Consider the following 912,220-nt stretch of genomic DNA (forward strand, 5'->3'; position numbering starts at 1 on the left):
TCACCTGGGGTGCCTGGCCGTTCCACAAGGCTGCCTGGACCAACCTGCGGCACGGCACCACCACGATGGACACGCTCGTCTCGGTGGGCACGCTGGCGGCGTTCGGCTGGTCGCTCTACGCGCTGTTCCTCGGCACGGCGGGCGAGACCGGCATGACGCACCCGTTCCGGTTCACCATCGAGCGCTCCGACGGCGCGAGCAACATCTACCTCGAAGTCGCCGCGGGTGTCACGACGTTCCTGCTCGCCGGTCGCTACTTCGAGGCGCGTTCCAAGCGGGCCTCTGGCGCGGCGTTGAAGTCGCTCATGGAGCTCGGCGCCAAGGAAGTCTCCGTTCTCCGCGATGGACGCGAGGTCCGTACGCCGGTCGCTGACCTGGTCGTCGGCGACGAGTTCGTGGTCCGCCCCGGAGAGAAGATCGCGACGGATGGCGTTGTGGTTGAAGGCCGTTCGGCAGTCGATGCCTCCATGCTGACCGGCGAGTCCGTGCCGGTCGAGGTCAGTGTCGACGATGCCGTTGTCGGTGCCACGGTCAACGCCGGAGGCCGTCTCGTCGTACGCGCCTCTCGGGTCGGCTCCGACACGCAGCTCGCGCAGATGGCGCGGCTCGTCGTGGACGCACAGAACGGCAAGGCTCAGGTGCAGCGCCTGGCCGACCGCATCTCCGGGATCTTCGTGCCCATCGTGATCGCCCTCGCCATCGGCACCCTCGGCTTCTGGCTGGGGACGGGTGCTGGGGCGTCGGCCGCCTTCACCGCAGCGGTGGCCGTGCTGATCGTCGCCTGCCCGTGTGCGCTCGGACTGGCGACGCCGACGGCGCTCATGGTCGGCACCGGTCGAGGCGCCCAGCTGGGCATCCTCATCAAAGGACCCGAGGTGCTGGAGTCGACTCGTCGCGTCGACACGGTTGTCCTGGACAAGACCGGCACGGTGACGACCGGCGAGATGACGCTCGCGGACGTCGTACTGGCTGATGGTGAGTCGCGCGCTGAAGTGCTCCGCCTCGCTGGGGCTGTCGAGTACGCCTCTGAGCACCCGATCGCCCGCGCCATCGCGACCGCGGCCGGTGAGGTGCCGGCCGTCGAATCCTTCGAGAATGTCGAGGGATTCGGTGCTCAGGGCGTAGTGGACGGACACGCTGTAGTCGCCGGCCGGCCGGAGCTGTTGACGCAGTGGTCGATCACCCTGCCTCCCTCGCTGAAGTCTGCGCTCGACAAGGCACGTGCCGCCGGCGCGACCGCGGTGGCCGTCGGCTGGGACGGCCAGGCGCGCGGCGTGCTCTCCGTCTCCGACCGCATCAAGCCCACCTCGGCGGCTGCGGTGCGTGGCTTGATCGACCTCGGACTGCGCCCGGTGCTGCTGACCGGCGACCACGAGACGGTGGCGCGATCAGTCGCCGACGAGGTGGGCATCGACGAGGTAATTGCGGGCGTACTGCCCGAGGACAAGGTTGATGTCGTCAAACGCCTTCAGGCAGAGGGACGTTCGGTCGCGATGATCGGCGACGGCGTCAACGATGCAGCAGCCCTTGCGCAGGCCGATCTCGGACTCGCCATGGGCACCGGCACGGACGTCGCGATCGAGGCCAGCGACCTGACCCTGGTTCGCGGCGACCTGCGCGTGGCGGTGGATGCCATCCGGCTCGCCCGCCGAACGCTGAGCACGATCAAGAGCAACTTGTTCTGGGCGTTCGCCTACAACGTGGCCGCGATCCCGCTGGCCGCGTCCGGGCTGCTCAACCCGATGCTCGCCGGAGGAGCGATGGCACTCTCATCCGTCTTCGTCGTCTCAAACAGCCTGCGGCTGAGGGGTTTTCGCGCCAAGGCGACCAGCGAGGAGACGCAATGAGCAGTATCCGCCGGTTCGACCCGATGGCCGCGAGCGCGACCCTGCACTGCCTGACCGGCTGCTCGATCGGCGAGATCGCCGGTCTGCTGATCGGCACGCACCAGGGGTGGGACAACCTGCAGACGACGGTGCTGTCGATCGCGCTGGCGTTCGTGTTCGGCTACGCGCTCTCGTCGCTGCCGGTCGTGCTCGCGGGTGTCAGCGTCGGTGCCGCGCTCCAGCTCGTGCTGGCCGCTGACACGCTGTCGATCTTCACGATGGAGGTCGTCGACAACGCGGTCATGAACGTCGTGCCGGGCGCGATGGACGCCGGCCTCGACCGGCCGCTGTTCTGGGTGTCGATGATGATCGCGCTGACGGTGGCATTCGCTGCGGCGTACCCGGTCAACGTCTACCTCATGGGTCGCGGCAAGGGCCACGCGCTCACGCACCAGTACATGGGCCACGGCAGCGGCGGCGACGAGCACGCTGGGCACGACATGGCTGAGCACGACATGGCTGCACACGAGGTGCCCCGTCGGCGCAGCCGCTGGACGGGGCCGAGCGCATCGACGCTGGCCGTCGGGATCGCCGGATTCCTGCTCGGCGGGCTCGTAGTCTCCATCGGCGTCGAGCTCGATGACGACGCTCCCGCGCCGCCGTCCCACTCGATGACCCCCTGACACCGGCGCGACCGCGGGCCGGCGCCCCGACCGACTACCCCGCCGTCACGGTCACTTCCCCGGGTGAGATGACTCGTCATGTCACCCGGAGGAGTGGCCACACGGGCGGGGTAGTGACAATGCCGCGCAGTTGGTGGGTGTTGGGGCTAGCCTCGCGAGCGTGATCGACATCGACCGGGCGGCCGTAGAACGCTTCTGGGCTGCGTTCTGCGCGCATCGAGGCAAGGATCTCCCCGTTCCGACCGCCGAGACGTTCGGTGACAGCCCCGAGATGGCGGACGAGCTGCTCGGGCTGGTCCTCGACGGCACCAAGCGGGCGACCGCCAGCGCCCATGACAGCTACGCCCCCGCCGGCGAGGATCTCCCACAGGTTGCGGATCGCTGGATCCCGTGCGATGGCAAGGGGATTCCGCGTTGCGTCCTCGAGACCACCGACGTACGCGTCGGTCCGCTGGACAGCGTCGACGACCAGTTCGCGTGGGACGAGGGCGAGGGAGACCGGTCGCGCGCGTACTGGCTGTCGGAGCACCAGGGGTTCTTCGAGCGCACAGCCGCCGGCGACGGGTTCACCTACAGCGAATCGATGCCCACGGTGTTCGAACGGTTCGCGGTGGTCTGGCCGCCCGAGCTCGCCGACTCACCCCGCTGAGCTAGAGCTGGGCGTCACGAAGGTGCGCCACGCCAGCGACCGCGAGGTCGATCGCGCCCCGCACCTGCGCCTCGATGCCCAGCTCACCGGACACGATGTCGACCGCCTGCGCGATGTCGGGCTGCGCGTACCGATCCAGCGCGGCCTGCAACCCGCGGTGAATCGCCGCTGATCGACCGAACGGTCCCCCGATGATCACCAGCGACGGGTTGAGGGTGTTGCACAGGTCAGCCAGCACTCGGCCGACCGCACCGCCCGCCTCCTCCAGGACGCGGCGCACACCTGGGTCGCCATCGCGCTCGAGCTGCTCGACGGTGGCCGGCTTCAAGGCGATGTCGTACGCCGGTTGGAGCAGCTCGATCAGTCGCGGCACCGAGACCTCGGTCTCGAGACACCCACGGTTGCCGCACCGGCAGACGGCCCCGTGCTCGCGGACGCGTACGTGCCCGATCTCACCGGCGTGCCCGGTCGAGCCCTTGTAGACCTGCCGCCCGATGACCAGACCGGCACCGAGTCCGCTGGCGAGCTTGAGATAGATGAAGTCGTGCGCGCCGCGACCCGCGCCACGATGCAGCTCGGCCAGCGCTCCGAGGTTGGCGTCGTTGTCGGCCATCACCGGCACGTTGATGCGCGAGGCGAGGTCCTCCACCGGCACGACGCCGCGCCAGCCCGGCATGATGTCGGTGCTGATGCGGGCGGAGCGTCGGTCGATCGGGGCCGGGACGCACAGCCCCACACCCACGAGGGTGAAGCCGTCGACGGACGCGACGGACTGATCCAGCAGATCGACCGCGACATCGAGCGTGCGCGGACCACGCTCGTCGGCGTCGATCTTCCGCTCTTCCTCGTGCAGGACGGTGCCGGTGCGGTCCGCGATGGCGACCCGGACGTGCCGATGACCGATGTCGATCCCAGCCACCCCGCCGGCCGGCATCGACAGCGCCACCATGCGCGGCGGCCGACCGCTCCCACCTTTATGCGGCGTGCCGCAGTCGGGCCGCTGCGTCAGAAGCCCGTCCGAAAGAAGGTCGCGCACCAGGCTGGAGATCGTCGTGGGCGACAAGCCCGTACGACGCGCCAGGTCCGCGCGGCTGCACGCACCATCCTGGGCGAGGGCCCGCAGGACACTGCGTCGGTTGGCGGCACGCAGTCGTACGAGGGCTCCGGGCTCGGTCTGAGTCACTGGTCAGCACCTTTGCTGGATATGTACGGACTCTGGAGAAAAGCCAGGTATAGAGCCCGTCGTTAACCATTTCTACGCAGATATCCCACCGTAGGTTAACCGCGTCAGCACCATCGTCCGGCAGAGAGGCCGCACCGATGTTCCAGAACCCGTCACCTCCCCCACGCGGACTCATCCGGCGCCCCGCCGGCAAGCTCGCCATCTCCGTGGCCCTCGCCGCCCTCGCCATCACCCCGGTGGTGCCGTCGGCCATGGCCAAGGCGCCCGACCGCACACCCACGGCAGCAGCGAAGCTCCCGTACCAGAACGCCTCCCTCCCGGTTTCGAAGCGCGTGGCCGACCTCCTTGGCCGGATGACGCTCGACGAGAAGATCGGCCAGATGACGCAGGCGGAGCGCGGTGCCGTCGACGCCGACCCGAGCAAGATCGGCACGCTGGGCAGTCTTCTGTCGGGCGGTGGCTCGGTGCCGACCCCCAACACCCCCACCGCGTGGGCCGACATGGTCGACCGCTACCAGAAGGCCGCGATGACGTCGCGGCTCAAGATCCCGCTGCTGTACGGCGTGGACTCGGTGCACGGGCACAGCAACGTGTTGGGGGCCACCGTCTTCCCGCACAACATTGCGATCGGCGCCACCCGCGACCCGTCCCTCGCCCGCCGGACCGCCGAGGTCACCGCGCAGGAGACGCGCGCCACCGGACCGCAGTGGGCCTTCGCGCCGTGCGTCTGCGTCGCCCGCGACGACCGCTGGGGCCGGACGTACGAGTCGTACGGCGAGAGCCCTGACCTGGTGACCAAGATGGAGACGTCGATCGACGGACTCCAAGGCGCACCAGGCGAATTGGACGATCCGAACCACGTGCTGGCCACGGTGAAGCACTTCGCCGGTGACGGTCTGACGACGTACGGGACGGGGTCGAACGACAAGACGACCGGCACGTACCCGATCGACCAGGGCATCGCCCAGGTCGACCAGAAGACCTTCGACAAGCTAGCGCTCCAGCCGTACGTCGCCGCCGTCAAGAAGCACCACGCCGGCTCGGTGATGCCGTCCTACTCGGACGTCGACTGGACCGAGGACGGTCTGGGCAACCGGATCAACGCCCACGCCAACAAGGCGCTGATCACGGGCTGGCTCAAGGGCAAGATGAAGTACGACGGTCTGCTGATCTCGGACTACAACGGCATCGACCACATCAAGCCCGAGTCCTACACGTTCGACCAGCAGGTCGTGGCCGGCGTCAACGCGGGCATCGACATGTTCATGCAGCCGTGGAACTACGACCAGTTCGAGGCTTCGCTGAAGACGGCGGTGACGACCGGCAAGGTCAAGCCGGGTCGCATCGATGACGCGGTCACCCGCATCCTCACCAAGAAGTTCGAGCTCGGCCTCTTCGAGCACCCGTACACCAACCGCACCCACCTGGGCGAGGTTGGCTCCAAGCAGCACCGTGCCCTCGCCCGCGAGGTGGTCGGCAAGACGCAGGTCCTGCTCAAGAACAAGCCGGGCGCGCTGCCGCTCAAGGCGAACCAGAAGACGTACGTCGCCGGCAGCAACGCCGACAGCATGACCAACCAGGCGGGCGGTTGGACGCTCAGCTGGCAGGGCGGCGACGGGCCGATCCCCGGCACCACGATCCTGGACGGCATCAAGTCCAACACGAAGTCGGTGACCTACTCGGCGGACGCCTCGGCGCCCATCCCCAAGGGATCCGTCGGTGTCGTCGTGGTCGGTGAGACGCCGTACGCCGAAGGCTTCGGTGACGTCGGTGGTCCGCAGTGGACCGGCGCGGACGGCAAGCTCCGCCCGTCGCAGACGATGCAGCTGAACGCCAAGGACAAGGCCGCCATCGACAAGGTGTGCGCCGCGACGTCGACCTGTGTGGTGCTGGTCGTGTCCGGTCGGCCGGTCATCATCCCGCAGACCCAGCTGAAGAAGATCGACTCCGTGGTCGCCGCGTGGCAGCCCGGCACCGAGGGTGCTGGCGTCGCCGATCCGTTGTTCGGCCACACGGGCTACTCGGGACGGCTGCCGGTGTCCTGGCCGAAGACGCTCAACCAGGAGCCGATCAACGTCGGCGACCGCTTCTACGACCCGGCCTTCGCCTACGGCTGGGGCCTGACCACCCGGGCGCACTGACCAACCCGCCCCTGAGCCCCCGCTGGTCGAATAGGGCGAGCCCCAAGGGCGAGCCCGTATCGAGACCAGGTGTAGATCTGCACCTGGTCTCGATACGGCTCCGCCTACTCGACCGGCGGTGGCTCCGTCAGAGGACGTCGTGGCCGGGGTGGGGCTCGCTCGGGATCGTCCCCAGTTTGCCCGCCTGGAAGTCCTCGAACGCCTGCATCAGCTCAGCGCGGGTGTTCATCACGAACGGTCCGTACGCCGCCACGGGCTCGCGGATCGGCGCACCTCCCAGCACGATCACGTCGAGACTGGGGCTGCGGCTCTCCTGGCTCTCCCCGGCCGCCAGCTCGATCACGTCGCCCGGACCGTACGCCGCCAGCTGGCCCATCGTGATCGGACGCCGTTGCGCCCCAACGGTTCCCGAGCCTGACAGCACATAGACCAAGGCGTTGAAGTCGGGCCGCCACGGCAGTCGCAGCTGCGCACCAGGCGCGATGGTCGCGTGCACGACAGAGATCGGGGTGTGCGTGACACCGGGTCCGTCATGTCCGTCGACCGAACCCGCGATGACGCGCAGCAGCGCCCCACCATCTGGGCTGCTCAGCAGCGCGACCTCGCCGCCACGGATGTCCTGGTAGCGGGGAGCGGACATCTTGAGGTGGCTCGGCAGGTTGACCCACAGCTGCATGCCGTGGAACAGGCCGCCCTTCATGACGACTTCCTCCGGCGGCGCCTCGATGTGCAGCAGACCTGAGCCGGCCGTCATCCACTGGGTGTCACCGTCACTGATCACACCGCCGCCACCGTGGGAGTCCTGGTGCTCCATGATCCCGTCGATCATGTAGGTCACCGTCTCGAAGCCGCGGTGCGGGTGCCACGGCGTGCCCTTGGGCTCCCCAGCGGCGTACTCGACCTCGCCCATCTGGTCCATGTGGATGAACGGGTCCAGGGTTGCGACGTCGACGCCGGCGAAGGCGCGGCGGACGGGGAAGCCCTCACCCTCGTACCCCTGCGGAGCGGTCGTCACCGAGAGAACCGGGCGGGAGGCAGCGGTCACGTCCGGCTCGGCCACCCGCGGCAAGGTCAGGATGTTGTCGACGGTCACGGCAGGCATGGCATCTCCCAGCGGTCTTCGGTCAAGCAGTCACACACCACAACAATAATTGAATTTTGAACATTCCGTGCCTTGTCGCGCTGGCCACTTCTTGGTCGCACGTCCAAGGCTCTGACAAGGTGGTGGCCGATCCCATCCTGCCGACAACCAGTCGGCCGGCCCCCTCTGAGGTCAGGAACCCATGAAGCTCCCGTACTGGGCTCGTGCGGCCCAAGCCGCCCTGGCAGGCATCGGCCGGCTCCCCCTCGGCGTACAGCAGCGACTCGGTGGGCGCCCGGTCCGCATCGACGGCCAGCAGCTGCACGCCGAGCTGCAGTTCCCGTTGCGCCTGGTCAACGCCACGTCGAAGCGGGCACACGATGACACCGCCGTCCAGGAGGGCCGGGAGCTGCTGGCCTTCTCAGCGGCCCTCTTCGGCGGCAAGCCGGCCCCGGTCGACCTCGAGTCCGTGACGATCCCGTCACCTCGAGGGTCGATCAACGCACGGCTCTACCGTCCCGCAGGTCGGCGACCCGCGCGGTTGCTGGTCTACTTCCACGGCGGTGGCTGGGTGCTCGGCGGTCTCGACGACGATGCCGAGCCCCTCTGCGCCTTCCTTGCCGAGCAGGCCGACGTGACCGTGCTGTCGGTCGACTACCGGCTCGCGCCCGAGCACCGGTTCCCAGCGGCTGCGGAGGACGCCGTGTCCGCCTACCGGTGGGCCGTCGCCCAGACCGCGAGCCTTGGCATCGATCCGAGTGCCATCGCCGTCGGCGGCATCAGCGCGGGCGGCAACCTTGCCGCGGTCGTCAGCCAGGCCGTCGCCGGCGAGGACCTCCAGCAGCCCGTCCTGCAGGTGCTCGTCGTCCCCGTCACCGACGTGTCGACCAAGCACCGCTCGTACGAGCTGTTCGGCGAGGGTTTCGCGCTGACCGAGGCGGACATGGACTGGTTCAAGGACACCTACCTCAACGATCCCGAGGAAGCGCTCGACCCACGAGTCTCACCGCTGCTGACGGACGACTTGTCCGGCCTGCCACCGGCGTACGTCGCGGTCGCTGGGTTCGACCCGCTCCGCGACGAGGGCATCGCGTACGCCGAACGCCTGCGCGAGGCAGGCGTGCCGACCGAGCTGCGCGTGCACACCGGGCTCATCCACTCCTTCGCCGGAATCCTCGGCGTCGGCCGTGCCGGACGAGCCGCTGCCCAAGAGATCGCCGACGCCATTCGTCAGGGTTTCGACAAGTAGTTAACCGATTTAGTCGCTGATCCCTCTCCACCTGGGATGCTCGATCCACCGTTCCGGACGAGCCACAGGTGGTAGCCCATGCGACGTCGACCGACAAGCCACGCCTCCCGAATCCTTCTGCCCGCAGCCGTCGCGCTGGCAACCGCTTCAGCGCTGGCTGTGCCGAGTGCCGGCGCCGATGAGCCCGCGGCGCCCACGGCGCCCACGGCGACGACAGCTCCGACGGTCAGCCCCACACCCCAGTCGATCTCGTCACTCGGCTCCGGGATGCCCGTCACCAGCCGGGTGCGAGTCGTCGTCGCCGCGGACACCGACAAGGCGGCGCTCAGCTCGCTCCTCGCCGCGCTCAAGGCGCACGGCGTCACCCGCATCGACCAGGTCGCGCCCGGTGCGGCAGGGCCTCCCGGCCTCCTCACCATTCACCTCGGCGCCTCGAACCGGCCGGACGTCGTCACGGCCGTAGCCGGCACCGCGGTCCCCGACCACACCGAGGGTTACGCCCTCCGCGCGGCGAAACGCGGCCCGAGCAAGGTCATCGGCATTGCCGGCGTCGACGGCACCGGCCAGTTCTACGGCGTCCAGACGCTGCGCCAGCTGCTGGCCGGCAGCACGGTCGCCCAGACGTCGGTGTCCGACTTCCCGTCGATGCCGTTGCGCGGCACGATCGAAGGTTTCTACGGCGAGCCGTGGACGTCGGCGGAGCGCCTCGACCAGATGGACTTCTACGGCCAGGTCAAGGCCAACACCTACATCTACGCGCCCAAGGACGACCCGTACCACCGCGACCAGTGGCGCACGCCGTACCCCGCGGACAAGCTGACCGAGCTCGGCGGCCTGGTCAGCCGCGCCAACGCCAACCACGTGCAGTTCACCTTCGCGGTCTCACCCGGCGGATCGATCTGCTACTCCGACCAGGCGGACCGCACCAAGCTCAAGGCGAAGCTGCAGAGCATGTACGACCTGGGCGTCCGCAGCTTCTCGATCCCGCTCGACGACATCAGCTACACGAAGTGGAACTGCGCTGCCGACCAGACGACGTACGGCGCACCCGGCCGGCAGTCCGCCGCCAAGGCGCAGGTCAGCCTGCTCAACGACGTCCAGGGCTGGATCACGACGCACGATGGAGCGCGGCCCCTGCAGATGGTGCCGACCGAGTACGGCGACCTCACCGACACGGCCTACAAGCAGGAGGTGCGCGGCACCCTCGACCCCGCCGTCGTCGTGATGTGGACCGGGACCGACGTGGTCCCGCCGACCGTGACCAACGAGCAGGCGGATCAGGCCAGCAAGCTGTTCGGACGCAAGGTCTTCCTCTGGGACAACTACCCGGTCAACGACTTCGGCAACACCAAGGGGAGGCTGCTGCTCGCGCCGTACGACAAGCGCGAGGCAGGCCTGTCAGGTCACCTCACCGGCATCGTGGCCAACCCGATGAACCAGCCGTACGCCAGCAAGGTGGCCGTCTTCGGGACGGCCGACTTCACCTGGAACGACAAGGCGTACGACGCGACCACGAGCTGGCCGCGCGCGCTGTCCTACCTTGCGGGCGGCGACCCGGCTGCCACTGCGGCGCTGCTGGTCTTCGCGGATCTGGAGCACCTGGCGCCGACGTTCGGTGCGACACCGTGGCAGCCGCAGGCTCCTGAGCTCGGCCGCCGCGTGAACGCCTTCTGGACGTCGGCGGATGCGGGCCAGGTGGCGGAGGCCGTCGCAGCGCTCCGTCCGTACGCGTCTCGAATCGCTAGCGCCCCCAGCACTATTCGTGCTGGTCACGTTCAGAAAGGCTTCGTGACGGACGCCAGTCCCTGGCTGACTGCGACCGACCTCTGGGGTCAGGCGCTCGTGCAACAGCTCGATGCCATCACTGCCCACCTCGCCGGTGACGACGCGACGGCGAAGCAGCTCACTCAGTCGTCAAAGGCGTTGCAGGCCAAGGCTGCTGGCGTCAAGGTCGACCCGGTGCGCAACACGTGGGGCAGCGGGCCGGTCAAGGTCGGCGACGGCGTACTCGACACGTTCCTCGCCAAGGCCGCCGATCTCGCGACGGGCTGAGAGCCCACTCCGGACGACAAAGCGGGCGGGACGCGTGTGCGTCCCGCCCGCTTCATATGAGTCGATCGTCAGGCGACGTTCACGGCCTTCCAGCCTGCCGTGATCGCCTTGCTCTCGGTGCTGTTCTTGCCGTACTCAGCGTTGGCGGACTTGATCATGCCGGCCTTCAGCTGGGCGTACGTCATGTTCTCGGTGCCGTAGTCGCGGATCGTGTTGTACCAGATCTTCGAGACCTTGATACCGCCAATCCCCTTGAACGTGGTGCCGTTACAGCTCTTCGTCGTGCCGTACGCGGACTTCCCGGTGCCGTTGGACATCAGGTAGAACGCGTGGTTGCCGACACCCGAGGTGTAGTGCGGGTCGTCGTCGGCTGTGGCCTTGCTCCAGCACGAGTGCGACATGCCGTCCTTGGACGGGTCGTCCATGTAGCGCAGCGGCTTGCCGTCGCCGTTGTAGTTGAGCTTCTCGCCGATCAGGAAGTCGAACTTGTCCTTGGGGTTCTTGGCGGTGTACTCGACCATCGTGCCGAAGACGTCGCTGGTGGACTCGTTGATGCCGCCCACGTCACCCTCGTAGCCGAGCTTCGCGAGCGCCTCGGAGACTCCGTGGGTCATCTCGTGACCGGACACGTCCAGGGCTGCCATCGAGCCGTACTTGCCGCCGTCGCCGTAGACCATGTTCGTGCCGTTCCAGGCGGCGTTCTTCCAGCCCTTGAAGCCGAACCGGATGTGCGAGCCGACGCCCTTGCCGTTGGCGAAGATGCCCTTACGCCCGAACGTCTTGGCGTAGTAGTCCCAGGTGACCGCGCCACCGTAGTGCGCGTCCGCCGCCGTGGTGTTGGGGTCCGTCGCCTTCCCGTTGCCGAAGACCGCCTTCTTGGCGACGATCAGCTTGCAGGTGTCGCCCGTCCCGAAGTCGGTGTTGCCGGTGTAGTTGGAGTTGCACGTGCTGCCCTTGCCGCGGGCCGCGTCGACCAGGCTGAAACCGGTGCTGGTCTTGGTCACCGTGAGGGTGACGTCGCCGTAGAACGTCGTGTGACCGACGGCCTTGACGCCGGCGGCTGCACGCGGCGCGACGGCCGCGGACTTCGCGGGAGCGTCTGCGGTCCAGCTGATGACGGGCAGCTGGGCACGCGATCGACCCGCTGCGGTCAGCTTCGGCGCCTTCGCACCGCTCCGCGCCATGGCCGCCTTGGAGGTCGAGGCGGGCAGCAGCGTGGCGACGGTCTCGGCCGAGCGAATGACCTTGCCGGTGCTCGCGTCGACCAGCACGGCGCGGCGGCTGGGTGTCAGACCATCAAGCTGGACACCCGCAACCAGGGTCATCCAGGCCAGACGCGGCGTGCTCGAGGTGGCATCCACGACGAGCTTGGCCTGGGTGGCGCCGGTCTGGTTGAAGTTGCGCGCCCCGGTGATCGATGCCGAGCGCGCAGTCCCTGCCGGGACGTGAGCGGCGGTCCCGACGCGGATCGGAGCCGTCTGCGAGGTCGACTGATCCACGACCTTGCCGTCCTTGGCGTGCACCACGAGCTCGCCGCCCACGACGGGCAGCCCGTCGTGGGTGCGGGCGTAACGCGCGTGGGTCGTGCCGTCCTTGCTCGTGGTCCGGCGGATGAGCTGGTAGGCGTCTCCGGCCGATGCACTGAGCCCGGCGGGCGTGCTCTTCAGGTAGGTAGCGACCGCTGAGTCGTTGGTCGCAGGGAGCGGTGCGGCGCTCGCAGCGTTCGCCGGCATGGCCAGCGCGACTGATGCGGTTCCTGCCAGGGCGACGGCGAATGTCGTCATCCTCATGTGGTGGTCCTCTCCAGGAGTGACGCCACAGCACCGCCCGGAGCCGACCGTCGGACCGGGCGTTGGGACCATGTCCCCCGAGAGCTGTGGCCGTCCTACCCTCCGGTAGGGGCCGGCGATGCGCCAGTACGTCTCGCCCAGTAGGCGCGGACATCACGAACTGTCATCGTTAACACCCCTAGGGGTTGACGGGGCCAGCCGCCATGCCTCAGGGTGCCCGCCGTTGTGAACACGCCTGTGATCGTCACCGGACTCGTCGCTCAGTCAGCCGGCGTCCTGCTGGATGTTGAGGTGGCCATCGCGCCACACGTCGACCACGGTCATGACCTCGGCCGGATCGTCGGCACACGACTCCGACTCGGACTTGATGCCCATCCGGACGGTGACCTTGCCGGGACTCACCCGCACGCTCTTGGGCCAGTTGCCACACCGGGAGCCCTCGGCGACGGCCTGCTCGATCTGGACCGCCGTGCGTCGCTGCGGGTCCCACAACCAGACGTACGTCGAGATGTGGAAGGCCGAGCCCTCCAGGACACTGACCGTCCTGACCGCGTCGAGGTAGCCGTCCTTGTTGACGTCCCCGAACTGGTCGAGTTCCGTGGACTTGAACAGCTCCCAGACCGGCGGAGTGATCGAGCCCGGTTGGCTCACGACATGCTTGCCGCTCTTCAACGGAATCCGCTTCTGCCCATTGGCGATTCCCGCAGTCCAGGTGGCGTTGGCGAAGTCGAAGGTCTTGATCGCATCCTTCGGGCCACTAGTGGTCGAGGCGGTCGATCCGACCGGTGCCGCTTTGACCGCACCCGTATCGATCTGGGTCACGCTGAACTCTTTGACAGGCGCCGCGGCCGGCTTCACGCGTACGACCTTGCCGGAGTAGCTCGGCCACGGTGCACCCGTGATCGCGGTCGGCATCTCATCACCAGCGAACTCGGCCAACGGGTTGCCGCAGTTGCACTTCACCCGTGGCACGCCGCGGTCATCCACGAGCACCGCCGTACCGGCCTGGAGAACTGCCGCGTACGTGTCAGCCTTGCCGTTGCGGTAGTCCGTGTTGGTCGCCAACGTGTCATCGCGCAAGATCACGGGCGTCAGTCGTGCGACGGTCTGCGGGATCTTGGCCACGGTCGTGTCGAGCAGCCCGGCCCAGATCGCGGCGCGGGTCCGATCCTTGGTGATGAGCTTGACCAGCTGCGCCGTGTCACAGGCGGGCTGCTGACCCACGCCGTATCCACCTGCAGCGTCACCGGCCCTCGAGGTGGGCGCGCCCAGCGCGGAGGCCGCCGGCGTTGCGCCGCCCGGCGTACTGGTTGAGGGGGTTCCGTCGCGGCGTAGGTAGGGCTGGGCGAGGGTGTCGGAGGGTTTCTGGTTCACGGTGGTGTCGGTGAACGGGTTGCCCGTGGTGCGATCGGCCGGTAGCAGCACCACCGACTCAGGTGCGTCATCGGACAGGACTCTCACACCGATGGTCGTGCCGACCCCGATGACCGCGAGCACGGCAAGGACAGCGGCGGTCCACTGCAGCGCTCCCCAACGCCGCCGTGGCGTGGTTCCGTCCGTGGGTGCGGCCGCGCGTAGCTGCCGGGCCAGCTCACCGGTCTGCGCGGGCCGCTTCGCCGGGTCCTTGTCGAACCCCCCACGTAGGACCGCGTTCACCTGCGGGGTGACCGGGCTCGGCAACGGCGCCGGGTAGGCGTGCAGCTGAGCCGCGACGATCGCATCCCGACCCTGGTGCGGCACCGCGGGTGTGCCGGCAAGCATCTCGTACGCCACACACGCCAACGCGTACGTGTCTGCTGCTGCGGTGGCCGGCTGATCACTGAAACGCTCCGGTGCCATGTACCGCCAGGACCCGATCACCGCCGCCGACTCGGTCAGCCGCGTGTCATCGGCCCTGCTCGCGATGCCGAAGTCGGCCAGGTAGCAGAAGTCGTCATCGGTGACCAGGATGTTCTCCGGCTTCACATCCCGATGCGTCAGGCCCGCCCGGTGCGCAGCATCCAGCGCGCCGGCGATCTGCTCCACGATGTGCACAGTCCGCTTCAGGGAGAACCGGCCGGCCTTGGCCAGCACCTTGGACAGGTCGGTGCCGGTGACCAGCGGCATCTCGATGAACAGCACACCCTCGATCTGCCCGAACGTGTGGATCGGCACGATGTGCGGGTGCGCAACGGACGCGGCCGTACGCGCTTCACGTTCGAATCGTGTTCGGTACGAAGGGTCTTCACCCAACCGCGTCGGCAACAGCTTGATCGCTACGGTGCGGTCCTTCTCGGTGTCCCAGGCCCGGTAGACCTCACCCATCCCACCGCGGCCCAGCAAGGCCTGCAGCTCATAGATCCCGAACCGAGACCCCACCCGATCCGACATCCCGCGCCTCCCCGATGGCCCTGACCACGCGGGACGCTACCGCACGCAAGACTCGCTGTGCGGCTCGCCGACTAGTGCAGGACGATGCGAGGACCCCGGTGAATGGTGGGCATGGACGCCGTCGGCAGTACGCGGGGCCGGACCGTCGTCGCGGTGGGGGACGCCTTGGGCCGCACCGTCTTGCGCGGCGACGGAGCGACCTGTCGTGGCGGCGCGACGGACGGTGCGGGCGGCTTCGGTTGGACCGGAACCGTGGCGCGCGGCGTCGCTTGAGGCGGCTGCGGCTCCGGGTCGGTCGAAGGCACCGCCGCGATCCGTTGCGCGGCCGGAGCGCCCGTGGCGGCGACCACGTCGGGAACCGTACTGACGGCCGACGCCGTGGAACTGGGCGTGGCATCTGCCGTGTCGGAGCTCGTCCACTCAGGTTCTGACGATGTCGATGTCGACGACGGCACGGCGAGGTACGCGCTCGCGTCCGGGCCGCTCGCGGTCGCGCCGATCACGGCAACCGTCACGCCCCCGATCACGACGGTCGCGACAGCGACGACCGCCACGAGGCGACGCAGCGGGAGACTCGGGTGTGGGCGTACGGCATGGCTGAGATCCCAGAGCGTGCCGTCAGCCCGGACGACGACATGCCTCGTGCCGGACGCGCTCTCAACGGTGGCGCGGATGGCACCGACCGGCAGCCGCTGCGCCTGACGCGCGAGCGCCGCGATGGCTGCCCCCTCGGCGGACTCACCCGGACGTGGCGGGATCTCGACGCCCACCACTCGCGGCGGTCCGCTCGGAGGGAGCTCGACGTGCGCGTTCGGTCGATCAGGGATCGCCTGCGGATCGAACGATCCCCAGAGGTATCCGTCATCGCGACTCGTCATCGGCCCAACCCCCTGCTTCGCTCCACGCTCACCCGCCAGCGAGAGGCGTGGTTCACAGCGCCCGAATAGAGCGAGCGTGCCACGATCGGCGCGGGCACGGCGTTCAGGGCTGTGGACAACCGTTCACAGCGGCCCCGCCATCGACACCGCCATCCGGTGCGCCTAGCGGTGGCCGCGCGGTGACCGGATGATCGTCGGCATCGGACGCGACGGCCGCGGGGGCGGATTCACTGTCGTGACCTTGTTGGACGGTTTGGGCTGGATCGACTTGCGGGGGCGCGGCGTGGTGGCCGGCGGCGCTCCGGTCGGCCGCAGCCGAGCGGACCAGGTCGGCTGTGGAATCGGAGTCCCCCGCTTGGCTGACGGTGCGGCCGGCACGGGCCCGCGCACTGACCCGATCGTCGACGGTTGGAAGGTCGGGGCCAACGCGCCCGGTCCCGAAGAACCCGTGCGACTGGTCGATGACGGCGGCGCCACTTCCTTGCGCTGGTCGGACCCGCCACGCGTCGCCGCCAGCACGCCGACAACCCCGCCGCTCGTCACGACGGCAGCGATGGCGCACGCGGCGATCGTGCGCCGCCCCGGCAGCGTGAAGCTCCGCCCTACGGCGTCCAGATCCCAGCGCGTGCCGTCGGCCTGAACGACCAGTCGCTTCGTCCCGGACGGACTCACGACCCTCGCGCGAATTGCCTGCGCGGGCTGCCTACGCGCCCGTCGCGCCACCGCCGTGATCGCGACGTCCTCCGCGGTGCTGTCTGCGCTGCAAGGAATCTCGACGCCGGCTACCCGTGGTCGTCCGCTCTTCGACAGCTCGACACGCACCACTGGTTCGTCGGGTGTTGTGTGGGGGTTGAACTGCGCACGGTGAGTACCGTCGCGACGCATCATTGCCCGCCCTCTGCTCGTGGCCTGTCCTCGACCCGCGAGGGCCGCTCACCTGGTCGCATCCGCCTCCCGCGGACGCACCAGGTCGAGGGTGCCAGCCAGATCGTCAAGAAACGTTGATCGTTGGGCATAACTCCGGTCAGGGAAGAGCGCTCTCGCGCACGGCGAAACCCTTGGCGTTGACCACGGTCCGGCCGGCGAGCGGCTCGACCAGCGTCGTCGTCACCTGCCCTGCGCTGCCCGCGTCCGGGCAATCCATCCGCTCAGTCTTCACGGTGAGGGTCGTCGTCAGGACGACCTGGGTCGGCGACTCCTTCGCCTCGAGACGAGCGACGCGCACGGACTCGCCGCATTGGCCCATGGGCAAGAAGACCCCGATCGCTCGAGACCGCTCGTCGTAGGTGTAGTTGGTGACGAGCGGATGGGTGGTCTCCCACCGCGGTCGAGTCTCCAGCCAGTAGCCGACGACCGCTCCGATGATCAGCGCCGCGAGGACCGCGCGGCCGATCCAGCGATCCCGACGGCTCAGCGGTGAGAGCTCAAGCCCAGCGTGTACGCCCATCGCACGCCTCCCTCAGCACCATGATGCGTCCGCGGAGTGCGGCCCGTCATCAAGCTGTGGGTCACGATCTGGCTAGTGCCGGACGATCCTCGGCCCGCGGGGGATGGTCGGCATCGACGGCGTCGGCGACGGAGGGGGATGGATCGTCGAGGTGGGGCTGGAGGTCTTGGGCGGAACCGTCTTGCGTGGTCGCGGCGTAGCGGGCGGCGGCGCCGGCGGTCGAGGTGCCGAGCTCGTCGGCTGCGGCGCGCCCGGCGAGGTGGGCACCACCGGACCGGACGAGGGCACCGCGCCCACCCCGGCAGGTGGAGGCGCACCGGTCGCGGCGACGACGTCCGGGACCGGGCCGGTCGCAGCCGGGGCCGAGGTCGACGTGATCTGACTCGTCTCGGTCGGTCGGCTCACAGGTGCGGGAGTCGCCGTCGTCGAGACAGGAGACAGCTCGCCCTGCCGGTCCGGGCCATCGCCGGATGCGCTGACGACCGCCACCGCCACACCGCCGACCATGACCGCCGCCACAGCACACGCCGCGAGAACGCGACGGAGCGGGACAGCCGGCGTCGGGCGTACGGCATGGTCGAGGTCCCAGCGCGTGCCGTCGGCCTGGATGACCAGGCGCCGCGTGCCGGACGGGCCCTCGAAGGTCGCCCGAACGGCTTCGCCCGGCAGCCGCTGAGCCTGCCGAGCCAGAGCGGCGACCGCAGCATCCTCCGCCGACTCGCCCGCCTGCCGCGGGATCTCGATCCCGGCGACCCTGGGCAGTCCGTCCTCGGGGAGCTCGACGTGAGCCTCGGGCTGTGCGGGCGTGGCGTGCGGGTCGAAGGGTCCCCAGAGGTGCTCGCTCTCGCGACCCGTCATCGCCCCAACCCCTGATCTGATCCGCACCCCTCGCGCACACGTGAACCCGCGGCGCTCGCCTCAGAGGAAGAGTGCCACGTCCGGCGCGAGCGTGGAGTTCGTGCTGTGGACAAACCTCGCGTCAGGTACGCGCCCGCTCGCGGTGTGCTGCGGCCTTGACCCGACTCTGGCAGCGCGTGGAGCAGAACCGGCGGCCGCCGTTCTTGGATCCGTCGACGTAGACCCGGTCGCAGCCGGGCGCCTCGCACACGCCGAGCCGGCCACCCATCGCGCTGCCCAGGGCCATGGCCAGGCCCGCGGCCACGCCGGGCGACCAGCCCGGATAGAGGCCCGGGTCCCGCCCGTGGAAGTGCAGGTGCAGCTCTCCGTCGTGGTCGTCGAGCTGAGGACGGGGACCCGTCTCGTCGAGCAACCGGTTGACGAGCCGAGCGGCCACCGACAGTTCCTGCGCATCTGCAGCGACGAAGACCTCGCGCAGTCGTCCGGCGAGCACCCTGAACTGCTCGGCCTCGGCGGCCGTCACCCGCGGCTCGTAGCCATCGGCCCGCAACGCCTCGGCCGCGGCGTCGCGCAGCGCACGACCTTCGGGCACGTCGTAGGGGCGGCCACGGTCGCCGCCGGGCGTGAGGGTGTTGACCATCTTCTCGGCTGCATCGAGCAGACGCCACACATGACTGTCGAAATGCACTTGACCAGTCATCTCCTCACTGCGTAACGTGACTGTCGTAATCATTTTAACCAGTCACGGGGGTCTCATGTCCGTCACCACAGCCTCGCAGACCCTGACCTGGCGCACCGTGCCACGGGAGCTGCGCATCCTCATCCTGGCGCGCACCATCAACCGGCTCGGCGCCTTCTCGATGGCCTTCCTCGGCCTGCTGCTCACGGAGCATCTCGGCGCAGGACTGACGGCGGCCGGCCTGATCCTGGCAGCGTTCGGGCTGGCCACCATCCCGTCCCGGCTGCTCGGCGGCTGGCTCGCGGACCGCCTGGGTCGGTCGCGCACGATCGCGCTCGGACTCTTCGGCTGTGCGGCCAGCCAGCTGTGGATCGCGGCGTCCCCGTCGGTCGCGAGCGCGGCCGCGGCGGCCGTCGTGTTCGGACTCGCCTTCGAGATCTACGAGCCGGCCAGTCAGGCGCTCGTCGCGGACGTGAGTAGACCCGAGGACCGGCCGGCGGCGTACGCCCTGCTCTGGGCTTCGACCGCGGTCGCCGGTGTGCTCGCCGGGCTCATCGGCGCGGTCGCCAGCAGCATCGATCTGCGCCTGCTCTTCGTGATCGATGCCGTGAGCTGCGTGGGGTGCGCCGCGATCGTGCTCGGGCTGCTGCCGCGTACGGCCGTGGGTGCTCCGTCCAAGGATGAGGTGCCGGCGCGGCCGTGGAGGGACAGCCGCCTGCTCGTACTCCTAGGCGTAGCAACGGTTTTCGCGACCATCTACATGTTGATCGTGATGGCACTGCCGCTCACGTTGCGGGCGCGCGGGCTGCCGGGTTGGCACCTGGGTGTGCTGCTCACGGCGGGCGCGTTGACGAGCGTGGCGGCCACGCTCGTCCTGAAACGGATCACCGCCGGACGGGACGAATTCGCAATGATGCGAGGCGCGTACGTCGTCCTGGCACTTGGTCTCGTGGTGACGGCGTACGCCGACCGGCTGAGTCTGTTCGTCGTCGCGACGGTGCTGTGCGGGCTGGCCGAGGTCGCCCTCCTCGGGCACAGCATGTCGCTGGCGGCGGGCCTCGCACCCGAGCACGGAAGGGCGGCGTACCTCGCGGTCTTCGGCCTCTGCTGGGGCGTCGCGACGACGGTCGCTCCCCTGCTCGGCACCCAGCTGCTGGAGCACACCGGCCCGACGGTGACCTGGCTCGTGCCGGCGATCGGTGCGCTCGCCTGCGCCGCCGCCCAGCCGCGCCTGCGTCGTCACCTCACGTGATCGGGGCCGAAGCGTGCAAGGGGTGAGATGGCCCTTCACAAGCACCGCAGCGGTGCGAGAGTGGAGATCATGACAGAGCAGAGCACCCTTGCCCTTGCCACGGAGCGCCTCGAGGCGCAGCGCACGATCCCTGCCGATCCCAGCGATATCTTCGCCGTGCTGACCGACCCACAGGGTCACGTCGCCATCGACAGCTCGGGGATGCTGCAGAGCGCCGACGGCAACCGTGTCGAGCAGGCTGGTGACGAGTTCGTCGTCCACATGGATCGCGAAGCGCTCGGTGACCTGCCGATGGGCAAGTACGACGTCACCGTCACCATCACCACGTTCGAGCACGACCGCGAGATCGCCTGGAAGATCCTCGGCACCGTGCGACCACCGATCGGGCACGTCTTCGGCTACCTCCTGGAGGAGGTCCCCGAAGGCACCCTCGTGACCTCCTACTACGACTGGTCCGACGCGCACGAGGACTGGCGTCGCAGCGGCATCTTCCCGGTGATCCCGCAGACCGCACTGCGCGGCACGCTGGGCATCCTCGAGCGTGCCGTTGTCCGCGGCTACCCCCAGGAGTCCGCCCGCGAGCACTGACCCACGCCCCCGGCAAAAGTTGATCGGCCGCACACGCATACCTGTGCCTGCGACCAACTTTCGCCGGGGGGTTGGGTCAGCGGCCGAGGGCCTGGAGGTAGGCGCGACGATCTGCCGGGTCGGCGTGGATCCGTGAACGCTCCGGCGTCGCACCCTGCACCGGTTCGTACCGGTCGAACGCCGTCACCAGCACGCCCTCACCACGGGTGAGCCCAGGAACCCGCTGCTGCAGCTGGTGCACCGTGGCCGCTGGGATGTCACCGGCGAGCACGTACGCCGCTCCCCGGCTCTGCGTGTCGAGCGGCACCCCACGTACGTGCGAGAGCGCGGACAGCGTTGCGCCCAAAGCATCTTCGGGCACCTCCAGCTCGAAGTGGTGGATCGGCTCGTGCACACAGGTGCCGGCCCGACGCAGCGCATCGGTCAGCACCATCGGCGTCAGGTTGCGGAAGTCGCCGGCGGTGCTCGACATGCTCGCGTCGAAGGTGCCGTGAGAGTGGCTCTGCCTCGCCCAGTAGCCCGAATGCGTCATGGTGACAAGGCAATCCGCGACCGCCCAACCTCGCAGACCCTCGCGCAACGTGGCGTGCACCGCTTCCTCGACGGCCGTGAAGAACGCGGGCGGCATCGAGCCGAGCTCCACGCCGAGCGCGAACGTGATGCCCGATCCGACCGGCGCTGGGTCGACCCGAAGGCCGACCGTTGCCAGGAACGGGTTGGGCCCGACGTTGATGATCTCGAACGCCTCGCCCGAGCCCGACGGCCGCTCGATGCAGATCGTCGTCGTCTCCCGGAAGGTGACGTCGACGTCGTACTCCTGCGCGAGCATCGCCTGGATGACCTCCTTCTGCACCTCCCCGTAGAGCGACACCGAGATCTCGTGCCGTACGTCGTCCTGCCGCAGATCGATCAGCGGATCCTGCTCAGCCAGCTGGCTCAGACCGACGTGCATCGTGCCGCGGTCCGCGTCACGCACCGGGTCGACAACGGTCTCCAAGGAGGGCGGTGAGAAGAAGTGCCGATCCGCGGATCGCGTTGGCACATCACCGATCTCGTCGCCGATCCGTACGCCCGCCAGACCCCACACCTGCGCGATCCGTCCCGCACGCGCGCACTGGGCCGGCCTCGCGACGCCGCTGTCGAACTCGCGGATCGCGGTGACCTTCGCCTCCATCACCCGGCGCTCGGCCGGGCTCACGAGACGAAGCCGATCCCGAACGCGAACGGTCCCGGACTCCAGTCGCAGGTAGGCGATCTGCTCGCCACCACCGCCGCGCTCCACCTTGAACACGGTGCCTCGAGGCGGACCGGACACGTCGGGGTCAGCGACGGGGAGCAGCCGAGGAATGGAGCACATCAGCGCCTCCACACCAGCACCGGTCACGGCCGACCCGAACGCCACCGGATGCACCGTGCCAGCACGCGACTGCTCGGCCAGGCGTTCCTGGAGAAGCGACTCCGTCACGGACGCCGGGTCTTCCACGTACGCCGCCAGCAGCTCGCCGTCGTGAGCCGAGAGAAGATCGACCCAGGCGTCCATCGGACGCGAACCACACTCGTACGGAACGAAGCTCGCGTCTCGACCGCCCGCGTCACGCACCGAGCCGAGCGCGATGGCGCGCGGTGTGAGCCGCTCGGTGATCTCGCGCACGACCTCGTCCGGGCGAGCGCCGGTCCGGTCGATCTTGTTGACGAAGATCAGCGTCGGGATGCCCAGCCGCTGGAGCGCGCGCATCAGCACCCGCGTCTGCGCCTGGACGCCCTCGACGGCTGAGATCACCAGGATCGCTCCGTCGAGCACGCTCAAGGCACGCTCGACCTCGGCGATGAAGTCCGAGTGTCCAGGCGTATCAACGAGATTGATGACTGTTTCGCCGATCGTGAACGACACGACCGCCGAGCGGATGGTGATGCCGCGCTGCTGCTCCAGCGCGAGAGAGTCGGTCTGGGTGCTGCCGTCGTCGACGCTGCCGACCTCGTCGATGACCCCAGCCTCGAAGAGAAGCCGTTCGGTCAGACTGGTCTTACCGGCATCGACGTGCGCCAGGATGCCCAAGTTCAGGGATGTCAAAGTGGTTCATGTCCTCTGCGTAGGTGTGATTGACCTGCTGGCAGGGCATGAAACGAGAACGCATGACATCTCCTGATCGGGGTGGGCTGACCAGCCCAGGACAGCAGCCGACGGGCACGTGCGGCAACCGAATTACGCAGCCGAACGCGGCCGCTGCAGAGCGCGCAGCACGGTGATGACACCCAGCGCGCCGACCACTGCGAGTCCGAGCTGGAGGTTGCGAGCGGCGTTAGGGACGTCCGGCATCCCGACGTTGACCAGGACGCCGCCGAGTGCGGACATCGTCGACATCGCGATCATCTGAGTGGTGTTGATGCCAGCAGCCGCCTTGCCCGCCTCGACCGGGTCGTCGCTGACGCTCATGGCCCGCACGGCAAGGTGGGGGAACGACGCACCGATACCCGAGCCCGCGACGATCAGCAGCAGCGCCCAGATGAGCATCGCCCACCCGCCGGACGCCACCTGCGGCACGAACGCTGCTCCGAGCAGCCCGAGGGCCACGACAGCCGGGCCTCCGACGACGAGCATGGTCTTGGTCCGCTCGCTGTGCACCTCGGCCGCGAAGACGTTGGTCGTCGACCAGCCCACCGATATCGCCGCACCCAGGAAGCCGGCGACGAAGGGCTCGAGCCCGCCGATCTCCTGCCCGAAGAGCGGCGTGAACGCTTCGGTGACTGCGGCGGCCGAGACCGCGCCGAGTGTGAGGTAGATCCACCGCAGCGGCACACCACGCTCGTACGTCGCCCTCGGCATCACCGTGCTCGTCGCCTTGCGCTCCCAACCGATGAACGCGAGCACCAGGACGACCGCCAGCACGATCGTGGCTGCGACAGCGACCCCGTGCACGATGCTCGCGATGCTGAGCGCTGCCACTGCCGCCGTCAACAGAGCCAAGGACCCGACGGGCACCGGCTCCGCATCGCCACCTCGAGGCTGACCTGCCAGGGCCCGGCCCGCGACCACGCCCAACCCCGCCGCCGCGAGAGCCGTCACCACGAACGCAGCCCGCCACGCGTCGTACTGCGCGAACGCACCACCGACCGCCGGTCCCGCGAGGGTCCCGACCGCGTACATCCCGGAGAGCAGGGCGAGGGCGCGGGTCCACAGCCGCTCCGGGAGGACCGAGCGCAGCACCGCGAAGGCGAGGCCCGCGAGGAGTCCACCGCCGAACCCCTGAACGCCGCGACCGAGCAGCAGCACCGCCATGCTCGGCGCCGCGGCACCGATCAGGGTTCCGACGACGAAGGCGCCGAACCCGACGACGTACGCGCCGGCCGTGCCGAGCCGCGCGAGCAGCTGGCTGACCAGCATCGCGGCGACGACCGACATCACCAGGAAGGTGGTGGTCGTCCAGGCGTAGAAGGTCTGGCCACCGATGTCACCGACGATCGAGGGCAGCAGGCTGCTGGTGAGATACATGTTCACGGCCTGCAGCAGCACGCCGCCGGCCATCACGACGACAGGCCCGCCGTACGACGCGAGGTCCCGCCAGCTGGCGCCCGTGTCGGACGTCTTCTCGATCTGCTCGGTTGTTGTCATGCCGACACGCTAAAATCCCAAGTGAACTTGAGGTCAAGGGGTAGACATGTCTCTCGGTCCGGACGACTCGCTGACGATCGGTGAGATCTCGCGCCGTACCGGCGTCCCACACTCGGCGCTGCACTACTACGAGTCGCTCGGGCTGATCTCCTCGCACCGGACGGCGGGCAACCAACGACGCTACGCGCGACACATGGTGCGGCGAATCTCGTTGCTAGTAGTGGCAAAACGGCTGTCGATCCCGCTGGCCGACGTGCAAGTCGCGTTCCAGCCGCTGCCGCACGAAGAGCGCCCGTCGACGGCCGACTGGCGCCGGGTGTCGACTCGTTGGAAGCAGATCCTGCAGGAGCGTCGCCGCCAGATCGAACGACTGGAGCACGAGCTGAACGGCTGCATCGGATGCGGCTGCCTGTCGATGAAGTCGTGCTTCTTGCTCAACCCGCAGGACGCGCTCGGCGAGCAGGGGCCTGGACCGCAGCGCGTCTGACCTCAGTCATGCGACAGCGAGGACCGCCTCCAGAGGACGCGGCACGCGGTGCATGTCGAGCGCCTCGACCAGCAGCCGCCCATAACGGATCTTGCGCATCGAGCGAGTGCCCATGAATCGGTGCAGCTGCTGAGTCGCGGTGCGTTCGCGTTGGGCCGGCTGCTGCTGGAACAGCCGGTACGACGCGAGCTCGCCTTCGGCGTCCATCACCGCCTCGACGGCCGGTGGTCCGAGCGCCCGGATCAGCTCGTCCTCCATGTCGTCGATGCACGCGAAGAAGCCGAGCGTCTCTCGCTGCTCGCGACTGGTGGCCGCTCCGACGCCGGTCCGCTCGAGTCCGAAACGGAAGAACCGCTCCTCGGCGACGTCGCACAGTCCGGCCAGGCGGACGTCGTACGGCACGAGCACCTCAATGAAGTGCGCGATGTTGGTCGCGCCACCGATCGGGACGACCGAGATGCCTTCTGCCGCAAGGTCTTTGCCTTGTCGCTCAGCGAGAGCCTCGAGCGCTGCCCGATCGCTCGGGCCTTCCACCAGCACGATCGAGCGGGCGGACTTCGCGGCGCGCTCGGCGGCCGACAGGGCCGTTTCGAGGGGCTCTGCGGCGGTCGTACGGGCCATCGGATCGACGTCCACCTGATCGAGTGTCGCAGGTGAATCCGTACGGAGCGCCATCATTTGGGACCGCGACTGCCGCTCAGACCTGTCAGGCGCCGAGCGCCCAGAAGGGCACACAGGTCGGCTTGCCGGCGTGCTCCGGGTCGAGGTGGTACTTCACCAGACTCGCCACGTTGGGGTCGATCGCGAGGCCGAGGTGACCGCTGAAGTCGAGCCCGCAGGAGTTCTGCAGGACGACATTGGTCACGTTGGGAGCCTTCAGGATTCCGCTGGTGTACGGCGTCACGATGGTGTCGTACTTGGTGACGATGTTGGTGTACTGCGGACCGGGGACTGCCACCCCACCGTCGTTGAGCTTCTTCAGGAAGTCGGAACCCGTGAGGAACTGGGAGCACGCCGGGCAGCCGACGCCGTTCAGGATCGGCTGGAGACCGAGCGCCTTGGCGAGGGTGCCCAGGCCCGACAACGAGGTCCCGGCATAGTTGGCGCCGAACCCGACGTAACGGTTGACCTTCTTGTCGCCGCCGAGGAACTTCATGTAATAGGCGGGCACCGTGGTGCCCTCCGAGTGCCCGACCACGTTGACCTTGGTCGCACCAGTGCTCGCCAGGACCTTGTCGACGAAGGTCGAGAACGTCGCCGCGCTCTTGTCCATCGCACCGAGGCCGCCGACCAGGTCACCGAAGATCGTGCCGCCGTAGGTCGTGGAGTAGACGCAGTAGCCGGCCGCGGCGAGCGTCGGCGCGAGCGTGAGGAAGTTGTCGGTGCCGTTGCCGCCCAGGCCATGAGCGAGGACGACCGGGTTCGGATGCGCGGCCGATGGCTTGCACGACCAGTTGTTCCAGCCCGTGGTGGGCGGCGTCGCTGCGCCTGCAGTCGGTGTCATCACACCGAACGCCGCGGCAGCCGCGACGGAAGCGATCAAGGACCGGCGGGCGAACGTCTGCATGGCTTCTCCTCAGAGGTGACGTGCATCACAGTGCACGGAGTGAAGCACGCTATGACCCTTTAGGACAAGAAATCTTTTCCGTAACTGAGACGCCGCCCCGCCACCACTGCGCCGTAGAAGGCCCGCAACGACCCGTGCAGCTCGTCGACATCCAGCGCCGGCGGCCCGTCCACGTCGGTGACCCAGTCGGCCACGATGTCGAACAGTCCGCCGGACGTACCGGTCGCCAACCCCGGCGGCACGGGGACGTCTGGCGAGTACTGCCGCCAGATCCCCGCGACGAACTCCGCGGCCCACCGGCGGTTGGTCCGTCGCTCTCGCTCGACGTCGACGGTCGTCGCTGTCCCGTGCCCGAACAGGACGATCGCGTGCCTCGGGTCGTCGCCGAAGGCATGCGCCATGGCGTTCAGTACGACTGCGGCTGCTGCCGATTCGTCATCCGCTGGCGCGCCCTCCAACGCCTGGCCGACCACGGTCTGCAGGTGCACGGTGCTGCGCCGCATGAGCCCGAGATAGCAGTCTTCGCGCGAGGTGAACACGTCGTAGAAGCTCTTCGTGCTGACGTGCGCCTCCTGGCACAGCTGCTCGATGGAGGTCCCGAGATAGCCCTGCCGGGCGAACAGGTCGAGCGCGGCATCCAGTAGCGCCTCCCGCCGCGCGGCCCGCCGTTGCTCGCCGTCCAGTCCACCGATTCGTCTCGCCACGCGCCCTAACCTAGATCCGCACGACCGTGCGACCCTGTGACCCATCCGCACCCGGCCGGCGCTCCGAACCCTGGCCGAACGGCGTACCCCCTTCGGAAGGACACCGATGACCGCCCTGCACGACTTCACCGCCACCACCCTGTCCGGCACCGAGCAGTCCCTGAAGGAGTACGACGGCCAGGTCACCCTGGTCGTGAACACCGCCTCCAAGTGCGCGTTCACGCCGCAGTACGAAGGTCTGGAGAAGCTGTTCGAGGACTACGGCGACCAGGGTTTCGTGGTGCTGGGGTTCCCGTGCGACCAGTTCGCCCATCAGGAGCCGGGTGGCGCCGACGAGATCGGTGCCTTCTGCCAGAAGAACTACGGCGTGAGCTTTCCGATGTTCGACAAGGTCGACGTCAACGGCCAGAACACCCACCCGCTGTACGCCTGGCTCAAGGACCAGAAGGGCGGCGCCGTGGGCAGCCGGATCAAGTGGAACTTCACCAAGTTCCTGGTCGGCAAGGACGGTCAGGTGATCAAGCGGTACGGCTCGACCACCAAGCCCGAGAAGATCGCCGACGACATCAAGGCCGCCCTCGCCGTCACCGCACCGGCCGAGTAGCCACCCGCACGCTGGTCGAGTAGGTGAGGAACAAGCCGTATCGAGACCCGGCGACCGCGCGCACCAGGTCTCGATACGCCTCCGCTAGCTGTTGCTGCGCATGAGGTTGGTGACACGGGCTGGGAGGCGTGAGGCTGGTGGCTGGTCTCCGGCGGCGGTGTGGGGCCGATGGTAGTTGTAGTGGACCTGCCACACCCGAAGCCGATCGCGGCGGTGCTGCTCGGACTCGAACACGGCGGCGTACAGGAGCTCGCGGGCCAGGGTCTGTTGGTAGCGCTCGACCTTGCCGTTGTGCTTAGGCGTGAAGGGTTTGGTCCGTTGGTGCTTGGCGGCGAAGGAGTGCACGGCGCGGGTGAAGTCATGCGCGCGGTAGCAGGCGCCGTTGTCGGTCACGATGCGGGTGAAGCGGGTGATGCCGTGCGCGGTGAAGAACACCCGGGCGCGGAACATGAACCCGATGGCGGTGGCAGCCTTCTCATCGTCGTGGGCCTCGGTGTAGGCCAGCCGGGAGAAGCCGTCCACGGCCGAGTGCAGGTAGGTGTACCCGATCCGTTGGCCCTTCTTACGGGCCCGGTCAGAGGCCTTGGCCTGGGGTGAGTGCTTGCCGTGAGCTCGCCAGCCGCCGCCGTCGGGGATGCGTCCGACCTTCTTCACATCCAGGTGGGTCATGTGACCGGGGTAGCGAGCGATGATCTTTCCCGGTGCTCGTAGTGGTTCGCCATCGACGTCGAGGTGGCGTAGACGATTCAGGCCGTGTCGGACCAGGATCCGGCTGATCGTGCAGACCGCGACGTCGGTGCCTTCCTGGGCCAGCTCGAGATGGATCCGGCGCGCGGACCACTTGCGTTTGCGTAGCTCGATGATCTGCTCGATGACCGCCTTGGGTGTAGCGGTCGGTGAGTGCTCGGGGCGGCTGGTCCGGTCGTGCAGGCCAGCGTCGCCGTGGCGCCGCCAGCGGGCGTACCACTTGGACAGGCACTGACGAGAGACCGCGGCCTCGGCCGCGACGTGCGCGATCGGCCGGTGCTGACAGCGGCGGACAAGACGACGGCGGCCCTCGAACGACAGGGCGGCACTACCGTGAGGCATAGGGCAGGTTCCTTCGGCTGACTCGACGTGATGAACGGCTAGACACCTTCATCCTGTCGCCGCAGGGACCTGCCCGTCCTTAACCCGCCGGCCGTGTCACCAACCTCATGACCCGCAACAGCTAGCGCTCCGGCTACTCGACCAGCGGCGGACGGGAATGGGTCTCGTGGAGAAGTACAACCTTGTTGTACAGATCCGCAACAACGTTGCCCATCTCTACGACCCCCATATCCGGTCGGCCGCGACACGCCGAGCGGAGCGTTAGACCCCAGCGCTGGTCGAGTAGGCGAGCGCCCTAGCGCGAGCCGTATCGAGACCCGGTGACCAGCGTGCACCTGGTCTCGACCCGCAACAGCTAGCGCTCCGGCTACTCGACCAGCGGCGGACGGGAATGGGTCTCGTGGAGAAGTACAACCTTGTTGTACAGATCCGCAACAACGTTGCCCATCTCTACGACCCCCATATCCGGTCGGCCGCGACACGCCGAGCGGAGCGTTAGACCCCAGCGCTGGTCGAGTAGGCGAGCGCCCTAGCGCGAGCCGTATCGAGACCCGGTGCGCGCGTGCACCTGGTCTCGATACGCCTCCGCTAGCGCTCCGGCTACTCGACCAGCGATGTCGGGATGAAGTAGAAGCCTTTGTCGTTCTCCTTCGCCCGGGCGCGTAGGACGTCGTTGACCTGCACGTGGTCGTTGACGTCGATCCGGCCCTTGATGCCGAGCAGGCGACGGACGGCGTACGCCGGTATGAGGCCTTGGCGGCCACGGTCGTCCACGGCGAGAGCGAAGCGCGGCCCGGTCGTACGGACCCTGACCTCGACGTCGCTGTCGGCCAGCTCGGCGTCGGGCGCCTCGTCCCCGGCCGCGGACTGCCCCGACGCGTCGGGCGCGAGCGATCCTTCGAGGTCACTCGCCAGGTCGTCGGCCATGTTGTCGACCGCAGCCAGCATCGCGGCCATCGCTCGGGCGACCGAGGTGTGGAAGGGCCCCGGCTTCATGGCCGCGCCGGGCTTGTAGAGGTCCTCGTGGGTGAGCTCGCCCCAGGCGTCCTGCAGCCGCGTCTTGACCTGCACCTCGACGAGCACCGGCTGCCCCTTGCTGACCGGGACCCGCAGGATGATGTGGTGCGCGCGGTAGCCACTCGCCTTGGGCGGGTCGACGTGGTCCTTGTGCTCCACGAGCTCGAGCTCGCCCCGCTGGTCGGCGTCCAGCAGCGCCGCGCACATCATCGACTGGTCACGCGGTGACTTGCAGAGCACCTTGATGCCGACGATGTCGCGAACACACCGCTCGACGTCCCCAGCGTTGCGGGGCGGCTTGGCCCGCCCTTCGGCGACTCGACGCCGCAGCTTGTCCAGCGCGCGGTCCTCGGCCTTGATCCGGTGGTGCGAGACGTCGAGACGGGACTCGTCGCTCTCGTCCAGCAGGTCGGCCGCGTGCCCCTTGAGCCAGCCCAGCAGCTGGTCCCGAGCCTCCTCCCAGGCGACGCGACGATCCCGATAGGCCTGCAGGACAAGGGCATCCAGTCGATCGACCTCGATCAGCTGCTCCGACATGCTTCTCCCACGCGTTCATTGGTCGGAGTCCACGGCTGCGCTCCGCACCCTTGGCTACCACAACCGGGCGACACGCAGGCGAATTCGAGGCTCTTGACCCTTCGGGAAGGTCGGGCCAGGGTCGCGAGTACGGCTGCATCTGCACCTGCCCAAAGGGGTCTTGCGATGTCCACGTACTTGTACCGCCTCGCCAACTGGTCCGTCGTCCATCGACGGATCGTGCTGGCCGTGTGGCTGCTGCTCGCTGTGGGTGCCGTAGTGCTGGCCCAGGCGAGCGGCGGCAAGACCAACGACAACTTCACGATCCCGGGAACCGAGTCACAGCAAGCGGTTTCGGTGCTCGAGAAGAAGCTCCCCGCCGCCAACGCCGGGCAGACCCAGTTGGTCTTCGCGACTCACGGCGACGCGAAGATCACCGACCCGGCCAACCAGAAGGCGATCGCAGCGACGACGACTCGCCTCAAGGCGATCCCCGGCGTCGCGGCGGTGGTCGATCCGTTCCAGAGCAAGACCATCTCGCCCAAGCAGCAGGTCGCGATCGGGACGGTCCAGTACAAGAACGAAGCGCTCGACGTCACCGACGGGACGCTCGACGCTGTCAAGAAAGCGGTAGAGCCGGCCCAGAACTCCGGCGTCCAGGTCGACTACTCGGGCACGGCGTACCCCGGCTGGAAGCAGGAGATCTCCGAGACGCCCGAGATGATCGGCATCGCGGTGGCGTTCGTCATCCTGCTGATCACGTTCGGCGCGTTCGTGGCCGCGGGCCTGCCGATCCTCAACGCGATCATCGGCGTCGTCATCACCCTGATGGGCATCACCGCGCTGGCGGCCGTGCTCGACATCGCGTCCGCGTCGACCACCGTGGCCATGATGCTCGGCCTGTCGTGCGGGATCGACTACGCGTTGTTCATCCTGTCCCGGCATCGCAACAACCTGCTGACCGGTATGGACGTCAGGGAGTCCGTCGCTCTCGCCGTCGGGACGGCAGGCAGCTCAGTGGTGTTCGCCGGGCTGACCGTCATCATCGCGCTGTGCGGCCTGTCGGTCGCCGGCATCCCGTTCCTGACAGTCATGGGTCTGGCAGCGGCGGGCGCGGTCCTGATCGCGCTCCTCGTCGCGCTGACGCTGCTCCCGGCGCTGCTCGGCTTCGCCGGCATGAAGGTCGCCAAGTTCATCAACTCACCGCTGCGCCCCGGTCACCACGAGGCGGTCGCGCGGACCGCCGTCGACACCCCTGAGCAGACGGCCGGCGCGATCTGGGCTCGGTTCGTCGTCCGCTGGCGCATACCGGTTCTGATCGCCGGCGTCGCGCTGCTCGCCGTCATCGCGATCCCGGTCGCGAGCATGCAGCTCGGCCTGCCCAGCGGCAACGCGAAGCCGACCTCGGACACCCAACGACGGGCGTACGACAACGTCACCGCGGGCTTCGGCCCTGGCTTCAACGGTGCTCTCCTCGTGCTCGCCGACGGCGTGGACAGCGAGCAGGACGTCGCTCAGATCGGCGCCGCGCTCAAGTCGCTGCCCAACGTCGCGACCGTCGCGCCCAGTGCACGCAACGGCACGCTGCAGCTGCTGCAGGTGGTGCCGAAGACAGGACCTAACGACACCGAGACCGCCGACCTCGTGAACCGGATCCGGGACGACCGCTCGAAGATCGAGGGTGGCACCGGGGCGCACATCCTGGTCGGCGGTCAGACGGCGTCCAACATCGATGTGTCGTCCAAGCTCTCGAGTGCGTTGCCGCTGTTCCTCGTCGCGGTCGTCGGGCTCGCCTTCGTGCTGCTGACCTTCGCGTTCCGGACGATCCTGGTCCCGATCAAGTCGATCATCGGGTTCCTGCTGTCGGTCGGTGCGGCGTTCGGTGCCGAGGTCGCGATGTTCCAGTGGGGCTGGGGCGAAAAGCTGTTCGGGATCACGCCGACCGAGATCATCAGCTTCCTGCCGATCATCATGCTGGCCATCATCTTCGGGCTCTCCAGCGACTACGAGGTGTTCGTCGTCTCGCGGATCAAGGAGGAGTACACCAAGTCGGGCGATGCCCGAGATGCCGTCGAACGCGGAACCGGTTATGCCGCAAGGGTGGTCACGGCTGCCGCGCTCATCATGTTCGCGATCTTCGTGGCGTTCATGTTCACGGATGACCCGACTATCAAGGCCATCGGCTTCGGGTTCGCCGTCGGTGTCTTCCTGGATGCGTTCGTCGTACGCCTGACTCTCGTCCCAGCAGTCATGGCCATCGTGAAGTCCAAGCTCTGGTACCACCCGCAGTGGTTCGCCAAGTACGTTCCCGACCCGGACATCGAGGGCGAAAAGCTCCAGCAGCGTTTGGCCGCAACGCAATCCGCTTCCCCGCCGGTCGAGTAGGCGAGCCCCCTAGGGCGAGCCGTATCGAGACCAGGTGCACGCGCGCACCCGGTCTCGATACGCCTCCGGTACTTGGGTCGAGTAGAGGCGGAGCTTGCGGAGCCTCGTATCGAGACCCGCTCCGGCTACTCGACCAGCGGAGGTGGACTGACGCTCCGGCTACTCGACCAACGAACTCGCATGTACGCAATCCGAGGTTCCGTGCCTCCTCTCAACCGCATCGCTTGGCCACGGGACCTCGGAAGGCAATCGACATGGCGTTCAGCACGGCCGACATCATCAAGCTCCAGATGACCCTGAAGGGCCCGGTGTTCAAGCCGGGCTCTGCCGAGTTCGACCAGGAGCGGGCCGGCTTCAATCTCTGCGTCCAGCAGCGTCCCGCACTGATCGTGAGCGCCACCTGCGCCGATGACGTAGCGGCGGCAGTCCGCTTCGCCGCCAGGCACGAAATGCCCGTGAGCGTGCTGGCGACGGGCCACGGTCCCACCGGCTGGGCGGAGGGTTCGCTGATGATCAGCACCCGTCGCATGGACGGCTTGTCGGTCGACCCGGAGGCGCGCACTGCGCGAGTCGAGGCGGGCGTCCGGTGGCAGGAAGTCATCGAGGCCACCGCGAAGCACGGCCTCGCCGGGCTCGTCGGTTCCTCGCCGACGCTCGGCGTGACGTCGTACACCCTCGGCGGCGGGCTCGGCCCGCTCGGGCGGGCGTACGGCTGGGCTGCCGACAAGGTGCGCTCGCTCGATCTGGTCACTGCAACGGGACGACAGCTGACGGTCACCCCAGACGAGCACCCCGAGCTGTTCTGGGCACTGCGCGGCGGCAAGGGCAACTTCGGCGTGGTCACCGCGATGGAGTTCGGCCTCGTCCCCGTCGCGACGCTCTACGGCGGCACGATCTTCTTCGACGGCGCCCACGCAGACGAGGTGCTCCACGCCTACCGCGCCTGGACCGAGACGGTCCCCGACCAGATGACGTCCTCGATCGCGCTGCTGCGTCTGCCGCCGATGCCCGACGTACCCCCGCCTCTGCAGGGTCGGCTCACCGTGGCCGTGCGGATCGCGTACGTCGGCACGCCGGCTGACGGTGAGCACCTGGTGGCGCCGCTGCGTGCCGTGGCGAACTCGTTGATCGACACGGTCGACGAGATCGCGTACGCCGACATCGCGACGGTCCACATGGATCCCACGCAGCCGATGCCCGCGTTCGAGCGGACGACAGCGTTGGGTGTGCTCGACGCTGACGCGGTCGACGCCATCCTCGACCTGGCCGGCCCCGACTCGGACTGCTCGCTCGTCATGGTCGAGATCCGTCACCTGGGCGGCGCACTCGCTCGCCAGCCTCGCCACCCGAACGCGGTCGGCAACCGTGACGCGGCCTTCACCTGCTTCGCCGTCACGATGGGCGGGCCCGAGCAGGCTGTCCGTATCGAGGCAGCGCTCGACGAGGTCGTGCAGGCTCTCGAGCCCTGGAGTACGGGCGGTCGGTTGGTGAACTTCGTTGGTGCACATGCGCCCGTCGAGGACTACGCGGCCGCCTGGGACGGCCCGACGTACGAACGGTTGCGGCTGGTCAAGACCATGCACGACCCGAACAACGTCTTCCGTATCAACGCCAACGTCCAACCCCTCTGACGTCCGGTCAGACGCACTCTCGCAAGTCCGTGATCGAGACCCCTCGGTGGTAGACGACGACGTCGGGGCCGCCCGTCGGCTCGGTGTTGCCCGGCCGCCAGGTGGATCGGTAGACGCCCATCTGGAAGTACGGCGAGTCCTGCTGGTGGTAGTTGTTCTCACCTTTCGCTCGCAAGACCTCGCTCCCGTTATGAGTCGCCACCACGAGACCGTCGCTCGAAGACGTAGACCAGGTGATGTCGAACACCCAGTCGTTCCACGCCCCGTAGCGGATCGGAGCAGGGGGAAGGTAGCGAGTCTCCACCGGGACCGGGGTGCCGTCGGAGTCGTAAGTCATGCGGAAGATCCGGACCATCCACTTGGGCTCCGGCGCTCCATGGACTGACAGCGCGATGGGCGGGTTGAAGTTCACGCCGTCGATGTTGTAGCCGTGCCACTGCGAGACGATGGTCTCGTACTTGTAGGGCACCCAGTCTTCCGGGATGAAGTGCGACACGGTGTATCGATACCGGCCGTAGGTGAACTGCTTGCGCGCCACCTCGGAGCGGAAAGAGACGCCGTCATTGGGGATCGAGAACCGCGCGACCTTCGCGGCCGAGTCCGTCGGGCTCGGCACGATGGTCATCGACCCGTTCCCGTCGATCGTTCTCTCGCTCCACTGGTCGAAGGTCCCCGCCTTGAACCCATCGGTGAAGACCACTGAGCCGCAGGCGCGTTGGGCCGCTCCGGGAGCTCTCGGACTCACTGATGCTGCGGCCGTGCCACCGGACGCCAGAGGGATCGTCAAGGCGGTCAGGCCGGTCATCTGCAGCATCGTTCGCCGGTCACACGTGCGTTCCATGTCCATCGAACCTTCTCCCGAGTCAGGTTGTCGATTCTTCAAACTAGAGCAACGAGAAGGGAATTCAGGCTTGGCCGCGGTACCTTCGAGAAATGACGATCCGAGCGCTGACCTTCGGCTCGGCGGCGGAAGCGTATGAGCGTTATCGGCCGGGCTATCCGGCTGAGCTCGTCGACCGCGTCCTGGACTACGCGTCCGATCCGGTGCACACCGCGCTCGAGATCGGGGCCGGCACCGGCAAGGCAACCCGCGTCTTTGCTGCCCGCGGCATCGCTGTCACCGCCTCCGAGCCTGACGCGAACATGCTCGCCGAGCTGCAGCGCCACGTCCCGGAGGCCGTGACCGTGCAGTCGAGTCTTGAGGATTTACAAGCCGATTCGCAGTACGACCTCGTCTTCGCGGGCATGGCCCTGCACTGGACGGAGGTGCCCGGCCGATGGGATCGACTGGCCGCGCTGCTCCGAGACGGAGGCACGCTCGCGTCGTTCGGTGGCCCGGTCACGCTGAACGACCCTGCAGTGGCGACGCTGGCGGAGCAGGCACGCAGCGAGCTGGTGCCGAGCGAAGGCATGCGGCCGCCGGACGACACCGTGCCCGACGACGAGGAGATGCGCTGGCCCGGCCGTGTGCTCCAGGAGTCGGGTTTGTTCACCGACGTCCAGCAGTCGACGATCGAGCGACGGGAGATGGTGCCGGCGGAGGAGTATGTCGGCATCCTGTCGACGGCCTCGGCCTACCTGATGCTCTCGCCGGCCGACCGGGAGACCGTGCTGACTCGCATCCTCGACGCGCTGCCGGCCGCGGTCGAGGTGAACAGCGACATCGTCCTGCACCTGGCTCGTCGCCACCCACGGTGACTGTCGCCGCCCACGGTGACTAGGGACTCAGGTCCGGCTCCCGCTGCTCCAGCCCGGCGATGACCGTCGCCACGAGCTCGCGCACCGCGACCGGGAAGTCCAGCTGGAACGCCTTCAGCTCCGGGTGCTGCTCGTACGCCAGGAGCATCCCGGGCGAGGGCCGGCACGCCGGCCAGATGGAGCAGATCGCGGCGTAGACACCTGCGGCAAAAGGCAGTCCGCGCGGACCGTCGATCTCAGGGGCGTAAGCAGCCGCCAACGTCACCAGCCGCTGCATCCCATCCAGCAGGCCGAGCTTGTAGGCCGCTGCCACTTCGCCCGACACGTTGTGCTCGAGCACCGAGGCGGACGACGCGAGCAGGTCGCACAGCACCTGCCGCTCAGCAATGGTCTCGGCGACGGCACGGGCGACGCGCTCCCGGCCGACACGAACGGTCGAGCCAGCCAGCGCTGCCTCAAGGTCGGTCAGCCATCCGTCGTACTCCTGGTCGAGCAGGTCGAGCAGGATCGCCTCGCGCGACTCGAAGTAGCGCAGCACGTTGGACTTGGCCAGCCCGACCTGGCGCGCGATCTCGTTCAGGCTGAGGTCGCGAGCACTCGTCCGGGTGAGCAGGTCGTGGGTGGTCGTCAAGATCTCGGTACGCCGCTGGGCGCGCTGCTCGTCGGTCCGCGCCCGTCGGAAGTCGGCCTGCCCTGCCGGAGTCATCGTCGAGTCCTTCCCCATGGGTGCACAAGAGACCGGTGGTCTGCTACGGTCGTACGAGAAACAGACCGCCGGTCTATTATTGCCTCTCGAAGGAGCCGCCGTGTACGAGGTCCCTGATCAAACTGGACGCTACGTCGTCGTGACCGGCGCCAACAGCGGCACGGGCAAGGAGGCGACCCGACGCCTGGCCGCGGCGGGCGCGGAGGTGGTGCTCGCCGTACGAACGCCGGACAAGGGCGAGGCGGCCAAGGCGGAGATCCTGCGCGAGTCTCCCGACGCCACCTTGCGCGTACGACGGCTCGATCTCGCCGACCTGGCCGTCGTCCGTGAGTTCGCGGAGGGCCTGATCGCGGACGGTCGTCCGGTCGACACGCTCATCAACAACGCGGGCGTGATGGCCATACCGACACGCATGGAAACGGCCGACGGCTTCGAGATGCAGCTGGGCAGCAACTTTCTCGGACCGTTCGCCTTGACCAACCTATTGCTGCCAATCGTGTTGCAGGGCAACGCTCCTCGCGTCGTGACGATGTCGAGTGGGATGGCCAACTGGGGCAAGATTCAGTTCGACGACCTGCAGTCCGAACATGGCTACAAGCGGTGGCGCGCGTACAGCCAGTCCAAGCTCGCCGACATGCTGATGGCTCTGCACCTGGCGTCCCACGCGACCACCCAGGGCTGGGAGCTGCGCAGCACGCTCGCGCACCCGGGCTACACCAAGACCAACCTGCAGACGTCCGGGCCTTTGATGGGGCGAGACCGGCCGAGCTGGTTGTCGCCGGGTGGTCTGCTGGACGTCATGCCCAAGCAGGAGGTCGAGCAGGGCGCCGAGCCGCTGCTGTACGCCGCCGCGGACCCGGGTGCGCAGAACGGCATCTACTACGGGCCCGGTGGCCGCTTCGGTCTGGTCGGGCCGACCACGAAGGCCGCGATCCCGCGTCCAGGACGCAATGCGGAGGTGGGCGCTCGCCTGTGGGCCGTGGCCGAGGAGCTCACCGGGACCCGCGTCCCGACCTGACGCCGTTCCCCGTGACACGGGGCCGTGGCACCGGGCCGTGACACGGGGCCTGACACCGGGCGGCCCTAGCATGGCCCGAGTGCGATACCGAGCAGCAGGAGCCGTGGCCGCCGGCCTGATCCTCACCCTCACGGGTTGTTCCGACGACTCGGCGGCGCCCACGTCAACGACAAGTACTGCGCGAGCCCTCGACCTGGTGGCGTTTCGCGCCAACGCCCCGGGTGAGAGCGACCACTGCGCGGTCGCATACGACATCGGCGCGGCAGCGCGGGCCGCGCACCTGACGGGAGTGGCTGCGGCCGCGGGGCCGACGACAGCGACCGGCGACCAGGCGACCGCACCAGACGACAAGGCCAGCGCCGCGCTCGCCGACCCCGCCCACTCGACGCTCTCCCCGCTCGAGATGTCCGACGGCGTGTACGCCGACTGCAGCTATCGAGTCGGCCAGACGACCGTCGTCGTCCGCACCTACGCCGTCCGACGCGGCTCGGCCATCAACCTCGCCGCGCCGCAGATCCAGCGCGAAGACGAGATGACGGTCACCGCCTTGAGCCGCTACCTCGAGCGCGTGGGCAAATCGAGTCTCGGCACCGCCCTCGTCGCGGTCGAGCACGTGGCCGCGGCGCGGGTTCCAGTACGGCCCGAGGGCAATGGCGCGATCACCGTCACGGCGTCCGGAGCCCCGGTGACCGCCGAACAGCTCACCCGGCTCACCGAGTCGCTCGCAGCACAGGTGTCCTAGGACGTCGAGCTGTCGGACGACGACTTCGTCCGGGTCGGCTTGTGCGTCGGTTTCGTGGTCCGGTGATGTGTGGGCGTACTGCGCGGCGGGTCAGTTCGATCCGTACGACGATGGTGGGCTGCCGAGCGACGAATGAGCGGGGATGCCTCGAGGACGCTGGCGTCCGCCGCCGCGAGAGTCTTGGGCGCGGAGGTCGTGGTGGGGGCGACCTCGCTCGTCGGGCTCGCAGACGCCAGCGTCGTCGGCCGAACCGTCCCGAACGGGTTGAACTCGGCCGCCGCTGACGTGGCAGGCGGCGAGGGCAGCCGGTCGGTGTCGCCGAATCCGAGCGCGACCGCCCCGACGACGGTGCCGGCCACGAGAATCGCACCGAGTGCTGCCCCCAATGCAGACCTGCGACGAGCCCGACGCCGACGCACCTCGCGCTCAGCGCGGCGTGTGCTCATGCGGCGGCTCCCTGTGAACGATCCGGTGGACTCGACGTCGAGTCTTGTGGATCGGCGCCACCTTTGCCGGGCCTTCGGGAGATCAGGGCGTGTCGACGGATCGAACAGCGGGCCGCAGACAGGTGAAGGGGCTTGCGCTCACCAGCCGTGCGGTCGAGTCGGTTTGCCGGTCGGCCACGGTCCATGCGTCTTGGTCCATGTCGGCCAGCCCGGACCGGGCATCGTCCAGGTCGGCCAGCCTGTCCAGGTCGGGCTCGGCTTGGGCGGCTTCGTCCGGGGTGAGGTCGCGGTCGGCGTACTGCGTGGCGGTGTCGTCTTGCGGTGGGGCGGGCTCGACGTCAGCTGACGTCGCGGCGCTGACCTGGTGGTCCAGTCGCTCGCATCGGCGGGGACGCCCAGTGGGTCGGCCGTCACCGTGGCGGAGGACGACGTCGAAGCCGAGGCCGATGGCGCCGTCGGTTCGGCCGTCCCGAGCAGGCCCGCGAGCGGCGTCGGCCGAACACCGCCTCCGAGCCCGACCGCGACCACCACGACGAGGACGCCTGCGAGGAGAGCCGCCCCGAGCGTGGACAGGAGAGCTGTCGTCCTGCGGGCCTGGCGCCGGCGCACCTCGCGCGCTGCGCGACGAGTCCTCATGGCCACAGCTCCCTGCGAACGATCCGGTCGAGTCGACGCCGAGTCTGGTGGATCGGCGCCACCATTTCCGAACCTTGGCGATATTGATATCTGCCAAAGTCCACATGGCGCGGCCCGATCGACTATGTCCGCTCGACGGGCTCAGCCCACGTGCTGCACCTCCGCCTCGACGGCCGGCTCATCATCGGCCGCCTTGTGGACCGTACGACGCAGCGGCACCTCTTTGATGGCCAGGACACTCAGCAGCGTCACGATGGCCGCGATCCCCGCGACCAGGAAGATCACGCTCGTCGAGTCGCCGTACGCGCCGCGCACCACATGCGCCACCGGAGCCGGGAGCGCGTGCACGTCGAGGGTGCTGGTCGAGCCGCTGGACGCCTTGCTCGGGTCGATACCCAGACCGGTCAGGCCGGTCGCGATCCGGTCCTTCACATCGTTCGCCAGGACGGCGCCGAGGACGGACACACCGATCGCACCACCGAGCGAGCGGAAGAACGACACCGTGCCGCTGGCCGCGCCGACCTCGGTGACGTCGACGGTGTTCTGCACCGCGAGGACGAGGTTCTGCAGCAGGCCGCCCATGCCGATACCGACCAGCACCATGAAGCAGGAGACGTGCCACAGCGGAGTCGCGTGGTCGATCGTGCCGAGCAGGAGCAGTCCGACGATCAGCAATGCTGCGGCGCCGACCATGATGTTCTTCCAGCGCCCGGTGCGGGTGATGAACTGACCGGAGCCCGCAGTGCCGACGAGCGAGCCCAGCATCAGCGGGATCATCAGCAGTCCGGCCTCGGTCGGCGTGTGGTCACGGGCGATCTGGAAGTACTGACCGAGGAAGACCGGGGCGCCGAACATCGCGATCCCGACGGCGAGACTGCCCGCGATGGCGAGGGCAGTCGTACGCGTCCGCATCACTGTGATCGGCACCAGCGCCTCGCGGTGGTGGGTCTCCTGGACGTACGCGCCGATGCCGGCGACCAGAGACGCACCCAGGAAGGCCGCGGTCTGCCAGGACAGCCAGTCGTAGGAGCTGCCGGCGAACGAGACCCAGATGAGGGGAAGGCCCGCGGTGATGGCGATGAGGACTGCGCCGAGGTAGTCGATGGTGACTTCACGGCGCACGGTTGAGACGTGCAGGTAGCGCTGCAGCATGTAGAGGCTGAAGACGGCGAGCGGGACGCAGACGTAGAAGCACCAGCGCCAGCCGAGCCAGCTGGTGTCGACGATGATGCCGCCGATCAGCGGGCCGCTCACGGTGGCGAGCGCCATGACGCCGCCCATGTAGCCGCTGTAGCGACCACGCTCGCGCGGCGGGATGACGGAGCCGATGATCGACTGAGCGAGCGCGGTGAGCCCGCCCATGGCGACACCCTGGACGCCGCGGAAGACCAGCAGCATCGGGACGTTGGTCGACATGCCGGCGAAGATCGAGCCGATCACGAAGAGGACGATCGCCAGCTGCACGAGCAGCTTCTTGTTGAACAGGTCGGACAGCTTGGCCCAGATGGGCGTCGTGATCGTCATCGTCAGCAGGGAGATCGTGACGACCCAGGTGTACTGCGTCTGGCTGCCCTTGAGCTCGCCGATGATGGTCGGGAGCGCGTTGGACACGATCGTCGAGCTGACGATTGCGGTGAACAGTGCAGCCAGCAGGCCGGCGAGCATCTCGAGGATCTCGCGGTGGGTCATCTGGCCGTCTTGTCGAGGTTCGGCGACGGCGGTGGTCATACGGTGGTGAGCTCCTCAGTGGTTGTTGCTGGCTCGGAGGCGCCGAGGCTCTCCGAGATCTCGTAGATCAGATCGGCCGCGAGCGCGACCTTGTCGGGGTCCCAACCGGCCATCCGGTCACTCAGGAAAGCCGCGAAAGCCCTTGTGCTGTCATGCATTTGGACTCGGCCCTCCTCGGTGACACGGATCAGACCGACGCGACCGTCGTCCGGGTCAGCACGTCGTACGACCAGCCCGAGCTTTTCGAGCGCGCAGACCTGGCGGCTGATCACCGAGGGGTGGACCTGGAGGGCGGTGGCGAGATCGCCCATCCGGACCTCACCGTGGCCCCCGATGCACTTCAGGACGCCGAGGTCGGACCGGCCGACGGTGCCGTTGGTGCTCTCCCAGTGCGCGGCCGTCGCCCGGGTCGCTCGGCCCAGGGCCGAGAGTGCGTCGACAAGGCGCTCGTGAGGACTGGTGACGGACATGCGGGACCTCGAGTGACGGAGATGGGATCGGCACGACTCTGTGCTTAAGGCAACTATATATCTGATCTATATAGATGGCCAATCCACCGAGAGGCATACCGATCGCTCGAGGGGCACACCTCCGGGGTACGCCCGTGGGTGCGTTGGTTTGCCTCTCGGCGATGGGTCAGTCCGGGTAGCCCTGTCCGTCGGTGCCGATCCAGGTGGCGACGCAGGCTTCGTTGCCGTCGGGGTCGGCGAGGATCCACCACGACGGCGCCATCGTGTCGCTGACCAGTCGACCTCCGGCAGCGAGCGCGGCGGCAATGCGCGGCTCGGCCTGGTCGTGCGGGACCCATACGTCGATGTGGATCCGGCCGTGTCCTGGACGTGGCTCCTCGAGGTGCTGGAAGCAGACGACAGGCTGTCGGGCGAGCCGGTCGTTCAGCTCACCGTCGACCTCGTCCAGCCCCAGCACGGCGCTCCAGAACGGCACGATCGCCGCCGGGGAGGTCGACCCGATGTTGAGCACCATGTTGCCGATCCGAGACGGGTCGGCGACGCGGGCGTGCTCGCGGGCCACGTCGGAGATGGCTCGGGCTGCGGCGACGTCGAGATCGCTGAGGCCGGCCGGCCCCGGCATGAACGTGTTCAGCCGCACCATGAGACCTGTGCTGCGCACATCGAGATCCGGCGGATGGTCCACGCACTGGGGCAGGGCAGCCACCGCGACGGCGAACCCCAGCGCGGTCGCGAGGTCAGGGGCGTCGTACCAAGCACTGACGCCGCCGTCACAGGCGCGCCAGTCCGACAGACCCTCGTGATGGAACGCGCGTGCGGTGATGTGATCGGCCATCACCGCAGCGTAAGAGGCTTTCCGGACGAGGCGCGTCCGGAAAGTGCGAGCCTCTGCTCAGCCGCCGTTGCAGCGCGTGCAGACACCCGTGACGGAGGTCTCGGTAAAGCACGTCGGGCAGATCGCACCACGACGAGCCGGCAGGGCCGCGCGGGTGGCGTCACGCTTGGCGACCACCTTGGGCGACAGCGTCGGCTTGGCGTTGGACGGCACGTTGTCGCACCAGCGGCGGTAGCACTCGAGCCGGGCGCCGGCGGCGTGGTTCTCGCGCTCGGCCTCGTCCTCGATGGGGTCCAGACCGCCGATCTCGAGGACGGCGTCGTAGCCGTCGCCGACATGACCGTCGTCCTTGCGGACGACCAGCGAGGTGAGGGGCGGCTCGGAGGCCTCGTGGCAGCGGGTCACAACCAGGCCGAGTACGCCACCGATCCAGCTGCGCATCGGGCTGCGGGTGCGCAGGCCGGAGCGCGCCTGAACCTCGGCGGCCAGTTCGGTGTAGGTGATGAGGCCGTTGTAGCGTCCCGCGGTCTCGATGAGGACCTCGTGGGAGTACTCGGCCCAGACGTCCCGCCCCTCGGCGGACGTGATGGTCTGTACGGGTTCGGTCGCGTGCTGGGTCACCAGGTGTCCTGTCATTGCCGACGGCGCGGGATCCCACGCACTCTCTAGTGTGGACCCTTTATGCGCCCCATGACGCCTGCAGACCACCCACGCGCTCCGCGCTGACTCGGTCGAGGTAGCCAGAAGCCCGGAAAGCCGCGACAGGATCGCGTTCCAGGCCCTTGTCCTCGCGCCGGTCAGCGAGCGATCGACGCACATCTGTGTTGTACGCGTCCATCACCACAGCGTGCGCGCCGAGCACGTCACCCTCCTGCTGGGCGGCGGTCAGCGCGGCTCGATCGACCAGCAGCGCCTTGGCGAGGGCCTCCTCGACATTGAGCACCGAACGGATCTGACCCTGGATCTTCGGCTCGATGTTGTGGCACTGGTCGAGCATGAAGTTCACGCCGGACGCTGGCAGGTGGGCGTCCTGCTCGACGATCTCGTTGAGGATGCGGAACAGTTGGAACGGGTCCGCCGCTCCCACCATCAGGTCGTCGTCGGCGTAGAAGCGCGAGTTGAAGTCGAACGCTCCGAGCCGGCCGGCGCGCAGCAGCATCGCCACGATGAACTCGATGTTGGTGCTGGGTGCGTGGTGACCGGTGTCGAGCACCACGTTCGCCTGGTCGCCGAGGGCGAGGCAGTGAGTCAGCGCCGTGCCCCAGTCGGGGATGTCCATCGTGTAGAACGACGGCTCGAACAGCTTGTACTCGATCAGCAGCCGGTGGCCTGGGTCCAGCAGCGCGTAGACCTGCTGGAGCGAGTCGGCCAGCCGGTCCTGTCGCGCACGGATCGAGTCCTGACCGGGGTAGTTGGTGCCGTCCGGGAGCCACAGCTTGAGGTCGGTCGACCCGGTCGCGCGCATCACGTCGACGCACGCGGCGTGGTGCGCGATCGCCTTGTCGCGTACGGCCTTGGACGGGTTGGCGAGTGAACCCAGCCGGTAGTCGTCGTCCTGGAAAAGGTTGGAGTTGATCGCCCCGATCGAGACACCCTCGTCGGCCGCGTGCCTCGCCAGTGCGTCGTAGTCGTCGACGAGGTCCCAGGGGATGTGCAGTGAGACCCGCGGCGCCAGGCCCGTGTAACGGTGCACCTGGGCAGCGTCCGAGATCTTCTCGTACGGGTCTCGCGGCACCCCAGGCGTCGCGAACACCTTGAACCGTGTGCCGGCGTTGCCGAACGCCCACGAGGGCAGCTCGATGGTGAAGGTGTCGAGGTCGGCCGGTGAGGACATGGTGGGCTCCGATCAGGCGCCGTAGTGGGTGCGGATGAACGCGCGCGCGTTCAGAGCGAGCTGCATGCTGTCGGTCCAGGTGTTGCGCCAGATGGCCAGGTTGGACGACAGCGTCGGATGGACGACCTCTGAGGAGAACGACTCGAACGTCAGCACGCCGTCGTAGTCGACATCGTGCAGCGCGGTGAAGAACTCCTCGAACGGGATCGACCCCGTGCCGAGCGCACCACGGTGCGACTCGCCGAGGTGGACGTAGCCGAGGCGACCGGCATCAGCGGCCCGGTGCACGGCCTCGCTGAACGAGACCTCCTCGATGTTCATGTGGTAAACGTCCAGGTGCGCAACGACATTCGGTCGATCGACGTCGTCGATGAACGCCAGCGTCTGCTCGGTCGTGTTGAGGACGTTGGTCTCGTAGCGGTTGCAGAACTCCAGGCCGAGCGTCACTCCGGCATCAGCCGCGCGGTCGGCGAGCCAGGCGATCGACTCGACCGAGCTCGCCCGACCACGCTCGGTGACGGGCGCGGCGTACCGCCCGAGCTTGGAGTAGATCACTCCGCCGAGATACGAGCCGCCGACGTCACGGACCAGGTGGACAGCGTCCAGCAGAAGTGCACGACCACGTGCCACGACGTCGGGGTCCTCACTCGAGACGTCCGTGTCGTCGGTCAGACCGAGTGAGACGGCTGCGCCGATCTCGTTGTCCTGCAACAACTTTGCGGTCAGATCCGTGTCGAAGGTCGACGGATCGATGGCTGCCAGCTCGATGAGGTCGTACCCGGCAGCCTTGGTCGACTCAATGGCCTTGCGTGCCTCGTCCGGACTCCAGCCGCCCACCCATACAAGAGCGTGTACGCCGATCTGATTGGTCATCCCGGTCCTCTCGTCAGCGCATGAAGGCCTGCGGCACCCCGGAATCGACCGGGATGATCAGGCCGGTCGTCACAGGCAGCGTGCCGTTGGTGAGTGCGACGACCGCGAGCGCGACGTGCTCGGGCAGCACCTCCTCCTTAAGGACGGTGCGCTGCGCGTAGTACTTGCCGAGGTCCTCCTCCGCGACGCCGTACGTCTTCGCTCGCGACGCGCCCCATCCCCCGGCAAAGATGCCCGAACCCTTAACGATGCCATCGGGATTGATGCCGTTGACCCGCACGCCGATGCCGCCGAGCTCGGCCGCCAGCAGGCGCACCATGTGAGCCTGCGCTGCCTTGGCGGAGGAGTAGGCGACGTTGTCGGGGCCGGCGAAGACAGCGTTCTTGGAGCAGATGTTGACCAGGTCGCCACCCAGCCCCTGAGCACGCAGCACCGGCTCGATCGCCTTGGCCACCACGAACGAGCCGCGCGGCATGATCTTGTACTGCAGGTCCCAGTCCTCGAACGCGGTGTCCCTGAGAGAGCCGGCACGGGTGATGCCCGCGTTGTTGACGATCAGATCGATGCCGCCGAAGGCCAGGACCGCCTCCAGAACCCCTGCAGCGACAGCGTTTTCGTCGCTGACGTCCATCTTGATGCCGACCGCCCGGTCAGAGCCACCCAGCTCGGCCGCCACATCCTCGACCTTGCTCTGGTCGAGGTCAGCGACAACGACGTTGGCGCCGGCAGCGGCGAGTGCCCGGGCGGTCGCGAGCCCGATCCCTGAGGCACCACCCGTCACCAGGGCGATCCGACCGGCATGCTCCTTGGGCTTGGGCCGCCGCTGCAGCTTGCGCTCCTCGAGGATCCAGTACTCGACGGCGAACTTCTCCGCCTCGTCGACCGGGGCGTAGGTCGACACACCCTCGGCACCGCGCATCACGTTGATGGCGTTGACGTAGAACTCACCGGCCACCCGCGCGGTCTGCTTGTCGGCACCGAAGGAGAACATCCCGACGCCGGGCACCAGCACGATCGCCGGAGCGGCACCCCGCATCGCGGGTGAGTCGTCGGTGCGGTGCCGGTCGTAGTACGCCTGGTACTCGGCGCGGTACTCCTCTTCGAGCTCGTGCAGCCGCGCGACCACAGTCTCCACGGGTGCATCCGGAGCAGTGTCGAGCAGGAGTGGACGCACCTTGGTGCGCAGGAAGTGGTCCGGGCAGCTGGTGCCGAGATGCACCAGGTCATAAGCCTTTTCGCGTGCGAGGAAGTCCAGCACCACGTCGCTGTCGGTGAAGTGACCGACCTGCCGACTGTCCCGGGACGCGACACCGCGCAAGTGAGGAAACAGCTCGGCGGCGCGAGCACGGCGGGCGGCGAGCGCGAGGGGAGAGCGAGCGTCGTCGTACGCACCGAAGGGCTCCGCGGTCGACTCACGTTCGAGGTACTCGCCGGCCTCGCGGATGATCCGCAGGCTGCGCTCCTCGACCTCCTCGCTCGTCGATCCCCAAGCGGTCAGGCCGTGCCCACCGAGTACGGCACCGATGACACCGTCCTTGGCGGACAGCTCGCGCATGGCCTTGCCGAGCTCCCAGCCCGGACGCTTCCAGGGCACCCACGCGACCGCGCCGCCCCAGATCTCCTTGACGAGCTTTTCGCCGTCGGCCGCACAGGCGAGCGCGATGACCGCGTCGGGGTGGAGGTGGTCGACGTGGGCGTGGTCCACGAGGCCGTGCATCGGGGTGTCGATGCTGGGCGCCGCGCCGCCGGGGCCGTGCGAGCAGAACGCGAACAGGTCGACCATCTCGTCCTCGTGCTCGACACCGCGATAGACGCGGTCCAGCTCGACGAGCCGGCCCCGCTCGAGCACCGCGAGTCCAGCCGCCTTCAGCGTGCCGAGGTCTCCCCCGGAGCCCTTGACGTAGAGCAGCTCGACCGGCTCACCGCTCGCCGGACTGGTCACGGTGACCTTCGCGGACGTGTTGCCGCCGCCGTAGTTGGTGACGGTCGGGTCGGAGCCGAGGCGGTTGCTACGAGCGAGCAGGTCGCGTACGCCTTGCGGCACGTCGGTGTCAGTCATGGTGGATGCCCCCTTCAGAGAACGTGGTCATTGGAGTCGCCCATCCCGTTGGTTGAGCCGGCGGGAGCGCTAGCGCAGGTCGCGGCGACTCCGCCCCACCACATGGGGCCGTCGCCGGCGAACGGGTGTCGTTGCATGCTGTGCACTGCCCTATGAGATGGGGCAGTGCACAGTCTGCGCAGCACCCCATCCACGGACTCGCGCCCCACCTGACGGGACACCCTCCCCTCGGTTGAGCCGCCACCCCGTTGGTTGAGCCGGGCGAGCCGCTAGGCGAGCCCGAGTCGAAACCTGGTGCCATCTGGGGAGACTCGATCTCCGCGGTCGCCTGGTTTCGACTCGGGCTCGCGCCAGGGCGCTCGCCCGGCTCAACCAACGAGGGTCGCCCGTAGGCGAGGTCGGTGCGGCGCGCGGCGATGTCGTCGCGCGCGAAGAACGTCGTGACCTGCTCGTCGGTCAGCGGGGCGAGACCACCCACGGCGTATGCCGTCGCTCGCACCAGGGCGCCCTTGACCGCCATAGTCGAGACCGCCTCGACGCCGACCGCAGTGGGCGCGATCGCGACGATGCCGTGGTTGGCCAGGAGGACGAGCTGCGGGAGAGCATCGTGCTCGGCGACGTACGAGCGCAGGGCACCGAGGTAGGTGCGGCCGAGGGCCAAGCCGGGCGAGGCGTACGGGACGAACAGCGGGCGGCCGACCACGACGGCCTCATCGGAGTAGACGAGCTGCTGCCAGGCCTCCTTCGCGCGCACGCTCGCGAGCAGCCCGACGACGTCCGTCGGGTGGGTGTGACCGATGAAGCGCGCGCCGCCGGCGGCCGCGTGGACCGCGGCGTGGACGACCGTCTCGATGGACGCGCGCCGCACGCCGTCGGATGCGACGAGCACCGCGCTGAGCTCGGACTGCGTGGAGTCCGGCGACTCAACCACCGCCATCACCTCGGCCACGTCAACGACCACGAAGTCCTCCGCGGTCGCCGAAGCGAGGTTGGCGCCGGACGCCTTCACGACGAGTCGGCCGTCGTCGAGCAGCTCGGAGGTGTTGCCCTCGGCGAGCACGGCCAGGTCCCGCGCGGGCTCACCGAGCGTGTGGGTGAGATCGAGCAGGTCGGGGCTGACGAGCTCCGGCGACCAGGTGGTCGGCATCAGCGACTCCCGCCGTAGCGACGTTGGGTCACACCGTTGAGCAGCGCCGCGAAGATCAGCACGACGCCGAGCGCCAGCAGCTGGTACTGCGTGCCGTCGTTGCCCGTGAAGGCCAGCAGGATGCCCGCGTTGAGCCAGGTGATGAGGAACGTCGCGAGCACCACACCGGACACCCGCCCGATGCCGCCCGTGATCGCGACACCGCCGAGCACCGCGATCGTGATGGCGGGCAGCGCGAGCCCGTTGCCGCTCGTACCGGCGTCCGGTCGGGCCGAGGCGAACTGTGCCGAGATGTACACCGCCACCAGCCCCGCGATCGCGCCGGCGAGGAGGTACGACGTGAAGCGGGTCTTGCGTACGTCCAGCCCTGACCACTCGGCCGCGACGTCGTTGGTGCCGATGGCGAAGAGCCGGCGGCCGAACGTCGTACGCGCCGTCAGCAGCCAGATCACGATCACCGTCGGGATGAGGAACGTGAAGACGCCGAGCGGCACGTCGGGCAGGTCGTGGCCGATGACGGGGATCTCGACGGACCGGGTGATCGAGTAGAGCTCGGCCACCTCGGTGTCGGAGATCGGCTTGGAGTCGGTGATGACCAGCGCGAGCGACTTGTACGCGTAGTAGGTCGCCAGCGTCGCGATCAGGGCGGGGAACCGGACGTACGCCACGAGCAGTCCGTTGACCGCTCCGAGCGCCGCACCGGCGAGCACCGTGAGCACGATCGCGGCCAGCAGGCTCCATCCCCACCGGCCGTAGGCGAACCCGAACACCATGCCGGCCAGCGACACGATGGCCCCGATCGACAGATCGATGCCGCCGCGGCCCGACACGATCACGACCAGCTCCGCGAGCGCGAGCATGCACATCGGCACCGCGTCGACGAGGGCAGCCGACAGGTAGTCCGAGTCGTACGCGCCCGTCAGGTAGCCGCCCGAGTCCAGCAGCGTCATCCACACCAGGACGAGCACGAGCAGCGCTGCGAGCAGCACGATGCGCTGGGTGAGGAGCGCGCGTACGGCGCGGGCCGCCAGTCCGGGGCCGCGGTCGCCGTCATCGGTGGCCGGGTCGTGCGTCTCGGGTGAGGTCGTCGTCTGGGTCATGGCTGCTGCCCCGTTCGCTGCTGCCGCGTTCGCTGGCGGAGGAGGTCGGCGCCGACGGCGATCGCGATGGCGAGACCGACGAAGAAGTCGGACAGCTGGCTCGGCCAGCCGAGCTGGGTGACTCCGGAAGAGACCGTCTGGACCAGGAGCGCGCCGAGGACAGTGCCGAGCACCGATCCGCGTCCGCCGGTGATCGACGTGCCACCGATCACGACGGCCGCGATGACCGCCAGCTCCTGGCCGCTGCCGATCGACTGGTCGAGCGTCGACGTGCCCGAGGCGATCGTGAAGACCGCGGCGAGTCCGACGAGCAAGCCTGTGACGGCGTACGTCAGGACGACGTAGCGCTGGACGCGGATGCCGGCCAGCCGCGCGGCGAGCGGGTCGCCGCCGATGGCGTACAGATGGCGGCCACCGCGCATGTGCCGCAGGTAGATCCACGCGAGCACCGCGATGACGAGGGTCAGCACGAAGCTGTGGGGGATGCCGAGCGTGCGGCCGTTCTCGCCACGGCTGAAGAAGTCCAACGTGTCCGGGATGCCGTTGACGGTCTGGCTGTTGAAGATCTGCCGCCCGACGAACTGCAGCACGTTGGCAGTGCCGAAGGTGATGATGATCGCGTGCACGTGGCCGTACGCGATGAGCAGGCCGTTGACCAGACCGAGCACCGCACCGAGCGCCATCGCCAGCAGCACCGCAACAGGCAGGGAGACGTCCTGATCGACCAGCATCTTGGCGGTCGTCACGCCGGTGACCATCATTGCGCCACCGACGGAGACGTCGATGCCGCCGGTGATGATGACCGCGGTCATGCCGACTCCCATGACCGCGACCGGCGCGACGGAGGCGAGCAGCGGCTGCCACGAACCGGAGGTCGCGAAGGCGGGTGTCGTGAAAGAGAGGATCACCCACAGGGCCACCAGCACCGCGCCGAGCACCCACTCCTGACCGGTGACCGGGGAAGGCAGGATCCGACGAGCGACCTTGGCAGTGCTGGGTTCTCGGGTCTCGAGCTGGGCGGTCATGCGGAGACTCCGTCCTCGGTCGAGGCGTGCCGTGCGTCGGCGTCGGCACCGGCTGCCGCAGCGAGCACGTCCGCCTGACTCGCACCCGGCGCGAACTCGGCTGCGGTCGTGCCGGCGACCACCACATGGATGCGGTCAGAGATGCGCAGCGCCTCGGACAGGTCTGAGGTCACGACGAGGACTGCTGTGCCGTCGTCGGCGAGCTGGGCGATGATCCGGTGGATCTCCTCCTTGGCGCCGACGTCGACGCCTTGAGTCGGCTCAGCCAGCACCAGGACTGGCGGCCGCTCGACGAGCTGCCTTGCCAGCACTACCTTTTGGGCGTTGCCGCCGGACATCGCCGACACGGGCACCTGCTCGGTCGGAGTCTTGATCGCGAGTCGGTCGATCATGTTCTTGGCGACGGACGTCTCTTTGCCGCGATTCATCCAACCGCCTCTCGACAGCTGGCTCAGGTTGCCGACGCCGATGTTGAACGCGATCGACTGAAACGCAAACATGCCCTGCGCCTTGCGGTTGGCCGGCAGCAGTGCGATGCCGAGCTTTTGTGCCGCGCGCGGACTGCGGGGGTGGATCGGCTTACCTTCCAACAAGATCCGGCCACCTGTCTGGTCCCGCATGCCATAGACCACCTCGGCGATCTCGGCGACACCCGAGCCGACGAGGCCGTACAGACCGACGATCTCGCCCGGCCGCACCTCGACGTTGACGTCACTGAAATGGCCTGCAGCGGCAAGGTTCTCGAGCGCCAGCCGCGGCTCCGAGTCCTGCGGCGTGCGCGCCTCGGTGTGGTCCTCCAGCTCGCCACCGACCATGAGCTCGACGATCTGCCGGATGGTGAGCTCGGTGATCGGCCAGGTGCCTACGGTGCGGCCGTCGCGCATGACGGTCACCCGGTCGCAGATGCGCGGCAGCTCGTCCAGCCGGTGCGAGATGTAGATGACGGAGACACCTGAGTCGGTGAGCCGCCGTACGACACCGAAGAGCACCTCGATCTCGGAGTCGGTGAGGATCGCCGACGGCTCATCGAGAATCAGCACCTTGGCGTTGCCCGCGAGCGCCTTCGCGATCGAAACCTGTTGCTGCTCGGCGATGGACAGCTCGCGCACCGGCCTGGTCGCATAGCGCTCGGGCAGACCCAGCAGCTCGAGCAGATCCAGCACCTGACCGTGCTGCTCGGCCCAGTCGACACGGCCGCGTTGGGTGAGCTCACGGCCGATGAAGATGTTCTCCGAGACCGTCAGGTCGGCGAACAGCTGCGGCTCCTGATAGACGGTCTGGATGCCGTACGCCATCGCGTCCTGGGTGGACGCCAGGTGCATCGGGGCACCCTCGAAGGCCATCGACCCGGTGTCGGCGCCCTCGGCACCGGCGACGATCTTGATCAGCGTCGACTTGCCGGCGCCGTTCTCACCGACGATGGCGTGGACGGAGCCCGGCTCGACCACGAGGTCGGCGTGCCGGATCGCACGCACACCCCCGTAGCGTTTGGAGATGTCCCGCAGCTCGAGCCGGGCATCCACGATGAGTTCCCTTCTCCTGCTTGGCGACTCAGTAGTTGAACTGGTCGACGTTGGACTTCGTGATGACCAGCGGCGGGCCGAGCAAGAGGGTCTTGGTCGCGTCGTCGTACTTCACCGCCGGCATCTTGGAGCTGACGTTGTTGGTCGCAGCGAACGGCTTGTCGCTGGCGGCCTGGAGTCCTGCCCACGCGGTGAGGTAGCCGAGGTTCTGCACGTCCCAGAGGATCGATGCCGAGGACGAGCCGTCCTTGAGGTAGGGCGCCATCGACTTCGGCGTGCCGAGCCCGACCGTGTGGACCTTGCCGATCTTGCCGGCGGACTTGACGGCCTGCGCGACGCCCGGAGCCGACGAGGTGCACTCCCCGACCAGGCCGGTCAGGTCCGGGTGCGCGTTCATCAGGTCGGTCGCCATCTGGGTGGCCTTGTTCTGGTCCTCACCGGCGTAGACGACGGAGACCAGCTGCATGCCCGGGTACTTCTGAGCGGCGACCTTCTTCTGCACGGCGATCCAGCTGTTGAGGTTCTCGGCGGTCTCACCACAGGACACGATCGCGTACTTGCCCTTCTTGCCCATGGCCGTCGCCATCTGGTCGGTCAGGCCGGTGCCGATGCCGTCGGTGGATGCCTGCGACACGAAGGTGGAGCGCACCGATGTGGGTGCGTCCGTGTCCGACGTGAGTACCTTGATGCCGGCCGCCTTGGCCTGGGCGAGGACCGGCGCCATCGAGTTCGGGTCGTTCGGCGCCACGATGAGCGTGTCGACCTTCTGCTGGATGTACGACCGGACGATCTGGGTCTGCGCGGCGGCGTCGGCCGTGGTCGGGCCTTGGTAGAGCCACTGGATACCCAACGCGCCGGCCGCCGCCTTGCCGCCCGCGTTCATCGCCTCGAAGTAGGGGATGCCCTGCAGCTTGGGCACGAACGCGATCTTCTTCTGACCGCCGCCCGCTGCCGGAGCCGCGGTGGAACCGCCCGCAGCAGAAGCCGACCCGCCGCCGCCGTTGTCGTTCTTCTTGCTGCACCCGCTGAGGGTGATGGCGGCACAGGCGACGACCGCCGCGGCCTTGCCCGTGGTCGAGATCTTCATGGTGAGGCTCCTCGTGATCGTGTGCTGCCTGGCCGACCGGTTGGCGGGTCAGGGATGGGGGCGTGCCCCGGAAAGTCGTCAGCTCACGGCAAGTCCTTGCCGTTCGCGCTCGCGAGCCACGAGCTCGGTGAAGCGTGCGTACGCCGCGTCCCACCCCTCGTGAGTGCGCGGGGTGTACGTCGTGGTCGGGGTGGTGGCCTGGATGACGCGTCTGATGTCCGCCAGACCGGAGAGCTCGCCCAGCGACACCAGCTGGGTCGCCGCGTTGCCGAGGGCGGTGGCCTCGACGGGGCCGCAGTGCACGGGCAAGCCCGTGGCGTCGGCGGTGAGCTGGGACAGCAGGGCGTTGTTGGCCCCACCACCCACGATGCTGATGCTCGGCACGGCTCGCCCGGTGACCTCGATGAGGTCTTCGACGACCGCGCGATAGCCGAGCGCGAGTGAGTCCAGGACGCAGCGCAGGATCTCCGGGATCGACTGGGGCACAACGAAACCAGAGCGTTCGCAGCTCTGCTGGATGCGCGCTGGCGTGTCCTTGCCGTCGAGGAACTCGTGGGCGTCAGGGTTGATGACCGAACGCAGCCCCGGCACGTCGGCAGCGAGCCGCACCATGTCCGGATAGCTGAGGTCCACGCCGTCCTCGGCCCACTGTCGGCGGCACGCCTGCAGGACCCAGAGCCCGGCGACGTTGCGCAGCAGACGCACGGTTCCGGCGTAACCGCCCTCGTTGGTGATGTTGAGCGCACGCGTCCGGTCACTGATGACGGGCGCGTCGACCTCGACGCCGACGAGCGACCAGGTGCCCGAGGAGATGTAGAGGCCGGCCGGGTCCCGAAGGGGCGTCCCGACGACCGCGCTGGCCGTGTCGTGGCCGGGCGGCACGGTGACCCGCGCGTCTCCGAGTGCGCCGGTCGCGAGATCGCCGCGCAGCGGGCCGACATCGGTGCCGGGCGGCACGACCTCGGGCAGGAAATGCGTTGGTACGCCGAGCTCGTCGAGCAGGGACGTCGCCCAGGCGGCATGCGTGGTGTCGTAGAACCCGCTCGTCGTCGCCGCGGTGTACTCCGTGGTCCGCGAGCCGGACAGCAGGTGGTGGATGACGTCGGGGAGCATGACCAGCGTCCTGGCTCGCTCCAGCCGCTCGGGCATCGACTCGACATCAGCCATCAGCGCGAACAGCGTGTTGATGTCCATGATCTGTACGCCGGTGGCGGCGTAGAGGCGCTTCGGGCCGAGTAGGTCGAGCGCTCGGCGCAGGGCCGGAGTCTGTCGTGGGTCGCGGTAGCAGGTGGGCTCGTCGACGAGTTCGCCTGCAGCGTCTAGCAATCCGTAGTCGACGCCCCAGGCGTCGGCACCCACGGAAGCCACCGGGACCTCTCCTGCCGCGAGCCGACCGAGCCCCTGCTCGACACCGTCCTGCAGCGCCTTCATGTCCCAGCGGAGTACGCCGTCCACGGGGCGTGGGGTGTGCGTGAAGCGGTGGACGACGTCGAGGGAGAGGCGAGCTCCGTCGTACGACACCGCGGCGACTCGGCCGCTCTCGGCACCGAGGTCGACGGCTGCGACCGTGGTGGCCGCACTCATCGAAGCCGCCTCACCGGACGGACCGGGACCTCGGCGGCATCCGGGTCGACCAGGTCCCAGCGGACCCCGGCCTTGGTCCACTCGCGGTGCACGTCCTTGGGCACGCCCGTGTCGGAGATCAGTCCGGTGACGCGGTCGAGCGTCACGAAGGGGTGTGTCCCGAAGCGTTCGATCTTGGTGGAGTCGAAGAGGGCGTACACCTCGCGGCAGATCTCAGCCATCGCGTCCTTGGCGCGCGCCTCCTCCGGGGTGATGTCGAGCAGGCCGCGCTCGAGGCTGAGCCCGACGAGGCCGAAGAACCCCTTGTCGACCTGACCTCGTCCGGCGAGGACGTCACCGAAGAAGCCGACCATCGACTCCGACGCCCGCCGCAGTACGCCGCCGGGCATGATCACGGTCGCGCGCGAGTTGGCCAGCAGGAACGCCGATGCGCGAAGTCCGTTGGTAACAACGGTAAGTGGCTGGATGTCGACGAGCTCTTCGGCGAGATAGAAGCACGTCGTCGAGGAGTCCATGACGATCACGTCGCCGGGCTGCACGAGACTCGCGGCCCGCTGCGCGATGGCCCGCTTGGCCCGGGGTGCGACACGGTGGCGGAACTCGAAGGCGCCTTCGTCCGAGCGCGGCGCGACCAGGGCTCCCCCGCGGATCCGGCGGAGCATGGAACGGCGTTCGAGACTCTCGAGGTCCTTGCGCACGGTGACGGCCGAGACCCCGAACCGCTGAGCGAGCGCGCTGACCTCGACGCGACCGTTCTCATCCAGCTCAAGGAGGATCGCCTGCTCGCGATCGAACTCGCTCAGTGACGCCACGGGAGGACCTCCGTCCGCATCGACACCCGCCGTTGGGTGTTGTCGGAGCGTAAGACTGCGTAACTGGAGGTGCAATGAAAACAACAGAAGTGAAAGCGCGAGGCCTTCCCGCGCAGGCCGTACGCTTGTCGTTACCGCCGGGTACGCCGTCGCCTGATCATCGAATCACGAGCATTACCAGCCCCTTCCGCGCCGTCCGCCGAACCCGGTGACCGCGAGGGAGACCGGCACCGATCTGAGGACTGACCAGTCGAGCAACTCCTCAGGCCGCTAGGCAGGCTTGCGCCTGACGGGCGACCATTCGACGCGCTCCTCAGACGGACGCGTCCGACGGAGCCCTCTGCTCGAAGAAGTCGCGAGCCTCGCGGGGCACGAGCAGCAACGCCACGATGGCGAGCTGGACGGCGCCGACGACCGGGATGACCACGTGGAACATCGGCGACGACGACCACGAGAAGGCGCTGAACACCACGGACAACAGCTGGGACACGACCGTCAGGCGGCGAGTCCACGGTCGGCCGGTGGCCAGCTTCGCCACCAGCACCAGACACAGCACGAGCAGGATGCCGTGGAACACCGCGCCGGAGACGACCGCGATGTCGGCCGACTTTCGGACCTCGTCCGCGCCGAAGTCAGGATGCTGGGAGGCGATCTGGTCGCGTACCTCGTCCTTGTCGGCCCACATCACGATGGGCACCACGACGTGGCTTATGGCCCGGCGACCAGCAAGGCTCGGGCGAGCTGGACGGGCGACGGGATGCGCGAGGTCATGTCGGGTTCTCCTTGTCGGCAATCGACAGACGCGTGCGCCGCCACCTCGGCCCGGCGCCTGGCGCCGCTGCCGGAGCGGCCGACTCGCCGCGTTGCTCCCACGCCTCGTTGAGGCGAGTGATCAGGTCTCGTGCGGTGGCGACGTCCTCGTCCGACCAGTCGGCGATGACCTCCGCAAAGACCGCGGAACCAGCCTGGATCGTGGTGTCGACCTCGGCGGTGCCGCGCTCGGTCTGCCGGACCAGGAACGTACGAGAGTCGTGTGAGTCCGGCTCCACGGTCACCTGCCCGGCCCGCTCCAGCGCGGTCAGATGCCGACTGGTCGCGGATGCGGTGAGGCCGAGCCCGGCGGCGATCGCGCTCGGGCGGATCGGGCCCTGCGCAGCAACGGTCCCCAGCACCCGGACCCTCGTCAGGTCGAGGTGCCGCGAGATCCGGCGATGGCCCTGGTCGATGAGCGCCATGACCGCCTCGGCGAGCTCTTCTCGATCATTTCGTTGCGGCACGAAACGACTTTAGCCGACCATCATCCGCGCCGGCCACTTGGGCGCCCTCGCCATCTGAGGAGCGACCGCTCGACGCAGTCCTCAGGCGAAGGCGGCGACTTCCGCCTGAGGTGCGGCCACTCGAGGCGCTCCTCAGAAAGCCCCGGAATCCCCTTGCGCCGCAGTGCAAAGATGCGGAGATGCTCGAAACCCTGGGTGTGCAGGAGGCGGAAGAGAACGTTTACCGAGCCCTGCTGGGTCTGCCACGGTCGACCGTCGCCGAGCTGGCCGCCCGGGTCGGTCGCGAGGTCTCGTCCGTACGCCGGTCGCTCGCCTCCCTGGAGCAGATGGGCCTGGTGAGTCGGATCGCCGGGCGGCCCGTACGCCTGCTCGCCGCCCGCCCGGATGTCGCCGTCGACGTCCTCGTGGCCCGCAGGCAGGAAGAGCTCGGACGCGCCCAGCTCGCGGCGCGGGAGCTGCTCGCGGAGGTCGCCACCGAGGAACGCCATCGTCCTGAGCAGGTCGTCGAGGTCATCGTCGGGCGGCAGGCCATCGCGACAAGGTTCGAGCAGCTCCTGACCAGCACCCGGAACGAGCTGATGGTGTTCGACCGGCCGCCCTACGTCGCCGACGCCAACCGCTCCGACACCACGGTGCGTCAGCTGATGCGGTCGCAGGTGCAGGTACGCGGTCTCTACGCACCCGAATCCCTAGCAATGCCAGGTGCATTGGACGAAGCACAGGATGCAGCGCGCTTCGGCGAGCTCTCCCGAGTTCACCCCGATCTGCCGATGAAGCTGGCCATCGGCGACCGGTCACTGGCGATCCTGCCGCTCGCCGTCCAGGAAGTCGTCGACGTCGCACTGGCCATCCATCCGTCGGCCCTGCTGGACGCGTTGGTGCAGCTGTTCGATCTGCTGTGGCAGCAGGCCACTCCGCTGCTCCCGCCGGACACGTTGAGCAGCGACGTCGACGCCGAGCTCGTCGCACTTCTGGCTGCCGGCGTCAAGGACGATGCGATCGCCCGCCGTCTCGACATCAGCACCCGCACGCTGAGCCGTCGCGTGGCCGAGCTGATGGACGAGCTCAACGTTCGAACTCGCTTCCAAGCCGGCATCCAGGCCGCGCGGCTCGGCTGGTTCTCCGCTCAGGACTGACCGTCGACGTAGAGCGCTCGAGTGATCAGCTGCTGGAGGGTGCCGCCTGCCTGGTCAGCTGCGCTCATCCGCAGCGAGACGAACCCGCTCCATCGTGACCCGTGGGCCGGCAGGGTGACCTGGTAGCGGCCGCCCGTCACCCGGCGTACCTGCGCGGTCTGCCAGGTCTTGCCGTCGTCGTACGAGACGTCGACGCCGGCCTTCGTGATCGGCGTCGCGGTCGTGGCGCCCACCTGGTGAGTCAGGTTGAGCCCGAATGAGATTCGGCCGGCGCGGTCAGTCTTGACCCGGTTGCGGATGTCGGATGTGACGTCGTAGTCGGCCATCAGCAGCGGCTCGGTGAACGCCACACCGTCCGGCGTGTGCCCCGACCGGAAGGTCCAGTCGCTCTGCGCGTGCTTGGACAGCTGCGCCCAGGACGCGTTGTTGTCGACCCGATAGCTAACGCGGTAGGTCGCATCCGCCGCCGGCACGGTGAGCACGCCGTTCGGCAGCTTCGGCGTCTGCGTCAGCAGCTGGTCATCGGCGTACACCGTGAAGTCCGTGTCGAGGCCGCCGGCGAAGCTGTCCGAGGCCGCCTCGTCCTGATTGCCATCGGCGTCGACGAACGCGGCGAGCCGCAGACGCATCTTGTCGCCCGCTCGCTGGACCGGCTGGTACGGGCTGATCCCCGGCGCGATCGGCGCCACGCCCCACGCGTTCGACGCGCGCTCACCGGCCCGATACGTCTCGGAGCCAACGTGATTCAGGTCCATGCGCGCGGTGTCGGCGTCCGGGAAGATGTGGTTGTACTCCGACTCCGGCGTCATCACCGCGTACGCCCAGCGTGTGTTCGGATCCGCCAGGCGGTAGTCCGTACGGGTCCGCGCGCCACCGAGCAGCGGGAGGACGACCGTGTAGGACGCGTCGTCGTACGACTGCCACTCGTAGGCCGCCTCGCTGAACGTCGAGCCAGTCGTGGGCTGCCCATGGAAGTGACGGGTGACGGTCGCCAGACTCTTCGGGTCGGCCACCTGGTGCACGTTCTGCGGGATCGACCCGCGGTGCGTGTAGACGAGGTCGTAGAGGTACGGGCTCGCCGTCTCCCCGCGGACGGCCGCCACCAAGCCCGGCCGCTGTGACGCGCCGCCCAGACGGCGCAGCACCGCGAGCCCCTCCTCGTGCGAGAGCCGCAGCGTGGGCACCTTCAGCTGGATTCCAGTCTTGCCCGGGTCACTGTTGACGCCCGGATTGTCGTTGTAGATCAACACCATTCGGGCTCCCAGCGCGGCCGCGGCGTTGGACTGCTCCCCGACCGGCGTCGCGTCCGAGCGGCGTACGAGCGCGAGCGACCCGCGCAGACTCTTGCCGACCAGCTCAGCCGGCGTCGCCGTACCGACATCGACGATCGGCAGGACAGCCGAGCCGTCGAGCCGCGGGTACTGGCTCGCCACATCGCTGAACCACACGCTGTCGTAGTACTCCGGGTGGAGCGTGCCGACGCCGAGCGCGCCCATCTCAATGGCGGGCGCCTCGAGACGCCACCGCGTGCTGGCCTCGAGCGCGCCCTGGGTGACCTTGCGGGTCGGCTGCAGGAAGAAGCGCTGCTCCAGCTGGGTGCCGGGCGACTCGTGCAGCTGCTCGATCAGGTCCTCGCCGTTGGCCGCGGTGCGGTGATAGGCGATCTGCATCGCACCACCGTCGTTGGCCCGGGTCGAACGACCTGGCGTCGAGACCGTCACCTCACGTCCGAGCCGAGCGTCGAGCGTGAAGCTGCAACCTTCCGTGATCGTCAGCTCCGGGTCACCGACAAGGGCGGTGTTGAGGACTGTGCGGCCCGACTTCGTGCTCGGCTTGTCGGCGGGCATCGTGTAGACGAAACCCATCACCGAGTACGTCCCCGCCGGCACCTGCACGCACGGACTGTCCGAGGACGTCGAGCTGCACGGCAGGCTCGGGTTGCCAGGCAGGTAGCGGCGAGCGCGTACGGCCCCCGTCTTCACATCGAAGACCGTCACGACCCCGGTCGCCGGACGGCCGTCTCGCGCAATGGTGTTCAGGTGCAGGTCATGCAGGGGTACGCCGGCGGGCGCCTTCGCGACCGGCTGGCTCTTGGTCGGACCGACGGTGAACGCGTTGGGCTCAGGTGAGGCGTCGGACGGGACCACCTGAGTCGTGCCGCCGCTCTTGCTGACCAGAAAGCTTGGTCGTACGCCACTCGCACGTGGCGCAGGGTCGATGGCTGCCGTGCTCGTACCGTTAGCCAGCTGGGTGAGGTGCACCGTGTCACCGCTGGGGAGCGTCACTTCCTTGGCGCTGGAGGCCGGAGTGAAGGCGTCTCCCTCAGACGGGATCGCGGGCAGCGCCAGTGCTGCCGAGGACGTCACCATGGCCACCGGAGTGGTGAGCGCGAGCAGCGTGCCAACTCGTCGAGTTCTGCGTGTTACTAAAGGGTTTCGCATCATGGTGTGCTCCCAGGATCGTGACGCGTGCCAACGGCACACCTCTGTCTACCTGGAGCGCGGCAGGTTCCGGCCATGATTCGCCTGGCGGCCTGTCGCCATGGCCGCTAGTCGCCAGCGAGGCATGCTGGGCGTATGCACCCGACACGGCGAGCTGTCCTCGCCTCCTCCGCTGCTGCGCCGGTCGGCCTGCTCGCAGCGTGCGGCTCACCCTCGAAGGCTGCCGTGCCGAGCAAGGCGCCCTCGTCGACGCCAGCCCGGACCGCGGCACCAGCGGCCGCCAGCCTCCAGCCGCTCGAGTCGCGGCACGGCGTACGGCTCGGGGTCTATGCGATCGACACCGGCACGAAGCGCGAGGTGGCGTACAGGGCAGACGAGCGGTTCGCGTACGCCTCGACGTTCAAGGCGCTGGCCGCGGCGATGGTGGTGCGGAAGGTGGGGTTGCCGGGACTGGGGCGACGCGTACCGATCGCTCAGAGCGACATCGTCGACAACTCTCCGGTGACCGGGAAGCACGTCGGCGGCGACATGGCGCTGCGCGAAATCATCGACGCTGCACTGAGATTCAGCGACAACACCGCTGGGAACAAGCTGCTGGCCGAGCTCGGCGGACCGACCGGCTTCGGTCGTACGCTCCAGACAACCCTGGGCGATCAGGTCACGCGGCCGACCCGATGGGAGACCGACCTGAACTCGGGCGCGCCGGGAGACCTGCGCGACACCAGCACCCCGCGCCAGCTCGCCGTCGACCTCCGAGCGGTCCTGCTCGACAGCGCGTTGCCTCGGCCGGAGCAGGCGCTGCTGCGCGACGTGATGTGGCGAAACACTACAGGGGACAAGACAATTCGGGCAGGCGTGCCGCACGGATGGCCGGTCGCCGACAAGACCGGAAGCGCGAGCTATGGCAGGCGCAACGACATCGCCGTCATCTGGCCGCCCAACCGCTCACCCGTGGTGCTCTCGGTGCTGACGGCTCGCGACAAGGCGGATGCACCCACCGTGGATGCCGCCGTCGCGGACGCCACGAAAGCGGTGCTGCGCGCACTCGGCGTCGCGCCCTCGTAGGCGGGGGTCAGGCCCCCGGGTCGAACGGGACGCGGTGGTCGTGATCGTCGAGGTAGTAGAGCTGGGTGGCGCGGGCCCTGTGGAGACGGAAGTTGCCGTCGCCGGTGACGTCTCCCAGACCGAGCCGGCCGATCCCGACCGCTGCCTCGCGGGCGTTGAACGTCGCGAGCGCCTCGGGCACGTCGGACTCCTCGACCTCCTGGGCGAGCGCCTCGGCGTACACCGCCTTCCCGGTGAGCGGCGGCACGGTGGAGTCGAAGATGACGAACCCGACCTCGGACCGCTGCGCGATGTTGCGTGAGTGCTGCGCCTCCGGCCGGGAGAGCCAGACGAACTCGGTGTAGCCCTTGTGGGCGAACCACACGGGCGAGGCCCACGGCCGGCCGTCGGCGTCTGCGGTGGCGAGCGTGACGTACTGGTTGGCGTCGATGAGCTGCCGTGCGGCGGCGATCGGGTTGGCGTCCATGGTGCTCCTGCCTGTGTGGTGTCCGTCCTTCATACGACCGGCCCGGTCGTGGCGTCCAGGCATTGCGAGATGTCTCCAGGACGCGCACCTTTTCGGACGCCGATTGTCCGGAATGAGTCCTACGGTCGGCAAAGACCACTCACTACACGGGGAGCCCCGCCATGACCGAGCTCGTACTGTTCCACCACATCCAGGGTCTGACCAAGGGAGTCGAGGCGTTCGCCGACACCCTGCGGCAGGCCGGCCACACCGTGCACACACCCGACTCGTTCGAGGGCCGGACCTTCGACTCCATCGATGAGGGCGCGGCGTACTGCGGCGAGGTGGGCTTCGGCGAGATCCGGGCCCGCGGGATCAAGGCGGCGGAGGAGCTCCCCGAGCAGCTCGCGTACGCCGGGTTCTCCCTCGGCGGCATGCCGGCTCAGCAGCTGCTCCAGACCCGACCCGGCGCGCTCGGCGGGCTGTTCTTCCACACGTTCGTCGAGCCGTCCGAGTTCGGCACCTGGCCCGAAGGCGTGCCGGCGCAGATCCACTCGATGGACAACGACCCGATGTTCGTCGGCGAGGGCGATATCGAGCCCGCCCAGAAGTTCGTCGACTCGCACGACGAGGTCGAGATGTTCCTCTACCCGGGCGACCAGCACCTGTTCGCGGACAGCTCGCTGCCGTCGTACGACGAGGCCGCGACCAAGCTCGTGCTCGAGCGCTCGATCGCCTTCCTCGACCGCCTCTGAGCGGCCGGGCCTGACAGGCTTGGGAGGTCGAAGCAAGCCTGTCGGGTGTGGCGCCCGTGCGAGACTCCGGGCGTGCAGCTGCCTCTGGATGATGACCTGTTCGAGTCGTACAGCGCGCCGGACGGATCGTGGGCCGGGCCTGGCCAGGTCGTGCACCCCGACTACCACCAGTTCTACTTCGCGGGACCCCGCGAAGAGATGGCGTGGAACTTCGACCACGACCTCATCGAGGCCGACCCGCTGGGCAACGTCGTCGTCTCAACCGTGTGCCGCATGGGACCGGTCGCCGTGCTCGTCGACGTGCGCGATCAAGCGCCTGGGCAGCTTGACCGGAACGACGGCTGGGAAGCCGTGGAGCAGATCAGCATCCCGGTCATCGGCGATCGCCAACTCGAGTCCTGGGGTGGCGGTCCGATCCACCCCGTTGACATCACTCCCGGTGACTACGAGCTGCGCGCGCATCGCCGCACCTGGGGCGCCGAGTACGACACCGGCGCCGACCGAGTGCACGAGTTCTACCTGCTGCAGCTGTGGCCGGCCGCATCTGGCGTGTCCCTCACGACGACCGCGCGTGCTCGGGTCGAGGCAGCCGAACGCGAACGCCAGGACGAAGAGGCGCGGCGATGGCAGGCGTGGGACGACTCGGTGGCAGCGGAGCACAGGCGTACGACGTGGGGTGGCCGCGAGCCGTCCCCGAGCCTCGAGGCCGTTGGCCCCGAATCAGGTCCAGTGGCCCGGGCTGACTGGCAGCTCGCCAACGCGATCGCAGAGGCCAACGAGGAGCAGCAGCGTCGGATCGCAGTCTGGGCCGTCAGGGAAGCGATCCAAGGACTGCCGACGGATGTCGTCGACTTCGGGATCGCGCTCGAGGCTCTCGCGGACGGCCGTACGCTGCCGCCGCCCTTCGATGACGAGTCACGTGTCCATGAGCTCCTGTTTCCCGGACCCACCCGTGTCGAGATCCGCCGGGTGACCGCCGCCGAGATGTCCGAGAGGTCTGAGATGACGCGGCCCCCGATCGCGCGAGAGGCCGCCGCACTCGCCGCGATCAGGATGGCGACCGGCGCCGATCCTGCGGTGGCAGCCATGGGCGCCCTCAGCCAGGCTGCTGCCGGGCAGTCGGACCGTGCCGCGTTCTGGTCGAGGGCACACGAGTTCGTCCTCGGCTGACAGCCCTCTGACGGGTCGGACTTTCGCGTTCGACGTATCTGCTCGAAATGCTTGCGCTCCCGACCGTCCAGTGGCACGATCACCGACCATTAGGAAACTTTCCTATCTATTAGGTCGAGGTCATGACACGAGACACGGCGAACCCCGGAACGCCGAGCATGCTGCGCGGCATCAATGACCGCGCGGCGCTCCACCTGCTGATCGAGCACGGACCGCTCTCGCGCTCCCGGCTCGGCGAGCTGACCGGTCTGTCCAAGCCAACCACCTCCCAGCTCCTCACCCGTCTTTCCGAGGCGGGACTGGTCATCAACACCGGCAACACCCACGGTGGGCCGGGCCCACGCGCCCAGCTGTACGCCGTCAACCCGGACGCGGCGTACGCCGCCGGGCTCGACGTGACGCCGACGCGCGTCCTGGCTGCGGTCACGGACATCACCGGCCGCACCGTGGGCGAGTACGAGCTGCCCACCCCGCGCCGCGCCAAGCCTGACGCCGTCGAGCATGTGCAGTCCGCTCTGGACGGGGCGTGTCTGGCGGCGGGGATCCCCCGGTCCCGGCTCCACCGGATGGTCATCGGCACCCCGGGCGCGTTCGACCCGAGCACCCGCCGGCTGTTCTACGCCCGCCACCTCCCGGGCTGGCACGACGCGCGACTGCTGGACCGGTTGGCCGAGGCGGTCAAGGTGCCTTTCGACGTCGGCAACGACGTCAACCTCGCCGCCCGTGCAGAGCAGAGCGCCGGCCGTGCGCGCGGCGTCGACAACTTCGTACTCCTCTGGGCCGACGAAGGCATCGGTGCGGCGATCGTGATCGCCGGCCGCATCCACAGCGGCGCGACCGGTGGTGCCGGCGAGATCGGGTTCCTGCCGCTGCCAGGCACGCCCCTGGTTCGTGACGTCCGGCGCGGCAACACCGGCGGCTTCCAGGAGCTCGCCGGTGGCAAACAGGTGCTGACGCTCGCCCGATCGCTCGGCATCCGGGCGAGCACGCCCGAGGCCGCGGTTACTCGCGCGCACACGCTGCCCGGCAAGGGCGACGTCCTGCTCTCGACCCTCGCCGAACGGTTCGCGCTCGGCATCGCCGCGCTCGTCGCGGTCGTCGATCCCACGCTCGTCGTCCTGGCGGGCGGCATCCTGGCCGCCGGTGGCGAGCCGCTGCGCGACCGGATCAGCGACCAGGTCGGCTCGCTGGCTGCTGCACATCCCCGGCTGGAGCTCGCCGACGTCACGGATCACCCGGTGCTCGCGGGGGCACTCCAGACCGCGGTCAGCGCCACCCGCGAGGACGTCTTCGACACCATCGCGCGCCGCGCCGGCGCTCCACGAGCGGCGAACGCCACCTCGGCGCACACGTCCCAACCCTCCTGACATGACGGCGCGCCGACCCCCGGCGGCCACCCGGACCGGCACGACGAGGAGAGCATCATGAGGATCACCACGAAGGTTCGTTGCGCGTTCGGCGTGACGACCGCCTTGGCCTTCACGTTGAGCGTGGCCGGCTGCAGCGGCAGCGACGAGGGTGGCGCCAAGGACGACCCGAACGCGAAGGTCACCATCACCTTCTGGCACGGATGGAGCGCCCCGAACGAGGTCAAGGCGATCCAGGCCAACGTCGCGACGTTCGAGAAGGCCAACCCCAACGTCCACGTCAACGTCGTCGGCAACATCACCGACGACAAGATCAACCAGGCACTACGCGCCGGCGGACCGAAGGCACCCGACGTGGTCTCCTCCTTCACCACCGACAACGTCGGCCAGCTGTGCAGCTCGAAGGCGTTCATCGACCTCGCGCCGTTCCTGAAGAAGAGCAACGTCGACCCCAAGACCACGTTCACCGCGACGCAGCTCGAGTACACCCAGTTCAAGGGAGTGCAGTGCTCGCTCCCGCTCCTGGGAGACGCATACGGCCTCTACTACAACAAGACGATGTTCGCGAAGGCCGGCATCACCCGGCCACCCAGGACGCTCTCGGAGTTCGACGCCGCCGCGGTCAAGCTGACCAAGTCCAACGGCACCGGCTACTCCCAGCTGGGCTTCATGCCCAACTACCACGGCTACGAGTCGACCACCACGCACTTCAACGCCCAGTGGTCACCGAAGTACTTCGACAGCAACGGGAAGTCGAGCATCGCCACTGACCCCGGTATCAAGGCGTCCTTCCTGTGGCAGAAGGGCCTGGTCGACAAGCTGGGTGGCTACGCGAAGCTGGAGAAGTACCGGACGACCTTCGGCGACGAGTTCGGTTCGAAGAACCCGTTCATGACCGGCCAGGTCGCGATGGCGATCGACGGCGAGTGGCGTGCGGGGATGATCGATGACTCCCACAACGGCCTGCAGTACGGCGTCGCACCCTTCCCGGTGCCCGACGACCAGGCCGCGCAGTACGGCAAGGGTTACGTCAGCGGCACCATCATCGGCATCGCCCGCACCAGCAGCAAGCAGAACGCCGCCTGGCGGTTCGTGAAGTACCTGACCACCGACACCAAGGCCGTCGTCGACTTCGCCAACGCGATCCACAACGTCCCGTCGACGCAGGCGGCGCTCGCCTCGCCCGACGTCAACCAGAACCCCGCCTTCCAGACCTTCATCAAGATCGCCTCGAACCCGCACAGCGTCACCACGCCCGCCAGCCCGAACGGCGGGACGTACCAGCTGACCCTGCAGGACGTCGGCTACGCGTACGAGTCGGGCAAGCTCACCGATCTGCCGCAGGGTCTGGGCAAGGCGGCCAAGCAGATCGACACCGACATCGCTCAGGCCCGATAGGCGATGAGCCAGAACCTGGCCGTCAGGACCCCGCCGAGGCCAGCGCGCCCACCCGTCCGCAAGGGATCCCGACGCCGGCGCCGAGAGACCCTCCGCAACCTGGCGTTCCTGTCCCCCTGGCTGCTCGGCACCGGACTGTTCTTCTTCTATCCCCTGGTGTCCTCGGCGTACTACTCCTTCACGCACTACGACGGTTTCGGGTCACCGACGTTCGACGGCCTCTCGAACTGGCGGTTCGTCTTCTCCGACTACCCGTTCTTCTGGCCGGCGCTGCGCAACACCCTCTGGCTCGTCGTGGTCATGGTGACGCTCCGGGTCATCTTCGGGCTGGGCGTCGGCATGCTCGTCATCCGGCTGAAGCGCGGCGCCAACCTGTTCCGCACGCTGTACTACGCGCCGTACCTCGCGCCGCCGGTCGCCAGCACGCTCGCCTTCGTGTTCCTGCTGAACCCGGGCACGGGTCCGGTCAACACGATCCTCGGCAAGGTCGGTCTGCCCGAGCCGGCGTGGTTCAACGATCCCGCGTGGTCCAAGCCGGCTCTCACCTTGCTCGCGCTGTGGGGGATCGGCGACCTGATGGTCATCTTCATGGCCTCGCTGCTGGACGTGCCCAAGGAGCAGTACGAGGCCGCCCAGCTCGACGGTGCCGGGCCTTTCCAGCAGTTCCGTTTCGTGACGCTGCCGCACCTGCGTCCGATCCTCACCTTCGCCGCCGTGACCGGCGTCATCGCGACGATGCAGTACTACACCGAGCCACTCGTGGCCGGTCAGATCGCCAGCGGTCAGATCGGAGGATCCGGCCAGCAGACCGAGCCCGGCTACCCCGACAAGTCGACGCTGACGTTGCCGCAGCTGGTCTACCACCTGGGTTTCCAACGGTTCGACATCGGCGCCGCTTGCGTGATCGCCCTCGTCCTCTTCGCGCTCTCGATGGTGTTCGCAGCGCTGCTGATGCGACGCGGCGGCGGCTTCCTGGGGAATGACGCCTGATGCCCGCCCGCGCTCGACCGACGCTGGAGTGGATCGCACTCCACGCCCTGGCCATCGCCGCAGCCCTGTTCTTCGCGCTGCCGTTCCTGTTCGTCATCCTGACCGCGCTGATGAGCGACCAGCAGGCGTTGACCCGCGACCTGTGGCCACACCAGTTCGTGTGGCACAACCTCGTCGACGTCTGGAACACACCAGGCTTCTCGACCTGGTGGCGCAACACGATCATCTACGCCGTGGCCGGCACGGCGCTGACGCTGCTCTCGAGCATCCCCGTCGCGTACGCCCTCGCGCACTTCCGCTTCCGCGGCCGCAACCTGGCGATGATGGTGGTCATCGCAACGATGATGCTGCCGCCGCAGGTTGCCGTCATCCCGCTCTACATCGTCTGGGCCCGCGACCTGCACCTCTCCGGCACGCTCTGGCCGTTGATCCTCCCGCTGGCCTTCGGCGACGCGTACTCGATCTTCCTGCTCCGACAGTTCCTGCTCACCATTCCGCGCGAGTACATCGAGGCCGCGAAGGTGGACGGCTGCGGCGACTTCCGCGCGATGGTCCGCGTCGTCCTGCCGATGGCGCGGCCGGGCATCGCAGCGGCGGCTCTGTTCCAGTTCTTCTACTGCTGGAACGACTTCTTCGGGCCGCAGATCTACACCTCCGAGAATCCCGGCGCCTGGACACTCAGCTACGGGCTGCAGTCGTTCCGCAGCGCCCATCACACGAATTGGAACCTGACCATGGCTGCGACCCTGCTGGTGATGGCACCCGTCATCGTCGTGTTCTTCCTGGCCCAGAGGGCCTTCATCGAGGGCGTCACCCTGACGGGAGTGAAGGGATGAAGCTCGCCGTCGTCGGCGGTGGGTCGACCTACACCCCCGAGCTGGTCGATGGTCTCGGCCGACTTCAGGACGTGCTCCCCTTCGACGAGCTCGTGCTGGTCGACCCCGCGGAGGATCGGCTCGAGCTGGTCGGTGGCTTCGGCCAGCGGATCCTCGACCGTCTCGGGCATCCGGGCACGCTGACCACGAGCGCTGAGCTCGAGCCGGCTCTGGACGGTGTGGACGCCGTGCTGCTGCAGCTCCGGATCGGCGGCCAGGCTGCTCGACACCAGGACGAGACCTGGCCGCTGGAGTGTGGCTGCGTCGGTCAGGAGACAACCGGCGCCGGCGGGCTCGCCAAGGCCCTACGCACCGTGCCGGTCGTCCTCGACATCGCCGAACGCGTACGCAAGGCCGCGCCTGACGCGTGGATCATCGACTTCACCAACCCGGTCGGCATCGTCACCCGCGGCCTCCTGAACGAGGGACACCGAGCCGTCGGTCTGTGCAACGTCGCGATCGGTTTTCAGCGCAAGCTCGCCAGCATCCTCGGGGTCGAGCCCCAGCAGCTGGAGCTGGACCACGTCGGCCTCAACCACCTCACCTGGGAGCGCGCGGCACGCGTCGACGGCACCGACAGGCTTCCGCAGATCCTCGCGGGCCACGCGGCCGAGCTCGCCGAGGACATCAAGCTGCCCGCCGGTCTCATGACGAGCCTCGGCGTGATCCCGTCGTACTACCTGCGCTACTTCTACGCCCACGACGAGGTCGTGCGTGAGCTGGTCGAAGCCGGTGCCGCCGGTTCACGTGCCACCGCGGTCACTGCCGTGGAGACCGAGCTGCTCGCCCTGTACGCCGACCCGACGCTGGACACCAAGCCGGACCTCCTCGCCCAGCGCGGTGGGGCGTACTACTCCGAGGCGGCCGTCCAGCTCGCCGCCTCGCTGCTCGGCACGGGCGCGACGCCCGCACCTCAGGTGGTCAATCTGCGCAACAACGGCACGCTGCCGTTCCTGCCCGACGACGCGGTCATCGAGGTGCCCGCGCACGTGGACCACACCGGCGTACGCGCGGTCGACGTGGCACCGCTCGAGCCGCTGTACGCCGGACTGGTCTCCGCCGTCACCTCGTATGAGCACCTCGCGCTGGACGCTGCCCTGCGGGGCGGCCGCCAGCGCGTGTTCGAAGCGTTGCTCGCCCACCCGCTGGTGGGTCAGGCCGAGCTGGCCGACGGCCTCACCGACCGGCTGATCGCCCACAACCGCGAGCACCTTCCATGGGCGTGACGCGCGCGATCCTCGCGATCGACGCGGGCAACAGCAAGACCGACGTCGCACTCGTGTCCGTCGACGGGACGCTGCTCGGCACGGTCCGCGGCGGCGGGTTCCGTCCCCACCTGGTCGGCGCTCGCGCGGCCGTCCGCACCCTCGTTCCGCTCGTCGAGGACGTACGCCGTGCCGCGGGTGAGGTCGAGATCTGCCACGTGGCAGCGTGTCTGGCCAACGCAGACCTGCCCGTCGAGCACGAGGCGCTCGACGCTGCCATCCGGGACGAGGCGTGGGCGCCCTCCACCGAGGTCGTTAACGACACGTTCGCGTTGCTGCACGCAGGAACCGAGACCGGGGTCGGCGTGGCCGTCATCTGCGGCGCCGGCACCAACTGCAGCGGCGTCCTGGCCGACGGCACCGTCGCGCGGTTCTTCGCGGTCGGCACCATCTCCGGAGACTGGGGTGGCGGCGGATTCCTCTGGCAGGAAGCGATGTGGTGGGCGGCCCGCGCGGAGGACGGCCGGGGACCGGACACCGCACTGCGCACCGCTCTGCCTTCGCACCTCGGCCTGAGCACGATGGCGGAGCTGATCGAGGCCGTCCACCTGGACAAGATCGCCGAGCACGACCGCATGTCCCTGACCCCGGTGCTGTTCAAGGTGGCCGACGGCGGCGACCAGGTCGCCATCGACCTGGTCCGCCGACAAGGACAGGAGATCGTCGCGCTGGCCGCTGCCGCCATCCGCCGGCTCGACGCGGTCGACGAACCGCTCGACGTCGTTCTCGGCGGTGGCGTCCTCACGAGTCGTAATCCGTTGCTGCTGAAGGAGATTCGACTCCGGCTCGCGGAGCAGGCGCCGCACGCGGTCCCTCGAGTTGTCGCGACGCCGCCCGTCCTGGGCGCCGCCCGGCTCGGTCTGCGCCGGGTGGGTGCGCCCGACGACGCGCACGCTCGACTGCGTCGCGCCTTCGCCGGCTGACCTAGACGGCTCCGTGGTCGAGGAGGCTACGGCCGCAGTCGACGACGGTCTCGCGGGCAGGCCGAGCCTGCCAGCCAAGGACCTCGTACGCCTTCGCCGTGCTGTGCCGGTTCTTGCGGCCGAGGGCCGGCGCGATCTCGCGCAGCGCTGAGTCGCGACGAGCAGCGAGTCGCACGAGGAAGTCGGGTACGCCTCGGACGGAGACCTTCGTCGCGTCATCGCCGAGACCCACGCGCAGCGCCTCGGCCATGTCGCGCATCCAGATGAACTCACCCGTGCCGAGGAACCGCTGACCGGCCGCCTCAGGCGCGCCCATGGCGCGCAGGTGCAGATCGACGAGATCGCGAACATCCACTACTTCGAACCCAATTCGCGGCACCCGCGACACCTTGCCACCGAGCATGCGCGCCACGATGCTGACCGAACCCGTCGTCGACGCGGACAGGATCGGACCGAATTCTGCGCCGGGCAGGACCGTCGTCAGCTCGGGCGCTCCCGGCCGTTCCGCCATCTCCCACGCGGCCCGCTCCGCCATCGTCTTGGCGCGGCGGTAAGGGATCAATGACGAGTCGTTCAGGTCAGTCCAGAGGGTCTCGTCGGTCACGCCTTCCTCGGCATACGACGAGGGGCTGGCCGCGTTGGCGGCGGACGTCATGACCACGCGCCGCACGCCGGCTTCGGTGGCGGCTCGCATGATGCGTCGAGTCCCGTCGACCGCCGGCCGGATGAGCGAATCAGCGTCACCTTCGGTCGTGATGCCCATCGGGGAGGCCACGTGCAGAACCTTCTCGACACCGTCCATCGCGGCGTCCCAGCCGTCGTCGGACGAGAGGTCAGCCGTCGCGAACTCGAGTCGCCCGGTCGAGCCGGCGACCTGGCGTACGGCGTCGGACACCTCCGCGGCGCGAGCCGGGTTGCGCAGCGTGGCGCGGACCGTGTCGCCTCGACGCAGTAGCTCGGCGATCGCCCAGCCGCCGATGTAGCCGCTGCCGCCGGTGACCAGAGTGACTCCGGACATGATCAGATCCTTCGCGTTGTAGTCTTTAACCGGAGAGCACTCCGGTTAACATCAGACCGTAGCGGAGGGGTCTCCGTTTAGCCAATGCGAGGGAGACACATGGGAGAGGCGACAGGCCGGCGTACCCGGTCCGATGCAGTCCACAACCGTGAGCGGATCGCGACGGCGGCCCGCGAGGCGTTGGCCGAGGACGGCTCCGCATCCCTGTCCGCCATCGCCAAGCGCGCCGGCGTCGGGATCGGGTCGCTCTACCGGCACTTCCCGACGCGGGAGGCCCTCGTGATGGAGGTCTACCGCACCGACATCGGCACGCTCATCGACCTGGCGCCGACGCTCGCCGACGAGCACCCGCCCATGGAGGCGTTGCGGCGCTGGTTCGGCGAGGTCGCTCGCTATGCGCGCCTCAAGTACGGCGTCGCCGAGGTCATCCACGCGGCCACCAACGGAGCGCTCGAGGACCCCGCCTACGAGCCCTTCGTCAACGCGATCGCTGTCCTGCTCGACGCCGGCGAGCGCAGTGGCGACCTGAAGGCCGGCGTCGACCCAGAGGACGTCCTCCTGCAGCTCAGCATGCTCTGGCGGATCGACCCGGCCAAGGACGAGGGGCGCTCCGAACGCCTCGTCGGCCTCATCATCGACGGCCTGCGCGCGAGCCCTAGCGACTGAGACGCAACAGCTGCATGTCCGTAGTCCCGGGCTCCAGCCCCTCGTCGACGAACCCAGCCCTGGTCGCGACCCGTCGAGCGGCCGTGTTGGCCGGCCGAGTTCGTACGACGACGTCCTGCCCTGGCGCCACGGCGGCGGCCATCCGGACAGACTCGTTCAGGATGCGTCCGGCGACGCCGCGACCCTGCACCGCCGGAGCCAGTCGGAAGTAGACGTTGAGGACCGGCTGGCCCGACACCTGGTGATGCTGGATGCCACCGAGCCCGGCGTACGCCCGGTCGGCGTCGCCAGACCCGGTCCCGCGCGGGCCGTCCGGCGACCACTCGCGGGGTACGAGCACCGACCAGTAGCCGAACCCGTGCTCCGCCCAGTGGTCGAGCATAGGTACGACGAACCGTCGCGAATGAGCGAGATCGGGGTGTACTTCCTGCGGGTCGTACGCGTAGACCCGCGGATCACCGTGCACGGCAAGGACACCCGCGGCGTCCGCGGTGGTCACGCGCCGCAGCAGGAGGCCCCGATCGCTCTCGACGTGCACCCACCAGGGATTCGTCGTCTCGGCAGACCCATCTCGAGGCTCGGGCTGACTCATGCGACGACCATCTCACCTACGCGACCGACCCGAACGCACCTCGCGCGGACTACTGCTCGGTGAGACCCAGGCCGAACGGCGCCGGCAGGAGGAGCTCGACGTTGCGGTCCTCGACCGATCCACGACGGATGTCCAGACCTCCCGAAGGCGGCTGCCAGTCGTTCGCCGAGAGCTCCCGCGCCAACGACGCGAGGTTGATCGGGTCGGTCGCGCCGTGGCGGTACCGAAGCGGAGAAGCAAGGTCGACGATGGTCCCGAAGACGGACAGCGTGCCGTTGCGGTTGTCCGCGACCTCGATGACTCGCGACTGAACCGGCCAATCGATGTGCGCGGCGGTGCTGATCTCCCAGAACCCACCCGCCACAGTGGAGTTCGAGGGCCGACGGCGCGGAGTGACCGTGTTCTCATGCGTATGACCATTGACCCAGGCGATGACGTTGGGATGACGCAGCAGCAGGTCCCGCACCGCTGCGCCTCCGTAGCGCGTCACGCCTTCGGGCGCGGCGAGGTTGTCCATGGTGTCGAGCGTGTGATGGCTGAAGATCGCGAACAGCTTGTCGTGGCAACGGTTCTGGACCGTACGACCGTGCTGGTCGAGGTGCCGGCTGGACCCTGCGGCGAGCTGGGCGGCGAGCCAACGCGCCTGCTGCTCGTCGATCGACCCGTTGGGTCCGCCGTTGGGGTTGACCGTGTCGAGGATCAGGCAACGGACCGGACCGTGATCGACGGCGTAGTAGGCGTTGCCCGTGCGCCGATTCCAGTCGGTGTAGCCGTGCCCACGGGGGTACGACGCGGTCCGGAAGTGCTCGGCGATCGTCTCGGCGCGCGAGAGCGGGCGACGCTGCAGGTCCGGGGTCACGGACCTGGCGGGGCCGGCGAACAAGGTGGCCAGGGCGCCCGGGTCGAGGGTGTTGATCCCGTCGAGGAGCTGGAGGACGTCGGTGCCGGGCGGCAGGTCGATGACCTTGCGACCACCGGTGGTCATGGCCCGCAGGCCCCCTGCCGTGGGCGGCACTGACCCTGACATCAACCCGTCGTGGTTGCCGAACGTGGTCAGCCAGGGCATGTCCAGTCCGGTGGCATGGAACGGTCTGCGGCAGGAGTCCAACAGCCCTGGGACCGCTGGGAATCCGTTGCGCGTGCGCGGCAGGTCGGGGTGCTCGCGACCTGGCGCGCCCTCGGGATGCCAGTAGCGAGTGTCGTAGTGCGTGGGATCCGCGACGCCCTCGTATCGACGCGGGTCGCCCGAGTCGGGACGAACTCGTTGACCGTCGAGCACGTCAATCTGCCAACGCAATTCGTTGTACTGGGTGTTGTCGACGTTGTCACCGGTGCAGATCGTGAACGCCATCGGTACGCCGGTCGCCGGGCCTCGGCGTACCCGGTTGAGAGCCTGAACCATTGACTCGGCGACCTGGACGGTGAGCATGTCGTGCGGCCGGTACTGGCCGTCGAGAGGAGCAGCCGCGCCGAGCTGGTCCGGGTCGCTGTATCGATCGAGGAACTCGACCCGGCCCGGAGACTGCGCGTCCACCAGGTGGGTGTCGGTCAGCTGCCCGAACGCGAGCAGCGGGCGCGGTCGTGCCTTGCGTTGGGGCCGGTGTGCGAGCAGGTCGTCGCGCACGACGCGTGGCTCGCCAGGACCAGCGACGAGGAGGCGGTACCCGTTGCGTCCAGGGCTGCCCAGCCTCACGGTCGCATCGAGAGTGGTGCCCTTCGGAGACCCGTGTGGACGAAACCTCGGCGGTGCGGCAACTGCAGCTGACGGCAGCTGAGTCGCGACGAACGCGGCGCCGCCTGCGACCCCTAACCGCAGCGCGTCTCGACGGTTCAGCTCGTGGCTCATGGCATCTCGATCCTGTGCAGGAACGCGCGGCGAGTGTGAGCGCGCCCACATAGAGTGGCGCGTACTATCGAATTGGTCAAGCGTCTCAGTCGCCTGACCAGCCACCGACTGGAAGGCTGCTCGCCATGAGCACACGACAGACAGAAGCGCGCGTGTTCCAACCGATTCAGGACAGCCGTCCCGACGACCAGCCGTGGGGCGCGATGACCTGGCCGCCCGCCGCTGGCACCGAGCTGGAGGGCGAGTTCGTACGCCTCCGCCAGATCTCCCCGGAGGCCGACTCGAGCGCGCTGTTCGCCGCTCTCGACGCCGACGCCGTGTGGAGCGTCTTCGGAGCACCCCGGCCGCCGACGCCCGAAGCGCTCGCCGGAGGGCTGGGTTACCTCGGCGGACTGCCTGGTCGGTTCCAGTGGCTGGTGATCGCACGGGAGACGACCGAGGTGGCGACGGCCGGTGAAGTCCTCGGAATGTCCTCGTACTACGACGTTTCCGAGGGCGACGCGAGACTGGAGATCGGCGCGACGGCGTACAACCCCTCCGTGTGGTCGACCCACGTCAACCCTGAGACCAAGTTGCTGCTGCTGCGGTACGCCTTCGCCGAGCTGGGGTGCGGTCGTGTCCAGTTCCGTACCGACGTGCGGAACACCAGGTCACAGAGCGCGATCGCGCGACTCGGCGCGGCGTACGAGGGAACCCTCCGCCGCTACGACCGGCGGCCCGACGGCACTGTGCGTGACACTGTGCTGTTCTCGATCACCGCGCAGGACTGGCCGGCCGTCGAGCGCGGACTCATCGAGCGGGTGGGCCACGCGACTCGATCCCACGACATCTAGGAGAGCCATGGATGCCGCTCTGGTCACTGGCGGCAGCGGCTTCGTCGCGTGCCATCTGGTGCGTCAGCTGCTCGAACAGGGCACCGCTGTGCACACAACAGTGCGCAGTACGTCCAACGCGGCCAAGATCGCGCCGTTGACGGACCTGCAACGCGAGTTCCCTGGGCTACTAAGCCTTTTCGAGGCTGACTTGCTGTCGCCCGGTTCGTTTGCAGAGGCGATGACCGACTGCACCGTTGTCCATCACGTGGCCTCGCCGTTCCTGCTTCCCGAGCAGATCAAGGACGGCCAGCGCGACCTCGTCGAACCGGCGCTCAAGGGCACCCGTAGCGTGCTCAACACCGTCAACGAGACGCCCACAGTGCGGCGGGTGGTCCTCACCTCGACGGTCGGCGCGATCTTCGGCGACTACATCGACGTCCTTGATATGAAGGACCAGGTGCTCAGCGAGGACTACTTCAACACCACGAGCACGGTCGACAACAACCCGTACCACTACTCCAAAACGGTTGCAGAGCAAGCGGCTTGGGACATCTGCGACGCACAGCAGCGATGGAGCATGGTCGCGATCAACCCAGGACTGATCCTCGGGCCCTCGCTGACTCCCGCCTCACAGTCAGGCAGCCTGTTCCTCCTCGATGAGCTGATGAAGGGCTACTTCTTCTACGGCGCTCCGAACTTCGCGTTCACCACGGTCGACGTCCGCGATGTCGCCGCCGCGCACATCCGCGCAGCTGAGGTCCCCGAGGCACGCGGCCGCTACGTCCTGGCCGAGCAGGAGATGACCTCCATGCTCGACTTCGCGCGGTTCATTCGGCCGGCGCACCACCGCTCGTACGTCCTCCCGCGCTGGCAGGTCCCGGACGCCGCCGTGCGTGTGCTCGGCCCGCGGTTCGGACTGACGCAGGACTACATCCGCAAGCACCTGGGCATCCGGTTCACCGTCGACAACGCCCGCAGCCGGGACGAGCTGGGCATCACGTACCGCCCGATCGAGGACACGTTGGTCGACCACTACGAGAGCTGGGCGCAGCAGACCCGCACCTGAGGCAGCGCTCCGCGGAGCGCTGCCTCAGGTGGCTTACATCCCGCCGCGGCGCAGGTAGTCGGGCGTCACGTTGTCGAGCGCGGGGACCTGCTTCGGACGGCCCGCTGCGGCCATCTGCTTCGACGCCTGGTCGCCGCCACCGAGGCCGGCCCACTTGAGCACCAGTGCGGTGGCGCGGGTCTTCTCGGCGTCGGGCAGCTGACCAATGCGCGAGCCGTGGTTGCCGCCGGCGACGAAGTAGCGAGCGCACTCACGCTGCGCCGCCTTGGCGCCACAGGTGAACGCCTCGGCGCCCCACGGGTCGTTGCCGCCGTAGACGTACAGCATCTGACGCGACTCCGTTGAGACCCACTTGTCGATGTCCGGCATGGCCGTCTTGTCGAACTTCTTGGGCCGAATGTCCTTGGGCACGAAAGAGATTGCCACATCAAGACCGGGGTAACGCAGCAGGTCCTTGATGTGGTTCTCGAACGGCTCGGGCGAGCCGAGCTGGTAGGCCGCCTGGAAGTAGTACGGGGTGTACGCACTCACGAGCTGATCGGCGTACCCCGTGAGGGACGACGTGTTCTCGTAGAAGTCCCAGATCTGGTCGTTCGTCGCCGTCTTCGGGTCGGGCAGCGTGGCGCAGTCGGCCTGAGTGGAGTACTGCCAGAAGGCGAACGGAGCGTCCACGATCGACGACTCCATCGCCTTGTCCGTGGTCCCGACGATCTCGTACGTGTAGTTGTTCGCCTTCGAGACCGCGCGCGTCTTGGCGAGGAACCAGGACCGGTCCTTGAGGGTGCGGCGCTGCAGGTCGGTCAGCGTCTGCCGGCAGGCCGGGTCGTTGCCGACCTTGTTCAGGAACGTGTTGTAGACGTCCTTGCTATCGACCACATCGTTCGGGGCGACGTAGGGCACCGTGCCCGCGACGTCACGCGGGTAGAAACGGCGGTGGTACGTCGCCGTCATGCCTCCCTTGGATCCGCCTGTCGTGAGCCACCTCTGGCGGTAGAGGCGCTTGAACGACTCGATGATGACGTGCTGATCGGTCGCGGCCTGCCAGATGGTCAGCTGACGCTTCCAGTTCGGCTTCGCCGGGCGGGAGGGCTCGAAGAAGCGGTACTCCATGCTCACCTGGTTGCCGTCAACGATCTGCGTCGGCTCGCTGCGTGACGGGTTCTGCGACACGTTGTAGCCGCCGGTGTACATCACCATCGGCCGACCAACATCCTTGTGCAGCAACGTGATTCGCTGCGTAAAGGTGCCCTTGGCCGGGCTGGTGTGGTCGACCAGCTGGGTGAAGTCGATCAGGAAGAAGCGGTAGCCCGCGGGCGCCGTCGCCTCCGTCACCTTGGCGACGCCGGGCAGCGCCCTGACCTGGTCTGCGATGTCGGCCGGTGCGGCCTCACGGGCGCTCGCTCCGAGCGTACGAGGCACGGCGTCGGCGGTGGGCGCGCCGATCGCGCCGGCAGCGGCAGCGACCGCAGCCGTCGTGAGCAGGGCAGCGGCAGTACGAGTGACAGGGCGGCGCATCCGGACTCCAGGTGTGGTGGTGTCGTGCTGGTGATCAGGGTTCACACACCGTAGGCCGGAGTGCGTCGGTCTGCTGCGGAACCAGCGCATGATCACGCCCCCGCTCAACTGCCGCTCGGGGTGAGGGCGGCGGGCGTCCCGAAGACCCAGAACTCGTACAGCGAGTAGCCGTAGGTCGTCGCTCGCTTGACGCCCTTCATCCGGACGAACTTCACGGGCTGGGTGCCGGTCAGGGTGACCTCGTCGGTCTTGCAGGTGGACGCGTCGACCGTCGCGGCGTCCGTCCAGGTCGAGCCGTCGACGGAGGTCTGGATCGCGTACGCCTTCGCGCACGCCTCCTCCCACGTCAGTCGAGCGGACGTCACCTTGGCCGGGCGGGCGAGCTCCAGCTGCAGCCACTCGCCGTCCGTGTACGCCGACGCCCACCGTGTCTCCAGGCTGCCGTCCGCGGCGTTGGGAGCAGCGAGACGCTCGAGGTCGCCCTCGACGGAGGACGCCGTCACCTTGGCGTCGAACGAGAGGTACTCGGAACCGGCCGGCGGAGCGGGTACGACGGGGATGCCACCTCGCGCGGACGCCGACGTGGCGAGCGTGCCGCGGGAGCCCTTGACCGTCACCGTGAACGTCGAGACGTCAGTCCCTGCTGGAACCGTCCACGCTCGTACGATCCCGTCGCCCGGCTTCAGCACTGCGGAGCCCAGCGACTTCGTCAGCGGAGCGCCCTTCGCAGGCGTGAGGACGAGCTGACGTGCGGTGACCTTGCCCGCGCCGGTGTTGCGTACCTGGACGTCGAGCGTGACCGGCTTGCCTTGCACCACCACCTTCGGCGTGGTCAGGGTGACCGGCAGCCCCGGGTCACCAGCATTGAAGAGCGTGCTGGTGAGCTCCTCCGTCCGTGGCCCGACCCCGAGGCGCCCGACGCGAGTCATGAATTCGCTGTAGCTGAGCCCTGATTCGGGTCCGCGCCACATCTTGTGCGCGAGCAGCCCGAACGTTGGCTCGACGAGTCGATGGACGTCAGCGGGGCCGTACTTCTCGTGGACCAGGTCGTTCCAGACGGCCGACATCGCGCCGAGTAGCAGCGGGTTGCCCTTGTCGACGTCCTGGCCGCCGCCGAAGACATGCGGCTCCCACCCGGCGTACAACGAGGGGCCGTCGAGACCGTGCCCGTGGTAGTAGTTCGCGAACGGGACGATGTAGAGGTCACCGTCGTTGGCGTTGATCGTCGGGTAGCCGTCTGCGACGGAGCTCTTGCCGCCGTACCAGCCGTTGTTCCACGAGACCATCTCGAGGCCACGGTCGTATCCCGTTGCGCCGCCTGCCATTTCGGTGAGACTGCCCCAAGCGCGAGGTGTCTTGCCGAGTGAGCGGACGTACGCCGCCATGGTGTTGGTGTACGCCTTGTACTGCGGCTCGAGGCTGCGCGGGTACTCGTCGAGACCGACGTGCACGACGGGCGAGCGGAACCACGGGACGAACTCGGCGAGGACGCTCTTCATGAACGTCGTCGTCTCTGGCTTGGACAGGTCGAGGTGGTCGGAGTTGCCGCCGTTGAGCCCGATCTCCGGCTTGAAGTTGATGAACGCCCGAGCGTGGGCCGGGCTGTCGATCTCGGGGACCAGGCTGACGTGACGTTGAGCGGCGAGGTCCTCGAGGCCGTTCCACTCCGTCCTGGTCAGCGACCCGTCCTTGGCCGCCAGACCCGCGAACGCTGGGTTGTCCGACGCGAGCCGGAAGGCTGACTGCGCCTTCGACCAGTCCCCACTTGGAGCCTGAATCTCGTTGTCGTTCAAGTGGATCTGGAAGGTGTTGAGCTTGAACCACGAGAGGTACCTGATGTTGTCGCGCAGGTAGGCCTCACCGAACCAGCGGCGACCGACGTCGAGCATGAAGCCTCGGACGGCGACGTTGGGCCAGTCGACGGTGGAGCCCTTGGGCACGGCCGTCCGCTCCGGATAGCCGGAGACCAGCATCTGCAGCAGTGACCGCGTCGCCCAGTACGTCCCGGTCGTGGTGCGGGCGGTCATCGTGACCTTGTTGGTCACATCAAGGCGATAGCCCTCGCGCGCGGCGACCGCGTTGCCGGCCGGTCCGACGTTCGCGCCGGCGTCGAGGCTCAGTACGACGTCGCCGGGCTTCGGTCGGACGCCCGCCACGACCGGCAGCTTCAGACCCGCCACGTCGCGCAGATCGGCCTTGAGCTCGTTGGCCACACTCGTGAGCTCGGGGTCCTCGCGGACGATCCGGCTGGCCGACGTGAGGTGCAGCTGACCGCTCGCACCCGTCCAGGTCTGCAGGGCTGGGACCACTGCAGGCTTCGCGTTGACCGTCGGTGGCACGGCTGGGCTTGAGCCCGCAGCCGACGCCAGACCTCCTGGCGCCAGCAGCGTGAACGTCGACAGGAGCGTGGCAATCACTGCAGTCCGGTGACTGATCATGATCGAATGATAGAGAAATCGATCACAAATATGCAGAAACTGAGGAACTCTTTGCCAACGTGAGCGCCTGCGGTCGTCAGCCGACTCGCTGGCTGACCGCCAGGACGCCACCGGCCGGGTCGGCCAGCACCGCGTTGCGGAACCCGGGCGCGTCGGTCGGCGGCAGCAGAAGTCCGCCACCGAGCTCACTGACACGCGCGGCGACGGCGTCCGCGTCGGCGACACGTACGTTGACGGCCCAGTGGGGTGGCACAGGGGTTCCTGGCTCGATCGCGGTCGCCACCGCGATCACGTCGTCGGGCAGCGTCGGGTCATCGACGCGACGGGTGCTCCCCGCCAGCCGCCACAGCGCGATGCCGCCCGGTGCCTGCTCGAGCCGCCACCCGAAGACAGCGGAGTAGAACAACTCCGCAACGGCGGGGTCAGGGCTGTGCAGTGAGCTCATCTGCCACGCGCCCGGCACGTCGACCAGGTCGGCGACCAACGGCGTACGACCTTGGCGGACACCGAACGGCGCGCCGCTCGGGTCTGCGAGCAGCGCCGTCCGCTCGTCTCCGCCGGTAGGGCCGAACAGCACTCCCCCTCCGGCGGCAACGACGGCCGCGACGGTCGCCTCGACGTCAGCCACCAGGACGTAGGTCGCCCACGCGCCGCGGTCCAGCATCGCCGGCGCCTGACCGATACCGGCCACGCGCTGCCCGCCGAGTCGCGCGACGCGGTAGCCATCAGGGTTGGCCTCGTCGAAGTTCCAGCCGAGGAGAGCACCATAGAATTCCTCAGCAGCGGACGGGTCAGGCTGAAGCGACTCCACCCAACACGGCGCTCCAAAGCTGTACGAATTCTGTTCACTGCCAACGATGCTCATGGTTGGCCACTCTTTCACGGGCCGGGCACCTGGGTTCACTGAATCTCCTCACCAGTGGGTTCGACAGCGTCGTAGCCGTCCACCATCGAGGGCCCTTGATCGTGAGATGCGCTGAGCACCGAAGAGATCACGGCCAAGAGCCCCCGAGCCTCCAGGCGAACGTGCTGCGGCCTCTACCTGGAAGGTCTTGGTGGTGCCATGGCTCTACAGCGGGTCACGATCGACCTCGATGTGCTCGGAACGCACCTCTTCGCTCAGCTGCGCCTGCTCCGTGACCTGAGTCTTGGCCAGCCGAACCCGCTCAACGGGCACCGTCTCCTTCTCCACGACGGGTGCGTCCTCGTACAGCACGACCTCCCGCTCCTCCTCGGACAGCTCGTGCCCGGGGAGAGCCGCCTCGCGGTCGGAAGCCGTGATCGGCTCTCGCTCAACCGTGACTTCCTCTCGAGTGATCGGGACACTGACGTGTTGCTGCTCGGTGACCACGTGCTTACGCAGCCGCGCGCGGCCGCGTTCCTGTCGCCTCGTGCCGACGTTCAGTCGCTCTTCCGAACGCGTCGCATCATCGGTCGCCGAGCCGGACGCGGCAGGTGCGGAATCGTCAGCGCCGTACTCCAGGCGGTAGTGCCGGTAGAGCTGCTCCTCCTGCTGAGGCGAGAGATGCTCCTCGCCGTCAACCTGTGGCGCGTCCTTCACCCGGTCCTTGTCATAGCCGACGGTGAGGCCGCCTTCATCGACTCGAGCCTTCGCCAACGGGACAAAGCTCTGCTTACTGCCGAACAAGCCGGTGTTCACGGTGACCCAGGCCGGCTCGCCGGTCCGGTCATCCACATACACCTGACCGGCCTTGCCGATCTTCTCCCCGCTGCTGGTCTGCACCGGCTGGTCGAGGATCCGTGAGATGTCCTGCTGGGCAATAGTCATGCTGTCTCGCTTCCTTTCGTGTTGTCCGGTCGGCGGCTGCTGTCTAAGGGGGCATGGCCGATCACTCCTGACGTTGTGCGTACTCCTCGGCTACCCAGCGCTCAGAACCCGAAACCCCTCATCTCCGAAGTCACCGGTTTCGGCTACCCACATGCGGGTAGCCCTGGACAGATGCATGCCACCGGGAGGGAGGTCACGGTGATGTCCCAGAGCGTCTTTCATCTGTTGGGGCGAACGCTCCACGCGGCCCAGCGCGACAGGATCGGTGCGGTCCGTGACGTGCTGACGGACGCCGACAACGGCGTACCCGAGTGGTTGCTCGTTGACGTCACGTCCGTTCGAGGACTGCGGGCCGTGCCGCTCGCCGGAGTCCGAAACAAGGACGGATCTTTGTCGACCACGTTCACTGCCAACGAGATTCAGCGCTCGCCACCCATTGCCGACGTCGCGCCCCTGGGACTCGAAAGCGAGCGTCGTCTGCTGCGCTACTGGGACCTGATCCGCGGGCGATAGGTGCGACCCGGCCAGCGGACTCATTCCGCGGTTTCGGTTTGCGTTGTCGTTCGGTGGGTATGAGAAGACGGCAATCGACCAACCGGATGGGAGCAGATCATGGGAATCGCAGACAAGGCGAAGCACGCTGCGGAGGATGCGCTGGGCAAGGCCAAGGAGGCCACCGGCAAGGCGGGCGACGACGAGGACCTGCAGGCCGAGGGCCAGAAGGACCAGGTGGAGGCCAAGATCAAGAAGACCGGCGACGACATCAAGGATGTGTTCGACAAGTAGCGGAGGCCGACATGACCACGATCCCGCGCCCCACTCAGGGTGACGTCGTCGAGCTGATTCTCGATGACCACCGATTCTTCGAACGGCTGCTGCGCGACCTGCGTGATGCAACTGCTGATCGCAGCGAGGCACGAGCGACCCTGGCCGCGGTGCTGATCGCGCACGGCGAGGCTGAGGAGGAGATGGTCTATCCCCAGCTGCGCCGCAAGGACGCGATCGACCAGCACGAGCAGGAGCACGGCGAGGAAGAACACGCCGAGGGCAACCAGGCGCTGCTCGACTTGCTGGAGTGCAAGGGCACGGACACGCAGAAGTTCGACGACGCGGTCGAGAAGCTCGCCGAGGCGCTCAACCACCACATCGGCGAGGAGGAGCAAACGATCCTCAATCCTGCTCGTACAGAAGTCGGCGAGCAGGTGCGCCACGACCTCGGAGGTCGGTGGCTCGCGCGACGCAGCGAGCTGCTCGATGACGACTGTGGGTCGATCACGTCGGTGAAGAAGATCGTTGCCCGGGCCGAACGCGAGGGCCTCGTCTCTGATGAAGGCTCCTGAAACGAGGAGGTAGTGATGCCGCGCGAAGATCCAGGACCGTCTGTGAAGGACGACGAGATGTATGAGTCCCTTCGTGACGAGGGGAACAGCAAGGAGAAGGCCGCGCGTATCGCCAATGCCGCTGCGAACACGTCGCGTTCGTCAGTTGGCCGCAAAGGCGGCGAGCACGGCGACTACGAGGACTGGACCCGCGACGACCTGATGGAGCGCGCTCAGGAAGTAGGCATCGAGGGTCGCTCCGACATGAACAAGGACGAGCTGATCAAGGCGCTGCGCAACCACTGATGTGTGCCTGACGAGTGCTCAGCCGTCTGCGGTGGGCAGCTCGCGCCGGGTCACGAGATGCTCGGCGACATCGCGCAGCTTGAGGTTGTGGTCCTGCGAGAAGCGGCGCAGCACGTCGAACGCCTTGTCCTGATCGAGCTGGTATCGCTCCATCAGGATGCCCTGCGCCTGGCCGATCAGCTTGCGGGCGTCGAGCGCCGTCTGCAGTCCTTCTTCGGTTTGTGAGGCGTGCAGCGCGATGGCCGCGTGCCGGGCAAAGATGCCCGCGAAAGCGACGTCGTCGCGCGAGAAGGCATGGGCCTCGCGCCAGAACAGGTTGAGGGCGCCGAGGCGGCGGCCGTCGATGCCGGTCAGCTGCGTGCCGAGGGCAGAGGCGATGCCGAGGGCAGCCGCTTTGGGCGCCCACTGCGGCCACCGCTCATCGTGAACCAGGTCGGGCGACGCCATGGTTTCCTGCTCCCACGCGCTGTCGTGGCAGGGTCCCTCGCCGAGCTCGATCTGCAGGGCGTCGGCCCGCTCGACCAACGTGTCCGTCGGGGCCACGGTCTCCAGGCGTCCCCCTCGCCTGATGAGCGTGATGCCGCCGTAGTCCGCCCCGAGCTGCTCGCAGGCGTACGCGACGACCTGCTCTGCGGTCTCCGTCGAGGTCGGGGCCGCATGCAGGTCTTTGGCGATCGCCGCGAACTCTTCTGCAAAGTCCGGTCTCATCGTGCCTCCGCGCTCGTGCACCGTTGCGCGCCGCGGCAAGCACCGGGATGTGGACCTGGTAGAGCCATCGTCGCATGGGATCTGGAGGGCTATTCGTCGTCCGGACGAACGAGAATCAAGCAGCCGGCCGGGGGCTTGTGTGCAGCGCGTGACTGTGTTGTGCTGAGGCCAACACGCCAGCTCGAGCAGCGCGGTTGGCATGGCCTCTTCTTCGCGAAGCGAGTCGCCATGTCTGTCATGACCGAATCACCCGCCCCCGAGCACGTCGACGCCGAGTCGCTTCTGCGAGAAGCGAATTCCGAGTGCGATCCCATCCGGGCCGCGCGCCTGCGTGATCACGTGGTCGTCCAGCACCGCGGGCTTGCCATGAACCTGGCCCGCCGTTTCGATCGCCGCGGCGTCGAGCTCGATGACCTGCAGCAGGTCGCCCTGCTCGGCCTTGTCCTCGCCGCCCGTCGCTACCGTCCCGACAAGGGCCACGGTTTCACGGCGTTCGCCGTGCCGACGATCACAGGAGAGATCAAGCGCTACTTCCGCGATCACGGCTGGGCCGTACGCCCTCCGCGCGCCCTGCAGGAAACCCACCGTGAGATCCGAGAAGCACGCGAGTCGCTCCAGCAAGAGCTCGGACGGGACCCGAGCGCCGACGAGCTCGCCGAGGTCGTCGGATGCTCCCTCGAGGCCGTGCGCTCTGCGCAACAGGTCGAGACCCAGTACCGGTCGATCTCGCTGGATACGCCTGTTGCCGGCGAAGACTCCTCGCCGCTGCGCGACACGCTGGCCGACGACATCCGGGACTTCGACCGGGTCGACTCCGTGGTGTCGTTGCGACCCCTGCTGATGCAGCTGAGTCCACGCGAGCAGCTGATCGTCCGACTGCGGTTCGTGGACAACCTCACCCAGCGCCAGATCGGTCAACGTATCGGTGTCAGCCAGATGCAGGTCTCGCGGCTGCTGACCGACATCCTGCATCGCCTGGCCGAGCAGCTGTCCCCGTCGCACGCTCGCCCGAGGAGCCATCCAGCTCTGGCCGGCTGACGGGCGGGCCAGAGCCAAAGCGGTTGACGCCCAACGCTGATCTCGTTTCGCTGACCTCATGCTGCGCTTCGAACGGGCCGTGGACGACAAGACGCTGGAGGACTGGCGGTACGTCCACAACGTCGTGATCCCCACCGTCTCGTTGTCCTTGGACGAGGTCCGCGAGCGCACCCAGCGCAACCATCTCGAGGTCGCCTACCTGGGTGACGTCCTCGTGGGCAACTGCACGGTGTGGCCGCCGTCGGAAGAGACACCGGCAGCGAGAGTGATCGCCCGGGTGCTCGTGGAGCATCGTCGGCAGGGCTTCGGCGAGCAGCTCTATCGACGAGCGCTCGACCGGGCGCGAGCAATGGGTGCGACGACCTTCGGATCCGTTGTCCTGTCGTCCAACCCTGACGGACTCCACTTTGCGTTGCAGCACGGGTTCGTCGAGACCGAGCGCTACGTGCTGCCGGGAGAGACCATTCCGTGGATCGACCTGCAGTATCAGGACACTGCCGTTGCCAGTTCCTGAGGTGCCACGTGCGCGGGCTCGGGCTGGTCGTCGTACGACGCGCTGAGCTGCCGGTACGCCCGGCTGGAGAACGCTCGCAAAACGGCGATCAGCATCACCAGGCTGGCGACCACGAAGGTCAGGGCCATGCCGCGCGCCACACCATCGCCGAGGATCGGGCCGAAGGTGGACCGGCCCTGATCGGACGCCATGAACGGGATGATGAACAGCTGTGCCATCGGACCAATCACGAAGGCTGCCAACGGTGTTGAGGCGGTCTCGACGCTCTGGGCGAACCCGAAGACCCGGCCCTGCATCTCGAACGGGACCACGCGCTGCATGACCGTCTGCTCGGCGGCCTCCGCGACGGGGATCAAGATCATGAAGCCGAACATGCCGACCACCAGCAGCAGCTGCCACTCGCGCACGGCGGTGCCGATCCCGACCAGCGCGATGCCGACGTTGGCCAGCAGGAGCGTACGAATGGGGTTGCGTCCCAGGCCATATCGCGCGACGAGCGCTCCCCCTGCGATGAAGCCGGTGCTCGTGACACCCAGGACGAGACCCCACGACTGGACGGAGAACAGCGTCAGACCGTACGGGTCCATCAGCGTCATGAAGACGCCCATGACCAGGTTGTTGAACGTCGAGAACAGGATCAGCGGGACGAGTCCGGGCACGGCGCGGACGGTGGCCCATGTGCCACGGATGTTGATGCTGGAGGTGCCGTCTGCTGCGCGTGATGGCTGCGGTTCGTCGATGCGGATCGGCAGCAGGTGGACGAGCGAGACCACGGTGAGGCCGACCGCGATGACGACCGTGCCGCCCATCCCGAGCAGTCCGACCGCGAGTCCGCTGAAGACGCTCGTGGTCATGTGGGCCAGCCCGTTCACGGTGCCGACGAGGCCGTTGGCCTTGTCGCGCTGGTCCGCTGGGATCAGCAGCGTCACCGTGGTCGAGAGGGCGATGCCGCGCAGTCCGCCGGCGAGGCTGCCCACGACGACGAACCCGCAGAAGATCCAGAACCAGGCGCCCGACCAGTCGACCAGCTGCGCGGTCGGGATGACCGCGAAGACCAAGGCGGCTCCGGCGTACGCCACCGCTGTCGTGACGCTGGCCGCCACCATGGCGGACTTCTTGCGGTGTGAGTCGACGAGCGCTCCGAACCACGGTCCGGTGAGTGAGCCGGCGATCATCGAGAAGCCGGACAGCAGCGCGGCCGCCAGGACCGACTTGGTCTCCAGGTAGACCCAGAACGTCAACGCGAACGACAGGAAGGTGCCGGTCACGTTGGCGATGAGGACGTTGACGAGGATCCGGCGGAAGGTGGCAGCGCCGTTCGCAGGCGTGAACTCAGCTGCTGGCTGGTCCTCGTGGACTGTGGTGGTCATCGCTCGCTCCTTGCGGCTCGTGCGGCTCGTTGGCCGCTCCTCACCAACACCACGAACGGGCTGGGCCGAATACGACACGGTCCGCCGTGTCTGTCTGACGGTCCGGGCAAGATGGGCGCATGACGGCCTGGGTGCTGCATGTGGACATGGACCAGTTCCTGGCTGCCGTCGAGATCCTGCGTCACCCTGAGCTCGCCGGGAAGCCCGTCGTCGTGGGCGGTCGCGGCGACCCGACCGAGCGGGCCGTGGTCTCGACGGCGTCGTACGAAGCCCGCGAGTTCGGCATCCGCTCCGGCATGCCGCTCAAGACCGCCGTCCGCAAGTGCCCGGACGCGGTGTTCCTGCCCGTCGACTTCCCGGTGTACGAGGCGGCGTCCGCGCGGGTGATGGAGACGCTGCGTGCCCATCCCGGCGCGGTGGTCGAGCTGCTCGGCTGGGACGAGGCGTTCGTCGGCATCGACACCGACGACCCCGAGGTGACCGCCCGCGCGATCCAGGCCGCGGTGCTCGAGGCGACCCAGCTGCACTGCTCCGTCGGGATCGGCGACACCAAGGTGCGCGCAAAGGTCGCGACGGACTTCGGCAAGCCGCGCGGGACGTACCGCCTCACCGAGGACAACTGGATGGAGGTGATGGGCGACCGTCCGACGAAGGCACTGTGGGGAGTGGGTCCGCGTATCGCAGAGCGGTTGGCATCATTGGGGATTCGCACGGTTCGCGATCTGGCCGGCGCACCGGATGAGCCGCTGATCGAGGAGTTCGGACCCAACACGGGGCCGCACATCGGCCGACTCGGTCGCGGCGCCGGCAGTGCCACCGTCGACGACACCCCGTGGGTGGCGCGCGCGCACGGGCGGGAGACGACGTACCAGCACAATCTCCAGTCCCCGGAGGAGATCGCTGCGGCGATCCGCGTGCTCGCCGATCAGGTGGTCGAGGACATCCGCGCCGAGGGGCGCGCGTGCATGCGGGTCCACCTGAAGGTGCGGTTCGCGCCCTTCTTCACGGCGAGCCGGATCCGCAAGCTGGACGAGCCGACGTACGACCCGGCCGTCATCGCGGACACCGCACTCGCGCTGCTCGCCAAGCTGGACGACGACCGCCCGATCCGATTGCTCGGCGTACGCGCGGAGATGGTGCCGCCAGAGGGCGGGTACGACCCGCCCCGCTCCCACGGACGCCGCGGTTCGCCTTGACGCCACGCTGAGCGGTCAGTCGAGGATCGCGGCGGCGAGGTCGCGCGCCGCGTGACCGGGGTGGCGGCCGTCTTGCGTCGCCCCCATCACCAAGGTCCCCTCGATCAGTAGGTGGAGCTGCTCAGCCGCGCCCTCCGGCCGGTCGTGACCTGTGGCCTTCAGCTCGCGCACAAGAAGGGAACGGAGCCGCTGTCGGAATGACGCGGTCTCCGCGTGCGCCGGGTGATCAGGCTCCGCGAGCGCGAGGTCCGTCGCGAAGTACCGACAGCCGCGGAAGTCCGGGTTCGAGACGAGCTCATCAAGCCGATCGAAGAGGCCGAGCAGGCGGTCCCGTGGCTCCGCCTCGGCGGCCAACGCGCTCTCGTACCACGCCAGATCCTCCTCGGCAGCCCGCCGTAGCACTGCCTCGATCAGGCCGTCCTTGCCGCCGAAGTGCTCGTAGAGCGACCTGCGCGCGACATTGGCGTCCTTGAGGAGCGCGTCCACACCGACCGAGGCACCACGCGCGTAGAAGAGCTGTTGTCCTGCGACGAGCAGGCGCTCGCGTGGTCCTGCTGGTGACGTCCCGCTCATGCCTGACCCTTTGTTCGACTCATGGGGTCTTGACGGTAGACCGATTGGTCTATAACGTCCAATATAGACCAATCGGTCTACCTATCTAGGAGGACACCATGACCACTTCAGATGCGCCGACAGCCACGGACACCGCCGAGACCGTCGCCCTGTTCAACGAGGCTTTTCGGCTTCGCGACAAGGAGGCCCTCGCTGCGCTGGTCCATGACGACTGCCTGATGGTGTCGGTCCAGCCGGCCCCGGACGGCACTCCCTACGTCGGGAAGGACGCGTGCGTCGCGTTCTGGGGCGAGTTGATGGACGACGAGTCGACGACCTTCGAGGTCCAGCGCGTGCTTGCGGACGGCGACTGGGCAACCGTGCAGTGGCGATACCGCTTCGGGCCCACCGATGCCGAGTCCGTCCTGGGCGTGAACGTCACGCGCGTGAGCGGTGGTCAGGTCATCGAGCAGCTCGGCTACACCAAGACGCCGGGCAGCCTCCCTCTTCCGGAGTGAGGTCAGCTCGGCGGGTCCGACTCCGAACGGGCGTGGATCGTCGACCCGATCAACGACGAGAGCGAGAGCCGGCACCTGCAGGTGAGTACGACGTAGCCTGCGGTCTGGGCGTGGGCGACCGCGTTCAGCCTTCCGGTGACAGCCGCCGAGTCCGCAGGACGCCGGTCAGCAGCGGAAGCGTGAACTCGCCTGCAGCAGTGGCTGATTCGCTCGCGAGGAAGGCGCGGATCAGGCCGAGCGCGACCTCGCGCTCCTGGTCGGCCATGACCAGCATGCCGGCGCGCGTGCCGAGCGTCCCGACGAGGGAGTCGGCGGTGCGGCGCTGCCCGTGCGGGAACTCCGCCTGCTCCGGAGAACCGAACCGGGCCGTCACGCCAGCGCCCGGGAGGTGCATGCCGTCCGTCGCTCCGCGCCAGCTGGTCAACGTGTCGCGCGGCCCGATCGCCGCCGGCCCGCTGACTCGCTCAAGTCCGGCGACCCAGTCGACGCGGTCGTCCATGACATTCCACAGCCCGGCCAGGACACCTCCGGGCGCGAGGACTCTGGCGATCTCCGGGCCTGCCACGTCCATGTCGAACCAGTGCATCGCGTTGCCGGACACCACGGCGTCGACAGAACCGTCCGGCAAGGCGATGCACTCGGCACTGCCCGGCAGGGCGCGTACAGCCGGGAGCGCTCGACGCAGCTCAGCCAGCATCTTGACGTCCGGCTCCACAGCAACGACGTCCGCACCCAGCTCGACGAGCACGGCCGTGAGCTTGCCGGTGCCGGCGCCGAGATCGAGTACCCGCATGCCGGGCGCAGATTCGAGCGCCCACCGCACTGCCGCCTCCGCGTAGTCAGGGCGGTGCTCGGCGTACGCCGCCGCTGCCGTGCCGAACGATGAGCTGAGGCGTTCGTCCATGCGGCCAACCTACGTGTCGACAAACTTGTCAGGATGAGGTGTCGAATCTCCCGGACCCGTGACGACCAACAGGCACACGGCGCCACCCGGGCGTCACGAATCACCGGAGGCACACCATGAAGTACGTCATCCTGATGCAGGTCGACCCCGCCGTTCTCGAGGGCCTGACCGAGGAGCAGGGCAAGCAGATCGGCGCCGGCCACGAGGCGTTCATGAAGGCCACGCGAGAGTCGGGAGAGTTCATCGCGACCAACGCGCTCGGCGACCCCAGCCAGAGCAAGGTCGTACGTTCCACGAACGGTTCGCCGGTCGTCACCGACGGGCCGTTCCTCGAGTCGAAGGAATTCATGGGCGGCTACTACCTGCTCGACGTCGAGAACGAGGCGCGCGCCATCGAGCTCGCTCAGCAGATCCCGGACGCGCAGATCGACGGTCTGGCGCTAGAGATCCGACCGGTGATGTTCTCCGCCGACGCCGACAGCTGAGCAGCTGACCGTGGCAACGACGGGCGAGGACCAGTGGCGTGCACTCGCGCCGCAGGTCCTCGCTCGGCTGCTGCGGGCGTACGGCAGCGACCAGCTCGACGCGTGTGAGGACGCGGTCCAGGAGGCGATGGCCGAGGCGTACGTCGCGTGGCCGGCGAAGCCTCCCACCGACCCCCTCGCGTGGCTGGTGACCGTCGCTCGCCGGCGGTACGTCGATCACGTACGTTCCGATGTCCGTCGCCGTGCACGAGAAACTCGCGAATCCGCTTTGCTCTCACCGCTGCTCGACGCCGCGCCGGGCAAGGAGGACGACAGCCTTGAGATGCTCCAGCTCTGCTGCCACCCGACGCTGACACCGTCGGCACAGATCACCCTGACGCTGCGGGCGGTGGCCGGACTGACCACTCAGCAGATCGGCGCGGCGATGCTGCTGCCCGAGGCGACCGTCGCGCAGCGCATCACTCGCGCCAAGCGCCGAATCGTGAACGCTGGCAATGCTTTTCCCTCGCCCGACTCACCCGATGATCGACTCGATCCGGTCCTGAGTGTGCTCTACCTGATGCTCACCGAGGCGCACCACACGGCGACCGGCCAGCCGGCGTACGACGTGGACCTCGGCGATGAGGCCGTACGCCTGACTCGCCTTGTCCATCGCGCTCACCCCCGCGACTCCGAGGTGACAGGCCTGCTCGCGCTGATGCTGCTGACGATCGCACGCCGCGACGCCCGCATCAGCGAAGGCGAGCTCGTGCCGCTGGCCGACCAGGACCGCAGCCTCTGGCGACGCGACTTCGTCACGGAGGCGCTCGCCTTGCTCGAGGCGACGGTGCCGGGAGCGACGCCCGGTCCGTACCTGCTGCAAGCGTGCATCGCCGCGATCCACGCATCGGCGGCTGACACGGACACCACCGACTGGCGCGAGATCGCGGCGCTCTATCGCGCGCTGGAGCAGGTGAGCCCCGACAACCCCGCGGTCCGGCTCAACCGAATCGCGGCCGAGGCGATGGTGCTCGGCAACGCGCACGGGCTGCGTGAGCTGGACCGCCTGGAGGCCGACCACCCTGAGGTGCCGCGGTTGAGCAGTGTGCGGGCCCACCTGCTCCAGCGCGTCGGCGACCGTGAGGCCGCAGCTGCGGCCTACCGCCGAGCGATCGAGCAGGCAACGAACATCGCAGAGCAGCGGCAGCTCACCCATCGCTTGCGGGAAGTCACGGGCAACGATGCGGACACCGGCTGTCCGCTTTCCGGGCGACCATGAACGTATGACAACGCACACAAGCACCGCGCCGACGATCGTCCTGGTCCCCGGCCACTGGCTCGGCTCATGGGCCTGGGATGCCGTCGCCGACGAGCTGCGGAGTCGCGGGCGAGATGTCGTCGCCGTGACGCTTCCAGGGCTGGATCCTGATGATCCTCAACGGAGTTCGGCGACCCTGACCATGCAGGCTGATGCGCTGGCCGCCGCGGTGCAGGCTGCTTCCGAGGGGTCACCGCCCGTACTCGTAGCCCACAGCGGTGCGGGCGCCCCGACGTCGATCGTGCTCGACCGTGACCCGACCTCGGTCACGCGCGTCGTCTACGTCGACAGCGGCCCGTCAGGGGACGGCTCGGCGTTCGACGCGACCCTGCCGGCCGACGTGACCGAGCTGCCGCTGCCGGCGTACGACGACCTCGTGGCTAGCCTCGACGGCCTCGACGATGAGCAGCTCCGGACGTTCCGCGAGAGGGCGGTCCCGGAGCCGGGCGGCGTCGTACGCGAGCCAGTCGAGCTCTCCAACGACGCCCGGCGTGACGTGCCGACCACGATCATCGCGAGCTCGTACCCGTCGGACGTGCTGATGCGGATGGCGCGCGAAGGCAACCCGATGATGGCCGAGGTGGCCGAGCTGCGTGACCTGGAACTGGTCGACCTGCCCACCGGGCACTGGCCGATGTGGAGCCGGCCGCGCGAGCTCGCTGCCGCCATCGCCGATGCGGGCGCCACGCGCTGAGCCCGCCCGCTCAGCTCTTGACGGGGTCCTGCCCGCCCGCCTTGCTGACGGTGTCACCCTCGGCCACCGCGTCCCACAGCTTGCGGTCGACCTTGACCTTGGTGGTGCTGCCGTCAGCCAGCTGAATCTTCAGGCGGCGGTACATGTTCGAGCCATCCAACAGGCCGCGGGACTTCTTGACCACGGTGCCTTCCCAGCTGTCGTTCGCCATCGTTCACTCCTTCGTCGCCGGTTCTTGTCCGTGCCAGCCTGGCCCGCCCGACTGGTCCGCACACCAACCACGAGGCTCGTGTCGCGAATCGGAAGTCGTTGGACGACGCGACTTTGGTCTGACTCCGCGGCCGACGTTCCCGGAGCAGGATGGGCGCATGTCGCAGATACGAGCTTTTGATCACGTCGGGATCACCGTTGCGGACCTCGATGGGGTGACAGCGTTCTTCGTGGAGCTGGGCCTGGAGGTCGTCGGATCGCGGATGTTCGTGGAGGGCGAGTTCCTCGACACGGTCATCGGCATCCCCAACTCCCGCACCGAGATCGTCATGCTCCAAGCGCCTGGCGGAGGTACGACGCTGGAGCTGTCGAGCTTCGAGCGTCCCGACCACAAGCCCGGGTCTCCGACCGCGATGGCCAACGAGCTGGGGCTGCGCAACGTGGCCTTCGTGGTCGACGACGTCCCGGCGGCCGTCAACCGTCTAGCCGCAGACGGCTACGGGCTGGTTGGCGGCATCGGTGAGTACGAGGACGTCTGGCGGATGGCGTACGTCCGCGGCCCGGAAGGCATCATCGTCTCGTTGGCGCAGCAGATCGGCTGACGGCCGAGCCGCACCTGATCTGATCAGAGGCCGTTGCCGCTCACGGGCGGAATCGACCACTCGTTGGTGTCGCCGACGAGCCCCTGGATGTCCTTCTTGTCCGCGTCCGCGGCCGTGGGTCGACGCGTCGACAACGCCGCGACGACTCCAACACCGAGGGCTATCAAGACGACTAGAGCAATGGCAATCAGCATGTCGGTCCCTCCCTGACCAGCGTCCGCGCCGGTTCGGCGAGACGGTCTGCCCAGTAGAGCACGCGTACGACGCGCAGCTGTGACTACGGCTTCACGCGGAGCGCAGAGATCAGGAAGAAGATCCCGCCGAGCACGGCGTACCCCGCGAGACTGGTCAGGGCCGGGTCATCCTGCGAGGCCATCGCGATGAACGACGCCCCAGCGACCGTGGAGATGCCGCCGCTGAAGATCATCGCCCACTGCCCACCGAGCCGACGTCGCCGAAGACCGAGCACGAGCTGAACCACTCCGGCCAGCACCGCCCAGGCGCCCCACACCCTTAGGACGGCGGGCACGCCTGATGCCGCTGCGAGCGCGAGTCCGAGCGCGGCGACAGCACTGATCACGATGTTCAGCCGGAGCTCCCGAGCTCGCGACGCTCGGGCATCGATGACCGCGCTCGCGACGTCGACCAACGGGTAGAGGACGAGCAGTACGCCTGCCACGAGTCCCAGGTCGGACCCGGTCAGCGCCAGCAGCGCGGCCCAGACCACGGCGAATCCGAAGCGGGCGAGGTAGAGGCGGCGAAGCGTGGCGGCTGTCGCCGAAGTCGACTCCGTGGCCGGCTGTTCGAGCACCGGGTCGGACGTCGTGTGGTCAGTCGTGGGAGACATGGCGGCCCTTCCAGCAAGGTAGAGAGAACGGTCGTTCTCCCACCAAGGACCGTGCCACGCCCGGCGACCACTGTCAAGACCGATCGTTCTTTCCGCTAGCCTGCCCGCATGGCTGCCACGACGTCATCAGGACGCCCTTCCGAGGCCCGCGAGCGCCTGCTCGCCACCACGACGGGGCTCTTCTACGCCCAGGGCATCCACTCCGTCGGCGTCGAGCGGATCGTCGCCGAGGCCAAGGTGACGCGGGCGACCTTCTACCGGCACTTCGCGAGCAAGGAAGATCTCGTGGTCGCCTATCTCCAGGGCATCCACGAGCACGTCCGCGCCAACTATGAGCACTCCGTGGCCAGCGGCAAGCCCGCGCCCGACGTCATTCGGGACATCGGCCAGCAGATCGTCGAGGAGATCAGGACGCCCGGGTTTCGTGGCTGCGCGTTCCTCAACGCGGCGGCCGAATATCCCGATCCGGACCATTCAGTGCACCAGGTGATCCTCAGCCATCGGCGCTGGTTCCTGGACCTGATCACCGACCTGTTCGCCCAGAACCGCGACGTACGACCCGTCGGGCTCGCGCTGCACTTCGTCATGCTGCGCGACGGTGTGATGGCGGCCGGCTACCTCGGCGACCCGGTCGAGGCCGCCGACACGTTCTCACGTGGAGTCGACGGCATGCTCAGGTACAACCTGCTCGAGATCCCACCCGCCAAGAGCTAGCGGCGAGCCCCGTTTCTACTCGGCATCGGGGCGGACGGGCGTTGCCGCCGTGGGACCGACGACGGTCGTCCACGGCTCGACGCGCCAGCTCTGCACGACTCCCTTGAGGACGTACGGGTCGGCCTCGGCGAAGGCCTCCACGGCCGCGGCGTCCGGCACATCAAAGACGAGCAGCCCTTCGGCCGGCGGATCGCCCACGGCGCCGCCGAGCACGAGCTCGCCACGGTCGGCGGCCGCCCAGGCGTAGCGCAGGTGAATGGGCCGCACCGCCTCGCGCTTCTCGAGGTAGTCGCTCGCGTAGGTGTAGGTCAGCGTGAAGTGCATCCGTCCTCCAATGTCCGGCGCCCGAGACCTCGAGACTCTCGACCCGTCCAGTATCGCGACGCTCGCACGTAGCGTGTTCCGTGAGCATCCGGCTGGCTGGAGGATTGACGATGCATTCGTTCCGTACGCCTGACGGCGTCACGCTCGGGGTCGAGCACTTCGGTGACGAGGCGGCCCCTCTCGTACTGCTCGCGGGCAGCACCACCATGTTGTCCTGGCCCGACCCGCTCTGCGAGGCGCTCGCCCACGGCGGTCGGCACGTCGTGCGCTACGACCTGCGCGACTCCGGGACGTCGACGACCATCGACCCCGAGGCACCGGCGTACACACTGCGCGACCTTGCCGCGGACGCAGCGACACTCGCCCGCGGACTGGACGACCGGCCCGCGCACCTGGCAGGCATCGGCGTCAGCGGGATGGTGGCTCAGGTCGCCGCGCTCGACCACCCCGACGCGTTCTCGGCTCTCACCCTCGTCGGCACGCGACCGGTCGCGCCGGGCCCGGTCGATGACGACCTGCCCGACCACGACACGGCAGCGATGGGCACGCTGTTCGAGCGCGCGATTCCCGACTGGTCCGACCGGGCTGCGGTGGCCGAGTACGCCGCCGGTGGCGCTGAGATCCTCGGCAATGACCCGGCCGCGGCGCGCGCGACTGCCGAGCGCATCTTCGACCGTGCGCCAGGCACGGAGCCGTCGGTCCAGATGGCCAACCAGCTGGGGATGGTCTTCTCCAGGCTGGACTGCACTCCGCGCTGGCGCGAGCGTCTGCCCGAGCTCGCCATCCCGACCCTTGTCGTACACGGCCGTCGCGACCCGTTCTTCCCGGTCGGGAATGGCGAAGCACTCGCCCGCGAGATCCCCGACGCCCGGCTTCTCGTACTCGAACAGGCCGGGACCGCGATCCCGGCCTCCGCTGCCGATGACGTGGCCACCGCGATGCTGGCGCTGCAGACGTCTTGAGCCGTTTGCGAAGTCGTAAGCAGAAGTGCGGCCGAGCGCACTTCTGCTTACGACTCGCCTGACCGAGCGGAGTTGTCCGGTCCCACAAACGGACACACGGTCACCGGATCACGGGGAAGACGAGGTGGGTGACTCGGTCACCTTGGATGCAGGTGGTCGGGTTGCCCAGCAGGACGCCGTCCGCGTCGAGCACTCCGAAGAATGGACGATTGCCCTCTCCCATGATCACGGGCACGAGATCGACCGCCACTTCGTCGAGCAGCCCCAGGTTCAGTGCTTGCCGGGCGATGGTGCCTCCGGCGACGGCGACGACGCGGTCACCTGCGATGGCCTGTGCTTGTGCGACCGCGGACTCCACGCCATCGGTCACGAACGTGAACGGCGCGTCGGGATGCTCCTCCACCCAGGCCGTCGGCACGTGGTGGGTCACCACGAAGATGGGAGCGTCCAGGCTGTGGCGACCCTGCCAGCCGTTGGTCACGTCGAACAGCTCACGGCCGCAGACCAGCGCACCGAGGGAGGTAGTCCAGCGCTTCCAGTGCTCCGCACTCGCCGGGCTCACGTGGACGGTGAAGTCCCCGGCCGGAGCTGGCACGGCGACCTCTCCGTTCTGCAACCAGTCGAAGAGGTGACCGATGGAGTTGTCCTGCTTGGCGACGTACCCGTCCAGCGACATGATCGCCTGCGCTTGAACCTTGCCCATGTCAGTTCCCTCCGTCACGGCGCTGAGGACGGTAGATCTGCACGCTGATCCCGCTGGGATAGGGCGTGGATTCCACGAGGTCGAGGTGCCGCGACGCTGGCAGCTGGTCGAAGAGGGCCTGACCGCGGCCGAGCACCAGGGGCTGGACGAACAGGCGGTACTCATCGATGAGGTCCTCGGCCGCGAGCGCACCCGCAAACGTCGCACCGCCCCACACGATGGCGTCACCACCGGGTTCGGCTTTGATGGCGGCGATCTCGGTCGCGAGGTCGCCACGCGCAACCCTGGTCTCCGCCCACGTGGCGTCAGCATCGTCGAGGGTCTTCGAGAACACGACCTTCGGGATGTCGTTCATCGGAGCGGCGTACGCGTCGTCCGACGTCGGCCAGTAGGGCGACATCTCCTCGTACGACTTACGCCCCATCACATGGGCGCCCGCCTTGCGGATCTGCTCCAGCTTCCACTGCTTCACCTCGGCATCGGCGACCGCCATACCCGGGTGCTCGCGGTCGCTACTGACGAACCCATCCAGCGACATGGACATGTACAAGACGACCTCACGCATGACGGTCTTCCTTTCGTGGAGAGGACTTCCGAAGCCCTCACGTCCGGGGCGGCCAATCGGCCGCCTCTCACCCATTCCACGAAGAGGAGCCGCCGAATGCGACAGTCAGGCTCGAGCCCCTCAGCCCAAGCGAAGCTCGAAGAACCGCCAGAGGTGCTGCAGGTCTGCAGGGATCTCCGAACCGTCGTACGCCGACCGCTCCACGAAACCGCGCGACTCGTAGAGCCGGTGGGCGTCGTCCATGAAGCGGTTGCTGTCCAGCCGGACCGTCTGCGCCTGCAGCTCGTCGCGTGACAGCGCCAACATCCAGTCGAGCATCGCCGAACCGACATGCGCGCCACGGTGCTCGGGGCGTACGAACATCCGCTTGATCTCGACGGCACCGTCGTTCTGTACGCGCATCGCGGCGACGCCGGCGGGCGCGCCGTCGACCTCGGCGAGCGCGATGAGGCCGGACGGTCTGCGGTACGCGTCGAGCGCAGCAGCCGTGTGCTGCGCATCTCCCGTCATCGCGAAGCCGTAGGTGCGCTCGAACGTGGCGAGCGCCCACGTCATGTACTCGGTCATCAGCTCGAGCACGACGCCGTCGTCAAGGGCGGATGCTTCTCGGACTCGGGACCGGTTCAACACCGACTGATCGTTGCACCCGCTCGATCGCCCAGCCCGCGCGCCTTCGCACTGCCAGAGTGATCGCATGATGATTCGCGTGGCCGAGCTGGCCGCCATCAAGAGCGGCGACATCGATGTCGCCTTCCGTCGGTGGACGTCGCCTCGCGTCGTGGTTGGTACGCGGATGCGCACCGTTGTCGGACTGGTCGAGGTGACGTCGGTGGACGAGGTCGCGGAGTCGGAGCTGACCGAGGACGACGGCCGGCGCGCGGGCGCGGAGTCTTTGTCGTCGCTGCTCGCGGGCCTTGCTGCTCGCCCGGACGACCCGATCTGGCGGGTCGGTCTGACGTACGCCGGCCCGGACCCGCGCGAGGCGCTGCGCTCGACCGTGCCCGACGCGGCAGGCATCGCCGAGATCGAGGAGCGGTTGGCCCGCCTCGACCGCGCGTCGTCGTACGGCGCCTGGACGCGCGAGACCCTCGACCTGGTCGACGCGCACCCCGAACGCCGAGCGCCCGAACTCGCCGCGCTGGTCGGCCGAGAGACCGCCGACTTCAAGAAGGACGTCCGCAAGCTCAAGGAGCTCGGCCTGACCGAGTCGCTCGACATCGGCTACCGGCTCTCACCGCGTGGGGAAGCCGTGGTGGACGCCCGCCTGGACCGACCGCGCAAGCGCGCGCCGCGGCCGGACGGCACCCCGCTGCCGAAGATCGGCGCCCCGGCCACCCGTGCGCTGCGCGACATCGGGGTGCGCTCGCTCGAGGCCGTGACGGCGTACTCCGAGGACGAGCTGCGCGCGATGCACGGCGTCGGCCCGATCGCTGTGACGCGGCTCAAGGAAGCGCTGGCCGAAGCCGGCCTGAAACTCAAGGCAACGTAGACCCGGCGAGCACCGCCGCGAGGCCTTCTTGCAGGTCTTTGACGAAGTACTCGGGCACTTCCAGCGACGGGAAGTGTCCACCGCGTTCGGGCTCGTTCCATCGGACGATCTGGCGGTACCGCTCCTGCGCCCACGGGCGCGGGCACTTCTCGATGTCGCGCGGATACATCGTGATGGCCGCCGGGACGTCGACCCGCAGCTCGGGGTCGAGCGAGTTGTGGCTCTCGTAGTAGATGCGGGCGGCTGATGCGCCCGTCCGCGTCAGCCAATAGAGGGTGACGTCGTCCAGGATCCGGTCTCTGGAGATCGTCTCGAACGGGCTGTCCTCGGTGTCCGACCACTCGGCGAACTTGTCGAGGATCCAGGCGAGCAGCCCGACCGGTGAGTCGACAAGTGAGTAGCCGATGGTCTGTGGCCGAGTCGCCTGCTGCTTCGCGTACGCGCCGCTCGGGCCCTCGTAGAAGTCACGGGTCTCCTCGGTCCACCTGCGCTCCACTGCCGTCAGCCCGTCCGTGGTCAGGCCGGGCGGTCCCTCCGCGAAAGTGCTGTGGATGCCGAGGACGTGCGCCGGGTATCGACCGGCGAGCACCGTGGTGATGTTGCCTCCCCAGTCGCCGCCGTGGGCTGCGAACCGGTCGTAGCCGAGCCGCGCCATTAGCTCCACCCACGCGGCCGCGATCTTCTCGGCGCCCCACCCGGTGGTGGCCGGCTTGTCGCTGAAGCCGAAGCCGGGGAGCGACGGGACCACGACGTGGAACGCCGGCGCGTCTGCATCCTTCGGATCCGCCAGCTCGTCCACGACATCGACGAACTCAGCCACGCTGCCCGGCCAGCCGTGCGTCAGGATCAGCGGCGTGGCATCTGCACGCGCGGATCGGCGGTGCAGGAAGTGGATCCCCAGACCGTCAATGGTCGTACGGAACTGACCGATCCCGTTCAGGCGCTCCTCGAACGCTCGCCAGTCGTACGTCGTGCGCCAGTAGTCCACGACCTCGACGAGGTCGGCGAGAGGCACGCCCTGCGCCCATCGGCCAGGGCCGGGCGCGGCGCCGCTGACCGTCTCGGGCTCCGGTAGCCGCGCTGCGGCCAGTCGTGCGCGCAGCTCATCGAGTTCGGCGTCAGGTGCGTGGGCTTCAAAGGCGTGTACGTCGTCGGCTGGGCTGGACATGCGACCTCCTGGCCATCGTTGGGCCGGCTTCTGCGCGGAACCGGCTAAGACGGTTCTAACAGGTTTCCGAGCCGTCCCACAACCACCTAAGGTGGTTCCATGCCTGTTGAGCTCCCTGACTTCCGCCTCGGCAGCGTGCTGGCGACCAGCTTCACGGCGACGCTGACGGAGCGTCAGGGCGACTCGGTGGAGCGCATCCCGACGCCGCAGCGACTCATCGACTGGCTGGCCATCTACGGCTTGGCCGTGGACTCCTGCACCGCCGCTCAGCTCAAATGCGCACGCGGGCTCAGGGAGTCGATCCACGCCGCCGCGACAGCAGCCGCGACCGAGGACACGCTCCCGGCCGCTGCTGTCGAGATCATCAATGACCGCAGCGTGCAGGGTCAGGCCGCAGCGGTCCTGACACCCGAGGGCGAGTGGCAGTGGCGGCTCGGCTCGTCCAGTGTGGAAGATGCCCTCAGCGTGATCGCCGCCGACGCGATCAGCATCATTGCGGGCGAACGAGCCGGGAAGTTGGCCCTATGCGCGTCACCGACCTGCCAGGCCGCGTTCTTCGACACCAGCCAAAGTCGTACGCGCCGATGGTGTGACATGGGTACGTGCGGGAACCGCGAAAAGAAGGCGCGCTTCAACGCCAACCACGGCAAGAAGGCCCGATCGACGGGGTGATTGACCATGCTGCTGCACGACGCGAGCCAATCACGTTGTGTGAGAAGGATATTCGCCCAGGTGCGGCGCGCGTACAGATCAGCATCGGGAAGCGTATGACATGCCCATGAAGCCCTAGAGAGTTCATCTCTTGTGGACCGGGTCGACTGCGCGGTCTTCTCTACGGCGGCGGGCATCCACCAGTTCGCCACCTGAGGACGAGCAATCACTCACGTCGAGGGTGGCTTGGCCGCTCGGGTCGCGATGTAGGCGGGGAAGTGCTGGGCCGTGACATCGGCGTGGTGCGGCGCTTCGCTGAGGTGGGTGAGGATGAATCCGGCGGCCAGCTGCCCGCCGATCTGCTCGGTCAGCGAGTGGCTGTACTCGATGGGGCCGGTCCCGTACGCCCGCATCCGGTCGGCCTCCGAGAGATCGAGCGAGCTGAAGGGAAGCCGGTGGCGCACCACGAGCTCGTCACGGTCGAGCGCCGCTTCGTCGAAGAGGTAGACGTCCGGGTTCATGAATCCGGTCATCAGTGTCCCGCCGGGGCGCAGCACGCGGAACGCCTCGGCCCAGACCGGCGTGAGGTCGGGGCAGAACACGTTCGACACGGGGTTGACGATGACGTCGAACTCGGCGTCGTCGAAGGCACCGAGGTCGCGCATGTCGCCCAGGACGGTGCGCAGCGCCACACCCTCACGAGCGGCGACCTCGTCGTCGCGCGACAGCTGCTTGGGCGAGTTGTCGAGCACGGTCACCACGGCACCCGCAGCCGCGAGGACCGGGCCTTGCTGTCCCCCGCCCGACGCGAGGCAGAGCACGCGGGCACCGGCCAGCTCGGCGGGGAACCAGTCGCGCGGTGTGGCCTCATGACCGATGAGCACCACGGACCACTCGCCTTCACGGGCACGAGCGATGACCTCCGGGCTCACCGGCCGAGACCACTCGATGTCGTTGTCGGCCAGGCGATCCCAGGCAGCACGGTTGTGCGCGACCGGGTCAAAGTCTGCTGCAGCCACACGGCACCGTAACCCGGGTGCGGTCCGAAACGGATCGCCACAGAGCGATCCCGTTGTGCCACGGCGATGCAGGCTCGGCATCTCATGCGCGCTCCGGGAGTGGGCGTTCTGACATGGAGCGGGTGCAGTGAGCAACAATCAGGGACAGGTATGCGCTCTCGGCCCAGGCGTCCCTGAGCCGACGACAAGGGGAGACGAGACGTGGGTGACGATCGGCCGTACACCGCTGAAGAGCTGGCGCAGATGGAGCGCGATCAGCAGGACCCCGAGTTCGTGGCCTGGCTTGCGGCGATGGATGAGGACCTGCGGGTCTTCTTCGAGCAGGACGTGCCGGACATGCCTGAGAACCCGTGGTCAGAGGAAGGCTTGCGGCACGCGGAGCAGGCGGCGGTGTCGTTCTTCTGGGCGCACGATCTGGACTGGCCGGAGCGGGAGGTGCGGTTCGCGCGCTACCTGGGCGAAGTGTTCACGCGCAGCTTCGAGGGCTCCTGGAAATGGATCGATGTGCGTGGCGATGGAAAGGCGCCCGTCGTGCGTCGTCCGTCCATGCCCAACTACTTCGAGGTCGCCAACCAGGTCCGCGCCGCGGTGTCCGAACGCTCGGGCGAGACCTGGGCAGAGCTGTTCCGCAACACCCGCAGGTTCCACGACGCATGGGTGGCTGCGGGTCGCTTGGCCCCACAGGATTGGGAGGACTACCGGGTCAAGCAGGACATGAAGCGGCTCGGCGTCAGCGATGACGACGACTGAGCAGGATGAGCGGGAGCGCGAGTTCCTCGGGTACGTCGCACGCAAGGTAGCGCGAGGTGAGGAACCGCGGGACCGCGACGACTACTGGGCCGAACGCGAGGCGTGGACCAGCCGGCGCGCTATCGGCGAGGCATGGGTCGTTCGGATCCACGCCGGGCTCGACTGCCGCGATGATCGTGGGTACGGCCGTGAGGTCTTCGACCGGACTGACCTTGGTCCGCGCTTCCACGACATCCGGGTTCGGCTGGACAAGCCGCTGGCGGTCGAGGCCAAGGCCGGCGGCACGAACGCCACGCACGCGTTGCGGCAGCTGGACAAGGACGCGATCGTGCTCGCCGACCGCGGCACGATGCTGTGGCTGGTGCGGGACATATCCAAGTTCCCACCCCGGGTGCGCGACCGATTGGATGAGCTGCAGCAGGCGTACCCGAGCACGTTCATCGTTCGGGAGATTACCGATCTCAACGAGGGACGTGTCTTCGAGGAGCTGCGAGAGTTGTTGCGTACCAAGGAACTTGAGCACTGGACCATGCGTGAGGCGCAGCTGACTATCGCGGCTAGGCGTGCGAGACGCGACGAACTCGTAGAAGAAGCGAGTGCGGCCGAAGAAGAGCTGGCCGTGGTGGCCGCTCAACGCCAGGAGATACAGAACGACCTCGCGATCGTGCGCGCTCAGCGGGGCGAACGGGCAAGACTGGGCGACCAGACGTCATTGGGCGCCCGTGTCGCTGCGCAACGCGGGCAACAAGCAGGCCCAGCCTCGGGCGACGGATTGGGCCAGCCCTACCTGGCACGCATGGGCCGTGAGATGCAGACAGCGCCCGGTCGGAGTCAGGAGCGCGACCTTTGAGCCGACGGGACAGCTATCGCGTCCCTAGGTGCGTCGATTCAGCGAATTCGGTTGCTGGCGAATGACTTCCGACTCTGTGAGGCCGCCAATCGCAGACAATGCAGTCGCGGTGAGTGAGGTCGGCCAGAGCAAGATAGGTGGCTCGGAGTGGACCGCCTTCGATCCAGACCGGCCCGAGGATGGTGCCGTCCGGCGCCCGCTTGATGCGGGCGACGAGGAACCGCACTCGTAGCGCCCGTCCTGCGTCGGTGACCAGGTGCGGTGCGTGGACGGGTGCGCCGTTCATGAGGTGGTGCATCCGCGCCATCGCGTCGGCGCCGATCCGGCGACGTAGCCCACGGCTGGCGATCGTCGAGAACTCGACGGGTACGTCGACCAGGTGCAGCCCAGCGGCCGCGAGCCGCGAGTGCAGTCCTGTCACGCGGCGTTTCATGGTGTACGCCTCAGGTCGCGTCGGTCCTGCTCGCTGAGTCCGCCCCAGATGCCGTACTCCTGACCGGCTTCTTGTGCGTACGTCAGGCACGCCGCACGCACCGGACAACCTGCACACACGGCAGCGGCATGGGCGCGGTGCTTGCGACGACTTGCGCGCCGGGTCGGCCACCACCGGTCCGGGTCAGCGGCCCCGTTGCACAGCGCGCCGGCCACCAGCCACGGCGGTGGTGCGGGAGCCACGTCAATCGTGTGAAAAGTGTTGGTACTCACTGTGATCACACCCTTGAGACCGAGAGCTGCCGGGCGGCCGTGGGTGGCTCGTCGTCCTCATCAGCCAGGTGTCGCCCGCGGGGGCAGTGCCGGGCCTCGGTGGCTTCCCGGATGGTGTCGCGCAGCCACCGGATGGCGACCTGCTCGCACGACAACCGGCCGAGCCCCGCACGGACCCGGACCTCATTGACCGCCTCGGTCAGCCGGGCGCCCAGGACCGCGTAAGGACCGATCTGTAACCCGCGTGGGTGCGGCGAGTTGCGCTCCAGGTCCTGCCACGCCTGCACCAGGAATCCGTCCAACCGCAGGTGCGCACGCAGATGCTCCACCAGTGCTGGGTCATCCGCAGCGGCGAGCATGTCACCGCGGTGCTTGATCAGTAGCCGCAGCATCGGTGGCTCGTCGTACTCATGCGCCCACGGTTCGTACTCCGCGATGATCGAGGCGGCCCGTCGACGCCGCTCCGCATTCGCTGGTGCGTCCGACCTAGGCACGCCCAGCATCAATAGATCCGACGGCACCCAGTCCGCTACCTCTTCGAACGTTTTCCCCACGCCGTTCATGTTCGCTCCCCTGACAACTGGTGACCACTTGAGATGGGTCCGTGAAGAGCCATAGTGAGGACTTCCATGTCGGGAAGCGAGGGCCCTCAGAGGACGTACAGAGGACTTATTAGCCCGAAGTAGCCCTGAACGACAGAAATAGGACACGATGGCTCGAGTCAGAGACGTATTCGTGGAGGTGCGCTGTGCCCCGCTCCGTTGGAAACACACGGCTGAAGGCCGCCCGGGTTGCTGCCGGGTACAGCTCCCAGCAGGCACTCGCGGACGCCATCACTCGCGCAGCTCAGCAGCGAAGTGTCCGAGGCCTGACTGTTGGCGTTCGACAGATTCGGCGCTGGGAGTCTGCGACGCCGCCCTGGCCGCAGCCCGACGTGCAGGTCGTCCTGACCGACCTGCTGGGGCTGAGTCTGGAAGATCTCGGTTTTACGCCACCGTGGGGACGCGAGGGCAGATCCGATCGGGCCTCATACGTCGCGTCGCGACGAGATGCCGGACCGATGCCTCATATGCCGGTGGCTAGCTTGCAGCCCCCGACGGTCGGCAAGGACTTTCGGGCTATCACGCGGTCACATCGGAACCTGTATTGGTCCGTGACACCGTCCGTCCTTCATCCCGCGGTGCTGGAGCATGCTCGTCTCGGCATCGCGCTTCTGGAGGAGACGGCGAGTCCTGCCCGGCAGCTTCTTGCGGCTGCGCTCGCTGAGTCCTACTTGCTTGCCGGGCGCATCGAGTTCTTCGATCTGAGTCAGCCCGACCAGGCGTCCGAGACTCTGATGCGAGCGCTCCAGGCCGCGAGCCAAGCAGACGACTCATTACTCGGGTCTGCGGTTCTCGCCCACCTTGCGTTCATTCCCGGTTGGGCGGGAGATCCAGAGGCCGCACTCGAGCGCATGGTGGCCGCTCGTGCTTACGCGCGTCGTGAAGAGGCATCGGCCGAGTTCTGGGCATGGCTGGATGCGGTCGAGGCGGAATGCGAAACGCGTTGCGGCCACGCGCGCAATGCGTTGAAGTTGATCAGCGAGGCTGAAGACCGGATGGGGCGTGAGGCGGGTCAGCACACGACACCCGACTGGATGGACTGGTTCAGCCCGACACGTCTCGCGGCCTTCAAAGGCAACACCCTGCTCAACGTCGGCCACCTTCCGCAGGCTCGGCAGACCCTTCAACAGGTGCTGAACGACCTGCCTGCTGAGGACGGCAAGCAGCGTACGGTCATCCTCGGCGACCTCGCGATGATCGAAGCTACCGATGGCCAGCCGGAGCAAGCATGCCAGTACGCGTCTCAAGCGCTCGATCAACTCGCGATCACTTGGTACGCAACGGGACTGGACCGCGTGAGAGAGGTGCGACGAGCTCTCGCAGACTGGCAGAACGAGTCGTGCGTCCGCGACCTGGATGACCGGCTCTATGACTGGGGGACGACGGTCAACGCACTTCTGCGTTGAAGGCTGCAACCCGCTGTGGGAGCTCGACCAGCGAGTCGATCCGCATCGTCGGGATCGCATCAGCGGCTGGGTCGTCCTGCTGGATCGTGCCCCATGGGCCTCGCCGGATCAGGGCGGTCAGCAGGCCTGTCGCGGCAGCAGGGCGGATGTCGTTGTCGAGGCGATCACCGACGTACAAGATTTCGCCAGCTGCGGCGGGCGCGGCCTCAACGACGTGATCGAAGAACGCCGTGTCTGGCTTGGAGGCGCCCCAGTCATCACTGGTCGCGACCATGTCGGTCGGCAGCTCCAGGCCGCGAAGGAGGCCTCCGGCCCGCACTGTCTGATTGCCTGCGATGCCCACCCATAAGCCGTCCGCACGGAGCCGGCTCAGGCTTGCTCGGACGTCCGCGTACAGGTCGTCCTCACCGAACCACTCCGGCTGACCGGCCTCGGCGCGCTTGACTCGCTCCCTCGTCAGGTCGAACCCAGGCTGGAAGACCTGGAACGTCTCTCGGTAGTCACGTCCCTGCGCGATGACCGCCCCGAAGACAGCAGCGAACGTATGCCGCGGCACACCCAACCAGTCCGCCCAAGTCCCGTACTCCCGGGTCTCGTCCACCAGGCACTCACCAACGTCGAAGACCACCGCACGAATCACGCGACAGAGCCTAGATCGTGCTTGTCGATACACGCGCAGCCCGTGTCCGCTGAGGACGTAGCCGGGCGCAGGGCCGCAGGCTGGGCTGAGTGCGAGCGAGGCGACGATCTTCGAGCGATGCGGGTCGGTGAGATCACCGCTCGGCGAGGGAAGTGGGCCGGGCTCGCGACTGCCGGTCTGCCTGCTGACGGCGCCGGTCAGGTGCCCTTAGGATTCGGATGTATTCCTCTGCAGCACTGAAACGTAGGCAGGCACTCAGAGGGCCGGAGATTTCGGCGCCTGCTCGGTCCTACCCAATGGGTACGGATCCAAGCGTGATTCGCGTTCTTCGCCGTCCTGGACGACTCACGGCCCTGGACGGTAACGACGACGCTGCTGCTCGGCGCGGCCGGGATCAGGTGGTGGCGTCGCCGTCAGCGGCGTCCGAGCGCCGACCCGTGCCGTGACGCACATGGGCTGCGACCGAGACCTGGCCCGGTGGTCGGGCGGCTGACCGCGCTGTGGAAGGCGTGCGAGCACCTGCGGCTCGATCCGGCCACCGGACCATCAGTGATGTGGCGTGACCACATGGACCACCACATGAGCGTGATGATGTCCGGCGACGTCGCGTTCGCCGGATGCAGCCAGGACAAGGGCCGTGCCGCACGCAGCGAGCGAAAAGGTCTTGCCGTGCAGCGATCCGCCGGCCGAGCTGTACGCCGTCACCCCGCCCGACCTGTCCCCGCCGGCACCAGGGCCGGCGACCTCGACGGTCCAAGGGCAAGACCTACTCGCGTCCCAGACAGCTGTCAGCCTTCGCGCTCAGCTTCTGCGCCTTCGCGCGCTCTCGTCGTTGCTGGTCCGCTTGCGCCGACCGTGGGGGGATCACGTGATCGATGACCCTGGCGCGCCGACTCGAGTACGTCTGAATCTTGCGTCGACGCATGATGTTGCGAGCCGCCTTGAGTCGAAGTTTCGCCACGACCGCTGGCGTCAGTTCTGTAGCTCGAAGCTCCTGTGCGGCCCAGACCGTGGCTCCGCCGACACACATGGCGATCGACCCGAGGACTATCTCTACGGGGCCGTCGCCACTGATTCCCAGCCGCGCCAGCTCAAAGACTCCCGTGCCGAAGACCACGAGTCCGATCAGAGCGAACACGCTGTAGGCGACGAGCAGGACCGTGAAGAAGCCTCGGCGCCATCTGGGGCCCGGGCCGACCCGGGCCCGGGTGACGAGCTTGCTCGTGTGTCGCTTCCACGCCTCGATGTCCTCTGGCGCCGAGTCCGCCTCTTTCAGCAGCTTCTGCATCTCGACCGCGGCCTTGGCGCGGCGGTAGGGCTGTCGCTGTGTGTACACGGCGGCGATGGAGGTCAGTGCCGTCAGCACGGCGACAAGGGTGGCGATCGAAGGCACCCAGCTCACATGCCAGATCGCGGTTGATGACGCACTCATGACTGGCCCCGCCTCAGCTATCGAGCAGTTTGCTCATCCGTGCGGCCGAGCGTACGGCGCGCACGTGCGGCTGCTCGATCGATCGCCGCGTGAGTCCTTGAGGTACAAGGGCGAAGCCGCTACGACGGATGCACGTCGCTCAGCGGCTGTCGCGGCCCCGGGTTGCTCCAGGCCCGGTGTTCGGCACTCGGAGACGCTTGCTGGCACTTGAGTGCCGACCAACGTCTGCGTCATCGCGGACACCATCGGCGAGCTGCTCCAACTCCGGGTGCTCCCACTCACTCGACGGGGTCACTGGCTGGTCGTCCTGCGACGGCGGCGCATCGTTGGCCAAGACCCACTCCGCCGCCGCGGCCTCCTCCTGCTCGGGCCTGCCGTGCGCCTTACACAGCCGCGGCAGGGTCAGGTCCGCGCCGTACCTGCCGGCAGGTCTCGGCACACCCCGGCCATCCTCGGTGGGGCCGGTGACCGACCACCTCGGACGCCCGTCCTCGGGCTTGACGGACAACGAGCGGTGCCACACGTGGGCCATCGACCATCTGCGGCCCGGCCGGTACGCGCGTCGAGCACATCCGCGCCGGAGGCGTCGCGGTCCTTTATCAGCACCTTGGTGTCGAAGTTGCGGGCCGCCGCATCCAGGTAGTTACCGATCGACGTCGCCTCGTTCATCGACAGAGTGGCCGCCGTAACAGGCCATCACTGGGGTGTCGCCGGCGACCAAATGAGGGTCGGTGTGCACGTTCCGCTCCTCGTCATGGGCGTGCTCCCGGGTGTCGACGACGTAGGTGATCAGACCGCCCATTCGGCTACCGCGAGTCACGTTCGGCATCACCGCAAACGACTCCATCGGGTCGGGGCCTCGACCGACTCCCACACCTGCCGCAGATCGGCCAGGTACGTCACCAACTCGGCGCGCTCGGCGTCCGACAAACCCTTATTGGGGTGGCCGTGGCGCACGATCTGAATCACGTTGTTGCCCAGATTCCCCAGCGACCGGGACAGCTCAAGCAACCGCGTCGGGTTCTCCCGCTACTCGGTGATCGTCTCCGCCGGCACGGCATCGGCCAGGGCCGTCTCTACGAGAAGCTTTGGCACCGTTACTGATTGCTCACGGCTCAGCCGTCTGCCGGACACCCTGGGCACGTCATGGCGTTGCGCAAGGCGCACGCGGACGGGCTACCACCGCTGCCGGCGGTCTACCCGGAGTCGTGGGACGACCACAACGCCCGCCACCACCTTGAGGCCGACGACTCAGGCGAACCGAGGAGGACCAGCCTTGAAAAGGAGCTACGGCGTCGGGATGTGGGCTTCGAATGCCTCACCGGGCCGACTGGCCCGGTACTCGTCTGCCGCGGCCTCCAGCCGGAACTCCAACACCGCCACGTCGTGCGTCTGCAGCGCCTGCAGGACCCGATCGGGCGAGACTCGGAAGAACTCCCGCCGCAGGTTGACCTTGTTGAGCCGCTCGGCGGCGAAGGTGCGGTGCAGCATCGTCTCGACGCCCACAGCGTCATCGCTGAAGAACAACGCGTGCACGTCGAACCTGAACGGCACTGACGCATCCCCCAGCTCCCGGATCCGATCCATCGGCTCCAGCCGCCGTGTCATCCCGATCTTGACGACCTGCTCACCGAACGCGCCGACGTTGGAGATGACGTAGACGTACCCAGCGCGGATGTTCGCCGCCCGGTAGTCCGCCTGCGCGATCTCCTCATCGATGGCCGCGAGCTTAGCCTCCAGCTCCACTGCCGCAGCCTCGTCGCCGCTGTCGCGCAGCCGCTGGATCGAGTTCACGTAGTGGGCTCGCTCCTTGGCCAACCGTTCCTTCTCCTTGGCGATCTCGGCCTCGACAACGCGCTGCTCGCGCAGCTGCGCACGGTATTCCCGCTCGCGCTCCTTCTCCGCCGCGACGGCCTGGAGGTGGCGGGCTGCCAGCTCCAGCTCGCGCAGGCGCAGCTGGTGGTAATCGGCGGTGATGGTCAGGTCGATCATCCGGCCCTGCTTGGCGACCTGCTCCTGCACCTTGGTCAGGCGCTTCAGCGCGGACTCGAGGTTGCCGGCCTTGACTGACTTCACCGCACTCTCCGCCTCGGCGTTGTACCAGCGCAGCATGATGCGGCTCATCTGCCCGACGAACGTGCGGCCCTTGGCCGAGGAGTTGTTGTAGGTGAAGTTGGTGGTGGCAACGGTGGCGATGCCGGTCTTGTTGGTGGCCTTGATTTGAGCGCGCACCGCCTCCAAGTCGGTCGCGAGCGTGGCAGAGGCCTCCGCGGGGTGCTCGTAGTCGTAGATGCCGAACTCGCTCTCCAGCTCGACGCGGTCGCGGTTGACGACAACCTCATCACGGATCTGGTCGAGCTCGGTGCGGGTCGCCGTCACCTGCTGGGTCAGGTCGGTCTCTGTCGTGCGTAGCTGTTCGGTGCGCCGGGCGACCTCGGCCGCCTCGAGGCCACCGAACTGATCGACCACCGACCGCAAGGTGGCCACCTCTTGGCGTAGGCCGCGGTTCTCCTGCAGGAGCTGACCGGCGACCTTCTTGGCGTTGAAGGCGGTGACCTTGACATCCGACTGCACCTGCAGCGCCGGTGAGCTCGTGGCGCCGCCACCAGGGCTGCTGCTGTGTACTGCAGCGGATGGCTGGTCGGTGGACGTCGTTCGATCGGGCGCGGGAGCCGAGTCGATCTCGTCCTGCGTCACCTGCCCAGAACGGGAGACCTGGTTCGTCCAGGACGAGCCGTCCCACCACCGGTACTCATACCGGCCCCAAGGATCGGGGTGCCAACCCGGCGCAGCAGTTGATGTCGACATGCCGTCCCCCTCCACCTACCCCTAGAACCGCAGCGTAAGTCAGTGCGTGGACCCGGACGGAGTGATCGGCGAACACGAGCACCGCCTCGGCCGCACGTTGCGTCGGCACGCACTCGACCGGAGGTCCGGTTCTGACCTCGCGCAGCTCGCCCACCGTGTCGTCGCCTGACGCGACAGCATCTCGCGGCGCGTCTCCCATCTCCGCCTGCCACGCAGTCCAATGGCGCCGAATCCCACTGTCCCGCCGTCGAATCGGGCCTCGATGTCATCCACGGTCTTCCCTGCGCCGCCAAGCCAGCACGTTCACACCCATGTTCGATAGGGCACCACGCGCTCCTGGACCAGACCCGAAGACCGAGACACTGAACCACGCCGTCAACAGAGGAAAACGGAGACAAACTCGTGGTCCCCATCGTCATCTCAGTCCTGGCACTCCTTGTCTCGGTCGGCACCGCCGTCCACACCTTCCGGCGCAACGTTCAGGCCGACATCCGAGGTCTGCTCACCGAGCTCACCTCCACCGACGCCGCAGCAGCGCGCACCCGCATCGCGACCGCCGCCCACGACGAGGAACTGACCGGCAAGGACATCTCGGACGCACAGATACGCCAGGACGTCTTCCTGCTGCTCTGGCGCATCCAACGGCTCGCGCTCCACCGCAAGGTCATCCAGGGCACCGCGCTCGTCGTCGACGAGACGGCACTGCTGTACCAACACCTCGAGCACATCAACACCGACATCAACATCGTCTTCAAAAGACGAGCCCACCTGACCGGCTTCGATGAGTCCGTCCAGCTGGCCAACGCAGCGATCCAGGGCCTGCCGGACGTGCGGGACTCCTGGGAGGTGAAGGTGCGGGCGGCCCCCCGAATCCTGCTGGCGTTCAACGGGATCGAGCCACAACCGTCAACTCCGCTGCCGACTCTGCTGGAGCTGCTGTGCACCCCGAGTACCTTCCTGGCCAGGGCGATCGTCGTACGCCTCCGCCGTTGGAACCTGTGGCTTCGTACCCGACTGAGCCGCCGGCTACCGCGCTGACCGAGTCGGATGAGCCCGTCAGACCTCCTCGCTGAGCTTCTCAGGTCGTCCGGGCTTTGAAGCTGTCAGGCACCGCTGACATGCCGTGTCACTGGTCGCTTGATGTGTGCGGCTCTCAGCGCCGCAGCGTCTCACGAACCCGTGCGTGTCTGAAGCGATAGGTCATGCCGAACCGCCGAAGCAATCCAGAGTCGTTGGCTCGAGATAGCAGCTCCAGCAAATTCCACGGCAGCTGCCGGGTTACCGAGAACCACAGTAGGCCGAGGTAGTAGCGTCCACCTGCCGACACAAGGACCCCGCCGATCACTGGAAACATGATCAACTGCGAAACGGTAATGGCAAGCAGGATGATGCCCTGCGGTGAGCTCGTCCAAGGTGCGATCCACCAGTCGTCCCATGGCATGGACGGCCTCGTTCCGCCGAAGCTGTTGATTGCCCACACGAATCCGAGCAAGGTGGTAGTCCACAAAGCCGCCGCGAGTGCCCCGGCCGCGATGTTGCTATGAATATCGCGGCTGCTTGATATTCCAGAACTTATCGCTGGTCGCTTGTTGGCGCTAAGAAGAAGAGCGGTCGAATAGGGTGGCCAGAATGAATGATCCGGCCTGCGCTGTTGGCCGATAATACAGCGAACCATCCGAACGATGCCCCGACAGAATGACCGGCAATATCGGAATGAGAGTTACGAGGATCGCGACAGGTATCGTTGCCCATGACCAGCGAAACCCCACTTTCCTTGGCACCGTTCGACCCTCACTCGAACGCCGGAAACCGATCCGGCCAAGAAGCTCTCGGTGAGAATCGAGCGCATCAGCCATAAACATCACGATACCCATGGCAATTGCCACATTCAGGGCAATGGCGACGGCCGCAACGCCCGCCATTATCGTGGCCGTGCCGAATGACTCCGAAAGCCCTTCCAAGAACACGATCACCCCCATCGTGGCGCCCAATCGAATCGGAACGGATGTCAAAACGTAACCAACCGCCGATTCAGTGATCCGCTTCCTCGGAACGCACGCCAAAACAATTGCGGCCAACTCTATTCCGAACGGCGTGGCAAGATCTGAGTATTGGGAATCGATCTGATACCAGTAGCTGAGTAGGCCGACTCGGACAGCGTCAAGGACGCCGAACACCACTCCAGCAATAGTGGCGCCCAAAAGAATCGTCGCCCAGTACGGCGCGACATCTCCTACATCCCACCATGCAAAGTCGTCGAGTCCGGTTCGGTCCTGAACCTTCGCAATGGTGCGCAAACTCCTGCGGTCTCGTTCCTTGCGAGACCTAGTGCTCGTTGCGGAACTGAGCATCGACTCCACCCCAGCCGCCATGAGTGACGCCTCAACCTCGACCTGCGTAGCCGACTGAGTAACGAGTTCCGCCGGCGCGCCATGGCCCGCTCGGGCGAGATTCCGCGCAAACGTGAGGTAGAGCGGACGGCTGAGGACCATGTAGGCGGCCGAATCTCTGCCGCCCTCAATTCGATCTGCGACCCTAAGCCAGTCAGAGTTCTGCGCGCCAGAGATCCTGAGCTCTCGGGCGACGAGAACCTCGTCGAGTGGCTCTATGGTGATGATCTCAACCAAGTTGTCATGGGGGGATTCGATTAGACGCAGTCGGCTCTCTCGCGTGAATATGATCCAGTTGCGGAGTCCTGACTCGCGCAGCTTTTCGACGAAGTCTTCCGATTGCTCGAGTGCCATCTCGTCGAGGCCGTCAAGGAGTAAATAAATCTTTCCCTGTGCGAGCATCCTCGCGATCTGCTCATGGTCACTCCGAGATCCCGTGTGGCGCCGCAAGGTTTCGTTGATCCTCCGCGCAAGCCAGTCGCCGACGTCCTCGGCCGAGTTCCACGTGCTAAGCGCCACCCTGATGGCCGCATCACCCTCGCGTGCTCTGCCCAAGGCTATCTCCTGCGCCAGGGTGGTCTTTCCTGACCCTTCCGGGCCGACCACGACCGCTGGTCCGGCTGCCGACGCGAGGCGCGACCGCAGGACAGGTGAATCGACTGGTCGGCCCGATCTGGAGGAGGTCCATGAGAGGCTCAGGTGGTCCTCAGGGCCAGCGATGCGAGAGTCCATTGTTCGCCACGACTCTAGTCCAACGGCATGCGCGGCAGCGACGATTGCTGATTCGCTGGGACGCTCGCCGCCGTTTGTTATCCGCGCGTGGATTGCCCCGATGATGCCTCCTGTTTCCAAGGTCAGAGACAGGAAAGTGTCAAGCTTTCCCGCCGCCTCGCCGCGAGCTGCTTGGAAGACCATCACCATGAGGGCGACCCCGAGGTAGAGCCAGACGGGAACACGATTTCGCATGAGCAACATCTTGCCGAAGCCATCAATCGGGCCCACGGCGACCCTCGGTGACTCCGACTGTCATGACGCGCTCGATATGTCAGTGGTCGGGCCTGCTGCTCGACCGAGAAAGTCCACCAACGGTGCGCCAGTCCCGGACGCTTCCGGCCGCCAACTGCAAAGTTATGCTCAGCCGACGTGGCCGGGCAGACCTTCGGCGCTGACCGGATCGTCGTCACCAGCAGGTTCTCACCGTGACTTGCTTGTAGACGAGCTTGCTGACTGACATCATCCCTGCCGCGTTCGGGTGGTGCAGGCACACCTTGAACAGATCGGATGAACGGCTCTGGACCCAGGCCGTGCGAGCGGCGCAAATCGGCAACGCGCGACTCCTTCAACTGGTCGTCGATCGATCAAGTGTCTTCTGTCTCACGTGTCTCGAACTCGTCAGTAAGTTCCAAATTTGTCCCGCTGACCGCCACTCAGGTGTGGGCGCGGAGGTAGCGTCCGAAGTGGGGGACGGTGAACGCGATCCGGCCGCGCTCTCCGGAGTAGATCAGACCCTTCTTCAGCAGCGCATCCCTTGCAGGAGAAAGGGATTGGGGCTTCCGACCCAGGATCACCGCAACGTCGGACGTCGGCACCGACTCGATCTCGTCGAGCTGCTCGTCAGCGTCCTCCGCGATCGCGACGGCCGCATCGGCCATGGCTCGGAGGTACTCGCGCTCGCCGGGAGTCGCTCTCTCGTAACGGGATCCGAAGAATCCGACCGCCAGCTCCGACTCAGCCTCAGGAGCAGCAACGGCAATATCGGAGCCCGTGATCGGCGACCGCGGCGCCACGTCCCAGGCGACTTTGCCGTACGCCTGGATGAAGTACGGGTAGCCGCCGGTCGCGACGTACATCGCCTCCAACGCCTCGGGCGTGAAGTCCGCATCCTCTTCCTTGGCCGGCATCTGCAGCGCCCGGTCGGCGGCGTCGCGCGGGAGACGATCGATGCGGGCGTACCGAAAGAGCCTCTCGCTGTAGGACTTTGACGCCGAGAGCACTGCGGGGAGGTGCGGCAGTCCGGCGCCGACAACGATCACTGGAAGCGACGACTGGCTGATCTCGTGGCACGCCGCGCACAGTGCGGACACGTCGTCCGGGTGCAGGTCCTGCATCTCGTCGATGAAGATGCCGATGCCCTTGCCGACGTCGGCCGCGAGCCCGCCCACGTCGGAGAGCAGCTCGACGAGGTCGATCTCGATGTCGCCCGAGTCAGCGCGCCCCGACACGGCCGGCGCGTCGATGCCCGGGTTCCAACGGTCGCGCAGCTTGGCGCCCGGCTCGACCGCGCGGTGGGCGAACGACTTGATGACGCCAAGTACGTGGTCGACGTCGTCAGCCTGCGGGTGGCCGAGCTCGCGTACGGCAACGTGGAGTGCCGCGGAGAGCGGTCGGCGCAGGCGCTGCTCGGGTCGCGCCTCGAGCTTGCCGGTGCCCCAGTCCGCGCGGACCGCGGCCGAGCGCAGCGCGTTGAGCAGCACCGTCTTACCGACGCCGCGCAGACCGGTGAGGACGACCGACCGCTCGGGGCGGCCGCGCGCGATGCGCTCGATGACGACCGCGAACGTCTCCAGCTCGCTGTCGCGACCGGCCAGCTCGGGTGGGCGCTGGCCCGCGCCCGGGGCGTACGGGTTCCTGATCGGGTCCACGATTGCAGCGTATGGGCGGCTCTAGCGTGAACCCGAGATTTCCCTAGCGAACCCGATCGCGTGTCGCGCAGCTCGTGGCGACGTAGTTTGCTGTGGTGCCCGTCAACCAGCTCGACGTCACCGACGAAGCCGCCCTTCGGCAGGCCCATGCAGCGACCGAGCGGTCCGCGGCCGTCGACCGTCCGTGGTTCGAGCCACAGCCGTACGACGAGTGGGTCGCGGAGGTGCGGCACCTGGACGCGGGCGAGCGCCAGGAGTGGTGGGCGGCGTACGACGGTGGTCAGGTCGTCGGGACCGCCCACGCCTCCGTCCCGCTGTGGAGCAACACGTGGGTGGTCTGGGTGACGCTGCACGTCGACCCCGACTTCCGCGGGCAGGGCCACGGCACGGCCTTGGTCGAAGCCCTCGTCGAGCGCACCCGCGAGCTCGGGCGCACCAGCCTGATGGTCGAGTTCCACGTGCCGGGCGACGACCTGGAGGGCCACCCGTACCGCCGCTTCGCGACAGCTCGCGGATTCGAGCCGATCTGGGTCGAGAACGTCCGCCACCTGCCGCTGCCCGTGCCCGACGACCTGCTCGACCGGACGGGCGAGAGGTCCGCGAAGGCCGCGACGGCGTACGACATCCAGGTGTTTGCGGGGCGCGTGCCGGTGGAGCACCTGCCCGGGAGGTGCGAGCTGCACAGCCTGCTCGGTGTCGATGCACCGACCGGGAGCGTGCAGTTCGAGGCCGGGGCCATGACGCCCGAGCGGATGCGGTCACGGGACGCCCTCGAGGAACAGCAGGGGCGCGTACGCCTGACTGCGCTGGCCATCGCGCGTGACACTCGGGCCGTCGCAGCGCACTCAGACCTCGTCGTCCCGCCGGCGCCATCGACCCAGGTCTGGCAGTGGGGGACGTACGTGCACCGCGATCACCGGGGGCACCAGCTCGGCATGGCGACGAAGGTCGCCAACCTGCGCTACCTGCAGGAGCACTTCCCCGGACGAACCCTCGTGCGGACGAGCAATGCGGACAACAACGCCCACATGGTCTCGATCAACGAGGACCTCGGCTTCGAACTGGTCGAACGCGCCCCGCGCATGGGGCGGACCGTCTCAGAGTGAGCGGGTGCCGACGTTTACGAGGGCGCGCGCCAGATCTGCCGTGGTTTGTATCCGTCGCGGCGTAGCCAGTGCTCGGTGTAGACGATCCGAGTCGGCGTGATGATCGTGAGCGGGTCGCGGGGTGGTTCGTCGACGGGACGGCCACGCTCGACGTGGTCGGACTGCCATCGGAATGCTTCCCAGTAGTCGTCGGCACCGGGGTCATCGCGTTCGAGCGTGCGTGCGGTGCCGAAGACCTGCGCGCCACGGCTACTGGCCTGGCCGACCAGCGGCGCAAAGATGCCGACCGAAACCCTCGGGTCGCGGCGCAGGTTGCGTGACTTCGATGAGGCGTTCCAGCTGGTGTACATGATCTCGAGCGCGAGGTTGTAGAACCGCACCGGCGTTGCCGCCGGCGACCCGTCGGAGGCGACCGTGGCGATCACGGCCATGTTCTGTGTCGACAGCAGGTTGAGGATCCGCTCCTCAAGCCGCTCTCGAGGCAGGTCTTGGTCAGGAGACGGTCCGGCAAGCCAGGGGTTGGTCAACGGCATACCCGCATCGTGCCGGACCGCTACCGGTCATGCAGGGCGGGGCGGTTGATTCGCCGCCGGTGGCGCCAGCCACTGTGCGGGGCAGCGGTGGACGAGGTCTTCGACGGGCATCCCGCAGTCACGGCAGATGTGCCAGCTGCTGGTGCAAGCGCGATTCTGGCGGATCCACTCCGTCATGAGGCGCTGACTCCTTCTCGCATCGTTGACATCAACAGGGGGAAAAACGCAGCCGCCCCGCGTCAGCTCGCGGCCACAGCGCGCTGACACGGGACGACCGGGGCGCCAACCCGTTCCCACGGAAGACACCCATCCCCACTAATGGAGACGACCGAACCCCTCAGCTCTGTCGCGAGGACACCTCCCCGCCCCTTCACGCAGGTCCGTTCACAGCGGGATCGCCCGACACGAGTTTCGGAACCGACGGAACCGACCGGCGTACGGCGTCGTCTTTGCTTCTGTAAATTTGCTGATGCAAACCTCAGGAGCTGATCCTCATGTCTCGTCGCCTCTTCACCGCCCCACTGCTCGTGGTGTGCGGGCTGGGAGCCCTGGCTGGTACGACGCCTGGCGCCGCCGCGTCGACCGGTTCGGCTCCCGCCTCGCTCGCCTCCACCGCCCCGACAATCACCCCCGTCGAGAACCCCAACGGCAAGCTGATGATGCTGCTGGACTCCTCGGGCTCGATGTCCGCCAAGGACTCCACCGGCAAACCCAAGATCGACGCCGCCCGCTCCGCGCTGCACCAGGTCGTGAACGGCCTGCCGTCCGGCGCCCGGGCCGGGATGCGCGTCTTCGGCGCGACAGTCAAGGACAAGCAGAGCCCGAGCGCATGCACCGACTCCCAGCTCGCCGTCCCCCTGGGGACTGGCAACACCGCCGCTCTCAACAAGGCCGTCGACGCGTACAAGCCGTTCGGCGAGACACCCATGGCGTACGCCATGCAGCAGGCCGCGAACGACCTCGGCCCGAGTGGTCAGCGGAGCATGATCCTCGTCTCCGACGGTGAGGACACCTGCAGCCCCGACCCGTGCAAGGTCGCTCAGCAGATCGCCGACAAGGGCATCGACCTCAAGATCGATGTCGTCGGCTTCCGCGTCACTGGCAAGGCCCAGAAGGATCTCCAGTGCATCGCCGGTGTCGGCCGTGGCTCCTACTACGACGCGGACAACGCGCAGGACCTCACCACAAGCCTGAAAACGTTGAGTACCAGGGCATTTCGGCCGTTCACCGTGACGGGCAAGCCGGTCGCCGGCACGCCCATCATCGACGGCGCGCCCACCGTCACGCCCGGCCAGTGGGTCTCCAAAATCGGCGAGACCAAGGACGAGCGCTACTACCAGGTGAAGCACACGCCCGGCACCACGCTGCACGTGTCGGTCGCCGGTCGGCCCGGTCTCCAGGGAGACCGCAACCCGTCCATCGGAGTCTCGGTCCGGCGTACAGATGGCGACTCGTGCTACGCGAGCGACTCGACCTGGGGCTACGACTGGAGCACGACGGCGATGCCCATTGGCGCCGTCGCCCGAGTCGACGCCAATGACAAGGACTGCGGCCACGTCGAGAACCTCACCATCAAGGTGACGACCGACAGCGGCGGCCAGCCGCAGGAGACTCTCGGCCGGGACGCGATGCCGTTCGAGCTGCGGATCGTCGAGGAGAAGCCGGTCACCAATGTGGCCACCCTGCCGGCGCCCGCGAAGGACGACTACGCGACTCCGAGCGACTGGACGTACGCCCTGAACGGGCTCCCCAAGACCGGCGGCGCCGGCTTCAGCGACGCTCCGACGATCGCCGCGAACACGACCTTCAGCGGCACGCTGCTGCCGGGTGAGGTGCAGATCTACAAGGTGTCGGTGCAGTACGGCCAGACGCTGATCGGTCGTGCCAACGTGGCACCACCGTCGCTGGCCATGAAGTCGGCCATCACCGGTTCGAAGCAGTCACTCGGGGTACGGATCTCACTGTTCAACCCGGAGCGGGAGTCCTACAACAGCTATGACTCCGTGACCATCGGCGAGTACACCGACGACCGTCAGGACCTGGCCCGGAGCATCCGGCCGGTCACCTGGCGCAACCGCGAGGTGGGCTCGAGCCCGTCGTACCTCGCCGGTGACTACTACATCGCCATTGCGGCGCAGAACGTCCCGACCGGTGGTGCGCCGATCAACTTCCTGATCCGCGGTGACGTGTCGGGTACGCCGACCGGCCAGCCGCAGTACGCCGAGCCGGGCACGGCCCAGCCGACCGCACCGTCGACCGACGACCCGACGCCGAGCCCGACCTCCAGCGGTACGACGTCAGCCACCTCTCCCTCGACCGCGGCCACCGAGGCCGGCGCTCCCGTCGCGGGTGGCGGCGACGACGGCGGCCTGCCGATGCCGCTCATCCTTGGCGGTGGCGCAGGGGCACTGGCGCTCCTCGGAGGCGGCGGCGCGTGGATTGCCTTGCGCCGCAAGGAGACTCAGCCCGACGCGAACGGTGAGTACCCCACCCAGAGCTGGCAGCCGCCGTACGGGCAGGGCTGACCACCGACTCCGGCTCGCGGACCTTCCCGCTGCGAGCCGGGCCCGTTCCCACAGACCTTCCCGCTGTGTGGACGGAGGACAGGAAAGGCCGCCACACCGAGTCAGGCCGGTGTGGCGGCTTCCTGCCCGCCCCGGGTCTTTGGGTTATGAAGTCTTGGTTATGAAGCGGTCGGCGCGGCGAACTCGACGACCGAGTCGTGGTGGTGCTCGGCGTACGGCTTGGGTCCCGCCTGGTGCTCGCGCTCGGCGAGGATGTCGGCGTAGATCTCCCGGGGCGTCTGTGAGTGACCGAACGCCTTGCGGGCCTCGGCCGGCGTGTAGGTGCGCGGATTGATCGCCGGCACGTTCGCCAGCACAGGGTCGACGATCGCGGCCGTCTTCGGTGACAGGAACCCGATGAGCAGACGCTCGAGCGTGGCGCTGGAGCCGACGACTCGATGGGCAGGCTTGGCGACGGTGACCGCCGCGATGTCGACGACGCGACTCTGCGGTGTGCCACCCATCTCGCGCATCCACTTCGGGAGCGTCGCGATGACCGCCCGGCTGACGACGGCGTTGACCAGCCACGCGATCGGGTCGGGCGTCGACGGTGGCACGGCGTACAGCGCACCGTTGGCCAGGAACTGGAACATGTCCTGTGCGACCTCGGAGCCGATCAGCTGCGGGCGGTAGTCCTCGAAGTACTGACGGATGCCCTCGCGGGTGCGGGGCACGGAGTCGGGATCTATGGTCTGGAACTCCGCCGCGACCGCACAGTCCTCCCAGTAGCGCGCCTCCTCCTCGGCCGACAGCCGGCCCGGTCCGTAGACCTCGTAGGCGTAGAGGATCGAGTGCCAGGCGGTCAGGTGGATCCACAGCTGCGACTCGGGGTCGTTGGCGTCGTACTGCTGCCCGGTCTCCGGGTCGATGCCGATCGCACGAGAGTGGATCTTCATCAGGATCTCGGACGACTTCAGCACCGTCTCGGCGTCCGCGAACATCACCGTCGCGAAGTACTGCAGCGTGCGGTCGTAGCGCAGGTAGGGGCGCTGCTTCACCTGGCCGCTGTGATCCACCGAGGCGACCAGCAGCGGATCGAGCTCCTCCACCGTGACCGCTCTGGAGAAGCCGACCATGAGCGATGTGGGGTAGGCCCAGACCTTCCACGCGACTGAGTCGGGCCCGAAGAACCCGTAGTCCGCGGCTGGCTCGACCTCGTGCCCCCGAACGAGGTGGGCGACTGCGCCACCCGTCCGACGAGCGGCGTTGAGCGGCTTGCTGCCGAGATCAAGGAGTCCCATGGGGTGCCTGCCCGTCCAGTTGGCGTGTGTGATCCACACCACTGTACAAAAAGAGGCTAGATGTACAAGTGCGCCTGCCCGGACCGTGGGACGACCCCGTCTGAAAGCCCCGTGTCTAGACCTTGGTCGCGACCACCCTGTAGTTCTCGGCCTCAAGATCGAACGTGCTCACGTCCGTCCGGAGTCCGACCTGGTGGAGCTCGACTTCGAGCTCCTCGTGCCGGTAGGGCCAGCAGGACAGCAGCTCCGAGCGGACAAGAACCGACCCAGTCGCATCAAGCTGCGCGATCGCAATCTCGATGTGGTGCTCCTCCTCCCACTGCGGCGCAATGTCCCAGCGGTAGACCACGACGGCATCGCGACCGTTCCGGCGGACGAGTCGGTCACTGATGTCCAGCCGGGGACCTCTGGCTCTCACGAGTTCCCAGGTGCGGGATGTGAGTACCAAGCGCCCGCCAGGGCGCAGCAGTCGTGCCATCGACTCCAGAGCAGCACGCCTCCCTGTCGCGCCCGCGGCATGGTGAAGCGAGTTGCCAACGCAGAACACCATGTCGAACGTGTCGTCCTCGAAATGGTCGGGCAACTCTTCCCAGTTCGCCCGCACGGCCCGGACGGATGCCCCGAACTCCTCAGACAACTCTGCAGTCCGACGAACCATCGCTTCGCTGGCGTCAGTTGCGACAACCTGCATGCCACGACCGGCGAGGCCAACTGCCAACTGTCCGGTTCCGCACGAACAGTCGAGGACGTGAGCGTTCGGCGGCAGGAGACTGAGGACGTCATCGAACGTCGCAACGAACTCGGCTGGAGGCAGCTTTGCCTCCGAGATGAGCCATTCGTAGACGTCGGCAAGCACGTCATAGTCCGTCACAGCCACTACCTCCGTCACGCGGCAGACGCGACGGCCTGCTGGCGTGCCTGGCGGATCGCGACGATCGTGACTGCGGTCATCACGGCGAGTGCCAGGACCTGCACGGCGACCGAGGCCGCGACAGCCACGTCCACGGACGTGGCGTAGATGATGACGATGCGGATGACGGCCTCGGCGATGAGGCCGAGTCCCCACATCGCGGCCAGCTGGACGAACTTGCGCCGAAAGTCCCGTGACTCCGCCCACCCTTGCGCCAGCTCAGCCTTCGACTCCTGGTCGCCGGCGAGGCGGCGCGCGACGGCGTACGTCAGGGGTTTGCCCCACACGCACGAACCGAGGAAGACGACACCGGCGACGAAGGTGACGGCGGCGTTCTTGAGCAGCATGAAACGCGGGTCGCCGGTCAGGAACGATGCTGCTGTCCCGGCCGCGAAGATGAACAGCATGAAGGCGGCGAACGCGTCAATCTCCTTGGTACGCCACATCACCCACAGCAGACGGACTCCGGCGACACCCGTGGCCACGAGCAGCGAGTTGAATGTGCTCATCCCCGCCGAGCGCGCGACGTAGTAGCCCACGACGGGCAGGCCGATGTCCAACAGCAGCATGGTCACCAAGCCTCCGAGTCGGACATCCTTGCCGTACGCGCCCGCCCCCTGCGCGTTGCCCTCGGCCGTCTCGGCGGTCGCCTCGTTCGTCATGATCTGAGCCCCTTCGGTCATGGCGTTCCCGACATCGTCTCAGGCGCGCGTCGACAGAGGTACGGATTCAGCGTGGATGGGTGGCCGTCGCGACGTCGATCCCTGATCTCCGCCGAGAGGCATACCGCTCCACTGAGAGGTACACCTGCCAGGTACGCCTCTCGATCGTTCGATTTGCCTCTCGGCGGGCGCGGGCAACACGTTGGGTCGTTTTCTCCGCACCACCGGTGCGGAGAAGGCGCATAGGCGACCTAGTCTCAAGACCATGGCCACCTCGCGTCCGCCTGCCCACGCTACCGAGCCGCTCACCCCACACCTCCGCCTGCGCCGCATTCGCCAGGGGGACCTCGACCGGCCGGACGTGCTGCGGTGGCACGTCGACGCCGAGGGCTACGCACTGATGAACGAAGAGCCCTACAGCGAGGCGGACGCTCGCGAGATCTTCGGCCGATGGGTGGAGGCGTGGGATCGCGACGGGTACGGCTACTGGTTGGCCGAGCGTCGCGACTCAGGTCAGCTCGTTGGCATCGGCGGGATCCGCAAGGTGAGCGGACCGGGCGGCGAGCCGTACAACAACCTCTACTACCGGCTTGATCCGGCCGCTCGCGGAGAGCACCTGGCAACCGAGATCGCAGCAGCCGCAGCGATTTTCGCGTACGAGTGGCTTCCCGGGATGCACGTCGCCTGCCGGATCAACCCGCGCAACGAGCCTTCCCTGCACACCGCTCTGCGAGCGGGCATGCGCGACATCGGCGAGTGGCGCGAGCCCTCCGACCCCGAGGACCAACCGCCTTCGCGGCTGCTGCGCGGACCCGACGTCCTCACCGAGCCGGTCGAGCCGGGGAGCCCGGCGTACGACGACCTCGCCCGTCTCTGGAACCGCACCCGGCCGTCCGGTCAGGCAGGCCAGGCGGTCGGCCGCCACTCGGCCCCCGCGGCGCCGGTCGAGCTGGACAAGCACCTGTCAGCGTGCGCGGCGGGCTCGGCTCACCTGGTGCGACTCGCCGAGCCGACCCTCGACTCGTGGGACGACCGCACAGCGCATGGACCACTGCTCGGCGTGGGCCTGAGCAACCACGTGCCGGACGGGGCCGACCTGGTGGTCGACCCCGCCCACGAAGGCAGCAACCTCGACGAGCTGCTCGCTGCCAGCCTTCGTTCCGTGCAACGCGCCGGCGTCTGAGCCGGTCAGTCAGCCGCCTTCCAGCTGGTCGGGACGCCGTTGATCCCGGTGCTGTGCTGGTGCCGTCCACCGCGGTCCATGGTCCAGATCTTCGACGCGGCCGTAGGTCCGGTGTCCGAGCTGCTGCCTGGCTCAACGGCGTACGCCAGCTTGGTGCCATCCGGCGACCAGGTGGGATCCGACTCCTGGACGTCGGGAGTGGCGGTCACCTGTCGCACCGAGCCCGTGTTGGGGTTGATCAGGTAGAGGTCGCCCCGCGCCTCCGCTGCGATCTGTCGTCCGTCAGGGCTCCACGCGACCCGGACAGCGCCGGGGAGAGGAATGGTCCGGCGTACGACCTGGCCGTCACCCGAACGGATCCGGATCTTGCCGGTCGAGTCGTCGGGCCAGGGCGTCTCGATGTCTCTCGGCGACGCGGTCGCGAGCCTGGTGCCCGAGGGCGACCAGGAGGCCGCGAGGTCGTTGTCCTCCGACGGCGAGAGCGTGCTGCGGCTGCCGTCGAGGCCGATCCGGCCGATGCCGTCGAACTGGTAAGCGACCGACTGACCATCCGGTGCCCATCGTGGGTAGGACGGCACCGACGGCCCGTCAATCAGCCACTGGTCGCCCGTGCCGTCAGCGTTCATCACCATGACGGAGAACCCAATATCGCCGCCTACGAAGGCGATTCGAGTGCCATCGGGTGAGTACGACGGTGAGGAGTACCACGGCAGCTGCCGGCCGAAGTCCTGGACGCCCTGACCGCTCGGCGTCGAGCTCTTGAGCGCGCCGACCCCGTTGGTCGAGCCGGTCAGGTCGATGTAGAGCAGCCGCCCTCCCGCGCCGCCGCTGCCGTGCGGCGCCGCATCTGCGGCCCCTGTCGAGGTGATACCTGCGGCGAGCGTCAGTGCGAACGCCGCGATGAGTCCCCTGGTTTTGCGCATGTTCGTCTTTCCCCTTATCTGGGCGGCCCGAAGCCGCCTCCCCGTGTGCCCCCATCAGACGGTAACCCCGCATCGTCGTCCTTGGTAGGTGGTTACTCCTTACCGGTTCAACTGCTTACGCTCGGGACCATGTCTTCTCGCCCACCCGCGCACGTCACCGAGCCTCGAACCGCTCACCTGCAGCTTCGACGTCTGGTCGCGGAGGACGTCGAGCGGCCGGAGGTGCTGCGCTGGTTCACCGACCCTGAGGGCTACGCGCTGATGAACGAGTCGCCGCCCGGGCCGGATGCGGCGCGCGATCTTGTTGCGTCGTGGGTGACGGCTTGGAACGAGCGCGGCGTCTCCTATTGGGCCGCCTCAGACAACGGCACGCTGGTCGGTGTCGGCGGGGTGCGCCACGTCGTACGCCCTCAAGGTGGCGACTACCTCAACGTGTCCTACCGCCTGGACCCGAGCGCTCGAGGCAAGGGCTACGGTCGCGAGATCGCTTCCGCTGCAACGGCTTTCGCTGCCGAGTGGATCCCAGACATCCCTGTGGTCTGCCGGGTGGCGAGGCGCAACATCCCCTCCGTCCGTACGGGTGAGCGAGCGGGCTGCATCGACGTGAGCGACTGGCCGCCGGAGGCCTCCGAAGAGCGCGACCCGAGCGAACGCGTCATGCTCAGCCCCGTCGCCCTGTCCGGTCCGGTCGAGAAGGCGACTCCGGCGTACGACGAGGTCGTGAGTCTGTGGGACCGGGTCAACTCTGCTGGTGGAGCGGTTGGGTTCGAGGCGGGTGCGCCACTGGACGACGTGCGTGCCGTGCTGGATGTTCACCTGGCTGCGTGTGCTGCCGGCGAGGCGCAGGTCGTGCGGATCGCCGAACCGACCGCCGCCACCTGGAGCGACCCGTCCGCGCACGGACGGCTGCTGGGCTTCGGCTTCCTGACCTTGCCGGCGGACAGCAAGATCGCGCACCGCACCACGCTGCTCCGCGTCATGGTCGACCCGGACCGCCAGGGGCACAACTTCGGCCGAATCCTGTTGGCAGCGCTTCATGTTGAGGCGCGCGAGGCCGGCCGGGAGCTCGTCGAGATCGCCTATCGCGGCGGCACCGGGCTGGGTGCGTTCTACGAGTCGTGCGGCTACGTGGAGACCGGTCGCGTTCCCGGAGGGCTGCGCTTCAGCTTCGGAGACCGCGACGACGTACAGATGACCCGCCGCCTCGACGGCCACCCGCTGCACTCGCTGGTCGAGTAGTCAATAAACCCGCTGGTCGAGTAGCCGGAGCGCTAGCGGAGGCGTATCGAGACCAGGTGCACGCGGTCACCGGGTCTCGATACGGCTCGCCCTTGGGGGCTCGCCTACTCGACCAGCGGAAGGGGCTCGCCTACTCGACCAGCGGAAGGGGCTCGCCTACTCGACCAGCGGGGCGACGGCGCGCTTGCGATGGCGGCGTACGGCGTCTCGGTTCGCGCACCGCGGTGAGCAGTAGCGCTGCGTGCCAGGCCGCGTGAAGTCCGCGAAGACTCGAGTGCAATGCGGCTCCGCGCAACGGCCGAGTCGGTGCATGCCGCGGGTCACCAGATGCAGTGCGGTCGCAACGCTGATCATGCTGCGCAGGACGAGGTCGAGGCTCAGCCCGTTGGGCCGATAGTGCAGGTGCCAACCGCCGTCGTGGTCGGTGAGGCTGGGGTGGGTGGCGTAGGTGGCGAGGCTCTCGTTCAGCACGCGTGCCCGGTCCTGCTCGTCGACCACATCCGCGAGCGCCTGCCACTCGTCGAGGAACCGCAGGGTGTCGGCGAGCTCCTGATCAGTCACGGTCCAGTCGACGATCATGCCGGCGTCGTTGCAGATGCGGGCGAGCTCAGCCCCCGTCGTAGGGGGCCGGTCGACCAGTCGAACGGCGAGGCGTACCGGTTCTTCGCCGTAAGGGTTTACACGCATAGGACCATGACATCACGCTGAGGGGTATGGAGCAATGCCCAGTCTCGCGCGGCCCGCATCTGTGGCGGGTCGCCTCGTCGCACCGCACCAGTGAGGGCGTCGTGCGTTACCTGAGCTGCGACTGCGATGCGTTCGAGATCCAGCGCGGCGGCGCGGCGCTCGCCGGTCGAGCACCAGCCATCGCCGCTGGTCGAGTAGGCGAGCCCCCAAGGGCGAGCCGTATCGAGACCCGGTGACCGCGTGGGCTGAGTCTCCCTGCGACGCACGGGGTCGATACGCCTCCGCTGGCGCTCCGGCTACTCGACCAGCGGTGGTTGCCTGCTCGACCAGGGGTGATCGTTCGCGGAGAAGGACAACCTTGTTGTACAGATCTACAACAAGGTTGCGCTTCTCCACAGACCCCACACCAGCCGAGTCGCGACACGCCGAGGCCCTACCGCCGGTCGAGTAGGCGAGCCTCCAAGGGCGAGCCGTATCGAGACCTGGTGACCGCGCGCACCTGGACGCTCCTATGGGTCGTCAAGTGGTTGCGGGGTGTTGGAGAAGTCGGTAGATGTCTCGGGCGATGTAGCGCTTGAGGCAGCGGGTGATCTCGCGTCTGGTCTTGCCTTCGCTGGTGCGGCGGGCGACGTAGTCGCGGGTGTTCTGGTCGTAGCGGATCCGGGTGAGGGCGATGGTGTGCAAGGCCCGGTTGAGCTGGCGGTCGCCGTATCGGTTGAGTCGGTGCCGGGTGATCTGACCGCTGCTGGCGGGGATCGGCGCAGTGCCGGCGATCATCGCGAAGGCTGCCTCGGAGTGGATGCGTCCGTTGTGGGACCAGGCGCACAGGATGGTCGCGGCCACGATCGGTCCGATGCCGGACTGGGTCAGCAGGTCTGGTCGCCAGGAGGTGACGATCGCCAGGATTGCTTTTTGGTGCTGCTCGGCTTCAGCGGCCAGGGTGCGGGCGCGGCGTGCCAGGGCCCGTAGTGCGGTGATCGTGGTGGTGGTCTCGGTGTCCGCTGCGGTGCGCACGCGTAGGGCTGCCGCGGTGGCGATCATCGCGGGCAGCCGTTGCCCGCGGAACCGGGCTCGGATGGGTTCAGGGGCGGCGATGACCAGCGCGAACAGCTGACGTTGGGCGTCGGTGGAGGCGTTGACCGCGGAGCGTCGCGCGGCCAGCAGCACCGACAGTGCCTGCCGGTCGCCGCTGGCTCGTGGGGTGCCTAGCCGGGGTCGGGCCATCGCTTCTCGGGCCGCGCGGACCGCGTCCAGCGGGTCGGACTTGGCACCGCCTCGGCGCTGGGCGCGTTGAGGGCGGTCCAGCTCGACCACCATCTCCTGCCGGCCGCTCAGCAGCCGCGTCAGGCCGGCGCCATGGCTGCTGGTGCCCTCGATCGCCCAAGCCCGCAGCACTGCGTGCTCGTCGGCGAACGCCACCAGGCGGGCGTAACCGGCCGCGGTGGCCTCCACCGTGATCTCACCCCGCACACCACCGGTGCGAGCATCAACAGCAGCCGCGCTGTGGGTGGCCACGTGAGTATCGACGCCGATGACGACATCGACCACATCAGTCAGACTGGTCATGCGTTCTCTCCTTTGTCGGAACGGGACGTGCTCCGGTCCGGATCGGAGAGTCGGCAGGACTGTGATGGGACACATCGCGCGCCGCTAACGCTCGATGGTCAAGCTCCTGATCAGGCCAGCAACTCCGACCGGGCCGGGGTCGGCAACCACGAGCGGACAAGTCCAGGCAAAGGCACCAAGCCAGTCTCGATACGGGTCACACCCGCGGCCACCAACCACAGCCCAGCACCAACAAGGCCGCGACACGAGCCTCACAGTCTCGATACGCCTCCGCTAGCTGTTGCTGCGCATGAGGTTGGTGACACGGGCTGGGAGGCGTGAGGCTGGTGGCTGGTCTCCGGCGGCGGTGTGGGGCCGATGGTAGTTGTAGTGGACCTGCCACACCCGAAGCCGATCGCGGCGGTGCTGCTCGGACTCGAACACGGCGGCGTACAGGAGCTCGCGGGCCAGGGTCTGTTGGTAGCGCTCGACCTTGCCGTTGTGCTTAGGCGTGAAGGGTTTGGTCCGTTGGTGCTTGGCGGCGAAGGAGTGCACGGCGCGGGTGAAGTCATGCGCGCGGTAGCAGGCGCCGTTGTCGGTCACGATGCGGGTGAAGCGGGTGATGCCGTGCGCGGTGAAGAACACCCGGGCGCGGAACATGAACCCGATGGCGGTGGCAGCCTTCTCATCGTCGTGGGCCTCGGTGTAGGCCAGCCGGGAGAAGCCGTCCACGGCCGAGTGCAGGTAGGTGTACCCGATCCGTTGGCCCTTCTTACGGGCCCGGTCAGAGGCCTTGGCCTGGGGTGAGTGCTTGCCGTGAGCTCGCCAGCCGCCGCCGTCGGGGATGCGTCCGACCTTCTTCACATCCAGGTGGGTCATGTGACCGGGGTAGCGAGCGATGATCTTTCCCGGTGCTCGTAGTGGTTCGCCATCGACGTCGAGGTGGCGTAGACGATTCAGGCCGTATCGGACCAGGATCCGGCTGATCGTGCAGACCGCGACGTCGGTGCCTTCCTGGGCCAGCTCGAGATGGATCCGGCGCGCGGACCACTTGCGTTTGCGTAGCTCGATGATCTGCTCGATGACCGCCTTGGGTGTAGCGGTCGGTGAGTGCTCGGGGCGGCTGGTCCGGTCGTGCAGGCCAGCGTCGCCGTGGCGCCGCCAGCGGGCGTACCACTTGGACAGGCACTGACGAGAGACCGCGGCCTCGGCCGCGACGTGCGCGATCGGCCGGTGCTGACAGCGGCGGACAAGACGACGGCGGCCCTCGAACGACAGGGCGGCACTACCGTGAGGCATAGGGCAGGTTCCTTCGGCTGACTCGACGTGATGAACGGCTAGACACCTTCATCCTGTCGCCGCAGGGACCTGCCCGTCCTTAACCCGCCGGCCGTGTCACCAACCTCATGACCCGCAACAGCTAGCGCTCCGGCTACTCGACCAGCGGTGGTGGGCTAGCGCTCCGGCTACTCGACCAGCGGTGGTGGGCCAGCGAGGTGAGCTCGACCGGCGACGCTCGACTTGCGCTCGATTTGAGAATCGTTATCGTTCTCTTCTGTGAACGCCGTCGTCGCAGCCGAGCCGCGCCGCCCGCTGGAGTCCGGCGTCAGTCGCTGGTCCACGGTCGGCGCGTTGGTCGTACTCCTTGTGCTGTCAACGGGATTCGCGATCGCGGCCGGCGCGACATCCCTGCCGATCGGCGAGACAGTGCGGCACCTCCTGGCGGGTTTGACCGGCGGGAGCATCGACGCCACCGATGTCACGAACTACACGGTGGTGTGGGACATCCGCACTCCTCGCGTCCTGCTCGCCGCGATCGTCGGCGCCGGTCTGGGCGTGCTCGGGGTGGCCACGCAGGCGATGGTGCGCAACGCGTTGGCCGACCCGTTCATCCTCGGCGTCTCGAGCGGGGCGTCGGTTGGCGCCAGCGCCGTGGTCGCGCTCGGGGCGTTCGCCAGTCTCGGGATGTACGCCTTGTCGGTCGCGGCCTTCGTCGGCGCCTTGGTGGCGGCGGCCGCCGTGCACGTCTGCGCGCGTGGATCCGGTGGCATGTCACCGATGCGGCTGGTGCTCACGGGAGTCGTCCTGGCGTACGGCTTCCAGTCGCTCATGAGCCTGATCGTCTTCGTCGAGCCCCGAGGTGACGCCGCCCGGACGGTGATGTTCTGGATGATGGGCAGCCTCGGCGGCGCCACCTGGTCCGCGGTCCCGATCGCTGCCGGTGCGCTCGTCGTCGTCATCGCCTGGTTGATGCGGCACGCCGACGATCTCGACGTCATGGCACTCGGCGATGCGACGGCGCTGAGCAGTGGTGTCGACTGCGACCGCCTACGTCGCCAGCTGTTCGTGCTCACCGCGGTCGGGACCGGTGCGTTCGTCGCGGTCAGTGGCGCGGTCGGGTTCGTCGGACTCGTGGTGCCGCACGTCGTACGACTGCTCGTGGGTCCGCGGCACCGTGCCGTTCTCCTGCTCGCACCTCTCGTCGGCGCCGTCTTCCTCGTCTGGGTCGACCTCTTCTCCCGCGTGCTGGTGCCCCCGCGTGAGCTGCCGCTCGGCGTCGTGACGGCGGCGATCGGCGTACCCGTGTTCCTGCACCTCATCCGGCGCCGCGGCTACACGTTCGGCGGCAGCCAGTGAACGTACGCATCGAGGGCGTTTCGCTGGACGTCAGCGGCCGCCGACTCGTCGAGGACGTCACGATCGACGTGCCGTCAGGATCGACGCTCGGGGTCGTCGGCCCCAACGGCAGCGGCAAGTCGACCCTGCTGCGCGCCCTCTATCGGGAGCTGCAACCCAGCACCGGTGCGGTACTGGTCGACGACGTCGAGGTCGGCGCCCGGTCGCTGCTCGATCACGCTCGCGCGGTCGCCGCCCTCGCGCAGCAGGAGTCGCTCGAGCTCGACTTCACCGTGCGCGAGGTCGTCTCGCTCGGTCGCCATCCGCATCCTCGCCATGCCGACACGGACGACGCGGTCATCCGCGAGGCCATGGAGCTCACAGAGGTCAGCGACCTGGCCGGGCGCAGCGTGCTGACCCTCTCTGGAGGCGAGCGGCAGCGCGTCATGATCGCGCGGGCGCTGGCTCAAGCGACGCCCGTCCTCGTGCTCGACGAGCCGACCAACCACCTCGACCTGCGCCACCAGCTGCGTGTCGTGGCGCGTATCGCCGCCTCCGCACGCACCGTGCTCGTGGCACTCCACGACCTCAACCTGGCCGTCTCGATCTGCGACCAGATCGCCGTGATGCAGCACGGCCGAGTGGTCGCCTGCGGCGATCCCGGCACCGTCCTTCAGCCCGCGCTCATCGAACGCGTCTACGGCATCCGCCCCGACCTCGTCAGCCACCCCGAGTCCGGCCGGCCCCAGCTCCTCTTCACACCTGACCTGCAGGTGTCACCTGATGAAAGGCAAGCCCATGTCCCGTCCTAGCCGCCTCTTGGCGCTAGCTCTCGTTCCCGTCAGCGTCACCGCGTGCGGTGCAGAGGTCGATCGTTCCGAGTCGACCACCGCACCGTCCAAGGTCACGAACTGCGGTGTCTCCCAGTCGTACTCGCCGCCCAAGGCGCCGGTCGCGTACGACGTCTCCGCGATCGAGAAGATGTTCGCCCTCGGCCTGTCCGACCGGATGCGTGGCATCGTTCTGCCTGCCAGCGTGAAGAGCGTGGCGAAGTCCTCGACCTATGCGAAGGACTACGCGGCCGTCGACACCATCGGCACGGACGTGCTGAGCCAGGAACAGGTCGTCTCGGCGAAGTCGGACTGGGTCTTCGCCGGATGGCAGGCCGGCTTCAGCCCCGAGCGTGGGATCACGCCAGATTCGTTGTCCAAGCTGGGGATTCGGTCATATCTACAGGAGGAGACGTGCTTCTCCTACGACAAGGCCAAGACCAGGGGTACGACGTCTGGCCTGCTCGCACTCGATGCCACCTATCGAGACCTCACCAACCTCGGCGACGTCTTCGGCGTCGAGGGCAAGGCGAAGGAGGTCGTCGATGGGCTGCAGAAGCGGCAACGCGCGCTGCAGGCCCGGCCGGCACGTACGAAACCGCCCACGGTCTTCGTCTACGACTCCGGGACGAGCGAGCCCTACACGGCCGGCCGGCGTACGGCACCGAACGACATCATCACCCTCGCCGGCGGGCGAAACGCGGCTGCCTCGTTGGACGCTCGATGGGACGTCATGGGATGGGAGTCGGTCGTCAAGACCGAGCCGGACGTGATCGTCGTCGTGGACTACGACAAGGAGCCGCTCACCCGGAAGCTCGCTTACCTCAAGAACCAGTCGCCGTTGAAGACGTCAAAGGCCGTGCGCAACAACCGGATTCACGTCCTTGACTATGGCCAGGCCGTCAGCGGACCGCGTAACCTCGATGCGGCCGAGGCGCTGACGCACTACCTCGACAAGCAGGGGTTCTGACATGACGGTCGACGACCTGATCGCGTCCACCTTGGCCAACCCTGCGTACGCCGACCTGAGGGCTCGCAGTGTCTTCTGGGTGCAGCACGGCACCCGGCTCGCCGGTAGCCCTCAGCTCTTCCGCAACCGCTACGTCCTCGTCCGCGTCGAGGCAGCGTTCGGCGCCTGCGCGGTCGAGGAGGGCGAGCTGGACGGCGCCGTCGCTGACCTGTCCGGCAGCACCGTCGCCGAGCTGCTTGCCCACCCGGCGCTGCCGGTGCGCATCGCCGCGCTGGACGCCTGCCTCGGTGCGGTCCGACCCCACCGCGACGACCCGCGAGCCGAGCTCGTCACGCTGCCCACGGGCACACCCGACCAGCGTGCGGTGGCTCGCGATGCGGCAGTCACGTCGCTGCTGGACATCACGCCCGGTCAGAAGGTCGCGCTGATCGGAGTGGTCAACCCGCTCGTCGCCGCCATCCGCGAGCGTGGCGGTGAGTGCCTCCCGTGTGACCTCGCCCTCGAGCAGACCCACTGGGGCGATCCGGTGACGCGTGACATGAATGCCGTTCTCCAGCAAGCAGATTCCGTCCTCGCGACTGGGATGACCGTGGGCAACGGCTCCTTCGACGTGATCCGCGAGACCTGCCAGAGCCGCGGTATCCCCTTGACCATGTACGCCCAGAGCGCGGCAGCAGTCGTACGAGAGTTCCTCGGCTCGGGCGTCACCGCGCTCTCGGCCGAGCCAATGCCGTTCTCCCAGCTGAGCGCTGACGCCTCCCCGCTCTACCTCTACCCCCAGGGGAGCTCGTGACGACCGGGACGGCCGTCGGCGGGGCGGACGTCGTGCCTCCCGATCGACAGATGGTTCGCGCCCTCTGGCCGCTACTTGTCGCTGCTGCTCTGGGCCTCGTGCCGTTCACCGTCTTCAGTACGTTCCTCGTACCGATCGCATCCGATGCCGGCTCGGACATCGATGTGGTCGGAGCACTGCGGGGGCTCGGCGGGCTGGCCGCACTGGCCGTAGGCGCCCTCGCCGCACCGGTCGTCGACCGGCTCAGCCGTGCACACATCGCCGCGGGGGCACTCGCGCTGCTGGCAGCGGGTTGCCTTCTCTCGCTTGCGAGCTCGACCGCGACGTGGGTCGTGTTCAGCCTGCTCATCGGCGCCGGGACGTCGCTGCTGAACCCGGCGTTGTCGGTCATGGCCGCCGATCACTACGCCGGCGCCGCGGCCTCCGGGCGGGCCGCCACCCTGGTGTCCTCGACGACGACGCTCACAGCCGTGCTTGCCGCTCCGCTGCTCGCCGTGCCGGCGCTGTGGTGGGGCTGGCAGGGCGACTTCGTGGTCGCGGCAGTCGCCTGCGTGGTCGTGGCCGCTCTGGTCGTACGCCGACCGGCACCAATCGTCGAGCCGTCAGCTGCCGTGGGCTATCGAGAGGCATTCCGAACGGTCCTGTCCTTGCCCGGTGTGCCGGGGTTGCTGCTCATCTCCGCTGCCCGGACGACCTGCTTCATGGGCCAACTTGCATATGTAGCAGCCTATTTCGACGATCGGCACGGTCTGTCGGCAACGACGTTCAGTCTGGTCTGGACGTTGTCGGGGCTGTCGTTCTTCCTCGGCAGCTGGTGGACGGGACGTCACCTCAGTCGATCCGGGGACGCCGGCACCCTGTTGCGGCGCGGCTGTGCCCTCGGCGCCGTCGGGGCAGCGACGCTGTTCATGAGTCCGTCGCTGATCGTCGCTCTGGTCGCGGTCTCCGCAGTCGCTGCCGGTCACGCGATGATTGCCGCAACCGTGGTCACGCTTGTCGTGCGTCGGGCTGGACGGGTCCGCGGAACGGCCTTGAGCCTCAACGCGTCTGGGCAGAGCCTCGGGGTCTTCCTCGGCGCCGCACTCGTCGCGCTGGCCCTGCGTCTCGGCGGCTGGCACGCAGTGGGAGGCACGCTCGCTGTGATCATGGCCGGCGCACTGCTGATGGCGATGCGATTGCGCGACTCGTCCCATGAAGAGCCGACATGACAACGACAGCCGGCACACTCGTACGGACTGGCACCGGCGAAGCTCCGGCACATCACGGTGAGCTGCTGCAGGGCGTCTTCGACGACGGCGGCGACTGTCGACCCGGACTGCTGACGCTGCCGTGGCATCGCGTCGGGGCGACAGCAACGTTCCGGCCGACCGCCATCGGCCAGGGCGTCTCGGTCGTGGTGAACCCGCCGCACAAGACTCGTGCACGTCTGGCCACCGAACAGCTCCTCACCCACCTGCGCGCCGCTCATGGAGCGCCCGCGGTGAGTGGCGTGCTGCATCTGCGCGGGCGTCTCCCGGTCGGCGTCGGTATGGGCTCATCCTCGGCCGACGTCCTGGCCGCGATGCGCGCGGCGATGGACGCGGTCGGCGCGACCGTGGAGGACGCGGACCTGTGCCGGTTCGGAGCCGCCGCTGAGGGAGCCTGCGACCCGTTGGCTCATCTGCCACGAGCGGTGCTGTTCGCGCAGCGCCAGGGACGGGTGATCGAGGAGTTCGGTGCGGCCCTCCCGCCGATGGTCGTGCTGTCGTGCGAGACCGGGGCCGGTCGGCCGGTCGAGACCGAGGGCTGCGCGGCGCCGGACCACGCGTATCTGCCCGACTACGAACGGCTTCGGGCCCGCGTCCGGAGTGCGCTGGCGACGGCTGACCCCGCTGCGCTGGGCGCTGTGGCAACCGAGAGCGCCGAACTCAACCAGGAGCGGCTGCCCAAGGTGGAGCTCGGCCACCTCAAGGCCGCGTGCCTGCGGCATGGCGGCGTCGGCGTCCAGGTCGCCCACAGCGGCAACGTGGCCGGGGTCCTGTTCGCCGGCGGCTCGGCCGGGATCCTGCCGGGAGTCCGGCGATGTGCGGCGCAGCTGGAACGCGCCGGCGTACGCGTCCATGGCTGGTACGACGTCCCGACCGGCCGCTGACATGGAGGTCTTCTCCCATGCGGGCCAGGCCATCGGCCGTCCGGACCTGATCGCTCTCGATGCCACGACCTACGCCATCCGGTTCGAGTCGATGAAGGTGCTCTCGGCGCGCGGTGCTCTGCTGCGGCTCCTGTCCGAGGGCCGCGTCGCGGTCGGAGACACGGTGATCGACAGCTCCAGCGGCATCTACGCTCAGGCTCTGGCGCTGGCCTGCCATGAGCTCGGAATCCGTTGTCGCATCATCGGATCCACCACGATCGATCCCGTCCAGCGGGCACAGCTCGAGCTGCTCGGTGTCGAGCTCGAGCAGATGCCGCCGACCGACAGCCTTCGCCAGGACCAGGACCGTCGCGTGGCACGCATTCAGGAGATCCTGACCGCCGAACCGCGGGTGCACTGGATGCGGCAGTACCACGACCCGATCCATGACGACGGCTATGCGCCGGTCGGTGAGGCGGTCGGCGGCGCGCTCGCCGCTCGGGGACACGCCGCGGTAACCGTGGTGGCGGCCGTTGGCTCGGGTGTCTCGAGCTTCGCTCTCTCCCAAGGGATTTCGCGGTCCCTGCCAACGCGACTCGTCGGCGTACAGCCTTTCGGGAGCGTCACGTTCGGGTCCGAGCACGTCGACGACCCGGACATGCTGATCGCCGGAATCGGCAGCTCGATCCCGTTCGGCAACGTCCGGCACACGGCGTACGACGTCGTGCACTGGATCTCGCACGAGGTTGCCTGCTCGGGCACGGTCGACCTGCTGCGCCGGCATGCGCTGTTCGCGGGACTGTCCAGCGGAGCGGTCCACGCTGCTGCCGGGGCCGAGGCCGGCCGGGAGGGCGACGAGGAGCGCGCCCGACTGCTTGTCGTGCCGGACACCGGGCACCGGTACGCGTCCACGGTGCACGCCCGCCACGGCGACGTCCGGCCGCTGACTGACTACGCGCCGAGGCAGGTCGCTGAGCCGGACGAGCTCGTCCTGCCGTGGTGCCGAATGGAGTGGGGCGGCCGAACCGCTCCCCAGCCCGCGTCGTACGTCCCGGGCGACTAACCCTCCGGCGCCGTCCGCGACTCCGCGTACTCCGGAAGGTTTGCCGGGTGGTCGTGCGTTAGGTCCTCCAGCCCTGACGCGGTTCCCACGTACCCGTTGTACGCGTACCGGACAGCAGCGGGTCCATACACGCACCGACAGCGGTGAGCGCGCCATCGAGGGTGCGCAGGTGGTCGGGCAGCGAGGTGCCGTCGACGACCTTGGCGTAACCCTTCGCCCAGGCGAGACCCGGGCTGGTCACCGCAGCTGGCAGCTCGAGGGACCGGCGCTTCCTCTCATGCGTGAGGGCGGCGAGCACCCTTGCCGCATCGAGAGATTCAGTGTCGATGATGAGGGCGAGATCGTGCAGGTCGCGGTACCTGCTGGAGGCGTGTCCGCCGTGATGGGGCTCATACATCGCGCACACCTTGTCGGCGAGCTGGTCGGGGACGGGGTGGAGCAGTACGACGGGCATGGCCGGCAGGCCCGGCATGTCGATGACAGGTTCAGGGTGGACGCGGTCGGGCGCGCTGCGCAGCGGGCGGTTGAGGACGAGGTCAATGTCGAAGCGGGTGAACTCGGTCGTGCCGATCGAGGCGATGACCCTGATGGATGCCTGGTCGCGATCCTGTTGTGTCTCAACGCGATTGAAGACGTAGGTGAGGTGGTCTCCGGGCTGGGGCCGGACGAGGTCGCGCAGCTCGGCGACGGCCTCGTTGGCGGTGACAGGGTCGAGGTTCAACAGGTCGAGGTCTCGCGTGAAGCGGGCACCAGGTCGACGGAACATCAGGCTGCCGCCGCCCTTGAGCACCCAGTTCTCTGGCGCGGCGGCAAACACCAGTGCCAGGAAGCGCTGGTAGGCGAACTCGCGATTGAGGTGCTCGGAGAGACGGCCAGTGCGGTCGTGCTCGGCCTTGACATGAGCATGGAGGGCGCGGCGGAACGCCTCCGCGGTGCGGTACTGAGGGGAGCCGTTGATCACCGGTCTACCTCGAGCATCATCGCGGGCGCACGGCCGTGGCCGCTGCTTGCTCAGCCAGGGCCTTGAGCGCCGGACGGAGCGATTCCAGGTACGCCGGCGGCACCTGTTCATCGACCAGAACAGCCAGGGCCCGGCGCAGATTCTCGATGGCGCGCGGGCTAGTGGCCTGCTGCAGCGCTGGCGACGCGGACAGCTGTGCACTAGCTGCAAGCCAAGGCTCCAGTGCTGCCCTCGGAACATCTAGTTGCAGACTGTCTACAGCCCGCTGCAGCTCCTCGAGCCCGGCGGATGCCCCAGCGAGGCGGACGGTGCGGTCGAGAGCATCAGGGATGCCCGCCTCCTGCAGAAGCCGGGCGACCAGGGCGTTGCCGTCGCCGGCGGGGGCGGAGTAGTAGTGCGCGTACGGGCGCAGCGCCTCGGCGAGATCGTCCGGGTGGACGCCGTGACTGGTCGTGGCGTCGCGTACGACCGTTGCGAGGTGGCCACCATCGAGGCGGCCACGGGCCAGATCGACGACGGTATGCACCGGTGTGGTCACAGGCAGACCGTCCACGACGGTCCAGCGCTCGAGGTCCAGCTGAGCTCGGTGCAGCCGCACATCCGGCTGCCGTGTCTGTTTCCGGGTAGCGACGCTGAACTCATGGATATCGGCGTCGATATCGCCCATGTCCAGCAGCAGCGCAGCAGAGCGGTGAGAAACCACCGCCGGCGGCGATGAGCCAAGGACACGCTCGGATGCGAGCAGGGGGCGACGATCCAGACTGAGCCATGCCGCCCTGAGGGAGTCGAACCGGTGCGCCGGAGAGCCAGCGAGACGGTAGATGCCATGACGAGGACGCTCCAGAATCCCCTCATCGACCATGCGCGTCAGAGCCATCCGAGAGATCCCGGCGGCATGTGCCTGCGCAGCGGTGAGCAGGCCCCATTGACTCGCAGCAAGATCACTCACCTCAAGCACGGCCGACATCCTTGCTCCTCACGTCAAGTGCTGCAACTGTAACATCTAGGCGTTACAATTGCAGCATGAGCTGGTGCTATTTTCAGCTCTCCCCGATGATGTGCTAGTCGCAGGATCGGGCAGAGGTCGGATCCACGGACGGCGTCGGGTCCTAGACCCGCCCGCCCGCGCAACGCGCGTTGGCTAGCGCTCGGGGGCCGTACGCGCGCGCAAGCGTTGGGCGCCGAGCAGCAGCAGGAGAGCCGACAGCGACACGAGTGGCCCCACCGCATCGCCACCGAGCGCCGCGAGTCCGCCAGCGATCAGGCCCACGACGAGAACACCCAGGTGTGGCAGCAGCGCCCAGAACAGCACCAGCCCAGCACCGCCGCCCAGTCCCATCAGCTCGGAGGGCAGTCCGCCGAGGAACGCGACGAGCAGCTGCTGAGCGGCCAGCAGCAGCACCACGGCAACCAGCGACACCAACGACGGCGCCACGCCACCGCCCACGAAGATCGTGGCCACACCCCAGATCACGACGACCGGCACCAGCCCGACCACCAGGTGCAGGGTGGCCTCACGGGGCGCGGACATCCCGAGCAGCGTGACGTTGCCCGCGCCATCGGCGAGGGAGCGGAGGCCGCGCACGAGACGGCCGACGCCGGCGCCCATCACGAGCAGCGACAGACCGAGCAGCAGAGCCAGCCGGTCGTCCTGGCCGACCGCCCAGCAGGCCGCGGGCGCACCCACGCAGAGCAGCACCAACCCGACCGCGGTCGACCACGGTGCGCGGAGCAGGGCGAGCACGTCGGCCGCGAGCACGGATGGTCCAGATCCCCACGCAGGCAAGCGAATTCGTCGGAAACGAGGCTTGCCCAGCTGGACCTCGCGGCGCAGGTACGACGCGTCCCCGGCGTACAGCGCAGCCGTCATGGTCTGGCTGAGCACGACCTGCTCGCGCAACTCGGGCTGCCGGAGCTGTGCGAGTGCCGCACCCGACCGCGCGATGTCTCGAGGACTCGGCGGACCTTCCGCACCGAGCACCTGACCGCGCAACCACACCTGGACCGACAGCCAGCCGAGCAGGGCCCCACCGACAGCGCCGATGACCGCCGAGAGGCCGGAGGTCAGGTGCGCGACCGCCATGCCACCACCGATCGAGATGCCGACCACGCCGGCTCCCACCGTGGCGACCAGGTCGGTGGCTTGCCACCACGGCAGCAGCACGCGGCGGCGGTCGATGCTCGCGGGCAGCACCAGGTCGACCAGGCTCAGGTCCGGCAGCACCGGCCCGCGCAGCCGACCGAGCCGGAACAGTCCCGCGATCAGGACGACGACCAGGAGCAGACCGACGGGCAGCGCCCAGGTGTCCCAACGGTCGCGGGCCGTCGCGTTGTCCACGACGGCTTGAAAGATGGCCTGGGACAGCGTGGTCCCGTAGATCCCGGCGAAGAGTGCGGAGATGTAGATGCTGTACGCCGCCCGGCCCAGCTGAGAGTGCCCGTCGTACGCCAGCTCGGTCACGGCGAAGAGCCGCTCGGTGTCGTCCAGTCGACCGACGGAGTCGCTCACAACGGCACCGGTGTCAGCGTGACCGTGTCGTCCGCGATCACCTCGATGACGCTCTCGTCGTGGCAGGCGACGAGGAGTGCGGCGCCGGCTTGCTTGCGTGCCAACAGGATTCGCGCGAGCTGAGCGCGGCGGTCGCTGTCGAGCCGCTGCTCGGGCTCATCCAGGACGAGCACGCCGCTCGGTCGGATCAGCGTCATCGCGAGGTCGGCGAGCTGGCGCTGACCCGAGGAGAGCTCGTGCAGGAAGCGGTGCCGGAGCGGCTCGATATCGAGCAGGTCGAACATCGCGTTGACCCGGTCCGCGCAGGTCTCACGCTGCCCACCCCACGTCTGGTCCACCAGGACGAGGTGGTCCTGCACGGTGAGCTCGCGGTAACCGGTGATCGGCCAGAGCAGCGCAGCGATCACCTCGCGCACTCGCGGGACTCGCTCATCGACCTTCTTGCCGTCGAGCGTCACCGTGCCGGAGCTCGGCAACGCCGCCCCCGTCATCATCCGCAGCATCGTGGACTTGCCGGCTCCGTTGGGACCACGGAGGACCACACCCCGGCCCGGCCGGACGCGTACGTCGGTGGGCGCGACCAGCGCGACATCGTTGACCGAGCGCTGGGCCTGGTCAGCGTGGAGGAGCTCGAAGGTGACGACGTCGCTCACGTGAGCTCAGCGACCGTGAATCGTCCGCTCGGGTGGGCGATCGCTTCCTGAGCGCCGACCAGCTGCAGCTCGCGAGTGCCTGCCTCGTGCGTCCGCTCGACGATCCCGAACACCGAGTCGGCGGTCTTGGCGAGCGCCTCGGCCGGGCCATCGGTCAGCACGTGCGCCAGGAAGATCGCGGCCGTCGCGTCACCGCCACCGGTGACGTAGAGCGGCAGCAGCGGAGTCGTCACCAGCCAGGCGCCCTCGTCACTGACGACGGCCATCTGTACGGAGTCGGCCGGGGTCTCGTCGGTCTGCACCGAGGTGACCAAAATCGTACGAGGACCCTTGTCCCGCAACGTATTTGCCGCAGCGACGAGGTCCGCGACCGAGTGCACCTCGGACCCGGTGAGGAACTCGAGCTCGAACTGGTTGGGCGTGATGATGTCGGCCGCGGGGACGACCCGGTCGCGCATGAACTCAGGGATGCCCGGCTGCACGAAGAAGCCGCGCCCGACGTCGCCCATGACGGGGTCGGCACAGTAGATGGCCTTCGGGTTGGCCTCCTTGACCCTGGCCACGGCGTCGAGGATGACCTCGCCGATGGCCTCCGCGCCCTGGTAGCCCGACAGCACGGCATCGCACTCGGGCAGGACGCCGCGCTCCTCGATGCCACTGATGACATCGGCGACGGTCGACGGCTCGAACACGACACCCTTCCACTGGCCGTAGCCGGTGTGGTTGGAGAAGTGCACCGTGTAGACCGGCCACACCTCATGGCCGAGGCGCTGCAGGGGGAAGACGGCGGAGCTGTTGCCGGCGTGGCCGTACGCCACCGACGACTGGATGGAGAGGATCTTCACTCGCGCGAGGGTAGTCCTCGTACCTGCCAGGGAGACTGGGCTGGTGCGAGATGTCCCTGAACCCATGACCTTGGTCGTCAACGGCGAGACGTTCAGCGCCGAAGCCGACCCGGACCAGCCGGGGGCTTGGCACCTGACGTGGCTGAGCGGACCCAACCCGGGTTACGGCTTCACCACCGTGCGCAGCGACCACCGATGGTCAGAGCGCGCCGAACTGGAGAGCGGTATCCAGTCGTTCCTCGCGGAGATCGACCCCGCAACGGGCTACCTCGCCGACTAGCTGGTCGAGTAGGCGAGCCGCATCGAGACCCGGCGACGGACGTACCAGGGTCTCGATACGGCTGCGCTAGCGCTCCGCCTACTCCACCGGCGATGGCCGTCAGAAACCAGGCTTGGCTCGGTTGATGATCGTGGTGAGCTTGGGGCTGCCGTCCTCGGGCGTCCCCTCAGTGCCGGGGTCGATCCCGCCCGCGGCGATCTTGTCGAGGACCTTCATGCCGCGCTCGCTGATGTGCCCGAAGACTGTGTAGTCGGGGCGCAGGCGCGAGTCCTGGTAGACCAGGAAGAACTGGCTGCCGTTGGTGTCCGGACCGCCATTGGCCATCGCGAGCGTGCCGCGGGTGTAGTTCTTGCGGCTGCCGTCGGGGAAGCCCGGCCAGTTCGGGAGCTCCTTGGCGCTCGCGAGCTCGTCCTTGAACGAGTAGCCCGGGTCTCCCCAGCCGGTGCCGAGCGGGTCACCGCACTGCAGGACGGACAGCGCGGACGGCGGCGTCTGGTAGGCCGTGAGCCGGTGACACTTGGTGTCGTCGAAGTACTTCTTGCGGGTCAGGAACTCGAAGTTCTGCACGGTGCACGGAGCCTTCGACCGCTCCAGCAGCAGTGGGATGTCGCCGCGGTTGGTCTTGAGCGTGATCGGCTTCCAGCCGTGGCTCGGTGTGTGCTTCGGGTCCTTCGGCAGCCCGACCCAGGTCGAGTACGTCTGGTCCTCCAACGGCGTGTACGCGCAGGGCCCCTTGGTCGGGCCGGGCGTCGGCTTCTCGGCCGCAACGGATGCGGTGGGGGACAGGGCGAGGGTCGCGCCGATGGCGACGGCCGCCGCGATGGTGCTCAGGGTCCGCATGGCTCCTCCGGTTCTGCTCCTGCGACCGGGTCTCGGCCGCGTTTCGGAACCTAATGGACCGGCAGGGCACGATGGGCCGTATGAGCGAACAGGCAACAACACCGCAGGACCTCGCCGACGACGCCGTCGTGCTCGACGTGCGCGAGCAGGACGAGTGGGACGCCGGCCACGCGCCAGGTGCCGTCCACATCCCGCTGGCCGAGGTGCCGGCGCGGATCGATGAGCTGCCCGACGCCGAGCCGCTTCCCGTGATCTGCCGCAGCGGTGGCCGTTCGGGCCGGGCCGTGCAGTGGCTGAGCGCCCAGGGCTACGACGTCGTCAACGTCGAAGGCGGCATGAAGGCGTGGGAGCAGGGCGGTAAGTCCGTGGTCAGCACCGGCGACAAGGCCCCCGAAGTCCTCTGACCGCCCACTACCCCGCCGATCTGTCCACCACCCCTCGTGACGTGACCGGTCACCTCACGAGGGGTGGTGGACAGATCGGCGGGGTAGTCGAAAGGCGGGGCGGCGCGTACGACGTCAGCGGGGCAGGCGGGCGAGCTGGCGGGACTGCGCGACCAAGCGGTCCTCGCTGTCCCAGACCTCGCAGTCCTCGACGAAGTGCCCGGACGCGATGTGTTCGGTGTAGTGCTTGAGCCGCAGCCACCCCGGCGCCGGTTTGCCGAGCACGTGCACCGTGAAGTCGATCGTCGGCGCCCAGCCGGGCTTGCCGAGATCCATCGACGCGGGCGGCAGCGCGTCACACGCGAAGAGCAGCTCGAGCGGGTCCGGCTCACGCCCGTCGGCCATCCGCATCCACGCCTGGATCATGCCCTTGCCGCTCGGCTTGCCCAGCGCCCACATCGCGGTGGCCGGGTCGAGCCGCAGCTCGGTCCGATGGAGCAGCTCGGCGCCCTTGAGCGACTCCGGTGGTGCGTCGGTGCTGCGGACGCACTGCTCCGGCGCCGGGATCTGCGGCGGCTCGATGCGGTTGTCCACGTCGGTCGGCGCCCGGTCCAGGTCGGTGAACGTGCCGAGCACCTTGATGGACTCGACCCGGTTGCCTTCCTGGTCGGTCTGCACCAGCGTGGCGCTGCCGACCGAGACGCTGCCGCCCTTGCGGACCAGAGTCGTCTCGATGGTGACGGGCCCGGGGCGGCCGGGCGCGAGGTAGTAGGCCGTGATCGACAGCGGGTCGGCGTGGCCGCCGGCCCCGAGTGTCTCGGACAGCGCCTTGCCGATGACCGCCAGCAGCAGACCGCCGTTGATGCCGCCGCCGATGGTCCAGCTGCGGTCGAGCCTGGCCTCGTAGGTGCCGGGGGTCTCGGTCGGCGTCAGGCTGAGGGCATCGTCGAACTCGCTCACGAGCACCAACCTACCCGCGAGTCACTTCAGCAGTCGCGACATACGGCGATCGGCCAGCGGCTTGCCGCCGGTCTGGCAGGTGGCGCAGTACTGCAGCGACCGGTCCGCGAACGACACCTCACGTACGACGTCACCACAGACGGGACACTTCTCGCCGGTACGCCCGTGGACCCGCATCCCCGCGCGCTTGGAGTCCTTGAGCTCCTTGGCCGGCTTGCCCTCCGCGGCCGTGATCGCGCCCTGCAGCACCTCACGCAGCGCGGTGTAGAGCCGCTCCACCTCGTCGTCCTTGAGCGAGCCGGCCATCGCGAACGGTGACAGCTTGGCCGCGTGCAGCGCCTCGTCGGAGTAGGCGTTGCCGACGCCGGCGATCACCGACTGGTCGCGCAGGAGTCCCTTGATCTGGGTACGCCGACCGCTCACCAGCGCCGCGAACGCCGCCTCGTCGAACGCCTCGCTCAGCGGATCCGGCCCCAGGCTCGCGATGCCCGGCACCTCCTGCGGATCCTTCACGATGTAGGCCGCGAGCTTCTTCTTGGTGCCCGCCTCGGTGAGGTCGAACCCCGACCCGTCGGAGAAGCGGCAACGCAGCGCGATCGGGGACTTGCCGGGCCGCAGCATGTTGGTCGACAACGCATCGGACCACCGCAGCCAGCCCGCGCGCGCGAGGTGGAAGATCAGGTGCAACCCGTCGACGTCGATGTCGATCCACTTGCCGTGCCGCTGCACGTCCGTGACCATCAAGCCCGAAAGTGCTTGCGGCGCAGGGTTGTACGTCTTCAGCACGCTGATCGAGCCGAGCTCGACTCCCGTCACGGCCAGGTCCACGACCCGCCCGCGGAGGAAGTCGGTCAGGGCTTGGACTTCGGGGAGCTCAGGCATCGCTGCGGGCCTTTCGCATGGTCCAGGTGACGAGCCTGTGCAGGGCGTAGCCGTCCGGGCCCTCCAGGGTCGGCACCTGCTGCGGACGACCCGAGACGTCGTCGTGGGACAGCGGGTGACCGTGTGACAGCACCTGCTGGGTCGGGGTCAGCTGGCGGATGGCGACGCACTCGACGCTCTCGGGGTGCTCGAGCGCGAAGTCCTCGTAGATCTGCGGGTCGTGCTGGCCGTCATCGCCCACCAGGACCCACCGGATGTGCGGGAACTCCGTCGCCAGACGGCGCAGCTGAGCCCGTTTGTGAGCCTGGCCACTGCGGAACCACGACGACTCGGTCGGACCCCAGTCGGTCAGCAGCAGCGCGCCCGCTGGGTAGCCGTGCCGCCGCAAGAACCTCGTCAGCACGGCGTGGGTGTTCCAAGCACCTGTCGAGACGTAGACGATGGGCGCGCCTGGGTGGTGCGCCAGCAGAGAGCGGTACATGGCTGCCATTCCGGGCACCACACGTCGCGCAGTCTCCTGGCGCACGAAGGAGTTGTACGCCGCCAGCATCGGCCGCGGAAGCATCGTGATCAGGCAGGTGTCATCGATGTCGCTGACGATGCCGAACCGGATGTCGTCACCGATGATCTGCACGGGAGCACGGACCTCGACGTCGCCCGCTGTGATGGTTGCTTCGTGCCAACCCGCTTGCAGGCCATGGCTTTTCAGGTCGACGTCGAAGTAGCCGCCTCGGTCGGAGACCGTGTCGATCGTGGCGTCACCGAAGGTCACGCTCACGGCCACCTCGGACACCGGCGCCGCGAAGAACACCCGGATGCCCCGGCGTACGGGCGCCTCGTCGGCTGTGGGAGAGGTGCCGGGCTGACCGTCCCGACCGAGAGCGACCCGACCGAGCACGCGCGCGAGACGGGGGTTGCCGTAGCCGGTGTAGGGGAAGATCTGGTGAGTCCAGCCGCGTCCGCCCAGGCGTCGAGCGACCTGCGCATTGAACGCGTCCTCGGCGCGAGCTGCGGGGTGCGGCTTCACCATGCACACACCCTATGCCGCATCCACCCCACCGCTGGCCGAGTACGCGAGGCGCCATCCGCCCACCGCTGGTCGAGTAGGCGAGGCGCTGGTCGAGTAGGCGAGGCGCTAGCCGAGCCGTATCGAGACCTAGACTCCCCCTATGCGTGCGGTCGGGGAGGAACACGGCCCTCCGTCGCGCCGGACGGTGCTGCGCGCCAGTGCCGCCGGGCTCGTCGTAGCCGGGGCGGGCGCTGGTGGCGCGACCTGGTGGCTGCGCGGCCGGCACGACCAACCCGGCCTCTACTCCGAGACCGTCGCGCTGACCTCGCCGACCACACGTGACCTCGTGCCTGCCGGCGAGGGACGCCTGATCTTCCCCGGCAGCCGGGTGATGCGCGCTGCGTCCGGCGCTCAGGCGCTCAATACCAAGCAGCAGCAATGGGTTTCGTCCTCAGCGCCGTGGACGCGCAACCTGGGTGAGCATGCCGAACTGGCCCGCTCCGCACTGCTCGACCTCCACGTGCTGACGGCCGGCGTACCCGGGGGAGCCACGGTCGCCGGCTGGTCACCCCTGTGGCGCTACGTCTGGCCCCGCGACTCGTCGGCAACCGCCGTGGCCCTCGCTCGCTCCGGTCACACCGCAGAAGCCACCTCGACGCTCCGCTACCTCCAGCGTGTGCAGCGCGCTGACGGCTGGTTCGAGGCCCGCTACGTGCCCGGCACCGACCGGGCGCCGGACGACCGGCAGCGGCAGCTCGACGGGTCCGGCTGGGTGATCTGGGCGACCGAGCAGGTACGCCGGTCGCTCCCCTCCGCGGACGCGGCGCAGCTCGTGCGGTCCTTGCGCACCATGCTGATGCGGTCCGTTGGCCGAATCCTCATCAGTACCAACACTCCTGACCACCTGCCCGCTCCCTCACCCGACTACTGGGAGATCGAGCAGGACGACCTCACCCTCGGCACCGTGGCGCCGCTCCTCTCTGGGCTCGAGGCAGCGCCGACGCTGCTGACCGAGCTCGGGGAGACCGAGCTCGCGGCGGCAGCCCGCGACCGGCGTACCGAGCTGGCGGCGGCCGTGGAGACCCACTTCGGCAAGCACGAGTGGCCACGAGACAAGGACGGTGACGAGCAGGATGCGGCGGTGGCGTTCGCCCTACCGCCGTTCGTAGCAACCGCTCCACCCGGCGCGACCGACGCGCTCGACGCCGCGGCCGGCAAGATGATCCGCCCGGCCGGCGGTCTCGCCCCCGGCGCCGACTGGAAGAAGGACGGCATCAGCTGGACGCCCGAGACCGCGGCGTTCGCGCTGGCGTCCGCGGCGACCGGTGACCGCAAGGCAGCGGAGAGCCGGCTGCGCTGGCTGACCGATCACCGGACCAGCGTGGGCTCGTTCCCGGAGAAGGTGCTGGCCGACGGCTCACCGGCCGCCGTGGCACCCCTGTCCTGGACCGCGGCGTTCGTCCTGCTCACCCTCCACGAGCTCCACGCCTGACCGACTTGGCCGACAGTGCGATCCGCGTCGCTACCGGGTTTCGGGAAGCGACGCGGATCGCACTGTCGGCCAAGTTTCGGTCAGGAGTCGCTAGGACGTCGCACATGGTTTGCGCGCCGGGTGCATTGTGGGAGGGCTGCCCGCGTCTCACAGGAGAGAGCCATCCATGCCCACGATCGATCGCCGGCGGTTCCTGCAAATTGCAGGAGCCACCGCAGCCGCCACCGCGCTGTCCGAGACCCTGTCCGCCAGCGTGGCGCGGGCGGCCTCGATTCCTGCCAACCGCACGAACGGCTCCATCAAGGACGTCGAGCACATCGTCGTCCTGATGCAGGAGAACCGTTCGTTCGATCACCTCTTCGGGACGCTGCGCGGGGTCCGGGGCTTCGGTGACCCACACCCGGCCGTCCTTCCGAGCGGCAAGTCGGTGTGGCACCAAGCGCGGGACACCATGGAGACGCTGCCGTTCCGGCCGGACCACGATGATCTCGGGCTCGCCTTCGTCCAGGATCTGCCGCACAACTGGCCCGACGCGCACGCGGCCTTCAACGGCGGCAAGTACGACGGGTGGATCGCGGCCAAGGGCACGACCACGATGGCGCACCTGAAGCGGCCCGACATGCCGTTCCACTTCGCGCTGGCCGACGCCTTCACGGTGTGCGACGCCTATCACTGCTCGTTCATGGGCTCCACCGACCCCAACCGCTATTACATGTGGACCGGTTGGGTCGGCAACGACGGCAAGGGCGGCGGACCCGTCATCGGCAACGATGAGAAGGGCTACGACTGGACGACGTACCCCGAACGCCTTGAGGCTGCTGGGCTTTCGTGGAAGATCTACCAGGACGTCGGCGACGGCTTGGACAAGGACCACGGCTGGGGCTGGATCGGAGATGCCTACCGCGGCAACTACGGCGACAACTCGTTGCTCTACTTCAACAAGTACCGCAACGCCAAGGCCGGCGACCCGCTCTACGACAAGGCGCGTACTGGGACGGACGCCTCCAAGGGCGAGGGCTTCTTCGACCAGCTACGCGCTGACGTCAAGGGCGGCCGGCTGCCGCAGATCTCCTGGATCGCCGCACCGGAGGCCTTCACGGAGCACCCGAACTGGCCCGTCAACTACGGCGCCTGGTACACCTCGCAGGTCCTCGACGCCCTCACCTCCGACCCCGAGGTCTGGAGCAAGACGGCACTGCTGATCACGTACGACGAGAACGATGGCTTCTTCGACCACGTCGTGCCTGCTTACCCGAACTCTCCTCAGCTGCAAGGGAATTCGACGGTCTCGACCGAGAACGAGATCTACTCCGGACCAGCCGGAGCGACCGGTCCGTACGGCCTGGGCCAGCGGGTCCCCATGCTCGTCGTGTCTCCCTGGAGCACCGGCGGCTGGGTCTGCTCTGAGACCTTCGATCACACCTCGATCATCCGGTTCATGGAGGAGCGGTTCGGGGTCGAGGAGCCCCAGATCACTCCATGGCGGCGAGCCGTCTGCGGCGACCTGACCTCCGCTTTCGACTTCGGCCGCACCCACACGACGGTGCCGTCACTGCCGAGCACCACGACGTACAAGCCGCAGGACAACGCGCGGCACCCGGACTACGTCCCGACACCTCCCGCGAAGGGTCTGATTCCCAAGCAGGAGAAGGGAGTTCGCCCTTCAAGAGCTCTTGCGTACGCTGTCGAGGCTGCTGCTGTGGTTGACGGCAAGACCCTTCGCGCAACGCTCAAGAACACCGGGCGGCTCGGCGTCCACCTCCAAGCACGGTCTCGCGATGTCGCAGGCGCACCGTTCTCGTACACCATCGGCGCCGGGGACAGCCTGTCACCGACCTGGCCGCTCGGCCCGACGTACGACCTGCAGCTGCACGGACCCAACGGATTCTTCCGTCGCTACGCAGGCACCACCGCCAGCACGCCGGTGGAGGTCACATCAGGCGTCGACTCCCGTCACCGTCTCCGGCTCACCCTCACCAGCTCACGCACGGCCACCGTCACGGTCACTGATGCGTACTCCCGCTCAGGAGGACGGCCCGTCACCATCGTCGGCGGACGTCCGCAGGTGGTCGTCATGGACCTGACGGCACAGCATGGGTGGTACGACGTGCTCGTCACCACGGCGGGTGACACCTCTTTCGCGCGTCACCTCGCCGGACGAGTCGAGAACGGTCGTGCTTCCACCAGCGATCCACAGCTCGCCGGTCCGGTTGGCCACGGTCAGCCGACGCCGACTGCCACCCCGACTCAGACTGTCAGCGGGCCGCCCGTCCAGACCGACCAGATGGGCGACTCCGGCGACTCCGGCGGCAACGCCGTCACGGTGCTGACGGCCACGACACTCGCCGCGGCAGGCGGCGGCGCCGCGTACGCCGCGAAGCGCCGTACGCAGGAGGACCTGCCGACAGCGGAAGGCGATCGCGAGGTCTGAGTCTGTTCGGATGCCAACACGTCTCGGGACTCGGCACTAGCCGAGTCCCGAGCTCAACCGGCTAGTGCCTGGGCTCAACGAAGGTCAGGCAGGTTCAGCGGTGGGTGTTGGCCGGCTTCTGGTAGGACTCGCCGCCGTTGGTGTGCTTGTGGTGACGGTGCCTGGTTGAGCGCTTCTCGTCCTGCTTGACGGGCGCGTTCACCCGGCGTCGCTGCTCGGCCTTGGAGTGCGTCTTCGAATGCGCCTTCGCGGACGCGGAGTGCTTGCCTCGGGTGGCCGTCTGGTCGACCTGCCCTGCTGCTGGCGCTGTCGGCATCGCCACCACCGGTGCCGGCGCGGTCGTCGGGCTGACGCGCCAGGTCTCGAAGATGTGGTGCTTCTTGCGCGCGTCCGCGTAGCCGCGGTAGCTGACGCCCTTGGTCGGGTCGGATGCCGCGATCGCGATCTTCTTGACCGGGTCGACCACGATCAGCACGTTGCCGATGCGCTTGGGGCCGCGGTAGCTGTCGACGAAGATCAGGTCTCCGGCCCGCTCACGCCCGGGCACCACGCGTACGCCCTTGCCGCCCGCCAGCCAGTCGCGCTGCTGCTGGGCGGTGCGCGGCAGGCTGACGTGCGTCTGGTCGTAGGCGCTCTGCACGAACGAGGAGGCATCCCAGGCGTCCGGGCCGGTCGCGCCCATCCGGTGCGTGTCGCCGAGCTGGGACTTGGCCCAGTCGACGACGGCCGCGGTGTCCAGGGCCGGCGGTCCGCACACCGGAGCGGCTGTGCCAGCGCCGGGCGCCGCCGAGGGCATGTCCGTGATCGTGAACGTGCCGTGATCGACCGGCCCGCCGCCACCGGAGTAGACACGCGCGTAGTAGAGGACGTCGTTCACGTAGGTCTGTGCGTGGTGATAGGCGAACAGCGCCCGCCGGAGGGCCGTCGGGCCGCCCGCCGCACCCGCGCGGGACAGGTAGTTGGCCGCTGCCATGACCGAGTCGGACGCGTCTCCGATGGTCGCGCGACCGTCGCCGTTGCCGTCGACACCGACGGTCTTCCAGGTCGCCGGCGTGAGCCGCATCGGACCCTTGGCGCCGTCCGGCGAGGCCGTTGTGCCGCGGCCGTGGGCGCTTTCTTCCATCCCGATGCCGGCGAGCACCGAGAAGGGGACGTGGTACTTCTGCGAAGCCACGACGTAGCGCTCGAGCATGGCTCGCGGGATCGGCTGCGCCTTCTTGGCCAGCGACGCCTTGCGGGGCGAACCCGGCGCCGGCACGGCGAACGCGACTTGCTCGAAGGACCGTTTGCCAGAGCTCGGCTTCAGCGCCGCCTTGGCAACGGCGGCGTTCTTGGACGGCGTCGGGACCGGCGACTGGTCAGGCGAGGCCTCGACAGCGGCCGGAACGGCACCCGCGTTGCCCGCACCGGCGTACGCGGCCGAGTAGAAGAGCACGTCGTTGACGTACCAGTCGGCGTGGTTGTAGGCGAGCAGCGCTCGTCGTACGCCGTCCGCGCCGTTCGCGACGCCCGAGTGGGTCAGGTAGTTGGCCGCCGACATGACCGAGTCGGCGCGGTTGTTGATGTCCGCCTTGCCGTCGCCGTCACCGTCGACACCCATGGTTTTCCAGGTGCCCGGCATGAACTGCATGAGCCCGCGAGCGCCCGCCGACGAGACCGCGCTCGTGCGACCGTGCGCCGTCTCGGACATGCCGATGCCGGCGAGCAGGTTCCACGGGATCCGGTAGCGCTGGGCCGCGGCGTTGTAGAGGGCGAGGACATCCTGCGGGATCGAGACCGCCGGGTTGACCAGTGACGCCCTGCGCGGGGCGCCGTACGCCGGGACTGCGCCGGCGAAGGCCACCGTGACCGCGGAGCCCGGACGACCGTCCAACGACACCCGTTGCTGCTGCATGAAGGGGATCGGATCGACCGGCTTGCCGTCGACCCGGATCTCGAAGTGCAGGTGCACCCCGGTCGCGTCACCGGTGGCGCCCTCGACACCGATCTGCTGTCCGGCGCTGACCTGGGTGCCCGGGCGGAGGTCGGCGGCGATGGAGTCGAGGTGACCGTAGATGCTCGTGATGCCGCCCGCATGGCGGATCTCGACCGAGTTGCCCAGTCCGCCGTAGGGCCCGCTGCGCGCGACGACACCGTCCGCGGCGGCCAGGACCGGGTCGTTGCGGTGGCTCGAGAGGTCGACCCCGGAGTGCAGCCGCTCGACCTTGTGGATCGGGTGCATCCGCATCCCGAACGGGCTGGTCACGGTGTAGGCGGTGCTCAGCGGGGTACGCCACCCACCGAGACCGAGACCGACGTTGACCTGGCAAGAGCTGGCTGACTGGGCGGCGGCCGGCTTGGCCTTGCCCTTGGCGGGCTCAGCACCTGCAGGCCGGAGGGTAGATCGCTGGGCATTGCTTCCCGGCTGCGGAGGTTGCGGAGTGCTCGCGGCCGCTTGCGATGTGCTCATGGCGACGCCGAACCCGGCCAGCAGCGCCGGCGCCACCGCGTAGGTCGCGACGCCACTCAGCCGAGAGGACTGGGCCTCGATGAGGTGCTTGGGGACATATCCATCCGTCCACCATGCCGGTGCACGCTGCGCCAGCGGGTCGGACGGCACGTCGACAGAGAGTGCGGAAGGGGCTGCCGAAGGCCGTGCGTGGCGGGACGATGCAGACTGCTTGGCCACGCGCCCCTCCTCGCGGCCGCCGTCGTGGCGGGCCGAGCTCTGTACCCGTGAGTATGCATGGTTGAGGAGCGAGCCGGAAGGGGACGGCGAGAGTTCAGATGTTCTCTTGATGTTCCGAGGGGGAACGCGCGCATTGCCGCTGAGACGGTGCCGATCTGGTGCTATTCCGTGGGCGCCGGCGGCAGCGGCAGACCGTCGGGCGTGGGGATCGGGATGGACTTCGGCGTCGGCTTCGGGCTCGGCTTCGAGGTGGGCGAAGGCTTCGCATCAGTCGACTTGGAGGTCGGCGAAGGCTTGGCCGTGGCGGACGAACTGGGCGCCTCGGTCGGCACCGGGAGCGGCAGCGTCTCCGGGGTGGGTGACGGCTTCGGCGTCGCTGTCGCTGTCGAGCTGGGCGACGCGGTGGGCGCGACCTTCGGTGCCGGCTTCGCGGCGGGCTTCACCGCCGGCTTCGGGTCGGCCGGACGCCAGATCTCGAAGATGCGCTGCGTCTTGGCGAAGTCCTTGTACGAGCCGTAGATGACGCCCGTACGCGGGTTCTTGGCCTCCAGAGTCGTCTTCTTCTTCGGGTCGTGGACCAGCGCCACGTAGCCGATCGTGCTCGGGTCGCGGTAGCTGTTGATGAAGATCAGGTCGCCGGGGCGCTCCTGGCCGGGCTGGATCCGGGTGCCGTGACCCTGGGCCAGGTAGTTGCGCTGGTCCTTGGACGAGCGCGGCAGCGAGACGCCGATCTGGGCGTACGCCGTCCTGCTGTACGACGACGCGTCCCAGGTGTTCGGGCCGTTGGCGCCCAGGGCGAACGCGTCACCCACGTGCGAGCGGGCCCAGCCGACCACGGTCGCCATCCGCTTGTTGTCGATCTGCGGCATCTTCGGACCGGCGGCCTTCTTGGTCGCCTTGCAACCCATCGGGGGCTTGCCGACGTAGCCGCCGCCGTAGGACTGCGCGTAGTAGAGGACGTCGTTGATGTACCACTCAGCGTGGTTGTACGAGTAGATCGCGTCACGCACGCCCTGCGGGTTCTTCTTCGCACCCGAGCGGGTGAGGTAGTTGGCGGCCGACATCGCGCTGTCGGCGTCGTTGTTGATGTCAGCGCGGCCGTCACCGTCGCCGTCGACACCCATCCAGCGCCAGGTCGCGGGCATGAACTGCATCAGACCCTTCGCCCCGGCGGATGAGGTGCCCTTGTTCTTGCCGTGTGCGGTCTCCTCCATGCCGATGCCGGCGAGCAGCGTCCACGGGAGGCCGTAGCGGTTGGCCGCGTTGACGTACAGCCGCTTGATGCCGGCCGGGACGGGGAGAGGTTTGTTGGCCAGGGAAGCCTGGCGCGGCGTACCGGCGCTTGGGAGCACGAAGGCGGTGCCGGTGTAGGACTTGCCGACCGGACGGCCGTCGAGCGCCGCGTGACGCTGCTCCATGAACGTCAGCGGATCGACCGGGGAGCCGTTGCGGCGGACCTCGTAGTGCAGGTGGTCGCCGGTCGAGTCGCCGGTGCTGCCCTCAAAACCGACCCGCTGACCCATCGCGACCCGGGTGCCGACCCGCACGTCGATGCGCGCCATGTGGCCGTAGTACGTGGCGATGCCGCCGTTGTGCTGGATCTGCACGGTGTTGCCGAGGCCGCCGTAGTGGCCCGCCCGTACGACCTTGCCGGCGGAGGCGGCAACCACAGGCCCCGGGCCGGGCTCGGACACCAGGTCGATGCCGGCGTGCAGCTTGCGGGTGTGGGTGATCGGGTGGTTGCGGTAGCCGAAGGGGCTGCTCTGGCGGTAGGCCTGCTGGAACGGCGGGCGCCAGGTGCTCGTTGATCGGTTGACCTCGCAGGCGTCGGCGCTGTTGACGAAGACGCCGACACCAACGGAAACCACGGTCATGGCCACCACCAGGATCGCTCCGATGAGCCACTCCTGCGCAGTGACCTGCGTCCCCTTGCGCACCGTGGTTCTCCCTTGTGGTTGTCGGTCAGGCCCGTCAAAACCGACGCGAGGGCCCTGGAACTGGTTCCATGACGACAGGGGAGGAACGACTCACTCCTTTCGGCCGTCAGGACTTCGGACCACACACCGCCAGAGACCAGGAGCGAAACCATGAAGGCGGCTCTCCACCCCATCAGCCCGGAGCAGCACACGCTGATCTCGCAGGCACAGAGGAGCCGGCTCCGCGAGGACCTGGACCGGCTCGACACGCAGCGCGCCATGGTGGCGGCCATCAAGGCCGGCGTACGACAGCAGGCCCTGGCCGAAGCGCTCGGCGTCTCGCAGGGTGCGGTGAGCCAGCGCCTCAAGATCGCGCGCGACGCGTCCGCCGTGCCGGACGGCTTCGCAGGCGCGTCACCGCGCGAGATCGCCCAGCGGTACGCCCTCGGTCAGCTCGACCAGACAACGCTCGTACGCCAGCTCACGGCCTGGCCGTACCCGCCCCGTGACGACGAGTCCGGCGATCACCCGTGGGAGGAGGTCGCCGAAGCGGTCGACCGCGGATGGATCACGCACGACGAGTACGAACAGGTCCTGCTCGGCCGCGGCCTCCCGCTGACCTCCGCGGGTTAGCTCGCCGCCGGCATCGCGAAGACCCGGATGAACGTCGTCCCCGCTGGGCCTGCGCTGCGGTAGCGCCGTCGAACCTCACCCGGGAGACGCAACGACCCGTTCTCCTCGACCTGGAACTGCTCGCCACTGTCCAGCACGATCTCCAGCGCGCCCTCGAGGACGTGGTGCATGACCTCTGGGGCGCCTGGCATCCCGGGTACCTCGCTGCTGTCTCCCCGGACGAGGTGGCACTTCCACAGCTCCACCGAGTGGGTACCGACGTCGGTCGCACTGAGCAGATAGGCCCAGCTGCCCTGACTCGTGCTCCACACCTCGATCCCACCTGACGGCGCCGCGGCCGTCACGCCGATCAGCTCGGCGAAGGTCGTCCGCAGACCCGCGGCCACCCTGTCGAGCAGCGCGACGCTGGGGTTGGCCTGACCCAGCTCGACCTGGGTCAGCATGCGGCGACTGACCTCGCTCAGCTCGGCCAACGCGCCGACGCTGAGGTCCTGGGCCGTCCGAAGGTCCCGGATCCGCCGACCGATGGCTGCCGCAACATCCGGCTTCATCCCGTCACTCACAGGCGTTCCTCCACGTGGACATGATGGTCCACTCCGAGGTCGTGAGCACTATATTGCGCAGGGTGGCACACGATCAGCTGGCGTCTCCTCCGGTGCGGAGGTCTTCGCGCGACGCCTTTCGGCTGCAGGGGCGGTCGGCGCTGGTCCGTTGGCTGATCTCCTTCGGGACCTTCGGCATCCCCCAGGCGGCCACGCCCATCGCCTTCGCGCTTCTCACGCTCCCGCTGACCGGCCGCGCCGAGGACGGCGCGACGATGGTCCTGGCGATGACCCTCGCCCAGGTGGTGGGAGCGATTCCGGTCTCGCGGCCCGGGCGCCGCTTCAACGCCGTGACCTATCTGCGGTGGCTGATCGCGGTCCGTACGATCGCGCTCGGGCTGGTCGCCCTGCTCGCCGCCCTGGGCGCGCCGCTCGGATTCCTGATCGGCTCGGCGGCGATCGGTGGAGTCGTCAATGGTGCGGCGTACGGCTACCAGCGATCGATCCTCAACCATCTCGTGCGGCCGTCGTCGCTCCCCCGTGCGCTGGGGATCGCGGCCACGCTCAACGAGGTCGTCTTCGCCGTCGCTCCAGTGCTCGCGGCCGTCCTGGGCTCACTGTCACCGACGCTCGCGATGTTCGCGATCGTCGTCCTGGGTGCGCTGCCGTTGGTGCTGGTCCCGAGCGTTCCGGACGCGAAGTCGTCAGCTCCGGCCGGGTCAGGGATGTCCCTGCTCACCCCGCCCGTCCTGATGTGGCTGCTGTGCGCGGCAGCCAGCTCAGCGGCGGTGGCATCCGTCGAGATCAGCGCGGTGGCCCTGGCCCTCTCCTTCGACCTCGATCCGACCTGGGCGTTCGTCTTCACGGGGGCGGTCTGTGTCGCTTCAGTGAGTGGTGGCGTGTGCGTCAGCGTGCGCAACCGGAGATCTCGGCCCACGGAGGTCGTCTGCTTCCTGGCGGCGACCATGGTCGGCGCTGTCCTCGTGAGCAGCCGCTGGGACCTCGCGCCCACGCTGTTGGGCGCGGTCCTCATCGGGTTCTTCCTGCCCCTGCTCGGAACGCACTACTCACTCGTGCTCGACGACCTGGCGCCCGACGGTCGGCGCGCCGAGATCTTCGCTCTGCTGCGCACGTCGACCGCCGTCGGAATCATCGTGGTCAGTGGCCTGCTCGCGACGGCCGGACTCCGTGGCGCATCGCTCGGCAGCGCCGCGCTCATGGTGATGTCGACCTGCATCGTCGCCGCCGCCGTGCTCCGACGTGCCGGCGTGCTCGGTCGCGAGTCGCGCTGACCGAGCCACCGGTACTCAGTTCTGGCGCAAGGACTCAGTCGCGTGCGGCGACGACCATGCTGTGGATGATCTCGGCCGCGCGATCGAGCGTGGCGGCATCCTCGGGGCTCAGCCCATCGAGCAAGGGCTGTACGGCCTTGCCCCGGGCAGCGCGCGCGGTCCGCAGCACGGCCTTGCCTTCGGGCGTCAGGCGAACCAGCCAGGCGCGAGCGTCGCCCGGGTCGGCCTCGCGAGCGAGCCAGCCCTGAGCCTCGACCCGCTGCACCTGAGTGGTCATCGTCGGCTGGCTGCAGTGGTCCGCGGCGGCCAGGTCGCCGATGCGCGCCGGGCCCATCTCGGCAACCAGGGCGAGCAGTCGACCCTGCGCGGACGGGAGGTCGAGGTCAGCGTGGCGGGTCGCCCATCGGTGCAGGCGGGCAACGGCGGAGAGCAGCTCGTCACCGCGACGGGTCTTGGGAGTCATACCAACCCAATTTATATAGGTTGTCTAAGTTAGTCAACTTTGCGGCGATGCCGCGTCGCGCAGCTCGCGCTTGAGGATCTTGCCCGACGGGCCCTTGGGTAGGGCCTCGATCAACTCGATCGTGCGCGGGTACTTGTACGGGGCGACCCGCTCCTTGGTGAACGCCTGAAGGTCCTCAGGAGTTGCAGTCGCATCGGGACCGAGCACGACGTACGCCTTGATCTCCTCGCCGTAGTGGTCGTGGGGTACGCCGACGACGGCTGCCTCGACGACGTCCGGGTGCTCATAGAGCACCTCCTCGACCTCGCGCGGGTAGACGTTGTAGCCGCCGCGGATGATCAGATCCTTGGAGCGGTCGACGATGAAGTAGTAGCCGTCCTCGTCCAGCCGCGCCAGGTCGCCGGAGTAGAACCAGCCGTCCCTGATGGCCTCAGCCGTGGCGTCCGGACGCTTCCAGTAGCCCTTCATGAGCAGGTGGCCGCGGATCGCGATCTCGCCGATCTCACCGGCCGGCACCTCGGCACCACCCTCGCCTGCGAGGCGCATCTCGACACCTTCGATGGGCGTACCGATGGAGCCGGCCTTGCGCTCGACGTGCGGGTGGTTGAACGAGGCGACAGGCGAGGTCTCGGACAAGCCGTAACCCTCGAGAATCGTTGCGCCGAAACGGTCTTCGAACTTGCGCATCACCTCGACGGGCATCGAGGACCCACCCGAGATGCACGTACGCAGGGAGGACAGGTCGGCGTCGACCGTCGCCGACGCGGCCAGCATCGCGCCGTACATCGTGGGCACGCCGAGGAAGATCGTGACCTTGTCGCGCGCGATGACCTCCAGTGCCTTGGCCGGGTCGAAGCGGGGGATCAGGGTGAGCGTGGCGCCGTTGGCCACCGCGGTGTTGAGGCCACAGGTCATCCCGAAGACGTGGAACAGCGGCAGGCAGCCCATCAGGACGTCGTCGGGCTGCACCTCGATCAGGGTGCGCGCCGTGACCTCCTGGTTGGTGTTGAGCGCGCCGTGGGTGAGCTCAGCGCCCTTGGGCCGACCCGTCGTCCCGGAGGTGTAGAGGATCACCGCGGTGTCGTCGTCCGCTCGGTCGACGACCTCGGCGTACGGCTCGTGCTGGCTCACCAGGTCCTGCAGCTGGTCTGCACCCACCTCGACGAACGGAGTACCGACGGTCTCGGCGGCCGCCTGGGCGTCGCCGGCGAGGCCGAAGATGAGGGAGGCTTCGGCGTCTTTGAGGAAGTACTCGACCTCACGCGGCTTGAACAGCGGGTTCATCGGCAGCGCCACCGCGCCGGACCGCAGGATGCCGTAGTAGACGATCGCGAACGCCGGCACGTTGGGCAGCGACAGCGCCACCCGGTCGCCGGGCTGTACGCCCTGAGCGCGCAGGTACGACGCCAGCCGAGCCGACGCGTCGTCCAGCTGGGCATAGGTGAGGGTCGCGTCGTCGAGGCGGATGGCGACGTGGTCGGCGTACTGCTTGACCGTCCGAGCCAGGTTGGCCGCAAGGTTCGTCATGCCGCAGGAGCCTAGTCAGCGCAGATGGATTCGCGGCTCAGCCGCTCAAATCCTCCACGTCGTCGTCCGGCGCGGGCCCTGTGCGGGCAGGGCGCAACCGGAGCCACATCACGACGACGAAGACGACCGCGAGGATGACGGCCACGATCGGAGTACCGGCAGCGAACAGTGCGAGGACTCCCGCGCCGAACCACAGCAGTTCCAACATGATTCGCGGGAAGCCGTAGACCGGCCACCTCGCCTGCGGACTGCCGAACGCGGCCCAGATCGTACCCATCACCGCGATCGCGACGAGTGCGAGCACGACCCCGAGAAGGAAGGTGTCGGTGAGGTTGAACGCCCACCACGCCACGGCGACATAGACGGCGAGCTCCAGCAGGAACATCGCCACGTCACTCAGCGAAGGCATCTGACTCCCTCCCGATCAACGGCGCGGTCGCCACAATCTCATGACGCGGGCGGCCGTGCGGGCCAGACCCTAGATGCGATTCGACGAGGCAGATCTCCGATGCGGTCCAGGTCGGACCGGAGTAGGTGTCGAGCACCCGCACCCAGCGCGTCTGCTCCTGCACCCGCCGCAGGTGGCTGACCGACAGGTGCGGCCGGAACGCTCGCCCATCCGGGTCCGCGCCGGCATGCTGAGCGCTGTTGCGGACGTTGGTGGCCAGCCGCTCCAGCTCCTCGACATCGCCCCGCACGTCCATCCACAGCACCTTCGCCGACCAGGGGTCAGGGAACGCACCGGCTCCCGCGAGCTGCAGGTTCAGCGGCGTACGCCGCGCTGCCGCGCTCGCGAGGCCGTCGATCAGCTCATCGACGGCACGGTCTGGGACGTCCGCCATGAAGGCGAGCGTGATGTGCCACTGCTCCTCGGCGATCCAGGGATGCTCGGCCCTGGGCTCGAGGAATGCGGCGAGATCTTCGCGTACTGGCGCAGGTGGCATGAGTGCCACGAACATGCGTTGGCCCATCGCGCCACTCTCCCAGAACAGACGCGCCGTCACTGGTTTAGCCGACAGACCCGTACCGCTGGTCGAGTAGGCGAGCCCAACCGCTGGTCGAGTAGGCGAGGCGCTAGCCGAGCCGTATCGAGACCCGGTGACCGCGCGCACCAGGTCTCGATACGCCTCCGCTGGCGCTCCGGCTACTCGACCAGCGGAGGTGGATGGCTACTCGACCAGCGGGGGCCGGCGGACACGACGAGGCTTGCGAGCCAGCGCGGGGAGCCGATCGAACTCACCGGCGATGAGTGCTTCTCGCTTGGCACGACTCCAGTTCTGCACCTGCTTCTCCAGCGCAAATGCCTCATCGACGCGCGCGAACTCCTGCGACCAGACCAGCTCTACCGGTCGCCTCCAGCGCGTGTACGCCGCGCCTTCACCCATCTGATGTTGGGCCAGTCTCCGATCGAGATCCTGAGTGCTGCCGACGTAGTAACTCCCGTCGCTGCACTGAAGGATGTACGTCCACGCCATGGTGGGAGTCTGCCGAGAGGCAGCTGACTCGCGTCATGGCGGCCGCAACCCCTGTGGATAACCCACCACCGCCGGTCGAGTAGGCGAGCCCCTAGGGCGAGCCGTATCGAGACCGGGCGACCGCGAGGGCTGAGTCTCCCTGCGGCTCAGCGGGTCTCGATACGCCTTCGCTAGCGCTCCGGCTACTCGACCAGCGGGTTGGTGAGGGCGGCGGCGACGATGCCATTGCTGCTGTCCAGCAGCGCCTCTGCCTCGGCCACGTCGCTGCCGGTCAGGAGCATCACGATGGCGACCTTGGTACGACCGTCGGCCGCGTCCAGCGCCTCGCCGGCCGTGTCGACATCGACCTCGGCGGCCGCCGCCACGATGCGCTGAGCGCGGTCCAGCAGCTTGGCGTTGCTGGGGCGCATGTCGACCATCAGGTCGCGAAAGGTCTTGCCGTTGCGCACCATCGCGGCCGTGCTGAGCATGTTGCAGATCATCTTCTGAGCGGTGCCGGCCTTGAGCCGCGTGGACCCGGTCAGCACCTCAGGACCTGTCACGACCTCGATCGCGATGTCGGCGTGCGCGCTGACGGCGGAGTCGGGGTTGCAGGCGATCGAGACGGTGCGCGCGCCGAGCTCGTGCGCGCGGTCCAGTCCGGCGATGACGTACGGCGTCCGCCCGCTGGCCGTCAGGCCCACCACGGTGTCGCTCGGCCCCACGTGCGCGGTTTCGATGTCGACCGCGGCTGCGTGCGTGTCGTCCTCGGCGCCCTCGACCGCGTGGACGAACGCGCGCTCACCGCCGGCCAGCAGAGTGATGATCTGGTTCGGATCGGTGCTGAACGTCGGCGGGCACTCGGCGGCGTCGAGGAGCGCGAGCCGACCGCTGGTGCCGGCGCCGATGTAGACGAGTCGCCCGCCCTCACGAAGGGCTGCGGCGACCAGGTCGACCGCCGCGGCCACCTGCGGGAGCACGAGTCGTACGGCATCGGCGACGTGGCCGTCCTCGGTGTTCATGAGGGCGACGACCTCGGTGGTCGTCATCGCGTCCAGGCCCCGGGACGCCGGGTTGCGGGACTCGGTGGCCAGGTGCGCGAGGACCTCGTCGAGGGAGTGGGACGTCACACGCGGCCCCGGCTGTCGACACCCCGCGACGCTGCGAGCCGTCGACCGGTCACGGCGTCGTGCGTCTTGCTGAGCGCCTCGGTGGATGCGGCGAGGTTCTGGCGGGCGATGGCGACGAAGAGGATGTCGACGACGGCCAGCTGAGCGGTCCGGCTCGCGGTCGCGCCCGAGCGGAAGGTGGTCTCTCGGGCGGCCGTCGTCAGCACGATGTCGGCGGACTTCGTCAGCGGCGAACCGTCGAAGTTGGTGATCGCGATCGTGGTGGCACCGGCCTCGTGCGCCCGCGTCAACGGCTCGACCGTGTCGACCGTCGCGCCACTGTGCGAGATGCCGATCGCGACGTTGCCGCTGGCCAAGAGCGATGCGGCCGTCGAGGCGGCGTGAATCTCATTCCAGGAGAAGGCGATTCGGCCGATGCGGTGCAGCTTTTGGCGGAAGTCGTCGGCCACCGCACCACTGGCGCCGATGCCGAAGATGTCGACCCGTGATGCCGCGCTGATCGCGTCGACGGCGGCCTGCGCGGCGCCCAGCTGGAGGTGCTCGGCGGTCTCCTGGAGGGCGCGGGTCTCGTGATGCACGATCGAGGACACGATGTCGGCCAGCGACGCGGACTCGTCGAGCTCAGCCGGCGGTTGGCGCCCGTTGACACCGAGGACGTCCTCGCGAGCCGCTGCCCCGGCGAGTGCGATGCGCAGCTCGGGGTAGCCGTTGAAGCCGACCTTGCGGGCAAACCGGGCTACGGTCGCGACCGACGTGGCAGCCTGCTCGGCAAGCCCGGTGATCGACAGATGCGCGGAGGAGGCGGGGTCGCTGATGACGACGTGCGCGACCCGCTGCTCGGCCGGTTGGAGGTTGGGCAACGAGGACCGCAGCCTGACCAGCACGTCACCCGGATGGCCATCCACTGCGGGACCCGCTGCACTCATCGCATGTGGCATGCCATACCTCCGCCTTGTCCTTCGCGTTGCCGACGCTCGGTTATCAACCCGTCGTGAGGGTTCACATCGGGGTCGGCACCGCCACTGCCGGTGGAGTCACCCTAACCACCGGAAATGGCAACAACCAACCTTTCCCCAAGTACGCCGGAAATCGTTGACATCTCTTGATGTCTCCCCCAGGATCGCGCGATGAGCGCCGCCGTGGTTGACCTCGGCAAAACCCGATGCCGCGTCCGCGTGGCCGAGCGGTCCGCCGGGTCGGGCGGAGCGCCGGGTTTGAGCACCACGCACGGCGTTGAAGCGGCGCTGTCCAGCATCCACGAGGCAGTATCCGGGCTGGGTGGCGTTCCTGTCGACCAGATCTCGGTCGGCGCGGCCGGCGCGTTCGCCGCGCCATCGGCTGCTCAGGAACTGGCTGACCGGCTGCGTGCGGCGTACGGGGCGTCCGTCGCCGTGACCAGCGACGCCATCACCGCCCATCTCGGCGCTCTCGGCGGCGCACCTGGCGTCGTGGTCGTCGCCGGCACCGGGGCTGTCGCGGTCGCCGTGTCTCCGACCGGCGAGGTCGCGGTCGCCGACGGGCTCGGTCCCGAGCTCGGTGATCGCGGTAGCGGCGCCTGGCTCGGCACCTCGATGCTGGGAGAGGCGAGTCGTACGCCGGGGTGGGAGTCCGTCGTACTGCGCCGGCTCGGTCCGGACTGGCGCGCGCTCGTCGGTGACCGGTCGTACGACAACGCCCAGCGGCGGGCGTCGTTGGTGCCGGATCTCGCCGACCTCGCCCGGTCCGGTGATGCAGCCGCGAGTGAGCTGTTCGGGGCCGCCGCTCGGGAATTGGCCGCGACGGTGCGCGAGGCGGCGACGCAGGTGGCGATCCCGGTGAGCGAAGCGTCCGAGGTGGCTCTTGTCGGCGGTTTGAGCGGGCTCGGCGAGCTGTTGCTCGATCCGCTCGAGCGGGCTCTGGCTCCGATGCGGCTGCGCGAGGCGAGCGGATCAGCGCTGGATGGCGCGGCTCTGCTGCTGGAGCGGCGAGACCTGCCGCACGAGCACCTGGTCCACCGCGCCTGAGGCGGGCCAAAGGATCGCCGGTGCGCGGCCACGAGCTCGAGCGCTGACGGGCGTGTCGCCTGCGCGGGGAGACAGGTGTCGTGAAGACGTACAACGTCGTTGTACATCTCTACAACCAGGTTGTATTTCTCCACGCACCCCATAGCCCCGTGGCTGCGACACGCCCGCACGAGAGCGGCTCAACCAGCGTGACGCCAGTCGTCGAGCGCGACCTTCAGGGCGATGATCTCGTCATCCGTCATGGCGTAGCCGTGCTCGGGCGCGGGGTACGCCCGTGAGCGCACCTCCTCGGCGTACGCCCGCACGCCGGCATCCATCGCGTCCTGCAGGTCGGCGTAGCGCTTCACGAACTTCGCGCCCTTGCCCTCACGGATACCCAGCAGGTCGTGGAAGACCAGCACCTGGCCGTCGGTCGCGGGCCCGGCACCGATACCGATCACGACGGAGGAGTTGATCCGCGGCATCAGCGCCTCGGTGACGGGGCTCGGGATGCACTCGAGCACGATCGAGAAGCAGCCGGCGTCCTGCAGCGCCGCCGCCTGCTCGACGATGGTCGCGCCCTCGGCACCTGTGCGGCCCTGCGCTTTGTAACCGCCCAGCGCGGTCGCGGTCTGCGGCGTCAGGCCGACGTGACCCATCACCGGGATCCCGGCGTCCACGATCGCGCGAGCGCGAGCCACCGACGTACGGCCGCCCCGCTCCAGCTTGACCCCGTGGCAGCCGCCCTCCTTGACGAACCGCATCGAGGTCTCGATCGCCTGCTCGTCCGACACCTCGTACGACCCGAACGGCAGGTCACCGATGAGGATCGGCGTGCGCAACCCACGGCGTACGGCTCGAGTCAGCATGAGCATCTCGTCGAGCGTCGCGGGGACGGTCGAGTCGTAGCCCAGGACGGTCATCGCGCCCGAGTCGCCGACCAGCACGATGTCGGCCTCGGCGTGCTCCGCCGCGACGGCCGACGGGTAGTCGTATGCCGTCACCATCACGACCGGCTCGCCCGCGGCCTTCATCGCGCGCAGGCCAGGCAACGTGATCGGTGCGCGGTCGGACTCGGAAGCAGAAGCGTTGGGACGGCTGGACATTCAGGCGCTCCGTGTCAGTTGTGCGGTGTCTTTGATGACGGTGTTGTCGATGAGTCGGACCGGCCCGACGGGCGCGGCGATGACCACGAGCGCACCCGGCTCCACCGTCTCGACGGGCTGCAGCGTCACCCGGTCGACGATGGCGAGATATTCGGGTACGACCTCGAACGGCTTCATCGCGGCGACCGCCCGCTCAGTCAGCGCCGCGGCGTCACGCTCGCCCCCGTCGTACGCCGACTGCGCCTCGTCGAGCGCGGCCTTCAGGCCGAGTGCTCGCTCGCGGTCGCGTCCCTTGACATGGATGTTGCGGCTGGACATGGCCAGGCCGTCGTCCTCGCGGACGGTCTGCACCACGTCGATGCGGACGGGCATGTCGAGCTCGCGCACCAGGGCTCGGATCACGAGCGCCTGCTGGGCGTCCTTCTGGCCGAAGTAGGCGACCTCGGGCTGCACGATGTTGAAGAGCTTGGTGACGACGGTCGTGACGCCGTGGAAGTGGTCGGAGCCGCGGTGCGCGCCCTCGAGCGAGTCGACCAGGGGCCCGTCGAGACGGACCTCGATGGTCGAGCCCGGGCGGTACATCTCCTCGGCCGACGGCATGAACACGAAGTCCACACCGTTCTTCTCGGCGATCGCGACATCGGCCTCCTCGGTGCGCGGATAGCGCTCGAGATCGGTCGGGTCGTTGAACTGCGTCGGGTTGACGAAGATCGACAGGACCACCACGTCGCACTCGGTCCGAGCGCGCTCCATGAGCGCTTCGTGGCCGTGATGCAGCGCGCCCATCGTCGGGACGAAGCCGATGGAGGCCTCTTCGCGACGGGCAGGGCGCAGCGCTTCACGCAGGTCAGCGATGGTCCGGACGACAAGCACGAGGGAACGGTACCGTCCCACCTCATGATCGTCGTCGGCATGATCTCGGGCACCTCCATGGACGGGCTCGACGTCGGCGTCGCCGAGCTCGACGGCGCGTCGACCGGAGCGCTCACGCTGCGGCCGCTGGGCGCGCGCACCTGGCCCTGGCCCGAGGTGCTGCGCGAGCGGCTCCTCGCCCTGCTCCCGCCGGCCCCGACCACGATCGAGGAGGTCGCCCAGCTCGACGAGCTGGTCGGGCGGGAGTGCGCGCGCGCCGCCGCTGCCGTCATCGAGCAGTACGACGGTGCCGACCTCGTCGTCAGCCACGGCCAGACCGTCTTCCACTGGGTCACGGACGGACGCGCGCAGGGCACGCTCCAGCTCGGTCAGCCGGCGCCGATCGTCGAGGCCACCGGTCTGCCCGTGGTCTCCGACATCCGAGCGCGTGACATCGCGGCGGGCGGTCAAGGCGCACCTCTCGCGGGGACGCTCGACACCCTCTGGCTGCGGGGGTTGCCGGGCGACGGCCCGCGGGCGGCGCTCAACCTCGGCGGGATCGCCAACGTCACGGTCCTCGACGGTGACCGGTCCGTGGCGTTCGACACCGGACCGGCCAACTGCCTCATCGACGCAGCCGTCGCGCGCATCACGGATGGCCGGGAGTCGCGCGACACCGACGGGCGGCTGGCTCGCTCGGGGACCGTGCGGACCGACCTGCTCGAGGCCCTCCTCGACGAGCCGTACTACGCCCTCCCCGCACCCAAGTCCACGGGACGGGAGCTCTTCACGACGTCGTACGCCGATCGCTTCCTCGCGCAGCTCCCTCTCGTCAGCGACGCAGACCTCGTCGCGACCCTGACCGAGCTCACAGCGACGACGGTCGCGAACTCCCTTGCGGCGTACGGCATCTCGGACCTGGTGACCTCCGGAGGCGGGGTACACAATCCGGCGCTGATGGACGCGCTGAGGCGACATCTGCCGGGAGTCGACGTGCGGCGTACGGATGACCTCGGGCTGCCAGCCGACGACAAGGAGGCGTATCTCATGGCGCTCGTCGGCTACCTGACGTGGCATCAGGTGCCCGGTGTACTCCCGGGGATGACCGGGTCACACGAGCCGCGAGTCCTGGGCCGGATCAACCTCGGCGATCGGCCCGTTCGTCTCCCCGATCCCGGACCAGTGCCCACCCGGCTGACGATCGTCTGACTCGCGTGGCGGAGCAGAGAAGACCGGGACCTCGCCCCAGCTGGTGAACCACGTGACCTGGTCCTCGCCATATCGAATCTGCACAGGAAGGTGCTCAGCGTCCGCGGTGAACGCGACGGAGATGGCCGGGGGATCGGACTTGGTGATCACGACGACCTCGCGGTCGCCCTGGGTGGCCCACGCAGCCGTGGAGTTCTGGGACGTCAGAGCCAGTCCCGACATCATCGACTCGAAGAGCTCACCCATCGTGCCCGGGGCTTGCCGGACGTAGCTCTTGTAGGTCACCTGCTGCGGACCTCCCGGAGCGGACGACGCGAGATGCGTCGGAAGGCGGGTCTCGTACGACATGCCTTCGATGTCGTAGCGGTCCACGGCCATCGATGAAGTGAGCATGATGGACCGCAGGTTGCGCGTCAGAGCCTGACCCGCCATGTCGACCGACTGGCCGCTGCCGTGACTGACCATGCGGAAGCTAGTCGCGCAGTAGACGCTCGCGCACGCAACCTCGATCACCGACTCGACCGACGGCAGTGGATCTGGCGTGGTGGCCTCGACCGCATCCTTCTGCTTCAGATCCGCTTGCATGACGCTCCCCGATGAACATGTACGCGCACCCCCGTGCACGTCCCGGAGCAGACCCTAGAACGAGAGGGCTGTCAGAACACTGTCATCCGGGATAGGCGGCACAGCCGGAAACAAAGGAACCAGAGCTGAGGCGAGGTGGTCCCAGAAGCATGACCATGCTCGCGCACCTCACAAAGCGCCACCGCCGGCCCCTCGCCGCCGCGCTGGCGCTCGTCGGCGCGCTCAGTCTCGCGGCCTGCCAGGAGGACGAGCCCTCCGTGAACCCCACCCCCGAGGCGTCCCGCAGCATCCCGCTCAGCTCCGGCGAGCCGATCGCCCTCAAGCCAGGCGAGACGGTGGCGGTGAACGTGGGACGGCAGAACTCCAGCATCGGCGACAACTGGAACGACTCGATCACGCCGGCGGGAGTCGCGACCGTGAAGGGCCATGTCGACTCCGACTGCGACGAACCAGCGCCTGGATGCGGCGGCCGGCTCACCTACTTCGTCACCGGTGTGAAGCCGGGCAAGGCCGTACTCACCGTCCAGTACTGCTTCCGCTCCAGCGGCCCCACGTGCGCCGGCGGCCCGGACAACGCACCCCACAAGCCGCCCACCACGATCGCCATCACCGTCACGTAACTGCCGGTCGAGTAGGCGAGGCGCTCGACCAGCGGTCCGCTGGTCGAGTAGGCGAGCGCCCTGGCGCGAGCCGTATCGAGACCTGTTGAGCGCGAGGGAGACTCATCCAACGCAGTCACCCGGTCTCGATACGCCTCCGCTAGCGCTCCGGCTACTCGACCAGCGGTTTGGGCTAGCGGGCGACGGTGCCGGCGGACTCGTTGCTGACTCGGTCGATCGCGGTGACCACGTAGGTGCCGGCGCCGGACGCCGGATCCGTCCACTGCTGCACGGCGCCTCGCTCGTCACGCACGGTCGCCACCAGGTTGCGAGCGTCGGCCAGGTCGCATGGCCTGGGCTTCGCCGTCGGCACCCGATAGATCGCGTACGACGTCGCGCCCGGCGTCGCGACCCACGTCACCTTCGCGCCACTCGCCTTCACGACCACCGGAGGTCGCGGCGCGCCTCGGCGGTCATCGAGCCAGGGGGAAGCGGGTGTGAGGGCGGGACGGGAGTACCACTTCTCGTTGAGCAGGCTGGTTGCGCCGAGCCGGTCCGCCTTCACCTGAACGGCGGAGAAGTAGATGTTGCCCTGCACCTGCGGGTACTTCGTGTTGAAGTCCAGATGCGACGAAAGCTCTTGCGGCTCAGACCATTTCGGGTCTGCGTTCTGAGCAACCTTGTAAGTCGCCTGGCCGATGTAGAGGTGCACGTGCGTGCCCGTGACCTGCGTGGCCCACCAGTCAGTGACCTTCTCGTAGTCGGCCGCCGCGAAGCCGCGCGACCAGTAGACCTGCGGCGTGATGTAGTCCAGCAGCTCGTCCTTCACCCACTTGCGAGTGTCGGCATAGAGGTCGTCGTACGTCTGCGCGCCGGCCGTCGTGTCCGAGCCCTCGGGGTCGGTCGCCTTGTTACGCCAGATCGCGAACGGCGAGACGCCGAACTGCGCCTGCGGCCGGTACTTCTGGATGCCGGCCCGCACCTCGCGGATGAAGGTCGTCACGTTGTTGCGCCGCCAGTCGGCCAGCGACATGCCGTTGCCGTACTTCGCGTACTCCGCGGAGTCGTCAAACGTCTGTCCTGCAACGGGATACGGGTAGAAGTAGTCGTCGAAGTGCACGCCGTCGATGTCGTACTTCTTGACCGCGTCGAGGATCGCGTTGACCGACTGCCGCCGCGCGTCCGGGTTGCCCGGGTTGTAGTAGAGCTTGCCGCCGTACGCCTTCACCCAGTCCGGGTGCAGCCGGGCCGGGTGGGTCGGCACCAGCGCATTCACGTTGGTATCCATGGAGATTCGGTAGGGGTTGAACCACGCGTGCAGCTCGAGGTTGCGCGCGTGCGACTGCTCGACCGCGAACTTCAGCGGGTCCCAGCCGGGGTTTTGACCCTGCGTGCCGGTGAGGTACTTCGACCACGGCTCGTACGCCGACGGCCAGAACGCGTCCGCCGTCGGCCGGACCTGGAGGATCACGGCGTTGTGCCGCTGCTTGACCGCCAGGTCGAGCCAGCCGATCAGCTCGTCCTTCTGCTGCTGCGGTGTCAGGCCGGTCTTCGACGGCCAGTCGATGTTGACCACCGACGACACCCACATCGCGCGGAGGTCCCGCTTCGGCGTGGTCGCCTGTGTGGGACACGACCCAGGCTCAGGCTGGGGTACGACGGCTGCCGCACTCTTCGGCGTACTCGCCTCCGTGGTGCTCGCGTGAGCAGTGCTCACCCCGGTCGCGAAGAGCACGGCGACCAGAAGGGCCAGGACGGAACGCAGCGACTTCGGCATGAGATGCCCTCCACGGTGATGGCAATCGTTACCACGTGACGGGCAGATCCTGGCACAACTTCTCAGCGCGTGCCCGTGGATCAGCGCTTCATGCGCTCGGCGAGCATCGCCTTCTTGTCCTCGAACCGCGCGGCCTGCGTGTCGATGCCGCCCATCGTGGCGACGAGCTCCTCCTGCGCCTTCTGACCCTCCGGGCCGAGGCCGGTCATCTCGAACACCTTCCAGAACCGCAGCACCGGCATCACGACGTCGTCATGGTGCTGACGCAGGTCATAGACGCCGGCGATCGCCATCTCGATCGACTTGCGCTGGAAACCGGGCAGATCGGCACCGGGCATCGCAAACGCCTGCACCACGTCGACGATGGCTCGCAGCGTCTGGTCGGGCGCGATCTCGAGCGCCGACTTGATCAAGTTGCGGTAGAAGACCATGTGCAGGTTCTCGTCGTTCGCGATCTTGGCCATCAGCTGGTCGCAGATCGGCTCACCCGTGATCCGTCCGGTGTTGCGGTGGGACACCCGCGTCGCCAGCTCCTGGAACGTCACGTAGGCGAGGTTGTGCAGCACCTCATCCGGATGGCTGCTCGCATACCCGTTGCCCATGTGGGTCATTCGCGCGCGCTCGAGCTCCTCTGGATCGACGGCACGCGTGGTGAGCAGGTAGTCACGGATCGCCATCGCATGGCGGCCCTCTTCGGCCGTCCAGCGGTGGACCCACGTCCCCCACGAGCCGTCGCGGCTGAACAGCGAGGCGATCTCGTGGTGGTAGGACGGCAGGTTGTCCTCGGTGAGGAGGTTGACGATGAGCGCCGTCTTGGCGACGTCGGACACCTGGGAGTCGCCGGGCGACCACTGCTTGCCACCGAGCCGCTCGAAGTTGGTGCCGTCGGCCCACGGGACGAACTCGTGCGGCATCCACTCCTTCGCCACGGAGAGGTGCCGATCGAGGTTCTGCGCCACGACCGGTTCGAGCTCGGTGAGGAGTGCTGCGTTGGTCCAGGTCGAGGTCGCCATGATTCGACCGTAAGCGCTACTCGCGAGTTAGAGCCAGGAGACGTGATTGTGCAGGAGGGCGTAACCGACAAAGGCGACGGTGTCGAGGAGTGCGTGGGTGATCACCAGGGGGAGGACGCGGCGCGTACGCGCATAGACCAGCCCGAGCAGCAGCCCCATCGCGATGTTGCCGACGAAGCCGCCGAACCCTTGGTAGAGGTGATAGCTGCCCCGGATGAGCGCGGACACGATCAGGATCTGCGGCAGCCGCCAGCCCGCCTGGGTCCACCGGGTGAAGAGGTAGCCGATCATGATGACTTCCTCGAGCACGGCGTTCTGCACGGCTGACAGCACGAGGATCGGCAGACTCCACCAGTGGTCGCCGAGATCGGACGCGACCACCTGGGTGTTGAGGCCGGCGGCGCGAGCCACGAGATAGAGCCCCAGACCCGGGATGCCGACCAGCGCCGCGAGCCCCGCCCCGAGGGCGATGTCCGGCTTCAAGCGTGACCGGTCGAGGCCGAGATAGCTTGCGGGAGAAGGCATCTCGCGCCGCAGCAAGTGAAACACCAGCAGCACCGGCACGAGTGCGAGCGCAATGTCGGCGAGCTGATAGAGCAGGTCGAGCCACGCCTGCGCCGCCTGGCTGACGTTCAGCTGCGAAGCCTGCTGGTTGAGGGGCCGGTTGTCGGCCAGTCGCCGCATGATCGACAGCACGGCGTAGATCGCGGAGGCGCCGAGGCTGACGCCGAGCACCAGCCAGGTCTCGCGCTGCAGCGTGCGCCGGTCGAGCGGCGTACGAGGCACGTCGAGCGGTCCCCGCCAGGTCGCGGACAGCTGCGCGCGCGAGAGCCGAGGAACCGATGCCATGCCCCCATTCAACCCGCCCCACCGCTGGTTGAGCCGGCGAGCCCCTGGGCGAGCCGAGTCGAAACCACGGTGAGTCGCGGGGAGGCTTGACCTCCGCGGTCACCCGGTCTCGATACGCCTCCGCTGGCGCTCCGGCTACTCGACCAGCGGATTGGCGGGGGCGTACGACAGCGGGGCCGGTGACCACGAAGGTCACCGGCCCCGCTGCGCGTTCAGCGCACGATCAGCGCTTGCGGTGGTCCCAGTGACGGAAACCGGCCGTACGAGCGGCCGCCTCGTCCTTGAACCAGACCTCCGCCTTGGTCGCCCGGTAGCTCGGGCTCTCCTCGGTGTGGAACAGCATCGAGTCGGTGTTGCCCTTGACGGTGTAGTCGCCAGAGGGAGCAGAACCATCCTCGTTGGGTGATGCCGCACCGGCACCGAACTGCTCGGTCAGCGGGTCCGGAGTCGAGGACTTGGCCTCGCCACCGTCCGCAGCCGAACCGGTGAGACCGGAGACGCCGGAAGCGCCGCCTGCCGCGCCAGCCGCGCCTGCGGCATCAGTCGTACCCGATGAGCCGGCCGCAGCGGCACGACGCTTGTGGTCCCACGGCTTGAAGCCGGCAGCCTCAGCCGCGGCCTCGTCCTTGAACCAGACCTCAGCGATCGTCGCCCGGTAGTTGGGTGACTTGTCCGAGTGGTAAAGCTCGGAGTCAAGGTTGCCCTTGATCGTGTAGTCACTCGACGGAGCAGCGCCACCCTCCTGGGGAGTCGCCGCACCCGCGCCGTACTTCTCGGTCAGCGGGTCCGGTGTGCTCGCCTTGGTGTCAACGAGACCAGCCGTGCCCGTGGCCGCCGCGTCCCCAGCCTTCGAGGAGCCGGCAGCCGAGGAGCCGCCGCCGTTACGACGCTTGTGGTCCCACGGCTTGAAGCCGGCAGCCTCAGCTGCAGCCTCGTCCTTGAACCAGACCTCAGCGATCGTCGCCCGGTAGCTCGGCGACTTCTCCGAGTGGTAGAGCAGCGAGTCAGCGTTGCCCTTGATGGTGTAGTCGCTCGACGGAGCAGCGCCACCCTCCTTGGGCGATGCCGCACCGGCGCCGTACTTCTCGGTCAGCGGGTCCTTGCCCGACGACGCGGAGTCAGCACCCGACGCGAACAGCGTGGGGGTGTCGATCGTGTCGTCCTCATCGGAACCCTTCACTGCCGCCGCACCAGCGCCGGCCGCACCAGCAGCACCCACGGCACCGGCTGCGGCAGTGGTGCCGCCGCCCGTGCTGGAGGAGGCACTGGAGCTCGCCGTACCACCGGCACCACGACGCTTGTTGCGGTCCCAGTGCGCGAATCCTGCTGTCTCAGCAGCAGACTCGTCCTTGAACCACACCTCGGCCTTGGTGGCCTGGTAGCGCGGGCTGTCCTGCGTGTGGAACAGCATCGAGTCGGCGTTGCCCTTGATGACGTAGTCACCGGAGGGGGCGGAGCCGTCCTCCTTGGGCGATGCCGCACCGGCACCGAAGCGACCCACCATCGGGTCCTCGGCGTCCGCCTTCGGAGCGTCCGCCTTGACCGTGTCGGACTTCGGCGCTGCAGCGTCGACCTTGGAGGTCTCCGCCTTGTCGTCGCGGCCACCGGCCACGGCCGCGCCACCCACCGCACCGCCGGCCGCAGCTGCAGCCGTCGTACCGGCGAAGCCGTACGACGAACTCGCCTTGGTGTCGGTCGTGGACGATGCGTCGGCGTCCGGCTTGACGACCGGGATGGCCGCCGTCGGTGCCTCGTGGTCGACGTCCGCCTCCGGCTTGACCACCGGGATGGACGCGGTCGGGGCGTCGTTGTCGAACTTCTCGACCTCGGCGTCCTCGACCTCGATCGGGTGCAGCTTGTCGTCGACGTCGGAGTCGGACGCCTTGTGGCGACCAGCGGCGAAGCCGGCGCCCGCGCCGACCACACCTGCTCCGGCAGCAGCCGTACCGGCACCGAGACCGGAGGCGTGCGCCTCGTGGTCCTGGTCGAACAGCTCGCCGTCCGGCGTCTTCACCTCGGGCTTGCGGATGTCGACGTCGGGCTTCTTGATGTCGACGTCCGGCTTCGTGACCTCAGGCGCCTTGACCTCGGGGGCCTTGACGTCCGGCTTCTTGACATCGACGTCCGGCTTCTCGACGTCGACCTTGCCGCGCTTGCCCTTGACGGCCGCTGCCGCACCGGCACCAACCGCGCCGGCCGCCGCGGCGCCCGCGCCGACCTTGAGGTTGCGCTCAGTGCGCGTGGTCGCGCGAGGCACCCGCTTGGTGACCTTCCGCACCAGCCACAGCCAGGTGAGAATCGCACCCAGCAGGAAGCTGATGAGCAGCCACAGCCATTCCTTACCCAAGAGCCAACCCATCAGGATCGCCCTCCTTTGTCATCGACGGCGTTCTCGAGGCCCTCGAATGCCTTGCGCTCGCTGGGCAGCAGCAGCACGGCCAGCAGCCATGCCACGAGCGCGCCCACGATGAACGCGATCAGCAGCCAGAACCAGGTCTGTCCGAACAACCAAGCCATGTCAGCCTCCCACCGTGATCTCGACACGACGGTTGGCATCGCGGCCAGCCTGCGTGGTGTTCGGGGCAATCGGCTTGTCCTGACCGAAGCCCGTCGCGGTGATGTTGGCAGCGTTGACGCCCTTGCCGCTCAGGTAGGTGCGCACCGCGGAGGCGCGTCCCTGCGAGAGCCGCTTGTTGTTGGCGGCGCTACCGGTGTTGTCGGTGTAACCCGAGACGGTGACCTTCGCGTCCTTGCACGCCTTGACCGCGTCGGCAACCTTGTCGAGCGTCGGCTTCGACGTCGCGAGCAGCGTCGTCGAGTTGTCCGCGAAGACCGGGCTCTGACCCTTGACCAGCGTGGCGACCGTGGTGCTGACGGTCGCGCAGTCAGCGGCAGCAGCGCCGCCCTTGACGGTCAGCTGGTTGTCCACGGTGAGACCGGCGAACTGCTTGGTCGCAGCGTCGCCGGCAGCGGTCTTGGCTGCGTCGTCGGCAACCTCGCCGGTCAGCGTGACCTTGTCGTCGCCATAGGCGAGCTTGACGCCGTCAGCGGCCGGGAGAGTCCCGAGACCTGCCGTGATCTTGGCAACGTCGGGAGCCGGAGCGCCCGCCGTGACCGTGACCTTGTCGACGACCTTCTTGTCGCCGGCGGCCTTGGTGGCCTCGTCAATGATCGACTTCTTGGTCGCCTCGTCGGGCACGACACCCTCGACGACGATCGAGTCACCCTCGTTGGTCAGCGTGAACGGACCGGCCGCAGCAGCAGGGCTGGACGCGGACTCGGACGGGCTCGGCGACTCGGTCGTCGGAGCAGGAGACGCAGTCTCGGTCGGAGCCGGAGCAGCTGCGCCGGCGCCCTTGACGTCTGCGACGCGTACGCCGTCGACGTCTTCGGCGATCTTCTTCGCCTTCGCGCTGTCGGCACCGGCCGGCAGCGTGATGGTGCCGTCGCGACCGTCGAAGTCAACCTTGGTCGGCGAAATGCCTTGGCCCTTCAGGGCTTTGGTCGTATCGGCCTTCAGGTCGTCCTCGATGCCACCGCGACTGATGAGCGTCGCCAGCGCGGCCAGCAGCAGCGGGACAGCCAGCAGAGCCAGCCACCACCAACCGCCCAGCCCGCGTCGAACGCGTTTGGTGACAGTGTCGTACTCGACTTCGTGGGTGGTGCGTGACGTGGACGACGTCGAGCCATCCACCTTCCCGCGCCGATCAGCGTTGCTTCGCGACTGGGCGTCGCCTGTGGGATCCACAGCGATCTCCTCCGCTCTCAGGAATCAGGCATACGGGAACCTAGGAGGTCCCGCTCGGCCTGGCGACTCTCGAATGCAGCAATTCGCGGTATCGATCTGGCGATTTACCAAGACTTGATGCCTTCGTGACTCATTGACCGGAGACATCATGTCGGCTCCACAGGGTCGTGTCGACGTTCCAGACCGACCAATTCCCAACGAATTACGAGATTTTGGTAACGCTGTACACCGTTGACGCGATCGCGGGTCGCGTCCGGGCATCACGAACTGGACGAATCGTCGTACGACGTCCGTCTGCGTGCCGCGCCGCGGTCAGCCGGCGTTCACTCGTTGATCCGCCGGAACGGCACCGCCTCTTCGATCTGCAGGGCGGTCTCCAGCAGCAGAGCGTCTGCTCCGCGACGTGCCGAGAGCATGGCGCCGAGCGGTAGCCCGTCGCGAGTTTGCGCGGTAGGCAACGAGATTGACGGTGCGCCGGTCGCGTTGTGCAGGGGCGTGAACCCGCAGTAGTCGAGGACTCGACCGAAGGCTTCCTCCCACGGGAGCGTCGGGTCGAGGTAGCCGAGCCGTGGCGTCGTGTGACAGAGCACGGGCGACAGGACGAGGTCGACGTCGCCGAAGCTGCGCTCGTACTGACGCCCCGACGCGGCGAGCCGACTGATGTACGCCGGTGCGCGCCAAAGGCGTCGGCGCGCATGGGCGGCGAGCCCCAGAGTCATCGGCTCCAGCTGCGACGAGTCGAAGGAGGAGCCGAACACGAGGCGGCCGGTGTCCTTGACCGACATGGCGAGCATCGACCAGTAGTCGACGAAGTCGGTCTTGAAGCTGGTCGGCACGTCCGGCACGTAGGGCTCGATCCGGTGACCCAGGCCTTCGAGCGTGGATGCGAGCTCCTGCAACGCTGTTCGCGTCTCGTCGTCGGTCGCGGGTGCGAAGGGCGAGTCAAGGGTCAGACCGATCCGCAGGGGTCGGTCGAGGGGGCGGTCGACCAGTCCGACACCGGGCAATCGCGTGTTGCGGTAGGTCTTTTCGGCCTCGGCGTAGAACAGCGCCGTGTCCCGCACGCTGCGCGTCAGCACCCCGTCGCTGATGATCCGCACCGGCATCGATGCCGCCGCTTCACCCATGCGCAACCGACCGCGGGTCGGTTTGAGACCGACGAGCCCGCACACGGCGGCGGGGATGCGGATCGAGCCGCCACCGTCGTTGCCGTGCGCGATCGGCACGACGCCGGCGGCCACATAGGCCGCCGAACCACCGGACGAACCGCCCGCCGAGTGGTCGGTGTGCCAAGGGTTGTGCACGACGGTGCCATCGACCCGCTCGGTCGTCGGGATCCACCCGAACTCCGGCATCCGGGACGTGCCGATCGGGATGACTCCGGTCTGCAAGATCTGCGCGACGATCTTGCCGTCGGACTTCTGCGGGGTGCGCGAGAGGGCGTGTGACCCCTCCGTCATCGGCGCTCCCGCGACCGGCACGTTGTCCTTGAAAAGGCTTGGTACGCCTGCGAGTCCGCCGGCACGCGTCATCTGAGCGCGCGCCCGAGCACGGTCGAAGTCCTGGAACTCCAGAGCAGTGAGTCGTGACTCCACAGCACCGCTGCGCGCGATCGCGGCGTCGACAGCCTCCTGAGCGGAGATCTGCCCAGCACGAATCAGCTCTGCGACACCGGTGGCGTCGTGCTCGCCGAGCGCATCGTCGGTGAAGGCGTGGACGCGTGTGTCGACCCGAGTTTCAGTCATGGCGCCTCAAGTTACTCCCGAGTCAGTCCGTTGGGAACGTTCCGAGGCGACGATCTCGCCGGGCGGTCCGGCGGAGGTCGCCTAGCATCAGGAGGTGGGATCGGCCAGCACCCTCCTCAGGCACCGGCTCCAGCGGGAGCAGCGGCGCCTGGTGCGTGCTGAGCCCGGCGTCAGATCCGGTGCCGATCCTGAGGATCTCCACGACTTTCGCGTGTCCGTACGCCGGTCGCGAGCCTTGATCCGCTCCTCTCGCGGAGCCGTCCGGCCGAGCCTTCAACCACTCGCACGCGAGCTGCGTTGGCTGGCGCGGACGACGTCGCCCGTGCGAGACCTTGACGTCACGATCGCCCAGGTGCAGTCCCGGATCCCGGGCCTCGGACCGGACCGGTCCGCGGGGCCGGTCCTCCTCGCGATCCTCGACGCCGACCTCACGAGCCGCCGAGCCGACCTGACCAACGCCCTCTCCAGCGACCGCTACACCGAGCTCGCTGACCACTTCCGCGACAAGGTGGCGTCGATCAGGATCGTGGGTACCGCGTCCTGGGCCGAGGACGCGAGCCGCACGGAGCTCGCCCGCCTGCGGGGGACGTACGGGACGCTCGGTCGCGAGCCGACCGACCACAAGCTGCACGATCTGCGGATCGCGGTGAAGCACGCCCGCTACTCGCTCGACCTGGTCGGCGACGCGCACACGAAACCCCTGGCGCGAGCGCTGAAGTCGTTGCAGATGCAGCTCGGCGACCACCAGGATGCCGTCGTGTGCGAGGAGCTCGTCCGCGCGGCAGCCACGCCCGAGACGCTGCTGGCCGGCCGCATCATCGAGCACCAGCACCAGCGACGTGCGGTCGTACGAGCTGCGTTGCCCGACGCGTGGGATGCGGTCGAACGGGCTGCGCCTGGCGTGAGCTTCCTCTAGCGTGACCGGCACGTCACCCCAGGTGCCCTAGAGGAGGCTGTGTGCGAACGCCGTTGTCCGGCAACGGAATCGCCCGACTCGTCGGATTCCTCGTCTGTGTCGAGCTCGCGAGTGGAGTGCTGCAGGGCTACTACACGCCGCTCTACACCGACATCGCGCGACACCTGTCGATCCACGACGCAGACGTCAACTGGTTCGAGGCCGCCCAGCTGGTCGTCTCAGCACTCCTCGTACCTCTCCTCGCGAGGCTCGGCGACATCGTCGGTCACCGCACGGTGCTGCTCTGGTCAACCGCCGCGACAGCTGCCGCGTCCTGGTGCGTGGCCATCGCGCCGAGCTTCGGCACCTTCCTCGTCGCGTGGGCGCTGCAAGGCTTCTACGTCGTGTGGCTCCCCCTGGAGATCGCCATCATCCACGGACGGACCAAAGGCGACGCGCGTCGTACGAGAGTGGGCGCCGGAGTGCTCGTCGCCGCCCTCGAGGTCGGCGTGATCCTCGGTGCCGGTGTCGCCGGCGCGCTCGCCGGCGGTCCACCGATGACGGTCATCCTCGCGATGCCGGCTGTGGCCGTCTCGCTGTCGTTCGTCGCGGTGTGGTTCGGGGTCGGGGCATCCGAACAGCGCGGTGGCGGCACCGTCGACTGGGTCGGCTTCGTTCACCTCACCGGAGCTCTCGCGTTGATGATGGCCGGCCTGATCCTGCTGCGGCTCCAGGGCACCGGCAGCGTCTGGCCGTGGTTGGTGATCCTGGGCGGGGCAGCGCTGACCGGCCCGTTCGTCCGGCACGAGCTGAGGGTGGCTGAGCCGTTGGTGGACATGCGGGTTCTCGGCCAGCGTGAGCAGTGGCCCCTGCAGCTGACGGCCGGCCTCTTCGGAGCGTCCGTGCTGGGCGCCCAGATCCCTCTGTCGACATACGCCCGCACCGATCCGGCCGAGACCGGCTACGGCCTGGACGCGTCCGCGGGCATGGTCTCGGTGCTCGTGGCGGCGTACGTCCTCGCGATGGCTCTGGGCGCGGGACTGCTGCCCTGGGCGGCCGCGCGTCTCGGCCCCCGGATCACGCTCGTCGGCGGCTGTGGACTGGTCGGTCTCGGTTATCTGCTGTTCCTGCCGTGGCACGACCACCTGGCCAACCTGCTCGCGAACATGCTGCTCGTCGGTGTCGGCTCCGGTGTCCTCGTGGCTGCTCTGCCGGCCGCGGCGGCGGCTGCTGCGCCCATCACCCGGACCGGCTTCGCGACCGGAATGACCAACACCACCAAGACGATTGGCGGTGCGGTGGCCTCGTCGGTCTTCGCGATCGCGCTGGCGTCGACGGGTTCACTCGATGAGCCGTCCGACCATGCGCCGCTGCACGGCTACTACGTCGTCTGGTCCGTCTGCGCGGCCACCGCCCTGGCCGCCGGCATCACCCTCCTGCTCTCCAGGACCCGCACTCCAGCCGTCCCGCTGGTCGAGTAGGCGAGGCGCTACCAGCGAGGTCGGGCTCAACCCGCGAGGTCGGGCTCAACCCGCGGTGGCGGCGAGAGTGCCCCACTGGCCGGGGCGCGTCGCAGCGAAGGGGTGTCGTCGGAGACTGTGCACTGCCCCACGAGGTGGGGCAGTGCACAGTGCGCGCACCACTACGTCCAAAGACTTGCGCCCCATCACATGGGGCACGCGACGAGTGGTCACATCGCTGGTTGAGCCGGCGGAGCGTGGCTCAGCCGGCGGCGGGGAGGGCTCGCTCTCCGGCCTTGGGGTCGGGTCCGTGCTCGTTCGGGTGCGGGTCCCCTTCCTTGATCCAGAACAGGATCAGCACGATGAACCCGATGACCGGGATCAGGCCGATGAGCACCCACCAACCGGACCGGTTCGTGTCGTGCAGTCGTCGCACGGCAACGCCCAGACTGGGCAGGAAGACGGCCAGCGCGTACAGGCCGGCCAGGAGCCCGCCCCCGTTGCCGAAGTCCGTCCCGATGATCTTGTCGACGATCGACAGCACGATCGAGATGATCCAGTTGATCAGGGTGTACATCCAAAATTCCTTGCGGCGTGCGCGGCCGCTGAAGTCCACGTATCTCTTGATGACCGATGTGTAGTAGTCCACGACTACTCCTCCCTTGGGTTGCCCCTCATCGGGAGCCTTGCGCCCGCGGGAGACCGCGTCAAGGACCGGAGGGCGCTCAGCCAGCCGGGTCGGTGAGGCGACGACGCAGCTGCTCCAGGTCCTCGTCAGACCAGCCCGTCGCCTTGAGGAACGCGGGCACGGAGCCGGCGGTCCGGCGTACGGCATCGAGGAGTCGGGGGATCGTCTCCGGGTCGGGGATGTGGTCGGACATCGGGCGGTCCCGGAGGTTGTCGGCGTACGCCGGTGTCGCCTGGAGGCGTTCGACGATCCCCTCGATCCGCTCCGTGGTCGCGAGGTAGTCCGCGGTGACGTCCTCATCGCTGACGCCGACTGCCGAAAGTGCAAGCGCGACAACGGTTCCCGTGCGGTCCTTGCCCGCCGCACAGTGCACGACGGCAGCACCCTCGGCGCGGGCGACGACCCTCAGCGCGTCCGACACGGAGTCAGGCCGCTCGGCGAGGTAGCCGAGATAGTGGCTCGTCCAGTGGTTGTCGTCGCGTTCTTCCTCGACCCGGTCGGCCCACGGGAGCACCAGTGCGTCCTCGACCGCGATGTCGTCATCGGCGAAGAGCGAGTGGTGGTGATGCGTGAGCGACTCCAGGTCGATGAGCGGCCCGGGCCCGGTCATCTGGAGCTCGGCCTTGCTGCGCAGGTCGACGATGTCGGTCACGCCGTGCTCGAGGAGCGTCTCGATATCGGCGTCCGTGAGCTCCTGCAGGTTGTCCGAGCGCACGAGTCGGCCGGGCTGGATCTGGCCGCCGTCCTGCGTGGGGAGACCGCCGAGGTCACGCATATTGGCCAGTCCGTCGAGGTCGATCCAGGCAGGCTTCGTCACGCATCCAGGGTAGGTGTGTGCCGCCGGGCCACCCGCAGCGCGTTACGTTGGTCGCGATGTCATCACCCACGCCTGCCCTGGCCGCGCTGACATGACCCGCGCACCACTCGACCTGTCGCTCTATCTCGTGACCGACACGGACCAGTGCGGCGAGCGCGGTCTCGTCTGTACCGTCCGGGACGCGATCGCCGGCGGTGTGACGACGGTCCAGCTGCGCGATCCTGACGCCTCCGATGACGAGCTCGTCGCGCTCGGCCTCCTGGTGCGGCAGGTGCTGGACGGCACCGGCGTACCTCTGATCGTCAACGACCGCGTGCACCTGGTGGACGCCATCGGCGCGGACGGTGTGCACGTCGGTCAGGACGACATCCCGGTCGAGGAGGCGCGCTCGCTGCTCGGCCCCTCGGCATACGTCGGGCTGTCCGTGCACACGCTCGCGCAGCTCGATCTGGCACGCCAGCACACCGATGCGATCGACTACATCGGTGTCGGTCCGGTTTGGGCGACCACGAGCAAGGCGAATCACGCGGCCACGATCGGCATCGACGGGCTGCGTGACATCGTCCGCGCCAGCCCCTGGCCGTGCGTCGCGATCGGTGGCATCACTGCGGATCGGGCCAGCCGCCTGCGGCACACCGGTGCTTCGGGTGTGGCCGTCATCAGCGCGATCTGCGCTCAGGCCGACGCCGGTGCTGCGGCGCAAGGCCTGGTGCACGCGTGGCAGCAGCCATGACCGTCCCGATCGTGCTGTCCATCGCGGGCAGCGATCCGTCCGGTGGTGCGGGCATCCAGGCGGACCTCAAGACGTTCAGTGCACTCGGCGCCTATGGCTGCGCGGCGATGACTGCGCTGACTGCGCAGAACACGCAGGGCGTCACCGGAATCCACGTCGTACCAACGGATTTCGTACGTCGTCAGGTCGAAACCCTGATCGCGGACGTGCGCTTGGACACCGTCAAGATCGGCATGCTCGCCTCGGCCGCCAACGCGGACGCGGTCGGCTCGTTGATCGCCTCGCTCGCCTGTCCGGTGGTGCTCGACCCGGTCATGGTGTCCACGAGCGGGTCCCGTCTGCTGGATGAGGACGCCATGGCGGCCGTACGCCGGCTGGTCCCGCTGGTCGACGTCGTCACCCCCAACCTGCACGAGGCTGCAGCGCTCCTCGGCGGTGGTGTCGCGGAGGACCTGGACGCCATGAGCGTCCAGGCTCGCCGGCTCATCGATGAGGTCGGCGCGCAGCGCGTGCTGCTCAAGGGTGGCCATGCTGACGGCGCGAATGCCGTTGATGTGTGGGCGGATTCGTCGGACCTGGTCGAGCTGACCGCGCCGCGGATCGCCACCCCCAACACGCACGGGACCGGATGCACACTCTCGTCGGCCATCGCAGCCCTGCGACCGGCGTACGACGAATGGTTGCCCGCCGTGCGCGCGGCGAAGACGTGGCTGACGGGGGCGTTGCAGGCAGCTGACGACCTCGCGATCGGCCACGGCCCCGGACCGGTCCACCACTTCCACGCTCTCTGGCCGGCGGAGGCGAGGTCAGCGGAAGCGAGGTCAGCGCACGACGTGCGGCTTGCGGAGCAGCGGAGGTAGGAATGCCGCGCCGGGGGCGCGCTCGTCCTCTGCAGCCCAGTCCTCCGGGTTGGTGAAGGCGCAGCTCTTCAGCGACAGGCAGCCGCAGCCGATGCAGCTCTCAAGACCGTCGCGCAGCCTTTGCAGCGCGCGGATCTGGTCGTCCAGCCGGCCGCGCCAGTGGTGGGAGATGCGCTCCCAGTCGGCGCGCGTAGGCGTACGGCCATCGGGCAGCTTGTCGAGCTCGACGCGGATCTCCTCCAACGACAGCCCGACGTTGCTGGCCGCCCGAATGAACGCGAGCCGGCGCAGCACACCCCGCTCGTAGCGACGCTGGCCACCGCTGCTGCGCGTGGCCGTGATCAGGCCCTGGCTCTCGTAGTAGCGCAGGGCCGACGGCGCGAAGCCGCTGCGATGAGCAACTACTCCCACGGGGAGGACATCGTGCTTGTCGATCGAGATCACCTCTTGACTTCAAGTTGACTTCAAGTTTCAGGATGCCTGATAGACGCATCCATCGCAAGGAGACACCATGTCTGTCGCACTCATCACCGGCGGTTCGGCCGGCCTCGGCCTCGCTCTGACCCGCGCGCTCGCCGACCAGGGCTGGACCGTCATCACCGACGGCCGCGACGCGGACCGCCTGCACGCCGCCACTGCCGACCTCCATGGAGTGGTCGCGATCCCGGGGAACATCACCGACGCCGGCCACAAGGACGAGCTGGTCGCCGCCGTCGAGCGCGCGGGAGGACTCGACCTGCTCGTCCAGAACGCCAGCACCTTGGGCCGCCTACCGATGCGGCCGCTGCGCGAGACCACCATCCCTGAGCTGCGCGACCTCTGGCAGACCAACATCGGCGCGCCGCTGATCCTCACCGGCGCGCTGCTGCCGCACCTGACGGCCGCCCGCGGCGTGCTCATGTCGATCACGTCGGACGCGGCCGCCGAGCACTACGAGACGTGGGGTCTCTACGGAGCCAGCAAGGCCGCACTCGAGCACGTGACGCTGACCTTCGCGGCCGAGAACCCCGACATCACCGCGTACGCCGTCGACCCCGGCGACATGCGAACCCAGATGCACCAGGACGCCTTCCCGGGCGAGGACATCTCCGACCGGCCACTGCCGGACGCCGTCGTCCCGCACCTGCTCGAGCTGCTGGCCCAGCACCCCGAGTCCGGTCGCTACAAGGCCGCCGACTTCCCTCCCTCCGCTGGTCGAGTAGACGGAGCGCCAGCGGAGTCGTATCGAGACCAAGGAGCCCTCGCATGACTCTGCTCACCGACCATCCGACCACGCACTTCCGAGCGCCGGACGACACCACGGCGCCCGCGCCGGCGGAGGCGCGGGGAGTGGCGCGCGACGGCGTACGGCTCATGGTCGCTGGGGCGCACGGCATCGACCACGTACGCTTCCGCGACCTACCCGACCACCTCGCCCCCGGGGACCTGGTCGTCGTGAACAACTCGGCCACCATCGCCGGCGAGGTCGACGGCTGGCGTGCGGGGCACGGCCCCGTCGTCGTGCACGCCGCGACGCCACTCGACGACGGGACCTGGGTCATCGAGCTGCGCACCGCACCCGACGCCGCCTCGCCCGTGCTCGACGGCATCTCCGGCGAGCACGTCGAGGTCGGCCATCTCGTCCTGACGCTCATCGCGCCCTACCCGTACGAGGGCTCGTCGCCGACGGGCTCCGGCAACCGGCTCTGGCGGGTCGCCGTCGACGGGGACCTGCACGACGTCCTCGCCCGGCACGGACGCGCGATCGCGTACGGCTACCTCGACCATGCGTACCCGTTGTCCGCCTATCAGTCGGTCTTCAGCACCGTGCCCGGATCGGCTGAGATGCCTTCTGCCGGAAGGCCATTCACTGACTCGATCATCACGCGGTTGGTCGCCGGTGGCATCGGTGTCGCTCCGATCACGCTGCACACCGGCGTGTCCTCGCAGGACGCGGGGGAGGCACCGCAGACCGAACGCTTCGACGTGCCAGAGGTGACCGCTCGCCTCGTCAACGCCACGCGTGCGACCGGCGGCCGGGTCATCGCCGTCGGTACGACGGTCACGCGGGCCCTCGAGTCGGCCGTCGCCTCTGACGGTCGTGTGGTCGCGGCGCGTGGCTGGACCGACCGCGTCATCTCGCCGACCGACCCAGCGCGGGTGGTGGACGGGTTGATCACCGGGTGGCACAACCCGGAGGCCTCTCACCTGCTGCTCGTGGAGTCGATCGCGGGCGCGGAGCTGACGCAGGCGGCGTACGACGCGGCCGTGGACGAGGGCTATCTGTGGCACGAGTTCGGCGACTCGGCCCTCCTCCTCCCCTGACCCTTCTCGGCCGACAGTGCAAGCCGCGTCGCTACCGAGTTCCGGGTAGCGACGCGGCTTGCACTGTCGGCCAAGTCAGGGGGCGGCGAACCCGGCGCAGTCGGGGCACTCCGACACCAGCGGGTGGCGGCACTCGAGGACGTGCTCGAGGAAGCGGTCCGCGCGCGACAGGGCGGCGAGGTCGGTGGCGATCGAGGCTCGCCTCTGCTCGATGAGGTCCACCCGATGGCTTTGGTCACTGGCGCCAAGGCGCTGAATCTCCTTCAGTGACAGGCCTGCTCGCTGACACACCTGCACGAGACGCGCCCGCGCCACGAGCTCGTCGTCGTACACCCGATGCCCCGACGCCGCGCGCTTCGGCACCAGCACTCCGACGTCCTCCCAGTGACGGAGGACGTGCGCGGCGACGCCGAGCTGATCCGCCGCGTCACCGATCCGCACCGCGTGCTCCCTTTACTTCAGGTCCACCTGAAGTTCTAGCCTCCCACACAGCAGCATTCGTACGCCTCAGGGAGCAGCCATGACGCAGACCGTTCGTTCACCCGACCTGGCCACCTACTGCGCCGCGGCCGTCGGCACGGCCCGGGGCCTCGTACGACCTCGGTGGCCAGACCACGCGTACCTCGAGTCCCTGCACGACGCGGGTCTCCCCAACGCGAGCGCGACCGTCACAGTGCGGGCGCTGCGCCAGGCCTCGAAGACGGTGCCGACGCCGTTCGTCGCCGAGGGTGTACGCCGTCCGCGCGGTCTGCGCATCGCGATGACCGCGTTCGTGGTCGAGCATCCGACGGCGACATTCGTGGTGGATCCGAGCATCTGCGTTGATGTCATGGACCGGGCGTTCAACGAGCTCCCCCTGATGCTGCGGCTCGGCGTCCGACCGCCCGCCGACCTTGTCGACATCGGTGCTGCCTTGGATGACGCAGGGCTGGTCCGCAGCGATCTGGCGTTCGCGCTCCCGACGCACCTCCACTGGGATCACGTGAGTGGTCTGCTCGACCTGCCAGGCCTGCCCGTACGCCTGCACACACCGGAGCGGGAGTGGGCCATGACCGGGCCTGTCGCGCCTGTCGGGGGCGTACGCCCGGCGCTGGCTGACCGTCCGATCGATGAGTACGTCCTCGACGGGCCACCCGTGCTCACCTTCCCTCGCAGCCACGATCTGATGGGTGACGGGTCGGTCGTCCTGGTCGACCTCGCCGGGCACACCCCGGGCAGCGTCGGCGTCCTCCTGCACACGGCGACGGAGTGGGTGCTGATCGCGGGTGATGCTGCGTGGCACCTGCTCCAGGTCGAGCAGATCCGGCAGAAGATGGCCTATCCAGGCGTCCTGGCCGATGAGGACCGCGACGAGACCTTCCGCTCGTTGCACCGGCTGCACGCGATCCGCGACCAGGTGCGGGTCGTCCCCACGCACGACCACGATGCTGCGCGGGCCCTTCGGCCGGCCTGAGTCTCGGACTCACTTGAACACTGTTCAGGAGATGGGGCACACTCTCGGACGTGACCGCGCCAACGACGACCGCGTCCATCCTCGACCGTGCCCGGGAGCAGGTGCTCGACCGTGGCGTGGCCCTCGACCAGGCACAGATCCTGGAGGTGCTGCAGACCTCTGACGACGACCTGGAGGCGCTGCTGGCGCTGGCCCACGACGTCCGGATGAAGTACAACGGCCCGGACGTCGAGGTCGAGGGCATCGTGTCGCTCAAGACCGGCGGCTGCCCCGAGGACTGCCACTTCTGCTCGCAGTCGGGACAGTTCACCTCGCCCGTACGCTCGGTCTGGCTCAACATCCCCGAGCTCGTCCGCGCCGCGGAGCAGACGCGGCAGACGGGCGCCTCGGAGTTCTGCATCGTCGCTGCGGTCCGCGGGCCGGACGAGCGGCTGATGACCCAGATGCGCGAGGGCGTCGCCGCCATCCGAGCTGCCGTCGAGATCAACGTCGCCGCCTCGCTCGGCATGCTCACCCAGGAGCAGGTCAACGACCTGGTCGACATGGGCGTACACCGCTACAACCACAACCTCGAGGCCGGCAAGTCCTACTTCCCCAACGTCGTCACCACCCACTCGTGGGAGGAGCGCTGGGACACCTGCACCATGGTCAAGGACTCCGGCATGGAGCTGTGCTGCGGCGGGCTCGTCGGCATGGGCGAGACGCTGGAGCAGCGGGCCGAGCTGGCGTTCCAGCTGGGCGAGCTCGAGCCGCACGAGGTGCCGCTCAACTTCCTCAACCCCAGGCCTGGTACGCCCTTCGGTGACCTCCCGCCCATGGAGTCGTCCGACGCGCTGCGCACGATCGCGGCCTTCCGCCTGGCTCTCCCGCGCACGATCCTGCGGTACGCCGGTGGGCGCGAGCTCACCCTCGGCGACCTCGGCACGCGGGACGGTCTGCTCGGAGGCATCAACGCAGTGATCGTCGGCAACTACCTGACGACCCTCGGCCGCGACCCGCGCGAGGACCTGTCGCTGCTGGATGACCTGAAGATGCCGATCAAGGCGCTGAACGAGACCTTGTGATGTCCGCCGGTCGAGTAGGCGACTTGGATCGAGTAGGGCCGGAGCCTGCGGAGGTCCGTATCGAGATCCCCCCTAGGGCGAGCCGTATCGAGACCAGCGGGGTGTACTGCGGACACTGTGGGCAGGACGCGAATGCCGTTGACCACCAACGGTGTACGTCGCTGCTGGCTCTCGAGCCACCTCGCTTCTGCGTGGAGTGCGGTCGCCGGATGAAGGTCCAGGTCGTCCCTACCGGCTGGACGGCCGCCTGCTCCCGGCACGGAGTCTCCAGCAGCTGACGCGCCGCCCCTGATGACAGGCCCGCCGAACGGGCATACGTTGGCTCTGACAGGCCAGCCATCGGGGTGCCGTCCGTCGACAGCTGACTGGCGTCGTACCCATGGGGTCGAGGGTGACATGAGCGGATCGTCCGCAGGTCGCGTGATCGATGAGCGCTTCGAGCTGATCACTCCGCTCGGCAGCGGTGGCACGGGTCGGGTCTGGCGCGCCCGCGACCTCGCCCTGCATCGCGAGGTGGCGCTCAGGGAAGTACGTCCTCCGGACCTGACGTCGGCAGAGTCCGATCCGCAGGCTGCCGCTCAGCTGACTGGGCGCGTTCTCCGGGAGGCCCGATCCCTGGCCAGGCTCACCCACCCGAACCTCGTGACGATCTACCAGATCGTGGACTCACCCCAGCTGGCTCATCCGTGGCTGGTGATGGAGCTGGTCTCTGGCGGATCGCTCAGTGGCCGACTCACCTCCGGGCCGATCACCCCTTTCGAGGCCGCGACCATCGGGCGCGGCGTGCTCTCGGCTCTTCGCGCTGCGCACACGGCCGGGATTCTGCACCGCGACATCACGCCCGCCAACGTGCTGCTGCGCACGGACGGCAGCCCCGTGCTGACCGGCTTCAGCGTCGCCGCGCTGCCTGAGACGACGGGTCTGATCGCTGCCGATGACGTGATGGGGTCCCCGGAGTACATCGCCCCGGAGCGGCTCCGGGGCCAGGAACGTCTTGTGACATCCGACTTCTGGTCGCTCGCCATGACCCTCTATGTCGCCGTCGAAGGTCACCATCCGCTCCGCCGCCAGACCACCACGGCCACGCTCGCGGCCGTTCTGGAGGCGCCGATCCCGCCACCGGCCCACGCCCGGGATCTGAGCTCGTTCCTCGCGGCCGCGCTGGTGAGGGATCCCGCAGCGCGACCCGCTGTCGAGCAGCTCGACGGTCTGCTCACGTGGGCCATCGATGGGTCCACGGCCCCGCGATCGGCTGGCGCTGACTCACCACCGACCGAGCGTGACCTGCCCGTGGCGACTGCGCCGCCTGCGGTGGTCCTGCGGTCGACCACTCGTAAGGCAGCAGCCGCGCGGGCCCGCAGGCGCCGGAACATGGTCCTGGGCGGGTCGTCGATCGCAGCCACGCTGGTCGCCGCCTTGGCCCTGGCCGTCGTACCCGGGCTCCTGGACGACGGCCCCGCAACCAGCGCGGACGACGCCCCCGCAACCAGCGCGGGCGCCGATCCCGCAACCACAGCGGGCGCCGGCCCTGCGAGGGCGCCACAACCCAGCGGCATCACGTCGTCCCCTACGGCGACGGAGCAGCCGGTCACCGTCGCACCTTCACCGCTATCCGCCCAGGCACCAGACCAGCTGTTCGCTCCAGCAGGAGTGCGCAGCATGATCGCGACGATCAAGCCGAAGATCGGCACCAAGGTCAAGCGGCTCATGCTCTACGACCAGTACGCCTCGATCGAGGCGCCGGTCCGGGGCAACGCCAAGCTGTACGACCGCTACGACTATCGAGACGGCGCGGCGACCAAGAGCATCGCCTCGGGAAGCACCGACAGCGACGACCGGACGATCGATCTGAGCACGGTCAACTGGGATGCCCTGCCCGGGCTGCTCAAGACGGCTCAGGCCGGGCTCGGACTGCGGTCGGTCACGTCGAGCTATGTGGTCGTGGACTTCGGGCTCATCGATCACGTGCCGTCCTTGATGGTCTACGCCAACGACGACCACGGGTCGGTCTCCCTGCGGGCCGGACTCAACGGCAAAGTCACCCGCACCTATCCGCGCACTTGAGGCCCTGATCGAGGCAGACTAGGAGGTCAGCCCGGGAGCTTTGGCTCCCGGGCTGACCACGTCCCAGCGGCGTGCGATCTCAGCGCCCTGCGTAGAACGCCCGGATCTCCTCCGCCAGGTCGTTCGGCACCTCCATCGAGGCGAAGTGGCCACCGGCGGGCCGCTCGGTCCACGACACGATCTGGGTGTTGTCCCGTTCGGCGAACGGCCGCATCGACCGGAAGTCGTCCGCGAAGACGGTGACGCCGATGGCCCCTTCGTTGACGCGGGCCTCGACCGACTTCTCGGTGTAGTGGTAGCGCGCGGCGCCGGCCGAGGTGTTCGTCAACCAATAGAGACTGACCTGTGCCAGGATCTGATCCCGGGTGAGCAGGCTCTCCGTCCTGCCGAAGTTCTCGAAGAGTTCGTTGTATGCCAGCTGCCCGACCGGCGAGTCGCTTAGCGCGGCGGCAATCGTCTGCGGCCGCGAGGCGTTCATCAGCGCGAAGCCATTGACCGTCTGGAACCACCCCGCGAACTCCAGCGCCGCGTAGTCCTCCGGTGTCATCTTCTCGAACTCGGCCGGATCACCCGACGGGAACGCGAACAGCTGCAGCACATGCGCACCGAGAAAGCCCTCAGGGTTCAGCATCGCCAGCTCGCGCGAGACCATCGCGCCGCCGTCCGAGCCGTGCGCGCCGTACGACGGGTACCCGAGTCCGCGCATCAGGGTGTCCCAGGTGCGCGCCACCTTGGCCATCGTCCAGTCACCGCTGACCATCGGCGTACTGAATCCCATGCCGGGGAGGCTCGGAATGACGACGTGGAACGCGTCCTCAGCCTTGCCGCCATGCGCCTCGGGGTCGGTGAGCGGGCCGATCATGTCGAGGAAGTCGACGAACGAGCCCGGGTACGTGTGGGTCAGGACAATGGGCGTGGCGTCGGCGTGCTGCGAGCGGACGTGGATGAAGTGGATCGGCTGTCCGTCGATCTCGGTGAGGTAGTGCGGGAACTCGTTCATTCGCGCCTCCTGCTCGCGCCAGTCGAACGAGGTACGCCAGTGGTCGACCATCTCGCGCAGGTACGACACCGGCGCGCCCTGCTCCCAGCCGTCGCCGGCCACCTCGGTGGCGAAGCGAGTGCGCTCGAGACGCGACTGCAGGTCATCGACGTCGGCCTGCGGGATCGCGACCTGGAACGGGCGAATCGTGAGGGACTGCAACGGGTTCTGGGTGTTCTGTGAGTTCGTCATGACCGCTACGCTATGGAGGGTTCCGGCACGTTTCGTTCCTGATTATTCGGCCGTTCAAAACTTTCTTTCGAGGAGCCCGCGATGATCGAGACCTCGGCCCGGCTGCTGGCTCTGCTCGGCCTCCTGCAGTCACGCAGCAGCTGGTCCGGTCCCGAGCTCGCCGGGCGGCTCGACGTGCAGCAGCGCACCTTGCGCAACGACATCCGACGGCTGCGCGCACTCGGCTATCCGATCGACTCGGTGCGTGGTCCGGCCGGTGGCTATCGCCTCGGCAACCACGGCAAGATGCCACCGCTGCTGCTCGAGGACAACGAGGCGGTCGCCGTCGCGGTCGGACTCAGTGCGGTGAGCGACTCACCCGGCGTCGCCGAGTCGAGCGCCGTCGCCCTGGCCAAGCTCGAGCAGGTCCTGCCGGACCGGCTGCGACGTCGGGTCCGCGCCCTCGCCGACAGCACCGACCTCGGGCCGTCCGACACCGAGACAAACATGGACGAACCCGTCGTGGACACCAGGGTTCTCGCCGACCTGGCCGCCGCCGTACGAGATCACGAGGGCCTCCGGTTCTTCTACGGCGACGACGAGGAGCGGTTCGAGGCGGACCCCTATCGGCTCGTCAGCTGGCAGCGGCGCTGGTACGTCGTCGCCCGCGTCCGGCCGTCGCAGGAGTGGCGTTCGTTCCGTGTCGAGTGGATGGCGCTACGCACTCCCGGTGCGAGTCGCTTCACGCCGAATCCCCTTGGTGGCGGCGACTACTCGGCGTTCGTCCTGCGCGAGGTCGCCTCGACCGGATGGAAGGTGCACGCCCGGGTGCTGGTCGATGCGCCCGCCGCGGAGGTGCTCTCACGCATCCACGCAGCAGTCGGCGTCGTCGAGACCATTGACAGCGAGCACTGCGTCCTGGTCACGGGTGCCGACACACTCGAGACGGTCGCCGTCTGGATCGGCATGCTCGGACTCGACTTCCACGTCAGCGAGCCGCCCGAGCTGGTCGAGCACCTGCGCGTCCTTGGCCGCCGCTACCTCGCCGCCCTCCCCGACCCAGCGTGACGATCAAGGGGTCATAGCCTGCCCTCGCGACGCCACCGAGCCGCGACGTGCTCGACGCCGACGCCGCAGCGGAGTACGCCCGCCGCTGCGTCCTCATTGATGCTCGCCCCGCCGACCGGTTCCGTGGCGAGAACTGACCCGGATCGCCCGGTGGCTACCTCTCCCAGCCACGCGCCCGCCCGCTGACCGCACGCCGCGAGTCCCCCGCGATGAGTGCCTGCTCACTGCGCATTTTCGGCAGTGAGTGCGCACTCAGTGCGCACGAAGGGCTTCCAGACCCACGGAAGGGAGCCGTTGGCGCGCACTGAGTGGACACTCACTCGAGGGCTGACCCGACGCCGCTGCACCTCAGGTGCCTAGTACAGCGCGGACCAGCTCGACGAGCTGGTCGAGCACCTGCGCGTCCTCGGCCGCCGCTACCTCTGTGCCCTCCCCGATGCTCCCTGACTGCGTCAGCTGCCCTCGGCCTCGCGGCGCTGCTCGTCGGTGTAGCCCTCCATCTTGGCGGCCGCGCCGCCGGCCCGCGCTCCCCGGTATCGAGCGATGTTGCCCGACGTCGCCGTCATCGCCTCCTTCACCGCACCCCGGCTGTACGACATCGAGTGCTCCCGCGCGACCCCGAGCCCGGCGCCGACCTCGATGGCGTCCTGGTCCGCACCCATGTAAAGGAACTGCCACTCGTAGTCGCGAGTCTGCTGCTCCACCAACGACTTGATGGCCGGACGGGTCCACTCGCGGCTGGCGTTCTCGAGCCCGTCGGTCATGATCGCGACGATGATCGTCGCGGGCCGCTGGTCCTCGGGGAGACCGGCGAGCGTCGTACCCGACTCCGTGATCAGCCGACCCATCGCATCCAGCAACGCGGTCGACCGGCGCGGCTGAAGCGCCAAGGGAGGTACGTCGGCCACCGGCTTGTCGGTGTAGACCACGTCGTACTCGTCGTCGAACTGCGCGAGCGTGACGCGGCAGTCGCCGTCCGCCTTGCGCTGCTCCTCGATGAAGGCGTTGAACCCGCCCTCGGTGTCGGACTTGATGGTCTGCATCGAGCCGCTCCGGTCGAGCAGGAAATAGATGTGGGTCAGGTCGGAACGCGTCATGCCGTCCTCCTCAGGTGTTGCGACGAGGCTTGAACCGCAACGGTTTTCGATCGTCCGCGACCCGCGCCTCGCCATTTTCGTGGTCGTACTGAGCACGTTGTACGCCGGTCGCAGTCACCCGACCGTCGGCGTTGGCGTACGCCCCCAATGAGCGGGTGCGCGCGAGCCGCGGACCAACCGCGTTCTCGGACAGACCCGCACTGGCGCCCGCCGACCGGATGGATGCACCCTCACTCAGCACTGCCTGCGCCATGGACTCATCGATGAGCCCGCTCAGCCGCTCCGCAGCAGCACGCAGGTGCGGCAACGCTTCGGCCGCCGCGACGTGCTCGGCGGCGTCGAGCTCAGCCCTGATGTCATCCAGATCGTCAGGCATGACCCGACCGTACCGCATAAACTGCGGATCCGCATCAACTGCGTTGGCCGGCAGCGCCAGAGTGGCCCACTCGAGGCACCGATGGCCCATCATGTGGTGGGCCGTTCGTGCCCGGAGTGGGCCACTCTCGCAGCGGCACGAGGAGTGCGCGGAAGACAGGGACGGAAGGATCGACAGGGGATGACCGGGGAGATCGATCGCGTCATCGACGGTCGCTTCGAGCTGCTGGACCGGCTCGGGAGTGGCGGGATGGGTCTGGTGTGGCGCGCGCGCGACACAGCGCTCAACCGCGAGGTCGCCCTCAAGGAGGTCCGCCCGCCCCACCCGACCGTTGAACAGGAGGCCGATGCCGCCGAGCAGCTGCGGGAGCGCGTCATGCGCGAGGCTCGGTCACTGGCGCAGCTCAACCACCCCAACGTCGTCACCATCCACCAGGTCCTCGACGACCCGTCGTTGCCTCATCCGTGGCTCGTCATGGAGCTGGTGACCGGTGGTTCGCTGGCGGACCGTCTCGCGTCCGGGCCGATTCCGCCCGACGAGGCCGCGCGCATCGGGCGTGGCGTGCTGTCCGCCCTCACCGCCGCGCATCGCGTGGGCATCATGCATCGCGACGTGAAACCGGCCAACGTGCTGCTGCGCGAGGACGGCAGCCCGGTGCTCACCGACTTCGGCATCGCCGCCGGCCAGGAGGCCACGCACCTGACAACGACCGGTCAGGTGCTGGGCTCGCCCGAGTACATCGCACCCGAGCGGCTGCGCGGCGAGGAGGGCAACCCGGCCTCAGACCTCTGGTCTCTGGCCATGACGCTGTACGTCGCGGTCGAGGGCCGCAACCCGTTCAGCCGACCCACCGCGATGGCGACGCTGGCCGCGGTCCTGACCGAACCCGTACCCCAGGCCGCGCACGCGGGCCCGCTGCATGACTTCCTGGCCGCCACGCTCGTACCCGACCCTGCCGACCGAGCCGCGCCCGCTGAGCTCGACAGCCTGCTTTCGGGGACCGAGACGCGAGCCGCGGCGCCACTCCATCTGGCGGAGACTCAATCCGCGAATCTCATGCCGTACGAGGGTGGTTCGGTCCCGGCCCACGTTCCGCCGCCAGCACCGCGGCGTCGGCGTCGTGTTCGCACGATCGCGATCGTCGGTGCGCTCGTCGTGGCGCTGCTCGCTTCTGCCGGCGGATTCGTCGTCTATCGATTCCAGACTCGCGTGACGTATGCCTTCTCCTCGACGCCGACCACGGCGTCCGGCAAGCTGTCAGCCTCGTCCGCACCGACCGAGATCGCCGAACCGCTCCTGACCTCTGACAAGGCACGCCAGGTGATCGCCGCCCTGCGAGCCGCCAGCGGCCCGGGCACGGTCACGTCCTTCGATCTCAACAACTCCAGCGCATCGATGGATGTCCTGGTGGCGGGCACGAATGGCAACAAGTACGCCACGCAGCGATACACCTACGTGCACGGCGACATTGCCCTGAGCGGCTCACCCATCGCGCTGAACAAGACGACGTCGGACGTGGATCCGGCTGCGTACAACTGGGACGCGCTACCGGATCTCCTGAAGGCGGCGCGCACCGAGTTCGGGATCTCCGGCAGCGGCACGCCGTCCGTCTCTCTTTATCGCAACCCCAGGCCGACCATGTCGGTATCCGTCCTCGAGGGCAACAAGGCGGGACGCCTCGAGACCGACATGAACGGCAAGGTCACCAAGAAGTTGGCGGCCGATTGATCATGCAGCCTGGACGACCGCCGACACTGGCTTGGCGGACCGGCTCAGGCGAGGCATCAACACCCCGGTCGCGATGAGCGAGAGCCCCGCCATCACGGCGATCGACCACCCGGCAGCACCTGGACCGTCGAGCACCTGCGCGATCCCGCCGGCCAGTGCAGCGCCAATCGCCTGCCCCGCCATCAGACCCGTCCCGGACAGACCGAACGCTTGGCCGCGCGCGTCATCCGGTGTGTGCCAGACGAGGCGCTCCTGCAGCGGCAGGGCCGCTGGGTAGCCGAACGCCGACACCGTGATCAGGATGATCGCGACGGGTAGCGGCAGGTCGAGCGGGAACAACAAGAACGGCACCGCGAGCAGCAGGCGCAGCGGCAGCACCATGCGATCCCGCACGGCCTCGGGGATGAACCGCCCGATCACGATGTCGCCGGCCAGCATGCCGACCGCACCCGCGGCGAAGAGGTAGCCGGCGTCGTCGGCGGCGTACGGGATGAACATCGCCTCACACCCGACGATGAGCCCGTTGGGCACCCACATCATCAGGTAGAGCGGCAGCAGGACAGGGGACCGGAGGAGCTCTCGGTTGATGCGACGGCTGCGCTCGACGACCTTGCCGACCGCACGCGGAGGGTGGTCGCTGATCCAGAGTCGCACGATCGAGCCGGACACCACGCCGGTGACCGTTGCGATGCCGAACAGCCACGACGGCGACATGGCGGCGAGCAGGACGGCGCCGACGCCGTACCCGATGATCTGCATGCCGCCGACGGTGATGTTCATGGTCGCGCGGGCGAGCACGAACGCGTCCTTCGGCACGATGTCCGACAGGAGCGCGACGACCGTGCCCGAGGTCGCGGCCAGCGCGACATAGCCGGCGGCGAGGATGACGAACCGCATCCACCAGGTGAGGCCAGGGAGCAGCTGCAGCGCGGCGGTCGACGTCGTCACGGCCGCCGTGAAGACCATGGCCGTACGCGGGCGCATCAGGTCCGAGGAGGCCAGCAGGTAGCGGGCGGTGACGAGCTGCACGAGCGGGCCACCGAACAGCGAGATGGCGGTCAGCAGGGGAGAGCCGGTCTCGGCGTACATGACCGTGCCGAGTGCGAGGTTGGAGACGACGATGCCGACCATCGCGAACAGGCGAGCGATGAACAGCACTCGGAACTCTCGGATCCCGAAGATCTCACGGTAAGTCGTCATTAGACGTACTCTGACGCGCACGAGAGCAGGACGCCATCTCTTCGCGTGGAGGCGAAACATGGGTACATGGCAGGTCCCGGCGTCGGTCCTGGCCAACGCTCGCTTCGACGTCTCGCCGATGGCCGAGGTCGCGGGAGCGCTCGGGCATCTGTCGCGCGACCGCAGCCGTGGTGAGCGAGCCTTCGTCGCAGCCCATGCGGAGGCCTTCGACCAGATGCTCGCCGACCACCCGGGGCGCGCCGCCGTGGTGGACCACCACTTCCGGAAGGGTTGGCTCGCCGACTTCCTGTCGCTGCCCCCGGACCGACCGTCACCGACCTTCGCCGACGAGCTGGCCCTCGTGGAGTCATTGGGAGACAAGCAGATTCGCGCGGATCTGCGGGAGTCGTCGCCGTCGACGTTGCCTCGCGTCCTCACCCGACCTGGCGTCGCGACCCATGCCGTCGAGCTGCTGGACTGGCTGTGGACCCACACCATCGCGAGCGACTGGCCCCGCCGCGAACGCATTCTGCGCGCCGACATCGTGGCCCGCACCTCTCGCCTTGCTACCCACGGGTGGGCCGGCGTACTCCGCGATCTCGGACGCAATCGCGAGTGGCTCGACGGCGAGGAGCTGCGGATCAACCGCGCCGAGTACCCGACCCGACGCCTCGACGCCGACGCGCAGCTGACGTTCATCCCGGTGGGTTGGGTCGCGAGCTGGGTCGGCTGGGCGCTCCCGAAGAGGTACGCCGTCTACTACCCGGTGACCGGCGCCCTCGCCCCTCTGGCGGGTGGATCACCCGACGGGCTCGGCCGGCTCGTCGGTCCCAACCGGGCTCGCATCCTGCTCGAGCTGGCGGACCCGGCGAGTACGACCGCGCTCGCCGCCCGGACCGACCTACCTCTCGGGGCGGTCGGCAACCATCTCAAGGTGCTGCTCGACAGCGGGCTGGTCCTGCGCAGGCGCTCCGGGCGCGAGGTGCTCTACTGGCGCACCGCGCTCGGGGACGGCTTGGTCGCGGCCGGCAGCTGAGCGGCCGGGACCACCGCGACGTCGACTCGGCCGCTCAGCTGACCTGAGCGGCCGAGTCGCCGCGCAACGAGCCGGGCGAGGCGTCATAGGTCTGCCGGAAGGCGATGTGCAGCCCGACCGCGCTGCGGTAGCCGACGCGGTGGGCGATGGCCTCCTGCGACAGCGAGGTCGTCTCGATCAGCCGCCGCGCCTCGGCCAGCCGCCGGAGACGCAGGTGGCGGGCCGGCGTCTCGCCGACGATGTCCTTGAACACGATCGCGAACGCCGAGCGCGACATCTGGGCGATCGCGGCCAGCTCGGGGATGGACCACGGCCGGGCGTAGTCCTCGTACATCGCGATCAGCACGCGGCCGATCGATGGGTGCGCGAGCGCGCGGCTGATGGGGGCGGGCGGGTCCATCGCCTGCAGCGTGGACCGCAGCCCGAGCACGAACACCATCTCGAAGATCCGCAGCAGCACGGCGTGCGTGCCTGAACCCTGCTCGTCGAGCTCGGACATCAGGCCGGCGAGCGTGTGGGCCATGGTCGGATCGGCCTGGATCTGGTCGCTGCGGGCGATCAGGACGTTGGGCAACGTGCGGTAGAGCGGGTACTCACCCTGCGGCGCGTAGTCGAGGCCGGCGCAGACCATCCGGCCGACCATCCGACCGCGCCCGAGGTTGAGGACGTCGGCGCCACCGGGCTCTCGATCGGGCAGCAGCTCATCAATGGTTCGCGGGACGGCATTCACGTCCTCGGCGATGGTGTGGGACGCACCGCGGGGAAAGATCGCGAGGTCGCCGGCGCTCAGGTAGCGAATGGGCTCGCCTGTAATCCGCACCACTCCGCTGCCTTGCAGCATGTAGTGCAGCAATGCCCTGGGCTCGCGCTCGCCCCGCACCCCCCAGCCCTGCCGTAGTCGCCAGTCGGACACATACGCGCCGCGCAACCGCAGTGGGCGGAGGAGGTGGCTCAGAGAGTCGCCTTGGTCCCACATAAGACGAATTCTACGAGTCCCGCGCGTCCTCTTTATGGAAGATCCCGTTATTCGAGGTCAGGATCAACACTTCAAACCCCAGTCACCGGGCCAAAAAACCCGGGTCGCGGGGCCATGTTCACGCGGGAAAGAGGAGCTCAAGATGTTCAACGGGTCTGCTGCCATCGGGGTCTTCGGGGCCTACGGAGCACAAGGGGGAGCCATCGCCGGCGCCCTGGAGAGCCGCGACGTCGCAGTGCGCTGCTTCGGCACGAAAGCCCGCATGCACGGGCAGGCCCACGAGAGCGTCCGGGTGGATCTGGGTGAGCAGGAGCAGGTCACTGCAGCCCTCCGGGGCCTCGAGGCCATCAGCCTCACCATCCCGCTCGAGTACGACGCGCGTCGTACCCGTCTGTACGCCGAGAACATCGCGCACGCCGTCAAGCAGAACGACGTCCGTCGGGTCGTCTTCAATACCAACACCCGCATCCCGGCGCGACTGACTGCAGTCCCAGCCTTCGAGACGCGACGGGTCGTCGAGGACGTCCTGCGCCAGTCGGGCATCCCGCTGACCATCGTGCGGCCGGCGATGTACCTCGAGAACCTCCTGGCGCCGACGGTCGCGGCCGAGGTGATCTCCAACGGCGTCCTTCGCTACCCCGTGCCGGCCGAGACGCCGATCGCCTGGATCAGCCTCAAGGACCTCGGTTCGGCGGTGGCGAGCGCGCTGCTCGACGACGGTCGTACGGGCGAGGACATCAACATCGGCGGCGAGGACCTCACCGGGCCGCAGCTGGCGTCGCATCTGCAGCGCGCGCTGGACCGCCCGGTGACCTTCGAGGCGATGGACCCGACCCGCTTCGAGGACGGTCTCGCGCTGGCCATCGGCACCCAGGCGGCGCACGGCGTCGCCGGGCTCTACCACTGGATCAACGTTCACCCCGAGACCAGCACCATGAGCGGCGGCTACGAGTCGCTGCGGACGCTCGGCGTGACGCCGGGCTCGGCCACCGAGTGGGCAGGTGCCCGCTGGCCTGCCCTCAGCAGCATCTGATCACCCGCCTGATGTCAACGCTCCGGGAGGAGACGATGATGACCTCATCGTCCGCTCACATCCACTACGACGTGGTCTCGGTTCAGGAGGCTGATCCGCTGATCGCGGACTCCCTCCTCGCCGAGCTACCGGCCATGAACGCCGCCGCCGACACCCGCGAGCTCGCCGAGCTCCTGATAACGCTCAGCGGACGTGCCCGCGCCCTCTGTGCACACCGCCTTCCACCACCCGTCCAAGGTTTGGCCGTCATGCGCGACCTCGGGATCGTGCTCGGCTCGATCAAGCGGCACGGCACCGAACCCCTGGACGTGGTGCCCGAGCTCACACCGCTGCTGCTGGCGCTCGGCCGGCAGACGGACCTGGTCCCGCGTGACACGGTCCAGCACTACACGTCCTGGAACCCACCAGGCGCGCGAAGACGCACCTACACCGATGACGAGCAGGAGACTTGGCTGCAGGACTCGGTGTCCCACGTGTTCCCCGACCTCAGCGCATCCCTCTCGATCAGCGAGACCCTGGTCGACCTCGACCCACGCGACACCCGATTCGCCGCGAACGCGCGACTACTGGCCCGGACCGTCCACTCGATGCTCGAGGCGATCGACTCGGTCACCGCTCGAGTCTCTCCGATCTTCTTCGCCCAGGAGATGCGGCCCTACTTCGAGGAGATCACGGTCGACGGCACGGAGTACCTCGGCCCGGCCGCTGCCCAGGTCCCCCTCTGGCTGGTCGACCTGTGCCTGTGGGCCTCGGACCGCAATGCCGACGCGTATGGCTCGTTCCTCTCGGAATCCCTGCAGTACGCCCTGCCGGACTGGCGTGACTTCCACGGCCGCCACCACCACCGACCGTCGCTGGTGACGAGGTTGAGCAACCTCATGATGGCCGACCCGCGGCGGACCTCGCCGGCCCTGATCGAGAGCGCGAAAGCGGTCGGTGACCTCCTTCGTACGCTCAAGACCTTCCGTGGGCGGCACATCACCATCGCCAAGAAGGCGTACGCCGAAGATGTCCGCCTCTACGAGAACGGCAGCGGCGGAGCACCCATCGCGCTGCTGCAGGAGATTCTCGACCTGACGCGGGAGAACGAGAACCTCATCCGGTCGCGGCACCGGCCGGCACCTCGAGCGGCAGGAGCAGCGTGATGTCACGCATCGTCATCGCAGGCGGCGGAATCGCCGGGCTCTGCACCGCGCTGGCGCTCCATGCGACCGGCCACCGCGACATCACCGTCCTGGAGCGCGCCCGATCGGTCGAGCCGCTCGGGTCCGGGATCAACGTCATGCCGCAAGCCGTCCGCGAGCTGGATCGGCTGGGCCTGCTGGACGACCTGCGGGCGATCTCCGTCGAGACCACCGAGCTGGTGTACGCGACAGCCGGCGGCGAGGAGATCTGGCGGGAGCCGCGTGGTCGCCGCGCAGGGTTCCGTTGGCCGCAGCTGTCCATCCACCGGGGCTGGCTCCAGATGTGCCTCGCGCGGCACGTTGCCGAGCGGCTCGGACCGGACACCATCGTGACGAGCTCTCATGTCCTGGCCGAGCCGGGCGGGCTCGAGGCCGGTGTCGTGCGGTACGAGGACCGCAGCATCCGCTCCATCCGCAGTCTCCCCGCCGATCTGCTGATCGGTGCCGACGGCATCCGGTCCGAGGTCCGGCAGGCGGTCGCTCCGGAGGACCCCGGGCCGCGGCCCAACCCACAGGTGGTGTGGCGCGGGATGGCCTGGGGTGAGTCCTTCCTGGACGGCAGCTCGATGGTGATCGCGGGCGACGGCACCCGCAAGGTCGTGTTCTATCCGATCGCCCACAAGAACGGTCGCGCGCTGATCAACTGGGCGGCAGCCGAGCCCATGGTGTCGGAGACCGAGGGCGGCAACTGGAACATGCCGGCCCGCCCGAAGGCCTTCGCTCCCGGGTTCGAGGGGTGGCAGGTCGAGGGCGTCGACATTGCCGAGCTGATGCTCGCCAGCGACGACTGCTTCGCCTACCCGATGGTCGATCTCGACCCGCTCGACCACTGGAGCATCGGGCGGACCACCCTCGTTGGTGATGCCGCGCACGCGATGTATCCCGTCGGGTCCAACGGTGCGACGCAGTCGATCATCGACGGGGCCGCACTGGCCCACCACCTCGCCGCCCACCACACGCTCGATGAAGGCCTGGCGGCGTACGAGCTGGATCGCCGCACGGCCACTCGCCCGATCCAGGCCGCCAACCGAGCCCAGGGGCCAGAGGTCGTCGTCGACCTGGCCGCTGCACGGGTTCCAAGCCAGTTCACTACTGTCGCAGAGGCATTCGAGGACGGCGAGCTGGCGGCTATCGCCAGCCGCTACGCGCGTACGACGTCCTTGGACCAGGCCAACACCGACAGTCCCTACCCGGCACCGACGACGGCTGCCCGGTTGTTCGAACGGAGTCATGCATGACCAGGAACGGGCAGGAATACCTCGAGGCATTGCAGGACGGACGCACCGTGTGGCTGGGGCGCGAGCGCGTCGACGACGTGACCACACACCCGGCGTTCGCCCAGGCGGCACGCTCGTTCGCGCGGCTGTACGACCTCACCAACGATCCTGAGCACCGCGACGACCTCACCGTTTCCTCGCCGAGCGGACGGACACTGCGGGCGTACGACGTGCCGAAGTCGTACGACGACCTGGTCGCCAAGCGTGAGGCGCACCGCGTGTGGGCTGCGGACAGCTTTGGCTTCCTGGGGCGTTCGCCCGACTACATGGCGGCCGGTGCGGCGGGCTTCCTGGCGCGGCCTCAGGTGTTCACCACGGACACCTATGACGGCGCCGACAACGTCCGGGCGCTGCACCAGCGGTGGAGTCGCGACAGCATCTTCCCGGCATTCACGATCACCAACCCGGCGAGTGACCGCTCCAAAACCCTTGGTGAGCAAGAGGTTCCGGACCTGTTCCTGTCAGTCGACCAGGAGCGCGACGACGGCATCGTGGTGTCGGGCAGCAAGATGATCGGCACGGCTGCGGTGTTCGCCGACGAGATCATGGTCGGCACGATCGAGCCGCTGGGGCCCGACGACCAGGACTTCGCGTTCAGCTTTGCGCTGTCCCCGTCGACGCCCGGCGTCAGCCTGATCTCCCGGATGTCCTACGAGGCGCAGGCCGCGTCCGGCAAGGATTACCCGCTGTCGTCCCGGTTCGACGAGAACGACGCGCTCCTCGTGTGTGAGTCGGTGTTCGTCCCGTGGGAGCGGGTCCTCACCTATCGCAACGTCGAGTCGACGTTCGGGATGTGGTGGCAGACACCGGCGTACACCTATATGGCACACCAGGCTTCGACGCGGTTCTGGACCAAGATGGAGTTCCTGGCCGGCGTTGCGGTGCTGGTCACGCGCGCCAACGGCTCAGCCGAGAACCCTGCGGTGCGGTCCGAGGTCGGCCGGCTGCTCGGCTACGTCCAGATGGCCAAGTCGATGGTGCTCGCCTCGGAGGCGGCGCTCGATGCCCAGCCCGAGGACGGTGGCGCCGTACGCCCGGACGCCGCGATCACGTACGCCCAGCGCATCCTGGCCGGCGAGATCTATCCCAAGTTCGTCCACCAGATCAAGATGTTCAGCGGCGGCAGCCTCACCCAGGTGCCGGCGTCCTGGCACGACCTGCACGACGCGACCGTCGGCCCGCTGCTCAAGACGTACGCCCGGTCGGTCACCCAGGACACCGAGGACCGGGTCGCGCTGATGAAGCTCGCGTGGGACGCCGTCGGGTCCGAGTTCGCTTCGCGTCACGCGCATTACGAGCAGTTCTACCAAGGCGCGCCGCACGTCTACCTGACCCAGATGGCGTTCGCGGGAGGCGCCGACGAGTGCGCGGACCTCGCCGGGCGAGCCTTGAGTGAGGCTGCCGGGATCGACAGCCCGAAAACATGACCGACACGGTGGCGAGCACCACGGTGGACGCCGGGACCACCACGCGGTGGTTCCTGGCGCTCACCCAGTTCTTGCTGATCCTGGACACCGCGCTGCTCAACGTCGCGGTCCCGGCGATCGGCACCGACCTCGGGCTCGGCGCCACCGGTCAGACCTGGGTGCTCAACGCGTACGTCGTCGCGTTCGGCGGTCTGCTCCTGCTCAGCGGGTGTCTGGCCGACGCTCGCGGCCCCGGCCGGGTGCTCATCGCCGGCCTCCTCGTTCTCGCCCTCGGCGCAGCCGTGGGTGCAGTGGGACAGACCGGCGCCATCGTGATCGCCAGCCGTGCGGCGCAGGGGGCCGGCGCGGCTTTGGCGGCAGCATCGGCGATGGCGCTGGTCTTCTCCCGCTTCACGGGTCCGGCGCGTGGTCGTGCCTTGGGTCTCGTCGCCGCGATGGCGGGCTTGGGTGGCGCGGTGGGGACCGTGCTCGGCGGCGTGCTGACTGAGTGGATCAGCTGGCGAGCGACGTTCTGGCTCAACGTGATCGCGGCTCTTGCGCTCGCCATCGCCGCGCGCTGGGTGCCCGATCTCTTCGGCCGCGGGCGTCCTCGTACGTTCAACGCTGTCGGAGCCGCCTGCATGACTCTTGCGCTGGCAGCGACGGCGTACGCCGTGACGTCGACTGCCGACGTGGGCTGGCTCTCGCCTCAGGTCCTCACCTCGGCCGCGGTCGCGGTCGTCGCGCTGCTCGCGTGGTTGAGGTCCGAACGGCGTCCGATGAGACCGCCGCTCGTCAACCCGATCGTCTGGCGTACGCCGGCGCTGCTGCGGGCGCTCGTGCTCGCGGGCATCGGGCAGTGGGTGCTCGTGCCGGCCTTCCTGGTGATCAGCCTCTACCTGCAGCACGTGCTCGGTTACGAGCCCGCGGCCGCGGGCCTGGGTCTGCTGCCGATGTCGGTGGCGATCTGCTTCATCGCACCGCAGGTGCCTCGCGCGATGGCGCGATGGGGTCTGCGGATGGTCATGGTCGGTGGGTTCATCCTGGTCGCGCTGGGGGCGACCTGGCTGACCCAGATCTCCGCGGACGGCTCGTTCTTCGTCTCCGTCCTCGGTCCGACGATGCTGCTCGCGCTCGGGCTGCCGACGGTGTCGATCGCGACCAACATCGCGGTGGCGGAGACGACGCCCGCGGACGAGCCCGGGCTCGGGTCCGGGCTGCTGACGACGGCTCAGCAGCTCGGCGCGACGCTCGGGCTCGCGGCGTGGGTGTCGATCTCGGCCGCCGGGTCGCCGACGGGTGCGGTCGATGTCACCCAGGGCTACGCGCGGGCCTTCGCGGCCGGCGCGGTGGCGATGGTCGCGGCGGCGGTGCTCGCGTCGCGAACCTCCCGGCTCTCGCAGTAGGTCCTGGCAGGTGCGCGCTGGAGCGCGCGCGTCCCAGGACGCTGCCAGCTGCTCGTCGCGCGTCAGCCTTCGAGGCGGAAGCCGAGCTTGACCGTGACCTGCCAGTGCGCGATCGCGCCGTCAACGATCTGGCCTCGAATGCTGTCGACCTCGAACCAGTCGAGGTTGCGCACCGACTTGGAGGCTTGACTGACGGCCGTGGCAACGGCTGCCTCGACACCGTCCGGTGAGGTCCCGACGACCTCGGAGATGGAGTACACGTGATTGGCCATGGCATTGCTCCGTCCTGCGGCGGCCGAGCGTCGCCGTCGTCGTCACGCTAGACCTGCCGGCGGTTGGCGGCCAGCGCTCGGGAGCGCGGTCCTGTCACGTTCTCGTCGTGCGCGTTGTCGGGATAGATGAACGACCCCACCACGAAAGGAAGCACCTTCATGACTCTGCAGCGGATGGACCTGATGGCCGTCATCCCGGACGCCTACCAGGCAGTCCTCGGCCTCGAGAAGTACAGCCGCAGCCACGTCGACCCGACTCTTTATGAGCTGGTCAAGCTGCGCGCGTCGATGATCAACGGCTGCGCGTACTGCGTCGATATGCACAGCCACGACGCGATGGAGGCGGGCGAGACCGCACAGCGGCTGTTCGGGCTCGCGGCCTGGGAGGACGGTCCGTTCTACACCGACAAGGAGCGCGCCGCGCTGGCGCTGACCGACGAGGCGACTCGGCTCGGCGAGCACGGCGTCACCGACGAGGTCTGGAACAACGCGACGTCGCACTTCACCGATGAGGAAGTCGCCAATCTCCTCGTCGCGATTGCGACCATCAACGTGTGGAACCGCATCTGTGTCCCGACTCGGCGCGAGCCGGCGCACCGCTGACCCCGATGATCGACCTGACAGTCCGTCAACGACGGTCAGCGTGATGTCGGAACGATCGTCGGAGCAGCACTGGGTCGCCGAGCGCTCGCACCTGCTGGCGCTCGGCTACCGGATGCTCGGCTCGTGGCACGACGCCGAGGACGTGCTCCAGGAGGTGTGGATCGCCTGGGCGGCCGCTGACCGTACGCCGGTGCGCAACCCCGCGGCGTACCTCACCACCGCCATGACCCGGCTCTCGATCAATCGGCTGCGACAACGCCAACGGCGGCAGGAGACGTACGCCGGACCCTGGCTCCCGGAGCCCGTCGCCACCGAGCGGCTCCCCGAGGACTCTGCTGTCGACCGCGACTCGATGTCGCTCGCGACCTTGCACCTGCTCGAACGGCTCACGCCGCCCGAGCGTGCGGCGTACGTCCTGCGCACGGGATTCGCCTACTCCTTCAAGGAGATTGGGCTGATCCTCGACCGCACGGAGCCGACGTCGCGGCAGCTCTATCACCGTGCGCGAGAGCGGATGGACGCCGACGCGCGGTTCCAGCCCGATCCGGCCGAGCACGAGCGGCTGCTCATCGCTGTCCTCGCGGCCGCTCGCCAGGGCGCCGTCGAGGACCTCGAGCGCGTGCTGCACGAGGACGCGGTGCTGTGGTCCGACGGTGGTGGCAAGGTGGCGGCGGCGTACAAGCCGATCCTCGGCTCGAACCGCGTCGCCCGATTCATGACCGGGATCTTTGCGAAGCATCCGTACGCAACGCGCATCATCCAGGTCAATGGGTTGCCGGCGGTCGAGTTCTCGGTCGATGGCGTCCGGCGGATCTACGCGCTGCGCATCGTGGACGGAGCGGTGGCCGAGATCCTGATCCTCGCCAACCCCGACAAGCTCGCCTACGTCTGAGCCGCGTCGATGGCTGCTGTCACGTGCAAGGACGTGGTGGCAAAGACGGGAACGGGCGAATCATCCTGCCCCACAAGCAATTCCAGCTCTGTGCAGCCGAGGACGATGCCCTCGACGCCCCGCGCGACCAGTCGCTCGATGACCGTGCGGTACGACGCCCGTGACTCCTCGCGTACGACGCCCTGGCACAGCTCGTCGTAGATGACCCGGTGCACCTCGGCGCGGTCCTTCGCGTCCGGGACGATGCACTCGATGCCACGCTCGGCCATCCGTTCGACGTAGAACGGCTGCTCCATGGTGAACGCGGTGGCGAGCAGGCCGACTCGCGAGATGCCCTGTGCGGCAACGTGATCGGCCGTCACGTCGACGATGTGCAACAGCGGGATGTCGCAGGCGTCCTCGATCTGCGGCGCGACGAGGTGCATCGTGTTGGTGCACAGGACGAGGAGACCCGCGCCCGCTCGCTCGAGCCCGACCGCAGCCTCTGCGAGGATCTCCCCGGCCGCGTGCCAGTCGCCGGCGACCTGCAGCCGCTCGATCGGTGCGAAGTCGACCGAGTGCAGCAGGATCGGCGCCGAGTGCAGGCCGCCCAGCCGCTCACGGGTCAGCTCGTTGGCCCGTCGGTAGTAGATCGCGGTCGACTCCCAGCTCATCCCGCCCAGCATCCCGATAGTGCGCATGGGGCCAATCCTGCGCTAGTCAGCAACCGAGGCCGCGAGGGCGTCCTGCACGGCATCGGCACCCAGCGCTCCCGCGTCGAGCGACTCCAGCAGCCAGGCCCACTCGTCCACCCTGGCCCGCACCTGCTCGTCCCCGCTCACCTGGTCGATCGCCGCGCCGACCTCTGCCGGACTGGGCGCGTCCCCCAACGCCACGCCCAGCCCGAGCTCGGCCACCCGAGCAGCGACAGCGTGCTGCTCGGTCGTCTGCGGCAGGCACACCATCGGCACCCCGAGCGCGAGCGCCTCCTGCACGCTGCCCATCCCTGCGTGGGTCACGAACACCTCCGCACTCGCCAACTCCGCGAGCTGATCTGCCTCCCGCACGACTCGCACCGCTTCGGTGCTGGGCGGCACCTGGTCAGGCGCCAGGTCGCCGACGGCCAGCAACCCCGGGCGACCGGTGGTCTCGATCGCCCTCGCGATCGCGCGGAACGTGTCAGCTCGCTGTGTGAACGAGGTACCGAGGGCGGCGTAGACGCCGCGGCGTTGAGCGGACGGCTTGGGCGCATGCCGCGTCCGGAGCGCGGGCCCCGCGAAGACGTAGCTCGCGGGGAAGGTCCCCCCGGCTGGCTGGAACTCGCGCGGGATCGCTACGACGGCGCGGTCCGCCCGACCTACGGCGAACTCCTCGACGGTCACGGCCGTCGTACCCCACTCCTTTGCCAGACCGGCGTAGCCGTCACTCAGCTGCCTGTACGCGTCGTGCCCCGGGTTGAGGATCGTCGCGCGCTCCAGGTCGCCCGCGATGTCGAAGTGCTCGTTGTAGGCGAAGGACGGGAACAGCTCGACCGACTGACAGCCAACGATGTCGACCAGCGCCCGCGCCGTCACATAGGTCGTCCGGTCGAACACGAGGACGTCCGGTGGGAGCGACGTCATCAGCGGAACTAGCTGCGGCAGAACGTGTTTCGTCTCCTCCAGGAGCACGAAAGGCAGCCAGGCCGCGAATTCCGGCCCCGGCGGAGTCTCCGCCGGAGCCGGGACCAGCGTGGAGTCGTACGCCACGTGCCCGGCTCCCGTGAGCCGCGCCGCCCAGCCGTACGGCTCGGGCACGACGTAGGTCACCTGGTGCCCGCGCCGGACCAGCTCAGCGGCGAGGTCGAGCGTTGGATTGACGTGGCCGGTGGCCGGAATCGTCAGCAGTGCCAACCTCATTGGTCACGCTCGCATGCCGTGACGAGCGGTGTACGGGAAGAACCAGCCGAGCAGACCGGCGAGCATCACGACGTACTGGATGTTGGTCACGAGCGGGACCGCGTCGAGCGGCACGGTGTAGGCGATGACCACTCGAACGATCGCGTCGAGCACCAGCACGACACCGACCACGCAGCTGACCAGCCTCAGGTCGCGACGGAAGCGAGGCTCGTCGTGCCAGCGCTGCTCCCAGATCTCGCCTGCGCCGTCACCCTTCTTGACGGTGGCGATCATCCGACCGAGGTGCAGCATGAACGGCCGCCTCATCCACAAGGACGCGATGATCCAGAGCCCGAGCATGCCGGTCAGCCAGCCGTCTTTGGCGAAGATGATCCGCGGATCACCCTCCAGGTAGGCGACTGCGGCACCGACCACGAACAGGCTCAACATCACCAGCCCGACGACGTCGATCCGCCCGCGCAGCAGCGACAGGACAGCCCGCGCTCCGGGGATGGCACCGCTGACGACCGACGCGAGCAGGATCGAGGCGCCGGTCTGGCGCAACAGGTAGAACACGGCGAGCGGCAGGATCACGTCGATGACCAGCTGCACGACGAGCTGGCGCTTGAGCGCCGCCTGAGACTGCGTGGCCGCGGTCATCGCTGCACCTGCGTCGCCCGCTCGAAGATCTCGACGAGCTCATCTGCGTAGTGACCGAGGTCGGTGTCACCGTTGGCCGCCCGGCCGACGGCTCGGTCGATCGCCGCCCGCAGCGTGACGGCCATGACGGTCGGGTCGAAGTCGCGCATCTCTCCTGCTTCCTGTGCTGTCACGAACAACTGCTCGAGCAGGGCAACCGACACGTCGGCGGCCTCTGCGTCGTCTTCCGAGGGTGTGAGGTTGGGGACGATCTCCAGGGCCGCACGGGCGTACGTCGGGTGCTCGGCCAGGAAGTCGAGGTTGCTCCTGATGTACGCCGCCAGCCGGGTCCGCGAGGTGCGCGCCCGTTGGATGGGCGGCTGCATGAACTGCTGGGCCTCGACCACGACGTACGCCAGGGCCTCGCGCATCAGCGCGTCCTTGGATTCGAAGTGGTAGGAGATCAGCCGCGTGCTGCTCAGCTGCGCGTGCTCGATGATCCGAGCGAATGATGTTGCGTGGTAGCCCTGCTCGGCCACGACCTCAACAGTGGCCCGCAGGATCTGCTCTCGGCGGTCGGTGACGGCCGTGTCTGTTACTCGCATGAGTAAGAAGTTACCTGACCAAGTAACAATCCGCAACCGGCCGGCGGGGGCCGGCCCCGGACTGGCCAGTTCGAGAAAGTGAGTGTACGGTCACTCACTATGCAGACCGAGCGCATTCGATCCACCTCCGAAGCCCGTCGACACACCGTCACGCGCAGCGCCGTCGAGGTCTTCGCCCGCTCGGGTTATGCGACCAGCCCGATCACCCAGGTGGCCGAGCACGCCGGCATCTCATCGGCGTACGTCATGAAGCTCTTCCCTCGCAAGGTCGACCTGTTCGTGGCCGCGATCGACGACTGCTACGAGCGCATCGTCACCTGTCTCGAGCAGGCCGCCGACGGCGCCGAGCGCGGCACCACCGAGGAGCTGCTCGATCGCATGGGCGGGGCCTACGCCGAGCTCATCGCCGACCGCGACCTGCTCCTGCTGCAGGTTCAGGCGCTCGCCGCGGCCCAGATCCCCGAGGTGGCCGAGGCCGTACGCCGGGGGACGGGCGCGATCACGACCCTGCTGACCTCGCGCGCCCGCACGTCCGAGCGCCAGGCCCAGGACTTCATCGCGCGTGGCCAGCTGTGCCACCTGCTCACGGCCACCGGCGCCTTCGACGTCGACGAGAAGTGGGCACAGACCCTCACGCTCGGACTCCGCCACCCCGCCTGACCCCCCAACCCCATGCGGGGCTTCCGCATGGGCCAGCAAGTGAATGACCAGTCACTCACCATCAGGAGAGCATCATGAGCACCTCACCACTGCACGTCGTCCTCGGCGCCGGCCCCGCTGGCAGCACCCTCGTACGGGAACTCGCATCGCGCGGGCTGCGAGTGCGGCACGTCAACCTCAGCCCGATTGACGACGCGCCTGACGAGGTCGAGACCGTGGAGGCGGACGTCTCGTCCGTCCCCGAGGCGACTCGGGCGACCGAGGGCGCCGCAGCGATCTATCACGCAGTGAATGTTCCTTACCACCAACAGGTTTCGTTGATGCCGGGCATCGGACAGGCCGTTGTCGCTGCCGCCGCACAGCACAGCGCGCGACTCGTCGTGCTCGACACGCTCTACCCGTACGGCGAGGCGGATCCGACGGCGATCACCGAGCAGACGCCGTGGGCGGCGTCCACGCGCAAGGGCTTGATGCGGGCCGAGCTCGATCAGATGTACCTCGACGCACATCACGCCGGCACGGTCGAGGTGGTCCTCGGCCGCTCCGCCGATTTCTACGGGCCGCGGGTGCTGAACTCGACTCTCGGCGGCGCCTTCTTCCCCGCCGCCCTCAGTGGTGGCCAGGCCCTGGCGTTCGGTGACATCACGCTGCCGCACAGCTACTCATATCTGCCCGATGTCGCCCGCGGTCTCGCTGAGCTCGGTACGACGGACCGCGGGCTCGGTCGGATCTGGCACCTGCCCACCGTCCCGGCTGTGAGCACCGCTCGCGTGCATGAGCTGGTCGGTCAGATCCTCGGTCGCGCTGTCTCGGTCGACGTAGTGGCCAAGCCCGAACCGGTCGGTCCGTTCGATGAGCTCTTCATGTCCGAGTACGAGGAGATGTTCTATCAACACGTCCTGCCGCAGAACATGGTGTCGGCCGCGTTCGAGCGCGAGTTTGGTTTGACACCAACCCCGCTCGAGGACGGTCTGCGCACGACCATCGACTGGTACGCCGAGTCGTTCGCCAGCCGGGCCTGAGCTCAGTCAGTCGCAGAGTGCCGGGCTCGCCGGCCGCGTCTCGCGGCCACCACGACGGCGCCCAGGCCACCAGCGCCCAAGGCCGTGGTCAGCGCCACGACGTCACCGTTGTCGTACGTCGGCTGCACGGGTCCGTCGGTGGCGACCGGCGGGCCCGAGACGGTGGCAGAGGGAGGCGCACTGGAGGTCGGCGACGTCCGTCGCGCGGTCACGGTGACGTCGACCATCGAAGCGCCGGGAGCCAGCGACAGGACGAGTTCGCGCGCGTTGGGCGCGGAGCGCACGTGGGCGCCGGTGACCCGCACGTCATAGCCGTGCGGAGCGTCGGAGGCGGGGATCAGGATCGTGGTGCTCGACCCCGCGCCGAAGCTGCCACCGCCGACCCGCCTTGGGCTGTACTTCATGGTGAATCTGCCTGCGGCCCGGTCGAATCCGTAGCTCAGCGGAGTTCCCGAGACCCGATCCGGGTGCGGGACCGCGACGTACTCCAGGGAGGCGGTGTCGGTCTCGTTGTACGCCCAGAGCATGGTGCCGACGCGGTGTCGGGCAGCGAGGTCGGTCACGCCTGCCAGCGCGCCGCGATCTTCGGTGGCGCCGTACTCGGTGAGAAGGAGTCCATGGCCGGTATCAGCGGCGTGACGGTCAGCATTGTCGAACGCTCGCCCGTCCGGCTCGGAGCAGCCGGCGTAGGTACCCGTCTGGTCGAACGAGGCGCAGTACACGTGGAACGACATGCCGAGGTTGTTGCCCCGCTGACGCACGTGAGTCGGGAAGCCGAGGTTGAACGTCACCTGCGGCTCGTAGTAGACGGTCGTGTGCGGATCGACATGTCGGACGACGTCGATGGCCTTCTGCTGGACCGCGGCCAGGGCGGCGTCCTGCGTGGGGCAGCCGTTGGAGGAGACGCAGGGCAAGAAGTCCGAGCCCGGCCACGGCTCGTTGTAGAGGTCGATACCGAAGACGCCCTTGGCGTCCTTGAAGTAGGCCGCCGTGTGCCCGATCGCCCGCGCGTAGTGCGTCGCGACCCCGACACCGTCCGGCGCCGGCTTGTCCGCGAGGAAGTTGTCGTACACCCGCTGCAACGCCTTGCTGCTGAAGTAGTTGGCCGGAAAGCCGTAGGTCGCGTCGTTGGGCAGGCCGTCGTCCAGGACCGCCCAGTCGGGCCACCCCAACCCTTGGTACTTCGGGTTGGCCATGTCCTGGTGGAAGTCCAGCAGCGTCGAGATGCCGTGCCGCTGCAACGTCTGGACCGTGCCGCGCAACCGAGCCAGATAGGCATCGTCGTACGTCCCCGGCTGCTTCTCCAGCGCGTTCCAGTACACACCGAGGCGCACGCTGGTGTATCCCTCACGCTGCAGCAGCTGAGCATCCTTCTCGCCGAAGCCCGCGCCGTCGGGCGCGTAAGGCGGCGACTTCTGCACCTCGTTGACGCCCTGAGTGATCACGACCCGGCCGTGCTCGTCCACGATCCATCGACCGGACGTCTGCCACCGAGGCGCATCGGCGGCGCTGGATGTCGGGCGGTGCCCTGCCGCATGGGCCGCGACCGCGCCGCTTGCTCCGCCAAGCACGATGGCTGCCACGCCACACGCGGCGCCCAGAGTCCTGACCGGATGCATGGTGTCTCCTCGTCGAGATTCGCCCAGCTCAAGCGCACGGGCCGAACCCGGGGCCTCCGCCCGAGGCTAGCCAGGTCGAGCACTCCCACATGCATAAATGAGTCAATCGACCAAGACCTTTGACTTAGTCCGGCCTGCGCAGAGAAGTCATGGTTCCGGCGCAGAAAGCGCAAGGACGAGGTCGCGGACGGCATCCGGGTCTTGAAGCCGGTCGCCGAAGATCTCTCGCACCTGGCCCATGCGATAGCGCACCGTCTGCGCGTGGACGTGCAGCTCGGCGGCCACGTCATCGCGCCGCCCTTGGTGCAGCAACCACGACCGCAGCGTCTCGGCCAACCGCGCCGCCGTCGCAGGGGTCTGGCCTGCGAGGGGCGCGAGCGCCCGAGCCCGCAGGTCCGCATGAGCCTCGCGGTCGGCGTACAGCACGAGCTCGGCCAGGTGCTCCTCGGTGTCGAGAGGGCTGCCGTCCGCGAGGCCGAGGGCCTGGGCGCTCAACGCGCGGCGGTAGGAGACCGCGGCCGCCCGCCAGGGACGCACCGGCCCGACGTACGCCGACCGCCCGGCCAATGCGCGGAGCACATGTCGCCGCCCGGGCCCGTCGGCGTCGGGGACGAGGAGGATCGCGCTCGACAGCTCGCCCGTGTCGTCGATGGCACGCAGGCAGCCGGAGCCGAGCTGGGCGGTGATCGCGCTGATGCGCTCGGCGGGCAGGACGACGGCCGTCAGCGTCTGGGGGACCGGCCACTCGGCGCGCTCCGCCAGGGCGATCAAGGTGTCCTCGTCACGCTCGGCGAGCAGGGCTGTCGCCAGGCGTTCGCGCCGACGTTCACGGACTCGGCCGGCAGCCGCGAGCTCGTCGGCATGCCCGGACACGCTCGACGCAGACAGGGTGTCGATGTAGGCGAAGACCAGCTCGGCGAAGCGGACCAGTGACGAGGCGTCGAGTCCTGCCGCGACCGCCACCTCGGCCAGGTCGCGCCACGCGACCCGCGCTCCGACGCGATAGGCCGCCAGCAAGGCATCCATCGAACGACCGCTGCTGGCCTCGCCCTGACCGAGGACGTACGCACCATCCACCGACGCGCGCAACGGGCGGGCTGGATCGCCTCCCGGACCAGCGGCGGCGATGCGGAGGAAGCCGGCGAGGGCGAGCTGAACGGCGTTCTCGATCGTCTCGAGCATGCCGCCGGCGAACGCGCTGGCGTAGCTGGGGACCTCATCGATGACGGCCGCGACGACGCGCTCGGCCACGTGGGGCAGCTGGTCGCGGAGCCGGTCGATCACGTCGGGCGGCAGCACCAGATCGGTCGACCGTGGCAGCTCAGCATCGGGCATCTTGATCGCTCCGAACAATTCAGGGCATTCGGTTCACGCCTGGTGGGCAAGATTTTAGACCCCACCGGGCAGCACTCTGGTCTCATGACAGCTCCAGCAACCAGCCGCACGCCGGCTGACGGCCCTCTCGAAGGGCGCCCGGGCTGGCGTAACCACGCCTTCCGGTTGGTGAAGGCGGCCACCACGCCGCTGCTGCCCGAGGACTATGTCGACCTGTTCGACCCGCTGCGCTCCACCACCCAGCTGCGCGGCCGCGTCGAGGCCGTAACTCCCGAGACCACTGATGCCGTGACCGTCACGATCCGCCCCGGGCGAGGCTGGCGCGGCCACGTGCCCGGCCAGTACACCCGCGTGGGCGTCGACATCGATGGCGTACGCATGTGGCGGGCCTACTCGATCACCTCCGGTCCGCGCACCGACAGTTGCATCGCGATCACCGTCAAGGCGATCAGTGGCGGCGCGGTCAGCACTCACCTCGTCGAGTCGCTCCAGGCCGGCAAGGTCATCCAGATGGAGCAGGCGGCCGGCGAGTTCGTCCTCCCGCAGACACTGCCGCGCAAGGTCCTCCTGCTCACCGGCGGCAGCGGCATCACTCCAGTCATGGGCATCCTGCGACACACGGTCGAGCGCCTCGATGACGTCGTCCTGCTGCACTCCGCACCCCGCCCTGAAGACGTGATCTTCGCCGACGAGCTGCGCGGCCTGGCTGCCGACGGCCGAATCTCCTTGCAGGAGAGGCACACTGACGTTGACGGGATGCTCAACGCGACAGAGCTCGACAGCCTCGTGCCCGACTGGCGCGAGCGCGCGACGTTCGCCTGTGGTCCCGGCGGAATGCTCAACGCACTCGAGTCCCATTGGGAGACAGCGGGACTCGCGGATCTGCTGACCATCGAGAAGTTCCGCCCCGCGCTCCGCGAGGCGTCCGGCGAAGGCGGCACGGTCCGCTTCACCAAGCTCGACCGCGAGGTCGAGTCACCCGGCTCACGTCCGATCCTCGACGTCGGCGAAGAAGCCGGCGTCCTGATGCCGTCCGGGTGCCGCATGGGCGTCTGCTTCGGCTGCGTGCTGCCCCTGCGCGAAGGGTCCGTCCGCGACCTGCGCAGCGGCGACGTCACCACGGCCCAGCCCGGCGACGGCGTACTCATCCAGACCTGCATCTCGGCTGCTGCCGGGCGCTGCGACATCGACCTCTGACCTGACTCGTCCACCGAAAGGACGCACCATGACTGCTTTGCAGAAGAAGGAGCACAACCCGATCGCGCACCTCACGCGAGAGGACATCGAGTCGCTCGGGAACGAGCTCGACGCGGTGCGCGCCAGCGTGATCGAGGCCCGCGGAGCCAGCGACGCGGCGTACATCCGACGCGTGATCAAGACTCAGCGGACCCTCGAGATGGCCAGCCGCGCGGTGCTGCTGTTCTCGAAGTCGAAGCCTGCCTTTGTCGCCGGCACCATCGGCCTCACGGTCTCAAAGGTGTTGGAAAACATGGAGATCGGGCACAACGTCATGCACGGCCAGTGGGACTGGATGCGTGACCCGAAGATCCACTCGACCACCTGGGAGTGGGACAACGCGTCGCCCGCCGACCTGTGGAAGCACAGCCACAACGAGCTGCACCACACGTACACCAACGTGCTCGGCCGCGACAACGACCTCGGCTACGGCATCATGCGCGTCGACGAGGACCAGCCGTGGATCCCCTTCTACCTCGGACAGCCGGCGTGGAACTTCGTGAACGCGTGCTTCTTCGAGTACGGCATCGCGGCCTACGACCTGGAGCTCGGCAAGTACTTCGCCGGCCGCAAGGACAAGGCGATCTTCAAGCGCGACATGACCAAGGTGGTCAACAAGATCCGCGAGCAGGCGACCAAGGACTACGTCGTGCACCCCGCGCTGGCCGCCCTGACCGGCTCCGGCCGTCGGACCCTCCTGGCCAACTTCACCGCCAACCTGGGCCGCAACCTGTGGACCCACTCGGTCATCATGTGCGGCCACTTCCCCGAGGGCGTCGAGACGTTCACCAAGACGTCGATCAAGGGCGAGACTCGCGGTGACTGGTACCTCCGCCAGATGATCGGCTCGGCCAACATCCACGGCTCCAAGGCGATGCACATCGCAACCGGCAACCTGTCGTTCCAGATCGAGCACCACCTGTTCCCGGACCTGCCGAGCAACCGCTACCAGGAGATCGCGCCCCAGGTGCAGGACATCTGTGAGCGCTACGGCCTGCAGTACACCTCGGGTTCGCTGCCGCGGCAGGTCGCGTCGGCCTGGTCCAAGGTGATCCGGCTGTCGCTGCCCAACCACATCGCGGCCAAGGTCAAGCGCCCCAGCCGTCGTACGCCGATCGTGCCCACCGCGCTCCCGTCCCGCCTCGCCGCAGCCGAGAAGCGCGCCGCCTGACGAAGCCGCTGGTCGAGTAGCCGGAGCGCCAGCCCCACCGCTGGTCGAGTAGCCGGAGCGCTAACCCGCACCGCTGGTCGAGTAGCCGGAGCGCTAACCCGCACCGCTGGTCGAGTAGCCGGAGCGCCAGCGGAGGCGTATCGAGACCCCTTGCGTCGCAGGGAGACTCGGGCCTCGCCGTAGCCAGGTCTCGATACGGCTCGGCTACTTGGGTCGAGTAGTCCGGAGCGCTAGCGGAGGACGTATCGAGACCCGCCTCGCCTACTCGACCAGCGATTGGGCGAGGAGGCGGACGCCTTGCACGATGGCCCGCTCGTTCAGGTTGGAGTAGCCGAAGATCAGCCCACCGCGGCCGGGACTCAAGCGATACGGACGCAGCCCGACGATGTGCACGCCCGCCCGCGCGGCAGCCTCGACCACGACGTCCTCATCCAGGTGGTCGGGCAGCCAGGTGACGACGTGCAGACCCGCCGCGATACCGGTCGGCTCCAGGTCGGGCAAGTGCTCGGCCAGCGCCGCGAGGAGCACGTCGCGACGTGTCCGATAGACCGGACGCATCCTCCGCAGATGCCGGTCCAGCTCACCGCGCTGGAGGAAGTCGGCGAACGCGAGCTGATCGATCGCCGGCGCGCCTCGGTCGGCCAGCACCTTCGCCTCGGCAACAGGACCGACCAGGTCCGGAGGCAGGATGAGCCAGCCCACGCGGAGACCGGGCGCGAGCGTCTTGCTGGACGATCCGGCGTACGCGACGACATCGGGCGCCAGACCCTGCATGGCGCCGAGAGGTGTTCTGTCGTAACGATATTCGGCGTCGTAGTCGTCCTCGATGACCAGCGCATCGCGCGATCTCGCCCACTCGATGACCGCGGCACGACGCTCCGCCGTCAGCACGCCTCCGGTCGGCCACTGGTGTGACGGGGTGAGGATGATCGCGTCGGCCTCGACGTTGGCGAGCGCGTCGTCGCGCAGGCCGTCATCGTCAACGGGTACGCCGATGACCTTGATCCCGTGGGCGTCCGCGAGCGGTCGTACGTCGTCGTTGGCGGACGGGTCCTCGACCACCACGACGCGAGCACCGCGCGCCGCAAGGACGGCCATGAGCAGGTGGCTCGCCTGGGCGTACCCGGCGGTGATGACCACGGTCTCCGGGTCGGCACACGTACCCCGAACGCGGTTGAGATAGTCGGCGATGCCTTCGCGCAGCTCAAGCATGCCGTTGCCGCTGAGGTAGCCGAGTCGGTCGTTCGGCGCCTCGGTCAACACCCGACGCAACGACCTGAGCCAGACCGCGCGCGGGAAGCTCGCGACGTCCGAGCGTCCGTAGCCGAAGTCGACGACGTACGACGGCCTCGCCTCCGGAGTGGGCGCCGGCGTCGGGGTGCCCGGCCCCGCCGCGACGCGGGTGTAACCACCTGGCGTGCTCGCGAGGTAGCCCTCCGCGACAAGCTGTTGGTACGCCTCGACCACCACTCCCCGCGACACACCCAGATCCGCAGCGAGGCTGCGAGAGGCGGGCACGGACGTACCAAGGGGGAGCCCGCCGGTCCTGATCCGGTCGCGGATGGCGGACTCGATCTGACGGTGCATCGGCTCGGCACCTGCCCGGTCGAGCTCGACCAGGAGGTCCGAGGCCAGCTGGGTGGTCTTCCGCGCGGCCATCGCCTGATGCTAGGCCGGACGGTTAGATGGCTCCATGGCAGCGCGAGCGATTCACCACCTTGACCTCTGGGCCGACGACTACGCGACCGCGGGTGACGAGTGGGCCTGGCTGCTCGGGCATCTCGACTGGGAGTCGGACCTGTCCTGGGAGTCGGGACGATCGTGGGCCCACCCGGACGGCACGTATCTGTTCATGGAGTCCTCGTCGGATCAGTCCGGTGAGCACGACCGGATGCGTGCAGGCGTCAACCACATCGCCTTCGTGATCGAGGACCGCGAGCTGCTCGACCGGATGCGCGCCGAGTCCTCGGGCCACGGGTGGCACGAGCTGTTCGCCGACCGATTCCCGCATGCCGGCGGCGACGAGCACACCGCGCTCTACCTGGAGAGCTCCGAGGGTTTCGAGGTCGAGATCGTCGTCGAGCCCACCGCCACCGACCCGAGCTGAGTCGTACACCGACCTTTGCTATCGCAAGACGACTCGCTAACTCGTAGGTGCCTCCCCTCGAGGGGAGGCACCTACGCGTTAGCGAGTCGTCTTGCGATAGCAAACAGCACCGCTCGATCGGTACGTCTTCGCTTGTCTAGGGCGAACGCTAGAGTCCGCGATACGCGGCTAGGCGAGGACGCGTACGGGCGCGCCGTCGAGGAAGGCGGCGATGTCCTCGACGACCTGGGTGAAGTAGACGGCGTACCCCTGCTCGACCACGTAGCCGAGGTGCGGCGTGAGGATCGTGCGTGGCGCGGCCAGCAGCGGATCGTCCGACGGGATCGGCTCGTCGTCATAGACATCGACGGCCGCGCCGGCGATGTCCCCGGTCTGCAACGCCTCGGCGAGCGCGTTCTGATCGACGAGGCCCGAGCGCGACGTGTTGATCAGGTAGGCGTCGGCGCGCATCCGCCTCAGGTCGGCCTGGCCGATCACGCCGCGGCTGCGGTCGCCGAGCTTGAGGTGCAGGGTGACGAATCGTGACGTGGCAAGCAGCTCTTCCTTGGAGACAGCCGCGGCCCCGACCTCGACCGCGCGCTCAGGCGTGAGGTTCGGCGACCACGCGACGACGTCCATCCCGAACGCCGCGCCCAGCTGGGCCACGCGCGAGCCGAGCCGCCCGAGTCCCATGACGCCGAGGCGCTCGCCGGACAGCGCGACCCCGACCGACGTCTGCCAACGACCCTCTCGCAACGAACGATCCTGCTGTGGGATCTGCCGGGCGAGCGACAGGATCAGCGCGAGCGCATGCTCGGCGGTCGGGTGGGGGAGCGAGTCGGTGCCGCAGACGATGACGCCCTGCTCAGCCGCGGCCGCCATGTCGATGGCCGCATTCTTGGCGCCCGTCGTGACGAGCAGCCGCAGATCGGGCAGCTGAGCGAGTACCTCCCGGCTGAACGCCGTCCGCTCCCGCATCGCGACGACCACGGCCGCTCCGCTCAGCAGCTCGGCCAGCGCCCCGACATCGCGGACGTGGTGGTCGACGAACGTGACGTCACAGCCCAGGGCGTCCCAGTCGGCGTACGTCCGGGCCACCTGCTGGTAGTCGTCCAGCACCACCACGCGAGTCATCGCACCTCCAGCTGAGCGGTCGGGCCCTCATCCTCACCCGACCGTCCGAGCCGTCGATACCCGGGTGCCGTACGACTGCGGCCGGGTCAGGCGCCGGCCGCCGACTAACCGACCGGACGGCCGAACGTCACGGCGTCGCGCACCTGCGCAGGGACACGTTCGGCGAGCTGGACGTCGGGTCCGGCACCGAGCGCATCGTTGACGGTCGAGAACGCGATCCGCCAGCCGATGAACATCGTCGCCTCCACGATCTCGCGGTCCTCGAAGCCGGCGTCGCGCAGCGCGTCGACCTCTTTCTGGGAGGTGCCGTTGGCGTCGGCCACGACCCGCCGGGACCAGATCGCGATGGCCCGCTCGCGCGCGGAGAGCTCCTCGGGCAGTCCGCCCGCGATGATCGCGGCCGTGAGGTCCGCCCCGGCGAGCGCGTTGAGCTTCTCGCCCCAGCCGTACGAGCAGTAGGAGTCGCGCATCGTCGAGACGGTCGCGCAGACCAGCACCGCCAGCTCGCGATCGCTCAGCGTCGACGGGCCGGTCGTCATCCCGCGCAGCTGGACGAAGGCGTCGTAGACCTCCGGGCGCCAAGCCCACAGCTGCGTGTAGTTGGTGACGTAGCCATCACCGGCTCGATCGCGCTCGTAGAGGCGGTCGACGTCAGGTCCCCCGGGCGGCTTCTGCACAAACATGGCTCACGGTACGTCCGCGCTCCGTCCGGCGTACGACGAACAAGGTCCTGAGGCCCGCGCGTTGGAGCGCGCGCTACCCAGGACCTTGACTGAGTTTCGGTCAGCGGCGGGCGTGTGGGGTCTTCGTCGAGGGCTTGTGGGCCATCCCCATGTAGACGCCGCCCTCGCGCAGCTCATCGACCATCTGGTCGATCCGCTTCTGCCGGGTCGCGGGCTGCTTGGCCTTCTCGATCCAGCCGATGTAGTCGTTCTGCTGGTACGCCGGCCGCTCGTCGTACGCCTTGAGCACACCCTCGTCGGACAGCGCCGTGCGGACGTCGTCCGGCATCGGGTAGCGAGGGCGGTGCAGGCGAGAAGTGTCGGCCATACGAACCATCATCACCCCGCCCACGAACGCCCGCAAGCGAACGAGAATGCCCGTATCAGAAGGGTGTTCGGCAGGCTCCTTTCAGTATCGGCAAGGGCACTGAGCCCGGCCCCGCAGACGTGGCGTACGTCGGTCGGTCACCGACCGGCGTACGGCTCAACGTCGTGCGTGCACGATGTGTCCGGCGGATCGCTGCTCGGGGATCTCCTCGCGACCGAGGACGCGATCAATGGCTTGCCGCGCCGTCAGATCATCGATCTCGCCAAAACCGTTGTCATTCAACAGGTCTCGCATTTGCGGCGGCGTGAAGAAGGACAGCCACGGCTCCCCGATGGCCTCGACCTTGCTGATGGCACGATCGCGTGCCTGTGCGTCAGCGTCATCCAGGTGCTCACGTGGCGCCGCGTAGTCGAGGACCAGCTCGGCCCCCGGCAGACCGCCCACCACGGACAGGGTCTCGGCGATCGCCGACGCTGTCAGGTAGGGGACGACACCGAGCCAGAGATAGACGGCCGGCAACGACGCGTCGTACCCCGAGGCGATCAGCCGCTCAAGAAACGACTCCCGCTCGAAGTCGACCCCGACGTACGCGACGTCGGAAGTCGGCTCGAGGCCGACCTGCGCGAGCTGGGCCTGCTTCCACTCCTGGGTGCTGGGGTGGTCGACCTCAAAGACGCGAGGCGGGGCGACGGGGCGGTACGCCGTCGTGTCGAGTCCGGCGCCGAGGATCACGACCTGTGTCGTGCCGGCCGCGACAGCACGGTCCACGACCCGCGCCCCGATGCCGTGCCGGGCCGCGATGAACAGCCGCATCCGACTGCGATCTGCAGACCGAGGGTCATCCAGCGCTGCAGCGTCGCCGAGGATCGTGACGGCGAGCGGGTCAGCGAAGATCGTGCCGGACTCGAGAACCTGATGGGTCGCGCGATGGACCGCTGCAGACCACGCCGTACGACTGGGGCCGGTGCCGTCCACGGCTCAGGCCTGCCGGTGCTTGCGCCAGGTCCTGACGGCGTCCTGGACGACCAGCACGGCCACCACGACGTTGAGGACGAAGAAGACCCAGGACAGCGTGCCCCAGTCTGCGCCACCTGCCAGGTCGATGAGCTTCGTGACGAGTAGGAAGACGACAGCGACTGCCAGGGCCGTCGAGAACCACGGGCTGCGCAGACCGGTAAGGGAAGGTTCGCTCACGAGAAGCAAGCCTAGGGTGCGGTCTCGGATACCTGCGCGGACGGCTGGCCTGCGAAATCGGGAGGCCGCGTCCGGCGTACCGGCGTAAATTCGTTGAACTCAGTTGTATCAACGGCGCGACGACCTGCTCCTGTGCGGATGAGAGGCTCCGACCGGGGTCTCGTCGTCGAGGCCGGGAGGAGGTCAGCGTGACCATTGAAAAGACGTCCACGGCTCCACCGGGGGAGAGTGTGTGGACTCAAGCGGCCGGCTGCTTCCGACGGTGGAGCAATGGGGATGCTCAAGGTCTCGACGAGATGGTGCGGGTGCTGAGCCCGGTGCTGTGGCAGGTCGTTCGCGCGTACGGGCTTGACCGTGACCGCGCTGAAGACGTCGTCCAGAGCACCTGGCTCGCGCTCGTACGCCGACGTGACTCGATCAATGACGCGCAGGCAGTGGGTTCCTGGCTCACGACAACGGCCCGCCGCGAGGCATGGCGCGTGTCGCGACTCGAGGGACGCACCGAGCCGGTGAGCGACGACGTCATCGAGCTGCGGGCGCCCGAGCTGCGATCGGCCGAGTCCGAAGCCATCGCCCACGACGAGGGCGACCGCCTCTGGGCCGGCGTCTCGCAGCTGTCCGAACGATGCCAGCGGCTGCTGCGTGTCATCGCTTTCTCCGACCGACCCGACTACTCCGGACTTGCCTTGGAGCTGGGCATGCCCGTAGGCAGCATCGGCCCGACCCGAGGCCGATGCCTGGACAAGCTGAGGACCCTCCTCGCCGAACCGACCGATAGGGGCCCCCAATGAAGCCTGACGTGACGTACGCCGACCTCGCCACGATGTGGTCGGCCCACGACCCGATGCCGGACAGGCTCGTCGACAAGGTGCTGGTCTCCGTGGCCATGGAGGACATGGACGCCGAGTACGAGCTCCTACACCTCGTCGAACGCAGCCGCGAGCTGGTCGGTACCCGGCGCGACAACGACGAGACGCTGACGATCGTGTTCTCGGGAAGCACCTGCTCGCTGATGATGCGCGTGAGCTCACTCGATGCGTCGATGCGTCGGGTGGACGGTTGGGTGTCACCGCCGCGCTGCGTGCGCGTGACGGTCAAGCATCAGGACTCCGAGGTGTCCACCGAGTCCGACTCCAAGGGCCGCTTCGAGATCGACCGCGTGCACGGGGGGCTGTGCCGCATGATCGTCAACGATCTTGCGCCGGATTCCGGCGACGACAACACCCAAAACCTTTTCGCCACACCATCGTTCGAACTCTGACCGGGCCCGCGCAGACACTGTCCTGCGCGGCGACCTGCCACAGGCCATGACATCGCATTGATAGGGGAGAGCTGTGACCGAGTCCAACACGCCCAATCTGATCGTTCCGCCGAAGCGGCACGATCATGACCCTGACCTTCCGTCACGGAAGGTCATGGGCGATGCGGATGGTCGCATCCTCGATCCCCGTAACGCAGCGTCGGTGGCGGGTGTCAGTCCGCGTTCAACGGCCTACGTCGGACACCGGCTGACCATCTCGCTGCAGACGGATCGGGACAAGGTCATGCCGATCCTGGAGGAAGCCGCCGACCAGCTCGGGTGGGAGCTCGCTGAGGACACGCCGGGCGATGGCCGGGGACGCGCGAAGAAGGCGCGACAGACGGCGTACCTCCACGACGAGAGCGGCCCGCTCGGCGTGGCAACGGTCTCGATCGGAGTCAAGAAGGGCACTGTCGCGCAGACGCCGGACGGCTGGACGCTGCTGCAACGCGCACGCGCCAACCACTCCCTCGAGGACCTGGCCGGCGTCGCGCTGGACCACGTCCTGGTGGCCAGCCACTCCGAGACGCCGACCGCGATGCGAATCACTCCCAACCCGGTCGGACGGGGCAACCCCGTAGGGCGGGGCAACCCCGTAGGACGCGGCAACCCCGTAGGGCGGGGCAACCCGGTCGGACGCGGCAACCCCGTCGGACGCGGCAACCCCGTAGGACGCGGCAACCCCGTAGGGCGGGGCAACCCAGCCGATGAGGCGGCCACCAGCTACGCCGTCGCGTCGTACGGGCTGGCCGGCAGCGGCGGGCGCCAGCCGGTTGCGTTCCTTGGCCCGGCTCCGCATCGACGTGCTGATCGGGACATCAAGGGCAGGCGCCCGGTCGTCGCGATTCTGGACACAGGCTGTGGCTCGCACCCCTGGCTCGACGGAATCGTCAAGACCGAAGTCAGGCTGGACGGCAAACCGATCGGCGACATCGACGCCGCAACGGACGGCGAGCGGAATCCCGATCAGACCGGACCGCTCGACGGTGGGCTCGATGACCTGGCGGGTCACGGCACGTTCATCGCCGGTCTGGTCCACCAGGCGTGCCCGGACGCCGACATCGTCTCGTGGCGACTCATCAGCTCGGCCGGCGTCATCGTGGAGTCGACCTGGCTGACCGCGCTGACGCAGATCGCTGAGCTGGCCCGACGCCATGCTTCCGGAGAGCCCGGGGGCCATCCGATCGACGTCCTCAACCTGTCCTTCGGCTACTACCACGAGACCCCCGAGGACCTTCTGTTCGACTCGACGTTGCAGAAGATCCTGGATGTCCTGTCCTCCAGCGGCACGACGGTCGTGTGCTCAGTCGGCAACGACGCCACCGCTCGACCGTTCTATCCGGCCGCCCTCGCACCACACGATGGTGGGCTCAACGCGACACGCAAGAAGCTGCCCATCGTCTCGGTCGGGGCGCTCAACCCGGACAACACGACGGTCGCCCTGTTCAGCAATAGCGGCAGCTGGGTGCGGACGTACGCTCCGGGGGCTTCCGTGATGAGCACGACGCCACCGTTCCAAGGTGGGCTCGAGCCCATCGCGCGGACGTCCGCTGAGGGCGAGGAGCGTGCCTCGATCGACCCCGACGACTTCACCAGCGGCTTCGCGCTGTGGAGCGGGACGTCTTTCGCCGCGCCCTACGTCGCCGGCCGGATCGCTCAGGTCCTGGCCAAGGATCTGCCTCCCAAGGCCGACGATGCGCGCAGCGCAGTTCGACGGGGTTGGAGGGCAGTCCGCGAAGTCACCGGCATCACGCCATGATTGGTGGGTGCTGACTGCCTCGGAGCTGCATGAGCGTGGCCTGACCCAGAGTCGGGCGGGCCGCCATGCCCAGGCGCGCCGCACGCTCAGCGTTGCGCTGTCGCGGGCTAATGACAACGCGACGATCGCGCACATCGAGCTGAGTCTGGCGTGGGCTGAGTCCGAGCTCGGCACGGTCCAGGACGGCATCGATCTGTGCGAGCACGCACTCCAGCTGACCGGTGTGCCTGATCCGATTGTCGGTCTGATCTGGTCCCAGAAGGGGCTCCTGCACTCGTTGGCCGGCAACGGGTCAGCCGCGCTGGAGTCGTTTGCGACGGCTTCGCCGCTCCTCGACCTGCAGGAGCACGAGGCGATCGGCAACCTTCATCTCAATCGCGGTCTCGTCTACTTGCAGCGCGGCCAGGGAACCGCCGCGAGTGACGAGTTCGAGCGCGCCCTTGAACAGTTCGAACGAGCCGAGCTCTCGGAGGCGTGCGACAAGGCACGCCACAACCTCGGGTACGCCCGACTCGTCGCTGGCGACGTAGCCCGAGCCGTCAGCCTCATGGAGGAGGCGCGGACCGGGATGGATTCGCTCGGCCCTGTCTACGAGGCCGTCAGCGCACAGGACAGATCAGAAGCACTCATCGCGGCTGGTCTGCCCCACCAGGCGGCCGACAGCCTCCGCGAGGCCAGCGGAGTCCTCGGTCGCCGGGGGCTCCGTCAGAGCCAGGCCGAGGCGCTGCTCGTGCTCGCTCGGCTCAACATCGGCAACGACGAGCCGCGCGAGGCCCGCAAGATCGCTCGTCGGGCGGCGCGCTTGTTCAGCAACCGCGGTAGCGATGCCTGGGCGACTCGCGCTCAGGCCGTCGCGCTCTCGGCCGAGGTGGCCGCCGGCGTACGACGTCCTGCGCTGCTCGAGGAGGCGACCGACATCGCGGGCCGGCTGCGCGAGCAGGGTCTGGTTCACGACGCTTCGGCCGTGCTGCTGCAGTCGGCCCGGATGGCCGTACGCACGGGAGACCTGGCGGAGGCGCGGCGTCGCGTGCGCGGCGTACGACAGCGTGCTGACGCTCCCCTCGAGAACCGGCTGCTGCAGCACGAGGTACGGGCCGAGCTGTCCCTCGCCGGGCGGCGGCGCGCGGACGCCATGCAGCACGTACGCGATGGGCTGGCCGAGCTGCACGACTGGCAGTCGTCGTTCGGGAGCCTCGACCTGCAGAGCTCCGTCGTCGGTCACGGTCGCACGCTCGCGCAGGCCGGCCTTCGGCTCGCTGTCGAGGACGGGCACCCCGGGGTCGTGCTCGAGTGGACCGAACGCGCTCGTGCACTGACGACTCGCGTCGCTCCAGTGCGACCGCCGGACAACCCCGAAGGTGTGGAGCAGCTGCAGGAGCTGCGCGAGATCCACGCGGCCATCCGGGCGGCAGACACCGCTGGCGACAGTGTCACCGGGCTCGTGCGCAAGTCGTCACGCCTGCAGCAGCAGATCCGCGAAAGAGCTTGGCACGACCCAGGATCCGGCCTTGTCACCGAACCGGCCACCCTCGACACGCTGATGGCTCAGCTGGCGATCCACGACGGTGTGATGCTCGTCCACCTCGTCACGCACAGCGGGCAGCTGCGACTCCTGGTCGCCACCGGAGACGAGGCGCGCCTCGTCGATCTCGGCCGTTTCGAACCTGTGAAGCGCATCCTCCAAGGCCTGCAGGCCGACCTCGACATGTCTGCCGCGCACCTGCCCGCCCAGCTGCGCGAAGTCGTCCATGCCAGCCTGGCCGATCGTCTCGCCACGCTCTCCGATCATCTGATCGCGCCGGCCGCGGACCTGATCGCCGACCGGCCCGTGCTCGTTGTGCCGACAGGCGGTCTCGCCGGGACGCCCTGGACCCTTCTCCCGGATCTCGCCGGCCATCCGCTCACGATGCCGCGATCAGCGTCGCTCTGGCTCACGCATCAGGAAGCTGGCGAAAAGCCCCCGGGCACAGCGGCTTTCGTCGCCGGACCGCGCGTGGCACGTGCTGACGAGGAGGTACGCCGGTCGGCTGCAGCCTGGGGTCGTGGCGCGTCTGTGCTCGCCGGGTCGGCGGCGACCGCGGAGAAGGTCAGCGCCGGCGCGGCGCAGGCCGACGTCTTGCACGTCGCCGCACACGGGCGTCACTCGGCGGACAACCCCCTGTTCTCCGGTCTGGAGCTGGCCGACGGACCGTGGTTCGGCTACGACATCGACCGGCTCGCCTCGGTGCCGCGCACCGTCGTCCTCTCGTCATGTGAGCTGGGCCGCTCCACGGTTCGATGGGGTGAGGAAGCGATCGGCATGACCGTCGCCTGGCTGCATGCCGGCGCAGAGACCGTCATCGCCGCTCCCGCGAGCGTCGATGACGACGTCGCCTGCGAAGTCCTGGCCGGGACGCACGCGAGGTTGGCGGCCGGCCGGCTCCCGTCGTACGCCCTGGCTGAGGCGACCGCGGAGCTGGACCTCGACGTACCCAGCTCGTTCATGTGCTTCGGCGCCGGCTGGTAGGTCGCTCAGACCTCGATCTCAATATGTGAGACGGGCGAATGGGGGCGTATCACCGGTGAATCGGGCCGCTCTTCCCTCATGTCAGCTGATGACAGCGTGACACCTCGGCCTACCGGCGCCGCCTAGCGCCTGGCTCGAGGGAAGGCGGCCCACGGTTGGGGGACTTTCGGCCGCCGATGCATGACCGATGGGCGTGGCTGCTGGAGGGGGTCACGCCCATCGGGCATGCCGCACCTTGGTCTCGATACGGCTCGGCTAGCGCCTCGCCTACTCGACCAGCGGTTACGCGGGGCGCAGGTCGCGGACGTGCAGCACCCGGTCGAGGCGGTGCACATCGTCGGGTGCGACGAAGTGCGGGAGTCGCCCGTACTCGCGGAAACCGCACGACAGGTACAGCTGCTCAGCCCCGAGGTTGTCACCGCGGAAGTCCAGCGTCAGCATCTCGACGCCGGCGTCTGTCGCCGTGAGCACGAGTTCCTCGACCAAGGAACGGGCCACCCCGCGCCGCCGGAAGTCCAGGCTCACCGCGACCTTCTCGAGGTCAGCGTGCGGGCGATAGGTCGGCCGCAGATAGCGCCGCCAGAAGCCCATCCCGGCCAGCCGGTCATCGACCGACGCAATCACCAGGCGGGCGTCCTTCGGGCCGTCATCCACGACTTCCCAGAGGAGGTCTGCGACCTCGGCACGGCTCGGAGGACTGGTCCATCCGAGCGCGGCACCATCGGCCACCAAAGTTTGCAGCAAAATGGCCGCCTGATCAGTGAAATCTGTTGTCAGGTGGTGGTTTTCGACAGTGTGGCAACGGATCGCCAGAGCATTCGACGACATGGGCTCATCGTGGCACTCAGTTGGCCGATTTAGCGGATCGCGCACGCACCGTCCCGACCCGTGATCCAGTCTTTACCTCCCCGTGACCAGCGGCCGCGAACGACCCGCCGTGTGGTGGGACCCAAGGCTGGTCGAGTAGGCGAGGCGCCAGCCGAGGCGTATCGAGACCCGGTGAGCGCGCGCACCGGGTCTCGATACGCCTCCGCTGGCGCTCCGGCTACTCGACCAGCGAGGGCGTGGTGGCTAGGTCTTCTTGAGGAGGCCGGTGACCCCGGCGAGGAGCAGACCGCTGAGCATCCAGCCGAACGCCTTCAGCACGACCAGACCCCACGAGATCCATTGGTAATTCTCGGAACTCGGCGCCCACATCGGACTCTGCAGCGCGCCGATCGGCGTGACAGTGGTCAGCGCGTAGGGCACCGGATCGAAGCATGGATAGTCGGCCGCGATCTCCTTGCAGGGAGTGCTGCCGGTGATCGGCTCACCGTGGTGGGTCGTGTCGCCAGTGACGTCGGCGTACCCCAGAGGGTCGGCCATCACGAACGCGCGATGGTTGGTCGCGCAGATGCCGCAGCTGAGAATGATCACGAGCGCCAGCGGGATCATCGGCCAGAACGGGTGGTAGCCGTAGCCCACCAGCCAGCGATAGCCCCACTCGTAGGGCTTGGCGTACCACTTGGTGTTGTAGCGGGTGTCGCGAACCGCTGCCTGGTAGCGCAGCCAGTTGGCGTCGACGGACGCGCCGGCGCGGTCGTAGACCGACGCGACCTCGTGCCAGGGCTGCGAGGCGAACCGATCGCCGCCCTCGGGGGTCGGTGCGGTGTCCAGCCACCGGGCGACGGCGTCACGGTCGCTGCGCAGCGGGCCGTCCAGGTCCTTCAGCTCCCACCCGATCGCGTCGAGCCTGGCCTTGGTCAGCTCGGCATCCTCCTCACCGGTCTTGCTGACGATCAGGTCGCCGATCTCGGCGCGCCGCAGGCTGATTCGGCCCTCGATGTCTGGCCGCCGGTCAAGCAGGAGTGCGGCGATCTCAGCACGGTAGAGCTGCAGCGCATCCCCGTTGGCACGTGACAGATGCACGCCCGTGAGATCCATGGGGCCCTTGATCTTGGCGCGTTTGGCACGCACCGTGCCCTTGACGGTCAGACCCGTGGCGAACAGGTAGCCGCTCAGGCGCAGCCCGTCGAGCGTCAGCGCGTCGCCGTCGTGCTCGCTGAGCCGAGCGTTCTTGAAGACCACGTCGCCGTCGATCTCCGCGAGCCGTGCACGCACCTCACCGGAGGCGGTCATGTCCTCAGCGATCACACCGCCCCGGATCACCGCGTTGTCCAGCGTCAGCGCGTGCAGCTTGCTCCATTGCCCGTCGGGCGTGGTCGATGCCCGCTCATGGGGTTTGCTCAGTCGCGCGCCGGCCAGGCTCAGGTGCCCCAGCTCGACACCACGAGCTCGGACCTCGCCGCGCGCCAACATCCTTCTCGCGATCAGGGCGCCGGTCACGACCGCGCCGTCCAGCTTCAGGGAGTCGCCCTTCGGGTTGGTCAGCTGGGCCTCGGTCAGGTCGAATCGTCCGGCCAGATGGGCCCGTACCGCCGTGACCACTCCGGTCGAGATCAGGCCGACGGCTGTCACCGGCCCGCTGATCCGGGCACCGTCGAGGCACAGCGTGGTGGCCCCCGGGTTGGTCAGTCGGACGTCGCTCAGTTCGACCGGCCCGCCGACCTGAATCTCCGACAGCTGCAACTCGCCCGTGAAGACGGCCCCTTGTGCAGAGATCTGCTGGGCGATGTTCGCGCCGACCAGCGTGATCCCCGCCAGGCGCGAGCCACGCAGGTCGAGCCGGCGGATGCTGGCCCCCGAGCCCAGGACCTTCTCACGGACGTCGCACTGCACCAGCGACAGCTCACCCAGTGCGGGGACGTCATCCAGGTCCAGCTGACCCTCGATGCGCGCGCCGCGGATCCGCAGGTCCGCGGCTCGGCCGCCCGTGCTGACCAGCGCACTCAGGAGGGCGGCGGCAGGGATCGTACGATCACCACGCCACGACGATGAGTCCTCCGGTGAGAGGTCCTCGTCCTCGACCTCGGGCGCGAGGTCGATCACGTCGCCCACCTCGAGCGCCGCTCGGATGCGCTGGTCCCAGTCTTCGATGTCCCCTGTCACGCTGAGCGATCCTGTCAGGTCACATCGTTGTCACGTGGGCCTTCGCCATTCCCCGTGATCGCCCCGGTCGCGATCGCGGTATCACGGTGCGCCGCGTCGCCCTCCTAGTTGTGTCGGCCCCCGCACCGGAGACCGCCGGGACGAGGGAGCAGGACCATGGCCAAAGAGCAGATCAACATTGCGGCCGTACAGGCGGCCGTCGCCGACACCGATGGCGCTGACTGGGAGGCCGGCGAGAATCACCTCACCGCGTTGACCGCCAAGCAGCGCCGCATCCGCCTCGGCGTGCCGGTACCCGACGACAGCCATCGCGCCGCCCTCGAGCGGCGAGCAGCAGGCGTGCGTGCAGCAGGCCCACAAACCCTTGACGCCGGGCCGGCCGCGGATGCCGGAGCGGCCGCGTCGTTCGACCTCCGCAACGTCTCGGGACAGAGCTATGTCAGTGGGATCCGCGACCAGGGGTCGTGCGGTTCGTGCGTGTCCTTCGGGAGCGTGGCCGTCATGGAAGGCACGGCACGGTACGCCCGCAGGATGCCTGCGCTCGCGGTCGACCTGTCGGAGGCGCACCTGTTCTACGGACACGGCGGCACCGTCGGCGTCACCTGCCTCACCGGTTGGCTGCCCCTCCCCGCGCTGACGTTCTGCACGACCAAGGGAATCACCTACGAGACCGAGTTCCCTTACACACCAGGCAATTCCGGTGGCGGATCTGCTCCGTCTGGTTGGGAGAGCCACCGCGCTCGCGCGACCGGGACCGCCGACCTGACCAACAAGATCGCCGCGATCAAGCAACATCTGGTCGATGTCGGTCCGGTCACCGGCTGCTTCATCGTCTACACCGACTTCTACAGCTACTCCGCCGGCGTCTACAAGCACGTGACCGGAGCGGAAGAGGGCGGCCACTGCGTCGCCATCGTCGGGTACGACGACGCCAAGCGTGCGTGGATCATCAAGAACAGCTGGGGAACCGGTTGGGGCATGGGCGGATTCGGCTACATCGGATACGGCGAGTGCCTCATCGACACCTGGTCCAACATCGGCGTCACCGGAGTCCGGCTGCGCACGTGGACCGCTGCGAAGAAGGTGCTCGGTGGCTACGGCTCGGGCTACGACCGCAGCGGCTGGGTCTACGTCCAGGACAACGGCTGGCTGCACGTCGGAGGTACGACGAGCACGGCCCACGTCGCGATGTTCGCCGACCTGCTGACTGCCAAGGGAAAGGGCGCCTTCGTCAACGCCTACGAGGACGAAGGCCTCATCACCCAGGCCTACGCGTACTGACCGCACGAGACTCAAGGAGAACGTCATGCCCACCAAGACCACACGCACCCGCAAGGCCGCCCCAAAGGCGAGTATCCCTCGTACGGCCGCCTACTCGGCCCCCACGACGGAAGTCGCGCCCGATCCACACCCGCTCAGTGACGCCGAGCTCCAGCTGATGGCCGGCGATGCGTCGACGGCCGACGCAGCGGCTGATGACGCGTACGCGCCCGAGCCCACGATGCAGCCGCCTGGCACCGCGGTAGCGGCCGGCTACACCGCGGCGACCGCGGCGGCGGCGATCACGGGCCAGAAGGTCACCGCCCTCTGGGCCGAGCAGACGAACCGCAACGCTCAGATCCACCTGCAGACCGCGGGCTGGAAGAAGCTCGGTCGCCAAACCGATTCCGGCTCAACGGTATTGACGCTGCTCGCTGCTCACGCTCAGTCGTCGGGGATCGCTCCGGTCGCCCAAGAGGACCCTCCGGGCTCGATCATGTCGATGTACGTCTGGTGACCGAGACACCCTCATGCATCACGTCATGGAGTCCCCCAGGCCCGGTCAGCAGATCGACTTGTCGGTCGAGGACAGCCTCGAGATCCGGCTGAGTCATCCCAGCGGCACGGGCTATCGATGGAGCGCGGACCGGGTCCCCTCGTGCGTCGTCCTGCGCCGGGCCGACGCCGAGCTCGGGCCGACCAAGAGCCCCGTGCGAACCCCTGGTCAGGCACGCACCAGTGTCATCGAGCTGATGGCCACCGAACCGGGGGACGGCGAGCTGCGGCTGGCGCTCGGCCGTCCCTGGGAGTCCGAACCGGCGGAGGTTGTCGACCTCATGCTCACCGTGCGCTGAGCCCGGTCAGGCGGTGTACAGCAGGCTGTCCTGCTGCTGCGGGATCCGGGTCCAGAGCGTCACGTTGCCGACCTCGAAACGCCCGACCACGACGCGCCCCTGTGTGGTGATGTCCGGTCGGAGCAACATCTGGGACCAGGACTGGGCAGTGCTCGTCGAACGACCGGTCTTGACCATCTCGGTCAGTCGCGTCGCACCCGTCTTGGCCGTGGAGTCATCGGCGTGCACGAAGGTCACGATCAGCAGCTGCTTCGCGCCGTCTCGTGCCTGGCCGAGTCCCATTGCGGCGTAAGGAGGTTGGCCCGTCTTGGTGAGGTCCCCGATCGCTGCCTTGAGCTGCTCGGGTGTCAGTGGGCGACCGCGGGTGGCCGACGTCGGTGAGACCCGCTCGGTGCTCAGCCATGCGGCGTACGCACCGGCCTTGTCGAGCGCATCGGCCGCGGCTCTGAGATCGGCTGCGTTCGCGAGCGAAGTGCCCTGGCCCTCGGCGAGCCCGGCGAGCGCCTTCAGGCCGGCGTCGGTGCGGGCGTAGACGAGGGTGCTGCCATCAGGAATGGCGACGCGGCCGGATTGGCCGATCTGGGTCAGTGGTGACTTGCCCGCGAGCGACATGTCGATCTTGAGGTCGTCCAGCCAGCGCACCGCTTCGACGCCGCCGATCTTGGTCACGGTGGCCTGGGGTCCGACCGAGGTCTTGACGGCCTTCTGCACCGCGGCCGAGTCGAAGACCCCACGGACCACCTGGTGCGTCTCCGGTGGAGCACCCGCGGAGATGTCGGCGGTCAGCCGGCCCGGGTCGTACCCGAACTTCGCCTGCACCTCGCTCGGCCGAATCAGGTTGCCTGCGAAGAACGTCGTGGGCGCCAACCCGATGGTGCTGCCCTTCGTTCCGCCACCGATCGTCAGTCCGAGGCCTCCGCGATCGAGCTCGGCACCGGTGGCGTGGCGGTCGAAGCCGGAGGCCTTCCAGGCGGGGTCGAACCGGTTGACGGTGACGTCTTTGCGGTTCGCTGGAGTGTCCGGCACGAGGGAGAGCATCCCGGCGATCGAGTCCTGCGGCGTCTTCGTGTCCCCCTTGCTGCCGGTGCTCGGGCCGTCGTCACTGCACGCCGGTAGCGCGGCCAACGAGAACGCCACGAGCAGGCTGCCGCGGATGACCTGGCGACGGGTAGTGGGCACAGCGGACCTCCGCAGAAGAAGAGCGACCAGACGACTTTGGCCGACCGTACGGGTGTAGACGTCCGCACTGTCGGGGGCGCTCCGTCCGAGCGCGCTTTATACGGTCGCGCGAGTCCAGGTGGACTGAGAGGGTGCATGGGTGTCGCTGACTCACGCTGAAGCCCGGGAGCGGTCCGCCCTCATCGCGGTCCAGTCGTACGACGTACTGTTCGAGCTCGACAGCGGCCGTACGTTCCGATCCCGCAGCGAAGTCACGTTCGCGTGTCGTCAGCCGGGCACCTCCACGTTCATCGAGCTGACCAACGCGACGGCCGTGACCGTCACACTGAACGGCGAGCGGCTGCCGGCCCAGGCGTACTCCGATCAGCGGATCACGTTGCCAGCGCTCACTGCTGCCAACACCGTGGTGGTGGAAGCGACGTTGCCGTATGTCAACGATGGCGAGGGCATGCATCGCTTCGATGACCCTGCAGACGGTGCGACCTACATCTGTGCGTTCGGCGGTATGGATGCGACGCAACGCATCTTCGCGTGCTTCAACCAGCCTGACCTCAAGGCAACGGTGCACCTTGCGGTGCGTGCCAACACCGCCTGGAGCGTGTTGGCCAACGGTGCTTTCGAGTCATCGGCGTCCGGCCTGACGACCTTTTCACCGACGCCACCGATCTCGCCCTACCTCTTCACCATGTGCGCCGGGCCTTGGCACTCAGTGCGATTCGAGCACGCAGGCATCTCGTTCGGCTGGCATGCCCGGGCGTCCCTCGGGGCGCAGCTGGACCGCGACGCTGACGAGCTGCGTGAGGTCACCACCGCGTGCTTCGACCACTACACAACGATCTTCGACGAGCCGTACGCGTTTGGGCCCTACGACCAGGTCATGGTTCCCGGTCTGAACTGGGGCGCCATGGAGTCGCCGGGATGCATCACCTTCCGCGACGAGCTGTTGTTCCGTGGGCAGGCAACCGATGCCGAGCGTGGGCTGCGCGCCGAGGTGATCGCCCACGAGATGGCCCACATGTGGTTCGGGGATCTCGTGACGATGCGCTGGTGGGACGACTCGTGGCTGAGCGAGTCGTTCGCGGACTACATGGGGTTCCAGGTGAGCGCGGCCGTCACCGAGTTCGATGCGGCTTGGCTCCGATTCTCCCTTGGGCTCAAGGGATTCGCCTACCGGGCGGACGAACGTCGATCAACACATCCGGTGGCTCCGGACCCCGGCTCGGTCCCGGACGTCGACACAGCGATCGGCATCTTCGACTCGATCTCCTACGGCAAGGGCAACTCCGCGCTGCGGCAGCTGGTGACCTGGCTGGGCGAGGACGAGTTCCTCGCCGGCGTCAACGCGTACCTCTCCCAGTACCGCTTCGGCAACGCCAGCCTGGACGATCTCATCGATGCGCTCGACACTGCGTCGACTCGGGACGTCCGGGGCTGGGCCCAGTCCTGGCTGCGCACAACGGGATTCGACACTCTTCGGGTGGGCCGAGACGGCGACGTTCCCGTCATCTCGCGCGAAGGCGACCGGCAGCACCGAACTCGGATCGCGGCGTACACGATCGACAACGACCGGCTGCGCGAGGTCTCGACGGAGTCGTACGAGATCAGCCAGGCTTCCCTGTCGCTGCCCCAGCTCGCTGGGCTCGCCGTCATTCCCAACAGCCACGACGAGACCTTCGCGCGGGTGCTGCTCGACCCATTGTCCTGGGGCGCCGTACGCCAGGGCCTCTCGACCATCGAGGACAAGACCGTTCGCGCGGTGGTGTGGTCCACGGCCTTCGACATGGTGGCCTCCTCGGAGCTCACGCCGACAGAGCTCCTGGACCTCGTGGCCGCCCATCTTCCGAGCGAGTCGCACGCTTCGATCGTCGAGAGGGTGATCGATCGGCTCGGTGGTGTGCTCAGCTCCTGGATTGCACCGGACGCGCTCGCGCAGGCCCATCGGCAGCTCGCGTCGACGTTCGACTCTGTGCTCGACCGTGCCTCTGACGCGTCGATCCTGCTGGCCGCAACCCGCGCACGGGTCCGCTCGGCATCAACGAATGACGTTGGAATGCTTGAGGACTGGCTCAGGTCGGAGCGCACCAGTCACGGTGTCGACGTCGAGGCGGACCTGCGTTGGCGGATCGTGGGACGCCTGGCCGAGCTCGGTGCCATCGACGAGCAGCGGATCGGTGAGGAGGCGCAGCGGGACAAGTCGACGCAGGGCGAACAGGGTTCGGCACGCGCCCTTGCGGCGCAACCCACCGCTGAGGCGAAGGCCGTCGCGTGGGAGGCACTGTTCGGTCGTAGCGCCACTGACTCGAACCGCACGTTCGAGGCCCGTGCCAAGGGTTTTTGGTCGGCCGAGCACGCGGATCTCGTCGCGCCGTACGTCGGTCGCTACCTCGACGAGGCTCCGAGTCTCGCCACTCGCAGCCAAGGTGTGGCGCAGCAGATCGGAGACGCGTTCCCGGTCCACGCCGCCACACCTGAGACCGTGAAGCAGGTGCGCACGGCGCTTGCCGCCGAGCCACCGACCGTGCTGCGGCGCATCTGGGAGGACCGTCTCGACGATCTCGAGCGCTCCGTACGGATCAGACAGGTCAGGCGCTGACCAGAGGCCGACGAGGGGCAGGGGCACGCTCGAGGCAGATCAGCACCATCGAGCCCGCCACGACGTAGCCGACTCCTTGGCAGGCCAGGACCGGCATGATGCCGATGGCTTCGCCGAGGAAGCCGGCCGCGGTCGTACCCACCACCATCGCCACCGACCTGGCCAGCATCACCAGCGCGAAGACTCGGCCCCGCTGTCGATCGGTGCTGTGCTGCTGGAAGAGCGTCATCATCCCGGCAGACACGATGGCTCCGGGAAGACCGACCACGACCATGCCGACCGCGGCGGGCCAGGTGGCCACGAGCGTCAGTGGGTAGAGGAAGACCACGAGGTCGACCACACCGAACGCGAGCGCACCGCATCCGAGCATCCGTCTCGGCGACCAGCGGCCGCCGAAGGTCGCGACCACGAGGGCGCCGACGACTCCGCCGACCGCCTGGATGCCGCTGATGAGGCCGAGCGCCTGCGGTCCTCCGTGGAGCACCGACCGGACGAACGGGGCGAAGAGCGTGCCCATGATCCCCTCGCCGACGGAGGTGATCAGGCAGAAGACCAGCAGCACCCGCACGGTCGGCGAGCCCCACGAGACGCGCAGACCCTCGGTCCACTCAGCACGCAGCTCGGCGAGCCGGCCGAGCACGAGGTCCTCCGCGGAGTCATCGCCGTCGTCGGACGTACGTCGCCCAGAGGTCTTGATCGCCAGCACCAGCGCGCCCGCGATCAGGAAGGTGATGGCGTCGACCACGGCGACGGCCGGAATGCCACCCACCGCCGCAACCACGCCCCCGAGCCCGCCGCCGACGAGGCGTGCGACGTTCTGACTCTGGGCGTTCAGCGCGTTGGCGGTGATCAGCTCGCCTGCGTCGGACTCCTCGACGACTCTGGGCAGCATCGCCTGCTCGGCCGGCGCGAAGAACACCTCGATCGCCGACTCCCAGATCAGCACCGGGAAGACGATCCAGACCTGGCCCACCCCCTGCACCGCGAACAGCGGCAGCAGCCCGGCCGCGAGCAGGACGTGCGCGATGACCATGGTGCGTCGGCGGTCCCACCGGTCGACGAAGACGCCCGCCACCAGACCCGCCAGGACCTGCGGCACGAAGCCGGCCAGCAGCGTCGCCGCCGACGCCAGCGTCGAGCCGGTGAGCGCGTACACCGAGTAGGTCAGGCCGATCGCGAGCAGCCAGTCGCCGGTCATCGAGACGAGCCCGGCGCCCACGAGGAGCCTCAGGTCTCGCCGGCGACGGAGCAGGCGCCACGGGGCGCCGAGATCGAGGTGTGCGATGAGTGACGTCACAGTTGACACCATAGCGACGTCATCACGATGTCGTCTAGACGTCGCTAGCGACATCACCGAAGCTCCGTTGGTCGAGTAGCCGGAGCGCCAGCGGAGGCGTATCGAGACCAGGTGCGCGCACTCACCAGGTCTCGATACGGCTCGCGCTGGGGCGCTCACCTACTCGACCGGCGCGGGTAGCAGGCGCTCGCTCGTGACCGGTAGGGACATCCGTACCTCGAAGTGTCGGGCTGGCTGGCTAGTGATGTCACCGGCGTCCCGGCAGGTTTGAGGACATGCAAACCAAGGAAGTCCGGGGGCCGGTTCAGCCGGTGGTCGAGGTCGTGGACATCGCCAAGACGTACGCCGGTGCGGGCGGAGTGCCCGCGCTCGACGGGGTGTCCGTCGCGTTCGCAAGAGGGACGTTCTGCGCCGTGATGGGGCCGTCAGGGTCCGGGAAGTCGACGCTGCTGCACTGCGCGGCCGGTCTCGACCGGCCCGACCGCGGCGACGTGCGGCTCGGCGGTGAGGACATCGGGCGGCTGAAGGAGCCGGCCCTGACGCGGGCGCGACGTCGCCGCGTCGGGTTCGTCTTCCAGTCGTACAACCTGATGGACTCGTTGACCGTGTGGCAGAACGTGCTCCTGCCGCGGAAGCTCGCCGGTGACCGGCCGGACAAGGCGTGGGCACGTGAGGTGATCGCTCGGGTGGGGCTGAGCGGACGCGAGCATGATCGGCCGGGTCAGCTGTCCGGCGGTCAACGCCAACGGGTCGCGCTCGCTCGAGCACTGGCCGCTCGCCCCGAGGTGATCTTCGCCGACGAGCCGACCGGTGCCCTCGACCTGTCGACCGGTCGCGAGGTGCTGACGCTCCTGCGCGAGGCGGTCGACGACTTCGGTACGTCGGTCGTGATGGTCACGCACGATCCCGCATCTGCCGCCTGGGCGGACCGGGTGGTGTTCCTGGCCGACGGTCGGATCGTCTCCGAGCTCGGCTATCCCACGTCGGAGCAGATCGCGGCGCAGATGATGGCGGTCAGCGCATGATGCTGCGACTCGCTCTCGGCACCCTGCGGCACCGGGTCGGCGCGTTCGTCGGGACCTTCGTCGCAGCGGTCCTCGCGGTCGCGCTGCTGGCGGCGGGCGGGCTGCTGCTCTTCTCCGTGCTGACCGCAAAGGCGCCCGCGGACCGGTTCGCCGCCTCCGACCTGGTCGTCTCCACCGACCGTCACGTTACGGTGACGAGCACGCACGAGAAGAAGAAGGGTAAGACCAAGACGAAGACCAAGAGCGAGCGGCTGACGGGCGCGGGCACGTTGCCGCCCGACCTCGCCGATCGACTGTCTCGGGTCCCGGGTGTGGCTGCGACTGTTGCGGATTCGGCATTTCCGGTGGTGCTGGTCGGCCCACATGGGCAGTCCGTTCACGGCGCTGACGATGCTCCTGTGATCGGACACGGTTGGGGCTCGGCCCAGCTCACGCCGTACGCCCTCCGCACCGGCCGTACGCCGCGCGCCGGCGAGGCGGTCATCGACGCCGATCTGGCTCAGCGGGGCGGACTGTCGGTCGGCTCCCGGGTGATGGTCACCTCTCGCGCCGGCACCCGACCGCTGGTCGTCTCGGGAGTCGCGGCACCTTCTGGTCGCGCTGGCTTGCCCGCGCAGGGCGCGTTGTTCGTCGCGGACTCCGCCATCGGGCAGGTGTCGGGTCTGAGCGGGCCGACAGCGGTCGGCGTACAGGCTGTTCGTGGGACGTCGATCGGTGAGCTGCGTGACGGCGTACGGTCGGTGGCCGGCGATCTGCCGGTGCGGACCGGTGGGGATCGCGTCGAGGCAGACCTTCCTGGGGCGGTACCGGACTACATCGGGCCGATCTCGATCTTCGGCTTCACCATCGGAATCACAGGATTCGCAGCGGTATTCGTCCTTACGGGCACGGTCTCCTTGGGCGTGCGGCAGCGGCTGCGTGAGCTCGCGCTGCTGCGTACGGCAGGGGCGACACCTCGTCAGCTGCGACGTCTGCTGGGTGCCGAGGCGGTCGTCCTGGCGATCCTCGCGGCGATCCCAGCCGTGCCGCTCGGCATCGTCCTGTCTCGCGTGATTGCTGCGCGGTTCAAGGAGATTGACGCGATTCCGGCTCAGTTCGAGGTACGCACCAACCCGGCGGTCCTCGTCGCTGCGGTGGTGGTGGGAGTGTTGCTGACCTTCGTGTCTGCACGGGTTGCCGGTCGACGCGCCGCCAAGATCGCTCCAACTCAAGCGCTGGCGGAGACCGCAGTCGCGCCGACAGGAGCGCTCGTCCTCCGAACCCTCATCGCGCTCATCACCGCTGGTGGTGCGGTCGCCGTCCTGACCTTCGTACCGCTCGGTGGCGACCTGGGCATGGGCATGAGCTTCATCTCTTCGGCCCTGCTGCTGTGCGCGGTGGCCGCGCTGGGACCGGTGCTGGTCCACGGTCTGACCGCGGTCTTCGGACGCGTCGCCGGGCTCGGCGGGGTGACGGCGTGGCTCGCGGGCCTGGTGACACGGGCCGAGAGTCGCCGGGTCGCGGCCGTGGCGGTGCCGCTGGTGCTGATGTTCGCGATCAACGCCACGATGCTGCTGACCTCGAACCTGCTCACCAAGGTCACCCACTCCGAGGCCGCCGCACGTGGTGCTGTGGCCACGGCTCAGGTGACCAGTCGGGACGGGATTCCACTCACGACGGTGGCGGACGTCGTACGGCAGCCGGGGGTGACCGGCTCTGCTGCGACGGTGCCGACGAGCGTGATCCTGCCGGAGGAGGACGAGCCCGAGGACCATCCCGCTCAGGGCATCGAGCACTCCGGCGACTCAGCGATCGATCTCGGCTTCACGGCCGGAAACCTCGGAGGCGCAGGCACATTCGCCGCGAGCAAGCCACTCGCATCGGCACACCACTGGAAGGTCGGGGAGTCGGTCTCCATGTGGCTCGCTGACGGCTATCCGGTGACGTTGCGCCTGACGGGCATCTACGAACGAGCACGCGGATTCGGCGAGCTGGCACTGCCCGGCGCACTCGTCGCCTCACACGATCCGCGCGGGCTGGCGACCGGTGTCGCGCTGCGGTACGACGGCGACGTCGCCTCGCGGATCACGGCCCGCTGGCCGGACCTGACCGTGACTCGGGGCGCCTCGACTGCGACCGCGGCCGACACCGAGGACCAGGAGGGAGCGTGGGAGGTGATGATGGCAATCACGTTGGGGTTCACCGCAATTGCCGTCATCAACACGTTCGCGATCTCGGCGTCGGGGCGGCGGCGCGAGTACGCAGACCTGCGGCTCGCGGGGGCAACCGTCGGTCAGGTGCGGGGCGCAGCCCTGCGCGAGGCCGTCGTGACGGTCGCGGTCGGGCTCGTGCTCGGCGCGATCGTGACGGGAATCGTGGTGGGAGCGTTCAGCATTGCGCAGGACGGCGCGTTCAGGATCATCGTCGACCCAGCGCGGTACGCCGCACTCGCCGGTGGCGTGGCGGCGCTCGGCCTGGTCGCCGGGATCGTCCCGACGCGGGTGCTCCTGCGACGACGCAGCCTGCCCGACATCGTGTCGCCGGAGTAGGCCCGGACGGTCAGGCGATCCACTTCGGTCGCCCGGCACGGATGGTGAGCGAGCCCAGGAGCGCGCAGAGTCCGGCGCCGGCGACCGCGAGCAGGATGGTGAGCGGGAGCGGGTTGGCCAGGCCGTAGGGCAGCGAGCCGGAACCGGTGTAGAACATCTCGTTGCGCAGCTGCACCAGCGTGACGGGGCCGGTCCGGTCCTCCGGCGTGACGGCGACCGCCAGCTGCCAGCCGATGTTCTGCGCGTGGCTGACGATCAGGCCGAGGAACATCAGCAGCACCGCGGCGGGCAGCGTGAGGATGGCGGCTAGGGGCGCTGGACCGCCGCGGGCCTGCGACTCGTCCCAACGACGTCGTACGCCGGCACTCACCAAGGTGCACACCACGAGTGCCGGCACGCTGACCCACATGGGCGGGGTCAAGGTGCGGTCGTCACCGATCTGATCGATGAAGTGGGTCATCGACAGGGTGCCCAGACCGACGAAAAGCCATGGCATGAAAGGCAGTAGGAGCCACTCACTGACGCGGCCGAGGGGCCGGAGCGCCCCGAGTCCGAACCCGCCGAGCGCCGCGACGAGGGCGGCGACACCGGCCGGCGGGATCCCGGGAGTCCACGTGTTGCTCGTCAGGTTCGGCGGCGTGGACGCGCCTCGAGGGAGATCGGTGTCGGACAGACCGGTCGCCCAGTCGTGCAGCAGGACCGCGATCACGACGACGGCCAGGACCGCGAGAACGATGGCGACGATGCCGCTGACGTTGGACCGTCCGGGCGAGTCCTCGGCGGCCGCGGGTTCAACACGGAGGCGGCTGCCGAGGATGAGGAGGCCGGCGATCAGGCCGAGCACTCCGACGATCACGAGGGTCAAGGTCTGCGATGCGGCACCCCGCCCGAACTGCATGCGCTGGAATCCGGACTGGTATGCCAACAGATTCGGCGTCAACGTCTCGCCCTTGGGTCCGCCCGTCGTCGCGACGAGCGAAGGCGCCAAGGACTGGATCGCGATGGCGACGATGGCCATCAGCGCAATGATCCCGACCAGCACCGCAGTCGCGACCGGGGCCATCCCCGACGACTCAGCGGACCGGGTGCGACTCACCGCGACGAACACCAGACCGCTGAGCCCGACCACGACCGGTAGGCCGCAGAGCATCGCGATCACGCGTACATCCATGCCGTCGCCGAGCGAGCGCTCGGGGAGGCTGGCGAGAATGATGCCGGTCGTGCCGACCAGCAGAACCAGAACGCCGAGCACGCCCGTGATGACGCGACGCAGGGGCGTCGAGGCACGGGCCGCGACCGCCCCGATGATCGGGCCGACAACGAGCGCGATGAGGGCCGGCAGCAGGGCGAGGCTCAGCGCGAACACCAACGCCTTGCCGTAGTCGAGGTTCTCGTAGTTGTCCATGCCGACCGAGGTCGCGGTGTCGCGCAGCGGGTTGCGGTTCTCGGTGCTGAGCTTGGCGGTCTGCCAGGACGGCACGACCAGATCACGAATCCAGAAGAACACTGCGGGCAGCAGCAGCGCCGCACCGAGGACGCGCAGCCCGACGGGAGTGGTCTGCCCGTACGACGTCACCCTGGGCACGTAGGGCGAGTAGACCGTCGATGTCGCGCCTGGTCCGCCGGGCCAGGTGGATGCTGGCGGGTTTGGCCCACCCTGCTGGGTCTGCGCGGACTGCTCTGCGGCCCAGCGGTTCTCATCGTTCGGCGGCTGCGACATGCGAGCAGACTATGCCGAGCGGGCCGCCCGATTCAGGCTGCTGCGCGGAGCTCGGTGATGCTGGTGCTGCGCCGCAGGAAGACCAAGGACACGGCAGTCACCGCGGTGGCGAGCAGCAGCGTGCCTCCCGCGAGCACGGCCAGATCAGACCACGGCACGGGTACGCCTACCTCACGGCCTTCGGGCGATCCACTCACGTACGCGGTCGTCCCGAAGACACCACGAGCCGCAAGCAGTCCTGTCCCGGTGGCGACAAGGACGGTGGGCACGAGCGGGAGGACTGTCTCCAGCACGGTTGCGACCGCGAGCGTACGACGCGGCACGCCGACTGCAGTCAGTGCTGCGAGCGTGCGACGCCGGGTGACGACACCTTCGGCGGCGACCACCAGCAGACCTGCAACAGCAATCACGACGGCGATGACGAGCATGGCGTTGACCGCGTTGAACGAGTCGGTGAAGAACCCGTCCCGTTCGGTCTCGTCGCCGGCCTTCCCACCGACCGAGGTCATGAAGTTCGCGCGGACGCCTTGAGCACCGGCGCCGATGAGGACGGCGAGCACGACTGCCGAGCTCACCCGGCTCGCCGTGAACGGTGCGTCGACCATCCGACGGGCGGCGATCAAGAGCGCCGGTCGGCGAGTACGCGATCCGATGAACCGCCCGAGCAGGTAGGCGCACGAGGCCGACCCGAAGATGAGGCCCAGACCGGCCAGGAGCACGAGCACCGGCATGGCCAGGAAGCCCCACCCGCTGACGCCGCCATCACCTGAGAGGAAGGACACGAGAGTCGACCAGAGCACGAGGCCAAGGACGCCCACGGCGAAGAGGATCGCCGGTGCGACCGCCGGCGGGCGGTGCGCGACTCGACGCAGCACACCAAAGGGCGTGATCGCCGTGCGGCGCAACGCGATTCGACTGCCGACCAGCGCGCCGACCGGCACCGCCGCAAGGCAGAGCACGATCAACCACAGCGGTGGAATGACATCAGCGGGAAGGACGCGCGCAGGTGGATGCACGATCTTCTCGCCGAACTCCCCGTGACCGACTCGCGCGGGTCCGAGGCCGGAGAAGAAGACATGCAGCACCACGTACGCGGCGCCACCGATCACCGAGCCGACCCCAGAGGCCACGAAGGACTCGAGGGCAACCACTCGGCGTACATCGCTCGGCGTGCCACCGGCCATGCGGAAGGCGGCCAAGCGACGGTCGCGGGCCGGCGCGCCGATGCGAGAGCACTGACCGACGAACGCCAGCACCGGCACGCAGACCAGCAGCATCGCCGTGATGACGCCACCGCGCAGACCGCTCTCGTTCAAGAGGTTGAGCCGATAAGGCCCGTCGCCCGGACCGATCGACACCACGGCGGCAGCGAGCAGCAGGGCCACGGTCGCGGCCGCCGATCCCAACGCAGTCAGCACGATCCGGAGCCCGTCCGCACGACTGCCGGTCACCGCCATCCGTAGCAGCGTGCTCAGTCGCGGCCCCCGATCGACGCTCATGACGCGTCGCCGGCCAGGCCGACCAGGTCGGCGTGGCCCGACTCGAGCGCGCCGTCGCGCAGGTGGATCTCGCGGTCGCCGTACGCCGACACCCGGGCGTCGTGGGTGACGAGGACGACCGTGGTCCCGGCTTCACGAGCGACGCGGACCAGCTGATTCATGACGAGCTCGCCGGCCAACGTGTCGAGGGCGCCCGTCGGCTCGTCGGCACAGACCACGGTCGGCTCGGTGACCATCGCGCGAGCTATGGCGACGCGCTGGGCCTGACCGCCCGAGATGGCCGACGGCCGAGCGTTCGCCACGCCGGACACCTCGAACCTCTCGAGCCAGGTCCGCGCCGCGCTCTCGGCCGCCCGGCGACTCGACCCACTGAGAAGCAAGGGGAGACAGACGTTTTCGAGTGCAGTCAGCTCAGGCACGAGCTGCCCGAACTGGAAGACGACACCGATCTCACGCCTCCGCAGCCGGGACCGAGCGGCTTCGTTCTCGGCGCTGATGCGGCGGTCGCCGAGCAGGACGTCCCCGGCGTCCGGCGTGAGCACTCCGGCGAGGCACAGCATGAGCGTGGACTTGCCCGACCCGGAAGGCCCGGTGATCGAGACGACCTCCCCCCGTCGTACCTGCAGGCTCACCCCCTTGAGCGCCGGCTCGTTGTCGTAGGAGTAGACGAGCGATCGCGCGGACAACGCGATGTCGTTCAGCTGATGACTCATGCGGTGATCTCCTCCGTGAGAGCGCTGACCCGCTGCAGGGCGGTCTCCATCCAGCGCAGATCGGCATCCAGATGCGAGATGGCGTAGTCGGCTGCGAGCACGTCGTGCAGCGACGAGGCCGGGTCGGTCTTGAGCTTGGTGAAGTGGCGCATCCGGTCCAGGTGCGCTTCGCGCTGACGTTGCAGGTACGCCGCCGCCTCGTCCTCGCCCGCGGCCAGGATGGTCAGGGTGACCTTGATGGCGAGCGGGTTGGCGACGTAGGGCGCGGGGTCCTCGGGCGCCTCGAGCCAGCGGTGCAGCTCCTCGCGCCCGGCGTCGGTCATGGCGTAGACCGTGCGGTCCGGTCCATCGACCCGCTGCACCGCGACGGGCTCGACGAAGCCCTTGTCCTGCAGGCGCTGCAGCGTGGCATAGACCTGACCGAAGGCCAGCGGCTTGGCAGCAGGGAAGTGTTCGTCGTGCACTCGCTTCAAGTCGTAACCGTGCTGCTGCCCCCTGGCCAGCAGCCCCAGCACTACATGCCCCGTCGTCATGGAGGTATCTATTCACACAATGAATAGTCCGGTCAAGTGGCGCCGCTCCGCGCTCGGGCTGGGGCCGGACATAAGTGCGCCGTGCCCGCTCGGAGGTTCGGGCACGGCGCAGGGGTCGATCCCTGGGGTGGGGAATCGACGTTTAGTTGGGCGACCAGCGCTCCGGCGACTGGTGCACCACGTCGGTCAGCCGGCGCGCGGCGACCTGCCGCCTCGTCAACATCCGCAGTCCTGCTCGGACCCGGACCTCGTTGACGGCATTGGTCAGCCGGTCGCCGATGTCTCCCGGCCGGCCGAGCGGGTCGGGCCCGAAGCGCTCCAGGTCCTGCCACGCCTGAACGAGAAGGGCGTCCACGCCGAGGTGACCGCGCAGGTGCTCCACCAGGGCCGGGTCATCGGCGGTCGCGACCATGTCACCGCGGTGCCTGATCAGCAGCCGCAGGACAGGGGGCTCGTCGAACTCCTCGGGGTACAGCGCGCACTCGGCGAGGATCGCTGCGGCCCGACGGCACCGCTCGCGGTTGGCGACAGCCGACGGGCCTTCGACGCCGAGGCCGAGCAGGTCGGCAGGCGCCCAGTCCGCGACCTGCTCGAAGGTGCATCCCTGGGCGCCGGTGATGTGCCGCGACTCGCGGACGACGACCGGGGCAACGGGACTGCCGTGGTCAGAACTTCTCGAGACGAACCGGCCGAAGCCGGCGCGGGGGCGCGTCGAGGCGCTGAGGGTTCGGGTCATGATGCTCACCGGCTGACCGGCGCTGCCGAGTGGCCACGGCGATGCGCATTCAAAGTCAGCGGGTCCGCGCCGACATCTTTGAAGAGCTTCTGGAAATCACACTGACGGATCATCATCCGTTTGGCCACGTCCGAACCTTTCGCTAGTCACGACGCATAACGCCTCTGGTGCGGAAGACCCCGATTACTGCCGCTTGGTTTGGTGTGTTTTCAAGACTGGACCAGATCGTGGGACGTCAACACCACATCATTCGGACACCTGGGGACACTTCCGGACACTTCATAAAACTTCATGCTTCAGGCCCCAATTCGGTTGGCACACAGGCACAGTGGGGGCCGTGATTTTTAACAGAGACGTGCTACGCGCTCGCTACGGCGACTTGCTCGCCGAGCTCTCACCGCAGCGAATCGATCACTCACTTGCCGTCGGCGTGACGGTGGCGGCCATCGCCTATCGCGTACCCGTCGGTGTGCGTTCCGACCTCGTCACCGCAGGCGTACTGCACGACATCGGCTACAGCCCTCGGCTGGCGCACCATGGATTCCATCCCCTCGATGGCGCGAGACACCTTGCGGCGCTTGGGTTTTCGCGCACGGTCTGCGACCTCGTCGCCACCCACACACTTGCGGGACGCGAAGCCGCCGCACGCGGTATCGATCCGTCGCTCTTCGACCCGTACATCTCGGATCACCCAGCGGCCGACTACCTGCGACGAACCTTGTCGTGGGCAGACCTCAACACCAGCCCGAGTGGTCAGCCCGTCACGGTGCATCAGCGCATCGACGAGATCCTGAAGCGCTACCACCCCGACGACGTCGTCCACCGACACGTCACTCGCCACCGCGCGCTGCTCACCCGACTCGGAGGACCCCTCCCGTCGTTCGATCGGGAAGAGCAGCTCAGTCCCTACACGCTGTTACCGGCATACTGCGTCAGCGCACACGACGCCTGACCGACCCGTGCGCGAAAGCGCGAATAGTCAACCGAGCCAAGGCCCTTCGCGGTTCAGCGCGTGCTCGATCCGCAGGCGCTGGCTGCGATCCATCGGCAGGTTCGGCATCTCGGATACGTCGATCCATTCGACCCGGCTGCTCTCCGAGCTCGTCTTCGGAGGCTGGTCGGGATCGTTCGGTCGCGCTCGGTAGACGACCGTGAACTCTTGGCGCACCTCGTCGTCGCTGGTGTAGTGGATGAGGTGGCGAGGGTCGCTGTAGATCCCGATCAGCCCGACGATCTCGACGTCGATGCCGGACTCCTCGCGGGTCTCGCGGACCGCGCACTCGGGGAGTGACTCGCCCAGGTCGAGGGCGCCGCCGGGCATGGACCAGTGCCCGTTGTCGGTCCGTTCGATCATCAGCACGCGCCCGGCGTGCTGGACGAAGGCGGTCGCGGACGGAACAACGCTGGTCGGTGGCGGTGCAGCAGGATCGTCGAAGTAGTCGAACCGCTGGGGCATTCAGCTCTCCTCGCACGCTGGGTCGCGTGCCTCGTCCCACACTCTCTCGTACGCCGCCGTGTAGTAATCGAACAACTGGCCCCCGTGAATACGGCGCAGCCGCAGGACTGGATTGTCCTTTGCCGGTAGCCCATGGGTATGTGGATTCACCATGAGCGTGTCATCGAATCGGTAGACGCTCACATAGAGCGGGGTCGAGTGGACTCTTATATCCACGCCCGGCAGGTCTCGTACGCCGGCGAGGTATTCCCACGTCGAGGCTGCCCGCCAGGGCAAGGAGGGCAAGCCTTCATCAAGGCCGCGCTGCTGGAGCTGGTCGCTCTGGGAGTCGCCGATCAGGATCCGTACTGACCCGCCTGCGTCACTCAGCTCGGTGATGCGGTCGATCAGCCGGAATGTCTCGACAATGAATCCACCGGCGTAGACCAGAATGTCGACCCGCTTTTGCGCGTCTTCGATCAACGACTGCCAGATCTCAACCGGAACCTGGCTGCGGGACGGCCACATCTGCTCGAGCTCGGTGGGGGCCGGTGCGACCGACGGCACCGAACCCAGCAGGGAGGGCCACAGGTGGCTCTCCTCCTGGTCGAGGACAGTCGCCACCGCCAGTCGGGTACGTGCGTGCGGGACTCGTCCTTGCGACAGCCACCGCTCGACGCTCTTAGGATCGACATCGACGTGCTCTGCCAGGCGTTGCGCTGTTAGGCCGGCCTCGGCCAACGCAGCGCGCAGCCTGAGATTTGCCTGCCGCACCGCATCAACTCCTCTCCGGCCTCCGGGCCAAACTTTGCCACCATCGGCCACCCGAGTGCTGTTTACGCGTCAACTGAATATTCGCGTTGTCGCATCGCACGAAGGAGACCCCGCGTTACACGTGAACGACAACGTGCGTCTACTTAAGAGGACGGCGCACGAGGCCAGATGTGTCGCGGTTCGAGCCGATCTGTCGCAGCGAGGCGTGCCCGTTCGTGGAGAGAATGAGAGGCAGCCGCTCGGGTTGCCTCACGCGAGGAGGACACCATGACTGCCACCTACACCTTCGACGTCTTCTCCAGCCTCGACGGCTTCGGCTCGGTCAGCGGCGGCGACTGGGGCGGCTACTGGGGCAAGCAGGGCCCGGAGCTGCTCGACCACCGCCTCGGCCTGTACGAGGAGAACCAGCGAATGGTCTTCGGCGCCAACACCTTTCGTGCCTTCGCGGGGATGCTGGCTACCAGCACCGAGGAGTCCGAGGTACGCGACCCCTGGGTCACGCGGATGATCAACCTTCCGTTGACCGTCGTCTCGTCGACCCTCGAAGAGCCCCTCGACTGGGCGGACGCCACCGTGGTCAGCGGCGACGCCGTGGACGTCATCACCCGCCTCAAGGAGGAGTCGGATGTGCCGTTGCGTTCACACGGCAGCCTCTCGCTGAACCGAGCGCTGATGGCCGCTGGTCTGGTCGACCGCGTCCAGGTGACGCTGTTCCCCGTGATCACTGGCGAGAACGGCTCGGAGCCGATCTTCGAGGGTGCGGCGGACTTCGATCTGGAGCTGCTCGAGCAGCGGACGCTCGACGGTCGCACCCAGGAGCTCATCTACCGACCGACCATGCACTGACCACGAGCGAAGACACGAGGAGAAACACCATGACTGCTACGTACACCTTCGACGTCTTCTCCACCCTTGACGGCTTCGGGTCGCCGGGCGGCGGCGACTGGCGCGGCTACTGGGGCAAGCAAGGCCCGGAATTCCTCGACCACCGCAACTCGCAGTACGGCGAGGAGCAGCGAATGGTCTTCGGAGGCAACTCTTTTCGCCAGTCAGTCGAGATGCTGGGCTCGAGCAGCGAGTGGCACGAGGTGCTCGATCCCTGGGTCACCCGGATGAGGGACCTGCCTGCGACGGTCATGTCCTCCACCCTGGAAGGACCGGTGGACTGGCCCGACGCGACCATCGCGAGTGGCGACGCCGTGGAGGCGATCACTCGCCTGAAGGAGGAGTCGGATGTGCCGTTGCGTTCACACGGCAGCCTCTCGCTGAACCGGGCACTGATGGCCGCCGGCCTGGTCGACCGCGTCCAGGTCACGCTCTTCCCGGTGATCAACGGTCAGTACGGGGTCGAGCCGATCTTCCGGGGCGTTCCCGACTTCGACCTCGAGCTGCTCGAGCAGCGGACGCTCGACGGCAATACCCAGGAGCTCATCTACCGGCCGACCCTTCACTAATCATGAGCAATGGCCGATCCGGCGCAAACCTGCTGCGCTGGATCGACCATCGGATCTACCGTCGCAATATGGAGACAAAGACCGCCCGCCTGCAGCCGCAGGGGGACGGCTTCCCGCACTCGCTCGCTGCGACCGTCGGTCGGTGGGCGAGCGCACCGCTGGACGCGCGGATGTGGCGCGTCGATGCCGGTCCCGTGCCGCCAGGACAGGTGCTCGCGTGCGCGGGAGAGGCGGACGTCCAGCCGTACACACTGCGTCTCGGCGATGAGCCGGTCGCCTACGGCGAGCTCTGGGTGGACGACGATGAGAGCGAGGTCGAGCTCGCGCGGCTGATCGTCGACCCCGAGCGTCGCGGACGCGGCCTCGGTCGAGCCCTGACGCAGTCGCTCGCCGACCTCGCGGTCACGTTTCACCCAGCGGTCTTCCTCCGGGTGCGACCCGACAACGAGGTGGCGATCGGCTGCTATCAGTCGGTCGGGTTCCAACGAGTCTCGGCGAAGTCCGAGCAGGAGTGGAACACCGACCAACCGATCGCGTACGCGTGGTTCGAGCTGCCTCGCTGACTACTCAGCACGCTTGGTGTGGAAGAGCCGCCAGTTGACCTCCCAGGTCTGACCCTCATCGGTCGAGAAGGCTTGCTCCCATTGGGCTTTCACGTCGCTCTCCACCGTCCAGCGGAAGCGGACGAGCACCCGCTGGCCCGCGTGCTCGTCGTACCCGTAGAAGTCACCGACGCCGTCCTTGAAGCTGCCGAGCACAGGCTCGCCGAGCTGGCCGGTGCGGCCGTCGATCCAGTAGATCGCCCACTCCTTCGCGACTGGGTCGAAGACGCGGAAGGTGAGGCCGGCGTACAGGCCCGGCATGTGGTTCTCGTCGACACTGATCGAGCCGTTGAAGTGAGTGCGCGCGTGCTGGACGTGGTCGAGCTCGATCCACTCGGTGCAGCCGACGAGGCGTTCCTTGAGCCGCTCGTGGTGGATGTCCCAGGTGCCGGTGAGGAAGTCGAAGTCGGAGGTGTGCTTCGGGAGGTGTACGCCGAGGCTCGGGTCGTCGGTCGCGGTCGGGTCTCCCTGGGTCAGGTCCATGACCCAGTTGGTCTCCCAGGTCTTGCCGCCATCTTCCGAGAAGGCTTGGTCCCATTGGGGTTTCGCGCCTTCGAGGTTCCAGTTGTAGGAGACGTCGATCGGGCGGCCTTCGTAGTCCTCCTTGCTGCTGAGCCGGCACGCCTGCCCGTCCCAGCGGCCGCGTACGGGCGGCTGAAGCACGTTGTCGCGTGAGCTGATCCAGCGGACCGTCCACTCCTGGGTGTCGGGTTCGAAGAGGCGGATCGACATGCCGGAGACGCCCTGCTCGACCATGGCGGTCTCGTCGATACTGACGCCGCCGTCGAGGTAGTTCCAGGCGAGCGACGGAGTGGTGAAGGTGTCCCACTCGTCGCTGCCGGTGAGTGGTTTGGCGAGGCGGCGGTGGTCGACCTGCCAGCTGCCGGTGAGGAACGCGAAGTCTTTGGTCATGTGCCCACCGTCGCGGCGAAACCTGTCAGGTTGTGTCAGTCTTTATTGGTGCGTTCCAGTCGATTGGTCTCGATCCTGCTGCTCCTGCAGAACCGGGGGCGGCTGTCGGCTGGCGCGCTGGCAGCCGAGCTCGAGGTCTCGGTGCGCACGATCTACCGCGACATCGACGCGCTGCTCGCGGCCGGCGTACCCGTCTACGCCGACCAGGGGAGGACTGGTGGCTATCAGCTGGTCGACGGATATCGGACGCGGCTGACAGGTTTGACGGCGTCGGAGGCCGAGTCGCTGTTCATGGTCGGCTTGCCAGCAGCCGCGTCAGCGTTGGGTTTTGGGCAGTCGGCGGCGTCTGCCGAGCAGAAGCTGCTGGCGGCCCTGTCGCCCGACCAGCGGCTGCGAGCGTCGGTGCTGCGGGACCGTTTTCACCTCGACCTGCCGGCTTGGTACGCGCCGCCCGCCGACCTGCCGTTCCTCGCCCCGCTCGCGGCGGCAGTGATCGCGTCGCAGGTGGTGACGGTGACGTACCGGCGCTGGGAGGAGCCGCGCGAGGTGCCGCGGACGCTGTCACCGTTGGGGCTCGTGATGAAGAACGGCGTCTGGTACGTCGTCGCGCTGGCCTCGTCGGGCTCGCCGCGGACGTACCGGGTGTCGAACGTGCTGGACCTTGACGCATCCGGTGAGACGTTCGAGCGGCCGGATTCCTTTGACCTTGCTGGGTATTGGGCGACACAGGTCGCGTCGTGGGACAAGCGACGCTTCACGAGTACGACGACCGTGCGCCTCTCCCCGGCGCTCGTCTCACGCCTGCCCGACCTCTCGGACCCGCTGCTGGCAGCGGCAGCCGCGGGAGTCGTACCGGACGACGACGGCTGGGTGACCGTCGACGTACCGATCGAGTCCGTCTCCAACGCCGCGCACCACCTGCTCCGCTACGCCGGCGACGTCGAGGTCCTGTCTCCGCCCGAGCTGCGCGAAGAGTTGATTAGCCGTGCTCAGCAGGTGGTGGCGCTCTACATTGGCGGACTAAGCAGGGCACCCGAACGACCCGGAGGCGAGCGATGACTACGACCACAGTGGACGACGCCACCGCCGAGGAGAAGGCCAAGCTGCAGCAGCACTTCGGCCGCGGCGACATCTTCTTCTTCCTCGTGTGCACGCTGTTCGGGATCGACGGCCTCGGCACCCTCGCGACGCAGGGCGGCGCGGGCTTCACCTGGCTCGTGCTGAGCGTCCTGCTCTTCGCAGTCCCCTCGGCGATGGTGCTGGCGGAGCTGGGGGCGGCGTACACCGACGAGGGCGGTCCGTACGTGTGGACCCGGCGCGCGTTCGGACGTGCCGCCGGTGCGGTCAACAACTTCTTCTACTGGGTGACCAACCCGGTCTGGATGGGCGGCACGCTGGTCGCCACCGCGGCGAGTGGGCTGCTCGTCTTCTTCAGCGACAGCGGCTCCGACGCAAGCCGCCCGCTGTTGTATGGGTTGGGGATCCCCTTCATCTGGGCAGGCGTGCTGTTCGCGATCCTGTCGTTCAAGGTCGGCAAGTGGGTCGCGACGATCGGCGCTTACGCCCGCTTCCTCCTAATGGGCTTCTTCATGCTGGTGATCGTCGTGTACGCCGCCAAGCACGGGGTGCACGGCATCGGCGGCGGCGACTTCTCTCCGACGTACTCCAGCTTTGTGGCGCTCGTGCCACTCATCCTGTTCTCTCTAGTGGGTTTTGAGCTCCCCAGCGCGGCCGGCGAAGAGATGAAGGACGCGGCCCGCGACGTACCCGCCGGCATCGCGAAGTCGGTCATCGCGACCGGCCTGCTGTACGGACTCCCCATCCTCGGGATCCTGCTCGTCCTGCCGCCCGGTCAGGCGACCGGACTCGCCGGCTTCCCCGACGCGCTGAAGCAGGCGATGACCGTGTTCGGCGGTCACGTGCAGACCGCCACCGACGGCACGGTCGTCTCGACCCTGTCCGGCGCCGGGCTCGTCATGGGCTGGCTGATGGGGATCCTGATCGCGCTGGTCGCGTTCACGTCGGGGCTGACCTGGATCATGGGGTCGGACCGTACGCTCGCGGTGTCCTGCTACGACGGCGCCGGCCCTCGATCGCTCGGGGTGTTCTCGCCCCGCTTCGGCACGCCGCTGCGCGTCAACGTCGTCTCCGGCGTCGTGTCGACCGTCGTGCTGATCGCCACCATCGAGATCACCGGCGGCAATGCGTACAAGTTCTTCACCGTTGCTCTGTCGCTGGCGATCTCCACGACGCTGATCTCCTACATCGGCATCTTCCCGGCGGCGTGGGTGCTTCGCCGCAAGGACCCGGACAGGCCCAGGCCGTACCGCTGTCCGGCCCTGCCGGCGATGACCATCCTCAGCTGTGTCGCGATCGTGTTCTGCACGGTGCAGCTGCTGCTTCCCGGAGTGGGCGACCAGTGGTTCGACGGTGACTACCTCCCCGACCAGTGGGCGCACCGTGAGCGGTACACGTACTTGCTGACCGAGCTGGTCCCGCTGCTGCTGTTCATCGCCCTCGGTCTGTGGTTCTGGCTCGCCGGACGCGCGCACACCTCCCGACAAGGGGCGTAGAGCGGCGGAGTTCGGTCATGACGGAACGAGCGCGTCGAGCAGCCCGCTGGGAGCGGTGGAGCGAGTGGCCGCTGCTCGTCCTCGCCGTCGCCTTCTTGGTGGCCTACGCGGTGCCGGTTCTCGACGTCGGGATCTCGCCGTCTCTCAGACGCACATGCGACGTCGTGCAGTGGGTGGCGTGGGCAGCGTTCGCGGTGGACTACGTCGTACGCCTGGTCCTGGCTGAGCATCGCGCCCGCTGGGCGGCCACTCATGCTCTCGACCTCGTCGTGATCGCCCTGCCCTTGCTACGCCCACTACGGCTGCTCCGTCTCGTCGCTCTGCTGAACGTGGTCAACAGGCACGCCACGATTGGTCTCCGCGGTCGCGTCGTCGCCTATCTCGTCGGCGGCGCCGTGCTGCTGTCGTTCCTCGCTGCCCTTGCCGTACTCGACGCCGAACGGCACGGCGCCGAGCCCAACATTCAAACGTTCGGCGACGCGTGGTGGTGGTCGATCACCACCATGACGACAGTTGGCTACGGCGACCGCTTTCCGACGACTGGTGACGGTCGACTTATCGGCGTCGGCCTCATGATCGGCGGGATCACCCTTCTCGGCAGTGTCACGGCGACGCTCGCATCGTGGCTTTCCGACCGCGTACGGGCCGAAGCTGATGCCGATGTCGACGCACTCACCCAGGAGATCCGGGCACTACGCCTCGAGATCGCAGCGCTCAACGAGCGCTCCGGAGGTGAGCCCGACCAAGCGAGCCATGGCGTTCGCTGAGCATCGGGCCTCAGAGCGCTTCCCCATGGGAAGGCAAGTCAGTAGTCTCCTCTTATGCACTACTGCATAGGAGGAGACCGTGGCTGACCAATCGCTTGCTGAACTCGGGGCCGAGCTACGTCGGATGCGCGAAGAGGCTGGACTCTCAGGCTCAGAGGTCGCCCGCTCGATCGGCTGGTCGCAACCGAAGCTGTCGCGAATCGAGACGGGGCGATTCGGTGCATCCCTGCACGAGCTGGCGCTCCTGCTGGACTTCTACGGCGTGGCCGAAGAAGTGCGGGCAGAACTTCTTGCACGCACCGCCCGACGTGGAGAGCTCGGTGGGGCGTGGGTCGTGCGAGCGGGAGGATCTCGCAGGCGACAGAGCGAAGTTGGCGCTGTTGAGAGCCGGGTCGAACGACTGCAGCAGTACCAGATGGCGACGATCCCGGGACTCCTGCAAGTGCCGGCATACACACGAGCAGTGGCCGCTGCAATGGGCCTCGCCGACACGGACGCAATCGCCGAACGGCGGGCCGAACGACAGGCTGACTTCCGCTCGCGCGATGCCGTGCCTTACGAAGTCGTTCTGGACGCACGAGCACTGACCCGTTGGCCCGGCCTCGACTCCGTGATGGTGGATCAGCTCAGCCACCTCACTGCCCTTGACCAGCAGCATCTCGTCCTCCGCGTGCTGCCCGACGGCTCTGGCGCTCAAGCCGTCGCGATGTCGTCATTCCTGATCTACACCTTCCCGAACGAGCAGCCCGCCGTTGTCATGTCAGAGGCACAGACCGCGGACCTGTATCTCTCAGATGAAGGCGACGTAGCGGCATTTCGAGGACTCTTCGAACGTCTGGTCAATGAGGCCCTGTCGGTGGAGGAGACGCAGGCGTACCTACGGCGACGACTCCGTAGCCTTCGGAATCGCTCGGATCATGACGGTGAGGACAGGCGAGGCCAGTGACGGCTGGCTCGTCCCGATGTTCTCGTATCCCCATGACTCGTAGAGCGCATGGACCTTCCCGTCGCCGGCAGCCGAGTTGACCATCAGCGTGACGTACGGCTCATCACCGGTCGCGAGCACCGCGTCGTGGATCCGCCGGGCGGTGCCCGTCTTCCGCCAACTCTCCCGCACCCCAATCTCCTTCAAAGCCAAGGTAGTTCGCGATGTGTACGCCTGTGCCGGAGTCGGGCTCGTACGCTGCCAGTACCGGTCGCCGTGCTCGATGGTGTTGGCGTAGGCGTATCCGACTGGCTGTTCGTCGGCGTATGCGAGGAGCGCCGTGAACCCAGGGTCTGCGCCGTGCCGGTCCAGCCGTTCACCGAACGCAGTGACCGCGTAGTTCGGGAGGTGGAGCACTGGCGCGCGGACGTCGGCATACACATCGAGGATGTCGCTGCGGATCACGTCGAGGTCGGTGAAGGTCCGGAGTTCAACAGCGGCGGCTGTCTTATGCGATCCCCCTCAGTCGCACTCACGAAAGGGTGCGGATGTGGTGGCCGAAGTCGGCGGCTGCACGTGGGTCTGTGCGGCCCATCTCACGCGCGGTCTCCTGCGCGACCATTCGAAGGGACGGAACGGAGTGTCGGTCCTGTCCGAGCGCCCGTTCGGCCAGGGTGACGGCACCGGCAACGTCGCCTGCGCGCGCAGCCACGGTGGCCTTGGTGAGCACCGCCTCGGCAAGGCGCATCGGGCTGATCACATGAGAGGGCGTCTGGCTCGTCGCGACGACGTGATTGGCCATCGCCGATGCCAATGAATCGGCGCCGAGGACTCGGTAGGCATCCATCGCGTAGAACGAGGCCTTGGTCGGGTCGACTGCGAAGTGGTTGCGCAAGTTCTCAGGCATCGCGATGCGATCGAGGACGCGGCGGACCTTCTCCAGCTCGACCTCCGTCTTGTGGCGGTCGCCCATCCGCGCGTACGCCTTCGCCGTCTGCGCGTGCAGCTGCGCCGCGACGTCGGAGTGCGGAGCCATCTCGACGCCGGCGTTGGCCGCGGCGACCACCTGTACGAGATCACCTTTGGTGAGGGCGATCCAGGCGGTGATCTCCGAGCCCCAGGCCAGCATGCGCATGTCGCCTAGATCCGTTGCGATACCGACCGCGTGAAGTCGAGCACGGTTGGCCCCCAGTTCGTCACCGGTGTCGTAGAGCAGGCAGCTGCGCAGCAGCGAGAGCCAGCCAAGAAGTCGCAGGGTCTCCTTCATGCCGGACAGGTCCAGCTGCTCTTTGAGCCCGACAAGTTCCTGGCCCCACTGCTCGGCCTCAGCCAGGACGACGTGATTGTCGTGGCTCGCGTACTCGGTGCAGAGCCGGTCGACCTCACCGGCGACTTGCTCCAACGCAGACGCCGAGACTCGTCGCGAATGCAGCCGTGTCATCAGTTCGGTCAGGGTGTCCGGTGCCAAACGTGACGGCAAGGCAGGATCAGCAATCTGCCTGGTGGGAAAGAGGTTTCGCACAGGGAGACCAAACATGCGCGCGATCGCTGCCCGATTCTGGGCGCACGGCAGCGCAGTCTCACCACTCTCCCAGCGTGGGATTTGGCGGCGGACCGTCTCGACCCGGTCCGACGCGTGAAGGTCCGATGCCGCGCAGAACGCGATGGCCGCGTCGGTCAGCGACCAGTCGCGGGCGAGCCGCAGCTCTTTGAACCGTTGATGCCACAGGGCCACCTCACCCCCTCCTGCTTCGCGAGTATGCCGTGCCTCCGGTGACGACGCGCTCGACGTAGTTGCCCTCGCCTGCCGTACCTCTAACGTGGTCGCGAGATGGATCCTTGACGACCGACAGATCGGAGAGAGTGGCGTGATGAGTCAGTCGAGCCAACCAGATCAGGACGCCCCACGGCCGGGCGCCAGCGGCCAGACCGTCGGTGGCACCGAACCGTCAGACTTCCTGGAAGTCAGTACGGCAACCGAAACCAAAGATGCCGCCGTAGAACTTGCCCGTATTGCGGTTGAGGGCCACCTCGCCGCAGGAGCCCAAATTACGGGCCCGATTACATCGACCTTCTGGCACCTCGATGCGTTCGGCACCGGCGAGGAATGGCGGCTTGTTCTTCGCACGCACGTGAGTCGCTTCGAGGAGCTACGGAGCGCTCTGGTTGAGCACCACCCGTGGACCAATCCGGAGGTTGTGGCAATGAGAATTGCTATGGGTTCGCCGGAATATTTGGAGTGGATCCGGAATGCCACCGACCCGAGCGAAGATTCTTAGCTCGCTCGAGCCTTGTCTAGAACCTGAGAGACCGCACCAATTTCTGAATGCTCCGCGAGGTTCTGGATGACCCGCGCGAGCTGGCGCCGCGGTCGGACGGAGGCAACTCCTGCCGAGAGATCGAGAACCCGGTTCGCAGCTGCAGCAGACTCTTCGACCTCTCCAGCACTCAGGTAGGAATCTGCCAGCCAAGACGTGTATAGGGCCTTATCTCGAGCGTACGCGTCATCGAAGGTCTCAAGGACGCTCTCGAGAATCGGGACGGCCCGCAAGGGCCGACGCAGTTCCGTCCAACATCGACCGGCCATGATCTGCAGTTCGGTCTCGTCCACCCATGTCGACCAATCAGGATCAGGCTCGCCGCTTTCAGAAGCGTGAACGGATCGTGCTGTGTCCAACGCCCGCTCCGCTTCACACGCGTTGCCAGCTACGGCATGCGTCCAAGCGCGGCGTTCATGCAGCAAAGCACCAGCCGACCCGACGGCCGCCGCGCCGGCCGCCTCGCAGGACGCGGTGGCGAGTCGCACAGCTTCACGCGGATCCGACTGGATCTGTTCGTACGCGAGGAAGGCGAGAGCGTTGCCCACCAGCAGGGATTCACCCGCGGCCTCTGCCGCGACTTGGCTTGCTTGATATAGGCGTACAGCCTTATCTTGCTCGCCTGCATCAAACGCTGCCCACCCGGCCTGCTGGGCCTGCTCCGCCAGGACTGAAATCAAGCTGCGTCCCGTTGCCTCGGAGTAGGTCCCTTCGTTGATTTTCTTCTTCGTTGCCCGGTACTCAGCGAGATAGATACGGAACGTATCGCCTCCGCCCAGCACATTGTCGAGTCGTCGCAAGCGAGCCGTGCGCTGTCGAAGTCTGGCGGGAACATCAGAACCTATGCGACGGATTCCGCTACCCGCTGGACCCCCAACAACCACGCTGGCACCGAGAACGGCGCCCGACTTGATGAAGTCCCTTCGGAACACGCACTCATCTCCGTCCAGCATCGGAATGGCGGGCGCCTCTCCGTTGGCAGTGCTCTGCAGCACGTTCTCCCACGCTCGTGGGGCGAGACCAACCATGTGTCCAGGTATGAGGAGCGCGTCGGCGATCTGGACGATCTTCTCGAAAGACGTAATGGCGCCCAAGCCGCGTGCCAGCGTTCCGACGCGTTCGGGCTTGATGCCACAGGCTGCCCCAGTTTTGGAGTAGCTGATCCCTGCCCACTTCCGGGAGATTGCGAACACCTGCCCGAAGTCGTGCCGGGCAAGGGCATCCCGCATGTCCGGACGGTCCAGCACGTGCGCTGGTATTGCAGCGGTCAAATGCATGGGCACCCTGTGCGTCCTCCACCTGCGCTTAAGAAGCCCACGATGACGTGGCGGGCCGGCGCGCGTATCCCCCTCATGGGTACACCCATGGACGGGAAGAAGGAAGCCTTTACGCCGATGCACCGTGGACTCGTGAGCCGACGCCAGTCCGACCTGGGCGAGCAACAAGGCGTCCGGTCGAGTGCGTTTCGGCACGGCAGAGCGAGAGGTCTGAGCGATGACGAGATTCGACGTCCACGGAGTGCCGGGCCCGGAGAGGCCCACCCCCGCCGCAGGTGGCGGGGGTTCGTCGAGGGAGACGAGTGGCACTGGCCGCACGTTTGAAGAGGTGGCTGATTGGGCGCCGGCGGATCTGCTGGTGCTGGGTGTTCGGGGTTCGTCGGTGGAGGCGAATGCGGAGCGGTGTCGTCGGGCGGTGGCGATCATCGCCGAGTACGAGCCGTACGCGGATGAGTTCGATGAGCCGCCGATGCTGCGGCTGCTGATCCGGCACCGCGGTGACATGGTCGCCGCTGCTGATGATCCGGCGATGGTGGAGCATCTGCGCGACTGCATCGGGATGGACGCGATGCTGGTGCAGGTGTGGCAGGACCTGGAGCGGTTCTCCCCGCACCCGGCCGGCCCGCAGGGCGGTGGGTGCACGCGGCTGGGTGATGTGCTGACTGAGGCCGTGAACGAGGTGCGGGTACGGGCGGGGTTGCGCCGCCTGACCCGCCGCCAGGTCGCCGCGCGGCGGTTGAACGATGTGATCCGCGAGGTCACCCAGGATGCCGACCGTGCCCCGGCCCGTCACCTCGCGCGAGCGTGAACCGGTCATGAGCGCGCCGATCGACCTCGCGCCGGCACCACCACTCTCGCTCGTGGTCCTGGCTTTGTGCACCGGCAGCGATGACCCGGACCGGTGGTGGCCGACGAGACGCGCCAGTCGTACCAAGCACCGCACCTACGCAGCCAGAGTCTGCGCCGGCTGCCCGGTGAGAAGAGCGTGCCTGGAGTACGCCCTGGCCGCGGGGCATGAGTTCGGTGTCTGGGGCGGCCTCAGCGAGCACGACCGACGCGGCCTGCAGAGGCGACCGCGATGAGACAGGCCAGCGAGCTGCGTACGACGATGGCGGCCGCGGGGTTGTACCTCGCGGATGTGCCCATTGCGTTCTCCGCCATAGCAAGTCGCGGTCTACGCCTCCGGATCGGTGCCGATGCGATGGCGTGGATGCATCACCTGATGAATGGTGCCCCGGTCATCGCGCCGCATCTGGTGTCGGACACCGACCAGGCGCCGCGGGTGCGCTTCCTCGTCGCCAGGATCAGGCAGTCACCCCACGGCAAGACACTGGGTCCGGTCTGGATCGAAGGCGGACCACTGCGGGTCTCGTACATCGCGCTGACCGACCTGACCCATCGAGACTGTCTGGTCTGTAACCAGCGACTACTCGGCGCTCGAGACCGGCACGTCCCGGAACGTGTCGGCGTACCGGTCTCGCGGCGCTCGACACCCTGATGCTGCCGCCCCGGACAGAACCGGCATGATCGTGCCGGTTTCACCTCTGTGGCCGGTCAGATACACCGAACCGGTACGTTCGTGCCGGTTTGCCTCGACAACAGGCCCCCAAACCGTCATCCTGGTCTCAACCGGCGCGATCGTGCCGGTCTCACACTGAGCCGGGAGAGGCGCGATGACGAGCCTGGGTGAGTCAGTGCGTACGCGGCGCCGAGACCTCCACCTCGGCCAGGAAGAGCTGGCGGAACTGGCCGACGTCTCCGAGAGGTTCGTCCGCGAGGTCGAGCGCGACAAGCCAACCGTGCGCCTGGACAAGCTCACTTCGTTGCTCGATGCGCTCGGTCTTGAGCTGCGCGTCGAGATCCGAGGCAGCTGATGGGCGCCCCCGACCCACGGGACGTCGCAGTCGCTGACGTCTACAAGGCCGGCCGGCTGGCTGCGACTCTCACGAGGGACTCGGGCGGTACGACGTTCGCCTACTTGCCGGCGTACCTCGCGTCGGGCGCTCCTGCCGTCGCGACAACGCTGCCCCTGAGCGAGGAGCCTCGACACTCTGTGGGGGGCGCCGTGCCGGCGTACTTCGCCGGTCTGCTTCCCGAGGGGCGGCGGCTCACCAACCTGCGCCAGACAGTCAAGACGTCAGCGGACGACGAATTGTCCTTGCTGTTGGCCGTCGGACGCGATCCGGTGGGCGACGTGCAGGTGTTCCCACATGGAGTCGAGCCATCGCTCCCGGAGAGCCCCGTAGTCACCTCGGGATCATTCGCGGACCTGGACTTCACCGACCTGCTCGCCGACTCCGGCATCGTCGACCCGTCGGCTCTGGCCGGCGCGCAGGACAAGGTGTCTGGCCGGATGCTGACCGTGCCACTCGCGCATCAGGGTCGTGCTCATCTGCTCAAGCTGAACCCACCGGAGTACCCGCACGTCGTTGAGAACGAGGCGTACTTCCTGGCAGTTGCCCGACGATTGCGACACCCGGTCGCGGAGGCGGAGGTCGTGCACGACCGCAACGGTCGGGCGGGCCTCCTCGTGACCCGCTTCGACAGGTCCCTCGATGGGGATGTGCTGGTCGCCCACGCGGTCGAGGATGCCTCGCAGCTGCTGGACCGGCATCCGGCGGACAAGTACACCGTGACTTCGGAGGCCGTCGCGCAACGCATCGGCGAGGTCTCCGCCGCCCGATCACTAGCACTACGAGCAGTTTTCACGCAGCTTGCCTTCGCCTGGGCAACCGGCAACGGCGACCTACACGCCAAGAACATCTCGGTCCTCCGCCGCGGATCCGAGTGGCAGGTCGTCCCGATCTACGACATCCCCTCGACCATCCCGTACGCCGACCACACGGCTGCACTCTCGCTCGCCGGTCGACGAGATGGCTTCTCCCGCAAGCGTTTTCTCACCTTCGCGGACACGATCGGGTTGCCTGAGCGTGCTGCCGTGAGGGCTCTCGACGAGGTGCTGCGAGCGACCGAGCCAGTGATTGAGGGAATCGATGGCGGGGCCGTGCCGTTCGACACCCGCCGCCAACGCGACCTGGTCCGCGGGCTCAAGCGTCGGCGCGCAAACCTTGGGGGCTCGGGATAGCGAGGCAGCGCATCGCGCTCAGCAGCCACAGCCACAGCCACACTCGTCGTCCTCATCGAGAACGAATGTCCCCGGCGCTGGCTGTACATGCGGTCCATACGGATAGCCGGCATCTTCCGGAAAGGCGCCTTCCACGTCCCAGGTGAGTTGATATGCCGGGACCGAGAACTCGTCGGGTCGCTCATAGAACCGATTGGCGGTGTAGAGCACATCACCAGGTCGAGGAAACACCTCGACTCGCACCCGCTCGGGCGCACCAGCGAAGGAGAAGATCTCGCCAGGCATCAGATCGTGTCCGTCGCGCACCCGTGCGTAGCAGAGGTTCAGCAGACCGCCAGCCGTAGCTTGTGACAGCCCGAACACAATCAGCTCCGGGTGGCCGATCCCGAACAGACCTGTCGTGTAGCAAAAGCTCGTGCTGGTCTCCTTCCGGCCGGCGAGCACATAGGTCAGAAAGCACCCATATGTGCGGACGCAGTCCCTGACGTTGGCGTCCTCTTGGTCCAGCCACGCCTGCTCTTGCAAGTCGTTCACGGCATCACGCTCCTGAGATGGGAATGCGACCACGCTAGGGAGCCGACACGATCCACTCGAAGAGCTCGTTGCCACCTGTGGACGGCGACCGGTCCGCCCTTGGGTTGTGGATGACCTTCGGTGATGCTCCGGGCGTCGTTCCCTTCCGAAGCCCAAGGATCAGAAAATTTCAGACGGCACGAATCCCGTGAGTTAGCAACACTTCTCGCGCCCGGCCCCACACGCGGTCCGATGAGTACACCTGCCACCGACGGTTCACGTCGTGCTCGTGGACCGCTGATCGGAACCGCGAGAACCCACCCTTGCCATGGATCGCATGCTCGAGCGCCCGACGCACATCCGGCTCAGTCACGGATGCCGCGAAGTCGGCCATGTCCTGCCATTCCGACTGCTCACGGTCGAGGTACAACCATTGCTCGCCCTCGACGTCAATGGCGTCATCCTCACCGACGGTCCCTTCGTTGGTTACGAACGCCGGAACGACCTCGCCGGTCGTTCGGTCGACGTACGCGCCCTCTTCCTCCCCGGAGTGAGACAGCGCATCGGTGAGCTCATCCAGGTCAACGCGCAGCGATGTGCCGTCGGCAGGCTTGCCACTCAGGAGACGCAACAGCTGATCGGCCAAGATCTCGTCGCCTTCCCACGCGCGCATCCCCAACCGCTGCGCGATGGTGAGGACATAGGGCGCGAGCGCGTCCCGCCGGTCTGAGGGCTCGGCGAGATAAACCGTCTGAACCGCACCGCCCACCTGCTGGAGCGCGTCATCGATGGAGCGGTTGCGCAACGCCTCGATGAGGCCCGCCGCGTCACCGGCCACAGTCGTACGCCGGACCTCACCGAGAGCGACCGGCTCCGGCTCCGGCATGTCGAACGCGACGCGAGGAGGCGGCTCACGCTCGCCGTCGTCCTCAGCCCAGCGCCGACCGTACTGGTCGGGGATAGTGCCCCAACCCAGTACGCCATCGGCACTTTCGGCGTGATGCCCAGGACCTCGTCAGGGTCGGCGAACCCGAGAACCGTGCACTCGTGCGTCCATTCATCGCCGAGGTCGAAGACGTACGTGAAGCGGTCGGCCGGCTTGACGTGCTCCTTGACGATCGCCGTCAAGAGCTGGGTCGAGCCGATCGCGTCGGCCACGCCTTCCTCATCGGCGACCACGGTGCCATCAGCGAGCTCGAACTGACGCAGGTGCGAAAGATCCCAGCGCGCGAGCGCCAGGTCGATCGCTTCGCCCAACCCAGCGAAGGTCGTACGCGGCGGGAGGATGAGATCGCGTCCGGGCGGCGGGTCGAACTCTTCGCCACGACCGGAGACCAGCTCGACTCGGACGGTGATCCAGCGCTTGGCAGCCACGGCACTACTGTCACGCGTCTGGCTGGCCGCATGCAACCTCTACGCGAGGTAGTTGCCCAGAGCGTCGAGCAGTCCTCGGGTGCCTTCTTCGCGGCCAGCCCCGTCGGCCCAGAACCGGTCGAAGAACACGCCCTGCTCAACGTGGGTGAACCGAGTGCCCGCCTCGATCGGCTCAAACTCCAACGATGCCAACGACGTTGACATGTGGACCCCGTCGATCCACATGTCGTAGGTCGTCACGATGCGAACGTGCTCGACGATGTCGGTGTAGGTGGCCACGTACCGCGAGACCGGACCCTCGTGGAACTTGCCCTCAGCGATGTCACGTCCGCCGACGCGGAAGTCGTACGCCCACTCGCCGGGCTCGATGGCGTCGCCGGCGCCCCACCAGGCTAGCTTTTGATCCTCGTCGGCGAACGCATCCCAGACCCGCTCGACCGGAACGGGATAGTCGCGAGTCAAGGTGAACCCGGAGCGGGCCAGTCGGCGTTCGGTCATCGCGCGAAGGTGACGTGGGTCGTGCCGCTCTCGGCCACTTCCGTCGTCACCTTGTGGGTGAGCTCGAGGCCGCGCAGGTCGTCCCACAGCCGATCGCCCCGACCGAGCAGGATCGGTGCGATCGCGACGTGCAGCTGATCGACCAGGCCGGCGCGCAGGAACTCGCGCGCGGTGCTGACACCGCCGCCCACGCGTACGTCCTGGCCGCCTGCAGCGTCGGTCGCCTCGGCGAGCACGTCCTCGATCGCGGCGGCGCGGAAGTGGAACGTCGTGCCGCCCTGCATCGGGATCGACGGACGCGGCGCCGTGCTGGTGAGGACGTAGACCGGGCAGCCGAACGGCGGCTCGTCGCCCCACCAGCCCTTCCACTCCGGGTCGTCGGGGAAGGCGTGCAGGCCGTACATGCCCGCGCCCATGATCTCGGCGCCGACGACCTCGAAGTACGCGACGGCGTACGCGTCGTCGACCCCGGTCGTACCGGCGCCGTTGGTGTTGCCGAGGACTCGCGACTGGAACGTGCGAGTCGCGACGTACGCCTCCGTGAGGCGACCCCAGTCCTCGCCCATCGGGTTCTCGGGGGACTGGTCGGCGGTCGAGGCGAAGCCGTCCAGCGAGATGTTCAGATCGATCCGTACGCGGGTCATGTCAGGTCTCCTTGCGAGTCAGGTGGATGCCGAGCCGTTCGGCTTGATGTTCGGCGGGGGTGCGCTGCTGGCCGAGCCACAGGTGCAGGACGTCGAGGGCGCCCGGGCGCAGGGTCACGGTGCGGACACGGCCGTGCTTCTCCGAGCTGATGACGCCCGCGTCCTCAAGGACGCGCAGGTGCTGCATGAACGACGGCAGCGCCATGGCGAACGGCTCCGCCAGCTCGGACACGACGGCCGGCGACTTCGCCAGCCGCTCCACGACAGCCCGACGCGTCGGGTCCGCGAGAGCGCGGATCACGTCGTCGAGCTCGTCGTAATACTTAGGCATACGCCTAACTATAGCGACGCAGCCGCGTGCTGTCAGTGCATCCGTGCGCGAGCGAGGGCTGCCGTCGCGAACGCCAGCGGGATGCGCTCCTGTTCGACTTTCCGCGTCCTCGTCCACGCGGGGTCGGTGAGGCTCTCGTACACGCTGCGTTCATGATCGTTGAGGTCCTTGACCGGCTCGCGCCGGCCCACCTTCAGCGGCACGCCCTTGGCGTCGGTCCATGACCCAAAACGTTCGAAGCGTTCGTAGGTCGCGCGATCCATGAGCATCGACCGCACCTGCGGCAGTTTCTCCTTCAGCCCATTGAGGATGAAGTAGCCGTCGGCGTCCAGGTCGCCCCAATAGATCACCTCGGACGCTTCCCGAATCCATGGAACCTGGGGAAGCAAGCGCATCGCGGCCTTACCTTCGCCCTCGACCACGATGAGACCAGGGGTCGGCGGGAAGAGCACCACCGTGTCCTTGTTTTCACAGATCAGCACCACCTCCGGCTCGTACGCCGGCTCGGCCACGTCGTCCAGCGTGAACGAGTCGTGTGCGCGACCGGTCTGCAGGTGCTTGGGGTCGGCGTAGGTGAAGTGGACCCGGGTTGGACGCTTGGCGAGGGTGAGTTTGTTCAGACTCGCGAGCACGCGGACCAAAGGCTTGTGCGTGTTCAGCCACTTCCCGTGCAGTCCTTCGATGGGCACCTGGCGAGGGGTGAGCTGCTCCCACTCCGCCCGGTCCGTGCGTCGGAACCACGCGGCGGCGTCACAGGCGAGCCCGAAGTCGACGTCCGAGAGCGGGGCAGCGAGGCGTAACGCGGTCGGTACGTCCGCGTCCGGGAACTCCTCGCCGATGACCGCGGCCCGCTGCCTGGCTGTCGCGATGCGTCGGGGCCAGCCGGCCGCAGCGACCGTCGCGGCGGCGTCGACCGAGTCGACCGTCACTGACTTCGGAAGCGTCTCGGGGATGCCGCGGATGCGGCGTGGCTCGGTGGCCAGGCCGACCGGCGAAGCAGCCGCCCACTCGTGCCACCGGTGCGCCCAGTCCTGCACCTGTGCGTAGTGGGTCGCGACGTCCGCGCTGGACGGTGGCTGCAACCCGAACGTGTGCGGCCAGCGTGCGTCTTCGGCGCTGCCTGTGACGTCCAGATGCCACCCTGTCTCGAGTCGGCGCCGGACCGAATCACGAATAGCCTCAATGTTTTTCACGTCGCACCCTTCTTCAGCATGGGTGCGATGTACGAGTACTCCTCGTCGTTCTTGGTGACGGCAAGTACGAGGTTCATCGACGCCTCGAGCGCGGTGACCATGCTCTCCGGCACCGCGATGATCAGCTGGAACCCGAGGTCCTTCCACGCCTGTACGGACCGTCCTGCGAACCGCCCGTCTGCCTTGATGAATGCCTCATCGAGGAGGACCGGGGTGAAGCGGGGGCGGTCCCGTAGCTCGTCGCCGAGCTGGTACCGGAGCGCGGCGCCCACGATGAACGCCACCAGCTCTTGAGTCTCGCCACCGGACTTGTCACCCAGGTAGGCATGGACTGCGGTCACGAGGCCGTCTGTGATCTGCTCGGCGCGCACGGTGAGGTGCCGGCGGACGTCGAGCAGGGCATCCGCCTCCGGGGTCCACTTGGTCGGGTTGTCCGGCTCGGTCGCGATCTTCTTCATCGCGTCGCGGATGGCGTCGAACTTGACCGCGATCTCCTCGTCACTGGCGCGTGGCCCCAATGATCCGCTCGACAGGGCCTGCAGCTCCTCCTTGAACGTGCGCACCTCGACGGGCGCGCGCCGCTTCACCCTCATCTGCAGCGTTGATCGCGCCGCTCCGAACGGGATGTGGGCGAGGATCTTGTTGATGGGCTCCATGCGCTGGTCGATCTCTTGCAGCGTCTGCTCGTACGCCCAGTACAGATCGGAGACGTCCTCGCCTCCCCACTTGACCACTTGTTTCGCCCAGTCGGCTCGCTGCTGGGTCAGGCCTTGCCCGGTCAGGTTCTGCAGGATGGCGAGATAGTCGGGGTAGGACGCGATGCCAGCACCGATGTTGTTGCTGGGCCAGTTGTCCTGGTAGCGCTGGAACCGAGCTGTCAGCTCGCTTTCGCGTCGATCGCGCTCAGCGCTCGCGACCGTCTGCTTCTGCTTGAGGACCCGCTCGATGATGCTCAGGTGGGTCTTCAAGTCGGCCAGTCGTCCGCTCCAGCCGGTCTCGTCGAGGTCCGCTCGAAGGGCGGCTGCATCGTCGTCCGCGATCGCGACTCCGTCGTCTTCCATGCGCCACAGTCGGGTCCGGAGGGCGTCCACCTCGGTGTCAAGGACAGCGCGACGCTGCTCGCAGTCCTGGATGGTCCCGTCCTCTTTGCCCCGAAGGCCGTACAGCCCCTGCTGCTCGCGCACGAGAGTCTCAAGTTCGCGGTCGAGCGCTTCGAGGTCGCCGCTGGCATCCAGGAGGCGCTGCCGTGCTTCCTCCCCGGCGGAGATCTGATCGTGGACCTGCTCCAGGTCCAGGTCGGTCCAGCGGTATTGGCTGATGCGGACATTCGCGTGTCGGCGGATCTGCAGGTCCTTCATCTCCTGCTCCAGCTGCGAGACCTGAGCGGCCTGAGCCTGGATATCGCGATCAAGCTCGGCCATAGCGCGTCGGAGCTCGTCGATGCGGCCCTGGTTGGAGAAGCCGATGACCCGTCGGCCGTGTCCGCCGTGCGCGCCCTTCTGTCCGCGGCGAGTCTGGCCGGCGATCGTGACACGGGACGTGTCGTCGTCGCGCAGGTCGCTGACGCCGGCGACGCACTCGTACCCGTAGTGGCGGTCCAGGTGGTCGCGGAGCCAGCCGGTGAACGGCCCCTCCTTGACGATCAGGCGACCCGCCAGCGTGGTCTCGGACGTGATGCCCGGCGCTGCCACGTCGATCGGGACGCCTTCGAAGGCCAGCCGCTCCGAAGCCTGGATGGAGTCAATGGAGGCGCGCAGTCGGTCTCCGTGGCGTTCGTCGACCACCAGCGTGTTGGCGAAGCCGCCCAAGACAGCGTCGGCGGCGACCCGCCAGTCTTCGTGTGCTGGCTGCATGTCGACCAGCTCGCCCACGAAGGGCAGGTCTTCTTCGCGAAGCCCTGCGGCCTGGGCAAACTGGAGTCTGACAGCGTGGCGACGTCGGGAGATGTTGCCGGTCCGACTCTCCAGGTCGTTGATGTCGCTCAGGTGCTCGTTGCGCTGCTCGGTGAGTTGGCGAGCCTTGTACTGCGCCTCGTCGCGCTCGTCCTGCATACCCGTCCAGCGCTCATCAAAGCTGTCGACGAACGCCTGTGCCTCGCTCTGCGCCGCCTCGAACTCAGCGCGAGTGCCAGGCACCTCAACGTGGAGGTCTCGGGTGTCCTCCTCGTAGCGAGCGCGCGCGGTCTGCACGCCTTTCAGCTGCAGGTTGAGCCGGGCTAGTTCCTGGTTGGCCACGTCGATGGCGTCGCCGCCCTTGTCCTGCCGCAGCTGTCGCACGGTCAGGACCCGGTCGTCGAGGTCGACGATCTGGGCTGAGATCTGGTCGCGACGGTCCTCTGCCGCAGCCTGATCTGCTTTGGCCGCAGCGCTTTCCGCGTCGTAGGCGTCGGACTCAGTCCGCCGTGCCCAGAGCGTGAAGGGGGACGACTCGGGCTCCGCCAGCCTGTATGTGTCGACACGTTCGATCTCGTCCACTGCTGCGCGCCGCGATGCGTACTCGGCCTCCATCCCGTCCAGGACGCCGACCTGTGCCTCTGCTCGGAGCATCTTCTGGTGCAGGCCGTCCAGATGCTTGAAGGACCGTACGACCGCTTCGGCCTTGTCGTAGGTGCGGGGACGCTCGAGGACCATCCGCTTGTAGAGCGCGTCGACGGTCTGGACCGGTGCACTGCGTTGCAGGTCTGAGAGCAGGCGCAAAGCCTTAGCGCCGTCGCCATGGGCTCCGATGCCGAGGTGGTCATGGATCTTGGCGGCGTAGCGGACGTACGACTCGTGAAACTGGATCCCGGGGAAGTCGCGTTGCATCGGTCCGGCGAGGAACTCACTCTCGGCGTGTGCCTCGAAGCGACTGAGGTCGATCGCACCGTCGTACGTCGCGAATCGGGTCTTCACGTCGCTGGGCTTGCCGGCACCGACCGGTGCGAAGAAGGTGCGGATCACGCTGTACCGCGCGCCCGAGGTTGAGGCGAACACCAGCGCCAGCGCGGACCAGGTGTCCGTGTCGCCGCGGAGAGTGAGCGGGCGGAGGTCGCCTTCCGGGTCGTCCCCTCGGTTGAACTGGCCACGCACGTAGGACAGGACAGTCCGAGCGCCCTCTCCTGTGGCCCTGCCACCACCTCTCGCGCGACCACCGGAGGTGTCGTTCGAGGCCGAGTTCAAGGGCGTCCGGGTGTCGTGCATCAGCACCGTGTAGGCGTCCATGACGGTTGACTTGCCAGAGCCGGAATTGCCTGACAGCAATGTGGATTCGGCGTCGATGTCGATCCGGTGAAAGCCACCGAACCCACCCCAGTTGCACAGCTGCAGGGATTCGAGCCGCCACTGCTGGGCGGTCTCCGTCACCGTCGCCATCCCGTCGAGCGTCAAGACGTCGTCACTCATCGATGGTCACCCCCAGATCCTCATCGAGAACGTCGCTCTCGACGGTCGCGTCTTCGCTCGTCGAGACGTCATCCGCCGTGCGCACCGAGTGCACGAACTCCTTCGTCCGCTCAGTCGTCAGGAGCGTCTCGATGACCGGTGACACCTGAAGCCGGTCCGGGTCACTCGGGTCCCTCATCAGGAACCCCTCCCGCAGGAGGGCGTCGATAGCGCGTACGACGGCCTCGTCCGCACGTACGTGGTCCATCGTCTCCGCGGGGCGGACGTAGGAGACGGCGTCAGCCAGGTCGTTCCGTTCGACGTACGCGATGGGGTCGCCTCGGCGACGCGCGTTGCGGTGCTCTCCACGCAGATGGAGCAGCAACGCCGCCTCCTCCCGCGTATAGGCGCGGTCGGTGAGCAGCGTGGTGAACATTCGCCCCAGCTCTCGGCCGGCCTGGCGCTTGTAGGCCACCTCGTTCTCGACATCGATCACCAGCTCAAGAAACATGTCGTGCAGGCGCGCGGTGACATCACCACGGTGAGCCAGGAGTGCCCGCCACTCCGCCGGGCGCGATACGCCGTTGAGGTGAGTGCGTTTCAAGAGAAGGACGAGCGCCTTCCGAGCCTCCAGCGGCAGTGTGCCTCGGTCGCCTTCGAAGAGGGCTGGGCTCTCGCCGTCCTCTCCGTCCTCCCACTCGATGGCGCCGTCTTCGGTCATGTGTCCGCTCCCTGTGCCACAAACGTGAGGGACGGCGCGAGGAACGTCTGCTCCGTGCCGTCCGGTCGGATCGCGTAGTACTCCTCCAAGGGCAAGTCCCAGTCGAATGCACCCTCCTGGGCCGCCATCGCCAGCATCCCGAGCAGGTCGACGGGACGACGGGTCCTGCTGGGCAGCCGGTTGTAGATGTCCGCACCGGCTGCGGCCCCGCCGCTCGACGTGGCGATCTCAACGGCCGCTGCAAGCTCGGTGTAGAACGGCCCGCCCTTGGACCGCACGTCCTCGAGAGATATCGGCGTCCCACCGCTCCCGGTGGCGGCGCTGAGCGGGGTCAAGCCAGTCCTTGCCGGTTTGCCCACCGCACGTTCGCGCATCGTGGCGACGTCAGCGGTGCTCACCTCACCGATGCTGCAGACCGGCTCGTCGGGGTCGTCACCGTCCGTACGGGTGAACCCCACCGGGAGCCGCAGCCTGTCTCGCATCCCGTGCTCGGCCGACCACTTCTGCAAGGCCCCCTGTGCTCCTCGCAAGGCGTCGTCGAGCTCGCGCTCGCGACTGGCGTCATGTGCGGTCAGGTAGGAGGTGAGCCGCTTGGTCATCTCCCGACGCTGGGCAAACACCGCGGAGACGCTCTCGGCGATCATGTTGACGGTCTGCTGCAGCTCGGACCGTTCCCGGTCAGCCAGGACTTCCGCGAACGGGTGCTCCATGATCGTTTGAAGGTGGCGGGCCAGCTCCGTGCGAAGGTGCGGATCGCTGAGCATTCGCTTGGCCTGCTCGAATCCACGACCGTAGCGATCGGCGACCACGAGGTTGTTCGCCCGCTGCAAGTACTCGCCCAATACCTCGCCGTGCGAACGGGTTTCGGTGAGGAAGTCTTCGCGGATGTTGTGCGCCATGGCGCTGAACGACTCCTCGACGCGCTTCAGGTCGCTCGGGATGCGGTCGATGTCGTCTCGCAGGATCAGGTACTCATTGAGAACTTCTTCGTCGTCGACGGTCTCCACTGCTCCGCCGGCCTCCAGCCGAGCGAGCTCTGCCTGTCGTTTCGTGGTCTCGTACTCCAACCGGGCAATCTCGTCCCGCAGCGAGCGCTGACGCGCCGCCGAGTCCGAGGTGGCTTTCACCGCCAACGCCTGGGCTCGATCGAGCACCACCCGAACTTGCGACTCACTCATCGCCGCACGGGTGCTCGACAGCTGCCGGCAGATCGCGATGGCTTCCCGCGCCACGGCCGTCAGCCGGTACACCTCGGTGCCGTTGAGCAGATGCCGTTCCATCCACCCGTCGCCGACCCAGGACTTGCACCGGTCCCGGACGGCTTTCGGGTCGTCCAGCCCTTCCGGAAAACTCGAGGACTGCTCGCGAATCGCGTCGAACGCGTGCGCCGCCCGCACATGGAACTGTTCGGCGGGGATCTCTTGCCGACCCGCCTCGAAAGCGTCCATCAAGGTCGCCAACACCAGCGGACCCCAGACGGGCTGCCGGAAGAGGCTCACCGTCTTGTTGTTGAGAGCGCCCTCCGCCTCCCGGAACCGGGCCACCGGATCGCTCACACTTCCCCCTGTCGCATCGCGTCAGGATAGGTCCCTCGGACCGACCTCACGAAGGTGCGCCGGACGTACCTGTGGACGAAGGACCGGGCGCATCACGGGGTGTGGATGCCGAACCCGCTCGCGGCTCAGACGCTGACGCCGAAGTCGCGCGCGAGACCTGCCAAACCGGACGGGTAGCCCTTGCCGACCCCTCGGAACGCCCAGTCGGCGCCATCTCGGTACAGCTCGCCGAAGACCATCGCCGTCTCCGTGGTGGCGTCGTCGGGAAGGGTGAAGCGCGCGATCTCTCGCTGATCCGCGGCGTCGACCACGCGGATGAAGGTGGCGTCCAGCTGCCCGAAGCTCTGCTCGCGCCGATCGGCGTCGTAGATGCTGGCTGGGAAAACGATCCGGTCTACGTCTTCATGCAGCCTGGCGAGGTCGACCGTGATCTGCTCGTCGTCGACTGAGCCGCCTGCGTCGTCGCCGGTGTGCACGACGCTGCCGTCGGGACTGGTCAGATTGTTGAAGAACACGAAGTGCCAGTCCGACAGGACCTTGCCGTCACGCCCCAGCAGAATCGCCGAGGCGTCGACGTCGAACTCGGTGTACGCCGATGGACGGATCTCCCAGCCCAGGCCGACGACCACGTTTTTTCGGGGCACGCTGACGTGTTCGCCCCTGGCCAGGTTGACGGTCATCAGTCCGGGACGTGCTCCGGATCGTAGATCCAGACCGCGGCCGTGCCGCCACAGTCGAGGCAGGCTTGCATGTCTTCCACGCGCGAGTTCACGCCGGCCATGGGAATGCCCTGGGCGCGGGTGTCGCGGATGAAAAGCAGTGTGGATGCTTGGTATCCGCGCCAACAGCCCAAACACTGCAGTGCCGTACGCGTGATCGCGCGAGTCTGTGGGGCGTTGTCGCCGTACGCCTCGGCCAGGACTCGGAAGAGCCTCGACTGGTCGTCGTTGGAGAGGTCCGCGAACGTCGTACGCAGGATGGACAGCTTGTTGGTCGCGGCATCCTGAGCGAAGGTCTCGAAGGTGTCGTGGATCGGGTACTCCTGGCCGTCAACGTGGAGCGTGATCGCCATCTCGCCTGCGGAGCGCGGGGTCTCGGCGTCGAAGAGCACCAGGAACCCGCCGCGATCGTTCATGGTGTTGGGCACGATCTTGCGGCCCATCTCCACCTCGGCCCACAGGTCGTGCTGCGCGAGGATCGCGTCGACCAGACCTGTGTTGCGGGCGAGTTCCTCTTCGCGGGTCCAGAGGCCGAGCACCTCACCCTGCGGGCTCTTCGCCAGCGCGTAACTTGGCTCAGCGGAACCGGAATCGCGCCTCGTCGTGGCCTTCTGCTTGCGTCCGAACATCGTCCCTACGCTCTCCCTCGGCTCCACTCGACGCTACCCAAAGGACGCGCGGCAGATGTCGTTACGCACCAAGGTTCGGCATGGTTGCGAACACTTCGTTGTATCCGCGTCGGGTGTGGAATGGAGACTTCTACAGCGTTGAAGCGCTCACTGGTCTCGTGCTGATTGTGGTCGCGTTTCGGTAGTCCGCCCCCCTCGCTGACAGCGTCATCAGTGCCATGCGCGGTGGCAGGAGCTCGGCGAACTTCAGCTTCTTGACCGCCTGCTCGGTGACGAGCGGGACGATCCCAGCGAGATCGTCCCCGGCCTCGTGCCGCGCAGCGCGCAGGGCCGAGGACACCGCACTCGCCGTCGCATCGGACCGCAAGGAGACATCCAAGTTTCCGAACCTTGACTGGTCGAGGAGTTCTGGTGCCACCTGCTCAAATGCTGCCGTCAGGACCGCGTTAGCTCGCGAACCAGCAAACGTCCACCATCGAACCCGTCCGTCCTCGTCAACGACAACCGTTGCGTCGTCGCGGACCCTACGTGCGTACTGCTCGCGCAAAACCTCAAGCCGGCTCCGTGCACGGTTCGTCAAGGTGGCTCCAGACGGTGTGGCACCGAGGAGGATCCGACGCACCGCATCCGACAGTTCAAATGAGTACGCGCGTGGCGCACCCATCCACCTGGAGTCGCCGATCCGTTCGCTTGGCTCGACGTACACCCGCTTGCGCCGCCAATCGATGTGCGTGACCTCCCACGGCCGGCCGGCGAGAGCAATGATGCGCGGACCATCGATCTTGGAGATCAGGACCATCGGGTCGACACTCCCGATCTCTTGCCTCCCATGAATGACCGCGACTTCGGGCGCTGCCGTGAAAACGGCCAGAAGGTCCATGAAGTTGCGCCGCCCGTAAACCTGCTCCGCTCGAGGGCCGATGAATGCCAAGCCCTGGTCGTGATCGAGGTGACCCGTCGACACCAACCACCGTGCGATCACCAAGGCCTCTTCTAACGAGGCCAGGCCGAGGCGCGAGATCCACGCCGCTTCGTCATCAATCGAGATCCGGCCCTTCTGAAGCGCCGTACCGATAAGCTGCTGCGCCGCCACCTGCCGCGGTGCAGGGGGCGCGACCACAGGCTCAACGAATCCGTCGCCCATCAGGAGCAGCAGCCCCGCGGCCCGCAGGAACTCCTCGTCTTCGGTCGCCAGGAAGGTCATGTTGCGACTCGTCCCCGGTCGTCGGCCGGTCCGTCCCAGTCGCTGCAGGACCGACGCGACGGTGCTTGGTGCGCCGATCTGAACCACGCGATCGAGGTCGCCGACGTCGATCCCCAGCTCAAGCGTCGACGTCGACACGATCACGCAGTCCCGTGTCTCCGCAAAGGCTGCCTCAGCCCGACGTCGCTCATCGACGGACAGGGATGAGTGGGACACGTACGTGTCCACCTCACGGTCCCGGAGGTTCACTGCCAGCGACTCCACCGTCCGGCGTGAGTCGGCGAAGACAAGGCGCTTCTCACCAAGGTGCATCTCGCTCAGCACCTTCGCGGCGTTGCCGACGCTGCCGACGTAGTCGAGTGACGCATCGGGTGCGGCCGCGCCCGGCGCCGGGGGAGCCACGACCGTGCGACTGCGATCATGTGTTCCGCCCTGGAGCCACTCGATCAGCGAGTCAGGATTGCCGACCGTGGCCGAGAGGCCCACTCGCTGAATCTGCCTGCCTGCCAACGCGTTCAGTCGTTCGAGGACGGCGAGCAGGTGCCAGCCTCGGTCATCCCCAGCAAAGGCATGTACCTCATCGATCACCACCGTGCGCACATCGCCGAACATGTGCGCCGAGTCGAGCAGCCGCGACACCAGCATGGCCTCCAGCGACTCCGGCGTCGTCAGCAGAATCGCGGGCCGATGGAGAGCCTGTCGCTTACGGTCACCAGCGCCCGTGTCACCGTGCCGGGCCTGTGCCTCCCGACCCAGCCAACTGGCGTACGTCGCGACGCGAGGCTGCAGGTTGTTGAGCAGAGCTTTGAGCGGACAGACATACAGGACCGACAAGCCAGCCCACTGCTCATGCTCCATACGAGTGAGCAGAGGAAACAGCGCCGCCTCGGTCTTGCCCCCAGCGGTGGGCGCGATGAGAAGCGCATCGTCGCCGCGCAGGACTGGCTCAACCGCTTCGGCTTGCAGTGGCCTCAAGCCGGTCCACCCGAGCGAGTTTATGATGTGGTGCTGTACGACGGGATGGAGCTCCCCGAACGCCTCGAGATCAGTCATGGGTGTCGAGATCCAGGTCGATCTCGTCGAGAGATCGGGCGCCCACCGCCGCCCGCTCCTCCTCAGTCACCTCGCTCGAGCCGACCGTGAGCGCGTAATCGCGACGCGGCTCGAAGTCCTCGAACTGGTCGACCCTGTCCATCACGTCGGCGACAAGCTTCTTCAGGAAGACACGCGGTGCCACACCGACGCGCCCGCCGAGCCGACCCGCCACCGCAGAGGCCAGGGTGTCCACGTAACCGTCGTCGACCCGGCCCCGCACTCGCTCGTTGCCATGCGCTCCGTCGGCATAGAGGTCTCGAACCTTGACGCCGAGCGAGACCAGCGCGGTGTGATCGAAGCCAGGCAACCGAATCTGTACGGCGCGCGGGTTGTCGAAGCGGGCGTCAGTCCCGAAGTCCGTAGCGAGCCGTTGCGCCAGAGGGGGGAGCCGTGGAATCCCGGAAGGCCCGTCATAGAAGGCGGGCGTGCCAGTAATGAGCAGATACAGCCCGGGGAAGCGCCCCGCATCGATCTCATCAATGAGCTGGCGTAGCGCGTTGAACGCCTTGTCCCGTACGTCGCCTCGGACTCGCTGCAACGTCTCGACTTCGTCGAGCACCAGCACGAGCCCGGGATGTCCGGCGTCGCGAAGCACGGTCAGGAGACCCTGCAGGAAGCCCATCGCCCCGAAGTGGTCGAGCTCGCCGCGAATACCGGCAGAGCGCTTCGCCGACGCTGCCACCTGCGGCTGACCTGCCATCCACGCGGCGAGTCCGTCGGCAGTCGCAGCATCACCAGAGATCGCCGCTGCTCGGTAGCCCCGCAGCGCCTGAGCAAAGACCGGTGTGCGAGTGCTGACCTCCGCGAGTCGACTCTCCAGCAACGCGTCGACGGCTCGACCGAGCGCGACCTCGTCGCCGTGCTCCAAGCTCGGGTTGGCCGCGAGCGCGTCACCTTCGAGCGTGAACAACCAGGAGTCGAGAACGCCGCGGAACGCACTGGGTGGCAGTGACGACGTTCGCAACGACTCAGTGATCCGGCGGTAGACGGTCTCGAGCCGATGGAGGGGTGTCTCGGTCTCAGAGATCTGCACCTCAGCGGCCGCAAAACCCTGGCGCAGGGCGCGTTCGGCAAGGTGGCGCGTGAAGAAGGTCTTGCCAGCGCCATACTCGCCGCGCACAGCCTTGAAGACAGCGGCGCCGTCGCGCACGGACTCGAGCTCGGCATCCAGCGCGGGGACGAAGCGATCAAGCCCGACAGCTAAAAGATCGAGGCCCGACTCGGGCACGGTTCCTCGACGAAGCGCCGCAATCACCTCCCGCCGTCGACGGTTCGAGACCTCGGCCGCCATCAGGGCACCTCGAACTGGTCACGGAGCAGCTGCTCATCAAGGATGACGGTCTGCCCGTCGGAGTCGACGCGGACGACGTTATAGCCCTCGATGTTGAGCAGCTGCCGCACCTGGCTCAAAGCTCCGTCGACTCGGAAGGCAGGCACGCCGAGCACGGTGGCCACCACCGCGCGCGGCAACCGCAGTCCAGTGGCGCCGGCCAGCGCATCGATGATGGACACGGCCTGATCGTCACGAATTGCTAGCCTTCCCAACAAATTTCGCTGTTCAGCGTAGACAGCACTCGCCACGACGCGAAGACCGAGGGACGTCGCAGTCGTACCGATCTCGTTCTCACGAGGCTGATCGTCAAAGAGGCTCGAGTCTTGGACGGCAGGCTTCTTCTTGCTCGGCTTCATGCTCGGTTGGGCGCCGATGACAGGCTGCACCGGCACGTTGATCCGCTCTGCCATCGACCACCAGGTGGGAGTCTGTGGAGACAAGGGGGGCAGATCGAGATCGTTCACCTCCGGCTCTGGCAGCAGGACGATGAGCGGCACGACCACCTCCTGCGCGCTCGCGCCGCCGTGGTAGCCAGCCTTGAGCGGGCCGTACCGGAGGCCTTCACTCACTGCGAGTACTGCCTGGTGATCGTCGGTCAGCACTCGTCGTCCGCTGACCGCCACCTCGTCATCCTGGACCGGAGGCGACATGTCGCGCGATCGACCGCTGGTGATCTCGGATGCGGAGCGCTGCGTCCCACCTCGCCTTTCAACGACGTGGCCATGATCTGCGGTCATCACCACGGTACGACCGGCGTCTCGCGCGCGAGCCAGGATCGGCGACAGGTGCTTGACGGCATCGGCCGTCCACGTCGTCCGGACGGGGTCGCTGCGGTCGAGCGCATCATCGATGGTGTTCAGTACGACGGTCACCAGCTGGGTGTCGATGTCGTCGATCGCCGCGCCGACACCGCCCGCGAGCAGCGCGCCGGGTTGAGTCGTGTCGATGCCTTTCTTGTGGAAGAGGCGAGCGTTGATCTTGGCCGACTTCTCGGTGAGCGCTGCGTATCCGGTCCGCTCGACATCTTGACCTCCGCGAGTCAGCGTCCCGCACAGGAGCGACGCCCTACTGAACTCGGTCAGCGACGGAAGCACGGCAAGAGCCGCGCCACGTCGCTTCGTGTCGGCGGTGGCACCGGCCTCGACCCAACCGGAGGTCTCCGTCAGGTCAGCAACGATCTCCGTGGCCGCAGCAGCGCTCATCCCGTCCATGACCAGGAAGAGCACCCGCGTCCGTTTGGCTGCCGGAATCACGACGCGCTCAAGGACGGCCTCGAGGTTCCAGACCGGACCGTCCACGGAGCTCACCGACATCTCGCCGTCGGAGTCCTGGTCGGTCACCACCGCGAGCTGGGCCGCGAATGCGCGCTCCTCGCGGTCGCGCCGCTCGGTCGCCGCCACAAAGAGCGCGTTCAGCGCCGTCGACAGTCCCTTGTCGTCCACACCGGTGTAGACATCGTTGATCGCATTGTCAGCCCAGGCGCCATCGTTGATATGGGCTCGCGCTCGGGCGCCCAGATCAGCATCACCGTCGACATCAGGTGAGGCGAGCCAGCGCCAGAGACGTACGGCGGAGCCAAACGCACTGACCTCCCGCGATGAGGTGCGGGCGAGCACGTGCCGCTGACAGCTGACCCAACCGGATTCGATCACGGCAGAGGCCTCGTCGGTCGGCTGTCCCGCCTGAGCAAGGGCAACGCCACGCAGGAGCGCATCGGCCAGCAGGACCAAACGCTGGCGGAGACCGCTGCGGAGTATGTCGGAGTGGACCGCGAGTGGAGCCGCCTCCAGATCGATCAGGTGCTCATCCGCACGTTTGAGCAGGCGACTGATCTGGACGCCATGACGTTCGCTCTGCACAAGCTCACCGGCGACCGCAGCCGCCGCTGCGCCGTAGGCTCCGAGAGCCTCGCGCAACGGCAGGGGCTTGCCGAGCTGTTGCTCAAGGCGAACCCTTGCCAGCTGGGCGGTCTGGAGCTCCTCTGTCGTGAGACCTTCGGCGTTCATCGCGCTCACCGCCAGCCCAAGCGGCACCAGGTCTCCAACAGAGCCGGCCTCGAGCAGCTTCCGAACCGGCTCTTCGGAGGCGCCCGCGCGGCTGGCAATCCAGTCGACCATGACGTTGGCAAGCGCATCGCCATAGCTGCTGCGAAGGCTGTTCAGGGCTGGCCCAGCGTCCGGTCGAACGGACCAGCTGAGAACTGTCACCGCGTCGACGATCTCGCCGGCGAGTCCGAGGTGCGCCCGGGCGACACTCGACATTGCATGACCTCGAGTAAGCACGCCAGCGGGTGCGGCTGGCCATCCATCTGCGGGCTTCGCAGCCACGAGCGCGGCGGCGAGGTCGCGGCGTCCGGGATGATTCATCAGGTTGGCGGAGATGCCGGTGGCGGAGAAGGCCTGTCGGATGGCTTCCCACGGATCTGGTCGGCGCAGTCTGTGGCCGATCACGTGCGACAGGATCCCCGATCCAAGGTCCGCATCAGTTGAGTTGGTGACAATGACCAGCCAGTCACCAATCACGTTCTCACGTAACGCTTCTCGCACAGCCAGAGCTGACTCAGCAGGTCTGACGCGAACCTTCTGACCACGGTGCTCAACATCCGCCTGTACAACGTGCCCGGGATCGGCGAGAACCCCCACCACCCCGTGCTCGTAGCCCTTGCTCCTCACCATGTCGATCATCTCGAAGAGCATCGACTGGCTGACGGTGCTTGCTGCCATGGCCACGGTCATTCGCGCACCTGCCAGCTGATCTCGATCTCGCGCTCGGGGTGAGACTCGAGGAAAGCGCTGGCCTGTCGGAGCACGTCCTCATTGGAGCCACCAGCGGCACGACGGCTCGAGCCCTGCTGGTTCGGGTTGGCAGGTGCCGGCTTCGGGCTTGCCGGCGCCAGCGGTTCGACCGGTGTGCTCGCTGCCAGCCAGGCGAAGATCTCGTTGTCGGTCCTCGCGAGCGCGCCCCCGATCCCGGTCACGATCTCATCCGCATGGAGTGCGTCGCGCAGGTCGCGGATGATCCCTGCGGCTGACGCGGCGCGCTCGCCCTCCCCCTGCGTGGCATCGCGCAGCGGTTCGATCCGATCCCATGCGTACGACTGGAGGGCGGCGGTCACTGGCTCGGCAGTCTTCAGCGAGCGGCCGGCCGCGGCGGGGCTCGTCTCAAGGTCCACCCGCGCGACTCGCTCAACGAGCGCGACTCCGTCGAGATTCTTGAGCTGTTGGACGAGCTCGGCGCTCCGCCGTGCAGTGACAAGGCGACCGCCAGCTTCATCCTGCTCAATGCCAATGTGGCGGTTGGCGCGCTCGATGGCCGCAACCAGATCCGGCTGCGCCGCGCTCAGGTCGCGTGCCTTCGCCTTGACCTGGCCAACAAAGTCGGCGACCGCCGGAGCGGTGAGATAGGCGGACGAGTGAATCCCAAAGAGCTCGCCGGCCAGCTGGCGTGCGGTGGTCCAGTCGGCTGGAATCGGCATCGGCTGGGCCCGCAGCTCCATGCTCGGCTGCAGCTGCCCGGGCTCGGGCGCGCTCGGCAGCGCTGCACCGTGGTTGAACCACGCCCGCTGCCGTATGGCCGCCCACGCGATGATGACCAGGTCGCTGGCCGGGTCGAGCAGTCCCTTGGCCGGCGTCACGTTGCTGATCCACTGGCGCATCTCGCTCACCGTGATCGGTGCTTCAGGGTCGGCGCCCATCTCCTTGTCTCGCCGGCCGAGGGCCTTCTCGATCTCGAGACTCCAAGGAGTGAACCGGTCTCCGGTCAGGATGTAGTGCATCTCGGACGCGGTGCCGACACCAAGCGGCCCGGCGATCCGCCGTACGGCCATGTGGTCGCCTTCGTACTCCACTCGGTTTTCAGGATCCGCGACGGCGCGATGTACGTGCGCGGCGACCGTGCGCAGCATCGGGAGTCGGATCTCTGCGTCGGTCGGCTCGAAGCGTGGGTGACCCGGATACGTTGCGTCGTAAGCCTGCTCGACGAGGTGGTGGAAAGCATCGCCGAGCGTCGCGCCCACCGGCCGCTCAGGCAAAAACTCTCGGTCGAGGGAAACCAGCACCTGGTCGTGGCCCGGGTCGTCGATGAGCGTGCCCGGACGAATACCGGCCGCGCCGTACGCCTGCTGAATCGCATCCTCCAAGCCGCGGCGCAGGACGCTTCGGTTGGACTCGAGAATGTTGCGGGCAGTCACCCGCTCGGTCTCGCTCAGGTGGTCGGCGTGGCTCTGCCAGCGGTCACCCGATCCTTCAAGAAGCCAGTTGAGGATGACGAGTCGACGAAGCTCACCGATCTTCTCAGGAGCAAGGAAGTAGGGGAGCCAGACCACGGTCTGCGACTGGAAGTCGCGTGCCTGCATCGCCTGCAGCCGCTGCAGATCCTCGGCGGTCGAGTGTCCCTGGTCATCAAAGGGATGGTCGATGACGATCCGCCACGCGCCGGAGTTGGCACGGAAGTGGTCGTCAGACAGCCAGCCGCTGTCGCGGACGTTGCCGAAGATGATGTCCACGGCCCGCTTCGAGCCGCGCCACACGACCTCGTGGCGGAACGCCCCCTGGATGTCCTGGTTGCCAAGCTCGACGCCGAGGCCCTCTGCGACAAGCGACTTGATGAGCTCACGACGGCGGCCTTCGTTGTCCTCGCCCTTCGCGCGCTCGACGATCGACTCGTAGTCGACCTCGGACAGCTGGACACGGATCGTGGGGTTGGAGGATCCGTCAACGTGGATCTCGGGGACGTCGCGTGCCCAGTCGCGCACCTTGGCGAGCACGACGCTGGCTTCGTTGCCCGGCAACGGAGACAGGATCGAACCGTGGTTGAGGGACGCCAGTCGCGCACCCGTGAGCGACTTGAGCGCGGGTACGTTCGGCGCAACTGCTGAGAGCAGCAGCGTCTTGGCGAGCCGGTCGTCGGCGCGGTACCCGATCGAGGCCGCGTCCGGGTTGTCTCGCAGCTGCGCATCGGTGAGCGAGTGATTGGTGCGGATGAGCGGCCGCAGTTTCTCCGTGTACAGCTTGTTGGCCGACCTGAACAGCTCGGCTGTCTTGGGGTCGAGCGCCTTGTTGCCGGTCACGATGTAGTCGAAGGAGTCGCCGACCGGGATGACATCGTCGACGGTCAACGTTGCACGCTGGTCGACCAGCATCTGCTGCATCACCTTGAGCGCCGTGCGCTCTCTCTGCATGGCTGCGGCCAATGCGCGCAACGTGGATACGAGGGCCGGCGAGAAGGGGTAGGTCAGTCGGAAGGCTGCTTCGTCAGCGCCTCGGTGCTGATCGTCGGTGTTGACGCCGTCGAGCAGGACGTCCCACACCCGCGGCGAACGGTCAATGTTGGCAAAGGCATCGGCCATGATCTGCCGGCCGTTGTCGTCCTTGGGCTGCAGCAATCGCTTACTCGCGACATAGGGCAGGTTGTCGTCGCCCAGCGTGATCGTGTGGAAGCGGCCCTCCTGGTGCTTGAACGCCCGGTCCAAGGCATCCTGCTCGGCTCCGCTCGCACCCGCATCGGCGAACCATCGGCGTAGGTCCATCTGCCGAGCCACGAAGCTGACCAGGGGAATATCTCGTACGCCCGTGGATGCCTCAACAAGCTTGGTCAGCTTCTGCGCCTCCCGCGCGAAGAACGCCTTGTCTGACACAGAGAAGGCGAGCCAGAGCACGAGCTCATCCAAGAAGAGCACGACCGCGTCGTAGCCGAGACCCTTGGCATGAGTGGCGATCGCCGCGAGGCCCGTGTCAAGGTCGACATACTCGGCCTGCTGGACGTACGACGTGTAGTAGGTCTCCACCAGTGCGCTGACGAGCTTCTGGCGATCGAAGTCGGCTGGATCGGCCGACTTCGCGGCGAGGTACGAGTCGGCATCCCAGCCGCCAAGGACGTTGCCCCAGGGGTCGTCGGACGAGGACTCTCCTGCGTCACTCTTCGCCTCGTTCAGGCCGGCGAAGAACGTGTCGTCACCCAGCTGTTGACGCATCTGATCGGCATCCGCGAAGAGACCGTCCGACTTGTGGATAGCTGGCAAGGGAGCGCCCGGGTGCAGAGCTTTGATCTGACGGACGTAACCGTCAAACAGCGCCTGCTCAAGGCTGTTCGCACCGAGCAGGTGAAAGACGAGCGGCAGGATCGTGTGCCCCTCGAGTTCCGGGTCGTGCCGCGCGATGACCGCCTGGAGATCGTTGATGCCGCGCGCAGCCGGCTCGCGTGTGAGCAGTGCGTGCAGGACAGCCATGAAGTGCGACTTGCCGGAGCCGAACGACCCTGCGAGGAACGCACCGCGGCTCACTCCGGAGTTCACGGCCTCACCGACGAGGCCGAGGGCGGAGTCGAATGCTTCGGTCAACGCATCCGTGACGATGTAGTTGTCGATCGTCGCATTGGCGGCGGAGTGCCCGACCGAGTCGGTCAGCCGAAGGACGTAGTCCTCGGCGCCGGTGCGCTCAGGGATCCGGATGATGTCCTTCAGAAGCGTCGTCATGAACTCATCTCTTCACTCGCTGCTGTGATCGCGTCGTCCTCTGTGTCCAACTCGAGCGCGTCGTCGGCGCCCACGGGTATCTCGTCTTCCACCGATCCTGTCACCGGTGGTGTGATCGGCCAGCGTTCCAATGCCCAGGTGACGAGTGCGCGTCGACGCTGATCGATCGTCGCGGCCGTCCAGCTCTCGAAGGTCTCGGCAACCTCTCGTTCCTGAAAGAGCTTGGACTCGGCGTAGCAGGGTGGCGTCTGCTGGCCTCGCACGCCCTTCTTGCTGGCGAAGGGCTTGCGCGAGTAGGAGGAGTTGTCATCCGTGAGCATGAGGTTGCCGATGCCGTTGACGAGCTGAGCGTGCTCCTCTTCGGTGAAGGTGTCCCAGTCGTCGGAGTCCCATCGGGGCTTCTGCGGAAGGATGTGCTCGGTCGTGCGCGGGCTGCGAGATCCGATGAAGTGGGTCTCAAAGTCCTGCACGTCGGACGGCCTGGCCGCCTTCGACAGCTCGTACTCGTACAGAAAGTACTTGTGGCCCGGGCGCCAGTACCAGTTCTCATGGGGGCCGAGTCCCGCGCGCACGGTGTCATCGTCGCCGTACGTCCAGGTCAGCTCGTTGATCTCATCGAGCACTGCCTTGGCTGGTGAGTCGCTGTAGAGTTCGAACGCGAGCCGGTACAGGCGTGCTTGCCCAGAATCACTCCGCTTCTGCCCAATCGCGAAGACCCGCGCTGAGTAGCGCTCGCAGGCATCGACGAGGTCTACGTAGAGCTGCCCGTCGCGAGGATGGGTGAGCCGCGCAGCGAAGAGCAACGGCCGGAAGATGGCTGTGACACCGCTCCGACGTAGGTGCGCGGAGCTAGCCCGCGACGGCGCCGCATGATCATCGAAGGACTGGAACGCCGCCCTGGGGTCAAGGAACTCGCGGGTAAAGAGCGCACAGTTCTGGAGGCTCGTCACGTACGCCGCCACGGTGTTAACGAGGTCGTCCTGTAATTGCTCAGCGTCCTCCTCGCTCTGCTCGCTCACGGTGAGGCGAGCAGAGCCAGGGATGAACCGTTCGCGCGAGAGGAACTCCTTGACGGACACAGCTCCCCGCCACGAGCGCGCACTCGGGTCCTGGGTCGCGAGCCAGTGCGCTCGCAGCAGCAGGTCCTCGTTGGCGTTGTAGCCAGCCAGGTGGTCGTAGATCCTCGACCACGCTCGATTGATCTCGCCAACGAGCGCCGCTGCTCGAGCAGGTGGCAGCGAATCCGCAAGGAAGAGAAGGTAGTTCTTGATCTTCTCCATCTCGGTCAAGTCGCGCCCGCGACCGTTCAAGGTCTCGAAGATCTCGCCTGCATGAGACTCGGGCTCGACCTCGTAGACCAGGAAGCGCAGACCATTCGTGACACGGGTCTGGAGTCGTTGCAACGTGGTGAGCGCGGTCTCCTCATCGAACCCGCCGATCAGGCTGGCGATCCGAGAGTCAAAGAAGGCGGCTGCGAGCTCGAGGCGCTCCTCCCCGGCGGTGAGCTGGGCCTTGGCCTGCTGCCCGTCCCCGAGGATGCAGGTCAGCCAATGCTCATTGAGGTCGTCGGCCAGCTGGAGCCGAGCCTTCGGCACACCGTCGATGCTCACGCGGCCATAGGTCCGCGCGAGGTTGTCCGCTCGCGACCGAGCCTGCTCGTTGGCCATCGAGCCGAACGCCCGTCGAAGCCGGTCTATCAGGATGAGGCAGGTCGTGAGGCGCTGCTGCCCATCGACCACCTCACACTCCACGACCGTGTCACCAGCATCTGTGAGGTGCTCGGTGCTTCGGTCCTTCAGGACGAGCGTGCCGGTGTAGTGCTTCGACCCGTCTGCCATGAGGTCGAGGTCTTGCCAGAGGTCATCGAGCTGGCGCTTCTCCCACGCGTAGGGCCGCTGATAGTCAGGCACGACAAACAGGCGCTCCTTCAGCGCCCCCAACAGGGTGACCGCATTGTTTGGCATATCAGCTCTTCTTCTTGCGACCACGGGTGGTGGGAGCGGGGCGCCAAGCGGCCAGCTGGTCGACGGTCCAGCCGACTTGGGCTGCACGGTCTCGCAGCTGCTCATCGCAGAAGTCGGCGATATTCAGACCGAAAGTGGGGTCAATCTCGTTGTGCCACTGCCGAACCCAGGGTTGCAGCTCCACTAGCCCGGCGACGAGTGGGACGAGCCTTTCGTCGTCCCAGCCCTCAGCCTCACGCTCGCCGATGAGCGTCGCCAGTGCAAGGAACTGCTGTGCGTGGTCCCAGCCCGCCCAGCCGATCACGAGAGTCTGGTCGGTCTCGCGGCCCGCGTCTGGATAGAGCACGAAGCGTTCCTTCGGCACGTCGAGCTTGCCGCGGTGCTGCCACAAGGACGTCTTGCGGAAGTCGGCGGTCGTGTACTTCGGCGGCACTGGAATGGGCTCGGCGAGCGTCTCGCCGGCGTCTTCGCGGCGCTGGAGCTCCCAGGTGTGCTCCCATGCCTCACGTTTACGTAGGCCAGAGTCTTTCAGTCGGTACGCCGCGAGATAGGGCACTGCTTCGGTCGTGAGGAGTGCGGTCAGCGCGTCGGAGACGGACTGGTCGCGCTTTCCTGACCACAGCTCAAGCACCGACACGAGGTCGGGGTCACGAGAGACCTGGTCGGCCAGCTGGCCGATCGACTTCGGCCTCGGTCGGCCCTGCTCGAACCAGTAGCCCGTGTCCTCCAACCGGTCAAGCAGCCAAGAACGCAGCGCCTTCTCGACCTGCTTGTCCCACGGCTCGCTCGCCCACCTGCGCTTGTGCTCGGGCTTCTCGAGCAGGCGGATGAACTTGTCCGATTCGATGAGGTCGAGCCTGCGTTGCACCAGAGCCCGGTAGTCATCGGGCCAGTGCGCCGGGATCTGCGTGATTGGAGTCGAGCCGTGCCGCGAGAACCATGCTGTCTGCTCCTCACCAGCGGCCACCTTGCGCGCCAAGGCGATCTCGAACGCTCGCTCACCGAGAGCGATCTCGGGCACGTCTCCGGCGTACGTCAGGTCCTGCTCGATGAGCCCATACGACTGATAGACCTCCCAGTCGAGCTCTTCCTGGTGAGCGATCATGAGCGCTCTCATGGAGTCGATCCCGGTTCTCGCGCGCTCAAGCCTCCCAGCCGCCGGGATCTCGCCATCACGCGGCACTCCGGTGAGGAACCGCTCGCTCGCCATCTGAGCAGTCCGATCCAGCGAACGTGATCGCTCAAGCGGAAGCCGCTTCGGTAGAGGTATGTCCGAGACATTTGCTCCGTTGAACTGAAATCGGTCCGACCACGGCTGTTGTGAGAGGCGTGCGCCGTCATGACCCATCGGATCGCCACCCTTGGGATAGCAGTTCTGCTTGAGCCAGAAGCAGGCCGTCGATGAGTTGAGGATGCCAAGCAGTGCCAGGTGATCGTCTTCGGTCGCCTCTTTCGGCAGCTTGATCACCGGCGCCGTCTGCTTGAACACCTTGCCACCACGGTCAAGCACAAAGTGGTTATGCGTCGCCACCTCCGCAAACGCAATCGACAGCGGCGTCTTGTATGGCGTCTTGGTGAATTGCATGTATTCCCACCAATTCAGCCCGGCGTCGGCCATCGAGCCCTGGAATGTGGCACGAGCGGCGAGCACGGCACGCCAACGCCACAATTCCTGCTCCAGCGCTCCTGGCTCAGGAGTGCCGTCGCCATAGCGGTATGGGAAGTAGATCTGCTCGTCTACGGCTTCCGCCCAGTCACGGACGATGTCGCCGAGCACCAGCGGTCGCAGCTGCTTCCGAACCGAATCGCGCCGAGGTGACCAGCCGATTGGTCGCATGAATGCCTCATCCGCGCCGGCACGTATCGAACCACCGATGGGCTTCTGGATGACGGATTCAAGAACGCGAGTGCCTTGGCTGAGAGCAGCGGTCAATGCCGATGCCCCGCCACCGGCGAGGCTCCACGGGTGTGTAGCCAGAGCCTCACGCGGCAGATCAGTCACGCTCACGTACTCACCGTCGAAGTCGCTACTGCCCACGTTCTCAACGATTTGGGTCCAGACCAGTCCTTGCGACGGATCCTTGGGCTGGCCTGGCTCGCCTCGCACGCCCAGCACCGCGCGAACCTCAGGCAGCGCCGGTGCCTGAGGTCGTCCCACGATGATGACGGTTGGCGTTCCGTGGCCCGGGATGTACGCGCCCGACGTATCAGCGACGAGCCGCAAGTCTTGCTTTGCCAGGAACGTCTCGATGAGCTTGGACCCGAACTCACGCTTCATGAACGAGTTCGAGGTGATCTGCCCGGTCCACCCTGCCGGCTGATCGCCATTGCCCCGCTTCGCCAGCTCGAAGAAACGCTCCATGAACGGCACCGTGAGGGCATAGGTCCCTTTGCAAGAGGGATACAGCGCCCGATAGGTCGCGTTGAGGTTCTTGTCCTTGACCGTGATGTAGGGCGGGTTGCCGACGACGACGTCGTATCGGCCCGGCATCAGGAGCCCGCGCAGCGCATCGAGATCCTCTGTTTCGTAAGCGAATCCGCTGATCTGCGAGTCGGCGTCGAAGTCGCCGAGATCCAGTGAGCCCTGATGACTGCCGTGGAGGAGAGAGTCGCCGGCGGCGAGGTTGATCGTGAAGCCCGGAGCATCTTCGAGTGAGGTCGATCCGCAGGCCCGGAGCGCCGCGACGATCAGCCTGAAGCGCGCGATCGCGACGGCAAACGGGTTGAGGTCGACACCGTGAATAACGTTGAGCGCCTTCTGAACTCGCGCCTGCACCTCTTCGCCAGGAGCCTGCGCTGCCCACTTATCGTTGAGCCGCGCGAATGCTCCGAGCAGGAAGTGTCCTGACCCACAGGTCGGGTCGATCAGAGTGAAACCGTCCAGCGGCCGTTCCTGGAGTGCTGGCTCCATGGTCTGGTCGAGGATGAACTCCTCGACGAACTCCGGCGTCTGCAGCAGCGCATAGGTCTTCTTTGCGTGATCGGACAAGTCTTGGTAGAGGTCTCCAAGGAATCGCGTCGACAGCTCGGGGTCTGCGAAGTCGCGGATGAGCTCACCGTCATCGGTCTGCGCGCGCCAGAAGTCGACGAGCTCCTTCGCGGCTTGGCCTGACGGGCTCACCGGCCACAGCGCTGAGTGGCTGTCGACCAAAGCCCGAGTGGCCTTCACACCCCGCAAATGCGCGATCGCCTGCTCGATCCACTCGCGGGCTGTGTGCTCGGGGTGGCTCCGGAAGTAGATCAGCTCAGCGTCGAGTGCCTCCTGTCGACGCGAGCGCGGGCCGGTCAACCACACGGGACGCAGCAGCGCGTTGTCCTCACAGAAACGGACGAACACCGTCGTCAGCACCCATGCCACCGCAGCCTGGGTCACCTGGTCGTCGCGCCATTGCTGCCACGACAAGGCAGTGCGCTCCTTGGCCGTCGCCTGCTGGTGCATGTCACGCCAGGTCCGGTTGACCTCTGCTTGCGCCTCGACCCGTTCGCGGAGGTCGTCCTCCAAGGAGAGGACGACCTTCTTCAGATCAGCGGTCAGGTCTGAAGAGACTGGCACTGGGTGCTCCTTTTCGTCACGGCGTCGCCGTGACCGTGGTGGCCGCGAGCGCGTCGACCCACGCACTGTCAAGATTGATGAATTGCGTTGGTGTGGCAAGCGGCACGGGCCGTCCGTCAATCATCGATCCCTGGTTGGCACTGAGCTGCGGAGCCACCAGCCACACCGCGCGAGCGCGGCTCGAGCCCAGATCGCTCCACCGCGCCAGCAGCGCCATGTTGTCGTAGCGCGCCAAGGGCGCCGCCTCCGTCAGCACCACCGGTGATGAACCCGTGGCGGCCAGCGCCTCGTCGATGACGGCGGTCACGGTTGCCCATGACCGCTTGACCAGCTCACCGAGCCCCTGGCGCGCCCGATGGCCGGCACCCTCAGCATCTGCTGCACGTACCGCATTCCACGGCACACCCGACTGCTCCGCCTGCGAACGCAACGCATCGAGGAGTGCGCCCGTGATGTCGACGAGCTGGGCGTCGTACGTCTCGACGATGCCCTGCTCAAGTCTGGCGAGACGATCGGCCTGGACACCGAGTGTGAGGAACGACCGTGTGCGAATCGACTGCTCGATGCGCCGGCCGAGGTCGCTGGTGACGGCCACGGGCGCGCTGCGGACGTCGTACGTCGGCTGGCGTGACTCAAGGCCAGTCGTGTCGCCGGCGTTCTTGGGCGCACGGTAGGCCTGCTGGCGGTCGTCGAAGATGAACTGGACGCTGGCCTGGCGCAGCAGCTCATCGAGGGCAGGGCGCTCTGGAAGCGGCGCGAGTGCGGGAAAGCGGGCCGCCACACGCCCCCGGATCTCACTCGGCTTCATGGGTTGGGTGGAGACACCGTCGCCAAAGGTGAGCGCCAGCGCGGTCGCCGGGCTCAGGTCGCGATGGTGCAGGTCGCCCGACGCCGTGGCAGCAGCATCGCTGCTCACCGCAGCCGCCAGATGCGCGAGCCGAACCGGTGCGATCAGCGTCTCCGGTGGTTCCGTGGTGTGAGCCCGTACCGCAGCGGCCAGCTCGACCGATGCTCGGGCGACAGGTACGACCGTCCGCTCGGGGTTGGGCGACTGCGAGATGAGCAGATCGGCGGTGCGGCCCAGCTCGTCAGCCGCGTCCAGCAGCGACTGACTGTGCGCGATGAGCACCAGCCCATCGCGCCGGCGGAGGAAGGTCGCCGCGTGGCTGTCCTCATCGGCTCGGCGCAACTCGCGCACACGCTCGAGAGTGAGCCGGAGCAAGCCGGCTGCCACTCGATGGTCCGGCGTCTCAGCGCCAGAGAACGCGCGCTCTATTGCCATGGTCGCTTCGTGGGCGGTGACGACATTGCCGTAGTCAGCAAGGGTCGTCATCAGGGTGTCGACCAGCGTTCCGAGCAAGGCGCGCGAGGTGTCATCGGATGCCCACAGCCGCTGCAGCTCGCTCAGGATCTGACTAGCCCGAGCGGGCGTGACGGGGTCGGGAAGGCTCGCACCGAGCTGTGCCTGTGTGGCGAGCGCATCAATGTCGGTGCCGTACCCCAAAACGATGCGCACGGTGGCGGCTCGGTTGGGGCCACCCCGGGCCTTGGAACCCTTGCCCGTCGCGACCGCGATCAGGGTCTCGGCAGCTGCCTCGAGGGTGTTGTCGGCCGCGGCACGGTCGACCGCCGTCTTGGGCGCCGCGACATCACCGAGCCGTTTGCGCCACTGCTTCATCCGGTCGTTGATGTGCCTGCGCGTGCGGTCGGCAACACCCTCAAGCCGAGCAATACGGACGGGATCCGTGGCCAGCAGTTCGCCGACGGTCTCGATGCGTTCCGGCTCCAGTGCCGACAGCGCACGCGGGGTGAGGCCGGACTGCGCCAGCGGTGTGGAGAGGGTCGCAGCGGCCGCAAGGGCATCGGCCTCCTCTCCAGGCTCCGTCGTCGCATCGTCGGGAAAGATCGCGGCCCAGGCCCTGCGCATCTCGTCAGCGGTTTCGTGACGTCGCGCGGCATCCCTCGCGAGTGCCCTCGTGAAGAACGAGGTGAATCGTGGTGCCAGGCTCGAGTCGAACATGTCTTGAGTGACCACCGCGTCGTCAGAGATTGCGGCCGGTGGTGCGTCCGGATCGTCGCCGTACTGGGGAGTGCAGCCGGTGGCCATCTCGAACAAGACGACCGCGGCGGCATACCGCTCGGCTGCGGAGTCGAAGTGGTCACGTGCCCCGGTCAGGAACGGATCGAGGTAGGGCGGTGTGCCTGCGGATGTCGCTGACGCGGCCGCACGCGTGAGCGAGAAGTCAAACAGCACAAGGTGTTTGGCACGATCGCCACGGCTAAGACGGACACCGAGGTTGGACGGCTTGATATCCCGATGGTCAACTCCCGCCTTATCGAGCGCGACAACCATCTCGAGCAGATCGTTGCCGTATCGCTCAAGCCGGTCGAGCGAGAGCCGGGTGCGCTCGCGAAGCTCGGCGCTCAGCGTGCCCACGCCTGCGCTCTCAAGCAGCAGCGCCTGCCGACCACCGACGGTGATCGGTCCTTCAAACAGCTTGACGACGCGCGGGCTCTTCAGCGTCCGCAGCACCTCGGCCTCGTCCGCGAGCCGCTGGCCAGCGTCATCGTGCAGAGCGACCTTGAGCACACGCTGCTGTGGCTTGCCGGTCGCATGGTGATCGATCACGAGGAGGCCAACGGCGGTGGAGCCCTGACCAAGCCGACGCTCGAGCTCGAAGCGGCCGTCGAGAACATCGCCCGGCGTCGCCTCCAGCGGGTCCGTGGGGCCCTCGTCACCCGTGTTGGCGGCACGCTCGCCTTTGTCGAGGAGGGCGAGGAACGTACCAACCTCACCGATGCGCTTGGTCGGCGCAGGGGCTGTGGCCTTAAGGACGAGATCACGCAGCTCGGATGAGACCTGGGGCAGCTCGACGGCAAGATCAAGGCCGTCTTGCTCTCGCAAGCGCGTCATGAGCGTGGCGCGAGTGGTCGCCGGCGCCTGCCCGACGATGACGTAGAAGGCCAACGCGCCCAAGCCGAACACATCGATCCGAGCACGGTCGGCGGTGGGACTCCATGCGCCCTCCGGCGCGCTGAATCCGTCGTCACTGCGCACCGAGGTCAGAGAACCTTCGGACCCATGAAGTGAAGTCACCCCGGGCGCCGCCGTATGCGTCAGGTTGGCCGGGTCCAGCACACCTGCGCCCTGCCAGCCGCCCACGCGCACTCTGACGTCGTCCTGAGTGCCCGGCACGTCGCGGATCCAGATGCAGTCGGGTGCGAGCTCTCGGTGAACCACCTTGCTGTTGTGGGCGTACTGAAGGGCCTCACCGATCTGACGGACGATCGAGAGCTGCGTGACGAGAGGGATGCCCTGGGGCCGACCGGCCAGCCAGAGGTCAAGCCGCTGCCAGGACTCGGAGTAGTCGTACGCGAGACCGACACCCAGCTCGGACTGGACCAAGTCCTTGGGCCGCAAGATGCCATCGTGCTGAAGTCGCGACATGACGGCGTACTCGTTCTCAGCGACCCGGCGCACCCGGCGCTGCTCGCTCTCAGGGGCGCCGGCCGGCGTCACCTGGAAGCGGATGCGCGCCTTCTCCTGCTGGGCAACGCTGTGGTGCGCCAGCCAGTCCTGCCAGCCTTCTCCCGCGGCGAGCGCCTCGTCGGCGATGGTCCACGATCCGGCCTGTCGTTCGCGGCGCTGAACGAGGCCGATGCGGGCCATCAGCTCAGCCAGGATCGCCTCCTGATTGGGGCCGATGGGCTCACGGCGCGGCGCGGCGAAAAGAAGCTCGGAGATGCCCGGGAGGTGACTCTGCTGCTCACCGCCATCGAGTCCGTACAGGCCCATCGCACTGCTCGCCGACAGCTCGCAACGGAAGCGCTCATGGTGCAGGAAGACCGACTCCTGCACGAACGGCACGATGCGCCGCACGTCCATGGCCGGCGCCTTCTTTTCCTTGACCCAGTCGTAGTAGGCGTCCTTCAGCTTGGACGCCAGATACTGAGCTTTACGGCGCGCCAGCTTGAGTGGCGAGTCCTCAGCGCGGTGACCGGAGCGCAACCACCGGTGGTCGTCGCCCTGCAGCGTGCCCGAGTAGTACTTGAGCTCGACGAGGTGCAGCTGGTCGCGACCCAGGACCAGCAAGTCGACCTCGTGCCAGCGCCCTCGGGAGTCACGGAACTCAAAGTTGGACCAGGCTCGGAACGGCGACTCGTCGGGAAGTGTGGCGCGGAGTAACGCGAGGCCCTCGGTCTCGTGCGTGAACTGCGACGGGCTGACCTCGACCCAGCGCTCGCCCCCCACCGACATACCGCCAACTCCTCAGTGTCACGCCCGACCACGGCCCCCGGGGCGAACGATACAGAGCGACACAGTCATCTGTGTCCTGACTCCGTTCATGCGTAGGTGGCGAAATAGGTCACCGGGGTCTTCTCCAGCACAGCGACGTGTCGGCTCAAAACCAGTTAGCGTCAACGATCCACGTACGGGTGGCTCTGCGCAGGGTCGGGTGCGCACATCTCATGGGTGCGTACACGTGGCTTGAACGCTAGGCACACAAGTGGCTCGAGCCAGCCACCTCTGCCACCCGCCGGGGTGCTCACGGGTCCCCAGACCTCAATCCCCCAGATCTGGAACCGACGAGCCGCACAAGGAGCAGTACTCAGAAGCCTTCGACCGCATGCCCTAGCTGAGTGCGTCGAACGGAAGAGCACATAGCGAGTGCTGCGCTTCGTCCGCGTCTCCTGTCCACAGATTCTCGAACACGTTTCTGTCGGGCTCAATGCGAGCATACGTATCGCTCCTTCGAACTTCTTGCACATAAACAGTCATCTCGCCGACGGAATCACGGATGCCGCGACGCACCTCTTCACGCTGTCGCCCTCGGGCGCCCCGAAGTTCGAAGCGCAGCGCGGAGAAGGACTCAGCCAGCTGGCCTCTCGAAGCTCGCGGTCCGACGTCTCGTGACAGAAAAAGTGACGGCATCTCTACACCACCGCAGTGGGCAAAATCGGACCAGAACAGCGGCCACTTCCAGTGCGGCGGGCGGCTGAGGAGGCTGGCAGTCGTTTGCGAGGGGCTGGGAGAAAGATGGGCATACAGATCTGCCGCAGTGCACACGTATGTCCAATGGCCGAACCAGCGATCCTCGGTACGTCGGTATGCGAGGTCTGCGCGGCGCTCAGGACTCAACCACATGGAAGTTGCAAGGTCGCCGGTCCACGGTGGATCAGGTATGACGTAGTAAACGGGAACCAGCGACAACAGATACCGCTCGAGCTGGGCGACGTCGATCTTCGTAACGTGTTTATCTGGAAGTCGCTCTGGGACCTTAACTTCCAGTAGGCAGGCTTTTCCCGGGACAGTTCCCAAGTCTTCGATCCGGATATCCTCGCCCTTCGTCGGCCACCACAATCCGCCCGTAGGAAATCGGTGTGACACATACATGCTCGCCCAGTGTTCGAACGTCTTCTCCGGTACAGATCGCACCATGTCACTGGTCCTTTGGGATGTGCTCGCGGCGAGCCTCGATATCGTGCTCATGTCCTAAGTTCCACAGTAGCGATGGCGACGGGCCAGCTTGCGAGGCTCAGGTATAGAACGCCGCGCTGACCAAGTCCCACCAACCCGAATCTGTAGACGTCGCAGCGTCCCTCGCACTCTTCTCCGGTCGCGGCCATCTGCCCCCGCATAGCTGCGCACGCACAGCTTGTCGGTCCCGTCGCCGACCGGGCCGACCTTGCCCGAGCAGTTCTTGAACGGGCCCGCTCCCATGGAGGGAGGGCCAAGCCCGGCGGCGGTGAAGACACTGCGAGAGCCGCCCGAACCCCACTGGGGCCCTAGTGCCCTGACCGGCGGCTAACACTCATGCGGCCATCCATCCGCGTGTCGCCGTCCTTCGCTACCGTCGTAGGTATGCGACTGATCCGGGTCAACGCATGCGACTCCTGGAGCGAAGAGGAATTCGCCTCCGGCCTCGAAGAGTGGGTCGGCGAGGACGCGGTGCCCGGGATCGCCATCGCCCAGCCCACAACGCCCTCCGGCGTCGACTTCCTCGTCGTCACGCCGTACGCGTGCACCATCGTCGAGATCAAGGGCGTCACCAGGGCCGCGCGTGGAGTCGTCGACATCCCCGCAGGCTCCGCCTGGAAAGCCAACGGCGAGGACCTCAATCTCCACCTCACGGGCGAGGGACCCAACCCCATCGGCCAGGTGCAGAAGTACGCACGGTCGTTCGGCCCACGCCTTCGACAGGATCACCTGGAGGGCGCGTACGTCGACTCCCTGGTGCTCATCGTGCAGAGCCGGGAGGCGCAGGCGCACGAGGAGTCAGAGCGCCTTCGGCTACGTGACGAGAGTGGTCTCGCCACGGTCGCTGACACCCGCGTCAACGTTGCCGTCTATGCGCGCGGCCAGAACATCAAGGGTGCGCTGAAGTACTTCCGCCAAGCCGGTCTCTACCGAGGCAGCGTCTGGGATATCCCCGCGGTCCACCAGCTGTTCGAGATCCTCGAGATCGACTCGTGCCCCACGGAGCAGGAGCTCCTGGACGAGGGATTCGAGCGAGACGCCGGCGCGTATTCGGTTCGGTACGACCGTCGCGGCACTGCCCTGACCGGCGCGTCTGATCCGACCACGGTCATCGTGCCAAGGAGGGCCTACGTCCCGCCCCGGCAACCGGGCTACCAGGCACCATCCACGCCGAGCCCCTACGGCAACCCACCGTCGACATGGCCCAAGCCCAAGAAGTCGCATGGGCCTTTGCGTGCCGTGCTCCTGACCGTGATGGTGCTCATGTTCGCCCTGCTGGCCTGGCCTGCCATCTGGATCGCCCTCGACGCGAACGGAGGCAGCTCCAACGCCGCCGAAGACGGCACCGCAGCAAACTCTGCGACGACCTTCCTCTCGCCAGACCGCAACACCGTCTGCCTTGCGACAACGGCCTCAGTCCGGTGCGACTCCACCAGCGTCACCTACGACATGCCGTCGACTCCGGCGCGCTGCCAATCAAAGCCCAACTGGGGACACGTCTTCGTCCTCGACGCCCAGGGCACGGCGCGCCTGGAGTGCCCAGCCACTCGCCGCACAGCGCCGGCAGCAGCGCAATCACTCGGATACGGCGATCGGAGGACCGTCGGGTTCATCACCTGCGTGAGCGAACGGTCTGGAATCCGTTGCAGCAACGGCGGACACGGATTCCAGACCGACCGACTTCGTTACGACACCTGGTGACCGAACCGATCAGGTGTAGTAGCTCCCGCTGACGGACTTCCACCAGGTGTTGGTGCCGCCGTAGATCGTCGCTTTCGCGAGCTGGTCCTCAGCGATCGACAGGTTGCCCGTGCACGACTTCCGGTGCGATGGGCTGACCTCCAGGTGCGCAACCTGTCGCCCGCCCAGTGTCATGTCGGCGTTGGACGTTGCGCCGGCCGCGGTCGACTTGAGCGTCAGGCACAGCGTGTCGACCGAGTCGTCCCAGCTGACGACCGAGTGGACTGAGCCACCCGGCGCCGTCAGGGAGACGGACTTGTCATTCGCGCTGGCCGGGCACACCGTTGCCACGGCCAGACCGGTGGTCAGCGCCAGGCCACCGAACACGCCGAGCGCGCCAATTCTCTTGCTTCCCATAGCGATTCCGATCAGGTGTAGAAGGTCGTGTCCTTGGATGTGCCCCGGAACTCCAGGTTCATCCAGAACTTCTTGTCCTCCGGGATGGACAGGTTGCCCGTGCAGTTCGACGGCTTGCCGAAGCCAGCGTCGTTAGCGGTCGCGCGGGTGGTCTCGCCAGTGCTCCCCGCAACTCAGGTGAAGAACGTGCCGTCGGTGCTGTGGTTGCCGTCGCCAACGATCGCGAAGGCTCGCTTGTCCTCAGGAATGGACAGGTTGCCCGTGCACTTCGGGGTCGTCGTGGTGCCGGAGTGGCTGACCTTCCAGACAGGCCCCGAGCCATCCAGCAGGGTGATGGTGCCCGTGTAGGTGTGGCCCTTCACGAGGCTGCGGACGCAGAAGTTGTCGTGCAGGTCGTCCCAGGTGGCCTGAGCGACGACCTTGCCGCCGACGGTCAGGTTGATCGTGGCGTTGTTCGCGGACGCGGACCCGGCGGCCCCAAAAGTGAGGCCGGCGCCGAGCACGCAAGCCGCAGCGAGAGTGCGTTTCATGTCGATGTCCTTAGAACAGAGGGGATTTGGAGACTGCCGTTCTGGATGAGGACAACCATCCAGAAGCGGTCTACGAGATCCCTACACACTCGCTACATCCACTCCGATCCTTGGTCTCGATACGCCTCCGCTGGCGCTCCGGCTACTCGACCAGCGGTAGGAGTTGGAGGCCCGCCCGGCCGAGACGTGACCCGTATCGGCCGGGCGGGGGACTGGGGGAGGGCGTCAGCTGAGCAGCCGCTTCCAGGTCTCGGCGCCGGGGTAGCCGTCGGCGTCTGCGCCGGTCCAGCCCTGGGCCTTCTGGAAGTCCTGCACGTTGAGCCGCGTGTACTTCGTGAACAGCGTTCCCGCCTGGTAGCCGTCACCGTCGTGATGCTTGACGTACCCCTTGCGGATCAGCCCGTTGTCCAGCGTCTTCACGGCCGCGTGCTTCTTGCCGATCTTGAAGGCCGCCGCACCGGGGTAAGCCGGGATGGTCGAGCCGCCACCGAGCTCTGCGGCCACCTCGCGGTAGAGGTCCTGCCCGCGGTGGTCGACCCAGCTGTGCAGCGGACCACCGGGGCAGTCCGTCGAGGTGTGGTCCTCGTGACCGGTGATCTTGAGCGCCTTCTTCTTGCCGAGCGCCGTGTGGGAGTTGCGGTACAGCCACTCCAGTGACGCCAGCGCAGCGGCCGACGGCTTGGTGGCTCCGTGGATGTGGATCTGCACACCGATGGAGAAGTCGTTCGCGTTGCGCGTGGCGCCGGACTTGAACTCGTACGCCCGCGCGGCGAAGATCTCGCCCGCCTGCGTGATCACGAAGTTGTAGAGGATGCCCGCGTTATTGGGGTCTTCCTTGTGGATCGCGTCGATGTTGCGCGGCGCCTGCGGTCCGTTGATGTTGGCGCCGCTCGCACCGTGGTAGTGCACGACGAAGTGGGTGATCGCGCCCTTGTTGATCGCGGGCGGGCCGCCGGCCTGCCAGCCGGTGAAGCCCCACTCCTTGCGCGGGATGATCCGGTGCGCGGCCTTGGCGGACGACCACTGGGCGGGGCCGGCCACGGCGAACGTGGTGGCGCCGACGGCACCGACTCCGGCGATCTGGAGCAGGCGGCGGCGACTGAGGTTGGAGTCGGTGGTGCTCATGAGGGGGTTCCTTTCAGGGAGACGGGCGGGCGTCGTACGCCGGCGCCCGGGTCGCGGTGCCGAGGACGGGAAGGTTCCCCGGCACCGCGCGTACCGGAATGCGGGTCAGCCCTTCGGCAGACCCTTGACGCCCTTGCTCTTCAGGAAGTTGTGGCCGTTGATCTGCTTGCCGTTCTGGCGGACCTCGAAGTGCAGGTGCTGACCGCTGGAGTTGCCCTGGTTGCCGACCTTGACGAGGGTCTGGCCGGCCGTGACCTTGGTGCCCTTCTTGATCGAGCCCAGGTCGCGCTGGTACCAGTGCGCGTAACCGATGCGGATGCCGTTGCCGCAGTTGACCCAGAAGTAGTTGGTCGAGCCGGTGACGCCGTACGCGTTCTTGTTCGCGTAGTTCCAGTTGATGTCGACCAGGTCGACGGTGCCGGTGCAGGCGGACTTGAACTTGCCGTTGAAGCCGGAGTAGTCGATGGCACCGTGGTAGCGCCCGCTCGGGTAGGTCATGCCGGCCGTGATCACAGCGGTCGACGGGACCGGCGAGGCCCACTTGCCGCCCGAGGGGGGCGGGGTGCTGCCGCCACCGATGCGGTGACCGGCGTTCTCGTTGTAGACCGCGGCGGGCAGCTTGCCCTTGGCGCCCGGCTTGACCGTCGCGGACTTGCCCGAGTAGCCGGAGTTGAAGTAGATCGTGACGGACTTGTTGGTCTTGTTCCAGAAACCGCCGGCCGCGTTCTTGACGCACTTGCCCTTGCCGCCGCCGGCGCTCTTGAAGTCGTAGCAACCCGGCTGCTTGGCGCCGTAGTCGCTGACGGAGCCGGTGAAGTCCGACCACGAGCCCTTGAGGTTGGAGTTGAAGTTCAGGCAGAACTCGCCCGTGTCGCACTTGCCGTTACGTGAGGCCGCGTCGGCCTGCGACGTGAGGGCCAGGCCGGTGAAGGTGCTGGCGGTCAGGGCCAGCACTCCGAGGCCGGTGACCGCGCCGCGCTTGGAGATACGCATCGATCTGTCCTTTCGCTTGGTGCCCGGCCGTTCGACCACGTCGGGCTTGGTGACAACGCTGGCGGTCTGATGTGTTGTCCGGCAGGTTTGGCTCCCTCCTGACACCATCGGACGACATAAGACGCCGGATCTACGGGGGAACACGAGCCGTGTCAGACGCGTCAGATCCGCGGAATCAAGCCCATCTGACAGTGAGGTAGGACCGTGACCAGCGATCGCTCAGTGGCCATCGACGCGTTCGTCGAGCGACTCGTACGGATCCGCGAAGAGGCCGGGCGCCCCTCCTTCCGGACGATGGCAGCTCGGTCCGGCGCCATCTCGCACGCGACCCTCCACGACGCCGTTCAGGGCACCCGGCTGCCGTCGTGGGAGACCACCGTCGAGTTCGCCCGGGCGTGCGGCGTCGACCCACAGGACCTCCGCTCGGACTGGGAGCAGGCCGAGGCGGTCATCCGCCCCGTCGAGGAGTCCCAGCCCGTCGCTGATGCAGAGGCCGGTACGCCTCCCGCACCTCTCGAGGTCGCCTCGCCTCCGATCTCGGAACCGCTCCCCGTGGTGTCACCCGAGCCGAAGCGGTCCGCGTCCTGGACCGCCCTCCTTGTCGGAGCCGGTGCGGCCGCGGCCGTCACGCTCGCGGCGGTCATCGCGATCCCAGCGCTCAACAACGACAGCGCCCGACCCAGCGCCTCCGGCACGCCGACGATCACGGGAGAGGCCGCGGCGGCGTACATCATCGCTCCCGCGAGCGTGCCGACCACGACGGTCGCCAAAGGCTGTCCGGGCAACGCGCGACCGCCGCGCCAGCACACGGCGCGGGTGAGCGGCGACCAGAGCAAGTTCGTGAAGGACGTGACCGTGCCCGACTGCTCCACCCAGCCGCGTGGTCAGTCGGTCGTCAAGACGTGGCAGTTCAAGAACACCGGCACCGTGGAGTGGAAGAACCGCTTCCTGCACCGCATCAACGTCTTCGAAGGCTCACCCGGCTGTCGGGCGCCTGAGCGAGTGGCGATCCCGGACACCATGCCGCGCGCGACCGTCAACGTGTCCGTGACGATCGCGACGCCGAACAGTCCGGCGACCTGCTTCGCGCGGTGGATGCAGACCGACCGCGAGGGCAACTTCAGCTTCCCGATGCAGCGGCCGTACTACTACACGTTCTTCGTGAAGTAGCGCTCAGGGAGCTATGAGGCCCAGCGGAACGACTCCAATGCCATCGCGGCGCCGATAGGCACTGGTGCCCGTGTTCACGATGATCGTGTCCAGCACTCTTTCGCCGAGTTGCTCGGTTAGCCATCGAAGGTGCTTGGTGTCCTGGTCGGTGATGGTCGAGGCGAGCTTGATCTCGATCGCCAGCACCTTGCCATCGTCGCGGATGACGACCAGGTCGATTTCGCGGTCGCCATTGCGCGTGCGTAGATGACCCACTGTGGCATCCGCCGCCTGAGCCGGCACCCGCAGACACAGCGTTGCCAACGACTCGAAGAGCCGCCCCAGCATCGATCCGGCCTGTGGGCCGAGTGGCGTGCCGTGGCCCTCGAGCAGTGAGTCGGTAGACAGTCCGAGCAAGCGCACAGCGAGGGCCGGATCGGCCAGGTGGTGCTTCGGCACCTGCGCGAGCCGAGCCAAGGGACTGCCTGTCGGTTGCCACGCCGGCACGGGGTCCAGCAACCAGAGTTGAGCGAGCGCATCTCGGTAGGCAACGCTCGTGGCACGCGATGGCTTGTCATTCTGCCCGGGGGTCGCAGAGTCGAGCAGGTTGGAGTAGCTCGACGTCGACGAGGTCGCCGCAGCGTATGCGCGCAGCCAGGCGAGCATCGCCTCCGGTTTGCGCACCGCCAGTCCCATTTCGGGCACGTCGCGGTCGACCGCGTTGCGCACGTACGAGTTGAGCTGAAATCGGAGGGCGCGCGCGCTCAGTGCTCGCATACCCGGATAGCCCGACCGCACGATCTCCTCAACGTAGTCAGCCAGCCGAAGATCGCATTGCCCGTCGAGCTCTGGCCGCTGCCCGGACAGCAGGTCATTCACGCTGATCATCGGATCGGTGACTCCACGTTCAGACAGGGTCATAGGACGCATCCGGAGGCGGCCGATCCGACCAGCGCCGGAGTGCGCAGTCGCCCCTGGCGCCGGGCTCGCACTGCCGACCAGGAGGAATTGACCGCCCGTCGAGTCCTCGTCGACTGCGCGCCGAACGACGTCCCACACCTCAGGCACCTTCTGCCACTCATCGATGAGCAGCGGTCGCACCCGTCGTAGAGCCAATTCTGGGTCTGCCTGGATCGCCTCGCGGTTCGACTTGGCGTCGAGCTTGAGAAGCCCGTCAACATGCTGTTCGGCGGTCGTCGTCTTGCCCACCGCTTTGGGACCATCGATCGCGATCGCCGCGATCTGCGCGAAGAGGTCGTCGAGTTCGTCATCGATGATGCGACGGGCATAGTCCATGGCTCAAACCATACAATTAGCAGGCTCCGAACTGAACAATTAGCAGGAGATGAACCGGTCTTATCGCAGAATCGCCACCGATCGATCAGCCGAGCAGTGCGTCGCCTCGGGCGGTCCGTGCGTACAGGACGGACCGGCCGGTCCGGTGAGGTGCGACGAGACCGGCGCGGGCCAGCTTGTGCAGCTGCGTCGACACCCCGCCGGCGGCCAGCCCGGTCCGAGAGGCGATCTCCAACGTGGTCGCCGGGCTGTCCAGCAGCGTGATGATGCGGGCTCGCGTCTCGCCCAGCGCCGCGGCCAGATCGGCGTTGTCGCTGGGAGCGCTCCAGAGCGTGCCGATCCCGCGGACGGGGTAGCGGATCACTGGCACCCACGGCTCCACCGTCTTGAGGTAGAGGCTCGGCCACGCGAACGCGGATGGCACGAGCACCAGCCCACGACCGTCCAGGGTGCGACGGCGACCGTGCTGGCCGATGCTGCGGATGGTGATGTGCAGCTCGCCGGAGCCGGCATCGAGACTCAGGTCCGGATGGATGTCGGCGAACATCGCGGCCGGTCCGCGCTCGGTGAGCATGCGCGCCCGGTAGTGGATGTCGGACTCGAGCAACCCGCGCAGACGTGGCCAGGTCGGCGCGAGCGCGCGGTCCCAGTACCCACGCAGGTGCTCCATCGCAAAGCCGAGCTCCCGCCGTGGCGCGCGGAGCATGGGAGCCAGCCCGACTGGCACCTGATCGCCGAAAACCTCTCGTAACTCACGGCGTACGACATCTGCCGGAGTTCGCCGCACCTCGTCGAGCTCGTCGTCGATCGCCGTCAACGGCGAGAGCGGCGTCGGCGCGAGGAAACCCGGCAGGTGGCTGGGCGGGCCTGCGGTCAGGTCACGCGCGGGCGCCATCCGGCGGTCGGTCAGGAGGGCGTCGTCCCGGTGCTCGGCCAGCCACGGCATGTGGATCGCGTGACCGGACGGGCGAGTGAGCGTGCGGATCGAGGCGAGCAGCTCCCACGCCGGCGAGATCGCCCAACGGAGCAGGCTCAGGTCGGTGGTGTCGATGGCCAGGGTGATCGTGGGGGCCATGAGGATTCACCTTAACGTGAATCCATTGAGCGGCTCGGGCGATGCGCGGACGCTGCCGTCATGACCGATGTGATGACACCCCTGCCTCTTGCCGAGACCCGTGATCGGCGGCGCTACCTGACGGCGTCCGGGGTAGCGCTGTGGGGCGCGCAGATGGGCCAGGTCGCCGTGCCGCTCATCGCCGTGTCCGCCCTGAACGCCGGCGCGAGCGGCGTCTCCCTGCTGAAGCTCGCGCTCACCGTGCCCTTCGTCGTCCTCGGCCTGCCGGTCGGCGCGTGGCTGGACCGCGTACGACGTCGCCCGGTCATGATCGGCGCTGACCTGGTCCGGGCGGCCGCCTTGATCACCATCCCGATCGCGGACCGGCTCGACCGATTGACGATGGTCCACCTGTTCGCCGTCGTGGTGGTGCAAGGCGTCGCCACGGTGTTCTTCGACCTCGGCACGCAGAGCTTCGTCAAGGACCTGGCACCCGGTGCGCATCTCGCCCGGACCAACGCCCGGCTGGCCACGATCACGCAGACCGCGCTCATCGGCGGGCCACCGCTCGCGGGCTGGGCGGCGGGGCTGCTGTCCGCGTCAACGGTCCTCGTGGTCATGGCTCTCGGGTACCTCTGGTCAGCGGCCTGGCTCGCCACGGTGACGACGGCCGAGCAGCCCCGCGACGACGTACCCCGCCGGCATCTGGCACGCGAGATCCGGGAGGGTGTCGCGTTCGTCGTACGCCAGCCCGTCCTGCGAACGGTGGTCATCGCCGGGTCGATGGTCAACGTCGGCAGTGCGGGTGTCATGACGTTGGTGCCGGTGCTCGCGCTGAAGCAGCTCGGCTGGAGCGAGTCGGAGCTCGGCGCGTTCCTCGGAGCCGGCGGAGTCGGCGGGCTGGCCGGCGCGCTGTGCGCGGTGCGGCTCGCCGATCGGCTCGGGGCTGGTCGTGCGGTGCTGCTGGTCGGGATCGCGGTCGCGCCGCTGGCGCTGACCATCCCGCTGGTCGGTGCGCCCGTGCCCGGGCCGGTCGCGGCGCTCGGATGGGCGGTCGTGCTGTTCAAGATCGGGTTCGACTCGGTGCTGATGATGACGTTCCGTCAGCAGGCCACTCCGTCGGGTTTGCTGGGGCGGGTCAACGGCACGATGCGGGTGCTCTTCACTGGCGCGGTCGCGCTCGGGGCTGCCGCTGCCGGAGTGCTGGCGTCGACCGTCGGGATTCGTTGGGGGCTGGGCGTTTCGGCCGCGTTCCTCGCGTGCGTCTGGGTGCCGATCGCTCTGTCGCCGGTACGCCGCATGAAGGCCCCTCGCCGATGTCGCCTAGCGCTGGGGCCCGGTAGACCGACCGCGTAGGAGCCCTTGGCGCGCACTGAGTGTCGACTCACTCGAGGGGCTGACCCGGCGCCACTGCATATCAGGTGGCGAATGCAGCGAGCCGAATCGTTTGCTCCTGCAACGTGACTCGCTTCCTCGAAGGTGACTCTCGTCCAGGGGAGTCATCCTCGACGTAGGGAGTCAACTGGCGTTGGTCTCGATACGGCTCGCCCTGGGGGCTCGCCTACTCGACCAGCGGTATGCGCGGACCTACTCGACCGGCGATGTGTCGACCGGCGGGGCCGTGTTGTAGCGGTGGAGGAGGTCGACGAACTGGTCCACCTCGTCGTCACTCCAGCCCTCGACGCGCCGGCCGACCGACTCGAGCCAGGTGGCGCTCGCCGTCGCCAGCACCTTCCGCCCCTGCGGTGTCAGCTCGAGGAGCTGGGCCCGCCGTTCACCCGCGAGCGCACGGCGCGTGATGAGCCCGCGACGCTCGATCGCCGCCACCTGACGGCTGGCCGTCGACTTGTCGATCTGCAGCTCCTGCGCGACGTCGACCATGGTCGCCCGCTCGTGCGCATCCACCGCACTGAGCAGGGTCGACTCGGCGAATGTGATGTCGGGGACGCGTTCGCTCCACTCGCGCCGTAGCCGTCGCGCGACCTCACGCAGCTCGACGCGCAGGTCCTCCAGCGTGCTGTCCCGATTGGTCATGTGATCATTATTGTGCTAAAAGTTGTATATAGCAACTTCTAGCAGTGAGGATCACGAGTGACCGGCCAGCAGCCCGTACCCATGAGGACCGTTCTGTCCCACATCGCCGTCCCGGTTCTGATGGGACTGGTGATGGCCGTGGCCTACCTGGGCGGCTTCCACAAGCCGGCGCCGCACGACATCCCGCTCGCCGTCGTCGGCCCGACGCAGCAGGTGCAGCCCGTCGCCGACAACCTGCAGCGCGCGCTGGGAGACGGCGTCGACGTACGGATCGTCCCGACGGTCGATGAGGCCACGCGGCAGCTGCAGCACCTCGACCTCTCCGGCGCGTACGTCCCCGGCACGGCCTCCGCCGAGATGCTCAGCGCGTCCGGTGCCTCCGACACCACCCGCAGCGTCGTCAACCAGATCGGCTCCGCGGCCGCGCTCAAGCAGGGCGTCCCGCTCAAGACGGTCGATGTCGCGCCCGTGACCGCGAACGATCCCGTCGGGCAGAACGGCTTCTTCTTCCTCGTCGCGCTCACCGTCGGTGCGTACGCCACCTCCATCGCCATCGGCGCCGCCGCCTCGAGTCACCCGATGCGTCGCCGCGCCGCACTCGCCGCCGGTGCTGCCGTCGTCATCCCGACGCTGTCGCTCGCGATCGCCCGGTTCGGCTACGGCATGTTCGCCGACAACCTCACCGCGGTCTGGGGCATCTCGGTTCTGTACGCCGCCGCGATCCTGTTCATCGGCGTCGGCCTGCACCCGGTGATCGGACGGTTCAGCACGTTGGTCTACTCGGCGGTGTTCGTCGCGCTCAACTTCACCAGCAGCGGCGGCGTCTTTGCGCCTGAGCTGCAGCCGACGTTCTTCGGCTGGCTGCACTCGTTCTGGATCGGCGCCGGCTTCATCGACTCGGTGCGCCGGATCATGTACTTCCCGAACGTCGGCATCGGCGGCCTGGTCGCGATCCTGATCGGCTGGTTCGCACTCGGCCTGGCCTGCCTCGCCCTCGGCAACGCGGTCGAGCACCGTCGCGCTCTGGCCGCTGCACCCGCCGAGGAGTCCGCGCTCAGCGCCGAGACCCTCGAAGAGCTCGAGGAAGACGTCGCCGTCTGAGCAACAGGGTGCGGCTCGACCAGCGCGGGCGCACACTCTGAGGGAGGGCATCCGCCCTCCCTCAGGGGGCAGCCATGAAGGCAGCAGTCAGTCATAGGTACGGCCCGCCCGATGTCGTCCGGATCGAGGACGTGCCGACACCCACGCCGGCGGCCGACCAGGTGCTCGTCCGGGTGCACTCCGCGGCCGTCACGATCGCGGACGCGCGCATCCGCGGCTCGAACTTCCCGGCCGGAATGACAGCCGGAGCGCGCTTGGTGCTCGGCGTACGCAGACCTCGCCTCCACGTCCTCGGCAGCGCCTTCTCCGGTGTCGTGGACGCGGTCGGGACCGACGTCACGGCCTTCGCGGCGGGCGACGAAGTGTGCGGGATGACGCCGTTCCGGATGATGGGGGCGCACGCCGAGTACGTCGTCGCCCCCACCGCGCGGGTCGTCCGCAAGCCCGCGGACGTCACGCACGACGACGCGGCCGGCGTGCTCTTCGGCGGCACCACCGCGTTGGGCTACCTGCGCGGCAAGGCTGCCGTACGCCGCGGGCAGTCCGTGCTCGTCAACGGAGCCTCGGGTGCGGTCGGGACCAACGCCGTACAGCTCGCCAAACGCCTCGGTGCCAGGGTGACCGCACTAACCAGCGCGCCGAATGCCGCGCTCGTCGCGAGTCTCGGCGCGGACCGCGTGATCGATTACGCCGCAACGCCGCTCGCAGAGATCACCGACCGCTTCGACGTCATCATCGACACCGTCGGCAACGTGTCGCCCGCGGCCTGGAAGGCGTTGCTCGCTCATCACGGCGTGCTGCTGCTCGTGGTCGCCAACCTGGTCAACACGATCCGCGCTCGCGGCAACGTGAAGACCGGCACGGTGCCTGAGCGAGCCGAGGAGTTCGAAGAGCTGCTCCGACTCGTCGCGTCGGGTGAGCTGACGGTCGTGATCGACCAGGTGCTGCCGCTCGATCAGATCGTCGCAGCCCACGAGCGCGTCGACTCCGGCCACAAGGTCGGCAACCTGATCGTCCACCCACCGCTGGTCGAGTAGCCGGAGCGCCAGCGGACGCGTATCGAGACCCGGTGACCGCGTGCACCTGGTCTCGATACGGCTCGGCTAGCGCCTCGCCTACTCGACCAGCGGAGTGGCATGGCGTGCGATGAGAAGCGCAACCTTGTTGTAGATATGTACAACCACGTTGAGCTTCTCCACGGGACCCCTGTCCGCTCCCGCTGGTCGAGTAGCCGGAGCGCCAGCGGAGGCGTATCGAGACCCGGCGACCGCGCCCCTGGTCTCGATACGGCTCGGCTAGCGCCTCGCCTACTCGACCGGCGGGGTTGGTGTCAGAGGAGGAGGACGACGGCTAGGCAGCCGAGGCCGCAGATGACTGCCCCGGCGGCAGCCGCGGCGATGTGCACTCCTTGGGCGCCGTCGAGTGGCGCCGCGGGCGGACAGTCGGCACACGTCGTACCCGCCGCTGCACGCATCCGGGCCAACGCGTCGCGCCCACGAGTTCGAGCACTGAGCCCCAGCGCCGCGGACCAGAGGAGCCCAAAACCTCCGACTACCAATGCGATTGGCGCACCCGCGACCGCGCCGACCCGCAGCGCGCCCAAGGAGGCGACGGCCACGGAGAGAGACGTACGCCGCCACGCGAGGGCCGTACGCTCCGCCTGCATCCCTCGGTCGGGGATGGCGTGCCCGGAGCCGGTCACGAGATCAAGGCGCCCAGCCCGAGCAGCAGACCCGCGAGCGCGACGGCCCCCGCGAGCAACGGCTTGAACATTGACGACGGCAACGGCTGACCCGCGCGCATCGCCCGCTCCGAGCCGGCCCAGCCGAACCATGCCAGCAGAGCCGAACCGATACCCGAGAGCACGAGGATGACCGAAGCCGTCGCGCGCAGGTGAGGCTCGATGTCGAGCTCGACCGCCTCGATCGCGACACCGGCCGCCATCAGGGCGAGCGCCGTGCGGATCCAGGCGAGGAAGGTCCGCTCGTTGGCGAGGCTGAACCGCGGGTCCGGCTCCTCACCGACCTCGAACACTCCGCCGGGCACGCGTCGCTGCTGCACGGGCCCATCCTCACAGACCTAGGCTGGCCAGATGAGCACTGCTGAGGGTCAGCTGCGGATCGTGCCGGCGAACGAGGCCGACTGGTCCGACCTCGAGGCCATCTTCGGCACCAGCGCCCAGCCCGCCCGGTGCTGGTGCCGGCGCTTCAAGCTGCAGCCCGGCGAGTCCTTCGGTAACACGCCGGCCGAGGTTCGAGCCGACCACCTACGGCAGCAGACCGCCTGCGGTGACCCGGATGCACCGGTCACGTCCGGGATCGTCGCCTACCTCGACGACGAGCCCGTCGGATGGTGCGCGGTCGAGCCACGTCCGGAGTACGACGGCCTGGTCAGAGTGTTCCGCGTGCCGTGGGATGGTCGTGACGAGGACAAGTCCGATGCCGGCATCTGGGCAATCACCTGCCTGCTCGTACGCCGAGGTCACCGCCGCCGCGGTGTGAGCCGGGCGATGGCGGCGGCCGCGGTCGACTTCGCTCGTGAGCGTGGCGCGCGGGCGTTGGAGGCGTACCCGATCACCACGACCGCCGTCATCCAGGATGAGCTGCTCGTCGGCACGGTGCCGACGTTCGCCAATGCTGGACTGGCCGTCGTCCACCAGCCGAGCAAGCGGCGCGTGGTCATGCGAATCGACTTCTGAGACAGGGGTTTTCGGCGCACCGGGTCTCGATACGGCTCCGCTGGCGCTGCGCCTACTCGACCAGCGGTGGACGACCCCAGGTCACGTGGGTGACGTGCGGGGTCGTACGACTCGCGACGGGCACGAGCCGCACGTCGGGCACGTCGCCGAAGACGCGGACGCCCTCACCGATCGTGAACGGTGCGATGTGCAACCGCAGCTCGTCGAGCAACCCGGCGGCGAGGTATTCGTTGACCGTCGTCGCGCCGCCCGTGATCGCCACGTCGCGATCGCCGGCGGCCGCGCGCGCCTGCTCCAGCGCGGACTCGATGCCGTCGGTGACGAAGATGTACGTCGTGCCGCCCTCCATCTCCAGCGGTTCGCGTGGGCGATGGCCGAGCACGAAAACCAGTGAGTGGTAAGGCGGGTCGTCGCCCCACCAGCCCTTCCAGCTCAGGTCCCAGTCGCCACGATCAGGCCCGAACATGTTGCGTCCCATGATGTGCGCGCCCGCATCGGTGATCGCTGCGACCTCGTCGGCGTTGTCCTCGGCGTGCTCGAACATCCAGGTGTGCAGCCGCTCCCCGACCTTCGGACCGAACGGATGCTCCCGCGACTGGTCGTGCCCGGCGGCCACGCCGTCGAGCGACACGGACAGGTCAGCGACAAGACGAGGCGCAGTGGTCATGCGTTCGAGTCTGCTCCGATACGCGTCCCCGGGAGGCCCGTCCGCGGGATGCCCGTCCGAAATCTTGGGTGGGCGGTCCACCGGTGACTGAGGTCGTACGACGAAGGGGCGCCGAGCCGAAGCCCGACGCCCCTCCCTCGTTCGCCTCAGCCGGTCAGCTGGACTTGCCGTCCTGCAGCTTCTGGAGCTGACGGGCAGCCGCGTCGCGGCCACCGAGCCCGAAGGCGAGCGCCGCAGCGGCTGCGCCACCGACGACGATCGCACCGAACGCGAGGTTGACGATCGAGTCCGCCAGGCCCATGTACTTCAGACCCATCGCGACGAACAGCGCGATGGTGCCGTAGCGCACGATCTGCGCCGTCTGACCGGTGCCGATCGTCTTGGCCAGCAGGTTGGCGATGAAGACGCCGACCACGATGACGACTGCGCCGAAGAGCACCTTGCCGCCGAGTGCCAGCACCGTGTTGAGGATGTTGGTGATCTCGGGGAAGTTGAGCATCTTCGTCGCGGCGATCGCGAAGAACAGCACGATGGCGACCTGGGCGACCTTCGCACCGATGGCCGCGACGTCGCGGCCGCCGGCCTCGACGCCGAGGCCCTCGACGGCGCGCTGCACACCGAAGCCGCGCAGCACCGACTCCAGCAGGTTGCCGACGATGCGGGCGATGACCACACCGATCGTCAGCAGGATTGCCGCACCGAGGATGGCCGGGATGGCATCCAGGATCTTGGTCAGCATGTCGGTAGCCGGCTCCGAGATCGCTTTGATACCAAGGGCATCGAACGCCGAGATGGACACGACTGCGAGGACGACGACGAACAGGATCTGACCGACGAGGGTCGAGATGCGCAGCTGGCCCGCACCACCCGTCGAGGTGTCACCGACGCGGCTTGCACCGTCCGTGCCCTGGGCCACATCGCCGCTCACACCGGCGACCTCAGCGGACGCCTTCTGGTTGAGCTTGTCGGCGAACCGGTCCACGTTGGCTGCTTGCAACGCCGTGACGACGAGGTCGCGGACGATCTTGGCGAGCACGAAGCCGATGAAGAAGATCAGGCCGGCGGCCAGGATGTTCGGGATCGCGCCGAGGACGTCGTCGAGCATGCCCTGGATCGGCGTGACGGCTTCGTTCAGCTTGAACACGTTGAGCACGGCGACGAGCCCGAACAGCCAGATGACGAGGGAGCCGATCGACCCAAGCGATGCTGCGAGGGTCTCGCCGTCGGTCTGACGATTGAGGAAGGACACCTTCTGCAGGACCTTGCTGAGGAGGTTCTTGACGACCTTGGCCAGGATCCAGGTGACGATCAGGATGACGACGGCGGACACAACTTTGACGGTCATGCCTGACCAGTCGAAGTCATTGGTACTCACGATGAACTCCGTTCACTGGGCGGTGTCCGAGACACGCGGACCAGTGGCACGAGCACACTCGGCCGCCTCCACAGGTCTCGGACCGTGGAGTCGCGGTCACGCTCGGCGCCCACGGCTGGGCAAGCGCGCAGACCGCGATTCGAACCGATGAATTGCCAGGTATCTCCCGGATTCACGGCGGCCAGCATGGCAGTGCCCTGTCCCGCATACGTTTCACCAGATATGTGATGAACATCACAATTACGGCCACCTGGAGACCCGGTACGGTGCCCCGCCGACAGCTCCGCCGCTCGACGTCCAGCGTCGTTATGCGGGCCGCTGACGGGCGGCGAGCTCGTACGCCGCGGCCAGGTCTCGTACGTCCTCGGTCGCCTTGGCCGGCGACCCGGAGTCGAAGGGTGGCTGGGGGTCGTACTCCGTCCAGAGCTGCACGGCTTGCGCGATGCGTCGGTCGGCGATCAGCTCGACGAGGCGCAGGGCCATGTCGATCCCGCTGGACACACCGGCAGCGGTGATGATGCGCGAGTCGAGCTCCTCCACGACGCGTTCCTCGGTCGGCGTGGCTCCGAACATCTCCAGTGCCTTGAGGTGCCGGTAGTGCGTGGTCGCCCGGAGGCCCTTCAGCAGACCGGCAGCAGCCAGCACGATCGAGCCGGAGCAGACGGAGGTCGTCCAGCGGGCGTGCGGATGAACTTCGTTGAGCCAGGCCGGAATCCGGCCCGTCAGGTTGTCGATGGTGCCGGGACCGCCGGGCACGACGATGACATCGGGCGCCGGCGCCTCGGACAGGCTGACGGCCTGGAGCTGGAGCAGGTGCAGGTCGTCCCAGACCGGGCCAGCCTCAGCGGCCGCGAACACGACCTCGACACCCGGCGTGCAGGCCAGCATCTGGTAGGGCCCAACCACATCGAGAGCGGTGAACCGGTCGTACAGCGGGATCACAACGGTCGTCATGAACGGCAGTCTCGGACGCCGCAGGAGAGGCCACGCGCACCCGCGGGAGGCATGTCCGAAAACTTGGGTCAGCAGTCCAACGGACCTATGTCAGCCCGCAGGTTCAGCTCGAGCTTGCGCGCGAGAGCGACGAACTGGGCGCGTTCCTCGGCGGTCGCGCCGGCGTCGGTCAGCTCCTCCAGCCGCGCCCACATCGCATCGACCCGGCGCTCCAACGCGCGCCCCGCATCGGTGAGGCTGACCACCGTGACGCGGCCGTCCGTCGTACTGCGCGCTCGTGTCACCAGGCCCGCATCGGCCATCCGCTTCACCGACTTGGCAATGGTGGAGTGGTCCAGCCCGAGGGTCCGGCCGAGCGCGTTCTGCGACTGGCCGTCGTTGTCCCAGAGCTGCATGAGCATGATCTCCTGGCCGGGGAACAGGCCCATCTCGCGCAGCATCGAGGCGGCGAGCGCACGGTGCGTGCGCGCCAGCCCGAAGATCGCGAAGCCCACCGGGTAGCGCTCCCCGGCCGAGAGATCATCGGTCACGCGTGGTTCCTCTCAAGCGGTCGCCAGCGTGGGGTAGTCCACGTAGCCCTCGTCGCCCCCACCGTAGAACGTCGCCGGGTCCGGCTCGTTGAGGTCAGCGCCGCTGCGCAGCCGCTCGGGTAGGTCCGGGTTCGCGAGCGCCCACGCGCCCACGGTGACGACGTCCGCGAGTCCGGCGTCGATGTCATCGGCGATGGCGTCGAGCTCTCGGCCGGGTCGGTTGACCAGCAGCGCTGTCGGCCACAGTTCGCGAATCTCCTTGAGCAGCAACTCATCTCCGTGGTGCAGGAGGTGGAGGTACGCCGGCCTCAGGGGTGCGATCTCACTGATCAGGTGCCGGTACGTCTCCCGCCCCGTCTCGCCCTCGTCGATGCCGGCGTGGTCCACGCCACCCTCTGCCGAAGCGGGCGACAGGCGGAGTCCGGTCCGCTCGGCACCAATCTCCTCGACCAGTGCACGAGTGACCTCGATCGCGAATTGGGCTCTTGCTGAAGGAGATCCGCCGTACTCGTCGGTGCGGTGGTTGGAGCCCTCGGCGAGGAACTGCTGGACGAGGTAGCCGTTGGCGCCGTGGATCTCGACGGCGTCGGCGCCCGCCTCGACCGCGCGTGCCGCAGCACGGCGGAAGTCCTCGACCGTCGTGCGCACCTCCTCGGTGGTCAGCGCCCGCGGCTCTGGGATGTCCTGCATCCCGGTGCCCGTGAACATCTGCGCTCCCGGTGCAATGGCCGACGGCGCGACCGGCTGGCGGTGGTGCGGCGTGTTGTCCGGGTGGGACATCCGGCCCGTGTGCATGAGCTGGATGGCCAGGTGACCACCCGCGTCGTGGACGGCGTCCGCGACAGCCCGCCACCCGCGTACGTGCTCGTCGGTATAGCTGCCGGGTGTGAGCAGGTAGCCCTGCCCGTCGTCATTCGGTTGCGTGCCTTCGGTGATCAGCAGGCCGAGCGAGGCCCGCTGGGCGTAGTAACGCGGCGCGGACGGCCCGGGTGTGCCGTCGGGCAGGGCGCGGTCGCGGGTCATCGGTGACATGGCGAGACGGTGGGGCAGCTGCATCGTGCCCACTGTCGTGGGGTTCCAGAGCGTGGTCATGGTGGGTTCCTCTCGGATTTACGTTGCCGGCCACCAGGTATATCGGTGGTCGGCCACGCAATATTCCCGAGGGCGGCAGGCCGGTCCGTCAGCGCGGGTGCAAAGTCACGCCGTCGTCCCAGGGAGCGAGCTTTTGGAAGAGCTGCTCGTCGTGCCATCGGCCGCCGACGTGAGTGTGGCGCCGCGCCAGCCCGACCCGCTCAAAACCGTTGCGTTCCAACACTTTTGTCGAACGAGGGTTGTCCGCACGAGTGAACGCGTCGACCCGATGCAGCTGGAGCACGTCGAACGCCTGCCCGAGGATCTGCTCGACCGCTCGACTGGCGAGGCCGCGACCCAGGTGGCTCGCGCCGAGCGAGTAGCTGAGGAATGTCGACCTCAGGGGACCCAGCACGATGTTGTTCAGCGCGACCCGGCCGGCGACCACCCCGTCGTGGACGATCACGCATGGCCACACCCGTCCGGCCTCGTGCTCGGCGAGCGTCCGTCCGATCCGCTCCCGCTGCCCTTCGGCGGTGAAGTACTCCTCGTCGTGGGCCGGCAGCGACGCCTGCAGGTGATCGCGGCTGGCGTCGAGCAGGGCCGCCAGGTCCTCGGCGTCGCTCAGCTGCAGCAGTCGTACGCGCACGTCGTTCACGAAGGCTCCCAGGGTTGTTACGTCTGCCGCTCGCGACCCGTCATCCCCATGACAGGACTCGTTCGAGGAAGGTAATCACATGACTGAGGACGCCCTGGCAAGAGCCTTCGAGCTGCAGCGCGGGCGCCTGGTGGCGGTGGCGTACCGGATGCTCGGCTCGCGAGCCGACGCCGAGGACGCGGTGCAGGAAGCCTGGCTGCGACTGGCGCGCCAGGACTCGGCCGCGATCGACAACCTGGCCGGCTGGCTGACCACGGTCGTCGGTCGGGTCTGCATCGACACGCTGCGCTCGCGACGGGCCAAGCCAGAGGCGTCGTACGACGACCGCCTGCCTGAGCTCATCGTCACCGAGGTCGACGGCGAAGGTCCCGAGGACGACGCGCTGCTCGCCGAGTCCGTCGGCCTGGCGCTCCTCGTGGTGCTGGACACGCTGCGGCCCGCGGAGCGGCTGGCGTTCGTGCTGCACGACATGTTCGGGGTGCCGTTCGAGGAGATCGGTCAGATCATCGGCAGGTCCACGGACGCGAGCAAGATGCTGGCCAGCCGAGCCCGTCGCAAGGTGCAGGACTCGCACCGACCGTCCGATGAGCCGAGGCAGCAGCGGGCGGTCGTCGACGCGTTCCTGGCGGCCTCGCAGGCGGGCGACTTCGAGGGGCTGCTGACGGTGCTCGACCCGGACGTGGTGTGGCGCGATCACAGCACGCGTGGCGTCGTCGTACGACTCGGGGCGACCGAGGTCGCGACGCGAGCCCAGCGCGGTGCGCACTCGACGGTGACCGGGCGTCCCGTGCTCGTCAACGGTGAGCCCGGGGTTGTCGCGTGGGCGGCGAACGGCACGCCGGTGAGCGTCATGGCGTGCACCGTGGTCGACGGTCGGATCGTGGAGATCGTGTCGATGCGCGACCCGGAACGCCTTGCGGCGATGGACATCCCGGGTCGGCCGGCCTGAGTGTTACGTCGGCGCAAGCGGTCTCGTCATGGAGGTGACAGCACACCTCACCAAGGGAGATCGTCATGCAGACCCGACTCGACCCGCTCGGCACCGACCTCGGACCGAAGTTCGCCAAGTACCTCGTCTCAGCGCACTCCGCCCTGGTCCGCTCGACCATGCCGACCGCCACGCTCGAGCTGGTCAACATCCGCGTGAGCCAGATCAACGGATGTGGCGGCTGCCTGGACATGCACACCAAGGAGGCCGCCGCGGCGGGCGAGACGGCACTGCGGATCAACCTCGTCGGCGCCTGGCGAGAGACGACCGTCTTCACCGAGGCGGAGCGGGCGGCGCTGGAGCTCGCGGAGCAGGGCACCCGGCTCGCGGACGGCATTGGCATCACTGACGACGCGTGGGCGTACGCCGCCACGTTCTACGACGACGAGCAGCTGATGGCGCTCGTCGCGCAGATCGCGCTCATCAACGCCTTCACCCGACTCAACGTGATGACTCAGCAGCGCGGCGGCAGCTACGTCGCCGGCCAGCTCGGCTGATCTGGCTCGAAAGCCACTGTCAATCAACGGAATTCACGCCAGATGTGGCGAATCGGACGAGGCGCGAGGGCTCCAGGCCCCGCGCCTCGTCTCACATTGCGAGACGGGGGAACGGGTTGCCTCGAGCGGCGGTCAGAGGCGGGCGAAATGACTTCCTGACAGGCCAATACCACTCTTAATGAAGGGGATTCGGGGATGAACATCTCTAAGCGACGGTCCGCAGCACTGGTTGGAATCGCAGCAGTAGTGGCGACTTCTGCGGCGGTGATGATCGCTCCGCAGTCGCACGCCGCCGAGCGTGACGGATCGTGCAACACGGGCGAGCTCTGCTACTTCTTCAACAGCAACGAGCAGGGGTCGGTGTCCGACTTCCGTTCGTCCGTAGGCAATCTCGGCGACTCGCAGCCATCGTGCTTCGAGTTCAAGGGTGGCGGCAACGGCAAGGGCAAGTGCGTGAAGAACAACGCGGCCTCCGTGTGGAACCGCACGTCGAAGCCCGTAACCGTCTACTTCAACAGCTCGTACGCCGGCGACAGCCAGACGATCGCCGCCGGCTCGAAGGCCAACCTCAAGCCCGGCCTCAAGAACAACAATGCCTCGCATCAGATCGGTGGCTCCTCCACACCCGGCGGCGGTGGCGGCCACTCCGGTGTCAACGGTCCGATCTCGCGCAGCGAGGTCCTCAGCCGAGGTATGGACTGGGTCCGCATCAACGTGCCGTACAGCATGGACGGCTACCACAACGACCGGAACGGGAAGTCGTACCGCACGGACTGCTCCGGCTTCGTCTCCATGGCCCTGCACGTCTCGCAGAGCTACAGCACCGTGAGCCTGCCCGACATCCTGCAGCGGATCAGCTGGAACGAGCTCAAGCCGGGCGACGTGGTCGGCACGCTGGGCGCCGGTACGGGCGGGTCCGACGGTCACGTCGTGCTGTTCAACGGCTGGGCGAACTCCTCGCACACGAGGTTCAAGACGCTCGAGGAGCGCGGCCACGGCCACGGCTCGATCTCGTACGAGCGCGAGATCAACTTCCCGGTGGGCAGCCACTACGCCAAGCCCTACCGCTACAACCACATCACCAACTAGCCGTCACCGTGAGAGTCCCCGGCCGGGTCATCCGGTCGGGGACTTTCGCGATGGCACGTGACCCAGCGAGTGACCGGCAGCTGTCAGCGTCCGTCAACCGTGAGGTCCACCGATGGCACACCGTCCGGTCGGCGCTTGCCGGTCAAGACGTCGTCCGCGGACATGTCACCTCTGAGGAATCGGTCGACGTACGCCGTGATGTAGGTCGTCGCAACCTGTCGCTGCTCCGTCTCCGAGAGCTTGCGGACGTCCTTGGCGTCGGACTCGCTGGTGGTGCACTGGTGCGGTCCGGTTGCGGGGGAGTCGTCGGTGGCTCGTGGTCGCCCCCCTGACGGCGACCACGAGGTGTTGAAGAAGTTGTGATTGGCACCCGGCACCGTGACCTTCTCGATGCGTGCCTTGCTCCTGCCCCGAGCAGCATTGAAGTACGCCTCCGAGGTCACGTACGGACTGATCGCGCCGTCGCAGCTGCCGATGATCGTCAGGAGGGGCAGGCTGGTGATCGGATCGACGCGGCCGTCGGCGCCGTTGGTCGTCGGGGCCAGGCCGAGCACTGCTTTGATCTGCACGCCGTGCGGCCACTCCTTGCGGTGCCGGTCGGACGCCTGCTCCATGACGGCTTGGCCACCGCGCGAGTGACCGATCGTGGCCACGTCCGTCATGTCGACATGGTGGGCGAAGTCGACGGCGGCCGGCTTGCCTGTCGTGGCGTCGACAAGCTTCCCGACGAGCGGTGAGTGGCCGGTTGCCGAGAGCTGCTGCCAGAGCTGCAGCTGCTTGTTCAGCAGTGCGCGCCTAGCGTCGTAACCGTCACCGTTCTCGGTCTCGTTGATGCCGTTGGCGCTGATGGACACCACGATGTAGCCGCGCTTCGCCAGGTGCTCGCCGAGGTAGTCGTAACCCCGAAAGCTGTCGATCTGGGCCACGCCGGGCGGGCAAGGCCACTGCGCTCTCTGGCCCTCCTTGACGCAGGCGGTCCAGGCGCCGTGCAACATCATCACCATCGGATGCGCTTTCGTACCAAGGTCTTTCGGATAGTGCACGACTCCGGCGAGCTCGATCGCGTTCCTGAAGCCGGGCGGCTTGAAGGCCGTGTTGCCGAGGTTGTACGTCGCCGTTGCGACTTCCGCGCTCTGCTGCGCCGGCGGATCGGCGTCAGCCGAGCACGCACTCATGGTGCCTGCTGCCAACGCTGCGACGACGCACCATCGGGTGAGGTGGGACATAGGTCTCCTAAGGTCAGGGCGCGGCGAGCGCTTCGGTGGGAGTCAGACGGGATGCCCGGATGGCGGGGTAGACGCCGGCGAGAATCCCGACGCCGATGGCTGCACCGAAGCCGCCGGCGACCGCACCGAGCGGCACCTCCGCGGGCCAGCCCTGGGTGGCCGCATATCCGGCGCTCGCCAGGACGCCGATCAGAATTCCGGCGCCTCCTCCGAGACCGCACAAGACCACGGACTCGATGAGGAACTGGCCGCGAATCTGACCGCGGTTCGCTCCGAGTGCTCGGCGCAGGCCGATCTCCCGTTTGCGCTCCAGGACAGAGATCACCATGGTGTTCGCGACGCCGACGCCGCCCACCAGCAGGGCGACTCCGGCCAGCCCGAGGAAGAGCGTGGAGAACGCCGACTCCGTCAGCTTCTTCGCAGCGAGCGCGTCCGACGCACGGCTGACCATGGCTCGTCCGGGATCGTCGGGGAGCACGGTACGGGGCAGCACGGCGCGTACGTCGTCGAGATAGCGCTCGTCCGCGCGGACGTACAGCACGGTCGGGTGTCCGTCGAAGCGCAGTTCGGTACGCGCCGCGTCCCAGCCGACGAGGACCGCGGCGTCGATGTCGGGGGCGAGCGGCATCGTGTTGAGGACGCCGATCACGCTGAACCACCGATTGTTGATCCGCACCATCGGTGCCGCCTCATGCGGTCGCAGCTCGGTGATGCCGAGCCTGGTGGCGGCTGTCGATCCGAGCACCACGGTGGGGAACTTCTCGGTCGCCGAGGAGAGGTAGGAGCCGGCGTGCATCGACCCGTGCAAGGTGGTCAGCAGGTCGGTCTTCGCGGCCAGAACCGCCACACCGGAGGTGTCGTCCTCGTCGATCCGATCGGATCTGCGGACAGTCGCGTGCGTGTTGGCGACCGCGCTGACGCTCTGGACGGGAGCGATCCGTCGCGCCATGCCGATGGATTCCTCGGACAGCGTGACCGGGTCGTTCGGGTCCAGATCCGGTTGAACCGTCAGCAGATTCGTGCCGAGCGAGTCCAGCTGAGTCATCAGTGCGCGCTGACCGGAGGCCGGGACGCCGATCACCATGATCATCGTGGCGATCCCGATGGAGATCCCCAGTGCGGAGAGCACGGCACGCATGGGGCGCGTACGGACGCGTTGCAGGCCGAGCCGCAGCAGGTCGCCGGATGTCAGCCTGACCGGGTTCATCGTGCGTCTGCCAACGTGTCGGTCACGATCCTGCCGTCGCGCAGCCGGACCGACCGAGGCGTACCGGCCGCGATGTCGAGGTCGTGAGTGATGATCGCGATCGTGGTGCCCTCGGCGTTGAGCTCGTTGAGCAGCTCGAGGACGGCCTGCCCATTGGCGGTGTCCAGCGCACCCGTGGGCTCGTCGGCCAGGACGAGCGAGGGCTCGTTGACCAGGGCGCGGGCGATCGCGACCCGCTGCTTCTCGCCACCGGACAGCTGGTTCGGGAGGTGTCCGAGCCGCGCGGAAAGCCCTACGCGAGCTAGGGATTCGCGAGCGAGACTGCCACGCTTCGAGCCGGGAATGCCGGCGTACAACAAGCCTGTGGCGACGTTCTCGATCGCGGTGAGGCCCTCGGTGAGGTGGAACTGTTGAAAGACGAAGCCGATGGTGCGGGCTCGCAGCGCGGACAGCTGACGGTCTGAGAGCTCGGCGATGTCCTGACCGTTCAGGCGGACGGTGCCCGCGCTCGGGCGGTCCAGTGTGCCCATCAGGTGGAGCAGGGTGGACTTGCCCGAGCCCGATGGGCCGACGATGCTCAGCAGCTCACCGGTCTCGATCGTCAGCGAGACGTCGTCGAGTGCGAGTACGCCGCCCGGATAGCTCTTGCTGACGTGGTCCATCTGCAGGACGGGGCTGCTCATGAGGTCACCTCGACGCGCTGGCCGGCGGCCACTCCCTTGCCGCTGATCTCCACCATGCCCTTCGCGAACAGACCGGTCTGGATCGCGAGCAGATGGGTGGCACCACCCTGCTGGATCTCGATGCCGTACCCGCCGTCGCGCAGGGCCAGGAGGGCGCCGATGGGGACCGCGAGCACCCCACGCTTCGTCTCGGTGGTCACGGAGACCTGAACGGGTGCCGAGTCGAGGTCTTTCGCCTCGCCCGGCTTGCCCAGCGTGACGATCGCCTGCACCTTGACCGGTGCCTGCTGGTCCGGCGATCCGGACGAACCCTTGTCGCTGGCGGCGTTGCGGTTGATCTCGCGCACGGTGCCCGCCGTCGTCGTGCCATTGGGCAGAGTCACCGTGACCTTGGTGCCTGGTTTGACCAGACTCGCCTGGAACAGGTCGACCGCCATGGTCACGGACTTCACGGTGCCGGTGACCGACATGAGCGGACCGTTGGCGGAGTCGCCGACACTCGCGCCGACGGACTCGACCCGCACCTTGCCGGGCTGCACCACCACGTCAGCGGGGTCGATGGCCCCGGTCTCGGGGAGCCCCAGCTGATGCTGCCACCGCTTGACCGAGGCCGCCGTGGCCTCGGTGAAGTGGTCGCCTTTCGTGCCGTAGCCGAGGGCCGCCAGGTTGTCGATGATGACGCGGACGTCCGGGCCCTCCATCGGCTGGTGACCCGGCTGGGCCTCGAGCTTGCGGTACATCGGGATCGAGCCGAAGAACAAGACGACCGGTTGATTGTTGACCTTGTAGAGCGGTGCACCCCGATCCACGCTCGTGCCGCTGGCCGGCAGCCAGGTGAGGGTGCCCGCTTTGCGGCCCTTCAGGTCGCGCGCGAGCCCATAGCCGAGGCTCCCCGGGAACTGCTGGGTGTCGGACAGGTCGGTCCTCGTGACCTCCGTGGTCTGCGCAGCAGCGGGAGCGGAGTCGGCGGCCGCTCTCGGTGCGGCGAGACGGGTGTAGGCGACAATCCCGATCGTCGCGACGATCAAGAGGGCCACCGTTCCGAGAACGATCAATCGCTTTGCATTCCGGGCGGTTTCGGCCATCACTTCCCGCCGCCGAAGGCCTTGCGCTGGCAGTCATGCTGCAGCTTGTTGCTCTGCTTCTCCGACATGGTGGGTTGTTCCGCGTAGTTCCAACCCTCCGCGTTGGGCAGCTCCGTCACCTTCAGACCGCCCGCGTTGAGGCACAGGACCTCCTGGTGGAACTGGGCCGCGTAGTGCGGGTTCTTCTTGGAGTCCAGCTCCGGCGGGATCAGCGGCTCTTTGCTCGCGCAGGCGCCCTCTGCCGCCTTCCTGGTCGCGGCGCTCACCGGGACCGACGGCCAGGGGAGGCCAACCAGGTTCGGGACATATCCGCGGTCATGCATGCAGCTGTAGTACGCCCGGTACAACCGACCGGACTCCTCGTCAGTGGTGTCCAGCCGAAGCTGCGGCCGACTGGCGTTCTGCGTCGACGATGTCGACGACGTACTCGCACCACCGGATGAGGTGGTCGGAACCGAGGTCGTGGCAACGCCTGGCGCGGTCGTCGGTACGGCTGCGACACCGCTCGGCTTGTCGCCGCCGCAGGCCGCGAGGGTCAGGGCGACAGCGAGTCCGGTCGCTGCGAGCGTGCTCGTCCTCAGGATGGTGCGTGGTCGGGTCTGTCCAGTCCTCGTCATGAGATTCACCCTGACGAGCAGTTGTGAAGAACTTGTTGGGCATCGATCAAGGGGCGATGACGTAGCGCGTCATGGGTGGTGCGGCTGTGGATACTGAACCTGTGTGCGCTCACGTGATGGTGGCCGAGGACGACCGGCGACAAGCCGAGCTCGTCCGCCGCTACCTGGAGCGGGAGGGCCATTCCGTCCTCGTGGTGCACGACGGCGGGCGGGCGATCGATGAGATCCGTCGACGCCAACCCGATCTGCTGGTGCTGGACGCGATGATGCCCGAGGTGGACGGGCTGGAGACGCTGCGCATCCTGCGCGCCGAGTTCGACTTCCCGGTGCTGATGCTCACGGCCCTGGTCTCCGAGGACGATCTGCTGCGCGGGCTGGATCTCGGCGCGGACGACTACCTGACCAAGCCGTACAGCCCGCGGGAACTGATGGGGCGCGTACGGGCGCTCCTCAGACGGGTACGCCGGACCGCTGGGGCAGCGGAGTCGGTGCTCACCGTCGGCGCGCTGGTCGTCGACCCCGCGCGACACGAGGTGACCGTGGGCGGCGGGCTCGTGGAGTGCACCGCCGCCGAGCTGCGTCTGCTGAGCACCCTTGCGGCTCAACCCGGTCGGGTGTTCACCAGAGGCCAGCTGCTCGAGCAGGCCTACGGTCGTGATCACTACATCACCGAGCGCACCGTGGACGTGCACATCCTCAACCTGCGCAAGAAGATCGAGCACGATCCGCGCAAGCCCGACTACCTGCTGACGGTCTACGGCGTCGGCTACAAGATGGCCGATGTCACGCGCTGACGGGCCGGTGCGGCACCGCTTGTTCGTACGGCTGCTCGCCGGATCGATCATCGTCGCGATGTGCACGATCGCCGCGACCGCGTGGCTGGCCGCGCGCAGCACCACGGGATCCATCGAGCGCGAGCAGGGTCAGGCCCTCAGTACCGACGCGCACATCTATGACACCGTTCTTGCTTACGCCGCAACGCATTCCACGTGGGACGGCGTCGAAGCCAGGGTCCGAGCACTCGCCGCGCAGAGCGGTCGGCGCATCGCGATCACGACCGAGCAGCGCACTGAGATCGCAGACTCGGCTGCCGGCCGAGCGCGGCCGGTGCGCGCCTCCTCCGTCATCGACCCACTGCAGACCGACCCCAGCCTCAACGCCAGCGTCAGCCGCATCGACCCCCGTGCGGCCGGGCCCTACCGACTGCCCTCGGCCGACCGGATCAGGCTGCGCACCGCGGCTGACACTCTCGCGAAGTGCTTGCGTGGCAACGGAATTCAAGCCAATGTCGTTGAGTCGCCCACTGGTCGTGCTCGCGTCACTGGCTACAACCGGGTGGCTCCAACCGCATGCCCCGTTGTCAGCTTCGAGGGCTCCACGCCCACCGAGCAGCGCGCGCTCGACCAGCTCCGCACCCTGGCCGCGCCGTGCCTGAAGCCGGCCGGCCAGACAGCCACACCTCGCCTGAGCGTCGACGCCACCGGGACTCCCGTCGTCGACAGCACCGTGCCTTCCGTGGTGACCTGCCTGAACAACGCGCGTCGCGCGCAGCTTCGACCGTACGTCGCAGCGCCGGCCCTGCTGTTCATCACCCAGCCCGCAGGTGAACCCTCACCCAGCATTCGGCTGTCCTCGGCGGGCACGACTCGAATCGCCCTCGCCGGACTCGTGATTCTCGTGCTCGCGGCGCTGATCAGCGCCCTGATCGCTGCCCGGTTGCTACGCCCGGTCCACGCACTCACACTCGCGGCTCAACGGATGCAAGACGGCGACACTGCGGCTCGCGTCCAGGTGCGCGCCCGAGGCGAGCTCGGTCAGTTGTCGAGGACGTTCAACCAGATGTCGGAACATCTCGAGCGCACCGAGCAGCAGCGCCGCAACATGGTCAGCGACATCTCGCACGAGCTCCGCAGTCCGTTGGCCAATGTGCGCGGCTGGCTCGAAGCCACCCAGGACGGCGTCGCCGATCTCGATCCAGCCCTCGTCACTCTGCTGCTCGACGAGACGCTGACCCTGCAACACCTGGTCGACGACCTTCAAGACCTGGCAGAGGCCGACGCCGGCCAGCTCCACCTGCACCGCGAACCCGTCGACATCACCGACCTCCTCGAGTCCGTACGCGCCGCGCACCGCACCGCCGCGACCTCCGCGAATGTCGTGCTGAGCGCCGAAATTACTGATGGCGCAGAGGTATTCGCCGACCCAGTGCGTCTGCGGCAGGCCGTCAGCAACCTGGTCAGCAACGCGATCCGGCACACTCCAGCGGGCGGGCACGTCACCCTCCGTGCTCAGCAGCACACCGATCAGGTCATGATCGAGGTCACCGACACCGGCGGCGGCATCAGCGCCGAAGACCTACCGCATGTGTTCGACCGGTTCTGGCGCGCCGACAAGTCACGCAGCCGGCACACCGGTGGCAGCGGCCTCGGCCTGACGATCGCGAAACGCCTCGTCGAGGCACACGCCGGCACCCTCACCGCCACCAGCGAGCCAGACGTCGCCACCTCGTTCACCATCACCCTGCCCTCTCACCCGGGCCTTCTCGCCGAAGACGCCAGTCTGTCCCGGGTCTCTTCGAACCCTCAGGATGACTCCGCGTAGCGGGTCGCTACGCATCCCGCTTGACGTCTCTCGTCGCCGGAGCATCGGTCACCTCTCGCCCGTGCCAGAGCTCGACGCACGCGGACTCCGCGCCGAGTGGCGTCTCAATGTGAGACCACTCCTCACCGCCGAGGCAAAGTGTTCGAGAGAGGTTCACCCACAGCGCGTCGAACATCTCAGAGAGCGCCACAAGGCTGGCGTGCATGGATACGACTCCTCGTCCTAACGACGCGCCCGAGCGCCCCGGGACCGCCCGTCGCCACCTTCTCGCAGGTGCTGGATTCGCTGTCGCCGCAGCGACGTTCGCCGCTACATCGCCCGCCGATGCATCCACGGCCACGCGTCCGCTCGGCCGCGGGAATCGCCCCCAGCACGGCGCGGACCCGGTCCGGACGCCGGCCGTCGATGGCCTGCACCTGCAGTTCGGCGCCGATGCCGCCACGGAGGTCGTGGCGAGCTGGCACACGCTCCAGCCGGTGCAGCACCCTCGCGTCTTCCTCGGGGACTCGCGTGGCACGTTCGAGCGCACCGCAGCCGCGACGACCGTGTCGTACGTCGACGCCAAGTCCGGGCGGACGGTGTACGCCCACCACGCGCCGCTCCGTCGGCTGCGACCCTCGAACGCCTACCTGTACGCCGCTCTCCACGACGGCGCCGCGCCTCAGTTCGGTGAGTTCACGACAGGCCCGAAGGGTCGCGCTCGCGTGACGTTCACCAGCTTCGGCGACCAGGGCACGCCCACGCTCGGCAAGCTGTTGGCCGGCGCGGCGAAGCCGACCTGGGTCAACGACAACCTGGGCGGCCCGGCCGGCGCCGATACGACCGCCGGGGTCGAGCGGGTCCAGCCGATGTTTCACCTGTTCAACGGCGATCTCTGCTACGCCAATCTCGCCGAGGACCGCATCCGCACCTGGTGGGACTTCTGGGACAACAACTCCCGCAGCGCCCGCAACCGGCCGTGGATGCCGTCGGCCGGCAACCACGAGAACGAGCTCGGCAATGGACCGATCGGGTACGAGGCGTACCAGACCTACTTCAGCCTGCCGGGCAGCGGCGGACCGCGCGGCGTGACGCGAGGTCTGTGGTACTCGTTCACCATCGGCGCGGTGCGCGTCATCAGCATCGCCAACGACGATGTCTGCTACCAGGACGGCGGCAACACCTATGTCCGTGGTTACTCCGACGGCGCGCAGCAGGCGTGGCTCGAGCGCGAGCTGAAGGCGGCGCGCAGGGACCGCGGCATCGACTGGGTCGTCGTCTGCATGCACCAGGTCGCGATCAGCTCGGCGGATCAGGCCAACGGCGCCGACCTCGGCATCCGTCAGGAGTGGGTGCCGCTGTTCGACCGGTACGGCGTCGACCTCGTCGTGTGCGGGCACGAACATCACTACGAGCGCAGCCACCCGATCCGTGGTCAGGCCGCCAACGCGACGCTCACGCCGAAGACGGCCGTGCGCGACCCGAAGGTCGTCGACACCACGAAGGGCACGGTGCACATGATCCTCGGCGGCGGCGGGACGTCGGTGACGTCCAACCAGGTGTTGTTCGACCCGCCGCAGTGCCGTGTCATCACCGCCGTCGGCGCGCCAGACCCGACGACGGGCAAGCGTCCGCCGATCTATACGACCGAGCCGGCGGACTGGTCGGCGTCGCGGGACCGGGACCACTCGTACGGCTTCGCGGGCTTCGAGGTCGACCCGGGCCGACCGGGCGGAGACACCACCATCACGGTGACGTACTACAACACGGTCGGCACGGGCGGTGCACTGGAGGAGTTCGAGACCTTCACGCTGCGGCGGCCACGCAGCGACCGCTGAGGTCGCTGTGGAGGCCGCCGGCTACCTCTCAGGGGGTTCCTCATAGCGGGTGGCGATCGTGGCAGCACGGTTGCGCAGGGAGGTCCGTAACCACTGGGGGCCAAGGGCTTCCGCGCCAGTCCCGAGCTGCCACAGCGCCCACTCGGCGTGCCGCGCGTCCTGGAAGGTCACCTCCAACCGCAGCGAGCCGTCCGCGTCCGGCTCTTCGGTGAGGACAGCCAGCGCGGTTGTCACCAGCTCTTCCCGCCGAGCCGGATTCAGCCGTACGACGACGGTGACCTGATCGCTCCCACCGCCCCGGAACTGAGCGCTGCGCTGCTGCCAGATCTGTTGCAGGTCAACGCTTTCCGGCCGCTCCGCCGACTCGGGGAGTGCCTCGGCGGCGAGCACCCGCGAGAGCCGATAGGTGCGGTCCTCACCGGATCTCGTGGCCAGCAGGTAGCCCTTGTCGCGCACGGTGACCAGGCCGATTGGGTCAACGGTGCGCCACTGCGGTGCCTGGTCCGTGGCCGCGTACTGGATGCGCAGCTTGTGTCCGGCGAGCACCGCGCGCCGGACCTCCACCATCGTGCTGTCGGGCAGCTCCTCCGTCACCATCTTGCGTGAGAGCAGGTCGGCCGCCGGCTCGATCAAGAACCGCTGGGCCGCGTCGCTCGACCTGGCCTGATGGCTCTCGGGCAGAGCATCGACGACCTTGCGCAAGGCGGACGCGAGCGCCGAACCGAGGCCGAAAGCCTGCTCGCCGCGACCCGATCCGGCCGCCAGCAAGGCAAGCGCTTCGTCATGGTTCAGCCCGGTGAGCTCAGTCCGAAATCCGGGCAACAACGCGAAGCCACCGTGCCGGCCGCGTTCGGCATAGACCGGTACGCCGGCCGCAGACAGTGCCTCGATGTCGCGCAGCACGGTGCGGGTGGACACCTCCAGCTCGCGGGCCAGCACGTCCGCCGTCAGTCGACCGCGCTGGCGCAGGAGCAGCACCAGCGAAACCAACCGGTCGGCCCGCACAGGAAAGATCGTACGAAATACACGACTGAGGATGTCGTGATTTGTCGTGAGGCTGACCAACACGACGCCGGACGGCTACCGAGCCCACGGCGTACGGACTCTTGATGAACCGAAATGGAGCTGATGTGGCGATGGAACGAACTGCTGTCAACCCGGTGACTTGGTCGGTGGAGATGGGCTTCAACCAGGGCGAGGTCGTCTCCGGGCACACCCGGACGCTCTACTGCTCCGGTCAGACCGCGATGAGCGATGACGGCCAGCCGCAGCACGCCGACGACATGGGGGCTCAGCTGGCGCTGAGCATCGACAACCTGGAGGCCGTACTCCGGGAGGCCGGCATGTCCCTCACGAACCTCGTGCGGCTGAACGTCTACACGACCGACGTCGACCTGCTGTTCCAGCACTACGGCGGGCTGGCGTCGCGGATGGGTGCCGCCGAAGTGGCGCCGAGCACCACGATGCTCGGGGTGACACGGCTGGCGATCCCCGGCCAGATGGTCGAGCTGGAGGGGACCGCCGTCGCGTGACGTCCGCGGTGGTGACGATCGGCGCGTACGGCTTCGACGGCGAGTCCTTCGTGAAGCGCCTGCTCGCGTTATGGCTTCTGTGGGCAGTCGGTCTGACTCTCTTCAGCGACAGGTAAGTTTTCAACAGGAGGGATGGAATAGGGGGCAATTTTTGCCACTGTTGCTGCTCAGCCAGAACGAGGTTCTAAGGGGAGAGCGCTGTGGCCAAAGTCTTAGTGACCGGTGGAGCAGGATTCATCGGGTCTCACGTTGTCGACCACCTACTGGAACAGGGCCGGGAGGTGCGGGTCCTTGATGCCGTGATCGAGCAGGTACACGGCACCGACGGCCCTTCGTACCTGTCCTCAGAGGCCGAGCTCGTCCGCGCGGACATCCGCGATCGCGCGGCAGTGGCTGCAGCACTCGAGGGCGTCGACAGCGTGGTCCACCTGGCCGCTGAGGTCGGTGTCGGCCAGTCCATGTACGAGGTGAAGCGGTACGTCGACACCAACACATCGGGGACGGCCAACCTGCTCGATGTGCTGGCGAACGACACGCACGACGTCGGCAAGGTCGTGGTGGCCTCTTCGATGTCGATCTACGGCGAGGGCGCGTACCGCTGTGCCACGCATGGCGATCAAGCACCCGGTCAGCGCGACGAAGGCGCATTGCGGCGACGTGAGTGGGAGGTCGCCTGCCCACAGTGCGGTGCTGCCCTGGAGCCCATCCCGACGCCGGAGGACAAGCGCCTCCTTCCCAGCTCGGTCTACGCCCTTACGAAGATGGACCAAGAGCTGCTGACGCTGAACGTCTGCGGCGCGTACGACATCGCTGCGACCGCCGTCCGGTACTTCAACGGGTACGGCGCACGCCAAGCCCTCTCCAATCCGTACACCGGTGTGGCGGCGATCTTCAGCAGCCGGATCCTGAACGGCCGTCCTCCGCTGGTGATGGAGGACGGGCTGCAGCGTCGAGACTTCGTGCACGTCAAAGACATCGCGCGTGCCACGGTGCTCGCCCTGACCTCGTCTGCTGCCGACGGCCATGCGGTCAATGTGGGCGGTGGTGATCCCATCAGCATCCTGGAGGTGGCCGAACTGTTGGCTCGGGCGCTGGACCGAGAGGACATCGAGCCGGAAGTGGTCCAGAAGTACCGCGTCGGCGACATCCGACACTGCTGGGCCGACTCGACGAAGGCCAGGGACCTGCTCGGATTCGTGCCGGAGTTCTCGTTCAGGGACAAGGGCGTCGAGGACCTGATCGAGTGGGTGGAGCAGCAGACCGCCACCGATCGAGTGGATGATGCGGCGGCCGAGCTGTCCCGACGCGGGCTGGCGATCTGACATGGGTACCGCGCTGATCGTCCTGACCGTGACCGTTCAGGTTCTCTACCTGTTCACGACAAGCGTCGCCCTGTGGTTCTACTCGCGGCCCGTCGACGTCATCGACGAGCCCTCCTTGGATCCCGCTGATCACCCCGATGCGCCGCCGATCGTGATGCTGTACCCGGTGCTGCACGAGCTCGAAGAGACGATGCGCACCACCTTCATTGCGATGGAGCGAGCGCCCTACCCCGACCACCTGCTTCGCGTGGTGGCGATCCCCAACCACGATGACCCCGAGAGCATCGCTTCGTTGCGCAAGCTCCAGGGCGAGTTCCCCTGGCTCGAGCTGATGATCGTGCCCTCGACCGCCGACGCCAGCTGGGACACGGTGTGGCAGGCGTGGGATGAGAACCCGCACGCCTACTGGTGGCACCAGGGCCGGCGGGCCAAGGTGCGTGAGCTGCCACCGAAGAAGACGCGGCAGCTGGTCTGGGCGCTCTACCAGCTCGCGCCCGAGGCAGGGGAGGGGGCGCTCCTGTCGTACATCGATGCAGACAGCGTGATCCCGACCGACTACTGGTACGCCGGTGCGCTCGGCTCGAAGACGTACGACGTCGTCCAGAGCACCAACATCACCGGCAACCTGCTGGCCTCGTGGCCGACCTCGTTCTTCGCGATGGATCACATCGGCTGGGACGCCACGTTGTACCCGCACATGACCGCCCACGGAAAGCACCCGTTCTATGTCCTGGGCAAAGGACTGTTCTACAAGCTCGATGACCTCATTCGGTTGGGCAGCTTTCACCCCTGGCTGACCATCGAGGACCCGGAGGTCGGACTCCGGCTCTGGACCAATGGCGCGACGATGGGCATGGCACCCTCTCCACTCATCGAAGAGGTGCCACCCACGTGGCGCAACGGCTTCACCCAGCGCAAACGCTGGATGGCCGGCTTCTTCCAGACACTCAGCCGCCCACTCAAGGCCATGGGTATGCCGGCCCGCGCTCGCTGGCGCGCCCGCCTCAACATCGTGCCGACCATGGCCCTGCTCATCAATCCGTTCGGGCTGGTCGCAGCGATCTGGGGGACCGCAGACCAGATTTTCAATGACGGATCCTCATTGCCCCGTTGGGTCGGCATCCTGTCGATCATCACGGTGATCGTCGTCGCACCGCTGGTCCTGTTCCGCTGGTTCCGAGCCTGGCTGATGATCGAGCCGGTGGTCCACAGCAGGCGGGACCGGATCCGGTACGTCCTGCGCGTCAACCCGGTCTTCACGACGGTCTACGCACTGTGGTGGATCCTGCCGATCGCCCGCGGCTTCGTGATGTTCCTGTTCGATCAGGGACTGCGCTGGGAACGGACCGTCAAGGTGGACGCCAACCATGAGCTCATCCGTGAGTCAGCGGTCACCACCGAGGCAAACCGGGCGCGCCGATGAGCGTCCTGGTCACCGGTGGCGCCGGCTTCATCGGACGGCACCTCGTGACGAGACTCCTGTCAGAAGGCAACCGCGTGTACGTGGTGGATGACTTCTCCACCGGAGTGCGAGGGCTCCTGCCGTCCCACTCGCGCTTGACCGTGCTGGAGGCAGACGTCATCGAGCCGCTGTCCATCCCGGCACGAGTCGATCGCATCTTCCACCTCGCCTGCCCGGCGTCGCCGCCGCACTACCAAGCCGATCCGGTACGCACCTTTCGGACAGGCGTCTGGGGCACGTTCAATGTCCTCGAGCTGGCTCGTGCCACGAAGGCTCGCGTTCTGCTGGCCTCGACATCGGAGGTCTACGGCGATCCCCACCAGCACCCTCAACGCGAGAGCTACTGGGGGCACGTGAACCCATGGGGCGTCCGCTCCTGCTACGACGAAGGTAAACGCGGAGGCGAGACGCTCGCGCACGACTTCCGTCTCCAGTACGAAGTTGACGTCCGGGTCGCACGCATCTTCAACACGTACGGCCCGGGCATGCGGCTGGACGACGGGCGCGTCATCAGCAACTTCCTCTACGCGGCGATCCACGAAGAACCGTTGACGATCTACGGCGACGGCACCCAGACCCGATCGTTCTGCTACGTGGACGACCTCGTCTCTGGCCTGCTTGCTCTCATGGAAGTGCCTGGCGCTCCTGAACATCCAGTCAATCTGGGCAACCCTCAAGAGTTCACCATGAACGAGCTCGCGCACCAGATCGATGACCTGTGCGGACCACAGGTACGCACCCATCATCGGCTTCCCGAGGACGACCCCTCACAACGCCGCCCCGACATCTCTCTCGCCCAAGAGCTGCTGCACTGGCACCCCGTGGTCGGGCTCCGCGAGGGCTTGGGCCGGACGTTCGACGCGCTTCGCAGCACGGCCTTGTCCGGTCCGCGGCGTGAGCGCAGCGCCTAGCGCCGCCCTTCGGGTTCCCGGGCGGCCACCGAGGACGTGAGTCGAACGTCCTCGGTGGCTGCGCCCCCATCAGGCGACGGGAGCCACACGGCGACCGACGACGTACAGCTGCGCCGAGACCCGTCCGCAGCAGGCGCGGCGAGTAGTCCGTCACGAATCCGACGAACGCCTCGTCGTCGCGGCTGCTCATGAGCCTCTCGCTCTCGTCTTCACGCCCCACATACGCACCGGCGTCGCCATAGGTTGTGCCGACCAATCCACTGAACTGGGGGCGCGGGCTGGTCAGACGAACGCGGTGTGGGCCGAAGTCAGCCGGTGACCTAGCACCCCTTCGAGCTCGGCGCGCAAGAGCTCGGCGACGTGCTCGAAGTATCGCGCGACGTTCGCCCTGGCGACAGCGGTCCCAGGGACACTGCAGGTCACGTAGGTGTTGGTCGGCATGCGATTGATCCAGACGTTGACGTCGTCGTCGTGACCGCCACCCGTCAGGCCGAAGAACCGTTGCCGGGCCCACGCTTCTTGGCCTGGCGCCTTGCGACCGTCGAGGTAGGACACGATCGAGGGCCGCTCGGTGCTGTCGGAGTCGAACCCGAAGGCTTCGGAGAGGATCTGCAGTACACGAATCGCCGGCAGCTCCTGCGTCACCCTCGCCTCCCGGAAGGTCTGCCGAGTCGCCCGGGCGACCTCCATGAGGTCGGCGGCGTCCGGCACGTCGATGTGCACGGGCATCAGGTTGACCAGCCATCCCATGGCGTGCTGCAGCTCGGGGGAGTAGCGGGTGCTGATGGGGTTCAGGAAGCGGTAGGAGGTCTGGCCGGCCAGGTCTCGTGCGGCCAGGGCGCACGCGGCGTACACCAGGGCGGGAAAGGTGGCACCTTCGGCGCGTGCGTGTACTTCGAGCGCGTCCGTCTCAGGGGCGCTCAGCAGTGCGTACCGACCGGGTTCCAAGAGCTGCTTCTCACCCGGCTCCAGACCGAGGTCCATGGGGAATCGGGGCGTTCCCCCGCCGTCCTTCAGGGCGTACTCAATCCAGTACGCGACGGCGGGATGATCACGAGTGGCGCGCTCGGCCACCTCTCGTTCGAGCTGCGCATGCTGCATGAAGCTGCCGGCAGGTGGCAGCTCGGCGGGTGAACCGCCGATGGCCTCCTGATAGAGCGCGTTGACCTCCTCGAACGTCACCAGAACGCTGAAGCCATCGGTGTAGGTGTGGTCCGCAGCGGTATAGACCACGCTGGAGTCCGCACCCACGGCAGCGGCGAAGGCGTAGCCGAGCCCGTCGAACGGCGTACACGTCTCCTCGAAGAGTCCGCCGATGAAATCGGTTGTCTCCGAAGGGGATTCGCTGACCTTCACCTCGCGAGGCACGATCTCGATGTCTTCCGGGCTCAGGTCGAACCGTTGATAGCCGCCGTCCTCGGCGACGACGAACCAGCCCCACAGAACGGCGTGGCGGCGCACCCACTGCGTGAGTGCGGCTGCCATGGCGTCGACGTCGAGCTCACCTGGGAGATCGAAAGCGGTACCCACCCAGCTCGCATCCCGCTTGTCGATCTTGGCCATCGCCCTGCGCAGCCCGAGGTGGGTCTCCTGCATGTACGACGGTTGATCGTCGCCCGGTACGGCGCGTTCGATCGCCGCTCGGGTTCGCGCACTGGGTTCCCAGACGATCAGCCGCCCAGCGATGGTGTCGTGCAGCTCGAGTCGGGTCATCTGCATGTCATGCTCCCTGGCTTTGTGGAAGGAAGGTGTTTGCCGTGTCGAGCAGTCCCGATCGCATGGTGTCTGCGACCTGCTCGACCCATCTGTGACAGCTCGGGGTGTCGGGATAACGAACCTCGAGGTAGGTACCGCCCGGTACGACCGAGACCCACACATGCATCTCGGCACTGTCGTCGACCGGTCCGAACAGCACCGTCGCGTCGGACTCCGCCCACCGCTCCCAGCCGGCGCAGCGCCGGCCGTGGATGTAGGACAGCACCAGCGCCGGGCGAAGGTCAGCGGCCAGCTCGCGCGCCGCGACGTGTCGGGGGACCCGGGTCGCGGGCTGGGCCCGATCCCACGCCTGCTGGGTCGCATCGATCACGTCGAGCAGGTACGTCGAGCGATCGGTCTGGATGCTGACGGGTACGACCCCGGCGAACCATCCGACCGCGGTGTCCAGCTGTGGTCGGTCACGGTTGTGGACCGACATCAGCGCGTCGAGTCTCGTGCCGCCCCCGGTAGCCAGGATGGCCGCCACCAATGAAGCGATGAAGCCGAGTCCAATGCTGGCATCGAGGGCGCGCAGGTGTGCCACGAAGCGCGACGTCTGCTCTGCGGTCGCAATCGGAATCGATACCAGGCGATGAGGGTGGCGGTCGTCGCGGGCAACCCGCGACCCCACGGGCAGCGCTGGGAGACAACGGTTCTCGTCGAGCGCCTGACTCCAGGTATCCAGCCCTGCGCTGACCGCTTCACCTTCACGTTCGCTGGCCCGCTCGTGCTCGGCAACATCGACTGCGCTTGCCACGGACTCGAGAAGCGACTCCGGCTCGGCGTACGAACGCAAGATCTCCGCGGCGCTGAGATACGCGGAGTAGCCGTCGAAGACGCCGTGGTCGAAGGCGGCAATCAGGGTCGTACCGTGCAGGTTCTCAATGGTCACGAAGGCATGGCTCGGCCAACGCAGGGGTGCAGTCCAGTGCGCCAGGTGTTCGGTCACCACGTCAGCGGCGGTGGTGGCGTCGGCCCGCTCGGCGAGGACGTGGGGCACGAGGTCAACGTGACCCTCGGGAAGGGTTCGACGTTCCATGGCGCCGTCCCGGCCCCTGAAGAACCCGCTGCGCAACCCCTCGTGCTGGTCGAGATATCGCTCGAGGACGCGCCGCACACGTTGCGGTTCGGCTCTGCCCAAGGTGCATCGAAAGCCCAGCCATGGCGTGCCTCGACCTGCGCCCCCGGTGGAGTCGAGCGCAGCGGTGTCGGCCTCGCGTAGTCGAGCCAGCTGATCGTGACTCGGCCTTCGGGGGTCAACCGCCGCTTCACGGAGCCTGCGGATGGTCGCCGAGTCAGGGTGCCACGCGACGACGCGTCCAGGTGGGACGTCGTCCGGACAGAACTGATGGATACGCATCGTGGGGCTCCCTGCGGCCTGAGACGGAGTGGTCAGACGCTGTGGCGCGACCAAACCAGGACGCTAGGCGCAGGAGGGGGGCCCGTAGGTAAAGAAGTTACCAAAACTGCGTAGTCATGACGTTAAATTGTCGGAACGGGGAGGGGTCGGAGCCGCGATGGCCCGCCGCAGGCGATGTCAGTGCCGCAGAACAGTCCGCTCGTCGCGATCTGCGGCACTGACATCGGACCTACTTCATGGCGCCGATGAGCTCACCGTTGGCGGTGTCACCGGACAGCTCCCAGAAGAACGCGCCGCCGAGTCCCTGCTGCGTCGCGTAGTCCATCTTTCCGCCGATGGTCGCGGGGGTGTCGTAGCTCCACCAGTCGTTGCCGCAGTGGGCGTACGCCGTGCCGCCGACGGTCCCGGTGCTGGGGCACTTGTCCTTCAGGACCTTGTAGTCCTCGATGCCCGGCTCGTACGTCCCCGCGGCCGGCCCGGTCGCCGTGCCACCCGGCGCGGCCTGGGTGACTCCGGTCCACCCGCGGCCGTAGAACCCGATGCCGAGCAGCAGCTTGCTCGCTGGAACGCCCTTGGACTTGAGCTTCTGGATCGCCGTATCGGCATTAAAACCGGGCGTCGGGATGCCGTCGTAGTCGTTCAGCGGCGAGTGCGGGGCGGTCGGCCCCTGGGCCGAGAAAGCGCCGAAGTAGTCGTACGTCATGACGTTGTACCAGTCGACGGACGACGCGGCGGGGCCGTAGTCGGCGGCGTCGATCTTGCCGCCGTTGGTGCCGTCCGCGGTGATCGCCGCGGTGACCAGGTTGCTCGTGCCGAACTTGTCCCGCAGCGCCTTCATCACACGCGGGAACGCGTCCGGACCGCTGGTGTCGCAGCTCAGGCCGCAGGCGTTGGGGTATTCCCAGTCGATGTCGATGCCGTCGAAGACATCCGCCCAGCGCGGGTCCTTGACCACGTTGTAGCAGGACTCGGCGAACGCCTCGGGATTCTTGGCCGCCTCAGTGAATCCGCCCGACAACGTCCAGCCGCCGAAGGAGAACACGATCTTCAGGTTGGGGTGTTTCGCCTTGAGCTTGCGCAGCTGGTTGAAGTTGCCTCTGAGCGGCTGGTCCCAGGTATCGGCGACCCCGTCCACGCTCTGATCGGCCGTGAACGCCTTGTCGTAGTCGGCGTACGTGTCGGTCAGGCCGCATTTGCCGCCCGCCACCGTTCCGAACGCGTAGTTGATGTGGGTGAGCTTGTCGGCCGAGCCACTCGTCTCGATGTTCTTGACCTGGTAATTGCGTTGGTAGATGCCCCAATTGACGAAATAGCCCATCGTCACGTCGCCGGCGGCGGTTTGTGCAGCCGCTGGTTTGGGCGTGTCCTCGGCGGTGGCCGGGGTCGCGGTCAGGGCACTGCCGAATATGGCCGCTGTTGCGGCGATTCCGGCAGCCCAGCGCCGTGTGAGTGCAGACATTGGATTTCCTTCCGAGCTCAGAGGATTGACGGGTCAGCAGGACAGGTTGCCGCCAGGGTCGACGCCGAGCATCGAGGTGAACTTCAGGTAGCGGTCAATGCGGCTCTGGACCTGGCCGGGGTTGCCGCCGTTGCACTCGATCGAGCCGTTGATGCTGCGGATGGTCTCGCCGAATCCGACGTTGTTCGCCATCGCGTCGTGGGGCGTCATCGTCCCTGGGCCGGTCTGGGTGTTCCAGTACCAGAGGCCCGTCTTCCATGCGACGGCCGAGTCGGTCTCGACCAGGCGCGGGTTGTTGAGAAGGTCGATGCCGAGCGCGTCGCCGGCGGCCTTGTAGTTGAAGTTCCAGCTCAGCTGGATGGGTCCGCGGCCGTAGTACTGATCGTTGCCGGCAGGGCAGCCGTACGGCTGGGTCGTGTCGCAGTAGTGCGGATAGTTCGCGGTGTTCTGCTCCACGACGTAAACGAGGTCGCCGGTCTCGTGGCCGACGTTCGCCAAGAATGCGGCGAACTCCCGCTTCTGGGTGGCCTCGTCACCGGTGTTGGCGAAGCCGGGGTAGGCGCCCATCGCATCGACAAGGCCCTGGTAGGTGTAGAAGGAATTCCGGTTGGGGAAGCCATCGTTGAACTGCTGCTCGCTGACCGTGAATCCTTGATGATCGGCTTGCACGCCGTCGGTGATGTTCACGTCGATGCAGCTGTAGAAGGCGTTTCCTGTGTCCGCGATGTTCCACACCGCCAGCACTTTCTGATGTCCTCGCCGATCACCGAAGTCGACCGTGTGCTCGGTCGTGCTTCCGGGCGCCTGGTTGTTGCCCGAGATCTCGGCCACCAGGTCACCGCCGATGAAGTACTGCCAGTTGGCGGTCCGGTGCAGCGCCGTGTTGATCCACGTGAAGTTGGTGGTCGGCGCGATGTCGCTGACCTTCCAGCCCTTGCTGTCGTCATCGAGCTCGGCGAACTGCGAGTTGCCTCCGCTGCAGCTGGTCAGGCCCTTCGGGCCCTCGACACTCTGCGGCTCGTACTTGATGGGACCGCACTCGACCGTTCCCGCAGCGCACTGCGCCTGCCGACTGGGCGGGTTCGAGGCGTAGCCGTGGGCGTTGGCCGGACTGGTGGGCATGACGGCAAGTGCGGGCCCGGCCAAGAGCCCGGCAATCGCGGTCAACTTGATGGTCGTACGCATGGTGGTACTCCTCGTGATCGGGTTGCGGTCAGGGCAGGGTGTCCAGGTGGCCGCCGACGGTCTCGGCGAAGCCACCGCCATTGGCGATGTCCCAGTTGATGGACCAGGTCATCGCGCCACGAATGTCGGGGTAGGTCTGCGACGGCTTGAAACTTCCGCAGCTGGTACCTGAGGCCAGGCAGTCCAGCGCTTGATTGACCACTGCGGGGTCGACCACGCCGCCACCGGCAGCGCGTGGACCGGCGGGGAGACCCAGTCCGACCTGGTCGGGACGCAGACCGTTCTGCAGCTGGATGCACGCGAGCGCAGTGATGAAGTCGACGGTGCCTTGTGAGTAGACCTGGCCGTCGCAGCCGAGCATCGAGCCGGAGTTGTAGTACTGCATGTTGACGACGGTCAGAATGTCCTTGATCTGCAGCGCGAGGTTGAAGTACGACCCGGTCGGCGACTGCATGTCGATCGTCTGTGGGGCCATCGTGATGACCAGGCCGTCGCCGAACTTCTCGCGCAGGCTCCGCAGCGCCTTCGCCATCGGGTCGGGCTGCAGCCCGTTCTCCAGGTCGATGTCCACGCCGTCGAATCCGTACGTCTGGGTCAGTCCGTAGACGCTGTCGGCGAATGTGGTCGCCGCAGCGTCGTCACCGACTGCGACCTGTCCCCGCTCTCCACCGACGGACAGGATCACCTTCTTGCCCTTGCTCTGCAGGGCAGCGACGTCAGCCTTCAGGTCGTCGGCGGTGTAGCCGCCGAGTGCGTCGGAGAGTCCCGGATCCGCTTGAAAGCCAACCTCGCCCGGCGTCTGAGTCGCCTCGCCGAACGACACGGCGACGATGTCGTACTGGTCCGGCACGTCCGAGAGGCGCAGCGCACCCGCGTCGTTGACGAAGTTGTGCCAGTAGCCGGTCAGCGCGTGCTTGGGCAGCTCTGCGGACCGCTCCTTCGCCGACGCGGGCGCAGTCGCCAGCACACTCGCGATGAGGAAGAGCAGCAGGCCGAACGCCGCCGCGGCTCGTGATCTGGACACCGGAACCTCCTTGGTCGGGCGTGCAGTTAACGTGCCTTACAGTTAACTCTCCTTACAGTAAAGAGACAGAACCTTTTCTTCAGGAGTTGGCAAAGCCCATCCGGCGGACGTGGCGCGCTCGGGGTCCCGGGGCAGGCGGGCTAAACTGTGAAGTCCCCTTCCCATTGATCTCGAGCACGAGAGGGGTCCCTGATGGCGCAGTCGGCGACCAGTGTGATCCGCGAGACCAACGAGCGGATGGCACTCGACCTGCTGCTGACGCAGGGCCCGATCTCCAAGACGCGGCTCGGCGAGCTCGCCGGTGTTTCCAAGGTGACCGCCGGGCAGATGCTCGCTCGGTTGGAGCGTCGTGGTCTGGTCGAAGTGGTCGGCACTCAGCCCGGCGGCCGCCGGGGGCCCAACGCCGAGCTGTTCGCGCTCGTACCCTCCAGTGGATACGTCGCGGCGCTGCACATCGGCCCTGACGTGATCACTGGCTCTGCGGCCGACATCACCGGCACCGAGCTTGCCCGGTTCTCCGTCGATCCGCACGAGTCGAGCGACCCGGTCGCAGCCGTCCGCCAGGCCACCGCCCAGGCCGCCGAGCGGGCGGGGTTCTCGATGTCTCAGCTGAGCTGCCTCTCCATCGGCACGCCCGGCATGGTCGACAGCCGCACCGGGGACGTCCGGTTCGGGTTCGACCTGCCCGACTGGCACAACGGCGTACTCACCGATATCCGGCAGAACTTCGGCCGACCGGTGCTGATCGAGAACGACGTGAACCTTGCCGGCCTGGCCGAGCGCAAGGCCGCCGCCGCGCACGGCGTCCGCTGCTTCGTCCTCGCCTGGATCGACCGCGGACTCGGCATGGCTGTCGTCATCGACGGCAAGGTGCTGCGCGGCGCCGACGGTTGCTCGGGAGAGATCGGCTATCTCCCGGTGCCCGGCGCGCCACTGCCCAGCCGCAGCAAGGACCCCCGCCGTACGTCCTTCCAGTCACTTGTCGGCGCCGAAGCCGTACGAAAGCTGGCTCGGGAGCACCGGATGCGTGGTGGCGCGGGCGAGTGCATCCGCAAGGCGATCGAAGGGCACCCCCAGGGCGATGCGTTCCTGGACGAGCTCGCCCATCGACTCGCCCTCGGCCTGGCTGGGGTCTACCTCGTGCTCGATCCCGAGCTGTGCGTGCTGTCCGGCGAGATCGGAAACGCGGGCGGCAAGGAGCTCGCTCGCCGGGTCGAGGCCGCGATCGAGGAGATGTGTCCGAACCGTCCGCGCGTGGTCCCCAGCGAGCTGTCTGAGGACGCCGTGCTCCTCGGCGCACTCGAGAAGGGCCTCGAAGTCGCCCGGGATGAGGTCTTCGCGGGCCACTGAGTCGGCGTACCTCAGACCTGGCTCATACGCCGCGCGAGCCTCCCGCCGAGAGGCATACCTCTCCACCGAGAGGCACACCTGCCAGGTACGCCCCTCGAGTGTTCGGTTTGCCTCTCGGCGAAGTGGGACTCGGGTGAGCGGCTCGTCCCGGGCTCAGTGCGGGATCGGGTCGCCGCTGCACGGGTCGTCGCCGCGGTGCAGCGTGAGCTTGAAGCCGGGGACCTTGGCCAGCTGGTCGAGAGTCAGTCCGTAGACCTGACCGCGCACGTTGCGGAACTGTCCGACACCGGCGTCGATGCCGAACCAGCCCAGCCCCGACGGTGCATCGAGCGGATTGGGATCAGGACGGCCGTTGGTCTCGGTGGTGGTGATCGACTCGGACCTGACGCCGAGCTGCACCAGGCCGTCGAGGTTGATGCCCGGGTCGCCGTCGCCCTTGATCCGGGTGAGGTCCAGGGAGGCGCGGCTGCCGACGGTCTCGAACGTGCCCGCCTTGCCGTCGCCGGCACGGACCTTGATCGTGTAGGTGACGCCGGCGATCGACTGCTTCTGCGACACGCACAGGCCGTCGACCTTGAGCTCGGCAAGGTTGACGCGGACCACCTTGGAGGTCGTGAGCTTGCCGTCGACGCTGCGGGTCGCCTCGACGACACCGATTCCGGCGCGCTCACCGGTGAGACCGCCGGCGGTCACGGAGGCCGTCGTGCCCTGGAAGACGACCGCGCTGGCGAGCACATCGTTCTTGGTCATGGCGGCCAGACTGATCGTCACACCGATCGCCGGCACGGCCATGACGGCAACACGGCGCCACCGGGTGCCGTAGGCGATCTGCTTCGCGGCCGTCATGAGATGGACAGCTCTGTGTTGGGGAGGCGGACCGGGAAGTTGCCCTTATCGCTCGGGGCGTCGCTGTAGGTGACGAGGTACTTGATGTCGAGCTGCAGCCGGGTGCCGACCAGGTCGAGCCCCTGGACGACCTCGATCAGCGGACTGTCCTCGGGAATGTCGATGCCACCAAATAGGGGTGCGATCGAGAACGTCCCCTTGTCGATCCAGAGGTCGGTGTACATCGCGGTGCCGCTGTCGTTGGCGCCACCGATCTGGGCGAAGTCCTTGGGCTTGATGGACAGCGTGTATCCCGGGCCGTCCGTCGTGTTGATCGTGCCGTGGTCGACGATCTGGAACCGCTTGAAGGAGAAGTGCCAGAGCTTGACCAACTTGTCGCCGATCTGTACGTCCTCCTGGCCGATCCGTCGGATCTCCTGCACGTTGAACCGGCGGGGGTAGCAGATGCAGGCCGGGTTGAGCGGGCCGCGAGGGATGTCGAGACGCAGGTTGGTCCCGGAGATGCACGGGTTGAGCGAGCGCGAGCCGTGATAGGCCGTCAGGTGGGCGCGCTGGGAGTCGTTCGGCCCGCAGCTCGACCCGATCGGGTCGTCCGCTCGCGCCGGGTTGGCCTGGGTCGCGACCCAGGCGAGCACCCACACCACGACGGCTGCCATCGCGACGATCCGCTGCTTGCGGGGAGTGAGGTTGCTGGCGGTCATACGGGGCTCCCGTCCTCATCAGGAGCAGCCTTCGGACCCTTCTCTCCCCACGCCCAGACCATGGACCCGCCCACGATGCCCAGCGCGGTGCCGATGAGCAGACCACCGAGGTTGGTCGAGATGAACGCGGCGAGAGCCACCAGCACGCCGAGCAGTCCGAGCATGGGCGCGTAGAGCGGCGAGGCCCAGCTGACGAGTGCGAACAGGATCAGGCCGCCGCCGAGGATGTAGCCGGCGCTGGCGTTCCACCCATTGCTGACCGCGAACCGCAGGGGATAGCCCGCGAAGTAGATGATGTCTGCGCCGGCCAGCAGGAGCAGCAGGCCGCCCCAGAACGGCCGGGTCTGGCGGAAGGAGCGCAGGCCGGTACGCACTTGGCCGGCTGTCATGGCGCTCATCGGCAGCCGTCCGGTGTCGTCCCGGACTTGCTCGCGTCGGCGACCCCACCGTCACCGAGCACGGTCTTGACCCGCAGTCCTGGGAGCTTGAGGGGAGAGGACACCTGGAGTCCCGCGGCGCTGATGTCGGCCGCGTCGAGGGTCAGGGTCTGAGCCTGGAGGCCCTGCGTTCCCGGTGTGCCCTTCCAGGGATCGCCACCCACGGTCAACGTCTCCGACGCTCGACCGAGCTCGAGCCGGCCGACACCGGAGCCCTCGCCGATCGCGTCGCTCGTCGAGACGACGAGCTTGTCCAGCTTGAGGGCAGGAGTGCCCGATGTCGGTGTGCCGTCTACCTTTTCGCCCGCGGTCAGCACGACCGAGATGTTGCCGAGGCCGGCGAATTTCTGAGAAGCGATGACACACAGACCGTGCACCTCGGCCGAGCCGATGGCCAGCTGAACGACGCCCTGCCGCGTGCCGTCGCTGACGGCCTGACCACCGGCGTACGCGGCGACGGACTCACCGGACAGCTGGTCGGAGTAGACGCGATAGTTCGAGGTCGCGGTCGGGAAGTCGACCGCGAGCACCTCATGGGTGGTGAGTGTCGCCATCACACCAAGGCCGGCGAAGCCCGCGACCAACGGCACCGCCACCCGCCGACGGGTGCCGTATCTCGATGCGGGACTGGCGGGGGAGATCCTCGCCATCAGGCATCGCCTCGCGCGCCTTCAGTGGCCTCAGCGGCTTCGGCCTTGCGAGCCTCGATCTTGGCAATCTGCTTGTCGTCGTACGGCGTCCACGCAAAGGTCATGGCGCCGCCCACGATGCCGAGCATCATGCCGATGACCCAACCGCCCAGGTTGGCCAAGGGAAGGGAGGCGACGGCAAACAGCACGCCCATGAGAGCGGGGAAGTGACGCTGCTCCGGTCGGAACATCGAGACGGCTGCCGCCAGGATCATGCCGCCGCCGAGCACGTAGGCCGTGACGCCACCAGCGCCCAGTGCGACCACGGCCGACATCGAGCTGATGACCGGTCGGATGACGAACCAGCCGCCGAGCGCGAGCAGGATCGGCCCCCAGAACGGACGCGTCCTGCGCCAGCGATGGAAACGTACGCGCCACTCCGACACCGTTTCGTCAGCCGCGGCGCGGCGGCTTCCCGACCTCAGCTCATCGGGTGCATCCGGAGCGGGAGTGTGAGGGGTGTCGGTCATGGCTGGTCCAGACGGGATCAGTTCGAGCAGTTCGGCGCGCCGAGCTGCGGGGAAATGCTGAGCGACTTCAGGTTGATGCCGCTGTTAAGGCGGATGCCGTACGCCTTCGCATCCACCTCGCCGAGGTTGACTCCCTGGTTGGTCTTGTCCGTGCGCAACCCGAAGCCGCCCGGGGTCCCACCGACTGCACCGTCACCAGCTGAGGTGCCGATGTCCGTGGCCGGCAGCTTGGCATCGGCGACGTTGAGGGAGTCGGCGTTGATGTCGATGTTGCCGACCTTGACGGGTGAGCCCGAGGTGATCTTCAGACCGATGGTGCCCAGGATCGGGAACTTCTGCTTGGCACCGATGCAGATGTCGGCCAGATTGCCGCCTTGCACCTTGGCCAAGGCGGCCTTCTTGTTGGCTGCGCTGTCGTCGCCCACTGACGACGCAGCTGACACGCCGTTGAGTGACAGCCCCAGCTGATCCGCCTTGAGGTTGCTCGTGGTGAGCGAGAAGGGCTCGGCGGCGGACAAGGATGCGGTCACCATGCCCTCCACGATGGCGACGGCGAGCCCGAGGCTCACTACGGCCGCAGGCGCTGCCACGACCGCGAACCGGCCGACGCGGACGCGGCCCATACCTTTTTCGATCACGGGTACTCCCTCGCTCGGGCGGCATACGTGCCGCTGCTCGACCCCGGTGGACCGCGGTCCTCGGCGACGGTTGTACAGATGTGCAAAAGTTGTATATCCGTCGACTCGATGCAGTGTGACACAACTCACGGACAGTTCAAAGGGGATGTTTGAAGTACGTTCGCATCGCGGTCACGGGTCTGGAATTCCTGGCCGTGCAGACCAGGACCAAGCGGCGAGGGAGGGTGATGTGGGCCAGCCAGTAGGCGGAGTGGCGCGTGTCCAGCGACCTGGCGCGGCTGCTCGTCGCCACCGCCGACGCGTGATCGGTGGATCAGTGGCAGGCGCTCTGGCGCTGCTCCTCATCACCGTGGTGCTGGTCCTGCTGGTGTTCTCCGTGCAGGTGTCCGGGTCGAGCATGGAGCCGACGCTCCGGTCTGGAGACCGCCTGTTCGTCAACCTCCTGCACAGCGGAAGCAAGGCGCACCGCTTCGACATCGTGCAGGTGAGGCTGGGGCCGCAGCGTGAGCAGGCGGTCAAGCGGTTGATCGGTCTGCCGGGCGATCAGGTGCGCGTCCGTCTGGACGGTCGGCGCAACGTGGTCGAGCTCAAGCCGGCCGGTCAGCAGCAGTGGCTCCGAGTGGAAAACCCCGCCTGGGAGGCGGCCGACGATCACCGCGTCTGCTGCGACGTACTGGGCCGCGGTTCGGACGACACGACCGCAGCCACCGTGCCCGTCGGCATGGGTTGGGTTCTTGGTGACAACCTCGACTACTCGGACGACTCGCGCACGTACGGCTTCGTCAAGCTCGACGACATCGGCGCCACCCTCAATCTCCGCGTGCTGCCGCTGGGCCGCGCCGGCCACATCTCGCACGACGACGTCGTACTGCGGCCGGTCTCCTAGTGACCTAGGCCGAGCGGCGCCCAGCCACCGTTCCCGGTGCTTCGATCAGGGCGAGCGCGTCACGGTCCTTGAGGACCTTGGGGTTGGACGACTCGATGCCGGCATCGAGATAGATCTGGTCGAGGCTCGAACGCCCACCACGGCTGACTGCCCGCGCCATCGGCCCCATGCCGACGAGCATCAGCACGGCAACGACCGTCAAGGCGATCGAGACGGTGCTGCCGACATCGAACCGTGGCAGGACCAACCACGCGACCACGAGGCACACGACACCGGTGCCGGCCAACAGCAGGAAGGCGTTGGAACGCCGATCAAACGAGGTGCCGAACGTGTCGAGACGCTCGTCCAAGGCGTACAGATCGGAGAGCTCGAGCCGCCGGTTCGTCTCGTATCGCAGGTACTTCAACCGGTCATTGTCCGGGCCAGGTGGCCAGGTCTGCAGGACCGTGCCGTCTGCGGCAATGAACCACTGGGGCTCGTGGGCTTCCTGGCTCATCGACACTCCTCGCGTGGCGCCCCTTGGGCAATCTGAGGCGGGAGCCGGATCCTACTTCCCTCGCTGGCCGCGGCCAGCGAGGGAACACGAAAGTCCCCGGCCGGGTGACCCTGGCCGGGGACATTCACATCGCGTGCGCGGTGTCCAATCGCAGGTCGGATCGCGTGTCGCGCGTCTCGCTCCCGAGGGCTTGGTCTGAAAGTCCCGGGGGTTTCGGCACTGGCGCCCTACCTCCTAGACGTGTGCCGTGGGTCGCTGCGCACGTCTGATCGAGGCAGACGGCGCGTAGCGGTCTGAACCGAGTCGCGAGCAATGAGTGGGAGATTCACGCTGGTCCGAGGCGTGCTCCCAAAGTCCCAAGGGTTTCGGTCCCGGCACGCACGAGGGCGCCGCATCGGCTTCCTCTGGAGCATCGTCTCCAGGTCTGCCATGTTGCGACAGAACGTGTTCGGGTTGCTCTTGTGCGGAGCACTCGCCTGGACCTGGAAGTTCATCACTGCGATCGACATCGCGACTACGAGGAGGAGGTACGAGCGGACTGACCAGTCGTGTCACGGTTTGACCACCTTGCGAGTCCCTGACCGCCGTCGGTGATCTGTGGCGGGGTGCGGCACGATTGAAATACTAGTATTTTAATCTTGTGGCACGACCTGAGCGCACGAAGGCAGAGCGTCGGATGGGCGCTGCCCTGGGGTGTGAGTTGCGGGAGTGCCGAGGGGCGCAGTCAGTGCAGGAGCTATCGAGTCAATGCGGGTTGGCGGTGGACACGCTCCGTGCGATCGAGCGTGGGTCGATCGCTTCCCCAGGCTTTTTCGCGGTCGCGGAGGTGGCTACCGCGTTGGGCGTCTCTCTCGACTCCTTGATGGATGCGGTCAGAGGTCGCGTGAGAAGTCTCGAGACAGAGGCGGTGTCATGACGGGCCTGCTTCAGCCGGAGGACCTGACCGGCGACCAGCTGCACCTCGTCCGTGGGGGCGCGCGTCTGTCTGGTGGACGAACGGACATCGTGTTCAGCACCCGTGAGCCCGAGCACCAGCGACGAATACTGGCGCGCCTCGCGCAGGTCGATGACTTGGATGCTCTCCGTCTGTTCATGTCTTTGCCGTTGCAGTACCCCGTATCAGTCGACGCGCTCAGCGCTGAGCAACGGACCATTTTGCGTCGCGTTCCCGCTGGGTCGGTGACGCTCAGTGGCGCGTTCGCGACCCGCGTGCTGGATCATGCGGTGGATGTTCGCGCAGTCGTGGTGCGGTCTCCGCGGTGGCGGCCCGGGCTTCGACTGGCGGGGCGCTTCCTCGGCGCAGCGCCGACGGTGCTGATCCTCCCGTCGTCAGCGCATGTGCCACCGACTGAGATCTGGGAGGCCGCTGTCACCGGCGTCGGGGTCTGGGTTGACGAGCCTGATGGGCTGCACGAGTTGGTGCCTGTTGGCCGGTTCCGCCCTGAGGTCATCAAGCCTGCGATGTGGCGGTTTGAGGAACGAGCCTATGGCGCGTGGCTCAGATCAGGGCCCGAACCGCCGGTGGGATCGGGAGCGTGCGAGCGTCGATACGCATCAGGTTCCGAAGGGTCGTATCGAACTCGGTAACCGGGACCCGCGGCAGGAGAGCGGTGTGTGCGAGGAGGCCGGACAGCCGGTGCTTGTGAGCCGATAGTTGCAGGCTGCCGGGGGCCATCGCTGTCATCGCGGTGTACACCGCCGACATTGCGTGGATGTTGTGGTCGCGGATCGCTTTCTTCGACTGATCGGTGGCGCTGAAGGAGTCGACAGGCGCCTTGCAGATGGTGCATCGCGGCGCGCGCGTCGAGATGTACCAGTCGGCGTAGATCATGGGGCTGCGCATCTCCAGGAGCTCAGAGTGCAGCAGGCCAGGGACGAAACCGGCCGCATTGAAGCCGCCGCCCCCGCAACCAGGCACCCTGGGGAACCGCTGCGTACTGCTCGTGCCGACGAATACTCGCCCCGCACCGTGCGCGATCGCGTCGAGTGCAACGAGCGGCTCGACACCCACGAGCCACGCCCCCGGGTGGGCCGCAAGAACTGTCCGGAGTGCAGTCAACGCAGGTTTGCTGGTCAAGGGCCGGTACTTCGCAGCGAACAGCAGCGCGATCGGACGCCCATCCAGCGGCGCCAGTGCTCTCCGGAATCTGCTGATGTTCGCCGAACCCATCATCACTGCATCTGTGGCGATGAACGGGACAAGGCGCGGATCGGAGACGGTCATCAACGCCGAGACGAGTGCGTCGAGCGCGGCCCAATCTCCAGCCTGGACGAAGTAGGAGGGTGAGAGCACCTTGGCAGTCCCTGACCGGGTCAGCACAGAACCCACCCACTCGTCGAGGTGGGCCGCGAACAGGCCACCAGCCCCCACCCCTGCGGACGGCTTCGCGGGCGTGGCCACGACATTGCGCCAGTAACCGTGGTCGATGACCAGTTCGCTGGCCCTGCCGTGTGCCGTCAACGCCGACACCAACGTGCGGGGCTCTGGGTCACGCACCAGCAACGGCCGGCTCCCAGCGCCTGGCAACGTAGCGATCTCATACGCGTCGTTTCGAACGGTGTAGACGCCGATCGGCTCGGTCATCCCAGCTCCTGGAGGGTCGCGCACTACTGACCGCTCAAGTTTCTCCTCGAATATTTCACGCGAATTTATCCACGCCAACTGCGGCGCGTCTCTCGACCACATCCTCGAAAATGCGGTGGTTTCACGGCATAATGCGAGGATAGTTTCGCGCGAATTTGGTGGTGGAGTGGCAAAGTCCTCGGGTGCACGCGTCGTCAGCTTGCCGTCGCACGGCGAGGGGCTGGTGGCGTACTGCGTCCGGTGCCAGAGCGAGTTCCGTCGGCCCGTGCAGCCAGGGAGGCCCGCGCAGTACTGCTCCACCGAGTGCCGGAGCGAGGCCTATCGGCGCCTTCGGGAAGCGAGGGGCAGGCTCGCGCACTTCGAGACCGTCGTTGTGCAACTCCGACGAGAAGTGGCACACCTCGAACACGGCTCCGACGATGACCAAGCCGAGCTGGACCGCGAACAGGCCCGCTCCACCGCGATGAGCGCGCTCGACCGAGCCGAAGCGAGCCTGGTCTTCCTCACACAGCCGAACGATCAGGCCACCGACCTCCTACGCGCCCTGGTCGAGACTGTCGCACCAGTCCTCCGCGACGAACGCCCCAAGTCCTGACACCCGCTGCACCGGGGTCACTCACCTGTGGAGTCGCTGCGGACGCAGTAGTGACGACGCAGCCACATTCGAACCTGGGGCGCGAGTCACCTTTCGTGAATGTCACGGATCTGGCCGATCATCCTGGCCGATTCGTCCTTGGGGACGGCACAGCCCGATCTGGAGTTGTCCAGCCTGAGGTCGGCTAAGCTGCGATTGACACCCCATCTGCCCCACCTCATCGATCACGACTCGTCGTCGAGCACCACGGGCGCGGCGACACCGACGACAGGGGTTGGTCTGGTCGGCGATGCCGGCACCCGGCTTAATGGGCAGGGCCAGGGTCCCAGTGATGGTGTCCGTCAATGGATCTCGGTCGAGGCCACTCGATCCTTGCTTGACGTCATCTGAGCCAACGCTCGCACTCGGGTGAAGCGATGGATGGAGCACTCGTCACGGCGAGACTGCCCTCACGGGGTGCGGAGCCAGGTGGAGCGGCATCATCGCGTCATGACGAAGAAGGCGTACAGCGATGCAGACCGGATCATGCTTTTCAGGTCCGCCTTCCACGATATGGCTGGACGCTCATTCTGGCCCGACATCCGCGAGCACGGCCGTGTGGACCGTCTCGCGACGGTCAGCTTCCGAGTCGTCAAGGCGACGGGCATGGTCGAAGTGACACAGTCAGCGATCACAGACCGCGATGCGGATCTGCTGGCATCCCACATCCGCAAGTTCACTTCGTCACAGGACCCTGCCTACGTGCTTGGCGTGCTGAGGTCAGCAGTCCGGCTCGGGGCGACCGGAACTGGACTCAGGGAGGCCGAGAGCCAGTGGGAGCAGATCAGCGCGAAGCGGTTTCCGTTTCTGGTGGCCGATGGCGCATCAGTCGGTATGCGCATCCCGGGCTTGGCCCAGACGATCTGGTGGCCCGGTGTTGGGGCCCGGCCACTCGCAGGGCTGGGTAGCGAGGACGTTTCTCCGCTCGACTGCGCGGATGTCTACTTCAACGAAGGCCTGTTCCACACGTTCGAGCAGGACCGGCGAGAAGATGTACGCGCCGTGGTGCGCTCGATCCCGCCAGCCCTCCGAGACAACCTCGCGCGGATGGCACTCGGCGTCACCATCTACTGCGTCACAATCCTCCATCACGTCACCACTGAGCTGAGCGACGACCGGACGTGTGGCGACGAGTGCCCCGAGATGCAGATCCTCAAGCGGCTGTCTCCTCAGGGCTTGTCCACATCAGCCGACGAGGCGTGACCCATCGAGTTATCGCCAAAGCTCCACGTCCTCGCGCCGAGATCGCCGCATCCACTCAGAGTCGCTTGATCAAATCACCCGGCACGCAGTCGAGTGCTGCCGCCAGCGCGGTGACCCGGACAACGCCCAGGTCCTGGAGGCCTCGCTCCACGCGGCTGATCCTGACCCGGTCGATGCCCGACACGGCAGCGAGGTCAGCCTGCGACAACCCGCGCGCTCCTTCCGCATCTACTCCGACTCAACGAAAACGGCCCGCGACGGAGAACCGTCGCGGGCCGTTTCGGCAGGTCAACCCGTTTCCGGGTTTGTCACCCCTCCAGCGAGGAGTGCGGCAACCTGCCCGCGTGCGCGAGGGGGGATTTGAACCCCCACGCCCTTTCGGACACTGGCACCTGAAGCCAGCGCGTCTGCCGTTCCGCCACTCGCGCGAGTGCCGACCTAGTGTGCACCGTCCGGCCGCTGATCGCCAAACTGGCCGCCGTCCGTCTGACCCGACTCGGGTACCTCCCGCAGCAGACCGTCCCGACCACGTATCCACTGCTGACCGGTCGTGTCCGTGAACGTCAGCTCGTCGATGCCGAGCCGATCCGCTTTCATGACAGGGCTCACGGCGCCGTACACGGCGTCCAGCGACTGTCCGAGATCCCAGCCGAACACATTCTCGAGGCGCTCGAAGAAGTAGGTGCCCGGCGGCAGCGTCGCCAGGTGGAGGACCGGACTGGACTGCGACTTCGGATAGGCGTCCTTCACCCACTCCCGACTGGCCACCGACACGTGTCGGACCGGGTTCTCGCCGCGGTTCGCCATCACGAGGCCGTAGTGCTTGTGCTTCTTGGCGTCCAGCCGGACCGCTTGCCACGCGTTGACCTTGCCCGGCTCCTCGCGGCGCCGGTCGTCTTCTGTACGCCGGTCGCGCGCCTGCTCGACCTTCAGTGTCCGCCACGCGGCGAAGCCGGCTGCTCCCGCGGCGGCCAGTGCGCCGCCGTTGACCACCAGCCCGATCCAGTTAGTCACGTCCCCCATACCTCGACGGTACGAAGTTCGCCGTCCCGTTGGGCCGTTACGCGGTCCCCGGTCAGATGAACCGTGCCGCCGTCAGGGCGTACGCCACGTTCCCGATGACGTTGGGGTGGAATCGCTCCTGCTTGTCCCGCAGTCCGTCATCAGGGTTGTAGCTGCCCGTGATGAGCCCATTGATCCACTGCTGGCGCAACGGCGCACATCCCCCGTGTGGCGCGGGAGGAGTGAGGTCGAAGGTCGCCATCGTCGGTGAGTAGGCGATCCTCAGCCCTTCACCCTTGAGCTTGCGGACCGTCTTCGCGGTCTGGATGGCGAGGTGAGAGGCGATCCCGTCGATGGTCCCGGCCTCGGTCCCGGAGATCCCGAGGCAGTCCAGGTGCCGCCCACCAAAGGTCAGGATCTTCGGGTAGCCCGCCAGCATGATCGTCGCGTGACCGCTCTTCCGGTCGATCGTGCGCAGCACCTCCTCCAGCTTCGGCATGAACCGATCGATCTCCGCCTTCTTGCCGCGTACGTCGGGACTCGCTGTGCACGGGCGCGGGTTGGTGACGCAGTCCGTGAGGATGCCGGCGAAGCCCAGGTCGTTGCCACCAATGCTCAGGAGGACGTAGTCCGCGCCTCCCTTCAATGCCTTGATCTGCGCCGGCTCCCCATAGCGCGACCGGCGCAGCAGGTCCTCCGTCTCCGCACCCGAGCAGGCAACCTGCTGGTAGTCGATCTTGGCGTTGCTGTAATCAGCGCGACCGAGGCCAGGCAGCTGCACCGTCCGCTGCCACGACAGCGGCGACCGGTGGCACTTGTTGCCGGGCTGTCGAGTCGCGTTGTCGTAGACGTACGTGCCCTCACCGGACGCGTACGAGTCGCCCATCGCCACCACTCGCGGCTTCCGCTGGGAGAGCGAGTTGGACGTGCGCTTCGTCATGCTCAGCAGCGGAGACGGCGGGTCCTTCGGGCGTGGCGGCAGCTTCAGGTCGTGCGGCGCGGCCGGGACCGGTGGGTTGACCAGTGTCGGACCCTCTTCGTCGCGGCACGCGCGCAGCTTCGGGCTGAACCCGTCAGCGCCGGTGCCGACGTACCGGTCCGACACCCACAGGTTGTCCGATGTCAGGTCCCAGATGCGTGAGCCGTTCGCCGCGTTGCCCGGTGCCTGGCAGCGGACCGAAACCTTCGAACCCGCTTGGTACTCCTTGACTTCCGGCGCTTCGACATAGCGCGCCCGACGGCCCGCGAGGTCAGTACGCACAGGGAAGGCTTTCGCCGACGCTCCCGTCGGACCTTGGCCGGCCCTGCAGCGCGGCAGCGCGCGAGTGAATCCGTCGGCGCCGGTGCGCACGTAGGTGTCGGACACCCACAGGTTGTCGGCCGTCAGGTCCCAGATGTGCGAGCCGTTGGCGAGGCCGCCCGAGCTCTGACAGTGGATCGCGATCCGCGTGCCCTTGGCGTACTCCTTCACCTCCGGCGACGAGGTGTCCTTGGCGCGCCGCCCGGCGAGATCGGCGGTGACCCGGAACCGCGCCGCGGCCTGGGGCCGGTCCTTCGACTCCGCGTGAGTGACGGCTGCCACGGCGACCAGACCTCCGGTCAGCAGGGTGGTCGCGGCCCCCGCCGCGAGCACCCGACGTGCACGTGTCTTCATGACTGCTCTCCCTGTCCCATGAACGACGGCGGCTCCCCACGCCGGGGGTCTGACGGCGTACGCCGTCTGTCGCGTTCCGCGCGGGCGCGAAAGCGAGGCACTTTGCGAGCGCACACGACGTTGCTCCTCGACGAGGGCCGGGCTGGAACCGGCAGCCGCGGCACAGCATCGGAGCCGGGTCGTGGCCCGGAGGCGACGCGACCGTAGTCACGTCGCGCCTCTGGGTGGGCGGTGCGGATACCATCCAGTGTCTGACCTGCAGGCCAGCCGCCGCGCCAGCCTGCCCAATGCCGGGGATCAAGCGAAGGAGGCCATCCGATGGGACTGTTCGACAAGCTCGAGCGCAAGCTCGAGCAGACCGTCAACGGCGCCTTCGCCAAAGCGTTCCGGGCAGAGGTGCAGCCGGTCGAGATCGCCAGCGCCATGCGGCGCGCCATGGACGACCGCGCATCCAGCATCGGCAAGAACCAGCGGCCGATCGTGCCCAACCTGTTCTCGGTCGAGCTGAGTGAGACCGACTTCGAGCGGCTGACGGCCTACCGCGAGGAGCTGTCGGACGAGCTGATCGCCTCCGCGATGGAGCACGCCGACACCCAGCGCTACACGCCTGGCGGTCCGGTCGCGGTCACCTTCACGCGCAGCGAGCAGCTCGAGACCGGCGTCTTCCGCATCCGCCCGTCGACCGCCAAGCATGTGGACAACCTCGAGGGCGAGGCGCTGGACGATCCCGCCCAAGACCCCGAGCTGCGATCGCCGCTGGAGTCGGGCACTGCACTGCCGTTGCCGCTCCCGGGCGCGCCTGGGGGGCCGCGGTCACCAGGTCTCGATACGCCCGGTCTCGATACGCCCTCCGCTGGCGCTCCGGGCTACTCGACCAACGCCGCGGGGGCTCCGGGCTACTCGACCAGCGGTCCCGACCAGGCGTTCCACGCCCAGGAGACCGGGCACGACCCGGGACCTGGCTACTCGACCCAGCCGGCGTACGACCAGCCCCATCAGCCGTCGTACGACGCACCGCCGCCTTCGTACGAGCAGGCGCCACCGGCGTACGAACAGCCTGCGCCTGAGGTGCCGGCTCCGCCACCGCCGCCGCGCAAGCGTCCCCAGGAGCGACCGTGGCTGGACATCGACGGCGAGCGCTACCCGATCATGTCTGCAATGACGATCATCGGCCGCGACGACGACGCCGACGTCATTCTCGACGACCCGGGAATCTCCAGGCACCACAGTGAGATTCGCGTGACCAACGACGGCCCGCACCTGGTCGTCACCCTCAAGGATCTCGGCTCCACCAACGGCACCTTCGTCAATGGCGACCCGATCGGCAGCGCCCGTCTGGTCGATGGAGACCGCATCACCGTCGGCCGTACGGCCATGACCATTCATATAGGGGGGCGCCGGTGAGCGAGCTCACCGTCACCGCGATCCGACTCGGCCTGCTGGCGCTTCTCTGGGCGTTCGTCTTCAGCATTGTCGGCGTGCTCCGTGGCGACCTGTACGGCACCCGAGTCGTCGCTCGGCGCGGGGGAGCGCCGGCCCGCAGCAACGACGAGCGGCGGCCCCCGCGAGCCATCCGCAAGGGCCCGACCCACCTCGCGGTCACCGAGGGCTCGTTGCGTGGCACCACGCTCCCGCTCACCGATGCCGGCGTGCTGATCGGCCGCAACCCGGAGTGCGCTCTGGTTCTGTCGGACGACTTCGCCTCGGGACGGCACGCGCGCATCTATCGTCGCGACGACGGCTGGTACGTCGACGACCTCGGCTCCACCAACGGCACGTTCGCCGGCAACCAGCGCGTTACCCAAGGTGTCAAGCTCGACGTAGGTTCCCGCCTGCGCATCGGGCAGACCGTGCTTGAGCTGAGGAAGTAGACAACGCATGCCGATCGCGCTGCACTACGCGGCCCGGACCGACCTGGGTCTCGGTTCGAAGAGCCGCAACGAGGACTCCGGGTACGCCGGACCTGACCTGCTCATCCTGGCGGACGGCATGGGGGGTCACGCGGCGGGCGACGTCGCGAGCTCGACCGTGGTCGGCGAGCTGGTGGCTCTCGACGGTGAGGGTGTCGGCGCCGACGACGCGCTGCACCAGCTCGGCGAAGCCGTCAAGCGCGCCAACGACCGGCTGCGCGACGAGATGGACCACTCCGATGACCTCGAGGGCATGGGCACCACGCTCATCGCCCTCCTGCGCACCGGCACCAAGCTCGCTCTGGCCAACATCGGCGACTCGCGCGCGTTCATGCTGCGCGGCGGCACGTTCAGCCAGATCACCAAGGACCACTCCTTCGTCCAGGCCCTCCTCGACGATGGCCGGATCACGCCGGAGGAGGCCGAGCACCACCCCCAGCGCTCGCTCGTGACGCGCGTTCTGACGGGCCGCGACGACGACGTACCGGACCTGTCGATGCGTGAGGCGCAGATCGGCGACCGCTACCTCCTGTGCTCCGACGGCCTGTCGGACTACGTCGCGGGCTCGACCATCGAGGACATCCTGCGCGGGAGCCAGACGCCCGCCGAGGCCGCTGACCGCCTGGTCGCGATCGCGCTGCGCGCCAGCACCCGCGACAACGTGACCGTCGTCGTCGCCGACGTCGTCGACCAGTCCGAGCCGGTGCACAACCAGCCGCAGGTCGTGGGCGCGGCCGCTGCCCTCGGCACCGCCGGCGACCAGGCCGTCGAGGCACCCGCACCGCTGACCCCGGCCGAGAAGGCCGCCGCGCTCAGCCGCGAGGCCAACACACCGCTGAACCAGCAACCGCCGCCCGAGGGCCCGCACGGTCCACAGCTCGCCGAGGAGGGTCCCAGGTCGCCGCGCGCGGCCTGGTTTCGATGGGGCGCCCTCGGCGGACTGATCCTCTGTGTCCTGCTGATCGCCGCGTTCGTCGGCTACCGCTGGAGCCAGCAGCAGTTCTACGTCGGGGAGGAGCGTGGCCTCGTCACGATCTACCAGGGCGTCCCTCAGGACTTCGGCCCGTTCTCGCTCCACTCGGTCGACAGCAAGACCGACATCGCGACCACGGACCTGCCGCAGTTCTACCGCGACCGCGTCGACAGCACCCTCAGCGCGAGCAGCAAGAACGAGGCCATCCGCATCGTCGAGGACCTGCGTACCGAGATGGTGAAGTGCCAGACCGGCACGGCTGACGGGAGCACCTGCACCCCGTGACGACGATTACCAGTCTTGCCCCGAGGACTCGCCGCAACACCGAGCTGGTCCTCCTGGCGTTCGCCATCGGCATCGTGCTGCTGGCGTACGCCAATGTCGGCATGGCTGTGCAGGATCGGGTCCCGGCGGACCTCGGCACGCTCGGCATCGGGATCGGTGTCATCGCGATGGTCTTCCACCTCGTGCTGCGGTGGCGGGCGTCGTACGCCGACCCGTTGCTCCTCCCCATCGCAACCCTGCTCAACGGGCTGGGTCTGGTGATGATCCATCGGATCGACCTGGCCAACGACAAGACGATCGGCGAGGGCGCTGCGCTCAAGCAGCTGATGTGGAGCGGACTCGCAGCCTGTGCGGCGATGGTGCTGCTCGTGCTCATCAAGGACCACCGTCGGCTGTCGCGCTACACCTTCACGCTCGCGCTCGCCGGCCTCGGGCTGCTGCTGCTCCCGCTGTTCCCCGTGATCGGCAAGAACATCAACGGCTCTCGCATCTGGATCGGCTTCGGGCCGTTCAGCCTGCAGCCGGGTGAGATCGCCAAGATCCTGCTGACGATCTTCTTCGCCGCCTACCTCGTGCAGACCCGTGACGCGCTGTCGCTGATCGGTCGCCGCTTCCTCGGCTTCCCCCTGCCGCGAGCGCGTGACCTCGGGCCGATCATGATCGCCTGGCTCGCCTCACTCGCCGTCCTCGTCTTCCAGAAGGACCTCGGTTCGTCGCTGCTGTTCTTCGGGCTCTTCGTCGCGATGCTCTACGTCGCGACCGAGCGCCGCGCGTGGATCGCCATCGGCCTGTCGCTGTTCGCCGTCGGCACCTTCGTGGCCTGGAAGCTCTTCGCTCACCTCCAGGAGCGCGTCACCCTGTGGCTCGACCCGTTCGCCAGCGGCCAGAGCGACCAGCTCGCCAAAGGCTTGATGGGCATGGCATCCGGCTCGATGTTCGGCACCGGCCTGGGGCAGGGGCGGCCCGAGGAGACCTACTTCGCCAACTCCGACTTCATCATCGCCAGCTTCGGTGAGGAGCTCGGCCTCATCGGCCTCATGGCGATCCTGCTCCTGTACGCCCTCATGGTCGAGCGCGGTCTGCGCACCGGCGTCGGCGCCCGGGACGGCTTTGGCAAGCTGCTCGCCACCGGCCTGGCGTTCTCGCTGGCGCTGCAGGTGTTCGTCGTCGTCGGCGGCGTCACCCGCGTCATCCCGCTCACCGGTCTGACCACGCCGTTCATGTCCGCCGGTGGCTCCTCGCTGCTGGCCAACTGGGTGATCGTCGCCCTGCTGCTCCGGATCAGCGACCAGGCCCGCCGGCCGGTCGTCGAGGACGGCGGCGGTGGGCGCAACATCGGCCAGGACGAGACTCAGGTGGTGAAGATCAAGTGAACTCGCCCATCCGCCGAATCGGCATCGTGGCGGCCGCGATGTTCTGTGCGCTGCTGATGTCCAGCACGCTGATCCAGTTCGTGCAGGCCAAGGAGCTGCAGGACCGGCCCGGCAACAGGAGGACCCTGCTGGCGTCGTACAGCAAGGAGCGCGGCTCGATCCTCGTCGGCGGCACCGCCGTCGCGCGCTCCGACGAGGTCGACGACAACTTCAAGTGGCAGCGCAAGTACCCCCAACCGCAGCTGTACGCCCCGGTCACCGGCTACTACTCCTTCACCTACGGGGCCGGTCGCGGTGTCGAGGGTTCGTACGACGACCTGCTGAGCGGCAGCTCGGACCGCCTGTTCTACCGCCGCATGGTCGACGTGATCACGGGTAAGCCGCCGCAGGGCGCGACGCTCGAGCTGACCATCGACCCCAAGGTGCAGAAGGCCGCGTGGGACGCACTCGGCAACCAGCGCGGCGCGATCGTCGCGCTGGACCCCAAGACCGGCGCGATCCTGGCCATGGTGAGCAAGCCGACCTACGACCCCAACGTGCTGGCCGGCCACGACCTGCCCGGGGTCTCCAAGGCCTGGACCAAGCTGAGCACCGACAAGAGCCGGCCGCTGACCAACCGCGCGATCGGCGGCGACCTCTACCCGCCCGGCTCGACGTTCAAGCTGATCACCACGGCCGCGGCGCTGGAGTCGGGGCAGTACACGCCCGAGTCCGTCCTGCCCGGCCCGGCCGCGCTGGACCTGCCGCAGACCACGGTCGACCTGCCCAACGTCGACGGTCGACCCTGCGGTCCGAACGACAAGACCACGATGGCCCACGCGCTGCAGATCAGCTGCAACTCGGCGTACGGCTCCCTCGGCATGTCACTCGGCCAGACCAAGATCCGCGACCAGGCGCACAAGTTCGGCTACGGCCAGGCGGTGACGGTGCCGATGCGCGTGACGCCGAGCATCTTCCCGACCAACCTGAACCAGCCGCAGCTGGCCCAGTCCGCGATCGGTCAGTTCGACGTCCGCGCGACGCCGATGCAGGTGGCGATGGTGAGCGCGTCGATCGCCAACGGAGGACGCGAGATGACGCCGTACCTCGTCAAGAACGTCCGCGACAAGGACCTCGACGTGATCGACTCGACCGACCCGGAGGAGTTCGCCAAGCCGATCTCCAAGGACACGGCCGGACAGATCAACACGATGATGCAGGCCGTCGTCGAGGCGGGGTCGGGCCGCAAGGCCAAGATCCCCGGCATGAAGGTGGCAGGCAAGACTGGCACCGCACAGAGCGCCAAGGGTGCGCTGTCCGACGTGTGGTTCACCGGATTCGCACCAGCTGACAACCCACGGGTGGCGGTAGCCGTCGTCGTGGAAGACGGGGGAACGATGGCAGACGAGGCCAGCGGTGGCGTCGTGGCAGCACCAATTGCACGGAAGGTGATGGAAGCGGTGGTCTCCCAATGAGCACGCCAGCCCAGGGCACCACGATGGGTGGGCGCTACACGCTCACTGATCGCATTGCCGCAGGCGGTATGGGCGAGGTGTGGAAGGCCAGGGACGACATCCTTGGTCGCACGGTCGCGTTGAAGGTCCTGAAGGCGGGCCTGACGGACGAGACGGGCTTCACCGAACGCTTCCGCAACGAGGCTCGGCACTCCGCCGCACTGACGCACGGCAACATCGCCCAGGTCTACGACTACGGCGAGGACGACGGCACTGCCTACCTCGTCATGGAGTTCGTGCCGGGGCGGCCGCTGTCCAAGCTCATCGAAGAGCGCGCGCCGATGTCGCCGATCGAGACCGTCGAGCTGATCAGCCAGGCGGCCGCCGCACTGCAGGCCGCCCACAAGAACGGCCTGATCCACCGCGACGTCAAGCCCGCCAACATCCTCATCGACCCGGAGGGCACCGCCAAGCTCACCGACTTCGGCATCGCCCGCGCGGTCGGCTCGGTCGCGATGACCAAGACGGGTGAGGTCATGGGCACCGCCCAGTACCTCGCGCCCGAGGCCGCCATGGGTCGGCCCTCGACGAACCTGTCGGACGTCTACGCCCTCGGCGTGGTCACCTACGAGATGCTCGCCGGCCGTCGGCCGTTCGAGGCGGAGACAGCGGTGGCGCTGGCGCTGGCGCACGTCAACCAGCCGCCACCGCCGCTGCCACCGTTCGTGCCGCCGACGATCCGTGCGGTCGTGCACGCCTCCCTCGAGAAGGACCCCGCACGTCGTCCGCAGAACGCTGCCGAGTACGGCCGTGCGCTGCGTCAGGCACTGCGCGACGCCGACCGGATGGGTGCACTGCGCCCGGGCCCCGGTGGCCCGCCGCCGCGCCCGCAGGGTCCCGGCGCCTCGTCCGGTCCGCAGCCGACCGGCTCGCGACCCGCCGCTTCCTCCGGACCGCAGTCCACGCGTACGCCGGGTGGCCCGGCCTCGGGTCCCAACCGGGTCGGTCCTCCGTCAGGTCCCAACCCGCACGCGGGCCGTACGTCCGGGCCGCAGCAGCAGGTCGGGCACACCTCCGGACCCAACCCGCAGACCGGGCGCCACGGTGCCCAGCTGCCGGTGGCACGCCCGACGCCGGCGCGGGATCCCGACACCAGCCAGGTCACCCGCTCGCGACTGAAGACTCAGCCCGAGGAGGTCAAGCAGCAGACCCGTCGGCAGCAGCACGTGCCGGACCACACATCCGGAGGCACCGGCAGCGGCCTGATGGCCAACAAGCCGCTGCTCATCGGTGGCGCCATCGCCGCGGTCCTCCTCGTCGGCCTGCTGATCTTCCTGCTGACTCGTGGTGGCGGCGAAGACCCGGGCAACAACCCCGGCAACAATCCGTCCGTCAACACCGGACCGTTCAAGACTCCGTTCAAGCCGGTCTCCATGCATGCCGGGACGGGCAATCCGAAGGAGATCCTGTGAGCGACACTCCCCGTGTGCTCGGTGGCCGCTACGAGGTCGGCGAGCTCATCGGCCGAGGCGGCATGGCCGAGGTCCATCTGGGTCACGACACGCGGCTCGGCCGTCAGGTCGCGATCAAGATGCTGCGTGCTGATCTGGCGCGCGACAACACGTTCCTGGCGCGCTTCCGCCGCGAGGCACAGTCCGCTGCCGGTCTGAACCACCACGCCATCGTCGCGGTCTACGACTCCGGCGAGGACGTCTTCATCGAGACCGGTGGCGCGCGCGTCGACGTCCCCTACATCGTCATGGAGTACGTCGACGGCAAGACCCTGCGCGAGGTCCTCAACGAGGAGGGCCGGCTCGCGCCGGACGAGGCGTCCCGCATCACGATGGGCATCCTGTCGGCGCTGGAGTACTCCCACGACAAGGGCATCGTCCACCGCGACATCAAGCCCGCCAACGTCATGGTGACCCGTGGCGGCAGCGTCAAGGTGATGGACTTCGGCATCGCCCGCGCGCTCGCCGACGTGGGCGCGACCATGACGTCGGCCCAGGCCGTCGTCGGCACCGCCCGCTACCTCTCGCCCGAGCAGGCGCAGGGCGAGACGGTCGACGAGCGCTCGGACCTCTACTCGACCGGGTGCGTGCTCTTCGAGTTCCTCACCGGCCGTACGCCGTTCGTCGGCGAGCCGGTCAGCCTCGTCTACCAGCACATCCAGGACACCCCGCAGTCGCCGTCGTCGTACGAGCCGGGCGTGCCCGAGGCACTCGACGCGGTCACGCTGCACTCGCTGCGCAAGGCGCGTGAGGACCGCTACCAGTCGGCTGCGGACTTCCGGTCCGACCTGCAGGCGGCCCGCACGGGTGCACCGCTCAGCGAGGAGGCGACCGCGACGGCTGCCGCCTTCGGAGAGGACCCGACCGAGGCGCTGCGTCGTCGTCCGGAGGCCATGGCGCCACCGGCGCTCAACGGCAATGGCAACGGCGGCGACCACACCGCTGACATCGCCCATCACGAGGAGCCGCCGCGGCGGACCATGCTGTGGGTGCTAGCGGCGATCGTGGCGCTGGCCGCGATCTTCGGGATCGGCTATGCGCTGGCCAACAGTGGCGGCGACGGCGACGACCCGCAGGTCGACGTCCCGAGCGTGGTCAACATGACCCAGGCTCAGGCGACCAAGAAACTCGATGACCTGAACTTCAAGGTCCAGCCGCAGGAAGTCACCAACCAGCAGGCCAAGGGCACCGTCGTCGGCCAGAACCCGGACGGCGGCTCCAAGGCACCCTCTGGCTCAACGGTCACGATCAGCGTGTCCAGCGGACCAGGGCAGGTCAACCTGCCCGACGTGCGCGGCAAGACCGAGAGTCAGGCCAGGCAGATCCTCGCTCAACGAGGCATCAAGACCATCGAGATCGGTGATCCGCAGGACGACACCAAGTACAAGAAGGACACTGTCGCGTCCCTGACGCCAGCCCAGGGCACCGACGTACCGGGCACTCAGACAGTGACCTTGCGCCTCTCCACAGGCATGGTGACCATTCCTGAGGACCTTGTCGGCAAGAACGCCTCAGAGGTTCAGAGCACGCTGACCACGCTCGGTCTGAAAGCCAGCCCCAAGATCGAGATCACGAATGACCGCGACAAGGAAGGCGACGTCCTCAGGCTTGACCCGGGTGAGGGCGAGAAGGTCCCGCTCGACTCAACGGTGACGGTGTACTACGGACAGTTGCGGATCGTGATCACCTCGACGCAGACCCCGCCCCCGAGCACCAACTCACCGTCGACGCCGCCGCCAAACACGGATCCGCCGACGACAGAACCCACAACACCGCCAACCTCGACCGGTGGCACCTCGTCCACGGGGTTCCCGTTCCCGTGACCGGCGCGGTCGTACGAATCCGCTGACGTACGAAGGCTCCTCACCTCACGGTGGGGAGCCTTCGTCGTAGTGCCGGGCCGATAGTGCAAGCCGCGTCGCTACCGAAATCTGGGTAGCGACGCGGCTTGCACTGTCGGCCGAGAAGGTGGTGGAGGGTCAGCCGGCGTTCTGGTGGACCAGGGGCGCGAGGCCGTGCGAGCGCTCGACGGCATCGGAGTCACCGCAGATCTGCAGCCAGTTGGCGAGCATCCGGTGGCCGCCCTGAGTGAGCACGCTCTCCGGGTGGAACTGCACCCCGTGCAGCGGCAGTGTCGCGTGATGCGCGGCCATGATGATGCCGCTCGACGTGCGCCCGTTGACGACGAGCTCGGCCGGCACGGTGGACGGCTCGATCGTCAGCGAGTGGTAGCGCGTGGCGGTAAACGGCGAGTGCAGTCCTTCGAGCACACCCGTGCCCTCGTGGTGCACCCGCGACGTCTTGCCGTGCAGCAGCTCGGGCGCCCGTCCGACGACCGCGCCGAGGACGACTCCGAGGGCCTGATGACCGAGGCACACGCCCAGCATCGGCTGCGAGCGCTCGGCGCACGCCTCGATCATCGCCATCGATACGCCGGCCTCCTCGGGAGTGCCGGGGCCGGGGGAGACGAGCACGCCGTCGTACGCCGCGCCCTCGTCCGGGGTGATCGCGTCGTTGCGGACGACCGTGCAGTCGGCGCCCAACTGCTCGAGGTAGCCGACGATCGTGAAGACGAAGCTGTCGTAGTTGTCGATGACCAGGATGCGCATCGTCGCCTCAGCTCTTGGGTTGTGCGTGGTGCATGGCCAGCGAGCCGGCGTAGGCAGGGAACGTCGCGTTGACCTGATGCGCCTCGTAGCCGACTCCCGCGAGGTCGACGTAGTCGCGGTATTGCTTGACGCCCTCGTTGTTGTCGAGGCCCTTCTTGAGCACGGCCGGGTTGCCGATCGCGGTGATCGTGAAGGGTGGGGAGTAGACGCGTCCCTGCAGAATCAGCGTGTTGCCGACACAGCGCACCGCGCTCGTGGAGATCACGCGCTGGTCCATCAGCATCATCGACGTGGCGCCCGACTGCCACAGGGCGTTGACGACGGCCTGGACGTCCTGCTGGTGCACGACAAGCCAGTCGACGTTGCCGCCCTCGGGCAGCTCTGACACCTTGCGGCTGGAGTCGTTGAGCGTGACCTTGACGCCCTTGCCCTTGGCCGCGGTGAGGCCGGCACCGGGGGCGAGCGCGTCCGCGCGGCCGTTGAGGCCCTTCAGCTCTGCGCTGCCCGGACCGTTCTCGTTGGTGAGCGACTGGACCTCGTTGCGCAGCCGCTGCACATCACTCTGCTGGCCGCGGACCTTGTGGTTGGCGTCCTGAACGACACCGACGAGCGAGGTGGTGCCGGGACGCAGGTCGGTGCCCTTGGACACCCCCGCGCTGACCCCGAACAGGACACCAGCGGCCGCGGCGACGACCGGCACGACATAGGTCCACCGGTTGCGTGGCGTGGACGTGGACGTGGACGCCATACGGCGGTGCTCCCGTCTGACTTCGGGTCTCGCTGCTGCGGCGCGGCCGGAGATCCCGGGGCGGTCCGGGCGGCATCGTCGCCTCGCAGGAGGGCGGCGTGAACTACTCTCTAGCCTAGCCGTCGATCCGCTGCGCCCTGATGCGCGGCCGCCACATTCGTCCGACGGCGTGAGCAGACATTCGATCGAAGGAGTCATGGCGTGAGCACGTCCGAGGAGAAGGACAAGGCCGGCACCGGCAAGGGTGCTGGTTCGGGTGCGTCCACGGTGTCCTCGGACGCGACGCGCAGCAGCCGAAAGAAGGCCGACAAGGCTGTCGACGCGGGCGCGTCCAAGGCTGACACGAAGGCCGGCGCTGCCAAGTCGGACGCCGCGTCCAAGGCGGATGCCAAGGCGACTGGCACCAAGAAGGCCGCGAAGTCCGACGCGAAGGACACCCGCAAGGCGGCCAAGAAGGCTCGCCGCGGCGATCGGCCCGAAAAGCTGGACGGCCTCAACCCGACCTGGTGGGTTCCGGTCATGCTCGGCCTGATGGTCGTCGGCCTGATCTGGATCGTGGTCTTCTACCTCGCCAACGGTGAAGCCCCGATCCCGGGCATCTCCTACGGCAACCTGGCGATCGGCTTCGGCCTGATCATGGTCGGGTTCGCCATGACGACCCGCTGGCGCTGACCGACCAGACCCCGTTCGTACGACGGCCCGCCTCCCTCAGGGAGGCGGGCTTTGTCGTACGCGCCTGTCGCGGGCCGGACGATGTGGCCACTTGACGTGACATCCGGGGCAAATGGCCCCACCTAGCCTGACCGGCAGGGCCACTTGACGTGAGATCAGGGCAAACGGCCTTGGCCAAGTCGCGCGTCAGCCGCGGCGAGGCCGAGCTCCATGCGCTGGCGTGCATCCGGGTCGAACGGTCCGCTCTCGGCGAGTGGGAGCTCGAACATGTGGCGACGCTTCTCCTCCGGAATGGCCCGCGCCACTCTCATCGGATCGGCGAGGAGTGAGTCGTAGAGATTCGGACCGTCGGCATAGAACGGGTCGGTCAGCACCAGGTCACCGCCGTCGCGTCGCATCACGTTCGACGGGTTCTCATCGAGCGGCCCGAACCACGGGAGCTCGCGGCGGGCGCGTTCGACCACCACATCGATCGCACGCGCCAGATCGGTGACCTCCGGCGTACGTGCCGCCAGGGCTCGGAAGAACGCTTTGCCCTCGTGCGGCTCCGCGGCGTGAAGGCGCTCCATCACGGTGTAGACCGCACCGCCTTCGAACTCACGAGAAGCATGCAGGACCGGCACCAGCGCGGTCGCGGCGGCACGGCGGAACAGGTCCGCGGTGTACGGCATCACCGGGTCGAACGGGCTCACCCGCGCTGCGAGCCGACCGCTCGGTGAGACCAGGACGACCGCCCAGTCGCCCTGGCCGCAGCGTGACCAACCGGCCGCCGAGAGCACCCGCTCGATGACCATGTGGTCGGCATTGGGTGGGACGTCCTTGAGCGCCTCTAGCTCGTTATCCACAGGGTTATCCACAGCTTGGGGATAAACAACAAGCGTGTAACTCAGCCCAGGCCGGTCAGCTCGGGCGGCAGTGACACGGTCTGGTAGCGGACGACCGCGAGGATCACCAGGACCACCAGGACGCCGCCCAAGGCACCCCAGTGCAGCTGTCGCCGCTCACGCCCGAGCGCGGCGATGATGCCGGCGACTGCAGCACCGGTGATCGCGCCGCCCACGTGCGCCTGCCACGCGATGCCGTCGACGAAGAACGGGATGGCCGCGTTGATCGCGATCATCAGGAGCATCGGCGTGACGTCACGGCCGAGGTGCCGGTTGAGCACGACGACCGCTGCGAACAGCCCGAAGACCGCGCCCGATGCGCCGACCGTCGGCGTGAACCAGCCGGTGCCGCGCCAGTCCTCACCAACCGACGGCACGGACGCCAGCATGAGATAGCCGACGGATCCGCCCAGCGCCGCGATCAGGTAGAGAGCCACGAACCGCAGCCGGCCGAGCAAGGGCTCGAGGTACTGACCACAGATCCACAGGGCGTACATGTTGAAGAGGATGTGCATCGGCCAGTCCGGCTGGTGCACGAAGGCCGCGGTCAGGAACCGCCACGGCTCGTTGTCACCGACGAACGGTGCGAACGCCAGGTCGGAGGTGACGCGGTCGGACGCGAGCTGGCCGACCCACACCACGACACAGATGGCGATGATGCCGATCGTGATGATTGGTCGTCCCTGGACGGCTCGCCCACCGAACACGCTGCGCATGGCAGGAGTCGAGCGTTGCTGCTCCTTGACGCAGTCGACGCACTGGATGCCCACGGATGCCGGGCGCTGGCAGGCCGGGCAGGTGGGGCGTTCGCAGCGCTGGCACCGGACGTACGCGACCTCCTTGGGGTGTCGCGGACAGGTCGGAGGTGCCTCAGCGGGAGGTTCGGCGGGCGAGCCGGTCAGGTCAGACATGAGTGGCCTCGAGAAGTTGCGGTCAGCCCTGGACCGAGACGCGCTCGATCACGACGGGCTCGACGGGCTTGTCCTGGGCGCCGGTGCGTACGCCGGAGATCTTGTCGACGACCTCGCGCGACGGACCGTCCGCGACCTCACCGAAGACCGTGTGCTTGCCCTGCAGGTGCGGGGTCGGCCCGGTCGTGATGAAGAACTGCGAACCGTTGGTGCCGCGGCCGCCGCGCTTGCCGGCGTTGGCCATGGCCAGGACGTAGGGGTTGTTGAAGTTCTTGTCGGGGTGGATCTCGTCATCGAAGTCGTAGCCGGGGCCACCAATGCCGATGCCCTTGGGGCAGCCGCCCTGGATCATGAAGCCCGGGATGATCCGGTGAAACGTCAGGCCGTCGTAGAAGGGCGTCGGGTTCGTACGACCGGCGTCGTCCTTGTACTCCTTCTCACCCGTGGCGAGGCCGACGAAGTTGTCCACCGTCTTGGGGGCTTCGTTCGGGAACAGCGTCACGTTGATGTCGCCGTGGTTGGTATGCAGCGTCGCATTCATGCGGGCAGTCTTTCACGCGTCGTACGCCGGTCCGAGGCCCTCGGCGCGCGTCGCCGCCGCGCCTCACCCCAAGGGGTGCTGGCCGCGCTGTTGGCTGACCAGGCAGGATAGGCCGGAACACGACAGGACCAGGAGGACTCATGCTTTTCCGCAAGTCCCGCTCAGAGAAGGTTCGCGACTCGGCCGACGATCTGGCGTCGGCCGCCGTCGGCGTGCTCGGCTCGGTCAAGGACAAGGTCGCCCCACTCGTGGAGGACGCCGTCGACCGCGCCGCCCCGGCCGCGAAGTCTGCTCTGGACAAGGCCAAGGAGACCGCCGCCCCAGCCGCGGAACGTGCCAAGGAGGCGACGGATCGCGCGAAGGCGGCTTCCCAGCCGGCGCTCGACAAGGCGAAGGACGGGTCCGCCAAGGACGCTGTCGCATCATTCGCCCGCCCGGCACGCGCCAAGGTCGCTGCGGCTGCGGAGTCAGCTGCACCGGCTGCCGGTCGCGCCAAGGCCAAGGTCGCCGAGGCTGCCGCGCCCGCCGTCGAGCGGGCGCAGGAGGCCGGGCTCACGCGCGACCAGGCGCACTCACTGTTCGCTGAGGAGTGGCTGCCGCGCATTCAGCAGGCCATCGCTGCCGCTGGAGCGACGACGACCGCTGCGGTCGCCAAGCTGCCCGAGCCCGCTCAGGACGCTGTCGCCAAGGTCGCGCCGGCCGTGGTCAAGCGCAAGAAGAAGGGCAAGCTGCTCATCGCAGTGGGCGTACTCGCGCTCGCCGGTGCCGGTGCGCTCTACTTCAGCGGCCAGCAGAAGAAGAAGGCTGCGGGCGACCCGTGGCAGCAGGCGTCGGGCCACGGCCCGGAGCCCGTCGACACCCCGCTGCAGGACAGCACGAACGACCTCGTCGGTGACACCGAGCGTCACGTCGACGCGGCTCTCACCGCGCCCGGCGGCGCCACACCTCGCAGCGGCCGCCACTCCGCCAACTGACCCATTCCGCTGGTCGAGTAGGCGACCTGGATCGAGTAGGCCGGAGCTTGCGGAGGCCGTATCGAGATCCGCCCTGGCGCGAGACGTATCGAGACCAGGTGCCCGTGTGCACCTGGTCTCGATGCGCCTCCGCTAGCGCTCCGGCTACTCGACCAACGGTTGGGCGCGGCGGGAGGCGACGTCGACGAAGGCCTCGAGCACCCTTCGTACGACGAAGCGTTCGGCTTTGTCGGGACGCAGCACCGCGAACACATGACGGCCGGTCGGGATGTCGCGCAGCGGCCGCAGCACCACCTCGCCCGTCTGCGGCGTCGTGAAACGCGGCAGCACCGCAAGCCGGTGGCCGCTCGCGACGAGTGACTCGATCAGGCGGTTGTCCCGCAGCCGCTGACTGATGCGCAGCGTCGCACCCGTCTCGCGCGCGATCGACTGCAGCACGCGGTCGAACGGGTAGCCGATCGGCACCCCGACCCACTCCTCGCCCGCCACCTCAGCAGCCGTGACCTCTCGTCGTCGAGCGAGTGGATGGTCCGCGGCCATGGCGATGTCGAGCGGCTCGCGCACCAGCCGGACGGTCTTCAGACCTTTGGTGCCGGCCGGTGCCCGACTGGTCATGCTGTGCGCGATGACGATGTCGTGATCGTTGACGAGGCCGCCCCACTCGACCTCTGCGATGTCGAAGTCGTTGCACTGCAACGCAATTGGCTCGTCCGCCAGCTCATCGAAGACCCCGGGCAGAAGGAACGTCGCAGCGCTCGGCAACGCCGCGATGGCAACGAGTCCCGTTGCTACTCCTTGGAATTCGTCCCATTGCGCCTGAGCACGCTCCAGAGCGGCCGACACGTCTCGGCCGGCAGCCGCGAGCACAGCGCCCGCCGGCGTCAACCTCAACCCGCGACCCGACGGCTCGACGAGCCGCACCCCGAGCTCACGCTGCGCGGTCTTGAGCTGCTGGGAGACGGCAGATGGCGTACGACGGGTGGCCTCTGCGACCGCGGTGACGCTGCCGCGGTCGGCCAGCTCTCGGAGCAGATCGAGGTGCCGTGCTTCCATGTAGGCAGCCTACAAAGTAGGTGCATAACTTTTCGCTTGTCCTCAGGAGTCAGCCGCCGGACCCTGGAGCCATGCCGAACCGTCACCGCGCTCTCGCCATCGGCGTCGCCGTCATCTGGGGGCTGAACTTCACCGCCATCCACGCGTCGCTGGAGCACTTCCCGCCGCTCTTCCTGGTGGCGCTGCGTTTCGCTCTCATCGCGGTGCCGACGATCCTGCTGGTGCCGCGTCCCGACGTGCCGCTGCGGTGGCTGGTGGGCTACGGGATCGGCTTCGGGACACTGCAGTTCTTGTTCCTCTACTGGGGCATGTCGACCGGGATGCCGGCTGGTCTGGCGTCGCTCGTGCTGCAGGCGTCCGCACCGTTCACCGTGGTGCTCGGCGCGACCGTGCTGCGCGAGCGGGTGTCCGGCCGTCAGCTCGCCGGGATCCTGCTCGCGGTCGGGGGCCTGACCATCGTCGGCGTCCGTCGCTCCGAGGCCGCCGACATCACGCCGTTCCTGCTGACGCTCGCCGGCGCGTTCGGGTGGGCGATCGGCAACATCTGCAGCCGCCGGGCCAAGCCGCAGAACCCGTTGCACCTGACGCTCTGGATGTCGGTCGTGCCGCCGGTCCCGATGCTCGCGCTGGCCCTGGTGTTCGAGGGACCCGAGCCGATCGCTCGCTCGATGACGTCCTGGGACTCGCAGGCGGCGTACGCCGTGCTCGGCCTTGCGTACACCGTGGTCATCGGCACGATCGTCGGCTCCGGCATCTGGACCTGGCTGATGGCGCGGCATCCAGCGGGCGTGGTCGCGCCGTTCTCGATGCTGGTGCCGGTCGTGGGGATGAGCACCGCCTGGCTGGTGCTCGGCGAGACGGTGAGTGCGGCGGAGCTGGCGGGCGGTGCGGTGGTGATCGCCGGCGTACTCCTCGGCAGTACGCAACGGAAGCGGCGCGTACGACGACCGCACCCGGCCGTGCCCGCCGCCCAGCGGAATATCTGGCGTCGCCCAGCAGTAGACCAGTCATGAGACTTGATGACTCCGCCCGCGACCTCATTGGCGACGGCGCCAACGCCACCCTGGTCACCCTCAACCCCGACGGCAGCCCGCAGGTGACCGTCGTCTGGGTGGCGCTGCAGTCCACGCCCGACGGCGACGAGCTGGTGACCGCGCATCTCGGCGAGTACAAGAAGGTGCGCAACGTCCGCGCAGACAGCCGCGTGGCGTTGACCATCCTGGCGTCGGAGCAGGACGAGGGCGACATCATGCGTCCCTACCTCGCGATCACCGGCACCGCTCGCATCGTCGAGGGCGGTGCGCCCGAGCTGCTCAAGGAGCTGGCCGCGACCCTGGCGCCGGGAGTCACGTTCCCTGCGGAGGACGCGCCGCCCGGCCTGCTCACCCGCATCCGGATCGACAAGGTCGGCGGCATCGGACCCTGGACCGCCTGACGGTGGCCCAGAAAGGTGACGACCGGCCCACCAGGTGCTGGGCCGGTCGTGCGCTATGTGGGCCGCTCTCGCGGGAGCAAACGTCAGGCGGCGACGTCCCGGCGGTGGTATGCCACCCACCCGACCGCGGTCAGCACACCTGCGATCACGGTCAGGATGATCAACGGCAGCCACTCCATGTCAGCCCCCGGCAGCGTCGGCACGTGCCGGAACGGCGACACGTCCATGACCGCGTCGGGCAGCTGGAGAATCGGCCCGATCCAGGCGATGAACATGCACACGCCGACCGCGACCCAGCCGAGCAAGGACAGCCGAGCGCTCACACCGACACCGAGAGCGGCGACACCGATGACGACCCAGATGGCCGGCACCTGCGCGACCGTGGCACCGATCAACGGCATGATCTGGTCGGCGTCGGCTCCGGTCGCGAGGTAGCCGAGAGCCGTAGTCGCGCCCGTGACCAGCATCAGCACGATCGCTCCGCCGAGCGCCCACAGCAGGTGCTGGCCGAAGAACTGGGAGCGCGATGTCGCGGTGGCGAGCACCAGCTCGCCGCGCTGCTCGGTCTCCTCCGAGGCCACGCGACCGATGGCGCCGATGCCGTGCACCGCGGCGATCACGGCCATCAGCGGGATGATCGCGGCGAAGTAGGTGTCGATCAGCGCACCCGAGCCGCCCATCCGCTGCAGGATCTCCTGGCCGTCCTTGTTGTCCTTGAGCAGATCGAGGATGCCGTCGGCGATGCCCCCGATCGCGAACCCACCGATCGCGAGTCCGACCGACCAGGCCACGAGCGAGCCACGCTGCAGGCGGGCAGCGAGCGCCGCCATCGTCGACATGCTGCCGCGTGCCGGGCCGAGTCGCGACGGGATCAGCGAAGCGGTCAGGTCGCGGCGGTTCTCCAGTGCGACCGCGGTGGCGGTGAGTGCCACGATGATGAGGACCGGGATGAGGACCACCCAGGTGCGGTCACCGGCGTACGGCCTGGCCTGCTGTGCCCAGCCGATCGGCGACAGCCAGCTGAGGAATGACACTCCGTCCGAGCTGTCGCCCAGCGCGCGCAGCAGGAACGCACCGCCGAGGACGGCGCCGGCGATCCCACGTGCCGTACGACCGTGCTCGGTAATCTGCGCGGCGACCGCTCCCACGCCCGCGAACACCATCAGGGTCAGCGTCGTCGCCGCACCCGTGAGCAGCGAGCCGGTGGTCGATAGGTCCTGAGCGATGAGCCCGACGAAGGTCACCACGCCGATCAGCAGACTCCACGCGAAGGTGCCGAGGAGGCCGGCTACGAGGCTGGCGTGCCGGCCGAGCACGCCCGAGCGCAGCAGCTCCAGTCGTCCCGTCTCCTCCTCGACGCGCGTGTGACGGATGATCGTCAGCAGTCCGACGAGCCCGGCCAGCGTGCACGTGTAGCCGAGCACGCGCCAGGAGATGAAGCCGCCGGACGTCGACAGGTCGTACGCCGGTCCGTAGACCGCGAGCAGCGACGGGTTGCTGGCCACGTCAGCGGTGGCGCCGGCACGGTCGGCCGCGGTCGGGTAGAGCGTCTCGTAGCTGCCGACCGTGACGAGCGGCATCAGGATGAGGCAGAACGCCCAGATCGGCCACCACAGGCGGTCGCGCCGCAGCTGCAGTCGCAGCAGGTGTCGTACGCCGACCAGCCCGCCTCCCTTCGCTGGTCGGGTCCCGTCCTTCGCTGATCGAGTAGCCGGAGCGCTAGCGGAGGCGTATCGAGACCCGGTGCGTTCTTGGTCCGGTCTCGATACGGGCTCGCCCTGGGGGGCTCGCCCTCCTCGACCAGCGGTTCGCTCGGTTTGTCGGCTGCTCATGACGCCACGTCCTCACGTGTCGTGTAGTGCGACAGGAACAGCTCCTCGAGGCTCGGCGGGGTGCTCGTCAGCGAGGTCAGCCCAGCCGGGGTGAGGCGCTCGAGGAACTCCCCGATGTGCGCCCCGTCCACGTGCGCGGCCAGCTGATCGCCCTCCACGACCAGGTCTCGTACGCCGGTCAGCTGGTCCAGCCCGGCCGGCACCTCTCCCTCGACGGTCGCGCGCACCTGGGTCGAAGTGAGGTGACGCATCGAGTCGAGCGTGCCGGTCTCGACCGTGTGGCCGGCCTTGATGATCGACACCCGGTCACACAGGTGCTCGACCTCGGACAGGATGTGACTGGACAGCAGGACGGTGCGACCGTTGTCCTTCTCCTCCTGGATGCACTCGCGAAACACGTTCTCCATCAACGGATCCAGGCCACTGGTCGGCTCATCGAGGAGCAGCAACTCGACGTCTGAGGCGAGGGCGGCGACAAGGGCGACCTTCTGCCGGTTGCCCTTGGAGTACGTACGACCCTTCTTGCGCGGGTCCAGCTCGAAGCGTTCCAGCAGGTCCGCGCGCCGCTGCTCGTCGAGACCGCCACGCAGCCGGCCGAGCACGTCGATGACCTCACCACCGGACAGGTTGGGCCAGAGGTTGACGTCACCGGGGACGTACGCCAGGCGCCGGTGCAGCGCAGCCGCGTCGTGCCACGGGTCGCCACCGAGCAGTCGTACGGTGCCCGAGTCGTGCCGGAGCAGACCGAGCAGCACACGGATCGTGGTGGACTTGCCCGCGCCGTTGGGGCCGAGGAAGCCGTGCACCTCGCCCTCGGCCACCTCCAGGTCGAGCCCGTCGAGCGCCTTCGTCTCACCGAAGGACTTGGAGAGGTCACTGACCTCGATCGCGGTTGTCATGACTTCGACGGTACTCCCATTTCACTGATTTGTGAAAGTTCCGAACACTGTCAAAATTGTGTCAAGATGACGACATGTCCACCACCCAGACGACCTCGGACCGGGCAGCGGCACGCGCCCATTTCGTCGAGGCGTTCGGGGACGAGCTGATCCGGGGCGGCCTCAACCGGATGCCCGCTCGCGTCTTCGCGTCCATCGCCGCCAGTGACGAGGGACGGCGTACGGCGGCTGAGCTGGGCGAGGAGCTGCAGGCGAGCGCGGCCGCCATCTCGGGGGCGGTGCGCTACCTCGAGCAGGTCGACATGGTGCGGCGCAGCAGGCCGCCCGGCAGCCGCCGCGACGTCTTCGCTCTGACCAATGACATGTGGTACGAAGCGCTCACCCACCGCGGCTCGGTCATCGAGCGCTGGCGCGACATCATGGTCGACGGCACCGATCGACTAGGCCGCGAGACACCCGCCGGCGAGCGGATGGCGATGATGGCCGACTTCTTCGCATTCCTCGCCGAAGAGATGCCCGCCATGCTCGAACGCTGGCGCGAGCACCGAGAGCAGACCTACGGCGCCTGAGGCCTTGCTACGGTGAAGTCACGCCATCGACCGTGAGGAGCCGAGCCACTGAGCCTCAGTGAGTACTTCCGCGAACACTCCGTCGAGATCATCAATGATGCGATCCGGCACGTGGACCTGACCCTCGCTGCAGTCGCTCTCGCCGTCATCATCGGCGTCGCACTCGGCATCGCCACCTACACGCGAATCTCGTTGGCATCACTGGCAACAACGACAACCGCGGCCTTCCTCACCATCCCGTCGATCGCGCTGCTCGGGCTGCTGATCGGGCCGTTCGGGCTCGGCACGACGCCAGTGGTGATTGCACTGGTTGTCTATGCACTGCTGCCGATCACCCGCAACACGATCGTCGGCCTGCGCAGCGTCGACCAGTCACTCATCGACGCCGGTCGAGGCATGGGACTCGGCCGCCGACGCCTGCTCTGGCGCGTCCGCATGCCGCTCGCGTGGCCAATCATCCTGTCCGGCATCCGGGTGTCGACACAGATCACGGTCGGCATCGCGGCGATCGGCGCTTACGTCAAGGGACCCGGCCTGGGCAACCAGATCTTCGACGGGCTGGGCCGATTCGGCGCCGCCAACTCGATGAACCAGGTCCTGATCGGCACCATCGGCATCGTCATCGTCGCCCTCCTGTTCGACCTGGCGTACGTGCTGGTGGGCCGACTCACCACCTCGAGGGGGATCCGTGGCTGACACCACGCGTACGACGACCGACAGCCCGCGCGCCAAGGGCGTCGGCGGGGAGACGATCGAGCTCGAGGACGTCACCAAGCAGTACGCCGGCCAGGCGGCTCCCGCCGTCGACCGCATCTCGATGCGCATCCCGGCTGGGGAGATCGTGGCGCTGGTCGGCCCGTCGGGCTGTGGCAAGACCACCACGATGAAGATGATCAACCGGCTGATCGAGCCCACCTCGGGCCGAATCACCATTGGTGGCAAAGACATTCTGCAGCTCAACGCTGACGAGCACCGCCGCAACGTCGGCTATGTCATCCAGCAGATCGGCCTCTTCCCGCACATGCGCGTGCAGGACAACATCGGACTCGTGCCGCGCATGCTCGGCTGGAGCAAGCAGCAGGTCAGCGACCGCGTCGAGGAGCTGCTCGATCTGGTCGGCCTGCCGGCGGACTACGCGCGTCGCTACCCGCGCGAGCTGTCCGGCGGCCAGCAGCAGCGCATCGGTGTCGCTCGCGCGCTCGCCGCCGACCCGCCGGTGATGCTGATGGACGAGCCGTTCGGCGCGACCGATCCGATCACCCGCGAGCGCCTGCAGGACGAGTTCCTACGGCTGCAGACCGAGCTGCGCAAGACGATTGTCTTCGTCACGCACGACTTCGATGAGGCGCTCAAGGTCGGCGACCGGATCGCGGTGCTGCGGTCCCAGTCGGTCATCGCGCAGTACGACACTCCCGAGGCGATTCTCGCGGCGCCGGCCGACGACTATGTCGCCAGCTTCATCGGCGCCGGCGGACACATCAAGCAGCTCGCCCTCATCCGGGCCGGCGACCTGCCGCTGCGCGCCGGGGCGTACGCCGGTGCCAGCGTCTCGGCGGACGCCAGCCTCCGCGACGCGCTCGACGCGATGCTCGGCGCGAGCACCGACGCGGTCACCGTGTCCGACGACGGCGGTTCCCTCGGCCAGCTCACGATGACGGACATCATGGCGGCGGTCCGGGGTCGCGACGAGGACGAGGACGCGGGCGGCGGTACGACGTGACCGCGGCTCCCACCACCACCGTCGACCCCCAGCTCGGCCGCCGAGTGGGCGGGGCGGACTCTGCGCTGGGCCGGTTGCGAGCGCGCTGGAAGGGTCTGGTGATTCGGCCGATCGTGCTGATCGTGGTGCTGGTCGTCCTGTGGCTGTCGGTCCATGGCCGCCAGCTGGACTCCATCGAGGCGCGCAGTCTCAACAGACACGAGATCACGACTGAGCTGATGGACCACATCAAGCTGTCGCTCGCCTCCACTGTGCTGACGATCGCGATCGCCGTACCACTCGGGATCCTGCTCAACCGTCGCGGTGCGCGGTTCATCAAGCCGATCGGGCTGGGGCTGGGCAACATTGGGCAGGCCGTGCCGTCGATCGGTCTGATCGTGCTGCTCGCGCTGTGGATCGGTGACGGGTTCAGGACGGCGCTCATCGCCCTCGTCGTCTACTCGACGCTTCCGGTGCTGCGCAACACGATCGTCGGGCTCGAGAGCGTCGACCCGACTCTCATCGAGGCCGCGCGCGGCATGGGCATGTCACGCCGTGCCGTGCTCGGTCGGATCGAGCTCCCCCTCGCGGTGCCCGTCATCCTCGCCGGCATCCGCACCGCGCTGGTGCTCACCGTCGCGAGCGCCGTGCTCGCCACGTTCATCGGCGCTGGCGGCCTCGGAGGTGGCCTGGTCGTCGGCCTCGGACAGAACCGGCCGATCCTCAGCGTGACCTTCGGCGTGATGGTCGCGGCGCTCGCGCTGCTCGCCGACTGGCTCGGGCTGATCGCCGAGGAAGTGCTCCGCCCGCGCGGTATGTGACCGTTCGACCACTCATCCACTCCAGGAGATGTTGAGAACATGCGAACTTCCACCCGATCCCTGACCGCGCTCCTCGCTGTCGTCGCCATCTCGGCCGCGGCCGCTGGCTGCACGGTCTCCGAGGACAAGGACAAGGCGACCGCAGGCGCGGGCTCGATCAAGAAGATCGATGCGTTGGCCGGCAAGTCGATCCGCGTGGGATCCAAGGAGTTCGACGAGCAGCTCCTGCTGGGCCAGATCGCGATCGTCGCGCTGGAAGCCACCGGCGCCAAGCCCGTCGACAAGACCAACATCACCGGCTCGGACAATGTCCGAAAGTCGTTGACCGGCAACGCGATTGACCTCTACTGGGAATACACCGGCACGGGCTGGGTGAGCTATCTCAAGCAGACCAAGCAGATCGCCGATCCGGTCGGACTCTACGACGCGGTCAAGAAGGCCGACGAGCCCAACGGCATCACGTGGTGGGCGCGCTCACCGGCCAATGACACGTACGCCATCGTCGCCAGCTCGAGCGCCGCGCAGAAGACCGGCGTCAAGACGATCTCGGACTACGCAGCGCTGGCGAAGAAGAACCCGGCGCAGGCGGCCACCTGCATGGGGCCCGAGTTCAAGGCCCGTGACGACGGCTTCCCGGGCGTCGAGAAGACGTACGGCTTCAAGCTGCCGACGGCTCAGACGCACCTGCTGAACGACTCGATCGTCTACCCGACGGTCGGCAAGGGGGCCACCTGCAGCTTCGGCTCGGTGGCCTCGACGGATGGACGTGTGGCGGCCCAGAAGCTGGTCATCCTGGAGGACGACAAGCACTTCTTCCCGGTCTACAACCCCGCCATCACGATTCGGGCGTCGGTGGCCAAGCAGTACCCGCAGCTGGAGCAGGTCTTCAGCTCGATCGCGACCAAGCTCGACTCCAAGACCCTGACCACGCTCAACGAGAAGGTCAGCGTCGGTGGCGAGGATGCCAAGAAGGTCGCCAAGGACTGGCTCAAGGCCAACGGCTACGTCAGCTGACCGGAGCCCCAACCCGCTGGTCGAGTAGGCGAGGCGCTAGCCGAGCCGTATCGAGACCACGCAACCACGAACCCCGAGTCTCCCTGCGAATCACCGGGTCTCGATACGCCTCCACTAGCGCTCCGGCTACTCGACCAACCAAGCGGCCCGGCGTGTCAGCCCGCGGAGGGCAGAGGGTCTCGTGGGAAGTACAACCTCGTTGTACAGATCTACAACAAGGTTGCGCTTCTTCACACACCCCCATCCCACCCCCACCACGACACGCCCCAACGCCGGTCGAGTAGGCGAGGCGCTAGCCGAGCCGTATCGAGACCACGCAACCGCGAACGCCGAGTCTCCCTGCGAATCACCAGGTCTCGATACGCCTCCACTAGCGCTCCGGCTACTCGACCAGCGAGGACGAGCCGCCGGCGAGGAGGGCTCGGAGCTCGGAGACAACCTCGCGGAGCTGGTCCGCGAACAGCTGGAGCGCCTCGCCAGCTTCGCGCGCCGTACAGAGGTAAGCGTTGAATCGGTTTGGTAGCAGGGCATATCCGACGCCAATGCAGCTCTGACCGGTCGCTCCGAAGCCGAAGTACTGCACGTTGGCCGACGGGACCGCGCTGGTGCTCAAGTAGTCGTCGCGCATGATCCGCCACCCCGGTGTCTCGTAGAGCGCAAGTGGCTCGGTGGCGCCCAGCTCGGCACCCTGCCGCTGCTGGATCATCAGCAGCTCCCACAGATGCTGCTCGGGGGCGTCACCCGCCTGACACTGCCGTGCTCGGGCAACGTGGGCGTCGATCGCCGCTCGCAGCGCGGCCCGACGCGCGTTGTCGTCCGCGCCCGGCTCATCCATCGCAACGAGCAGGTCGACCACCTCAGGGGTCACGACGCGCATGGCCTCGGTGCGACCGTGCCGGTAGTGCCGCATCGCGATGGACTCGTACGTCGCGCCCACGTGACCCTTCGTCCGCCGGTGCGCGATCTGAAAAGCCATCTGCGCCAACCCATCCGGCGAAACCCCGAGCGCCTTGAGCTGGTCGGTGCCGACGTCCATGGACACCGTGGTCGTGGCCGTCGAGGCGCCGTAGTCGGCGAACGCGTCACCCGCGTCCTCGACGGCCTTCTCCAGTCGGGTGTCGAGGACGAAGCGGATCGGCACCGGCGCCGGCGTTCCCTGACCCTCCGCGCCCGAACGCCCCGACGCCTCCCGAGCCGGCGTCTCGTGCAGGGCATCGACGAGGCTGACGACGGTCGTACCGTCCAGACAGCAGTGCTCGCAGTTGATCCCGGCTGTCCCGTCCGCGAAGACGATGAACGACAGGGCCTTGTCGAACCACCGGTTGCCGCGGCCGCCGTAGAGCAGCAGGTCGCCGGCAGTCTCGGCGTCGCCCGGTCGGTCGTCCTCGAGGCAGACGCAGAACAGCGCGGTCTCGATGATGTCGAGCGCTGCCGCATTCGCCGGATCGAGCTGCAGCAAAGCCTGCCGATCGGCCGCCCACTCTGCACGCGCCAGCGAGGTGAGGCAGCCGACCGACTGGCCCGGCGCGTCAGCGTCGAGCACCGCTCGGAGACCCGCAGCAATCTCGTCCATCGTGTGCGGACGCCCGCCTTCGCCGATCACGTCGAGCCGGTACATCGCCCCGCGATGCAGCACGACCACATGACGCTCGCGCGACGGACCAGGCCAGGCTTCGGCGTACGGCGTCCGCGCGGTGTCGATGTCGACGCCGGGGATGCGGGTGGCCGAGAAGAGGTACTTGTTCTGCTCCATCGAGAGCGGTGTGCCGCGACGTGTGGCGACGGGGAGGCGTTCGTCGTCGATGAGGGCCCTGTAGCCGAGCGCGCCCGCGATCAGGCCGGACGCCCGCTCGACCTGGCTCTCCCCGAGGTCCTGGAAGAGGAAGAAGAAGTTGGCGTTGAGAGCGATCCGGTCGCGCCGCCCGAGGTAGCGGTAGGGCCAGAACGTGTCGAGCCAGCTGGCCACCTCCGGGCGGGCGTCGTACGCCGCGAGCGCCTGGTGCAACGTGTGCGAGGGGCTGTCCGGCTTCAAGAAGTCGGCGACGGCGGCCTCGGTCGTCCGCAACTCGTCGGCCGTGAGCAGCGGACGGCACCACTCAAGGAAGAGCTCGCAGCTGCGCTCGACGGTCGGCAGCGGGACTCGGGGCAGATCGTCCTCGAGCGCGAAGGTGCGGGCCTGATCCATGCCCCGCATCCTTGCAACGATTCGCCGCCCAAGGGCGACCCTGGGCGGCGCGGCGCCGGGTCAGCCCTCCCAGATGGGACGCAGCTCGACCGTCTCGCCCGGTCCCGAGAACTTCGCAACGATCTCCTCGGCCCGCTCCTGGCTGGCCACATTGATCAGGAAGAAGCCCGCGAGGTGCTCCTTGGCCTCGGCGTACGGGCCGTCGGTCGCGATCGGCTTGCCGCCCGCCCAGCGGTAGAGCCGGGCTGACGTCGGGTCGCCGAGCGCCTGCCCGCCCTCCAGCTCACCGTTCTCGCTCATCTCGGTCAGGATCTGCTCGAACTCGGCGGTCATCCGGTCGCTGTCGGCCTTCGGGAGCGCCTGCTGCTCGGGGATGTAGTCGGTCGTCGGGTGGCCCCAGGGCTGCGGGTTGGAGTGGATGAGGATGACGTACTTCATGGCTTCTCCTTGGTTCGGCGAATGGCCACTGCGGCCACCTTCAGCAGGGACGTCGGAGCGGCTGCAGCGCCCTCGACATCTTCGGTACGCCGATCTCGCGTCTCCCCGCGACCTCGCCTCAGCGAGCGCTCGCGACCAGGACGTCGACCCCGTCCAGGAAGACCTTCAGGCCGAACGACAGCTCGGCCTCGAAGAAGTCCTCGTCATCGTCCTCGAACGATGACTGCGCCTGTGTGAGCGACGGGAACCGGTCGGCATCGATGAGCTGCGCGAGCGTCAACCCATAGGTGTCCGCGTGCTCGGAGCCGCCGTGCTCACGCCCGAGCAGCCCGAACTGGACCGACATCCGTACGTGATCGGTGACGTAGCTGTCGATCGCGAGGAGAGTCGACAGCTTCTGCTGCTCACCGAGGGTCGTGTTCGCGAAGGCGCGTAGGCCACACTCCATCCACGCGATCGTGTTGGGAGTCAGCGGCGGCCCGGGGACGGCGATATCGACGACCCACGGATGAGCCCGACGCTTGGCGGCACCCGCCCGCGCCCAGGCCTCGAGCCGGGTCCGCCAACGCCCACGCGCCGTCACCGCGAAGTCGGGCTCGCCCAGCGCCACATCGACCATGACCGCGTTGAGCTCCTCCTTGGAGTCCACGTAGCGGTAGAGCGACATCGTCGTGAGTCCGAGCTCGGTCGCGACCGACTTCATCGAGACCGCGTCGATGCCGTCCCGGTCAGCGATTCGTACGCCTGCCTCACCGATCTCGGTGATGCTGCGGCCCGGCTTCGGCCCGCGCCGACCCGGCGCCTCGCGGTCCCAGAGCAGCTGGAGATAACGGGGCAGGGGCGGGAGCTCATCGAGCGACTGCGCAACGTCGTCGGCCATGCGTTCACTGTAGATCAAATTACTGCTTGCGCCGTACACCGTTCTGAGTTACTTTCTGTGTACCACATACAGCGATACGTCATACACAGAAAGGACCCGCGGCCATGACCACACCATCCGGCCCGACCGACCACCCCCGAGCCGGGCGCCGCGAGTGGATCGCGCTGGCCACCTTGTGCCTGCCGATGCTGATCGTGTCGATGGACGTCTCGGTGCTCTTCTTCGCCGTCCCGTTCATCGCCGAGGACCTCCAGCCGAGTGCGACTCAGCTGCTCTGGATCTTCGACATCTACGGCTTCGTGCTCGCCGGCCTGCTGCTGACCATGGGGGCGCTCGGCGACCGGATCGGGCGGCGCCGGTTGCTGATGATCGGCGCGGTCGCGTTCTCCGCCGCCTCCCTCGTGGCCGCTTGGTCGACCAGCGCCGAGATGCTGATCGGCGCACGCGCCCTGATGGGCATCGGCGGTGCGACTCTCATGCCGTCGACGCTGGCGCTCGTGCGGTCCGTCTTCCACGACCCGACCCAGCGCGCGAAGGCAGTCGGCATCTGGTCCGCCGTGATGGCCGGCGGCGTCGGCCTCGGCCCGATCCTGTCCGGTGTGCTCCTGGAGCACGTCTGGTGGGGCGCGGTGTTCCTGGTCAACGTGCCCGTGATGGCCGTACTCCTGATCGCCGCACCACGCCTGCTGCCGGAGAGCCGCTCGGCCCACCCCAGCCCCCTCGACCTGATCAGCTCAGCCCTCGTCCTGGGCTCGGTGCTCCCCGTGATCTACGGCATCAAGGAGCTCGCCGCCGACGGCTGGTCCGCCCGGGCACTCGTCGCGCTCGTGGTCGGTACGGCTCTCGGCTGGGCCTTCTTCCGCCGCCAGCGCACCACCGAGCACCCGCTGCTCGACCTGAACCTGCTGCGCCGGCCCGGCCTCCGCGGCTCGATCGCGGTCAACGTGGTCGCCCAGGCCGGCATCATCGGCAACGCGATCCTGCTGACTCAGTACCTCCAGCAGGTGCTCGAGTTCTCACCGCTGAAGGCCGCGCTGTGGAGCCTCGCGCCGACCATCGTCGTCGGGGCCGTCGCACCCGCTGCGGCTGGGCTGGCAGCCCGGTTCGGACGGCCGCTCGTGATGGGGTCCTCGCTCGTGCTGGCGGCGGTCGGCTTCGCGGGTCTGCTTCTGGCACAGGCGGATTCGTCGGTCTGGGTGTGCCTCATCCCGGCGACCATGGTCGCCTCCGGCATCATCGTGGTCGCCACCCTGGTGACTGAGTACGTCGTCGGCACCGTCCCGCTCGACAAGGCCGGCACTGTGGCCGGGTTCGTCGAGACCACCACCGAGTTCGCCGGCGCCCTCGGCATCGCGCTCCTGGGCTCGCTGCTCAACCTCGGCTACCGGCACGACTTCACCTTGCCGGCCGGTATGTCGCTTGACGGCGGAGCCGCGCACGAAGCCGGCGACACCCTGGCCGGCGCGCTCACGGTGGCCGCTCAGCTGCCCGGCTCGCAAGGTGTGAGTCTCATCGAAGCCGGCCAGTCGGCGTACGTCACCGGGATGCACTGGGCCGACCTCGCGGCGGCGGCGCTGATGGTCGTCGGCGCCGTGGTCGCGCTGACCAAGCTGCCCCGAGCGATCGACCCCGCGGCCGAGCAGGTCGAAGCCGCCCACCTCTCGCCGGTCGAGTAGAGCCCCCGCTGGTCGAGTAGCCGGAGCGCCAGCGGAGGCGTATCGAGACCCGGTGACTGCGTGCACCTGGTCTCGATACGGCTCGGCTAGCGCCTCGCCTACTCGACCAACGAGCCCGCTAGTCCGGGATCTCCCAGACGGGGCGGATCTCGAGCGTGTAGGACTGCGGCAACAGCTTCACCAGGCCGAGCAGGACGTCCATGCTCGGCACCTCGACCTCGTAGAAGCCACCGAGCTGCTCGGTGGCTTCTGCGTAGGGGCCGTCGGTCAGGGCCTGAGCCTCGCCCGGAAAACGTACGACCGTGGCCGACTCACTGCTCGCCAGCGCCTCCCCACAGCGGATCGAGCAGCCGTCGGAGTTCTGGACTGCGGTCGCGAAAGCGTCGTGGTCGTCGTAGTAGGTCTGCTGCTCGAGCGTGCTCAGGGTGTCCCACTGGAGGCTGCCGAACATGAAGACAACAGCCTTCACGTGAGGCCGCCCCCCTTGCACGGGGACGGCGCGGCGTACTCGGTCATGGCACTTCTCCTAGCTCGACTACAGCGACAACATCATGACGCCCCGAGACGGTCGCTTACCCAGAGTCCATCGCGAGTTGGGATGCGGCGTCCAGTCGATGACCACACGACTAGGCTCGGGGACCATGAACGTGGTGTTCGTCGAACCGAATTTTCCGCGCAACCAGCGGGAGTTCGTCCGGGCCCTCTCCGCGGTCGGCGCCACGGTCTTTGCAGTCGGTGAGACCCCGTGGGACTGGCTCGACGACGAGCTGCGCGGGTGGATCCATCACTATGAGCAGGTCGAATCGGTGACCGATGTCGACCAGCTGCGCGCGGTCGTCGAGCACTTCCAGGGGATGACCTGGATCGACGCGCTCGAGGCGACCATCGAGTCGCACACGCTGCCGGCGGCCATCGTCCGCGAGGCCACCGGGATACCCGGCACGTCCGTCCACACGACCTGGCTCTGCCGCGACAAGCCGTCGATGAAGGACGCGTTGCGCGCGGCCGGCGTACCCACCGCTGCGTCGATCGCCGCACACAACCTTGACGACGTACGCGACTTCGTCGATGCGATCGGCTACCCCGTGGTGCTCAAGCCACGCGACGGGGCCGGCGCGGCCGCCACCACCAAGGTCTCGTCGTACGCCGACCTGTCGGCTGCCGTGGACTCGCTTGGCTCGGTCTCGTCGATCGCCGTCGAAGAGTTCGTCGAGGGGCACGAGGGGTTCTACGACACGGTGTCCGTGGGCGGGGACACAGCACTCGACTTCGTCAGTCACTACTACCCCAACGTGCTCGAGGCGATGCGGTCACGATGGATCAGCCCGCAGTACATCTCGACCAACCAGATCGACTCGGCGCCGTTCTACGAAGAGCTTCGCTCGATGGGTGCGCGCGTGCACGAAGCCCTGGGGATCGGGACGTCGGCGACTCACATGGAGTGGTTCTACGGGCCAAAAGGCTTGCGCTTCAGCGAGATCGGCGCGCGACCGCCGGGCGTGGGCTGCTGGGACCTCTACGGCGTGGGCAACGACATCGACGTCTACCGGGCGTGGGCGGATGCGATCGTCCATGGTCAGGTCTGGAGCGAACCATCGCGGCGGCTGGCCAGCGGCATCATCGCGCTGCGACCTGCGGCCGACGGAGTCATCAACGGAGTGAGTGGGGTCGACGAGCTGCACGATCGCTACGGCGAGTGGCTGATCGACGCGCACATCCCGACCGCCGGTACGCCGACCCAGCCCGTCGAGGCGGGTTACATGGCCAATGCATGGGTACGCCTCAAGCACCCTGACTACGACACGCTGCGCACGATGTTGTCGGACGTCGGGGAGCTGGTCCAGGTGCACGCTTCTTGAGCGCCCCTCCTCCCGTCACACTGCTCGGTCCGCAACGGCGGCCGGGTCTCGACCGGGTCGTCGAATCGCTAGGACTGACAGGTCCGTTCGCGACGATCACGTCCGGCTGGCAAGAACGCGAGCGGGACGACGCTGAGCTGTCCGCACATCTGGCCGACCAGTCGGTCAACCTCGGGCTGTGGCACCGACTGCAGGACGTGCTCGAGAAGGATCCGGCTTATGCCGTCGCCGACAATGATCGGCGGACGATGCTTGGCGAGATGCAGGAGCTCTACCTGCTGGGCGTGGGCCATGCGATGGAGGCGTTGCTGTCGCTCTACGAACGGCCTTCTGCCACAGAGTCTTTGGTGGCTCGCGCGGTCGCGGATGCGGAGGATGTGCTTCGCGACCTCGATGCCCGACACCTCCGTCGGGTGGCTGCTGTGCACGCCGCCTTCTACGACGCCGTCGCGCCGCACGACCGACCGGTGATCGCGGCACACCGAGCCGAGGTCGCGGCTCTGCAGGAGTCGTCATCGGCAGTGGTGCTGACCGGTGGGCACGTCGGCGTGCTGCTGGACACGCTGCACCTGTTCAACGTCGCGCCAGTGCTCGCGACGCGTCCGGTGATCGCGTGGTCGGCCGGGGCGATGGTGCTGACTGATCGCGTGGTGCTGTTCAACGACCGCGCGACGCATGGGCCGGCGTTTCCCGAGGTGTACGACGCGGGGCTGGGTCTGGTGCCCGGCGTCGTGGCACTGCCGGCAGCGCACCAGCGGCTGGCATTGTCCTCGCGGCCCCGAACCGCTTCGCTTTCAAAGCGATTCGCGCCGGCGCGGTGTCTGCCACTAGATCCAGGAGCGCGGGTCGCTCTTGGCGCCGATCGGTCGCTGCCGGCATCCGCCTCGGTGATCTCTTCCTCGGGAGCCGTGATGCAGCTGGGCGAGGTCGACGATGACTGAGACACAGGCGTACCCAGCACGTGACGCGGGGCAGCGCAAGCTGGCGATCAACGGTCTCCGAGCGCGAAAGCCGTTGGACGAGAGCGCTGTTGATCGCTTCCTGGCCCGGCACGAGGTGCCGATCGTCGAGGGTGCGCGGTGCACGTTCCTGTTCCGCGGCCAGGCCGACGAGGTGCACGTGCTGCACCGGATCGTGAACCAGCCGCAGCGGGTGCCGATGCGTCGAGTGGGTGAGACATCGCTCTGGTACGCCGTGCTCGAGCTGCCCGAGGGGTCACGGGTGGAGTACCAGCTCGAGGTGCGACGCGGCTCCGATGTGTCGTCGGGCAACGATCCGCTGAACCCGCGGGTGGCACACAGCCCGGTGGGGTCGTCGTCGGTGTGCCACGCGTCGGGCTATGTGGTGCCGGACTGGGTGCTGCCGGACGAGGACGCGCGGCCCGGCACGCTCACCGAGATCGCCGTGCCCTCGCGGGCGCTCAGGCGCGAGATGCGGGCCCAGGTTTACCTGCCAGCTCGCTTTCGGCGTACGCGGTCCTATCCCTTACTGGTCGTGCACGACGGTTCGGACTACCTGCAGTACGCGTCGATGAAGACGGTGCTGGACAACCTCATCCACCGACTAGATGTCGCGGAAACCGTTGTGGTGTTTACGGATCCGGGGGCGCGGGAGACTGAGTATCCGAACCATGCGGGGCACGCGCGGTTCGTCGTCTCCGAGCTGTTGCCGCACCTGGCTGCGGACTTGCCGCTCCTCGACCGGCCGTCGGCGCGATGCCTGATGGGCGCGTCGTTCGGGGGCGTGGCGGCGCTGTCGGTGGCGTACCGGAACCCCTCTGTGTTCGGGTCGCTGCTGCTGCAGTCGGGGTCGTTCGTGTTCACCGACATCGGGTTCGACCACGGTGGTGGTGAGGTGTTCGACCCGGTGGTGTCGTTCATGAACCGCTACCGCGCGCGGCCGCGTCTCGTCGCCGACCGGATCTTCCAGTCGTGCGGGGTCTATGAGCCGCTGATCGTGCCGAACCGGTCGATGGTGCCGGTGTTCGAGTCGGCCGGCATGGAGGTCCGCTACGTCGAGGCGCGCGACGGCCACTCCTGGGAGAACTGGCGCGACCGCCTGCGCGACGGCCTGTCCTGGATCTACCCCGGCCCCCAGAAGTACTACTACGAGTAGCCACTCGCTGGTCGAGTAGGGCGAGCCCCTGGGCGAGCCCGTATCGAGACCAAGTGCCGGATAACCTGACGCCGGCACGGTCGGGACGTACCAGGGGGCGGCAGTGGTCGATGAGGGTCGGTTCGGGCGGTATGTCCTCGAGCGGCTGCTGGGCACCGGCGGCATGGGTCAGGTGTGGGTCGCGTACGACCCGGCCACCCGGCGCCGCGTCGCGCTCAAGGTGCTGGCCGCCCACCACGCCAAGGACGACGAGTACCGCCGCCGGTTCCTCAACGAGGCGGAGGTAGCCGCGTCCCTCCAGGAGCCCCACGTCGTACCGATCCACAGCTTCGGTGAGATCGACGGGCAGCTCTACATCGACATGGCGCTCATCGAGGGCACCGACGTCGAGGCGCTCCTGCGAGCTCAGGGCCCGATGGCACCGCCACGCGCACTCGACGTCGTCGAGCAGGCCGCGGCCGCACTCGACGCTGCGCATCGCGCCGGACTGATCCACCGCGACGTCAAGCCCTCCAACTTGTTCGTCCACACCAGCGGTTTCGTCTATCTGATCGACTTCGGCATCGCTCACACGCACGGCCAGACGCGGATCACCGACGACGGCTCGGCCCTCGGCACGCTCGCCTACATGGCGCCCGAGCGGTTCCGCCGCGGAGACATCAGCACGGCCGTCGACGTCTACGCCCTCACGTGCGTATTGTACGAATGCCTCACCGGCGCAACGCCTTTCGGTCGCGCGGACGTCGCCCAGCAGGTCCACGCGCACCTGACCGAGGCTCCGCCGCGACCCAGCCAGGCGGCCGCAGTCTCCCCGGCGATGGATCAGGTCATCGCACGCGGCATGGCCAAGGACCCGGCGCAACGCTTTGCGAGCGCGGGCGACCTCGCCCGGGCGGCCCGAGCCGCGCTCAACGCTCCAGTCGCATCAGGTGAGGCGGCCCCTCGACCCAGCCGACGTCGTACGTCGATCGTCCTGGGCGTTGCCGCTGGGCTCCTCGTGACCGCGGGTGTCAGTGCCGTCGTGATCAACACGCTTCGTGACGAGCACGACCCCTCGGCCGGCCCGACCAACACGGTCTCGAGCGGGCCGAGTCCTGGGACTGTGGTCGACAAGCCAACCACCGGCGGGCCGACGACCGTCCCGGGTGCGACGACGTGCAGCCCCGGGAGCATCAGCGGTGTCGGGTCGTCGCTCCAGCAGGGGGCAGTCGAGAACTTCGTGTCCGCGTACCGACGGTCGTGCCCGGCTGCGACCGTGGCGTACGAGACGATGGGAGCCGGCGCAGGTCGAGCTCAGTTCGCCGACGGGAAGGCCGAGTTCGCAGCCTCCGAGGCGCCGATCAACGGGCCGCAGGCGGCATCGGCGGCGAAGCGCTGTGGGGGCAACCCGGTGTGGAACATCCCGATGGTGTTCACGCCGATTGCGTTGGCGTACAACGTGTCTGGCGTGGACGCACTCATCCTCGATGGGCCGGTTGCCGCGCAGATCTTCCGGGGGAGGATCACGACCTGGAACGATCCGGCGATCGCGGCGATCAACCCGGGGGTGACGCTGCCGAGCCAGCCGATCGCTGTCGTCTTCCGCTCGGACCAGACAGGCACGACCGACGCGTTCCAGCAGTACCTCACGGCCTCGTCCGGTGGAGCCTGGAACGTCGGTGCCGGCGTCGACTTCAACGGCGGGACCGGCACGGGTGTCGCCCGGGGGACTGGCGTGGCTGAGCGGGTAGCCAGCACGCCGGGCGCGATCACGTACGTCGACACCGCCTCCGCGGCCGCGGCCAAGCTGCGTCTCGCGAGAGTGAACAGCGGCTCGGGACCGGTGGCGTACAGCGCAGCGAGCGCCGGCAAGGCGATCGATGCCAGTACGACCGCGCTCACCGCCCCGGGCGACCTCAACCTGAACGTGTCGACGATGCACGGCACCTCGGCTGCTGGGGCGTACCCGTTGCTGCAGCCGACGTACGAGATCGTCTGCTCGAAGGGGTACAGCGCGGCGGCGGGTCAGCGGGTGCGGGCGTTCCTGTCGTCGGCGGCCTCGGACGGTCAATCCGGTTTGGAAGCAAAGGGATTCGTGCCGTTGCCGTCGGCCTTCCGCGCCAAGGTGATCAGCACGGTCAACGCGATCCAGTAGTCAGGGTGCGCGGCGCGCTCAGGTGACTCCCGCCCTCCCAGATGACTCCCCTCGATGAGAGTCATCTGCGAGGAGGCGAGTCACCTAGATGTGGTTCTTGAGGATGGGGTGACCGAGGACGTGCTCCACGAGCGCCCGCGGGCGCGTCACGTCGCCGACCGGATGGACCTTCCAGTCATGTGGCGTGCACGAACCGCTGATCGTGCCGAACCGGACGATGGTTCCGGTCTTCGAAGCGGTCGGCATGGAGCTCCGCTACGTCGAGGCGCGCGACGGCCACTCCTGGGGAGAACTAGCGCGACCGCCTCCGCGACGGCCTGTCCTGGATCTTCCCCGCCCCAGAGGGGCTACTACGAGTAGGTCTCGCCGAGTAGGGCGAGAGGTGCCAGCCGGTCCCGTAGCGAGACGAAGGTTCCGCAGATACGCGGTTCACGACAATTGAACCGCCCAGACAGGCATTCAGCATTCCAGTGACCCGCGGCCGATGGCCATGCACATTCAAATCGGCCGCACTCATGCACCCCAGATGGCCCGTATTCTTAGGCGGGCCGATTCACAGGAGCCAGACCTTCTCCACGGCGAGTTGGGCAAGGATACGACCCCGTTGGATTACGGCATCCTCAGACCACTCTTCGCTCTCCATTGCGCCGTCAAGAACGAGTTGATCAACATGTTTCTCGAGAATCGCCTTCTTCGCCTTGAATGACTTGTCGCCGAGCTCATCATTCAACGACTTGGGCAGCCAAACAAGATTTCCAATTTGCGACGCCCATTCCGTCCCACTTGACTGCGGATGAATGTGCTCGACGTTGCATGATCCTCGCTCAAGTGGATGCTTTGGACGAAGTCCGCGCTGCAAGCGGCCCAACGTATAGAAGACCAAGTCTTTCTGATCGGCCTCGGCCTTCGAGTAGCGAAGGCGCTCAAGAAAGGCAGGCTCGAAGCCATCCTCAGGGATTCTATCCTTGAGAGCGCTTCGGATGTCCGTCAGAACCTGACCGGCATCATCCTTGTTGTCCGCCTCGGTGAGGCGATGAGCAAAGGTCGCATACATCTTGCTTACGCCTCCAGAGCTACTCAGACGCATGACGGCCGTGGTTATATAATGGAAACTTTCTACGGCGGCGAGGAGTTTCGTCAACTGTTTTAGGCTGAGTCGATCCTCGCTGTGAGCGCGGAGAGCGGCGAGCAGCAGTGGTCGTGGCTGTCGAACGCCGAAGACCAGAAGTGCCTCGAGCGCCTCCTTGACAGGATTGAACTCCCTGTCCCATTTTGCGCCTGCCGGGTTTGTTATCTTCGCATAGAGACGCGCGTTATTTAGTAGGGCGGTCAGCAGGTCAGAGTGGCTAAGTTTCTCTGCCTTGACATGGTCGCTTATCTTGCCGAATACACGCCGCTCGGCCACGAAGGGTGCCCACGACAACCACCAGTGGTGAATGAACATGTTAGGCACGGCGCGCTTGCCATCTTCTTCGAGCACTCGTCTCAGTTCGCGCCAGTCTTCCGCATGCGGGTCATGATCGGCATTTTCGGCCGGAAGTCCGCTGAACACAAGATTCTTAACTAAATCAACCGTGTCCAGGTCCTTTCCCCTAGAGTTCAAGGTCTCGAATATCGCGTATGCCTGCTGTTCGGACTCAAGAGGGATCCAGATCACATTGAGGCTCAATACTCGAGCCCGCACATCACTCAGGTACGCGATCGTGTGATCGCGAATTTGATCTTCAGTCGCGTCGCCTACGCGGCGGTCTTCAAGTTTACTTTCCAGCTGCGATCGGAGATCTTTAACGGCGGCGTCAATATTTCGCTGATCCTCATTGGTGGCAACTTTCCGTTCGCCGCGCACCGCGCTCAAGTAGTTGTCGTAGAGATGGCCACCGGCCGCCCCCGACTGCAGGACGTAGTGCTTTCGGTTCTCTTCATCTTTTGTCTCGATGAAGTTGTGGATGCCATCAGCTCGATCCGTCTCGCCGAGATCGTTGAGGTAGTCTCGCAAGACCGAGAGAAGAAGGGTGATGGTAGTCAGTCGTTGCTGGCCATCCACAATTGCGTATCTAAATCCTGCCTTGTAGACGACCATCGGGCCAATAAAGTAGCCCTCAGATTTGGCATCTATAAGATCATCCAGGAATTCCTGCACGTTTTCAGGCGTCCAGGAGTACGGCCTTTGATATCTCGGTACGTCGAGAAGTGTAGTCTTGAGGATGTCTCGGATCGATCGAAGCTGCGGCTGAAACGGCGCATTGCTCATCTTTCCCCCAACGCTTTCTTGGCGACCTTCTGTAAGAAGTACAGAATGCAGAAACTCTGGCCATGCCCATACTGCTTGCATCAACCGATGTCCTCAAAGATCGGCAGCGTACTCGTTCCGACGGTACCTGGTTTAGGTCTCGCCTGTTCAGAAATTCTGCAATAACGCCGGTGCACCGGCCGGCGCATTCAATTTCTTCCCCGACAGAAGCCACCCGGGTCGACGGGTGCCCCAGCCCTCAAGCAACGCCAACCTCATGTCGGTGCTCTGTGGCACTGTCTCGACCTCCCTGAACCAGGCAGCACGGGCTGCGATACCTACGCCACCCGGCGTCACTCGATCGAGGTGCCATGTCCCGGACGTTGAGTCCTGCAGATAAGCTCGATATCGAGCTATTTAGTGCTAAGCTAAAGTCATGATCCGCTCGTTCTCATACATCGACCTGTTCGCCGGGATCGGCGGGTTTCACGCGATGCTCGACCACGCGGGCGGTCGCTGCGTGTACGTGTCCGAGATCGACGCCGCGGCGCGCGGAACGTACGACCACAACTGGGTCAGCGGACCTGGCCTCAGTCGGCCTCCACAGATCAACACAGACATCACCCTGGCGACACCCGAGTTCGACGAGGTCGACGTCCCGAACCATGAGGTGCTTGCCGCGGGCTTCCCGTGCCAGCCGTTCAGCAAGAGCGGCTACCAGCGTGGGATGGAGGAGACGCGAGGCACGTTGTTCTGGAACATCGCCCGCATCCTCGAGACTCGCCGCCCCAAGATCGTCCTCCTGGAGAACGTCCGCAACCTCGCCGGCCCGCGCCATCGTCACGAGTGGGACGTCATCATCCAGACGCTCCGCGAGCTCGGCTACCGCGTGTCCTCGACACCAAGCGTCTTCTCGCCGCACTTCCTCCCGCCATCGATGGGCGGGACACCGCAGGTGCGGGACCGCGTCTTCATCCTTGGCACCTACGTCGGCCGCGACCGAGCGATGGCGGAGACCGACGTGGCTCCGACCGTTGTCCGGGCACCGGTCCAGGACTGGAACGCCCATGACTGGGATGTCGACTGGATCCTCGATGACGACGACACCATCGAGGACCTTCAGCGCTACCAGCTCTCTGACGATGAGTGGGCCTGGATCAACGTCTGGGACGACCTCAACAAGCGCATCCGCGAGAGCACCGGCGAACGGCTCCCCGGCTTCCCACTCTGGGCCGATGACTGGCGGCCGGAGGATGAACTCGACGTCGTCGAGATCGATGCTCTGCCGAAGTGGAAGCGGGACTTCCTGATCAAGAACGCCCGCTTCTATGACGCGCACCGAAAGACCATCGACCGGTGGCGCAAGGCTCATCCCGAGTTCGAAACGTTCCCCGCCTCGCGCCGCAAGCTCGAGTGGCAGGCCCAAGACATCGAGTCCCTGTGGGACACCGTCATGCACTTCCGACCATCCGGGATCCGAGCCAAGGCGCCCACGTATCTCCCGGCGCTGGTGGCGATCACGCAGACCTCGATCATCGGTAGCCGGCAGCGACGGATCACCCCGCACGAGGCCGCACGCTTGCAGGGCCTACCGCGTGAGTTCGAGTTCGCAAACCGGCGCGAGGCGCAGTCATACAAGCAGGTCGGCAACGGCGTCTCGGTCGGCGCTGCGTGGCATGTGTTCCGCACTCACGTCGAGCGGGACCGGGCAGACCTGCCGCCGAAACTCGTCAACGCCGTCCTCGCCGCAGACCTCAACCCCTCACCCGACGCGCTGAGCCCGGCCGCCCACGAAGCCGAGGCGAAGCTCTTGGCCGCGCAAACTAGCGACCTTGATGCGGCTGGGTAAGGACCTCACTGACACGTCCGACGGCTTCGACAGGGTCCTCGTGCTCCCAGATCCGCACGACGGTCCAACCAGCATTGCTCAATACCTGATTGGTGTCGGCGTCGCGCGCAACGTTCGTAGCAAGTTTCTGCCGCCACCACGCTGAGTTGGCACGCGGACTGGTGCCATGAACTGGACAGCCGTGCCAGAAGCAGCCGTCAACGAACACCGCGACGCGCTGCTTCGGGAAGGCGATGTCGATGGACCTCCGCGGCCGACCCGGCACCCGGAAAGTCACTCGATAACGGAGACCAGCCGCGAACAAGGCCTTCCGCAGGGCGACCTCAGGGGCTGTGTCCTTGCGCCGCAATCGCGAATACCGCTGAGTCAACTCGGGAGACGACGGACCGGGATGCGGGGGCATCGAGAATGCCTTGATCCCGTCCTCGTGGTCCGAGCTCATTTCGTGGCCAGCACCTGCTTGACCGCCTCATCGAACTGCTCCTTAGTGAGCGCGCCGGAGGCCCGGAGCTCGTCCAATCCACGGATCTCGTCCACCACTGTTCCGCCGCGGCGGGGCTCCGATGCCCGAAAGATGTCGCTCAGACGAGGAAACCGCTCGGTCGTCAGGAGCCCTTTCGTAAACAGGAGCGCCGCGTCTTCGGTGCCGCGGTGTTCATTGGCTGGCACTCGCATCTCGATGACGCATTCGGGATGGGCAACGGCATGGTCCGCGATTGGGCGGAACGCCAGCACAGTTCCGTCCTGCTTCGACTCCACCCGGGCGGCGACATCGGTATGAACCTCTGGATCAATGAGCACAAGGCCAGGCAAACGAGGATGCAGGAAGACGGTCGGGTCAGTCATGCCGCGACCGGCGCCGCCGAGACCGTTTGAGATTCGAAACGGGGCAGCCTTCTCCTGGAAACTGGCCTTGATCGACCACAGTCCCCGCGCCGCCTCCTGGAGGTCCTGGAGGTCAAAGCCATCAACGTTGTGTCCGCCCGGTGCAGACAGGATCCCCACAGACCACGCAGCAGAAGCAACCACCCACTCGGCGGCCGCACCAACCACGAACCGGTTACCTCGATCTCCCGGATCGCATCGGTCGATGAGCAGTTGCAGGGCTGCCTCACACTCGCTGCGCACGGGGCTACCGGCCACCATCGCGCCCCGGAGCCGATCGAAGGCTTCGGAGCCCGAGGACGAACCGACGGTTTCAAACAGTGTCCCTGTCACGCCGCCACCGTACGACCTTTGTCTGCTCGTCGTTCCGGACAGAAGATGTCGGCCGCGAACCTGGTCGACTGCCCCAGGCAGCAGTCAGCGGGGGTCGAGGTCGATGCGAACCAGCTGTGGGTCGTGTTCCGTCATCCGCATACCGAACTTCGCAAACGGGCTGAACATCGCCAGGATCTTGGGGTCCATCGGCTCCAGTCGCGCCGAGCCTGCTCGCCAGTTTCGTCCGACGCGCAGCCGCACCCGAGGGTCGTCGGCGATGTTGTGGGCGTAGTTCGCGTGCGAGCCGTGGACGCTGATCAACCACGCGACATCGCCCTCGATCGGCCCGCGCGCCACCGGCACCTGTCGCGCCTCACCCGTACGTCGGCCGGTCGTCTCCAGCACGACGAAGAAGTACGGTAACCACTGCGCCATCGTGATGTTGCGCGGGTTCGCCTTCTGCCACATCGCCCGAGCGCGCTTCGGATCCACGTCCTGACTGTATGACTTACCGAGCGGTTGAGCGCTCCGTAAGTCACATCGAACGGTCCCTGTCAGCGACGCCCGGCTGATGGCGGCGGTCCCGTTATGGTGTCCGCGAACACGGCGAGGCTTTCGGGGGTCAGCATGCAGCAGGGCGGTCGCAACCGAACTCGCGCCCTGGTCGCGACCGCAGCTGTGCTGGCACTCGGTGTCGGCGCCATCGGCGCGATCCAGCTCTGGCCCGAGGACGACAAACCTCAGGCCATCGGCAGCACCAACTCACCAGGTCCTACGAACGATGCAAGTCCCACGCCGACAACAGGTCCCACCAGCGACGCGGGGAACACAGCGTCGACCTCACCCACGGATCCCCCGACGGCCGTGCCCTGCGGTAGCAAGGCCCCGGTGACCGGAGCCGGCCTGCCCGCCTTCGCGACCGCGATGGCGTCCTACTCGAAGACGTACGACTTGAGCTGCCCTGGTGCCACGAGCACGTTCGAGCCCCTCAGCACTGACGCCGGCATCGAGAAGTTCCTGGGCGGCAAGGCCGACTTCGCCGCCTCTGATCGCCCGCTCAACGTCGCCGAGATGGACCAGGCGAAGCACCGCTGCAACGGGCCGGCGCTCCATCTCCCGATGGACTTCAGCGCGCTGGAGATCGCCTACAACCTGACCGATCCCAACCGAGCTGCGCCTGAAGGGCTCGTGCTCAGCGCACCGGTCCTCGCCAAGATCTTCACCGGCTCGCTCAAGCGCTGGAACGACCCGTCCATCAGCGCGCTGAACCCGGGCGTATCGCTGCCAGACGTGCCGATCGTCCCGATCTTCCGCTCGGACCAGTCGACCACCACGCAGACGTTCCAGCAGTACCTCACGGCCGCGTCGAGCGGCGCCTGGACCAAGGGCGAGACGACGGCCTTCACCGGCGGTGCTGGTCGGGGAGTTCAGGGCGCCGACGACGTCGTACGAGAGATCAAGTCCACCAAGGGCGCGATCGCGTACCTCGATCCCCAGGGCATCTCCGGTGTCGACACGTTGTACCCGGCTCGGATCCACAACGGCCACGGCGCGACCCAGTTCGTCGGACAGGGGCCGACGAAAGCGATCGCGGGCACCACGGTGCGCCCGCAGTCAGCCGGTGACGCCAGCCTGTTCACGCCATCGCTCTATCGGCCGACCGCGACCGCTGCCTATCCGTTGGTTCAGGTGACCGATCTGATCGTCTGCTCGACAGCGCCGAACGCCGACCGGGCGAACGCGATCAAGTCCTTCCTCCTGGCGGCGGCCGCCACGTCCGAGTCCAAGGGCTACGTGCGGATGCCGGCAAACCTGAAGTCCACGGTCGTGGCCTCGGTCAGGACGATCACGCCGATCAGCTGAGCCGGGTCACGCCGGCGTGGGAGTCTGTCTAGCCTCCTACCTATGGAGCCCACACTCGCCGCGATCGCTGACCGTCTCGCCATCAGCGAGCTCGTCACGAAGCTGTTCGTCTACACCGATCAGGCACGATGGGACGACCTGGTCAACGAGGTCTTCACGCCGGAGGTCTTCTTCGACGGTGGCTTCGGCGACCCAGCCGCGACCGTCGAGGCCCGGACCATCGCCGACGGTTGGAAGGTCGGCCTCGCCGATCTTGACTCCTGCCATCACCAGTCCGGCAACCAGCTGATCGAGATCGATGGCGACACCGCTGCGATCCACGCCGACGCGATCGCGGTGCACTCCAAGGAGTCCGCGACCAAGGGCAAGACCCGCACGTTCATCGGCAGCTACGACATCGGCGCACAACGCACCGACAGCGGCTGGCGCCTCGACAAGTTCGTGTACGACCTCAAGATCGTTGACGGGAACGCCGACCTGACCTGATCCAGTACGCCGGTACCTGGCTGATCCTGGACCCCTCACGGGGTCTCGATACGGCTCCGCTGGCGCTCCGCCTACTCGACCAGCGTGGGAGCGGCGAAGTTGGCGAGGACGGCCTCGCCCAGTGTCTGGGTCGCGGACAGCGGGCGAACCATCACGGTGATCTCCTCGATCAGCCCTGACAAGCCGACGTGCAGCAGGTCCATCCCGTGAATCTCCTTGCCCTGCACCGTCGCTCGGAAGATCAGCACCTGTGCATCGGTGCCTTGATCTCGATACGGCCCCGCTAGCGCCTCGCCTACTCGACCAGCGGCCGGTTCGACGGGGCCGGCGAGCTGGCCGACGTACCGGAACGTCTCGAACGTCCGCAACAACACACCCAACAGCTCAACCACATCCGCCCGCCCCTCGAACGGTCGGAACTTCACCGGGCTGTAGAGCCGCACCTCCGGCGCCAGCGTCGCCGCGATCGCGTCGATGTCGCGCGCCTCCACGCCCGCCCGGAACCTGCCTGCAGGGTCAGAATCGTGATTAGTCATATTCTTGAGTATGCTCGGACCAGCAACAGAAGGGAAGCCCATGGCTCTCAAGCACGCCGTCCTGGCCGCGCTGCTCACCGGCGAGCTCAGCGGCTACCAGCTGGCGAAGGCGTTCGACATCGGCGTCGCGAACTTCTGGCACGCCCTGCCCCAGCAGCTGTACGCCGAGCTCACCCGCCTCGAGGGCGAGGGCCTGATCAGCGGTCGCGAGGTCGTGCAGGAGACCCGCCCCACCAAGCGCCTCTTCACCGTCACCGAGGACGGCCACGCCGAGCTGCAGCGTTTCGTCGACAAGAGCGCCAAGCCATCCGTCATGCGCGATGACCTCGTCGTCATGGTCCAGGCCGTCGACGGCGTCGACCCCGCTCCCGTCATCGCCCAGCTCGAGGAACGCGCCACCTTCGCCGCCGCCAAGGTCACCCTCTTCGAAGGGCTGCTCGAGCGCATGCGCGGCACCCAGACCGAGGACGACTTCCTCAGCACCAGCGATCGCATCGGCCCCTACCTCACCTGTCTCCGCGGCCTCACCTACGAGCAGGAAAACGTCGCCTGGTGTCGCCGCACCGCGTCAATCCTCAACAGCAGGAAGGCAATTCATGCCTAGCTACACCCGCTACGTCGCCCTCGGCGACAGCCAGACCGAGGGTCTGTGGGACGGCAATGACGAGACCGGACTGCGCGGCTGGGCCGACCGGCTCTCCGAGCACCTGGCCGTTGCCAACCCAGGCATGACGTACGCCAACCTCGCCGTCCGTGGCCTCCGCGCCCGACAGATCCGGGAGACCCAGCTCGACGCGGCCATCGCACTCAAGCCCGATATCGCCACGGTGCTGGCCGGCATGAACGACGCCATGCGGCCGTCCTACGACGCGGATGCTGTGACGGCGGACCTCGAGGCGATGTTCGTCGGGCTGACTGCGGCGGGCGCGACCGTCGCCACGCTGACCTTCCCCGACATCGGTCGCATCGCGCCGCTCGCCAAGCCGTTGCGCGCCCGCGTCGAGGACCTCAACGAGCGCATCCGTTCGACGGCCGCTCGCCACGGTGTGGTCGTCGTCGAGTCCACCGCCCACGACGTCACGACCGACCCGCGCATCTGGTCCACCGACCGGCTGCACGCCAGCCCGCTAGGCCATGCCCGGATCGCTGCAGCGATGGCCCACGCGCTCGAGCTGCCCGGCTCGGACGACTCATGGACGCACCCGCTCGTGCCGTTGGAGCCGCTCCCGCGCCTGGAGCGCGCGGTCATCGAGGCGAAGTGGGCGGCCGGCTTCCTGGGGCCGTGGCTCGTACGCCGGTTGCGCGGCCAGTCCTCGGGCGACGGTCGCGAGGCAAAGCGTCCACAGCTACTGCCCGTCGAGGTCAGCTGAGCGGACGGCTCGCCAGGTCTCGATACGGCTCGGCTAGCGCCTCGCCTACTCGACCAGCGGTGGGTGGCTAGCGCCTCGCCTACTCGACCAGCGGTGGGTGGCTAGCGTCTCGCCTACTCGACCAGCGGATTAGAGGCTCGACCGGCATTCCGGGCGTAGGGTCAGGCGTCATGAGCGAAACGGCCGAGCGGACGACGTATGTCCTGATCGACGGCGAGAACATCGACGCCACCCTCGGCACCGCCATCCTGAGTCGCCGGCCGCAGCCGGAGGAGCGTCCGCGCTGGGACCGGCTGCTGAAGTTCGCAGCCGACCAGTGGGGCCAGCCGGCCAAGGGACTGTTCTTCCTGGCGGCCAACAACGAGCTGCCGATGAGCTTCATCCAGGCGCTGTTTGCGTTGGGGTACAAGCCGATTCCGCTGTCCGGCGGCCCCGGCGACAAGGTCGTCGACATGGCGATCCAGCGCACGATCGTCGAGCTGCAGAGCCGCGACGCCGACATGATGCTGGTCAGCCACGACGGTGACTTCCTGCCGCAGCTCGAGCAGCTGTGCGACGGACGCAAGGTCGGGCTGATCGCCTTCCGCGAGTTCCGCAACGCCGGGTTCGTCGGGCTGGCCGACAAGGGGTTGGAGTTCTTCGACCTCGAGTACGACGTGCAGGCGTTCAACGCCCGGCTGCCTCGCGTCCGCATCATCCCGATCGACGAGTTCGAGCCCGCCGACTTCCTGTAGGCGAGCGGTCGAGGTGGCGGCGGTTGTTCACGCCGCGGGCCACCACGCGTCATGTCGCGGTTCTAACGTCGGCAGAGTCACTGTCGACTGACGTCAGAGGAGCCCGAGATGAGCGCGATGAACCGTCGGACCGTCCTGGCAGCGAGCGGCGCGATCGCCGCCGGCGCCGCGGTCAACCTGCTGCCCGGTGTCGCGTTCGGGGCCGAGAAGCCGCGCACCGGCACCGAGACCAAGACGGTCAAGGGCACGTTCCCGACGGGCACCTCGGACTTCTTCTACCTGCCGATCACCGTGCCGCGTGGCGTGAGCAAGATCGACGTGAAGTACTCCTACGACAAGCCGACCGTCCCGCAGGGCACCCGCGGAAACGCTTGTGACATAGGCATGTTCGGGCCCGAGGGCTACCAGCCGGGCAACAAGCGCGGCTTCCGCGGCTGGTCCGGTGGGTTCCGCGACAGCTTCTCGATCAGCGCCTCCGAGGCCACGCCCGGATACATCGCCGGCCCGATCAAACCGGGCACCTGGCACGTCATCCTCGGCCCGTACACCGTTGCGCCCCAAGGCCTTTCGTACGACGTCAACATCACCCTGACGTACGGCCCCGCGGGCCCGACGTACAAGCCGAACCCGGCACCGACGAGCGCGCCCAAGAAGGAGCGCGGCCGCGCCTGGTACCGCGGCGACAGCCACCTGCACACCGTGCATTCCGACGGTCGTCGCACGCCGGCCGAGCTGGTCGCCGACGCCCGCGCGGCCGGCCTCGACTTCGTCACGTCGACGGACCACAACACCTACAGCTCCCAGCTCCAGTGGGGCGACCACGCCACCGACGACCTGCTCATCCTCAACGGCGAGGAAGTCACCACTCGCTCGGGTCACTGGCCGGCCATCGGTCTGCCCGCCGGCACCTGGCTGGACTGGCGCTACCGCTCCTCGAACCCGAAGGCGTTCGAGCACTTCGTCGCCGAGGCGCATCGCGCGGGAGGCCTTGTCGTTGCTGCACATCCGTACGCCAACTGCTTCGGCTGCGCCTACGAGTTCACCTACGACCACGTCGACCTGGTCGAGGTCTGGAACGGCCCGTGGGACATCTCCGACGAGGCGTCCGTGACCGCGTGGCACGGCATGCTCCGCCAGGGTCAGTTCGTCGCGGCCGTGGGCCATTCCGACGCGCACAACCCGGACAACACCATCGGCCTGCCGCAGACGATCGTGCACGCGGACAAGCTCGAGCGCGGTGCCCTGATGAAGGGCCTCGCGGCCGGTCGCTCGTGGATTGCGGAGTCCTCGGCCGTGGACCTGACGTTCCGCGCGAGCGCGCGTGGGCGTACGGCTGAGATCGGCGACCACCTCAAGGTCGACACCGGCACACCCATCACGGTGACCTGCGAGGTGAGTGGCGTCCCGGGCACCACGATCCAGGCGATCGACCAGACCGGCCCGACGTTCTCCGCCCCGGTCGATGCGACCGGCAAGGCGACGCTGACGTGGACGACGTACGCGCGCTACTCCAACTGGGTGCGCGCCGAGGTACGCCGGGGGACCGGTCTCCCCGCGCCGATGGTCGCGCTCACCAACCCGATCTGGTTCGACGCGCGTCGAGGGTGACAGCACGGCTACGCCGACGGCGATCCGAGCAGCAGCGGGAGTCGCGGCGCGGTGCCGGACTCAGCAGCTGCCCTGGCCCAGAGCACGCCGGCCAGACCGGTCGTCAGATCGCCTGACAGGCGCAGGCTCCCGGAGCCGAGCACGCCGGTGTGCGCACCACTGATCAGGTGCCAGTCCACCCGGGACGCGAGGCGGGCGACCTGCTCGGCCGGGTCAGACACAGCGGCAGCCACCAGCACCCCAGCCTGTCCGTCGGCGAGTCCACCGCTGCCCGCCAAGCTGTCCAAGGCGTACGCCGACAGCGCCTGAGTGGCCGTCTCCAGCTCCTCGTCGTGACGCTCTTCGGACAGCAGGTGGAGCACGGCGTACAGACCGGTGACACCGGAAGCCAGGCCCGCCGGACCCGCGCCGCCGGGAAGGCTGCGGAACTCACCCAGGGCCAGCTCGATGGCGCGGTCGAGGAGCTCCGACGCCCCGGTGCGCTGGTGGGCGCGCAGCAGGAAGAGCGCCACCCCGGTGTCGCCGTGCCACAGGCCCGGCTGCGCGCCGCAGCCGGGCGGTGCGGCGAGACAGCGGTCCACGGCATCGTCAAGCCACGCTGACAGCTCCGGCCGTGAGTCGAGCAGCTCCAGCAGGGCCAGGCCGTAGCCGGCGACCCCGGAGGACAACGAGACGTCGAGGTCGTCGACCACGGCGGCGCGAGCCCGGTCGAGCGCGACCTGGGTCCGCTCATCGTCACCCTGCTCCGCCCAGGCCAGGGCCATCCCGGCCCAGCCCTCGAGCAGGCCGCTGCCGCAGCCCGCCGGCGCGAGCGCATCGAAGCGCCGCCGCATCCAGTCCAGATGAGCCTCGGGCACGTGCTGGCCGATGGCCGTGAGTGCGAGCGCTACGCCGAGCGCTCCCGTCGCGAGGTCGAGACCGCCGTGTGCTCCTCGGAACTGCGTGATGTCACCGGGATACAGACGGTCGGCGCGATCCAGCTCTGCGCTGTCCAGCAGCGCGGTGACCAGCACCTCCCGGTCCGGACCGCCTGGCGACGTCTCCGGTCGGCCATCGTCGGCCAGGTTGTCCAGGTCGAGCTCGGCACGGACGACGTCAGCGAACGAGTCGTCCAGCGGATACAGCTCGGTCGCCGCCGCGATCAGCCGGTCCGCCTGGTCGGGCCCCCAGTGGATCCCGATGGTGAGCGGCAGCAGCAGCCACAACCGGATACAGCCCAGGCCGAACCGGTCGGCGGCAGCTCCGAGGTAGTGCACGGGCGCCTGAAAGCCGGGTGCGCCCATCCGCGGCGGGGACTGCGACTCGACGGAGGTCGCCGCCTCGAAGTCGATGAAGTGCAGGGCACCGTCCTCGCCGACCAGGATGTTGTTGGGGTGCAGGTCGCCGAAGACGACACCTCGGTCGTGCATCGCGTACACCGCGTCCGAGACCTTCTCCATGACGCCAGTCACCCAGCCGGCGTAGTCCGCCAGAGCGGCAGGATTACCGTGCCCGGTGAGCAGCGGGTTCCTCCCGGCCGCGAGCACGGCAAGGGACGTGCCCTCGACGAATTCCCTTGCCAGGTATTCGTTCTCGTGGCCGAGCTCCATGCCGTACACCTTTGGCACGACGTCGAGGCCGGTCAACGCGCACATCGCCCAGTGCTCGCTGCGCAGCCGGGTGACCGCGTCCCCGACGGAGTCCAAGCCGGCGTGGGGGCGGGCCTCCTTCAGCAGGACCTTCGCGCCGGTGGCCTTGTCCTGCGCGACGTAGACCCCGCCACTGTTGGAGAAGTGCAACGCCTGCGAGACCGAGTACGGGAAGTCGGACATCGTGCTGGCACGCTGAGCGGCGTACGACTCCTGGAGACACGGGGGGACGGCCACGCCGTCGAGCAGATGGAACCCAGGACGGCGGTCGTCGGGCACGAGCTCGCCCGTGGGCGTACGCACGGCGGGCACCTCTCGACCGTCTGCATCGGTCGTCGTCATCTTCACGAATGCGCCGTAACGAACGTAGAGCGGTCCGGACCGGAACCGAAGGTCCGTCAGGATGCGCGGCCCCTCCCTACCGCCGATTACCGCGTCGAGCTCGGTCAACGTCCGCTCGAGAGCCGCCTCGTCAGTCGGGTAGATCGCGACGAACTTGCCGCTCGCGGTCCGGTCGCCGGCCTTGCTGTTGCGGCGCAACAGAAGGGTGCGGCTGCGAATGAACTTGTACGCCAGGCCAGCTCGATGGCAGTAGGACTCGACGGCCTTGAGGATGTCCTCGGCGTTGTCCAGCGTGGCCGAGACATGGACCTTCCATCCCTGCTCCGGCATCGGGAAGGCCACCGGCTGACGAAAGATCCACTCGCCGCTGTCCCGGGTGACCCATCCCGTCGGGAGCTCGGTCGGCCAGTCGCTGCTGTCGGTCACGGGCAGGTCGTAGTACGGGTATCCGTCGCCACGACAGAAGGTGGTGTGGTCCATGTCGCTCAGATCCTCCAGCCGAAGTACTTCATGGCGATGCCCTTCCACAACGGGGCATCAGGTCCTTTCATCACGGCGGTGCCCGAGGTCGCGTCACGGCGCGGGCCGTCGTCGACGTGCACGGGACGGGTCTTGACCGGGACCTTGAGGCCGGCGCGCACCGGCGCCAGGGCACTCATCGGGACCCGCATCCGAACCGTCTCCGCGGGGCCGACCGTCGCGTGCCCGACCGTCACGCGGGCGAACATCCCCGTGCGGTAGAGCGTGACGGGAGTGCCCTCGGCGAAGGTGTCGTTGCGGTTGTCCGAGGCGACCAGGACGGTGCCGTGCTCCGTTGTCGTCCAGCTCGCGGACACGGTCGTCGGGACTCGTACGAGACCGAGCACGCACGCAGCCGCACCGACGAGCACCCCGGTGACCAGGACGATCCGTGCTCGGCTCGCGCCTCCGGTCCGTGCGACCCGGGCGATGCGCCGCAGACCGTTCAGCACCCAGACGGCCAGCCCGACGAGGACGCAGCCGCCGAGCACGATGCCGCTCGTGCCGAGCGCGGCGAGGACCCCACCCAGCGTGCGTACGGCCTGAGTCACGAGGACCGCCGGGAACACGATGCAGGCGATGCCGTACGCCGTCGCCCAGCGATGTCGTACGAGTGAACGCTCGTACGTCCCGCCGAACAGGACGTGACCGACCGCGCCGCGGGCGTCGTGCATCGCCCGCCGACGCAGGTGGGGCTCGTCGAGGTGAGTCATCAAGGCGATGTAGCCGTCGAACTTCACGAACGGAAGGACGTTCAGTGCGGCGGCAATGTAGGTGGCGATGCACAGGATGACGAGGGTGTCGCGGACGTCGCCGTTGGTGAACGGGATCCCGAGGGCGGCGATGCCGCCGATCACGAGCTGGGCGTAGATGCCGACCAGTGCGACATGGACCCGCTGGCGGTTCTCGGGCAGCCGCCAGCTGTCGGAGATGTCGCAGAAGAACGCGGGCGTGAGATAGAAGATCATGACCCCGATGCGCGAGGACTTGCCGCCGTAGCGGCTCAGCGTGGCCCCGTGCGCAAGCTCGTGCACGACGCTCGAGGTGCTGAACGCCAGGAACGCGGCGAGGTAGGTCCAGATCGAGAGTGGTCGGGTGACCGTGTCGCCGACGATCCGGTGGCCGACCAGCATCGTGAGGAGGCCGGCGACCACCAACAGTGCGGAGAGCGCACGGACCGACCGATGCGCCAGGAGCCGGACGACGGGTCGGATCACGCGGATGATCGCGCTCGGATCCAGCAGTGTGAGCTGGATGGTGAACGGCCGACGCACCGACAGGACTCGCTGGGGCTTGCGCTGCGACGTACCGACCAGACACCCCTGCCGACCGAGCTCGGCGACTGCTCCGACCACCCGGTCCCGTGTCCACGGGTCGCCGAGGTCACGGATCAAGGCGTCCAGGTCGCGGCTCCCGTCCATCAAGGAGGCCGCCTGCGCCATCCACGACGTCGTCCGCAGGTAGTCGGTCGGCCCACGCTGGATGGTCCAGCTCGAGTTCTCGGCGATCGGTGGGTGCACCGTCACGTCATCACACAGCTGTGGTCCCACGGCGACGGTCGTCGGCATCGGAGCGTAAGTGGTCATCGTCGGTCCTTCCTGTCGGACGCCGGCATCTGCGGGGTCTGGGTCATCGGGCGCGAGCGCCGTACAGTGGTTGGCATCGTCGGATCGTGCTCGGCGGATCTGGCTGGAACGGGACGCGGTGCGCGATTGGCGCGGGCACCGCGTCCTGTGTCGCTCCTGCGGTTTCGTCACGGGTGAGTGCACGTGACGTTGTCGGTGACGGACCGACGCGGGCGCATGATTGGCGCGTGCGCCGACCCCGGTCCGTCACCGATCAAGGGCGGTCGATCAGGTGGCGACCGAAACGATGATCGAGATCGTCAGGATCGCGGTCGGCCAACCGACCTGCGGGCTGGCGACCGGGGCCTCCAGCGTCTCCAGCTCCTGCATCGCGAGCTCAAAGTTCTCGTTCATGATGAAATCCCTTCTCTTTGTTGGCGATCCGGCCAGGTGGCCGGTCCGTGGTGCCGTCGACCAGTCAGTCGACGAGTGGTTCATGCGACGATTGAGACCGTCTGGATCAGGTGGCGACCGAGACGATGATCGAGATCGTCAGGATCGCGGTCGGCCAACCGACCTGCGGGCTGGCGACCGGGGCCTCCAGCGTCTCCAGCTCCTGCATCGCGAGCTCAAAGTTCTCGTTCATGATGAAATCCCTTCTCTTTGTTGATGATCCGACCGGTTGGCCGGGCCACATCTGTGAGCTGCTGACGCCTGGGTCGGCGCGCCAACGGCGGGTTAGGCGGTAAGAAGAGGCCGATCCGGTGCTGGCTCCGGCGAGACGGACAGGAGATCGGTGAGGTCGTCCGTGTCGAGGTCACCGAGCATGGGCAGACCGGCACCCCAGCGCTGATGGACCCGACGTACCAGGACTGCGCGATCGCCCGAGGACAACGCAACGGGCTCGACTCCCCACCGCTCGACGAGCTGGGCCAGACCACGCACCGGATCGGGATCGAGCGGTGCCGCATGGTGCGTCCGCACGACCGTCCACACCTGGCTCAGCCGTTGGGCGGAGCCGTAGCGGCGGTCCCCGGCGAGCACGGCCCTCCACACCGCGGGGAGCACGGCAGCGAGGCAGGGGACCTTCCGCGTACCTGTGAGCAACGAGAGCTCAGAGGCGATGAGCCAGGACTTGATCCCGAACGGCGGTCGCCCGAGGTGTAGTGCCGGCACATGACTCATGGCGCTGATGCGGGCCACCACGGCCGGCGTCGGCTCGCCGTCGGCCGCCGCTCGGTCAAGAGTGTTGGACGCTCTGATCAGCTCTCCGATCAGCGCCAGGACGACCGAGTCCTGCGGTTGCACTGTGTCGTGCGTCGAGATGTGGGCTGAGGACAATCGGTGCAGGACCTCGACGATGCCTTCGTGAATCAGCCACGGCGGCAACGTCTCCCGGGCCTGTGGGTCATGGACGGCCGCCACTGGGCGCAGCGCCGGACCGAGCACGAGATGCCGGGACCGAGGGTGGTCCAGGACAGCCGCAGCCGCGACCTCGGAACCGGTGCCCAGGGTGCTCGGGACCGCCACCACGGGACGCTGCTGACCGCCTGGGGCCGGCAGCACGATCAGGCCGGATCGTCCGGGCCGCGAGAGCATCCGGCGGGTGGTTCCCGAGTCCGCCATCGACACCGCGAGCTTCACGCTGTCCATGACCGTGCCACCGCCGATCGCTACGACGACATCAGCGCCGTCCAGGTGATCTGACAGGCGCTCGATCTCGTCGAGGCTGTTGCGCCCGGCATGCGTCCGCTGGGAGACAGTGGCACCGAAGCCGTTCAGCCAGTCGTGGGCCGTTGTCACGACCGGAGAGGACTCGAGCGCCGGATCGACGACGACGACCGCATGCTCGGGCGCCTGCTGCGTCCGCAACATGACTTCGTGGGATGCATTGGCCCACAACGCTTTTGAGTTCATGCCGCGCGCCGGTGGGAGAGTGAGCGCCAGCTGCTGAGGCCGACGCGCAGCGCGGTGAAGAGCTCGTCGAAGTCTGCGTCGGTGTAGGTCAGCGCCGGAATCAGCTGCACTCCCTGACGACCTGGATAGACCACGACGCCGGCCTCACGAATCTGGCTGACCAGCTGTCCGACATCCACCTGCGGCATCGGGCGGCCGTTCGCTCCCCGAATCTCCACCGCCCTGAACAGTCCTCGGCCTCGCAGCTCTCCGACCGACTCGTCGTCCTCGGCGAGTGCCCGGAGTCGGTTGTCGAGCTCTGCGCCTCGGGAGCGGGTGAGGTCCAGCGCGCCGAGCCGGTCGAACTCGGAGAGGGTCGCGGTGATCGCGGCGCACGCCACAGCGGTGCCGCCCTGCGTCTCGCCGTGCACGAGTCCTGCGTCGGTGTCGACGAACGGCGCGTAGACCGATTCGGACACGAGGACGGCGGCAGTCGCCTGAGCGCCGTTCGTCAGGCCCTTCGAGCTGATCAGCACATCGGGCGGTCCACTCCACTCATCACTGGCGAAGAAGACGCCCGTCCGACCGAATCCGGTGGCGACCTCGTCGGCGACCAGGACGAACGGGTGCTCCTCACGTAGGGCGAGGAGAACATCGACGAATTCGGTTGTCAGCTCGACACATCCGTTGCCGATGACCGGCTCCACGACGACGGCGGCGATCGAGTCACCCTGAGCATCGAACAGGGCGCGCAGGGCCACCGAGTCGTTCGGCGGGACGTGTCGGACCAGTGACTGGTCGACGCCGTACATCCGTTGACCGAGCTGCTCGCCCGTCAGGGCGAAGCTGCCCATCTTCAGGCCGTGGTACGAGTCGCGCAACGAGACGACGATGCGTCGGCGGGTCCGTCCCGCGAGGAGCTGGTGCTGGCGCGCGAGCTTGATCACCACGTCGTTAGCGGCACCGCCCGAGGTCGTGAACATGACCTTCGTGAAGTGGGCTGCCCCCGCTCGGCTCACCAGGGCGTCGGCGGCCGCACGAGCGTGGGGGTTCTCTGACCGGAAGACGCCCAAGTACGACGCGTCGCGGAGAGCGTCGCCGCACGCCTGGGCGACGGCCTCGTTGCCGTAGCCGAGGTTGACGTTCCACAGACCACTCGTCGCGCACAGCAGCTCTCGACCGGTCGCCGTACGAACTCGCGTGCCTGTGGCGGACACGAGACAGAGCTCGTCCTGGCCGTGTTCTGACGGGCTGAGGAAGTAGGGCCAGAGGGCACTCATCGCGGACTCCGTTCGAAGGTCATCAGCTCGGTGAGCAGGTGGTTGCCGGTGAGTGGAAGTGCTTGCTGTGCAAGCAGACTCAGGCCGTGCTCCTCGGCCTCAGCACGGATCTGCTCCGGCGGGATCAGGCGGATGCGGGTGGTGAAGACATCGACCGCGTCAGGTGCCTCACCCACGACGAGCGTCACGTCGCGATGGCCTCGTCCGGGATCAACGTGCTCGCGCATCTGGAGCGGCCGACCACTGGTGGTCGTGCCCTGCAGCTCGACCGCGGGATCGTCCGGCCTCCAGGTCGGCGACAGGTGCACCGTCGTGAGGACGAGCACGCCGTCGGGATCGAGATGCTGTCGCGCGGAGCTGAACAGACCCGCCCGGCCGGCGTCGTCCAGCAAGGACGCGGACGTCGTACCCACCGTGATCACGCCGTAGGTCGTGCCGAGGTCGAATGCGCTCATGTCGCCGTGCACGACCTGGGCTCGGTCCTGCACTGCTCGCGGCAGCCGTCCCAGTCGCTCGCCCAGCAGCCGAACCATGGCTGGTGCGTAGTCGAGCGCGGTCACCTCACGCCCGAGCGCGAGGAACGGGAAGGTGAGCCGTCCGCCGCCGGCGGCGAGGTCGAGGACCGGCCCCGGGTGATCGCGTACGACCCTCGTCATCTCACGCAGATCGCTGGCGTCATGCCGAGCGATGTCGTCGTAGATCACCGCACCTGCATCGCTGTAGAGGTCCTCGGACGCCATGGCGGTCATGCCGCGCTCCCGACCAGCTGCGCCGCACGGGCGTCGGCGAACGGCACGAGCCGGTGGTGCTCGAGCAGCTCGAGTCCGCCGGTGATCAGGGCGCTCGGCAGCACGTCCTCGAGGTCCTCAGCGCTGGGGGCGCTGGTCAGTGCTTCCAGCACGCCCGCCGTCTCGGCGTTGACCGTGAAGGTGCGGCCGGTCAGCGGGTCGTGCGCCAGGACCCGGTCGGTGCAGGTGACCGAGATGATGCTGCCGGGTGCCAGGTCCTTGGCCCGCCCGTCACCGAATCCGGAGACGGCGGTGGCCTCGAGACCCATGGCGGCGACGTACCGCAGGAGGCGGACCGCCCTCAGGTATCGGTCCATCCACGGCCGCTCGGCGAGCTCGCCCGCGAGCGCGCCCGGCGTCAGCCGTCGGCTCAAGGCTTCGTACGCTCCCGCGTCCTGCCAGCGCAGCTCGACCTGCTCGAGGGTGTCGTCCACGGTGCCGAGCACCGCGCCGCCGGGGCTGGTGCTGACCTGCCCGCCCTCGACGTACAGGCGGTGTGTCGGTCCTCCGTGAGGCGAGTGCAGACCGAGGGCGTTCTGGTCGGCGAGCTCGAACAGCGGGTTGAGCAGGTGCTCGGCGAACGTTCCATCGCGCTCGGCGGCGTCGGCGTCGGCGATGAAGGACCGCAGATCGTCCGCGTCGTGCACCCGCAGCAGGGTGGGGCCGGGCACGGCGAGGAACGCGGCCATCGCGTAGGCCTGCACCTCGATGTAGGTCGTGCCGTCGAGGCAGGCCTCGTCACCGGGCTCGGCCAGTCGGCCGTCGAGGCTCGGTCCGGCGAGCTGGGCTCCGGAGGGCGCGAAGACCGTACGTCCGTGGCCGAGTGAGCCGGCCAGCACCGCGGCCACGTCGTCCGGGTCGACGACCAAGGTGACCGCCGTCCGGTCCGCTGTGTGGTCCGGGACCCAGCCCGTCGCCCAGTGGATGAGCTGTGCTTTGTCAGTCATGACGCCTCCAGAGGTGGGCATGTCGTGCTGCCCGCGGCAGCGTGATGGGTGATCTCGATGAGGTCCTTGAGGCCGGCCGGTACGCCTAGGGCCCCAGCGACACCGGTGACGTTGAGCACCAGCTCGTCGACGCCGACCCGCTCGTACGCGGCGATACCGTCCTGGATGTCGGCCATCGACCCGGCCAGACACCCGCCCGCGGCGATGAGCCCGCCGGCGATCGCGTGCAGGTCGTCGCCGAGGGCGACGCCGCCGCGCCGGAGCATGTCGCGGTAGTGCGGTGCCTGCAGGTGAGCGCGGCTGCCAGCCACGATGAGCTCGACCAGGTCCCTCCCGGTCGCGGCGAGCACGGTGGGAACGACTGTGACCAGGCGCGTCCTCGACGACGTGTTGACCGACCGCAGCGCCGGGCGGATGGTGTCCTCCAGGTAGGCCGGCGGTGTCATCCAGGACACCGCGAAGTCGGCGAATTCGCCTGCGACAGCGGCCATCCCGGGTCGGAGCACTCCGAGCCCGAGCCGCACCGGTGCGTGGGTCAAGTGGGCCAGTCCCGAACCGCCGGCGCTCGTGTCGTCCAGGAACCGGCGTACGGACGTGAGGTAGGAGCGGGAGGTGCCCAGCGGGCTGCGATAGGTCTCGCCCAGAAGAGCGCGCTGTAGCGCCACGCTGCCTGGGCCGTACGCGATGTCGACCGGGCTGGTGGTCTGCGCGGCAAGGGATCGGGCCTGGGCCGCCGCCTGGAAGGGGTGACGCAGCGGCATGAGGCTGACCGCGATCCCGACCTGACCGATGTGGGGGAGGACGGCCGCGAGGTGCTGGTAGGTCTCCAACCGGGTCGACTCGCCCTGCCACACCCGAGAGATCGCACAGTGCCGCAGGACCTTGGCCGCGGCGTCGACCTGGGCCGTCGTGCTGGGCACGAAGGGGAGAAGGACGCTGATCTCCATCGCAGGACACCTCCGCTCGGTGGTCGGGAGCAGCTCCGGTGAGCTGCGTGGCATCAGCACACCGCCGCGGGCAGGTCCCGCACATCGGGGAGGTCCACCCCCATACGTGTTTCGTCAGCGGCCCGCACCTGGGGACGGCGGGCGACGAATATGGGGGATGTCCACGCATGTGGGGATCGGTGGTCCGCTGAGACGGTGGACTCGTGCTCGTGACCCGGACCTCCCCGACCGCTGCTGCGGACTCCGAAGCGCCCTGGCGCACGGAGGTCGCCGGCGCGGTTCGTCCGCTGGTCGCAGACCTCCTGGAGACTGCGGAGCGCGAGATCTCGAACTTCTCATCGGACCTGCTCGACCAGTCGGCAGTGACGATCGAGCTGAGGCAGCAGGTCGATGACCGCCTGGCCGGCCTCGCCGCTCGCGTCCTCGTCCACGAGCTCGACGTCGCCCGACGGGCCGGCCGGCTCGATGCCCCCACGTCGCGAGCGCGCTTCCTGGCGTTCGTCGAGTCGGTGCGCACCGCCGGCGCGTCCTTGATCAGCACGGACTACGCGGCCCTGGAGACACTGATCCGCACTGAGGTTGCCGACCTGGTCGCGGCTCGCGTCGAGCTGTTCGAGCGGCTGCGGTCCGACCGGAGCGCCCTGGTGACCGCCGTGCTCGGTGGTGCCGACCCGGGACCGGTCGTCGGCGTTCGCTCCACCGGCGACCTGCACGCCGGTGGACGAAGCGTGTGCATCGTGACGTTCGCGGCGGCGAGCGTGGTCTACAAGCCGCGGCCGATGGAGCTGCACGGCCACTTCAACGGCCTGGTCTCATGGCTGGCTGAGCGCGCGGACCTCGACCTGCCGACGATCGACCTGCTGGTCCGGGACGGCTACGGGTGGTCGGAGTTCGTCGAGCACGGAGCGTGCGCCGACCTGGCGGCGGTCGACCGCTTCTACGCGCGCCACGGCGCGCTCCTGGCACTGCTGCACGGCCTCAACGGCACCGACATGCACTACGAGAACGTCGTCGCTCGCGGCGAGTATCCCGTCGTGGTTGACGTCGAGACGCTGCTGCACCCCGACCTCGGCGAGTCCGCGCTGACGGGACCCGACCCTGCGGCACGGCTGCTGGCCGACTCCGTGCTGCGCACCGCGCTGCTCCCGCTGATCCTCGTCGGCGAGGGGGGCGTACGCGATGTCTCGGGACTGGACGGCGGGGGCGGCGGTGCGGCGAGCCGGGCGCTCCACTGGGCCGACGCCGGACTCGACACGATGCACGCCGTACGCCGGCCGGCCACCCTCGCGCCCGCCACCAACCGACCGTCGTACGACGGCACGCATCCGGACCCGAAGGATCACCTGGCGTCCTTGCTCCGAGGCTTCCGCCGCGCGTACGACGCGTTGGTCGCCCATCGCGACGAGCTGCTCGCCGGGCCGCTGCTCACGGCACTCGAGGAGGCCGAGGTACGCCTCGTGCCCCGCCCGACGTTCGTCTATCAGACCGTGCTCGCCGAGTCCTTGCACCCGAGCCTGCTCGGCGCACCGGACGCGCGACGCGAGTTCTTCGGCGTGCTGGGTGGCGGGTCCGGGCTGCTCATCGCGGACACCGTCGAGCACGAGGTGACCGACCTCGTGCGGGGCGACGTGCCGGTGCTGAGAGCACGCGGCGGCTCGACGCAGGTGCGCACCAGCAACGGCCAGGTCATCGACGCCGAGCTGAAGGAGTCCCCGGTCGCCGCGGTTCGACGCAAGCTCGCCCGGCTCGGAGCACAGGACCGGAGCCATCAGGAGTGGATCATCGGTGCCTCGATGGCCAGCCGGACCGGTCCTGAGCAGCACCTGGCAGACCGCGGCACGTCCACCGTGTCTGCCGTACCCGACCCGCAGCTGCTGCTCAACCGCGCGATGGTGCTCGCCGACGAGATCCTCGTCGCGGCGCAGCGAGACGGTGACCGCGTCGGCTGGGTGAGCCTCGAGCTGGTGGACCGGCAGCACTGGACCGTCCAGTCACTGGGTGCCGGTCTGACCGACGGCTATCTCGGGCTGGCCCTGTTCCTCGGTCAGACCGGCTCCATCGCCGGTGCCGATCGCTTCGGTGCCCTCGCCCTGGACGTGCTGCCACAGCTGGGACGACTCCTCGATGTCTTCGGTCAGGACCCGGCGATGGCGGGCGCGGTCGGGGTCGGTCTCGACGGACTGCCCGGCATGGCCCTTGGCCTCGACCGGATGAGCGCGATGTATCCCGAGGTGCCCGAGGTCCGCGCGCTGCGCGACGCGTGCCTCGACCTGCTCGACTCGATCTGCCCGGCCGGGTCGGACGACTGGTCGACGTTCACCGCTGCTCAGGCCGCCGAGCTGGCCACGGTGCTCACCGCGATGGGTCTCAAGCCCCGACTGCGTGATCGAGCACTGCAGGAGCTCGGTCAGCGGTCGGACGAGCTGTTCACCCGCCCCGAGCCCGGATACGTCAGTGGAAGCGCCGCGGCCGCAGCCGTCCTCGCCCACCACGGTCGTGCCGTTCCCTCTGGGGCCCTGCACGCGCTGGCCGAGCTCGCCGCATCGGCTCAGCCCGGCTGGTGCCACGGCGCCGCGGGGGTCGTGCCGGCCCTGCTGGCGACAGGCCGATCGGACGACCTCCTCCCGTGGGTGAGGTCTATCGGCACGCGCGAGATCCTGCGCGACCACAGCCTTTGCCATGGAGAGCTCGGCGAGCTGGACCTGCTGCTGCAGGTCGCCGTGCACGGCCAAGGCCACGCGGTCGGGCACGAGGCGAACCTGCACGTGACCCGGATGACGGCACGCCTCCTCGGCGTCCTGTCCGATCGACCACCGACGGGCGCTGCGCCGTACGGCGTCCGCTCGCTCGGTCTGCTCACCGGCTTGGCCGGCATCGGCCATGGCCTGCTCAGACTCGGGTTCGGGGACCGTGTGGGCTCCGTACTCAACCCGCTCGACCTCGTGTCGAGACCGGGCGCTCCATCACCATCCATTCAGAAGTCATGAGGAGAGCACCATGCAGAAGAACACTCTGATCACGACCACCGCTGTGAGCGCCGCCGGCGAGATCACGCTGTCGACCGGCCTCCAGGCCAACACGCGAGGACGTGCCCTGCGCGGCGAGCCCGTCGGTCAGGGTCCGGAGTCGGCCATCGAGGACCTGTTCCCGCTCGGCCCGGGGTGCCCTCACACGTTCCCCACGATCAGCGCTCCCTGAGAGCGCGGCGGCCCAGGGAAGGGCCGCACCCGGGGGACGCCGCGTGGCTAGAGTCGCTGCGTGGGACACCAGAGCCACACCATCGTGGGGCGCGACCGAGAGATCGGCGTGCTCGAGACGACGGTCCGGGAGGCTCGGGCCGGCGTTGGTCGCGCAGTCCTGCTGTCCGGTGCGGAGGGGATCGGCAAATCACGACTTGCCGCGCACGTCACCGGCCTGGGGCTCGATGCGGGGTCGGTGGTGCTGCGCGGCACGCCGAGCGGTCTCGGCAGCCAGCAGAGTCTCGCCGCCATCAGCGAGGCTCTGCTGTCGTTGCAGCGGCGCGGGGGTCTACCCGATCTCGCCGAAGAGCTCGGTCCCTATGGGACAGCACTGGCTGCGTTGATCCCCGACTGGGCCAGGCCCGGTGTCAAGACGGACGGCCCGTTGGTGGTCCTGTCCGAAGGTTTGCTCCGCCTGCTGTCCCACCTGGCCGAGGAGTCCGGAGTGGTCCTCGTGATCGAGGACGTGCACGAGGCCGATCCGGACACCCTCGGTGTCCTGCAATACCTCCTACGCCACCTGACCGGGATCTCGATCGCCCTGATCCTGACGACCTCGCCCGACCGAGCGGTCGCCGAGCAGCTCACCCGGGCGGGCGGCCGCGACCTACGGCTCATCGAGCTCGAGCCGTTGGACCGTGACGCCACCGAGGCGCTCGCACACCAGCTCGCGGACGAGCTCGGCACGCCGTTGTCCGACGACACCGTCGCTCAGCTGTGGCGCGACAGCGGCGGAGTGCCGTTCGTGATCGACGAGCTGGTGCGCGGAGTCGCCGACGGGTCGTCCTCGTCGCTGCTGCCCAGCTCGGTGGCGCAGGCGATGCGTCGACGCGTGACCTCCCTCGGCCCGCAGGCACTCGAGGTGCTCACCGTCGGAGCGTTGTGCGGCCAACGCTTCCCGCTGCTCGTGCCACGGATGACCCTGGACCTGACCGACGCCGATGTCGTCGCCGTCATCCAGGCAGCGGTCGCCGCGCAGATCCTCGACCCTGACACCACCTCCCCTGACTGGTACACCTTCCGGAGTCCGCTGACGACCCGGGCGCTGCTGGCGGAGGTCAACGCCACGCAGGCGGCCACCATGGCGCGGCGTGCGGCACGCGCGGTGCGGGAGGCCTACGGCGATCACGGACCGGACTCCTCCATGCTGGCGGCCGAGCTCTACCAGCGAGCGGGTGAGCCGGACGAGGGCGGCCGGCTGCTGCTGGGCGCCGGCCTGTCCTTCGTCGACCGAGGCGCCGCCCGGCTGGCGCGACCGTTGCTCGTCCAGGCACAGCACCTACTCGCACCGACGTCCGTCACGGAGATGGCCCAGCTGCTGCGTCTCCTCATCCCTTTGCTGCGGGACAACGGCGACCTCGCCGCCGCGCTCGCGACCGGCCCCACCATCGATCGCCTCTATGCGAGCGGTCTCGCCGCGTCCGACGCGGCACGTCTCAAGGCCGAGGTGGCCGAAACCGCTTACGTCGCAGGCCGATACGACGACGCGCAGGTCTCCCTCGACGATGCCCGCACCTTGCTCACCGCGGCCACGGACGAGTCCGTACGCGCCCGCATCGACATCGTTGCCGCTCAGCTGGAGCTGGTCCGCCCCAACCCCACGCGTGTACGGGCCGCCACCGAGATCGCACAGCGGGCAGCCGCCGCGGCCGAGCGGAGCGGCGACATCGAGGTCGCCGTCGAGGCGTGGGAGGTGCGAGGCATCCTCGCTCGCGAGGACGATCTTGATGAGTCGATCCGGTGCCTGGACCGCGCCTTCGAGCTCGCCGACACCCATCGCCTCCCGCTGCCTCGAGCGTCGTGTCAGATCCTGCGGGCGGGGACCACCTGCCTGCGCGACGGTGACGCCTCCGCTCTCGTGAGTGCCCGTGAGTCGGCGTGGAACGCCGGTGCGGTGACGCTGGCTCATGAGGTCGACGCCGTCCTGGCCATGCAGGCGGTGCTGCACGGCGACTTCGATGCCGGCCAGGAGCTGGTGACCCGCACCGCCAACGTGGCCGAGCGGCTCGAGCTGGGTCGGCCACGGGCCTACCTCATGGTCGTGCGCGCCACGCTGCACGCCCACCAGGGCCAACGTGCGCCGATGGAGTCCGCGCTGGACGCTCTCATGGCCCTGGACTACTCCGTCGCGCCCGAGCTCCCGCTGGCCAAGGGACTCGCGCAGGCGGTCTGCTCGTTGCTGGAGGAGGACGCCGATCGCGCCCGGTCCGAGATCGCCGAGGCGCGTTCCCTAGCCATGGACAACCCGTCCACGTTCCATCTGTACGGCGCGCACGGCATGGCGATCCTGCTGTCCGTCCTCGCCGACCGGGCCGGTCACGACCACGTGACGTCCGCGCTGGCCGCGACCCCAGGACGGATGCGATGGAACCGCGCCTTCCTGATGGCTGCGCGAGCGGTGCTCCAGGGTCGGTCCGGCGACCGGCCCGCCGCTGAAGCTGACATGGCGCAGGCGCTGGAGGACGCGGCAGTCTTTCCGGTCGCGCGTCACCTCATCCTCCGCCTCGGCGCCCAGGAAGCGGCCACCACGTCCTGGGGTGAGCCTCTGGAGTGGGCGCGCACCGCGGAGGGCTACTTCCATGAGCTCGGTGTGGCCCCGGCAGCGGCGGCGTGCCGCCGACTCATGCGGGACATGGGCGTGAGCGTCCAGCAGCGGCGCGACGGCGCGCACCTGATCCCGGGCGACCTGCGCGACGTCGGCATCACAGTGCGCGAGTACGACGTCATCCGGGTGATGGTCGACCGCCTGAGCAACCGGGAGATCGGCGAGCGTCTGCACATCTCCCCGCGCACCGTCGAGAAGCACATCAGCAGCGCGCTGGTGAAGCTGGGGGAGGCCGACCGTGCAGCGCTGATCGCGATCGCGCGCGCCCATGCAGCGGAGTCGCGGTCCGCCTACGCCCGGGCCAGAGCGGACCCTCCCGCAATGTGACAGTGTCGATCTTTTGGCAGTCACTCCTATTTCGGTGTTACTGTCGTTTTGTGCTCCTCTCTGGGCACACCTCGACACCGAAAGGAGGCGCGCTCATGGAGCTCACCTCGAACCGGCGGTGGCTCGCCCTCGCGGCCATCTGCCTGACGTCGCTCGTGATCGGGCTGGACACGACCGTCCTCAACATCGCCCTGCCGACCCTCGCCGGCGACCTGCACGCCAGCACCAGCGCCCTGCAGTGGTTCACCAGCGGCTACACGCTCGCCCTCGCCGCGCTGATGCTGCCCATGGGCGCGTACGCCGACCGGTTCGGCCGCAAACGGTTCCTGCTCGGCTCCCTGGTCGTGTTCGGCGCCGCGTCCGCATGGTGCGCGTACGCCGGCGGCCCGGGTCAGCTGATCGCGGCTCGCGTCGCGCTCGGCGTCGGAGCGGCAGCGCTCATGCCGCTGACCCTCGCGGTGATCTCGGTGATCTTCCCGGAGCCGGTCGAGCGCCGCCGCGCGATCGGCATCAACATGACCGGTGTCGCGCTCGGGATGCCGCTCGGTCCGCTGCTGGGTGGCTGGATGCTGGAGCACTTCTGGTGGGGTTCGGTCTTCTTGATCAACGTGCCCGTGGTCGTACTGGCACTTGCGGCCGTGACGGTGCTCGTACCCGAGTCCCGCAGTGCCGTACGCCGGTCGGTCCACCTGCCCAGTGTCGTCCTGTCGAGCGCCGGATTGGCTTCTCTCACCTACGGATTCATCCGGATCGGTGAGACGAGCTGGGGCAACCTCGTCTCGTGGGCCTGCATCACGGGCGGCGCACTGGTGCTCGCGATCTTCGTCCGCTGGCAGCGCGGTCTGCAGCACCCGCTTATCGACATGAGCCTGTTCGCCAACCCGGCGTTCCGCTGGGGCACGGTCTACTCGGTCATCCTCAGCTTTGCGATGTTCGGGATCTTCTTCAGCGTCCCTCAGTACTTCCAGGCCGTCCTCGGCGTCGACTCCTTCGGCAGCGGGCTGCGCATGCTCCCGATGATCGGCGGCATCCTGGTCGCCACCCGCCTTGCCGACAGGCTGACGACTCGGGGCGGGGTCCGGACCACGTTGATGGTCGGGTTCGCGCTCGTCGTCGCCGGAATGTCACTGGGCGCGTTCACCCAGGTCGGGACGTCGTACGCCTACACGGCGGCCTGGCTGGTCGTCATGGGCGTCGGCATGGGCATCGTGATGCTGGCGGCGATGGGCTGGGCGACGTCGGCTCTCGACGCCGAGCGTTCGGGTTCGGGTGCCGCGCTCCTGTCGGCTCTGCGTCAGGCGGGCGGCACGATCGGGATCGCTGTCCTCGGCACGGTGCAGGCCACTCGCTACCACTCCGAGCTCGGGTCGCTGGACCACGGACCCGTGCACGACAGCGTCACCGGCGGGGTCTCGGTCGCGCAGCGGCTCGGTGATCCGGCGATGCTGCACCAGGTGCAGAGCGCGTTCGTGTCGAGCATGGGTGTGCTGCTCTGGGTCTGTGCGGCGATCGCCGCCGTGTCGTTCGTGATCGTCCGGGTGACCACTCGGCGTACGACGCCGGCTCCCTTGGAGACGACGACTGATGCGGCAGAATCGCTGCATGCCGTCTGACCCGCCTGGTGGTCTGCGTGAGCTGAAGAAGCGACGCACCCGCAAGCTCATTCGTACGACCGCGTTTGAGCTGTTCCGGGAGCAGGGCTACACGCAGACCACCACCGAGCAGATCGCGGCCGGGGCCGAGGTCTCGCCCAGCACGTTCTTCCGGTACTTCCCGACCAAGGAAGCCCTGGTCGAGACCGACGACCTCGACCCGGAGCTGATCAAGGCCTTCCGCCGTCAGCCCGAGGACATCTCGGTGCTGGCGGCGTTGCGCGGCGCAGCCAAGGAGGTCCTCGGCACGCTGGACGAGGAGGACTTGGAGTTCGAGCGCCAGCGCAGCGAGCTCTTGCGCAGCCAGCCCGAGCTCAAGGGAGCGGTGCAGCGCGAGATGAGTCGGACCATCGATGTCTTCGCCGACATGATCGCTGAACGCACCGGCCTCGCCAATGACGATGTCAAGGTGCGCGCGACAGCAGGTGCTGCGATCGGGGCGTTCTTCGCGCTCGGCCAGGACCAGCTGAGCAAGGACATCGGCGAGCAGATCGACCTGATCAAGTTCCTCGAAGCCGGCATGCCGCTCTGAGCCGAACCACCCGAGGAGCACACCGATGAGCCTGACCCTGATTGCCGTGCTGGGCATCATCAGCATCGTTGCGGTGACAGCGTTCTCGACCCGCCTCGGGATCGCGGCGCCGCTGTCGCTCGTCGTGGTCGGCGTCGTCCTGAGCTTCATCCCGAGCGCGCCCGACATCGCGGTCGAGCCGCACATCATCCTCGGCGGAGTCCTGCCGCCGCTGCTCTACTCGGCGGCGCTCAACATGCCGGCCCAGGACTTCCGGCGCAACATCAAGGCGATCACCGGACTCGCCGTTGTCCTCGTCGCGCTGACGACCGTGGTCTCCGGGGCGTTGTTGCACTGGGTGATGCCCGAGATCGACTGGCCGATGGCGTTCGCGATTGGTGCGGTCATCAGCCCGACGGACGCGGTGGCAGCCACCTCGATCGGCAAGCGTCTCGGCTTGCCGCCACGCATCGTGACGATGCTCGAGGGGGAGGGCCTCGTCAACGACGCGTCCGCTCTGGTGTTGCTGCGCTCGGCGATCGCCGCTGTCGCTGTCTCGGTGTCGATCCTGGACGTCGTCTGGGACTTCGTCCTCGCCGTCCTGATCGCCGCGGTGATCGGCTTCGCCGTCGCATTCGTCGGGATCAAGGTGCGGGCGCTGCTGCCGGATCCCGTTCTCAGCACAGCGATTTCGTTCGTCGTGCCGTTCGTTGCGTTCCTTCCGACCGAGTCGCTGGACGCCTCAGGTGTCCTCGCGGTCGTCGTCGCCGGAGTCGTCACGGGGAGCGTCGGGCCGGCGTTCCTCGGCGCCCGGGTGCGATGGGCGGAGACCATCAACTGGCGTACGGTCGCGTTCCTCTTGGAGAGCAGCATCTTCCTGCTGATGGGCCTCACCATCGCGCCGCTGCTCGACGAGGTCAGCGACGAGCACCTCAGCGCCGGTCGCGCCGTCTGGATCGGCCTGCTGCTCGCCGTGCTCGTGATCGCGTTGCGGCTGGCGTTCGTGGTGCCGCTCATGGGGCTGCTCCGGCGCGAGACCCGTCGTGCTGCCGAGACCAAGCCGCAGGTCCAGGACTGGCGCGAGCATCCGCGGTTCAAGGCCGGCCAGGACAACCTGTCACCGCGCAAGCAGACCTTCATCGAGGTGCGCTTCCGTCGGCTGAACGCCGACCTCGACTTCTTCCTCTCCCAAGCCGTCGGGTGGCGTGGTGGTCTCGTACTCGGCTGGGCGGGCATGCGCGGCGCCATCACTGTCGCGGCCGCTCAGACCCTGCCCGAGGGCACGGCGTACCGGCCCCAGCTCATCCTCATCGCGTACGTCGTCGCCATCACCACCCTGCTCGTCCAGGGCCTCACGATCCCGGCCGTCATCCGGGTGGCCGACATCCCGGCCGACGACCCCGCCCGCCACCGCGCGGACCTCGGCCGGCTCACGACCGGGCTCACCGAGGCCGGCCTGGCCGCCCTCGAGGACTCTGCGGCGCCCGACGACGTGGCACAGCGGTCCCTCGAACAGGCCCGGTCGGCGATCGCTCGGCGAGGTGACCAGACGGCGATGGAGGACCCGGACGCGCAGCAGGAGCGCGAGCTCTACGCGGCGTACCTGCGCGAGGCCCTGGACGCCCAGCGTGAGTGGCTGAACCGCGCGATGGCGGGCAGCACGTACGACGCCTCGGTCATCACCGATGGTCGCCGCTACCTCGACCTGCTCGAGATGCGCCTGCAGGACGCGCCGCAGACCTGAGCCGGCTCAGCCGGCGCGACGCAGCCGCAGGATCGTGTCGGTACGCGTGCCCGGCTCTCCCTCCGGCCCCGGCATGTCCGTGGTGAGCTCTTCGTCCAGGTCGACCCGCCACTCGTCCGTGGGGAGGGCCAGCTGCTCGATGACCTGAGCGGTGGTGGGGAAGTTGTAGTGACCGTGCTCGTGCTCACCCGTGTCGACCCAGCTCGGGAACCCGGCGTGGCTGCCGATCAGCAGTGCGCCACCAGGCTTGACCGCGTGCGCGGCGCGACGCAGGATGCGCGGTCGTTCACCCTCCGCCTCGACCGGTGAGTGCAGGAATTGCGCTGACACCACATTGAATTCACGCTCTGGGAAGGAGCGCAGCAGGTTGTGCTGCTCCCACTCGACGTGGTCTCCGACGCCGGCGGCGGCGGCGTGCTTGGCCGCGCGTGTCAGGGCGCGGGTCGACACGTCGACACCGGTGACCGCCCAGCCGGAGGTCGCGAGCCAGATCGCGTCGGCGCCCTCGCCACAGCCGAGCTCGAGAGCACTGCCTGGTGTGAGGGACTCGACGCCGCGCACGAGGAGCGGGTTGGGGCGCCCGCTCCAGACGGCGTCCTGGCCGTCGTAGAAGTCCTCCCAGAAGTCCTCTGGCGTCTGTCCCTGGGTGTCGCTCGTCATGGTGTCTCCAACCGTGCGGTGCTGCCCTCGCCGCGGGTTCGCGACCGGCTGCTCCGATGGTGCGCTGGACGCGCGCTCGCTGGCAAAGTTCTTTGCCGAACTGGCAAGCCAGCGAACGCGCGTCCAGGACTCAGGCAGCCGCGCGCTCGGTGAGGGGCCGGCGACGACGTACGACATTGACCAGCGAGGGCTGCGGCCACGGGCCGTTCGGCGGATAGATGTCCGTGCCGGGCGGGACGATCTCGTCGATGCGGTCGAGCGTTGCATCGTCCAGCGTGAGGCCGGCGCCCTTGTTGAGCCCGTCGAACTGCTCCTGAGTTCGCGGTCCGAGGATCACCGACGTGACGGCCGGGTGCGCAATCACGAACGCGATCGCGAGCTCGGGGAGCGAGCAGCCGAGGTCGTCGGCCACCTCGATCAGCTGCTCGACGATCTCGAGCTTGGCCGCGGTCTCGGGCAGCGAGGGATCGAAGCGCTCGGGCCGGATGAGGGGCCGGCCCGACGTGAGGTCCAGGTCCTGACCCTTGCGGTAGCGGCCGGTCAGGAACCCGAACGCCAGGGGGCTCCACGTCAGCACGCCCATGCCGTAGCGCTGAGCGGTCGGCAGCACCGAGCGCTCCACGCCACGAGCCAGGATCGAGTACGGCGGCTGCTCCGTGCGGAAGCGGTGCAGGCCACGACGCTCGGCGACGACATGTGACTCGACGATCTCCTCGGGCGGGAACGTCGAGCAGCCGAACGCACGGATCTTGCCCTGCCGGACGAGATCGGTCAGCACCGAGAGGGTCTCCTCGATGTCGGTCGTCTCGTCGGGACGGTGCACCTGGTAGAGATCGATCCAGTCGGTCTGCAGCCGGCGCAGGCTCTGCTCGACCTCGTGCACGATCCACCGGCGCGAGTTGCCGCCCTTGTTGGGGCCCTCCTCCAGCGGGAAGTGCACCTTGGTGGCGAGGATGACGTCGTCGCGGCGGCCCTGGAGCGCCTTGCCGACGATCTCCTCGGACTCACCGGTCGAATACATGTCCGCCGTGTCGACGAAGTTGATGCCCTGATCCAGCGCCGAGTGGATGATGCGGACGCAGTCGTCGTGATCGGGGTTGCCGACCGCGCCGAACATCATGGCGCCGAGGCAGTGCGCACTGACCTCCATGCCGGTCTTGCCAAGGGTGCGATAACGCATGGCTCTCCTAGGAGCTCGAGCGCCCGGTCGGGCGCGTGCCGGGCCGACGCTAGAAGTCGGAGCGCACTCGAAGTCAAGCGTTCGTCGTACGCCTGGCTCCCGCTCACTTTTCCCAGCGTCCTCCCATGTGCTGGGGTGACCTGCGCGTGTACGTTCGAAACCTCGCGTGCCTGCGAGTAACCCATAACCGAAGGAGATAGTTCATGAGCACCTTCGACGACTCCGGAGACCAGGCAGGTCAGGACGCCGCGGGCGGCGACGACCAGTTCGGTACCGGTTCCGGCTCGGACCAGACGGACGCCCAGGGTGGCGGACTCGACTCTGGCGACAGCGGTTCGGACTCCAGCAACGACAGCGGTTCGGAGGGTGGCGGCTACGGCGGCGACTCCGGCGGTAGCGACGACAGCGGCTCGGACTCGGGCGACGGCGGCTTCGGTAGCGACTCGGGCGACTCTGACTCCGGGTCCGATGACTCCGGCAGCGACTCGGGTTCTGACGGCGACGCCTCCGACTCCGGCGACTCTGGGTCTGACGACTCGGGGTCCGACGACTCCAGTGAGAGCGACGGCGGCTTCGGTGGCGACGGCGACTCCGGGTCCGAGGACTCTGGCAGTGACTCGGGTTCTGACGGTGGCGACGGCGGCTTCGGCAGCGACTCCGGCGACTCGGACTCCAGCGACTCCGGATCCGACAGCTCCGAAGGTGGCGACTTCGGCGGCGAGTCCGAGAGCTCGGACGACTCCGGCCAGTAGCAGGCCACTCTCGTACGACTACTGCGCGCCGCGACCCTTCGGGGTGGCGGCGCGCAGTGGCGTTCACGGCAGGTGCGTCACGCGCACCGGATGCACCGGTCGGTGGTGGGCCGCGCGAGCAAGCGTTCGTGGTCGATCGGTTGGTCGCAGCTCGCGCAACGCCCGTCCCAGCCAACAGCTATGCGCGCCAGGGCCGAGCCGATCTCGTCGATCCGGGCTCGGGCTTCTTCGGCGAGGGCGAGGGTCTGAGCCCGATCCCACGCAATGGTCGCGCCCTCGGGGTCGTGCTCGTCATCGGCGTTGTCGTCCTGGGAGGCGTCGATGATCTGAGCCTCGAGGCGACGCAGGTCGGCCAAACGGCCCATGGCCTCGACGTGGCGCTGACGCAGCGCAGCCTCGACGTCCTCCAAGCCGGCGCCGGTGTTTTCCGCCATGCTGCGACCTCCTGAGACGGAGTCAGGGTGTGGATGAGTGCGCTGTGATGGCGCACTTCAGGCAGTCATCCACAGGCAAAAGCCAGAAATGGCGCCTGTGGATGCAGTGTGGATACTCCACCCAATGGTGGAGGCGATCGGACTCGAACCGACAACCCCCTGCTTGCAAAGCAGGTGCGCTACCAATTGCGCCACGCCCCCGAGTGCCCGCGAACCAGGTCTTGGCCGCGGGCACACAGGTCATACGGTCAGGACTGCTGGTCCCGACTGAAGGTCGAAGGTCAGCTGGCCTTCGAAGAGCTGCCGCTGATGACCTTCTCGCCCGGCTTGTCGCTGGCCTGTGCCCACAGCTCCTTGCCGGTCTTGTGCTGCTTGATCTTGGTGTTGGCAAAAGCAGCGGCGCCAGCCGCCGCAAGAACCAATAGGGCCTTCTTCATCTCAGGACTCCTCGTCGCTGTGACTAGCGGGGTGGCGGTGGTGGTGGGCCTAACTGGACTTGAACCAGTGACCTCTGTCTTATCAGGACAGCGCTCTAACCGACTGAGCTATAGGCCCCAACACCGTCAGGCGCCGTTCGGCCGAAGCCGGACGGCGCGCGAGCCAGAACTTTACCTCACTGGCCGCCGTGCTACCAAAGTGTCCGACGCCGCAATCCAGGCGGGCGCCGCCTCGCGGAACTCCTCGGACGCCATGGCCCCGACACCGGAGGGAATCACACCGATCACTGGCACCCCGACGCGGTTGCGCAGATGCGTCACGTTGGCGGCTTCGATCGGGCCTGGATCAGCGGGATAGGCGCCCACGATCAGCCCGCCGACCGTGAGACTGCGGGCCTTCAGGGCCTCCAGCGTGAGCATCGTGTGGTTCAGCGTGCCGAGGCCCGCGCGCACCACCACGACCACCGTCGCATCCAGGTGTGCGGCCAGGTCCGCCATCGTCGCGCCGGCGCCATCGAGCTCGACGAGCAGTCCACCCGCACCCTCCACGAGCACGTCGTCCGCGCTGGTGAGGAGCCGGCGTACGGCAAGGGCTTGGTCTCCCACGGACGGCAGGGTGCGGTCCTCGGCGGCCGCCGCCTGGACCGGCGCCATCGGCTCCCGAAGACGGACGCCGTCGGTCGCTGGTACGCCGGCCGCCCGGCGTACGAACGGCATGTCGCCTTCGTCGTCCCGCCCTACCCCGGTCTGGACGGGCTTGTACGCCACCACGGTGCGCCCGGCCGCTTCCAGAGCGGCCGCGATCGCCGCGGTGGCGACGGTCTTGCCCACCTCGGTGTCGGTGCCAGTCACCACGATCACCGGACTCATGCGTCACGTCCCCAACCGCTGGTCGAGTAGGGCGAGGCGCTGGCGGAGTCCGTATCGAGACCAGGTGCAGAACTCACGGGGTCTCGATACGACTCCGCTAGCGCTCCGTCTACTCGACCAACGGAGGTGCGGAGGTGGTGAGTCAGGCGGGCGGCGGCCTCGTCGGCCGCTGCTTCCGTGACGGTGGCCCGCGCGGTCAGGCGCAGCCGCGAGATGCCGTCTGGCACCGACGGCGGGCGGAAGCAGCCCACGTCGATCCCGTCCGCGGCCAGCCTGGCTGCGACCTCGGCGGCGGTGTCGGCCGACGGCATCAGCACCGACTGGACCGCTCCGGCGGTGGGCTGCAGGTCGTGCAGCGCTTCGAGATCACGACCGTGCGCACGCAGCCGGGCGCACAGCACCTCCGCGACGCGACCGACGCCGGGGGCCATGGCCGGATCACCGAGCACCAGCTCGGCCGCTCGGCCGGCTGCGGCCGCCGCTGCCGGCGCGAGCGCGGTGTCGAAGATGAAGGAGCGTGCCGTGTTGACCAGGTGGCCCCGCAGCATCGGTGACCCGAGCACGACACCGCCCTGCGCGCCGAGCGCCTTCGACAGCGTGGCGGTCATGACGACGTACGGGTCGCCGGCCAGGCCGAGCGTGTGCACCATGCCACGCCCCGCACCAGCCACGCCGAGCCCATGCGCCTCGTCGACGATCAAGAGAGCGTCGTACGTCCGGCACGCCTCGGCGAGGTCCGCTAGGGGCGCCGAATCGCCCAGCACGCTGTAGATCGACTCGGCAACCACGATCGCCCGCGGCTGAATCCTGTTGCGTAACAACGTTGCTGCCGCGTCGACATCCTGATGAGGGAAGACAGCGACCGTGCCGCGCGCCAGTCGAGCTCCGTCGATGAGCGAGGCGTGCACGTGCTGGTCGGACACGATCAAGGTGTCGGAGTCGGCAAGGGAAGTGACCGCGGCGAGGTTGGCGAGATAGCCCGAGGAGAAGAGCAGCGCGCTCTCCTGACCGGTCAGCTCAGTCAAGGCTCGTTCGGTCGCGGCGTGCACCGGATGGGTGCCACGTGCGACGCGGGACGCCCTCGCGCCGGTGCCGTAGTCGCGCGTGGCGCGAGCCGCTGCCTCGAGAACGTCTGGGTGACGGGAGAGGCCGAGGTAGTCGTTGGTCGCAAGATCGATCCTGGGGGCCGCAGCGGGCGGATTAGCTTGGCGCACCAGGCCGCTCGCCTCCCGCAACGATGCCAGCTCTGCCACTCTGGCAAGCACGCTCGGGCCGTACGTCATCCGTGCACCTCCTCGACCGCGCCCACCATCGCATCGCAGATCGTCCGTAGGTCGTCGTCCAACGCAACGTAGGGCGGCATCGTGTAGACGAGGTTGCGGAAAGGGCGCACCCAGGCTCCTCGCTCGAGCGCCGCGCGAGTGACGTCGACAACGCGTACCGGGTCGTGGAGCGCGATGACACCGACGCCGCCCAGCACCCGCACCTGCTCGACTGACGAAAGCCTTTCTGCCGAGTAGAGATCCGTGAGTCCGCGTTCGAGTCGACTGACGTCGTCCTGCCAGCCTCGCTCGAGCAGCAGGTCGAGGCTTGCCGCCGCGATGGCGCATGCGAGCGGGTTGGCCATGAAGGTCGGCCCGTGCAGGATCGTGCCGAACGCGCTGCTCTCGATCGTCTCCGCGACGCGGTTCGTACACAGCATCGCCGCGAGCGTGACATAGCCGCCGGTCAGCGCCTTGCCGACGCACATGACGTCAGGCAGCGCGTCTGATCCGGCCCACTCCGTCGCGAAAAGCGTTCCCGTACGGCCGAATCCGGTGGCGATCTCGTCGTAGATCAGCAGCATGCCGTGCCGGTCGGCGACCTCGCGCAACACTCGCAGGCAGTCCGCTGGATAGGGGTACATACCGCCGGCACCTTGCAGGATCGGTTCGACGATGATCGCCGCGCACTCCGAACCATGCTGGGACGCAAGGGTTTCCACGGACGCGGCCCATCGGCGTACAGCCTCGGACGTCTGGCGGGTCAGGCCGTTCACCTCGGCAGCCGACCGCGCCGGTGGGGGACGGTCGGCAAAGATCTGGGGCGCCAAGATGCCGGGGAACGCCGAGTGCATGCCGTCGACGGGGTCGCACACGCTCATCGCCGCGAAGGTGTCACCGTGATAGCCACCGCGCACGGTCAAGAACCTTTGGCGCTCGGGCTGGCCCGTCGCGACCTGGTACTGGAGGGCGACCTTCATCGCGACCTCGACCGAGACCGAGCCGGAGTCAGCGAAGAACACGTGCTCCAACCCGGCCGGCGAGAGCGCGACGAGTCGCTCACCCAGCGCGACCGCGGGCTCATGTGTCAGACCACCGAACATCGCATGACTGAACCGGCCGAGCTGCCCCTGCGCCGCCGCGTCCAGCGCCGGGTTGCGGTATCCATGGATCACCGACCACCACGAGCTCATCGCGTCCAGGGCCGACCGGCGTACGCCGTCCTCACCGACCAGATCGAGCCACGGCCCGTCCGCCCCGACGACCTCATAGGGGAGCGGGCCGTGCAGCGGGGCGTACGGGTGCCAGAGCAGACCACGGTCGCGCGCAATGACCGAGTCGAGAGCGGTTGAGGGGGCCGTCACACCCGGGAGTCTGCCCCATCCCCTGAACACTGTTCAATTTCCGCCTACGCCGGTCGAGTAGGCGAGGCGCTAGCCGAGGCGTATCGAGACCAGGTGCGCGCGATCACCTGGTCTCGATACGGACTGCGCTAACGCTCCGCCTACTCGACCTACTAGAGGGCGGTGACCTCGAACTCGTCGAGGACGAACTCGGCCGATCCGTCGTCGCCGCTCTTGCGCAACCCGACCCACGCGTCGCCGGCCGCGGGCGCGGTGAACTCGTAGGAGTGCGTGGCCGTCGTGGTCGCCACCGGCAGCGGCGTGACCGACAGGTCCGTCGCTGACGGGCTGTCCACCGCCGTCACCCAGGAGTACTGGCCGGCGGTCTCGCACTGGTACTGGAACGACACCTTGTACTTCTTGCCGGCCTCGAACCGCACCGTCTGCGGCACGGTCCGGTAGACCAGCCCGCCGTTCTCGCCGCGCGACTTCAGTGACTGCTCACCGGCGAGCACGTCGTCGATGACCTTGCCGTTCCACCCACGCTGCGTGAACGGCGCGTGCGTCTGCGCGATGTGCGTGCGCGGGTCGGTCACTCCGCCGGCGTCGCCCTTCACGAACGGACCCCAACCCACGGGCACGTTCTCGAAGTCCTCGTACGCGAGGGTGCCGGCCTTCGTCGTACGCCGACCGCTCACCACCCGCACGTTGTCGAACGTCACGCGCGCATCGCCGGCGTCGGCGGCCAACGTGAGCACGACCGGCTCGCGGGAAGTCTGCACCGTGAACCAGGTGAAGATCCGCTGCATCCGGCTCTCACTCTTGACGTCCGAGGCGACCTGGTTGACGGCGGTCGAGACGTCCGTCCAGTTCGACGCGGTCGTGCCGCCCACAGAGACATCCAGCCGCGCCCTGCGGCGGTCGCCGGCCTTGGCGCCGATCTCGACCTGGACCGACGCGACATAGGTACCGGCCGGGAGGCTGCCGAGTCGCTGGCTGACGGAGGTCTGGCTGGAGCCGAGCACCAGCTCGTAGTCGCCCCGCGCACTGCGCTTGACCTCGGCGCCGCCCTTGACCGTCCATGCCTTGAGGTCGCCGGCGTTGAAGCCCGGGTCACGCAGCGGCGTGCCCTCGCCCCACTTCGGATCGGCCTGCTTCGGCGCGGGGCGACGATAGACGACGTACGGCTGGCCCTTGTCGGCCTTCAACGTCACCTTGCCGCCGCTCACCTTGACCTGGCCGACGGAGACGCGGCCCTGGTCGGTCAGCTTGTAGACGTAGACCGACGAGGAGCCGGCCCAGCCGCGCGGCAGCTGCCACGTCGTCGTACCGCCAGTTGCGTTGAAGTGGAACAGCTTTGGCGGCGAGGTGAGCGACTTCGGCTCCCAGGGGATCAGGTAGGCATCGCCCCGCAGGATCTCGCGACGGTCCGCGGTCACCACCCGCGTGCCGCCGTCGTTGTGTACGGAGAGGGGCACCGGCGCGAAGAAGGTGATCTCCTCGTCGGTCCAGCTCTTGATCGGGTACGCCTGCAGCAGCTTGACCGGCAGGTTGTTGGTCCACAGCTGGGCGTAGAACGTGCTCCAGTCAGCCTTGCCCTGCCAGCCCTCGAAGGTGCCGAGCCGAGCGGTGCCGAGCAGCGGCCACTTGTCGGCGAAGACGTCCTTCTGGTGGTGACGGACCATGCGGATGAGCTGTGAGTTGATACCTCGCGACGTGTCGCCGCCGTAGTCGACCTCGTTCGCCCAGTGCGACCACAGCGACGAACGCTCGAGCCCGTGGCCCCACTCGGAGGTGACCACCCAGCCCTGCTCGCGCAGGTGAGCCTGCAATCCGTCGGAGTTCCAACCGGATTCGCGGAACACGTCGATGTAGAGCATGTTCAGCCCAGGGTGGGCCTCACGGCGCAGGTCGGCGAAGCGCTTGGCGATGTCACCGCTGACCAGGTCACGACGTGAGTCGATCCGGTACGACTGGTCCAGCCAGTCCCACTGCTTGTTGGCCGGGTCGACGAGCGTCTCGGAGAAGGCGTGGGCGACGGGGTAGGACTCGGTCGCGTTGACGTGCACCGCGAAGTCGCTGGACCAGCGAGAACCCTTGTCCACCAACGTGTTCATGTCCGCGAGCCCGCCCGCACGCTGGTTGTAGTTGCCGGCGTAGTCCGGGTGCGCGGAGTCGTGCCCCTCGGACTGATAGCCCTTGAGCAGGGTGAACTGGCGCAGCCCGTCCGTCGCGAGGTTGATCCGCTTGACGTTGTCGAGCGTGTGCAGGAACGGGTTCGCTGCCAGGCTGGCGAAGTTCATCGGGATGTGGGGGATCACGCGCAGGTGCTGGTCGTCGGCACCGAGCGGCTTGACCGCGATGTCACGCATCGCGATGGCGGCGTCCTGCCAGTCGATCTTGCCGTCACCATTGCGATCGCGCGTCAGGATGACGGTGGCGTACGGCAGTGGCTGTGTCTGCGAAACACCTGCAGTAGCAGGGCGATACGTCCACTCGCCCGGCGTGAGGCCGCTCTCGGTCCAGCTCGCCTTCTTGATCGCCTGGTGCCAGAAGCGGCCGTTCTCCCAGGTCGTGCCGTTGGCGCTCACGGGGACGTCATAGACGACGTTGGACTCCAGAGCGGCGGCGAGACGGTCAGTGGCCACGACGGCGTACGCACTGCCCTTGGCCGCTGCGTCTGCCGGGGTGTCCGCGGTGACCTTGACGAGAGTGTCGCCACTGGTCGCCTTGTCGAGAACGACGCGAGCGGCCAGCACGGTGGCGCCCGGCTGGTCGCTGCGCACGCTGAGCAGGCGCAGCTCGGGGATCTGCAGCCGACCGACGCGCAGTGCGTCGGTGTCCTTGATCGACGTGACGCGGTAGTCGACCTTCCAGCCGGAGACCGCGATGCGGATGGTGATAGTGGTGCCACCCGTGAAGGTGAGCGTGTAATCGACCCGGTCCGAGCGCGTCGCGGCCTTGACCGTCGGCTTCTGCGAGACGCCGTCGATCAGGACGGACGTGACCGGGTCCGGCTGGCCGTGGATGACCGCCTTCGTGCCGCGGTCGGTGTAGGAGACCACGCGCGGGAAGTCAGAGCCGACGCGGACCTCGAGCTCGCGCGAACGGATGACCACCTCGGCGGGCGCTGCCGCATGTGCTGACTCCATGGGCACGATCGTCGCAGCGGCCGCCATCGCACCGAAGGTGCGCAGGACCGTACGCCTGGAGATCGAACCGCTGTCGCGGGATGTTGCGGGGGTGTTGCCGGTGGGGGGAACCATGACACTCCTTGGCTGATCAATCGGTGGTGCTACGTCGAAGCGCTCACTCGAACGTCTCGACGTAGGGCTCTGATGGACCGAGGTCCGGTCGTTCGCACAGCTCGATCGCGCGCCCGATGGACTCGAGCTCGAGGAGGGTGATGACGTTGTCGCCGGCCCTCAGGTAAGGCGCTGGGACGTACGTCGTCCGCTGGGGCCCGACGCTGTCGTACCGGCCGATCAGCTCGCCGTTGACCCAGCAGAACCCGCGGCTGAAGCCCGGCAGCGCGAGGAAGGTGTCCGCCGGCTCGTCGATCTCAAAGCTCGCCTGGGCGAGCCCGGCCGAGTCGTACGACGGACGGCCGGCTTCGTCGGACGCCGCACCGGCGAGGTCGTTGAGGTCGTCGGTGCCCCAGCCCGCAAGAGGCACCGGGACGCTCTCCCACCCGTGCACGAGTCGACGGTCGATCGAGACGCCGCCGACCGCGCCCTTGTCTGCTCCGAGCAGCGGGCCGTAGTTGATCCGGCCGCGATCCTCGACAAGCACCTCGAGCAGGACCGGTAGACCATGGCCGACCACCTCCACGCCTGCAGAACCGTCGACGTCGTCGAGGCGACCCTGACAGATGCCGTCCACGAAGACGTACGCCCGGTCGCGCAGGTCATGCAGATAGATGCGATGCGCGCCGCGCGGCAGGATCGGGCGCGCGCGGTGCAGGACCATGCCGGACGACAGCCGCAGGTCCGCGAACGTCGGAACGCCAGCGCTGGCAACGCTTCCCGTCAACGGTCGAAGGGCGGTCAACAGATCGGCCACGGGCTCGACCGCGATTCGCTGAGCGGGCAGCACGGCGGCCATGCCCGGCATGACCGGCAGCTCCGACACGGCTCGTCCGGTCGCTGCGGCGAAGATCTCGCGGAGTGCCGCGCCCTTGTCCGTGAGCTCGCCGTGCTCGGAGATCGGAGCGTCGGAGTCATAGCTCGTGATCGTGGGCTGCACCTTGGCCCCGTCATGGTTTGCGCCAGCCCAGAGGCCGTGATTCGAACCTCCGTGCGCCATATAGAGATTCACCGATCCGCCGCTGCGGACCACATCCCCGACGACCTTCGCAGCCGACTCGGCCGAGCGCACGTGATGCTGCTCGCCCCAGTGGTCGAACCAGCCATTCCAGAACTCGGCGCACAAGAACGGCTCGTCCGGGCGTCGCTTGCTCAGCAGGTCCCGTGCGCCTGATGGGTCCGACCCGAACGTCGCCGTGGCCCAGACTCCGGGAATCGTGCCACCGTCGAGCATCAGCTCGGTCGGGCCGTCGGCAGTGAACAGCAGTTCGCGAATCCCGCGCTCTCGCAACGCATCTCGCATCCAAGCGAGGTACTCAGCGTCGTCGCCGAAGGAGCCGTACTCATTCTCGACCTGCACCGACGTGATCGGTCCGCCGTGGACGGACTGAAGGGGTGCGACCTGGGGGATCAGCTCGTCGAGCCAACGCTCCACGAACGCGAGGTAGGCCGGGTCGCTCGACCTGACCGCGGTGCGGGGAGTGTCCGTGACAAAGGTCGGCAGGCCACCGTTGGCCCACTCGGCACAGATGTACGGACCTGGGCGGAGCATGACGTCGAGCCCGAGGTCACCGGCGATCTCGATGAACTGGGGGAGGTCACGCCAGTCGTCCCAGCGGGGCGTTTCGTCGGCGCGATCCTGGTGGAAGTTCCAGGCGACATAGGTGTCGACCGTGTTGAGCCCGAGCGCGCGGACTCGCTCAAGCCGGTCACGCCACAGCTGCGGATGCACCCGGAAGTAGTGCACCGAGCCCGACAGGATCTGGTGCGGGATGCCGCGCCGGAGGAGCTGGCTGGACCCAGCCTCCAACGCGGCATCCCGTGTCTGTGTGGCCCGCTCGGGGCCCCGACTCGTGGTCATGCGAGACGCCCACGCTTCGAGCCGTTCATGGGCGTACTCCTCGGGACCTCGATCGGTGTGCTTTCAGGATGGCACGCAATGTTAGCGATAACAACCGATTCGCAAGATCCGTCCCGCGCAGAGCGCCGGAAGCCGAAAGTCAGCCGGTTAGGATCGCTAGGTGGCAGTAGAAGATCTGGGCATCGGCGGCGCAGGGGACGGGCGCCCACCCGGTATGCAGGACGTGGCCCGGCTGGCTGGGGTGTCTGCCCAGACCGTCTCGCGCGTCCTGCGCGGCCATGTGAATGTTAGCGATCGCACCCGTTCTCAGGTGATGTCAGCCGTCGAACAGCTCGGCTATCGCCGCAACCACGCCGCGAGCGTGCTGTCCTCCGGACGCAGCCGCACGATCGGTGCCGTGATGTGGTCCACGGTCCAGTACTCCGGCCTCCTCATCTCGCACGGCATGGAGCAGGCGGCGCGCGAGTCCGGCTACACCGTGAGCACGGTCAGCGTGACATCGCTCGCGGCGCATGCGCTCGAGTCGGCCCTCGCCACGCTGATCGAGCAGGCCGTCGAGGGCATCGTGCTCGCCATCCCGATCAACGAGCCGGACCGTCGCGTCGCGGACCTCCTCGCCCGCGTCCCGTCGGTGTCCGTGGACGGTGCAATCTCCTCGACGACGCAGATGGTCATGGTGGACCAGGAGCTGATCGGTCGCCTGGCGACCCAGCACCTGCTCGACCTGGGGCACGACAACGTGTGGCACGTGTCGGGTGATGACAAGTGGAACGAGGCATCGCTGCGCACCGCGGGCTGGCAGCGCACCGTCGAAGCCGCGGGTCGTACGCCCGCTCCTCTCCTGCACGGCGACTGGACCCCGCAGTCCGGCTACGAGGCGGGTCAGCTGCTCGCCCGAATCCCTGACGCCACAGCGGTTTTCGTCTCCAGTGACGAGATGGCCTTCGGTGTGATGCGGGCACTCGAGGACGCCGGGCTGCGTATCCCGGAGGACGTCTCGGTCGTCGGTGTCGATGACATCTCGCTGGCGCCGTTCAGTCGTCCAGCGCTCACCACGGTGGCTCAGCCGCTCCTCGGAGTGGGCGCGAGTGCCGTACGACATCTGCTGGCTCAGATCACCAAGGAGCCGATCGAGGAGACACCGCTGGTGCCCGAGCTGATCGTGCGCGCCAGCACCGCCCCACCCCGCAAACCGCTGGTCGAGTAGGCGAGCCCCTTCGCTGGTCGAGTAGGCGAGCCCCAAAGGGCGAGCCGTATCGAGACCGGGTGACCGCGTGCACCTGGTCTCGATACGCCTCCGCTAGCGCTCCGGCTACTCGACCGGCGGGGGAGAGGCCAGGAGGCGCAGGAGGCGAGCGGCCTCGTCGCGCAGGGCGTCGCGCGCGGGCCCCAGGTATTTGCGGGTGTCCACGAGACTCTCCTGCTCAGCCAGCACCCGACGTACCTCGCCGGTGAAGACGACGTTGAGGTGCGTAGCGATGTTGACCTTGGTCAGCCCGGCCTGCACGCCACGTGCGATCTCCTCGTCGGGCACGCCAGACGAGCCGTGCAGCACCAGCGGCACGGGCACCGCATCGCGCAGCCGCGCCACCAGATCCAGGTCGAGCGAGGCCGTGCGCTCGGTCATCGCGTGCGAGGACCCGACGGCGACCGCGAGCGCGTCGACGCCGGTGTCCGCGACGAAGGCCGCTGCGTCGTCGGGATCGGTGCGGACGCCCGGCGCGTGCACGCCGTCCTTGCCGCCAACCTCACCGAGCTCGGCCTCGACTGACACTCCGGCCTCGTGGCATCGGGCTGTCACTTCGGCGGTGAGGTCACGGTTCTGCTCGTCGGGCAGCTGCGACCCGTCGAACATCACTGAGGTGAATCCCAGGTCGACCGCCTGCTTCACCAGCTCGGGATCGGTCGCGTGGTCCAGGTGGAGGATGCACGTGGCTGATGATGCAGCCGCCAATGCCTTTGTGCCTGAACCGATTCCGAGCACCGACCCGTGATAGCGGACCGCGTTCTCGCTGATCTGGAGGACGACGGGGAGGCCGGTTGCTTCAGCCGCGGCGACCAACGCATGGGCGTGCTCGAGCTGGATGACGTTGAACGCACCCACTCCGCGGCCCGCGGAGCGAGCCTCGTGCAGGACGTCGTCGAGTCGGGCGAGAGTCATGCGTCTCCTTGGATCACGGTGGTGGTGAGGTCGTGCAGGGCCGCGCGGTCGACGTCGCCGGCGACGGGTGCGAGGACGGCTGCCGACGACCACCCCACGGCGGTGCGGACCATCTCGGGCTCGGACAAGTTCAGTGAAAGTCCCGCTGCCAGTGCGGCCACGGCTGCGTCGCCAGCCCCAGTCGGGTTGCCTTCCAACGGAACTCGCGGCCGGGCGGCGTACGACGTCCCGTCCGGTCGGACGAGGAGCAGGCCGTTCTCGCCGCGAGAGACGACGACCGTGCGGGCGCCGCGTTGCTGGAGGAGTCGAGCGCCGTCGTACGCCTCGCTCGTCCCCGTGACTTCAGCGAGCTCGTGATGGTTGGGCTTGATGAGATCAGGGCTGGCCGCGAGTGCGCTCAGCAGAGCCGGTCCGCTGGTATCGACGATGCAAGGACAGCCGTGCTCGTGCGCCAGACCGATGACATCGGCGTACGCCTCGTCTGCGACACCGGCGGGCAGACTCCCGGAGGCAACCAGGACCTCCGCGCCGGCCTCAAGACCATGGCGCAGGTCGGCCAGCACCTGGCGCCAGGACACCGCGTCGAGAGTGCCGGGTTCGTTGAGAACCGTTGCGCTGTGGTCGGACTCGGCCACGACGGTGATCGTACGACGTGTGTTGGCTGACACCTCGGTCATCGCCTGGTCGATTCCTCGGCGTCGGAGATCATCGATCAGGAGCGCGCCGGTGGGACCTCCGGCAGGACCATAGGCGCGCACGGGGTGGCCGAGCTGGGCCAGGACCGACGCCGCGTTGACTCCCTTGCCGCCGGCCCGTTGGACGACCTGACGCACCCGATGGCTTGCGCCGGGCTCGAGCGCGTCGACCGTGTAGGTGACATCGAGCGCAGGGTTGGGGGTAAGAGTGAGGATCACGAGTAGGAGTTCCACGCCAGGACGGCCGCGCCGAGGCAGCCTGCCCGGTCCTGCAGCTGCGACGCCACGATCTCGGGGCGACGTCCCAGCGTCATCCGCGCCCCGACCGCCCGGCGCAGGGGCTCCAGCAGCGTGTCGCCACTGAGCACCAGACCGCCGCCGATCACGATGCGGTCGGCACCGGTCGCGATGATCGTGGTGCTCAGCACCGTCGCGAGCGCGTCGACAGCCTCGGCCCAGACCTGGCGTGCGGCATCGTCGGTGCCGGCGTCGACGAGGGCGGCCACATCACTCGCGGTCACCTTGCGACCGGTGACGGCGCTGTAGCGGCGGGCGATCGCCGATGCCGATGCGATGGTCTCGAGGCAGCCACGCGCGCCGCAGGAGCACAGCGCTCCACTCGGGTCGACGATGGCGTGTCCGATCTCGCCGGTCCACCCCTGGGCGTTGAGCAGATGCCCGTCGATCATGAGAGCGGCCGCGATCCCCGTGCCGATGGGCACGAAGAGCACGTCCTGCGCACCTACGGCAGCGCCGAGCCGTCGCTCGGCGAGCAGCCCGGCGCGCACGTCGTGGCCGATGGCGGCAGGGAGTCCGAGCCCGTCGGTGATCTGCTGCCGCAGGGGCAGGTCCCGCCAGCCGAGGTTGACCGCGAGCAGCGCGACGCCGCTCTCGTCGTCGATCAGTCCAGGGACCACAACTCCCACGTGGACGACCTTGACGCCCTCCTCGGCCCGATCGATCAGCTCCTCCAGCACGGGCTTCAGTGCGGTGGCCGGATCGTCGGCGATGCCCTCTGGTGTGGGAACCGTGACGGAGGCGATGACCTGGAGCCCGACGTCCACCAACGCAGCCTTGACGCGGGTGCCGCCCACGTCGAAGGCCGCGACAGCGGTGACCGTGGGCGCTTTCATGTCAGCCACCGGCGGGATCGAGAATCACGGAGCGGGTCAGGTGACGCGGCTGGTCGGGGTCGAGGCCGCGGGCTGCAGCCCGGGCCAGGCAGAGTCGGTGCACCCTGACGAGCTCGGCCAACGGGTCGATGTCGCGGTGCTCCAACCGGGCTCCCGTGCGTGCCACGTCCTCGTCCAGTCCCTCGGGGACGTCGCCCAGCACCCACGTCGCCCTCCCCGTGGTCGTGATGCTGATCGGACCGTGCCGGTACTCCATGGCTGAGTATGACTCAGCCCAGGACTGCGAGGACTCCCGAAGCTTCAAAGCCGCCTCGTGGGCGAGTCCGATGCCCCAGCCGCGGCCGAGGAAGGTGATCTCCTCGAGGTCGATCAGATCGCCCACGGCGCTGGCCTCGTCCTCGGCGAGTACGGCCTTCGCCTGCTCGATCGCGGCCGTCATGTCGTCGCCGACAGACGCCCGCAGGAGAGCGAGGGTCGAGGTGGCGAAGCGGGTCTGGACGACGGACTGCTCATCCATCTCGGGCAGCGTGATGACGTGGTCGCAGACCTCGGTCAGCGGCGTTCCGGGCGTGCCGATGATGGCGTACGTGGGGATGCGACCACGGACCGCCTCCACGACCTCGAGGACCTCGGTCGTCGTACCCGAGCGCGAGATCAGCAGCACGGCGTCGTACGCCCGCTCGGTCGGGAACTCGGTCGCGGTGAAGGCGTCGGTCTCCCCATGACCCAGCTCCTCGCGCCGTGAGGCGTAGGCCTGGGCGATGAACCACGACGTGCCACAGCCGATCGCCGCGACCCGCGCTCCACGCCGGGGCAGCTGGTCGGCGTGCGTCGGCGCCATCGCAACGGCCGCCGCCCATAGGGCGGGTTGGCTGGCGACTTCGCGCGCAAGGTGGGACTGTGCAGTGGTCTGAGTCGACATAACTGACACCGTAACGGATATGCTCATGTGTGAGCGATTCATTCTAAAAACGTTCACTATCGGGCGCATAGCCTCGAGGAGCGAAGTGGCGACAACGACGCGAGACCGCGAGCCCCGCTGGACGGCCCTCCTGCAGCTGCTGGCCGAGCGAGGCCGCTTGACCGTGACGGAGGCCAGCCAGGAGCTGGACGTCTCACCCGCCACCATTCGACGGGACTTCGTCTCCCTGGCCGGGCAGCAGCTTGCCACGCGCACGCACGGCGCGATCGTCGCCACGTCGGTCACCTACTCGCTGCCGGCGCGCTACCGCAGCACGTCTGGCGACTCCTCCCGCAACGCCTTGGCTGAGCGGGTCGCTCAGCTGATCCCGTCCGGCACCGTGGTGGGTCTGAACGGCGGCCGTACGACGACTGCCGTCGCCCGGGCCCTCGCCTCCGAGCCGGAGGAGTCGACCGACCCGGCTCGGCCGCCTCGCCTGAGTGTGGTCACCAACGCGCTCAACATCGCCTCTGAGCTGGCGCTGCGACCGAGCATCCGCTGCCTCGTCCTGGGCGGTGTCGCGCGGCCGGGCTCCTACGAGATGACGGGTGACCTGCCCGTGTCCGCGCTGCGGCGGCTCTGGCTGGACACGCTCGTGCTCGGTGTTGACGGACTGAGCGCGGCGGGCGGCGCCACCTGCGGGCACGACGAGGAGGCTGCGGTCAACGCCGCGATGGCCGCGCGGGCGGCCCGGATCATCGTGGTCGGGACGGGCGACAAGGTCGGCCGCACGCGGATGGCTCAGATCTGCCCGGCGAGCGCGGTCACGACGCTGATCACGGACGCGGAGGCTCCGGCCGAGGAGCTGGACGCGCTGCGAGACATTGACGTCGACGTACAGGTCCTCTGAACGCCCCCAGACACGAATTGACTCCGGCTACACGCATGCGTGTAGCCGGAGTCAATTGATGTTGCAGCGGTGCGGTGTCTACTCGTCGGACAGGGTCAGCTGGATGCCGCCGACCAGTGAGGCACAGATGTTGTAGAGGAACGCCGCCAGCGTCGCGATCGCCGTCAGCAGCACGATGTCGATGACGCCGATGACGACCGAGAGCGAGACCACGCGGCCAAAGCCGACGTAGTCCATCAGCTCGAAGTTGGAGCCCTCCTGGTCCAGCGTGCGGAACATGTCCTGCACGTCACCGAAGACGCCCATGCCCTGCAGCACCGTCCACATGACCGCGACCATCACGACACCGGCGATCGCCGCCGCCACCGACAGCAGGAACGCGATCTTCATGACCGACCACGGGTCGACCCGCGACAGCGTCAGCCGAACGCGGCGGGGCGTGGCACGACCAGGCCTTCGCGGTGCGGGGCGGGGGCCGGCCGCGGGCGCATGACCGTTGGTGGCCGGCGCGCCGTTCTGGGGACGAGGTCCCTTGGTCGTCGGGCGCGCCACCGAATTCGGCAGGCGCGCGGCCGGCGCTTCGGCCGTCACGGCCTGCGCGGCTTCAGTGCCCTCTGGCGTGCTCACTCATCGTCTCCCGCCTCGCTGGACCCCCCAGCAGCCTCCGGCTCCACCGGCGACGAAACGTCTTCGGGGGTCGTTGTCGAGTCAGACGCTACGCCATCGTCCACCTCTTCCTCGACCTCGCGCTCAGTGTTGCGCGCGACGGCGACGATCGAATCGCCCGATCCAGGGGTCGCAAACTGCACTCCCATGGTCGATCGACCGGTCCGTCGAACCTCGGTCACACGGGAACGGACGATCTTGCCCTTCTCCATGACCACCATGACCTCGTCGTCCTCGGAGACCGTCAACGCGCCGACCAGATCGCCTCCACGATCGGACAGCTGCGCGACCTTCACACCGAGCGTGGCGCGGCCCTTGACGGGGTAGTCGGAGGAGGCGGTCCGCTTGGCGAGACCGTTCTCGAAGACCACGAACACGTCGGGGTCCTCACCGTCGTGGACGACGTTCATCGACAGGAGCTCATCGCCACCCCGGAACTTCATCCCGGTGACACCCGATGTCGCGCGGCCCATCGGTCGTAGCGACTCATCGGTGGCGTTGAACCGGACCGACTGGCCCTTGCGCGAGACCAGCAGGACGTCGTCGGTCGCGCTGGCCAGCGCGGCGCCCACGAGCTCGTCGCCGTCACGCAGGTTGACCGCGATGAGTCCACCAGAACGCGGGGAGTCGTACTCGGGCAGCCGGCTCTTCTTGACCAGCCCGTTGCGGGTGGCCAGCAGGAGATAGGGCTGCTCGTTGTAGTCCTTGATCGAGCGCATCTGCGCAATGGACTCACCCGGCTGGAACTCCAGCAGGTTGGCCACGTGCTGACCCTTGGCGTCGCGGCTGCCCTCGGGCAGCTCGTACGCCTTGACCCGATAGACCCGGCCGAGGTTGGTAAAGAACAGCAGCCAGTTGTGCGTGGACGTGGTGAAGAAGTGCTCGACCACGTCGTCGCCCCGCAGCTGCGCCCCGCGTACGCCCTTGCCGCCTCGGCGCTGCGAGCGGTACTCGGTCGTCTTGACCCGCTTGGCATAGCCACCCCGGGTGATCGTGACGACCACGTCCTCCTCGGGGATGAGGTCTTCCATGTTCATGTCGCCGTCGAACGGCACGATCTTGGTACGCCGCTCGTCGCCGTACTTCTCCACGATCTCGGCGAGCTCATCCGTGACGATCTGCCGCTGCCGCTCGGGCTTGGCCAGGATGTCCTTGCACTCCTCGATCTTGAGCTGCAGCTCATCGTGGTCGTCGATGATCTTCTGGCGCTCCAGAGCGGCCAGGCGACGTAGCTGCATGTCGAGGATGGCGCGGGCCTGGACGTCGTCGACATCCAGCAGCGCCATCAGCCCGCCACGCGCCTCATCCGCGCTGGGGGAGCGACGGATCAGCGCGATGACCTCGTCCAGCATGTCCAGCGCCTTGAGCAGGCCGCGCAGGATGTGGATGTCGGCTTCGTACTTGTTCAGCAAGAACGTTGTACGCCGCACGATGACGTCGATCTGGTGATCCACCCAGTATCGGATGAAAGCCGAGACCGGCAGAGTGCGCGGCACCCCGTCGACCAGCGCCAGCATGTTGGCACCGAAGTTCTGCTGCAGCTGGGTGTGCTTGTAGAGGTTGTTCAGCACGACCTTCGCGACGGCGTCGCGCTTGAGCACGACCACGAGACGCTGCCCGGTACGACCGGACGTCTCGTCGCGCAGGTCGGCGATGCCGCCCACACGACCCTCCTTGACCAGCAACGCGATCTTCTCCGCGAGGCTGTCGGGGTTGACCTGGTAGGGCAGCTCGGAGACGACCAGGCACGTACGACCCTGGATCTCCTCGACCTCGACCACCGCACGCATCGTGATCGAGCCACGACCCGTCCGGTAGGCCTGCTCGATGCCCTTGTGGCCCATGATCAGCGCGCCGGTCGGGAAGTCCGGGCCGGGGATGATCGTGATCAGCTTTTCGAGCAGTTCCTCGCGGGTGGCCTCCGGGTTGTCCAAGAACCACTGGGCGCCCGCAGCGACCTCGCGCAGGTTGTGCGGCGGGATCTGTGTCGCCATGCCGACCGCGATACCGGCGGAGCCGTTGACTAACAGGTTGGGGAAGCGCGCCGGCAGCACCGACGGCTGCATCGTCTTGCCGTCGTAGTTGGGCTCGAAGTCGACGGTGTCCTTGTCGATGTCGCGCACCAGCTCCAGGGCCAGCGGCGCCATCCGGCACTCGGTGTATCGCGGCGCGGCCGCACCGTCGTTGCCGGGGGAGCCGAAGTTGCCCTGGCCGTCGATGAGCGGGTAGCGCATCGACCACGGCTGGACGAGTCGCACCATCGCGTCGTAGATCGCGGAGTCACCGTGCGGGTGGTACTGACCCATCACGTCACCGACGACGCGCGAGCACTTGTTGTAACCGCGGTCCGGGCGGTAACCACCGTCGTACATCGCATAGACGATGCGCCGGTGCACCGGCTTGAGACCGTCGCGCACATCCGGCAGCGCGCGGCTGACGATGACCGCCATCGCGTAGTCGATGTAGCTGCGCTGCATCTCGGTGTTGAGGTCAATCGGGTCGACCCGGTTGCCCTCGGTGGGCGGCTGCGTCACGTCAGTCATCTGAATCCTTTCGCCCGTTCCTCTTCCAGCCGCGCGTCGCAAGCTCCTCGCGGTCTGGCATCGTCACCGGGCGGTGAGTTCCCTTGTCGTTCATGCAAATTCGTACGACGCCGTCAGATGTCAAGGAACCGCACGTCCTTGGCATTGCGCTGGATGAACCCGCGCCGCGACTCGACGTCCTCGCCCATCAGGATCGAGAAGATCTCGTCCGCGGCGGCCGCGTCGTCGAGCGTGACCTGGAGAAGGACCCGGTGGTCGGGGTCCATCGTGGTCTCCCACAGCTCCTGGTAGTTCATCTCGCCGAGACCCTTGTAGCGCTGGATCGCGTTGTCCTTGGGCAGGCGCCAACCCTTCGACTGGCCGGCCTGCATCATCGCGTCGCGCTCGCGGTCGGAGAAGGCGAACTCGTGCTCGTGGTTGGACCACTTCAGCCGGTAGAGCGGCGGCTGCGCGAGATAGACGTAGCCCGCCTCGATGAGGGGTCGCATGAACCTGAAGAGCAGCGTCAGCAGCAGGGTCCGGATGTGCATGCCGTCGACGTCGGCGTCAGCCATCAGCACGATCTTGTGATAGCGGGTCTTGCTGAGGTCGAAGTCCTCTCCGATACCCGTGCCGAAGCCCGAGATCAGCGCCTGGACCTCATTGTTGGCCAGCACCTTGTCGATGCGGGCCTTCTCGACGTTGAGGATCTTGCCGCGGATCGGGAGGATCGCCTGGTTGTGCGGGTTGCGACCCTGCACAGCCGAGCCGCCGGCCGAGTCACCCTCGACGATGAAGACCTCGGAGATCGTCGGGTCGTTGGACTGGCAGTCCTTGAGCTTGCCCGGAAGGCCGCCCGACTCCAGCAGGCCCTTACGACGGGTCGCCTCACGCGCCTTGCGAGCGGCCATTCGAGCGGCCGCGGCCTGGACCGACTTGCGCACGATCGACTTGCCCTCGTTGGGGTGCGCCTCCAGCCAGTGCCCGAGCTCGTCCCGCACCGCGCTGGCCACGAAGCCGCGCACCTCCGAGTTGCCGAGCTTGGTCTTGGTCTGACCCTCGAACTGCGGCTCACCCAGCTTCACCGAGATGACTGCTGTCAGTCCCTCGCGGATGTCCTCACCGGTGAGGTTGTCGTCCTTCTCCTTGAGCAGCTTCTGCTGCTTGGCGAAGGTGTTGATCAGGGAGGTGAGCGCGGTCCGGAAGCCCTCCTCGTGCGTACCGCCCTCGTGCGTGTTGATCGTGTTGGCGTAGGTGTGGACCGACTCGCTGAAGGCAGTCGTCCACTGCATCGCGATCTCGACCGAGAGCAACCGGTCTGGGTCCTCGGCCTCGACAGCGATGACGTCCTCGTGGACGGGCTCGCTGCGCTTGGAGGAGTTGAGGTGCTTGACGTAGTCGAGCAGACCGTCGTCGTAGCGGTAGCTGATGGTGCGCGGCTTGGTGTCGACCTCGTGACCCTCGGCCACGGCCTCCTCGACGGCACCCTCCTCGACTTCGCGGGGGCGTTCGTCGGTGAGGCTGATCTTCAGACCCTTGTTGAGGAAGGCCATCTGCTGGAAGCGCGTCCGCAGCGTGTCGAAGTCGTAGTCGGTCGTCTCGAAGATGTCGCCGTTGGCCCAGAACGTGATCGTCGTACCGCTGTCGTCCGGATCCTCGGTCGGTCCGATGTCGGCGAGCGGCGCCTTGCGGACGCCGTCCTCGAACTCCATCTCGTGGATGCGCCCGTCCAGGCGTACCTGCGCGATGAGTCGGTGCGACAGCGCGTTGACGACGGATGAGCCGACGCCGTGCAGGCCACCGGACACCTTGTAGCCGCCACCACCGAACTTGCCGCCGGCGTGCAGCTGGGTCAGGACCAGCTCGACCGTGGAGATGCCGTAGTCCTTGTTGACGCCCACAGGGATTCCGCGCGCGTGGTCGACGACGCGAACCCCGCCGTCAGCAAGCAGTGTCACCTCGATCGAGTCACCGAAGCCGGCCATCGCCTCATCGACCGCGTTGTCGACGATCTCCTGAACGAGGTGGTGCAGGCCACGCGCGCCGGTTGATCCGATGTACATACCGGGTCGCTTGCGGACCGCCTCCAGACCCTCGAGCACCTGAATCGCATCGGCGTCGTACGCGACCTCCGGGGCCGGCTCGCGCGGTGCGGCTTTGGGTGTGGGCGGGGTGGCGTCCTCACCGGCGGGGAGGTCGGGCGTCTCATGAGGCGCGTCAGACACGGTGCTCCTTCTTGCGCGCGGCACAGGTCTGCGCCAGGGCGCAGGCCGAGCCACACAGGTGGCGTGGGACGGTCCGTGTCACCACCTGGCGTACTCACGCATTGGCATGAACGACCACGGTGCACGGACCTTCACCAAGTCTACCTGTCTCCACTCCTGGAACGGGCGCGTGGAGGGCCCTGTGGACACGTGTCAGCCGCAAACCCACCCAGCCGTGAGGGGGGAATCGCAGCCCGGTGTCCCAGCCGGCCTGCGAGCCGCTCGGCCGGATCCGCCTCAGATGACGTAGACGACCGCGCGCTTACCGCCCGAGCAGACCGTCACCGAGCCCCCTGTACAGCTCATGGCGTAGTCCTGCTTGGTCGCGTCACTGTGCGCATTCACGGTGAAAGGGCCGGTCTTCGGGCCGGCCGCCTTGACCGCGGCCGCGACGTTCTGGGCGAAGCCGCAGGTGGTCGTCTGGGACGCCCCGACTGTCGGGCTGCAGACCTTGACGCCGGGCGGCAAGCTCCCAGCGGCGGTACTGGTCGAGGACGACGTGCTCGGCTCAGTGCTGGTGCCCGGCTCGGTCGACGATCCGGGCTCGTCGGTCGAGGGAGCATCGGTGCCGGAATCGCTCGGCGTGCCCGTCGCGGACGGCAGGGGAGTGGGGTCGGCCTTCTTGTTGTCGTCGCCGGACATGCTGAACACCAGGGCAGCGCCGAGCGCGACGAGCGAGAGCAGGATGACCGCGATCGGGCCGACCATGCCGTTGCGCTTGCGGGGCGCTTCCTCGGTGTACGGCTCGGCGTAGGCCGGTTCGGCGTACGACGGATCCTGGTAGCCCTGGTTGCCGTAGCCACCCTGCGGGGCCGCGGGCGCGTACTGATGCTGCGGCTGGCCGTAGTCCGGCGCCGCGGGCGGTGGCACGTAACCCTGCGACGGAGTAGCGCTGTAGGTCTGGGCGGTCTCGGTCGACCCACCGTCCTCGTGGTACGTCGGCGCGGTCTGCGTCTGGCCGCCGTCCGGCTGACCGTCCGGCCGATCCGTCTGCCGCGGCTGGGTGAGGTAGGGGTCGGTCGGGTCCTCGATGACCTCGTCCTCCTCGGGCGGCGTCACCGAGTCGGCACCGCCGCGCGGTGGCTTGGCATAGCCGCCAGGCTCGGCAGGCTGTTGCGGTGCACCCGGGATACGGGCGACGCGGTGGACGTCGGTCTCCGTCGCGTCGGGATCGGGGAAGAACGCGTCGAGGACTCGACGGTCCTTGTCGTCAGGGCGGTCCGGTCCGCTCACGTGCCTGTCACTCTCCTGGTCGGGCGGGTCTCGGTCCTTGAATCCCCGACGTGTCACCGTACGTGGATCGGCCCGAACAAGCACATCAAAGCAAGGGACAAGTTCTCTGTACGTCCCTCAGCCGTACGTGTCACGCGGGCCTTTGCCGCCGTGCACCTTGCGTAGACCGCGGGACCACGACGGAGCCGAAGGTCCGACCACGCGGAGCTCGACCACGACATCGGCGCCGACCGCCTGCTCCATCCGGCCCAGGATGGTCGAGCTGAGCAGCCGCAGCTGAGTCGCCCAAGCCGTGGACTCGGCGCGCACCGTCAGCACGCTGTCCTGGAACGTGACGGGCGCGGTGTGCTGTGCGACGTCCGCACCGACGATCTCCTCCCAACGGCCCATGACGGCTCCAGCCGCGACGTCGACCCGCCAGTCACGGTCGCGCATGAGCCGGTCGACCTGATCGCCGAGAGCCTGGGGATCGCGGCCGGCGCGGTCCTCGCGAGCCGACCACCGTCCCCGGTCGCCGGCCTTCCGACGTCGGATCGCGGGGGAGCCGGGTCGCAGCCCACGATCACGGGCAGCCCTACGCACCCGGGCCAGCGCAGCTGCCGCTGCGTCGACGGTGTCGTCGGCCGGGTTTTCTGAGACGGGCTGCGGGCCCAGCTGACGGGCGGCCGGCGCGTCCTCAGGCGGGTTCACGTGAAACCTCCCCGAGCGTCACGTGGAAGGTCCGACCGGTCAGCGCATCAGGGACATCGTCCGCGACCGCAGCGGTCACCAGCACCTGCTCGGCGTCCTCCACCATGGCCGCGAGCCGGGCGCGCCGGCCGGCATCAAGCTCGGCGAACACGTCGTCCAGCACCAGGACGGGATCCGTCCCGAGGTCAGTGCGCAGCAGCTGGAACGCGGCCAGCCGCAGCCCCAGCGCGAACGACCAGGACTCCCCGTGGCTGGCGTACCCCTTGGCCGGCAGATCGCCCAGCTGCAGGACCAGGTCATCGCGATGCGGGCCGACGAGGGTGACGCCGCGCTCGACCTCCTGGCTGCGGACCTGCGCGAAGGTGTCGTGCATGGCCTGCTGGAGATCGGCCTGCTCAGGCACCTCCCCGGCCGCGATCACCGAGGCCACCTCTTCGTGCACGGATGAGCGGTACGACGCCTGCGCGGCTCCGCGCCCCGCGCTCACCTCGTCGTACGCCTTGGCCAGGTAAGGGGACAGGTCATGCAGCAGCCGCAGCCGCGCGTAGAGCAGCGATGAGCCGACCTGGGCGAGATGGGTGTTCCAGACATCGAGGGTGTGAAGAGCGGATGCCCGCGCCTCGTCCTCGGGCTGGCTCTCATCACGGCGGGGGCGACGAGCACCTTTGCGCAGCAATGGCATCGAGGACTTGAGCAGCGCGTTGCGCTGCTTGAGGATCTTGTCGTAGTCGGCCCGGGCGCCGGCCCAGCGAGGCTGCCGCGCAACGAGGAGCTCGTCGAGGAACCGTCGCCGCTCGGACGGGTCACCTTTGACGAGTGCCAGGTCCTCAGGGGCGAAGAGCACGGTGCGCAGCGCGCCGAGGATGTCGCGCGGGCGGGTCAGTGCCGCTCTGCCGAGGCGAGCACGGTTGGCGCGACCGGGATTGATCTCCAGCTCCACGATCTGTTCACGGCCGTCGCGCACGACGACCGCCCGGATGATCGCCTGCTCGGCGCCGGCTCGGACCAGCGGCGCGTCCTGCGCGACCCGATGGGAGGACAGACTGGCGAGGTATCCGGCCGCCTCGACCAGGTTGGTCTTGCCCTGTCCGTTGAGGCCGACGAACGTCGTGATGCCTGGCTCGAGCTCGACCTCGGCAACCGGGTAGGAGCGGTAGTCGACCAGCGACAGGTGCCGCAGATACATCCGTTCCTCCCTCGCGCCATCTCGCGGAGCATCGGACAAGGGCGTTGATCCGTACGCCGGAAGGTCACCTTCGGCGCACGGGCCGACCCGTCCCCGCGCTAGTGGCTCAGTGCTCGCTGGCCTTCGCGCCAGGCTTGGGCCTGTCGTCCTGCTTCGGCTGAGCAGCAGGGCTGACCTCGCTGTGCCCCTCCTTGGCCGCTCGCCAAGGCTCCTCGCCGAACTTCATCACCTCGTGGCCGCCGAACTGTCCACGCAGCGCGGCGACGGCCCGCATCTGCGGGGAGTTCTCCTGCCGTGAGCTGAAGCGGGCGAACAGTGCGGCCGCCAGCACCGGCATCGGGACCGCGAGGTTGATGCCTTCCTCCAGGGTCCAGCGACCCTCGCCGGAGTCGGTGGAGTACTCGCTGATGCCCTCGAGGTGAGGCGTCTCCTCGAGGGACTTGACCAGGAGGTCCAGCAGCCAGGAGCGGACGACGGTGCCACGGGTCCAAGCCTTGAAGCAGCCTTCGACGTCCTCGACGATGTCCTTGGCCTCGAGCAGCTCGAAACCCTCGGCGTAGGCGTGCATCAGGCCGTACTCGATGCCGTTGTGGACCATCTTCGCGTAGTGGCCGGCGCCGACCTTGCCGGCGTGGACGAAGCCCTCCTCGCGCGGACCTTCGGGTCGCAGCGCGTCGAAGATCGGCATCGCGCGCTCGACGTGCTCGGCGTCGCCGCCACACATCAGGCCGTAGCCGTTGTCCAGGCCCCAGACGCCGCCAGACACACCGCAGTCGACGTAGCCGATGCCCTTGTCCTTGAGCAGCTCGGCGTTGGCCTGGTCATCGGTGAACTTGCTGTTGCCACCGTCGATGACCATGTCGCCCTCGGACAGCAGGCCGCTGAGCTCTTTGATGGTCTCGCGCGTCGGGTCGCCCGCAGGCACCATGACCCAGACGGTGCGCGGTGCCTTGAGCTTGCTGACCAGCTCCTTCAGGTCAGCAACGTCGCTGACCTCAGGGTTGCGGTCGAAGCCGATGACCTCGTGGTCGGCGCGACGGATGCGCTCGCGCATGTTGCCGCCCATCTTGCCCAGACCGATCAGACCCAGCTGCATCGAAATGCTCCTTCGCGCTCTGCGGAAACGGGTGGTGCCCTGGTGGAACGCTACGCCCGCTGCGAGCGGTCGCGAAGACTCCCCACCATCAGGAGTTGTACGGGCCGGCTGACCGAGCCGAGTGGCGTGGTCAGCTGGCGAAACGGACAGGCATCAGGACGTAGCGATAGCTCTCGTCCGCATCGCCGTCCGCCTCGGCCTGCCCGCTCAGGACGGCCGGACGGCTCGGCTGGGTGAACGACAGGCGGGCGTACGACGTACCGAGCGCGCCCAGCCCGTCGAGCAGGAACTGGGGGTTGAACGCGATCTCCAGCTCTGGACCGGTCAGCGTCGCCTCGACCGCCTCGCTCGCCTGCGCGTCGTCACCGGTGCCGGCCTCGATCGCGACCTGGCCCTCGGAGAAGCGCAGCCGGATCGGGGTGTTGCGCTCGGCCACGAGGGAGACACGCTTGACCGCCTCGGTCAGCGCCGCGGTCTCGATGACGGAGACCGAGTCGACGCTGGTGGGGAAGATCGAGGTGACCTTGGGGTACTCACCGTCGAGCAGGCGGGTGGTCGCCCGCCGCTGACCGGCCTCGAAGCCGACCAGGCCGTCGCCACCGGCGGCCGTGCCAAGTGCGATGTCGACCGACCCGGAGGCGCCGAGGGCCTTGGCCGTCTCCGACAGCGTGCGGGCCGGGATCAGTGCAACGTGGCTGGCATCGGTCACGCTCGGGTTCCAGCTCAGCTCGCGCATCGCCAGCCGGTAGCGGTCAGTCGCCAGGAGGGTGATCTTCTCGCCCTCGATCTCGACCCGGACGCCCGTGAGGATCGGCAAGGTGTCACCACGGTCGGCCGCGATCGAGACCTGACCGACCGCCTGGGTGAAGACATCGCCGTTGATGCTGCCCGTGGAGTCGGGCGAGGACGGCAGGGTCGGGTAGTCGTCCGTCGGCATCTGCTGGAGGCTGAAGCGGCTTGAGCCGCAGGTCACCTGCACCTTGGATCCGTCGGTCGCGATCTCGACCGGCTTGCTCGGCAGGCTCCGGGAGATGTCGGCGAGCAGGCGACCCAGCACGAGCACCGTGCCCGGCTCATCGACCTGCGCATCCACCGTGACCCTGGCTGAGACCTCGTAGTCGAAGGCGCTCAGGACCAGGCCCTCGGGCGTGGCTTCCAGCAGCACCCCCGCCAGGACTGGCACCGGCGGACGCGGGGACAGACCTCGTACCGCCCACGTCACTGCTTCGGCCAGCACGTCGCGATCGACCCGGAGCTTCACGTCCACCGTCCCTTGCCTGTCGCGCCACGGTGCGGTGACCGCGCGGCGATCCTTCGTCGTCTGGCTCCGCTCCGGTCACCGACGTCGGTCGTGTGATGGAGCGAGAGAGGACACCCACGCGTACGCCGGGTGCGAGCCGACCCTAGTCGGGTCTTTGGTGGCAATCCAACATCTGGGGCGCACGTTCCTGGTCTGGATGAGTGACGAACGAATGGCTCACTGTCCACGTCATCCCCAGGTACGCGGGGCGGGGCGTCAGCTGGTCGATAAGGGTAGTAGTGGTGATCGCACCTGTGGATTCTGTGGACAACAGCCGTACGGACCGCCATCTCGGTGATCTGGGCTGTGCACAGGGCGTGGAGACAGGGTGTGGATAACTTGCTCGACCTGGGGATAAGTCGGCCGGTCCACGCGTCGTCCCCACTGATTCGACTGTTGATCCACAGGTTGTGCGCAGGGTGTGGGGATCGAAACAGCTCGTGCCGGCGGCGAAACAGGTGTGACTTCTGTGGCGTAGGTGGCGTGAATGGCGTGCTGTGACTTGCCCACAGGTCTATCCCCAGGCTGTGGATAACCGTCGCACACCTTGGTTTTGCGGGCTTATACGGCACGGGCTGCGGTCATCAGCACCGCGATCGAGGGCTTCGCGGGCGCACCGCGTCCCGTCGTGGGTTCGGGGTCGAACGCGAGGGTCATTGTTTTCCACAGGCTTATCCCCATGGTCATCCCCAGGCTTCCCCACAGCCTGTGGACAACGGGTCGGGCCTCACGTTCAAGGCGAGGGTCAATCGCGCCGCGACGAAGGACGTACGCCCAAGGTGGGGGGTGCAGCTGAGATTGATGGTCTTGTGGCCGCTGTGGACCCCGGTACCGAGGCGACAGGCTGAGGGTGTGACCCCCGCTCTCCTTGGCACCCTCGCTGTCCTGGCGCTGATCGACTCCACGTCGTTCGGCACGCTGCTCATCCCGATCTGGCTGATGCTCGCGCCCGGACGCCTCCGGCCGGCCCGGGTGGTGGTCTTCCTCGGGACCGTGGCCGCCTTCTACGCCGTGGTCGGGCTGTTGCTCTCCGCCGGGGTGGCGGCGTTCGTCGACGACCTCGACGGATTCCTGGAGAGCAAGACCGCATTCGCCGTGCAGCTCGTGCTTGGCGTCGCGCTGTTCGCCTATTCGTTCTGGATGGTCCGCAAGAGTCGCCCTCAGCAGGCGGGAGGCGGCCGCCTCACCCGCTGGCGGGACCAGGCGATGGGCGTGGAGACGGCGGACGGTGCGGAGCGCGGGTACCGCGGCCTGGTGACGCTGGCCCTGGCTGCGGCCGGCCTGGAGGTCGCGACGATGCTGCCCTACCTGGGAGCCATCGGGATCCTGGCGAAGGCGGATCTCGCCGTTCCCATGCACGTCGGCGCGCTACTGCTCTACTGCGTGGTGATGATCCTGCCGGCGCTGGTACTCCTGGTCGTCCGGCTCGGAGCACGCCAGCTGATCGAGCCGGTACTGCGCAGGTTCGGTGCCTGGATGGAGCGCTCGAGCCGCGAGACGACGAGCTGGATCATCGGCATCGTCGGTTTCCTGCTGGCGCGCGACGCCGTGGCCCGCCTGTTCGGCTGACGCTCGCGGCGTCGACGGCACTCAGCCCGCGGCAGCGCGGGTGATCTGGCTGGTGAGCTCGGTGATCTGATCGTAGATCGGCCGGCGCTCACCGATCAGCTGCCGGATCTTGCGGTCGGCGTGCATGACCGTGGTGTGGTCCCGGCCGCCGAACTGCTGACCGATCTTGGGCAGCGACAGCTCGGTGAGCTCACGGCACAGATACATCGCGATCTGTCGCGCGGTCACCAGCGTGCGTGATCGCGACGAACCGCAGAGCTCCTCGACCGACACATGGAAGTACTCGGCCGTCTTGGTCATGATCAGGGTGGCCGTGATCTGGCCGGTGCTGGCGCTCGGGACCAGGTCCTTCAGCACGTAGCCGGCGACCTGCTGATCGACCGGCTGCTGCGACAGTGAGGCGAACGCCATGACGCGAATCAACGCACCCTCGAGCTCGCGGATGTTGGTGGAGAACTTGCTGGCGATGAGCTCCAGCACGTCGTCGGGCACGTTCATCCGCTCGGCGATCGCCTTCTTGCGCAGGATGGCGATGCGGGTCTCCAGGTCGGGCGGCGTGACGTCGGTCTGCAGACCCCACTCGAACCGCGACCGCATCCGGTCGGCGAACCCGCTCAGTTTCTTGGGCGGCTGGTCGCTGGTGAGGACGATCTGCTTCTCACCATCGTGCAGCGCGTTGAAGGTGTGGAAGAACTCCTCCTGCGTGCCGTCCTTGCCCTGCAGGAACTGCACGTCGTCGATGAGGAGGACGTCGACGTCGTCTCGGTAGCGCTTCTGAAAGCTGCTCGCCTTGTCGTCGCGGATCGAGTTGATGAAGTCGTTGGTGAACTCCTCGGAGTTCACGTAGCGCACGCGCATGCTCGGGTAGAGGTTGCGCACGTAGTGACCGATCGCGTGCAGCAGGTGCGTCTTGCCCAGCCCGGAGTCGCCGTAGACGAACAGCGGGTTGTACGACTTCGCGGGCGCCTCGGCCACCGCGAACGCCGCGGCGTGGGCGAACCGGTTGCTGGCACCGATGACGAACGTGTCGAACGTGTACTTCGGGTTGAGTCGCGCATCGGTGACCGGCTCGACCGGCCGAGTCGTCGTCATCGGGACTGACGCCCGCAGGGGTACGACGGTGTCGCGGGTCGCACGCTCCTCCGCCTCGGTCTCGGCGACCTCGTCCTCACCGATGCCGGCCTCGCGCGCCTCGGCGCTCCCGTCGACCGTCTGTCGCAGCTGCGGATCGACGGTGATGGCGAGGCGTACGTCGCGGTTGAGGTGTCGACTCAGCGCGGCGGACACCGGCTCGCGCAGGGTCGTCTCGAGAATGTCCTTGGTGTGATCGAACGGCACCGCGAGGAGTGCGGTCTGGTCGACCAGACCGACGAGACGGGTCAACCGCAGAAACGCACGGTCGCGAGCGGCGATGCCGGTCTCCTCAAGTGCTAGCACTGTGGAGTGCCAGACGTGGGCAAGATCCGGTTGATGCTCGCTTACAGTCACCGTGCTCCCCTCCGCTGTGTCGTGGCTACCGCTGCTCCAGCGAACCTAGACTAGGCAGGCAATCCACAGGCTTATCCACAGGCTGTGTACGAAGAGGTGGAGCCGGGTCAGAAGGCCAGACGCTAACAACTCCGAGGGCGCTGGGCAACACCGTGACGGCCATCTTTTGGTTTTCAACGGCCGATGCACGGCGTGTCGTCTGGCCACGTCCGGTAGGCGCGCGTTCAATGGTGCGGTTCGGGCGGACGTACTCAGTTTGACCCGCCTTCCACCACGCCCGTATCGTGGTGGCGACCGTGCCTGTCATGGCCGTTTTCGCATGCTCACTGAGCGCACTGCTGTCGACACCTCACCGGTGGCGTCAACCGTGGACTGTGGGCTTCCGACAGCGGCCGTGACTTGGCCGCAACCGGGCGCTCCATCGCGGGCGTCATCCTGACCACAGCGCAGGCCCTGCCTGTAGACCGACCGGAGACCGCCGTGAGCAAGCGCACCTTCCAGCCCAACAACCGTCGTCGTGCCAAGAAGCACGGCTTCCGTCTGCGCATGCGTACCCGCGCGGGCCGTGCGGTGCTGGCGTCACGCCGCACCAAGGGCCGCGCTCGCCTGTCGGCCTGAGCGCGCGCCGGTCGCGCGGTCGTGGCTGACCTAGGGATGACTGTGCTGCCCTCAGCACATCGCCTGCGCACGGCCACTGACTATCGCGCCGTGCTGCGTGGTCGGACCGACTCCGCTCGGCTCTCCGCCGCTCGCGCCGGGGGCCACCTGCTGGTCGTCCACGCGGCTCGCCACCCAGACTCGTTCAACGACAAAGCCGGCACCGGTGAGCACCCGCTCCCGCGTGTCGGTTTTGTCGTATCCAAGGCAGTCGGGGGCTCGGTCGTGCGCAACCGCACCAAGCGCGTCCTGCGGCACCTGGTTCGCGAGCGTCTCGGTGCGGTGCCGACGGACGTCGACCTCGTCGTACGCGCTCAGCCGGCCAGTGCCGGCGCGACCACCGCCGACCTGGGCGGCGAGCTGGACCGCTTGCTGCGCTCCGTGCTGAAGAGGCTGTCGTGAGCATCCCGGCACCGACTGCGCACGAACGGGCGAGCGTCGCGGCGCTGCCACTCGTCTGGCTGGTACGGCTCTATCAGCGCTTCATCTCCCCGCTGACTCCGCCGTCCTGCCGTTTCATCCCCAGCTGCTCTGCCTACGCCCTGACCGCGCTACGGCGCTACGGGCCGTTCAAGGGCACGTGGCTGGCCGCCCGGCGCTTGCTGCGCTGTAACCCCTGGAACCCCGGCGGTGTGGACCACGTTCCGCATCGCGACACCCACATGCCACACCCGCACTGAGGATCTCAATGATCGACACCATCCTTTTCCCCCTCGAGTGGTTCGTCGCGACCATCATGGTCGGCTTCCACAAGGCGTTCACCTTCGTGGGGCTGCCCTCCGACAACGGTGTGACGTGGGCCCTGTCCATCGTCGGACTCGTCATCGTGCTGCGCATCCTGCTGATCCCGCTGTTCGTCAAGCAGATCAAGTCGTCGCGCCGGTTGCAGCTCATCCAGCCGGAGATGCAGAAGATCCAGAAGAAGTACAAGGGTAAGAAGGACCCTGAGTCTCGGCAGAAGATGACCGAGGAGACGATGGAGCTCTACAAGCGGACGGGCACCAACCCGTTCGGCTCCTGCCTCCCGATCCTGCTGCAGAGCCCGTTCTTCTTCGCGCTGTTCCGCGTGCTGCACGGTCTGCCCAAGATGGCCGACGGTGAGAAGGAAGCGCTTGGGCCGCTGACCCGCAACCTGGCCGAGCAGGCCGAGAGCTCGACCCTCTTCGGCGCGCAGTTGTCCTCGACGTTCCTGAACTCAGATGGCCTCTCGGCGAAGATCGTCACGATGGTGCTGATCGTCCTGATGTCGGCTACGACGTTCACCACGCAGCGCCAGCTGATGACCAAGAACATGCCGCAGGCCGCCTTGGACAACCCGATGGCCAAGCAGCAGAAATACATCATGTACTTGATGCCGCTGATCTTCTTCATCACCGGCCCGAACTTCCCGATCGGCGTGCTCATCTACTGGTTGGTCACCAACCTGTGGTCGATGGGTCAGCAGTTCTACGTCATCCGCCGGATGCCAGCACCCGGATCGGCGGCCGAGAAGGCCCTCGAGGAGCGCAACCGCGCCAAGGGCAAGGAGACCAAGAAGCTCACGGTCCCTGGCCTGTCCTCATCGAAGGACGATGACGAGCCGGATGACGACAAGCCGGTGGCCGCGCCAGGTCGGGCCACAGCGTCTGGCGTCGAAGCGGGCAAGGGCAGCGGTCAGCGCGTCCAGCCCAAGCGCAACACGCCCAAGCGCAAACGCTGAGCGAGCTGAGTTCGCGCCCCGCGCCCCCCTGACCCTGCTGTGTGAGATTCCTGGAGTAACCCCATGACTGAAGACCAGAGCACCCCCACCCACGACGTCGCCGCAGATGCTGACGAGTTGACTGACGGGCTCTCGACGCCTGAGACCTCGGATGCGATCGCGAGCATCGAGCAGGTAGCGCCCGACGCAGATGCCGAGGATCGCGACGAGCAGGACGACGAGATCAGCGCGGATGCGCAGGCGGACAGCGACGGCGAGCCTGACGATGACGGTGACGAGGACGATGAGGAGTCCGGCGACGAGTCACTGTTGGAGCGCGAAGGCGAGGTTGCCGCTGACTTCCTGGAGACCTTGCTCGACATCGCCGACCTCGATGGCGACATCGATGTCGACATCGATGGAGACCGCGCTGCGGTTTCCATCGTGGACAGCGACGAAGGCCGCGTGCCTCGCCGCCTGGTGGGCGACGGTGGCAAGGTGCTGGATGCTCTGCAGGAGCTGACGCGCCTGGCGGTTCAGGCTGAGACGGGCGATCGCAGCCGGCTGATGCTCGATGTGGCCGGCTACCGGGCTGATCGTCGCGCCGAGCTGGTGAAGCAGGCGGAGGCGGTCGTCGAGACTGTTCGTACGACCGGTGAGAGCGCGCCCCTCGAGCCCATGACTGCCTTCGAGCGCAAGGTGGTGCACGACGCTGTACTCGCGGCAGGTCTGTCCTCGGAGTCCGAGGGCGCAGAGCCGCGCCGCTACGTCGTCGTACTGCCTGCGAGCTGAGCGTTTCACGTGGAACCGGACGACGCGCGTGGGCCAGATCAGGCCCCGCCACCGGCTCCGTCTGGTGCGTCGGCGATCTTCGGCTCACAGCTGGAGCTCGCTGAGGCGTACGTCGCACACCTCGCCAGTACAGGTGTCTCCCACGGTCTGATCGGGCCACGCGAGGTCCCTCGGCTGTGGGACCGCCACATCTTGAACTGCGCGGTCATCCATCCGGCCTTTGACGAGGACTCGTCGGTCGCGGACGTCGGGGCCGGCGCAGGGCTTCCGGGAATGGTGCTCGCGCTCACGCGCCCGGACCTACGGGTGACGCTGGTGGAGCCCCTCGAACGGCGGACGCGCTGGTTGGAGCATGTGGCGCGAGACATTGGCCTGTCGAACGTGGTCGTTCGGCGAGGCAAGGCGGAACAGCTGTGGGACGACTTGTCGGTGGATGCTGTGACGTCTCGCGCCGTCGCCCGGCTGGGCGAGCTGGCACGTCTGTCGCTGCCTCTGCTTCGCCCCCAAGGCAGGATGGTTGCCCTCAAGGGGGAGCGCGCTCAGGTGGAGGTCACCGAGGACGCCGACATTCTCCGTCGCTTGCGGGTCGCGGAGACGGCCATCGCCACCTACGGTGAAGGCTTGGTCGATCCACCGACCACCGTCGTGGCTCTCCGGGTGGACGGCACCTCCCCACGACTTCGGACGCCGGTGGGTTCCGGACCAGCTCTCAGCGCCGAGAAGAAGCGCGCCAAGCGAGCACAACGACGGAGCTCTCAGCTGTGAGTCGTTGACGACGCAAGACTGATTGAACGGAGCCGGTAGGTGCAGACAATGACGACGACCCCGGTGGGTTGGCAGGGCCACGAGGCCGAAGCATCACCAGCACCTGTCGGTTGGCTCCGACTGGCTGACGAGGAGTCACACATGGTGGGAAGTACTGGCAGCAGCGACACATCGAACGGGTCGGCGACCAGCGCGCCGGAGGGCGGAGCCCAGGAGCGGCACGCGACCGCGCCGGCATCGCCTGTGCCAGCACCGGCGGTCCCAGCGCCGCATGTTTCCCGTGAAACCAACGAAAGGTCGGCCGCGAGCTCCGACGTCCCGGCGGGCATCGTGGCTACCAGGGCGACGCGGCCAAAGGCTCCGAACGTCGCGTCGAGCAGCGCACCCATCGACCTTGAGGGCTCCGACGAGACGCCGATCGCCCGCGCCCTGGAGGAGCACGCACGTCGCCGGCAAGCCATCGCTCAGACGGAGATTCCCAAGCCTGCGCACACACGCGTCATGACCGTGGCCAACCAGAAGGGCGGGGTCGGCAAGACGACGACCACCGTCAACGTGGCCGCCGCCCTCGCGCAGGCCGGCCTACGCGTGCTCGTGATCGACATCGATCCGCAGGGCAATGCGAGCACGGCACTCGGGATCGAGCACCACGCCGAGGTCGAGTCGGTCTACGACGTGGTGGTCGAAGGCAAGCCGTTGGGCGAGGTCGTCCAGGAGTGCCCAGACATCCCTGGACTGTGGTGTGCTCCAGCGACGATCCACCTGGCCGGTGCGGAGATCGAGCTGGTCTCCCTCGTCGCACGAGAGCAGCGCCTGAACCGCGCCCTGTCCGCTCATCTCAAGGAGCTCGGAGAGCGGACGTACGACTACGTGCTGATCGACTGCCCGCCGAGTCTTGGTCTGCTGACGGTCAACGCGTTCGTCGCCGCCCAGGAGGTCTTCATCCCGATCCAGTGCGAGTACTACGCGCTGGAGGGGCTCAGTCAGCTGCTCACCAACATCGAGCTGATCAAGGCGCACTTGAACCCGGCGCTGCAGATCACCACCATCTTGCTGACCATGTACGACGGCCGTACACGTCTGTCTGCGCAGGTCGCCGATGAGGTTCGCACGCACTTCCCCGATCAGGTCCTGAAGACGACAGTGCCGCGCTCAGTGCGCATCTCGGAGGCGCCGAGCCACGGGCTGACCGTGATGACGTATGACCCGGCGAGCAGCGGCGCGCTCTCCTACGCAGAGTCGGCGACCGAGCTCGCGGTGCGGGGCGCTTCCTTGGGCGCTTGAGCGCTCTACCGAGGACTGAATGTTTCACGGGAAACGAACGTCCTGGGAGTCCCCAACTTGCTGACGCAGGTCGGTCTTCTGAGCGGGAGAGCGAGCGCTCGACGTCTGTGAACGAGGACGGACGGGCCGATCCGGCAGGCCCTCCCCGAGAGCAGTCTGCACGGCAAGTAACCTTGACCAGGGCGCGGTAGCGCCCACAACGTATGACGTCGTGGATGGCTCCACGACAGGACTTGGAGGAAGCGTGAGCGACAAACGGCGGGGACTCGGACGCGGCCTAGGGGCGCTCATCCCGAGTGCTCCTGCGGGAGCCGCGCGACCCAGTGACGTCTTCTTCAATGAGCGCGTGGGCGAAGGTTCCACGGGAGACGACGCCTCTACAGGTGCTACCAGCACCGCCGTGATCGATGCCGCTCGTCCGAGCACGTCGGACGAGAGCGATCCATCGTCGGATGCGCAAGAGAGCAGCACCCCTTCAGCAGCAGCTCAGGATGAGTCCGAACAGCGCGGCCTCGCCCCAGTTCCCGGCGCCGAGTTTGCTGAGATCGATGTCGATGACATTCGCCCGAACCCGAAGCAGCCGCGGCAGGTCTTCGATGAGGACGACATGGCCGAGCTCATCCACAGCATCGCCGAGATCGGCGTGCTGCAGCCGATCGTCGTACGCCCGGTGCCGGCCACGGATCGCGAGGCGGACGACGAGGGCCGTGCGTACGAGCTGATCATGGGAGAGCGTCGGTGGCGCGCCAGCAAGGGGGCTGGGAAGGCCACCGTGCCGGCCATCATCCGGAGCACTACGGATGATGATCTGCTGCGCGACGCCCTCCTGGAGAACCTGCACCGAGCGCAGCTGAACCCGCTCGAGGAGGCCGCCGCATACCAGCAGCTGCTCGAGGACTTCGGCTGCACGCACGACCAGCTCGCAGGGCGTATCGGCCGATCACGGCCGCAGATCTCCAACACCTTGCGTCTGATGAAGCTGCCGCCGCTGGTCCAGCGCCGCGTTGCCGCCGGCGTCTTGTCCGCTGGCCATGCGCGCGCATTGCTGGGTCTTCCGGACGCAGCGGCCATGGAGCGCCTCGCCCAGCGCATTGTGGCTGAGGGCCTTTCGGTGCGAACCGTCGAGGAGATCGTCTCGCTCGGTGGGGACCAGGAGAAGCCTCGCCGGTCGACACCTCGAATGGGCGCCCGCCACCCGCACCTTGAGGACCTGGCCGCCAAGCTGTCGGACCGGCTGGACACGCGTGTCGCGATCGCGCTCGGCAAGCGCAAGGGCAAGCTGACCGTCGAGTTCGCCTCCGTGGACGACCTCGACCGCATCGTCGAGCAGCTCGGTCTTCAGCGGCCGTGATGTCGAGAGGCGTTGCCCTGGCGAGTCGCTGTGGCCGTCAGCCCGCAGCGACAGGTTCCGCGCTCGAACGCTCGAATCGCTAGACGTACCAATCACTTTCGTTGACAAGCATGACGAAGGCCCCAACCTGAATCAGGTTGGGGCCTTCGTGTTGCCGTGAGGCAGTCAGACGATCGCTCAGGCGATGAACTGGTCCAGCTCACGCACCAGCTTCGGCTTCGGCAGCGCGCCGACCAGGGTCTTGACGACCTCGCCGTTGACGTAGACGTTCATCGTCGGGATACCCGTGATGCCGTACTTCGCCGACGTGGCCGGGTTCTCGTCCGTGTTGAGCTTGATGACCTCGATCTTGTCGGCGTGCTCCGCCGCGATCTCCTCGAGGATCGGCGCAACGGCGCGGCAGGGTCCGCACCACTCGGCCCAGAAGTCCACCAGGACCGGCTTGGGGTTCTTCAGGACGTCGGCCTCGAAGGTCGCGTCAGTTGTCGACTTAGTAGCACCCATGGGGGTCCTTTCTCGGGTTGGTCAGATGGTGGCAGGAACGGGCTCTTCGGCGGCGCCTCCACGCTCACGCTCGGACGCGGGGTCCAGTGTGGCGAGGAAACGCTCGGCGTCCAGGCTGGCAGCACAGCCGGAGCCGGCGGCGGTGATGGCCTGACGGTAGGTGTGGTCGACGAGGTCTCCGCACGCGAAGACTCCCTCGAGGTTGGTGCGCGTCGAACGACCCTCGACCAGGACGTAGCCCTCGTCGTCCAGCTCGACCTGGCCGGTGATGAGCTCGTTGCGCGGCAGGTGCCCGATCGCCACGAACACGCCCGTCGCGGGCAGCTCGCGCTGCTCACCGGTCACCGTGTCGCGCAGCGTCACGCCCGAGACCTTGGCGTCACCGCGGATCGCGGAAACCTCGCTGTTCCAGGCGAACTCGATCTTGTCGTTGGTCTGCGCCCGCTCGGCCATGATCTTGGAAGCACGCAGCTCGTCACGACGGTGGATCATCGTGACCGACTTGGCGAACCGGGTCAGGAAGGTGGCTTCCTCCACGGCCGAGTCACCGCCACCCACGACCGCAATGTCCTGGTCGCGGAAGAACGCACCATCGCAGGTGGCACACCAGGAGACGCCGTGCCCGGAGAGGCGCTGCTCGTCGGGCAGACCGAGCTCGCGGTAGGCCGAGCCCATGGCGAGGATGACCGCGCGAGCCCGGTGGGTCGTACCGGCGCCGTCGGTGACCGTCTTGATCTGGCCCGTCAGGTCGACTGACTCCACGTCGTCGCGGATCAGCTCGGCGCCGAAACGCTCGGCCTGGGCGCGCATCTGCTCCATCAGGTCCGGGCCCATGATGCCGTCGGCGAAGCCGGGGAAGTTCTCCACATCCGTGGTGTTCATCAGTGCACCGCCGGCGGTCACCGAGCCCTCGAAGACCAGCGGCTCAAGGTTGGCTCGCGCGGCATAGACCGCGGCGGTATAACCCGCGGGACCAGAACCGATGATGATCAGGTTGCGCACCTCGTCGGTGGCTGTGGTCACGAGTCGTCCTCCGGGGTCTGAAAGGTCTGTAGGCGGGCGTACTGCCCTCAACGAATCGTAAGCGGTGCCCATTCCCTCCCTGTCCCGCCGGGGCCACGGGCTGGGCCGAAGACAGAAGTACGCCGGTCACGCGAGTGCGCGACCGGCGTACAGCTGGCGAGAACGTCAGGTGACCTGAGTCGGTCCGGCGATCTTGCCGTCACCCTGCGAGCACTGGCGCGAGAACACCCAGGCGTTGCTCTTGCCCTTGTCGGTGATGACGACCACGACGGCCGGCTGGCCCTCGTACTGGCCGAAGTCCGCAGCGATCTTGTCCGCCGTGACGAGCTGAGGACCGAGGCCCTTCAGGCAGTCCAGCAGGCCGGTGCTCGTCGCGACCGGACCAAGACCGATGGCCTCGGCTCGGGTCGGGTCGATCATCCCGGTCTGAGTCTTGAGGGACGTCGCCTGGGTCGACAGCCCAGCGGCGGTGTACTCGGTGCCGGTGTTCTGGATGCTGACCTTGTCGTCGGAGGGTGCAACGCCTGGGTTGGACGACGTCGGCACGGCACCGACAGGTGTGTCGTCATTGCCCATGAGCTGCGTGGCACCGACCGCACCGATGGCGATCGCGGCCGCGGCGCCGAGTCCGGCGACCGGAGCGAGCCAGCGTCGGCGACCACGAGTAGTCGTGGTCGGGACGACGCTGGCCCCGTCAACGGCCGGCGCGGGCCGACCGATCAGGGGAGTGACGTTCTCGGACGTGCCGGCGCGGGACTCTTGCTCCTGCGTCAGTGCGGACTGGATCCGTGCCATGACGTCGTCAGGCATGGGTCCGGGGTCCGGCAACGAGGAGAGCAGAGCACGCACACCGGTGGGGTCCTGCTCGTCATCATGCGACGAGGGACCTCCGGGGTTCTGTGGTGCATTCACTGGCAACCTCCGATTCAACCGTCGACGAGAGCGGCGGCTCTCGACGTCTGGCACCGGGTCGCACGTGCGTGGAAGGCACGATGGATCCAGGCCAGGACATGAGTAGGACGACGGATGTCGAGTGGGGGTTCCGTCCCAGTTGCAGAAACTTCTACACCTGAGGATGTGGGGTTTGCACGGAGGTGGGCCAACATCAATCGGTGTTGCGACGCCGCTGTACGCCGCGTGGTTCCCCATCGTGGCCACTGAATCTCGGCACGTCGTACGCAAGCCTCAGTACGCGTCATCCCGGGTGCTCCTGTGGCCTCAGCGCGGCAGCGGATAGCCGTCACCGCGTTTGTCGCGCAGCAGCTCCGCCAGGGCCGTACGACCACGCGCACATCGGGACTTGATGGTGCCTTCGGCGACCTCGAGCACCTGAGCCGCCTCGGCGACGCTGATGCCGTGCATGTCGACGAGGGTGAGTGCCATCCGTTGACCCTCGGGGATCTTGGCCAGGGCCTCCTGGATGTCCAGCCGGACATCCACCGAGCTGTGGTGGTCGTGCCGGTCGGCCATCTCGTACTCGGGGAGCTCGCTGGTCGGCTTGATCCGACGCAGGCGGTCGAGGCAGGCATTGACGATGATGCGGTGCAACCAGGTGGTGACCTGGGAGTCGCCACGGAAAGACTCGGCGCGTCGGAACGCGGAGATGAAGCCGTCCTGGACGGCATCGGCCGCCAGCTCGGGATCACGGCAGGTCCGCAGCGCCACGGCCCACATGCGGTCCTTGTGGCGGCGGAACAGCTCACCGAAGGCATCCGGGTCGCCGGCGCAGTGCTGGGCGAGCAGGTCGCGGTCCGTGCGCTCGGCCAGCGGGTCGAGGTGTGTCATGAGGACACCTTGATCTCGGCGATCTGGTCGCGGAAGGCGCGTCGTTGCTCCTGGGAGAGCTTGGTGATCCACACGATCACGTACTGGCCTTTGACCGGCTGGGAGGCAGTCGCCGTCTGATCACCCGTGCCGCTGATCTTGCCGAGCTCCTTGGCGCCGCTCAGACGCTTTTCGTCGCTGACATAGACCGTGATGTCGGTGGTCTCTCCGGAGATGGAGACCTGAACGCTCCGGACGTCCTTGGCGGAACCGAGGTTGAGTATCAGTCCGGCACCGGACTTGATGCCGCCGAACGTCTCGTTCTTGTAGATGTAGCTGCGCCACCGGGTGTCCGGGTTGCCGTCGATCGCCAGCCGGGCGAGCTCGTCCTTCTCGTTGCCACGGCCCTCGGGGTCGAAGCTGCTGATCGACTGGACGGCGATCGGGCCACTCGCGGGGCGTCCGGAGGAGGAGCCGGGCTGGGAGGCACTCGTCGTGCCGGACTGCAGGGTCGGTCCAGCCGGGTTGTTGGAGTCGTCACCACCGCTGAAGATGCTGCGGAGTCCGAAGAAGGCCAGTACCAGAGCGATCACGACGACCCCGGCCACGATCCCGAGCGCGAGACGGCTGCTGTCGCGATCAGGCTCCTCGCGACCGGTGTTGAGCAGCGGGATCGGGGGCTCGAGCTCTTCGTAGTCGTCGTCCTCGTCGATCCGCGCGGGGAGCGGGCCAGGGCGGTAGGTCGTCGTGGCGTCCTCGTCGAACTCCGGACGGCGACCGATCATGGTCGCGTCGTCCTCCTGGAAGGTCCGCACCATCGTCGGATCGTCCTCGGTCGTACGCGTGGCACGCGCCGACGGGCCTCGCACGGCGGCGGCACCCACCGCTGCGCCTCCCGCGGCAGTGCCGGCCTTGATGCCGGACAGGCCGGGTCGCGAGCCCGAAGCAGGACGGACACCATTGCCGGAGGGCCCTGCTGCGGGGGCTCCAGGGGCGCCCGGCTCGCGGCCGCCGGCGCCGTAGACCTGCTCGGAGGACCACGGTGACAGCTGGCGGGCGAGCTCACCCGGAGTGAGCGGCCCTTCATCGTCGTTGAGCGTCGTGCGGCACAGGGTGTCGAGGTCTCCGGGTACGCCGGTCACGACCTCGGCAGGTGACGTGACCTGGCCATCGGCGCGACGCTCGGCACTCGGTACGCCAGGCACCTCATCGGAGCCGGGCCACTCGCCGGTGAGGCCGGCGTACGCAACGGAGACCAACGCGACGACATCGTCACGGGAGGCGCCGGCGGACGGGTCGTCATCGCGCCCCGCGAGGGCGGCGCCGATGGCGACACCGGAGACCTGCACCGAGCCGTCGCGGGCACGAAGCACGTGATGCGGAGTGAGGATCAGATGGTGCAGACCGCGCGCTCGTGCTGTCTCCAGGCCCGAGGCGGCTTCGCCGATGATGCGGCGGACTTCCTCGGCAGGCAGACGGTCCTCGCGCAGCAGGGCTGCGACGGACGTGGCGTGATGGACGGCTTCCTCGACCACGAACGAGACGTGCTCGTCGGTGCCGACGTCGAGGACGCGAACGAGCCGATGGTCCTCGACTCCGGCGATGCGCCGGGCCGAGTCGAGCGCGGCAGCGGCATGCGGGTGGTCAGCCGCGAAGCAGGTGATGGTGACCTCGCGGCCGAGCGTGGAGTCGGTGGCGATCCACTGCTCGACGTCGTCACGGCTGGAGAGCGCCCGGCTCAGCTCGTACCGGCCCCCCAGCGTCACGCCGCGGCTGATGCCCTCCACACATGCTCCTCGTCGTCTGATGCCCACGTGGGTGCGGACAGGCGCCTAGAGCGTCGCAGGTGGGACGCCGGGTCACTTGTCCGTCCGCGCCATCCTAGGTGAGAGAACAGACCACTCACCCCTCGTGTGGTCAGCGGCGTGCCAATCGGCCGACGCGCCGGGTGACGGGCGCGACCAGGTCTTCGATCTCACGGACGTGGAAACGGCGCCCGAAGAAGACGTAGATGACCAGGAAGAGCGAGCCGCCGAGCACGAGCGCGGCGATGGCGCCGATCCGTCCCGAGCTCACCAGTTCGACACCAAGGACGAGCGGGAGCGTCACCACGCCGGCGATCAGGGCCGCGACGAACAGGCGTACATAGGTCTGCACGACGTCCTGGATCATGATCCGGCCGACCTTGCCCTGCAGCCAGCGGAAGCCGATGACGCCCTGGACCAGGTTGCTGATGGTCAGCGACAGACCGATGCCGACGCCCATGTACTTGTTCGGCAGGAACAGGCAACCCAGGGTGATGACTGCGGCAATCGCGGTGCAGACCAGCTGCATCTTGAACGGGGTCTTGGCGTCCTCGTAGGCGTAGAACACGCGCTGGACGAGGACGCACAGACCGAACGGCGCCAGGCCCAGCATCATCGCGACCATGAACGACCCGATGGCCCACTCCTTGCCGCTGCCGAAGAGCGCGCCGACCAAGGGGAAGCCGAGGATGAAGGCTCCCACCGTGCACGGCACCGTTGCGACGGCCGTGAGACGCAGGCCGTGACGCAGGTCGCGGCGTACGAGAGCGTGGTTGCGCACGTTGGCGGCTCGGGCCATCGCGGTGAACAGGGCGGTCACCAGGCTGACCGTGACCAGCGAGTGGGGGAGCATGAACAACAGGAACGCCGGCTCCTGGGCGGCCTTGCCCGGCTCACCATTGGGCTGGGTGTTGAGCACGTTGGTGGTGAGCAGCAGGCCAAGCTGTTGCAGGATGACGGCGGCGAACGCCCAGAGCGCGACCTTGGATGCCGATCCCAGGCCGACGCCGCGCCACTTGAAGTCAGGCGTGTAGCGGTAGCCACCACGCCAGAGGGGGATCACCAGGCAGAGCGCCTGGACCATGATGCCGATCGTGGCGGACCCGGCCAGCAGCCAGATCATCTTGGTGTCCCACACGCCGACGGGCGGACCATCGTCGCCGTAGTTGGGCACGGTCACCAGGAATGCGACCAGACCGGCGATGGCGATGACGTTGGCCAGCGCCGGGGACCACATGAACCAGCCGAACTGACCCCGGGCGTTCAGTACCTGACCGAAGAGGGCGTAGATCCCGTAGAAGAGGATCTGGGGCAGGCAGATCAGCGCGAAGGTCGTACCGAGCTCGAGGCGGTCGCCGGAGGCCTGATGGTCGTACAGGTGATAGATCAGCGGGGCACAGACGACGAAGACCACCGTGACGATGATCAGGAGGCTCATCGCCAACGTGAGGAGGCGGTCGGTGTACGCCTTGCCACCGTCTGCGTGCTTGAGCGACTTCGTGATCTGCGGGACGAGCACGGCGTTGATGACACCGCCGGCGAGCAGCAGATAGATGATGTTGGGCAGGGTGTTCGCGGTGCTCCAGATGTTCGCCGACAGCCCCGTGCTGATCGCGGCGACCTGCAACGACGCCCGCAGCATGCCGAGCACGCGCGAGACGAGCGTGCCCGAGGCCATCAGGGCGCTGGCGCGTCCCAGGCTGGCGGCTGCGGTGGGCCGTGGCCGCTCGATCTCCGGACGTACGGTCGGCTGGCCGTCCGTCGACCGCTCGCCGATCGGCGTCCCCGGAGGAGCTGCGACACCGTCGGGGCCACGCGGGATCGGGATCGGGATGCTGTGCTCGCGCTGGTCGGGCGGCAGCGCGGTGTCCGGCTTGGTGTAGCTGTCCTTGACCTCGCGGAGCGCCTTGCGGGAGGGCAGGAAGGTCGTGGGGTCGTCGTGCAGCTCCTCGAACGTGGTCGCGACCCCGTCCCAGGGGTTGCGCTCGCGCTCGGCGTCGTCCTCGAAGATCCACGAGGAGTACTGGTCACCGATGGTGCCCAGGAGGTCGGGGATGACGCTCGGTCGGCTGACCTCCTCGGCGTACATCTCGCCCAGGCTCGGTCGCTGACCCGTGCCGTCCTGACCGGGCCGGTCAGTCATCGTCCCCCTCGTGTGGCTCCGGAACGTCGTCCGGCAGCGGCATGGCGGTCTGTGCGCGTGGTCCTCGCCGCAGGCTACGGAACAAGCCGACGACGAACACCAGGCCCGCCACGATACCCAGCACCCAGAAGAGCCAGGTCGCTGTCGGACGCACGTTGACCTTGAGCTGGACGACCTTGCCGTCCTGCAGCCCCAGAGGGGTCCCGGTCGGAGTCTGGAGAACGGCGTCGACCGGGACCTGTCCGGCGGCGAGGCCGGTCACCGGGACCCGGATCGTCACGCGGCCGCCGGCCTGCAAGGAGATCGGCCGCGGCTGCGTCTTGATCTTCAGCTGCGGCTTGCGGGCCCGCAGGTAGAGCTGGACATCGTGCACCGGGCGGTCCAGGTTGTTGACCACCGTCACGCTGAGCGTCCCGGAGCTGGCGAAGAAGTTGATGGTCGAGCGGCGTACGGCGACCTGGCGGCTGATCGAGTCGAGACCGGTGGTCGTCCCGGTCACGACCTTGCTGTACGCCGTCGCGTTGCCGCGCCATCGCGTCGAGCCGACCTCATCGAGTGCGCGATCCCAGCCACTGGAGATGTCCTGCGAGTCAGTCAGGATCGTGCCGATGTCGGTGGCCAGGTTGCGGTTGCGGCGCAGTTGATCCACGCCCGCGGCGGTCAGGGGCGACGGTCCTAGACTCGCCTTGGGGTTGCCAGGCTTTGCGGCAATGGAGGCGCTTCGTTCCGCCGAACGGGCCTGTGTGAGTAGGCCGTTGGCCGAGACCGGCCGCAGCCAGGGCACGCGCCGACTGCTGCTGACGAGCTGCTCGAGCTGTGCGGGTGTCGCCTGACCCGTGCGCGGCGCGAGCATCAGCAAGGAGCGACTCCGACTGGGCTGCTGCTGATAGGTCGCCAGCGTCTCGGCGAGGAAGCGCTGGGTTCGGATGCCGGAGTCGCCGCCAGTCGTGGTCGCGGTGTCGGACAACGGTTCGTCGTAGGCGAGGACGGGTGTGCCATCACGGAGGCGCTGCCCGACGTTCTCGGTGGCGCGGTGTGGCTCACCGGTGAGCTGACGGCTGCTCAGCAGGACGGGCGGGACGGCACCGGTCGTCGTACGCCACGTCTTGAGGAGCCCGGACAGGCTCGTGGATGTGACCTCGGCGGCCGGCCACAGCGGCACGGTCGTGCCGATCGCGCGCAGCTCGGGAGACAGCGGCCGGTCGAGCTGCTGCTGCATCGCGGACGTGCCGCCGGCCGTGGACAGGGCCGAGACGTCCGGGTCGGCGTACGGAAGGAACCAGACCGGCTGGGTCGGAGCGAGCTGGGCCAGGCGGTTGCGCAGCTCGGTCGACAGGCTCGTCACGGTGACGGGTTGGGGCTGGGCGTCCTCGGTCGGCTCGTCCGTGGGGCTCGCGGTGGTGCTGCTCGAGGTGGACGGCGGTGTCGTGCCCTCGGTCCCGGTCGGCCTCGCGGTCGAGGAGCCCGTCGTGCTGGGTGAGCCGGAGCCCGTGCCGCTGGTGGCCGGCGGCGGGGTGGATGGAGTGCTCGATGTCGGGCTCGGGGTCGAGGTGGGCGACGGACTCGGAGCGGGCGGCACCGGCACGTTGTCGTCCGTGGCCCCGGGCGGCTCGAGCATGCTGGGGTCGACCAGCCAGGTCACCGGCTGCCCGTCGAGCGCCTTGATCGTCTGATCGATCGGTGAGTCCGGCCCGATGGCCCGGCGCCACGCGTCGGTGCGGCGCTGGCCGGACGGACCGAAGAGTGCCGGGTCGGCGGGCAGCGTGAGTGGCACGACCCAGCCGACCTGGATGGGCGTGGCGACGGGGTTGCCGACCCACTCCAGGTAGGTACGCACCGAAGCCCGGGTGCTGGCCTCGGTGATGGCCTGACCCTCGGTGACGGTCAACGTGGTCGGCAACGACGCCAGGTTGTAGCGGTAGGGCAGCTTGGCAGCCGGCACGGTCACGGTGAACGCCACGAACTCCCTGGGAGCAAGCGCCTGCGGGAGCGCCACGGTCGCGACGACCTTGGGGTCATCGAACCGCTGCGCGTTGCTGCCCCACTCATCGACCCGGTCACGGGTGTCGAGGGGGTCGTTGAGGACCGAGACGTGCACCACCGGGTGGACGATCATGGCCGTGCCCGTGTTGCCGATCGTGCCCGTGATGGTCGCCGAGCTGCCGGCCTTGAGGACGCCTGGGGTCACCGAGGTCAGCGACAGGGTGGCGGTGCTGTTGCGGTCGGCGGCCACGGGGCGGCCGGAAGCGGGACTGCCACCTGCCGGAAGTGCTGCCGCCGCGGGTACGAGAACCAGCAGGAGCGCCACCAGCGCCTGACCGAGGACGAGGGATCGGCGTACAGGACTGTGGTGCTGCGGGCGAGCGGAAGGGCCGTGCGCCGAGGCACGTCGGAACGACACGATGAGCTCAGGCGGTGCCGGCGAGGCGCATCCAGGCCATCTGGGCGATGCGGCGCTCGTTGGGGAACGTCAGCTGCTCGTGCACCTTCTCCAGCCGGAACCAGCGCGCGTCGATAGCTTCGTGGTCGGGATCTCCCTCGACGCCGATCTCGCCGCCGAGTGCCTCGAGGAGATAGTGGTGGACCATCTTGTGGATGCGGTGGCTCGGTGTGCTGAACCAGTAGTCGATGGTGCCCAGGGTGATGAGCGCGCGTCCGATGATGCCGGTCTCCTCAGCGACCTCGCGTACGGCTGTCTCGACCAGCGTCTCGCCGGGCTCGACGTGGCCCTTGGGCAGGCACCACTCGAGTCGTCCTGCACGATTGAGTCGCGCGATGAGAGCGATGTACGCCGCGCCGCCGCGTACGTCGATCACCACACCTCCCGCTGATCTCTCCTCGACCGCCGTCAGCCGCCGCGTCGTGCGGCGTCGGGGCGGGTAGAGGCTCATTGAGTCACTGTAACGACAACCGGTGGGTTTGACCCCTGGCCAGTGTGGTCGGACCGGACCTTCACAGGTTCTACCCTGGTCCGGTGTCGTCGCCATCGCTTGCCCCGCTGCTGGAGCGTGCCGTGGCACACCTCGCACCTGAGATGCCGTTGCTGACCGAGCTCGGTGACCTGTTCACGAGCGAAGGACACGAGCTGGCCCTGGTGGGCGGGCCCGTACGCGACGCGTTCCTGGGTCGCACGTCACCCGATATCGACCTGACCACGTCGGCGTCACCGGAGCAGACCGAGAAGCTGCTCAAGCAGTGGGGCGACGCGACCTGGGACATGGGGCGGACGTTCGGCACGATCGGTACGCGTCGTGGCGCCACCGTGGTCGAGGTCACGACCTACCGGGCGGACGCGTACGAACCTGAGTCCCGCAAGCCGATCGTGGCGTTCGGCACCTCGTTGCACGACGACCTGATCCGCCGCGACTTCACGGTCAACGCGATGGCGTTGCGGCTGCCCGACCTGTCCTTCGAAGACCCGCACGGCGGTCTCGTCGACCTCGCCGCTCGGCGACTGCGTACACCGTCGACGCCCGAGGTGTCGTTCTCGGACGATCCATTGCGGATGATGCGGGCCGCGAGGTTCTCCTCGCAGCTGGGCTTCACGGTCGACGATCCAACACGCACGGCGATGACGGAGATGTCCGACCGGCTGGCGATCGTCTCCGCCGAGCGCGTCCGGGACGAGCTGACCAAGCTCCTGCTGTCGCCGTCACCCCGGGCCGGACTCACGCTGCTGGTCGACACCGGCTTGGCCGACCAGATGTTGCCCGAGCTGCCGGCGCTGCGGCTCGAGGTCGACGAGCACCACCGGCACAAGGACGTCTACGAGCACTCACTGATTGTTCTCGAGCAGGCGATCGAGCTCGAGGGGCCGCGCACCGTCCGCGGCCTCGGCGCGGTCGAGCCTGTCTCAGGGCCGGACCTGGTGCTGCGCCTGGCTGCTCTGCTGCACGACATCGGCAAGCCGCCGACCCGCAGGTTCGAGGCCGGCGGGGGAGTCTCGTTCCACCACCACGAGGTGGTGGGCGCGAAGATGACCCGAAACCGGTTGCGCGCGCTGCGTTTTGACAAGGACACCGTCAAGGCCGTGTCGCGCCTGGTCGAGCTGCACCTGCGCTTCCACGGTTACGGCGGCGGCGAGTGGACCGACTCAGCCGTACGCCGCTATGTCACCGACTCGGGTCCGCTGCTCTCCCGCCTGCACCTGCTGACCCGCTCGGACTGCACGACCCGCAATCGCCGTAAGGCCGAACGCCTTTCGCGCACGTACGACGACCTCGAGGTCCGGATCGCCAAGATCCAGGAGGACGAGGAGCTTGCTGCCGTACGCCCGGAGCTCGACGGCAACCAGATCGCCGAAACCCTTGGTATCAAACCGAGCCCGGTGCTCGGCCGCGCCTACAAGTTCCTGCTGGCGGTCCGTCTCGACCAGGGGCCGATCGGTGAGGACGGCGCTCGTCATGAGCTGTTGCGCTGGTGGGCCGAGCAGCCCGAGTCACGCGACCGCTGACCGGAGCGGGACATGATCGAGCTGACGGTCGGGGGGACAAGCCTCGGCAAGGCGCGGTTCGTCACTGATCCGATCTGGGAGACCGTTGCGAGCGTGGCGGCGCTGCGCCGCCCGGCGAGCCGAGCGATGCACCGCAGGCTCGCGGATCTGCGGCTCCATGCTCGCCCGGAGGACATCCAGCTCCTGACTGAGGTCTGTGGCGACCCGGAGTGGCTGCCTGACTTCGTCACCCCGGTCCCGCAGCCACGACCCGGTCGAGAGCCGCTCGAGCACCTACGCAGCATCGCGTCGGTGGACCCGGCTCGTGCGGAAGCCGATCTCGAGGACCTGCGGATCGCACAACCCGACTCGGTGGCAGCCGCAATGGACGCAGACGAGCTGGTCGTCGCTGTCGGCGCAGCGCTGGTCCGCTACTGGGAAGCTGTCTTGGCGCCTTTGTGGAAGCGGCTCGATGCGATTGGACAGGCGGACATCGCACACCGATCACTGCTGACCGCGACCGATGGGCTGGGCGTGACGATCGACGGACTGCACGAACGGCTCGCCTGGGAAGACGAGTCGATCCGGATCACCTGCAGCCCTAACGTGAATATCGATACAGCACAAGGGATCTGGCTGGTGCCCTCGGTCTTCCGGTGGCCCGGCCTCATGGTGCAGTTCGGATGCGAGGTCCCCGTCATCTCCTACCCTGCGCGCGGCGCGGGCCAGCTGTGGGAGCGAAACGTGGAGCGGCCAGCCGGGCTGGACCGCCTGCTCGGGTCAACTCGTGCGCGCGTGCTGGCGGATGCCGACCTGCCCGTGACCACGACCGATCTCGCGGCCTCGATCGGCTGCGCCAAGGCCACCGTCAGCGAACACCTCACCGCCCTCTCCGATGCCGGTCTGATGCAGTCGTGGCGCCACGGGCGGCAGGTGTTCTACGAGCGGACGACGTTGGGCGACGGCCTGCTGACGGCGGCCGGGCTCGAGCCGGTCATGACGCCGGCACCTCGCTAACGGTGAACGGCGGCCTGGACACTGCTGCGTTCAGCTGACTGTTGACCCACAGCAACCGTCCTCGGTCACGCGCGATCGTCGTCGGGCTCTGATCGAAGCCGACCTCAGGCGAGTCGTTGACGACCTTCGCCGTGGTGAAGGTCGCGTCGAACCGCACGGTCCGCACCCACGTACGTTCACGCGTCCAGTCGGTCTGCACCGCGTACGCCGTGTGGCCCCGCAGGAGCAGACCATCCGCGCCGAGCGCCTCGCCACCTGCGATGCGCACCGGACTCACGTGGTGCGTACTGAGGTCGACCCGGTGGGTGACATCGACTCCCCAGTCGCTGACGATCAGGTGCTGCTGGTCGGGCGTGACGGCAATCCCATTGATAAAGCTCGCTTTTGGCGTGAAGTCGTCGGCCCGTACGACGGGTACCAGCGGACCGACGCCACTGGCGGACAGCGAAGCCCGGTAGACCGTGCCTGACGCTGAGTCGGTGATGTAGACCGCGTCGTGGGTGAAGGCGAAGTCGTTCAGGAACGAGTCGCCCGCCAGGGGGACGTGGCGCGTCTGCAGGAGACGGCCGGTGCGGTCGTAGACGAAGAACGTGCCGGTCGAGGCGCCGGCGACGAGGACCCGACCCCACCGGTCGACGTGGACTCCAGTGGCTGACGTACGACCGCCGGCGCCCGCGGGCGACCACGGCCTCAGCTGCGATGATCGGGTGCTGCCGCGGTAGATCGCGCCGGTCGCCACGCTGGTGACGTAGATCGTGCCGTCGTGCGTGACCTCGATCCCTTCGAGGTGCTCTCCGGGAGTGGTGGAGACGGTGTACGACGTCGGGTGCGGTGTCGGGTTGGCGGTGGCGCTCGACGTGCCGGCAACGGTGAGTGTCAGCGTCGTCAGACCGACGAGGGTGCTGCGGACCGAGTTCATGGTGACCCCTTTCGTGGGTGTGCCCACCGTGAAGGTCGAGCGGTCAGCAGCCCAGCGTTCGGCCTGGGCCGAACGCCGTGACCGACCTGTGACGGGCCACCGCCCACCCGGACAAGTGCGTTGTCCGGGTGCCTGTGCGTGGTCTCGGGCGCTGTGACGGACCGACGATATGGACGCCACTCCACGCGAGTGTCATCACCCCGTCACCGAACCGAGACCGGAGCGAACATGTCAGTCCTACGAGCAACCGCGCTGGCTCGATCGACCGGCGCTGTCATCGCCGGGGGCGCCCTCCTCCTGGGGACCTCGGCGGTCGTCAATGCGGCTGGTCACGAGAGGACCAGCCGAACTGCTGCGCTCGCCGCACCCGCCGCGTGTGCGCACATCAAGCATCCGCACCAGGGTCAGACGTGCGGTCACTCCAAGATCATGCTCGTCACCTACACGATGTCGAAGCCGTGCCGGATCTACCCCAACTACCCGGCGAAGGGCACGTCCTGGATCGCGGGTGGCGACCGCATCATCTGGCGCTACAACGTGACTAAGACGACGGCGCTGGTCTCCGATATCCGCGGACACGGAAAGGGTTTCCCCTGGTGGGGATTCGTCGATTCCAGCTGCATCGGCACGAGCACCGGCCAGTCGGCCGCCACCTACTACCGCTACGAGTCCGGGCACTGGAAGTCTCACAAGACGCCAGCGATCGCCGCCGGTAAGGCGCGCCCGCAGCGGCTGATGTCCGCACGCAGCCAGAACAGCTCGGGGTGGACCCCCGTGGTCTGGCGACCGTCCCACGGCGCCGTGCCGTCCAAGAAAGTCAAAGCCGGGCACAACATCACGTTGCGCGACCGCCGCGGCGCGCTCGTCATCGGCAACGTGTCGAGCACCTGGCAGATCCGCCCGAGCGGTACCCACCAGGGCGGCTGGACCCTCATCTACGTCCCGAATCTGCACCGCTGGGGCTGGGCGCAGCTCTGAACCAAGCCCCCGACGTACGAGAGTGGCCGGCTCCCACGGAGCCGGCCACTCGTCGTACGGGATGAGTCCGTCAGGCGGGCTCGGCCTCGAGCACCAGCTGCTCGGCCGGCTTCTCGACGACGGCCTCTTGCTTGCGCGCCGGCCGCATCGCGACGAGCACCAGCGCGAGCGACGCTGCGAGCAGGACCGCTGCCACGAGCAGCCCTCGGTCAGCTCCGGTCACGAAGATGTCCTTCGCCTTCGAGGTGGCCGCTGCGGACGTCGCCGCACCGTCACCGGCTGTCGCGAAGACCGTGACCAGCACAGCAAGTCCGACCGAACCACCGAGCTGCTGGGTCACATTGACCAGACCCGAGGCGACACCGGCGTCCTTGGGCTCGACGTTGGCGATACCCGCGGCCGTCAGCGGCACGAACGCCGTGCCGTTGCCGAGCGCGAAGACCACCATGCCGACGACCAGCTCGGAGTAGGTGCTGTGTGCACCCATCTGGGCCAGCATCAGCAGACCGATCGTGGACAGCGCCATACCGGCCGCCATCACGAGTTTCGCTCCGAAGCGTCCGACCAGCACCCGCGTCGCCAGCTGTGACGACAGGAAGATCGTGATCGGGAACGGGATGAACGCGAGCCCGGTCTTCATCGCCGACCAACCCAGCACGATCTGGAAGTACTGGCTCAGGAAGAAGAACGACCCCATGCTGCCGGCGACCAGGAGCAGTCGAGCGACGTAGGCGGTGGAGCGCTCGCGGTCGGCGAACAGGTGCAGTGGCGTGACCGGCTCGCTGACCCGACGCTCGACGGCGACGAACGCCGCGAGCAGCAGGAGGGCGACGGCGAACGACAGACGTGCGCCGTCGTCGGACCAGCCATCGGCGGCCGCGCGGATGAATCCGTAGACGAGCGTCGTCATACCGGCCGTGGACAGCAGAGCACCGAGCACATCGACCTTGCCGCGGCGGAACTGACCCTTGGGCAGCGCCGAGCGTGAGGCGAAGAGTACGAGCGCACCGATCGGCACGTTGACGAACATCACCCAACGCCAGGAGACGTACGACGTGAGCACGCCTCCCGCGATCAGGCCGACGGCCGCGCCGCTGGCCGAGACGACGGTGTAGTAGCCGATGGCGCGGGTGCGGTCCTTCGTCTCGGTGTAGAGGGACATGAGGATCGCCAGCGCCGAGGGCGCGACGAGAGCCGCACCGACACCTTGGGCGGCGCGGGCGGCGAACAGCTGGCCGGGAGCGGTGGCAAAACCACCGAGCAACGAGGCCGTGGTGAACAGGAGCATGCCGGCTGCGAACGTCGTACGACGCCCGAACAGGTCGCCCGCACGGGCTCCCAGCAGCAGCAGTCCGCCGAACGCCAGCGTGTAGGCGTTGATGACCCACGAGAGGTCGGCGGGGTGGATATTCAGGGCCTGCTGCATGTCGGGCAGCGCGATGTTCACGATGGCGGCGTCGAGCACGATCATCATCTGGGTGACGAGCACGACGGCCAGCGGCAGCCACGCGGCGACGGGTCGGGTGCGACCGGTCGTGGCGCGAGAAGTGGCTGAAGTCATGGAATGGAGTCCTTCCCGATCCGGGGGTACCATGGGTGAAACGGAGATGGTCTCCGCCTGGTGATCGTCGTCCGGACTACGTCCGGAGGGCGACTCCGGTTAGTACTATACGGAGTGTCCCTCCGTTTGTGCAAGGTGGTGTGTGCTGTGGTCGCTGCCAAGGGCGTGGCAACCCAGGAGAGCCCGACGATCGACGTCAATGCGCCGGCCTGCAAGCCGATGCGCGCTGACGCCATCCGCAACCGCGACAAGCTGCTGCAGGTCGCCACCCAGGCCTTCACGGACAAGGGCGCGGACGCCTCTCTGGACTACATCGCCAAGCAGGCCGGCGTCGGCATCGGGACGCTCTACCGCCACTTCCCGACTCGCGAGGATCTGGTGATGGCCGTCTACGGGCGCCAGATCGAGGCGCTCGAGCAGCGCTCCCACGAGCTGCCCAAGCAGCACGATCCCGCCGAGGCGTTGCACGAGTGGATGCGTGGTTTTGTCGACTACTACGCGGTGAAGCAGGGCATGGTGACGCTGCTGCGGTCGATGATGCAGTCCAGTCCGGACGCCTTCACCGACGCCCGGGCCACGATGCGCAGCGCCACCGACCGCATCCTGCAGCCCGCGATCAAGTCCGGCAGCATCCGCTCCGACGTCAGCGCCGAGGCGCTGCTGCGTGCACTCGGTGGCATCTGCCTGTCCAGCGGTGGACCGGGTGCCCCGACGTCACCACCCGAGACCACGCTCGCGCTGGTCGATCTCGTCTTTGACGGTCTGCGCTACGGCGCCAAGACTGACGGCTGAACCGCGAATCCTGTTGGGATCGGCCGGCTTTCGCTCGTTCGCCTGACGATCAGGTCAGGATCACGAGGATGTCGCCCTCTTGGACGACGTCGCCGGGCTGCACCCGGACATCACTCACAGTCCCCGGCAGCTCGGCCACGACCGGGATCTCCATCTTCATCGACTCCAGCAGCACGAGCTCGTCGCCGCCCTCGACCTGCTGACCGACGGTGACCTGGACCTGAGCGACGTTGGCGACCAGGTCCGAGACGATCTCCTGCGGCTTCGTGACGGGCATGGGCCCATCCTGCCTCGCACGGCCGGCTTCGCGCGCGTACGCGCCCGACCGGTCAGGAGCTGACGGCTCGCAACCTGCCCGGCCGCCCGCGCTGCAAGCGTCCGATGGCCTCGGCTGTTGCCTCGTCCGCCGGCAGGTAGACCAGTAGCCGCTGGCCGTCCGCGACCGGCAGCTCGAGCGACTCGTACGACAGCCGCAGCTCTCCCACCGTCGGATGCGCCCAGCGCTCGACGCCCGTGCCGCGGGGCACGGGGTGGCGCTCCAGGTGCTCGGAGAATGTCGCGCCGGCAAGGCTGGTCAGATCGTCGATGAGGTCGCGGACGTGCGGGTCGGGGGGCCAGGACAACAGCGTCGCGACGTGATGATCGGCGACGGCGTCCCAGTCGGCGTACACCTCTCGCGCACGAGTGTCGGTGAAGACGAACCGCGGCAGGCTCGGTACGTCAGGGTCGAGGATGCCGGTGTCTCGCGCGAGTCGGTCGTAGCCTGACGTAAAGGCAAGAACCTCGCCAACCATGTTGACTACCAACGCAATTCCCGGTTCGAACTGGCGCAGGAGCGCACGCACTGTGGGCCGCACCTTGCGGTTGGGCTCGGCGGTCTCCGGCTCGCTGAACTGGCACTCGCCGGATGACACCTTGGCGAGACGCTTGAGGTGTACACGCTCGTCGATGCTCAGCTGCAGCGCGTCACCGAGGGCGCCCAGAACCTGCGACGAAGGGTGCTGGTCGCGGCCCTGCTCGAGCCGCACGAGGTAGTCGACGCTGATACCGGCGAGCATCGCCAGCTCGGCACGGCGCAGGCCAGGTGCGCGTCGGCGTACGCCCGGCGGCAGGCCGACGTCGGCCGGCGAGGTGGCGTCGCGACGGGACCGTAGGAAGGCACCGAGCGTGTTGGCGTTGCTCACGCGATCCACTCTAGGTCGGGTGGCTGCCGCGAGCGTGGCCCTGCTGGGGCCAGGATCAGCACGGTCTCCCTCTTCTGGCGTGGCGGCCGCACGGTTGGATGCATGACCACACAGACCACTCCCCAGACCCTTCGACTGGCGATCATCGTCGGCAGCGTGCGCGGCGGCCGGTTCGGGCCGGTCGTCGCACGCTGGGTTGCTGCGCAGGCGCAGGGCCACGGCGGCTTCGACATCGACGTGATCGATCTGGCCGAGGAGGATCTACCGCTGGAGCTCCCGGCGGAGTCCCCGCTCGCGGCCGGAGAGAGCTATCCGCGACCGCCCGAGATGGCCCAGCTGACCGAGCGCCTCGCCGCGGCCGATGCCTTCCTGATCGTCACGCCGGAGTACAACCACAGCTATCCCGCCTCGCTCAAAGCCGCGATCGACTGGCACTTCCTGCAGTGGCAGGCCAAGCCGGTCGCGTTCGTGTCGTACGGCGGGATGAGCGGCGGTCGGCATGCGGTGCTGCACCTGGAGAACGTGCTGATCGAGCTGCACGCCGTGCCGGTACGAACCGGGCTGAGCTTCCCGATGTACTGGCAGAACTTCGGCGAGGACGGCCAGCCCACCGACCCCATGTCCTTCGAGTTCGCCAAGGCGATGTTCGCCCAGCTCGCCTGGTGGGGCGATGCGTTGCGTACGGCCCGCGATCGGGTGCCGTACGTCGCCTGATCCGTGCGAGCGAGTACGCCGAAGGCCGGCTGATCGTTGATCAGCCGGCCTTCGGGTCGTGCGAGTTCTTAGCGGCGGGTGCGACGTCGGGCGACGAACGCGCCTGCAGCAGTCACCGATGCGAACGCACCTGCAGCGGCGAGCGGCACGAGGTTGGCGCTGCCGTCGTTGACGAAGTCCGTCTGCACGGGCGGGCCGGTGACGGTCTCGCTCGGCGTCGGGGTCTCCATTGCGGGGGGCGTCGTCGGCACCGCGGTGGTGGGCGGCGGCGTGGTCGGCTCCTCGGTGGTCGGAGGCGTCGACGGGGTGGGCGTCTCGCCGCAAGGACCGACCGAACCACTCTCGGTCTTGGTCCAGCCGTGCGACCCGGTCGGGTCCTCGGACGTGACGATGATGACGGCCCAGGTGTGGGTCTTGGCGTCCTGCGGGATGGCGACGGCGCCGTCGACGTCCTTGCCGAACTTCTTGGCGTCCCAGCCGGACACGACGGCGTCGTCGATCTTGACGGTCACCGTGTTGTCAGCGTGAGAGTTGTACTTGGTGGCCTTGAAGGTGAGCCCGTCGCAGTCGGCCTTCGCGCCAGGAACGTGCGCACTCGCCGGGCCGGCCATGCCGACCAGGGCCAGCGGAGCCGCGAGCACAGCGGCAGTCGCCAGCTTTCGTACAATCTTCATTTGTCTCCCTATGTTCAGTGGGGCTGACGAGCCCCTCACTCGTCTATCCAGGCCGGATCCTGGCATGGGCGCGGGAGGGCCACCGTGGAATCAGCGATCTCGACACGGTGTGACAGTTCACATGCGAACGCGGGCTGAGTCGTACGCCGTTGGACGACGCCACTGGCTGTAGGCGATACCCAGGCTGAAGCGGCTCTGTACTCCGAAGTGGAGATAGAGCGCCGCGACTTCCTTGCGAATCGTGCGACTGGTGACGCGGAGCTTGCGGGCGATGACTTCATCGATCAGATCTGCCGCGAGGAGCTCCAGGACCATCGCTTGGCGGGTCGACAGAGGGCACTGGTTCGACACCGGATGCCGTCCGCCGAGCGGGGTCACGACACCCGACTGCGCTGGCTTCGTCACGGTGACCCCCTCCCCGAGGTGCGACCTGCGGCTCGCTTACAAGGAAGCCTGGCAGGGCCGCCTAACAACCTTCTAAGGAACCAGGTCGGCGGCCTGGCCATCGGACCGAGGTCTGATTCGACCTAGGGGAGACACATGGGACAGCGAATGGAGAGACGACGTCGCCAAGGTGCGCGTCGTACGACCGGAGCCACGACACGGCAACGCGTCGGCATCGTGATGGCGGGCACGCTGCTCGTCGGGGGTGTCACCGCGGCGGTCGCCAACAACAACCAGGCGGATGCCGCCTCAGCGCACACCGCCGGCGCGCGGATGCCTGCCGACCTCGGCCCCGACAACTACCCGAACGACCCGCCGCAGCCTGTGCGCGACCCCGTCTGCCGGCCGGGCAAGACCCAGCCGACCGGCGGTCTGACGCCGGGTGAGATCGAGGTGAAGTTCCCGACCGAGGCGAACTTCGACCCGTTTGCCGAGCCGAAGAAGGCGTCAGGGAGCGTGAGCGCCGCGATCATCGGGCAGGCGACTGTTGAGCCGGCCCAGATGGAGGGCGATGGCACCGAGACCCAGAAGGCGTCGATCTCGGTCGACGAGCGGCTGACGGCCGAGGGTGAGGTGCAGCTGCGCGATGTGGGCCTGAAGGGTGAGATCTACACCGGCAACAAGGTGACCTTCAGCGTGCAGAGCCAGGCCGGCCAGCTCTCGCAGAACCTCGCACCGCCACCCAACCCACTGGACCCCGGGTCCATGCCTGAGGGGACTGCGGTCGGGATGGACCAGCAGTACTACGACGGCGCAGGACTGACCGCGACCTACAAGGGGATCGTGGCGAGCTATGAGTACGCCGAGGGCGACGGTGTCACGACCTCCGTGACCAAGATGCCTGGTGGCAAGGTGCGCGTGCTCTACGGACCGGCGTCCTATGTCGCCAGCCCGACATTCCTCGGGATCGGCACCAAGGACTACAACATCGGCTACCTCGACAACCGCACCCTGACCGACAAGCACGTCGTGCAGGCGGAGTTCGACATCAACACTCCGGAGGGCAAGTCGGCGTACTACCGGATGGTCTTCGCGGGCCAAGCCCCGGAGGTCGATGGTCCGGGCGTGAGCAACGTCTCCGACGTGATGGGGCTGGAGTACGCCCGCCGCAACGGCATCCAGGTCCAGCTCGGCGACGCCAAGGGCAACATGCCCGAGAGCGGCGAGGACATGTCGTACATGGTCACGAAGTACAAGGACGGCCGGCAGATCGACGATGTGAGCTATCGCATCGACGACAACACGATGGTCCGTCACGACGTCTACGCGCCCGATGGGGAGCGTGACCTCAACCAGTCGAACTACCAGCTGCGGCTCCGGAACGCCGACGCCAACGCCCTGCAGGCGTACAACAAGTTCTACGGCGGCAACGACATGACGCCGGTGACCAGCAACCAGAACATGGTGCTGGACCTGACGCCGTATGAGTTCGGCACGATGCGCTGGGACGCGCTGTCTGTCCTGCGCGACCGTGCGTCCAAGATCGGCGACTGGCCGAATGACCCTGAGCTGCAAGGGAGTCCGAACAACATCGACGTCCGAGACTGGATCGATCGGATGTACCGCGAAGGCAAGCGGGACCGCGTCGAGTCGCTCGCCTCGGACCCGGAGGCGCGGGACGCTCTGTGGGTGCACGACGCACCCAACGACATGGCGCTGCTGCGGATCATGTGGATCGGGCACGGTGGTGGCGGATGGTCACCGTTCAACTCGCTCAACTGGTTGAACGACTGGAACACCGCCTACGCCAAGATCCACCAGACCGACACGCACAAGGGCGTCGGCAACGCCATCTGCATGGCGCCGGCGTAACAGAGATCAGCACGCAGAACTGGCGGTCGTCACGGGAGACCTACCTCCCGTGGCGACCGCCAGTGTGCTGCCTCAGAGCGACTGCCAGAAGCCGCACTGGTGCTCGCGGCCGAGGTCGACCGGACGTACCCCGCCCGCGCCGGTGCCGAGCGACTGGACGGTCGGCGTGGTCGTACGGAACGGGCGCCAGGTCGGCGTACCCGTGCCGTTGGGACTGCTGTGATGGGCGAATGTCGCCCAGTACGAGACCATTTGGTCGGACAAGGTGCGCTGAGCGTCGGTCTTGGGGCCGGGGAACTGCGCGTCCTCGAAGAGGTACTGCAGCTCGCCCGCGTGGAAGGCGCCCATCGGGAAGCTCGGCGGCGGCGAGCCCTTTGCCCAGGGGGCGGTGGCGTCCGCGAACTCGAAGGCCCACGTCGGCACGTGCTTGCTGAGCGACTTGTCCGACGTGAGTGCTGGGCAGGAGAAGGCACGGTCGGTCCACACTGCAGCGAGCGCCTCGCTCGGGGAGTCGTACGCCGAGAGCGGGTAGCGCTGCATCACCCGCTCTGCCTTGTCCGGGCCGAGTACGGACCGCAGGTCGTTGCGGTAGTCGTCGGCGGTGGCGAGGTGCCCGGTGAAGGTCTCGATCGCTGCCACGAAGGTGCGGTGCTCGTCACGGGTGGTGCCGTGCATGACCGGTACCTTGTTGAAATGCCCGGCTGCCAACGCTTTTGGCGTACTGGTCGGGAGAAGCCCGCCACCGTACACCGGCCCGAAGCCCTGCCCGCCGCCCGACACAGTGAGCAGCTTTTCGGGTGACTTCTTGTAGAGGCAGCTCAGAACGGTTGCTGGATCGGTGCACTTGAGTTGTGTTGCGGCAGAGACACCTTCGCGCTCAGCGGTGGCTCGTGACCGCGGGAACCAGTTGCCCTCCGGGGTGTACGGCCACGCATCACCCTCGCTGCACGGACCGCTCTGCATGATGGCCTTGTTGAAGAGACCGGCCGAGCTCGGCGCAACCAGATGTGAGCAGGTGCTGACACTGCCGGCGGACTCGCCGACGAGCGTCACGTTGTTCGGGTCGCCACCAAAAGCCTTGGCATTCTTACGAACCCAGCGGAGTGCGGCCTGCTGGTCCTCAAGGCCGAAGTTGCCTGCGGTCGGTCCGAGGGCGGGGTGGTCGAGGAATCCGAAGATCCCGAGCCGGTAGTTCGGTGTGACGACGACGAGGTCGCCCTGGCTGGCCATCTTCTTCGCTCCGTAGAGCGCGCCCGATCCGGAGTAGTAGCCGCCGCCATGGACGAAGACCATCACTGGGCGAGGCTTGGCGCTCGACCTGCGGGGCGTTGTCACGTTGAGGAACAGGCAGTCCTCGTCGACGCTGCTTGGATCGCCGAGGAAGCCGGCGGTCTGCGGACAGCTGGCGCCGGCGTGCGTGGCGTTCCGAGTGCCGTGCCACGGCGTGACCGGAGCCGGGGAGTGCCAGCGACGAGCACCCTTCGGTGGAGCGGCGTACGGAATGCCTTGGAAGACAAGGGTATTCGTGTCGACCGTGCCGCGGACCTTGCCGGCGTCGGTGCGTACGACTGATCCCTGACCAGGCGACGTGTTCGCGGCAACAGCCGGTCCGGCGACGCTGATGGTGGCGAGGGCGACGGCTGCGGTGAGTGCGACCCGTGCGGTGGTCTGGTGCTGCGTCATGACGATGACTCCCTTGTCGTTGAGCGATGTCTCCATGCTTCAGCGACGAGAGGGTCTTGGCATTGGGCCCACTACCCGAGTCGAGGTGGGTCTAGACCCCCGAACTCAGAACCCGTAGGGCGGGAGTCGGAGGCAGGCAGGCGGGTGGGAGGTTGATATGCGGGTTGGTCGGTGAGGGTTGACCGTGACGTTCTTGCCGGCCCGTCGCAGGTGCCCTGTGTGCTGTACCAGCCACCACTCGCCGAGGCGGACGCCTGTTTGCGGTCGCGAGGGACGCTCGGGTTAGGGTCCGCCCATGAACTTGCCGCGGCTGGGGGCCGCGCTCCTTGGATGCCTGCTGGCACTGACTGCCTGCAGCTCCGACCCCACACCCGAACGCCGCACTCCGGCACCGGCGACGAGGACGGCAACACCGAAGACTGCTGCGCCCGTGGCTGCGGCGCCTCCGAAGGCGGTCCACGGAGGCGACTGCACCACGATGCCGCCGCCGCTCGGCCCAGCTCCCGCCGAGACGTTCAACACGCTTCCCGCGCCGGGCCCGATCAAGCAGGTCACGGCTGGGTCTCCGGCCGCCGCCCTCCTGAAAAGGGACGCGCTCGGCTGGCTGGCGCGTCCTGGGATGAAGTACACGGAGCTGGGTCCGATCGTGCTCGTGGGCGACGTGTCGGACCAGGTGCTGCAGCGCTCCGCGGCCGACCTGCGCAAGAGCATCGATGTCACTACGCGGGTCTACGGCGATGCGATCCCGCTGGAGCCACGCCGTCTGGTGCTCGTGCCGGCATCGGCCCGTGACTTCGGGCGTGCGGCCCGGGACAGTCCACGCGGTTGGCTCGGCTTCATGCAGTACTCCGACCAGACCACCTACATCGGCATCGGGCCCGACACCCGCAGTGGGTCTCCGTACGTGGGAGAACGACCTTCCTCGGTCATGACGCACGAGCTGATGCACCTGACCACGGTGTCGTACGCCTACAGCGACATGCCAGCCTGGCTCACCGAGGGTTATGCGGAGATCGCTGCCGAGGTTCAGGATCCGAGAGTGCGCCAGGAGAACGACCGGACCATCCGCGGGGCCCGCCTGCGGATCCCGGACGAGGACGCGTTGTACGGCGATGAGCCCGGGTTGCCCTACGCGCTGAGCGCGTCGTTCGTGCGTTACCTCTGCAGCATCAAGGGCTCGCGACAGCTGGGCACCTTCGTCCGCAACGTCACGAACCGAGCGTGGCAGATCGACACGTTCGCCAAGAACACGTACGGCCACACCATCGATGAGCTGGTGCCAGGTTGGAAGGCGTGGGTCGCGCGGACCAACAAGCGCTGAATCCGATGGTGCGACAAGCGAGTACGACGGAGCCCGGCTCTCCCAGGGAGGGCCGGGCTTCGTCGTACAGGCTGGGATCAGCGGATCAGACCCGCTAGTTCGGGTTGGTGAAGGTCCTGCTGAAGTCCACCGAGGTCGCGGGGTTGCCCGCGTTACTGATCCGCGACCTGCACGTGGAGTCGCTCTCGGTGTTGCGGCACTCGGCCAGGACGAGTCGGACACTGCCGCCCGCCGTCAGCCGGATCGACCGCGGCGAGATACTCCCATCGCCACAACCGGTGTCGTCGGAGATCAGGCGCCGCCAACCGGAGTCGTTGTCGATCTGGACGAAGAGGACGGCGTCCGCACTGTCGCCGCCGCCGTGGCTGTCGCACCAGTCGGCCAGCGCGGTGATCTTGATGATGGCGGTGAGATGGTCGGGGAAGCTCACGGAGCCCCCGGAGTAGGCCGCTCCGTCGGTGGTGCCGCCGCGGAGGGTCTTCAGCTCGTAGCCACCGCCGCTGGCCAGCGCCGACGGCGTGCTGCCCACGATCGATCCGGTCAGGGCCAGGGCGGCTGCGCCCACCATCAAGTACGTACGTCGGGCCATCGTGATCACAGATTCCTTGCTCATCGGTGCATGAAGCGGACCCGGTCGGGACCTGGAGTGATCGTGGAAGGCGGCCCTACTCAACCGCTAACTGCTCGACGATGGCCCGACCGGGTCGCCGCTCACACGGGGTCTGGCTTCGGGTCCGAGCACCCACCGCCGCACCACCGGCTTGCCACGATCGGCGAGTGGGAGCCGTCAGTGGACGCCGAAGCGAAGGTGTGGGCCGCTTGTAGGCCACCCCCGACCGCTGCCACGAGAAGCGCTGCTGCAAGAACCTTCATCTGGTGTCCCCTTCTTCATTCACATCCGAGCCGCCGCATTGGCGCTCGACCTGATGCCTTTGTGACGTGTTGGAGCGGGCTCAACGTTGCTCCCCACGATGAGTGCGCCTTCAGAGGCTCGCATCGACGGCGGCTAGGCGGTGACGTTTTATGGGGATGGCAACCGCAGCGTTGCCTTTTCGAGTCCGAGCTGTCGCAGGATCTGAGCGACCTGTTGGGTGTCGGATGCCGCGCCGGGGTCGCCTTGCGCGTGCCGAAGACGGGCCGAACGAGCGAGGTCCCGCGCCAGCTCGAGCGTGTTGGGGCTACGTCTGCGAGCCGTCAGCAGAGCCGTCAGGGATTCCTCGGCGGACGCCCAGTTGCCTTCTGCGAGCAGTAGATCCACGCGGAGTCGCAGAGCGTCCAGGTTGATGCCCGCGCCGGCATGGCGATCCAGCACCGGACTGTTGTGCTCCAAGCTGCGCCAGGCTGCGGCGACATCGCCCTTGCGGTTCAACAAAGTGGCTCGTCGCAGACCGCAGGTCGCCTGACCGTATTCGTCCCCGATCGCGACGGCGATGGCGTGGGCCTCCTCGATGTCCTTGGCGGCATCCTGCAGCCTGCCGATCTCGATCAAGCAGTCGGTGTGGGCAACCAGCCAGACTGCGACCGACCGTGACGCGCCCAGCCTGCGCTCGCTGCGGATCACCTCGGCCAGCAGGGGCTCGGCCTCCGACGGGTGTCCCGTCTCGAGATGGACCATGGCCAGGCGCCCGCGTGCTTCCGCCACTGCACCCGGGTCGTTCAACGCAGCCGCGGCATCGGCCGCTCGAATCAGGAAGCTCGTCGCCTCCTCGAAGCGGTTCACGAAGCTGGCGGCACTGCCACAGCGGGCGAGTGCGAGCTGTACACCGATCGGATCTCCATGCTCGGTCGCGGCCGTCAGGAGCTGCTGCGCAACCGGCGCAAGCTCGGTGTCGCGCCCACGCTGGGCCAAGACTGCGAACAGCCCGCGCAGGAGCCGCTCCCGAAGCAGCGTTCGTAGGGGCAACGCCAGGCACTTTCGCAGCATTGCCTCACGCTCGACGTCGAAGGCCTTAACGGTGAGAAAACCATTGGTACGCAACGCAATTGAGGCGGCGAGGTCGTACTCCTCGAGGGCGATGGCTCGATCGACAGCATCGAGCAGGCTGCCGTACTCGACCTGGAACCAGTCGTAGGCGTGCTCGCGCCCACCGATGACGCCATCGATGGCAGTGGCTGGCGGCAGTCCGTGAACCGTGTCCATGCCATGATCCAGCTGCTCGTCGCAGAAGGCCGCGAGCCCATGCCACCCGCGGAGCGCTGTGACCTGTCGCTCTCGTACGGCCGTGGTCGACCAGCGTGCCCGCGCCCGCTCGCTCGCGAACTCCGCGACGAGCCGGTGCATGCGGAGCCGGGGTCGGCCGGTCCGATCGCGGCCGTCCGGTTCGACGAAGTGGACGTTGATGAGTTCTTCGAGCGCGGGAAGACTGCGGTTCTCGGGACTTGCGATGTCGGCCAGCCACCGTGGCCAGGACTGCCCTGCAGTGAGCCCGAGGGCGCACAGGAGGTCCTGCGCACCCACACTGAGCCCGTTGTCGTACGACGTGGACAGCGCGGCGCGTACATCGAGATCTCCGAGCGCGAAGCCGTCGAGGTGGTCGTGCTCCTGTCTGAACTGGGCCAGCATCTCGGCGATGTCGACGTGTGTGCTCACGGCCAGACGCGCACCGGCCACACACAACGCGAGCGGCAGGCCACTGCACAGCTCGGCCGCGGCGTACGCCTGCTCACGCGTGATGTCATCGCGGGTGCTGGAGGCGATCAGGAGGTTCGCCGCGTCCTGCGGGCCGAGGGCGCCGATGGTCCGTGCCCGGGCATGAGTAGCCAGACCGGACAGGCGCCTGCGTGAGGTGACCAGGGCTGCGCACCCGGCCGCGGCCGGCAGCAGCGGGCGCACCTGTGCCTCGGCACCCGCGTCGTCCAGGACGACGAGGGCGGGGGAGTCGGCGATGGTGCTGCGGTACAACGTCAGACGTTCGTCAGGGTTGTCGGGTACGTGGTCCGCAGGTGTGCCGAGGGACCGAAGAAAGCGTGCAGCGATCTCGTGCGGGACAAGGGGATGGGCGCTCGAGCCGCGCAAGTCGGCGAACAGGACGCCACCACGAAAACGTCCCTCGACTCTGTGCGCAGCCGCGACGGCAAGGCTGGTCTTGCCGGCGCCACCGATGCCGGTCAGTGCCACGACGACCGGCTCGGTCGTTGGCACCAGCTCGTGCTCGAGCTGGTCGAGGAGCTCGTCGCGGCCGAACAGATAGGGCGCAGGGGGCACCTCAAGCGGCCGAGGGCGGGGAGGAGACGACCATCGGGGCGGCAGGTCCGACCCGTCCAGAAGGCGCTGATGAAGCAGCCTCAGACCGGCGCCGGGCTCAATGCCGAGTTCGTCCACCATCGTCCGGCGGATCGCCTGGTAGCCCTCCAACGCCTCGGTACGTCGGCCGCTTGCCGCCAGGGCCCGCAGGCGGTGCTCGTGCAGTCCCTCGCGGTAAGGCGATGCGACGATCAACGGACCAGCTGCCTCGATGACCTCCTCGTGCCGGCCGAGCTCGAAGAGGCAGTCGAGCCATGCCTCCGCCACGGCGACCCGCTCGTCCATGAGGGACGCACGCAGGTTGTCTGCCCACTCGCCAGTGACGTCCTCCATGGCGGCACCCCGCCACAGCGCCAAGGCGGAGGCGAAGCAAGGCTCGGCCTCGTCGTATCGGCCGTTCAGCAAGGCGTCGCGCCCACGACCAGCGTGGCGACGAAACTCAAGGACGTCGAGCTGGTGCTCTCCCAACCGCAGCTCGTATCCCATGGGGCGGGTCACGATCAGCTCGTCACAGCCGTGCTGCACCCGGCGCCGAAGACTCGCGATGACGTTGTGCAGCTGTTGGCGTGCGGTGCGCGGCGGGTCGGACCACAACATGTCGATGAGTCGATCGGTCGAGGTGAGGCGATCGCTGCGCAGGAGCAGGTACGCCAGCGCAAGGCGCTCGCGCCGACCGAGCTCGATGGCCTGGTCGGCCGACTGAGCCGTGACCGGACCCAGGAGACAGAACCGCACGCCTCATTGTGGCGTCTCCCAGGCTGGGCAGCGGACGCCTTCAGCTAGCGGGCCAGCACATCAGGATGACTCACGTCCAAGGGGTCACCTGGACCGGAGTCAAGGTGGCCAGGCCGCCATTCCAGAAGTTGCCGCTCACCCGGGCTCGAGTGTCGACGCTCAGGGTGTCCGTCGGACGTGATGTGAAGTCCCGACCGTCGTTCACCGTCTTGAGCCCGTGCATCACCCAGTCGCGGGTCTGGATCGCGATCTGCAACCCGAACGCTTCGTTGCCTTGGTACAGGTGGACGTGGGCCCAGTTGCGCTTGGCCGAATTGCACCAGCCCCAGTACTGCGTGATGGTGCCGATTCGCCAGGTCTGTGACCCAACGCCGTACATGATCGGGGCACTGTTGATGAGCTGTGGGCTGGCGCATCCGACCGGGATCTTCTGGGCACTGGCGGACGGCGCGGTCGCGACCGTTCCTGCCAGCACCAGTCCTGCGACGGCGGCGACAGTCGCGAAGGTGTGTTTCATGGTCATCTCCTCCTCAGGTGACGTGGTGCCGAACACCGTGGCGGGCGCCGCTAATGAACCGCTAACTGCGGCGCCGTCCAGACTGCGTCGATCAGCCGGGCCATGATGTCGAGGCGGCTGGGTCAGGAGGACCAGTTGGAAGGCGGAGGTCGCACGGACCAAGAGGCTGAATCTGCTTGTACGAGAAGCGAGTACGACGAAGCCCGGCCCTCCCTGGGAGAGCCGGGCTTCGTCGTACAGGCTGGATCAGCGGGGCTCGGTGCCCGCGATGAAGGCCTCGAGCTTGGCGCGACCCTCGGTGTCCTCGCGCTGCTCGGGCGGGGACTTCATCAGGTAGGACGAGGCGCTCAGCAGGGCGCCGCCGATGCCGCGGTCCTTGGCGATCTTGGCCGCACGGATGGCGTCGATGATGATGCCGGCCGAGTTGGGGGAGTCCCAGACCTCGAGCTTGTACTCGAGGTTCAGCGGGACGTCACCGAACGCGCGACCCTCGAGGCGGACGTACGCCCACTTGCGGTCATCCAGCCACGCGACGTAGTCCGACGGACCGATGTGCACGTTGCGGTCGTCCGCGCCGACGCCGGCCAGCGGGCCGGTCAGGTTGGAGGTGACGGCCTGGGTCTTGGAGACCTTCTTGGACTCCAGACGCTCACGCTCGAGCATGTTCTTGAAGTCCATGTTGCCGCCGACGTTGAGCTGGTAGGTGCGGTCCAGCGTGACGCCGCGGTCCTCGAACAGCTTGGCCATCACGCGGTGCGTGATGGTCGCGCCGACCTGGGACTTGATGTCGTCACCGATGATCGGGACGCCGGCGTCCTCGAACTTCTTGGCCCACTCGGGGTCGGAAGCGATGAAGACGGGCAGCGCGTTGACGAAGGCGACGCCAGCGTCGATCGCGCACTGGGCGTAGAACTTGTCGGCCTGCTCGGAGCCCACCGGGAGGTAGGACACGAGCACGTCGACCTTGGCGTCCTTGAGGACCTGGACGACGTCGACCGGGTCGGCCGCCGACTCCTCGATGGTCAGCGCGTAGTACTTGCCGATGCCGTCGAGGGTGTGGCCACGCTGGACCTCGATGCCCGTGGTGGGCACGTCGGCGATCTTGATCGTGTTGTTCTCGGAGGCGCCGATGGCCTCGGCGAGGTCCTTGCCGACCTTCTTGTCGTCCACGTCGAACGCCGCGACGAACTCGACGTCCTTCACGTGGTAGTCGCCGAACTGGACGTGCATCAGACCGGGCACGCCGGTCGACGCGTCAGCGTCCTTGTAGTACTCAACACCCTGCACAAGCGAACTCGCGCAGTTGCCGACGCCAACGATGGCGACGCGCACGTTACCCATGGATTGCTCCTCAATCATGTTGCGGGTCAATGGAATTCGTAGAAGTGGTCTCATGGCCGTACGCAGTCCGCTCGGTCTCGATCAGCTCGTTGAGCCAGCGGACCTCGCGCTCCGTCGACTCCAGGCCGTGACGGTGCAGCTCGGCGGTGTAGGCATCGATCCGTTCGCGGCGCTCGCGGTTGGCGGCACGCGCAGTGTCGAGGCGCTCCTCAAGACGGGAACGCCGGCCCTCGAGGATGCGCAGCCGCACATCGCTGGAGGCGCGACCGAAGAACGCGAAGTGCACGTCGAAGGTCTCGTCCTCCCACGCGGCGGGACCGGCCTGGCCGAGCAAGGTCTGGAACTGCTCCTTGCCCTCGGCGGTCAGCTCGTAGGTGATCCGGGCCCGGCGACTCGCGAGTGCTCCCGGCGTGGACTCGTGCAGCTCGGTGATCCAGCCGCGCTCGACCAGCGAGCGAAGGCAGGGGTAGAGCGAGCCGTAGGACACCGCGCGGAAAGCACCGAGGACACCGGACAGCCGCTTGCGCAGCTCGTAGCCGTGCAGCGGCGACTCGTGCAGCAGGCCGAGGACAGCCAGCTCGAGCACAGCCGCACGACGCGACGTCCCGGCCATCGTCGGCTCCTTCGGTGCTGTGGTCTCGATACGGCTCGGCTAGCGCCTCGCCTGCTCGACCAGCGATGTAGAGGTGACAAACTGCGTGTTTGTCAGGGGAACCGTAACACGGATATATCCGTTCGATACATCGAAGATGCGATGTCTTGACGACCAATGACAACCGGTCGACTTGGCTGAGCGTCCTTCAAGCCAGGGTTACCCTGGAGGGCCGGGCCGTCGTACGCCGATGTCGCTGGTCAGGCCCGCTGCCCCATCCAAGGCAGGGCAGCCCCCGCCAAGCACCAGATGTCGAAGAGGTTTCATCACGTGACGGACACACCGGGCCCCCGGGCGCGTCGGCGCGCCGAGAACGAGCCGCCGGAGGGGCCGCGGCCACCCGCGCGACGGCGCAGGGAGCGCGGCCTGGCTTTCAAGATCGTGACCCGCACGCTGCTGGGTCTCTTCACGCTGTTCGTCTTCGGCGTCATCGCGCTGTTCGTGATCTACCAGCGCACCGACATCCCCCAGCCGAACGCCGACGCGCAGAAGCAGCAGTCCGTCCTCTACTACGACGACGGCAAGACTGAGCTGGCACGGTTCAACGGCACGACCCGCCAGAGCGTGCCGGTCACGCAGATCCCTGACCACGTGCAGAAGGCGTTCTTGTCCGCGGAGGACCGCGACTTCTACAAGAACAAGGGTGTGTCGCCGACCGGCATCGTGCGCGCGTTCTGGACCAACCTGCGGGGCGGGTCCAAGGCCGGCGGCTCGACGATCACCCAGCAGTACGTCAAGAACTACTTCCTGACCCAGGACAAGACGGTCACCCGCAAGTTCAAAGAGGTCATGATCTCGCTGAAGATCGACCAGAAGATGTCGAAGGACCAGATCCTGGGCGACTACCTCAACACGATCTACTTCGGCCGCGGCGCGTACGGCATCCAGGCCGCCTCGAAGGCGTACTTCAACAAGGACGTCAGCCAGCTGTCAGTCAGCGAGGGCGCCTTCCTCGCGTCCGTCGTGAACTCGCCCAACCGCCTCGACCCGGCCAACGGCCAGGCCGCGATCGACCGAGTGAACCCGCGCATGGTCTACGTCCTGGACGGCATGGTCGAGAAGGGCTGGCTGTCGCAGGAGGTGCGCAACCAGCAGCGACTCCCGAACTTCCAGCCCCGCAAGAAGCGGTCCATCCCCGGTCCGATCGGCTACATCCGTGACCTCGTGGAGAGCGAGCTCAAGAACAAGCTCCAGCTCTCGGACGTCGACCTCGACAAGGGTGGTTTGCGGATCACCACGACCATCAACAAGAAGTCCGAGGACGCCGCTATCAAGGCGGTCGAGCAGAACCTGCCCGAGGACTCTGCCAACCTGCACACCGGACTCGTCGCGCAGAAGCCCGGTGACGGAGCCGTGGTCGCCCTCTATGGCGGGCGCGACTCCCTGAAGGAAGCGAACAACGCGACCTTCCAGGTCATGCAAGGCGCCTCGAACTTCAAGGTCTTCGGGCTGATCGGTGCGCTGCAGGACGGGATGACTCTCGACAAGACGTACGAGGGCAACTCGCCTATGAGGTTCAAGCAGTACATCACCCCCACGAATCCGAAGGGCAACGTCACCAACTTCGGCGGCGTTGACTGGCACCGCGTCTCGTTGCGCAAGGCGACGGCCAAGTCGATCAACACCGTCTTCCTGCAGGTCAACGAGGACATCGGCCCGACCAAGACGGCTGCCGTCGCGCAGGCGGCTGGTATCCCCAAGACGGCATTTGCACAGGGCCAGGACAAGGTGCTGTCGAACGTGCTGGGCACGCCGTCCGTCCATGTCATCGACATGGCGACGGCGTACAACACGATCAATGCCCAGGGCGTGAAGTCCGATCCGTACTACATCAAGAGCATCTCTAGCGCGAGCGGCTACTCCTACTCGGCCAAGCCCAAGACCAGTCGCGCCTTCGACAAGGACGTGGCGCTCAACGCGATCAACGCGATGGAGGGCGTGGTCACGGACGGCAGCGCCACGCCGACCTTGAAGGGTTTCGATCGACCTGCCGCAGGCAAGACGGGCACGTCGAACGAGAACAAGTCAATCTGGTTCAGCGGGTTCACTCCGCAACTGACCACCTCAGTGGGCATGTATAAAACGGCGCCTGGCGGCACTGGGGCGATTCAGATGAAGGGCGAGGAGGGCGACCCGGTCACCGGTAGCAAGTACCCGACCCAGATCTGGCGGGCCTTCATGGAGGCCGCGCTCGAGGGCCAGCCGGCGCCGAAGTTCCCAGAGCCGCCGGGCATGTCCAATACGTTCACCGGCACGTCCGAGCCAACGCATGACCCGACCAACGAGCCTGCGCCGCCCAACACCCCCACGAACACGCCACCACCGGACACCGAGTCGACCGAGCCGCCCAGCTCGACGACGACGGAATCCCGGACAACGAAGCCCACCAAGACGCACAAGCCGACCAAGACCGAGCCGCCGCCCTCGTCGACTCGGCCCGGTGGCGGTGGAACGTCGACCCGGCCAGGCGGCGGGGGAACCTTCCCGTTCCCCTAACGCGGCCGCGACATTGAAGCGCTGGCGAGAGTTGATGGCCGGATAGGGGTGTCGGTGTGGCGATCTCAGTACTGATGCTGGCCACAGCGGGCGGCCTCTGGTGCGCCTACATGGTCTCGCTCTTCGCCGGATTCAGTGGCGCAGATCGACTCTTCTGGGTGTGGGCGCTGAGCTGCCCGCCCATCGCCCTCGGTGGCTACCTGCTGACAGCCTCGCTCTACCCGGTTCGTGACCCGATTCACGGCGGCGGAATGGCAGACGCTCCGTGGGAACCGGTGCTGGCGCTCGCGGCCGGCGTCGTGACGTTCGTGACTTGGCTCCTGCTCTTGATCGTGGATCCCGTGGTGAGGTGGCTCGCCAGGAAGTCGCGGGAACTGGTCCGAGGACGTCGGATTTCCGCGAGCACGCCCACGCGATGACGCGCATGCTGTGAGACATGCCGATGCGCAACCGGGTCACGCCGCTGGGTGAGATCGTCGCGATCCCGTTGCGCGGCGACTGGCTGGGCAACCGCGGCATCCTGCACAACGGCCGCGACATCGTCCGAACCCACGCCAGCGCGCTGTGGATCATCTGCACCCTGAGCCACAAGGACTGGCGCCTGCCGCAGTGGCAACCGCACCACTTCACCGTGCTGTTCTTCCACGACGAGGCGGTCGCGCTGGCCGCCGGTCACCGGCCGTGCGCGCTGTGCCGACGTGAGGACTACAACGCCTACCGCGACGCCTGGACCCAGGCACTCGACGTACGACGGCCGTTGGCGACCGAGATGGACCGCCGGCTGCACGGCGAACGCAACTACCGCGGCACCAGCCGGCGCCGCTGGCACCCGGCCGACTGGGCAGACCTGCCGACCGGCGCGTTCGTGCGGATGGAGGAGCAGCCGTACCTCGTCCTGGACGACGCGATCGTGCCCTGGACGAGACAGGGTTATGGAGTCGCGCGGCCGCGCCCGGCCCACGGCGACGTCGAGCTGGTCACTCCGCCGTCGACCATCGCTGCCCTCCGCGGCGGGTATACACCGCAGATCCACCCCACAGCGCACGGGTCGCCTGCTTAGACTCGCGCCCATGCCTCGCACGCCCTCCCGCCTTGCCACGCCCAGCCGCGGGGACGGTGTCGTCGCCCTGGCCAGTGATGTCTTCGGTGGCCCGCTCGGTCGGTACGCCGGGCTCGGTCGCCGGCCATGGACGTACGCCGCCGCTGTGCTCTCCGCGCTCGCGAGCGTTCTCGTCGCCCTGGGGATCGTGCAGAAGAACCACTGTGTGAGTGCCGGCTGGAGTACGCCGGGTTCGCTGTGGCGGGCCTGCTACTCCGACCTCCCGGCCGCGGTGACGTCGCAGCCGGGTGCCTCGCCCTGGTCGACCGGCGGCGCGGGGCACACTCAGCCGGTGCTGACGGCGTTCCTCACCTGGGTGCTGCGGCGACTGACGCCCTCAGGTGTCGGACTGGCCGAGCAGCGCTGGTACTTCGCGCTCGCCGCCATCGTGATCGCACTGCTGATCGCGGCCACGGTCGTTGCGACGGCGGCCCTCCTCGAGGGCACGCCCTGGCAGGCGGCGCACGTCGCGCTCAGCCCGGTCCTGATCACCGCGAGCCTGGTCTCGCTCGACATCTTCGGCGTTGCGTTGATGACCGTCGGCCTGCTCGCCTGGCACCGGCGATACCCGTTGGTCGCCGGGCTTCTGCTGGGGGCCGCGATCAGCGCGCGCACGTTCCCGGCTGTCGTCCTCATCGCCGTGGTGCTCGTCGCGTGGCGGGATGGCCGTCGTCAGGACCTCGGTCGCCTGCTCGGCGGTGTCGCAGTGGCGATTGTCGTGAGCCTCTGTATGGCGTACGCCGTGGGCGGCGACCCGATGGAGCCCTACCAGGCGTGGAGCGACCAGGCGGCGGGCTACGGCTCACCCTGGCTGATCGCGCAGATCGCGCACGTCACGATCCCGGCCAACGCACTGACCGCGCTCGCCGTGATCGGCTGGGTGCTCGCGCTGGTGGTCGGCGTCTATCTGGCCACTGACCGCGAGCGCAACCTGCCCGTCGCGCCGCTGGCGCTCGCGATGCTCGTGGTGGTCATGGTGACCGGCAAGAGCATGCCCGTGCAGAACGCCCTCTGGGTGCTGCCGCTGATCGCACTGTGCGGTCTGAGCTGGCGCGACCACTTGGTCTGGGCCGGCATCGAGGTGGCCTACTTCGCCGGTGTCTGGATGTATGTGGGCACCTCGTTCAACCCGGAAAAGGCGCTGCCCGGTGCCGCGTACTCGATCCTGACGATGGCTCGGCTGCTCGCTCTCGTGGGCCTTGTCTGGCGGGCGATCTTGACCCACGGAGAGCTGGAGCGCGAGCGGATCGTGGCGGACGTCGTACCCGAGTGGTGGTTGCCCGAGCCGGCCGGCGCGACGGCCGTACGGCCCGATTAGGTCAACCTGCCGAGCCGCCGATATCCTCGTGCGGTTCCTGGTGTACGCCGGAGCTCATCTTCCTGTGGATAACTCGCCCACCTGTCGGTGCCACCTGGCATCGTGAGTGGTCGTAGGTCCGGCAGGACTCAGGTGGGCTCACCTCAGCCGTCCGGCTGGCGGATACACCAGAGCACGCTGCAACCCTCCTGTCACGGAGAGACCGTGACCGCTAAGACCAAAGGAGGTGGGTTCCCGCATGCGTCAGTACGAACTGATGATCATCCTCGACCCCGAGCTTGACGAGCGCACTGTCCAGCCCTCGCTGGACAAGTTCCTCACCGTTGTCACCAAGGACGGCGGCAAGGTCGACAACGTCGACATCTGGGGTCGCCGTCGGCTGGCCTACGAGATCAAGAAGAAGCCCGAGGGCATCTACGCGGTCGTCACCATGACGGCCGAGTCGGCAACGGCCAAGGAGCTGGACCGCCAGCTGGGACTCAACGAGTCCATCTTGCGGACCAAGCTGCTGCGCGTCGGCGCCTAGTTCTCTAGTCAACGACCCAAGAAGGGGAGCACCCCAATGGCTGCAGGCGACACCGTCATCACCGTCGTCGGAAATCTCACTCAGGACCCGGAGCTGCGGTTCACACCGTCCGGGGCTGCAGTCGCCAACTTCACCGTTGCGTCGACGCCGCGTCAGTTCGACCGGCAGACCAACGAGTTCAAGGACGGCGAGACACTGTTCCTGCGTTGCTCGGTCTGGCGCGAGGCGGCGGAAAACGTCGCTGAGTCGCTCGGTCGCGGTTCGCGGGTTGTCGTGACCGGCCGCCTGGTATCACGCACGTTCGATACCAAGGAGGGCGAGAAGCGCACGGTGATGGAGATGCAGGTCGACGAGGTCGGCCCGTCGCTGCGTTACGCCACGGCCAAGGTCAACAAGACCCAGCGCGGTGGCGGCCAGGGTGGCGGCTTCGGCGGCCAGCAAGGCGGCGGCCAGGGCGGTTTCGGCGGAGGTGGCCAGCAGGGTGGTGGCCAGCAGGGCGGTCAGGCTGCCTCGCAGGACGACCCCTGGGCAACGGCGCCGAGTGGCGGTCAGCCGGCGAGCGCACCTCAGGGTGCTCCGCAGGGCGGCGGTCAGTCCGGCGGCGCTTCCGGCGGTGGCCAGGGCGGCGGCTGGAGCACCGGGCCGTCCTACGACGAGCCCCCCTTCTAGTTCCTTTTCGTTCGGCTCCTCCTCCGGCTGAGCTCGCAGGCTCGCCCAGCCGGGGTCGTCGCCGAACGCGTCATGTCCCTCGGGACTGCACTCTCGTAGAACTACCCCATCCCGAGCTCAGCTCGGGCTCTCGAAACGAAGGAGAGCACCACGATGGCCAAGCCCGTTGTGCGTAAGCCCAAGAAGAAGGCCAACCCGCTGAAGGCGGCGAAGGTCGAGACGATCGACTACAAGGACACCGCGCTGCTGCGCAAGTTCATCTCTGACCGTGGCAAGATCCGCGCGCGTCGAGTGACCGGTGTGACCACCCAGGAGCAGCGGCTCATCGCCACCGCGGTCAAGAACGCCCGCGAGATGGCGCTCCTGCCGTACTCCAGCTCGGCTCGCTGAGCCCCGATCACAAGGAGCGAGTCATGAAGGTGATTCTGACCCACGAGGTGTCCAACCTCGGCACTGCCGGTGACGTCGTCGACGTCAAGTCCGGTTACGCCCGCAACTTCCTGCTGCCCCGCAACCTGGCCACCCCGTGGACCAAGGGCGGCCAGAAGCAGGTCGAGGCGATCAGCAAGGCCCGTGAGACCCGCGCGGTGAAGACCCTCGAGGAGGCCCAGTCGATCAGGGGCAACCTCGAGAACGCCACTGTCACGGTCGAGGCCCGCGCCGGTCAGTCCGGCCGTCTCTTCGGTGCAGTCACCACGGCCGAGATCGCGGACGCGGTCAAGGCTGCCGGTGTCGGCACGGTCGACCGTCGCAAGATCGAGATCGGTCAGCCGATCCGCATCACCGGTGCCCACCAGGTCCAGGTTCGCCTGCACCCGGAGGTTGCCGCCAGCCTCAAGCTGGACGTCGTCGCGGCCAAGTAAGGCCACCCGACTCAGCCGAACGCCCGGTCCCGCTCACCGCGGGGCCGGGCGTTCGTCGTACCCAAGGCTCCGAGTCCGGCGAGGACTCATCTCGGTCCCGGTGGTTCGACCGAGATATAACCGCGTCGAACCACCAGGACCGAGATATGGCGGCGAGGTCAGCGGGTGGCGCCGGTGACGAGCCAGCGGTCCGTACGCGCCCGCCAGCCAAGTGCCAGCAACCGGAACACCATGAACGCCGCGAACGACCACCACAGCACCGTCAGCGTGTGCGTCGCCGCACCGTCGAGGTGCGCGCGGACGAGGAGCAGCACCGGCACGTACGCCGCGAGCACGAGCACCTGAGCGACCGCGAGCACCACGCCGTCGCCCGCTCCGATCAGCACGCCGTCCAGCACGAACACCAGCCCCGCGACCGGTTGGATCAGCGCGACGACGATCAGCGCGGCCGCCAGGGCCCGGCGTACGGACTCATCGGAGGTGAACAGGAGCGGCAGCACCTGGTGCAGCGCGAGGACGACCGCGCCGAGCAGGATCCCGGCGCCGAGGCCCCACCAGAGCATCAGCCGGGTGGCTGCACGGGTCCCGTCGACGTCACCCGCACCCAGCGCCTTGCCGGTGATGGCCTGCGCCGCGATCGCCAACGCATCGAGCGCGAACGCCAAGAACCCGAACACTGTCATCGCCACCTGGTGCGCGGCCAGCGGCACGTCACCCAGGCCGGCCGCGACCCAGGTGGTCAGCAGCATCGCCGCGCGCAGGGCGAGAGTACGGATGAGCAGGGGTACGCCGCCGAGCGCGGCTCCAAGGACGCCCATGGGGTGAGGGCGCAGCCGGGCGTGCAGCCGCCGCGCCTGACGAGTGACCACAGCGAGGAGCCCGGCGGCCATCCCGGTCTGCGCCAGCACGGTGCCCCACGCGGATCCGGCGATGCCCAGGTCGAAGCCGTAGACGAGCAGCAGGTTGAGCCCGATGTTGCTGCCGAAGCCGAGTACGGCGGCGACCAGTGGCGTACGGGTGTCCTGGAAACCGCGCAGCACCCCCGTGGCCGCCAGGACGACGAGCATGGCCGGGATCCCGAGGGCACTGATTCGCAGGTACGTCTCGGCCTGGTCCAGCGCGTCACTCGAGGCACCGAACAGCTCGCAGAGCGGGCGTGCCCACAGGGCCGTGGCCACCGCAGTCACCGCGCCCAGGAGGAGCGAGAGCCAGACGCCGTCGAGTCCCGCAGACACGGCCGCACGGTCGTCGCCAGCGCCCAGGCGGCGGGCGACCAGGGATGTTGTGCCGTAGGCGAGGAAGACGTAAACGTTGGCGGCGGTGAGCAGAGCGGCGCTTGCGACGCCGAGACCGGCCAGTGGCGCGGTGCCCAGGTGCCCGACGATGGCGGAGTCGGCCAGCAGGAACAGCGGCTCGGCGACCAGCGCGAGGAACGCCGGAACGGCCAGACGGAGGATCTGCCGTTGAGGCGCCTGATGCATGACGGCCACGGTAGTGCGAGGTTGCACTTGTCTCATCATGTGGGACAACCGGCCGGTAGAGATCACGCCCTCGGCGTTCCGGTGTGATTGACAAGGTCAAGAATCAGTAAATTCCGCGCCGTGACGGGGAAATCAAGTATGTGACACGCCTTGTCACATTGACTGGGTGCGCCGCGTGTCGGTGGCTCGGGCCACCCCGCTTTTGGCGAACAGGTTGGAGAAGCGTTGGTGCTCGTGGATATTCGGTGATCGTGCTGCCACGTCGGGGGACCTCGGCTGCACACGGTGAGTCGCTCCGACAGGGCTTGTCGTGACCTGTAAACCGAACGACTGGGAAAGGTCCCTCGCATGACTCACGCTCCTCGCCACCGCAAGGCCGAGCCCACGCTCGCCGCGTCCGTTGTGTCGACGCTGACCGGACGTCACGGCAAGGCCCTGTCAGGTGTCGCGCTCGCGGTACCCGCCTCACTCGCTGGTATCGCCTTGGCGGCCCCCGCGAACGCCGCGCTCGCTCCGCAGGCTGTGAAGCCCGCGACGACCGCTCCTATAGCTGCGACGGGCGTTGCTGCGGCCGCCCCCGTCAGCCTCGCGCAGGCGTCCTCCAGCGTGGTCGTCCTGCGCTACGGCTCGACCGGCTACTACGTGAAGGTCGTCCAGGGTCGGTTGCACATCGCCCAGGACGGTTCGTTCGGTCCGAAGACCCTCAGTGCGGTCAAGGCGTTCCAGGGCCGCAAGGGTCTGGCTCGTGACGGCTCCGTCGGTCCCGCCACCTGGCGCGCGCTCGGCGGCTTCCCGGGCGGCGGCACCGGCGGTGGCGGCTCATCCACTGGCAGCGGCTCCAACGCCCGCGCTGCCTCCATCGCCCACAAGTACCTCGGCATCCCGTACGTCTACGGCGGCTCGTCTCCCCGCGGCTTCGACTGCTCGGGCCTGACGAGCTACGTCTTCCGCCAGGTCGGCAAGTCGCTGCCCCGCTCGGCTCGCGCCCAGCAGGCGGCCGTCCGTCGCGTGTCCTCCCCGCAGGTCGGCGACCTCGTGTTCTACGGCTACCCGGCGCACCACGTCGGCATCTACGTCGGCGGCGGTCAGATGATCGACGCCCCGAAGCCCGGCATGCGCGTCAACAAGCGCGCTGTCTACCAGCCGCAGGTCTCCAGCTACGGTCGCCCCTGATCGTCGCCTGACCCCCCGATTCACCAACGCGCCCCGGTACCCCCGCCCGGGGCGCGTTGTTGTGCCCCAACGGTTTTCGGGGCCAAAGGAACAGGTGAGAGGGGCTATGTAACTGGCGTGCGGCCGTCGTACGCCGGCGCCTGGCAGGTCTTCGTCTCACGATGCGAGACGGGGGCAACCTGAGTCGCCCGGGCGCGCCGCGCGCCGCGTCAGGACTGTCCATTCACGAGGAACAGCCGTCACGGCTGAGAACAACAACGGCGTAGTTTCGTCACTTCAGCCCCAGGGTCAAGACAACTCTCCGCGAGTCCCAGAAGTCACACCTTTCACATTGGCCACAGGTCCGGCATATTTCTGACATGTCGTCCCCGACGGCGGAGGTCCTCGGATCTATCCCCCAGAAGCGCCGAGCCCGCTCTGTCGTCGCACACCGAAAGGGCACCTGATGACCGCGCACGCCCCCCAGCACCTGCGTCAGCGTCCTCCCCGGCTCACTCCCGCCCGTTCGAGCCTGCAGGTGCGTCGTGGCACCGTGCTGGCCACGGGTACTGCTCTGGCCGTTCCTACGTCCTTGGGCGCTGCGGTCATCGCCGCGCCCGCGGATGCAGCGACGGTCACCGCGCCGACGATCGCTCCCAAGGCTCAGCCGGCAGCAATGCCTGCGCGCCCCAGCACCTCGGTCGTGGTCCTGCACTACGGATCGCGCGGTGACCTGGTCAAGACGGCCCAACGTCGGCTCGGCGTCCGCGTGGACGGCAACTTCGGTCCGCAGACCCTCAGCTCGGTGAAGGCGTTCCAGAGCCGCAAGCACCTCAAGGTCGACGGCTACGTCGGTCCCGCCACGTGGCGCGCGCTCGGCGGCTTCCCGAGCGGCACCGACGACCCGCCTTCCTCGCACGGCTGCACCTCCTACGTCGTGCGCTACGGCTCCAAGGGCGACGTCGTCAAGGCTGCTCAGGCGAAGGTCGGCGTCCGGGCCGACGGCGACTTCGGCGCGAACACGCTCACGGCGGTGAAGGCGTTCCAGAAGCGCAAGGGTCTGCATGTCGACGGCATCGTCGGCCCGACCACCTGGCGCTCGCTCGGCGGCTACCCGTGCGGTGAGGAGCCGCCGTCGGGCTCCGACGGTGTCGTCACCGGTACGGACGTGCTCGAGGTCGCCAAGCGCTACATCGGCATGCCGTACGTCTGGGGTGGTGACACTCCCGCCGAGAGCTTCGACTGCTCCGGTCTGACGCAGTACGTCTACCGACAGCTCGGCATCCACATCCCGCGTACGTCGATCGAGCAGTCCCGTTTCCGGACTGGAGTCGACCGTGACCACCTGAAGGTGGGCGACCTGGTCTTCTTCTACTCACCGGTGCACCACGTCGGCATCTATGCCGGCAACGGCCGGCTCATCGACGCAGCTCGTCCTGGCACGGACATCTCCATCCACAAGATGCACGTCGCGCCGGTCAAGGCCATCCGACTCGTCTGACGACACCCCCCGAGCACCCTGAAAGGGAGATCATGAGGACGGCTCAACCAGCCCCACGACACCTCAAGCCCCAGCCGCGCAAGATGGGCGCCGTACGACCGATGATGGTCAGCCGTCGCGGGACGGCAGTGGCCACCGGCGCTGCACTGAGCGTGCCGGCCGGCTTCGGCGCGATCGCTATGGCCGCGCCTGCCTCGGCCGCGACACCCGAGCTCGCGGGAGCGACCACGACCGGTGCGACGCCGATCAAGGCGGCGGTGGCGGCGAAGCCGACGACCAAGGTCGTGGTGCTGCGCTACGGCTCGAAGGGTCAGCTGGTCAGGATCGCGCAGGCTCGCATGGGCGGTCTCGCGATCGACGGCAACTTCGGCCCGATGACCTTGGCGAGAGTCAAGAAGTTCCAGCGCGACCGCGGGCTGGCCGCGGACGGCTACATCGGAGCGGCTACCTGGGCGCGCCTGTACGGCTTCCCGGGCGGCGGCACCCCGGAACCGCCGACCTGCACGGTCAGTGACGTGCTCCGCTTCGGCTGGAAGGGCTCAGTCGTCACGGCCCTGCAGAAGCGGCTCAACATCCCGGCCGACGGCGACTTCGGCGCGCGCACGCTGCACGCGGTGAAGAACTTCCAGCACATGAAGGGTCTGCGGGTCGACGGTGTCGTCGGCCCGGCCACCTGGGCCCGGATCGGCGGCTTCCCGTGCGGCACGTCCGGCGAGCCCGGCAACCTCCCGATCGGCTCGCCCAGCGCGCCCTACCGGCTGCCCTTCCCGGCGGGTGTCGAGCACCGGATCAGTCAGGGTCCGCACGGTTCGTTCAGCCACAACAAGTGGTCGGACAAGAACGCCATCGACTTCGCGATGCCGACCGGCTCCGCCGTGGTCGCGGCCCGCTCGGGCCGGGTCTACAGCGCGGGTATGACCACGTTCGGCGCGGGCAACTCGATCATGATCAGGGACGCCTCGGGTGCGTGCACGGTCTACAGCCACCTCAGCGTCATCAAGAAGTGGAGCGGCCAGCGAGTCAGCCAAGGTCAGCTGATCGGGCTGTCGGGTACCACGGGCAACTCCACCGGTCCGCACCTCCACTTCGACGTCGTGGGGTGCGCGTCCTACCGGTCACTGCAGGTGGCCAACACCTACGAGCGCGCGACCTCCTACCCGGCCGGCACGTACGCCCTGAGCTACAACCGCTGACCCGCCCCCGGGCCTGGCCCGGTCGTCGTACGGACCCTTCGCCGTACGCCGACCGTGCCTTGTCATGTCCGCGCGCCTCGTGACGGGAGAACCGGGTGGCAGCAGACTGCGTCGTACGGCAGGGACGGGCGTCGTACGGCGCCGGCTGTGAGCGGATGGGGAACGACCATGCAAGGGCGACGACACGGCGTACGGCTGCTGCTGACCCTCCTGGTACTGGCGATGCTGCAAGTCGTCGGACCGGCCGCGTCGTACGCGTGTGCGTGCGGCGCGATGATCCCGTCCGACGAGAGTGCACGGTCCGCGGGGGAGCTCGGACTGGTGCAGTGGGACGGCAAGACTGAGACCCTCGACCTGTCGATGGTGGTGCAGGGTGAGACCAAGGACGCAGCGTGGATCATGCCGGCTCCCAAGGGAACTCGCGTGACGCTCGGGTCGGACGGACTGTTCGACCGGCTCACTGACCTGACCAAGCCGAGGGTCGAGAAGCGCTACAACTACTGGCCGTCTTTCGGTGGTGACGACGACCGCTCCGGTGATGGCGCGCCTCGTGCGGGAGGTGCACCGGGTGGCGTCACTGTGGAGGGCCACTCGACGGTTGGGCCGTTCGACGTGACGACCTTGAGCGGCACCGACGGCTCGGCCGTGACGACCTGGTTGACCGCGCACGGCTATCCCGCGCGGCCTGATCTGGTGCCGGCGATGCAGGCGTACCTGGATCAGGGCTGGCGGCTGTACGCCGTGAAGCTCACGTCGCGGGGGAGCACGCTGCGGGGGACGCTGAGCCCGTTGCGGCTGTCCTTCGCGGCGACCAAGCCGGTCTATCCGATTCGCCTGTCGCATCACGCGCGCTACCGGCAGTCGGTGGTCGTCTACGTCGCAGCGCCGCATCGGATGGAGCTGGATCCGGTGACGGCTCCGCGGAGTACGACGACTGATGTGCCGTTCGCGCGCTGGGTGGATGGTGCTGCCGTGGGCGGCCGCGGTGGCGAGCGAGTGTTCCTCACCAAGCTGCGGCAGAGCGTGGATCCGCAGGACATCCAGGCGGACTACACGTTCCGTTCGACGGCAGCCGACACCCAGCAGCAAGACGTCCGATATGTCGACGTGGACCGCTCGTGGGTGACCTGGTCCGTGGGCGTCCTGGTGCTCCTCGCGGCGCTCATCGGGTGGCTCGTCTGGGGCGTACGCCGGTCAAGTCGCCCTGTGGGTAACGTCGGTTGACCCACAGGAGGGCCACGAGTTTTTATGCACAGGATGAGGATGACGTTTCCGCAGGTCAGAGGCTTGCCCTGGGGATGGCTACCGCGTTATGCACAGGGTTGTCCACAGTGGAGTCACACGGTTTGAGGTGGTTCTCAACACGTTGTCCCCAGGTCGTCCACAGGGCAGATGTGTCTCACCTTGCCCCCTGGTCCGGGGACTCGTAGCGTCACAAGAACCGCCTTTCGGCAGGGGGCTGTCGGTGGTGACTGGTCTCATCGAGTTGTCGGTTGAACATGGGAGGTCTGGGTGTCGATCGCCGAACTCGAGGGGTCGTACGGTGCACCGCACGAGGATGGTCCGGGGGACGATCGGCTGCCGCCTCAGGATGTGCACGCTGAGCAGTCCGTCATCGGCGGCATGCTGCTGTCCAAGGACGCGATCGCGGACTGCGTCGAGACAGTCAAGGGCACGGACTTCTACCGCCCGGCGCACGAGCTCATCTGGGACGCGGTCATCGACCTCTACGGGCGCGGCGAGCCGGCGGACGCGATCACTGTCGCGGACGAGCTCACCAAGCGTGGCGACCTGGCGCGCGCCGGCGGCCAGGCCTATCTGCACCAGCTGATCCAGGGCGTACCCACTGCGGCCAACGCGGGCTACTACGCGGCGATCGTCGCAGAGCGGGCGGTGCTGCGCCGGCTGGTCGATGCTGGGACGCGCATCGTGCAGATGGGTTACGCGCAGGGCGGCGGCGACGTCGAGGACATCGTCAACGCGGCGCAGGCCGAGGTCTACGCCGTGGCCGACAAGCGCGGGTCGGAGGACTACGTCCGACTCGGTGAGGTCATCGAGGCGACGGCCGACGAGATCGAGGCGGCGTCGTCCAGCTCAGGCGAGATGACCGGCGTACCAACAGGGTTCACCGATCTGGACACGTTGACCAACGGTCTGCACCCCGGCCAGATGATCGTGCTGGCGGCGCGGCCTGCTGTCGGCAAGGCGCTCGCTCTTGACACTCCCCTGCCAACTCCCTCGGGTTGGACGACGATGGGAGACGTCTCCGTCGGGGACTTCCTGATCGGTGCTGATGGACGTCCGACGCGCGTGGTCGCCACGACCGGGGTCATGGAGGGGCGGCCCTGCTACGAGGTCGAATTCTCCGACGGCACGGTGATCGTCGCCGACGAGCAGCACCAGTGGCTCGTATCGGTCGACTCCGCTGAACCGATCGTGCTGACGACGGCTCAGGTGCACGAGTCGCGTGGCACGGTCACGATCGAGCGGACGCCGCAGTCGGGCAGTGCGCTCGTGGCCGAGGCCTGGAAGGTCACGGCAGTTCGGTCGGTCGAGTCGGTGCCCGTGCGCTGCGTGGAGGTCGACAACGATTCGCACCTCTACCTCGCATCGCGCGCGATGATCCCGACGCACAACTCGACCCTTGGCCTCGATATCGCACGAGCGGCTGCCGTGAAGCACGGTCAGGCCGCCGTCATCTTCAGCTTGGAGATGAGCAAGACCGAGATCACGATGCGTCTGCTGTCGGCGGAGGCCGGCATCCAGCTGCAGCACATGCGCAAGGGCACGATGCGCGACGAGGACTGGACCAAGCTTGCCGCCACGATGGGCCGAGTCTCGGATGCGCCTCTGTTCATTGATGATTCGCCCAACATGTCGCTGATGGAGATCCGGGCGAAGTGTCGCCGACTGAAGCAGAACAACAACCTCAAGCTTGTGGTCATCGACTACCTCCAGCTTATGACGTCGGGCAAGCGCGTCGAGTCGCGTCAGCAGGAGGTGTCGGAGTTCTCGCGTGCGCTAAAGCTGCTGGCCAAGGAGATCGAGGTCCCGGTCATCGCGATCTCGCAGCTCAACCGTGGTCCTGAGCAGCGCACCGATAAGCGACCGCAGATGTCTGACCTTCGCGAATCCGGTTGTCTGACAGGCGGATCCAGGTTGCTACGCGCCGACACTGGTGCAGAGGTTTCGATCGGCGACCTGGCGGCCTCGGGCGAGAAGGACGTCCCTGTCTGGGCGTTGGACGACTCGCTCCGTTATGTCGTACGTCCCCTGACCCACGCGTTCTCGACCGGCACACGGCCGGTGTTCAAGCTGACGCTCGCCTCAGGCAAACAGGTGCGAGCGACGGAGAACCATCGTTTCCTGACGTATGACGGCTGGCAGTCCCTGGGCGACATTCGTACTGGTGAGCGTCTCGCCGTCCCTCGCCACGTGCCCGCTCCGGAGAAGCACGAGCCGTGGGAGGACGACCACAGGCTGGTGCTGCTCGCGCACATGATCGGGGACGGATCGTTCGTCAAGAAGCAGCCGATCCGCTACGCCAGCATTGATGAGCAGAACCTGACGGCGGTCGCCAAGGCTGCGCTCATGGGCTTCGGCATCACCGCCGTGCGTGACGAGTACGCCGCCGCTCGCGTGACAAGCCTCCGGCTGCGTGCGCCGTTCGCGCTCGGGCACGGCAAACGCAACCCGATCGCGGAGTGGCTTGACGGACTGGGCCTGTTCGGGCTGCGCAGCCACGAGAAGTTCGTCCCCGAGCCCGTGTTCTATGCGTCGAAGCGTCAGATTGCCTTGTTCCTCACGCACATCTGGGCGACGGACGGCTCGGTCACCGTCAACAAGAGCGGTCAGGGCGGTCGGATCTACTACGCCTCGACCTCGCGGAGGCTTGTCGATGATCTTTCGTTGCTCCTGCTGCGCTTCGGCATCTCGACTCGCACCCGCACGACGCGAAAGGCCGGTTACCGGGACGGCTACACGATCGACATCAGTGGTCTCGACAGTCAGCGCCGCTTCCTCCAGGAGATCGGCGTCCATGGCGACCGCGGTGTTTCCGCTGCTCGGCTGCTGAGCATCGTGCGGACCAAGGAAGCCAACACCAATGTCGACACCGTGCCGGTTCAGGTCTGGGACACCGTGCGCGATGTGCTGACCGAGCAGGGTATGACTCATCGCGAGTTCGCAGCAGCCATGGGAACGCAGTTCTGCGGTTCGACGATGTGGAAGCATGCGCCCTCGCGTGAGCGTCTGGGTCGCGTAGCTCAGGTGCTCGATCACTCCGAGCTCGAGCTTCTGGCAGTGAACGACATCTTCTGGGACTCTGTCGTCTCAGTCGAGCCAGACGGCATCGAAGAGGTCTACGACGCAACGGTCCTGAACTGCCACAACTTCGTCGTCAACGGCATCGCGGCGCACAACAGCATTGAGCAGGACGCCGACATGGTGATCCTTCTGCACCGTGAGGACTCGTTCAACAAGGAGTCCGAGCGGGCTGGAGAAGCGGACGTGATCGTGGCCAAGCACCGTAACGGCCCGACCGACACGATCGTGCTGGCCTTCCAGGGCCACTACAGCCGCTTCACCAACATGGCCCAGAGCTTCTAGCCGGATAGCGGCTTCCGCTCTCGGACGATGCGGGCGGGGTATACGGCACCCGGATCCAACGTCAGGTGCGGCCGGTCTCATGAGCCCACATGGCGAGCTCGACCCGATTACGCGCGCCGAGCTTGCGCATCAGGCTGGCCAGATGGGTTTTGACGGTGCTGGGACTGATGTGGAGATCGGCGGCGATCTCACTGTTGGTTCGGCCCTGCGCCACCGTGAGGAGCACTTGCTCCTCGCGGGAGGTGAGCGGTTCCATCGGCTGCGCGGATGGCCTCTTCTGTAATCTGGCAAATGCCGTAAGTAGGCGGACGGTGACGCTAGGAGCGATCAGAGCATCACCATCGGCTGCCGCGTGGATCGCCTGGGTCAGCAGCGCAGGCCCGGCGTCCTTGAGGAGGAAACCCCGGGCACCGGCCTTCAACGCCCCATGGACGTACTCATCGAGGTCAAAAGTGGTGATCACGACGATCGGCATGGGGTCGGTGACCCCGGGGCCGGCGAGCTCGCGGGTGGCGTCAATACCGTCCATCAGCGGCATGCGGACGTCGAACAGGCACACGTCCGGGCGCAGCTGACGCGCCATGGCCACCGCCTGTCGCCCATCGGTGGCGGCGCCCACGACCTCGATGTCAGGCTGGGCGTTCAGCAGCATCGTCAGGCCGGTGCGCACGATGTCTTGATCGTCGGCGATGAGCACCCGGATGGTCATCGGGGAGCACCCGCTCGGGGCAGCATCGCCTCGACCCGCCAGCCACCGCCCGTGCTCGGGCCAGCGTCGAACGTGCCACCCAGCAGCTTGGCGCGTTCTCGCATGCCGACCAGGCCGTAGCCCGACGGGTTGCCGCCGGCCGAGCTGACGGCACCATCGTCATCGACCGTCAGCTGCACTCGCTCGGCGTCACCCACGACCCGCACGGCTACCCGGGTCGCGTGGCGGGCGTGCCGTCGCGCGTTCGTGACCGACTCCTGGGTCAGGCGGTAGAGCGCGGCCCCGACCGCGGGGCTGAGATCGTCGAGCTCACCGGACAGCTCCACGTCGACCTGTGGCCCTCCCTCGGTTTGATCGGCGAGCCGCTCGAGGTCAGCCACGCCCGTGCGTGGCGCGAAGTCCGCCCCCTCGGGAGCGCGCAGGACACCGACGATGGTGCGCAACTCGGTCAGCGTTCGCGAGGCCGCGTCCTCGATGACAGCAAGGACCTCAGCGGCACGCTCGGGGTGCGACATTGCGACGGCACGTCCGGCCTGGGCCTGGATGACGATGCCGGAGACGTGGTGGGCGACCGTGTCGTGCAGCTCGCGCGCCAACAGGACCCGCTCCTCCGACTTCACCTGCTCCAGCCTTCGCTCCCGGGCGCCGTGCTGAGAACGCACGGCCCAGCCCAGGGCAAAGGTGGACATCAGGACAGCGACCCCGCCGACTGCGTCGGCCACCCCGGTCCAGCTGACGAAGAAACTCATGGTGGCCGCGACCAGGATGATCGCCAGACCCGCCACCGCATCTCGCCCGGAACCCCACCGGAAGAGTGCGTAGGGCAGCAGCATGAAGTAGAGCATCGTGTACATGTCGAGTGCCGGTGCGTCGGATGCGATCAGGCCGATGTCCACGACCGCGACCACGCCGAAGGCGGCCGCGACCACTGCGAGCGGGTGGGTACGTCGCCACAGCAGCAGCGGCGCCAGTCCGACCGCCAACACCACCGACAGCCCCGGTAGCGGCAGATCCTCACGCAGGAAACCCTCAAGCACCCCGGAGACCGTCACGAACGTCAGCAGCGCCCAGTCCCGCCATACCCGAACCGGTGGGTCCGGGGGCTGGGGTTCTTCCAGCACGGTCCGCAATGCATTGCTCACCCCCTCAGCGTATGGATGGAGCGCCGCCAGGGGATCAGCCGAAAGCACGAGAGAGAGACCGTGCCATCGGCCAGGCGAACTCCAGCCACCGGGCCGATGTGCCCACCGCCGAGCTCAGTGATCGTGGGTCCACCGATCCTCACCACAACAACGGAGCCCATGATGAGAACACGTCAACCCGCCACCACACTGGAGGACCAGCCGGTCCCGGTGAGAGTCAAGCTCGCCGCCGCGTGGACCAGCTTCATGTTCCTGTACGCCTACGTGGACATTCTCAACTTCTTCACGCCCGGCGTCATCAAAGACATCCTCGACGGCAGGGTGTTCGAGTTCGATCTGTCCCAGACCTTTTCGACGACGGCGCTGACCCTGATGGCCGTCCCGATCCTCATGGTCGTGCTGTCAACGACCCTGCCCGCCCGGACGAACCGCATCACGAACCTCGTCGTGGCGTCGGTCTACGTCCCCGTCTCGGCATTCAACGCGGTGGGCGAGTCGTGGACGTACTTCTACGGCCTTGGCGTCGTACTGGAACTGATCGTTCTCGCCCTCATCCTGCGGTACGCCTGGACCTGGCCCCGCACCGCGCCGTCGGCGACCATGGCGACCAGCCCCGAGCGTGTCGCCGTCCATGAGTAGCAGTTTCGTAGCCGTTATATAGCGGGCCTTGGGACGCTCTGTGCCGTGCTGGTTGGTAAGGGCATGAAGTGATCCACACAAGCGAGCGGGGCTCCCTCAACCCCGATCCCTAGTAGACCCGGGAGAACAGTCATGACAGACCATCAGGGTTCGTTGAACATGCCTAGTCGACGGCTGATCCTTGGCGGGGGCGCAGCGCTCGCCGGACTCGGCATCGCTGGCATCGCCTCAGCGCCAGGAGCTCAGGCCGCGTCATACGTGCGGCCCATCAGGAACGCGAGCGCGCACCCGATCACGTGCGCGTGGAGGACGCCCGGCCCCTGGGAGGCCGGCTACCACACCGGAGTCGACATCGGATGCCCCGTCGGCACTCCGGTCTACGCGACCATCGCCGGCGATGTCCGCACCGGCCGGGCGAACTGGGGTGGCGCGTACGGCACCATGATTCTGATCAACGACAACGTGGACGGCTCGGACTGGGGCTACTGCCACCTGTCGAGGAGAGTGGTGAGCGATGGTCAGGCTGTCGCGACCAATCAGCTGATCGGTTACTCGGGCAACACCGGGAACACCACTGGTCCACATCTGCACCTGGAACGACGCCCCCGCTATGGCGGTTACAAATCGGACAAGAACCCCAACCTGTGGCCCTGACCTCAAGGTGATGCCCGGCCACGCTCGTCGAGATTGCGACGACATGATCTGACCCGTGGCAGGGACGACCTCCGGGTGACGTGTGGATTGTCAAAATCCCACGTTGCCCGGAGGTTTTTGCGTCCCACGTGGTCGCTGGACGACGAGACGAACCGAGCTTCGCCTCGTCTCATCGGACGTGCACAAGGCGGACTTCCCGGTGCCGAGCGCCCGGAATGACGCGGACTTGAACGATGCGTAGGCAGGGTATGCACGTCGGACGGGACCGGCACGAGCAGCCGCGGCAGACGTGCGCGCACCACTACACGGGACACCCTCGGGCCGGAGCGCTATGCCTCGAGGACGAAGAAGAGGAAGCAGACGAAGGCGCTCCGGTCGCCGAGATCGGGCGGCAGGAGTTCGCGTGGCACGTTGGTGGCGTAGGGCGGCTCGCTGACGACGGAGATCCGGAACCCGGCCTCGGTGAACGCGTCGGTCATCGCATGCAGCGGTCGGTGCCAGTAGGTCAGCGTTGCCTCCTCATCCCCGAAGGTGAACGTTTCCGAGTACTGGGTGACAGCGAAGTAGTCCCTGGTCGGGTAGTTCACCAAGTAGGCGCTGGGATGGGGCACCGACAAGGTGAGTCGTCCGCCCGGTCGCAGGACGCGCCGCAGCTCCGTTAGAGGCGCGTGCCAGTCCTGCAGGTAGTGCAAGACCAGAGAGGCGACGACGCCATCGAAGAGATCGTCGTCGAACGGAAGAGGTTCACTGAGGTCGGCAACGTGGAGGTCAGCGTCCGCGCCCAGTTTCCGCTGCGCGAGCTCGATCATCGCCGGACTGGAGTCGATGCCGGTTACCGTGGCGCCCTTCTCGCGCAGGCCCTCCGACAGTGGCCCTGCCCCGCAGCCGGCATCGAGGATCCGTCGACTCTGGACGTCGCCGGCCAGGGCGAGCATCGCGGGTCGTGCGTAATACGCGTTGAGCAGATTGGACTCGTTGGCGCGGGCATAGGCGCCGGCAAAGGTGTCGTAGTCGGTCTTCATGGTGTCGCTTCCCCCAATGGCTGAGCCTTGCTCGTCACTTATCCGCAAGCGGCCAAGGCCGGATGTCGCATCCGTATGTGGGCCCATCTCGCCTTGTGGCATGACCGTGCTCCTTCATGTTGCTTCATCTGAATCAGAGGTGTGAGACGTGACAGCAACTCGACGACGTCGCGGCGGCAATGCCTCAGCTCGTGTCAGCACGCGACGGGCTGGGTCGACACCTCCGATCGCGCGCTGGAGAAGGCCGTGCAGCAGTACGGCAGCAGGCCGAACACGCTCGTGACCGTCGCTGTGGTCGATGACGGCGAGGATGCGAAGGTGTTCTCCCACGCACGCGACCGCGCCGACGATCCCCGGCTCAAGGCGTACCTGGCCAATCTGGCACGGCTGTCCCGCGGGACCGGCCCCAGCGACGGTCATGCGCGGCGGGACGCGCGTGCAGGCTTGCGGGACGCGTGCCGCCGAGCCGGCGTCGACGTACCCCGCTCTTGAAACCGAGGCGACGCAGCCTGCAGTCGATCTGAAACCGCGTCGAAACTGGCCGTCCCTAGGTTCCTTCGCAGACCTATTCATCCACGTCTGCCCGAAGGAGGCCGCCATGACTGACGTTGCAACCACGAGTGGCACCACGGCGAAATCGCCCGCACCACACACCTACACGTCGCTGCGTGCGGCGTGGATCCCGCTGGCCGCCTTGTGCCTGGCCTTCTTCGTCGAGATGGTCGACAACACACTGTTGTCCATCGCGCTGCCGACGATCGGCCGCGACCTCGGCAGCGGCACGACCGCGCTGCAGTGGGTGACCGGCGCGTACTCGCTGACGTTCGGCGGCCTGCTGCTGACGGCCGGCTCGGTGGCCGACCGCTTCGGACGCCGCCGGGTTCTGCTGATCGGACTCGCGCTGTTCGGGGTGCTCAGCCTGGCCGTGGTCGCCGTCCACTCGACAGGTGAGCTCATCGCGCTGCGGGCGGCCCTCGGCGTGGCGGCCGCAGCGATGGCGCCGATCACCAACTCGCTGGTCTTCCGGCTGTTCGACGACAAGGCGCTGCGGATGCGCGCGATCACGGTGATGATCGTGGTCGGCATGTCCGGCTTCATCCTCGGCCCGCTGCTCGGCGGCACCGCGCTGGCCCACGTCCGCTGGGAGTGGCTGCTGCTCGTCAACGCGCCGATCGCGCTGATCGCGTGCATCGGCGTACGACTGGGCGTGGCGCCCGACCGCCGCGAGGACCTCACCCGAGACGCACTCGACCTGCCCGGCGCAGCCTTGAGCATCGCCATGATCGGCCTGGCCTGCTACTCACTGACCAGTGGCGTACAGCATGGCTGGTTCGCTCCGATCACGCTCGCCTGCGCGCTCGGCGCGGTGGTCGCCGTCGTCGCCTGGGTGCGACACGAACGGCGCACCGCAGCCCCGATGCTCGATCTGGGGATCCTGTCCAACGGCACCGTCCGCGGCGCGATCCTCGCGCAGCTCGGCACCGCGATCGCGATGGCCGCGGTGATGTTCGGCCTGATCCTGCACTTCCAGTACGCCTATGGCTGGAGCCCGGTCCGCGCTGGCCTGGCGAACCTGCCGATGATCGCGACGATGCTGCTGGCGTCCCCGCTGTCGGAGTGGCTCGGCAAGCGATTCGGTCACCGCATCGCCTGCATCGTGGGCGCCGCCTGTCTGACCGTCTCGCTCGTGGGGATGGCCTGGGGTGTCGAGCACGGCTACGTGGCGATCGCGATCTCGATGGTCGTGATGACCATCGGTCTGCGGACGGTGATGACCATCTGTGCGGTCGCCCTCGTCGACGCGATGCCGGCGAACCGTACGTCGATCGGAGCTGCGCTCAACGACACCGCGCAGGAGGTCGGCTCGAGCGTCGGCACGGCTGTGGTCGGCACGCTGATCGCCGCACTCGTGACCGCCCAGCTCCCCGCAGGCACCTGGAGCGCCAGCCTCGTGGCGTCCTTCTTCCACGGCGAGCGCGTCACGTACGCCGTACTCGCCGTGATCGTCGGCCTGGTCGCCCTGGGTGGCGCGCTCAGCCTGACCGACTCTCGCCAGGTCGAGGAGAGCTGAGGCGCGACGCTGAGCGCGATCGATCAGACGGCGCGAAGGCGAGGCTGCTGGACGAGTCGAGGGTGGTGTCCGGCGCGGCGATCCATGAGGCCGGCCCACCCGTGTGGGGTCACCACGTAGACGTCGCCGTCGAACCCGTCGCGGAGGTGGTTGGAGTAGCGCCAGTCACGAATACACGTCCACTCGTCGCGAGAGTCGATCGCTCGACCCTCGCGGCAGACGACGGTGATGAACACTGCCGTCAGGCCACCGCCGCGCGTCTTGCTCCAGACGTGCGGCGGTGCCAGCTCGTGCGCCGCTTCGCAGAAGGCCTCCGACACGGACGAGTCGATGCCGGGCACCGACCACTCCGTCGGGAAGGGCACCTTCTGCTCGATGATGTGCGTGCCGACGACGTCTTGGGAGTCGGCGTCCACCCGGGCGACGACGACGTCGCCGTACGACGGCTTGGCCTTCTGCAGGATCGACTCGATCACCGTTGCGGCGTCTTCGAGCATCCACCACTCTCTCCGATTCATACGGGCAGAGTGCCCGAACTCGCCTCGGCGGCCGCTGGGTTCTCCACAGGGGCTGCCCGTCGGCCGTCCCTGTGGATATCTCGACGAGCAGGTTCCTCGCTGGTGGTTTCCTGACCCCAAGGATCACGACGAAGGGGCGTAGGCCATGGGGTTCAGCACGACGTACCTGGGGCGGTTCGATATCAGCCCGGTGCTCAATCGGGAGGAGGTCGAGTGGCTGCGTTCGTACGCGCGGATGCTCGACCGCGACCCTGACGACCCGTACGCCGTGCCGATGAACCCGGGAGCCGCGCCTCTGGTCGAGCACCCGGAGTCGCGCGCCGGGTCCACCTGGAGGTCGGATGGTCTGTTCCGGTGTGACTGGCAGCCGTGCCCGGACGGGTGCTGCCTGGTGTGGCAGGGGACCGAGAAGTCCAACAACGCAATGCGGGAGCTGACCTACCTCATCGATCACTTCCTGCGACCTGGGGCGCACGCGCATCGTGACCAGCGGAGCGATTTCGCCGCATTCACCTTCGACCACGTGGTCAAGGGCGTCATCGCTGCCGAGCGCGGCGACACCCGGAAGCTGTTCTTGCTCGAGGCACGCGACAACGAGATCGTCGAGCGGACGCTGGTCCCTGGTAGTTCAGAATGGTGAATGGGTCCCGAGGAAAAGATTCGGCGCGTATCGGTGGATGTCGTGGGCGTATCGAAAATCGCATACGCCGGCGCAACGGTCGGCCGCCTTCAGTGGAGGCATGGACTACAGCGCATCGATGGACAACGAATCCAAGCGGGGGATCGACCGGCGCCGGCTGCTCGGCTGGAGCGGGCTTGCAGCTGCCGGCGCGGTCGCGGGGCCTCTGCTAGGCAGCGAATCCGCCCACGCCGCAACCAAACTCGACACGGCGTACGACAAGGTGCCGCCGGCCACTCGGCCGGGCGGCGCGTACGACCGGTATGTCGCGCAGCTGGCTGCCGAGGGCAAGTTCTCCGGCGTCGTGATGCTGTCGCATCGCGGTCGGACGGTGCTGTCCCGCAGCTACGGGATGGCCGACCGCGAGAAGAAGATCCGCATCCATGAGGGCACGGCGTTCAACCTCAGCTCGGCGGGCAAACCGTTCCACGCGGTGGCCATCCTGCAGCTGGCACAGGAGGGCAAGCTGAACCTGTGGGACACCGTCGGCGCCCATCTGAAGGGCTTCGACAAGGACATCGCCGAGCAGGTGACCATCCACCACATGCTCAGCGGCACCTCCGGGATGAACAGCCCCGACGAAGATCTGGACCGCATCACCAACAGCCGTGAAGAGGTGCAGGCGGACAACGAGAAGTGGTCGCGGCAGTCGAAGCTCGCGGCGCCGGTCGGGACGCCCACCGAGCATGCCGGCTCCGAGGTCGGGATCCTGTCGCTGATCGTCGAGTCCGTGAGCGGGATGTCGTACTGGGACTACGTCGAGAAGCACGTCTTCCGGCGGTGTGGCATGACCGGTACGGCGTTCTACACCAGGGCGCAGTGGCTCACCGACGAGCACATCGCGCACTCGTACATGCGGATCGCCGATGGCAGCAGCGTGGATGCCGTCCGCAACCTCGACAAGGGCAGCCCGGACCCCTATCAGCTGGGCAAGAACGCGGCCCGCAGCTTCATCGCGCCTCCCGGCGACGCCGGCTTCGCCACCGCGCCGGACCTCGTCCGGTTCGCCAACGCGCTGTACGACGGGACGGCGCTGGACCCGCATTACAACGAGCTGTTCGTCGGGCCCAAGGTCGTGCATCGACCCCAAGGAGGCGGCCTTGCGGCGCACGCGGGTGCCAAGTCCGTGCCCGCCGACGCGTCGTTCGGGTCGTACTCACTCCCGGTGAGCATCGTGCAAGGTCAGTGGCTGGTCGGTCGCGCCGGCGTCAACCCGGGCAGCTTCGCCAGCTGGAACATCTATCCGGACAGCGGATGGGTGGGCGTCATCCTCGGCAACGACGACAACGCGCCGTTCATCGACATCATCAATCAGGAGATGGCGGCCATCCTCGGCACGACCTGACGAGTCCTGCGTACGCCGGTCCTCTTCGACTACCCCGCCGAAACGGGCACTTCCCCTGGTGGGATGACTGGTCATCTCACCAGGGGAAGTGGTCACATCAGCGGGGTAGTCGGCGTATGCGAGTCCTGCGTACGCCGGCGATATGTCGCGCTGCTTAGCCTGCAGGTATGCGTGTGCTGATCGTGGAGGACGAGCCCTACCTGGCGGAGGCCGTCCGCGACGGTCTCCGCCTGGAGGCGATCGCGGCCGACATCGCCGGCGACGGGAGCTCGGCCCTGGAGCTGCTCGACACCAACTCGTACGACATCGCCGTCCTCGACCGGGACATCCCGGGCCCCTCCGGGGACGAGATCGCTCGCCGAATCGTGGCCTCTGGCAACGGGATTCCGATCCTCATGCTCACCGCCGCGGACCGGATCGACGACAAGGCGTCCGGGTTTGAGATCGGCGCGGACGACTACCTCACCAAACCGTTCGAGCTGCGGGAGCTCGTCCTGCGGCTGCGGGCGCTCGACCGTCGACGCGCGTACGCCCGTCCTCCGGTCAGCGAGATCGCGGGCCTCCGGCTGGATCCGTTCCGCCGTGAGGTGTTTCGCGACGGCCAGTACGTCGCCCTCACCCGGAAGCAGTTCGCCGTGCTCGAGGTCCTCATCGCTGCCGGGGGCGGAGTCGTCAGCGCGGAGGAGCTGCTGGAACGGGCCTGGGACGAGAACGCAGACCCGTTCACCAATGCCGTACGCATCACGGTCTCTGCGCTGCGCAAGCGGCTCGGCGAGCCCTGGGTCATCGCCACCGTGCCTGGGGTCGGCTACCGCATCGACGCGCGTGACGGTGATCGTGCGTAGGGCGCCCGGGTTGAGCGTTCGCCTCAAGTTCACCCTCAGCTACGCCGGCTTCCTCATGCTCGCGGGCGCCCTACTGCTCGCTGCGGGGTGGGTGTTCCTGATTCGGGTGAAGCACGTCGGGTTGATCATCGACCCCGACTACAAGTACGCCGTCCTGCGCGCTCTTGCGCCGACCGCGGCAGTCGCGCTGGTGTTCCTCCTCGTGTTTGGTCTCCTGGGCGGGTGGATTCTCGCCGGGCGCATGCTCGCCCCGATGACGCGCATCACCGACGCCACCCGCCTGGCCGCGGACGGATCGCTCTCCCATCGCATCCGGCTGGAAGGCCGCAAGGACGAGTTCCGCGAGCTCGCCGATGACTTCGACACGATGCTCGCGCAGCTCGAGGCTCACGATGCCGAGCAGCAGCGATTCGCAGCCAACGCCTCCCACGAGCTGCGCACTCCGCTCGCGATCACGCAAACACTGCTCGACGTGGCTCGCACTGATCCGAATCTCGACACCGCCCGGCTCATCGACCGTCTCCAGGTCGTCAACACCCGGGCGATCGACCTCACCGAAGCACTGCTCGTCCTCAGTCGCAGCAACCAACGGTCCTTCGCTCGGGAACACGTTGATCTGTCCCTCATCGCGGAAGAGGCGGCCGAAACACTCCTCCCGCTTGCCGAGCAGCGCGAGATCTCGCTCGACGTGACGGGTGAGACGACCCGGACCGTCGGCTCCGCGGCGCTCGCACTGCAGATGGTGATGAACCTCGTTCAGAACGCCATCGTCCACAACATCCCGGCCGGCGGCACCGTGACGGTCCACACCGAGTCGCAACCCGACGCGAGCGTGCTGAGGGTCGAGAACACCGGTCCTCAGCTCGCGCCTGACCGGGTGCGCACTCTCACCGAGCCCTTTCAACGCGGAGCCGAGCGTGCGCGTACGCACGAGCACGTCGGTGCCGGCCTCGGGCTGGCCATCGTGCACAGCATCGTCCGAGCGCACGACGGCACGCTCGACCTCACACCCCGCCCGACTGGCGGACTCGTCGTCACGGTTCGACTGCCGCGGCTCAAAGTGTTGGGGGAGTAGCGGATTCGAGGACCTCGAGCCGGGCGGGGACGTACTTGTGCCAGGGCGTACCCACCCACGGATCGCGGTCCTCGGCAGCCGTCAGCTCGTTGGGCGCGACTCCCGTCGTCACAGTGCCGTCGGCATCCTGCACCGTCAGCCCGAAGCCGTTCGGCAGCGACAGGTGTCCCGAGCGCATGGTGTCGGTGGTCTCGATCGAGACGTCGACCGTGCCGCGTTTGGTGGTCAGTCGTACGCGATCGCCGGTCGTGAGTGCGAGGCCGTCGGCGTCCGTGGTGCTGATGCGCAGTACGCCGTCCGCACCTCGTCGTCGCCAGGTCGGGTCGCGCATGATCGTGTTGGCCGTGAAGGCGCGGCGCTCGCCTGCCGCGAGGACGAACGGCCAGTCATCGTCATCGGCCGGCGAACGGTCGGCCAGTGCGGCCACCTCTGACCGCAGCTCTGGGAGATCCAGCTGGACCCGACCGTCGGGCGTCTTGACCCGGCGCCAGATCTCCGCCTCGTCGTCCTCGGTGATGACGACTCCGTGCGAGCCGGCCAGAATTGCGTCGAAGAGCGCCTCACCCGCCGCCGGACCTTCCCCGTAGCCCGCACGCTTCACACCGGCGGCGTTGTCGGTGGCGCACTTGTGAGCGGCAGCCCACAGCACGGCGGCGGCCGCAGCTCCGTCGGGCAAGGTCGGCCCGAGGGTGCGATAGAGAAGGACAGGTGCGAGCTTGGCGAGTCGCGCATCACCCATCGCGGTCAGGAACGCCATCGCGAACTCACCGCGGCCCTGAGCCGCCGCCGCACGCAAGGGCGCGTAGTCGATGTCCGTCAGCTGCCCGGACGCCTCGACGAGACGAGCGTGGATCTCCGGCTCGGGCAGCGGCCCGTCCGGGGCGGCGACGACCGGGCGCCGCAGATGGAACATGTTGCGCGGGAAGTCGAAGTTGAAGAACGTCGCCTCCCACTTCTCGAACTGGGTCGGTGCGGGCAGCACGTAGTCGGCCAGCCGTGCCGTCTCGGTCATCGCGACGTCGATGACGACGAGCAGCTCGAGCGACGACAGCGCTGATCGCATCTTGGCCGAATCCGCAAGGGAGTGAGCGGGATTCGCGCTCTCGACGACCATCGCTCGGTAGCGGTCCGGGTGATCGGTGAGGATCTCCTCAGCGATGACATTGCACGGGACCAGACCGCTGATGATCGGCGCCTTGGCCACCGGACTCACCGGACCCTCGCCGGCCGGGTGTCCGCGATCACGACCGAGCGGAACGACACTCGACGAGCGATACTGCGCGCCCGACTTCCCGAAGTTGCCGGTCAGCAGCCAGATCAGCTTTTCGACGTAGCTCACGAGCGTCGAGTCGCGACCCATCTGTACGCCGAGGTCCTCGAGGGCAGCGACCGAGGAGGCGGACGCGATACGCCGGGAGGCGCGGCGTACAAGATCTTCGGGCACGTCAGCGAGCGAGCAATACCGAGCGATATCAACGGTTTTCAGCACTGCGACGACTTCGTCGACGCCGCTTGCATGGTCGGCCAGCCAGGCGACATCCGTCAGCGACTCCTGCACGAGCACGGCCGCCATCGCGGTGAGGACGTATGCATCGCCGCCCGGCCGTACCTGCAGGTGGAAGTCGGCCAGCTCGGCAGTCTCGGTCCGCACGGGGTCGATGACCACCATCGACCGCGAGGGGTCCTTGGCGATCTCCTTCAGCACCGCTCGCGCTCGCGGGAACCCGTGCGACTGATACGGATTCTTGCCGATGAAGAAGGCGACCTCACAGTGCTCGACGTCCGCGCGGGTCATGCCGCCGAGCATCCGCGCACTGACCCAGAAGTCGCCAGTCTTCTCCTGCGCCAACGCACTTGAGCGATAGGTCGACCCGAAGGCTCGCGTGGTCGCGGTGGAGTACGAGCCGCCCAAGTGATTGCCCTGCCCGCCACCGCCGTAGTAGAAGATCGTCTTCCCGCCGTGGGTGTCGCGCACCAGACCGAGCTGCGCGGCGACCTCGCGGATCGCGGTGTCCCAGTCGATCTCCTCGAACGTCCCGTCGGCCCGCCGTCGCAACGGCTGGGTGATCCGGTCCGTCTTGCCGTTCTGGTAGTGGTCGAGCCGGAGGGCCTTGTTGCAGGTGTAGCCCTCGGACGTCGGGTGCTGATGGTCGCCGCGGATCTTGTCGAACGACCGCCCGTCATCGCCGACCTTGATCTCGATCCCGCAGTTGCACTCGCAGAGGATGCAGGCGCTCGGCGCCCAGCCGTCCGTGTCACGGACCCTGCGTCCTGCGATCGTCACGTCAGTCATCGCGGATCTCCTCGCTCGTCCCGCTTACGACAGTACGTCGCGAGGTCGGACGCGAGAGAGCAAACCAATGGCATCGTGAGTCGGGGAGCCACCAGCAGAGGAGCGGATCCATGGTCATCGTCGCCGGATACTTCATCGTCGAGCCGTCGCAGCGCGATGCGTACATCGCGGAGTGCGTGAGTGTCGTCGCGCAGGCTCGCACCGCGGCCGGATGTCTCGACTTCACCATCGCCGCCGACATCGTCGATCCTGGTCGCATCAACGTCTTCGAGCGGTGGGAGTCCCAGACCGCCGTCGAGGCGTTCCGCGGGAGCGGCCCCAGCGATGAGCAGGGTGCGGCGATGCTGTCGGGTTCGGTCGCCGAGTACGACATCGCGGACATCCGGTCCCTGTTCGGGCACGAGGGCTGACCCCCGTCGTACGACCCGCGGCGCCTCACGCTGGGAGGCGCCGCGGAACGTACGTCTTGTCAGGCTGCCTGGACTCCGAAGAACCGCCGGGTCGATGCGAGCCGACTCAGCACGAACCGGTCCAGCAGCAGCACGATCACCAGGGAGACGCCGAACACGGGCAGGAACACCGCGAGCAGCGTGACCAGCACCGCGAGGCCCGGCGTGGTCGCAAGAGGCAGCCGCCCACGCGGGGCACCGAGCTCCGCGCTACCGCGAGGCCGACGACGCCACCACATCATCGGACCGGTGACGCACGAGACGATCACGCCGAGACAGAACAGCGTGGTGAGCCACATGTTCAGCGTGCCGAACCTGCGTCCCTCGTGCAGCGCGATGCCTTGGGACACGACCTTGGCCAGGGCCGGGTAGTTGTCGTAGCCGTACGTGCTCACCACGCCGCCGCCGTACTGGTCGACGTGCACGGTGCGCTCTCGGCCGGGGTCGTTGAAGGCGTATCCGATGGCCGAGTAGACGCCCTTGCCATCCGCCGGCCAGACCACGGTCACCGGATGTGCCAGCCCCTTCCGGTCGGCCACCGCGACGGTCGTGTCGACGTTGGCGACCGATGCCGCCGAGCCCGACTGGGGAACGGGCGACTTCTCCTGAGCCCACGGCACCACGTGGTGGCTGTGCGGGAGTGACTCGTCCAGCGTCGAGGTCGGGTTGGAGATGGCCCCGTGATCGTCGGACCAGAAGGACGTGCCGCGGGCCGTCACCAGCTGCTGCGCCTGTGCACCCCAGAAGCCGGTCCACGGCAAGCCCGACACGACCAGCAGCAGGAGGCCACCGCCGATCAGGGCGCCGGTCCGCGCGTGGTTGCTGCGGAGGCGGGAGGCGGGAGTTCCGTTGGCACGCTGGCGTTTTCGAGCCCGCCGCCCCTTGAAGAACAGGTAGTAGCCCGTCAGTGCCATGACGATCGCCCAGCACGCGCCGAGCTCCATGATGAGCTCGCCGGTACGGCCGGCCATGAGGTCGCCGTGGATGCGGACCGCGATGCCGCTGACTGTGGTGTCCGGGTTCAGCCCGCCCAGGACCTTGCCGGTGTACGGGTTCACGAAGACGTCCCGGGTCGCGCCGGAGCTGGTCGTGAGCGTGAAACGGGTGCTCTCGTCCGGTGCACCTGGCTCGGTCATCGACACGAGCGTTGCGGTCGGGTTCGCCGCGGCGACCGCCGAACGCTGTGTCTCGTACGGCTGGATGGCCTGACCGGACTGGTGATCCACGCGCATCAGGTCGGCGTGGAGGAGCGGCTCGAGCTGGAACCGGAAGAGGTAGATCAGACCGGTGACCGCCAGGACGAGCAGCACCGGGATCACGATCGCGGCGGCGTAGAAATGCCATCGCCAGAAGGACCGGAACAGGCCGGCGGTGCGGGGCTTCCGGGCAATCGGTGTGGTGGGTCGTAGGCGGACAGGGTCGTCGAGAACAGACATCAGTACTCCTTGGGGCAACGCACGATGGATCGCCGACGCAGTCGATGGACCGTCGGCGAAGAGAGGAATCAGGCGAAGCGGAGAACTGGCGGCCCGCGACGAGCCGGACGGCTCGGCGACCACAGGGTCTGCAGGGCGTGCGGGCGGCGCCAGCCCACACCCAGAGGGGAGGTCCGTACGGCACTCGGGCGCCCCGCGTACACGAACAGGAGCGAGCCGAGCCGCAGCACCGTGAGTCGCGCGCGGGCGACGGCGGGCAGTGCGCTCAGGACGGCGTACACGGCACACGCGAAACGCCACGCGCCCTCGGAGCGGCTCAGCACCCAGCCGATCAGCAGGGCTACCGCAGCGTGCGCGACCAGCATGGTCGGCGTCGGCAGCAGATCGGCGGCACCCATGTCGTGACCGGTGTGGTCGTACGTCTGGGTCGGCGCTGCGCTCGTCGCCAGGTGGCCGTGCCCACCATGGACCGGGCTGGGTCGTCCCGCCGACAGCATGTGGGCGACGTGGACCAAGACCTGGAGGACCGCGAGAAGACACGTCGTCCGGCCGGTGGTCAGCTCACGTCGGGTGAGCGGGAGACCGACGAAGGACAGGAAGGTCACGACGGCGACCGCGCTCGCCGTGCGGGGGACGGCGCCGCCGGCCATGAGGTGGGCCGTAGTCGAGGCGGCGGCGGCCAGCCACGCGATCGCGAAGGAGCGAGCCAGGCTCGCTCCCAGGCGAGGCGGCCGCGGCGTCATGAGCGCCGAGCCTAGCCGTCCGAGCCCCGCGGCCATCGTTCGCCGAATGTTCGTGTTCCGGGGCCGCTGGGCGACACCCACGATGCCTAGGTTCTCTTTGCATCTATGAGACGGAGGGCCACCGATGGAGACGACCGCTGCGCGGGCTCGCGGGATCACCAAGTCCTTCGGCGATGTCGTCGCCCTCGACAGTGTCGACCTGGACATCCCGGGCGGGCAGGTGCACGGGCTCGTCGGTCCCAACGGTGCCGGCAAGACCACGCTGCTCGGACTCCTGCTCGGCCTCTCGATCGCTGACGAGGGAACGCTCGAGATCATGGGTACGCCGGTCAGTCGCGTCCTCGGGGTACCCGACGGTGTCGCCGGATTCGTCGACGGGCCAGGCCTCTATCCGTCGCTCACCGCCCGGCAGAACCTCGCCGCTCTCGCCGCGCTCCGGGGGTACGCCTCCTCCCGCGCGTCGGAGGTCGACGAGGCTCTCGAGCAGGTCGGCCTCACGGACGTCGCGGACGATCGGCTCCGCGGGTTCTCGCTCGGAATGCGGCAGCGGCTCGGTCTGGCCGCCGCCCTGCTGACCAAGCCGCGCCTGCTCGTCCTCGACGAGCCCGCCAACGGACTCGACCCAGCCGGCAAGCGCCACGTCCATCGCGTGCTCAGCAACCTCGCCGCGCAGGGCGTGGCGGTGGTGATCTCCAGCCACCGGATGGACGACCTCGCCGCGCTCTGTGGCGAGGTGACGATCCTGGCCACCGGTCGCGTCGTCTTCACTGGTCCGGTCGCCAAGCTGGCTGCGGAGAGCGGTGACCTCGACTACCGGCTGGTGACCTCCGACCCGGCCGCGGCCCGCCGAATCGCTTCTGCGACAACAGGACTCGAGGTCGTTCTCAGCGCGGGCGCACTCCGCGACGACAGCGCCGTTGTGGTCCGCGGCTCGGTCGCCACGATGGATGCGCTCGTCGCGCAAGTGGTCGGCGCAGGCATTGCCGTCCGCGAGCTCGGCCCGGTCGTACCGCCACTCGAGGCCGCGTTCCTCGCGCTCACCGGCGCCGACGACTCCCCGGCCGAGGAGAAGTCCGAGCAGAAGGACGCGTCATGACCGCAACCATCGACGCCCCGGCGGCGTCGGCCGAGCAGCAGCAGGGCACGCAGCGCGCCGGCCTCGTCCCCACCTACCGGTTCGAGCTCGTCAAGCTGCTCGCCCAGTGGCGGACTCGACTCGTGCTGGTGGCGTGCTGGGTGGTGCCGGCGCTGTTCGTCGCTGTCGTCAGCAAGCAGAGCACGCTGCCCAACGACACCGTGTTCGGCCGGTGGATGCACTCGACCGGCTGGGCCGGCTCGCTGGTGGTGCTGGCCTTCTGCTGCAACTGGGCGCTGCCGCTGCTGACCTCGCTGGTCGCGGGTGACGTCTTCGCCGCCGAGGACCGGCTGGGCACCTGGCGTCACCTGGTCATGGCGGTGCGCTCGCCGCGCCGGATCTTCGTCGCCAAGGCGCTCACCAGCGTCACCGTGATCGTCGTGATGGTCACCGGTCTGGCCGTCTCGAGCGTCGTCGGCGGTCTGGTTGCCGTCGGCAACGATGCGCTCGTCGGCCTCGATGGTCTGCTGCTCGATCCAGGGCACACAGCACGGATGGTGCTGCTCGCGTGGGTCTACGTGCTGCTGGCGACGCTGACATTCGCGGCGGTCGGCCTGCTCGGCTCGGTGACCCTCGGTCGGTCGCCGATGGGTCTGCTGGCGCCGGCGCTGCTCGCGTTCGTGCTGCAGCTTGTCCAGCTGCTGCCGCTGCCGGTAGCCGTCCGGCTGGCGCTGCCGAGCCAGGCCTTCCTCGCCTGGCGCGGCCTGTTCACCACGCCCACGCAGAAGGGACCGCTCGTCGTCGGGCTGGTCGTCAGCGTGGTGTGGATCGTGGTGGTGACCGCGCTGGCGTACCTGCTGTTCATGCGTCGCGACTTCACCGACGTGGCGTACGACGGCTCCGGCCGCCGCTTGCTGGTCGCCGGTGTCGTTCCTCTCGTCGTGCTCACTGCGGTGACGGTCGGCGTCATCGCCGTGGCCACTCCGGTGAGCGGGTCAGGGATCGAGAAGGCGAAGCTGGAGCGGACGCTCGCGACGTCGTACGCGCACCTCTACCGTCTGCAGGCCCGCGAGCTGCACCGGCCGGACGTCACGGAGGCGCAGCTACGCGCGAGCGCCGCATGCGACAAGGGCGGCTCCCGCGTGGAGGACCGCGGTCCGGGCAACGACTGGCGCTGCGTCGTCTCGTGGCACATCCCGGGCGCGACCGCGGTGGGCTCGGCGATCTACCAGCTCGACGCCGCTGCCGACGGACGGTTCGTGGCCGACGGCGACGGGCCCAAGGAAGTCAACGGCTACTTCGTGGTGCAGACCCCGACCGGTGATGCGCCGAATCCTCTGTGGCAGATCGACGGTCTCGTCGACCTGCAGTCATCCTCCCCGCCTGAGCCTGCTGGACGCCACTCCTCCTCCGGCCGAGGTCGCAGGCTCCCTCGGTCCGGCATCGTCGTCACGAAAGAAGGTTGATCCATGCGCGTCACGCGAAATCGTCTGAGCACCAACAGCGCTCGCACTCCTCTCGGTCTCAGCCGCCGCCAGGTCAGGTACGTCGGGGCGGCCACCGCAGCTCTCGTCCTCGGCGGCGGGGGACTGGCGTACGCCTCGACGGACGTCTTCGGTGAGAACCAGGTCGGGACGGAGTACGCCAAGGGGATCCAGATCTCCAGCGACCAGATCATCAAGCCCATCGGCGACCGGCTCGTGACCAACGACGGCAAGTACATGGGCTCGACGGTTAGTCCCGACGGGCGCTACCTCGCGGCCACCAGCACGGACCGCAGCGTGGTGCTGCAGATCATCGACCTGTCCACCTACAAGGTGGTGTGGCGCGTGGGCAAGGCGGCGGACGCCAACCAGAAGCTCAGTGACGCCACCGTCGGCCAGGAGGGTCCGACGTACTCACCCGACGGCAAGGTGCTCTGGCTGCCGCAGGCCAACGGTCTGACCCGCTTCCCGGTCAACGACAACGGCTCGCTCGGTACGCCGACGACGGTGCCGCTGGCCAAGGTCGGCACCACCTCCGCGCTGCCGGGCCAGTCGGCGTACTCGGCCGACGGCTCCACGCTCTACGTCGCGGTCAACGGTCAGAACAAGGTGGTCGCGCTCGACCCGACTTCCGGTGCGGTAAAGCAGACCTGGACCGTGGGCACCGCACCGCGCGAGATCGCCGTGGTGGGCAGCAAGCTGTACGTCAGCAACGAGGGCGGCCGTCCGGCGAAACCCGTTGAGACGACCATCAATTCGTACGGCACCAACGTGCCCGCCGACCCGGTCCTGGCGACGTCCACGACGGGCACGGTCAGCGTGATCGACACCGCTAACCCGTCGGGCGCGGTCAGCTCGATCGACGTCGGGCTGCACCCGACCGCGATGCTCGCGAGCGGTCGCGCGCTGTTCGTCGCCAACACCAACAGCGACACGGTCTCGGTGATCGACACCGGCAAGGACCAGGTCGTCCAGACGATCAACACCCAGCCGGGACCGTCTTCGAAGGTGGGCTACGAGCCGACCGGCATCGCCCTGACCAAGGACGGTCGCCTGCTGGTCACGCTCGGCCGTGCGAACGCGGTCGCGGTCTACCGCTTCGCGGGACGGTCGCAGGAGCCGTTGAGCCAGATCGGCCTGCTGCCGACCGACTACTACCCGGCCGACATCGCGATCGCCGGCGGCAAGGTCGTCGTCACCAATACCCGTGGGATCGACGCGCGCGGACCGGCCGTGACGATCAACGCCGGCCCGAACACCAACCCGGCGACCGGCCACGGCACGCACAGCACCACGGGCTCGTTCACTCGCTTCACGCTGCCGAGCGACAAGGACATCGCCAAGCTCACGCGTACGGTCTTCGAGCAGAACGGCTGGAACAAGAACGACGTCAGGCAGGCCGCCGGCGCCAAGGCAGCGCCCGTCCCGGTCCCGAAGCGGATCGGTGACCCGTCGACGATCAAGCACGTCTTCCTCCTGGTCAAGGAGAACCGGACGTACGACCAGGTCTACGGCGATGACACCCGCGGCCACGGGGACGCGTCGCTGGCGCAGTTCGGCCGGGTCGTGACGCCGAACCAGCACGCGCTCGCGAAGCAGTTCGGGCTCTACGACAACCTGTACGACATCGGCACCAACTCCGCCGAGGGCCACAACTGGCTGATGCAGGGCGACAACCCGGAGTACACCGAGTCCAGCGCGGGCGAGTACATCCGCAGCTATGACACCGAGGACGACGTCCTGGGTCACCAGCGGACCGGCTTCCTGTGGACGTCGGCGCAGGCGGCCGGCAAGACGGCTCGCAACTTCGGCGAGTTCACCCAGTTCGAGACCAAGCCCGCCGGCGCGACGTGGCAGAAGTACTACTGCGCGGCGAAGTCGGTCTCCGAGGGCGGCGACCCGGCCCAGCTGACGGACCCCGCGATCAAGCAGGACACCCAGTCGCCGATCCCGTCGCTGAACGCGATCACCAATCACGAATACCCGAAGTTCGACACCGACATCCCAGACACGTATCGGACCGAGATCTGGAAGCAGGACTTTAAGAAGAACGGCCCGGCGAACTTCAACATGTTCTGGCTGTCGAGTGACCACACCGGAGGTACGCCGGACCCGCGTGCCCAGGTCGCCGACGGTGACGTCGCGGTCGGCAAGATCGTCGACACGATCTCGCACAGTAAGTACTGGAAGGACTCGGCGATCTTCGTCGTCGAGGACGACAGCCAGAACGGCGTCGACCACGTGGACGGCCACCGTGCACCGGTCCAGATCATCAGTCCATGGGCCAAGCACGGCGCGGTCGACCACACGTACTACTCGCAGATCACGGTCGGCCGGACGATCCAGCAGATCCTCGGCGCCCAGCCGCTGAACCAGAAGCTCGCCGCGGCAACGCCGATGTTCGGCGCGTTCCAGGCCAAGCCCGACTACACGCCCTTCACGGCCCTGCCCAACGAGGTGCCGCTGACCGAGGGCGTCCCGACGCCGCCGGCCTGTGGTGCGGACACGCTCGGTACGACGGGCGCAGCAGCCGCGAAGGTGACGGCGAACTCTGCACGGGAGTCAGTCGTACCGGCAGCCCAGCGTGGCGTCGCGGCGCAGTGGAAGGCGTGGAGCACGAAGCAACGTTTCACGGGCAACGCGGCGGTCGCGGACTACGCCAACCCCGAGCAGATGAACCGCTACACCTGGTACGAGACGCACCACTGGTCCACGCCCTACCCGGGCGACAAGGCGATCTACGGACCCACTCAGTTGCCCGGCGCGTACATCCCCAGCAACGACAACGAATGAGCGAATTCCGTTAGGCAGCAGGGGCGTCCGCCGACAAGGCGGGCGTCGAGCGGGCCGAGCGGGCGACCTCGCCGAGCACGCCGATCACCGCGGCCAGGATGAGTGGGCCGATGACGTGAGTGTGAGGTTCGAGCGCCTTGACGAAGACGTCACGGCCGCCGTCGAGCACCTCGCTCACCGTGCCTCTGCGGATCGGATTGCGCGTGCCGTAGTAGGTCACGTAGTTCAGCGCGATGAGCGCTGCAGGCATCACCCAGAGGACGGCGAGCGCACCCAGCCAGACCGGCAGGTGCGTTCGCTGGATGCCGTACGCCGCCAGGACGAGCCCGAGCACGACCCCACCGATCCACAGATTCCACTTGGCCACACCATTGGTCCAGCTCGGGTTGATGACGCCCCGGTGCACGAGGTCGTTGAACCAGGGGCCGGCAAGGCTCGCGACGAGTGCACCGCCGAGCGGCCACACCAGTCCGCGATGGGCGGCCAGTCCGGCGCCCGCGACCATCCCGATGGCCGAAGCCACCACGAGAGTCGCGATGAGCCCGGCAACGAGGAGGCGTGCCTCGCGAAGGTCAGCGAGCGAACCTCCGGCGACCATGACGGTCTGCCACAGGGCGACGAGCAGACCGACGGAGGCGCCGGCAGCTGCGAGCACGCGCGGATGGCGTACGGACGGACGGGCGAGCAGCGAGGCTGCCATGGCGGCGGCACCACCGATCACACCGACGGTGAGGAGTGGTTGGACCGCGTACTCGCCGAAGGGCAGCGCCACTCGAGGCGTGTGACCGGGCAGGAAGTCCGGCCAGGCGTCCGAGATCTCCAGCCGCATCCCCGACACGATCCACGGGAGCGCCCCGATCACCCACGAGAGGAGCGCGGCGACCGGGAAGACCGCCCAAGCAGGCAATCGTTCGTGGGCGTGCGGCATCGTCGAGTCCCCCGTGTCGGTCATGGCGTTGATGCTGTCACGGCCGAGGCTGAGACGCGCGCCGCTCGGGACAGGTCGGGGTCAGCCGCGCTGCCTGGCCTCCATGGTGATGGCCAGCGCGAACAGCAGCGTGCGGTCGAGCGACTCGTGGTGGACCGTCAGTCGGTACCAGTCGTCGAGCACCTTGGGCTTCTCGATGCTGAACAGCTGATCGTCGTCGCGCGCGAAGTCGAAGTGATACTTCGTCACCGCGTTGGCAATCTCGCCCGCTGTGCCGCCGGCGAGGCTGACCAGCCGTCGCAGCCGGGCGGTCTTGAGGCTGCGCTCCGTGCCGGTGAAACGTCCGATGCCGGGCTGCTCGACCTCCCAGGTCGTGCGCTCCACCGACTTCTTGACCAGGACGCCGAACGAGCCGAGCCGCTGGTCCTGGGCGTCGAAAACCTCATACCCGGTCAGTGAGGCGAGGAACCCTTCGCCGCTCTCTCGGACGGTCGCGAGGCGCTCGGTGCGCTCCTCGTCGACGTAGATGACGATCTCGTCCGCGACCTTGAGCTCCTTCTCCGCGTAACCGATCAGCGCACCCGGCTTGCCGGCGCCGTCGTCCGCCGAGACTCGGTACTTGCGCTTGAGGCCCAGCGAGACCTTCCGCACGTGGTAGATCGACTCGCTCACGGCCCGAACCCTAGCGAGGGCCCAGCGGATTCAGTCGGAGCCGAAGAGGTCGCGCGTGTAGACCTTGTCCTCGACATCGGCGAGCTCGTCGACCACGCGGTTGGCGACGATGACGTCGGCCGCGGCCTTGAACGCGTCGAGGTCGCGGTAGACCTCCGAGCCGAAGAAGCGACCGTCCTCGTCGAGGAGGTCCGCGTCCAGCTCGGGCTCGTAGAGCACGACGGGTACGCCCTTGGCCTTGATCCGCTTCATGATCCCCTGCACGGAGGACTCACGGAAGTTGTCCGAGCCGGCCTTCATCAGCAGCCGGTGGACGCCGACCACGGACGGCTGCCGATCGAGGATGTCGAAGGCGATGAAGTCCTTGCGCGTCGTGTTGGCCTCGACGATCGCGTTGATGAGGTTCTGGGGGACCTCGGAGTAGTTGGCCAGGAGCTGCCGGGTGTCCTTGGGCAGGCAGTAGCCGCCGTAGCCGAACGACGGGTTGTTGTAGTGGGTGCCGATGCGCGGGTCGAGTCCGACGCCGTCGATGATTTGGCGGCTCGAGAGACCGCGAGACATCGCGAACGAGTCGAGCTCGTTGAAGTACGCCACCCGCATCGCGAGATAGGTGTTGGAGAAGAGCTTGATCGCCTCGGCCTCGGTGGGCTCGGTGAACAGGACGGGTACGTCGTCGGCGTCGGCGCCCTTGACCAGCAGCTCGGCGAAGCGGTGGGCACGGTCGCTGTCCTCGCCGACCACGATGCGTGACGGGTGCAGGTTGTCGTGCAGCGCACGTCCCTCGCGGAGGAACTCCGGGCTGAAGATGACGTTGTCGGTGCCCAGCCGCTGGCGTACGTCCTCGACGTAACCCACCGGGACGGTGGACTTGATGACCATCGTCGCCTCGGGCGCGAGTCGTACGACATCGCGGATGACCGACTCGACCGAGGTCGTGTCGAAGTAGTTGGTGACCTCGTCGTAGTTGGTCGGCGTCGAGATGATGACGAACTCAGCGCCGTCGTACGCCTCCGCCGGGTCGCTCGTGAACGTGAGGGACAGCGACTCCTCGGCCAGGAAGCGCTCGATCTCCTCGTCGTGGATCGGGCTGCGGCCCTCACGCAGGACGGACAGGCGGTCCTCGTCGAGGTCGAGACCGACGACGTCGTGGTGCCGGGACAGCAGCACCGCCAGTGAGAGGCCGACGTAACCGAGCCCTGTGACAGCAATCCTGGTCATGGGCGCATTGTGTCGCGTGCGGGTGAATGAGGGGTGGCGGTGTACGGAATCGTCGGGGAGCCGCCGTGGTCCTGCGGTCCGGAAGAGCGGCGACCGTGCAGTACGAGCGCGCGTGCGAGAGCGCCGAGCGAGGCGGTGACGAGCACGACGCGCAGGAGGTTGCCCACGACCCAGGGGCCTTCGACGTCCTCACGTACCTGCGCGAGATCAGTCGCGACGGCGGGGTCGCCGACCTTGTCGATCTGGTCGTTGAGCGGGATGTGAAACCCGATCGTCAGGATGAAGACCGCGCCGAAGAGGGCGAGCGCAGCGACGACCCAGGCGAATCCGCGGCCGGTTCGGCCGCGCGACAGGATGGCGACGACCACGAGCAGCAGGAACGCGGCGGTGAAGCTGACGGGGAACACCGGATTGCGGTTGTAGCCCTGCATGACCTCGAAGAAGGTGCGGTCGTCGGCGTCAGCGAGGTTGGGCATCACCGCGGCGGAGAAGGTGTAGACCAGCCCGGCCGGGACGGTGAGTGCGATGAGTGCGACGCCGAGAGCCAGGCCGAGCCAGTCGCGGCGGGCGGCTTTCGCCGTTGGCATGTGGGGAGGCGGTCCCTGGTGAGTCATGATGATTTCCCTTCAATCGGTCGGACGATGGCGTGTCCTCCAATCTGGTCGCCAGGACCCCCAGCAGCCATACGTGAGCGTCGCGCTCGCATACCCGTGCGTCCGGGTGGCGCGGCTAGGGTCGGGCCATGAGTGATGGTTCGCGGGTTGCTGTGTACATCGACTTCGACAACATGGTGATCTCGCGTTACGACGACGTGCACGGCTCTGGTCACTGGCGGCGGGACGAGGCGCGTCGTCACGCCCCCGGCGACGGCTCGGACGGTGACGTGTCCCGTCGCCTCGCGGAGGCGGAGGTCGACCTCGGCGCGATCATCGACTACGCCTCATCGTTCGGGACGGTCGCGCAGACCCGGGCGTACGCCGACTGGTCGGTCCCGGCCAACGCCGCCTACAAGCGCCAGCTGATCGACCGGGCCGTCGACCTGGTGCAGCTGTTCGCCACGTCGGGCACTAAGAACGGCGCCGACATCCGGCTGTCGATCGACGCCATCGACGACCTGTTCCAGCACGCCGACATCACGCACGTCGTCGTGGTCGGCGGGGACTCCGACTACATCGCGCTCGCGCAGCGCTGCAAACGAATGGGACGGTATGTCGTCGGCATCGGGGTCGCCGGGTCCACGAGCCGCGCCCTGGTCGCGGCGTGCGACGACTTCAGCTCCTACAGCGACCTGCCCGGCGTCTCGGATCCGACCGTCGTCGAGGCCGCGCCAGAGCCCGACAGCTCGCCTGACACGTCAGTCGACGCTTCGACCGACGCTTCGACCGACGCTTCGGACGGCATGAAGGCGGCACCCAAGACGCCCGCCAAGAAGGCGGCCAAGGCCCGCCGCAAGTCCTCCAAGGGACAGGAGGCGCAGGCAATCTCGTTGCTGCGCAGGGCAATTCAGGTCGGCGCGGAGAAGAGCGACGACGGCTGGCAGCACTCTTCCAGCGTGAAGAGTCAGATGCAGCGGATGGACTCGACCTTCAAGGAGAAGTCACTCGGGTTCTCCTCGTTCCGGGCGTTCGTCGAGAGCCATGACGACCTCCTGGAGACCAAGCTGCTCGACAACGGCCAGCTGTCCGTACGGCTGCGCTGAGCGTTTGGAGGGTTAGCGCAGCACCTCGGGGTGACGGGCGGCGTACGCCTGGAGCTCACCCAGCAGTGTGCGCGTATCCCGGCCGGCGTCTGTGAGGACATATCGGACCTGCACCGGGGGACCCGGGTCGACCAGCCGCTCGGCGAGGCCGTGCTCGGTGAACTCCCTCAGCCGGGTCGCGAGCACTGCGTCGCTCACGCCCGGTGCCCCCGCCTTGATCTCGCCGTAGCGCTCGGCCCCCTTGAGCATCGCCCAGAGCAATGGCCCAGCCCAGGACCGCCCGAGCACATCGAGAACCCGCCGAATCGCCTGGCACTCCTGGGAATTCGGGTCATGCATCACTGCAGACCATGCCGGGAGAGCGGACCGATGAGCTCGCGCTCCTCGTAGGCGAGGTGCGACAGAAGGGTGTCGGTCAGCAGGTCGAGGCGCTGCTGGACCTGGTCGAGTGCGTCCTGCCCGCCGTGGCCGACACCGTCGCTCGTCACGAGCAGCACCAGCGCCTTGTCGAACTCCTCGAGAACCTCGTGGATGACCTCGTGCTCGGTCTGCAGCCGCTCCAGGACGGGGACCAGATCGGGCTCCGCGCGTCGCAGGTGCGGAAAGATGCTGCGGTCCTCGAGCGTGTGGTGACCGGTCACCACACGGCAGTACGACTCGCAGTACGCACCGAGCGTCCAGTTGTTCTGCCGCATGGTCATGGTGTTGATGACCGACCGCGCTGCGCCGACCGTGAGGTGGCCCTCGCGCACCTGCTTCAGCACCTTGCGTACCTGCTCCAGCTCGGCGCGCAGCCCGTCGTGGATGTCGACCAGGTGCTGTGCTTGTCCTTGGAGGCTCGACGGGTAGGACGCGCCTCCCGGCTCGGCGTGCGTCGGCCGGGACGCCTCGTCCCAGGCGAGCTGACCGGTGAGGCGGGTTCCGTCGTCCTGGGTCGCACTCACCGCTAGGGGAGCGGAATCCGCTGGGACAGTGGAGGATTCGTGTGTCAGCTCTGACGAGCCGGAGGGCTGAGCGCGCTCCGCGTCGACCAGCTCGCGTACGGCCGGCGCGACCTCGGTGGCGAACCGGCGGACGTCGTCCGGGTTGTCCGTGCCGAGGATGTAGGTGCTCATGCCGTGCTCGAGTGTGAGAGCAGCGAGTTGCTCTGCCCAGGCGCGCGGGTCTCCCTGAAGCAGACCGCCGCCGGAGCCGAACCGCCCGTTGATGTTGTAGATCCGCCGGATCGAGGCGGGCGCACGGCCGGCCTTCTCGGCAGCCTCGTCGATGGCGGCGTTCATCGCGGGAAGAGAGTCCGGCTCGACGTACCCCATGCTCGGCACCCAGCCGTCGGCGAGCCTGCCGGTGAGACGCAGCATGCGTGGTTTGTACGCACCGATCCAGATCGGGATGTCGTGCGCGGGACGCGGTCCGGCGTGCAATCCCGTTGCCTGGTAATGCTTTCCGGCGAAATGCAGCGAGCCGCCGGCCCAGAACTCCTTCATGAGTCGTACGGCCTCGTCGAGAGCATCGACCGCATCGCGTGGGGCGCGGCGTGGCCCACCGGCCGCGACGATCGCATCCCAGAAGGCACCCGCTCCGAGCCCGATCTCGACGCGTCCGCCGGTCAGCAGATCGAGCGTCGCCGCTGACTTCGCGAGCACGACCGGTGGGCGCAACGGCAGGCTGGCGACGTTGGGCGCCAAGGTGATCTCGCTCGTACGACCACCGAGCAGCGACAGCAAGGTCCAGGTGTCGAGGTGACGAGCCTGGTAGGGGTGGTCCTGGATCGAGACGAGGTCGAGACCCTCGACCTCCGCCAGCTGGACCAGAGCGAGAAGCTCCGGCACCCGCGTCGCGTCCGGGTTCGGGAACAGTCCGAACCTCAGCTCTTGCCCGTAGTCCGTCATCGCCAACTCCTCATCGCTCTGGTTATCAGAGTAACTACGAAAGCAGGAGTGGTATTCCTTCCATCGCCTGAGCGGCCCCTAGACCTCGAGCCGCATGACCCAGCGCCATTTGGCGATCTTGCGGTCGCGGGTGAACCCGAGCTCGGTGAAGAGGTCCTCCGGCCCGGTGTGGAAGAACGCGCCGGGCTGGGGTTTACGGTCCTCGACCTGCTCGGGGTACGCCTCGACGACACCGCCACCCGCGGCCCGGATGGCCTCGAGCGCACCCCGGACCGCGGCCATGCCCACGCCCTTGCGGCGGTGTCCCTTACCCGCGAACGTGCAGGTGATCCGCCAGTCGGGCAGATCGGTGAGCTCCTTCTCGTAGGCCTTGGTGTTCTTGACGTTCGGGAGCTCCGCGGGCGGCCCGTACTGGCACCAGCCCACGCACTCGTCACCCTCGAACACCAGGGCTGCGTGCGATCTGTCGGAGCAGACTCGCGCGAGCTTCGCCTGGCGGTTGCCCTCTCGCGTCTGGCCCGGGTGGCCGACACCCTCCGGGTGGAAGCCCATGCACCAGCAACCACCCCAGACCCCGTTGTTGTGCTCCACCAGCGCGGAGAAGGCGTCCCACGTCGACTCGTCCAAGGCGCGAACCTCGTAGCTCATACCGGCAGATTAGGCCGATGAGGAAGGCCATTCCACCGACTCATGGCAGGTGGGTGTCACACCTTGGCCGGCTGCGTCGTCGGAGAGACACCACCCACGACGAGAGGCAGCACCATGGCAGACCTGCAGCGCATCGCCGACCGCGTCGAGATCGACGCCTTGCGAGGAGAGTTCAGCGATGCGGCGATGATGAACGACTACGAGCGGCTGGCATCACTGTTCACGCCAGACGGCGCGGTGCGAATCCCGGACGCCAAGATCGAGGCGGTCGGCCGAGAAGGCCTGCTGGCGCTCGGTGCTCAGCGGGACGTTCTGATGGACTTCTTCGTACAGACCACGCATCCGGGCATGATTCGTCTGGAGGGCGACGTCGCCTCGGGGCGCGCGTACATCAGCGAGCTGATCCGGCTCCGCGACGGGAGCTCGCACCTGAACTACGCGATCTATCACGACCAGTACGTACGCACCGAGGACGGATGGAAGTTCACCGACCGCACCTACGAGATCCGCTACCTGGACAGCTCGCCTCTCGGCGGAGCACCGATCCGTCCCTTCACGACCGGAGACACCGCAGATGATGACGAACGACCCTGATGGACCGGACCGCGTGGAGCTCGCCGACGCGCCGACGAGGCAGGCACGCAACTCCGCGACGTTCTGGGCCGCGACCGGATCATCGCGCGGTGATGAGGTCGTCCGGCAGCGGGCGTACGTCGCGGTCGTCGGCTCTGCGCGGACCGGCTCACGGGTCCTCATCCAGGAGCCGGACCTGACCGCGTCCGAGTGCGCGGAAGTCCTCGACCTCGTCCGCGGGGCGTCCGGTCCGATGACCGTGGAGGACCCGTTCAGCGCGCTCGACCTGGGTGAGCTCGACCTGCGGAGCTGGCAGATGCCGGTGATGGTCCGGCAGGTCTCGCCGGCCGTTGCGCCCGCGATGGACGTGGTCCGCGTGGGCGACGACACCGACCTGCAGGCGGCCGAGCGGATCGTCATCGACAGCTTCGACCTGACGTCGTTCGAGCCGTACCGCGCCGGCGAGCTGTTCCCGCCTGCGTTGCTCGAGCAGCCCGGGGTGGACGTCTACGTGGCGACCGTCGAGGGGCAGCCTGTCGGCGCGTGCGTGGCCGTCGTCGCCGACGGCCTCGGCAGCCACTACTGGGTCGGTACGCCGTCCGCGTCTCGGTCCCGCGGCGCGGGTCGAGCCGTCATGGCCGCGTCGCTCGTCGATATGGGCGGACTCCCCGCGACCCTGACCGCCTCCCGGTTGGGCCGTCCGTTGTACGAGTCGCTCGGCTACGAGCTCGCGTCACCGTCGACGTGGTGGGCCTCGCGCTGACCGCCATCGGCCCGGGTGGGCGACGTCGGCTGGTCCGGCCAGGCGACGGCGTACGCCGCCTGCTGCTCCGAGTCGAGCCGGACGTACCGGAGCAGCTCACGCACGATCCCGGCGTTGCCCATCGCCCAACCCGGTTGTGGGACAAGGGAACTCGGCTCAACACGGTGCTCGACGTTGGACCAGCGCGCACCGTCCGCGTCGACGGTGGCGCGCTGGCGTAGGTCGTCGACGAGGACGTCTGCGAAGTTGCGCGCGGCCAGGTCCGGATTCTCGACGGTCAGGTCCGACGAGAGTGCGAGGACCCCGGCCGTGCCGCAGCACCGACCGTTGTTGTCCCAGAACCCAGGCCGGCGTCGCTCGGGGAGTCCGGAGATCGTGACCGTCGTCCAGCAGCGGTCGACCAGGCCCGTCCAGGCCTGGTCGCCGGTGACCTGGTGCAGGAGCCGGAAGGTCTGCGCGTCGCCGGCCGGACCGTGGCACCAGCCGTAGCTGTAGCGCTCGATCAGCTCGGGACGATGCTGCGGATCCGAGTGCGGCACCAGGAAGCCCGAGGGGCCGGACTCCTCGCGCGCGACGACATCGGCGGCACCGGCGAGCGCCAGGTCGAGCAGGTCGCCTCGACCGCTCGCCTTTGCGACAGCCGCCAGTGCGCTGACGATGCCGAGCGTGCCGTGCGAGATGTGATGGAAGCGGGCGACGAGCCCGGTCTTGCCCTCCCAGGTCACGCCGTGCGCGGTCGTCTCGGCCAGGCGGAGGTAGGGCTCGACGGCCAGGACGGCCAGCTCGATGTCCCCGAGTGCGAGCGCGCCGAGTGCAATCCCCGCGTTGCCGCCGAGCAGCTCGATCTGCACGTTCCACCGCTCACCGTCGAACGCACGACGGACGTCATCCAGGATCGTACGAGCCTTGCGTTGGGCAGCGTCGTCGCCGAGCAGATCACCAACAGCGTTGAGGGCAAAGGCGACTCCGGTCTTGCCGAAGTAGAGGCCGCAGTGCTCCCAGTCGTCCACCGCCGATGCCAGCCCGGCAGCGCCTGACAGCGCGGCTTCGCCGAGCCGGTCGTCGTTGAAGTGCTGCTGGCCTTCGAGCAGAGCGAGTACGACTCCCGCGCCTCCGCTGTAGAGCGTCGGGTCAATCTCGTCGTCGTCCTCGGGAGTGCTGCGCCAGCCGACGCCACCAGGTACGGGGACCCCGGAGCTGATCATCCAGTCCAGTCCTGCGCGGGCAAGGCTCTCGGACTCGGTCACCAGTGCGTCATGGTCCACGCGACCATCCTCCACGCCGGGGCACGGCTGACCCGACCCGGCCTGCCCGCTTCCGGATCGGAAAGAGGAATGACGTGGGTTGACTGAATGCTCAATAAACCTTTAACAGTCCCAAAGGGACGTTGGCGCGCCGTCTATCGGCATCACCTACCAAAACTTTACGGATCTCTGAAGATTCCCACACTGTTGTCGGCCGCTCACTCCAGGACCCTGACCACATGACGCCGGGCTCGGCGGGGCCAGCGGTGCTGAAAGGCATCGTCAGATTGGGGAGGTCAGGATGAGTCAGACCGAAGATCACGAGAGCGATCTCCGTCGCGCACTGGACGCGCTGAACGAGACGGACACCTCGAAGGCCCGTGAGGCCCTTGAGGCTCTTGCCCACGCCAGCGGAGCGAGCAGCGGTCTGTCGCATTCCGCGGTGGCACGAGTGGCGCTGTGGGGCGCACGATCGCGAGGACGGGCGGCCTAGTGGTCGTTGTCGAGCGCGTCCACCGCCCGAGTGAAGGACCTGAGTTGCTCGGGGGACAGTGCTGCGATGCGGGCCACGAGCTCGGCCCGCTCCGGCCGATAGGTGTTGTCCAGGCGGGCGACGTCCATGCGGACCGCCTGCTCGACGGCGTCGTCGCTCCAGTACTGGCCGGGGATCCCGAAGTAGTCGGCGATCCCGTCCAGGATTTGCCACGACGGGTTGGAGCGGTAGCCGGTGCGCAGGTGGCCGATCGAGGAGGTCGAGGCCGAGATGCCGCGCTCGGTCAGATAGGCCGCGATGCTTTCGGACGTCGCTTTGCTGCCGTCGGCGTTACGGATGTTGGCCATCAGCCAGTTCAGCTTGATGGCGAGCCGAGGCACGCCGCGATCCACATCACCCATGCTGCCGCCGCATCCTCGCTCGCCAGCACACGCCGTGTCGCATGGCGGAAGCCTCCCATATCTGATGTCCAAATGGTGCTACTAAAGTAGCGAAATACTCCATCAGTAGTTATTCTCGGCCGTGTGAAGCACGTGTCGCCCCGATGTTGCGTGGCCACCAGCGCTGTTGCGCTGGGGCCGGGTGCGGAGTGCGTACAACCGCTTCCTGACGCGGACCACGGCGGCGACGCCGACCCGGTCTCTCTGGGGGAGCCGGCATGACCCGCAAACCGGACCGCCGCAGCCGAGACGACTTCGACCCGCAGTCGGTGCCGGTTTATCCCGTGGGCCGGATGGAGATCCGGCCCGGGGCGGACGGTCGCGACGAGTCGGCCTGGCTGGACGGCTACGAGGTCCCGATACCGCACGGATCGTCGGCGCGCGAGGTGCTGATCGAGGCGATGGCAGCGCGGGCCGCAGCACGCCCGGGAAGCATCAAAGCCCTGCGCGTGGTCGGTCTCGACGCGAACGGCTCGGAGCTCGAGCTCGTCGTCACCGCCGACGGCACGGTCCACGACGTGTCCGCCCAGGCGTCCGACAGCGACTCGATGGTGGTCACCCGCAAGATGCTGCTGGGGGTGGGCGCTGGGCTGACGGTGGTGGCGACGGGCCTCGTCGGCGCCATCGCTTTGACGAGCCGGGACGCTCCACCTCCGCAGGCCGCAGGCACTCGTACGGTGACCTACACCCCGCCGGCCACGCCGACGCCCACCCAGCTGCCGGCATTGGCGCCGCCAGGCTGGTCCGACCACGCCGAGTGGGCCTCACCGCCGATCACCAGCGCGCGTCCCGACGTCGCGGTCACCGGACGGGGCGAGTCCTCGGTCGTCTGGATGGTCACCGGTCAGCCGCAGCGGATGACGGCGGTGTCGGGCACCAACGGGCATGTCCTGTGGTCGGTGGCGCTCGGGGATCAGGTGACTGCCGGCCCCGTCGCCACGGTGGTCAATGGCCAACCGGTCGTCATGGTCGTGACCGGCAACACGCTGCGCGCGTGGCCGGCCGACGGCTCGAAGGCGTCCGCCGGGCAGTCGTGGGCGCTGCCCACCGGCAGCCGGGTCACGCTGACCGCCGGCGGACCGATCGTGCGCCTCGACGGGCAGCACGTCGGTCTCGTGGACGGTGCGCAGCTCGTCCAGCGCGTGCTGCCCGCAGCGGCTACGCCGGTGGCCGTGCTGCCCGGCGCTCGCCTGGTGGCGGCGTTGGGCGGCCAGGTCTGGACGGTGACCACCAACACCACCGCGCCTGCCCCTGCTCAGCTGGTGGCGCCCAAGGGCACCTCGGTCGGCTCGGTCGTCTACGCCGACGCGCAGCGGCTCGTGGCGACCCTGGTCAAGGGCGCCGACACCCAGCACGTCCAGCTGGCGTCCTTCCCGTTGGCGGGCGGCCCCAAGCGCAACCCGCAGTGGCACACCGGGCTGCTGCCCGCCATCAGCATCGACCCGCAGCAGGGCCTGCCGGTCGGCGACGGCTGGGGTGTCTACGGCACGACCGCGGTGCCGTGGGCCACCGGCAAGGCAGTCGGCCTGCCACGCGACTGGTCGACCTTTGCGATCTCCGGCAAGCTCGGCTGGGGCCGATCGGGCGACCGGATCCTGACCGTGACCGAGAAGGGTCTGGCGGGCGCCAGCCGTACTCCTCCCGGGGCGCCTGTGGCGACGGAGGGCGCGACCACACCGGTCGGACCGGTCGCCATGGCCGACGGCCTCGCCCTGATCCCGGCGGCCGACGGGCGTACGACTCGGGTGTACGCCGTGCTGCCGGAGGATCCGTCCGCCACGGCGCCGCCCTCGACCACGGCACCTCCCGCCACGGCGAAGCCAAAGGCTTCGTCGACGGCACCAGGAAAGGCGACCAAGCCCGCTCCCTCGAAGACACCGGCGCCGCCTCGGCCCTCGACGAGCGGCGCGGGACGATGAAAGCCCTCGCCCTGCTGCCGATCGTGATCGTGCTGCTGATCATCGTCCTGATCGGCGGGATGAGCTCCTCCAACAACGAAATGCTGATCACTCCGACGCCGATTGGTGCTGGTGGCCCGTTGGACGAGGGCAAGATCCCTGCGCAGTACGTCAACCTGGTCAAGCAGGCCGGCGCGAAGTGCAAGGAGGTCACTCCGGCGTCGATCGCCGGTCAGATTCGCCAGGAGTCCGTCTGGAATCCCCGGGCCAGCAGCGGCGTGGCGAACGGCATCGCGCAGTTCACGCCCGCGACCTGGGCGACGTGGGGCAAGGACTACAACCAGGACGGCAAGGCCGACGTGTGGGACCCCGCCGACGCCATTCCGTCGCAGGGCGACTTCATGTGCGCGCTGGTCGTGATCGTGAAGGGTTACGTCAGCAAGGGACAGGCCAAGGGCGACATCCTCACCCTCGCGTGGGCGGCGTACAACGCTGGGCCTGGGCGGGTGCGGCAGTACGGCGGCGTACCGCCGATCCCCGAGACGCAGGACTACGTCATCAAGGTGCGCCGCTACATGCTCATGTACCAGCAGGGGGGCGGGGGCGGGGCGCCGGTCGGTGACGGCAAGTTCATGAACCCCTTGCAGGGGCAGCCCTACCGGCTGTCTTCCGGGTTCGGGCCCAGGGGCGCGCCGTGCGCGGGCTGCTCCACCACGCACAAGGGCCAGGACATGGCCATCGCCACCGGTACGCCGATCCGTGCGGCGTGCTCCGGTCGCGTCATCGTCGCCACCGCTGGGCTGGGCGGGCTCGGCAACGGGACGGCCATCGACTGCGGCAGCGGCGTCACCACGATCTACGGCCACCAGTCCCGGATGGCGACCACGACGGGCAAGGCGGTGCGGATGGGCGATGTGATCGGTTACGTCGGCTCGACCGGGCACAGCTCCGGCCCGCATCTGCACTTCGAGATCCACACCGGTGCTCAGGCGACGAGCTCCATCGCCTGGTACTCGGGTACGCCCATCGACCCGATCCCGTTCATGAAGAGTCACGGAGCCCCGCTATGAGACTCGTGCGACTCGCGGTGGTGCTGCTGTGTGGCGGCACTCTGGTCAGCGGCTGTGCTGACCGATCTGCGGACCCTCCAGAGGCCACGGTCACCGTGACCGCGAAGCCTTCGTCCACTCCGCCGGAGTACAGCCCGCCACCGGTTCCGTTGGGGCGCAAGGGAACTCCGCGCGGGGCCGTCAAGCTGCCTGCTGTGGACCTGCAGAGCCCGGCTTCGGTCTGCAACGCGTACGTCCTGACGTCGAGGACCTCGGACACGCGGCTCGACAACAGTCGCAACGACGCTCAGCGTCGAGCCAGTCAGTGGCTGGCGGCCGAGTTGCGGATGACGATCGCCACGCCGATCGGCGGATCGCCCGGCGCGGACTGGCGTCAGCTGAAGGCCCACGACGGTTACACGACCGCGACGGCGGAGTTCGTCGATGACGAGGGGTCCCTCCCCTCCAGTGCCACCGAGCGGTCCTGCGTACTGCTCACCACGGTGACACGGCATCAGGCCAACGGCGCGGCCTTGGGTCCGCCGGAGCAGTTCATGATCACGGTCACCGTCGTACGCGAGACGGGCGTGTGGAAGGTGCAGAAGGAGATGGTGGAATGAGCCGTTCCAGTCGCCGGACGAGCGAGCCGGCGAACCAGTTCTTGGCGGTGCAGGAAGCCCCGTCGCCATCTCTCGACGAGCTCGACCAGATGATCACCGATCAGCTGCTCGGCGACGAGGTGCGCGAGGACGGGCCGGCCGAGCCGCCGCACATCGAGCTGCCCCCCGATGCGCACGTCCCCGACCTGGTCCGGGGCGGGCAGCCGGTGGCCGAACGGCTGCACGTCGTCGGTCTGCACGGCGGCGCCGGAGCCACCACGGTGGCGCGCTGGCTGGGCCCGGTCGCGATCGATGCGGGCCGCTCCCTCCCGGTCGGTACGACTCCTGCGAGCGTGGTGCTGCTCGTCGCTCGGACGCATGGGCACGGGCTGGATCAGGCGCTCGGCGCTGCCCAGCTGTGGGCCAGCGACGGCCTGGCCGATATCCAGCTCCTCGGCGTGCTGCTGGTCGACGACACCTCGAGCGATCTCCCGAAACCCCTTGCGCAGCAAGCCAAGACGGTTCTGCGCGCCTTCCCCAACGGATGGCGCTTGCGGTGGTCGGAGCAGTGGCGGCAACAACCCGTACCTGATGTGTCGGACATGAATGTGCGGGTTCGCCGGACTCGCACTGACCTCGTCAAACAGGCCTCCCGGGCCATCAACGGAAAGTGAGAATCGGCATGAGCTCTTTAATTGCCGCAGCGCCCGCGGTCACCCCCAAAGCGATACCGGGCATGGAAAACCTCGTCACCATCATCAACTGGGTGGCCTGGATCGTGGCCATCATCTGTGTGCTGGCCTTCCTGGCATCCCTGGGTGTCATGGCCATGGGTGCGGTCCAAGGCCGCGAGATCGAAGGCATCAAGGGTCTGGGCACGTCACTGGTCGCGACCATCGCGATCGGCGCGACCACCAGCATCATCGGCACCTTCACGGGTGGTCTGCCCTTCAAGATCAGCCCGACCGAGGTGCCGGGGATGCACAACATCGTCACCCTCATCAACTGGACGGCCTGGGGCGTGGTGATGGTCGCGGTCCTGGCCTTCCTGGCGTCGCTGGCGATGATGGCGATGAGCGCCGTCCGCGGCCGGTCGATCGAAGGTCTGCCGGGTCTCGGCATGTCGGTCGTCGCCTGCATCGGCGTCGGCGCGACGGGTCTGATCCTGGGCACCTTCACCGGCGGACTGCCGGTCTGACGAAGACATAGGTGAGGGCGATGGATACCGACGACTGGCGTACGTCGCTCGGACCCACGTGGTGGGGAGCGGCCGGGCTCTTCGTCGTGCTGATTCTGGGCCTGGGCGTCTGGCTGCTGTTCGGAGGTTCGGACGAAGCAGCCGGGCGGCAGGCGATGGCAACCGTGACCGTCACCCCTCCCTCGGGCTCAGCGCCTTCCGCAGGTGCGTCGAGTCCCTCTGCCGGCACGCCCTCGGCCAACTCTGCGGCCGCTGGCACGAGCTGGCCAGACGCCGACCCCGGCTGTCATGGCGGTACGCCCAACGGAGCGATCCCCAAGAGGCCGCCGGTCCCCACGACCTGGGTGCAGGTCAGCACGGTCGAGGTACCCGTGACGCCTGCTGGACCAAAGACGGTGAGCGGCGACCTACGGAAGTGCTACCAGCACTCGCCGACCGGTGCGCTGCTGGCAGCCATCAACGTGTTCGCCGCGTCCTCTACGTCCTCGGACTACACCCGAGTCATCAAGAGCCAGTGGACACCTGGTTCTGGACGTAACGCGTTGATCACCGAGCTGGACGGAGGCGGCAAGGACACACCCAATCCCGGCCCGGCTGCACTCAAGGGGTTCTCGGTGGCGCGCAGCTGCAGCCCAGCGAAGTGTCTGGTGTCAGTTGCCACCGGCACACCGACCGCACTCGGCGCCATCGTGATGCCGATGGTCTGGCACCAGGGCGACTGGTACGTCGATGGCACGGCGCCGATGCCGTCCTCGGGCCCGATCGACACGCTGACAGCGGAGTTCACACCTTGGGGGCCGGCATGATGATGCAGACTCCAGACGCAGTCCCCTCGATCTGCATCACCTTCGGCGGGTGTGCCAAAGAGGCAGCCAACAGCGCCTTCGAGGCTTTCGTGAAGGCGTTGGGCGCCGGGGCTGTTGCTGTGATGAAGTTCTTGGCGACGTTTTGGCTGAGAGTTCCGGATCCGAAGATCGCGGAGCATCCCGCGGGAGTCTGGTCGGGCGCTGGGGACATCACCAAGGTGCAGAATCTCATGGCGCCCTACACCGCGACGTTCGCCGTCATCGGATTTCTGGCCGGACTGGCCCGGATCGTGATTGCCCAGCGTCCTTCCGAGGCCCGCGAGCTGGTGCGGATGATCGCGCTGCTGATGGCCGCGACGACGGCCGTCGGTGCGGTCACGCAGCTGTTGCTGGATGCCGGTAACGCGTACTGCCCCTACATCTTGAACGGGGCGACCGACTCAACCTCCAAGGACGGCGGCGAGGCGATGACCAAGATCATCGCCCTGACGATGGCAAACGGCAATCCGCAAGCCGCCTTGGGGATGTGGCTGATCATCTACATCCTGGTGATCCTCGGCGCCATGATGCAGGTCATCTTCATGATCCTGCGTGGTGCGGTAATCCAGGGACTGCTCGTGTTCGTTCCGTTCCTGGCAGCCGGCACCGCCTCTCAGGAGGGCTACGCGCGGTTCAAACGGTCGATCGCGCTGCTGGTCGCCTTCGTGATGTACAAGCCCGTCGCAGCCACGATCTATGCGCTGGGCTTCGCCCTGCTCAAGAACGCCCCGCAGTCCGGTGGTGGCGACAAGAGCGTCATGACCGCGATGTACGGCCTGGTTCTGGTCATCATTGCGAGCCTGGCTCTGCCGGCGCTGATCAAGTTCGTGATGCCGATGGCCTCCGGCGGCTCGTCCTCGATCTTCTCGGGTGGTGCGGCGGTCGGCATGATCGCCGCCGGTGCGGCCATCGTGGCCACGGCCGGAGGCGGTGGAGCGGCGATGGGTGCCGCCAAGGCCGGCGGCTCCGCGACGGGCGCGGCTTCGGCCGGCGCCGGAGGCGGCGGCGGTGGTGGCGGAGGCTCGCTGGCATCTGGCGCCGCCGGTGGCTCTGGTGGCGGGTCCGGTGGCGGTGGGAGCTCACCGCCAACCGGTGGCGGCGCCGCGGATGGCGAGTCGACCGCGGCTGCTGGGACCGGCTCGTCGTCGAAAGCCAAGGCCGGCGAGAGCTTCGGCTCGAGTGGCGACCTGTCCAAATCGGCTGATCAGCAGAACGTGCCGTCCACGCCGTCAGCCGCGGGTCTGAACCCGGTCGGTGGCCCGAAGTCCTCCGGCGGTCAGGCGGGCGCCAAGACGTCCGGCACGTCGCGTAGTAGCGCGGGGAGCACTCCCATGGGCAGCTCAGCGAGCTCGGAAAGCGGGGGGAGCAGCCCCGCCGGCGCGGGCAGCAAGGGCACTCGTCGTCCTTCCGGCCCGCAGGTTGCGGGTGTCGTGGGCCGCACGAGCTCCCGCATGCGGCGCGAGGCGGATGAGCTCGCCGACTCTGCGGACGACGTGGACGCTCCCGAGGGCGCCAGCGGGTTCCTGGACTGATGGGTGCAGTGATGAATGAACGACGCGTGGTCGGGATAGACGCTGACCGATCGAGGAGGCTGGCATGAGCACGGAGACCGCAGCGGATCGCCCGGAGATCACGTACGGCAACCTGCGCAAGCCCGGGCTGCCGGGACTGTTCGGTCTGTCGGCGTTGCAGGCCGTAGCCACAGCGGCGGCCGCCATGGTGCTGATGGTGCTGTGCGTGATGGGCCAGCTGGTGGCGGCCGGGGTGTGGTTCGCCCTCGTTGCGATCGCGCTGGTGCCGGTCCTGGTGCCATCCCGTGACGAGCAGAACCGCTACTCCAAGATGGGCCGGTGGTTCAGCCACGCCTCGGCTCGGCGCAAAGGCAAGACCCTGCTGCGACAGGGTGTGGCCGGTCGTACGCCGGAGGGCACCTGCCGGCTGCCAGGCTTGGCGGCGCAGTCACAGCTGAGCGAGTTCACCGATGCGTACGGCCGCGCATTCGGGCTGATCTCGATCCCGCGAACCCACCACCACACGGTCGTGATCGAGGCGAACGCCCCAGGTACGACCGGCGTTGACCGCGAGTCGATCGACTCGCAGGTGGCGCACTGGGCTGCCTGGTTGGCCGACCTGCGCCAGTCCGGTGACATCGTCGCGGCGGCCGTCGTCGTCGAGACGGCTCCCGACTCGGGCCAGCGGCTGCGCCGGTTCGCCACGCGCGGACTGGTCCAGGACGCACCGGAGTTCAGTACGGCTGTGCTCGGCGAGGTGCTCGACACCCTGCCTGCCGGGTCGGCCGCCATCTCGACCCGCATCGCCATCACCTTCACCGGCCGGCCGCGGGTGGAAGGCATGGGTTCGAAGGCGCTGTCGACGCGTGAGATGGCCGACGAGATCGCCACTCGGCTGCCGGGCCTGGTCCATCGCCTCGGCACGACAGGCGCGGGTACGACCTGCCGCGCCTGCACGGCACAGGAGATCGTCGACCTCACGCGCGTCGCGTTCGACCCGTCGGCGGCGGCCGATGTGGAGCAGGCGCGACTCGAGGGCACCGGAACCGGTCTGACCTGGAAGGAGGCCGGCCCCATTGCGGCGCAGACGAACTACGAGTCGTACGTCCACGAGTCGGCGATCTCCCGGACCTGGCAGATGCAGGCACCGCCGCGGGGCGTCTTCTACGCGGCCACGTTGAAGGATCTGCTGAGCCCCCACCGCGACATCGCTCGCAAGCGGGTAGCGCTTCTCTACCGGCCCGAGGACCCCGAGGCATCGGCCACGGCGGTGGAGCGGGACATCAACTGGTCGCGGTGGCGTGCGTCGCAGAAGGAGCGGATGACCGAGCGGGCCCGCGCGGACTTGGAAGCCGCCCAGAAGGCGGCGCGTGAGGAGCAGGCCGGTGCATCACTGGTCCGGTTCGGAATGCTGGTCACCGCAACGGTTCTCGATGAAGCCGACATGCCGATGGCCGAGAAAGCCGTCGTGTCCAACCTCGCCGCTCCGGCCAGGCTCAAGCTGCGCGTCGCCAAGGGTTCGCAGGACGTGGCCTTCATGGCCGCGCTGCCGCTGGGCGTGATCCTGCCCGAGCACATGCGGCTGCCGACCAGCGTCCGGGAGGCGTTGTGAGCGCGCTGGGGACGGTGCGCCGCGGCAAGCAGCCCGCGCAGCAAGCCCCGAAGAAGTCCGCGAAGCCTCCGAAGTCCACGAAGAAGCGCCAGCGCGGCCTCCGCGTCGCGATACGCAAGGCGCTGGCCGGGCGGGCCGAGGCGCATGACCGTCCCGGGTTCCGTGGCTGGAACCGCCCGGGTGGCGGCCCGGCGATGCATGTCGAGGCCGCTCCGGAGTACCGAGGCACGAGCGTGCAGGTCTGCGGTCTGTGGCCGTTCTCGGCCGGTATGAGCAGTCAGGTGATCGGCGCGCCGCTCGGTCGGCACCTCTTCACCGGGGCGACGGTCTGCGCGGATCCCGTCAGCTGGTTCCTCGCCAAGCTGATCTCGTCGCCGTCGCTGTTCGTCCTCGCGCTCAACGGTCGCGGCAAGTCGTCCCTGATTCGCAGGATGGCCGCGGTGATGCCGGCCTGGGGTTACATCCCGATGATCCTGTCGGACCTCAAGCCCGACTACTCCGAGCTCGTCACCGCGCTCGGCGGCCAGGTCATCACCGTGGGTCGTGGGCGCGGCAACGTCAATCCGCTGGACTCCGGCCCGATGGCCGACATGCTCCATCGGCTGCCTGAGCGAGAGCGTCGCGAGGCGATCGCGGACATGGAAGGTCGCCGCCTCAATGTGATGATCGGTCTGTGCGAGCTGGTCCGCAAGGGTCCGCTGGAGGACTTCGAGACGACGTTGCTCGCACGGGCGCTGCGAGTCCTGGATCGTGAGCACGAGGGCGTACCCGTGATGCGGGACGTGCTCGACATCGTCCTGCAACGACACCCGGATCTGGCTGCGGTTGCTCAGGATCGGGGCGATGTGGGCCGGTACGCCGACCGCACCGAACGCCTCATCGACGCCTTGATCGCCCTCGGCGAGGACGGCCCGTACGGCGACACGTTCGCGCGGCCGACCTCGACGCCGATGATGATGGACCGGCCGGTGTCGTTCGACATCTCCTCGGTGCAGAACGAGGACAAGGAGCTGCAGGCCGGTCTCCAGCTGGTGTGCTGGTCGTACGGCTCCTCCGCGATCAGCGCCGCGAAGTTCCTGGCCGAGGCCGGTCTCGCGCCGCGGCGGGTCTACTTCATGGTGTTCGACGAGCTGTGGCGCGCCCTTAACGCCAGTCCGCTGATGGTCGACCGGATCGACGAGCTGACCCGTCTGAACCGCCAGCGAGTGCTCGCCCAGGCGCTGATCACGCACACCTTCGCGGACCTCACCCTGGCCACCGAGGAGGCGACCAAGAAGGCGCGCGGATTCGTCGAGCGTTCCAGCATGGTCTGCCTCGGCGGCCTGCCCGAGGACGAGATGACGACGCTGCGCAAGGTCGTGCCAGTGACCCGCGCCGAGGAGCGCCTCATCACCGACTGGTCCATGCCGGGCGATCGCGATCCGGTCACCGGTGAGGCCGGCGCGCCGCCCGGACGAGGCAAGTTCCTGCTCAAGATCGGCCGCGAGCCCGGGACTCCGCTCGAGGTGGAGCTGACCGGCCTGGAGGCCGAGGTCAACGACACCAACCGGCACTGGAAGGACGTCATCGCCTCCCGTCGCGGTGAGCCCACCTGGAGCGGCGAGGCCTCATGAGATCCGATCCGAGGCCCGGCCGGATCCGGGATCCACGTCAGAGCAACGAGCTGATGTGGTTGGTAGCACTGGCAATTAGCGTGCCGCTGCTCCTGGTGATCGTCGCCGGCGCATACGTCTACCGCGCCGCCGGCGGTGCGGCTGCCATCGCCGTGGTGGTCGGCTGCCTGCTGCTGTCGCTCGCTCTCTTCCTGGTCATTCGTCGCGTCCGGCCCAGCGCAGGGTCCGACCACCAGTGGACCGATCACCTCGCCGGTGTGATGAGCGGCAAGCAGGACGTCCGCACGCTGTCCGAGCCCGCGGTCCGTGCCGTCGCCGAGCGGGTCGGGTCGACTGCTGGTGGATTCGGCCTACCGGTCGGCAAGGCGATCAACCCGTCGGTGTGGCTCTACAGCTCGGTGGAGTGGGTGCAGCTGTGGTTCATGGGCCCGCGGATGGGCAAGACCTCCAGCATCTGCATCAACCACATCGTCGAGGTGCGGATGCCGGCGGTCGTGACTTCCAACAAGCGCGACATCGTCGACGCGACCCGTGGCCCGCGTAGCGAGATCGGCCGGGTGTTCGTGCACGACCCGCAGCAGATCGTCGGCGAGCAGCCCACCTGGTGGTGGTCGCCCCTGTCCTACATCATGGCCGGCAACGACCAGGTGGCTCGGGCAGGCCGGCTGGCCGCGGTGTTCGAGGCGGCCGTCGAGGACCGTGAGTCGGTCCGCGACTCCTTCTTCGGTCCGGCGTCCAGCGCGCTCCTGGCCGACGTACTCCTGGCCGCCGCGGTGTCCGGCCAGCCGCTGTCCCAGGCGTACCAGTGGTTGGCGTACGCCGACCCGCAGGACCTGAACCGGTCGGGCATCGACAACCCCGCGGACGTCCTGGCCCGCGCAGGCTTTGCGCGCGCCGCGCAGGAGGTCGAGTCGCATCAGTTCAGCCCCGACAAGCAGCGCGCCGGCGTCTTCCAAGGAGCGCTGAAGGCGATGGAGTTCGTCCGGGAGCCGACGTACTCGCCCTGGTACGAACCGCACGGACCCGACGACCAACGGCCGCAGTTCAACGTGGACGAGCACGTGGTCTCTTCGGACACGCTCTACCTCGTGTCCAAGGAGGGCAAGGGCTCGCCGCGCGCGCTGACCGCGTCACTGACGATGGCCGTCTGCGATGCCGCTGAACGCGCTGCCCAGCGCACTCGCGGCCGGCTGCAGGTGCCGCTGCTGGTCGAGCTCGACGAGGCCGCCAATGTGTGCCGATGGCCAGAGCTACCAGACCTTTTCAGCCACTACGGGTCCAAGGGCATCCTGCTCGTGGTGATCCTGCAGTCCCGCGAGCAAGGCGTCGGCGTCTGGGGCGAGAGCGGTATGCGCACCCTGACCTCGGCGGCCAACCTCGTGGGTGTCGGCGGCGGGATCGAGGACGAGAAGCACCTGCGCGAGATCGTCGAGCTGATCGGTCCGCGGCAGGTCATCACCTCCTCGCGCAGCGCCGGCAACCAGGGCCACCGTTCGATGTCCGACCAGGTCAAGGACGAGCAGATCTTCACGGCAGCCGACCTGCGCGCCGTACCCCCCGGGCGCGCAGTGGTCTTCGCGTCTGGCGTACGGCCGATCCTCACCCGGATGGTGCCGTACTACGAGAAGCCGTACGCCAACAAGGTGGCGGCCAGCAAGGAGTACTACGAGACGGAGCACGACCAGCGCAAGCAGCCGAGCCCTGAGGGAGCAGCATGAGCCGGGACGAGGAGCAGTATCGCGATCGGTTGGTTGTCGTGTCGGACTCCAGCGAGCGGGCGCCCGTCATTGCGTACGGGTCATTGCCGCAGTTCGTCGAGCGGTGCATCCTGCCCAACTGGCGGCACGAGACGGGCGGCAACGACGGCGCCCGCTGGTGTCCCCGCTGGTGGGCGCACTCCGAGGCCATCAGCGTGCTCGACGGCCTCTGGGAGTCCTTCGAGGTGATGCGTCTGGAACCGATCCCGGCGATGTCGCTCTGGCGGCGGGACCACCTCTACCCGCACATGGCGCACCTGACCCGGCCGGACGGCACGTTCTGGCAGTGCGGGCTGGACAAGCGGACGCGCGAGTTCAAGCACGTCGTGCCGGACATGTGGCCTGTCGAGCAGCCGCCGCCGGGTGTCTTCACAGCGGAGCCGTCCCTGGCCGATCAGGTCTGAGGGCTGTACGCCCGGCGACGGTTCGGCCGTCCACCGACCCGCGGAGAAGGTCGACCCGGGCGACCCAACTCGCCTTGGCCCCTCGCTAGCGTTCGGACCGTGTTCTGCGCATGAGTGTGGAATCGAAAGCCATGACAGGGGAACTGATGACCAGCGCACGGATTCGTCGACGCCTCCGACCCGCGGGCCTACAGGGGATCGCCGCGGCAGGCGTCGTCCTACTGGCTCTGGCCGCATGCGGCAGCGACGGCGGCCAGGCGGGAAATGGAACGCGGACTGTGACGAAGACGGTGGCTCCGTCGTCAGCCACCGATCCCGGCGCCGCCCCGACAGCTCTCACAGGTTCTTGGGCCGCTCATCCCGGCCAGGCCGATGAGGTTCAGAAAAAGCTCATCGCGAAGGGCTACGAGTGCACCAAGCACTCGGACACCGCAGCCGATCTTCGGCTGTGTTCGAAGTCGGCGACGTACAAGGCTCGGGACCAGTTCGAGCACGACCGCGTCATCGGATCTAGCATTCGTTTCCTGTCGGACAGCAAGGGCACGGTGTTGCTGGCGAACCTCCAGTCGTCTGAGGCTGGAAGGGACGACCCACTCGATGAAATGGCTGGAGCTGTGTTGCCGCCATCCGACGCCGCTGTCTTCTCAGCCGACGGAGCGACGCTGATCTGGGGTTCTGTGAAGAATGGAACCAACACCGTTTTGAAGGTCAAGGGCTGGGAATCCACGACGCGATACACGCCGGAGTACAAGCCGATTGCAATGACCAAAGAGCAGGCGCTCCCCTTGCTGCAAGGCGCTAAGCTAAATTGCCACTTCACCTCGGCGACCGCGGTCGACAACCTCCAGGGTCTCGATTGCACCGACCCAAGGCTGAAGAACAATGACTTCCTTGACGCCGGCGATGCATCTGTCTCAATCCCGGACGACGGCCGAGGAATCGACGGCATAGGGGCCGTGGTCGAACTGGACTACAACGCGGACCTGGACGGTACACGTATTCGCCCGGTGGGCCCTCTGCTATCCAAGGCCGCCGCAGCCCTCCGGGACCCAGGCATCAAGGGCGCTGTCGATTGGGCGAAGCGGCACTTTGACGGAGTGGCTCACTCCGCCTACGTAGGTCAGTGGCTCGTCTCCACTGAGCTCCACGAAGGGGCTAGCTTCAAGGTCCGCATCACCGGTGAGCAGCCGAACCTCGGCATCGTCGACGAGGGAGCGGACGACAGAGCGGACCCATCGAGCACCGACTGAACGCGTTCTCACGGCTCGAGGTGGGGCCCGTTGCGCCCAACCCAGAGGCGGCGAACTTGCCAACTAACCCCGTTGCCCCTCAAACCTACTCGCGGCAATCCCGTCAGCGCTCAAGCTCGGGACCGCGCTCTCGTCCGATTGCCGGCCCCTGGGTGTACGCCGTGGGCAGGTCCGACGGGGTAGGTCCCTCACGGTGGGCGCGTGCGACGCGTTCGGTCGTGGAGCCGGGGCGCTCGAGCTCGCTCAGCCGTGAAGTTGCGGATTGCCCTGGTGTCAAACCTGATTGGGCGACCTTGTCGCTGCGCTGAGCCGGCGGCACCACGGCGTTCAGGTGCTCGGCGAACGGCTTCAGGTCGTGCAGGCGGGCCATCTTCTCGATCAGGGCCGGCATCGTGTTCGGCTCACGGTCGGTTCGGCTGATCATCTCGTTCATCGCCGCGAGGACTGGTTCAGGGCGTTCATTGAGCAACTTGCTCAGGAAGACCGACGTCCGCTCGACTCGAATCGCATTGCGCCCGCTGGTCGGTGGATCGAAGTCCTTGACGTTCTCGGTCACCAGCGTGGTCGACTCCGAGTGCACGGCGGCTGCGAGGACGTGCTTGTCCTTCGCATCGGCTCGCATCTCAGGAATCAGATGCTCGTAGTCCGTCACCATGGCAAGCGGAAAGACCTCGTTCATCCGATCGAGTCGTCGGTCGATGGCCGCCTCCGACAGTCCAGATGGACGATTCCGGCGCACTTCGTTCAGCACCTCTTGTGACCATCGCGGCTCAAGGACGTTGTGGTCAGCCAGGGTGAGGAATATGTCTGTCTGCTGGTACCCGCGCAGGACATTCGCGTCCAGAAATGTTGCGTCCAAGGAATCCTGCGTCGGCGCGGGCATAGTGGCCCCTACCGGGCCGTGTCGTCATCGGAGGACGAGTCGTCGTAGTCCGACTCGCTGAGCATCTCGTTGAGACGAGTGTGGCGCTCTGATCTGCGCCGCTCGTCGAACTGCAGGACATCCTCGAGCTTTACCCATTCGCTGTACTTGTCTGCGCGGAAAGGGAATTCGTCCCTGGCCGCGTAAGCCCGCAGATCACGGCGGCGCATCCCGATTGCTCCAGCCGCTTCGTCGATCGGGAGCTCGAGACGTAGCGCCGTGACCTTCGCGGCGAGTCCTCGCTCCATCGCCGCTTCGACGAACTCCATGGCTGCGTAGGCAGCCTCTGAGATGTTCCGCCGCGTGCCGTCGGGGCCGATCAGAGCAGGCCCATCGACAGACTGGGCGCCCTCCTCTGCGGGCAGGAAGACCTCGAACTGGCTCGCGACAACGTCCATGCTCACGACCGTACTCAACACGTGACCCGTGAGGAGTCAGAGCCGACCGCGCTGCCGCACCTTCACGGCCGCACCAGCAAACACGACAACCACCAGACCGCCGAGAACCGTTGCCACCGTGAGCTTTTCGTCCAAGAGCAGGGCCGCCCACGAGATCGTCAGGACGGGCTGCACGAGCTGAACCTGGCTCACCTGCGCCATCGGTCCGATGGCCAGGCCGCGGTACCACGCGAAGAAGCCGAGGAACATGCTGACGACCCCGAGGTACGCGAACGCCCACCACTGCGTGGCCGTCGCCGCCGGGGCGTCCCGGGCGACGGAAACGAGGGCAAGGGCGAGCATCACCGGCGCGCACAGCAGCAACGCCCACGACACCGTCTGCCACGAGCCGAGCTCGCGGGCGAGCAGCCCGCCCTCGGCGTACCCGATGGCGGCGGCGATGACCGCGCCGAACAGCAGCAGGTCCGACCAGCTCACGTGCCCGAGCCCGCCCGACTGCGCCGACGCGAAACCCATGGCCGCCGCAGCGCCCAGCCCGGCGACGATCCAGAACGTCACCGGTGGCCGCTCGTGGCCGCGGATGACGGCCATCGCGGCGGTCGCGGCCGGGAGCAGGGCGATGACGATGGCGCCATGGCTGGCGGGAGAGGTGGTGAGGGCGTACGACGTGAGTAGTGGAAAGCCCATCACGACACCGCCGCCGACGACCGCGAGCCGCGCCCACTGCCGCCGATGAGGCATTCGCTGTCGGGTGACGGCGAGGGCGACAGCGGCGAGCGCGGCGGCGACCAGGGCGCGGGCTGATCCGATGAACAGGGGCGACAGGCCGCCCACTGCGATGCGGGTGAAGGGGATCGTGAAGGAGAATGCGACCACTCCGAGCAGTCCCCAGAGGAGGCCGGCGCGACGCGGGGTCGATAGCACCGCGGGGCGAGAGAGCGTAGCGCTACTGTTGCCTGTCATGAATAACGATAGCAGTGCGCGTATCGCCGCCGGTCTTCGCGAGTGGCTCCGCACTGCGCCGGCTGGTTCGCGCCTGCCGTCCACTCGCTTCCTCGTCGCGCAGCACCAGGCCAGCCCGGTCACGGTCCAGCGAGCGCTGCGAGAGCTCGCCCAGGCGGGCCTCGTCGAGACCCGCCCGGGCGTGGGGACGTTCGCCAGGTCCGTACGCGCCGCGCGGCCCGCGGACTACGGGTGGCAGACGGCGGCCTTGCGCTCGCCACGCGCCCGTCCGCGCCCGGCGTCCGCTGCGATGCGCGACGCGCCCAACGACGTCATCGCCCTGCACTCCGGTTACCCGGATCGAGAGCTGCTGCCCGAGCGACTGGTGCGCTCCGCTCTCACCCGGGCGGCTCGCGGAGTCTCAGCCCTGTCGCGACCGCCCGCAGTCGGCCTGCCCGAGCTTCAGGCGTGGTTTGCGCACGAGCTCGGCGAGTCCGGCCTGGACAGCATCAGCTCACCCGCGGCGAGCGATGTCATCGTCCTTCCCGGCAGTCAGAGCGGCCTCAGCTCGATCTTCCGCGCCCTCGTGCCCGGCGGTCAGCCGCTGCTCATGGAGTCCCCGACCTACTGGGGTGCGATTGCTGCTGCTGCACACGCCGACGTACGCGTGGTGCCGGTCCCGTCCGACGCGCACGGTCCCGATCCTGCCGAGCTCGACCGCGCCTTCGACGAGACGGGGGGCCGGGTCTTCTACGCGCAGCCGACGTGGGCGAATCCGACTGGAGCGCAATGGAGTTCAGCGCGCGCGGCCGAGGTGCTGGACGTCGTACGAGCTCGCAAGGCCTTCCTGGTCGAGGACGACTGGGCGCACGACTTCGGCATCGCCGCCACGCCTCGACCCGTCGCCGCTCACGACGACGCGGGCCACGTCGTCTACGTCCGGTCGCTCACCAAGAGCGTGTCTCCGGCCCTGCGAGTCGCGGCGGTGATCGCTCGAGGGCCGGCTCGTGAGCGCATCCTGGCCGACCGCAGCGCTGACTCGATGTACGTCAGTGGGGTCCTGCAGGCGGCCGCCCTCGACGTCGTCACCCAGCCCGCGTGGCAGACCCACCTGCGTGGCGTACGTCAGCAGCTGCGCGACCGTCGCGACCTCCTGGTGCGCAGCCTGGGCGAGCACGCCCCGCAGGCGCATCTCGACGCAGTGCCCACGGGCGGCCTGAATCTGTGGGTGCGGCTGCCCGACGCCACCGACCTCGACCTGCTGGCCGAGCGCTGTGAGCGGGCGGGCCTGCTGGTGGCACCCGGCAATGAATGGTTCCCCGCTGAGCCGGCGGGCGCGTACCTGCGCCTCAACTACTCGGGCCCCAACCCGTCGGCCTTTGCTCGCGGCGCGCGCATCCTCGGCGAAGCCCTCGATCGACCGTGAGCCAAGGTGACGCCTGACTGTCGGGCGGGCGCCTGACCGACCAGTGAGCGCAAACGGTCTGTAGCCCAGGGCCTCGAGGGCCGATCGCGCGCACTGAGCGGCCACTCAGCGCCAGTAGCGCGCAGTGAGTCGTCACTCAGTCGGGGCGGCGTGGCCACAAGCTCGGACAACTCTTGACTAAGTCCAGAAAACGCGTGAGGGTGGTCGCGTGACGACGGGGTACGAGGACATGCTGCGGGGGGCGGGCCTGCGCGTCACGCGGCCGCGCTCAGCCGTCCTCGACGCCCTTCGGGCAGAGCCTCACTCCGACAGCAGCGCCGTTTTCGGCGCGGTCCGCACCCAGCTCCCCGCCGTCTCCCGCCAGGCGGTCTACGACTGCCTCAACGCGTTGGCCGACGCCGGTCTCGTACGCCGGATCCAGCCCGCCGGGTCGACGGCCCGTTACGAGCTGCGCGTCGGCGACAACCATCACCACCTGGTCTGCCGGTCGTGCGGAGTCGTCGTCGACGTCGACTGCGCGGCGGGCGAGGCGCCGTGCCTCGACGCCATCGACCCACACGGCTTCCAGGTCGACGAGGCCGAGGTCATCTACTGGGGACAATGCCCCGACTGCGCCACCACAGTCCGTACCAATCCTTAACAGTTCCAGCGGTTTACGAAAGGTCATTGATGTCGGTCAACGAAGAATTGGACAGCACCACCGAGCTCGGGGAGATGAACGAGGACTCGGCAGACGGCGGCAAGTGCCCCGTCATGCACGACCTCATCCAGCCGACTCAGGGTGACGCCAACCAGCAGTGGTGGCCCAATCGCCTCAACCTCAAGATCCTCGCCAAGAACCCTGCCGTCGCCAACCCGCTCGGCGACGAGTTCGACTACGCGAAGGCGTTTGAGGCCCTTGACCTCGCCGAGGTCAAGAAGGACATCACCGAGGTGCTGACCACCTCGCAGGAGTGGTGGCCGGCCGACTTCGGTCACTACGGCCCGCTGATGATCCGCATGGCGTGGCACAGCGCTGGCACCTACCGGATCAGCGACGGTCGCGGTGGTGCAGGTGGCGGCCAGCAGCGCTTCGCCCCGCTCAACAGCTGGCCCGACAACGGCAACCTCGACAAGGCCCGCCGCCTGCTGTGGCCGGTCAAGAAGAAGTACGGCAAGGCGCTGTCCTGGGCCGACCTCATGGTGCTGACCGGCAACGTCTCGCTGGAGTCGATGGGCTTCAAGACCTTCGGCTTCGCCGGTGGCCGCGTGGACAACTGGGAGCCGGACGACGACGTCTACTGGGGCTCGGAGACCACCTGGCTCGGAGACAAGCGCTACACGGGGGAGCGCGATCTGGAGACGCCCCTCGCGGCGGTCCAGATGGGCCTGATCTACGTCAACCCGGAGGGCCCCAACGGCGAGCCCGACCCCGCCAAGGCGGCCGTCGACATCCGCGAGACGTTCCGCCGTATGGCGATGAACGACGAGGAGACCGTCGCGCTGATCGCTGGTGGCCACACCTTCGGCAAGACCCACGGTGCGGCCGATCCGGAGCCGCACGTCGGACCGGAGCCCGAGGGTGCGCCTCTCGAGGAGGGCGGCCTCGGCTGGAAGAACAGCTATGGCACCGGCAAGGGCAACGACGCGATCACCAGTGGCATCGAGGTCATCTGGACGCCCACGCCGATCGCCTGGGACAACACGTTCTTCGAGACGCTCTTCAACAACGAGTGGGAGCTGACCCAGAGCCCGGCCGGGGCTCACCAGTGGCAGCCCAAGGACCCGGCCAAGGCCGGCGTCGCGCCGGATCCGCACGAGGCGGGCAAGACGCGCGTCCCCAACATGCTCACCACCGACCTTGCCCTGCGGGTCGACCCGGCGTACGAGACGATTTCGCGCCGCTTCCTGGAGCACCCGGACGAGCTCGCGGACGCGTTCGCCCGTGCGTGGTTCAAGCTGACGCACCGTGACATGGGTCCGAAACCGCGCTACCTCGGTTCAGAGGTGCCGGCCGAAGAGCTCATCTGGCAGGACCCGGTGCCGGCAGCCGACGGCCCGGTCATCGAGGCGGCGGACGTTGCTGACCTCAAGACCCGCATCCGCGCGACGGGTCTCACCCCCGCGCAGCTGGTGTCGACGGCCTGGGCATCGGCCTCGACCTTCCGTGGCAGCGACAAGCGAGGCGGCGCCAACGGTGCGCGCATTCGCCTTGAGCCGCAACGCAACTGGGAGGTCAACAACCCGACCGAGCTCGCGACGGTCCTGCAAAAGCTCGAGGCTGTCCAGCAGGACTTCAATAGCGGTGCCAAGAAGGTCTCGCTGGCCGACCTCATCGTCCTCGCCGGTGGCGTGGGCGTCGAGAACGCGGCCAAGGCGGCCGGCGCCACGGTCGAGGTGCCCTTCACGCCGGGTCGCACCGACGCGACCCAGGAGCAGACCGATGTCGACTCCTTCGAGCCGCTCGAGCCGCGGGCCGATGGGTTCCGCAACTACGAGCGCACGGACAACGGACTGCCGGCGGAGTACGCCCTGCTCGACCGGGCCAACCTCCTCACCCTGAGTGCGCCCGAGCTGACGGTCCTCGTCGGTGGACTTCGCGTGCTCGGCGCCAACAGCGGTGGTTCGCAGACCGGTGTCTTCACCGACAAGCCCGGTCAGCTGACCAACGACTACTACGTCAACCTGCTCGACCTCGGCACGACGTGGTCGCCTGCCAACGGCACCGACTCGTACGCCGGCAAGGGTGCTGCGGGGCAGTCGTGGACCGGCAGCCGCGCCGACCTCGTGTTCAGCTCGAACTCCGAGTTGCGTGCAGTAGCAGAGGTTTACGCGAGCGATGACGCCAAGGAGAAGTTCGTCACGGACTTCGTCGCGGCGTGGGTCAAGGTCATGAACCTCGACCGGTACGACCTGGTCTAGTTGCTCCAAAGGGGTGCCGAGGGTGAGCGATGGCTCACCCTCGGCACCCCTTCGCATGTGCCCGCCGAATGGGCACGCAGAGCTGATGCCGCACTTTCCCGACGGCTGAGACGTTGTCGAGACACTGAGAACCGTCCCCAGGGGGTGCGATGGCTCCGAAGTGGCAGGCAGCGGTATTGGTTGCTGGCGTCGTGTGCGTCGTCGGAGTGGGCGCAGGCGTCGTCTACTCCGCGGTCCATGAGGACCCTGAGCCCTGCGTGGTCCGAGGCTTTGCGAGCCCGCCCGCTCAGCGCGCCATCAAGAGCGCCTGTGCCGAGCTGGACGCCAAGCGGCCGTACGTCTGGGGCGGCGGCCACGGTCGAGCACCCGGTGCCAGCGGCGGCGGCTTCGACTGCTCGGGGCTCATGCGGTGGGCGTGGTACCGATCGACCGGTGTCGACTACGGGCCGGATCCCACGCGCACTCAAGGACAGGCGATGGTGCGGCACGGATTCGCCGCGCTCGCGGATCCGCACAACGACGACGCCTATCGGCCAGGAGACGTGATCGTCTGGCGCGGTCACACAGCGATGGTCATCGGCGACGGGTTGATGGTGCAGGCCGAGAATGGTCACGCGGGGCTGACGGTGAAGTCGATCTCCACGCAGGACGAGCAGGCAGTGACGGGTGTCTTTCGCTACAGCCGCGCGTGACGCTAGCGCCCGACCTTCAGCGCGGCGATGGTTCGGCCGACGTCGCGCCGGGCCGCGCTCGCCTCACGGACCGGGCGTCGCCGAGTAGCGACACCGATGCGGCGAGCGGCAATGGACCGGATGACCTGCTCAGGCGCCTGGATCTGCCCCATCGCCTCGGACTTGGTGATGAGCTCGGCCGTACGCCACGTGTGCCGCGCCCGTGCCATCGAGAGCAGAGCGAGGTCGCTGATCATCACGTCCCGGAAGATCCACGGACGGCGGTACGCCCAGCTCCAGTAGCCATCGAGCTCACTCTTGATCGCCCGGCGAACGTCGGAGTCGCTCATCGCGGGCAGTACGTCTGCGGGCGGCCGGCCCTTCAGGGCGAAGCCATGTCGGACCAGCTCGGCCCGCCCGATGCCGGACAGCGGACGTTGGATCAGCCGGCCGTGCGTCCAGGTCGGATGAGCCAAGGCAACGTCCGGGGCGACCGTCTCGGGGACGTAGACGCAACCGAGGTTGGCGCCGCGTCCGACGCCGCCGTCGAGTTCCTGGTGCCAGCGTCGAAGGGTCGTTCGTTGCTCTACCGTGACGACGCCCTCCGTGATGACGACGAGGTCGAGGTCACTCACGCCCGGCAGATAGTCACCCGTCGCGACCGAGCCGCCCACCCAGAGGTCCGTCGCCCAGTCGACCGTGTCGACCAGTCGCGCGAACTCCTCGAGCGGACGCGGCGTGCTCACCCGCTAGTGCGCAGGACTCGACGGGGAAGCGCTCTCGTCGAGAACGGCGATGATCTTGGGCCGTAGGTCGGCGGCCGCGATCACCTCGTCGACCGAGCCGACCTCGACCGCGCGGTGGATGTTGTGGACGCCGTCGAACTCCGCAGCGACCTCACTGATCTTCTCGGCGCGCACGCTCGTGCGCAGATCGGCCAGGTCGGCTGTGAGCTTGACGTGGTCGCCACCCGAGGACGCGTTGAGCCGTGTCTCGAGCTCCTTGACCCGCGGGTCATCGGCGGTCCGGGCGTCGACGTCACGGGCGAACACGACCGCCGCGGCCGGCGCCCCGCCGAGCACGGAAGCGTACGAACCCTCGACGGCAAGCACCGTCATCTGAGGGTTCAGCGCCTTGGAGAAAACGACGAATGCCCCTCCGTGGTAACGGGATACGACGACAAACACGATCGGTCCGTCGAAGTTGACGATGGCCCGGCCGATCTCTGCGCCGTACTCCAGCTGCAGGTTGCGCATCGAGTCCGGTGACCCGTCGAAACCGGACAGGTTGGCCAAGACGACGAGTGGCCGGTTGCCCGATGCGGCGTTGATGGCGCGTGCGGCCTTCTTGGACGACCGGGGGAACAGCGTGCCCGCGGTGTAGGTGTCCGGGCCGTCCGTGGGCGGGAACCCGCGACGTGGCACCGTCCGCGACTCGATGCCGAGCAAGCAGACCGGGGTGCCGCCCAGATGGGCGTCCCAGACGACGGCCGTCTCGGCGTCGGCCATGCCGGCCCACCGTTCGAGCGCGGTGTGGTCCTGGTCGACGACCGAGCGCATCAGGGTGCGGATGTCGAACGGCTTCTTGCGGTCCGGGTTGGTGGTGCGCGAGAAGATGTCGCCGACCGTCGTGAACTCACTGCCCTCGATGACGTGCGGGAAGGCCGTGACGTCCCGGTCCGCCGGGTCGGTGGTGGTCGTACGCCGTGGGCCGCTCTCCCCGGGTGCCGCGTAGCTGTGCTCGTAGTGGGCCATCACGATGTCGCGCGCGCCGGCGAGGTTGGGTGCCCAGTACTGAGCCTGACCGTTGGGTCCCATCACCCGGTCGTAGCCGCCGATGCCGTAGTTGTCCTCGGCGCTGACCCCACCGGAGAAGTCGAGCGACTGCTTGCCGGTCAGCACCATGGCGCTGTCCGGGGTCATCACGAGGATGCCCTTGGTGTGCATGAGCATCGTGGCCTCGGCGTTCCAGTAGGGCTGGGCACCGACATTGATCCCAGCCACGACGATGTTGATCTCGCCGCCGGCCTGGGTGAACTCGATGATCCGCTTGAGGCCGCGCGCCACCCAGTCCATGTTCTCGGTGCCGGAGTCCATCGCGATCCGGGCGCCGGCCGACAGCGAGTACCACTCGACCGGTACGCCCAGCTGCTCAGCGAGATCGATGGCCGCGACGATCCGGGAGCACTCCGGCTCCGAGACGGCACCGAGTGCCTTCGTCGGGTCGCCGCAGAGCAGGACGCGTGTGACGCCCTCGGGGTGCAGCGTGGTGGGCGTCGACACGGTCCCGACGATGATCCCGGCCTTGTTGTGGCCGTACGGACGGTCGACCGGGACGAGTCGACCGGCGTCGTCGAGGTCGTACTCGGTCGCTTTCCCGCGGCGACCGGCGACGAACGACACGAGCTCGTACGGGTACACCATGCCTCGCCGCCGTGCCCGCTGGACCTTCTCGGCGTACTCGTCCAACGGAGCGAGTCGCTCGGTGGGCGGCTCCTCGATGGACGTCTCGACACCCGAGCCGGGCTGACCGACGAACCGGGTGACGATCGGCACCACGTTGCCGGACGGGTCGACGACCCGGCCCTGCACGACGACTTCTTCAACCGCCGCACCGGCCGAGAGCGGCGCGATCTTGGACCGCAGCGCCGTCAGCTGCTCCAGCGGCGCCTCGACCACCGGCCAGAGCTGGACCCAGACCTGGTTGGCGTCCAGCCGCCCAGCGCTCGCGCCGAGTGCGGACCGGCCGCGGCGGATGGCTTCCAGACCGTTGGCGACCGCCCGCTCGACGTGTGGAAGCGAGGTGACCGTGCCGTTCTCATCGCGTACGACAGACACCTGTCGTACCTGGATCATCGCGATGAGCCGCTGATCTGACGGGTTGTCCGTGGCCGTGCAGTGGTAGAGCAGGACGTCCTCGGGCGCGCTGAGACGCTCGACCTCGAAGTTGCGCAGGCGCCACAGATTGAGTCGCCGGCCGACCATCGGGTGCACGCCTCGCACCAGGCGGTCCTCGGACATGCCGCCGTCCTCGTCCGGACGGAAGGTGAAGTAGCCCACCGGGCCCGACCCGGTCGTACAGACGGCAACAGCCACGCGACGCGCATCCGAGTTGATCCCGAGCGCGGCCAACCGCTGCGCGAGGTCCGCGGAGACCTGATCGGCGTCCTCCGGCGCGTCCGGCCAGGAGAGGTAGAGGTCGACGACGGCTTGCTGCTCGTCGCCACGGCGGCCGAGCCGGGTGGCGATGCCCTGGGCGAGCGCCGTGCCCGCAGCGAGCTCATCGTTGAGTCCGACCGTGGACACCAGATGGGTCGGCCGGCCATCCAGCACGTAGTCGGCGAGCGCGAACGGACGGCCGCCGACGGACTCCTCACGGACGTGGTCGAGGTCGTACTCCAGATAGTGCCGTCGGATGAGCACCTCGAGCATCGGCTCGTTGTCCGGTACGCCGTCGAGCAGTCGCTCGGACAGGAACCGGACGATCTGCTCAGGGATCGCGGCGAGCGTGGCGATCCGCTCCGACCGGTCCGCCACGTGCGGATCGGCCGCCAGCGCGGCCACCTGCTCCCGCGCTTCGGCGAGGACTCCGGCTCGGTCCACGTCGACGGCCGGCTGGTCGAACCACGCGAAGCGGACGCTGCGCGCGAGATCGGCGAGGACCGGGAAGCGGCGTTGGGTGGATCGCGCCAGGCGAGTGAGCGCTTCGTGGCTCAGCTCGGCGTCGTCGGCGACCGGCGCCGGCTCCCGGCTCCACTGTCGAAGGATGCCGGTACCGATGGCCACGTCGGGAGCGCTGTGCGCCTGGGTGAGGAAGATCCGGAAGACCGCTTCCTCCAGCTCGGGAGTGCGGTCGAGGCTGTCGATCCCGTAGTGGCGCAGGACGCGTAACAGCTTGGTACGGAACGACTCTGGGAGCTTTGCTCGATCGGCGTCGAGGCTCTGCAGGTAGGTGTGGAAGTGCTCGCGCGGGCTGTGCACCGCGAGCTCGGTGTGGTCCTCGTCCGACGCCGGCCGGTTGCGGCTGAGGTCGGCGAAGTCGGCCAGGATGTCCAGCAGGGTGATGGCGCCGGTGAGGGAGTGCTGCCCGCCGGCGACCATCTCTTCGCGTGCCGTGAGGTAGGCGGCCAACGGGCCGCCGTTGTCGGACTCGTCCGTGTCATAGCCGAGCAGCGTTGCAGCGAGGTCGGCCTGTGCGCGTGCGAGGCGTCCCTCGGAAGTGCTCGCGGCCGCAGCCGCGTTCGGGAGGCCGAGGTCGACCGTCGGCGCGGAGGAGGCGGGCTGGTCGGCGCCGTCGTCATCGCCGGTGGGCTCAAGTCGTACGAGTGGCGCGCCCGTCGCGACCTGGCTACCCACGCTCACGAGGAGCTCACGGACCGTCGCGGCGTAGGGCGCCGGCAGCACCGTCTCCATCTTCATGCTCTCCAGCACGACGACCGCAGCACCGGCCTCGACGACATCGCCGACCGCGACCGGTGTCGCGACCACGAGTGCCGGCGCCGGCGACCGCAGGACACCGCCCTCGTCGTGACTCACCCGGTGCATGACGCCGTCGACCTCGACCAGGTAGACCGGCCCGTGGGTGGCCGACAGCACACGGTGAGTCGTGTCGCCGATGCTGATCCGGGCCGCGTTCCGGTCCAGACGTTCGACGACCGCCTCGACCACTGAGCGCTCACCGTCAGGGCAGACCACCGTGACGCGGAAGCGCTCCGGACCGACCTGCAGGACGGTGACGGCGTAGGTGGCGCCACGCAGCTTGAGCTCGACCGGGCGGCCCACGGCGTGCTGGACCTGCGGCCGGCCACCGCGCGCCGTCTCCAGCAGCCGGGTGCGCTCGACCGCTTCCACCTCTTCGTACGCCTCGATGCCCGCCATCACGAGGGCGGCACCGCTGTGTCGGGTCGAGACCAGGGCGCCCTCGCCGCGGACCCGGTCGATCCAGCCGGTGTCGGCGCTGCCGTCGATGACCTCGGGCTGGTCGAGGAGGTCGAGGATGAACGACTTGTTGGTCGCGCCGCCGTCGATCAGGACCCGCGTCTCACTCATCGCGCGCCGCAGCCGCGCGAGGGCCTCGTCACGGGTGGCGCCGTACGCGATGATCTTGGCGATCATCGAGTCGAAGTCGGCCGGGATCGTGTCGCCTTCGCTGACGCCGGTGTCCACGCGGATCCCCGGGCCGGCGGGCAGCACGAGCAGGTCGATGTGGCCCGGGGCCGGTGCGAAGTCACGGTCGGGGTCCTCGGCGTTGAGCCGTGCCTCGACGGCGTGCCCGACCTCGATGGGGCGCTCGCCCTCCAGCCGTCCGCCGCCGGCGACCCGCAGCTGGAGCTTGACCAGATCGGTGTCGGTCGTGACCTCGGTGATCGGGTGCTCGACCTGCAGCCGGGTGTTGACCTCGAGGAAGGCGAACGTGCCGTCGCCGGGCTGGAAGAGGAACTCCACCGTGCCGGCTCCGGCGTAACCCACTGCGACGGCGAGACGCTCGGCGCTGTCCTTGAGTAGCTGCGCCTGCTCGGGCGTCATGACCGGCGAGGACGACTCCTCGATGACCTTCTGGTTGCGCCGCTGGATCGAGCAGTCCCGGACACCGATCGCCCACGCCGTGCCCTGGCCATCGGCAATGACCTGGACCTCGACGTGCCGGGCTCCGGTCACGAGCTTCTCGAGGAAGACGACGCCGGACCCGAAGGCCCGCTGCGCCTCCTCGCGGGTGCGTTCGTACGCGTCCGCCAGCTCCGCGTCCGACGTCACCTTGCGGATGCCGCGCCCACCGCCGCCGGCGGTCGCCTTGAGCATGAGCGGGTAGCCGATCCGGGCGGCCGCCTCGGTGGCGTCCGCGAGGGTGTCGACTCCGCCGCGACTCCAGGGCGCGACCGGGACACCGACCTCTTCGGCGATGAGCTTGGACCCGATCTTGTCGCCCAACCGGCGCATCGCCTCGGGGCTCGGTCCGATGAACGTGACGTCGAGACGCGCGCACAGCTCGGCAAAACCGGGGTCCTCGGCGACGAAACCCCAGCCGACCCACGCGGCGTCGGCACGCGTGTCGACGAGAGCGCGCTCGAGGACGGCGTAGTCGAGGTAGGGGCGATTCGAGGCCGGACCGAGGTCGTACGCGTGGTCGGCCTCGCGCACGAACATCGCGTGCCGCTCGCCTTCGGTGTGCAGTGCGACCGTCTCGATGCGGTGACCGTTGAGGCCGGCCGCGGCGTTGAGATCGCGTACCGCATGGATGAGCCGCATGGCGGCCTCGCCTCGGTTGACGATGGCGATGCGCGAGAACATGCGGGTCACTCCTGGTCAGTCGGACAGCACGTGATGGCCAGAGGAACCCCCAGCCGTTCGGAGCCTGCCATCAAAGGTGGGTGACACGCGAGTAGTCCATGACTGCACGTCCGATCCGAAACCTTGTAGGAATCCGCACATCGTTGACGTGCAGCCAGATGGCTGCCTATGGTGATCGGGCAGCCGCGGGGCTGCCTGACCGGAAGGGGCCTTCGAGGTGGCTGACGTCTTCAGGGCACTCGCCGACCCGAGCCGCCGCCGGCTGCTGGACCGGTTGCATGCCGACAACGGTCAGACGCTCGCATCACTGTGCGCCGGGCTCGACATGGCACGGCAGTCCGTGAGCAAGCACCTGGCCGTCCTGGAGGACGCCGGGTTGGTCACCACACGTCGCCACGGCCGCGAGAAGTTCCACTACCTCGATGCCGGCACGCTGCACACCATCGCGATGCGGTGGCTCAGCAAATATGACCAGGCGCGCGCCGACGCCCTGCACGACCTGACCTCTGCACTGGAAGGAAAACCCATGACTACCAACGCTTTTGCCTACACGACCTACATTCGGAGCACTCCCGAAAAGGTCTGGCGGGCACTCACTGAGCCCGCCTTCACGAAGCGCTACTGGGGCGCGGAGCTCAAGTCGGACTGGACGCCGGGCGCGCCGATCGGGTGGACCCGGCAGGGCACCGAGTTCTCGCCCGACGACTCGCAGCAGGTCGTGCTCGAGGCCGATCCCTACCGCGTGCTGGCCTACACCTGGCACGCCATCACACCCGAGTTCGCGAAGGTCATTGGCGTGGACGAGGAGGAGCGGGCCCGGCTCGACGGCGAGTCGCGGTCGAAGGTGCGCTTCGAGATCGAGGACCAGGGCGAGCTCGTCCAGCTGCGAGTCCTGCACGACGGGTTCGACGAAAGCAGCTCGATCCTGCCCGGCATCTCCGAAGGCTGGCCGGCCATCCTGTCCAGCCTCAAGACCCTGCTCGAGACCGGCGAGGTCCTACCCGAGCCCAGCAGCTGATGCCGCTGTCACCTTCTCGTCCCAGTCGATGTGGTGCTTCCACATGAACTCGTTCGGGTCGTCGACGACCGGCTTCTTGAACGCGTGCGTGAGGTAGAGGTCCCGGATCAGCCGGCCGACTGGACCGATGACCTTTCCGTCGCCGTTGTGCTTGCCTTGCGCGACCACCGCTTCGACGCGCTCGCGCCGCAGACCTTCGTACGTCGCTAGCGCCTGCTCGTGGTCCGGCACGTCGCGCAGGCAACGGGCCAGCGTGACGGCATCCTCGATCGCCATGCCGGCGCCCTGTCCCGCCGACGGTGAGGTGGCGTGCGCGGCGTCTCCGATGATCACCATCCGACCGTTGCGCCATGTCGGGACCGACGGATAGTCGTACGTCGCCCACGGCGCATAGATCTCGGGCGTCACCTCGACGATCGCCGCTGCCGGCGTCTTGTCGACCTTCAACAAACTGACGAGCTCGGCGCGCCACCGCTCGCCGACCAGACCGGACAGGTCTGACTCGGTCGGCTCCTTCTTCCGGGGGACGTTGGCGAACCACCAGACCGAGCCGTCCGGGTGGACGACGTGGCAGAAGAACACGCGCTTGCCGAAGACCATATTCATCACGCCCGGCTCGTCGTCCAGCGCCAGACCGTGAGCGAAGCCGCCGGTGTTCAGCAGCGGGACGTAGCGCGGCGAGGGCGCGTCCGGGTCGATGATCTGGCGGACGCGCGAGCGCAGTCCGTCTGCCCCGATCAGGAGATCGCCGGTGGCGTACGAGCCGTCGGCGAACTCCGCTCGGACCTCGTCGGCGGTCTGACTCGCGCCGATCAGCCGCTTGCCGTACTCCGCTGGGATGCCCCGACGCGCGGCCTCATCGCGGAGTGCGACGTACAGGTCCGACCGCAGCACCGTCACGGTGGTCGTGCCGTCCGGAAGCGGCCCGCCGAGCGGGAACTCGGCCAGCCGGCGGCCGTTGCCGAGCGACATCGTCATCCGCGGTGTCTCGAATCCCAGGCCGCTGACCAGGTCCTTCAGCCCGAGCGGGGCGATGGCGTCGAGCCCGTTCACCGCCAGGGTGAGGAAGGCTCCGACCCCGTCGGCGCCGCGGTCGTACGCCTCATAGAGCACCGGCTCATGCCCGGTCTCGTGCAACGCGATCGCTGTGAGCGTGCCGGCGATGCCGCCTCCGGCCACCAGTATCTTGGTCATGTCCTTCTCCCCGTCGAATATCTGCGAACTAGTTAGTTCGATCGAACTAAAGAGTGCGCCGAGAGTGGGTGCCATGTCAAGCAAGCGCGCGACGCTGATCGACGACGTGCTGGCCAAGTCCAGGGAGCTGTCGACCGAGACGGTCATGTTCCACACCGCGATCGCTGAGAAGCGCGGCCTGTCGGCGGTGGAGAGCAAGATCTGCGACTACCTGGCCCGCCTCGGGCCGTTGACGCCCAAGGACCTCGCCGAGTTCTCCGGCCTCGCGCCGGCATCGGTGACCGCGCTGACCGGTCGGCTGGAGAGCAAGGGCCTCATCAAGCGCAAGCCGCACCCGGACGATCGCCGCAAGGTGCTGATCGAGTTCGACATGACGGCAGTCGCGGCGGCCGCGCCGCTGTGGGATCACATCGTGGCCGCGACGACGCGTGCGTGTGAGCGCTACTCCGAGGAGCAGCTCGAGACCGTGATCGACTTCATCGGCCAGGCGATCGCCATCACGCACGAGTCCACGGCGATGATCACCGATCCCGAAGGCGCAGCTCAGAGTCGCTGAGCGATGAGATAGCCCTGGGGCTGCAGCTCGTCGGGCTCTTGAGGCTTGACCGCGGTGAAGACGACCTTGAAGCCCGCGTCGGTCACCATCTGCGCCATCTGCTCCGGTGCGTACCAGTAGATGTCGAAGTCGACACCGTACGCGCGCGCACCGCTGGCCCGCCGCAGCACGCCCTTGCCCATCTTGTAGCCCGTCGCCAGATAGCCACCCGGTCGTACGACGCGCGCCAGCTCACCGAACGCGCGGGGCCGGTCCTCGGGGTGGAGATACATCAGCGAGTACCAGCCGAGGGCGCCTGCCAAGGAGGCATCGACGTACGGCAGCTCACGCACGTCGGCCTCGTTGAAGGAGAAGCCGGGGTAGTCCCGTCGCGCACACCGGATCATCTCGGGGGACAGGTCGACGCCGCTCGGAGAGAGACCGAGTGAGGCGAGGTAAGGCGCGAGTCTGCCTGTGCCGCAACCGATGTCGCCGACCTCGGTGCCGAGGTCAGCCTCCATGATGAAGTCCCGGAACAGCCCGAGCACCGCTCGCTCGATCGGCATCTCGTCGATGATGTGCGCCAGGTGTTCGACGTACACCGGGGCCAGGACATCGTGCGCCTCGCGCAGCTCTTGGGTCTTCGCATCCACGCGCGCAGGCTAGGTGCGGGCACCGACAGGGCTACCGTCCTGACATGGACAGCGTCGTCACCACCGCAGCCGGCCGCCTCAGGGGTACGACGAGTGGTGGGGTCACGGCCTTCCTCGGCGTCCCGTACGCCGCCCCTCCCGTCGGCCCGGGCCTGTACGCCGCGCCCGCACCGGTCGAGCCGTGGGAGGGCACTCGCGATGCGACCGCGCTCGCACCGACGCCGCCCCAGCGGCCCTACCCTGCTCCGTTCGCCGCCCTCCTGCACAACCCGGTCGACATCGGACCGGACTTCCTCTCGGTCAACGTGTGGACGCCCGGCCCGGGCCCGGACGCACGTCTGCCGGTCATGGTCTGGATCCCAGGCGGCGCGTTCCTGCGGGGCAGCAACGCGATCCCGACGTACGACGGCACCGCCTTCGCGCGCGACGGCGTGGTTCTCGTCAGTGTCAGTTATCGCCTCGGTGCGCCGGGGTTCGCGGTGCTGCCGGACGCGCCCGACAACCGCGGCCTGCTCGACCAGATCGCTGCCCTGGAATGGGTGCGCGACAACATCGCGGCGTTCGGCGGCGACCCCGACAGCGTGACGATCTTCGGTGAGTCCGCGGGTGCGATGAGCGTCTTGTCGCTCCTCACGTCCCCGGCCGCGACGGGGCTGTTTCGGCGCGCGATCGCACAGAGCGGCTCTGCTCGTATAGCCGGCGCACGCGAGGACCTGTCTCTGCCGACCGCGGCGATGGCAAAGCATCTCGGGGTTGAAGCCACGGCGGCCGCGTTCGCGTCGGTCGACCTCGACAGGATGCTCGACGCACAATTCGAGACCGCGAATTCGATGCGCCAGCAACCCGATCCAGCGATCTGGGGACGCACGACCGTCGTCAACGGCGGCGGCATGATGCCGTTCTTCCCGGTGCTCGACGACACGGTCGTGCCGCAGGTGCCCGAGTCCGCGCTCGCCGCCGGCGTCGGGAGCGACGTCGATCTGCTGATCGGTACGACGACCGACGAGTTCCGCTTCTTCCTCGTCCCTCCCGGGCTCGCCGCGCTGATCGACGCCGATGGTCTGGCTGCGCTCGCAGCCCAGTACGGCTGGTCGAACGCCCTGGTCGAGGGCTACTCGGCCAACCGGCCGGATGCCGCTCCGGGTGACGTGTTTGCGACGCTCGTCACCGACTCCTACTTCAGGATGCCGTCGTTGCGCGCCGCTGATGCCCACGCATCGCGCGGGGGCAACACCTTCGCGTACGAATTCGCCTGGAGCACAACGCATCTCGACCTTCGCGCCTGCCATGCTCTCGAGCTGCCGTTCGTGTTCGACAACCTCGCGGCGAAGGGTGCGGACACGATGATCGGCCCCGATCCGGCGCCGCAACCGCTCGCGGACGCGATGCACGCGGCGTGGGTCGCGTTCGCGCGCGCCGGTGATCCCGGCTGGCAGTCGTACGACACGGCGAAGCGAGCGGTGCAGGTCTTCGATCACCCGGCCGTCGGCGTACAGCTCGACCCCCGCGGTGATGAGCGCCAGCTCTGGCCATAGTGATGCATCGAGTTATCATGACCGCATGGCGGCGCCTGAGCGTTCTCCCGGAGCCGACCTGCGCAGGGCGCGGGTCGGCGCTGGTCTGAGCCAACGCACGCTCGCTGGCCGTTCCGGGGTCGCTCAGCCCCACATCGCCCGCATCGAGGCCGGCCACACGCAGCCGACGCCATCAACGATCGAACGGCTCATGCGAGCGCTGCAGCCACGCCCGTCCGAGTCGCTGCACTCACACGTCGACGAGGTCAGGGACCTTGTCCGCCGCCACCGAGGCACCGGCCAGGTGAAGGTCTTCGGATCGATCGCTCGTGGTGAGGACCGTCCGGACTCCGACGTCGACCTGCTCGTCGAGTTCGAGAGTGGGGCCGACCTCTTCGACGTCATGGCGCTCGAGGTCGACCTCACTGAGCTGCTGGGTTGCCCGGTCGATGTCGTACCCGCGTCGGCGACAGGTCGGGTCGCGGCCCACGCTGCCAGGGACGCTGTGGCCCTGTGAGCGAGGACCGATCATCGCCGTCCGAGGTTGTGGAAGCGCTACGGCGTGCGCTGGCTCAGTGCCAACACATCACCGGTGTTGGACAGTCCCGATTCATGTCGGAGGACTTGGACGGTCAGGTGCTCCGTCTCGCCGGGGAGCGCCTCATCATCACGGTGCAGGCGGCTCTGGATGACCTGTCCATGCCGTTCCTCGATGCCAATGCTGATCTCCCGTTCCACCTCGTTCGCGGCATGCGCAACCGCCTCGCCCACGGCTATGACGACATCGATCCGGCCATCGTCTGGGCCACTCTTGCTGGACGTCTCCCTGACTTCATCGTGGAGGTCACGCGTCGACTCGAGGTCCAGAGCTGATGGCCGATGTCGTGGTGTGCGGGCCGGTGTCGTGGAACCAGATCGTCTACCTCGACGCGCTGCCCGACGCTCGGCCGCAGACGGTGCTTGCCCAGGACTCCTACGAGACGCTGGGCGGGACCTCGGCGGGCAAGGCGCTTCACCTTCACGACCGTGGCCGGTCGGTCCGGCTGCGCACGGTGGTCGGCGACGATGACACGGGCCGGCTCATCCTCGACGCGTTGGAGCGTGCGCACGTCCGGACGGAGCCGCTTTGCGTCGCAGGTCCGAGCGAGCGTCACCTCAATCTGATGACCCGAGAGGGCGAGCGCGTCTCCGTCTACCTCTCGACGCCCGCCGAGCCGCCACCGCTCGATGTCGAGACGCTGCGCGATGCGTGCGCGGTCGTGCTCGACCTGGCGCCGTGGACCCGCACGATCGCCGGCGGCCTGCAGCGAGGCGACCTTCCGGTCTGGACGGACCTGCACGACTACGACGGGTCGGCGGACTTCCACCGGCCGTTCCTCGAGGCCGCGACTCACGTCCTGCTCAGCGCGGACGCGCTGGACGGACCGGCCGACTTCTTGCATCGGCTCATCGACGATGGCGCCCAGCTCGGCGTCTGCACCTTCGGCGCCGACGGGGCGCTCGCGGTGGACGCCGCTCATCGGGAGTGGCGGGTGGCTGCGGTTCCGGTCGAACATCTCGCAGACACCAATGGTGCGGGCGACGCCTTCTTCGCCGGCCTCCTCGACGCGAGCCTCGACGGCCTCGACACGGGAGCGTGTCTCGAGGCCGCCGCCGCGCAGGCGGTCGTGGCGCTGCAGTCACGGCACCTCAGCCCGCTGATCGATGCGGCGGCGTACGACGCTTGACTTGGAGCGCGCTCGAACCTGCACGCTGAGTCCATGGCACAGACGGCAGAGCTCATCAGGACACCGTTCGGCGCAACCTCCACCGCAGCCGAGGTCGTGCAGGACGTCGATCTGAGCGGCAAGCGGGCGATCGTCACGGGAGGCGGATCCGGGATCGGCATCGAGACCGCCCGCGCCCTCGCCGGCGCGGGCGCCGACGTGACTCTTGCCGTGCGCCGCGTGGAGGCGGCCGAGGAGGTCGCGGCGGACATCCGTGCGACGTCCGGTAATCAGGCAGTGCACGTCGCGCCGCTCGAGCTCGTCGACCCGGCGAGCATCGCGGCATTCGCGGCGGCGTGGTCGGGGCCGCTGCACATCCTGGTCAACAACGCCGGTGTGATGGCGATCCAGGAGCTCACCCGCAGCCCTGGCGGTCAGGAGATGCAGTTCGCGACCAACCACCTCGGTCACTTCGCGCTCGCCCAGGCCCTGCACCCGGCGCTCGCCTCCGCCGGTGGAGCCCGCATCGTGTCGGTCAGCTCCAGCGGCCACCTGCGATCGCCGGTCGTGTTCGACGACCTCGACTACCGATTCCGCGTCTACGACCCGTTCGGTGCGTACGGGCAGGCGAAGACGGCCAACGTGCTGTTCGCCGTCGAGGCCACTCGCCGGTGGGAGGACGACGGGATCGTCGCCAACGCGCTCATGCCCGGCGGCATCTTCACCGCGTTGCAACGGCACGTTGGTGGGAGCGACTACATCGCGCAGGCGCGGGAGCGGTTCGCTGACGCGGGGGTTCACTTCAAGACGCCCGAGCAGGGCGCCGCGACCTCGGTGCTGCTGGCCGCGTCACCGCTGCTCGACGGCGTCGGCGGTCGCTACTTCGACGACTGCAACGAGGCCGTCGTCCTCACGGAGCGCACCGACCTGACGATCAGCGGCGTCGCGCCCTACGCGCTCGACCCGGCCAACGCCGAGCGGCTCTGGCAGGTCTCCCTCGACCTGACCACCTGAGCCGCCCGGCGTAGCCGCTCACAGACGTACGTCCTGGGCCGCGCGCGCTGGAACGCGCGCCGCCCAGGACGCAACGTCAGCTCTTGCTGGAGGTCTCCAGCACCGACGCGATGAAGCGGACTGACCGCTCACGCAGTCCGGCGATGCGACGGTCGGTGTACGCCGTGCGGTCGGCATCGTCGTCGCTGCCGACCTCGGAGACGGTCGGCTTGCGACGCACGTTGCGCGAGCACCCGAACTCGGTGCAGATCAGCGTGCCGATCGTGTTGCCACGGCGACCTGACGCGCCCGCGCGACGGGCGACGTACATGCTGACATTGCCCGTCTCGACCACGTCCTCGCACCAGGTGCACATCGCCCGGGCGCGGCGAGCGCCCTTGGCTGGGACGGTCGTCCGCAGCAGGATGCCGGTCGGCACGCCCTCGATCTCGACGACGGCGTACGACAGCGGCCGCTTCTCGTCGCACCAGCCGAGGTAGTCGAGCGCGTCCCAGTCCAGGGACGACAGGTCGGGCAGGGTCGCCTGGCTTGCCTCGCGGCGTGAGGCGTTGACGAAGCTCTTGCGAATCTCGTTCTCGTTCAAAGGGTTCATGACGTTGGACTCCATGGAGCAGCCGCTCGTGAGCGGCGGGATGGAGACCCATGCAGACCCGGCTGCGGGCAGACCGAAGCGGGGTCGATCAATGGGTCAGCTGAAGGTCGGTTTAACCGGCCTCCGCTGAGCAGGCCTGTACGGCCACCCCGCATCCTGCGGTGCCACTCAACATCCGCTTGCTCCTGGTTCGTCTCCGTGCGGAGCGTGTCAGGCACAGCTCCGCCGACCAGTGTGCCTGACCTGCGCAACTCGAAGCCAGCTGATATCCGCCGTTACTCGAGGAGCTCGACCTCGGCGAGGGTTGGGGTGGCGGACGTGCTCTCGGTGACCACGAGCCGGTACTGCGAGTACTCACCCGGGCTCTTGATCTTGAACGGCCGCGTCTGGTTGCGCCACGTGAACGCCTGACCCGAGCGCTGGTCGACGGTCTTCCACGCCTTCCCGTCGGTCGACGCCTCGAGTCGCCAGGACTTCAGGTCGCCGGCCTTCGAACCCGAGGTGAGGGTGTACCAGGCGACGCGCTTCGGGTCGCCCGACAAGGCGTACGACACCGTCGGCGTCGCGCCCTCGAAGGTCACCTCCGTGGCCGACGTGTTGTCGAACAGCGTTGCGTGAGAAGGCGTTCCGAGCCCAGCGCCGGTGACGTCGGCCAAGGGCGCCGGCTTGGAGCCCACCTTCGTGGGCGTGGTCGGCGCGTCCTGCGGCCGGGTCCCGAACGATGATGGCTGACCGCCCATCGTGAAGTCGATGCTGGACGACTTCGCCAGCGCCGACTGACTGATGGAGAGCTTGTTCTGCGGCTTGCCGTTGACCGTGAGGCTCTGGACGTAGATGTTGCTGTCCGAGTTGCCCTTGGCGGTGACGACCAGGTTGCCCTGCGGCCGGCGCACGGTCATCTTCTCGAACTTCGGTGAGCCGATGGTCCAGTCGCCCGACCCGACCTGCAGCGGATAGATGCCGAGCGAGCTGAGGACGTACCAGGCCGACATCTCGCCGTTGTCCTCGTCGCCCGGGTAGCCCTGGCCGATGTCCTGACCGACGTAGAGCCGCTGCATGATCTCGCGGACCTTCTCGGCCGTCTTCGACGGAGCGCCCGCGTAGTTGTACATGTACGGGATGTGGTGCGAGACCTGGTTGCTCTGGCCCAGCTGTCCCATCCGTACGTCGCGCGCCTCGACCATCTCGTGGATCGTGCCGCCGTACGCGCCTGGCTTGTCAGCCTTCTCAGGCGTGCTGAAGAAGGTGTCGAGCTTGGACTTCAGCGCTGCCGGACCACCGAGGAGGGTCGCCAGACCGTTGCCGTCGTGCGGCGCGTGGAAGGCGAAGTTCCAGCCGTCCGTCTCGGTGTAAGGATCGCCCCACACCTCTGGATCGAACGTCGACGGGAAGTCACCGGACGGCGAACGGCTTTGCAGGAAGCCAGTTTTCGAGTTGAACACGTTGGAGTAGCTCGTCGATCGACGGAGGAAGTACTCGCTCTCCTCCGACAGCCGTTGGCGCTGCGCGGCCGGCGTGGCCGGGTCCTTCGCCAGACCGGCAGCCATGTTGCCGATGCCGTAGTCGTTGACGAATCCCTCGAGACCCCACGAGACGTTCTCGCCGGTGGACGAGTCCGTGTAGCCCTTGAAGATCGACGTCGTGATGCCCTTGCGCCCGACGGCGGCGTTCGGCGGTCGTACGGTCGCGTTGCGGAGGGCAGCGTCGTACGTGCTCATCGGGTCGGGCAGCTTCACACCCTTGAGGTACGCGTCGGCGAACGCGACGTCAGAGCTGGTGCCCGTCATCAGGTCCGCGTAGCCGGGGGAGGACCAGCGCGCCACCCATCCGCCGTCGCGGTACTGCTGGACGAAGCCGTCCACCAGCTCAGCCGCAACGTCGGGATACAAGAGCGTGTACGCCGGCCACACCGTCCGGTAGGTGTCCCAGAAGCCGTTGTTGACGTAGATCTTGCCGTTCTTGATCACCGCGTTGGTCTGCGTCGGGGTGGGCGAACCCGTCCGGGGCGCAACGGGACTCGCGTACTGATAGCGCGGCGAAGCGACAGTGCCGGTGTTCTCGAACTGACTGTTCGGGTAGAGGTTCAGTCGGTAGAGGTTGGAGTAGAGCGAGGTCAGGTCGGACTCGCGTGCACCCTTGACCTGAACGACGCCGAGCCGCTTGTTCCAGGCTGCCTTCGCCGACGCGTGAACCTGGTCGAACGAGCGGCCGAAGAGCTCGAGGGTGTGGTTCTTCTTCGCCTGGTCGAGCGAGATGAACGACGTCGACAGCCGCAGCACGACCTGCTTGCTGGTCGCGGTGTCGAACGATGCGTAGCGGGTGCCCGTGTGGCTGTCGGGTGCGGTGCCGGCACCGCTGGTCGCCCGGTCGAACTCGCCGTAGACGAACATCCGGCTGCGGCCCGCGGACAGGCCGCTGCCGTCATCGACCCAACCGGTGACGACCTTCGAGCCGGGCGTCACGGTGAACGAACCCTTGTCGCTCACCGTGTCGAGGATCAGCGACCCCTTGCTGGCGGACGACGGGAACGTGAAGCGGTAGACCCCACCGTGGTCGCCGGGTGCTGTCTCGGCAGTGATACCGCCGGCCAGCTCGGCCTTGTAGTAGTCCGGGCGCGCTACCTCGGTGGCGTGGTCGAACGCGAGGCCCCGCTTCGCCGGCTCGCCGGACGGGACTCCGGTCGCCAGCGACGGCATCACCGACAGCTGGTTGCGGTCACCCATCCAGGGGCTCGGTTCGTGCGAGATGGCCAGACCCTGGAGCACAGGCTTGTTGTCCGCGTTGTTCTCGGACTGGTAGCTGTACTCCCACGAGCTGGAGTCGGCGTCCGTGACCGGAGTGAAGAAGGTGAAGCCGTTGGGGACAGCCGAGATCGGCAGGTTGTTGCCTCGGGAGAACGAGCCCGACGAGTTGGTACCACGGCGCACGTCCACGTAGTTCGTCAGGTCCGAGCTGTCGATAGCAGGCGGATTGCCTTGCACCGCAATGTCATCCAGCCACCCCGCGAACCGCGTCTTGTCCGTCGCCTTGCCGTTGTCGTAGCCGACGAGGATGCGGTCGATGGTCTTGCCTGCCGCCACTGTGCCGATGTCGACGCGGACGGAGTTCCACTGGTTGGCGTACAGCTTCTTGGCCTTGCCCTGACCGCTCGGCGAGGTCGCCATGCCGTGGTCGTCGAGGGCGTTGAGGTCCGACAGGTACGTCCCGTCGGTGAAGTGCAGGTCGACGGCGGCGTACGTCGACGGGTAGGTCAGGTCGTCGCTCACCATGTCCGCAAAGAGCTTGTAGCTCAAGCGAGTTCGCGGTCCGACAGGGATCTTGACGTCGTACAGCTTGTTCCATGCGTACCCGCGACCCGCGGCCGTGTGGCTGCCGCCGAAGCGCAGCGCCTTGACCCCGGTCCAGCCTGCGCCGGGCTTGATGTTGTAGCCGGAGATCGGTCCGTTGCCGACCTTGCTGACCATGGGGGTGTCGGCCGGCTGCTCGGTCGATCCGTCCGACAGCGTCCAGTCCGCAAGCTGCACGATCGACGCACCGGCGTTGGCAGTGATGTTGAGCCGGTAGTGCTGGTACTCAACGGGACTCGCGATCGTCACGGTCTTGGTCGCGAAGCGTGAGGGAAAGGAGAATCCCGTCTGCTTGTCCAGGTCGACCCAGGTCTTGCCGTCGGTCGAGCCCTGCAGCGCGAAGTCCCGCGGGTCCCGCGTGGGCGCGTCGTTGGCAGAGGTGAGGCTGTAGGTGACGGCCTTGACCGGCTTGGTCATGTCGTACTGGACCCAGCCGGTGGTCGCGAACGCGAGCCACTTGGTGTTGCCGTCGCCGTCGGTGAGGTTGCCGGCCGCCTCGTTGGGTGCGTTCTCATCGCTCGCGGTGACCTTGTCGACCTCGCCCATCAGGCTGCCCGGCGGGTAGAGCGCGCCGATCACATTGGACTGGCGCGGCTTGCCGTTCGACCCGACGTCCACCGTGGACTCCGCGGGCTGCGGCTGGCCCGCCTCGAACGACGTCGAGAAGTCACCCGGTGTCGCAGCATGGGAAGGCGGTGCGGCGCCCAGCATCAGTCCTGCGGTGATCATGGCGAAGACCGTCACTGCTCCGATCGTGGCTGTCAACGTGCGCCTGGCTCCTGAACGCATGGCCGTCCACCTCTGCGGGGTCTCGACACCTCGAACGACGTCGTTCGAGAGTCCAGACTGGCCGATCACGAGCGGGCACAGGGATCTACGCCCCGACCTCGCGTTCCGAGTGAATGTCAGACCCGGTGCCTAGCGTCGCGCCATGGCAACGAATTGGACACTGGGTTGTGATGCGAACGACCCGCAACGAGTGGCTGAGTTCTGGGCGTTGGCGCTTGGCTACATCTTCGAGCCGGGATATGACAACCCGGAGTGCGCCTCGCTCATCGACCCGGACAACGTCGGTCCGGCGATCGGTTTCCTCCGGGTGCCAGAGGGCAAGTCAGCAAAGAACCGAATGCACATCGACATCCGGGTCGCGGGCGAGGAGCCGTGGGACCTGATTGAACGAGCGCAGCTCATCCGGGCCAAGGTGCCCGAGCTCGTCGCCGCTGGCGCCTCCGTCGTCCGGGAGGAGTCGGACGACGGAGTGCTGGATCACGTCGTGATGCTTGATCCGGAGGGCAACGAGTTCTGTGTCGCGTGAACGCGGTCAGAGGCCGTTGAAGGCCCCTGACCACACGTCGTCAGGCGACTTGCCAGGCACGTACTCGCCGCCGGCCATCTCGGTGATGAGGCACATCCGGTCGGCAGGTGGATGCAGGTGGCCATGGTGCTCCTTGGGTGTGTCGGGTGGTTACACCCGTGGGACGAGACAGCCCCACAACCTGTGACATCGGACCCGCGACGCGTTCCTCAGCGGCGCCAGACGTACGGCGTCGTCTCGGACACCTTGACCAGGCCGGACTTCTCGAGGATGGGCCGGGAGAACTCCGTGGAGTCGCTGTTCATCAGGGTCTTGCCGCTGGCCAGTGCCGAGCGAGCGCGGGCGGCGGTGAGCGCGCGATAGATGCCGCGACCACGCCACTCCTTGAGGGTGGCGCCACCCCAGATCCCGGCGAAGGTCGTGCCGGCCACGGGCTCGAGCCGTCCCGCGCTCACCATCTCGCCGTCGGCCTCGGCGACCCACAGCTCCATACCGTCATCGAGCGACAGGCGCCGCAGCAGCGCCTTCGCCATCTCGTCCGCGATGGGCTCCGGCTCGTCGAAGGCGATATCGAGCATCGCGGTCATGGCGTGGACGTCGGTCTCGCTGGTCACGGTGCGCAGCGTGACACCGTCTGGCAGTGGCACCTCGACATCGAGCGCGCGGGCCTCACCGATCATGATCGACTCGGTCTCGTCGGGCACGAAGCCACGGCCCATGAGTGCTTCGTAGAGGCCGGGTGCGTGGTCGTGCGCACGGGTCTTCCACTCCACGCGCTCGATCTCAGCGTCCTGCTTGTAGTGCTCCAGCGCACCGTCGATCCAGGTCTCGATGGTCGGAGCGTCGGCGCCGTCGAGGTTCTCGTAGGTCACGAACCCGCGGCCGCCCGCGAACGTCACCAGCCGCAGCGGGCCCAACCGGGTCGTGTCGATCGCGCTGGGTGTCTCGGCATCGGTGCGGAGCTGTTCGTCGTATGCCTTCAGGAGGTCGCTCGTAGTCATCACGAGGCGACATCCTGGCACCGCGGTGAAGCGGTCCGCGAGGTCATTTCGCGGGCGTCGCCTCGTCGCTATCGGTCGGTGCGTGGTCTGGGTCGGCGGCGCGCGCGACCTGCTCGAGCTTGGTGCGGTACGCCGCCCAGCCGGCCTCGTCGTACTCCGGCAGGTTGGAGTTGTTGGCGCTCATGCCGGTGGCGCCGTCGACGCTCTCGCGCAGGATGTCGACGTGTCCGGCGTGCCGGTTGGTCTCGGCGAGGACGTGGACGAGCATCTGGTGCAAGGTCACGTCGTGGTCGTCACCCCACCACGGCACCTGTCCCGGCGCGTCCAGGGGAAGCGCCTCGATGGTGGCGTCCGCGTGCTCGCCGACTCGGCGGTAGAGGTCGACGATCTGCTCGCGCGTCTCGTCCTCGGTCGCCCAGGCGTCAGCCTGCGGGTCGTCCTCGTCGTCCCACCACGGCAGGTCCTCGGGAAACGGCCGTTCGAAGGTCTTGCCGAGGTACCAGGCCTCGACGATCGACAGGTGCTTGATGAGCCCAACCAGGTTGGTGCCGGTGGGCGCTAGAGGCCGGCGGGCGTCGTACTCCGAGATGCCCTGAACCTTCCAGATCAGGGCGGCGCGGACCTCGCGGAGGTAGCGGTGCAGGACCTTCTTCGCGTCAGCTTCATTCACGGGCACGACTGTGTCAGCGCCGACCCGCATGTGCGAAGCCTTTTCCGGGCGCGGCGGATCGGACACAATCCGGAAGCCACTCGTCCGGAAGCGGGGCTACCGTCGGCGACATGGCTGAGGAATTCGTCGAGAAGGACATGGACGGCGCGCGGTTCGAGCAGGTGATGATGCGGGAGGCGCGATTCAGTCACGTCGACCTGAGTCGGTCGCATCTCCAAGGGGTCGACCTGACCGGCGCGGTGCTGGAGGGCGTGGACCTGATCGACGTGAAGGTGTTCGGCGACGTCGACGGTCTGGTCATCAACGACGTCGAGGTCGCGCCGTTGATCACCGCCGAGCTCGACCGTCGCGACCCGGGTCGGGTCAAGATGCGCGCGACGGACCCGGACGGCTTCCGCGAGGCATGGGATCTCCTCGAGCGACTGTGGGACGAAACTGTCACGCGTGCAAGGGGATTCGAGCCCGAGCAGCTGCACGAGTCGGTCAACGGCGAGTGGTCGTTCATCGAGACGCTGCGGCACCTGCCCTTCGCGACCGACGCCTGGATCCGGCGCGGCGTCCTCGGTGACCCGAGCCCATGGCACCCGCTCGATCTGCCGTGGGATCAGATGCCGGACATCCCGGGCATCCCCAGAGACCGCGAGGCCCGGCCGACACTCGACGAGGTGCTGGTCCTGCGCAAGGACCGGATGGCCACCATGCGCAAGATGGTCGACGGCCTCACCGACGAGCAGCTGGCCGGCCACACGCCCGCCGCCTCCGGTCCGGGCTGGCCGCCCGAGTCGAGCAGCTTCCCAGTCAAGAACTGCCTCCGCACCATCCTCAACGAGGAGTGGGAGCACCGCCGCTTCGCCGAGCGCGACCTCGACATCATCGAGTCGAGTTCGGCTGCAGCAGAACAGGACTGACCGATGGACCTCGAGTTCTCCGGGGAGATCTGGTACTGGCGAGGACCGTCGCCCTACCACTTCGTCAGCGTGCCCGAGCAGCACTGCGACTACCTGCGGGCCGAGGGTGCCTACGTGACGTACGGCTGGGGCATGATCCCCGTGACCGTCCAGATCGGCGACCAGGAGTGGACGACGTCGCTGTGGCCCAAGGACGGCGGCTACGTCGTGCCGGTGAAGGACGCGATCCGCAACGCCGAGCAGCTCGACAAGGGTGACGAGGTCGTCGTACGACTGAGCATCCGCGGGTGAGCTAGTGCGGATCCGCGTCGGGAGGCTCACAGGCGTACGTCAGCCGCTGCGCGAGAGTGCGGGTGGCCTCGACCAGCTCGGGTGACCCGAGCACCTTATATCGGAACGGGATCGCGGTGAGTAGTGAGGCGTACCAGTCAGGTTCGTCGGTCGAGCCGATGAGGCGAGTGTGCTCATCATCGATCGGCTCGCAGCGACCGCGACTCTTGGCGATCCACTTCTGGACCTGCTCCGCGGGCGCCTCGATGACGACCTCGACCTTGTGTGACCAGCCGATCGCCAGGTGCTCCTCGAGTGCCTCAACCGGGTCGAGGTCAGCGGGTGCTTCGAAGGTCTCGGGCAGGACGTCGACGGTCTGTACCCGGTCGACCCGCAGGACCCGACGCGCGTGCTTCATGTGTGACCAGCACAGGAGATACCAGCGGCCATGGCGTACGACGACCGCCCACGGGTCGAGGTGCATCTCGCGTGGGGCGTCGCGGCCCAGGTCGTAGCCGATCCGCACGGCGTGCTGGGAGGCGGACGCCTGGACCAGCGCAGCCGTGATGTCGGGCGCGGGTGTCGGGGCGGACGGGGCGCGCCCGCCTGCCCGCACCTGGCTGAAGGCGGCGGCTGGCTGGGCGACCGCGTCGGGCAGCACGCGCATGATCTTGCCGAGCGCGCTGTTGACCGGCTCGGACGGCGATGCCGGCTGGTGGTAGCCGTCGAGCACGGCCATGACCAGCGAGAGCGCCTCGGTCTCGGTGAACATCAACGGTGGCACCCGTGCCCCGCGCCCGATCCGGTAGCCGCCGTAACGGCCGCGCGTCGACTCGACCGGAATACCCGCCTCGCGCAGGATGCCGACATAGCGCCGCACGGCTCGCTCGGTGACGTGCAGCCGGTCGGACAGCCGCTCGGCGGTGATGCCGGGGGAGTTCTGGATCATCTCGAGCAGCATCAGCGCCCGAGCGGTCGGGCTCTCGTCGGCCGTCATGGTCCTCCCTCATTCCGGAAGCCGAGTGTCCGGAAGCCACCGTAGCGTCGCGGTATGACAGACGAGACGCTCCCGATCGAAGCACCCGCCGCAGGCACCGAGGTCGAGACCCTGCTGGGTTCCTTGGAACGCCAACGCCGCATCTTCGCGTGGAAGGCCGGAGGCCTGGATGCTGCGGGCATGCAGGCGACGGTCGGCGCGTCGACCATGACGCTCGGTGGGCTGGTCAAGCACCTCACGCTCGTCGAGGACGACTACTCGGCCCGACGGCTGCGCGGCGGCGAGCTCGACGCGCCGTGGGACGCGATCGACTGGGACGCCGACCCCAACTGGGAGTGGCGGACGGCGGCCGATGACACTCCCGAGCAGCTGATGACGCTCTGGAGCGACGCAGCCGGACGTACGCGTACGGCCGTGTCGGAGGCGCTCGCGGACGGCGGCCTCGACTGGCTGTCGCCACTCACCTCATCTGACGGCAGCTCGCGGAGCCTGCGTCGGACCCTGATCGACCTGATCGAGGAGTACGCCCGGCACGCCGGTCACGCAGACCTGATCCGGGAGTCGGTCGACGGGCTGGTCGGCGAGGACCCGCCCCGCTGATAGCGATGAAGACCTACGGGGTAACGCCGGTCGAGTAGGCGAGCCCCCAAGGGCGAGCCGTATCGAGACCAAGGTGCACGCGGTCGCGAGGTCTCGATACGCCTCCGCTGGCGCTCCGGCTACTCGACCAGCGGTGGGGCTGGCGCTCCGGCTACTCGACCAGCGGTGGGGCTGGCGCTCCGGCTACTCGACCAGCGGATGCGTACCCTTGCGGGTACGTACCAATATGGGTACGTTCATCGCATGGACGCTGTCATGCACGCACTCTCCGACTCCAGCCGGCGCACGGTGCTGGACGCGCTCGAGCAGGGAGACGCCACCGTCAACGAGCTCGCCGCCCTGCTGCCGATCGCCCGCCCGGGCGTCTCGCGGCACCTCCGGGTGCTGCGCGAGGCGGGGCTGGTCGAGGTGCGACCCGAGGCGCAGCGACGCGTCTACTCGTTGCGCCCCGAGCCGCTCGCTGAGGTGGACGACTGGCTCGGGCGCTATCGATCGCGATGGGAGCAGCACCTCGGCGCCCTGCACACCGAGGTCGCCCGCGGTCGCAAGCAGAGGAGCGCGCGATGAACCGGCTGCTCGGGTCCGTCCGCACCGTCGAGGGCAAGGCCGTCGTACGGATGGAAGACGTCTACGGGACCGACATCGACGACCTCTGGTCCGCGCTGATCGACCCGGATCGGTTGGCGCGCTGGGTCGCTCGGGTCGACGGCGACCTGCGGCTGGGCGGGATGTTCGAGGCGAGCTTCACCAGCGGTTGGGAGGGTCCGGGCCGCGTCGACGTGTGCGAGCCGCCGCATCGCCTGCTGGTGACCATGTCTCCCGGGCAGGACGACTCGACGGTGATCGAGGTCGAGCTGACACCGGTCGGTGACGAGACCCGGATGGTGCTGGAGGAGCGCGGGCTCCCGATCGAGCACGGGCCGGGTCACGGTGCCGGCTGGCAGGCGCACGTCGAAGATCTCGCGGCGTACCTCGCCGGTCGCCCGACCGCGGACTGGCACACCCGCTGGACCGAGCTGAGCCCGGCGTACAAGGAAGACGGCGCGCGATGAGCACCACGACGACGTACGTCGACGCTGAGTTTGCAGGTCTCGCAACGTTTCTCACCGCTCAGCGCGAGAGCGTCCTCGCCATCGTCGAGGGACTCGATGAGGCCGCCCTGCGGAAGGCGGTCGTGCCGAGTGGGTGGACACCGCTGGGCATGGTCGAGCACCTGTGCGGTGCCGAGCGCTACTGGTTCCAGCATGTCGTGCGAGGTCAGATGGACCCGCGCCCGTGGCCACCGAGCGACGAGGATGCCTTCGTCAGTGAGCAACCTGTCGAGGCGGTCATGGCGTTCTACCGCGCGACGTGCACGCTGTCCGACGAGATCATGCGTGCGACCTCACTCGAGGCCCGGCCGGTCGGAGAGCCCCATCCGGACCTGGCCCACTACGCGGCCGACGTACGCACCGTGGTGCTGCACATGATCGAGGAGACCGCGCGCCATGCCGGCCACCTCGACATCGCGCGCGAGCTGCTCGACGGCAGCACCGGGCTCGGGCCGCGTTAGACTCGTTCATACATTCTGAATGATTGGGCGCTACGATGCAGTGACCAGACCCGGCACCGCAAGGAGTGGCTTGATGACGACTGGACCCGACGTGACGGCAGTGATCATCGGAGCGGGCTTCGGCGGCATGGGCATGGCAATTCAGCTGCAGCGCCTGGGAATCGAGGACTTCGTCATCCTCGACCGGGCGGACGACCTGGGCGGGACATGGCAGGCCAACACCTACCCGGGCGTCGCGGTCGACATCGTCTCCAGCGTCTACTCGTTCTCCTTCGAGCCGAACCCGTACTGGTCCCGGACGTACGCGCCGGGCAGCGAGATCGTCGACTACGCCCGCACGATCGCCGACAAGTACGACCTCAAGCGGCGGATGCAGTTCGGCCGATCGGTGACCAGCGCGGCGTACGACGAAGACGCTCGTCAATGGACCGTGCGGGCCGAGGGTGGGCCACCGATCACAGCGACCTACCTGATCGTGGCGACCGGATACCTGTCCCAGCCGCGGCTACCGGACATCGAGGGCATCGAGTCGTTCGAGGGCAAGATCATCCACACCTCGGCCTGGGACCACGACCACGATCTCGAGGGCGAGCGGATCGCGGCGATCGGCACGGGCGCCAGCGCAGTCCAGCTGCTGCCCGAGATCGCACCGGCAGCAGGACATCTCACGGTCTACCAGCGCACACCCATCTGGGTGACGCCGAAGAGCGACCACGCCGTCCCGGCCGAGACGCAGGATCGCTACGCCTCTCGGCCCGCGGTCCAGCGGGCGGTCCGCGCCAAGGAGCACCTGAGGCTCGAGGTGATGCTGTTCGCGGGGGTGCTGCACAACAAGCAGATGCCGTGGCTCGCCAAGCCTGCCACCGACGCGGCGCTGGCGCATCTCAAGCGCCAGGTGAAGGACAAGGAGCTGCGCGAAAAGCTCACTCCCTCATATGGATTCGGTTGCAAGCGGCCGACCTTCTCGAACGCCTACCTCAAGATGTTCAACCGGGACAACGTCACCCTCGAGACCACGCCGATCGCGAGGATCACCCCGACCGGAATCGTGACCTCCGACGGGGAGGAGCGCGAGATCGACACCCTCGTGCTGGCCACCGGGTTCAGCCTGTGGGAGCAGAACTTCCCCGCGTTCTCGATCACTGGTCGCGACGGGCAGGACCTCGGGCGCACCTGGAGGGAGAGCCGATTCGAGTCGTACGAGGGCATCACCGTGGCGGGATACCCGAACCTTCTCCTGCAGCCGGCGCCGTACTCCTACACCGGTCTGTCCTACTTCGATGCGCTGGAGATCCAGATGGCGCACGTCGAGCGGCTGTTCAGGGCGATGCGCCGTCAGGGGGCGAGCGGGTTCGAGCCGACCGCCGGCGCGCAGGAGAAGTTCGTCCGCCGGATGCGCGCCCGGGTGTCGCACTCGGTGTGGGCGCGCTCGATCTGCAACGGCGCCAACAGCTACTACTTCAACCCGCACGGTGAGGCGACGCTGCTGCGTCCGCTGACCGCTCGCGCGGGAATGCGGGCGGCACGTCGATTCGACGTCAGCGACTACCAGCTGACCTGAGGCAACAAAACCAGTTGTCGGGATGTACGTCTGCGACCTAGCGTCGCGAGGAGGGCAGCCCGCCCTCGTCATGCTCATCGAAGGGACCCGGTCATGCGTCGACTCGTCATGAACTCCGCCACCCACGCGATGAAGGACATGACGATTGGCACCCGCCCTCAACCTCGGCGTACTCGCACATGTTGACGCCGGCAAGACCAGCCTGACCGAACGCCTGCTGCACGCGGCCGGCGCAATCGATGCTGTCGGCGCCGTCGATGCCGGCAGCACGCACACCGACACGATGGCGCTCGAGCGTGAGCGCGGCATCACGATTCGAGCGGCCGTGGTCTCGTGCACGGTCGACGGCACGACGATCAACGTCGTCGACACCCCGGGCCACGCCGAGTTCATCGCCGAGGTCGAGCGCAGCCTCGCTGTCCTCGACGGCGCCGTGCTGGTGATCTCGGCGGTCGAAGGCATCCAGCCCCAGACGCGGGTCCTGCTGCGCACCCTGCGACGCATCGGGTTGCCCACGATCATCTTCGTCAACAAGATCGATCGAGCGGGTGCGCGGAGCCACGAGCTGGTCGATCAGCTCCAGGCCGAGCTCGAGGTCAATGCGGTCGCCGTTCAGTCGCCGTCCGGCCTCGGCGCACCGGATGCCTGTAGCCGTTCGCTGAACGTCAATGATGCCAACGGAATTGAGCGCCTAGCAGAGGCGGTAGGCGACGACGGGATCGCGGCGTATGTCGACCGTGGCCCCGCTTCCCTCGCGGACCTGTCCGCGCTTGCCGAGCGCCGAACGAGGGCAGGTGAGCTGTCGCCGGTGTTCTTCGGCTCGGCGGTCACCGGCGCTGGTGTCGAAGAGCTGCTGCACGCGATCCCGCGCTGGCTCCCGTCCAGCATCAGCTCCAGCACTGAGTCCTCCGGTGTGGTGTTCGCGATCGAGCACGAGCCGCACACGCCCAAGCGCGCGGTCGTCCGGATGTACGGCGGCAGCCTCACTCAACGGCAGCGCGTCCCGATGGCCCGGGGCGCCGACAAAGCGAAGACCGCGAGAGTCACTGGACTCTCAGTGTTTGCAGACGGACTCGTGCATGCGGCCGACTCGGTGGATGCCGGCCGCATCGCCCTGGTGGCGGGGTGGGACGACGTTCGGGTGGGCGATCACTTCGGCACGCTTCCGAGCGGTGCGCAGGGCAGCCTGTTCGCCGCGCCATCGATCGAGGTGGTCGCTGAACCCATCGGCGGGGACGCCACCGACCTGTACGCCGCCCTCGACCGGCTCGCCGAGCGCGACCCACTCATCGCGTTGCGACGCATCGACGGGGAGATCAGAATCGCGTTGTACGGCGAGGTGCAGCGCGAGGTGATCCTGGAGACGCTGCGGCGGGATTTCGGTGTGGCAGCACGGTTCTCGGCGTCGAGGCCGGTCTATGTGGAGCGGCTCACCGGGACCGGCGAGGGTCTTGAGGCCCTGGGTCAGGGCGCGCCCTACCCCGCCACTCTCGGACTGCGGGTGAGTCCCGCACCGCCCGGCACCGGCGTACGACTGAGCCTGGAGGTCGAACGCGGCTCGCTGCTGCGTCCCTACTGGGCGGGCATCAGGACGGCGGTGAATCAGTCGCTGCGCGCCGGGCCGCACGGGTGGGCGGTGCCCGACTGCGACATCGCCATCACCCACAGCGGGTACGCGGCGCCGGTGACGACGGCGGCGCACTTCAGGCAGCTGACACCGCTGGTGCTGGCCGAAGCGCTGACCGCGGCCGGGACCGTGGTCTGCGAGCCGTTGCACACCTTCGAGATCGACGTCCCGACCGAGGGGCTGAGCGATGCATCGGCCCTGGTCGGCCTTCATCGCGGTCGGGTCGACGGCACCCAGGTGCTCGCCGGCCGGTCACTGGTCGCGGGAGTGCTGCCCGCGGAGCAGGTGCACGAGGTCCAGGCGCGGATACCCGCCATCGCGCACGGCGAGGCGACGTTCGTCAGTCGAGCCGAAGGTTTCGCTCCCGTGCGCGGGACGCCTCCCAGGCGGGCGCGTACAGACCTCGACCCGTACGACCGCACCGAGTACGTCCGTCGAGTCGCCCGCGGCGCCTGACCAGACGCTGGTCGAGTAGGCGAGCCACCCCCGCCGGTCGAGTAGGCGAGCCACCCCCGCCGGTCGAGTAGGAGAGCCCACCCCCGCCGGTCGAGTAGGAGAGCCCACCCCCGCCGGTCGAGTAGGCGACCCCACCCCCGCCGGTCGAGTAGGCGAGCCCCCAGGGGCGAGCCGTATCGAGACCAGGTGCGCGCGGTCACGGGGTCTCGATACGCCTCCGCTAACGCTCCGGCTACTCGACCAGCGGAGAGGGGCTGGCGCTCCGGCTACTCGACCAGCGGTGGTCAGGCAGCGAAGGCGTCGAGGTCCTTGGCGATGTCGTCGCCGGTGTGCGGTTGCTGCAGGGCGCTGACGGCGTGCGCCAGGGTGGGGAGCGCGTCCTCGTGATTCGCCAGTCCGACGGCGACGAACTCGTCCTCAGGCACAGCAAGCAGGACGGCGCGAAAACCGGTGAGCCGACCGTTGACGTACATCTGACCTGACGGACCGATCGCCCAGCCGAGGCCGTACGTCGTGGTCGACGACTCGGGCGTGCGCGGCTCACGGGTCGCCGCGAGCAGCGCCTCGTCGGCGAGGAGCCGCTCACCGACCTGCAACAGATCAGTGGCCGTCGACCACAGGCCACCGCTCGGTCGGCGCGACCGTGGGTAGTCGGCATCGGTCACCGCGGCGTCGCCCTCGTGTCCGAGTGCTGCGCCGTCCGGAGTCGCGAAGCCGGTCGCGGTCAGCCCCCACGGCTTGAGCACGTGCTGCTGCAAAGCGTCCTCGTACGACGACCCGGCCAGTCGGGCGAGGGCGGCGCCGGCCAGGAAGTAGTTGCCGTTGTAGTACGACCACCGCTCACCGGGCGCTTCGTCGCGTCCGGCCTCGATCACCAGACGGGCAGCGGAGGCGAGCGCGTCATCGCCGTCGCCGAGCGCGGCTACCGCGTCCGAGTCGACCGACTCCCGCAGGCCGGACACCTGGGCCAGCAGGTCGGCCAGCGTGAGTCGCGTTGCTGCGCGCGAGATGGCGACCAGCTCAGGCATCAGCTCGGCGAGCGGCTCGTCCAGCGACCGTCCTGCTGCGCGGGCCGTGAGCACGGTCGCTGCTGACGTGAGCGTCTTGGTCAGGGAGGCGATCCGGAAAGGCGTCTCTGGTGTCACCGACGTGCCGCTGTCGCGGTCGGTGACACCGGCCACTTCAACCTTGTGCTGACCTTTGGTCGAGGTGGCGAGGACGGCTCCGGGCGCGGCGATGGCGCTGATCAGCTCTTGCACCGGACCATCCAAGCAAGTTGTCAGGCGCCGGTGTTGCCTGTCTCGGAGATCGTCGTCACACCGACCCAATCCGCAAGGGCTTCGATCTCAGTACGCACCGCTTTGGTCATTGCCTCGGTGAAGCGAACATCCTGGTGAATTGCGTTGAGCTGCAACGTCTTTCCCTTCCGGTCGACCTTCGCGTCGACTTTGCCGACGAGGCGATCACTGTGAAGGATTGGGAGCGCAAAATATCCCCATCGACGTTTGTCCGCGGGCTTGTACATCTCCAAGGTGTATTCGAAGTCGAACAGCTGGAGCGCTCGGGTGCGGTCGTGGCTCAAGCGGTCGAAGGGTGACAGCAACGCCGTACGCCCCTCGAAGGGCTGGTTCAGAGCGGCCGGGTCGACGCGCCACTCGCCGGGCAGTCCCTCGACCTCGGCGGGCTCGCCGGCGTCGCCGACAATGGCCGGCTCGACCGGCACCGCTGTTCCTTTACCCCGAGCGATTCCGAGTGCACGCAGCCGTCGCTCGTCTTTGATCTGCTTCGCCTCCTCGGGCGTGTACGTCGGCAGGTCGGCGGGATAGACCCGCTCGGCGAGATCCCAGATCCGTTGTTTGCCGTCACGACCGGTGATGGCTACGTCGCCGAGATCACCCATGGCCTCGAGCATCCGGGTCACGTTGCGGTCGTTGGTCCAACCCGTGGATTGCCAGGTGACCTTGCTGGTGTCAGGGATGTCGCGTGACAGCAACGGACCTTCTTGGCCCAGCCGTTCGAGAATGTCTCGACGGAAGGCCTTGTTGTCCTGCACCCACTGCTTGAGCCGCTCCCACTCCGGCTCGTCGTGCAGGTAGAGGCCGATGTCCTCCATCGGTCGGATCAACGCGCTGATCTCGACGAGCTTTCGATCCTGGATCGCCTGAGTGAGGTGAGCGGGGTCGTACGCCGAACCCAGCCTGGTCCACGAGACCAGGTGGGCGTTGGGCGCGATGGCCGCGGTCGGGTCGATCTGCAGCAGCGTCAGATGGCGTACGGCCTCGACCAGGCCGGTCGGCCGTGGCGCATCGAGCAGCTGCGCTCGGATCGCGATCTGGCGGGCTTGGGTCCGAGTCAGGTGATGAACGGCAGCCATGCTCGGAGCGTAGTGAGCAGCGGTGACAGGTCAGGCGGACGCGCGGGCGTTGAACGTGCGCCGGTAGGCGTCAGGCGTCGTGTCGAGGGTCCGTCGGAACTGCCGCCGCAGCACCGGCGCGGTGCCGAAGCCGGAACGCCGCGCGATCACGTCGATGCTGTCCTGTGTCTGCTCGAGCAGCTCTTGCGCCCGCTGCATGCGCTGCGCCTGCAACCAGTGGAGCGGGTTGGTGCCGACGCGGGCGTGGAAGTGCCGGTTGAGCGTGCGCGTGCCAAGGTGCGCCTGCGCCGCGAGGTCCTCGACCGTGATCGGCTCGTCCAGGTGCGCCAAGGCCCAGTCCATGACCGGCGAGAGGTCGTCGTACGACGAGCGCGGGACAGTCGGCGTGACGTACTGCCGCTGCCCGCCCTCCCGGTGCGGAGCCGTGACCATGCGCCGCGCGACGGCGTTGGCGACCGTCGCGCCGTGGTCCCGGCGGACGACGTGCAGGCACAGGTCCATGCCGGAGGCCTTGCCCGCGGACGTCAGGACGCGGCCCTCGTCGACGTAGAGCACGTCCGGGTCCACGGTCACGGCGGGGAAGCGCGCGGCGAGCTTCGCGGCGTGCATCCAGTGCGTGGTCGCGGTGCGTCCGTCGAGCAGCCCGGCCTCGGCCAGGACGAACGCGCCCGTGCAGATGGACATCACTCGTGCGCCCCGGTCGTACGCCTCCCGCACTGCCTCGACCAGCCGCACCGGCGGGCGGTGGTCCCGGTCGTGACAGGCGGGCACGATCACGGTGTCGGCGGTGATGAGGTCGTCATAGGTGTGCGGGGTCGACGCGGTGAACCAGCGGTCGACCTTGGCGCGGCGAGGGCTGCAGACGCGGAACTCGTACCAGTCCTTGGCCTCCGGGGGTTTGCCGGTGCCGAAGATCGTGCAGGGCGCCGCGAGCTCGAACAGCGGCACGCCGTCGGACAGGGCCAGCGCGATGACAGGCATGTCCGAAAGTGTACCTGAGGCGACCGATCAGACACTCGTCTGCGAGACCATCACGTCGCACGCTGGATGCCATGACGAGCTCCCTGGCAACCGCGCTGACCGAGACCACCGACCCGTACGTGCTGTCGGACAACGACGCCGCGGACGTCCTGGTGGGCGCACCGTGGCGGCGCTTCGCGGTCGTCGGTGACAGCCTCGCCGCGGGCACGGGCGATCCCGAACCCGGCTACGAGCACCTGCCCTGGGCGGCCCGAGTCGCTCGGATCCTGCGCGGCGTCGACCCGCGGGCGGCGTACCTCAATACCGGCGAGATCGGCGCCACGACCGCGAAAACGCTTGAGATGCAAGCAGGCTCAGTCGTCGACTTCCGCCCCGATCTGGTGCACATCGCGTCCGGCGCGAACGACATCTGGCGGCGGAGCAAGCCGTCGTACGATCGCATCGAGACCGACCTCGACCGGCTCTTCGGGATCGCTGCCGGGCTCCACGCGCAGGTCACGACCTTCACGCTCATCCGGACCTTTGTGGCGCCGGGGATCGACGACTTCCCGCAACGAGTCGAGCGGCTCAACGCCATCACGCGGTCGGTCGCGCGCGACCACGGTGCACTCGTCATCGACACCTGGGATCACCCGATCACCAGTCGTACCAACGTGATGAGCGCAGACGGCGTGCACCTCAACGCCTCCGGTCAGGCGATGCTGGCGACCGAGATGGTCCGTGGCCTCGCAGCTCTGCTCGCAGGTGACCGATGACCGCGACGACCGCACCGGTATCCGTCCAGATGGCCAGGCGCGCGTGGTGGGCACCGGCACTCGCTCTCGCGGCAGCCGGTTGGGGCGCCAACCAGTTCGCGCCGCTGATCGTGATGTACCGCTTGCGGCTGGACCTGACCGCGTCCGAGCTGGATGCGATGTATGGCCTCTACGCGCTCGGCCTGGTGCCGGCACTGCTGCTGGGTGGCCGGCTGTCCGACCGCTTCGGCCGTCGTCGAATCGTGTTGCCAGCGCTCGCGATTGCGCTTGTGGCGACCTTGATCCTGATGGCGGGCGGCACGGAGGCAGCGTGGTTGTACGCCGGCCGTCTCCTCACCGGACTGGCCTGCGGGCTCGTCTTCGGGACGGGCGCCGCCTGGCTCAAGGAGTCGTCCCTCGATGCGGCGTCGGCGCCCCGGCGGACGACCATCGCCATCACTGCGGGATTCGCGGCCGGTCCGTTCGCGGCGGGCCTGCTCGCGCAGTGGGCGCCGCACCCGACCGTGATGGCCTACCTGCCGCACCTGCTCCTCGTGCTGGTCGCCGTGGCGACGATCGCGCGAGGGCCCGGCGCCTCGTTGGTTGAGCCGTCCGAGGACGAGTCGAAGCCCCGTGACCGCGAAGGAGACTCGGTGTCCTTCCCCATCAGGGCGTTCGTGATTTTCCTGGTGCCGTTCGCGCCCTGGGTGTTCGGTTCGGCAGCGGTCTTCCTGGCCTACCTCGCCCCCTTGGTGGCACCCGAGGTCGGCGCGCACGCGCTGGTCTTCTGCGCGGTCGCGGCAACGATCGGCGCCGGCTCCGGAATCCTCGCCCAACCACTCGCGGCGGCGCTGCTGCGCGCGGGACGCGACACCCTCGTACGTGGAGCCATGGCCCTCGTCGTGGTGGGCCTCGCGGGAGGGGCATGGGCGGCGTACGCGAAGTCCCCGGCACTCGTCCTCATCGACGCCGTGGTGCTCGGCATGGCCTTCGGGACCTGCCAGTTCTGCGGGCTGCTCACCGTGCAGCGGATCGCGAGTCCGGCCTCACTCGGGACGGTGATTGGGGCGTACCAGGTGCTCAGCTATGTCGGCTTCGCGTTCCCGTACCTGATGTCGCTGGCCCATGAGCACTGGTCGATCTCGCCGACGGTCCCCGTGGTCGCCCTGACCGGCGTGGCGGTGCTGGCCGCGCTCTGGCTCGCACCCGCCGGCCGATCCGCCACCACTTCGCTGGTCGAGTAGCCGGAGCGCCAGCGGAGGCGTATCGAGACGACCCCGCCGTCACAACCCCGGCTCGTCGATCACCACGCCCGGGAGTCGTGCGGGATCCAGCATCAGGTCGATCTCCGCGATCTTGCCGTTGATGACGGTCATCCCGACGACCGCGATGACACCGTGCGCGGTGCGCGCGATGATGCCGGCCGCGCCGTTGACGAGGCACGGCTCGCACAGCGTCGCGAACCGCGGCCCGGCCGCTGCTGCCTGGTGCGCCACGTCGACCGCACCGGTGAGCAGCGCGGGTGCCAGCTGCTTGCCCGGACCGCTGTCCACCCTGAAGACGACCTCGGGATCGAGGACCTTGATCAGCTCATCGAAGTCGCCGGCCCGCGCGGCTGCGAGAAAGGCGTCGACCACCCTCCGCTGTTTCGGCAGGTCGGCGTCCGGCACGGTTGCCGTGCCTTGCACGCGGCGGCGTGCCCGGCTGGCCAGCTGGCGTGCCGCCGCGGAGGAGCGGCCGACGATCGGGGCGATCTCGTCGTACGGCACGGCGAACATGTCGTGCAGCACGAAGGCGACGCGTTCGGCCGGGTCAAGACTCTCGAGCACGACGAGCAGCGCCATACCCACGGAGTCGGCGAGCAGCGTGGCCTGTTCCGGACCGAGTCCGTCGTCGACCGTGACCACGGGCTCCGGCAGCCACGTACCGATCAGGCTCTCGTGCCGCGCCTGCCGCGAGCGCAGCATGTCGATGCACACTCGCCCGACGATGGTGGTCAGCCAGCCGCCGACATTGTTGATGTCGTTGCTGCCGGTGCGGTTGACCCGGATCCACGCGTCCTGCAGGGCATCGTCCGCCTCCGTGACCGAGCCGAGCATCCGATAGGCGACTGCGCGCAGCTGTGGACGGTGGCGTTCGAACTCCTCGGTCAGCCAGGACAGGTCGCTCATCGTCTCGCTCCCACGGCTCGTCATGTCAGCAACCCGGACTTGCGGTACCTCGGCGCCCATCGGCGGCGATAGATCACCCGCGCCGGCGCCGGCAGGATCGCCAGCACGGCGCGCGTCATCTCATCGGACGCCCCGTCGAGAACCCACGGCAGATACTGCGCGCCACCGCGGATGCCTCCATTCTCGTCCCGTACGCGTGCTGCGAAGGCGGCCCACCCCGCTGCGCCCAGCGTTCGCTCGAGCAGAGGCAGTGCGGCTTCCTCCTCGTGTCGCATGTGCAGCGCGAGTCCCGTTGCCAGTGCTCGCAACTCGCGTCCGAGAGACGCGGAGTCCCGGTCGGCGAACGCCGCGTCCACCGCCTCCAGCCGCGGGTCGATCTGCGCGTGCTCGTCCTCCATCGCGTCGAGCACCGTGAGGTCGGTCTCGGCGACCGCGTCGCGCAGGGGCGGCCAGAGCGCGGTGTCCTCAGCGGTGTGATGGGTGTGCAGCTGCTTGCTGAACATCCGCCACGTCGCCTCCGCCTCGGACGTGAAGCCGTCGCCCCGTTCGGCGGCCCGAGTGAGGCGGTCGAGGTCGCGGTTGAACGCGTCATGGGCGACGTACATCATCGTGAAGTCGACACGTCCCCGGAGCGGCGCTCGCCGCTGTCGGGCCTGCTCGGGTGTCTCGGTGGTCATGGCCTGCTCCTTGGTCGTCAGTGGGTCAGAGGCTGGGTACGCCGGCGGGCTCGCCTGCGTGCGCCGCGGTCTCGTCCTGGGTCGGCTGCTCGCCCCAGTTGTTCTTGGCGCGGGTCGCGATGAGCGCGGCAGCGACCAGGAAGATCGCGGCGGCCGTCAGCGCGCGCTGGAATCCCGAGGTCATGGCCTGCGGTACGCCGCCGCGGCCGCCCAGCAGGTCGTTCGTCCGGGCGGTGGCGATCGCGCTGAAGATCGCCAGCCCGAGCGCGCCGCCGACCTGCTGGGAAGAGTTGACGAGTGCCGCGGCGAGACCGGCGAGGCGTTCGGGGACACCGGCGTTCGCTGCGGTCGTAGCGCCGACGAAGACACCACCGATGCCGAGCGAGACGATCATCAGCCCGGGCAGCAGGTCGCTCAGATAGCTGCCGTCGACCGGGATCTGAGCGAGGTAGAAGAGGCCGGCCGCGGTGATCAGAGCGCCACCGACGATCACCGGGCGCGTACCGATCTTGCTGATCAGCGCCGTGCCCACGCCCGCGGACACCCCGACACCGAACGTCAGCGGCAGGTACGACGCACCGGTCTCCAGAGCGGAGTAGCCCAGCACGTTCTGCATGTAGAGCGTGAGGAAGAAGAACATCGTCACGAACCCGCCCACGCCGATCAGCTGGGTCAGGTTCGCGGCCGCCAGACCCGGGATGCGCAGCGCCGACATGGGGATGAGAGGGCGAGCCGTCCGCAGCTCGACGACCACGAACGCACACAGCAGCACGGCCGCACCCGCGAGCTCGAAGACCGTACGACCGGAGCCCCAACCCTGCTCCGGCGCCTTGATGAGGCCGAGGACCAGCAGGACCATGCCGCCGGTGACGAGCACCGAGCCCGGCAGGTCGAGATCGCGCCATGACGCGCGGCGGGACTCGCCCGGGACCAGCGCGTAGATGCCGATGAGCAGCAGCGCGCTGATCGGCGGGTTCACGTAGAGCACCCACCGCCAACCGGGACCTTCGGTGAGTACGCCACCGAGGAAAACGCCTGCGGCAGAAGCGAGTCCGGCGACGCCGCCCCAGACGCCGAGCGCCTTCGTACGATCCGAGCCTGAGCTGAACGACGTCGTCAGTAAGGACAGCGCGGTCGGCATCATGAGAGCGGCGCCGAGGCCCTGCACCAAGCGAGCGCCGACGAGGACCGAGGGAGAGTCGGCGAATCCGCCTGCGAAAGAGGCCAGTCCGAAGATCACCGTGCCCGTGACCAGCACGCGACGGCGGCCGATCAGATCACCGGCGCGACCGCCCAGCAGCATGAAGCCGCCGTACGTCAGCAGGTAGGCACTGAGCACCCACTGCAGGTCCTGGACCGAGAAGTCCAGGTCGTCGCGGATGTGCGGCAGTGCGATGTTGACGATCGATGCGTCGATGAAGTCCATGAACCCGATCGAGGCGAGCAGCAGCAGGGTGAGCCGGCCGCGACCGGTCGCCAGGAACGACGACTGAGTGGGTGGCGATGTCATGCGAGGACCTCCGAGAGAGTCAGTACGACGCCGGTCGACGTCCGTCCAGACCCCTGGGGGCGCTGGGCTACAGCACTGTCGGATGGGAGCTCGCGAATGTGACAGGACGAGCAGTTCAAAAAAGTTTTGGGAGACCTGTCGCATCGGGTCGAGTGCGTTCGTAGCCGTAGTGAGAGACCGGCAAGGAGCTGGTCAACAACGATCGGAGACCACGATGTCCGCTTTCACCGCCACCCAGACCTCCACCACCACCGCCCGTTCCACCTCCTACCGCGCACTGGTCGGGACCGGAGTCGTCGCCGCTGTGGTCGCCGCCGTGGCGACGACCACGGTCGCCGCGGTTGGCAACGCGGCCGGCATCAGCCTCGACATGGCCGGTGAGGCCATCCCGGCCGCTGGCTTCGGCACGCTGACCGTGATCTTCTCGGTGATCGGGGTCGTCCTCGCGGCCGTCCTGGCACGCTTCGCCCGCAGCCCGCGCAGCACCTTCGTCCGTACGACCGTCGCGCTGACCGCGCTGTCCTTCGTCCCGGACGCGATCGCCGACGCCGCCCCGGGCACCAAGGCCCTGCTGATGGCGTCGCACGTCGTCGCAGCCGTCATCGTCATCCCGGCCGTGGCTCGCAAGCTGGCCGACTGAACGGCATGAAAGGGTCGCTACATGACCAAGGACGGGGGCACGCTGCCCCCGTCCTTCGTTCGTTTCTGGACCGGCGACGCGGTCTCGGCGTTCGGCACCTACATCACGCTGCTGGCCATCCAGACGATCGTGGTGCTGACGCTCGACGGCGACGCCACGGCGGTCGGCTGGGTCAATGCGGCCCGCTGGGCGCCGTATCTCGTGCTCGGTCTGCTCGTCGGTGCGTTGGTCGATCGGGTACGCCGTCGCCCGGTTCTCGTCGTCACCGACCTGGCGCAGGCGCTGCTGCTCATCACGATCCCAGTGGCGTGGGCCCGCGACGCGCTGTCCATGCCGCTCGTCCTGATCGTCGTGGCGTGCTCGGGCGCGATCTCACTGGTCAACGGTGCGGCGTCGATGTCCTTCATCCCACGCCTCGTCCCGCGGGCGCAGCTGCAGCGGGCCCATGCGCGCATCGACGGCGCGGACGCGGTGGCGCAGAACGCCGGCCCCGCACTAGGAGGCCTGCTCGTCACCCTGATCGGTGCGCCGTTCGTCGTCCTCATCGACGCCGCGACGTACGTCTTCTCCGCCGTGATGATCGCCTCCATCCGCATCGACGAGCCGGCGCGCGAAGGCGACGCGGAGCGTACGCATCTCTGGCACGAGATCGTCGAGGGCGTGCGCTGGATCTACCGCGGGTCGAGCCTGCGCACGTTGGCCCTGGCGACGCACGTGTGGTTCGCGGCCAATGCGGTCGTCGTCACCGTTGTCGCGCCGTACGCCCTACTCGTCCTTGATCTTTCGGCGTTCCAGCTCGGTCTGAGCGTCTCTGCGGCGGGCGCCGGTTCAGTGGTCGGCGCTCTCACCTCGACCGCCTGCGGTCGGCGCCTCGGCACCGGTGGCGCCGTCATCGCCGCGCACTCGGTCACCACCGTCGGCGTCGCGGTGATGGCACTGGCCGGTCTCGGTACGTCGGGCTGGGCGGCGCTCGGCGTTCTCGCTGTCGGGCAGGCGATGCACGGCTTCGCGATCGGGTTGAGCAACTCCCACGAGATGGCGTACAGGCAGTCGGTGACGCCGGATCGCCTTCAGGGGCGGACGAATACGACGATGCGCTCGCTGAACCGTGCGGTGATCGTGGTCGTCGCCCCGCTCAGCGGCCTGCTCGCCGATGCGCTCGGCATGAGGTTCGCGCTGTGGCTGGCCGTGGCGGTATTCCTGGTGCCCGTCCTGATGCTCGCCGCCTCACCCTTCCGCCACGCTCGCCTCGACTCGTGAGGTCCGGTCGAGGAGCTTCCACGTTCCCTCCGAGACGACATCGACCTTGCCGTCGACGACGGTGAAGGCCGTCTGGTCATCGATCGCATACGCCGGCCCCGACAAGGTGGCTGCCCACTTCACGGCGTTGGCCATGGTGTTGTCCGGCAACATCTCGTGGTCCAGGTGCGGGTAGATCGAGAAGTCCACGATCCCCAGCGCGCGGTCGTCGCGGCCGCTGGGCGGCTGCCACCGAACGAAGTCGTCCCCGATCCGCGGAGTCATGACCATGCTCCCGGCGCTCATCCCTACCCAGACCGTGTCGGTCAGGGATGGCATCAGCTCCATGAAGCCGGACTCGCGCATCCAGTGCGCGAGATAGACAGCGTCGCCGCCGTCCACGAGCAGGACGTCCGCGTCTTCGACCCACGGGACCCAGCGTTCCCTGTCCATGCTCGGCAGTGCCGTCAGCTCCAGCACACCCACCGACTTCCAGCCGAGGTCGGTCAGGTGTGCTGGGGACTGGCCGGAGACGAAACGCCAGGCCAGGTTCGGCGTACAGCTGGGGTGGCCGTACGACGCTGTCGGGATGCAGAGGGCGGTGGACTCGGCGATCGGCTTGCCCAGCAGCTCGACCAGCGCATCGTGGATGCTCGGGTTCGAGACGCCTCCGGACGTGAGCAGAAGTTTCATGAGAAGAGCCTCCAGGTTCCCTCTGACACGACGTCGACGGCACCGTCGACGACTCTGATGGCGGTCTGGTCATCGACCGCGTAGCCCGGCACCGGCAGGTGCGCCGCCCACTTCACTGCGTCGGCCATGGTGTTCTCCGATGACGTGTCGTCCAGGTGCGGGAAGATCGCGAAGTCGACCAGTCCGAGCGCTTCGTCGCCACCGGTGGGCGGCCTCCACTGGATGAACTCGTCCCCGATGCTCGGGGCCATGACCATGCTCCCGGCGCTCAGCCCGACCCAGACGGTGTCGTTCAGGGACGGCAAGAGATCCGCCAGCCCGGACTGCCGCATCCAGTACGCGAGGTAGAGGGTGTCGCCGCCGGAGACGAGCAGGGCATCGGTCTCCTGGACCGCGGCGACCCAGCGGTCCTTGTCGATGCTGGGCAGGGCGGTGAGCTCGAGGACGCCGACGGACTTCCAGCCGAGGCTGGTCATGCGCAGAGGTGAGTTCCCGCTGATGAAGCGCCAGGCTCCCGGACCGGGACCGATGTCGGGGTGGCCGTACTGCGCGGTCGGGATGCAGAGGGCGGTGGAATCGGCGATCGGCTTGCCCAGCAGGTCGACCAGCGCGGCCTCGATGCTCGGGTTCTGGACGCCCGCCGACGTGAGAAGAAGCTTCATGAGGCTCCAAGTGATTGCAAAATGCAAGTGGTTGAGGCTATGTTAGCAGGACCGGTTGCGAAGGAGGACCAGTTTCGGTGGAGAGCCCTGGTCAGCCGTCGACCTGGCCGCGACCCTTCTTGATCTCGCCGCGTCGTTTCTTGGCTGCGATGCGCCGTTCGCGTGAGCCTCGAGTCGGCTTGGTGGGTCGTCGTTTCGGCGGCGGGGGAGCGGCGGCCTCGCGAATGATCTGAGCCAGCCGCTCGCGCGCGGCTCGTCGGTTGGCCAGCTGGCCGCGGTACTCGCTCGCTGCGATCGTCAGCTCGCCGTCGACCAGCCGGCTCGCGAGTCGCTTCAGGATTCGGTCGCGCAGCTCGGGCGGCAGCGAGGGAGACCCGGCGATGTCGTACGTCAGCTCAACGCGCGAGTCGGCCGTGTTGACGCCTTGGCCGCCAGGGCCCGAGCTGCGAGAGAAGCGTTCGCTCAGCTCACCGGCTGGGATGACCAGCCGGTCGTTGACGACGACGTCCTCGGCCACCCGAGAAGTATGGCGGTCACCCTCGCGCACTTCTTGCATCCGCCCGCAGGTCTACCAGCGCCTGCATGCCAGAAATGCGCGCCTGTCAAACGGCTCAGACCTTCTCGCCGACGCGCTGCATGAGCCGGTCACCGTGAGCGCGGCCTGAGCCAACGGCATCCCGCCCTGGCAAGGCGAACGAGAGCAGGACCGCGACGCCGGTGAATCCGAGGGTCCACCAGAAGGCGTGGTCGAACGCGTCCGCACGCGAGGTCGTACCGGAGGTCGACGTGGCCAGGATGACGGCGAGCAGCGCGACGCCGACCGAGCCGCCGACCTGCTGGGCGACGCGGGTCACGATGCTGGCGTGCGGTACCTGCTCGTGCTCGAGCCCGACGAACGCGACGGTCATGAGCGGGATCATGGCCATGCCCAGCCCGAGGCCGCGGACGAAGAGGGCCGCCATCAGGGTCCAGATCGCCGTGCGACTGTCGGCGAAGGCGAACGGCACAGTCCCGACCCCGACCAGCACGAATCCGAGGATCGACACCCCGCGCGCACTGATGCGCTCCATCAGACGGACGGCAACCGTACGGCTCAGCAGCGATCCGACGCCTTGCGGGATCAGCAGCAGGCCGGCGCCGAGCGCGTCCTCGCCGCGCAGCTCCTGCCAGTAGAGCGGCAGCAGCAGCATCGCGCCGTAGAGCGAGGCGCCGGACAGGAAGAGCAGCACGGTCGCCGACCACGTCGGCCGGGATCGCAGGACATCGAGGTCGACCAGTGCCGCGCCCTTGCGGCGCAGCGCCCAGGCCACGAACCCGCCGAGGAGCAAGGCCCCGGCAACGAGCGGGACGACGACGTCTACCTGCGCAAAACCGTTCTCACCGCTCACGTTCGAGAGTCCCCACAGCAGCGCGACGAGAGCGGGCGAGAGCAGAACGAGGCCGGTGACATCAAGCCGTACGCGTCCGCTTGGCTTGTCGTTCGGAATCATCCGCCAGGCGAGGAGCAGGCCCAGTACGCAGAGCGGGACGTTGACGAGGAAGAGCCAGCGCCAGCTGGCGGCGCCGAGGATCAGGCCGCCGATGACCGGTCCGATGATCGGGCACACCGCGGCCGGCATCGCGACGACGGACATCAGTCGCGCCCGGTCGGGGCCGCGCGTGGCCTGCATGATCATGGTGGTCATCAGCGGGATCATCGCGCCGCCTCCGACGCCTTGTACGACGCGGAAGGCGATGAGGCTGGAGACATCCCACGCCGCCGAGCAGAGCACCGAGCCCAGGAAGAAGAGGGCCAACGAGCCCATCCAGAGCCGCTTGGCGCCGACCCGGCTCTGCAGCCAACCGACCATGGGGATCACCGTGCCGAGGGCGAGCAGATAGCCGGTGCTCACCCACTGGATCGTGCTCACGTCGGTGTCGAGATCGGTCGAAAGCTCGTGCAGCGCAACGCTCACGATCGTGGAGTCCAGGATCACGGTGACTCCACCGACGAGCACCGTGGCGGCGATGCGGACGGCGTTCCGGTCGAGTGGTGGAGCAGACATGGCCAACTTTAAAGTACGGATATGTATCTAATATTCGGCACGCTACGCCGCGGCGTTAAGATACGCAAGTGGATCTTGAACGCGACCAGCAGAGAGCTCGACGCAAGGCGGTCAGCGCCCAGGAGCGGGAGCGGCGCCGCGACGCGAATGCCCAACCGAAGGGCCGCGCGCGGACCGCTGCAACCCGTCGACGCGGTGCCGAGCTCGAGGACGCGATCCTCGAGGCGGGCTGGGACGTGCTTGTCGAGGACGGCTATCCCGGCTTCACCTATGAGGCCGTTGCCGCCCGCGCAGGCACGAGCAGGCCTGTGCTCTATCGGCGTTGGCCGCAGCGTGAGGACCTGCTGGTGGCCACCGTCAAGGCATCGTGGCGGCCGATCCCGCGGCCCAACACCGGCAACCTCCGGGAAGACGCCATCACGTATCTGATCGCGGCGGCGGCTGCCCGCGCGAGCATGATCACCGTGCTCAGCGTGCAGCTGATGGAGTACTTCCGTGCCACGGGCACCAGCCTGAGCGAGTTGCGCGAAACTCTCCGACCGCCCGACCAGCTCACGCCTTTCGAGGAGATCGTCGCCCGTGCGGTCGAGCGTGGCGAGCTGCCTCGTCAGGAGCGCTCGACGCGCGTGGTGAATCTGCCGTTCGACCTGCTCCGCCACGACCTGCTCATGACACTGCGTCCGACGTCGGAGGAGTCGATCGCCGAGATCGTCGATGACATCTGGCTGCCGCTCCTCGGCGTGCAGTGACCTGCCACGCGGTCAGGCGCGCCACACGGGAGACGCGCGCTGCTCGTACGCCTGGCGGGCGATGCGGATCAGGTTGGATCGACCGACCGAGCCCTTGAAGTCGGACGCCACGTCGGTCACCTGGACCTCGTCGGCGCTCACCTCCGCCTCACCGATGACCGCCATGACGCGGTCCCGGCAACCGCGGCTGGCTCGGATCCTGGCGCCGAGTGATCCGTCGTGGTCGACGCGGACGCGCAGTCCGGCCGCCCTCAGATCGTCCGCGAGGGCTCGCGCGGCGTCATCCTGAGCCGGGCCGACCGGCATGACGCACACCTGAATCGGGGCCAGCCACAACGGCATTCGCCCTTGGTACCGCTCCAGCAGCGACGCCACGACTCGCTCCATCGACCCGACGGTCCCGCGGTGGATCATCACGACGCGCTGCCGCGACCCGTCGGCAGCGGCGTACGACAGGTTGAAACGCTCCGGCTGGTTGAAGTCCAGCTGGACGGTCGAGATGGTCTCCTCATGGCCGCGCCCGTCGCGCACCTGCAGGTCGAGCTTCGGCCCGTAGAAGGCCGCTTCTCCTTCTGCTTCAACGCAATTCGGTACGCCGACCGCGGCCACCGCGTCCCGCAGCGCCTCCTCTGCAGCGTCCCACTGCTCGGCACTGCCGAGGTACGCCGGGCTGTCGTCGCGTCGCGACAGCCGGACGTAGTCGACCGGCAGGCCGAGCACCTCCTGGGCGTGCAGGGCCGAGCGAAGGGCGCGGGCCGCTTCCTCGGCCACCTGGTCCGGTCGGCAGAAGACGTGGGTGTCGTCGAGGCTGATCTGGCGAACGCGGCTCAGCCCGGACACCACGCCCGATCGCTCGGCCCGGAACATCGGCGCCATCTCGTGCAGCCGCACCGGGAGGTCGCGGTAGGAGTGCTGCGCGGCCGCGTAGGTCAGGGCGTGGTGCGGGCAGTTCGCCGGCCGCAACACCAGCTCGTCGTCGCCCGCGCCCAGCGGCATCGCCGGGAACATGTCGTCGGCGAACTTCGCCCAGTGGCCAGATCGCTCGAACAGCTCACGTTTGCCGAGGACGGGGGAGTAGACGCCCTGGCATCCGTCCGCGCGGGCGATCTCACGGGCGAACCGCTCGAGCTCCTCGCGGATGACGGCGCCGGCAGGCAGCCACAGAGGCAGGCCGGACCCGATCAGAGGGTCGGTCGCAAAGATGGCCATCGCTTGGTTGAGCTCGCGATGATCGAGCGAGATTGCTTGTGCTGCTTGGTGATTCATCGTTGCTCCTCGGATGGTCGTGCTCCGAAGCCGGCGCCAGGGATCAGAAAAGCCCCGGAGCCATGCTCCGGGGCGAGTGCGTGCGGTGAGTGCAGCAGGTCAGCGCCGGAGAGGATCCGGCGTGGTCGTCATCTGGTGGCGCTGCATGTGACCACGATAGACCGAGGTCGGCTCCGTCGCACTCCTGATGTTCAGCGCGCCCCGTCATGCAGGACGCGACACCTGTGTCGCGCTACGCATGACGCCGGCTTCGGCGGTACGCCCACTCGACCGCGCGCCAGGCGGCCAGACACATCAGTCCACCGCCCGCCATGACGAGGACGTACACGACGCCAGGCGGATGTATGTCTCGCGTGTCGAGCCAGAGACCGAGCAGAACGAGCACGCCCCAGACACCCAGGAAGCCGCCCCAGGCGATGAGCTGCCACCGCACAGGTAGCTGCGTTCGCCGGCTGGCCCGGGCAACCTGCCTCATGAACCGATCATGCCGGAGTCGGACCGGTGCGTCGGCCCATCGCCGAACTCAGCGCCCACTGTCGCGCCGCGCCCCACGTGGTGGGGCGCACAGATCCGGAAGGGGGTCGTCGAGGACTGTGCACTGCCCCATGTGGCGGGGCAGTGCACAGTCAGCGACCACATACCTGTCGCGCCTGGGCTGAGTCGGCACGGACGTCGGCTCGCCACCGGCGAAGACGCGGCCGCGTCACGACGCGACGAGAAGCTCGATCAGGAGGCGACGGACTTGATGTTGCGCACCAGCGCGGTGCGGGCATCCAGCGTGTTGTCGAGCGTGAAGCTGACCAGCTCGGGTCGGTAGCGGTCGTCCGACCACTCGACCGGCCGGCCACTGGAGTCGCGGGCGAGACGCCGCTGCCGCAGCAGCGGGGTGCCGACCGGGACTTCGAGGTACTCCGCATCGATCTCGTCGGCGGGCACCGCGTCGATGGTGTGCGACGCCGAGGCGAAGTCCGCGCCGTGCGCCTGCATATGTGCCCACAGCGATCCCGAGTCGCAGTCGAATTCGAAGAGCACCTTGGCGACCGGCTCGATGAACGTGCCGCGCTCCAGCATGGTCAGCTGGCCGTCGAGGAGCCGCTGGCGCAGCACCTGCACCACGCGCTCGCCCGGCTCGATCTCCAGCGCGCTCGCGTCCTCGTCACTCGCGGGTCGCAGTGCCAGCTCGAGGGTGTGCTGCCCCGGCACCCGCCCCTCCGCGTGCGCCCACGCGGAGAACGACAGCAGTGTGTCGAAGGGCTGCCCGAGCGAGGACTGGCGAACGACGGGCGGCTTGCCCCGACCGCCCGCGATCAGCCCTTCGGACCGCAAGGTCGCGAGCGCCTGGCGGACCGGGCCGCGTGAGGTGTCCCACTGGGCGCAGAGCTGGGACTCCGACGGAATGGCCGCTCCGACCGACAGCTCGCCCTCGTGGATCTGGCGACGCAGATGGTCGGCGATCTGCTCATGCAGTGGGGGAGACATAGCCTGACTGTACATGTACTGGATCGCGCACCAAGTGGCCTGTACAACGGCGATTTCCCAGCCGATGAACGCCAGGCAAACACCTTGTGGACACTGGCGGGAAGTGTTGACCGAGGCCCCGGCAGCGGCCGTACCTTACTTGTCATGACAAGTAGCGCGACCGTGGATCTCGCCATCGTCGGCGCCGGCATCGTTGGCCTGGCTCACGCCGTCGAGGCCGTCGACCGGGGCCTGTCGGTCGCCGTGATCGAGCGAGACGACCGGGCCACCGGCGCGTCCGTGCGCAACTTCGGCCACGGCTGCGTGACCGCGCAGGCCGGGCCCACGTTGGCGTACGGCACGGCGGCCCGGCTCCAGTGGCTGCGGCTCGCGAAGGAGGCCGGTCTCTGGCTGCGCGACAGCGGCACCCTCGTGGCCGCTCGTGCGGACGACGAGCTTGCGGTCCTGACCGAGCTGCACGACCAACGCGGAGACGACGTCGTGCTGCTCGACCGCGCCACGGTCCATGACCGGGCTGATCTCGCGGACGACGTCGTCGGTGGCGCCTGGCTGCCGCTCGACATCCGGGTCGACCCGCGTGAGGCACCCGCCGCCATCGCGCGCTGGCTCACCGACCAGGGCGTCACCTTCCACTGGGGCACCGCGCTGGCCGCCACCGAGCCAGGCGTCGTACGCACCTCTCGCGGCGCCATCCGCGCGCACCGCACTGTCGTCGCCGTCGGCCACGACCTCGATCACGTCTATCCGGACCTGACCGAACGACACGGAGTACGCCGGTGCCGGCTGCGCATGCTGCGCGTCGCCGATCCGCACTCCCGCACGCTCGATCCCGCTCTGCTCACTGGCCATTCGATGCTGCGCTACGGCGGGTTCGACACCTGCCCGACGTTGCCAGCCCTTCGCGCCCGTCTCGAGCGTGAGGAGCCGGAGGCCGTCCGCTCCGGCCTCAACCTCATGTTCACGCAACGCCCTGACGGGTCACTCACCATCGGCGACACCCACCACTACGACCGCACTCTCGACCCGTTCGACGACGAGGACCTGGACGAGCTGGTACTCAGCCAGACCGCCCGACTTCTCGGCGTACCCCGGCTTCAGGTTCTTCAGCGGTGGCGCGGCGTCTACGCCTCGGCACCCGAACCCTTTCTGATCGACACCCCGCACGACGACGCCCGTGCCGTTGCTGTCACCTCCGGCGTCGGCATGACCACCGCGTTCGGCCTCGCCGCCGCGGTCCTCGACGACCTTCTCTGACCCGCTCACCGGCGTACCCCTTTACCTGCCAAGGAGATTCACATGCGCTTCCACCGCTCCGTCGCGCTCGCTTCCACCGCCTTGATCGCCCTCACGCTCGCCTCGTGCAGCTCGGACGCCGACGGCGCCGAGAGCGGTGCGAAGAAGGGTGCCAACGGCATCGAGTGCCCCAACAAGGGCACCGTCCGGTTCGGTGTCGAGCCGTTCGAGGACCCGGCCAAGCTGACGCCGGCGTTCAAGGTGCTGGCCGGCGCCCTGGAGAAGAAGCTCGGTTGCAAGGTCGAGATGACCGTCGTCGCCGACTACTCCGCCGAGGTGCTGGCCATGCGCAACGGCAAGCTCGAGATCGCCCAGTTCGGGCCGCTCGGTTACGTTTTCGCGAGTTCCAAGGCGGACGCCCAGCCCGTCGCGTCGTTCGGTGACAGCAAGGGCCAGCTGTCGACGTACAAGGCCGGCCTCTGGGTCAAGAAGGACTCGCCCATCACGTCCGTCGCTCAGCTGCGCGGCAAGCAGGTCGCCCTCGGCAGCACGGGTTCGACCTCGGGCGATGCGTTCCCGCGGCTGGCGATGCGCAAGGCCGGACTGCAGGACTCCGACGTCAAGCTCAAGTACGCCGGCGGCCACCCGCAGGCGCTGCTCGCCCTCACCAACGGCAAGGTCGACGCCGCCGAGATCAACACCCAGCAGCAGGCGACCGCGACCGAGGCCGGCAAGTTCAAAGCGTCCGACTACCGCCAGATCTGGGCCTCGGACCCGATCCCGAACGACCCGATCACGGTCAGCGGAAAGCTCGACCCGAAGTTCCGTGAAGGTGTCGCGAAGGCACTGCTCGAGCTGTCGCCGGCCGACGTCGCCAAGGTCGGCGCATTCCTCGACGTCACGCCTCCCGGACCGCTGGTCAAGGTCGAGAAGTCCACGTACCAACCGCTGTTCGACCTCGCGAGCACTCTGAAGCTCACCGAAAAGGACGCGTGATGGTGATGGCTGCGCTGGCTCCGCATCCGCAAGGGGGTGAGACCACCGCCGATGCCAAGCCGCTCCTCCAAGCGCGCGGGCTGCGCAAGACGTACGCCGACCGGGAGGTGCTCTGCGGCGTCGACCTGACGCTCCATCCAGGTGAGCTGGTGGCCGTGCTCGGCGCCAACGGATCGGGCAAGTCGACGCTGCTGCGCTGCATCGTCGGACTCACAGATCAGGACGATGGCGACCTGACCATCGGAGGCACGGAAGTCGCCGGGCTCGGCGGCAAGGCGCTCGCCGGCGTACGGCAGGAGGTCGCCATGGTCTTCCAGCAGATCCATCTAGTGGGTCGTCGCACCGTCCTAGACAACGTCTGCGCCGGGGCGCTCGGCCGGCTGCCGCTGCGCCGTTCCATCGCGCCGGTGCTGTTCCCGCGGGAGGTGCGCGCCGAGGCGATGAGCTGCCTGGATCGGGTCGGTCTCGCCGACCGCGCGAACGACCGCGCCGGCCGGCTCTCCGGTGGTCAGCAGCAGCGGGTCGCGATCGCGCGAGCGCTGTGCCAGCGCGCGTCGGTGGTCCTGGCCGACGAGCCGGTCTCCGCCCTTGATCCTGCTGCCGCCGACCACGTCGTCTCGCTGCTGCGCGATCTGGCTCGTGAGGGGTACGCCGTCGCGGCCGTCCTGCACCAGCCCGACCTGGGTCTGCGGTACGCCGATCGCATCATCGGCATGGTCGACGGCCGGATCACGCTCGATCGCCCGGCGACTGACGTCGTACGGACCGACGTCGATGCGCTGTACGCCGCGCCCGCGGCAGCGCCCGCCGCGGAGGTGACGGCATGACCGCCCGCATCCACGCGTACGAGGCCATCGAGGTGCCGCGCCGTCGACTGCCGGGTACGCGCATCCTGGTCATCGCCGCCGCGCTCATCGCGCTGCACGTCGTCGCCTGGCGAGTCACCGGCATCTCACCGTCCGCCCTCGTGCAGGGCTGGCACGGCATGGCCGACTTCCTCAGCGACGCGGTGCCGCCGGACCTGAGCTGGTCAGGTGTCGTACGCCCCGCACTGGAAGCGGCCGCGGTCACCCTCTACATCGGGCTGCTCGGCACGACCTTGTCGATCCCGTCCGCGTTCTTGCTGGCGCTGCTGGCCTCGCGGGCAACGACGCGCAACAGCTGGGTCTATCAGGCATCGCGGTCGGTGCTCTCGACGTTGCGGGCGGTGCCGGACGTGGTGTTCGCGCTGATCTTCGTGACGGCAGTGGGGCTCGGTCCGTTCGCCGGCGTCCTCGCCCTGGTCCTGCACAACACCGGCGTCATGGGCAAGCTGTGGGCCGAGGCGATGGAGGAGACCGACCTCGGTTCGCGCGACGCGCTGCGGGTGGCAGGCGCGTCCAACGTGCAGGTGGCGACCAACGCGGTGCTGCCGACCGTGCTGCCGCAGGCGGTCGGACTGCTGCTCTACCGGCTCGACGTCAACGTCCGCTCGTCGCTCGTGCTCGGACTGGTCGGCGCCGGCGGTATCGGCTTCCTGATCAACCAGTCGATCCAGCTGTTCCAGTTCGATCGGATGGTCACCCAGATCATCATCGTGCTCGTCCTGGTGATCGTGGTCGACCAGACCTCGGCGTACGTCCGTCGCCGGATCGCGGGCTAGTCCACGTCGCGCGCCCATCCGCCCGCGTTTGCGATCGCAACATGACTCGCTACCTCGAAGATGGCTCTCCTCTACGAGGGTCGTCTTCGAGGTAGCGAGTCACTTTGCAGGCGCACACGTCATAGGTTGACGTGATGTCTGCCGAAACGACGTGGCCGCCGATGATCTGGATCGGCGGCCTCCAGGGAGCCGGGAAGTCAACGCTGGCAAGGGAGTTCGCCTACGCGCGCGATCTGCCGCTCCACCGGATCGACGCGTTCACCTATGCGCATGTCGACCGGATGCCCGCAGCGGAGCCGCTGGATGCGGTGCTGGCGCGAGGTGCTGAGTACGCCGCCGATCAGTGGGCCGCGCACTGCCGAGACCGGGTCCCGCTCGTGGTCGCCGACGTCGCCGCGCGTGGTGCAGGGGACGTACCCGTCGTGGTGGAAGGACCGCAGCTCCAACCAGCCGCTTCCGCACCCACCGGCGCCTCGGTCTGGTTGCTGACCGGCTCCGCGCGGACTCGTCGCGTCCGAGAGGCGCGCCTCGAAGGTGTCGACGATCCGGACGCCCGCGCTCGGATCGACGGCCTGGCCGCTCGCGAGCTGCTGGTCGCTGAACGCCTTCGTCGGGACCTCGCGGCGACCGGACGACCCAGCGTCGACGTCGCGGATGACCCCGACTGGTCGCAGATCCGAGCTCAGCTGGAGTCCGTCCTTGAGCCTGCCCTGGACGGTGTGACCCGACTTGCGCCAGGCGCCGATCTCGCGGGCCAGCGACGGTACGAGAACCGTGCGACGGCGTACCAGCTCCGCTCCCACTGGACGGCGATTGGTGCAGCACCGAGCGCCTTCGAATTCGCCTGCGAATGTGGACGATCCGGCTGCGACCAGATGTGGGAGGGCACCCCGGACGAGTACGACGCCGCCGCCGAGAGCGACGCGGTCCGAGCCGCCGCCCACTGAGCCGGTCGAGTAGCCGGAGCGCCAACGCCACCCCGCTGGTCGAGTAGCCGGAGCGCTAGCGCCAACCCGCTGGTCGAGTAGCCGGAGCGCTAGCGGAGGCGTATCGAGACCAAGGTGCACGCGGTCACCGGGTCTCGATACGGCTCGCCCTTTGGGGCTCGCCTACTCGACCAGCGGGTGGGGCTCGCCTACTCGACCGGCGGGTCTGGTTAGGCGGGGTGGTCGTTGCGAGGACCTACGGGTCCGCTCGCCGCAGAGATCCGTCGGCTGCCGGCGGCGGTCTGGAAGCTGCGGGTGTACGTCGGTAGCACCGCCGCGTTCACGCGTGGGTCGGGAGCAGCGCTGGTCGGCACGGGCGTGTGGTGGAAGTCGGCCTGCACCCGCTCCGGAGTGACGTCGATCAGCGTGTAACCGTGGCCGATGCCGTCGAGGTACTTCACGCCGGGGTTGATCTGCTGCATCGCGCCGACCACCTGGCGGGTCGCCCCGACGGCGACCTCGGGTGCCGGGTTGCCGAGGAACTGGCGGAGGATCTCGTAGAACCCGTCGCTGGTCACCGAGGGCGTTACGAACTCCACGCCCGCCGGCGCACCGCTGGACGCGAGGTCGCACGCCCACGACGAGTGGATGTCACCGGTCAGGACCACGACGTCGCCAGCGCGAGCGGGCTGAGCCTGGAGGTGGCTGAGCAGCGAGGCCTGATCCGTGGCGTAGCCATCCCACTGATCAGCATTGACGAGGGTGATGTCGCCGGCGCCCAAGGCCGAACCGGGGTAGCGGATCGGGGTGATCATCACCTGGTTGCCGAACAAGTGCCAACGCCGCCCGCGGGTCGCGACACCCTCCTTGATCCACTCCAGCTGCTCCCGCTCGGGCAGGTGGCGGTCCGGCGAGGCGAGCGCGGCATCGATTCTCGGGTCGACACCGATAGGAACGAATCCGTCGAGCGGGCTCTGCGGGAAGGTGACCTGCTCGCTGCGGTTCTGACGGGTCTCGAGGATGGACAGGTCGCCGAGCGCGCCGAACGTGAACCGCTTGAAGAAGCGCGTACCCCGGTGCGGCACATGCTGATTCGGCATCCGGAACGGCATCCATTCGAGGTACGCCTGCATCGCTGCATTGCGGCGTGCGAGGTAGGGGCCTTCGTCGGCCTGGTGGTTCTGCGCGCCGGCTGCCCACGCGTTGTTGGCGACCTCGTGGTCGTCGAAGATCGTGATCCACGGATGCTGGCGGTGCGCGGCTCGGGCGTCCGGGTCGGCCTTGTGCAGCGCATGCCGCAGCCGGTAGTCCTCCAGGTCGAGGATCTCCGTAGCGGGTGCACCGTCGCGTACGCCGACCAGCTCCTTCGGCCCGTAACGGTCGGCGCCGTTGCCGTACTCGTAGATGTAGTCACCGACGTGGAGCACGAAGTCGAGGTCGTCGCGCTGGGCGATCGCGCGGTACGCCGTGAAGTAGCCGCCGGTGTAGTTGCTGCAGCTGACGAGCGCCATCCGCAGCGCGCGCACCTCGCCGGGGATGTCGGCCGCCGTCTGGGTCCGCCCGACCGTGCTCCACTCGCCCAGGCTGTGGAAGCGGTAGTAGTAGCGCGTGTAGGGCTTGAGGCAGGTCACGTCGACCTTGACCGTGTGGTCCGAGCTCGCCCTGGTGTGGACGGTGCCGTGCGCCACCTTCTTGCGGAACTTCGGGTCGCGGGCGACCTCCCACTGGACCGGGATCGACCGGCCGCGACCGCTGCCCGGCGTGGCGACCGGCTCGTGCTTCTTGGCCGGTGGCGTGGCGCGGGTCCAGATGATCACGGACGTGCCCGTCGGGTCGCCGCTCGCGACGCCGTAGCCGAAGATGCCGTCACGTGCCGGTGCGGCCGCAACAGCCGGGTCGAAGACGCGGGGTGCCGCGACGGCAGCCGTGGCCGCAGCCACACCCGCGATGACAGTGCGTCGCTTGATGCCGGGAGTGGTCATGCACGCATCGTCCGTCGGCACGTTCGACGATGTGGCGAGAACTCCCGAACAGGGCTGACCGGAAAGATCCCGAGAGGCCCGTGCGTACTGATCAGTAGCAAAACGTGAGTTTCGCGACTCTTTCGGTAGTCGGTACGCTCCGATCATGCGCATTGGTGTACCCAGCGAGGTCAAGAACAACGAATTCCGCGTCGGCATCACGGCGGTTGGCGTCCACGAGCTGGTGGCCAACGGTCACGAGGTCCTCGTCCAGAAGGGCGCCGGGCTCGGCTCGCTGATCAGCGATGACGAATACGTCGCTCAAGGCGCGAAGATCGTCGACTCCGCCGATGCGGTGTGGGGCGACTCCGAGATGGTCATGAAGGTCAAGGAGCCCGTGGAGGAGGAGTACCACCGACTCCGGGAGGGCCTGACGCTCTTCACCTACCTCCACCTCGCCGCCGACCGGCCGCTCACGGACAAGCTGGTCGAGACCGGCGTGACCGGAATCGCTTACGAGACAGTGCAATTGCCGTCCGGTCTGCTGCCTTTGCTCTATCCGATGTCGGAAGTTGCTGGCTGCCTCGCACCCCAGGTGGGGGCGTACTCGCTGATGCGCGCCCAGGGTGGGCGCGGCGTACTCATGGGCGGTGTCGGCGGTGTCGCCAACGCGAAGGTCGTCGTCCTCGGAGGCGGTGTGGCAGGCCAGAACGCCGCCAACATCGCGCTCGGCATGGGTGCCAACGTGACGATCCTGGACACCGACCTCGACAAGCTGCGGATGAGCTTCTGGCGCTACAACAACCGCGTGCACGGTCTGGCCTCGTCCCGGCTGTCCGTCGAGCAGGAGGTCACGGCGGCCGACATGGTCATCGGCGCCGTCCTCATCCCGGGTGCCAAGGCCCCCAAGCTGGTCAGCAATGAGCTGGTGTCGCGGATGAAGCCTGGCTCGGTGCTCGTCGACATCGCCGTCGACCAGGGTGGCTGCTTCGAGGACACGCGCCCCACGACTCACGCCGACCCGACGTTCAAGGTGCACGAGTCGATCTTCTACTGCGTCGCGAATATGCCTGGGGCCGTGCCAAATACGTCGACCTACGCCCTCACCAACGCGACCCTGCCGTACGCCGTCCGTCTCGCCAACCAAGGCTGGCGCGACGCGATGCGGGCCGACCCGGCCTTGGCGCTCGGACTCAACACGCACGCCAAGAAGATTACCTGCCCGCCGGTGGGCGAGGCCTTCGGTCTGGACTCGATCACGCCGGATGAGGCCCTCGCCGGCTGATCGTCGACGGATTGGTGCAAACCGGCGCCCGAATCGAAACTTCTGGCCTTTGCGGTCTTGGCGGGAGGATGATCGTGGGGGCGCGCGGCTGACCGGTGGGGGATGCCGCCGCGGTTCTCAGGAGGGGCCCGTGGGGTTGACGGGGACGCAGGTCAAAGCGGTTCTGACGACGGTCGGTGCTGCCGGTGGCCGCAAGGTCGACACGTTCGACAACATCGCCATGCACCTCAACGCGACCATGTCGGACATCGGTCTGCGGACCGCCCAGGGGTGTGCCACCTTCCTGGCGAATGTCACGCAGGAGACGGCCTTCTTCGGCACCTTCACGGAGTTCGGTGGCCCCAAGACGTACGACCCCTACCGCGGCCGCGGCGCCATCCAGACCACCGGCAAGGGCAACTATCGCGCGATTGGGAGCTTCCTCAAGAAGCGTGGCCTCGTCACGGACTCCGACGTCTTCGTGAGGGATCCGAAATCGCTCGCGTCGGCGGACTTCGCCTGGCACACGGCGACCGAGTACTACACCCGCTCGCGGGGTGGCCGGGCCTGGCAGGTCGGCGGTTTGCAGTACACCTCCCTCGCGATGCTGTCGGATGCGAACGCCTCGATCGGCGTCATCGCCAAGGCGATCAACCGCGGCAACCCCAGCGCGACACATGACGCGTTCGGCATCGAGGATCGCCGTGCGTTGTGGGAGGCATACAAGGAGCTGGGCTCAGCGCTCATCCCCATGCGGCCGATGGGACTGGTCGGTGCTCCGGTGGCTCAGCCGGGCGCAGCGCCGGCGAAGTTCGACGACGGCTTCCTGGGCCCCGGCACCTGGACGGCCTTCATGCGCATCACCCGGGCGTCCCAGCGGAGGTTCGCGGTGCAGAACCTCCAGCGGCACCTGAACATGCGCGGCTTCACGGGGATCGACGGCCGGCCGATCGTGGATGACGGAGAGGGGCTGCTCGACAACACCAAGGGTCCGACCAAAGGCACCCACACCCAGTGGGCGCTGGCCAAGGCACTCGGGACGACGGCAGGCGGCGGTGTCTTCGGCAGCCCGTCAGAGGTCCTCGCCCGCTGGCAGCGCCAGCTCAAGGTCGGTCGTACGCTCCCGCTTCCTGCGGCGACGGTCGCGCCGGCGCGACCGCGCACTGTCGTCCTCAAGCCGCCTCGGCAGACGCACGGCACGACTCCCGTGGCGGGCCTGCAGGCGTCGTTCGAGAGCTGGAAGTTCCCGGGTCCGGGAGCCGATGTCTCACTGCTGGAGGCGTTTTCGCGGTTGGTCGAGTTCCGGCTGCAGGCGACCTACGGCGCGTACTGCCTCGAGGACAACGTCCGCGAGAAGGAGGACTGGCACGACAACCATGTCGAGAAGAAGACGTCGGCCCACCAGGGCATGCAGAAGATCTGGTTCGTCAAGACGGTCGACGGCCGCGGTCTCGCGATGGGCGCCGACTGGAACGCCTCCAAGAAGGAGGCCGAGTTCATGACCGTCGCGGCCGGGCTGGCCGCCGAGTGCGGTCTGCGCTGCCACGTCGAAGGCGATCACCTGCACGTGGACACGTGGTCGGAGCGCATCCGCACCTGGACCTTGCCGGACAAGATCGGCCGGCCGACCAACGGTCTGCTCGCCGTCGACGGCAGCTGGGGCGAGTCGACGACCCGACGCCTGCGCTACGTCCTCGGTATGCCCGCGTCGTCCTCATTCGACAGCGATGTCGTACGAACCCTGCAGTCCCGTCTGAACAACGTGAGCCACCTCGATCTGCCACTCAGCGGAGCGTTCGACGCAGCCACCGAAGCCGCGCTGGGCGCGCGGCTCGGCACCAAGACCAAGTCCGGCGACCGCTTGTACGTCTCGCTTCTCCAGCAGAGCCTCAACCTCCAGCGCATCTAGCTGCCCCGGGGCAAGTCCTGCCGGGCTCAACCAGCGTCGATCTCGGCGCGGCGGCGTTCGAGGAGCTCGCGCTCGGGCTGGTCCGGCGCGGTGAGAGCGATGGCCTCGTCGTACGCCGACCGCGCCTCGTCGAGGCGACCGAGCCTCCGCAGGAAGTCGGCCCGCGTCGCCGGGAGCATGACGTACGACGAGAGCGCGCCTTGGTCGATCGCGTCCAGCTCACGCAGCCCGGCCTCGAAACCGTCGCGAAACCCCACGGCGATCGCTCGGTTGAGCCCGATCACCGGCGACGGCTGCGCGACGAGCAGCGCGTCGTACAACGGCACGATGGCCGCCCAGTCGGTCGCGTCGGCGGAGGGAGCCTGTGCGTGGCGCTGGGCGATCTCGGCCTGGAGGCGGAAGGTGCCCGGCGGTCGGCCATCGTGCGCGGCTCGACGCAGATGCCATGAGGCCTCATCGATGAGGACCCGATCCCACCGCGACCGGTCCTGCTCCTCCATCGGTACGAGCTGACCGTTGGAGTCGAATCGCGTTGCGCGCCGGGCAATCTGGAAGGTGATGAGCGCGAGCAGCGAGCGCGCCTCGTCCTCGGTGGGCATCAGGTCGACCAGCAGTCGCGCGAGGCGTCGCGACTCGAGCGCGAGGTGGTCGGACTGGCGCGTGTAGCCCTCGTTGAAGATGAGGTAGATGACGGCGAGCACGCCACTGATCCGCTCGGCGAGGACGTCGTCGTCCGGCACGCGATAGGGGATGCCCGCGTGCGCGATCTTCTTCTTGGTGCGCAGCAGACGCTGCGACAGCGTGGCCTCCGGAAGGAGGAAGGCCCGCGCGATCTCGGGTGTGCTCAACCCGGCAACAGTCTTGAGTGTCAACGCAACTCGGCTGTCGAGGGCGAGCGCGGGATGGCAGCAGGTGAAGATCAGCCGCAGCAGATCGTCCGAGCGCTGCGTCGCGGCGGGGTCCTCCAGCATGGCTGCCTCCTGCAGCTTGGTGCGTTCGTTCTGCCTCCGGCGCAGCACGTCGAGGGCCCGCCGCCGCGCGACCGTGGTGAGCCACGCACCTGGTGATCGGGGGAGGCCCTCCTCGGGCCAGGTTCGCAGGGCCTTCTCGACCGCGTCCTGCGCGGAGTCCTCGGCGAGATCCCAGTCCTGCGTCATCCGGATCAGCGTGGCGACGATCGCGGGTCGCTCCGCCGCCACAGCGGTGGCCACAGCCTCGGCTGCGGCGGCGGATGCGGTCACGTCACTCCTCGCTCAGGTCCCAGACCGGGCGCAGCTCGAGCTTGCCGCCGTTGGCCTGGGGATGGCGTGAGGCAATCTTGATCGCCTCGTCCAGGTCCGCACAGTCCAGCAGGTCGAAGCCGACAATCCATTCCTTCGACTCGGTGAACGGCCCGTCGCTGACGAGCACCTCGCCGCCGCTGACCCGCACCGTGGTCGCATCACTGGTCGGCCGCAGGGCTTCGCCCACGATCCGCTGGTCCTTCACCTCGTCGAGCCACTGCTCAATCGAGATGTCGTTCTCATGCGCCTCGGCCTTCAGCGCCGGGTCGACCACCACGAACATCACGTACTTCATCGCTTCTCCTTCAACGTTTGTTGTGCCCGTACGACGATCGGCCGGGCTGCGTTTCCGACTGGGCTGACCAATGGGCTCAGAGCACGACCCACTGGTGGCCGTCGATGAGCTCGCGGGTCGCATCCATGTGCCCGGCGTGGGCCGCGGTCTCGGTGATGACGTGCATGATCACCGAGCGCAGGTCGGGATAGCTCATGTTCCACTCGGCCCAGGTCGGGTCGGGTGCCTTGGGCGGTGCGTCCAGCGACGTGGCGGCGATGAGCTCGTCGGACCGGCGGCACTCTTCCTGGTAGCGGCGGATGACGTCGGCCGCGGGCTCCTCCGGGTCGACCTGCCACTCGGCGTTCGGGCCTTCCGGGAAGTAGTCGGTCGACTCGCCGCCCATCACGCACCGGAACCAGTAGCGCTCGTCGGACAGCGTCAGGTGCTGGACCAACCCGAGCGCGTGCCAGCCGGACGGCAGCTTCGGCTGGCGCAGCTGCTCATCGGTCAGTCCCTCCAGCGCGGTCAGCACGTGGCGGCGCGTGCCCTCCAGGGCGCTGAGGAGGACCTCCTTCTCACGGGTGTCCGTCCCGGTGTTGGTCATGGTGCTCATCGTTGCGTTCCTCTCGTCGTGTCGTGCTGTTACCCACCCGACGATCGGCGGATCCCCGAATCCGACACCTACGCGGACGACTTTGTCAGAGCGGCCGTGAATGATCGGCGTTGTGACTCCTGAGCGCCCGATGCCGCCCCTGAACGCCGACGAACGACGGACCCTCGAGTCCTGGCTCGACTTCCACCGCACGACTCTCGTCATGAAGGTCGACGGTCTCGACGACGTCCAGGCCGCCACCCTCTCGGTGCCGCCGTCCGGCTTCACCCTGACCGGGCTGATCCAGCATCTGGCCGAGGTCGAGCGCAACTGGTTCCGCCGCGTGCTGGCCGGCGAGGGCGTACCGCCCATCTTCGACCCGGAGGCGGACCCGGACGGTCCGGACGGCGGGTTCGACGTGGCCGAGGACCAGACCGTGAGCGGGGCGCTCGCGACGTGGGAGGCCGAGGTCGCGGCAGCCCGAGCGGTCTGTGCGGCGCGGGAGCTGACCGACACCGGCGTGTTCATGGGCCAGAGCGTGAGCCTGCGCTGGATCTACGTCCACCTGATCGAGGAGTACGCCCGCCACAACGGCCACGCCGACCTGCTGCGCGAGCGCATCGACGGCATGACCGGCGTCTAGCGCCGCGGGTCAGGCGGGGCGATCCCCTGGTTCGGGAGGCCCGCCGATGCCCGTTGGTCTACGGTGTATACATGCCATCAACCAGGGAGAAGGTCGCGGAGGCGACGCGTGAGCTCTTGGAGGCCGAGGGCTCGGCCGCTGTGAGTATGCGTCGTGTGGCTCAGAGCGTCGGGATCACGCCGATGGCGCTGTATCGCCACTACCCCAACCGCGAGGGGTTGCTGAACGAGGTGTGCGAAGAGGCCTTCGCGAAGGTCGCCGATCAATGGCGTTCCAGGGAGCAGCAACGGGACTCCTGGGCAGATCTGCTGGCCATCGGGAGTCTCCTCGTCGATCTGGCCATCGCGCGACCGCATCTCTATCGCTACATGTTCATCGACCAGCGGGACGAGGCGCGCCAGCTCCCCGACAGCTCGGCCGCCGCGCAGTCGCCGACCCTCAGCATCGTCATCTCGGGCGTCACGAGGTGCATGGACGAGGGCGTTTTTCGCCGGGATGACCCGCTTGCTGTGTCCCTGACCCTGGTCGCTCAGCTGCAGGGACTCATAGCCCTCTATCAGGGTGGCCGGCTCGGCGTCGATGAGAACGCGTTCCGCGACCTCTGCCACGACTGCCTGAGGAGGGTCTTCCATGGTCTCGCTGCTTGATCGGCGCGCCATACGTCTCGCGGACGGGAGCGCGCTGCTCTCCGGTGCGTTGCTGTACCTGGGCGTCGGGCTGCACCCCGTGGCGCTCTTGACCTGGGTCGCGCTGCTGCCGGTCATGCTGGCCGCGCCGAGAGTGTCGGCGCGCAGGTCGGCGCTGCATGCCGCCCTGGCGTGGCTCATCGGTCAGGCCGGTCTCTGGTTCTACTTCACCGACACGGTGGAGCTGCCGCCTGTGCTGGCTCTATCCGTCGTTCTGTACGGCGCGGCTCTCCTCGTGTGTGCCGTTCTGTTCGCGAGAGCCCTGATTCTTCGGCGACGTGCGCTGTCGGCGATCGTGCTGGCCGGGGCGACGTGGATCGCCGGTGAGTACACCCTTTCGTTGGTGGGATCCAACGGTGCCTGGTGGAGCCTCGGCTACAGCCAGGCCGAGATCACGCCGGTGCTCCAGATCGTCTCCGCGACCGGAGTCTGGGGGATCAGCTTCCTGCTGGTGGCTGTGCCGGTTGCCCTCGCGGCGGCCTTCGCGCCGGGCGCCGGCACGCGGGAGCGGATGCGGATCGGGATTGCCGCGGCCGCGACGCTCGTCGTGGTGGGCGGCTATGTGACGACGGACTTCCTGGTCATCTCCGCTCACGACGACGCCAAGCTTCGAGTCGGCGTCGGCGTAGCCGCTCAGAACAAGGACGACGTCCGCCCGGAGAGCGCCGCCGGGCAGCGGCTCACGGCGCGATACGTGGGCCTGGTCCGGTCCATGGCGGATGAGGGCGCACGGGCTGTCGTCCTGCCGGAGAAAGCGTTCCTGGCTGACCAGTCGACCCTCGGCCGGCTCGCCGATCCATTCGTCGTGGTCGCGAAACAGCGGCACGTCGACGTGGTGCTCGGCGTCCTCGTGCGGCAGCCCGACGGTCAGTACAAGAACATCGCGCTGGCCATTCCCGGCAACGGTGCTGCCTTCTCCACCTACACCAAGCACTACTTGATCCCGGGCGTGGAGAGTGACACGACGGCCGGCAGCGGACTCACGTTCGTCCCGGGCTCGCAGCAGCGGCTGGGTGTGATCATCTGCAAGGACCTCGACTATCCCAACCTCGTTCGTGACTTCCGCAACGCGGGCTCCACCGTGCTGCTGGCTCCCGCGTGGGACTTCTTCAACGACGGTTGGCTGCACGGCCGGATGGCCGTGACGCGCGGCGTCGAGAGCGGTCTGGCGCTCGCTCGCTCCGGTCGGGACGGGCGCCTCACCATCAGCGACGGGACCGGCCGGGTGGTCGCCGAGCGAGAGTCGAGCTGGGACCGGCCGACGACGATCGTGGCCGACATCCCGACCCGGACCCCTCGGACGCTGTACGCCAGGTTCGGCGACTGGTTCGCCTGGCTGTGCGTCCTCGGGATGCTGTACGGCGTGGGCCGGTTGGTGATCGACCACCGTCGAGCCCGCCGCGTGAACGGGCCAGCGTTCGGCGGTCAGGCGGGCGGGGCGTACGGCGCGAGTCGCAGCACCTTGTCGGCGTTGTCGCCGTTCGACGTGGTCACCCAGAGTGCTCCGCCAGGACCGTTCTGAACCGTACGGATTCGGCCGTAGGTGTCGTTGAGGACGGGCAGCTGCTCGTCGCGGGTCACGGTGCCGGCCGCGTCGAGCGTGAGCACGCGTACGCCTGTGTTCTTGAGCTCGGCGACGGCGAGCGCTCCGTTCCAGCGGCCCCAGCCCGTGCCTTGCAGGAAAGTCATGCCGCTCGTCGCCACGGTCGGGTTGCCGGACGACCAGCGGGCGCGGACCGCGTTGGGGTACTTCGTGGTGTCGGTCATCGGCACTGACTCGTTGTAGCCCGGGACCGGGTCGTAGCCGTAGTTGCCGCCGCGCAGGACGACGTTGGTCTCGTCGTCGCGGTCGGTGCCTTGCTCCTGGCTCCAGAGCTGGGAGCTGCCCGGCCGGACGGCGAGACCCTGCACGTTGCGGTGCCCGTAGCTCATGACGTAGCGCGCGTTGCCGGTGCGTGAGGCGTACGGGTTGTCGGCTGGGATGCCGCCCTGCGGGTCGATGCGCAGGGTCTTCCCGCCGAGCGAGCTGAGGTTCTGCGGGTTCGTGCCGGTGGCCGCGTCGCCGGTGCCGATGCTGATCCGATAACCGGGAGTGAATCGGAGCCGGCAGCCGGAGTGCCGTCCGCTGGTGAGCGGGATGCCGCTCACCAGGGTCTTCTCGCGGACGGCTCCGCTGCCGTCGTTGGTCAGTCGCCAGCGGATGACGCGGACGTCGACCGGCTTGCCTGCGGACTGATAGGTCTGGCACGTGTAGAAGTAGGTGTGCACGGTGGTCGGGTCGATCTCCAGACCCATCAGTCCGCCCTCGCCGACGGCGTAGACGTCGGAGAACGGTGCGTTGACCGTGCGTACGACGCCTGCCGCAGTACGCAGCACGAGCTTGCCTCCGCGCTGGGTCATCAACATGTCGCCGTTCTTGAAGAACGCGACGTCCCACGGAAAGTTGAGACCAGTCATCACGGTCTGCACGGTGGCCGCTTTCGCGGCGGGCGCAGCGTCTGGTGGCGCGGTCGGGCTGGCCTCGGCGGCGCACGCCATGAGCGTGCCGGCCAGGCCGGTCGCCGCGGTGGCGGCAAGTGCTGATGTGATCCGACGACTGCGCGAGCCGATCATCTTGACGACGGTACGCCCGCTGTCGCCGCTCGCACGGAATCGGCCTTGGTCAGTGTTCCCAATGAGTTGAGCCGAACCCCATACAAGGGCGCGCGGGATCCGCTAACGTCGCGCAGCACTGACCATAGGTGCTCAGGAAAGGCTTGAAATGATCACTAATAATCACAAGAGGCGAGGCGCTGCGACTCTGTGCGCAGCCGCCGGCCTGGTCCTTCCCCTGGCACTGGCGTCCGGATCTTCAGCCGAGGCGCTGGGTGGACAGGCCGCCGCTGACGGCGCGACCACGCTGCCCAACCTGACGGCGGCGACCCAGGTCGACGCCCACACCGTCACGTTCACCGCGGGTGCCGCCAAGCTGCGGATCACCGCGATCACGGGCAAGACGCTGCATGTCGAGATGGCGCCGGACGGCACGTTCACCAACCCCGACGATGCGCCTTCCGACCCGAGCAAGCCGTCGGCCACCATGCTCCAGAAGCCCGCGACCCCGTCCGGTGCACTCAAGCTGAAGGACGAGGGTTCTGCGTACCGGCTCTCGACGCCCGACGCGTCACTCACGATCACGAAGGCCGACCCCAAGCTCACCCTGACGAGAGCGGACGGCACTGTGCTGTTCCGCGAGGCGTCGCCGCTGACCTGGTCCGATCAGGGCACGACGCAGACGCTGGCAGGCAAGCCGGGCGAGCAGTTCTATGGCGCAGGTGAGCAGAACGGCAGCTACACGCTGACCGGCAAGAAGGTCAACGTTGCGAACTCGTTCAACTGGAACGAAGGCGGCTACAACAACTCGCAGCCCTACTACGTGTCGACGGCCGGCTACGGCGTCTTCCGCCACACCTTCGCGCCCGGCGCCTACACGTTCGGCTCAGCCACGGACTCCGCCGCGCCAGTCACGACCACCGAGAACGAGCAGCGGTACGACGCCTACTACTTCGTGGGCGACCTCAAGTCCGTGATCGGCCAGTACACCGACCTCGTCGGCAAGCCGTTCATGCCGCCGATCTACGGTCTCGAGCTCGGCGACTCCGACTGCTACCTGCACAACGCCAACCGCGGCGAGCGACACACGTTGGACTCGCTGAAGGTCGCGCAGGGCTACGTCGACAACGGCATGCCCAACGGCTGGATGCTTGTCAACGACGGCTATGGCTGTGGCTACGAGAAGCTCCCCGAGACCGGCGCCGGCCTGCAGAAGACCAACATGCAGATGGGCCTGTGGACCGAGAGTGACCTGACCAAGCAGGAGGACGAGGTCAAGGCCGGCGTCCGCGTCCGCAAGCTCGACGTCGCCTGGGTCGGCCCGGGCTATCGCTTCTCTCTCGACGGCTGCGAGACGGCGTACTCGGGCATCGAGAAGTACTCGGACGCAAGGGGATTCGTCTACCAGCCCAACTCGTGGGCGGGCGCCCAGCGGTGCTCCGTGCTCTGGTCGGGTGACCAGAGTGGCAGCTGGGACTACATCCGCTGGCAGATCCCGACGTACGCCTCATCGACCATGTCGGGCATCGCCTACAACACCGGCGACGTCGACGGCATCTTCGGCGGCTCGCCCAAGACGTACGCCCGTGACCTGCAGTGGAAGTCGATGCTGCCGACCACGATGACGATGGACGGCTGGGCGCCGAGCGACAAGCAGCCCTACCGCTACGGCGACGACATCAACGCGATCAACAAGAAGTACCTCCTGCTCAAGGAGCGGCTGCTGCCCTACTCCTACAGCTACAGCGCGCAAGCACATCAGAACGGCGTCGGCCAGGTCCGCCCGCTCTACCTGCAGTACCCGAATGATCCTGCGGCACAGACGAACTCGGCGAAGTACGAGTTCATGTCGGGCGACGACTTCCTCGTCGCGCCGGTCTACTCCGACACCTCCGTCCGCAACGGCATCTACCTCCCCAAGGGGACCTGGGTCGACTACTGGAGCGGCAAGACGTACACCGGTCCGACGACGATCAACGGCTACAACGCACCGCTCGACAAGCTGCCGATGTTCGTCCGTGGCGGCGCTGTTGTGCCGATGTGGTCCGAGGGCACGACGTCGTGGAAGACGCGCGACAAGGGCCGCCTCTCGGTCGACGTGTTCCCGCAGGGGACCAGCTCGTTCGACCTCTACGAGGACGATGGCGTCACGCGCAAGCACGCAGCCGGGCAGTCCTCAACGCAGAAGCTGTCCGTACGCGCACCGCAGGCCGGCGTCGGCACCGTCCAGGTGACGGTCGGAGCGATCAAGGGCACGTACGACGGCCAGGCAGCCTCCCGTGGCTACGACCTCACCGTGCACTCGCCGAAGAAGCCGGCGGTCGTGAAGGTCGGGGCGCAGGACCTCAAGCAGGTGGCTGACGCGGCGGCGCTCGCCAAGGCGCCGTCGGGTTGGTACTACGACGCGGCCAAGGGCATCGCGCACGTGAAAACGACTGCGGTTGCTCGCAGCTCGTCCGCGACCGTGTCGCTGGTCGGTGCCTCTGCTGTGGTCGGGAGCCATGACGACTCGGCTGCTGCGGTGTCGATCAAGACGCCCGCAATGAGCGCACCGGGGAGCACGGCGACCGTGCCGGTCACCGTGCGGAACGACGCGACGGTGCCGCTCAACGACATGACGGTCAAGGTCGCCTCGGACACGGACGGCATCACGGCCTCGCCCGCGACCATCACGATTCCCGGCGGGCTGCAGCCCGGCGCGTCGAAGACCGTGAACACGAAGGTCAGCGTGTCCGACACCGCGAAGCCCGGCTCGGCCACGCTCACCGCGACGTTCGCCTACTCCGCTCGGAGCCGGAGCTACAGCAGCTCCTTCTCCGGGGAGACGGTGGTCCCGTACGCCACGCTCGCGAAGGCGTACGACAACGTCGGTGTCACGGACGCGAAGACCTACGCCCAGGGTGATCTCGACGGCGGCAAGGACAGCCTGTACGGCGAGGGGCTGGCGGCCGCCGGCATCAAGCCTGGTGCGACGGTCACGTCCAACGGGCTGAGCTACACGTGGCCCGGGTCGGCGTACGGCACGGCGGACAACGCCAAGGCAGCCACGCAGACGATCGCCGTGAAGGGCCGCGGCAAGGCCCTCGGTCTGCTCGGCACGGCCACGGCGGGCGGCGGCGCCGGCGGACAGGTCACCGTGACCTACTCCGACGGCACGACCAGCACCGGCACCACGGGCTTCCCGAACTGGCTGCAGAACACGACCAACACCTACAACGCCACCACGGTGACGTCGGTGAAGGGCCGCTACACGCCCACGGGTTACGGCAACGGTGAGTACGACTACCGCGTGTACTCCAACACCGTCGCCCTCGACCCGGCCAAGGACGTCGTCGCGGTCACGTTGCCCGGCAACGCGTCGCTGCACGTCTTCGCCCTCAGCGTCGGGACTCCCGCCGGCTGAGCACCAAGCCGTGAGGGCACGAGCGACAGGCCGCCACCTATGCGCCCGTGCCCTCACGTTCCACCCTGCCCATTCGTTGGTCGAGTAGCCGGAGCGCCAGCGGAGGCGTATCGAGACCAGGTGCCCGCGCGCACCTGGTCTCGATACGTCTCGCCCCTTGGGGCTCGCCTACTCGACCGGCGTGAGGGCCCCGGTCAGGGCGGCGACGACGGGGGCGTACATCTCGGCCTTGATGGCACCGAGGTTGTCGCCCGCCAGCTGCTGGTGACCGGCCGCCAGCCCGAGCGCGGCCGGCAGGACATCGTCCTCGTCGACGGCGTAGTCGACGATCCCGGCCGCAGCGGCGTCAGCGCCGCCGTACCGCTGACCGGTGACCATTGCCCGGTGCGCCGTCTGCGGCGTGAGCCGTGAACGGATGAGCGCGGACATGCCTGGGGTGAACGGCATTCGGAGACTGGCCTCGGGCAGGCACCAGAACCCGCGGTCGGACCGCATCACCCGGATGTCATGCGCCAACGAGAGCATCGCGCCGGCCGCGTACGTGTGCCCCTGGCATGCCGCGACGGTCACAAAGGGGAGCGTGAGGAACCGCTCGAACAGCGCGTGCACCCGCTCGAGATAACGGTCGTACTCATCCAGGTGCTGACCCAGCCAGGCCAGATCGAGCCCGTTCGAGAAGTACTTGCCCGTCGCGCAGGTCACCAGAGCACGCTCGCCCTCGGTGTGCTCGACCACGTCCAGGTACGTCTCGACCTGGCTCAGCCACTTCGGGCTGAACCTGTTCTCGTCGTCTCCGAGATCGAGGACGAACACCTCACCGTCCTGCCGCAGCGTCACCAGCTCCTCGCAGGCTCGCCGCCCGGCTGGGATCGCCAGGCTAGTTGTAGAGACCGTACTCCATAACTGTCGCAGGTACGTTGACCCCATGGCGAGACCGACCAAGCACGACCCCCAGCAGCTCGTCGATGCGGCCGTTGCCCTGTTCGCCGCGAAGGGCCTGAGCGGGGTCACGATGACGGCGGTGGCCGAACGGGTCGGAGCGCCCAATGGCTCGATGTACCACCGGTTTCCGACTCGCGGCGCGTTGCTCGGCGCGATGTGGTTGCGGGCCGTGCGCTGCATGCACGAAGCCCTCCACGAGGCGGCCGGCGTCGACGTCGGCGAGGATCCGGTGGCCGCCGCCGGTGAGGCTGCTGCAGCCCTGGGCCGCTGGTGCCTCGACCACCCCGACATGGCGGCGGTGCTGTTCGCCGGCAGGGCAGCGTACGACCCCGACTCCTGGCCCACGGCCGAACGGGAGCAGGTCGATGCGGAGAACCGCGAGTTCGACGCGCACGCGGCCGCGCTGGTCAAGGCGCTCGTACGACTCGGCATCCCGCGCATGGTCGTCGACCTCGCGCTCATCGACCTCCCGTACGCCGCCGTGCGCCGCTACCTCGCAGACAGCACTCCCGTGCCCAAGGCCATGCCCGAGATCATTCGCGAAGCCGTCGTCGCGATCCTTCAGGATCACGTCCGCTGATCCGCACTGATCGTCCCGCCATGTCTGAGGGTCTTTCGTCTGACGTTTCCTGGCTGGGCGGCCGAAGCGACGAGTCGGGGACTGCTTGCGTTCGCGCACGATCGTGCCTGGGCGCACATCACTTCACTTCTTGACGGCGTAGATGGCGTCGCGTTTGTCGATGAGCCACCCACCCGCGAGATGTACATCGGGACCAGGTATCGCGTCCGAGTCAAGAAGCATGACGGTGACGGCCAGGTTCGCTCGTATCCCACGCAGAGCGTGCTGCTGTTCCTCGAGCAGGCGCAAGACACTCTGGACGGACTCGAGGAGATCCGGCTGTTTGCTGGCTACCGCTGGGACGCTGACGTGTGGCAGATCGGGGCCCCCGTGATCTCCTTGCACGATGGCGAACAGGTCATTTGGGTACACGAGCTGCCAGAGGCTGATCAACTGGCGATCGCGAGCGCCGTACCGGTCACTCCGCACAGCGGCCCACAGCCGCCAGAAGTTGTCGTGAGCGAGAGGCTGAGTGCCAACCGCCCAGAGGAAGGGCAAGCGTGACCAGGATCGGTGAGGTCATCGCGACGGCGCGTCGTGCGCACGGGCTCACGCAAGAACAGCTCGCCAAGCTGGCAGGCGTGACGCAGGCTGCCTTGTCCCGTTACGAGAATGATCTGCGCGAGCCAGATGACGGCGTACTCGATCAGATCGCGCATGCGCTCGGCGTGACCCCTTCCTTTCTCAGGCGTGCGGACCGTGTGCACGGCGGGATGGCCGTAGATGCTCACATGCGACGGAGAGCGACGGCGGCTCCGGGCGTGTGGCGGCGGCTGGAGGCTCAGCTGAACATGTATCGATGGCACGCCAGTCAGATGTTCGAAGAAGTGACGATCAATGCCTCGAGTCACGTACCGACGATCGACGCCCTTGAGGCGTCGCCAGCGGATGCGGCGCGGTTGGTGCGCGCACAGTGGCGTATGCCGATCGGGCCGGTTCGACACCTTGTCGACTGGCTGGAGAGTGCCGGATGCGTGGTGTTCGTGGAGGACTTCGGTTCTCCGCGCGTCGATGGCCTGTCGCAGTGGATTGGTGATCATCCGGTGATCATCGTGAACGCGGTGGTGCCGCCAGATCGTATGCGCCTGACCCTTGCTCACGAGCTTGGCCACCTGGTGATGCACACGGCAGTCACGATCGGCCAAGACCTCGAGGCGGAGGCCAACGCTTTCGCGGGTGAGTTCCTGATGCCGGCGGACGTCGTTCGACCCGCACTACGGAACTTGAGCGCGTCACGCCTACCAGCCCTCAAGCAGGAGTACGGCGTCTCGATGCAGGCACTGGTGGAGCGCGCCTTTCACCTTGGCCTCCTCGGACCAAAGGAGCGCACCAGGATCTACAAGGTGTTCAGTGCGCGCGGGTGGCGAGTGATCGAACCTGGGAGTGATGACATCCCGATCGAGCGGCCGGCCCTTGCTGAAGTGATCGGCAGCGCCCTTGCTGGCCGCGGCCTGACCGACCGCGAGATTGCGGACTTGGCCGGCTTCGCATCCGCCGGGGAGAACGCGCTCTTTCGGCCGACGGGTCTTCGGGCAGTCTGAAGCGCGCGTGATTCCAACTCGGCGAGTAGTCCGGCTTGACCTCAAGTCGACTTCACATTGCACGGTGGCGACATGCTTCTGCGCACCGACACGTCACCGGTCAGGTCCGGGCCGTTCGCAACGCTGATTCCCGTTGAGTACCAAGCCTTTCTGGCCCTCCCGCGGATCGCGTCCCTCGGTCTCCAGCTCGCCGACGGCCGCCAGCACCTCACGCCGGTGAAGGCGACGTACGACGAGGGCCGGCGGGCGGCGTACGTCATCGTCGACCGGCAGTCCGTGAAGGCGAGACGGCTGACCGTGGAGCCGTCCAGAGTGGCGATCGGCGAGCACGACCAGTCGCAGTGGATCACACTCGAGGGGCGGGCGAGACTGTCTCTCGAGCCGGAGACGCTGGATCGTGCGCGGACGCTCTATCGCCGACGGTTCGACCGGCCGTCGCGGTGGGGCGACGCCGTTGTGGCGCTCGATATCGACCGCGTGCTGACCGGGCGTTGAGAGGACTACGAATGAGTGAGTACGACTGGCAGCTGGGCGATCTCGACCTTCCCGCCTACCTTCGCCGCGTTGGTGTCGCGCAGCGCGCGCCGAGCCTTGAGGCGCTGGGCGAGCTGCACACCGCACACGTGCGCACGTTCCCGTTCGAGAACTTCGACGTGCTCCTGGAGCAGCACCCGGGAGTCGCGCTCAAGGACGTACAGGCGAAGTTCGTGGAGCGCGGTCGGGGCGGCTACTGCTTCGAGCACGGCACGCTCTTCGCGGCGGTGCTGGAGCGGCTCGGCTACGACATCGAGCGGCACCTCGGTCGGGTGGGCGATGCGTCACGCGCCCCGCGTACGCACCTGGTCGTGACGGTCGTCCTCGACGGTCGCCGCTACCTGACTGACCCGGGCTTCGGGATGAGTCTGCTGCGCCCGATCCCGTTGGAGGACGGCGCGGAGGACGACCAGGACGGCTGGCCGTATCGAGTGCGCCGCATCGACATGGGTGCCTCCGGCGCCGCCTGGGAGCTGTATCGGCTGCGCAGCGAGGGCTGGGATCTCATGCACACGACCGACGAGGTGCCGGTCCGTCCGGTCGACATCGAGATGGGCCACCTGTTCACCAGCACCCACCCGTGGTCGAACTTCCGGCGCCGACTGAGTCTCGCTCGCCACGGCGACGGTCAGCACACCACGGTCTCGGTCGCCGGCGTCACCACCCGCGTGCCGGGTCGGCCAACCGTACGCCGACCGGTCGCCGACGGTGAGCTGCCGGACCTCTTGCGCGAGATGGGCGTGACCCTCACCGACGACGAGCTCGACCGCTTCCTCAAGATCTGGCCGACCTTGGAGGAGTAGGCCGCGCGTCCGGCCTCATCTGTTGATGAGGCGGTCGCAAACGACGTGAGGAACCGTGCGCTCGAGCGCACGGTTCCTCACGTCGAGATAGCGACGGTCAGGCCTTGCGAAGGCGGGCGATGACGCCCTCGATGTCGTGCTGGAGCAGGTCGGGGCGAACCCAGTGGCCGCCGTCGACCTCCTTGTCCTCGAACGGGATGCCGGCCCCGCGGAGGGCGTCCTTGAACACTCGCTGCGTGGCCAGCACGCCGGTCTCGTTGAACACGCTCCACGGGTCAGTGGGCGCCGGGCTCGTGCCGGCGACCAGGAAGATCCGCTTGTTGCGGAAGCTCTCGATGTGCTCCATCGGGTTGTCCGCGGACACGCGACCCTGGTCCCAGGCCGGCACCCCGTAGATCGAGCCACCAGCCAGCTCGACGGCCATCGAGGACACGTTGGCCCAGTGTGCGACGGCGCCGCCGCTCCATCGCAGGTCGGCCGGTCCGGAGTGAGCGCTGATCGAGGCGAAGTGCCCGAAGTACTTGGTCGTGTACTTGAGCGCGCCGAAGCCGCCCATCGAGAAGCCGGAAACCGCGCGGCCGTCGTACTCGGCGAAGGTGCGGAAGTTGCCCTCGATCCACGGCACGAGTTGACCCATGTGGAAGGTCTCCCAGTTGTGCGGGCCGTTGTTCGCGTTCACCGGGTTGCTGTACCAACCGGCAGCGCCACCATCTGGCATGACGATGATGAGGTCCTTGCCCTCGGTGAAGCCGCGCAGGTTGAAGTTGGGATCCATGTCGAACGAGCGGAAGTCCTGCTGCCCGCCGTGCAGGAGGTAGAGCACGGGGTAGGTCTTACCGCTCGTGTAGTAGTCGGACGGCAGCAGCACGTTGACCGCCGGGTCCCACTCGATCTCGTCGGTGGCGAAGCGGTAGTACTCCATCCGCCCGTACGTCTCGTGCGCGGTGACGGTCAGCGGGCCGGCCGCGCTCGCGGACGATGCTGTCGTCAAGGAGACGCCCCCGCCCAGGGCTGTGGCCGCTGCGACTCCGCCGGCGACCTTCAGGACGCTGCGACGAGACAGGCCTTTTTCGTGAGACATGTGATGAGTCCTCCCAAGGATGTGGAGCGCAGAGGGGATGCGCTTACCCCGACCGTATGGGAAATCGTTCTCTCAATGGCAAACAGAGTGTCAGTTTTTGACAATGACCCTGTCAGGGCAAGGGATTAGGCGCCTTCTGTTCATCTGAGCGCCACTCGCGCGCCAGGCCCGCGACCTCGTACGACGGTCGCGGGCTGCGTGCGGGCCTCGCCTCACGGCGGCGGGCCGGCCCCACCCTCAGGCGGGCACCTTGTCGAGGAAGCCGAGGACCGTCTCGATCCGGCCGTCGTCGTCCGTGACGACGACGTCGAAGCCGATCACGACCGGCTCTGCCCCCTCCGGCCCGAGGCCCCACTGGAAGCGGGCCTGCTGGTGGTGACTGTCGACCTCGCCGACAAGCGTGAAGACGAAGTCGGGGAACTGCTCCTGCACGGCACCGATGGTCGCGCCGATGGCGTCGTGCCCGGACGCCTGAGCCATCGGGTCGGAGTACGACGCGTTGTCGGCCCAGTGGTCGGCGAGCAGCTTGGCGCGGGCGTCGGCGTCCTTCTCGTTCCAGGTGGCGAGGTAGGAGGCGGCGAGAGTGTTCATGGCGAACGTCCTTACGGGAGAGTCGTGTTCGGTTGATGTGATGACTCTCGCCCGAAGAGGTCGTGGCGTCGATGACCTCTGAGGTCATGGTGAACAGATGGTCGCTGTCCGTCGAACGGACAACTGCTGTCGGTCGCCGGGTCTAGCCTCCGAAGAGTCAGCCAACGTCGCCTGTCAGGAGCCCGCCATGCCCAGCCGCCTCAACCCGTACATATCGTTCGACGGCAATGCCAAGGAAGCGATGGAGTTCTACCACGCAGTCCTCGGGGGAGACCTCAAGACCAACACGTACGGGGAGTTCAGCGCCGATCATGGCGACGACGCCGACAAGGTCATGTACGCCATGCTCGAGACCCCGGACGGCTTCACCCTGATGTCCTCCGATACCCCGGCCGGGATGGACTACAAGCCCGGCACCAACATCACCATCAGCTTGAGCGGTGACGACGACGACAACCTGCGCGGCTGGTTCGAGAAGCTCGCCGACGGCGGTCAGATCACGGTGCCGCTGGAAAAGCAGGTGTGGGGCGATGAGTTCGGCATGCTCGTCGACAAGTTCGGCATCGGCTGGCTCGTCAACATCGCCGGCGAGGAGAACAAAGCCTGACCTCGGAGGAGCCCTCAGATCGCGCGCGTCGCATCGCGCGTCAGGTCGGGCTGGCCGGCGACGAGCCCCGTGACCTGTCCGGTCACGGGTCGGTCAACCATGTCTTCGTCGTCAGTGACTGCGTGATCCGCTTCGCCCGCGACCCGAAGCGCGAGGACGAGTTCGCCACCGAGGTGTGGTGCCTGGCGCAGGCGGCACAGTGCGGGGTGCCGAGTCCCGAAGTCGTGGCGTACGACCAGATCGACGGCGCCTCTTACCTTGTGCATCGGTTCGTGCCCGGCGCGAGCGGCGACACGCGACCCACCGCAGCGTTGTGGCGAGACCTCGGCCGTTACGCCAGGGCGGTTCGCGGCGTGAGCCTGCATGATGCGCCCGCCGGACTGTTCGGACGATTCGGTCGCGACCCGGAGGCCGCGTGGCGCGCGCACCTGGACTACAACGACGGTCAGCTGCGCGAGGGTGATCCGCTCATCTGGCTGGGCGTCTATCGGGCCGAGCAACGCCAGCACGTGCGTGACCTGATCGGCGAGCTGCGTTCTGCTTCCTTCGAATTCGGGCTGTGCCACGGTGACCTTGCGCCGCGCAACCTGCTCGTTCGACCCGAGTCGGAGTCGGTGCTCATCGACTGGGGCTGCGCGACCGTCGCGCCGGTCCCGCACCACGACTTCGTCTACCTGCTCGACGGCACGGCCGACGACGACGGACCGCCGACAGCCGACGTCGATGCGTTCGCGGATGGTTATGGCGTACGCGTCGCTGACCTGATGCCGACCCTGGAGCCGATGCGTGTTCTGGCGGCGATCGACGTGGTCCGGTGGGCGATCGATCGTCGGCCGGATCGGGTGGACGAGCTGGTCAGCGCGGCGCGTCGTCGGCTCTCGCCACTGCTGGGTCCGACCTGAACGGGCCTGCGGCCGGGGCCCGTTCAGGCCTGATCAACCCCTCGCAGTGGCCTTGCGGGACGCGGATGGCTGGAGCCGGTTCATGACACTCAGGTACGACGCCGGGAACAGTCGGGCGAGCACGTCCGGGACCACGGCCGAGTACGCGATCAGGACGCGCGGTTTGCGCTTCTCGACGCCGGCGAGGATCTGAGCAGCAGCCTTGTCCGCGGGATACGTCAGCAGCTTCGCAAAGCCCTCCTTGCCGCGCGCCACCTGGGAAGCCGGAGCGCCGCTGGCGATCCGGGCCGACTCGGCAATGCGGGTCTTGATGCCACCGGGATGCACGGTGGTCACGCCGACCTTGCCGTCGAGCTCGTGGCGCAGCGACTCGCTAAACCCGCGGATCGCGAACTTGCTTGATGCGTAAGCAGTTTGGCCAGGTGGTGCGATCAGTCCGAACAGACTCGAGACGTTCACAACGTGGCTGCCCTGGGTCTCCAGGAGAGTTGGCAGGAGCAGTCGGGTCAGAGCGACGGGAGCTCGGAAGTTGACGTCCATCACCCAGTCGAACTCCTCGGCGGTGGCATGCAGGAACTCACCACCCAGAGCGACGCCGGCGTTGTTGATCAGCAGCGTGATGTCGGGGTGCAGCTGCAGGATCGAGGCGGCGAGGGCCGGCAGCGCGTCGATGTCGGACAGGTCGGCGACCAGGACATCAACGCCGAGATCGGGGTGCTTGGCGCGGATGGTCGACTCCACGTCCTTCAGCCGCTCGGCGTCGCGGTCGATCAGCACGAGGTCGCATCCGCGGTCGGCGAGTTGGTAGGACATCTCCTCGCCCATACCGCTCGCAGCGCCAGTCAGGACCGCTGTTCCACCAAGGAACGGGAAATTCTCTAGTTGCGGCACGCTGCTCCTCCAAGTCCTTCAGCCCAACGGCGCGGGCCGATTTGTCCAGTCTGCGCGGGGGCGTACGCCGAGCGCTTGACTCAGGACGACAGACCTTTGACTTCAGGCGACAGGTAAAGAGATCGTCCGATGTCTACCGCCGGGTATGGGGTGCGTGGTCTTCTGTGCCATCCGCACCACCCCTCAGCTCTGTGACGGAGACCTCTCATGCGCATTCCCGTTGCTTTCGCGGCCGCTGCCGTCTGCGGCCTGGCCGCCACGTCCTTCGGCACCCCGGGCGCATCAGCCCACGAGTCCAAGTCGCCGACGCTCAGCGCGGCTGCGGTTCCGGCCAACCTCACTCCGGTCCGGGTACGGCACTCCCTGCTGGGGACGCACAGCTGGTACCAGCAGACCGTCGACGGCGTCCCCGTCCTTGGTGGCTACTACGCCGTGCACACGACCAAGGGCAAGAGCGTCGTCCAGGACGGGCGGCGTACGGTCGGCAAGCTCCCGCGCATGAGCGCAGCGATCTCGACCGCGACTGCTCGACAGAAGGCCGCCGCCCATGGCCCCACGCGCAGCTCGCGGCTGGTCATCGTGCCCGGCGCGACGACTCGCCTGGCGTACGAAGTCCGTACGACCACCGACAAGCAGGTCCTCGTCGGCGCCTCCGACGGCAAGGTCCTCAAGGTGGTCGACGAGCGTCGCCATGCAGACGCGACCGGCAAGGTGTTCGACCCGAATCCCATTGTCTCCCAGCAGAATGAGTCGCTGAAGGACAGCAACAACTCGGCGTCCGCGGTGCCGACCGCGGCCTACAAGACGGCGACGCTGAGTCACCTGGACACCAGCGGCTACCTGCACGGCACGTACGCCACGGTCGTCAACAGCACCAAGAAGAAGGCCAAGCATGCGGCGGTGAAGTCGACCAACGGGACGTTCAACTTCGACCGGAGCCAGGAAGGCTTCGAGCAGGTCAACGCCTACTACGCCGTCGACACCACGCAGACCTACTTCCAGGGCCTCGGCTTCACCAACGTCAACAACGAGGCGCAGGACCTCAGCGTCGACACCGTGACGGACGACAACTCCTGGTACTCACCGGGATCGGACGTCATCACGTTCGGCACCGGCGGCGTCGACGACGCGGAGGACCAGGAGGTCGTGCGGCACGAGTACGGCCACGCGGTCCAGGACGACCAGGTGCCCGGCTTCGGCAGCACCGAGGAGGGTGGCGCGATCGGTGAGGGCTTCGGTGACTACCTCGCGATGACGATGTCGCAGCCCAACAGCCCTGACAACGCGACGACGCCGTGGGCCTGCGTCATGGACTGGGACAGCACGTCCTACACGTCGACCACGCCGCACTGCATCCGTCGCCTCGACACCGACAAGACGGTCGCGGACAAGACCGGCGAGGTGCACGACGACGGTGAGATCTGGTCCAACGCGCTGTTCGACATCAACAAGGGTCTCGGCCGTGACAAGGCCAACAAGGTGATCCTGGAGGCCCAGTTCAACTTCGCTCCCGACACCGACTTCGCCAAGGCGGCCAAGAACACGGTCGACGCCGCGACCTCGCTGTACGGCGCGACCGACGCCGCCAAGGTGACCGCCGCCTTCCACGCCCGCGGCATCCTCTGACCCCCGCCGGTTGAGCCGGCTGGAGCGCTAGCGAAGGCCGAGTCGAAACCCGGTGACGCACAGGGAGATTCTCCCTGGACGGCACCGGGTTTCGACTCGTCTCGCCCAGGGGCTCGCCGGCTCAACCAGCGGCCCAAGCCGAGGTGCAGCGTGGCGGTCTTCTTGAGACGCAGGAGCTGTACGACGACGCCGGCCTCCCGCGGTGATTGTCGACTCCCAGACGGACCTCGCGAGCGCGCTGGCTTGAGGCTCAGCCTGTGACGAGGGTCGGGTCGTGGCGGACCGCGGAGGGGGTGGTGTTCCACCAGCGGCGACAGCACCGGGTCAGCGCGGACTGCTCGGACAGTCCCAGCAGGCCGGCGACCTGGCTCATCGGCATGTCGGTGGTGGTGAGGTAGCGGGAGGCGGCGTTTCGGCGTACGTCATCCACGATGGCCGCGAACGACGTTCCCTCGGCCGCCAAGCGACGTTGCAGTGTGCGCGGGTGAAGTGCGAGAAGCCTTGCCACAGAAGCAATCTCGGGCGGTGTCGTGCCAAGCGACTGCTGAACAGCACTGTGTACGCGCGGCGCCAGTGAGTTGGGCGCCTCGGGCGCCCGTTCGGCGAGGAAGGCCAGGGCGAGCTGGCGTACGTTCGTGTCGATGTCCGTCAGTGGCTGCGACGCCAGGCTCAACGGCACGCGGAGCAACGCGGCCGGACGGCCGACACGGACCGGCACGCCGAAGAACGACTCATACGCAGCGATGGGCCCCGGCGGCCGGTACGGCAGCTCGACGGTTCGCAGACCGTACGGCCCGTTCGCGAGGAATCCGATGGCCCGATGCAGGAACCCCAGGCCCATGTCGGTGGCCTGGATCGGGAACGGCAGTCCATCCGGCAACGGCTCCGTCACGCCGTAGTGGACGGCGACGATGCCGCGAGTGCCGTAAGGATCGTCCACCAAGGACAGGCTCAGCGCCTCCGCGTGCACGAAGAGGTAGCGCGAGGTGCACTCGAGGGCGTCCCCGATGGTGGGCGAGTTCTGGATGGCGAGCGCGAGCGGCCCGAGCATCCCGAAGTCCTGACGCGCCGCGACCCGTAGCCCGAGGTCCGGGCAGTCGAGCTCATGCGCGGCGATCTCGAGAACGGTCGCCGCCGCCTCGCCCTCGACGAGCAGGTCGTCGCCATCGAGGGCTTCGATCGGGAGCCCGGCCAGGAGCGCGTACTTCTCAGCGTTGCCGCCGAGCTCGGCGATGGTGGCGCGCAGACCCCGCAAACCGGCCGAACGAACCACGGGCATGTCGTCCAGCGTCAAATGGTTGTCGCGCAAAGTCAAGCGTTCGGACCGTACGACCATCCACTATGGACGGTATGAGCGCTACCGCCCCGCATGAGACGACCCCGACCGGCGAGACGACGATGCCGGCCCGGGGGAGCCTGCGACCTCGGCCGGAGGAGGAGGGTCGTCAAGAAGGCGCAGGAGACCATCTTGACGTCGTCATCGTCGGTGCCGGCCTGTCCGGTGTCGGCGCGGCCTACCGCCTGCAGACCGAGTGCCCCGACCGCAGCTACGCGATCCTCGAGTCGCGCGACACGATGGGCGGCACCTGGGACCTGTTCCGCTATCCGGGCGTGCGGTCCGACTCGGACATGTTCACGCTGGGCTACCCGTTCAAGCCGTGGCGTGAGGCCAAGTCCATCGCCGATGGCCCGTCGATCCTGAGCTACATCAAGGAGACCGCTGCCGAGTTCGGCATCGACGAGAAGATCCGCTACGGCACCCGGGTGCTTTCGGCCGACTGGTCGACCGACGAGGCTCTGTGGACCCTCACGCTGGAGCAGGACGGTGTACGCCGCACGCTCACCTGCGAGTTCCTGTACTCCTGCGCGGGCTACTACAACTACGAGCAGCCTTACGCACCAACGTTCCCCGGCATCGACTCCTTCGCCGGCGAGGTCGTCCACCCGCAGTTCTGGCCGGAGGATCTCGACTACACCGGCAAGAAGGTCGTGATCATCGGCTCCGGCGCCACGGCTGTGACGCTGGTCCCGTCGATGGCCGAGCAGGCGTCGCACGTCACGATGCTGCAGCGTTCACCCACCTGGATCAGCGCCGTGCCGTCTCGGGACAAGCTCGCCGACAAGATCCGAGCTGCGTTGCCGGCCGACGCTGCGCACCGAGTCGTGCGCACCAAGAACATCCTCTTCACGATCGGGCTGTACCAGTTCTGCCAGCGTCAGCCCGAGAGGGCGCGCAAGCTGTTCACGTCGCTGTCGACGCGCATCCTCAAGGACGAGCAGCTGGTGAAGGAGCACTTCACCCCGAGCTACAACCCGTGGGACCAGCGACTGTGCGCAGTCCCGGACGCGGACCTGTTCAAGGCCATCAAGAAGGGCACGGCGGACGTCGTCACCGATCACATCGACGAGTTCGTTCCTGAGGGCATCAGGCTGAACTCCGGCGAGGTGCTCGAAGCCGACATCGTCGTGACGGCAACAGGCCTGCAGCTGCTGGCCTTTGGCGGCATCCAGCCGCACGTCGACGGCGCCAAGGTTGATCTGACCGAGCAGTTCGTGTGGCGCGGCGCGATGATGACCGGTGTCCCCAACTTCGCGGTCTGCATCGGCTACACCAACGCGTCCTGGACGCTGCGGGCCGACCTCACCTCGCGGCTGGTCTGCAAGGTGCTCAACCACATGGACAGCAACGACTACGCCGCTGTCGTCCCGCAGCCGCAGGGCGAGCTCCAGGAACGACCGCTGCTCGACCTCGCCTCTGGCTACGTGCAGCGTTCGATCAACGAGTTCCCCCGGCAGGGTGACCGCAGCCCGTGGCTGGTCCGGCAGAACTACATCATCGACGCGGCGACCACCATGCGTACGAACCTGAGCAAGACGCTCAAGCCCACCGCGAGGTCAGCCGTACGCCGGCCGGGACCGGCCGTCGTACCCGAGCCTGCACGGGCGCCCGAGCTGGAGGTGGCGAGTTGACCATGTTCGAGTCGGAAGTCCCGACGGGTCGGTCACGGCACTACTCCACGGCTACGGACACCAGGCAGGTCACGGTCGGTGGCCGTCCTGTCCGGGTCCGGGTCAGCGGTCCGCACGACGGTGAGCCGATCCTGCTGATCCATGGGATCGCCCGCAGTCTGGAGGACTGGAAGGCCAGCCATGACCTGCTCGCTCGCGACCACCGAGTCATCAGCATGGATCTGCCGGGCTTCGGGCTGACGCGCAAGATGCGAGGACGGCCGGGACTCGAGGGATTCGCCAAGGCAGTCGTCGGAGTGCTCGACTCGCTCGGTGAGAAACGACCCGTGCACCTGATGGGCAACTCGCTCGGCGGTGCCGTGGCCATGGCCGTCGCCGCGCACTACCCGGAGCGGGTGGCCAGCCTGGTGCTCGCCAACTCGGCGGGCTTCGGGCGCAAGGTCCACATCTCGCCACTGCCGATCATGTGGGCTGCTCTGTCCAATGTGCCCGGCGGCATCGGTCGACGAACCGGGCTGAAGGCGCGCGAGGCCGGTGCGCAGATCAACCGTGACCTGTTCTACGATCCGTCCTTCGCCACGCCGGAGATGATCAAGCACGCCGCCACGGTCGGTCGACAGCCGGACTTCCAGGCGACCTTCATGGGCACCGCGCTCACCATGGGCGTACCCGGCTTCGGCACCTTCCCCGGCTGGCGGCGCGAGCTGCTGACGGCGGTTCGCGAGAGCGGCATTCCCGTGCTCGTGGTGTGGGGCGACACCGACAACGTGCTGCCGGTCGAGCATCTGGAGTCGGTCGCCACGGTCCTGCCGGACGCGCATACGCACCTGTTCGCGCAGACCGGTCACATGCCGCAGATCGAGCGCGCCGACGAGTTCGTCCAGCTGGCAAGCGAATTCGTCGGCAAGAGCCGGCCGAGTAGGGCGAGCCGCTAGGCGAGGCCGTATCGAGACCAGGTGCACGTGGTCGCCGGGTCTCGATACGCCTCCGCTGGCGCTCCGGCTACTCGACCAACGGTGAGCAACCTCGCAGGCGCGAGCGGCGTACAGGATGTATGCGACGTCTACCCGCGCTCGGCGCCGTGGTCCTGTTGGCTCTCGGCGTCCTCATCGGACTGCCTGCGCCCGCCCACGCCTGCTCATGCGCTTCGAGCTCAGCGCCGGAGCTCCTCAGCAAGTCGGATGCGGCCTTCGTCGGGCGGCTGGCGGAACGGCGGGGCAGCGACGGTGATCTTGTGCGGTTCGCGCTCGACGTCAGTCGGGTCTACAAGGGCACCGTCAGTGCCAAAACCGTTGTCTACAGCGAGGGTCGTGGCGGCGGCGACTGCGGTGTGACCTTCGAGTCAGGTGAGGAACGCATGGTGCTGGCGAGGCTGGAGAGCGGCCGCCTCGTCACGTCCTTGTGTCGCGGCACCAGCATGGTCAAGGAATCCGAGGTCGCTGCCAGCGGGTTCGACGCCTACTCGCCCGTTGCTGCCGAGCACTCGCCTCCGCCGGTCGGATCCGCGGCGGAGGACGATCCCGCCGGGAGCGAAAAACCCTTCAGATGGCTGCTCGGAGTCGGCGTCGTCGGGGTCGTGCTGCTGGGCGGTGCGTACTGGGCCGCAAGGGTCAGGGGACGATGATGATCTTGCCGCGGACCTTGCCGCTCTGGCTCGCCGCAAAGGCCTCGGCCACCTGATCGAGTCCGTACGTTGCGGACACCTCGACCTTCAGCTCACCTTGGTCCACCAGCTCGACCAGACGTGCCGTCTCGTGGCCGTCCGGCCGGACCCACACAGCGCTGCCGCCGTGCTCGGCCACCGTGCCGTCGGCGATCGACGCGTGCCGGCCGCCCTCGCGCAGGACGGCGAGCGTGGTCTCGAGCTGGCCACCGACGAAGTCCGCCACCGCATCCACGCCATCGGGCGCGAGCTCGCGTACGCGCTCGGCCAGCCCCTCGCCGTACGTCACCGGCTCGGCACCCAGGCTGCGCAGGTAGTCGTGGTTGCGCTCGGACGCCGTCCCGATCACTCGGGCGCCGCGAGCGCGGGCGATCTGCACGCCGAAGCTGCCGACGCCACCGGCCGCAGCGTGGATCAGCACGGTGTCGCCGTCGGACACCTCGATGCGGTCGAGCGTCCGGAGTGCAGTGCCGCCGGCGAGCGGCAGGCCGGCCGCCTCCTCCCAGGTGAGGGAAGCGGGCTTGCGCGCGACGGCCGTCACCGGCACCGCCATCTGCTCGGCGAACGAACCGGCACTGAGCACGTCCTTGCGGGCGTACGCGATGACCTCGTCACCCACCTGGTACTCCGGGGTGTCGATGCCGACCGCCGTCACGACGCCGGCGACGTCCCAGCCCGGGATCACAGGAAAGACCGCATCGATCAGCGGGTCGAGCCCGCCGGTCATCGCCTTCCAGTCGACCGGGTTCACGCCCGCGGCGCGCACCTCGATCAGCACCCAGCCGGGGAACACCTTGGGGTCGGGCACCTCCGTCACCTGGATGGTGCTCAGATCAGTGCTGTACGCCGGGTAGGTCGCTGCGCGCATCGGCTGTCCTCTCGCGGGTCGGGTCTCGCGTGATGCAGCAGCGCGAGGCGCTGCGCTATTCCAGGGAGTACGGGAGGACCGTCAGCAGGTCATCATTTCGTGGATCACAGGGACTGCGGTAGGCCGTCGACTCCCAGGTCGCGACGAGCAGCGGAGTAGAGGGCATTGAGCGCCTCGACCAGGCCATAGTCCCCTGGATCCTCACCGTTCCTTGTTGCGACCAACCCATCCCAGATCCGCTGGTTTACCTCGTGGGCCGCATCGATCGCAGAGGCCGAAGCAAGAAGCATCAGTGTTTCGAAGTGGCCCGACCGCTCAAGCTCGCGTTGCTCCATGACCTCGAGGAACTCGGCCTTCTTGGTGTCGTCGCTGACCTGGAGTGAGCGCGCCGCATTGGCGGCTATGTCCTTCACGCAAGTGGAGAACTGGATGTAGATCTGGAGCCGTCGCTCGTCCCAGCGGGTCGCCAACTCCCGCTTGTACCTCGCCCGCTCTGCCGCCGATGTTGCGAGGAACGACCCCACTGCGCCAACCACGACACCAAGCAGGGTGAAGAGTTGGGCGGCCACCTGTCAGATGCTAGTGGCGCACGTACGGCGCGGACGGCCACGCCAGCGGCGCGCACCTCGATCAGCACCCGGTCGAGGAACACCGCGTCACTGGTTGGTCTCACCCGGTGCAGCGGCGTCGGCCGCCACGCTATTCCGGATGGCAGGGTGAGCGTGTGCTGCGCGTCCTCACGCTCAACGTGTCGAACCCTCCGGCCGAGCGGGCCAAGGGTCTGCTCGAGTGGCTGTGGCACCAGCCGGACGAGGTGCTGGTCCTCACCGAGGTCGGCAAGGGCCCGGGCTCGCGGCTGATTGCGCAGGTCTGCCGCGCGGCCGGCTACTCCGTGCTCGCGTCCGACCCGCAGGATCTCGGTGTGCTGGTCGTGGGCCGGGACGTCGACATCGAGAGCGCCGAGCTGCCTTGCCCGATGGTCCTGCCCGGTCGAGTCTGTGCCGTGCATCCGGTCGGCGCAGACCCGCTGCTCATCGTCGGCGTCTACGGCGCCGCGAGCGACCCCGTGCGATACAGCAGCAAAGCGCAACGTGAGCGAAAGCGTGAGTGGCTGACGGCGTACGACGTCTGGTTGCGTGAGTGGCTGCCGACGAGTGGTCCGTCGCTCATGATCGGCGATCTGAATCTTGTTGATCCACAACATGATTCGACGTTGCGCTACGTCCTCGCTGAGGAGACTGCGACGTACCACGCTTTGTCCGAGGAGCACGGCCTCGTCGACGCCTACCGCGCGCATCACCCGGACGGTGACGCGATCAGCTGGGTTGACCACTCGGGGGCGGGCTGCCGCTATGACCACGCCTTCGCCTCGCCCGATGTCGTACGCCGGGTCACGGCCTGCGATCTCGACCACGAGCCGCGAGTCGCGGGACTGACCGATCACTCAGCGCTGCGGATCACCCTCAGCTGACCGGTCGGTGCAGCTGCTTCATCTCCTCGACCAGCTCGGGTGCGGGTCCGTCGACCACCGCGCCCGGCACGAGCTCTTGGATCGGCAGGGGAGTGACGGGGGAGGCGGGCAGGCCCCACTCCTGCCGCCACTGCACCAGCTGAGCCGACGAGACGGCGTACACGATGCGGCCGAGCCCTACCCAGCCGTGGGCGGCCGAGCACATCGGGCAGTGCTCGCCGGAGGTGTAGACGGTCGCGGACGCGCGCTCAGCGGGCGAGAGATTGCGCGCCGCCCACCGCGCGACCTCGAACTCGGGATGACGGGTCTCGTCGCCGTCCTTGACCCGGTTGCGGTCCTCGAAGCGCACCTGCCCGGCGGCGTCGACCAGCACTGAGCCGAACGGCTCGTCGCCGTCCGCGAGCCCCTCGCGAGCGAGCGCGACACAGCGATGCAGGTGGCCCAGATCGACCTCGGAGACGGCCATCAGTCGGGGTAGCCGCCCTCGACCGCGACGTCGGTCGGCGACTGGCACCACACGACATCGCGCAGGGTCTGACCGATCAGGTCGGCCGCAAAGGTCGCGACGACGTCGGGCAGGTAGGGCCGCGGCGGCAGGGGTGACCGGGGGAGGTACATCATGAAGACCGCCGCACCCTCCTTGATCGGCGCCGGCCAGCCGAGGTCGATGAGCGCCTCGATCTGGTCGTCGGTCCAGGCGTACTCGCCGCCCATTGACGCCGGACCGGTCAGATCGAGCAGGAGGCTGTTCTCCTCACGCATCGCCTGTACGACGGGTGCCGGCAGGAGGTCGCGGCGACGGTTGCGCAATCGCCCCGTGAGGCGGCCCTTGGCGGGCTCAGGGGCGGCCGGGAAGGCGCGGGCCTGCGGGATGATCACGAGGTTCTCGTCCGGACCATGCTTCAGGAGCTGCTCGGCGACGCCGGCTTCCCAGGCCTTCCACGACGTGGTTTCCAGGTCGCGGGGCTCGTACACGCACTGCATCGTGCCACGCGAACGCGGGCCTGTGCCGATGGAATGGCGGCGTCCACAGTGATCGGGAACAACGGGCGTACGCCGCACGTATCAACGCCCACCTCCGTAGCCTCGTCTCGATAGAAGCGTCGGCAGCGGGGAGACGGACATGGCCGGGCACTGGGTCGAGCTGCGGATCCACGGCGTCAGCGGCGCGCCGCCCGAGGACCTCCTCGAAAGCGCCCACACCAAGCAGGTCGCGGGCGACTCCTCGGGTCGCTTCTTCCGACCGACTGACACCCTCGGCCAGGAGCTGCAGAAGCCGGGCCGGATCCTGGAGGGCTACCACTGGGGGCGGTTCACGTCGGGCAGCTGGCGCCAGGGGTTGTGGCTGATCCTGGTGCCGTTCGGCTTCGTCAACGCGGCGGCCTTCATGGTGCCGCACCCGGGCGACCGTCGGCCCGAGCGCGTCTGGCACACCATCGTCGGTGCGCTGATCCGGGCCCTGGGCATCTGTCTGACCTGCATCTTCGGCCTGTCGATCGGGCTCATCCTTGTCGACCTGCTCGCCTGGCAGTGGGCCGCAGGGCTCGACACGTTCAAGGGAGTCCGGACCGGCCTGCTGATGTCGGCGGGCCTGGTCGTGGGTGCCCTGGTGCTGCTCGGTCTGCACCAGCTCGGCAACCAGCACCGTATGAGGCGGGCGCCCGAGGACGCACCCGGCTCGATCGCGGAGTCCACCACCGTCGGCCTCTGTCGTAGGGCGTTCTACGCCGGCGATCCGGATGCGCCCACCCTCGGCCGGCTGCACCTCGCCGCGGGATGGACCGAGGTCGCGATCATCGGAAGTCTTACGGCACAACGGGTTTCGTCGAGCGGATTCCCTGACGCCCTGTTCGTGGCGGGCCTCATCGTCCTGATCCTGATCGCCGCCGCGACCACGCTGCTCGGTGACCCGTCGGGGTCCGTGACGGGCACGCAGCGGCACGAGATGTGGCACGACCAGGTCATGAGGCCGGTAAGTGTCGCGGCCCTGCTCTCCTCCGTCGGGCTCATCGCGTGCTCGGTCGGCGCGTTGGCGGGCACCGATGGTCACGCGTTGACGCTCGACTTCGACCGGTACTCAAGCTGGTTGGCCGCTGTCGTCGGTGTCGGCGTGCTGGCGCTGCTCATCGCCAATGCGATCCTGGCCTGGCTGACCCGCAACCAGGAGGACGCCGATCCGCGACCGTTCCGCCGGTACGCCGGCGGTATGGCTCCCTGGGCGGCTGCCTCGACCGGCGTGTTCATCGGGGTCGGCTTCTGTGGGGCGTTCGTGCTCGGGACTGCTCGGCTGGTCGGTGCAAACGCGCAGACGGCGCTCATCTACCGGACGACGTACGCCTGGGGTCTGACCGTCCTTCTCCTCGCCACGATGGTCGTGGTCGGCCTGCTCTTCACCATCGCCAAGCGGACCGCGCTCGTACGAGAGGTGGAGGCGTCGTACGACGTCCTGCGCCCGGACGCCGTCCTGCCGAGACGTTGGATCCTGCGAATTGCGTTGGCCTGCGGTGTATCTCGCGTCAAGAACACCATTCCAGTGGTGTTCCTGACGACCGCGATCGGTGGCATGTTGATCACCGTCGTCACGACCGTCGAGATGTTCGACGTCAACCTGCCGACGGTGTTCGGCTGGCTCAGCGCGGTCCCGAGTGATGGCCCGTCCGCGCGCGTCGTGACCAGCCTGGGGACGTACGCACTCACCGGCCTGGCCGCGGTCCTCCTCGTCCTCGGACGACGATCACTGCGCACGGAGCAGACTCGTCGTGGCGTCAACGTTGTCTGGGACGTGGTGTCCTTCTGGCCGCACTCGGCGCACCCGTTCGTCCCACCGGCCTACTCCCAGTTCGCTGTTCGTGAGCTGCGCAACCGGATCCGCTTCCACCTCGGGTTGCTCGATGTGCAGCCGCCCGAGGGTCCCGCCGACCGTGTCGTGGTCGCGGCTCACAGTCAGGGCAGCCTCATCGCGTTCGCGTCCACGATGTGGCTCGGCGAGGAGGAGTCGCGCCGGGTCGGCCTGTTGACGTTCGGGTCACAGCTGCAGGTCGCGTTCCCGCGGGCGTTCCCCGGCTACGTCAACCACGGGTTGATCGAGCAGGTCCACCAGCAGCTCGATGGCCGCTGGATCAACCTCTACCGTGAGACCGATCCGATCGCCGGGCCGGTGCTGTCCTGGGACCGTACGTCGATGGCCCAGGGCGATCCGCATTCCACCTCCGTCGGTGTCGGCGAGGGCGAGGACCGGATCGATGAGCGGACCGGTCGGCGTGAGAGCGGTGACGACTGGCGGCTGCTCGACCCGACGCCGTACGACCCGGAGCTCCAGCTCGGCGCGGTGGACCGGATGGGGCGCCACTCCGGCTTCATCGACTGCCCTGACTACGCCGAGGCGATCGAGCTCGTACGCCGCCCGCGCTGACCAGGACTCGGCTCGGGTCCCGCAACGTGACCGGTGATCAACGGTCACATGCCTGAAACATCCACTTCTTACGTTGGCCTGACTGCTAGCGCGAGGGGGTGAGCCCTGGTGTTCGACCATGTCGACCCGTTCATCGGGACCGGCGCCACGGCGCTGCCCGCGCCCAAGGGTCTCGCCGCGACCTGGTGGTGGCCCAAGCCGCAGGTCGGCAACACCCATCCGGGCGCGACCTATCCGTTCGGGATGGTGTCGGCCTGTGCGTACTCAGGGGCGTATCCGACCGGATATGGCACCTACGACTTCAACACCGAGGGCGTCCCGGACGTCTTGTACGACCGCCCTGTCGCCTCAGGCTTCACGCACTTCCAGCAGTCGGGCACTGGGGCAATTCGCAAGTACTACAACTACTTTCGCGTGTCGCCGATGCTCGGGCCGCTCGATGACCTCGGGACAACTTGGGACTTGTCGGACGAGATCGCCGAGCCGGGCTACTACGCGGCGACGCTCGGGTCCGGCATCCGATGTGAGCTGACGGTCGGCCCGAAGTCGGCGGTGCACCGCTACACCTTCCCTGCCCACGAGCAGGCGCGCATCGTCATCGACGCCTCAACCGGTGGGCTCGCGATACCGCACAGCCAGACCGTCCCGCTCCGGGCACACCTGGCGATGCTCGCCCCGGGCGTCGCTCAGGGCGAGATCCACGTCGAGGGCGTGCCGCTCGCCGTCCACCTCGAGGTTGACGCGCCCGGCTGGCGCCAGCTGCTCTGGTACGACCGCCGCCTGATGCCCGGTGGCACTCGCCTCGACTTCGACTACATCCGGCCGACGACGCTGCGTCCGTTCGGGCTGATGTTCATGGGGCCGTCGCGGGCCGAGCAGACCATCGAGGTGCGGCTCGGCTTCTCGTTGCGCGGCTGCGACAACGCCGAGGCGAACCTGTACGCGGATCTCGGCGGGCGCGGGTTCACCAGCCGGCGAAGCGAGACGACTCAGGCATGGCGCGAGCACCTCGGTCGGGTCGAGATCAAGACCGAGTCTGCTGACCAGGCAACGGTTTTCGGGACCGCGTTGTACCACTCGCTGATCAAGCCGTGCTTTGCGCAGGACGAGAGCCCGTCCTGGACGACCGAGGGCCCGTACGCCTTCGACATCTGCACGATGTGGGACATCTACCGCACCCAGCTGCCTCTGCTGACGGCGCTCTTCCCGGACAAGGCGGTCGCGCTCGCGAGCTCGATGCTGTCGGTCTGCGAGCAGGAGGGCAACCTCCCGATCGGCTACCGGATGGCGAAGGGCGCGGACCGCTTCTCACGCCAAGGGAGTGCCCTCGCGCACACCTTCCTGGCAGACCTGTGTCTGCTGGATCTGCCTGGTATCGACTGGGACTGGGCCATGGTGCACCTCGAGATGGACCTGCGGAGGACGTACGGCGAGGACTACCTCGTGCACGGCGTCGCCCACCCGATCAGCCACACGCTCGACCTCGCCTACGCCTACCACTGCACCGCCGCCATTGCCCGCAAGGTGCGCGACCGGGCGCTCGCCGATCAGCTGCGGTCGCACGCCGGAGGCTGGCGGGCGGCGTACGACCCGAAGACCGGTCTGCTGCTGGACTCGACCTATTACGAAGGCGGCCGGTGGAACTACTCCTTCCGCCTGCTGCACGACATGCGCGCGCGGATCGAGCTGGCCGGGGGAGACGCGCCGTTCGTCGATCTGCTCGATCGCTTCTTCGGATACGACGCCGAGCCGGTCACCCAGCCGGGCGTACGTCCCAGCGTGGCTGAGATGGACGCGGGCTATGCGCTGGGTCGGTTCGAGGGGCTCAACAACGAACCGGACTACGAGGCACCGTGGGCGTACTACTACGCCGGGCGGCCGGACCGGACGGCCGAGGTGGTGCAAGCCGTCATCGCCAACCAGTTCGGAACTGGTCGCGGTGGACTGCCGGGCAACGACGACTCGGGCGGCTTGTCCGCCTGGTACGTCTGGGCCTCGCTCGGGCTGTTCCCGGTCGCTGGGCAGAACCTCTTCCTGGTGGGAGCTCCGGCAGTCTCCGAGTCTGCGGTGCAGCTGACGGACCACGAGTTGTCCATCACCACAACAGGATTCGAGCCGGTCGAGCCAGGCGGACCGGTCTCGTACGTCCAGTCGATCGCCGTCGACGGCAAGACCTTGGAACGCCCCTGGATCTCCGGCCGCGAGGCCCGCCACATCCGCAACCTGCACATCGAGCTCGGCCCCTTGCCGTCAGCCTGGGGCAACCGCATCCGACCACCGTCCACGTCCGACTCCCTGCACACCACTGGAGGTGAGGCATGAACATCGCCGACCACACGCACATCCCGCCGCGGCCGACCCGCCGCCTCGTCCTCGTCGTCCGTGCCGACCCGGTCATCTGTGGGCACTCCGGCGAGGCGCGCTGCCTGGCCGAGGTCGCGCTCACCCGCGGCTTCGACGACGTCCGAATCGTGACGTGGCCGCTGGACCGTCTCGAGGAGGCCGGGCTGCCGCTCAAGCCACTCGATCATGTGATGCCGTACAGCCCTGGCATCACGGTTGAACGACCGGAACCTATTGGTGACTATCGGGTTCCGGACGGTCGCTATCTCGCCGGACTGACCGGGCGACTCGTCGAGCTGTTCAGCGACGGCGTCCCGACGGTGGCCATGTCGCTCTACCTGAGCCCGCACGCGGTCGCGGTGCACGATGCGGTCCAGGTGGCGCGGCGCATCGGGCCGGCCCGCGTCATCACCGTCGCTGAGGCGGTCGGATCGGACATCACCAACGTCGTGCGCGAGTGCGTCGAGACGGGGCGCTTCGGTGCGGCGGCGCACATCCTGTCGGTCTATCTCGCGTCTGACCACTGCGTCGCGGTGTCGGACTACACGAAGGACCTCATCGTGGCTTCAGCCGCGACGCTCGACGCGATGCACGGGACGTCATTCGCCCAGCGCTGCCGCGACCGCATCGCCATCTCCTATCCCGCTGTCGACGCGTCGGCATATCTGTCCATCACCGAGCGCGACATCACCGAAACCCTTGGCCGCCGCGGGCTTTCGCGTGACGGCTATGTGCTGTTCCTCTCGCGGCTGGCCTCCGCGAAGGGCGTCGATGACTTGATCGATGCGTACGCCGGCAGTCGCGCCTCCCGACACGTGCGGCTCGTGGTGGCCGGGCGAGGACCGCATGAGCTGGCGATCCGCGATCGGGTTGCCGCTGCTGGGCTGGAGGGTCGCGTCGATGTGCTGACGGACGTGGACGACGCGGAGAAGCCGGCCTTGATGGCCGGGTGCGCGGCCTTCGTGCTGCCGACCCGGTCGCAGCCGGAGTTCGTCGAGACGTTCGGCATCGCCTTGGTCGAGAAGATGCTCGCGGGAGGCGGGCCGGTCATCACCTGCGCGACCGGCGGCGTACCCGAAGCTGTTGGTGACACCGCACTGCTCGTGCCGCAGCACGACCCGACCACGCTGCGTGAGGTGCTCGACGAAGTGGTGTGCGACTGGACTCCCGAACGCAAACACGGAGCCGAACAGCGTTCTCGCGCTTACGCATTGCAGTTCGATCGGGCGGAGGTCTTCGACCGCCTCTTCTCCCTGGCCGAGCCCCCCGCCATCCACGTCGCCTGATACGCACTCATACACATGCTACTGTATGTGTATGAGTGTCATGGAGCGCCGACTGCAGCTGCTGCTGGACCGAGAGCGCTATGCGCGGGTCGAGGAGGAGGCGGAGCGGTCGGGCCGCAGCGTCGCTGCGGTAATCCGTGAGGCGATCGACTGGCGCTTCAACGATGACAAGACCACGCGGCAGCGGGCCGCGGCTGATCTGCTGGGCGGCACCACGGCAGTCCTCGGGACCGAGCCGGACTGGGCTGAGACGAAGAGTGTTATGGACGCCGATCTCGAGCGCACGATCTGATGGCAGACGCAGCATTCCTCGACACGATGGTGCTGGCGTACGCGGTGGGCGGTGCGCACGAGCAACGCGACGCGTGCCGAGCGATTCTGGAGCGCGCCGCCGATGGGGTCCTGGATCTGCACGTGAGTGCTGAGGCCGTGCAAGAGCTTCTCTTTCATCGCCTTCGGCGAACGGACCGGGAGACGGCCCTCGTGCAGAGCCGACACGTCCTCGCGATGTGCGTCATCCATCCACTCGATCGCGACGTCTTGCACGACATGCTCGACCTGGTGGAACGGACGGAGATCCGAGGACGTGACGCGATCCATGCGGCGACTGCGCTCGCGGCCGGCTTCGATCGCATCGTGACGACGGATGCTGCCTTCGACAGCGTTCCCGGCCTGCGCCGCATCGCCCCGGCCGATGCGATCGAGTTCGCTGGTTGAGCCGAGCGAGCCGCTAGGGGGCCGAGTCGAGTCAGGTGACGCGAGGACCGAGTCTCATTGCGTCGCAACGCGTTTCGACTCGGCTCCACTGGCGCTCCACCGCTCAACCAACGGGCTTCGGCCACCGTTTGGTGATCTCGGTGGTGATGAGCGCGTGCAGGTCGTCCGAGGTGAAGCCGAGGTTGTGCAGGATGCGAGCGGCGAGGCTCTCCTCGACGCGGATCAGGCCGAGCAGCGTGTGCTCGGTGCCGACCCAGTTGTGGCCGAGATCCGATGACGCGTGGAGGGCCTGCTCGATGGCCTCCTTGCTGTCCGGCCCGAAGGCGATGTGACCGAGCAACGTGGTTGTCCCGGCCGGCGGCATCGCGTCCTCGATCGCGGTGCGGAGGTCCTGCTCGGACCTGCCTTTCGAGGTCAGTACGTCGTAGGCGAGGCCCTTCGGCTCGTCGAGCAGGCCGAGCAGCATGTGCTCGGTGCCGATGAGCTCATGCTTGTACGACCGTGCGGACTCTTGCGCGAGCATGATGCAGTGCCGATTCAGCTTGGTGAATCGCTCGAAGGCGTTCGGCGACCGGTGTCGCTGGGTGGCCGTCGTCCCACCCAGCGCCTCGCTGATCTCGTTCCATGACGCGCCGCCCTGCTTGGCCTCGCGGACGAAGTGGTCAACGAGCTGTTCACCGAGGTCGGACAGGGAGTCTGCGCGCTGTCGCGCCTCGCTGACCCTGGCCAGATCGTCGGCGTCGGGGAGCTCCTCGTAGAGCCGCGCGATCAGGTCGGCGAGGCTGACGTTGAGCGTCGGGGAAGAAGTCATCGTGTTGTCCTGTCCTCTGAGAAGGGCAACGAGAGACGTGAGGACCTCGCGGGTCGATGCCGTGTGAGCCTCGACGTGGCGCCAGTACGACAGCACTTCACCGGCCGCGGCTTCCGGGGTCGAGGCCCCGATGATCGCCGCGATGCGTGGCAGCGGCACCCCGGCCGAGCGCAGCCGGGCCACGAGGCGGGCCTGCTCGACCTGCTCCGGGGCGTAGTAGCGATAGCCGTTGCTCGGGTTCACCTCGGCCGGCGTCAGCAGCTCGAGCTCGTCGTACAGACGCAGGGCCTTGGCAGTCAGCCCGCTCGCGCGTGCGAACTCACCGATACTCAACACGCAGGTCATCCTCTCGCTTGGGCGCTGGTTGCGCCTGTAGAGACCCTCCGCGTTGCCCTAGGGGGAAGGTCAACCAGCGGCGCGGCGGTGGATGGCGAGGCCCGATTCGCCGGGGGCCAGGTGGTCGATCAGACGGGACTCACGGTCGTACTCACCGTCGTGCATCGTCCGGTAGGGGATCGGCTCCTCCGTGTCCAGACCATCGAGTCTGTCTAGAAGGCAACGCTTTTCGGCCTCGAAGGCTGATCCATCGAGCCGATCGGAACGCGCGATCAGGTGCGGTCGAAGCGGCTGCATGCCGGTGTAGTGGACGGTCCCGTGCAGCAGTGGCCACAGCACGTCCTCGAGCGGACCGCTGATGCCACGCGGGCCGAGCGAGGTGCTGCGGTCGCCGGCTGCCACCACGGTCAGGACCCGTCGCCCGACCAGTCCACCGTCGCCGTACTTGCGCACCCGCCCGGTCGCGGGATCCCGCAGCCAGAAAGCGAATCCGCTCGTCAGCACCCGGTCGAACCAGCCCTTCAGGATCGCCGGCGCGCCGTACCACCACAGCGGGAACTGCAGCACCACGGTGTCGGTCTCGCGCACCTTCGCCTGCTCGCGGCGGATGTCCTCGCTCAGCGTGCCCTCCAGCGTCGCGGCCTTCTGGCGCGAGACGAGTGGCACCGCGGTGTCGGGCTGCTCGAAGTCGGCGTCGCTGAGCACCGGGTTCCAGCCCATGGCGTAAAGGTCGGACTCGACCACCCGATGACCCCGCCCGCGCAGGTGTTCGAGGGCCGCCGACCGCAGGCTCGCGGTCAGGGACTTCGGGTCCGGGTGGGCGCTGATCCACAGAATTCGGTCCATGCCTCCAGGCTGAGCGAGGTCGTACGATAGGCGCAAGTACGCACTCTGTTGTCTAGTAGTGACCAAAAGGATAGTAATGCGTCGTTCCGTGGAAACTGCCCTGCAGGTCTGCCCGGTCGAGGTCGGTGTGGCCGTGCTCGGCGGCGCCTGGAAGCTCACGATCGTCAAGCATCTGGGCAAGCGGCCACATCGCTTCGGCGAGCTCGGTCGCGCGGTCGGGACCGTCACACCGCGGGTGCTGACCCGCCAGCTGCGCGAGCTGGAGGCGGACGGTCTCGTCTCCCGCACCGTCTTCGCGGAGGTGCCACCGCGGGTGGAGTACGCCCTCACCGACCTGGGCGAGACCCTGCGGCCGGCCGTGGCGTGGCTGGACGACTGGGGCGCGACGTACGCCGAGGCGCACGCGGGTGAGACCCACGAGTAGCAACCGCTGTCGGTGCCTTGTCACATTCTGGGGAGCGGCGACGTCAACCCGATGTACGGACCGATGAAGGCGCCGGACGACCGCGCCCGACCAGGAGGACAGCTCGTGAGCACCGACCAGATTCCCGCCACTCAAGGCCCCGTCTTCGTGCCCTCCGACGACGGGTACGAGGAGGAGATCGCCGGCTACAACCGCATCGTCACCCATCGACCGCAGCTCGTCGTGGGCGCCGAGACGGTGGAGGACATCGCGACTGCCGTGCAGTACGCCGGCCGCGAGGGTCTGTCGGTCGGGGTTCAGGCCACCGGGCACGGCCCGACGGTGCCGGCCGACGGCGTACTCATCACCACGCATCGCATGCGTGACGTGGAGGTCGACCCGCAGGCGCGGACGGCGCGCGTCGCCGCTGGGGCGCAGGGCTCAGACGTCCTAGCCGCGGCCGCCTCGCACGGGTTGGCGCCGCTGGGTGGTTCGACGGGAGCGACCGGATTCATCGGGTACCTCTTGGGTGGCGGGCTGCCGATGCTCGGCCGCCAGTTCGGCTACGCCGCGGACCGTGTCCGGTCGATCGACGTGGTGACCGCGGACGGCACGGCGCGGACGGTGACGCCGGACAACGGGTCGGACCTGTTCTGGGCGCTGCTCGGTGCGCGCGGCAACTTCGGTGTCGTGGCCTCCGTCGAGGTCGACCTGGTGCCGGTGGACGAGGTGATCGGCGGCAGCCTGGCGTTCGTGGGCAAGGAGGCCGACGCCGTCATCCGCGCGTACTTCGCCTGGCTGCCCAGCTGTCCGGACGACGTGTCCACCTCGATCGCGTCGATGCAGATGCCCGACCAGCCGTTCATCCCCGAGCCGATCCGTGGGCAGCGGACCGTGCAGGTGCGCTTCCTGTCGACCGGGTCGCCCGAGACCGGCTTCGTCGACGCGCTGAGCGCCGCCGGGTCACCGGTCCTGGGCGCGGTGGGCCCGATGCGGTACGCCGACGTCGCGACCATCCACAACGAGCCGACCACGCCGACGGTCTTCGCCGGTCGGAACGGTCTGCTCCGCGAGCTCGACGAGGCCGGCGTGGAGGTGTTGGTCGCGCACCTCGGGTCTGCGGGCGATGACCGCTACCTCGCCGAGGTCCGTCACCTCGGAGGTGCGCTCGCCGTGGACCCCGGCGGCCGAACCTGCATCGATCGACGCGACGGTGCCTTGACGCTCTACACCGGAACCCCGCTGTACGGCATCGACGAGGACACCGCGGTCGCGGCCCAGCATGAGCTGCACTCGGCCATCGAGCCGTGGAGTCTCGGTGCGGTCAACACGATGTTCCTGACCGGAGCGGGTAGGCCCGGGGAGCTCGAGTCGGCGTTCACACCGGAGGCCTTCCAGCGGTTGCGGGACATCAAGCGCCAGTACGACCCGAGCAACATGTTCCGCGTCAACCGCAACATCACCCCTGCCGCCGGCTGAGCCGCCCTCCCGTTGGTTGAGCCGCCCTCCCGTTGGTTGAGCCGCCCTCCCGTTGGTTGAGCCGGGCGAGCGCCCTGGCGCGAGCCCGAGTCGAAACCCGGTGACGCTCAGGGAGACTCAGCGTCCGCGGTCACCTGGTTTCGACCCGGCTCCGCTGGCGCTCCGCCGGCTCAACCAGCGGTGTCGGGCTACGCTCGGACTGTGCCGCCGACCTTGGTCCCGCTTCCCCTGTATGGGGAGGACCACTCGCGCGGCGATCTCGCTCCCTGACGACAGCTCAGCCCCTGGGCCGAATTCTGCCTGAGCACAGGCGAACTCGCGCTCGAGACCGAGCCAACCATCGTCGTACGGAGCCACTATGTCCCGCACTACCGACGGCCTGGTGAGCCGTCCGCATGTCCCCAGAACGCTGCTGTCGAGCCTGCTGGGCCGGCTGCCGGTCGGGATGATGCCGGTCGCGCTGGTGCTGTTCGTCCGCGACAGCGACCGGTCGTTCGACTCTGCGGGTCTGATCATGGCGGCGTACGCCCTGGGTGCCTGCATCGGCGGGCCTGTCTTCTCGCGGTGGATGGACCGCGCCGGGCAGGGGCGGCCGCTCGTCATCGCCGGGACGATCTCAGCGCTCCCCATTGCGTCGCTGCCCTGGGTGCCGTGGGCGCTGGTCCTGGCGCTCGTGCTGGTCGGCGGGTTCGCCACCCCTCCGTTGGAGCCGGCGCTGCGTGCCTTGTGGCCACACCTGGTCGATCCGGCACGCCTACCCTCCGCCTTTGCGATCGATGCCGCTGCACAGGAGCTGATCTTCGTGCTCGGCCCGCTGCTGGTCCTCGCGACATCGAGTGTGTCCGCATCGGGTGGTCTGATCGCGGCTGCCGTCGTCACCGCCGCTGGCGTCGCATCCTTCATCACCGGTCAGCCGTCGCGGGATTGGGTTGCACCACAACAGGTTTCGCGACACTGGCTCGGACCGCTGCGATCGCGTCGCCTCGTCCTCCTGTACGTCGCCATCGTGGGGCTTGGCCTCACAGTGGGCTCGCTACCGGTCGCGTTCGTCGCGTACGCCGAGAGCGAGAGTGTGCGCGGCCTCGGCTCATGGCTCGTCGCACTCAACGCCCTCGGTGCGCTCGCAGGCGGCGTGACCTACAGCCGACTGCGGCAGCATCCCGATGCCGGCCGCGCAGTCGGGATCCTGTTCGCAGCGCTCGGCCTCACCTACCTGCCGCTCGCCCTCGTCCCGGGACCGGTGGCGATGGGCGGGCTCGTCTTGCTGAGCGGCGTCTTCCTCCCACCGGCGCTGACCTGCGCGTTCCAGCTGGTCGACCGCTGGGCGCCGACCGGTACGACGACCGAGGCCTTCGCCTGGATCATCAGTGCGTTCCTGGTCGGCTCGTCGGGCGGAGCCGCGTTGTCAGGGACGTTCGCCGACGGCGGTCACCTCAGCGCGCCCTACCTTCTCGGAGCCGCCGCAGCCCTGCTCGCCGGCGCCATCGCTGCAGCCACCACCGCAGTAGGTTGAGTCAGCCGGCTGTCCAACTCCACGAGCAGGCCACTCAGTCCAGGCCCCGCTGTGGCGATCTCCGAGAGATCACACGACACCATGCGTTGAAGTCCTACCTCAGCGAGAATGAGCCGATGGGGTGGCGGGCATGATGGAGTGGAGCGACGCGGCGCGGTCTGTCTGGGGTAAGACCGACCCGAAGAGCGACACCTCCATGCCGCTCGTACGCCATCTCGAGGACACGGCCGCGGTCGCCGGACACGTATGGGACCACTGGCTGCCGACCAGCATCAAGCAACACGTGGGCGCGGCGTTGCCGCGTGGCGAGGCGGACGGGCGCACCCTCCTCACCTGGCTTGCCGGCGTGCACGATGTCGGCAAGGCCAGTCCGGCGTTCGCGGTCAAGGCGCGGAAGGCCCCGGGTTTCGGACACCTCGTCGGGGAGATGGAGGCCCAGGGCCTCGTGTGCGGTACGCCAATCGCGCCTCTCCCTCCGCACTGCCGGGTCGGGCACTCGTTGGTGGAACGATGGTTGGAGCGATTCCAGCCTGCGAGGCGAGCGTCGCCGAGCCTGGCGGTGGTCGTCGGCGGTCACCACGGTGTGCAGCCGACGGTGATGGATCTGCGCGCGATCCGCCGCGAGCACCTCGGAGCCACACCCGAGTGGGAGGCGGCGCAGACCGAGATCTTGACGCACATGGCCCAGCTCACTGGCGCCGACGACAGGCTGCACGACTGGTTGCGACAGCCGCTCCCGCTGACGTCCCAGGTACTCCTCACAGCGAGCGTGGTTGTCGCGGACTGGTTGGCCAGCGACACCTTGCGGTTCCCGCACCAGGATCCCTCAGCCTCCGCCGTGCGTCTGGCACGAGCCGACCTTGATCGTGACCTGCTGGGGCCGTGGCACGCCACTGATCCGGGTTCTGACGTCAATGACGTGATGTCCCAACGGTTCCCACGGCTCAAAGGAGTGTCGGCGAACTCCGTTCAGACGGCGGCGGTGCGGGCGGCACGCGCGACATCGTCACCGTGCCTCATGCTGATCGAGGCGCCGATGGGTGCAGGCAAGACGGAGGCGGCGCTCATGGTGGCGGAGGTGCTTGCCCACCGGTTCGGTCAAGGCGGAGTACTGATGGGGCTCCCGACCATGGCGACCTCCGGCGCGATGTTCGGACGCGTTCTGGACTGGTTAGACCATGCCAACGTCGGAGTCCGCGCCAGTGTGACCTTGGCCCACAGCAAGGCCGGGCTCGACGACAGGTACGCCGGTCTGGTCGCGAACGGACGCGTCAGGGGCGTGGGCGAGCCTGAAGGTGAACGAGATTCGGTCGCGGTGGTCAGCTCGTGGTTACGAGGTCGTCGCAAGGGCTCGCTCGCGAGCATGGTCGTCGGCACCATCGACCAAGCGCTCTTCGGGGCTCTGCAGGTCAGGCACGTGGCCCTCAGACAACTCGCGCTGGCTGGCAAGGTCGTCGTTCTCGACGAGGTTCACGCGGCGGACGCCTACATGCAGCGTTACCTCGTGCGGGTTCTCGAGTGGCTGGGCGCGTATGGCACTCCGGTCATACTCCTGTCCGCGACACTGCCGCCGGCGCGCAGAGCCGAGCTGCTGGGCGCCTACGCCAGGGGCAGGGATCTCCCGCCGGTGCTAGTGACGGCCGAGGTGGAGTACCCGCGCATCAGCGTGCAGAGCGCCGACCTCGTGGAGAACCACGTTCCGTGGGACGGGCGTCGGACGTCCGTGACGGTCGAGGCTCTGCCCGACGGTGTCGGGCATCTGGTCGCCGCTATCCGACCGGTCGTCGCCGACGGAGCGTGCGTGGCTGTCATCCACAACACGGTCAGGCGCGCGCAGGGGACGTACGACGCGTTGGTCGCCGAGCTCGATGAGGCGCGAGTTGTGTTGCTGCACAGTCAGTTTGTCGCCGTTGATCGCATGAAGAAGGAGAGAGCGCTCCGCGACGCGCTCGGTCCACAGGCATTAGGAAGACCGCAAGGGTTCGTGGTGGTCGGCACCCAGGTGCTCGAGCAGTCGCTCGACATCGACGTCGACCTGATGGTGTCCGAACTGGCACCGGTCGACTTGATCCTGCAACGGATCGGCCGGTTGCACCGACATCCGCGCGGGGTCGGCGAACGTGACCGGCCACCAACAGCGCGACGTCCGCGGCTCCTGCTCACCGGCGTACGTGACTGGAGCTCGTCGCCACCGGAGCCTGATCGGGGCAGTCAAGCGGTGTACGGCCAGAGTGCGCTTTTGCGTGCCGCGACCGTCCTCGCACCTCACCTCGACGGCGCGCCGGTCCAGGTGCCCGACGATGTCTCCGGTCTGGTCGACGCGGCGTACGCGCCCGGCCTGCCCTGTCCGGCGGGTTGGGAGACGGCCTGGGCTGAGGCGGAGGCCGCGGCACGGACGCAGGACGCTCTGCAGGCGAGGAATGCGGGCGACTTCCTCCTGGGCAGCCCAACATCCACGACGCTCGTGGGGTGGCTGGAGGCGCGCGTGAGCGACACCGACGACCCGGGCGCGCGTCCGCAGGTGCGTGACGGCGAGGACGGTATCGAGGTGGTCGTAATCCAGGACGTCGCAGGCGAGCTGCGCGCCCTGCCATGCGGCCCGATCGGCGGGAGGCGCCTGCCGCTGCGCGAGGCGGACATCGACGACAAGCTGGCCAAGCAGGTCGCGGGCTACACCCTGCGGCTGCCCATGAGGTTGTGCCGCGGCCCAAGAGGAGAGCGGGTTGTTGACGATTTAGAGCGCCAGGGAAGGGAATTCGCAGGATGGCAGCGATCCCGGTGGCTGACGGGCGTGCTCGTGCTATCACTGGATCACGACCTCAAGGGAGAGGTCGACGGGACAGGGGTGCGGTACGACCTGAGGCGGGGGCTTCTGGTCGGTGCCGACGGGTAGGGGGTTGGCCGTGGCCGAGTCGTCCTTCGATCTGCTCACGCAGCCCTGGGTTGCCGTCCGGGACGACGACGGCGTGCACGAGCTGTCGCTGATCGACACATTTGCGCGGGCGCACGAGTTGACAGGTCTTGCTGGGGAGCTGGCCACCCAGGATCTCGCGGTGCTGCGACTTCTCCTGGTGATCCTGCGTCGGACGATGGGTTCGGTCCGCGGGGACGGCGAGGCGATCGACCGCTGGGCGGAGTGGTGGCAGGCCGAGTCACTGCCCACACCACAGATCGACGCCTACCTGGCCGGCTGCTCCGAACGGTTCGACCTCCTGCACCCCACGACACCGTTCATGCAGGTGGCCGGGCTCGAGGCGGGCAAGACGTCCGGCCTGGTCAAGCTGATTGGCGACGTGCCGGACGGACACCGGTACTTCACCCTCCGGTCGGGTGCGGGTCTGCGGTCGCTGTCATACGCCGAGGCGGCGCGGTGGGTGGTGCACTGTCAGGCGTTCGACCCGTCCGGCATCAAGTCCGGAGCGCTGGACGATGGACGGACCAAAGGCGGCAGGGGCTACCCCATCGGAACCGGCTGGACCGGTCGCTGCGGTCTCGTCGTCATGGAGGGCGCAAACCTCAAGGAGACGCTGCTCCTGAACTTGCGCCTCGATCCGGACGACGCCCCCGAAGACCGGCCCGTCTGGGAGCGGGAGATACCGACCGAGACACCCGATCCGATGCACGTCGTCGCGGCTGGTCCCTGTGACCTGATGACCTGGCCGATTCGGCGAATCCGGTTGATACACAACGGTTCTGAGGTCACCGACGCCATCATCGCCAACGGCACTCCCGTGCAGTGGCACAACCAGCACCGGCTCGAGACGATGACGGCGTGGCGCCGCAGCTCCGGTCAGGAGAAGAAGCACGGTGTGCCCGCCTACATGCCGCACGAGCACGATGCCAACCGCTCGTTCTGGCGAGGTCTGCAAAGCCTCATGGTGACCGGCGGCGAGCGGCGTACCACCAGCAATGACGCCGAGCAGTCGCTGCCGCCGCGCACCCTCGACTGGATCGCGACCCTGCAGGCCGATGACGCTCTGGACGTGGACCACCCGACCCGGATGCGTGCGATCGGCATGGTCTATGGCAGCAACAGCTCGGTGGTGGCGAGCGTGGTCGACGACGCGTTGCAGCTGAGGCTGTCCGTGCTGACCGACTCGGACCTCGAAGCAGAGGTGGTCGCCGCGCTCCGGGCCGCGGACGAGGGCGTACAAGCCCTGGCCAACCTGGCAGCCAACCTGGCCCGCGCGTCGGGCGCTCTGCCCGAGGAGGATCGCGAGGCGGCTCGGGCGCAGGGCTACTACGGCCTGGACCAGGGCTTTCGCCGATGGGTGTCGACGTTGTCGACGCGCTCGGACCCGACCGAGCGGCGTACGGCGTGGCAGAGCTACGTCCATCACACGCTCGGGGCGATGGGTGACGCACTCGTCACAGCCTCTGGTGATCAGGTCTGGCGTGGCCGACTCGTCACCCAGACCAAAGGCGGCGAGCGTCTCGTCAACGCGCCCGTCGCACACCTGTGGTTCACCGGCACGCTGCGCTCGGTCCTCCCGGCCGCGAACCAGGTCCAACCCAGTGACCGCACCACACCGGAGAGCGCCGATGTCTGAGTCGACAGCAACCAGGTCCACGACCGATCAGGTCATGGACGCAGCCCGAGAGCGGATCTCCGAGCTGCAACGCGACTACCTCCCCAGCGGTGCCCGCGACCAACCCACGGCGCGCGCGGCCGGGATGATGGCCGCGCTGCGACGTCTCGAGCCGTCGGCCCTCACAGCCGAGCCGAAGGTGTGGGAGCTGACCCTCGGTGGTCTGCCGCCCGGGCTCGCCGGCCATGGCGACCAGCCGTCCCGCGCGGAGCGAGCGGTTCACGCGGGACTGGTGTTGTACGCCGTACACCAGCAGTCCCGGCCGGAACCGATGCACGTGCCGGGTGTCTCCCTGGGCGCGGCGATCCGGAGGCTGGCGAAGGCGCGGTCGCCGAAGGACGAGCTCGACCCGGCCACGCTGCGACGATTCGAGCAGGTCATCGTCTCGACCACGTGGGAGCGACGGCTCTATCACCTGCGCGAGCTGATGACCCTCCTTCGCGCCCATCGGCTGCCGCTCGACCACGTTCGCCTGACCGGGGACCTGTTCGACCTGCAACTGGCCGTGTCCGTTGAGCGCGTACGACTTCGGTGGGGCCGCGACCTGCACCGACCCGGTCGATCAGAGGACCAGACCACTTCAGCAAGTCAGGACGGAGACCAGCCATGACCGGACGGTTCATCGACATCCACGTGTTGCAGACGGTGCCGCCGAGCAATATCAACCGCGACGACACCGGCAAACCGAAGTCGGCGGTGTTCGGTGGCGTACCGAGGGCTCGCGTGAGCAGCCAGGCGTGGAAGCGCGCGACGCGAGCGGCGTACGGAGATCACCTGAACGATGCGGATCTCGGGGTGCGGACCAAGCGCGTGGTCGAACAGATCTGCGGGCGACTCGCCAAGAGTCATCCGGAACTCGCGCCGGACGAAGCGCGCACCCGCGCCGAGAAGGTGATCGAGGCACTCGGCCTCAAGCTGGAGAAGCCGCGTGGCAAGGCCAAGGGCGGCGAGGATGCCGACGACGCCTTTCGGGGCACCGAGTACCTCGTCTTCTTCAGCAACACCCAGATCGAGCGGCTCGCCGCGTTGGCCGCCGACGGCGATGGGGCATCGGTCGACAAGAAGGTCGCGAAGGCCGCGGCAGGTGGTGACCATGGCGTCGAGGTGTCCCTCTTCGGGCGCATGGTCGCCGACGACAAGGGCCTCAATGTCGACGCGTCCGTGCAGGTGGCGCACGCGATCAGCACCCACGCGGTCGAGCTGGAGCAGGACTACTTCACCGCAGTCGACGACCGCAATCCGGAGGGCCAGTCTGGAGCCGGGATGCTCGGGACGATCGAGTTCAACTCGGCCACGTTGTATCGGTACGCGACGGTCAATGTCGCGGGACTGCGCGACAACCTCGGCGATGACGCTGCGACGGTCCGCGCGGTGCAGGCGTTCGTGCGGGCGTTCATCAGGAGCATGCCGACCGGCAAGCAGAACACCTTCGCCAACCGAACCGTCCCGGACGCCGTCGTGGTGATCGTGCGAGAGGATCAACCGGTCAACCTGGTTGGCGCCTTCGAGGACCCGGTAGTCGCCAACGGAGAGGGACTGATCGAGCAGTCCGCGGCTCGGCTGGCCGCCGAGGTCGCGTCGGTGCGGGACTTCGTCTCTGCGCCGGTAGCGTCCCTCGTGGTGGCCCGCCAGAGGGCGGCCGCGCTCGCTGGCGTCGGCGAGAAGGTCTCGTTGGACGGGCTCGTGGAGCGGCTCGATGGGCTGGTGCTCGTGCCAACCGAGCCGTTGCCGGCATGAGTGTTCTCCTTCTCCGACTAGCCGGACCCTTGCAGGCCTGGGGGGACTCCGGTTCACGGTTCACGCGGCGGGAGACCAGGCCAGAGCCCACCAAGAGCGGGGTCCTCGGCCTGCTCGCCGCTGCGGCGGGGCGTCGGCGGACCGACCCGGTCGAAGATCTGGCGGGGCTGCGGTTCGGGGTGCGCGTCGACCAGCGCGGCACGCTCGTCCGGGACTTTCAGACTGCGCATCGGCCGACCGACGAAGCGATGATGCCGCTCTCGACGCGCTACTACCTCTCGGACGCTGTCTTCGTTGCCGGTGTCGAGGGCGACCATGAGCTGCTCGTCAGTCTCGACGAGGCGATCAGAGCGCCTGCCTTTCCCCTCTATCTGGGGCGTCGGTCCTGTCCGCCTATTGGGCGAATCAGCCTGGGGGTTAAAGAAACTCGTCTGTACGACGGGTTGCGCGACGCGCCGTGGGAGGCAGCGGGATGGCACCGCCAGTCTCAGAGCGATCCCGCATACTTGCCGGTTCTGATGGACGCGCCACACGACGGCGACCAGTTGGCGTACGACACGGAGTCCGTCCAGGACGTACCGATCAGCTATGCCTCGGAGCGGCGAATGTACGGCTGGCGGACCGTCGTTCGAGCCGAGCCGGTGCGCAAACCGAACCCGGATGGTCGATCTGATCGCGTCGATTATTTCGCCGCGCTGGGAGGCGTGTGATGTATCTCGTGCGGATGCGGCTGGACCCGCGCAGCCGGGCCACCCGAAAGGTGCTGTCTTCGGCACAAGCCATGCACGCAGCGGTCCTGCGCGCATGTGGATCGGAGGCGAATGACCTTGTCGCGGAGGGTGACCGGCGGATCCTCTGGCGCGTGGATCAGCATGGGCGCGACGACATCGAGCTCTACCTGACGAGCCCCGGCAAACCCTCTCCGGACGGCTCCGCGCTTCCGGACGGGCTGCCGCCCGTCGGCTCCTGGGACATCGCCGACTACGAGCCGTTCCTGTCTCAGCTGGGCCCTGGTCAACGCTGGCTGTTCCGGCTGACTGCCAACCCGGTGCGATCGATGAGTCGCGCGGCGCCGGATGGGCGGCGCGTGCGAGGCAAGCCGATTCCATTGACGCACGCTCATCAGGAGGAGTGGCTCGTGGCACGCGCCGAGCGTCACGGGTTCACGATCCCTCTGAACAGCCTTGACAGTCCTGAGGTTTCGGCTCGCGAGCTGCTCCAACGAGATCGTCACACGACGTCGTTCAACAGGCGTTCCGATGGTGAGGACGCAGGTCGTACCGATCGCGTTCAGATCACACGTGTGACGTTCGAGGGTGTGCTGGACGTGACTGATCCCGACGCACTGCGACTCACGCTGCGCAACGGCATGGGCAAGGCACGCGCATACGGTTGCGGCCTCATGACCCTTGCGCCGATGAGATGAAATCACCGCCGGGTCCTCCGCCCGCCGAGATCGGTGAGCTGGTGCGTGCCCAGGATCGAACGAGCTTCCTGTACGTCGAGCGGTGCACAGTTCATCGCGAGGGCAATGCCCTTACGGCACAGGATGATCGGGGCGTCGTCCACATCCCGGCGGCGACGATCGGAGCGCTGCTGTTCGGGCCTGGGACACGTGTCACGTACCAGGCGATGATGCTGCTCGCGGAGATGTGCCGTGCTGAGCCTGTTTGGCCCGGGTCTTGGTCGGATCCGCTCTGCGCTCGCGGAGATGAGCCCACGCACCCGTGTCCCGGGCCGCAGTCCAGGTCGTCCGCTCCGCGCTCGCGGAGATGAGCCCAGGACCGACACCTGCACCGTGTCGCCGACGCGGTCCGCTCCGCGATCGCGGAGATGAGCCCACCATCGGGAGGGGGGTCGTCATGGACGTCCGCTCCGTGCTTGCGGAGATGAGCCTTGCGACTCCTCTGGCGTGATCGAGATCGCCTGGTCCGCTTCGCACTCGCGGAGATGAGCCCGAGATGACGACAGCAGTGGCGGCGACCACCACGTCCGCTCCGCGCTCGCGGAGATGAGCCGACGCTGGCCAAGCAGGCGCAGCACTTCGCCAAGTCCGCTCCGCGCTCGCGGAGATGAGCCCCGGATCGCTTGCGACGCCGCGCCAGGCTCGCCGTCCGCTCCGCGCTCGCGGAGATGAGCCGTTCAGCAAGACCAACGTCGACCAGTGGCGCATGTCCGCTCCGCGCTCGCGGAGATGAGCCGACGCTGGCCAAGCAGGCGCAGCACTTCGCCAAGTCCGCTCCGCGCTCGCGGATATGAGCCCAGGGAGACGCCAGCCTTCACGGTCTGGAAGGTGTCCGCTCCGCGCTCGCGGAGATGAGCCCTGCTTGGTCTTCGTGCCCTGCCACGGGTACTCGTCCGCTCCGCGCTCGCGGAGATGAGCCGTACTCGACCGGCACGCCGAACACGTCAGCGATGTCCGCTCCGCGCTCGCGGAGAAGAGCCCTACGGACGGAGTGACGACGATGACGACGACTGGTCGCTCCGCGCTCGCGGAGATGAGCCCGGCTACATCGGCGCGGCGGCGTTCGCCCAAGGGTCCGCTCCGCGCTCGCGGAGATGAGCCCGCGCGACGCTCGTCAGCTTCACGCGTCGATGTCCGCTCCGCGCTCGCGGAGATGAGCCGGAGCGGGTCATGATCACAGAAACAGGAACCAAGTCCGCTCCGCGCCCGCGGAGATGAGCCCGCGCCGGCGTGGTCGAGGTAGTAGGTGACGACGTCCGCTCCGCGCTCGCGGAGATGAGCCCTGCCTGACGACTGCGCTTGTCCGCTGCTGCTGGTCCGCTCCGCGCTTGCGGAGATGAGCCGGCGTTCAGCGGCCAGACGATCGACATCGACGTGTCCGCTCCGCGCTCGCGGAGATGAGCCCTCTTCACCGATGGCGGCCCGCTGCTGCTGGTCCGCTCCGCGCTCGCGGAGATGAGCCCTGCTTGGTCTTCGCGCCCTGCCACGGGTACTCGTCCGCTCCGCTCGCGGAGATGAGCCCGGAGGGGGAGCAAGTGAGCCGACTCAGGCTGATTCCGCTCCGCGCTCGCGGAGATGAGCCCCTCAGTGGGGGAGGAAGTGGGGGAGGACGGACGAGCACGGCACGTCCGCTCCGCGCTCGCGGAGATGAGCCCCTCAGTGGGGGAGGAAGTGGGGGAGGACGGACGAGCACGGCACGTCCGCTCCGCGCTCGCGGAGATGAACCCTACGTCCTACGGCTGACTCGCGATGAACTCAAGTCCGCTCGCGTTCGCGGAGATGAGCCCTCCACGACGGCTTACTTGGCGGCTCGCTTCACATCCGCTCCGCGCTCGCGGAGATGAGCCCAGGTACCGGTGCGCTCCTTTGTGCCGAACACGGTCCGCTCCGCGCTTGCGGAGATGAGCTCCAGCTCTGCTGGTCCTGCTCGACATCGGCGACGTCGGCTCCGCTGACATGAGCCCCGGCCACCGCATGATCCTTCGAGTTCACCCTCCACACATCTCTCGAACGGAGTCATCACGATGACCGCGCCACACATTGTCGACCCTGCTGGGTGAAGCCCCGTCCGGGGCCTCACCGGACCCAATGCGCACCTCGTTGCAGCCCTGGCTGGCGACCAGCGGCGAGACGCGCTCCACGCTGAACTACAGCTTCGGCGAGGCGAGCCAGCACCCAGGCCCGGCTGGAACGCGCCGGCCTGGTCCTGGCCTATCAGCCCGGTGCGGCTGAGAGCGGCGCACTCACCTACCTGCTCGCCGACGGTGCACTGGAGCGGGTGCCCGGCCTGGTCTCCGTGGCAGACCACCTTCGCCGACGAGCATGCTCGACCCTGACGCGACAGGTTGACTGCCGTCACCGCTCGATGCCGTGGCGACCGTCACGGGTTTGCTGGGTGATGGCCGCTCGCACGCGGTAAGCGACACCGGTCGGGCCCTGACTCGCCCGCGTGACGTCTGAGCGCTGTTGGATGACATCGCCCACGACCCGTTCTCGGACCTGCGCCGGCTCAAGTCCAGCCGCCCGAAACAAACGCACGGAAGCGGTAATATCGTTGTGGGACAACGGGTTCCGAGCATTCTGTTGTTCGAGGTCGCGTCCAAGCCGGTGGATCACCTCACTCGCCAGGACGACGGGGTCACCGCGGACCCACTGGCCCATTGTTGGTCTCGGCTGGGCTGGCTCGCTGCTGCCGGTCGTGCGCTGCCACCAGTCACGGCGATCCAGGTCGGCGTTGACCTCGTCACGACCCGGTGGCCCGGTGCGCGGCACGATCTCCCGGGAGAGTCGCTCTTGCACGCGTCCGAGCAGGTCCCGGTTCTCGCGCAACCGGCCGACCTGCTCGTGCCTGCTCACGAGCTCAACGAGAAGGGCGCCAACGGGTTGGTCGCGCTCGATGCGCTCATCGATCCGACCGGCCAGCTCATCAGTCTGAGTGCTCCCGTTCAGGATCACGCTCTCGCAGCGTGCCCGCGCTGCGTCCACCCCGGATGCCGCCCGCTCCAACGCATCTGTCCGTTCGGCGTACGCCCGGCTCGCCCGCTCCATCTCTCCAGCCAAGTGAGCCGCACGCATGTCGACGCGCTGCTGTACGGCGGCCAGCGCCGCCTCGATCGCGGCCCGCTGCTCGGTGACCCGAGCCAGCTCTGTCTCAGCCGAGAGCGGCCGCTCCTGGTGTCGGGTCGGGTCACGGCGCTCAATCGCGACCTGTCGGGCCAGGTCACGCTGCCGATCGACGACGGGCTCGAGCTCTCGAGTACGCAGTTGGACGCGGACCTCATCGAGTACCCGGTCACGGCTCAGATCGGTCACTACCCTCAGCAGGAATGTGTCTGGATAGGCCCGCTCCAGATCGCGCGCCCGCTCCAGCGCCGCGGGTGGCAGCTTCGCCAAATCTTCGACCAGCCAGACCATCACACCGTCACGCCTGAGTAGGACGGTGTCCTTCTCCAGTTGGCGGTCGACGGTGTCCTCGGCTGACTCGCCGGACTTGACCTCGATTGCAACCCGTACCTTGAGCTTCGCCGCGTGGTCGTGGAACCGGGCACCATGGTCGGTGTCGTAGTAGATGTGGCTGCCCCAGCCCCGCTCGGGCTGCAGCTCCAGGGCGTACCCGATCTCGTTCTCGAACGCCTCGCCCACCTCGCGGCTGACCCCGAAGCGCTCGCGGGCGGTCCGGTAGTCGACCAGGTTGCGCGGCTGCCGACCACGATCCACCCGGTTCGGGGCGTACACCTGCCGATGGTGCCGCTCCCAGTCCTCCTCGGACCACCCAGAAGTCGACATGAGCGTGTGTCTATCGACCGTGCTCGACCCGGTACTCGAACCAGTCCTCCGGCGACAACCTGCCAGCGGCGACCCAGGCCTCGTAGTCCTCCAGGGAATAGTTGAACAACCGCGCCCACTTCTCGCCTGTGCGTTCAGTCATCGCGCCACCCACATGGAGTTCGACCTCGAGGTACGCCGGAGTTGCCGGCTCGCGCACGACTGGCTCGTTGCTGCCCCGACGGTCCACATCGATCCACATCCAGGAACCCTCGAAGGACCGGACGAACACCTCACCGAGGTAACGCGCGAACCGCTTCGAGCGCTCGGGCCAGTCCAGGTCTATCGGATCGTCGGCCCAGTAGTAGGCCAGTGCCGCCTGCTCCGCGTGCCGCAAACCTTCCTCGGACCACAGGTCGGCCGGCATGTCCGGCACGTCCCGCTCGAAGAACAGCGCCAGCTCAGCATCCAGCGACGCGAGCCACTCCAGAAACACCGGGTCGTGCTGGTCTCGCTCGCGCTGCGCCAGCTCCGCTGCGGTGTACGGCCGATCCCCGCCCACTTCGATCTCCAGCCATAGTCGTGTGTGTCTTGGCCAAGTCTGGTCGAACTCACCGGTCGCCTGCCAGCATGGCCGGCTGGGAGTTCGGCACTCGTTCGACACTGACGTGTTCCATCCGACTGGTCCGGCTTGCGAGGATGGACAGATGCCTTCGTTGTTTCGGCCATCGCCGGGCCTCAGCATGAGACTCTTCGGGTGCCGCGCATGACCGCGCAAGGAGTCCTGCGCACGGGACCCGGTGGGGACCGCCCTTACGAGGGAGGGGGGCACTATGTCGAAGACGATCCAACGCTGGACCGGTCGCGAGTCGCGCGCGCTCCGCGAAGCACTGCGGATGAGCGTGCGCACGTTCGCGCAGTACCTGGGTGTCAGCGATCGGGCAGTCTCCAAGTGGGAATCCGGTGATGGTGCACGCACACCCGGACCGGACTCTCAAGCGATCCTTGATACGGCGTACACCCGCGCCGACGACGCGGCGCGTGACCGGTTCTGGGATTCCCTCACGCCCGACGCTCGACCCGACACGCCCACCAGCATCGGCCTGGCCATGGTTCCCGACCTGGAGCCATCCATGATCGCGCGGGACGACGAGCTACAGACGCTCGTGAGGATGCTCGATGAGGCTTCGAATGCCTCTGGGGCACAAGTCATTACGGTCGCCGGGCCGGGTGGGTTCGGCAAGACGACGCTCGCCACACAGACTGTCCATGACGATCAGGTCCTGGACCTGTTCCCAGAGATCCTGTGGGTCGAGACTGGCGAGGAGTGCTCGGCCGCCCGGCTCACGCACCTGATCACTGACCTGTGCTTCCATCTCGATGGCACTCGGCCACAGCTATCGGACCCGGAGCAAGCGGGGTTCCATCTCGCCCGCGTCATCGGAGACCGGCGGCTTCTGATGGTCGTGGACAACGTGTGGTCCGGCGCAGACCTGGCCCCCTTCCTGTTGGGCGCACCCAACTGCGTACGCCTGGTGACCACCCGCAACCTGCGCGTCACACCAACCACCGCACGGATCCTGCGGCTCGGTCCTATGGGGTCGGCAGAGGTCATCGAGCTCCTACAGAGAACAATCCCATCCGCCTCAGCACCTGCGTTGCGACCGTTGATCGAGCTCTGCGGTGGGTGGCCGCTGCTGGCAAATCTTGTCGGCGCGAGCGTGAGCAGCGATGTCGTCGCGGGAGCATCAGCCGGGACCGCCCTCCGTATCGCGCGCGATGCGCTACAGGCGCACGGCCCTCAAGCCTTCGATATCTGGGACGCCGATCAGCGCACAGCGGCGATCAGCCACGTCATCTCGACCTCACTGCGAGCCCTCGATGACGGTGTACGTCTATCTGGCGCAGAGGGCTTGAGCGAGCGGTACGCATCCCTGGCCGCCTTTCCTCCTTCGATGCCCATCCCCTTGGACGTGCTGGCGCGATGGTGGGGCCACGCCTACGGCTGGTCATCGGTCGTCGTCCGACAGTTCTGCAAGGTGCTCGCCGACCGGTCGCTGATCAGCGCCTACCGTGCAGACGTCGAGGCCATCGTTCTGCACGACGTCTTCCGCGCCTACCTGCTGGGCGAGGTCGGTGAATCGCTCCCGGACCTGCACCGATCACTGCTGGCCGCGATCGAGCTGCCCTCCGGATGGTCGGCGATGCCGCGAGACCGGACGTACGAGTGGGCGAACATGACGTTCCACCTTTCCCAGGCGCACGAGCATCAGGCGTTGGCCACGCTTCTCTCCGATCCGGAGTACGTGACGGCCAAGGCAAGCGTCTGTGGGGCACAGGCGTTGCGCGCGGACCACGACCTCCTCATGTCTGTGGACGGCGACACTGACGACGATGTGTTGGATCGAGCACGCTTCCTGACATCGCAGGGCTACCTGCTGCACGGCCAACGGTCCGAACCGGATATGGCCAGCACGTTGCTCATCGCGACGTTGCGGAACGGGAAGAAGCCCGATGGCACATTTCTTGACGTCCTCCGCGGAACCGGAGTCTCGGTGCCCTGGGCGACAGCACCGGAGGACAGGGAGCTTCCGGGTCATGTGGGCACCGTGGTGTCAGTCGCTGCGCGGGAGGACCTGCTCGTCTCGGGCGGCGAGGACGGCGTAGTCCGCGTCTGGGACCTCTCGACGAAGAGTCTGATCAGGACGTTGCCCGGACATACGGGTTGGGTGCATGCGGTCGCGATCTCACCGGACGGCAATCTCATCGCCTCAGCCGGTGAGGACAGCGCGATCCGATTGTGGTCGACTACCAACGGAACGCACGTGGGCGTCTTGCCGGGTCACGACAAGCGGATTCGAACGTTGACCTTCCTCCACCACAGCAGCCACCTGGCTTCAGGTGCTGAGGACGGACTGATCCGCGTCTGGGACCTGACGACGTCGACACTGGCGCGGCAGGCGACAACACGCGGCGTTGGCATCTGGTCGCTGTCGGTCAGCAGTGACGACGAACTTGTCGCCGTCAGCGGCGAGGACGAGTACGTACGCCTGCTGGACCTGCACACCGGAGACCTGCTCGATGAGAGGGCTTCGCACCGCAGCTGGGTCCGATCGGTGGCCTTCATTCCTGGCCAGTCCGTCTTGGTGTCGGCATCGGCGGACGGCACAGCCCGCACCTGGAAGACCGATGCAAGACGACTGGAACCTGTCGCGATCCTCGACGCCGACGGCGAACGGCTACGTGCCGTCACCACTTGGCATGGGCAGATCGTCACGGCTGGCGAGAACGCGACCATCACACGGCACACCACACCCCCGTCGCAGGTCCGAATGCCGGCCGGAGTCAACTGGATTCGCACGATCGCGACGACCAACGGTGGGATCGTCGCTGGCTGCGAGGACGGCGGACTCAGACTCTGGCAGCACGACGGGACTGGCTCGCTTGAGACTCTCGCCTCGGGCCGCAGCACTGTGTGGTCATCGGCCTTCGCCGAGCGCGGCCAGACCGTGGCGCTCGGCCGTGCCGACGGCACCGTACGACTGCACAACCCCACCACCGGGCAGGAGCACTCCCGCCTCGCAGCTGGACATGGCCGGGTCTGGGCCCTCGCCGCAGCCGGCCCCTATCTCGCGGCTGCATGCGGCGACGGCCGGCTGCGCGTGTGGCGAGGCAGCACCCAGACTCTCGAGCTCAACATCGACGTCGAGCTCACGTGGGACGTCGCCATCACTCGCGACGGCACGTTGATGGCCGCCAGTGACACCAACGGGCACGTGCGCGTCTGGTCACTCCCGGATGGACATCTCCGCTGGGACCACGCCGCCAACGCCGGCCGGGTGCGCTCCCTGGCCCTCTCAGCCGATGCCGACCTGGTTGCCGCCGCCGGTGGCGACGGCGTGGTCCGCACCTGGACACTCAGCACTGGAGAGCCGCACCAGGCCGTGTCGGTACCGGGATGGGCGCGCACGGTTGCGTTCGACCCGAAAGGATCCCGGCTGGCGGTTGGCGCGGGCAACGGTGACATCTACCTCCACCAGGTCGGTCAGGCGGACGCCGACATAGTCCTCGGTGGCCATCGAGGTCGAGTGCTGATGCTCGGATTCGCAGTTGACGGCTCGTGGCTCACGTCCGTTGCAGCCGACGGTGCGGTACGACGTTGGTCGCTGGATTCTGACGATCCGGCGGACGCATGTTGTGTGGCAGACGTTCGCGTGGATGCGAGCGCCCAGTGCGCCGCGTTCGACGCCACGACGGCCAGCGTCGTGGTCGGCAGCGCGAACGGCATCGCCCTGTTGGGTTTCGGCGTCGACGAGCAAGGAGTTCACGAGTGACCAGCAGTCCCCAGGCTGAGCCCATCGTGTCGAACGAGCCTGGATCCTTTCCCTGGGGTGTTCTGACCAAACGGCACCCTCAGCTGATCGAGACGGTCCGCCGACAGCTTCCCTACCCACCAGCGACCCAGGAGGCACTCGACAGCCTGCTGCGAACGCTTGACCGAGCTGTGCCGCCCCTCGAGCCCGGCGCATGCGACCATCAGAAGTGGCAAGACTGGTCAGCCCCCTACCTCGGTATGAGATGGGTCGATGCCCCGTTCTTATGGGCCGAGTCCTATTTCTACCGACTTTTGCTGTGTGCGACCGACTACTTCGAGAGCGGCCCCTGGTCCGGAGTCGACCCGTTCGCACCTCAGAAGAACGCGGAGCTCGAGACACCAGAGCTCTCGCGTGACCTTGGAGCGCTCGACCGTCTGGTCGAGGCACCTGGCGAGGTGGGCTTGAGTGCTGCATTGTCCGCCGCGCTCTGGGGCAATCGTGCAGACCTTGGCTTTCGAATATCAGACCCGTCCGCACAGGAACGGCAACAGGTCGAAGACCTGGTGGCCGACGACTCATCGCTCGTTCCGCCGCTCCTTGATTCACGGCCCGCCGGGCAGGTCCACCTCATCGCTGACAACGCCGGCCGAGAGCTGGTCGCGGATCTCGTCCTGATCGATCGCCTGCTCGTCACCGGACGTGCAGCGGAGGTCACGCTTCACCTGAAGCCGTACCCCTACTACGTCTCGGACGCGACCACTCAGGATCTGCTCATGGTGCTACGTCGCATGCACGCAGCCGGAGGGGCCGCCGACGACATCGCTACGCGACTAGCCGCGAATATCCGGGACGGTCAACTCCGGGTGCAAACGCACGGCTTCTGGTGCAGCCCCCTGACATTTCATGACCTGCCCGGGGACCTGACCGCCGAGCTAGCGAGCGCCCGGCTCGTCATCATCAAGGGCGACTTGAACTATCGCCGCCTGGTCGGGGACGCTCATTGGGCTCCGACGACGGCCTTCACAGACCTCACGAGCTACTTTCCGGCACCGCTCCTTGCGCTGCGGACACTTAAATCCGATGTCGCAGTCGGAGTAAACAGCGAACGCCTGGCCCGTCTCGAGTCGAGTGCGCCCGGCTGGCGGACCGACGGTACGCACGCTGTCATTCACGCACGGCCCTGACGCATTCATTCTCAGGCGATCTCCTGATGGGGCGCGCCATACCGAGCGCAGAGCTCCACCGAATAAGTTCGACACTCGTTCGGCACCCCTGCAGCGGCTGATCATTCCGTCCCGTCACCACCGGCACAACGCTGTTCACCAGGCCTGTGGGCAGCTGTATTCCAGGAGCACCTGGACACGGCTGCCCGCCTACGGAAGGGACAGCCAGGTGGATTACACGAGCGACTCAGGCTGCACGTTCGAGGACGTCGCGGACTGGGCAGCACCGGACCTACTGATACTCGGCGTTCAGGATTCGACCGCCCAGGCAAATCAAGAACGCTGTCGTCGAGCCGCCTCGATTCTGGCTGAGTATGCGCTGTATCCCGAGGAGTTCGACGAGCCGCCGATGCTGCGGCTGCTGGTCAAGCACCACGGGGATATGGTCGCCGTCGCAGATGATCTCGCGATGGTGGAACATCTGCGTGAGCACCTGCGCATGGACGGCTTCCTTGTCCAGGTGTGGCAGGACCTCGAACGGACCTCCGCGCACCCGGCCGGTGCGGGACGCGGGGCTGCCGCCGTGCTGGGTGCTCGGCTGACCGAGGCGGTGAACGAGGTCCGCGCACGCGCCGGGCTGCGCCGGCTGACCACCAGGCAGGTCGCCACACGCCGACTCGGCGACGTCGTCCGCGTAGCCGCCAGCGACACCGACCGACCGCGCGGACGGCATCACGCCGACCATGAGGACAAGCAGCCGGCGGCCAGGTACCTCGCGGCCTTCAAGGTGTGATCAGGTTGCGCACCAGCGCTATTCACGCGATCAGTCTCGCCCGGTCATCGGCAGACCCACTGGTGGCCAAGGCCATCCGTGGCGGCCGTTACTGGTGCCGGCGATGACGCGGCCACCAGCCAGGCTGCGGGATCAGCTCATCGATGCAGGGCTGCATCTTGCCGATGTGCCTGTCGAGTTCTCGCGCGTCGCCAGCCGGTCGTTGTGTCGCCGCATCGGTGCGGAGGCGATGGCGCGGATGCACCACCTGATGAACGGGGCACCGGTGGTCGCACCGCATCTGGTCACCGAAGCCGGCCGGGCACCGCGGGTGTGGTTCCTGGTCGCCCAGATCAAGCGCTCTCCAACAGGGCAGATCCTCGGCCCGGTCTGGATCGACGGCGGACCGCTGAAAGTCACCTACCTCGCACTGGCCGAGATGACCCACCGCGACTGCCTCATCTGCCGACCAGCCCGCGGACACGGCCCCACACACGTGCCCTCCGGCGGTGAGTCCGGGACCGCCCGGTCGATGTCTGCACAGGCCCCGGATCGAGTCGCGATGTGATCGCGACCCGTGCAGGAGTGACCGAACAACGAACGAACGCCCCGGCGCGTGGGATGAACGCACCGGGCCGACTCTCAAGGGCGGCAGGAAAGATGGTTGAACACGTAGGAGCAGTACCGCGGGTGCTGCTGGTCGACGATGACCCGGCGGTCGCGCAGCCGCTGGCACGAGCCCTGCACCGCGAAGGACTCCAGGTGTCCGTTGCCGGCACCGGTGCCGAGGCGTTGGAGTCGTTGGACGACCGGCCGGACCTGATCATCCTGGACCTGCGGCTGCCCGATACCGACGGGCTGGACATCTGCCGACAGATCCGTCGCGCCGGGCACCGGATGCCCGTACTGATCCTGTCCGCACACACCGACCGGATGGACACCGTCGTCGGCCTCGACGCAGGCGCCGACGATCACGTGACCAAACCGTTCAGACTCCCCGAGCTCCTTGTCCGCATCAAAGCCCTGCTACGCCGTGCCGCATGGGCCGGGGCCACCGGATGACTCTCCACCCTGGCGATCAAGCGGTCGCCCCTGATCTGGTCGGACGGGCGATGCGTGACCCCCGAGCCCGTCGCCCGTCTGACCGTCCACTCCCCCGCCACGACGGGACCCCTTTGTGAGCACGCTCAAGAAGGTCGCAGGGTGGTCACCGGCGGACCTGCTCACCCTCGGCGTACCCGGGTCCGATGAACCGGCGAACGAACAACGACACGCACTGGCTACCTCGATCCTGGCCGAGTACCGACCGCACGCGACCTGGCTGGAAGAACCACCCATGCTCGCCCTCCTGATCGCGCACCGCGGCGACATCCGCGCCGCCGCAGACGACCCGCACGTCATCGACCACGTGCGCCACTCGGTCGCCCGGGACGCGATCCTCACCGTGACCTGGCGACACCTCGAACAGCTGGTGCAGAACCCCGGCGCGCACCGGCCAGCACCCGACTACGGCCCGATCGGTGCCGTCCTGGCCACCGAGGCAAACACCGTGCGTGCCCGCGCCGGACTCGACCCGATCACGACCGGGCAGCTCGCCGCCCGACGCATCCGCGTCCTGCTCGAGCACGCCGGAACCGGCCACCTCACGAAGACCGACCACCCAACTCGGGAGGGCGAATAATGGTAGATACCAACCCTTCTCGCGCGATCCAGCCCATACCGGCCCGCCGAGCGCCAAGGGGTCTCGCATGAGCGCCCGCAGGCCGATCCAGACGGCCACTGCGTGGCTGGCCGCGCATTGGTTTCCGCAATGGCACGGCCACCAGGACAAGCACCGTGCACACGCCGCACTGCTCTGCTCCGGCCGCTCAGTGCTCCTGACCTGCCGCGAGTACGCCATCCGCACTGGCCAGCAGTACGGCATCTGGGGAGGACTGTCCGAGCACGACCTGGCCGGCCTCATCCGCCGCCGACGACGTCAGCGCGACAACGAGTCCGGCCCGGAACGGGCCGCATCATGACCGGCCTGGTCGTCGCCGTGGACGCCGACGCCCTCTTCGCCGTCCTGAACTGGACCGGCGTCCCGCCCGACGGATGGAGCCCGGACGCCAAGGCCGCCTGGCGCACGCTCATGTCCAGCTTCCCAGACCACGACCGCCGATTGATCACGCCACCTCGCGTCTGGCAGCGTCACGGCTGATCTGGCAGTGCAGGTGGGGCTGGCGTGAGCGGCTGGCGTTCCTGACGGACAACCGCGCCCGGCTTCACCCGCGGCCACTGCCAGTCGTCAACCGGCTGGGCCTGTGGGGTCTGCTCCTGTGGTCAGCGCCGGTTGCGGACGTACAGCTGTGCCTTCTTGCCGCACCGGGGCAGCGGCGGTCCATCTCAAAGGCCGGCATCGCGGCCAGCAGCTCGCTGAGCTTGGCGTACCTGGAGGCTCGCCCGGCTCAACCAACGAGAGTGCCCCATCTGAGAATCGGGCTTGACCTTGACCCAGCGTCAACCTTGCACGCTCCTCTCATGACCACTGAAACAGCCACCCGGCCGGCCATAGAGGTGCACGGCCTGGAGAAGTCCTACAAGGACCTGCACGTGCTGCGCGGCGTCGAATTCGACGTCGCACCGGGCACCATCTTCGCCCTTCTCGGTTCCAACGGTGCGGGCAAGACGACCGCCGTGAAGATCATGTCCACGCTCCTCAAGGCAGATGCCGGGAGCATCACCATCAACGGTTTCGACGTAGCCGAGCAGCCGGGCAACGTCCGCGAATCCATCAGTCTCACAGGCCAGTTCGCAGCCGTCGACGAGATCCTGACCGGCCGCGAGAACCTCGAGCTCGTCGCCGAGCTGCGGCGTCTCAAGAACAGACGGGAGATCGCGGAGGAGCTGCTCAACCGGTTCGACCTCACGGAGGCCGGAAACCGAAGGGCAGCAACCTATTCCGGCGGTATGCGCCGACGCCTGGACATCGCGATGAGCCTCATCGGCAACCCGCCTGTCCTCTTCCTCGACGAGCCGACCACCGGCCTCGACCCGCAGTCACGGATCGAGGTCTGGAAGACCGTTCAGGAGCTGGCCGACCGCGGTACCACGGTGCTGCTGACCACGCAGTACCTCGACGAGGCCGAAGAGCTCGCCGACCGCATCGCGATCCTGCACGAGGGACGGATCATCGCGAACGGCACGCTCGCCGAGCTCAAGCAGCTGCTCCCCGCGCCGAAGGTCGAGTACGTCGAGAAGCAGGCCTCCCTCGAAGACATCTTCCTCTCCATCATCGGCCACGACCGCCAGCCCACGAAGGACCCGCGATGACTGCCTCATTCGTCCATGACACGACTGCACTGCTGAAGCGCTCGCTGCGCCACATCCTGCGCAGCCCCGACACGATCATCACCACGGCCATCACCCCGATCGCCATGCTGCTGCTGTTCGTCTACGTTCTCGGCGGGTCGATCCACACCGGCCACGGCAAGTACGTCAACTACCTGTTGCCCGGAATCCTTCTGATCACCGTGGCCTCGGGTATCGCGTACACCGCCTTCCGGCTCTTCACCGACATGTCGAACGGCATCTTCGAACGCTTCCAGTCGATGCCGATCGCCCGCTCGGCGGTGCTGTGGGGACACGTCCTGACATCAGTCGTCGCCAACCTGATCTCGCTCGCGCTTGTGGTTCTTGTCGGCATCGCGATCGGATTCCGTTCCAGTGCAAGCGTTTTCGCGTGGTTGGGCGTCACTGGGATTCTCGTCCTCTTCACGCTGGCGCTGACCTGGCTGGCCGTGATCCCGGGCTTGACCGCGAAGTCCGTCGACGGAGTGAGCGGGTTCTCCTACCCCCTGATCTTCCTGCCGTTCGTCAGCTCGGCCTTCGTTCCGACGTCCGGCATGCCGGGCCCGGTGCGCTGGTTCGCCGAGAACCAACCGGTCACCTCGATCGTGAACACCATCCGCAACCTGTACGCCGAGCAGCCCGTCGGCAACGACGTCTGGATCGCGCTCGCGTGGTGCGTCGGCCTGCTGGTCGTCGCGTACGCGCTCGCCATGAGCACCTACCGCCGCAAGATCGCCTGACCCACACCACCTCATACAAGGAGACAGACATGAACAACTTCCTCACGAAAATCATTGGTGACAAAAAGGACTGGAAGGCGATGGAGGCGCGAGCGAACGCTCTTCCTCGCGACTACCGGATCGTGTACGGCGAGATGAAGTCGTACATGTGGCGCTTCACCGCCGGTGACGGCATGGACATCGTCGACGTCCTCCGGGACGTGCTCGCGCTCTTCGAGGCCAGTGCAGCTGAGGGCAAGCGCGTCCTGGAGGTGACCGGGGACGACGTCAGCGCGTTCTGCGACGAGCGCCTGAAGGGCACGTCGTCCTACATGGACAAGTGGCGGCAGTCCCTCAACAGCACCGTCGCCAGCAAGCTCGCACAATAGGTCCATGCTGACGATCAGCCAGCTCGCGGCGTACGCGGGTGTGACGGTGCGAGCCGTACGGCACTATCACGCCAAGGGGCTGCTCCCCGAGCCCGACCGGGACCACTCTGGCTATCGGCGGTACGACGCCGCGGCCGTGGTGGAGCTGATCAAGATCCGTACGCTCGCCGACGCCGGCGTACCCCTCTCGCGGGTGCACGAGCTGTTGGCAGCGGGAGACCAGGAGTTCGCGGCGGCGGTCGAGGAGATCGACCGCCGCCTGCGAACGGAGATCCACGAGCTGCAGCGGCACCGCAAGCGGGTCGCCCAGCTCGCGGCCGGAGACAGCCTCGCGCTGCCACCGGAGGCAGTTGCGTACGTCGGCCGGCTTCGAGGACTCGGAGTGCCGGAGGAGATGGTCGACGCCGAGCGAGACGCCTGGATCCTGGTCGCGGCGCAGCTGCCCGAGCGGATGGCGCTGTTCATGCAGATGAAGGAGCAGCAGCTGCAGGACCCGAGTGTGGTGGCGCTCTACCGCGAGCTCGCCGACGTCATCTACTGGACCGAGGACGATCCTCGACTGCCCAACGTCGTCGATCAGCTCATCGCGCAGATGGAGAGCATCCCGACCGACGCATGGGACGACGACCCTCTCCCGGACGATCTCGCGGTGCTGCTTGATGGCGTGTTCCTGGACTCGGTCCCCGTCGCACGCCGGATGCTCCAGCTGATGGAGGCGCGAGGCTGGACCGGGTGGACCAACCTCAAGCGCATCGAACCCCCACGAGAGTTTTGATGCGTTCTTGATGCGTCAGGCTTCGTCGTCGAGGCAGGTCGATGTCACGCTGTCCAGGACCGCATCGATGAGGAGAGCACGTGACTACGCGGGACATCGCGTCCGTCAGACCTGCCGGCCATGACGTGATCCGGGCCGGCGTCGTGATCGCAGCGCTTGGCGTCGTGTTCGGCGACATCGGCACCAGCCCGATCTACACGATTCAGACCGTCTTCAACCCCGACGACCCTCATCCAGTGCCGATCTCCCCGGACAACGTCTTCGGCATCGTCTCGCTGATCTTCTGGTCCGTCATGCTCATCGTGACGATCACCTACATCACCCTCGTGATGCGCGCCGACAACGACGGCGAGGGCGGCATCATGGCGCTGATCACACTACTGCGCCGATGGGGGACCAGCGGATCTGCCCGGCGCACAACGGTTCTCGCGGGTCTGGGCATCTTCGGTGCGGCTCTGTTCTTCGGCGACAGCATGATCACGCCGGCGATCTCAGTGCTGTCGGCCGTCGAAGGACTCAAGGTCGTGCAACCCGGCATGGGGGACTGGATCATCCCGATCACCGTCGTCATCATCGTGTCGCTCTTTACGGTCCAGCGCTTCGGGACGGCAGCGGTCGGTCGGGCTTTCGGCCCCGTGATGATCCTGTGGTTCGCCGCGATCGGCGCCTGCGGTGTGAAGGGGATCGCTGAGCACCCGTCGATCCTCAAGGCCCTGTCGCCGACGTACGCGCTGCAATTCATGACGGGCCACTTCGGCATCGCCTTCTTCGCGCTCGCCGCGGTCGTGCTGTCAGTGACCGGAGCTGAGGCGCTGTACGCCGACATGGGCCACTTCGGGCGACGCGTCATCACGTGTGGCTGGCTCGGACTCGTGCTACCGGCCTGCACGTTGAGCTACCTCGGCCAAGGCGCCCTGATCCTGCACGACCCGGCCACGAGCAGCGCGCCGTTCTTCCTGCTCGCACCCGACTGGGCGCGCCTGCCGATCGTGCTGATCGCGACGGCCGCGACGGTGATTGCGGCACAAGCGGTCATCACGGGCGCCTTCTCGGTCGCGTCTCAGGCGATCCAGCTCGGCTACCTGCCGCGGCTGCGCATCACGCACACCTCGGAGTCGCACATCGGCCAGATCTACGTGCCGTGGGTGAACTGGGTGCTCATGGTGTCGGTCATCACGCTGGTCTTCGCGTTCCGTACGTCCGCGGCGCTGGCTTTCGCATTTGGGATGGCCGTCACGGGCACCATCACGATCACCACCCTGCTCTTCTTCTACGTCGCCCGCACGCGATGGCATGTCCCGCGCTGGCTCCTGGCGTCCGGGCTCGCGATCCTGCTCCTCGTCGATCTGCTGTTCCTGGCCGCCAACCTCACCAAGCTGGTACACGGTGCATGGCTGCCGCTCCTCATCGCGCTGACCGCCTTCACCGTGATGATCACGTGGCAACGTGGCCGGGAGGTGGTGACTGCCGCACGCGAGCGCGCGGAAGGGTCGCTGCCCGAGTTCGTTGAGTCCCTGCGAGACCGCCAACCGCCATTGGTCCGGACCCCGGGCAGCGCGATCTTCCTCAACCGTGGCAAGGAGACCGCGCCGCTGGCGATGCGCGCCAATGTCGAGCACAACGGTGTCCTGCACGAGCATGCCGTGGTCGTGTCCGTCGAGACGTTGCCTTCACCGCGCGTCCCAGAGACGGAACGCGCCGTCGTGGACAGCCTGGGCCAGGCTCGCGACGGCATCGTGCACGTCATGCTCCGGTACGGCTACATGGAGACGCCGCGAGTGGTCGACGACCTCCGCCGTCTCACGCCCGACCAGACCGAGGGTGCCCTGCAGCTGGACGGCGCCTCGTACTTCTTGTCCAAGATCGAGCTCGCCAAGGGCGATGAGCCGACCATGGCCTCGTGGCGCAAGGGCGTCTTCCTCGCCACGTCACACATCACTGCGGATGCTGCCGACTACTTCGGCCTGCCTCGCGATCGCACGGTCATCATCGGGTCAAGGATCGAGGTCTGACCAGCCGGTCACGCTGTGCCCGGCGGCCCGCAGGGTGCCAGCCATGGCGACGCCCATTCGGCCGAGCCCGAGGACCGCGACAGTCGTCACTCGGACACCAGGGCCATCGCCTCGACTTCGAGCAGGAAGCCCGGCTCGAAGAGCGCCGACACCTGCACGGCAGAGCTTGCCCACCGGTTCTCGGGCTTGATCCGGCTCCACAACGCGTCCCGCAGCAGCGGGATGTTGCGGATGTCGGTGAGGAAGTACGTCACCTTGACGACATCGTCGAAGGAGGCGCCCGCCGCGGTGAGGCAGCGCCCGATGTTGGTGAAGACCTGCTCGGCCTGGGCCGCGAAATCGCCTGGCCCAACAAGGTTTCCGGACTCGTCCCGGGCGATCTGCCCGGCGACGAAGACCATACGGCCAGTCCCGGAGACAACGTTGCTGTAGCCCGGTGCCTCGACGACGCCCTCAGGAGCATGGATGCGGGTGATGTGGTCACTCATGGTCACCAGCCTGGGCGAGTCGGCGGCATCCCACAAGCGCACGTCACCGATGCCTGACATGCGTCCGGCGCATATCGTGGAGACATGGACCTCGTTGCGCTGCGGACGTTCGTCGAGGTCTGCCGCCTCGGTTCGATCTCGGCCGCGGCCGTTGCGTTGGGCTACTCGCAGTCGGCCGTCTCCCGTCAGGTCGCCGGTCTGGAGCAACGGCTCGGTCACGCGCTGCTGGACCGCCGGCCCCGTGGCGTACGACCGACCGTGCACGGTGAGGCGTTGCTGACCCACGCCAGGATCATCGTGCGCGAGGTCGACCGAGCCGAGGAGTCCGTACGCACCGCAGGCGTGCGCCCTCGGTGTCGGCTGGCCGTGGGCGGAGTGCCGTCCGCGACGGCCTCGCTGGTCCCGCGCACGATGACCCGGTTCGCGGAGGTGCAGCCCGATGTCGGGGTATCCGTGAGCGGTGACCTGACATCGGTACTGCTGGCAAGGGTGGAGTCCGAGGAGCTCGACCTTGCCGTGGTGACCGACTTCCCGCCCGGACTCCCCGATGCGCCCGGCATCGAGCTGCGACACCTGATGGACGACGAGATGCACCTGGCCGTGGGCCTGCACCACCGGCTCGCGAGCAGCTCGCCGCGCAGGGTGCGGCTGGAGTCCCTGGCGGACGAGTCGTGGGTCGAGGACAACGCCGGCTCGGCGACCGTCCTGGTGCAGGCCGCCGCACGTGCGGGCTTCTCGCCACGGATCGAGTACGACGTCCGCGGCTTGCTCAGCAAGCTCGCCCTGGTCGCGTCCGGGCACGGCGTCGCCGTCGTTCCCGGACTGCTGCTGTCCGGTCTGCGATCCGACATCGCGACCCGGCGTCTGCTCGATCCGCCGCGGCGAGGCGTCTACGTGGCCCACAGGCGTACGGCCATGGATGACCCGGTGATCGGGGCGTTCGTCGAGGCGCTCACGGCCGAGGTGGCCGACGTCAGTCCGCGGCCTCGACGTGCTGCCGGACCTGACGACCCACGCGCACTTCTGGGATCGGCGGGCAGGTAGAGCTGCGCGTGGATGCCACACGTGCGCGACAGTGGCGACGCCGCCTGAGCAAGGCCGTCCGGGGTGACCCTGAGTGCACCCTGAACATCGCGAATCGCGGTGGCGGCCTCGGAGCGCGCGCGGCATCCTGGTCGCATGGGCCCTGTTGACGTGTACGTCCGTGACTTCACGCGCGCGGTGAGCGGACGTCGTACGCCGCGCGGTGGCCCTCCCATCATCGTCACCGAGGCCCACGACCACTTGCTCGACGCGACCGAGTCGTGGGAGCGCAAGGGCTACGACCGGCGTACGGCCGAGCAACGAGCCATTGCGGAGTTCGGTGACGTCGAACAGCTCGCACCCGGTTATCGCAGCGTCGTCGCCTTCGACATCGTCCGTCGATCGACGTGGGTTCTGCTGGTAACACTCATGATTCAACCGTTCGTCTGGGACCTACGACGGCAGGAGCCGCTCCCGAGAGACACCAGCATCGGCGCGTTGAAGCACGTGGTCGAGACGATCGGGATGGGCCTGCTGGTCGGGGGAGCGCTCGCCGTCCTGACGCTCACGATCGGGCTGCGGTGGTGGGGCATCAGGACCTGGATGATCCGGTCGACCGCAGCCGTTCTGGCCGCGGGTTCCGCGCTGGTGATGGTGCTGGGTGTCGCGATGGCGCTCACCGGCACGACCACGATCGGTGACCTCGCGCTGGTCGGAGGTTTTGTCTGCGTCCCCATGACCCTGGTGGTCGGGCTCAGCGTGCGCGGCTGGCTGCGCCTCGGGTCGCCACGGCGCGATCCGGCAGGCATCCTGGAGGCATGACCCCGATCGATCGCTACGTCGACATGCTCGCTGGCGCGGTCGGTAGTCGTCGCGCGGTCATCGTGGACGAGGCGCGCGACCACCTGCTCGACGCGGCGGAGTCCTGGGAGCGCAAGGGCTACGACCGGCGTACGGCCGAGGATCGCGCGATCGCCGACTTCGGAGCGGTCGACGAGCTCGCCCCGGGCTACCGCAGCGTCGTCGCGTTGGCGACCGCTCGGCGTACGGCCGTGCTCGTCGTCATCATCATTGCCGTGCAGCCCGCGATCTGGTCCCTGCGCCACGACGCGTCGGCCAGCAGCCCGGCTTCGTTGGATGCTCTCGCGGACCTGATCGGCACGGTCGGCTTCGTCCTGTCGGTGGCCAGCATGGTGCTGTGCAGCTTCGGGGTGCGGTTGCTCGGCGTACGCACGTGGATGGTGACCTCGGTGTCGGCCGCTGCCGTCCTGGTCGCGCTGTCCTCCACGATCCTGGCGCTCGCGTGGATCCCGATGGGCAGTGGCACGGTCGTCGACCTCGTTATCGGCGTCGGAACCCTAGCCATGCCAATGGGATTGGCCGTCTGGCTCGCCGCGCGCTCGTGGCGCCAGGTCACCGGCCGCGTGCCGGTCACCACCCGCTGAGCCGCCAGCGCGGCTGGGCTGGGCAGTCGTCAGCGGCCGAGCAGCCGGCCGATGTTCCCCAGCGCCAGCACCACCAGGTCGCCCGCCTGACGAGGCCCGCCCAGCACCAGCCGGAACGTGTTTCGGTGATTCACGGCGTACGCCGCAAAGGTGAGCGGGTCCGGCCGGCCGCTGCCCTTGGCCGCCGCCGCGGTGTGCAAGCGGTCGATACCGCGGAACCACTCGTCCGTGTCCAGCGCCGGCGTGGTCTCCCAACGCACCCGCGTCGTCACGTCGCCGCCGTTCCACATCCGGTGCACCTGGCCGGCCTCGACCGTCAGCGTGTCGCCGGCGTGGAAGTCGGTGGTCTCGCCGTCGCGCTCGACGCGCAGCGTGCCCTCGGCGACCGTGAAGTGCTCGGCCTGCTGCGGGTGGTAGTGCGCGGGCGGCTTGCTCCCGCCTGGCTCGTAGACCGCCTCGACCGTGAGGCAGGCCTCGTCCGCAGACACGATCTCGACGGACTCGTGGTCGCTCAGTCGCAGTACCTCACCCATGGAGTGAGCATGCCCCTTCGCGCGGGGTCTGTCAGGCGTTAGGCAACCCCGGGTCGCAGCACGGCCTGTACGACGTCGGCCAGCTGATTCCAGTCAGCACGCTGCTGCGCCAAGGCCTTTCGACCGCCGCGCGTGAGCTCGTACGTCCGTCGCTTGCGGCCCGACACGGTCGACCAGTCGCTGGCGAGCCAGCCGGCCTTCTCGAGTCGGTGTAGCGCGGGGTAGAGCGTGCCGGTCGCGATGTCCAGACTGCCGTCGCTGCGCTCGGACAGGAACTCGGTGATCGCGTAACCGTGGCGCGGCCCGTCCTCGACGCTCGCCAGGATCAGGGCGTCCAGATGTCCTCGCAGTGCCTCCGACTTCATCCACCCAGCATAGACAGCAATAAGTAGACAAACAACAGGTCACGTGCTTACCTGTTGGCTGTCTACTTATGAAGTCGTCCCAGGAGGAATCATGCAAAGCCCCGCCCGTTGGGCCACCCGCCGGCCGTGGCACGCGCTCGCGGCCTGGCTCTTCGTCTTGATCGCCGTCACCGGCGCGTCCTTCGCGGTCGGCTCGAGCCACCACGACAGCACCGAGCTGCCCGGCACCGAGAGCCAGCACGTGAGCGACGCGCTCGCCGGCACCCGGGACGCGCTCGATGAGGTGCAGGTCGTCTTCAAGGCCAACGGCGGCAACGTGGCCGCGGACCCCGCGGTGCGTACGACGATCGCTGACCTCCGCGCCAACGATGCGGTCAACGCGGTGTCGCCGCCGTCGGCCCAGGCGGGCTCCCTGTCCAAGGACGGCCGAACGGGCTTCGCGACGGTGACCCTCAAGACGATCCCGGAGGAGACCGACCCGGCACAGGTGCGCGACATCATCGACACCGCCGAGAAGCATCAGACCGGCAGCCTGCAGATCGCGCTCGGAGGCGACGCGGTGCGCAACGCGTCGCAGGAAGGCGGCGCCGCCGAAGGCATCGGCATGATGGCCGCGCTGGTGATCCTGGTGATCTTGTTCGGCTCGCTGCTGGCCGCGCTCCTCCCGATGCTGACGGCACTGTTCGCGGTCGGGTCTGCCGTGGGCGCGGTCGCGCTCGTCTCGCATCTGGCGGCCGTGCCGTCCTACGCGCCGCCGATGATGATGCTGGTCGGTCTCGGCGTCGGCATCGACTACGCACTGCTGATCTTCACCCGGTTCCGCAGCGAGCTGCTGGCCGGGCGTACGCGTGAGCAGGCCACGGCCATCGCGCTCAGGACCGCCGGGCGATCCGTGCTGTTCGCCGGCGTCACCGTGATCATCGCCCTGGTCGGCCTCGTCGTGCTGGGGCTCGGCTCGATGCAGGGTCTCGCGCTCAGTGTGGCGATGACGGTGCTGCTGACGATGGTCGCGTCGATGACGCTGCTGCCAGGGCTGCTCACGCTGTTCAGCAAGCGGATCGAGAAGCACGTCCGCAAGCGGGCCGCCAAGCGGACCAAGGTCCAAGGCGACGCTTGGCGGCGAGTCTCCGACGGCGTACGACGTCGTCCGTGGCTGGCCTTGCTCGTTGCGGTGCCGCTGATGCTCGTCCTCGCCGTGCCCGCTCTCGGGATGCGGCTCGGGTTCTCCGACGCCGGGACGGACGCGTCGAGCGCGACGTCGCGGAAGGCGTACGACATGCTCGCTGACGGGTTCGGGCCAGGTGTCAACGGTCCGCTGTACGTCCTCGCCGAGGGCACGCCGCAGCAGGCGGGCGCAGCGGCCCAGGCGTTGCGCAGCGTCGAGGGAGTCGCCGGCGTCAACGGGCCAATGGGTGAGCCCGGCCGGCCGTCCGCGCTGATCGTCATCCCCGAGGGCGGCCCGGCCTCTGACGCCACCGTCGACCTCGTGCATCGACTGCGGGACACAGCCCTGCCGAAGATCTCCGCGAACTCGGGCGGCACGTACTCCGTCGGTGGGTCGACCGCGGGCGCCATCGACTTCGCCGATGCGGTGAAGGGGCGGCTGCCGTGGTTCATCGTGCTCGTGGTCGGGCTGTCGTCCGTGCTGCTGATGGCGGTGTTCCGGTCCGTGCTGATCCCGCTCAAGGCGGCGGTGCTCAACGTGCTCTCGATCGGAGCGGCCTTCGGGATCATGACCTGGGTGTACGGCGACGGTCACCTGGGCGTGCCGAGCGGGCCGATCGAGGCGTTCCTACCGGTGATCTGCTTCTCGGTCGTGTTCGGGCTGTCCATGGACTACGAGGTGTTCCTCGTCTCGCGGATGCACGAGGAGTGGCGGCGCTCGGGCGACGCGCATCATGCCGTACGCGAGGGCCTCGCTTCGACGGGCGCCGTCATCACCGCGGCGGCCGCGATCATGGTCGTGGTCTTCGGGGCGTTCATGCTCAGTCCCGACCGGATGCTGGGGCAGATGGGTCTGGGCCTCGCGTCGGCCGTGCTCCTCGACGCGGTCCTGGTGCGCTGCCTGATCGTGCCGGCCGTGATGCACCTGCTGGGTGACAAGGCCTGGTGGCTCCCCGGCTGGTTGGACCGGTCGCTCCCACGAATTCGCTTGGAGGACAACGTGATCGAGCAGTCAGAGCAGTTGCACCCGGTCCAACCAGTGCCGACCCGCTAGGGCTGGTCAGCGGGAGGCTGCGGTGGTCGACCGAGCAGTGCGAGCTGCTGCCGGTCGGCCCCAGCGGGTCCGGCCCCACGGCTTGAAGACCGAGAGCACGACCGCGAAGGACAGCGACGTCAGCGACACGATCGGCGGGTAGACCAGGTCGCCTGCGGACATGTCCTGGGTGCGGCCGGCGACCAGATCCGCACCGCGCTGGGCGAGCTCGTCGAGGCCCGGCATCAGTGCGATCAGGATCAGCGTCGACAGGACCAGGTTGATGACGAGCTTGGTGAGGACCCACTTGTGCTTGACGACCCCGTAAGCCGAGCCCCAGCCCAGCAGCACACCGGTGACAAGGGTGGCCAGCGCGGCGGTCAGCATCGGCCACACGACATAGGCGAGGGCCTGGAAGCACAGCCCGACCGTCGACGGGTCATCGCTGGTCAGGCTCACGCCGACGAAGACGGCGACCATGACGTCGACCCCGATCCACGTGGCGACGGACAGCAGGTGCAGCACGAGAAGCGTCCTGCGCGAACGGCGACTGAATCTCTGAGTGCTCATGCCACTCAGAGTCCCGGGACGGCCCGGCGCAGGCGTCCGCCGAGCGTGGAGATCGGCGTACGTCAGATGCTGAGTCTCCCCGCGCCGGCCGCCCGCCCCGCGGGGTCAGAACTGAGTACCGGTGGTTTGACTCAGTTCAAACCGAGTCGAACCACCGGTACTCAGTTCCGGCGGACGGGTCCGCGGGCGGTCAGGTGGCGGGCGGGTAGAGGGCGCCGTTGAAGGTCACGCGCAGGGTGTAGACCGAACGGCCTGCGGTGATGAACAGCTGGTTGCGCTTTGGACCACCGAACGCGAGGTTCGACACGGACTCGGGCAGCATCAGCTTGCCGATCAGGTCGCCGTCCGGCGCGAAGCAGTGCACCCCGTCCCACGCGGCGGCCCAGATGCGGCCCGTCGTGTCGACGCGCAACCCGTCGAACCGGCCCGCTGTGCAGGTCGCATGGATGTCGCCGCCCTTGAGCGAGCCGTCGTCCAGAACGTCGAAAACCCTGATGTGCGAAGGCTCTTGGCGAGTGTCAGCGATGTAGAGCTGCGACTCGTCCGGCGAGAACGCCAGCCCGTTGGGCCGGCAGAAGTCGTCCGCCACGACGGTGAGCTCGCCCGACGGGTCCAGGCGGAAGACGTACTGACCGTCCTGCTCCTGCTCGCCGGCGTTGCCCTCGTAGTCGCAGGCGATGCCGTACGGCGGGTCGGTGAACCAGATCGACCCGTCGGCGCGGACGACCACATCGTTGGGGGAGTTGAGACGCTTGCCGTTGTAGGAGTCGGCGAGCACGGTGACCGACCCGTCGAGCTCGGTGCGGGTGACCCGGCGGTTGCCCTGCTCGCAGGAGATCAGGCGGCCCTGACGGTCGATGGTGTTGCCGTTGGAGTAGCCGGAGTCATCACGAAACACCCCGACCGCTCCGGTGGTCTCGTCCCAACGCATCAGGCGGGACGCCGGGATGTCGCTCCAGACGAGGTAGCGGCCGGCGGGGAAGTAGACCGGGCCTTCGCTCTTGAGCGAGCCGGTGTGGATGCGCTGGACGACGTAGTCGCCGTCCAGCAGGTGGAAGCGGTCGTCCAGCTTCACGAACTCGGTGTCGATGACGTGTTCCATGCGGGGCTCCTGCTGTGCCGAGAGTGCAAGCCGCGTCGCTTCCGGATCCGGGGTAGCGACGCGGCTTGCACTCTCGACCCGGAAGCGCGCCTCACTTTCCCCACCCGTACAGGCGTTGCTTCGGCACCTTCACGCTAGCACTGGCTGACCGTAGCCAGCCACGCGGGTTAGTGGGCCTTCGCCCGGCTGAACAAGCGCCGGAACGGGAAGTCGGTCGCCATCAGGAGCATCAGCGGGTAGTAGCTCGTCGCCGGGAAAGTCAGACTGATCGCCAAGGCGAGGACAAAGGCGACGGTGGTCTGGATCAGAGGCGTCGGGTCCGGCTTGTCGTCACTGTCCCGGGCCGAGCGGTCACGTCCGACCACGACACAGATCGCCGCAAGCAAGGCCGAGCTGACCGCCATCGTGCCGATGTAGAAGATCTTGGTCGCCGCCTGATCGCCGGCGCCCGGTTCGGCGAGCAACGCTGTCGGGAACGGCAGCACCACAATGGTCAGCGTCCAGCCCAGCAGCAGGCGGGTGAGGGCCGCGTTCTCCGCGATGACCGTGCGGATGACCGCGTGCTGCGAGAGCCACAGCCGCGCAATGACCAAGAAGCTGAGCAGGAATCCCCAGATCTCGTTGCTGTGGTCGGACACCAGGTCAGTGACGGACCCGCCATTGAGCTCGCCTGCGATATCGACGAGCGGCAGCACCAGCAGCGTGATGGCGATCGCCACGATCGCGTCGATGAAGGTGATGAAACGCTCGAAGTCGCGCGATCGCTCGATCTGTTGCTCGTCCACGGCGTGAGGCTATAGGCAAGCGTTCAGGAGTGACTCACCGTGAGGCCGTAGATCTTCACCTCGCCGTAGTTGTCGTCCGCGCACGGGTCGGCGTTCTCGCAGTTGGCCTGGGTGTACGCGCCGGCCTTGAAGTAGGCGCCGTCGAAGTCCTGGGTCTGCGTGGTCTGCAGCTGGCCGTTGTAGTACGCCTTGATCTCGCCGCCGGAGACCACGAACTTGGCCTCGAACTTCGTGCCGAGCTGGTAGTCGCTGGTCACGAGCTTGTGGTGGGAGTCGTCCGGGCTCGTGATGTAGAGCTTCGTGCCCTCGAGCCGAAACACGGAGACGTCGTCGTCCGCGTCGTGGATCTGCCCGGCCACGACATTCGGCCGCCCCTCGGGCACGTGCGTGATCGCCTCGTTGATCACCATCGTGTGCGTGCCCTCGGTCGAGGACCAGCTCGCCTTGTCCGAGCCGTCCATCTCGCGCAGCTCGGACCGCGGATAGCTCGACCCACTCGTCGTCACCCCGTTGACCGCGGCTCGGAACTGGACGCCGGTGCAGTCATCGGTCGCGGTGAACCACGGATCGATGCCGTACGTCGCCAGCTCGGGCTGCATGACATCTTTCGGGTCCTCGTCCTCACCGATCGGCAAGCCCTCGTACCAGTTGGTCAGGTCCAGCACGTCGGCCGGATATTGACAGTCCGCCGTGGTGGCGGCGACCCGCGGCTCAGCGGCTTCGACAGGCGCGGCGCTCGCGGTCGCGCCACCTGCGAACAGGGCAGCCGCGGCGGCCATGGTCAGGACGTAGTTCCTCGACATATTCGGCAGGCTATGCAGTGGCCGCCATCGCGAAGTGCATGGAGCGGGTACAGAACTGGCCACGAACACCAGCACTTCGGCAGGCTTTCGAGCAGCACCGAATGCCTGCCGCTCCGCTGGTCGAGTAGCCGGAGCGCCAGCGGAGGCGTATCGAGACCCGCTGCGCGTGGTCACCGGGTCTCGATACGGCTCGCGCTGGGGCGCTCGCCTACTCGACCGGCGATAGCCGTCAGTCGAGGGGGACGAAACCACTTTCGTACGCGCGGATCACGGCCTGCACCCGGTCGCGCACGCCCAGCTTGCCGAGGATGCTCGTGACGTGGGTCTTGACCGTCTCGACGGTGACGAAGAGCTCCGCGCCGATCTCGGCGTTGGAGAAACCTCGGGCCAGCAGCCGCAGCACGTCACCCTCGCGCTCACTCAGCGTGGGCAGCCCCGGCCGCGCAGCTGAGGCGGGCGTCGCTGAGGCGACCAGTCGGCGTACGGCGTCGGGGTAGAGCAGCGAATCCCCTTGGTGGACAGTGAGAATCGCGTTGACGACGGTGTCCGGCGCCGACCGCTTGAGCAGGAAACCCTGCGCGCCCGCCTGCAACGCCTCGTGGACGTAGTCGTCGTTCTCGAACGTCGTGAGCACGAGCACCTTGACCCCGGGATGGCGCTCGGTGATGACGCGGGTGGCCTGGATGCCATCGACGTTGGGCATCCGTACGTCCATGCAGACGACGTCCGGGCTCAGCGCCTTGGTCTTGGAGATGGCCTCGGCGCCGTCGCTGGCCTCACCTACGACCTGGATGCCCTGGTCGCCGTCGACGAGCGCTCGCAGTCCAGCGCGGACCAGTTCCTCGTCGTCGACGAGCAGCACTCGTACAGAAGGGGATTCGGTCACGGGGTCTCCTTGGTGGGTGCTGGCAGGGGGAGCTCGGCGCGCAGCACCCAGGTGTTGTGCTGCTGCGACGATGTCACCGATCCGCCGATGATCCGGCAGCGTTCGCGCATGCCGTCGAGTCCTCGTCCGCCGCCCCGACCTCGCCTCCACGTGCTGCGGGCGTCGTCGGCGAGCGGGTTGGTCACGTCGATGTGGAGTCTGCCGCGGTCGCGTCGGATGCGGACGGTGGCCGGCTCGCCCGGCGCGTGGCGCATGGCGTTGGTGAGCCCCTCCTGCACGATCCGGTAGGCCTCACGCGAGACGACAGCGGGTACGCCGGCCAGCGCCTCCGTGTCGACCTCGCTCTGGACGGGCTGCCCGGTGCCGCGAACGGCCCCCAGCAGCCCGTCGAGACTCGACAGGTCGTGCAGTGGGCGGCGCGAAGCCGGGCGGTCTTCGTCGCGCAGCAGGCCGAGCACCTCGTCCAGCTCGCCGAGCGCGTTGCGGGCCACGTCCTCGACCGCGGCCAGTGAGGTCTCGGCAGAGGCCGGATCGGTGGCCAGTCGGCGGCGCGCGGCAGCGGACTGGAGCACGACGACCGAGAGCGCGTGCCCGACGCTGTCGTGCAGCTCGCGCGCGAGGCGGGTGCGCTCCAGCAGGTGGGTGGTCTGGCCGTCGAGCTCGGCGATGCGCTCGTTGATGTTGGGCCCGAGCATCGGCGGCGCCAGGGACTGCAGCACCAGGATGATGACGAGGAGGGCGATGACGGCCGCCGCCCCGACGCCCAGCGAGGCGAGCGGATAGATGCCGTCCTGCAGGCCGCCCCGGATCTCGGCCCACCCGATGTCCAGGATGTGCTGACCCTGGTCGAGGAGGAAGGGGCCGGCCAACAGCGAGACCCCGAAGATCGTCGTCATCACGACAATCGCGCCGACCGCGGCACCGGCGATCAGGTGCATCCAGAACCACGTCACGCTGCGCCAGCGCTGGTCCCACGTGCGCGCGGGCCCGGGGATGCTGCCACCGAAGTCGGTGCCGAGCAGCGTGGCGACCGCGGTCGCCTCCACCTGCCGGACGGCCGGGATCAGGCCGATCATGGTTGGTGGCAGACAGGTCACCACGAGCACGACAGGCCAGGTCAGCGCGGCTGGCTGGTGGGAGTCGCGCATCATCGCGAGCACCGTGAGATCGATGGACGCGAAGGACAGCGCCAGCGCCGACCCGATCAGCAGGAAGACCAGGGGCAGCAGGAATCGCGACACCTGCCGACGGTCGACGACTGCATGACCGGTCAGCATGTCTGCATCGTCGCAGAGCACGCTGGCAGCGTCCGTCGCAGGCATCATGGATTCAGAGTCGCGGCGGAGGCCCCGCTGCGGATCACCGCTGCGAGGGGTTCACGTCCCTCGGGAGAGGGACGTCGCGGGTCAGCTGGTCGGCGGGCTGGCCGTCAGCTCGGCGCCGCTCATCGAGCGGACCGGCAGACGGGGCTGGGTGCGGAGCGCGGCCACGCGGTAGACCTCCTTGCGGAGGCCTTCGGCAACCAGCTCGTTCAGAGTGACGTGATGCTGGCGCCCGACAGCTTGCGCGCGTTCGACCAGAGCATCCGGGATATCAATTTCAACCGTGGTCCTCACGTCTCTCGACGTTACTCCGGGTCGGGCCGAATGTTCCGCATTCGCATCAACGGGTCCTCCACTCGCGTCGACGGGTCCTCCGATCGAGGGGTGTCGCTCCCGCGGGCGGGGGACGTCGTACGCCGGCCGCTCGCCTTGGCTGGTCCTCGTGACCACCCTCGTACGCCCGCCCACGAGCACGACCCGCCCGTCGCTGCTGTCCGTCTCGCGTGATCTCAGTGCCCTGGTACGCCCGTGGTTCTGGCCGATGTCGATGGCGCCGGTGGCGTTCGGCTCGTTCCTCGCGACCCACGCCTGGCCGTCACCGGGCGACTGGCTGCGCCTCGGTCTCGTGATGCTGACCGTCGGGCCCCTGGTGTGGGCCAGTGTCTTCGCCGTCAACGATGCGTACGACGTCGACACCGACCGCCTCAACCCTCGCAAGGCGCACTCGATGGCGGTGCGCTCGCGGATGACGACCGAGTCGTTGGTCTTCCGCAGTCTGGAGGCGGGGTTACTGGCCGTCGTCGTCGCGTGGCTGGCCGCCGGGGTGACCTTCGCCTTCGGGACGCTCGTCGTCGTGGCCCTCGGATGGGCGTACAGCGTGCCGCCTCTGCGGCTCAAGGCCAGGGCGGGCTGCGACGTTCTGGTCAACGCTCTCGTCATCGGTCCGGTGGGGATCCTCGGCGGCTGGCAGCTCGAGCGGCCGATGTCCCAATTCCCATGGGCCATGGGCGTTCTCGCGTTCGTGGTCGCCGCCGCGCTGTACCTGCCGACCACGCTCATCGACCTTCCCGCGGACCGGGCAGCCGGCGTACGGACGACGGCCGTGCGGCTGGGTGAGCGGACGACGTACGGGCTCTCGCTGGCGATCTGGACGCTCGCGGTCAGCGGTCCGATCGTGCTCGCCGCGCTCGACTACGTGTTCCCGCGGGAGCTGCTGTCGTTCCACGTCGTGACGGCCCCGGTGCTGATCGCGCTGTACGCCGACCGATTGCGTCGGCCGTCGATCGCCGGACTCGCTGTGGTTGCCGCTGCGCTCGGGCTGTGCTTCCTGCGCTTCGTCGTCGCCCTCGCCTGAGGGCGATGGGCAGCCGTGCCGAACGGCAGGTAGCACTGGCCGAATGGCACTGGTCGCGCGGTCGTGCCGATTCCTACGTTGGCAAGCATCCCCGCTGCGTCGACGAAGGAGAACCATGAACCTCACCACTCGCCTCGCGCCGGCTGTGCTCGCGCTCACCGTGAGCGCGCCGTTCGCCGTGGCCCCCGCGCAGGCCACGCCAGCCCCGTCGCCGGAGTCCAACGCTGCTCGGTTCTGGCCGGTGGTCCCCGGCGCCGTGCACCAGGTCAAGGTCCGCCTCGGCGACCTCACGACCGCGGGCACGGTCACGAGCGGCCACACCGATCCCGCCGACTGGGCAGGACTGGAAGCGCCGGGAACAACCCGGCCGAGCGGCGTACCCGGCATCCAGATCGACGGCTACTTCCCCGACACCTCGACCTTCAACACCGACCACGGCTGGAACCACGACAGCCAGTTCGTGATTCGGCTGCCCGACCACTGGAACGGTGGCCTCGTGGTCGCTGGACCACCCGGCGTCCGCAAGCAGTACGCCAGCGACCGCATCATCGGCGATCGAGCGCTCGCCCAGGGCTACGCCTACGCCTCGACCGACAAGGGCAACAGCGGCGACACGCTGTACCTCGACGGCAAGCGGCCTGGCGACGCAATCATGGAGTGGAACCAGCGAATGACTCAGCTCACCAGGGCTGCGAAAACCGTTGTGGCGCAACGGTATATGCGCAGACCACAGCACACGTACGTCGCCGGCCTCTCCGCTGCGGGCTACCTCGTGCGCTGGCAGCTGGAGAACAACCCCGGGATGTACGACGGCGGAATCGACTGGAACGGCTTGCTTTTCACGCCCAAGAACAGTCTGCTGTCGACCTTGCCTCCGGCTCTCCGTGCCTACCCACGTCTCAAGGCGGGCCAGGCGAGCGCGCGCAACGAGCTGCTGGCGGCCGGCTATCCCGCGACTTCGGAGCCGACCTGGGGATGGCACTACGCCAACCAGTGGGACTTCTTCCAGCGGGTCGTCCGCGAGGAGCTCGACCCGTCGTACGACGGTGATCGACTGGGCGGGACACCGTTCTGCGCGGAGGGCACAGGGGCGGGTTGCGACACCGACTACGACCTGAGCAAGCGCCCGCAGTCAGTGCAGAACGCCGTACGTCGGGTGTCCCTGACCGGGAAGCTCAAGCGTCCGCTGATCACGCTGCACGGGACGAACGACGCCCTGGTGCCGATCACGCGTACCTCAGATGTCTACGACGACATGGCGCGGCCACGGCTGCACCGCTACTACCGGATCGTCGGAGGAGCGCACGTCGACGGACTGGCGGGAGCCTTCCCGGGCGTCATCGCGCCGATGCTGCCGTGCTTCGACGCAGGGTTCGACGCGCTGGTCCGCTGGACCCACGGCGTACGGCCTCCGGTCAGCGCCACCGTCACACCGGGCAAGGGGACCTGCGCGCTGTAGGCGGTCAGTAAGGGCCGGACCAGTCGCCTCGAGCGACCAGGATCATCCGGGTCACACCCCACACGGCAGTCACGACGGTCAGGACGACGACGGACAGCCGGACGGCGCGGCCCGAGGGCAGCGGCCGGCGTACGACCAGGAGCCCGATGAGCGCGACTGCCATGACCAGGGTGAGCGGGCCGAGGATGTGCTCCTGGAACGCTGTGTGCAGATCGCCGTGTGCGGTCGCGACCCAGGACCGGGTGAGCCCGCAGGTCGGGCACGGGAGCCCGGTCAGCCGCCGGAACGGGCAGAGGGTCGGCCCGCTCTGGACAGCAGAAGGCGGAAGGACCGCCGCCGCCGACACGGCAGCGACGAGTCCTCCCGCCAGCCACGCCGGCATCCGGCGTGGTGCGTGCTGACTCAGATCAGGGGAGTGGACGGCCCTGAGCATCCGGGAGCTTTCGCATGGCGATCATGATGAAGTCGATGATGCTCCAGATGCCACAGCCACCGAGGGTCACGAGCTTGAGGATGCCCAGACCGGTGTAGCCGAGGTAGAAGCGGTCGACGCCGAGGCCGCCCAGGAAGAACGACAGCAGCATCGTGGTCATCCACTCCTTGTCGGAGAAGACGCCCTGCACCTGCTGTGCCGGGAAGTACGGGCTGTTGCCGTGGCGGACGGCGGTGTCGCCCTTGAGCTGGCCGCTCTGGGCCATGTTGCGCAGGTCGTTGACGTGGTACGGACCCTGCTCCTGACCCATGAGGGACACGAAGAACGGACCCTCAGGGGAGAGCTGGCCGCCCCCGGGCTGCTGCGGACCGGGGCCCTGGGGCGGGCCGGCGGGCGGCTGCTGCGGAGGAATGCTGGACATGACGTTCCCTTCAACGGACGTGCAGATTTGGGGTGGTGCAGCTGCGCACCACCGCGAGACAGAGCACCCGGAAGGTAGCGCAGACCGGGGTCCGACGTCCCTTTCCTGGCTATAAGTTCCGCGCATCGTGACCTGGTCCACGTGGTGGGACCGGCGGCGGCACCCCTTCGCGGTGAACGCGTACGCCGGGAGACCCGGGAAAGCCCCTCGCGCCTTGTCGTACCGCGGGCTTAGGCTATTGAAGGTTCGGGCACACCTGTGGCGCGCTCGACCCGTCGGCGGGGGCCCCTGGACCTCGTTGCGTATGGCCACGTCAGCACGACGCGGTCCCTCATTGCCAGCGGAAAGGACCGCACGTGGCTACCCCTGCCGCACCTGAATATCCCGAGAAGATCGACGCCGCAGTTCTCAAGATCGCCGGTTGCGTCATCCTCGGCGTGATCATGTCGATCCTCGACATCACGGTCGTGAACGTCGCACTTCCGACCTTCCAGACCACGTTCGCCGACAACGGCCAGTCGCTGGACTACAGCACGGTCGCCTGGACCGTGACGGCCTACACCCTCGCGCTCGCCACCGTCATCCCGCTGACCGGCTGGGCCGCGGACCGCTTCGGCACCAAGCGTCTCTACATCCTGGCGCTGGGCCTGTTCACCGTCGGCTCGGTGCTCTGCGCCACCGCCGGCTCGATCGAGATGCTGATCGGATTCCGCATCCTGCAGGGTCTCGGCGGCGGCATGTTGATGCCGCTCGGCATGACAATCCTGACGCACGCCGCCGGTCCGGAGCGCATGGGCCGCCTGATGGCGATCCTCGGCGTACCGATGCTGCTCGGCCCGATCATGGGCCCGATCATCGGTGGTTGGCTGATCGACCACGCCAGCTGGCACTGGATCTTCCTGATCAACCTGCCGCTCGGCATCACCGCGATCATCTACGCGTTCTTCGCTCTCCCCAACGACGAGCCACATCCCTCGGAGACCTTCGACTTCTTGGGCATGCTGCTGATGTCGCCCGGTCTCGCGCTGTTCCTGTACGGCATCTCCTCGATCCCGGGTGAGGGCACCTTCGCCTCCGCCAAGGTGCTGATCCCGATGCTCATCGGTGTGGCGCTCATCGTGGCGTTCATCTTCCACACCTTCCGGCCCGAGCATCCGCTGCTGGATCTGCGGCTGTTCAAGAACCGCAACCTGTCGGTCTCGATCATCACCATGTTCCTGTTCGTCGCCGCGTTCTTCGGTGGCCTGCTGCTGGTGCCGACCTACTTCCAGCAGGTGCGCGGTGAGTCCGTGACGATGTCGGGTGTCATCGTGGCGGCTCAGGGCATCGGCGCCATGGTGACCATGCCGCTCGCAGGCGCACTCGCGGACAAGATCCCGATCGGGCGCTTCGTGCCGATCGGGCTGCTGCTGATCACCGGTGGCATGTTCGCGATGTCGCGGATCGACGAGAACACGTCCTACTGGGGCTACCTGATCCCGGTGCTGTTCGTGATGGGCCTGGGCATGGGCGCCACCATGATGCCGATCATGACGTCGGCCCTGAAGACGTTGCGCGGCAAGGAGATTGCTCGTGGTTCGACGCTGATCAACATCGTTCAGCAGGTGGGTTCGTCCATGGGCGTCGCCATCATGTCGGTGATCTTGACCAACCACTTCAAGAACTCCGACGCCGTCACAGCCGGTCAGGCGATCCAGAAGGCGACCGAGCAGGGTCACCCCGAGCTCGCGCAGAAGGACCCGGCTGTCATCGAGGCCATGCGGTCCGTCGGCGGCAGCGCTGCCAAGCTGAAGGACCTCATCCAGCACGACATGGCGTCCGCGTTCGGCAGCACGTTCCTGGTGGCCGCGGCACTGGTCGCGCTTACCTTCATCCCGGCGTTCTTCCTGCCGCGCAAGCCCTTGGAGCCGGTCGCCGGTCCCGAGGACGGCGGCGAGGAAGAGGTGCCAGTGCTGATGCACTGACCCAGCCACAGCCGTACGGCCTCGGCCCCGTCTCCCTCAGGGAGGCGGGGCCGTCGTCGTACCTGGGCGGCTTCACTACATGGGTGAGCGGTCGCCGATGTCGAGGAAGTCGTCGAGCCAGGAACGAAGCTCCTGCAAGGTCTCCTGGTCGACGCTCCCGGCGTGCTTGGTGATGCGACGCCGGTCGATCGTGCGGGGCTGCTCGGTCATGGCGAACCCGCCGTCCGCCGTCAGACCGGGCACGCCTCCCAGCCGGACATGGTTCGGCAGGCCTCGGTCACGGGTGGTGATCGGCACCACGATCACGACGTTGGGGATGCTGGCGAGGTAATCGGTGCTGGAGACGATCACAGCCGGCCGGTGGCCGCTCTGCTCTGAGCCGACGACAGGACTGAGATTGACCCACACGATCTGACCGCAGAAGAGGTCAGGCACCGTCCAGCCCGTCTTCGCCGGTGGCATCCCACGCGGCGGTCTCAGCGTGGTAGTCGTCGTCCGGCGACAGGGCCGCGTAGCTGGCACGAACCGCAGCAAAGCGCTGCGCGCGGTCGTGCTCGTCCAGGAGACGTTCGAGCAGCGCAGCAGGCGTCACACCCTGTGCGCGGGCGCGCTCGTTGATGCGGTCGCGTGCGTGCGGTGTGACCTTGATGGTGGTGGTTGCTGCCATGTCACCAGCGTATCCCGCACGGTGACCGATTGGTATACGTAACTCGCTACGCTTTCGTAGTCGGCGGCCGTGGCGCCTGCGGTCTCTGGACGACCGAGGTTCGCTCGCGCAAAGTGACTCGCTACCTCGTGGATGCCTCCCCTCGATGGGGGTCACCTGAGAGGTGGCGAGTCACTTTGCGCCTGCAACGGTGGCTGTGGGTCGCCGCGGCGCGCGGCGACCGGCGACCCGCTGGCGCTGGCCGCGCGGCAAGGGTTAGCTGCGGGCGAGGAGCTCGAGGGCGTCGGCGGCCGGCGTACCGGGCTCGGCGTGATAGATCCCGACACGGTGGGTGCTGTCGGACATGCTCAGCACCTCGTACGCGACGTCGATCCGACCGACCAGCGGGTGCTGGAACCGCTTCACGCCAAACCCGCAGTCCTGCACCAGGTGCTTGGCCCACAGCTTGGCGAACTCGTCGCTCTTCTGGCACAGCTCGCCCACGAGCGCGGTCATGTTGGGGTCATCCGGGTTGTTGCTCGAGGAGAAGCGCAGGAACGCGACCATGTCCTTGGCGATCTGAGCCGCGTCGACATAGAGGTCGTGGCCGTCCGGCTCGAGGAAGAACATCTTGATCAGGTTGGGTCGGCAGTGCTTCTGCTGCGGGTGCTCGAAGGACGTCTGGAGCCCAACCAGCTTGTGTCCCAACGGATTCCACGCGAGCACGTCGTTGCAGTGGTCCAGGATCACGGCCGGGTTGGACATCGACATGATCATCGCGACCGTCTCCGGCCGCGCCACGGTCGGCTTGGGGCGCCTCGGCACCCGACCCGGCTCCGGATGGGCCAGGCGGCGCAGGTGCTCGTGCTCCTGAGGGTTGAGCGACAGAGCGCGCGCGAGTGAGTCGATGACGCCGTCAGACGCATTGTGTGAGGCGGACTGCTCGAGGCGCGTGTAGTAGGTCGGGCTGACGCCCGCGAGCTGAGCGATCTCCTCGCGACGGAGGCCGGGGACCCGGCGCGCGCCGTACGACACCAGGCCCGCCTCTTCGGGACTGATCGCGGCGCGACGGATCTTCAGGAACTCACCCAGCTCGGTCGTCATGACAGCCATTGTGCGCCAGGGCTTCCCCGCCAGCCTGACCCTGTCAGTGATACCCAGCCCGGGGGTAGGCAGCGCAGGGGTCTGGTTGGTCCGTCCCAGGACCACGAGGTTAGGACTCGGCCCGAACAGGGCCGACTCCGTACGACACAAGGGGCACCTGGTGACCACCACCCACACACCCGTCGAGGCACCGACCTCGATGACCAGACGACAGCTGCTGGTGCTCGGCCTGCTGCTGGCCTCCCAGTTCATGCTCGCCGTCGACTTCTCGATCCTGAACGTCGCCCTCCCGACCGTCGGCGCCGGCCTCGGCTTCTCCGACGCCAACCTGCAGTGGATCGCGACCGCATTCGCGCTGTGCGCGGCCGGCTTCACCCTGCTGCTCGGCCGGATCGGCGACTACGTCGGTCGCCGCCGGATGTTCCTCATCGGCATGGCCGCCCTCGGCATCGCCTCGCTCGTCGGCGGTCTCGCGACCAACCCGACGATGCTTCTGACCGCCCGCGTCGCACAGGGCCTGGCCACCGCTGCCGTCACGCCGGCGGGACTGTCGCTCCTCACCACGTCCTTCCCCGAAGGCCCGCTGCGCGCGAAGGCGCTCGGCCTGAACAGCGTGATGATGTCGACCGGCTTCACGGCCGGAGCCATCCTCGGCGGCGTCCTCACCGACCTGCTCAGCTGGCGCTGGGCGTTCCTGGTCAACGTCCCGGTGGCCGCCCTGGTCGTCGGGCTCGCACCGTTCCTGCTGCGCGACACGGCCGGCCGCGAGCGCTCGCGCCTCGACATCCCGGGCTCGATCCTCGTCACCACGGGTCTCCTGGCCCTGGTGTACGGCGTCACGCGGGCCGGCGAGGAAGGCGTCACCGACCCGTGGGCCGGCTTGTCAGTCCTGGTCGCCGTCGTCCTGATCGCGTTGTTCTGGCGGGCGGAGGGTCGTCACTCGCACCCGCTCGTGCCGACGTCGATCCTGACCCGTCGCACCATCGGCTGGGGCAACATCGCCGGCTTCATCACGTTCTCGATGGAGAGCTCGCTGGTCATCCTGCTGACGATGTACCTCCAGCACGTCCTGCACCTCAACCCGCTGCAGACCGGTCTGATGCTCGGGGCCATGGGTCTGGGAGCGATCATCGGCGGAGCTGCAGGTCCGCGCCTGATCCAGGCGTTCGGCGTACGACGGACGCTGGCTGGGGGTCTCCTCGTCCAGGCGGCCTTCACGGTGGTTCTCGTCGCACTCGGCCCGTCGAACGGCTGGCTGTGGCTGCTGGCCATCACCACGTTCCTCGGAGCCATCGGCCACGTCGCGGTGATCGTCGGCTTCATGGTGGCGGCGACCTCGGGTCTGCCGGACCACGAGCAGGGACTGGCCACCGGTCTCGCGACGATGACGCAGCAGGTCGGTGTCGCGATGGGCGTACCGATCATGAGCGCGGTCGTGACCGCGGTCGGCTCGTTCGAGGACCTGTCGGCGCTGCGGATCGCCATCGGTGTGGATGCTGCGGTCGTGCTCGTCGCGGCCCTGCTGGTGGCCACGCAGCTGCGGTCGACCAAGCCCGCCTCGGCGGCTGAAGAGCTGGTCCCCGCCCACGCCTGAACCTGGCCGATAGTGCAAGCCGCGTCGCTTCCCGAAACTGGGTAGCGACGCGGCTTGCACTGTCGGCCCAGAGCGTTCGACGCGGTGTCAGACGCACCGAGATCCCTGTCAGACCGCGGAATCTCGCGGCTGACAACACCCCTCGCGGCCCGGTCGCGAGGGGTGTTGTCGTGTCAGGTGTCGTCAGCCGATCCGCGACCCTGCCGGACACCGGGTGCGGCGATCCACGGTGGTGGTCATCACGAGATCGCTACCAACCACCTGGAGTAACCGATGAAGACGATTCTGGCCGGAGCCGCACTGGCGGCCGTCGCCGTTGCCATTCCCGTCGCGTCCGACGCGGCGCAGATCCACGGGTCCGGGAGCGCGACCAAGGCCGCGCCGACCGCCCTTGCGAGCGTCAACATGGAGGCCGTCCTCAAGGCCGCCCAGATCGACCCGCGCCGCGCCGACGACACGCTCACGCCAGGTGCGAAGAGCAGTGTGTTGGCCGTCGAGCAGGCGCTGCAGGCGAAGGGGCTGCTCGACAAGAAGTGGGTCGACGGCTACTTCGGCACCACGACGGTGAAGGCGTACACCGAGTTCCAGAAGTCGATCGGTTACAAGGGCCTCGCCGCGAACGGCGTGCCCGGCAAGTCGTCGCTGGCCAAGCTTGGTGACAAGCGCTTCACCGTCAACCACGCGCTCACACCGGGTGCCCGGGTGACGTTCCGCGGCGCGACGGTCAACACCCGCACCAAGGCCATGCTCGTCAAGACCGAGCAGCTGCTCGGCCGCAAGCTGGTCCTCGAGCAGGGTTCGTACAACCCGGGCGGCGACCCGACCTCCGCCGGCACGCACGACGGTGGCGGAGTCGTCGACATCTCGGTCAAGGGCCTGGACGCCAAGGGCAAGAACACGCTCGTACGCACGCTCCGGACCGTCGGCTTCGCCGCCTGGTCGCGTACGCCAAGCCAGGGCGACTGGCCCTTCCACGTCCACGCGGCCGCCATCAACGACCCCGACCTGTCCAGCCAGGCCCAGCACCAGACGGGCGACTACTACCTCGGCAAGAACGGTCTCGCCAACGGGGCGAAGGACGACGGACCGAAGGTCAACCCGATCCAGACCTGGGAAGAGTTCCAGCGTCAGTCCTGACGCGAATCCGCGACCACCACACCACCACGAAGGAGTACGACCATGCGCACCACCGCCAAGATCCTGACCACGGCAGGTATCTCCACCGCTCTCCTCGCCGGAGGCATCGGAGTGGCCAGCCAGCAGGCCGACGCGGCCAAGGGCACCAGCGTCAACATGGAGGCCGTCGTCAAGGCCGCTCAGTGGGATCCCTACAAGAGCGACCAGTCGATGACCCCGGGCGCCAAGGACAGCGTCAAGGCTGTCGAGTCCGCCCTGGCCGCCAAGGGGCTGCTGTCCAAGAAGTACGTCGACGGGCACTACGGCACGACGACCGTGACGGCGTACGCGAAGTTCCAGAAGTCGCTCGGCTACTCCGGTCTGGACGCGACCGGCCTGCCCGGCAAGGGCTCGCTCACCCAGCTCGGCAAGGGTCGCTACTCGCTGGACCACACGATCTCCGTGGGCGGCAAGACGACGATGGACGGCAAGACCGTCAACACGCGTACGGCCGCGATGGTGAAGGCCGCGGAGAAGAAGGGCGGCCTCAACCTCGTCCTGACGCAGGGTGAGTACAACCCGGGCGGCGTCGACGCGTCGGCCGGCACGCACGACGGTGGCGGCGCGATCGACATCTCGGTCAACAACCTGAACAGCCGCAGCGCAGCGGTCAAGGCGCTGCGCCAGGTCGGCTTCGCCGCCTGGGAGCGGACGCCGGCTCAGGGCTTCGACCCGCACATCCACGCGGTGGCGATCAGCGACACGGACATGGCTCCGGGCGCGCAGGCCCAGATCGGCGACTACTACAAGGGCCTCAACGGTCTGGCCGGTCACGGCGAGGACAACGGCCCGAAGGTCAAGAAGGTGACCTTCGAGGAGTACCAGCGCGGCTGACACGACTCGGTCGTACGCGCGGACGCCTCCCCGGCTGCGCGTGCGACCGGCGAGAACCGTACGGCGTGGGTGGCCAGACCACCTGCGCCGTACGGCTGCCTGGACCTCGGAACCAGGCTCACCCGAGCCGAGTCCGAGCGCGGTACAGGTCGTGACTTCCTAGCCGCCAGAGGCGTTCTGCCGGTTGGTATGGTCGCGCCGTCGCACCCGCGCCGGGCCACGGCTCGGGACGCCAGGGAGGGAGTCCGGACGTATGTCCGACGAGTCATTGGTCAGTCGGAACGAGGCCATCGAGAGCTTCGCCGCGGCGCTCGCAGAGCTCCGGGAGTCGGTGGGCAAGCCGTCGTTCCGCGCCATGTCGGGCCGCTCCGGATGCATCTCGCACACCACGTTGCACGAGGCGATGCAGGGCAACCGGCTGCCGACCTGGGAGACCACGGTCGAGTTCGTCAAGGCCTGCGACGGCGACCCCGAGGACTACCGCGAGCGCTGGTCTGCCGCCGACCGCATCGTCAACCCTGCACCGCCCGTCGAGGACTTCTCCTCGGAGGCGCCTACGCCTCCCGTTGGGCAGCCGGCCGTGCCGTCGTACGCCGGAGCGCCCGTCTCGCAGCCATCCGCCGGTCAGGCGTCGCCCGGGGGAGCGGCCCCGGTGACCGTCACGAGCGGCGGTGGCCCTCGTGGCCGACGAAAAGTTGCGCTGGCCGCAGCGATCGCTGTGGTTGTGGCCGGCGGCGGCGTCGCTGCCTGGAAGCTCACGGGCGACGAGGGCGCGAAGGACAAGGTCTCTGCTTCGGCACAGCTCGAGCAGCCGAACCGAACACCGACCACGTGTCCCATCACCCAGACCAACCCGCCGCCCGCGGACCCGGCTTACCCAGGCGACGGTGCGAAGTTCGTCACGGACCTCACCTACAAGGACTGCAGCAACGTCAGCCCGCGCCTGACCTTCAAGAAAGTCTGGCGGATGCGCAACGCCGGCACCGTGGACTGGAAGGACCGGACACTGCAGCGTCTCGACCTCCCGCAGCGCATCACCGACTGCCAGACGGTCGAACGGATCTCGATCCCCGACACCAAGGCCGGTCAAACCGTCGACATCAAGGTCGAGGTCCGGGCACCCAGCAAGCCCGGTGAGTGCGTCGTGCGCTGGCGGATGAAGGACGACAAGGACCGCGTCGCGTTCCCGGGCGGGCGGCCGCTCTTCTTCCAGGTGCACGTCCGCGGGAAGTGAGCCCCCGGCGTACACCTGCCTGAGGTCGCCGCGCGACGATGGGGGTATGACGTTGCACGCCGATGACTACCAGGCCGACCGCTCCCGCTACGACTCGATGACCTACCGCCGCTGTGGACGCAGCGGCCTCGACCTGCCGGCGATCTCGCTGGGCCTATGGCACAACTTCGGCGGCGACGTGCCGTTGGAGAAGCAGCGGGCCACCTTGCGGCGGGCGTTCGACCGCGGCGTCACGCACTTCGACCTGGCCAACAACTACGGCCCGCCGTACGGCTCGGCCGAGCGCAACTTCGGCGCGATCTTCGCGCAGGACTTCCGGCGCTATCGCGACGAGCTGATCCTGTCGACCAAGGCGGGCTACGACATGTGGCCGGGGCCCTACGGCCAGGGCGGCGGCTCGCGCAAGTACGTCCTGTCCTCGCTCGATCAGTCGCTGCAGCGGATGGGCGTCGACTACGTCGACATCTTCTACAGCCACCGCTTCGACGAGACGACGCCGCTGGAGGAGACCCTCGGCGCGCTCGACACGGCCGTGCGTCAGGGCAAGGCGCTGTACGTCGGCATCTCGTCCTACTCCGGCACCCGCACCCGGGAGGCCATCGAGATCCTCCGTGAGCTCGGCACGCCACTGCTGATCCACCAGCCGTCGTACTCGATGCTGAACCGCTGGGTCGAGGAGGACCTGCTCGACGTGCTGGGTGATGAGGGCGTGGGCTGTATCGCGTTCTCGCCGCTTGCCCAGGGCATGCTCACTGACAAGTACCTCAACGGCATTCCCGCGAATTCCCGTGCTGCACAAGGGAAGTCGCTGGACCCGAAGCTCCTCGATGAGAAGGCGCTGACACACGTACGCGCGCTCAACGAGATCGCGCAGAAGCGCGGCCAGTCGTTGGCGCAGCTCGCGCTCGCCTGGTTGCTGAAGGACTTGCGCGTGACGTCCGTGCTGATCGGCGCATCGAGCGTCGAGCAGCTCGACAACAGTCTGGGCGCGCTCGAGCAGCTGGAGTTCAGCGACGACGAGCTGAAGGCGATCGATCAGCACGCGGTCGACGCCGGCATCAACCTCTGGCACAACTCCTCCGACGCCTGACCCGCCACCGCCGGTCGAGTAGCCGGAGCGCTAGCGGAGGCGTATCGAGACCTGGTGACCGCGTGCGGCTGGTCTCGATACGGCTCGCCCTAAGGGCTCGCCTACTCGACCGGCGATGGGGGACGTTGGTTGGTCGAGTAGCCGGAGCGCTAGCTGTTGCTGCGCATGAGGTTGGTGACACGGGCTGGGAGGCGTGAGGCTGGTGGCTGGTCTCCGGCGGCGGTGTGGGGCCGATGGTAGTTGTAGTGGACCTGCCACACCCGAAGCCGATCGCGGCGGTGCTGCTCGGACTCGAACACGGCGGCGTACAGGAGCTCGCGGGCCAGGGTCTGTTGGTAGCGCTCGACCTTGCCGTTGTGCTTAGGCGTGAAGGGTTTGGTCCGTTGGTGCTTGGCGGCGAAGGAGTGCACGGCGCGGGTGAAGTCATGCGCGCGGTAGCAGGCGCCGTTGTCGGTCACGATGCGGGTGAAGCGGGTGATGCCGTGCGCGGTGAAGAACACCCGGGCGCGGAACATGAACCCGATGGCGGTGGCAGCCTTCTCATCGTCGTGGGCCTCGGTGTAGGCCAGCCGGGAGAAGCCGTCCACGGCCGAGTGCAGGTAGGTGTACCCGATCCGTTGGCCCTTCTTACGGGCCCGGTCAGAGGCCTTGGCCTGGGGTGAGTGCTTGCCGTGAGCTCGCCAGCCGCCGCCGTCGGGGATGCGTCCGACCTTCTTCACATCCAGGTGGGTCATGTGACCGGGGTAGCGAGCGATGATCTTTCCCGGTGCTCGTAGTGGTTCGCCATCGACGTCGAGGTGGCGTAGACGATTCAGGCCGTATCGGACCAGGATCCGGCTGATCGTGCAGACCGCGACGTCGGTGCCTTCCTGGGCCAGCTCGAGATGGATCCGGCGCGCGGACCACTTGCGTTTGCGTAGCTCGATGATCTGCTCGATGACCGCCTTGGGTGTAGCGGTCGGTGAGTGCTCGGGGCGGCTGGTCCGGTCGTGCAGGCCAGCGTCGCCGTGGCGCCGCCAGCGGGCGTACCACTTGGACAGGCACTGACGAGAGACCGCGGCCTCGGCCGCGACGTGCGCGATCGGCCGGTGCTGACAGCGGCGGACAAGACGACGGCGGCCCTCGAACGACAGGGCGGCACTACCGTGAGGCATAGGGCAGGTTCCTTCGGCTGACTCGACGTGATGAACGGCTAGACACCTTCATCCTGTCGCCGCAGGGACCTGCCCGTCCTTAACCCGCCGGCCGTGTCACCAACCTCATGACCCGCAACAGCTAGCGGAGGGGTATCGAGACCTGCTGCGGCGCGGGGAGACTCAGCGCTCGCGGTCACCTGGTCTCGATACGGCTCGCCTTGGCGGCTCGCCTACTCGACCGGCGATGGGGGACGTTGGTTGGTCGAGTAGCCGGAGCGCTAGCGGAGCCGTATCGAGACCTGGTGACCGCGTGCGGCTGGTCTCGATACGGCTCGCCCTAGGGGGTCGCCTACTCGACCGGCGATGGGGGACGTTGGTTGGTCGAGTAGCCGGAGCGCTAGCGCAGGCGTATCGAGACCTGGTGACCGCGTGCGGCTGGTCTCGATACGGCTCGCCTTGGCGGCTCGCCTACTCGACCGGCGATGGGGGACGTTCGTTGGTCGAGTAGCCGGAGCGCTAGCGGAGGCGTATCGAGACCCGGTGCGGCGCGGGGAGACTCGGCGTTCGCGGTCACCTGGTCTCGATACGGCTCGCCCTAGGGGCTCGCCTACTCGACCGGCGAGGGGGCTCGCCTACTCGACCGGCGACGGTTGGGCGGCTCGGATTCTGGACAGAGCGGTTCAGAATGTGGCACGCTCGTCTGGTGGCGCGACCTAGGGAGTTCGACGAGCAGCTGGCGCTCGACCAGGCGCTGGAGGCGTTCTGGTCGGGTTCGTTCGCTGGTACGTCGACGCAGGACCTGTGTGAGTCGACTGGACTCTCCCGCAGCAGCCTCTACAACACGTTCAGCGGCAAGGCGGACATCTACCGTCAGTCGCTCGAGCGGTACGGCGCCCTCAAGGACGAGGAGCGCAGCGGCTACCTCCAGCGTCGCGGAACCGGTAGGTCGGTGCTGCAACGCCTGCTGACCGACATTGTCACCGACCAGTACGAATCCCCAGACCGCAGAGGCTGTCTCGTCGTCAATGCCGCCGTCGAAGTCGGCCTCACCAATGCGGACGTCGCAGCGTTGGCCAGGAACAACCTGCACGAGTTCCGGGCGCTGCTGGGGCAGCTGATCGCCCGCGGTCAGGACGACGGCTCGATCACGTCGACCACGTCGGCCGACGATCTGGCCGCCGTGGTCCACGCGACGCTCAACGGGTTGCAGGTGGCCGGACGCGTCGCCATCGACCGGCGCGACAGCGCTCGAGCGGTCCGCACCCTGATGTCTCTGCTCTGACCACGCCGCACAACCCGCACCGCCCCCACCGCTCGACGCCAGCGATGTCGTACAGCGCCTTGATTTTGAACCGATCAGTCCAGAAAGTGAGATGCCCGTGTCGCTCGCGACCGCCACCGCACCACCCCGGACTCGCCTCCCGCTCGCCGTCTATGCGCTCGCCCTCGGGACCTTCTGTCTCGGCACCTCCGAGTTCATGTTGGCGGGGCTGCTGCCGCAGCTGTCCGACGGGCTCGGCGTCTCGATCTCGACGGCGGGACTGCTGATCACCGCGTTCGCGATTGGCATGACCGTCGGCGCGCCGTTGATGACGCTCGCGACGCTGCGGCTCCCGCGTCGCGCGACCCTGCTGAGTGCGGCCGCTGTGTTTGCCCTGATTCACCTGATACCACTGGCTTTTGACGGCTACGCGATGCTGCTCGTCGGCCGCGTCGTAGCGGCCGCGGCCTGTGCCACCTACTGGGCTGTCGGCGCCGTGATCGCCGTTCGACTGGCCGGTCAGGAGCTCACCGCGCGAGCACTTGCCGCGGTCGTCGGCGGCCTCACGCTCGCCAACGTGCTCGGTGTACCCGCCGGCACCTGGATCGGTGAACGTCTCGGCTGGCAGGCGTCGTTCGTAGCCGTGGCAATCGCGACGGTGATCGTGATCGGGATCCTTCGCGTGCTCGTACCGCACCAGCCGCACGACGACGCCCGCGTCCCCATGCGCGTCTTGGTGCGTCGCGAGCTGGTGGCGTTTCGCGACCGACGGCTGTGGCTGGCCCTGCTCACCACGGCGCTCTTCCAGGCGGCGGTGTTCTGCTGCTTCTCCTACCTCGCGCCCCTGCTCACGGATGTGTCGGGCATCTCCGACGAGCGAGTTCCCTTGGTACTGCTGTTGTTTGGCGTCGGCAGCTTTGTCGGCATCACTCTGGGCGGCCGGTACGCCGACCGTGACCAGCTGGTCAACGTCTTCGTCAGCCTGGTCGCGATGATCGTGGCCCTCGTCATCCTGCTGGCACTTGCCGGTACGACGATGGGCGCCTGCGCGGCGACCTTCCTGTTCGGCGCGTCGGCCTTCTCGATCGCAGCCGCGCTCAACGGACGCGTCTTCGGGTTCGCCGGCGATGCGCCGACGCTGGCAGCGTCGGTCAACGTCTCGGCCTTCAACGTGGGCAACGCCGTTGGACCGTGGCTCGGTGGACTCGTCATCGACGCGGGCCTCGGGCTGCGGGCACCCATCTGGACGGCCATCGCCTTGGGCGGCGCCGCGCTCGTGGTCGCGTCCTTCAGCTGGCGCCTCGAGCGTGGCCCGCGCACCGAGAGGGCCACGCGCGTGCCAGCCGAGTGCGCGAGCGCCTGAACCACCCAAGTCCTGAGAACACCGAAAACACAAGGAGATTCATCGTGACTGACTTCACCGACCGCCGTGCCGTGGTCGTCGGCGGAACCAAGGGGATCGGCCGGGCCGTCGTCGACGACCTCGCGTCGTCGGGAGCCCGCGTGGCCGTAGTCGGCCGGGACCGTGAGGTGCTGAAGGAGCTCGAGACCGCGGGACATCTCGCACTCGAGGCGGACTTGCTCGATGACGCCTCGGTGTCGGCCGCTTTCGAGGAGGTTGCGGCATCGTTCGGGGGCCTCGACATCGCGGTGAACACCGCAGGCATGTTCCCGAAGCCCGGACCGGTGGGCGACCTGGATCCGCAGGTGCTCGCCGACGCGCTGCTGACCAACGTCGTCGGCATCCAGCGGGTCATGCGACAGGAGATCGCCCTGATGGGCCGGGGTCTCGATACGGCTCGGCTCCCGCCTCGCCTACTCGACCAGCGTCCGGGCGGCGCGATCGTGAACTTCTCGTCCAACATCGGTGCGCACCGCACCCAGCCCAACCTGGCGGCGTACGGCGTGAGCAAGGCCGCTGTGAGTGCACTGACGCGCGCAGCTGCCCTGGACCACGTCAAGGACGGCATCCGCATCAACGCCGTCAGCCCGGGCCCGTCGGACACCACGATGTCGATCCGGCCCGGCGAGACGGTCGAGGAGCGCGACGCCCGCGTCGCCCAGCAGAACCCGTCGGGTCGGGTCGCTCGCCTGCCCGAGATCGTCGCGGCGGTGCGTTACCTGATCTCGGACGAGGCGGCGTACGTCGTCGGCACCGATCTGGTCATCGACGGCGGCATCTCCGCCTGAACTCGCTGCCGGCCGCAATTCTTGCGGATAGCGACGGCGATCACTAACGACCCTCCGGCGCTCTCGGCGCAGGCTTACGGTTCGCCCAACAGGTGCCCTGTAGGTGGGCGCCGGGGGTGGCACATCATGGGTCGCTGGGCCGAGTTCGTTCTTCATCACCGCCGGTGGGTCATGCTCTTCTGGGCCCTCGTCGTGGCCGTGGGAATCTTCGCCTCAGGTAAGACGACCGACCGGATGACGGCGGACTTCTCCCTGCCGGGGCAGCCGGGTTCGGAGGCCGCCACCAAGATCGTCAAGGAGTTCGGCAACGGCGGCGACACGTCCCCGTTCCTGCTCGCCGTCACCATGCCCGAGGGCCAGACGGTGGCTGGGCATGAGGCCGACGTGGCCCGGGCTTTTGCGGCCGTCGGCACCCAGGTGCCTGGCCTGCGCATTCTCGATGAGGCCAACACCGGCGACCAGGCGGCGTTCCGGACGACCGACGGGCGGACGGCGTACGCCATGGCGTTCTGGCCGTTCGACCCGCACGACGCCAGCTTCTCGCTGCCGACCGACGCGATGACGAAGGCCCTGGTCTCCGCGACGCCACCAGGAGCGACGGCCGGGGTGACCGGGCTGGACGCGCTCGCCGCCGGTGATGATCAGGGCGGTGGAGCTGGGGTGCTCGCCGAGACGATGCTCGGTGCCATCGGCGCGCTGGCCGTGCTGCTTTTCGTCTTCGCCTCGTTCATGGCGTTCCTGCCGCTGGTCGTGGCCGCCGTCTCGATCTTGGCGACGTTCGTGATGCTGCTCCCGCTGACCTACCTGACCGATGTGTCATTCATCGTGCAGTTCTTGGTCGCGCTGGTCGGCCTGGGCGTCGCGATCGACTACTCGCTGCTGCTCGTCACGCGATGGCGCGAGGAACGAGATCACGGCCGCGACAACGAGGAGGCCGTCAAGGTCGCCATGGCGACCGCCGGTCACGCGGTGCTGTTCAGTGGTGTCACCGTGGCGATTGGGCTGCTGGCCCTCATCGTGCTGCCGGTGCCGTTCATGCGCAGCGTCGGGCTGGGCGGTGCGCTGATCCCGGTCGCCGCCGTCTTCGCGACGCTCACGCTCACGCCGGCTCTGCTCGGCGGTATCGGCCCCCGGATCGACTGGCCGAAGATCCGCCACGAGAACACGGCCAGCCGAGTCTGGAGCGGTTGGGCCAGAGGCATCGTCCACCATCGCGTGCTCGCTGCGGGCACTGCTCTGGTCGCTCTCCTGGTCCTTACCGGCGTGTTCTTCGGCATCAAGATCGGCCAGTCCGCGTCCGACTCGCTGGCCACGAACGGTCCGGCGTACCAGACGTTCCAGACGCTCAAGGGCGGAGGCGCGTCCACCGGCAACCTGACCCCGATCGAGGTCCTCACCGAGACCAGCAAGGCCAAGGACGTCGCCGCCAGCCTGGCCAAGGTCGAGGGGATCAAGAGCGCGTTGGTGCCGACCGGTCCGGCGAACAACCGCAGCGGTCACACCGTCGTCGTGCTGATCCCGAACCAGGAAACCGTCAACTCCAAGAGCATCGACGTGGTCAAGCGGGTCAAGGTCACCGCTGACGGGACGCCGGGTGTGCTCGGGGTGACCGGCATCGGCGCGGCGCAGATCGACTTCCTCAAGGGGGTCTACGGCAACTTCCCGCTCATGCTGCTGGTGATCGCGCTGATCACCTACGTGCTGCTGGTCCGCGCGTTCCGCTCGCTGCTCCTGCCGCTGAAGGCGGTCCTGCTGAACCTCATCTCGCTGGCCGCGACGTACGGCCTGATGGTGCTGTTCTGGCAGTACGGCTTCGGCTCGGACGCGGTGTTCGGCATCCAGGAGACCGGGGCGATCACCTTCTGGATCCCGTTGATGGTGTTCGCGTTCCTGTTCGGGCTCTCGATGGACTACGAGGTCTTCATCCTGTCCAGGGTCCGGGAGGAGTACGACAAGGGCCGGTCCACCGACGCCGCGGTGATCGAGGGCATCGGGCGGACAGGACGGCTGGTCACCAGCGCGGCGCTCATCCTGTTCCTGTCGTTCGCAGCTCTCGCGTCCGGTCCGGGAACTGACCTGAAGGTCATGGCCACCGGCCTCGGCTTCGGCATCCTGCTGGACGCGACGATCGTCCGGTCACTGCTGGTACCGTCCCTGGTCTCACTCTTCGGCGACTGGAACTGGTACCTGCCCGTGGGCATCGCGCGGGTGCTCCGGGTCGAGCCGTCCTACCCGCACCCCAAGCAGGACGAGCCCGAACCGGAGCCAGAGCCTCTCGCCCCGGTTGCGGTGTAAGCCCTCAGTACGTGTGAGCCTCAGTAGGTGGGCGAGGACGACGGGGACGTGTCGTAGTCGCTGCCGCTGCCGTAGGTCGGCTTCTTGAAGCCGAGGTCGTCCTGCTCGCGACCGATCCCGACCTTGACATAGGGCCAGCTGGCGATGCCGCCCTCCGGCACGACGACGATGTCGACGCGCCACTGACCGACGTACGCCGAGTGCGGGGTGCCGTCGAGGTGCTTCGTTGCCCAGTCGACCGCCGCGCTGATGCCCGGGTCGTTCAGCGCGGACTTCACCTTGGGCATGATCGTCTGGACGCCACGGATGTTCTCGGAGGGCTTCTTCGAGTGGGAGCCGTCGATGACGATCGACGTGATCCCCTCACCGTCGTCGCTCAGCTCAGCGCCCGCGCTGCCACCGGCCATCGAACCGTCCTCGTCACTGGGCTTGAACGACGGATCGCTGCACGACAGGCCCTGCTTGCTGGTGTTCGAGAGGTCGTTGCTGCTGAACTTGCAGGTCAGCTGGGCGGACTGGAGGGCCGGAAGCGCCTTCTCCTTGGTCATGCTCAGCGGCTTGAAAGTCGCTTTGTACTCGGTCGACTGCTGCCAACCCTTGACCCTCAGGATCGTGCCGTCGCCGCCGGTGAAGTCCGCGACCGAGCCCCAGGTCAGGTTCTTGCCGTCCGCGAGGAACACCGCCGCGTCAGCGGGGGAGAGCAACGCCTCGGCCATGATCTTCTTGGTCGGGTCGTCCTGGCGATCCGAGCTGTCCATGACTGCCAGCAGCACGGTGCCCTTGGCGTCGGAGACGTAGCGCAGGTTGGAGACGAGGACGTGGTCGCTGTCGTACTGGTCCGCCGCCTTGATCACGAAGCCCTTGGAGCAGACGCGTACGTCCGCCTCGCCGTCCTCGCGCTTGGTGCACTCGAAGCCCTGTGAGCTGAGCTTGCTCTGGACCTGCTCGGACTGACCGGGGGACTCTTTCCAGTCGCCGTGCAGCGGAGACATCTGTACGTCCTCGCCGGTGCCGTCGCCCGCGGCGGTGCTGTCGCCACCGTCATTGCCGGAGTCGGCGCTCTTCGTGCCGAACGGGAAGCCGCCGCCACCGGAGCTGTCCTTCTTGTCGTCGCCGCACCCGGTGAGGGCCAGCGCGACCACCCCGGCCGCTGCCAGGCCCTTGAGGCCGGCCCGCGTCGTACGCCGGCTGTGCACCTTCGTGATGTTCATGTCGAGCCCCGTTTGTCTCGGCTCCGGGCGCCCGTGCGCTCGGTCTCGGTGAAGGACTGTAGCGGCGCCGAAGTGCACTTGACGCGTACGTGACTGCGCATTCGCGTCGTCCGGAATCGTTGCCGGTCTCCAGCACCACGAACGGAGTTCGTGCGCCAGAGTGGGGACCGGGGGAATCGCTCGCTGCATGCGGGAGGGTTTCGATGAGCACGTTACGGATCGCCGTTGTCACCGCCAGTACTCGCCCGACCCGCGTCGGACCCAACGTCACCGAGTGGGTGATGCAGCACCTACGCGACCGGGACGATGCGTCGTACGACGTGCTCGACCTCGAGGAGGTCGGGCTGCCGTTCCTCGACGAGCCCGAGCCGGCGTCGTCCGGCCACTACACCCACGAGCACACCCGCCGATGGTCCGAGACGATCGAGGGCTACGACGGATTCCTGTTCGTCACACCGGAGTACAACCGCGGCATGCCCGCGCCGTTGAAGAACGCGCTCGACTTCCTCTACGCCGAGTGGAACAACAAGGCAGCCGGACTCGTGGTCTACGGCAGCTCGGGCGGCCTGCGCTGTGCCGAGCAGCTCAAGTCGGTGCTCGGCGAGCTGCAGGTCACGACGGTGCGCGCCCAGGTGTCCTTGTCGATCTATGACGACATGGAGGATTTCTCGCAGATGAAGCCGCGGGACTACCAGAGCGGCAACCTCAGTACGACCGTCGACCAGCTCGTGCGCTGGGCCAAGGCGATGCGCGGCATCCGCCGCTGAGCCGCTGACCCAGTCCGCCTCAGCCTCAGCCGAAGAGGATGGCGGCTTCGTCGTAGCGCGCTTGCGGCACGGTCTTCAGCACCGTGGTCGCGTCGTGCAGATCGACGGTCTCGATGTCGATCCCGTTGAGGGACACCATGGTTCCCCACCTTCCGTCGACGACCGCGTCGATCGCTCCGGTGCCGAATCGCGTGGCCAGGACCCGGTCGTACGCCGATGGCACGCCTCCGCGCTGGAGGTGGCCGAGCGTTGCGGTGCGGGTCTCGATCCCGGTCGCGTCCTCGATCATCGGGCCGAGGCGCTCGCCGATGCCGCCCAGCCGGGGCCGGCCGAACGCATCCAGCCCACGTGGCGCGACGACGTGCTCCTCGCCGTCCATCGTGAAGCCCTCGGCGACCACGATCACGGGCGCGCGGTTGCGCGACTTCGCACCCTCGACCCACTCGGTGATCTGCGAAAGCGACTGCGGCACCTCAGGAATCAGGATCGCGTGCGCGCCCGCAGCGAGGCCGGCGTGCAGCGCGATCCAGCCGACGTGCCGGCCCATGACCTCGACCACCATGCAGCGGTGGTGCGACTCGGCGGTGGTGCGCAGCCGGTCGATCGACTCGGTCGCAATGGCGACAGCCGTGTCGAAGCCGAACGTGTAGTCGGTTGCGGACAGGTCGTTGTCGATCGTCTTGGGCACACCCACGATGCGGATGCCCTCGTCGGTCAGCCGTCGGGCCGCGGTGAGCGTGCCCTCGCCGCCGATCGCGATGACCGCGTCCATCTGGTGGTGGGCCATGACCTCGCGGATCCGTTCGACCCCGCCGTCGTCGAACGGGTTGGTGCGTGACGTCCCGAGGATCGTTCCACCCTGGCGCGACAGGCCGCGTACGTCGTGGCGGGGGAGCGGGATGATGTCGTCCTCGATGAGGCCGCGCCACCCGTCCTTGATGCCGAGAAAGGTCTGGCCGTGGATCCGGTCGCCCTTGATGACGGCTCCGCGGATGACGGCGTTGAGGCCGGGGCAGTCGCCGCCGCTGGTCAGGATTCCGATGCGCACCGGGTCAGTCTGGTCCGGTGGACGTGGTTACTCGCGAGTTCGTCTCACACTCCGTACGCCAGCAGCTCCGCTGCTCGAGTAGGCGAGCCCCAAGGGCGAGCCGTATCGAGACCCGGCGACCGCGCGCACCTTGGTCTCGATACGCCTCCGCTGGCGCTCCGGCTACTCGACCAGCGGTGGTGTGCTGGCGCTCCGGCTACTCGACCAGCCAGTGGTTCAGACGGGTGTGAAGGCGCAGAATTCGTTGCCTGCCGGGTCGGTCATCAGGTTCCAGTCGATGCCGTCGTCGCCCTTGGGCCGCTGCACGGTGGCGCCGGCGGCGACCAGAGCGTCGAGGTCGTCGGTGGTGACGTCGATGTGGATGCGGTTCTTGACCGTCTTGGGCTCCGACACCGGCGCGAACACGATCGCCTCGAACGGCGCCCCCGTGATGCCCGTGACGGAGGAGGACCCGTCCTCATGGTCGGTGGCTGTGGCTCCCAGGGCGTCAGCCCACCACGCTGCCAGCTCGCGAGCCGCCGACGCGTCACCCGTGACGTCCCAGCCCATCTCGTAGAACTGGGGCTCCCGCTGCTCGTCACGGACGAACGCGCAGAAGTCCTGGCCGTCCGGGTCGCGCATCGTGATCCACGAGAACGAGTCCGCGTCGACCACCGTGGCGCCAGCCGCGATGAGCGGCTCGAGCGCGGTGACGTTGACGTCGATGTGCAGGCGGTTCTTGACGGTCACCGGTTCGGGCACCGTGTTGATCCAGACCTCGACCGCCTCGCCCGCGCGCAGGCAGGAATCACCATCGTCGTGCGGATGGTGATCCCAGCCCAGCAGCGGTGACCAGAAGCGGCCGAGCGCGTGCGCATCGGAAGCGTCCATACACAGGTCCTTGTACGCCGCGAGTGCCATGGCCAGGACGCTACCCGGCCGAGTGCCTCACCGCTTCAACCTTTTTCGAGCCACGGTGAGCGTCGCACCGAAACCGGCCACGAGCGCTCCCAACCCGACGAACGGCGTGAGCGAGGTCGACTCCTCCGGCTGGACGAAGTCTGTCTGCACGGGTGGCCCCGACACCTGCTGTGTGGTGCTGGGAGTCTCCGCCGTGGCTTCGGTAGATGGAGACGAGGTCGTACGACGGGGCGCCGGTGAGGTGTGCTTCGGCATCTCCGTGGGGAGCCAGGTCGGCAGCGCAGTGGGCAGCTCGGTCGGGATCCCCTTGGGCAGCTTGGTCGGGATGCTCTTCGGCAACGAGGTCGGCCACGGGACCGAGCGATGCGTTGCTGACGGGGTGGGTGTCGGTGCCGGGCTCGACGGCGTTGACGTCGGCGTCGGTGCGGGCTCGGTCGGCACGGGCAGTGTCGGCTGAGGCGGCTTGGGTCCGGTGGGCGGAGCCACCGATCCGGTCGGCACAGCACCACCGACGTACGCGCGAGTCCCCTCGAACAGCGGACGAGACGACGCCGGGACGTCCTTCGTCCGCTTGGCGAACGTGCCCCATTGCTTGTCGTACGTCTTGGGCGCGACCGGCTTGAAGGACAGGCGCGACAGGTCGACGCCGCCGTAGACGTACGAGTTCACCCGCACGTAGTTGCCGCGGCGCTCGCGCGTCTCGACCTTCCACTGCTTGTGCACGTAGTCCTTGCGGTAGGCATCGAACGTCTGTCGCGGCGTCCAGCCCGTCTTGGTCACCCAGGGCGAGATGTCGCCGGAGCCGACCACGTCGTCGTACGCCGTGGGCTGGCCCTTCGCGTTGCGGCCCGTGACCCACTCCGCGGCGACGCGACTCAGGTAGACCTTGCGCAGGTCGGCGAACTGGGGACCGTGGTTCACGGCCTGCTTGACGCGCGGCAGGACCATCTGGCGGTAGACGCGCTCGTTGTTGGCCTGCTCGGCTGCCGTGCCCCGTCGGCAGGAGCTGACCTCGCCCTTGTTCTTGGCTGAGAGGTACTGCGTCTCCATCTTGACGTCGAGTGGCGCGTCGAGGATGGACAGCTGGGTGTCGGTCGCGCGGACCGTGGCCGGCAGCGGGACGATCCACTGGCGCATCGACACGCAGCGTTCCTGGCCCTGCAGCTTGTCCCAGTACTGCTTGCCGAGCGAGGTGCGCGGATCGATGAGTCGACCCACCGTCCGCTTCAGCTCCAGGTCGGCCTGCAGCAGGACTCGGCCGGCGTCCGTACGACCGAATGACTTCTCGATGACGCGGTTCGGCTCGTTGGGGTTGAGGTTGACCCAGAAGGACGACTTCGGCAGTGCCATCCAGACGAAGAAGGCGTCGGAGGTGGCGGTCACGCTGTGTACGCCGTCCTGCACCTTCGATGTGCGCCCGGCGGGCGCCGTGAAGGCGTACTGCACCTGGCGGCCGTTCGCGCTGGGCTCGTCGGACAGGTAGCGCAGGTTCAGCTCGGAGAAGTCGATGCCACCGGGCTTGGAGATCTGCTGCTCGAGCGCGGTGGGCGACCCCGTCTGGGCATCGTCGGCATCGAGGGCACCGCGGATCTTCGTTGCCTGGTCGCGACGATCCTTGTCAGCGGAGAGCGACTGGCTCCACTTGGACTGCAGGTTGTCGGCCGCTGTCTTCTGGCCGGGAGTGTGCCGAGTGAGCCAGAAGCCCTTGGCGTTCGGGATCGTTTGCTTGATCGCCCACGTGCAGCTGGCGCCGCCTGTGCAGAACGACCGTTCAGAGCCGATGGCGCGCCCACGCACGGCAAGCTCGTGCTCGGGATCCTTGACGCCGAGCCGCTTGAGCGCCTCGACACCCTGTGCGAGAACCTTTGGCTCGGAATGAAATCCGCTCTCCGGGTCGCTGACGCCGGTGAGGATCAAGACCCTCTTGATGGCCGGATCGGTGAGGTTGAGTGCGGCTCGACGGATCGGATCCATCGCCGCGACGTCGACCACCTGGCCCCGGCTGTGGGACAGCTGCAGAGGTCCGGGGGCCTTGGTCAGTGACGTGACGTCGAGGTAGAGAGCGGCGAGGTTGCTGCTGATGAACGGCTTGCCGCTCTTCTGCAGCTTCGCGCGCTGGTCGCGAAGGTCCTCAGCAGCAGGATCGTCGTACCCGCCGGGCAGCTGGGCCTTGTCTGCTGTCGCTGCGGAATGTCGGCTGGCGGCGGACGAGTGCGGGACGCCGACGACCAGGGCGGCCGGACCGAGCAGGCCAGCGCCGACCAGAGTGATGACGAGTAGACGATTGCGACGTGTTGTCATGACAGTTCCCCCAGCACGGTTCAGGATGAAGTGGTCCGTGCTTGGGACGACCGCTCGGTCGAGGCCGATCCGCTGCGTCAGGTAAAGAACTCGTCAGAACTCGGCCGGTCGATCACGTATCTTCAGCGCCACTCGACGAGGTCTTCCAACGGCAGCTGGAGCTTCTTGAGCACCGCCAAGGGCTTTGCTGCCGCCCCGGCGTAGCCCAGGGTGAGGATGCCGGCGAGTCCGAGATCGTCCGGCAGCTCGAGGATCTGCTCGAGCCCGTCTTCGTGCGGGCCGAAGAACCCGGTCGCCAGGCCCTCGTTCGCGGCCGCGAGCTGGAGCAGCACGAACAGGCTGCCGCTGTCGAACCACCAGTAGGGCACGACCCACTCGATCTCGTTACCGTCCTCGTCGAGCCGCTCCGGCTTGGTGTATTGCTCGTGGTACGACGCCTCCCGGACGCAGACCGCGATGAGGACGGGCGCCTTCGCGATCCAGCCGGCGGCCAGAGTGCCCGCGTAGGGCGGGTCACACAGGTCAGAGATCTGCTTCCGGATCAACGGGTCAGTGATGACGATCAGCCGGTGCCCCTGGCTGAACCCCGCGCTCGGCGCGCGATGGACCATCTTCACGATCCGGCGCAGCGCTTCCGGTGGCACGGGATCGGGCAAGTAGTCCCGGACCATCCGGCGCATCTTCAGCACATCAGTGAAGTCCATTGACCTACCTGATCACGGATACGGCGACGACGTGGGCCGAGCCAGGTGACCGCCCTCAGCGTTCGACGGTGATGAGCGGGCCGTAGAGCGCCATCACGTCGAGCGCCTTGGCGTGGTTGTCCGGTGTCGATCCGGCACATGCCTCGGCGGGCACGGTGACGGCGATGCCGGCGTCCGCCATCGGGAGGGCGGTCGAGATGACGCAGCAGTCGGTGGCGACGCCGACGAGCTCGACGGACCGGGCGTCCGCGATGGCAGCCCTCAGCTTGGCGCCCCACTTGCCGAAGGTCGTCTCATCGACCGCCTGGCGTCCCTCAAGGCCCGGAACCAGTTGGTACAGCTGCGAATCCGACGGCTCGAGCGCAAACGGCCACTCCTTGTAGTACGGCACCCACGCGCCCTCAGGCATCGCCGGGGCGACGAACCGAGTCACCACGACGCGCGCGCCGTACGACCTCACTCGCTTCTCGATGTGCGGCCACGCCTCCGCGAACATCGGTGAGCCCCACGGGGATTCGGGGTCGGCGAAGACTTGCTGAGCATCGATGACGACGAGGACGTCAGCGGTCATGCGGGTGCCTCGGCGCGTGCGGTGTCCGTCGGAGCGTCGTCGAGAGCCTCCTGGCGGGCGACCTCCCCGCGGGTCAGGAGCGCAGTGCCGATGAAGCCGATGGCGAGGGACACGAGGACGCCGAGACCGGCGTACGCCCAGGTGCCTTCCTTGCCGCCGAGGTTGAACGGGTCGAGCAGGTAGCCCTGCCACTCCAGCCAGTCGGCGAACGTGTTGGTGACGAGCCCCCAGCCCACGGCAGTCCCGAGCGCGAGGAGGGCGAGGGCCGACCAGCGCACCGAGCCGTATCGGCCGCGCGCGTCGTACAGGTCCTCGTCGTGGTAGTCGCGACGGCGCAGCATCATGTCGGCGAGGAAGATTCCGCACCATGCGGCGAGCGGGACACCGCCGGTGATGAGGAAGCCCTGGAACGGACCCACGAAGTCGTCGGCGAAGAACACGACCGCGACGGCGCCCACCGTCATCACGACGCCGTCGATGAGGGCTGCGACGTAGCGGGGCACCTTGATGCCCATGCTGAGCATCGACAGGCCGGAGGAGTAGATGTCGAGCACGGTGCCGCCGATGAGCCCGAGGATCGCGACGAGCGCGAAGGGCACGAGGAACCAGGTGGGCAGGATGGTGGTCAGTGCGCCGATCGGGTCGGACTGCACTGCGGCGGAGATCTTCTCGTCGGACCCGGCGAGCAAGATGCCGAAGAAGATCAGCACGAGCGGGCCGAGCGAGGCGCCGAAGGTCGGCCAGAAGACGACGCCCTTGCCCGAGACGCCGCGGGGGAGATAGCGGGAGTAGTCGGCTGCCGCGTTGGTCCAGCCCAGTCCGAGCGCGGTGACGAGCAGTACGACGGCGCCGATCACCTCGGGCAGACCGCCGCTCTTGTGGGCCGTGACGGCGTCCCAGCTGATCTCGTCGAATGACAGCGCGATGTAGACGACGGTGAGTACGCCTGTCGCGAGCGTGATCCAGGTCTGCACCTTCATGATGATCTGAAAGCCGAAAACGCCTGTCACCACGGTGATTCCGGCGACCACGATGAGCGCGATGACCTTGGTCTCGTTGCCGCCGCCCCAGCCGAGACGGTCAAACACGGTGGCGCTCGCGAGGGTGGCGAGCACGACCAGTACGGTCTCCCACCCGACCAGCAGCAGCCATGACAGGAACGCCGGGACCCGGTTGCCGTCCACACCGAACGAGGCCCGCGACAGCACCATCGTCGGTGCCGATCCGCGCTTGCCGGCGAGTGACACGAAGCCGCACAGCAGGAACGACAGGATGGTCCCGAGCACCATCGCCAGGAGCGCCTGCCAGAAGCTGAGGCCGAAGCCGAGAACGTACGCGCCGTAAGGGATTGCGAGCACGGAGATGTTGGCCGCGAACCACGGCCAGAACAGCGAGCGCGGGGTGCCGTGACGCTCGGACTCGGCAATCACGTTGAGGCCGTTGGCCTCCACGGACGCCGCAGCGCCGGTCTTGGCCGGCGCGGTCTCAGCGGACAAGGGGGTCGCCATGGGGGTCAACGTACTGCCGCCCCGACCCGGGTCGATAGTGCAAGCCGTGTCGCTTCGCGGATCGGCGGTTTCAAGGAGCTGTTGCAACGAGCACGGCGAAGGATGTGCTCATGCCTGGAAAGCGGTTGTCGCTCGCGGAGCGTGCTCAGATCGAGGTGCTGTTCGGTCAGGACCTGACGTTTCCACAGATCGCTGCGGTGCTTGGTCGGGATCGGAGCACGGTGTGGCGAGAGGTGCGTCGTAACCATTCCTACCGGGGTGCGCGTATGGGTGGGTCTGGGGCGCGGTCGCCCTCGGGGCGGCACGCGGCCGGTTCCGGCCGGCGGGGCGGGTGCTATCGGTGGGTGTATGAGCACCGGCAGGCTCAGCGGCAGTACCGGGTCCGGGCGCGCCGGTGCCATGGTGGGAAGCTGCGCCCGTCGTGGGGTGGGCCGCTGCCGCTGCTGTGGCACACCGTCGCGGACCTGCTGCGGGAACGGTGGTCCCCGCAGCAGGTCGCACACTGGCTGCGTACGCAGTACCCGAATCAGCCGGAGATGTGGGTGTCACACGAGACGATCTACCAGGCCATCTACATCCAGGGCCGCGGCAGCCTCCGCGCCGAGGTCGGCCGGCAGCTCGCGCTGCGCTCAGGGCGAGCCACGCGTAAACCACGCTCCCGCGCCACGGCCGCGGCGGCCCGGTCCCGCAAACCGTGGATCGAGGGCTTGCACATCTCGACCCGTCCTGCGGAGGCGGCTGACCGGGCCGTGCCGGGGCACTGGGAGGGCGACCTGGTCATCGGCGCCCGCGGTTCCAGCGCGATCGTGACTCTGGTCGAACGCACCACCGGGTACGTCATGCTTGGCGCCCTGCCGCACTCACGAGTCAGCGCGCAGGTCATCGGTGTACTGACCCAGCTGATGGGCAGGGTGCCAGTGAGCATGGCCAGGTCGTTGACCTGGGACCAAGGGGCCGAGATGGCTGAGCACGCCCGATTCACCCTCGCTACCGGCTGCCAGGTCTACTTCTGCGACCCGCACTCACCCTGGCAGCGCGGCAGCAACGAGAACACCAACGGGCTCCTACGCCAGTACTTTCCCCGCACCAGCACAAACTTCCGCACCTACACCCAGAACGACCTCGACCAGATCGCGATCGAGCTCAACCGGCGACCCCGCAAACGACACCAGTGGAAGAATCCCGCCGAGAAGCTCAACGAACTCCTCGTTGCAACAGCACCCTGAACCCAAGATCTTCGTAGCGACGCGGCTTGCACTATCGGCCAAGAAGGGCGGGTCAGGCGGGGCCACCTGACGCCGCCCAGGCACCCATCGGCTCGGCCAGCACCGGCTGTACCTCGGTCGTCGCCTCGACGATGCGGAACCCGCGCGCCTCGTAGTTCGCCAGCGCCCTCGGCCCGTCGAGCGTGCAGGTGTGCACCCACACTCGCCCGACGGGTGGCATCGCGTGCCGTGATGCGAGAGACCAGGCCCGCTCGATGCCGTACGCCAGCAGCGGCCCTCCCAGGCCCTGCCCGATGGCCCACTCCATGAGCCCGAAGTAGCGGATCTCGACCGAGGTCGCGTCCTTGCCGGGCACCGCGGCCAGCTGGACGTAGCCCGCTGGCGCGCCCCCGACGTACGCGATGTGCAGCTCGGAGCCGGGCTCGGCGAGCTCGTCGGCCCAGCGGGAGCGTGGCCAGGCGAGGCGGTCGGTCCACTGCCACGGGCCGCCGACGGTGGCGTAGAGCCAGCGCACCAGCTCGGGCGTCGCGCCGGTCGCATGCTCGATCCGTACGCCGGACGGCAGCTCACGGGACGGCCACAGGTCCGTGGATTCGGTCTGCTCGAGCGTCGTCGTGGTCACCTCAGCGGTCAGAGCCGACTCCGAAACGCTCGGCAGGCCGAGTGCGTCGAACGCCTCCGTGCCGACCCGAATCACTTCTGCAGCAACGCTTTTCGGGCGGCGGCGGCCGCCGAGCGCGCTGCGATGAACGGTTGCGGTCATCGCGCGGTTTACTCCCATCAGGGAGTGGGCCAGCACCCAAGCCGGCGAGGCCTCAAGGTCGCTGGTCTCGCTGATCGCGTCGGCGAGTGCGTGGGTCGCGCGGTCCTGGTCGTGCCGTTCGCGGGCCTGCAGCGTGGGGCTCGCCGCAATCACGGCGGCGATCTGAGCCACTCGGTCCATCGCCTCCGGGCCGGCGCCGTTCAAGGCGCCCCGGGGTCGCAGCAGGAACGAGCGGAACGCGTCGGCCGGGCTCGTCCCGGCCGGCCGGCGGCGTACGGCATCGACGAGAGCCTCCTCGTAGGACGCGACGCCGTCGTAGACGAGGTCTTCCTTGCTGCGGAAGTAGTTGAAGACCGTGGCTGTCGAGACGTCCGCCGCCTCGGCGACCTCGGCGACCGGGACCTGCTCGAAGCCGCGCTCGGCGAACAGCTGGACGGCGGTGGCTGCGATGCGCTCGCGGGTCTGCTGCTTCTTGCGCTCGCGCAGACCGAGCGGGCGGTCCTCGTCGGTGCTCATGTCGTCAGGTTAGCCGTTGACTTTGGTCCGACTCAAATATTAGAGTCACTACAAAATTATGGTGACGAGGACAAGGAGAAGTCGATGAGACCCACAGTGCGACGCGACCGAGGCGCCCTCTCGGGTGCCCTGAGCGGTCTGGCCTTCGTGGTCGCGATCGGCGGCGCGAGTCGGCTGGCCAAGGGCCCGTTCCCGCGGCCCGGCTCGACGCCGCAGGAGATCCGGACCTACTACGACGAGAGCAGGACGGCGGCCCGCTTCAGCACCGCCTGGCAGGCCGTGGCCGTCCTCGCCCAGGCCCGCTTCACGGCGTCGGTGGCGCAGCTGGCTGCGCAGCACGCTCCGCGATCCGGACCGCTGCGGACGGCCGCCGTCATCAGCGGGAGCGCAGCAGCTTTGTGCCTGGCGGCGTCGGCCGCGACGCAGAGCACGCTGACCATGCCGATCGAGCGTGACGACGCCGCGATCCTCGACACTACGCGGCGCGTCTTCGTCGCGGGTGGGCCGGTGCACGGCGTCGCGTACGGCGTCTTCACCGCAGTCCTCGCGGCCGCGGCGAGCGATGCGGGCGTCATCGGGCCGGCTGCCACGCGGGTCGGCTGGGCATCCGCGGCGGCCAGTCTCGCGTCGCCGGCGTACTTCCGTTGGGAGCAGGCCGGCTGGTTGATCCCGATCGGCCGGTTCTCCGGCTACGCCGTCAGCGGCATCGTCGGCGCCCGCCTCGCGCGTCGATGAACGGCCCGATCGCAGTAGCAAAGTGACTCGCTACCTCTCAGGTGGCTCCCCTCGAGGGGAGACGTTTGCGAGTTGGCGAGTCACTTTGCGGTCGCGAACGGCGTGCTGGCTGCCGGGGCTTGACCTCAACCATTGTTGAACTTCTAGCGTCGCTGTCATGAGCGACAACAAGCTACGAATTGCCTTGCTGGTCGGGAGCGTTCGATCGGGTCGGATGGCCGACCCCCTCGTGCGCTGGCTGCGTCAGGCGATCGCGGCCGAGACCTGGATCGATCTCGACGTCATCGACCTCGCCACCGTGGACCTGCCTCAGGTCGACCTCGTGCCCGGCAACAGCGAGAGCCCGATCGCCGAACGCCTAGCAGTGGCAGACGGATTCATCGTCCTCACTCCCGAGTACAACCACAGCTTCCCCGCCTCCCTCAAGAACGCCATCGACTGGCACTACACCGAGTGGACGCGCAAGCCGGTGACCTTCGTGTCGTACGGCGCGGGCTCGGGCGGGCTGCGCGCCGTCGAGCAGCTGCGGCTCATCTTCCCCGAGCTGCAGTCGATGACCACCCGCAATGTCGTGGGCATCACCGCACCGTGGAACCACCTCGAGGACGGGCTCTTCGTCGCGCCGGACAGCGTGATCGGCGCGCTCGACGCCACCCTGGCCGAACTCCACTGGTGGGCAACCGCATTGCGCGCCGCCCGGCGACCTGAGCCGGTCCCGGCATGAGCGCCGCCGCGGCGACCCGGGCAGCGGAGATCGCTCCACGGATCTCCCAGCGCACCCGACTCGGTCTGGCGCTCGGGCTGGGAGGGCTGTGCGTCGTCCTCGACACCACCATCGCGGTCGTCGCCGTGCCAGCCCTGATGCGTGAGTTCAACGCACCGCTGGCCACGATGCAGTGGACGACCACGGCCTACCTCCTGGCGCTGGTCACCACGCTCCCGCTCGCGGCACGACTCAGCACGAGGTACGGCGCCCGTCGGGTCTACGTCAGCGCGATCCTCGTCTTCGGGCTGGCTTCCGCGCTCGCGGGCCTGGCCAGTGGTCCGGCCACGCTCATCGCGGCGCGCGTGCTGCAAGGTCTGGGCGGCGGCCTGCTGAACCCGGTCGGCATGATCCTGGTGATGCGCGGCGTACCCGCTCACGAGCGGGGCCGGGTCACCAGCCTCCTGGGGCTGCCCGTGCTCGTCGGGCCGCTGTGTGGGCCGATCCTGTCGGGCTGGCTGATCGACAGCTGGTCCTGGCGGGCGATCTTCTTCATCACCGTGCCGCCCGCGCTGGTGGCTGCAGCCCTCGTCCGGCACTGGGCACCCCGCGACGAGCCGGGAGACCGCGAGCCGCTGGACGTGGTCGGCCTCGGCCTCCTCCTGCCGGGTGCGACGGTGTCGGTGTTCGGTCTCGGCGAGGCGAGCTTCTCTCCCGTCGCGCGCATCGCACTCATGGTGTTGGGCGTCGCGCTGCTGACCGCATTCGTCCTGCGATCCCGACGAGTTGCCGCGCCATTGCTGCGAGTTCGACTTCTGTGGCGACCGAGCATCGCAATCAACGTGAGCGTCCTCGTGCTCTTCGGCGCGGCCTACTTCGGCTCGATGCTCCTGATGCCGACTTACGTCCAGGTCATCCGTGGCGACTCGGCTCTGATGGCCGGCACCATGGCGATCCCAGCCGCACTCGCGACCGGCGTGAGCCTGCAGATCTGCACACGGCTCGTCGACCGGGTCGCGCCCTGGCGGGTGGTCACGGTGGGGCTGTCGATGGCACTGGCCGGCTCCATCGGGACGGTTCTCGTCCTCCGGGCAGACACGTCGTACGCCGTCCTCATGGCTCTCGCTGCCCTCACTGGTGCCGGGAGCGGCGGGGTGATCATGCCCGGCATGACTGCCGCCATGCGGGAGCTGAACGGGCCGGACCTCGCCTCGGGATCATCGGTGATGGGCCTGGCCCAGCAGCTGGCCTCGGCGGTCGGGACTGCGGGGATCACTGCGCTACTGGCGGCGGCGATCGCGTGGCAGGTGCCGGGACTCGACGGTGGGCTGGAGGCCGTGAGCCGGATGGCACCGGGCGCCCGCGCGGCCCTGGCGCCCGACCTGGTGGCCGGTCAGCGCATCGCCCAGCTGGCCGCAGTCGTCCTGATCGCCGTCGCCCTGGTCGTCGCGACGACCCTCATGCGTACCTCGTCGGACCGGAAGCAAGGTGAGCAGTGATGACCACAGAGACCCTCGAGCGGGACCTGACCGTCAGCGAGGTGGCTGAGGGGGCGGAGGTGAGTATCTCGGCCGTGCGGTTCTACGAGAAGCACGGACTGGTCAGTGCCTCGCGGACCAGCGGCAACCAGCGCCGGTTCGACCGCGCGGCGCCGTGTCGCATCCGCGTCGCGCGGGTCGCCCAACGCATCGGCATGACGGTCGGCGAGATCCGCGAGCTGCTGGCGCTGCTGCCTGAAGGCGAAGCGCCCCAGCCCGAGCACTGGGTCGCGCTCTACGACGCGATCCTCGACGAGGGTCAGCGCCGAGTGCGCATCTTGCAGCGCGCGATGTCGGACATCATGACCGGCGGCAAGCTGTGCGAGGTGCCCGTCAACGACGCAGAGCCGACGCCGCGACGCGTCGTACCAGCTCGCTGATCCGCTCGACGCGGTCCGACTGCAGCCGCCAGCGCTGCCAGTAGAGCGGGACGTCAACCCGGGATCGGGTGCCGAGCCGCACCAGCCGCCCGGTCCCGAGATCGTCGCCCAGCTGCTCCTCGGGCACCGCGCCCCAGCCCAGCCCCGCGTGCACGGCGGCGAGGAAGCCTTCGGAGGAGGGTACGAGATGGGTCGGCGGAGTGCGCGTCGCGCCGTGGTGGTCGAGCAGCCTCTGCTGCAGGTCGTCCTTGGCGTTGAAGCGCACCGTCGGCATCGCGGACCAGTCGACACCGCGGCCCTTCGCGAATGCGGCCGCCAGTTCGGGTGTCGCGACCGGAACGTAGCGCATCCGACCGACCTGTTCGACCGAGCAGCCTTGAACCGCAACGGGATCCGAAGTCACGGCGCCGATCACGGAGCCGGATCGCAGTAGCTCGGACGAGTGGGCCTCGTCCTCGACGTGGAGGCGCACCACGGTGTCGGTCCAGGCCGCGCACCCCTCCAGCACGCCGACGAACCAGGTGGCCAGTGAGTCCGCATTGACCGCGAGCGGCAGGTCGACGCGCGCTGCCGGATCCGAGCTGAGGACTCCCTCCGCCTCCTCATCCAGCAGCTGGCGTTGCCGAGCCAGGCGGACGAGGACGGCGCCGCTGTCGGTGGGCGTGCACGGTGTCGTACGACGGATGACGACGTGCCCGACCTCGGACTCGAGCGCGCGGACCCGCTGACTGACCGCGGACGGTGTCACCGACAGCGCTCTGGCCGCCGCCTCGAACGTCCCGTGGTCGACGATCGCCAGCAGGGCTTTCAGGTGGTCGTCCTTCATGAAGGCAGACTAATGATCCCCTAAAAACATTCGCTTCCCTACATCACGAGACCGGCCTAGCGTCGCTGTCGTGACTGCCTCCCTGGCCGGCCTGCTGACCGGCCTCACCCTCATCATCGCCATCGGTGCCCAGAACGCGTTCGTGCTGCGGCAGGGCCTGATGCGCGCACACGTGGGGCTGGTCGTCACGATCTGCGCGGTGGCGGACGCGCTGCTGATCACCGCCGGTGTCGCAGGAGTAGGGGCGCTGGTCCGGGACCACCCGACCGCCCTGGACGTCCTGCGATGGGTCGGAGCTGCCTACCTGGCCGCTTATGGCCTCATGTCGCTGTGGCGCGCCCGACGACCGTCAGCGATGACGCCCGCGGACGGCAACGGGCGCAGTCGTACGGCGGTGGCCGCCACCACGCTCGCGCTCACGTTCCTCAACCCGCACGTCTATCTCGACACGGTGCTCATGCTGGGCTCGATCGCCAACCAGCACGGGTCGACCGGCCGGTGGTGGTTCGCGGGCGGTGCGGCGCTCGGGAGCGTGCTGTGGTTCTCAGCGCTGGGCTACGGCGCCCGCGCGGCTTCGCGGCTCGCTGCCCGCCCCAGCACGTGGCGCGTGCTCGATCTCGTGATCGGGCTGGTGATGCTGGCGCTCGCGCTCAAGCTGCTCACGACGTAGCTCCTCATGCCGTAGCCGGCGACGCTCGCGGGTCGCTGAGCTCCAGGCGTAGGTCACTCCGAGCGCGACGAGCAGCAGGGCGACTCCGGCGAGAACATCGAGCACGTAGTGGTTGCCGGTGGCGATGACGTCGGCGGCGGTCGCTGCCGGGTAGAGCCAGGCGAGATGAGCCGCCCAGCGGTGCGAACGGCGTAGGCACCACCAGATCGCGAAGGCGCACCAGCACGACCACGCCATGTGCAGGCTCGGCATGGCGGCGTAGAGGTTGGCCGAGTTGCCGGAGTCACGTGACGTGGCACCGCCGAGGATGTCGTGCACCGCGATGAGGTCAGTGATGCCGTGCATCGCGAACCGCGGTGGCGCCACAGCGAACAGCCAGAACACCGGAAGGCTGAGCACCGTCGTGATGACCAGCGTGCGGCGCAGATGCAGATAGTGCTGCGACCGACGCAAGAACACCCAGGCGAGCACGACGGGTGTGACGAAAAGGACGGCGGCGTAGTAGTAGCCCGCAATATGCGTGAGGAACAGATGGTCGGACAGCCACCGATTGACCGGCACCTCGAAGTCGAGACGAAGCGTCTGCTCGAGGCGCTGCAGGGACACGGCGTGCGACGCGGCGTCCTGGTGGCTCTCGCCCAGATGCGCCTGAATGACGGAGAACGACACGTAGCCGAGCACGAGCATCAGCAGCTCCGGCACGAGGGCAGGACGGGATAGCGCACGCAGCAGGATGGGTCGTCTGCGTGCGACGCGTGCCGGTGTCTGAGCGCCGCGGACTGTGGCTTCCGCGGCAGACCGGCTGCTCGTCTCCAGTGCCGTCATGTGTTCATCACCAAGATTCCCCGAATTTCAGTGGTGTGACCCGAATATTTGCAGGTTAGAACGGCCCAGTGCGAGCGGCATCCCGATAAAGGATGAGTTTCCTGCGGAAGAACCCCTACCTGGGTATGACCAGTGGGTCATCTCAGGGTGGCGACGACCCTCGCGAGGCCCGCTACGGTCCAGCGGGCGCGGCGCCGATCGAGCAGTCGCTGCACGGTCTGCGGACCGGTCGTGACCCGGCAGAACGCACGCCAGCCCCACGGGCCGGTCGTCAGGCAACGGAAGAACAGGCCAGGGCTGCGCTCGAACGCCGCAAGCAGGGTGGCGCCCGCCGCCATCTCGCGTCCCAGGCCGTGCTCGATCTCGTTTCGGTACGACGACTGCGCGGCAGCCGTCGAGCCGCCGGTCACGCTCGCACCACCTGCGACGGAGCCCGCGAGCAGACCGGACCGGACGGCGTACGAGATGCCCTCGCGAGTCCAGGGCTCGAGGAGGCCGGCAGCGTCCCCGGCGAGGAGAACGCGACCGCGTCCGAGAGGTGAGTCGGGCGTACGGCAGCGAGTGAGGTGGCCCGACGAACGCACCTCAGGGAGTCCCGAAAGGCGTTGCTGCTCAATGAAACTCGACAGATAGGCGCGAGTCTGCTCGGGCTGGCCCTTGGCCATGATGACGCCGACGGTGAGGAGGCCGTCCTTGGGGAAGACCCAGGCGTACGACCCTGGGTGCGGGCCGAAGTCGATGGCGATGCGATGGTCCCAGTCCGCAGCGGGACCTGCGTCGAGCTCGACCTCCAGCCCGAGGTCGGTCTGCCTCACCTCGACGCCGACGTGGCGTCCGAGACGCGAGGCGCTCCCGTCCGCGCCGATGACCCACCGCGCGCGAACCGGCCCCGCGCTCGTGCGGAGCGTCACCAGGTCGCCGGTCTCCTCGACGGCGGTCACCGTGACGCCCTGCCGCACGTCCGCGCCGGCGGTCGCGGCAGCGTGGAGGAGGCGGTCGTCGAGATCCGTGCGGTTGACCAGGCGGAGGACCGTGCGGTCGGCGGACCGAGTCGTGGTGCGGCGGCCGGCGAGCGTGAACGTGGCCCGGTGGATGTTTTGCTGCACCGGGAGGTCGAAGTCGTCGGGCAGATGGGCCAAAGTCGGCCCGATCAGCCCTCCACCGCACGTCTTGTAGCGAGGGAACTGGGCCCGATCCAGCACCAGAGTGCGAGCGCCGGCCTGGGCCGCAGCACGGGCTGCGCTGCTCCCTGCGGGTCCGGCACCCACCACGACGACGTCGTACGTCTCCTGGTCGAACGCGTGCACGTCGCTGATCGTATTGCGAGGTGGGGACGCACGGCCGCGGGGGGCTGGGGGGCGGGATCCCACCGCGACCGTGCGCCAAGCAGGACCGCTCGGACTGCTACGGCCCCACTGACGAGTACACCGGACGCGTCAAGTCCGACCACGCAGGCGCGCGGGTCGAAGGCCGACATGCCGCGGCAATCACGCCGGATCGGCCTCCGGTTCGGACCGTCCGTCTGACGAGTGACCACTCGACGCGCTCCTCAGCGCGGAATGTCCCTGACGGCCTGAGGAGTGACCGCTCGATGCCCTCCTCAGGCTTCGTACCGCCCTGGGGGCTACTGTCCCGGGCATGGAAGCGAGGCGCGCGGAGATCACTGGCCTGGACCCTGATCACCCGCTGAACACCGACCTGAGTTTGGACGAGTTCGCGACCGAGGACGGTTGGGAGGTCCACCTTCACGACGCCTCGCTGGAGTCGTTCGAGTGGAACGTCGACGCACGCCTTGTGACGACCTTCCGCTACGAGGCTCCGTGGAACGGTCACCCCGACGATCGCGCGCTCACGGTCCGCCTCACGTTCGGCTCGGTGCAGATCTTGCAGGCCGACTCCGAGGCGAACGAGGGTGTGCCGGTCGACAAGCGGGGCGAGGTGTCCGAACTGGGCTGGACGGGCACCGACGTGTTCACGCTGGACACCTCAGAGCTGAGCCTGGTCTTCCGGTCGCCGCAGGTCGACGTCACCGTGCTCGACGACCGCGGGAGCGACGAGACCTAACGGCAGGGCACGAGACCACGAACGGCCCGGCTCCTCGAGGAGCCGGGCCGTTCGAAGTCGAGGTCAGTGGTGGCCGACGGTCCGACGGCCAGCCGAGCCGGCGTACAGCGAGACACCGACCGCGGCCAGGGCGACGCTGATGATCAGCGGGATCCACTGAATGCCACCGTTGTCGTCGACGCCGATCAGCGAATAGCTGATCAGCCCGCCGACGAACGCCGCGATGATGCCGATCACGATCGTGGCGACCCAGCTGATGGACTGCCTGCCCGGCAGGACGAGACGAGCGAGCGCGCCGACGACGACTCCGATGATGAGCCAGACGATGATGTTGCCGATCATGGGTACTCCTTCAGGGCCGGGTGGACCCTTCATGCGTCCCGCGGCGGTGATGCCACCGCGGGTCATGCGAAGGACGAGTGTGCTGTCGTCCGCGAGGCGGCGAGTACACCCGTAGGGGTGGGCACCGTTCCGATCAGGCGGTGCGCCACGTGAACGTCGCGGTCACGCGGACGGGCGTGCTGAGACTGTTGGCGATGTAGCAGCCGCGATGCGCGAGGTCGACCAGCCGGTCGAGCCGGTCCTGCGCAGCGCGCGGCCGGTCCGTGTCGGCGAGGACGATCCGGGGCCGCAGGTCGATCGCGTCGAGCCGGGTCGGGGTCTGCGACTCGTCCATCGTGGCGGTCGCCTCGTCGGCGTAGTCGACCACGTCCAGCCGCGAACGCGCAGCAACCGAAAGGAAGCTCAGCAGCTGGCACGACGACGCAGCCATCACGAGCAGCTGCTCGGGGTTCAGCAGCGCCGGGTTGCCCAGGAACGCCGGGTCGGACGTGAGCGACAACGCCTGCTCGGCCGGCGCAGCGGTGACGTCATGTGCCCGGTCGTACGCGTCGTACCCGACTCCTGTGGACCCGGACCAGGTGAGATGAGCGGCGTACGTGTGCAGTGATCCCGTCATGGCTTCACGGTAGGCGCGCCCCGTCCTACGGTGAAGAGGTGAGTGGCGGTCGTACGACGCGTGCCCGGCTGTGGGCGCTGATCCTCGCCTGCGCGCTGGTCGCCGGGTGCAGCTCGGGCTCAGGACACGAGCGCCCGACGGCGACCACGTTGCCGGTCGTCGCAGGCTGGCAGGAAGTGGCGAGCCCGGCTGCAGGGGCGCGCGTGCTCGTACTCCTCCCTGTCGGTGGCCGCACCCTGGCACTGGGCTCGGTGCCAGGCCCGTCGGGCCGAGCTCCAGCCGCATGGATAACCTCGAACGGCCAGCGGTGGCAACGATTTTCGATGAAACCTGTCACTGCTTATGGGCAACTGGCCGAGCTCGTGATGGGAGCTGTCCGGGGCAGCCGCGTGGTGGCGTACGGACAGGCCTTCGGGGGCGCCCACTCCAACCCACGCCCGACCACCTGGACGGCGGACGTGACCGATCAGGGCGGCACGTTCGTGGAGCACGAGCAGTCGTTCACGATGTTCGGTGGCGAGGACGCGATCTCCGTCAACGCGGAGGCGGCGACCGCGAGCACGGCGGTCCTGGTCGGCGGATGGGACGGACCGGGAGGCCGCTACGGCGCCGCGTCCTGGACGTCACCGGACGGCGTGACGTGGACGAGGCACGCGGATGCGGACGGGCTCTCGTCGGCCGTCGGGGAGCAGACGGCCGCGTCGGGCGTGACGTCGACCGGGTCTGGCTTCGTGGCACTCGGCAGCACGATGCGCGGCGACGCTGGTGGGCTGGTGGTCGTGCCTCTCGCCTGGTTGTCCCAGGACGGGGTCGGCTGGCGTCGAGTCGCGCTGCCGGCGAGCGGACCGGCACGGGCCGACGTCGCGGGCTGCGACGGGTCGGGCTGTGTCGTGGTCGGCGGCACCCAGACCGCCTCGCAGCATCTGCTGTGCTGGACCCTGTCGCCCTCCGGCCGGCCCGGCGCGGGTGCGTCCGGCCCGGGCAGCGGTCTCGTACAACCCGGATCGGTGCTGCTGAGGCGAGGCGAGGCGTACGTCCTGCATCAGGTCGATCACGTCAGCCGGCTCGCGACGGTCTCGCGGGACTGCACGAGGTGGGCACCGGTCAGTCTCCCGGTGAAGACCCAGGACGCCGCGCTGGGGCTCGTCGGCGACCGGCTGCTGCTGGTGTCGACCGAATCGGCCCGAAGTCGGATCTGGTTGCGCAATCAACCTCAAGAAGGTGGCTGAACGTCCCGCAGTTCGCGCGCGGCGTGGGTAACGTCGGCCCCGGCCGCAAACCCCTTGTAAGGAGACCCGTGTGTCGACGTGGGCTGACCTGACCAGACAATCGCTCGACGAGCTTCGCGAGGCGAAGCCGACCTACCTGCCGACCAACTTCTGGGGGCCAGGTGTCGAGGCGCTCCTGAAGGACATGGAGACCCAGGGGCTGGAGCGGTTCAAGTCCTGGCGCACCGCCGGGATCTGGTTCAACCCGACTTACGGCAACAGCTATACCAACGCGGTGATCGAGAAGCTCCTCCCGATCGCGCAGGCCAACAATGCCAACGCCACGCACAATTACCTCGGCGCGGCGCTCAACGGCTCGTTCGAGGCCCGCCGTGACTTCGACGTGGCGAGCATGGCCTGGGACCAGCAGCGCTGGCCGTTCGACCTCATCAATCACGGCGAGAGCCGGATCGGTTCGCCGTGGCAGGCGTACCCGCTCAGCGGTATCCCCGAGGTGACGGTCGGTCGCGCCTACGTCAACTACCTCCTGTGCCTGGCCGCGCTGTCCCGCCACGTGGATGCGCCGCCGCGGAGCTTCCTCGAGATCGGCGGCGGCTTCGGCGTGCTCGGCGAGATCGTGATGTCGCGCGATGAGGACGCCCGCTACGTCGACCTGGACATCCCGCCGCTGCTGACCGTCGCGTCGTACTACCTGACTGAGCTGTTCGGCCCCGACCGCGTGGCGACCTATGACGACACCCTGTCCAAGCCCGGCCCGATCACGGTGGAGAAGTCCGCGGTCCTGCCCAACTTCAGGATCGAGGACCTGGAGGGCGAGTTCGAGGTGTTCGTGAACTCCTTCTCGTTCCAGGAGATGGAGCCCGACGTCGTCGACCACTACGTCGACCAGGTCTCGTCCAAGGGTCTGCGCTACGTCGTGTCGCTGAACTCGCGGCAGGGCAAGCCAAAGGCCGCGGAGGCCGGTCAGTGGGGCGCTCTCGACCCGGTGAAGTCGGCGGACATCGTGGAGATGTTCGGCCGGCGCGGGTTCACCCAGGTCGGCGAGTACGACCAGCCCCTGGTCCGCAGCGGCGGCCAGGTCGTGGTCCTCAAGCGCGACTGAGCCCGCTGCGCGGGCACGTCGCGCCACCCGCCGTACATTCCGAATGATTCATACTCATAAGTAATACGGTTGCAATAGTGACTTTGCTTTGAGTATGCCGTTCACAGACGGAACGGTTACCGTCAGGGCCATTGCGCGCGAGCCCTGAAATGCCATGCTGCATGTCGGGTTAAAACCCGACCCGAATGGCCAATCAATCGGGTTTGCATTGCCCATGAGATGTCGTGCGGTTTTCCGACGCGACATTTTGTGCTGCAGGAAAACAGAATCGAAGATTCAAACCCCTCTCGGAAGGTGAAGTACTGATGCCGAACGTCAAGACGTTTGCCAAGGTTGCTATTCCCACCGTCGCGGCCCTCGCGATGTTCGGGGCTGCAGCTCCAGCGAACGCCTACCCCATCCCAGGGCCGAGCGGCGGTGGCGGCTCCGACCTGGTCGAGGTCGTCGCCCAGCCGGCCACGTTCATCGGGTCCAACGGCTTCGAGATCACCAACGTCGCTGACCGCAGCTCCGGCTCGGACGAGCAGCTGAGCGCCACGATCCCCGCCGGGACCCGCTTCGTCGTCGACTCCAACAACTTCGCCAACGCTGCGGCCGGGGACTACGCCGGCTACACGGTGACGTTGTGGACGATCAATGGGCACCGCAACGTGGTGCTCACCCTCACCACGGCGATGGCGCCGGGCGAGAGCCGCGACGTGTCTCTCGGCCAGCTGCAGGCCACCATCGGCACCACGTTCGACCTGCGTCTGGACGCTGTCGCCAACCAGCCGGCGGTCACCCAAGCCGCCCTTGCCGCCACTGAAGGTGCGGATGTTGCCGACAGCCAGTACACCAAGAACAACGCTGCCGGGCTCACCTGCCTGGCGGCTGCCGCTCCCGCGGCCAGTGCCTGCTCGGCAAGCGACGGAATGAACGCGCCGCTCTGAGCAACTCCTGAGCGAGGACGCTGGGATCAGGGTCGCAACCCCCCCTGCTGACCCTGCTGGGACGTGTTCTCGCTCCGCCCCCCGCGCCGCAGGCCCCACCCGGGGTCTGCGGCGCGGTCGTTGCTAGATGCGCTCGCGTTCCTCAGTTCGGAACGTCCGGAACCCGCGCCGGTGGTAGTTGGGCAGCGCATGGGGGTGGTCGAACGACGAGGTGTGCAGCCATACCCGGTTCACCGTCGGGGACAGTTCCCAGGCGTGCTCGATGCCAAGGGTCAGGGCGCATCCGCCGAGGCCCTTGCCGATGTACTCCGGCAGGAGACCGAACGTCATGATCTCCACCTCGTCCGCGGGCCGGGGCTCGTAGGCGACGATGCCCGCCGGGGCAGTGTCGAAGGTCAGCAGCGCAAAGGTCCGGTGCGGGACCTCTGCGAGCCAGGTGGCCCACTGGTCGGGCGCTCGCCGTGCGCTGCGCCAGCCGTACGGCTCGCCAATCCGGGCCTGCACGTCCGAGATCAGGGGCGAGTCCCGATTGAGCGGTGCGAGCGCGAGACCCGCAACCGGCGGGGCCGGGTCGAGCTGATCGCGGGTGGTCATCTCGACATACGTCACCGTGTCCTTCACCTGCGCCACGGTACGTCGGACCCGGCGCCGCGCCCGGGGCGAGGCTGCTCGTGGGGCGGGCGGCGTCGTACCGTGACTGCGGCGGGAGTTCCGGGGGAGCGGCTGCGACGGGTTAAAGTTACTGACCAGTCACCGCGCTGCGACGATGCCGCGCCCGTCCGCACTCGCGACCGACCCGGCCGCCGGCAACGATCAGGAGGGTTCAACACGTGCGCATCGCGCTGTCGTCGTATCGCTCCAAGCCGCATTCCGGCGGTCAGGGAATCTACGTTCGCAACCTCTCGCGTGAGCTGGTCAACCTCGGTCACGAGGTCGAGGTGTTCTCCGGTCAGCCTTATCCCGAGCTCGACGAGGGCGTCGGTCTGACGCGGCTGCCGAGCCTGGACCTCTATCGCCCGGAGGACCCGTTCCGGCGGCCCGCGCGCCAGGAGTTCCGCGACGGTATCGACGTGCTCGAGTTCCTCACGATGTGCACTAGTGGCTTCCCGGAGCCGCGCACCTTCTCGATGCGACTGGCGCGCCACCTCAGCGACAAGCTGAGCGACTTCGACGTCCTGCACGACAACCAGACCCTCGGCCCGGGCCTGCTCCAGCTCGCCCGACGCGGCATGCCGGTGCTGACTACGATCCACCACCCGATCAGCCAGGACCGTCGCCTCGAGCTGGCCGACGCGCACGGCTGGAGCAAGATCACCAAGCGTCGCTGGTACGGCTTCGTCGCTATGCAGCGCCGCGTCGCCCAGCGTTGCGAGCACCTGCTGACCGTCTCCGAGCAGTCCGCCCGCGACATCGTCACCGACTTCGGCGTACGCCCTGAGCGCCTCGACGTCGTCCCTGTCGGTGTCGACGTCGACACCTTCACCCCCATGCCGTACGCCGACCGCGTGCCAGGCAGGCTCGTCGCCATCGTCTCCGCGGACGTACCGCTCAAGGGCTTGTCCGTGCTGATCGCCGCACTCAGCCGGCTCGATCGCGCGCGCTGGTCCGAGCTGGTCGTCGTGGGCACCCCTTCGGACAAGACGCAGAAGGCACTGGCCGACGCGGGACTGCTCGACCGGGTCCGCTTCGAGCAGGGTCTGCCGACGGACGAGCTGGCGGCGTTGATGGCCTCGGCGCAGGTGCACGTCGTGCCGTCGCTCTACGAAGGCTTCTCGCTGCCGACCGTCGAGGCCATGTCGTGTGGCACCGCCCTGGTGGCCAGCCGCGTGGGAGCGCTGCCCGAGCTGCTCGCCTCCACGAGCGCCATCTCCCAGGGAGATGGCCCCGGCCTGCTCGTGGCTCCCGGTGACCCGGACGCACTCGCCGACGCACTCGCCGACCTGCTGGCCGATCCCGAGCGGTGTGCCCGGATGGGTGAGGTCGGCAGAGAACGCGCGGTCTCCACCTACTCGTGGGCCTCGGTCGCCCGCGCCACTGCAGCCGTCTACCAACGTGTCATCGATCAGCACCGCAAGAAGGACTCCGCATGATCACCGTTGACTTCCAGCAGTTCCCGCTCGAGCCCGGCATGAGCCTGCTCGACCTCGGGTGCGGCCAGGGCCGCCACTCCTTCGAGGCGCTGCGCCGCGGCTGCGAGGTCACCGCGTTCGACGCCAGCGAGTCCGACCTCGCCGACGTCAAGACGATGTTCGGCGCGATGGAGCTCGAGGGTGAGGTCGGCCCGGGCGGCAAGGGCGACGTACTCCACGGTGACGCTCGCGACATGCCCTTCGCGGACAACAGCTTCGACCGTGTCATCGCCGCCGAGATCCTCGAGCACATCCACGAGGACGAGCAGGTCATGGCCGAGATCTTCCGGGTCACCAAGCCCGGTGGTCTGGTCGCGGTGAGCGTCCCGCGCAACTGGCCGGAGCAGGTCTGCTGGAAGCTCTCCGACGAGTACCACGAGGTCGAGGGCGGACACATCCGCATCTACAAGGCGAGCGAGCTGGTCGAGCGTTTGCAGCGAGCAGGCCTGGAGCTGTTGGGAACTCACCACGCCCACGCACTGCACGCGCCCTACTGGTGGCTCAAGTGCGCGGTCGGCCCGGACAACGAGAACGTCGCGACGAAGGCGTACCACAAGCTCCTCGTCTGGGACCTGATGAAGGCGCCTGCTCTCACTCGCGTCACCGAGCGCGCCCTCAACCCGGTGCTCGGCAAGAGCGTCGTGGTCTATCTCCGCAAGCCCGACCCCGCTGGTCGAGTAGGCGAGCCCGACCCCGCTGGTCGAGTAGGCGAGCCCGCTAGGGCGAGCCGTATCGAGACCGAGGCAACCCCGGACGCGGAGTCTCCCCAGACGTCACCGGGTCTCGATACGTCCTCCGCTAGCGCTCCGGACTACTCGACCGGCTCTACTTCGGTCTGATGACGCCCCCCGCACTGCAGCTCGATGATGTCCTGAGCGCCGAACAGCTCACGGGCACAGGCGAGTTCATCCTCGCTCACCAGAGCGAGGACGGTGCGATCCCGTGGTTCCGCGGGGGTCAGCTCGACCCGTGGGACCACATCGAGGCCGCCATGGGTCTGACCACGCTCGGTCATCACGAGGCTGCGCTCGCGGCGTACGCCTGGTCGGCCCGCACCCAGGCGGCTGACGGCTCGTGGCCGATGGAGCAGCGCGACGGCGTCGTCACCGAGGCAGCCTCGGACACCAACCAGTGCGCCTACATCGCGACCGGCATCTGGCACTACCACCTGGTCACCGGCTCGACCCAGGTGCTGCGCCGCTACTGGCCGACAATCGATCGGGCGATCGCGTTCGTCCTGAGGCAGCAGCGTCCGGGCGGAGAGCTCGCCTGGGCCGTCAGCGCTGACCGCCGACCCGACGACTACGGCCTGCGCACCGGCTCTGCGAGCGCGCTGCACTCGATCACCTGTGCGCTCGAAATCGCTTCTGTCCTGGGCGAGTCCAGGCCCGGGTGGGAGCGCGCGGCAGGTCGCCTGCGCGACGCGCTGGTCGAGCGGCCCGAGTGCTTCTCCGACCGTTCGCGCTACTCGATGGACTGGTACTACCCCGTGCTCGGAGGAGCGCTGCGCGGCCTCGAGGCCGGGTCCGCGCTGGCCGACCGCTGGGCCGAGTTCGTCTGGCCGGGCTACGGCGTCCGCTGCGTCAACGACCACCCCTGGGTGACGGCAGCCGAGAGCAGTGAGCTGGTCATGGCGCTCGACGCGATCGGCGAAACCTCTTCTGCCATCACGATTCTCAGCGATATTCAGCGCATGCGAGACGAGACGACCGGCGGCTACTGGACCGGCTATGTCGTCGATGACTCAGCCATCTGGCCCGAGGAGCAGACGACCTGGACGGCCGCATCCGTCGTACTCGCTGTCGATGCCGTGACCGGCACGACCGGTGGGTCCGGGATCTTCCGTGACTACGCCCTGATCGAGGAGCGCGAAGCCGATGACGCTGCCAGCTGACGTCACGGCGGCTGTCGCCGCGACCAAGGGGTTCATGCCCGACGACGAGGGTGAGGCGTTGTACGCCACCGCCCTGTCCTCGCGCGCCGGCACCTGGCTGGAGATCGGGACCTACTGCGGCAAGTCGACACTCATCCTCGGCGACGCGGCCCGCCGCGTCGGGGCGCAACTGGTGACCGTCGACCACCACCACGGCTCCGAGGAGAACCAGCCCGGCTGGGAGTGGCACGACACCTCGATGGTCGACCCGCGTACCAGCCGGCTGGACACCCTGCCGACCTTCCGGCAGGCGCTCGACGACCACGTCGGCGACGTCGTCTCTGCCGTCGTCGCCTCGACCCAGCAGGTCGCGCAGTGGTGGCGTACGCCCGTCGACCTGCTGTTCCTCGACGGCAACCACACGGAGGAGACGGCTCAGCACGACTACCGCGCGTTCGCGCGCCATGTGGCGGCCGGCGGCGTACTCCTCGTGCACGACGTCTTTCCCGACCCGGCCGACGGCGGGCAGGCTCCGTGGCACGTCGTCGAGGCCGCGTTGGCGTCCGGCGACTTCACCGAGGAGTCGGTGCACGGCTCGCTGCGCGTGCTGCGACGCGTCTGACGTCCCTCGAGGACAACCTCATTACCTCCTCGCGCGTCACTATGCGGGAAGACGATTGACGTCATCCAAGGGGGAAGACCATGAGCAAGACCGTCACCACCATTGTCATGTCGCTGGCACTTGCCGGCGCGGCACTGCCGGCCGCAGCGTCGGCTCAGGCATCCGTACGACCGGGAGCTGCTGCCGGCGCAGCCGTACCGGCCCTGCCGGCTCCTGGGTCGTGGGCGACCGGCTGGAGCGCTGTCATCAGCGACACCCGGGCACCGACCGTGAAATATCTCGCTCTGATCAGCCCGACGGGGGAGCGCAAGCCCGTCGGCACGGTCGCTGCGGGGACGACCGTGCTCGACGTTCGACACGACGCCCGGATGATCATCACCCGGTCGAAGGTCGTGGAGGGGACGCCGACAGTCTTCACCCTGTGGGACGCGGCAACCGCGACCGGGAGGCGCATCAACGTGCCGGCCGGGCAGGGCCTCGACTTCGGCCCTGGCGACCAGCTCATCGCCCAGGAGGGCTATCCCAACCCGAGGGTTACCGTGCGCTCGAAGGAGGGCGCCGTGGTGCGTACGCTCTCGGTCCCGACCGACGGGCAGCCGGCGGTCTCCCCTGGAGGCACGACCTACATGGTGTCGCGCGGCAACGACATCGGCATCTATGACGTCGTCGCCAACCGTCTCGTTCGAGCGATCCCCAACCAGAACCCGGGGGTCTCCTGCACCGCGCTCGGGCTCTGGTCAGACGGTCAGATGCGCTTCGGCTGCTACGACATCCCGGGCAACAGCGCGGTCTACAAGGCCAGCGCGTCGACCGGTGCGGTGACGCATCTGGCGGGTGTTGTCTCCGACGCTGGCACGGTCTTCGCCACGAATCCCATTGCGGCACAGACGTTCTGGAGTGACTCCTGCCAGGGCGGAGGGACAGCCCTCGTCAAGGACGGCAAGCCCGTCTGGGTCAACCCGACCGGGCCGTGGGGTGCGGGCACGCACAACGTCCGCACCGTGGCCGGCAGCGGCACGAGCCTCTGGATGACCGTCGGCTGGACCTGCGCCGAGGACAACCAGAAGACGTCGCTGGCGCGCTACAACACCTCGACCGGAGCCGTGACCGTGCTGGCCGGACCGGGCTCCCCGGGCGACCAGGGGACCGTACGCAGCGCACAGTCGGTCGACGGCCTCACCTGACAGCTAGGCCGGCTTCACAGGCATCTGGACCGCGACGCCGCGCTCGACGATCTCAAAGCCGAGGTCCTCGTTGATCGACACCATGTAGGCGTTGTTGTCGGCGTTGCTCGTGCGCACCAGCGAGCGACCGGGGTAGTGCTCCTGCAGGTGTCGCAGGTTGGCGATCTTCACGGCCATCCCGAGCTTGTGGCCGCGGTGGTCGCGGTGGACGAACGTCCCCCACTGCCAGACCTGCGTCGACGGCTCAGGCGGGACGACGAGGTCGGAGTGCGCGGCGACGACGCCGGTCGAGCGCTCGATGGCCAACGCGATCATTCGGGTGCGGTGCTGCGACTTCTGCAGGTCCCAGTAGGCGTGGACGCGTTCCGGCGTCTGCGCCTCCGGCTCGAACTCGATCCCACCGGTGGGGGCATCGACACCGAGCAGGTTGTAGAGGTCGCACAGGCCCTGCACGTACTCGTCGGGGACGCTGCCGGTGAACACCGTGACGTCGTACGCCTCCGCTGCGGCCTCGGCGGCGCTGTCGCCGTGCTTGGCGAGCAGCTCCTCGGGCACGGGCAGCGGCATGTGGCGGACGTTCTCGACCCAGCCGGGCTCGAAGCCACGGGCGAGCGCAAAGCGTCGGTACGGATGGCCCTCCAGGTCGTCGCCCGGCACGTGGAACTCGGTCATCAGGGTCGTACGACCCTCCTCGCGAGTCCGTCGGGTCAAGGCCTCGATGAGCCCGGTGCCATGGCCACGGCCGCGGAAGTCCGGGTTGACGTGCAGATCGGTCCACACCATCCACGTGTTGTCCGCGTCCGGGAACCAGGTCATGGCCACCCCGACGACCCGGCCCTCGTCGTACGCGCCCCACAGCTCGAACCGCTCGCCCGGGTCCTTGAACCGGAGGTCGGCGGCCCACTCGTCAAAGGCCATGGGCTCGGACCACGGTCGGTCGACGGCAGCGGAGCGCTCGGTCGCGGCGTGCGCCTGCCGAAGGGCCACGTCGTCGTCGACGTCGATCTGCGTGATCATGTCTTTGACGCTAGAACCCTCCGGCGCGCCAGGGCGAATGGTTTTCGGGGTGCGGGTTCACGCGCCGGAAATGGGGGCCAAGTAGGTTGACCCGGTGACGATTCGCGTGGCTCTGGAGCACAGGACGACCTATCGGTTCTCCGAGCCGGTGAAGGTCTACCCCCACACGGTCCGGCTACGGCCGGCGCCGCACTCTCGAACGCCGATCGACGCGTACTCCCTGAAGGTCACGCCGGAGAACCACTTCATCAACTGGCAGCAGGACGCGTTCGGCAACTACCTGGCGCGGCTGGTCTTCCCGGAGAAGGTCAGCGAGCTCGACATCACGGTCGGTGTGGTGGCGGACATGACCGTCATCAACCCGTTCGACTTCTTCGTCGAGGAGTACGCCGAGACCTTCCCCTTCACCTATCCGGAGGGTCTGAAGGCCGAGCTCGATCCCTACCTCAAGCCCGTCGACGACAACTCCGCTGGTCGAGTAGCCCGGAGCGCTAGCGGAGGGCGTATCGAGACCCTCACGGAGCAGTGGCTCGCCGAGAATCGGCCGGCCGACGACCTGCGTATCGTCGACTTCCTCGTCGCGATCAACCGGGCGGTCAACCGCGACATCGCCTACACCGTGCGCCTCGAGACCGGCGTGCAGGACCCGGACGAGACGCTCGAGAAGCACCTCGGCTCGTGTCGGGACAGCGCGTGGCTGCTGGTGTCGGTGCTGCGCAAGATGGGCCTCGCCGCACGCTTCGTGTCGGGCTACCTCGTGCAGCTGACCTCTGATGTGAAGTCCATCGACGGCGCGTCCGGGCCGGACGAGGACTTCACCGACCTCCACGCCTGGGCCGAGGTCTTCGTCCCGGGTGCGGGCTGGATCGGCCTCGACGCCACCTCTGGTCTGTTCGCGGGCGAGGGTCACATCCCGCTGTCCGCGACGCCGCACCCGTCGTCCGCCGCGCCGATCAGCGGGGCCACGGGACTCGTCGACGTCGACTTCTCGTTCACCAACACCGTCACCCGCATCCACGAGGACGCGCGTGTCACGAAGCCCTACAACGAGGCGCAGTGGGCTGACGTCGACAGGCTCGGCAAGCATGTCGACACGCTGCTGGACGCCGCCGACGTCCGGCTCACCATGGGCGGGGAGCCCACGTTCGTCTCGGCCGGCGACACGTCGTCAGCGCAATGGGAGTCTGCTGCCGACGGTGACGAAAAGCGTGCGTTGGCAACGGATCTCGCGTCTCGACTCAAGCAACGTTGGGCTCCCGACGGGCTGGTGCATCACGGCCAGGGCAAGTGGTACCCCGGCGAGCCGTTGCCGCGCTGGCAGATCCAGCTGACCTGGCGCGCCGACGGCGTACCGCTCTGGTCGCACCCTGAGCTGCTGGATGACCCGTGGGGAGACCCGCGCGAGCTCGATCCTCAGGTGTCGCGCGACCTCGCGTACGGCATCGCGGCGCGACTCGGCGTACCCACGGAGCTGGCGCTGCCGGCGTACGAAGACGTCCTCAACGACACGTGGGTCGAAGCCCGTAGGCCGGTGGGCGAGGAGCGACCCGAGGTCGACATCGAGCCGACGGATCCGGACCCCATGGCTACGGTGAATTCCCTTGATTCCCAGGCCAGTACGCCGCGCGGCTGGGTCGTGCCGATCTTCCGCGACACCGAGGGTGACGGCTGGGCGACAGCCCAGTGGCGGACCCGCCGCACGCACCTCTTCCTGACTCCGGGTACGTCCCCGATGGGCTTGCGTCTGCCGCTCGGCTCGATCGCATGGAGCGAGGCTCCGTTCGAGCCGGAGGCTCCGGCGTTCGGCTCACGTGACGACCTGCCGACTGCTTCATCCGTGCTGGACGGCATCACCCCTGCGGCGGTCCGGGACATCGAGGAGTCGCCCAGGACTGCGCTGTGCGTCGAGGAGCGTGACGGTCATGTCTTCATCTTCCTGTCCCCGCTGAGCCACCTCGACCATGCGCTGCAGGTGGTCGCGGCTGTTGAGGCGGCGACTGAAAAGCTCGGCGTACCAGTAGTTCTCGAGGGCTACCCTCTGCCGGGCGACCCGCGGACCAAAACCCTGTCGGTCACGCCCGACCCGGGCGTCATCGAGGTCAACGTGCAGCCGACGTCGTCGTGGGACGACCTCACCCACCTCACCGAGACGCTGTTTGAGGATGCCCGCCAGACGCGGCTGGCCACCGAGAAGTTCGACGTCGATGGCACCCACACCGGCACCGGCGGTGGCAACCACATCACTCTCGGGGGCACGACACCGCAGGACTCGCCGCTGCTGCGTCGACCCGATCTGCTGCGCAGCCTGCTGACCTACTGGCAGCACCATCCGTCCCTGTCCTATGTGTTCTCAGGGCGATTCATCGGTCCGACATCGCAGTCGCCACGCGTCGACGAGGGGCGACACGAGACGCTCTACGAGCTGGAGATCGCATTCGCCGAGCTGGAGCGGGTCGTGGGCGCCTCCGATGAGCAGATCGCCGCGGATATCGCGTCGGACAAGGACCGCGCCGAGCCCGCGGAGGACCGGCGCGCTCGCCACCTGACGTCCCAGCTGTGGCTGACCGACCGGCTGCTCCGTCATCTGCTGACCGACATCACCGGCAACACCCACCGCGCCGAGTTCTGCATTGACAAGCTCTACAGCCCGGACTCCGAGCGAGGACGCCTGGGGTTGTTGGAGCTTCGCGGTTTTGAGATGCCGCCGCACCCGCAGATGTCGCTGGTGCAGTCACTGCTCGTTCGGGCGTTGGTGGCCAAGTTCTGGCACGAGCCCTACAGCGGTCCGCTGGTGCGCTGGGGATCGCGACTGCACGACCGGTTCCTGCTGCCGGGCTTCGCGGCCGCGGATCTGCGCGAAGTCGTCACTGACCTCAATCGCTTTCTGTCCGCTTCGGATTCGAAGGCTCCACTGCTGGACGAGTCATGGTTCGAACCGTTCCTGGAGTTCCGATTCCCGAGGTTGGGGGAGACCGACGTGGCCGGCGTACACCTCGAGCTGCGGACGGCCGTCGAGCCGTGGCACGTGCTCGGCGAAGAGGTACGGCAGTCCGGCACGGCTCGCTACGTCGACTCGTCTGTCGAGAAGGTTCAGGTCGCGGCATCTGGCCTGGTCGAAGGCCGACATGTCGTGACCTGCAACGGCGTGCCCGTGCCGATGGTCCCGGCGACTGGATCCGGTTGGGGGACAGGCACTTCCGAGGCTGGCGCCTTCATCGGTGGCGTGCGCTACCGCGCGTGGGCGCCGCCGTCCGCGCTGCACCCGACGATCGGTGTGCACTCGCCGCTGGTGTTCGACCTGGTCGACACCTGGAACAACCGTTCACTCGGCGGGTTCACCTATCACGTGGTGCATCCCGGCGGCCGGGCCTACGAGGACTACCCCGTCAACGCGGCTGCTGCGGAGACGCGGCGCTCGTCGCGCTTCGAGGCGATCGGCCACCGCACCGGCCCGGTCGACACGTCGGCGTGGCCGGACACCCGCGCCATGCTCGGCGGCGCCGGCGTCGAGTACCCCACCACCCTCGACCTACGCCGCTTCGACCCCGGCCACCGCTGACGGCGTCCGCAGTCAGTCACTCCGGCTCTCCCCGGTCCATCGCAGGCACGCTCGCCCGGATCTGGTCCGACGTCACACGTTGAGGCACAGCGTCTCTGGACGTGATGCGCGCCCAGGTGCTTCCAGACGGCGCGAACGCACCCAGTGAGCCCACGACGATGTACCGCCTGATGTCATGTCCTCGCTCGTACCAGAACGGTGCGAGATAGACGGCATATCGACGGCCGGGCACGAGGTGTGCGGCCTCTGCGGTCGTCGCGAACGGCGAGGCAGGTGTGCCCATCTGATGAATCGTGAGCTGCTGACCGGACTTCTTCGTGCCCGCCCATGACCGCACAACAGTTGCGCGCAGCAGGGTCGCCTTGTCAGCGCCGGCACCGCTGTCGGCTGCTGGCTCAGTGCCCGGTGAGGCGGCCCAGACAATCTCCGGAGACGGGTCCGCGACGACCTCGATCTCCACGATCTCGGTGCTCTTCTCGGCCAGCTGGTCCAGGGAGCTGTAACTGCGTGTCCAGTCGACCTCGACGTGGTTGGTGGACGGTGACGGCGAGGGCTGCGTCCCGCGGCCAGGGATCGCGTCGGGCGAGCAGATTTGCTGGACGATCTGACCGTCGTTGACGCAGCCGGTGACACGGCGCGCCCAGCCGGGGCCGCCGCCAGAGATGGACGTGTTGTCGGTGAAGATTTCGATGCGCCCATCGGCGAGCACTCGGATGTGGTCGCGAACGGGCTCGGCCTCGTCGGTCAGGGAGGTCATGGTCGCCTCTGCTCCGCGGGAGGCCGCGTGCGCGGTGCGCAGACACCGCAGTGGCTGGCCGGACAGCGCGTAGGTGCCGATCGGGAGGCTGACCGATCCGCAGCTCGCCAAGCGCGACCGCCGGTCGAACTGCTGCGCCACCGCATCCTTGCCGACGTGCTGGCTGCAACCGGTCAGCAGGACCGCGAAGACGCCCAGCGCGCCCCAGCCGACCTGCGTACGTCTCCCCATGAACCGATGCTACGGAGCGTTCAGCTCAGTGCGGATCACCATTCAGCGTCGGTTCTGCAGTGGGCGCGGAGGAGGCGTCGCCGCCAAGGCGCTGGGTGCCGTAGCGGACCGCTGCGGCTTGCCAGGCCGGCGTGCTGCTGCGATCGGCGTACGACGTCGCAGCCTTGCGGGCCGCGGCCTCGACGTCCCGGCCGGTCGCCTGCCAACGGTCACTGCGACGCAGGCGGGACAGGACGGCGTACGCGATCAGACCGAGCACGGCGATGACTCCGACAACCAGCGCGAGACGGACGGCGAGCACGGTCAGGACGGTCCACATGGCAACTCCTTTGATGTAGCACGATGATGCTAAATAACAATGTAGCAAGGACGTGCTAGAAAGGCCCAATGCCCAAGGTCGTTGATTCCCAGGAGCGTCGCCGCGTCGTCTTCGATGCGGTCTATGACGTGATCGTCGAGCAGGGCATCGCGCAGGTCTCGCTTCAGCGCGTGGCGTCGGCGGCTGACCTGGCGGTGGGCTCGGTGCGCCACTACTTCGCGTCCCAGGAGGTGCTGCTGAGCGAGGCCGCGACCGAGCTGATCGATCGTGTCTCGGCGCGTCTCGAGCAGCATCGTGCGCAGTTGGACGACGGCGCCGAACCGCTCGACGTCGCCAAGGCGATGTTCGCCGAGATGCTGCCGCTGAACGCCACTACGTCCCGCGAGGTGACGGTCTGGCTCGAGTACAACGTGGCCGCTCGCACGACGCCATCACTCCGGCCGGCGGCGCGGGAGCTGCATCAGGGTCTGCGGACGCTCGCCCGCATCGCGGTCGGCGCGACGGGCCCGCGGCCGGCGGCGCAGTTCGAGGTCGAGGTCGAGCGGCTGGCCGCCCTCGTGGACGGGCTCGCGATGGCCGCCACTCTCTACCCGCGCGATCTCACCCGAAAGGGCGCCAAAGAGACCCTCGACCGCCACCTCGACCAGCTCTGGGCCGGGTGACGGATGCCAGATGCCTCCCCACCTCGCAGATGACCCTCATCGAAGAGAGTCATCTGCGAGACAGAGAGGCATCTGGCGCGACCAGTCGGTGCTGACCGGTCAGGAAAGGTTCAGGACAGGTCGGGCACCGGCTGGGTCGACTTGCTGTACTTCTCGGCCGCCTTCTGCTGGAACTCCGGCAGGTCGGCCTCGGTGGCGGGACCCGCGGAGTCGGTGACGACGTACCACTCCTCGGCACCGGCGTACCGGACCGTGGCGACCGCTTGACCGGCCGCGGTGAGCTGGCTCGACAGCTCGACCTCGCCCGTGACCACTCCGACCTCGTCGGTCATGATCCCGCCGGGAGGCGCCGTGAACGTGGTGGAGAGCGCGGTCATGAGGAGCATCCGTTCAGGAGAGTGGTGAGGGCGTCGACCTCGGCCTGCTGGGCGGACAGGCCCCAGGCGTGCTTCGAGGCGACCCAGATCTTGGCGTAGGTGCAGCGGTACGCCGTCCGGGTGGGCTGCCAGGTCGACGGGTCCTGGTCGCCCTTGGACCGGTTGGAGGACGCGGAGACCGCGATCAGCTGGGAGTGCTCGAGGTCGTTGGCGAAGTCCTGGCGCTTGGCGGTCGTCCAGCCGGACGCGCCGGAGCGCCAAGCCTCGGCGAGCGGGACCACGTGATCGATGTCGAAGGTGCCGGGGTCGGAGGTGGTGACTCCGTCGTACTCGGAGTACCAGGAGCCGTCGGTGGCCTTGCAGGCGGAATCGACGCTGACGCCGGTGCCGTCACGCTTCAACACCTCCTCACGGGTGTCACACGTGCCCTCGATGGTGATCCAGTGGGGGAACTTGTCGCGGCTGTAGCCGGTCATGGAGCCCTCGGTCTTCACGGTGAGTGAGGCGAGGTACGACTTCGCGGTGGAGGTCGACGGAATGCCTGGCGGGGTAGCGCTGGCCTGTGATGGGAAGGTGACCGCAAGGAGGAGCACGGTCAAGATGGCACCCAGGGTGTTGCGTGTCCGTGTCATACCTCCACGCTCCCGAGCCGCACCCCATCGGCTGGCCAACTCCATCTGACACCTTCGCCAAGACCCGGCCAACGGTTGGTCAAGCACGTCGTACGCCGGTTGTCCGGCAGGTGATCTGGGCCACTTCCGCGTGGGGGCTCGGGCGCTGTCCGGGCCACCGCCTACGCTCACTGAGATGTCAGCCGAGGTCAACGCCGATTCCGGTGGCGCGCTGGACGCCTACCGGGAGCTGTTGGCGTCTCAGGCGATTCACCCCGGACCGGACGCCCAGCCGATCGTCGATGAGCTGTTCGGACCGGACGGCGTACGCCCCGAGCACGAGGCCTTGGCCGACACCATCGAAGGGATGGGCACGACCGGCCTGCTGACGCGCGCGGCGCGGGCCAAGCGGTTCGTGCAGAGCGACGGCGTCACCTACGGCAGCGCCGAGGACGGCCGACAGGGCAACAACTGGCACCTCGACCCGCTGCCCGTCATTCTCGGCGCCCAGGAGTGGGCCGATCTCGAGGCCGGTCTGGCGCAGCGTGCCCACCTGCTCGACCTGGTGCTGTCCGACCTCTACGGCGAGCGGACGCTGCTGCACCGTCGCGTCGTGCCGCCCGAGGTCGTGCTCGGCCAGAGGGGTTTCATCCGTCAGGTCGACCGGGTGCGACTGCCGAGTGCTCAACAGCTCTTCATGACCGCGACCGACCTCGCCCGCGGCGCCGACGGCCAGTGGCAGGTCATCGCCGACCGCACCCAGGCACCGTCCGGAGCCGGCTACGCCATGGCCAACCGGCGCATCATCACGCGCACGATGCCGGCGCTGCACCGCGGCACCGATCTCGCGCGCCTGCGGAGCTTCTTCCACACCATGCGGGTCGCCCTGCAGGACGTCGCACCCGAGACCAGCGAGGCGCCGCGCGTCGTGCTGCTGAGCCCCGGTTCGGGCAGTGAGACCGCGTTCGACCAGGCGTTCACCGCGACCCTGCTCGGCTTCCCGCTGGTCGAGGCCGATGACCTCACCATGCGCGACGGGCGGGTCTGGGTGCGCAGCACCGGCCGGCTAGAGCCGGTCGACGTGATCCTTCGTCGAGTCGACGCCGAATGGTCGGATCCCCTTGAGCTGCGGACGGATTCGCAGCTCGGAGTGCCTGGCTTGATCGAGGCCACCCGCCGCGGGACGGTCGCCGTCGTCAACCCGATCGGCGCTGGCGTCCTCGAAAATCCCGGGCTCCAGCACTTCCTCGGTGACATCGCCCGCGAGGTGCTGGGCGAAGACCTCACCCTGCCTGCGCCGCCGTCATGGTGGTGCGGTGACGACACCGAGCGCTCGCACGTGCTGGCCCATCTCGACGAGCTCGTGGTCAAGCCCATCTCCCGCGACGTGCACAGCGAGAGCGAGTTCGGCTGGACCCTGAGCAAGGCCGAGCTGGACGACCTGCGGCGCCGGGTCGAGGCGCAGCCGTGGGCGTGGACCGCTCAAGAGGTCGTGCCCTCGTCGTCCGCGCCTGTGGTCACCCGTCGCGGTCTGGAGCCGCGGCGTCTGGTGCTGCGCACGTTCGCCGTCGCGCAGGGCGGCAGCTACACGTTCATGCCCGGCGGGCTCGGTCGCGTTGCCACGGACATCGGCCAGCACCTCGTCACCGGTGGCACCGGTGCGCTCGCCAAGGACGTCTGGGTACGCGCCGCCTCCGAGCCGTCCGCGGAGCCCTGGACCCAACGGCTGAGCGACCGTGTCGTGGCTCACCCGTCCGCAGCACCGACGGCGGGCATGGCCCCGCGCGTGGCCGAGGACCTCTTCTGGATCGGGCGCTACGCCGAGCGCGCCGAGAGCACGGCCCGCCTGCTCAAGGTCGCCGATGACCTGACCGAGGACTTCGCGGGCCGTCCGGGTTCGCTCGGTGCTGCTGCGATGACCGCGATCCTCGAGGCCGTCGCCACCGTCACGACCGTCCCGTGGGAGGCCCCCGAGGACACCGAGGCACCACCCGTCCCGCGGCTCCGCGCATTGGTGACCGACCGTCGTACGCCGGGCAGTGTCGGTTTCGCCGTCGTCCGACTGGTGCAGGCGGCCCAGCAAGTCCGCGACCAGCTCTCCCTCGACACCTGGCCCGTGCTCAGCCGCCTCGAGCAGACGCTCGCGGCCGAGGAGTCCGACGAGTCGCAGCTGCAGGCGCTCCTCGAGCAGCTGCTGGAGTCGTTGCTCGCACTGGCCGGTGTGGTCGCGCAGAGCATGATCCGCGACCGGACCTGGGCCTACATCGACGCCGGTGGCCGCGTGGAGCGCGCCCAGCTCACGGTGTCGTTGCTCCAGGCCACACTCGCGCTCGAGCGCTCGCCCGTCATCGAGGGGCAGATCACCGAGTCCGTGCTCGTCGCGGGCGAGAGCGTGATCACCCACCGACGCCGGTCGGCGTCCGGTCTCGGACCTGCGTCCCCGGTGCAGTCGGCGCTCGACCTGCTGCTGCTCGACCGGCTCAATCCGCGGTCGGTCGCCTACCAGCTCGACCGGCTGGGCGAGGACCTCACCCTCATCGGCGACGAGGCGCAGGCGGCCCTCAGCAGTGAAGTGGCGCAGCGGTTGCAGCACGCGGACGTGGTGCACCTTGCCGGCTCCGGCCGAGCAGGGCTGGCCGAGCTGCTGGGCGGGCTCGACCACGACCTGCGCGGCCTGGCCGATGCGATCAGCCGCCACCACTTCGTCCGCAAGGCGACCCAGCGCACCCACCTCACCGAGTGGACGCTCGCTCGACTGGAGGCCCACTGACATGGGCAATCAGGCTGACGCGGATTTCGAGCCGCGCCGCTACCAGGTGCGGCACCGGACGACCTACCTCTACGAGGAAGACGTCACCGGCTGCTACGAACGCGGCTGCCTGCGCCCCCGTGACACCCCGAGCCAGCACGTCATCTCCAACGACATCGAGGTCACGCCCGAGCCGGACCTGATGGCCGACCACGTCGACCACTTCGGCAACCACAGCCACTACGTCGAGGTACGCACCCCGCACACCGAGTTGTCCGTCACCAAGACGTCACTCGTCGACGTCGACTGGCCGCGCGCCGACCTCGACCAGCTCAATCAGCACACCGTCGCTCAGGCGGTCGCCACGCTGCGCGACGATGCCGACCCGGTGGAGCGGACGTCGTACCTCTTGCCGTCGGCGCTGGTCGATCTCGCGCCGTCGGTCCACGCGTACGCCGCCCGCATCCTCACCGCGGACAAGCCGCTGGGGGACGCGCTCGTCGATCTGACCCGCACGATCTTCGCCGACTTCAGCTATGCCAAGGGCGCCACCTCGGTCAAGACCACGCTGCCCGAGCTGCTCGACAAGAAGGAAGGCGTCTGCCAGGACTTCGCCCACCTCGCGGTCGGCTGCTTGCGCTCGATCGGGCTGCCCGGGCGTTATGTCAGCGGCTACATCGAGACCCAGCCGCCGCCCGGCAAACCCAAGCTCGCGGGCTCCGACGCCTCGCACGCGTGGGCCGCGGCGATGGTGCCCGGAGGCGGGTGGATCGACATGGATCCGACCAACGACCACCTCGCCGACTCCCGCTACATCGTCACTGCGTGGGGCCGCGACTTCCGCGACGTGTCGCCGCTCAAGGGCGTCATCTTCACCGAGTCGCCGTCGTCCAAGCTCGAGGTCGCGGTGGATGTGACGCGGGTCGACGCGACCGATGAGTCAGACTGACGCCGTGATCGCCTGTCCCAGCTGCGGCCGTACGGTTCCGCCCGACGCCTCCCACTGTCCTGCCTGCGGCTTCGCCCTGAGCGCCGCCCAGCCGGGCACCGAACCGGCCGACCCCTACGCACCGCCCGCTCCCGGGTCGATACCGCAGCGCCCGCCCGAGCCTCCGGCGTACGGCAGCCAGCCTCCGGCGTACGGCAGCCAGCCTCCGGCGTACGGCAGCCAGCCTCCGGCGTCCGGCCAGTCGGCCTACGGCCAGCAGCCGTACGACACCCCGCCACCGGCGTACGGCAGCCAGCCACCCACGTACGGCCAGCCGGGTCCCTACGGGCAGAGTCCTTACGGCCAGCCGACCTACCCGTCGTACGGCGGCTATCCCACTGCGCCGGGCACGTCGGGGATGGCGATCGCGGCCCTCGTGTGCAGCCTCGCGGGGTTCGTGACGTGCCTGACCTTCATCATCGGCCTGGTCCTGGGCATCGTGGCGCTCAATGAAACTGGCCCGGGCCAGAAGGAAGGCCGCGGTATGGCCATCGCGGGCATCGTCATCGGCGGAATCGGGACGGTGGGCTTCCTGCTGTTCGTCCTCGCGTACGCCATCGGCGGCGCTTGATCCGTCGCTGACCCTCTCCCGTTCTGGCCGGCCGTAAGTTACCGTGGCGTAGGTCACAGGATGAGGGAGACAGCGATGCAGGACACCGAGCACTACGACGTCGTCATTGTCGGCGCAGGCATCTCCGGCATTGGTGCTGCCTACCGGCTGCAGACCATGTCGCCCGGCAAGAGCTATCTGATCGTCGAGGCCCGTGAGTCGTTGGGCGGCACCTGGGACTTGTTCAAGTACCCCGGGCTGCGCTCGGACTCGGACATGTTCACGCTGGGCTTCCCGTTCGAGCCGTGGCGTGGGGAGAAGTCGATCGCGGACGGCGCCGACATCCTCCAGTACGTCAAGGACACGGCCGCCAAGCACGGCATCGACCAGCGAATTCGCTTCGGCACCAAGGTTGCTCACGGTTCGTGGTCGTCCGAGGACGCGACGTGGACCCTCGATCTCGAGACGGCGGAGGGCGCCGGCCAGGTGACGTCGAGCTTCGTCTATTTCGCGTCGGGCTACTACAACTACGCCGAGGGCTACACGCCGGAGTTCCCGGGACGTGAGTCGTTCCAAGGTGAGCTGATCCACCCGCAGTTCTGGCCGGAGGGCCTCGACGTCGCAGGCAAGAAGGTCGTGGTGATCGGCTCCGGCGCGACCGCGGTGACACTCATCCCGGCGCTGGTCGCGCAGGGCACCGAGCACGTCACGATGCTGCAGCGGACACCGACCTACATCCTGCCGCTGCCGGCCAAGGACCCCATCGCCAACCTCGCCCGCAAGCTGCCTCACGCGCAGGCAGCGCACACGTTCAACCGGTGGAGCAACGCGGTCAAGACGATCGCGTTCTACCAGTTCTCGCGGCGGATGCCCCGGACCGCGACCAAGGTGCTGACCGCGGGACCGCGGATCGCGATGCGCGGCTCGGCGGCGTACGACCCCAAGGACTTCCAGCCGCCCTACAAGCCCTGGGACCAGCGCGTCTGCATCATCCCCGACGGCGACCTGTTCGCGACGCTGCGCGAGGGCGGCGCGAGCATCGTCACTGACACGATCGACACGTTCGTCCCCGAGGGCATCCGGACCAGCTCTGGCGAGGTCCTCGAGGCCGACATCGTTGTGAGCGCAACGGGATTGGCCATGCAGATGGCCGGTGGCGCGACACTGGACATCGACGGCGAGAAGGTCGACTACGGCGCGCACTACGTCTACCGCGGCTGCATGCTCGAGGGCGTACCCAACGCCGCGATCGCGATCGGCTACACCAACGCGTCCTGGACACTGCGGGCCGACCTGTCAGCGACGTTCTTCTGCAAGTTCGTCAACCAGGTCAGCGACAACGGCTTCGCCTTCGCCTACCCGCGGGTGAGCGGACAGCTGACGCCGGGGCCGGTCCTCGACCTGACGTCGGGTTACGTGCAGCGGTCGATGGCCAAGTTCCCGAAGCGGGGCGACAAGGCGCCATGGCTGGTCCGGCAGAACTTCCTGCTCGACTCGTTGGACATGCGTCGGGCCAAGCCGACGGACGAGATGCGCTTCGTCCGGCCCGGCGAGGCGATCCGCCCCGGAGTCGGCACCGCCGCCGGAGCCGCCTGACCGTCGTACGCCCCCGCCCACCCCTCCCCGCGCGCCGGAAGACCGAGCGGGCGTCCGCTCACCTCGCGTACGCCCCACCCACCCTCCCGTGGCCGTTCGCTCGCGCACTACTCCTACTGTTCGCTGTCGCAAAGTGACTCGCTACCTCGCAGATGTCTCCCCTCGATGAGGGTCACCTGAGAGTTGGCGAGTCACTTTGCGACTGCAACCGGACCGCCTCACGCTGCCTCGGCACACCGCTGGACTCCCTCCGTCAGTCGACGGTGAATGAGCGCGGGTGAGTCGAGGTTGGCCCAGATGAACCGTTCGAAGTCCCAACGAAGTCGCCGGCAGTCATCCTCACGCAGCTTCTCCTTCTCGAGCACGTCCTGACCTTCGGCCGCTCGATACTTCTTCAACCCGTCGAACTCGATGAGTAGCCGAGTTCCCTTGACCCGGAAGTCAGTTCGCGCGATCACTCGACTCCCGCGGAGGACGCGGAACTGTGGCTCGACCGCGATCCCGAGTCCTCGCAGATCAGTCGCAGTCGTGACTCACCGACTGACTCGCTCGACCCGTCGCACCGATCGAGCATCGCGCGCATCCTGCCGACGCCCATCGTCTCCTCGTGCTCGGCCACCGCGTAGATGAGGTCGTCCATCGTGACCAGCTTGCGCTTAAGTGCATGGTCGGCAGAGACGACGCCAGCTACGACCCCGAAGCGTGCGGCAGTCTGAGCGATTGCCCAGGCCGGCGTCACCGTCGCCCACCCATCGACGGCCTTGACCTCCGGCGGGCGAGTGGTCCGGATCGTCCGGAAGGCACCGCGCGTGCGAGTGGGACCGTCGTTGGTCCACGTCGCGTACGCCGTCGCGAGGTCCACGCCATAGACATCGAGGCCGTGCAGGACGAGTGCCGAGTGGTGGCTGGCGACGGCCGTCGGATGGCCGAGGAGGAGCGCCTTGATGAGCTGACGATGCGCCTCCTCGGGTCCTTCGGGTGCCTCGCCCACGGCGTACACCCCGCGGCCGAGATGTCGCACCATGCCACGACGGACCCAGGCACGCAGGTCGTCCTTGCGGATGCCAAGGCGCCGTGCGTCCGCGGGGACGAACAATCGCTCCGGTCGCAACGCAAGGGTCCCGAGAGCGGCATCGTCGTCGGTGTCGGGCATGGTCAGAGCCTGGCGGAATTCGGCCGTGGGTCCGGTTGGCCCTGTGGACAGCGTGATTGGCCAAGCCAGGTGACTCGCTACCTCGCAGATGTCTCCCCTCGAGGAGGGTCACCCTCGAGTTAGCGAGTCACTTTGCGGACGCAAAGGGTTCGCGGGCCGGACGGCGACGCGCCAACGTGAACGTGACCGGCCATGTCGGCTGAGCACGAGACAAGGGTGAGGGTTCGGGAGAGTTGCGGACCCGCGTACGGGATGATGAGACCCATGGCACAAACACTTGAGCAGCTCTTCGCGATCGACAGTCTGATTCATGACGACGAACGCGAGATCGCCAAGGCCGTGCGGCATTTCGTCGATCAGCGGGTCCGGCCGCACATCGCGGACTGGTTCGACACCGGCAAGGTTCCGGCCCGCGAGCTGACCAAGGAGCTGGGCGAGCTCGGCGTCCTCGGGATGCACCTCGAGGGTTACGGCTGCGCGGGCATGAGCGCGACGACGTATGGCCTGGCGTGCCAAGAGCTGGAGGCCGGCGACTCCGGGATCCGCAGCCTGGTGTCGGTGCAGGGTTCGCTGGCGATGTACTCGATCCACGCCTACGGGTCCGAGGAGCAGAAGCAGGAGTGGCTACCTCGCATGGCAAAAGGCGAGGTGATCGGCTGCTTCGGGCTGACCGAGCCGGACTTCGGGTCCAACCCCGGCGGCATGCGCACACGCGCCAAGCAGGACGGCGACGACTGGGTCCTCAACGGCACCAAGATGTGGATCACCAACGGTGCGGTCGCCGATGTCGCGGTGGTCTGGGCGCAGACCGACGACAAGATGCGCGGCTTCGTCGTCCCGACCGACACCAAGGGTTTCTCCGCGCCCGAGATCCACAAGAAGATGTCGCTGCGCGCGTCCGTGACCGCCGAGCTGGTCCTCGAGGACGTACGCCTGCCGAAGTCCGCGATGCTCCCCGGCGCCCGTGGCCTGTCCGGTCCGCTGGGCTGTCTGAACGAGGCGCGCTTCGGCATCATCTTCGGGTCGATGGGTGCGGCGCGTGACTGCCTGGAGACCACGATCGCGTACGCCCAGGATCGGCTGGTCTTCGACAAGTCGCTCGCGTCCTACCAGCTGACCCAGGCCAAGCTCGCCGACATGGCGCTCGAGCTCGGCAAGGGACAGCTGCTCGCGCTCCACCTCGGCCGCCTGAAGGACGCTGGCCACGTCGACGCAGCGCAGGTCAGCGTCGGCAAGCTCAACAACACCCGCGAGGCCATCAAGATCGCGCGCGAGTGCCGCACCATCCTGGGCGCCAACGGAATCACGTTGGAATACCCCGTGATTCGACATGCCAACAACCTCGAGTCCGTCCTCACCTACGAAGGGACATCAGAAGTGCATCAGCTCGTCATCGGCAAGGCTCTGACCGGAGCCGAGGCTTTTCGGTGAATGATCAGCCCCGCACACCGCAGGTCGCCTACTTCGCGCTAGGCGGGACCATCGCCAGCGTGCCGCCCGCGCCGGGAGAGCCGGCTCAGCCCGGTCTCTCGGCGGCCCAGATCGCGGCCGGCATCCCCGGTCTCGAGGACATCGCGGTCGTCAAGGCCGAGGACCTCATGAAGGTCAGCTCGGCGCGCCTCTCACTCAGCCACGTGCTGCAGCTGCGTGACGCGGCACTCGCCGCGGTCGAGGCCGGCGCCACCGGAGTCGTCGTGTCCCAGGGCACCGACTCACTGGAGGAGACGTCGTACGCCCTCGACGTCCTCTGGGACCGCCCCGAGCCCGTGGTCTTCACCGGCGCGATGCGCAACCCGTCGCTGCTGAGCCCGGACGGCGCGGCCAACCTGATGGCCGCGGTCCGCACGGCCGCCGACGAGCAGGCGCGCGATCAGGGCGTACTCGTTGTGCTGAACGATGAGGTGCACGCCGCCCGCTACGTCAGCAAGACGCACACCAGCAACGTGGCCACCTTCCAGTCGCCGGCAGCTGGCCGGATCGGCTGGCTCATCGAGGACCGGGTGCACTTCGCGCTCCGCGTGGAGCGGGTGCCCGCCCTCAAGGTGGCGAGCGATGCCGACATCCCGCCGGTCGCGCTCGTCACGATGACGCTCGGCGATGACGGCCGCATCCTGCGGGCGCTGCCGGTGCTCGCCTACCAGGGCGTCGTGCTGGCTGCGATGGGCGGCGGCCACGTCGCCCTCGAGTGGGTCGACCCGCTGCGCGGCCTGGCCGACAAGGTCCCGGTCGTGCTCGCCTCACGGACCGGAGCCGGCGAGATCCTGTCGAAGACGTACGGCTATCCGGGCAGCGAGGTCGCGCTCCTCGGCGCGGGCCTGATCCGGGCGGGTGCTCTCGATCCGCTGAAGGCGCGGGTACGCCTGAGCCTCGCCCTGGCAGCGGGCGTGCCCGCAGCTGAGGCGTTTGGCGCGACGGGCACGACCACGGGTCCCGTCACCGGGTGACGTCTCCCGCGCAAGAAGGGTCGCTGTCCGGCCTCGTCATCGCCGACTTCGGTCGGGTGCTGGCGGGGCCGTACGCCACCATGCTGCTGGCCGACCTCGGCGCCGAGGTGGTCAAGGTCGAGCGGCCGGGGACCGGGGACGACACCCGCCAGTGGGGTCCGCCGTTCACCGAGGACGGTGAGGCGACCTACTTTCTGTCGGTCAACCGCAACAAGTCCTCGCGGGTGCTCGACCTGCGGACCGACGAAGGCCGTTCTGCCGCAACGGATCTCATCGCCGAGGCCGATGTCGTGGTGGAGAACTTCCTGCCCGGTGCGATGGACCGTCTCGGGCTCGGCTACGACCATGCTCGGGCCGTCAACGATGACGTGATCTATTGCAGCATCACGGGATTCGGCCGTGACTCGACGTTGCCGGGCTACGACCTGCTGGTGCAGGGCGTGAGCGGTCTGATGTCGGTGACCGGCCCCTCACCGGACGAGCCCACCAAGGTCGGTGTCGCGCTGATCGACATCATCACCGGGCTGCACGCGGCCGTCGGCATCCTTGCCGCGCTGCGCCATCGGGACCGCACGGGCGAGGGTCAACGGGTCGAGGTCAACCTGCTCAGCTCGGCGCTGTCCGCGCTGGCCAACCAGGCGTCCGCCCACCTGCTGACCGGCGTCGTACCCCAGCCGACCGGCAACGCGCACCCCTCGATCGTGCCCTACGCGGTGTACGCCACCGCTGACCGGCCGCTCGTCCTCGCCGTGGGCAACGATCGCCAGTTCGGCTCTCTGGCAACGGTCCTCGGCGATCCAGGCTTGGCGAGCGATGAGCGCTTCGGGACCAATGCCGACCGTGTCGCGCACGCCGACGAGCTCCGAGAGCTGCTGGAAGCACACCTGACCCAGCACGCGGCCGACGTGTGGTCGGAGCGGTTGGCGGCGGCCGGCGTACCCGCTGGTCCGGTGAACGCACTCGATGAGGCGTTCGCCTTCGCCGAGCAGCTCGGTCTGCAACCCGTCACAGACGTCGAGGGAGTGCGGCAGGTGTCCCACCCGATCCGGCTCAGCGAGACACCGCCGACCTATCGGACCAGACCCCCGCGACTCCCCGAGGCGTGAGGATCAGGCGTCGGGGCTGGCCGGCGAGGCGCCGACCGGACGCGTCGCCGTCGAGAGCTGCTGCAGCGCGAACTCGGTGACCCGCACGAGGGCAGACTTGGCCGACTCACGGTCGCGCGCGTCGATCGGCATGATCGGCACGTGTGACGGGAGAGCGAGCGCCTCGGCGACCTCGTCGACGGGGTAGCGCTGGGTGCCGTCGAACTCGTTGACGGCGACGATGAACGGCAGACCCTTGGCCTCGAAGTAGTCGATCGCCGAGAACGCCTCGTCCAGACGGGCGGTGTCGACGATGACGATCGCACCGATCGCGCCGCGGACCAGGTCGTCCCACATGAACCAGAACCGGCGCTGTCCAGGAGTGCCGAAGAGGTAGAGCACGAGGTCGTCGGCCAGCGTGATGCGACCGAAGTCCATCGCGACAGTGGTCGTCGACTTCGACGGCGTCGCCGCGAGGTCGTCGGTGCCGGCGGAGACGTTGGTGACCAGCGCCTCGGTGCGCAGCGGCACGATCTCGGAGACAGCTCCGACAAGAGTGGTCTTGCCCACGCCGAATCCGCCGGCGACCACAATCTTGGTCGACGCGGATGCCGAGGCAGCGTGGCTAGATCGCCCGTAGTCCACGGAGGGTCCTTTCGATGAGGTCATGACGCTCGTCGACGGACGAGGTTTCAGAAAGCGTGGTTTGGACCCGGATGTGACCGGATTCGATGAGGTCGCCCAGCAACACACGGACAACACCCAGGGGTGCCCCGACCTTGGCGGACACCTCGGCAACCGACGGACTCGCTTCGCACACAGCGACAATCCTGGTCGTCAGGTCGTCCTCAGGCCAGTCCTGGTCCCAGGCGGACGGCTGGAGCTGCAACGTCGCCTCGACGGGCAGGTCGACGTTGGCCCGCGTACGTCCTGAGGTCAGGGCATAGGGCCGGACGATTCGCGCCTGGGGCGCGTCGTCTTCGGGTGCAGGGTCACGTGTTGCCATAGCGTTCCATCACAAGAGCTGAGGCCCTCGAGCCTCGGCCTGGATCATGCGGCCCACTCGCTCGACGAGGACGGCCATCTCGTAGCCGACCTGGCCGATGTCGGCCGACTCGACGGTGAGCACCGCGAGGTGGGAGCCGTCACCGACGCTCATCAGCAAGAGGTATCCGCGCTGCATCTCGACGATGGACTGCAGCACCGTGCCGCCGTCGAAGAGTCGCGCCGCCCCCGTGGCCAGGCTGGCCAGCCCCGATGAGACCGCGGCCATCTGCTCGGCACGATCGGCGGGAAGGCGCGCACTGCCAGCCATGAGAAGTCCGTCGGCTGACACCAGGACGGCATGCGCTGCCCCGGGGACGTCATCGACGAACTTGGACACGAGCCAGTCGAGGCTGCGCTGCTCAGTCGCGCCGGTGTAGTTGGTCATGCTCGCCCTGTCTGCTCAAAGGATTCGGAACGTGGATCGCTCACAGTGTGGCTCGCCCGGGACCGCCCGCGGCTAACTCCGGCCAGATGTCTGTTGAGTTTGTCCCGGATCGCCTGTGGATCGCGGCTGAGATCGGCTTTGCCGTCCAGCTCGACGCTGCCGGGTACGAGGTACTCGCCGGGGCGGCGACGCGGCAGACCGGACACGGTCGTCTCGGCCGCGGGCGCGATGTCGCTCGCCCGGTCGGCGGCCTGCCAACCCGTGTCGACCTCGGTGGAGGCCCAGGGCAGCGTGCTGGCGGAGTCGTCGTCGGACAGCCACTGCGACTGCATGCTCGCGAAGATCGGGCTGTCCTCGAGCTTGGCCGGAGCCTCATCGGTCGGGAAGTCCTCGATCTCCATCGGCTCGGCCGGCGCGTCGGTCCACGCCTCGGCCGGCGCCGGTGCCGGCACCGCTGCCGGTGCCTCGATGACCTGGCTGCGGGCCGAGAAGAAGGCCGAGGTGTTGGACGGCGAGACGCGGATCTCGGTGTCGTCGTCGGTCCGCGGCAGCAACGGCTCGCTCGGCTTGAACTGGTCCCACTCGAACACGCTCGGGAACCCGTCGGACTCCACATCCGCGCCGGTAGGGCGGGTCGGGAGGCCGCTGGCGCTGGCGTCGGAGGAGCCGAGGACGTCGTACGAGGTGCTGCTCGTGTCGCTCGAGCCGTAGCTCGACGTGCTCCCGAGGTCTGAGCTGCTGCCGAAGTCCGAGGTCCTGTCGAGGTCCGAGGTCCTGCCGAAGTCGTACGACGTCGCACGCTCCGGCTCGGCGTCCCGTTCCGAGATCGGACGGAGGGTCGAGATCGACCCCATCTGGCCGGCGCCGGTGGCGCCCGGTCGCCGCTTGGGCAGACCGGATGACAGCGTCGCGGCCTGCGAGCGGCTCTCCGAGCGAGCGGACGCCAGGCTGGAGCTGGCGCCGGAAGCGCCACTGCTGAGGCTCACGAGGGTGGGGCCGGAACCAACGCTGGCTGCGTCACGGTCGTGGGTCACCGGATCAGTGTCCACGGAGCGCGGGCGCTGCGTGATCGGACCCGTGGGTTCGCGCCGCTCGCGCTGGGTCAGCAGCTCCTCCGGGATGAAGATCGAGGCCGTCGTGCCGCCGTCTTCGTTGCCGTAGAGGCGGACCACGACTTCGTGCGTCGTGCTCAGCCGGCTGACCACGAACAGACCCATGTGACGGGCCGTGTCGGGGGTGACCTCGCCGCCGGACTTCAGTGAGGCGTTGTACTGGTCGATGGTGTCCTGCGCCATGCCGAGACCGGAGTCGTCGACCTCGATGAGCGTGCCGCCATCAGCGGCACGGGCGCCGGTCACCCGGACGTTGGTGTGCGGCGGCGAGTAGGCCAGCGCGTTGTCGATCAGCTCGGCGAACAGGTGGACCATGTCCGAGGCCGCCGAGCCCTTGATCAGCTGGTCGGGCGTCGAGCCCAGCTGCACTCGCTGGTAGTCCTGCACCTCGGAGAGCGCGGCGCGCAGCACGTCCGCGAGCGAGATGTCGCTACCGCTCGTGCTGCGGTTGGGTGCGTCCGCGAGCACGAGAAGGCTCTCGCCGTTGCGGCGCATCCGGGCGGCCAGGTGGTCCAGCTTGAACAGGCTCTCAAGGCGTCGCGGGTCCTCTTCGTCGTTCTCGAGGGACTCGATGAGACCGAGCTGCTGGTTGACCAGCGAGGTGCTGCGGCGCGACATGGTCTCGAACATGTTGCCCACCTGCGTGCGCAGGCGGGCCTGCTCGGAGGCCAGGTGCAGTGCCTGCCGGTGCATGTCATCGACGGCTCGGGCCAGCTGACCCATCTCTTCGTGGGTGTTGACGGGGAGCGGCTCCAGGGCCGGCGGCTCCTTGCCGGAGCGGATCTGCTCGACCGCGGCGGGCAGCCGCTTGTTGGCGATGTCGAGCGCGCCGCGGCGGACCTGGCGGATCGGCTTGATCAGCATGCGGGCGACGAGCAGGCCGAGGGCCAACGCGGCGATCAGCGCGATGATGATGATGGCGGCGTCACGCAGCGCGCTGTCACGTGCGCTCGACTCGCGCTTGCTGCTGGTCGAGGCGACGCCGTTGATCAGGATGTTGGACACCTCTTGGTAGGCGCCGACAGAGGCGTCGACTCCCGGGAGGGTCGTCGCGGGGCTGTCGTCAGCGGCGGCCGCGAGGCGTGCGGAGTTCTGGCGACGCAGGGTGATGACCTGCGGGTCGTTCTCGCCGATGCGAGCGGCGAGGTTGTCGATCGAGCTGGTCTCCTCGCCCATCACGCCGGACAGGGTGACGGTCTCGGCGAGCGACGGGTTGTTGCTGCGGGTCGCGATCATGATGCGCTGCGTCGCGAGCGAGCGGCGACCGGAGAGGAGGTCGGTCAGAGCGGACAGCCGCGTGTCCGGCCGAGGCTGGGTGGCGGAGATGCTGTTGATGACCGCGGTGATGTGGCTACCGACGTCGTCCACCCGCTGCAGGGTGTCGCTCGGCGGGGTGTCGACCGTGATGCCGGTGATGCCGCTGCTCAGCCCGAGCGCGGCTTGGATCTCGCGAGACTGGGCGCTGGTCAGGCTGGCGTTGCCGGCGGCCTTGCCGAGGTCGTCCTTGGCGCGATCGAAGATGGTCCGCTGTCGTTGGACGACGCGGGGCTCGCTGCCGGAGGTGGTGCTCAGCACGGCGAGGTTCTCGCTGGAGGCGAGGTAGCGCAGGGCGGGATCCAGCACGCTGACCTGTGACTTGGCCTCGGAGTAGCGGCTGGAGTCGGCCAGCTCGGACCGCACGCGCAGTCCGCCGAAGATGGCGGCGAGCAGCACGGGGATGAGAAGGACGATGGCCACCTTGCGACGCAGTGACCACTCAGCGAGGTTCAGCCAGGAGGCAGGGCTTGGCGCCCGGCGTCGACTGTTCGACTCGGATTCGTTCACGCCTGGACTTCCCTTCGTGGCCGCGACGACCCTGGGGGGTGGCCGTCAATGCCGCTGTGAGATGGTCACGGGTTAAAGCCCGATCGCAGTGAACAAGGTATGCGCTCGCTTGTTCTTTGACCAAATGAACGTCAAGGGATGGTCAAGGAGGCGTGTGTACCTCGCTCTCCGGTGAGCCGCCATCCATGGTCTCTCGTCTGCGGCGCTCGCGTGGCGATTTGCCAAGAGTTGGACAACAGACCTGGTTCTGCCATGTCACCTGGATAGGTCGTCAATGTGCAGTAGCGTCGTCGGGCTGACCCCGAACCTGGAGGCGTCCATGAACACCCGGTCCCCATCCCGCGTCCGCCGCGGAACGCTTGCTGCGGGAGTGATCCTCACCGCCGTGGCCGTGCCGGCCGCGCTCACCATGCCGGCGTACGCCGGTCCTCAGGCTGCGCACGACGATCACGGCACGAGTCGGGCGGCTCTGACTCGAGCCGCGAGCGGAACCGACCGCCTGCTGGAGCCGCGCAGCCGTTTCACGATGGCAGCCGACGGGTCCAGCGGTACCCGACCGGACGGCGCGGGCGTCCCGAATATTGACTCGGTGAAGTCCACGATTCGGACGTACTACGCCGCGGACGCGACCGGAATCGCCGACAAGACGACCTCGCCCTACATCTCCGAGCTGGGCGGCGTGCTGGGCAAGCAGGCCACTCAGCTCAAGGGCCTCTACAACCAGGCGAAGCGCAGCGGCAAGAAGCCCGCGATCGTCCTCGATGCCGACGACACCACGCTGTGGACGTACGACATGGAAGACAACGCGATGCACTTCAACTTCGACCCGGTCCTGCAGGACGTGTGGGTGCAGGGGCAGAAGTTCCCCGCCACGCCGGGCATGGTCCAGTTCGTGGCGGCGGCGCAGAAGGCCGGCTTCGCGATCTTCGGTCTGACCGGGCGCAACGACGACCAGAAGGTCGCGACGGTCGCCAACCTCGGCAAGGTCGGCTACACCGCGTTCAACACCGACAACTTCTTCACCAAGTGGACGGGCAAGGGCGACAGCCAGCAGCCGTCGTACATCACCTGCGCGACCGCGAAGTGCACGACGGTCGAGTACAAGGCGGGCACCCGCAAGCACATCGAGTCGCTCGGCTACGACATCGCGCTCAACGTCGGCGACCAGTGGTCAGACCTGCAGGGCGGCTACGCCGACCACACCCTCAAGCTGCCCAACCCGACCTACTACCTGCCCTCGCCCAACCTTGCCGGTGTCGAGGAGCCGAAGCTCGCGCCGCGCACCCGCTTCACCATGAAGCCGGATGGCTCGAGCGGCAAAACCGTTGGTGGTGAAGGGATCCCGAACATCGACTCGGTGAAGTCGACGATCCGCACCTACTACGGAGCGGACGCGACCGGGATCGCCAACAAGACCAGCTCGCCCTACATCACCGAGCTGGGCCGACTGACCGGTGCGATCACTCCGGCGCTGCGCGCATCGTGCGCGGTGGCCAGTCGTCTGGGGGTCAAGCCCGCGATCGTCCTCGATGCCGACGACACCACGCTGTGGACGTACGACATGGAAGACAACGCGATGCACTTCAACTTCGACCCGGTCCTGCAGGACGCGTGGGTGCAGGGGCAGAAGTTCCCCGCGACGCCGGGCATGGTCGCCCTCGTCAACGCGGCGCAGAAGTCGGGCTGCACGCTGATCGGTCTGACCGGCCGCAACGACGACCAGAAGGCCGCGACGATCGGCAACCTCGCCAAGGTGGGCTACACCGGCTTCACCAACCCGAACTACTACACGAAGTGGACGGGCAAGGGCGACAGCCAGCAGCCGTCGTACATCACCTGCGCGGCCGCGAAGTGCACCACGATCGAGTACAAGTCGCAGACCCGCGCGCATGTGCAGACCAAGGCCGGCGGTGGCTACACGATCTTGGCCAACTTCGGTGACCAGTTCAGCGACCTCAAGGGCGGCCACGCCATCGTGCCGATCAAGCTGCCCAACCCGACCTACTACCTGCCCTGATCCCGGGACGACGAAGGCCCGCACACCCTGGGGGTGTGCGGGCCAACGCGCGCGGTCAGGATCAGCTGTCGCTGCTCTGCTCCTGCTCGGCGATCTTGCGCCGTACGTCGTCCATGTCGAGGTCGCGGACCTGCTGGATCAGGTCGGACAGCATCGGCGCGGGCATGGCGCCCGGCTGGCCGTGCAGCAGCACGCCGTCACGGAACGCCATCACGGTCGGGATGGAGGAGATGTTGAGCGCCCCCGCGAGCTCCTGCTGGGCGTCGGTGTCGACCTTGCCGAACACGATGTCCTCGTGCTCGGCCGAGGCCGCTTCGTAGACCGGCCCGAACTGCTTGCACGGGCCGCACCAGTCGGCCCAGAAGTCGATGAGGACGATGCCTCCGTCCTCGACGGTCTTCTGGAAGTTGTCGGCGGTCAGAGTCTGCGTAGCCATGTCAGTCCTAGATCGGGTGCGATTCCGTACGTTCCAACGTCCTGGCGCGCGGAAGATTCCATCGGCCTACGGCAGGCTGACCGCCATGAGCCTGCTCGCCAGCTGGACCCAGGGGTCGCACACCGCCGACGGTCGCACCTTCGACACCTACCGCAAGGGGTCCGGCCCCGGAGTCGTGATCATCCACGAGATCCCAGGGATGACGCCTGAGGTGATCGGGTTCAGCGAGGAGGTCGTCGCGGCGGGCTACACCGTGGTCATGCCCAACCTGTTCGGCACCCCAGAGGGCGGCGACTCCGCCACACAGTCGCTCAAGGTCGTCGGAAAGGTATGCGTATCAAGGGAATTCGCGACCTTCGCGACGGGCCGTACGACTCCTGTCGCGGGCTGGCTCCGGTCCGTGGCACGTGAGCTGCACGCCGAGCTCGGTGGGCCTGGCGTGGGCGCTCTCGGGATGTGCTTCACGGGTGGTTTCGCGCTCGCGATGATGGTCGACGAGGCCGTCGCGGCTCCGGTGGTCGCCCAACCCGCGGCGCCGTTCCCGGTCACGCCGGCGCTGGGTGCCGACGTCAACCTGAGCCCGGCCGATCTGGCGGCGGTCAAGGCGCGCGTCGCCGGAGGGTGTCCCGTGCTTGGGCTGCGCTACGCAAAGGACCCAGCCGTGGGCACGCGTTTCGAGACGCTGACCCGCGAGCTGGGAGAGGGCTTCATCCGCGTGGAGTTCCCGGGCAAGGGCCACTCGACCGTGACGCGGGACCGGCAGCAGGAGGCCGTGGATCGCATCCTCGCCTTCTTCGCGGAACGGCTCCGGGTGTGACACCCGTCTAGTCATGCATGGACATAACTTCCGATTACCCGTTTAATAACGCCATGTCGGGTACGACGATCGCTCACGTCCGCTGGGAGACCTCGCTGTTCGCAGGGGGCCTCGAGGGATGTCCTGAGCCCACCCCCGCGGTGGGGCCGGGCTGGGTGAGCCCGCGGGCGGCGTACCAGGACGCCCTCTACGGTCGCGCGACGCTCGTCGATGTCCGTCCGCATCGCGCCCGGAGCACGGTCGTACACCCGGGTCTCGAACCGCGGGACGTCACGGACCTGGACCAGCACAGCGGTCCGGTGATCTTGGTCGGGGGCGCCGGCGGTGAGGCGGCCACGGTGGCGGTGGCCCTGCTGCGACGCGGCATGCCGCGGGTCTCGGTGTTGTCGGGAGGCTTTGCCGGATGGCTCGCGGAAGGTCTGCCCACACAGGCTCGCGTGTGAACTGAGTCACATCCGACCAGGTCGGTCGAGGTCGCGATTACACGAATCCAGTTACTGTTGCCATGATCGACGCCCATGGACAGTAACGTCGCCGCCATGGCCACGGCGCAGGACCTCTTGAAGGCACAGACACCTACTGATCTCGACTCGATCAAGGGGTGGTTCTTCTCCAGTGACAGACGCATGTTCGCGTGGCTGCTGCAGCACCAGACCGACCAGGGCGAGCGCGGTGAGCTCGTCGAGCTGGGCTGCTATCTCGGCAAGAGCGCGGTGCTGATCGGTGACTTCGTCGGCGCTGATGAGACCTTCACGGTCCTGGACCTGTTCGAGTCCGCGGCTCCCGACGCCGAGAACACTCGCGAGATGTCACTGTCCTACTCGACGCTCGCCGAGGACGCGTTCAAGGACAACTACCGCAAGTTCCACGCCGACCTGCCTGAGGTCGTCAAGGGGCCGTCCTCCGAGATCGTCGACCACGTCAAGCCGGGTTCCTGCCGGTTCATCCACGTCGATGCCTCGCACCTCTACGAGCACGTCGCGATCGACGTCGACTCCGCGCGTTCGCTGCTCTCCGAGAACGGCGTCGTCGCCTTCGACGACTACCGCTCCGAGCACTGCCCGGGCGTCGCTGCTGCGGTCTGGGAGGCGGTCTTCGCCAAGGGCCTCAAGCCGATCTGCGTCACCGAGTCCAAGCTCTACGGCACCTGGGGCGACCCCGAGCCGCTGCGCGAGGCGATCCAGGCCTGGCTGACCAAGGACCCGCTCGGCTTCGTCGAGACCCACTACATCGCCGACCAGCCGGTGCTGCGCACCAAGATCCAGCTGCCGCGTCCGCCGGCGGCGAAGTCGACTCCGAAGCCCGCGGTCGTTGCCGCGGTCTCGCCGACGCACCCGCCGCGCACCGGCGTACGCAAGATGGCCAAGGACTGGCTGCCGGACAGCGTGCACCGCGCGATCTCCGACCAGCTGCAGAAGCGCCGCTGACCTTCCGCGCGATGAGGGGTGCTGGCTGCGGCCGGCACCCCTTACTCGTGAGGTCGGTCGGTCACTCGTGAGCGCGGTCGGTCAGCCGCGCGCGTCGGCGGCGCGCCGCAGCACCAGCACCGTGTCCTGCGTGGCGCGACGGCCGGCCATCAGCCGTTTGTGCTCGCGGACCTCGAAGCCGAAGCGTGCGAACTCCTGCGCGAAGTCCCACGGATAGCGGTGGCGACCGAGCACGGCCGGCTCGTCGATCGTGACCACCGTCCGGGCGAGGCGCGCGATCGTGCCGAACAGGTGGGCGCTGTCGGGGTGCGTGTGCTGCAGGGTGCGGACCGCTACGACCAGCGGATAGCTGTCATCGGCCATCCCGGCGAGCACTGTCTCGGCCGGTCCGACCAGCACGTCGACATCGCGCAGCTGCGGGTACTTCTTGCGCATCATCTGCACGGCGAGCGGGTTGATCTCGACGCCGGTGACGTTGCTGAAACCGGCGTCGACGAGAGCCGCGAGCGTCGCACCCAGCCCGGAGCCGATCTCGAGCACGGGCTCGCCCCGGTCGTAGTTGTCCTCGAGGCTGCTGATGATGGCCTGCACCGAGGCGCTGGCGTAAGGGCCCGGCGCCAGGGCTTCCGAGGACTCGGTCCAGAACTTGCGCTGTCGCTCCAGGGGCCGCATCGCCGGCTTGCGGGTCAGCAGCGGAGCCGCCGCCGGCACCTTGTCCGTCAGTCGGTCGCGCAGGGGCCGGAGTCGATCCTTGGCCTCGTCAGCGGCCTTGTCGAAGGACCTGCGCAGATCAGCCATACCGGCCAGTCAACGGCACGGCGAGGGTGGCTGGCAACCAAGTCCGGGAATGGTGATGTACACCGCTCGACAAGTAGCTCCGGACTGGCTTGTGGCGGGTCGCTCGCGAGGGCGTACCGACGAGTAACCTGGCGCCTATGGCGTACCTCACCACCACCATCGATGACGGCGTCGCCCAGGTGCGCCTCAACCGGCCGGACAAGCTGAACGCGCTCACGCTCCCGGCTCTGGACGAGCTGGCCGCGCAGGCTCGTGAGCTGCGACGGGACCGCACCTTGCGCGCGGTGATCCTCAGCGGCGAGGGGCGGTCGTTCTGCGCCGGACTCGACTTCGGCTCGGTCGCCAAGGACGGCCCGGTGCAGGTTGCCCGGCGATTCGTGCCCCGCCCCTGGCTCGGCACCAACCCGTTCCAGGAGGCGGCCTGGGCCTGGCGTCGGCTGCCGGTCCCGGTGATCGCCGTGGTCCAGGGGCACTGCTTCGGCGGTGGGCTGCAGCTCGCGCTCGGCGCGGACTTCCGGTTCACGACGGCCGACGCCGAGTGGTCGGTGCTGGAGGGCAAGTGGGGCCTGATCCCTGACATGTCCGGCGTCCGGTCGCTCGCGCAGCTGGTCGGTCTCGACACCGCCAAGCGACTCACGATGACGGCCGAGATCATCTCCGGTGAGGAGGCCGTACGCCTGGGCCTGGCCACCGCGGTCAGCACCGATCCGTACGCCGACGCTGAGGCTCTCGCCGCGCAGCTCGCCCAGCGTTCACCGGACGCGGTGGCCGCCGCCAAGCGACTGTTCAACTCGCGGTGGTCGTCCTCGCCGCGGCGCACGTTCGCGCGAGAGCGGTTCGAGCAGGCGATCCTGCTCGCGGCGCCCAACACCGCGATCATCCGCAAGGCGAGTGCCGGCGACGGGGCTCCCCGTTTTAAGCGCCGTCTGATCCGCTGAGGCCGAAACGCTTCGCGAACTCGCCCATCCGCGACTCGAAGCCGTCGACCTCACCGAACGCGACGGCCAGCTCGTCGGCACCGGCTTCGCGCCACTGCTCGACCTCGTCGGCGTCGGTCCACTCGATGCGGGCGCCGATCGCGACGGGCCGGTCAGTCAGGGCGCGGAGCTTCGCTGCGCTGGTCGTGAACTCCGCCGGTCGGTAGCCCACGCCCTGCCACGCGTCACCGAAGCGGGCGACCCGACGCAGGGCCGCACCGGAACGGCCACCCACCATGATGCGTACACCGATCGGACGAGGCTCGAACACGCCGTCGCCCGGTCCGCGGCCCGTCGTGAACAGCTGGTGGATCAGCTCCAGCGACTGGTCGGCGCGCGCCCCGCGGTCGCTGAACGTGGCGCCCACGCTGTCGTACTCCGGCTCGTTCCAACCGACTCCGACGCCGAGAGTCACTCGCCCGGCAGACAATCGATCCAGCGTGGCGACCTGCTTGGCGAGCAGGATCGGCTCGCGTAGCGGCAGGATCAGCACCGACGTCCCGAGCCGGATAGTCGAGGTCTGCGACGCGATGTGGGCGAGCGTGATCAGCGGTTCGTAGACGCCGCCGAACGGTTTGGGCGGCGGGCCGTACTCGCCGGGCGGCAGCAGGTGGTCGGGCAGGTAGGCAGTCTCGAAGCCCAGTCGTTCTGCAGCAACGGCGATCTCGGTGATCCGACCCGGAGGCACCTCGGTCGACTCGTTCGGCAGGATCATCTGGAAGCGCATGCGCCCAACGTACGCATCGCCGGTCGTGTCGACGCCGGCCCCCATCGTGAGTGCGCGCGGAGGGCTCTGAGGCGCACTCGGGCGAAGCGCAGTTGGTCTAGTCGTTCAGGGGCGGCCGATGTCTGGTGGTGCGTGGACTGTGCACTGCCCCGCGTCCTGGGGCAGTGCACAGTGTGCAACGACCCGTGTTCGCTGGCGCGTGCCCCACGTGATGGGGCACCTCCGCTGGTTGAGCCGACACCTCCGCCGGTTGGGCGGGGCGAGCGCCCTGGCTCGAGCACGAGCCGAAACCCGTTGAGCCGCAGGGAGACTCAGCGTTCGCGGTCGCCGAGTCTCGATACACCTCCGCTGGCGCTCCGGCTACTCGACCAGCCGCGCTGTCGGCTCAACCAGCGGTGTCGCCCGGCTCGGCCAGTGGGGGAGCGTCGTCGAGGCTCACGATCAGTGCGCGGAGCAGGGTGGCGAGCTCCTTCTGCTGGCGCCCGCTGAGACCGGCGAGGATGCGGTGCTCGTTGTCGACATGGACAGCGACCGCTTTGTCGATCAGTGTGCGTCCAGCCGGAGTGAGCGCGATCAGGACCGTACGCCGGTTGGCCGGGTCGACATCGCGCGTCACGTAGTCCTTCGCGATGAGGCGATCGATCCGGTTGGTGATCGCGCCGGACGTCACCATCGCCGAACGAGCCAGCGCGCCCGCGGTCATTCCGCTCGGAGGCCCGGCCCGGCGCAGCGTCGCCATGATGTCGAACTCGCCGCGCTGCAGCCCGAACTCGGAGAACACTCGCTGCAGCTCGACGTCGGCGGTGCGCGACGCGCGGGACAGCCGTCCGATCACACCCATGGGGGAGGCGTCGAGGTCGGGCCGCGCCTCAGCCCACTGCTCGAGGATCAGGTCGACCGCATCGCGCGCCATCAGAACTCCTCAACGTTGAACTGTTTGACGTGAAGGTATCACCCGAGCTAATCTCATGAACGTTGAACTGTTCAACGTTGAGAGGTTGGCATCGTGTCCATCGCATCCCGCACCGCGTTCACGGCAATCGCACCCATCTCCTGGGGCACGACCTACCTCGTCACCTCCGAGTGGCTGCCGCCGGACCGCCCGCTCCTCTCCGGAGTCCTCCGCGCCCTCCCGGCCGGCCTGGTCGCGATCGCCATCGGCCGGCGACTCCCGCGCGGCTCGTGGTGGTGGCGAGCTGCCGTCCTCGGCACTCTCAACATCGGTGCGTTCTTCGCCCTGCTGTTCCTGGCGGCGTACCGGCTACCCGGCGGAGTCGCGGCCACGCTCGGCGCCGTCGGACCCCTCGCGACCGCCGGCTTCGCGCTCGCGCTGCTGGGCGAGCGACCGACGCGTTGGCGTCTGGGCTGGGCGATGGTCGGCATCGTGGGCGTCGCGCTGATGGTGCTGCGACCGGGCGCCCAGTTCGACGCCCTGGGGATCGCAGCCGGTCTGATCGGTCCGTTCTTGATGAGCGCCGGCGTCGTGCTCACCCGGCGGTGGGGCCGCCCGGCCGGCGTCGGCCCGGTGCCCTTCGCGGGCTGGCAGCTCACGGCCGGCGGACTGTTCCTGCTGCCGATCGCTCTCATCGTCGAGGGCGCACCTCCGCACCTGTCGATGTCCGCAGTCGGTGGGTACGCCTGGCTCGGCGTGGTCGGCACCCTCCTGGCGTACGCCCTCTGGTTCCGGGGCATCGGTGAGCTGCCGGTCGTTGCCGTGTCCTTCCTCGGGCTGCTCTCACCGGTCGTCGCCACCGGCATCGGCTGGATCGTGCTCGGCCAGAGCCTGACCGGCCTGCAGACCGTCGGCTTCGCGCTCGCGCTACTGGCCGTGCTCGCCGCCCAGATCCCGCGGACCCACCGCGCCGCTGTCCGCACCCCCGCACCCCCACCCGTTCTCGTCAAGGAGTCCTCATGCGCATAGTCGTCATCGGAGCAGCAGGCAACGTCGGGAGCCGCGTCGTGGCGGAGGCCTTACGCCGAGGTCACCAGGTCACCGCCCTCACCGCAGACGACGTCGACGCGACCGACACCGAAGAAGTCGCCCGATTGATCGCCGGCCACGACGCCGGCGTCGGCGCGACCCGGCCCACGCCTGGCAACGAGCAGTCGGCGCCCGGGGTCACCCGGTCGTTGCTCGACGCGCACGCCGCGGCGGGCGTGCGATTCCTGATGGTCGGTGGCGCGGGCAGCCTGCGCGTCCCCGACGCCCCGGACCGCCTTGTCGCCGACGACCCGCGCTGGGTGCCGGCTGAGATCGCTGACCTGGCACGTACGGGTGCCGAGCAGCTCGCCGTCTGCCGAGAGCACGGCGGTGCCGACTGGACCTACGTCACGCCGTCGGCGCTGATGGAGCCCGGCCTCCGCACCGGCGACTACGCCGTCGGGCACGACCAGCTGCTGGTGGACGACGCCGGCCGGTCGTACGTGTCGATGGAGGACATGGCCGTCGCTGTCGTTGACGAGATCGAGCAGCCGGCACACCGGCGTACGCGCTTCACCGTGGCCTCGGCCTGACCATCCATGTGTCATCTGTCATGGGTGGGTCGTGACAGTCGAGCCAGGTTCGATGGCCGCATTCGCCGGAGGCTAAAGACATGCAGACAGCCTTCAACATCATCGCCGCCGCCCTCGTCCTCCTCTTCATCCTCAACCGCCAGCTCAAGCCACGCGCCATCCGCGAAGACCGTCCCTACCGCCAGATGCTGATCCTCGGAGCCATCGGCTTCTACCAGCTGGGTTCGTACGACGAGGCCGCCTCGGTCTCGACCACCGCCTGGGTGCTGCTCGCCGTGAGCTTCGTCGTAGGTGTCGCGTTCGCGCTGGTGCGCGGCACGCAGGTGCACGTCTGGCGAGAGGGTGGCGTCCTGATGCGCCAGGGCAACGCCGTCACCATCGCGCTGTGGGTCGTGTCCATCGCCGTGCACATCGGCATCGACGTCCTGATCGGCGGGACCGGTTCTGCCGCAGAGGGACTCGGCACGACGAGCATCCTCGCCTACCTCGCTGCGGTGCTCGCCGTCCAGCAGTTCGTCACCCTCCGTCGCGCCGAGGCGCTCGCCGACCGCGGTGTGACGCAGCCAATGGTGAACGCCTGATCCGTCCGGTCTAGCGTGGACAGGGCCTCGCGTCGTCCCGTCGAAGGAGTGCCCAGTGAAGCTCGCCGACCAGATCGTCCAGCAGCTGCGTGATGCGGGAGTGCGCCGCATCTACGGGATCGTCGGCGACAGTCTCAACCCGGTGGTCGACGCAGTTCGTCGCACGGGTGGCACCGCAGAAGGCGGCATCGACTGGATCCATGTCCGGCACGAGGAGTCCGCGGCGTTCGCGGCCGGCGCGGACGCCCAGGTCACTGGTGAGCTCGTCGCCTGCGCGGGCTCGTGCGGACCTGGCAACCTGCACCTCATCAACGGTCTGTACGACGCCAACCGCTCCGGTGCTCCGGTCGTTGCGATCGCCAGCCACATCCCCAGCAGCCAGATCGGGCAGGGCTACTTCCAGGAGACCCACCCGGACCGCCTCTTCACCGAGTGCTCGGTCTACTCCGAGCTGATCTCGACGCCTGAGCAGTCGCCGCGCGTCGTCGCGGCCGCCATCCGGCACGCGGTGTCCGCCCCGGGTGTCGCGGTGATCACCTTGCCGGGCGACATCGCCGACATGGAGACCAAGATCGAGGCGCCGGCGTACGTGCCCGTCAAACCCGGTGTGCTGCAACCGGATTCGTCGTCGGTCGAGGCGCTCGCCGCGGCGATCAACGAGGTCGAGAAGGTCGCACTCTTCGTCGGCGCGGGTGTCGCCGGCGCCCACGACGAGGTACTCGAGCTGGCCGAACTGATCGGTGCTCCGATCGGCCACTCGCTCCGGGGCAAGGAGCACATCCAGTACGACAACCCGCTCGACGTCGGAATGACCGGACTGCTCGGATACGGCGCTGCTGCAGCCGGACTCGACGGTGCCGAGCTGCTCATCATGCTCGGCACGGACTTCCCCTACGACCAGTTCCTGCCCGACGTACGCACCGCTCAGGTCGACCGTGACGCGACAGTCATCGGTCGGCGTACGTCCGTCGACCTCCCGATCCACGGTGACGTACGGCCGACGCTGCAAGCGTTGATTCCTTTGGTGGAGGCGAAGAAGAGCCGCAAGTTCCTGGAGCAGACGCTCAAGAAGCACGACAAGCTGATGAACAAGGCGGTCGGCGCGTACACCAAGAATGTCGAGCACAAAGAGCCGATCCACCCCGAGTACGCCGCCTCGATCCTCGACGGCGTAGCCGCGCCGGACGCGATCTTCACGGCCGACACGGGCATGTGCAACGTCTGGACCGCTCGCTATATCAACCCGTTCGGCACGCGACGGCTCATCGGCTCATTCCTGCACGGGTCAATGGCCAACGCGTTGCCACAAGCGATCGGCGCGCAGCTGGCCTATCCCGACCGGCAGGTCGTCTCGGTCTCCGGTGACGGCGGCCTGTCGATGCTGCTCGGCGAGATGCTGACAGTGGCGGCGTACGAATTGCCTTTGAACGTTGTGGTGTTCAACAACTCCACGCTCGGCATGGTCAAGCTCGAGATGCTGGTCGACAAGCTGCCGGACTTCGGGGTGGACGTACCGTCGGTGGACTACGCGGCCATCGCAGCCGCAATGGGTTGGTACTCCGTGCGGGTGACCGATCCGCGTCAGCTCGAGGGCGCGCTGGGGGAGGCGCTGGCCCAGAAGGGTCCGACTCTGGTCGACGTGGTCACTGATCCGCTCGCGCTGTCGATCCCGCCCAAGATCTCCTCGTCGCAGGTATTCGGATTCGCGACGGCCATGAGCAAGATCGTGCTCAACGGTGGTGCCGGCGAGGCCGTCTCGATGGCGCGTTCAAACCTGCGCAACATTCCCCGCGGCTGATCAAACGCGCTCACGCGGCGTGCAGGCCATTGAGTCCTGTAGAAAACGTGACCATTTGACGAAAGATCCCAAACCTTTCCAATGCATCGCCCAGGGGCACCGTTTGGTGTCATGTGTCAGGTATCGCAACGATGCGACCGCACACAGTGGGAAGTGACCATGACGAGATCCCCTCAGGCAGAGCGGCTCAGCGCACGTGACCTTGTTGTGGGCCTGATCGAGATACAGGATCAGTTCACCGACGAGGGCTCGGACAATCTGCAACAGCGGGCTGCATGGCGCCGCGAGGAGGAGATCATCCGCGAGCTGCGTGCCCGCGCCGTCCACCACGAGCAGAGGACCTGCGGCCCACAAGCCTCGTGAGCTGATCCTCCGACACGACGGGCGGGCACTGCCCGTCGTGCGACCCGTCAGCGTGCCTGAGCGGCGTCGATGTCGAGCAGCAGGTCCGCGCGCTCCGTACGGGCGTACAGGACGCGCCGTCCATCGCGCCTCGACGTGCACAGACCCGCCGACACCAGCACCGCCAGGTGCTGACTGACCGTGCCCGCGCTCAAGCCGACCGCGGTCGCGAGTGCGGTGGTCGTACGCGGGATGTCCAGCTGGGCGAGGATCGCCGCCCGCGAGGTGCCGATGAGCGCGTCGATCCCGCCGACGATCGTCTCGACCGGCCGTTCCCACAGCTGGCCGGCGCCGCGGGCGGCGTAGGCGATCACTGGCGGCGTCGACGTGTCCGCGAGCATCACGGTCGGGCCGCGGAACACCAGCGGCACCAACCACAGGCCTGCACACGCCGACGGCAGTCGAATGTGGCTGTCCGCCAACGCGATTCGCAGACCGCTGCCGGTCCAAGCGATGCTGTCGTGCAGCTCGTCGAGGGCTCGCTCGAGTCCTTCCGACGCGAGCGCGACCGAGCGATGGGCGATGTCGGCGCCGACGATCGCCTCCAGCCGCGGCCAGAGGGGTTCGAGGACGGACTGCCAGTACGCCGCCATGGCAGCCGCCGTGCGCTCGGCGAGCTCGCGACCGGTCATCCGTGCGGCACGCGATCCCGGCAACAGCTCGCGCAGCGCGCGCACGTCGGACTCCAGCACCTCATCGGGGGTGTCAGCGAGGCGCTCGAACTGATCCAGCGGGTGACCTGCTCGGGCCGTGGGGGTCGGCCCGAGCAGGTCCGGGGTGAAGTGCTCCGGACTGGTGAGCTCGAGAAGGAGGTCGAGATCGAAGTCCGGATCACTCGGGATTCGCGGCCGCAGGTGGCGGTGCAGCTGAAAGTGCTGCCGGTGGTTGATCAGGCTGAGGCTGGAGGTCGTCTCCCACACCGCGTCGCTGGTGAACCGCACCCGTGCGAGGTCGGTCGCCGTCAGCTCCAGCTCGATCATCGTCCGCTCCTTCAGGCGTTGCCCACATGCTCCTCGAGCAGCGTGCCCTGGTCCATGATCGACAGCCAGCGGCCGCCCTTGTACTCGTACGTCACACTCGTCACCGCGGTGAACCAGTAGTCGAGGTGCGGCAGGGCGTACTTGGTGTTGTAGACGATGAACGCCGTGCGGCAGCCGTCGACCTTGCGGGTGATCTCGGTCCACGACCACACGGAGTTCTTGGCTTCGAAGCGCGGCTTGGCGGCCGCGAGGACTGCGGCCTTCCCGATGCGCACGCGGCCGTCGGCGACGATCGTCACCGTTCCCTCGTCGTGGCCGGCGGCGAAGGTCTTGAAGTCGAAGTCGCGGAACGACTCCATGTCGGCGCGCTGTGCCTGGTCGAAGCGATGGGCGCAGGTACGCGCCTGACCGGGCTGCGTCGTACCGCCGGACCCCGTCGCGGACGCAGTCGCGGGTACGGCGAGCGCCACGGCTGAGGCGACGAGGGCGATCGTGCGGGCGGTCTGTCTACTGGTCATCGAGGCTCCCCTTTTCAGTTGGCTCACCCCGGATGGGCGGGCCGCCGCACCGGAGCCTCCGCTCACGGCCGATCGGCCCGCCACGTTTTGCCTGAGCCCAAATCCTCGAGGCAGCGGTCAGGAGACTGCAGCCGTCACCAGCTCGGCGATCTTCCGCTCCACGGCGGTGCTCCAGACGGATAGCGCGTACGCCGTCGGCCACAGGTCGCCGTCGTCGAGGTTCGCGGCATCCTGGAACTCGAGGGTCGAGTAGCGGGTGTTGAACTTGCCCGAGTTCTTGAAGCAGACGACGACCTTGCCGGCCGCGTTGGCGTACGCCGGCATCCCGTACCAGGTCTTCGGCGACAGCTGCGGGGCGCTGGCGGCCACGGTGGCATGGACACGCTCTGCGAGCGAGCGATCCGCCGCCGACATCGAGGCGATCGCATCGAGGACCGCCTGGAGGTCGTCGGCCTTCTTGGTGCCGCTCTTGCCTGCGGCGCGTAGCTCGGCCGCACGCCGCTTCATCGCGGCGCGCTCTGCGGGGGTGAAGCCGGTGGACTCGGAGGTGTTTGCGGACATGGGTCACGCTTCCTTTCGATGGACGGTCTCCCTCCTGGTACGTACGACGGCGACGAAACTCATCGCTCCGTGAGCAGGTGGTTACGCGATCGACAGTTGGCGTTACTGGTGAGTCGGGCATTTGATGGGCAGGCGCATGGGACCCGTGGGCACCGTCGAGCTGGAGGCTGCAGTTGCCCACTCTCATCCGAACCGCCGAACCCGTCGCCGCCAGCGCGATGCTGGGCCTGGGCGTCTACCGGCCCGAGCGCGTGGTGACCAACGAGGAGATCTGCCAGCACATCGACTCCACGGACGAGTGGATCCAGTCGCGCTCAGGCATCAAGAACCGGCGCTTCGCCGCCGAGGGCGAGACCGTCATCGACATGAGCGTCGCCGCCGCACGCAAGGCGCTCGACGCCTCGGGCATCGAGGCCGACCAGCTCGACTGCGTCATCGTGGCCACCCTGACCCACACCCAGCACACACCGGCTGCCGCGCCGCGCGTCGCGGACCGGCTCGGTTCGTCGGCAGCGGCGTTCGACCTGTCCGCTGCCTGCGCCGGGTTCTGCCACGGACTCGCGCTCGCCTCGGACATGGTGCGCGGCGGGACGGCGGCGTACGTCCTCGTCGTCGGCGCCGAGCGCATGAGTCAGATCGTCGATCCGACGGACCGAGGCACGGCGTTCATCTTCGGCGACGGCGCCGGAGCCGTCGTGGTGGGACGTGCGGACGTCGCCGGGATCGGGCCGGTGGCCTGGGGATCCGATGGTTCACAGCACGACGTGATCGCCCAGCACCCGGAGTGCGATCTCGTCCATGAGGGCCCGAAGCCGGTGCTGCACATGGAGGGGACCGCGGTGTTCCGATGGGCGGCATTCTCGATGGGCAAGGTGGCACAGGAAGCGTTGGACCTGGCAGGGGTCGACGTCGAGAATCTCGACGCGTTCGTCCCGCACCAGGCCAACCTGCGCATCGTCGACATGCTGACCAAGTCGTTGAACGTCCCTGAGCACGTGCCGGTCGCCCGCGACATCATCGACAGCGGCAACACCTCCGCCGCCTCGATCCCGCTGGCGATGGACACGATGCTCCGCAATGGCGAGGCCAAGCCGGGGGACACCGCGCTGCTCATCGGATTCGGCGCCGGGCTCAGCTATGCCGGGCAGGTCGTCGCCCTGCCGGCGTTCGCCTGACCTCACATCGCCGGTCGAGTAGGGCGAGCCCCCAGGGCGAGCCCGTATCGAGACCAGCCGCACGCGGTCGCCAGGTCTCGATACGGCCCTCCGCTAGTGCTCCGGACCTACTCGACCAGCGGGGCGGTGGCGCTTGGCTAGGGCGTGTAGACCGCGTCCTTGCCGTACAGCTCCCGGGTGAACCCTGAGATGTAGCCGCTGGTGTCGCCGCCGCCGAGGTTGTAGGTCAGGTAGACGCCGTACCCCTCGCTGACCGTCTGCCGCGCGAGATCGGTCGCGGTGCCGGCACCGGTGTTGCGGATGTCGACCGCCGCAGGCGAGAGCCGGTCCTTGCCGAGCGAGACGGCGGGCGGTGACCACGTGCCGTACATCGCGTTCCAGGAGTAGTCGAGCTTTGCGCCGGCGTCCACACCGTCGTACGTCAGTCGCGACGAGGCGGGGCCGTAGAAGTAGAACGTGATCAGCTTGTCGGGCATCTGGTCCCGCAGCGCTGAGACGAGGTAGACGAACGAGCTGTCGTTGGGCTGACCGGTCCCGTTGGTGCCGTAGTCGGCGTACTCGTCGTCGAAGTCGATGCCGTCGAGCCCGTATTTGCTGACCGTGTCGGACAGCTGTGTGGCAAAGGCTGCCGCGGCCGCCTGCGACGGGAAGTTGGAGAACCCGGCGCCCTCGTGGTTGCCGAGGACGGAGAGTACGACTTTGATCCCCTTCTCCTGCAGCGGCCGGATCTGGGTGTCGGCGTTGTCGAGCACGTTCTGCACGTTGTCGTTGAAGTGCAGGTAGGCGTTGGTGCCGTCGTAGTTGATGTTGGCGGCGAAGATCACGGCGATGTCGAAGACGTTCTCGCCGCTGTCCTTCAGCGTGTACTTGCCGACATTGAGCATGCTGTCGTTGTTGACCTCGACGTAGGCAACGGACAGCGGACCGTCCTTGGCTACCTTGCCGGCGGCAGCCGCTGACGTGGTCGGCGCGGCAAAGGCCGTGGCCAGCGCGGTCAACATGGCCATCAGGACCGACGCGATGACGGTCATCCGGCTGCGTCGACCGCGCATCGGGGTCCTCCGAGAACCGAATCTGGGCATCCTGGATCAGCTCCTCGCTGAGTGCGGACATGCGTGAAATACGGAGATTCAGACGGTCCGGGCCCGGTTCTCAGCAGGCTAGCGGACCGGGGAGGACCGGTTGCTAAAGCGGTTCAGGAACTTTGCCGGACGGCGTTCCGGCCGGGATCGCGAGCGGCGGGCCAATTTTTGGTCAAGAGTCTTGGTCGTACGACCGGTGCGTGGGAGCGTGAGGGCACTGACCTGTATGTACATCTGGGAGTCTTCATGGTTGAGCAAGGCCAGTCTGCGCTGTCACGACGACGTTTCCTCGCGGGTACCGGTGCTGCTGTGGCCACGACCGCGCTGCCCGGACTCCTCGAGGAGGCAGCCGCGGTCGCGCCCGCTGGTCCGGACCTGTCCGCGGTCGAGCACGTGGTGTTCTTCATGCAGGAGAACCGGTCGTTCGATCACTACCTTGGGGCGTTGCAGGGAGTTCGTGGGTTCGGTGACCGTACGCCGGTGCGGCTGCCCAACGGGTACTCGGCCTTCCATCAGCCCAACGTGCTCAACATCGGGCACACGCTGCCGTTCCACCTCGACACCGGGACAACGGCCGCTACCTGTATGAACGCGCCACCGATGTCGTACCCAGAGGACCTGAAGGCCTTCAACTCGGGGAAGTTCGACGGGTGGATCCGCGACCGGGACTTCGTCGGCTCGGTCGGCAGCTTCCTGTCCCAGACGGGCATGGGCCACTTCGAGCGTCCGGACCTGCCGTTCTACTACGCCCTGGCCGACGCGTTCACCGTGTGTGACAACTACTTCTGCTCCACCCTGACGCAGACCAACCCCAACCGGCTGATGTTCTTCACCGGCTCCAACGGTGCATCGGTCGGCCGGTCGGCTGTGCTGGACAACACCGTTCCCGACGCCGGCTTCACGTGGACGACGTACGCCGAGCGCCTGGAGCAGGCGGGTGTCAGCTGGAAGGTCTACCAAGAGGCGGACAACTTCAACGACAACGCGCTCGCCTGGTTCGCACCCTTCAAGAAGGCGAAGAAGGGAGATCCGTTGTGGGACAAGGGAATGGCCACGGTGGACAGTCTCGAGGATGCCTTCGGCGCTGACATCGAGAGCGGTGACCTTCCGCAGGTCTCGTGGATCGTGGCCTCGGAGTGGTTGTCCGAGCACGCGAACGCCAAACCGGCGTACGGCGAGGACCTCACGGCGCGTCTGCTGCAGAAGCTCTGGGCCAACCCGGACGTGTGGTCCAAGACGGTGTTCGTCCTCAACTACGACGAGAACGGTGGCTTCTTCGACCACCTTCCCTCGCCGGTGCCGCCCTCGGATCTCGTGGAAGGGCTGAGCACGGTCAGCACCGCCGGGGAAGTGGTCGACGGCAAGCCGATCGGCCCGGGGTTCCGGGTCCCGATGATGGTGATCTCGCCCTGGAGCACGGGCGGGTGGGTCTGCTCGGAGCTGATGGACCACACCTCGACACTGCGGTTCCTGGAGAAGCGGTTCGAGATCGCCGAGCCCAACATCAGTGCCTGGCGCAGATCGGTGTCCGGTGACCTGACCTCGGCGTTCGACTTCCGACGGTCCAACACAGATGTTCCTCCGATGCCTGACACCTCAGGACGGCCCGCGCAGGCTGACGCGCAGTGCTCGGGCTACCTGCCGCCGACACCGCCGCTGTTCCCCAAGCTGCCCGCTCAGGAGCCGGGTCGGCGCAGGGCGCGTGCCCTGCCGTACGCCTTCGAAGCGTCCGCCCGGGCGGACGCCAAGGCCGGCCGGTTGTGGATCGACATGACCAACACCGGCAAGACCGGCGTGGTGCTGCGTGTCTGTCCGGCGCGGTTTCGTTCGGACGGACCCTGGACCTACACCATCGGGGCCGGCAAGCAGCTCACCGACTTCTGGACCACGCCCGGCGGTTACGACCTTGCCGTCAACGGCCCGAACGGCTTCCTGCGCTGGCTCGAGGGAGACCTGGCCAAGGAGACCGCGCCGGGTGCGGCCCACCCCAATGCGACCCTTCGCTACGACGCCAGACGGGCCGCAGTCGTGCTCGACATGGTCAACTCAGGTGACGCCGCCTGCACGTTCACGGTGTACACCGAACGCGGGCTGAAGAGTCCGCCGACGGCTTACACGGTTGCTGCGGGCGCACGCGCGAGCCACGCCTTCCCGATCGCCACGGACCACCACTGGTACGACGTGAGCGCGAAGGCCGACAACGGCAGTGGTTTCGTCCGACGCTTCGCCGGTCACATCGAGACGGGCGCGCCAAGCCGTTCGGAGTAGGGGCCGGACGCTCGTTCCGGGCGGATCGGCTGCCGAAAGCCGCCGACGCCGCGCCCCCAAACCAAAGCAACTGCTCAGTAACCTTCGAGAACCCTGTGAGCGAGGCCCGCTGGGGTCTCTCCTGAACGGAGCACACCGATGAGCAAGAAGGTTCTCTTCGCGGCGGCCGCAACAGCGGCCTTGACCACGTCAGCACTCGGTTTGAACGGCGCGTCGGCAGCGAGCCGGACCAGCGCCGACACCCCACAGCCTTCGAAGCAGGCTGCGGTTCAGCGCGCGACGTCCTCGATCGGCGCGCACCGCGCGGCGCTCCGGGCGACGTCGGACGACACGTTCACGGCGCGCGACGTCGTCGTCGACGCGGATGGTTCGAGCCACGTCCGGATGGACCGTACGGTCGGCGGCCTCAAGGTGCTCGGCGGCGACACCGTCGTTCACACCGATGGTCGCGGTGCCTGGCGAGGCGCCAGCCTGACGCTGAAGTCCCCGGTGACCATCAGCCGTACGCCGCGCCTCACCGCAGCGAGCGCCAAGGCCAAGGCTCCGGCCCTGGCCAAGGCGTCCAAGCCGACTCTCGTCATCGAGGCTCGCCAGGGTGCGCCCCGGCTGGCCTACCTGTTCACGGTCGGCGGCGTGCAGGAGGACGGCACACCCAGCCGCATCGCGACGACCGTTGACGCCAACACGGGCCGAGTTCTGTTGCGAGAGCAGCAGATTCACACCGCAGAAGGCGACGGCAAGAGCCTCTACCGCGGCACGGTGCCCGTGCAGTCGAGTGCTACCTCCAGTGGCTTCGAGCTCAAGGACACCACGCGCGGCAACGCCCTCACGAAGGACGTCAACGGCGGCACCGACCTGCCGCTGCTGTGCCCGCTGCTGAGCATCGGCTGCGCGACGGGCCCGACCTTCACCGACGCCGACAACCACTGGGGCACCGGGACGACCGCCGACCGCGCGAGTGCGGCAGTCGACGTACAGTTCGGCACCGCAGCCACCTGGGACTACTACAAGCAGGAGCACGGCCGCAACGGAATCTTCAACGATGGCAAGGGTGTTCCGAGCCGCGTGCACTACGGCAACGCCTATGTGAACGCGTTCTGGGATGGCAAGCAGATGACCTACGGCGACGGCGACAACAAGGTCGCGGGCCCGCTGGTGTCACTCGATGTCGCGGCTCACGAGATGTCGCACGGCGTGATGTCGGCGACCGCGAATCTGACCTACTCGGGCGAGTCCGGTGGTCTCAACGAGTCGAGCAGCGACATCTTCGGCGCGCTCGTCGAGAACAAGAACTCCAACGCGGACGACCCGGGTGACTGGTTCGTCGGCGAGGAGATCGTCAAGGACCGGCCGGCGCTGCGCTTCATGGACAAGCCGAGCAAGGACGGTCAGTCGCCCGACTGCTACATCTCGGGCATCGGCGACCTCGACGTGCACTACTCGTCGGGTGTGGGCAACCACTTCGCCTACCTCCTGGCCAACGGCAGCGGCGCGAAGATCATCAACGGTGTGCAGCACAACTCGCCGACCTGCAACGGCTCCGCGGTGACCGGCATCGGCAACGAGAAGCTCGGCAAGATCTGGTACCGCGCGATCTCGGTCTACATGACGTCGAGCACCAACTACGTCGGTGCGCGCACGGCAACGCTGAGCGCCGCCAAGGATCTGTACGGCGCGAGCTCGCCCGAGTCCAGTGCGGTCGCCGCCGCCTGGTCCGCAGTCGGCGTCGCCTGACCCAATCGCTGGTCGAGTAGCCGGAGCGTTAGCGGAGGCGTATCGAGACCAGGTGCCCGCGTGCACCTGGTCTCGATACGCCTCGCCCCTTTGGGGGCTCGCCTACTCGACCAGCGGGGTGCGGATCGCGGAGCGGGCGGTGGGGCGGAGCATCACGGTGAGCTCGTCGGTCAGCTGAGTGCCCAGGGAGACTCGCAGCTCTCGTACGCCGGCGTCCTCGGCGACGCGCTGGACCGCAGCGGCCCGGGAGCTCTCGTCCTCGAACATCGCGAACGCCACGATCGCGCGGTCGCCGCGGACGGGGAGCGGCGGGAAGTTGTTCTCGTGGTCACTGGACACGAGCAGCGACACCGGCACGCCGAAGGCCCGATCGAGCGCCTCGCGCGCATCGGCGGCCGCCTGGGCGAGCTCGTCGTGCCCGCCCGAGCCGAGCACGAACGCGTGCACGTAACCCCAGCCGGCCGACGTCGTACGAGCACCGAACGCGGGCCGGTCGCGCTGCCACGACTCCAGCGGTCGCGATCCCGGCGCCGGCTCCAGCAAGAAGACGTTGTCGGAGTCGATCATCGTTGCGTTCGCGCGATCCCGGTGCTCCCGCCAGACCGGCCCGCCGTAGAACGCAGGGAGCGAGCGGCCCCGCGTCTCAAGATCGGGGAAGCCGCGCAGCCACACGAAACGGTCGTCGTCACCCTGGTCGGTGAACGTGCCGAGCACGCTGATGCCGAGCTCTTCCTGCGGCTCGATGAAGTGCTCCTCGAAGATGTCGATGAGGCGGTCCCGCCCCTCGGGGTGGAGGGTGTACTGACGGAGCTCGACGAGTATGGACGACATGAAGATATGTAACCATAAGAGTTACGTATTGGAGCGGGATCTGGGATGAGCGCGAACAGCAGACTGACGATGGCCGTGCACTGCCTGTGCTGGCTGGAGCTCGCGCGTCGGCGAGGGCGTACGCCGCTGACCTCCGAGGAAGTCGCGGCGAGCCTCGCCACCAACCCCGTTGTCGTACGCCGGTTGCTGGGTGAGCTGCGCCGCGCCGGCCTCGTGACGGCCAGCCGAGGTCCCGGTGCCGGCTGGTCGATGACGCGGCCCGTCGAGGACGTCACCATGCTCGATGTGCACCGCGCGCTGGGGGAGGGCCCGCCCTTCGCGCTGCACCGCAACGAGCCCAACCAGGAGTGCCCAGTGGGTCGCGGCGTACGGCCGGCGCTCGGCGAGATCTACGCGGGTGTCGATGCCGCGCTCGAGCGTGAGCTGGCCGCCCACACCATCGAGCAAGTCCTCGAGTCCACCTTGATTGCGTCGAACTCAACGTCAACGCCGATCGAGTAGGCGACCCCACCTCGCTGGTCGAGTAGGCGAGCCCCCTAGGGCGAGCCGTATCGAGACCCGGTGACCGCGTGCACCTTGGTCTCGATACGCCTTCGCTAACGCTCCGGCTACTCGACCAGCGGGGGGTGGGTGCTCGCTTGTGGGGATGCGCGAGTGACAGACTCCGGGCGTGGACTTCTACTCGGCTTATCACCACGGATTCGCCCGCGTCGCAGCGTGTACGGTCCCGGTCGCGACGGCGGACCCCGCGGCCAACGCGTCGGCGATCCTCGAGCAGGCGCGGGCCTGCCACGAGCAGTCCGTCGCTGTTGCGGTGTTCCCGGAGCTGTCGCTGTCGGGCTACGCGATCGATGACCTCCTGCTGCAGCAGGTGCTGCTCGACGGCGTTCTGGAGGCGCTCGGCACGATCGTCGACGCCAGCAAGGACCTCATGCCGATGCTGGTGGTGGGTGCACCGCTGCTGCACGGGACGCGGCTCTACAACTGCGCGGTCGTCATCCACCGCGGCCGCGTGCTCGGCGTCGCACCGAAGTCGTACCTGCCCAACTACCGCGAGTTCTACGAGAAGCGGCACTTCGCTCCCGGTGACGACCAGCGCGGCCAGACGATCGGACTCCGCGGCGAGGACGTGCCGTTCGGTCCGGACCTGCTGTTCCCTGCGAACGACGTGCCGGGCCTCGTGGTCCACGCCGAGGTCTGCGAGGACATCTGGGTCCCGATCCCGCCGTCCTCCGAGGCTGCCCTCGCCGGCGCGACCGTGCTGGTCAACCTGTCCGCCTCGCCCATCACCGTCGGCCGCGCCGAGGACCGCCACCTGATGTGCCGTTCGGCGTCCTACCGCGACAGCGCTGCCTACGCGTACTGCGCTGCGGGACAAGGGGAGTCGACGACCGACCTGTCGTGGGACGGCCAGACGATGGTCTACGAGTGCGGTGAGCTGCTCGGTGAGAGCGAGCGCTTCCCCGAGAAGGCTGCGATGACGGTCGTTGACGTCGACCTGGGCCGGATCGTCCAGGAGCGCCTCCGCCAGGTGACGTTCGACGACAACAAGCGGACGTACGCCGGTCGCGTCGCTGAGTTCCGTTCTGTCGCTTTCGATCTCGCGCCTCCGAAGGGCGACGTCGGACTTCTGCGCAAGGTCGACCGCTTCCCGTTCGTGCCCGACGACGAGGCGCGTCTCGCGCAGGACTGCTACGAGGCGTACAACATCCAGGTCTCCGGGCTCGAGCGTCGGCTGACCTCGATCGGTCAGCCCAAGATCCTCATCGGGGTCTCGGGCGGCCTCGACTCGACCCACGCGCTGATCGTCGCGGCCCGCGCGATGGACCGGCTCGGCCGGCCGAGGTCGGACATCCTCGCCTACACGATGCCTGGATTCGCAACCTCCAAGGGCACGAAGTCCAACGCCACCAAGCTTTCTCGGCAGCTCGGCGTGACCTTCGAAGAGCTCGACATCAAGCCCGCTGCGACGCAGATGCTCAAGGAGATGAAGCACCCGTTCGGCGACGGCAAGGAGGTCTACGACGTCACGTTCGAGAACGTCCAGGCTGGCCTGCGCACCGACTACCTCTTCCGTCTGGCCAACATGCACGGCGGCATCGTCCTCGGCACCGGCGACATGTCAGAGCTCGCCCTCGGCTGGTGCACCTACGGTGTCGGCGACCAGATGTCGCACTACACGGTCAACTCAGGTATCCCAAAGACGTTGATACAGCACGTGATTCGCTGGGTCATCTCGGAAGGCATCTTCGACAAGAAGGTCGGCACGGTCCTGCAGGACATCGTCGAGCAGGAGATCAGTCCCGAGCTCGTGCCGAGCAAGGACGACGACAAGCCGCAGTCGACCGAGGACGCGATCGGCCCGTACGCCCTGCAGGACTTCAACCTGTTCCACGTCCACCGGCAAGGTGCGCGCCCGAGCAAGATCGCGTTCCTCGCGCACCACGCCTGGAAGGACGCCGCCACCGGCGACTGGCCGGCGGGCTACCCGGAAGCCAAGCGCACGGCGTACGACGTCGCGACGATCCGTTCGTGGCTGGAAGTCTTCATCAAGCGGTTCTTCGCCAACCAGTTCAAGAGGTCGGCAATCCCCAACGGTCCCAAGGTCGTTGGCGGTGGCTCGATGTCGCCGCGCGGTGACTGGCGGATGCCTTCAGACGCCAGCGCAGCCGCCTGGCTCGCCGAGCTCGACCGCGAGGTCCCCAAGAAGTAGCCATCCCCGCTGGTCGAGTAGCCGGAGCGCTAGCGGAGGCGTATCGAGACCAGGCGCACGCGGTCACCGGGTCTCGATACGCCTCTGGTCTCGATACGGCTCGTTCCTCACCTACTCGACCCTCGCCTACTCGACCGGCGATGGGGCTCCGGAGCCGGACGTAATCGGTCGTCGTACCGGTGAGCGGGTCAGGGCTGCCAGTAGCCCTGGGTCTTCATCCGGTCCTTGGGGATCCCGAACTCCTTGAAGGACTTGGTGATCGAGCGGGTGCTCTTGGCGTCGCACGCCGCGAAGCAGAAGAACTGCTCAGGCGGTAGCCCGATCCCTGCGAACGCCTTGCCGACGGCCTCGACCATGCCCTCGCCGTCGCGCTCGCGGCGTACCCAGGTCACCTGATCGATCGAGCGAGTGTGCAACGGGAGGTCGCGGTCGGACTCGTGGACCCACTCGAGATAGACGTGGGCGGGCACGTCACCGAGCGCGCCGAGGATGCTGTTGACCGCCGGGAGCGATGCCGCATCGCCGGCGAGCAGGGCGACAGCAGGCAGGGGCTCGGGCAGCGCGAACGTCTCGGCCTTACCGCTGGTCGACCCTGTCGCGAGCAGCGTCGCCTCGATCTCGTCGCCGGGTTGGGCGGCCTTGGCCCAGCGCGAGGAGATGCCGTCGTGCAGCGCGAACTCCAGTGTGAACTCATCGGATTCGGCGTCCGCTTCGATCACGGTGAAGGCGCGCTGGTGGATCTTGTTGTCGGGGTGGTCAAACCAGAGCCGTACCCACACGGTGGGGTACCACTCCTGCTCGACCAGCAGTCCGCCTCCGCGCAGCCGAACGCGGAGGTAGTGGTCGGTGACCTGCTCGGAGCTGACGACGGTGAACGTGAAGTCCTTACCGCGGTACAGCTTGAGCATGGCGCCTTGCCAGCCCTTCTTGGCCATGGTTCTCCTCAGAATGCGGGTGGCTGGCCGTGGTGATGCTCACACGACCCGTAGTTAGGTAGGGCTAACCTAACTGATGTTGTTAGTCTGCCCTTACTTACCGAAGCCTTACCTTGCCTTGAACACTCTGGAGACACCGTGCAGCGCCGTTCCTTCATCGCCCTTCTGTCTGCCGCCGCGGCCACGACCCTCGCCGCCGGCTGCTCGACCGGCCCGGCCGACAAAGAGGAGAGCCAGGCGCCCGCAGCGGCGAGCAGCAGCGCCGGAGCCGCGCCCGCGTCGTACCCCGTGACCATCAAGCACGCCCTCGGCACGACGACCATCAAGAGCGCGCCCCAGCGCGTCGCCACCCTCGGCTGGTCCGACGCCGACACCGCGCTCTCGCTGGGTGTCGTGCCCGTCGGCGCGACCGCGATCGACTGGGGCGGCAACAAGAACCGCTCGACCAGCTGGTTCGACAGCAAGCTCGCGTCGCTGGGTGGCAAGCAGCCGGTGCGCTACAGCGACGCGGACGGCGCTCCGATCGCCGACATCAACAAGGTGCAACCCGATCTGATCCTGGCGACCAACTCCGGCCTCACCAAGGACGAGTACGCCAAGCTCTCCAAGATCGCGCCGGTCATCGCCTACCCGGGTGCGCCGTACGGCACCTCGTGGCAGACGTCGCTCCAGATGATCGGCAAGGCGGTCGGCAAGACGGCCGAGGCCAAGACCGTGGAGACCTCGACCACTAAAACGATCACCGACGCGGTGGCGAAGTACCCGGCGCTCAAGGGCAAGACGGCCGCGTGGATCTGGTTCACACCGACCGACCTCACCAAGTTCGGCGCCTACACACCGCTCGACAACCGGCCGCGCCTGCTGAACGAGTTCGGTCTGAAGACCGCGCCGGTGATCACCAAGATGGCCGGCAAGACCTCGCAGTTCAGCGTCGACATCTCGGCGGAGAAGGCCAACACGGTGGACGCCGACGTCGTCATCTTCGACATCGAGAAGCCCGGCCAGGACGCTCAGGTCAAGGCGAACCCGCTGCTCGGCAAGATCCCGGCGCTCAAGACGGGCGCGTACTTCGCGAACCCGGACCAGCCCGCGACGCTGACCATGTCCAGCCCGACGCCCCTGTCGCTGCCGGTTGGCATGAAGACCTTCCTGCCCAAGCTGGCCGAGGCCGCTGCGAAGGCCAAGTGACTCAAGCGCCAGTCTCCGAGCCCCGGACTGCCCCTGCGGCAGGCCGGGGCCGGTCTGCGCGTCTGGGGTCTCCGGCCTCGATCGTCGGAGTCGGGCTTGCCGCCATCCTCGGAGCAGCGGTGCTGTCGTTGATGATTGGCGCTCACTTCGTCTCCCTGCCTGACGCGTTCACGCACCTCTTCGGGTCCGATGACGGGAGCCAGGCGTACGCCGTCATCGACTCACGCGTCGACCGCACCCTGGTGGCCGTCCTGGTCGGAGCCGCCGTCGCCATCGCCGGTGTCGTCATGCAGGGCATCACCCGAAACCCGTTGGCAGACCCGGGAATCCTCGGCGTCAACTCGGGTGCGGCACTGGCGGTCATCCTCGGCATCTACTGGTTCGACGTGACCACGATGGCGGCGTACGTGTGGCTCGCCCTGCTGGGCGCGGCCGTCGCCGCTGTCGTCGTGTACGCCGTCGCGAGCCTCGGTCCGCGCGGACCGCAGCCGGTGACCATGGCGCTCGCGGGCGCGGCCCTGACGGCCGGCGCGACCAGCATCACTGCCGGCATCATGGTGAGCAGCAGCGAGACGCTGGAGGTCTTCCGGTTCTGGCAGGTGGGCAGCGTCAGCGGTCGCGACATGGGTGCCGTCGCTGGTGTACTCCCGTTGTTTGCAATCGGTTTCGTGCTCTGCCTGATCATGGGCGGCATCCTCAACGCGCTGGCTCTCGGTGACGACCTCGCGCGTGCGCTTGGCCAGCGCGTGATGGTCGGCCGTGCGGTTGGAGCGCTCGGTGCCGTCATCCTGTGTGCCTCTGCCACGGCCGTTGCCGGCCCGATCGCCTTCGTCGGTCTGGTCGTGCCGCACGTCGTCCAGCTACTCGTCGGGCCGGACTACCGCCGAATCCTGTTGGGTTCGTTGCTCGGCGGGCCCGTGCTGATGATCCTGGCCGACACGCTCGGACGTGTCGTGACGCCACCGGCTGAGGTGTCCGTCGGCATCATGACCGCCGTGATCGGTGCGCCCGTCCTCATCTTCCTGGTGCGCCGGATGGGAGTGCGCTGATGGCGCTCGAGACGCTCGAATCTCCCTCGGAGACAACGAAGTCCGAGGCGGCCACCGTCGTACGCACAGTTCGACGCCGGGTCCGCCGACGACACCTGCTGGTGCTGGTGGCGATCGGCGCGCTGTGGCTGGGGCTGTTTGCCGCACGAGTGCTGTTGGGCGACTTCACCGTCACGATCCCTGACTTCTTCCGCATCCTGTTCGGAGCAGACATCCCGGTCGCGACCTTCGAGGTCATGGAGTCCAAGCTGCCCCGAGCCGTCATGGCGACGCTGGCCGGCTTGGCGTTCGGCGCATCGGGTGCGGTGTTCCAGTCGATGCTGCGCAACCCGCTCGCGAGCCCCGACGTGATCGGCGTGACGATGGGCTCGTCGGCCGCCGCGGTGGTCGCGATGACCGTGTTCGGCATGGACGGGCTGCCGCTCGCTCTCGTCGCCATTCTTGGCGGGCTCGCCGTGGCGTGTGCGGTGCTGTTCCTCTCGGGCAGCAAGGGCGCGGCGACCTACCGGATGATCCTGGTCGGCATCGGACTCGCGGCCGCCCTGCAGTCAGTTATCCAGTGGGTGTTCACCACGACGGACGTCTACAAGGCGCAGGACGCGATGGTCTGGCTGACCGGCAGCCTCAACTCGGTCACCTGGTCGGAGATCCTGCGGGTCACCGTCACGGTGGCGATCCTGCTGCCGGTCGTCGCCGCGATGTCACCCCGGCTGCAGATGCTCGAGCTCGGCGACGACGCGGCCCAAGGGCTCGGCGTACGTGCGACGCAGACCCGCGCGCTCCTGATGGGCGCTGTGGTGCTGATGATCGCCATCACCACATCGGTGGTCGGGCCGATCTCGTTCGTGGCGCTGCTCGCCGGCCCGATCGCCAGGCGTCTCAACGGTGGTCGGCCCTCGATCCCGATCGCGGCTCTCGTGGGGGCGTGCATCGTCGTGGCCGCGGACTATGTCGGCGCCTACCTGTTCGGCGCCTCCAACCTGCCGGTCGGCGTCGTCACCGGCATTGCCGGCGCACCCTTCCTGCTCTGGCTCCTGATCGCTTCGCGCCGCACCATCAAGGACGGATAGACCATGACCACCACACAGCTGCGTGCCGTCGGCGACACTGAAGGCATGTCCGAGACGGTGACCGACCCGAGTCGGCTGGTCGCGCACGAAGTCTCCCTGTCGTACGGCGACCGCGCGGTGCTCGAGCGCCTGTCGGTCGAGGTGCCGCCCGGCAAGGTGACGGCGATCGTCGGCGCCAACGGATGCGGCAAATCGACTCTGCTGCGGGGACTTTCGCGGTTGCTGAAGCCGACCGACGGCACCATCCTGCTCGATGGTCGCAGCATCCACGAGCGCTCCACCCGCGAGGTCGCCCAGATCATCGGGCTGCTCCCGCAGTCTCCACTGGCACCCGAGGGCATCACGGTGACTGAGCTCGTCGGCCGCGGACGGCACCCGCACCACGGGCTGTTCAAGCAGTGGTCGAAGTCCGACGACCAGGCCGTCGCATCGGCGCTCACGCTGACGGGCACGCTCGACCTGGCGCACCGCAACGTCGACGAGCTGTCCGGCGGGCAGCGTCAGCGGGTCTGGATCGCGATGGTGCTGGCACAGGAGACGGACCTGCTCCTGCTGGACGAGCCGACCTCGTTCCTCGACATCGCGCATGCGGTCGAGGTGCTGGACCTGGTCACTGACCTCAACCACCGCGGGTCGACCGTCGTGATGGTGCTGCACGACCTCAACCTCGCCGCGCGCTACGCCGATCACCTGATCGCGATGTCCGGCGGCCAGGTGCTCTGCGAGGGCGATGCGCACGAGGTCGTCACCGCGGAGAACGTGCAGGAAGTCTTCGGGGTGCGCTGCCAGGTTGTGCCCGATCCGGTGTCCCAGACTCCGCTGGTCGTCCCCATGGGCCGGCACCACGCCTGATGCGCTGACGGGGGTGCGCCGGCCCGGTTAGGTTGCATGCGTGACGCACGAGCCGCAGCTCCGTGAGCAGGTCGGGACCGCCGCCCTCATCGGTGCACTCGCCGGCGCAGCGCTCGTCGGACCCCGCAGCCTGCGTGCTCGATTGCTCGGTGCTGCAGTCGCCGGCACGGCGCTCGCGGCGGGTGAAGCCGTCGCTCGCGCCCGGCAGCGGCCCGGCGAGATCCCCGCGCTCTGGCAGCGCATCGCCGTGTCCACAGCGCTGGCGTCACTGCCGACGTGGCCGGTGTCGCGCTCGGTCGATCCACGCGTGGTCGGTGCGGTGACGGGCATGGTTGCCGGGGGACTCGGCGTACGCCCGCAGAAGGTCGCGCTCGGTCCGCTCGTCGGCCTCGTGGTCGGCGGCCTCTCGCGCCCACGCAGTCCGCGGGCACCCGTGGTGTCGGCGGCGACCGTGTTCGCCTTCCGGACCATCTCCGCCGTGACCTTCCGCGACGAGCAGGTCAGCCTGCTCGCCGAACGCGTCCAGGCGGCGGACCTCCCCTTTGTCGTCCCATTGGAGTCGCGCAGCCGGTATGTCGGGACCGGCTACGTCCGTGAGCTGGCCCGCGCACTCGGCGGCACGTACGAGGCTGAGGTGCAGGACATCGGCATCGTCGCGTCACTGGACGACCTGGCCGGACCGGACTTCGATCCCGCGACCGTTGACCCGCTGGTGCGCGAGTTCTATGAGCACACAACGCGATTCACGCTCGACATCGTCCCGGAGTGGCGTCAGTGGGTACGCCCGGGCTACCTGCTCTACCGCTACGCCGTCGCCCGTCCGCTCGGTCAGGCCAGCGTGCCGATGAACGAGCGCGAGACGCGACGCGGCGTCCGCAGCCGCATCGACACCATCACCGCGGAGGGCAACGATGCGATCGCCGTACGAGGGTGGATCCGGTCGTACGCCGACACCGACGAGCCGATCTACGTAGGCATCTACACGACGTACCGGGACGCGGACCGCGGCTACGTCAGCGTCGGGTTCCCGCTGCCGCAGTCGAGCTTCACCGCCACGTTGCTCCCGCGTGCCCGGTCCGGCGGCGGACTGGTCCTGACCAGCCGCAGCGACCTCGACCAGCCCGGCCACTACCTGACGTACGTCGACCCCGAGTCGCGAGAGCTCACCGCCCTCGGTGTGCTCGGGTTCGGCGAGGAGCTCGATGTCTATGTCGACGACGCGGGTGCACTGCGCGCGGAGCATGCGTTCTGGCTCTTCGGGATCCCGTTCCTGGTGCTGCACTACCGCATCACTCCCAAATCGGACGTGACGAGGGTTACACTACATCCGTAGTGAACAGCCACTCCCGCCGAAGGACGTTCTCGTGACTGCTGCCCCCGCTCGTGTCCCGGCCCTGGGCCGCGCCCGCGTCGCCGGCTCGTGGATGATCGATCACGGCATCACTCGGGTCGCTCTCCGCGCCGGCCGACGACGCAGTCCCGAGGACCCGTTCATCCGGCTCCAGCTCGACCCGGACGTCCGCGCGGATCCGTACCCCGTCTATGACCAGGTGCGCGCGACGGCGCCGGTCATCCACGGGCTGGGCATCAGCGCGGTCACCACGCACGAGGCGGTGTCCTCGGTGCTGCGCAGCCCGTCGTTCGGCATGGCTCAGGGTCGCGGTGGTCTGCCGGGACCGCTCGTCAAGCTATCGCTCGCGGTGTTCGACCCTGCCGCCCCTGGGCCCGCCGACCCGCCTGCGCTGCTCGCGCTCGACCCGCCTCGGCACACCCGTTTCCGCCGGCTGGTCACGCGCGAGTTCGCGGCCCGCTCGGTGAGCCGGCTCGAGGACCGCGTGCGGGAGATCGTCGACGAGGTGCTGTCCGAGATCCCTGACAGCCCGGACTTCGACCTTGTCGAGTACTTCTCCTCGCAGGTGCCGCTGCGCGTCATCGCCGACCTCCTCGGCGTACCCGCTGCCATGCGTCCCTCCCTGCTCGAATGGGGCAACAAGGGCGCGATGCTGCTCGATCCAGGTCTGTCGTGGCGTGACTACAAGGCGGCGCGCGACGCGACTCGCCAGCTGCGTACCTGGTTCGACGCGCACATCGCTCGCGTGCGCCAACACCCCGGCGAGGACCTGCTCAGCCGGCTCGCGACGCTGTCCGGCGACGATGCGCTGACCGACACCGAGATCGCGTTCACCGGGCTGCTCGTGCTCGGCGCCGGCTTCGAGACGACGGTCAACCTGATCAGCAACGCCGTGGTTCATCTGTCCGCCAACCCCGATCAGCTCGACGTGCTGCGCGCCCGACCTGACCTGTGGGTCAACGCGACCGAGGAGACGCTGCGCTACGACTCGCCGGTGCAGATGACGTTCCGCCGGGCGACCGAGGACGTCGAGATCGCCGGCATGCCCGTACGACAGGGGACCGGTTTCATGGTCATGCTCGCCTGCGCCAACCGAGACCCTGCGGTCTTTGCCGAGCCGCACCGGTACGACGTCGCGCGCGCCAACGCGCACGATCACCTCGCGCTCTCCTCGGGTGTGCACTACTGCGTCGGGGCCGGCCTCGCGCGGCTGGAGACGTCGATCGCCCTGGAGATGCTGTACGACCGGTACCCCGACCTGCGAACGTCCGGCACCGGCGTACGACGACCGACCCGCATCCTGCGCGGGTACGAGTCGCTTCCGGTCACGACCGCTGCGGTTGCGCGAGCTGCGGCCGGCTGAGGGCAACGCAAAGGCTCTCGTCCGATGGGACGAGAGCCTTGGTGTCGTTTGGCCTCTGGTGAGGCGGGCCTTGGGGAGGCGAGCCGATCAGGCGGCGCGGCTGTCCTCGGAGCGCTGCAGGGCGGCGATCAGGTCCGAGCGCATCGCGGGGCTGGAGGCGTTCTGGATGGCCTCGGCGATGGCGCGGCGGTTGCGGCTGGACTCACGGTGGCTACGGAAGGCCTGCGCGAGGGCGGTCATGACGGGATCTCCTTCGGTGCTGGACTCTTCGCCAGCAAATATTTCGATGACGAAATAAATTCTACGCCTGGTTGCGCCTGCTCCCGACCACTCCGGGGGTGATCTCGACCACCCCGTCGGCCGGTCTTGGGGCGCTCCTCAGATGTCAGCCCCAGACCTTCACAGCGACGATGTACTCGGCCCGAACTCCGGACACCTCTGCCCACCGACAGGAGCGCCGCCAGTCGACCAGGCTTACATGGCCGCAGCGCCGCGTGGTCCCGCCGAGCTGGTCCACGACCTGGGCGGCGGTGGTCCCAGGTGGCCCCTGCACGACCCACTTGCGCGCGGCGGTGTGCTCCGACTCCGGGTATGTGTCTCCGCCGGTGACGACATAACCGGCGGGTACGCGTGGGCCGGCGCTCCTCGGAGGTGCGCCGTCCAGGAAGAGGGTCTTGGCGGCGATGGCGCAGCTGCCGACGCAGATGAGACAGAGCGCCATCGCGATGATCCGTTTGGGCCAGCTCGTGACCTCGTCCCCCATGGCTCAGTATCGGTCGGCGGTGGCGCGCCCGGGACCCGATTGGTCCACATCCCCGCCTGCGTCGAGGGGTTGTCCACACACCCCGGACACCTCCCACAGGGTGTCGGTTGTCCGGTCTACCGTCGGTGTCGTGAGTGAGGGGTACGAAGTCTCGGCAGCCGGGTGGGTCCGGCGCGTCAGTGACCCCGGGATCGAGCGGATCTGCGGTGATCTCGCGCTCGAGCGCGGACTCGGATATCTCGACGCTGAGCGGGTCACGTCCATCACCACCGGCGACCAGGGCCGGATGCTGCTGGCGGTGGTCGCGGGCAGCCGGCCCAACCCGTACTCCACGATGATCACCGCGAGCGGTCGCGACGTCGCCGGTGAGCCGGAGTGGTCGGGCCGGTGCAGCTGCCCGGTGCAGGTCAGCTGCAAGCACGTCGTCGCCGTCATCATGACCGCGCGCGAGGCGCTGGTGGCCGACCCGTCCACTGAGCCGACCGAGTCGCGTCAGCCCTGGCGCGCCGCGCTCGCCAGCCTGGTCGAGACCGCGCCCGAGCCGGTGTCCGAGCGGCACCCACAGCTCGGTCTCTTCGTCTCTGTGCGACGTCGGGCGACATCGGTGCGGGACAGCACGCCGCGGACCCACATCGAGGTGAGCCCGACGCGGCGTACCAAGACGGGCCGCTGGTCCAAGTCGGCCGGCTGGGCGGACTTCGTCTATCGGCACACCGAGCGGACGTCCGACCCGCGTCAGCTCAAGGCGATCCGTGAGCTGCACGCGATGGTCGAGCAGGACAAGGCGTGGCGCTTCGCCTCGCGCGGACCGACCGTGTCGCTGCATGACCTGCCAGCAGCCGTGTGGCCGCTGCTGGCACGGGCGGTCGCGGCGGGCATCGAGCTGGTGCCGTCGCCGCACGACGACCTGGACGAGGTTGTCCTGGCCGAGCAGCCGGCCGACGTCGGTCTCACGATCGACCGGGACGACGAGGGCGGCTTGATGCTCGGCTCGCAGCTCGACCACATGCTGCTGGACCACACGACCACCGATGAGGACGCCGCCGGCCAGGGATCGGGTCGACACCTTCGACTCGTGTCCGACGCGGCGCCTCAGGCGTCGCGTCACCTCCTCGGGGTGCCGGCTCATGGCGTCGCGGTCATCGACGGCGGTCACCTCACCCTGATCCCGCTCACCGAGTCGCCCGACGAGCTCACGTCCGACCTGCTGGACCGACCGCCGCTGCGCATCCCGGCCGATGACGTGCCCGAGTTCGAGGCGATCTACCTACCGCGGCTGCGGGAGCGGACGCCCCTGCGAGGCGCCACGGTCGCGGGGCGGGGAGAGGCTGCGTCCGGCGTACGACTGCATGTGCGTGCCGGGTCGCCGTCAACAGGTGCGGTGCGGGTGGAGCTGTCGTTCTTGTACGGCGAGGGTCACCTTGTGCCCGTCGGGCTGGGTTCGTCGATGAAGGGTCGCAGGCGGGGCGACGAGCGTGCCCTGGTCGAGTCGCTGAACGAACCGCTGCACGAGCTCGGACTGCTCGAACCCATTGGTGGCATTGGCTTCTGGCCCATCGGCAGCACACGCCTGACAGGCATGGACGCCGTGCGGCTGACGCTCGCGCTGGACGAGCTGGGTGGCCGGGACAACGTCGAGGTCGAGCTGGTCGATGACCTGCCGCCGTTCGAGCAGTCGACGGCCGAGCCGCTGATCCAGCTCAGCACGGCTGAGTCGGAGTCCAGCGACTGGTTCGACCTGCACGTCACGGTCACGATCGACCAGGAGCAGGTGCCGTTCGAGCCGCTGTTCACCGCGCTCGCGCGCGACGAGGACCACCTCGTGCTCGAGTCGGGCACCTGGTTCAGCCTGGCGCACCCGGCCCTCCATCGGCTGCGTGACCTGATCGGCGAAGCCCGCGAGCTGGCGGATCCGCAGGCAAAGTCATTGCAGCTCAACCGTTTTCAGGTCGGGCTGTGGGACGAGCTGGTGTCCGTCGGGGTGATCGGCGAGCAGTGCTCCGCCTGGGAGCAGTCGGTCGATCGGCTCCGTCAGCTCGACAAGATCGTCACCCCCGAGATGCCGACCGGTTTCCAGGCTCAGCTGCGTCCCTACCAGGAGGACGGGTTCGCCTGGCTGTCGACGCTGTGGGACACCGGACTCGGTGGCGTGCTTGCCGACGACATGGGCCTCGGCAAGACCGTCCAGACGTTGGCGATGCTCGCGCGCGCGGCCGAGGCCGGTGAGATCGGCGGCGAGGCGGGGCCGGTGCTCGTCGTCGCGCCGACGTCCGTCGTCGGCACGTGGGCGAGCGAGGCCGCGAAGTTCGCGCCGTCGCTGACCGTGGTGCAGGTGACCGAGACGTCCAAGAAGCGCACCGCGAGCCTCGCGGAGGTGGCCGCGGTCGCCGATGTCGTCGTGACCTCCTACGCCGTGCTGCGGCTGGACGCCGACGCGTTCCACGGCCAGCGCTGGCGCGGCCTCGTGCTCGACGAGGCGCAGATGGTCAAGAACCACCAGTCCAAGACATATCAGGCAGCCCGGCGGATCGGGGCGCCGTTCACGCTGGCGATCTCCGGCACACCGCTCGAGAACTCACTGATGGACCTGTGGTCGCTGCTGTCGCTGACGGCACCGGGCCTCTACCCGCGGCCCGAGCAGTTCACGATCGCCTACCGCAAGCCGATCGAGTCGGGTGAGCGCCCGGAGCTGCTCGACCAGCTGCGGCGACGGATCCGGCCACTGATGCTCCGGCGTACCAAGTCCGCGGTCGCGGCCGATCTGCCGGAGAAGCAGATCCAGGTGATGTCGGTCCCGCACCACCCGGTGCACGCGCGGATCTACGAGCAGCACCTCTCGCGCGAGAGGCAGCGGATCATGGGGCTGCTCGGCGAGCCCGAGGCCAACCGCGTGGCGATCCTCGCCTCCCTCACGCGACTGCGCCAGCTCGCGCTCGACCCCGCGCTGGTCGACGACTCGTACGCCGGAGTCGCAACCTCCGCCAAGATCACTGCGCTGGTCGACCAGCTGCGCGAGGTACGCCAGGAAGGGCACCGGGCGCTGGTGTTCAGCCAGTTCACGTCCTACCTGCGACTGGTCGAGTCGGCGCTGGGCAACGCGGGCCTGGGCACGTGCTACCTCGACGGGACCATGACGGCCAAGGCGCGCACGGCGATGATCGAGGAGTTCAAGGGCGGCGACGCCGATGCGTTCCTGATCTCGTTGAAGGCCGGCGGCGTTGGATTGACGCTCACCGAGGCCGACTACGTCTTCGTGATGGACCCCTGGTGGAACCCTGCCGCCGAGGCGCAGGCCATCGACCGCACGCACCGCATCGGTCAGGACAAGTCGGTGATGGTCTACCGGATGGTGTCGCGCGGCACGATCGAGGAAAAGGTCGTCGCGCTGCAGGACCGCAAGCGTGACCTGTTCGACCGGGTGATCGACGACGGTGGTGCGATGTCCGGCAAGATCACCGCCGACGACATCCGCGCCCTCCTCGACTGAGCCCCCCGCCGCGACACCCGCGCTGCCGGCCCGCGACACCCGCGCACTTCTGGCATCCGGACGCAGCTCTACCTGCGTTCCCATGCCAGAACTGCGCTTCGGTGAGTCGGGATCAGGTGACAGTTGGGCATCGGGTGGGCGCGGTGCGCTGTTCCGCGGCGCATGCTGGGCCCTCGGGCGAAGGACGGGGGCGGGATGTCGCGTACGTCCAACCGGCTGAAGAGTGCTCTTGCGATCAGCGCGCTGTCGGCGAGCGTCCTCCTCGGCGCCGGGTGCTCGGACGATGGCGGCCCGGTCAGCCGCGAGATGTGGATTGATGCCTACTGGATCGACGCGTCCGGGCAGCAGCTGACGGCCGAGGTGACCGGCGGCATCGATGAACGAATCGGCACGCTCAACGTCGTGGAGAACTCCGCGACGGTGCAGGTGACCGCAACCCTGGTCGATGACGACGGTGGGAAGTACGACGTGAAGGTCGGGTTCCCGCTCCGCGACCGCGTACAGCTCGAGTCGCCCTTGGGCGCGCGCAAGGTGGTGAGCCCTGGTGGCGCAGGAGTGGTGAGGCGTACGGGCAACCCACCGGCGGGACGAGTCACGGCTGGGCCCACCGAGCTCGGAGGTGCCCTGCAGACGGTGATGCCGTAGGTCAGCTCGAAGGGCCGCGCCTGACCCGGCAGTCCTCGGGCCTGACCGGCGTGTCGCGCCGGACCGCTGAGCTGGTCTGCGAAGAAGCGCAACAAGGTTGCCTATCTCCGCAACGTCGTTGTACTTCTCCGGAACACCCATTCACACCCAGCGTGCAGGGCGGGCTCAGGTGACGGTTCGATCTCGAGCCGTCTAGGAGCAACGTTGCGGGAGCACCCTGAAGGCATGTCGGAGTGGGAGGGACCGCGCGGGCCGCGGACCGTGATCGATCGGTTGTGGCGAGCGGCTGTGGCCGGTGGCTTGATCGCGGGCCCGTTGCTCAGCACCGGGTGCGCCGACGACGCCGGGGCGCCGGTCAGCAGCCACGGCCCGGACCGGGCGGTCAGCGAGATGTGGATCGATGCCTAGATCGGTGGAGATCAACCGACCGTCCTGCCGTAGGTCTCGACTCGGCCTCGCCTAGCGGCTCGCCCGGCTCAACCAGCGGGCGTGGGCAGGGTGCCGAAGGCGGGGACCAGGCGGGCGCGCAGCACCTCGACCAGCGTCATTGCATAGGTAGCGGTGATGTGGTTGCCGGACCGGTAGACGAGCACGTTGCCGATCACCGCCGGGCAGGCGGCCTGCGGGCAGACCCAGTCGTTGAGCGTGATCAGCGGTACGCCGGCGCGCTTGGTCGCCGCCTGCAGAGCGGGTGTGCCGAGGCCCGCGTTGCGCACGAACGTGCACTTGTTCGGCTTCTTACGGTGCGACGACACGCAGTCGACGGTCGACGCGTCCGGTGTAGGCACGTCGGTCAACGCTACGACGCGAATTCCCTTGGCTTTCAAGCGGTTCCACTGAGTGACGTATCCGTCGGCCATGTGCGTCCGCGTCGCCTGACCGCCGGGCGGCATGGCGTACGCCTCCTGCCCGGACACGAGGACCGCCGCTGGGCGGTGAGCTCCGGTCAGCTGCGCGAGCACGGACGCCGACCAGGCCGTGCACTGCACATAGCGCCCCTGCGAGGGTCGGTAGATCGTCTCCGCGTTGAAGGCGCAGCCTGCCTTCGTGTAGACGTCCAGCCGCCAGCCCTGGACACGGGCGATCCGGTCCATCGCATCGACCCACTGGTCGGACTTGGAGTCACCGACCAGCGCCACGGTCGTCGTGGCCTTGCGGTTGCCGAGCTCACAGCGGCGCACGTTCGTCGACTCGGGCGAGGTCAGGCACGCGTGCTTGGGCAGGTCGGTGGTTGCCCGCAGCGGATCCGGGCTGATGGAGGTCGGAGTGAGGTCGAGCGACCCTGCGGCCGGCGGGCGGGCGAGGACGGCGTTCACGGGAGGCGGGCCGGTGGGGCTCGGCTTCGCGGTGGAGGTGGCAGACGTCTTGCTACTCGGGATCCCGAACGAGGGCGTCCAGGTGGAAGACGGCGTCGGCGGTGCGACCGGGGCCGCCGCCGCGCCCGCGCCCTTCGCCTCCGCGGGGGAGGCTTCGGCGATCTGGGCCTGCGCGAACGAGTTGAGCGCGACCCCCGCGGTCACGCCGACGGCCGTGCACGTGGCACCGACCGCGAGCGCCACAGAAGGCAGCCGGGAGAGGAGCGCGGCCCGGCGTACCGGGTCTTCGAGCATGACGTACGTCAGCCAGGCCGGACCGGTGGAGGCGATGACGATGAGCAGCGTGACCGGCCACGCCAGCTCGCCCCACCGCGCTGTGGCGATGGCGACGAGCGGCCAGTGCCAGAGGTAGAGGCTGTAGGACAGCGCGCCCATCCGCTGCAGACGAGGACGACCGAGCAGCCGTAGCGGCCCCTCCTCGCGGGCGCGGAAACCGCCCGCGATCACGGCGGCCGTGGCCAACGCGGGCATCAGCGCATTGGAGCTGGGCCAGGCGATCTGCTGGGTGATGGTCAGCGCGCTCAGCACCAGCGTCACCAGTCCGCCCCACGCGAGCATCGTCGCGGCACCGCGCGTGGACTTCGCCCAGAACGGAGCGAAGAGAGCGACAAGAGCACCGATCCCGAGCTCCCACAGGCGAGTCGGGGTGACGAAGTAGGCCGGTGCGGGCGAGCTGGCGGTGTCGTAGATCGACCAGACGAGGGACGGCACGATGACCAGGAGGATGCCGCTGATCATCGCCGTGCGCAGCCGGAGACCGAACTGCCTTGCGAACCAAGCACATCCGAGGATGAGCAGCGGCCACAGAATGTAAAACTGCTCCTCGACCGCGAGCGACCAGTAGTGCTGGACCGGCGAGGCCGCGGTGTCGGTGGCGAGGTATTGCACGGACTGGTCCGCGAACCGCCAGTTGACGACGTACAGCGCGGACGCAATCAGGTCGCCGCCGATGGAGGACCAGCGGGTGCTCGGCACCAGCATCAGGGTCAGCAGCGCCGTGGCCACGAGCACCACCGCCGAAGCCGGCAGCAACCGCTTGGCTCGACGTGCCCAGAAGCGCATCAGAGACAGCCGTCTCGTGGATCGCATCTCGCGGTAGAGCAGCCCGGTGATCAGGAAGCCGGAGATGACGAAGAAGACGTCGACCCCGATGAATCCGCCGTCCAGGCCCGGGACCTCAGCGTGCGCGAGCATCACCAGACCGACGGCGATCGCGCGCAGACCCTCGATATCCGGCCGGAACGTGCCCGTCTGGGCCGCCGTGTGCTGGTCCGCGTCGGATCGCGCGGACCCCTGGACGCGGCGTACCAGCGTGGTCATCTCTCGAATCATGCTGACTGCCAGCCGATATCACAGGTTGCCACGCCGACAGGGGTCTCGATACGGCCTCGCCGAGGGGGCTCGTCCTACTCGACCTGGTGGCGGCGTCGGCCCATGGGCAGCTCGCGTTCAGATAGGTCTGCAGGCGCCAACCACGTTGCTTGGCAACGGGATCCAGCGCGTCCGCCCGCCGGGGCAGCGCGCGGGGTATGACAGGAGCATGGCGACTACGCATCCCGACCAGCCGGTGTCGAACGTCCCGCTCCCGAACGACCGGCTCCCGGACGTGGAGCCGGTCCGGCGTACGCCACTCCCGCTCGCCGCCCAGCCGGCACGCTGGCTCGAGGGATGGCGCGCGGCCGACGCCGCAGGTCGCGTCATGGCGCCGTTGTCCCGAGCACTGGCGCGGCCACCGCTGGATCGGTGGACGCTCGGCAAGACGCTGGGGCATGCGATCCATCCGGCGCTCACTGACCTGCCGATCGGCTTCTGGACCTCAGCGGTGACATTGGACGTGATCGGCGGGCCCGACGCGCGCCGCTCCGCTCAGCAGCTGCTCGGCATCGGCACGCTGAGCGCGCTGCCGACCGCACTTACCGGCGTCGCCGAGTGGGATCAGATTCCCCGACCGGAGTCGCGCGTGGCCACAGCTCACGCCGCGCTGAACGGTGTCGCCATGGTGCTGTTCGCCGGTTCGTACGTCGCTCGACGCCGCGGGCGATACGCCGTGGGAGTTGGCCTGGGGCTGGCAGCATCGGTCCCCGCCACGGCCGCCGGCGTGCTCGGCGGGCACCTCACCGGGGTTCGCCACGTCGGCATCCGCGACCCCGCGTACAACGCCGACGACGTCGGACCGCAGGTGCAGCGCCCGACCTCGTGACGGAGCACGCGGTCATTGCAGGAGCGAGATCTTCTGCCAGATCTTGCGCGACATCCCGGTGGTGAGCTGCTCGATGGTGCTGACGGTGTCCAGGACCACGCTGTCGGTGGTGTCCTCGGCGCACAGCGCGGCGGTCTTGGCGACGAGGCTGAGCATCTCGGAGCAGTAGTCGAGGTAGTTGGCCAGCTCGGTCTTCGTCATCTTCAGGTCGATCGACTCGTCCGTGCGCTGGAAGTCGCTGCGAATGCGGTCCGGGTCCTTGGTCAGCTGGTGCATATCGATGACGTGGGCCAGCGATCGCAGACGGTGGAGGTAGGCGAGGGTGGCCCCGCGCTCCAGCCGACTCGGCACCGCAGCGAGGAAGAAGACGGCGATGCCGGCGTACACGAGGTCGCTGATCGTGCTCTCGATGAGTGGCACCCACTCCCACGACTGCGACGGGCGCTGGTCGATGGCGCCCCTCAGCGCGAGGTAGAGCGTGGCGACGGTGACGAGCACCGCGATCGCGATGCCCACGCGAGAAAGCCTGCGGGCCATAGTGATTCGGCGCCGCGCGTGCTCGGACCCGGCTGCCACCTGGTCGACCACATTGACGAGCCTGCCGGCCACCTCGCGCAGGTTGCGGTCGGGGAAGCGAGCAATGATGCGGTGCTGCAGGCGTACGACGGTGGCTCGGACCGCGGAAGCCTGGAGGTGATCGTAGTCGTCCTTCGGCGGCGCCGCACTCCTGGCCATGGACGCTCACCTTATGGCCATTGCGCGGGCCCCGCGCCCTCCTCCGGAAGTCGACCGGCCCCCCTGCTTTCGGCGGATGTGCTCAGGTGGCCGTCGGCGGCAGCATGGATGGCATGAAGGTTCTTATCGGTGTGGTCTTCCTGATCGGCGGGCTGGTGCTCGCGCTCGCGTTGCCCGACACGGAGTTTCTCTGGTTCCGCGGCCGTCCGCTGGGCGTCGTGCTGGCGATCGTGGGCGTCCTGGACCTCGCTGAGGCCGGGTGGAACCAGTCCAAGAGAGCGGTTCCCGGACGCAGCTCCTGAGCTGGGCGCCGCCCGAAGTTACGGTTCAGTAGGTACGGTGAGGGCATGGCACTCTCCCTGACCCGCAAGCAGCCCCAGTCGTACGCCGGCAAGCGCGCTCTCGTGACCGGTGGCGCCTCTGGCCTCGGGCTGGCTCTCGTGCAGCGGCTCGTCGCCGACGGCGCGACCGTCCTCGCGATCGACGTGCACGAGCAGGCGCCCGAGGGTGCGCTGCCTGACGGCGTGCTCTACCGCCAGCTCGACGTCCGCAACGAGGAGGGCTGGGACGAGGTACGCAACTGGGTCGAGTCGACCTGGGGCGGTCTGGACCTGCTCGTCAACAACGCCGGCATCGCGGTCGGCGGCCGGATCGACGTCACCTCGCTCGATGACTGGGACCGCATCATCGACATCAACCTGATGGGCGTGGTCAAGGGCATTCGCGCGTTCGTGCCGATGATGAAGGAGCAGGGGAGCGGTCACATCGTCTCGACCGCCTCGCTGGCCGGGCTCGTGCACGCGCCGAGCATGTCGGCGTACAACGTGGTGAAGGCCGGTGTGGTCGCGCTGTCGGAGACGCTGCGCTACGAGCTGTCGCCGTGGAACATCGACGTCTCGGTGATCTGCCCGTCGTTCTTCCGGACCAACCTGGCCGAGTCGCTGGCCGGCAAGGACGTCGAGATGGAGGAGACCGCTGTCAACCTGATCACCAAGGCACCGCGCTCGGCGGAACAGGTGGCGGCGAAGGCGTACGACGCGATGCAGCGGCGCAAGTTCATCATCCTGACCGACCAGGACGGCGTGGCTGCCTACAACGGCAAGCGGTTCAGCCACCCGATCTACGACCGGATGATGAAGCAGGCCGGCGCGGACGTCCGCAACGGCAAGCCCAACCAGCTCGAGAGGCTCGCCGCGCTCCAGTCCAAGGTCAAGGGCCGCCGCCGCTCCTGAGCGACCACGCCGGTCGAGTAGGCGAGCCCGGAACCGCCGGTCGAGTAGGCGAGCCCCCAGGGCGAGCCGTATCGAGACCAGCCGCGCGCGGGCACCTGGTCTCGATACGCCTCCGCTAACGCTCCGGCTACTCGACCAGCGGTGGGGCTAACGGCTCCGGCTACTCGACCAGCGGGTGGTGGGCTACTGGGCGGGTATGCCGCCGGGGCCTTGGATGACCCGTCCGGGGAAGCCGCCGGCATTCTGCTCCTGAGGGAGCGCGACTGCCGCGCCGATCGCGCCCGCCGAGCTCAGCCCGATCACGATGGCGGCAGCAGTCGCAGTCTTGGCAGCCGACCAGCGCGCGGGTTGCGCGGGCACCACGGTCAGCTGGTGGGGTAGGTCGGCCGGGCCGGGCTGGGTCATCGCAACGTCCTTCGTGGTCGGGGAGGTGTGGCCCGTACGTTTCGCGCCCCGCCTGTGCCCGCGCTGTGGCCGCTGTGTCCGCGCCCTGTGCCCCCGAAAATCGGCCCCAGGGCACAGGAAACGCCCTCCGTGACGTTCGGAGGGCGTACATCCTGCCGGCGGTCACCGGCTCGTCACGCCGAGGCGTTCGGAGCCGGTGACACCGCCGCTCAACCGCAGTGCTCGAACTTGCTGGTGTACGCCGCGGTGCCGACCGAGCCGCCCCACTTGACGCACTTGCCCGATGCGGACTTGCTGATCGGGCCGGCGTAGTAGGAGAACTTGCCGGAGTCCGTGCTGCGCTTGGCGCCCTTGACCTCAAGGAACGACGACACCGCGCTCTTCTTGCCCAGCGAGGTGGCCTTGAGCGTGGTCACACAGTTCTTGCCGTTGCCGGAGTTGTAGAGCAGGTACGCGCGGCCGGACTTGCCCAGGGCCTGCGAGTCGATGACCTTGTAGCCGGAGCCACAGATCTTGCCCGGGGTGTACGGGTTGGTCGGGCCCGGGTTGGGGCCGCCACCGCCCGGCCACAGGGCGTCGAGGATGACCTTGGTCGCGCCCTCTTCCTTGCCGTACGCGTCCGGCACACCGGAGCGCTGGACGGCCTGCGCGATGTCGTTCTTGCTGCCGGTCTTCCACTTGCCGTTCGGGTAGAACTGCTGCATGACGGACAGGAACTTCTTGGTCGCGTAGTCGGGGTTCGTCACCTGTGCCGGGGTGCCCCAGCCCTGGCTCGGACGCTGCTGGAACAGGCCCATGCTGTCCCGGTCGCCACCGTTGTAGTTGTGGAAAGTCGTCTCCGCCGCGGCGGTCATCAAGGCGATCCAGCCGGCGCGGGAGTTCAGGCCCTTGCTCTTGGTGGCCTTCAGGATGAGGCGGGCACAGGCGACCTGACCTGCGTCGACACCGTCGAGGCGCGAGCCGTTGACCTTCGAGCTGATCTTCCGGGCGATCGCCTTGTCGCTCGCGGTCGGGCCGCAGGACTTGGTCGAGAGCATCAGCATCTTCTTGCCGTGCGCCGACTTGCCCTGCGTGTTGCCGAAGGCGTCGACTGGGTCACCGGCCGGACCCGGGATGCGCTTCTCGTTGAAGGTGGTCTTGGCGCCACCGTCGTGCTTCAAGTTGGCCGCGATGGACGTCGTCGCCGGTCCGCCGATACACACTGCACCGGCGACCAGGACGGCCACCTTGCCTCGTGTCGAGATCTTCATCGTGTTCCCCTTTTGCGTCGTGTGGTTGCCCCGAGGGCACCAACGCTGACGCTGGACCGGCCGCGTCCGGTCCCCTCTGCGTGTTGTCAGATCTGTCAGACACCCGGAACGACGCGGGTCTGACACGTTTGCAATGGGAAATCGGCCAGTGTTTCCGGGGGTGCTGGCGGGGTTGCCTGACAAGCCCAAAAATCTGTGTCAGGGCTGCTGATCCGGACGGTCCTGACAGCGCCGATCGGCGATCGCCATCTCGGGTAACGGCCGTGGCAGGGTTGATCGCCCAGCCAATGAGCCGAGCGAGCGACGGGACGTGGGCACGACATGAGGACGAAGCGGCACATCGCACTGGGGTTGCTGAGCGTGGCCTGTCTGGTCCCAACCGGATTGGTCGGCGCGGCCGACGAGAGCGTCGCCGGGACCGCCGACGGCGCGTGGCCGGGCGACTCCTCGGTGACCGTGGCCGACGGCTCGGGCGTCTTCGGCAAGAACCTCAGCGGCTTGGCCTTCGAGAGCCCGGACGTGTTGTGGGCCGTGAAGAACGGTCCGGGCACCCTCTACCGCCTCCAGCAGGACGGCGGGACCTGGGCGCCCGACGGGGAGGGCCACGCGTTGCACTACTCGGACGGCGAGGGCGATCCCGACGCCGAGGGTGTCGTCGCCACGGCGGATGGCTTGTTCGCCGCGACCGAGCGCGACAACGGCAACGAGGACGCCAGCTCGCAGAAGATCCTGCGGTTCGACCCGACCTCCTCCTCCGACTCGCTCAACGCGACCGGTGAGTGGGACCTCACCTCCGATCTGCCCGAGTCGGACCCGAACACCGGGATCGAAGGCATCACCTGGGTGCCCGACTCGTATCTGGTCAGCCACGGTTTCCGCGACGAGCACAGCGGTGCGGCCTACGATCCGTCGGCCTATCCGAACCACGGCAGCGGCCTCTACCTCGTCGGACTCGAGTCCAACGGCGGGGTGTACGCCTACGCGCTCGACCTGGCAGGGAGCGGCTACACCCGTGTCGCCACCGTCGACACCGGTCTCCCCGCCGTGATGGAGCTGGAGTTCGAACCGGAGACCGGGCACCTGTGGTCGGTGTGCGATGACACCTGCGAAGGGCAGTCCAAGGTCCTCGACGTCAACGACCAGGGCGCGTTCGCCGTGACCGCCACCTACGACCGGCCCGGCGAGATGTCCAACTACAACAACGAGGGCTTTGCTATCGGCCCACAGTCGATGTGCGCCAACGGCCACAAGCCAGTGGTGTGGGCGGATGACGACAACGACGACGACCATGCGCTGCGCAGCGGCACCCTGCCGTGCGCCGCCGAGTAGGCCAACTCCCGAGTCACGCCTGCGCCTCGAGCTCGGCGAGCTGAGCGCGTACGGCATCGGCCTCCGGCGTACCGAGCTCGTCGTAGATGGCGAGGGCCAGCACCGTCTGCTCGATCGCTGCGCGGTGAGCGCCGGCGCGGCGATCGAGCTCTGCAAGGTGAAGCAATGCGGTGGCTTCGCCGCTGCGGAAACCCGTGGTCCGGGTGAGCGCCAACGCCCTCCGATACAGGTCCTTTGCCTCTTCGAGACGACCCAGGTGGCCACACACCATCGCGAGATTGCTCAGGGTGTCGGCTTCGCCGGCTGGATCGTCCATCTGACGCCGCAGCTGCAGGGCACGCCGGCAGTAGTCCTCCGCCTCCTCGTCGCGGCCGAGTAGGTGCAGCACCCCACCGAGCGTGTTCAGCGCATAAGCCTGCAGGATCTCATCCTCGATGGCTAGGCCAAGAGACAACGCTCGTTCCCCCAGCTCCAATGCGTTGTCGTAGTCACCGATCAGAGACATGTTCCAGGACAACCGGTAGCACGCGAGTCCCTCACCCCAGCGGTCACCCGTGCCCGCGAATCCTTCGCGGGCGGCGCGGAAATGCTCCACAGCGTCCTTCTCATCACCGACGAGCTCGCTGAAGGTGCCAAGGTGCAGGGCTAGGACGGCGTCCGTGCCACGATCGGAAAGTCGTCCAGCAGCCGCCCGAGCGAGCGTATGCAACGTCTGCCCGTCCGCGAGGTGGTCGCGCATGTGCACGTAGCGGTACAACGTCAGGGCCAGGCGAATCACGAGCTCGGGCCGACCGCTTTCGTCGGCAGATCGGGCTATCGCGATCAGATTCTGCAGCTCACTGTCGAGCCATTCGAAGGCGGCGTCAGCGGTCGCGAAGTCGAGCCCGCCAGGTGCGCCGTCCATGGAAGGGCGGTAGCGCCGTTCATGGGGCACTGCTGCGTCCATCGCCGTCGCGGCCGTGGCGAGGTAGTGGTTGTAGAGCCGGTCGACAGCTGCTTCTCGGTCGGCCTTGGCGTCGATCTGCTCGCAGGTCTCGGCGGCGTACGTCCGCAGCAGGTCGTGCATGCCGTACTGGTGGTCGCGGGGTTCGACGAGATGGGTCGACGCGAGACGCCCCAGCAGTCGACGGCCTACGGGTGTTGGGACGTCGGCGAGGGCGGAAGCCGCCTCGATACTGATCCGCAGGCCAGGGTGAAGGCCGAGGAGCCGGAACATCCGTGCGGCGTCGTCGGAGAGGGCTTGGTACGTCGACGCGAAGACCGCGCGTACGGTCATCGCCGCGTCGTCGTCGGTCTCGAACACTGCAAGCCGGTGACGTTCGTCGCGCAGGTCGGCGGTGATGCCGGCGAGCCCCCGCTGGGGTTCGATCGCGACTCGGACGGCGGCGAGGACGAGGGCCAGGGGGAGATGGCCGCACAGGTCCGCGAGCTCCGCGAGCGCCTGGTCATCCGTCGAGGCGTCGGCTGTGGTCATCGCGCGGTTCAGCAGGGCGTTTGAGTCATCGGGGCTGAGTTGGTCCAGATGGAGCTGGACGGCGGCCTCGAGCGCTGCCAGGCCGCTGAGCCGATTGCGGCTGGTGACGATGACCATGCTTCCGGACCCGGGTAGCAACGGTCGGATCTGAGCAGCGTCACGGGCGTTGTCGAGGATGACGAGCATGCGTCGGTCGGCGAGGGTGGTGCGCCAGAGAGCGCTGCGTTCTTCGGCGTCGGTTGGGACCTGATCGCCGGGTACACCGGCCGCGCGCAGCAGCCGCTCTAGCGCGACAGCCGGGCCGACCGGTGCGGTCGAGCCGAAGCCGCGCAGGTTGATGTAGATGTCACCGTCCGGGAACCGCTCCCTCGCCTGGCGCGCCCAGTGCACCGCGAGTGTGGTCTTGCCCATTCCACCGATCCCGTGGACGACCGCGAGGACGACGTGGCCGGCGTCCGTCGTACGGTCGGCGAGCTGGTCTAGCTCGGCCAATTCCGTTGTGCGGCCTGTAAATCGGGGATCATCGAGGGGCAGCTGGCGCGGCACCGAAGGCGTCGAAGAGCTCGAGGTCCGGTCGGCGGCGAGCAGGTCCGCGTGGACGCGCCTCAGCTCGGGGCCGGGGTCGGTGCCGAGCTCCTCGGCGATGCGGGAGCGGATCTCGTCGTACCGCTGGAGCGCTTCGGCGGGCCGCCCCGAGCGGTCGAGCATGAGGATGAGGCGTTGCCACAACGACTCACGGAAGGGATGCGCGGCCGCGAGGGCGGGCAGCTGACCTGCCAGGTCGGGTGTGCGGCCGGCCGACAGGTGGTCATCGACGCTCCGCTCGACGGCCTGGAGGTAGGTCTCGGTCAACGTCGAGCCGACGACTTCGTGCAGGTAGGCCGAGTCCACTCCGGCAAACGGATCGCCCTGCCAGAGCTCGAGTGCCTCCTGGAACGCGTCCGAATCAGCGGAGTTGAGAGCGAGAAACCTTGCTATGTCTACGGATTCGGGCGCCACGGCCAGCCGGTAGCCGGACGGTGTGGTGTCGATCCGGTCCGCGCCGATCCGGCTGCGCAGCCTGGTGACGAGGGTGTGCACGCTCGCCTTGGTGCTGGCCGGCCGCTGCTCACCCCACACAGCCTGCGCGATCCGTTCGATCGACACGAATTCGCCTGGCGACACCGCCAGCACCGCGAGGAGCGCCCGCTGCCGGCCAGCGGGGATCGTCTCCTGGTGACCATCGAGCAGCACCCGGAACGACCCCAGCAGCTCGATCGTCAGGGGCGCACCGGCCGCGTGGCCCGGCTTGGTGCTCTTCGGCATCGCGGCTCCTCAGCTGGGCGGGTCGAGTTCGGCCAGACGGGCGCGTACGACGTCCGCCTCGGGCACGCCGAGCTCCTCGTAGCCGCGTAGCGCCTCTCGCCATAGCTGGAGAGCCGTCGAGATGTCACCGAGGCACAGGCTCGCGGCTGCCTGCCCGGCCAATGCCCTCGCGCTCTCGAATCGGTCAAGGCCGATGCCAAGGACCTCACGGTGGGTGGCTATTGCGGCAAACGGATCATCAGCGGCGAGATGGGTCTCGCCGAGAGCGTTCAACACCGCCATCTGCGTCGACCGAGCGCCCGTCTCACGAGCAATCTTCAGCGATGCCTGCAGCGCTTCCATGGCATCTCCGTGCGCACCGACACGGAGATGGATTGCGCCGACGTAGTGGAGTGCACTGGCCTCCCCATTCCGGTATCCCGCCGACTGTGCTGCCAGCAAGGATTCGCGGAAGATGTCCAGCGCCTCGTCAGACCGCTCCAACCGTGTACACACGAATCCGAGGTTGTTCAGGGCATCCACCTCTCCGGCGCGGTCGCCGATCTCGCGTCGCAGCTGAAGCGTGCGTCGGCAGTACGCCTCTGCCTGGTGATAGTTGCCCTGCCGGAAGAAGACGCCACCGAGGTTGTTCAAGGCATGGGCCTCCACAACCCGATCCCCGGTCTCAGCGGCAAGAGACAAAGTCTCCTCCAACAAATCGACTGCGTCGGCGTACTCACCACGGAGAAACTGCCGTCGTCCGAGCGCGTTGCAGGCAAGTCCGAGAGTCAGCTTGTCTCCCTGCGCACGGGCTTCCTCGAGGGCGTCACGGAACAGCTGTGCTGCGTCCTCGTCGCGACCGAGCTGCTCGTTCGCTGTCCCGAGGTAGGTCATCAGGACGGCATGACTGGGTACGTCGCCTATCCGGCTCGCGGCGTTTCGTGCGCGGGTGATCAGCGTGAGTGCATCGGTGTAGTGCGAACGAAGGTTGAGGTAGCGGTGCACCGTCCGAGCCAGTTTCACGAGGTATTCGTCTCGTCCGATCTTCTCGGCGAGCTGGGCAACGGCGAGGAGGCTGAGCCGTTCTTGGTCGAGCCAAGCCAGGGCGGCGTCGGCTTCGTCGAACTCGGCCGCCACCCGACGTGGGGTCAACTTCGGACGGTGGTGTTGCGTGTCCGGTGCGACAGCGTTCATCGCCTGCGACACGGTCGACAGATAGTGGTCGAGCAGCCGGTCGATGGCTGACTCACGGTCGGCCGCAGGGTCGATCTGCTCGCAGGTCTCGGCGGCGTACGACCGGAGCAGGTCGTGCATGCCGTACTGGCTGTCGTGTGGTTCGACGAGGTGGGTCGAGGCGAGACGCTCCAGGAGTCGGCGGCCTACGGGTGTCGGGACGTCGGCGAGGGCGGAGGCTGCCTCAGGGCTGATCCGCAGGCCCGGGTGCAACCCGAGCAGCCGGAACATTCGGGCCGCATCGTCGGGGAGGGCTTGGTACGACGATGCGAAGACCGCGCGTACGGTCATCGCGGCGTCGTCCTCGGTCTCGAACACGGCGAGCCGGTGGCGTTCGTCGCGCAGGTCGGCGGCGACACCGGCGAGCCCGCGTTGGGGTTCGCTCGCGACTCGGACCGCGGCGAGGACGAGAGCCAGAGGGAGATGCCCGCACAGCTCGGCCAGCTCGGCGAGCGCGGTGTCCTCGGCCGCGACGGCCTGGGTCATCGCCCTGTTCAAGAGGGCGTTGGAGTCGGTCGGGCTGAGCTGGTCGAGATGCAGCTGCACCGCTGCCTCGCGAGCAGCCAGGCCGCTGAGCCGGCTGCGACTGGTCACGATCACCATGCTCCCCGAGCCGGGCAGGAGCGGCCGGACCTGGGCGGCGTCCCGTGCGTTGTCCAGGACCACGAGCATGCGCCGGTCGGCGAGCGTCGTACGCCAGAGCGCACTGCGCTCCTCCGGCTCGGTGGGCACCTGATCACCGGGTACGCCGGCCGCGCGCAGCAGTCGCTCGAGCGCCACCGCGGGGCCGACCGGAGTGCTCGCGCCGTAGCCGCGCAGGTTGATGTAGACGTCACCGTCCGGGAACCGCTCGCGTGCGTGGTGTGCCCAGTGCACAGCCAGGGTGGTCTTACCCACCCCACCGATCCCGTGGAGAACGGCCAGGACGACGTGACCGGCGTCCGTCGTACGCTCGGCGAGCCGATCGAGATCGGCCAATTCCGTTGTGCGACCAGTGAATCGGGGATCATCGAGAGGGAGCTGGCGAGGGACCTGGCGTGCAGGTGCGCCCGATGGGCTATCGGCTGCGAGGAGTTTCGCGTGCACCTGCCGCAGCTCTGGGCCCGGGTCGGTTCCGAGCTCCTCGGCGATCCGGGAGCGGATCTCGTCGTACCGCTGCAGAGCCTCGGCCGGCCGCCCCGAGCGGTCGAGCATGACGATCAGGCGTTGCCACAACGACTCACGGAACGGATGCCGGGCCGCGAGCTCGGGCAGCTCGCCTGCCAGGTCCGGTGTGCGACCGGTGTCGAGATCGTCATCGACGCTCCGCTCGACTGTGCGGAGATGGGTCTCGGTCAGCATCGAGCCGACGACCTCGTGCAGATAAGCCGAGTCGACGCCGGCGAACGGTTCGCCCCGCCACAGTCCCAGTCCTGCCCGGGACATGTCCCCTTCCCCGCCCGTGAGCGCGAGAAACGTTGCGACGTCTACAGACTCGGGCTGCACAGCCAACCGATAGCCGGACGGCGTGGTGTCGATCTTGTCTGCTCCGATCCGGCCGCGAAGCCGGGTGACGAGGGTGTGCACGCTCGCCTTGGTATCTGCCGGTCGCTGCTCGCCCCAGACCGCCTGCGCGATTCGCTCGATGGACACGAACTCACCTGGCGACACCGCCAGCACCGCGAGCAGTGCACGTTGCCGACCAGCAGGGATCGTCTCCTGGCGGCCGCCGATGAGAACCCTGAACGGCCCGAGCAGCTCGATGGTGAGGTTACCTATGAGGCTGCGTTCGCTCGACCGCCCCTGGTCCGGCTCGGGACGTGTCGGCATGGCGGCTCCATCGTGAGGCGTGCTCGGGCCAGAGCGTACTGCTCGATGGTCGCCGCGACAGAGGTGTGAGGGCAGCGTTCAGGGCTGTCACGGCGCGGCCGTGACAGCCCTGAACGACGATGGGGCCGATTGACCGATCTAGGTGCAGTTCCGGGAGTCGACGATCTGGGTCCGGTCCACGCGCCCCCAGCGCGGGATGTTGCGGTTGCCCGAGATCGCCTCGCGGGGGAGCAGGCAGGTGATCGCCCCGCCCTCGGAGTGCAGCAGCGCTCCGTCGTTCTCGCAGCTGTTGAAGGCGTCAGCGCCGTACGCCTGCGAGCTGAGGTACTGCCGGCCGGCCGTCATGTCGCGGTACCTCGAGGTGGGTGGTCGCCGTACCCGAGTGCTGCGCCGATCGCCTTGATGGTTCGTCTCATGGTGTCGCCCGTGGTGGACGGCTGGCGCATACGTCCGGGCCCGACCGTTCGAGCCCAGAACCGTTGTATTCGGAGCGCCTTTCAGCTGGCTGTCACTCGATGCACTGAGCCGAGCGGCCGCTGGCGACAGTGGATTGAAAGCGCGTTGCCCGATGCTCCTCGCGAAGTGCTCTGTATCGCGGCCCGCACGCCGCGACCGTGACTCGTACTTGGGGGCGTTGTGGTGGTTAAGAGGATGACGCGACGGGTGATCGCCTTGATGGTGGTTCTCGTCTCGGTGATGGCGTTCGGCGCGCAGGTCGCGCCGGCGCAGGTGCCTGATCGAAGGGTCGAAAGGGCCGGGAGCGCTGACGACACCAAGAAGCCGAAACCGCCGGCTCCCAAGCTGTCCGCGACCGCCAGCGCGGTCGCGCGCGCCAAGGCGACGCACAAGAAGGTCGAGGTAGTCGAGCGTCGTACGGAGACCGCTCAGGTCTTCGCGAACCCGAACGGTTCGTTCACCGCCGAGCTCTCGGCGACACCACAGCGGGTACGCCGTGGGTCGGGCTGGGTGAAGGTCGACACCTCGCTCCGCTCTTCCGGTGACCGTGTCGCGCCGGCCGCCGTGACCACGCCGATCTCCTTCTCCGGTGGCGGCAAGGCGCCGCTGGCGCGGTTCGGGAAGTCTGGCCAGCAGGTCGAGCTCACCTGGACCCACGCCCTGCCGAAGCCGACCCTGTCAGGCAACGCGGCGACGTACAGCGAAGTCCTGCCGGGCGTCGACCTGGTCCTGCGCGCGACCGAGCAGGGCTACTCCAAGGTGTTCGTGGTCAAGTCACGTGAGGCCTCGCGACAGCCGGCGCTCGCCACCTTGAGCTTTGACCTGAAGACCAGCGGTCTGAAGGTCACCAACGACAAGGGTGCGCTGGTCGCCAAGGATGCCAAGGGTGTTGCGGTGTTCCGCTCCGGCAAGCCGCAGATGTGGGACTCGCCCAAGACGCGGGCGGCGAGCACGCAGACCCCGACCGGAGAGCACCACGCGGGCGGCCGGCTCGACGTCACGACGTCCCGCATCAGCGTGGCCCCCGACCAGAAGCTGTTGACCGACCCGGCGACGGTCTTCCCTGTCTCGATCGACCCGGACTTCAACGCTGGGAGGGTCTCGTGGGCGAAGGTGTTCTCGGGCCACCCGGGCAACAGCTACTGGAACGGCGCCGGCGATGACCAGCTGGTCAAGGTCGGCAAGTGCGACTTCTCCGGCTGCAACGGCATCGGCACCGCGCGGTCGTACTTCCAGTTCGACATCGCGCCGGTGCTCGGCAAGCAGATCATCAGCGCCGAGTTCAACATCTACGAGAACCACGCACCGTCCTGCAGCCCGCGCATCGTCGAGCTGTACGAGGCCGGTCCGTACGGATCGAACCTGTCCTGGAACGCGCAGCCCTGGACCCGTTGGATCGACGGCAAGAACGCGGCGCTCGGGTACTCCGACTCCTGCAAGCCGAACTGGATCGGGTTCAACGCCACGAGTGCCGTCGCCAACGCGGTCGGAGTCGGTTCGGCCCTGTCGGCGTACATGATGAAGGCCACGGACGAGGGCGACCGCCTGGCGTGGAAGAAGTTCGGCAACGACGCGCGGCTGATCGTCCACTACAACTCGATCCCGGACGTGCCGGGCGACATGACGATCGCCGGTAAGAGCTGCGGGCTCGTCCCGAACCAGACGTACGGCGATGACGCGACGCCGATGCTGCGCGCCCGGATCACCGACCCGGACGGCGGTCTCGTCGCCGGTCAGTTCGAGTGGCACCTGTGGCACGACCACTACATCGGTGGCGTCACGACCGCGATGAAGAGCTCAGGTGACGTCGCGGAGGCCGAGGTTCCGGCAGGTGCATTCGCCGATAACGCGACGATCGCGTACCGAGTCCGTGGCTGGGACGGCACGGCCGCCGGTCCGTGGAGTGGCTGGTGCGAGTACACGATCGACAAGGTGAAGCCGGGGAAGGCGCCGGCGATCTCCTCGGCGATGTATCCGGAGAACAAGTGGAGTGGCAACGCCGGTCGTACGGGCACCTTCACCTTCAACGCGGGCGGCGACTCGGACGTGGCCGGCTTCCAGTACGGCCTGGATATCACTGAGCCTCAGGAGTACGTCGCTGCCGACAAGGTGGGCGGCGCGGCGAGCGTGTCGATCACGCCCCCGGAGGACGGCCCGCACTTTGTGTATGTCCGGGCCGTCGACCGTGCCGGCAATGAGGGCCCGATCTACCAGAGCGATCCCGGGCACGGCGGCTACGCCATCCTCGTCGGGGCTCCGGCGCGGCCGGTCGGTCACTGGCCGCTCGACGGCACGGATCCCTCTCGTACGATCCCGGACGTCTCCGGGGAGGGCCACAACGGCACGTTGAGTGCGGCCGGGGCGACCTGGGCGGCGGGCCGCGTTCGTGATGCGGTCAGCCTGGACGGCCAGCAAGGCACCGCGACGGCAGGCGGTGGTCCGGTCATCGCGACGGACGGCACGTTCTCGGTTGCCGCGTGGGTCAAGCTGACCAAGGATCCGGGAGGCGACTGGAAGACCGTCGTCAGCCAGGACGGCAACCGGATCGGCGCCTACTACCTCCAATACGACGGCAACACCCGCGGCTGGTCGTTCCGGATGCCGCGCGGAGACATCGACAACGAGGCGAGTGACACTGCGCTCGCCCCGACTCCGGCGAAGGTCGGCGTGTGGACTCACCTGATCGGCGTCCACGACTCCGCTACCTCGCAGATGCGGCTCTACGTCAATGGCGTCGAGGTCGCGTCCGCGAAGCACACCGGCCGGTGGAAGGCCGCTGGCGTGACTCGCTTCGGCACCGGCAAATGGAACGGCGCGATCTCCGACTACCTCCCGGGTGTCATCGATGAGGCCCGCGTGTACGACCGGGTGCTGTCGCGGGGTGAGATCAGCGCCTTGGTCAACACGCCGACTCGTGAGGAGATCCTGACGGGCCTCGATGAGCCGAACGGGACTGCGGCGTATGACAGTTCGGGCAATGCGCGCACCGTGCGGTTGAGTGGTGGAGTCACTCGAGTCGCCGGCAAGGTCGGTGCGCACGCGGTGTCGTTCGACGGCACCACGGGCGAGGCTGCGACATCTGGTCCGGTGGCTTCGACCGACGGCAGCTTCACCGTCAGCGCGTGGGTCAAGCCGGATGTGCTGGACGACCAGGTCCGCACAGCCGTCAGCCAGGAGGGCACGACCTCGAGCGGGTTCTTCCTCGGCTACCGACCCGAGACCAAGCGCTGGGGACTACTGCTCACCGACGCCGACGCGTCGAATGTCGGTGGCCTGCGGGTGGATTCGCCGACCACGCCGCGTACGGACCAGTGGACGCAGCTGGTCGGCGTGTACGACGCGGCCGCTCAGCAGATGCGTCTGTACGTCGATGGTGAACCGGCGGGAGACCTGCCGTACGCCAAGCCCAGGTGGGCGGCCAACGGACCGTTGGTGATCGGCCGTGCCAAGTTCAACGGTCAGAAGGTCGACTGGTGGAAGGGCTCGATCGACAACGTGCAGGTGTTGACCGGTGCGCGGACGGACGAGCAGGTCAAGGCGGACTTCGACAACCCGGTGGAGGCCCGCGACGGGTTCCCCGTCGGTGTGGTGGCGCAGTTCGTCGGGCCGACCGGTGAGCGCCTGACCACGGTGCGCGGCACGGCTCCTGCCGGCTACCACTTCGAGTCGCAGCTCGGTCTGCCGGCGACCGGGACCACGGACACGCGGCAGCTCTACTCCTGCCGTACCGGCGCGGACCAGTTCGTGTCGACCGCTGCGGATTGCGAGGGCAAGGAAGCGCTCGGTCCGCTGACGACCGTCTACACGAAGGCGGCGGCCGGCGTACCGACCAGTCCGCTGTACCGGTGCGTGACTACCGGCGGCGACCACTTCGTGTTCAACGAGCAGGCGTGCAACGGCCACGGGTCCACGAACGACGGTCTGCTCGGCTACACGAGGGCGTACGCCGGTCTCGTCCGACACGTTCAGGACTACAAGCCGTGGCAGCACACCTCGCTCACCTGGGGGGCGCCGGAGCCGTACCAGTCGGAGGCGCACCTGGGCTTCCTGTCGAGCGTGCAGCAACCCGGGACGACCCCGTTGCACAGCTGTGCGGACGGCACTGACGAGTTCACCTCGACTGACGCAGCGTGCGAGGGCAAGACCGTACGCATGCAGCTGGGCTGGGTGTGGACCTCGGCTCCCACGGGGGTCGAGGAGAGTGCCGAGCTGCTCCGCTGCAAGACCTCTGAAGGGGAGCGGTTCGACTCCCTGGACCCCGATTGCGAGGGATCACAACGTGATCGGTCGCTCGGCTTCGTTGTGATCAAGGACTGATGATGAGCGAGAACAACATGATCTGGCGGATGGCGAAGCGGCTGACTGTCGCCCTCGTGACGATGGCGCTCGTGGTCGTGGGGATGGGTCGCCTGGCCGATCCGGCGGAGGCCGCGCCCAAGCCTGGCCAGAGCCGTCCGACCGCGCCCGACAAGATGAAGCCGGTCAAGGGTCACGGCACGAAAGCGGTTGCAGTCAACGCAGATCCGGCCGCGAAGGCAGCGCTCAAGGGCAACCCGAAGGTGGCGTGGCCCGCCGCGGGAGTCAGCGAGGTCGTACCCGGCGCCAAGGCATCCTCTGCCGTGGTCAGGGTGGCGGGAGACGCGAAGTCCAAGGCCGCTCCGGGCAAGGTGCGGGTCGAGGTGCTGAGCCACGACGCGGCGACCAAGGCCGGCGTACAGGGCCTGCTGATCAAGGCTCGTCGCGCGGATGGTGCCCGGAGCGCGGCCACGTCCGTGGTGTCGGTCGACTACTCCGGCTTCCGCAACGCGTACGGCGGTGGTTGGGCATCGCGCCTCCGTCTGACAACAGCGGACGGACGTCCGTTGCCGAGCCGCAACGATCCGAAGGCCGGCACGGTGACGGCATCGGTCGCGCTGGGGGCGACCGATACGACACTGGCGCTCGCCGCAGGCCCGGAGGGCTCGACAGGCAGCTACAAGGCCACCACGCTGGCGGAGTCGGGCAAGTGGCAGATGTCCGCGAACAGCGGGACCTTCTCGTGGGACTACGCGATGCGCGCGCCGCAGGTGCCGGGCGGCCTGCTGCCGCCGCTGAGCGCGTCCTATTCGTCGGCGGGTGCGGACGGGCGCACGGTGTCGACCAACAGCCAGCCATCCTGGCTGGGCGAAGGCTGGAACCTCGGCTCGGGGTTCATCGAGCGTTCCTACAAGGGCTGTGCCGACGACCTCGGTGGCAACAACGGGCAGACCAAGACCGGCGACATGTGCTGGGAGACCGAGAACGCGACGCTGTCTCTGGGCGGTTCGTCGAGCGAGCTCGTGCACAACGGTGGCAACGTCTGGCGGCCCGAGAAGGACGACGGCTCTCGGGTCGAGCACCTCTTCGGTGCGGCCAACGGTGACGACAACGGTGAGTACTGGAAGGTGACCAAGACCGACGGCACGCAGTACTTCTTCGGTCGTCGAGCGGACTCGTCCTGGAACGTGCCGGTGTTCGGCAACGATGCCGGAGAGCCTTGCTACAAGGCAGATTTCGCGTCTTCGCACTGTGTCCAGAGCTATCGCTGGAACCTCGATCACGTCATCGACCGGCACGGCAGCACCATCAACTACGTCTATGCGCCGGAGGCCGGTCGCTACGGGATGAACCTCGCCAAGGAGGCGGCGTCGTACACCCGCGGCGGCAACCTGCTGCGGATCGAGTACGGCGCTCGTGAAGGCCAGGCGGGCGTCCCGGCCAAGGTGGAGTTCGAGACCGGCGACCGCTGCATCCCTGGTGCGAACTGCACGATCCACAACGCGGCGAGCTGGCCGGATGTGCCCTGGGACCAGGACTGCCCGAGCGGGCCATGCACCGACAAGGTCTCGCCGACGTTCTGGTCGACCAAACGACTGGCCAAGGTGACGACGTACGCCGGCGCCAAGGCGGTCGACTCGTGGACCTTCGAGCACAGCTTTCCTGCCCCGGGCGATGACGGGGGAGCGGCACTGTGGCTGCGGTCGGTCGTGCACCGGGGCCTTGCAGGTGGCGAGATCGCTTTGCCAGCAGTCACTTTCGACGGCACGGCATATCCGAACCGGGTCAACTCGGCGGGCGACGGCATGCCGCCGATGAACAAGTACCGCATCCACGCGATCAACACCGAGTCCGGCGGCACCATCAACATCAAGTACGCCGATCCGAACTGCACGCCGGACAAGAAGCCGACCCCGGACTCCAACGGTTTGCGCTGCTTCCCGGTCCGCTGGTCCATGCCGCCGTCGCCGACTCCAGTCGATGACTGGTTCCACAAGTACGTCGTCTCGGAGGTCTCCCAGTCCGACCGCGTCGCTGGTGGGAAGCGCCAGCTGACGTCGTACAGCTATGTCGGTGATGCGGCCTGGCACTACGCGGACAACCCGCTGGTGGCACCTGAGCGACGCACGTGGTCGCAGTGGCGGGGTTATGAGCGGGTCATCGTCCGTAAGGGGGACACCGCCGCTGATGAGGGTCTGCCGCAGTCGCAGACGCAGCTGCAGTACTTCCGCGGGATGAACGGCGACAAGAAGGCCGCCGGTGGCACCAAGGACGTCGGGATCACGGATGCTGCCGGCACTCGCCTGCCGGACGACAACCCGTACGCGGGTCTGGTGCGTGAAGAGATCGCGTACGACGGTGTGGGCGGACCAGAGGCGAGCGCGACGGTCAACGACCCGTGGCGCCGAGGGCCGACGGCGACCCAAGGATCGCTGCAGGCGTTCCAAGTAGAGACCACTCGTACCACCACGCGAACAGCTTTGAAGGCCGGTGGTTTCCGGCGCACTGAGAAGAAGTCGACCTTCGACAACCTGGGCCGGGTGACCAAGGTTGACGATCTCGGTGACACCGCGAAGGGGGACGACGACCGGTGCGCCACGACGTCGTACGTCGAGAACGTGGGCACCTGGCTGATGGACACGCCGTCCCAGATCACCACGATCGGAGTCGCCTGTGGCGGCTCGCCGACGTTCCCGGCCGACGCGATCTCTGACGTGCGCAACTCGTACGACGGTGGCGCGTTCGGCGTGGCGCCGACGGTGGGCGATGTGACCCGCGTCGAGAAGGCGGTCTCGTACGACGGCAGCACGCCGCACTTCGACACGGTCTCGCGGGCGACGTTCGATGGGTACGGACGGGCGCTTGACACCTTTGACGCGCTCGACCGCAAGACCTCGACGTCGTACACGGAAGCCGACGGACTGACGACGGGCAAGAAGGTCACGAATCCCCTTGGGCACGAGGCGACAACGACGGTTGACCCAGTGGTCGGCCAGCCGGTGCTCGACGTGGACCCTGCGGGACGGCGTACGGAAGCGACCTACGACGGCCTCGGCCGGATGACGGCGGCGTGGCTCCCCGGGCGGGCCAAGAGTGACGACCCGACGACGCGCGTGGCGTACGAGGTGCGGAACAACGCACCCAGCTGGGTGCGGACCGAGTCCCTCAACGCGAACGGCAAGTACACCCCGTCTTACGCGCTGCTCGATGGGTTCCTGCGGGCTCGTCAGACGCAGACGGCGGGCACTAAGGGTGGGCGCATCCTGACTGACACGATCTACGACAGCCGTGGGCTGAAAGCCGTGACGCGAGAGCCGTACTGGACCAACAGCGGATCTCCCGGGACGGACCTCTTCATCCCGACGGATGCGTCCCAGCTGCCCCGGCAGACGGTGACGCGATACGACAGCACCGAGCGACCGGTCGCGTCGATCTTCCTGGATCACAACGTCGAGAAGTGGCGTACGACAACGGCTTACGGCGGTGACTATGTCTCGGTCGATCCGCCGACGGGTGGCACGGCGACGACGACGTACGCCGATGCCCAGGGGCAGACGACGGAGCTGCGTCAGTACAAGTCGGGCGCTGCGAGCGGTGAGTTCGATGCCACGAAGTACACGTACACGAAGGCTGGCAAGCCCGCGAGTATCCGTGATGCCGCAGGGAATACGTGGCGCAACGAGTACGACGTGCTCGGGCGACAGACGAAGGCGGACGATCCCGACAAGGGCATCACCACGATGGCCTACGACGCGGCTGATCAGCTGACCAGCACGAAGGACGCTCGCGGGTCAGTCCTGGTCTACGGTTACGACGCCCTCGGACGCAAGACCTCGACACGGCAGGGATCGGCGACCGGTTCGCAGGTGGCGAGCTGGACGTACGACACCCTTGCAAAGGGGGCGCTGACCTCCTCGACGCGCTATCAGGACGGTCGCGAATACACCCGCGCAGCAAGGGGTTTCGACGCTGCTGGCCGGCCGACTGGTGAGACCGTGACGATCCCGGCCGAGGACAAGGGCCTGGCCGGGACGTACACGACCGGTGTCACCTACAAGCCGGACGGGAGTCAAGCATCGGCCGCACTCCCGGCGCTGGGCAATCTGCCGGCCGAGACGATCCTCAATGGCTACAACGACCTCGGCATGCCGACCACGCTGAAGGGCGGCACGACGACGTACGTCGGAACGACCGACTACACCGAGATCAACGAGCTTCAGCAGGTCGCGCTCGGGACGGTGGGCAAGCGCGTCTGGCAGACGACGTTCTACGAGACAGGGACCCGGCGGCTCGGCCGCTCGCTCACGCAGAAGGAGTCGGACCCGGCTCTCGTCGACAAGCTCGACTACAGCTACGACAACACGGGCAACCTGACGTCGGTCAAGGACGAGCAGCCGGGATCGGTTGATACTCAATGCTTCCGGTACGACTACCTGCGCCGGACGACGGACGCCTGGACCGCGACCGCAGCGTGCTCGTCGGCTCCCTCTGACTCCACGGTGGGCGGACCGGCGCCGTACTGGCAGAGCTACGGCTATGACGCGACCGGCAACCGGACCTCAGTGACGAAGCACGGGGTGGGCTCAACAGCGGACGCCGTGAGCGCGTACGCCTATCCGGCCGCCGGCCAGGACCGTCCGCACGCCGTGCAGTCGGTCACCACCGCGGGCAAGCCGGAGCAGAAGTACGCGTACGACGCGACTGGCAACATGAGCGACCGCGCCGGCCAGCCCATGGCCTGGGGAGTTGACGGCAGCCTCGCCAAGGCGGGCTCGTCGACGTATGTCTACGACGCGAGCGGTGCTCAGCTGATCCGCCGGGACAAGGACAGTGCCACGCTCTTCGTGGGCGGCGGCGAGCTCAAGGTCGATACGGCTACGGGTGCGAAGCGTGGGACGAGGTACTACAGCGCGAGCGGTGCGAACGCCGTACGGACGTCCGCCGGCGTCGTGTGGCTCGCGTCCGATCACCACGGCACCTCGCAGGTGGCGGTCAACGAGAGCACGCTGGCCTCGACGGTGCGGCGGTTCGACCCGTTCGGCAACGCTCGCGGCACGGTGACCGCCTGGCCGGGTGGCTCGCGCGGGTTCGTCGGTGGGACCACCAACGCGGAGACCGGGCTGACGCGGCTGGGTGCTCGCGAGTACGACCCGGACCTGGGCAAGTTCATCTCGGTCGACCCGGTGATCGATCCGGCCGACCCGCAGCAGATGAACGGCTACTCGTACGCCAACAGCAACCCGGCGTCGTCCAGTGACCCCGACGGTCTGCGCAACATGGACGACTGCGACGTGAACGGTCACTGCGGTGCCCAGGCCGAGAAGAACTGGCCCGCACCACCGAAGCCGCGCCGGACGAACAAGTGGGACGACTGCGATGCATGGGGACAGTGCGGCCAGAGCGCCAGCCGCACGGTGAACCCAGCCGGCAACATCAAGCGCAATCGGACCATCGGCGATCAGGTGATCAAGAAGATCAAGCAGATCGCTGATGTCGCCATGTCAACGGCGGACACGGAGAACCTACTCCGCACGGTCAGCAAACTTTTCTCTGGTGACGCGTACATCAAGTCGGCGTCCTTCTGTGGCGAGGCGGTTGCGAGCGCCATCCTTTCTGCATCGGCTGGCGGTTGTCTCACGATTGACGATGTCGGAATTGCCGTGAGCGGTGGGGTGAAGCTCGGTGTTGAATTTGGGGGCGGCGCTGCGGTGAAGCTCATGTTGAAAGTGTCCACTGGCCCGGCGACAACAGGCACTGAGTACTCACTCGCGTCATCTAACGGTTACAACAACAAAACGACTGCCAAAGACATCAACAAGAACCTCGAGCCAGACCACAAGTTCAAAGACGAATTCTTCAAAGAAGGCGGGTTCAAACTCAGGAAGCCTGGACTTTTTGTCGAGACCGAGACAAAGGCCGCAGGGACGAACAACTGGTCGACCGATGTCGCCGTGGGGCTTCAATGGGGTGCGCACGCCAGCTTTGGCGGCACCTACTTCTCAGCCGAGGGCGGCACATACGTCCATCGCTGGTGAGTTCAGAGCGCACACGGAGGGGGCCAGATGTCGAACCGCGACTACTGATATCGAATAGGTCACTAGCGAGGAAGGACAAGAAGGTGATCTCCATGACGGCCGACCGTGACGTCTGAGACCAACGATCAATACGAATAGCCTCCCGGTGACCTATTGCCGGGAGGCCATTCATGCCCGCGCAGGTGGCGGCGATCTAGGTCGTTGGTGTCAGCGCTCGAGTCCAGGAAGGCGATGTCGTCCTGGCTGCTGACCTCCGACGTACGCGATCGGTTCGGTACTGGTGGGCCCCTCGCGGTGAGCCCGGGCGACGCGTTCGCGAGTCGTCGCCCGAATGAGTTGGGTCTCAGGATCCACCCCCGGTCGGAGTCGGTGGTTGGAGCGCATGCGGTCTGCGATCCACAGGGTGGCGTGGCGTTGGGCGTCCTCGTGGTGGACGAGCGACCGGACGAACTCGTCGCCTTCTTCTGCCGGGAAGTCACGCAGTGTTCGGCCGTTCAGGTTCAAGAAGGTCACCGTCGAGAGCCAGGCGATCCGCTTGTTGCCGTCGCTGTAAGCCTGCGCCCTCTGGACTCCGTCCAACAGCTTGGCGGCTCTCTCAGCCACTGTCGGATAGAGGACTTGCCCGAACACCTCTTGAAACGGAGCAGACACCGCACCTTCCAGCAGACCCTCGTCACGGAGCTCACCTGCTCCGAGGTAAGCCGTGTAGAGATGCTTGACGTCGTCAAGCATCAGGCGAATGGTCACTTGGCCAGCAGCGCCAGCAGCTCGCGCCAACGCTCGGCATTGGCCTTGCCGGCGGCATCCAGGTCGCTCTCATCGGCGTCGTCGTATGCGAGAGCAGGTGGCTTCGGACCGGCGCCGTCCAGGCTCTGCTTTGAGTAGTAGCGCGACATGGCGTCGCGGCTGATCTCTTCATCTGCGGTGTCCCGAGCCTCCCGCCACGGAGCGTCCTCCCGCGGGCTGTCGCTGGAAGATTCGGCATAGTGCGCGATCACGACGTCAACGATGAGAGCAGTTTGCGCGTCCACAGCGTCGGGATCGGCCTCGTCCTGGTTGCCTTGAAGCGCCGGCGTCACGGGGCCGGACTCCGACGCCTCGATCGCCTCGTCGAAGAGCGGTCTTCCAGTCCACGCCAGAGCCCAGGCCTGCATGTAGTACGCAAGGTCCTGCAGCTGCTGCTCGCTCGAGAGGTCCACCTTCGACCGGATGTACTTCGCCACATCGACAGCGCTGGTCATCGCGACCCCTTTCAAGATGGTTCGAGTCTAGGACCAGTCCCGCGATCGTCACGGGGGCGAGATGGGTGTGCGCTGAATGCCGTTGCTGGCACCACAAGTGCGTCCCTCGGGAATGGTGTCCACGATCGAGCGGCCGTTGATCACGTTCAGACCGTCGTACGCCGGCCGTCCCTCGACGATGCTGCGGAACGAGTAGCGGGTCAGGTTCACCAGCGAGCACGACTTGCCGTAGACCGCGATGTCGAAGAAGTACGACGCTGTCGCCCGCTCCCCGTCGCCGGACTCGCTCTCCTCGATGCGCTTTCCGAAGAGACCGCCGCCGGTGAAGGTGCCGACGGTCACGCGATTGCCGTCGATGCCGGGCGTGTGCATGTGACCGTCGATCAGCATGCCCTTGGTCTTGATGCCTTCAACGGCGGCCGGCTCATGACTCACGACGATGTCGGGAAGGGTGCGGTCGCCGTACGCCGCCAGGAAGGCCTTCTGCCGTGGCTTCTGCTTCTTGTCGTTGTCCGTGTCGGAGTCGCCGTAGTAGCGCGGGTCATTGAAGCCACCGATGGTCACGCCGTCCACCGAAACCTGCTGGTACTGACCATTTTTCGGCTCGAGCAGCACCACGTTCGGGATGGCCGCGAGCCGATCGAGAAGTGCGCGGTCGGTGGCGCTGGTGGCGTCGTGGTTGCCCTTCACGAAGATGTACGGCACACCCAGCTGCGCGATCGACGTGAAGATCCCGGCCGCCTCGGCCTCACGAGGGTTGCCGAAGTTGATCAGATCGCCGCTGTCGACGACGGCGTCGATCTTCTCGTCGGCGATGAGGCCTTTGATGATCGGATACTGGTTGGCGCCGTGGATGTCGCTCACCATCAGCAGTCGTACGGCGGGCTGCTGGGCCAGCTCGGGCGGCACCAAGGAGTCCTGCAGGGACTGCGAGAGGGCAAGCACGTTGGTGACATAGCGCGACACCTGCTGGGCCCTCGTCTGTACGTCGGTGAGCAGACCGGCGTTCGAGCGCACCGTGCCGAGGAGGCTGGTCGCGCGGATGGCGGCGACCCGATCGCCGCGGTAGGCCTGCCACCCGGCGATCGCGGGCACGAGGACGCCGATGACGGTTGCCGCCGCGATGACGCGGACCTGGATCCAGCTGGGATGGCGATGGTGACGACGCCCAAGCGCCAGCAGCGTCAGCATGACCGCCTCCGCTGCCAGGAGCCCGAGCCCGAACCGCAGGACGACACCGCGCAGCGCCGAGCTCGCCACCCGGCGTACCTCCCCGTCGGTGGGCCGGAACGTGTCGACCGAGACGTCCTCGCGGGCGAAGAGGTCGGTCACATCGCCCTTGACCTGGGTGCGCAGCTCGATGCCAGGCGCGGGGACGGGTCCGTCGAAGTGCACGTCGATGTCGCCGAAGACGGTGGGCGCCTTGAGGGTCGAGGACGGCCAGGCATGGAGGCTGACGGTGCCCTCGTAGTAGCGAGTGTGCACGGGAGTCGGCAAGACCAACGTCGTGGCGATACCGGCGACGTACCCGACGAGCGCGAGCCCGAGGATGCCGGCGGCGATCAGCAGCCGTCGTCGCCACCGCGGCCAAGCGGGCGGCTTCGGGTCTCCGGGTGAATCGGAGTCATCGGGTGAAGTGGACTCGTCGGGCGAAGCGGAGTCGTCGGAGGCTCCGGCGTCGTCGGACGGAGTGGTCTCGTCGGGCGCCGTCGCGTCCGACTCCTCACTCGCGGGACTGCTCACGCCATGCCTCCGTCAGGATCAGGTGATCGCCGGTCCCACGATAGGGACCTCGGCCGGTCAGTGCGGCTCATCGGGGGCCCTGGGCCGGGTCACAGCAGACGCATAGGCGACATCGCCACTGTCGCTGGCATGGACCCGATGACCACGGCGCTGCGCAGCGCGACCACGACCAGATCGGCTACCCCGGCCGCCGCGGCCAAGGCCCGCCTCGCACGATGGTGGCGCGGCAGCCCCGACGATCCCGCATGGGCGCGGCCGGCTCTGCTCGCGCTGCTCGTAGCGACAGCAGGCCTCTACCTGATCAACCTCACCGCGAACGGCTGGGCCAACTCGTTCTACTCCGCTGCGGTGCAGGCCGGTTCGGAGTCGTGGAAGGCGTTCTTCTTCGGGTCCTCCGACGCGGCCAACTCCATCACGGTCGACAAACCTCCGGCCGCGTTGTGGCCAATGGCCCTGTCAGTACGACTGTTCGGCCTCAGCTCGTTCGCCATCCTGCTGCCGCAGGTGCTGATGGGAGTCGGCACCGTCGGTGTCGTCTACGCGACCGTACGCCGGACCTCGGGTCTTGTGGCCGGCCTCCTGTCGGGCGTGGTGCTGGCTCTGACTCCGGTGGCGCTGCTCATGTTTCGGTTCAACAACCCGGACGCGCTGCTCACCTTGCTGATGGCCCTCGGAGCCTGGGCGACCGTGCGTGCGATCGAGCGCGGCTCCATCCGGTGGATGGCGTGGGTCGGTGTGTTCATCGGACTCGGCTTCCTGACCAAGACGCTGCAGGTGTTCCTGGTGGTGCCGTTCTTCGGGATCGCCTGGGTCGTCGCCGCGCGAACGACGTCGCGGCGTCGAGTGATCGGCTCGCTCGTCGGTGTCGGCGCGATGCTGGTCGCGGGCGGCTGGTGGGTCGCCATCGTCGAGCTGATGCCGGCGTCGGCGCGACCGTACATCGGTGGCAGCCAGAACAACTCGTTCCTCGAGCTCACCTTCGGCTACAACGGACTCGGCCGGATCAACGGCAACGAGACCGGCTCGGTCGGCGGCGGGGGAGGCGGCCGTGGTGGTGGTGGCTGGGGCGAGACCGGCTGGGACCGCATGTTCAACAGTCAGGTCGGCGGTCAGATCTCGTGGCTCATCCCGTCCGCGCTCATCTTGCTCGTGGCGGGACTGGTGCTGCGCGGCAAGCGTCCGCGCACCGACCTGCGTCGCGGGGCATACCTCGTCTGGGGCGGTTGGCTGCTCGTCACGATGGCGACGTTCTCGTTCATGGCCGGGATCTTCCACGAGTACTACACCGTGGCGCTCGCTCCGGCCGTCGCCGCGCTCGTCGGGATGGGCGTGGCCGAGGCCTGGGAGCGTCGTCGTACGCCGGTGGGCACCGTCATCCTCGCGGCCGCCACGGCCGCTGCAGCGACCTGGGCGTTCATCCTGCTGAGCCGAACCACGGCGTACGGCAACGGTTTTCGCGTCGCCATCCTCGCGGTGGGCATGTCGGCAGCGTTCCTGATGCTGGCGCTGCCGTGGCTGCACAAGAGGGCGATCCCGATCGTGCTCATCGCAGGCGTGCTGGCCGCGCTGGCCGGACCGACGGCGTACGGCATCACGACCCTGCAGGAGAGCACGTCGGGCTCCATCGTCTCGGCGGGACCGAGCAGCGGCGGCCCCGGCGGCGGACCGGGTGGCGGCATTCGAGTCTTCCGCGGCGGCCCAGCCGGTCAGGCCGCCGCGGCTCCGGGCGGACGGCGTGCGCCCCAGGGCGGTCCGGGCGCGGCGCGCGGTGGACAGGCTCCCGGTGGGCAAGCTCCGGCTGGGGTGCCAGGCGGACGAGCAGCAGGCGGACAGACGGGCGGCGGAGCACCCTCCTTCGAGCGGACGACGGGCGGCATGGGTGGCCTGCTCAACGCCACCACCCCGAACACTCAGGTCGTCAGCGCGCTCAAGGCCAACGCGTCCGACTACACGTGGGTCGCAGCGGCCATCGGCTCGCAGAACGCCGCCGGACTCCAGCTCGGCTCTGAGCTGCCGGTGATGTCGATCGGCGGGTTCAACGGCAGCGATCCGTCGCCGACGCTGGCGCAGTTCCAGGAGTACGTCCAGCAGGGCAAGATCCACTACTTCCTGGGCAACGGTGGCGAGGGTTCGGGCGAGGGCGGCATGATGCGCGGCGGACCTGGAGGCGACGGCAATGGGAGCGCGATCTCGACCTGGGTGCAGGAGCACTACGCCGCGGTCACGATCGGCGGGACCACGTTCTACGACCTGACTCAGCCAACCTCCTGACCGGCCGACGCCGCCCCCTCAACACGGAGGGCGCGGCGTACGGCACGGGTCTTGCGATTGGCCCTAAGGTGGCGTCGTGAGGGCCTTTCGCCCGAGACGTTCCACCCCAAAGGGTGGGGTGTACCGACCCACCGCCCCTGATACTGAGCGCCGTGACCTCATCTGCACCCCTGCGCATCGCCGCTGTGAACGACTATGACGTGGTCGTGGCGGGTCTGCACGCCATGCTGCGTCGCTACGCCCGCCGCGTCTGCGTCGTCGAGCTCGACACCAATGTCGCGGTGGCGCAGCGCGTCGACATCGCGTTGTACGACACCTTCGCTCAGACCCAGGACAACGGCTCGGAGATCATGCGGCTGCTGCGCAACCCGAGGGTCGGAGCAGTGGTGGTCTACACCTGGAACTTCCAGCCGGAGGTGGTCCAGGCCTCGATCGATCGTGGCGTGCGCGGCTACGTGTCCAAGACGCTTGCTGCCAATGCGCTGGTCGACGTCCTCGAGCAGGTACATGCCGGCGAGGTCGTCGTCTCGCCGACGCCCGGCAACGGGCTGGTCACGGGGGAGTGGCCCGGGCGCGAAGAAGGGCTCACGCCGCGCGAGGCCGAGGTGCTCGGGCTGATCACGCAGGGCCTGTCCAACAACGACATCGCCGCCCAGACCCACCTCTCGATCAACTCGGTGAAGTCCTACATCCGCACGGCCTATCGCAAGATCGAGGTCACCAGCCGCAGTCAGGCGGTGCTGTGGGGTGTCCGGCACGGGTTCGAGCCCGACCAGACCCGGTTGCGCCCGCCGACGCACGACGGGTCCACCCGGCTCGCCTGAGCTCAGTCGTCCTCGGGCGGGGTCTCGGCGCCTTCGGCCTCGTCGCGGTCCGCCCACTCCAGCAGCGTGTCCAACCGGTACGCCTTCGCGTCGATGTCCGCGTGCAGGTCACCCAGCTCGGCATACCTCGCCGGCACGGTCGCGATGGTCAGCTCCTGCGGCTCGACGTCGTCGACCTCATCCCAGCGGATCGGCGTCGACACCGTCGCCTCCGGGTTGCCCCGCACGGAGTAAGCGCTCGCGATCGTGTGGTCGCGGGTGTTCTGGTTGTAGTCGACGAACACCGTGGTCGGGTCGCGGTCCTTGCGCCACCACGTGGTCGTGACTTCCTTCGGCGTACGACGCTCCACCTCGCGCGCGAACGCGTGCGCCGCGCGGCGTACGTCAGCGAAGCCCCACTCGGGCTCGATGCGCACATAGATGTGCAGGCCCGACCCGCCGGATGTCTTCGGAAACCCTTGAACACCAAGCTCATCCAGCACTTCGTGAGCGACATGCGCGGTGCGGCGGACTCGGTCGAACGGGCAGTCCGGCATCGGGTCGAGATCGATGCGCCATTCGTCGGGACGCTCGGTGTCGGCGCGGCGGGAGTTCCACGGGTGGAACTCGACGGTCGACATCTGGACGGCCCAGATCACGGAGCCCAGCTCGGTCACGCAGACCTCGTCGGCCGTCCGGTTGTAGCGCGGGAAGTGCAGCTCGACGGTCTCGACCCAGTCGGGTGCGCCGCGAGGGATGCGCTTCTGGTGGACCTTCTCGCCGGTGACACCCGTGGGGTAGCGGTGCAGCATGCACGGCCGCTCGCGCAACGCGTTGACGATGCCGTCGCCCACGGAGAGGTAGTAGTTCGCGAGGTCGAGCTTGGTCTCGCCGCGCGTCGGGAAGTAGACGCGGTCGGGGTTGGAGATGCGCACGGTGCGCTCGCCCACGGTCAGCTCGGTGGCGGGTGAGCCGCCTTTGCTCGCCATGACCCGATCCTAGGAGGCGGCGGCGGGCGTGCTGGCCTCCACGGTTCGCACCGCCTGGGTCCGCAGCGCCTCGGTCAGCGTCCGGATCGCCGGGCGACGACTGGACGAGCGGCGGCAGATCGAGAAGATCCGGCGCACTGGCCGGTCCCCGCGCAGCGGGACGACGCGCACCGAGTCGGGCATCTCCGGACGACCGAGCCGTGGCAGCGTCGAGATCCCGAGTCCCGCGGAGACGAGCGCGATCTGGGACGGGTACTCATCGACCCGGTGTACGACGTCGGCGCTGTGCCCACGCGCGGACATCTGGTTGCGCAGCCAGCGGCTGCAGATGCTCGCGTCGTTGGTATCGATGATCCACGGCGCATCGAGTAGGTCGTCGAGACTCAGGGACGCGCGACCCGCGAGGGGGTGCTCGCACGGCAGCAGGATGTCGACCGGATCCTCCATCAGCGGCGACTGGGTCAGGTGGCCCGGCACCTCGATCGGAGCGTCGACCCAGTCGTGAGTGATCGCGACATCAGCGTGACCGCCCTCGACCCGATGCTCGGCGTTGGAGAGCAAGGTCTCCTCAAGGTTGACGACCAAGTCGGGTGCCGTACGCCGGAGTTCGCCGAGGGCGGGAGCCGCCAGTCCGCGAATTGCACTGGAGAAGCACAGAACTCGCAGTGTGCCGGAGACGCCGGTGCGCAGCTCTTCGAGCGCGGCGTTGGCCTGCTCGGTCGTGCCGAGGATGCGTTCGGTCGCGTCGGCGAGGACTACACCGGCGTCGGTCAGGATCACGCCGCGGCCCGCCTTCTCCAGCAACGGCGAGTGCACCTCGCGCTCGAGCTTGGTGATCTGCTGGCTCACCGCGGACGGTGTGAAGCCCAGGGCTTCGGCCGCCGCGGCGACGGATCCGTGCTGCCGGACGGCGTGCAGAGCGCGTAAGCGCTGAAGGTCGAACATGTAGCAACTGTAACTGGTATGGGTCACAAATGCGCGCTGGTGCTAAACGATCAGGCGGCGCACTCTGGATATCAGAACACCTCATCCGGAGGTCGAATCACCTGGAGGACATCATGTCCGCACTACTCGTTCTGGCTCTGGTCGCCGCCATCGTCGTGGCGATGGAGCGGACCCACCGTCGGTCCACCGCCAGCGGTCCCCAGCTCCCGTCGCACGCCGACCGCGACGGTGACCGGGTCCGCGCAGACTTGGCCGCCTTGTCGCCGGCTACGGAGGCCGCGCACCGTCGTACCGCAAAGGCCGTGGCCAACGCGCACACTCGCTGGGTGGTGCTCCGGTGATGGCCACGCTCGCCATGCTGCCGGTCATCGCCATCACGCTCAGCATGATCTTCGGCAGCCTCGCCGCCATCGGTCGGATGGCCACGCCAGAGCGTGAACGGATACCGCTGCGGCGGTGGCGGCTTCGTGAGCTGAGGTCGAACGCATCGATCGGCAAGCGCGAGTGGGTCACTGCGCTGGAGGTGGCCTACGGGCGGCCGTCCGGGCCGAAGGGCAGCTCCGGAGGCGTGGCCCCCTGAGCCACACCTCCGTGCCAGGCATCAGAGCCGACGGTGCATCACATGCAGGCCGACGAGCCCCTGCTCCGGATGACGGAAGGCCTCTGGCACGGTGCCGACGACGGTGAACCCGAGCGCCTCGTACAGCCCGACGGCACCGACGTTGGTCGCCGCCACCGCGTTGAACTGGATCGCCAGGAACCCTGCAGCTCGTGCCCACTCGAGACTGTGCTCGACGAGGGCGCGTCCGACGCCACGGCCGCGGGCGTCCGCCCCCACCATGTAGCTCGCGGTCGCGACATGTGAACCGGGGCCGACGCGGTTGGCGCCCATCTTGGCCGTTCCGAGGATCTCTTTGCCGTCGGTAGCGACCACGGTCAGCCCCGGCGGTCGCTCGATCCAGGTGTCCTTGAGCTGCTCGGCCGTCATCGCCGGGTCGTACGTGAAGGTGTCGGCGCGCTGGACGACCTCGAGAAGAATGGGTTCGATGTCCGGCCAGTCGGACTCGGCGTACGGCCTGATCTCCATGGTTCGTACTAGACCAGGGACCCGACGCGGCTGTCATCCGACTTCTCAGCTGCCGGCCGGCGGCGCGAGGCGAGCCGGTCGACCAGCAGTCCGACAGCGAGGGCGATCCCGATACCGACTCCGGCGGCCAGCAACGGGTTGTCGCCCAGTACCTTGCCCGCCACTGATCCGACGAGCACCGACCAGGCCGACCACGCGGTGCAGCCGATGAACGCATAGGTGAGGAAGCGGCGTACGGGCATACCTGTCGCTCCGGCGCTCAGCATCACCGCGACCCGACCGATGGGGACGTAGCGTGCGGTGAAGATCAGCAGCCCGCCGCGGCGTTCGAGCTCGCGACCGGCCCACACGATCGTCCTAGCCACCCTCGGCTTCCGTTGCCACGCAAAGCGATCGGTGCCGAGGCGTCGGCCTATGGCGTACGCCGTCGTGTCGCCGAGCAGTGCGCCGAGCGCCCCGACGATGCCGAGCAGCCACAGGTTGACGCCACCTGAGGTGCCGAGCGCGGCGAGTGCCACGATCGCGGACTCGCTGGGCAGCGGCGGGATGAAGGCGTCCAGTGCGGCGAGCGCAGCGACCACGGCGTACACCCACGGCTGGCCTGCCAGATCGAGGATGGACGAGTTGATGGCTTCGAGCACGGGGAGCCTCCGAGGACGTCGTCTGGTTGACGTGCTCGACGCTATGAGCGGGTGTACACGGGTCACATCGCTCTCGGGACTGACCTCGGACGGCTGGGCTACGACTCGGGGACTAGGGGTTGACCCTGATCGGCGACGGTGAGGTGCAACTGCGGGGTTGCATCTCGTCGCACCAAGTGCAACTCTGGAGTTGCACATCAACGACGAAAAGGAAGGCTGACATGACCGTCCCCGATGCCATTGAGCGTGAGGTTCAGATCGCCGCTCCCATCGACCGCGTCTGGGCCCTGGTGTCCGAGCCGGGCTGGTGGATCAACGAGGGCACGATCCGTCCGCACAAGATCGAGGAGCGCGACGGTGGTTTCGCCGTCACCGACGAGGAGCACGGCGAGTTCCTGGTCCGGCTCGTCGACTCGCAGGAGCCGCATGCGATCTCGTTCGGCTGGCTGGTCAACGGCGACGCCGAGAACAACTCGCAGAACACTGACGAGTCCAACCTCGTCTCGACCGTCACCGCCTTCACCCTGGAGGAGGTCGACGGCGGCACTCGAGTCCGGGTCGTGGAGAGCGGCTTCGCGACGAGTGACCGCGCTGCCGAGGTGCGGCAGCGGGCGTACGACGAGAACACCGAGGGCTGGGAGATCGAGCTCAAGGCGGCCAAGTCCCACCTCGAGGGCGCGTGACCGAGGCCGCCTCGGGGTCGGTCGGTGAGTCGGCTCCGGGGTCCGTGACCGCCGTCTTCGCCGCGCTCGCCGACCCGCGCCGCCGCGAGGTGCTGGACGTGCTCGCGCGGGCGGGCCGGGTGAGCGCCACCACGATCGCCGCCGACCTCACGGTGACGCGTCAGGCCGTCACCAAGCACCTCGTCGTCCTGGTCGATGCGGGTCTGGCGACGTCGAGTCGGCACGGACGGGAGGTGCTGTACGAGGTACGCGCCGCTCCCCTCGACGCGGCCGCCCGCTGGTTGCAGGACGCGGCGGCAGTCTGGGACCGCCGGCTGGACGCCCTGAAGCGCGCCGCGGAGGGCGCGGACTAGCGCGTGCCGCGCGGCCGGCCGTACAGCGTCTCGACCATCTTGACGATGAGGCCGAAGTTCTTCGGCTCGAACGGCATCCCGTGCAGCTCCTTCTTCATCGGCATCCGAGTGCGCATCAGCGACTGACGTCGGGTGAACTTGCGGATGCCCTCGCGGCCGTGCCGAGAGCCGAGCCCGGAGTCCTTCCAGCCGCCCATCGGCAGCTCGAGCGCGAAGTAGTTCGCCAAGGAGTCGTTGATGGTGACGGTGCCTGCTTCGATCTGCCGCGCCAGCTGCTCGGCACGCTTGCCGTCGCGAGAGAAGATCGAGGCCTGCAGGCCGTACGACGTGTCGTTGGCGAGCCGGATGGCCTCCTCCGCGGACTCGACCTTCATGATCGGCATCGTCGGTCCGAACGTCTCCTCGCGCATGCACGCCATGTCCTGCTCGACGTCCACCAGGACCGTGGGCTCGAAGAAGCGTCCCGTACGAATTCGCCCGCCTGTCAACGCTTTTGCGCCCTTGTCGAGCGCGTCCTTCACATGTCGCTGCACGATGTCCAGCTGCGGCGGGAAGGTGAGCGCTCCCGAGTCGGAGGTGCCGAACTCGGTGGACTCGCCGACCCGGAGGGCCTTGAACGTCTCGGTCACCTTGGCGACGAACTCGTCATAGACGGGAGCCTCGACGTAGACCCGCTCGGTAGACGTACAGGTCTGCCCCGTGTTGTGCATCGCGCTGAACACGGCGAGGTTCGCGGCGCGGTCGAGATCGGCGTCGGCGAGGACGATGAGCGGGTCCTTGCCGCCCAGCTCCAGTGAGCAGGGGATGAGCCGCTCGCCACAGCGAGCCGCGACCTTCTTGCCGGTCCGGGTCGAGCCGGTGAACATCAGGCCGTCCACGCGTTCCACCAGGGCGGCGCCGGTCTCGCCCGCGCCGGTGGCCACGATGAACACATCCTTCGGCAGCCCGATCTCCTCGACCATCTCAGCCATCAGCAGGGACACCAGCGGGGTGATCTCGGACGGCTTCAGGATGACGGCGTTGCCGGCGGCCAGGGCGGGGATGACGTCGCCGAAGTTGTTCAGCAGCGGGTTGTTCCACGGCCCGATCACGCCGATGACACCGAGGGGCGCGTAGCGGATGGTCAGCCGACGTCCGATCGCGAAAGGCGAGGAGGTGTGCGGGTGTTCGTCCTTGAGGTACGCCTCAGCTTTGCGAGCCCAGAACGAGGCGGCCAGGACGCCGTACGCGACCTCGATGGTCGCCTCTTCCATCGACTTGCCGTTCTCGGCGTGGATCTGTCGCGCGATCTGCTCGCGGTGCTCGAGGAGCCACTTCTGCATCCGCTTGAAGTAGCGCCTCCGGCCGGCGAATCCCAAGGCCTCCCAAGCCGGTTGGGCTGCGCGGGCGCGGTAGACGAGGGAATCGACCTCGCCCTCGCTCAAGGAAGGGACCTGGCGGATCGTCTCGCCTGTCGAGGGGTTCTCGACGGAGATCGGGCCGGCCGTGACGACGGCTTCTTCGATGAGAGTCATGGTTGCTCCAGTGGTGGCGATCAGGCGGACAGGACGGGCTCGGCCTTGACGGTGCGCGGCAGGCGGGAGGCGATGACTGCGGCTGCCGCAGCTGCGAGGGCGAAGATCGCGAAGGCGATCGCTGCGTGGTCGAGCGCGGGGTCGACGATGAGGGAGAGGACGATGCCGCCCGCGTTGCCGATGATGTAGATGTATGCGGCGCCCGTGCTGCCGCCGGCCTCTCCGACGATCTGCTCGGTCAGCTCAAGCACGATGGGCAGGCTTGCCAACAAAGGGAATCCGACGATGATGGCGACCAGCCAGGCCGTCAGCTCGCCTGGTGCGATCGCGAGAGCGAGACAACCGAGCGCGGCGATCGTCATGGTGGCGATGAGCACGGGTCGCTGGGTGTTGAGGCGAGCGACCCGAGTGGGGATGATCGCCGAGCCGACGATGCCCGCGACGACCATGGCGGCCAGGATCAGACCCACCGAGTCGGTGTCGACCCCGTGCGGCTTGAGCAGCACCTCCATGGTGGCGGTGAGCGCGATGAACAGACCGAACGCGAAGAACACCGCGCTGCCGATCAGCTTCATCGACGGCAGAGCGACCAGTGCGCGCAGGCTGGCCAGCGTCACTCGGGTCTCCGAGACACCGTCCGCGGGCGGCGTCCTCAGCAGGAACGCGAGAAGCACGGCGGCGGCGACCGAGCCCACCGCGCCGATGACGTGCAGGGTCGTCAGTCCGTCCACGCCGAGCATCCCGCCCAGCAGGAGTCCGGCGAGCATGCCGACGAAGCCGGAGCTCGCACCGACCGCGATACCAGCAGCCCGCTGCTCACGGGGCAGGTAGGCGTCAGCGAGCTTGGAGACCGCGTTGAGGACGAACGGCTGAGCGATGGCGATGAGCAGCTGCCCGGCCAGCACCGGCCCGTATCCGTCGAAGAGCCGCACGCACGCGCCGAGGGCGGTCAGTCCGCCAGCAAGCGCGAGCGTGCTGCGGAACCAGCGGTCGAGCAGCATGCCGGACGGCAGCCCGAGCACGATGTAGAGGAGTGGTAGCACGTTGGCCAGCCAGACCACGGCGCTCTCGCTCACCCCGAAGTGCACGGCCGCGTCAGACGTGAACGCGGCGTACGTCAGCCACAGCACCTGCACCATGGCACTCATCAGTCCGTACGCGATGACAATCGCCCAACCTCGCATGCACTGAGAGTGAGGCGCGCCACAGCCGGCGTCAAGCATTATTGGACAATTGACCAAGTCGCAGGACCAGCAATTTCCTTGTCGCAGGGCTCGGCGGCGACTCTGCCCGCATCTGGGCAGATAGTTGCGAGTTTGTCCCCGCGGGGTCACAGTTCTGGAGTGGCCGACAGCGAACTCATCCAGCAGGTGGCCGCCACGACCGGGCTCAGCCCGGCGGAGGCGGCCCGTGTCGTGGATGACGTGCTGGCGTTCTATGGCGAGACGGTCGAGGAGTTCGTCCGTCGCCGACATGGGCAGATGCAGACCTACGGCGCGCGCAACGCGGAGATCTTCGCGACGCTCGCCGCTGAGATTCGCCAGCGCCGCGTGGCCGCACCCGAACTGAGCGAGCGCCAGCTGCGCCGCATGATCTACGGCTAGCAAAACGCCGGTCGAGTAGTCGGAGCGCTAGCGGAGGCGTATCGAGACCCGCCTCGTCCTACTCGACCGGCCCCGACAAAGGAGCAAACATGTGCGGAATCGTTGGATATGTGGGGGCGCAGCATGCGGCTCCGTTGCTGGTCGAGGGCCTGTCGCGGCTGGAGTACCGCGGCTATGACTCGGCCGGCATCGCCGTGCTCACGTCGGGCAAGCCGCGCGTGGTCCGTACGGTCGGTCGCGTCCGTGACCTCGAGGCGGCTTTGCCCAAGCGCATGGCCGGCACGGTCGGCATCGGCCACACGCGCTGGGCCACCCACGGACCGGCAAGCGAGGAGAACGCCCACCCGCACCAGAGCGAGGACGGGCGAATTCTGGTGGTGCACAACGGAATTCTTGACAACGCGGCCGCACTTCGTGAGCGGCTGTCCGCCGATGGCATCACCCTGACGTCGGACACCGACACGGAGGTGCTCGCCCACCTGATCGCCCGCTCCGACGCGACGACGCTCGAGGACAAGGTGATCGACGCGTTGCGAGGCGTCACGGGGACGTACGCGATCGGCGTACTCAGCGCGGACCACCCTGACCGAGTTGTCGTGGCCCGCAACGGTTCTCCGCTCGTCCTCGGCATCGGCGACCGCGAGATGTTCATCGCGAGCGATGTCTCGGCCCTGGTCCGGCACACGAGTCAGGTCGTACACCTCGACGACGGTGAGCTCGCGACGGTGACCTCGTCCGGCTTCCAGACCTTCACTGCAGACACGGCGTCGGTGACGAAAACGCCTGAGACCATTGAGATGTCGGCCGACGAGCTCGAGATCGGTGGGCATCAGCACTTCATGCACAAGGAGATGCACGAGCAGCCCGAGACCGTACGCCGGATGCTCACCGGCCGTCTCGACGACCGGTTCGCGACGGCTCGCCTCGACGGCCTGGAGCTCGAGCCGCGCGACCTGCGGGCGTTCCGGCGGGTCAAGATCCTGGGCTGCGGCTCGGCGTACTACGTCGGCGAGATGGGTGCGTCGATGATCGAGGACCTGGCTCGTATCCCGGCCGATGCCGAGGCGGCGAGCGAGTTCCGCTACCGCAACCCGATCATCGAGCCCGACACGCTCTATGTCGCGGTCAGCCAGTCGGGCGAGACCGCCGACACGTTGTTCGCGGTGCGCGAGATCCAGCGCAAGGGCGGTCGGGTCGTCGGGCTGGTCAACGTGGTTGGCTCCTCGATCGCGCGCGAGTGCGACGGCGGTGTCTACCTGCACGCCGGTCCCGAGGTCGCGGTCGCCTCCACCAAGGCGTTGACGCACATGGCTGTCGGCTTCGCGATGCTGGCCGTTGCGCTCGGGAGAGTCCGCGACCTCTCGTACGCCGACGGCACCCGGATCATCAACGCGCTCAAGGAGATTCCCGACCAGATCAGCGCCATCCTCGACCAGGAGGGCGCCATCGCGGACGTCGCCAAGAAGATCGCCGCGGCGCCGAGCCTGTTCTTCATCGGACGGGTGCGGGGCTTCCCGGTGGCGCGTGAGGGAGCGCAGAAGTTCAAGGAGATCTCCTACCGCCACGCGGAGGCGTACCAGGCGAGCGAGCTCAAGCACGGTCCGCTAGCGCTGATCTCGGAGGAGCTGCCGACGGTCGCGATCGTGCCCCGCGACGATCTGCTCCAGCGCAACATCGGTGCAGCACACGAGATCGCGGCGCGCCGAGGGCCACTGCTGGTCGTGACCCACGAGGACGTGGACCTGGGAGACCTCGAGGGCGAGCGGATCGTCGTACCCAAGTCCGAGGACGAGCTGGACGCGATCCTGCTGACGATCCCGTTGCAGCTGCTGGCATATCACGCAGCGCTCACGCTCGGCCACGACATCGATCGCCCCCGCAACCTCGCCAAGTCCGTCACCGTCGAGTAGCAACGGCGGCGAGGTAGCCGCGGAGCCCAAGATCAGGCGATTGCCTCATGTGGGTGCCTACCTCAGACGACGAATCTGGATGACGTCCGCAAGGCCCCGTCCGAGGAGTCGTCATGTTCCAGTTCAACGAGCAGCAGTCCGACGCGGAAGTCGCCCACCGACACCAGCGCATCGCCCGCGACGAGGAGATCACCCACGACTGGGAGATCCCCCTGACCCTGCTGGCGCACCACGCGGCGTTCACCTTCGGTCGTGACCTGCCCCGACCTCGCCACGGCAGCTCACCGCGTCGCTGACTCAAGCGCGGGACGGGCGGGAGCCCAGCTGCACCTAGGCGAGTCCGCGCACCTAAGGCGCCAGAGGGCGTACCTAAGGCAGCACGACCGGCCGAAGATGAGGCGGTCGCCCCATGTGGGTGCCTACCTCAGACGACGAATCTGGATCTTGTCAGCAAGACCGCATCCAAGGAGTTGTCATGATCCAGTTCAACCAGCAGCAGTACGACGCGGAGGTGGCCTACCGCCGCGACCGCATCGCCCGCGACTACCGGATCGCGCACGACTGGGAGAGCGCCGCACGCCGTGCAGGCGGCCGAGTCAAGGCTCTGTGGAGCCGCGAGTCGAAGCTGCCGAAGGCGGTGCGTCGTGCACCTGCTCACTGAGCTCGTCCCTCGAACCGGTGAGCGGGTCAGTGGCCCGACGCGCGAAGATGAGGGGGTGCCGCCACTGCCTGAGCCTGATCGACCGCTCGTCGGACGTACCGACGAGCTGGCCGACCTGACCGCTCGGGCGCTGGAGTCCGGCACCCCCTCCACCATCCTGCTCGGTGGGGACGCCGGCGTCGGCAAGACCCGCATCCTCACCGAGCTGACCGACCGAGCCCGTACGAAGGGTGCTCGGGTCCTCCTCGGACACTGCCTCGACCTGGGCGACAGCAGCGCGCCCTACCTCCCGTTGTCGGAGATGTTCGCGCGCCTCGCCCAGGACGACCACGCGCTCGCCCAGCAGATCGCGGCCGACCGGCCCCTGCTGGCGCCCCTCCTGCCGGAGTACTACCGGCGTGACGTCCCCGCCGACCTGCCGCACGACCGCGGCTCCTTCTTCGATGCGGTTCACATGGTGCTCGAGGAGCTCGCCGCGACCCAGCCGGTCGTCGCGCTCATCGAGGACGCCCACTGGGCCGACCGCTCCACCCGCGAGCTGCTGACGTTCTTGTTCACCCGCCGGTTCACCAACCCGGTGTCGCTGATCGTGTCCTACCGCAGCGACGACCTCAACCGCCGGCACCCGTTGCGGGCCAAGCTGGCCGAGTGGTCGCGCCTGCCCGGCATGCACCGCGTCATGCTCGACCCGCTGACCGACGCCGAGGTGCGCGACCTGCTGCGTCTGCTGCGCCCGGGTGCGGAGGCCACCGAGGACACGCCGGCCATCGTCGCGCGCGCCGGTGGCAACCCGTTCTTCGCCGAGGAGCTGCTCGCTGCCAGCGAGCTCGGCGAGCACGGCATGCCCGATGAGCTGGCCGACCTGCTGCTGGTGCGCATCGACGCCCTTGGCGACGACGCCCGTACGGTCGTCAAGGCCACCTCGGTGGCCGGGCGCGCTGTCGATCACCCGCTGCTCGCTCAGGTCGTCGACCTGCCCAGCCGTGAGCTCGACCAAGCGCTGCGCAGTGTCGTCGACAGCCATGTCTTCGAGGTGACCGCGACCGGGAGCTACGCCTTCCGGCACGCCCTGCTCGGTGAGGCGGTCTACGACGACCTGCTGCCGGGCGAACGCGTCCAGCTGCACTGGGACTTTGCCGATGCCTTGCGCGCCAAGACCGGAGCGAGCGCGTCGGCCGCCCTGGCGCGCCACGCCCGAGCCGCCGGCAACGTCGAGCTCGCCCTCGAGGCGTCGATCCGTGCCGGTGACGAGGCGATGGCGTCCTCGGGGCCGGCTGATGCGGCCCGGCACTACGAGGACGCCCTGGAGATGCTCGCGGAGCACAAGACCATCGAGGCGCCGGAGTCACGAGTGAGCCTGGTGCTCAAGGCTTCTCGCGCACTCATCGCCGCCGGCAACCCGCACCGTGGCGCCGACCTGGCCAGCGAGGCGTACGACGCACACACCGGTGATCGGGTCGAGCGCGCCGCGTTGGTCGCCGGCATGACCAAGGCGCGGTTGGTTGCCGACGCCCCAGATGTCGGCACGGACCTGATCCGTGAGGCGATCTCCTGGCTGGAGTCCGGTGAGCCCACCCCGGTGCTCGCCGACCTCTACGCGTCCCTGGCGCGCGCCCTGATCATCGAGGACGACTTCGACGGAGCCCTGCTCGCGGGGACGGAGGCGGCTTCGCTGGCGCGAGACCTCGACCTCCCGACCGTCGCCACGGATGCGATGACCTCGATCGCCCGGCTCGACGACTTCGCCGGCGACCCCGAGAGCGCGGAGCGCGCTCTGCGCGAGGTCGTGCTCCAGGCTCGTGCGGCGGGCCACGTCTCGGCCGAGCTGCGGGCGCTCCACCAGACCGCACGGGTCCAGGCCCGGATGGACCATTTCCGCGATGCGTTCGACACGCACCGTGAGGGGTTCGAGCGGTCTCGCGCGACGGGTCACCTCACCGACCCGTTCGGCATCGAGACGCGCGTGTTCGGGGCTCTCTACGGTCTGATGATCGGCGAGTGGGACGCCGCTGACGAGATGCTGGCGCCGCAGGCCGGGGCGGACCTGCCCCCGCTGATGGAGTCGGTCGTCGCGGCGATCCGCATGGTGCGCGACCACGGTCACGGCCGTGACAACGTGCTCGACGCCTTGCCGCCGCTGCGTCCGTTGTGGCGACGCGACATGTTCATCGCGGTGCACACCTCGGCCGTCGCGGTCGACCTGTTCGGCGCTCGTGGCGACATCGACGCGATGCTGAAGGCCTACGACGACGTGGTTGAGACGTTCACGGTTGTGTGGTCGATGGCATCATTCGATGCTCGAATTCGGTTGTCAGCACTCACGATCGGGCACATCGCCAGTGCCGTGATCCAAGGACGCGCCAAGCAGTCCGACTACACCGAGCGCGTCTCTGCGCTCGCGGCAGCCGTCGAGGACGTCGTCGCCAAGCGGCGTACGGAGGATGCCCTCGGGCTCGAGTCGCGTGCGTGGGTCAATCGAGCCCGCGCCGAGCAGGGACGCTTCGAGTGGGCCGGCCGGGGCGATGTGCCCGACGAGCTGATCACGGCCTGGGAGTGCTCGACGCAGGTCTTCGAGGACGCCGAGCACCCGTTCGAGGCAGGGCGGTCCCGGCTGAGGCTGGCTGAGATCCTTGCGGCAGCAGGTCGGCGGAGTGAGGCGCGTGAGCTGATCGACGAGGTTCGCGCCGTGGCTCAAAAGCTAGGCGCGAGAGGGCTTCTCGATGCGGCAGCCCAGGGTCGTCGTACGACTGAGCCCGCCTCCGCGGGCGCGGTCGGCCTGACGCCCCGCGAGCGTGAGGTCCTCGTGCTGGTCGCCGAAGGACGCAGCAACGGCGAGGTCGCAGCCGCACTGTTCATCAGTACCAAGACGGCGAGCGTGCATGTGTCCAACATCCTCGCCAAGCTCGGTGCCGCGACCCGCACCGAGGCCGCCTCGATCGCTCGCCGGGACGCGCTGATCTGACGCAGGTGCTGACCTGAGGACGACTAGCGATCGGCGAACTGGCGGAGCTGCGAGCTGAGCTCGACAGCGGCCTGCGCGCGGGTACAGCCCATGCGGACGGCGATCTGGTTGAGGGTCAGTCCCTCGAGATAGGCCCACCGGACTGCCGGCGGACAACCGGCGGTCGCGGTCTTCTGCCGACGCCGCCGACGACGGCCTGACGACCCGACAGCGCTGTTGATCCGGAGCCGTTCGACGGCACGGCGGTGAGCCAGCGCCATCAGCTGTGGGGTGGGGTCGTGGGTCCCGCGACGTTGCGCCTCGCGGTAGGTCGCGATGGTGATCTCCTCCGCCGCACCCGGGTCGCCCATCAGATGCACGGCCAGCCCGTAGATCCTGGGGCTCGTGGCTTCGAACCACGAGACGAAGTCGTCTCGATCGTCGAGCCTGGCAACATGCATGGCCATAGTTCTATGGAAGCACCGGCAGCGGCCGATCACAGTGAAGAGTCGCGTCCAATTGAGTCACTGCGTCAGGTCAGGGCGGCGGCACGATCCAGAAGGAACTGTCGCTCCGGGATGCTGGTCGTGAGGGAGGCCGCACGCAGGTACGCCGTTCGCGCACCTGACCGGTCACCCTGCATCTCGAGCAGGTGTGCTCGCACAGCCGAGAAGCGGTGGTGCTCAAGCATTTTCGGCTCATCGATGGCGTCCAGCGCGGCAAGTCCTTCGGCCGGCCCGTGCGCCATTGCGACGGCCACGGCGCGGTTCAGCTCGACCATCGGCCCCGGCTGGGCCACCCGCAGCAGCTCGTAGAGCGCGAGGATCTGTGGCCAGTCCGTGTCGTCGGCTTTGGCTGCCTCGCTGTGCACCGCGGCAATGGCAGCCTGCAGCTGGTAGGGGCCGACCGGGAAGCGGCTGAGCGCCTCCGTGATGAGGTCGACGCCTTCGGTGATGGAGGCCCGGTCCCATGCCGTCCGGTCCTGCTCGGCCAGGGGGATCAAACGGCCGTCCGCAGTCTCGCGCCCCGGGCGCCTGGCGTCCGTGAGCAGCATCAGTGCCAGTAGTCCGACGACCTCACCGTCGGCGGGCCGAGCCGCGTACAGCAGCCGCCCGAGCCGGATGGCCTCGCGAGTCAGGTCACGTCGCTGCAGCGACTCACCGGCCGACGCGGTGTAGCCCTCGTTGAAGATCAGGTAGACCACCTTGAGCACCGCTTCGACCCGAGACGCCAGCTCGGTCTTGTCGGGCATCGCGAAGTGGCCGCCCGCATCGCGAATCTGCTTCTTGGCCCTACTGATTCGTTGAGCCATCGTCGACTCGGGTGTGAGGAACGCCTGACCGATCTCGCGCGTCGTCAGACCACCGACAGCACGAAGCGTGAGGGCGACCTGCGACGCGGTCGTCAGGACCGGGTGACAGCACATCAGCAGCAGCGTCAAGGTGTCGTCGCTGTCGGACACCTCCTGCGGTGACGGTGTCTCCAGTGCTGCCGCCGTCTCCTCCCGCTGCCGTCGAGCGCCCTCGCTGCGCAGCAGGTCCGTCGTCCGACGGGCCGCCACGGCGATCAGCCAGGCCCGCGGGTCGCGGGGGAGTCCGTCGCGCGGCCACTGCGATGACGCGGCGAGAAGCGCCTCCTGCACGGCCTCCTCCGCTAGCTCGAAGTGGCCATAGCGTCGGACCACAGCAGCGAGAACCTGTGGCGTGAGCTCACGCCACAGGCCGTCGTCTCCTGTGTCTTCTTGACGAGACTCCTCCTCCGGCCGAGGTCGCAGGCTCCCTCGGTCCGGCATCGTCGTCTCGTCGCGCACCTGCGCCTCGCTCACATCTCCGTGCCGGAATGTGTCATCACCGGTCGAATCACCATGGGCCCGAAGCGTGTTGACGGGAACCGCGCCGCGATCTCCTCGGCGCGCTCCCACGACTCGCAGTCGAGCACCACGTAGCCGGCGAGGTGCTCCTTGGCCTCCGCGTGTGGACCGTCGCTCACGATGACCTGGCCGTCCCGCACTCGGACGGTGCGGCTGCGAGCGGGGTCTGCCAGCGGGACGCCACTAATGAGCTCACCGGAGTCGGCCACCTCGGTCAGGAGAGCGTCGAAGTCCCGCTGCCACTGCTCGACCTCTGCAGGATCGGACCCGTCGTGGTGAGCGAATGTCGGGTGCTCCCACCGGCTCGGGTTGTCGTGGATCAGCATGAGGAACCGCATTGCGACCGATCCTGTCACTTCTCGTGCAGCACCGACAGCACGTTGCCCGCAGGGTCGGTGAACCACGCGATGTCCGGTCCGTTCTCGCGCATGATCCCCTTGTCGTCCTGAGGCATGCCGTCGTAACGCAGAATCTCGACGCCGGCCTCGACCAGGCTGTCCACCGCATCGTCGATGTCGTCGACCGGGATGTTGAGGATGGTGTGCTGCGCCGGCACGTGGTCCTCCTTCGGATAGGCGAGGACGAAGTCGTCCGCACCCAGCCAGATCGCCAGCAGGCCGTACTCCTCTGTCACGTCGAGGCCGAGCACGTCGGTGTAGAACGTCGTCGCGACGGCCGTGTCGTTCACTGCGAACCCGCAGAACGGCTTGGTGTTGCGCCAGTCCTTGCGGGCCGCGGCACGCATGGTCTTGTCCATCTCGGGCTTCCCCTCGATGACCTGCACGTAGTTGCCGTCCGGGTCGGTCCCCGTGGCGAACCACGCCTCGTGGCGCTCCTCGAGAGGCGCGACCCAGGTCGTACCGGCTGTGTCCATGCGTGCGACGGCCGCCTTCGCATCGGGCACGTTCAGGTTGAGGACGACACGGCCGGGCTCGGGGTTCGTCGCGCTCACGTCGTCACGGCCGTCGGGCATGACCCAGAACGAGCCGAGCTCGAGAAAGCTGAACTCATTGGCCCGTACGCCGAACGCCTCCACGTACCAGTCACGCAGACGGGTCGGGTCGGTGCTGCCGAGCAGCATGCTGCTCAGCTGCGGGGTGTCGTTGGTGGTGCGGCTGCGGATGGTCATCGCGTGCTCCTTCGTCCATGTCGTGCTCGGTCATGGGTACGTCGGAGCCGGGTTCACGTTCTCGACATGGCTGAGAGGACGGTTCGGTCTCGCACGGCGCGGCGTCGCATTTTTCCTATGAGCTGCGAGCCGGATCCGAGAGGATCGATCCATGACGAACACCCAAGACCGGCCCGAGCTGAAGATGACCACCCTCGACTGCGCCGACGTGAAGACCGAGGCGACGTTCTGGGCGGAGCTGCTGGGCTGGGAGGTAGCCCACCTGCAGGACGAGTACGCGATGCTCACCGGGCCCTCGAGCGCGCTCGGCTTCGGCCTCGTGCCCGACTACCAGCCTCCGGCGTGGCCCAACGAGGGCACCAAGCAGTTCCACTTCGACCTGGCGAGCAAGGACATCGATGCCACTGCCGCCCACGCGGTCAGCCTCGGCGCGACACTTCCCGACGAGCAGCCGGGCGAGACGTGGCGCGTGCTGCTCGACCCAGCGGGACACCCGTTCTGCGTGACCGACGCCGCCAACTGGTGACCGCCTGACCGTCTCGACGCAGGAGCAGTGCGACGGCGACGATGGCTGCGACCAGGACACCGGCTGCGACGAGGAAGCCTCGCTCCACGCCCGGTGCCAGGTCGTGGCCCTGCGTCCCGGCCGCCATGACGGTCGAGAGCACCGCGATGCCGATGGCGCCGCCGATGTGGAACGACGACTCGGTCACGCCGGACGCCGCACCGCTGTGCTCGTCGGGCATGTCAGCGAGTGCTGCGATGGTGCCGGTGACCGTTCCTGCACCCAGTCCGACACCGAACAGGGTCAGGCCGACCAGCATCACGGGCACCGGGCTGCCGGACGTGACGTCCAGCAGGATCACGCAGGCGACCGCCGAGCAGGTGAGCGCAGTCAGCGAGACCCGGCGGGAGCCGTACCGGCCGGTGGCCCACTGCGCGCCGAATGATGCGGCGCAGGCGGCAGCCGCGTTGACCGATGAGATGAAGCCGAACTTCTGTGGCGAGTAGCCGAGTCCGACCTGGGTGTACTGCGTCAGCAGGAACGCGATGGCACCGAAGACCGAGATGCCGAGCGCGACGATCACCAGGTTGCCGGCCAGGAACGGGCGCGACGTGAACAGCGCCATCGGGATCAGCGGGTCACTCGACCGACGCTCGATCCGGACGAACGCCCACCCGCACACCATGGCCGCGGCGAACAGCCCGACGACCGGGCCGCCGTGCCAGCCCTCCCCAGGCACCAGCGAGATGGCGGCGATGCCGAGCATCAGTGCCGCGGTAACGGAGACCGCGGATCCCGCGTCGATGTGGCGGCGTGCCGCGGGCCGGTCCGCCGGCAGCAGCAGGACGGCGCCGAGCGCGAGCGCAGCCGCAATCGGCACGCTCGGGTAGAACGTCCAGGACCAGCCCCACGCAGCGGTGAGAGGGCCACCGACGAGCGCCCCAGTCGTACCGCCGACGGCAGCGACCGCGCCCCAGAGGCCGATCGCGCGACGACGTTCGGGACCTTCCGGGAAGTGGACGAGCATGATCGACATCGCAGTCGGGAGCATGACGGCGGCCGAAACTCCTTGTGCCGCACGGCAGCTCAGCAGTGCAGCGCCACTTCCAGCGATCGCGCAACCCAGGGACGACAGGGCGAAAGCGGCGGTGCCGAGGGCGAAGACTCGACGGCGACCGAAAACGTCCGCACAGCGGCCGCCGAGCAGCTGCAGCCCGCCGAACGTCGCGGCGTACGCGCTCACGACCCACTGCACCTGCGTGACGCTCATGTCCAGGTCGCGCTCGATCTGGGGGATCGCGATCACCACGATCGAGGAGTCGAGGATGACCAGGAACGACGCGATGGACAGCATCGCGAGGATCCAGCTGCGGTGGGTGGTGCCGGTCAGGGTGGTCATGGTGGTTGCCTCCGTCGAGTTGCTTCGGAGGTACGTCGGTGCCAGGCCCCCGCTCTCGACATCGCCGCGCGCAGGAGTCAGGGTGGGGCCATGAAATACATGCTTCTGATCCGCAGCTCGGCGCAGCAGTGGGACGCGCTGACCGACGCCGAGCGGCGCGAGATCGGCATCGGGACGATGGCCGTCGGGAACGCGCTGCGTGCTCAGGGTCGCTATGTGGATGGGGCAGGGCTGGACGACGTCGGCCTGACGCGTACCGTCCGGGCGGCTGCGGATGGCGAGGCGGTCACGACGGACGGACCGCACGCCGAGGCCAAGGAGCATCTGGCGGGTTTCATGGTCGTGGAGTGCGACAGCGAGGCCGACGCCCTCGCGATCGCCGCTCGACTGCCCGACGCGGCGTACGCCGGTGTCGACGTCCGTGAGTGCGTCGAGCCGCACGTGCCCGGGGCGCTGCGGTGAGCGGACTCACTCTGGTCGATGCCGCGAATGTCCTTGCGGCCCAACCGTTTAGCCGCCTGCTCGGCACGCGGATGGTTCGGTTCGACGACAGCGGCGCATCGCTCGAGCTCGACCTGAGGGACGACCTCCGGCAGCAGTTCGGCTTTGCCCACGGTGGTGTGATCGCCTACCTCGTCGACAACGTGCTGACCTTCGCCGGTGGCGCCGTGCTCGGCCCCAAGGTGCTGACGGCGGGCTACACGATCGATCTCCTGGCACCCGCCTCCGGACCGCTCCTCCTCGCCGAGGGCTCGGTTGTCGGTCGATCGGGACGCCGGGCGGTATGTCGCGCCGAGATCTTCAATGTCGCTGACGGCGAGAAGCTGCTCTGTGCGACGGCTCAGGGCTCGATCGCGCTTGCCGGTTCGAAGGCCGAGCGCTCCTGACAGCGCCGACACGAAAACCATTGGCCACGTTGACGGCTCGCTCCTTAGAGTGACCGGCATGTTATGCATCTGCGCCGCCATGTGTGTCGTGGCTCGGCCCCGGCACGCCTGACGGCGAGCTGACTTCCTGACATCACCCCGTCGCCTCTGCGCGCGACGGGAGCCTTCGGCATCGCCGTCGGTGTCTTCAGCTCTGCCGCTCTGTCACCCGCTCATGACACTGCCCAGGAGCTGAACCATGTGTGAATTCCAACCCGGCCGGCACGAGCTCGGCCAGAACTTCCTTGTCGACCGCGCCGCGATCCGTGCTGTGACCTCTGCGGTCGCGGAGACGTGCGGGCCCATTCTTGAGCTTGCCGCCGGCGGCGGTGCCCTCACTGAACCGTTGTCCCAGCTCGGCCGGTCCCTCACCGCCGTTGAGGTCGACCCTCGTCAGGTGCGTGCATTGAAGGCACGAATTCGCAGTAATGTCAGTTTGATTCGGGATGACATCCTGCGGCACGCACCGCCACGAGATCCGCATGTGGTCGTCTGCAATGTCCCGTTCCACATCACCACCCCGATCCTGCGCCGCCTGCTCGGCTGGCCGGACTGGACCGACGCCGTCCTCATCACGCAGTGGGAGGTGGCTCGCAAACGTGCCGGAGTCGGCGGCGCCACGATGCTCACCGCTCAGTGGTGGCCCTGGTACGACGTCGAGCTGGTCCGGCGCATCCCGGCCTCGGCATTCCGCCCGCGGCCGTCCGTCGACGCCGGGCTGCTGTGCCTTCGGCGGAGGTCCGATCCGCAGGTGCGGGACCGGACGGCGTACCAAGGGTTCGTCCGCGCGGTCTTCACCGGACCTGGTCGCGGGCTCCCCGATGTCGTACGCCGCACCGGAGTCTCCCCGCGTCGCTTGCGCCCGTGGTGCCGGGAGCACGGTGTCACGGATCGAACGCTGCCACGCAATCTGACTGCAGCACAATGGATCTCACTCTTCGAGCTCCGACAGTCCACCCACCCCGCTGGCTGAGCCGGCGGAGCCTTCGACCCGGGCTCGCCCGGATCAACCAACGTCAGGGCTGGCCCCAGCAGAGACAGAACGGATGGCCGGCTGGATCGGCGTACACCTGGAACCCGACAGATGCGTCGAGATCCGGACCGGCTGCCGGGCTCAGCACCTGGGCGCCCAGCGCGACGGCCTGCGGATGGGCTGCTCGGATGTCGTCGACGTCGAGGTCCAGATGGATCTGCTGAGGCGAGCCGTCGGGCCAGTCCGGAGGTGTGTGGTCCGGCACGCCCTGGATGGCGATGCGTGGTGAGCCGTCGACTCTGATGGTGTGCCAGCCGTCCTCCGCGTGAACCGTCCCACCGAGGAGCTGTGACCAGAAGGCGCTCTCCGCAAAGAGATCCGCGGCATCGAGCACGATCGTGGTGACTCTGATCTGCATAGGTGTCACCTTGGCACGGCAGCGGCCAAGGGGAGGGTGGTGCCGACCCAGCGGCGGCGCAGCCACCGGTCGTGGCTGGCCACGATCACCGTGGCCGGCGTGGTGACCAGCGCACTCTCCAGCTCCTCGACCAGAGACAGCGACAGGTGGTTGGTCACCTCGTCCAGCAGCAGGAGATCCGGCTGCCGGGCGATGATCAGCGCCACCGTGAGTCGTCGCTGCTGCCCCTCGCTGAGGTCGCCGATCGGGCGACCGAGGTCCCGCGGGTGCAGCAACCCCAGGTCGCCGAGAGGTACGAGCGGCCCGGCGGCGGCGTCGTACTCCTCACGTGGTGTCCGCCGCGGCTCGGCGAAGACGACGTCCTGCTCCAGGAAGCCGACACGTCGTGCCTGCACATTGATGCTCCCCGCGTCGGCTGCGATCCGACCCGCGAGCACCGCGAGCAGCGTCGACTTGCCGCAGCCGTTCGGACCGGTGATGAGCAGGTGCTCGGACGGTCCGACGTCCAACCGCGGGATCGAGACACGGTCGCGGACGACCAGGTCACGTACGCTCACGCTGCCCGCCTGCTTGGCCTCGAACGAGCCCGAGAACTCAAGCGGCGCAGGCGGTTTCGGGATGAGCTCCCGCTCGATGAGAGCGATCTTCTGCTCGGCATCACGGATACGGTGCCGAACGGCTGTCTGCACGTTGGCGCCCTTGAACTTGTAGATGAACTTGTCGTTGTCGCGCGGCCCCCGGTTGTGCGCGATGTCGAGGTTGGTGGTCTTGGTCTTCGCGCGCAGCAGGTTGAGCTCCTCCTGCTGCTCCAGGAACGCCTCCTCCCATCGACGCCGTGACGCGCGCTTGTGACCGAGGTACGCCGTGTAGTTGCCGGTGAACCGTCGGCCGCCGTCGCCATCGGTGCCGAGATGAGCCGGGTCCAGGTCGACCACAGCCGTGCACGCACGGTCGAGGAAGACGCGGTCGTGGCTCGCGACCAGGACGATGCCGGGCAGCTGAATCAGCTGGGACTCAAGGAAGTCCAGCGCATCGTCGTCCAGGTGGTTGGTCGGCTCGTCCAGGACCACGCACTCCGGCTGCCGGGTCAGCAGCGCGGCGAGCGCGAGACGCGTCCGCTGGCCTCCGGAGAGCTCGCTGACGATGCGATCGGGCTCGATCTTCTCCAGGCCGAGTCGCTGAGCAGCGATCGCTGCGCGCCGGTCGGCATCCCACGCGTCGTGCATGGTCGCCCACGAGAGGACGTCGTCGTACTCCTGGGCGACCGCCGGATCGGTGAGATCCGCGGCCAGGACCTCCAGGCGTCGTACGGCATCGTGCAGGGGAGCGAGCGCCTCCTTGAGAACCTGACCCACCGTGGCGGAGAGGTCGAGACCGCTGTCCTGCGCGAGGTAGCCGAGGTCGTCCGGCGTGACGACCTCACCACCGTCAGCCGGCTCGCGGCCGGTGACGATGCGGATGAGTGTCGACTTGCCGGCTCCGTTCTCGCCGACGAGACCGACCCGCTGACCGGGGTGAACGGTCAGGTCGATGCCGTCGAGGATGACGCGGGTGTCGTACGACTTGGTGATGTCGCGGATGACGAGCGACGTGGCCGACGAGGGGCCTGAGGTGGTGCGGGCGATAGACATACGGACTCCCTGCGACCCGGGCAACGGCGTACGCCGACGGATCAGGTGGGTGGCGATGCTCGCCGGGCGTGTGACGTCATGACGTCAGGGCCGCGGGCGCGAGCAGGGCGGGAGTCAGTGCTTCATGGTGCGACCAGGCTAAAGGACGAACCGCGATCAACGCCAGCCAATAGTCCGGAGGGACGACTACACGGCGAGGGGCAGCTCCCGTACGCCACGGATGACAGTCGTACGACGCATCGGCACCTTGCCGACGAGCCGCAGGCTCGGCAGCCGCTCGGCCAGCACCCGGATCGCGACCTCCGCCTCGAGCCGCGCGAGAGGTGCGCCGATGCAGTAGTGGACACCGCTCGAGAACGCCAGGTGGTCGGAGTTGTCTGTGCGAGTGATGTCGAAGCGGTTGGGGTCCTCGAACATCTCGGGATCGCGGTTGGCGCCGCCCAGGATGGTGACGATCCACTCGCCCGCCCGGAACTCGTGATCGCGAACAGCGGTGTCCTGCATGACAACTCGCGAGGTGAGCTGGATCGGTGGGTCGTAACGCAGCGTCTCCTCGACGACCTGGGGTGCGAGGGACGGATCGGCCGTCAGCAGCCGCCACTGGTCCGGATGCAGCATCAGCTGATGGATCGCGTTGCCGATCAGGTTGACCGTGGTCTCGAAGCCGGCGACGAGGAGCAGCTGGCACAGCGGCAGCATCTCCTCGGGGTGGACGGTGTCGCCCTTCTCGGCCGCCAGGATGCTGAGCATGTCGTCGCGCGGATCCCGCTCACGCTCGGCGAGCAGCCTCGTGAACATCTCCTCCAGCGCCGTCTTGGCGGCGAAGGCTCGCCGCGCGTGCAGCATCCCCTTGATCCCGTCGAGGGCCGAGCCGAGTGCGGTGCCGTAGCGGGTGAAGAGGTCGGCATCAGCGTCCGGGACGCCGAGCAGGTCGCTGATGACGGTGATCGGGAGCGGTGCGGAGAGGGTGTGCTGCAGGTCGAACGTGCCCTGGCGCTCGGCGTCGTCGACCATCCCGCGCACCATCTTCTCGATGCTGCCTTCGTACGCCGCCATCCGCCTGGGCGTGAACGCCGGCGCCGCGACGCGACGCAGCCGGGTGTGGTCGGGCGGGTTCATCTCCAGGAGGGACAGGTCGACCTCGCCCGACGAGCGCCCGGGCTGGTCGCGAGCGATGGTGCCGAACGCGCGGCTCTTCAGGGCCTGCTTGCACACATCGTGCGTCGCGCTCACCCAGTAGCCGCGCTGCATGCCCTGGGTGATCGCGCCTCGGGCGCGCACCTCGTCGTACAGCGGGTACGGGTTGTCGTGCCAGGGTGCGAGGCCGACGCGGGCGACGGGATGCTTGCGGATGCGCGCGTCGTACTGGCGACGCGCCTTCGCGACGTAGAGCTCGGTGGCAAAGCTGCGCGCCAGCCGGAGCTCCTCCCTGCTGATCGGTGACTTCATGACTCGCCCTCGGATCGCCGACACTACTTCCGTAGTGACTAGTGTCACATGCGGACGCCGCCCATGAGGCTCGGTCAGAGCGCGAGCTTCATACCGTCGTGGCTCGCGGTGAACCCCAGCCGCTCGTAGAACGCCTTCGCCTCCGGGCGTGACTTGTCCGTCGTGAGCTGTACGAGGCCGGCCCCCCGCTCGCGGCTGTAGTCGATCGCCCACTCGAAAAGCCTTGTGCCCAAACCGGATCCGCGCTGGGAGGCCGCGACGCGTACGGACTCGATCTGCGCGCGCAGGACGCCGCCGCGGGACAGGCCGGGGATGAAGCTCAGCTGCAGTGTGCCGACGACGTCGTCGCCGTCGAGGACCACAGCCAGGAGCTGGTTGGGGTCGGCGTCGATACGGGCAAAGGCCGAGGCGTACGCCGGATCGTCGCCTGATCGCTCGCGGCCACTGCCGAGGTGGTCGTCGGCCAGGAGCCCGACGATCGCCGGCACCTGCTCCGCGCGTGCCCGCGCCACTCGAACTCCACCAGTCAGCTCGCCCACGATCTCTGTCACACCCCGCACCCTACGAAGTCGCCCAGTGGGCGCCGCGTGTGGTCCGGCGGACGGCACGATGGTGGCCATGGTGACGGTGGCCGATTGCGAGCGAGTGCAGTCCAGCTGGTTCCGGGCTCGGGCAGCCACCTTGGGCGGCGAGGTCTGGACCGACGACGAGGTGTTGTGGACCGACGGTCCTGACGGGATGAACCTGATGTTTCCGCGCGCTCTGACCGCGGCGGGCGTCCGTCGGGGTGTCGATCGCGCACGTGACCTGGGCCGCGACATCGTCGGGGTCTGGCTCAGTCTCGAGGTCGATCCGGCTCCGTTGGCCGAGGCCGGGTTCGAACGTGGCTGGTCGCCGTGGTGGATGACTGCTGACCTTGCCGACGTCCCGGTGACGCGCGACCCGAGGGTCGGTCTCGAGCAGGACAGCTCGGACTACGAGGGCGAGTTCGCCTCGTACCGCGAGCAGTTGGCGCTCACTCGTCAGCGGCCGGCTCGTGCCTGGTACGCCGCCGCGCACACTCCGGGCCACTTCGCCGGACGAGCCTGGTCGTACCGGGACGGCGATCTTGCGGGCGTCTTCGACATGGAGGTCTGGCCCGAGTTCCAGCGCACCGGGCTCGGCACCGCACTTCTCGCGACGGTCTGCGCCGCTGCCCGGGAGGCGGGCGCCGAGCACGCCGTGCTCAACGCGACCCCTGACGGCGAGCGGCTTTACCGGACCTGCGGTTTCCGTCGGATCGGTGAGGGCATCACGTGGTGGCACCACCTCGGGAACGGCTGACGGCTGGCCCAGACACGCGACCGGTGGCCCACCCAGGAATGGGCCACCCGTCAAGCATGTGGGCCACTCGTCGCCAGTCGAGTAGGCGAGCCGCACCCGCCGGTCGAGTAGGCGAGCCGCACCCGCCGGTCGAGTAGGCGAGCCGCACCCGCCGGTCGAGTAGGCGAGCCGCACCCGCCGGTCGAGTAGGCGAGCCCCATAGGGCGAGGCGTATCGAGACCAGCCGCACGCGGGCACCTGGTCTCGATACGCCTCCGCTAGCGCTCCGACTACTCGACCAGCGTGGGGTGGGGTTGACTTCAAGTTCACTTTAATTTCTACGGTGAGCGCATGACGGAGCAGACGAAGAGCAGAGCGATGGCGTTCGACGAGCCGGGAGGACCGGAGTCGCTACGGCTGATCGAGCGGGACGTACCTCAGCCGGCGGCCGGCCAGGTGCGGATCCGGGTGCGGGCGGCCGGCGTGCAGCCGTACGACGCCGCCGTGGTCGACGGCTGGGCGCCACCGGGTGCGAACACCAGGCGACCCGTGATCCCCGGCAACGAGTTCGCCGGCCTGGTCGACGCGCTCGGGGCAGGCGTCACCGGAGTTGCCGTCGGTGACGAGGTGCTCGGGTTCGGGCAGCTCGGGTGCTATGCGGAGCATCTGGTGATCCCTTCCGACCAGATCACGCCGAAGCCTGCGGCGATGCCGTGGGAGGTGGCGGGTGGGTTCACCGCGGGTGCGCAGACTGCGCATATTGCGTTGGAGATGCTGGAGATTGGGCCGGACGAGGTGCTGCTCGTGCATGGTGCTGCGGGCGGTGTCGGGCAGATCGCGGTGCAGCTCGGACGGCTCGCAGGGGCCCGTGTCCTCGGTGGTGCACGGCCGGAGCATCACGAACGACTGCGCGCTCTCGGCGTCGAAACCTTTGACTACACAGAGGGATTCGTCGATCGCCTCCGCGCTCTCGCTCCGAACGGAGTGGATGCGGTGCTCGATGCGGTGGGTGGCGACATCCTCGACGCCACCGTGGGGCTCGCCCATGACCGGTCGCGCGTCATCACCCTCGTGGAGCACGGTCGCGCCGCCGAGCTGGGCATCGGCGTGACCGAGAACCGTCGCTCTGCCGAACGGCTCTCGGCGCTTGCGGCCCTCCAGGCGGCGGGCGATATCGACTTCCGGGTGCGCGAGACCTTCCCACTGGAGGAGGCGCCCGCCGCGCTGAAGGCGTTGCGAGCCGGCGGCGGCGGCAAGGTGGTGCTGACGATCGACTGAGTCCGGGCGTACGCGGGGGAGTGTCGGGACCCCTGGTGAGGCTCCGCGTCTTCCTGGTATATAACTTCTGCTTACAGTGATGTGAGCATGACGTTATGCGGTTGGTGCGATGCCGGCCGCTACCAGGGGGAAGGCGATCGGTGTTCCAGTTCGTTGCGAGGCGGGTCGTCGGGTGGTTGGCGATGACGGTCGCGGCCACCAATGTGACCTACGTGCTCGCCGGGATCTTCCTCGATCCACGGTCCAACTACCGCGAGACCCGGCCGGTCCCCAGCACCGAGCGCATCGACCAGGCGCTGCATCCGTACAACCTCGACCCGCGCGTGCCACTGACCGAGCGATGGTGGCACTGGGCCAAGGACGTTGTCCTGCACTTCGACTGGGGACGGTCGCCGAGCGGCACGTCGGTCAACACGGCCATCGGCTACCGCGTCGGAGTCAGCGCTCAGCTGGTGCTGCTGGCCACCGTGCTCATGGTCTTCATCGGGGTGGGCCTCGGCGTCTACACCGCGTCCCGGCAGTACCAGTGGCAGGACCGCGTTCTGCAGGGGCTGTCGATCCTGCTCTACAACGTGCCCACGGTCGTGGCTGCGCTCGCGCTGGTCTTCGGCGCCGTCCGGCTGAATGAGTGGCTGGGGCACCGCGTGCTGTTCGTCTCGGACTCCAGCTCACCTGAGGTGAGCGGTCTGCTGGCGAGCGTGGTCGACAGGCTGGGGCACCTGGTCCTCCCGACCATCTCGCTGACGGTGCTCGGCTACGTCGGCTACCACCTCACGCAGCGCTCGTTGTTGCTGGACACCATGAACGCCGACTTCGTCCGGACCGCACGTGCGACCGGGCTGACCCGGCAGCAGGCCGTACGACGCCACGCCCTGCGTGCGTCCCTCATCCCGACGGCCAGCTCGGTGGCCTTCACGATCCCGGCCATCTTCACCGGCGCCGTACTGACCGAGAGCATCTTCGGGTGGCACGGCATGGGGGAGTACTTCACCCTCACGATCACCCGCAACGACGTGCACGGGGTGACAGCCGTGGCCGCGTTCGGGGCCCTGATGACCGCGATCGGCGCGATCCTCGCCGACATCGCCACGGTCTTCCTCGACCCGAGAGTGCGACTCCGATGAGCGCCGCAGTGGTCGAGAGCGCAGCCGCCTCCGGCGTACCGACGACACGGCTCGGCCGGCGTCGGCTCTACGTCCGCCGTTTCGCGCGCAACCGCAGTGCGCTCGTCGGCGTCGTGATCTTTGCCGCGCTCGTGCTGTTCAGTCTGCTCGGCTCGTGGTTCACCGATCACACCTACCTGGACAACGACTTTCTGGCTCTGACTCAGTCGCCGAGCAGGACGCACTGGTTCGGGACGACGCAAGGTGGCAACGATGTGTACGCCCAAGTCGTGCACGGCCTCCGGCGCTCGCTCGTGATCGCGGTGGCAGTGTCCGTGCTGACCCTGGTGATTGCCGCGTTGGTGGGTGCCGGAGCGGCGTACGTCGGTGGCCTGACTGAGCGAATCTCGTTGGGAGTCATCCACTTCCTGCTGGTCGTCCCGTCATTCCTGATCCTCGCGCTGATCTCGCACAAGGTGGCCGGGGACTGGCGTGTGCTGATCCTGGTGCTCACCGCCTTCGGATGGATGACCACGGCGCGAGTGATCTGGGCGCAGTCGACCTCGTTGCGCGATCGCGACTTCGTCCGGGCAGCGGAGTTCATGGGCGTCGGCACGGCCCGCATCATCGTCCGCCACATCATTCCCAACATCGGCTCGTACCTGATCATCAATCTGACCCTCGGAATCGTCTCGACCGTATTGAGCGAAACCGCTTTGTCCTTCTTGGGATTCGGCATCAAGGCTCCCGACGTGTCGCTGGGGACGATGCTTGCCGACGGCTCGAGCAGCATCACCACGGCGCCTTGGTTGCTGGCGTTCCCCGCGGGAGTCCTGGTGCTGCTCACGGTGTCGGTCACGCTGATCGGAGACGGCATCCGTGATGCAGCCGACCCGACCTCGAAGGTGGGTGCGCTCTCGTGAGTGACCGCGATCCCGTCCTGTCCGTCCGCGACCTGCAGATCCGATTCGCCTCCGAGGCCGGGCCGGTCCATGCCGTACGAGGCGTGAGCTTCGACCTGTACGCCGGACAGACCTTGAGCCTGGTCGGTGAGTCCGGGTCCGGGAAGTCCGCGGTCGCCTCCGGCATCATCGGGCTGCTGCCGGACGCCGCGGCCGTGACGGGCGAGGTTCGTCTCGACGGTCAGCAGCTGGTCGGACTGCCCGATAAGCAGATGTCGGCCTTGCGCGGCAGCCAGATCGGCATGGTCTTCCAGGACCCGCTGTCCGCCCTGACACCGATCTTCACGGTCGGCCGACAGCTGTCCGACGCCGTGCGGGTGCATCAGCGGATCGGCAAGGACGCCGCGTGGCGACGTGCCGTCGAGCTGCTGGACCTGGTCGGCATTCCCGATCCGGTACGTCGAGCGGACTCCTTCCCGCACGAGCTGTCCGGCGGTATGCGGCAGCGCGTGGTCATCGCGCTGGCCATCGCCAACGACCCGGCTGTGATCGTGGCGGATGAGCCGACGACGGCGCTGGATGTCACCGTGCAGGCGCAGATCCTCGATGTGCTCGGCACGGCGCAGCGCGAGACCGGCGCCGCGCTCTTGCTGATCACGCACGACCTCGGCGTCGTCGCGGGTCAGGCCGACGAGGTCGCCGTGATGTACGCCGGTCGCATCGTCGAGCAGGCACCGGTCGATGACCTGTTCGCCCGGCCGACCATGCCCTACACGGCGGGTCTGCTCGCAGCTCTCCCGAGGATCGACGCCCCGACCGGATCGCCGCTGAGCAGTATCGACGGCGACCCGCCCACCCTCCTCGCGGAGCCCCTGGGCTGTCCGTTCGCTGCGCGCTGCCCAGCGGCGGAAGCAGCGTGCAGCACTGCCGAACCGCCTTTGCTACCAACGCAGGACGAGCACCTGGTCGCTTGCGCGCGTACCCACGAGATCCTGCAGGGCAGCCTCAACCCGGCGGCCCTGTTCCCTGCGGTCGAGTCCGACGGCCACGCCGTTTCGGATGCGACGGGGTCCGCGCTGACCGTGCGTGGTCTCACCAAGACCTTCCCGATCCGCAAAGGCCGAGTCGTCCGCCGCGCGGTCGGGTCGCTGACCGCAGTCGATCAGGTGGATCTGGACCTCGCGCGTGGGGAGACGCTGGCCCTGGTCGGTGAGTCCGGCAGCGGCAAGACGACCACCCTGCTGGAGCTGTTGCGGCTGGCTGCTCCAGAGCAGGGCTCCATCGAGGTGCTGGGCCACGCGGTGGACGCCGACCTCGATCGGCGCACCAAGGCAGAGCTGCGTCGCTCGCTGCAGATCGTCATGCAGGACCCGACCGGAGCGCTGGATCCACGGCTCCCAGTCTTCGACCTTCTGGCCGAGCCGTTGCAGGCAGCCCGCTACTCCCGCAACGCGATTCGCGAACGCGTGAGCACTCTGCTGGATCTGGTCGGGCTCGACCAGACCTCGGCCGACCGGTTCCCCAGCGCATTCTCCGGAGGTCAGCGTCAGCGCATCGGCATTGCGCGAGCCCTGGCGACCGAGCCCCAGGTCGTGGTCCTCGACGAGCCGGTGTCGGCGCTGGACGTCTCGGTCCAGGCGAGCATCCTCAACCTGTTGAGTCAGCTGCAGCGACGGCTCGGGCTGTCGTATCTGCTCGTCGCCCACGACCTCTCCGTCGTCCGCCACATCGCTGATCGTGTGGCCGTGATGTATCTCGGGCGCATCGTCGAAACAGCTTCTACGAGTGAGCTTTTCGCCCATCCGCGGCATCCCTACACCCGTGCGCTGCTCTCCGCGATCCCTGTGCCCGACCCACAGCGGGAGCGCGAGCGGGAGCGGATCGTACTGACCGGCGAGGCGACCCACCAAGACGGCGCAGGATGTCCCTTCGCCGGGCGATGTCCGGTCTTCCTGACGCTCGGCGAGCAGGACCAGCAGCGCTGCCGATCGCCTCAGTCGCTAGCCGGCGGCGAGGCAGAGCCCGACCACCTAGTCGCCTGCCACGTCGCGATGCGAAGCACCTCGACCCACGACCACGAACACGTTTGAGAGGCACCACCATGACCCGACCCAAGATCACGTACGCCGTTGCCCTGAGTGCGGCTCTCGCCGTCGCTCTCACGAGCTGCTCGAGCGACTCCGACGCAGGGGGCAAGAGCTCGACCGGCGCGGCGGCCGCGAGCCCGAAGGCAGCGAGCGCGGCCACGGACTACAACCCTCAGCCGTACGCGAACCTCAAGGACGGTGGGTCGTACACCACGGGCGGTTCGTTCAATGGTGACGACACCCAGGGCAACCGCTGGAACGTCAACGCCTCGCTGACCGGATCCCGGATCTGGGCCTGGTACAACCCCGTCGCGATCACGTTCTCGCCGGCCGGTGAGGTCCAGATCAACAAGGACTACTTCACCAGCGCCACCACCAAGAACGTCGGCACCAAGCAGCAGCTGACGATCACGATCAACCCGAAGGCCGTCTACAACGACGGCACGCCGATCGACTGGCGCTCGATCCAGGCCACCTGGCAGGTCAACAGCGGCAAGAACAAGGATCTCCAGATCGGCGGCACCCAGGGCTTCGACCAGATCGAGTCGGTCGTCCGGGGCGCGAGTGCCAAGCAGGCGGTCGTCACGTTCAAGCAGCCGTACGCCGCGTGGCCGGGGCTCTTCACGTCGTTCATCAACCCCAAGGCCGCGACGGTCGCGAACTTCAACAACGCCTACTCCAACAAGCTGCAGCCGTCCTGGGGCGCGGGGCCGTTCACCGTGCAGAGCTACGACCCCAACAGCAAGAAGATCGTGTTCGTCCGCAACCCGAAGTGGTGGGGCCGCAAGGGCAAGCTCGACAAGCGCATCTATCTCGACTTCGCCAAGAGCTCGGCCGGGATCAACGCCTTCAAGAACGGTCAGATCGACTACACGTCGCTGAGCACGCCGGAGGACATCAACCAGGTCAAGGGCCGGTCGGGCACCCAGCTGCGCAAGGGCGGCAGTCCGTTCGAGTACTACCTGTTCCTCAACGGCAAGTCGCCGGTGCTGTCCGACATCGTCGTACGCAAGGCCCTGCTCGGCTCCGTCAACCGCGCCGAGATCGCCAAGATCGAGTTCAACGGCCTGGACTACTCCGAGCCGCTGCCCGGCTCGTCGGTCTACTACAGCTTCCAGAAGGGCTACGAGGACAACGTCTCCAAGGTCCTGACGTTCGATCCGGCGCAGGCCGGCAAGGATCTCGACGCGGCAGGCTGGAAGCCCGGCAAGGACGGCATCCGAGAGAAGGGCGGCAAACAGCTCGTCGTCGAGTACGCCGTGTTCGACCCGGAGCCGATCGACAAGGCCGTGGCCGGATCTTTGACGGCCGCGCTCAAGAAGGTCGGGATCAAGGTCAACCTCAAGGTGCTGCCGGGCGAGCAGTGGGCCTCGACCATCAACCAGAACAAGTTCGACCTGGTCCTGTCCGGCAACCGCTCCCTCGACCCGTACGGGGTGACCGGGCTCGGCACGTTCTACGGCAGCTCCAATGACAGCAACATCACGCGGATCGGCAACGCCGGGATCGACAAGGAGATCGCGGCCGTCAGCAAGATCTCCGACCCGGTCGCACAGCAGAAGCAGGCCAATGCGGTCGAGCAGAAGGCACTCAAGCTCTACGGAGTGCTGCCGTTGTTCAGCGGCCCGTCGACCTACAGCGTCAAGAAGGGCCTGGCCAACGTCGGCGCGTCGATCTTCCTCAGCCCGCTGCCGGAGACAGTCGGCTGGCAGAGGTAGGCACCGACCGGCGTACAACCGAGTTTGGCCGATAGTGCAAGCCGCGTCGCTACCGAAATCCTTGGGTTCAGGGTGCTGTTGCAACGAGGAGTTCGTTGAGCTTCTCGGCGGGATTCTTCCACTGGTGTCGTTTGCGGGGTCGCCGGTTGAGCTCGATCGCGATCTGGTCGAGGTCGTTCTGGGTGTAGGTGCGGAAGTTGGTGCTGGTGCGGGGAAAGTACTGGCGTAGGAGCCCGTTGGTGTTCTCGTTGCTGCCGCGCTGCCAGGGTGAGTGCGGGTCGCAGAAGTAGACCTGGCAGCCGGTAGCGAGGGTGAATCGGGCGTGCTCAGCCATCTCGGCCCCTTGGTCCCAGGTCAACGACCTGGCCATGCTCACTGGCACCCTGCCCATCAGCTGGGTCAGTACGCCGATGACCTGCGCGCTGACTCGTGAGTGCGGCAGGGCGCCGAGCATGACGTACCCGGTGGTGCGTTCGACCAGAGTCACGATCGCGCTGGAACCGCGGGCGCCGATGACCAGGTCGCCTTCCCAGTGTCCTGGCACGGCCCGGTCGGCCGCCTCCGCAGGACGGGTCGAGATGTGCAAGCCCTCGATCCACGGTTTGCGGGACCGGGCCGCCGCGGCCGTGGCGCGGGAGCGTGGTTTACGCGTGGCTCGCCCTGAGCGCAGCGCGAGCTGCCGGCCGACCTCGGCGCGGAGGCTGCCGCGGCCCTGGATGTAGATGGCCTGGTAGATCGTCTCGTGTGACACCCACATCTCCGGCTGATTCGGGTACTGCGTACGCAGCCAGTGTGCGACCTGCTGCGGGGACCACCGTTCCCGCAGCAGGTCCGCGACGGTGTGCCACAGCAGCGGCAGCGGCCCACCCCACGACGGGCGCAGCTTCCCACCATGGCACCGGCGCGCCCGGACCCGGTACTGCCGCTGAGCCTGCCGGTGCTCATACACCCACCGATAGCACCCGCCCCGCCGGCCGGAACCGGCCGCGTGCCGCCCCGAGGGCGACCGCGCCCCAGACCCACCCATACGCGCACCCCGGTAGGAATGATTACGACGCACCTCTCGCCACACCGTGCTCCGATCCCGACCAAGCACCGCAGCGATCTGTGGAAACGTCAGGTCCTGACCGAACAGCACCTCGATCTGAGCACGCTCCGCGAGCGACAACCGCTTTCCAGGCATGAGCACATCCTTCGCCGTGCTCGTTGCAACAGCCCCTTGAAACCGCCAACTCGGGAAGCGACGCGGCTTGCACTATCGGCCGAGAAGGGTCAGTCCTGGGTGAAGGCGGCGTCGAACGATGAGGTGGGCGGCTGCAGGTCGAACCGGCGCAGGAACTCCAGCGCCTCGGGCGCGCCCTGCAGCCGGTCCATCCCCGCGTCCTCCCACTCGACCGAGATCGGCCCGCCGTAGCCGATCGCGGTGAGCGCCCGGAAGCAGTCCTCCCACGGCACGTCGCCGCGGCCGGTCGACACGAAGTCCCAGCCGCGGCGCGGGTCACCCCACGGGAGGTGAGAGGACAGCGCGCCGTTACGCCCACCGCCCAACCGCATCCGGGTGTCCTTGCAGTCGACGTGATAGATCCGGTCGGCGAAGTCGGTGATGAACGCGACGGGGTCGATCGCCTGCCACATCATGTGGCTCGGGTCCCAGTTCAGCCCGAACGCCTCGCGGTGCCCGATCGCCTCCAGCGTGCGGACCGTCGACCAGTAGTCGTACGCGATCTCGGACGGGTGCACCTCGTGGGCGAACCGCACGCCGCACTCGTCGAACACGTCCAGGATCGGGTTCCAGCGGTCGGCGAAGTCCTGGTAGCCCGCCTCGATACGCGCGGCCGGCACGGGCGGGAACATCGCGACGTACTGCCAGATCGATGAGCCGGTGAAGCCGACGACCGTGTCCACACCGAGACGCTGAGCGAGTCGCGCGGTGTGCTGCAGCTCCTCGGCCGCACGACGGCGTACGCCCTCGGGATCGCCGTCGCCCCAGACCTTTTCGCCGACGATGGCTTGGTGGCGCTCGTCGATCGGGTCGTCGCAGACCGCCTGCCCCTTGAGGTGGTTGGAGATCGCCCAGACCTTCAGCCCGTGTCGGCGCAGGATGTCCAGCCGACCCTCGACGTAGGCGTCGTCGTCCCAGCGCCACGCATCGAGATGCTCCCCGGAGACGGCGATCTCGAGTCCGTCGTAGCCCCACTTCGCGGCGTACGACGCGACCTCCTCGAGCGTGAGATCGGCCCACTGACCGGTGAAGAGGGTGAAGTTCCGGCCCATCAGCTGCTCCTTCGGGTCAACGCCTCGACAGGTGGGGCGTCGAGCGCGACCCGTGCCCCGCCCTGCGCATCGCTGTCCATGATCGCGGTCAGCACCCGCTGCACGGCCAGACCGTCCTCGAATGACGGCGTCGGCTCCGACCCTGCACCGATCGCGCGCAGGAAGTCGGAGGCCTGTGAGACGAACGTGTGGTCCCATCCGAGGATGTGCCCCGGCGGCCACCACGCCTGCAAATAGGGATGATTGGGCTCGGTCACCAGCACCCGGGTGGCCCCGGAGCCGGTGTCGACGTACAGCTCGTTGAGTGACTCCAGGTCGAACCGCAGCGATCCTTCGGAGCCGAACACCTCGACGAGCAGGGCGTTCTTGCGGCCGGTCGCCATCCGCGTCACCTCCAGGCTCGCGACGGCACCCGAGGCTGTGTGCAGCGTCGCCCAGGCCGCGTCATCGACGGTGACCGGCTCTGGCCCGTCGGGCCCGGGCCGCGCCGGCACGAACGTCCGCAGCGTTCCAGACACCGACTGCACCGGCTCGTTCAGCAGGAACTGCAGCAGGTCGACGGCGTGCGACGCGAGGTCGCCGAGGGCTCCGGACCCGGCCTCCTCGCGCCGCAGCCGCCAGGTCATCTCGGCTGACGCGTCGGACAGCCAGTCCTGCAGGTACGCGACGCGCACCTGGCGTACGTCGCCAATTCGCCCGTCCTGCACCATCTTTCGGGCGAGAACGAGCGCGGGAACGCGTCGGTAGTTGAAGCCCACCGTCGACTGCACGCCCTGACGGCGCGCGACAACGGCCGCCTCGACCATGCGCTCGCCCTCGTCGATCGAGTTGGCCAGGGGCTTCTCGACGATGACGTGCTTGCCGGCCTCCAGTGCAGCGACCGCGATCTCGGCGTGCGTGTGGCCGGGAGTGCAGATGTCGACGATCTGTACGTCGTCGCGCGCCAGCACTGCGCGCCAGTCGGTCTCCACGTCGGGCCACCCGAGCTGCGTGGCAACGGGACCGACCTGAGAGAGGTCGCGTCCCACCAGCACCCGCGGCTCGACCGCTGGCACGTCCGGATAGTGCGCCGTCACATTGCGCCAGGCGTGCGAGTGGGCCCGGCCCATGAAGGAGTAGCCAATGACAGCGACACCGAGCGGATTATGTTGCTTACCAAGTGAATTCATCGCGCCGCCTCCGTGTCGAGCGACCGGAGGAACACGAGTCCGTCACGAGCCAGGTCGTCCTGGGTCGCGGCGAGCGGCCGCCAGATCGAGGCAGCGACTGCGATGGTCGCGTTGTCGGCGGTGAAGCTCTCGATCACCAGCGGACCGTCGTAACCGACCTCGTCCAACGCCGACACGATGCCGTCCCAGTCGGTCTGGTCGCCGCCCGGCGCGCCACGGTCGTTGCCGCACACCTGCAGGTGCACCAGGTGCTGTCCGGCCAAGCGGATCGCGTCCGCGGACGAGCGCTCCTCGATGTTGAGGTGGTAGGTGTCCAGCGCCAGCCCAACCGGTCCGAGCAGGTCGCCGAGCCCGGTCATGGCCTGATCGACGGTGTTGACCAGCGACGTCTCGTAGCGGTTCAACGGCTCGATCCCGAGCTGTACGCCTGCTGCTGCGGCGTGCTCGACGACCGGCCCCAGACCTTCGCGCCAGCGGGCGTACGCCACCTCGCGCTCCGTCGGCGTCATCCGCCACACCCGCCCGGTCGTCGCGTAGAACGGCCCGCACACCGTGCGCGCACCGATACCGGCGGCGAGATCGATACAGGCGCGCAGGTAGTCCTGAGTTGCCGCGACGTCCGCGTCGCCCGCGACCAGATCCCGCCCTGGACCCATCGCACCGACGACGGTCGCACCGAGCCCGGTCGCCTCCAGGAGCGGACCGACGACCTCGGGCGTGAGGTCACCGGCCTGCTCCAACGGCAGCTCCACGACGTCGTACCCGAGCGCTGCGACCTTGCCGAACAGGTCGGGCGCGTCAGCATCGGTCAGCGGCGACGTCCAGACCCACGTGTTGATGCCGAGCGGCCGCGCGTCATGTGCCGGCCGCACGTCATGTGCCGGCCTCACGGCATGACGCGCTTCTGCCACACCGTCGGGTAGCCGGGAAGGTCCTCGCCGCCGTACTTGGCGTAGTGGCCATCGGGCATGCCCTGGTTGGCCTTGAGGTACGTCGCGCGCTCCGCCTTGGTGATCGGCGTCTGCGGCAGGACCCACTCCTTGGGTACCTGCTGGCCGGCGAAGATCTTCTGTAGGGCGAGCAACGGCGTACGCCACTGGAAGTTGGAGTAGACCGGCGCGAGGCCGTTGAGGCCGGTCTTGTCCCACTTGCGCAGGAAGCTCATCTCGTCCTCGCCGGTCATGACCGGGTAGCCCTTGCCGGCATCCTCGAACGCCTCAACGGCCGCGACCGCACCGTCACCCGCGTCCATCCACACGCCCTGCACATCGCCCTTGGCGAGCTCGTCGGAGACGATCTTCTTGATCTCGGCCGGGTCACCCTTGGTGAAGTGGTCGGTGGCCTTGATGCCCTTGGCCGCGAAGATCCGCTTGGCTGCCGCCCAACGGTGCTCCAGCACGTCGACGCCAGGCAGGATGCGCAGCGCGACGACCTTGTCGCCACTCTTGAGGTTGCTGGTGAGGAAGGTCGCGGTGTCGATGCCCCAGGCGTAGCCACCGACCGGGTGGATGAACGTCGTGGCGCACGTGGTGTTGACGCCGCGGTCGAAGACGACGACGGGTTTCTTTGTGGCACAAGCCCTTTCGACGGCCGGCGTCAGCGCCGCGGTCGAGCTCGGCGAGATGACGAATGCGTCGCAGCGACCCTCCTTGATGAAGTAGTCGATGTCGGAGATCTGCGCGTTGTCGTCGTCCTTGGCGTCGCGCGTCTCCATCGACGACAGCACGCCCGCGGTCTTCAGCGCGGCGAGCTGCTGGTTCATCGTGATCCAGCCGGTCTGTCGCCAGGGGTTGCTGATCGAGGCGTTGGAGAAGCAGACCTTCTTGGCACCGGTCGTCTTGTACGCCGTCGTGTCCGTCATCGGGCCGGGCAGATACTGCAGGTACGGCTTGGTCGCGTCACCGCTGAACTTCGCCGTGCGCTGGGTGTTCTCCTTGTCGTAGGTCGCCTGGCCGAACCACTTGTCGCCGGCGGTCTTGGAGGGGCTCGGAGCGGCGCTGTCGGCAGCGGGAGACTGAGCACCGGGTGCCGAGGTGCCGGCGTCCTCGGACCCGTCGGTCGAGCAGCCGGCCACGGTCAGCAGCATCGCCCCCGCCGCAGCCAGGGCAGCCTTTGGCATCGTTGTCCTCATCGGTCTTCTCCTGTGGTCGAGCCCGGGGTGGGCGAGGTGGTGTGGTCCGCGGCCTCCGGCCGGGACTGCAGAGTGGTGGGTGCCGTACGACGGGAGCGGGTCAGTCGGTCGCGCAGACCGCCCTGCCACGCCCGGCCGGACAGCGCGACGGCGACGATGATGATGAGTCCCTGCACGGTGTCCCGCCAGGTCGACTCGACGCCGCGGAAGTTGAGCAGCGTGAAGAGCAGCTCGAGCGCGAAAGCGCCCGCCGCCGCGGACAGCACCCAGCCGCGACCACCGCCGAGGACGACTCCGCCGAGCACGACGGCGGTGATGGCGGTGAACTCGTAGCCGCGGCCGACGGAGGGGTGCACGCCGGCGTACCCGACGAGGATGATCCCGGCGATGGTGGCCGACAACGAGGACAGGACGAAGGCTCGAGTCTTCAACAACCACAACGTTGTTCCGGCGAGGCGCGCTGCTTCAGGGTTGTCACCCGAAGCGACGAGGGTGCGGCCGAACGGTCGACGCATCAGCCACGCGGCCCCGACGCACACGACCGCCAGGATGATCGCCGGGTAGGGCAGCAGGTCGATGATCGGTACGCCGTCGAGGCCACCCCGGCCGATCTCACGGAACGAGTCGGCCGGGTTGCCGGTCGCCGCGCCACCGGTCAGGTAGAAGACGAGTCCCGACAGCGCGAGCATCGTGCCCAGCGTGACGATGAAGCTCGGCACGCGCAGCAGTGTGGTGGCCAGCCCGTTGACGACACCGATCGCTATGCCCACCAGCACCATCAGGGCCATGACCGGCAGGATCTTGTCCTCGTCCTGGCCGATGAGGTTGCCGGCCATCACGACCTGCGTGGTGACGACCGCGCCCATCGACAGGTCGAACTCGCCCGAGACGATCACGAAGTACTGACCGATCGCCGCGATCGCGATGGGCGCCGTACGACCGACGAACCTGATCAGCTGCGGCGGCTCACCGAAGCTGGGTGTCGAGGCGATCACCAGCACGAGCAGGACGATCACCAGAACGAACACACCGCCGCCAGGTGTCGCCGCGGCGCGCGCGGCACGACCGGCGAATGAGCCTCGCTCCAAAGTGAGTTCGGCTTTGGGCGCCTTGGGCACCTGGGTCGTCGACGCGGTCACGAGGTCTCCTCGATCGACTTCAGCAGGGTGGGTCGTTCGAACCGCGCCGGGCGACGGTCGATGTCGCGGCGGGCGTAGACCGCGACAGCCGCGACGATCACGACGCCGCGGACGACGTCTTTGAGGAACGGGTTGACCTCGAGCACGCCCATCACGTTGTCCATGACCGCGAAGATCGCGACGCCCGCGAGCGTGCCGGTGATGGTGCCCTTGCCGCCGGCGAGGACCGCACCGCCGAGCACGACGGCCGCGATCGACATCAGCGCGTAGTTGCCCTGCGTGCCGATGGTCGGGCTGCCGACGCTCAGCCGCGACAGCAGGAGCAGCCCGGCGACACCTGACAGCACCGCGCACAGCACGTGCGCGACGACGACGGGGAGCCAGGTCCGCAAACCCGACAGGCGAGCGACGTCCCGGTTGCCGCCGGTGGCGTACAGGTGATGACCCAGACGCGTCTGCCGCAGCAGCACGATCGCCAGCACCGCGCAGCCGAGCATGATCAGCGCCGAGATCGGGACGGGCCCGATCTGGGTGGCGCCGACGAGACGGAAGTCGCGGGGTGCAGAGCCGCTGCTGCCTTGGTAGTTGGAGGCGAGGTAGCCGCTGATCAGCAGCCCCATGCCGAGCGTCGCGATGAAGCCGTGCACGTCGAGGAAGGTCACGACCAGACCGTTGACCAGCCCGATCGCGGCGGCGACCCCGAGCGCGGCGAGCACGCCGGGAACGATGTCGGCGTCCTGGCCGGCCATCACACCGCCGGCGACGAGGCTGCAGAGCGAGACGACGTACGGCACGGAGAGATCGAGGCTGCCCGCGAGGATCACGAGCGTCTGCCCGACCGCGATGAACCCGAGCACGGACATCCCGGTCAGGATCGAGGACGTGTTGCCCGAGCTGAAGAAGTTGCGGCCCTGAGTGGCCGTCAGCACCGAGCCGACGACGATCGCGAGTGCGAGGACGCCGAAGACCAGACCGGTCGAGGTGAGCCGCTTCATCCGGCCGCTCCGACCGTGACCGCGCCGGTCGCGACGCCGAGGATCTGCTCCTCGGACGAGTCGGCCGGCAGCTCGCCCGCCAGCCGTCCCTCGCGCATCACGAGCACGCGGTCGGACATCCCGATGACCTCGGGTAGCTCGCTGGAGACCATCAGGATCGCGACGCCCTGGGCGGACAGCGCGCGCATCAGCTCATAGATCGAGTGCTTGGCGCCGACGTCGATGCCGCGGGTGGGCTCGTCCATCAGCACGACGCACGGCTCGGTGCCCAGCCAGCGCGCCAGGACGACCTTCTGCTGGTTGCCGCCGGAGAGGAACTGCACCTCCTGGTCGAGCGATCGCGCCGTCACGTCGAGCGAGGACAGCACGCCGGGCAGCGCGCGGCGAGCCTGCGGCGTACGACCGGGGAAGACCGAGCGGACGACACCGAGCCCGTTGTCCAGGACCGACTGCCGCAGCGCCAGGCCGGTCGCCTTGCGGTCCTCGGTGATGAGGGCGAGGCCGTGGCGTACGGCTCGGCGCGGCGAGCGCAGAGCCACCGGCTGCCCGTCCAGCAGGACCTCGCCACGGGTGATCGGCTGCACGCCGAATACGGCTTCCAGCAGCTCGGTGCGCCCCGAGCCCTGCAGCCCCGCGAGCCCGACGATCTCGCCGGAGCGCAGGGTGAGGTCGACGCCGTCCACGTAGCCGTTGCCGACGCCACGCAGCTCGAGTCGTACGTCGCCGGTCGTCGCCTCCGCCGGTCGCGGCGGGAACATCGCTGACATCGGTCGGCCAACCATGAGCCGTACGAGCGTGGCCTCGTCGAGCTCCGCGGCGGGCTTCGTCGCGACCTGGCGGCCGTCCTTGAGGACGGTGATCACGTCGCAGAGGTCGAAGACCTCCTTGAGCCGGTGTGAGACGTAGAGGATCGCGACGCCGCGGGCGGTCAGCCGCTCGATGATCCGGTAGAGCAGCGCGACCTCGTGCTCGGCGAGCGCAGCGGTCGGCTCGTCCATGGCGATGATCCGCGCGTCGTAGCTGAGCGCCTTGGCGATCTCGACGACCTGCTGCTCGGCCACCGACAGCGAGCGCACCTTGCTGTCCGCGCTCAGGCCGGGTACGCCGAGGTCGTCGAGCAGCTCCGTCGTCGCTCGTCGCATCCGGCCGCGATCGACCAGCCCGCGGCGGCGGGGCTCGCGGCCCAGGAAGATGTTCTCCGCGACCGTGCGCTCGGGCAGCAGGTTGAACTCCTGGAACACCGTCGAGACGCCGGCCTGCTGAGCCTGAACCGGGTGACCGAAGCGCTGCAGCTCGCCATCGATCTCGATGGTGCCGGCGTCGGGCTGATGGACGCCGGCGAGCAGCTTCATCAAGGTGGACTTGCCCGCGCCGTTCTCCCCGACCAGGCCGTGCACCTGTCCGGGCACGAGGTCGAGATCGGCGTCCTCAAGCACGGGCACGCCGAAGAACTGCTTGGTCAGGCCCCGGGTCCTCAGGAGCGGCTGCTGGGTGCTGGCGTCGTCGAGCACGGCCTCACTGTGACATGGATCACGGACTTCTGTCGATCATTCGTTAAAAGTGCATGGCTGGACGACATAAGTCCTCCGGTGGTTCACTTCCGGCATGCGCACCAGCGATGTGTTCGACCTCCTCCGGGACGGACAACCGCGTACCCGCGCCGATCTGGCGGAGGTCTCGGGCCTCGCGCGCTCCACGATCGCCAGCCGGATCGACGCGCTGATGCGGCTCGGTCTGGTCGCGCCGTACGGCGGTGGCCGCTCCACGGGCGGCCGTCCGCCCGCGCTCATCGCCTTCAACCCGGGGGCGCATGTCGTCGTCGGAGTCGACCTCGGAGCGACGCACGCGGTGGCCGCGCTGAGCGACCTGTCGGGGCAGGTGCTGGGCGAGGTCCGCGCCGACCTCGACATCGCCGACGGTCCGGACCCGGTGCTGGCGTGGGTGACGCAGGCGGTGCGAGATCTGGTCGGGACGCACCACCGGTCGATGAGTGAGCTGGCCGCGATCGGCATGGGCCTGCCCGGTCCGGTCGAGCACTCGACCGGTCGGCCGATCAACCCACCGATCATGCCGGGCTGGGACCGCCACGACGTCGTCGGCCACCTGCGTCGGGAGATCGACGTGCCGGTGCTGATCGACAACGACGTCAACATCATGGCGCTGGGGGAGCGACACCAGCACCTGCCGTCCGAAGCCGATCTGGTCTTCATCAAGGTGAGCACCGGCATCGGCGCCGGCATCATCTCCGGTGGTCGACTGCAGCGCGGCGCGCAAGGCACGGCCGGCGACCTCGGCCACGTGCACGTCGCGGGGTCCGATGACGTCGTCTGTCGGTGCGGCAACCGCGGGTGCCTGGAGGCCGTCGCCGCTGGGCCGGCGCTGGCCGCGTCGCTGCGATCCTCGGGCGTCGATGCCGAGACCGCGCACGACGTCGCGCAGCTCGTCCGCGCCGGCGACCTGAACGCCGTGCAGGTTGTTCGTCAGGCCGGGCGTGATCTCGGCGAGGTCGTCGCGACGCTCGTCAACCTCATCAACCCGTCCGTGGTCGTCATCGGTGGCTCGCTCGCGGTGGCCGACGAGCAGCTGATCGCGGGCATCCGCGAGATCGTCTACCAGCGGTCGCTCCCACTGGCCACTCAGCACCTGCGGATCGTGCCCTCGGTCGCCGGCGAGCGGGCCGGCGTCCTCGGGGCGGCCGCGATGGCCATCGAGCACGTGCTGTCCCCCGAAGCCATCGAGGCATCCACCCTCTCGTTGGTTGAACCGGCCCTCCCCGCTGGTTGAGCCGGCCCTCCCCGCTGGTTGAGCCGGGCGAAGCGCTAGCGAAGCCCGAGTCGAAACCCGGTGCGGCAAAAGGAGATTCAGCCGTTCGTGGTCACCCGGTTTCGACTCGGCTCGCCTAGCGGCTCGCCGGCTCAACCGGCGGATTCGGACTCGGCCCATGGCGTCGCGGCGGAGTGGGTGTCGATGTGTGAAGAAGTACAACGTTGTTGTGGATATGTACAACGAGGTTGTGCTTCTGCACGAGCCCCATGCCCCCAGAGAGGAGATACGTCCGACATCTCGCCGGTTGAGCCGGCCATCCCGCTGGTCGACTCGGCGCGCCTAGCGGATGGGGCTCAACGAGCGGGGGTGGGTGGTGGTGCTGTGGTGTCACCGATACGGATGTCGGCCGGAAGCATCATGTCCTCGACGACCTCACCGGCGAGCAACCGTCGTACGACATCTCCCGCGAGTCTCCCCTTGTCGACCGGATGCTGGTCGACCGTCGTGAGGTGGTGGCTGAGCCAGGGGAGCTCGACGCCGTCGAAACCGGTCACCGACAGGTCCTCGGGCACGCGGAGGCCACGCGCCTGAGCCGCTCGGATCACGCCGACCGCGAGCAGATCGCTCTGCGCGATGATGGCGGTTGGGCGCGGATTAGCTTGCAGGAGTAGGTCGGCCGCGAGTCGGCCCTGCTCGATGTCGGCCGCGGCAGTCACCACCATTGGCAGGTCGCCCAGCACGGACATCGCGCCGAGCGCGCGCTCGCGGGTGATGGGGAACGTCGATGCCTCGACCTCCGCGCGCGTGGTCGGCCGGGTGCTGCTGCTGGCGCCGAGGGGCATCAGGACGTGCGCGACGTGCTCATGGCCGAGGTCGCGCAGATGCTGAGCGAGACCGGCGGTGGCGCCACGGTCGTCGACGCGCAGCTGGGTGACTCCTGGGTCGACCGGGGAGCCCGTGGCCACCATCGGGATGCCGCGGGCCGCGAGCTCGGGGACGAGCGGGTGCTCCTCAAGGCTGCACAGCATGAAGACCACGGCATCGACGGCGAGGTTGGCGCCGGGCGCGGCGGTGTCGTCCTCGGGTGAGTGGGGGATGAGCAGTAGACCGGAGCCGAGCTCGCCCAGGACCTGAGCCAGTCCGTCGAACATCAGCACGGCGTACGGATCACGGAAGGCATAGATCAGCCGAGACGGCACGACAGCCCCGATGACGCCGGACCGCCCGTGGCGCAGCGAAGAAGCGACGGGGTCGGGACCGTGGTAGCCGAGCTCGTCGGCCGCTGCGCGCACCTTGTCGGCAGTGGCCGCGGCCACGGGCTTCTTGCCGCTGTAGACCAGGGACGCCGTCGACATCGCGACGCCGGCTCGCGCGGCCACGTCACGCAGGGTCACCCGGGAGGCGGCGCGCGGCGTACGGCTTGGAGGCCCTTGGTCGGCGAGCACCTGGCCAGGTTATCGAATCGATTCACCGACACCGGGGCCGCGCGGTCGCGCCCCAGCGACCTGCTGCTAAGAATGGGTCGGCGATTGGGACGACGGCACTGGGCCGGCGCAGACCTCGAGGAGGCGCTCGTGACACCGGAGCCGCTCGACCTGCAGCGGGAGATCGATGACGAGCTGCTGCTCGAGTCGGTGCCCGGCGCCCTCGACTACCTCGTCGCGGAGATCGCGGACCTGAACTCCTCGGGTGCGGCGAGTTGCACTGTGCTGCATCGCTTTTCGGGCGCGCTCCTCGTGCACTACAAAGGTCCGCTGGAGCCCCTCGCCGCCATCCGTTACTACTCCGGTTGCGCGGTCTGGCTGGGCACGGACCTCGCCGCCCTCGACCCTTCCAGGCTCCGTGGCCTCGTCGATCGCAGTCGCTCACAGGGTGTGATCGGACTCCTCGAGGACGGCCGTACGCCCGGCTTCCGTGTCGCGGAGGACCTCGGCGAGCGGAGATGGCCGGTGCGGGAGGCGCTGGTCGATGACCTCGGGTGGATCAACGCGCCGACCGACTGGGTGCTGAACGTCCGGGCGTACGACGACAGCGTCGCTCTCGAGGTGGGGCCGCTCTACCAGACCGCCCGTTTCGGGCGGCTGGCGCGGATCCCGGCGTCGACTACGCCGGTGATCTCTGCGGTGCTGGCCAGGCTACTCAAGGCCGAGCCCGGGCAGCTCGTGCTGGACCCGTTCTGCGGGGCCGCCACCAACTTGCTGTCCGCCGCCCAGGCAACCTCCGACGTACGGCTCGTCGGCCTTGACCTGCACCGCGAGGCGATGGTCGCCGCTCGGCAGAACCTCGCGCCCCTCGCGCCCCTCGCGACCTGGAACCTGGTGCGTGGCAACGCCGGCCGGCTGCCGTTCGCCGCGGACAGCGTCGACCGGGTCGTGTCCAACATCCCGTTCGGCAAGCGGGTGGGTTCGCACCGCGGCAACGTGGAGCTCTATCCGTTGTTCCTGCGCGAGCTGAGCCGCGTCCTGACGGCCAAGGGTCGCGCGGTGCTGCTGACCGAGGACAAGCGGCTCTTCGTGGAGTCCGTGCAGCGTACGGCCGGCTTGCGGGTCATCAAGGAGATCGAGTTCGAGACCGGTGGACTGCACCCTTCCGCCTACGTGCTGGTCCGCGGTCGGTCGTCCGGGCGACGCAGCGGACCAGCACGCAAGCGGGGTCGGCGCTAGCCACACGGCCTCAACCCGCGACGCTCTCCCACGCGAATCCGTCCGGGTCCGTGAAGGATTCGGCGTCGCTGCCGACGGAGAAGCGGTGCGACCCGGAGCCTTCCGGCGCGACGCCGGCGTCCTTCGCGAGCGCCTTGCGTCCGTAGAGCGCGAGCTTGACCTGGTTCGGAGCGCCCTCGAACTGGACGTACTTGCTGCCGTAGCTCTTGTCCACGGTCAGACCGCGCTCGACGTAGAACTTCTTGCTCGCCTTGACGTCGGCGACGCCGAGCAGCAGCACGAGATCGTCGAAGTCGGTGCGGCTCGGATCGGTGTTCTTCTTCGAAGAGGTCGCGACCTTCCAGATCGTGCCGTCGGGCGCCTGCACCGAGCCGCCGTAGCCCCAGAAGCTCTTGGTGACGGGCTTCAGCAGCGTCGCGCCACCGTCGAGCGCGGCTCCGACGAAGTGGTCAACGGTGCTCGGCTGGGGCACCACGAGCGACATGGTGAACCCGCGGAAGCCGGCGGTCGGGGAGTCCGAGGCGGCGCGTACGCGCACCTGGGGGCCGACGCCGAGGCCGGAGTAGAACGCCTCTGCGGCAGTGGCGTCGGGAACGTCAAGGGTGATGGCGGCGATGGATGTCATGCCGCTCACGCTAGGAGCGCGTCGTGGGTGGGCGCTTCTCGATTCCTGACCGATCGCAGGCTCGTTCGTCAGAGGAGAGCCTCGGCCAGCCGAGCCCAGTCCGCACGAGGCGGCACGGTGAGGTCCGGGCCGAGGACCTGGAGCACGACGGCGGAGGCGCCTGCGTCGAGGTGCTCCTGGACGCGCGTACGCGTCGCCTCCAGCCCGCGGGTCACCATCGACTCGGCCAGGTGCTCGCTGCCGCCGCGCATGAGGTCGCTCTCGGTGAATCCCTGGCGCAGCCAGGAGGTCCGGTAGTTCGGGAGTCCGGTGTAGACGTTCAGATGGTCGTGCGCCCGGGTCCGCCAGACCTCGACGTCATGGTCTGCGGCCGGATCGACGACCGTCGCCTGCTCGACGACGAGCGCGGGGCCGTCCTTGCCGCCGCCCAGGATCTCCCGGGCGCCGGCAGTGTGCTCCGGCATCACGAGGTACGGGTGTGCTCCCTGAGTGCGATCGCGTGACAGCTCCAGCATCCTGGGTCCCAGGGCAGCGAGAACCATTGGTGGCAGAGCCTTTTCGGCCTCTACGAGAGTTGGTGCGATGTCGAGCGCATCGAGATAGGCGCGCATCGCGGCGACCGGCCGCCCGTACTCATGGCCGCGCATCCGCTCGACCAGTGGCGCGTGCGACACCCCGAGGCCGAGCACGAAGCGGTCCGGGTGGAGGGCGTTGACCGTACGCGCCGCACCGGCTGCCGCCATCGCGTCACGTCCGTAGATGCTGGCGATACCCGTGCCGATCGTGAGGTGCTTGGACGCGCCGAGGTAGAGCATCGCCGCGGTGAACGCCTCACGGCCGTACGCCTCGCCGAACCACAAGGAGCCCCAGCCCTGTTCGTCAATCTCGGCGACCAGATCGGTGGCCTCGGCGGCGGGTACGGCATCGAGCGCCGTCGTCCAGAGGCCGACCGGCCCGATGGGAAGACTCATCCCCCGATTATCCAGACCCGCTGGTTGAGCCCGCCCAGCTCGACCAGCGGGTGGTCGGTGGGGTCAGTAGCGCATCTTGGCGTAGACCATCGGGTGGTCGGACCAGCGCTGCGCCTTGGACAGCGAATCCTGTTGCCATTGAGTGAAACTCGCGTGTCCCGACCCGAAGATCCAGTCCGTGCCCTGGTCGCCAGGTGTGGGGCACGTACCGTCGTTGCGGTGTTTGTAGCCACTCGCGTCACGCATGATCCCGCTTGCAGTGAGGCCGCAGCGGACGGGCTTGTTCTCGTTGAAGTCGCCCATCACGACCAACGTGCGAGTGCCGGCCTTCTTGAGCATCTTGAGCCGGGCGCGCTCCAGGCCTCGGATCTTGAGCCGATCTGCCTTGCTGTTGCGGCCGGCCACGTCAGCCGGGTTCTGGACACTCACGACGGTGACGAGCTTGCCGTTGGCCCGGTTCTTGAGAGTGACGACGGGCAGGTGCAGGTCGTGGCCGGCGTAGGGGATGGTCAGCTCGGCAGTCTTGGTGAGGGACCAGGTCTTCTTGCGCCACATCACGGCGTTGCCGCCGGCACCGGTCTTGACCGCCTCGTTGGGCGTTGCACGGAAGAGGCCCCAGTCCCCGTCCGCGCGGATGGCGCTCGCCTGCGGGTTCTCCAGCTCCTGAAGTGCGACGACGGAGACGAGCTGCTTCTCGAAGTGCTGCAGCGACGCGGTCATCCGGGCGCGGCCGGTCGGCATCGCGGCGTTCGCGCCGCCGGGGTCGGTGTCGTGGGAGCCGAGCACGTTGTAGCTGCCGACCCGGGTCACGTGCGTGGTGCCACTCGGTGCCTCATCGGCCTGGGCGGGGAGGCTCGGGGTCGAGGCGAGAGCCATCGATCCGCATGCCGTCAGGGCCAGGACGCCTCGGGTCAGGTTCTTGGAGTGCACGGATGGTTCCCCTCTGTGGCAGGCGGGTGTGACGGGCTGTCCGTGCTCTCTGAAGCACGCCGCGGCCAGATGGTTCCCTCCGATTTCGGCTTGACGGCCCACGCGCCGGAAGCGCAGAATCGAATCGATTCATCGAAACGATTCGATGGGGGCCTGGGAGCGCCGGGTCAAGCCCGCTCGACGGATACTGGGGAGCACTGTGCCGACGTCCACCGACCGTCACGCGACGCCGGCCACGCCTGCCGCGCAGGACGTGGTCATCACCTCGCGCGCGGTCTACGCCGCCTTCGCGCTCAACGGTGCGGCCTTCGCGACCTGGGCCTCGCGGATCCCCGACGTGAAGTCCGACCTCGGCCTGGACACTCGCGGCCTGGGCTTCCTGCTGCTCGCGATGTCGATGGGTGCGGTGCTCGGACTGCCGACATCCGGTCGCGTGGCCGCGCGGATCGGCATCCGTCGGGCGGTCCTGCTCGGGTCGTCGCTGGCTCTGGTCGGGATCGGCGGTGCCGGTCTCGCGGTCACGCTCGCCGACTCACCCGTGCTGGCCGCCGTCGGCATGTTCCTCGCCGGACTCGCGATCGGCGTCTGGGACGTCGCCATGAACCTCGAGGGCGCACATGTCGAGCAGCTGCTCGGGCGGGCGATCATGCCGCGCTTCCACGCGGCCTTCAGCGGCGGCACCGTCATCTCAGCGCTCATCGGCGCTGGTGCGGCGGCCGCGAACGTGCCCGTCGGCGTACACCTCCCGGTGATGCTGGCGCTCATCGTCGTCGCCATGGTCATCACGGCGCGCGGCTTCCGGCTCGTCGCCCGCGGTGACGCCGAGCCGCACGACGAGGTCGAGTCGACCGAGCGCACCCGCAGCGCCTGGCTCGAGCCCCGCACGTTGCTGATCGGCGTGGTCACGCTCGTCGCGGCCTTCACCGAGGGCACGGCCAACGACTGGCTGTCCGTCGCGTTCGTCGAGGGCCACGACCTGCCGAGCTGGGCCGGCGTACTCGCCTTCGCGGTCTTCCTGACCGCCATGACGGCCGGTCGGATGCTCGGCACGATCCTGCTGGACCGTCACGGCCGGGTGCCGGTGCTGCGCGTCATGCTCACGGCCGCCTTCGCGGGAAGCCTGCTCGTGGTCTTCGGTCCGCCGGCTCTGGCCTACGTCGGTGCCGCGGTCTGGGGAGTCGGCGTCGCCCTGGGATTCCCGGTCGGGATGAGCGCGGCCTCGGACGATCCGAGTCGAGCGCACGCGCGCATGTCGGTCGTCACCACGATCGGCTACACCTCGTTCATCGCGGGGCCGCCGTTGCTCGGCTTCCTCGGCGCGCACGTCGGCGTGCTGCACGCGTTGCTCGCGGTCGGCGGAGCGGTCACCGTTGCGCTGGTGTGCCTGCCTGCCGTACGCGAGCCCGCGCCGCGCGAGGCGGCGTCACCAGCTCAGTGACTGGCAGGTCGTATGGGCGGCCGGCTCGACCTGCAGGGTGGCGTGCTCGATGCCGTACTGCTCGCGTAGCACCGCACTCGCCCGGTCGAGCACACCATGCGTGTCCGACTCGTCGACGGTCACGAGGTGGGCGGTCGCGACGTTCATGCCGGAGGTGAGCGCCCACAGGTGCAGGTCGTGCACCTGCCCGACACCGGCCACCTCCTGGAGCGTGGCGGCAACCTCTTCGGGGTCGATGCCAGCGGGCGCGTGCTGGCCGAGGACCGCCCAGACCTCGCGCCACAAGAACAGCGCTCGGGCCAGGACAAAGGCGGCAATCGCCAGTGCTACCAACGAATCCCACACCTGAGCGCCGGTAGCAGCGATCAGGATGCCGGCCAGGATCACACCGACCGAGCCGATCGCGTCGGCCATCACCTCGAGGTAGGCGCCCTTGACGTTGAGGCTGTCACCGGCGCCGCCGCGCAGCAGCGCCATGGCTGCGATGTTGGCCGCGAGACCCAGCGCACCGACGACCAGCATCGTGGTGGACGCGGGCTCGGCGTCGTCGCCCCAGCGGAGGACAGCCTCGAACCCGACGTAGATCGCGACGCCGACCATCATCAGCACGGCCAGGGCGGAGGCGAAGACCTCGGCGCGGTAGGAGCCGTACGTGCGACGCCCGGTGCTGTCGCGGCGAGTGGCGACCCGGGTCGCGACGAGCGCCGCGCCGAGGGTGACGACGTCAGCTGCCATGTGCCCGGCATCGGACAGCAGCGCGAGGGACCCGGACGCCAGCGCCGCCGCCAGCTCGACGACGAAGAAGCCGCCGATGATGACGAAGGCCAATGCCATCCGCCATCGATGCTGGCCGCCCGCGTGACCGCCGGTCCCGTGGCTGTGGCTGTGTCCCGAGCCCATGGAGCGCCCTCCTTCTAAGGTTTACCTTCCCAGCGTAGACAGTCCCGGCCGCGAGCGACGTATGCCGGTCCCGACGCCGGTGTCACCGACCTCCGACGACCGCCATGTGAGAGTCGGCGCGGGACAAACCCCCGCAGGTTACTGTGAGGTAGGTAACGTGCTGCGGGACTTGCGAAGGGAGCACTCATGAGTGTGCGAATGGGCGACGAATCGGGCTCGGCGGAGTCCGCGCCGCGGACCGAAAGCGCAGCACGTCCGGCAGGTGCAACGACGCGACAGCGCGTGGGCCTGCTCGATCTCGGTAAGGGCCTGATCAGACTGGCGCCCGACCTGGGTCTCGTGCTGAAGGAAGGCCCCGGGCTGCTCTTGCGCCGCCCGACCGACAAGGAGTCGGTGGGCCACATCTTCCAGAAGGTCGCTGCCAAGCAGCCCGACCATCCGTTCCTGAAGTTCGAGGACCGGGTCGTCAGCTATGGCGAGGCCAACGCGACGGTCAACCGCTATGCGAGCGTGCTGCAGGACCAGGGCGTTCAGCGCGGCGAGGTCGTCGGCATCATGGCCCACAACGACCTCGAGACGATGCTCGTCATCCTCGCCGCGGTCAAGCTCGGTGCGATCGCCGGTCTGCTCAACTACAACCAGCGCGGTGAGGTCCTCGCCCACAGCCTGGGCGTGCTCGACGCGCGCGTGCTCACCATCGCCGACGACTGCCAGGACGGCCTGACCAGCGCGGGCACTGCGGGCTCGGAGCAGAACGTGCTCCCCTTCAGCCAGCTGCAGGCGCAGGCGGTCGGCGCGGTTGACACCAACCCTCCGGTGACCGCGCAGATCACGGCCAAGGAGAAGGCGTTCTACATCTTCACCTCGGGCACCACCGGCATGCCGAAGGCCAGCATCATGAGCCACTTCCGGTGGCTGAAGTCCTACTCCGGAGTCGGCGGCCTCGGCGTACGCCTGCGCCCGAGTGACACGCTCTATTGCTGCCTGCCGCTCTATCACAACAACGCCGTGACGATCGCGCTCAGCTCGGTGCTGTCCGGCAAGGCGTCCATGGCGATCGGCCGCAAGTTCTCCGCCTCGCGGTTCTGGGACGAGGCCATCAAGCACGACGCCACGGCCTTCGTCTACATCGGTGAGCTGTGCCGCTACCTGCTGGCGCAGCCCGCCAAGCCCGTCGACAAGCAGCACCAGGTGCGCGTCATCGTCGGCAACGGTCTGCGGCCCGACATCTGGCACGACTTCCAGTCGCGGTTCGGCATTCAGCGCATCGCCGAGTTCTACGGCGCCAGCGAGTGCAACATCGCCTTCATCAACGCGTACGGCGTGGACGAAACGGCGGGCACCTGCCCCCTTCCCTACAAGGTCGTCCAGTACGACCTGGAGACCGGCGAGGCCCACCGCGACGACCGTGGCCGGCTGGTCAAGGTCAAGACCGGCGAGACCGGACTGCTGCTCGCCAAGGTCAGCGACCGCTCGCCGTTCGACGGCTACACCGACCCCGCGGCCACCGAGAAGAAGCTGCTGCGTGACGGCTTCAAGAAGGGTGACGTCTGGTTCAACACCGGTGACCTGGTGCGTCATCAGGGCTTCCAGCACGTGGCCTTCGTCGACCGGCTCGGTGACACCTTCCGGTGGAAGGGCGAGAACGTCGCCACCACTGAGGTCGAGGCCGCACTCGGTCGCGTGCCGGGCATCGCCGACTGCACCGTCTACGGGGTCGAGGTCCCCGGCACCGACGGCCGCGCAGGCATGGCCGCCGTCGTGCTCGAGGACGGTACGTCCTCGCTCGAGGGTGCTGCCGTCGCGGGCAAGCTGTACGACGCGCTCCCGACCTACGCCGTCCCGCTGTTCATCCGAGTCGTCGACTCCTTGGAGCACACCTCGACGTTCAAGAGCCGCAAGGTCGAGCTGCGCAACGAGGCGTACGACGGCGGGTCCGACCAGGTGCTTGTGCTTCGCGGGCCCGGCGACGGCTACGTCGAGTTCTACGCCGACTACCCCGCCGAGGTCGCGTCCTCCAGCGCTCCCCGCTGACCAGCGAGCCAGGCGGCCGGCAGCACGACCGCCGCGAAGGCCGCACCGATGACCGCCAGCGCGGTGTAGTCCGAGGCCGCCACGATCAGGCCGGCGCCGGCTGACCCGATGACCGCGGCGACGCCCATCGCGACCTCGCCCCAGCTCTCGCGGCCCGCGCGGTGCTGCTCCGGGACACCTTCCGTGAGGAGCACGCTGCCGGAGACGAGACCGATGTTCCAGCCGACGCCGAGCAGCAGGAGAGCGAGCGTCAGGACGACCGTGGAGCCGTTGCCGTAAGCGGCGACCAAGCCAGCGGTGACCAGTACGATTCCGCCACCGGCCGCGACGACCGCTGGGCCGAAGCGATCCGTGAGCCAGCCGGTGACCGGTGACGGCGCGAACATCCCCGCGATGTGCATGCTCACCGCGAGACCCATCGCGGTCAGGCTGGCTCCGTGGTGGTGCATGTGTACGGGCGCCATGGTCATCACGCCGACCATCACCAGGTTGGTGACGGCCAGGATGGCGAGCCCGGCGATCGCGGTCAGCTGCAGCGGCTCGGCCGCGTTCGTCAACGACACGGTCGTCACCGAGCGCGGCTGCCGCGGTGCGCGCGACAGGATGGTTGCGCCGATGAGGAAGAACATCATCGCCAGCACCATCGGACCGGCCAGCGCGGGTGCGCCGAGCCACGCTGAGGCCGAGGCGGTCGGCTCCAGCAGGTTCGGGCCGGCGACGGCGCCGACCGTGGTGGCCGCCATCGCCAGACCCATGGCCCGCGCGCGGTGAGCGGCAGGACCGAGGTCGGCGGCGGCGTACCGGCCGAGCATGACCGCGGTGTTGCCCGCGCCCATGAGGGCCGACCCGGCGAACAGCAGCGTGAGATCGGACATCAGCGCGGCGAGGATCGCGAGGGCCGCGCCGGCCCCGGCTGTCGCGGCCGCGAGCATGAGCGCGGTCAGCCGGCCCACGCGAGCGACGAGCCGGCCGAGCACGAGTGCCGAGACCGCCGCACCCGCGACGAGGAAGGTCTGGGGGAGGCCGGCGACGCGATCGGAGTCGCCGATCTCGCGGGCCAGGAGTGAGCCGGCGGTGCCGGACAGGGACTGGGCCAGACCGCCGGCGACGCCCGCGGCCAAGAGGGCGTGGACCGTACGACGGGTGGCCGTGTTGGCGGGTCGTTCGAGCGTCAGCTCGCGGGTCGGGGCGATGTCCAAGGTCATGCCCATAACGCTAGGAAAGTCGGGGGTGCCGCTGAATGGCCAAGTCACGGCGTTCTCGACGTCTGGCTTTGCAAGTCGTAGGTTGAATCGCATGACCACCTTGCAACCGGTCAATCTGGACGAGACGGACTGGCTGATCCTCGAAGAGCTGCAGGCCGACGGGCGCCTGTCCTACAACGCGCTGGCGCGTCGGGTGCACCTGTCGGCGCCCGCGGTGGCTGAGCGGGTGCGTCGCCTTGAGGAGTCCGGCGTGATCACGGGCTACTCCGCCCAGATCAACGCGAGTCGCGCTGGGCAGCCGCTGGTGGCGTACGTGCAGCTGCGCTGTCGACTCGGTGACTGCCTGCTGCGGACCGCGCGGGCGGACGAATATCCCGAGCTCGTCGAGGTGCACAAGCTGTCGGGCGATCACTGCACCCTGCTCAAGGCGCGCGCCTCGTCACTGGCGCATCTTGAGGGACTCTTCGAGCGGCTCGGCCAGCACGGCGACATCCGCACGCACATCGTGATGTCGACGCAGTACGAAGGCCGGCCCGTACGACCGCCGAGCCCCGAGCGTCCGGTCACCCCGGCGGACGGCTGGACTCAGACCTAGTTCTGGCAGCAGGTTCGAGCGCTTTGTGGCGCCGGGCGTCGACTGCGGGGTCGGTTAGCGTCGACCGTATGTACCTGCCTGCCCACGCCGACGTTGACGACCGCGCGCAGATCGAGGAGTTCGTCCGGCGTACGTCGGTCGCCAGCCTCGTGACCGTCGGGGCCGACGGGGTCCCGGACTCCACGACCCTGCCGGTCCTGTGGGAGGGCGACCGCTTGATCGCGCACATCGCCCGGGCCAACGAGCACTGGTCACGCATCGTGTCGGGTGGCTCGGCATTGGCGATCGTGCGTGGACCCGACGGCTACATCACCCCGAGCTGGTACGCGTCGAAGGCCGAGCACGGGCGCGTGGTGCCGACCTGGAACTACACGGAGGTGCAGCTGCGTGGCTCGCTGACCGTCCATGATGACCCGGACTGGGTGCTGGATGCTGTCACTGAGTTGACGAATCACCATGAAGGTCAACGTGATTCGCCGTGGGCCGTGACCGATGCGCCGGAGAAGTTCGTGCGCACGCGGCTCAAGGCGATCGTCGGGCTCGAGATGCAGGTGACCACGGTCGAGGCGAAGGCCAAGGTCAGCCGCGACAAGCCGGAGGCCGATCAGGCGGGCGTCCTGGCCGGGATGCCGGATGGTCCACTGCGCAACGCACAGGTGTCGGGAGGACTCACCTGACGCCAGGACTCGCCTGACGCCTGGAGGGCCATCACGTAAGGTAAGGCGACCCTTATCTAGAGCATGCCCAGGGAGACCACGCCATGGCCCACCTTCGTACGATCACTGCGCTGAGCGCGGCTGCTCTCGTCGCCGTCTCGTTGAGCGCGTGTGGAAGCGAGTCAGACGCCTCCGAGCCCGGCAGCCAGCCGCCGGCCACGTCCGGCGGAGGCGCCGCGGGCGGAGCGTTCCCCGCGACCGTCAAGACATCGCACGGCGACGTCACCATCAAGAGCCGTCCGACGAAGATCGTCACGCTCGACGACCCGTCGCTCGATGTCGCGCAGTCGGTCGGCGCCCCGGTCGTCATGGCCACGCCCGGTCAGCTGCAGCCGGGCAAGCCGGAGCCGTGGCTGGTCGGGAAGTACACGGGCAAGTACGACGCGAGCCTCATGAACAAGGACTTCTCCCCGAACGTCGAGAAGATCGCGGCGCTGCAGCCGGACCTCATCCTCTCTGGTGCGATGTCGATCAAGCCCGAGGCGTACAAGCAGCTGTCCACGATCGCGCCCGTCGTCGGCGACCTCACTCCGAACGACAACTGGGACGCGCGCGTACGGCAGCTCGCGACGGCGACGGGAACGACCGCCAAGGTGCCCGGTGTGCTCGCCGACGTGAAGAAGGCGTACGCCGCGACGGGTGTGAACCTCGCCGGCAAGACCTACCAGTGGCTGCGTTTCGACGGCTCGTCGTCCTCCTTCTCGCCCGGCAATGGCAGCTGGTTGGAGGGCTACGGCATGAAGCCCGGCAACAAGCAGGACAACTCCATGCGTGCGCGCGACGTCTTCTCGCTCGAGAACCTCGACCAGATGAACGCCGACGTCGTCTACGTCTGGAACTACGGCGGAGACCCGAAGAAGGTCGAGGCCGACCCGCGGTTCAAGACGTTGCCGTCGGTCAAGAAGGGCACGTTCGTGTGGTCCGACCCGCCGCTCGCGTTCTCCGTCAACACCCCTGGTCCCAACGCTCTGAAGTGGGCCATCGCCCGGACCCAGGCGACCTTGAAGAAGGCTCAGAATTCGTAGTGCCCCCACGGCCGTCGAGCCAGCGACAGTCCCGGGTCAGCTGGAGCAGTCCCACGGGGTAGTCGCTCGACGTGGCCGGCTGCTCGCTCTGCTGGTCCTCGTCCTCGTGGCGGTCGTAGCGCTGTCGCTCGTCATCGGCTCGCGCGTGCTCGGGCTGGACGAGGTCTGGCACGGGCTGACGACAGCGCACAGCGTCGGCGACGACAGCGTCGTACGCCGCTTGCGGGTGCCCCGGACGGCGATCGGGCTCCTGGCCGGCATCGCCCTCGGTCTCTCCGGCGCGATCATGCAAGCGGTGACGCGCAACCCGCTGGCCGATCCTGGTCTGCTCGGAGTCAACGCGGGCGCGACGCTGTGCGTCGTTCTCGCGTCCTGGCTCTTCGGCATCGGCAGTGTGCTCGGGCTCGTGTGGTTCGCGCTCGCTGGAGCTGCGGTCGCGTCCGTGGCTGTGTACGCCATCGGCACGGCCGGGAGGGGTGGTGCGTCACCCGTACGCCTGGCGCTCGCGGGTGTCGCGGTGACCGCCGTACTCAACGGCATCGTGCAGGTGACTCTGCTGCGAGATCCGTTGACGTTCGAGCGCTTTCGCTTCTGGCGCGTCGGCTCGCTCACTCGCGCTGACGGCGCGATGGTGTGGCAGCTGCTGCCGTTCGTCGTGGTCGGCACCCTGATCGCGCTGTCGCTGGGACGACTGCTCAACGCCGTCGCACTCGGCGATGACATGGCGCGTTCGTTGGGTGGCAGCGTGCGTCGGACGCGAGCCGCCTCCGTCATCGCAGTCACCTTGCTGTGCGGTGCGGCAACGGCTGCTGTCGGGCCGATCTCGTTCGTAGGCTTGATGATTCCGCACATCGCGCGCCGCATTGTCGGGCCGGACCAGCGCTGGATCCTGGCCTATACCGTCGTCCTCGCGCCGCTGCTCCTGGTGACCGCCGACATCGTGGGTCGTCTCGTCGTACGGCCCGCCGAGCTGCAGGTCGGCCTGGTGACGGCGCTCCTGGGCGCGCCCGTGCTGGTCTGGGTCGTTCGTCGCGGAAGGCTGAGCGAGCTGTGAGCGCCTCCTCTCAGGTCGACGTCAGCATTCCCGGCAGCCTCGCGATCCGGGTGGGTGGCTTCGGCGTCCGGGTGTCCGTCCGTACGCTCGGAGTCGTTCTCGCGCTGCTCGCCATCGTGGCTCTCGTCGCCGTTGTCGCGCTCGGCACAGGCGACTACAGCCTCGGCCCGGCACGTGTGGTGCACGCACTCCTCGGCTCTCCGGACATGCCGTTCGACAAGGTCGTGGTCAGTCAGTGGCGGCTGCCTCGAGTCCTCGGCGCTGTAGTGATCGGCGCGGCGCTCGGCATGTCCGGCGCCATCTTCCAGTCGATGACCCGCAACCCGCTCGGCAGTCCGGACATCATCGGCTTCGAGAGCGGCGCGGTCACTGGCGCCCTCGTCATGATCGTGATCGTCGGCTCCGCCTCCACGCAGGTCGCCGGGGCGGCCATCGTCGGCGGATTCGCTTCTGCTGCAACGGTGTACGTGCTCGCCTACCGCCGAGGCGTGCAAGGCTTCCGGCTGATCCTCACGGGCATCGCGATCGGCGCCATGCTGCTGTCCGTGAACCAGTGGCTGGTCTCGGTGGCCGACCCGGGTGCGGCGATGACCGCGAACGTCTGGACCGTGGGGACGCTCACCGATATCGGCTGGTCGAAGGTCGACCCCGTGCTGCTCGCGGTGGTCGGGCTCTCAGTGGTCATGGTGTTCCTGGCGCGGCCGATGCACCTGCTCGAGCTGGGCGACGATGTGGCGCGCGCTCGTGGCGTGCGTCCGGACCGGACCAGGATCGCAATGCTGGTCGTGGGGGTCCTCCTCACCGCGACGGCAACGGCAGCGGCTGGACCGATCAGCTTCGTGTCCCTGTGCGCACCTCAGCTCGCGCGTCGAGTGACGGGTACGCCCGGTGTGACCGTGGCAGCCTCAGGAGCGATGGGTGCGGCGCTCCTCCTGGTCAGCGACACGGTCAGCAGTCGCCTGCTCGGCGGGCTGCCGGTCGGTGCGATCACGGTCTGTCTCGGGGGAACCTACTTCGTCTGGCTGCTGATCAGAGAGGCTCGTCGCTGATGACCGAACTTGACCCTCGGAGTGCCCGGCTGTCCGGCCGGGGCCTGACCCTGGCGTACGACAACCGCGTCATCAGCGAGCAGCTCGATGTGGTGATCCCGGACGGCAGCTTCACCGTCATCGTCGGCCCCAACGCCTGTGGCAAGTCAACGCTGCTGAGGGCGCTTGGCAACCTGCTGCGACCGGTCTCCGGCGCAGTTGTCCTGGACGGCAAGGACATTCACTCCTACCCAGCCAAAGAGGTCGCCCGACGACTGGGCCTGTTGCCGCAGACGGCCATCGCCCCGGATGGCATCACGGTGGCCGACCTGGTCGGGCGCGGGCGGTTCCCGCATCAGAGCCTGCTGCGCCAGTGGACCCGCGAGGACGAGGTCGCGGTGCAGGAGGCGATGATCCGTACGACGGTGCAGGACCTGGCACATCGGCACGTCGACGAGCTGTCCGGGGGCCAGCGCCAACGGGTCTGGCTCGCCATGGTGCTCGCCCAGCAGACGCCGATCCTGATGCTGGACGAGCCGACGACCTACCTCGACATCGCCCACCAGCTCGACGTGCTCGAGCTGTGCCGCGACCTCAACGAACACTCCGGCCACACGGTCGTCGCCGTGCTGCACGACCTGAACCACGCGGCCCGCTACGCCACACATCTGATCGCCATGCGCGACGGTGCGGTGCTGGACTACGGCGCACCGGCTCAGGTGCTGACCAGCGATCTGGTGCAGGAAGCGTTCGGCGTCGAGTGTCTGATCCATCCCGACCCGGCGACCGGGACACCGATGGTCGTTCCCCTCGATCCGCGCCGATCGCGTCAATCGGTCGGCGACCCGACCTAGACTCGACGATGCAGCTGGTTCGCCGGCGTGGTCATGAGGAGCCCCTCGTAAGGCCACGCACGGTGTCGAGCCGCGGATGGCGTACGCGTCGCCCGCGGTGAGAGGGAACCCGGTGAGACTCCGGGACTGTCCCGCAGCGGTGAGTGGGAACGAACGCCGTCACGAGCACTGGGTACGCCTGGGAAGCGATGGCCATTAGGTGCGGCAACCGCCGCGCGCCCACGAGTCCGAAGACCTGCCGGTTGCGCCGGGTACGCCGTATCCGGCGGTCACCGCCTCGTGGACAGGGCGCAGACCTCTTCGACTCGCCGGCGTGTTCGTCGCGCGGGTCGTCCTGGTGCTGTGCCCGTTGGGTGGAGACCGTCCCCACTGCACCAGGGAGATCACTCTCGTGACAACACCATTCACCGCCACCGTTCTCGGGCTTCCGCGCATCGGGCCGAAGCGTGAGCTGAAGAAGGCCGTCGAGTCCTACTGGGCCGGCCGCATCGACGCCGACGACCTTGCGGAGCAAGCTCGCGCGTTGCGTGAGCGTCAGCTGCGCGAGCTCGCCGATGCCGGGCTCGACTCGATTCCCGTCGGCACGTTCAGCTATTACGACCAGATCCTCGACACCGCAGTCATGCTCGGCGCTCTGCCCGAGCGCTACGCCACGGTGGACGAGCCGATCGACCAGTACTTCGCTGCCGCCCGTGGCACCGAGGAGCTCGCGCCATTGGAGATGACGAAGTGGTTCGACACCAACTACCACTACATCGTCCCGGAGATCGCGCCGGCGACGACGTTCTCCCTCCATCCCGAGAAGCTGCTCGCCGAGCTCCAGGAGGCGAAAACCCTTGGTGTCGCTGCTCGTCCGGTTGTTGTTGGGCCGGTGACGTTCCTCAAGCTGGCCAAGGCCGTCGGCTCCGACGAGCCGCTGATCGCGCGCGTTGCCGAGCTCGTTCCGCTGTACGTCGACCTGCTGGGTCAGCTCGCCGCTGCCGGTGCCGAGTGGGTCCAGCTCGACGAGCCGTCCCTGGTCACGGACCTGAATCCGGACGAGCTGGGGCTGGTGCGATCGACGTACGACGCCTTGTCGGCAGCCGAGAACCGGCCGGCCATCCTGGTCGCGACGTACTTCGGGCGGCTCGGTGAAGCGGCCTCGGCGCTCGCGTCCGTCGAGGGCATCGCGGTGGATCTGGTGGCCGGCTCGGAGCCGGACGCTGCGGCGCTGAAGGGCAAGCACGTCGTTGCCGGTGTCGTCGACGGGCGCAATGTGTGGCGTACCGACCCGGACCGTGCGCTCGCCGCGCTCGCTTCTTTGGAAGGGGTCGCTGCGTCGGTTGCGGTGTCCACGTCCTGCTCGCTGCTCCACGTCCCGTACTCGCTGGACGCGGAGCGCGATTTGGATGTGTCGCTGCGGTCGTGGCTTGCCTTCGGCGCGGAGAAGGTCCGGGAGGTCTGCGCGCTTGCGTCAGCGCACGGTAGCGCCGGTCACGAGCCAGCCGAGCTCGAGCTCACGCGGGCGGCGTTCGGTGCGCGCAGGAACGACCCGCGCCTTCGCCGAGCGGAGGTTCACGACCGACTGGCGGGTCTGAAAGACATTGACCGCCAACGGCTTCCGGCCGCGCGTCGTCGTGAGCTGCAGGCCGAGCACCTCGGGCTGCCACTGCTGCCGACCACGACCATCGGCTCGTTCCCGCAGACCGCGCGCATTCGTACGGCACGAGCGGACCTGCGCAAGGGACGCATCGATCAGGACGCGTACGTGCGGCAGATGCATGCCGAGATCGACGAGGTCCTGCACCTGCAGGAACGCCTCGGCCTGGATGTCCTGGTCCACGGTGAGCCGGAGCGCAACGACATGGTCCAGTACTTCGCCGAGCAGCTCGACGGCTTCGCGGCGACCGCCAACGGCTGGGTTCAGTCGTACGGCTCGCGCTGTGTGCGGCCACCGATCCTGTACGGCGATGTCACCCGCCCTCGGGCGATGACGCTGGACTGGATCGGCTACGCACAGTCGCGGACCGACAAGCTGGTCAAGGGCATGCTCACCGGACCGGTCACGATCCTGGCGTGGTCGTTCGTTCGTGACGACCAACCGTTGAGTGATACGGCCGATCAGGTGGCGCTGGCGATCCGGGACGAGACGGTCGACCTCGAACGGGCCGGTGTCCGCGTCGTCCAGGTCGACGAGCCCGCGCTGCGAGAGCTGTTGCCGCTGCGTGCTGCCGAGCAGCGTGCGTACCTCGGGTGGGCGGTCGATGCCTTCCGCCTCGCGACCTCAGGTGTGGCGGACGAGACGCAGGTGCACACGCACCTGTGCTACTCCGAGTTCGGCGAGGTCATCGAGGCAATCGCCGGCCTCGACGCCGACGTCACGTCGATCGAGGCGGCGCGTTCGCACATGGAGGTGCTCGACGACCTGAACGACGTGGGCTTCGACCTGGGCGTCGGGCCGGGTGTCTACGACATCCACTCGCCGCGGGTGCCGAGCGTCGAGGAGATGGTGGCCTCGTTGGAGGCCGCGCTGAAAGCCGTTCCAGCAGAACGCCTTTGGGTCAATCCTGACTGTGGGCTGAAGACCCGCGGCAACAGTGAGGTCGAGGCCTCCCTGCACAACCTGGTCGCCGCAGCCAAGCAGGTCCGCACCCACGCTGGTTGAGCCGCCACCCCGCTGGTTGAGCCGCCGGCTCAACCAGCGGGGTCGGTAGGGGGTGCTTGGAGAAGTACAACGAGGTTGTACATATCCACAACCTTGTTGTACTTCTCCACGAGACACGTCGCTACTCCGCTAACGCTCCGCCGGCTCTGCCAGCGTGCGCCGGGAGTCCTGGATCGCCTGCCGGCGGGCGAGGCGGTGGGCTCGCCGGATCGTCGCCTCCCGAAACCTGCGCTGCTCCTCATCGGTGGTGGGTCGGAGGTCGCGCACGGACCGCGGGGTGCCGTCGTCGCTGACCGCGACCATCACGAGGTACGCCGTCGCCACGTGGACGGGCGCGCTGAGCTCGTCCCAGCGGGTGGTCTCCACCCGAGCGCCGACCTCCATGGACGTACGTCCCGCCCAGTTGACCTGCGCGTTCACCGTGACGACGTCCCCGACGCGGACCGGCGCGAGGAACAGCATCTCGTCCATCGACGCCGTGACGGCCGGGCCACCGGAGTAGCGCGCCGCGACCGTGCCTGCTGCGTCGTCGACGAGCTTCATGATCTTGCCGCCGTGCACGGTGCCCATCAGGTTGGTGTCATGCGCGCTCATGATGTGCGCCAACGTCAGCCGGGTGTCCGACGGCGTGGGCGCCAGGTCGTCAGCCATGCCCGGCCACCGTGAGCGCGACGAGGGACAGGTCGAGGGCGATGACCGCAGCCGTGATCGTTGTGACCACGGCACTGAGGATGCGGCCGTTGCGCCAGGCACCCATCGCAGCCCCGTCTCTGGTCGCGCGGACCAACGGCACCAGCGCGAACGGCAGCCCGAGGGCCAGCACGACCTGCGAGAGCACCAGGACCGAGAGCGGCTCCTGACCCGACGCCAGGAGACCCAGGGCCGGCACGAGAGTCACGCATCGGCGTACGACGGTGGGCACCTTGCGACGCAGCAGGCCCGCCATGATCGACGCCCCGGCCTGGGTGCCGACCGCGGTGGAGGACAGCCCGCTGACCAGGAGCGCCACGAGGAAGGCCGTGCCCGCTCCATGGCCCACCCGTTCGGCCAGACCGGCCGCCGCACCACCGAGGGAGTCGTCGTCCGAACCGCGGAGCGCTGTCGCGCCGAGCACCAGCATGGAGACATTGATGCTTCCGGCGACGACCATCGCCACGGTCACGTCGATCCGCGTCCACCGCAACCGAGTCGCAAGATCGCCCGTCGCAGAACGGTTCTCGGCCGTCAGCGAGGAGTGCAGATAGACCGCGTGCGGCATCACCGTCGCGCCGACGATACCTGCGGCGAGCAGGACGGTGTCGACGCCGGCGAGACCAGGCACGAGGCCGCCGCCGATCTCACGCAGGCCGGCCGGTTCGCGGACGATACCCACCGCGAAACCAACGCCGATTCCCAGCAGCGACAAGGCGCAGAGAGCCTCGAAAGCCTTGGCGCCCAGGCGGTCCCGTACTGCGAGGACCACCATGCTGACCACAGCCGCAATCAGACCGGCGAGCACGAGGGGCACGCCGAAGAGCAGGTTCATGGCCACCGCCGCTCCGATGACTTCCGCGACATCCGTTGCCACAGCGACGATCTCGGCCTGTGCCCAGTACGCCAGGCGACTCCGACGGGAGAGCCGGCGGCCGACGTACGATGGCAGCGACGCACCCGAGACGATGCCGAGCTTGGCCGAGAGGTACTGCACCGGACCGGCCATCAACGTCGCGAGAACGACGACCCACAGCAGCAGGAAACCGTGTCCGGCGCCAGCGGCCGTGTTGGTCGCGATGTTGCCCGGGTCGACGTACGCCACCGCAGCGACGAAGGCGGGACCGAGCGCGAGCGCGGTCGTACGCCGGCCGGTCGCCCGGCCGTCCGCGGTCGCCTCCGCGGTGGCCTCCGCGGACGGTCGAGCCGTGAGAACTGTTGCCATTGCTACGAACCAGCCTTGGCATCAACCTCGTAGGACGTGTTGATCGCCTCGAAGAAGTTGACGAGCTGGAGCGTGTCATTGGCCGTAGCCATCCACTTGGCCGGGTTGCTGACGTTGAAGTGCGGCTCGAAGCCGAGCTCCTCCAGTCGTCGGTCGGCGAGGTATCGGACATAGGTGTTGATGTAGTCCGCGTTGAGGCCGAGGATGCCGTTCGGGAGCAGGTCGTGGTTGTAGCGCTCCTCCATCTCGACGCCGTCCAGGATCATCTGGCGGATCTCGGCGGCGAACTCTTCGGTCTGCAGGTCCGGGTTCTCCTCCATGACCGTGAGGATCAGGTTGATCCCGAACTTCAGGTGCAGCGACTCGTCCCGCACGATCCAGTCGATCAGCGCGCCGAAGTTGCGCAGCAGGTTCCGCTGACGGAACGACAGCGCCACCATGAAGCCGCTGTAGAACCAGATGCCCTCGAGAATTACGTTGTACGCCACCAGGTTTCGGACGAAGTCCTGCTTGCCCTCGGTGGTGGTGATGTCCAGCGTCTGCTCCGACATCCGCTGGATGTAGCGGACCTCGAACTCCTCCTTGGCAGCCATCGACGGGATCTCGACGTGCGCGGCGTACGCTTCGTCGCGATCGATCGGGAACGTCTCCAGGACGTACTCGAAGGCGACGCAGTGGTTGGCCTCCTCCCACATCTGCTTGGCGAGGTAGAGGTGCGCCTCGGGGGCGTTGATGTAGGGGTAGACGCCGAAGGCAAGGGCCTTGTTGACGAGCAGCTCGTTGGGGTTGAAGTAGCTCATCAGGAAGGTGACGGCGTGCCGCTCCTCCTCGGTCATCCGCTGGAAGTCGCTCAGGTCCTCCCCGAGCTGAACCTCATGCGGGAACCAGGTGTTCGCGACGGCCTGGTTGTAGAGCTCGTACGCCCAGTCGTAGCGAATCGGCTTGAGCAGCAATCCTTCTGAGATGCCGGTGCCGAGGATCTGGGTCTGAGTCGTCTGAGTAGTCACTGGCAGGCCTCGCAGTTCAGGAGCTCTTGGGGGTCGGTCGGGCAGACGAGCGGTTCGGCGTCGTCCTCGAGCACGGGGACGAGAGGGGCTGCGACCGGCGCGGGAGCGGGCGGCGCGACGGGTGCAGGCGCTGGCGGGGGAGAGGCGACAGCCGACGTACGACGGGCGAAGCCGAAGCCTCCGCCGCTGCGTCCCGACGACTTCGCCTTGTTGACGGACACCGTCGACTGCTCGGCCGTGTGCCGCGGCTTCATGTGCAGGTAGTAGGTCGTCTTGACGCCCTTGCGCCAGGCGGCCGAGTAGATCCGGGTCATCTCGCCCAGGTCGCGCGTCTCGAGATACATGTTGCGGCTGATGGCCTGGTCGATCCACTTCTGCGCGCGTGCCGCGACTTCGAGGTACGCGTCCGGCGCCAGCTGGAAGGAAGTCCGATAGATCTCGCGCAGGTCATCGGGGATGTCCTCGACGTTCGACAAGTCACCCTGCGAGCGCAGCAGGTCCTCGCGCACCCGCTCCCAGAGCCCGCGCTCCTGCAGCGCCGCGACCAGGTTGCGGTTGACCTCCAGGAACTTGCCCGATGACGTCGCGCGACTGAACAGCTGCGAGAACTGCGGGTCGAGCCCGGGCGTCGTGCCGGCCACCAGACCGATGGACGCGGTGGGAGCGATCGCCATCAGCGTGGCGTTGCGCATGCCGCCAGCAACCTTGCTGCGCAAGGCATCCCAGTCGAGCCGCGACGTACGGACCACGTCGACATCGACACCTCGACGGGCGGCCTGGACGTCGAGGGTGTCGAACGGCACCAGCCCGCGTGACCAGCCTGAACCCTCGAAGTTCGGGTACGCCCCTCGCTCCTGGGCGAGGTCAGCGGACTCGTCGATCGCGTGCCAGCTCACGAACTCCACCAGCTGGTCGATGAGGTCGTACGCCGCCTCGCTCTCGTAGGAGATGCCGAGGCGTTCGCATACCTCGGTGAAGCCCATGACGCCGAGCCCGATCGCTCGGTTCTGGTCGTTGGAGAACTCCGACTCGGGCACCGAGGAGCGGGTGATGTCGATGAGGTTGTCGAGCTGTCGGACCGCGAGCCGCGCGCTCTCCGCGAGCCGATCCCAGTCCCACTCACCGTCGACGAGGTGGCGGGAGAAGTTGATGGAAGCCAGGTTGCAGACCGCCACGTTGTCGCGGTCTTGAGGGAGCGTGATCTCGGTGCACAAGTTGGACAGGTGGATCGTGCCGGTGTTGTCGTTGAGCGCCCGCAGGTTGATCGAGTCCTTCCAGGTCAGCCACGGGTGCGACGTCGTCTGCAGTGACACGAGGATCGCGGTCATCTGCTCACGAGCGCGAATCTTCTTGAACGCCTGCATCTTTCCTGCCTCGGCGAGCGCGACGTACTCGGCGTACCGTGCGGAGAACTCGTCCCCGACCAGCTCGACGAGGTCGGGTGTCTCCAGAGGGTCGAAGAGGTACCAGGCCGCGTCGGCCTCGACGCGCTTCATGAACTCGTCGGAGATCCAGACGGCGGTGTTGGCGGTGCGGGCGCGGCGATAGGGGTCACCGGCGTTCTGACGCAGGTCGAGGAACTGCGGGAAGTCGAGGTGCCAGTTCTCCATGTAGAAGCAGAGCGCGCCGAACTTCTTGCCGCCGCGAGATACGGCCCGCAGGATCGAGTCGACGGTGTGCATGAACGGGATCGGCCCGGTGGAGCTGGTGTTGTTCGACCGGATCGGCGAGCCCTCCGAGCGGAGCTTGGTGACCGAAAGGCCAATGCCACCAGTGCCTTTGGTGAGCCACATGACGTCGCGCATCGACTTGGCGATGTGCTCCATGTCGTCGTCCATCTGCATGACGAAGCAGTTGGACAGCTGCGGGGTGATCGTCCCCGCGTTGACCAGGGTCGAGCCCGCGGCGAGGTAGTCGAGGCTGGACATCTTCCGATAGAAGCGGATGGCCGCCTGGGTCGGATCCTTCTCGTTGACCGAGAGGCCCATCGAGACCCGCATCCAGAAGTACGCCGGCACCTCCAGCGGCCGCTTCGCCGGACCCGTTGCCATATAACGGTTTCGGAGGGTGATGATGCCGATGTAGCGCAGCCCGTCGTCGAGATGATGGTCCAGCGCTGCGGCCAGCTCTTCCAGGTTGAACGCCGAGGCGAGCCGTGGGTCGAAGAGCCCGTCCTCGACGGCCTCGCGGATGTAGCCGGGAAAGCGTGCCTGGTGCAGCAGCGCGAGCTCGGTCTGCGTCTCGAAGTCGCCGAGTACGTTCTTGTAGATCGTCTTCAGCAGCAGCCGCGAGGCGACCACGTCGAAGTCCGGGTGGTCCTTCACGTTCTGCACGGCCACCTGGATGGCGGCTTCGTCGAGCTGCTCGGTCGTGATGCCGTCGAAGAGCGTGATCTCCAGCTCCGAGGCGATCTGCATCGTCATCGACATCGCGTCGGGCAGGCCCTCGGCGGCACGTTCGATGGCGCGGTTGATGCGGTCGGCGTTGTACGGCTCGCGCGATCCATCGCGCTTGGTGACATGGATGGTCGACATCCGGTCTCGTCCTCCCTCGCGGTCTGTGGTCAGCAGGCCGCGAGCGGTGAGCGGGGGACGAGGCATCGACGGTCGCCAGAGGCGCGACCGACGTACCCGCCCACCAGCCCTCCCACGAGGCCAGCAGACACAGCCGCCCGATGGGGCGGCTGCTTGCTGGCAGGTCTTCGGACTCGCGGGCACGGGCTGGTTGGCCCATCTACTGGCCGTCGCTTCCCAGGCTGTAAGCCCAGTGCGTCATGACGGCTGTCGTTCCCACTCACCGCTGCGGGGCAGTCCCGGACTCACACCGGGTTCCCTCTTACGACGACCTCACATCTGGAACATATGGGGTCGAACCAGCAACATGACCACCATATGTGGGGGTGTTCGCGACACGCTAGCCACAGATGTCGTGGACATCGACCTAAGCCGGTGCTACCCGCACCCCGCCGGTCGAGTGGCCGGAGCGCTAGCGGAGGCGTATCGAGACCCGGTGCGTGCAAGGGAGACTCAAGCGCTCGAGGTTGCCTGGTTTCGACTCGGCTCCGCTGGCTCAACCGACGGACCTGCTACGGTCGTTCAACCGACGGTGCTATAAAAGCAACAGGAGACACGATGCCGCAGATCATCTCGGGCGCGTTCCACTACGCGCGGGTTCACCCTGATCAGTGGCGTCCTCGCCTCGAGCTCTGTCGTGCCATGGGTCTGGACACGATCGAGACCTATGTCCCGTGGAATCTGCACGAGCCGCAGCCCGGCGACTTCCGGTTCGACGGGTTCGCCGACATCGAGGCGTTCCTCGAGCAGGTCGCGACCGCCGGTCTCCAGGCGATCGTGCGGCCAGGCCCGTACATCTGCGCCGAGTGGGACAACGGTGGGCTCCCCGCGTGGCTGACCGGCACGCCAGATATCCACATCCGCACGGCCGACTCGACCTATCTCGAGGCCGTCGACCGATGGTTCGACGAGCTCATCCCGCGCATCGCGGCCCGCCAGGTCACGAGAGGCGGCAACGTGACAATGCTGCAGATCGAGAACGAATATGGCTCGTACGGCAGCGATCTGGCCTATCTCACTCACCTCCGTGATGGACTGCGGGCGCGCGGTATCGACGTCCCGCTGTTCACCTCCGACGGTCCTGGCGATCACATGCTCACCGGCGGCACGATCGACGGTGCGGCGGCGACCGTGAACTTCGGCAGCAAGCCGACTGAGGCGTTCGACACGCTCCGCCGACACCGTCCGCGAGATCCGTTGTTCTGCATGGAGTTCTGGAACGGATGGTTCGACCACTGGGGCGAGAAGCATCACGTCCGAGCAGCGAGCGACGTCGCGGCGACGCTGGACGAGATGCTCTCCATGGGTGCCAGCGTCAACTTCTACATGGTCCACGGCGGCACGAGCTTCGGCGTCACCGCTGGCGCCAACCACGACGGCAGCTATCTGCCGACAGTCACCTCCTACGACTACGACGCACCGATCGACGAGGCAGGTCGTCCCACTGAGAAGTACTGGGCCTACCGCGAGGTGATCGGCCGCCACCGCGAGATCCCAGCGCCGCCCGAGCCGGCCGAGCCGGCCGTTCTCCCGCAGACGACCGTCGCGCTCGACTCGGCCGTGTCGCTGCGCGCCGCGTGGGACACGATCGCGACCGGCGGGCACAGATCACCGCACCCACCGACGTACGAGGAGCTCGGCATCTCCCACGGGCTCGTCCGGTACCGCGCGCACCTGCGCGGGCCGCGCCAGGCGTACCCACTCACCCTGCCCGGTGTCGCCGACCGAGCGCATGTGTACGCCGGCGGTGAGCTCCTCGGCATCGTCAATCGTGACGACGACGCAGCCTTCGAGCTGGAGGTCCCGGCCGAAGGTCTCGATCTGGAGGTCCTCGTCGAGTCGATGGGCCGGGTGAACTACGGAGTCCACACCGGTGAGCGCAAGGGGCTCGTGGAGGGCGTCCTGCACGGCGGCCAGTACGTCCATGGCTGGGATGTCTCCGCGCTGGAGCTTCCCGATCTGCCGGCGGTCGACTGGAGTGTGGGCGGGGCCGGCGGACCGGTCAGGACCGGACCTGCCCTGCTGCGCGGCACCTTCGACTGCGTCTCGCCCGCGGATGGCTTCCTGGCGCTCGACGGCTGGGGCAAGGGCTACGTCTGGATCAACGGCTTCTGCCTGGGGCGCTATTGGGACAAGGGTCCGCAGCGCACCCTGTACGTGCCCGCTCCCGTGGTCCGCGACGGCGCCAACGAGGTGGTCGTCCTCGAGCTGGATCGCCTTGAGCAGAGTACGGTCACTTTCGAGGCCAGTGCCGACCTCGGAAGGGCAGATGCATAGTGGTGCTATTGTAGCAACATGAAGCCTGCGCAGCCGAACCAATCCCTCATTGACGGACTGGCCTGCCTGCAGGCGTTGACGGCCCACGCGCAGCCGATCGGCTCGCGCGAGCTCGGCCGGATGCTCGACCTCGAGCCGACGCGCGTCAACCGACTCCTCAAGACGCTGGCCTATGTGGGCCTGGCTCAGCAGGACGCGCAGCGAAAGTACCTGCCCGGCCCCGGGATTCACGTGCTGGCCGCGCAGAGCATGCGCGGTTCGGGGCTCTTCCGTCGGGCTATCGACCCGCTGGGAGAGCTGTTCGATCTCGAGCTGCAGGTCGCCATGGGCGTCCTATGGGGCGACGAGGTCTGCTACCTCTATCACGTCAGTCCCGGCGACACTCCCGGTCAAGGCTTGGGACGCGAACCGCTATATCCCGCAGCGCTTTCCGGCGTCGGCCAGGCACTGCTCGCCGAGATGACGGACGAGCAGGTGACCGATCTCTACGAGGGCCCGGAAAGCGGCCGGCACGTGATCGTGCCGCCCGCGCCGGTGAAGCTGAGCGGCCGGGGCGGTCTGCTGCCGGCGCTGAAGCGGGCGCGCAAGCAGGGCTATGCGCTCAGCACCACTCCCGAGTCCGGGGGCGATCGCACCTTGGCGATCGTGCTGCCCGGTACGCCGGATGTCGCCATCGGCGTCGCAGGCCAGTTCGATGACGCGTCGGTCCCGATGCTGCTCGGGCGGCTGCGTGCGACCGCGACCGAGATCGACACGGCCGGCCCTGCGTAGGGCCACTTGACCTGACGCCGGGGCAAGCGGCCCCTTGGCGCGTCCCTCGCGGGGCCGCTTGACCTGACACCGGGCCAAGCGGCCCCTTCGCATGTCCCCGTCGCACGACCTTCTTGTTCCAATCACTGGTGCTATGAAAGCAACGCTGCTATAAAAGCAACACGCAAGTTGCCCTAGCAGCAAGCGAGCCGAGAACAAGGAGGTTCTTCGGATCATGGCGACCTCGATGCAGCAAGCTCACGCATCCGCCCTCCGGGCGGCGCCAGTAGCGGCCCGCCGCACGGTGAGTCTGCGCAGCAAGCTGGCCCGCGACCGATCGCTCCTCGTGATGGTCGCGCCGGCAGTCATCCTGCTGCTGACGTTCACTTACATCCCGCTGCTCGGCAACGTCGTCGCGTTCATGGACTTCGTGCCTTACCTGCCATTGTCCGAGTCGCCATGGGTCGGCACCGCCAACTTCCAGGCGATGTTCGAGGATCCAGCGTTCTGGAACGCCACGTGGAACACGTTGCAGATCAACGGCCTTCAGCTGATCTTCTCGTTCCCGATCCCGCTGATGCTGGCCCTGCTGCTGCACAGCGTGCTCTCGCCGGTGATCCGCGGCGTCGTCCAGTCGGTGATCTATCTGCCGCACTTCCTGTCCTGGGTCATCGTCGTCGCGATGTTCCAACAGACCCTTGGTGGCACGGGAGCTGTGACGGACGTACTGCGTTCGATGACAGGCGAATCCGTCAATCTGATGACGAACCCGGGCACGTTCAAAGCCCTCATCGTCGCGCAGGGAGTGTGGAAGGACGCCGGCTGGGGAACAATCCTCTTCCTTGCCGCGCTCACCGCGATCGACTACTCGTTGTATGAGTCAGCGGCCGTCGATGGAGCCGGCGGGATGCGTCGCTTCTGGCACATCACCTTGCCGGGCATCCGCCCGATCATCGTGCTGCTGCTCATCCTTCAGCTCGGCCAGTCCCTGACAGTTGGCTTCGAGCAGATCCTGCTCCAGCGGGACGCGGTCGGCGCGGAGAGCGCGGAAGTCCTCGACACGTACGTCTACTTCCACGGCGTGGTCGACGGCGACTGGAGCATCGGCGTCGCGGCCGGGCTGCTCAAGGGAGTCGTTGGTCTCGTCCTCATCCTGGCCGCCAACAAGCTCGCCCACAGCCTGGGCGAGCAGGGGGTGTACTCCCGTGACAACTAGCTCTGTCCGCGCCAGGCCCATCTGGGCTGACGCGCCTTCGCCCGCCCTTCGAGTGCTGAAGGCCGTGGCCCTGACGGTCGTCGTCGCCGTCATCGCCTTCCCGTTCCTGGTCGTGGTCTCCACGAGTCTGGCCTCCGAGCAGCAGCTCGTGGCCAACGGCGGCTACGTGCTGTGGCCTTCGGACCCATCGTTCGACGCCTACCGCCAGGTGCTGGGCGGTGGCGCGGTCTCCCGAGCCGTCATCGTGAGTGTCGCAGTGACCGTCATCGGCACGGCAATCTCTTTGGGCGCAACGGTTCTCGCGGCTTACGCGCTGAGCCAGCGACGCCTCGTCGGCAAGCGACTCCTGCTCGGGGTGGTGCTGCTGACGTTCCTCATCAGCCCCGGGATCATCCCGCTGTATCTCATGGTCAAGCAGCTCGGCCTGCTCAACAACTACGCCGCGCTCATCCTGCCGACGGCGATCAGCGCGTTCAACATCGTCATCATGCGGGGCTTCTTCATGACGATCCCGCGTGAGCTGCTCGACAGCGCGATGCTCGACGGCGCCGGCCACTGGACGATGCTGCGCCGCATCGTGCTCCCGCTGTCCAAAGCTGTCACCGCTGTCGTCGGCATGTTTTACGCGGTCGGCTACTGGAACTCCTTCTTCAACGCCTTGCTCTATCTCAACGACTCGGCGAAGTGGCCCCTCCAGCTGGTCCTGCGGACGTACGTCCTCCAGGGCTCTCCCATTGCCAAGGAGGCCGGCGCGTCGGCGGATGTCCTGCCTCCCACGCAGGCCCTTCAGATGGCGGTCGTGGTCATCGCGATCGTCCCCATCGCCTGCGTCTACCCGTTCCTGCAGAAGCACTTCAAGACCGGTGTCCTGACCGGCGCCGTCAAGGGCTGACACCGAGAGGACTCATGATGCCCACCAACCTCACCGAACCCTTCTCACGACGGACCTTCCTCACGGCTGCAGCAGCGGCCGCGTTCGCGGGCCCGCTCCTGTCCGGGTGCTCGTCCTCGTCCAGCCCGGGCGGCAAGAGCGGCTCCGGCAGCAAGGTTGCGATGCCCACCCATGTGCCGTTCAACGGCGTCCCACCCGACCTGCCCGGAGACATCGCAAAGGGAATCAACCCCGGCTACCTCTCCTATCCGGCCGAGCACGTCAAGACCGTCCACGGCAAGGTGGGCAGCGGCGGTGCGTTCCGGGTCTTCGTGACGTCCTTCAGCCCGCCCCCTCCACCCAAGGCGCAGAACTCGTACTGGCAGGCGATCAACGCTGCTCTCGGCGTCGACCTCAAGCCCACCTTGGTCCCGCAGGAGTTCCCCACCAAGCTCGCGGCGATGTTGTCCAGCGGGGACATCCCGGACCTCGTGACCATGTACCTCGCAGATGCCCAGTCGGTGCGGCGGTTCGAGACCGTGGCCCGGTCCCGGTTCGCCAACCTCAGCGAGCACCTGTCCGGCGACGCCGTGAAGAAATACCCGAATCTCGCTCGCCTCGCACCGGATTCGTGGTCCTCCACCCTGATCGACGGCGAGATCTACAGCACCCCGACCCTGCGTATCCCGACTGGCCAGGTGCTCTACCTACGCGACGACCGCGTCAAGGCGGCGGGCGCCGATCCGAACCCCACATCGATCGCGGAGTTTGAGCAGCTGTGCAAGGCGCTCAGCGATCCCGGCAAGAAGCGTTGGGCGCTGGCCAATCCCGACTCGGTCTGGAACGCCGCGACCATCTATCCGTTGTTCGGAGTCCCCAACGGATGGCGCCTCAACCCCGACGGCTCACTGACCAAGGACTACGAGACCGAGGAGTGGCAGGAGGCCGTCGCCTTCATGGCGAAGACCTGGAAGGCCGGCTACTGGCACCCGAACAGCCCGACTATGAGCGATGCGGACGGGGACACGTTCTTCGAGAACGGCTCCGTGGCGATGCGCCAGGACTCCGTCGTGCGGTACGCCATCCGCGGCAAGGTCGGTTTCCTGCCCTCGATCATGAAACCGTTCAGCGCGGACGGCGGGACGGTGACAACGTACGAGGGCTCGGTCACCGACTTCGTGACCTTCGTCAAGAAGGGCTCGAAGGCGCGGGTCGAGGAGAGCCTGCGCATCCTGAACTGGCTCAACGCACCGTTCGGGAGCGAGGAGTACTTCCTGCGCGCGTACGGCGTCGCGGGCAAGGACCACACCCTGGCCGGCGGGCAGCCCAAGCTCAGCGAGACAGGGACGTCCGAGGTGCAGAGCCTGTCGCTGCGATTCGTCGGTGGTGGGCCGGACGTTCTCTACGCCTCGAACGGCAACACTCCGATGGTCAAGACGATGCACGCGTACCAGACGGCCGTCTCGCCGTCACGGGTGAAGAACCCGACCACGGGCCTCTACTCGGAGGCGGCCAGCACCAGCGGGACGATCACGCAGCAGGTCACCGACACCATCAACGACGTTGTCCTGGGCCGTAAGCCGGCGAGCGCGCTCAAGGCAGCCGTTGCCGCGTGGAAGAAGAACGGCGGCGACAAAGTCCGTGCCGACTACGAGAAGGCCATCGCAGAGCGCACGTCCGGAAAGAAGGCCACATCATGACCGCGCACACCCGTCATCCCCGTCTCGCGCTGACCGCTGCGGCGGCGCTCGGATTGAGCTCCATGGCCGCCGCAGCCTCGGCAGACACCGCGCCGGCAGGCACGACGACATACACCGTGACGACGTCCACGCCGGTGCCTTACAAGTACGCCGTGGACACGCCCGCCGCGTCCTACATCGACAAGGACGGAAGCTTCTGGTTCCAGCAGTCGGCTGCCCTCTACGCGGCGAAGGACGTGCGGTTCTGGGACTTCTACTCGGGTGGCGACTTCGATACCGCGAAGCGGTCGGCGACCAGTGACGCCAAGGACCCGGCGAACCCGCTGGATGCGAACAACGACACGACCTGGCGCTGCAACAACAGCCCGACCGGCGTGGAGTCGACGTACGCCCCTGACACCTCGTACTACTCGCAACGCAACTTCTGCGACCTCGTCGGTGTGTGGGTCGACCCGGACACCGGTGACTGGCGCGGCATCGTGCACAACGAGTTCACGCCGCAGCCCTTCGGTGACGGTCTGCACTACGACTCACTCGACTGGGCGATCTCGACCGACCAGGGCAAGACGTGGCAGATCAGGGACCACATCATCACGTCGCCCTACAGCACGAAACGCGGTGATACGACTGCGTTTCCGCACGAGACGTACCACTTCGGCGATGGCGATCCGAGGCTGTACGTCGACACGGCCTCGGGCTACTTCTACCTGTTCTACAGCTCGCACATCGTCAACAAGGGCGGCACGGGTGACAGCAGCCAGGGGCTGACCGAGCACGTGGCACGCGCGCCGATGTCCGGCAAGCTCGCGACCGGCTCGTGGAAGAAGTACCACAACGGATCCTGGGACTCGCCCGGCGTCGGGGGAGCGGAGAGCTCACTGGTCTCGACCTCAACCAACAAGCAGGGCTACATCGCTGCGGCCAAGGACTACGACCCGTCACGGCCAGGCACGGTGTCCGCGCAACAGCAGGCGGGCACCATCCCAGCCCGCTCGGACCTGCTCAACATGAACATCGCGTGGAATGCCTATCTGGGGGAGTACGTCGCCACGCCGTCTCCCGATTCCGGTCGCGGGCCGCTCGACATCTTCGGCACCAAGGACCTCGCGACCCAGAAGTGGCACCGGATCGGGGACACGGGCCCGGGCTATCAGCAGCAGTCCTGGTACCGGTGGCTCGTCGACCCGATCAACAAGACCAGCGAGAACGTCGTCGGCAAGTCGTTCCGCAGCTACTGCGTTGTCTCGTGCAACAGCGGATACGCCGAATACACAACGGTGACAGTTGATTCCAGCGCACCGGCCAAGTCGCCGATCCGCACGGACAAGCCCTACCTGTTGCAGACCGCCAAGAACCAGGTCCTGATCCAGGCCCCGACCGGGACGGGCACGACGACCAACTCCGGGACGACCCACAACACCCGCGCTGGTTGGACGTTCACGGCCACCGGCGACGGCGCGTACACGATCAGTAACAAGGCCTCCGGGCTCGCGCTGACGGCGTCAGGGTCAGGCGACGCCGGACGTGCCTGGGGCGCCAAGCCCACGGTCACCGCGATCGGCGACAGCGGTCCGTCGGCAGCGCAGCAGTGGTTCGTCCAGCGTGTGGTGACGACGCCGACGAACAGTGGATCCACCACTCCCACAGACCGATTCGTCCTCGTCAACCGCTACAGCGGCCTCGCCCTGAGCCTGGCGAGCGCGACCGGAGCCGACACCACACCCGTACGGGCCTGGACCAACACGACCGGCAACCCCGTCGGAGGGACGCGCACCGGCGGCGACCAACAGCTCGCGTTCATCCGATGGTGAGCGTGCAGACCGCCAATACACCTGACACCACAAGCAATTCGAAGAGGACGATATGAGTACGACAAGCCTACCCTCCGTCATCAGCGGCGTTGTTCCCCACCTGGGTGTCAAGGCTGACCACGTTCCCCGCAGCGAGACCGGGATCGGCGCGCTGATGCCGTGGGCCGACCGGCTGTGGATGGTCACCTATGTCGCGCACACCAGCAACACCGGTGGCGGCACGGGGTTGTTCACGATCGACGACGACCTGGTCATGACGAAGCACCCCGAGAGCGTCGTGGGCACCTACGCGAACCGTCTGGTGCACGCCGAGACCGACCAGCTCTTCATCGGACCGCACGCGATCGACGCCAAGGGCGAGGTCACCACGATCCCGGCGCTGGCCAAGCACCGCCTCACGGCGACAGCCCGACACCTCACCGACCCGGCCAACAAGGTCTATGTCCTGGGCATGGAGGGTGAGTTCTTCGAGCTCGACGTGCACACCTACGAGGTGACGCAGCTGTTCGACCTGCTCGAGGTCCTCGACATCAACGACGCCCCTCACTTCAAGGACATGTACACCCGGCACGGCCGCGTGGTGGTCGCCAACAACGCGTACTACCCCAAGGACTTCGAGCGCGGCTTCAGTGACGGCCGGCTCGCCGAGTGGGACGGCACGACCTGGCGTGTCCTGAGCAAGACCCAGTGGAACACCCTGTCCAGCGCCAACGGCATGAGCGAGGCGATGTACGCCGTGGGTCAGGACCGCGCGTCCGCGCTGTTCCATGTCTACCTGCCCGAGACGGGGTGGAAGGTCTACCGGCTCCCGAAGTCGACGCACACTCAGGACCACGCGTGGACCACGGAGTGGCCGCGTATCCGTGAGGTCGAGTCCGAGCGCCTGCTGATGGACGCGAGCGGGATGTTCTACGAGCTGCCCTCACTGGCGTACGGCAATGCGGTCTGGGGGATTCGGCCGATCGCCTCGCACCTGAGGATCGTCGGCGACTTCTGCTCCTGGAACGGTCTGCTCGTGCTCGCCGGCGACCAGAACACACCGATCCACGACGCGAATCCCGTTGCAGGACAACCACAAGCGGGCCTGTGGTTCGGCAAGACTGACGACCTGTGGTCGTGGGGCAAGCCGCAGGGCTGGGGCGGTCCGTGGTGGGAGACGGACGTCGAGGCGGACGTGCCGTCTGACCCGTTCCTGATGACGGGCTTCGAGCACAAGTGCCTGCACCTCAGCCACGACGCCGACACCGATGTGGCCGTGCACATCGAGGTCGATTTCAAGGGCACCGGCGAGTTCCGTCGCTACCAGACCGTCACCGTGGGCGCCAAGGGCTACGAGGCCTTCATCTTCCCGGCCGGCTTCAGCGCCCACTGGGTCCGGCTCGTGCCGTCAGTGTCCTGCCAGGCGACGGGCCAGTTGGTCTACACCTGATCCCGCGGACGGAGGATGTGCTCGACGTCATCGTGGCCGTGGCCCGCGCCGACCTGCTCGCGCTGATGCCGGCACCAGTCCAGCGGCGTGCCGTTGAACCGGGTGTCGCGGCGCGTCGGATCGGCGCCGTGGCGGAGCAGCCGTCGCACGCTGTCCGCTTGTCCGGAGTAGGCGGCCTCGTGCAGCGCCGTGGAGCCGTCGCGGTCGACTCCGTCGACCGGTGTGGAGGCGGCGACCAGCTCATCGATGATGTCGAGTCGCCCGCGAGCGGCGGCCATCCGCAGCGCGGCGACCCGGTCCTCCTCTGGCGTGTCAGGAGTCAGGACGTCGGCGAGGTCACCGTCGACCGCGGCCTGTACGAGATCGCGGGCTCCGGCGGCGAGCAGCACCTCGGCGACGTCGGTCATCCCGAAGACCGCGGCATGCCGCAGGGCCGTGCCGCCGGGGACGCCACCGGCGTTCGCCGCGGCGGTGGCGTTCAGGTCGGCGCCCGCGTCGATGAGGATCTGCGCGACCTCGGCGTCGCCGTAGCTGGCGGCCGTCATCAGCGGCGTCTCCCGGTCCACCAAGTCGCCCTCCACGGGTGCGCCCGCGTCGAGCAGGGCTTGCGCGATGGCGCCGGTGCCAGGGACATCTCGCCACACGCCACGCGAGGTGTCGTAGCGCAGCATGGCGACATATCCGAGCGGGCTCGCTCCTAGGGGATGGTCGGACGCCGGCGAGATTCTGCGGGAGGCGAGCTCGGGGTGCTCGGCGAGCAGGTCGACGAGCCGCTGCACATCGAGGCTGTCGAGCGTCGCTCGCACATCAGACATGTCGGTGATCAGCGCTGGCTGGCCATGTCGTACGCGTCGAGATGCCCAATCTCGTTGTAGGTCAACAGTTGTGGCCCACGCCGGTCGACCACGACGCGGCTGACGCCGGTGTTGACGCCGCTGAACGCGAAGTGCTTCCAGGCCGTCATGTCGCCGTCGGCTAGCAACCGTGCGGCGACCCGGCTGATGCAGCCGACGGACGTGACGACCAGCTGACGGCTGTGCTGCTGCTCCAGCACCCGATCGAGAGCCGCGTCCACGCGCTCGCGGAACGAGGTGAACGTCTCGGCGTACTCCTCGTCGTGCTCGCCGGAGGACCAGCGCTCCATGGCTGCCTCGAACATCTCCTCGAACGCCGCGCGCGGCCGCAGTGTGCGCACCATGTCGGCCTTGAGCACGATGAGGTGCCGGTACGCCGGTTTGTAGCCCTTGATGACCGCCTCATGGTCCAGCTCGTTCCAGTCGGCGTCGGTCTCGAGGTCGTGCTCCCACCCGGCGCCGACGGCGATCTCGGCGAGCGTCTGCTGGTGGCGCTTCATGCTGCCGCAGACGATCCTGTCCGGGACCCATCCGCGCCGGCCGAGGTCCTCGCCGAGCAGCCGTGCCTGGCGGCGCCCCAGACCGGAGAGCTGGTCGTAGTCGCTCTTGCCGAACGATGCCTGCCCATGACGCACCAGCAGCACCGTCTGTGGCTCCATGGCTGAACTATGGCACTTGAGTCCGACCCACGGCCCGCGTCAGGCCGTTGCGTCGGCCACGATCTCGGGGGCGTGCTCCACGACCCACACCATGAGGGGCGTCAGGTGCGCCGTGAGCTCGAGCCCGCGCGGCGTCAGTGAGTACTCGACGTGCGGGGGTACGACCGGATGCGCGTCGCGGTGCACGAAACCGTCCTTGGCCAGGATCTGGAGCGTCTGGGCCAGCATCTTCTCGCTCACGCCTTCCGCGCGGCGTCGCAGCACGCTCCAGCGCACGGGCTCACCGTCGCTGAGCGCGAGCAGCACGAGCAGACCCCACTTTGACATCACGTGATCCATGACGACACGGCTCGGGCATCCGGCCTCGAACACCGCGTTGGGGAAGTACTTCTCCAGCGGGGTACTTACTTTCATATCCGTACCTTACTTCAAAGTGGGTACTAACTATTGGGAAGCGCTTGGAGTCATGGGTCGTTCGACATCGATGACAGCAGTCACCACCTGGAAGGAACCCTCATGACCATCCTCGTCACCGGTGCGACCGGCCACCTCGGAGCCCTCGCGATCACCGAGCTGATTGACCGTGGCACTCCTGCGTCCGAGATCGCGGCCCTCGTACGCGACCCCGCCAAGGCGAGCGAGCTCACCGCACTCGGCGTCGACGTACGCGTCGGCTCGTACGACGATCCGGCCACTCTCGACGTCGCGCTCAAGGGCATCGACCGCGTTCTGCTCGTGTCAGGTAGCGAGATCGGCCGCCGAGTCCCACAGCACCAGAACGTCATCGACGCGGCCGTTCGCGCCGGCGTCTCGCTCGTCGCCTACACCAGTGCACCCCGTGCTGATGTCTCGCCGCTGGAACTGGCGAAGGAGCACTGGGCGACCGAGCAGGCCCTCGCCGCCTCGGGCCTGCCGCACGTCGTGCTGCGCAACAGCTGGTACCTGGAGAACTACACCAACCAGATCGCCACCCACGTGGAGCATGGCGCCGTCCTCGGTGCGGCAGGCGACGGCCGCGTCTCGGCTGCGGCACAGGCTGACTACGCGGCAGCCGCGGCGGTCGTCGTCGCCGAGGACGGCCACGCCGGTCAGGTCTACGAGCTGGGTGGCGACACCGCGTTCACGCTGACCGAGTACGCCGCCGAGGTCGCGTCGGCAGCCGACGCCCCGGTCGAGTACCGCGACCTGACACCCACCGACTACGCCGCCGCGCTGGTCTCCGCCGGCCTTCCGGAGCCGTACGCCGAGATCCTCGCCGACAGCGACGCGGGTCTCAAGGAGGGCGCGCTCCTGGTCGAGACAGGGGACCTCAGCCGGCTCATCGGGCGGCCGACCCGGAGCCTGGCAGAGGCCGTACGGATCGCCGCCGCCTGAGCGACGAAGGCTGAGTGTGACCGAGGCACCGCGCCAAGAATCGGCGCGGTGCCTGCACACTGGGCGGCATGGAACACGTGCTCGGAATCGGCGGCTACTTCTTTCGTGCTGGGGACCCTGCCGCCCTCAGCGAGTGGTACCGCGACGCTCTTGGCCTGGACGTCGATGCGAACGGCCTGTGGCAGCAGGAGTCCGGGCCGACCGTGTTCGCGACGTTCGAGTCCGAGACCGACTACTTCGGGTCACGCACTCAGCAGTCGATGCTCAACTTCCGGGTCCGTGACCTGGACTCGATGCTGTCGCAGCTGCGAGCCAAGGGAGCGCAGGTGGCGCCGGAATCGCAGGACATGGAGGGCATCGGTCGGTTCGGCTGGGTCACCGATCCCGAGGGCAACCGGATCGAGCTCTGGCAGCCCGCCTGACTAGGGTCAGCGCGCCGCCCACTCCTCGGCGAGGATGCCGTACGTGTAGCCGTCGATCCAGCCGAGCTCGGCGTGCCAGGAGTCGCGGACGCCGTGCTGCTCGCGCCGCATCCCGATCTTCTCCAGCACTCGCACAGAGGCGAGGTTGTCGGCGAAGCAGCCCGCCGTGACCCGACGCAGCCCGAGCTCGCCGAAGGCCAGCGCGACCATCGACGTCGCGGCCTCAGTGGCGTAGCCGCGGCCGGCGACGCCGGGATGGAAGATGTAGCCGATCTGCCCCTCCGAACGCTCGGACGGTCCACCGGGCTGGCCCATGCCGTCGATGACTCCCAGACCGCAGTCGCCGATCACTCGGCCGTCGAGCTCGACCACCGCTGAGTGGTCGTACGGGTCGTTGATCGCGCGCAGCCACCTGTCGCGATACTGCACGGGATCGACGTCCGT

Annotated in this window: 849 protein-coding genes, 3 tRNA genes, 2 pseudogenes, 1 CRISPR repeat array and 2 riboswitches (2 of these 857 running past the window's edge); of the genes and pseudogenes, 423 read left to right on the forward strand and 431 right to left on the reverse strand. The window is 68.0% G+C overall.

From position 1 onward, the window contains the following. From VV02_RS00290 to VV02_RS00300, 3 genes are all read left to right on the forward strand, one after another. A protein-coding gene (locus VV02_RS00290; protein WP_052596352.1) for a heavy metal translocating P-type ATPase crosses the window boundary here: on the forward strand, positions 1–1,847 show its 3' portion. 421 nt of this gene lie to the left of the window's left edge; 1,847 of the gene's 2,268 nt are visible here — the last part of the coding sequence; its start codon lies off the left edge, out of view; the stop codon is at positions 1,845–1,847. Beyond that, entirely contained in the window at positions 1,844–2,509 is a 666-nt protein-coding gene (locus VV02_RS00295; protein ID WP_218917321.1) for a DUF4396 domain-containing protein, read from the forward strand. The genes VV02_RS00290 and VV02_RS00295 overlap by 4 nt, the downstream gene beginning before the upstream one ends. A 160-nt stretch (positions 2,510–2,669) precedes the next feature. Then, positions 2,670–3,158 carry an ASCH domain-containing protein gene (locus tag VV02_RS00300; RefSeq protein ID WP_052589194.1) on the forward strand — a complete coding sequence of 163 codons (489 nt, stop codon included), beginning with the start codon at positions 2,670–2,672 and terminating at the stop codon, positions 3,156–3,158. A gap of 1 nt (position 3,159) precedes the next feature. Here the strand turns inward: VV02_RS00300 and VV02_RS00305 are convergent, their stop codons facing one another. After that, positions 3,160–4,341, reverse strand: coding sequence for an ROK family transcriptional regulator (locus tag VV02_RS00305; RefSeq protein ID WP_052589195.1), 1,182 nt, complete (start codon positions 4,339–4,341; stop codon positions 3,160–3,162). A gap of 137 nt (positions 4,342–4,478) precedes the next feature. Between VV02_RS00305 and VV02_RS00310 the strand changes: the two genes are divergently transcribed. Then, the gene (locus tag VV02_RS00310) at positions 4,479–6,482 is read left to right on the forward strand and encodes a glycoside hydrolase family 3 protein (protein WP_052589196.1); all 2,004 of its coding nucleotides are present in this window, start codon (positions 4,479–4,481) and stop codon (positions 6,480–6,482) included. 127 nt (positions 6,483–6,609) lie between these two features. On the opposite strand, the gene VV02_RS00315 is transcribed toward VV02_RS00310, so the two are convergent. Beyond that, the gene (locus tag VV02_RS00315) at positions 6,610–7,584 is read right to left on the reverse strand and encodes a pirin family protein (RefSeq protein ID WP_052589197.1); all 975 of its coding nucleotides are present in this window, start codon (positions 7,582–7,584) and stop codon (positions 6,610–6,612) included. Positions 7,585–7,765: 181 nt separating this feature from the next. Here VV02_RS00315 and VV02_RS00320 point away from each other — a divergent pair, with 181 nt between their 5' ends. Together VV02_RS00320 and VV02_RS00325 are read left to right on the forward strand one after the other, a co-directional pair. Beyond that, the gene (locus VV02_RS00320) at positions 7,766–8,812 is read left to right on the forward strand and encodes an alpha/beta hydrolase (RefSeq protein WP_052589198.1); all 1,047 of its coding nucleotides are present in this window, start codon (positions 7,766–7,768) and stop codon (positions 8,810–8,812) included. A gap of 78 nt (positions 8,813–8,890) precedes the next feature. Further along, positions 8,891–10,864 carry a glycoside hydrolase family 84 protein gene (locus VV02_RS00325; protein ID WP_052589199.1) on the forward strand — a complete coding sequence of 658 codons (1,974 nt, stop codon included), beginning with the start codon at positions 8,891–8,893 and terminating at the stop codon, positions 10,862–10,864. A gap of 68 nt (positions 10,865–10,932) precedes the next feature. Here VV02_RS00325 and VV02_RS00330 read toward each other — a convergent pair whose 3' ends face one another. The 3 genes from VV02_RS00330 to VV02_RS00340 all read right to left on the reverse strand — a co-directional run bounded on the left by VV02_RS00330 (position 10,933) and on the right by VV02_RS00340 (position 15,902). Beyond that, on the reverse strand, positions 10,933–12,654 hold the full coding sequence (locus tag VV02_RS00330; protein ID WP_169787610.1) for a M4 family metallopeptidase: 1,722 nt from the start codon (positions 12,652–12,654) through the stop codon (positions 10,933–10,935). A 264-nt stretch (positions 12,655–12,918) separates the two neighbouring features. Then, positions 12,919–15,024 (reverse strand): serine/threonine-protein kinase, encoded by a 2,106-nt coding sequence (locus VV02_RS00335; RefSeq protein WP_052589201.1) that lies wholly within the window; start codon positions 15,022–15,024, stop codon positions 12,919–12,921. Between the two features lie 71 nt (positions 15,025–15,095). Continuing rightward, on the reverse strand, positions 15,096–15,902 hold the full coding sequence (locus tag VV02_RS00340; protein WP_052589202.1) for a hypothetical protein: 807 nt from the start codon (positions 15,900–15,902) through the stop codon (positions 15,096–15,098). 187 nt (positions 15,903–16,089) lie between these two features. On the opposite strand from VV02_RS00340, the gene VV02_RS00345 reads away from it, so the two are divergent. Then, on the forward strand, positions 16,090–16,542 hold the full coding sequence (locus tag VV02_RS00345; RefSeq protein WP_052589203.1) for a hypothetical protein: 453 nt from the start codon (positions 16,090–16,092) through the stop codon (positions 16,540–16,542). A 384-nt stretch (positions 16,543–16,926) separates the two neighbouring features. On the opposite strand, the gene VV02_RS00350 is transcribed toward VV02_RS00345, so the two are convergent. From VV02_RS00350 to VV02_RS00360, 3 genes are all read right to left on the reverse strand, one after another. Further along, positions 16,927–17,349, reverse strand: coding sequence for a hypothetical protein (locus VV02_RS00350; RefSeq protein WP_052589204.1), 423 nt, complete (start codon positions 17,347–17,349; stop codon positions 16,927–16,929). 72 nt (positions 17,350–17,421) lie between these two features. Continuing rightward, positions 17,422–18,207 (reverse strand): hypothetical protein, encoded by a 786-nt coding sequence (locus tag VV02_RS00355; protein WP_052589205.1) that lies wholly within the window; start codon positions 18,205–18,207, stop codon positions 17,422–17,424. A gap of 121 nt (positions 18,208–18,328) precedes the next feature. Further along, positions 18,329–18,907, reverse strand: a complete 579-nt coding sequence (locus tag VV02_RS00360; protein WP_052589206.1) for a CGNR zinc finger domain-containing protein — start codon at positions 18,905–18,907, stop codon at positions 18,329–18,331. Positions 18,908–18,962: 55 nt separating this feature from the next. Between VV02_RS00360 and VV02_RS00365 the strand changes: the two genes are divergently transcribed. Both VV02_RS00365 and VV02_RS00370 read left to right on the forward strand, forming a co-directional pair. Continuing rightward, positions 18,963–20,138, forward strand: coding sequence for an MFS transporter (locus VV02_RS00365; protein WP_083449795.1), 1,176 nt, complete (start codon positions 18,963–18,965; stop codon positions 20,136–20,138). 69 nt (positions 20,139–20,207) lie between these two features. Continuing rightward, entirely contained in the window at positions 20,208–20,726 is a 519-nt protein-coding gene (locus VV02_RS00370; RefSeq protein WP_052596357.1) for an SRPBCC family protein, read from the forward strand. 76 nt (positions 20,727–20,802) lie between these two features. Here VV02_RS00370 and VV02_RS00375 read toward each other — a convergent pair whose 3' ends face one another. Together VV02_RS00375 and VV02_RS00380 are read right to left on the reverse strand one after the other, a co-directional pair. After that, positions 20,803–22,797, reverse strand: coding sequence for an elongation factor G (locus VV02_RS00375; RefSeq protein ID WP_052589207.1), 1,995 nt, complete (start codon positions 22,795–22,797; stop codon positions 20,803–20,805). Positions 22,798–22,929: 132 nt separating this feature from the next. Beyond that, on the reverse strand, positions 22,930–24,336 hold the full coding sequence (locus VV02_RS00380) for an MFS transporter (protein WP_052589208.1): 1,407 nt from the start codon (positions 24,334–24,336) through the stop codon (positions 22,930–22,932). Positions 24,337–24,382: 46 nt separating this feature from the next. Here VV02_RS00380 and soxR (VV02_RS00385) point away from each other — a divergent pair, with 46 nt between their 5' ends. Continuing rightward, positions 24,383–24,823 (forward strand): redox-sensitive transcriptional activator SoxR, encoded by a 441-nt coding sequence (gene soxR, locus VV02_RS00385; RefSeq protein WP_052589209.1) that lies wholly within the window; start codon positions 24,383–24,385, stop codon positions 24,821–24,823. A 6-nt stretch (positions 24,824–24,829) separates the two neighbouring features. Here soxR (VV02_RS00385) and VV02_RS00390 read toward each other — a convergent pair whose 3' ends face one another. The 3 genes from VV02_RS00390 to VV02_RS00400 all read right to left on the reverse strand — a co-directional run bounded on the left by VV02_RS00390 (position 24,830) and on the right by VV02_RS00400 (position 27,094). Beyond that, entirely contained in the window at positions 24,830–25,459 is a 630-nt protein-coding gene (locus tag VV02_RS00390; RefSeq protein WP_245632960.1) for an ATP-dependent endonuclease, read from the reverse strand. A gap of 70 nt (positions 25,460–25,529) precedes the next feature. After that, the gene (locus VV02_RS00395) at positions 25,530–26,390 is read right to left on the reverse strand and encodes an esterase/lipase family protein (RefSeq protein ID WP_052589210.1); all 861 of its coding nucleotides are present in this window, start codon (positions 26,388–26,390) and stop codon (positions 25,530–25,532) included. Positions 26,391–26,449: 59 nt separating this feature from the next. Next, positions 26,450–27,094: a TetR/AcrR family transcriptional regulator gene (locus VV02_RS00400; RefSeq protein ID WP_169787611.1), complete on the reverse strand. Its 645-nt coding sequence runs from the start codon at positions 27,092–27,094 to the stop codon at positions 26,450–26,452. A gap of 106 nt (positions 27,095–27,200) precedes the next feature. On the opposite strand from VV02_RS00400, the gene VV02_RS00405 reads away from it, so the two are divergent. Next, complete coding sequence (locus VV02_RS00405) at positions 27,201–27,698, forward strand: glutathione peroxidase (RefSeq protein WP_052589212.1); 498 nt, start codon at positions 27,201–27,203, stop codon at positions 27,696–27,698. Positions 27,699–27,782: 84 nt separating this feature from the next. Here the strand turns inward: VV02_RS00405 and VV02_RS00410 are convergent, their stop codons facing one another. Then, the gene (locus VV02_RS00410; RefSeq protein WP_052589213.1) at positions 27,783–28,787 is read right to left on the reverse strand and encodes an IS481 family transposase; all 1,005 of its coding nucleotides are present in this window, start codon (positions 28,785–28,787) and stop codon (positions 27,783–27,785) included. Between the two features lie 600 nt (positions 28,788–29,387). After that, a complete protein-coding gene (locus tag VV02_RS00415; protein WP_052589214.1) occupies positions 29,388–30,341 on the reverse strand; it encodes a GTP pyrophosphokinase in 954 nt (317 codons plus the stop codon). A gap of 165 nt (positions 30,342–30,506) precedes the next feature. On the opposite strand from VV02_RS00415, the gene VV02_RS00420 reads away from it, so the two are divergent. Together VV02_RS00420 and VV02_RS00425 are read left to right on the forward strand one after the other, a co-directional pair. After that, positions 30,507–32,705, forward strand: coding sequence for an MMPL family transporter (locus VV02_RS00420; protein WP_052589215.1), 2,199 nt, complete (start codon positions 30,507–30,509; stop codon positions 32,703–32,705). 254 nt (positions 32,706–32,959) lie between these two features. Then, positions 32,960–34,336, forward strand: coding sequence for an FAD-binding oxidoreductase (locus tag VV02_RS00425; protein WP_052589216.1), 1,377 nt, complete (start codon positions 32,960–32,962; stop codon positions 34,334–34,336). 7 nt (positions 34,337–34,343) lie between these two features. Here VV02_RS00425 and VV02_RS00430 read toward each other — a convergent pair whose 3' ends face one another. After that, entirely contained in the window at positions 34,344–35,177 is an 834-nt protein-coding gene (locus VV02_RS00430; RefSeq protein ID WP_169787612.1) for a heparin lyase I family protein, read from the reverse strand. 92 nt (positions 35,178–35,269) lie between these two features. Between VV02_RS00430 and VV02_RS00435 the strand changes: the two genes are divergently transcribed. Continuing rightward, positions 35,270–36,034 (forward strand): class I SAM-dependent methyltransferase, encoded by a 765-nt coding sequence (locus VV02_RS00435; protein ID WP_052589218.1) that lies wholly within the window; start codon positions 35,270–35,272, stop codon positions 36,032–36,034. A gap of 19 nt (positions 36,035–36,053) precedes the next feature. Here VV02_RS00435 and VV02_RS00440 read toward each other — a convergent pair whose 3' ends face one another. Then, positions 36,054–36,740 carry a TetR/AcrR family transcriptional regulator gene (locus VV02_RS00440; protein ID WP_052589219.1) on the reverse strand — a complete coding sequence of 229 codons (687 nt, stop codon included), beginning with the start codon at positions 36,738–36,740 and terminating at the stop codon, positions 36,054–36,056. Positions 36,741–36,840: 100 nt separating this feature from the next. Here VV02_RS00440 and VV02_RS00445 point away from each other — a divergent pair, with 100 nt between their 5' ends. Together VV02_RS00445 and VV02_RS00450 are read left to right on the forward strand one after the other, a co-directional pair. Next, the gene (locus tag VV02_RS00445) at positions 36,841–37,758 is read left to right on the forward strand and encodes an SDR family oxidoreductase (protein ID WP_052589220.1); all 918 of its coding nucleotides are present in this window, start codon (positions 36,841–36,843) and stop codon (positions 37,756–37,758) included. A gap of 79 nt (positions 37,759–37,837) precedes the next feature. Next, positions 37,838–38,500: a hypothetical protein gene (locus tag VV02_RS00450; protein WP_157063197.1), complete on the forward strand. Its 663-nt coding sequence runs from the start codon at positions 37,838–37,840 to the stop codon at positions 38,498–38,500. Here VV02_RS00450 and VV02_RS00455 read toward each other — a convergent pair. The 18 genes from VV02_RS00455 to VV02_RS00540 all read right to left on the reverse strand — a co-directional run bounded on the left by VV02_RS00455 (position 38,497) and on the right by VV02_RS00540 (position 56,936). Beyond that, the gene (locus tag VV02_RS00455) at positions 38,497–38,946 is read right to left on the reverse strand and encodes a hypothetical protein (RefSeq protein WP_157063198.1); all 450 of its coding nucleotides are present in this window, start codon (positions 38,944–38,946) and stop codon (positions 38,497–38,499) included. The genes VV02_RS00450 and VV02_RS00455 overlap by 4 nt on opposite strands. Before the next feature lie 138 nt (positions 38,947–39,084). Continuing rightward, positions 39,085–39,582 (reverse strand): hypothetical protein, encoded by a 498-nt coding sequence (locus VV02_RS00460; protein WP_157063199.1) that lies wholly within the window; start codon positions 39,580–39,582, stop codon positions 39,085–39,087. A 141-nt stretch (positions 39,583–39,723) separates the two neighbouring features. Beyond that, positions 39,724–41,310, reverse strand: coding sequence for an MDR family MFS transporter (locus VV02_RS00465; RefSeq protein WP_052589224.1), 1,587 nt, complete (start codon positions 41,308–41,310; stop codon positions 39,724–39,726). After that, positions 41,307–41,780 (reverse strand): MarR family winged helix-turn-helix transcriptional regulator, encoded by a 474-nt coding sequence (locus VV02_RS00470; RefSeq protein WP_052589225.1) that lies wholly within the window; start codon positions 41,778–41,780, stop codon positions 41,307–41,309. The genes VV02_RS00465 and VV02_RS00470 overlap by 4 nt, the downstream gene beginning before the upstream one ends. Positions 41,781–41,946: 166 nt before the next feature. After that, positions 41,947–42,615 (reverse strand): VOC family protein, encoded by a 669-nt coding sequence (locus VV02_RS00475; RefSeq protein WP_052589226.1) that lies wholly within the window; start codon positions 42,613–42,615, stop codon positions 41,947–41,949. A gap of 57 nt (positions 42,616–42,672) precedes the next feature. Continuing rightward, positions 42,673–43,236 carry a hypothetical protein gene (locus VV02_RS00480; RefSeq protein WP_245632961.1) on the reverse strand — a complete coding sequence of 188 codons (564 nt, stop codon included), beginning with the start codon at positions 43,234–43,236 and terminating at the stop codon, positions 42,673–42,675. Between the two features lie 58 nt (positions 43,237–43,294). Continuing rightward, complete coding sequence (gene rhaI, locus VV02_RS00485) at positions 43,295–44,449, reverse strand: L-rhamnose isomerase (protein WP_052589227.1); 1,155 nt, start codon at positions 44,447–44,449, stop codon at positions 43,295–43,297. A 12-nt stretch (positions 44,450–44,461) separates the two neighbouring features. Continuing rightward, positions 44,462–45,322 carry a sugar phosphate isomerase/epimerase family protein gene (locus VV02_RS00490; protein WP_052589228.1) on the reverse strand — a complete coding sequence of 287 codons (861 nt, stop codon included), beginning with the start codon at positions 45,320–45,322 and terminating at the stop codon, positions 44,462–44,464. Positions 45,323–45,335: 13 nt separating this feature from the next. After that, positions 45,336–47,381 (reverse strand): bifunctional rhamnulose-1-phosphate aldolase/short-chain dehydrogenase, encoded by a 2,046-nt coding sequence (rhaD, locus tag VV02_RS00495; RefSeq protein WP_052589229.1) that lies wholly within the window; start codon positions 47,379–47,381, stop codon positions 45,336–45,338. After that, on the reverse strand, positions 47,374–48,528 hold the full coding sequence (locus VV02_RS00500) for a class II aldolase/adducin family protein (protein WP_083449796.1): 1,155 nt from the start codon (positions 48,526–48,528) through the stop codon (positions 47,374–47,376). The genes rhaD and VV02_RS00500 overlap by 8 nt, the downstream gene beginning before the upstream one ends. Then, positions 48,528–49,628 carry an ABC transporter permease gene (locus VV02_RS00505; RefSeq protein ID WP_083449797.1) on the reverse strand — a complete coding sequence of 367 codons (1,101 nt, stop codon included), beginning with the start codon at positions 49,626–49,628 and terminating at the stop codon, positions 48,528–48,530. The genes VV02_RS00500 and VV02_RS00505 overlap by 1 nt, the downstream gene beginning before the upstream one ends. Continuing rightward, positions 49,625–50,653, reverse strand: a complete 1,029-nt coding sequence (locus VV02_RS00510) for an ABC transporter permease (protein WP_052589230.1) — start codon at positions 50,651–50,653, stop codon at positions 49,625–49,627. Before VV02_RS00510 ends, VV02_RS00505 begins: the two co-directional genes overlap by 4 nt. Continuing rightward, positions 50,650–52,176 (reverse strand): sugar ABC transporter ATP-binding protein, encoded by a 1,527-nt coding sequence (locus VV02_RS00515; protein ID WP_218917323.1) that lies wholly within the window; start codon positions 52,174–52,176, stop codon positions 50,650–50,652. The genes VV02_RS00510 and VV02_RS00515 overlap by 4 nt, the downstream gene beginning before the upstream one ends. 28 nt (positions 52,177–52,204) lie before the next feature. After that, positions 52,205–53,263 (reverse strand): autoinducer 2 ABC transporter substrate-binding protein, encoded by a 1,059-nt coding sequence (locus VV02_RS00520; RefSeq protein ID WP_052589232.1) that lies wholly within the window; start codon positions 53,261–53,263, stop codon positions 52,205–52,207. Between the two features lie 78 nt (positions 53,264–53,341). After that, entirely contained in the window at positions 53,342–54,847 is a 1,506-nt protein-coding gene (locus tag VV02_RS00525) for a rhamnulokinase (protein ID WP_052589233.1), read from the reverse strand. Further along, positions 54,844–55,659, reverse strand: a complete 816-nt coding sequence (locus tag VV02_RS00530; protein ID WP_052589234.1) for a DeoR/GlpR family DNA-binding transcription regulator — start codon at positions 55,657–55,659, stop codon at positions 54,844–54,846. Before VV02_RS00530 ends, VV02_RS00525 begins: the two co-directional genes overlap by 4 nt. Before the next feature lie 313 nt (positions 55,660–55,972). After that, positions 55,973–56,359 carry a hypothetical protein gene (locus VV02_RS00535; RefSeq protein ID WP_052589235.1) on the reverse strand — a complete coding sequence of 129 codons (387 nt, stop codon included), beginning with the start codon at positions 56,357–56,359 and terminating at the stop codon, positions 55,973–55,975. A gap of 67 nt (positions 56,360–56,426) precedes the next feature. Then, complete coding sequence (locus tag VV02_RS00540; RefSeq protein WP_157063200.1) at positions 56,427–56,936, reverse strand: MarR family winged helix-turn-helix transcriptional regulator; 510 nt, start codon at positions 56,934–56,936, stop codon at positions 56,427–56,429. Positions 56,937–57,115: 179 nt separating this feature from the next. Between VV02_RS00540 and VV02_RS00545 the strand changes: the two genes are divergently transcribed. Beyond that, positions 57,116–58,072, forward strand: a complete 957-nt coding sequence (locus VV02_RS00545; RefSeq protein ID WP_052589237.1) for a helix-turn-helix domain-containing protein — start codon at positions 57,116–57,118, stop codon at positions 58,070–58,072. Here VV02_RS00545 and VV02_RS00550 read toward each other — a convergent pair. Next, positions 58,063–60,516, reverse strand: a complete 2,454-nt coding sequence (locus VV02_RS00550) for a PA domain-containing protein (RefSeq protein ID WP_083449799.1) — start codon at positions 60,514–60,516, stop codon at positions 58,063–58,065. The genes VV02_RS00545 and VV02_RS00550 overlap by 10 nt on opposite strands. 132 nt (positions 60,517–60,648) lie before the next feature. Here VV02_RS00550 and bla point away from each other — a divergent pair, with 132 nt between their 5' ends. Continuing rightward, a complete protein-coding gene (gene bla, locus VV02_RS00555) occupies positions 60,649–61,578 on the forward strand; it encodes a class A beta-lactamase (protein WP_052589239.1) in 930 nt (309 codons plus the stop codon). A 7-nt stretch (positions 61,579–61,585) separates the two neighbouring features. Here bla and VV02_RS00560 read toward each other — a convergent pair whose 3' ends face one another. Further along, entirely contained in the window at positions 61,586–62,044 is a 459-nt protein-coding gene (locus VV02_RS00560; protein ID WP_052589240.1) for a pyridoxamine 5'-phosphate oxidase family protein, read from the reverse strand. A 161-nt stretch (positions 62,045–62,205) separates the two neighbouring features. Between VV02_RS00560 and VV02_RS00565 the strand changes: the two genes are divergently transcribed. The 8 genes from VV02_RS00565 (at position 62,206) to VV02_RS00600 (ending at position 70,766) form a co-directional block, all read left to right on the forward strand. Next, positions 62,206–62,778, forward strand: coding sequence for a dienelactone hydrolase family protein (locus VV02_RS00565; protein ID WP_052589241.1), 573 nt, complete (start codon positions 62,206–62,208; stop codon positions 62,776–62,778). Between the two features lie 72 nt (positions 62,779–62,850). Further along, entirely contained in the window at positions 62,851–63,948 is a 1,098-nt protein-coding gene (locus VV02_RS00570; protein WP_157063201.1) for a hypothetical protein, read from the forward strand. A 122-nt stretch (positions 63,949–64,070) separates the two neighbouring features. After that, entirely contained in the window at positions 64,071–65,315 is a 1,245-nt protein-coding gene (locus tag VV02_RS00575) for an ROK family transcriptional regulator (RefSeq protein ID WP_083449801.1), read from the forward strand. 57 nt (positions 65,316–65,372) lie between these two features. Beyond that, on the forward strand, positions 65,373–66,713 hold the full coding sequence (locus tag VV02_RS00580) for an ABC transporter substrate-binding protein (protein ID WP_052589244.1): 1,341 nt from the start codon (positions 65,373–65,375) through the stop codon (positions 66,711–66,713). Between the two features lie 3 nt (positions 66,714–66,716). Further along, positions 66,717–67,703 carry a carbohydrate ABC transporter permease gene (locus tag VV02_RS00585; protein WP_083449802.1) on the forward strand — a complete coding sequence of 329 codons (987 nt, stop codon included), beginning with the start codon at positions 66,717–66,719 and terminating at the stop codon, positions 67,701–67,703. Beyond that, entirely contained in the window at positions 67,703–68,539 is an 837-nt protein-coding gene (locus VV02_RS00590) for a carbohydrate ABC transporter permease (protein ID WP_052589245.1), read from the forward strand. The genes VV02_RS00585 and VV02_RS00590 overlap by 1 nt, the downstream gene beginning before the upstream one ends. Further along, positions 68,536–69,804: a 6-phospho-beta-glucosidase gene (locus VV02_RS00595; protein ID WP_052589246.1), complete on the forward strand. Its 1,269-nt coding sequence runs from the start codon at positions 68,536–68,538 to the stop codon at positions 69,802–69,804. Before VV02_RS00590 ends, VV02_RS00595 begins: the two co-directional genes overlap by 4 nt. Beyond that, entirely contained in the window at positions 69,795–70,766 is a 972-nt protein-coding gene (locus tag VV02_RS00600; protein ID WP_052589247.1) for an N-acetylglucosamine kinase, read from the forward strand. The genes VV02_RS00595 and VV02_RS00600 overlap by 10 nt, the downstream gene beginning before the upstream one ends. A gap of 1 nt (position 70,767) precedes the next feature. Here the strand turns inward: VV02_RS00600 and VV02_RS00605 are convergent, their stop codons facing one another. Then, positions 70,768–71,784, reverse strand: a complete 1,017-nt coding sequence (locus VV02_RS00605) for an NAD-dependent epimerase/dehydratase family protein (protein ID WP_052589248.1) — start codon at positions 71,782–71,784, stop codon at positions 70,768–70,770. Positions 71,785–71,883: 99 nt separating this feature from the next. On the opposite strand from VV02_RS00605, the gene VV02_RS00610 reads away from it, so the two are divergent. Beyond that, positions 71,884–72,450, forward strand: a complete 567-nt coding sequence (locus VV02_RS00610) for a TetR/AcrR family transcriptional regulator (RefSeq protein ID WP_052589249.1) — start codon at positions 71,884–71,886, stop codon at positions 72,448–72,450. On the opposite strand, the gene VV02_RS00615 is transcribed toward VV02_RS00610, so the two are convergent. Together VV02_RS00615 and VV02_RS00620 are read right to left on the reverse strand one after the other, a co-directional pair. Continuing rightward, complete coding sequence (locus VV02_RS00615; protein WP_083449803.1) at positions 72,440–73,042, reverse strand: GNAT family N-acetyltransferase; 603 nt, start codon at positions 73,040–73,042, stop codon at positions 72,440–72,442. The two genes, VV02_RS00610 and VV02_RS00615, sit on opposite strands and share 11 nt — an antisense overlap. Positions 73,043–73,091: 49 nt before the next feature. Continuing rightward, entirely contained in the window at positions 73,092–74,888 is a 1,797-nt protein-coding gene (locus VV02_RS00620; protein WP_052589251.1) for a TIGR03767 family metallophosphoesterase, read from the reverse strand. A 125-nt stretch (positions 74,889–75,013) separates the two neighbouring features. Here VV02_RS00620 and VV02_RS00625 point away from each other — a divergent pair, with 125 nt between their 5' ends. After that, the gene (locus tag VV02_RS00625) at positions 75,014–75,721 is read left to right on the forward strand and encodes a GNAT family N-acetyltransferase (protein WP_052589252.1); all 708 of its coding nucleotides are present in this window, start codon (positions 75,014–75,016) and stop codon (positions 75,719–75,721) included. Between the two features lie 7 nt (positions 75,722–75,728). Further along, complete coding sequence (locus VV02_RS00630) at positions 75,729–76,769, forward strand: NAD-dependent epimerase/dehydratase family protein (RefSeq protein ID WP_052589253.1); 1,041 nt, start codon at positions 75,729–75,731, stop codon at positions 76,767–76,769. Between the two features lie 33 nt (positions 76,770–76,802). Here VV02_RS00630 and VV02_RS00635 read toward each other — a convergent pair whose 3' ends face one another. The 4 genes from VV02_RS00635 to VV02_RS00650 form a co-directional block, all read right to left on the reverse strand. After that, on the reverse strand, positions 76,803–78,284 hold the full coding sequence (locus tag VV02_RS00635; RefSeq protein WP_052589254.1) for a S28 family serine protease: 1,482 nt from the start codon (positions 78,282–78,284) through the stop codon (positions 76,803–76,805). 104 nt (positions 78,285–78,388) lie between these two features. After that, positions 78,389–80,722, reverse strand: coding sequence for a family 20 glycosylhydrolase (locus VV02_RS00640; RefSeq protein ID WP_157063202.1), 2,334 nt, complete (start codon positions 80,720–80,722; stop codon positions 78,389–78,391). Between the two features lie 76 nt (positions 80,723–80,798). Further along, positions 80,799–81,533, reverse strand: coding sequence for a VOC family protein (locus tag VV02_RS00645; RefSeq protein ID WP_218917324.1), 735 nt, complete (start codon positions 81,531–81,533; stop codon positions 80,799–80,801). 258 nt (positions 81,534–81,791) lie between these two features. Next, the gene (locus VV02_RS00650; protein WP_052589257.1) at positions 81,792–82,511 is read right to left on the reverse strand and encodes a DUF2382 domain-containing protein; all 720 of its coding nucleotides are present in this window, start codon (positions 82,509–82,511) and stop codon (positions 81,792–81,794) included. A gap of 198 nt (positions 82,512–82,709) precedes the next feature. Between VV02_RS00650 and VV02_RS00655 the strand changes: the two genes are divergently transcribed. From VV02_RS00655 to VV02_RS00665, 4 genes are all read left to right on the forward strand, one after another. Then, entirely contained in the window at positions 82,710–83,024 is a 315-nt protein-coding gene (locus tag VV02_RS00655) for a hypothetical protein (RefSeq protein ID WP_157063203.1), read from the forward strand. A 99-nt stretch (positions 83,025–83,123) separates the two neighbouring features. Further along, complete coding sequence (locus VV02_RS25810) at positions 83,124–83,297, forward strand: CsbD family protein (protein ID WP_083449804.1); 174 nt, start codon at positions 83,124–83,126, stop codon at positions 83,295–83,297. An 11-nt stretch (positions 83,298–83,308) separates the two neighbouring features. Then, the gene (locus tag VV02_RS00660) at positions 83,309–83,851 is read left to right on the forward strand and encodes a hemerythrin domain-containing protein (protein ID WP_052589259.1); all 543 of its coding nucleotides are present in this window, start codon (positions 83,309–83,311) and stop codon (positions 83,849–83,851) included. Between the two features lie 15 nt (positions 83,852–83,866). Continuing rightward, on the forward strand, positions 83,867–84,136 hold the full coding sequence (locus VV02_RS00665) for a DUF7218 family protein (RefSeq protein WP_052589260.1): 270 nt from the start codon (positions 83,867–83,869) through the stop codon (positions 84,134–84,136). An 18-nt stretch (positions 84,137–84,154) separates the two neighbouring features. Here the strand turns inward: VV02_RS00665 and VV02_RS00670 are convergent, their stop codons facing one another. Next, on the reverse strand, positions 84,155–84,844 hold the full coding sequence (locus VV02_RS00670; RefSeq protein WP_052589261.1) for a GAF and ANTAR domain-containing protein: 690 nt from the start codon (positions 84,842–84,844) through the stop codon (positions 84,155–84,157). A 228-nt stretch (positions 84,845–85,072) separates the two neighbouring features. Here VV02_RS00670 and VV02_RS00675 point away from each other — a divergent pair, with 228 nt between their 5' ends. Both VV02_RS00675 and VV02_RS00680 read left to right on the forward strand, forming a co-directional pair. Then, complete coding sequence (locus VV02_RS00675) at positions 85,073–85,882, forward strand: SigB/SigF/SigG family RNA polymerase sigma factor (protein WP_169787613.1); 810 nt, start codon at positions 85,073–85,075, stop codon at positions 85,880–85,882. Positions 85,883–85,940: 58 nt separating this feature from the next. Next, positions 85,941–86,396 carry a GNAT family N-acetyltransferase gene (locus VV02_RS00680; RefSeq protein WP_052589263.1) on the forward strand — a complete coding sequence of 152 codons (456 nt, stop codon included), beginning with the start codon at positions 85,941–85,943 and terminating at the stop codon, positions 86,394–86,396. On the opposite strand, the gene VV02_RS00685 is transcribed toward VV02_RS00680, so the two are convergent. Continuing rightward, a complete protein-coding gene (locus VV02_RS00685; protein WP_052589264.1) occupies positions 86,369–87,766 on the reverse strand; it encodes an MFS transporter in 1,398 nt (465 codons plus the stop codon). The genes VV02_RS00680 and VV02_RS00685 overlap by 28 nt on opposite strands. Before the next feature lie 119 nt (positions 87,767–87,885). On the opposite strand from VV02_RS00685, the gene VV02_RS00690 reads away from it, so the two are divergent. Further along, on the forward strand, positions 87,886–88,962 hold the full coding sequence (locus tag VV02_RS00690; RefSeq protein WP_052589265.1) for a DNA polymerase IV: 1,077 nt from the start codon (positions 87,886–87,888) through the stop codon (positions 88,960–88,962). A gap of 15 nt (positions 88,963–88,977) precedes the next feature. Here VV02_RS00690 and VV02_RS00695 read toward each other — a convergent pair whose 3' ends face one another. Continuing rightward, positions 88,978–89,535, reverse strand: coding sequence for a TetR/AcrR family transcriptional regulator (locus VV02_RS00695; protein WP_052589266.1), 558 nt, complete (start codon positions 89,533–89,535; stop codon positions 88,978–88,980). A gap of 98 nt (positions 89,536–89,633) precedes the next feature. Between VV02_RS00695 and VV02_RS00700 the strand changes: the two genes are divergently transcribed. After that, a complete protein-coding gene (locus VV02_RS00700) occupies positions 89,634–90,032 on the forward strand; it encodes a nuclear transport factor 2 family protein (RefSeq protein WP_052589267.1) in 399 nt (132 codons plus the stop codon). Positions 90,033–90,156: 124 nt separating this feature from the next. Here the strand turns inward: VV02_RS00700 and VV02_RS00705 are convergent, their stop codons facing one another. Next, the gene (locus VV02_RS00705) at positions 90,157–90,936 is read right to left on the reverse strand and encodes a class I SAM-dependent methyltransferase (RefSeq protein ID WP_052589268.1); all 780 of its coding nucleotides are present in this window, start codon (positions 90,934–90,936) and stop codon (positions 90,157–90,159) included. A gap of 116 nt (positions 90,937–91,052) precedes the next feature. On the opposite strand from VV02_RS00705, the gene VV02_RS00710 reads away from it, so the two are divergent. Genes VV02_RS00710 through VV02_RS00720 form a run of 3 tightly spaced genes read left to right on the forward strand, consistent with a single transcriptional unit; the run spans position 91,053 to position 93,412 of the window. After that, a complete protein-coding gene (locus VV02_RS00710) occupies positions 91,053–91,421 on the forward strand; it encodes a YciI family protein (RefSeq protein WP_052589269.1) in 369 nt (122 codons plus the stop codon). Positions 91,422–91,431: 10 nt separating this feature from the next. Further along, complete coding sequence (locus VV02_RS00715; RefSeq protein ID WP_052589270.1) at positions 91,432–92,679, forward strand: RNA polymerase sigma factor; 1,248 nt, start codon at positions 91,432–91,434, stop codon at positions 92,677–92,679. A gap of 4 nt (positions 92,680–92,683) precedes the next feature. Then, a complete protein-coding gene (locus VV02_RS00720) occupies positions 92,684–93,412 on the forward strand; it encodes an alpha/beta fold hydrolase (protein ID WP_052589271.1) in 729 nt (242 codons plus the stop codon). 10 nt (positions 93,413–93,422) lie between these two features. Here the strand turns inward: VV02_RS00720 and VV02_RS00725 are convergent, their stop codons facing one another. After that, positions 93,423–93,623, reverse strand: coding sequence for a DUF7489 domain-containing protein (locus VV02_RS00725; protein ID WP_052589272.1), 201 nt, complete (start codon positions 93,621–93,623; stop codon positions 93,423–93,425). 157 nt (positions 93,624–93,780) lie between these two features. On the opposite strand from VV02_RS00725, the gene VV02_RS00730 reads away from it, so the two are divergent. Then, complete coding sequence (locus VV02_RS00730) at positions 93,781–94,224, forward strand: VOC family protein (RefSeq protein ID WP_052589273.1); 444 nt, start codon at positions 93,781–93,783, stop codon at positions 94,222–94,224. A 23-nt stretch (positions 94,225–94,247) separates the two neighbouring features. Here VV02_RS00730 and VV02_RS26235 read toward each other — a convergent pair whose 3' ends face one another. Further along, on the reverse strand, positions 94,248–94,418 hold the full coding sequence (locus VV02_RS26235) for a hypothetical protein (RefSeq protein ID WP_157063204.1): 171 nt from the start codon (positions 94,416–94,418) through the stop codon (positions 94,248–94,250). Between the two features lie 83 nt (positions 94,419–94,501). Continuing rightward, the gene (locus tag VV02_RS00735; protein WP_245632962.1) at positions 94,502–95,071 is read right to left on the reverse strand and encodes a hypothetical protein; all 570 of its coding nucleotides are present in this window, start codon (positions 95,069–95,071) and stop codon (positions 94,502–94,504) included. A 108-nt stretch (positions 95,072–95,179) separates the two neighbouring features. Here VV02_RS00735 and VV02_RS00740 point away from each other — a divergent pair, with 108 nt between their 5' ends. Then, positions 95,180–95,785 carry a TetR/AcrR family transcriptional regulator gene (locus tag VV02_RS00740; protein WP_052589274.1) on the forward strand — a complete coding sequence of 202 codons (606 nt, stop codon included), beginning with the start codon at positions 95,180–95,182 and terminating at the stop codon, positions 95,783–95,785. Between the two features lie 15 nt (positions 95,786–95,800). Here VV02_RS00740 and VV02_RS00745 read toward each other — a convergent pair whose 3' ends face one another. Beyond that, complete coding sequence (locus VV02_RS00745) at positions 95,801–96,109, reverse strand: YciI-like protein (protein WP_052589275.1); 309 nt, start codon at positions 96,107–96,109, stop codon at positions 95,801–95,803. 110 nt (positions 96,110–96,219) lie between these two features. Here VV02_RS00745 and VV02_RS00750 point away from each other — a divergent pair, with 110 nt between their 5' ends. Then, the gene (locus VV02_RS00750) at positions 96,220–97,071 is read left to right on the forward strand and encodes an alpha/beta fold hydrolase (protein ID WP_052589276.1); all 852 of its coding nucleotides are present in this window, start codon (positions 96,220–96,222) and stop codon (positions 97,069–97,071) included. Positions 97,072–97,171: 100 nt separating this feature from the next. On the opposite strand, the gene VV02_RS00755 is transcribed toward VV02_RS00750, so the two are convergent. The 3 genes from VV02_RS00755 to VV02_RS00765 all read right to left on the reverse strand — a co-directional run bounded on the left by VV02_RS00755 (position 97,172) and on the right by VV02_RS00765 (position 98,969). Next, positions 97,172–97,774: a dihydrofolate reductase family protein gene (locus VV02_RS00755; RefSeq protein WP_052589277.1), complete on the reverse strand. Its 603-nt coding sequence runs from the start codon at positions 97,772–97,774 to the stop codon at positions 97,172–97,174. Between the two features lies 1 nt (position 97,775). Beyond that, positions 97,776–98,339 (reverse strand): dihydrofolate reductase family protein, encoded by a 564-nt coding sequence (locus VV02_RS00760; RefSeq protein ID WP_052589278.1) that lies wholly within the window; start codon positions 98,337–98,339, stop codon positions 97,776–97,778. Positions 98,340–98,459: 120 nt separating this feature from the next. After that, the gene (locus tag VV02_RS00765; protein ID WP_052589279.1) at positions 98,460–98,969 is read right to left on the reverse strand and encodes a GNAT family N-acetyltransferase; all 510 of its coding nucleotides are present in this window, start codon (positions 98,967–98,969) and stop codon (positions 98,460–98,462) included. A 64-nt stretch (positions 98,970–99,033) separates the two neighbouring features. Between VV02_RS00765 and VV02_RS00770 the strand changes: the two genes are divergently transcribed. Further along, a complete protein-coding gene (locus VV02_RS00770; protein ID WP_052589280.1) occupies positions 99,034–99,828 on the forward strand; it encodes a helix-hairpin-helix domain-containing protein in 795 nt (264 codons plus the stop codon). Here the strand turns inward: VV02_RS00770 and VV02_RS00775 are convergent. Continuing rightward, positions 99,815–100,996, reverse strand: a complete 1,182-nt coding sequence (locus tag VV02_RS00775) for an epoxide hydrolase family protein (protein WP_052589281.1) — start codon at positions 100,994–100,996, stop codon at positions 99,815–99,817. The two genes, VV02_RS00770 and VV02_RS00775, sit on opposite strands and share 14 nt — an antisense overlap. A gap of 99 nt (positions 100,997–101,095) precedes the next feature. On the opposite strand from VV02_RS00775, the gene VV02_RS00780 reads away from it, so the two are divergent. Beyond that, on the forward strand, positions 101,096–101,668 hold the full coding sequence (locus tag VV02_RS00780) for a CGNR zinc finger domain-containing protein (protein ID WP_052589282.1): 573 nt from the start codon (positions 101,096–101,098) through the stop codon (positions 101,666–101,668). A 209-nt stretch (positions 101,669–101,877) separates the two neighbouring features. Here the strand turns inward: VV02_RS00780 and VV02_RS00785 are convergent, their stop codons facing one another. After that, on the reverse strand, positions 101,878–102,666 hold the full coding sequence (locus tag VV02_RS00785) for a class I SAM-dependent methyltransferase (RefSeq protein ID WP_052589283.1): 789 nt from the start codon (positions 102,664–102,666) through the stop codon (positions 101,878–101,880). A 201-nt stretch (positions 102,667–102,867) separates the two neighbouring features. Between VV02_RS00785 and VV02_RS00790 the strand changes: the two genes are divergently transcribed. Together VV02_RS00790 and VV02_RS00795 are read left to right on the forward strand one after the other, a co-directional pair. After that, positions 102,868–103,416 carry a hypothetical protein gene (locus VV02_RS00790; protein WP_052589284.1) on the forward strand — a complete coding sequence of 183 codons (549 nt, stop codon included), beginning with the start codon at positions 102,868–102,870 and terminating at the stop codon, positions 103,414–103,416. Further along, positions 103,403–104,266 (forward strand): hypothetical protein, encoded by an 864-nt coding sequence (locus tag VV02_RS00795; protein WP_052589285.1) that lies wholly within the window; start codon positions 103,403–103,405, stop codon positions 104,264–104,266. The genes VV02_RS00790 and VV02_RS00795 overlap by 14 nt, the downstream gene beginning before the upstream one ends. Positions 104,267–104,279: 13 nt before the next feature. Here VV02_RS00795 and VV02_RS00800 read toward each other — a convergent pair whose 3' ends face one another. From VV02_RS00800 to VV02_RS00805, 3 genes are read right to left on the reverse strand one after another with little or no spacing between them, the layout of a single operon-like run. Then, a complete protein-coding gene (locus VV02_RS00800; RefSeq protein WP_052589286.1) occupies positions 104,280–104,699 on the reverse strand; it encodes a hypothetical protein in 420 nt (139 codons plus the stop codon). Continuing rightward, entirely contained in the window at positions 104,696–104,971 is a 276-nt protein-coding gene (locus tag VV02_RS25815) for a WhiB family transcriptional regulator (protein WP_218917325.1), read from the reverse strand. The genes VV02_RS00800 and VV02_RS25815 overlap by 4 nt, the downstream gene beginning before the upstream one ends. Positions 104,972–104,976: 5 nt before the next feature. Continuing rightward, positions 104,977–105,465, reverse strand: coding sequence for a hypothetical protein (locus VV02_RS00805; RefSeq protein ID WP_157063206.1), 489 nt, complete (start codon positions 105,463–105,465; stop codon positions 104,977–104,979). A gap of 254 nt (positions 105,466–105,719) precedes the next feature. Here VV02_RS00805 and VV02_RS00810 point away from each other — a divergent pair, with 254 nt between their 5' ends. Continuing rightward, entirely contained in the window at positions 105,720–106,979 is a 1,260-nt protein-coding gene (locus tag VV02_RS00810; RefSeq protein WP_052589288.1) for an NsdA family TPR-like regulatory protein, read from the forward strand. On the opposite strand, the gene VV02_RS00815 is transcribed toward VV02_RS00810, so the two are convergent. Next, the gene (locus VV02_RS00815) at positions 106,960–107,619 is read right to left on the reverse strand and encodes an HAD family hydrolase (protein WP_052589289.1); all 660 of its coding nucleotides are present in this window, start codon (positions 107,617–107,619) and stop codon (positions 106,960–106,962) included. The genes VV02_RS00810 and VV02_RS00815 overlap by 20 nt on opposite strands. A 477-nt stretch (positions 107,620–108,096) precedes the next feature. Here VV02_RS00815 and VV02_RS27265 point away from each other — a divergent pair, with 477 nt between their 5' ends. After that, the gene (locus tag VV02_RS27265; RefSeq protein ID WP_342667810.1) at positions 108,097–108,498 is read left to right on the forward strand and encodes a DUF4913 domain-containing protein; all 402 of its coding nucleotides are present in this window, start codon (positions 108,097–108,099) and stop codon (positions 108,496–108,498) included. On the opposite strand, the gene VV02_RS26240 is transcribed toward VV02_RS27265, so the two are convergent. From VV02_RS26240 to VV02_RS27420, 3 genes are all read right to left on the reverse strand, one after another. After that, entirely contained in the window at positions 108,386–109,051 is a 666-nt protein-coding gene (locus tag VV02_RS26240) for a hypothetical protein (protein WP_052589290.1), read from the reverse strand. The two genes, VV02_RS27265 and VV02_RS26240, sit on opposite strands and share 113 nt — an antisense overlap. Positions 109,052–110,338: 1,287 nt before the next feature. Beyond that, positions 110,339–111,859: an SNIPE associated domain-containing protein gene (locus VV02_RS00835; RefSeq protein WP_083449810.1), complete on the reverse strand. Its 1,521-nt coding sequence runs from the start codon at positions 111,857–111,859 to the stop codon at positions 110,339–110,341. 39 nt (positions 111,860–111,898) lie between these two features. After that, complete coding sequence (locus VV02_RS27420) at positions 111,899–112,132, reverse strand: DUF4113 domain-containing protein (RefSeq protein ID WP_083449811.1); 234 nt, start codon at positions 112,130–112,132, stop codon at positions 111,899–111,901. Between the two features lie 129 nt (positions 112,133–112,261). Between VV02_RS27420 and VV02_RS00840 the strand changes: the two genes are divergently transcribed. After that, a complete protein-coding gene (locus tag VV02_RS00840) occupies positions 112,262–112,897 on the forward strand; it encodes a hypothetical protein (protein WP_052589293.1) in 636 nt (211 codons plus the stop codon). A 115-nt stretch (positions 112,898–113,012) separates the two neighbouring features. Here VV02_RS00840 and VV02_RS26245 read toward each other — a convergent pair whose 3' ends face one another. From VV02_RS26245 to VV02_RS00855, 3 genes are all read right to left on the reverse strand, one after another. Beyond that, a complete protein-coding gene (locus VV02_RS26245; RefSeq protein ID WP_218917327.1) occupies positions 113,013–113,300 on the reverse strand; it encodes a hypothetical protein in 288 nt (95 codons plus the stop codon). A 154-nt stretch (positions 113,301–113,454) separates the two neighbouring features. Then, positions 113,455–115,251, reverse strand: a complete 1,797-nt coding sequence (locus VV02_RS00850) for an AAA family ATPase (protein WP_052589295.1) — start codon at positions 115,249–115,251, stop codon at positions 113,455–113,457. A gap of 425 nt (positions 115,252–115,676) precedes the next feature. Beyond that, positions 115,677–116,891: an ATP-binding protein gene (locus tag VV02_RS00855; RefSeq protein WP_052589296.1), complete on the reverse strand. Its 1,215-nt coding sequence runs from the start codon at positions 116,889–116,891 to the stop codon at positions 115,677–115,679. A gap of 95 nt (positions 116,892–116,986) precedes the next feature. On the opposite strand from VV02_RS00855, the gene VV02_RS00860 reads away from it, so the two are divergent. Next, positions 116,987–117,997, forward strand: a complete 1,011-nt coding sequence (locus tag VV02_RS00860; RefSeq protein ID WP_169787614.1) for a GNAT family N-acetyltransferase — start codon at positions 116,987–116,989, stop codon at positions 117,995–117,997. A 14-nt stretch (positions 117,998–118,011) separates the two neighbouring features. Here VV02_RS00860 and VV02_RS00865 read toward each other — a convergent pair whose 3' ends face one another. Then, positions 118,012–118,530, reverse strand: coding sequence for a pyridoxamine 5'-phosphate oxidase family protein (locus tag VV02_RS00865; protein WP_052589298.1), 519 nt, complete (start codon positions 118,528–118,530; stop codon positions 118,012–118,014). Between the two features lie 494 nt (positions 118,531–119,024). Here VV02_RS00865 and VV02_RS00870 point away from each other — a divergent pair, with 494 nt between their 5' ends. Continuing rightward, a complete protein-coding gene (locus VV02_RS00870; RefSeq protein ID WP_052589299.1) occupies positions 119,025–121,055 on the forward strand; it encodes a vWA domain-containing protein in 2,031 nt (676 codons plus the stop codon). Positions 121,056–121,213: 158 nt separating this feature from the next. Here VV02_RS00870 and VV02_RS00875 read toward each other — a convergent pair whose 3' ends face one another. The 3 genes from VV02_RS00875 to VV02_RS00885 form a co-directional block, all read right to left on the reverse strand. After that, the gene (locus VV02_RS00875; RefSeq protein WP_052589300.1) at positions 121,214–122,335 is read right to left on the reverse strand and encodes an oxygenase MpaB family protein; all 1,122 of its coding nucleotides are present in this window, start codon (positions 122,333–122,335) and stop codon (positions 121,214–121,216) included. A 115-nt stretch (positions 122,336–122,450) separates the two neighbouring features. Further along, positions 122,451–123,206: a class I SAM-dependent methyltransferase gene (locus tag VV02_RS00880; protein ID WP_052596372.1), complete on the reverse strand. Its 756-nt coding sequence runs from the start codon at positions 123,204–123,206 to the stop codon at positions 122,451–122,453. A 14-nt stretch (positions 123,207–123,220) separates the two neighbouring features. Then, positions 123,221–123,928: a VC0807 family protein gene (locus VV02_RS00885; RefSeq protein ID WP_052589301.1), complete on the reverse strand. Its 708-nt coding sequence runs from the start codon at positions 123,926–123,928 to the stop codon at positions 123,221–123,223. Between the two features lie 244 nt (positions 123,929–124,172). Between VV02_RS00885 and VV02_RS00890 the strand changes: the two genes are divergently transcribed. Beyond that, entirely contained in the window at positions 124,173–125,090 is a 918-nt protein-coding gene (locus VV02_RS00890; RefSeq protein WP_052589302.1) for a GNAT family N-acetyltransferase, read from the forward strand. 5 nt (positions 125,091–125,095) lie between these two features. Here VV02_RS00890 and VV02_RS00895 read toward each other — a convergent pair whose 3' ends face one another. After that, positions 125,096–126,013, reverse strand: coding sequence for a PD40 domain-containing protein (locus VV02_RS00895; RefSeq protein WP_052589303.1), 918 nt, complete (start codon positions 126,011–126,013; stop codon positions 125,096–125,098). Between the two features lie 129 nt (positions 126,014–126,142). On the opposite strand from VV02_RS00895, the gene VV02_RS00900 reads away from it, so the two are divergent. After that, positions 126,143–127,252, forward strand: coding sequence for a GNAT family N-acetyltransferase (locus tag VV02_RS00900; RefSeq protein WP_052589304.1), 1,110 nt, complete (start codon positions 126,143–126,145; stop codon positions 127,250–127,252). A 156-nt stretch (positions 127,253–127,408) separates the two neighbouring features. Here the strand turns inward: VV02_RS00900 and VV02_RS00905 are convergent, their stop codons facing one another. Further along, a complete protein-coding gene (locus tag VV02_RS00905; RefSeq protein ID WP_052589305.1) occupies positions 127,409–127,939 on the reverse strand; it encodes a CGNR zinc finger domain-containing protein in 531 nt (176 codons plus the stop codon). Positions 127,940–127,965: 26 nt separating this feature from the next. Here VV02_RS00905 and VV02_RS26250 point away from each other — a divergent pair, with 26 nt between their 5' ends. Then, on the forward strand, positions 127,966–128,175 hold the full coding sequence (locus tag VV02_RS26250; protein WP_157063207.1) for a hypothetical protein: 210 nt from the start codon (positions 127,966–127,968) through the stop codon (positions 128,173–128,175). Between the two features lie 283 nt (positions 128,176–128,458). On the opposite strand, the gene VV02_RS00910 is transcribed toward VV02_RS26250, so the two are convergent. Both VV02_RS00910 and VV02_RS00915 read right to left on the reverse strand, forming a co-directional pair. Further along, positions 128,459–129,505 (reverse strand): IS110 family RNA-guided transposase, encoded by a 1,047-nt coding sequence (locus VV02_RS00910; protein ID WP_052589306.1) that lies wholly within the window; start codon positions 129,503–129,505, stop codon positions 128,459–128,461. A gap of 273 nt (positions 129,506–129,778) precedes the next feature. Further along, positions 129,779–130,783 carry an IS481 family transposase gene (locus VV02_RS00915; protein ID WP_052589307.1) on the reverse strand — a complete coding sequence of 335 codons (1,005 nt, stop codon included), beginning with the start codon at positions 130,781–130,783 and terminating at the stop codon, positions 129,779–129,781. Between the two features lie 258 nt (positions 130,784–131,041). Between VV02_RS00915 and VV02_RS00920 the strand changes: the two genes are divergently transcribed. From VV02_RS00920 to VV02_RS00950, 7 genes are read left to right on the forward strand one after another with little or no spacing between them, the layout of a single operon-like run. Continuing rightward, positions 131,042–132,121 carry a FecCD family ABC transporter permease gene (locus VV02_RS00920; protein ID WP_245632963.1) on the forward strand — a complete coding sequence of 360 codons (1,080 nt, stop codon included), beginning with the start codon at positions 131,042–131,044 and terminating at the stop codon, positions 132,119–132,121. Continuing rightward, complete coding sequence (locus VV02_RS00925; RefSeq protein WP_052589308.1) at positions 132,118–132,912, forward strand: ABC transporter ATP-binding protein; 795 nt, start codon at positions 132,118–132,120, stop codon at positions 132,910–132,912. The genes VV02_RS00920 and VV02_RS00925 overlap by 4 nt, the downstream gene beginning before the upstream one ends. Next, positions 132,884–133,900, forward strand: a complete 1,017-nt coding sequence (locus tag VV02_RS00930) for an ABC transporter substrate-binding protein (protein ID WP_245632964.1) — start codon at positions 132,884–132,886, stop codon at positions 133,898–133,900. The genes VV02_RS00925 and VV02_RS00930 overlap by 29 nt, the downstream gene beginning before the upstream one ends. A 1-nt stretch (position 133,901) precedes the next feature. Continuing rightward, entirely contained in the window at positions 133,902–134,693 is a 792-nt protein-coding gene (locus tag VV02_RS00935) for a Rossmann-like domain-containing protein (RefSeq protein WP_052589310.1), read from the forward strand. Then, the gene (locus tag VV02_RS00940; RefSeq protein WP_157063208.1) at positions 134,690–135,901 is read left to right on the forward strand and encodes an MFS transporter; all 1,212 of its coding nucleotides are present in this window, start codon (positions 134,690–134,692) and stop codon (positions 135,899–135,901) included. The genes VV02_RS00935 and VV02_RS00940 overlap by 4 nt, the downstream gene beginning before the upstream one ends. Further along, positions 135,898–136,824, forward strand: a complete 927-nt coding sequence (locus VV02_RS00945; protein ID WP_052589311.1) for a GHMP family kinase ATP-binding protein — start codon at positions 135,898–135,900, stop codon at positions 136,822–136,824. Before VV02_RS00940 ends, VV02_RS00945 begins: the two co-directional genes overlap by 4 nt. Continuing rightward, the gene (locus VV02_RS00950) at positions 136,793–137,866 is read left to right on the forward strand and encodes a pyridoxal-phosphate dependent enzyme (protein WP_218917328.1); all 1,074 of its coding nucleotides are present in this window, start codon (positions 136,793–136,795) and stop codon (positions 137,864–137,866) included. Before VV02_RS00945 ends, VV02_RS00950 begins: the two co-directional genes overlap by 32 nt. A 58-nt stretch (positions 137,867–137,924) precedes the next feature. On the opposite strand, the gene VV02_RS00955 is transcribed toward VV02_RS00950, so the two are convergent. The 5 genes from VV02_RS00955 to pdxY form a co-directional block, all read right to left on the reverse strand. After that, the gene (locus VV02_RS00955) at positions 137,925–138,827 is read right to left on the reverse strand and encodes a nucleotidyl transferase AbiEii/AbiGii toxin family protein (RefSeq protein WP_052589312.1); all 903 of its coding nucleotides are present in this window, start codon (positions 138,825–138,827) and stop codon (positions 137,925–137,927) included. 16 nt (positions 138,828–138,843) lie between these two features. Then, on the reverse strand, positions 138,844–139,794 hold the full coding sequence (locus VV02_RS00960; protein ID WP_083449814.1) for a type IV toxin-antitoxin system AbiEi family antitoxin domain-containing protein: 951 nt from the start codon (positions 139,792–139,794) through the stop codon (positions 138,844–138,846). Positions 139,795–139,968: 174 nt separating this feature from the next. Further along, a complete protein-coding gene (locus VV02_RS00965) occupies positions 139,969–141,336 on the reverse strand; it encodes a hypothetical protein (RefSeq protein ID WP_052589313.1) in 1,368 nt (455 codons plus the stop codon). Further along, on the reverse strand, positions 141,333–141,989 hold the full coding sequence (locus VV02_RS00970; RefSeq protein ID WP_052589314.1) for an ABC transporter ATP-binding protein: 657 nt from the start codon (positions 141,987–141,989) through the stop codon (positions 141,333–141,335). The genes VV02_RS00965 and VV02_RS00970 overlap by 4 nt, the downstream gene beginning before the upstream one ends. Then, positions 141,986–142,834, reverse strand: a complete 849-nt coding sequence (gene pdxY, locus VV02_RS00975; protein ID WP_052589315.1) for a pyridoxal kinase PdxY — start codon at positions 142,832–142,834, stop codon at positions 141,986–141,988. Before pdxY ends, VV02_RS00970 begins: the two co-directional genes overlap by 4 nt. A gap of 64 nt (positions 142,835–142,898) precedes the next feature. Between pdxY and VV02_RS00980 the strand changes: the two genes are divergently transcribed. Further along, positions 142,899–143,114 (forward strand): hypothetical protein, encoded by a 216-nt coding sequence (locus VV02_RS00980; protein ID WP_052589316.1) that lies wholly within the window; start codon positions 142,899–142,901, stop codon positions 143,112–143,114. 99 nt (positions 143,115–143,213) lie between these two features. Here VV02_RS00980 and VV02_RS00985 read toward each other — a convergent pair whose 3' ends face one another. Further along, a complete protein-coding gene (locus VV02_RS00985) occupies positions 143,214–143,954 on the reverse strand; it encodes a peptidylprolyl isomerase (RefSeq protein ID WP_052589317.1) in 741 nt (246 codons plus the stop codon). 80 nt (positions 143,955–144,034) lie between these two features. Here VV02_RS00985 and VV02_RS00990 point away from each other — a divergent pair, with 80 nt between their 5' ends. Further along, positions 144,035–144,358, forward strand: a complete 324-nt coding sequence (locus VV02_RS00990; protein ID WP_052589318.1) for a rhodanese-like domain-containing protein — start codon at positions 144,035–144,037, stop codon at positions 144,356–144,358. A 114-nt stretch (positions 144,359–144,472) separates the two neighbouring features. Here VV02_RS00990 and VV02_RS26770 read toward each other — a convergent pair whose 3' ends face one another. The 3 genes from VV02_RS26770 to VV02_RS01005 are packed head-to-tail and all read right to left on the reverse strand — an operon-like array spanning position 144,473 to position 147,209. Further along, positions 144,473–145,297 (reverse strand): acyl-CoA thioesterase, encoded by an 825-nt coding sequence (locus tag VV02_RS26770; protein ID WP_052596381.1) that lies wholly within the window; start codon positions 145,295–145,297, stop codon positions 144,473–144,475. Between the two features lie 21 nt (positions 145,298–145,318). Further along, positions 145,319–146,179, reverse strand: a complete 861-nt coding sequence (locus VV02_RS26775; protein WP_052589319.1) for an Fpg/Nei family DNA glycosylase — start codon at positions 146,177–146,179, stop codon at positions 145,319–145,321. Further along, positions 146,172–147,209, reverse strand: coding sequence for an App1 family protein phosphatidate phosphatase (locus VV02_RS01005; protein WP_052589320.1), 1,038 nt, complete (start codon positions 147,207–147,209; stop codon positions 146,172–146,174). The genes VV02_RS26775 and VV02_RS01005 overlap by 8 nt, the downstream gene beginning before the upstream one ends. A 139-nt stretch (positions 147,210–147,348) precedes the next feature. Between VV02_RS01005 and VV02_RS01010 the strand changes: the two genes are divergently transcribed. After that, positions 147,349–148,680 carry a glycoside hydrolase family 15 protein gene (locus VV02_RS01010; protein WP_052589321.1) on the forward strand — a complete coding sequence of 444 codons (1,332 nt, stop codon included), beginning with the start codon at positions 147,349–147,351 and terminating at the stop codon, positions 148,678–148,680. A 166-nt stretch (positions 148,681–148,846) separates the two neighbouring features. Then, on the forward strand, positions 148,847–151,111 hold the full coding sequence (locus tag VV02_RS01015; RefSeq protein WP_083449815.1) for a phosphocholine-specific phospholipase C: 2,265 nt from the start codon (positions 148,847–148,849) through the stop codon (positions 151,109–151,111). 94 nt (positions 151,112–151,205) lie between these two features. Here VV02_RS01015 and VV02_RS01020 read toward each other — a convergent pair whose 3' ends face one another. Both VV02_RS01020 and VV02_RS01025 read right to left on the reverse strand, forming a co-directional pair. After that, positions 151,206–153,710, reverse strand: coding sequence for a peptidoglycan DD-metalloendopeptidase family protein (locus tag VV02_RS01020; protein WP_157063210.1), 2,505 nt, complete (start codon positions 153,708–153,710; stop codon positions 151,206–151,208). 230 nt (positions 153,711–153,940) lie between these two features. Continuing rightward, positions 153,941–155,716 carry a M23 family metallopeptidase gene (locus VV02_RS01025; RefSeq protein WP_052589323.1) on the reverse strand — a complete coding sequence of 592 codons (1,776 nt, stop codon included), beginning with the start codon at positions 155,714–155,716 and terminating at the stop codon, positions 153,941–153,943. 150 nt (positions 155,717–155,866) lie between these two features. On the opposite strand from VV02_RS01025, the gene VV02_RS01030 reads away from it, so the two are divergent. Next, positions 155,867–156,328: a sigma-70 family RNA polymerase sigma factor gene (locus VV02_RS01030; protein ID WP_052589324.1), complete on the forward strand. Its 462-nt coding sequence runs from the start codon at positions 155,867–155,869 to the stop codon at positions 156,326–156,328. Here the strand turns inward: VV02_RS01030 and VV02_RS01035 are convergent. Then, complete coding sequence (locus VV02_RS01035) at positions 156,325–156,891, reverse strand: XRE family transcriptional regulator (RefSeq protein WP_245632965.1); 567 nt, start codon at positions 156,889–156,891, stop codon at positions 156,325–156,327. The genes VV02_RS01030 and VV02_RS01035 overlap by 4 nt on opposite strands. Before the next feature lie 62 nt (positions 156,892–156,953). Here VV02_RS01035 and VV02_RS01040 point away from each other — a divergent pair, with 62 nt between their 5' ends. Continuing rightward, a complete protein-coding gene (locus VV02_RS01040; protein ID WP_218917329.1) occupies positions 156,954–158,162 on the forward strand; it encodes an MFS transporter in 1,209 nt (402 codons plus the stop codon). Positions 158,163–158,196: 34 nt separating this feature from the next. On the opposite strand, the gene VV02_RS01045 is transcribed toward VV02_RS01040, so the two are convergent. The 7 genes from VV02_RS01045 to VV02_RS01075 form a co-directional block, all read right to left on the reverse strand. Then, positions 158,197–158,625: a MarR family winged helix-turn-helix transcriptional regulator gene (locus VV02_RS01045; RefSeq protein WP_052589326.1), complete on the reverse strand. Its 429-nt coding sequence runs from the start codon at positions 158,623–158,625 to the stop codon at positions 158,197–158,199. Between the two features lie 33 nt (positions 158,626–158,658). Beyond that, on the reverse strand, positions 158,659–160,152 hold the full coding sequence (locus tag VV02_RS01050) for a long-chain-fatty-acid--CoA ligase (RefSeq protein WP_052589327.1): 1,494 nt from the start codon (positions 160,150–160,152) through the stop codon (positions 158,659–158,661). A gap of 37 nt (positions 160,153–160,189) precedes the next feature. Continuing rightward, positions 160,190–160,561 (reverse strand): YrdB family protein, encoded by a 372-nt coding sequence (locus VV02_RS01055; RefSeq protein WP_052589328.1) that lies wholly within the window; start codon positions 160,559–160,561, stop codon positions 160,190–160,192. Continuing rightward, positions 160,545–161,156 (reverse strand): RNA 2',3'-cyclic phosphodiesterase, encoded by a 612-nt coding sequence (gene thpR, locus VV02_RS01060; RefSeq protein WP_245632966.1) that lies wholly within the window; start codon positions 161,154–161,156, stop codon positions 160,545–160,547. Before thpR ends, VV02_RS01055 begins: the two co-directional genes overlap by 17 nt. A 165-nt stretch (positions 161,157–161,321) precedes the next feature. Beyond that, positions 161,322–161,627 carry a GIY-YIG nuclease family protein gene (locus VV02_RS01065; RefSeq protein ID WP_052589329.1) on the reverse strand — a complete coding sequence of 102 codons (306 nt, stop codon included), beginning with the start codon at positions 161,625–161,627 and terminating at the stop codon, positions 161,322–161,324. A gap of 182 nt (positions 161,628–161,809) precedes the next feature. After that, positions 161,810–162,736, reverse strand: a complete 927-nt coding sequence (murQ, locus tag VV02_RS01070) for an N-acetylmuramic acid 6-phosphate etherase (protein ID WP_052589330.1) — start codon at positions 162,734–162,736, stop codon at positions 161,810–161,812. Next, positions 162,733–163,674: a MurR/RpiR family transcriptional regulator gene (locus VV02_RS01075; protein WP_245632967.1), complete on the reverse strand. Its 942-nt coding sequence runs from the start codon at positions 163,672–163,674 to the stop codon at positions 162,733–162,735. The genes murQ and VV02_RS01075 overlap by 4 nt, the downstream gene beginning before the upstream one ends. 189 nt (positions 163,675–163,863) lie before the next feature. Here VV02_RS01075 and VV02_RS01080 point away from each other — a divergent pair, with 189 nt between their 5' ends. Further along, positions 163,864–164,739 carry a BadF/BadG/BcrA/BcrD ATPase family protein gene (locus tag VV02_RS01080; RefSeq protein ID WP_052589332.1) on the forward strand — a complete coding sequence of 292 codons (876 nt, stop codon included), beginning with the start codon at positions 163,864–163,866 and terminating at the stop codon, positions 164,737–164,739. 179 nt (positions 164,740–164,918) lie between these two features. Here VV02_RS01080 and panB read toward each other — a convergent pair whose 3' ends face one another. Beyond that, a complete protein-coding gene (gene panB / locus VV02_RS01085; RefSeq protein WP_052589333.1) occupies positions 164,919–165,824 on the reverse strand; it encodes a 3-methyl-2-oxobutanoate hydroxymethyltransferase in 906 nt (301 codons plus the stop codon). Then, positions 165,825–166,697, reverse strand: a complete 873-nt coding sequence (gene panC / locus VV02_RS01090) for a pantoate--beta-alanine ligase (RefSeq protein ID WP_052596387.1) — start codon at positions 166,695–166,697, stop codon at positions 165,825–165,827. A gap of 24 nt (positions 166,698–166,721) precedes the next feature. Between panC and VV02_RS01095 the strand changes: the two genes are divergently transcribed. Beyond that, positions 166,722–167,885: an anhydro-N-acetylmuramic acid kinase gene (locus VV02_RS01095; RefSeq protein WP_083449816.1), complete on the forward strand. Its 1,164-nt coding sequence runs from the start codon at positions 166,722–166,724 to the stop codon at positions 167,883–167,885. On the opposite strand, the gene VV02_RS01100 is transcribed toward VV02_RS01095, so the two are convergent. After that, entirely contained in the window at positions 167,787–168,470 is a 684-nt protein-coding gene (locus VV02_RS01100; RefSeq protein ID WP_052589334.1) for a hypothetical protein, read from the reverse strand. The genes VV02_RS01095 and VV02_RS01100 overlap by 99 nt on opposite strands. A 149-nt stretch (positions 168,471–168,619) precedes the next feature. Here VV02_RS01100 and VV02_RS01105 point away from each other — a divergent pair, with 149 nt between their 5' ends. Beyond that, positions 168,620–169,090, forward strand: a complete 471-nt coding sequence (locus VV02_RS01105) for a protease inhibitor I42 family protein (RefSeq protein ID WP_052589335.1) — start codon at positions 168,620–168,622, stop codon at positions 169,088–169,090. A gap of 172 nt (positions 169,091–169,262) precedes the next feature. Here the strand turns inward: VV02_RS01105 and VV02_RS01110 are convergent, their stop codons facing one another. From VV02_RS01110 to VV02_RS01135, 7 genes are all read right to left on the reverse strand, one after another. Continuing rightward, positions 169,263–170,846 (reverse strand): glycoside hydrolase family 10-like protein, encoded by a 1,584-nt coding sequence (locus tag VV02_RS01110; protein ID WP_083449817.1) that lies wholly within the window; start codon positions 170,844–170,846, stop codon positions 169,263–169,265. 80 nt (positions 170,847–170,926) lie between these two features. Continuing rightward, positions 170,927–171,859 carry an acyl-ACP desaturase gene (locus tag VV02_RS01115; RefSeq protein WP_052589336.1) on the reverse strand — a complete coding sequence of 311 codons (933 nt, stop codon included), beginning with the start codon at positions 171,857–171,859 and terminating at the stop codon, positions 170,927–170,929. Positions 171,860–171,886: 27 nt separating this feature from the next. Continuing rightward, the gene (locus tag VV02_RS01120; protein ID WP_083449818.1) at positions 171,887–172,708 is read right to left on the reverse strand and encodes a CPBP family intramembrane glutamic endopeptidase; all 822 of its coding nucleotides are present in this window, start codon (positions 172,706–172,708) and stop codon (positions 171,887–171,889) included. Positions 172,709–172,931: 223 nt separating this feature from the next. Then, the gene (locus VV02_RS01125) at positions 172,932–175,067 is read right to left on the reverse strand and encodes a sunset domain-containing protein (protein ID WP_052589337.1); all 2,136 of its coding nucleotides are present in this window, start codon (positions 175,065–175,067) and stop codon (positions 172,932–172,934) included. Next, positions 175,067–175,225: a hypothetical protein gene (locus VV02_RS26255; RefSeq protein ID WP_157063211.1), complete on the reverse strand. Its 159-nt coding sequence runs from the start codon at positions 175,223–175,225 to the stop codon at positions 175,067–175,069. The genes VV02_RS01125 and VV02_RS26255 overlap by 1 nt, the downstream gene beginning before the upstream one ends. 1 nt (position 175,226) lies before the next feature. Continuing rightward, the gene (gene arfA, locus VV02_RS01130) at positions 175,227–176,456 is read right to left on the reverse strand and encodes a channel-forming protein ArfA/OmpATb (RefSeq protein ID WP_052589338.1); all 1,230 of its coding nucleotides are present in this window, start codon (positions 176,454–176,456) and stop codon (positions 175,227–175,229) included. A 323-nt stretch (positions 176,457–176,779) separates the two neighbouring features. Continuing rightward, a complete protein-coding gene (locus tag VV02_RS01135) occupies positions 176,780–178,201 on the reverse strand; it encodes an amidase (RefSeq protein WP_052589339.1) in 1,422 nt (473 codons plus the stop codon). Positions 178,202–178,295: 94 nt separating this feature from the next. Here VV02_RS01135 and VV02_RS01140 point away from each other — a divergent pair, with 94 nt between their 5' ends. Then, positions 178,296–179,117 carry a CHAD domain-containing protein gene (locus tag VV02_RS01140; RefSeq protein ID WP_052589340.1) on the forward strand — a complete coding sequence of 274 codons (822 nt, stop codon included), beginning with the start codon at positions 178,296–178,298 and terminating at the stop codon, positions 179,115–179,117. Positions 179,118–179,158: 41 nt separating this feature from the next. Then, a complete protein-coding gene (locus VV02_RS01145; RefSeq protein WP_052589341.1) occupies positions 179,159–180,577 on the forward strand; it encodes an MFS transporter in 1,419 nt (472 codons plus the stop codon). Between the two features lie 241 nt (positions 180,578–180,818). Here VV02_RS01145 and VV02_RS01150 read toward each other — a convergent pair whose 3' ends face one another. Both VV02_RS01150 and VV02_RS01155 read right to left on the reverse strand, forming a co-directional pair. Further along, positions 180,819–181,205, reverse strand: coding sequence for a DUF805 domain-containing protein (locus tag VV02_RS01150; RefSeq protein WP_052589342.1), 387 nt, complete (start codon positions 181,203–181,205; stop codon positions 180,819–180,821). A 76-nt stretch (positions 181,206–181,281) separates the two neighbouring features. After that, on the reverse strand, positions 181,282–182,061 hold the full coding sequence (locus tag VV02_RS01155; RefSeq protein WP_083449819.1) for a tyrosine-protein phosphatase: 780 nt from the start codon (positions 182,059–182,061) through the stop codon (positions 181,282–181,284). A 91-nt stretch (positions 182,062–182,152) separates the two neighbouring features. Between VV02_RS01155 and thiE the strand changes: the two genes are divergently transcribed. After that, positions 182,153–182,794: a thiamine phosphate synthase gene (thiE, locus tag VV02_RS01160; protein WP_052589343.1), complete on the forward strand. Its 642-nt coding sequence runs from the start codon at positions 182,153–182,155 to the stop codon at positions 182,792–182,794. Then, the gene (thiD, locus tag VV02_RS01165; RefSeq protein ID WP_083450440.1) at positions 182,791–183,654 is read left to right on the forward strand and encodes a bifunctional hydroxymethylpyrimidine kinase/phosphomethylpyrimidine kinase; all 864 of its coding nucleotides are present in this window, start codon (positions 182,791–182,793) and stop codon (positions 183,652–183,654) included. The genes thiE and thiD overlap by 4 nt, the downstream gene beginning before the upstream one ends. Here the strand turns inward: thiD and soxR (VV02_RS01170) are convergent. Beyond that, complete coding sequence (gene soxR / locus VV02_RS01170) at positions 183,616–184,098, reverse strand: redox-sensitive transcriptional activator SoxR (protein WP_342667811.1); 483 nt, start codon at positions 184,096–184,098, stop codon at positions 183,616–183,618. The two genes, thiD and soxR (VV02_RS01170), sit on opposite strands and share 39 nt — an antisense overlap. A gap of 67 nt (positions 184,099–184,165) precedes the next feature. Between soxR (VV02_RS01170) and VV02_RS01175 the strand changes: the two genes are divergently transcribed. Then, positions 184,166–184,903 (forward strand): SDR family oxidoreductase, encoded by a 738-nt coding sequence (locus VV02_RS01175; protein ID WP_052589344.1) that lies wholly within the window; start codon positions 184,166–184,168, stop codon positions 184,901–184,903. After that, positions 184,900–185,958: an S-adenosylmethionine:tRNA ribosyltransferase-isomerase gene (locus tag VV02_RS01180; protein ID WP_052589345.1), complete on the forward strand. Its 1,059-nt coding sequence runs from the start codon at positions 184,900–184,902 to the stop codon at positions 185,956–185,958. Before VV02_RS01175 ends, VV02_RS01180 begins: the two co-directional genes overlap by 4 nt. Before the next feature lie 75 nt (positions 185,959–186,033). Here VV02_RS01180 and VV02_RS01185 read toward each other — a convergent pair whose 3' ends face one another. Further along, entirely contained in the window at positions 186,034–186,399 is a 366-nt protein-coding gene (locus tag VV02_RS01185; RefSeq protein ID WP_052589346.1) for a MerR family transcriptional regulator, read from the reverse strand. Between the two features lie 79 nt (positions 186,400–186,478). Here VV02_RS01185 and VV02_RS01190 point away from each other — a divergent pair, with 79 nt between their 5' ends. From VV02_RS01190 to VV02_RS01200, 4 genes are all read left to right on the forward strand, one after another. Beyond that, positions 186,479–187,411: an MBL fold metallo-hydrolase gene (locus VV02_RS01190; protein ID WP_052589347.1), complete on the forward strand. Its 933-nt coding sequence runs from the start codon at positions 186,479–186,481 to the stop codon at positions 187,409–187,411. A gap of 50 nt (positions 187,412–187,461) precedes the next feature. After that, positions 187,462–188,475, forward strand: coding sequence for a biotin synthase BioB (gene bioB, locus VV02_RS01195; RefSeq protein WP_179945349.1), 1,014 nt, complete (start codon positions 187,462–187,464; stop codon positions 188,473–188,475). Further along, the gene (gene bsaP, locus VV02_RS27510; protein WP_483806779.1) at positions 188,475–188,753 is read left to right on the forward strand and encodes a biotin synthase auxiliary protein BsaP; all 279 of its coding nucleotides are present in this window, start codon (positions 188,475–188,477) and stop codon (positions 188,751–188,753) included. The genes bioB and bsaP overlap by 1 nt, the downstream gene beginning before the upstream one ends. Before the next feature lie 118 nt (positions 188,754–188,871). Further along, a complete protein-coding gene (locus VV02_RS01200) occupies positions 188,872–190,539 on the forward strand; it encodes a serine/threonine-protein kinase (RefSeq protein WP_052589348.1) in 1,668 nt (555 codons plus the stop codon). Positions 190,540–190,618: 79 nt separating this feature from the next. Here the strand turns inward: VV02_RS01200 and VV02_RS01205 are convergent, their stop codons facing one another. Further along, positions 190,619–191,770 (reverse strand): epoxide hydrolase family protein, encoded by a 1,152-nt coding sequence (locus tag VV02_RS01205; RefSeq protein ID WP_052589349.1) that lies wholly within the window; start codon positions 191,768–191,770, stop codon positions 190,619–190,621. Between the two features lie 81 nt (positions 191,771–191,851). Between VV02_RS01205 and VV02_RS01210 the strand changes: the two genes are divergently transcribed. Beyond that, a complete protein-coding gene (locus tag VV02_RS01210) occupies positions 191,852–192,817 on the forward strand; it encodes a helix-turn-helix transcriptional regulator (protein WP_052589350.1) in 966 nt (321 codons plus the stop codon). 452 nt (positions 192,818–193,269) lie between these two features. On the opposite strand, the gene VV02_RS01215 is transcribed toward VV02_RS01210, so the two are convergent. Together VV02_RS01215 and VV02_RS01220 are read right to left on the reverse strand one after the other, a co-directional pair. Further along, entirely contained in the window at positions 193,270–193,914 is a 645-nt protein-coding gene (locus tag VV02_RS01215) for a vWA domain-containing protein (protein WP_052589351.1), read from the reverse strand. A 10-nt stretch (positions 193,915–193,924) separates the two neighbouring features. Beyond that, on the reverse strand, positions 193,925–194,290 hold the full coding sequence (locus tag VV02_RS01220; protein WP_052596399.1) for a hypothetical protein: 366 nt from the start codon (positions 194,288–194,290) through the stop codon (positions 193,925–193,927). 180 nt (positions 194,291–194,470) lie between these two features. Here VV02_RS01220 and VV02_RS01225 point away from each other — a divergent pair, with 180 nt between their 5' ends. Further along, positions 194,471–196,018, forward strand: coding sequence for a serine/threonine-protein kinase (locus tag VV02_RS01225; protein WP_052589352.1), 1,548 nt, complete (start codon positions 194,471–194,473; stop codon positions 196,016–196,018). Here the strand turns inward: VV02_RS01225 and VV02_RS01230 are convergent, their stop codons facing one another. Next, on the reverse strand, positions 196,019–197,218 hold the full coding sequence (locus VV02_RS01230) for an MFS transporter (RefSeq protein ID WP_052589353.1): 1,200 nt from the start codon (positions 197,216–197,218) through the stop codon (positions 196,019–196,021). A 58-nt stretch (positions 197,219–197,276) separates the two neighbouring features. Here VV02_RS01230 and VV02_RS01235 point away from each other — a divergent pair, with 58 nt between their 5' ends. Continuing rightward, positions 197,277–198,233: an ArsR/SmtB family transcription factor gene (locus tag VV02_RS01235; protein ID WP_052589354.1), complete on the forward strand. Its 957-nt coding sequence runs from the start codon at positions 197,277–197,279 to the stop codon at positions 198,231–198,233. A 34-nt stretch (positions 198,234–198,267) separates the two neighbouring features. Here VV02_RS01235 and VV02_RS01240 read toward each other — a convergent pair whose 3' ends face one another. Continuing rightward, complete coding sequence (locus VV02_RS01240) at positions 198,268–199,209, reverse strand: AraC family transcriptional regulator (protein WP_052589355.1); 942 nt, start codon at positions 199,207–199,209, stop codon at positions 198,268–198,270. A 142-nt stretch (positions 199,210–199,351) separates the two neighbouring features. Between VV02_RS01240 and VV02_RS01245 the strand changes: the two genes are divergently transcribed. The 5 genes from VV02_RS01245 to VV02_RS01265 are packed head-to-tail and all read left to right on the forward strand — an operon-like array spanning position 199,352 to position 205,515. Beyond that, positions 199,352–200,242 carry an NmrA family NAD(P)-binding protein gene (locus VV02_RS01245; RefSeq protein ID WP_052589356.1) on the forward strand — a complete coding sequence of 297 codons (891 nt, stop codon included), beginning with the start codon at positions 199,352–199,354 and terminating at the stop codon, positions 200,240–200,242. Between the two features lie 38 nt (positions 200,243–200,280). After that, on the forward strand, positions 200,281–201,387 hold the full coding sequence (locus VV02_RS01250) for a monodechloroaminopyrrolnitrin synthase PrnB family protein (RefSeq protein WP_052589357.1): 1,107 nt from the start codon (positions 200,281–200,283) through the stop codon (positions 201,385–201,387). Further along, on the forward strand, positions 201,387–202,664 hold the full coding sequence (locus VV02_RS01255; RefSeq protein ID WP_052589358.1) for an FAD-dependent monooxygenase: 1,278 nt from the start codon (positions 201,387–201,389) through the stop codon (positions 202,662–202,664). Before VV02_RS01250 ends, VV02_RS01255 begins: the two co-directional genes overlap by 1 nt. Then, entirely contained in the window at positions 202,661–204,130 is a 1,470-nt protein-coding gene (locus VV02_RS01260) for a 4-hydroxyphenylacetate 3-hydroxylase family protein (protein WP_052589359.1), read from the forward strand. The genes VV02_RS01255 and VV02_RS01260 overlap by 4 nt, the downstream gene beginning before the upstream one ends. Continuing rightward, entirely contained in the window at positions 204,127–205,515 is a 1,389-nt protein-coding gene (locus VV02_RS01265; RefSeq protein WP_052589360.1) for an MFS transporter, read from the forward strand. The genes VV02_RS01260 and VV02_RS01265 overlap by 4 nt, the downstream gene beginning before the upstream one ends. A gap of 62 nt (positions 205,516–205,577) precedes the next feature. Here the strand turns inward: VV02_RS01265 and VV02_RS01270 are convergent, their stop codons facing one another. After that, on the reverse strand, positions 205,578–205,787 hold the full coding sequence (locus VV02_RS01270; protein ID WP_052589361.1) for a dodecin: 210 nt from the start codon (positions 205,785–205,787) through the stop codon (positions 205,578–205,580). 159 nt (positions 205,788–205,946) lie between these two features. Between VV02_RS01270 and VV02_RS01275 the strand changes: the two genes are divergently transcribed. Together VV02_RS01275 and sigJ (VV02_RS01280) are read left to right on the forward strand one after the other, a co-directional pair. Then, a complete protein-coding gene (locus tag VV02_RS01275; protein ID WP_245632968.1) occupies positions 205,947–206,390 on the forward strand; it encodes a carboxymuconolactone decarboxylase family protein in 444 nt (147 codons plus the stop codon). 43 nt (positions 206,391–206,433) lie between these two features. Continuing rightward, positions 206,434–207,282 (forward strand): RNA polymerase sigma factor SigJ, encoded by an 849-nt coding sequence (sigJ, locus tag VV02_RS01280; RefSeq protein WP_052596401.1) that lies wholly within the window; start codon positions 206,434–206,436, stop codon positions 207,280–207,282. Here the strand turns inward: sigJ (VV02_RS01280) and VV02_RS01285 are convergent. Genes VV02_RS01285 through VV02_RS01300 form a run of 4 tightly spaced genes read right to left on the reverse strand, consistent with a single transcriptional unit; the run spans position 207,273 to position 210,382 of the window. Next, a complete protein-coding gene (locus VV02_RS01285; protein WP_052589362.1) occupies positions 207,273–207,962 on the reverse strand; it encodes an aspartate/glutamate racemase family protein in 690 nt (229 codons plus the stop codon). The genes sigJ (VV02_RS01280) and VV02_RS01285 overlap by 10 nt on opposite strands. Positions 207,963–207,977: 15 nt before the next feature. Continuing rightward, on the reverse strand, positions 207,978–209,159 hold the full coding sequence (locus tag VV02_RS01290) for a nucleotide disphospho-sugar-binding domain-containing protein (RefSeq protein ID WP_083449823.1): 1,182 nt from the start codon (positions 209,157–209,159) through the stop codon (positions 207,978–207,980). Between the two features lie 3 nt (positions 209,160–209,162). Then, on the reverse strand, positions 209,163–209,798 hold the full coding sequence (locus tag VV02_RS01295; RefSeq protein WP_052589364.1) for a VC0807 family protein: 636 nt from the start codon (positions 209,796–209,798) through the stop codon (positions 209,163–209,165). Further along, a complete protein-coding gene (locus VV02_RS01300) occupies positions 209,795–210,382 on the reverse strand; it encodes a TetR/AcrR family transcriptional regulator (protein ID WP_052589365.1) in 588 nt (195 codons plus the stop codon). The genes VV02_RS01295 and VV02_RS01300 overlap by 4 nt, the downstream gene beginning before the upstream one ends. Before the next feature lie 99 nt (positions 210,383–210,481). On the opposite strand from VV02_RS01300, the gene VV02_RS01305 reads away from it, so the two are divergent. Both VV02_RS01305 and VV02_RS01310 read left to right on the forward strand, forming a co-directional pair. Continuing rightward, complete coding sequence (locus tag VV02_RS01305; protein WP_052589366.1) at positions 210,482–211,042, forward strand: TetR/AcrR family transcriptional regulator; 561 nt, start codon at positions 210,482–210,484, stop codon at positions 211,040–211,042. Positions 211,043–211,116: 74 nt separating this feature from the next. After that, positions 211,117–212,064 (forward strand): NAD-dependent epimerase/dehydratase family protein, encoded by a 948-nt coding sequence (locus VV02_RS01310; RefSeq protein WP_052589367.1) that lies wholly within the window; start codon positions 211,117–211,119, stop codon positions 212,062–212,064. A 2-nt stretch (positions 212,065–212,066) separates the two neighbouring features. On the opposite strand, the gene VV02_RS01315 is transcribed toward VV02_RS01310, so the two are convergent. Both VV02_RS01315 and VV02_RS01320 read right to left on the reverse strand, forming a co-directional pair. Then, a complete protein-coding gene (locus VV02_RS01315) occupies positions 212,067–213,683 on the reverse strand; it encodes a cellulase family glycosylhydrolase (protein ID WP_052589368.1) in 1,617 nt (538 codons plus the stop codon). Between the two features lie 147 nt (positions 213,684–213,830). Then, on the reverse strand, positions 213,831–215,018 hold the full coding sequence (locus tag VV02_RS01320) for a PucR family transcriptional regulator (RefSeq protein WP_052596402.1): 1,188 nt from the start codon (positions 215,016–215,018) through the stop codon (positions 213,831–213,833). Between the two features lie 84 nt (positions 215,019–215,102). Here VV02_RS01320 and VV02_RS01325 point away from each other — a divergent pair, with 84 nt between their 5' ends. Beyond that, positions 215,103–216,215, forward strand: a complete 1,113-nt coding sequence (locus VV02_RS01325; protein ID WP_083449824.1) for a ferredoxin reductase — start codon at positions 215,103–215,105, stop codon at positions 216,213–216,215. A 28-nt stretch (positions 216,216–216,243) separates the two neighbouring features. Continuing rightward, on the forward strand, positions 216,244–217,425 hold the full coding sequence (locus VV02_RS01330) for a fatty acid desaturase family protein (RefSeq protein WP_052589370.1): 1,182 nt from the start codon (positions 216,244–216,246) through the stop codon (positions 217,423–217,425). Positions 217,426–217,686: 261 nt separating this feature from the next. On the opposite strand, the gene pdxR is transcribed toward VV02_RS01330, so the two are convergent. Next, entirely contained in the window at positions 217,687–219,084 is a 1,398-nt protein-coding gene (pdxR, locus tag VV02_RS01335) for a MocR-like pyridoxine biosynthesis transcription factor PdxR (RefSeq protein WP_052589371.1), read from the reverse strand. Positions 219,085–219,118: 34 nt separating this feature from the next. Here pdxR and VV02_RS01340 point away from each other — a divergent pair, with 34 nt between their 5' ends. Beyond that, positions 219,119–219,532: a VOC family protein gene (locus tag VV02_RS01340; protein WP_052589372.1), complete on the forward strand. Its 414-nt coding sequence runs from the start codon at positions 219,119–219,121 to the stop codon at positions 219,530–219,532. Between the two features lie 168 nt (positions 219,533–219,700). On the opposite strand, the gene VV02_RS01345 is transcribed toward VV02_RS01340, so the two are convergent. From VV02_RS01345 to VV02_RS01365, 5 genes are all read right to left on the reverse strand, one after another. Continuing rightward, positions 219,701–220,645, reverse strand: coding sequence for a D-2-hydroxyacid dehydrogenase family protein (locus tag VV02_RS01345; RefSeq protein WP_052589373.1), 945 nt, complete (start codon positions 220,643–220,645; stop codon positions 219,701–219,703). Positions 220,646–220,749: 104 nt separating this feature from the next. Next, a complete protein-coding gene (locus tag VV02_RS01350; RefSeq protein WP_052589374.1) occupies positions 220,750–221,328 on the reverse strand; it encodes a carboxymuconolactone decarboxylase family protein in 579 nt (192 codons plus the stop codon). A 100-nt stretch (positions 221,329–221,428) separates the two neighbouring features. After that, entirely contained in the window at positions 221,429–221,695 is a 267-nt protein-coding gene (locus tag VV02_RS01355) for a YdeI/OmpD-associated family protein (RefSeq protein ID WP_052589375.1), read from the reverse strand. A 156-nt stretch (positions 221,696–221,851) separates the two neighbouring features. Further along, positions 221,852–222,670: a class I SAM-dependent methyltransferase gene (locus tag VV02_RS01360; protein ID WP_052589376.1), complete on the reverse strand. Its 819-nt coding sequence runs from the start codon at positions 222,668–222,670 to the stop codon at positions 221,852–221,854. 3 nt (positions 222,671–222,673) lie between these two features. Beyond that, positions 222,674–222,889 carry a hypothetical protein gene (locus tag VV02_RS01365; RefSeq protein ID WP_052589377.1) on the reverse strand — a complete coding sequence of 72 codons (216 nt, stop codon included), beginning with the start codon at positions 222,887–222,889 and terminating at the stop codon, positions 222,674–222,676. 188 nt (positions 222,890–223,077) lie between these two features. On the opposite strand from VV02_RS01365, the gene VV02_RS01370 reads away from it, so the two are divergent. From VV02_RS01370 to VV02_RS01385, 4 genes are all read left to right on the forward strand, one after another. Further along, positions 223,078–223,680: an RNA polymerase sigma factor gene (locus VV02_RS01370; RefSeq protein ID WP_052589378.1), complete on the forward strand. Its 603-nt coding sequence runs from the start codon at positions 223,078–223,080 to the stop codon at positions 223,678–223,680. Further along, positions 223,677–224,150 carry a hypothetical protein gene (locus VV02_RS01375; protein ID WP_052589379.1) on the forward strand — a complete coding sequence of 158 codons (474 nt, stop codon included), beginning with the start codon at positions 223,677–223,679 and terminating at the stop codon, positions 224,148–224,150. The genes VV02_RS01370 and VV02_RS01375 overlap by 4 nt, the downstream gene beginning before the upstream one ends. A gap of 73 nt (positions 224,151–224,223) precedes the next feature. Further along, a complete protein-coding gene (locus VV02_RS01380) occupies positions 224,224–225,948 on the forward strand; it encodes a S8 family peptidase (protein WP_052589380.1) in 1,725 nt (574 codons plus the stop codon). Positions 225,949–225,955: 7 nt separating this feature from the next. After that, positions 225,956–228,454, forward strand: a complete 2,499-nt coding sequence (locus VV02_RS01385) for a CHAT domain-containing protein (protein ID WP_052589381.1) — start codon at positions 225,956–225,958, stop codon at positions 228,452–228,454. Between the two features lie 282 nt (positions 228,455–228,736). On the opposite strand, the gene VV02_RS01390 is transcribed toward VV02_RS01385, so the two are convergent. Beyond that, positions 228,737–229,282 carry a GNAT family N-acetyltransferase gene (locus VV02_RS01390; protein WP_083449827.1) on the reverse strand — a complete coding sequence of 182 codons (546 nt, stop codon included), beginning with the start codon at positions 229,280–229,282 and terminating at the stop codon, positions 228,737–228,739. A 243-nt stretch (positions 229,283–229,525) separates the two neighbouring features. Then, positions 229,526–231,442, reverse strand: a complete 1,917-nt coding sequence (locus VV02_RS01395) for a translocation/assembly module TamB domain-containing protein (protein WP_052589382.1) — start codon at positions 231,440–231,442, stop codon at positions 229,526–229,528. 156 nt (positions 231,443–231,598) lie between these two features. On the opposite strand from VV02_RS01395, the gene VV02_RS01400 reads away from it, so the two are divergent. The 3 genes from VV02_RS01400 to VV02_RS01410 are packed head-to-tail and all read left to right on the forward strand — an operon-like array spanning position 231,599 to position 233,556. Beyond that, positions 231,599–232,723 carry a C1 family peptidase gene (locus tag VV02_RS01400; RefSeq protein ID WP_052589383.1) on the forward strand — a complete coding sequence of 375 codons (1,125 nt, stop codon included), beginning with the start codon at positions 231,599–231,601 and terminating at the stop codon, positions 232,721–232,723. A gap of 25 nt (positions 232,724–232,748) precedes the next feature. Further along, positions 232,749–233,219 carry a hypothetical protein gene (locus VV02_RS01405; RefSeq protein WP_052589384.1) on the forward strand — a complete coding sequence of 157 codons (471 nt, stop codon included), beginning with the start codon at positions 232,749–232,751 and terminating at the stop codon, positions 233,217–233,219. A 25-nt stretch (positions 233,220–233,244) separates the two neighbouring features. Next, positions 233,245–233,556, forward strand: a complete 312-nt coding sequence (locus VV02_RS01410) for a protease inhibitor I42 family protein (protein WP_169787615.1) — start codon at positions 233,245–233,247, stop codon at positions 233,554–233,556. A gap of 6 nt (positions 233,557–233,562) precedes the next feature. On the opposite strand, the gene VV02_RS01415 is transcribed toward VV02_RS01410, so the two are convergent. Further along, the gene (locus VV02_RS01415) at positions 233,563–234,735 is read right to left on the reverse strand and encodes a hypothetical protein (protein WP_052589386.1); all 1,173 of its coding nucleotides are present in this window, start codon (positions 234,733–234,735) and stop codon (positions 233,563–233,565) included. 139 nt (positions 234,736–234,874) lie between these two features. On the opposite strand from VV02_RS01415, the gene pepN reads away from it, so the two are divergent. Next, a complete protein-coding gene (pepN, locus tag VV02_RS01420) occupies positions 234,875–237,328 on the forward strand; it encodes an aminopeptidase N (protein WP_052589387.1) in 2,454 nt (817 codons plus the stop codon). Here pepN and VV02_RS01425 read toward each other — a convergent pair. Next, positions 237,318–238,625, reverse strand: coding sequence for an MFS transporter (locus VV02_RS01425; RefSeq protein ID WP_169787616.1), 1,308 nt, complete (start codon positions 238,623–238,625; stop codon positions 237,318–237,320). The genes pepN and VV02_RS01425 overlap by 11 nt on opposite strands. Before the next feature lie 275 nt (positions 238,626–238,900). Between VV02_RS01425 and VV02_RS01430 the strand changes: the two genes are divergently transcribed. Together VV02_RS01430 and VV02_RS01435 are read left to right on the forward strand one after the other, a co-directional pair. Further along, positions 238,901–239,650 (forward strand): ABC transporter ATP-binding protein, encoded by a 750-nt coding sequence (locus VV02_RS01430; RefSeq protein WP_052589389.1) that lies wholly within the window; start codon positions 238,901–238,903, stop codon positions 239,648–239,650. After that, entirely contained in the window at positions 239,647–242,178 is a 2,532-nt protein-coding gene (locus tag VV02_RS01435; protein ID WP_218917330.1) for an ABC transporter permease, read from the forward strand. Before VV02_RS01430 ends, VV02_RS01435 begins: the two co-directional genes overlap by 4 nt. 10 nt (positions 242,179–242,188) lie before the next feature. Here the strand turns inward: VV02_RS01435 and VV02_RS01440 are convergent, their stop codons facing one another. The 5 genes from VV02_RS01440 to VV02_RS01460 all read right to left on the reverse strand — a co-directional run bounded on the left by VV02_RS01440 (position 242,189) and on the right by VV02_RS01460 (position 247,379). Then, on the reverse strand, positions 242,189–243,898 hold the full coding sequence (locus VV02_RS01440) for a sugar ABC transporter permease (RefSeq protein WP_052589390.1): 1,710 nt from the start codon (positions 243,896–243,898) through the stop codon (positions 242,189–242,191). Positions 243,899–243,930: 32 nt separating this feature from the next. Beyond that, complete coding sequence (locus VV02_RS01445) at positions 243,931–245,397, reverse strand: FtsX-like permease family protein (RefSeq protein WP_052589391.1); 1,467 nt, start codon at positions 245,395–245,397, stop codon at positions 243,931–243,933. Continuing rightward, a complete protein-coding gene (locus VV02_RS01450; RefSeq protein ID WP_052589392.1) occupies positions 245,394–246,110 on the reverse strand; it encodes an ABC transporter ATP-binding protein in 717 nt (238 codons plus the stop codon). The genes VV02_RS01445 and VV02_RS01450 overlap by 4 nt, the downstream gene beginning before the upstream one ends. Then, on the reverse strand, positions 246,107–246,643 hold the full coding sequence (locus tag VV02_RS01455; protein ID WP_052589393.1) for a PadR family transcriptional regulator: 537 nt from the start codon (positions 246,641–246,643) through the stop codon (positions 246,107–246,109). Before VV02_RS01455 ends, VV02_RS01450 begins: the two co-directional genes overlap by 4 nt. A gap of 142 nt (positions 246,644–246,785) precedes the next feature. Further along, on the reverse strand, positions 246,786–247,379 hold the full coding sequence (locus VV02_RS01460; RefSeq protein WP_052589394.1) for a hypothetical protein: 594 nt from the start codon (positions 247,377–247,379) through the stop codon (positions 246,786–246,788). A 337-nt stretch (positions 247,380–247,716) separates the two neighbouring features. Between VV02_RS01460 and VV02_RS01465 the strand changes: the two genes are divergently transcribed. Next, positions 247,717–248,331, forward strand: coding sequence for an HD domain-containing protein (locus VV02_RS01465; RefSeq protein ID WP_169787617.1), 615 nt, complete (start codon positions 247,717–247,719; stop codon positions 248,329–248,331). Between the two features lie 27 nt (positions 248,332–248,358). Here the strand turns inward: VV02_RS01465 and VV02_RS01470 are convergent, their stop codons facing one another. Together VV02_RS01470 and VV02_RS01475 are read right to left on the reverse strand one after the other, a co-directional pair. After that, positions 248,359–248,835 carry an NUDIX hydrolase gene (locus VV02_RS01470; protein ID WP_052589396.1) on the reverse strand — a complete coding sequence of 159 codons (477 nt, stop codon included), beginning with the start codon at positions 248,833–248,835 and terminating at the stop codon, positions 248,359–248,361. After that, the gene (locus VV02_RS01475; protein ID WP_157063212.1) at positions 248,836–249,555 is read right to left on the reverse strand and encodes a phospholipase D-like domain-containing protein; all 720 of its coding nucleotides are present in this window, start codon (positions 249,553–249,555) and stop codon (positions 248,836–248,838) included. Positions 249,556–249,855: 300 nt separating this feature from the next. Between VV02_RS01475 and VV02_RS01480 the strand changes: the two genes are divergently transcribed. The 3 genes from VV02_RS01480 to VV02_RS01490 all read left to right on the forward strand — a co-directional run bounded on the left by VV02_RS01480 (position 249,856) and on the right by VV02_RS01490 (position 251,605). Further along, on the forward strand, positions 249,856–250,434 hold the full coding sequence (locus VV02_RS01480; protein WP_052589398.1) for a dihydrofolate reductase family protein: 579 nt from the start codon (positions 249,856–249,858) through the stop codon (positions 250,432–250,434). 29 nt (positions 250,435–250,463) lie between these two features. Next, the gene (locus VV02_RS01485) at positions 250,464–251,042 is read left to right on the forward strand and encodes a dihydrofolate reductase family protein (RefSeq protein ID WP_052589399.1); all 579 of its coding nucleotides are present in this window, start codon (positions 250,464–250,466) and stop codon (positions 251,040–251,042) included. A 68-nt stretch (positions 251,043–251,110) separates the two neighbouring features. Then, positions 251,111–251,605 (forward strand): GNAT family N-acetyltransferase, encoded by a 495-nt coding sequence (locus VV02_RS01490; RefSeq protein WP_169787618.1) that lies wholly within the window; start codon positions 251,111–251,113, stop codon positions 251,603–251,605. Here VV02_RS01490 and VV02_RS25835 read toward each other — a convergent pair whose 3' ends face one another. Next, positions 251,606–252,556, reverse strand: a complete 951-nt coding sequence (locus VV02_RS25835) for a hypothetical protein (protein WP_083449830.1) — start codon at positions 252,554–252,556, stop codon at positions 251,606–251,608. 48 nt (positions 252,557–252,604) lie between these two features. Between VV02_RS25835 and VV02_RS01500 the strand changes: the two genes are divergently transcribed. The 4 genes from VV02_RS01500 to VV02_RS27425 all read left to right on the forward strand — a co-directional run bounded on the left by VV02_RS01500 (position 252,605) and on the right by VV02_RS27425 (position 256,842). After that, positions 252,605–253,615 carry a helix-turn-helix transcriptional regulator gene (locus VV02_RS01500; RefSeq protein WP_052589401.1) on the forward strand — a complete coding sequence of 337 codons (1,011 nt, stop codon included), beginning with the start codon at positions 252,605–252,607 and terminating at the stop codon, positions 253,613–253,615. Next, complete coding sequence (locus VV02_RS01505) at positions 253,612–255,129, forward strand: APC family permease (RefSeq protein ID WP_052589402.1); 1,518 nt, start codon at positions 253,612–253,614, stop codon at positions 255,127–255,129. The genes VV02_RS01500 and VV02_RS01505 overlap by 4 nt, the downstream gene beginning before the upstream one ends. Before the next feature lie 17 nt (positions 255,130–255,146). Next, the gene (locus VV02_RS01510) at positions 255,147–255,896 is read left to right on the forward strand and encodes a potassium channel family protein (protein WP_052589403.1); all 750 of its coding nucleotides are present in this window, start codon (positions 255,147–255,149) and stop codon (positions 255,894–255,896) included. A gap of 124 nt (positions 255,897–256,020) precedes the next feature. Then, positions 256,021–256,842, forward strand: a complete 822-nt coding sequence (locus tag VV02_RS27425; protein ID WP_052589404.1) for a helix-turn-helix domain-containing protein — start codon at positions 256,021–256,023, stop codon at positions 256,840–256,842. On the opposite strand, the gene VV02_RS01520 is transcribed toward VV02_RS27425, so the two are convergent. Together VV02_RS01520 and VV02_RS01525 are read right to left on the reverse strand one after the other, a co-directional pair. After that, entirely contained in the window at positions 256,774–257,286 is a 513-nt protein-coding gene (locus VV02_RS01520) for a GNAT family N-acetyltransferase (protein WP_052589405.1), read from the reverse strand. The two genes, VV02_RS27425 and VV02_RS01520, sit on opposite strands and share 69 nt — an antisense overlap. A 67-nt stretch (positions 257,287–257,353) precedes the next feature. Next, positions 257,354–258,262, reverse strand: coding sequence for a hypothetical protein (locus VV02_RS01525; protein ID WP_157063214.1), 909 nt, complete (start codon positions 258,260–258,262; stop codon positions 257,354–257,356). Between the two features lie 430 nt (positions 258,263–258,692). On the opposite strand from VV02_RS01525, the gene cutA reads away from it, so the two are divergent. Continuing rightward, the gene (gene cutA / locus VV02_RS01530; RefSeq protein WP_179945350.1) at positions 258,693–259,100 is read left to right on the forward strand and encodes a divalent-cation tolerance protein CutA; all 408 of its coding nucleotides are present in this window, start codon (positions 258,693–258,695) and stop codon (positions 259,098–259,100) included. On the opposite strand, the gene VV02_RS01535 is transcribed toward cutA, so the two are convergent. Beyond that, positions 259,097–260,368 (reverse strand): NsdA family TPR-like regulatory protein, encoded by a 1,272-nt coding sequence (locus tag VV02_RS01535; RefSeq protein WP_218917332.1) that lies wholly within the window; start codon positions 260,366–260,368, stop codon positions 259,097–259,099. The genes cutA and VV02_RS01535 overlap by 4 nt on opposite strands. Positions 260,369–260,744: 376 nt before the next feature. Between VV02_RS01535 and VV02_RS01540 the strand changes: the two genes are divergently transcribed. The 5 genes from VV02_RS01540 (at position 260,745) to VV02_RS01560 (ending at position 263,501) form a co-directional block, all read left to right on the forward strand. Beyond that, a complete protein-coding gene (locus VV02_RS01540; RefSeq protein WP_052589408.1) occupies positions 260,745–261,224 on the forward strand; it encodes a hypothetical protein in 480 nt (159 codons plus the stop codon). 7 nt (positions 261,225–261,231) lie between these two features. Next, positions 261,232–261,498 (forward strand): WhiB family transcriptional regulator, encoded by a 267-nt coding sequence (locus VV02_RS01545; RefSeq protein ID WP_179945351.1) that lies wholly within the window; start codon positions 261,232–261,234, stop codon positions 261,496–261,498. Continuing rightward, positions 261,495–261,914 carry a hypothetical protein gene (locus tag VV02_RS01550; protein WP_052589410.1) on the forward strand — a complete coding sequence of 140 codons (420 nt, stop codon included), beginning with the start codon at positions 261,495–261,497 and terminating at the stop codon, positions 261,912–261,914. The genes VV02_RS01545 and VV02_RS01550 overlap by 4 nt, the downstream gene beginning before the upstream one ends. Before the next feature lie 175 nt (positions 261,915–262,089). Then, on the forward strand, positions 262,090–262,290 hold the full coding sequence (locus tag VV02_RS01555; RefSeq protein WP_052589411.1) for a type II toxin-antitoxin system Y4mF family antitoxin: 201 nt from the start codon (positions 262,090–262,092) through the stop codon (positions 262,288–262,290). Continuing rightward, on the forward strand, positions 262,290–263,501 hold the full coding sequence (locus VV02_RS01560; protein WP_052589412.1) for a type II toxin-antitoxin system HipA family toxin: 1,212 nt from the start codon (positions 262,290–262,292) through the stop codon (positions 263,499–263,501). The genes VV02_RS01555 and VV02_RS01560 overlap by 1 nt, the downstream gene beginning before the upstream one ends. A gap of 18 nt (positions 263,502–263,519) precedes the next feature. Here the strand turns inward: VV02_RS01560 and VV02_RS01565 are convergent, their stop codons facing one another. From VV02_RS01565 to VV02_RS26265, 20 genes and pseudogenes are all read right to left on the reverse strand, one after another. Continuing rightward, positions 263,520–264,035 carry a DUF4262 domain-containing protein gene (locus VV02_RS01565; RefSeq protein WP_052596409.1) on the reverse strand — a complete coding sequence of 172 codons (516 nt, stop codon included), beginning with the start codon at positions 264,033–264,035 and terminating at the stop codon, positions 263,520–263,522. Positions 264,036–264,204: 169 nt separating this feature from the next. Further along, complete coding sequence (locus tag VV02_RS01570; protein ID WP_052589413.1) at positions 264,205–264,900, reverse strand: UPF0158 family protein; 696 nt, start codon at positions 264,898–264,900, stop codon at positions 264,205–264,207. Between the two features lie 140 nt (positions 264,901–265,040). Then, positions 265,041–265,388 (reverse strand): annotated as a pseudogene (locus VV02_RS27430) (IS1096 element passenger TnpR family protein); the annotation flags it as partial. Positions 265,389–265,427: 39 nt separating this feature from the next. After that, positions 265,428–265,886, reverse strand: a complete 459-nt coding sequence (locus VV02_RS01575) for an SRPBCC domain-containing protein (protein WP_052589414.1) — start codon at positions 265,884–265,886, stop codon at positions 265,428–265,430. Then, positions 265,883–266,530, reverse strand: coding sequence for a dihydrofolate reductase family protein (locus VV02_RS01580; RefSeq protein ID WP_052589415.1), 648 nt, complete (start codon positions 266,528–266,530; stop codon positions 265,883–265,885). The genes VV02_RS01575 and VV02_RS01580 overlap by 4 nt, the downstream gene beginning before the upstream one ends. A 1-nt stretch (position 266,531) precedes the next feature. Beyond that, positions 266,532–266,861 carry an ArsR/SmtB family transcription factor gene (locus tag VV02_RS01585; protein WP_052589416.1) on the reverse strand — a complete coding sequence of 110 codons (330 nt, stop codon included), beginning with the start codon at positions 266,859–266,861 and terminating at the stop codon, positions 266,532–266,534. 32 nt (positions 266,862–266,893) lie between these two features. Then, positions 266,894–268,054 carry a Wadjet anti-phage system protein JetD domain-containing protein gene (locus VV02_RS01590; protein WP_157063216.1) on the reverse strand — a complete coding sequence of 387 codons (1,161 nt, stop codon included), beginning with the start codon at positions 268,052–268,054 and terminating at the stop codon, positions 266,894–266,896. Then, positions 268,051–271,434, reverse strand: a complete 3,384-nt coding sequence (locus VV02_RS01595; protein ID WP_052589418.1) for an ATP-binding protein — start codon at positions 271,432–271,434, stop codon at positions 268,051–268,053. The genes VV02_RS01590 and VV02_RS01595 overlap by 4 nt, the downstream gene beginning before the upstream one ends. Next, positions 271,427–272,134 carry a DUF4194 domain-containing protein gene (locus VV02_RS01600; protein WP_052589419.1) on the reverse strand — a complete coding sequence of 236 codons (708 nt, stop codon included), beginning with the start codon at positions 272,132–272,134 and terminating at the stop codon, positions 271,427–271,429. Before VV02_RS01600 ends, VV02_RS01595 begins: the two co-directional genes overlap by 8 nt. Then, a complete protein-coding gene (locus tag VV02_RS01605) occupies positions 272,131–273,690 on the reverse strand; it encodes a DUF3375 family protein (RefSeq protein WP_052589420.1) in 1,560 nt (519 codons plus the stop codon). The genes VV02_RS01600 and VV02_RS01605 overlap by 4 nt, the downstream gene beginning before the upstream one ends. Before the next feature lie 125 nt (positions 273,691–273,815). Continuing rightward, on the reverse strand, positions 273,816–274,370 hold the full coding sequence (locus VV02_RS01610; protein ID WP_052589421.1) for a TerD family protein: 555 nt from the start codon (positions 274,368–274,370) through the stop codon (positions 273,816–273,818). Then, positions 274,370–275,038, reverse strand: coding sequence for a hypothetical protein (locus VV02_RS01615; RefSeq protein WP_052589422.1), 669 nt, complete (start codon positions 275,036–275,038; stop codon positions 274,370–274,372). The genes VV02_RS01610 and VV02_RS01615 overlap by 1 nt, the downstream gene beginning before the upstream one ends. 130 nt (positions 275,039–275,168) lie before the next feature. Next, positions 275,169–277,217 carry a DEAD/DEAH box helicase gene (locus VV02_RS01620; protein WP_218917333.1) on the reverse strand — a complete coding sequence of 683 codons (2,049 nt, stop codon included), beginning with the start codon at positions 277,215–277,217 and terminating at the stop codon, positions 275,169–275,171. A 70-nt stretch (positions 277,218–277,287) separates the two neighbouring features. Next, positions 277,288–278,628, reverse strand: coding sequence for a BREX system ATP-binding protein BrxD (brxD, locus tag VV02_RS01625; RefSeq protein WP_052589424.1), 1,341 nt, complete (start codon positions 278,626–278,628; stop codon positions 277,288–277,290). Next, positions 278,628–281,393, reverse strand: a complete 2,766-nt coding sequence (gene pglZ, locus VV02_RS01630) for a BREX-2 system phosphatase PglZ (RefSeq protein WP_169787621.1) — start codon at positions 281,391–281,393, stop codon at positions 278,628–278,630. The genes brxD and pglZ overlap by 1 nt, the downstream gene beginning before the upstream one ends. An 8-nt stretch (positions 281,394–281,401) precedes the next feature. Beyond that, positions 281,402–285,142, reverse strand: coding sequence for a BREX-2 system ATPase PglY family protein (locus VV02_RS01635; protein ID WP_052589426.1), 3,741 nt, complete (start codon positions 285,140–285,142; stop codon positions 281,402–281,404). Continuing rightward, on the reverse strand, positions 285,139–287,106 hold the full coding sequence (locus VV02_RS01640) for a DUF262 domain-containing protein (RefSeq protein WP_052589427.1): 1,968 nt from the start codon (positions 287,104–287,106) through the stop codon (positions 285,139–285,141). Before VV02_RS01640 ends, VV02_RS01635 begins: the two co-directional genes overlap by 4 nt. Position 287,107: 1 nt before the next feature. Next, positions 287,108–290,659, reverse strand: a complete 3,552-nt coding sequence (pglX, locus tag VV02_RS01645) for a BREX-2 system adenine-specific DNA-methyltransferase PglX (RefSeq protein ID WP_052589428.1) — start codon at positions 290,657–290,659, stop codon at positions 287,108–287,110. 16 nt (positions 290,660–290,675) lie between these two features. After that, positions 290,676–294,917 carry a BREX system serine/threonine kinase PglW gene (gene pglW, locus VV02_RS01650; protein ID WP_052589429.1) on the reverse strand — a complete coding sequence of 1,414 codons (4,242 nt, stop codon included), beginning with the start codon at positions 294,915–294,917 and terminating at the stop codon, positions 290,676–290,678. Between the two features lie 375 nt (positions 294,918–295,292). Beyond that, positions 295,293–296,099, reverse strand: coding sequence for a hypothetical protein (locus tag VV02_RS26265; RefSeq protein ID WP_157063217.1), 807 nt, complete (start codon positions 296,097–296,099; stop codon positions 295,293–295,295). 423 nt (positions 296,100–296,522) lie between these two features. Here VV02_RS26265 and VV02_RS01655 point away from each other — a divergent pair, with 423 nt between their 5' ends. Next, entirely contained in the window at positions 296,523–297,839 is a 1,317-nt protein-coding gene (locus VV02_RS01655) for a nuclease-related domain-containing protein (protein ID WP_052589430.1), read from the forward strand. A 9-nt stretch (positions 297,840–297,848) separates the two neighbouring features. Here the strand turns inward: VV02_RS01655 and VV02_RS01660 are convergent, their stop codons facing one another. The 4 genes from VV02_RS01660 to VV02_RS01675 form a co-directional block, all read right to left on the reverse strand. Beyond that, positions 297,849–298,235, reverse strand: coding sequence for a hypothetical protein (locus VV02_RS01660; protein ID WP_052589431.1), 387 nt, complete (start codon positions 298,233–298,235; stop codon positions 297,849–297,851). 173 nt (positions 298,236–298,408) lie between these two features. Further along, positions 298,409–298,765, reverse strand: coding sequence for a hypothetical protein (locus VV02_RS01665; RefSeq protein ID WP_052589432.1), 357 nt, complete (start codon positions 298,763–298,765; stop codon positions 298,409–298,411). A gap of 225 nt (positions 298,766–298,990) precedes the next feature. Then, complete coding sequence (locus VV02_RS01670; RefSeq protein WP_052589433.1) at positions 298,991–299,890, reverse strand: peptidoglycan-binding protein; 900 nt, start codon at positions 299,888–299,890, stop codon at positions 298,991–298,993. A 105-nt stretch (positions 299,891–299,995) separates the two neighbouring features. Continuing rightward, entirely contained in the window at positions 299,996–300,883 is an 888-nt protein-coding gene (locus VV02_RS01675) for a peptidoglycan DD-metalloendopeptidase family protein (RefSeq protein WP_052589434.1), read from the reverse strand. A gap of 204 nt (positions 300,884–301,087) precedes the next feature. Between VV02_RS01675 and VV02_RS01680 the strand changes: the two genes are divergently transcribed. Further along, positions 301,088–302,053: an NBR1-Ig-like domain-containing protein gene (locus VV02_RS01680; RefSeq protein WP_052589435.1), complete on the forward strand. Its 966-nt coding sequence runs from the start codon at positions 301,088–301,090 to the stop codon at positions 302,051–302,053. 3 nt (positions 302,054–302,056) lie between these two features. On the opposite strand, the gene VV02_RS01685 is transcribed toward VV02_RS01680, so the two are convergent. Together VV02_RS01685 and VV02_RS01690 are read right to left on the reverse strand one after the other, a co-directional pair. Further along, positions 302,057–303,328, reverse strand: coding sequence for an ATP-binding protein (locus VV02_RS01685; protein ID WP_052589436.1), 1,272 nt, complete (start codon positions 303,326–303,328; stop codon positions 302,057–302,059). Between the two features lie 85 nt (positions 303,329–303,413). Continuing rightward, the gene (locus VV02_RS01690; protein ID WP_052589437.1) at positions 303,414–304,403 is read right to left on the reverse strand and encodes a DUF5937 family protein; all 990 of its coding nucleotides are present in this window, start codon (positions 304,401–304,403) and stop codon (positions 303,414–303,416) included. A 60-nt stretch (positions 304,404–304,463) separates the two neighbouring features. Here VV02_RS01690 and VV02_RS01695 point away from each other — a divergent pair, with 60 nt between their 5' ends. Then, positions 304,464–305,738 (forward strand): MFS transporter, encoded by a 1,275-nt coding sequence (locus VV02_RS01695; RefSeq protein WP_052589438.1) that lies wholly within the window; start codon positions 304,464–304,466, stop codon positions 305,736–305,738. Between the two features lie 231 nt (positions 305,739–305,969). Here the strand turns inward: VV02_RS01695 and VV02_RS01700 are convergent, their stop codons facing one another. Then, complete coding sequence (locus VV02_RS01700) at positions 305,970–306,416, reverse strand: MarR family winged helix-turn-helix transcriptional regulator (RefSeq protein WP_052589439.1); 447 nt, start codon at positions 306,414–306,416, stop codon at positions 305,970–305,972. A gap of 81 nt (positions 306,417–306,497) precedes the next feature. Between VV02_RS01700 and VV02_RS01705 the strand changes: the two genes are divergently transcribed. Both VV02_RS01705 and VV02_RS01710 read left to right on the forward strand, forming a co-directional pair. Beyond that, positions 306,498–307,517, forward strand: coding sequence for an ABC-2 transporter permease (locus VV02_RS01705; RefSeq protein ID WP_157063219.1), 1,020 nt, complete (start codon positions 306,498–306,500; stop codon positions 307,515–307,517). A gap of 74 nt (positions 307,518–307,591) precedes the next feature. Continuing rightward, entirely contained in the window at positions 307,592–308,554 is a 963-nt protein-coding gene (locus VV02_RS01710; RefSeq protein ID WP_052589441.1) for an NAD(P)-dependent alcohol dehydrogenase, read from the forward strand. Positions 308,555–308,847: 293 nt separating this feature from the next. Here VV02_RS01710 and VV02_RS01715 read toward each other — a convergent pair whose 3' ends face one another. Together VV02_RS01715 and VV02_RS01720 are read right to left on the reverse strand one after the other, a co-directional pair. Then, positions 308,848–309,219 (reverse strand): DUF202 domain-containing protein, encoded by a 372-nt coding sequence (locus tag VV02_RS01715; RefSeq protein ID WP_052589442.1) that lies wholly within the window; start codon positions 309,217–309,219, stop codon positions 308,848–308,850. Next, positions 309,216–309,578, reverse strand: a complete 363-nt coding sequence (locus tag VV02_RS01720) for a YidH family protein (RefSeq protein WP_052589443.1) — start codon at positions 309,576–309,578, stop codon at positions 309,216–309,218. The genes VV02_RS01715 and VV02_RS01720 overlap by 4 nt, the downstream gene beginning before the upstream one ends. Positions 309,579–309,609: 31 nt before the next feature. On the opposite strand from VV02_RS01720, the gene VV02_RS01725 reads away from it, so the two are divergent. Further along, positions 309,610–310,215, forward strand: coding sequence for a GNAT family N-acetyltransferase (locus VV02_RS01725; RefSeq protein WP_052589444.1), 606 nt, complete (start codon positions 309,610–309,612; stop codon positions 310,213–310,215). Between the two features lie 52 nt (positions 310,216–310,267). On the opposite strand, the gene VV02_RS01730 is transcribed toward VV02_RS01725, so the two are convergent. From VV02_RS01730 to VV02_RS01755, 6 genes are all read right to left on the reverse strand, one after another. Continuing rightward, positions 310,268–310,882, reverse strand: coding sequence for a dihydrofolate reductase family protein (locus VV02_RS01730; protein ID WP_052589445.1), 615 nt, complete (start codon positions 310,880–310,882; stop codon positions 310,268–310,270). A gap of 154 nt (positions 310,883–311,036) precedes the next feature. Continuing rightward, the gene (locus tag VV02_RS01735; RefSeq protein WP_157063220.1) at positions 311,037–312,257 is read right to left on the reverse strand and encodes a mechanosensitive ion channel; all 1,221 of its coding nucleotides are present in this window, start codon (positions 312,255–312,257) and stop codon (positions 311,037–311,039) included. A gap of 306 nt (positions 312,258–312,563) precedes the next feature. Next, entirely contained in the window at positions 312,564–313,211 is a 648-nt protein-coding gene (locus VV02_RS01740; protein WP_052589446.1) for a DJ-1/PfpI family protein, read from the reverse strand. A 68-nt stretch (positions 313,212–313,279) separates the two neighbouring features. Continuing rightward, positions 313,280–313,741, reverse strand: a complete 462-nt coding sequence (locus tag VV02_RS01745) for a MarR family winged helix-turn-helix transcriptional regulator (protein WP_052589447.1) — start codon at positions 313,739–313,741, stop codon at positions 313,280–313,282. Between the two features lie 12 nt (positions 313,742–313,753). Then, positions 313,754–314,833 (reverse strand): alkene reductase, encoded by a 1,080-nt coding sequence (locus VV02_RS01750; RefSeq protein ID WP_052589448.1) that lies wholly within the window; start codon positions 314,831–314,833, stop codon positions 313,754–313,756. 88 nt (positions 314,834–314,921) lie between these two features. Beyond that, positions 314,922–315,470: a GNAT family N-acetyltransferase gene (locus VV02_RS01755; RefSeq protein WP_052589449.1), complete on the reverse strand. Its 549-nt coding sequence runs from the start codon at positions 315,468–315,470 to the stop codon at positions 314,922–314,924. Positions 315,471–315,549: 79 nt separating this feature from the next. On the opposite strand from VV02_RS01755, the gene VV02_RS01760 reads away from it, so the two are divergent. From VV02_RS01760 to VV02_RS01770, 3 genes are all read left to right on the forward strand, one after another. After that, positions 315,550–316,419, forward strand: coding sequence for a sigma-70 family RNA polymerase sigma factor (locus tag VV02_RS01760; RefSeq protein WP_052589450.1), 870 nt, complete (start codon positions 315,550–315,552; stop codon positions 316,417–316,419). A gap of 65 nt (positions 316,420–316,484) precedes the next feature. Continuing rightward, on the forward strand, positions 316,485–316,955 hold the full coding sequence (locus VV02_RS01765; RefSeq protein WP_052589451.1) for a carboxymuconolactone decarboxylase family protein: 471 nt from the start codon (positions 316,485–316,487) through the stop codon (positions 316,953–316,955). A 195-nt stretch (positions 316,956–317,150) separates the two neighbouring features. Beyond that, positions 317,151–318,044 (forward strand): peptidase inhibitor family I36 protein, encoded by an 894-nt coding sequence (locus tag VV02_RS01770; protein ID WP_083449835.1) that lies wholly within the window; start codon positions 317,151–317,153, stop codon positions 318,042–318,044. 83 nt (positions 318,045–318,127) lie between these two features. Here VV02_RS01770 and VV02_RS01775 read toward each other — a convergent pair whose 3' ends face one another. The 5 genes from VV02_RS01775 to VV02_RS01795 are packed head-to-tail and all read right to left on the reverse strand — an operon-like array spanning position 318,128 to position 322,862. Next, on the reverse strand, positions 318,128–319,270 hold the full coding sequence (locus tag VV02_RS01775) for an alpha/beta hydrolase family protein (RefSeq protein ID WP_052589453.1): 1,143 nt from the start codon (positions 319,268–319,270) through the stop codon (positions 318,128–318,130). A gap of 13 nt (positions 319,271–319,283) precedes the next feature. After that, complete coding sequence (locus VV02_RS01780; protein ID WP_052589454.1) at positions 319,284–320,477, reverse strand: ABC transporter permease; 1,194 nt, start codon at positions 320,475–320,477, stop codon at positions 319,284–319,286. Next, entirely contained in the window at positions 320,474–321,160 is a 687-nt protein-coding gene (locus tag VV02_RS01785) for an ABC transporter ATP-binding protein (RefSeq protein ID WP_052589455.1), read from the reverse strand. Before VV02_RS01785 ends, VV02_RS01780 begins: the two co-directional genes overlap by 4 nt. After that, a complete protein-coding gene (locus tag VV02_RS01790) occupies positions 321,157–322,188 on the reverse strand; it encodes a peptidoglycan-binding domain-containing protein (protein WP_169787622.1) in 1,032 nt (343 codons plus the stop codon). The genes VV02_RS01785 and VV02_RS01790 overlap by 4 nt, the downstream gene beginning before the upstream one ends. 56 nt (positions 322,189–322,244) lie before the next feature. Further along, the gene (locus VV02_RS01795; RefSeq protein WP_052589457.1) at positions 322,245–322,862 is read right to left on the reverse strand and encodes a hypothetical protein; all 618 of its coding nucleotides are present in this window, start codon (positions 322,860–322,862) and stop codon (positions 322,245–322,247) included. A gap of 86 nt (positions 322,863–322,948) precedes the next feature. Here VV02_RS01795 and VV02_RS01800 point away from each other — a divergent pair, with 86 nt between their 5' ends. The 3 genes from VV02_RS01800 (at position 322,949) to VV02_RS01815 (ending at position 327,280) form a co-directional block, all read left to right on the forward strand. Then, a complete protein-coding gene (locus VV02_RS01800) occupies positions 322,949–323,656 on the forward strand; it encodes a response regulator transcription factor (RefSeq protein WP_245632970.1) in 708 nt (235 codons plus the stop codon). Further along, the gene (locus VV02_RS01805; protein WP_052589458.1) at positions 323,643–325,463 is read left to right on the forward strand and encodes a sensor histidine kinase; all 1,821 of its coding nucleotides are present in this window, start codon (positions 323,643–323,645) and stop codon (positions 325,461–325,463) included. Before VV02_RS01800 ends, VV02_RS01805 begins: the two co-directional genes overlap by 14 nt. A 203-nt stretch (positions 325,464–325,666) precedes the next feature. Next, positions 325,667–327,280 carry a purple acid phosphatase family protein gene (locus VV02_RS01815; RefSeq protein WP_052589460.1) on the forward strand — a complete coding sequence of 538 codons (1,614 nt, stop codon included), beginning with the start codon at positions 325,667–325,669 and terminating at the stop codon, positions 327,278–327,280. A gap of 21 nt (positions 327,281–327,301) precedes the next feature. On the opposite strand, the gene VV02_RS01820 is transcribed toward VV02_RS01815, so the two are convergent. Continuing rightward, a complete protein-coding gene (locus tag VV02_RS01820) occupies positions 327,302–328,285 on the reverse strand; it encodes a helix-turn-helix transcriptional regulator (RefSeq protein WP_052589461.1) in 984 nt (327 codons plus the stop codon). Positions 328,286–328,416: 131 nt separating this feature from the next. On the opposite strand from VV02_RS01820, the gene VV02_RS01825 reads away from it, so the two are divergent. From VV02_RS01825 to VV02_RS01840, 4 genes are all read left to right on the forward strand, one after another. Further along, the gene (locus VV02_RS01825; RefSeq protein ID WP_052596418.1) at positions 328,417–328,812 is read left to right on the forward strand and encodes a RidA family protein; all 396 of its coding nucleotides are present in this window, start codon (positions 328,417–328,419) and stop codon (positions 328,810–328,812) included. A gap of 200 nt (positions 328,813–329,012) precedes the next feature. After that, on the forward strand, positions 329,013–330,134 hold the full coding sequence (locus tag VV02_RS01830) for an NAD-dependent epimerase/dehydratase family protein (RefSeq protein WP_052589462.1): 1,122 nt from the start codon (positions 329,013–329,015) through the stop codon (positions 330,132–330,134). 1 nt (position 330,135) lies between these two features. Next, positions 330,136–331,557, forward strand: a complete 1,422-nt coding sequence (locus VV02_RS01835) for a glycosyltransferase family 2 protein (RefSeq protein ID WP_169787623.1) — start codon at positions 330,136–330,138, stop codon at positions 331,555–331,557. Next, complete coding sequence (locus tag VV02_RS01840) at positions 331,554–332,507, forward strand: UDP-glucuronic acid decarboxylase family protein (protein ID WP_052589463.1); 954 nt, start codon at positions 331,554–331,556, stop codon at positions 332,505–332,507. Before VV02_RS01835 ends, VV02_RS01840 begins: the two co-directional genes overlap by 4 nt. A 282-nt stretch (positions 332,508–332,789) precedes the next feature. Here VV02_RS01840 and VV02_RS01845 read toward each other — a convergent pair whose 3' ends face one another. The 5 genes from VV02_RS01845 to VV02_RS01865 form a co-directional block, all read right to left on the reverse strand. Then, complete coding sequence (locus tag VV02_RS01845; RefSeq protein WP_052589464.1) at positions 332,790–334,226, reverse strand: condensation domain-containing protein; 1,437 nt, start codon at positions 334,224–334,226, stop codon at positions 332,790–332,792. 1 nt (position 334,227) lies between these two features. Further along, entirely contained in the window at positions 334,228–335,622 is a 1,395-nt protein-coding gene (locus tag VV02_RS01850) for a condensation domain-containing protein (protein WP_083449838.1), read from the reverse strand. Between the two features lie 229 nt (positions 335,623–335,851). Next, complete coding sequence (locus tag VV02_RS01855) at positions 335,852–337,081, reverse strand: glycoside hydrolase family 18 protein (protein ID WP_052589466.1); 1,230 nt, start codon at positions 337,079–337,081, stop codon at positions 335,852–335,854. 33 nt (positions 337,082–337,114) lie between these two features. Then, positions 337,115–338,266 carry a glycoside hydrolase family 19 protein gene (locus VV02_RS27000; protein ID WP_157063221.1) on the reverse strand — a complete coding sequence of 384 codons (1,152 nt, stop codon included), beginning with the start codon at positions 338,264–338,266 and terminating at the stop codon, positions 337,115–337,117. Positions 338,267–338,294: 28 nt separating this feature from the next. Continuing rightward, the gene (locus tag VV02_RS01865) at positions 338,295–339,290 is read right to left on the reverse strand and encodes a chitinase (RefSeq protein WP_083449839.1); all 996 of its coding nucleotides are present in this window, start codon (positions 339,288–339,290) and stop codon (positions 338,295–338,297) included. A gap of 192 nt (positions 339,291–339,482) precedes the next feature. Between VV02_RS01865 and VV02_RS01870 the strand changes: the two genes are divergently transcribed. Then, entirely contained in the window at positions 339,483–340,640 is a 1,158-nt protein-coding gene (locus VV02_RS01870) for an ROK family transcriptional regulator (RefSeq protein ID WP_052589467.1), read from the forward strand. Between the two features lie 153 nt (positions 340,641–340,793). Here VV02_RS01870 and VV02_RS01875 read toward each other — a convergent pair whose 3' ends face one another. The 6 genes from VV02_RS01875 to VV02_RS01900 are packed head-to-tail and all read right to left on the reverse strand — an operon-like array spanning position 340,794 to position 344,421. Continuing rightward, positions 340,794–341,486, reverse strand: a complete 693-nt coding sequence (locus tag VV02_RS01875) for a DUF6230 family protein (protein WP_052589468.1) — start codon at positions 341,484–341,486, stop codon at positions 340,794–340,796. Beyond that, positions 341,483–342,187 (reverse strand): hypothetical protein, encoded by a 705-nt coding sequence (locus tag VV02_RS01880; protein WP_052589469.1) that lies wholly within the window; start codon positions 342,185–342,187, stop codon positions 341,483–341,485. The genes VV02_RS01875 and VV02_RS01880 overlap by 4 nt, the downstream gene beginning before the upstream one ends. Next, on the reverse strand, positions 342,184–342,576 hold the full coding sequence (locus VV02_RS01885; protein ID WP_052589470.1) for a DUF6114 domain-containing protein: 393 nt from the start codon (positions 342,574–342,576) through the stop codon (positions 342,184–342,186). Before VV02_RS01885 ends, VV02_RS01880 begins: the two co-directional genes overlap by 4 nt. Positions 342,577–342,581: 5 nt before the next feature. After that, a complete protein-coding gene (locus tag VV02_RS01890) occupies positions 342,582–343,274 on the reverse strand; it encodes a DUF6230 family protein (protein ID WP_157063222.1) in 693 nt (230 codons plus the stop codon). Then, positions 343,274–343,783, reverse strand: coding sequence for a DUF6114 domain-containing protein (locus tag VV02_RS26790; protein ID WP_179945352.1), 510 nt, complete (start codon positions 343,781–343,783; stop codon positions 343,274–343,276). The genes VV02_RS01890 and VV02_RS26790 overlap by 1 nt, the downstream gene beginning before the upstream one ends. A gap of 17 nt (positions 343,784–343,800) precedes the next feature. Continuing rightward, positions 343,801–344,421, reverse strand: coding sequence for a DUF6230 family protein (locus VV02_RS01900; protein ID WP_169787625.1), 621 nt, complete (start codon positions 344,419–344,421; stop codon positions 343,801–343,803). A gap of 229 nt (positions 344,422–344,650) precedes the next feature. Between VV02_RS01900 and lepB the strand changes: the two genes are divergently transcribed. Continuing rightward, positions 344,651–345,307, forward strand: coding sequence for a signal peptidase I (lepB, locus tag VV02_RS25850; RefSeq protein ID WP_169787626.1), 657 nt, complete (start codon positions 344,651–344,653; stop codon positions 345,305–345,307). Between the two features lie 4 nt (positions 345,308–345,311). On the opposite strand, the gene VV02_RS01910 is transcribed toward lepB, so the two are convergent. Continuing rightward, entirely contained in the window at positions 345,312–345,803 is a 492-nt protein-coding gene (locus VV02_RS01910; protein ID WP_052589474.1) for a hypothetical protein, read from the reverse strand. Positions 345,804–346,479: 676 nt separating this feature from the next. On the opposite strand from VV02_RS01910, the gene VV02_RS27435 reads away from it, so the two are divergent. After that, a complete protein-coding gene (locus VV02_RS27435; RefSeq protein ID WP_083449842.1) occupies positions 346,480–346,719 on the forward strand; it encodes a helix-turn-helix domain-containing protein in 240 nt (79 codons plus the stop codon). A gap of 582 nt (positions 346,720–347,301) precedes the next feature. Here the strand turns inward: VV02_RS27435 and VV02_RS01925 are convergent. Then, entirely contained in the window at positions 347,302–348,387 is a 1,086-nt protein-coding gene (locus VV02_RS01925) for a hypothetical protein (protein WP_052589477.1), read from the reverse strand. Positions 348,388–348,778: 391 nt separating this feature from the next. Between VV02_RS01925 and VV02_RS01930 the strand changes: the two genes are divergently transcribed. Further along, complete coding sequence (locus VV02_RS01930; RefSeq protein ID WP_052589478.1) at positions 348,779–348,982, forward strand: hypothetical protein; 204 nt, start codon at positions 348,779–348,781, stop codon at positions 348,980–348,982. A gap of 489 nt (positions 348,983–349,471) precedes the next feature. Further along, positions 349,472–350,224 carry a hypothetical protein gene (locus tag VV02_RS01940; RefSeq protein ID WP_157063225.1) on the forward strand — a complete coding sequence of 251 codons (753 nt, stop codon included), beginning with the start codon at positions 349,472–349,474 and terminating at the stop codon, positions 350,222–350,224. 55 nt (positions 350,225–350,279) lie between these two features. Here VV02_RS01940 and VV02_RS25860 read toward each other — a convergent pair whose 3' ends face one another. The 4 genes from VV02_RS25860 to VV02_RS01955 all read right to left on the reverse strand — a co-directional run bounded on the left by VV02_RS25860 (position 350,280) and on the right by VV02_RS01955 (position 352,880). Continuing rightward, positions 350,280–350,432, reverse strand: coding sequence for a helix-turn-helix domain-containing protein (locus VV02_RS25860; RefSeq protein ID WP_083449843.1), 153 nt, complete (start codon positions 350,430–350,432; stop codon positions 350,280–350,282). A gap of 137 nt (positions 350,433–350,569) precedes the next feature. Further along, positions 350,570–350,652: transfer RNA gene (locus VV02_RS01945), tRNA-Leu, on the reverse strand. 10 nt (positions 350,653–350,662) lie between these two features. Then, on the reverse strand, positions 350,663–351,247 hold the full coding sequence (locus tag VV02_RS01950) for a hypothetical protein (protein ID WP_052589481.1): 585 nt from the start codon (positions 351,245–351,247) through the stop codon (positions 350,663–350,665). Positions 351,248–351,299: 52 nt separating this feature from the next. Next, positions 351,300–352,880: a GDSL-type esterase/lipase family protein gene (locus VV02_RS01955; protein ID WP_052589482.1), complete on the reverse strand. Its 1,581-nt coding sequence runs from the start codon at positions 352,878–352,880 to the stop codon at positions 351,300–351,302. Positions 352,881–353,198: 318 nt separating this feature from the next. Here VV02_RS01955 and VV02_RS26870 point away from each other — a divergent pair, with 318 nt between their 5' ends. The 7 genes from VV02_RS26870 to pknB are packed head-to-tail and all read left to right on the forward strand — an operon-like array spanning position 353,199 to position 362,188. Further along, a complete protein-coding gene (locus VV02_RS26870) occupies positions 353,199–354,284 on the forward strand; it encodes an FHA domain-containing protein (protein ID WP_052589483.1) in 1,086 nt (361 codons plus the stop codon). Beyond that, on the forward strand, positions 354,281–354,751 hold the full coding sequence (locus VV02_RS01965; RefSeq protein WP_052589484.1) for an FHA domain-containing protein FhaB/FipA: 471 nt from the start codon (positions 354,281–354,283) through the stop codon (positions 354,749–354,751). The genes VV02_RS26870 and VV02_RS01965 overlap by 4 nt, the downstream gene beginning before the upstream one ends. A gap of 7 nt (positions 354,752–354,758) precedes the next feature. Next, positions 354,759–356,048: a PP2C family protein-serine/threonine phosphatase gene (locus VV02_RS01970; protein ID WP_052589485.1), complete on the forward strand. Its 1,290-nt coding sequence runs from the start codon at positions 354,759–354,761 to the stop codon at positions 356,046–356,048. Beyond that, complete coding sequence (locus VV02_RS01975) at positions 356,045–357,421, forward strand: FtsW/RodA/SpoVE family cell cycle protein (protein WP_052589486.1); 1,377 nt, start codon at positions 356,045–356,047, stop codon at positions 357,419–357,421. Before VV02_RS01970 ends, VV02_RS01975 begins: the two co-directional genes overlap by 4 nt. Continuing rightward, positions 357,418–358,875 (forward strand): peptidoglycan D,D-transpeptidase FtsI family protein, encoded by a 1,458-nt coding sequence (locus tag VV02_RS01980; RefSeq protein ID WP_052589487.1) that lies wholly within the window; start codon positions 357,418–357,420, stop codon positions 358,873–358,875. The genes VV02_RS01975 and VV02_RS01980 overlap by 4 nt, the downstream gene beginning before the upstream one ends. Further along, positions 358,872–360,326: a protein kinase domain-containing protein gene (locus VV02_RS01985; protein WP_083449844.1), complete on the forward strand. Its 1,455-nt coding sequence runs from the start codon at positions 358,872–358,874 to the stop codon at positions 360,324–360,326. Before VV02_RS01980 ends, VV02_RS01985 begins: the two co-directional genes overlap by 4 nt. After that, positions 360,323–362,188 (forward strand): Stk1 family PASTA domain-containing Ser/Thr kinase, encoded by a 1,866-nt coding sequence (pknB, locus tag VV02_RS01990; protein WP_245632971.1) that lies wholly within the window; start codon positions 360,323–360,325, stop codon positions 362,186–362,188. The genes VV02_RS01985 and pknB overlap by 4 nt, the downstream gene beginning before the upstream one ends. A 156-nt stretch (positions 362,189–362,344) precedes the next feature. Here the strand turns inward: pknB and VV02_RS01995 are convergent, their stop codons facing one another. Next, positions 362,345–362,974 carry an aminodeoxychorismate/anthranilate synthase component II gene (locus VV02_RS01995; RefSeq protein ID WP_052589489.1) on the reverse strand — a complete coding sequence of 210 codons (630 nt, stop codon included), beginning with the start codon at positions 362,972–362,974 and terminating at the stop codon, positions 362,345–362,347. Positions 362,975–362,981: 7 nt separating this feature from the next. Then, positions 362,982–363,722, reverse strand: a complete 741-nt coding sequence (locus tag VV02_RS02000) for a DUF881 domain-containing protein (protein WP_052589490.1) — start codon at positions 363,720–363,722, stop codon at positions 362,982–362,984. Positions 363,723–363,923: 201 nt separating this feature from the next. Here VV02_RS02000 and VV02_RS25865 point away from each other — a divergent pair, with 201 nt between their 5' ends. Further along, a complete protein-coding gene (locus VV02_RS25865; protein ID WP_245632972.1) occupies positions 363,924–364,394 on the forward strand; it encodes a cell division protein CrgA in 471 nt (156 codons plus the stop codon). Between the two features lie 155 nt (positions 364,395–364,549). Here the strand turns inward: VV02_RS25865 and VV02_RS02010 are convergent, their stop codons facing one another. Genes VV02_RS02010 through VV02_RS02020 form a run of 3 tightly spaced genes read right to left on the reverse strand, consistent with a single transcriptional unit; the run spans position 364,550 to position 366,730 of the window. Next, positions 364,550–365,239 (reverse strand): hypothetical protein, encoded by a 690-nt coding sequence (locus tag VV02_RS02010; protein ID WP_157063226.1) that lies wholly within the window; start codon positions 365,237–365,239, stop codon positions 364,550–364,552. A gap of 41 nt (positions 365,240–365,280) precedes the next feature. After that, on the reverse strand, positions 365,281–366,189 hold the full coding sequence (locus tag VV02_RS02015; RefSeq protein ID WP_052589492.1) for a rhomboid family intramembrane serine protease: 909 nt from the start codon (positions 366,187–366,189) through the stop codon (positions 365,281–365,283). A gap of 22 nt (positions 366,190–366,211) precedes the next feature. Continuing rightward, positions 366,212–366,730 (reverse strand): peptidylprolyl isomerase, encoded by a 519-nt coding sequence (locus tag VV02_RS02020; protein WP_052589493.1) that lies wholly within the window; start codon positions 366,728–366,730, stop codon positions 366,212–366,214. 140 nt (positions 366,731–366,870) lie between these two features. On the opposite strand from VV02_RS02020, the gene VV02_RS02025 reads away from it, so the two are divergent. Beyond that, entirely contained in the window at positions 366,871–367,704 is an 834-nt protein-coding gene (locus VV02_RS02025) for a hypothetical protein (protein ID WP_052589494.1), read from the forward strand. A gap of 144 nt (positions 367,705–367,848) precedes the next feature. Here the strand turns inward: VV02_RS02025 and VV02_RS02030 are convergent, their stop codons facing one another. Continuing rightward, positions 367,849–368,757, reverse strand: coding sequence for a LysR family transcriptional regulator (locus tag VV02_RS02030; protein WP_052589495.1), 909 nt, complete (start codon positions 368,755–368,757; stop codon positions 367,849–367,851). Between the two features lie 71 nt (positions 368,758–368,828). On the opposite strand from VV02_RS02030, the gene VV02_RS02035 reads away from it, so the two are divergent. Further along, positions 368,829–369,770 carry an EamA family transporter gene (locus VV02_RS02035; protein ID WP_052589496.1) on the forward strand — a complete coding sequence of 314 codons (942 nt, stop codon included), beginning with the start codon at positions 368,829–368,831 and terminating at the stop codon, positions 369,768–369,770. Beyond that, positions 369,767–370,192: a TIGR03618 family F420-dependent PPOX class oxidoreductase gene (locus VV02_RS02040; protein WP_052589497.1), complete on the forward strand. Its 426-nt coding sequence runs from the start codon at positions 369,767–369,769 to the stop codon at positions 370,190–370,192. The genes VV02_RS02035 and VV02_RS02040 overlap by 4 nt, the downstream gene beginning before the upstream one ends. 83 nt (positions 370,193–370,275) lie before the next feature. On the opposite strand, the gene VV02_RS02045 is transcribed toward VV02_RS02040, so the two are convergent. Then, the gene (locus VV02_RS02045; protein ID WP_157063227.1) at positions 370,276–372,024 is read right to left on the reverse strand and encodes an ABC transporter permease; all 1,749 of its coding nucleotides are present in this window, start codon (positions 372,022–372,024) and stop codon (positions 370,276–370,278) included. Beyond that, positions 372,021–372,923 (reverse strand): ABC transporter ATP-binding protein, encoded by a 903-nt coding sequence (locus VV02_RS02050; RefSeq protein WP_052589499.1) that lies wholly within the window; start codon positions 372,921–372,923, stop codon positions 372,021–372,023. The genes VV02_RS02045 and VV02_RS02050 overlap by 4 nt, the downstream gene beginning before the upstream one ends. A gap of 74 nt (positions 372,924–372,997) precedes the next feature. On the opposite strand from VV02_RS02050, the gene VV02_RS02055 reads away from it, so the two are divergent. The 5 genes from VV02_RS02055 (at position 372,998) to VV02_RS02075 (ending at position 377,026) form a co-directional block, all read left to right on the forward strand. Continuing rightward, positions 372,998–373,492, forward strand: a complete 495-nt coding sequence (locus tag VV02_RS02055) for a GbsR/MarR family transcriptional regulator (RefSeq protein ID WP_052589500.1) — start codon at positions 372,998–373,000, stop codon at positions 373,490–373,492. 111 nt (positions 373,493–373,603) lie between these two features. Then, positions 373,604–374,188, forward strand: a complete 585-nt coding sequence (locus VV02_RS02060; protein ID WP_245632973.1) for an ABC transporter permease — start codon at positions 373,604–373,606, stop codon at positions 374,186–374,188. Continuing rightward, the gene (locus tag VV02_RS02065) at positions 374,181–375,212 is read left to right on the forward strand and encodes an ABC transporter ATP-binding protein (protein WP_425412246.1); all 1,032 of its coding nucleotides are present in this window, start codon (positions 374,181–374,183) and stop codon (positions 375,210–375,212) included. The genes VV02_RS02060 and VV02_RS02065 overlap by 8 nt, the downstream gene beginning before the upstream one ends. Continuing rightward, on the forward strand, positions 375,209–376,012 hold the full coding sequence (locus VV02_RS02070; RefSeq protein ID WP_245632974.1) for an ABC transporter permease: 804 nt from the start codon (positions 375,209–375,211) through the stop codon (positions 376,010–376,012). Before VV02_RS02065 ends, VV02_RS02070 begins: the two co-directional genes overlap by 4 nt. Positions 376,013–376,051: 39 nt before the next feature. After that, on the forward strand, positions 376,052–377,026 hold the full coding sequence (locus tag VV02_RS02075; protein ID WP_052589502.1) for a glycine betaine ABC transporter substrate-binding protein: 975 nt from the start codon (positions 376,052–376,054) through the stop codon (positions 377,024–377,026). Between the two features lie 382 nt (positions 377,027–377,408). On the opposite strand, the gene VV02_RS02080 is transcribed toward VV02_RS02075, so the two are convergent. The 3 genes from VV02_RS02080 to VV02_RS02090 form a co-directional block, all read right to left on the reverse strand. Continuing rightward, entirely contained in the window at positions 377,409–379,211 is a 1,803-nt protein-coding gene (locus VV02_RS02080) for a choline/carnitine O-acyltransferase (protein WP_052589503.1), read from the reverse strand. Between the two features lie 60 nt (positions 379,212–379,271). Further along, complete coding sequence (locus VV02_RS02085; protein WP_052589504.1) at positions 379,272–379,649, reverse strand: YciI family protein; 378 nt, start codon at positions 379,647–379,649, stop codon at positions 379,272–379,274. 118 nt (positions 379,650–379,767) lie between these two features. Then, the gene (locus tag VV02_RS02090) at positions 379,768–380,529 is read right to left on the reverse strand and encodes a TetR/AcrR family transcriptional regulator (RefSeq protein ID WP_083449845.1); all 762 of its coding nucleotides are present in this window, start codon (positions 380,527–380,529) and stop codon (positions 379,768–379,770) included. Positions 380,530–380,633: 104 nt separating this feature from the next. Between VV02_RS02090 and VV02_RS02095 the strand changes: the two genes are divergently transcribed. Continuing rightward, positions 380,634–382,205 (forward strand): MFS transporter, encoded by a 1,572-nt coding sequence (locus tag VV02_RS02095; protein WP_157063228.1) that lies wholly within the window; start codon positions 380,634–380,636, stop codon positions 382,203–382,205. A 118-nt stretch (positions 382,206–382,323) separates the two neighbouring features. Here VV02_RS02095 and VV02_RS02100 read toward each other — a convergent pair whose 3' ends face one another. Continuing rightward, positions 382,324–382,674: a YciI family protein gene (locus VV02_RS02100; RefSeq protein WP_157063229.1), complete on the reverse strand. Its 351-nt coding sequence runs from the start codon at positions 382,672–382,674 to the stop codon at positions 382,324–382,326. 172 nt (positions 382,675–382,846) lie between these two features. Here VV02_RS02100 and VV02_RS02105 point away from each other — a divergent pair, with 172 nt between their 5' ends. The 4 genes from VV02_RS02105 to pstS all read left to right on the forward strand — a co-directional run bounded on the left by VV02_RS02105 (position 382,847) and on the right by pstS (position 388,313). Beyond that, entirely contained in the window at positions 382,847–384,064 is a 1,218-nt protein-coding gene (locus VV02_RS02105; RefSeq protein ID WP_052589506.1) for an ATP-grasp domain-containing protein, read from the forward strand. After that, positions 384,061–385,005, forward strand: a complete 945-nt coding sequence (locus VV02_RS02110; RefSeq protein WP_052589507.1) for a type 1 glutamine amidotransferase family protein — start codon at positions 384,061–384,063, stop codon at positions 385,003–385,005. Before VV02_RS02105 ends, VV02_RS02110 begins: the two co-directional genes overlap by 4 nt. Further along, positions 384,998–386,179 carry an alpha/beta hydrolase-fold protein gene (locus tag VV02_RS02115; RefSeq protein WP_052589508.1) on the forward strand — a complete coding sequence of 394 codons (1,182 nt, stop codon included), beginning with the start codon at positions 384,998–385,000 and terminating at the stop codon, positions 386,177–386,179. The genes VV02_RS02110 and VV02_RS02115 overlap by 8 nt, the downstream gene beginning before the upstream one ends. Positions 386,180–386,282: 103 nt before the next feature. After that, entirely contained in the window at positions 386,283–388,313 is a 2,031-nt protein-coding gene (pstS, locus tag VV02_RS02120) for a phosphate ABC transporter substrate-binding protein PstS (RefSeq protein ID WP_052589509.1), read from the forward strand. Between the two features lie 84 nt (positions 388,314–388,397). Here the strand turns inward: pstS and VV02_RS26270 are convergent, their stop codons facing one another. Next, complete coding sequence (locus VV02_RS26270) at positions 388,398–388,559, reverse strand: hypothetical protein (RefSeq protein WP_157063230.1); 162 nt, start codon at positions 388,557–388,559, stop codon at positions 388,398–388,400. 307 nt (positions 388,560–388,866) lie between these two features. Continuing rightward, on the reverse strand, positions 388,867–390,564 hold the full coding sequence (locus VV02_RS02125; protein WP_169787627.1) for a DUF262 domain-containing protein: 1,698 nt from the start codon (positions 390,562–390,564) through the stop codon (positions 388,867–388,869). A 415-nt stretch (positions 390,565–390,979) separates the two neighbouring features. On the opposite strand from VV02_RS02125, the gene VV02_RS02130 reads away from it, so the two are divergent. Continuing rightward, positions 390,980–392,392, forward strand: a complete 1,413-nt coding sequence (locus VV02_RS02130; RefSeq protein ID WP_052589511.1) for a DNA cytosine methyltransferase — start codon at positions 390,980–390,982, stop codon at positions 392,390–392,392. On the opposite strand, the gene VV02_RS02135 is transcribed toward VV02_RS02130, so the two are convergent. The 3 genes from VV02_RS02135 to VV02_RS02145 all read right to left on the reverse strand — a co-directional run bounded on the left by VV02_RS02135 (position 392,367) and on the right by VV02_RS02145 (position 394,084). Next, entirely contained in the window at positions 392,367–392,834 is a 468-nt protein-coding gene (locus tag VV02_RS02135; RefSeq protein ID WP_342667812.1) for a very short patch repair endonuclease, read from the reverse strand. The two genes, VV02_RS02130 and VV02_RS02135, sit on opposite strands and share 26 nt — an antisense overlap. Continuing rightward, complete coding sequence (locus VV02_RS02140) at positions 392,831–393,610, reverse strand: SHOCT domain-containing protein (RefSeq protein ID WP_052589512.1); 780 nt, start codon at positions 393,608–393,610, stop codon at positions 392,831–392,833. Before VV02_RS02140 ends, VV02_RS02135 begins: the two co-directional genes overlap by 4 nt. Positions 393,611–393,694: 84 nt before the next feature. Beyond that, the gene (locus tag VV02_RS02145; RefSeq protein ID WP_157063231.1) at positions 393,695–394,084 is read right to left on the reverse strand and encodes a nitroreductase family deazaflavin-dependent oxidoreductase; all 390 of its coding nucleotides are present in this window, start codon (positions 394,082–394,084) and stop codon (positions 393,695–393,697) included. Between the two features lie 135 nt (positions 394,085–394,219). On the opposite strand from VV02_RS02145, the gene VV02_RS02150 reads away from it, so the two are divergent. Then, entirely contained in the window at positions 394,220–395,455 is a 1,236-nt protein-coding gene (locus tag VV02_RS02150) for an extracellular solute-binding protein (protein WP_052589514.1), read from the forward strand. A 42-nt stretch (positions 395,456–395,497) separates the two neighbouring features. After that, positions 395,498–395,941 (forward strand): nuclear transport factor 2 family protein, encoded by a 444-nt coding sequence (locus tag VV02_RS02155; protein WP_052589515.1) that lies wholly within the window; start codon positions 395,498–395,500, stop codon positions 395,939–395,941. Between the two features lie 71 nt (positions 395,942–396,012). Here the strand turns inward: VV02_RS02155 and VV02_RS02160 are convergent, their stop codons facing one another. Continuing rightward, entirely contained in the window at positions 396,013–396,477 is a 465-nt protein-coding gene (locus VV02_RS02160; protein ID WP_052589516.1) for a nuclear transport factor 2 family protein, read from the reverse strand. Positions 396,478–396,517: 40 nt separating this feature from the next. On the opposite strand from VV02_RS02160, the gene VV02_RS02165 reads away from it, so the two are divergent. From VV02_RS02165 to VV02_RS02180, 4 genes are all read left to right on the forward strand, one after another. Next, the gene (locus VV02_RS02165; RefSeq protein ID WP_052589517.1) at positions 396,518–397,081 is read left to right on the forward strand and encodes a PadR family transcriptional regulator; all 564 of its coding nucleotides are present in this window, start codon (positions 396,518–396,520) and stop codon (positions 397,079–397,081) included. Beyond that, positions 397,074–397,847 (forward strand): SGNH/GDSL hydrolase family protein, encoded by a 774-nt coding sequence (locus VV02_RS02170; RefSeq protein ID WP_052589518.1) that lies wholly within the window; start codon positions 397,074–397,076, stop codon positions 397,845–397,847. Before VV02_RS02165 ends, VV02_RS02170 begins: the two co-directional genes overlap by 8 nt. 170 nt (positions 397,848–398,017) lie before the next feature. Next, the gene (locus VV02_RS02175; RefSeq protein ID WP_052589519.1) at positions 398,018–398,581 is read left to right on the forward strand and encodes an NYN domain-containing protein; all 564 of its coding nucleotides are present in this window, start codon (positions 398,018–398,020) and stop codon (positions 398,579–398,581) included. A gap of 108 nt (positions 398,582–398,689) precedes the next feature. Then, entirely contained in the window at positions 398,690–400,189 is a 1,500-nt protein-coding gene (locus VV02_RS02180) for a CehA/McbA family metallohydrolase (protein ID WP_052589520.1), read from the forward strand. An 8-nt stretch (positions 400,190–400,197) separates the two neighbouring features. On the opposite strand, the gene lanKC is transcribed toward VV02_RS02180, so the two are convergent. The 9 genes from lanKC to VV02_RS02215 all read right to left on the reverse strand — a co-directional run bounded on the left by lanKC (position 400,198) and on the right by VV02_RS02215 (position 410,101). After that, complete coding sequence (gene lanKC / locus VV02_RS02185; protein ID WP_052589521.1) at positions 400,198–402,639, reverse strand: class III lanthionine synthetase LanKC; 2,442 nt, start codon at positions 402,637–402,639, stop codon at positions 400,198–400,200. A 5-nt stretch (positions 402,640–402,644) separates the two neighbouring features. After that, the gene (mpaP, locus tag VV02_RS02190) at positions 402,645–404,264 is read right to left on the reverse strand and encodes a daptide biosynthesis intramembrane metalloprotease (protein WP_052589522.1); all 1,620 of its coding nucleotides are present in this window, start codon (positions 404,262–404,264) and stop codon (positions 402,645–402,647) included. A 267-nt stretch (positions 404,265–404,531) separates the two neighbouring features. After that, positions 404,532–404,657: a hypothetical protein gene (locus VV02_RS27270; RefSeq protein ID WP_281177279.1), complete on the reverse strand. Its 126-nt coding sequence runs from the start codon at positions 404,655–404,657 to the stop codon at positions 404,532–404,534. Positions 404,658–404,763: 106 nt separating this feature from the next. Next, on the reverse strand, positions 404,764–404,889 hold the full coding sequence (locus tag VV02_RS27275; RefSeq protein ID WP_281177279.1) for a hypothetical protein: 126 nt from the start codon (positions 404,887–404,889) through the stop codon (positions 404,764–404,766). A gap of 92 nt (positions 404,890–404,981) precedes the next feature. Next, on the reverse strand, positions 404,982–406,118 hold the full coding sequence (mpaC, locus tag VV02_RS02195; RefSeq protein ID WP_052589523.1) for a daptide-type RiPP biosynthesis dehydogenase: 1,137 nt from the start codon (positions 406,116–406,118) through the stop codon (positions 404,982–404,984). A gap of 38 nt (positions 406,119–406,156) precedes the next feature. After that, positions 406,157–407,419, reverse strand: a complete 1,263-nt coding sequence (gene mpaD, locus VV02_RS02200) for a daptide-type RiPP biosynthesis aminotransferase (protein WP_052589524.1) — start codon at positions 407,417–407,419, stop codon at positions 406,157–406,159. Then, positions 407,416–408,168, reverse strand: a complete 753-nt coding sequence (gene mpaM / locus VV02_RS02205) for a daptide-type RiPP biosynthesis methyltransferase (protein ID WP_052589525.1) — start codon at positions 408,166–408,168, stop codon at positions 407,416–407,418. The genes mpaD and mpaM overlap by 4 nt, the downstream gene beginning before the upstream one ends. Further along, on the reverse strand, positions 408,165–409,154 hold the full coding sequence (mpaB, locus tag VV02_RS02210; protein ID WP_052589526.1) for a daptide biosynthesis RiPP recognition protein: 990 nt from the start codon (positions 409,152–409,154) through the stop codon (positions 408,165–408,167). Before mpaB ends, mpaM begins: the two co-directional genes overlap by 4 nt. Further along, a complete protein-coding gene (locus VV02_RS02215) occupies positions 409,151–410,101 on the reverse strand; it encodes an LLM class flavin-dependent oxidoreductase (protein WP_052589527.1) in 951 nt (316 codons plus the stop codon). The genes mpaB and VV02_RS02215 overlap by 4 nt, the downstream gene beginning before the upstream one ends. A gap of 209 nt (positions 410,102–410,310) precedes the next feature. Here VV02_RS02215 and VV02_RS02220 point away from each other — a divergent pair, with 209 nt between their 5' ends. The 6 genes from VV02_RS02220 to VV02_RS02245 all read left to right on the forward strand — a co-directional run bounded on the left by VV02_RS02220 (position 410,311) and on the right by VV02_RS02245 (position 420,179). Continuing rightward, positions 410,311–413,088, forward strand: a complete 2,778-nt coding sequence (locus VV02_RS02220; protein WP_169787628.1) for a type 2 lanthipeptide synthetase LanM family protein — start codon at positions 410,311–410,313, stop codon at positions 413,086–413,088. A 10-nt stretch (positions 413,089–413,098) separates the two neighbouring features. Next, the gene (locus VV02_RS02225) at positions 413,099–413,299 is read left to right on the forward strand and encodes a hypothetical protein (RefSeq protein ID WP_052589529.1); all 201 of its coding nucleotides are present in this window, start codon (positions 413,099–413,101) and stop codon (positions 413,297–413,299) included. Positions 413,300–413,359: 60 nt separating this feature from the next. Further along, on the forward strand, positions 413,360–416,272 hold the full coding sequence (locus VV02_RS02230; RefSeq protein WP_052589530.1) for a helix-turn-helix transcriptional regulator: 2,913 nt from the start codon (positions 413,360–413,362) through the stop codon (positions 416,270–416,272). 95 nt (positions 416,273–416,367) lie between these two features. After that, entirely contained in the window at positions 416,368–417,885 is a 1,518-nt protein-coding gene (locus tag VV02_RS02235) for an MFS transporter (protein WP_052589531.1), read from the forward strand. Then, positions 417,875–418,456 carry an acyl-CoA-like ligand-binding transcription factor gene (locus tag VV02_RS02240; protein WP_052589532.1) on the forward strand — a complete coding sequence of 194 codons (582 nt, stop codon included), beginning with the start codon at positions 417,875–417,877 and terminating at the stop codon, positions 418,454–418,456. Before VV02_RS02235 ends, VV02_RS02240 begins: the two co-directional genes overlap by 11 nt. A 25-nt stretch (positions 418,457–418,481) precedes the next feature. Next, the gene (locus VV02_RS02245; protein WP_052589533.1) at positions 418,482–420,179 is read left to right on the forward strand and encodes a cation:proton antiporter; all 1,698 of its coding nucleotides are present in this window, start codon (positions 418,482–418,484) and stop codon (positions 420,177–420,179) included. A 6-nt stretch (positions 420,180–420,185) separates the two neighbouring features. Here VV02_RS02245 and VV02_RS02250 read toward each other — a convergent pair whose 3' ends face one another. Next, positions 420,186–420,839, reverse strand: coding sequence for an SAM-dependent methyltransferase (locus tag VV02_RS02250; protein WP_052596435.1), 654 nt, complete (start codon positions 420,837–420,839; stop codon positions 420,186–420,188). A gap of 130 nt (positions 420,840–420,969) precedes the next feature. Then, positions 420,970–422,019 carry an aldo/keto reductase gene (locus VV02_RS02255; protein ID WP_052589534.1) on the reverse strand — a complete coding sequence of 350 codons (1,050 nt, stop codon included), beginning with the start codon at positions 422,017–422,019 and terminating at the stop codon, positions 420,970–420,972. Positions 422,020–422,222: 203 nt separating this feature from the next. On the opposite strand from VV02_RS02255, the gene VV02_RS02260 reads away from it, so the two are divergent. Continuing rightward, positions 422,223–422,771, forward strand: coding sequence for a hypothetical protein (locus VV02_RS02260; protein ID WP_052589535.1), 549 nt, complete (start codon positions 422,223–422,225; stop codon positions 422,769–422,771). A 77-nt stretch (positions 422,772–422,848) separates the two neighbouring features. Here VV02_RS02260 and VV02_RS02265 read toward each other — a convergent pair whose 3' ends face one another. From VV02_RS02265 to VV02_RS02300, 9 genes are all read right to left on the reverse strand, one after another. Next, positions 422,849–423,205 (reverse strand): TraR/DksA family transcriptional regulator, encoded by a 357-nt coding sequence (locus VV02_RS02265; RefSeq protein ID WP_083449850.1) that lies wholly within the window; start codon positions 423,203–423,205, stop codon positions 422,849–422,851. Positions 423,206–423,330: 125 nt separating this feature from the next. Then, positions 423,331–423,406, reverse strand: a tRNA-Ala gene (locus VV02_RS02270). Between the two features lie 80 nt (positions 423,407–423,486). Beyond that, a complete protein-coding gene (locus VV02_RS26275) occupies positions 423,487–423,642 on the reverse strand; it encodes a DLW-39 family protein (RefSeq protein ID WP_157063234.1) in 156 nt (51 codons plus the stop codon). A gap of 41 nt (positions 423,643–423,683) precedes the next feature. Beyond that, a tRNA-Ile gene (locus VV02_RS02275) sits at positions 423,684–423,760 on the reverse strand. A 53-nt stretch (positions 423,761–423,813) separates the two neighbouring features. Beyond that, a complete protein-coding gene (bioD, locus tag VV02_RS02280) occupies positions 423,814–424,512 on the reverse strand; it encodes a dethiobiotin synthase (protein ID WP_052589536.1) in 699 nt (232 codons plus the stop codon). Beyond that, on the reverse strand, positions 424,509–425,795 hold the full coding sequence (locus tag VV02_RS02285) for an 8-amino-7-oxononanoate synthase (protein ID WP_083449851.1): 1,287 nt from the start codon (positions 425,793–425,795) through the stop codon (positions 424,509–424,511). The genes bioD and VV02_RS02285 overlap by 4 nt, the downstream gene beginning before the upstream one ends. Beyond that, a complete protein-coding gene (bioA, locus tag VV02_RS02290; protein ID WP_052589537.1) occupies positions 425,792–427,138 on the reverse strand; it encodes an adenosylmethionine--8-amino-7-oxononanoate transaminase in 1,347 nt (448 codons plus the stop codon). Before bioA ends, VV02_RS02285 begins: the two co-directional genes overlap by 4 nt. Before the next feature lie 152 nt (positions 427,139–427,290). After that, positions 427,291–430,383, reverse strand: coding sequence for an endo-alpha-N-acetylgalactosaminidase family protein (locus tag VV02_RS02295; protein WP_052589538.1), 3,093 nt, complete (start codon positions 430,381–430,383; stop codon positions 427,291–427,293). A 43-nt stretch (positions 430,384–430,426) separates the two neighbouring features. Next, positions 430,427–432,283, reverse strand: a complete 1,857-nt coding sequence (locus VV02_RS02300; protein ID WP_083449852.1) for a glycoside hydrolase family 35 protein — start codon at positions 432,281–432,283, stop codon at positions 430,427–430,429. Positions 432,284–432,443: 160 nt separating this feature from the next. Here VV02_RS02300 and VV02_RS02305 point away from each other — a divergent pair, with 160 nt between their 5' ends. Continuing rightward, positions 432,444–433,490: a LacI family DNA-binding transcriptional regulator gene (locus tag VV02_RS02305; protein ID WP_245632975.1), complete on the forward strand. Its 1,047-nt coding sequence runs from the start codon at positions 432,444–432,446 to the stop codon at positions 433,488–433,490. A gap of 105 nt (positions 433,491–433,595) precedes the next feature. Here VV02_RS02305 and VV02_RS02310 read toward each other — a convergent pair whose 3' ends face one another. Genes VV02_RS02310 through VV02_RS02325 form a run of 4 tightly spaced genes read right to left on the reverse strand, consistent with a single transcriptional unit; the run spans position 433,596 to position 437,194 of the window. Then, positions 433,596–434,444, reverse strand: coding sequence for a class II fructose-bisphosphate aldolase (locus tag VV02_RS02310; RefSeq protein WP_052589540.1), 849 nt, complete (start codon positions 434,442–434,444; stop codon positions 433,596–433,598). Further along, complete coding sequence (locus VV02_RS02315) at positions 434,441–435,373, reverse strand: 1-phosphofructokinase family hexose kinase (RefSeq protein ID WP_218917335.1); 933 nt, start codon at positions 435,371–435,373, stop codon at positions 434,441–434,443. The genes VV02_RS02310 and VV02_RS02315 overlap by 4 nt, the downstream gene beginning before the upstream one ends. Further along, the gene (locus tag VV02_RS02320) at positions 435,355–436,272 is read right to left on the reverse strand and encodes an ROK family protein (RefSeq protein WP_052589542.1); all 918 of its coding nucleotides are present in this window, start codon (positions 436,270–436,272) and stop codon (positions 435,355–435,357) included. Before VV02_RS02320 ends, VV02_RS02315 begins: the two co-directional genes overlap by 19 nt. A 1-nt stretch (position 436,273) precedes the next feature. Continuing rightward, positions 436,274–437,194, reverse strand: a complete 921-nt coding sequence (locus VV02_RS02325) for an SIS domain-containing protein (RefSeq protein WP_052589543.1) — start codon at positions 437,192–437,194, stop codon at positions 436,274–436,276. A gap of 85 nt (positions 437,195–437,279) precedes the next feature. Here VV02_RS02325 and VV02_RS02330 point away from each other — a divergent pair, with 85 nt between their 5' ends. Then, complete coding sequence (locus tag VV02_RS02330; RefSeq protein WP_052589544.1) at positions 437,280–438,083, forward strand: DeoR/GlpR family DNA-binding transcription regulator; 804 nt, start codon at positions 437,280–437,282, stop codon at positions 438,081–438,083. A 78-nt stretch (positions 438,084–438,161) separates the two neighbouring features. Here VV02_RS02330 and VV02_RS02335 read toward each other — a convergent pair whose 3' ends face one another. The 8 genes from VV02_RS02335 to dnaN all read right to left on the reverse strand — a co-directional run bounded on the left by VV02_RS02335 (position 438,162) and on the right by dnaN (position 449,001). After that, positions 438,162–438,710, reverse strand: a complete 549-nt coding sequence (locus VV02_RS02335) for a DUF3566 domain-containing protein (protein ID WP_245632976.1) — start codon at positions 438,708–438,710, stop codon at positions 438,162–438,164. Beyond that, positions 438,707–441,292: a DNA gyrase subunit A gene (gyrA, locus tag VV02_RS02340; protein ID WP_052589545.1), complete on the reverse strand. Its 2,586-nt coding sequence runs from the start codon at positions 441,290–441,292 to the stop codon at positions 438,707–438,709. The genes VV02_RS02335 and gyrA overlap by 4 nt, the downstream gene beginning before the upstream one ends. Positions 441,293–441,405: 113 nt before the next feature. Further along, positions 441,406–443,496, reverse strand: coding sequence for a DNA topoisomerase (ATP-hydrolyzing) subunit B (gyrB, locus tag VV02_RS02345; protein ID WP_052589546.1), 2,091 nt, complete (start codon positions 443,494–443,496; stop codon positions 441,406–441,408). A gap of 276 nt (positions 443,497–443,772) precedes the next feature. Then, a complete protein-coding gene (locus VV02_RS02350) occupies positions 443,773–444,768 on the reverse strand; it encodes a hypothetical protein (RefSeq protein WP_052589547.1) in 996 nt (331 codons plus the stop codon). A gap of 117 nt (positions 444,769–444,885) precedes the next feature. Further along, positions 444,886–445,458 (reverse strand): DciA family protein, encoded by a 573-nt coding sequence (locus tag VV02_RS02355; protein ID WP_425412247.1) that lies wholly within the window; start codon positions 445,456–445,458, stop codon positions 444,886–444,888. Continuing rightward, entirely contained in the window at positions 445,445–446,644 is a 1,200-nt protein-coding gene (recF, locus tag VV02_RS02360; RefSeq protein ID WP_052589548.1) for a DNA replication/repair protein RecF, read from the reverse strand. The genes VV02_RS02355 and recF overlap by 14 nt, the downstream gene beginning before the upstream one ends. A gap of 106 nt (positions 446,645–446,750) precedes the next feature. After that, entirely contained in the window at positions 446,751–447,746 is a 996-nt protein-coding gene (gene gnd, locus VV02_RS02365) for a phosphogluconate dehydrogenase (NAD(+)-dependent, decarboxylating) (RefSeq protein ID WP_281177330.1), read from the reverse strand. A gap of 124 nt (positions 447,747–447,870) precedes the next feature. After that, a complete protein-coding gene (gene dnaN / locus VV02_RS02370) occupies positions 447,871–449,001 on the reverse strand; it encodes a DNA polymerase III subunit beta (protein WP_052596444.1) in 1,131 nt (376 codons plus the stop codon). Between the two features lie 891 nt (positions 449,002–449,892). Between dnaN and VV02_RS02375 the strand changes: the two genes are divergently transcribed. Beyond that, the gene (locus tag VV02_RS02375) at positions 449,893–450,609 is read left to right on the forward strand and encodes a GAP family protein (protein ID WP_157063235.1); all 717 of its coding nucleotides are present in this window, start codon (positions 449,893–449,895) and stop codon (positions 450,607–450,609) included. 21 nt (positions 450,610–450,630) lie between these two features. Here the strand turns inward: VV02_RS02375 and dnaA are convergent, their stop codons facing one another. Further along, positions 450,631–452,097 carry a chromosomal replication initiator protein DnaA gene (gene dnaA, locus VV02_RS02380; protein ID WP_052589551.1) on the reverse strand — a complete coding sequence of 489 codons (1,467 nt, stop codon included), beginning with the start codon at positions 452,095–452,097 and terminating at the stop codon, positions 450,631–450,633. Positions 452,098–452,577: 480 nt separating this feature from the next. Here dnaA and rpmH point away from each other — a divergent pair, with 480 nt between their 5' ends. The 8 genes from rpmH to VV02_RS02420 all read left to right on the forward strand — a co-directional run bounded on the left by rpmH (position 452,578) and on the right by VV02_RS02420 (position 458,624). After that, entirely contained in the window at positions 452,578–452,715 is a 138-nt protein-coding gene (rpmH, locus tag VV02_RS02385) for a 50S ribosomal protein L34 (RefSeq protein WP_052596446.1), read from the forward strand. Positions 452,716–452,751: 36 nt separating this feature from the next. Then, entirely contained in the window at positions 452,752–453,156 is a 405-nt protein-coding gene (rnpA, locus tag VV02_RS02390; RefSeq protein WP_245632977.1) for a ribonuclease P protein component, read from the forward strand. Continuing rightward, a complete protein-coding gene (gene yidD / locus VV02_RS02395) occupies positions 453,153–453,434 on the forward strand; it encodes a membrane protein insertion efficiency factor YidD (RefSeq protein WP_425412248.1) in 282 nt (93 codons plus the stop codon). Before rnpA ends, yidD begins: the two co-directional genes overlap by 4 nt. Before the next feature lie 8 nt (positions 453,435–453,442). Next, positions 453,443–454,453, forward strand: coding sequence for a membrane protein insertase YidC (yidC, locus tag VV02_RS02400; RefSeq protein WP_052589552.1), 1,011 nt, complete (start codon positions 453,443–453,445; stop codon positions 454,451–454,453). Positions 454,454–454,516: 63 nt separating this feature from the next. After that, positions 454,517–455,224 (forward strand): Jag family protein, encoded by a 708-nt coding sequence (locus VV02_RS02405; RefSeq protein WP_052589553.1) that lies wholly within the window; start codon positions 454,517–454,519, stop codon positions 455,222–455,224. A 9-nt stretch (positions 455,225–455,233) separates the two neighbouring features. Beyond that, positions 455,234–455,989: a 16S rRNA (guanine(527)-N(7))-methyltransferase RsmG gene (gene rsmG / locus VV02_RS02410; protein ID WP_052589554.1), complete on the forward strand. Its 756-nt coding sequence runs from the start codon at positions 455,234–455,236 to the stop codon at positions 455,987–455,989. Between the two features lie 387 nt (positions 455,990–456,376). Beyond that, on the forward strand, positions 456,377–457,273 hold the full coding sequence (locus VV02_RS02415; protein WP_052596452.1) for a ParA family protein: 897 nt from the start codon (positions 456,377–456,379) through the stop codon (positions 457,271–457,273). A gap of 244 nt (positions 457,274–457,517) precedes the next feature. After that, on the forward strand, positions 457,518–458,624 hold the full coding sequence (locus VV02_RS02420; protein ID WP_052589555.1) for a ParB/RepB/Spo0J family partition protein: 1,107 nt from the start codon (positions 457,518–457,520) through the stop codon (positions 458,622–458,624). Between the two features lie 177 nt (positions 458,625–458,801). Here the strand turns inward: VV02_RS02420 and trxA (VV02_RS02425) are convergent, their stop codons facing one another. The 8 genes from trxA (VV02_RS02425) to VV02_RS02460 form a co-directional block, all read right to left on the reverse strand. Further along, positions 458,802–459,128, reverse strand: coding sequence for a thioredoxin (gene trxA / locus VV02_RS02425; RefSeq protein ID WP_052589556.1), 327 nt, complete (start codon positions 459,126–459,128; stop codon positions 458,802–458,804). Between the two features lie 21 nt (positions 459,129–459,149). Then, complete coding sequence (gene trxB / locus VV02_RS02430) at positions 459,150–460,151, reverse strand: thioredoxin-disulfide reductase (RefSeq protein WP_052589557.1); 1,002 nt, start codon at positions 460,149–460,151, stop codon at positions 459,150–459,152. A 165-nt stretch (positions 460,152–460,316) separates the two neighbouring features. Then, on the reverse strand, positions 460,317–460,961 hold the full coding sequence (locus tag VV02_RS02435) for a hypothetical protein (RefSeq protein WP_157063236.1): 645 nt from the start codon (positions 460,959–460,961) through the stop codon (positions 460,317–460,319). 408 nt (positions 460,962–461,369) lie between these two features. Continuing rightward, positions 461,370–461,936 (reverse strand): RNA polymerase sigma factor SigM, encoded by a 567-nt coding sequence (gene sigM / locus VV02_RS02440; protein WP_052589559.1) that lies wholly within the window; start codon positions 461,934–461,936, stop codon positions 461,370–461,372. Further along, a complete protein-coding gene (locus VV02_RS02445; protein WP_052589560.1) occupies positions 461,933–463,702 on the reverse strand; it encodes a protein kinase family protein in 1,770 nt (589 codons plus the stop codon). Before VV02_RS02445 ends, sigM begins: the two co-directional genes overlap by 4 nt. Positions 463,703–463,832: 130 nt before the next feature. Beyond that, entirely contained in the window at positions 463,833–465,863 is a 2,031-nt protein-coding gene (gene murJ, locus VV02_RS02450; RefSeq protein WP_052589561.1) for a murein biosynthesis integral membrane protein MurJ, read from the reverse strand. Then, positions 465,856–468,264, reverse strand: coding sequence for a DUF6049 family protein (locus VV02_RS02455; RefSeq protein ID WP_052589562.1), 2,409 nt, complete (start codon positions 468,262–468,264; stop codon positions 465,856–465,858). Before VV02_RS02455 ends, murJ begins: the two co-directional genes overlap by 8 nt. 7 nt (positions 468,265–468,271) lie before the next feature. Further along, on the reverse strand, positions 468,272–468,754 hold the full coding sequence (locus tag VV02_RS02460) for an NUDIX hydrolase (RefSeq protein ID WP_052589563.1): 483 nt from the start codon (positions 468,752–468,754) through the stop codon (positions 468,272–468,274). 143 nt (positions 468,755–468,897) lie between these two features. Between VV02_RS02460 and VV02_RS02465 the strand changes: the two genes are divergently transcribed. Both VV02_RS02465 and VV02_RS02470 read left to right on the forward strand, forming a co-directional pair. Then, positions 468,898–470,316 (forward strand): CCA tRNA nucleotidyltransferase, encoded by a 1,419-nt coding sequence (locus VV02_RS02465; RefSeq protein WP_157063581.1) that lies wholly within the window; start codon positions 468,898–468,900, stop codon positions 470,314–470,316. Between the two features lie 12 nt (positions 470,317–470,328). Next, complete coding sequence (locus VV02_RS02470; protein ID WP_052589564.1) at positions 470,329–471,312, forward strand: ArsR/SmtB family transcription factor; 984 nt, start codon at positions 470,329–470,331, stop codon at positions 471,310–471,312. Here the strand turns inward: VV02_RS02470 and VV02_RS02475 are convergent. After that, positions 471,290–472,231 (reverse strand): SMP-30/gluconolactonase/LRE family protein, encoded by a 942-nt coding sequence (locus VV02_RS02475; protein WP_052589565.1) that lies wholly within the window; start codon positions 472,229–472,231, stop codon positions 471,290–471,292. The genes VV02_RS02470 and VV02_RS02475 overlap by 23 nt on opposite strands. A 228-nt stretch (positions 472,232–472,459) precedes the next feature. On the opposite strand from VV02_RS02475, the gene VV02_RS02480 reads away from it, so the two are divergent. After that, on the forward strand, positions 472,460–473,209 hold the full coding sequence (locus tag VV02_RS02480) for a hypothetical protein (protein ID WP_052589566.1): 750 nt from the start codon (positions 472,460–472,462) through the stop codon (positions 473,207–473,209). Positions 473,210–473,279: 70 nt separating this feature from the next. Here the strand turns inward: VV02_RS02480 and VV02_RS02485 are convergent, their stop codons facing one another. Then, positions 473,280–474,770, reverse strand: a complete 1,491-nt coding sequence (locus VV02_RS02485; protein WP_052589567.1) for an MFS transporter — start codon at positions 474,768–474,770, stop codon at positions 473,280–473,282. A 147-nt stretch (positions 474,771–474,917) separates the two neighbouring features. Between VV02_RS02485 and VV02_RS02490 the strand changes: the two genes are divergently transcribed. Then, a complete protein-coding gene (locus tag VV02_RS02490) occupies positions 474,918–475,562 on the forward strand; it encodes a TetR/AcrR family transcriptional regulator (RefSeq protein ID WP_245632978.1) in 645 nt (214 codons plus the stop codon). Positions 475,563–475,611: 49 nt separating this feature from the next. On the opposite strand, the gene VV02_RS02495 is transcribed toward VV02_RS02490, so the two are convergent. Further along, positions 475,612–475,839, reverse strand: coding sequence for a biotin/lipoyl-binding carrier protein (locus tag VV02_RS02495; RefSeq protein WP_052589568.1), 228 nt, complete (start codon positions 475,837–475,839; stop codon positions 475,612–475,614). Positions 475,840–475,891: 52 nt separating this feature from the next. Next, a complete protein-coding gene (locus tag VV02_RS02500; RefSeq protein WP_052596457.1) occupies positions 475,892–476,746 on the reverse strand; it encodes a helix-turn-helix domain-containing protein in 855 nt (284 codons plus the stop codon). Positions 476,747–476,848: 102 nt separating this feature from the next. Between VV02_RS02500 and VV02_RS02505 the strand changes: the two genes are divergently transcribed. Next, positions 476,849–477,460 (forward strand): NADPH-dependent FMN reductase, encoded by a 612-nt coding sequence (locus tag VV02_RS02505; protein WP_052589569.1) that lies wholly within the window; start codon positions 476,849–476,851, stop codon positions 477,458–477,460. A 68-nt stretch (positions 477,461–477,528) separates the two neighbouring features. Here VV02_RS02505 and VV02_RS02510 read toward each other — a convergent pair whose 3' ends face one another. Both VV02_RS02510 and VV02_RS02515 read right to left on the reverse strand, forming a co-directional pair. Beyond that, the gene (locus VV02_RS02510) at positions 477,529–478,134 is read right to left on the reverse strand and encodes a hypothetical protein (RefSeq protein WP_052589570.1); all 606 of its coding nucleotides are present in this window, start codon (positions 478,132–478,134) and stop codon (positions 477,529–477,531) included. A 117-nt stretch (positions 478,135–478,251) separates the two neighbouring features. After that, positions 478,252–478,539, reverse strand: a complete 288-nt coding sequence (locus VV02_RS02515; protein ID WP_052589571.1) for a LuxR C-terminal-related transcriptional regulator — start codon at positions 478,537–478,539, stop codon at positions 478,252–478,254. Between the two features lie 147 nt (positions 478,540–478,686). Between VV02_RS02515 and VV02_RS02520 the strand changes: the two genes are divergently transcribed. Next, positions 478,687–480,390, forward strand: a complete 1,704-nt coding sequence (locus VV02_RS02520; RefSeq protein ID WP_157063238.1) for a hypothetical protein — start codon at positions 478,687–478,689, stop codon at positions 480,388–480,390. A gap of 72 nt (positions 480,391–480,462) precedes the next feature. On the opposite strand, the gene VV02_RS02525 is transcribed toward VV02_RS02520, so the two are convergent. After that, entirely contained in the window at positions 480,463–482,073 is a 1,611-nt protein-coding gene (locus VV02_RS02525) for a carboxylesterase/lipase family protein (protein WP_052596458.1), read from the reverse strand. A gap of 295 nt (positions 482,074–482,368) precedes the next feature. On the opposite strand from VV02_RS02525, the gene VV02_RS02530 reads away from it, so the two are divergent. Beyond that, complete coding sequence (locus VV02_RS02530) at positions 482,369–483,394, forward strand: gluzincin family metallopeptidase (protein WP_157063239.1); 1,026 nt, start codon at positions 482,369–482,371, stop codon at positions 483,392–483,394. A gap of 94 nt (positions 483,395–483,488) precedes the next feature. Here VV02_RS02530 and VV02_RS02535 read toward each other — a convergent pair whose 3' ends face one another. From VV02_RS02535 to VV02_RS02555, 5 genes are all read right to left on the reverse strand, one after another. Further along, a complete protein-coding gene (locus VV02_RS02535; RefSeq protein WP_157063240.1) occupies positions 483,489–484,007 on the reverse strand; it encodes a hypothetical protein in 519 nt (172 codons plus the stop codon). A 408-nt stretch (positions 484,008–484,415) separates the two neighbouring features. Further along, positions 484,416–487,373 carry an AfsR/SARP family transcriptional regulator gene (locus tag VV02_RS02540; RefSeq protein WP_052589575.1) on the reverse strand — a complete coding sequence of 986 codons (2,958 nt, stop codon included), beginning with the start codon at positions 487,371–487,373 and terminating at the stop codon, positions 484,416–484,418. 70 nt (positions 487,374–487,443) lie between these two features. Beyond that, on the reverse strand, positions 487,444–487,890 hold the full coding sequence (locus VV02_RS02545) for a hypothetical protein (RefSeq protein ID WP_052589576.1): 447 nt from the start codon (positions 487,888–487,890) through the stop codon (positions 487,444–487,446). Positions 487,891–488,136: 246 nt separating this feature from the next. Further along, positions 488,137–489,231 (reverse strand): inositol-3-phosphate synthase, encoded by a 1,095-nt coding sequence (locus VV02_RS02550; RefSeq protein ID WP_052589577.1) that lies wholly within the window; start codon positions 489,229–489,231, stop codon positions 488,137–488,139. Positions 489,232–489,241: 10 nt separating this feature from the next. Beyond that, entirely contained in the window at positions 489,242–489,844 is a 603-nt protein-coding gene (locus tag VV02_RS02555; protein WP_052589580.1) for a PadR family transcriptional regulator, read from the reverse strand. Between the two features lie 309 nt (positions 489,845–490,153). Here VV02_RS02555 and VV02_RS02560 point away from each other — a divergent pair, with 309 nt between their 5' ends. The 8 genes from VV02_RS02560 to rplI all read left to right on the forward strand — a co-directional run bounded on the left by VV02_RS02560 (position 490,154) and on the right by rplI (position 496,854). Then, positions 490,154–492,379, forward strand: coding sequence for a transglycosylase domain-containing protein (locus VV02_RS02560; protein ID WP_169787629.1), 2,226 nt, complete (start codon positions 490,154–490,156; stop codon positions 492,377–492,379). 56 nt (positions 492,380–492,435) lie between these two features. Further along, positions 492,436–492,798 carry a hypothetical protein gene (locus VV02_RS02565; RefSeq protein WP_052589584.1) on the forward strand — a complete coding sequence of 121 codons (363 nt, stop codon included), beginning with the start codon at positions 492,436–492,438 and terminating at the stop codon, positions 492,796–492,798. Positions 492,799–492,815: 17 nt separating this feature from the next. Continuing rightward, on the forward strand, positions 492,816–493,439 hold the full coding sequence (locus VV02_RS02570) for a hypothetical protein (protein WP_052589585.1): 624 nt from the start codon (positions 492,816–492,818) through the stop codon (positions 493,437–493,439). Positions 493,440–493,449: 10 nt separating this feature from the next. After that, the gene (locus tag VV02_RS02575; protein ID WP_052589587.1) at positions 493,450–494,796 is read left to right on the forward strand and encodes a glycosyltransferase 87 family protein; all 1,347 of its coding nucleotides are present in this window, start codon (positions 493,450–493,452) and stop codon (positions 494,794–494,796) included. 238 nt (positions 494,797–495,034) lie between these two features. Next, positions 495,035–495,322 carry a 30S ribosomal protein S6 gene (gene rpsF, locus VV02_RS02580; RefSeq protein WP_052589589.1) on the forward strand — a complete coding sequence of 96 codons (288 nt, stop codon included), beginning with the start codon at positions 495,035–495,037 and terminating at the stop codon, positions 495,320–495,322. A 36-nt stretch (positions 495,323–495,358) separates the two neighbouring features. After that, positions 495,359–495,991, forward strand: coding sequence for a single-stranded DNA-binding protein (locus VV02_RS02585; RefSeq protein WP_052589590.1), 633 nt, complete (start codon positions 495,359–495,361; stop codon positions 495,989–495,991). Between the two features lie 153 nt (positions 495,992–496,144). Further along, positions 496,145–496,381: a 30S ribosomal protein S18 gene (gene rpsR, locus VV02_RS02590; protein ID WP_052589592.1), complete on the forward strand. Its 237-nt coding sequence runs from the start codon at positions 496,145–496,147 to the stop codon at positions 496,379–496,381. 23 nt (positions 496,382–496,404) lie between these two features. Continuing rightward, positions 496,405–496,854 (forward strand): 50S ribosomal protein L9, encoded by a 450-nt coding sequence (gene rplI / locus VV02_RS02595; protein WP_052589593.1) that lies wholly within the window; start codon positions 496,405–496,407, stop codon positions 496,852–496,854. A 158-nt stretch (positions 496,855–497,012) separates the two neighbouring features. On the opposite strand, the gene VV02_RS02600 is transcribed toward rplI, so the two are convergent. Beyond that, the gene (locus VV02_RS02600) at positions 497,013–498,335 is read right to left on the reverse strand and encodes an MATE family efflux transporter (protein ID WP_052596460.1); all 1,323 of its coding nucleotides are present in this window, start codon (positions 498,333–498,335) and stop codon (positions 497,013–497,015) included. 348 nt (positions 498,336–498,683) lie between these two features. Here VV02_RS02600 and VV02_RS27005 point away from each other — a divergent pair, with 348 nt between their 5' ends. The 5 genes from VV02_RS27005 (at position 498,684) to VV02_RS02625 (ending at position 506,789) form a co-directional block, all read left to right on the forward strand. After that, positions 498,684–499,508 carry a C40 family peptidase gene (locus VV02_RS27005; protein ID WP_052589595.1) on the forward strand — a complete coding sequence of 275 codons (825 nt, stop codon included), beginning with the start codon at positions 498,684–498,686 and terminating at the stop codon, positions 499,506–499,508. Between the two features lie 445 nt (positions 499,509–499,953). Next, the gene (locus VV02_RS02610; RefSeq protein WP_052589596.1) at positions 499,954–500,988 is read left to right on the forward strand and encodes a C40 family peptidase; all 1,035 of its coding nucleotides are present in this window, start codon (positions 499,954–499,956) and stop codon (positions 500,986–500,988) included. Between the two features lie 32 nt (positions 500,989–501,020). After that, a complete protein-coding gene (locus tag VV02_RS02615) occupies positions 501,021–502,181 on the forward strand; it encodes a peptidoglycan-binding protein (RefSeq protein ID WP_083449855.1) in 1,161 nt (386 codons plus the stop codon). A gap of 168 nt (positions 502,182–502,349) precedes the next feature. Beyond that, on the forward strand, positions 502,350–503,405 hold the full coding sequence (locus VV02_RS02620; protein WP_052589599.1) for a DUF2330 domain-containing protein: 1,056 nt from the start codon (positions 502,350–502,352) through the stop codon (positions 503,403–503,405). 288 nt (positions 503,406–503,693) lie between these two features. Further along, the gene (locus tag VV02_RS02625; protein WP_083449856.1) at positions 503,694–506,789 is read left to right on the forward strand and encodes a replicative DNA helicase; all 3,096 of its coding nucleotides are present in this window, start codon (positions 503,694–503,696) and stop codon (positions 506,787–506,789) included. Between the two features lie 61 nt (positions 506,790–506,850). Here the strand turns inward: VV02_RS02625 and VV02_RS02630 are convergent, their stop codons facing one another. Both VV02_RS02630 and VV02_RS02635 read right to left on the reverse strand, forming a co-directional pair. Beyond that, positions 506,851–507,498, reverse strand: a complete 648-nt coding sequence (locus VV02_RS02630) for a response regulator (RefSeq protein ID WP_052589601.1) — start codon at positions 507,496–507,498, stop codon at positions 506,851–506,853. Beyond that, positions 507,495–508,640 carry a sensor histidine kinase gene (locus VV02_RS02635; RefSeq protein WP_052589603.1) on the reverse strand — a complete coding sequence of 382 codons (1,146 nt, stop codon included), beginning with the start codon at positions 508,638–508,640 and terminating at the stop codon, positions 507,495–507,497. The genes VV02_RS02630 and VV02_RS02635 overlap by 4 nt, the downstream gene beginning before the upstream one ends. Before the next feature lie 162 nt (positions 508,641–508,802). Here VV02_RS02635 and VV02_RS02640 point away from each other — a divergent pair, with 162 nt between their 5' ends. After that, a complete protein-coding gene (locus VV02_RS02640; RefSeq protein ID WP_052589604.1) occupies positions 508,803–509,279 on the forward strand; it encodes a DUF6326 family protein in 477 nt (158 codons plus the stop codon). Between the two features lie 159 nt (positions 509,280–509,438). Next, on the forward strand, positions 509,439–509,933 hold the full coding sequence (locus VV02_RS02645) for a M23 family metallopeptidase (RefSeq protein WP_052596464.1): 495 nt from the start codon (positions 509,439–509,441) through the stop codon (positions 509,931–509,933). Between the two features lie 329 nt (positions 509,934–510,262). On the opposite strand, the gene VV02_RS02650 is transcribed toward VV02_RS02645, so the two are convergent. Next, the gene (locus tag VV02_RS02650) at positions 510,263–510,955 is read right to left on the reverse strand and encodes a class I SAM-dependent methyltransferase (protein WP_052589606.1); all 693 of its coding nucleotides are present in this window, start codon (positions 510,953–510,955) and stop codon (positions 510,263–510,265) included. A gap of 141 nt (positions 510,956–511,096) precedes the next feature. Here VV02_RS02650 and VV02_RS02655 point away from each other — a divergent pair, with 141 nt between their 5' ends. Then, a complete protein-coding gene (locus VV02_RS02655; protein WP_052589608.1) occupies positions 511,097–511,447 on the forward strand; it encodes a hypothetical protein in 351 nt (116 codons plus the stop codon). Between the two features lie 106 nt (positions 511,448–511,553). Further along, positions 511,554–513,026, forward strand: a complete 1,473-nt coding sequence (locus VV02_RS02660; RefSeq protein ID WP_052589610.1) for an MFS transporter — start codon at positions 511,554–511,556, stop codon at positions 513,024–513,026. A 23-nt stretch (positions 513,027–513,049) separates the two neighbouring features. Here VV02_RS02660 and VV02_RS02665 read toward each other — a convergent pair whose 3' ends face one another. Continuing rightward, positions 513,050–513,544 (reverse strand): hypothetical protein, encoded by a 495-nt coding sequence (locus VV02_RS02665; RefSeq protein ID WP_157063242.1) that lies wholly within the window; start codon positions 513,542–513,544, stop codon positions 513,050–513,052. A gap of 145 nt (positions 513,545–513,689) precedes the next feature. Here VV02_RS02665 and VV02_RS02670 point away from each other — a divergent pair, with 145 nt between their 5' ends. From VV02_RS02670 to VV02_RS02685, 4 genes are all read left to right on the forward strand, one after another. Beyond that, positions 513,690–514,184: a hypothetical protein gene (locus tag VV02_RS02670; RefSeq protein ID WP_052589614.1), complete on the forward strand. Its 495-nt coding sequence runs from the start codon at positions 513,690–513,692 to the stop codon at positions 514,182–514,184. A 100-nt stretch (positions 514,185–514,284) separates the two neighbouring features. After that, positions 514,285–515,568, forward strand: coding sequence for a serine hydrolase domain-containing protein (locus VV02_RS02675; RefSeq protein ID WP_218917336.1), 1,284 nt, complete (start codon positions 514,285–514,287; stop codon positions 515,566–515,568). A gap of 167 nt (positions 515,569–515,735) precedes the next feature. After that, positions 515,736–516,413 (forward strand): response regulator transcription factor, encoded by a 678-nt coding sequence (locus VV02_RS02680; protein ID WP_052589616.1) that lies wholly within the window; start codon positions 515,736–515,738, stop codon positions 516,411–516,413. Between the two features lie 10 nt (positions 516,414–516,423). After that, positions 516,424–517,488: a sensor histidine kinase gene (locus VV02_RS02685; RefSeq protein WP_281177284.1), complete on the forward strand. Its 1,065-nt coding sequence runs from the start codon at positions 516,424–516,426 to the stop codon at positions 517,486–517,488. Here VV02_RS02685 and VV02_RS02690 read toward each other — a convergent pair. After that, positions 517,469–519,781, reverse strand: coding sequence for a molybdopterin-dependent oxidoreductase (locus tag VV02_RS02690; RefSeq protein ID WP_052589618.1), 2,313 nt, complete (start codon positions 519,779–519,781; stop codon positions 517,469–517,471). The genes VV02_RS02685 and VV02_RS02690 overlap by 20 nt on opposite strands. A 110-nt stretch (positions 519,782–519,891) precedes the next feature. Between VV02_RS02690 and VV02_RS02695 the strand changes: the two genes are divergently transcribed. After that, positions 519,892–520,191 (forward strand): putative quinol monooxygenase, encoded by a 300-nt coding sequence (locus VV02_RS02695; RefSeq protein ID WP_052589619.1) that lies wholly within the window; start codon positions 519,892–519,894, stop codon positions 520,189–520,191. A 59-nt stretch (positions 520,192–520,250) separates the two neighbouring features. Here the strand turns inward: VV02_RS02695 and VV02_RS02700 are convergent, their stop codons facing one another. Together VV02_RS02700 and VV02_RS02705 are read right to left on the reverse strand one after the other, a co-directional pair. Beyond that, a complete protein-coding gene (locus VV02_RS02700; protein WP_052589620.1) occupies positions 520,251–521,666 on the reverse strand; it encodes a PepSY-associated TM helix domain-containing protein in 1,416 nt (471 codons plus the stop codon). 68 nt (positions 521,667–521,734) lie between these two features. Then, the gene (locus tag VV02_RS02705) at positions 521,735–522,409 is read right to left on the reverse strand and encodes a hypothetical protein (RefSeq protein WP_052589622.1); all 675 of its coding nucleotides are present in this window, start codon (positions 522,407–522,409) and stop codon (positions 521,735–521,737) included. Between the two features lie 124 nt (positions 522,410–522,533). Between VV02_RS02705 and VV02_RS02710 the strand changes: the two genes are divergently transcribed. Genes VV02_RS02710 through VV02_RS02720 form a run of 3 tightly spaced genes read left to right on the forward strand, consistent with a single transcriptional unit; the run spans position 522,534 to position 527,761 of the window. Then, positions 522,534–523,505: an ABC transporter ATP-binding protein gene (locus VV02_RS02710; protein WP_052589624.1), complete on the forward strand. Its 972-nt coding sequence runs from the start codon at positions 522,534–522,536 to the stop codon at positions 523,503–523,505. Further along, positions 523,502–524,950 carry an ABC transporter permease gene (locus VV02_RS02715; protein WP_218917337.1) on the forward strand — a complete coding sequence of 483 codons (1,449 nt, stop codon included), beginning with the start codon at positions 523,502–523,504 and terminating at the stop codon, positions 524,948–524,950. Before VV02_RS02710 ends, VV02_RS02715 begins: the two co-directional genes overlap by 4 nt. 3 nt (positions 524,951–524,953) lie before the next feature. Then, positions 524,954–527,761, forward strand: coding sequence for an alkaline phosphatase family protein (locus tag VV02_RS02720; RefSeq protein ID WP_052589625.1), 2,808 nt, complete (start codon positions 524,954–524,956; stop codon positions 527,759–527,761). A gap of 10 nt (positions 527,762–527,771) precedes the next feature. Here VV02_RS02720 and VV02_RS02725 read toward each other — a convergent pair whose 3' ends face one another. From VV02_RS02725 to VV02_RS02740, 4 genes are read right to left on the reverse strand one after another with little or no spacing between them, the layout of a single operon-like run. Next, positions 527,772–528,713 carry a hypothetical protein gene (locus VV02_RS02725; RefSeq protein ID WP_052589627.1) on the reverse strand — a complete coding sequence of 314 codons (942 nt, stop codon included), beginning with the start codon at positions 528,711–528,713 and terminating at the stop codon, positions 527,772–527,774. A gap of 57 nt (positions 528,714–528,770) precedes the next feature. Beyond that, entirely contained in the window at positions 528,771–529,361 is a 591-nt protein-coding gene (locus tag VV02_RS02730; RefSeq protein ID WP_052589628.1) for a hypothetical protein, read from the reverse strand. A 30-nt stretch (positions 529,362–529,391) separates the two neighbouring features. Then, a complete protein-coding gene (locus VV02_RS02735) occupies positions 529,392–530,579 on the reverse strand; it encodes a nucleotide sugar dehydrogenase (protein WP_052589630.1) in 1,188 nt (395 codons plus the stop codon). Further along, on the reverse strand, positions 530,576–531,193 hold the full coding sequence (locus VV02_RS02740) for an anthrone oxygenase family protein (protein ID WP_083449857.1): 618 nt from the start codon (positions 531,191–531,193) through the stop codon (positions 530,576–530,578). The genes VV02_RS02735 and VV02_RS02740 overlap by 4 nt, the downstream gene beginning before the upstream one ends. Positions 531,194–531,321: 128 nt before the next feature. Between VV02_RS02740 and VV02_RS02745 the strand changes: the two genes are divergently transcribed. Beyond that, on the forward strand, positions 531,322–532,278 hold the full coding sequence (locus VV02_RS02745; protein WP_052589632.1) for an NYN domain-containing protein: 957 nt from the start codon (positions 531,322–531,324) through the stop codon (positions 532,276–532,278). Between the two features lie 12 nt (positions 532,279–532,290). Here VV02_RS02745 and VV02_RS02750 read toward each other — a convergent pair whose 3' ends face one another. From VV02_RS02750 to VV02_RS02760, 3 genes are all read right to left on the reverse strand, one after another. Beyond that, a complete protein-coding gene (locus VV02_RS02750; RefSeq protein WP_052589634.1) occupies positions 532,291–532,617 on the reverse strand; it encodes a winged helix-turn-helix transcriptional regulator in 327 nt (108 codons plus the stop codon). After that, the gene (locus tag VV02_RS02755) at positions 532,617–534,167 is read right to left on the reverse strand and encodes an LLM class flavin-dependent oxidoreductase (RefSeq protein WP_052589636.1); all 1,551 of its coding nucleotides are present in this window, start codon (positions 534,165–534,167) and stop codon (positions 532,617–532,619) included. The genes VV02_RS02750 and VV02_RS02755 overlap by 1 nt, the downstream gene beginning before the upstream one ends. 78 nt (positions 534,168–534,245) lie before the next feature. Beyond that, positions 534,246–534,815 carry a hypothetical protein gene (locus tag VV02_RS02760; protein WP_052589637.1) on the reverse strand — a complete coding sequence of 190 codons (570 nt, stop codon included), beginning with the start codon at positions 534,813–534,815 and terminating at the stop codon, positions 534,246–534,248. 114 nt (positions 534,816–534,929) lie between these two features. On the opposite strand from VV02_RS02760, the gene VV02_RS02765 reads away from it, so the two are divergent. Both VV02_RS02765 and VV02_RS02770 read left to right on the forward strand, forming a co-directional pair. Then, complete coding sequence (locus VV02_RS02765) at positions 534,930–535,409, forward strand: nuclear transport factor 2 family protein (RefSeq protein WP_052589639.1); 480 nt, start codon at positions 534,930–534,932, stop codon at positions 535,407–535,409. Further along, positions 535,390–536,151 carry a GNAT family N-acetyltransferase gene (locus VV02_RS02770; protein WP_218917338.1) on the forward strand — a complete coding sequence of 254 codons (762 nt, stop codon included), beginning with the start codon at positions 535,390–535,392 and terminating at the stop codon, positions 536,149–536,151. The genes VV02_RS02765 and VV02_RS02770 overlap by 20 nt, the downstream gene beginning before the upstream one ends. Here VV02_RS02770 and VV02_RS02775 read toward each other — a convergent pair. Then, positions 536,109–537,416 carry a lanthionine synthetase LanC family protein gene (locus tag VV02_RS02775; RefSeq protein ID WP_218917339.1) on the reverse strand — a complete coding sequence of 436 codons (1,308 nt, stop codon included), beginning with the start codon at positions 537,414–537,416 and terminating at the stop codon, positions 536,109–536,111. The two genes, VV02_RS02770 and VV02_RS02775, sit on opposite strands and share 43 nt — an antisense overlap. Positions 537,417–537,696: 280 nt before the next feature. On the opposite strand from VV02_RS02775, the gene VV02_RS02780 reads away from it, so the two are divergent. After that, on the forward strand, positions 537,697–537,888 hold the full coding sequence (locus tag VV02_RS02780) for a hypothetical protein (RefSeq protein ID WP_052589642.1): 192 nt from the start codon (positions 537,697–537,699) through the stop codon (positions 537,886–537,888). On the opposite strand, the gene VV02_RS02785 is transcribed toward VV02_RS02780, so the two are convergent. Then, on the reverse strand, positions 537,885–538,289 hold the full coding sequence (locus tag VV02_RS02785) for a hypothetical protein (RefSeq protein WP_052589643.1): 405 nt from the start codon (positions 538,287–538,289) through the stop codon (positions 537,885–537,887). The genes VV02_RS02780 and VV02_RS02785 overlap by 4 nt on opposite strands. A gap of 257 nt (positions 538,290–538,546) precedes the next feature. On the opposite strand from VV02_RS02785, the gene VV02_RS02790 reads away from it, so the two are divergent. The 12 genes from VV02_RS02790 (at position 538,547) to VV02_RS02845 (ending at position 552,064) form a co-directional block, all read left to right on the forward strand. Further along, positions 538,547–540,247: a hypothetical protein gene (locus VV02_RS02790; protein ID WP_052589645.1), complete on the forward strand. Its 1,701-nt coding sequence runs from the start codon at positions 538,547–538,549 to the stop codon at positions 540,245–540,247. Beyond that, positions 540,244–541,296, forward strand: coding sequence for a peptidoglycan DD-metalloendopeptidase family protein (locus VV02_RS02795; protein ID WP_052589647.1), 1,053 nt, complete (start codon positions 540,244–540,246; stop codon positions 541,294–541,296). The genes VV02_RS02790 and VV02_RS02795 overlap by 4 nt, the downstream gene beginning before the upstream one ends. Then, on the forward strand, positions 541,293–541,895 hold the full coding sequence (locus VV02_RS02800) for a hypothetical protein (RefSeq protein ID WP_052589648.1): 603 nt from the start codon (positions 541,293–541,295) through the stop codon (positions 541,893–541,895). Before VV02_RS02795 ends, VV02_RS02800 begins: the two co-directional genes overlap by 4 nt. Then, complete coding sequence (locus tag VV02_RS02805) at positions 541,892–542,548, forward strand: DUF6668 family protein (RefSeq protein ID WP_052589650.1); 657 nt, start codon at positions 541,892–541,894, stop codon at positions 542,546–542,548. The genes VV02_RS02800 and VV02_RS02805 overlap by 4 nt, the downstream gene beginning before the upstream one ends. Before the next feature lie 62 nt (positions 542,549–542,610). Next, positions 542,611–543,072, forward strand: a complete 462-nt coding sequence (locus VV02_RS02810; RefSeq protein WP_052589652.1) for a hypothetical protein — start codon at positions 542,611–542,613, stop codon at positions 543,070–543,072. Between the two features lie 20 nt (positions 543,073–543,092). Continuing rightward, positions 543,093–543,878, forward strand: a complete 786-nt coding sequence (locus tag VV02_RS02815) for a DUF8175 domain-containg protein (protein ID WP_052589653.1) — start codon at positions 543,093–543,095, stop codon at positions 543,876–543,878. Continuing rightward, positions 543,875–545,449 carry a hypothetical protein gene (locus tag VV02_RS02820; RefSeq protein WP_157063243.1) on the forward strand — a complete coding sequence of 525 codons (1,575 nt, stop codon included), beginning with the start codon at positions 543,875–543,877 and terminating at the stop codon, positions 545,447–545,449. Before VV02_RS02815 ends, VV02_RS02820 begins: the two co-directional genes overlap by 4 nt. A gap of 64 nt (positions 545,450–545,513) precedes the next feature. Further along, entirely contained in the window at positions 545,514–547,040 is a 1,527-nt protein-coding gene (locus VV02_RS02825; protein WP_052589657.1) for an SCO6880 family protein, read from the forward strand. Continuing rightward, on the forward strand, positions 547,037–548,653 hold the full coding sequence (locus VV02_RS02830) for a hypothetical protein (protein WP_052589659.1): 1,617 nt from the start codon (positions 547,037–547,039) through the stop codon (positions 548,651–548,653). Before VV02_RS02825 ends, VV02_RS02830 begins: the two co-directional genes overlap by 4 nt. Beyond that, on the forward strand, positions 548,650–550,371 hold the full coding sequence (locus tag VV02_RS02835) for a type IV secretory system conjugative DNA transfer family protein (protein ID WP_083449858.1): 1,722 nt from the start codon (positions 548,650–548,652) through the stop codon (positions 550,369–550,371). The genes VV02_RS02830 and VV02_RS02835 overlap by 4 nt, the downstream gene beginning before the upstream one ends. Then, positions 550,368–550,814, forward strand: a complete 447-nt coding sequence (locus VV02_RS02840) for a DUF4913 domain-containing protein (RefSeq protein ID WP_052589662.1) — start codon at positions 550,368–550,370, stop codon at positions 550,812–550,814. The genes VV02_RS02835 and VV02_RS02840 overlap by 4 nt, the downstream gene beginning before the upstream one ends. Positions 550,815–550,924: 110 nt before the next feature. After that, positions 550,925–552,064, forward strand: coding sequence for a hypothetical protein (locus tag VV02_RS02845; RefSeq protein WP_157063244.1), 1,140 nt, complete (start codon positions 550,925–550,927; stop codon positions 552,062–552,064). A gap of 103 nt (positions 552,065–552,167) precedes the next feature. On the opposite strand, the gene VV02_RS02850 is transcribed toward VV02_RS02845, so the two are convergent. From VV02_RS02850 to VV02_RS02860, 3 genes are read right to left on the reverse strand one after another with little or no spacing between them, the layout of a single operon-like run. Then, the gene (locus VV02_RS02850) at positions 552,168–552,947 is read right to left on the reverse strand and encodes a PIN domain-containing protein (protein WP_052589665.1); all 780 of its coding nucleotides are present in this window, start codon (positions 552,945–552,947) and stop codon (positions 552,168–552,170) included. Positions 552,948–552,955: 8 nt separating this feature from the next. Next, entirely contained in the window at positions 552,956–553,384 is a 429-nt protein-coding gene (locus VV02_RS02855) for a hypothetical protein (RefSeq protein WP_052589667.1), read from the reverse strand. 36 nt (positions 553,385–553,420) lie between these two features. Further along, positions 553,421–554,347 carry a DMT family transporter gene (locus tag VV02_RS02860; protein WP_052589669.1) on the reverse strand — a complete coding sequence of 309 codons (927 nt, stop codon included), beginning with the start codon at positions 554,345–554,347 and terminating at the stop codon, positions 553,421–553,423. Here VV02_RS02860 and VV02_RS02865 point away from each other — a divergent pair. From VV02_RS02865 to VV02_RS02880, 4 genes are all read left to right on the forward strand, one after another. Beyond that, complete coding sequence (locus VV02_RS02865; RefSeq protein WP_052589672.1) at positions 554,346–555,752, forward strand: aminotransferase-like domain-containing protein; 1,407 nt, start codon at positions 554,346–554,348, stop codon at positions 555,750–555,752. The two genes, VV02_RS02860 and VV02_RS02865, sit on opposite strands and share 2 nt — an antisense overlap. 229 nt (positions 555,753–555,981) lie before the next feature. Next, positions 555,982–556,392, forward strand: coding sequence for a Fur family transcriptional regulator (locus tag VV02_RS02870; RefSeq protein WP_052596471.1), 411 nt, complete (start codon positions 555,982–555,984; stop codon positions 556,390–556,392). Between the two features lie 29 nt (positions 556,393–556,421). Continuing rightward, positions 556,422–558,653, forward strand: a complete 2,232-nt coding sequence (gene katG, locus VV02_RS02875; protein WP_052589674.1) for a catalase/peroxidase HPI — start codon at positions 556,422–556,424, stop codon at positions 558,651–558,653. Between the two features lie 149 nt (positions 558,654–558,802). Next, a complete protein-coding gene (locus VV02_RS02880; protein WP_052589676.1) occupies positions 558,803–559,345 on the forward strand; it encodes a C40 family peptidase in 543 nt (180 codons plus the stop codon). Positions 559,346–559,347: 2 nt separating this feature from the next. Here VV02_RS02880 and VV02_RS02885 read toward each other — a convergent pair whose 3' ends face one another. Together VV02_RS02885 and VV02_RS02890 are read right to left on the reverse strand one after the other, a co-directional pair. Beyond that, a complete protein-coding gene (locus VV02_RS02885) occupies positions 559,348–560,070 on the reverse strand; it encodes a nucleotidyltransferase domain-containing protein (protein WP_052589678.1) in 723 nt (240 codons plus the stop codon). 3 nt (positions 560,071–560,073) lie between these two features. Then, positions 560,074–565,611 carry an ATP-binding protein gene (locus tag VV02_RS02890; RefSeq protein ID WP_052589680.1) on the reverse strand — a complete coding sequence of 1,846 codons (5,538 nt, stop codon included), beginning with the start codon at positions 565,609–565,611 and terminating at the stop codon, positions 560,074–560,076. Between the two features lie 217 nt (positions 565,612–565,828). On the opposite strand from VV02_RS02890, the gene VV02_RS02895 reads away from it, so the two are divergent. Then, on the forward strand, positions 565,829–566,629 hold the full coding sequence (locus tag VV02_RS02895) for an ArsR/SmtB family transcription factor (RefSeq protein WP_052589681.1): 801 nt from the start codon (positions 565,829–565,831) through the stop codon (positions 566,627–566,629). Here the strand turns inward: VV02_RS02895 and VV02_RS02900 are convergent. Beyond that, on the reverse strand, positions 566,609–567,823 hold the full coding sequence (locus VV02_RS02900; RefSeq protein WP_052589683.1) for an FAD-dependent oxidoreductase: 1,215 nt from the start codon (positions 567,821–567,823) through the stop codon (positions 566,609–566,611). The two genes, VV02_RS02895 and VV02_RS02900, sit on opposite strands and share 21 nt — an antisense overlap. A gap of 73 nt (positions 567,824–567,896) precedes the next feature. On the opposite strand from VV02_RS02900, the gene VV02_RS02905 reads away from it, so the two are divergent. Then, positions 567,897–568,379 carry a MarR family winged helix-turn-helix transcriptional regulator gene (locus VV02_RS02905; RefSeq protein ID WP_052589685.1) on the forward strand — a complete coding sequence of 161 codons (483 nt, stop codon included), beginning with the start codon at positions 567,897–567,899 and terminating at the stop codon, positions 568,377–568,379. Here VV02_RS02905 and VV02_RS02910 read toward each other — a convergent pair. Continuing rightward, on the reverse strand, positions 568,367–569,011 hold the full coding sequence (locus VV02_RS02910) for a class I SAM-dependent methyltransferase (RefSeq protein WP_052589686.1): 645 nt from the start codon (positions 569,009–569,011) through the stop codon (positions 568,367–568,369). The two genes, VV02_RS02905 and VV02_RS02910, sit on opposite strands and share 13 nt — an antisense overlap. A 44-nt stretch (positions 569,012–569,055) precedes the next feature. Here VV02_RS02910 and VV02_RS02915 point away from each other — a divergent pair, with 44 nt between their 5' ends. The 5 genes from VV02_RS02915 to VV02_RS02935 are packed head-to-tail and all read left to right on the forward strand — an operon-like array spanning position 569,056 to position 573,245. Beyond that, a complete protein-coding gene (locus VV02_RS02915; protein WP_052589688.1) occupies positions 569,056–570,546 on the forward strand; it encodes a carboxylesterase/lipase family protein in 1,491 nt (496 codons plus the stop codon). A gap of 25 nt (positions 570,547–570,571) precedes the next feature. After that, a complete protein-coding gene (locus VV02_RS02920) occupies positions 570,572–571,042 on the forward strand; it encodes a helix-turn-helix domain-containing protein (protein WP_052589689.1) in 471 nt (156 codons plus the stop codon). Between the two features lie 29 nt (positions 571,043–571,071). Continuing rightward, complete coding sequence (locus tag VV02_RS02925) at positions 571,072–571,398, forward strand: HepT-like ribonuclease domain-containing protein (RefSeq protein ID WP_342667861.1); 327 nt, start codon at positions 571,072–571,074, stop codon at positions 571,396–571,398. Continuing rightward, a complete protein-coding gene (locus VV02_RS02930; RefSeq protein WP_052589692.1) occupies positions 571,398–572,252 on the forward strand; it encodes a carbohydrate kinase family protein in 855 nt (284 codons plus the stop codon). Before VV02_RS02925 ends, VV02_RS02930 begins: the two co-directional genes overlap by 1 nt. 33 nt (positions 572,253–572,285) lie before the next feature. Further along, entirely contained in the window at positions 572,286–573,245 is a 960-nt protein-coding gene (locus VV02_RS02935; protein ID WP_052589694.1) for an SDR family NAD(P)-dependent oxidoreductase, read from the forward strand. A gap of 76 nt (positions 573,246–573,321) precedes the next feature. Here VV02_RS02935 and VV02_RS02940 read toward each other — a convergent pair whose 3' ends face one another. Together VV02_RS02940 and VV02_RS02945 are read right to left on the reverse strand one after the other, a co-directional pair. Then, positions 573,322–573,837, reverse strand: a complete 516-nt coding sequence (locus VV02_RS02940) for an FBP domain-containing protein (protein WP_052596473.1) — start codon at positions 573,835–573,837, stop codon at positions 573,322–573,324. A gap of 275 nt (positions 573,838–574,112) precedes the next feature. After that, a complete protein-coding gene (locus VV02_RS02945; RefSeq protein ID WP_083450455.1) occupies positions 574,113–577,973 on the reverse strand; it encodes a GH92 family glycosyl hydrolase in 3,861 nt (1,286 codons plus the stop codon). Between the two features lie 142 nt (positions 577,974–578,115). Here VV02_RS02945 and VV02_RS02950 point away from each other — a divergent pair, with 142 nt between their 5' ends. Continuing rightward, positions 578,116–578,499 carry a VOC family protein gene (locus VV02_RS02950; RefSeq protein WP_083449859.1) on the forward strand — a complete coding sequence of 128 codons (384 nt, stop codon included), beginning with the start codon at positions 578,116–578,118 and terminating at the stop codon, positions 578,497–578,499. Positions 578,500–578,708: 209 nt separating this feature from the next. On the opposite strand, the gene VV02_RS02955 is transcribed toward VV02_RS02950, so the two are convergent. Both VV02_RS02955 and VV02_RS02960 read right to left on the reverse strand, forming a co-directional pair. Next, entirely contained in the window at positions 578,709–579,500 is a 792-nt protein-coding gene (locus VV02_RS02955; protein WP_052589699.1) for a GNAT family N-acetyltransferase, read from the reverse strand. A 43-nt stretch (positions 579,501–579,543) separates the two neighbouring features. Beyond that, the gene (locus VV02_RS02960) at positions 579,544–580,170 is read right to left on the reverse strand and encodes a DinB family protein (RefSeq protein ID WP_245632979.1); all 627 of its coding nucleotides are present in this window, start codon (positions 580,168–580,170) and stop codon (positions 579,544–579,546) included. A 110-nt stretch (positions 580,171–580,280) separates the two neighbouring features. Here VV02_RS02960 and VV02_RS02965 point away from each other — a divergent pair, with 110 nt between their 5' ends. Beyond that, positions 580,281–581,078, forward strand: a complete 798-nt coding sequence (locus VV02_RS02965; protein WP_052589703.1) for a DinB family protein — start codon at positions 580,281–580,283, stop codon at positions 581,076–581,078. A 3-nt stretch (positions 581,079–581,081) separates the two neighbouring features. After that, positions 581,082–581,369, forward strand: a complete 288-nt coding sequence (locus VV02_RS02970) for a DUF1905 domain-containing protein (protein WP_052589705.1) — start codon at positions 581,082–581,084, stop codon at positions 581,367–581,369. Between the two features lies 1 nt (position 581,370). On the opposite strand, the gene VV02_RS02975 is transcribed toward VV02_RS02970, so the two are convergent. Then, on the reverse strand, positions 581,371–582,345 hold the full coding sequence (locus VV02_RS02975; protein WP_052589707.1) for a helix-turn-helix transcriptional regulator: 975 nt from the start codon (positions 582,343–582,345) through the stop codon (positions 581,371–581,373). A gap of 54 nt (positions 582,346–582,399) precedes the next feature. Between VV02_RS02975 and VV02_RS02980 the strand changes: the two genes are divergently transcribed. From VV02_RS02980 to VV02_RS03005, 6 genes are all read left to right on the forward strand, one after another. After that, the gene (locus VV02_RS02980) at positions 582,400–582,945 is read left to right on the forward strand and encodes a mycothiol transferase (RefSeq protein WP_052589708.1); all 546 of its coding nucleotides are present in this window, start codon (positions 582,400–582,402) and stop codon (positions 582,943–582,945) included. A gap of 243 nt (positions 582,946–583,188) precedes the next feature. After that, on the forward strand, positions 583,189–583,512 hold the full coding sequence (locus tag VV02_RS02985) for an ArsR/SmtB family transcription factor (RefSeq protein WP_052589710.1): 324 nt from the start codon (positions 583,189–583,191) through the stop codon (positions 583,510–583,512). Beyond that, a complete protein-coding gene (locus tag VV02_RS02990; protein ID WP_052589711.1) occupies positions 583,509–583,997 on the forward strand; it encodes an SRPBCC family protein in 489 nt (162 codons plus the stop codon). The genes VV02_RS02985 and VV02_RS02990 overlap by 4 nt, the downstream gene beginning before the upstream one ends. Beyond that, a complete protein-coding gene (locus VV02_RS02995) occupies positions 583,994–584,497 on the forward strand; it encodes a DinB family protein (protein WP_052589713.1) in 504 nt (167 codons plus the stop codon). Before VV02_RS02990 ends, VV02_RS02995 begins: the two co-directional genes overlap by 4 nt. Positions 584,498–584,570: 73 nt before the next feature. Further along, entirely contained in the window at positions 584,571–586,058 is a 1,488-nt protein-coding gene (locus tag VV02_RS03000) for a flavin-containing monooxygenase (protein ID WP_052589714.1), read from the forward strand. 145 nt (positions 586,059–586,203) lie between these two features. Then, the gene (locus VV02_RS03005) at positions 586,204–588,141 is read left to right on the forward strand and encodes an elongation factor G (protein WP_052589716.1); all 1,938 of its coding nucleotides are present in this window, start codon (positions 586,204–586,206) and stop codon (positions 588,139–588,141) included. Positions 588,142–588,425: 284 nt separating this feature from the next. Here the strand turns inward: VV02_RS03005 and VV02_RS03010 are convergent, their stop codons facing one another. The 3 genes from VV02_RS03010 to VV02_RS03020 are packed head-to-tail and all read right to left on the reverse strand — an operon-like array spanning position 588,426 to position 591,496. Beyond that, positions 588,426–589,400: a serine hydrolase domain-containing protein gene (locus tag VV02_RS03010; RefSeq protein WP_169787631.1), complete on the reverse strand. Its 975-nt coding sequence runs from the start codon at positions 589,398–589,400 to the stop codon at positions 588,426–588,428. Positions 589,401–589,420: 20 nt separating this feature from the next. Beyond that, positions 589,421–590,515 (reverse strand): DNA glycosylase AlkZ-like family protein, encoded by a 1,095-nt coding sequence (locus VV02_RS03015; protein ID WP_052589720.1) that lies wholly within the window; start codon positions 590,513–590,515, stop codon positions 589,421–589,423. Between the two features lie 30 nt (positions 590,516–590,545). Next, on the reverse strand, positions 590,546–591,496 hold the full coding sequence (locus VV02_RS03020; RefSeq protein WP_052589721.1) for a GlxA family transcriptional regulator: 951 nt from the start codon (positions 591,494–591,496) through the stop codon (positions 590,546–590,548). Between the two features lie 71 nt (positions 591,497–591,567). Here VV02_RS03020 and VV02_RS03025 point away from each other — a divergent pair, with 71 nt between their 5' ends. Continuing rightward, on the forward strand, positions 591,568–592,251 hold the full coding sequence (locus tag VV02_RS03025; protein WP_052589723.1) for an SGNH/GDSL hydrolase family protein: 684 nt from the start codon (positions 591,568–591,570) through the stop codon (positions 592,249–592,251). After that, positions 592,248–593,474, forward strand: a complete 1,227-nt coding sequence (locus tag VV02_RS03030) for an MFS transporter (RefSeq protein WP_052589724.1) — start codon at positions 592,248–592,250, stop codon at positions 593,472–593,474. The genes VV02_RS03025 and VV02_RS03030 overlap by 4 nt, the downstream gene beginning before the upstream one ends. 39 nt (positions 593,475–593,513) lie before the next feature. Here the strand turns inward: VV02_RS03030 and sigJ (VV02_RS03035) are convergent, their stop codons facing one another. The 3 genes from sigJ (VV02_RS03035) to VV02_RS03045 are packed head-to-tail and all read right to left on the reverse strand — an operon-like array spanning position 593,514 to position 596,588. Beyond that, positions 593,514–594,401, reverse strand: a complete 888-nt coding sequence (gene sigJ / locus VV02_RS03035) for an RNA polymerase sigma factor SigJ (RefSeq protein ID WP_052589726.1) — start codon at positions 594,399–594,401, stop codon at positions 593,514–593,516. Positions 594,402–594,421: 20 nt separating this feature from the next. After that, the gene (locus VV02_RS03040; protein WP_052589727.1) at positions 594,422–595,078 is read right to left on the reverse strand and encodes a hemerythrin domain-containing protein; all 657 of its coding nucleotides are present in this window, start codon (positions 595,076–595,078) and stop codon (positions 594,422–594,424) included. A gap of 25 nt (positions 595,079–595,103) precedes the next feature. Continuing rightward, positions 595,104–596,588: an MFS transporter gene (locus VV02_RS03045; protein ID WP_083449861.1), complete on the reverse strand. Its 1,485-nt coding sequence runs from the start codon at positions 596,586–596,588 to the stop codon at positions 595,104–595,106. A 214-nt stretch (positions 596,589–596,802) separates the two neighbouring features. On the opposite strand from VV02_RS03045, the gene VV02_RS03050 reads away from it, so the two are divergent. Then, positions 596,803–597,228: a DUF6069 family protein gene (locus tag VV02_RS03050; RefSeq protein WP_052589729.1), complete on the forward strand. Its 426-nt coding sequence runs from the start codon at positions 596,803–596,805 to the stop codon at positions 597,226–597,228. A gap of 21 nt (positions 597,229–597,249) precedes the next feature. Then, complete coding sequence (locus VV02_RS03055; RefSeq protein WP_052589731.1) at positions 597,250–598,488, forward strand: MFS transporter; 1,239 nt, start codon at positions 597,250–597,252, stop codon at positions 598,486–598,488. Here VV02_RS03055 and VV02_RS03060 read toward each other — a convergent pair. The 4 genes from VV02_RS03060 to VV02_RS03075 form a co-directional block, all read right to left on the reverse strand. Beyond that, positions 598,456–599,160, reverse strand: a complete 705-nt coding sequence (locus VV02_RS03060; protein WP_052589733.1) for a Type 1 glutamine amidotransferase-like domain-containing protein — start codon at positions 599,158–599,160, stop codon at positions 598,456–598,458. The genes VV02_RS03055 and VV02_RS03060 overlap by 33 nt on opposite strands. After that, on the reverse strand, positions 599,157–599,822 hold the full coding sequence (locus tag VV02_RS03065) for a Type 1 glutamine amidotransferase-like domain-containing protein (RefSeq protein WP_052589735.1): 666 nt from the start codon (positions 599,820–599,822) through the stop codon (positions 599,157–599,159). Before VV02_RS03065 ends, VV02_RS03060 begins: the two co-directional genes overlap by 4 nt. Positions 599,823–599,913: 91 nt before the next feature. Next, complete coding sequence (arfB, locus tag VV02_RS03070; protein WP_052589736.1) at positions 599,914–600,378, reverse strand: alternative ribosome rescue aminoacyl-tRNA hydrolase ArfB; 465 nt, start codon at positions 600,376–600,378, stop codon at positions 599,914–599,916. Positions 600,379–600,433: 55 nt separating this feature from the next. Beyond that, on the reverse strand, positions 600,434–601,867 hold the full coding sequence (locus VV02_RS03075) for an MDR family MFS transporter (protein WP_083449862.1): 1,434 nt from the start codon (positions 601,865–601,867) through the stop codon (positions 600,434–600,436). 68 nt (positions 601,868–601,935) lie between these two features. Here VV02_RS03075 and VV02_RS03080 point away from each other — a divergent pair, with 68 nt between their 5' ends. Then, positions 601,936–602,616, forward strand: a complete 681-nt coding sequence (locus VV02_RS03080; RefSeq protein WP_083449863.1) for a TetR/AcrR family transcriptional regulator — start codon at positions 601,936–601,938, stop codon at positions 602,614–602,616. A 12-nt stretch (positions 602,617–602,628) separates the two neighbouring features. Here VV02_RS03080 and thrS read toward each other — a convergent pair whose 3' ends face one another. The 3 genes from thrS to VV02_RS03095 form a co-directional block, all read right to left on the reverse strand. Next, positions 602,629–603,882, reverse strand: a complete 1,254-nt coding sequence (thrS, locus tag VV02_RS03085; RefSeq protein WP_052589738.1) for a threonine--tRNA ligase — start codon at positions 603,880–603,882, stop codon at positions 602,629–602,631. Between the two features lie 232 nt (positions 603,883–604,114). Next, on the reverse strand, positions 604,115–604,357 hold the full coding sequence (locus tag VV02_RS03090; protein WP_157063246.1) for a hypothetical protein: 243 nt from the start codon (positions 604,355–604,357) through the stop codon (positions 604,115–604,117). Positions 604,358–604,608: 251 nt separating this feature from the next. Next, positions 604,609–605,361: a GntR family transcriptional regulator gene (locus VV02_RS03095; RefSeq protein WP_052589742.1), complete on the reverse strand. Its 753-nt coding sequence runs from the start codon at positions 605,359–605,361 to the stop codon at positions 604,609–604,611. Positions 605,362–605,505: 144 nt separating this feature from the next. On the opposite strand from VV02_RS03095, the gene VV02_RS03100 reads away from it, so the two are divergent. From VV02_RS03100 to VV02_RS03120, 5 genes are all read left to right on the forward strand, one after another. Next, a complete protein-coding gene (locus VV02_RS03100) occupies positions 605,506–606,615 on the forward strand; it encodes a TIGR03364 family FAD-dependent oxidoreductase (protein ID WP_052589745.1) in 1,110 nt (369 codons plus the stop codon). A 42-nt stretch (positions 606,616–606,657) separates the two neighbouring features. After that, positions 606,658–607,590 (forward strand): phosphate/phosphite/phosphonate ABC transporter substrate-binding protein, encoded by a 933-nt coding sequence (locus VV02_RS03105; RefSeq protein WP_052589747.1) that lies wholly within the window; start codon positions 606,658–606,660, stop codon positions 607,588–607,590. After that, positions 607,590–608,417 (forward strand): phosphonate ABC transporter ATP-binding protein, encoded by an 828-nt coding sequence (locus VV02_RS03110; protein WP_245632981.1) that lies wholly within the window; start codon positions 607,590–607,592, stop codon positions 608,415–608,417. Before VV02_RS03105 ends, VV02_RS03110 begins: the two co-directional genes overlap by 1 nt. Continuing rightward, positions 608,414–609,232: a phosphonate ABC transporter, permease protein PhnE gene (phnE, locus tag VV02_RS03115; protein WP_052589749.1), complete on the forward strand. Its 819-nt coding sequence runs from the start codon at positions 608,414–608,416 to the stop codon at positions 609,230–609,232. The genes VV02_RS03110 and phnE overlap by 4 nt, the downstream gene beginning before the upstream one ends. A gap of 134 nt (positions 609,233–609,366) precedes the next feature. Then, entirely contained in the window at positions 609,367–610,179 is an 813-nt protein-coding gene (locus VV02_RS03120; protein ID WP_157063247.1) for a hypothetical protein, read from the forward strand. A 209-nt stretch (positions 610,180–610,388) separates the two neighbouring features. On the opposite strand, the gene VV02_RS03125 is transcribed toward VV02_RS03120, so the two are convergent. Then, complete coding sequence (locus VV02_RS03125) at positions 610,389–612,140, reverse strand: alkaline phosphatase D family protein (RefSeq protein ID WP_052589753.1); 1,752 nt, start codon at positions 612,138–612,140, stop codon at positions 610,389–610,391. 145 nt (positions 612,141–612,285) lie between these two features. Between VV02_RS03125 and ald the strand changes: the two genes are divergently transcribed. Continuing rightward, complete coding sequence (gene ald / locus VV02_RS03130) at positions 612,286–613,404, forward strand: alanine dehydrogenase (RefSeq protein ID WP_052589754.1); 1,119 nt, start codon at positions 612,286–612,288, stop codon at positions 613,402–613,404. Between the two features lie 130 nt (positions 613,405–613,534). After that, the gene (locus tag VV02_RS03135; protein WP_052589757.1) at positions 613,535–615,292 is read left to right on the forward strand and encodes a hypothetical protein; all 1,758 of its coding nucleotides are present in this window, start codon (positions 613,535–613,537) and stop codon (positions 615,290–615,292) included. Between the two features lie 26 nt (positions 615,293–615,318). On the opposite strand, the gene VV02_RS03140 is transcribed toward VV02_RS03135, so the two are convergent. The 3 genes from VV02_RS03140 to VV02_RS03150 form a co-directional block, all read right to left on the reverse strand. Beyond that, the gene (locus VV02_RS03140) at positions 615,319–616,533 is read right to left on the reverse strand and encodes an RNA polymerase sigma factor (protein ID WP_052589759.1); all 1,215 of its coding nucleotides are present in this window, start codon (positions 616,531–616,533) and stop codon (positions 615,319–615,321) included. 1 nt (position 616,534) lies between these two features. Further along, a complete protein-coding gene (locus VV02_RS03145; protein ID WP_052589761.1) occupies positions 616,535–616,870 on the reverse strand; it encodes a YciI family protein in 336 nt (111 codons plus the stop codon). Between the two features lie 76 nt (positions 616,871–616,946). Further along, on the reverse strand, positions 616,947–617,465 hold the full coding sequence (locus tag VV02_RS03150; RefSeq protein WP_245632982.1) for a DinB family protein: 519 nt from the start codon (positions 617,463–617,465) through the stop codon (positions 616,947–616,949). 112 nt (positions 617,466–617,577) lie between these two features. Here VV02_RS03150 and VV02_RS03155 point away from each other — a divergent pair, with 112 nt between their 5' ends. From VV02_RS03155 to VV02_RS03165, 3 genes are all read left to right on the forward strand, one after another. Further along, a complete protein-coding gene (locus VV02_RS03155) occupies positions 617,578–618,087 on the forward strand; it encodes a DinB family protein (protein WP_245632983.1) in 510 nt (169 codons plus the stop codon). A gap of 71 nt (positions 618,088–618,158) precedes the next feature. Next, positions 618,159–618,734, forward strand: coding sequence for a TetR/AcrR family transcriptional regulator (locus tag VV02_RS03160; RefSeq protein WP_052589764.1), 576 nt, complete (start codon positions 618,159–618,161; stop codon positions 618,732–618,734). Continuing rightward, positions 618,718–620,295: an apolipoprotein N-acyltransferase gene (locus VV02_RS03165; protein WP_052589766.1), complete on the forward strand. Its 1,578-nt coding sequence runs from the start codon at positions 618,718–618,720 to the stop codon at positions 620,293–620,295. The genes VV02_RS03160 and VV02_RS03165 overlap by 17 nt, the downstream gene beginning before the upstream one ends. On the opposite strand, the gene VV02_RS03170 is transcribed toward VV02_RS03165, so the two are convergent. After that, the gene (locus tag VV02_RS03170; protein WP_052589768.1) at positions 620,199–621,386 is read right to left on the reverse strand and encodes a PQQ-dependent sugar dehydrogenase; all 1,188 of its coding nucleotides are present in this window, start codon (positions 621,384–621,386) and stop codon (positions 620,199–620,201) included. The two genes, VV02_RS03165 and VV02_RS03170, sit on opposite strands and share 97 nt — an antisense overlap. A 148-nt stretch (positions 621,387–621,534) precedes the next feature. On the opposite strand from VV02_RS03170, the gene VV02_RS03175 reads away from it, so the two are divergent. Further along, complete coding sequence (locus VV02_RS03175; protein ID WP_083449865.1) at positions 621,535–624,768, forward strand: TIM-barrel domain-containing protein; 3,234 nt, start codon at positions 621,535–621,537, stop codon at positions 624,766–624,768. Positions 624,769–624,936: 168 nt separating this feature from the next. Here VV02_RS03175 and VV02_RS03180 read toward each other — a convergent pair whose 3' ends face one another. Next, entirely contained in the window at positions 624,937–625,605 is a 669-nt protein-coding gene (locus VV02_RS03180) for an enoyl-CoA hydratase-related protein (protein ID WP_218917340.1), read from the reverse strand. 88 nt (positions 625,606–625,693) lie between these two features. Between VV02_RS03180 and VV02_RS03185 the strand changes: the two genes are divergently transcribed. From VV02_RS03185 to VV02_RS03205, 5 genes are all read left to right on the forward strand, one after another. Beyond that, positions 625,694–626,290 (forward strand): TetR/AcrR family transcriptional regulator, encoded by a 597-nt coding sequence (locus VV02_RS03185; protein WP_052589770.1) that lies wholly within the window; start codon positions 625,694–625,696, stop codon positions 626,288–626,290. Between the two features lie 261 nt (positions 626,291–626,551). Next, positions 626,552–626,833 (forward strand): hypothetical protein, encoded by a 282-nt coding sequence (locus VV02_RS03190; protein ID WP_157063249.1) that lies wholly within the window; start codon positions 626,552–626,554, stop codon positions 626,831–626,833. Further along, the gene (locus tag VV02_RS03195; RefSeq protein WP_052589773.1) at positions 626,830–627,870 is read left to right on the forward strand and encodes a helix-turn-helix domain-containing protein; all 1,041 of its coding nucleotides are present in this window, start codon (positions 626,830–626,832) and stop codon (positions 627,868–627,870) included. The genes VV02_RS03190 and VV02_RS03195 overlap by 4 nt, the downstream gene beginning before the upstream one ends. A gap of 72 nt (positions 627,871–627,942) precedes the next feature. After that, entirely contained in the window at positions 627,943–628,365 is a 423-nt protein-coding gene (locus VV02_RS03200) for a pyridoxamine 5'-phosphate oxidase family protein (protein WP_052589775.1), read from the forward strand. An 11-nt stretch (positions 628,366–628,376) separates the two neighbouring features. Further along, positions 628,377–629,207: an arylamine N-acetyltransferase family protein gene (locus VV02_RS03205; protein ID WP_052589777.1), complete on the forward strand. Its 831-nt coding sequence runs from the start codon at positions 628,377–628,379 to the stop codon at positions 629,205–629,207. A gap of 97 nt (positions 629,208–629,304) precedes the next feature. Here the strand turns inward: VV02_RS03205 and VV02_RS03210 are convergent, their stop codons facing one another. After that, positions 629,305–630,288: an alpha/beta hydrolase gene (locus tag VV02_RS03210; RefSeq protein WP_052589779.1), complete on the reverse strand. Its 984-nt coding sequence runs from the start codon at positions 630,286–630,288 to the stop codon at positions 629,305–629,307. A 237-nt stretch (positions 630,289–630,525) separates the two neighbouring features. Continuing rightward, a complete protein-coding gene (locus VV02_RS03215) occupies positions 630,526–630,879 on the reverse strand; it encodes a nuclear transport factor 2 family protein (RefSeq protein ID WP_052589781.1) in 354 nt (117 codons plus the stop codon). A 187-nt stretch (positions 630,880–631,066) separates the two neighbouring features. On the opposite strand from VV02_RS03215, the gene VV02_RS03220 reads away from it, so the two are divergent. Both VV02_RS03220 and VV02_RS03225 read left to right on the forward strand, forming a co-directional pair. Next, positions 631,067–631,486, forward strand: coding sequence for a VOC family protein (locus VV02_RS03220; protein WP_052589782.1), 420 nt, complete (start codon positions 631,067–631,069; stop codon positions 631,484–631,486). Between the two features lie 74 nt (positions 631,487–631,560). Then, positions 631,561–632,388, forward strand: a complete 828-nt coding sequence (locus VV02_RS03225; protein ID WP_281177331.1) for a phosphotransferase enzyme family protein — start codon at positions 631,561–631,563, stop codon at positions 632,386–632,388. Positions 632,389–632,421: 33 nt separating this feature from the next. On the opposite strand, the gene VV02_RS03230 is transcribed toward VV02_RS03225, so the two are convergent. Then, the gene (locus VV02_RS03230) at positions 632,422–633,279 is read right to left on the reverse strand and encodes an SDR family NAD(P)-dependent oxidoreductase (protein WP_052589787.1); all 858 of its coding nucleotides are present in this window, start codon (positions 633,277–633,279) and stop codon (positions 632,422–632,424) included. A 207-nt stretch (positions 633,280–633,486) separates the two neighbouring features. Between VV02_RS03230 and VV02_RS03235 the strand changes: the two genes are divergently transcribed. Further along, the gene (locus VV02_RS03235; RefSeq protein WP_083449867.1) at positions 633,487–634,905 is read left to right on the forward strand and encodes a M4 family metallopeptidase; all 1,419 of its coding nucleotides are present in this window, start codon (positions 633,487–633,489) and stop codon (positions 634,903–634,905) included. Positions 634,906–635,155: 250 nt separating this feature from the next. Here the strand turns inward: VV02_RS03235 and VV02_RS03240 are convergent, their stop codons facing one another. Next, a complete protein-coding gene (locus VV02_RS03240; protein WP_052596483.1) occupies positions 635,156–636,184 on the reverse strand; it encodes an AraC family transcriptional regulator in 1,029 nt (342 codons plus the stop codon). A 71-nt stretch (positions 636,185–636,255) separates the two neighbouring features. Between VV02_RS03240 and VV02_RS03245 the strand changes: the two genes are divergently transcribed. From VV02_RS03245 to VV02_RS03255, 3 genes are all read left to right on the forward strand, one after another. Then, entirely contained in the window at positions 636,256–637,875 is a 1,620-nt protein-coding gene (locus tag VV02_RS03245) for a flavin-containing monooxygenase (RefSeq protein WP_245632985.1), read from the forward strand. Positions 637,876–637,877: 2 nt separating this feature from the next. Continuing rightward, positions 637,878–638,810 (forward strand): alpha/beta fold hydrolase, encoded by a 933-nt coding sequence (locus tag VV02_RS03250; protein WP_083449868.1) that lies wholly within the window; start codon positions 637,878–637,880, stop codon positions 638,808–638,810. A 119-nt stretch (positions 638,811–638,929) separates the two neighbouring features. Then, positions 638,930–639,499, forward strand: coding sequence for a hypothetical protein (locus VV02_RS03255; protein ID WP_052589789.1), 570 nt, complete (start codon positions 638,930–638,932; stop codon positions 639,497–639,499). On the opposite strand, the gene VV02_RS03260 is transcribed toward VV02_RS03255, so the two are convergent. Then, complete coding sequence (locus tag VV02_RS03260; protein ID WP_052589791.1) at positions 639,486–640,406, reverse strand: NADP-dependent oxidoreductase; 921 nt, start codon at positions 640,404–640,406, stop codon at positions 639,486–639,488. The genes VV02_RS03255 and VV02_RS03260 overlap by 14 nt on opposite strands. A gap of 104 nt (positions 640,407–640,510) precedes the next feature. Further along, on the reverse strand, positions 640,511–640,975 hold the full coding sequence (locus tag VV02_RS03265) for a hypothetical protein (RefSeq protein WP_052589793.1): 465 nt from the start codon (positions 640,973–640,975) through the stop codon (positions 640,511–640,513). 155 nt (positions 640,976–641,130) lie between these two features. Here VV02_RS03265 and VV02_RS03270 point away from each other — a divergent pair, with 155 nt between their 5' ends. Beyond that, positions 641,131–641,877, forward strand: a complete 747-nt coding sequence (locus tag VV02_RS03270; protein WP_052589795.1) for an endonuclease/exonuclease/phosphatase family protein — start codon at positions 641,131–641,133, stop codon at positions 641,875–641,877. On the opposite strand, the gene VV02_RS03275 is transcribed toward VV02_RS03270, so the two are convergent. Both VV02_RS03275 and VV02_RS03280 read right to left on the reverse strand, forming a co-directional pair. Then, positions 641,870–642,343 (reverse strand): nucleoside deaminase, encoded by a 474-nt coding sequence (locus tag VV02_RS03275; protein ID WP_052589796.1) that lies wholly within the window; start codon positions 642,341–642,343, stop codon positions 641,870–641,872. The two genes, VV02_RS03270 and VV02_RS03275, sit on opposite strands and share 8 nt — an antisense overlap. Then, entirely contained in the window at positions 642,343–642,852 is a 510-nt protein-coding gene (locus VV02_RS03280) for a TY-Chap domain-containing protein (RefSeq protein WP_052589798.1), read from the reverse strand. Before VV02_RS03280 ends, VV02_RS03275 begins: the two co-directional genes overlap by 1 nt. Before the next feature lie 148 nt (positions 642,853–643,000). Here VV02_RS03280 and VV02_RS03285 point away from each other — a divergent pair, with 148 nt between their 5' ends. The 5 genes from VV02_RS03285 to VV02_RS03305 all read left to right on the forward strand — a co-directional run bounded on the left by VV02_RS03285 (position 643,001) and on the right by VV02_RS03305 (position 649,635). After that, complete coding sequence (locus VV02_RS03285) at positions 643,001–645,289, forward strand: hypothetical protein (protein ID WP_052589800.1); 2,289 nt, start codon at positions 643,001–643,003, stop codon at positions 645,287–645,289. A 108-nt stretch (positions 645,290–645,397) separates the two neighbouring features. Continuing rightward, positions 645,398–647,611 (forward strand): glycoside hydrolase domain-containing protein, encoded by a 2,214-nt coding sequence (locus tag VV02_RS03290; protein WP_052589802.1) that lies wholly within the window; start codon positions 645,398–645,400, stop codon positions 647,609–647,611. After that, complete coding sequence (locus tag VV02_RS03295) at positions 647,608–648,918, forward strand: glycosyltransferase (protein ID WP_052589804.1); 1,311 nt, start codon at positions 647,608–647,610, stop codon at positions 648,916–648,918. The genes VV02_RS03290 and VV02_RS03295 overlap by 4 nt, the downstream gene beginning before the upstream one ends. Before the next feature lie 31 nt (positions 648,919–648,949). Continuing rightward, positions 648,950–649,210 (forward strand): ribbon-helix-helix protein, CopG family, encoded by a 261-nt coding sequence (locus tag VV02_RS03300; RefSeq protein ID WP_157063250.1) that lies wholly within the window; start codon positions 648,950–648,952, stop codon positions 649,208–649,210. Further along, positions 649,210–649,635, forward strand: a complete 426-nt coding sequence (locus VV02_RS03305; protein ID WP_052589807.1) for a type II toxin-antitoxin system VapC family toxin — start codon at positions 649,210–649,212, stop codon at positions 649,633–649,635. The genes VV02_RS03300 and VV02_RS03305 overlap by 1 nt, the downstream gene beginning before the upstream one ends. Before the next feature lie 103 nt (positions 649,636–649,738). Here the strand turns inward: VV02_RS03305 and VV02_RS03310 are convergent, their stop codons facing one another. Together VV02_RS03310 and VV02_RS03315 are read right to left on the reverse strand one after the other, a co-directional pair. Beyond that, entirely contained in the window at positions 649,739–650,782 is a 1,044-nt protein-coding gene (locus VV02_RS03310; protein ID WP_052589809.1) for a MerR family transcriptional regulator, read from the reverse strand. A 69-nt stretch (positions 650,783–650,851) separates the two neighbouring features. Beyond that, on the reverse strand, positions 650,852–651,628 hold the full coding sequence (locus VV02_RS03315; RefSeq protein ID WP_052589814.1) for an NAD(P)H-dependent oxidoreductase: 777 nt from the start codon (positions 651,626–651,628) through the stop codon (positions 650,852–650,854). A gap of 76 nt (positions 651,629–651,704) precedes the next feature. Between VV02_RS03315 and VV02_RS03320 the strand changes: the two genes are divergently transcribed. The 10 genes from VV02_RS03320 to VV02_RS26280 all read left to right on the forward strand — a co-directional run bounded on the left by VV02_RS03320 (position 651,705) and on the right by VV02_RS26280 (position 664,557). After that, positions 651,705–652,052: a winged helix-turn-helix transcriptional regulator gene (locus VV02_RS03320; RefSeq protein ID WP_052589816.1), complete on the forward strand. Its 348-nt coding sequence runs from the start codon at positions 651,705–651,707 to the stop codon at positions 652,050–652,052. 105 nt (positions 652,053–652,157) lie between these two features. Then, complete coding sequence (locus tag VV02_RS03325; RefSeq protein ID WP_169787632.1) at positions 652,158–653,510, forward strand: FAD-binding oxidoreductase; 1,353 nt, start codon at positions 652,158–652,160, stop codon at positions 653,508–653,510. Between the two features lie 358 nt (positions 653,511–653,868). Further along, entirely contained in the window at positions 653,869–655,023 is a 1,155-nt protein-coding gene (locus tag VV02_RS03330) for an MFS transporter (RefSeq protein ID WP_052589819.1), read from the forward strand. Positions 655,024–655,153: 130 nt separating this feature from the next. Then, positions 655,154–657,916, forward strand: a complete 2,763-nt coding sequence (gene cas3 / locus VV02_RS03335; RefSeq protein WP_157063252.1) for a CRISPR-associated helicase Cas3' — start codon at positions 655,154–655,156, stop codon at positions 657,914–657,916. Between the two features lie 10 nt (positions 657,917–657,926). Then, positions 657,927–659,573, forward strand: a complete 1,647-nt coding sequence (gene casA / locus VV02_RS03340; protein ID WP_052589823.1) for a type I-E CRISPR-associated protein Cse1/CasA — start codon at positions 657,927–657,929, stop codon at positions 659,571–659,573. After that, positions 659,566–660,222, forward strand: a complete 657-nt coding sequence (casB, locus tag VV02_RS03345) for a type I-E CRISPR-associated protein Cse2/CasB (protein WP_083449871.1) — start codon at positions 659,566–659,568, stop codon at positions 660,220–660,222. The genes casA and casB overlap by 8 nt, the downstream gene beginning before the upstream one ends. Next, positions 660,219–661,349, forward strand: a complete 1,131-nt coding sequence (cas7e, locus tag VV02_RS03350; RefSeq protein WP_052589826.1) for a type I-E CRISPR-associated protein Cas7/Cse4/CasC — start codon at positions 660,219–660,221, stop codon at positions 661,347–661,349. The genes casB and cas7e overlap by 4 nt, the downstream gene beginning before the upstream one ends. Beyond that, on the forward strand, positions 661,346–662,059 hold the full coding sequence (gene cas5e / locus VV02_RS03355) for a type I-E CRISPR-associated protein Cas5/CasD (protein ID WP_052589828.1): 714 nt from the start codon (positions 661,346–661,348) through the stop codon (positions 662,057–662,059). The genes cas7e and cas5e overlap by 4 nt, the downstream gene beginning before the upstream one ends. Then, positions 662,059–662,775: a type I-E CRISPR-associated protein Cas6/Cse3/CasE gene (gene cas6e, locus VV02_RS03360; protein WP_052589830.1), complete on the forward strand. Its 717-nt coding sequence runs from the start codon at positions 662,059–662,061 to the stop codon at positions 662,773–662,775. The genes cas5e and cas6e overlap by 1 nt, the downstream gene beginning before the upstream one ends. Positions 662,776–663,039: 264 nt before the next feature. Continuing rightward, a CRISPR array of direct repeats spans positions 663,040–664,277; the repeat unit is 28 nt; unit sequence GTCCGCTCCGCGCTCGCGGAGATGAGCC. Between the two features lie 112 nt (positions 664,278–664,389). Further along, positions 664,390–664,557, forward strand: a complete 168-nt coding sequence (locus VV02_RS26280) for a hypothetical protein (RefSeq protein ID WP_157063253.1) — start codon at positions 664,390–664,392, stop codon at positions 664,555–664,557. A gap of 612 nt (positions 664,558–665,169) precedes the next feature. Here VV02_RS26280 and VV02_RS03365 read toward each other — a convergent pair. Further along, positions 665,170–666,600, reverse strand: a complete 1,431-nt coding sequence (locus tag VV02_RS03365; protein WP_157063254.1) for a hypothetical protein — start codon at positions 666,598–666,600, stop codon at positions 665,170–665,172. A gap of 10 nt (positions 666,601–666,610) precedes the next feature. Further along, the gene (locus VV02_RS03370) at positions 666,611–667,141 is read right to left on the reverse strand and encodes a hypothetical protein (RefSeq protein ID WP_052589834.1); all 531 of its coding nucleotides are present in this window, start codon (positions 667,139–667,141) and stop codon (positions 666,611–666,613) included. Between the two features lie 271 nt (positions 667,142–667,412). On the opposite strand from VV02_RS03370, the gene VV02_RS03375 reads away from it, so the two are divergent. The 13 genes from VV02_RS03375 to VV02_RS03435 all read left to right on the forward strand — a co-directional run bounded on the left by VV02_RS03375 (position 667,413) and on the right by VV02_RS03435 (position 680,055). Further along, entirely contained in the window at positions 667,413–670,913 is a 3,501-nt protein-coding gene (locus VV02_RS03375) for an NB-ARC domain-containing protein (protein ID WP_052589835.1), read from the forward strand. Next, positions 670,910–672,079, forward strand: coding sequence for a damage-control phosphatase ARMT1 family protein (locus tag VV02_RS03380; protein ID WP_052589837.1), 1,170 nt, complete (start codon positions 670,910–670,912; stop codon positions 672,077–672,079). Before VV02_RS03375 ends, VV02_RS03380 begins: the two co-directional genes overlap by 4 nt. A gap of 208 nt (positions 672,080–672,287) precedes the next feature. After that, positions 672,288–672,851 carry a hypothetical protein gene (locus VV02_RS03385; RefSeq protein ID WP_052589838.1) on the forward strand — a complete coding sequence of 188 codons (564 nt, stop codon included), beginning with the start codon at positions 672,288–672,290 and terminating at the stop codon, positions 672,849–672,851. A gap of 103 nt (positions 672,852–672,954) precedes the next feature. Then, a complete protein-coding gene (locus VV02_RS03390) occupies positions 672,955–673,398 on the forward strand; it encodes a hypothetical protein (protein ID WP_052589840.1) in 444 nt (147 codons plus the stop codon). 92 nt (positions 673,399–673,490) lie between these two features. Further along, positions 673,491–673,892: a response regulator gene (locus VV02_RS03395; RefSeq protein ID WP_083449873.1), complete on the forward strand. Its 402-nt coding sequence runs from the start codon at positions 673,491–673,493 to the stop codon at positions 673,890–673,892. 115 nt (positions 673,893–674,007) lie between these two features. Further along, positions 674,008–674,511, forward strand: a complete 504-nt coding sequence (locus VV02_RS03400; RefSeq protein ID WP_052589843.1) for a hypothetical protein — start codon at positions 674,008–674,010, stop codon at positions 674,509–674,511. Between the two features lie 67 nt (positions 674,512–674,578). After that, the gene (locus tag VV02_RS03405) at positions 674,579–674,851 is read left to right on the forward strand and encodes a WhiB family transcriptional regulator (RefSeq protein WP_052589844.1); all 273 of its coding nucleotides are present in this window, start codon (positions 674,579–674,581) and stop codon (positions 674,849–674,851) included. Beyond that, the gene (locus VV02_RS03410; RefSeq protein WP_052589845.1) at positions 674,848–675,030 is read left to right on the forward strand and encodes a hypothetical protein; all 183 of its coding nucleotides are present in this window, start codon (positions 674,848–674,850) and stop codon (positions 675,028–675,030) included. The genes VV02_RS03405 and VV02_RS03410 overlap by 4 nt, the downstream gene beginning before the upstream one ends. 320 nt (positions 675,031–675,350) lie before the next feature. Beyond that, complete coding sequence (locus tag VV02_RS03415; protein ID WP_052589847.1) at positions 675,351–676,142, forward strand: ABC transporter ATP-binding protein; 792 nt, start codon at positions 675,351–675,353, stop codon at positions 676,140–676,142. Further along, positions 676,139–676,900, forward strand: a complete 762-nt coding sequence (locus VV02_RS03420) for an ABC transporter permease (protein ID WP_052589850.1) — start codon at positions 676,139–676,141, stop codon at positions 676,898–676,900. The genes VV02_RS03415 and VV02_RS03420 overlap by 4 nt, the downstream gene beginning before the upstream one ends. Positions 676,901–676,929: 29 nt before the next feature. After that, entirely contained in the window at positions 676,930–677,268 is a 339-nt protein-coding gene (locus VV02_RS03425) for a DUF1048 domain-containing protein (RefSeq protein ID WP_052589851.1), read from the forward strand. Positions 677,269–677,272: 4 nt separating this feature from the next. Then, a complete protein-coding gene (locus tag VV02_RS03430; RefSeq protein WP_052589853.1) occupies positions 677,273–678,043 on the forward strand; it encodes a MerR family transcriptional regulator in 771 nt (256 codons plus the stop codon). A gap of 80 nt (positions 678,044–678,123) precedes the next feature. Beyond that, positions 678,124–680,055 carry a potassium transporter Kup gene (locus tag VV02_RS03435; protein ID WP_052589854.1) on the forward strand — a complete coding sequence of 644 codons (1,932 nt, stop codon included), beginning with the start codon at positions 678,124–678,126 and terminating at the stop codon, positions 680,053–680,055. On the opposite strand, the gene VV02_RS27385 is transcribed toward VV02_RS03435, so the two are convergent. Beyond that, on the reverse strand, positions 680,038–680,229 hold the full coding sequence (locus VV02_RS27385; RefSeq protein WP_342667814.1) for an NAD(P)-binding domain-containing protein: 192 nt from the start codon (positions 680,227–680,229) through the stop codon (positions 680,038–680,040). The two genes, VV02_RS03435 and VV02_RS27385, sit on opposite strands and share 18 nt — an antisense overlap. After that, positions 680,142–680,543, reverse strand: coding sequence for a RidA family protein (locus tag VV02_RS03440; protein WP_052596487.1), 402 nt, complete (start codon positions 680,541–680,543; stop codon positions 680,142–680,144). The genes VV02_RS27385 and VV02_RS03440 overlap by 88 nt, the downstream gene beginning before the upstream one ends. Positions 680,544–680,627: 84 nt before the next feature. Here VV02_RS03440 and VV02_RS03445 point away from each other — a divergent pair, with 84 nt between their 5' ends. The 3 genes from VV02_RS03445 (at position 680,628) to VV02_RS26800 (ending at position 683,011) form a co-directional block, all read left to right on the forward strand. After that, positions 680,628–681,587 carry a LysR family transcriptional regulator gene (locus VV02_RS03445; protein ID WP_083449874.1) on the forward strand — a complete coding sequence of 320 codons (960 nt, stop codon included), beginning with the start codon at positions 680,628–680,630 and terminating at the stop codon, positions 681,585–681,587. Between the two features lie 135 nt (positions 681,588–681,722). Then, positions 681,723–682,388 (forward strand): permease prefix domain 1-containing protein, encoded by a 666-nt coding sequence (locus tag VV02_RS03450; RefSeq protein WP_157063255.1) that lies wholly within the window; start codon positions 681,723–681,725, stop codon positions 682,386–682,388. Further along, positions 682,385–683,011 carry a permease prefix domain 1-containing protein gene (locus VV02_RS26800; RefSeq protein ID WP_052589858.1) on the forward strand — a complete coding sequence of 209 codons (627 nt, stop codon included), beginning with the start codon at positions 682,385–682,387 and terminating at the stop codon, positions 683,009–683,011. Before VV02_RS03450 ends, VV02_RS26800 begins: the two co-directional genes overlap by 4 nt. 29 nt (positions 683,012–683,040) lie before the next feature. Here VV02_RS26800 and VV02_RS03460 read toward each other — a convergent pair whose 3' ends face one another. Both VV02_RS03460 and VV02_RS03465 read right to left on the reverse strand, forming a co-directional pair. Further along, positions 683,041–683,544, reverse strand: a complete 504-nt coding sequence (locus tag VV02_RS03460) for a cupin domain-containing protein (RefSeq protein WP_052589859.1) — start codon at positions 683,542–683,544, stop codon at positions 683,041–683,043. Between the two features lie 38 nt (positions 683,545–683,582). After that, positions 683,583–683,909: a PadR family transcriptional regulator gene (locus VV02_RS03465; protein ID WP_052589861.1), complete on the reverse strand. Its 327-nt coding sequence runs from the start codon at positions 683,907–683,909 to the stop codon at positions 683,583–683,585. Positions 683,910–684,000: 91 nt separating this feature from the next. Between VV02_RS03465 and VV02_RS03470 the strand changes: the two genes are divergently transcribed. After that, on the forward strand, positions 684,001–686,127 hold the full coding sequence (locus VV02_RS03470) for an MMPL family transporter (protein WP_052589863.1): 2,127 nt from the start codon (positions 684,001–684,003) through the stop codon (positions 686,125–686,127). 6 nt (positions 686,128–686,133) lie between these two features. On the opposite strand, the gene VV02_RS03475 is transcribed toward VV02_RS03470, so the two are convergent. The 7 genes from VV02_RS03475 to VV02_RS03505 all read right to left on the reverse strand — a co-directional run bounded on the left by VV02_RS03475 (position 686,134) and on the right by VV02_RS03505 (position 691,868). Next, complete coding sequence (locus tag VV02_RS03475) at positions 686,134–686,676, reverse strand: hypothetical protein (protein ID WP_052589864.1); 543 nt, start codon at positions 686,674–686,676, stop codon at positions 686,134–686,136. Positions 686,677–686,866: 190 nt separating this feature from the next. After that, positions 686,867–687,778 (reverse strand): SMP-30/gluconolactonase/LRE family protein, encoded by a 912-nt coding sequence (locus VV02_RS03480; RefSeq protein WP_052589866.1) that lies wholly within the window; start codon positions 687,776–687,778, stop codon positions 686,867–686,869. A 167-nt stretch (positions 687,779–687,945) separates the two neighbouring features. Continuing rightward, positions 687,946–688,563 carry a TMEM175 family protein gene (locus VV02_RS03485; RefSeq protein WP_052589867.1) on the reverse strand — a complete coding sequence of 206 codons (618 nt, stop codon included), beginning with the start codon at positions 688,561–688,563 and terminating at the stop codon, positions 687,946–687,948. Positions 688,564–688,586: 23 nt separating this feature from the next. Beyond that, complete coding sequence (locus VV02_RS03490; RefSeq protein WP_052589869.1) at positions 688,587–689,366, reverse strand: polysaccharide lyase family 7 protein; 780 nt, start codon at positions 689,364–689,366, stop codon at positions 688,587–688,589. A 229-nt stretch (positions 689,367–689,595) separates the two neighbouring features. Next, the gene (locus VV02_RS03495) at positions 689,596–690,252 is read right to left on the reverse strand and encodes a response regulator transcription factor (protein ID WP_052589870.1); all 657 of its coding nucleotides are present in this window, start codon (positions 690,250–690,252) and stop codon (positions 689,596–689,598) included. Beyond that, positions 690,249–691,577 carry a sensor histidine kinase gene (locus VV02_RS03500; protein WP_052589872.1) on the reverse strand — a complete coding sequence of 443 codons (1,329 nt, stop codon included), beginning with the start codon at positions 691,575–691,577 and terminating at the stop codon, positions 690,249–690,251. Before VV02_RS03500 ends, VV02_RS03495 begins: the two co-directional genes overlap by 4 nt. 81 nt (positions 691,578–691,658) lie before the next feature. Then, a complete protein-coding gene (locus tag VV02_RS03505) occupies positions 691,659–691,868 on the reverse strand; it encodes a DUF2191 domain-containing protein (protein ID WP_052589874.1) in 210 nt (69 codons plus the stop codon). Positions 691,869–692,016: 148 nt separating this feature from the next. Between VV02_RS03505 and VV02_RS03510 the strand changes: the two genes are divergently transcribed. Together VV02_RS03510 and VV02_RS03515 are read left to right on the forward strand one after the other, a co-directional pair. Further along, on the forward strand, positions 692,017–692,928 hold the full coding sequence (locus VV02_RS03510; RefSeq protein ID WP_052589876.1) for a UbiA family prenyltransferase: 912 nt from the start codon (positions 692,017–692,019) through the stop codon (positions 692,926–692,928). A 115-nt stretch (positions 692,929–693,043) separates the two neighbouring features. Then, complete coding sequence (locus VV02_RS03515) at positions 693,044–694,387, forward strand: tannase/feruloyl esterase family alpha/beta hydrolase (protein WP_083449875.1); 1,344 nt, start codon at positions 693,044–693,046, stop codon at positions 694,385–694,387. Between the two features lie 4 nt (positions 694,388–694,391). On the opposite strand, the gene VV02_RS03520 is transcribed toward VV02_RS03515, so the two are convergent. Continuing rightward, positions 694,392–694,820, reverse strand: coding sequence for a DUF2752 domain-containing protein (locus tag VV02_RS03520; protein WP_052589878.1), 429 nt, complete (start codon positions 694,818–694,820; stop codon positions 694,392–694,394). Beyond that, positions 694,795–695,241, reverse strand: a complete 447-nt coding sequence (locus tag VV02_RS25870) for a TM2 domain-containing protein (protein WP_083449876.1) — start codon at positions 695,239–695,241, stop codon at positions 694,795–694,797. Before VV02_RS25870 ends, VV02_RS03520 begins: the two co-directional genes overlap by 26 nt. A 356-nt stretch (positions 695,242–695,597) precedes the next feature. On the opposite strand from VV02_RS25870, the gene VV02_RS03530 reads away from it, so the two are divergent. Further along, positions 695,598–697,205, forward strand: coding sequence for a DHA2 family efflux MFS transporter permease subunit (locus VV02_RS03530; protein ID WP_052589879.1), 1,608 nt, complete (start codon positions 695,598–695,600; stop codon positions 697,203–697,205). Between the two features lie 75 nt (positions 697,206–697,280). Here VV02_RS03530 and VV02_RS03535 read toward each other — a convergent pair whose 3' ends face one another. The 3 genes from VV02_RS03535 to VV02_RS03545 form a co-directional block, all read right to left on the reverse strand. Continuing rightward, positions 697,281–697,640: a type II toxin-antitoxin system PemK/MazF family toxin gene (locus tag VV02_RS03535; RefSeq protein WP_245632986.1), complete on the reverse strand. Its 360-nt coding sequence runs from the start codon at positions 697,638–697,640 to the stop codon at positions 697,281–697,283. Then, entirely contained in the window at positions 697,633–697,872 is a 240-nt protein-coding gene (locus VV02_RS03540) for a hypothetical protein (protein ID WP_052589881.1), read from the reverse strand. Before VV02_RS03540 ends, VV02_RS03535 begins: the two co-directional genes overlap by 8 nt. Positions 697,873–698,127: 255 nt before the next feature. Further along, a complete protein-coding gene (locus VV02_RS03545; RefSeq protein ID WP_052596492.1) occupies positions 698,128–698,955 on the reverse strand; it encodes a helix-turn-helix transcriptional regulator in 828 nt (275 codons plus the stop codon). Between the two features lie 160 nt (positions 698,956–699,115). On the opposite strand from VV02_RS03545, the gene VV02_RS03550 reads away from it, so the two are divergent. The 5 genes from VV02_RS03550 (at position 699,116) to mgrA (ending at position 704,883) form a co-directional block, all read left to right on the forward strand. After that, complete coding sequence (locus VV02_RS03550) at positions 699,116–700,549, forward strand: MFS transporter (protein WP_245632987.1); 1,434 nt, start codon at positions 699,116–699,118, stop codon at positions 700,547–700,549. 273 nt (positions 700,550–700,822) lie between these two features. Next, positions 700,823–701,686: a peptidoglycan-binding domain-containing protein gene (locus VV02_RS03555; RefSeq protein WP_052589883.1), complete on the forward strand. Its 864-nt coding sequence runs from the start codon at positions 700,823–700,825 to the stop codon at positions 701,684–701,686. A gap of 42 nt (positions 701,687–701,728) precedes the next feature. Further along, positions 701,729–702,559, forward strand: a complete 831-nt coding sequence (locus tag VV02_RS03560) for a peptidoglycan-binding domain-containing protein (RefSeq protein ID WP_157063257.1) — start codon at positions 701,729–701,731, stop codon at positions 702,557–702,559. Between the two features lie 253 nt (positions 702,560–702,812). Then, the gene (locus VV02_RS03565) at positions 702,813–703,793 is read left to right on the forward strand and encodes an NBR1-Ig-like domain-containing protein (RefSeq protein ID WP_052589884.1); all 981 of its coding nucleotides are present in this window, start codon (positions 702,813–702,815) and stop codon (positions 703,791–703,793) included. Between the two features lie 46 nt (positions 703,794–703,839). Next, positions 703,840–704,883 carry an L-glyceraldehyde 3-phosphate reductase gene (mgrA, locus tag VV02_RS03570; RefSeq protein WP_052589885.1) on the forward strand — a complete coding sequence of 348 codons (1,044 nt, stop codon included), beginning with the start codon at positions 703,840–703,842 and terminating at the stop codon, positions 704,881–704,883. A 149-nt stretch (positions 704,884–705,032) separates the two neighbouring features. Here mgrA and VV02_RS03575 read toward each other — a convergent pair whose 3' ends face one another. Further along, positions 705,033–706,037, reverse strand: coding sequence for an IS481 family transposase (locus VV02_RS03575; protein WP_052589307.1), 1,005 nt, complete (start codon positions 706,035–706,037; stop codon positions 705,033–705,035). A gap of 685 nt (positions 706,038–706,722) precedes the next feature. On the opposite strand from VV02_RS03575, the gene VV02_RS03580 reads away from it, so the two are divergent. From VV02_RS03580 to VV02_RS03595, 4 genes are all read left to right on the forward strand, one after another. Then, entirely contained in the window at positions 706,723–707,301 is a 579-nt protein-coding gene (locus VV02_RS03580) for a TetR/AcrR family transcriptional regulator (protein WP_169787634.1), read from the forward strand. 97 nt (positions 707,302–707,398) lie between these two features. Then, positions 707,399–708,643: a Cmx/CmrA family chloramphenicol efflux MFS transporter gene (locus VV02_RS03585; RefSeq protein ID WP_218917341.1), complete on the forward strand. Its 1,245-nt coding sequence runs from the start codon at positions 707,399–707,401 to the stop codon at positions 708,641–708,643. A gap of 44 nt (positions 708,644–708,687) precedes the next feature. After that, the gene (locus VV02_RS03590) at positions 708,688–709,470 is read left to right on the forward strand and encodes an SDR family NAD(P)-dependent oxidoreductase (RefSeq protein ID WP_083449877.1); all 783 of its coding nucleotides are present in this window, start codon (positions 708,688–708,690) and stop codon (positions 709,468–709,470) included. A gap of 126 nt (positions 709,471–709,596) precedes the next feature. Beyond that, positions 709,597–711,765, forward strand: a complete 2,169-nt coding sequence (locus VV02_RS03595) for an MMPL family transporter (protein ID WP_052589891.1) — start codon at positions 709,597–709,599, stop codon at positions 711,763–711,765. Between the two features lie 20 nt (positions 711,766–711,785). On the opposite strand, the gene VV02_RS03600 is transcribed toward VV02_RS03595, so the two are convergent. Beyond that, positions 711,786–712,976, reverse strand: coding sequence for a hypothetical protein (locus VV02_RS03600; RefSeq protein WP_052589893.1), 1,191 nt, complete (start codon positions 712,974–712,976; stop codon positions 711,786–711,788). A gap of 203 nt (positions 712,977–713,179) precedes the next feature. Here VV02_RS03600 and VV02_RS03605 point away from each other — a divergent pair, with 203 nt between their 5' ends. After that, positions 713,180–713,743, forward strand: coding sequence for an NADPH-dependent FMN reductase (locus VV02_RS03605; protein WP_052589896.1), 564 nt, complete (start codon positions 713,180–713,182; stop codon positions 713,741–713,743). A gap of 25 nt (positions 713,744–713,768) precedes the next feature. Here VV02_RS03605 and VV02_RS03610 read toward each other — a convergent pair whose 3' ends face one another. The 6 genes from VV02_RS03610 to VV02_RS03635 all read right to left on the reverse strand — a co-directional run bounded on the left by VV02_RS03610 (position 713,769) and on the right by VV02_RS03635 (position 720,775). Further along, positions 713,769–714,791, reverse strand: a complete 1,023-nt coding sequence (locus VV02_RS03610; RefSeq protein ID WP_052589897.1) for an ATP-dependent 6-phosphofructokinase — start codon at positions 714,789–714,791, stop codon at positions 713,769–713,771. Between the two features lie 216 nt (positions 714,792–715,007). Beyond that, positions 715,008–715,691: a VOC family protein gene (locus VV02_RS03615; RefSeq protein ID WP_157063258.1), complete on the reverse strand. Its 684-nt coding sequence runs from the start codon at positions 715,689–715,691 to the stop codon at positions 715,008–715,010. A gap of 27 nt (positions 715,692–715,718) precedes the next feature. Further along, complete coding sequence (locus tag VV02_RS26805; RefSeq protein ID WP_052589899.1) at positions 715,719–717,992, reverse strand: hypothetical protein; 2,274 nt, start codon at positions 717,990–717,992, stop codon at positions 715,719–715,721. A 122-nt stretch (positions 717,993–718,114) separates the two neighbouring features. Then, positions 718,115–718,696: a nitroreductase family protein gene (locus tag VV02_RS03625; RefSeq protein WP_052589900.1), complete on the reverse strand. Its 582-nt coding sequence runs from the start codon at positions 718,694–718,696 to the stop codon at positions 718,115–718,117. Between the two features lie 55 nt (positions 718,697–718,751). Continuing rightward, on the reverse strand, positions 718,752–719,267 hold the full coding sequence (locus VV02_RS03630) for a cysteine hydrolase family protein (protein WP_052589902.1): 516 nt from the start codon (positions 719,265–719,267) through the stop codon (positions 718,752–718,754). Further along, complete coding sequence (locus VV02_RS03635; RefSeq protein ID WP_052589904.1) at positions 719,264–720,775, reverse strand: purine-cytosine permease family protein; 1,512 nt, start codon at positions 720,773–720,775, stop codon at positions 719,264–719,266. The genes VV02_RS03630 and VV02_RS03635 overlap by 4 nt, the downstream gene beginning before the upstream one ends. 110 nt (positions 720,776–720,885) lie before the next feature. Between VV02_RS03635 and VV02_RS03640 the strand changes: the two genes are divergently transcribed. Next, positions 720,886–722,001 carry an IS30 family transposase gene (locus VV02_RS03640; protein WP_052589906.1) on the forward strand — a complete coding sequence of 372 codons (1,116 nt, stop codon included), beginning with the start codon at positions 720,886–720,888 and terminating at the stop codon, positions 721,999–722,001. Positions 722,002–722,053: 52 nt separating this feature from the next. Here VV02_RS03640 and VV02_RS26810 read toward each other — a convergent pair whose 3' ends face one another. Next, entirely contained in the window at positions 722,054–723,280 is a 1,227-nt protein-coding gene (locus tag VV02_RS26810) for a TetR/AcrR family transcriptional regulator (protein ID WP_083449878.1), read from the reverse strand. A gap of 84 nt (positions 723,281–723,364) precedes the next feature. Here VV02_RS26810 and VV02_RS03650 point away from each other — a divergent pair, with 84 nt between their 5' ends. The 4 genes from VV02_RS03650 (at position 723,365) to VV02_RS03665 (ending at position 726,636) form a co-directional block, all read left to right on the forward strand. Continuing rightward, the gene (locus VV02_RS03650) at positions 723,365–724,015 is read left to right on the forward strand and encodes a hypothetical protein (RefSeq protein WP_157063259.1); all 651 of its coding nucleotides are present in this window, start codon (positions 723,365–723,367) and stop codon (positions 724,013–724,015) included. 157 nt (positions 724,016–724,172) lie between these two features. Further along, positions 724,173–724,739: an NADPH-dependent FMN reductase gene (locus tag VV02_RS03655; protein ID WP_052589910.1), complete on the forward strand. Its 567-nt coding sequence runs from the start codon at positions 724,173–724,175 to the stop codon at positions 724,737–724,739. Next, complete coding sequence (locus tag VV02_RS03660; protein ID WP_052589912.1) at positions 724,736–726,217, forward strand: DHA2 family efflux MFS transporter permease subunit; 1,482 nt, start codon at positions 724,736–724,738, stop codon at positions 726,215–726,217. Before VV02_RS03655 ends, VV02_RS03660 begins: the two co-directional genes overlap by 4 nt. Beyond that, positions 726,217–726,636 (forward strand): MerR family transcriptional regulator, encoded by a 420-nt coding sequence (locus VV02_RS03665; RefSeq protein ID WP_052589913.1) that lies wholly within the window; start codon positions 726,217–726,219, stop codon positions 726,634–726,636. The genes VV02_RS03660 and VV02_RS03665 overlap by 1 nt, the downstream gene beginning before the upstream one ends. Here VV02_RS03665 and VV02_RS03670 read toward each other — a convergent pair. Then, positions 726,590–727,462 (reverse strand): LysR family transcriptional regulator ArgP, encoded by an 873-nt coding sequence (locus tag VV02_RS03670; protein ID WP_052589915.1) that lies wholly within the window; start codon positions 727,460–727,462, stop codon positions 726,590–726,592. The genes VV02_RS03665 and VV02_RS03670 overlap by 47 nt on opposite strands. Positions 727,463–727,532: 70 nt before the next feature. Here VV02_RS03670 and VV02_RS03675 point away from each other — a divergent pair, with 70 nt between their 5' ends. Continuing rightward, the gene (locus VV02_RS03675) at positions 727,533–728,132 is read left to right on the forward strand and encodes a LysE/ArgO family amino acid transporter (RefSeq protein ID WP_052589918.1); all 600 of its coding nucleotides are present in this window, start codon (positions 727,533–727,535) and stop codon (positions 728,130–728,132) included. 72 nt (positions 728,133–728,204) lie between these two features. Here the strand turns inward: VV02_RS03675 and VV02_RS27015 are convergent. Together VV02_RS27015 and VV02_RS03680 are read right to left on the reverse strand one after the other, a co-directional pair. Further along, positions 728,205–728,957, reverse strand: a pseudogene (locus VV02_RS27015) (phosphatase PAP2 family protein); the annotation flags it as partial. 137 nt (positions 728,958–729,094) lie between these two features. Then, complete coding sequence (locus tag VV02_RS03680; RefSeq protein ID WP_083449880.1) at positions 729,095–730,264, reverse strand: geranylgeranyl reductase family protein; 1,170 nt, start codon at positions 730,262–730,264, stop codon at positions 729,095–729,097. Between the two features lie 331 nt (positions 730,265–730,595). Here VV02_RS03680 and VV02_RS03685 point away from each other — a divergent pair, with 331 nt between their 5' ends. Next, complete coding sequence (locus VV02_RS03685) at positions 730,596–731,021, forward strand: hypothetical protein (protein WP_052589920.1); 426 nt, start codon at positions 730,596–730,598, stop codon at positions 731,019–731,021. A 63-nt stretch (positions 731,022–731,084) separates the two neighbouring features. On the opposite strand, the gene VV02_RS03690 is transcribed toward VV02_RS03685, so the two are convergent. After that, on the reverse strand, positions 731,085–731,363 hold the full coding sequence (locus tag VV02_RS03690; protein WP_052589922.1) for a GlsB/YeaQ/YmgE family stress response membrane protein: 279 nt from the start codon (positions 731,361–731,363) through the stop codon (positions 731,085–731,087). Between the two features lie 133 nt (positions 731,364–731,496). Continuing rightward, positions 731,497–731,979: an OsmC family protein gene (locus VV02_RS03695; protein ID WP_052589924.1), complete on the reverse strand. Its 483-nt coding sequence runs from the start codon at positions 731,977–731,979 to the stop codon at positions 731,497–731,499. 323 nt (positions 731,980–732,302) lie between these two features. Here VV02_RS03695 and VV02_RS03700 point away from each other — a divergent pair, with 323 nt between their 5' ends. The 3 genes from VV02_RS03700 (at position 732,303) to VV02_RS03710 (ending at position 735,239) form a co-directional block, all read left to right on the forward strand. Next, positions 732,303–733,208: a hypothetical protein gene (locus VV02_RS03700; protein WP_052589925.1), complete on the forward strand. Its 906-nt coding sequence runs from the start codon at positions 732,303–732,305 to the stop codon at positions 733,206–733,208. Between the two features lie 70 nt (positions 733,209–733,278). Beyond that, positions 733,279–734,310, forward strand: coding sequence for a putative sugar O-methyltransferase (locus VV02_RS03705; protein WP_052589927.1), 1,032 nt, complete (start codon positions 733,279–733,281; stop codon positions 734,308–734,310). Positions 734,311–734,615: 305 nt separating this feature from the next. Beyond that, positions 734,616–735,239 (forward strand): hypothetical protein, encoded by a 624-nt coding sequence (locus VV02_RS03710; RefSeq protein ID WP_052589929.1) that lies wholly within the window; start codon positions 734,616–734,618, stop codon positions 735,237–735,239. A 123-nt stretch (positions 735,240–735,362) separates the two neighbouring features. Here VV02_RS03710 and VV02_RS03715 read toward each other — a convergent pair whose 3' ends face one another. Next, a complete protein-coding gene (locus VV02_RS03715) occupies positions 735,363–735,860 on the reverse strand; it encodes a GNAT family N-acetyltransferase (RefSeq protein ID WP_052596503.1) in 498 nt (165 codons plus the stop codon). Between the two features lie 209 nt (positions 735,861–736,069). On the opposite strand from VV02_RS03715, the gene VV02_RS03720 reads away from it, so the two are divergent. The 5 genes from VV02_RS03720 (at position 736,070) to VV02_RS03740 (ending at position 741,047) form a co-directional block, all read left to right on the forward strand. After that, positions 736,070–737,329: a glycosyltransferase family 4 protein gene (locus VV02_RS03720; RefSeq protein ID WP_052589931.1), complete on the forward strand. Its 1,260-nt coding sequence runs from the start codon at positions 736,070–736,072 to the stop codon at positions 737,327–737,329. Next, positions 737,326–738,207 (forward strand): class I SAM-dependent methyltransferase, encoded by an 882-nt coding sequence (locus VV02_RS03725; protein WP_083449881.1) that lies wholly within the window; start codon positions 737,326–737,328, stop codon positions 738,205–738,207. Before VV02_RS03720 ends, VV02_RS03725 begins: the two co-directional genes overlap by 4 nt. Beyond that, positions 738,207–739,262, forward strand: coding sequence for a glucosidase family protein (locus VV02_RS03730; protein ID WP_052589933.1), 1,056 nt, complete (start codon positions 738,207–738,209; stop codon positions 739,260–739,262). The genes VV02_RS03725 and VV02_RS03730 overlap by 1 nt, the downstream gene beginning before the upstream one ends. Continuing rightward, on the forward strand, positions 739,246–739,863 hold the full coding sequence (locus tag VV02_RS03735; RefSeq protein WP_052589934.1) for a class I SAM-dependent methyltransferase: 618 nt from the start codon (positions 739,246–739,248) through the stop codon (positions 739,861–739,863). Before VV02_RS03730 ends, VV02_RS03735 begins: the two co-directional genes overlap by 17 nt. Before the next feature lie 80 nt (positions 739,864–739,943). Continuing rightward, on the forward strand, positions 739,944–741,047 hold the full coding sequence (locus tag VV02_RS03740) for a hypothetical protein (RefSeq protein ID WP_052589936.1): 1,104 nt from the start codon (positions 739,944–739,946) through the stop codon (positions 741,045–741,047). 3 nt (positions 741,048–741,050) lie between these two features. Here VV02_RS03740 and VV02_RS03745 read toward each other — a convergent pair whose 3' ends face one another. Further along, positions 741,051–742,064: a GNAT family N-acetyltransferase gene (locus VV02_RS03745; protein WP_052589938.1), complete on the reverse strand. Its 1,014-nt coding sequence runs from the start codon at positions 742,062–742,064 to the stop codon at positions 741,051–741,053. Between the two features lie 94 nt (positions 742,065–742,158). Between VV02_RS03745 and VV02_RS03750 the strand changes: the two genes are divergently transcribed. Continuing rightward, positions 742,159–745,623 carry a transglutaminase family protein gene (locus tag VV02_RS03750; protein ID WP_052589940.1) on the forward strand — a complete coding sequence of 1,155 codons (3,465 nt, stop codon included), beginning with the start codon at positions 742,159–742,161 and terminating at the stop codon, positions 745,621–745,623. A 16-nt stretch (positions 745,624–745,639) separates the two neighbouring features. On the opposite strand, the gene VV02_RS03755 is transcribed toward VV02_RS03750, so the two are convergent. Further along, the gene (locus VV02_RS03755) at positions 745,640–746,611 is read right to left on the reverse strand and encodes a hypothetical protein (protein WP_052589941.1); all 972 of its coding nucleotides are present in this window, start codon (positions 746,609–746,611) and stop codon (positions 745,640–745,642) included. Between the two features lie 25 nt (positions 746,612–746,636). Further along, entirely contained in the window at positions 746,637–746,930 is a 294-nt protein-coding gene (locus VV02_RS03760; RefSeq protein ID WP_052589943.1) for a hypothetical protein, read from the reverse strand. Positions 746,931–746,998: 68 nt separating this feature from the next. Here VV02_RS03760 and VV02_RS03765 point away from each other — a divergent pair, with 68 nt between their 5' ends. Further along, entirely contained in the window at positions 746,999–747,592 is a 594-nt protein-coding gene (locus VV02_RS03765) for a TetR/AcrR family transcriptional regulator (protein ID WP_052589945.1), read from the forward strand. A 110-nt stretch (positions 747,593–747,702) separates the two neighbouring features. Here VV02_RS03765 and VV02_RS03770 read toward each other — a convergent pair whose 3' ends face one another. Next, entirely contained in the window at positions 747,703–747,969 is a 267-nt protein-coding gene (locus tag VV02_RS03770) for a hypothetical protein (RefSeq protein ID WP_157063260.1), read from the reverse strand. After that, positions 747,966–748,601 (reverse strand): HNH endonuclease family protein, encoded by a 636-nt coding sequence (locus VV02_RS03775; RefSeq protein WP_052589948.1) that lies wholly within the window; start codon positions 748,599–748,601, stop codon positions 747,966–747,968. Before VV02_RS03775 ends, VV02_RS03770 begins: the two co-directional genes overlap by 4 nt. A gap of 175 nt (positions 748,602–748,776) precedes the next feature. On the opposite strand from VV02_RS03775, the gene VV02_RS03780 reads away from it, so the two are divergent. From VV02_RS03780 to VV02_RS03795, 4 genes are all read left to right on the forward strand, one after another. Continuing rightward, complete coding sequence (locus VV02_RS03780) at positions 748,777–751,350, forward strand: circularly permuted type 2 ATP-grasp protein (RefSeq protein ID WP_052589950.1); 2,574 nt, start codon at positions 748,777–748,779, stop codon at positions 751,348–751,350. Position 751,351: 1 nt separating this feature from the next. Further along, positions 751,352–752,278, forward strand: a complete 927-nt coding sequence (locus VV02_RS03785; protein WP_052589952.1) for a transglutaminase family protein — start codon at positions 751,352–751,354, stop codon at positions 752,276–752,278. Next, the gene (locus tag VV02_RS03790) at positions 752,265–752,888 is read left to right on the forward strand and encodes a DUF4190 domain-containing protein (RefSeq protein ID WP_157063261.1); all 624 of its coding nucleotides are present in this window, start codon (positions 752,265–752,267) and stop codon (positions 752,886–752,888) included. Before VV02_RS03785 ends, VV02_RS03790 begins: the two co-directional genes overlap by 14 nt. Positions 752,889–752,963: 75 nt before the next feature. After that, complete coding sequence (locus tag VV02_RS03795) at positions 752,964–754,463, forward strand: flavin-containing monooxygenase (RefSeq protein WP_052589955.1); 1,500 nt, start codon at positions 752,964–752,966, stop codon at positions 754,461–754,463. Between the two features lie 218 nt (positions 754,464–754,681). Here VV02_RS03795 and VV02_RS03800 read toward each other — a convergent pair whose 3' ends face one another. After that, a complete protein-coding gene (locus tag VV02_RS03800) occupies positions 754,682–754,921 on the reverse strand; it encodes a hypothetical protein (protein ID WP_052589957.1) in 240 nt (79 codons plus the stop codon). After that, on the reverse strand, positions 754,918–755,616 hold the full coding sequence (locus tag VV02_RS03805) for a type IV toxin-antitoxin system AbiEi family antitoxin domain-containing protein (protein ID WP_052589959.1): 699 nt from the start codon (positions 755,614–755,616) through the stop codon (positions 754,918–754,920). Before VV02_RS03805 ends, VV02_RS03800 begins: the two co-directional genes overlap by 4 nt. Positions 755,617–755,871: 255 nt before the next feature. Here VV02_RS03805 and VV02_RS03810 point away from each other — a divergent pair, with 255 nt between their 5' ends. The 3 genes from VV02_RS03810 to VV02_RS03820 are packed head-to-tail and all read left to right on the forward strand — an operon-like array spanning position 755,872 to position 759,166. After that, positions 755,872–757,047, forward strand: a complete 1,176-nt coding sequence (locus VV02_RS03810) for an acyl-CoA dehydrogenase family protein (protein ID WP_218917484.1) — start codon at positions 755,872–755,874, stop codon at positions 757,045–757,047. Next, on the forward strand, positions 757,044–758,060 hold the full coding sequence (locus tag VV02_RS03815; RefSeq protein ID WP_052589963.1) for an asparaginase: 1,017 nt from the start codon (positions 757,044–757,046) through the stop codon (positions 758,058–758,060). The genes VV02_RS03810 and VV02_RS03815 overlap by 4 nt, the downstream gene beginning before the upstream one ends. Continuing rightward, positions 758,057–759,166 (forward strand): CaiB/BaiF CoA transferase family protein, encoded by a 1,110-nt coding sequence (locus VV02_RS03820; RefSeq protein ID WP_052589965.1) that lies wholly within the window; start codon positions 758,057–758,059, stop codon positions 759,164–759,166. The genes VV02_RS03815 and VV02_RS03820 overlap by 4 nt, the downstream gene beginning before the upstream one ends. A gap of 3 nt (positions 759,167–759,169) precedes the next feature. Here the strand turns inward: VV02_RS03820 and VV02_RS03825 are convergent, their stop codons facing one another. The 4 genes from VV02_RS03825 to VV02_RS03840 are packed head-to-tail and all read right to left on the reverse strand — an operon-like array spanning position 759,170 to position 763,513. Then, the gene (locus VV02_RS03825; protein ID WP_052589967.1) at positions 759,170–759,790 is read right to left on the reverse strand and encodes a GTP-binding protein; all 621 of its coding nucleotides are present in this window, start codon (positions 759,788–759,790) and stop codon (positions 759,170–759,172) included. Beyond that, positions 759,771–760,151, reverse strand: a complete 381-nt coding sequence (locus VV02_RS03830; RefSeq protein ID WP_052589969.1) for a DUF742 domain-containing protein — start codon at positions 760,149–760,151, stop codon at positions 759,771–759,773. The genes VV02_RS03825 and VV02_RS03830 overlap by 20 nt, the downstream gene beginning before the upstream one ends. Before the next feature lie 9 nt (positions 760,152–760,160). Continuing rightward, entirely contained in the window at positions 760,161–760,577 is a 417-nt protein-coding gene (locus VV02_RS03835) for a roadblock/LC7 domain-containing protein (RefSeq protein WP_052589971.1), read from the reverse strand. Further along, positions 760,574–763,513, reverse strand: coding sequence for a HAMP domain-containing sensor histidine kinase (locus VV02_RS03840; protein ID WP_052589973.1), 2,940 nt, complete (start codon positions 763,511–763,513; stop codon positions 760,574–760,576). The genes VV02_RS03835 and VV02_RS03840 overlap by 4 nt, the downstream gene beginning before the upstream one ends. Before the next feature lie 319 nt (positions 763,514–763,832). Between VV02_RS03840 and VV02_RS03845 the strand changes: the two genes are divergently transcribed. After that, the gene (locus VV02_RS03845) at positions 763,833–765,530 is read left to right on the forward strand and encodes an HAD family acid phosphatase (RefSeq protein WP_157063262.1); all 1,698 of its coding nucleotides are present in this window, start codon (positions 763,833–763,835) and stop codon (positions 765,528–765,530) included. A gap of 61 nt (positions 765,531–765,591) precedes the next feature. Here VV02_RS03845 and trxA (VV02_RS03850) read toward each other — a convergent pair whose 3' ends face one another. Beyond that, positions 765,592–765,966, reverse strand: a complete 375-nt coding sequence (gene trxA / locus VV02_RS03850; protein ID WP_052589976.1) for a thioredoxin — start codon at positions 765,964–765,966, stop codon at positions 765,592–765,594. A gap of 85 nt (positions 765,967–766,051) precedes the next feature. Between trxA (VV02_RS03850) and VV02_RS03855 the strand changes: the two genes are divergently transcribed. The 3 genes from VV02_RS03855 to VV02_RS03865 all read left to right on the forward strand — a co-directional run bounded on the left by VV02_RS03855 (position 766,052) and on the right by VV02_RS03865 (position 768,210). Next, positions 766,052–766,783 (forward strand): dienelactone hydrolase family protein, encoded by a 732-nt coding sequence (locus VV02_RS03855; protein ID WP_052589978.1) that lies wholly within the window; start codon positions 766,052–766,054, stop codon positions 766,781–766,783. 53 nt (positions 766,784–766,836) lie between these two features. Further along, entirely contained in the window at positions 766,837–767,226 is a 390-nt protein-coding gene (locus VV02_RS03860; protein ID WP_052589980.1) for a rhodanese-like domain-containing protein, read from the forward strand. 75 nt (positions 767,227–767,301) lie between these two features. Continuing rightward, positions 767,302–768,210, forward strand: coding sequence for a class I SAM-dependent methyltransferase (locus tag VV02_RS03865; protein ID WP_052589982.1), 909 nt, complete (start codon positions 767,302–767,304; stop codon positions 768,208–768,210). 81 nt (positions 768,211–768,291) lie between these two features. Here VV02_RS03865 and VV02_RS03870 read toward each other — a convergent pair whose 3' ends face one another. After that, positions 768,292–769,008, reverse strand: coding sequence for a class I SAM-dependent methyltransferase (locus tag VV02_RS03870; protein WP_052589985.1), 717 nt, complete (start codon positions 769,006–769,008; stop codon positions 768,292–768,294). A gap of 137 nt (positions 769,009–769,145) precedes the next feature. Here VV02_RS03870 and VV02_RS03875 point away from each other — a divergent pair, with 137 nt between their 5' ends. Next, the gene (locus VV02_RS03875) at positions 769,146–769,946 is read left to right on the forward strand and encodes a crotonase/enoyl-CoA hydratase family protein (RefSeq protein WP_052589986.1); all 801 of its coding nucleotides are present in this window, start codon (positions 769,146–769,148) and stop codon (positions 769,944–769,946) included. On the opposite strand, the gene VV02_RS03880 is transcribed toward VV02_RS03875, so the two are convergent. Together VV02_RS03880 and VV02_RS03885 are read right to left on the reverse strand one after the other, a co-directional pair. Next, the gene (locus VV02_RS03880) at positions 769,924–770,712 is read right to left on the reverse strand and encodes a TIGR03619 family F420-dependent LLM class oxidoreductase (protein WP_052596504.1); all 789 of its coding nucleotides are present in this window, start codon (positions 770,710–770,712) and stop codon (positions 769,924–769,926) included. The two genes, VV02_RS03875 and VV02_RS03880, sit on opposite strands and share 23 nt — an antisense overlap. A gap of 385 nt (positions 770,713–771,097) precedes the next feature. Continuing rightward, entirely contained in the window at positions 771,098–771,625 is a 528-nt protein-coding gene (locus VV02_RS03885; RefSeq protein ID WP_052589988.1) for a MarR family winged helix-turn-helix transcriptional regulator, read from the reverse strand. Positions 771,626–771,718: 93 nt separating this feature from the next. Between VV02_RS03885 and VV02_RS03890 the strand changes: the two genes are divergently transcribed. The 5 genes from VV02_RS03890 to VV02_RS03910 all read left to right on the forward strand — a co-directional run bounded on the left by VV02_RS03890 (position 771,719) and on the right by VV02_RS03910 (position 775,968). Beyond that, a complete protein-coding gene (locus tag VV02_RS03890) occupies positions 771,719–772,633 on the forward strand; it encodes an EamA family transporter (RefSeq protein WP_218917342.1) in 915 nt (304 codons plus the stop codon). Continuing rightward, positions 772,624–773,226, forward strand: coding sequence for an NAD(P)-dependent oxidoreductase (locus tag VV02_RS03895; protein WP_052589992.1), 603 nt, complete (start codon positions 772,624–772,626; stop codon positions 773,224–773,226). Before VV02_RS03890 ends, VV02_RS03895 begins: the two co-directional genes overlap by 10 nt. Before the next feature lie 80 nt (positions 773,227–773,306). Then, positions 773,307–773,807: a DUF1453 family protein gene (locus VV02_RS03900; protein ID WP_052589994.1), complete on the forward strand. Its 501-nt coding sequence runs from the start codon at positions 773,307–773,309 to the stop codon at positions 773,805–773,807. Positions 773,808–773,862: 55 nt separating this feature from the next. Beyond that, positions 773,863–775,605 (forward strand): pyruvate dehydrogenase, encoded by a 1,743-nt coding sequence (locus VV02_RS03905; protein WP_052589996.1) that lies wholly within the window; start codon positions 773,863–773,865, stop codon positions 775,603–775,605. A gap of 159 nt (positions 775,606–775,764) precedes the next feature. Continuing rightward, positions 775,765–775,968 carry a hypothetical protein gene (locus VV02_RS03910; protein ID WP_157063264.1) on the forward strand — a complete coding sequence of 68 codons (204 nt, stop codon included), beginning with the start codon at positions 775,765–775,767 and terminating at the stop codon, positions 775,966–775,968. A 47-nt stretch (positions 775,969–776,015) separates the two neighbouring features. Here the strand turns inward: VV02_RS03910 and VV02_RS03915 are convergent, their stop codons facing one another. From VV02_RS03915 to VV02_RS03925, 3 genes are all read right to left on the reverse strand, one after another. Then, positions 776,016–776,987, reverse strand: coding sequence for an ArsR/SmtB family transcription factor (locus VV02_RS03915; RefSeq protein ID WP_052590000.1), 972 nt, complete (start codon positions 776,985–776,987; stop codon positions 776,016–776,018). 11 nt (positions 776,988–776,998) lie between these two features. Further along, positions 776,999–777,505: a hypothetical protein gene (locus VV02_RS03920; RefSeq protein ID WP_052590003.1), complete on the reverse strand. Its 507-nt coding sequence runs from the start codon at positions 777,503–777,505 to the stop codon at positions 776,999–777,001. Between the two features lie 117 nt (positions 777,506–777,622). After that, positions 777,623–778,066, reverse strand: coding sequence for an iron chaperone (locus VV02_RS03925; protein WP_052590004.1), 444 nt, complete (start codon positions 778,064–778,066; stop codon positions 777,623–777,625). A gap of 173 nt (positions 778,067–778,239) precedes the next feature. On the opposite strand from VV02_RS03925, the gene VV02_RS03930 reads away from it, so the two are divergent. Further along, positions 778,240–779,241: a beta-ketoacyl-ACP synthase III gene (locus VV02_RS03930; protein WP_342667815.1), complete on the forward strand. Its 1,002-nt coding sequence runs from the start codon at positions 778,240–778,242 to the stop codon at positions 779,239–779,241. Between the two features lie 137 nt (positions 779,242–779,378). Here the strand turns inward: VV02_RS03930 and VV02_RS03935 are convergent, their stop codons facing one another. Then, positions 779,379–780,293, reverse strand: coding sequence for an endo-beta-N-acetylglucosaminidase H (locus tag VV02_RS03935; RefSeq protein WP_245632988.1), 915 nt, complete (start codon positions 780,291–780,293; stop codon positions 779,379–779,381). A 276-nt stretch (positions 780,294–780,569) separates the two neighbouring features. On the opposite strand from VV02_RS03935, the gene VV02_RS03940 reads away from it, so the two are divergent. Together VV02_RS03940 and VV02_RS03945 are read left to right on the forward strand one after the other, a co-directional pair. Then, positions 780,570–782,591, forward strand: coding sequence for a phosphocholine-specific phospholipase C (locus tag VV02_RS03940; RefSeq protein WP_052590008.1), 2,022 nt, complete (start codon positions 780,570–780,572; stop codon positions 782,589–782,591). A 138-nt stretch (positions 782,592–782,729) separates the two neighbouring features. Further along, on the forward strand, positions 782,730–784,325 hold the full coding sequence (locus tag VV02_RS03945; protein WP_052590010.1) for a M4 family metallopeptidase: 1,596 nt from the start codon (positions 782,730–782,732) through the stop codon (positions 784,323–784,325). A gap of 102 nt (positions 784,326–784,427) precedes the next feature. Here the strand turns inward: VV02_RS03945 and VV02_RS03950 are convergent, their stop codons facing one another. Beyond that, entirely contained in the window at positions 784,428–785,156 is a 729-nt protein-coding gene (locus VV02_RS03950) for an NIPSNAP family protein (RefSeq protein ID WP_052590012.1), read from the reverse strand. 45 nt (positions 785,157–785,201) lie between these two features. On the opposite strand from VV02_RS03950, the gene VV02_RS03955 reads away from it, so the two are divergent. Continuing rightward, positions 785,202–785,657: an Rrf2 family transcriptional regulator gene (locus VV02_RS03955; RefSeq protein WP_052590014.1), complete on the forward strand. Its 456-nt coding sequence runs from the start codon at positions 785,202–785,204 to the stop codon at positions 785,655–785,657. A gap of 169 nt (positions 785,658–785,826) precedes the next feature. Beyond that, the gene (locus tag VV02_RS03960; RefSeq protein ID WP_052590016.1) at positions 785,827–787,869 is read left to right on the forward strand and encodes an NAD(+) synthase; all 2,043 of its coding nucleotides are present in this window, start codon (positions 785,827–785,829) and stop codon (positions 787,867–787,869) included. 188 nt (positions 787,870–788,057) lie between these two features. On the opposite strand, the gene VV02_RS03965 is transcribed toward VV02_RS03960, so the two are convergent. After that, complete coding sequence (locus VV02_RS03965) at positions 788,058–788,804, reverse strand: siderophore-interacting protein (protein ID WP_052590018.1); 747 nt, start codon at positions 788,802–788,804, stop codon at positions 788,058–788,060. A 138-nt stretch (positions 788,805–788,942) separates the two neighbouring features. On the opposite strand from VV02_RS03965, the gene VV02_RS03970 reads away from it, so the two are divergent. From VV02_RS03970 to VV02_RS03995, 6 genes are read left to right on the forward strand one after another with little or no spacing between them, the layout of a single operon-like run. Continuing rightward, complete coding sequence (locus VV02_RS03970) at positions 788,943–789,992, forward strand: iron-siderophore ABC transporter substrate-binding protein (RefSeq protein ID WP_052590019.1); 1,050 nt, start codon at positions 788,943–788,945, stop codon at positions 789,990–789,992. Beyond that, positions 789,989–791,041, forward strand: coding sequence for a FecCD family ABC transporter permease (locus VV02_RS03975; protein WP_052590021.1), 1,053 nt, complete (start codon positions 789,989–789,991; stop codon positions 791,039–791,041). The genes VV02_RS03970 and VV02_RS03975 overlap by 4 nt, the downstream gene beginning before the upstream one ends. Then, positions 791,041–792,111 (forward strand): FecCD family ABC transporter permease, encoded by a 1,071-nt coding sequence (locus VV02_RS03980; RefSeq protein WP_052590024.1) that lies wholly within the window; start codon positions 791,041–791,043, stop codon positions 792,109–792,111. Before VV02_RS03975 ends, VV02_RS03980 begins: the two co-directional genes overlap by 1 nt. A gap of 45 nt (positions 792,112–792,156) precedes the next feature. Further along, the gene (locus VV02_RS03985) at positions 792,157–792,963 is read left to right on the forward strand and encodes an ABC transporter ATP-binding protein (protein ID WP_052596509.1); all 807 of its coding nucleotides are present in this window, start codon (positions 792,157–792,159) and stop codon (positions 792,961–792,963) included. Positions 792,964–793,003: 40 nt separating this feature from the next. After that, positions 793,004–794,296, forward strand: coding sequence for a hypothetical protein (locus VV02_RS03990; protein ID WP_052590025.1), 1,293 nt, complete (start codon positions 793,004–793,006; stop codon positions 794,294–794,296). A 31-nt stretch (positions 794,297–794,327) separates the two neighbouring features. Then, the gene (locus VV02_RS03995) at positions 794,328–795,677 is read left to right on the forward strand and encodes a cytochrome P450 (RefSeq protein WP_083449884.1); all 1,350 of its coding nucleotides are present in this window, start codon (positions 794,328–794,330) and stop codon (positions 795,675–795,677) included. An 87-nt stretch (positions 795,678–795,764) separates the two neighbouring features. Here VV02_RS03995 and VV02_RS26640 read toward each other — a convergent pair whose 3' ends face one another. Then, the gene (locus tag VV02_RS26640) at positions 795,765–795,917 is read right to left on the reverse strand and encodes a hypothetical protein (RefSeq protein ID WP_169787635.1); all 153 of its coding nucleotides are present in this window, start codon (positions 795,915–795,917) and stop codon (positions 795,765–795,767) included. 145 nt (positions 795,918–796,062) lie between these two features. Then, on the reverse strand, positions 796,063–796,440 hold the full coding sequence (locus VV02_RS04000; RefSeq protein ID WP_052590027.1) for a hypothetical protein: 378 nt from the start codon (positions 796,438–796,440) through the stop codon (positions 796,063–796,065). A gap of 130 nt (positions 796,441–796,570) precedes the next feature. Here VV02_RS04000 and VV02_RS04005 point away from each other — a divergent pair, with 130 nt between their 5' ends. The 3 genes from VV02_RS04005 (at position 796,571) to VV02_RS04015 (ending at position 800,980) form a co-directional block, all read left to right on the forward strand. Continuing rightward, positions 796,571–799,927 carry a DEAD/DEAH box helicase gene (locus VV02_RS04005; RefSeq protein WP_052590029.1) on the forward strand — a complete coding sequence of 1,119 codons (3,357 nt, stop codon included), beginning with the start codon at positions 796,571–796,573 and terminating at the stop codon, positions 799,925–799,927. Positions 799,928–800,122: 195 nt separating this feature from the next. Continuing rightward, positions 800,123–800,572 (forward strand): hypothetical protein, encoded by a 450-nt coding sequence (locus VV02_RS04010; RefSeq protein WP_052590031.1) that lies wholly within the window; start codon positions 800,123–800,125, stop codon positions 800,570–800,572. A gap of 225 nt (positions 800,573–800,797) precedes the next feature. After that, on the forward strand, positions 800,798–800,980 hold the full coding sequence (locus tag VV02_RS04015; RefSeq protein ID WP_052590033.1) for a hypothetical protein: 183 nt from the start codon (positions 800,798–800,800) through the stop codon (positions 800,978–800,980). Between the two features lie 68 nt (positions 800,981–801,048). On the opposite strand, the gene VV02_RS04020 is transcribed toward VV02_RS04015, so the two are convergent. After that, on the reverse strand, positions 801,049–803,268 hold the full coding sequence (locus VV02_RS04020; RefSeq protein ID WP_052590034.1) for an acyltransferase family protein: 2,220 nt from the start codon (positions 803,266–803,268) through the stop codon (positions 801,049–801,051). Between the two features lie 220 nt (positions 803,269–803,488). Between VV02_RS04020 and VV02_RS04025 the strand changes: the two genes are divergently transcribed. Then, on the forward strand, positions 803,489–804,148 hold the full coding sequence (locus VV02_RS04025; protein WP_052590036.1) for a DUF2231 domain-containing protein: 660 nt from the start codon (positions 803,489–803,491) through the stop codon (positions 804,146–804,148). 12 nt (positions 804,149–804,160) lie between these two features. Here the strand turns inward: VV02_RS04025 and VV02_RS04030 are convergent, their stop codons facing one another. After that, a complete protein-coding gene (locus VV02_RS04030) occupies positions 804,161–804,883 on the reverse strand; it encodes a hypothetical protein (protein ID WP_052590038.1) in 723 nt (240 codons plus the stop codon). Between the two features lie 113 nt (positions 804,884–804,996). Between VV02_RS04030 and VV02_RS04035 the strand changes: the two genes are divergently transcribed. Both VV02_RS04035 and VV02_RS04040 read left to right on the forward strand, forming a co-directional pair. After that, positions 804,997–805,185 carry a hypothetical protein gene (locus VV02_RS04035; RefSeq protein ID WP_157063265.1) on the forward strand — a complete coding sequence of 63 codons (189 nt, stop codon included), beginning with the start codon at positions 804,997–804,999 and terminating at the stop codon, positions 805,183–805,185. 45 nt (positions 805,186–805,230) lie between these two features. Continuing rightward, positions 805,231–806,115 carry an SDR family NAD(P)-dependent oxidoreductase gene (locus VV02_RS04040; RefSeq protein WP_052590041.1) on the forward strand — a complete coding sequence of 295 codons (885 nt, stop codon included), beginning with the start codon at positions 805,231–805,233 and terminating at the stop codon, positions 806,113–806,115. Positions 806,116–806,298: 183 nt separating this feature from the next. Here the strand turns inward: VV02_RS04040 and VV02_RS04045 are convergent, their stop codons facing one another. Beyond that, positions 806,299–806,520, reverse strand: a complete 222-nt coding sequence (locus VV02_RS04045) for a hypothetical protein (protein ID WP_052590043.1) — start codon at positions 806,518–806,520, stop codon at positions 806,299–806,301. A gap of 209 nt (positions 806,521–806,729) precedes the next feature. After that, on the reverse strand, positions 806,730–807,770 hold the full coding sequence (locus VV02_RS26815; RefSeq protein WP_179945353.1) for a hypothetical protein: 1,041 nt from the start codon (positions 807,768–807,770) through the stop codon (positions 806,730–806,732). Positions 807,771–808,091: 321 nt separating this feature from the next. On the opposite strand from VV02_RS26815, the gene VV02_RS04055 reads away from it, so the two are divergent. After that, positions 808,092–809,099 (forward strand): SdiA-regulated/phytase-like domain-containing protein, encoded by a 1,008-nt coding sequence (locus VV02_RS04055; RefSeq protein WP_083449887.1) that lies wholly within the window; start codon positions 808,092–808,094, stop codon positions 809,097–809,099. Positions 809,100–809,112: 13 nt separating this feature from the next. Here VV02_RS04055 and VV02_RS04060 read toward each other — a convergent pair whose 3' ends face one another. The 3 genes from VV02_RS04060 to VV02_RS04070 all read right to left on the reverse strand — a co-directional run bounded on the left by VV02_RS04060 (position 809,113) and on the right by VV02_RS04070 (position 815,244). Next, entirely contained in the window at positions 809,113–811,878 is a 2,766-nt protein-coding gene (locus VV02_RS04060) for an AfsR/SARP family transcriptional regulator (RefSeq protein WP_052590045.1), read from the reverse strand. Between the two features lie 9 nt (positions 811,879–811,887). Further along, entirely contained in the window at positions 811,888–814,899 is a 3,012-nt protein-coding gene (locus VV02_RS04065) for an AfsR/SARP family transcriptional regulator (RefSeq protein ID WP_052590047.1), read from the reverse strand. A gap of 138 nt (positions 814,900–815,037) precedes the next feature. Further along, complete coding sequence (locus VV02_RS04070) at positions 815,038–815,244, reverse strand: hypothetical protein (RefSeq protein ID WP_052590049.1); 207 nt, start codon at positions 815,242–815,244, stop codon at positions 815,038–815,040. Between the two features lie 306 nt (positions 815,245–815,550). Here VV02_RS04070 and VV02_RS04075 point away from each other — a divergent pair, with 306 nt between their 5' ends. Together VV02_RS04075 and VV02_RS04080 are read left to right on the forward strand one after the other, a co-directional pair. Then, positions 815,551–819,672 carry a LamG-like jellyroll fold domain-containing protein gene (locus tag VV02_RS04075; protein ID WP_083449888.1) on the forward strand — a complete coding sequence of 1,374 codons (4,122 nt, stop codon included), beginning with the start codon at positions 815,551–815,553 and terminating at the stop codon, positions 819,670–819,672. A 2-nt stretch (positions 819,673–819,674) separates the two neighbouring features. Further along, complete coding sequence (locus tag VV02_RS04080; RefSeq protein WP_052590054.1) at positions 819,675–825,686, forward strand: RHS repeat domain-containing protein; 6,012 nt, start codon at positions 819,675–819,677, stop codon at positions 825,684–825,686. Positions 825,687–825,893: 207 nt separating this feature from the next. Here VV02_RS04080 and VV02_RS04085 read toward each other — a convergent pair whose 3' ends face one another. Genes VV02_RS04085 through VV02_RS04095 form a run of 3 tightly spaced genes read right to left on the reverse strand, consistent with a single transcriptional unit; the run spans position 825,894 to position 828,670 of the window. Beyond that, the gene (locus VV02_RS04085) at positions 825,894–826,418 is read right to left on the reverse strand and encodes a type II toxin-antitoxin system death-on-curing family toxin (RefSeq protein WP_157063266.1); all 525 of its coding nucleotides are present in this window, start codon (positions 826,416–826,418) and stop codon (positions 825,894–825,896) included. A gap of 11 nt (positions 826,419–826,429) precedes the next feature. After that, on the reverse strand, positions 826,430–826,927 hold the full coding sequence (locus VV02_RS04090; protein WP_052590058.1) for a Panacea domain-containing protein: 498 nt from the start codon (positions 826,925–826,927) through the stop codon (positions 826,430–826,432). Positions 826,928–826,975: 48 nt separating this feature from the next. Continuing rightward, positions 826,976–828,670 carry a metallophosphoesterase family protein gene (locus VV02_RS04095; protein WP_052590060.1) on the reverse strand — a complete coding sequence of 565 codons (1,695 nt, stop codon included), beginning with the start codon at positions 828,668–828,670 and terminating at the stop codon, positions 826,976–826,978. 129 nt (positions 828,671–828,799) lie between these two features. On the opposite strand from VV02_RS04095, the gene VV02_RS04100 reads away from it, so the two are divergent. Continuing rightward, positions 828,800–830,941 carry an ArnT family glycosyltransferase gene (locus VV02_RS04100; RefSeq protein ID WP_052590062.1) on the forward strand — a complete coding sequence of 714 codons (2,142 nt, stop codon included), beginning with the start codon at positions 828,800–828,802 and terminating at the stop codon, positions 830,939–830,941. A 152-nt stretch (positions 830,942–831,093) separates the two neighbouring features. Then, positions 831,094–831,765, forward strand: coding sequence for a response regulator transcription factor (locus tag VV02_RS04105; RefSeq protein WP_052590064.1), 672 nt, complete (start codon positions 831,094–831,096; stop codon positions 831,763–831,765). Positions 831,766–831,767: 2 nt separating this feature from the next. On the opposite strand, the gene ligD is transcribed toward VV02_RS04105, so the two are convergent. Together ligD and VV02_RS04115 are read right to left on the reverse strand one after the other, a co-directional pair. After that, positions 831,768–832,733, reverse strand: a complete 966-nt coding sequence (gene ligD, locus VV02_RS04110; protein ID WP_052590066.1) for a non-homologous end-joining DNA ligase — start codon at positions 832,731–832,733, stop codon at positions 831,768–831,770. 9 nt (positions 832,734–832,742) lie between these two features. Continuing rightward, a complete protein-coding gene (locus VV02_RS04115; RefSeq protein ID WP_052590068.1) occupies positions 832,743–833,678 on the reverse strand; it encodes a LysR family transcriptional regulator in 936 nt (311 codons plus the stop codon). A gap of 113 nt (positions 833,679–833,791) precedes the next feature. On the opposite strand from VV02_RS04115, the gene VV02_RS04120 reads away from it, so the two are divergent. Beyond that, positions 833,792–834,019, forward strand: a complete 228-nt coding sequence (locus VV02_RS04120; protein ID WP_052590071.1) for a hypothetical protein — start codon at positions 833,792–833,794, stop codon at positions 834,017–834,019. Continuing rightward, positions 834,019–834,258, forward strand: coding sequence for a hypothetical protein (locus VV02_RS04125; RefSeq protein ID WP_052590074.1), 240 nt, complete (start codon positions 834,019–834,021; stop codon positions 834,256–834,258). The genes VV02_RS04120 and VV02_RS04125 overlap by 1 nt, the downstream gene beginning before the upstream one ends. A gap of 21 nt (positions 834,259–834,279) precedes the next feature. Here VV02_RS04125 and VV02_RS04130 read toward each other — a convergent pair whose 3' ends face one another. Both VV02_RS04130 and VV02_RS04135 read right to left on the reverse strand, forming a co-directional pair. Further along, on the reverse strand, positions 834,280–834,765 hold the full coding sequence (locus tag VV02_RS04130) for a GNAT family N-acetyltransferase (protein ID WP_052590076.1): 486 nt from the start codon (positions 834,763–834,765) through the stop codon (positions 834,280–834,282). 8 nt (positions 834,766–834,773) lie between these two features. Then, positions 834,774–835,406, reverse strand: a complete 633-nt coding sequence (locus tag VV02_RS04135; protein WP_052590078.1) for a DedA family protein — start codon at positions 835,404–835,406, stop codon at positions 834,774–834,776. A 221-nt stretch (positions 835,407–835,627) separates the two neighbouring features. Between VV02_RS04135 and VV02_RS04140 the strand changes: the two genes are divergently transcribed. Together VV02_RS04140 and VV02_RS04145 are read left to right on the forward strand one after the other, a co-directional pair. Then, the gene (locus tag VV02_RS04140) at positions 835,628–836,089 is read left to right on the forward strand and encodes an SRPBCC domain-containing protein (RefSeq protein ID WP_052590080.1); all 462 of its coding nucleotides are present in this window, start codon (positions 835,628–835,630) and stop codon (positions 836,087–836,089) included. After that, positions 836,086–836,442, forward strand: coding sequence for an ArsR/SmtB family transcription factor (locus VV02_RS04145; protein ID WP_083449891.1), 357 nt, complete (start codon positions 836,086–836,088; stop codon positions 836,440–836,442). The genes VV02_RS04140 and VV02_RS04145 overlap by 4 nt, the downstream gene beginning before the upstream one ends. Here the strand turns inward: VV02_RS04145 and VV02_RS04150 are convergent. After that, entirely contained in the window at positions 836,439–837,956 is a 1,518-nt protein-coding gene (locus tag VV02_RS04150) for an aldehyde dehydrogenase family protein (protein WP_052590082.1), read from the reverse strand. The genes VV02_RS04145 and VV02_RS04150 overlap by 4 nt on opposite strands. A gap of 20 nt (positions 837,957–837,976) precedes the next feature. Beyond that, positions 837,977–839,140 carry an MFS transporter gene (locus VV02_RS04155; protein ID WP_052590083.1) on the reverse strand — a complete coding sequence of 388 codons (1,164 nt, stop codon included), beginning with the start codon at positions 839,138–839,140 and terminating at the stop codon, positions 837,977–837,979. Positions 839,141–839,299: 159 nt separating this feature from the next. Here VV02_RS04155 and VV02_RS04160 point away from each other — a divergent pair, with 159 nt between their 5' ends. The 5 genes from VV02_RS04160 (at position 839,300) to VV02_RS27280 (ending at position 845,093) form a co-directional block, all read left to right on the forward strand. Next, positions 839,300–839,560, forward strand: a complete 261-nt coding sequence (locus VV02_RS04160) for an HU family DNA-binding protein (RefSeq protein ID WP_052590085.1) — start codon at positions 839,300–839,302, stop codon at positions 839,558–839,560. An 89-nt stretch (positions 839,561–839,649) separates the two neighbouring features. After that, positions 839,650–841,470 carry a glutamine--fructose-6-phosphate transaminase (isomerizing) gene (gene glmS, locus VV02_RS04165; RefSeq protein ID WP_052590087.1) on the forward strand — a complete coding sequence of 607 codons (1,821 nt, stop codon included), beginning with the start codon at positions 839,650–839,652 and terminating at the stop codon, positions 841,468–841,470. 113 nt (positions 841,471–841,583) lie between these two features. Beyond that, the gene (locus VV02_RS04170) at positions 841,584–841,766 is read left to right on the forward strand and encodes a hypothetical protein (protein ID WP_052590089.1); all 183 of its coding nucleotides are present in this window, start codon (positions 841,584–841,586) and stop codon (positions 841,764–841,766) included. A gap of 179 nt (positions 841,767–841,945) precedes the next feature. Then, positions 841,946–842,131 carry a hypothetical protein gene (locus tag VV02_RS04175; RefSeq protein ID WP_052590091.1) on the forward strand — a complete coding sequence of 62 codons (186 nt, stop codon included), beginning with the start codon at positions 841,946–841,948 and terminating at the stop codon, positions 842,129–842,131. A 55-nt stretch (positions 842,132–842,186) separates the two neighbouring features. Then, complete coding sequence (locus VV02_RS27280) at positions 842,187–845,093, forward strand: ATP-binding protein (protein WP_169787636.1); 2,907 nt, start codon at positions 842,187–842,189, stop codon at positions 845,091–845,093. 23 nt (positions 845,094–845,116) lie between these two features. On the opposite strand, the gene VV02_RS04185 is transcribed toward VV02_RS27280, so the two are convergent. The 4 genes from VV02_RS04185 to VV02_RS27390 form a co-directional block, all read right to left on the reverse strand. Continuing rightward, positions 845,117–845,533, reverse strand: a complete 417-nt coding sequence (locus VV02_RS04185; RefSeq protein WP_157063267.1) for a sigma-70 family RNA polymerase sigma factor — start codon at positions 845,531–845,533, stop codon at positions 845,117–845,119. Between the two features lie 71 nt (positions 845,534–845,604). Further along, positions 845,605–846,897, reverse strand: a complete 1,293-nt coding sequence (locus tag VV02_RS04190) for an RNA polymerase sigma factor (RefSeq protein WP_245632989.1) — start codon at positions 846,895–846,897, stop codon at positions 845,605–845,607. Next, complete coding sequence (locus VV02_RS04195; RefSeq protein ID WP_052590097.1) at positions 846,894–847,280, reverse strand: YciI family protein; 387 nt, start codon at positions 847,278–847,280, stop codon at positions 846,894–846,896. Before VV02_RS04195 ends, VV02_RS04190 begins: the two co-directional genes overlap by 4 nt. A 14-nt stretch (positions 847,281–847,294) precedes the next feature. Then, on the reverse strand, positions 847,295–848,071 hold the full coding sequence (locus tag VV02_RS27390) for a VOC family protein (protein WP_052590098.1): 777 nt from the start codon (positions 848,069–848,071) through the stop codon (positions 847,295–847,297). A 151-nt stretch (positions 848,072–848,222) separates the two neighbouring features. Between VV02_RS27390 and VV02_RS04205 the strand changes: the two genes are divergently transcribed. Further along, positions 848,223–848,597 (forward strand): VOC family protein, encoded by a 375-nt coding sequence (locus VV02_RS04205; RefSeq protein WP_052590100.1) that lies wholly within the window; start codon positions 848,223–848,225, stop codon positions 848,595–848,597. Here the strand turns inward: VV02_RS04205 and VV02_RS04210 are convergent. Further along, entirely contained in the window at positions 848,491–849,975 is a 1,485-nt protein-coding gene (locus tag VV02_RS04210; RefSeq protein ID WP_052590102.1) for an MFS transporter, read from the reverse strand. The two genes, VV02_RS04205 and VV02_RS04210, sit on opposite strands and share 107 nt — an antisense overlap. Positions 849,976–850,065: 90 nt before the next feature. Between VV02_RS04210 and VV02_RS04215 the strand changes: the two genes are divergently transcribed. From VV02_RS04215 to erm, 3 genes are all read left to right on the forward strand, one after another. Continuing rightward, positions 850,066–850,437: a YciI family protein gene (locus VV02_RS04215; protein ID WP_052590104.1), complete on the forward strand. Its 372-nt coding sequence runs from the start codon at positions 850,066–850,068 to the stop codon at positions 850,435–850,437. Next, the gene (locus VV02_RS04220; RefSeq protein WP_052590106.1) at positions 850,434–850,862 is read left to right on the forward strand and encodes a PaaI family thioesterase; all 429 of its coding nucleotides are present in this window, start codon (positions 850,434–850,436) and stop codon (positions 850,860–850,862) included. The genes VV02_RS04215 and VV02_RS04220 overlap by 4 nt, the downstream gene beginning before the upstream one ends. Positions 850,863–851,100: 238 nt before the next feature. Beyond that, positions 851,101–851,874 carry a 23S ribosomal RNA methyltransferase Erm gene (gene erm, locus VV02_RS04225; RefSeq protein ID WP_052590108.1) on the forward strand — a complete coding sequence of 258 codons (774 nt, stop codon included), beginning with the start codon at positions 851,101–851,103 and terminating at the stop codon, positions 851,872–851,874. Positions 851,875–851,917: 43 nt separating this feature from the next. Here the strand turns inward: erm and VV02_RS04230 are convergent, their stop codons facing one another. The 4 genes from VV02_RS04230 to VV02_RS04245 all read right to left on the reverse strand — a co-directional run bounded on the left by VV02_RS04230 (position 851,918) and on the right by VV02_RS04245 (position 855,923). Then, positions 851,918–852,292: a VOC family protein gene (locus VV02_RS04230; protein ID WP_052590109.1), complete on the reverse strand. Its 375-nt coding sequence runs from the start codon at positions 852,290–852,292 to the stop codon at positions 851,918–851,920. 5 nt (positions 852,293–852,297) lie between these two features. Next, positions 852,298–853,923, reverse strand: a complete 1,626-nt coding sequence (locus VV02_RS04235; RefSeq protein ID WP_052590111.1) for an ABC-F family ATP-binding cassette domain-containing protein — start codon at positions 853,921–853,923, stop codon at positions 852,298–852,300. 186 nt (positions 853,924–854,109) lie between these two features. After that, positions 854,110–855,372: a cytochrome P450 gene (locus tag VV02_RS04240; protein ID WP_083449894.1), complete on the reverse strand. Its 1,263-nt coding sequence runs from the start codon at positions 855,370–855,372 to the stop codon at positions 854,110–854,112. 74 nt (positions 855,373–855,446) lie between these two features. Next, the gene (locus tag VV02_RS04245) at positions 855,447–855,923 is read right to left on the reverse strand and encodes a GNAT family N-acetyltransferase (protein ID WP_245632990.1); all 477 of its coding nucleotides are present in this window, start codon (positions 855,921–855,923) and stop codon (positions 855,447–855,449) included. Between the two features lie 25 nt (positions 855,924–855,948). On the opposite strand from VV02_RS04245, the gene VV02_RS04250 reads away from it, so the two are divergent. The 6 genes from VV02_RS04250 to VV02_RS04275 all read left to right on the forward strand — a co-directional run bounded on the left by VV02_RS04250 (position 855,949) and on the right by VV02_RS04275 (position 863,762). Beyond that, entirely contained in the window at positions 855,949–856,695 is a 747-nt protein-coding gene (locus tag VV02_RS04250; protein ID WP_245632991.1) for a GNAT family N-acetyltransferase, read from the forward strand. A gap of 330 nt (positions 856,696–857,025) precedes the next feature. Next, positions 857,026–857,952, forward strand: a complete 927-nt coding sequence (locus VV02_RS04255) for a quinone oxidoreductase family protein (protein WP_052590113.1) — start codon at positions 857,026–857,028, stop codon at positions 857,950–857,952. 140 nt (positions 857,953–858,092) lie between these two features. After that, positions 858,093–859,076, forward strand: a complete 984-nt coding sequence (locus VV02_RS04260; protein WP_052590115.1) for an ABC transporter permease — start codon at positions 858,093–858,095, stop codon at positions 859,074–859,076. Continuing rightward, positions 859,073–859,978 carry an ABC transporter permease gene (locus tag VV02_RS04265; protein WP_052590117.1) on the forward strand — a complete coding sequence of 302 codons (906 nt, stop codon included), beginning with the start codon at positions 859,073–859,075 and terminating at the stop codon, positions 859,976–859,978. Before VV02_RS04260 ends, VV02_RS04265 begins: the two co-directional genes overlap by 4 nt. Next, entirely contained in the window at positions 859,975–862,047 is a 2,073-nt protein-coding gene (locus VV02_RS04270; protein ID WP_052590119.1) for a dipeptide ABC transporter ATP-binding protein, read from the forward strand. The genes VV02_RS04265 and VV02_RS04270 overlap by 4 nt, the downstream gene beginning before the upstream one ends. Before the next feature lie 11 nt (positions 862,048–862,058). Beyond that, on the forward strand, positions 862,059–863,762 hold the full coding sequence (locus VV02_RS04275; protein ID WP_052590121.1) for an ABC transporter family substrate-binding protein: 1,704 nt from the start codon (positions 862,059–862,061) through the stop codon (positions 863,760–863,762). A 67-nt stretch (positions 863,763–863,829) separates the two neighbouring features. Here the strand turns inward: VV02_RS04275 and VV02_RS04280 are convergent, their stop codons facing one another. The 8 genes from VV02_RS04280 to VV02_RS04315 all read right to left on the reverse strand — a co-directional run bounded on the left by VV02_RS04280 (position 863,830) and on the right by VV02_RS04315 (position 872,981). Then, entirely contained in the window at positions 863,830–864,945 is a 1,116-nt protein-coding gene (locus VV02_RS04280; protein WP_052589906.1) for an IS30 family transposase, read from the reverse strand. 89 nt (positions 864,946–865,034) lie between these two features. Beyond that, positions 865,035–866,036, reverse strand: coding sequence for a sugar phosphate isomerase/epimerase family protein (locus VV02_RS04285; RefSeq protein WP_052590125.1), 1,002 nt, complete (start codon positions 866,034–866,036; stop codon positions 865,035–865,037). Beyond that, a complete protein-coding gene (locus tag VV02_RS04290) occupies positions 866,036–867,205 on the reverse strand; it encodes a Gfo/Idh/MocA family protein (RefSeq protein ID WP_052590127.1) in 1,170 nt (389 codons plus the stop codon). The genes VV02_RS04285 and VV02_RS04290 overlap by 1 nt, the downstream gene beginning before the upstream one ends. Continuing rightward, positions 867,202–868,095, reverse strand: coding sequence for a sugar phosphate isomerase/epimerase family protein (locus VV02_RS04295; protein ID WP_245632992.1), 894 nt, complete (start codon positions 868,093–868,095; stop codon positions 867,202–867,204). Before VV02_RS04295 ends, VV02_RS04290 begins: the two co-directional genes overlap by 4 nt. Further along, a complete protein-coding gene (locus VV02_RS04300) occupies positions 868,092–869,336 on the reverse strand; it encodes a substrate-binding domain-containing protein (protein WP_052590131.1) in 1,245 nt (414 codons plus the stop codon). The genes VV02_RS04295 and VV02_RS04300 overlap by 4 nt, the downstream gene beginning before the upstream one ends. Beyond that, a complete protein-coding gene (locus VV02_RS04305) occupies positions 869,333–870,475 on the reverse strand; it encodes an ABC transporter permease (protein WP_425412252.1) in 1,143 nt (380 codons plus the stop codon). The genes VV02_RS04300 and VV02_RS04305 overlap by 4 nt, the downstream gene beginning before the upstream one ends. Next, positions 870,472–871,470, reverse strand: a complete 999-nt coding sequence (locus tag VV02_RS04310; protein WP_052590132.1) for an ABC transporter permease — start codon at positions 871,468–871,470, stop codon at positions 870,472–870,474. The genes VV02_RS04305 and VV02_RS04310 overlap by 4 nt, the downstream gene beginning before the upstream one ends. Beyond that, positions 871,467–872,981, reverse strand: coding sequence for a sugar ABC transporter ATP-binding protein (locus VV02_RS04315; protein WP_052590134.1), 1,515 nt, complete (start codon positions 872,979–872,981; stop codon positions 871,467–871,469). Before VV02_RS04315 ends, VV02_RS04310 begins: the two co-directional genes overlap by 4 nt. A gap of 94 nt (positions 872,982–873,075) precedes the next feature. Here VV02_RS04315 and VV02_RS04320 point away from each other — a divergent pair, with 94 nt between their 5' ends. Beyond that, positions 873,076–874,254: an ROK family transcriptional regulator gene (locus VV02_RS04320; protein WP_052590136.1), complete on the forward strand. Its 1,179-nt coding sequence runs from the start codon at positions 873,076–873,078 to the stop codon at positions 874,252–874,254. A gap of 335 nt (positions 874,255–874,589) precedes the next feature. Here the strand turns inward: VV02_RS04320 and VV02_RS04325 are convergent, their stop codons facing one another. Further along, positions 874,590–875,681 carry a LacI family DNA-binding transcriptional regulator gene (locus tag VV02_RS04325; RefSeq protein ID WP_157063268.1) on the reverse strand — a complete coding sequence of 364 codons (1,092 nt, stop codon included), beginning with the start codon at positions 875,679–875,681 and terminating at the stop codon, positions 874,590–874,592. 129 nt (positions 875,682–875,810) lie between these two features. Between VV02_RS04325 and VV02_RS04330 the strand changes: the two genes are divergently transcribed. Beyond that, positions 875,811–876,899 carry a TRM11 family SAM-dependent methyltransferase gene (locus VV02_RS04330; RefSeq protein WP_218917344.1) on the forward strand — a complete coding sequence of 363 codons (1,089 nt, stop codon included), beginning with the start codon at positions 875,811–875,813 and terminating at the stop codon, positions 876,897–876,899. A gap of 10 nt (positions 876,900–876,909) precedes the next feature. On the opposite strand, the gene VV02_RS04335 is transcribed toward VV02_RS04330, so the two are convergent. The 3 genes from VV02_RS04335 to VV02_RS04345 form a co-directional block, all read right to left on the reverse strand. Continuing rightward, positions 876,910–877,524 (reverse strand): VOC family protein, encoded by a 615-nt coding sequence (locus tag VV02_RS04335; protein ID WP_052590140.1) that lies wholly within the window; start codon positions 877,522–877,524, stop codon positions 876,910–876,912. Positions 877,525–877,592: 68 nt separating this feature from the next. Next, positions 877,593–878,495: a TIGR03620 family F420-dependent LLM class oxidoreductase gene (locus VV02_RS04340; RefSeq protein ID WP_052590141.1), complete on the reverse strand. Its 903-nt coding sequence runs from the start codon at positions 878,493–878,495 to the stop codon at positions 877,593–877,595. A gap of 63 nt (positions 878,496–878,558) precedes the next feature. Further along, complete coding sequence (locus tag VV02_RS04345) at positions 878,559–879,425, reverse strand: endonuclease/exonuclease/phosphatase family protein (RefSeq protein ID WP_052590142.1); 867 nt, start codon at positions 879,423–879,425, stop codon at positions 878,559–878,561. A 199-nt stretch (positions 879,426–879,624) separates the two neighbouring features. Between VV02_RS04345 and VV02_RS04350 the strand changes: the two genes are divergently transcribed. Continuing rightward, complete coding sequence (locus tag VV02_RS04350; RefSeq protein WP_245632993.1) at positions 879,625–880,863, forward strand: MFS transporter; 1,239 nt, start codon at positions 879,625–879,627, stop codon at positions 880,861–880,863. Here the strand turns inward: VV02_RS04350 and VV02_RS04355 are convergent. Next, entirely contained in the window at positions 880,849–881,763 is a 915-nt protein-coding gene (locus VV02_RS04355; RefSeq protein ID WP_052590144.1) for a cation diffusion facilitator family transporter, read from the reverse strand. The two genes, VV02_RS04350 and VV02_RS04355, sit on opposite strands and share 15 nt — an antisense overlap. Positions 881,764–881,949: 186 nt before the next feature. Between VV02_RS04355 and VV02_RS04360 the strand changes: the two genes are divergently transcribed. Continuing rightward, positions 881,950–883,797 carry a long-chain-acyl-CoA synthetase gene (locus VV02_RS04360; RefSeq protein WP_083449898.1) on the forward strand — a complete coding sequence of 616 codons (1,848 nt, stop codon included), beginning with the start codon at positions 881,950–881,952 and terminating at the stop codon, positions 883,795–883,797. Here VV02_RS04360 and VV02_RS04365 read toward each other — a convergent pair. Continuing rightward, complete coding sequence (locus VV02_RS04365; protein WP_169787637.1) at positions 883,758–885,002, reverse strand: MFS transporter; 1,245 nt, start codon at positions 885,000–885,002, stop codon at positions 883,758–883,760. The two genes, VV02_RS04360 and VV02_RS04365, sit on opposite strands and share 40 nt — an antisense overlap. A gap of 91 nt (positions 885,003–885,093) precedes the next feature. Here VV02_RS04365 and VV02_RS04370 point away from each other — a divergent pair, with 91 nt between their 5' ends. From VV02_RS04370 to metE, 7 genes are all read left to right on the forward strand, one after another. Then, the gene (locus VV02_RS04370) at positions 885,094–885,597 is read left to right on the forward strand and encodes an Lrp/AsnC family transcriptional regulator (RefSeq protein ID WP_052590147.1); all 504 of its coding nucleotides are present in this window, start codon (positions 885,094–885,096) and stop codon (positions 885,595–885,597) included. A 68-nt stretch (positions 885,598–885,665) separates the two neighbouring features. Continuing rightward, on the forward strand, positions 885,666–886,274 hold the full coding sequence (locus tag VV02_RS04375) for an FMN-binding negative transcriptional regulator (RefSeq protein ID WP_052590149.1): 609 nt from the start codon (positions 885,666–885,668) through the stop codon (positions 886,272–886,274). An 83-nt stretch (positions 886,275–886,357) separates the two neighbouring features. Beyond that, the gene (locus tag VV02_RS04380) at positions 886,358–887,338 is read left to right on the forward strand and encodes an ABC transporter substrate-binding protein (protein ID WP_052590151.1); all 981 of its coding nucleotides are present in this window, start codon (positions 886,358–886,360) and stop codon (positions 887,336–887,338) included. A gap of 106 nt (positions 887,339–887,444) precedes the next feature. Then, complete coding sequence (locus VV02_RS04385; RefSeq protein WP_245632994.1) at positions 887,445–888,392, forward strand: FecCD family ABC transporter permease; 948 nt, start codon at positions 887,445–887,447, stop codon at positions 888,390–888,392. After that, positions 888,389–889,441, forward strand: coding sequence for a FecCD family ABC transporter permease (locus VV02_RS04390; protein ID WP_083449901.1), 1,053 nt, complete (start codon positions 888,389–888,391; stop codon positions 889,439–889,441). Before VV02_RS04385 ends, VV02_RS04390 begins: the two co-directional genes overlap by 4 nt. Next, a complete protein-coding gene (locus VV02_RS04395; protein WP_052590155.1) occupies positions 889,441–890,274 on the forward strand; it encodes an ABC transporter ATP-binding protein in 834 nt (277 codons plus the stop codon). Before VV02_RS04390 ends, VV02_RS04395 begins: the two co-directional genes overlap by 1 nt. 60 nt (positions 890,275–890,334) lie before the next feature. Continuing rightward, positions 890,335–890,531, forward strand: a riboswitch (cobalamin riboswitch). A gap of 134 nt (positions 890,532–890,665) precedes the next feature. Next, on the forward strand, positions 890,666–892,918 hold the full coding sequence (metE, locus tag VV02_RS04400; RefSeq protein ID WP_052596540.1) for a 5-methyltetrahydropteroyltriglutamate--homocysteine S-methyltransferase: 2,253 nt from the start codon (positions 890,666–890,668) through the stop codon (positions 892,916–892,918). Between the two features lie 129 nt (positions 892,919–893,047). Here metE and VV02_RS04405 read toward each other — a convergent pair whose 3' ends face one another. From VV02_RS04405 to VV02_RS04420, 4 genes are read right to left on the reverse strand one after another with little or no spacing between them, the layout of a single operon-like run. Continuing rightward, the gene (locus tag VV02_RS04405; protein WP_052590156.1) at positions 893,048–893,569 is read right to left on the reverse strand and encodes an acyl-CoA thioesterase; all 522 of its coding nucleotides are present in this window, start codon (positions 893,567–893,569) and stop codon (positions 893,048–893,050) included. Next, positions 893,562–894,833, reverse strand: a complete 1,272-nt coding sequence (locus tag VV02_RS04410; protein ID WP_083449902.1) for an Nramp family divalent metal transporter — start codon at positions 894,831–894,833, stop codon at positions 893,562–893,564. Before VV02_RS04410 ends, VV02_RS04405 begins: the two co-directional genes overlap by 8 nt. Before the next feature lie 2 nt (positions 894,834–894,835). Next, entirely contained in the window at positions 894,836–895,840 is a 1,005-nt protein-coding gene (locus VV02_RS04415; RefSeq protein ID WP_052590157.1) for a ribonucleotide-diphosphate reductase subunit beta, read from the reverse strand. Next, positions 895,837–898,374, reverse strand: coding sequence for a ribonucleoside-diphosphate reductase subunit alpha (locus tag VV02_RS04420; RefSeq protein WP_052590158.1), 2,538 nt, complete (start codon positions 898,372–898,374; stop codon positions 895,837–895,839). Before VV02_RS04420 ends, VV02_RS04415 begins: the two co-directional genes overlap by 4 nt. A gap of 141 nt (positions 898,375–898,515) precedes the next feature. Then, a riboswitch (cobalamin riboswitch) is annotated at positions 898,516–898,732 on the reverse strand. A 239-nt stretch (positions 898,733–898,971) separates the two neighbouring features. Here VV02_RS04420 and VV02_RS04425 point away from each other — a divergent pair. From VV02_RS04425 to VV02_RS04455, 7 genes are all read left to right on the forward strand, one after another. After that, positions 898,972–900,690 (forward strand): glycoside hydrolase family 35 protein, encoded by a 1,719-nt coding sequence (locus VV02_RS04425; RefSeq protein WP_052590159.1) that lies wholly within the window; start codon positions 898,972–898,974, stop codon positions 900,688–900,690. A gap of 18 nt (positions 900,691–900,708) precedes the next feature. After that, on the forward strand, positions 900,709–901,461 hold the full coding sequence (locus tag VV02_RS04430) for an IclR family transcriptional regulator (RefSeq protein ID WP_052590160.1): 753 nt from the start codon (positions 900,709–900,711) through the stop codon (positions 901,459–901,461). 214 nt (positions 901,462–901,675) lie between these two features. Next, the gene (locus VV02_RS04435) at positions 901,676–902,656 is read left to right on the forward strand and encodes an ABC transporter permease (protein WP_052590161.1); all 981 of its coding nucleotides are present in this window, start codon (positions 901,676–901,678) and stop codon (positions 902,654–902,656) included. Further along, positions 902,646–903,548, forward strand: coding sequence for a carbohydrate ABC transporter permease (locus VV02_RS04440; protein WP_052590162.1), 903 nt, complete (start codon positions 902,646–902,648; stop codon positions 903,546–903,548). Before VV02_RS04435 ends, VV02_RS04440 begins: the two co-directional genes overlap by 11 nt. Before the next feature lie 17 nt (positions 903,549–903,565). Continuing rightward, positions 903,566–905,227, forward strand: a complete 1,662-nt coding sequence (locus VV02_RS04445) for an extracellular solute-binding protein (protein ID WP_157063270.1) — start codon at positions 903,566–903,568, stop codon at positions 905,225–905,227. Continuing rightward, a complete protein-coding gene (locus VV02_RS04450; RefSeq protein ID WP_052590164.1) occupies positions 905,224–907,038 on the forward strand; it encodes an RICIN domain-containing protein in 1,815 nt (604 codons plus the stop codon). The genes VV02_RS04445 and VV02_RS04450 overlap by 4 nt, the downstream gene beginning before the upstream one ends. A gap of 52 nt (positions 907,039–907,090) precedes the next feature. Further along, positions 907,091–908,467: a hypothetical protein gene (locus VV02_RS04455; RefSeq protein ID WP_052590165.1), complete on the forward strand. Its 1,377-nt coding sequence runs from the start codon at positions 907,091–907,093 to the stop codon at positions 908,465–908,467. Here the strand turns inward: VV02_RS04455 and VV02_RS04460 are convergent. From VV02_RS04460 to VV02_RS04470, 3 genes are read right to left on the reverse strand one after another with little or no spacing between them, the layout of a single operon-like run. Continuing rightward, positions 908,458–909,282 (reverse strand): ankyrin repeat domain-containing protein, encoded by an 825-nt coding sequence (locus tag VV02_RS04460; RefSeq protein ID WP_052590166.1) that lies wholly within the window; start codon positions 909,280–909,282, stop codon positions 908,458–908,460. The genes VV02_RS04455 and VV02_RS04460 overlap by 10 nt on opposite strands. Positions 909,283–909,290: 8 nt before the next feature. Continuing rightward, positions 909,291–909,980: a histidine phosphatase family protein gene (locus tag VV02_RS04465; RefSeq protein WP_083449904.1), complete on the reverse strand. Its 690-nt coding sequence runs from the start codon at positions 909,978–909,980 to the stop codon at positions 909,291–909,293. 39 nt (positions 909,981–910,019) lie between these two features. Beyond that, complete coding sequence (locus VV02_RS04470) at positions 910,020–910,394, reverse strand: winged helix-turn-helix transcriptional regulator (RefSeq protein ID WP_052590168.1); 375 nt, start codon at positions 910,392–910,394, stop codon at positions 910,020–910,022. A 102-nt stretch (positions 910,395–910,496) separates the two neighbouring features. Here VV02_RS04470 and VV02_RS04475 point away from each other — a divergent pair, with 102 nt between their 5' ends. Beyond that, positions 910,497–911,354 carry an SDR family oxidoreductase gene (locus VV02_RS04475; protein WP_052590169.1) on the forward strand — a complete coding sequence of 286 codons (858 nt, stop codon included), beginning with the start codon at positions 910,497–910,499 and terminating at the stop codon, positions 911,352–911,354. Positions 911,355–911,422: 68 nt separating this feature from the next. Next, positions 911,423–911,776, forward strand: coding sequence for a VOC family protein (locus tag VV02_RS04480; RefSeq protein ID WP_052590170.1), 354 nt, complete (start codon positions 911,423–911,425; stop codon positions 911,774–911,776). Positions 911,777–911,782: 6 nt separating this feature from the next. Here the strand turns inward: VV02_RS04480 and VV02_RS04485 are convergent, their stop codons facing one another. Beyond that, positions 911,783–912,220, reverse strand: partial view of a GNAT family N-acetyltransferase gene (locus tag VV02_RS04485; protein ID WP_169787638.1) — the 3' portion only. It continues 129 nt past the right edge of the window; the window shows 438 of its 567 coding nt (coding positions 130–567); its start codon lies off the right edge, out of view; its stop codon occupies positions 911,783–911,785.

This window comes from Luteipulveratus mongoliensis, assembly GCF_001190945.1.
GTDB lineage: Bacteria > Actinomycetota > Actinomycetes > Actinomycetales > Dermatophilaceae > Luteipulveratus > Luteipulveratus mongoliensis.

What these genes read in the sequence shown, in the direction of transcription:
- VV02_RS02745 (WP_052589632.1), top strand. Translation starts at nt 531,322, where the DNA reads ATGAGTGATGGTTCGCGGGTTGCTGTGTACATCGACTTCGACAACATG.
- VV02_RS00985 (WP_052589317.1), bottom strand. Translation starts at nt 143,954, where the DNA reads ATGCGGACCCTGAGCACCATCGCGGCGGCCGTCGCCATCGGCGCGACC.
- VV02_RS00670 (WP_052589261.1), bottom strand. Translation starts at nt 84,844, where the DNA reads ATGAGACCGGACTTTGCAGAAGAGTTCGCGGCGATCGCCAAAGACCTG.
- VV02_RS01870 (WP_052589467.1), top strand. Translation starts at nt 339,483, where the DNA reads ATGGCGCAGTCGGCGACCAGTGTGATCCGCGAGACCAACGAGCGGATG.
- VV02_RS03740 (WP_052589936.1), top strand. Translation starts at nt 739,944, where the DNA reads ATGAGCAAGACCGTCACCACCATTGTCATGTCGCTGGCACTTGCCGGC.
- VV02_RS04375 (WP_052590149.1), top strand. Translation starts at nt 885,666, where the DNA reads ATGTACCTGCCTGCCCACGCCGACGTTGACGACCGCGCGCAGATCGAG.
- VV02_RS04285 (WP_052590125.1), bottom strand. Translation starts at nt 866,036, where the DNA reads ATGGGCCGGAACTTCACCCTCTTCACCGGTCAGTGGGCCGATCTCACG.
- VV02_RS02520 (WP_157063238.1), top strand. Translation starts at nt 478,687, where the DNA reads ATGGAGAGACGACGTCGCCAAGGTGCGCGTCGTACGACCGGAGCCACG.
- VV02_RS00410 (WP_052589213.1), bottom strand. Translation starts at nt 28,787, where the DNA reads ATGCCTCACGGTAGTGCCGCCCTGTCGTTCGAGGGCCGCCGTCGTCTT.
- VV02_RS04235 (WP_052590111.1), bottom strand. Translation starts at nt 853,923, where the DNA reads ATGTCTATCGCCCGCACCACCTCAGGCCCCTCGTCGGCCACGTCGCTC.
- VV02_RS26255 (WP_157063211.1), bottom strand. Translation starts at nt 175,225, where the DNA reads ATGGCTTGGTTGTTCGGACAGACCTGGTTCTGGCTGCTGATCGCGTTC.
- VV02_RS02985 (WP_052589710.1), top strand. Translation starts at nt 583,189, where the DNA reads ATGGACGCTGTCATGCACGCACTCTCCGACTCCAGCCGGCGCACGGTG.
- VV02_RS00325 (WP_052589199.1), top strand. Translation starts at nt 8,891, where the DNA reads ATGCGACGTCGACCGACAAGCCACGCCTCCCGAATCCTTCTGCCCGCA.
- VV02_RS26280 (WP_157063253.1), top strand. Translation starts at nt 664,390, where the DNA reads ATGAGCCCCTCAGTGGGGGAGGAAGTGGGGGAGGACGGACGAGCACGG.
- VV02_RS03215 (WP_052589781.1), bottom strand. Translation starts at nt 630,879, where the DNA reads ATGAACACTCTCGCCGCCTCCTACCTCGCCACCTGGAACGAGAAGGAC.
- VV02_RS02570 (WP_052589585.1), top strand. Translation starts at nt 492,816, where the DNA reads ATGCCGATGCGCAACCGGGTCACGCCGCTGGGTGAGATCGTCGCGATC.
- VV02_RS02860 (WP_052589669.1), bottom strand. Translation starts at nt 554,347, where the DNA reads ATGACAGGCAACAGTAGCGCTACGCTCTCTCGCCCCGCGGTGCTATCG.
- VV02_RS01780 (WP_052589454.1), bottom strand. Translation starts at nt 320,477, where the DNA reads ATGAACCCGGTCAGGCTGACATCCGGCGACCTGCTGCGGCTCGGCCTG.
- panB (WP_052589333.1), bottom strand. Translation starts at nt 165,824, where the DNA reads ATGTCCAGCCGTCCCAACGCTTCTGCTTCCGAGTCCGACCGCGCACCG.
- VV02_RS03985 (WP_052596509.1), top strand. Translation starts at nt 792,157, where the DNA reads ATGTCCGAGACGGTGACCGACCCGAGTCGGCTGGTCGCGCACGAAGTC.
- VV02_RS02770 (WP_218917338.1), top strand. Translation starts at nt 535,390, where the DNA reads ATGATGACGAACGACCCTGATGGACCGGACCGCGTGGAGCTCGCCGAC.
- VV02_RS00525 (WP_052589233.1), bottom strand. Translation starts at nt 54,847, where the DNA reads ATGAGTGCGGCCACCACGGTCGCAGCCGTCGACCTCGGTGCCGAGAGC.
- VV02_RS03475 (WP_052589864.1), bottom strand. Translation starts at nt 686,676, where the DNA reads ATGAGCACTCAGAGATTCAGTCGCCGTTCGCGCAGGACGCTTCTCGTG.
- VV02_RS01600 (WP_052589419.1), bottom strand. Translation starts at nt 272,134, where the DNA reads ATGACCGAAGACGGCGCCATCGAGTGGGAGGACGGAGAGGACGGCGAG.
- VV02_RS02610 (WP_052589596.1), top strand. Translation starts at nt 499,954, where the DNA reads ATGACCGCGCACGCCCCCCAGCACCTGCGTCAGCGTCCTCCCCGGCTC.
- VV02_RS04430 (WP_052590160.1), top strand. Translation starts at nt 900,709, where the DNA reads ATGAAGCCTGCGCAGCCGAACCAATCCCTCATTGACGGACTGGCCTGC.
- VV02_RS01400 (WP_052589383.1), top strand. Translation starts at nt 231,599, where the DNA reads ATGGCCAAAGAGCAGATCAACATTGCGGCCGTACAGGCGGCCGTCGCC.
- VV02_RS03275 (WP_052589796.1), bottom strand. Translation starts at nt 642,343, where the DNA reads ATGGCCGTCTCCGAGGTCGATCTGGGCCACCTGCATCGCTGTGTCGCG.
- VV02_RS04010 (WP_052590031.1), top strand. Translation starts at nt 800,123, where the DNA reads ATGTCGCGTACGTCCAACCGGCTGAAGAGTGCTCTTGCGATCAGCGCG.
- VV02_RS02750 (WP_052589634.1), bottom strand. Translation starts at nt 532,617, where the DNA reads ATGCATGACCCGAATTCCCAGGAGTGCCAGGCGATTCGGCGGGTTCTC.
- VV02_RS03165 (WP_052589766.1), top strand. Translation starts at nt 618,718, where the DNA reads ATGGTCTCGCTGCTTGATCGGCGCGCCATACGTCTCGCGGACGGGAGC.
- VV02_RS03920 (WP_052590003.1), bottom strand. Translation starts at nt 777,505, where the DNA reads ATGACCAGTAGACAGACCGCCCGCACGATCGCCCTCGTCGCCTCAGCC.
- VV02_RS01875 (WP_052589468.1), bottom strand. Translation starts at nt 341,486, where the DNA reads ATGACGGCCGCGAAGCAGATCGCCTACGGCACCCGGTGGCGCCGTGTT.
- VV02_RS04020 (WP_052590034.1), bottom strand. Translation starts at nt 803,268, where the DNA reads ATGACCACGCTGGTACGCCGCGTCCAGGGGTCCGCGCGATCCGACGCG.
- VV02_RS03395 (WP_083449873.1), top strand. Translation starts at nt 673,491, where the DNA reads ATGGTTGAACACGTAGGAGCAGTACCGCGGGTGCTGCTGGTCGACGAT.
- mpaC (WP_052589523.1), bottom strand. Translation starts at nt 406,118, where the DNA reads ATGTTGCGGACGCAGCAGGCGCCCGAGCATGCGGTCGTCGTCGTCGAT.
- VV02_RS01375 (WP_052589379.1), top strand. Translation starts at nt 223,677, where the DNA reads ATGAAGCCTGACGTGACGTACGCCGACCTCGCCACGATGTGGTCGGCC.
- murJ (WP_052589561.1), bottom strand. Translation starts at nt 465,863, where the DNA reads ATGACTGACCGGCCCGGTCAGGACGGCACGGGTCAGCGACCGAGCCTG.
- VV02_RS01985 (WP_083449844.1), top strand. Translation starts at nt 358,872, where the DNA reads ATGAGCACGCCAGCCCAGGGCACCACGATGGGTGGGCGCTACACGCTC.
- rpsR (WP_052589592.1), top strand. Translation starts at nt 496,145, where the DNA reads ATGGCCAAGCCCGTTGTGCGTAAGCCCAAGAAGAAGGCCAACCCGCTG.
- VV02_RS00510 (WP_052589230.1), bottom strand. Translation starts at nt 50,653, where the DNA reads ATGACCGCCCAGCTCGAGACCCGAGAACCCAGCACTGCCAAGGTCGCT.
- VV02_RS03635 (WP_052589904.1), bottom strand. Translation starts at nt 720,775, where the DNA reads ATGGCGACCCCCTTGTCCGCTGAGACCGCGCCGGCCAAGACCGGCGCT.
- VV02_RS26235 (WP_157063204.1), bottom strand. Translation starts at nt 94,418, where the DNA reads ATGCTGATTGCCATTGCTCTAGTCGTCTTGATAGCCCTCGGTGTTGGA.
- VV02_RS02505 (WP_052589569.1), top strand. Translation starts at nt 476,849, where the DNA reads ATGACCACACAGACCACTCCCCAGACCCTTCGACTGGCGATCATCGTC.
- VV02_RS27435 (WP_083449842.1), top strand. Translation starts at nt 346,480, where the DNA reads ATGGGCGCTGCCCTGGGGTGTGAGTTGCGGGAGTGCCGAGGGGCGCAG.
- glmS (WP_052590087.1), top strand. Translation starts at nt 839,650, where the DNA reads ATGTGCGGAATCGTTGGATATGTGGGGGCGCAGCATGCGGCTCCGTTG.
- VV02_RS03365 (WP_157063254.1), bottom strand. Translation starts at nt 666,600, where the DNA reads ATGTCGACTTCTGGGTGGTCCGAGGAGGACTGGGAGCGGCACCATCGG.
- VV02_RS01290 (WP_083449823.1), bottom strand. Translation starts at nt 209,159, where the DNA reads ATGAGGTTGGCACTGCTGACGATTCCGGCCACCGGCCACGTCAATCCA.
- VV02_RS03430 (WP_052589853.1), top strand. Translation starts at nt 677,273, where the DNA reads ATGCTGACGATCAGCCAGCTCGCGGCGTACGCGGGTGTGACGGTGCGA.
- VV02_RS03110 (WP_245632981.1), top strand. Translation starts at nt 607,590, where the DNA reads ATGGTGATGGCTGCGCTGGCTCCGCATCCGCAAGGGGGTGAGACCACC.
- cas6e (WP_052589830.1), top strand. Translation starts at nt 662,059, where the DNA reads ATGTATCTCGTGCGGATGCGGCTGGACCCGCGCAGCCGGGCCACCCGA.
- pglW (WP_052589429.1), bottom strand. Translation starts at nt 294,917, where the DNA reads ATGTCGGTGGGGGGCGAGCGCTGGGTCGAGGTCAGCCCGTCGCAGTTC.
- VV02_RS01955 (WP_052589482.1), bottom strand. Translation starts at nt 352,880, where the DNA reads ATGAAGACACGTGCACGTCGGGTGCTCGCGGCGGGGGCCGCGACCACC.
- VV02_RS03100 (WP_052589745.1), top strand. Translation starts at nt 605,506, where the DNA reads ATGACAAGTAGCGCGACCGTGGATCTCGCCATCGTCGGCGCCGGCATC.
- VV02_RS04265 (WP_052590117.1), top strand. Translation starts at nt 859,073, where the DNA reads ATGAGCGCCGCAGTGGTCGAGAGCGCAGCCGCCTCCGGCGTACCGACG.
- VV02_RS04030 (WP_052590038.1), bottom strand. Translation starts at nt 804,883, where the DNA reads ATGGCCAGGAGTGCGGCGCCGCCGAAGGACGACTACGATCACCTCCAG.
- VV02_RS00365 (WP_083449795.1), top strand. Translation starts at nt 18,963, where the DNA reads ATGTCCGTCACCACAGCCTCGCAGACCCTGACCTGGCGCACCGTGCCA.
- VV02_RS03640 (WP_052589906.1), top strand. Translation starts at nt 720,886, where the DNA reads ATGCCTGGAAAGCGGTTGTCGCTCGCGGAGCGTGCTCAGATCGAGGTG.
- VV02_RS01215 (WP_052589351.1), bottom strand. Translation starts at nt 193,914, where the DNA reads ATGACGCGTTCCGACCTGACCCACATCTATTTCCTGCTCGACCGGAGC.
- VV02_RS04355 (WP_052590144.1), bottom strand. Translation starts at nt 881,763, where the DNA reads ATGGGCTCGGGACACAGCCACAGCCACGGGACCGGCGGTCACGCGGGC.
- VV02_RS03755 (WP_052589941.1), bottom strand. Translation starts at nt 746,611, where the DNA reads ATGGGGAGACGTACGCAGGTCGGCTGGGGCGCGCTGGGCGTCTTCGCG.
- VV02_RS01245 (WP_052589356.1), top strand. Translation starts at nt 199,352, where the DNA reads ATGTTCAACGGGTCTGCTGCCATCGGGGTCTTCGGGGCCTACGGAGCA.
- VV02_RS02035 (WP_052589496.1), top strand. Translation starts at nt 368,829, where the DNA reads ATGCCGAACCGTCACCGCGCTCTCGCCATCGGCGTCGCCGTCATCTGG.
- VV02_RS01325 (WP_083449824.1), top strand. Translation starts at nt 215,103, where the DNA reads ATGACAGCTCCAGCAACCAGCCGCACGCCGGCTGACGGCCCTCTCGAA.
- VV02_RS01265 (WP_052589360.1), top strand. Translation starts at nt 204,127, where the DNA reads ATGACCGACACGGTGGCGAGCACCACGGTGGACGCCGGGACCACCACG.
- VV02_RS27275 (WP_281177279.1), bottom strand. Translation starts at nt 404,889, where the DNA reads ATGAACGAGAACTTTGAGCTCGCGATGCAGGAGCTGGAGACGCTGGAG.
- VV02_RS02175 (WP_052589519.1), top strand. Translation starts at nt 398,018, where the DNA reads ATGAGCGAAACGGCCGAGCGGACGACGTATGTCCTGATCGACGGCGAG.
- VV02_RS01635 (WP_052589426.1), bottom strand. Translation starts at nt 285,142, where the DNA reads ATGACGACGCTTCTGAAGGACATCATCCGGATCCCTGAGCGCACCGGC.
- VV02_RS01835 (WP_169787623.1), top strand. Translation starts at nt 330,136, where the DNA reads ATGGGTACCGCGCTGATCGTCCTGACCGTGACCGTTCAGGTTCTCTAC.
- VV02_RS02725 (WP_052589627.1), bottom strand. Translation starts at nt 528,713, where the DNA reads ATGACCGACACGGGGGACTCGACGATGCCGCACGCCCACGAACGATTG.
- VV02_RS03725 (WP_083449881.1), top strand. Translation starts at nt 737,326, where the DNA reads ATGATCACCGTTGACTTCCAGCAGTTCCCGCTCGAGCCCGGCATGAGC.
- VV02_RS27425 (WP_052589404.1), top strand. Translation starts at nt 256,021, where the DNA reads ATGCGCGAAGAGGCTGGACTCTCAGGCTCAGAGGTCGCCCGCTCGATC.
- VV02_RS04195 (WP_052590097.1), bottom strand. Translation starts at nt 847,280, where the DNA reads ATGCGGTTCCTCATGCTGATCCACGACAACCCGAGCCGGTGGGAGCAC.
- VV02_RS02950 (WP_083449859.1), top strand. Translation starts at nt 578,116, where the DNA reads ATGGCAACGAATTGGACACTGGGTTGTGATGCGAACGACCCGCAACGA.
- VV02_RS04040 (WP_052590041.1), top strand. Translation starts at nt 805,231, where the DNA reads ATGGCACTCTCCCTGACCCGCAAGCAGCCCCAGTCGTACGCCGGCAAG.
- VV02_RS01490 (WP_169787618.1), top strand. Translation starts at nt 251,111, where the DNA reads ATGGAGACAAAGACCGCCCGCCTGCAGCCGCAGGGGGACGGCTTCCCG.
- VV02_RS03440 (WP_052596487.1), bottom strand. Translation starts at nt 680,543, where the DNA reads ATGAGTGACCACATCACCCGCATCCATGCTCCTGAGGGCGTCGTCGAG.
- VV02_RS00340 (WP_052589202.1), bottom strand. Translation starts at nt 15,902, where the DNA reads ATGACGAGTCGCGATGACGGATACCTCTGGGGATCGTTCGATCCGCAG.
- VV02_RS00740 (WP_052589274.1), top strand. Translation starts at nt 95,180, where the DNA reads ATGGCTGCCACGACGTCATCAGGACGCCCTTCCGAGGCCCGCGAGCGC.
- VV02_RS03245 (WP_245632985.1), top strand. Translation starts at nt 636,256, where the DNA reads ATGAGCGCTACCGCCCCGCATGAGACGACCCCGACCGGCGAGACGACG.
- VV02_RS01705 (WP_157063219.1), top strand. Translation starts at nt 306,498, where the DNA reads ATGAGGACCGTTCTGTCCCACATCGCCGTCCCGGTTCTGATGGGACTG.
- VV02_RS01815 (WP_052589460.1), top strand. Translation starts at nt 325,667, where the DNA reads ATGGATACGACTCCTCGTCCTAACGACGCGCCCGAGCGCCCCGGGACC.
- VV02_RS00745 (WP_052589275.1), bottom strand. Translation starts at nt 96,109, where the DNA reads ATGCACTTCACGCTGACCTACACCTACGCGAGCGACTACCTCGAGAAG.
- VV02_RS01295 (WP_052589364.1), bottom strand. Translation starts at nt 209,798, where the DNA reads ATGACCGCGGCCACGCAGTCTCAGGCGGCGCTCAAGCGCCAGCTCGTC.
- VV02_RS04120 (WP_052590071.1), top strand. Translation starts at nt 833,792, where the DNA reads ATGTCCGCACTACTCGTTCTGGCTCTGGTCGCCGCCATCGTCGTGGCG.
- VV02_RS00680 (WP_052589263.1), top strand. Translation starts at nt 85,941, where the DNA reads ATGCTGCGCTTCGAACGGGCCGTGGACGACAAGACGCTGGAGGACTGG.
- VV02_RS04230 (WP_052590109.1), bottom strand. Translation starts at nt 852,292, where the DNA reads ATGCAGATCAGAGTCACCACGATCGTGCTCGATGCCGCGGATCTCTTT.
- VV02_RS00620 (WP_052589251.1), bottom strand. Translation starts at nt 74,888, where the DNA reads ATGAGCCACGAGCTGAACCGTCGAGACGCGCTGCGGTTAGGGGTCGCA.
- VV02_RS03095 (WP_052589742.1), bottom strand. Translation starts at nt 605,361, where the DNA reads ATGTCTCCCCCACTGCATGAGCAGATCGCCGACCATCTGCGTCGCCAG.
- VV02_RS02015 (WP_052589492.1), bottom strand. Translation starts at nt 366,189, where the DNA reads ATGTCTGACCTGACCGGCTCGCCCGCCGAACCTCCCGCTGAGGCACCT.
- VV02_RS01255 (WP_052589358.1), top strand. Translation starts at nt 201,387, where the DNA reads ATGTCACGCATCGTCATCGCAGGCGGCGGAATCGCCGGGCTCTGCACC.
- VV02_RS04115 (WP_052590068.1), bottom strand. Translation starts at nt 833,678, where the DNA reads ATGTTCGACCTTCAGCGCTTACGCGCTCTGCACGCCGTCCGGCAGCAC.
- VV02_RS03965 (WP_052590018.1), bottom strand. Translation starts at nt 788,804, where the DNA reads ATGGCCAAGAAGGGCTGGCAAGGCGCCATGCTCAAGCTGTACCGCGGT.
- VV02_RS00500 (WP_083449796.1), bottom strand. Translation starts at nt 48,528, where the DNA reads ATGCCGACCACCTGGTCGCCGGAGCTCGTCAGCCCCGACCTGCTCGAT.
- VV02_RS03520 (WP_052589878.1), bottom strand. Translation starts at nt 694,820, where the DNA reads ATGCTCAGGGCCGTCCACTCCCCTGATCTGAGTCAGCACGCACCACGC.
- VV02_RS02550 (WP_052589577.1), bottom strand. Translation starts at nt 489,231, where the DNA reads ATGGGTAACGTGCGCGTCGCCATCGTTGGCGTCGGCAACTGCGCGAGT.
- VV02_RS00565 (WP_052589241.1), top strand. Translation starts at nt 62,206, where the DNA reads ATGACCGAGCTCGTACTGTTCCACCACATCCAGGGTCTGACCAAGGGA.
- VV02_RS03710 (WP_052589929.1), top strand. Translation starts at nt 734,616, where the DNA reads ATGCCGAACGTCAAGACGTTTGCCAAGGTTGCTATTCCCACCGTCGCG.
- VV02_RS00760 (WP_052589278.1), bottom strand. Translation starts at nt 98,339, where the DNA reads ATGCGTGAGGTCGTCTTGTACATGTCCATGTCGCTGGATGGGTTCGTC.
- VV02_RS03935 (WP_245632988.1), bottom strand. Translation starts at nt 780,293, where the DNA reads ATGCGCGGTCGACGCAGCCGGATGACCGTCATCGCGTCGGTCCTGATG.
- VV02_RS00800 (WP_052589286.1), bottom strand. Translation starts at nt 104,699, where the DNA reads ATGAAACGCCGCGTGACAGGACTGCACTCGCGGCTCGCGGCCGCTGGG.
- VV02_RS02720 (WP_052589625.1), top strand. Translation starts at nt 524,954, where the DNA reads ATGCGCGTCACGCGAAATCGTCTGAGCACCAACAGCGCTCGCACTCCT.
- mpaM (WP_052589525.1), bottom strand. Translation starts at nt 408,168, where the DNA reads ATGACCGCCATGGCGTCCGAGGACCTCTACAGCGATGCAGGTGCGGTG.
- VV02_RS00730 (WP_052589273.1), top strand. Translation starts at nt 93,781, where the DNA reads ATGTCGCAGATACGAGCTTTTGATCACGTCGGGATCACCGTTGCGGAC.
- rnpA (WP_245632977.1), top strand. Translation starts at nt 452,752, where the DNA reads ATGACTGTGCTGCCCTCAGCACATCGCCTGCGCACGGCCACTGACTAT.
- VV02_RS02855 (WP_052589667.1), bottom strand. Translation starts at nt 553,384, where the DNA reads ATGGACGTTGTCGCGAGCCAGTTCGAGGTCTTCCTGCCCGCAGAGGAG.
- VV02_RS02050 (WP_052589499.1), bottom strand. Translation starts at nt 372,923, where the DNA reads ATGACAACCGCGATCGAGGTCAGTGACCTCTCCAAGTCCTTCGGTGAG.
- VV02_RS03925 (WP_052590004.1), bottom strand. Translation starts at nt 778,066, where the DNA reads ATGTCCGCAAACACCTCCGAGTCCACCGGCTTCACCCCCGCAGAGCGC.
- VV02_RS03445 (WP_083449874.1), top strand. Translation starts at nt 680,628, where the DNA reads ATGGACCTCGTTGCGCTGCGGACGTTCGTCGAGGTCTGCCGCCTCGGT.
- VV02_RS03150 (WP_245632982.1), bottom strand. Translation starts at nt 617,465, where the DNA reads ATGAGCACCATGACCAACACCGGGACGGACACCCGTGAGAAGGAGGTC.
- VV02_RS00475 (WP_052589226.1), bottom strand. Translation starts at nt 42,615, where the DNA reads ATGGCCGATCACATCACCGCACGCGCGTTCCATCACGAGGGTCTGTCG.
- VV02_RS02955 (WP_052589699.1), bottom strand. Translation starts at nt 579,500, where the DNA reads ATGACTACGAGCGACCTCCTGAAGGCATACGACGAACAGCTCCGCACC.
- VV02_RS02705 (WP_052589622.1), bottom strand. Translation starts at nt 522,409, where the DNA reads ATGACGCCGCGGCCGCCTCGCCTGGGAGCGAGCCTGGCTCGCTCCTTC.
- VV02_RS03040 (WP_052589727.1), bottom strand. Translation starts at nt 595,078, where the DNA reads ATGACCACCGAGACACCCGAGCAGGCCCGACAGCGGCGAGCGCCGCTC.
- VV02_RS00595 (WP_052589246.1), top strand. Translation starts at nt 68,536, where the DNA reads ATGAAGCTCGCCGTCGTCGGCGGTGGGTCGACCTACACCCCCGAGCTG.
- VV02_RS02545 (WP_052589576.1), bottom strand. Translation starts at nt 487,890, where the DNA reads ATGAAACACACCTTCGCGACTGTCGCCGCCGTCGCAGGACTGGTGCTG.
- rhaD (WP_052589229.1), bottom strand. Translation starts at nt 47,381, where the DNA reads ATGACTGACACCGACGTGCCGCAAGGCGTACGCGACCTGCTCGCTCGT.
- VV02_RS03240 (WP_052596483.1), bottom strand. Translation starts at nt 636,184, where the DNA reads ATGCCCGTGGTTCGTTCGGCCGGTTTGCGGGGTCTGCGCGCCACCATC.
- VV02_RS03565 (WP_052589884.1), top strand. Translation starts at nt 702,813, where the DNA reads ATGTCCGACGAGTCATTGGTCAGTCGGAACGAGGCCATCGAGAGCTTC.
- VV02_RS04090 (WP_052590058.1), bottom strand. Translation starts at nt 826,927, where the DNA reads ATGACCAGCGCTGTCGATGTGGCGAAGTACATCCGGTCGAAGGTGGAC.
- VV02_RS00520 (WP_052589232.1), bottom strand. Translation starts at nt 53,263, where the DNA reads ATGAAGATCTCGACCACGGGCAAGGCCGCGGCGGTCGTCGCCTGTGCC.
- VV02_RS03185 (WP_052589770.1), top strand. Translation starts at nt 625,694, where the DNA reads ATGGCGAGACCGACCAAGCACGACCCCCAGCAGCTCGTCGATGCGGCC.
- VV02_RS00910 (WP_052589306.1), bottom strand. Translation starts at nt 129,505, where the DNA reads ATGACCAGTCTGACTGATGTGGTCGATGTCGTCATCGGCGTCGATACT.
- VV02_RS01225 (WP_052589352.1), top strand. Translation starts at nt 194,471, where the DNA reads ATGACCGGGGAGATCGATCGCGTCATCGACGGTCGCTTCGAGCTGCTG.
- VV02_RS02155 (WP_052589515.1), top strand. Translation starts at nt 395,498, where the DNA reads ATGGAGCCCACACTCGCCGCGATCGCTGACCGTCTCGCCATCAGCGAG.
- VV02_RS00610 (WP_052589249.1), top strand. Translation starts at nt 71,884, where the DNA reads ATGGGAGAGGCGACAGGCCGGCGTACCCGGTCCGATGCAGTCCACAAC.
- VV02_RS26640 (WP_169787635.1), bottom strand. Translation starts at nt 795,917, where the DNA reads ATGACCGCCCTCGCGCAGGCCTTCCGTAGCCACCGTGAGTCCAGCCGC.
- VV02_RS03330 (WP_052589819.1), top strand. Translation starts at nt 653,869, where the DNA reads ATGTCCCGCACTACCGACGGCCTGGTGAGCCGTCCGCATGTCCCCAGA.
- VV02_RS03775 (WP_052589948.1), bottom strand. Translation starts at nt 748,601, where the DNA reads ATGACACGGACACGCAACACCCTGGGTGCCATCTTGACCGTGCTCCTC.
- VV02_RS02965 (WP_052589703.1), top strand. Translation starts at nt 580,281, where the DNA reads ATGGCTGAGGAATTCGTCGAGAAGGACATGGACGGCGCGCGGTTCGAG.
- VV02_RS01615 (WP_052589422.1), bottom strand. Translation starts at nt 275,038, where the DNA reads ATGTTCGGACGCAAGCAGAAGGCCACGACGAGGCGCGATTCCGGTTCC.
- VV02_RS02650 (WP_052589606.1), bottom strand. Translation starts at nt 510,955, where the DNA reads ATGAAGACCGACTACGACACCTTTGCCGGCGCCTATGCCCGCGCCAAC.
- VV02_RS00720 (WP_052589271.1), top strand. Translation starts at nt 92,684, where the DNA reads ATGACAACGCACACAAGCACCGCGCCGACGATCGTCCTGGTCCCCGGC.
- VV02_RS02735 (WP_052589630.1), bottom strand. Translation starts at nt 530,579, where the DNA reads ATGACCAGGATTGCTGTCACAGGGCTCGGTTACGTCGGCCTCTCACTG.
- VV02_RS03810 (WP_218917484.1), top strand. Translation starts at nt 755,872, where the DNA reads ATGAGACCCATGGCACAAACACTTGAGCAGCTCTTCGCGATCGACAGT.
- arfB (WP_052589736.1), bottom strand. Translation starts at nt 600,378, where the DNA reads ATGCAAGAAGTGCGCGAGGGTGACCGCCATACTTCTCGGGTGGCCGAG.
- VV02_RS25810 (WP_083449804.1), top strand. Translation starts at nt 83,124, where the DNA reads ATGGGAATCGCAGACAAGGCGAAGCACGCTGCGGAGGATGCGCTGGGC.
- VV02_RS26870 (WP_052589483.1), top strand. Translation starts at nt 353,199, where the DNA reads ATGGGACTGTTCGACAAGCTCGAGCGCAAGCTCGAGCAGACCGTCAAC.
- VV02_RS01450 (WP_052589392.1), bottom strand. Translation starts at nt 246,110, where the DNA reads ATGAGTCATCAGCTGAACGACATCGCGTTGTCCGCGCGATCGCTCGTC.
- VV02_RS02840 (WP_052589662.1), top strand. Translation starts at nt 550,368, where the DNA reads ATGAGCCGGGACGAGGAGCAGTATCGCGATCGGTTGGTTGTCGTGTCG.
- VV02_RS02810 (WP_052589652.1), top strand. Translation starts at nt 542,611, where the DNA reads ATGGAAAACCTCGTCACCATCATCAACTGGGTGGCCTGGATCGTGGCC.
- VV02_RS03465 (WP_052589861.1), bottom strand. Translation starts at nt 683,909, where the DNA reads ATGAAGTCGGAGGCACTGCGAGGACATCTGGACGCCCTGATCCTGGCG.
- VV02_RS04210 (WP_052590102.1), bottom strand. Translation starts at nt 849,975, where the DNA reads ATGACCACCCTGACCGGCACCACCCACCGCAGCTGGATCCTCGCGATG.
- VV02_RS04065 (WP_052590047.1), bottom strand. Translation starts at nt 814,899, where the DNA reads ATGCCGACACGTCCCGAGCCGGACCAGGGGCGGTCGAGCGAACGCAGC.
- VV02_RS03950 (WP_052590012.1), bottom strand. Translation starts at nt 785,156, where the DNA reads ATGTCGTCCATACTCGTCGAGCTCCGTCAGTACACCCTCCACCCCGAG.
- VV02_RS01030 (WP_052589324.1), top strand. Translation starts at nt 155,867, where the DNA reads ATGAAGGCGGCTCTCCACCCCATCAGCCCGGAGCAGCACACGCTGATC.
- VV02_RS02645 (WP_052596464.1), top strand. Translation starts at nt 509,439, where the DNA reads ATGCCTAGTCGACGGCTGATCCTTGGCGGGGGCGCAGCGCTCGCCGGA.
- VV02_RS00865 (WP_052589298.1), bottom strand. Translation starts at nt 118,530, where the DNA reads ATGCCGTTGACCAACCCCTGGCTTGCCGGACCGTCTCCTGACCAAGAC.
- VV02_RS01485 (WP_052589399.1), top strand. Translation starts at nt 250,464, where the DNA reads ATGACTGCTACGTACACCTTCGACGTCTTCTCCACCCTTGACGGCTTC.
- VV02_RS02325 (WP_052589543.1), bottom strand. Translation starts at nt 437,194, where the DNA reads ATGTCGACTCAGACCACTGCACAGTCCCACCTTGCGCGCGAAGTCGCC.
- VV02_RS01890 (WP_157063222.1), bottom strand. Translation starts at nt 343,274, where the DNA reads ATGGCGAGGATCTCCCCCGCCAGTCCCGCATCGAGATACGGCACCCGT.
- VV02_RS03315 (WP_052589814.1), bottom strand. Translation starts at nt 651,628, where the DNA reads ATGGACCGAATTCTGTGGATCAGCGCCCACCCGGACCCGAAGTCCCTG.
- VV02_RS03940 (WP_052590008.1), top strand. Translation starts at nt 780,570, where the DNA reads ATGGTTGAGCAAGGCCAGTCTGCGCTGTCACGACGACGTTTCCTCGCG.
- VV02_RS03260 (WP_052589791.1), bottom strand. Translation starts at nt 640,406, where the DNA reads ATGCGCGCAGCGACCTACCCGGCGTACAGCACTGATCTGAGCACCATC.
- VV02_RS00615 (WP_083449803.1), bottom strand. Translation starts at nt 73,042, where the DNA reads ATGAGTCAGCCCGAGCCTCGAGATGGGTCTGCCGAGACGACGAATCCC.
- VV02_RS03860 (WP_052589980.1), top strand. Translation starts at nt 766,837, where the DNA reads ATGTCGGGTACGACGATCGCTCACGTCCGCTGGGAGACCTCGCTGTTC.
- VV02_RS00490 (WP_052589228.1), bottom strand. Translation starts at nt 45,322, where the DNA reads ATGACCAATCAGATCGGCGTACACGCTCTTGTATGGGTGGGCGGCTGG.
- VV02_RS02090 (WP_083449845.1), bottom strand. Translation starts at nt 380,529, where the DNA reads ATGGCCGACGACGTTGCGCAGTCGCTCGATGAGCTCCCGCCCCTGCCC.
- VV02_RS02165 (WP_052589517.1), top strand. Translation starts at nt 396,518, where the DNA reads ATGGCTCTCAAGCACGCCGTCCTGGCCGCGCTGCTCACCGGCGAGCTC.
- bioD (WP_052589536.1), bottom strand. Translation starts at nt 424,512, where the DNA reads ATGAGTCCGGTGATCGTGGTGACTGGCACCGACACCGAGGTGGGCAAG.
- VV02_RS02310 (WP_052589540.1), bottom strand. Translation starts at nt 434,444, where the DNA reads ATGACTCTCGCCCGACTCGACGACGTCCTGCACGAGGCTCGCTCCGCG.
- VV02_RS01065 (WP_052589329.1), bottom strand. Translation starts at nt 161,627, where the DNA reads ATGGCGTGGACGTACATCCTTCAGTGCAGCGACGGGAGTTACTACGTC.
- VV02_RS01235 (WP_052589354.1), top strand. Translation starts at nt 197,277, where the DNA reads ATGGGTACATGGCAGGTCCCGGCGTCGGTCCTGGCCAACGCTCGCTTC.
- VV02_RS02105 (WP_052589506.1), top strand. Translation starts at nt 382,847, where the DNA reads ATGAACGTGGTGTTCGTCGAACCGAATTTTCCGCGCAACCAGCGGGAG.
- VV02_RS02800 (WP_052589648.1), top strand. Translation starts at nt 541,293, where the DNA reads ATGAGACTCGTGCGACTCGCGGTGGTGCTGCTGTGTGGCGGCACTCTG.
- VV02_RS01575 (WP_052589414.1), bottom strand. Translation starts at nt 265,886, where the DNA reads ATGACCGAACGCCGACTGGCCCGCTCCGGGTTCACCTTGACTCGCGAC.
- VV02_RS04100 (WP_052590062.1), top strand. Translation starts at nt 828,800, where the DNA reads ATGGACCCGATGACCACGGCGCTGCGCAGCGCGACCACGACCAGATCG.
- VV02_RS01285 (WP_052589362.1), bottom strand. Translation starts at nt 207,962, where the DNA reads ATGCGCACTATCGGGATGCTGGGCGGGATGAGCTGGGAGTCGACCGCG.
- VV02_RS02930 (WP_052589692.1), top strand. Translation starts at nt 571,398, where the DNA reads ATGGCCGATGTCGTGGTGTGCGGGCCGGTGTCGTGGAACCAGATCGTC.
- VV02_RS02080 (WP_052589503.1), bottom strand. Translation starts at nt 379,211, where the DNA reads ATGGATCAGGCCCGCACCTTCGCGCTCGAGGACGATCTGCCCCGAGTC.
- VV02_RS02475 (WP_052589565.1), bottom strand. Translation starts at nt 472,231, where the DNA reads ATGAACTCGGTCCGCAGCACCCTCGTCGGTCTGACGACGCTGACACTC.
- VV02_RS00875 (WP_052589300.1), bottom strand. Translation starts at nt 122,335, where the DNA reads ATGGGACTCCTTGATCTCGGCAGCAAGCCGCTCAACGCCGCTCGTCGG.
- yidC (WP_052589552.1), top strand. Translation starts at nt 453,443, where the DNA reads ATGATCGACACCATCCTTTTCCCCCTCGAGTGGTTCGTCGCGACCATC.
- VV02_RS00780 (WP_052589282.1), top strand. Translation starts at nt 101,096, where the DNA reads ATGCCTGTTGAGCTCCCTGACTTCCGCCTCGGCAGCGTGCTGGCGACC.
- VV02_RS02075 (WP_052589502.1), top strand. Translation starts at nt 376,052, where the DNA reads ATGCGAACTTCCACCCGATCCCTGACCGCGCTCCTCGCTGTCGTCGCC.
- VV02_RS01175 (WP_052589344.1), top strand. Translation starts at nt 184,166, where the DNA reads ATGTCTGTCGCACTCATCACCGGCGGTTCGGCCGGCCTCGGCCTCGCT.
- VV02_RS03460 (WP_052589859.1), bottom strand. Translation starts at nt 683,544, where the DNA reads ATGGGTGAGGTACTGCGACTGAGCGACCACGAGTCCGTCGAGATCGTG.
- VV02_RS03500 (WP_052589872.1), bottom strand. Translation starts at nt 691,577, where the DNA reads ATGATGCCTGCGACGGACGCTGCCAGCGTGCTCTGCGACGATGCAGAC.
- VV02_RS01100 (WP_052589334.1), bottom strand. Translation starts at nt 168,470, where the DNA reads ATGCAAGCGGATCTGAAGCAGAAGGATGCGGTCGAGGCCACCACGCCA.
- VV02_RS02700 (WP_052589620.1), bottom strand. Translation starts at nt 521,666, where the DNA reads ATGTCTGTTCTCGACGACCCTGTCCGCCTACGACCCACCACACCGATT.
- VV02_RS27390 (WP_052590098.1), bottom strand. Translation starts at nt 848,071, where the DNA reads ATGACCATCCGCAGCCGCACCACCAACGACACCCCGCAGCTGAGCAGC.
- VV02_RS03880 (WP_052596504.1), bottom strand. Translation starts at nt 770,712, where the DNA reads ATGCGCTTCCAGATGATCCTGCCGAACGAGTCGACCGAGGTGCCTCCG.
- VV02_RS04175 (WP_052590091.1), top strand. Translation starts at nt 841,946, where the DNA reads ATGATCCAGTTCAACCAGCAGCAGTACGACGCGGAGGTGGCCTACCGC.
- VV02_RS01460 (WP_052589394.1), bottom strand. Translation starts at nt 247,379, where the DNA reads ATGACCCGAACCCTCAGCGCCTCGACGCGCCCCCGCGCCGGCTTCGGC.
- VV02_RS26240 (WP_052589290.1), bottom strand. Translation starts at nt 109,051, where the DNA reads ATGAGTGCGTCATCAACCGCGATCTGGCATGTGAGCTGGGTGCCTTCG.
- VV02_RS00885 (WP_052589301.1), bottom strand. Translation starts at nt 123,928, where the DNA reads ATGACCGAAGGGGCTCAGATCATGACGAACGAGGCGACCGCCGAGACG.
- VV02_RS02715 (WP_218917337.1), top strand. Translation starts at nt 523,502, where the DNA reads ATGACCGCAACCATCGACGCCCCGGCGGCGTCGGCCGAGCAGCAGCAG.
- VV02_RS04475 (WP_052590169.1), top strand. Translation starts at nt 910,497, where the DNA reads ATGACCATCCTCGTCACCGGTGCGACCGGCCACCTCGGAGCCCTCGCG.
- VV02_RS03875 (WP_052589986.1), top strand. Translation starts at nt 769,146, where the DNA reads ATGGCGTACCTCACCACCACCATCGATGACGGCGTCGCCCAGGTGCGC.
- VV02_RS00935 (WP_052589310.1), top strand. Translation starts at nt 133,902, where the DNA reads ATGACGGTCGACGACCTGATCGCGTCCACCTTGGCCAACCCTGCGTAC.
- VV02_RS01610 (WP_052589421.1), bottom strand. Translation starts at nt 274,370, where the DNA reads ATGACCGTCAACCTGGCCAGGGGCGAACACGTCAGCGTGCCCCGAAAA.
- VV02_RS02740 (WP_083449857.1), bottom strand. Translation starts at nt 531,193, where the DNA reads ATGACTCACCAGGGACCGCCTCCCCACATGCCAACGGCGAAAGCCGCC.
- VV02_RS03410 (WP_052589845.1), top strand. Translation starts at nt 674,848, where the DNA reads ATGACCGGCCTGGTCGTCGCCGTGGACGCCGACGCCCTCTTCGCCGTC.
- VV02_RS04445 (WP_157063270.1), top strand. Translation starts at nt 903,566, where the DNA reads ATGCCCACCAACCTCACCGAACCCTTCTCACGACGGACCTTCCTCACG.
- VV02_RS01330 (WP_052589370.1), top strand. Translation starts at nt 216,244, where the DNA reads ATGACTGCTTTGCAGAAGAAGGAGCACAACCCGATCGCGCACCTCACG.
- VV02_RS01640 (WP_052589427.1), bottom strand. Translation starts at nt 287,106, where the DNA reads ATGCCAAACAATGCGGTCACCCTGTTGGGGGCGCTGAAGGAGCGCCTG.
- VV02_RS26270 (WP_157063230.1), bottom strand. Translation starts at nt 388,559, where the DNA reads ATGCCGACCGCTTCGAAGACCGGAACCATCGTCCGGTTCGGCACGATC.
- rplI (WP_052589593.1), top strand. Translation starts at nt 496,405, where the DNA reads ATGAAGGTGATTCTGACCCACGAGGTGTCCAACCTCGGCACTGCCGGT.
- VV02_RS01205 (WP_052589349.1), bottom strand. Translation starts at nt 191,770, where the DNA reads ATGACGAACTCACAGAACACCCAGAACCCGTTGCAGTCCCTCACGATT.
- VV02_RS03220 (WP_052589782.1), top strand. Translation starts at nt 631,067, where the DNA reads ATGCCCAGCCGCCTCAACCCGTACATATCGTTCGACGGCAATGCCAAG.
- sigJ (WP_052589726.1), bottom strand. Translation starts at nt 594,401, where the DNA reads ATGAGCGACCTGTCCTGGCTGACCGAGGAGTTCGAACGCCACCGTCCA.
- VV02_RS00550 (WP_083449799.1), bottom strand. Translation starts at nt 60,516, where the DNA reads ATGATGCGAAACCCTTTAGTAACACGCAGAACTCGACGAGTTGGCACG.
- VV02_RS04455 (WP_052590165.1), top strand. Translation starts at nt 907,091, where the DNA reads ATGAGTACGACAAGCCTACCCTCCGTCATCAGCGGCGTTGTTCCCCAC.
- VV02_RS01015 (WP_083449815.1), top strand. Translation starts at nt 148,847, where the DNA reads ATGCCCACGATCGATCGCCGGCGGTTCCTGCAAATTGCAGGAGCCACC.
- VV02_RS03015 (WP_052589720.1), bottom strand. Translation starts at nt 590,515, where the DNA reads ATGGCTGCCGTTCATCACCTGACTCGGACCCAAGCCCGCCAGATCGCG.
- VV02_RS01300 (WP_052589365.1), bottom strand. Translation starts at nt 210,382, where the DNA reads ATGCGAGTAACAGACACGGCCGTCACCGACCGCCGAGAGCAGATCCTG.
- VV02_RS04070 (WP_052590049.1), bottom strand. Translation starts at nt 815,244, where the DNA reads ATGACGGCCGGCCGGCAGTACCTCAGCTCGCAGGCGTACGGCGCTGAC.
- VV02_RS04365 (WP_169787637.1), bottom strand. Translation starts at nt 885,002, where the DNA reads ATGACCTTGGACATCGCCCCGACCCGCGAGCTGACGCTCGAACGACCC.
- VV02_RS00710 (WP_052589269.1), top strand. Translation starts at nt 91,053, where the DNA reads ATGAAGTACGTCATCCTGATGCAGGTCGACCCCGCCGTTCTCGAGGGC.
- VV02_RS00685 (WP_052589264.1), bottom strand. Translation starts at nt 87,766, where the DNA reads ATGACCACCACAGTCCACGAGGACCAGCCAGCAGCTGAGTTCACGCCT.
- katG (WP_052589674.1), top strand. Translation starts at nt 556,422, where the DNA reads ATGTCGGTCAACGAAGAATTGGACAGCACCACCGAGCTCGGGGAGATG.
- VV02_RS03745 (WP_052589938.1), bottom strand. Translation starts at nt 742,064, where the DNA reads ATGATCACGCAGATCGACGTCGACGACGACGTGGCCCTTCGGCAGGCG.
- VV02_RS01560 (WP_052589412.1), top strand. Translation starts at nt 262,290, where the DNA reads ATGGGCGCCCCCGACCCACGGGACGTCGCAGTCGCTGACGTCTACAAG.
- VV02_RS03305 (WP_052589807.1), top strand. Translation starts at nt 649,210, where the DNA reads ATGGCAGACGCAGCATTCCTCGACACGATGGTGCTGGCGTACGCGGTG.
- VV02_RS04410 (WP_083449902.1), bottom strand. Translation starts at nt 894,833, where the DNA reads ATGGCAACAGTTCTCACGGCTCGACCGTCCGCGGAGGCCACCGCGGAG.
- VV02_RS26815 (WP_179945353.1), bottom strand. Translation starts at nt 807,770, where the DNA reads ATGAAGATCTCGACACGAGGCAAGGTGGCCGTCCTGGTCGCCGGTGCA.
- VV02_RS01505 (WP_052589402.1), top strand. Translation starts at nt 253,612, where the DNA reads ATGACTACGACCACAGTGGACGACGCCACCGCCGAGGAGAAGGCCAAG.
- VV02_RS04340 (WP_052590141.1), bottom strand. Translation starts at nt 878,495, where the DNA reads ATGAGTCTTCCCATCGGGCCGGTCGGCCTCTGGACGACGGCGCTCGAT.
- VV02_RS04480 (WP_052590170.1), top strand. Translation starts at nt 911,423, where the DNA reads ATGGAACACGTGCTCGGAATCGGCGGCTACTTCTTTCGTGCTGGGGAC.
- VV02_RS02555 (WP_052589580.1), bottom strand. Translation starts at nt 489,844, where the DNA reads ATGGCCGGGACGTCGCGTCGTGCGGCTGTGCTCGAGCTGGCTGTCCTC.
- VV02_RS26810 (WP_083449878.1), bottom strand. Translation starts at nt 723,280, where the DNA reads ATGAGCACCGACGAGGACCGCCCGCTCGGTCTGCGCGAGCGCAAGAAG.
- VV02_RS03760 (WP_052589943.1), bottom strand. Translation starts at nt 746,930, where the DNA reads ATGTGGACCGTCCTGACCGTGCTCGCCGTCCGTCTCGCGCTGGTTGTC.
- VV02_RS00665 (WP_052589260.1), top strand. Translation starts at nt 83,867, where the DNA reads ATGCCGCGCGAAGATCCAGGACCGTCTGTGAAGGACGACGAGATGTAT.
- VV02_RS03690 (WP_052589922.1), bottom strand. Translation starts at nt 731,363, where the DNA reads ATGATCGGCAACATCATCGTCTGGCTCATCATCGGAGTCGTCGTCGGC.
- VV02_RS03045 (WP_083449861.1), bottom strand. Translation starts at nt 596,588, where the DNA reads ATGACATCGCCACCCACTCAGTCGTCGTTCCTGGCGACCGGTCGCGGC.
- VV02_RS01805 (WP_052589458.1), top strand. Translation starts at nt 323,643, where the DNA reads ATGTCACGCGCTGACGGGCCGGTGCGGCACCGCTTGTTCGTACGGCTG.
- VV02_RS26275 (WP_157063234.1), bottom strand. Translation starts at nt 423,642, where the DNA reads ATGAAGAAGGCCCTATTGGTTCTTGCGGCGGCTGGCGCCGCTGCTTTT.
- VV02_RS26800 (WP_052589858.1), top strand. Translation starts at nt 682,385, where the DNA reads ATGACCCCGATCGATCGCTACGTCGACATGCTCGCTGGCGCGGTCGGT.
- VV02_RS02980 (WP_052589708.1), top strand. Translation starts at nt 582,400, where the DNA reads ATGACAGACGAGACGCTCCCGATCGAAGCACCCGCCGCAGGCACCGAG.
- VV02_RS01850 (WP_083449838.1), bottom strand. Translation starts at nt 335,622, where the DNA reads ATGCGTATCCATCAGTTCTGTCCGGACGACGTCCCACCTGGACGCGTC.
- VV02_RS00705 (WP_052589268.1), bottom strand. Translation starts at nt 90,936, where the DNA reads ATGGACGAACGCCTCAGCTCATCGTTCGGCACGGCAGCGGCGGCGTAC.
- VV02_RS03555 (WP_052589883.1), top strand. Translation starts at nt 700,823, where the DNA reads ATGAAGACGATTCTGGCCGGAGCCGCACTGGCGGCCGTCGCCGTTGCC.
- VV02_RS02495 (WP_052589568.1), bottom strand. Translation starts at nt 475,839, where the DNA reads ATGCCCGTCACGAAGCCGCAGGAGATCGTCTCGGACCTGGTCGCCAAC.
- rhaI (WP_052589227.1), bottom strand. Translation starts at nt 44,449, where the DNA reads ATGTCCTCACCGGCCGACCTCGACACCTTCACCATCGAGCTGCCCTCG.
- VV02_RS01840 (WP_052589463.1), top strand. Translation starts at nt 331,554, where the DNA reads ATGAGCGTCCTGGTCACCGGTGGCGCCGGCTTCATCGGACGGCACCTC.
- VV02_RS00915 (WP_052589307.1), bottom strand. Translation starts at nt 130,783, where the DNA reads ATGCCTCACGGTAGTGCCGCCCTGTCGTTCGAGGGCCGCCGTCGTCTT.
- VV02_RS03655 (WP_052589910.1), top strand. Translation starts at nt 724,173, where the DNA reads ATGAGCGACAACAAGCTACGAATTGCCTTGCTGGTCGGGAGCGTTCGA.
- VV02_RS01210 (WP_052589350.1), top strand. Translation starts at nt 191,852, where the DNA reads ATGATCGAGACCTCGGCCCGGCTGCTGGCTCTGCTCGGCCTCCTGCAG.
- VV02_RS00635 (WP_052589254.1), bottom strand. Translation starts at nt 78,284, where the DNA reads ATGCGCCGCCCTGTCACTCGTACTGCCGCTGCCCTGCTCACGACGGCT.
- VV02_RS01845 (WP_052589464.1), bottom strand. Translation starts at nt 334,226, where the DNA reads ATGCAGATGACCCGACTCGAGCTGCACGACACCATCGCTGGGCGGCTG.
- VV02_RS01925 (WP_052589477.1), bottom strand. Translation starts at nt 348,387, where the DNA reads ATGACCGAGCCGATCGGCGTCTACACCGTTCGAAACGACGCGTATGAG.
- VV02_RS02975 (WP_052589707.1), bottom strand. Translation starts at nt 582,345, where the DNA reads ATGACGGCCGACGAGAGCCCGACCGCTCGGGCGCTGATGCTGCTCGAG.
- VV02_RS01310 (WP_052589367.1), top strand. Translation starts at nt 211,117, where the DNA reads ATGAGCACCTCACCACTGCACGTCGTCCTCGGCGCCGGCCCCGCTGGC.
- VV02_RS01250 (WP_052589357.1), top strand. Translation starts at nt 200,281, where the DNA reads ATGACCTCATCGTCCGCTCACATCCACTACGACGTGGTCTCGGTTCAG.
- VV02_RS04425 (WP_052590159.1), top strand. Translation starts at nt 898,972, where the DNA reads ATGCCGCAGATCATCTCGGGCGCGTTCCACTACGCGCGGGTTCACCCT.
- VV02_RS03685 (WP_052589920.1), top strand. Translation starts at nt 730,596, where the DNA reads ATGGAAGCGAGGCGCGCGGAGATCACTGGCCTGGACCCTGATCACCCG.
- VV02_RS01405 (WP_052589384.1), top strand. Translation starts at nt 232,749, where the DNA reads ATGCCCACCAAGACCACACGCACCCGCAAGGCCGCCCCAAAGGCGAGT.
- VV02_RS04310 (WP_052590132.1), bottom strand. Translation starts at nt 871,470, where the DNA reads ATGAAGCGGCTCACCTCGACCGGTCTGGTCTTCGGCGTCCTCGCACTC.
- VV02_RS01775 (WP_052589453.1), bottom strand. Translation starts at nt 319,270, where the DNA reads ATGTCCCACCTCACCCGATGGTGCGTCGTCGCAGCGTTGGCAGCAGGC.
- VV02_RS01440 (WP_052589390.1), bottom strand. Translation starts at nt 243,898, where the DNA reads ATGTCGCAGCCGCCGAACGATGAGAACCGCTGGGCCGCAGAGCAGTCC.
- VV02_RS01095 (WP_083449816.1), top strand. Translation starts at nt 166,722, where the DNA reads ATGATCGTCGTCGGCATGATCTCGGGCACCTCCATGGACGGGCTCGAC.
- VV02_RS03025 (WP_052589723.1), top strand. Translation starts at nt 591,568, where the DNA reads ATGACGAGCTCCCTGGCAACCGCGCTGACCGAGACCACCGACCCGTAC.
- VV02_RS03780 (WP_052589950.1), top strand. Translation starts at nt 748,777, where the DNA reads ATGTCAGCCGAGGTCAACGCCGATTCCGGTGGCGCGCTGGACGCCTAC.
- VV02_RS02585 (WP_052589590.1), top strand. Translation starts at nt 495,359, where the DNA reads ATGGCTGCAGGCGACACCGTCATCACCGTCGTCGGAAATCTCACTCAG.
- VV02_RS03390 (WP_052589840.1), top strand. Translation starts at nt 672,955, where the DNA reads ATGACGCGGCCACCAGCCAGGCTGCGGGATCAGCTCATCGATGCAGGG.
- VV02_RS02460 (WP_052589563.1), bottom strand. Translation starts at nt 468,754, where the DNA reads ATGAGCCTCTACCCGCCCCGACGCCGCACGACGCGGCGGCTGACGGCG.
- VV02_RS04155 (WP_052590083.1), bottom strand. Translation starts at nt 839,140, where the DNA reads ATGCGAGGTTGGGCGATTGTCATCGCGTACGGACTGATGAGTGCCATG.
- VV02_RS27005 (WP_052589595.1), top strand. Translation starts at nt 498,684, where the DNA reads ATGACTCACGCTCCTCGCCACCGCAAGGCCGAGCCCACGCTCGCCGCG.
- VV02_RS03125 (WP_052589753.1), bottom strand. Translation starts at nt 612,140, where the DNA reads ATGACCACTCCCGGCATCAAGCGACGCACTGTCATCGCGGGTGTGGCT.
- VV02_RS00360 (WP_052589206.1), bottom strand. Translation starts at nt 18,907, where the DNA reads ATGACTGGTCAAGTGCATTTCGACAGTCATGTGTGGCGTCTGCTCGAT.
- VV02_RS04300 (WP_052590131.1), bottom strand. Translation starts at nt 869,336, where the DNA reads ATGAGGACAACGATGCCAAAGGCTGCCCTGGCTGCGGCGGGGGCGATG.
- VV02_RS02890 (WP_052589680.1), bottom strand. Translation starts at nt 565,611, where the DNA reads ATGTTCTCGCGCATCGCCATCGTCAACCGAGGCGAGGCCGCCATGCGG.
- VV02_RS02990 (WP_052589711.1), top strand. Translation starts at nt 583,509, where the DNA reads ATGAACCGGCTGCTCGGGTCCGTCCGCACCGTCGAGGGCAAGGCCGTC.
- VV02_RS02170 (WP_052589518.1), top strand. Translation starts at nt 397,074, where the DNA reads ATGCCTAGCTACACCCGCTACGTCGCCCTCGGCGACAGCCAGACCGAG.
- VV02_RS02630 (WP_052589601.1), bottom strand. Translation starts at nt 507,498, where the DNA reads ATGACCATCCGGGTGCTCATCGCCGACGATCAAGACATCGTGCGCACC.
- VV02_RS04085 (WP_157063266.1), bottom strand. Translation starts at nt 826,418, where the DNA reads ATGCTTGACGACGTCAAGCATCTCTACACGGCTTACCTCGGAGCAGGT.
- VV02_RS02020 (WP_052589493.1), bottom strand. Translation starts at nt 366,730, where the DNA reads ATGAATGCGACGCTGCATACCAACCACGGCGACATCAACGTGACGCTG.
- VV02_RS03175 (WP_083449865.1), top strand. Translation starts at nt 621,535, where the DNA reads ATGATCACTAATAATCACAAGAGGCGAGGCGCTGCGACTCTGTGCGCA.
- VV02_RS02870 (WP_052596471.1), top strand. Translation starts at nt 555,982, where the DNA reads ATGCTGCGGGGGGCGGGCCTGCGCGTCACGCGGCCGCGCTCAGCCGTC.
- VV02_RS02095 (WP_157063228.1), top strand. Translation starts at nt 380,634, where the DNA reads ATGACCACACCATCCGGCCCGACCGACCACCCCCGAGCCGGGCGCCGC.
- pdxR (WP_052589371.1), bottom strand. Translation starts at nt 219,084, where the DNA reads ATGGCCGCGCGGAAGACCACCCAGCTGGCCTCGGACCTCCTGGTCGAG.
- mgrA (WP_052589885.1), top strand. Translation starts at nt 703,840, where the DNA reads ATGACGTTGCACGCCGATGACTACCAGGCCGACCGCTCCCGCTACGAC.
- VV02_RS03595 (WP_052589891.1), top strand. Translation starts at nt 709,597, where the DNA reads ATGGGTCGCTGGGCCGAGTTCGTTCTTCATCACCGCCGGTGGGTCATG.
- VV02_RS02815 (WP_052589653.1), top strand. Translation starts at nt 543,093, where the DNA reads ATGGATACCGACGACTGGCGTACGTCGCTCGGACCCACGTGGTGGGGA.
- VV02_RS01120 (WP_083449818.1), bottom strand. Translation starts at nt 172,708, where the DNA reads ATGGCATCGGTTCCTCGGCTCTCGCGCGCGCAGCTGTCCGCGACCTGG.
- VV02_RS00990 (WP_052589318.1), top strand. Translation starts at nt 144,035, where the DNA reads ATGAGCGAACAGGCAACAACACCGCAGGACCTCGCCGACGACGCCGTC.
- VV02_RS03980 (WP_052590024.1), top strand. Translation starts at nt 791,041, where the DNA reads ATGGCGCTCGAGACGCTCGAATCTCCCTCGGAGACAACGAAGTCCGAG.
- VV02_RS03255 (WP_052589789.1), top strand. Translation starts at nt 638,930, where the DNA reads ATGCGACGTCTACCCGCGCTCGGCGCCGTGGTCCTGTTGGCTCTCGGC.
- VV02_RS00505 (WP_083449797.1), bottom strand. Translation starts at nt 49,628, where the DNA reads ATGACCCAGACGACGACCTCACCCGAGACGCACGACCCGGCCACCGAT.
- VV02_RS00725 (WP_052589272.1), bottom strand. Translation starts at nt 93,623, where the DNA reads ATGGCGAACGACAGCTGGGAAGGCACCGTGGTCAAGAAGTCCCGCGGC.
- VV02_RS04435 (WP_052590161.1), top strand. Translation starts at nt 901,676, where the DNA reads ATGGCGACCTCGATGCAGCAAGCTCACGCATCCGCCCTCCGGGCGGCG.
- VV02_RS03320 (WP_052589816.1), top strand. Translation starts at nt 651,705, where the DNA reads ATGCGTCGTTCCGTGGAAACTGCCCTGCAGGTCTGCCCGGTCGAGGTC.
- VV02_RS03615 (WP_157063258.1), bottom strand. Translation starts at nt 715,691, where the DNA reads ATGGCACTCGCGGCGTACAAGGACCTGTGTATGGACGCTTCCGATGCG.
- VV02_RS01525 (WP_157063214.1), bottom strand. Translation starts at nt 258,262, where the DNA reads ATGACACGGCTGCATTCGCGACGAGTCTCGGCGTCTGCGTTGGAGCAA.
- VV02_RS03065 (WP_052589735.1), bottom strand. Translation starts at nt 599,822, where the DNA reads ATGAAGCTTCTTCTCACGTCGGCGGGCGTCCAGAACCCGAGCATCGAG.
- VV02_RS02485 (WP_052589567.1), bottom strand. Translation starts at nt 474,770, where the DNA reads ATGACTTCAGCCACTTCTCGCGCCACGACCGGTCGCACCCGACCCGTC.
- VV02_RS04275 (WP_052590121.1), top strand. Translation starts at nt 862,059, where the DNA reads ATGACCCGACCCAAGATCACGTACGCCGTTGCCCTGAGTGCGGCTCTC.
- VV02_RS02235 (WP_052589531.1), top strand. Translation starts at nt 416,368, where the DNA reads ATGGAGCTCACCTCGAACCGGCGGTGGCTCGCCCTCGCGGCCATCTGC.
- VV02_RS03540 (WP_052589881.1), bottom strand. Translation starts at nt 697,872, where the DNA reads ATGGCAGCAACCACCACCATCAAGGTCACACCGCACGCACGCGACCGC.
- VV02_RS01270 (WP_052589361.1), bottom strand. Translation starts at nt 205,787, where the DNA reads ATGGCCAATCACGTGTACTCCATCTCCGAGGTCGTCGGGACCTCACCG.
- VV02_RS02215 (WP_052589527.1), bottom strand. Translation starts at nt 410,101, where the DNA reads ATGGAGATCAGCGTCCTTCTCCCCTTCGTGCCCAGCACGACGGCCCAG.
- VV02_RS03160 (WP_052589764.1), top strand. Translation starts at nt 618,159, where the DNA reads ATGCCATCAACCAGGGAGAAGGTCGCGGAGGCGACGCGTGAGCTCTTG.
- VV02_RS01435 (WP_218917330.1), top strand. Translation starts at nt 239,647, where the DNA reads ATGATGCTGCGACTCGCTCTCGGCACCCTGCGGCACCGGGTCGGCGCG.
- VV02_RS00580 (WP_052589244.1), top strand. Translation starts at nt 65,373, where the DNA reads ATGAGGATCACCACGAAGGTTCGTTGCGCGTTCGGCGTGACGACCGCC.
- VV02_RS00750 (WP_052589276.1), top strand. Translation starts at nt 96,220, where the DNA reads ATGCATTCGTTCCGTACGCCTGACGGCGTCACGCTCGGGGTCGAGCAC.
- VV02_RS02905 (WP_052589685.1), top strand. Translation starts at nt 567,897, where the DNA reads ATGTCAAGCAAGCGCGCGACGCTGATCGACGACGTGCTGGCCAAGTCC.
- VV02_RS01570 (WP_052589413.1), bottom strand. Translation starts at nt 264,900, where the DNA reads ATGCCGGAGCCGGAGCCGGTCGCTCTCGGTGAGGTCCGGCGTACGACT.
- VV02_RS00675 (WP_169787613.1), top strand. Translation starts at nt 85,073, where the DNA reads ATGTCTGTCATGACCGAATCACCCGCCCCCGAGCACGTCGACGCCGAG.
- VV02_RS04280 (WP_052589906.1), bottom strand. Translation starts at nt 864,945, where the DNA reads ATGCCTGGAAAGCGGTTGTCGCTCGCGGAGCGTGCTCAGATCGAGGTG.
- VV02_RS04025 (WP_052590036.1), top strand. Translation starts at nt 803,489, where the DNA reads ATGGCGACTACGCATCCCGACCAGCCGGTGTCGAACGTCCCGCTCCCG.
- VV02_RS01545 (WP_179945351.1), top strand. Translation starts at nt 261,232, where the DNA reads ATGAGCGCGCCGATCGACCTCGCGCCGGCACCACCACTCTCGCTCGTG.
- VV02_RS03770 (WP_157063260.1), bottom strand. Translation starts at nt 747,969, where the DNA reads ATGACCGCGCTCTCCACCACGTTCACGGCGCCTCCCGGCGGGATCATG.
- rpsF (WP_052589589.1), top strand. Translation starts at nt 495,035, where the DNA reads ATGCGTCAGTACGAACTGATGATCATCCTCGACCCCGAGCTTGACGAG.
- VV02_RS03895 (WP_052589992.1), top strand. Translation starts at nt 772,624, where the DNA reads ATGCGCATAGTCGTCATCGGAGCAGCAGGCAACGTCGGGAGCCGCGTC.
- VV02_RS02125 (WP_169787627.1), bottom strand. Translation starts at nt 390,564, where the DNA reads ATGAGCAATGCGCCGTTTCAGCCGCAGCTTCGATCGATCCGAGACATC.
- VV02_RS02755 (WP_052589636.1), bottom strand. Translation starts at nt 534,167, where the DNA reads ATGACGGACTACGGGCAAGAGCTGAGGTTCGGACTGTTCCCGAACCCG.
- trxA (WP_052589556.1), bottom strand. Translation starts at nt 459,128, where the DNA reads ATGGGTGCTACTAAGTCGACAACTGACGCGACCTTCGAGGCCGACGTC.
- VV02_RS03665 (WP_052589913.1), top strand. Translation starts at nt 726,217, where the DNA reads ATGACCACAGAGACCCTCGAGCGGGACCTGACCGTCAGCGAGGTGGCT.
- VV02_RS03490 (WP_052589869.1), bottom strand. Translation starts at nt 689,366, where the DNA reads ATGTCGAGGAACTACGTCCTGACCATGGCCGCCGCGGCTGCCCTGTTC.
- VV02_RS03415 (WP_052589847.1), top strand. Translation starts at nt 675,351, where the DNA reads ATGACCACTGAAACAGCCACCCGGCCGGCCATAGAGGTGCACGGCCTG.
- VV02_RS04320 (WP_052590136.1), top strand. Translation starts at nt 873,076, where the DNA reads ATGCGCACCAGCGATGTGTTCGACCTCCTCCGGGACGGACAACCGCGT.
- VV02_RS04205 (WP_052590100.1), top strand. Translation starts at nt 848,223, where the DNA reads ATGACGAACACCCAAGACCGGCCCGAGCTGAAGATGACCACCCTCGAC.
- VV02_RS03145 (WP_052589761.1), bottom strand. Translation starts at nt 616,870, where the DNA reads ATGAAGTACGTGATGTTCGTGGTGGTCGACCCGGCGCTGAAGGCCGAG.
- VV02_RS00330 (WP_169787610.1), bottom strand. Translation starts at nt 12,654, where the DNA reads ATGAGGATGACGACATTCGCCGTCGCCCTGGCAGGAACCGCATCAGTC.
- VV02_RS00775 (WP_052589281.1), bottom strand. Translation starts at nt 100,996, where the DNA reads ATGTCCAGCCCAGCCGACGACGTACACGCCTTTGAAGCCCACGCACCT.
- VV02_RS03425 (WP_052589851.1), top strand. Translation starts at nt 676,930, where the DNA reads ATGAACAACTTCCTCACGAAAATCATTGGTGACAAAAAGGACTGGAAG.
- VV02_RS02920 (WP_052589689.1), top strand. Translation starts at nt 570,572, where the DNA reads ATGGCGGCGCCTGAGCGTTCTCCCGGAGCCGACCTGCGCAGGGCGCGG.
- VV02_RS02575 (WP_052589587.1), top strand. Translation starts at nt 493,450, where the DNA reads ATGCCTCGCACGCCCTCCCGCCTTGCCACGCCCAGCCGCGGGGACGGT.
- VV02_RS03915 (WP_052590000.1), bottom strand. Translation starts at nt 776,987, where the DNA reads ATGATCGAGCTGGAGCTGACGGCGACCGACCTCGCACGGGTGCGGTTC.
- VV02_RS00605 (WP_052589248.1), bottom strand. Translation starts at nt 71,784, where the DNA reads ATGTCCGGAGTCACTCTGGTCACCGGCGGCAGCGGCTACATCGGCGGC.
- VV02_RS27270 (WP_281177279.1), bottom strand. Translation starts at nt 404,657, where the DNA reads ATGAACGAGAACTTTGAGCTCGCGATGCAGGAGCTGGAGACGCTGGAG.
- VV02_RS03605 (WP_052589896.1), top strand. Translation starts at nt 713,180, where the DNA reads ATGAGCACGTTACGGATCGCCGTTGTCACCGCCAGTACTCGCCCGACC.
- VV02_RS02710 (WP_052589624.1), top strand. Translation starts at nt 522,534, where the DNA reads ATGGAGACGACCGCTGCGCGGGCTCGCGGGATCACCAAGTCCTTCGGC.
- VV02_RS01390 (WP_083449827.1), bottom strand. Translation starts at nt 229,282, where the DNA reads ATGTCGTCGAATGCTCTGGCGATCCGTTGCCACACTGTCGAAAACCAC.
- VV02_RS01665 (WP_052589432.1), bottom strand. Translation starts at nt 298,765, where the DNA reads ATGAAACGCACTCTCGCTGCGGCTTGCGTGCTCGGCGCCGGCCTCACT.
- VV02_RS01700 (WP_052589439.1), bottom strand. Translation starts at nt 306,416, where the DNA reads ATGACCAATCGGGACAGCACGCTGGAGGACCTGCGCGTCGAGCTGCGT.
- phnE (WP_052589749.1), top strand. Translation starts at nt 608,414, where the DNA reads ATGACCGCCCGCATCCACGCGTACGAGGCCATCGAGGTGCCGCGCCGT.
- VV02_RS02025 (WP_052589494.1), top strand. Translation starts at nt 366,871, where the DNA reads ATGCTTTTCCGCAAGTCCCGCTCAGAGAAGGTTCGCGACTCGGCCGAC.
- VV02_RS01345 (WP_052589373.1), bottom strand. Translation starts at nt 220,645, where the DNA reads ATGACTCGCGTGGTGGTGCTGGACGACTACCAGCAGGTGGCCCGGACG.
- VV02_RS00700 (WP_052589267.1), top strand. Translation starts at nt 89,634, where the DNA reads ATGACCACTTCAGATGCGCCGACAGCCACGGACACCGCCGAGACCGTC.
- VV02_RS03210 (WP_052589779.1), bottom strand. Translation starts at nt 630,288, where the DNA reads ATGTCTCACGAAAAAGGCCTGTCTCGTCGCAGCGTCCTGAAGGTCGCC.
- VV02_RS00560 (WP_052589240.1), bottom strand. Translation starts at nt 62,044, where the DNA reads ATGGACGCCAACCCGATCGCCGCCGCACGGCAGCTCATCGACGCCAAC.
- sigJ (WP_052596401.1), top strand. Translation starts at nt 206,434, where the DNA reads ATGTCGGAACGATCGTCGGAGCAGCACTGGGTCGCCGAGCGCTCGCAC.
- VV02_RS04055 (WP_083449887.1), top strand. Translation starts at nt 808,092, where the DNA reads ATGAGGACGAAGCGGCACATCGCACTGGGGTTGCTGAGCGTGGCCTGT.
- VV02_RS02045 (WP_157063227.1), bottom strand. Translation starts at nt 372,024, where the DNA reads ATGAGCAGCCGACAAACCGAGCGAACCGCTGGTCGAGGAGGGCGAGCC.
- VV02_RS01880 (WP_052589469.1), bottom strand. Translation starts at nt 342,187, where the DNA reads ATGACCGCCAGCAACCTCACTCCCCGCAAGCAGCGGATCGTCGCGATG.
- VV02_RS01480 (WP_052589398.1), top strand. Translation starts at nt 249,856, where the DNA reads ATGACTGCCACCTACACCTTCGACGTCTTCTCCAGCCTCGACGGCTTC.
- VV02_RS03090 (WP_157063246.1), bottom strand. Translation starts at nt 604,357, where the DNA reads ATGAGGCAGGTTGCCCGGGCCAGCCGGCGAACGCAGCTACCTGTGCGG.
- VV02_RS00430 (WP_169787612.1), bottom strand. Translation starts at nt 35,177, where the DNA reads ATGGAACGCACGTGTGACCGGCGAACGATGCTGCAGATGACCGGCCTG.
- VV02_RS00420 (WP_052589215.1), top strand. Translation starts at nt 30,507, where the DNA reads ATGTCCACGTACTTGTACCGCCTCGCCAACTGGTCCGTCGTCCATCGA.
- VV02_RS02935 (WP_052589694.1), top strand. Translation starts at nt 572,286, where the DNA reads ATGGCACAGACGGCAGAGCTCATCAGGACACCGTTCGGCGCAACCTCC.
- VV02_RS00690 (WP_052589265.1), top strand. Translation starts at nt 87,886, where the DNA reads ATGACGGCCTGGGTGCTGCATGTGGACATGGACCAGTTCCTGGCTGCC.
- VV02_RS03730 (WP_052589933.1), top strand. Translation starts at nt 738,207, where the DNA reads ATGACGCCCCCCGCACTGCAGCTCGATGATGTCCTGAGCGCCGAACAG.
- VV02_RS03765 (WP_052589945.1), top strand. Translation starts at nt 746,999, where the DNA reads ATGCCCAAGGTCGTTGATTCCCAGGAGCGTCGCCGCGTCGTCTTCGAT.
- VV02_RS00405 (WP_052589212.1), top strand. Translation starts at nt 27,201, where the DNA reads ATGACCGCCCTGCACGACTTCACCGCCACCACCCTGTCCGGCACCGAG.
- VV02_RS01855 (WP_052589466.1), bottom strand. Translation starts at nt 337,081, where the DNA reads ATGTCTGCACTCACACGGCGCTGGGCTGCCGGAATCGCCGCAACAGCG.
- VV02_RS03200 (WP_052589775.1), top strand. Translation starts at nt 627,943, where the DNA reads ATGCTTCTGCGCACCGACACGTCACCGGTCAGGTCCGGGCCGTTCGCA.
- VV02_RS01115 (WP_052589336.1), bottom strand. Translation starts at nt 171,859, where the DNA reads ATGGCGACCTCGACCTGGACCAACGCAGCACTCCTCACCGAGCTCGAA.
- VV02_RS04045 (WP_052590043.1), bottom strand. Translation starts at nt 806,520, where the DNA reads ATGACCCAGCCCGGCCCGGCCGACCTACCCCACCAGCTGACCGTGGTG.
- VV02_RS02295 (WP_052589538.1), bottom strand. Translation starts at nt 430,383, where the DNA reads ATGGTTCCCCCCACCGGCAACACCCCCGCAACATCCCGCGACAGCGGT.
- VV02_RS03235 (WP_083449867.1), top strand. Translation starts at nt 633,487, where the DNA reads ATGCGCATTCCCGTTGCTTTCGCGGCCGCTGCCGTCTGCGGCCTGGCC.
- VV02_RS01910 (WP_052589474.1), bottom strand. Translation starts at nt 345,803, where the DNA reads ATGAGCCAGGAAGCCCACGAGCCCCAGTGGTTCATTGCCGCAGACGGC.
- VV02_RS00295 (WP_218917321.1), top strand. Translation starts at nt 1,844, where the DNA reads ATGAGCAGTATCCGCCGGTTCGACCCGATGGCCGCGAGCGCGACCCTG.
- VV02_RS00460 (WP_157063199.1), bottom strand. Translation starts at nt 39,582, where the DNA reads ATGAGGACTCGTCGCGCAGCGCGCGAGGTGCGCCGGCGCCAGGCCCGC.
- VV02_RS03600 (WP_052589893.1), bottom strand. Translation starts at nt 712,976, where the DNA reads ATGAACATCACGAAGGTGCACAGCCGGCGTACGACGCGGGCCGGCCTC.
- pglZ (WP_169787621.1), bottom strand. Translation starts at nt 281,393, where the DNA reads ATGGCAGCAAGCACCGTCAGCCAGTCGATGCTCTTCGAGATGATCGAC.
- VV02_RS01350 (WP_052589374.1), bottom strand. Translation starts at nt 221,328, where the DNA reads ATGTTTGTGCAGAAGCCGCCCGGGGGACCTGACGTCGACCGCCTCTAC.
- VV02_RS03785 (WP_052589952.1), top strand. Translation starts at nt 751,352, where the DNA reads ATGGGCAATCAGGCTGACGCGGATTTCGAGCCGCGCCGCTACCAGGTG.
- VV02_RS01950 (WP_052589481.1), bottom strand. Translation starts at nt 351,247, where the DNA reads ATGGGGGACGTGACTAACTGGATCGGGCTGGTGGTCAACGGCGGCGCA.
- VV02_RS04150 (WP_052590082.1), bottom strand. Translation starts at nt 837,956, where the DNA reads ATGACTCTCATCGAAGAAGCCGTCGTCACGGCCGGCCCGATCTCCGTC.
- VV02_RS03030 (WP_052589724.1), top strand. Translation starts at nt 592,248, where the DNA reads ATGACCGCGACGACCGCACCGGTATCCGTCCAGATGGCCAGGCGCGCG.
- VV02_RS02180 (WP_052589520.1), top strand. Translation starts at nt 398,690, where the DNA reads ATGAGCGCGATGAACCGTCGGACCGTCCTGGCAGCGAGCGGCGCGATC.
- VV02_RS02945 (WP_083450455.1), bottom strand. Translation starts at nt 577,973, where the DNA reads ATGCGTTCAGGAGCCAGGCGCACGTTGACAGCCACGATCGGAGCAGTG.
- VV02_RS02600 (WP_052596460.1), bottom strand. Translation starts at nt 498,335, where the DNA reads ATGCATCAGGCGCCTCAACGGCAGATCCTCCGTCTGGCCGTTCCGGCG.
- VV02_RS01275 (WP_245632968.1), top strand. Translation starts at nt 205,947, where the DNA reads ATGACTCTGCAGCGGATGGACCTGATGGCCGTCATCCCGGACGCCTAC.
- VV02_RS04080 (WP_052590054.1), top strand. Translation starts at nt 819,675, where the DNA reads ATGAGCGAGAACAACATGATCTGGCGGATGGCGAAGCGGCTGACTGTC.
- VV02_RS01535 (WP_218917332.1), bottom strand. Translation starts at nt 260,368, where the DNA reads ATGCGGGATGCCCTTGCCCGGCACGACTTCGGGCAGGTGTTCGCAATC.
- trxA (WP_052589976.1), bottom strand. Translation starts at nt 765,966, where the DNA reads ATGGCTACGCAGACTCTGACCGCCGACAACTTCCAGAAGACCGTCGAG.
- VV02_RS03075 (WP_083449862.1), bottom strand. Translation starts at nt 601,867, where the DNA reads ATGTCTGCTCCACCACTCGACCGGAACGCCGTCCGCATCGCCGCCACG.
- VV02_RS04420 (WP_052590158.1), bottom strand. Translation starts at nt 898,374, where the DNA reads ATGTCGACCATCCATGTCACCAAGCGCGATGGATCGCGCGAGCCGTAC.
- VV02_RS03470 (WP_052589863.1), top strand. Translation starts at nt 684,001, where the DNA reads ATGCAAAGCCCCGCCCGTTGGGCCACCCGCCGGCCGTGGCACGCGCTC.
- VV02_RS03120 (WP_157063247.1), top strand. Translation starts at nt 609,367, where the DNA reads ATGTCTGCCGAAACGACGTGGCCGCCGATGATCTGGATCGGCGGCCTC.
- VV02_RS01740 (WP_052589446.1), bottom strand. Translation starts at nt 313,211, where the DNA reads ATGACGACCGTTGTGATCCCGCTGTACGACCGGTTCACCGCTCTCGAT.
- VV02_RS03835 (WP_052589971.1), bottom strand. Translation starts at nt 760,577, where the DNA reads ATGACCAACTACACCGGCGCGACTGAGCAGCGCAGCCTCGACTGGCTC.
- VV02_RS00415 (WP_052589214.1), bottom strand. Translation starts at nt 30,341, where the DNA reads ATGTCGGAGCAGCTGATCGAGGTCGATCGACTGGATGCCCTTGTCCTG.
- VV02_RS04170 (WP_052590089.1), top strand. Translation starts at nt 841,584, where the DNA reads ATGTTCCAGTTCAACGAGCAGCAGTCCGACGCGGAAGTCGCCCACCGA.
- cas7e (WP_052589826.1), top strand. Translation starts at nt 660,219, where the DNA reads ATGACCGGACGGTTCATCGACATCCACGTGTTGCAGACGGTGCCGCCG.
- VV02_RS04405 (WP_052590156.1), bottom strand. Translation starts at nt 893,569, where the DNA reads ATGGCTGACGACCTGGCGCCCACGCCGTCGGACACCCGGCTGACGTTG.
- VV02_RS01885 (WP_052589470.1), bottom strand. Translation starts at nt 342,576, where the DNA reads ATGACAGCCGGCCAAGTGCGTACCGGCCTGCGCTCCTTCCGCCAGACC.
- VV02_RS02260 (WP_052589535.1), top strand. Translation starts at nt 422,223, where the DNA reads ATGAGCACCTTCGACGACTCCGGAGACCAGGCAGGTCAGGACGCCGCG.
- VV02_RS01200 (WP_052589348.1), top strand. Translation starts at nt 188,872, where the DNA reads ATGAGCGGATCGTCCGCAGGTCGCGTGATCGATGAGCGCTTCGAGCTG.
- VV02_RS04130 (WP_052590076.1), bottom strand. Translation starts at nt 834,765, where the DNA reads ATGGAGATCAGGCCGTACGCCGAGTCCGACTGGCCGGACATCGAACCC.
- soxR (WP_052589209.1), top strand. Translation starts at nt 24,383, where the DNA reads ATGTCTCTCGGTCCGGACGACTCGCTGACGATCGGTGAGATCTCGCGC.
- VV02_RS27000 (WP_157063221.1), bottom strand. Translation starts at nt 338,266, where the DNA reads ATGCGTACGACCATCAAGTTGACCGCGATTGCCGGGCTCTTGGCCGGG.
- VV02_RS01340 (WP_052589372.1), top strand. Translation starts at nt 219,119, where the DNA reads ATGGCAGCGCGAGCGATTCACCACCTTGACCTCTGGGCCGACGACTAC.
- VV02_RS03545 (WP_052596492.1), bottom strand. Translation starts at nt 698,955, where the DNA reads ATGACGACCGAGCTGGGTGAGTTCCTGAAGATCCGTCGCGCCGCGATC.
- VV02_RS01260 (WP_052589359.1), top strand. Translation starts at nt 202,661, where the DNA reads ATGACCAGGAACGGGCAGGAATACCTCGAGGCATTGCAGGACGGACGC.
- VV02_RS01940 (WP_157063225.1), top strand. Translation starts at nt 349,472, where the DNA reads ATGACGAAGAAGGCGTACAGCGATGCAGACCGGATCATGCTTTTCAGG.
- VV02_RS01685 (WP_052589436.1), bottom strand. Translation starts at nt 303,328, where the DNA reads ATGGACTATGCCCGTCGCATCATCGATGACGAACTCGACGACCTCTTC.
- VV02_RS03670 (WP_052589915.1), bottom strand. Translation starts at nt 727,462, where the DNA reads ATGAAGGACGACCACCTGAAAGCCCTGCTGGCGATCGTCGACCACGGG.
- VV02_RS04215 (WP_052590104.1), top strand. Translation starts at nt 850,066, where the DNA reads ATGAAATACATGCTTCTGATCCGCAGCTCGGCGCAGCAGTGGGACGCG.
- VV02_RS26790 (WP_179945352.1), bottom strand. Translation starts at nt 343,783, where the DNA reads ATGACCGACACCCCTCACACTCCCGCTCCGGATGCACCCGATGAGCTG.
- VV02_RS03560 (WP_157063257.1), top strand. Translation starts at nt 701,729, where the DNA reads ATGCGCACCACCGCCAAGATCCTGACCACGGCAGGTATCTCCACCGCT.
- VV02_RS02245 (WP_052589533.1), top strand. Translation starts at nt 418,482, where the DNA reads ATGAGCCTGACCCTGATTGCCGTGCTGGGCATCATCAGCATCGTTGCG.
- VV02_RS03865 (WP_052589982.1), top strand. Translation starts at nt 767,302, where the DNA reads ATGGACAGTAACGTCGCCGCCATGGCCACGGCGCAGGACCTCTTGAAG.
- VV02_RS00795 (WP_052589285.1), top strand. Translation starts at nt 103,403, where the DNA reads ATGACGACGACTGAGCAGGATGAGCGGGAGCGCGAGTTCCTCGGGTAC.
- VV02_RS03910 (WP_157063264.1), top strand. Translation starts at nt 775,765, where the DNA reads ATGACGAGATCCCCTCAGGCAGAGCGGCTCAGCGCACGTGACCTTGTT.
- VV02_RS04370 (WP_052590147.1), top strand. Translation starts at nt 885,094, where the DNA reads ATGACCACCTTGCAACCGGTCAATCTGGACGAGACGGACTGGCTGATC.
- cas3 (WP_157063252.1), top strand. Translation starts at nt 655,154, where the DNA reads ATGATGGAGTGGAGCGACGCGGCGCGGTCTGTCTGGGGTAAGACCGAC.
- VV02_RS01765 (WP_052589451.1), top strand. Translation starts at nt 316,485, where the DNA reads ATGCAGACCCGACTCGACCCGCTCGGCACCGACCTCGGACCGAAGTTC.
- VV02_RS01180 (WP_052589345.1), top strand. Translation starts at nt 184,900, where the DNA reads ATGACTCTGCTCACCGACCATCCGACCACGCACTTCCGAGCGCCGGAC.
- VV02_RS03375 (WP_052589835.1), top strand. Translation starts at nt 667,413, where the DNA reads ATGTCGAAGACGATCCAACGCTGGACCGGTCGCGAGTCGCGCGCGCTC.
- VV02_RS02285 (WP_083449851.1), bottom strand. Translation starts at nt 425,795, where the DNA reads ATGACGTACGGCCCGAGCGTGCTTGCCAGAGTGGCAGAGCTGGCATCG.
- VV02_RS04185 (WP_157063267.1), bottom strand. Translation starts at nt 845,533, where the DNA reads ATGCATGTTGCCAGGCTCGACGATCGAGACGACTTCGTCTCGTGGTTC.
- recF (WP_052589548.1), bottom strand. Translation starts at nt 446,644, where the DNA reads ATGTATCTGCGGCACCTGTCGCTGGTCGACTACCGCTCCTACCCGGTT.
- ald (WP_052589754.1), top strand. Translation starts at nt 612,286, where the DNA reads ATGCGCATTGGTGTACCCAGCGAGGTCAAGAACAACGAATTCCGCGTC.
- VV02_RS02915 (WP_052589688.1), top strand. Translation starts at nt 569,056, where the DNA reads ATGGACAGCGTCGTCACCACCGCAGCCGGCCGCCTCAGGGGTACGACG.
- VV02_RS00590 (WP_052589245.1), top strand. Translation starts at nt 67,703, where the DNA reads ATGCCCGCCCGCGCTCGACCGACGCTGGAGTGGATCGCACTCCACGCC.
- VV02_RS02255 (WP_052589534.1), bottom strand. Translation starts at nt 422,019, where the DNA reads ATGCGTTATCGCACCCTTGGCAAGACCGGCATGGAGGTCAGTGCGCAC.
- VV02_RS00310 (WP_052589196.1), top strand. Translation starts at nt 4,479, where the DNA reads ATGTTCCAGAACCCGTCACCTCCCCCACGCGGACTCATCCGGCGCCCC.
- VV02_RS01230 (WP_052589353.1), bottom strand. Translation starts at nt 197,218, where the DNA reads ATGACGACTTACCGTGAGATCTTCGGGATCCGAGAGTTCCGAGTGCTG.
- VV02_RS01825 (WP_052596418.1), top strand. Translation starts at nt 328,417, where the DNA reads ATGGAACGAACTGCTGTCAACCCGGTGACTTGGTCGGTGGAGATGGGC.
- ligD (WP_052590066.1), bottom strand. Translation starts at nt 832,733, where the DNA reads ATGGCGAGCAAAGGCGGCTCACCCGCCACCGAGCTGACCGTGGGCGAG.
- VV02_RS02785 (WP_052589643.1), bottom strand. Translation starts at nt 538,289, where the DNA reads ATGGGTGATGTGGATCGCGGCGTGCCTCGGCTCGCCATCAAGCTGAAC.
- VV02_RS04360 (WP_083449898.1), top strand. Translation starts at nt 881,950, where the DNA reads ATGAGTGTGCGAATGGGCGACGAATCGGGCTCGGCGGAGTCCGCGCCG.
- VV02_RS25870 (WP_083449876.1), bottom strand. Translation starts at nt 695,241, where the DNA reads ATGTCCAGCATTCCTCCGCAGCAGCCGCCCGCCGGCCCGCCCCAGGGC.
- VV02_RS03870 (WP_052589985.1), bottom strand. Translation starts at nt 769,008, where the DNA reads ATGGCTGATCTGCGCAGGTCCTTCGACAAGGCCGCTGACGAGGCCAAG.
- cas5e (WP_052589828.1), top strand. Translation starts at nt 661,346, where the DNA reads ATGAGTGTTCTCCTTCTCCGACTAGCCGGACCCTTGCAGGCCTGGGGG.
- VV02_RS02435 (WP_157063236.1), bottom strand. Translation starts at nt 460,961, where the DNA reads ATGCCTGACGACGTCATGGCACGGATCCAGTCCGCACTGACGCAGGAG.
- VV02_RS03450 (WP_157063255.1), top strand. Translation starts at nt 681,723, where the DNA reads ATGGGCCCTGTTGACGTGTACGTCCGTGACTTCACGCGCGCGGTGAGC.
- VV02_RS25835 (WP_083449830.1), bottom strand. Translation starts at nt 252,556, where the DNA reads ATGACCAAAGACTTCGCGTTCCTCACCGGCAGCTGGCAGGTCGACCAC.
- VV02_RS03700 (WP_052589925.1), top strand. Translation starts at nt 732,303, where the DNA reads ATGAAACCTGTCACTGCTTATGGGCAACTGGCCGAGCTCGTGATGGGA.
- sigM (WP_052589559.1), bottom strand. Translation starts at nt 461,936, where the DNA reads ATGACACACCTCGACCCGCTGGCCGAGCGCACGGACCGCGACCTGCTC.
- VV02_RS02765 (WP_052589639.1), top strand. Translation starts at nt 534,930, where the DNA reads ATGGCAGACCTGCAGCGCATCGCCGACCGCGTCGAGATCGACGCCTTG.
- VV02_RS02615 (WP_083449855.1), top strand. Translation starts at nt 501,021, where the DNA reads ATGAGGACGGCTCAACCAGCCCCACGACACCTCAAGCCCCAGCCGCGC.
- VV02_RS01730 (WP_052589445.1), bottom strand. Translation starts at nt 310,882, where the DNA reads ATGACCACTGCGCCTCGTCTTGTCGCTGACCTGTCCGTGTCGCTCGAC.
- VV02_RS26775 (WP_052589319.1), bottom strand. Translation starts at nt 146,179, where the DNA reads ATGCCTGAGCTCCCCGAAGTCCAAGCCCTGACCGACTTCCTCCGCGGG.
- VV02_RS00770 (WP_052589280.1), top strand. Translation starts at nt 99,034, where the DNA reads ATGATGATTCGCGTGGCCGAGCTGGCCGCCATCAAGAGCGGCGACATC.
- VV02_RS00380 (WP_052589208.1), bottom strand. Translation starts at nt 24,336, where the DNA reads ATGACAACAACCGAGCAGATCGAGAAGACGTCCGACACGGGCGCCAGC.
- VV02_RS01240 (WP_052589355.1), bottom strand. Translation starts at nt 199,209, where the DNA reads ATGTGGGACCAAGGCGACTCTCTGAGCCACCTCCTCCGCCCACTGCGG.
- VV02_RS26250 (WP_157063207.1), top strand. Translation starts at nt 127,966, where the DNA reads ATGGAGCAATGCCCAGTCTCGCGCGGCCCGCATCTGTGGCGGGTCGCC.
- VV02_RS03405 (WP_052589844.1), top strand. Translation starts at nt 674,579, where the DNA reads ATGAGCGCCCGCAGGCCGATCCAGACGGCCACTGCGTGGCTGGCCGCG.
- gyrA (WP_052589545.1), bottom strand. Translation starts at nt 441,292, where the DNA reads ATGACTGACGTGACGCAGCCGCCCACCGAGGGCAACCGGGTCGACCCG.
- VV02_RS01655 (WP_052589430.1), top strand. Translation starts at nt 296,523, where the DNA reads ATGCGACTGATCCGGGTCAACGCATGCGACTCCTGGAGCGAAGAGGAA.
- VV02_RS01660 (WP_052589431.1), bottom strand. Translation starts at nt 298,235, where the DNA reads ATGGGAAGCAAGAGAATTGGCGCGCTCGGCGTGTTCGGTGGCCTGGCG.
- VV02_RS01750 (WP_052589448.1), bottom strand. Translation starts at nt 314,833, where the DNA reads ATGACCACGCTCTGGAACCCCACGACAGTGGGCACGATGCAGCTGCCC.
- bla (WP_052589239.1), top strand. Translation starts at nt 60,649, where the DNA reads ATGCACCCGACACGGCGAGCTGTCCTCGCCTCCTCCGCTGCTGCGCCG.
- VV02_RS00980 (WP_052589316.1), top strand. Translation starts at nt 142,899, where the DNA reads ATGACCTTGGTCGTCAACGGCGAGACGTTCAGCGCCGAAGCCGACCCG.
- VV02_RS02130 (WP_052589511.1), top strand. Translation starts at nt 390,980, where the DNA reads ATGATCCGCTCGTTCTCATACATCGACCTGTTCGCCGGGATCGGCGGG.
- VV02_RS04015 (WP_052590033.1), top strand. Translation starts at nt 800,798, where the DNA reads ATGTCGGAGTGGGAGGGACCGCGCGGGCCGCGGACCGTGATCGATCGG.
- VV02_RS02680 (WP_052589616.1), top strand. Translation starts at nt 515,736, where the DNA reads ATGCGTGTGCTGATCGTGGAGGACGAGCCCTACCTGGCGGAGGCCGTC.
- VV02_RS01045 (WP_052589326.1), bottom strand. Translation starts at nt 158,625, where the DNA reads ATGACTCCCAAGACCCGTCGCGGTGACGAGCTGCTCTCCGCCGTTGCC.
- VV02_RS02690 (WP_052589618.1), bottom strand. Translation starts at nt 519,781, where the DNA reads ATGACTGACGTGACGATCGCAGGACGCAGGGTCCGTGACACGGACGGC.
- VV02_RS01010 (WP_052589321.1), top strand. Translation starts at nt 147,349, where the DNA reads ATGCGTGCGGTCGGGGAGGAACACGGCCCTCCGTCGCGCCGGACGGTG.
- VV02_RS04240 (WP_083449894.1), bottom strand. Translation starts at nt 855,372, where the DNA reads ATGAAGTCACCGATCAGCAGGGAGGAGCTCCGGCTGGCGCGCAGCTTT.
- VV02_RS01125 (WP_052589337.1), bottom strand. Translation starts at nt 175,067, where the DNA reads ATGGGTTGGCTCTTGGGTAAGGAATGGCTGTGGCTGCTCATCAGCTTC.
- brxD (WP_052589424.1), bottom strand. Translation starts at nt 278,628, where the DNA reads ATGGCGGCCGAGGTCTCGAACCGTCGACGGCGGGAGGTGATTGCGGCG.
- VV02_RS02805 (WP_052589650.1), top strand. Translation starts at nt 541,892, where the DNA reads ATGAGCCGTTCCAGTCGCCGGACGAGCGAGCCGGCGAACCAGTTCTTG.
- VV02_RS03830 (WP_052589969.1), bottom strand. Translation starts at nt 760,151, where the DNA reads ATGGCAACACGTGACCCTGCACCCGAAGACGACGCGCCCCAGGCGCGA.
- VV02_RS03295 (WP_052589804.1), top strand. Translation starts at nt 647,608, where the DNA reads ATGAACATCGCCGACCACACGCACATCCCGCCGCGGCCGACCCGCCGC.
- VV02_RS02000 (WP_052589490.1), bottom strand. Translation starts at nt 363,722, where the DNA reads ATGGCGTCCACGTCCACGTCCACGCCACGCAACCGGTGGACCTATGTC.
- VV02_RS03955 (WP_052590014.1), top strand. Translation starts at nt 785,202, where the DNA reads ATGAGCGCGAACAGCAGACTGACGATGGCCGTGCACTGCCTGTGCTGG.
- VV02_RS00440 (WP_052589219.1), bottom strand. Translation starts at nt 36,740, where the DNA reads ATGACTCCGGCAGGGCAGGCCGACTTCCGACGGGCGCGGACCGACGAG.
- VV02_RS04465 (WP_083449904.1), bottom strand. Translation starts at nt 909,980, where the DNA reads ATGGAGCCACAGACGGTGCTGCTGGTGCGTCATGGGCAGGCATCGTTC.
- VV02_RS00465 (WP_052589224.1), bottom strand. Translation starts at nt 41,310, where the DNA reads ATGACCACCGCCGTCGCCGAACCTCGACAAGACGGCCAGATGACCCAC.
- VV02_RS00695 (WP_052589266.1), bottom strand. Translation starts at nt 89,535, where the DNA reads ATGAGCGGGACGTCACCAGCAGGACCACGCGAGCGCCTGCTCGTCGCA.
- VV02_RS01690 (WP_052589437.1), bottom strand. Translation starts at nt 304,403, where the DNA reads ATGGCCCCCACGATCACCCTGGCCATCGACACCACCGACCTGAGCCTG.
- VV02_RS01725 (WP_052589444.1), top strand. Translation starts at nt 309,610, where the DNA reads ATGAGCACTGCTGAGGGTCAGCTGCGGATCGTGCCGGCGAACGAGGCC.
- VV02_RS02835 (WP_083449858.1), top strand. Translation starts at nt 548,650, where the DNA reads ATGAGATCCGATCCGAGGCCCGGCCGGATCCGGGATCCACGTCAGAGC.
- VV02_RS01430 (WP_052589389.1), top strand. Translation starts at nt 238,901, where the DNA reads ATGCAAACCAAGGAAGTCCGGGGGCCGGTTCAGCCGGTGGTCGAGGTC.
- VV02_RS01110 (WP_083449817.1), bottom strand. Translation starts at nt 170,846, where the DNA reads ATGCCGAAGTCGCTGCGTTCCGTCCTGGCCCTTCTGGTCGCCGTGCTC.
- VV02_RS01760 (WP_052589450.1), top strand. Translation starts at nt 315,550, where the DNA reads ATGACTGAGGACGCCCTGGCAAGAGCCTTCGAGCTGCAGCGCGGGCGC.
- VV02_RS02995 (WP_052589713.1), top strand. Translation starts at nt 583,994, where the DNA reads ATGAGCACCACGACGACGTACGTCGACGCTGAGTTTGCAGGTCTCGCA.
- VV02_RS02055 (WP_052589500.1), top strand. Translation starts at nt 372,998, where the DNA reads ATGTCCACCACCCAGACGACCTCGGACCGGGCAGCGGCACGCGCCCAT.
- VV02_RS01695 (WP_052589438.1), top strand. Translation starts at nt 304,464, where the DNA reads ATGACCGATGTGATGACACCCCTGCCTCTTGCCGAGACCCGTGATCGG.
- VV02_RS03625 (WP_052589900.1), bottom strand. Translation starts at nt 718,696, where the DNA reads ATGGACTTCACTGATGTGCTGAAGATGCGCCGGATGGTCCGGGACTAC.
- VV02_RS01785 (WP_052589455.1), bottom strand. Translation starts at nt 321,160, where the DNA reads ATGAGCAGCCCCGTCCTGCAGATGGACCACGTCAGCAAGAGCTATCCG.
- cutA (WP_179945350.1), top strand. Translation starts at nt 258,693, where the DNA reads ATGAGTCAGTCGAGCCAACCAGATCAGGACGCCCCACGGCCGGGCGCC.
- VV02_RS03650 (WP_157063259.1), top strand. Translation starts at nt 723,365, where the DNA reads ATGAGACCCACAGTGCGACGCGACCGAGGCGCCCTCTCGGGTGCCCTG.
- VV02_RS03250 (WP_083449868.1), top strand. Translation starts at nt 637,878, where the DNA reads ATGTTCGAGTCGGAAGTCCCGACGGGTCGGTCACGGCACTACTCCACG.
- VV02_RS03050 (WP_052589729.1), top strand. Translation starts at nt 596,803, where the DNA reads ATGTCCGCTTTCACCGCCACCCAGACCTCCACCACCACCGCCCGTTCC.
- mpaP (WP_052589522.1), bottom strand. Translation starts at nt 404,264, where the DNA reads ATGACCACTTACGCTCCGATGCCGACGACCGTCGCCGTGGGACCACAG.
- VV02_RS02670 (WP_052589614.1), top strand. Translation starts at nt 513,690, where the DNA reads ATGGGGTTCAGCACGACGTACCTGGGGCGGTTCGATATCAGCCCGGTG.
- VV02_RS01595 (WP_052589418.1), bottom strand. Translation starts at nt 271,434, where the DNA reads ATGAGTGACGACGTCTTGACGCTCGACGGGATGGCGACGGTGACGGAG.
- VV02_RS00660 (WP_052589259.1), top strand. Translation starts at nt 83,309, where the DNA reads ATGACCACGATCCCGCGCCCCACTCAGGGTGACGTCGTCGAGCTGATT.
- VV02_RS03795 (WP_052589955.1), top strand. Translation starts at nt 752,964, where the DNA reads ATGCAGGACACCGAGCACTACGACGTCGTCATTGTCGGCGCAGGCATC.
- VV02_RS03695 (WP_052589924.1), bottom strand. Translation starts at nt 731,979, where the DNA reads ATGACGGGATCACTGCACACGTACGCCGCTCATCTCACCTGGTCCGGG.
- VV02_RS00930 (WP_245632964.1), top strand. Translation starts at nt 132,884, where the DNA reads ATGAAAGGCAAGCCCATGTCCCGTCCTAGCCGCCTCTTGGCGCTAGCT.
- VV02_RS01105 (WP_052589335.1), top strand. Translation starts at nt 168,620, where the DNA reads ATGACCATGCTCGCGCACCTCACAAAGCGCCACCGCCGGCCCCTCGCC.
- VV02_RS02845 (WP_157063244.1), top strand. Translation starts at nt 550,925, where the DNA reads ATGAGTGTGGAATCGAAAGCCATGACAGGGGAACTGATGACCAGCGCA.
- VV02_RS00355 (WP_052589205.1), bottom strand. Translation starts at nt 18,207, where the DNA reads ATGACGGGTCGCGAGAGCGAGCACCTCTGGGGACCCTTCGACCCGCAC.
- VV02_RS01455 (WP_052589393.1), bottom strand. Translation starts at nt 246,643, where the DNA reads ATGACGACGGGGCATGTAGTGCTGGGGCTGCTGGCCAGGGGGCAGCAG.
- VV02_RS02265 (WP_083449850.1), bottom strand. Translation starts at nt 423,205, where the DNA reads ATGGCGGAAAACACCGGCGCCGGCTTGGAGGACGTCGAGGCTGCGCTG.
- VV02_RS00895 (WP_052589303.1), bottom strand. Translation starts at nt 126,013, where the DNA reads ATGCGCAAAACCAGGGGACTCATCGCGGCGTTCGCACTGACGCTCGCC.
- VV02_RS00600 (WP_052589247.1), top strand. Translation starts at nt 69,795, where the DNA reads ATGGGCGTGACGCGCGCGATCCTCGCGATCGACGCGGGCAACAGCAAG.
- VV02_RS00345 (WP_052589203.1), top strand. Translation starts at nt 16,090, where the DNA reads ATGATCGTCGGCATCGGACGCGACGGCCGCGGGGGCGGATTCACTGTC.
- VV02_RS00870 (WP_052589299.1), top strand. Translation starts at nt 119,025, where the DNA reads ATGTCTCGTCGCCTCTTCACCGCCCCACTGCTCGTGGTGTGCGGGCTG.
- VV02_RS01055 (WP_052589328.1), bottom strand. Translation starts at nt 160,561, where the DNA reads ATGCCTTCGCTGAGTGACGTGGCGATGTTCCTGCTGGAGCTCGCCGTC.
- VV02_RS00950 (WP_218917328.1), top strand. Translation starts at nt 136,793, where the DNA reads ATGGCTGGTACGACGTCCCGACCGGCCGCTGACATGGAGGTCTTCTCC.
- VV02_RS02225 (WP_052589529.1), top strand. Translation starts at nt 413,099, where the DNA reads ATGCAGAAGAACACTCTGATCACGACCACCGCTGTGAGCGCCGCCGGC.
- VV02_RS03805 (WP_052589959.1), bottom strand. Translation starts at nt 755,616, where the DNA reads ATGCCCGACACCGACGACGATGCCGCTCTCGGGACCCTTGCGTTGCGA.
- VV02_RS00545 (WP_052589237.1), top strand. Translation starts at nt 57,116, where the DNA reads ATGCTCGAAACCCTGGGTGTGCAGGAGGCGGAAGAGAACGTTTACCGA.
- VV02_RS04060 (WP_052590045.1), bottom strand. Translation starts at nt 811,878, where the DNA reads ATGCCGAAGAGCACCAAGCCGGGCCACGCGGCCGGTGCGCCCCTGACG.
- VV02_RS00900 (WP_052589304.1), top strand. Translation starts at nt 126,143, where the DNA reads ATGTCTTCTCGCCCACCCGCGCACGTCACCGAGCCTCGAACCGCTCAC.
- VV02_RS00630 (WP_052589253.1), top strand. Translation starts at nt 75,729, where the DNA reads ATGGATGCCGCTCTGGTCACTGGCGGCAGCGGCTTCGTCGCGTGCCAT.
- VV02_RS00395 (WP_052589210.1), bottom strand. Translation starts at nt 26,390, where the DNA reads ATGCAGACGTTCGCCCGCCGGTCCTTGATCGCTTCCGTCGCGGCTGCC.
- VV02_RS02480 (WP_052589566.1), top strand. Translation starts at nt 472,460, where the DNA reads ATGTCAGTCCTACGAGCAACCGCGCTGGCTCGATCGACCGGCGCTGTC.
- VV02_RS04125 (WP_052590074.1), top strand. Translation starts at nt 834,019, where the DNA reads ATGGCCACGCTCGCCATGCTGCCGGTCATCGCCATCACGCTCAGCATG.
- VV02_RS02465 (WP_157063581.1), top strand. Translation starts at nt 468,898, where the DNA reads ATGCCGTTGCTGACCGAGCTCGGTGACCTGTTCACGAGCGAAGGACAC.
- VV02_RS01135 (WP_052589339.1), bottom strand. Translation starts at nt 178,201, where the DNA reads ATGACTGAAACTCGGGTCGACACACGCGTCCACGCCTTCACCGACGAT.
- VV02_RS00945 (WP_052589311.1), top strand. Translation starts at nt 135,898, where the DNA reads ATGACAACGACAGCCGGCACACTCGTACGGACTGGCACCGGCGAAGCT.
- VV02_RS03300 (WP_157063250.1), top strand. Translation starts at nt 648,950, where the DNA reads ATGAGTGTCATGGAGCGCCGACTGCAGCTGCTGCTGGACCGAGAGCGC.
- VV02_RS02115 (WP_052589508.1), top strand. Translation starts at nt 384,998, where the DNA reads ATGACTGAGACACAGGCGTACCCAGCACGTGACGCGGGGCAGCGCAAG.
- VV02_RS00350 (WP_052589204.1), bottom strand. Translation starts at nt 17,349, where the DNA reads ATGGGCGTACACGCTGGGCTTGAGCTCTCACCGCTGAGCCGTCGGGAT.
- VV02_RS02640 (WP_052589604.1), top strand. Translation starts at nt 508,803, where the DNA reads ATGAGAACACGTCAACCCGCCACCACACTGGAGGACCAGCCGGTCCCG.
- VV02_RS02085 (WP_052589504.1), bottom strand. Translation starts at nt 379,649, where the DNA reads ATGAAGTACGTCATCCTCATCCACTCCAACCCGCAGCCCTGGGGCCAC.
- VV02_RS02535 (WP_157063240.1), bottom strand. Translation starts at nt 484,007, where the DNA reads ATGAGCAAGGAATCTGTGATCACGATGGCCCGACGTACGTACTTGATG.
- VV02_RS03855 (WP_052589978.1), top strand. Translation starts at nt 766,052, where the DNA reads ATGAGCCTGCTCGCCAGCTGGACCCAGGGGTCGCACACCGCCGACGGT.
- VV02_RS03205 (WP_052589777.1), top strand. Translation starts at nt 628,377, where the DNA reads ATGAGTGAGTACGACTGGCAGCTGGGCGATCTCGACCTTCCCGCCTAC.
- VV02_RS01355 (WP_052589375.1), bottom strand. Translation starts at nt 221,695, where the DNA reads ATGGCCGACACTTCTCGCCTGCACCGCCCTCGCTACCCGATGCCGGAC.
- VV02_RS00835 (WP_083449810.1), bottom strand. Translation starts at nt 111,859, where the DNA reads ATGTCGACATCAACTGCTGCGCCGGGTTGGCACCCCGATCCTTGGGGC.
- VV02_RS02790 (WP_052589645.1), top strand. Translation starts at nt 538,547, where the DNA reads ATGACCCGCAAACCGGACCGCCGCAGCCGAGACGACTTCGACCCGCAG.
- VV02_RS04140 (WP_052590080.1), top strand. Translation starts at nt 835,628, where the DNA reads ATGACCGTCCCCGATGCCATTGAGCGTGAGGTTCAGATCGCCGCTCCC.
- VV02_RS01510 (WP_052589403.1), top strand. Translation starts at nt 255,147, where the DNA reads ATGACGGAACGAGCGCGTCGAGCAGCCCGCTGGGAGCGGTGGAGCGAG.
- VV02_RS01305 (WP_052589366.1), top strand. Translation starts at nt 210,482, where the DNA reads ATGCAGACCGAGCGCATTCGATCCACCTCCGAAGCCCGTCGACACACC.
- VV02_RS01995 (WP_052589489.1), bottom strand. Translation starts at nt 362,974, where the DNA reads ATGCGCATCCTGGTCATCGACAACTACGACAGCTTCGTCTTCACGATC.
- thrS (WP_052589738.1), bottom strand. Translation starts at nt 603,882, where the DNA reads ATGAATCACCAAGCAGCACAAGCAATCTCGCTCGATCATCGCGAGCTC.
- VV02_RS03735 (WP_052589934.1), top strand. Translation starts at nt 739,246, where the DNA reads ATGACGCTGCCAGCTGACGTCACGGCGGCTGTCGCCGCGACCAAGGGG.
- VV02_RS02470 (WP_052589564.1), top strand. Translation starts at nt 470,329, where the DNA reads ATGATCGAGCTGACGGTCGGGGGGACAAGCCTCGGCAAGGCGCGGTTC.
- VV02_RS03945 (WP_052590010.1), top strand. Translation starts at nt 782,730, where the DNA reads ATGAGCAAGAAGGTTCTCTTCGCGGCGGCCGCAACAGCGGCCTTGACC.
- VV02_RS01410 (WP_169787615.1), top strand. Translation starts at nt 233,245, where the DNA reads ATGGAGTCCCCCAGGCCCGGTCAGCAGATCGACTTGTCGGTCGAGGAC.
- VV02_RS00905 (WP_052589305.1), bottom strand. Translation starts at nt 127,939, where the DNA reads ATGCGTGTAAACCCTTACGGCGAAGAACCGGTACGCCTCGCCGTTCGA.
- VV02_RS00575 (WP_083449801.1), top strand. Translation starts at nt 64,071, where the DNA reads ATGACACGAGACACGGCGAACCCCGGAACGCCGAGCATGCTGCGCGGC.
- VV02_RS00435 (WP_052589218.1), top strand. Translation starts at nt 35,270, where the DNA reads ATGACGATCCGAGCGCTGACCTTCGGCTCGGCGGCGGAAGCGTATGAG.
- VV02_RS03660 (WP_052589912.1), top strand. Translation starts at nt 724,736, where the DNA reads ATGAGCGCCGCCGCGGCGACCCGGGCAGCGGAGATCGCTCCACGGATC.
- VV02_RS02250 (WP_052596435.1), bottom strand. Translation starts at nt 420,839, where the DNA reads ATGACGAGCGACACCCAGGGACAGACGCCAGAGGACTTCTGGGAGGAC.
- VV02_RS04000 (WP_052590027.1), bottom strand. Translation starts at nt 796,440, where the DNA reads ATGGGGGACGAGGTCACGAGCTGGCCCAAACGGATCATCGCGATGGCG.
- VV02_RS03630 (WP_052589902.1), bottom strand. Translation starts at nt 719,267, where the DNA reads ATGACCGCTGACGTCCTCGTCGTCATCGATGCTCAGCAAGTCTTCGCC.
- VV02_RS04255 (WP_052590113.1), top strand. Translation starts at nt 857,026, where the DNA reads ATGACGGAGCAGACGAAGAGCAGAGCGATGGCGTTCGACGAGCCGGGA.
- VV02_RS00370 (WP_052596357.1), top strand. Translation starts at nt 20,208, where the DNA reads ATGACAGAGCAGAGCACCCTTGCCCTTGCCACGGAGCGCCTCGAGGCG.
- VV02_RS02795 (WP_052589647.1), top strand. Translation starts at nt 540,244, where the DNA reads ATGAAAGCCCTCGCCCTGCTGCCGATCGTGATCGTGCTGCTGATCATC.
- VV02_RS00335 (WP_052589201.1), bottom strand. Translation starts at nt 15,024, where the DNA reads ATGTCGGATCGGGTGGGGTCTCGGTTCGGGATCTATGAGCTGCAGGCC.
- erm (WP_052590108.1), top strand. Translation starts at nt 851,101, where the DNA reads ATGTGTGAATTCCAACCCGGCCGGCACGAGCTCGGCCAGAACTTCCTT.
- VV02_RS01320 (WP_052596402.1), bottom strand. Translation starts at nt 215,018, where the DNA reads ATGCCCGATGCTGAGCTGCCACGGTCGACCGATCTGGTGCTGCCGCCC.
- VV02_RS00735 (WP_245632962.1), bottom strand. Translation starts at nt 95,071, where the DNA reads ATGTCTCCCACGACTGACCACACGACGTCCGACCCGGTGCTCGAACAG.
- VV02_RS00585 (WP_083449802.1), top strand. Translation starts at nt 66,717, where the DNA reads ATGAGCCAGAACCTGGCCGTCAGGACCCCGCCGAGGCCAGCGCGCCCA.
- VV02_RS00455 (WP_157063198.1), bottom strand. Translation starts at nt 38,946, where the DNA reads ATGAGCACACGCCGCGCTGAGCGCGAGGTGCGTCGGCGTCGGGCTCGT.
- VV02_RS03885 (WP_052589988.1), bottom strand. Translation starts at nt 771,625, where the DNA reads ATGGCGCGCGATGCGGTCGACCTGATCCTCGAGCAGTGGGCTGAGGCG.
- VV02_RS00960 (WP_083449814.1), bottom strand. Translation starts at nt 139,794, where the DNA reads ATGTCGGCCGTGCTTGAGGTGAGTGATCTTGCTGCGAGTCAATGGGGC.
- VV02_RS01670 (WP_052589433.1), bottom strand. Translation starts at nt 299,890, where the DNA reads ATGAGCACCACCGACTCCAACCTCAGTCGCCGCCGCCTGCTCCAGATC.
- VV02_RS26245 (WP_218917327.1), bottom strand. Translation starts at nt 113,300, where the DNA reads ATGCCATGGGACGACTGGTGGATCGCACCTTGGACGAGCTCACCGCAG.
- VV02_RS02240 (WP_052589532.1), top strand. Translation starts at nt 417,875, where the DNA reads ATGCCGTCTGACCCGCCTGGTGGTCTGCGTGAGCTGAAGAAGCGACGC.
- VV02_RS04470 (WP_052590168.1), bottom strand. Translation starts at nt 910,394, where the DNA reads ATGAAAGTAAGTACCCCGCTGGAGAAGTACTTCCCCAACGCGGTGTTC.
- VV02_RS03480 (WP_052589866.1), bottom strand. Translation starts at nt 687,778, where the DNA reads ATGGAACACGTCATCGACACCGAGTTCGTGAAGCTGGACGACCGCTTC.
- VV02_RS00625 (WP_052589252.1), top strand. Translation starts at nt 75,014, where the DNA reads ATGAGCACACGACAGACAGAAGCGCGCGTGTTCCAACCGATTCAGGAC.
- VV02_RS00320 (WP_052589198.1), top strand. Translation starts at nt 7,766, where the DNA reads ATGAAGCTCCCGTACTGGGCTCGTGCGGCCCAAGCCGCCCTGGCAGGC.
- VV02_RS00755 (WP_052589277.1), bottom strand. Translation starts at nt 97,774, where the DNA reads ATGGGCAAGGTTCAAGCGCAGGCGATCATGTCGCTGGACGGGTACGTC.
- mpaB (WP_052589526.1), bottom strand. Translation starts at nt 409,154, where the DNA reads ATGACTGACAAAGCACAGCTCATCCACTGGGCGACGGGCTGGGTCCCG.
- VV02_RS02820 (WP_157063243.1), top strand. Translation starts at nt 543,875, where the DNA reads ATGATGATGCAGACTCCAGACGCAGTCCCCTCGATCTGCATCACCTTC.
- VV02_RS01585 (WP_052589416.1), bottom strand. Translation starts at nt 266,861, where the DNA reads ATGCCTAAGTATTACGACGAGCTCGACGACGTGATCCGCGCTCTCGCG.
- VV02_RS02850 (WP_052589665.1), bottom strand. Translation starts at nt 552,947, where the DNA reads ATGCCCGCGCCGACGCAGGATTCCTTGGACGCAACATTTCTGGACGCG.
- VV02_RS02300 (WP_083449852.1), bottom strand. Translation starts at nt 432,283, where the DNA reads ATGACCACGAGTCGGGGCCCCGAGCGGGCCACACAGACACGGGATGCC.
- thiD (WP_083450440.1), top strand. Translation starts at nt 182,791, where the DNA reads ATGACCGTCCCGATCGTGCTGTCCATCGCGGGCAGCGATCCGTCCGGT.
- VV02_RS02780 (WP_052589642.1), top strand. Translation starts at nt 537,697, where the DNA reads ATGAGTCAGACCGAAGATCACGAGAGCGATCTCCGTCGCGCACTGGAC.
- VV02_RS04450 (WP_052590164.1), top strand. Translation starts at nt 905,224, where the DNA reads ATGACCGCGCACACCCGTCATCCCCGTCTCGCGCTGACCGCTGCGGCG.
- VV02_RS01970 (WP_052589485.1), top strand. Translation starts at nt 354,759, where the DNA reads ATGCCGATCGCGCTGCACTACGCGGCCCGGACCGACCTGGGTCTCGGT.
- VV02_RS02675 (WP_218917336.1), top strand. Translation starts at nt 514,285, where the DNA reads ATGGACTACAGCGCATCGATGGACAACGAATCCAAGCGGGGGATCGAC.
- VV02_RS02665 (WP_157063242.1), bottom strand. Translation starts at nt 513,544, where the DNA reads ATGAATCGGAGAGAGTGGTGGATGCTCGAAGACGCCGCAACGGTGATC.
- VV02_RS04075 (WP_083449888.1), top strand. Translation starts at nt 815,551, where the DNA reads ATGACGCGACGGGTGATCGCCTTGATGGTGGTTCTCGTCTCGGTGATG.
- VV02_RS03900 (WP_052589994.1), top strand. Translation starts at nt 773,307, where the DNA reads ATGCAGACAGCCTTCAACATCATCGCCGCCGCCCTCGTCCTCCTCTTC.
- VV02_RS01580 (WP_052589415.1), bottom strand. Translation starts at nt 266,530, where the DNA reads ATGACCCGCGTACGGATCGATCTGAACATCTCGCTGGACGGCTTCGCC.
- VV02_RS02525 (WP_052596458.1), bottom strand. Translation starts at nt 482,073, where the DNA reads ATGACGCAGCACCAGACCACCGCACGGGTCGCACTCACCGCAGCCGTC.
- VV02_RS03845 (WP_157063262.1), top strand. Translation starts at nt 763,833, where the DNA reads ATGAACACCCGGTCCCCATCCCGCGTCCGCCGCGGAACGCTTGCTGCG.
- VV02_RS00315 (WP_052589197.1), bottom strand. Translation starts at nt 7,584, where the DNA reads ATGCCTGCCGTGACCGTCGACAACATCCTGACCTTGCCGCGGGTGGCC.
- VV02_RS01555 (WP_052589411.1), top strand. Translation starts at nt 262,090, where the DNA reads ATGACGAGCCTGGGTGAGTCAGTGCGTACGCGGCGCCGAGACCTCCAC.
- VV02_RS03000 (WP_052589714.1), top strand. Translation starts at nt 584,571, where the DNA reads ATGACGACTGGACCCGACGTGACGGCAGTGATCATCGGAGCGGGCTTC.
- VV02_RS02040 (WP_052589497.1), top strand. Translation starts at nt 369,767, where the DNA reads ATGAGACTTGATGACTCCGCCCGCGACCTCATTGGCGACGGCGCCAAC.
- VV02_RS00640 (WP_157063202.1), bottom strand. Translation starts at nt 80,722, where the DNA reads ATGATCAGTCACCGGACTGCAGTGATTGCCACGCTCCTGTCGACGTTC.
- VV02_RS03105 (WP_052589747.1), top strand. Translation starts at nt 606,658, where the DNA reads ATGCGCTTCCACCGCTCCGTCGCGCTCGCTTCCACCGCCTTGATCGCC.
- VV02_RS03515 (WP_083449875.1), top strand. Translation starts at nt 693,044, where the DNA reads ATGAACCTCACCACTCGCCTCGCGCCGGCTGTGCTCGCGCTCACCGTG.
- VV02_RS02695 (WP_052589619.1), top strand. Translation starts at nt 519,892, where the DNA reads ATGGTCATCGTCGCCGGATACTTCATCGTCGAGCCGTCGCAGCGCGAT.
- VV02_RS04395 (WP_052590155.1), top strand. Translation starts at nt 889,441, where the DNA reads ATGACCGAACTTGACCCTCGGAGTGCCCGGCTGTCCGGCCGGGGCCTG.
- VV02_RS02030 (WP_052589495.1), bottom strand. Translation starts at nt 368,757, where the DNA reads ATGGAAGCACGGCACCTCGATCTGCTCCGAGAGCTGGCCGACCGCGGC.
- VV02_RS01470 (WP_052589396.1), bottom strand. Translation starts at nt 248,835, where the DNA reads ATGCCCCAGCGGTTCGACTACTTCGACGATCCTGCTGCACCGCCACCG.
- VV02_RS03420 (WP_052589850.1), top strand. Translation starts at nt 676,139, where the DNA reads ATGACTGCCTCATTCGTCCATGACACGACTGCACTGCTGAAGCGCTCG.
- VV02_RS01080 (WP_052589332.1), top strand. Translation starts at nt 163,864, where the DNA reads ATGAGCGCCGCCGTGGTTGACCTCGGCAAAACCCGATGCCGCGTCCGC.
- VV02_RS02900 (WP_052589683.1), bottom strand. Translation starts at nt 567,823, where the DNA reads ATGACCAAGATACTGGTGGCCGGAGGCGGCATCGCCGGCACGCTCACA.
- VV02_RS01445 (WP_052589391.1), bottom strand. Translation starts at nt 245,397, where the DNA reads ATGAGCGTCGATCGGGGGCCGCGACTGAGCACGCTGCTACGGATGGCG.
- lanKC (WP_052589521.1), bottom strand. Translation starts at nt 402,639, where the DNA reads ATGGACCACACCACCTTCTGTCGTGGCGACGGATACCCGTACTACGAC.
- VV02_RS03790 (WP_157063261.1), top strand. Translation starts at nt 752,265, where the DNA reads ATGAGTCAGACTGACGCCGTGATCGCCTGTCCCAGCTGCGGCCGTACG.
- VV02_RS04335 (WP_052590140.1), bottom strand. Translation starts at nt 877,524, where the DNA reads ATGACATCCATCGCCGCCATCACCCTTGACGTTCCCGACGCCACTGCC.
- VV02_RS00650 (WP_052589257.1), bottom strand. Translation starts at nt 82,511, where the DNA reads ATGACTATTGCCCAGCAGGACATCTCACGGATCCTCGACCAGCCGGTG.
- VV02_RS26805 (WP_052589899.1), bottom strand. Translation starts at nt 717,992, where the DNA reads ATGACAACACGTCGCAATCGTCTACTCGTCATCACTCTGGTCGGCGCT.
- VV02_RS01220 (WP_052596399.1), bottom strand. Translation starts at nt 194,290, where the DNA reads ATGCCTGACGATCTGGATGACATCAGGGCTGAGCTCGACGCCGCCGAG.
- VV02_RS01675 (WP_052589434.1), bottom strand. Translation starts at nt 300,883, where the DNA reads ATGCGTATCTCCAAGCGCGGCGCGGTCACCGGCCTCGGAGTGCTGGCC.
- VV02_RS02150 (WP_052589514.1), top strand. Translation starts at nt 394,220, where the DNA reads ATGCAGCAGGGCGGTCGCAACCGAACTCGCGCCCTGGTCGCGACCGCA.
- VV02_RS02880 (WP_052589676.1), top strand. Translation starts at nt 558,803, where the DNA reads ATGGCTCCGAAGTGGCAGGCAGCGGTATTGGTTGCTGGCGTCGTGTGC.
- VV02_RS01710 (WP_052589441.1), top strand. Translation starts at nt 307,592, where the DNA reads ATGAAGGCAGCAGTCAGTCATAGGTACGGCCCGCCCGATGTCGTCCGG.
- VV02_RS02970 (WP_052589705.1), top strand. Translation starts at nt 581,082, where the DNA reads ATGGACCTCGAGTTCTCCGGGGAGATCTGGTACTGGCGAGGACCGTCG.
- VV02_RS02530 (WP_157063239.1), top strand. Translation starts at nt 482,369, where the DNA reads ATGAACTTGCCGCGGCTGGGGGCCGCGCTCCTTGGATGCCTGCTGGCA.
- VV02_RS03060 (WP_052589733.1), bottom strand. Translation starts at nt 599,160, where the DNA reads ATGAAACTTCTGCTCACGTCCGGAGGCGTCTCGAACCCGAGCATCCAC.
- VV02_RS02660 (WP_052589610.1), top strand. Translation starts at nt 511,554, where the DNA reads ATGACTGACGTTGCAACCACGAGTGGCACCACGGCGAAATCGCCCGCA.
- VV02_RS04460 (WP_052590166.1), bottom strand. Translation starts at nt 909,282, where the DNA reads ATGTCTGATGTGCGAGCGACGCTCGACAGCCTCGATGTGCAGCGGCTC.
- VV02_RS01005 (WP_052589320.1), bottom strand. Translation starts at nt 147,209, where the DNA reads ATGGTGAAGCCGCACCCCGCAGCTCGCGCCGAGGACGCGTTCAATGCG.
- VV02_RS01550 (WP_052589410.1), top strand. Translation starts at nt 261,495, where the DNA reads ATGAGACAGGCCAGCGAGCTGCGTACGACGATGGCGGCCGCGGGGTTG.
- casB (WP_083449871.1), top strand. Translation starts at nt 659,566, where the DNA reads ATGTCTGAGTCGACAGCAACCAGGTCCACGACCGATCAGGTCATGGAC.
- VV02_RS03170 (WP_052589768.1), bottom strand. Translation starts at nt 621,386, where the DNA reads ATGATCGGCTCGCGCAGTCGTCGGATCACATCAGCACTTGCCGCCACC.
- VV02_RS03020 (WP_052589721.1), bottom strand. Translation starts at nt 591,496, where the DNA reads ATGCCTGTCATCGCGCTGGCCCTGTCCGACGGCGTGCCGCTGTTCGAG.
- VV02_RS03285 (WP_052589800.1), top strand. Translation starts at nt 643,001, where the DNA reads ATGGCCGGGCACTGGGTCGAGCTGCGGATCCACGGCGTCAGCGGCGCG.
- VV02_RS03055 (WP_052589731.1), top strand. Translation starts at nt 597,250, where the DNA reads ATGACCAAGGACGGGGGCACGCTGCCCCCGTCCTTCGTTCGTTTCTGG.
- VV02_RS04035 (WP_157063265.1), top strand. Translation starts at nt 804,997, where the DNA reads ATGAAGGTTCTTATCGGTGTGGTCTTCCTGATCGGCGGGCTGGTGCTC.
- VV02_RS02405 (WP_052589553.1), top strand. Translation starts at nt 454,517, where the DNA reads ATGACTGAAGACCAGAGCACCCCCACCCACGACGTCGCCGCAGATGCT.
- VV02_RS01795 (WP_052589457.1), bottom strand. Translation starts at nt 322,862, where the DNA reads ATGACGAGGACTGGACAGACCCGACCACGCACCATCCTGAGGACGAGC.
- VV02_RS03575 (WP_052589307.1), bottom strand. Translation starts at nt 706,037, where the DNA reads ATGCCTCACGGTAGTGCCGCCCTGTCGTTCGAGGGCCGCCGTCGTCTT.
- VV02_RS04380 (WP_052590151.1), top strand. Translation starts at nt 886,358, where the DNA reads ATGGCCCACCTTCGTACGATCACTGCGCTGAGCGCGGCTGCTCTCGTC.
- VV02_RS02940 (WP_052596473.1), bottom strand. Translation starts at nt 573,837, where the DNA reads ATGAACCCTTTGAACGAGAACGAGATTCGCAAGAGCTTCGTCAACGCC.
- VV02_RS01075 (WP_245632967.1), bottom strand. Translation starts at nt 163,674, where the DNA reads ATGCCACATGCGATGAGTGCAGCGGGTCCCGCAGTGGATGGCCATCCG.
- VV02_RS01770 (WP_083449835.1), top strand. Translation starts at nt 317,151, where the DNA reads ATGAACATCTCTAAGCGACGGTCCGCAGCACTGGTTGGAATCGCAGCA.
- VV02_RS02760 (WP_052589637.1), bottom strand. Translation starts at nt 534,815, where the DNA reads ATGAGCTACGAGGTTCGCGCCTTGGACGAGTCGACGTGGGACGCCTTC.
- thiE (WP_052589343.1), top strand. Translation starts at nt 182,153, where the DNA reads ATGACCCGCGCACCACTCGACCTGTCGCTCTATCTCGTGACCGACACG.
- VV02_RS02510 (WP_052589570.1), bottom strand. Translation starts at nt 478,134, where the DNA reads ATGAAGATTGTACGAAAGCTGGCGACTGCCGCTGTGCTCGCGGCTCCG.
- VV02_RS02320 (WP_052589542.1), bottom strand. Translation starts at nt 436,272, where the DNA reads ATGAAAGCGCCCACGGTCACCGCTGTCGCGGCCTTCGACGTGGGCGGC.
- VV02_RS02160 (WP_052589516.1), bottom strand. Translation starts at nt 396,477, where the DNA reads ATGACTAATCACGATTCTGACCCTGCAGGCAGGTTCCGGGCGGGCGTG.
- VV02_RS01050 (WP_052589327.1), bottom strand. Translation starts at nt 160,152, where the DNA reads ATGACGAACCTTGCGGCCAACCTGGCTCGGACGGTCAAGCAGTACGCC.
- VV02_RS02865 (WP_052589672.1), top strand. Translation starts at nt 554,346, where the DNA reads ATGAATAACGATAGCAGTGCGCGTATCGCCGCCGGTCTTCGCGAGTGG.
- VV02_RS02620 (WP_052589599.1), top strand. Translation starts at nt 502,350, where the DNA reads ATGCAAGGGCGACGACACGGCGTACGGCTGCTGCTGACCCTCCTGGTA.
- bsaP (WP_483806779.1), top strand. Translation starts at nt 188,475, where the DNA reads ATGTCCGCCGGTCGAGTAGGCGACTTGGATCGAGTAGGGCCGGAGCCT.
- VV02_RS02135 (WP_342667812.1), bottom strand. Translation starts at nt 392,834, where the DNA reads ATGAGCTCGGACCACGAGGACGGGATCAAGGCATTCTCGATGCCCCCG.
- VV02_RS04290 (WP_052590127.1), bottom strand. Translation starts at nt 867,205, where the DNA reads ATGAATTCACTTGGTAAGCAACATAATCCGCTCGGTGTCGCTGTCATT.
- VV02_RS00470 (WP_052589225.1), bottom strand. Translation starts at nt 41,780, where the DNA reads ATGTCCGTCACCAGTCCTCACGAGCGCCTTGTCGACGCACTCTCGGCC.
- mpaD (WP_052589524.1), bottom strand. Translation starts at nt 407,419, where the DNA reads ATGAGTGCCCTCTGGCCCTACTTCCTCAGCCCGTCAGAACACGGCCAG.
- VV02_RS26265 (WP_157063217.1), bottom strand. Translation starts at nt 296,099, where the DNA reads ATGGTGCGATCTGTACCGGAGAAGACGTTCGAACACTGGGCGAGCATG.
- VV02_RS00425 (WP_052589216.1), top strand. Translation starts at nt 32,960, where the DNA reads ATGGCGTTCAGCACGGCCGACATCATCAAGCTCCAGATGACCCTGAAG.
- VV02_RS01315 (WP_052589368.1), bottom strand. Translation starts at nt 213,683, where the DNA reads ATGCATCCGGTCAGGACTCTGGGCGCCGCGTGTGGCGTGGCAGCCATC.
- VV02_RS02825 (WP_052589657.1), top strand. Translation starts at nt 545,514, where the DNA reads ATGAGCACGGAGACCGCAGCGGATCGCCCGGAGATCACGTACGGCAAC.
- VV02_RS00890 (WP_052589302.1), top strand. Translation starts at nt 124,173, where the DNA reads ATGGCCACCTCGCGTCCGCCTGCCCACGCTACCGAGCCGCTCACCCCA.
- VV02_RS01190 (WP_052589347.1), top strand. Translation starts at nt 186,479, where the DNA reads ATGACGCAGACCGTTCGTTCACCCGACCTGGCCACCTACTGCGCCGCG.